This window comes from Lysobacter sp. OAE881 (assembly GCF_040546665.1).
Lineage (GTDB): Bacteria > Pseudomonadota > Gammaproteobacteria > Xanthomonadales > Xanthomonadaceae > Lysobacter_J > Lysobacter_J soli.
The window spans coordinates 113,659-1,017,356 of sequence record NZ_JBEPOG010000001.1 but is presented as its reverse complement, the minus strand read 5'-3'; the positions used below and the strand labels follow the sequence as shown (position 1 = coordinate 1,017,356).

Annotated in this window: 814 protein-coding genes, 4 tRNA genes, 1 other RNA gene, 16 pseudogenes and 1 riboswitch (2 of these 836 only partly in view); of the genes and pseudogenes, 393 read left to right on the top strand and 442 right to left on the bottom strand. The window is 67.8% G+C overall.

All coding sequences use genetic code 11. The features are described 5' to 3' along the window. From rsmH to rsmI, 4 genes are all read right to left on the bottom strand, one after another. A protein-coding gene (gene rsmH / locus ABIE51_RS04710) for a 16S rRNA (cytosine(1402)-N(4))-methyltransferase RsmH (protein ID WP_115841414.1) crosses the window boundary here: on the bottom strand, positions 1-416 show its 5' end (the start). It extends 694 nt beyond the left edge of the window; the window shows 416 of its 1,110 coding nt (coding positions 1-416); its start codon is at positions 414-416; its stop codon lies beyond the left edge, outside the window. An 11-nt stretch (positions 417-427) separates the two neighbouring features. Then, a complete protein-coding gene (gene mraZ, locus ABIE51_RS04705) occupies positions 428-874 on the bottom strand; it encodes a division/cell wall cluster transcriptional repressor MraZ (RefSeq protein WP_192632412.1) in 447 nt (148 codons plus the stop codon). A gap of 501 nt (positions 875-1,375) precedes the next feature. Beyond that, positions 1,376-1,729, bottom strand: an RNA gene (gene rnpB / locus ABIE51_RS04700) — RNase P RNA component class A. A 232-nt stretch (positions 1,730-1,961) separates the two neighbouring features. Continuing rightward, positions 1,962-2,819, bottom strand: a complete 858-nt coding sequence (rsmI, locus tag ABIE51_RS04695) for a 16S rRNA (cytidine(1402)-2'-O)-methyltransferase (protein WP_192632411.1) — start codon at positions 2,817-2,819, stop codon at positions 1,962-1,964. Between the two features lie 69 nt (positions 2,820-2,888). Between rsmI and ABIE51_RS04690 the strand changes: the two genes are divergently transcribed. The 5 genes from ABIE51_RS04690 (at position 2,889) to ABIE51_RS04670 (ending at position 7,631) form a co-directional block, all read left to right on the top strand. Continuing rightward, a complete protein-coding gene (locus ABIE51_RS04690; RefSeq protein ID WP_192632410.1) occupies positions 2,889-4,283 on the top strand; it encodes a penicillin-binding protein activator in 1,395 nt (464 codons plus the stop codon). After that, positions 4,267-4,647 (top strand): YraN family protein, encoded by a 381-nt coding sequence (locus ABIE51_RS04685; RefSeq protein WP_192632409.1) that lies wholly within the window; start codon positions 4,267-4,269, stop codon positions 4,645-4,647. The genes ABIE51_RS04690 and ABIE51_RS04685 overlap by 17 nt, the downstream gene beginning before the upstream one ends. Before the next feature lie 200 nt (positions 4,648-4,847). Then, positions 4,848-5,717 carry a DUF4349 domain-containing protein gene (locus ABIE51_RS04680; protein ID WP_192632408.1) on the top strand — a complete coding sequence of 290 codons (870 nt, stop codon included), beginning with the start codon at positions 4,848-4,850 and terminating at the stop codon, positions 5,715-5,717. A gap of 1 nt (position 5,718) precedes the next feature. Next, positions 5,719-6,252 (top strand): metal-dependent hydrolase, encoded by a 534-nt coding sequence (locus ABIE51_RS04675; protein WP_192632407.1) that lies wholly within the window; start codon positions 5,719-5,721, stop codon positions 6,250-6,252. Next, positions 6,249-7,631 (top strand): FAD-binding oxidoreductase, encoded by a 1,383-nt coding sequence (locus ABIE51_RS04670; RefSeq protein ID WP_192632406.1) that lies wholly within the window; start codon positions 6,249-6,251, stop codon positions 7,629-7,631. Before ABIE51_RS04675 ends, ABIE51_RS04670 begins: the two co-directional genes overlap by 4 nt. A 12-nt stretch (positions 7,632-7,643) precedes the next feature. Here ABIE51_RS04670 and ABIE51_RS04665 read toward each other — a convergent pair whose 3' ends face one another. The 10 genes from ABIE51_RS04665 to glyA all read right to left on the bottom strand — a co-directional run bounded on the left by ABIE51_RS04665 (position 7,644) and on the right by glyA (position 15,921). Further along, the gene (locus ABIE51_RS04665; RefSeq protein ID WP_115841406.1) at positions 7,644-7,829 is read right to left on the bottom strand and encodes a hypothetical protein; all 186 of its coding nucleotides are present in this window, start codon (positions 7,827-7,829) and stop codon (positions 7,644-7,646) included. A 74-nt stretch (positions 7,830-7,903) separates the two neighbouring features. Continuing rightward, positions 7,904-8,872, bottom strand: coding sequence for a thiamine-phosphate kinase (gene thiL, locus ABIE51_RS04660; RefSeq protein WP_192632405.1), 969 nt, complete (start codon positions 8,870-8,872; stop codon positions 7,904-7,906). 70 nt (positions 8,873-8,942) lie between these two features. Further along, a complete protein-coding gene (gene nusB / locus ABIE51_RS04655; RefSeq protein WP_115841404.1) occupies positions 8,943-9,404 on the bottom strand; it encodes a transcription antitermination factor NusB in 462 nt (153 codons plus the stop codon). Then, positions 9,401-9,868, bottom strand: coding sequence for a 6,7-dimethyl-8-ribityllumazine synthase (gene ribH, locus ABIE51_RS04650; RefSeq protein ID WP_115841403.1), 468 nt, complete (start codon positions 9,866-9,868; stop codon positions 9,401-9,403). The genes nusB and ribH overlap by 4 nt, the downstream gene beginning before the upstream one ends. Before the next feature lie 85 nt (positions 9,869-9,953). Then, positions 9,954-11,066: a 3,4-dihydroxy-2-butanone-4-phosphate synthase gene (ribB, locus tag ABIE51_RS04645; RefSeq protein WP_157029393.1), complete on the bottom strand. Its 1,113-nt coding sequence runs from the start codon at positions 11,064-11,066 to the stop codon at positions 9,954-9,956. Between the two features lie 4 nt (positions 11,067-11,070). Beyond that, positions 11,071-11,673, bottom strand: a complete 603-nt coding sequence (locus ABIE51_RS04640) for a riboflavin synthase (protein WP_192632404.1) — start codon at positions 11,671-11,673, stop codon at positions 11,071-11,073. A 178-nt stretch (positions 11,674-11,851) separates the two neighbouring features. Next, a riboswitch (FMN riboswitch) is annotated at positions 11,852-12,063 on the bottom strand. Between the two features lie 94 nt (positions 12,064-12,157). After that, positions 12,158-12,913, bottom strand: coding sequence for a class I SAM-dependent methyltransferase (locus tag ABIE51_RS04635; protein WP_192632403.1), 756 nt, complete (start codon positions 12,911-12,913; stop codon positions 12,158-12,160). Positions 12,914-12,935: 22 nt separating this feature from the next. Beyond that, positions 12,936-14,030: a bifunctional diaminohydroxyphosphoribosylaminopyrimidine deaminase/5-amino-6-(5-phosphoribosylamino)uracil reductase RibD gene (ribD, locus tag ABIE51_RS04630; RefSeq protein WP_192632402.1), complete on the bottom strand. Its 1,095-nt coding sequence runs from the start codon at positions 14,028-14,030 to the stop codon at positions 12,936-12,938. Beyond that, complete coding sequence (gene nrdR / locus ABIE51_RS04625; RefSeq protein WP_115841398.1) at positions 14,030-14,551, bottom strand: transcriptional regulator NrdR; 522 nt, start codon at positions 14,549-14,551, stop codon at positions 14,030-14,032. The genes ribD and nrdR overlap by 1 nt, the downstream gene beginning before the upstream one ends. A 101-nt stretch (positions 14,552-14,652) precedes the next feature. Then, positions 14,653-15,921, bottom strand: coding sequence for a serine hydroxymethyltransferase (glyA, locus tag ABIE51_RS04620; protein WP_192632401.1), 1,269 nt, complete (start codon positions 15,919-15,921; stop codon positions 14,653-14,655). 168 nt (positions 15,922-16,089) lie between these two features. Here glyA and lpxO point away from each other — a divergent pair, with 168 nt between their 5' ends. From lpxO to pyrF, 3 genes are all read left to right on the top strand, one after another. Then, on the top strand, positions 16,090-16,995 hold the full coding sequence (lpxO, locus tag ABIE51_RS04615; protein WP_354503538.1) for a lipid A hydroxylase LpxO: 906 nt from the start codon (positions 16,090-16,092) through the stop codon (positions 16,993-16,995). A gap of 235 nt (positions 16,996-17,230) precedes the next feature. Continuing rightward, a complete protein-coding gene (ettA, locus tag ABIE51_RS04610) occupies positions 17,231-18,892 on the top strand; it encodes an energy-dependent translational throttle protein EttA (RefSeq protein ID WP_115841395.1) in 1,662 nt (553 codons plus the stop codon). Positions 18,893-19,042: 150 nt separating this feature from the next. Continuing rightward, positions 19,043-19,858 (top strand): orotidine-5'-phosphate decarboxylase, encoded by an 816-nt coding sequence (pyrF, locus tag ABIE51_RS04605; protein ID WP_192632399.1) that lies wholly within the window; start codon positions 19,043-19,045, stop codon positions 19,856-19,858. Positions 19,859-20,164: 306 nt separating this feature from the next. Here pyrF and ABIE51_RS04600 read toward each other — a convergent pair whose 3' ends face one another. Both ABIE51_RS04600 and ABIE51_RS04595 read right to left on the bottom strand, forming a co-directional pair. Then, on the bottom strand, positions 20,165-21,610 hold the full coding sequence (locus ABIE51_RS04600; RefSeq protein ID WP_192632398.1) for a DUF1501 domain-containing protein: 1,446 nt from the start codon (positions 21,608-21,610) through the stop codon (positions 20,165-20,167). A 9-nt stretch (positions 21,611-21,619) separates the two neighbouring features. Beyond that, entirely contained in the window at positions 21,620-23,356 is a 1,737-nt protein-coding gene (locus ABIE51_RS04595) for a DUF1800 domain-containing protein (protein ID WP_192632397.1), read from the bottom strand. A 300-nt stretch (positions 23,357-23,656) separates the two neighbouring features. On the opposite strand from ABIE51_RS04595, the gene ABIE51_RS04590 reads away from it, so the two are divergent. Then, positions 23,657-25,000 carry an NCS2 family permease gene (locus ABIE51_RS04590; RefSeq protein WP_192632396.1) on the top strand — a complete coding sequence of 448 codons (1,344 nt, stop codon included), beginning with the start codon at positions 23,657-23,659 and terminating at the stop codon, positions 24,998-25,000. Positions 25,001-25,003: 3 nt separating this feature from the next. Here the strand turns inward: ABIE51_RS04590 and ABIE51_RS04585 are convergent, their stop codons facing one another. The 14 genes and pseudogenes from ABIE51_RS04585 to gspE all read right to left on the bottom strand — a co-directional run bounded on the left by ABIE51_RS04585 (position 25,004) and on the right by gspE (position 38,459). Continuing rightward, on the bottom strand, positions 25,004-25,867 hold the full coding sequence (locus ABIE51_RS04585) for a glycosyltransferase family 2 protein (RefSeq protein ID WP_253338136.1): 864 nt from the start codon (positions 25,865-25,867) through the stop codon (positions 25,004-25,006). Then, on the bottom strand, positions 25,854-26,711 hold the full coding sequence (locus ABIE51_RS04580) for a glycosyltransferase (RefSeq protein WP_253336557.1): 858 nt from the start codon (positions 26,709-26,711) through the stop codon (positions 25,854-25,856). Before ABIE51_RS04580 ends, ABIE51_RS04585 begins: the two co-directional genes overlap by 14 nt. Next, positions 26,708-28,934 (bottom strand): annotated as a pseudogene (gene gspD / locus ABIE51_RS04575) (type II secretion system secretin GspD). Before gspD ends, ABIE51_RS04580 begins: the two are co-directional and overlap by 4 nt. 23 nt (positions 28,935-28,957) lie before the next feature. Then, positions 28,958-29,800: a type II secretion system protein, XpsN-like gene (locus ABIE51_RS04570; protein WP_192632395.1), complete on the bottom strand. Its 843-nt coding sequence runs from the start codon at positions 29,798-29,800 to the stop codon at positions 28,958-28,960. Further along, positions 29,787-30,461: a type II secretion system protein GspM gene (gspM, locus tag ABIE51_RS04565; RefSeq protein WP_192632394.1), complete on the bottom strand. Its 675-nt coding sequence runs from the start codon at positions 30,459-30,461 to the stop codon at positions 29,787-29,789. Before gspM ends, ABIE51_RS04570 begins: the two co-directional genes overlap by 14 nt. Continuing rightward, entirely contained in the window at positions 30,451-31,674 is a 1,224-nt protein-coding gene (locus ABIE51_RS04560) for a PilN domain-containing protein (RefSeq protein ID WP_192632393.1), read from the bottom strand. The genes gspM and ABIE51_RS04560 overlap by 11 nt, the downstream gene beginning before the upstream one ends. Further along, complete coding sequence (locus ABIE51_RS04555) at positions 31,671-32,570, bottom strand: type II secretion system minor pseudopilin (protein WP_192632392.1); 900 nt, start codon at positions 32,568-32,570, stop codon at positions 31,671-31,673. Before ABIE51_RS04555 ends, ABIE51_RS04560 begins: the two co-directional genes overlap by 4 nt. Next, positions 32,567-33,238: a prepilin-type N-terminal cleavage/methylation domain-containing protein gene (locus ABIE51_RS04550; RefSeq protein WP_157029379.1), complete on the bottom strand. Its 672-nt coding sequence runs from the start codon at positions 33,236-33,238 to the stop codon at positions 32,567-32,569. The genes ABIE51_RS04555 and ABIE51_RS04550 overlap by 4 nt, the downstream gene beginning before the upstream one ends. After that, positions 33,235-33,753: a type II secretion system protein XpsI gene (xpsI, locus tag ABIE51_RS04545; protein WP_192632391.1), complete on the bottom strand. Its 519-nt coding sequence runs from the start codon at positions 33,751-33,753 to the stop codon at positions 33,235-33,237. Before xpsI ends, ABIE51_RS04550 begins: the two co-directional genes overlap by 4 nt. Beyond that, on the bottom strand, positions 33,750-34,244 hold the full coding sequence (gene xpsH / locus ABIE51_RS04540) for a type II secretion system protein XpsH (RefSeq protein WP_502913253.1): 495 nt from the start codon (positions 34,242-34,244) through the stop codon (positions 33,750-33,752). The genes xpsI and xpsH overlap by 4 nt, the downstream gene beginning before the upstream one ends. Next, a complete protein-coding gene (gene gspG / locus ABIE51_RS04535) occupies positions 34,222-34,656 on the bottom strand; it encodes a type II secretion system major pseudopilin GspG (RefSeq protein WP_115841382.1) in 435 nt (144 codons plus the stop codon). Before gspG ends, xpsH begins: the two co-directional genes overlap by 23 nt. A 368-nt stretch (positions 34,657-35,024) precedes the next feature. Then, positions 35,025-36,242 carry a type II secretion system protein XpsF gene (gene xpsF / locus ABIE51_RS04530; RefSeq protein WP_115841381.1) on the bottom strand — a complete coding sequence of 406 codons (1,218 nt, stop codon included), beginning with the start codon at positions 36,240-36,242 and terminating at the stop codon, positions 35,025-35,027. Positions 36,243-36,326: 84 nt separating this feature from the next. Further along, the gene (locus ABIE51_RS04525) at positions 36,327-36,692 is read right to left on the bottom strand and encodes a GIY-YIG nuclease family protein (RefSeq protein WP_343226635.1); all 366 of its coding nucleotides are present in this window, start codon (positions 36,690-36,692) and stop codon (positions 36,327-36,329) included. Positions 36,693-36,746: 54 nt separating this feature from the next. Further along, positions 36,747-38,459 (bottom strand): type II secretion system ATPase GspE, encoded by a 1,713-nt coding sequence (gspE, locus tag ABIE51_RS04520; protein WP_192632390.1) that lies wholly within the window; start codon positions 38,457-38,459, stop codon positions 36,747-36,749. Between the two features lie 161 nt (positions 38,460-38,620). On the opposite strand from gspE, the gene ABIE51_RS04515 reads away from it, so the two are divergent. Continuing rightward, on the top strand, positions 38,621-39,154 hold the full coding sequence (locus ABIE51_RS04515; protein WP_192632389.1) for a tetratricopeptide repeat protein: 534 nt from the start codon (positions 38,621-38,623) through the stop codon (positions 39,152-39,154). Positions 39,155-39,222: 68 nt separating this feature from the next. Here ABIE51_RS04515 and ABIE51_RS19330 read toward each other — a convergent pair. The 5 genes and pseudogenes from ABIE51_RS19330 to xerD all read right to left on the bottom strand — a co-directional run. Next, positions 39,223-39,903, bottom strand: a pseudogene (locus ABIE51_RS19330) (YadA family autotransporter adhesin); the annotation flags it as partial. A 21-nt stretch (positions 39,904-39,924) separates the two neighbouring features. Next, positions 39,925-41,442, bottom strand: a pseudogene (locus tag ABIE51_RS04510) (hypothetical protein); the annotation flags it as partial. A 160-nt stretch (positions 41,443-41,602) separates the two neighbouring features. Beyond that, positions 41,603-45,526: a phosphoribosylformylglycinamidine synthase gene (gene purL / locus ABIE51_RS04505; RefSeq protein WP_192632387.1), complete on the bottom strand. Its 3,924-nt coding sequence runs from the start codon at positions 45,524-45,526 to the stop codon at positions 41,603-41,605. Between the two features lie 137 nt (positions 45,527-45,663). Then, complete coding sequence (locus ABIE51_RS04500) at positions 45,664-46,518, bottom strand: DsbC family protein (protein ID WP_192632386.1); 855 nt, start codon at positions 46,516-46,518, stop codon at positions 45,664-45,666. 622 nt (positions 46,519-47,140) lie between these two features. Then, a complete protein-coding gene (gene xerD / locus ABIE51_RS04495; RefSeq protein ID WP_192632385.1) occupies positions 47,141-48,094 on the bottom strand; it encodes a site-specific tyrosine recombinase XerD in 954 nt (317 codons plus the stop codon). Positions 48,095-48,123: 29 nt separating this feature from the next. Here xerD and ABIE51_RS04490 point away from each other — a divergent pair, with 29 nt between their 5' ends. After that, entirely contained in the window at positions 48,124-48,591 is a 468-nt protein-coding gene (locus tag ABIE51_RS04490; protein WP_157029369.1) for an RDD family protein, read from the top strand. A gap of 195 nt (positions 48,592-48,786) precedes the next feature. Here the strand turns inward: ABIE51_RS04490 and lptG are convergent, their stop codons facing one another. Both lptG and lptF read right to left on the bottom strand, forming a co-directional pair. Then, positions 48,787-49,953, bottom strand: a complete 1,167-nt coding sequence (gene lptG / locus ABIE51_RS04485; protein WP_502913252.1) for an LPS export ABC transporter permease LptG — start codon at positions 49,951-49,953, stop codon at positions 48,787-48,789. After that, the gene (lptF, locus tag ABIE51_RS04480; RefSeq protein ID WP_192632383.1) at positions 49,884-50,987 is read right to left on the bottom strand and encodes an LPS export ABC transporter permease LptF; all 1,104 of its coding nucleotides are present in this window, start codon (positions 50,985-50,987) and stop codon (positions 49,884-49,886) included. The genes lptG and lptF overlap by 70 nt, the downstream gene beginning before the upstream one ends. 339 nt (positions 50,988-51,326) lie before the next feature. On the opposite strand from lptF, the gene ABIE51_RS04475 reads away from it, so the two are divergent. The 3 genes from ABIE51_RS04475 (at position 51,327) to ABIE51_RS04465 (ending at position 56,134) form a co-directional block, all read left to right on the top strand. Next, positions 51,327-52,802 (top strand): leucyl aminopeptidase, encoded by a 1,476-nt coding sequence (locus ABIE51_RS04475; RefSeq protein ID WP_192632382.1) that lies wholly within the window; start codon positions 51,327-51,329, stop codon positions 52,800-52,802. 4 nt (positions 52,803-52,806) lie between these two features. After that, on the top strand, positions 52,807-53,229 hold the full coding sequence (locus tag ABIE51_RS04470) for a DNA polymerase III subunit chi (RefSeq protein WP_192632381.1): 423 nt from the start codon (positions 52,807-52,809) through the stop codon (positions 53,227-53,229). A gap of 121 nt (positions 53,230-53,350) precedes the next feature. Then, positions 53,351-56,134 carry a valine--tRNA ligase gene (locus ABIE51_RS04465; RefSeq protein ID WP_192632380.1) on the top strand — a complete coding sequence of 928 codons (2,784 nt, stop codon included), beginning with the start codon at positions 53,351-53,353 and terminating at the stop codon, positions 56,132-56,134. Between the two features lie 45 nt (positions 56,135-56,179). On the opposite strand, the gene ABIE51_RS04460 is transcribed toward ABIE51_RS04465, so the two are convergent. The 4 genes from ABIE51_RS04460 to pssA are packed head-to-tail and all read right to left on the bottom strand — an operon-like array spanning position 56,180 to position 58,349. Then, positions 56,180-56,647: a hypothetical protein gene (locus ABIE51_RS04460; protein ID WP_192632379.1), complete on the bottom strand. Its 468-nt coding sequence runs from the start codon at positions 56,645-56,647 to the stop codon at positions 56,180-56,182. A gap of 42 nt (positions 56,648-56,689) precedes the next feature. Then, positions 56,690-57,184: a ribosomal protein S18-alanine N-acetyltransferase gene (gene rimI / locus ABIE51_RS04455; protein WP_115841366.1), complete on the bottom strand. Its 495-nt coding sequence runs from the start codon at positions 57,182-57,184 to the stop codon at positions 56,690-56,692. Further along, positions 57,181-57,576: an alanine acetyltransferase gene (locus tag ABIE51_RS04450; protein ID WP_192632378.1), complete on the bottom strand. Its 396-nt coding sequence runs from the start codon at positions 57,574-57,576 to the stop codon at positions 57,181-57,183. The genes rimI and ABIE51_RS04450 overlap by 4 nt, the downstream gene beginning before the upstream one ends. After that, positions 57,573-58,349 (bottom strand): CDP-diacylglycerol--serine O-phosphatidyltransferase, encoded by a 777-nt coding sequence (gene pssA / locus ABIE51_RS04445; protein ID WP_192632605.1) that lies wholly within the window; start codon positions 58,347-58,349, stop codon positions 57,573-57,575. The genes ABIE51_RS04450 and pssA overlap by 4 nt, the downstream gene beginning before the upstream one ends. A gap of 224 nt (positions 58,350-58,573) precedes the next feature. Between pssA and ABIE51_RS04440 the strand changes: the two genes are divergently transcribed. From ABIE51_RS04440 to ABIE51_RS04430, 3 genes and pseudogenes are all read left to right on the top strand, one after another. Next, the gene (locus ABIE51_RS04440) at positions 58,574-58,987 is read left to right on the top strand and encodes a DUF4124 domain-containing protein (RefSeq protein WP_192632377.1); all 414 of its coding nucleotides are present in this window, start codon (positions 58,574-58,576) and stop codon (positions 58,985-58,987) included. A gap of 142 nt (positions 58,988-59,129) precedes the next feature. After that, complete coding sequence (locus ABIE51_RS04435; RefSeq protein WP_192632376.1) at positions 59,130-60,842, top strand: proline--tRNA ligase; 1,713 nt, start codon at positions 59,130-59,132, stop codon at positions 60,840-60,842. Positions 60,843-61,021: 179 nt separating this feature from the next. Next, positions 61,022-61,384, top strand: a pseudogene (locus ABIE51_RS04430) (H-NS histone family protein); the annotation flags it as partial. Positions 61,385-61,619: 235 nt separating this feature from the next. Here ABIE51_RS04430 and ABIE51_RS04425 read toward each other — a convergent pair. After that, on the bottom strand, positions 61,620-62,870 hold the full coding sequence (locus ABIE51_RS04425; RefSeq protein WP_115841360.1) for a threonine/serine exporter family protein: 1,251 nt from the start codon (positions 62,868-62,870) through the stop codon (positions 61,620-61,622). Between the two features lie 140 nt (positions 62,871-63,010). On the opposite strand from ABIE51_RS04425, the gene ABIE51_RS04420 reads away from it, so the two are divergent. The 4 genes from ABIE51_RS04420 to ABIE51_RS04405 are packed head-to-tail and all read left to right on the top strand — an operon-like array spanning position 63,011 to position 66,630. Further along, positions 63,011-64,129, top strand: coding sequence for an ABC transporter permease (locus tag ABIE51_RS04420; protein ID WP_115841359.1), 1,119 nt, complete (start codon positions 63,011-63,013; stop codon positions 64,127-64,129). 26 nt (positions 64,130-64,155) lie between these two features. Next, on the top strand, positions 64,156-65,007 hold the full coding sequence (locus ABIE51_RS04415) for an ABC transporter ATP-binding protein (RefSeq protein ID WP_192632604.1): 852 nt from the start codon (positions 64,156-64,158) through the stop codon (positions 65,005-65,007). A 4-nt stretch (positions 65,008-65,011) separates the two neighbouring features. After that, a complete protein-coding gene (locus ABIE51_RS04410) occupies positions 65,012-65,953 on the top strand; it encodes an MlaD family protein (protein WP_115841358.1) in 942 nt (313 codons plus the stop codon). 14 nt (positions 65,954-65,967) lie between these two features. Next, positions 65,968-66,630 carry an ABC-type transport auxiliary lipoprotein family protein gene (locus ABIE51_RS04405; RefSeq protein ID WP_192632603.1) on the top strand — a complete coding sequence of 221 codons (663 nt, stop codon included), beginning with the start codon at positions 65,968-65,970 and terminating at the stop codon, positions 66,628-66,630. Positions 66,631-66,645: 15 nt separating this feature from the next. Here the strand turns inward: ABIE51_RS04405 and ABIE51_RS04400 are convergent, their stop codons facing one another. Then, positions 66,646-67,242 carry an alpha-ketoglutarate-dependent dioxygenase AlkB family protein gene (locus ABIE51_RS04400; protein WP_192632602.1) on the bottom strand — a complete coding sequence of 199 codons (597 nt, stop codon included), beginning with the start codon at positions 67,240-67,242 and terminating at the stop codon, positions 66,646-66,648. A 144-nt stretch (positions 67,243-67,386) separates the two neighbouring features. Between ABIE51_RS04400 and ABIE51_RS04395 the strand changes: the two genes are divergently transcribed. Both ABIE51_RS04395 and ABIE51_RS04390 read left to right on the top strand, forming a co-directional pair. Next, the gene (locus tag ABIE51_RS04395) at positions 67,387-69,009 is read left to right on the top strand and encodes an electron transfer flavoprotein-ubiquinone oxidoreductase (RefSeq protein ID WP_192632374.1); all 1,623 of its coding nucleotides are present in this window, start codon (positions 67,387-67,389) and stop codon (positions 69,007-69,009) included. Positions 69,010-69,016: 7 nt separating this feature from the next. Further along, positions 69,017-71,098: a glycoside hydrolase family 99-like domain-containing protein gene (locus tag ABIE51_RS04390; protein ID WP_192632373.1), complete on the top strand. Its 2,082-nt coding sequence runs from the start codon at positions 69,017-69,019 to the stop codon at positions 71,096-71,098. Between the two features lie 11 nt (positions 71,099-71,109). Here ABIE51_RS04390 and ABIE51_RS04385 read toward each other — a convergent pair whose 3' ends face one another. Further along, positions 71,110-71,745 carry a CoA transferase subunit B gene (locus ABIE51_RS04385; protein ID WP_192632372.1) on the bottom strand — a complete coding sequence of 212 codons (636 nt, stop codon included), beginning with the start codon at positions 71,743-71,745 and terminating at the stop codon, positions 71,110-71,112. Between the two features lie 26 nt (positions 71,746-71,771). Continuing rightward, on the bottom strand, positions 71,772-72,488 hold the full coding sequence (locus tag ABIE51_RS04380; protein WP_192632371.1) for a CoA transferase subunit A: 717 nt from the start codon (positions 72,486-72,488) through the stop codon (positions 71,772-71,774). Positions 72,489-72,644: 156 nt separating this feature from the next. Between ABIE51_RS04380 and dcsG the strand changes: the two genes are divergently transcribed. Beyond that, positions 72,645-73,559: a D-cycloserine synthetase gene (gene dcsG, locus ABIE51_RS04375; RefSeq protein WP_192632370.1), complete on the top strand. Its 915-nt coding sequence runs from the start codon at positions 72,645-72,647 to the stop codon at positions 73,557-73,559. 58 nt (positions 73,560-73,617) lie between these two features. On the opposite strand, the gene ABIE51_RS04370 is transcribed toward dcsG, so the two are convergent. Then, a complete protein-coding gene (locus tag ABIE51_RS04370) occupies positions 73,618-75,030 on the bottom strand; it encodes a mannose-1-phosphate guanylyltransferase/mannose-6-phosphate isomerase (RefSeq protein WP_192632369.1) in 1,413 nt (470 codons plus the stop codon). 227 nt (positions 75,031-75,257) lie between these two features. Between ABIE51_RS04370 and ABIE51_RS04365 the strand changes: the two genes are divergently transcribed. The 4 genes from ABIE51_RS04365 (at position 75,258) to ABIE51_RS04350 (ending at position 78,691) form a co-directional block, all read left to right on the top strand. After that, positions 75,258-76,004, top strand: a complete 747-nt coding sequence (locus tag ABIE51_RS04365; RefSeq protein WP_157029351.1) for an electron transfer flavoprotein subunit beta/FixA family protein — start codon at positions 75,258-75,260, stop codon at positions 76,002-76,004. Beyond that, the gene (locus ABIE51_RS04360; RefSeq protein WP_192632368.1) at positions 76,004-76,942 is read left to right on the top strand and encodes an electron transfer flavoprotein subunit alpha/FixB family protein; all 939 of its coding nucleotides are present in this window, start codon (positions 76,004-76,006) and stop codon (positions 76,940-76,942) included. The genes ABIE51_RS04365 and ABIE51_RS04360 overlap by 1 nt, the downstream gene beginning before the upstream one ends. A gap of 104 nt (positions 76,943-77,046) precedes the next feature. Further along, a complete protein-coding gene (locus ABIE51_RS04355) occupies positions 77,047-77,733 on the top strand; it encodes an NAD-dependent epimerase/dehydratase family protein (protein ID WP_192632367.1) in 687 nt (228 codons plus the stop codon). Further along, positions 77,717-78,691 (top strand): glycosyltransferase family 2 protein, encoded by a 975-nt coding sequence (locus tag ABIE51_RS04350; RefSeq protein WP_192632366.1) that lies wholly within the window; start codon positions 77,717-77,719, stop codon positions 78,689-78,691. Before ABIE51_RS04355 ends, ABIE51_RS04350 begins: the two co-directional genes overlap by 17 nt. A 19-nt stretch (positions 78,692-78,710) precedes the next feature. On the opposite strand, the gene ABIE51_RS04345 is transcribed toward ABIE51_RS04350, so the two are convergent. From ABIE51_RS04345 to galE, 12 genes are all read right to left on the bottom strand, one after another. Then, positions 78,711-79,577: a glycosyltransferase family 2 protein gene (locus tag ABIE51_RS04345; protein ID WP_192632365.1), complete on the bottom strand. Its 867-nt coding sequence runs from the start codon at positions 79,575-79,577 to the stop codon at positions 78,711-78,713. Continuing rightward, entirely contained in the window at positions 79,574-80,020 is a 447-nt protein-coding gene (locus ABIE51_RS04340; RefSeq protein ID WP_192632364.1) for a GtrA family protein, read from the bottom strand. The genes ABIE51_RS04345 and ABIE51_RS04340 overlap by 4 nt, the downstream gene beginning before the upstream one ends. A 35-nt stretch (positions 80,021-80,055) precedes the next feature. Next, the gene (locus tag ABIE51_RS04335) at positions 80,056-81,825 is read right to left on the bottom strand and encodes a hypothetical protein (RefSeq protein WP_192632363.1); all 1,770 of its coding nucleotides are present in this window, start codon (positions 81,823-81,825) and stop codon (positions 80,056-80,058) included. 247 nt (positions 81,826-82,072) lie between these two features. After that, positions 82,073-82,957: a methyltransferase domain-containing protein gene (locus ABIE51_RS04330; RefSeq protein WP_192632362.1), complete on the bottom strand. Its 885-nt coding sequence runs from the start codon at positions 82,955-82,957 to the stop codon at positions 82,073-82,075. A gap of 16 nt (positions 82,958-82,973) precedes the next feature. After that, positions 82,974-83,582: a D-glycero-alpha-D-manno-heptose-1,7-bisphosphate 7-phosphatase gene (locus ABIE51_RS04325; RefSeq protein ID WP_192632361.1), complete on the bottom strand. Its 609-nt coding sequence runs from the start codon at positions 83,580-83,582 to the stop codon at positions 82,974-82,976. Continuing rightward, entirely contained in the window at positions 83,573-84,271 is a 699-nt protein-coding gene (locus ABIE51_RS04320) for a sugar phosphate nucleotidyltransferase (RefSeq protein WP_192632360.1), read from the bottom strand. The genes ABIE51_RS04325 and ABIE51_RS04320 overlap by 10 nt, the downstream gene beginning before the upstream one ends. Then, positions 84,268-85,872: an SIS domain-containing protein gene (locus ABIE51_RS04315; protein WP_354503519.1), complete on the bottom strand. Its 1,605-nt coding sequence runs from the start codon at positions 85,870-85,872 to the stop codon at positions 84,268-84,270. Before ABIE51_RS04315 ends, ABIE51_RS04320 begins: the two co-directional genes overlap by 4 nt. Beyond that, on the bottom strand, positions 85,869-90,002 hold the full coding sequence (locus ABIE51_RS04310; RefSeq protein WP_192632357.1) for a glycosyltransferase: 4,134 nt from the start codon (positions 90,000-90,002) through the stop codon (positions 85,869-85,871). Before ABIE51_RS04310 ends, ABIE51_RS04315 begins: the two co-directional genes overlap by 4 nt. Beyond that, complete coding sequence (locus ABIE51_RS04305) at positions 89,999-91,363, bottom strand: ABC transporter ATP-binding protein (protein ID WP_192632356.1); 1,365 nt, start codon at positions 91,361-91,363, stop codon at positions 89,999-90,001. Before ABIE51_RS04305 ends, ABIE51_RS04310 begins: the two co-directional genes overlap by 4 nt. Beyond that, complete coding sequence (locus ABIE51_RS04300; protein WP_192632355.1) at positions 91,353-92,195, bottom strand: ABC transporter permease; 843 nt, start codon at positions 92,193-92,195, stop codon at positions 91,353-91,355. Before ABIE51_RS04300 ends, ABIE51_RS04305 begins: the two co-directional genes overlap by 11 nt. Beyond that, complete coding sequence (locus ABIE51_RS04295; RefSeq protein WP_192632354.1) at positions 92,192-93,370, bottom strand: cystathionine gamma-synthase; 1,179 nt, start codon at positions 93,368-93,370, stop codon at positions 92,192-92,194. The genes ABIE51_RS04300 and ABIE51_RS04295 overlap by 4 nt, the downstream gene beginning before the upstream one ends. Positions 93,371-93,559: 189 nt before the next feature. Then, the gene (gene galE, locus ABIE51_RS04290) at positions 93,560-94,621 is read right to left on the bottom strand and encodes a UDP-glucose 4-epimerase GalE (protein ID WP_502913250.1); all 1,062 of its coding nucleotides are present in this window, start codon (positions 94,619-94,621) and stop codon (positions 93,560-93,562) included. Positions 94,622-94,721: 100 nt separating this feature from the next. Between galE and ABIE51_RS04285 the strand changes: the two genes are divergently transcribed. After that, on the top strand, positions 94,722-95,720 hold the full coding sequence (locus ABIE51_RS04285; protein ID WP_354503516.1) for a hypothetical protein: 999 nt from the start codon (positions 94,722-94,724) through the stop codon (positions 95,718-95,720). On the opposite strand, the gene ABIE51_RS04280 is transcribed toward ABIE51_RS04285, so the two are convergent. From ABIE51_RS04280 to ABIE51_RS04260, 5 genes are all read right to left on the bottom strand, one after another. Continuing rightward, positions 95,721-96,665, bottom strand: coding sequence for a 2OG-Fe(II) oxygenase family protein (locus ABIE51_RS04280; RefSeq protein ID WP_192632351.1), 945 nt, complete (start codon positions 96,663-96,665; stop codon positions 95,721-95,723). Next, positions 96,665-98,041 carry a pyridoxal-phosphate dependent enzyme gene (locus tag ABIE51_RS04275; protein WP_115841331.1) on the bottom strand — a complete coding sequence of 459 codons (1,377 nt, stop codon included), beginning with the start codon at positions 98,039-98,041 and terminating at the stop codon, positions 96,665-96,667. Before ABIE51_RS04275 ends, ABIE51_RS04280 begins: the two co-directional genes overlap by 1 nt. Positions 98,042-98,273: 232 nt before the next feature. Then, complete coding sequence (locus ABIE51_RS04270; protein ID WP_115841330.1) at positions 98,274-98,492, bottom strand: HP1242/YdcH family protein; 219 nt, start codon at positions 98,490-98,492, stop codon at positions 98,274-98,276. A 389-nt stretch (positions 98,493-98,881) separates the two neighbouring features. Continuing rightward, a complete protein-coding gene (locus tag ABIE51_RS04265) occupies positions 98,882-99,766 on the bottom strand; it encodes an OmpA family protein (protein WP_192632350.1) in 885 nt (294 codons plus the stop codon). Continuing rightward, positions 99,763-100,140, bottom strand: coding sequence for a DUF4398 domain-containing protein (locus ABIE51_RS04260; protein WP_115841328.1), 378 nt, complete (start codon positions 100,138-100,140; stop codon positions 99,763-99,765). The genes ABIE51_RS04265 and ABIE51_RS04260 overlap by 4 nt, the downstream gene beginning before the upstream one ends. Before the next feature lie 109 nt (positions 100,141-100,249). Between ABIE51_RS04260 and ABIE51_RS04255 the strand changes: the two genes are divergently transcribed. Beyond that, entirely contained in the window at positions 100,250-101,362 is a 1,113-nt protein-coding gene (locus tag ABIE51_RS04255) for a PilT/PilU family type 4a pilus ATPase (protein ID WP_115841327.1), read from the top strand. Between the two features lie 164 nt (positions 101,363-101,526). Here ABIE51_RS04255 and maiA read toward each other — a convergent pair whose 3' ends face one another. The 5 genes from maiA to rplM form a co-directional block, all read right to left on the bottom strand. Further along, a complete protein-coding gene (gene maiA, locus ABIE51_RS04250) occupies positions 101,527-102,192 on the bottom strand; it encodes a maleylacetoacetate isomerase (RefSeq protein ID WP_115841326.1) in 666 nt (221 codons plus the stop codon). 63 nt (positions 102,193-102,255) lie between these two features. Beyond that, complete coding sequence (locus ABIE51_RS04245; protein WP_192632349.1) at positions 102,256-103,245, bottom strand: fumarylacetoacetate hydrolase family protein; 990 nt, start codon at positions 103,243-103,245, stop codon at positions 102,256-102,258. A gap of 213 nt (positions 103,246-103,458) precedes the next feature. Next, a tRNA-Gln gene (locus ABIE51_RS04240) sits at positions 103,459-103,533 on the bottom strand. Positions 103,534-103,560: 27 nt separating this feature from the next. Further along, on the bottom strand, positions 103,561-103,953 hold the full coding sequence (gene rpsI / locus ABIE51_RS04235) for a 30S ribosomal protein S9 (protein ID WP_115841324.1): 393 nt from the start codon (positions 103,951-103,953) through the stop codon (positions 103,561-103,563). Between the two features lie 26 nt (positions 103,954-103,979). Beyond that, positions 103,980-104,408: a 50S ribosomal protein L13 gene (gene rplM, locus ABIE51_RS04230; RefSeq protein ID WP_115841323.1), complete on the bottom strand. Its 429-nt coding sequence runs from the start codon at positions 104,406-104,408 to the stop codon at positions 103,980-103,982. Between the two features lie 227 nt (positions 104,409-104,635). Here rplM and ABIE51_RS04225 point away from each other — a divergent pair, with 227 nt between their 5' ends. Together ABIE51_RS04225 and coq7 are read left to right on the top strand one after the other, a co-directional pair. Continuing rightward, positions 104,636-105,829 carry a (Fe-S)-binding protein gene (locus tag ABIE51_RS04225; protein WP_192632348.1) on the top strand — a complete coding sequence of 398 codons (1,194 nt, stop codon included), beginning with the start codon at positions 104,636-104,638 and terminating at the stop codon, positions 105,827-105,829. A gap of 9 nt (positions 105,830-105,838) precedes the next feature. After that, positions 105,839-106,483, top strand: coding sequence for a 2-polyprenyl-3-methyl-6-methoxy-1,4-benzoquinone monooxygenase (gene coq7 / locus ABIE51_RS04220; protein ID WP_192632347.1), 645 nt, complete (start codon positions 105,839-105,841; stop codon positions 106,481-106,483). 80 nt (positions 106,484-106,563) lie between these two features. Here coq7 and speD read toward each other — a convergent pair whose 3' ends face one another. Beyond that, positions 106,564-107,358: an adenosylmethionine decarboxylase gene (gene speD, locus ABIE51_RS04215; RefSeq protein ID WP_115841320.1), complete on the bottom strand. Its 795-nt coding sequence runs from the start codon at positions 107,356-107,358 to the stop codon at positions 106,564-106,566. A 272-nt stretch (positions 107,359-107,630) separates the two neighbouring features. Here speD and crp point away from each other — a divergent pair, with 272 nt between their 5' ends. Genes crp through ABIE51_RS04200 form a run of 3 tightly spaced genes read left to right on the top strand, consistent with a single transcriptional unit; the run spans position 107,631 to position 109,161 of the window. After that, complete coding sequence (crp, locus tag ABIE51_RS04210) at positions 107,631-108,287, top strand: cAMP-activated global transcriptional regulator CRP (protein WP_232338648.1); 657 nt, start codon at positions 107,631-107,633, stop codon at positions 108,285-108,287. A gap of 33 nt (positions 108,288-108,320) precedes the next feature. Next, positions 108,321-108,755, top strand: a complete 435-nt coding sequence (locus tag ABIE51_RS04205; RefSeq protein WP_269750039.1) for a GNAT family N-acetyltransferase — start codon at positions 108,321-108,323, stop codon at positions 108,753-108,755. A 34-nt stretch (positions 108,756-108,789) separates the two neighbouring features. After that, on the top strand, positions 108,790-109,161 hold the full coding sequence (locus tag ABIE51_RS04200; protein ID WP_192632346.1) for a TFIIB-type zinc ribbon-containing protein: 372 nt from the start codon (positions 108,790-108,792) through the stop codon (positions 109,159-109,161). Between the two features lie 12 nt (positions 109,162-109,173). Here the strand turns inward: ABIE51_RS04200 and ABIE51_RS04195 are convergent, their stop codons facing one another. The 14 genes from ABIE51_RS04195 to ABIE51_RS04130 form a co-directional block, all read right to left on the bottom strand. After that, positions 109,174-109,962, bottom strand: coding sequence for a haloacid dehalogenase-like hydrolase (locus tag ABIE51_RS04195; RefSeq protein WP_192632345.1), 789 nt, complete (start codon positions 109,960-109,962; stop codon positions 109,174-109,176). Beyond that, positions 109,959-110,750, bottom strand: coding sequence for an indole-3-glycerol phosphate synthase TrpC (gene trpC, locus ABIE51_RS04190; RefSeq protein ID WP_115841316.1), 792 nt, complete (start codon positions 110,748-110,750; stop codon positions 109,959-109,961). Before trpC ends, ABIE51_RS04195 begins: the two co-directional genes overlap by 4 nt. After that, positions 110,747-111,103, bottom strand: coding sequence for an antibiotic biosynthesis monooxygenase family protein (locus ABIE51_RS04185; protein ID WP_192632344.1), 357 nt, complete (start codon positions 111,101-111,103; stop codon positions 110,747-110,749). Before ABIE51_RS04185 ends, trpC begins: the two co-directional genes overlap by 4 nt. Beyond that, positions 111,103-112,149, bottom strand: a complete 1,047-nt coding sequence (gene trpD / locus ABIE51_RS04180; protein ID WP_192632343.1) for an anthranilate phosphoribosyltransferase — start codon at positions 112,147-112,149, stop codon at positions 111,103-111,105. Before trpD ends, ABIE51_RS04185 begins: the two co-directional genes overlap by 1 nt. 121 nt (positions 112,150-112,270) lie before the next feature. Further along, complete coding sequence (locus tag ABIE51_RS04175; protein WP_192632342.1) at positions 112,271-112,861, bottom strand: anthranilate synthase component II; 591 nt, start codon at positions 112,859-112,861, stop codon at positions 112,271-112,273. 244 nt (positions 112,862-113,105) lie between these two features. Then, a complete protein-coding gene (locus tag ABIE51_RS04170) occupies positions 113,106-114,506 on the bottom strand; it encodes a sensor histidine kinase (RefSeq protein WP_192632341.1) in 1,401 nt (466 codons plus the stop codon). Then, positions 114,503-115,180, bottom strand: a complete 678-nt coding sequence (locus ABIE51_RS04165; RefSeq protein ID WP_192632340.1) for a winged helix-turn-helix domain-containing protein — start codon at positions 115,178-115,180, stop codon at positions 114,503-114,505. Before ABIE51_RS04165 ends, ABIE51_RS04170 begins: the two co-directional genes overlap by 4 nt. Before the next feature lie 90 nt (positions 115,181-115,270). Next, positions 115,271-115,465: a hypothetical protein gene (locus ABIE51_RS04160; RefSeq protein WP_192632339.1), complete on the bottom strand. Its 195-nt coding sequence runs from the start codon at positions 115,463-115,465 to the stop codon at positions 115,271-115,273. Between the two features lie 279 nt (positions 115,466-115,744). Further along, on the bottom strand, positions 115,745-116,446 hold the full coding sequence (locus tag ABIE51_RS04155) for a hypothetical protein (protein ID WP_192632338.1): 702 nt from the start codon (positions 116,444-116,446) through the stop codon (positions 115,745-115,747). A gap of 179 nt (positions 116,447-116,625) precedes the next feature. Beyond that, entirely contained in the window at positions 116,626-118,113 is a 1,488-nt protein-coding gene (gene trpE, locus ABIE51_RS04150) for an anthranilate synthase component I (protein WP_157029319.1), read from the bottom strand. A 148-nt stretch (positions 118,114-118,261) separates the two neighbouring features. Then, a complete protein-coding gene (yegS, locus tag ABIE51_RS04145) occupies positions 118,262-119,209 on the bottom strand; it encodes a lipid kinase YegS (protein WP_192632337.1) in 948 nt (315 codons plus the stop codon). Between the two features lie 242 nt (positions 119,210-119,451). Further along, a complete protein-coding gene (gene rraA, locus ABIE51_RS04140; RefSeq protein WP_192632336.1) occupies positions 119,452-119,925 on the bottom strand; it encodes a ribonuclease E activity regulator RraA in 474 nt (157 codons plus the stop codon). Further along, complete coding sequence (gene rpe / locus ABIE51_RS04135; RefSeq protein WP_192632335.1) at positions 119,922-120,596, bottom strand: ribulose-phosphate 3-epimerase; 675 nt, start codon at positions 120,594-120,596, stop codon at positions 119,922-119,924. The genes rraA and rpe overlap by 4 nt, the downstream gene beginning before the upstream one ends. A gap of 29 nt (positions 120,597-120,625) precedes the next feature. Beyond that, positions 120,626-120,961, bottom strand: a complete 336-nt coding sequence (locus ABIE51_RS04130; protein ID WP_157029315.1) for a J domain-containing protein — start codon at positions 120,959-120,961, stop codon at positions 120,626-120,628. Between the two features lie 159 nt (positions 120,962-121,120). Between ABIE51_RS04130 and ABIE51_RS04125 the strand changes: the two genes are divergently transcribed. Further along, the gene (locus ABIE51_RS04125; RefSeq protein WP_115841303.1) at positions 121,121-122,041 is read left to right on the top strand and encodes a phosphoribosylaminoimidazolesuccinocarboxamide synthase; all 921 of its coding nucleotides are present in this window, start codon (positions 121,121-121,123) and stop codon (positions 122,039-122,041) included. 104 nt (positions 122,042-122,145) lie between these two features. Next, on the top strand, positions 122,146-122,652 hold the full coding sequence (locus ABIE51_RS04120) for an Mpo1 family 2-hydroxy fatty acid dioxygenase (RefSeq protein WP_115841302.1): 507 nt from the start codon (positions 122,146-122,148) through the stop codon (positions 122,650-122,652). Between the two features lie 18 nt (positions 122,653-122,670). On the opposite strand, the gene ABIE51_RS04115 is transcribed toward ABIE51_RS04120, so the two are convergent. After that, positions 122,671-123,438, bottom strand: coding sequence for an oxygen-binding di-iron domain-containing protein (locus ABIE51_RS04115; protein ID WP_115841301.1), 768 nt, complete (start codon positions 123,436-123,438; stop codon positions 122,671-122,673). Positions 123,439-123,612: 174 nt separating this feature from the next. Here ABIE51_RS04115 and ABIE51_RS04110 point away from each other — a divergent pair, with 174 nt between their 5' ends. Then, entirely contained in the window at positions 123,613-124,500 is an 888-nt protein-coding gene (locus ABIE51_RS04110; protein WP_192632334.1) for a DMT family transporter, read from the top strand. A 1-nt stretch (position 124,501) separates the two neighbouring features. On the opposite strand, the gene ABIE51_RS04105 is transcribed toward ABIE51_RS04110, so the two are convergent. The 7 genes from ABIE51_RS04105 to hppD all read right to left on the bottom strand — a co-directional run bounded on the left by ABIE51_RS04105 (position 124,502) and on the right by hppD (position 131,326). Then, entirely contained in the window at positions 124,502-124,789 is a 288-nt protein-coding gene (locus ABIE51_RS04105) for a Rossmann-fold NAD(P)-binding domain-containing protein (protein ID WP_354503502.1), read from the bottom strand. A gap of 593 nt (positions 124,790-125,382) precedes the next feature. Then, positions 125,383-126,603 carry a Na+/H+ antiporter NhaA gene (nhaA, locus tag ABIE51_RS04100; RefSeq protein WP_192632332.1) on the bottom strand — a complete coding sequence of 407 codons (1,221 nt, stop codon included), beginning with the start codon at positions 126,601-126,603 and terminating at the stop codon, positions 125,383-125,385. A gap of 73 nt (positions 126,604-126,676) precedes the next feature. Further along, on the bottom strand, positions 126,677-127,630 hold the full coding sequence (locus ABIE51_RS04095; protein WP_115841297.1) for a sodium:calcium antiporter: 954 nt from the start codon (positions 127,628-127,630) through the stop codon (positions 126,677-126,679). 72 nt (positions 127,631-127,702) lie between these two features. Further along, positions 127,703-128,338: a hypothetical protein gene (locus ABIE51_RS04090; RefSeq protein ID WP_192632331.1), complete on the bottom strand. Its 636-nt coding sequence runs from the start codon at positions 128,336-128,338 to the stop codon at positions 127,703-127,705. An 82-nt stretch (positions 128,339-128,420) separates the two neighbouring features. Continuing rightward, a complete protein-coding gene (gene hmgA, locus ABIE51_RS04085; protein WP_192632330.1) occupies positions 128,421-129,728 on the bottom strand; it encodes a homogentisate 1,2-dioxygenase in 1,308 nt (435 codons plus the stop codon). Next, positions 129,725-130,138 (bottom strand): endonuclease domain-containing protein, encoded by a 414-nt coding sequence (locus tag ABIE51_RS04080; RefSeq protein WP_192632329.1) that lies wholly within the window; start codon positions 130,136-130,138, stop codon positions 129,725-129,727. Before ABIE51_RS04080 ends, hmgA begins: the two co-directional genes overlap by 4 nt. A gap of 117 nt (positions 130,139-130,255) precedes the next feature. After that, positions 130,256-131,326 carry a 4-hydroxyphenylpyruvate dioxygenase gene (gene hppD / locus ABIE51_RS04075; protein WP_115841494.1) on the bottom strand — a complete coding sequence of 357 codons (1,071 nt, stop codon included), beginning with the start codon at positions 131,324-131,326 and terminating at the stop codon, positions 130,256-130,258. 133 nt (positions 131,327-131,459) lie between these two features. Between hppD and ABIE51_RS04070 the strand changes: the two genes are divergently transcribed. Further along, positions 131,460-131,978, top strand: a complete 519-nt coding sequence (locus ABIE51_RS04070; RefSeq protein ID WP_115841294.1) for a MarR family winged helix-turn-helix transcriptional regulator — start codon at positions 131,460-131,462, stop codon at positions 131,976-131,978. Between the two features lie 179 nt (positions 131,979-132,157). On the opposite strand, the gene ABIE51_RS04065 is transcribed toward ABIE51_RS04070, so the two are convergent. From ABIE51_RS04065 to ABIE51_RS04055, 3 genes are all read right to left on the bottom strand, one after another. Beyond that, positions 132,158-133,666 (bottom strand): peptide MFS transporter, encoded by a 1,509-nt coding sequence (locus ABIE51_RS04065; RefSeq protein ID WP_157029303.1) that lies wholly within the window; start codon positions 133,664-133,666, stop codon positions 132,158-132,160. Positions 133,667-133,822: 156 nt separating this feature from the next. Then, positions 133,823-134,251, bottom strand: coding sequence for an NUDIX hydrolase (locus ABIE51_RS04060; protein ID WP_192632328.1), 429 nt, complete (start codon positions 134,249-134,251; stop codon positions 133,823-133,825). Between the two features lie 6 nt (positions 134,252-134,257). Next, entirely contained in the window at positions 134,258-135,142 is an 885-nt protein-coding gene (locus ABIE51_RS04055) for a tryptophan 2,3-dioxygenase (RefSeq protein ID WP_192632327.1), read from the bottom strand. Between the two features lie 210 nt (positions 135,143-135,352). On the opposite strand from ABIE51_RS04055, the gene ABIE51_RS04050 reads away from it, so the two are divergent. From ABIE51_RS04050 to ABIE51_RS04025, 6 genes are all read left to right on the top strand, one after another. Beyond that, the gene (locus tag ABIE51_RS04050) at positions 135,353-138,610 is read left to right on the top strand and encodes a lamin tail domain-containing protein (protein WP_192632326.1); all 3,258 of its coding nucleotides are present in this window, start codon (positions 135,353-135,355) and stop codon (positions 138,608-138,610) included. A 341-nt stretch (positions 138,611-138,951) separates the two neighbouring features. Further along, the gene (gene pdhA, locus ABIE51_RS04045; RefSeq protein ID WP_192632325.1) at positions 138,952-140,022 is read left to right on the top strand and encodes a pyruvate dehydrogenase (acetyl-transferring) E1 component subunit alpha; all 1,071 of its coding nucleotides are present in this window, start codon (positions 138,952-138,954) and stop codon (positions 140,020-140,022) included. Next, complete coding sequence (locus ABIE51_RS04040) at positions 140,022-141,053, top strand: alpha-ketoacid dehydrogenase subunit beta (RefSeq protein ID WP_115841288.1); 1,032 nt, start codon at positions 140,022-140,024, stop codon at positions 141,051-141,053. The genes pdhA and ABIE51_RS04040 overlap by 1 nt, the downstream gene beginning before the upstream one ends. Positions 141,054-141,056: 3 nt before the next feature. Further along, positions 141,057-141,419 (top strand): SH3 domain-containing protein, encoded by a 363-nt coding sequence (locus ABIE51_RS04035; RefSeq protein WP_192632324.1) that lies wholly within the window; start codon positions 141,057-141,059, stop codon positions 141,417-141,419. A gap of 95 nt (positions 141,420-141,514) precedes the next feature. Continuing rightward, complete coding sequence (locus ABIE51_RS04030) at positions 141,515-142,936, top strand: dihydrolipoamide acetyltransferase family protein (RefSeq protein ID WP_192632323.1); 1,422 nt, start codon at positions 141,515-141,517, stop codon at positions 142,934-142,936. 130 nt (positions 142,937-143,066) lie between these two features. Then, positions 143,067-143,453, top strand: a complete 387-nt coding sequence (locus tag ABIE51_RS04025; protein ID WP_157029297.1) for a VOC family protein — start codon at positions 143,067-143,069, stop codon at positions 143,451-143,453. Between the two features lie 111 nt (positions 143,454-143,564). Here the strand turns inward: ABIE51_RS04025 and ABIE51_RS04020 are convergent, their stop codons facing one another. The 13 genes and pseudogenes from ABIE51_RS04020 to birA all read right to left on the bottom strand — a co-directional run bounded on the left by ABIE51_RS04020 (position 143,565) and on the right by birA (position 152,524). Further along, the gene (locus tag ABIE51_RS04020; RefSeq protein ID WP_157029296.1) at positions 143,565-144,668 is read right to left on the bottom strand and encodes a GGDEF domain-containing protein; all 1,104 of its coding nucleotides are present in this window, start codon (positions 144,666-144,668) and stop codon (positions 143,565-143,567) included. A gap of 92 nt (positions 144,669-144,760) precedes the next feature. Next, positions 144,761-145,739 (bottom strand): annotated as a pseudogene (locus ABIE51_RS04015) (MBL fold metallo-hydrolase). A 91-nt stretch (positions 145,740-145,830) separates the two neighbouring features. Further along, on the bottom strand, positions 145,831-146,142 hold the full coding sequence (locus tag ABIE51_RS04010) for a hypothetical protein (RefSeq protein ID WP_192632321.1): 312 nt from the start codon (positions 146,140-146,142) through the stop codon (positions 145,831-145,833). Continuing rightward, a complete protein-coding gene (locus ABIE51_RS04005) occupies positions 146,139-147,455 on the bottom strand; it encodes a tryptophan--tRNA ligase (protein WP_192632320.1) in 1,317 nt (438 codons plus the stop codon). The genes ABIE51_RS04010 and ABIE51_RS04005 overlap by 4 nt, the downstream gene beginning before the upstream one ends. 224 nt (positions 147,456-147,679) lie before the next feature. Then, positions 147,680-147,880 (bottom strand): CsbD family protein, encoded by a 201-nt coding sequence (locus ABIE51_RS04000; RefSeq protein WP_115841280.1) that lies wholly within the window; start codon positions 147,878-147,880, stop codon positions 147,680-147,682. Between the two features lie 209 nt (positions 147,881-148,089). Beyond that, the gene (locus ABIE51_RS03995; protein WP_157029293.1) at positions 148,090-148,242 is read right to left on the bottom strand and encodes an entericidin A/B family lipoprotein; all 153 of its coding nucleotides are present in this window, start codon (positions 148,240-148,242) and stop codon (positions 148,090-148,092) included. Positions 148,243-148,433: 191 nt separating this feature from the next. Continuing rightward, the gene (locus ABIE51_RS03990) at positions 148,434-148,565 is read right to left on the bottom strand and encodes an entericidin A/B family lipoprotein (protein WP_115841278.1); all 132 of its coding nucleotides are present in this window, start codon (positions 148,563-148,565) and stop codon (positions 148,434-148,436) included. Positions 148,566-148,748: 183 nt separating this feature from the next. Beyond that, a complete protein-coding gene (locus ABIE51_RS03985; RefSeq protein ID WP_115841277.1) occupies positions 148,749-148,883 on the bottom strand; it encodes an entericidin A/B family lipoprotein in 135 nt (44 codons plus the stop codon). A 103-nt stretch (positions 148,884-148,986) separates the two neighbouring features. Then, positions 148,987-149,911, bottom strand: a pseudogene (gene rocF / locus ABIE51_RS03980) (arginase). Between the two features lie 17 nt (positions 149,912-149,928). Further along, positions 149,929-150,004 (bottom strand) — tRNA-Thr (locus ABIE51_RS03975). Positions 150,005-150,053: 49 nt separating this feature from the next. Continuing rightward, positions 150,054-150,788 carry an SPOR domain-containing protein gene (locus ABIE51_RS03970; RefSeq protein WP_192632319.1) on the bottom strand — a complete coding sequence of 245 codons (735 nt, stop codon included), beginning with the start codon at positions 150,786-150,788 and terminating at the stop codon, positions 150,054-150,056. A 9-nt stretch (positions 150,789-150,797) separates the two neighbouring features. Then, the gene (locus ABIE51_RS03965) at positions 150,798-151,538 is read right to left on the bottom strand and encodes a type III pantothenate kinase (protein WP_192632318.1); all 741 of its coding nucleotides are present in this window, start codon (positions 151,536-151,538) and stop codon (positions 150,798-150,800) included. Next, on the bottom strand, positions 151,535-152,524 hold the full coding sequence (birA, locus tag ABIE51_RS03960; RefSeq protein ID WP_192632317.1) for a bifunctional biotin--[acetyl-CoA-carboxylase] ligase/biotin operon repressor BirA: 990 nt from the start codon (positions 152,522-152,524) through the stop codon (positions 151,535-151,537). The genes ABIE51_RS03965 and birA overlap by 4 nt, the downstream gene beginning before the upstream one ends. Positions 152,525-152,938: 414 nt before the next feature. On the opposite strand from birA, the gene ABIE51_RS03955 reads away from it, so the two are divergent. Next, complete coding sequence (locus ABIE51_RS03955) at positions 152,939-153,205, top strand: hypothetical protein (protein WP_157029288.1); 267 nt, start codon at positions 152,939-152,941, stop codon at positions 153,203-153,205. A gap of 21 nt (positions 153,206-153,226) precedes the next feature. After that, a complete protein-coding gene (locus ABIE51_RS03950; RefSeq protein ID WP_502913249.1) occupies positions 153,227-153,976 on the top strand; it encodes a M90 family metallopeptidase in 750 nt (249 codons plus the stop codon). Positions 153,977-153,988: 12 nt separating this feature from the next. On the opposite strand, the gene ABIE51_RS03945 is transcribed toward ABIE51_RS03950, so the two are convergent. From ABIE51_RS03945 to ABIE51_RS03890, 12 genes are all read right to left on the bottom strand, one after another. Beyond that, positions 153,989-155,410 (bottom strand): ATP-binding protein, encoded by a 1,422-nt coding sequence (locus tag ABIE51_RS03945; protein WP_115841271.1) that lies wholly within the window; start codon positions 155,408-155,410, stop codon positions 153,989-153,991. Positions 155,411-155,530: 120 nt separating this feature from the next. Beyond that, positions 155,531-156,214, bottom strand: coding sequence for a response regulator transcription factor (locus ABIE51_RS03940; RefSeq protein WP_115841270.1), 684 nt, complete (start codon positions 156,212-156,214; stop codon positions 155,531-155,533). 64 nt (positions 156,215-156,278) lie between these two features. Beyond that, the gene (locus tag ABIE51_RS03935) at positions 156,279-156,623 is read right to left on the bottom strand and encodes a hypothetical protein (RefSeq protein ID WP_325050558.1); all 345 of its coding nucleotides are present in this window, start codon (positions 156,621-156,623) and stop codon (positions 156,279-156,281) included. A 145-nt stretch (positions 156,624-156,768) separates the two neighbouring features. Next, positions 156,769-157,680, bottom strand: a complete 912-nt coding sequence (locus ABIE51_RS03930) for an arginine deiminase-related protein (RefSeq protein ID WP_192632316.1) — start codon at positions 157,678-157,680, stop codon at positions 156,769-156,771. Further along, positions 157,677-158,687: a tRNA dihydrouridine(20/20a) synthase DusA gene (gene dusA, locus ABIE51_RS03925; RefSeq protein ID WP_192632315.1), complete on the bottom strand. Its 1,011-nt coding sequence runs from the start codon at positions 158,685-158,687 to the stop codon at positions 157,677-157,679. Before dusA ends, ABIE51_RS03930 begins: the two co-directional genes overlap by 4 nt. Positions 158,688-158,725: 38 nt before the next feature. Next, the gene (locus ABIE51_RS03920; protein ID WP_192632314.1) at positions 158,726-159,211 is read right to left on the bottom strand and encodes a GNAT family N-acetyltransferase; all 486 of its coding nucleotides are present in this window, start codon (positions 159,209-159,211) and stop codon (positions 158,726-158,728) included. Positions 159,212-159,290: 79 nt separating this feature from the next. Further along, on the bottom strand, positions 159,291-160,007 hold the full coding sequence (locus ABIE51_RS03915) for a hypothetical protein (protein WP_192632313.1): 717 nt from the start codon (positions 160,005-160,007) through the stop codon (positions 159,291-159,293). Positions 160,008-160,072: 65 nt separating this feature from the next. Beyond that, entirely contained in the window at positions 160,073-160,573 is a 501-nt protein-coding gene (locus ABIE51_RS03910) for a hypothetical protein (protein WP_115841265.1), read from the bottom strand. A 123-nt stretch (positions 160,574-160,696) separates the two neighbouring features. After that, the gene (locus ABIE51_RS03905; protein WP_192632312.1) at positions 160,697-161,416 is read right to left on the bottom strand and encodes an HAD family hydrolase; all 720 of its coding nucleotides are present in this window, start codon (positions 161,414-161,416) and stop codon (positions 160,697-160,699) included. Positions 161,417-161,573: 157 nt separating this feature from the next. Further along, complete coding sequence (locus ABIE51_RS03900) at positions 161,574-161,948, bottom strand: EF-hand domain-containing protein (RefSeq protein WP_192632311.1); 375 nt, start codon at positions 161,946-161,948, stop codon at positions 161,574-161,576. A 301-nt stretch (positions 161,949-162,249) separates the two neighbouring features. Then, the gene (locus tag ABIE51_RS03895; RefSeq protein ID WP_192632600.1) at positions 162,250-162,438 is read right to left on the bottom strand and encodes a CPXCG motif-containing cysteine-rich protein; all 189 of its coding nucleotides are present in this window, start codon (positions 162,436-162,438) and stop codon (positions 162,250-162,252) included. Positions 162,439-162,440: 2 nt separating this feature from the next. Further along, on the bottom strand, positions 162,441-162,959 hold the full coding sequence (locus ABIE51_RS03890) for a hypothetical protein (RefSeq protein WP_192632310.1): 519 nt from the start codon (positions 162,957-162,959) through the stop codon (positions 162,441-162,443). Between the two features lie 141 nt (positions 162,960-163,100). Between ABIE51_RS03890 and ABIE51_RS03885 the strand changes: the two genes are divergently transcribed. Then, on the top strand, positions 163,101-163,598 hold the full coding sequence (locus ABIE51_RS03885; RefSeq protein ID WP_115841491.1) for a hypothetical protein: 498 nt from the start codon (positions 163,101-163,103) through the stop codon (positions 163,596-163,598). A 3-nt stretch (positions 163,599-163,601) separates the two neighbouring features. Here ABIE51_RS03885 and ABIE51_RS03880 read toward each other — a convergent pair whose 3' ends face one another. Continuing rightward, positions 163,602-164,393 (bottom strand): lytic transglycosylase domain-containing protein, encoded by a 792-nt coding sequence (locus tag ABIE51_RS03880; protein WP_192632309.1) that lies wholly within the window; start codon positions 164,391-164,393, stop codon positions 163,602-163,604. 153 nt (positions 164,394-164,546) lie between these two features. Between ABIE51_RS03880 and hemN the strand changes: the two genes are divergently transcribed. Beyond that, a complete protein-coding gene (gene hemN, locus ABIE51_RS03875) occupies positions 164,547-165,941 on the top strand; it encodes an oxygen-independent coproporphyrinogen III oxidase (protein ID WP_192632308.1) in 1,395 nt (464 codons plus the stop codon). Positions 165,942-166,024: 83 nt separating this feature from the next. Here the strand turns inward: hemN and ABIE51_RS03870 are convergent, their stop codons facing one another. Next, the gene (locus ABIE51_RS03870) at positions 166,025-167,428 is read right to left on the bottom strand and encodes an aminotransferase-like domain-containing protein (protein ID WP_192632307.1); all 1,404 of its coding nucleotides are present in this window, start codon (positions 167,426-167,428) and stop codon (positions 166,025-166,027) included. Positions 167,429-167,539: 111 nt separating this feature from the next. Here ABIE51_RS03870 and ABIE51_RS03865 point away from each other — a divergent pair, with 111 nt between their 5' ends. The 12 genes from ABIE51_RS03865 (at position 167,540) to ABIE51_RS03810 (ending at position 177,140) form a co-directional block, all read left to right on the top strand. Continuing rightward, entirely contained in the window at positions 167,540-167,878 is a 339-nt protein-coding gene (locus ABIE51_RS03865; protein WP_192632306.1) for a hypothetical protein, read from the top strand. A 2-nt stretch (positions 167,879-167,880) separates the two neighbouring features. Next, complete coding sequence (locus tag ABIE51_RS03860; protein ID WP_192632305.1) at positions 167,881-168,087, top strand: twin transmembrane helix small protein; 207 nt, start codon at positions 167,881-167,883, stop codon at positions 168,085-168,087. A 175-nt stretch (positions 168,088-168,262) separates the two neighbouring features. After that, positions 168,263-169,714: a cytochrome-c oxidase, cbb3-type subunit I gene (gene ccoN, locus ABIE51_RS03855; RefSeq protein ID WP_192632304.1), complete on the top strand. Its 1,452-nt coding sequence runs from the start codon at positions 168,263-168,265 to the stop codon at positions 169,712-169,714. A gap of 10 nt (positions 169,715-169,724) precedes the next feature. Continuing rightward, a complete protein-coding gene (ccoO, locus tag ABIE51_RS03850) occupies positions 169,725-170,339 on the top strand; it encodes a cytochrome-c oxidase, cbb3-type subunit II (RefSeq protein WP_192632303.1) in 615 nt (204 codons plus the stop codon). 2 nt (positions 170,340-170,341) lie between these two features. Next, a complete protein-coding gene (locus tag ABIE51_RS03845; protein ID WP_115841254.1) occupies positions 170,342-170,482 on the top strand; it encodes a cbb3-type cytochrome oxidase subunit 3 in 141 nt (46 codons plus the stop codon). Continuing rightward, a complete protein-coding gene (ccoP, locus tag ABIE51_RS03840) occupies positions 170,479-171,411 on the top strand; it encodes a cytochrome-c oxidase, cbb3-type subunit III (protein WP_157029268.1) in 933 nt (310 codons plus the stop codon). The genes ABIE51_RS03845 and ccoP overlap by 4 nt, the downstream gene beginning before the upstream one ends. 23 nt (positions 171,412-171,434) lie before the next feature. Then, complete coding sequence (locus ABIE51_RS03835; protein WP_157029267.1) at positions 171,435-171,728, top strand: hypothetical protein; 294 nt, start codon at positions 171,435-171,437, stop codon at positions 171,726-171,728. Between the two features lie 11 nt (positions 171,729-171,739). Continuing rightward, positions 171,740-173,293 (top strand): 4Fe-4S dicluster domain-containing protein, encoded by a 1,554-nt coding sequence (locus ABIE51_RS03830; RefSeq protein WP_192632302.1) that lies wholly within the window; start codon positions 171,740-171,742, stop codon positions 173,291-173,293. Beyond that, positions 173,293-173,802, top strand: a complete 510-nt coding sequence (locus tag ABIE51_RS03825) for a FixH family protein (RefSeq protein ID WP_192632301.1) — start codon at positions 173,293-173,295, stop codon at positions 173,800-173,802. Before ABIE51_RS03830 ends, ABIE51_RS03825 begins: the two co-directional genes overlap by 1 nt. Positions 173,803-173,804: 2 nt before the next feature. Continuing rightward, on the top strand, positions 173,805-176,210 hold the full coding sequence (locus ABIE51_RS03820) for a heavy metal translocating P-type ATPase (protein WP_192632300.1): 2,406 nt from the start codon (positions 173,805-173,807) through the stop codon (positions 176,208-176,210). After that, the gene (ccoS, locus tag ABIE51_RS03815) at positions 176,207-176,407 is read left to right on the top strand and encodes a cbb3-type cytochrome oxidase assembly protein CcoS (RefSeq protein WP_192632299.1); all 201 of its coding nucleotides are present in this window, start codon (positions 176,207-176,209) and stop codon (positions 176,405-176,407) included. The genes ABIE51_RS03820 and ccoS overlap by 4 nt, the downstream gene beginning before the upstream one ends. Continuing rightward, positions 176,397-177,140, top strand: coding sequence for a sulfite exporter TauE/SafE family protein (locus ABIE51_RS03810; protein ID WP_192632298.1), 744 nt, complete (start codon positions 176,397-176,399; stop codon positions 177,138-177,140). The genes ccoS and ABIE51_RS03810 overlap by 11 nt, the downstream gene beginning before the upstream one ends. Positions 177,141-177,149: 9 nt before the next feature. Here ABIE51_RS03810 and fnr read toward each other — a convergent pair whose 3' ends face one another. Beyond that, a complete protein-coding gene (gene fnr / locus ABIE51_RS03805; protein ID WP_192632297.1) occupies positions 177,150-177,914 on the bottom strand; it encodes a fumarate/nitrate reduction transcriptional regulator Fnr in 765 nt (254 codons plus the stop codon). Positions 177,915-178,229: 315 nt separating this feature from the next. Then, complete coding sequence (locus tag ABIE51_RS03800; protein ID WP_192632296.1) at positions 178,230-178,505, bottom strand: hypothetical protein; 276 nt, start codon at positions 178,503-178,505, stop codon at positions 178,230-178,232. Between the two features lie 335 nt (positions 178,506-178,840). Here ABIE51_RS03800 and ABIE51_RS03795 point away from each other — a divergent pair, with 335 nt between their 5' ends. Both ABIE51_RS03795 and ABIE51_RS03790 read left to right on the top strand, forming a co-directional pair. Further along, entirely contained in the window at positions 178,841-179,374 is a 534-nt protein-coding gene (locus tag ABIE51_RS03795) for an outer membrane beta-barrel protein (protein ID WP_181902701.1), read from the top strand. A 140-nt stretch (positions 179,375-179,514) separates the two neighbouring features. Then, a complete protein-coding gene (locus ABIE51_RS03790; RefSeq protein ID WP_192632295.1) occupies positions 179,515-180,810 on the top strand; it encodes an APC family permease in 1,296 nt (431 codons plus the stop codon). A 13-nt stretch (positions 180,811-180,823) separates the two neighbouring features. Here the strand turns inward: ABIE51_RS03790 and ABIE51_RS03785 are convergent, their stop codons facing one another. The 9 genes from ABIE51_RS03785 to ABIE51_RS03745 all read right to left on the bottom strand — a co-directional run bounded on the left by ABIE51_RS03785 (position 180,824) and on the right by ABIE51_RS03745 (position 187,655). Continuing rightward, on the bottom strand, positions 180,824-181,651 hold the full coding sequence (locus ABIE51_RS03785; protein ID WP_192632294.1) for an N-acetylmuramoyl-L-alanine amidase: 828 nt from the start codon (positions 181,649-181,651) through the stop codon (positions 180,824-180,826). 20 nt (positions 181,652-181,671) lie between these two features. Beyond that, positions 181,672-182,577, bottom strand: coding sequence for a phosphogluconate dehydrogenase (NAD(+)-dependent, decarboxylating) (gene gnd, locus ABIE51_RS03780; RefSeq protein ID WP_192632293.1), 906 nt, complete (start codon positions 182,575-182,577; stop codon positions 181,672-181,674). Between the two features lie 124 nt (positions 182,578-182,701). Further along, a complete protein-coding gene (locus ABIE51_RS03775) occupies positions 182,702-183,115 on the bottom strand; it encodes a hypothetical protein (protein ID WP_192632292.1) in 414 nt (137 codons plus the stop codon). A 76-nt stretch (positions 183,116-183,191) separates the two neighbouring features. After that, a complete protein-coding gene (locus tag ABIE51_RS03770) occupies positions 183,192-183,608 on the bottom strand; it encodes a hypothetical protein (protein ID WP_192632291.1) in 417 nt (138 codons plus the stop codon). A gap of 81 nt (positions 183,609-183,689) precedes the next feature. Further along, the gene (locus ABIE51_RS03765; RefSeq protein ID WP_157029254.1) at positions 183,690-184,241 is read right to left on the bottom strand and encodes a lipocalin family protein; all 552 of its coding nucleotides are present in this window, start codon (positions 184,239-184,241) and stop codon (positions 183,690-183,692) included. Positions 184,242-184,331: 90 nt separating this feature from the next. Then, entirely contained in the window at positions 184,332-184,547 is a 216-nt protein-coding gene (locus tag ABIE51_RS03760) for a hypothetical protein (protein ID WP_115841238.1), read from the bottom strand. 136 nt (positions 184,548-184,683) lie between these two features. Continuing rightward, positions 184,684-186,273, bottom strand: a complete 1,590-nt coding sequence (locus ABIE51_RS03755; protein WP_192632290.1) for an ATP-dependent DNA ligase — start codon at positions 186,271-186,273, stop codon at positions 184,684-184,686. Continuing rightward, positions 186,270-187,268, bottom strand: a complete 999-nt coding sequence (locus tag ABIE51_RS03750) for a ligase-associated DNA damage response exonuclease (RefSeq protein ID WP_192632289.1) — start codon at positions 187,266-187,268, stop codon at positions 186,270-186,272. Before ABIE51_RS03750 ends, ABIE51_RS03755 begins: the two co-directional genes overlap by 4 nt. 6 nt (positions 187,269-187,274) lie before the next feature. Beyond that, positions 187,275-187,655 (bottom strand): VOC family protein, encoded by a 381-nt coding sequence (locus tag ABIE51_RS03745; RefSeq protein WP_192632288.1) that lies wholly within the window; start codon positions 187,653-187,655, stop codon positions 187,275-187,277. 163 nt (positions 187,656-187,818) lie between these two features. On the opposite strand from ABIE51_RS03745, the gene ABIE51_RS03740 reads away from it, so the two are divergent. Next, entirely contained in the window at positions 187,819-188,589 is a 771-nt protein-coding gene (locus ABIE51_RS03740) for a response regulator transcription factor (protein WP_192632287.1), read from the top strand. A gap of 412 nt (positions 188,590-189,001) precedes the next feature. On the opposite strand, the gene ABIE51_RS03735 is transcribed toward ABIE51_RS03740, so the two are convergent. The 8 genes from ABIE51_RS03735 to ABIE51_RS03700 all read right to left on the bottom strand — a co-directional run bounded on the left by ABIE51_RS03735 (position 189,002) and on the right by ABIE51_RS03700 (position 198,118). Next, entirely contained in the window at positions 189,002-189,211 is a 210-nt protein-coding gene (locus ABIE51_RS03735; RefSeq protein WP_115841233.1) for a dodecin, read from the bottom strand. A 127-nt stretch (positions 189,212-189,338) separates the two neighbouring features. Next, positions 189,339-189,827 carry a hypothetical protein gene (locus ABIE51_RS03730; RefSeq protein WP_192632286.1) on the bottom strand — a complete coding sequence of 163 codons (489 nt, stop codon included), beginning with the start codon at positions 189,825-189,827 and terminating at the stop codon, positions 189,339-189,341. 72 nt (positions 189,828-189,899) lie between these two features. Beyond that, positions 189,900-190,877, bottom strand: a complete 978-nt coding sequence (gene motB, locus ABIE51_RS03725) for a flagellar motor protein MotB (RefSeq protein ID WP_192632285.1) — start codon at positions 190,875-190,877, stop codon at positions 189,900-189,902. A gap of 1 nt (position 190,878) precedes the next feature. Beyond that, the gene (motA, locus tag ABIE51_RS03720; RefSeq protein ID WP_192632284.1) at positions 190,879-191,733 is read right to left on the bottom strand and encodes a flagellar motor stator protein MotA; all 855 of its coding nucleotides are present in this window, start codon (positions 191,731-191,733) and stop codon (positions 190,879-190,881) included. 113 nt (positions 191,734-191,846) lie between these two features. Next, on the bottom strand, positions 191,847-192,659 hold the full coding sequence (locus tag ABIE51_RS03715; RefSeq protein ID WP_192632283.1) for an aldose epimerase family protein: 813 nt from the start codon (positions 192,657-192,659) through the stop codon (positions 191,847-191,849). Then, positions 192,649-193,665 carry a glycoside hydrolase family 43 protein gene (locus ABIE51_RS03710; RefSeq protein WP_192632282.1) on the bottom strand — a complete coding sequence of 339 codons (1,017 nt, stop codon included), beginning with the start codon at positions 193,663-193,665 and terminating at the stop codon, positions 192,649-192,651. The genes ABIE51_RS03715 and ABIE51_RS03710 overlap by 11 nt, the downstream gene beginning before the upstream one ends. Before the next feature lie 14 nt (positions 193,666-193,679). Then, entirely contained in the window at positions 193,680-195,161 is a 1,482-nt protein-coding gene (locus tag ABIE51_RS03705) for an MFS transporter (protein WP_192632281.1), read from the bottom strand. 119 nt (positions 195,162-195,280) lie between these two features. Continuing rightward, a complete protein-coding gene (locus tag ABIE51_RS03700) occupies positions 195,281-198,118 on the bottom strand; it encodes a TonB-dependent receptor (protein WP_192632599.1) in 2,838 nt (945 codons plus the stop codon). A gap of 447 nt (positions 198,119-198,565) precedes the next feature. On the opposite strand from ABIE51_RS03700, the gene ABIE51_RS03695 reads away from it, so the two are divergent. The 7 genes from ABIE51_RS03695 to ABIE51_RS03665 all read left to right on the top strand — a co-directional run bounded on the left by ABIE51_RS03695 (position 198,566) and on the right by ABIE51_RS03665 (position 210,269). Then, positions 198,566-199,867, top strand: a complete 1,302-nt coding sequence (locus tag ABIE51_RS03695; RefSeq protein WP_192632280.1) for an MFS transporter — start codon at positions 198,566-198,568, stop codon at positions 199,865-199,867. Between the two features lie 31 nt (positions 199,868-199,898). Next, positions 199,899-200,903: an endo-1,4-beta-xylanase gene (locus ABIE51_RS03690; protein WP_192632279.1), complete on the top strand. Its 1,005-nt coding sequence runs from the start codon at positions 199,899-199,901 to the stop codon at positions 200,901-200,903. Further along, positions 200,900-203,761 (top strand): glycosyl hydrolase 115 family protein, encoded by a 2,862-nt coding sequence (locus ABIE51_RS03685; RefSeq protein WP_192632278.1) that lies wholly within the window; start codon positions 200,900-200,902, stop codon positions 203,759-203,761. The genes ABIE51_RS03690 and ABIE51_RS03685 overlap by 4 nt, the downstream gene beginning before the upstream one ends. A gap of 110 nt (positions 203,762-203,871) precedes the next feature. Beyond that, positions 203,872-205,287, top strand: a complete 1,416-nt coding sequence (uxaC, locus tag ABIE51_RS03680) for a glucuronate isomerase (protein WP_502913248.1) — start codon at positions 203,872-203,874, stop codon at positions 205,285-205,287. Continuing rightward, entirely contained in the window at positions 205,284-208,034 is a 2,751-nt protein-coding gene (gene galB, locus ABIE51_RS03675; RefSeq protein WP_502913247.1) for a beta-galactosidase GalB, read from the top strand. Before uxaC ends, galB begins: the two co-directional genes overlap by 4 nt. Before the next feature lie 65 nt (positions 208,035-208,099). Then, positions 208,100-209,206 (top strand): endo-1,4-beta-xylanase, encoded by a 1,107-nt coding sequence (locus ABIE51_RS03670; RefSeq protein ID WP_354504793.1) that lies wholly within the window; start codon positions 208,100-208,102, stop codon positions 209,204-209,206. Positions 209,207-209,225: 19 nt separating this feature from the next. Continuing rightward, complete coding sequence (locus tag ABIE51_RS03665; protein WP_192632276.1) at positions 209,226-210,269, top strand: SMP-30/gluconolactonase/LRE family protein; 1,044 nt, start codon at positions 209,226-209,228, stop codon at positions 210,267-210,269. A 111-nt stretch (positions 210,270-210,380) separates the two neighbouring features. Here the strand turns inward: ABIE51_RS03665 and ABIE51_RS03660 are convergent, their stop codons facing one another. From ABIE51_RS03660 to ABIE51_RS03635, 6 genes and pseudogenes are all read right to left on the bottom strand, one after another. Beyond that, positions 210,381-211,847 (bottom strand): mannitol dehydrogenase family protein, encoded by a 1,467-nt coding sequence (locus ABIE51_RS03660; protein WP_192632275.1) that lies wholly within the window; start codon positions 211,845-211,847, stop codon positions 210,381-210,383. A 282-nt stretch (positions 211,848-212,129) separates the two neighbouring features. After that, a pseudogene (locus ABIE51_RS03655) lies at positions 212,130-214,899 on the bottom strand (glycoside hydrolase family 3 C-terminal domain-containing protein). Positions 214,900-214,920: 21 nt separating this feature from the next. Further along, complete coding sequence (locus ABIE51_RS03650) at positions 214,921-216,570, bottom strand: glycoside hydrolase family 43 protein (RefSeq protein WP_192632596.1); 1,650 nt, start codon at positions 216,568-216,570, stop codon at positions 214,921-214,923. A 166-nt stretch (positions 216,571-216,736) separates the two neighbouring features. Continuing rightward, the gene (gene manD / locus ABIE51_RS03645) at positions 216,737-217,990 is read right to left on the bottom strand and encodes a D-mannonate dehydratase ManD (protein ID WP_157029235.1); all 1,254 of its coding nucleotides are present in this window, start codon (positions 217,988-217,990) and stop codon (positions 216,737-216,739) included. After that, positions 217,987-219,990 carry a sialate O-acetylesterase gene (locus tag ABIE51_RS03640; RefSeq protein WP_192632273.1) on the bottom strand — a complete coding sequence of 668 codons (2,004 nt, stop codon included), beginning with the start codon at positions 219,988-219,990 and terminating at the stop codon, positions 217,987-217,989. The genes manD and ABIE51_RS03640 overlap by 4 nt, the downstream gene beginning before the upstream one ends. Before the next feature lie 3 nt (positions 219,991-219,993). Beyond that, positions 219,994-222,216: an alpha-glucuronidase family glycosyl hydrolase gene (locus ABIE51_RS03635; RefSeq protein WP_192632595.1), complete on the bottom strand. Its 2,223-nt coding sequence runs from the start codon at positions 222,214-222,216 to the stop codon at positions 219,994-219,996. An 89-nt stretch (positions 222,217-222,305) separates the two neighbouring features. On the opposite strand from ABIE51_RS03635, the gene ABIE51_RS03630 reads away from it, so the two are divergent. Further along, positions 222,306-223,382, top strand: coding sequence for a LacI family DNA-binding transcriptional regulator (locus tag ABIE51_RS03630; RefSeq protein ID WP_233433470.1), 1,077 nt, complete (start codon positions 222,306-222,308; stop codon positions 223,380-223,382). Positions 223,383-223,457: 75 nt separating this feature from the next. On the opposite strand, the gene ABIE51_RS03625 is transcribed toward ABIE51_RS03630, so the two are convergent. Then, positions 223,458-224,888: a sugar porter family MFS transporter gene (locus tag ABIE51_RS03625; protein ID WP_115841215.1), complete on the bottom strand. Its 1,431-nt coding sequence runs from the start codon at positions 224,886-224,888 to the stop codon at positions 223,458-223,460. On the opposite strand from ABIE51_RS03625, the gene ABIE51_RS03620 reads away from it, so the two are divergent. Next, positions 224,806-225,096: a hypothetical protein gene (locus tag ABIE51_RS03620; RefSeq protein WP_192632625.1), complete on the top strand. Its 291-nt coding sequence runs from the start codon at positions 224,806-224,808 to the stop codon at positions 225,094-225,096. The two genes, ABIE51_RS03625 and ABIE51_RS03620, sit on opposite strands and share 83 nt — an antisense overlap. A 53-nt stretch (positions 225,097-225,149) precedes the next feature. Here ABIE51_RS03620 and xylA read toward each other — a convergent pair whose 3' ends face one another. From xylA to ABIE51_RS03600, 4 genes are all read right to left on the bottom strand, one after another. After that, positions 225,150-226,481, bottom strand: coding sequence for a xylose isomerase (gene xylA / locus ABIE51_RS03615; protein WP_192632272.1), 1,332 nt, complete (start codon positions 226,479-226,481; stop codon positions 225,150-225,152). 48 nt (positions 226,482-226,529) lie between these two features. Then, complete coding sequence (xylB, locus tag ABIE51_RS03610) at positions 226,530-228,053, bottom strand: xylulokinase (RefSeq protein ID WP_192632271.1); 1,524 nt, start codon at positions 228,051-228,053, stop codon at positions 226,530-226,532. Between the two features lie 307 nt (positions 228,054-228,360). Beyond that, positions 228,361-228,531 (bottom strand): hypothetical protein, encoded by a 171-nt coding sequence (locus tag ABIE51_RS03605; protein WP_192632270.1) that lies wholly within the window; start codon positions 228,529-228,531, stop codon positions 228,361-228,363. A gap of 30 nt (positions 228,532-228,561) precedes the next feature. Beyond that, entirely contained in the window at positions 228,562-229,410 is an 849-nt protein-coding gene (locus tag ABIE51_RS03600; RefSeq protein ID WP_354503470.1) for a peptidoglycan DD-metalloendopeptidase family protein, read from the bottom strand. Between the two features lie 227 nt (positions 229,411-229,637). On the opposite strand from ABIE51_RS03600, the gene ABIE51_RS03595 reads away from it, so the two are divergent. After that, complete coding sequence (locus tag ABIE51_RS03595; RefSeq protein WP_192632268.1) at positions 229,638-230,156, top strand: cupin domain-containing protein; 519 nt, start codon at positions 229,638-229,640, stop codon at positions 230,154-230,156. A 3-nt stretch (positions 230,157-230,159) separates the two neighbouring features. Here ABIE51_RS03595 and ABIE51_RS03590 read toward each other — a convergent pair whose 3' ends face one another. Beyond that, on the bottom strand, positions 230,160-230,492 hold the full coding sequence (locus tag ABIE51_RS03590; protein WP_115841210.1) for a hypothetical protein: 333 nt from the start codon (positions 230,490-230,492) through the stop codon (positions 230,160-230,162). A gap of 172 nt (positions 230,493-230,664) precedes the next feature. Between ABIE51_RS03590 and ABIE51_RS03585 the strand changes: the two genes are divergently transcribed. Beyond that, the gene (locus ABIE51_RS03585) at positions 230,665-230,943 is read left to right on the top strand and encodes a hypothetical protein (RefSeq protein WP_115841209.1); all 279 of its coding nucleotides are present in this window, start codon (positions 230,665-230,667) and stop codon (positions 230,941-230,943) included. Between the two features lie 12 nt (positions 230,944-230,955). On the opposite strand, the gene ABIE51_RS03580 is transcribed toward ABIE51_RS03585, so the two are convergent. The 3 genes from ABIE51_RS03580 to ABIE51_RS03570 all read right to left on the bottom strand — a co-directional run bounded on the left by ABIE51_RS03580 (position 230,956) and on the right by ABIE51_RS03570 (position 232,618). After that, positions 230,956-231,294 (bottom strand): YnfA family protein, encoded by a 339-nt coding sequence (locus ABIE51_RS03580; RefSeq protein ID WP_192632267.1) that lies wholly within the window; start codon positions 231,292-231,294, stop codon positions 230,956-230,958. After that, complete coding sequence (locus ABIE51_RS03575) at positions 231,291-231,701, bottom strand: hypothetical protein (RefSeq protein ID WP_192632266.1); 411 nt, start codon at positions 231,699-231,701, stop codon at positions 231,291-231,293. Before ABIE51_RS03575 ends, ABIE51_RS03580 begins: the two co-directional genes overlap by 4 nt. 71 nt (positions 231,702-231,772) lie before the next feature. Further along, positions 231,773-232,618, bottom strand: coding sequence for a LysR family transcriptional regulator (locus ABIE51_RS03570; RefSeq protein ID WP_192632265.1), 846 nt, complete (start codon positions 232,616-232,618; stop codon positions 231,773-231,775). A 104-nt stretch (positions 232,619-232,722) separates the two neighbouring features. Between ABIE51_RS03570 and ABIE51_RS03565 the strand changes: the two genes are divergently transcribed. Continuing rightward, the gene (locus ABIE51_RS03565; protein ID WP_192632264.1) at positions 232,723-233,217 is read left to right on the top strand and encodes a lipocalin-like domain-containing protein; all 495 of its coding nucleotides are present in this window, start codon (positions 232,723-232,725) and stop codon (positions 233,215-233,217) included. 33 nt (positions 233,218-233,250) lie between these two features. Here the strand turns inward: ABIE51_RS03565 and ABIE51_RS03560 are convergent, their stop codons facing one another. The 6 genes from ABIE51_RS03560 to ABIE51_RS03535 form a co-directional block, all read right to left on the bottom strand. Next, the gene (locus ABIE51_RS03560; protein WP_192632263.1) at positions 233,251-233,532 is read right to left on the bottom strand and encodes a hypothetical protein; all 282 of its coding nucleotides are present in this window, start codon (positions 233,530-233,532) and stop codon (positions 233,251-233,253) included. A gap of 49 nt (positions 233,533-233,581) precedes the next feature. Beyond that, positions 233,582-234,835, bottom strand: coding sequence for a M24 family metallopeptidase (locus ABIE51_RS03555; RefSeq protein WP_192632262.1), 1,254 nt, complete (start codon positions 234,833-234,835; stop codon positions 233,582-233,584). Positions 234,836-234,946: 111 nt separating this feature from the next. After that, the gene (locus ABIE51_RS03550; RefSeq protein WP_354503465.1) at positions 234,947-235,417 is read right to left on the bottom strand and encodes an HIT family protein; all 471 of its coding nucleotides are present in this window, start codon (positions 235,415-235,417) and stop codon (positions 234,947-234,949) included. 131 nt (positions 235,418-235,548) lie between these two features. Then, the gene (locus ABIE51_RS03545) at positions 235,549-235,995 is read right to left on the bottom strand and encodes a hypothetical protein (protein ID WP_192632260.1); all 447 of its coding nucleotides are present in this window, start codon (positions 235,993-235,995) and stop codon (positions 235,549-235,551) included. 81 nt (positions 235,996-236,076) lie between these two features. Next, positions 236,077-236,376 carry a hypothetical protein gene (locus ABIE51_RS03540; RefSeq protein ID WP_192632259.1) on the bottom strand — a complete coding sequence of 100 codons (300 nt, stop codon included), beginning with the start codon at positions 236,374-236,376 and terminating at the stop codon, positions 236,077-236,079. A 128-nt stretch (positions 236,377-236,504) separates the two neighbouring features. Further along, positions 236,505-236,774, bottom strand: coding sequence for an XAC0095 family protein (locus ABIE51_RS03535; protein ID WP_192632258.1), 270 nt, complete (start codon positions 236,772-236,774; stop codon positions 236,505-236,507). A 487-nt stretch (positions 236,775-237,261) separates the two neighbouring features. Between ABIE51_RS03535 and ABIE51_RS03530 the strand changes: the two genes are divergently transcribed. Together ABIE51_RS03530 and ABIE51_RS03525 are read left to right on the top strand one after the other, a co-directional pair. Beyond that, positions 237,262-237,609: a PAAR domain-containing protein gene (locus ABIE51_RS03530; protein WP_192632257.1), complete on the top strand. Its 348-nt coding sequence runs from the start codon at positions 237,262-237,264 to the stop codon at positions 237,607-237,609. Next, positions 237,609-238,829 carry a PAAR domain-containing protein gene (locus ABIE51_RS03525; RefSeq protein ID WP_354504789.1) on the top strand — a complete coding sequence of 407 codons (1,221 nt, stop codon included), beginning with the start codon at positions 237,609-237,611 and terminating at the stop codon, positions 238,827-238,829. The genes ABIE51_RS03530 and ABIE51_RS03525 overlap by 1 nt, the downstream gene beginning before the upstream one ends. Before the next feature lie 1,639 nt (positions 238,830-240,468). Here ABIE51_RS03525 and ABIE51_RS03520 read toward each other — a convergent pair. The 7 genes from ABIE51_RS03520 to ABIE51_RS03490 form a co-directional block, all read right to left on the bottom strand. Continuing rightward, positions 240,469-241,065 carry a pPIWI-associating nuclease domain-containing protein gene (locus ABIE51_RS03520; protein ID WP_192632255.1) on the bottom strand — a complete coding sequence of 199 codons (597 nt, stop codon included), beginning with the start codon at positions 241,063-241,065 and terminating at the stop codon, positions 240,469-240,471. 201 nt (positions 241,066-241,266) lie between these two features. Then, complete coding sequence (locus tag ABIE51_RS03515; protein WP_192632254.1) at positions 241,267-241,770, bottom strand: hypothetical protein; 504 nt, start codon at positions 241,768-241,770, stop codon at positions 241,267-241,269. A gap of 222 nt (positions 241,771-241,992) precedes the next feature. Further along, the gene (locus tag ABIE51_RS03510) at positions 241,993-242,451 is read right to left on the bottom strand and encodes an SMI1/KNR4 family protein (protein ID WP_192632253.1); all 459 of its coding nucleotides are present in this window, start codon (positions 242,449-242,451) and stop codon (positions 241,993-241,995) included. Positions 242,452-242,547: 96 nt separating this feature from the next. Beyond that, entirely contained in the window at positions 242,548-243,069 is a 522-nt protein-coding gene (locus ABIE51_RS03505; RefSeq protein WP_192632252.1) for a hypothetical protein, read from the bottom strand. Between the two features lie 163 nt (positions 243,070-243,232). Next, on the bottom strand, positions 243,233-244,147 hold the full coding sequence (locus tag ABIE51_RS03500) for a hypothetical protein (RefSeq protein ID WP_192632251.1): 915 nt from the start codon (positions 244,145-244,147) through the stop codon (positions 243,233-243,235). 200 nt (positions 244,148-244,347) lie between these two features. Next, positions 244,348-244,842 carry a hypothetical protein gene (locus tag ABIE51_RS03495; RefSeq protein ID WP_192632250.1) on the bottom strand — a complete coding sequence of 165 codons (495 nt, stop codon included), beginning with the start codon at positions 244,840-244,842 and terminating at the stop codon, positions 244,348-244,350. A 687-nt stretch (positions 244,843-245,529) separates the two neighbouring features. Further along, positions 245,530-246,261 carry a hypothetical protein gene (locus tag ABIE51_RS03490; RefSeq protein WP_157030214.1) on the bottom strand — a complete coding sequence of 244 codons (732 nt, stop codon included), beginning with the start codon at positions 246,259-246,261 and terminating at the stop codon, positions 245,530-245,532. A 176-nt stretch (positions 246,262-246,437) separates the two neighbouring features. Here ABIE51_RS03490 and ABIE51_RS03485 point away from each other — a divergent pair, with 176 nt between their 5' ends. Continuing rightward, on the top strand, positions 246,438-247,046 hold the full coding sequence (locus ABIE51_RS03485; protein WP_354503457.1) for a tyrosine-type recombinase/integrase: 609 nt from the start codon (positions 246,438-246,440) through the stop codon (positions 247,044-247,046). A gap of 516 nt (positions 247,047-247,562) precedes the next feature. Further along, a complete protein-coding gene (locus tag ABIE51_RS03480; protein WP_192632248.1) occupies positions 247,563-247,826 on the top strand; it encodes a hypothetical protein in 264 nt (87 codons plus the stop codon). 439 nt (positions 247,827-248,265) lie between these two features. On the opposite strand, the gene ABIE51_RS03475 is transcribed toward ABIE51_RS03480, so the two are convergent. Both ABIE51_RS03475 and ABIE51_RS03470 read right to left on the bottom strand, forming a co-directional pair. Continuing rightward, positions 248,266-248,658, bottom strand: a complete 393-nt coding sequence (locus ABIE51_RS03475; protein ID WP_192632247.1) for a hypothetical protein — start codon at positions 248,656-248,658, stop codon at positions 248,266-248,268. A 25-nt stretch (positions 248,659-248,683) separates the two neighbouring features. Further along, positions 248,684-249,376, bottom strand: coding sequence for an SOUL family heme-binding protein (locus ABIE51_RS03470; protein WP_192632246.1), 693 nt, complete (start codon positions 249,374-249,376; stop codon positions 248,684-248,686). A gap of 956 nt (positions 249,377-250,332) precedes the next feature. On the opposite strand from ABIE51_RS03470, the gene ABIE51_RS03465 reads away from it, so the two are divergent. Then, on the top strand, positions 250,333-250,776 hold the full coding sequence (locus ABIE51_RS03465) for a fasciclin domain-containing protein (RefSeq protein ID WP_157029282.1): 444 nt from the start codon (positions 250,333-250,335) through the stop codon (positions 250,774-250,776). A 242-nt stretch (positions 250,777-251,018) separates the two neighbouring features. Here the strand turns inward: ABIE51_RS03465 and ABIE51_RS03460 are convergent, their stop codons facing one another. Then, positions 251,019-251,363 (bottom strand): response regulator, encoded by a 345-nt coding sequence (locus ABIE51_RS03460; protein ID WP_192632245.1) that lies wholly within the window; start codon positions 251,361-251,363, stop codon positions 251,019-251,021. Positions 251,364-251,997: 634 nt separating this feature from the next. Here ABIE51_RS03460 and ABIE51_RS03455 point away from each other — a divergent pair. Then, positions 251,998-252,213, top strand: coding sequence for a hypothetical protein (locus tag ABIE51_RS03455; RefSeq protein ID WP_192632244.1), 216 nt, complete (start codon positions 251,998-252,000; stop codon positions 252,211-252,213). Further along, complete coding sequence (locus tag ABIE51_RS03450; RefSeq protein ID WP_354503453.1) at positions 252,180-252,947, top strand: response regulator transcription factor; 768 nt, start codon at positions 252,180-252,182, stop codon at positions 252,945-252,947. The genes ABIE51_RS03455 and ABIE51_RS03450 overlap by 34 nt, the downstream gene beginning before the upstream one ends. A gap of 960 nt (positions 252,948-253,907) precedes the next feature. Here the strand turns inward: ABIE51_RS03450 and ABIE51_RS03445 are convergent. From ABIE51_RS03445 to ABIE51_RS03405, 8 genes are all read right to left on the bottom strand, one after another. Continuing rightward, the gene (locus ABIE51_RS03445) at positions 253,908-254,207 is read right to left on the bottom strand and encodes a hypothetical protein (protein WP_192632242.1); all 300 of its coding nucleotides are present in this window, start codon (positions 254,205-254,207) and stop codon (positions 253,908-253,910) included. A gap of 891 nt (positions 254,208-255,098) precedes the next feature. Continuing rightward, positions 255,099-255,818, bottom strand: coding sequence for an SDR family oxidoreductase (locus ABIE51_RS03440; protein ID WP_192632241.1), 720 nt, complete (start codon positions 255,816-255,818; stop codon positions 255,099-255,101). Between the two features lie 36 nt (positions 255,819-255,854). Beyond that, positions 255,855-256,499: an HD domain-containing protein gene (locus ABIE51_RS03435; RefSeq protein ID WP_192632240.1), complete on the bottom strand. Its 645-nt coding sequence runs from the start codon at positions 256,497-256,499 to the stop codon at positions 255,855-255,857. Positions 256,500-256,509: 10 nt separating this feature from the next. Continuing rightward, positions 256,510-256,971, bottom strand: a complete 462-nt coding sequence (locus ABIE51_RS03430; RefSeq protein WP_192632239.1) for a carboxymuconolactone decarboxylase family protein — start codon at positions 256,969-256,971, stop codon at positions 256,510-256,512. An 11-nt stretch (positions 256,972-256,982) separates the two neighbouring features. Then, positions 256,983-257,390 (bottom strand): cupin domain-containing protein, encoded by a 408-nt coding sequence (locus ABIE51_RS03425; RefSeq protein ID WP_192632238.1) that lies wholly within the window; start codon positions 257,388-257,390, stop codon positions 256,983-256,985. 77 nt (positions 257,391-257,467) lie between these two features. Next, the gene (gene pdxR / locus ABIE51_RS03420; RefSeq protein ID WP_192632237.1) at positions 257,468-258,901 is read right to left on the bottom strand and encodes a MocR-like pyridoxine biosynthesis transcription factor PdxR; all 1,434 of its coding nucleotides are present in this window, start codon (positions 258,899-258,901) and stop codon (positions 257,468-257,470) included. A gap of 956 nt (positions 258,902-259,857) precedes the next feature. Beyond that, positions 259,858-262,587, bottom strand: a complete 2,730-nt coding sequence (locus tag ABIE51_RS03410; protein WP_192632236.1) for a PAS domain-containing protein — start codon at positions 262,585-262,587, stop codon at positions 259,858-259,860. A gap of 947 nt (positions 262,588-263,534) precedes the next feature. Then, entirely contained in the window at positions 263,535-264,452 is a 918-nt protein-coding gene (locus ABIE51_RS03405) for an SDR family NAD(P)-dependent oxidoreductase (RefSeq protein WP_192632235.1), read from the bottom strand. Positions 264,453-264,709: 257 nt separating this feature from the next. Between ABIE51_RS03405 and ABIE51_RS03400 the strand changes: the two genes are divergently transcribed. Beyond that, entirely contained in the window at positions 264,710-265,144 is a 435-nt protein-coding gene (locus tag ABIE51_RS03400) for a DsrE family protein (protein ID WP_277801485.1), read from the top strand. A 95-nt stretch (positions 265,145-265,239) separates the two neighbouring features. On the opposite strand, the gene ABIE51_RS03395 is transcribed toward ABIE51_RS03400, so the two are convergent. From ABIE51_RS03395 to ABIE51_RS03380, 4 genes are all read right to left on the bottom strand, one after another. Next, complete coding sequence (locus ABIE51_RS03395) at positions 265,240-266,244, bottom strand: zinc-dependent alcohol dehydrogenase family protein (RefSeq protein ID WP_192632233.1); 1,005 nt, start codon at positions 266,242-266,244, stop codon at positions 265,240-265,242. A 79-nt stretch (positions 266,245-266,323) separates the two neighbouring features. Beyond that, positions 266,324-267,319, bottom strand: a complete 996-nt coding sequence (locus ABIE51_RS03390) for a quinone oxidoreductase family protein (protein ID WP_192632232.1) — start codon at positions 267,317-267,319, stop codon at positions 266,324-266,326. Positions 267,320-267,356: 37 nt separating this feature from the next. Further along, a complete protein-coding gene (locus ABIE51_RS03385; protein ID WP_192632231.1) occupies positions 267,357-268,448 on the bottom strand; it encodes a Gfo/Idh/MocA family protein in 1,092 nt (363 codons plus the stop codon). Next, a complete protein-coding gene (locus ABIE51_RS03380; RefSeq protein ID WP_192632230.1) occupies positions 268,445-268,897 on the bottom strand; it encodes a nuclear transport factor 2 family protein in 453 nt (150 codons plus the stop codon). Before ABIE51_RS03380 ends, ABIE51_RS03385 begins: the two co-directional genes overlap by 4 nt. A 38-nt stretch (positions 268,898-268,935) precedes the next feature. Here ABIE51_RS03380 and ABIE51_RS03375 point away from each other — a divergent pair, with 38 nt between their 5' ends. Then, positions 268,936-269,916 (top strand): AraC family transcriptional regulator, encoded by a 981-nt coding sequence (locus ABIE51_RS03375; protein WP_277801487.1) that lies wholly within the window; start codon positions 268,936-268,938, stop codon positions 269,914-269,916. Between the two features lie 74 nt (positions 269,917-269,990). Here ABIE51_RS03375 and tehA read toward each other — a convergent pair whose 3' ends face one another. After that, complete coding sequence (gene tehA / locus ABIE51_RS03370; RefSeq protein ID WP_192632229.1) at positions 269,991-270,974, bottom strand: dicarboxylate transporter/tellurite-resistance protein TehA; 984 nt, start codon at positions 270,972-270,974, stop codon at positions 269,991-269,993. Positions 270,975-271,235: 261 nt separating this feature from the next. On the opposite strand from tehA, the gene ABIE51_RS03365 reads away from it, so the two are divergent. From ABIE51_RS03365 to ABIE51_RS03340, 6 genes are all read left to right on the top strand, one after another. Next, the gene (locus ABIE51_RS03365; RefSeq protein WP_192632228.1) at positions 271,236-271,541 is read left to right on the top strand and encodes a tautomerase family protein; all 306 of its coding nucleotides are present in this window, start codon (positions 271,236-271,238) and stop codon (positions 271,539-271,541) included. A 297-nt stretch (positions 271,542-271,838) separates the two neighbouring features. Further along, positions 271,839-272,840 (top strand): alpha/beta fold hydrolase, encoded by a 1,002-nt coding sequence (locus tag ABIE51_RS03360; RefSeq protein ID WP_425603127.1) that lies wholly within the window; start codon positions 271,839-271,841, stop codon positions 272,838-272,840. Between the two features lie 17 nt (positions 272,841-272,857). Continuing rightward, positions 272,858-273,811 carry an MBL fold metallo-hydrolase gene (locus ABIE51_RS03355; protein WP_192632226.1) on the top strand — a complete coding sequence of 318 codons (954 nt, stop codon included), beginning with the start codon at positions 272,858-272,860 and terminating at the stop codon, positions 273,809-273,811. Between the two features lie 111 nt (positions 273,812-273,922). After that, complete coding sequence (locus ABIE51_RS03350) at positions 273,923-274,801, top strand: patatin-like phospholipase family protein (protein WP_192632225.1); 879 nt, start codon at positions 273,923-273,925, stop codon at positions 274,799-274,801. A 188-nt stretch (positions 274,802-274,989) separates the two neighbouring features. Further along, positions 274,990-275,880: a helix-turn-helix domain-containing protein gene (locus ABIE51_RS03345; protein ID WP_192632224.1), complete on the top strand. Its 891-nt coding sequence runs from the start codon at positions 274,990-274,992 to the stop codon at positions 275,878-275,880. 93 nt (positions 275,881-275,973) lie between these two features. Beyond that, on the top strand, positions 275,974-276,858 hold the full coding sequence (locus ABIE51_RS03340; protein WP_192632223.1) for an AraC family transcriptional regulator: 885 nt from the start codon (positions 275,974-275,976) through the stop codon (positions 276,856-276,858). Between the two features lie 109 nt (positions 276,859-276,967). Here the strand turns inward: ABIE51_RS03340 and ABIE51_RS03335 are convergent, their stop codons facing one another. The 6 genes from ABIE51_RS03335 to ABIE51_RS03310 all read right to left on the bottom strand — a co-directional run bounded on the left by ABIE51_RS03335 (position 276,968) and on the right by ABIE51_RS03310 (position 283,906). Continuing rightward, the gene (locus ABIE51_RS03335; protein WP_192632222.1) at positions 276,968-277,204 is read right to left on the bottom strand and encodes a hypothetical protein; all 237 of its coding nucleotides are present in this window, start codon (positions 277,202-277,204) and stop codon (positions 276,968-276,970) included. A 108-nt stretch (positions 277,205-277,312) separates the two neighbouring features. Continuing rightward, positions 277,313-278,056 (bottom strand): antitoxin Xre/MbcA/ParS toxin-binding domain-containing protein, encoded by a 744-nt coding sequence (locus tag ABIE51_RS03330; protein ID WP_354503439.1) that lies wholly within the window; start codon positions 278,054-278,056, stop codon positions 277,313-277,315. Positions 278,057-278,143: 87 nt separating this feature from the next. Beyond that, positions 278,144-280,141 carry a TniQ family protein gene (locus ABIE51_RS03325; RefSeq protein WP_192632221.1) on the bottom strand — a complete coding sequence of 666 codons (1,998 nt, stop codon included), beginning with the start codon at positions 280,139-280,141 and terminating at the stop codon, positions 278,144-278,146. Beyond that, positions 280,141-281,331, bottom strand: coding sequence for a TniB family NTP-binding protein (locus ABIE51_RS03320; protein ID WP_192632220.1), 1,191 nt, complete (start codon positions 281,329-281,331; stop codon positions 280,141-280,143). Before ABIE51_RS03320 ends, ABIE51_RS03325 begins: the two co-directional genes overlap by 1 nt. Beyond that, positions 281,328-283,301, bottom strand: coding sequence for a TnsB C-terminal domain-containing protein (locus tag ABIE51_RS03315; protein ID WP_192632219.1), 1,974 nt, complete (start codon positions 283,299-283,301; stop codon positions 281,328-281,330). The genes ABIE51_RS03320 and ABIE51_RS03315 overlap by 4 nt, the downstream gene beginning before the upstream one ends. Further along, entirely contained in the window at positions 283,277-283,906 is a 630-nt protein-coding gene (locus tag ABIE51_RS03310) for a hypothetical protein (RefSeq protein ID WP_192632218.1), read from the bottom strand. Before ABIE51_RS03310 ends, ABIE51_RS03315 begins: the two co-directional genes overlap by 25 nt. 394 nt (positions 283,907-284,300) lie before the next feature. Between ABIE51_RS03310 and ABIE51_RS03305 the strand changes: the two genes are divergently transcribed. Continuing rightward, complete coding sequence (locus tag ABIE51_RS03305) at positions 284,301-285,578, top strand: hypothetical protein (RefSeq protein WP_192632217.1); 1,278 nt, start codon at positions 284,301-284,303, stop codon at positions 285,576-285,578. A gap of 299 nt (positions 285,579-285,877) precedes the next feature. Here the strand turns inward: ABIE51_RS03305 and ABIE51_RS03300 are convergent, their stop codons facing one another. The 7 genes from ABIE51_RS03300 to ABIE51_RS03270 all read right to left on the bottom strand — a co-directional run bounded on the left by ABIE51_RS03300 (position 285,878) and on the right by ABIE51_RS03270 (position 293,297). Beyond that, positions 285,878-286,411, bottom strand: coding sequence for a hypothetical protein (locus ABIE51_RS03300; protein ID WP_192632216.1), 534 nt, complete (start codon positions 286,409-286,411; stop codon positions 285,878-285,880). A 107-nt stretch (positions 286,412-286,518) separates the two neighbouring features. Continuing rightward, positions 286,519-287,097, bottom strand: a complete 579-nt coding sequence (locus ABIE51_RS03295) for a hypothetical protein (protein WP_192632215.1) — start codon at positions 287,095-287,097, stop codon at positions 286,519-286,521. A 319-nt stretch (positions 287,098-287,416) separates the two neighbouring features. Continuing rightward, the gene (locus ABIE51_RS03290) at positions 287,417-288,247 is read right to left on the bottom strand and encodes a DUF3037 domain-containing protein (RefSeq protein WP_192632214.1); all 831 of its coding nucleotides are present in this window, start codon (positions 288,245-288,247) and stop codon (positions 287,417-287,419) included. Then, on the bottom strand, positions 288,244-289,014 hold the full coding sequence (locus tag ABIE51_RS03285) for a hypothetical protein (RefSeq protein ID WP_192632213.1): 771 nt from the start codon (positions 289,012-289,014) through the stop codon (positions 288,244-288,246). The genes ABIE51_RS03290 and ABIE51_RS03285 overlap by 4 nt, the downstream gene beginning before the upstream one ends. Positions 289,015-289,418: 404 nt before the next feature. Next, the gene (locus ABIE51_RS03280) at positions 289,419-290,210 is read right to left on the bottom strand and encodes a TSCPD domain-containing protein (RefSeq protein ID WP_192632592.1); all 792 of its coding nucleotides are present in this window, start codon (positions 290,208-290,210) and stop codon (positions 289,419-289,421) included. Between the two features lie 94 nt (positions 290,211-290,304). After that, entirely contained in the window at positions 290,305-290,916 is a 612-nt protein-coding gene (locus tag ABIE51_RS03275) for a hypothetical protein (RefSeq protein WP_192632212.1), read from the bottom strand. Positions 290,917-291,143: 227 nt separating this feature from the next. Next, positions 291,144-293,297, bottom strand: coding sequence for an adenosylcobalamin-dependent ribonucleoside-diphosphate reductase (locus ABIE51_RS03270; RefSeq protein WP_157029155.1), 2,154 nt, complete (start codon positions 293,295-293,297; stop codon positions 291,144-291,146). Between the two features lie 591 nt (positions 293,298-293,888). Here ABIE51_RS03270 and ABIE51_RS03265 point away from each other — a divergent pair. From ABIE51_RS03265 to ABIE51_RS03215, 11 genes are all read left to right on the top strand, one after another. Continuing rightward, entirely contained in the window at positions 293,889-295,322 is a 1,434-nt protein-coding gene (locus ABIE51_RS03265; RefSeq protein ID WP_192632211.1) for a trypsin-like peptidase domain-containing protein, read from the top strand. A 193-nt stretch (positions 295,323-295,515) separates the two neighbouring features. Next, positions 295,516-295,854, top strand: a complete 339-nt coding sequence (locus tag ABIE51_RS03260; RefSeq protein ID WP_115841483.1) for a hypothetical protein — start codon at positions 295,516-295,518, stop codon at positions 295,852-295,854. Positions 295,855-295,866: 12 nt separating this feature from the next. Next, positions 295,867-296,412, top strand: coding sequence for a phage holin family protein (locus ABIE51_RS03255; protein WP_386839672.1), 546 nt, complete (start codon positions 295,867-295,869; stop codon positions 296,410-296,412). Positions 296,413-296,416: 4 nt separating this feature from the next. After that, positions 296,417-296,911, top strand: a complete 495-nt coding sequence (locus ABIE51_RS03250; protein WP_192632210.1) for a hypothetical protein — start codon at positions 296,417-296,419, stop codon at positions 296,909-296,911. Then, entirely contained in the window at positions 296,908-298,041 is a 1,134-nt protein-coding gene (locus ABIE51_RS03245) for an AI-2E family transporter (protein ID WP_192632209.1), read from the top strand. The genes ABIE51_RS03250 and ABIE51_RS03245 overlap by 4 nt, the downstream gene beginning before the upstream one ends. Before the next feature lie 228 nt (positions 298,042-298,269). Continuing rightward, entirely contained in the window at positions 298,270-298,986 is a 717-nt protein-coding gene (locus ABIE51_RS03240) for an HAD family hydrolase (protein WP_192632208.1), read from the top strand. Next, positions 298,983-300,362 carry a leucyl aminopeptidase family protein gene (locus ABIE51_RS03235; protein WP_192632207.1) on the top strand — a complete coding sequence of 460 codons (1,380 nt, stop codon included), beginning with the start codon at positions 298,983-298,985 and terminating at the stop codon, positions 300,360-300,362. The genes ABIE51_RS03240 and ABIE51_RS03235 overlap by 4 nt, the downstream gene beginning before the upstream one ends. Positions 300,363-301,159: 797 nt before the next feature. Further along, on the top strand, positions 301,160-302,413 hold the full coding sequence (locus ABIE51_RS03230) for an efflux RND transporter periplasmic adaptor subunit (protein ID WP_192632206.1): 1,254 nt from the start codon (positions 301,160-301,162) through the stop codon (positions 302,411-302,413). 61 nt (positions 302,414-302,474) lie between these two features. Next, a complete protein-coding gene (locus ABIE51_RS03225; protein ID WP_115841187.1) occupies positions 302,475-303,170 on the top strand; it encodes an ABC transporter ATP-binding protein in 696 nt (231 codons plus the stop codon). Positions 303,171-303,322: 152 nt separating this feature from the next. Continuing rightward, complete coding sequence (locus tag ABIE51_RS03220; RefSeq protein WP_115841186.1) at positions 303,323-304,480, top strand: ABC transporter permease; 1,158 nt, start codon at positions 303,323-303,325, stop codon at positions 304,478-304,480. Positions 304,481-304,493: 13 nt separating this feature from the next. Then, positions 304,494-305,825, top strand: a complete 1,332-nt coding sequence (locus tag ABIE51_RS03215; protein WP_157029143.1) for an ABC transporter permease — start codon at positions 304,494-304,496, stop codon at positions 305,823-305,825. Between the two features lie 224 nt (positions 305,826-306,049). Here ABIE51_RS03215 and ABIE51_RS03210 read toward each other — a convergent pair whose 3' ends face one another. From ABIE51_RS03210 to yedA, 3 genes are read right to left on the bottom strand one after another with little or no spacing between them, the layout of a single operon-like run. Further along, positions 306,050-306,559 carry a DinB family protein gene (locus ABIE51_RS03210; RefSeq protein ID WP_192632205.1) on the bottom strand — a complete coding sequence of 170 codons (510 nt, stop codon included), beginning with the start codon at positions 306,557-306,559 and terminating at the stop codon, positions 306,050-306,052. 10 nt (positions 306,560-306,569) lie between these two features. After that, on the bottom strand, positions 306,570-307,481 hold the full coding sequence (gene rarD, locus ABIE51_RS03205) for an EamA family transporter RarD (protein ID WP_192632204.1): 912 nt from the start codon (positions 307,479-307,481) through the stop codon (positions 306,570-306,572). Beyond that, positions 307,478-308,428, bottom strand: coding sequence for a drug/metabolite exporter YedA (yedA, locus tag ABIE51_RS03200; protein WP_192632203.1), 951 nt, complete (start codon positions 308,426-308,428; stop codon positions 307,478-307,480). Before yedA ends, rarD begins: the two co-directional genes overlap by 4 nt. Before the next feature lie 249 nt (positions 308,429-308,677). Here yedA and ABIE51_RS03195 point away from each other — a divergent pair, with 249 nt between their 5' ends. Further along, positions 308,678-309,172 carry an Lrp/AsnC family transcriptional regulator gene (locus ABIE51_RS03195; RefSeq protein ID WP_192632202.1) on the top strand — a complete coding sequence of 165 codons (495 nt, stop codon included), beginning with the start codon at positions 308,678-308,680 and terminating at the stop codon, positions 309,170-309,172. Between the two features lie 61 nt (positions 309,173-309,233). Here the strand turns inward: ABIE51_RS03195 and ABIE51_RS03190 are convergent, their stop codons facing one another. The 13 genes from ABIE51_RS03190 to ABIE51_RS03130 all read right to left on the bottom strand — a co-directional run bounded on the left by ABIE51_RS03190 (position 309,234) and on the right by ABIE51_RS03130 (position 324,615). Further along, entirely contained in the window at positions 309,234-310,064 is an 831-nt protein-coding gene (locus ABIE51_RS03190; protein WP_115841180.1) for a methylated-DNA--[protein]-cysteine S-methyltransferase, read from the bottom strand. Positions 310,065-310,147: 83 nt separating this feature from the next. Then, entirely contained in the window at positions 310,148-312,409 is a 2,262-nt protein-coding gene (locus tag ABIE51_RS03185; protein ID WP_115841179.1) for a carboxy terminal-processing peptidase, read from the bottom strand. A gap of 263 nt (positions 312,410-312,672) precedes the next feature. Further along, positions 312,673-313,686, bottom strand: coding sequence for a lipoyl synthase (gene lipA / locus ABIE51_RS03180; RefSeq protein WP_157029136.1), 1,014 nt, complete (start codon positions 313,684-313,686; stop codon positions 312,673-312,675). Between the two features lie 56 nt (positions 313,687-313,742). Further along, complete coding sequence (lipB, locus tag ABIE51_RS03175; protein WP_115841177.1) at positions 313,743-314,432, bottom strand: lipoyl(octanoyl) transferase LipB; 690 nt, start codon at positions 314,430-314,432, stop codon at positions 313,743-313,745. Beyond that, the gene (locus tag ABIE51_RS03170; RefSeq protein WP_115841176.1) at positions 314,420-314,698 is read right to left on the bottom strand and encodes a DUF493 family protein; all 279 of its coding nucleotides are present in this window, start codon (positions 314,696-314,698) and stop codon (positions 314,420-314,422) included. The genes lipB and ABIE51_RS03170 overlap by 13 nt, the downstream gene beginning before the upstream one ends. 106 nt (positions 314,699-314,804) lie before the next feature. Next, entirely contained in the window at positions 314,805-316,019 is a 1,215-nt protein-coding gene (locus tag ABIE51_RS03165) for a D-alanyl-D-alanine carboxypeptidase family protein (RefSeq protein WP_157029132.1), read from the bottom strand. Positions 316,020-316,077: 58 nt separating this feature from the next. Beyond that, the gene (locus ABIE51_RS03160) at positions 316,078-317,274 is read right to left on the bottom strand and encodes a septal ring lytic transglycosylase RlpA family protein (RefSeq protein ID WP_192632201.1); all 1,197 of its coding nucleotides are present in this window, start codon (positions 317,272-317,274) and stop codon (positions 316,078-316,080) included. After that, positions 317,271-318,440: a lytic murein transglycosylase B gene (mltB, locus tag ABIE51_RS03155; protein ID WP_192632200.1), complete on the bottom strand. Its 1,170-nt coding sequence runs from the start codon at positions 318,438-318,440 to the stop codon at positions 317,271-317,273. The genes ABIE51_RS03160 and mltB overlap by 4 nt, the downstream gene beginning before the upstream one ends. Positions 318,441-318,589: 149 nt before the next feature. After that, positions 318,590-319,702, bottom strand: a complete 1,113-nt coding sequence (gene rodA / locus ABIE51_RS03150) for a rod shape-determining protein RodA (protein ID WP_115841172.1) — start codon at positions 319,700-319,702, stop codon at positions 318,590-318,592. Next, entirely contained in the window at positions 319,699-321,756 is a 2,058-nt protein-coding gene (gene mrdA / locus ABIE51_RS03145) for a penicillin-binding protein 2 (RefSeq protein ID WP_192632199.1), read from the bottom strand. Before mrdA ends, rodA begins: the two co-directional genes overlap by 4 nt. 1 nt (position 321,757) lies before the next feature. After that, positions 321,758-322,243, bottom strand: a complete 486-nt coding sequence (gene mreD, locus ABIE51_RS03140; RefSeq protein WP_192632198.1) for a rod shape-determining protein MreD — start codon at positions 322,241-322,243, stop codon at positions 321,758-321,760. Next, positions 322,240-323,421, bottom strand: a complete 1,182-nt coding sequence (gene mreC / locus ABIE51_RS03135; RefSeq protein WP_192632197.1) for a rod shape-determining protein MreC — start codon at positions 323,419-323,421, stop codon at positions 322,240-322,242. Before mreC ends, mreD begins: the two co-directional genes overlap by 4 nt. A gap of 147 nt (positions 323,422-323,568) precedes the next feature. Then, on the bottom strand, positions 323,569-324,615 hold the full coding sequence (locus ABIE51_RS03130) for a rod shape-determining protein (RefSeq protein ID WP_115841168.1): 1,047 nt from the start codon (positions 324,613-324,615) through the stop codon (positions 323,569-323,571). A 299-nt stretch (positions 324,616-324,914) separates the two neighbouring features. Between ABIE51_RS03130 and ABIE51_RS03125 the strand changes: the two genes are divergently transcribed. Continuing rightward, positions 324,915-325,847 (top strand): carbohydrate kinase family protein, encoded by a 933-nt coding sequence (locus tag ABIE51_RS03125; protein ID WP_115841167.1) that lies wholly within the window; start codon positions 324,915-324,917, stop codon positions 325,845-325,847. An 89-nt stretch (positions 325,848-325,936) separates the two neighbouring features. Here ABIE51_RS03125 and ABIE51_RS03120 read toward each other — a convergent pair whose 3' ends face one another. The 4 genes from ABIE51_RS03120 to ABIE51_RS03105 all read right to left on the bottom strand — a co-directional run bounded on the left by ABIE51_RS03120 (position 325,937) and on the right by ABIE51_RS03105 (position 330,582). Next, on the bottom strand, positions 325,937-326,404 hold the full coding sequence (locus ABIE51_RS03120) for an aminoacyl-tRNA deacylase (protein WP_192632196.1): 468 nt from the start codon (positions 326,402-326,404) through the stop codon (positions 325,937-325,939). A 366-nt stretch (positions 326,405-326,770) separates the two neighbouring features. Then, complete coding sequence (locus ABIE51_RS03115; protein WP_354503418.1) at positions 326,771-327,526, bottom strand: hypothetical protein; 756 nt, start codon at positions 327,524-327,526, stop codon at positions 326,771-326,773. Positions 327,527-327,537: 11 nt separating this feature from the next. Continuing rightward, entirely contained in the window at positions 327,538-328,509 is a 972-nt protein-coding gene (locus ABIE51_RS03110) for an alpha/beta fold hydrolase (protein ID WP_354503415.1), read from the bottom strand. A 132-nt stretch (positions 328,510-328,641) separates the two neighbouring features. Then, on the bottom strand, positions 328,642-330,582 hold the full coding sequence (locus ABIE51_RS03105) for a M1 family metallopeptidase (protein WP_192632194.1): 1,941 nt from the start codon (positions 330,580-330,582) through the stop codon (positions 328,642-328,644). A gap of 130 nt (positions 330,583-330,712) precedes the next feature. Here ABIE51_RS03105 and treA point away from each other — a divergent pair, with 130 nt between their 5' ends. Next, the gene (treA, locus tag ABIE51_RS03100) at positions 330,713-332,326 is read left to right on the top strand and encodes an alpha,alpha-trehalase TreA (protein ID WP_502913323.1); all 1,614 of its coding nucleotides are present in this window, start codon (positions 330,713-330,715) and stop codon (positions 332,324-332,326) included. Positions 332,327-332,361: 35 nt separating this feature from the next. Here treA and ubiE read toward each other — a convergent pair whose 3' ends face one another. Further along, a complete protein-coding gene (gene ubiE, locus ABIE51_RS03095; protein ID WP_192632192.1) occupies positions 332,362-333,135 on the bottom strand; it encodes a bifunctional demethylmenaquinone methyltransferase/2-methoxy-6-polyprenyl-1,4-benzoquinol methylase UbiE in 774 nt (257 codons plus the stop codon). Between the two features lie 96 nt (positions 333,136-333,231). Here ubiE and ABIE51_RS03090 point away from each other — a divergent pair, with 96 nt between their 5' ends. From ABIE51_RS03090 to ABIE51_RS03050, 9 genes are all read left to right on the top strand, one after another. After that, positions 333,232-334,890, top strand: coding sequence for an MFS transporter (locus ABIE51_RS03090; RefSeq protein ID WP_192632191.1), 1,659 nt, complete (start codon positions 333,232-333,234; stop codon positions 334,888-334,890). Continuing rightward, positions 334,887-335,993, top strand: a complete 1,107-nt coding sequence (locus ABIE51_RS03085; protein ID WP_192632190.1) for an HlyD family secretion protein — start codon at positions 334,887-334,889, stop codon at positions 335,991-335,993. Before ABIE51_RS03090 ends, ABIE51_RS03085 begins: the two co-directional genes overlap by 4 nt. Then, positions 335,980-336,498, top strand: a complete 519-nt coding sequence (locus tag ABIE51_RS03080; RefSeq protein WP_502913244.1) for a GNAT family N-acetyltransferase — start codon at positions 335,980-335,982, stop codon at positions 336,496-336,498. The genes ABIE51_RS03085 and ABIE51_RS03080 overlap by 14 nt, the downstream gene beginning before the upstream one ends. After that, the gene (locus ABIE51_RS03075) at positions 336,495-336,950 is read left to right on the top strand and encodes a nucleoside deaminase (RefSeq protein ID WP_115841160.1); all 456 of its coding nucleotides are present in this window, start codon (positions 336,495-336,497) and stop codon (positions 336,948-336,950) included. The genes ABIE51_RS03080 and ABIE51_RS03075 overlap by 4 nt, the downstream gene beginning before the upstream one ends. Positions 336,951-337,101: 151 nt before the next feature. Continuing rightward, positions 337,102-337,503: an NAD(+)--rifampin ADP-ribosyltransferase gene (gene arr, locus ABIE51_RS03070; protein WP_354503408.1), complete on the top strand. Its 402-nt coding sequence runs from the start codon at positions 337,102-337,104 to the stop codon at positions 337,501-337,503. Between the two features lie 25 nt (positions 337,504-337,528). Further along, a complete protein-coding gene (locus ABIE51_RS03065; protein ID WP_192632187.1) occupies positions 337,529-338,257 on the top strand; it encodes a GNAT family N-acetyltransferase in 729 nt (242 codons plus the stop codon). Positions 338,258-338,391: 134 nt separating this feature from the next. Further along, entirely contained in the window at positions 338,392-339,099 is a 708-nt protein-coding gene (locus tag ABIE51_RS03060) for a helix-turn-helix domain-containing protein (protein ID WP_192632186.1), read from the top strand. A gap of 41 nt (positions 339,100-339,140) precedes the next feature. Further along, entirely contained in the window at positions 339,141-340,211 is a 1,071-nt protein-coding gene (locus ABIE51_RS03055; protein WP_192632185.1) for a hypothetical protein, read from the top strand. A 45-nt stretch (positions 340,212-340,256) separates the two neighbouring features. Further along, complete coding sequence (locus ABIE51_RS03050) at positions 340,257-340,703, top strand: OsmC family protein (RefSeq protein ID WP_157029103.1); 447 nt, start codon at positions 340,257-340,259, stop codon at positions 340,701-340,703. Positions 340,704-340,839: 136 nt separating this feature from the next. On the opposite strand, the gene hslU is transcribed toward ABIE51_RS03050, so the two are convergent. From hslU to ABIE51_RS02995, 11 genes are all read right to left on the bottom strand, one after another. Beyond that, the gene (hslU, locus tag ABIE51_RS03045; protein WP_269750038.1) at positions 340,840-342,228 is read right to left on the bottom strand and encodes an ATP-dependent protease ATPase subunit HslU; all 1,389 of its coding nucleotides are present in this window, start codon (positions 342,226-342,228) and stop codon (positions 340,840-340,842) included. Between the two features lie 138 nt (positions 342,229-342,366). Then, positions 342,367-342,918: an ATP-dependent protease subunit HslV gene (gene hslV / locus ABIE51_RS03040; RefSeq protein WP_115841153.1), complete on the bottom strand. Its 552-nt coding sequence runs from the start codon at positions 342,916-342,918 to the stop codon at positions 342,367-342,369. A gap of 145 nt (positions 342,919-343,063) precedes the next feature. After that, on the bottom strand, positions 343,064-343,978 hold the full coding sequence (gene xerC, locus ABIE51_RS03035) for a tyrosine recombinase XerC (RefSeq protein WP_192632184.1): 915 nt from the start codon (positions 343,976-343,978) through the stop codon (positions 343,064-343,066). Positions 343,979-344,051: 73 nt separating this feature from the next. After that, complete coding sequence (locus tag ABIE51_RS03030; RefSeq protein ID WP_192632183.1) at positions 344,052-344,726, bottom strand: DUF484 family protein; 675 nt, start codon at positions 344,724-344,726, stop codon at positions 344,052-344,054. Continuing rightward, positions 344,719-345,564, bottom strand: a complete 846-nt coding sequence (gene dapF, locus ABIE51_RS03025) for a diaminopimelate epimerase (protein WP_192632182.1) — start codon at positions 345,562-345,564, stop codon at positions 344,719-344,721. Before dapF ends, ABIE51_RS03030 begins: the two co-directional genes overlap by 8 nt. A 12-nt stretch (positions 345,565-345,576) precedes the next feature. After that, on the bottom strand, positions 345,577-345,852 hold the full coding sequence (gene lptM / locus ABIE51_RS03020; protein WP_192632181.1) for an LPS translocon maturation chaperone LptM: 276 nt from the start codon (positions 345,850-345,852) through the stop codon (positions 345,577-345,579). 36 nt (positions 345,853-345,888) lie between these two features. Then, entirely contained in the window at positions 345,889-346,302 is a 414-nt protein-coding gene (locus ABIE51_RS03015; protein ID WP_192632180.1) for a YbaN family protein, read from the bottom strand. A gap of 112 nt (positions 346,303-346,414) precedes the next feature. Beyond that, entirely contained in the window at positions 346,415-348,553 is a 2,139-nt protein-coding gene (locus tag ABIE51_RS03010; RefSeq protein WP_354503398.1) for a S9 family peptidase, read from the bottom strand. Positions 348,554-348,629: 76 nt separating this feature from the next. Beyond that, on the bottom strand, positions 348,630-350,762 hold the full coding sequence (locus tag ABIE51_RS03005) for a prolyl oligopeptidase family serine peptidase (protein ID WP_192632179.1): 2,133 nt from the start codon (positions 350,760-350,762) through the stop codon (positions 348,630-348,632). A 103-nt stretch (positions 350,763-350,865) separates the two neighbouring features. Continuing rightward, on the bottom strand, positions 350,866-351,165 hold the full coding sequence (locus ABIE51_RS03000; protein ID WP_354503395.1) for a hypothetical protein: 300 nt from the start codon (positions 351,163-351,165) through the stop codon (positions 350,866-350,868). Between the two features lie 247 nt (positions 351,166-351,412). Beyond that, positions 351,413-352,381 (bottom strand): helix-turn-helix transcriptional regulator, encoded by a 969-nt coding sequence (locus tag ABIE51_RS02995; RefSeq protein WP_115841145.1) that lies wholly within the window; start codon positions 352,379-352,381, stop codon positions 351,413-351,415. A 263-nt stretch (positions 352,382-352,644) separates the two neighbouring features. On the opposite strand from ABIE51_RS02995, the gene ABIE51_RS02990 reads away from it, so the two are divergent. The 5 genes from ABIE51_RS02990 (at position 352,645) to ABIE51_RS02970 (ending at position 358,406) form a co-directional block, all read left to right on the top strand. Continuing rightward, positions 352,645-355,677 (top strand): molybdopterin oxidoreductase family protein, encoded by a 3,033-nt coding sequence (locus tag ABIE51_RS02990; protein ID WP_354503392.1) that lies wholly within the window; start codon positions 352,645-352,647, stop codon positions 355,675-355,677. Then, on the top strand, positions 355,674-355,886 hold the full coding sequence (locus ABIE51_RS02985; RefSeq protein ID WP_115841143.1) for a hypothetical protein: 213 nt from the start codon (positions 355,674-355,676) through the stop codon (positions 355,884-355,886). Before ABIE51_RS02990 ends, ABIE51_RS02985 begins: the two co-directional genes overlap by 4 nt. A gap of 8 nt (positions 355,887-355,894) precedes the next feature. Next, the gene (locus tag ABIE51_RS02980) at positions 355,895-356,662 is read left to right on the top strand and encodes a 4Fe-4S dicluster domain-containing protein (RefSeq protein WP_192632178.1); all 768 of its coding nucleotides are present in this window, start codon (positions 355,895-355,897) and stop codon (positions 356,660-356,662) included. Between the two features lie 10 nt (positions 356,663-356,672). After that, on the top strand, positions 356,673-357,647 hold the full coding sequence (locus tag ABIE51_RS02975) for a dimethyl sulfoxide reductase anchor subunit family protein (RefSeq protein WP_192632177.1): 975 nt from the start codon (positions 356,673-356,675) through the stop codon (positions 357,645-357,647). 105 nt (positions 357,648-357,752) lie between these two features. After that, positions 357,753-358,406 (top strand): DUF481 domain-containing protein, encoded by a 654-nt coding sequence (locus ABIE51_RS02970; protein WP_192632176.1) that lies wholly within the window; start codon positions 357,753-357,755, stop codon positions 358,404-358,406. Between the two features lie 24 nt (positions 358,407-358,430). Here ABIE51_RS02970 and ABIE51_RS02965 read toward each other — a convergent pair whose 3' ends face one another. From ABIE51_RS02965 to ABIE51_RS02945, 5 genes are all read right to left on the bottom strand, one after another. Beyond that, a complete protein-coding gene (locus ABIE51_RS02965; protein ID WP_192632175.1) occupies positions 358,431-358,799 on the bottom strand; it encodes a hypothetical protein in 369 nt (122 codons plus the stop codon). A gap of 135 nt (positions 358,800-358,934) precedes the next feature. Further along, complete coding sequence (hemC, locus tag ABIE51_RS02960; RefSeq protein ID WP_192632174.1) at positions 358,935-359,852, bottom strand: hydroxymethylbilane synthase; 918 nt, start codon at positions 359,850-359,852, stop codon at positions 358,935-358,937. 44 nt (positions 359,853-359,896) lie between these two features. Continuing rightward, complete coding sequence (locus ABIE51_RS02955) at positions 359,897-360,637, bottom strand: LytR/AlgR family response regulator transcription factor (RefSeq protein ID WP_115841478.1); 741 nt, start codon at positions 360,635-360,637, stop codon at positions 359,897-359,899. 83 nt (positions 360,638-360,720) lie between these two features. Beyond that, positions 360,721-361,428 (bottom strand): alpha/beta hydrolase, encoded by a 708-nt coding sequence (locus ABIE51_RS02950; RefSeq protein ID WP_192632173.1) that lies wholly within the window; start codon positions 361,426-361,428, stop codon positions 360,721-360,723. Between the two features lie 35 nt (positions 361,429-361,463). After that, positions 361,464-362,405 (bottom strand): energy transducer TonB, encoded by a 942-nt coding sequence (locus ABIE51_RS02945; protein ID WP_192632172.1) that lies wholly within the window; start codon positions 362,403-362,405, stop codon positions 361,464-361,466. 105 nt (positions 362,406-362,510) lie between these two features. On the opposite strand from ABIE51_RS02945, the gene ABIE51_RS02940 reads away from it, so the two are divergent. Genes ABIE51_RS02940 through ABIE51_RS02925 form a run of 4 tightly spaced genes read left to right on the top strand, consistent with a single transcriptional unit; the run spans position 362,511 to position 368,639 of the window. Next, positions 362,511-362,894: a hypothetical protein gene (locus tag ABIE51_RS02940; RefSeq protein ID WP_192632171.1), complete on the top strand. Its 384-nt coding sequence runs from the start codon at positions 362,511-362,513 to the stop codon at positions 362,892-362,894. A gap of 54 nt (positions 362,895-362,948) precedes the next feature. Then, positions 362,949-364,226, top strand: coding sequence for a TolC family protein (locus tag ABIE51_RS02935; RefSeq protein ID WP_192632170.1), 1,278 nt, complete (start codon positions 362,949-362,951; stop codon positions 364,224-364,226). Further along, positions 364,223-365,470 (top strand): efflux RND transporter periplasmic adaptor subunit, encoded by a 1,248-nt coding sequence (locus tag ABIE51_RS02930; RefSeq protein WP_192632169.1) that lies wholly within the window; start codon positions 364,223-364,225, stop codon positions 365,468-365,470. Before ABIE51_RS02935 ends, ABIE51_RS02930 begins: the two co-directional genes overlap by 4 nt. Positions 365,471-365,477: 7 nt before the next feature. Further along, a complete protein-coding gene (locus ABIE51_RS02925; RefSeq protein WP_192632587.1) occupies positions 365,478-368,639 on the top strand; it encodes an efflux RND transporter permease subunit in 3,162 nt (1,053 codons plus the stop codon). Positions 368,640-368,714: 75 nt separating this feature from the next. Here ABIE51_RS02925 and ABIE51_RS02920 read toward each other — a convergent pair whose 3' ends face one another. The 4 genes and pseudogenes from ABIE51_RS02920 to ABIE51_RS19320 all read right to left on the bottom strand — a co-directional run. Further along, positions 368,715-369,302, bottom strand: coding sequence for a hypothetical protein (locus tag ABIE51_RS02920; protein WP_115841132.1), 588 nt, complete (start codon positions 369,300-369,302; stop codon positions 368,715-368,717). Between the two features lie 10 nt (positions 369,303-369,312). Then, entirely contained in the window at positions 369,313-371,502 is a 2,190-nt protein-coding gene (locus ABIE51_RS02915) for a xanthine dehydrogenase family protein molybdopterin-binding subunit (protein WP_192632168.1), read from the bottom strand. A 212-nt stretch (positions 371,503-371,714) separates the two neighbouring features. Then, the gene (locus ABIE51_RS19325) at positions 371,715-371,834 is read right to left on the bottom strand and encodes a 2Fe-2S iron-sulfur cluster-binding protein (protein ID WP_502913322.1); all 120 of its coding nucleotides are present in this window, start codon (positions 371,832-371,834) and stop codon (positions 371,715-371,717) included. Positions 371,835-371,913: 79 nt separating this feature from the next. Continuing rightward, a pseudogene (locus ABIE51_RS19320) lies at positions 371,914-372,120 on the bottom strand ((2Fe-2S)-binding protein); the annotation flags it as partial. Positions 372,121-372,382: 262 nt separating this feature from the next. On the opposite strand from ABIE51_RS19320, the gene ABIE51_RS02905 reads away from it, so the two are divergent. Continuing rightward, entirely contained in the window at positions 372,383-373,411 is a 1,029-nt protein-coding gene (locus tag ABIE51_RS02905; protein ID WP_354503384.1) for an XdhC family protein, read from the top strand. Then, positions 373,408-374,016 (top strand): nucleotidyltransferase family protein, encoded by a 609-nt coding sequence (locus ABIE51_RS02900; protein WP_192632166.1) that lies wholly within the window; start codon positions 373,408-373,410, stop codon positions 374,014-374,016. The genes ABIE51_RS02905 and ABIE51_RS02900 overlap by 4 nt, the downstream gene beginning before the upstream one ends. Before the next feature lie 185 nt (positions 374,017-374,201). Here ABIE51_RS02900 and ABIE51_RS02895 read toward each other — a convergent pair whose 3' ends face one another. The 3 genes from ABIE51_RS02895 to ABIE51_RS02885 form a co-directional block, all read right to left on the bottom strand. Further along, on the bottom strand, positions 374,202-374,585 hold the full coding sequence (locus ABIE51_RS02895) for an HU family DNA-binding protein (protein ID WP_115841128.1): 384 nt from the start codon (positions 374,583-374,585) through the stop codon (positions 374,202-374,204). A gap of 191 nt (positions 374,586-374,776) precedes the next feature. Further along, the gene (eda, locus tag ABIE51_RS02890; RefSeq protein ID WP_192632165.1) at positions 374,777-375,412 is read right to left on the bottom strand and encodes a bifunctional 4-hydroxy-2-oxoglutarate aldolase/2-dehydro-3-deoxy-phosphogluconate aldolase; all 636 of its coding nucleotides are present in this window, start codon (positions 375,410-375,412) and stop codon (positions 374,777-374,779) included. Beyond that, positions 375,399-376,406 carry a sugar kinase gene (locus tag ABIE51_RS02885; protein WP_192632164.1) on the bottom strand — a complete coding sequence of 336 codons (1,008 nt, stop codon included), beginning with the start codon at positions 376,404-376,406 and terminating at the stop codon, positions 375,399-375,401. The genes eda (ABIE51_RS02890) and ABIE51_RS02885 overlap by 14 nt, the downstream gene beginning before the upstream one ends. A 258-nt stretch (positions 376,407-376,664) precedes the next feature. On the opposite strand from ABIE51_RS02885, the gene ABIE51_RS02880 reads away from it, so the two are divergent. The 4 genes from ABIE51_RS02880 to ABIE51_RS02865 all read left to right on the top strand — a co-directional run bounded on the left by ABIE51_RS02880 (position 376,665) and on the right by ABIE51_RS02865 (position 383,062). Continuing rightward, positions 376,665-379,508, top strand: coding sequence for a TonB-dependent receptor (locus ABIE51_RS02880; RefSeq protein WP_192632163.1), 2,844 nt, complete (start codon positions 376,665-376,667; stop codon positions 379,506-379,508). Between the two features lie 215 nt (positions 379,509-379,723). Then, entirely contained in the window at positions 379,724-381,067 is a 1,344-nt protein-coding gene (locus ABIE51_RS02875; protein WP_192632162.1) for a pectate lyase family protein, read from the top strand. Between the two features lie 98 nt (positions 381,068-381,165). Beyond that, positions 381,166-382,209, top strand: a complete 1,044-nt coding sequence (locus tag ABIE51_RS02870) for a pectinesterase family protein (RefSeq protein ID WP_192632161.1) — start codon at positions 381,166-381,168, stop codon at positions 382,207-382,209. A gap of 106 nt (positions 382,210-382,315) precedes the next feature. After that, a complete protein-coding gene (locus tag ABIE51_RS02865; protein ID WP_192632160.1) occupies positions 382,316-383,062 on the top strand; it encodes a rhamnogalacturonan acetylesterase in 747 nt (248 codons plus the stop codon). A 153-nt stretch (positions 383,063-383,215) separates the two neighbouring features. On the opposite strand, the gene ABIE51_RS02860 is transcribed toward ABIE51_RS02865, so the two are convergent. Then, entirely contained in the window at positions 383,216-384,529 is a 1,314-nt protein-coding gene (locus ABIE51_RS02860) for a pectate lyase family protein (RefSeq protein WP_354503380.1), read from the bottom strand. 168 nt (positions 384,530-384,697) lie between these two features. Between ABIE51_RS02860 and ABIE51_RS02855 the strand changes: the two genes are divergently transcribed. From ABIE51_RS02855 to ABIE51_RS02810, 10 genes are all read left to right on the top strand, one after another. Next, on the top strand, positions 384,698-385,531 hold the full coding sequence (locus ABIE51_RS02855) for a 2-keto-4-pentenoate hydratase (RefSeq protein WP_192632158.1): 834 nt from the start codon (positions 384,698-384,700) through the stop codon (positions 385,529-385,531). A gap of 17 nt (positions 385,532-385,548) precedes the next feature. Beyond that, positions 385,549-386,538, top strand: coding sequence for a TRAP transporter substrate-binding protein (locus ABIE51_RS02850; protein ID WP_192632157.1), 990 nt, complete (start codon positions 385,549-385,551; stop codon positions 386,536-386,538). Positions 386,539-386,546: 8 nt separating this feature from the next. Then, a complete protein-coding gene (locus ABIE51_RS02845; RefSeq protein ID WP_115841119.1) occupies positions 386,547-387,056 on the top strand; it encodes a TRAP transporter small permease in 510 nt (169 codons plus the stop codon). Beyond that, the gene (locus tag ABIE51_RS02840; protein WP_115841118.1) at positions 387,057-388,340 is read left to right on the top strand and encodes a TRAP transporter large permease; all 1,284 of its coding nucleotides are present in this window, start codon (positions 387,057-387,059) and stop codon (positions 388,338-388,340) included. A 79-nt stretch (positions 388,341-388,419) separates the two neighbouring features. Beyond that, the gene (locus ABIE51_RS02835) at positions 388,420-389,514 is read left to right on the top strand and encodes a LacI family DNA-binding transcriptional regulator (RefSeq protein ID WP_157029064.1); all 1,095 of its coding nucleotides are present in this window, start codon (positions 388,420-388,422) and stop codon (positions 389,512-389,514) included. Between the two features lie 265 nt (positions 389,515-389,779). Further along, positions 389,780-390,625: a 5-dehydro-4-deoxy-D-glucuronate isomerase gene (kduI, locus tag ABIE51_RS02830; protein WP_192632156.1), complete on the top strand. Its 846-nt coding sequence runs from the start codon at positions 389,780-389,782 to the stop codon at positions 390,623-390,625. A 43-nt stretch (positions 390,626-390,668) separates the two neighbouring features. Then, positions 390,669-391,424, top strand: coding sequence for a 2-dehydro-3-deoxy-D-gluconate 5-dehydrogenase KduD (gene kduD / locus ABIE51_RS02825; protein ID WP_192632155.1), 756 nt, complete (start codon positions 390,669-390,671; stop codon positions 391,422-391,424). A 260-nt stretch (positions 391,425-391,684) separates the two neighbouring features. Beyond that, complete coding sequence (locus ABIE51_RS02820) at positions 391,685-392,113, top strand: cupin domain-containing protein (protein WP_192632154.1); 429 nt, start codon at positions 391,685-391,687, stop codon at positions 392,111-392,113. A gap of 118 nt (positions 392,114-392,231) precedes the next feature. Beyond that, the gene (locus tag ABIE51_RS02815) at positions 392,232-392,414 is read left to right on the top strand and encodes a hypothetical protein (RefSeq protein ID WP_192632153.1); all 183 of its coding nucleotides are present in this window, start codon (positions 392,232-392,234) and stop codon (positions 392,412-392,414) included. A gap of 10 nt (positions 392,415-392,424) precedes the next feature. Continuing rightward, entirely contained in the window at positions 392,425-392,583 is a 159-nt protein-coding gene (locus ABIE51_RS02810) for a hypothetical protein (protein WP_157029060.1), read from the top strand. Between the two features lie 2 nt (positions 392,584-392,585). Here the strand turns inward: ABIE51_RS02810 and ABIE51_RS02805 are convergent, their stop codons facing one another. The 8 genes from ABIE51_RS02805 to ABIE51_RS02770 all read right to left on the bottom strand — a co-directional run bounded on the left by ABIE51_RS02805 (position 392,586) and on the right by ABIE51_RS02770 (position 404,576). After that, positions 392,586-394,475, bottom strand: a complete 1,890-nt coding sequence (locus ABIE51_RS02805; protein ID WP_192632152.1) for a potassium transporter Kup — start codon at positions 394,473-394,475, stop codon at positions 392,586-392,588. Positions 394,476-394,787: 312 nt separating this feature from the next. Continuing rightward, positions 394,788-397,316, bottom strand: coding sequence for a mechanosensitive ion channel family protein (locus tag ABIE51_RS02800; protein WP_192632151.1), 2,529 nt, complete (start codon positions 397,314-397,316; stop codon positions 394,788-394,790). 110 nt (positions 397,317-397,426) lie between these two features. Next, on the bottom strand, positions 397,427-399,250 hold the full coding sequence (locus tag ABIE51_RS02795; RefSeq protein WP_192632150.1) for a DUF885 domain-containing protein: 1,824 nt from the start codon (positions 399,248-399,250) through the stop codon (positions 397,427-397,429). 118 nt (positions 399,251-399,368) lie between these two features. Next, on the bottom strand, positions 399,369-401,438 hold the full coding sequence (locus tag ABIE51_RS02790) for a TonB-dependent receptor family protein (protein ID WP_192632149.1): 2,070 nt from the start codon (positions 401,436-401,438) through the stop codon (positions 399,369-399,371). A gap of 67 nt (positions 401,439-401,505) precedes the next feature. Continuing rightward, the gene (locus tag ABIE51_RS02785; protein ID WP_354503373.1) at positions 401,506-401,880 is read right to left on the bottom strand and encodes a DUF2946 family protein; all 375 of its coding nucleotides are present in this window, start codon (positions 401,878-401,880) and stop codon (positions 401,506-401,508) included. 100 nt (positions 401,881-401,980) lie between these two features. Continuing rightward, positions 401,981-403,351 (bottom strand): aspartate aminotransferase family protein, encoded by a 1,371-nt coding sequence (locus ABIE51_RS02780; RefSeq protein ID WP_192632147.1) that lies wholly within the window; start codon positions 403,349-403,351, stop codon positions 401,981-401,983. A 20-nt stretch (positions 403,352-403,371) separates the two neighbouring features. Then, complete coding sequence (locus ABIE51_RS02775) at positions 403,372-403,803, bottom strand: VOC family protein (RefSeq protein WP_253336747.1); 432 nt, start codon at positions 403,801-403,803, stop codon at positions 403,372-403,374. Then, entirely contained in the window at positions 403,800-404,576 is a 777-nt protein-coding gene (locus tag ABIE51_RS02770) for an iron-containing redox enzyme family protein (RefSeq protein WP_192632145.1), read from the bottom strand. The genes ABIE51_RS02775 and ABIE51_RS02770 overlap by 4 nt, the downstream gene beginning before the upstream one ends. 364 nt (positions 404,577-404,940) lie before the next feature. Here ABIE51_RS02770 and ABIE51_RS02765 point away from each other — a divergent pair, with 364 nt between their 5' ends. Beyond that, entirely contained in the window at positions 404,941-405,780 is an 840-nt protein-coding gene (locus ABIE51_RS02765; protein ID WP_192632144.1) for a hypothetical protein, read from the top strand. 62 nt (positions 405,781-405,842) lie between these two features. Here the strand turns inward: ABIE51_RS02765 and ABIE51_RS02760 are convergent, their stop codons facing one another. The 4 genes from ABIE51_RS02760 to ABIE51_RS02745 form a co-directional block, all read right to left on the bottom strand. Beyond that, positions 405,843-407,897, bottom strand: coding sequence for a M13 family metallopeptidase (locus ABIE51_RS02760; protein WP_192632143.1), 2,055 nt, complete (start codon positions 407,895-407,897; stop codon positions 405,843-405,845). 415 nt (positions 407,898-408,312) lie between these two features. Next, positions 408,313-409,857: a M20/M25/M40 family metallo-hydrolase gene (locus tag ABIE51_RS02755; protein WP_192632142.1), complete on the bottom strand. Its 1,545-nt coding sequence runs from the start codon at positions 409,855-409,857 to the stop codon at positions 408,313-408,315. Between the two features lie 102 nt (positions 409,858-409,959). Further along, the gene (gene msrA / locus ABIE51_RS02750; RefSeq protein WP_115841101.1) at positions 409,960-410,466 is read right to left on the bottom strand and encodes a peptide-methionine (S)-S-oxide reductase MsrA; all 507 of its coding nucleotides are present in this window, start codon (positions 410,464-410,466) and stop codon (positions 409,960-409,962) included. 100 nt (positions 410,467-410,566) lie between these two features. Beyond that, a complete protein-coding gene (locus tag ABIE51_RS02745; RefSeq protein ID WP_192632141.1) occupies positions 410,567-410,848 on the bottom strand; it encodes a hypothetical protein in 282 nt (93 codons plus the stop codon). A 230-nt stretch (positions 410,849-411,078) separates the two neighbouring features. Here ABIE51_RS02745 and ABIE51_RS02740 point away from each other — a divergent pair, with 230 nt between their 5' ends. The 3 genes from ABIE51_RS02740 (at position 411,079) to ABIE51_RS02730 (ending at position 414,853) form a co-directional block, all read left to right on the top strand. Next, on the top strand, positions 411,079-412,833 hold the full coding sequence (locus ABIE51_RS02740; protein ID WP_192632585.1) for a YbhB/YbcL family Raf kinase inhibitor-like protein: 1,755 nt from the start codon (positions 411,079-411,081) through the stop codon (positions 412,831-412,833). A gap of 52 nt (positions 412,834-412,885) precedes the next feature. Further along, the gene (locus ABIE51_RS02735) at positions 412,886-413,221 is read left to right on the top strand and encodes a gamma-glutamylcyclotransferase family protein (protein ID WP_192632140.1); all 336 of its coding nucleotides are present in this window, start codon (positions 412,886-412,888) and stop codon (positions 413,219-413,221) included. An 81-nt stretch (positions 413,222-413,302) separates the two neighbouring features. Beyond that, positions 413,303-414,853: an alpha/beta hydrolase gene (locus ABIE51_RS02730; protein ID WP_192632139.1), complete on the top strand. Its 1,551-nt coding sequence runs from the start codon at positions 413,303-413,305 to the stop codon at positions 414,851-414,853. On the opposite strand, the gene ABIE51_RS02725 is transcribed toward ABIE51_RS02730, so the two are convergent. The 8 genes from ABIE51_RS02725 to ABIE51_RS02690 all read right to left on the bottom strand — a co-directional run bounded on the left by ABIE51_RS02725 (position 414,850) and on the right by ABIE51_RS02690 (position 423,980). Next, a complete protein-coding gene (locus ABIE51_RS02725; RefSeq protein WP_192632138.1) occupies positions 414,850-415,653 on the bottom strand; it encodes an SDR family oxidoreductase in 804 nt (267 codons plus the stop codon). The genes ABIE51_RS02730 and ABIE51_RS02725 overlap by 4 nt on opposite strands. A 789-nt stretch (positions 415,654-416,442) precedes the next feature. Beyond that, entirely contained in the window at positions 416,443-416,817 is a 375-nt protein-coding gene (locus ABIE51_RS02720) for a response regulator (RefSeq protein WP_192632137.1), read from the bottom strand. Position 416,818: 1 nt separating this feature from the next. Then, positions 416,819-420,793 (bottom strand): chemotaxis protein CheB, encoded by a 3,975-nt coding sequence (locus ABIE51_RS02715; RefSeq protein WP_192632136.1) that lies wholly within the window; start codon positions 420,791-420,793, stop codon positions 416,819-416,821. 58 nt (positions 420,794-420,851) lie between these two features. Beyond that, positions 420,852-421,835, bottom strand: a complete 984-nt coding sequence (locus ABIE51_RS02710) for a chemotaxis protein CheB (RefSeq protein ID WP_192632135.1) — start codon at positions 421,833-421,835, stop codon at positions 420,852-420,854. 104 nt (positions 421,836-421,939) lie between these two features. Continuing rightward, positions 421,940-422,320, bottom strand: a complete 381-nt coding sequence (locus ABIE51_RS02705; protein WP_192632134.1) for a hypothetical protein — start codon at positions 422,318-422,320, stop codon at positions 421,940-421,942. A gap of 152 nt (positions 422,321-422,472) precedes the next feature. Further along, positions 422,473-422,700 carry a hypothetical protein gene (locus tag ABIE51_RS02700; RefSeq protein ID WP_147298552.1) on the bottom strand — a complete coding sequence of 76 codons (228 nt, stop codon included), beginning with the start codon at positions 422,698-422,700 and terminating at the stop codon, positions 422,473-422,475. A gap of 162 nt (positions 422,701-422,862) precedes the next feature. Continuing rightward, complete coding sequence (locus ABIE51_RS02695; protein WP_354503364.1) at positions 422,863-422,991, bottom strand: hypothetical protein; 129 nt, start codon at positions 422,989-422,991, stop codon at positions 422,863-422,865. Positions 422,992-423,092: 101 nt separating this feature from the next. After that, positions 423,093-423,980 carry a LytTR family DNA-binding domain-containing protein gene (locus ABIE51_RS02690; protein WP_192632133.1) on the bottom strand — a complete coding sequence of 296 codons (888 nt, stop codon included), beginning with the start codon at positions 423,978-423,980 and terminating at the stop codon, positions 423,093-423,095. A 126-nt stretch (positions 423,981-424,106) separates the two neighbouring features. Between ABIE51_RS02690 and ABIE51_RS02685 the strand changes: the two genes are divergently transcribed. Next, on the top strand, positions 424,107-425,321 hold the full coding sequence (locus ABIE51_RS02685) for an acyltransferase family protein (protein ID WP_354503361.1): 1,215 nt from the start codon (positions 424,107-424,109) through the stop codon (positions 425,319-425,321). An 11-nt stretch (positions 425,322-425,332) separates the two neighbouring features. On the opposite strand, the gene ABIE51_RS02680 is transcribed toward ABIE51_RS02685, so the two are convergent. Continuing rightward, positions 425,333-426,457, bottom strand: coding sequence for a hypothetical protein (locus ABIE51_RS02680; RefSeq protein ID WP_354503359.1), 1,125 nt, complete (start codon positions 426,455-426,457; stop codon positions 425,333-425,335). A 99-nt stretch (positions 426,458-426,556) separates the two neighbouring features. Between ABIE51_RS02680 and ABIE51_RS02675 the strand changes: the two genes are divergently transcribed. Together ABIE51_RS02675 and ABIE51_RS02670 are read left to right on the top strand one after the other, a co-directional pair. Next, positions 426,557-427,498 carry a LysR substrate-binding domain-containing protein gene (locus ABIE51_RS02675; RefSeq protein ID WP_192632131.1) on the top strand — a complete coding sequence of 314 codons (942 nt, stop codon included), beginning with the start codon at positions 426,557-426,559 and terminating at the stop codon, positions 427,496-427,498. An 84-nt stretch (positions 427,499-427,582) separates the two neighbouring features. Then, positions 427,583-428,020, top strand: coding sequence for a helix-turn-helix domain-containing protein (locus ABIE51_RS02670; RefSeq protein ID WP_192632130.1), 438 nt, complete (start codon positions 427,583-427,585; stop codon positions 428,018-428,020). A gap of 85 nt (positions 428,021-428,105) precedes the next feature. Here ABIE51_RS02670 and ABIE51_RS02665 read toward each other — a convergent pair whose 3' ends face one another. Then, positions 428,106-428,546, bottom strand: a complete 441-nt coding sequence (locus tag ABIE51_RS02665) for a HEPN domain-containing protein (RefSeq protein WP_157031243.1) — start codon at positions 428,544-428,546, stop codon at positions 428,106-428,108. A gap of 424 nt (positions 428,547-428,970) precedes the next feature. On the opposite strand from ABIE51_RS02665, the gene ABIE51_RS02660 reads away from it, so the two are divergent. Continuing rightward, entirely contained in the window at positions 428,971-431,964 is a 2,994-nt protein-coding gene (locus tag ABIE51_RS02660) for a sensor histidine kinase (RefSeq protein ID WP_192632129.1), read from the top strand. Positions 431,965-431,998: 34 nt separating this feature from the next. On the opposite strand, the gene ABIE51_RS02655 is transcribed toward ABIE51_RS02660, so the two are convergent. Further along, a complete protein-coding gene (locus ABIE51_RS02655) occupies positions 431,999-432,538 on the bottom strand; it encodes a hypothetical protein (protein ID WP_354503354.1) in 540 nt (179 codons plus the stop codon). A 195-nt stretch (positions 432,539-432,733) separates the two neighbouring features. On the opposite strand from ABIE51_RS02655, the gene ABIE51_RS02650 reads away from it, so the two are divergent. After that, positions 432,734-433,360, top strand: a complete 627-nt coding sequence (locus tag ABIE51_RS02650) for a response regulator (protein WP_115841087.1) — start codon at positions 432,734-432,736, stop codon at positions 433,358-433,360. 14 nt (positions 433,361-433,374) lie between these two features. On the opposite strand, the gene ABIE51_RS02645 is transcribed toward ABIE51_RS02650, so the two are convergent. The 3 genes from ABIE51_RS02645 to ABIE51_RS02635 all read right to left on the bottom strand — a co-directional run bounded on the left by ABIE51_RS02645 (position 433,375) and on the right by ABIE51_RS02635 (position 436,335). Next, positions 433,375-435,234, bottom strand: a complete 1,860-nt coding sequence (locus tag ABIE51_RS02645; RefSeq protein ID WP_354504780.1) for an amidohydrolase — start codon at positions 435,232-435,234, stop codon at positions 433,375-433,377. 101 nt (positions 435,235-435,335) lie between these two features. After that, complete coding sequence (locus ABIE51_RS02640; protein WP_192632128.1) at positions 435,336-435,614, bottom strand: DUF1427 family protein; 279 nt, start codon at positions 435,612-435,614, stop codon at positions 435,336-435,338. A gap of 64 nt (positions 435,615-435,678) precedes the next feature. Next, positions 435,679-436,335 carry a hydrolase gene (locus ABIE51_RS02635; RefSeq protein WP_192632127.1) on the bottom strand — a complete coding sequence of 219 codons (657 nt, stop codon included), beginning with the start codon at positions 436,333-436,335 and terminating at the stop codon, positions 435,679-435,681. A 299-nt stretch (positions 436,336-436,634) separates the two neighbouring features. On the opposite strand from ABIE51_RS02635, the gene ABIE51_RS02630 reads away from it, so the two are divergent. The 8 genes from ABIE51_RS02630 to ABIE51_RS02595 all read left to right on the top strand — a co-directional run bounded on the left by ABIE51_RS02630 (position 436,635) and on the right by ABIE51_RS02595 (position 443,572). Continuing rightward, the gene (locus ABIE51_RS02630) at positions 436,635-437,639 is read left to right on the top strand and encodes an alpha/beta fold hydrolase (protein WP_157031783.1); all 1,005 of its coding nucleotides are present in this window, start codon (positions 436,635-436,637) and stop codon (positions 437,637-437,639) included. Positions 437,640-437,691: 52 nt separating this feature from the next. Beyond that, a complete protein-coding gene (locus ABIE51_RS02625; protein ID WP_192632126.1) occupies positions 437,692-438,189 on the top strand; it encodes a hypothetical protein in 498 nt (165 codons plus the stop codon). A 46-nt stretch (positions 438,190-438,235) separates the two neighbouring features. Continuing rightward, positions 438,236-439,315, top strand: coding sequence for an SMP-30/gluconolactonase/LRE family protein (locus ABIE51_RS02620; protein ID WP_192632125.1), 1,080 nt, complete (start codon positions 438,236-438,238; stop codon positions 439,313-439,315). A gap of 35 nt (positions 439,316-439,350) precedes the next feature. Continuing rightward, positions 439,351-440,265 (top strand): alpha/beta fold hydrolase, encoded by a 915-nt coding sequence (locus tag ABIE51_RS02615; RefSeq protein ID WP_192632124.1) that lies wholly within the window; start codon positions 439,351-439,353, stop codon positions 440,263-440,265. A 294-nt stretch (positions 440,266-440,559) separates the two neighbouring features. Then, complete coding sequence (locus ABIE51_RS02610; protein WP_192632123.1) at positions 440,560-441,237, top strand: HvfX family Cu-binding RiPP maturation protein; 678 nt, start codon at positions 440,560-440,562, stop codon at positions 441,235-441,237. A gap of 85 nt (positions 441,238-441,322) precedes the next feature. Beyond that, positions 441,323-441,862 carry an HvfA family oxazolone/thioamide-modified RiPP metallophore gene (locus ABIE51_RS02605; protein ID WP_192632122.1) on the top strand — a complete coding sequence of 180 codons (540 nt, stop codon included), beginning with the start codon at positions 441,323-441,325 and terminating at the stop codon, positions 441,860-441,862. 80 nt (positions 441,863-441,942) lie between these two features. Then, entirely contained in the window at positions 441,943-442,803 is an 861-nt protein-coding gene (locus ABIE51_RS02600; RefSeq protein WP_192632121.1) for an HvfB family MNIO-type RiPP peptide maturase, read from the top strand. After that, complete coding sequence (locus ABIE51_RS02595) at positions 442,793-443,572, top strand: HvfC family RiPP maturation protein (protein ID WP_354503348.1); 780 nt, start codon at positions 442,793-442,795, stop codon at positions 443,570-443,572. The genes ABIE51_RS02600 and ABIE51_RS02595 overlap by 11 nt, the downstream gene beginning before the upstream one ends. On the opposite strand, the gene ABIE51_RS02590 is transcribed toward ABIE51_RS02595, so the two are convergent. Further along, a complete protein-coding gene (locus ABIE51_RS02590; protein WP_192632120.1) occupies positions 443,569-444,510 on the bottom strand; it encodes a GlxA family transcriptional regulator in 942 nt (313 codons plus the stop codon). The two genes, ABIE51_RS02595 and ABIE51_RS02590, sit on opposite strands and share 4 nt — an antisense overlap. 121 nt (positions 444,511-444,631) lie before the next feature. Here ABIE51_RS02590 and ABIE51_RS02585 point away from each other — a divergent pair, with 121 nt between their 5' ends. The 5 genes from ABIE51_RS02585 (at position 444,632) to ABIE51_RS02565 (ending at position 450,012) form a co-directional block, all read left to right on the top strand. Continuing rightward, a complete protein-coding gene (locus tag ABIE51_RS02585) occupies positions 444,632-445,441 on the top strand; it encodes an SDR family NAD(P)-dependent oxidoreductase (protein ID WP_192632119.1) in 810 nt (269 codons plus the stop codon). A 52-nt stretch (positions 445,442-445,493) separates the two neighbouring features. After that, positions 445,494-447,068 carry an MFS transporter gene (locus tag ABIE51_RS02580; RefSeq protein ID WP_192632118.1) on the top strand — a complete coding sequence of 525 codons (1,575 nt, stop codon included), beginning with the start codon at positions 445,494-445,496 and terminating at the stop codon, positions 447,066-447,068. Continuing rightward, positions 447,065-448,090: an HlyD family secretion protein gene (locus tag ABIE51_RS02575; RefSeq protein ID WP_192632117.1), complete on the top strand. Its 1,026-nt coding sequence runs from the start codon at positions 447,065-447,067 to the stop codon at positions 448,088-448,090. The genes ABIE51_RS02580 and ABIE51_RS02575 overlap by 4 nt, the downstream gene beginning before the upstream one ends. A gap of 233 nt (positions 448,091-448,323) precedes the next feature. Next, the gene (locus ABIE51_RS02570) at positions 448,324-448,833 is read left to right on the top strand and encodes an SRPBCC family protein (protein WP_192632116.1); all 510 of its coding nucleotides are present in this window, start codon (positions 448,324-448,326) and stop codon (positions 448,831-448,833) included. Between the two features lie 9 nt (positions 448,834-448,842). Next, a complete protein-coding gene (locus tag ABIE51_RS02565) occupies positions 448,843-450,012 on the top strand; it encodes a zinc-dependent alcohol dehydrogenase (RefSeq protein ID WP_115841076.1) in 1,170 nt (389 codons plus the stop codon). Positions 450,013-450,036: 24 nt separating this feature from the next. Here the strand turns inward: ABIE51_RS02565 and ABIE51_RS02560 are convergent, their stop codons facing one another. Further along, positions 450,037-451,584, bottom strand: a complete 1,548-nt coding sequence (locus ABIE51_RS02560) for a PAS domain-containing protein (RefSeq protein WP_192632115.1) — start codon at positions 451,582-451,584, stop codon at positions 450,037-450,039. A 331-nt stretch (positions 451,585-451,915) separates the two neighbouring features. Between ABIE51_RS02560 and ABIE51_RS02555 the strand changes: the two genes are divergently transcribed. Then, positions 451,916-452,674, top strand: coding sequence for a TspO-related membrane protein (locus tag ABIE51_RS02555; protein ID WP_192632114.1), 759 nt, complete (start codon positions 451,916-451,918; stop codon positions 452,672-452,674). Between the two features lie 17 nt (positions 452,675-452,691). Here ABIE51_RS02555 and ABIE51_RS02550 read toward each other — a convergent pair whose 3' ends face one another. Beyond that, complete coding sequence (locus ABIE51_RS02550; protein WP_192632113.1) at positions 452,692-454,275, bottom strand: sensor histidine kinase; 1,584 nt, start codon at positions 454,273-454,275, stop codon at positions 452,692-452,694. Positions 454,276-454,367: 92 nt separating this feature from the next. Here ABIE51_RS02550 and ABIE51_RS02545 point away from each other — a divergent pair, with 92 nt between their 5' ends. After that, entirely contained in the window at positions 454,368-455,021 is a 654-nt protein-coding gene (locus ABIE51_RS02545) for a response regulator (protein WP_157030136.1), read from the top strand. Here ABIE51_RS02545 and ABIE51_RS02540 read toward each other — a convergent pair. Further along, on the bottom strand, positions 455,018-455,800 hold the full coding sequence (locus ABIE51_RS02540) for a hypothetical protein (RefSeq protein WP_192632112.1): 783 nt from the start codon (positions 455,798-455,800) through the stop codon (positions 455,018-455,020). The two genes, ABIE51_RS02545 and ABIE51_RS02540, sit on opposite strands and share 4 nt — an antisense overlap. A gap of 229 nt (positions 455,801-456,029) precedes the next feature. Between ABIE51_RS02540 and ABIE51_RS02535 the strand changes: the two genes are divergently transcribed. From ABIE51_RS02535 to ABIE51_RS02495, 9 genes are all read left to right on the top strand, one after another. Beyond that, on the top strand, positions 456,030-456,980 hold the full coding sequence (locus tag ABIE51_RS02535; protein ID WP_192632111.1) for an acyl-CoA desaturase: 951 nt from the start codon (positions 456,030-456,032) through the stop codon (positions 456,978-456,980). 1 nt (position 456,981) lies between these two features. Continuing rightward, positions 456,982-458,292, top strand: a complete 1,311-nt coding sequence (locus ABIE51_RS02530; RefSeq protein WP_192632110.1) for an NAD(P)/FAD-dependent oxidoreductase — start codon at positions 456,982-456,984, stop codon at positions 458,290-458,292. Further along, on the top strand, positions 458,289-459,080 hold the full coding sequence (locus tag ABIE51_RS02525; RefSeq protein ID WP_192632109.1) for a DUF1365 domain-containing protein: 792 nt from the start codon (positions 458,289-458,291) through the stop codon (positions 459,078-459,080). The genes ABIE51_RS02530 and ABIE51_RS02525 overlap by 4 nt, the downstream gene beginning before the upstream one ends. Further along, the gene (locus ABIE51_RS02520; RefSeq protein WP_192632108.1) at positions 459,077-460,348 is read left to right on the top strand and encodes a class I SAM-dependent methyltransferase; all 1,272 of its coding nucleotides are present in this window, start codon (positions 459,077-459,079) and stop codon (positions 460,346-460,348) included. The genes ABIE51_RS02525 and ABIE51_RS02520 overlap by 4 nt, the downstream gene beginning before the upstream one ends. Further along, entirely contained in the window at positions 460,348-460,884 is a 537-nt protein-coding gene (locus tag ABIE51_RS02515) for a DUF2878 domain-containing protein (RefSeq protein ID WP_192632107.1), read from the top strand. The genes ABIE51_RS02520 and ABIE51_RS02515 overlap by 1 nt, the downstream gene beginning before the upstream one ends. After that, positions 460,881-461,660 (top strand): DUF1295 domain-containing protein, encoded by a 780-nt coding sequence (locus ABIE51_RS02510; RefSeq protein WP_192632106.1) that lies wholly within the window; start codon positions 460,881-460,883, stop codon positions 461,658-461,660. Before ABIE51_RS02515 ends, ABIE51_RS02510 begins: the two co-directional genes overlap by 4 nt. Before the next feature lie 8 nt (positions 461,661-461,668). After that, the gene (locus ABIE51_RS02505) at positions 461,669-462,727 is read left to right on the top strand and encodes an SAM-dependent methyltransferase (RefSeq protein ID WP_192632580.1); all 1,059 of its coding nucleotides are present in this window, start codon (positions 461,669-461,671) and stop codon (positions 462,725-462,727) included. Between the two features lies 1 nt (position 462,728). After that, the gene (locus ABIE51_RS02500; protein ID WP_192632105.1) at positions 462,729-463,277 is read left to right on the top strand and encodes a lipocalin family protein; all 549 of its coding nucleotides are present in this window, start codon (positions 462,729-462,731) and stop codon (positions 463,275-463,277) included. 206 nt (positions 463,278-463,483) lie between these two features. Then, a complete protein-coding gene (locus tag ABIE51_RS02495; RefSeq protein WP_192632104.1) occupies positions 463,484-464,311 on the top strand; it encodes a hypothetical protein in 828 nt (275 codons plus the stop codon). Positions 464,312-464,332: 21 nt separating this feature from the next. On the opposite strand, the gene ABIE51_RS02490 is transcribed toward ABIE51_RS02495, so the two are convergent. From ABIE51_RS02490 to ABIE51_RS02475, 4 genes are all read right to left on the bottom strand, one after another. Further along, positions 464,333-465,448: an SMP-30/gluconolactonase/LRE family protein gene (locus ABIE51_RS02490; RefSeq protein ID WP_192632103.1), complete on the bottom strand. Its 1,116-nt coding sequence runs from the start codon at positions 465,446-465,448 to the stop codon at positions 464,333-464,335. A gap of 17 nt (positions 465,449-465,465) precedes the next feature. Continuing rightward, on the bottom strand, positions 465,466-466,605 hold the full coding sequence (locus tag ABIE51_RS02485; RefSeq protein WP_192632102.1) for a glutathione-independent formaldehyde dehydrogenase: 1,140 nt from the start codon (positions 466,603-466,605) through the stop codon (positions 465,466-465,468). A gap of 379 nt (positions 466,606-466,984) precedes the next feature. Further along, positions 466,985-467,686 (bottom strand): TMEM175 family protein, encoded by a 702-nt coding sequence (locus tag ABIE51_RS02480; protein ID WP_192632101.1) that lies wholly within the window; start codon positions 467,684-467,686, stop codon positions 466,985-466,987. A gap of 28 nt (positions 467,687-467,714) precedes the next feature. Further along, positions 467,715-468,017 (bottom strand): putative quinol monooxygenase, encoded by a 303-nt coding sequence (locus ABIE51_RS02475; RefSeq protein ID WP_192632100.1) that lies wholly within the window; start codon positions 468,015-468,017, stop codon positions 467,715-467,717. Positions 468,018-468,064: 47 nt separating this feature from the next. Here ABIE51_RS02475 and ABIE51_RS02470 point away from each other — a divergent pair, with 47 nt between their 5' ends. Then, positions 468,065-469,147 carry an SEL1-like repeat protein gene (locus ABIE51_RS02470; RefSeq protein WP_192632099.1) on the top strand — a complete coding sequence of 361 codons (1,083 nt, stop codon included), beginning with the start codon at positions 468,065-468,067 and terminating at the stop codon, positions 469,145-469,147. A gap of 76 nt (positions 469,148-469,223) precedes the next feature. Here the strand turns inward: ABIE51_RS02470 and ABIE51_RS02465 are convergent, their stop codons facing one another. From ABIE51_RS02465 to ABIE51_RS02450, 4 genes are all read right to left on the bottom strand, one after another. Next, positions 469,224-469,730 (bottom strand): hypothetical protein, encoded by a 507-nt coding sequence (locus tag ABIE51_RS02465; protein ID WP_192632098.1) that lies wholly within the window; start codon positions 469,728-469,730, stop codon positions 469,224-469,226. A 126-nt stretch (positions 469,731-469,856) separates the two neighbouring features. After that, the gene (locus ABIE51_RS02460) at positions 469,857-471,407 is read right to left on the bottom strand and encodes an ATP-binding response regulator (RefSeq protein WP_192632097.1); all 1,551 of its coding nucleotides are present in this window, start codon (positions 471,405-471,407) and stop codon (positions 469,857-469,859) included. Positions 471,408-471,733: 326 nt separating this feature from the next. Beyond that, positions 471,734-472,936 (bottom strand): benzoate/H(+) symporter BenE family transporter, encoded by a 1,203-nt coding sequence (locus tag ABIE51_RS02455; protein WP_192632096.1) that lies wholly within the window; start codon positions 472,934-472,936, stop codon positions 471,734-471,736. 107 nt (positions 472,937-473,043) lie between these two features. After that, on the bottom strand, positions 473,044-473,499 hold the full coding sequence (locus tag ABIE51_RS02450; RefSeq protein WP_157030230.1) for a MarR family winged helix-turn-helix transcriptional regulator: 456 nt from the start codon (positions 473,497-473,499) through the stop codon (positions 473,044-473,046). Positions 473,500-473,649: 150 nt separating this feature from the next. On the opposite strand from ABIE51_RS02450, the gene ABIE51_RS02445 reads away from it, so the two are divergent. After that, positions 473,650-474,441 (top strand): alpha/beta fold hydrolase, encoded by a 792-nt coding sequence (locus tag ABIE51_RS02445; RefSeq protein WP_192632095.1) that lies wholly within the window; start codon positions 473,650-473,652, stop codon positions 474,439-474,441. 113 nt (positions 474,442-474,554) lie between these two features. Here ABIE51_RS02445 and ABIE51_RS02440 read toward each other — a convergent pair whose 3' ends face one another. Next, positions 474,555-475,337 carry an SDR family oxidoreductase gene (locus ABIE51_RS02440; RefSeq protein ID WP_192632094.1) on the bottom strand — a complete coding sequence of 261 codons (783 nt, stop codon included), beginning with the start codon at positions 475,335-475,337 and terminating at the stop codon, positions 474,555-474,557. Continuing rightward, positions 475,334-475,663: a nuclear transport factor 2 family protein gene (locus ABIE51_RS02435; protein ID WP_192632093.1), complete on the bottom strand. Its 330-nt coding sequence runs from the start codon at positions 475,661-475,663 to the stop codon at positions 475,334-475,336. The genes ABIE51_RS02440 and ABIE51_RS02435 overlap by 4 nt, the downstream gene beginning before the upstream one ends. A gap of 101 nt (positions 475,664-475,764) precedes the next feature. On the opposite strand from ABIE51_RS02435, the gene ABIE51_RS02430 reads away from it, so the two are divergent. After that, positions 475,765-476,676: a LysR family transcriptional regulator gene (locus ABIE51_RS02430; RefSeq protein ID WP_192632092.1), complete on the top strand. Its 912-nt coding sequence runs from the start codon at positions 475,765-475,767 to the stop codon at positions 476,674-476,676. 77 nt (positions 476,677-476,753) lie between these two features. Here ABIE51_RS02430 and ABIE51_RS02425 read toward each other — a convergent pair whose 3' ends face one another. Beyond that, on the bottom strand, positions 476,754-477,134 hold the full coding sequence (locus ABIE51_RS02425) for a VOC family protein (protein ID WP_192632091.1): 381 nt from the start codon (positions 477,132-477,134) through the stop codon (positions 476,754-476,756). A gap of 81 nt (positions 477,135-477,215) precedes the next feature. Continuing rightward, positions 477,216-477,440, bottom strand: coding sequence for a hypothetical protein (locus ABIE51_RS02420; protein WP_192632090.1), 225 nt, complete (start codon positions 477,438-477,440; stop codon positions 477,216-477,218). A 211-nt stretch (positions 477,441-477,651) separates the two neighbouring features. Here ABIE51_RS02420 and ABIE51_RS02415 point away from each other — a divergent pair, with 211 nt between their 5' ends. The 3 genes from ABIE51_RS02415 to ABIE51_RS02405 all read left to right on the top strand — a co-directional run bounded on the left by ABIE51_RS02415 (position 477,652) and on the right by ABIE51_RS02405 (position 481,698). Beyond that, positions 477,652-479,073, top strand: coding sequence for a M20/M25/M40 family metallo-hydrolase (locus tag ABIE51_RS02415; RefSeq protein WP_354503327.1), 1,422 nt, complete (start codon positions 477,652-477,654; stop codon positions 479,071-479,073). Positions 479,074-479,405: 332 nt separating this feature from the next. After that, positions 479,406-480,809: a DUF1254 domain-containing protein gene (locus tag ABIE51_RS02410; protein WP_354503324.1), complete on the top strand. Its 1,404-nt coding sequence runs from the start codon at positions 479,406-479,408 to the stop codon at positions 480,807-480,809. 142 nt (positions 480,810-480,951) lie between these two features. Beyond that, positions 480,952-481,698 (top strand): hypothetical protein, encoded by a 747-nt coding sequence (locus ABIE51_RS02405; RefSeq protein WP_192632089.1) that lies wholly within the window; start codon positions 480,952-480,954, stop codon positions 481,696-481,698. Positions 481,699-481,816: 118 nt separating this feature from the next. On the opposite strand, the gene ABIE51_RS02400 is transcribed toward ABIE51_RS02405, so the two are convergent. The 4 genes from ABIE51_RS02400 to ABIE51_RS02385 form a co-directional block, all read right to left on the bottom strand. Further along, positions 481,817-482,113 (bottom strand): hypothetical protein, encoded by a 297-nt coding sequence (locus ABIE51_RS02400; RefSeq protein ID WP_192632088.1) that lies wholly within the window; start codon positions 482,111-482,113, stop codon positions 481,817-481,819. 59 nt (positions 482,114-482,172) lie between these two features. Further along, positions 482,173-482,568, bottom strand: coding sequence for a hypothetical protein (locus tag ABIE51_RS02395; protein WP_192632087.1), 396 nt, complete (start codon positions 482,566-482,568; stop codon positions 482,173-482,175). 140 nt (positions 482,569-482,708) lie between these two features. Continuing rightward, entirely contained in the window at positions 482,709-483,344 is a 636-nt protein-coding gene (locus tag ABIE51_RS02390; protein ID WP_192632086.1) for a DUF4304 domain-containing protein, read from the bottom strand. Positions 483,345-483,487: 143 nt separating this feature from the next. Continuing rightward, the gene (locus ABIE51_RS02385; protein WP_192632085.1) at positions 483,488-484,060 is read right to left on the bottom strand and encodes a hypothetical protein; all 573 of its coding nucleotides are present in this window, start codon (positions 484,058-484,060) and stop codon (positions 483,488-483,490) included. Between the two features lie 271 nt (positions 484,061-484,331). Here ABIE51_RS02385 and ABIE51_RS02380 point away from each other — a divergent pair, with 271 nt between their 5' ends. The 5 genes from ABIE51_RS02380 (at position 484,332) to ABIE51_RS02360 (ending at position 488,111) form a co-directional block, all read left to right on the top strand. Next, positions 484,332-484,811, top strand: coding sequence for a hypothetical protein (locus ABIE51_RS02380; protein WP_192632084.1), 480 nt, complete (start codon positions 484,332-484,334; stop codon positions 484,809-484,811). 31 nt (positions 484,812-484,842) lie between these two features. Then, the gene (locus ABIE51_RS02375) at positions 484,843-485,367 is read left to right on the top strand and encodes a hypothetical protein (RefSeq protein WP_354503318.1); all 525 of its coding nucleotides are present in this window, start codon (positions 484,843-484,845) and stop codon (positions 485,365-485,367) included. Positions 485,368-485,742: 375 nt separating this feature from the next. Next, the gene (locus ABIE51_RS02370) at positions 485,743-486,096 is read left to right on the top strand and encodes a hypothetical protein (RefSeq protein ID WP_192632083.1); all 354 of its coding nucleotides are present in this window, start codon (positions 485,743-485,745) and stop codon (positions 486,094-486,096) included. Between the two features lie 237 nt (positions 486,097-486,333). Continuing rightward, the gene (locus tag ABIE51_RS02365; RefSeq protein ID WP_192632082.1) at positions 486,334-486,912 is read left to right on the top strand and encodes a hypothetical protein; all 579 of its coding nucleotides are present in this window, start codon (positions 486,334-486,336) and stop codon (positions 486,910-486,912) included. Between the two features lie 341 nt (positions 486,913-487,253). Next, positions 487,254-488,111, top strand: a complete 858-nt coding sequence (locus ABIE51_RS02360; protein ID WP_192632081.1) for a hypothetical protein — start codon at positions 487,254-487,256, stop codon at positions 488,109-488,111. A 111-nt stretch (positions 488,112-488,222) separates the two neighbouring features. Here ABIE51_RS02360 and ABIE51_RS02355 read toward each other — a convergent pair whose 3' ends face one another. The 3 genes from ABIE51_RS02355 to ABIE51_RS02345 all read right to left on the bottom strand — a co-directional run bounded on the left by ABIE51_RS02355 (position 488,223) and on the right by ABIE51_RS02345 (position 491,530). Then, positions 488,223-488,690 carry a hypothetical protein gene (locus ABIE51_RS02355; RefSeq protein ID WP_192632080.1) on the bottom strand — a complete coding sequence of 156 codons (468 nt, stop codon included), beginning with the start codon at positions 488,688-488,690 and terminating at the stop codon, positions 488,223-488,225. Positions 488,691-489,030: 340 nt separating this feature from the next. Next, positions 489,031-489,103: transfer RNA gene (locus ABIE51_RS02350), tRNA-Ile, on the bottom strand. Between the two features lie 69 nt (positions 489,104-489,172). Next, complete coding sequence (locus ABIE51_RS02345; protein ID WP_192632079.1) at positions 489,173-491,530, bottom strand: GH92 family glycosyl hydrolase; 2,358 nt, start codon at positions 491,528-491,530, stop codon at positions 489,173-489,175. 178 nt (positions 491,531-491,708) lie between these two features. Here ABIE51_RS02345 and ABIE51_RS02340 point away from each other — a divergent pair, with 178 nt between their 5' ends. The 4 genes from ABIE51_RS02340 (at position 491,709) to ABIE51_RS02325 (ending at position 496,423) form a co-directional block, all read left to right on the top strand. Continuing rightward, entirely contained in the window at positions 491,709-492,749 is a 1,041-nt protein-coding gene (locus tag ABIE51_RS02340; protein WP_192632078.1) for a LacI family DNA-binding transcriptional regulator, read from the top strand. A gap of 70 nt (positions 492,750-492,819) precedes the next feature. Continuing rightward, positions 492,820-493,815 (top strand): carbohydrate kinase family protein, encoded by a 996-nt coding sequence (locus ABIE51_RS02335; RefSeq protein WP_192632077.1) that lies wholly within the window; start codon positions 492,820-492,822, stop codon positions 493,813-493,815. Further along, positions 493,812-495,041 (top strand): AGE family epimerase/isomerase, encoded by a 1,230-nt coding sequence (locus ABIE51_RS02330; RefSeq protein WP_192632076.1) that lies wholly within the window; start codon positions 493,812-493,814, stop codon positions 495,039-495,041. The genes ABIE51_RS02335 and ABIE51_RS02330 overlap by 4 nt, the downstream gene beginning before the upstream one ends. Then, the gene (locus tag ABIE51_RS02325) at positions 495,041-496,423 is read left to right on the top strand and encodes a glycoside hydrolase family 47 protein (RefSeq protein ID WP_192632075.1); all 1,383 of its coding nucleotides are present in this window, start codon (positions 495,041-495,043) and stop codon (positions 496,421-496,423) included. Before ABIE51_RS02330 ends, ABIE51_RS02325 begins: the two co-directional genes overlap by 1 nt. Before the next feature lie 3 nt (positions 496,424-496,426). Here ABIE51_RS02325 and ABIE51_RS02320 read toward each other — a convergent pair whose 3' ends face one another. Continuing rightward, positions 496,427-496,894, bottom strand: coding sequence for a hypothetical protein (locus ABIE51_RS02320; protein ID WP_192632074.1), 468 nt, complete (start codon positions 496,892-496,894; stop codon positions 496,427-496,429). Between the two features lie 123 nt (positions 496,895-497,017). Between ABIE51_RS02320 and ABIE51_RS02315 the strand changes: the two genes are divergently transcribed. After that, positions 497,018-497,404 carry a SnoaL-like domain-containing protein gene (locus ABIE51_RS02315; protein WP_192632073.1) on the top strand — a complete coding sequence of 129 codons (387 nt, stop codon included), beginning with the start codon at positions 497,018-497,020 and terminating at the stop codon, positions 497,402-497,404. A gap of 221 nt (positions 497,405-497,625) precedes the next feature. On the opposite strand, the gene rpoD is transcribed toward ABIE51_RS02315, so the two are convergent. Continuing rightward, entirely contained in the window at positions 497,626-499,485 is a 1,860-nt protein-coding gene (gene rpoD, locus ABIE51_RS02310; protein ID WP_115842656.1) for an RNA polymerase sigma factor RpoD, read from the bottom strand. A gap of 74 nt (positions 499,486-499,559) precedes the next feature. Continuing rightward, positions 499,560-500,000: a D-aminoacyl-tRNA deacylase gene (gene dtd / locus ABIE51_RS02305; RefSeq protein ID WP_192632072.1), complete on the bottom strand. Its 441-nt coding sequence runs from the start codon at positions 499,998-500,000 to the stop codon at positions 499,560-499,562. 93 nt (positions 500,001-500,093) lie between these two features. Between dtd and ABIE51_RS02300 the strand changes: the two genes are divergently transcribed. Genes ABIE51_RS02300 through ABIE51_RS02290 form a run of 3 tightly spaced genes read left to right on the top strand, consistent with a single transcriptional unit; the run spans position 500,094 to position 503,063 of the window. Next, positions 500,094-501,026 (top strand): lauroyl acyltransferase, encoded by a 933-nt coding sequence (locus ABIE51_RS02300; protein WP_192632071.1) that lies wholly within the window; start codon positions 500,094-500,096, stop codon positions 501,024-501,026. Between the two features lie 38 nt (positions 501,027-501,064). Further along, positions 501,065-501,571 (top strand): PH domain-containing protein, encoded by a 507-nt coding sequence (locus ABIE51_RS02295; RefSeq protein ID WP_192632070.1) that lies wholly within the window; start codon positions 501,065-501,067, stop codon positions 501,569-501,571. Continuing rightward, positions 501,558-503,063, top strand: coding sequence for a PH domain-containing protein (locus ABIE51_RS02290; RefSeq protein WP_192632069.1), 1,506 nt, complete (start codon positions 501,558-501,560; stop codon positions 503,061-503,063). The genes ABIE51_RS02295 and ABIE51_RS02290 overlap by 14 nt, the downstream gene beginning before the upstream one ends. A gap of 13 nt (positions 503,064-503,076) precedes the next feature. Here the strand turns inward: ABIE51_RS02290 and ABIE51_RS02285 are convergent, their stop codons facing one another. Genes ABIE51_RS02285 through ABIE51_RS02275 form a run of 3 tightly spaced genes read right to left on the bottom strand, consistent with a single transcriptional unit; the run spans position 503,077 to position 506,225 of the window. Further along, complete coding sequence (locus ABIE51_RS02285; RefSeq protein ID WP_192632068.1) at positions 503,077-504,132, bottom strand: CDP-glycerol glycerophosphotransferase family protein; 1,056 nt, start codon at positions 504,130-504,132, stop codon at positions 503,077-503,079. Positions 504,133-504,135: 3 nt separating this feature from the next. Beyond that, positions 504,136-505,191 carry a CDP-glycerol glycerophosphotransferase family protein gene (locus ABIE51_RS02280; RefSeq protein WP_192632577.1) on the bottom strand — a complete coding sequence of 352 codons (1,056 nt, stop codon included), beginning with the start codon at positions 505,189-505,191 and terminating at the stop codon, positions 504,136-504,138. Then, positions 505,188-506,225 carry a glycosyltransferase gene (locus tag ABIE51_RS02275; protein WP_354503308.1) on the bottom strand — a complete coding sequence of 346 codons (1,038 nt, stop codon included), beginning with the start codon at positions 506,223-506,225 and terminating at the stop codon, positions 505,188-505,190. Before ABIE51_RS02275 ends, ABIE51_RS02280 begins: the two co-directional genes overlap by 4 nt. 180 nt (positions 506,226-506,405) lie before the next feature. Between ABIE51_RS02275 and ABIE51_RS02270 the strand changes: the two genes are divergently transcribed. Next, positions 506,406-507,251: a glycosyltransferase family 2 protein gene (locus ABIE51_RS02270; RefSeq protein ID WP_425494092.1), complete on the top strand. Its 846-nt coding sequence runs from the start codon at positions 506,406-506,408 to the stop codon at positions 507,249-507,251. Next, complete coding sequence (locus ABIE51_RS02265) at positions 507,248-508,111, top strand: glycosyltransferase family 2 protein (protein ID WP_192632067.1); 864 nt, start codon at positions 507,248-507,250, stop codon at positions 508,109-508,111. The genes ABIE51_RS02270 and ABIE51_RS02265 overlap by 4 nt, the downstream gene beginning before the upstream one ends. Here ABIE51_RS02265 and ABIE51_RS02260 read toward each other — a convergent pair. From ABIE51_RS02260 to def, 4 genes are all read right to left on the bottom strand, one after another. Next, complete coding sequence (locus ABIE51_RS02260; RefSeq protein ID WP_192632066.1) at positions 508,108-509,796, bottom strand: ArnT family glycosyltransferase; 1,689 nt, start codon at positions 509,794-509,796, stop codon at positions 508,108-508,110. The two genes, ABIE51_RS02265 and ABIE51_RS02260, sit on opposite strands and share 4 nt — an antisense overlap. Before the next feature lie 64 nt (positions 509,797-509,860). Continuing rightward, positions 509,861-511,180 carry a 16S rRNA (cytosine(967)-C(5))-methyltransferase RsmB gene (gene rsmB, locus ABIE51_RS02255; protein WP_354503304.1) on the bottom strand — a complete coding sequence of 440 codons (1,320 nt, stop codon included), beginning with the start codon at positions 511,178-511,180 and terminating at the stop codon, positions 509,861-509,863. A gap of 7 nt (positions 511,181-511,187) precedes the next feature. Next, positions 511,188-512,105 carry a methionyl-tRNA formyltransferase gene (gene fmt / locus ABIE51_RS02250; RefSeq protein WP_192632065.1) on the bottom strand — a complete coding sequence of 306 codons (918 nt, stop codon included), beginning with the start codon at positions 512,103-512,105 and terminating at the stop codon, positions 511,188-511,190. Positions 512,106-512,215: 110 nt separating this feature from the next. Continuing rightward, the gene (gene def, locus ABIE51_RS02245) at positions 512,216-512,731 is read right to left on the bottom strand and encodes a peptide deformylase (protein WP_192632064.1); all 516 of its coding nucleotides are present in this window, start codon (positions 512,729-512,731) and stop codon (positions 512,216-512,218) included. Positions 512,732-512,940: 209 nt separating this feature from the next. On the opposite strand from def, the gene ABIE51_RS02240 reads away from it, so the two are divergent. From ABIE51_RS02240 to ABIE51_RS02200, 9 genes are all read left to right on the top strand, one after another. After that, the gene (locus ABIE51_RS02240; RefSeq protein ID WP_192632573.1) at positions 512,941-514,089 is read left to right on the top strand and encodes a LysM peptidoglycan-binding domain-containing protein; all 1,149 of its coding nucleotides are present in this window, start codon (positions 512,941-512,943) and stop codon (positions 514,087-514,089) included. Between the two features lie 81 nt (positions 514,090-514,170). Then, on the top strand, positions 514,171-515,331 hold the full coding sequence (gene dprA, locus ABIE51_RS02235; protein WP_192632063.1) for a DNA-processing protein DprA: 1,161 nt from the start codon (positions 514,171-514,173) through the stop codon (positions 515,329-515,331). 86 nt (positions 515,332-515,417) lie between these two features. Then, a complete protein-coding gene (locus ABIE51_RS02230; RefSeq protein ID WP_157028990.1) occupies positions 515,418-515,906 on the top strand; it encodes a DUF494 family protein in 489 nt (162 codons plus the stop codon). Between the two features lie 83 nt (positions 515,907-515,989). Further along, the gene (locus ABIE51_RS02225; RefSeq protein WP_192632062.1) at positions 515,990-516,910 is read left to right on the top strand and encodes an RDD family protein; all 921 of its coding nucleotides are present in this window, start codon (positions 515,990-515,992) and stop codon (positions 516,908-516,910) included. Between the two features lie 198 nt (positions 516,911-517,108). Continuing rightward, entirely contained in the window at positions 517,109-519,607 is a 2,499-nt protein-coding gene (locus ABIE51_RS02220; protein ID WP_192632061.1) for a DNA topoisomerase I, read from the top strand. A gap of 130 nt (positions 519,608-519,737) precedes the next feature. Continuing rightward, positions 519,738-520,301 (top strand): L-threonylcarbamoyladenylate synthase type 1 TsaC, encoded by a 564-nt coding sequence (tsaC, locus tag ABIE51_RS02215; protein WP_192632060.1) that lies wholly within the window; start codon positions 519,738-519,740, stop codon positions 520,299-520,301. Between the two features lie 76 nt (positions 520,302-520,377). Continuing rightward, positions 520,378-521,118 (top strand): DUF4124 domain-containing protein, encoded by a 741-nt coding sequence (locus ABIE51_RS02210; protein WP_192632059.1) that lies wholly within the window; start codon positions 520,378-520,380, stop codon positions 521,116-521,118. Beyond that, the gene (locus ABIE51_RS02205) at positions 521,118-521,738 is read left to right on the top strand and encodes a DUF4124 domain-containing protein (protein ID WP_192632058.1); all 621 of its coding nucleotides are present in this window, start codon (positions 521,118-521,120) and stop codon (positions 521,736-521,738) included. The genes ABIE51_RS02210 and ABIE51_RS02205 overlap by 1 nt, the downstream gene beginning before the upstream one ends. 152 nt (positions 521,739-521,890) lie before the next feature. Next, a complete protein-coding gene (locus tag ABIE51_RS02200) occupies positions 521,891-523,768 on the top strand; it encodes a CocE/NonD family hydrolase (RefSeq protein ID WP_354504777.1) in 1,878 nt (625 codons plus the stop codon). On the opposite strand, the gene ABIE51_RS02195 is transcribed toward ABIE51_RS02200, so the two are convergent. Further along, positions 523,765-525,804: a protein-L-isoaspartate(D-aspartate) O-methyltransferase gene (locus tag ABIE51_RS02195; RefSeq protein ID WP_502913242.1), complete on the bottom strand. Its 2,040-nt coding sequence runs from the start codon at positions 525,802-525,804 to the stop codon at positions 523,765-523,767. The two genes, ABIE51_RS02200 and ABIE51_RS02195, sit on opposite strands and share 4 nt — an antisense overlap. A gap of 219 nt (positions 525,805-526,023) precedes the next feature. Then, entirely contained in the window at positions 526,024-526,800 is a 777-nt protein-coding gene (locus tag ABIE51_RS02185; protein ID WP_157028983.1) for an SDR family oxidoreductase, read from the bottom strand. A 94-nt stretch (positions 526,801-526,894) separates the two neighbouring features. On the opposite strand from ABIE51_RS02185, the gene ABIE51_RS02180 reads away from it, so the two are divergent. Further along, positions 526,895-527,122, top strand: coding sequence for a hypothetical protein (locus ABIE51_RS02180; protein WP_192632056.1), 228 nt, complete (start codon positions 526,895-526,897; stop codon positions 527,120-527,122). A gap of 82 nt (positions 527,123-527,204) precedes the next feature. Here the strand turns inward: ABIE51_RS02180 and sppA are convergent, their stop codons facing one another. Both sppA and ABIE51_RS02170 read right to left on the bottom strand, forming a co-directional pair. Beyond that, positions 527,205-529,088: a signal peptide peptidase SppA gene (sppA, locus tag ABIE51_RS02175; RefSeq protein WP_192632055.1), complete on the bottom strand. Its 1,884-nt coding sequence runs from the start codon at positions 529,086-529,088 to the stop codon at positions 527,205-527,207. Between the two features lie 120 nt (positions 529,089-529,208). Beyond that, positions 529,209-530,585, bottom strand: coding sequence for an MATE family efflux transporter (locus ABIE51_RS02170; RefSeq protein WP_115842681.1), 1,377 nt, complete (start codon positions 530,583-530,585; stop codon positions 529,209-529,211). Between the two features lie 136 nt (positions 530,586-530,721). Here ABIE51_RS02170 and ABIE51_RS19315 point away from each other — a divergent pair. Together ABIE51_RS19315 and ABIE51_RS02160 are read left to right on the top strand one after the other, a co-directional pair. Continuing rightward, positions 530,722-530,964, top strand: a pseudogene (locus ABIE51_RS19315) (DUF3667 domain-containing protein); the annotation flags it as partial. 448 nt (positions 530,965-531,412) lie between these two features. Then, the gene (locus ABIE51_RS02160) at positions 531,413-532,240 is read left to right on the top strand and encodes a hypothetical protein (RefSeq protein WP_354503293.1); all 828 of its coding nucleotides are present in this window, start codon (positions 531,413-531,415) and stop codon (positions 532,238-532,240) included. 112 nt (positions 532,241-532,352) lie between these two features. On the opposite strand, the gene ABIE51_RS02155 is transcribed toward ABIE51_RS02160, so the two are convergent. After that, positions 532,353-532,988 (bottom strand): DUF3106 domain-containing protein, encoded by a 636-nt coding sequence (locus tag ABIE51_RS02155; RefSeq protein ID WP_192632053.1) that lies wholly within the window; start codon positions 532,986-532,988, stop codon positions 532,353-532,355. Then, on the bottom strand, positions 532,978-533,970 hold the full coding sequence (locus ABIE51_RS02150) for a sigma-70 region 4 domain-containing protein (RefSeq protein ID WP_192632052.1): 993 nt from the start codon (positions 533,968-533,970) through the stop codon (positions 532,978-532,980). Before ABIE51_RS02150 ends, ABIE51_RS02155 begins: the two co-directional genes overlap by 11 nt. A 444-nt stretch (positions 533,971-534,414) precedes the next feature. Here ABIE51_RS02150 and ABIE51_RS02145 point away from each other — a divergent pair, with 444 nt between their 5' ends. Further along, the gene (locus ABIE51_RS02145) at positions 534,415-536,613 is read left to right on the top strand and encodes a primosomal protein N' (protein ID WP_192632051.1); all 2,199 of its coding nucleotides are present in this window, start codon (positions 534,415-534,417) and stop codon (positions 536,611-536,613) included. A 1-nt stretch (position 536,614) separates the two neighbouring features. On the opposite strand, the gene ABIE51_RS02140 is transcribed toward ABIE51_RS02145, so the two are convergent. Genes ABIE51_RS02140 through ABIE51_RS02130 form a run of 3 tightly spaced genes read right to left on the bottom strand, consistent with a single transcriptional unit; the run spans position 536,615 to position 540,696 of the window. Then, positions 536,615-539,110 (bottom strand): SAM-dependent methyltransferase, encoded by a 2,496-nt coding sequence (locus ABIE51_RS02140; protein WP_192632050.1) that lies wholly within the window; start codon positions 539,108-539,110, stop codon positions 536,615-536,617. After that, positions 539,107-539,880 (bottom strand): protein-L-isoaspartate(D-aspartate) O-methyltransferase, encoded by a 774-nt coding sequence (locus tag ABIE51_RS02135; RefSeq protein ID WP_192632049.1) that lies wholly within the window; start codon positions 539,878-539,880, stop codon positions 539,107-539,109. Before ABIE51_RS02135 ends, ABIE51_RS02140 begins: the two co-directional genes overlap by 4 nt. A gap of 48 nt (positions 539,881-539,928) precedes the next feature. Next, on the bottom strand, positions 539,929-540,696 hold the full coding sequence (locus ABIE51_RS02130) for an NYN domain-containing protein (protein ID WP_192632048.1): 768 nt from the start codon (positions 540,694-540,696) through the stop codon (positions 539,929-539,931). A gap of 168 nt (positions 540,697-540,864) precedes the next feature. Between ABIE51_RS02130 and tal the strand changes: the two genes are divergently transcribed. The 3 genes from tal (at position 540,865) to ABIE51_RS02115 (ending at position 544,529) form a co-directional block, all read left to right on the top strand. After that, on the top strand, positions 540,865-541,815 hold the full coding sequence (gene tal / locus ABIE51_RS02125; protein WP_115842687.1) for a transaldolase: 951 nt from the start codon (positions 540,865-540,867) through the stop codon (positions 541,813-541,815). 108 nt (positions 541,816-541,923) lie between these two features. Further along, entirely contained in the window at positions 541,924-543,249 is a 1,326-nt protein-coding gene (locus ABIE51_RS02120) for an MFS transporter (protein WP_354503287.1), read from the top strand. Continuing rightward, entirely contained in the window at positions 543,246-544,529 is a 1,284-nt protein-coding gene (locus ABIE51_RS02115; protein WP_192632046.1) for an NAD(P)/FAD-dependent oxidoreductase, read from the top strand. The genes ABIE51_RS02120 and ABIE51_RS02115 overlap by 4 nt, the downstream gene beginning before the upstream one ends. On the opposite strand, the gene ABIE51_RS02110 is transcribed toward ABIE51_RS02115, so the two are convergent. From ABIE51_RS02110 to rhlB, 7 genes are all read right to left on the bottom strand, one after another. Continuing rightward, a complete protein-coding gene (locus ABIE51_RS02110) occupies positions 544,513-544,977 on the bottom strand; it encodes a DUF1203 domain-containing protein (RefSeq protein ID WP_192632045.1) in 465 nt (154 codons plus the stop codon). The genes ABIE51_RS02115 and ABIE51_RS02110 overlap by 17 nt on opposite strands. A 145-nt stretch (positions 544,978-545,122) precedes the next feature. Further along, positions 545,123-545,998, bottom strand: coding sequence for an RNA polymerase sigma factor RpoH (rpoH, locus tag ABIE51_RS02105; protein ID WP_115842691.1), 876 nt, complete (start codon positions 545,996-545,998; stop codon positions 545,123-545,125). A gap of 267 nt (positions 545,999-546,265) precedes the next feature. Continuing rightward, positions 546,266-546,985, bottom strand: a complete 720-nt coding sequence (gene ung, locus ABIE51_RS02100; RefSeq protein ID WP_192632044.1) for a uracil-DNA glycosylase — start codon at positions 546,983-546,985, stop codon at positions 546,266-546,268. After that, complete coding sequence (locus ABIE51_RS02095; RefSeq protein WP_115842693.1) at positions 546,982-547,821, bottom strand: response regulator; 840 nt, start codon at positions 547,819-547,821, stop codon at positions 546,982-546,984. The genes ung and ABIE51_RS02095 overlap by 4 nt, the downstream gene beginning before the upstream one ends. Next, positions 547,818-548,771 (bottom strand): permease-like cell division protein FtsX, encoded by a 954-nt coding sequence (gene ftsX, locus ABIE51_RS02090; protein WP_232338497.1) that lies wholly within the window; start codon positions 548,769-548,771, stop codon positions 547,818-547,820. The genes ABIE51_RS02095 and ftsX overlap by 4 nt, the downstream gene beginning before the upstream one ends. Continuing rightward, entirely contained in the window at positions 548,768-549,454 is a 687-nt protein-coding gene (gene ftsE / locus ABIE51_RS02085; RefSeq protein ID WP_115842694.1) for a cell division ATP-binding protein FtsE, read from the bottom strand. The genes ftsX and ftsE overlap by 4 nt, the downstream gene beginning before the upstream one ends. Positions 549,455-549,593: 139 nt before the next feature. Further along, a complete protein-coding gene (gene rhlB / locus ABIE51_RS02080) occupies positions 549,594-551,324 on the bottom strand; it encodes an ATP-dependent RNA helicase RhlB (RefSeq protein ID WP_192632043.1) in 1,731 nt (576 codons plus the stop codon). Between the two features lie 297 nt (positions 551,325-551,621). Between rhlB and trxA the strand changes: the two genes are divergently transcribed. Both trxA and rho read left to right on the top strand, forming a co-directional pair. Beyond that, positions 551,622-551,948, top strand: coding sequence for a thioredoxin TrxA (trxA, locus tag ABIE51_RS02075; RefSeq protein WP_115842696.1), 327 nt, complete (start codon positions 551,622-551,624; stop codon positions 551,946-551,948). A gap of 303 nt (positions 551,949-552,251) precedes the next feature. After that, entirely contained in the window at positions 552,252-553,919 is a 1,668-nt protein-coding gene (rho, locus tag ABIE51_RS02070) for a transcription termination factor Rho (protein WP_192632042.1), read from the top strand. Between the two features lie 85 nt (positions 553,920-554,004). On the opposite strand, the gene ABIE51_RS02065 is transcribed toward rho, so the two are convergent. Further along, on the bottom strand, positions 554,005-554,880 hold the full coding sequence (locus ABIE51_RS02065) for an energy transducer TonB (RefSeq protein WP_192632041.1): 876 nt from the start codon (positions 554,878-554,880) through the stop codon (positions 554,005-554,007). A gap of 106 nt (positions 554,881-554,986) precedes the next feature. Between ABIE51_RS02065 and ABIE51_RS02060 the strand changes: the two genes are divergently transcribed. Then, positions 554,987-556,816, top strand: coding sequence for a monovalent cation:proton antiporter-2 (CPA2) family protein (locus ABIE51_RS02060; RefSeq protein ID WP_192632040.1), 1,830 nt, complete (start codon positions 554,987-554,989; stop codon positions 556,814-556,816). Between the two features lie 645 nt (positions 556,817-557,461). On the opposite strand, the gene ABIE51_RS02055 is transcribed toward ABIE51_RS02060, so the two are convergent. From ABIE51_RS02055 to ABIE51_RS02040, 4 genes are all read right to left on the bottom strand, one after another. Next, a complete protein-coding gene (locus tag ABIE51_RS02055; protein WP_192632571.1) occupies positions 557,462-560,749 on the bottom strand; it encodes an ankyrin repeat domain-containing protein in 3,288 nt (1,095 codons plus the stop codon). A 37-nt stretch (positions 560,750-560,786) separates the two neighbouring features. Beyond that, positions 560,787-561,056, bottom strand: coding sequence for a YcgL domain-containing protein (locus ABIE51_RS02050; protein ID WP_157028966.1), 270 nt, complete (start codon positions 561,054-561,056; stop codon positions 560,787-560,789). A 229-nt stretch (positions 561,057-561,285) separates the two neighbouring features. Then, positions 561,286-562,299 (bottom strand): cytochrome d ubiquinol oxidase subunit II, encoded by a 1,014-nt coding sequence (cydB, locus tag ABIE51_RS02045; RefSeq protein ID WP_115842703.1) that lies wholly within the window; start codon positions 562,297-562,299, stop codon positions 561,286-561,288. Further along, positions 562,299-563,702 carry a cytochrome ubiquinol oxidase subunit I gene (locus ABIE51_RS02040; RefSeq protein ID WP_115842704.1) on the bottom strand — a complete coding sequence of 468 codons (1,404 nt, stop codon included), beginning with the start codon at positions 563,700-563,702 and terminating at the stop codon, positions 562,299-562,301. Before ABIE51_RS02040 ends, cydB begins: the two co-directional genes overlap by 1 nt. A gap of 157 nt (positions 563,703-563,859) precedes the next feature. Between ABIE51_RS02040 and ABIE51_RS02035 the strand changes: the two genes are divergently transcribed. After that, the gene (locus ABIE51_RS02035; RefSeq protein ID WP_192632039.1) at positions 563,860-566,274 is read left to right on the top strand and encodes a S9 family peptidase; all 2,415 of its coding nucleotides are present in this window, start codon (positions 563,860-563,862) and stop codon (positions 566,272-566,274) included. A 191-nt stretch (positions 566,275-566,465) separates the two neighbouring features. On the opposite strand, the gene ABIE51_RS02030 is transcribed toward ABIE51_RS02035, so the two are convergent. Continuing rightward, positions 566,466-567,362: a DUF2950 domain-containing protein gene (locus ABIE51_RS02030; protein ID WP_192632038.1), complete on the bottom strand. Its 897-nt coding sequence runs from the start codon at positions 567,360-567,362 to the stop codon at positions 566,466-566,468. Positions 567,363-567,390: 28 nt separating this feature from the next. After that, positions 567,391-569,064 carry a DUF3300 domain-containing protein gene (locus ABIE51_RS02025; RefSeq protein ID WP_354503277.1) on the bottom strand — a complete coding sequence of 558 codons (1,674 nt, stop codon included), beginning with the start codon at positions 569,062-569,064 and terminating at the stop codon, positions 567,391-567,393. 123 nt (positions 569,065-569,187) lie between these two features. On the opposite strand from ABIE51_RS02025, the gene hemF reads away from it, so the two are divergent. Beyond that, positions 569,188-570,111, top strand: a complete 924-nt coding sequence (gene hemF, locus ABIE51_RS02020; protein ID WP_192632036.1) for an oxygen-dependent coproporphyrinogen oxidase — start codon at positions 569,188-569,190, stop codon at positions 570,109-570,111. A gap of 9 nt (positions 570,112-570,120) precedes the next feature. Here the strand turns inward: hemF and ABIE51_RS02015 are convergent, their stop codons facing one another. Next, positions 570,121-570,612 (bottom strand): DUF421 domain-containing protein, encoded by a 492-nt coding sequence (locus ABIE51_RS02015; protein WP_192632035.1) that lies wholly within the window; start codon positions 570,610-570,612, stop codon positions 570,121-570,123. A gap of 554 nt (positions 570,613-571,166) precedes the next feature. Continuing rightward, on the bottom strand, positions 571,167-573,941 hold the full coding sequence (polA, locus tag ABIE51_RS02010; RefSeq protein WP_192632034.1) for a DNA polymerase I: 2,775 nt from the start codon (positions 573,939-573,941) through the stop codon (positions 571,167-571,169). A 128-nt stretch (positions 573,942-574,069) separates the two neighbouring features. Between polA and ABIE51_RS02005 the strand changes: the two genes are divergently transcribed. From ABIE51_RS02005 to ABIE51_RS01990, 4 genes are all read left to right on the top strand, one after another. Next, entirely contained in the window at positions 574,070-574,363 is a 294-nt protein-coding gene (locus ABIE51_RS02005) for a DUF2782 domain-containing protein (RefSeq protein WP_354503273.1), read from the top strand. Positions 574,364-574,453: 90 nt separating this feature from the next. Further along, positions 574,454-575,200 carry a methylated-DNA--[protein]-cysteine S-methyltransferase gene (locus tag ABIE51_RS02000; protein ID WP_192632033.1) on the top strand — a complete coding sequence of 249 codons (747 nt, stop codon included), beginning with the start codon at positions 574,454-574,456 and terminating at the stop codon, positions 575,198-575,200. Then, on the top strand, positions 575,197-575,937 hold the full coding sequence (locus ABIE51_RS01995) for a 2OG-Fe(II) oxygenase (protein ID WP_192632032.1): 741 nt from the start codon (positions 575,197-575,199) through the stop codon (positions 575,935-575,937). The genes ABIE51_RS02000 and ABIE51_RS01995 overlap by 4 nt, the downstream gene beginning before the upstream one ends. Positions 575,938-576,051: 114 nt before the next feature. After that, entirely contained in the window at positions 576,052-576,294 is a 243-nt protein-coding gene (locus tag ABIE51_RS01990; RefSeq protein ID WP_115842713.1) for a hypothetical protein, read from the top strand. Positions 576,295-576,508: 214 nt separating this feature from the next. Here ABIE51_RS01990 and uvrD read toward each other — a convergent pair whose 3' ends face one another. Next, a complete protein-coding gene (gene uvrD, locus ABIE51_RS01985; RefSeq protein ID WP_115842714.1) occupies positions 576,509-578,701 on the bottom strand; it encodes a DNA helicase II in 2,193 nt (730 codons plus the stop codon). A 62-nt stretch (positions 578,702-578,763) separates the two neighbouring features. Between uvrD and ABIE51_RS01980 the strand changes: the two genes are divergently transcribed. Beyond that, on the top strand, positions 578,764-579,753 hold the full coding sequence (locus ABIE51_RS01980) for a M61 family metallopeptidase (RefSeq protein WP_192632031.1): 990 nt from the start codon (positions 578,764-578,766) through the stop codon (positions 579,751-579,753). Between the two features lie 3 nt (positions 579,754-579,756). On the opposite strand, the gene ABIE51_RS01975 is transcribed toward ABIE51_RS01980, so the two are convergent. Continuing rightward, the gene (locus ABIE51_RS01975) at positions 579,757-580,311 is read right to left on the bottom strand and encodes a TIGR00645 family protein (RefSeq protein WP_157028953.1); all 555 of its coding nucleotides are present in this window, start codon (positions 580,309-580,311) and stop codon (positions 579,757-579,759) included. Between the two features lie 171 nt (positions 580,312-580,482). Between ABIE51_RS01975 and ABIE51_RS01970 the strand changes: the two genes are divergently transcribed. From ABIE51_RS01970 to ABIE51_RS01960, 3 genes are read left to right on the top strand one after another with little or no spacing between them, the layout of a single operon-like run. Further along, entirely contained in the window at positions 580,483-581,178 is a 696-nt protein-coding gene (locus ABIE51_RS01970) for a glutathione S-transferase N-terminal domain-containing protein (protein ID WP_192632030.1), read from the top strand. Positions 581,179-581,219: 41 nt separating this feature from the next. Further along, positions 581,220-583,436 carry a S9 family peptidase gene (locus ABIE51_RS01965; protein ID WP_192632569.1) on the top strand — a complete coding sequence of 739 codons (2,217 nt, stop codon included), beginning with the start codon at positions 581,220-581,222 and terminating at the stop codon, positions 583,434-583,436. Further along, positions 583,433-584,278 (top strand): transglutaminase-like domain-containing protein, encoded by an 846-nt coding sequence (locus ABIE51_RS01960; RefSeq protein ID WP_192632029.1) that lies wholly within the window; start codon positions 583,433-583,435, stop codon positions 584,276-584,278. Before ABIE51_RS01965 ends, ABIE51_RS01960 begins: the two co-directional genes overlap by 4 nt. Before the next feature lie 3 nt (positions 584,279-584,281). On the opposite strand, the gene ABIE51_RS01955 is transcribed toward ABIE51_RS01960, so the two are convergent. Then, a complete protein-coding gene (locus tag ABIE51_RS01955; protein WP_354503266.1) occupies positions 584,282-584,689 on the bottom strand; it encodes a hypothetical protein in 408 nt (135 codons plus the stop codon). Between the two features lie 149 nt (positions 584,690-584,838). Between ABIE51_RS01955 and ABIE51_RS01950 the strand changes: the two genes are divergently transcribed. The 4 genes from ABIE51_RS01950 to ABIE51_RS01935 all read left to right on the top strand — a co-directional run bounded on the left by ABIE51_RS01950 (position 584,839) and on the right by ABIE51_RS01935 (position 589,884). Then, positions 584,839-586,662, top strand: coding sequence for a DUF885 domain-containing protein (locus ABIE51_RS01950; RefSeq protein ID WP_192632027.1), 1,824 nt, complete (start codon positions 584,839-584,841; stop codon positions 586,660-586,662). 443 nt (positions 586,663-587,105) lie between these two features. Then, positions 587,106-588,287: a beta-ketoacyl-[acyl-carrier-protein] synthase family protein gene (locus ABIE51_RS01945; RefSeq protein WP_192632568.1), complete on the top strand. Its 1,182-nt coding sequence runs from the start codon at positions 587,106-587,108 to the stop codon at positions 588,285-588,287. Continuing rightward, entirely contained in the window at positions 588,284-589,063 is a 780-nt protein-coding gene (locus tag ABIE51_RS01940) for a beta-ketoacyl synthase chain length factor (RefSeq protein ID WP_192632026.1), read from the top strand. Before ABIE51_RS01945 ends, ABIE51_RS01940 begins: the two co-directional genes overlap by 4 nt. Further along, a complete protein-coding gene (locus tag ABIE51_RS01935; protein ID WP_192632025.1) occupies positions 589,060-589,884 on the top strand; it encodes a glycosyltransferase family 2 protein in 825 nt (274 codons plus the stop codon). The genes ABIE51_RS01940 and ABIE51_RS01935 overlap by 4 nt, the downstream gene beginning before the upstream one ends. A 132-nt stretch (positions 589,885-590,016) precedes the next feature. Here ABIE51_RS01935 and ABIE51_RS01930 read toward each other — a convergent pair whose 3' ends face one another. The 9 genes from ABIE51_RS01930 to ABIE51_RS01890 all read right to left on the bottom strand — a co-directional run bounded on the left by ABIE51_RS01930 (position 590,017) and on the right by ABIE51_RS01890 (position 597,084). After that, positions 590,017-590,517: a DUF4156 domain-containing protein gene (locus ABIE51_RS01930; protein WP_115842723.1), complete on the bottom strand. Its 501-nt coding sequence runs from the start codon at positions 590,515-590,517 to the stop codon at positions 590,017-590,019. Between the two features lie 77 nt (positions 590,518-590,594). Then, positions 590,595-591,338: a 3-oxoacyl-ACP reductase FabG gene (gene fabG / locus ABIE51_RS01925; protein WP_192632024.1), complete on the bottom strand. Its 744-nt coding sequence runs from the start codon at positions 591,336-591,338 to the stop codon at positions 590,595-590,597. Next, a complete protein-coding gene (locus ABIE51_RS01920) occupies positions 591,335-591,778 on the bottom strand; it encodes a hotdog family protein (RefSeq protein ID WP_192632567.1) in 444 nt (147 codons plus the stop codon). Before ABIE51_RS01920 ends, fabG begins: the two co-directional genes overlap by 4 nt. A gap of 8 nt (positions 591,779-591,786) precedes the next feature. Then, positions 591,787-594,159, bottom strand: a complete 2,373-nt coding sequence (locus tag ABIE51_RS01915) for an MMPL family transporter (RefSeq protein ID WP_354503263.1) — start codon at positions 594,157-594,159, stop codon at positions 591,787-591,789. Further along, entirely contained in the window at positions 594,156-594,773 is a 618-nt protein-coding gene (locus ABIE51_RS01910) for a LolA-related protein (RefSeq protein WP_354503260.1), read from the bottom strand. Before ABIE51_RS01910 ends, ABIE51_RS01915 begins: the two co-directional genes overlap by 4 nt. Beyond that, positions 594,736-595,734, bottom strand: coding sequence for a lysophospholipid acyltransferase family protein (locus ABIE51_RS01905; RefSeq protein WP_192632022.1), 999 nt, complete (start codon positions 595,732-595,734; stop codon positions 594,736-594,738). The genes ABIE51_RS01910 and ABIE51_RS01905 overlap by 38 nt, the downstream gene beginning before the upstream one ends. After that, positions 595,731-596,048: an ApeI family dehydratase gene (locus ABIE51_RS01900; protein ID WP_192632021.1), complete on the bottom strand. Its 318-nt coding sequence runs from the start codon at positions 596,046-596,048 to the stop codon at positions 595,731-595,733. The genes ABIE51_RS01905 and ABIE51_RS01900 overlap by 4 nt, the downstream gene beginning before the upstream one ends. Positions 596,049-596,089: 41 nt before the next feature. Continuing rightward, the gene (locus ABIE51_RS01895; protein WP_192632020.1) at positions 596,090-596,791 is read right to left on the bottom strand and encodes a COG4648 family protein; all 702 of its coding nucleotides are present in this window, start codon (positions 596,789-596,791) and stop codon (positions 596,090-596,092) included. A 23-nt stretch (positions 596,792-596,814) separates the two neighbouring features. Continuing rightward, a complete protein-coding gene (locus ABIE51_RS01890) occupies positions 596,815-597,084 on the bottom strand; it encodes a phosphopantetheine-binding protein (RefSeq protein ID WP_115842728.1) in 270 nt (89 codons plus the stop codon). Between the two features lie 158 nt (positions 597,085-597,242). Here ABIE51_RS01890 and ABIE51_RS01885 point away from each other — a divergent pair, with 158 nt between their 5' ends. From ABIE51_RS01885 to ABIE51_RS01825, 13 genes are all read left to right on the top strand, one after another. Next, on the top strand, positions 597,243-598,694 hold the full coding sequence (locus ABIE51_RS01885) for an NAD(P)/FAD-dependent oxidoreductase (protein WP_192632019.1): 1,452 nt from the start codon (positions 597,243-597,245) through the stop codon (positions 598,692-598,694). 14 nt (positions 598,695-598,708) lie between these two features. Then, positions 598,709-599,716, top strand: a complete 1,008-nt coding sequence (locus tag ABIE51_RS01880; RefSeq protein ID WP_192632018.1) for a chorismate transformation FkbO/Hyg5 family protein — start codon at positions 598,709-598,711, stop codon at positions 599,714-599,716. 613 nt (positions 599,717-600,329) lie between these two features. Beyond that, positions 600,330-600,578, top strand: a complete 249-nt coding sequence (locus tag ABIE51_RS01875; RefSeq protein WP_115842731.1) for a hypothetical protein — start codon at positions 600,330-600,332, stop codon at positions 600,576-600,578. Positions 600,579-600,948: 370 nt separating this feature from the next. Beyond that, positions 600,949-601,281, top strand: coding sequence for a post-PEP-CTERM-1 domain-containing protein (locus ABIE51_RS01870; protein WP_157028945.1), 333 nt, complete (start codon positions 600,949-600,951; stop codon positions 601,279-601,281). Further along, entirely contained in the window at positions 601,278-602,942 is a 1,665-nt protein-coding gene (locus ABIE51_RS01865; RefSeq protein WP_192632017.1) for a PA domain-containing protein, read from the top strand. Before ABIE51_RS01870 ends, ABIE51_RS01865 begins: the two co-directional genes overlap by 4 nt. Before the next feature lie 364 nt (positions 602,943-603,306). Beyond that, on the top strand, positions 603,307-604,767 hold the full coding sequence (locus tag ABIE51_RS01860) for an OprO/OprP family phosphate-selective porin (RefSeq protein WP_192632016.1): 1,461 nt from the start codon (positions 603,307-603,309) through the stop codon (positions 604,765-604,767). Between the two features lie 27 nt (positions 604,768-604,794). Further along, positions 604,795-605,805 (top strand): sulfate ABC transporter substrate-binding protein, encoded by a 1,011-nt coding sequence (locus ABIE51_RS01855; RefSeq protein WP_192632015.1) that lies wholly within the window; start codon positions 604,795-604,797, stop codon positions 605,803-605,805. Positions 605,806-606,026: 221 nt separating this feature from the next. Next, positions 606,027-606,896: a sulfate ABC transporter permease subunit CysT gene (gene cysT / locus ABIE51_RS01850; RefSeq protein ID WP_192632014.1), complete on the top strand. Its 870-nt coding sequence runs from the start codon at positions 606,027-606,029 to the stop codon at positions 606,894-606,896. Continuing rightward, complete coding sequence (cysW, locus tag ABIE51_RS01845; RefSeq protein ID WP_192632013.1) at positions 606,889-607,746, top strand: sulfate ABC transporter permease subunit CysW; 858 nt, start codon at positions 606,889-606,891, stop codon at positions 607,744-607,746. The genes cysT and cysW overlap by 8 nt, the downstream gene beginning before the upstream one ends. Positions 607,747-607,876: 130 nt before the next feature. Next, entirely contained in the window at positions 607,877-608,926 is a 1,050-nt protein-coding gene (locus ABIE51_RS01840) for a sulfate/molybdate ABC transporter ATP-binding protein (RefSeq protein WP_192632012.1), read from the top strand. Positions 608,927-608,990: 64 nt separating this feature from the next. Continuing rightward, a complete protein-coding gene (hemB, locus tag ABIE51_RS01835) occupies positions 608,991-609,983 on the top strand; it encodes a porphobilinogen synthase (protein WP_192632011.1) in 993 nt (330 codons plus the stop codon). 2 nt (positions 609,984-609,985) lie between these two features. Continuing rightward, positions 609,986-610,441, top strand: coding sequence for a GNAT family N-acetyltransferase (locus ABIE51_RS01830; protein WP_192632010.1), 456 nt, complete (start codon positions 609,986-609,988; stop codon positions 610,439-610,441). A 39-nt stretch (positions 610,442-610,480) separates the two neighbouring features. After that, complete coding sequence (locus ABIE51_RS01825) at positions 610,481-611,233, top strand: SDR family oxidoreductase (protein ID WP_115842741.1); 753 nt, start codon at positions 610,481-610,483, stop codon at positions 611,231-611,233. Positions 611,234-611,565: 332 nt separating this feature from the next. On the opposite strand, the gene ABIE51_RS01820 is transcribed toward ABIE51_RS01825, so the two are convergent. After that, the gene (locus ABIE51_RS01820; RefSeq protein WP_192632009.1) at positions 611,566-612,495 is read right to left on the bottom strand and encodes a TolB family protein; all 930 of its coding nucleotides are present in this window, start codon (positions 612,493-612,495) and stop codon (positions 611,566-611,568) included. A gap of 80 nt (positions 612,496-612,575) precedes the next feature. Between ABIE51_RS01820 and aroE the strand changes: the two genes are divergently transcribed. Then, positions 612,576-613,418, top strand: a complete 843-nt coding sequence (gene aroE / locus ABIE51_RS01815) for a shikimate dehydrogenase (protein WP_233433583.1) — start codon at positions 612,576-612,578, stop codon at positions 613,416-613,418. A 9-nt stretch (positions 613,419-613,427) separates the two neighbouring features. Here aroE and ABIE51_RS01810 read toward each other — a convergent pair. The 9 genes and pseudogenes from ABIE51_RS01810 to ABIE51_RS01770 form a co-directional block, all read right to left on the bottom strand. Continuing rightward, positions 613,428-614,760 (bottom strand): annotated as a pseudogene (locus ABIE51_RS01810) (DUF58 domain-containing protein). Positions 614,761-614,765: 5 nt separating this feature from the next. After that, the gene (locus ABIE51_RS01805; protein ID WP_192632007.1) at positions 614,766-615,761 is read right to left on the bottom strand and encodes an AAA family ATPase; all 996 of its coding nucleotides are present in this window, start codon (positions 615,759-615,761) and stop codon (positions 614,766-614,768) included. Positions 615,762-615,785: 24 nt separating this feature from the next. Then, positions 615,786-616,922, bottom strand: a complete 1,137-nt coding sequence (locus ABIE51_RS01800; RefSeq protein ID WP_192632006.1) for a DUF4350 domain-containing protein — start codon at positions 616,920-616,922, stop codon at positions 615,786-615,788. Further along, complete coding sequence (locus ABIE51_RS01795; protein ID WP_192632005.1) at positions 616,919-618,655, bottom strand: DUF4129 domain-containing protein; 1,737 nt, start codon at positions 618,653-618,655, stop codon at positions 616,919-616,921. Before ABIE51_RS01795 ends, ABIE51_RS01800 begins: the two co-directional genes overlap by 4 nt. After that, positions 618,652-619,662 (bottom strand): stage II sporulation protein M, encoded by a 1,011-nt coding sequence (locus ABIE51_RS01790; RefSeq protein ID WP_192632004.1) that lies wholly within the window; start codon positions 619,660-619,662, stop codon positions 618,652-618,654. Before ABIE51_RS01790 ends, ABIE51_RS01795 begins: the two co-directional genes overlap by 4 nt. A gap of 3 nt (positions 619,663-619,665) precedes the next feature. Then, positions 619,666-620,346, bottom strand: coding sequence for an RDD family protein (locus tag ABIE51_RS01785; RefSeq protein ID WP_192632003.1), 681 nt, complete (start codon positions 620,344-620,346; stop codon positions 619,666-619,668). Continuing rightward, positions 620,346-620,852: an RDD family protein gene (locus ABIE51_RS01780; protein ID WP_192632002.1), complete on the bottom strand. Its 507-nt coding sequence runs from the start codon at positions 620,850-620,852 to the stop codon at positions 620,346-620,348. The genes ABIE51_RS01785 and ABIE51_RS01780 overlap by 1 nt, the downstream gene beginning before the upstream one ends. A 140-nt stretch (positions 620,853-620,992) precedes the next feature. Beyond that, the gene (locus ABIE51_RS01775) at positions 620,993-621,508 is read right to left on the bottom strand and encodes an RDD family protein (protein ID WP_192632001.1); all 516 of its coding nucleotides are present in this window, start codon (positions 621,506-621,508) and stop codon (positions 620,993-620,995) included. Between the two features lie 82 nt (positions 621,509-621,590). Continuing rightward, on the bottom strand, positions 621,591-622,130 hold the full coding sequence (locus ABIE51_RS01770) for a gamma carbonic anhydrase family protein (protein WP_192632000.1): 540 nt from the start codon (positions 622,128-622,130) through the stop codon (positions 621,591-621,593). A gap of 116 nt (positions 622,131-622,246) precedes the next feature. On the opposite strand from ABIE51_RS01770, the gene ABIE51_RS01765 reads away from it, so the two are divergent. Further along, a complete protein-coding gene (locus tag ABIE51_RS01765; protein WP_192631999.1) occupies positions 622,247-623,683 on the top strand; it encodes a coniferyl aldehyde dehydrogenase in 1,437 nt (478 codons plus the stop codon). 4 nt (positions 623,684-623,687) lie between these two features. Here ABIE51_RS01765 and ltaE read toward each other — a convergent pair whose 3' ends face one another. Next, positions 623,688-624,704, bottom strand: coding sequence for a low-specificity L-threonine aldolase (gene ltaE / locus ABIE51_RS01760; RefSeq protein ID WP_192631998.1), 1,017 nt, complete (start codon positions 624,702-624,704; stop codon positions 623,688-623,690). 117 nt (positions 624,705-624,821) lie between these two features. Between ltaE and xth the strand changes: the two genes are divergently transcribed. Continuing rightward, a complete protein-coding gene (gene xth / locus ABIE51_RS01755) occupies positions 624,822-625,589 on the top strand; it encodes an exodeoxyribonuclease III (RefSeq protein ID WP_192631997.1) in 768 nt (255 codons plus the stop codon). A gap of 213 nt (positions 625,590-625,802) precedes the next feature. On the opposite strand, the gene ABIE51_RS01750 is transcribed toward xth, so the two are convergent. Further along, a complete protein-coding gene (locus ABIE51_RS01750; protein WP_192631996.1) occupies positions 625,803-627,179 on the bottom strand; it encodes an AMP-binding protein in 1,377 nt (458 codons plus the stop codon). An 85-nt stretch (positions 627,180-627,264) separates the two neighbouring features. Here ABIE51_RS01750 and ABIE51_RS01745 point away from each other — a divergent pair, with 85 nt between their 5' ends. The 11 genes from ABIE51_RS01745 to rpmG all read left to right on the top strand — a co-directional run bounded on the left by ABIE51_RS01745 (position 627,265) and on the right by rpmG (position 635,938). Further along, positions 627,265-627,855, top strand: a complete 591-nt coding sequence (locus tag ABIE51_RS01745; protein ID WP_192631995.1) for a 4'-phosphopantetheinyl transferase family protein — start codon at positions 627,265-627,267, stop codon at positions 627,853-627,855. Between the two features lie 47 nt (positions 627,856-627,902). Further along, complete coding sequence (rsmG, locus tag ABIE51_RS01740; protein WP_192631994.1) at positions 627,903-628,562, top strand: 16S rRNA (guanine(527)-N(7))-methyltransferase RsmG; 660 nt, start codon at positions 627,903-627,905, stop codon at positions 628,560-628,562. A gap of 248 nt (positions 628,563-628,810) precedes the next feature. Further along, on the top strand, positions 628,811-629,623 hold the full coding sequence (locus ABIE51_RS01735; protein ID WP_115842758.1) for a ParA family protein: 813 nt from the start codon (positions 628,811-628,813) through the stop codon (positions 629,621-629,623). Next, entirely contained in the window at positions 629,620-630,528 is a 909-nt protein-coding gene (locus tag ABIE51_RS01730) for a ParB/RepB/Spo0J family partition protein (protein WP_115842759.1), read from the top strand. Before ABIE51_RS01735 ends, ABIE51_RS01730 begins: the two co-directional genes overlap by 4 nt. Before the next feature lie 17 nt (positions 630,529-630,545). Beyond that, on the top strand, positions 630,546-630,971 hold the full coding sequence (locus ABIE51_RS01725) for a DUF4279 domain-containing protein (RefSeq protein ID WP_192631993.1): 426 nt from the start codon (positions 630,546-630,548) through the stop codon (positions 630,969-630,971). A 24-nt stretch (positions 630,972-630,995) separates the two neighbouring features. Further along, entirely contained in the window at positions 630,996-631,979 is a 984-nt protein-coding gene (locus ABIE51_RS01720) for an NAD-dependent epimerase/dehydratase family protein (protein ID WP_192631992.1), read from the top strand. Between the two features lie 4 nt (positions 631,980-631,983). Beyond that, positions 631,984-632,724, top strand: coding sequence for a glycosyltransferase family 2 protein (locus ABIE51_RS01715; RefSeq protein ID WP_192631991.1), 741 nt, complete (start codon positions 631,984-631,986; stop codon positions 632,722-632,724). A gap of 26 nt (positions 632,725-632,750) precedes the next feature. Continuing rightward, entirely contained in the window at positions 632,751-633,077 is a 327-nt protein-coding gene (locus ABIE51_RS01710) for a lipid-A-disaccharide synthase N-terminal domain-containing protein (protein ID WP_386839253.1), read from the top strand. A gap of 360 nt (positions 633,078-633,437) precedes the next feature. Further along, positions 633,438-635,198, top strand: a complete 1,761-nt coding sequence (locus ABIE51_RS01705) for a DUF885 domain-containing protein (RefSeq protein ID WP_354504769.1) — start codon at positions 633,438-633,440, stop codon at positions 635,196-635,198. A 325-nt stretch (positions 635,199-635,523) separates the two neighbouring features. Next, entirely contained in the window at positions 635,524-635,760 is a 237-nt protein-coding gene (rpmB, locus tag ABIE51_RS01700; protein ID WP_115842765.1) for a 50S ribosomal protein L28, read from the top strand. Between the two features lie 13 nt (positions 635,761-635,773). Further along, positions 635,774-635,938, top strand: coding sequence for a 50S ribosomal protein L33 (gene rpmG / locus ABIE51_RS01695; protein WP_115842766.1), 165 nt, complete (start codon positions 635,774-635,776; stop codon positions 635,936-635,938). A 256-nt stretch (positions 635,939-636,194) separates the two neighbouring features. On the opposite strand, the gene ABIE51_RS01690 is transcribed toward rpmG, so the two are convergent. Together ABIE51_RS01690 and ABIE51_RS01685 are read right to left on the bottom strand one after the other, a co-directional pair. Continuing rightward, positions 636,195-639,092 carry a TonB-dependent receptor plug domain-containing protein gene (locus tag ABIE51_RS01690; protein ID WP_354503235.1) on the bottom strand — a complete coding sequence of 966 codons (2,898 nt, stop codon included), beginning with the start codon at positions 639,090-639,092 and terminating at the stop codon, positions 636,195-636,197. Between the two features lie 30 nt (positions 639,093-639,122). Next, positions 639,123-640,103, bottom strand: coding sequence for a helix-turn-helix transcriptional regulator (locus ABIE51_RS01685; RefSeq protein ID WP_192631989.1), 981 nt, complete (start codon positions 640,101-640,103; stop codon positions 639,123-639,125). Between the two features lie 134 nt (positions 640,104-640,237). On the opposite strand from ABIE51_RS01685, the gene cls (ABIE51_RS01680) reads away from it, so the two are divergent. Both cls (ABIE51_RS01680) and ABIE51_RS01675 read left to right on the top strand, forming a co-directional pair. Further along, positions 640,238-641,656, top strand: coding sequence for a cardiolipin synthase (gene cls / locus ABIE51_RS01680; RefSeq protein WP_192631988.1), 1,419 nt, complete (start codon positions 640,238-640,240; stop codon positions 641,654-641,656). Between the two features lie 94 nt (positions 641,657-641,750). Continuing rightward, complete coding sequence (locus tag ABIE51_RS01675; protein ID WP_192631987.1) at positions 641,751-645,221, top strand: NahK/ErcS family hybrid sensor histidine kinase/response regulator; 3,471 nt, start codon at positions 641,751-641,753, stop codon at positions 645,219-645,221. A gap of 3 nt (positions 645,222-645,224) precedes the next feature. Here the strand turns inward: ABIE51_RS01675 and ABIE51_RS01670 are convergent, their stop codons facing one another. From ABIE51_RS01670 to acs, 3 genes are all read right to left on the bottom strand, one after another. Further along, positions 645,225-646,553 (bottom strand): PQQ-dependent sugar dehydrogenase, encoded by a 1,329-nt coding sequence (locus ABIE51_RS01670; protein WP_192631986.1) that lies wholly within the window; start codon positions 646,551-646,553, stop codon positions 645,225-645,227. Positions 646,554-646,665: 112 nt separating this feature from the next. Continuing rightward, positions 646,666-647,334 carry a response regulator transcription factor gene (locus ABIE51_RS01665; protein ID WP_115842771.1) on the bottom strand — a complete coding sequence of 223 codons (669 nt, stop codon included), beginning with the start codon at positions 647,332-647,334 and terminating at the stop codon, positions 646,666-646,668. A gap of 156 nt (positions 647,335-647,490) precedes the next feature. Beyond that, positions 647,491-649,443 (bottom strand): acetate--CoA ligase, encoded by a 1,953-nt coding sequence (gene acs, locus ABIE51_RS01660; protein WP_192631985.1) that lies wholly within the window; start codon positions 649,441-649,443, stop codon positions 647,491-647,493. Positions 649,444-649,663: 220 nt separating this feature from the next. Between acs and ABIE51_RS01655 the strand changes: the two genes are divergently transcribed. Beyond that, complete coding sequence (locus ABIE51_RS01655; RefSeq protein WP_192631984.1) at positions 649,664-651,133, top strand: DcaP family trimeric outer membrane transporter; 1,470 nt, start codon at positions 649,664-649,666, stop codon at positions 651,131-651,133. 11 nt (positions 651,134-651,144) lie between these two features. Next, positions 651,145-652,809 (top strand): MFS transporter, encoded by a 1,665-nt coding sequence (locus tag ABIE51_RS01650; RefSeq protein ID WP_425482278.1) that lies wholly within the window; start codon positions 651,145-651,147, stop codon positions 652,807-652,809. Positions 652,810-653,038: 229 nt separating this feature from the next. Here the strand turns inward: ABIE51_RS01650 and ABIE51_RS01645 are convergent, their stop codons facing one another. From ABIE51_RS01645 to ABIE51_RS01625, 5 genes are all read right to left on the bottom strand, one after another. Next, complete coding sequence (locus ABIE51_RS01645) at positions 653,039-653,398, bottom strand: MmcQ/YjbR family DNA-binding protein (protein WP_192631983.1); 360 nt, start codon at positions 653,396-653,398, stop codon at positions 653,039-653,041. A gap of 113 nt (positions 653,399-653,511) precedes the next feature. Continuing rightward, on the bottom strand, positions 653,512-657,198 hold the full coding sequence (locus ABIE51_RS01640; protein ID WP_192631982.1) for an indolepyruvate ferredoxin oxidoreductase family protein: 3,687 nt from the start codon (positions 657,196-657,198) through the stop codon (positions 653,512-653,514). 207 nt (positions 657,199-657,405) lie between these two features. Then, positions 657,406-658,539 (bottom strand): N-acetylglucosamine-6-phosphate deacetylase, encoded by a 1,134-nt coding sequence (gene nagA / locus ABIE51_RS01635; protein WP_157028906.1) that lies wholly within the window; start codon positions 658,537-658,539, stop codon positions 657,406-657,408. Between the two features lie 8 nt (positions 658,540-658,547). Continuing rightward, positions 658,548-659,558 (bottom strand): SIS domain-containing protein, encoded by a 1,011-nt coding sequence (locus ABIE51_RS01630; protein ID WP_192632564.1) that lies wholly within the window; start codon positions 659,556-659,558, stop codon positions 658,548-658,550. Positions 659,559-659,607: 49 nt separating this feature from the next. After that, positions 659,608-660,351 (bottom strand): GntR family transcriptional regulator, encoded by a 744-nt coding sequence (locus ABIE51_RS01625; protein WP_115842778.1) that lies wholly within the window; start codon positions 660,349-660,351, stop codon positions 659,608-659,610. 296 nt (positions 660,352-660,647) lie between these two features. On the opposite strand from ABIE51_RS01625, the gene zwf reads away from it, so the two are divergent. The 4 genes from zwf to eda (ABIE51_RS01605) are packed head-to-tail and all read left to right on the top strand — an operon-like array spanning position 660,648 to position 665,371. After that, positions 660,648-662,117 (top strand): glucose-6-phosphate dehydrogenase, encoded by a 1,470-nt coding sequence (gene zwf / locus ABIE51_RS01620; RefSeq protein ID WP_425477945.1) that lies wholly within the window; start codon positions 660,648-660,650, stop codon positions 662,115-662,117. A gap of 4 nt (positions 662,118-662,121) precedes the next feature. Then, positions 662,122-662,871 carry a 6-phosphogluconolactonase gene (gene pgl, locus ABIE51_RS01615; RefSeq protein ID WP_115842780.1) on the top strand — a complete coding sequence of 250 codons (750 nt, stop codon included), beginning with the start codon at positions 662,122-662,124 and terminating at the stop codon, positions 662,869-662,871. An 8-nt stretch (positions 662,872-662,879) separates the two neighbouring features. After that, the gene (edd, locus tag ABIE51_RS01610) at positions 662,880-664,706 is read left to right on the top strand and encodes a phosphogluconate dehydratase (protein WP_192631981.1); all 1,827 of its coding nucleotides are present in this window, start codon (positions 662,880-662,882) and stop codon (positions 664,704-664,706) included. Positions 664,707-664,744: 38 nt separating this feature from the next. Next, entirely contained in the window at positions 664,745-665,371 is a 627-nt protein-coding gene (gene eda / locus ABIE51_RS01605; protein ID WP_115842782.1) for a bifunctional 4-hydroxy-2-oxoglutarate aldolase/2-dehydro-3-deoxy-phosphogluconate aldolase, read from the top strand. Between the two features lie 192 nt (positions 665,372-665,563). On the opposite strand, the gene ABIE51_RS01600 is transcribed toward eda (ABIE51_RS01605), so the two are convergent. The 4 genes from ABIE51_RS01600 to ABIE51_RS01585 form a co-directional block, all read right to left on the bottom strand. Continuing rightward, a complete protein-coding gene (locus ABIE51_RS01600; protein WP_115842783.1) occupies positions 665,564-665,929 on the bottom strand; it encodes a cupin domain-containing protein in 366 nt (121 codons plus the stop codon). 196 nt (positions 665,930-666,125) lie between these two features. Then, positions 666,126-667,439 carry a peptidase MATCAP family protein gene (locus tag ABIE51_RS01595; protein WP_192631980.1) on the bottom strand — a complete coding sequence of 438 codons (1,314 nt, stop codon included), beginning with the start codon at positions 667,437-667,439 and terminating at the stop codon, positions 666,126-666,128. Between the two features lie 292 nt (positions 667,440-667,731). Then, positions 667,732-668,763 (bottom strand): LacI family DNA-binding transcriptional regulator, encoded by a 1,032-nt coding sequence (locus ABIE51_RS01590; protein ID WP_115842785.1) that lies wholly within the window; start codon positions 668,761-668,763, stop codon positions 667,732-667,734. A 125-nt stretch (positions 668,764-668,888) separates the two neighbouring features. Next, positions 668,889-670,199 (bottom strand): sugar MFS transporter, encoded by a 1,311-nt coding sequence (locus ABIE51_RS01585; RefSeq protein ID WP_192631979.1) that lies wholly within the window; start codon positions 670,197-670,199, stop codon positions 668,889-668,891. 323 nt (positions 670,200-670,522) lie between these two features. Between ABIE51_RS01585 and ABIE51_RS01580 the strand changes: the two genes are divergently transcribed. From ABIE51_RS01580 to ABIE51_RS01555, 6 genes and pseudogenes are all read left to right on the top strand, one after another. Then, positions 670,523-671,581, top strand: coding sequence for a glucokinase (locus ABIE51_RS01580; protein ID WP_232338494.1), 1,059 nt, complete (start codon positions 670,523-670,525; stop codon positions 671,579-671,581). Between the two features lie 160 nt (positions 671,582-671,741). After that, positions 671,742-674,417 (top strand): TonB-dependent receptor, encoded by a 2,676-nt coding sequence (locus ABIE51_RS01575; RefSeq protein ID WP_192631978.1) that lies wholly within the window; start codon positions 671,742-671,744, stop codon positions 674,415-674,417. A gap of 105 nt (positions 674,418-674,522) precedes the next feature. Continuing rightward, positions 674,523-676,334, top strand: a pseudogene (locus ABIE51_RS19310) (beta-N-acetylhexosaminidase); the annotation flags it as partial. A gap of 764 nt (positions 676,335-677,098) precedes the next feature. Next, positions 677,099-677,728, top strand: coding sequence for a tetratricopeptide repeat protein (locus ABIE51_RS19305; protein ID WP_192631976.1), 630 nt, complete (start codon positions 677,099-677,101; stop codon positions 677,726-677,728). Between the two features lie 222 nt (positions 677,729-677,950). Beyond that, positions 677,951-679,666, top strand: a complete 1,716-nt coding sequence (ggt, locus tag ABIE51_RS01560) for a gamma-glutamyltransferase (RefSeq protein ID WP_192631975.1) — start codon at positions 677,951-677,953, stop codon at positions 679,664-679,666. A gap of 1 nt (position 679,667) precedes the next feature. Next, entirely contained in the window at positions 679,668-681,320 is a 1,653-nt protein-coding gene (locus tag ABIE51_RS01555; protein WP_192631974.1) for a tetratricopeptide repeat protein, read from the top strand. Here ABIE51_RS01555 and ABIE51_RS01550 read toward each other — a convergent pair whose 3' ends face one another. Together ABIE51_RS01550 and ABIE51_RS01545 are read right to left on the bottom strand one after the other, a co-directional pair. Continuing rightward, positions 681,321-682,460 (bottom strand): MBL fold metallo-hydrolase, encoded by a 1,140-nt coding sequence (locus ABIE51_RS01550; protein ID WP_192631973.1) that lies wholly within the window; start codon positions 682,458-682,460, stop codon positions 681,321-681,323. 85 nt (positions 682,461-682,545) lie between these two features. Then, positions 682,546-684,033: an AAA family ATPase gene (locus ABIE51_RS01545; RefSeq protein ID WP_192631972.1), complete on the bottom strand. Its 1,488-nt coding sequence runs from the start codon at positions 684,031-684,033 to the stop codon at positions 682,546-682,548. Between the two features lie 103 nt (positions 684,034-684,136). On the opposite strand from ABIE51_RS01545, the pseudogene ABIE51_RS01540 reads away from it, so the two are divergent. From ABIE51_RS01540 to ABIE51_RS01470, 14 genes and pseudogenes are all read left to right on the top strand, one after another. After that, positions 684,137-685,040: pseudogene (locus ABIE51_RS01540) on the top strand (AEC family transporter). Positions 685,041-685,270: 230 nt separating this feature from the next. Next, positions 685,271-686,194, top strand: a complete 924-nt coding sequence (locus tag ABIE51_RS01535) for a hypothetical protein (protein ID WP_192631971.1) — start codon at positions 685,271-685,273, stop codon at positions 686,192-686,194. 70 nt (positions 686,195-686,264) lie between these two features. Further along, complete coding sequence (locus tag ABIE51_RS01530; RefSeq protein WP_192631970.1) at positions 686,265-686,897, top strand: nucleotide-binding protein; 633 nt, start codon at positions 686,265-686,267, stop codon at positions 686,895-686,897. A gap of 71 nt (positions 686,898-686,968) precedes the next feature. Continuing rightward, positions 686,969-687,445 (top strand): SixA phosphatase family protein, encoded by a 477-nt coding sequence (locus tag ABIE51_RS01525; RefSeq protein WP_115842798.1) that lies wholly within the window; start codon positions 686,969-686,971, stop codon positions 687,443-687,445. Then, the gene (locus ABIE51_RS01520) at positions 687,442-688,053 is read left to right on the top strand and encodes a YceI family protein (protein WP_192631969.1); all 612 of its coding nucleotides are present in this window, start codon (positions 687,442-687,444) and stop codon (positions 688,051-688,053) included. Before ABIE51_RS01525 ends, ABIE51_RS01520 begins: the two co-directional genes overlap by 4 nt. Next, positions 688,050-690,119: a phospholipase D family protein gene (locus ABIE51_RS01515; protein ID WP_192631968.1), complete on the top strand. Its 2,070-nt coding sequence runs from the start codon at positions 688,050-688,052 to the stop codon at positions 690,117-690,119. The genes ABIE51_RS01520 and ABIE51_RS01515 overlap by 4 nt, the downstream gene beginning before the upstream one ends. Before the next feature lie 369 nt (positions 690,120-690,488). After that, the gene (locus ABIE51_RS01510; protein WP_115842800.1) at positions 690,489-690,677 is read left to right on the top strand and encodes a hypothetical protein; all 189 of its coding nucleotides are present in this window, start codon (positions 690,489-690,491) and stop codon (positions 690,675-690,677) included. Between the two features lie 49 nt (positions 690,678-690,726). Beyond that, positions 690,727-690,909 (top strand): hypothetical protein, encoded by a 183-nt coding sequence (locus tag ABIE51_RS01505; protein WP_115842801.1) that lies wholly within the window; start codon positions 690,727-690,729, stop codon positions 690,907-690,909. Positions 690,910-691,136: 227 nt separating this feature from the next. Then, complete coding sequence (locus ABIE51_RS01500; RefSeq protein WP_157028891.1) at positions 691,137-691,571, top strand: hotdog fold thioesterase; 435 nt, start codon at positions 691,137-691,139, stop codon at positions 691,569-691,571. Positions 691,572-691,698: 127 nt separating this feature from the next. Beyond that, positions 691,699-692,505 carry a lysophospholipid acyltransferase family protein gene (locus ABIE51_RS01495; RefSeq protein ID WP_115842803.1) on the top strand — a complete coding sequence of 269 codons (807 nt, stop codon included), beginning with the start codon at positions 691,699-691,701 and terminating at the stop codon, positions 692,503-692,505. Between the two features lie 67 nt (positions 692,506-692,572). Further along, entirely contained in the window at positions 692,573-693,568 is a 996-nt protein-coding gene (locus tag ABIE51_RS01490; protein WP_181902821.1) for a YheT family hydrolase, read from the top strand. Between the two features lie 142 nt (positions 693,569-693,710). Then, entirely contained in the window at positions 693,711-694,193 is a 483-nt protein-coding gene (locus ABIE51_RS01485; RefSeq protein ID WP_192631967.1) for a hypothetical protein, read from the top strand. 97 nt (positions 694,194-694,290) lie between these two features. Continuing rightward, a pseudogene (locus ABIE51_RS01480) lies at positions 694,291-696,364 on the top strand (tetratricopeptide repeat protein). Positions 696,365-696,380: 16 nt separating this feature from the next. Continuing rightward, positions 696,381-697,007, top strand: a complete 627-nt coding sequence (locus ABIE51_RS01470) for a YbhB/YbcL family Raf kinase inhibitor-like protein (protein WP_192631965.1) — start codon at positions 696,381-696,383, stop codon at positions 697,005-697,007. A gap of 63 nt (positions 697,008-697,070) precedes the next feature. On the opposite strand, the gene ABIE51_RS01465 is transcribed toward ABIE51_RS01470, so the two are convergent. Both ABIE51_RS01465 and ABIE51_RS01460 read right to left on the bottom strand, forming a co-directional pair. Then, a complete protein-coding gene (locus ABIE51_RS01465; RefSeq protein ID WP_192631964.1) occupies positions 697,071-697,898 on the bottom strand; it encodes an META domain-containing protein in 828 nt (275 codons plus the stop codon). A gap of 98 nt (positions 697,899-697,996) precedes the next feature. Next, positions 697,997-698,851, bottom strand: a complete 855-nt coding sequence (locus tag ABIE51_RS01460; RefSeq protein WP_115842808.1) for an undecaprenyl-diphosphate phosphatase — start codon at positions 698,849-698,851, stop codon at positions 697,997-697,999. A 306-nt stretch (positions 698,852-699,157) separates the two neighbouring features. Between ABIE51_RS01460 and glnA the strand changes: the two genes are divergently transcribed. The 5 genes from glnA (at position 699,158) to ABIE51_RS01435 (ending at position 704,068) form a co-directional block, all read left to right on the top strand. Further along, the gene (gene glnA / locus ABIE51_RS01455) at positions 699,158-700,567 is read left to right on the top strand and encodes a type I glutamate--ammonia ligase (protein WP_115842809.1); all 1,410 of its coding nucleotides are present in this window, start codon (positions 699,158-699,160) and stop codon (positions 700,565-700,567) included. A gap of 100 nt (positions 700,568-700,667) precedes the next feature. Next, complete coding sequence (locus ABIE51_RS01450) at positions 700,668-701,132, top strand: GNAT family N-acetyltransferase (RefSeq protein ID WP_192631963.1); 465 nt, start codon at positions 700,668-700,670, stop codon at positions 701,130-701,132. A 170-nt stretch (positions 701,133-701,302) separates the two neighbouring features. Next, positions 701,303-702,070 (top strand): TorF family putative porin, encoded by a 768-nt coding sequence (locus ABIE51_RS01445; protein ID WP_157028885.1) that lies wholly within the window; start codon positions 701,303-701,305, stop codon positions 702,068-702,070. Between the two features lie 39 nt (positions 702,071-702,109). Next, complete coding sequence (locus ABIE51_RS01440; protein WP_115842812.1) at positions 702,110-702,448, top strand: P-II family nitrogen regulator; 339 nt, start codon at positions 702,110-702,112, stop codon at positions 702,446-702,448. A 144-nt stretch (positions 702,449-702,592) separates the two neighbouring features. Then, positions 702,593-704,068 carry an ammonium transporter gene (locus ABIE51_RS01435; RefSeq protein WP_192631962.1) on the top strand — a complete coding sequence of 492 codons (1,476 nt, stop codon included), beginning with the start codon at positions 702,593-702,595 and terminating at the stop codon, positions 704,066-704,068. A gap of 83 nt (positions 704,069-704,151) precedes the next feature. Here the strand turns inward: ABIE51_RS01435 and ABIE51_RS01430 are convergent, their stop codons facing one another. Next, positions 704,152-705,534: an amino acid permease gene (locus tag ABIE51_RS01430; protein ID WP_192631961.1), complete on the bottom strand. Its 1,383-nt coding sequence runs from the start codon at positions 705,532-705,534 to the stop codon at positions 704,152-704,154. Positions 705,535-705,667: 133 nt separating this feature from the next. Between ABIE51_RS01430 and ABIE51_RS01425 the strand changes: the two genes are divergently transcribed. The 8 genes from ABIE51_RS01425 (at position 705,668) to ABIE51_RS01390 (ending at position 718,293) form a co-directional block, all read left to right on the top strand. Further along, entirely contained in the window at positions 705,668-705,907 is a 240-nt protein-coding gene (locus ABIE51_RS01425) for a hypothetical protein (RefSeq protein WP_115842815.1), read from the top strand. A gap of 248 nt (positions 705,908-706,155) precedes the next feature. Continuing rightward, entirely contained in the window at positions 706,156-707,196 is a 1,041-nt protein-coding gene (locus tag ABIE51_RS01420) for an NAD(P)H-dependent flavin oxidoreductase (RefSeq protein WP_192631960.1), read from the top strand. A gap of 119 nt (positions 707,197-707,315) precedes the next feature. Continuing rightward, complete coding sequence (locus ABIE51_RS01415; RefSeq protein WP_192631959.1) at positions 707,316-708,074, top strand: endonuclease/exonuclease/phosphatase family protein; 759 nt, start codon at positions 707,316-707,318, stop codon at positions 708,072-708,074. Continuing rightward, complete coding sequence (gene clsB / locus ABIE51_RS01410) at positions 708,071-709,288, top strand: cardiolipin synthase ClsB (RefSeq protein WP_192631958.1); 1,218 nt, start codon at positions 708,071-708,073, stop codon at positions 709,286-709,288. Before ABIE51_RS01415 ends, clsB begins: the two co-directional genes overlap by 4 nt. Further along, a complete protein-coding gene (locus ABIE51_RS01405) occupies positions 709,285-710,244 on the top strand; it encodes a lysylphosphatidylglycerol synthase transmembrane domain-containing protein (protein WP_354503194.1) in 960 nt (319 codons plus the stop codon). Before clsB ends, ABIE51_RS01405 begins: the two co-directional genes overlap by 4 nt. A 92-nt stretch (positions 710,245-710,336) precedes the next feature. After that, complete coding sequence (locus ABIE51_RS01400; protein ID WP_354503191.1) at positions 710,337-715,886, top strand: HAMP domain-containing protein; 5,550 nt, start codon at positions 710,337-710,339, stop codon at positions 715,884-715,886. Further along, positions 715,871-717,598, top strand: coding sequence for a response regulator (locus ABIE51_RS01395; protein WP_192631957.1), 1,728 nt, complete (start codon positions 715,871-715,873; stop codon positions 717,596-717,598). Before ABIE51_RS01400 ends, ABIE51_RS01395 begins: the two co-directional genes overlap by 16 nt. After that, positions 717,595-718,293: a sensor histidine kinase gene (locus tag ABIE51_RS01390; RefSeq protein WP_115844661.1), complete on the top strand. Its 699-nt coding sequence runs from the start codon at positions 717,595-717,597 to the stop codon at positions 718,291-718,293. The genes ABIE51_RS01395 and ABIE51_RS01390 overlap by 4 nt, the downstream gene beginning before the upstream one ends. A gap of 233 nt (positions 718,294-718,526) precedes the next feature. Here ABIE51_RS01390 and ABIE51_RS01385 read toward each other — a convergent pair whose 3' ends face one another. After that, positions 718,527-719,822 (bottom strand): alpha/beta hydrolase family protein, encoded by a 1,296-nt coding sequence (locus tag ABIE51_RS01385; RefSeq protein WP_354503187.1) that lies wholly within the window; start codon positions 719,820-719,822, stop codon positions 718,527-718,529. 251 nt (positions 719,823-720,073) lie between these two features. Between ABIE51_RS01385 and ABIE51_RS01380 the strand changes: the two genes are divergently transcribed. Together ABIE51_RS01380 and ABIE51_RS01375 are read left to right on the top strand one after the other, a co-directional pair. Then, a complete protein-coding gene (locus ABIE51_RS01380; RefSeq protein WP_192631955.1) occupies positions 720,074-720,391 on the top strand; it encodes a hypothetical protein in 318 nt (105 codons plus the stop codon). 394 nt (positions 720,392-720,785) lie between these two features. Beyond that, a complete protein-coding gene (locus tag ABIE51_RS01375; protein WP_192631954.1) occupies positions 720,786-721,223 on the top strand; it encodes a nuclear transport factor 2 family protein in 438 nt (145 codons plus the stop codon). An 18-nt stretch (positions 721,224-721,241) separates the two neighbouring features. On the opposite strand, the gene ABIE51_RS01370 is transcribed toward ABIE51_RS01375, so the two are convergent. After that, positions 721,242-723,422: a glycoside hydrolase family 3 N-terminal domain-containing protein gene (locus ABIE51_RS01370; protein ID WP_192631953.1), complete on the bottom strand. Its 2,181-nt coding sequence runs from the start codon at positions 723,420-723,422 to the stop codon at positions 721,242-721,244. A gap of 133 nt (positions 723,423-723,555) precedes the next feature. Here ABIE51_RS01370 and ABIE51_RS01365 point away from each other — a divergent pair, with 133 nt between their 5' ends. The 7 genes from ABIE51_RS01365 to ABIE51_RS01335 all read left to right on the top strand — a co-directional run bounded on the left by ABIE51_RS01365 (position 723,556) and on the right by ABIE51_RS01335 (position 728,764). Beyond that, positions 723,556-724,608 carry a two-component system sensor histidine kinase NtrB gene (locus ABIE51_RS01365; protein ID WP_192631952.1) on the top strand — a complete coding sequence of 351 codons (1,053 nt, stop codon included), beginning with the start codon at positions 723,556-723,558 and terminating at the stop codon, positions 724,606-724,608. After that, positions 724,608-726,041 carry a nitrogen regulation protein NR(I) gene (gene ntrC, locus ABIE51_RS01360; RefSeq protein WP_192631951.1) on the top strand — a complete coding sequence of 478 codons (1,434 nt, stop codon included), beginning with the start codon at positions 724,608-724,610 and terminating at the stop codon, positions 726,039-726,041. The genes ABIE51_RS01365 and ntrC overlap by 1 nt, the downstream gene beginning before the upstream one ends. A gap of 145 nt (positions 726,042-726,186) precedes the next feature. Then, positions 726,187-726,780, top strand: a complete 594-nt coding sequence (locus ABIE51_RS01355) for a superoxide dismutase family protein (RefSeq protein ID WP_192631950.1) — start codon at positions 726,187-726,189, stop codon at positions 726,778-726,780. A gap of 33 nt (positions 726,781-726,813) precedes the next feature. Continuing rightward, a complete protein-coding gene (locus ABIE51_RS01350; RefSeq protein WP_192631949.1) occupies positions 726,814-727,305 on the top strand; it encodes a GNAT family N-acetyltransferase in 492 nt (163 codons plus the stop codon). A 271-nt stretch (positions 727,306-727,576) separates the two neighbouring features. Next, positions 727,577-727,879 (top strand): I78 family peptidase inhibitor, encoded by a 303-nt coding sequence (locus ABIE51_RS01345; protein WP_115844727.1) that lies wholly within the window; start codon positions 727,577-727,579, stop codon positions 727,877-727,879. 22 nt (positions 727,880-727,901) lie between these two features. Beyond that, the gene (locus ABIE51_RS01340) at positions 727,902-728,330 is read left to right on the top strand and encodes a guanyl-specific ribonuclease (RefSeq protein ID WP_192631948.1); all 429 of its coding nucleotides are present in this window, start codon (positions 727,902-727,904) and stop codon (positions 728,328-728,330) included. Continuing rightward, on the top strand, positions 728,327-728,764 hold the full coding sequence (locus ABIE51_RS01335; RefSeq protein WP_192631947.1) for a barstar family protein: 438 nt from the start codon (positions 728,327-728,329) through the stop codon (positions 728,762-728,764). Before ABIE51_RS01340 ends, ABIE51_RS01335 begins: the two co-directional genes overlap by 4 nt. A gap of 21 nt (positions 728,765-728,785) precedes the next feature. Here the strand turns inward: ABIE51_RS01335 and ABIE51_RS01330 are convergent, their stop codons facing one another. Continuing rightward, complete coding sequence (locus ABIE51_RS01330; protein ID WP_115844733.1) at positions 728,786-729,019, bottom strand: metallothionein; 234 nt, start codon at positions 729,017-729,019, stop codon at positions 728,786-728,788. A gap of 362 nt (positions 729,020-729,381) precedes the next feature. After that, positions 729,382-730,650, bottom strand: coding sequence for a TCR/Tet family MFS transporter (locus tag ABIE51_RS01325; protein WP_354503178.1), 1,269 nt, complete (start codon positions 730,648-730,650; stop codon positions 729,382-729,384). Between the two features lie 652 nt (positions 730,651-731,302). On the opposite strand from ABIE51_RS01325, the pseudogene gltB (ABIE51_RS19300) reads away from it, so the two are divergent. The 3 genes and pseudogenes from gltB (ABIE51_RS19300) to ABIE51_RS01315 all read left to right on the top strand — a co-directional run. After that, positions 731,303-732,790 (top strand): annotated as a pseudogene (gltB, locus tag ABIE51_RS19300) (glutamate synthase large subunit); the annotation flags it as partial. Between the two features lie 112 nt (positions 732,791-732,902). Continuing rightward, the gene (gltB, locus tag ABIE51_RS19295) at positions 732,903-735,770 is read left to right on the top strand and encodes a glutamate synthase large subunit (protein WP_502913321.1); all 2,868 of its coding nucleotides are present in this window, start codon (positions 732,903-732,905) and stop codon (positions 735,768-735,770) included. 5 nt (positions 735,771-735,775) lie between these two features. After that, positions 735,776-737,257 (top strand): glutamate synthase small subunit GltD family protein, encoded by a 1,482-nt coding sequence (locus tag ABIE51_RS01315; RefSeq protein WP_192632561.1) that lies wholly within the window; start codon positions 735,776-735,778, stop codon positions 737,255-737,257. A 24-nt stretch (positions 737,258-737,281) separates the two neighbouring features. On the opposite strand, the gene ABIE51_RS01310 is transcribed toward ABIE51_RS01315, so the two are convergent. Continuing rightward, positions 737,282-737,491 carry a YdcH family protein gene (locus ABIE51_RS01310; RefSeq protein WP_115844739.1) on the bottom strand — a complete coding sequence of 70 codons (210 nt, stop codon included), beginning with the start codon at positions 737,489-737,491 and terminating at the stop codon, positions 737,282-737,284. 65 nt (positions 737,492-737,556) lie between these two features. Here ABIE51_RS01310 and ttcA point away from each other — a divergent pair, with 65 nt between their 5' ends. From ttcA to ABIE51_RS01295, 3 genes are all read left to right on the top strand, one after another. Further along, positions 737,557-738,456 carry a tRNA 2-thiocytidine(32) synthetase TtcA gene (ttcA, locus tag ABIE51_RS01305; RefSeq protein WP_192631944.1) on the top strand — a complete coding sequence of 300 codons (900 nt, stop codon included), beginning with the start codon at positions 737,557-737,559 and terminating at the stop codon, positions 738,454-738,456. Between the two features lie 126 nt (positions 738,457-738,582). Further along, entirely contained in the window at positions 738,583-739,488 is a 906-nt protein-coding gene (locus ABIE51_RS01300) for a recombination-associated protein RdgC (protein WP_115844743.1), read from the top strand. 109 nt (positions 739,489-739,597) lie between these two features. Continuing rightward, positions 739,598-740,401, top strand: coding sequence for a M48 family metallopeptidase (locus tag ABIE51_RS01295; RefSeq protein WP_192631943.1), 804 nt, complete (start codon positions 739,598-739,600; stop codon positions 740,399-740,401). A 7-nt stretch (positions 740,402-740,408) separates the two neighbouring features. On the opposite strand, the gene ABIE51_RS01290 is transcribed toward ABIE51_RS01295, so the two are convergent. Together ABIE51_RS01290 and hemH are read right to left on the bottom strand one after the other, a co-directional pair. After that, positions 740,409-741,281, bottom strand: coding sequence for an alpha/beta fold hydrolase (locus ABIE51_RS01290; protein ID WP_192631942.1), 873 nt, complete (start codon positions 741,279-741,281; stop codon positions 740,409-740,411). 14 nt (positions 741,282-741,295) lie between these two features. Next, the gene (hemH, locus tag ABIE51_RS01285) at positions 741,296-742,318 is read right to left on the bottom strand and encodes a ferrochelatase (protein ID WP_192631941.1); all 1,023 of its coding nucleotides are present in this window, start codon (positions 742,316-742,318) and stop codon (positions 741,296-741,298) included. Positions 742,319-742,571: 253 nt separating this feature from the next. Here hemH and ABIE51_RS01280 point away from each other — a divergent pair, with 253 nt between their 5' ends. The 5 genes from ABIE51_RS01280 to ABIE51_RS01260 all read left to right on the top strand — a co-directional run bounded on the left by ABIE51_RS01280 (position 742,572) and on the right by ABIE51_RS01260 (position 745,935). Beyond that, the gene (locus tag ABIE51_RS01280) at positions 742,572-743,489 is read left to right on the top strand and encodes a lipid-binding SYLF domain-containing protein (protein WP_192631940.1); all 918 of its coding nucleotides are present in this window, start codon (positions 742,572-742,574) and stop codon (positions 743,487-743,489) included. Positions 743,490-743,597: 108 nt separating this feature from the next. Then, positions 743,598-743,837 carry a Sec-independent protein translocase subunit TatA gene (tatA, locus tag ABIE51_RS01275; RefSeq protein ID WP_115844751.1) on the top strand — a complete coding sequence of 80 codons (240 nt, stop codon included), beginning with the start codon at positions 743,598-743,600 and terminating at the stop codon, positions 743,835-743,837. Between the two features lie 30 nt (positions 743,838-743,867). Further along, positions 743,868-744,470 (top strand): Sec-independent protein translocase protein TatB, encoded by a 603-nt coding sequence (tatB, locus tag ABIE51_RS01270; RefSeq protein WP_192631939.1) that lies wholly within the window; start codon positions 743,868-743,870, stop codon positions 744,468-744,470. After that, positions 744,467-745,261 carry a twin-arginine translocase subunit TatC gene (tatC, locus tag ABIE51_RS01265; protein ID WP_115844753.1) on the top strand — a complete coding sequence of 265 codons (795 nt, stop codon included), beginning with the start codon at positions 744,467-744,469 and terminating at the stop codon, positions 745,259-745,261. Before tatB ends, tatC begins: the two co-directional genes overlap by 4 nt. After that, positions 745,258-745,935, top strand: coding sequence for an RDD family protein (locus ABIE51_RS01260; RefSeq protein WP_192631938.1), 678 nt, complete (start codon positions 745,258-745,260; stop codon positions 745,933-745,935). Before tatC ends, ABIE51_RS01260 begins: the two co-directional genes overlap by 4 nt. A gap of 59 nt (positions 745,936-745,994) precedes the next feature. Here ABIE51_RS01260 and ABIE51_RS01255 read toward each other — a convergent pair whose 3' ends face one another. Both ABIE51_RS01255 and ABIE51_RS01250 read right to left on the bottom strand, forming a co-directional pair. Next, a complete protein-coding gene (locus tag ABIE51_RS01255) occupies positions 745,995-746,930 on the bottom strand; it encodes a hypothetical protein (RefSeq protein ID WP_192631937.1) in 936 nt (311 codons plus the stop codon). Positions 746,931-747,008: 78 nt separating this feature from the next. Continuing rightward, the gene (locus ABIE51_RS01250; protein WP_354503169.1) at positions 747,009-747,746 is read right to left on the bottom strand and encodes a glutamine amidotransferase; all 738 of its coding nucleotides are present in this window, start codon (positions 747,744-747,746) and stop codon (positions 747,009-747,011) included. A 129-nt stretch (positions 747,747-747,875) separates the two neighbouring features. On the opposite strand from ABIE51_RS01250, the gene glyQ reads away from it, so the two are divergent. From glyQ to ABIE51_RS01225, 5 genes are all read left to right on the top strand, one after another. After that, positions 747,876-748,799 (top strand): glycine--tRNA ligase subunit alpha, encoded by a 924-nt coding sequence (gene glyQ / locus ABIE51_RS01245; protein WP_192631936.1) that lies wholly within the window; start codon positions 747,876-747,878, stop codon positions 748,797-748,799. A 196-nt stretch (positions 748,800-748,995) separates the two neighbouring features. Then, complete coding sequence (gene glyS / locus ABIE51_RS01240) at positions 748,996-751,071, top strand: glycine--tRNA ligase subunit beta (RefSeq protein WP_192631935.1); 2,076 nt, start codon at positions 748,996-748,998, stop codon at positions 751,069-751,071. A 104-nt stretch (positions 751,072-751,175) separates the two neighbouring features. Further along, positions 751,176-753,059, top strand: coding sequence for an autotransporter assembly complex protein TamA (locus ABIE51_RS01235; protein WP_192631934.1), 1,884 nt, complete (start codon positions 751,176-751,178; stop codon positions 753,057-753,059). A gap of 7 nt (positions 753,060-753,066) precedes the next feature. Beyond that, positions 753,067-757,011: a translocation/assembly module TamB domain-containing protein gene (locus ABIE51_RS01230; RefSeq protein WP_192631933.1), complete on the top strand. Its 3,945-nt coding sequence runs from the start codon at positions 753,067-753,069 to the stop codon at positions 757,009-757,011. Positions 757,012-757,096: 85 nt separating this feature from the next. Then, a complete protein-coding gene (locus tag ABIE51_RS01225; RefSeq protein ID WP_192631932.1) occupies positions 757,097-757,606 on the top strand; it encodes a GNAT family N-acetyltransferase in 510 nt (169 codons plus the stop codon). A gap of 308 nt (positions 757,607-757,914) precedes the next feature. Here the strand turns inward: ABIE51_RS01225 and ABIE51_RS01220 are convergent, their stop codons facing one another. Further along, positions 757,915-758,343, bottom strand: coding sequence for a GFA family protein (locus ABIE51_RS01220; RefSeq protein ID WP_354503164.1), 429 nt, complete (start codon positions 758,341-758,343; stop codon positions 757,915-757,917). After that, entirely contained in the window at positions 758,340-759,557 is a 1,218-nt protein-coding gene (locus tag ABIE51_RS01215) for a sialidase family protein (protein WP_192631931.1), read from the bottom strand. The genes ABIE51_RS01220 and ABIE51_RS01215 overlap by 4 nt, the downstream gene beginning before the upstream one ends. A 121-nt stretch (positions 759,558-759,678) precedes the next feature. Between ABIE51_RS01215 and ABIE51_RS01210 the strand changes: the two genes are divergently transcribed. After that, complete coding sequence (locus tag ABIE51_RS01210; protein WP_192631930.1) at positions 759,679-760,032, top strand: putative signal transducing protein; 354 nt, start codon at positions 759,679-759,681, stop codon at positions 760,030-760,032. Positions 760,033-760,039: 7 nt separating this feature from the next. Here ABIE51_RS01210 and mnmG read toward each other — a convergent pair whose 3' ends face one another. Together mnmG and ABIE51_RS01200 are read right to left on the bottom strand one after the other, a co-directional pair. Then, positions 760,040-761,929 (bottom strand): tRNA uridine-5-carboxymethylaminomethyl(34) synthesis enzyme MnmG, encoded by a 1,890-nt coding sequence (gene mnmG / locus ABIE51_RS01205; protein ID WP_192631929.1) that lies wholly within the window; start codon positions 761,927-761,929, stop codon positions 760,040-760,042. Positions 761,930-762,454: 525 nt separating this feature from the next. Next, a complete protein-coding gene (locus ABIE51_RS01200; protein WP_192631928.1) occupies positions 762,455-763,051 on the bottom strand; it encodes a hypothetical protein in 597 nt (198 codons plus the stop codon). A gap of 186 nt (positions 763,052-763,237) precedes the next feature. On the opposite strand from ABIE51_RS01200, the gene ABIE51_RS01195 reads away from it, so the two are divergent. The 5 genes from ABIE51_RS01195 (at position 763,238) to ABIE51_RS01175 (ending at position 768,231) form a co-directional block, all read left to right on the top strand. Continuing rightward, on the top strand, positions 763,238-764,182 hold the full coding sequence (locus ABIE51_RS01195; RefSeq protein ID WP_354503160.1) for a DMT family transporter: 945 nt from the start codon (positions 763,238-763,240) through the stop codon (positions 764,180-764,182). A gap of 16 nt (positions 764,183-764,198) precedes the next feature. Continuing rightward, positions 764,199-765,173: a pyridoxal-phosphate dependent enzyme gene (locus tag ABIE51_RS01190; protein ID WP_192631927.1), complete on the top strand. Its 975-nt coding sequence runs from the start codon at positions 764,199-764,201 to the stop codon at positions 765,171-765,173. 187 nt (positions 765,174-765,360) lie between these two features. Next, positions 765,361-766,092, top strand: a complete 732-nt coding sequence (locus ABIE51_RS01185; RefSeq protein WP_253336951.1) for a V4R domain-containing protein — start codon at positions 765,361-765,363, stop codon at positions 766,090-766,092. A gap of 145 nt (positions 766,093-766,237) precedes the next feature. After that, positions 766,238-766,663: a ketosteroid isomerase-related protein gene (locus ABIE51_RS01180; protein WP_115843310.1), complete on the top strand. Its 426-nt coding sequence runs from the start codon at positions 766,238-766,240 to the stop codon at positions 766,661-766,663. 83 nt (positions 766,664-766,746) lie between these two features. Further along, entirely contained in the window at positions 766,747-768,231 is a 1,485-nt protein-coding gene (locus ABIE51_RS01175) for an ArnT family glycosyltransferase (RefSeq protein WP_192631925.1), read from the top strand. Between the two features lie 9 nt (positions 768,232-768,240). Here the strand turns inward: ABIE51_RS01175 and ABIE51_RS01170 are convergent, their stop codons facing one another. The 7 genes from ABIE51_RS01170 to bioB form a co-directional block, all read right to left on the bottom strand. Continuing rightward, positions 768,241-768,837 (bottom strand): hypothetical protein, encoded by a 597-nt coding sequence (locus tag ABIE51_RS01170; protein WP_192631924.1) that lies wholly within the window; start codon positions 768,835-768,837, stop codon positions 768,241-768,243. A gap of 70 nt (positions 768,838-768,907) precedes the next feature. Next, complete coding sequence (locus ABIE51_RS01165) at positions 768,908-769,900, bottom strand: multidrug resistance efflux transporter family protein (protein WP_192631923.1); 993 nt, start codon at positions 769,898-769,900, stop codon at positions 768,908-768,910. Next, positions 769,897-770,817: a malonyl-ACP O-methyltransferase BioC gene (gene bioC / locus ABIE51_RS01160; RefSeq protein ID WP_192631922.1), complete on the bottom strand. Its 921-nt coding sequence runs from the start codon at positions 770,815-770,817 to the stop codon at positions 769,897-769,899. Before bioC ends, ABIE51_RS01165 begins: the two co-directional genes overlap by 4 nt. Before the next feature lie 108 nt (positions 770,818-770,925). Beyond that, positions 770,926-771,699, bottom strand: coding sequence for a pimeloyl-ACP methyl ester esterase BioH (gene bioH, locus ABIE51_RS01155; RefSeq protein WP_192631921.1), 774 nt, complete (start codon positions 771,697-771,699; stop codon positions 770,926-770,928). Between the two features lie 61 nt (positions 771,700-771,760). Then, positions 771,761-772,165: an ACT domain-containing protein gene (locus ABIE51_RS01150; RefSeq protein ID WP_192631920.1), complete on the bottom strand. Its 405-nt coding sequence runs from the start codon at positions 772,163-772,165 to the stop codon at positions 771,761-771,763. Then, positions 772,162-773,385 (bottom strand): 8-amino-7-oxononanoate synthase, encoded by a 1,224-nt coding sequence (gene bioF / locus ABIE51_RS01145; protein WP_115843044.1) that lies wholly within the window; start codon positions 773,383-773,385, stop codon positions 772,162-772,164. Before bioF ends, ABIE51_RS01150 begins: the two co-directional genes overlap by 4 nt. A gap of 18 nt (positions 773,386-773,403) precedes the next feature. Beyond that, entirely contained in the window at positions 773,404-774,456 is a 1,053-nt protein-coding gene (gene bioB, locus ABIE51_RS01140) for a biotin synthase BioB (RefSeq protein ID WP_192631919.1), read from the bottom strand. A 49-nt stretch (positions 774,457-774,505) separates the two neighbouring features. Between bioB and ABIE51_RS01135 the strand changes: the two genes are divergently transcribed. Next, entirely contained in the window at positions 774,506-775,234 is a 729-nt protein-coding gene (locus tag ABIE51_RS01135; protein ID WP_192631918.1) for a ComF family protein, read from the top strand. 46 nt (positions 775,235-775,280) lie between these two features. Here ABIE51_RS01135 and ABIE51_RS01130 read toward each other — a convergent pair whose 3' ends face one another. Then, positions 775,281-775,781 carry a Rid family hydrolase gene (locus ABIE51_RS01130; RefSeq protein ID WP_192631917.1) on the bottom strand — a complete coding sequence of 167 codons (501 nt, stop codon included), beginning with the start codon at positions 775,779-775,781 and terminating at the stop codon, positions 775,281-775,283. Positions 775,782-776,014: 233 nt separating this feature from the next. On the opposite strand from ABIE51_RS01130, the gene ABIE51_RS01125 reads away from it, so the two are divergent. Beyond that, positions 776,015-776,566 (top strand): HdeD family acid-resistance protein, encoded by a 552-nt coding sequence (locus tag ABIE51_RS01125; protein ID WP_115843052.1) that lies wholly within the window; start codon positions 776,015-776,017, stop codon positions 776,564-776,566. A gap of 12 nt (positions 776,567-776,578) precedes the next feature. Here ABIE51_RS01125 and ubiA read toward each other — a convergent pair whose 3' ends face one another. Next, complete coding sequence (gene ubiA / locus ABIE51_RS01120) at positions 776,579-777,487, bottom strand: 4-hydroxybenzoate octaprenyltransferase (RefSeq protein WP_157028837.1); 909 nt, start codon at positions 777,485-777,487, stop codon at positions 776,579-776,581. A gap of 156 nt (positions 777,488-777,643) precedes the next feature. On the opposite strand from ubiA, the gene ABIE51_RS01115 reads away from it, so the two are divergent. The 5 genes from ABIE51_RS01115 to zapE all read left to right on the top strand — a co-directional run bounded on the left by ABIE51_RS01115 (position 777,644) and on the right by zapE (position 782,335). Continuing rightward, positions 777,644-777,720: transfer RNA gene (locus ABIE51_RS01115), tRNA-Arg, on the top strand. 301 nt (positions 777,721-778,021) lie between these two features. Next, entirely contained in the window at positions 778,022-778,537 is a 516-nt protein-coding gene (locus ABIE51_RS01110; protein ID WP_115843056.1) for a c-type cytochrome, read from the top strand. Between the two features lie 154 nt (positions 778,538-778,691). Next, entirely contained in the window at positions 778,692-780,380 is a 1,689-nt protein-coding gene (locus tag ABIE51_RS01105) for an ExeM/NucH family extracellular endonuclease (RefSeq protein ID WP_192631916.1), read from the top strand. Between the two features lie 48 nt (positions 780,381-780,428). Then, positions 780,429-781,121 (top strand): alpha/beta hydrolase, encoded by a 693-nt coding sequence (locus ABIE51_RS01100; protein WP_192631915.1) that lies wholly within the window; start codon positions 780,429-780,431, stop codon positions 781,119-781,121. After that, positions 781,118-782,335: a cell division protein ZapE gene (zapE, locus tag ABIE51_RS01095; RefSeq protein WP_192631914.1), complete on the top strand. Its 1,218-nt coding sequence runs from the start codon at positions 781,118-781,120 to the stop codon at positions 782,333-782,335. Before ABIE51_RS01100 ends, zapE begins: the two co-directional genes overlap by 4 nt. Here zapE and ABIE51_RS01090 read toward each other — a convergent pair whose 3' ends face one another. Beyond that, positions 782,336-783,682 (bottom strand): APC family permease, encoded by a 1,347-nt coding sequence (locus tag ABIE51_RS01090; RefSeq protein WP_192631913.1) that lies wholly within the window; start codon positions 783,680-783,682, stop codon positions 782,336-782,338. 424 nt (positions 783,683-784,106) lie between these two features. Here ABIE51_RS01090 and ABIE51_RS01085 point away from each other — a divergent pair, with 424 nt between their 5' ends. Beyond that, positions 784,107-784,700, top strand: a complete 594-nt coding sequence (locus ABIE51_RS01085; RefSeq protein WP_192631912.1) for an HAD family hydrolase — start codon at positions 784,107-784,109, stop codon at positions 784,698-784,700. Between the two features lie 3 nt (positions 784,701-784,703). Here the strand turns inward: ABIE51_RS01085 and ABIE51_RS01080 are convergent, their stop codons facing one another. The 8 genes from ABIE51_RS01080 to ABIE51_RS01045 all read right to left on the bottom strand — a co-directional run bounded on the left by ABIE51_RS01080 (position 784,704) and on the right by ABIE51_RS01045 (position 794,268). Continuing rightward, positions 784,704-785,327, bottom strand: a complete 624-nt coding sequence (locus ABIE51_RS01080) for a DUF938 domain-containing protein (protein WP_192631911.1) — start codon at positions 785,325-785,327, stop codon at positions 784,704-784,706. Between the two features lie 16 nt (positions 785,328-785,343). After that, complete coding sequence (gene folE, locus ABIE51_RS01075) at positions 785,344-785,934, bottom strand: GTP cyclohydrolase I FolE (RefSeq protein WP_115843071.1); 591 nt, start codon at positions 785,932-785,934, stop codon at positions 785,344-785,346. Between the two features lie 201 nt (positions 785,935-786,135). After that, complete coding sequence (locus tag ABIE51_RS01070) at positions 786,136-787,623, bottom strand: efflux transporter outer membrane subunit (protein ID WP_157028830.1); 1,488 nt, start codon at positions 787,621-787,623, stop codon at positions 786,136-786,138. Further along, the gene (locus ABIE51_RS01065) at positions 787,617-788,366 is read right to left on the bottom strand and encodes an SDR family oxidoreductase (RefSeq protein WP_115843075.1); all 750 of its coding nucleotides are present in this window, start codon (positions 788,364-788,366) and stop codon (positions 787,617-787,619) included. Before ABIE51_RS01065 ends, ABIE51_RS01070 begins: the two co-directional genes overlap by 7 nt. 88 nt (positions 788,367-788,454) lie before the next feature. Continuing rightward, positions 788,455-791,634 carry an efflux RND transporter permease subunit gene (locus tag ABIE51_RS01060; protein ID WP_115843077.1) on the bottom strand — a complete coding sequence of 1,060 codons (3,180 nt, stop codon included), beginning with the start codon at positions 791,632-791,634 and terminating at the stop codon, positions 788,455-788,457. 134 nt (positions 791,635-791,768) lie between these two features. Beyond that, positions 791,769-792,962, bottom strand: a complete 1,194-nt coding sequence (locus ABIE51_RS01055) for an efflux RND transporter periplasmic adaptor subunit (protein ID WP_115843082.1) — start codon at positions 792,960-792,962, stop codon at positions 791,769-791,771. Then, positions 792,959-793,993 (bottom strand): SDR family NAD(P)-dependent oxidoreductase, encoded by a 1,035-nt coding sequence (locus ABIE51_RS01050; RefSeq protein WP_192631910.1) that lies wholly within the window; start codon positions 793,991-793,993, stop codon positions 792,959-792,961. Before ABIE51_RS01050 ends, ABIE51_RS01055 begins: the two co-directional genes overlap by 4 nt. After that, positions 793,990-794,268: a DUF2798 domain-containing protein gene (locus tag ABIE51_RS01045; protein ID WP_192631909.1), complete on the bottom strand. Its 279-nt coding sequence runs from the start codon at positions 794,266-794,268 to the stop codon at positions 793,990-793,992. Before ABIE51_RS01045 ends, ABIE51_RS01050 begins: the two co-directional genes overlap by 4 nt. 164 nt (positions 794,269-794,432) lie before the next feature. On the opposite strand from ABIE51_RS01045, the gene ABIE51_RS01040 reads away from it, so the two are divergent. Both ABIE51_RS01040 and ABIE51_RS01035 read left to right on the top strand, forming a co-directional pair. After that, positions 794,433-795,518 (top strand): LysR family transcriptional regulator, encoded by a 1,086-nt coding sequence (locus ABIE51_RS01040; protein WP_115843086.1) that lies wholly within the window; start codon positions 794,433-794,435, stop codon positions 795,516-795,518. A gap of 199 nt (positions 795,519-795,717) precedes the next feature. Further along, entirely contained in the window at positions 795,718-796,554 is an 837-nt protein-coding gene (locus tag ABIE51_RS01035) for a phytochelatin synthase family protein (protein ID WP_354503140.1), read from the top strand. On the opposite strand, the gene recD is transcribed toward ABIE51_RS01035, so the two are convergent. Genes recD through recC form a run of 3 tightly spaced genes read right to left on the bottom strand, consistent with a single transcriptional unit; the run spans position 796,509 to position 805,245 of the window. Then, positions 796,509-798,326, bottom strand: coding sequence for an exodeoxyribonuclease V subunit alpha (recD, locus tag ABIE51_RS01030; protein ID WP_192631907.1), 1,818 nt, complete (start codon positions 798,324-798,326; stop codon positions 796,509-796,511). The two genes, ABIE51_RS01035 and recD, sit on opposite strands and share 46 nt — an antisense overlap. Beyond that, entirely contained in the window at positions 798,323-801,931 is a 3,609-nt protein-coding gene (recB, locus tag ABIE51_RS01025) for an exodeoxyribonuclease V subunit beta (protein WP_192631906.1), read from the bottom strand. Before recB ends, recD begins: the two co-directional genes overlap by 4 nt. Next, entirely contained in the window at positions 801,928-805,245 is a 3,318-nt protein-coding gene (recC, locus tag ABIE51_RS01020) for an exodeoxyribonuclease V subunit gamma (protein ID WP_192631905.1), read from the bottom strand. The genes recB and recC overlap by 4 nt, the downstream gene beginning before the upstream one ends. 234 nt (positions 805,246-805,479) lie before the next feature. Here recC and ABIE51_RS01015 point away from each other — a divergent pair, with 234 nt between their 5' ends. The 6 genes from ABIE51_RS01015 to ABIE51_RS00990 all read left to right on the top strand — a co-directional run bounded on the left by ABIE51_RS01015 (position 805,480) and on the right by ABIE51_RS00990 (position 809,840). Then, complete coding sequence (locus ABIE51_RS01015) at positions 805,480-806,268, top strand: ABC transporter ATP-binding protein (protein WP_115843094.1); 789 nt, start codon at positions 805,480-805,482, stop codon at positions 806,266-806,268. Beyond that, a complete protein-coding gene (locus ABIE51_RS01010; protein ID WP_192631904.1) occupies positions 806,268-807,017 on the top strand; it encodes an MlaE family lipid ABC transporter permease subunit in 750 nt (249 codons plus the stop codon). Before ABIE51_RS01015 ends, ABIE51_RS01010 begins: the two co-directional genes overlap by 1 nt. A 37-nt stretch (positions 807,018-807,054) precedes the next feature. After that, a complete protein-coding gene (gene mlaD / locus ABIE51_RS01005) occupies positions 807,055-807,618 on the top strand; it encodes an outer membrane lipid asymmetry maintenance protein MlaD (RefSeq protein WP_115843098.1) in 564 nt (187 codons plus the stop codon). Beyond that, complete coding sequence (locus tag ABIE51_RS01000; RefSeq protein ID WP_192631903.1) at positions 807,615-808,289, top strand: MlaC/ttg2D family ABC transporter substrate-binding protein; 675 nt, start codon at positions 807,615-807,617, stop codon at positions 808,287-808,289. Before mlaD ends, ABIE51_RS01000 begins: the two co-directional genes overlap by 4 nt. Position 808,290: 1 nt before the next feature. Continuing rightward, positions 808,291-808,566 carry an STAS domain-containing protein gene (locus ABIE51_RS00995; protein ID WP_115843100.1) on the top strand — a complete coding sequence of 92 codons (276 nt, stop codon included), beginning with the start codon at positions 808,291-808,293 and terminating at the stop codon, positions 808,564-808,566. 410 nt (positions 808,567-808,976) lie between these two features. Beyond that, positions 808,977-809,840, top strand: a complete 864-nt coding sequence (locus tag ABIE51_RS00990; RefSeq protein WP_502913237.1) for an MlaA family lipoprotein — start codon at positions 808,977-808,979, stop codon at positions 809,838-809,840. Positions 809,841-809,961: 121 nt separating this feature from the next. Here the strand turns inward: ABIE51_RS00990 and ABIE51_RS00985 are convergent, their stop codons facing one another. Then, positions 809,962-811,518: a DNA recombination protein RmuC gene (locus tag ABIE51_RS00985; RefSeq protein ID WP_192631902.1), complete on the bottom strand. Its 1,557-nt coding sequence runs from the start codon at positions 811,516-811,518 to the stop codon at positions 809,962-809,964. A gap of 152 nt (positions 811,519-811,670) precedes the next feature. Then, positions 811,671-812,840, bottom strand: a complete 1,170-nt coding sequence (locus ABIE51_RS00980; RefSeq protein ID WP_192631901.1) for a class I SAM-dependent rRNA methyltransferase — start codon at positions 812,838-812,840, stop codon at positions 811,671-811,673. Positions 812,841-812,984: 144 nt separating this feature from the next. On the opposite strand from ABIE51_RS00980, the gene ABIE51_RS00975 reads away from it, so the two are divergent. The 6 genes from ABIE51_RS00975 (at position 812,985) to ABIE51_RS00950 (ending at position 819,156) form a co-directional block, all read left to right on the top strand. Beyond that, a complete protein-coding gene (locus ABIE51_RS00975) occupies positions 812,985-813,752 on the top strand; it encodes a rhomboid family intramembrane serine protease (protein WP_192631900.1) in 768 nt (255 codons plus the stop codon). A gap of 86 nt (positions 813,753-813,838) precedes the next feature. Next, positions 813,839-815,509: a M28 family metallopeptidase gene (locus ABIE51_RS00970; protein ID WP_192631899.1), complete on the top strand. Its 1,671-nt coding sequence runs from the start codon at positions 813,839-813,841 to the stop codon at positions 815,507-815,509. After that, on the top strand, positions 815,506-816,198 hold the full coding sequence (locus ABIE51_RS00965) for an aspartate/glutamate racemase family protein (protein WP_192631898.1): 693 nt from the start codon (positions 815,506-815,508) through the stop codon (positions 816,196-816,198). The genes ABIE51_RS00970 and ABIE51_RS00965 overlap by 4 nt, the downstream gene beginning before the upstream one ends. 351 nt (positions 816,199-816,549) lie before the next feature. Continuing rightward, on the top strand, positions 816,550-817,572 hold the full coding sequence (locus ABIE51_RS00960) for a TIGR00266 family protein (RefSeq protein WP_192631897.1): 1,023 nt from the start codon (positions 816,550-816,552) through the stop codon (positions 817,570-817,572). Between the two features lie 7 nt (positions 817,573-817,579). Then, positions 817,580-817,999 (top strand): DUF3052 family protein, encoded by a 420-nt coding sequence (locus ABIE51_RS00955; protein WP_192631896.1) that lies wholly within the window; start codon positions 817,580-817,582, stop codon positions 817,997-817,999. Between the two features lie 92 nt (positions 818,000-818,091). Next, positions 818,092-819,156: a patatin-like phospholipase family protein gene (locus ABIE51_RS00950; protein WP_192631895.1), complete on the top strand. Its 1,065-nt coding sequence runs from the start codon at positions 818,092-818,094 to the stop codon at positions 819,154-819,156. Positions 819,157-819,213: 57 nt separating this feature from the next. Here the strand turns inward: ABIE51_RS00950 and ABIE51_RS00945 are convergent, their stop codons facing one another. Together ABIE51_RS00945 and ABIE51_RS00940 are read right to left on the bottom strand one after the other, a co-directional pair. Beyond that, positions 819,214-820,344, bottom strand: a complete 1,131-nt coding sequence (locus ABIE51_RS00945; RefSeq protein WP_192632557.1) for a fatty acid desaturase family protein — start codon at positions 820,342-820,344, stop codon at positions 819,214-819,216. Positions 820,345-820,360: 16 nt separating this feature from the next. Beyond that, on the bottom strand, positions 820,361-821,458 hold the full coding sequence (locus ABIE51_RS00940; RefSeq protein WP_192631894.1) for a ferredoxin reductase: 1,098 nt from the start codon (positions 821,456-821,458) through the stop codon (positions 820,361-820,363). 113 nt (positions 821,459-821,571) lie between these two features. On the opposite strand from ABIE51_RS00940, the gene fabR reads away from it, so the two are divergent. Then, the gene (gene fabR, locus ABIE51_RS00935; protein ID WP_115843321.1) at positions 821,572-822,222 is read left to right on the top strand and encodes an HTH-type transcriptional repressor FabR; all 651 of its coding nucleotides are present in this window, start codon (positions 821,572-821,574) and stop codon (positions 822,220-822,222) included. On the opposite strand, the gene ABIE51_RS00930 is transcribed toward fabR, so the two are convergent. Continuing rightward, positions 822,223-822,699: an Lrp/AsnC family transcriptional regulator gene (locus ABIE51_RS00930; protein WP_192631893.1), complete on the bottom strand. Its 477-nt coding sequence runs from the start codon at positions 822,697-822,699 to the stop codon at positions 822,223-822,225. Positions 822,700-822,820: 121 nt separating this feature from the next. Between ABIE51_RS00930 and phhA the strand changes: the two genes are divergently transcribed. Further along, a complete protein-coding gene (gene phhA, locus ABIE51_RS00925) occupies positions 822,821-823,714 on the top strand; it encodes a phenylalanine 4-monooxygenase (RefSeq protein ID WP_115843122.1) in 894 nt (297 codons plus the stop codon). Positions 823,715-823,882: 168 nt separating this feature from the next. Here phhA and ABIE51_RS00920 read toward each other — a convergent pair whose 3' ends face one another. Then, on the bottom strand, positions 823,883-825,298 hold the full coding sequence (locus ABIE51_RS00920) for an FAD/NAD(P)-binding protein (protein WP_192631892.1): 1,416 nt from the start codon (positions 825,296-825,298) through the stop codon (positions 823,883-823,885). Between the two features lie 133 nt (positions 825,299-825,431). Further along, positions 825,432-826,148, bottom strand: coding sequence for a DUF2306 domain-containing protein (locus ABIE51_RS00915; protein WP_192631891.1), 717 nt, complete (start codon positions 826,146-826,148; stop codon positions 825,432-825,434). Between the two features lie 150 nt (positions 826,149-826,298). On the opposite strand from ABIE51_RS00915, the gene ABIE51_RS00910 reads away from it, so the two are divergent. Further along, entirely contained in the window at positions 826,299-827,402 is a 1,104-nt protein-coding gene (locus ABIE51_RS00910) for a histidine kinase (RefSeq protein WP_192631890.1), read from the top strand. Next, positions 827,399-828,031 carry a response regulator transcription factor gene (locus ABIE51_RS00905; RefSeq protein ID WP_192631889.1) on the top strand — a complete coding sequence of 211 codons (633 nt, stop codon included), beginning with the start codon at positions 827,399-827,401 and terminating at the stop codon, positions 828,029-828,031. Before ABIE51_RS00910 ends, ABIE51_RS00905 begins: the two co-directional genes overlap by 4 nt. 2 nt (positions 828,032-828,033) lie before the next feature. On the opposite strand, the gene crcB is transcribed toward ABIE51_RS00905, so the two are convergent. Beyond that, positions 828,034-828,414 (bottom strand): fluoride efflux transporter CrcB, encoded by a 381-nt coding sequence (gene crcB, locus ABIE51_RS00900; RefSeq protein ID WP_157028812.1) that lies wholly within the window; start codon positions 828,412-828,414, stop codon positions 828,034-828,036. A 134-nt stretch (positions 828,415-828,548) separates the two neighbouring features. On the opposite strand from crcB, the gene scpC reads away from it, so the two are divergent. Beyond that, the gene (gene scpC, locus ABIE51_RS00895) at positions 828,549-830,060 is read left to right on the top strand and encodes a succinyl-CoA:acetate CoA-transferase ScpC (RefSeq protein ID WP_192631888.1); all 1,512 of its coding nucleotides are present in this window, start codon (positions 828,549-828,551) and stop codon (positions 830,058-830,060) included. An 85-nt stretch (positions 830,061-830,145) separates the two neighbouring features. Here scpC and ABIE51_RS00890 read toward each other — a convergent pair whose 3' ends face one another. From ABIE51_RS00890 to ABIE51_RS00875, 4 genes are all read right to left on the bottom strand, one after another. After that, positions 830,146-830,823, bottom strand: a complete 678-nt coding sequence (locus ABIE51_RS00890) for a helix-turn-helix transcriptional regulator (RefSeq protein ID WP_115843136.1) — start codon at positions 830,821-830,823, stop codon at positions 830,146-830,148. A gap of 76 nt (positions 830,824-830,899) precedes the next feature. Next, positions 830,900-832,297, bottom strand: coding sequence for an NIPSNAP family protein (locus tag ABIE51_RS00885; RefSeq protein WP_354503128.1), 1,398 nt, complete (start codon positions 832,295-832,297; stop codon positions 830,900-830,902). Between the two features lie 82 nt (positions 832,298-832,379). Continuing rightward, positions 832,380-833,750, bottom strand: a complete 1,371-nt coding sequence (locus ABIE51_RS00880; protein ID WP_192631887.1) for a sensor histidine kinase — start codon at positions 833,748-833,750, stop codon at positions 832,380-832,382. Further along, entirely contained in the window at positions 833,747-834,424 is a 678-nt protein-coding gene (locus tag ABIE51_RS00875; RefSeq protein WP_192631886.1) for a response regulator, read from the bottom strand. Before ABIE51_RS00875 ends, ABIE51_RS00880 begins: the two co-directional genes overlap by 4 nt. Before the next feature lie 150 nt (positions 834,425-834,574). Between ABIE51_RS00875 and ABIE51_RS00870 the strand changes: the two genes are divergently transcribed. The 5 genes from ABIE51_RS00870 (at position 834,575) to ABIE51_RS00850 (ending at position 839,676) form a co-directional block, all read left to right on the top strand. Continuing rightward, a complete protein-coding gene (locus ABIE51_RS00870; RefSeq protein ID WP_192631885.1) occupies positions 834,575-835,048 on the top strand; it encodes a hypothetical protein in 474 nt (157 codons plus the stop codon). Between the two features lie 38 nt (positions 835,049-835,086). Then, positions 835,087-836,154, top strand: a complete 1,068-nt coding sequence (locus tag ABIE51_RS00865; protein ID WP_502913320.1) for an MBL fold metallo-hydrolase — start codon at positions 835,087-835,089, stop codon at positions 836,152-836,154. Between the two features lie 44 nt (positions 836,155-836,198). Then, the gene (locus ABIE51_RS00860) at positions 836,199-837,239 is read left to right on the top strand and encodes a class 1 fructose-bisphosphatase (protein WP_192631883.1); all 1,041 of its coding nucleotides are present in this window, start codon (positions 836,199-836,201) and stop codon (positions 837,237-837,239) included. Between the two features lie 229 nt (positions 837,240-837,468). After that, entirely contained in the window at positions 837,469-838,878 is a 1,410-nt protein-coding gene (locus ABIE51_RS00855) for a sigma-54 dependent transcriptional regulator (RefSeq protein ID WP_198173751.1), read from the top strand. A gap of 72 nt (positions 838,879-838,950) precedes the next feature. Then, a complete protein-coding gene (locus tag ABIE51_RS00850; protein ID WP_192631882.1) occupies positions 838,951-839,676 on the top strand; it encodes a 2OG-Fe(II) oxygenase in 726 nt (241 codons plus the stop codon). A 16-nt stretch (positions 839,677-839,692) separates the two neighbouring features. Here the strand turns inward: ABIE51_RS00850 and ABIE51_RS00845 are convergent, their stop codons facing one another. Both ABIE51_RS00845 and ABIE51_RS00840 read right to left on the bottom strand, forming a co-directional pair. Then, positions 839,693-840,124, bottom strand: coding sequence for a response regulator (locus tag ABIE51_RS00845; protein ID WP_115843144.1), 432 nt, complete (start codon positions 840,122-840,124; stop codon positions 839,693-839,695). Further along, the gene (locus ABIE51_RS00840) at positions 840,124-841,260 is read right to left on the bottom strand and encodes a sensor histidine kinase (RefSeq protein ID WP_192631881.1); all 1,137 of its coding nucleotides are present in this window, start codon (positions 841,258-841,260) and stop codon (positions 840,124-840,126) included. Before ABIE51_RS00840 ends, ABIE51_RS00845 begins: the two co-directional genes overlap by 1 nt. 113 nt (positions 841,261-841,373) lie before the next feature. Here ABIE51_RS00840 and ABIE51_RS00835 point away from each other — a divergent pair, with 113 nt between their 5' ends. Then, a complete protein-coding gene (locus ABIE51_RS00835) occupies positions 841,374-843,167 on the top strand; it encodes an SLC13 family permease (protein ID WP_192631880.1) in 1,794 nt (597 codons plus the stop codon). A 15-nt stretch (positions 843,168-843,182) separates the two neighbouring features. Here the strand turns inward: ABIE51_RS00835 and ABIE51_RS00830 are convergent, their stop codons facing one another. After that, positions 843,183-844,271: a PA0069 family radical SAM protein gene (locus tag ABIE51_RS00830; RefSeq protein WP_192631879.1), complete on the bottom strand. Its 1,089-nt coding sequence runs from the start codon at positions 844,269-844,271 to the stop codon at positions 843,183-843,185. Positions 844,272-844,377: 106 nt separating this feature from the next. Between ABIE51_RS00830 and cls (ABIE51_RS00825) the strand changes: the two are divergent. From cls (ABIE51_RS00825) to ABIE51_RS00810, 4 genes and pseudogenes are all read left to right on the top strand, one after another. Beyond that, a pseudogene (gene cls / locus ABIE51_RS00825) lies at positions 844,378-845,815 on the top strand (cardiolipin synthase). Positions 845,816-845,926: 111 nt separating this feature from the next. Next, positions 845,927-846,190 (top strand): hypothetical protein, encoded by a 264-nt coding sequence (locus ABIE51_RS00820; protein WP_192631877.1) that lies wholly within the window; start codon positions 845,927-845,929, stop codon positions 846,188-846,190. Positions 846,191-846,308: 118 nt separating this feature from the next. Further along, complete coding sequence (locus ABIE51_RS00815; RefSeq protein ID WP_192631876.1) at positions 846,309-846,812, top strand: hypothetical protein; 504 nt, start codon at positions 846,309-846,311, stop codon at positions 846,810-846,812. 43 nt (positions 846,813-846,855) lie between these two features. Further along, positions 846,856-847,626 (top strand): pyridoxine 5'-phosphate synthase, encoded by a 771-nt coding sequence (locus ABIE51_RS00810; RefSeq protein WP_192631875.1) that lies wholly within the window; start codon positions 846,856-846,858, stop codon positions 847,624-847,626. A 54-nt stretch (positions 847,627-847,680) separates the two neighbouring features. On the opposite strand, the gene ABIE51_RS00805 is transcribed toward ABIE51_RS00810, so the two are convergent. The 11 genes and pseudogenes from ABIE51_RS00805 to dnaA all read right to left on the bottom strand — a co-directional run bounded on the left by ABIE51_RS00805 (position 847,681) and on the right by dnaA (position 859,615). Next, positions 847,681-848,100 carry an ExbD/TolR family protein gene (locus ABIE51_RS00805; protein ID WP_115843158.1) on the bottom strand — a complete coding sequence of 140 codons (420 nt, stop codon included), beginning with the start codon at positions 848,098-848,100 and terminating at the stop codon, positions 847,681-847,683. A 170-nt stretch (positions 848,101-848,270) separates the two neighbouring features. Then, on the bottom strand, positions 848,271-848,684 hold the full coding sequence (locus ABIE51_RS00800) for an ExbD/TolR family protein (protein ID WP_115843160.1): 414 nt from the start codon (positions 848,682-848,684) through the stop codon (positions 848,271-848,273). 15 nt (positions 848,685-848,699) lie between these two features. After that, positions 848,700-849,119: an ExbD/TolR family protein gene (locus ABIE51_RS00795; protein ID WP_115843162.1), complete on the bottom strand. Its 420-nt coding sequence runs from the start codon at positions 849,117-849,119 to the stop codon at positions 848,700-848,702. 49 nt (positions 849,120-849,168) lie between these two features. Next, the gene (locus tag ABIE51_RS00790) at positions 849,169-849,921 is read right to left on the bottom strand and encodes a MotA/TolQ/ExbB proton channel family protein (protein WP_115843164.1); all 753 of its coding nucleotides are present in this window, start codon (positions 849,919-849,921) and stop codon (positions 849,169-849,171) included. Between the two features lie 73 nt (positions 849,922-849,994). Next, a complete protein-coding gene (locus ABIE51_RS00785) occupies positions 849,995-850,669 on the bottom strand; it encodes an energy transducer TonB (protein ID WP_115843166.1) in 675 nt (224 codons plus the stop codon). A 151-nt stretch (positions 850,670-850,820) separates the two neighbouring features. After that, positions 850,821-852,035, bottom strand: coding sequence for a tetratricopeptide repeat protein (locus ABIE51_RS00780; protein ID WP_157028800.1), 1,215 nt, complete (start codon positions 852,033-852,035; stop codon positions 850,821-850,823). A 125-nt stretch (positions 852,036-852,160) separates the two neighbouring features. Further along, positions 852,161-852,967: a M48 family metallopeptidase gene (locus tag ABIE51_RS00775; protein ID WP_115843170.1), complete on the bottom strand. Its 807-nt coding sequence runs from the start codon at positions 852,965-852,967 to the stop codon at positions 852,161-852,163. Positions 852,968-853,098: 131 nt separating this feature from the next. After that, positions 853,099-855,566: pseudogene (gene gyrB / locus ABIE51_RS00770) on the bottom strand (DNA topoisomerase (ATP-hydrolyzing) subunit B). A gap of 133 nt (positions 855,567-855,699) precedes the next feature. Further along, positions 855,700-856,800: a DNA replication/repair protein RecF gene (gene recF, locus ABIE51_RS00765; protein ID WP_192631873.1), complete on the bottom strand. Its 1,101-nt coding sequence runs from the start codon at positions 856,798-856,800 to the stop codon at positions 855,700-855,702. A 79-nt stretch (positions 856,801-856,879) separates the two neighbouring features. Further along, positions 856,880-857,980 carry a DNA polymerase III subunit beta gene (gene dnaN / locus ABIE51_RS00760; protein ID WP_115843176.1) on the bottom strand — a complete coding sequence of 367 codons (1,101 nt, stop codon included), beginning with the start codon at positions 857,978-857,980 and terminating at the stop codon, positions 856,880-856,882. Positions 857,981-858,280: 300 nt separating this feature from the next. Then, a complete protein-coding gene (gene dnaA, locus ABIE51_RS00755; protein WP_192631872.1) occupies positions 858,281-859,615 on the bottom strand; it encodes a chromosomal replication initiator protein DnaA in 1,335 nt (444 codons plus the stop codon). A 425-nt stretch (positions 859,616-860,040) separates the two neighbouring features. On the opposite strand from dnaA, the gene rpmH reads away from it, so the two are divergent. The 6 genes from rpmH (at position 860,041) to ABIE51_RS00725 (ending at position 866,301) form a co-directional block, all read left to right on the top strand. Then, a complete protein-coding gene (rpmH, locus tag ABIE51_RS00750; protein ID WP_031374044.1) occupies positions 860,041-860,181 on the top strand; it encodes a 50S ribosomal protein L34 in 141 nt (46 codons plus the stop codon). Between the two features lie 58 nt (positions 860,182-860,239). Continuing rightward, positions 860,240-860,674: a ribonuclease P protein component gene (rnpA, locus tag ABIE51_RS00745; RefSeq protein ID WP_192631871.1), complete on the top strand. Its 435-nt coding sequence runs from the start codon at positions 860,240-860,242 to the stop codon at positions 860,672-860,674. A gap of 14 nt (positions 860,675-860,688) precedes the next feature. Then, positions 860,689-862,383 (top strand): membrane protein insertase YidC, encoded by a 1,695-nt coding sequence (gene yidC / locus ABIE51_RS00740; protein ID WP_192631870.1) that lies wholly within the window; start codon positions 860,689-860,691, stop codon positions 862,381-862,383. An 86-nt stretch (positions 862,384-862,469) separates the two neighbouring features. After that, on the top strand, positions 862,470-863,807 hold the full coding sequence (gene mnmE / locus ABIE51_RS00735) for a tRNA uridine-5-carboxymethylaminomethyl(34) synthesis GTPase MnmE (RefSeq protein ID WP_192631869.1): 1,338 nt from the start codon (positions 862,470-862,472) through the stop codon (positions 863,805-863,807). A gap of 78 nt (positions 863,808-863,885) precedes the next feature. After that, the gene (ubiM, locus tag ABIE51_RS00730) at positions 863,886-865,184 is read left to right on the top strand and encodes a 5-demethoxyubiquinol-8 5-hydroxylase UbiM (protein WP_354503110.1); all 1,299 of its coding nucleotides are present in this window, start codon (positions 863,886-863,888) and stop codon (positions 865,182-865,184) included. A 70-nt stretch (positions 865,185-865,254) separates the two neighbouring features. Next, entirely contained in the window at positions 865,255-866,301 is a 1,047-nt protein-coding gene (locus tag ABIE51_RS00725; RefSeq protein ID WP_192631868.1) for an energy transducer TonB, read from the top strand. 867 nt (positions 866,302-867,168) lie between these two features. On the opposite strand, the gene ABIE51_RS00720 is transcribed toward ABIE51_RS00725, so the two are convergent. The 4 genes from ABIE51_RS00720 to ABIE51_RS00705 all read right to left on the bottom strand — a co-directional run bounded on the left by ABIE51_RS00720 (position 867,169) and on the right by ABIE51_RS00705 (position 871,602). Then, positions 867,169-868,365, bottom strand: coding sequence for an ABC transporter permease (locus ABIE51_RS00720; protein WP_354503107.1), 1,197 nt, complete (start codon positions 868,363-868,365; stop codon positions 867,169-867,171). A gap of 11 nt (positions 868,366-868,376) precedes the next feature. Next, entirely contained in the window at positions 868,377-869,123 is a 747-nt protein-coding gene (locus ABIE51_RS00715) for an ABC transporter ATP-binding protein (protein ID WP_192631867.1), read from the bottom strand. A gap of 4 nt (positions 869,124-869,127) precedes the next feature. Then, on the bottom strand, positions 869,128-870,657 hold the full coding sequence (locus tag ABIE51_RS00710; protein WP_192631866.1) for an alpha/beta hydrolase: 1,530 nt from the start codon (positions 870,655-870,657) through the stop codon (positions 869,128-869,130). 153 nt (positions 870,658-870,810) lie between these two features. After that, positions 870,811-871,602 (bottom strand): ferredoxin--NADP reductase, encoded by a 792-nt coding sequence (locus tag ABIE51_RS00705; RefSeq protein WP_192631865.1) that lies wholly within the window; start codon positions 871,600-871,602, stop codon positions 870,811-870,813. A 90-nt stretch (positions 871,603-871,692) separates the two neighbouring features. Here ABIE51_RS00705 and ABIE51_RS00700 point away from each other — a divergent pair, with 90 nt between their 5' ends. Genes ABIE51_RS00700 through panE form a run of 3 tightly spaced genes read left to right on the top strand, consistent with a single transcriptional unit; the run spans position 871,693 to position 874,444 of the window. Then, positions 871,693-872,700 carry an ABC transporter ATP-binding protein gene (locus ABIE51_RS00700; protein WP_115843197.1) on the top strand — a complete coding sequence of 336 codons (1,008 nt, stop codon included), beginning with the start codon at positions 871,693-871,695 and terminating at the stop codon, positions 872,698-872,700. 26 nt (positions 872,701-872,726) lie between these two features. After that, the gene (locus ABIE51_RS00695) at positions 872,727-873,503 is read left to right on the top strand and encodes an ABC transporter permease (protein ID WP_157031810.1); all 777 of its coding nucleotides are present in this window, start codon (positions 872,727-872,729) and stop codon (positions 873,501-873,503) included. Beyond that, positions 873,503-874,444, top strand: coding sequence for a 2-dehydropantoate 2-reductase (gene panE, locus ABIE51_RS00690; RefSeq protein ID WP_192631864.1), 942 nt, complete (start codon positions 873,503-873,505; stop codon positions 874,442-874,444). Before ABIE51_RS00695 ends, panE begins: the two co-directional genes overlap by 1 nt. A 6-nt stretch (positions 874,445-874,450) precedes the next feature. On the opposite strand, the gene ABIE51_RS00685 is transcribed toward panE, so the two are convergent. Together ABIE51_RS00685 and ABIE51_RS00680 are read right to left on the bottom strand one after the other, a co-directional pair. Then, positions 874,451-874,798, bottom strand: coding sequence for a winged helix-turn-helix domain-containing protein (locus tag ABIE51_RS00685; protein ID WP_192631863.1), 348 nt, complete (start codon positions 874,796-874,798; stop codon positions 874,451-874,453). A gap of 54 nt (positions 874,799-874,852) precedes the next feature. Further along, a complete protein-coding gene (locus ABIE51_RS00680; protein WP_354503100.1) occupies positions 874,853-875,650 on the bottom strand; it encodes a TatD family hydrolase in 798 nt (265 codons plus the stop codon). 131 nt (positions 875,651-875,781) lie between these two features. On the opposite strand from ABIE51_RS00680, the gene hrpB reads away from it, so the two are divergent. From hrpB to ABIE51_RS00650, 6 genes are all read left to right on the top strand, one after another. Continuing rightward, positions 875,782-878,271, top strand: coding sequence for an ATP-dependent helicase HrpB (gene hrpB / locus ABIE51_RS00675; RefSeq protein ID WP_192631861.1), 2,490 nt, complete (start codon positions 875,782-875,784; stop codon positions 878,269-878,271). Positions 878,272-878,299: 28 nt separating this feature from the next. Beyond that, complete coding sequence (locus tag ABIE51_RS00670) at positions 878,300-879,292, top strand: hypothetical protein (protein WP_192631860.1); 993 nt, start codon at positions 878,300-878,302, stop codon at positions 879,290-879,292. A 35-nt stretch (positions 879,293-879,327) separates the two neighbouring features. Continuing rightward, the gene (locus tag ABIE51_RS00665; RefSeq protein WP_192631859.1) at positions 879,328-880,164 is read left to right on the top strand and encodes a helix-turn-helix transcriptional regulator; all 837 of its coding nucleotides are present in this window, start codon (positions 879,328-879,330) and stop codon (positions 880,162-880,164) included. 115 nt (positions 880,165-880,279) lie between these two features. After that, complete coding sequence (locus ABIE51_RS00660; protein ID WP_181902837.1) at positions 880,280-880,417, top strand: hypothetical protein; 138 nt, start codon at positions 880,280-880,282, stop codon at positions 880,415-880,417. Continuing rightward, a complete protein-coding gene (locus ABIE51_RS00655) occupies positions 880,417-881,313 on the top strand; it encodes an alpha/beta fold hydrolase (protein WP_192631858.1) in 897 nt (298 codons plus the stop codon). Before ABIE51_RS00660 ends, ABIE51_RS00655 begins: the two co-directional genes overlap by 1 nt. 34 nt (positions 881,314-881,347) lie before the next feature. Continuing rightward, positions 881,348-882,424: a saccharopine dehydrogenase family protein gene (locus tag ABIE51_RS00650; protein WP_354503093.1), complete on the top strand. Its 1,077-nt coding sequence runs from the start codon at positions 881,348-881,350 to the stop codon at positions 882,422-882,424. Between the two features lie 543 nt (positions 882,425-882,967). On the opposite strand, the gene ABIE51_RS00645 is transcribed toward ABIE51_RS00650, so the two are convergent. Beyond that, a complete protein-coding gene (locus ABIE51_RS00645) occupies positions 882,968-883,633 on the bottom strand; it encodes a Fe2+-dependent dioxygenase (protein ID WP_192631856.1) in 666 nt (221 codons plus the stop codon). 133 nt (positions 883,634-883,766) lie between these two features. Here ABIE51_RS00645 and ABIE51_RS00640 point away from each other — a divergent pair, with 133 nt between their 5' ends. Then, a complete protein-coding gene (locus ABIE51_RS00640) occupies positions 883,767-884,174 on the top strand; it encodes a hypothetical protein (RefSeq protein ID WP_192631855.1) in 408 nt (135 codons plus the stop codon). A 91-nt stretch (positions 884,175-884,265) separates the two neighbouring features. Here the strand turns inward: ABIE51_RS00640 and ABIE51_RS00635 are convergent, their stop codons facing one another. Further along, positions 884,266-885,375 carry a hybrid sensor histidine kinase/response regulator gene (locus tag ABIE51_RS00635; protein ID WP_181902838.1) on the bottom strand — a complete coding sequence of 370 codons (1,110 nt, stop codon included), beginning with the start codon at positions 885,373-885,375 and terminating at the stop codon, positions 884,266-884,268. A 232-nt stretch (positions 885,376-885,607) separates the two neighbouring features. On the opposite strand from ABIE51_RS00635, the gene ABIE51_RS00630 reads away from it, so the two are divergent. Then, positions 885,608-886,561: an aldo/keto reductase gene (locus tag ABIE51_RS00630; protein ID WP_192631854.1), complete on the top strand. Its 954-nt coding sequence runs from the start codon at positions 885,608-885,610 to the stop codon at positions 886,559-886,561. Further along, positions 886,558-887,550 (top strand): DMT family transporter, encoded by a 993-nt coding sequence (locus tag ABIE51_RS00625; RefSeq protein ID WP_192631853.1) that lies wholly within the window; start codon positions 886,558-886,560, stop codon positions 887,548-887,550. The genes ABIE51_RS00630 and ABIE51_RS00625 overlap by 4 nt, the downstream gene beginning before the upstream one ends. Here the strand turns inward: ABIE51_RS00625 and ABIE51_RS00620 are convergent. The 4 genes from ABIE51_RS00620 to ABIE51_RS00605 form a co-directional block, all read right to left on the bottom strand. Beyond that, complete coding sequence (locus ABIE51_RS00620; RefSeq protein ID WP_192631852.1) at positions 887,547-888,971, bottom strand: nicotinate phosphoribosyltransferase; 1,425 nt, start codon at positions 888,969-888,971, stop codon at positions 887,547-887,549. The genes ABIE51_RS00625 and ABIE51_RS00620 overlap by 4 nt on opposite strands. Positions 888,972-889,087: 116 nt before the next feature. Further along, entirely contained in the window at positions 889,088-889,621 is a 534-nt protein-coding gene (locus ABIE51_RS00615; RefSeq protein ID WP_192631851.1) for a pseudouridine synthase, read from the bottom strand. A gap of 80 nt (positions 889,622-889,701) precedes the next feature. Further along, positions 889,702-890,553, bottom strand: a complete 852-nt coding sequence (locus tag ABIE51_RS00610) for a class I SAM-dependent methyltransferase (protein WP_192631850.1) — start codon at positions 890,551-890,553, stop codon at positions 889,702-889,704. An 83-nt stretch (positions 890,554-890,636) separates the two neighbouring features. Further along, positions 890,637-891,611 carry a LysR substrate-binding domain-containing protein gene (locus ABIE51_RS00605; protein ID WP_192631849.1) on the bottom strand — a complete coding sequence of 325 codons (975 nt, stop codon included), beginning with the start codon at positions 891,609-891,611 and terminating at the stop codon, positions 890,637-890,639. A gap of 151 nt (positions 891,612-891,762) precedes the next feature. Here ABIE51_RS00605 and ABIE51_RS00600 point away from each other — a divergent pair, with 151 nt between their 5' ends. From ABIE51_RS00600 to ABIE51_RS00545, 12 genes are all read left to right on the top strand, one after another. Further along, positions 891,763-891,972: a hypothetical protein gene (locus ABIE51_RS00600; RefSeq protein WP_192631848.1), complete on the top strand. Its 210-nt coding sequence runs from the start codon at positions 891,763-891,765 to the stop codon at positions 891,970-891,972. Between the two features lie 255 nt (positions 891,973-892,227). After that, the gene (locus tag ABIE51_RS00595; RefSeq protein WP_192631847.1) at positions 892,228-894,372 is read left to right on the top strand and encodes a TonB-dependent siderophore receptor; all 2,145 of its coding nucleotides are present in this window, start codon (positions 892,228-892,230) and stop codon (positions 894,370-894,372) included. A gap of 9 nt (positions 894,373-894,381) precedes the next feature. After that, positions 894,382-894,669, top strand: coding sequence for a hypothetical protein (locus ABIE51_RS00590; protein WP_192631846.1), 288 nt, complete (start codon positions 894,382-894,384; stop codon positions 894,667-894,669). Continuing rightward, positions 894,669-894,932: a hypothetical protein gene (locus ABIE51_RS00585; RefSeq protein ID WP_192631845.1), complete on the top strand. Its 264-nt coding sequence runs from the start codon at positions 894,669-894,671 to the stop codon at positions 894,930-894,932. The genes ABIE51_RS00590 and ABIE51_RS00585 overlap by 1 nt, the downstream gene beginning before the upstream one ends. A gap of 7 nt (positions 894,933-894,939) precedes the next feature. After that, positions 894,940-896,547 (top strand): PepSY-associated TM helix domain-containing protein, encoded by a 1,608-nt coding sequence (locus ABIE51_RS00580; protein WP_192631844.1) that lies wholly within the window; start codon positions 894,940-894,942, stop codon positions 896,545-896,547. Positions 896,548-896,611: 64 nt separating this feature from the next. Further along, the gene (locus ABIE51_RS00575; RefSeq protein ID WP_192631843.1) at positions 896,612-897,502 is read left to right on the top strand and encodes an SGNH/GDSL hydrolase family protein; all 891 of its coding nucleotides are present in this window, start codon (positions 896,612-896,614) and stop codon (positions 897,500-897,502) included. Positions 897,503-897,525: 23 nt separating this feature from the next. Next, a complete protein-coding gene (locus ABIE51_RS00570; protein WP_192631842.1) occupies positions 897,526-898,350 on the top strand; it encodes an AraC family transcriptional regulator in 825 nt (274 codons plus the stop codon). Positions 898,351-898,574: 224 nt separating this feature from the next. Beyond that, positions 898,575-899,543, top strand: coding sequence for a DMT family transporter (locus ABIE51_RS00565; RefSeq protein WP_192631841.1), 969 nt, complete (start codon positions 898,575-898,577; stop codon positions 899,541-899,543). Positions 899,544-899,674: 131 nt separating this feature from the next. Beyond that, positions 899,675-900,712: a DUF4344 domain-containing metallopeptidase gene (locus tag ABIE51_RS00560; RefSeq protein ID WP_115843247.1), complete on the top strand. Its 1,038-nt coding sequence runs from the start codon at positions 899,675-899,677 to the stop codon at positions 900,710-900,712. Positions 900,713-900,989: 277 nt separating this feature from the next. Next, positions 900,990-902,255, top strand: a complete 1,266-nt coding sequence (locus ABIE51_RS00555) for a sensor histidine kinase (RefSeq protein ID WP_354503081.1) — start codon at positions 900,990-900,992, stop codon at positions 902,253-902,255. Next, positions 902,248-903,036 (top strand): LytR/AlgR family response regulator transcription factor, encoded by a 789-nt coding sequence (locus tag ABIE51_RS00550; protein WP_354503078.1) that lies wholly within the window; start codon positions 902,248-902,250, stop codon positions 903,034-903,036. Before ABIE51_RS00555 ends, ABIE51_RS00550 begins: the two co-directional genes overlap by 8 nt. Before the next feature lie 48 nt (positions 903,037-903,084). Continuing rightward, positions 903,085-903,459 carry a hypothetical protein gene (locus ABIE51_RS00545; RefSeq protein WP_192631840.1) on the top strand — a complete coding sequence of 125 codons (375 nt, stop codon included), beginning with the start codon at positions 903,085-903,087 and terminating at the stop codon, positions 903,457-903,459. Between the two features lie 102 nt (positions 903,460-903,561). Here ABIE51_RS00545 and ABIE51_RS00540 read toward each other — a convergent pair whose 3' ends face one another. After that, on the bottom strand, positions 903,562-903,698 hold the 3' portion of the coding sequence (locus tag ABIE51_RS00540) for an NADP-dependent isocitrate dehydrogenase (protein WP_192631839.1). The gene runs 2,089 nt beyond the window's last position; only the last 137 of its 2,226 coding nucleotides appear in the window; its start codon lies off the right edge, out of view — the gene reads right to left on this strand; its stop codon occupies positions 903,562-903,564.

Here is a 903,698-nt window from a genome sequence, read left to right as displayed (position 1 = left end):
TGCGCCGCGCTCTCGCCGCTGTCGGGGTCCATGCGCATGTCCAGCGGGCCGTCCTTGCCGAAGCTGAAACCGCGCTCGGCGACGTCCAGCTGCGGCGACGACACGCCCAGGTCGAACAGCACGCCGTCCAGGCCGGCGGCGGTTTCGTCCCAGTTCGAAAGTTCGGCGAAGCTGCCACGGAAGACCGCGACGCGGGCGTCCTGCGCGAATTCGCGCATCGCCACCGCAATCGCTTCGGGGTCCTTGTCCATGAGCAGCAGGCGGCCTCCGGGGCCGAGTCGTTCCAGCACGCCGCGCGCGTGACCACCACGCCCGAACGTGCCGTCCAGGTACGTTCCACTCCCGCGCACGTCCAGGCCGTCGAGCACCTGCGCGTACATCACGGGAAGGTGGCCGGATAGCGCGCCGCGCTCCATGCCACCCACCGTCACAGCTGAAGGTCGAGCAGCTCCTCGCTCAGATCCGCGTCAGAAATCGTCTGACGGATCTGCGCGTGGTGCGCCTGCTCGCTCCACAGTTCGAACTTGTCGCCCATGCCCAGCAGCACGGCCTTCTTCTCGATGCCCACCGCGCTGCGGTGGCTGGCCGGGATGCTGATGCGTCCGTTGCCGTCGAGCTCGACGAACGCCGCGGCGCCGACGAGCTTGAGCTGCATGCTGCGGTTGACCGCCTTGGCCTTGGGCAGCGCATTGACCTGGTCGCGCAGCCGCTCCCACGCGGCATGCGGGTAGAGGTACAGCGAGCCGGACTCGAAGGGGTTGTAGGTGATGACCAGGCGGTTATCGCACTCGCGCGCGACGGCATCGCGGTAGACGGTGGGTACCGCCAACCGGCCCTTGTCGTCGATCGTGATGGCGGTCTCGCCCTGGAACATTGCTCACCTGTTGGGGCCGCCTCTAGGCGGGCGGCTTGATCCTGGAAAACCACAAAAAACCCGGTTTTCCCTCAGATGCCCACCTTAGGCACGCCCCACAGGGTTGTCAACAAGTTTCGGGAGGCAAATTCACCTGTCCCGTCAATGACTTGCGAAGAACTTCACAGGTTTGTTCAAGACTTATCCACTACCCATTGTTTCGTCTCAAATTTTGAGACTGGACACGTATGCCGCCCACTTGCGCGACCCAAGACCGCAAAAGCGAAAGGCCGATGCTGCGCCGCAGCACCGGCCGTCCATTTGCGCCCACGATCGAGATCCGCCGATCGATGTCCCAGACCTAAGACCCCAAAGCCCCCTCGCTTCCAAAGCTGAGAAGCCAGCCCCCTTTAGTAAAGGGGGCGCGCCGGCAGGCGCCGGGATTTGGAGGCGATGCCTCGGGGCCCAAAGTTTGCCGTCGCAAACTTTGGGGTTCTTCCCAGGCCAGCCTGGGAAGAAAAGGAGCGAAGTCGGCCGATAAGCCGGGTTCTGTCGTGGACAGTCATTCCTCTAGGCGCCGCGTCACCGCGACGCTCAAGCAACCTACCCGGAGACACCGCGGGCCGCGGCATAGTCTCCCTATTTGGTTTTGCTCCCGGTGGGGTTTGCCGTGCCGGTCCGTTGCCGGACTCGCGGTGCGCTCTTACCGCACCGTTTCACCCTTACCACGCACGTCTTGCGACGCCGTTCGGCGGTCTGCTCTCTGTTGCACTTTCCGTCGGCTCTCGCCGCCCAGGCGTTACCTGGCACCGTGCCCTGTGGAGCCCGGACTTTCCTCGGCATCCTTCCGGATGACGCGACTGCCTGGCCGACTCCGCGCCGGCATTCTACTGCTTCGCAGCGAATTGCCCCCAAAGTTTTGCTGAAGCAAAACTTCGGGCCCCGGCTCACGACCTCCAATTCCCCGCGCCTGCCGGCGCGCCCCCTTTACTAAAGGGGGCTAACGCTCCGATGGCTGCACGAGGGGTCACACTCGTTTGCTGTCATTCCCGCGAAGGCGGGAATCCATGCGTCCGCCCCATCACCGTTGGGAGTACCTCTTCCCGCCTTACTCCTCCGCGCCGTACAACGCCTTCCGCGGCGCGCCGCTCAGCTCGGCGGCGAGCTTGGCCGCCTGCGAGGGCTTGAGGTATTCGGTGAGCTTGGCGTACAGGCGCTTGCCTTCGGCGACGGCGGCATCGGCGTCTTCGCCGGCACCTTCGACGATCAGGACGAACTCGCCCTTGCGCTGGTTGGCATCGGCACCGACGCGCTGGCGCAGGTCGGCCAGGGTTCCGTCGAGGACGGTTTCGAACAGCTTCGTCAGTTCGCGCGCGATGGTGCCGCGGCGTCTTTCGCCAAAGGCGGCGACGAGGTCGTCCAGCGATTCCTCGATGCGGTGCGCGGACTCGTAGAAGATCAGCGTGCGCACCTCGCCCGTCAGGCGGGAGAGCCGCTCGCGACGCGCAGACGCCTTCGCCGGCAGGAATCCTTCGAACACGAACCGGTCGCTCGGCATGCCCGCGACGCTCAACGCCGCGATCGCCGCGCAGGCGCCCGGCACGGGAGACACGCGCAATCCCGCCGCGCGCGCGGCACGAACGAGGCGGAAGCCCGGATCACTTACCAGCGGCGTGCCGGCGTCGGACACCAGCGCGAAGCTTTCTCCCGATTGCAGGCGCGCGACCAGCTGCGCCGCCTGCGCGTCCTCGTTGTGTTCGTGCAGCGCGATCAGCGGGCGCTCCAGGCCGAAGTGCGAGAGCAGCTGGCGCGTGTGACGCGTGTCTTCGGCGCAGATCGCGTCGACCGTCTTCAGCGTTTCCAGCGCGCGGGCAGAAAGATCGCCCAGGTTGCCGATGGGCGTGGCGACCACGTGAAGCGTGCCGGGAGATTTCGAGCCGCCTGTGGCGGGCTGGGACGTGTGCATCGTGCGTCTGCGGTGGGGCCGGGTAGAATCCTAACCGCGTCCCTCAGGAACGCCGCGTCGCGGCATTGCATGCAGATGATCCGAGCTTCCAACCGCTGGACGATGACGTGGATGTGTGCGGCGGCGCTGGGCGCCATGCTGCTCGGCGGTTGCGCGACCGTAGCCACGACCGGCACCACGAATTCCCAGCAGAGCCGCAATCCGACGGTCGCGCAGGCCGGCGAGCTCGCGCGCAACGGCGCCGCCCTCACCGGCGCGGCGCGCAGCGCGAACGATCGCGAGATCGAACGCCTGCTGTCCGCGCTCGACAACGCCACACTCTCGCGCGAAGCCGCGTCGCTGGCCGCGGGCGATCCGCTGTACAACCACGCCGCCCAGGCGCTGCTGCGTCGCGGCCTGCCGCTGCCGCGCGCGTTCGACCGCACCGGCTGGAACTTCGATGCGGCCGGCCGACCCGCCGCCGAGCACGATGGCTATCGCCCGCCGGTGAAGCTCGCGGTGCTGCTGCCGATGTCGGGCAACCTCGCCGTCGCCGCGGCGCCGGTGCGCGACGGTTTCCTCGCCGGCTACTACGGCGAACCGCGCCGTCGCCCCGACGTGAGCTTCTACGACACCGCCGGCACGCCGGGTGGCGCGCTCGCCGCGTACGACCGCGCCGCGCTGGAAGGCAACGATTTCGTCGTCGGCCCGCTCGGCCGCGACGAGGTCAACGCGCTGTTCGCCAAGGGCGCGCTGCAGGTGCCGGTGCTCGCGCTCAATCGCGGCGACGGCGAACCGCCGGCGGGCAATGCGAGCTTCTCGCTGTCGCCGGAAGACGAAGGCAACGCGGCCGCCGAACGCCTGCTGGCGCTGGGTGCCAAGCGCGTGCTCGTGGTGGCGGGCGTCGACGACACGCAGCAGCGCGCTGTCGCAAGCCTGCGCGAACGGCTGGTGGCACGCGGTGCGACGGTGACCGACGTCGCGGGCGAAGGCACGTCCGATTTCATTCCCTTCGCGCAGAAGGAAGGCGGCGTGGACGCCGTGTTCCTCGCGGTGAAGGGCAGCAGCGCGCGCCTGCTGATGCCGAAGCTCGCCCTCGCGGGCCTGGCCGGCAAGCCGCGCGTGGCGACCTCGCAACTGCTGTCGGGTACCGGCAAGGCGGACGAAGACCGCGTGCTCGACGGCATCGCGTTCCCGACCGAAACCTGGACCACGCGCGGCGTTCCGGGCCTGCCGCCGGCGGCGATTGCCGGTTCGCAGCTCAACAACGCCAAGGGTCCCGCCGCGCGCCTGTTCGCGTTCGGTTTCGACGCCTGGCAGATCACCGCCTACCTGCAGCGGCTTGCGACCACCGCCGACGGCCACATCGACGGCGCGACCGGCACGCTGCGCCTGGACGGCTTCGGCAACGTGCAGCGCACGCCGTCGTGGTCGACCTTCAGTTCGGGACTACCGACCGCGCTCGCGGATGCGTCCAACCGCTGATCGCCGTTCCCGCGGCGCGGCGGTCGAGGCCGCCGCGCGCGCGTACCTGAGCCGCGCCGGACTCCGCGACGTAGCGGCCAATGCGAACTACCGCTTCGGCGAACTCGACCTGGTCATGCTCGACGGCAGCTCGCTGGTGTTCGTCGAGGTGCGCTACCGGCGCGGCGCCCGCTTCGGCGGCGGCGCAGCCTCGGTCGACGTGCATAAACGCCGCAAGCTCGTGCAGGCCGCGAGCGCCTTCCTCGCGCACCACCCGAAGCACGCAAACGCCCCCTGTCGCTTCGATGTGGTCGAGGCCGACGGCGATCCGGCATCGCCGCGCCTCACCTGGGTGAGGGACGCCTTCCGCGCGGACGACGTCTAGGCCAAGATCCGCCAACCCCGCTCCGCGCGCACGCGCGTTCGTCATGAGGCGCGGCATCGGGTCGCGCAATTCCACGACGCAATCAGGGGACGATGATGCGAACGGTGATCCGTACGGCCGTACTGGCCTGCGCATGGGCGTTGGTGCTGGCGGGGTGCTCCCGCAAGGAGGAGGCGGAGGCGGCGGCGGATGCCGCAGCGATGGACGTACCGCACGCCAATCTGTCGAGGCCCGCAGCAGGCGGTGCAGCCGCACCCGCGCCGGCGAAGGCGCTCTCGCCGCCCGACATGCAGACGCAGCTGCAATCGGCTGCGAACACGCAGGACTCGCCGGGGCGTCGCTTCATCCGCGTCGGCAGCGCCTCCTTCAGCGTGCGCGATGTGTATCGCGCGGCGCTGTCGATCGAGGACCTGGCCGCGAACTACGGCGGATTCGTCGAACGCAACAACATCTGGTCCGAGACGAACGGCTCGCGCACCCATGCCAGCCGCGACGGCATGCGCGTGGAACTGTCGACGTATACCTTGCGAGGTTCGTTGATCGTGCGCGTCCCCAGCGAGCGCACGCAGGAATTCCTGCGCGCCCTCGCTGGACAGATCGAGTTCCTCGACGAACGCAAGTTCGAGGCGACCGACGCGCAGTTCGACCTGTTGCGCCAGCAACTGGCCTTCGCGCGACATCAGGACGCGCAGGCGGCGCTGGCGCAGGTCGCCAGCGCGCCGGGAAAGACCGGCGAGAAGGCCGATGCTCTCGGCGCACGCGCCGATGCGCAGGCGCAGCGCGATGAAGCGACCGTTGCCCGCGCGGAGCTTGAAGACCGGATCGCGTTCGCGCGGATCGGGCTGGCGGTGCACCAGCCGCCGCAGCTTCGTCGAACCGAGCGGCCCGATCTGGACGTCGCGATGCGCCGCGAAGGACCTGGCTTTTTCGCGCGCGTGTGGGAGGCGTTAGGCGACGGCGGACGACTAGGGCTCGATCTCATCGTCGGCATCGCCTACCTGTGGCCGTTGTGGCTGGCCGCAGCACTCGCGGTATTCGGCATCCGCGCGTGGCGCCGGCGCGGGCGCTGACGTGCCGACGATCTTCACGCATGCCGTGGTGCCGCTGGCGATGGGGATCGCGTGCGGCACGCGACGGCTGCCGCCAAGGTTGATCGCGGCGGGTATGCTCGCCGCAATGCTGCCCGATGCCGATGTCGTCGCCTTCAAGCTTGGCATCGCCTATGCGGACGACTTCGGCCATCGCGGTGCGAGCCATTCGCTGTCGTTCGCGGGCGTGGTGGCCGCGCTGGGCGCGTGGTTGCACCGGCCGCTACAGACGCGGCCCTGGATCGCCGCGTTGTGGCTGTTCGCATGCACGGCCTCGCATCCGCTGCTCGATTCGCTCACCAACGGCGGTCTCGGCGTTGCGCTGTGGTGGCCGTGGTCGGACGCGCGCGTGTTCGCGCCGTGGCAGCCCATCGCCGTGTCGCCCATCGGAAGCGGCTTCTTCAGCGCCCGCGGTGCAGCCGTGATGGCCTCGGAAGCGCGCTGGGTATGGCTGCCTTGCGCGGCGCTCGCTGGGGCGGGCCTCGCGCTGCGACGGGCGGTATCCTCGCGTCCATGACGCCGTTGCCGACCACGCTCGATTCCGAACTTCGATCCCTGCTCGGCGACGGCTGGCTCACCGACGAGAGCGAGCGCCTCACCTACGCCTTCGACAACTCGCGGCGACAGGCGCTGCCCGATGCGGTGGCGCTGCCGACCACGCGCGAGCAGGTCGTCGGTCTGGTGCGGGCCTGCCGCGCGGCGCGCGTGCCGGTGATCGCGCGCGGTCGTGGCACCAACACGACCGGCGCCGCAGTGCCCGTCGCGGGCGGTGTGGTGGTCTCGTTCGAACGCATGAACCGCATCCTCGACATCCGGCCCGGCGATCGCTGCGCGGTCGTCGAACCGGGTGTGCTCAACGGCGACCTGCAGGCCGCGTTGAAACCGCACGGCCTGTTCTGGCCACCGGATCCGACCAGCGCCGGCTACAGCAGTGTCGGGGGCAATCTCGCCTGCAACGCCGGCGGTCCGCGCGCGGTGAAGTACGGCGCCACGCGCGACAACGTGCTCGCGCTGACCGCCGTCACCGGAACGGGCGACCTCATCCATTGCGGCACCGCGACGACGAAGGGTGCGACCGGTTACGACCTGCAGCGCCTGCTCGTCGGCAGCGAGGGCACGCTGGCGCTGATCGTCGAGGCCAGCCTGCGCCTCACGCCGTCGCCACAATCGCGACGCGCACTGCGGGCGATCTATCGCGATGTGTCATCCGCCGCGCAGGCCGTCGCGCGACTCATGGCGCAGCCCGTGACGCCGTCGATGCTGGAATTCATGGATGCCGATGCGGTGCGGCTGGCGCGCGATGTCGGTGGCGCCGATCTTCCACGCGACGCAGGCGCGCTGCTGATGATCGAAGCCGATGGCGACTCGCAGACGCTGCCGCACGACATCGAGGCATTGATGCGCGCCGCCGACGGCGAGGGCCTGGTCTCGCTGGACGACGCCGCCGACGAAGCCACGCGCGAAAAGCTCTGGGCCGCGCGCAAGGCGCTTTCGCCGTCGCTGCGCACGCTCGCGCCCGGCAAGATCAACGAAGACGTCGTGGTGCCGGTCTCGCGCATTCCGCAACTCGTCGACGGCGTGCATGCGCTCTCGCGCGAATTCGACCTGCCCATCGTCTGCTTCGGCCATGCGGGCAACGGCAACCTGCATGTCAACCTGCTGTATCACCCCGACGACGACGCGCAGAGCGCACGCGCGCATGCGGCGATGGCGCGCGTGTTCGCGTTGACGCTCTCGCTGGGCGGCACGCTGTCGGGCGAGCACGGCATCGGCCTGGCCAAGCGCGAATTCATGCCGCAGGCGATCGACGCGCCGACGCTGGCGATGATGCGCGCGGTGAAGGCGGCGTTCGATCCGGACGGCATCCTCAATCCGGGCAAGCTGCTGCCCGACTGACCGCGACGCGCGTCAGAGGAACTGGTCGAGCTTGCGCATCACCAGCATCATGCCGACCACCCAGCACAGGATGACGAGCAGCACCGCGCCCCAGTTGCTGCCGGTCTTCCCGCGCCTGCGCTGCACCCAGAAACCGATGGCCAGCAGCACGGTCGGCACGATGAAGAACAGCATGCCGATCAGGAACCTCGTTTCCACGCGGGACCTCCTTGGCGAAAGGCGGGACCGGCGATGAGGCGTCCGGCGGCCGGTGGGCCGATCTTACGCCGCAGTCACGCGAAGTGCTGGTAGCCGGCGCGCCCGGGTTGCCACAGCCGCCCACGCGCGTCGAAGGCGCGCATGCCCTCGCCCGCCTCGATGCGTCCGATCCGCGTAACCGGCGTGCCGGTCCCGCGCGCGATGCGTTCAATCTCGTTGCGCTGTTCGGGCGACGCGGTGAAACACAGTTCGTAATCGTCGCCACCGGTCGCCTGCAGCGCGTGGCGATGGGCTTCGTCGAACGCGGCACGCAGCGCGTCGGACATCGGCAGCCGGTCGAGTTCGATGCGCGCGCCGACCTTGCTCGCGCGACATACGTGCGCGAGGTCGGCGAGCAGGCCGTCCGATACGTCGATGCAGGCGTTCGCGACATCCGCCAACGCGGCGCCAAGCGTCAGGCGCGGCGTCGGGCGATCCAGGCGTGAACGCAGGAAGGCATCGCGCACCGTGCGTTCGCGCCATTGCACGAGCGCACCGGCCGCATCGCCGGGCGTGCCGCTGACCCAGACGTCATCGTCGACACGTGCCGCATCGCGACGAAGCGCGCGTCCCGGCGCGACGAATCCGTGCACCGTCACGCTGATCGACAGCGGGCCGCGCGTGGTGTCGCCGCCCACCAGCGCGACGTCTTGCGCGTGGGCGAGTTCGAGGAAGCCGTCGAGGAAACCATCCACCCAGCGCGTGTCGCCATCGGGCAGCGAAAGCGACAGCGTGCACCACGCCGGGTCGGCGCCCATTGCGGCGAGGTCGGACAGGTTCACCGCGAGCGATTTCCAGCCGACGTCGGCGGCTGCGGTGTCGTCGGGGAAATGCACGCCGGCATTGAGCGTGTCCATGGCGACGACGAGTAGCTGCCCTGCCGGGACCTTCAGCAGCGCGCTGTCGTCGCCAATGCCGAGCACGACATCTTCGCGCGAATGCACGCGGCGACGGATGCGTTCGATCAGGTCGAATTCGTGGGCATCGGAATGCGGCTGTGTCACGACATGCTCCGATGCAACGCGGTGGAACGTTGCGGCCGCGATGCGTTGCCAGCGTCGCGGCCGGGCGGCGTCACCGCGGCCGCGGCGCCTTCACTTCGACCGCGCGCCAGTCGGCGGCGGCGTGGTCGAGCACGCCGTTGACGTAGGTGTGGCCGTGCTCGGCGCCGAAGCGCTTCACGCTTTCGATGGCCTCGTTGATGACCACGCGATACGGCACGTCCGGACGCATGCGCAGTTCGTACGCGGCGATGCGCAGCGCGGCGCGTTCGATGGCATCGACCTGCTCGATGTCGCGATCCAGGAACGGCTTGAGCGCGTCGTCCAACGACTCGACGTTCGCTTCGACGCCGCGCACGAGGTCTTCGAAATACTCCAGGTCCGCCTGCTCCTTGGCCTGTTCGTGCGCGAACTGCCCGATCACGTCGCGCGCGCTCGAACCGGACATCTGCCACGCATAGACGGCCTGCAGCGCGCGACGACGCGCACGCGAACGGGCAACGGGATCGATTCCATCCGGACGACGACGGTTCATGGCAGTTGCCCCAGCAGGTGACTCATTTCAAGTGCGGCCAGCGCCGCTTCCTCGCCCTTGTTGCCGTGCGTGCCGCCGGCGCGGGCCTCGGCATCCTCGTGGCGCTCCACCGCCAGCACGCCGTTGGCGACCGGCAGGCCGTAATCCAGCTGCACGCGCATCAGGCCGTCGGAACAACCGTCGGCGACCTGCTCATAATGACGCGTGTCGCCACGCACGACGCAGCCCAGCGCGACGACCGCAGCATGCTGCCCCGCCTTGGCCAGCCGCGTGGCGACGACCGGGATTTCCCACGCGCCGGGCACGCGGATGACATCGACCGCCGACTCGTCCACGCCGTTCTCGGCGAAGGTCTTGCGCGCGCCGGCGACCAGCGTATCGGTGATGCGCGGGTTCCAGCGGCTGGCGATGATCGCGAAACGCGCGCCCGGGGGGCTGCGCAGGTCGCCTTCGTAGTGGGTCATGGGGCGTTCTTCGTGAAGGGCGGGAAGTTTACCCGACCGGCCCGCCAGCCCGGGTAAGGGGGGCGGGCGCGGGCCGACGGCGGGGTCAGTGCGAGATCTCGACGTACTCGACGACCTCCAGCCCGAACCCCGCCAGGCCGATCTGCTTGCGCGGCGTGCCCAGCACGCGGAGCTTGCCGAGGCCGAGGTCGGCGAGGATCTGGCCGCCGGCGCCGTTGCGCCGCCATTCGGCGAGCGCGTGGCCGCGGCCCGCGCCGGCCTCGTCGGCATGCTGGGGGGCGCGAATACGCGCCAGCAGCGCGTCGGCGTCGGCGTGGTCGGCCAGCAGCACCAGCGCGCCGCGGCCTTCGGCGGCGATCGCCTTCAGCACGTCGCCCACCGCCGGGCCGAAGTCCGGGCGCCGCCAGTGCAATGCGTCGGCCAGCGGGTTCTGCACGTGCACGCGCACCAGCGTCGGCGTGGCGACGTCCGGCTCGCCGCGGCGCAGCGCGAAATGCAGCGCGTGGCTCAGGCGGTCGCGGTAGGTGAACAGTTCGAACGGGCCGTGCTCGGTCTCGATCTCGCGCGCATCCACGCGCTCGATGGTGTGCTCGGTCTCGAGGCGGTAGCGGATCAGCTCCTCGATCGAGCCGATCTTCAGCCCGTGCTCGGCGGCGAAGGCTTCCAGTTCCGGCCGGCGCGCCATGCTGCCGTCGGGGTTGAGGATCTCCACCAGCACGCCGGCAGGTTCAAGGCCCGCGAGCAGCGCCAGGTCGCTCGCCGCTTCGGTGTGTCCCGCGCGGTTGAGCACGCCGCCCGGCTGCGCCTGCAGCGGGAAGATGTGGCCGGGCTGCGAGAGATCGCTTGCCGACGCGTCCGGCCGCACCGCCGTGCGCACGGTATGCGCGCGATCGTAGGCGCTGATGCCCGTGGTCACGCCTTCGGCCGCTTCGATGCTGACGGTGAAGTTGGTGTGGTGCGGCGAGGTGTTGTCGCGCACCATCGGCGGCAGGCCGAGCTGGCGGCAGCGCTCGCGCGTGAGCGACAAACACACCAGGCCGCGCGCATGCGTGACCATGAAGTTGATGTCCTGCGGCCGCACGAGTTCGGCGGCCATGATCAGGTCGCCTTCGTTCTCGCGGTCTTCGTCGTCCACGATAACGACCATGCGGCCGTTGCGGATTTCCTCGAGCAGTTCGGGGATCGGGCTGAAAGGCATGGCGTTATTCCCCCGCGCGGCCGGCGAGCAGGCGCTCGACGTAGCGCGCGACCAGGTCGATTTCCAGGTTCACCGCGTCGCCCACCTGCGTGTGCGCGAAACGAGTGTGCGCGACGGTGTGCGGAATCAGCGCGACGTCGAAGCCCGCACCGTCGACTTCGTTCACCGTGAGGCTGACGCCATCGACGCAGATCGAGCCCTTCTTCGCGATGTAGCGTAGCAGCGGCGCCGGCGCGGAAAAACGCCAGCGTTGCGCGCGCGCGTCGGGTTCGATGCGCTCGACGCGGCCGAGGCCATCGACGTGCCCGCTGACCAGATGTCCGCCGAGGCGATCGGTCGGACGCATCGCGCGCTCCAGGTTCACCGCGTCGCCGACCGCAAGCGCGCCCAGCGTGGTGAGCGCGAGCGTTTCGTTGGAGGCGTCGGCGGCGAAACTGCGGGCGTCGAACTCGATCACCGTCAGGCACACGCCGTTGACGGCGATGCTCTCGCCCAGTTGCACGGCGTCGAACGGCAGCGAGCCGACGTCGACGGTGAGGCGGACGTCGCCGCCGCGGTGTTCAAGCGCGGCGAGACGGCCGACGCCTTCGATAATGCCGGTGAACATCAGCGCGCCTCCATTGAACGCACGAAGACGCGAGAGCGGAGCTGTGCCTTGTTTGAGATTCCCGCACATGGATGTGCGGGCTTTGGCAGACGGACCTGCATATGAAACGTTTCCCGTTCAAGAATGAGCGAAAAACGCCTCAAGGCATGAGGCAGGCGCACGGCGCGAGGCCGTGTGCGGCTGTCTTCTTTCATCCGGACTTTCCGGAAAGCTCGCGCTTTCCGACCGTCGGCTCCGGCATCGGACCGGATCTGCTGACCTTCGCGTCGTGGAATCCGCACGGGATCCGCAACGATGTCGAAGCGCTCGCGGGCTCGTGCGAACGGCGCCTTCGACAGCGCCACCGCACCTACCGCCGGTGGGGAATTGCACCCCGCCCTGAAGACGTTACGTGTTGTGGTTGCCGGCGAGCCGGCCAGCGGATTCTAGCATCCGGTCCCGGAAGGCCCGCCGGATGGAGTGTTCCGCCGATGACGCCGGCCCGTCAGCCCTTGCGGCGAAGGTGCAGGAACAGCGGCCAGCGGATCGTCCGCGTCTCGTCCGGATCGCCCCACGCCGCGGCCAGCGACGGGCCGTGTCGGGCGACGGGATCCTCGCCGGTGGCCGCAGTGCAGCGCGCCACGGCCGACATGCTCGACAGGTAACGCAGGAAATGCGCGAGCGACCAGTCCATCTCCAGCCACAGCGATGGCGCGGGCAGCGCCGGGAACGGCCAGTCGTAGCCGGCGTAGTGCGCGTCGATCTGTTCGCGTTCCGGCGGCCAGTACGGGTCGATGCGACTGCGGAACGCCTCGACCTCGTCGAGCATGCCTTCCGGCGCGATGAAATCCGCGTAACCCCACGCCGCCAGCACGCCGCCGGGCGCGAGCACGCGTTCGCATTCGGCGAAGAACTTCGCCCGGTCGAACCAGTGCAGCGCCTGCGCGACCGCAATCAACTCGACGCTCGCGTCCGGCAGCGCGGTGCGCTCGCCCGGCTCCACCGCGAGGCTCACCTTGTCCGTGCCCGGCTGCGCCCAGTGCTGCGCGAGCTGCTTCGCGCTCGGCTCGGTCGCGTGCACGTGCGCGAAGCGCGCGGCGAGTCCGCGCGTCGCCTGCCCGCTGCCGCAGCCGGGTTCCCACACGCGTGCGTCGCGCGGAACGACGGCGGCGATCGTGTCGAACAATTCGTCGGGATACTCCGGACGCGCTTGCGCGTACGCATCGGCGATGCCGGAGAAATGGTCCTTGAAGCCGCTCATCTGCGCCTCCGCGGTGGTCCTATCAGACTGTCGATTCGGGCCGCAGCAGCAGTCGGATGTCCTGCCCGATATAGCGCGATTCCACGATCGCCATCTTCAGCTTCTGCGTCATCGTGTCGATCGCGAGGCCGTCGAACATCGGCCGCGCGCGTTCGCCGAGCAGCACGGGCGCGACGTACAACAGCACTTCGTCGACCAGGCCCGCGCCGAGGAACGCGCCGGCCAGCGTCGCGCCGGCTTCGAGCTGGATTTCGTTGACGCCGCGCCCGGCGAGCAGCGCAAGCACCGCATGCAGGTCGAACCGGCCATCGCGCAGCGGCACGGCCGCGTGCTGCGCAAGCAGGCCGCGTGGCGGCTTCGCGTCGGGCGCGTGCAGGTACAGCGTCGGCGCGTCGCCTTCGCGCACGCGACCGCGCGCGACGGTCGCCAAGCCGGGATCGAGCACCACGCGCAGCGGCGGCACGAACGGCGTGTCGTCGCCCATGCGCACCGTGAGGGCAGGATCGTCGGCGAGTACGGTGCCTGCGCCGGTGACGATCGCGCCGCTACGCGCGCGCCAGTGCTGCACGTCCAGGCGCGAAGCCTCGCCGCTGATCCACTTCGATTCGCCATTGGCGAGCGCGCTGCGCCCATCCAGGCTGGTCGCGAGTTTGACGCGCAGCCACGGACGACCTCGCTCCACGCGCGAAAGGAATCCGCGATTGAGCGCGCGCGCCTGCGCTTCCATCAGGCCCGAGGCAACCTCGATTCCAGCGGCACGGAGCTTGTCGAAACCCGCGCCGTCAACCTGCGGAAACGGATCGCGCATCGCCGCGATCACGCGCGAAACGCCGGCGGCGATCAGCGCATCGGCGCACGGACCGGTGCGCCCGGTGTGCGCGCACGGTTCCAGCGTGACGTAGGCAGTCGCGCCTTTCGCGCGTTCGCCCGCGGCGCGCAGCGCATGCACTTCCGCGTGCGGCTCGCCGGCGCGCTCGTGCCAGCCTTCGCCGACGATTTCCTCGCCGTGCGCGATCACGCTGCCGACCATCGGATTGGGCTTGGTCGTGTACGCGCCGCGCTTGGCCAGGCGCAGCGCGCGCGCCATCATCGCGTGGTCGGTCGCCGTGAAGGCCATCAGCGCTTGCCCTTGCGCGGCGACGGCTCTGCTTCCTCGTCGAGCAGCGGCAACTGGCCTTCGGCGGAGCTGTCGCTTTCGAGGCGATCGAGTTCCTCGCGGAAATCCGCCACGTCCTGGAACGCGCGGTACACCGAGGCGAAGCGCACGTACGCGACGTGGTCGAGCTTGCGCAGCTCGGTCATGACGAAATCGCCTACGCGGCGCGACGGCAGTTCGCGTTCGGCCGTCATGCGCAGGTGATGCACGACCGCGCGAACGGACGATTCGATCTGTTCTTCGGAGACAGGGCGCTTCTGCAGCGCGCGATCGAAACTCGCGCGCAGCTTGCGCGCGTCGAACGCCTCGCGGCGGCCGTCGCTCTTGATGATCAGCGGCAGCTTGAGTTCGATGGTTTCCTGCGTCGAGAAACGCTCGCCGCAGGCTTCGCAGACGCGACGACGGCGGATCGTCGCGCCGTCGTCGGACACGCGCGAATCGATCACGCGCGTGTCGGGGTGCTGGCAGAAAGGGCAGTGCATATCAGGCCGGGATTCGTGATTCGGGATTCGTGATTCGGAAAAGCGAAAGCGCGTAACGTCGATTGCGAATCCCGAATCCCTTCATCCCGAATCCCCGCCTTTCAGCCGTACACCGGGAACTTCGCGCACTGCGCCGTCACCTTCTCGCGCACGGCGGCGATGACGTTGTCGTCCTTCGGCGCGTCGAGCACGTCGCAGATCCAGTTGGCAAGTTCGATGCAGTCGGCCTCGCCGTAACCGCGCGTGGTGACCGCCGGTGTACCGATGCGCAGGCCGGAGGTGACGAACGGCTTTTGCGGGTCGTTCGGCACCGCGTTCTTGTTGACCGTGATGTGCGCCTTGCCCAGTGCGGCTTCGGCGTCCTTGCCCGTCACGCCCTTGCCGATCATGTCGATCAGCATCAGATGGTTCTGCGTGCCGCCGGACACGATCTTGTAGCCGCGCGAGATGATCGTCTTCGCCATCGCCTGCGCGTTCTTCACGACCTGCTGCTGGTAGGCGGTGAATTCCGGCTCCAGCGCTTCCTTGAAGGCCACGGCCTTGGCGGCGATGACGTGCATCAGCGGACCGCCCTGGATGCCCGGGAAGACGATCGACTGCAGCTTCTTCTCGATTTCCTCGCCGGCGCCCTTCGCGACGATGATGCCGCCGCGCGGGCCGCGCAGCGTCTTGTGCGTGGTCGAGGTAACCACGTGCGCGTGCGGCAGCGGGTTCGGGTAGACGCCGGCGGCGACCAGGCCGGCCACGTGCGCCATGTCGACGAACAGGTACGCGCCGACCTTGTCGGCGATGGCGCGGAAGCGCGCCCAGTCGATCTGCTGCGAGTACGCCGAGAAACCGGCGACGACCATCTTCGGCTTGTGCTCCAGCGCGAGCTTCTCGACTTCGTCGTAGTCGATCAGGCCCTGGTCGTTCACGCCGTACTGGATCGCGTTGAACAGCTTGCCGCTGACGTTGACCTTGGCGCCGTGGGTCAGGTGGCCGCCGTGCGCCAGCGACATGCCCAGGATCGTGTCGCCCGGGTTCAGCAGCGCCAGGTACACGGCCTGGTTGGCCTGCGAGCCCGAATGCGGCTGGACGTTGGCGTACATATCTTCCGTGGAGCCCGCGCCGAAGAGCTGCTTCAGGCGCTCGATGGCGAGCTGCTCGGCGACGTCCACGTACTCGCAGCCGCCGTAATAGCGCTTGCCCGGATAGCCCTCGGCGTACTTGTTGGTCAGCACGCTGCCCTGGGCCTCCATCACGCGCGGCGAGGCGTAGTTCTCCGAGGCGATCAGCTCGACATGGTCCTCCTGGCGGCGCGCCTCGTTGGCGATGGCCTGGGCGAGTTCATCGTCGTAACCGGCGATGCGGGCGGAGCTGGGGAACATTCGGCAACCTCGGGCGTGGATGGGCGGGGGCCGGCGGGGGCCCGGAAAAGCGGCCTTGGCCGGGGCGAAGATGGTAGCCCAGGGCTTAAAATGCGGCCAGCGAGCACCCGGCCGGTCGGCCGTCAATGCGAGCGTTCCGCCCCCCACCCCACAGGGAAACCTCCGACCGTGAAATGGGTCTTCGTCCTGCTGTTCCTCGCCAGCGCGGTGTACGTGCACTACCGCGGCCGGGTTCGGCACCGCCTGGGCCGGCAATTGCTGGACCACTCCACCTTCATGGCCCCTATCAACGTGCTGATGTACGCGTTCTCGCGCGTGCCGACCACGCCGTTCATCGCCGATCCGGGCCGCCACTTCCCCGAGCTGGAGTCGCTCCGCCAGAACTGGCAGGCGATCCGCGCCGAGGCCCTGCGCCTGCGCGAACTGCAGCACATCAAGGCCGCCGACGGCTACACGGACGTGGGCTTCAATTCGTTCTTCCGCCGCGGCTGGAAGCGCTTCTACCTGAAGTGGTACGACGACGCGCACCCTTCGGCCGCCGAGTTGTGCCCGCAGACGACTGCACTGCTGAAGCAGATTCCGAGCGTGAAGGCGGCGATGTTCACCGAGCTGCCGCCGGGCAGCGAGCTGCGCCCGCACCGCGACCCCTACGCCGGCTCGCTGCGCCTGCACCTGGGGCTGGAAACGCCCAACGACGACGGCTGCTTCATCGAGGTCGACGGCCAGCGCTACAGCTGGCGCGACGGCGAGTGGACGATGTTCGACGAGACCTACATCCACAGCGCCCGCAACGAGACGCAGGGCAACCGGATCATCCTGTTCTGCGACGTGGAGCGCCCGCTGCACACCGCCCCGGCCCGCGCCTTCAACCGTTTCGTCGCGCGGAACCTGATCGCCGCCGGCGCCTCGCCGAACCAGGAAGGCGACAAGACCGGCGGTTTCAACCGGCTGTTCAAGTACTTCTACGCCCTGCGCCTGAAGGCCAAGGGCCTGCGCGAGCGCAACAAGTCGCTGTATTACGGGCTGAAATACGCCGCCGTGGCGCTCGCGGTGGTTTTCATCGTCTGGATCTGAGCCTTGAACCCCTCTCCCGCAAGCGGGAGAGGGGTTGGGGTGAGGGCAGGCCGCCCTGCCCTCATCCGCCCTGCCGGGCACCTTCTCCCGCGAGGCGGAGAAGGGAGCCGCCAAACTGAAGCGCACCGGCCGATCAGACTGGGAAACCCGCGCCGCGTGCGGGATAATCGCCGCTTCCATCCGCCCGACCAGGCCAACCCGGCCGGCATGGGCGCGTCCCGGTTCCGGAGAGCGCATGCAATACATCTACACCATGAACGGCGTCAGCAAGGTCGTGCCGCCGAAGCGTCAGATCATCAAGGACATCTCGCTGTCCTTCTTCCCGGGCGCGAAGATCGGCCTGCTCGGCCTCAACGGCGCCGGCAAGTCCACCGTGCTGAAGATCATGGCCGGCGTGGACACCGACTTCGTCGGCGAAGCGCGTCCGCAGCCGGGCATCAAGGTCGGCTACCTGCCGCAGGAACCGCAGCTCGATCCCGAGATGACGGTGCGCCAAGCCGTCGAGGAAGGCGTGGGCGAGGTCATCAACGCCCAGGCCGCGCTGGAAGCGGTCTACGCCGCCTACGCGGAGGAAGGCGCCGACTTCGACGCGCTCGCCAAGGAACAGGAACGCCTGGAAGCCATCCTCGCTGCCGGCGATGCGCACACGCTGGAAAACCAGCTGGAAGTCGCCGCCGACGCGCTGCGCCTGCCGCCGTGGGACGCCAAGATCGGCAACCTGTCGGGCGGCGAGAAGCGCCGCGTCGCGCTGTGCCGCCTGCTGCTGCAGAAGCCGGACATGCTGCTGCTCGACGAACCGACCAACCACCTCGACGCCGAATCGGTCGAATGGCTGGAGCAGTTCCTCGCGCGCTACACCGGCACCGTCGTGGCCGTCACGCACGATCGCTACTTCCTCGACAACGCCGCCGAGTGGATCCTCGAACTCGACCGCGGCCGCGGCATTCCGTGGAAGGGCAACTACACCGAATGGCTGGTCCAGAAGGACGAGCGCCTGAAGCAGGAAGAGAACCAGGAAAAGGCCCGCCAGAAGGCCATCCAGAAGGAACTGGAGTGGTCGCGCCAGAATGCGAAGGGCGGCCGTTCCAAGGGCAAGGCGCGCCTTGCGCGCATGGAAGAACTGCAGTCGGTCGATTACCAGCGCCGCCAGGAAACCAACGAGATCTTCATTCCGCCGGGCGAGCGCCTGGGCAACAAGGTCGTCGAGTTCAAGAACGTCAGCAAGAAGTTCGGCGATCGCCTGCTGATCGACAACCTGTCGTTCTCGGTTCCGCCGGGCGCGATCGTCGGCATCATCGGCCCCAACGGCGCCGGCAAGTCGACGCTGTTCAAGATGATCACGGGCCAGGAGAAGCCGGATTCGGGCGAGATCGACATGGGCTCGACCGTGAAGCTCGCGTACGTCGACCAGAGCCGCGATGCGCTGACCGGCAACCACAACGTGTTCCAGGAAGTCTCCGGCGGCCTGGACATCCTCAACATCAACGGCATCGAGATCCAGTCGCGCGCCTACATCGGCCGCTTCAACTTCAAGGGCCAGGACCAGCAGAAAATGGTCGGTTCGCTGTCCGGCGGTGAACGCGGCCGCCTCCACATGGCCAAGACGCTGCTGCAGGGCGGCAACGTGCTGCTGCTCGACGAACCGTCCAACGACCTGGACATCGAAACGCTGCGCGCGCTGGAAGACGCGCTGCTCGAGTTCCCGGGCAATGCGTTCGTCATCTCGCACGATCGCTGGTTCCTGGACCGCATCGCCACGCACATCCTCGCCTTCGAAGGCGACTCGCACGTGGAGTTCTTCCAGGGCAATTACCGCGAATACGAGGAAGACAAGAAGCGTCGCCTCGGCGCGGAAGGCGCCCAGCCGCACCGCCTGCGTTTCAAGGCGCTGAAGTGACGAAGCGGCGCGTCCGCGCGTAGCGCGGGCGCCTTTGGCGGTTCGTCATCCCGGCGAAAGCCGGGATCCAGTGTCGTTGCGGTTACGCGTCGGTCCTGCGGGCGCAGGATCGACGCCCGTCAACAAGATCCATCGAATGCCGAGGCCAGCATGACCTTCACGTCATCCCTGAAACAGCGCTGGAACGACGCCGACTCGCTGGTCTGCGTGGGCCTCGATCCGGAACCGGCGAAATTCCCGGCCCGGTTCGCCAACGACGCCGATGCCGTGTTCTCCTTCTGCCGCGACATCGCCGACGCGACCGCGCAATACGCCTGCGCGTTCAAGCCGCAGATCGCGCACTTCGCCGCGCTCGGCGCCGAAGACGCACTCGCGCGACTCATCGCGCACATCCACGCCACGCATCCCGGCGTGCCGGTCATCCTCGACAGCAAGCGCGGCGACATCGGCAGCACGGCGCAGCATTACGCCGCCGAGGCCTTCGATCGCTACGCCGCCGACGCGGTGACGGCCAACCCGTATCTCGGCCGCGATTCGGTGCAGCCGTTCCTCGATCGCGCCGATCGCGGCGTGGTGATCCTGTGCCGCACGTCGAATCCCGGTGCGGGCGACCTGCAGGACCTCGTCATCGACGGACGTCCGCTGTACCAGCACGTCGCGGAGAAAGTAGCGCGCGAGTGGAACACGAACGGCAACTGCTTGCTCGTGGTGGGTGCAACCTGGCCGGCGCAGCTGAAGGAAGTTCGCGCGATCGTCGGCGACGACGTGCCGTTCCTGGTGCCGGGCGTCGGCGCGCAGGGCGGCGATGTCGAAGCGGTCGTCACCAACGCGAAGAACGCCGCGGGCACGGGCCTGATGGTGAGCAGTTCGCGCGCGATCCTGTACGCGTCCAAGGGCGACGACTACGCCGAAGCCGCGGCGAATGCGGCGCGCGAGTTGCGGGATCAGATCAACCGGTTTCGTTGAGGTGGTGCGCTGCCCTGGCAGCGCACGAAGTCGTCAGTTGCCGACGCGCGTCCATCGTCATCCCGGTGAATGCCGGGACCCAGGTTGGCGACCTTCGGCCCTCGCCTCCGGCGAACAACGTTCAGCGTTGTTCCCGCGAAAGCTGGAACCCATTCTGATTTGACGATCGAGGCGGGAAGCCACAGCGCAGCGCTGTGCGGGAGCGATCGTTCACCGCTGTCGCTCCGTTACCCCTCACCCAACCCCTCTCCCGCTGGGAGAGGGGCTTGAAACGGATCCGTCGCCGCGGTCGTCGGCGACCGAGCCTCACCCCAGGAACCCGATCTTCGGATCGAAGTTCTCGATCCCCGGGAAGATCGTCCCCACCTCGCCTGCCGGCAAACCGAACCACTGCGCCAGCGTCGAGCCCATCTGGCTGACCGACATCGTCGGCACCATGCGGCCGCGACCCACGGCCTGCGCGCCGTCCAGTTCCAGGATCGGGTAACTGCCCCACACCTGCTTGCCGCGCAGCGCGCCGCCGTTGGTGGATGAGCCGCCCATCACCAGCTGCACGCCGCCCCAACCGTGGTCGGTACCGTTGCCGTTGCTGTTGAGCGTGCGCGCGAAGTCGCTCATGGTGAAGGTCACCGTGTCGTTGAGCGCGTTGATCTCCGACAACGCCGTGCGGAAGGCCGCGAGGCCTTCGGCCAGTTGCTGCAGCAGGCGGCCGTGGCCGTTGGCGGCCATCTGGTTCTGGTGCGTGTCGAAGCCGCCCAGGCTCACGAAGTAGATCTGGCGACGATGGTTGATCGCCGAGGTACGCGCGGCCTTGATCATGCGCGCGACCATGCGCAGCTGCGACGCGACGCCACTGCCGGTCGGGAACACCGTGGCGATGTCGCCGCCGTTGGCCGGATCCAGCGTGACGCGCAGCGTGTCGTTGAGGTTGATCGCGCTTTCGCCGATCACCGCGTACTGGTCCTGCAGGATCGGGTTGTGCTGGGACTCGATGATCGCGCGCAGCGACTCGTAGCGGACGCGGTCGGCGGCGCTGCCGTTGTTGCGGACACGGTTGACCGTCGTCGCGCCGCCCGAGCCCATCGCGAACGGCAGCGTCGTGCGGCCGAACTGGAACAGGTTGCTGCCGGCGATGGAGATCGACGGCGGCAGCGATTGCAGCCCGAGGTTCGACGCTTCCGCGCGATCGCCGAGCAGGCCACCCCAGCCGGTGACGCCGGCACGGTTGGTGTGCCCGCGCATCCACTGCTTCTGCTGGTCGTTGTGCGAATACAGGTACGGCGGCAACGTCTTCAAACGCTTGGTGACGTCTTCCTTCGTCAGCGGCACGGTCAGCGAACCGACGTTCGCCAGGAACGACAGTTCGCCCGCATCGAACAGCGGCTTCATCGCCGCGCACGAGGGATTCAGGCCCCAGGTCTTGCCGTTGGTGTCGGCGACCTGCACCAGCGTGTCGCGCGCGTAACCCAGGCCGAACGGGTTCGAGGTCGCTTCGAACACGCCACCACGACTGGTGAGGTACGTCGCATGCTCGGCCGAGTCATGCGGGATCAGCATGTTGAACGAATCGCTGCCGCCGAACAGGAAGATGCAAACGAGCGCCTTGTAGTCGTTGCCGGGCAGCGGCTCGGCGGCAAACGCGCGGCCGACCAGCTCCAGCTGCGGCATCAGCGCGTACGCGGCGCCGCCGGCGATCACGGCCTGCACGCGACGCAGGAACGCGCGGCGGTCTTCGCGAATGGGACGGGACATGACGGGCTCCTAGCGCTGGATCGCGAATTCGGGAGTGGCCATCGCCAGCAGCACCAGCGATTTGGCGCGATTGGCGGCGGTTTCTTTGGCGGCGCCGAGGCGGTCGAGCATCCCCACCATCGCCTGCGCGTTGGCACTGCTCAGCGCGCCGTGGAACAGCAGCAGGTTCACCTGCGCCACCATGCCGGCATGGTCGTTTCCTTCGGCCATCGTGGTGAGCTTGGTGAGGTCGAGGTACGGCGCGTTCGGCGTGGTCGTGGGCGGCGTCGCGGCGTTGTTCCACACCAGCGAATCGTGCTGGTTGAGCATGCTCAGGTACGTCGCCTCGGTGAGGATCTGGAACTCCGGCGCGAACATGCCCTGCACGCCGTCGGCCGCGGGCAGTCGGTAATCGGGTTCGAAGAAGTTGAACACCGACGGCGCGCGCTGCGAATCCTGTTGCAGCGAGTTGGCCAGGTCGCCCGCGTTCGAGAACGCGAACCGCACCTCGCCCATGGCGTTGGGCACGTACTGCGCGTTGAACGCGCGCCACAGCGTGGCGAGCTTCACCAGCGGCTCGCGCGGCTTGCCGAAGGAGCCGTTGGGCGGCGGCAGGCGCGCTTCGGTGTCGAGCAGGATCGCGCGGATCACCTGGCCGAGGTCGCCCTTGCTCGTGTCCCACACCTTGGCGACACGCTCGACGTACTGCGGCGTCGGATTGCTGGTGACGAAGCGCTGGATGAGCTGGCGGCTGATGAACGGCGCGGTGTTGCTGTGGTCTGCGAGCGCCTGCACCGTCTTGGTCATGCTCGCCGTGCAGTTGTTGCCTTCGCTGACCACGATGCCGTCGAAGATCTGCTTGGGCTGGTCGTCATGGAATGCGGGATGGCATTCCATCGGCGCGTAGCTGGTGTTGTCGCCGCGGCCGAACTGCGCATCGGTCTGGCCCGCGTAGGTCCAGCCGGTGAACACGCGCGCCATCGCGCTGACGACCTGCTCGTCGTAGGTCGGGATGGTCTGGCCGTTGGCGTCCAGCACCGGGCTGAAGTCCTTGTTGCGCTTCACCAGGCCGATGGAAAACAGCTGCATCACTTCGCGGCCGTAGTTCTCGTCGGGCGTGATGTTGCGGCGCGGATCGGCCTTGCGATTGCCGACGTGGCTGAGGAAGTACCCCATCGCCGGATGCACGGACACCTTCTCCAGCAGCGTGCGGTAGCTGCCGAACGCGCCGCGTGCGAGCGTGTCCTGGTAGTCGGCGATGCGGAACACCGTGGCGTTGCCGTCGGCAACTTCGCGGTCGGACACCACCATGATCTCGCTGAGCGCGAACGCCATGCGCATGCGCAGCTGGTCGGGTGCGTTCGCCGTCTGCCACAGCCAGTAGTTGCGGCGATTCTGCGGCGTCGGCGTGGCCACGCCGTTGGTTACCAGCTGCTGCAGATGCGGCAGGATCAGCGTCGGCGTCTGCGCGAGCTGGTCGTCGATCCAGCGCTTGTAGCCGATCTGGCGCACCCGCGCGATTTCGGTCGCGGTCGGGCCGAAGGTGGCCTGCGTCAGGAAACGGGCGGCGTCGGCGTCGGTCGCCGGGAGGTCCGGATACGGCGCCGGCGGTTCGGGCGTCGACGGCGTTCCGCCACCGCCGCCACCGCTGGCCGGCGGAACGTAGGTACCACCGCCGTCATCGCCGCCACCGCCCCCGCCGCACGCGGCGAGCGTGCACAGCGCAAGCGCGAGCATGCCGGCCCGCGCACCCTGCCTGATGTCCATTCGTTTTCCCCTGTCGGCCGCGAGCACGCGGCGAGCGGTGCGCACGGTAGCGCCCGCCGGCCCGTCACAACCGGCGCTCCGTCGCCTTTTGAAAATGCTGAACGTGACGGCGTCCGCAGGTTTTGCATCCAATGTGTGCAACGCGTGAAAACGACGGCATCGAGCGACACAAACCGGCCACCGGGCCGGTCGGAAACGTCACGCCGCGCGGGCGACCATTTCCCGATGCTTCGGGTCGTCGGCGCGGGCTACCCTCTCCGATCATCCCGCATGCCCCCGCATGCTCCCCCAGGATTCCCGATGGCCCGCCCCGCCCCCCGCGCGCTGGATTCGCTGTTCAGGCTGCGCCAGCACGGTACCGACGTGCGCACCGAACTGGTCGCCGGCCTGACCACGTTCCTTACGATGTCCTACATCGTCTTCGTCAACCCGAGCGTGCTCGGCAACACGGGCATGGACACCGGCGCGGTGTTCGTCGCCACGTGCCTGGCGGCGGCGATCGGCTCGCTCGTGATGGCCTTCGCCGCCAATTACCCGGTCGGCATGGCGCCGGGGATGGGCCTCAACGCGTTCTTCGCCTTCACGGTCGTCGGCGCGATGGGCTACACGTGGCAGCAGGCGCTCGGTGCGGTGTTCGTCTCGGGCGTGGTGTTCCTGCTGCTCAGCATCACCGGCGCGCGTGCATGGCTGATCGCCGGCATCCCTCACTCGCTGCGCAGCGCGATCACCGCCGGCATCGGCCTGTTCCTTGCGATCATCGCGCTGCAGAAATCCGAGCTGATCGTCGGCGACCCCGACACACTCGTCGCACTCGGCGATCTGCGCGAACCCGAACCGCTGCTCGCCGTCGCGGGTTTCCTGCTTATCGCCGTCCTGGAAGCATGGCGCGTGCGTGGCGCGATCCTCATCGGGATCCTCGCCGTCACCGCCACCGCGCTGGTGTTCGGACGCGTGCAGTACCATGGCATCGTCGATCTTCCGCCGAGCCTCGCGGCCACGTTCATGCAGCTGGACATCCGCGGCGCACTGGGCGGCGGCGACGGGTTCTCCATCGCCGCGATGCTCCACGTGGTGATCGTGTTCGTGCTGGTGGAAGTGTTCGATGCGACCGGCACGCTGATGGGCGTCGCGCGTCGCGCGGGCCTGCTTCCGCCCGACGACGCCTCCGCCGCGCAGCAGAAGCGCTTCGGCCGTGCGTTGTTCGCCGACAGCACGGCGATCCTCGCCGGTTCCGTGCTCGGCACCAGCAGCACGACGGCGTACATCGAAAGCGCGTCCGGCGTGCAGGCCGGCGGACGCACCGGGCTTACCGCGCTGGTCGTCGCCGCGCTGTTCCTGCTGGCGCTGCTGTTCTCGCCGCTGGCCGGCATGGTGCCGCCGTACGCGACCGCGCCCGCGCTGCTCTTCGTCGCCGGGTTGATGCTGCGCGAACTCGGCGACGTGCACTGGGATGACCTCACCGAAGCGATCCCCGCCGCGCTGTGCACGCTCGCGATGCCGTTCACCTATTCGATCGCCAATGGCCTCGCGTTCGGATTCATCGCCTACGCGGTGCTCAAGCTCTTCACCGGCCGCGCGCGCGAAGTGCACGCGGCGGTGTGGCTGGTGGCGGCGTTGTTCGTGGTGCGGTTCGCGCTGGAGTAGCGATCAGCGCGCCTTCGCCTTCAGGTAGGCGAGCGGGAACCGCAGCCAGATCGCCGCGAACACCGCCGCGCTCATGCCGGCACTGCGGCGCGGCGCCTCGAACTTGCGGTAATAGCGCCACAGGCCGCGATGCTTGTGCCATTCGACGAAGAACGGACGTGAGCGGCTCGACACGCCGCGCACGTGCAACACGCGCACGTGGTTGGCGACGGCGACGAGCGCGCCGGACTCGCGCGCGCGACGCGAAAGGTCCAGGTCTTCGGCGTGCAGGCGATAGCCTTCGTCGAAGCCGTGCAGGCGATCGAACAGCGCGCGCGGCATCAGCATCAACGCGCCCGAGACGGCTTCGACCGCTTGCAGCGCGCGCGTGTCGTCGACGGGAAGTTCGAGTTTCGGCGCGGGCGTGCCGCCGAGCGCGGCAGAGAGCATCGCGGCGAAGTCGGGATCGCGACGACGCGCCGCCCCGTCGCGCACGCCGTCGTCATCGACCAGGTCGGCACCCAGCAGCGCTTCGCCCTGCGGTGCGGCCAATGCGCGCAGGCGAGAGAGCGTGTCGTGTTCGACCATGCAGTCGGGGTTGACGAAGGCCAGCCATTGCACGCCTTCGCCCGCATCGCCCGCGCCTTGGTTGCAGGCGACGCCGAAGCCGGGGTTGTCGGGATTGGCGATGAAGCGCACGCGCGCGTCGCTGCTGGCGTGGCGCTGGACGATTTCCAGCGTGCCGTCGTCGGAGTTGTTGTCGACCACGCGGATGGCCGCCACGCCGTCGGCCGCGCGCAGGCGCGCGAGGCAATCGTCGATGGTTTCGGCGCTGCGGTAGGTCACCACCACCGCGGCGATGCCGGCGCTGGCGTCAGACGAAGAGATCACGTTGCGGTTCCGGGGGTCCGAGGTGTTCGAGCAGCGACGCCAGCTGCACGCGCGAGGCACGCAGCGGATCCTGCATCAGGTAATTGGCCAGTCGCGCGTGCCAGTCGGGCCAGCGCGCGGCGAGCGCGTCCATGTCGCCGTCGAAGGGGCCGCCTTCGCCGCGACGGGCGACGAACGCGGTATCGCACAGCGCGTTGCGCCAGCCCAGCCCGGCCAGTCGCAACGACAGGTCGATCAGCGCGGCGTACCACGATGCGTAGCTGGTCGAGTCCAGGCCGCCGGCGCGACGTCGGGCCGCGCCGCGGAGCAGCACGGCGTGGCTCACGGCGGCGGGCAGTTCCGGGTGCAGCGCGGGCATCGCCTTTGCCCCGCGCGCGATGCGTTCGAGGTCGTCGGGCACCGGATCGATCTCGCCAATGCGCGGCCACGAAGCCGCTTCGCCCGCGTTGCTCCAGGGCGTGGCGGTAGCGATCGCGCCATCGCTGGCGAGGGCCGACGACAGGCGCGACAACCACCCCGGCGCCGGCAAGGCATCGCTCGCGAGCACCGCGACATCGGCATCGCCACACGCGGCGAGCACTTCGTCCAGGTGCGCGACTTCTCCCACGCTGCGCTGGCGGCGTGTGTAGTCGGCCTTCAATGCGGTGCGCGCGATCCAGCGTTCGATGATCGCGTAGCCGCGCGGGCCCGCCTGCGCGTCGTCGGCCAGCCACACCGGCGTGCCCGGCGCGGTGGCGGCATCGAGTGCGGCCAGGCAGGCGTCGAGCGCGTCGTCGTCCGTTCCGACCGGGACGATCACGATGGGCCCGACGACCGCCGGAGCGGCGGCCGCCTTGGTCACTGTTGCTGGCCTGGCCGGCGCGGCGTCTTCTGCAGCGGTTCCATCGCGCGGAAGCGGCGGGTGTATTCGTCGGTCATGTCGCGCGCTTCCTGCGGGTTGCGCACGATGGTGGGCGTCAGCAGCACGATGACTTCATTGCGCGTCTTGCTCGAACGCTGCTGGCCGAACAGGCCGCCGATCACCGGGATGCGACTCAGGCCCGGGAAGCCGGACGCGCCGCGCTCCACGCCGTCGCTGATCAGGCCGGCGAGCATGACCGTGTCGCCGCTCTGCACGGCCGCTTCGGTCTTGAGCTTGCGCGTGTCGATGCGCACGTTGCCGTTGCGGTCGGCCGTGTCCTGCGCGCCGGGCGAGCTGACTTCCTGCACGATGTCCAGGAACACGACGCCGTCCTTTGCCACGCGCGGGCGCACTTTCAGGATCGTGCCGGTGTCCAGGTACTGCACCTGGCTGTAGGTGTTGTCGCTGCCGGTGGTCGGATTGAACGTCACCGACGAGATCGGGATCTTGCTGCCGACGTTGAGCGTCGCCTCGGCGTTGTTGCGCACGACCACCGACGGCGTCTGCAACAGTTGCAGGTCGGTGACCTGGTCCAGCGCACTGATCACCGCGGCGGCGTTGCGGCCGAGAAAGGTCCACGCCAAGCCTGCCGGGTTGCCGGTGGCCGGCTGGATGCTGCCGGCCAGCGTGCTCCACGTCGTGCGGCCGACGGCATCGGGCAGGCCGGCGTCGGTGACGGCGCGTTCGAAGTACCAGTTCACGCCGTACTTCAGGTCGCCCTTGAGCTGCACTTCGACGACCTGCGCCTCGATGTGCACCTGCATCGGCATGACGTCGAGGCGTTCGATCACGTCGCGGATCGACTTCCACGCAGACGGGCTGCTGCGCACGATGATCGAATTGGTTTCCTCCACCGCCGACACGCCGACGCGATCGCCGTTGACGTCGAGCGTGAGGCTCGCGTTGCCGCTCTGCTGCTGGCTCAGCGAGAGCGTGCCGTTGCCGCCCGTTCCGGTGCCGCTGCTGCTGCCGGTGTCGCTGCCGAGCGTCGCCGTGCTGCCGCTGGCGTCGCTGTTGTCCTTCAGTTCGACCGATTCCAGGCCCGGCATCAGCGACGGCGGACCGCCACTTTCGCCCGACTGCCCGCCCGCGGCCGGAACCGAACACGTCGGCCAGTCGGTCCGCGAGGTCCTTGGCCTTGATGTACTTCAGTTCGTACGAATACAGCTGCACGGTGCCGCCGGCGCTGTCGATGCGCTCCAGCCATTGCTGGATGTCGTCGAGGTAATTGGGCTGCGAGGTGATGACCAGCACCGCGTTCGCGCCTTCCAGCGGCATGAAGCGGAACATGCCGGCGACCGGCGACTTGCTCTGCTCGCCGAACACCTTCTCCAGGTCGGCCACGACGCGCGTCGCCTTGCCCGACTGCAGCGGGAACACGCCCACCGACATGCCCGACAACCAGTCGACGTCGAACACCTCGATCGTGCGCAGGTAGTTCTCGAGTTCGGAGCGGCTGCCACCCACGGTGATGACGTTGCGCGAGTTGTCGACGTTGACGATCGCGTTCGGGCGCGCGTACGGCTTGAGGATCTTCTCCATCTCCGTCGCGGAGACGTACTTCAGCGGCACCGTGCGCACTTCGAAGCCGCGCGCGGTGCTGGCCTCGCCGGTGCGCGCGGCGACGTTGCCCGGAAGCGCCTGGTCACCCGGGACGATGTTGTAGCGGCCGCCGCTGTAGACCAGGCGCGCGTTGTTCCAGCCCAGCACCATTTCCAGCAGGTTGAGCGCTTCGGCCGGGCTCACCGGCTTGGGCGTGGCGAGCGTCACGGTGCCCTGCACGCCCGGCGCGATCACGTAGTTCTGGCCGAGCATGTCGCCGAGGATCGCCTTCACCACCGCGTGCAGCGATTCGCCTTCGAAATTGAACGTGGCCGAGCCGGTCGTGCCGCCCAGGCCCGGGGGCGGTGCGCTCGCGGCGCTGCGGTTGATGACCTGGCCGGTGCCGCGACGGATCTGCGGACGCGCATCGCCGGCATCGGTCGACTCGGGCAAGGGTTCCTGCGTCGTTGCACCGCGCGCGCCGTCGGCAGCGCCGGGCTGCGCGGCGGTCGTGTCAGCGCGCCGGATGTTCGGCACCGGGGCGGTCGCGCACGAGGCCAGCAGGCTGGCGATGGTCGCGGTGGCGATCGCCTGTGCGGCGATGCCGGGGCGGAGCTTCATCGGACGGGAATTCATGCGGTCTCTCAAGGCGTCTGGGCCGGGGGTTGCTCGGATTGCTGCTGCCGCATCTGTGCACGACGTGCTTCGATCCGCTTGCGGATGGCTTCCATCTGCGCCTCCGGCGTCATTGGCGTGTTTTCGCTGGGCTCGGGCGCCGGCGGCGGGGCCGGCGTCTGGGTGTTGTTTGCGTTGCGGTTCGACGCGGTGCCGTTGCCCGCGGGACGCGCGTTCGCGCTGGCGTTGCCCGGACGCGCGGCGTTCGCAGCGGCTGCGTTCGCCGCGGCTGGCGGCACCGGAACGCCCACCGGCTGCTGCCGGTTCGTGCCCGGTGCCGTGGCGACCGCGGTCGGAGGCTGGCCGCCGTTTCCATCGAACACGCGCAAGGTCATTTCGCGCCGACCTTCGGGACCTTCGAAAACGGCGCTGCGCGCGTCGAGCGAGGTCAGCCGCCAGGCCGGATGCGATTCGGGCACCTCACCGAGCTTCACGCGCACCGATTCGCTGCCGTCCGCCGGTTGCAGGATCGCCATCTTGAGCGTCGGCGTGATCAGCACGCTGGTCAGCACGTAATCGAACGCGGTCTGCTGGCCCTCGCCCTCTCCTTCGCCCTGCAGGAAGAAGGGCTTGGGCAGGCGATCCTGCGAGAACAGCGGACGCTGCGCGATGGCCGCGTACTGCGACAGCGGACCGAGCCGCTGCGGCGCCGGCGGACGCGCATTCGGCAGCGGGCGAAGCAGGCCAGGGTCGGCCTCCAGCGCCTGCGCGTGGCGACCCATGCCGAACACCGCAAGCAGCCACGCAAGCACCGCCCAGCCGGCGACGGTCGCCAGCAACCAGGTGCGCGGGCCAGCGTCATCGAGGCGCACGGGACACCTCCGCGACATTCGGCGACGGACGCAGGTAGCCGTAGAGATCGAAGCTCACGTCCAGGCCGCCATCGCCGCTGGGCTGGTTCGCGCCCGGCAGGAAATAGCCGCGCGAGGACAGCAGGTTGAGATTGCCGACGAACAGCCGCGGCGAGCCGGCTTCCAGCGCGTAGAGCACGCTCATGAGTTCCGGCGTCCCGCAACGCAGGCGCACCTGCACGATGACGCGCGGATAGCGGTCGCGACGCGGTTCGCTGAGCGGAGAGCGATTACTGATCGCGCAACTGCGATTGCCGGGACTGGCTTCGGCGACGACGCGTTCCAGTCGTTGCACGAGGCCGGCCGTCGCGAGCTCCGCGCTGCTTTCGGGCAGGAATCCCGGCGAACGCGCCTGCTGCGCGCGCACCTGCGCGAGGCGCTGCTGCACCTGCGGCGCCTGCTGCAGCTGCATGCGCTGGCGAAGTTCGCGCTGTTGCAGGCTTTCGACGCGCTCGTTGGCTTCCAGCATCGGCGCGGTGAACCACGGATGCACGAGGATCAGATAACCCAGCAGCAACGCGGCCAGCAGCAGGCCGAGCGCGAGCCACTGGTCGCGACCGATGCGCGGCGTCGCCGTGGCGGCCTGCACCTGCGGACGGGCGTGCGTCGGGTCAACCGCCATCGGCGTCCTCCGGCTGCGGCTGCGAGGGCGCCGGCGCGCGCTGTGCGGCCGATGCGGGCGTGCCGAGTTCGGCCGTCAGGGTGAAGCGATCGCGCCCGCTCACCGGGTCGGGCATCAGCGCGCCGGTGAGCGACGGCGCGCGCCACAGCTTCGAACCTTGCAGGCGCTGCACCAGCGATGGGGCTTCGCGGCTGAGGCCGATCATCAGCAGGTTGTTGTCCTCGATCGCCAGCTTTTCCAAGTACGTGCTGTCGGGCAGGCGCTGGGTGAGTTCGTCGAGCACTTCCACCGTGGTCGGACGCTGCGCGCGTTCGCGGTCGAGGAAGGCCTGGCCTTCGATCAGGTCGATCAACGCCTGCCGTTCGGCGGCGGCGCTGCGCGCGGCGGTCGCCTGGCTCGCGATGCGCGCTTCCAGTTCATCGGCAGCGGCGCGGCGGTTGGCGAGCAGCTGCCACATCGTCGCGGCGACGGCGATCACCGCCACCGCGGCGAGCGCGAGGTTCCAGTAGCGGAAGGCGTCGCCATGGCGACGGCGCAGCGCCGGATCGAGCAGGTTCACGCCGAGCGGCTGGCCGTTCTCGGCGCACAGGTCGATGCCGGCGAGCGAATCGGCCATCGGGCCTAACGACGACAGCGGCGCGTCGAGGCGCTGGCGCGGCACGACGACGAGTTCGGCCTCGATCAGGCCGTCCGCATCGCGACGGCCCAGCACGCGTGCGTCGAAGGCGACGTTGTCGGCGGTAAAGGGCGTCTGCCGGTCGATCTCGAAACCGACGACGTCGCGAAGCCGGTCGCCCGCAGCGCCCGGCAGGGTCAGGGGCCGGCGAAGGCCGGCAGCGGCGGGGAGCAGGAGCCAGCGCGGCAGATCGGCCAGGCGCGGCGGAAGCAGCGTCGCCAGCGGATCGACCGGCGCGACGATGGCGTCCTCGCCCGGCAGCGCGAGCTGCGGCACGGCGCCGAGGTCGCGAAGATCGCCGCCTTGCTGCAACCGCACCTGCACCGCGTCGCCCTGTACCTGCATCAGCAGGCGGCCGCGGTCGAAACCGAGCACGCGGCGGACGCGCGCCGGCAGCCATGCCGCGAGGTTGTGCGCCCACCAATGGGCGAAGCCGCCCGCGCCGGGCGCCAGACGCGCACCCAGGCGACGCAGCCGGTCCTGCGCCCAGTCGGCGGCAGGCCGGGTTGGTGGCCGGCTTTCGCTCCTTGCGTTCATCGCGGTGATGCTCCCTCCTCCCAGCGCAACGGCACGTACGCCATGCCAGGCAAGCCCCCTCCGCCCGTGCGAACCACCGCTCGCAGCAGCGACTGTCGACCGTCGGGAAGCCGCGCGCGGCTGTCGATACTATAGGTGCCGCTGCCGGCGCCGACCATGCTTGCGCCCGGCAGGGCGCCGTCCACCGGCAGCGCGCTGGCGGGCCGGCCGCGCTGGGCGACCAGGTCGGCACCGTTCAACCCCATCGCATCGAGCAGTTCCGCCGAGGCATACGCCGGATCCGGCTGGGCGCGGCCGCTGTAGACCGTCAGGTCCGGTTCGAGCTTCGCGTACAGCGCCGGCGTCATGCCCAGCACCTGCAGCAGCTCGGCGATGCTTTCGAACTCCGCGTCCTTGGCGCCATAGGGGCGGCCGGCCGCTTCGTAGTCGCCGTCCTCGGCGCCGCCGCCGGGCTGGGTCAGCAGGTCGGCGTCGCGCCAGTCGACGATCGCCCCGGCGATGCGCCCGGCTTCCGACGGCTCCACGCCCTTGCGCTGGATCAGCGCCGCCAGCAGGGGATGCGGCGCCTGGTTGATGTCGAGCTTGCCGTTCTCGTCGACGATCTTCACCTCGACCCGCGCGTCGCCAAAGCGCCAGCGATGCGCGGTGCCGTCGGGCTTCCATTGCAGGCGTGCATCCGGCAACGAGACGCGTGTCAGCGAATACTCGAGCCCCGCGCGCGCCGCGTTCGATGCGACGAGTCCCCGAACCAGCACGCGGCCCTGCAGCGATTCCACGCGTGCCGCCAGCGCGAAGCCGCCGATCAACGCCGTCAGCAGCACGATCAGCCACAGCACCAGGATCAGTGCCGCGCCGCGCTGGGGCGATGTCGACGCGTGGCGATGCGCGCGCGTCATTGCGTCTGCACCGGCAGCGAGAAGGCGCTGAAAGCCGGCGCCAGCGGCAGCGATACCACCAGCGGCGGCCACGCGGCGCCGTCGCGATCGATCATCGTCACTTCGACCAGCAACGGCAGTTGCTCGGTCGCCTTCCATTCGTCCAGCCAGTCGCCCAGGCGGCCGTCCTCATCGAGTGCGCGATAACGGAAACGCACCTCGCGCAGCCCGTCGACCAGCATCTCCGGCGGGCGCGGATCGCGTTCCTCCACCGTCTTGCCGGCCTGCACCATGCTGAGCGCCAGCGTCACGCGCGCGCCGTCGCCGGCGTCCTCGATCCTGAAATCGTGCAGGTACGGGCCACCGCGGCCGAGGTAATCGGGAATGTCGGCGACGAAGCGCATGCGCTCGCGCTCGCCGATGAAGCGCACCGCGATCGCGCGTGTCTGGTCGATGTCGAACGCGATCGGCCGCGCGCCGGTGAGGCGCGTGCGCATGAAACCTTCGACCGCGCGCATGCGCTCGCTGCGATCGGCCATCGCTTCGCCGCGCGCGGCGGTGCGCGTGGCGGCGCCCAGCGTCGCGAACGCGAGCGCGAGACCGGCGACGAGCAGCACCATCGCGATCAGCACTTCGATCAACGTGAAGCCGCGCGAGGCACGGGAATTCGACGGACGTGCATGCGTCATGGCAGCGTGCCTCCGCTACCGGCCGCGGCGATGCGCAGCGTGCGCAGTTGCAGCCGCTGTCCGGGGCCGTCGCCCCATTGCATCGCCAGCGTGACCTCGAACAGCTCCGGCCCGCCCAGTGTCATCGGCTGGCCACTCGCGGCGACTGCTGGATCCCGCCACGGCGCCACGCGCAGGCGCCAGCGATAGCGGCCCTGTTCGAAATCGCCGTCGCGCTCGCTTGCCGCCAGGCGCTGGCCGACGCCGACCTGATCCATCACCGACTGCGCGTACAGGGCCGCGCGTCCGGCGTCGGCGGACTGGCGCACCTGCCGCGCCGAACCGGACAGGATGCCGAGCAGCAACGTCAGCGCCATCGCCAGCAACGCGAAGGCGACGATGACTTCCAGCAGCGTGTAGCCGGCTTGAAGCGAGGAGCGAGTGGAGAGGAGTGAAGAGTGAGCAGGAGCGCGACGGCGCAACGGCGCCGGGCGATCGCCCCGCTCACTCCTCACTTCGACGAACGCACTCTTCATCCCCCCACCTGCGCGCGCTTCATCTTCACCTCGCCCGTGAGCCAGGCGACGTCGATGTTCCAGGCGGCCTTGCGCGCGCCGAGCTGCACGCGGCCGCCGGTACTGGCGCCATCGGGGAAGAACATGATCGCGCCCTCGCCGCGCCTGGGCTGCACTTCGCGCGCGCCGGTGAAGGTGATGCTCAGGTTCGGCGGAATGTCGCCATTGCGACCCATCGGCGCGGTCCAGGTGCGCTTGACCGGATCGAGCGTGAAGCGCTGCGGTTGCCCCGTCGCGATGGCATGCGTGCGGGTGAAACGCAGCGCGGAGGCGACCTGCTTCGTGCTGGATCGCAGTTGCATGCCTTCGCGCCCGCCGCTCATCGCCGCCAGCGCGAGCACGCTGATGGCGGCGATCAACGCGATCACCAGCAGCATCTCCAGCAGGGAAACGCCGCGTGCGCGATGCATGTCGGCTCCGACGGGTCGCTTACTCGTACTTGATGTCGCCATCGACGCTGGTGCCGCCGGGCTTGCCGTCCTTGCCCAGGCTCACCAGATCGAACGGGCCGCCTTCGCCCGGCGCGCGGTACTCGAGCGGATGGCCCCACGGATCCTTCAGTTCCGTCGCCTTCGCGTACGGACCAAGCCAACCGTTCACGTCGCTGGGCTGGGTGACCAGCTCCTCCAGCGAGGTCGGCAGGCGGCCGGTGTCCATCTGGAAGGATTCGATCTTGCCGGCCATCGTCTGCACCTGCGCCTTGGCGATGTTGTAGTCGCCGCGATCCTTGCCGCCGAGCACGCGGCTGCCGACGAAGGCCAGCACCGCGCCGATCAGCACGATCACGATGATGATCTCGATCAGGCTCATGCCGCGCTGGCGGGCGGCCGACGGCGAACGGGTCAGTGAACGGCGGTTGCGCATGGGGGTTCCTTGGAAAGGTGCGTCAGGAAGAAGGGGATGTTTACCCGAAAATCGTTGCCAGTGGTCTGACTGCGGGGGTCGATGTTCAGTTCCTGCGACGCGGGTGTGAATTGGGGTGTTTTGGGTGCAGGCTCCGATTGCTCGACCACGGCCATCCATGGCGCTACGTTTCCGTCTTCCGATCGCCCTGCCCGGGCATCCATGCCCGGTCGTTCGGCAGGCCACGCGGCAGTGCCGCTTCGCATCGACTTCAATTCGTTCAGTGCAGCCGTCCATGGCGCCACGCCCCGTCTCCGGATCGCCCGGCCCGGCCAATCCTGGCCGGGCGTTCGCCCGCGCGCGAGCCAGTGGCTCGCAAACGCGCGGGCTCACCCAATCGCGTTGGTCAGCCCGTACAGCGGCATCAGCACCGCCAGGACGACCACGCCGACCACCGCCGCCAGGACGATCGTCACCACCGGCACCAGCGCGGCGAGCATGCGGTCCAGCGCGATGGAGGTTTCCTGCTCGAAGGTTTCGGCGGTCTTCACCAGCATGGCGTCCAGCGCGCCGGACTCCTCGCCGACCTGGATCATCTGCAGCGCCAGGCGGGGATACCGCTTGCCGCGACCCAACGCCGTGGAGAGCGCGACGCCGTTCTTCACCTCCTGCGCGGCCGCGTCGACATCCGCCGCCAGCACGCGGTTGCCGAGCACGTTGCGACCGATGCCCAGCGCGGTGATCAGCGGGACGCCGTTGCGCACCAGCGTGCCCAGCGTGCGAGCCAGACGCGCGGTCTCGGCCTTCGCGACGAGGCCGCCGACGAAACGTCGCTGCAGCAGCCACGCATCGAAGGCTTCGCGGAACACCGGGTCGCGTCGTTTGCGATCGAACCACCACAGGCCCAGTGCCGGCACCGCGAGCAGCACGATCCACCAGTCGCGCACGAACAGGCCGATGCCCAGCACGATCTTCGTGAATAACGGGAGTTCAGCGTCGAGGCTTTCGTACATCGCGCCGAATTGCGGCACGACGTAGCCGAACAGGAACAGCAGGCTGCCACCGACCATCACCAGCAGGATCGCCGGATAGATCAGCGCATTGACGACGCGGCCCTGCAGCGCGCGCGTGCGTTCCAGGTAGTCGGCCAGCCGCGCGAGGGTTTCCTGCAGGCTGCCGCCGGCCTCGCCCGCACGCACCATGTTCACGTACAGGCGCGAGAACGTACCGTGCTGGCGTTCCAGTGCCGTCGACAGCGAACTGCCGCCACGCACCGCATCGCGCACGTCGCCGATGGTGCGACGCGCGGCATCGTCTTCCGGCAGTTCGAGCAGGATGGTCAGCGCGCGATCCAGCGGCTGCCCGGCACCGAGCAGCGTCGCCAGTTGCTGCGTGAACTGCACCAGCCGCGCACCGGCGAACGGCTTTGGCTTGAACAGCCCCTTCCACACCGACGCACCCGACGCCTCGCTCGCCAGCTTCGCCTCGACCGGCAGATGGCCCTGCTCCTGCAGTCGCGCGACGACTTCCGCACTGCTGCCGGCTTCCATCTGGCCGTCGAGCAGCTCGCCGCGCGGGTTGAGGGCTTTGTAGTGGTAGAGGGGCATTCGGGATTCGGGATTCGGGATTCGGGATTCGGGATTCGGGATTCGGGATTCGGGATTCGGATTAAGCGTATTCGCCTTTGCTCGTCATTCCCGCGAAGGCGGGAATCCATGGACGTTGCTTGTCGGTTTCATACCGACGAGTTCAGGCCACAAGTCGCGCCATGAAGGATTCATCTCGTCAATCAGCCTGATCTTCCAATCACGATTCCATTTCTTGATGCGCTTCTCGCGCATGATCGCCGACTCCATCGTGTCATGAACCTCGAACCACACCAGTCGGGTAACATCGTAGCGATCACTGAATCCGTCCACGACGTGCTCGCGATGCTGCCAGATGCGCTTGATCGGATCGCTGGTCACTCCGAGGTACAAGGTTCCATTGCGATTGCTGGCCAACAGATACACGCAGGGGATTCGTTCCATTCCCTTCCCTGAAAAAGCTACGTCCATGGATTCCCGCCTTCGCGGGAATGACGAGCAAAACGCGAGGAGCCTATGCCGCCCCTACGCATCCTCCGTAACGCGCAGCACTTCCTCGATCGTCGTCTCGCCGCGCAGCGCCTTGGCGATGCCGTCCTCGTACATCGTGCGCATGCCGTGCTGCCGGGCAATCTGCTCCACTTCGCCCATGCCCGCGTGGCGCATCACCGCGCGGCGCAGTTCGTCGTTCATGACGAGGAATTCCATGATCGTCGTGCGGCCCAAGTAACCGGTCGGCGCGATCGGCGACGGCATCGGGTGGTACAGGAAGATCTCGCCTTCGGGCTGGTAGCGGCGCAGGTCGAAGCGCTCGATTTCCTCCGGCGATGCGGGATACCGGCGCGCATGCGTGATTTCCAGCCGGCGCACCAGGCGCTGCGCGAGGATGCCGTTGATCGTGGACGTGAGCAGGTAATCCTCAACACCCATGTCGAGCAGGCGCGTGATGCCGCCGGCTGCGTTGTTGGTGTGCAACGTCGACAGCACGAGGTGGCCGGTGAGCGCGGACTGGATCGCGATGCGGCACGTCTCCAGGTCGCGCATTTCGCCGATCATGATGATGTCGGGGTCCTGTCGCACGATGCTGCGCAGCGCATGGGCGAAATCCAGCCCGATCTGCGGCTTGGCCTGGATCTGGTTGATGCCTTCGATCTGGTACTCGACCGGATCCTCGACCGTGATGATCTTGACGTCCGGCGTGTTGAGCTTGCTCAGCGCCGTGTACAGCGTGGTCGTCTTGCCGGAGCCCGTGGGGCCGGTGACCAGCAGGATGCCGTGCGGCTGGTCCAGCACCTTCTGGAACTGCGGCAGGAACGCGTCGGTGAAGCCCAGCCGCTTGAAATCGAACACCACCGTTTCGCGGTCGAGCAGTCGCATCACTACGCTTTCGCCATGCGCGGTCGGCACGGTGCTCACGCGCAGGTCGAGTTCCTTGCCCTGCACGCGCAGCATGATGCGGCCGTCCTGCGGCAGCCGGCGCTCGGCGATGTTGAGCTTGGCCATGATCTTGATGCGGCTGATCACGGCGGCGGTGAGGTTGGCCGGGGGGCTTTCGCCTTCGCTCAGCACGCCGTCGATGCGATAACGCACCTTCAGGCGGTTCTCGAACGGTTCGATGTGGATGTCGGATGCGCGCAGTTCGACGGCGCGCTGGATGACGAGGTTGACCAGCCGGATGACCGGCGCTTCGGACGCGAGATCGCGAAGGTGCTCGACGTCGTCCAGATCACCGCCGGCGCCCTCGCCTTCGGCCGTCTCGACGATGGCGCCCATCGCACTGCGACCCTGGCCGTACCAGCGTTCGACGAGGTCGCCGATTTCCGATCGCAGCGCCACGGCTGGGCGGATGTCGCGGCCGGTCGCCAGCCGCAGCGCATCGAGCGTGTAGGCATCCTGCGGGTCGGCCATCAGCACGTCGACGGCGGCGTCGTTCTCCGCGACCGGGCACACCGCGAACTGCTTCATGAATCGCGTCGACAGCGACACGCCTTCGGGCGGCAGTTCGGGCGCGTCCTTGATGGCGACCAGCGGCAGGTTCAGGACTTCGGCGCAGGTCTCGGCGTGGTCGCGCTCGGACACCAGGCCCAGCCGCGCGAGGAGCGCGAGCAGGCTGCCGCCGGTTTCCTCCTGCAGACGACGCGCGCGGGCGAGGTCCGCTTCCTTGAGCCTGCCCCTGGCGAGCAGCGCATCGACGATGCGCTCTTCGTCCGTCCCGGTGCGGGTGGCGACCTGATCCATGCTTTCACCTTCGGAGCCTCCGCCGACTTTAGCAGCAGGCCCGTGCAGGTCGCGATCCGCGGGGTTCCCAATTCGGCAAAGGCGTTCGCCCCGGACCGTCACGACGTTGCCTCGCGCCCGCGGGGCTCCGTAAGCTGCCGCTTCCACAGGGGGAACCATTCATGAAGACCAGTCTTTCCGTCGCCATCGCGGCCGCGGTGTTCGTCGCGGGTGCGGGCGTCGGCTACACGGCGCAGAAGCAACAGAAAACCACGACAGCGATGTACCACGCGAAGGCCAACCCGGAGGCGGCGAAGGAACTGCTCGCGGTGGCGAAGCTCCAGGCCGGCAAGGGCAGCTGGGAGCAGATCGCGGTCGGCCGCGTGTACTACCTCGGCGGCTTCAAGGCCGAAGGGCAGAGGATCTTCGACGCCATCCTCGCCGGCAAGCACGAGGACAGCGACGTGTTCCGCATCGCGCGCGTCTACAGCGAGGCTGGCGAGTGGGACAAGGCCAGGCCGATGTTCGACCGCTACTTCAAGGGCACCGACGACGACGGCACCGGCTATGCCGAAGTCGGCGCGCTGTACCTGATGAACGGCGACCGCGCGAACGCCGAGCAGATGTTCGACCGCTCGGTGGCGATCGAGCCGGAGGACCTGTGGTCGACGCTGCACATCGCCGGCGCGTACCTCAACGTTCGCCCGCAGGAATAACGAGGCCGGAAACAACGCGGGCCCGAACGGTGCCGGGCCCGCGATTCACCACCGCATGAAGACGCGCGTTACCAGCCGAAGCCTGCGCCAAGGCCGATGGACGATTCGCCGTCGCTGAATGCACCGCCGACGGTCACGGTCGCCCGGTCGCTGATTGCCCGCTGGTAGCCGACCGACAGCGCCGACTCGCCGCCCTGGAAGCCCATGCCGACGCCGATGCGGTTGGGCGTGCGCACGCCGGCCGCGCTGACCGCCATGTTCAACATCGCCGCGCCCATTGCGCCCTGGCGGTCGATGCGGTCGTCCTGGCGGCTGAAGCGGTCGTCGATGCCGCCCTGCAGCAGGTCGATGCGATCCGACAGCGCCTGCGCGCGCGCATCGGTGTAGCTGTTGGCGGACGCGACACCTCGATCGAGCTGCCCCTTGTTCACCGCATCCGTAGCCTGCGTGCCGGCGGCGACGTTGGTCACCTGGCGCTCGTTGCCCACGCTGCCCACCGAAACCGTGTCGGCGCGGTCGGCGACCGACCCTTGGCCCAACGCCACCGAGCCGGCCGCGGACACGGAAGCGCCCTGCCCGACCGCGGTACCGCCTTCGGCGCTGACCAGCGCATGTTCGCCGAGTGCGACGGCATCTTCGACACCGGTCGCACTCGCCTCGATGCCAAGCGCCGTGCTGCCGCTGCCGCCGTCGCCGTACAGCGGCGACCCGTAGGTGCCGTGCGTGTACCCGGCGAGCGCGCTGCCGGTAGCGCCCGGTTGCAGGCCGGCAAGCTGCTGGCCGATGGCCTCGATCGCCTGGTTGGTCGCGAACAGCTGCGATCCGTTCACTGCATCCGTGCTGTCGGCGCCCAGCCGGCCGGCCGCCACGTTCGTGAGCGTGCGTTCGAAACCGGCGGCACCCACACTCACCGTGCCCAGCGGCGCCCCACCGGCGAAGGCGTAGCTGACGCCGTTGATCGTGACATCGGTCGTCGCGACAGCCGCGCTGGTTACCGCGCCGCTGCCCAGCGCGACGCTGTCGTTGACCGACGCCGATGCGTTCGCGCCAATGGCGATGGCGTTGCCCGCGGACACCGACGTCCCCGTGCCCAGCGCGATGGCGTTGTCGACCGCGTCGACCGTCGCGTCGGTGCCGATCAGCACGACATTGCGGACGCCATCGCCGATCGTGTTGCCGTAGCCAGCGGCGAAATTTCCGACGCCGTTGTTCAGCGCGTAACCGTCACCAAACAGGAAATTACGGCTGCCGCCGGTCACCGTGTTGAGATCGCCGAAGACCGTCGTGTGCGTGACGTTCGTCACCGCATTGCCGTTGCCCGCGACATTGAGCGACGACCACGCCGACGGCGACCAGACATTCGTGTTGCTGTTGTCGTACGCCGACGCGGACGCGATGGTGTTGCCGACGCCGGTGACATTCGCCGCGCCGGTATTCGACACCTTGTTCGAGAAGCCCTGCGCATTCACCCAATACGATTCGCGCACCTGGTTGAAGGTGCCCTGCACGTTCACGCTGCTGGCCGAATCGACCTTGTTCTTGTTGCCAAGCACCTGCACGGCGTCCGTCTTCGCGGTCGCGGTGATGGCGTTCTGCTGGCCGATCGCGGTGGACGACTGGCCCTCAATGCGGTTCCTGTATCCGATCGCCACGCCGTTGAAGTTTGTGACGGTGCTTTCGTTGCCGATCGCGATGCTGTTGGCGAGGTCGGCACCCGCCACGGTCGAGGTCACCTGTGCGTTGTGGCCGATCGCGACGCTGTCGACGCCCCGTGCCTTTGCCGATGCGCCCACCGCCGTCGCGCCGTTGGCCGATGCCGACGACGAGAAGCCGATCGCGGTGGCGTCGACGACTTCGACGATGTTTTCGGGCCGGCCATCGACCGCGCTCCAGGTGAAATCGCCACCCGCGAAGGCCCAGGTGCCAACCGCAGTGGTCCCGCGACCGTAGGCCAGCGCGGACCCGAAGGCCGCCGAGTAGTCGCCGCGCGCTTCCGACAGCGCGCCGACGGCGGTGCTTTCGTAGCCGTAGGCATACGCGCCGAAGCCGACGGCGGTCGTGTATCCGTTGGTCGCCTGCGCCCCGGTGCCGAACGTGGACGACCGGTCGCCGGTGGCGACGCTGTCGTTGCCGACGGCGACGCTGTTCGCATCGGCTGCGTCCGCGTTGTCGCCCAGCTCGATGATCTGCTGCGCATGCAACGGCAGGCAGGCGATGGCAGAGAGCGCGATCGCGACACCGGCGCAGAGGCGCCTGACGCCGCGGACAGGACCACTCGTGCGATACATGGGGCAGCTCCTTACGCTTGAAAAGGAGCTGAACTATGTTTCCCGACTCAGATAACTTCCCTGCGAATTTGTCGGCGCGAAGTGATCTTCGTGCGCACATAGCGGAAAAAAGAAGGCCCGCACGAAGCGGGCCTTTTTCTCATGCAGCGAGTCGGACGACTTATCCGACCCAGACCCGCGCGTTGCGGAACATGCGCATCCACGGCGAATCATCGCCCCACTCGGCCGGTGCCCAGCTCAGGTTCGCCGTGCGCAACGTGCGTTCCGGATGCGGCATCAGGATCGTCGCGCGGCCATCGCGGCTGGTGAGGCCGGTGATGCCGTCGGGCGAACCGTTCGGGTTGAGCGGATAACGCGTGGCCGTGTTGCCGTTGCCGTCGATATAACGCAGCGAGACGTGCGCGGCCGACTGGTCCAGCGAGCTTTCGAACTCGGCGCGACCTTCACCGTGCGCGACCGCCACCGGGATGCGGGACCCCGCCATGCCACGGAAGAACAGCGACGGCGACTCGACGACTTCCAGCAAACCCAGGCGCGCCTCGAACTGCTCGCTGCGGTTGCGCAGGAACGTCGGCCAGTGTTCGGCGCCAGGGATGATCGGCTTGAGCTGCGAGAGCATCTGGCAGCCGTTGCACACGCCCAGCGAGAAGCTGTCCTCGCGCGCGAAGAACGCCGCGAAGGCCTCGCGCAGCGCGCTGCGTTCCAGCACGGACGTCGCCCAGCCGCGTCCGGCACCGAGCACGTCGCCGTAGCTGAAACCACCGCACGCGGCGATGCCCTTGAACTGCGCCAGATCGACGCGCCCGGCGATGAGGTCGCTCATGTGCACGTCGACGGCCTCGAAGCCGGCGCGCGTGAAGCCCAGCGCCATTTCGATCTGGCCGTTGACGCCCTGCTCGCGCAGGACCGCGACCTTCGGGCGCACGCCGGTGTTGACGAACGGCGCGGCGACGTCGTCGGCCGGGTCGAACGTGAGCTTCGGCTTCAGGCCCGGCGCGTTGAAGTCGCGCGCGACGGTGCGTTCCTCGTCGGCGCCTTCCGGGTTGTCGCGCAGCTTCTGGATCGCGTGACTGGTGGACCACCACGCATCGAAGAGTTCGTCCCAGCGCCACTCCACCAGCGTCTTGCCGTCGTCGCGCACGCGGATCGCTGGCGCCGTGGTCGGGCGGGCGATGCGCTGGGCGCAATCGATGAGGCCGTGGCGTGCGACGAGATCGGCGAATTCCGCGCGGTCCTCGAGCGACACCTGCACGATCGCGCCCAGCTCTTCGTTGAACAGCGTGCGGAACGGATCGTCGCCCCAGCCGTCCAGCGTGATGTCCAGGCCCACGCGCGAGCAGAACGCCATTTCGCACAGCGCCGCGAACGCGCCGCCGTCGGAACGGTCGTGGTACGCGCGGACGAGGCCGGCCTCGCGTGCGTCGCGGATGAGTTCGAAGAAGTCGCGCAGGCGCTGCGGATTGTCGAGGTCCGGCACGCCGAGCGGGCCGGCGAACGCGGGCAGCGAACCCTGGCCGTCCGCGGCGTCGGGATGGCACTGCGCCAGCACCGAACCGCCAAGGCGCTGCTTGCCGGCACCCAGGCCGATCAGCCACAGCTCCGAGTCCTCGTCGCGCGCGAGCAGCGGCGTCAGCTGCGCGCGCACGTCGACGACCGGCGCGAACGCGCTCACGATCAGCGACACCGGCGAAACCGACTTGTGTGCCTGTCCATCGGCATGCCACTGCGCCTGCATCGACAGCGAGTCCTTGCCGACCGGGATGCTCAGGTCGAGCTCCGGGCACAGCTCGAGTCCGACCGCCTTCACCGCATCGAACAGTCGCGCGTCTTCGCCGTCGTGGCCGGCCGCGGCCATCCAGTTGGCGGACAGCTTGACGCGGTTGAGCGATTCCACCGGCGCGGCGCAGAGATTGGTGATCGCCTCGCCCACGGCCATGCGTGCGGCGGCGGCGGCATCGATCAGCGCCAGCGGCGTGCGCTCGCCGATCGCCATCGCCTCGCCGACGAAACCGTCGAAGCCGGAGAACGTGATCGCGCAGTCCGCCAGCGGCAGCTGCCACGGGCCGATCATCTGGTCGCGCGCGGTGAGGCCGCCGACGGTGCGGTCGCCGATGGTGACCAGGAAGTTCTTCGAGGCGACGGACGGATGCGCCATGACGCGCAGCGCGGCGTCGCGCAGTTCCAGGCCGTCCCAGCGCAGCGCGGGCCACGGCGCGGCCTGCGGACGACGCGTGTCGCGATGCATCTTCGGCGCCTTGCCGAACAGCACGTCCATCGGGATGTCGATCGGCCAGTCGCGACCGGCTTCGCGCGCGGTTTCGCGGGTGGCGCCGTAGCCGACGACCAGGCGTTCTTCCGCGGTGGCAAAACCGACGGCGGCGAACGGGCAACGCTCGCGTTCGCAGATCGCCGCGAATTCCGCCACGCGGTCGGCCGGAATGCCGAGCACGTAACGCTCCTGCGATTCGTTGCACCACAGTTGCATCGGCGAGAGCGACGGATCGTCGCTGGGTACCTTCGCCAGGTCGATGATGCCGCCCAGGCCCGAGTCGTGGAGCAGTTCGGGAATCGCGTTCGACAAACCGCCTGCACCGACGTCGTGCGCGGTCGCGATGGGGTTGTCTTCGCCGCGCGCCACGCAGCGGTCGATGACCTCCTGGCAGCGGCGTTCCATCTCGGGGTTGTCGCGCTGCACGCTGGCGAAATCGAGTTCCTCGTGGCTTTCACCCGAGGCGACCGAACTCGCGGCACCGCCGCCGAGGCCGATCAGCATGGCCGGGCCGCCAAGCACGATCACCGCGTCGCCCGGCTGCAGGCCGAGCTTCTTCACCTGCACGCGATCGATCGCGCCCAGGCCGCCGGCGAGCATGATCGGCTTGTCGTACGCACGGGCAACAGGCCCGCCAACAGACGTACCTTCGTCCAGTTCGAAGCTGCGGAAGTATCCGCTGAGGTTCGGCCGGCCGAATTCGTTGTTGAACGCGGCCGCGCCGATGGGGCCTTCGATCATGATTTCCAGCGCGGACGCCATGCGCGGGTTGAGCGCACGCTCGCGCTCCCATGGCTGCGGCAGCGTGGGGATGCGCAGGTGCGACACGCTGAAACCGCACAGGCCGGCCTTCGGACGGCCGCCGCGACCGGTCGCGCCTTCGTCGCGGATTTCGCCGCCGGCTCCGGTGGACGCACCGGGGAACGGCGCGATGGCGGTGGGATGGTTGTGCGTTTCGACCTTGATCGCGAAGGCCGAATCGACCTGCGCTTCCTCGCGGTACGCATGCGTCTGCGGGTCGGGGCGGAAGCGACGGCTCGCATAGCCTTCCACCACCGCCGCGTTGTCGCTGTACGCCGAGAGCGTGTGCCCGGGCGTGGTCGCGTGCGTGTGCTTGATCATCTTGAACAGCGACGTCGTCTGCTCGACGCCGTCGATGGTCCACGATGCATTGAAGATCTTGTGGCGGCAGTGCTCGGAATTGGCCTGCGCGAACATCATCAGCTCGACGTCCGACGGCTCGCGGCCCAGCGCGGCGTAACGCTCGCGCAGGTAGGCGATTTCGTCGTCGGCAAGCGCGAGGCCCAGGCGCGTGTTCGCCTGCTCCAGGTCCGCGAGCGGGATGCGTTCGAGGTCGCCGCGCACCGGTACGGAGAACAGCGCCACGGCGTCCTCACGGGCTTCCAGCAGCGACTGCGTCATCGGGTCGTGCAGCACCTTCGCCAGCGCGCCCTGCGTCGGGGCGTCCGACGGCCAGCCGGCCAGGTCGTATCGCGTGCCGCGCTCCACGCGCTTGACCGGCAGGGACGCGCCGTGGAGCAGTTCGGTCGCCTTGCTGGCCCAGGGCGACAGCGTGCCCAGGCGCGGCGTGACGTAGCGCGATACCGCGTCGGCAGCGCGCGGCGCGGCGTCGGGTTCGGCCTGGAGGATGCGGCGCAGCGCATCGGCATCGGGGTTTGCGCCGGCGTCCGGTTCGACCCAGTAGACGGGCCACGCGCCAAGGAGGCGGACGGACGGATGGAGGGCTTGCAGTCGGGCTTGGAGCCGTTCCAGTCGGAACGGCGACAGGGCGGAAGCGCCCTCGAGGACGATCATGTCCGGGGAACCGTGCAACGTCGGGCCCGACATTGTACCCAAGCGCTCCCCGGCCCGCCCGCCAGGACCGACCTACTCGAGGCCCCAAAATGCCGACGCCGCCCATCAGGCGGCGTCGGAGCGACGGGTCGGGCGACTCAGGTGCCCGGCTTGGCCGGTGCCGTCGAGGCGGTGCGGGCGTGTTCGGCGGCCAGCTTGTCGAGCGTCTCGCGCAGCGCGGCCGGCGGGACGTAGCCGCCGACCTGGACGCCTTCGGCCGTCACGATCATCGGCGTGCCGGTCAGGCCGACGCGCTGCCCGACGTCGTACTGCTGGTTGACGCTGGTCTTGCAGTCGGCCTTGGTCGGGCCGTGGTCGCTCTTGGCGGCGGTCAGCGCCTTGCGGCGGTCCGGCGCGCACCAGACGGCGACCATCTTGCGGTAGTCGTCGCTGCCCAGGCCCATGCGCGGGAAGGCGAGGTACTCGATGGCGATGCCTTCGCGGTTGTACTCGGCGATCTGGCTGTGGAGCTTGCGGCAGTAGCCGCATTCCACGTCGGTGAAGACGGTGACGGTGTACTTCGGCTTGGCCGGCGAGAACACGATGCGCTCGCTGGCCGGGATGGTGGCGATCAGCTGCTTGCGCAGGCCGGCCATCGCGTCTTCGCTGAGGTTCTTCTTCGCGGCCACGTCGAACAGCGCGCCGCCGGACCCGGGGAGGAACAGGTAGCGGCCGTCGTCGCTGACGTACACGACCTGGCCGGCGACGATGGCCTCGCGGAAGCCGGGCATGGCCGCCGGTGCGACGCGCTCGACCTCGACTTGGGGGTTCAGCGCGCGGACGGCTTCGATCGCGCGGGCCTCGGGCGTACCGGCGGCGGGCTTGGGGGCAGCGGCCGGCTTGGCGGCGGTGGCGGTCGTCGCCGACGGGACCGGGTCCGCGTTGCCACCTGGCGCCTGGGCACAGGCGGAAAGGCTGATGGCGCCGAGCACGGCAAGGGCGAGTCGCTTCATTCGGAATCCTGTCGGGCGGCCGGGGCCGCGAGGGGGAATGGCCGATTGTGGCACGGGGCTCCGGAGCGGCGAGTGTCGTTGGTCCCGGTGCGGGATCCGGCTGGGCGGTGCGTTCACGTCGCGGGTTTTGCTGGGATTCGGTTATTGGACGAATGCCATCCATCGCGGCCCGTAGCGGGCTTCAAGTCGCGCCCTGCCGGCCTTCGGCGGCAGGCCATCCGTGGCCCGGCGTTCGGCAGGCCACGGGGCATGCCGCGCGCATCCGATCCGGCAAGAAGAACAACGGCCTTCCATGGCGGCACGTTCCGGGCTCCGGATCGCCCTGCCCGGCCATCCATGGCCGGGCGTTCGGCAGGCCGCGCGGCAGTGCCGCGTAAGCACGGAACTCGGTGGGTCTGCGGACGCCATCCATGGCGGCACGTCGCGGGCTTCGGATCGCCCTGCCCGGCCATCCATGGCCGGGCGTTCGGCAGGCCACGCGGCAGTGCCGCGTAAGCACGGAACTCGGTGGGTCTGCGGACGCCATCCATGGCGGCACGTCGCGGGCTTCGGATCGCCCTGCCCGGCCATCCTGGCAGGGCGCTCGGCAGGCCACGCGGCAGTGCCGCGTAAGCGGCCTGCCTCACCCTCGTGGATGGTGTTTTGCGTGGAGTTGCTTCAGCTGCTCGCGCGCCACCAGCGTGTAGATCTGCGTGGTCGACAGCGAGCTGTGGCCCAGCAGCATCTGCAGGGCGCGCAGGTCGGCGCCGTGGTTGAGCAGGTGCGTCGCGAAGCTGTGGCGCAGGCCGTGCGGGCTGATCCGGTCGGGATCGATGCCGGCGACTGCGGCGTATTTCTTCACCAGTTGCCAGAACTGCTGGCGCGTCGGCGCTTCGCCATTGGCGGACAGGAACAGCGGCGCGAGCGCGCGCTTTCCGGCGAGCTGCGGGCGCGACTGCGCGAGATACCGTTCCAGCCAGTGCTGCGCTTCCTCGCCCAGCGGCACCAGGCGCTCCTTGCTGCCCTTGCCCATCACGCGCAGCGCGCCCTGTCGCAGGTTCACGGCGGTGGCAGGCAGGTTGACCAGTTCGCTCACGCGGAGGCCGGCGGCGTACATCAGTTCGAGCATCGCGCGATCGCGAAGGCCGAGCGGCGTGGCGATGTCCGGCGCGGAGAGCAATGCCTCGATCTGGCTTTCGGCGAGCGCCTTGGGCAACGAACGCGGCAGCTTCGGCGGATCGAGCAACGCGGTCGGATCGTCCGTGCGTTCGCCACGTCGCACCAGCCAGGCGTAGAACGCGCGCAATGCCGACAGCAGGCGCGCGTTGCTTCGCGGCGAATACCCCTGTTGCGAGCGCCAGGCCAGGTAATCGAACAACGCGGCGCGATCGGCATTCGCCAGGCCGGCCTTGCGATCGCTGCGATACCGCGCGAGCAGCTCGAGGTCGCGACGATAGCTGTCGAGCGTGGGTTGCGCGAGGCCGTTTTCCGCCCAGATCGCGTCGAGGAAGCGGCCGATCAGCGCGGCGTCCGCATCGGGCAGAGGCGGCAACGCCATGGCGATGGAACGGCGTTGCGCGGGCGTGGGTGCGGTCATCGCCGCAGCTTAGCGGCTATCCTGATGCGATGGCATCGACACCCGCATCGTCCCGTCCTTCCGCGCTCATCGGCTGGCGCGTGCTCGCCCTCGTCTACGACATGTGGCCGGTGATCGCGATGTGGATGGTGGCCTCGCTCGTGTTCACCGTCGGCTTCACGATGAGCGGGCACGCGAGTCGCGAGAACATCGCGCCCTTCAGCGCGTTGCAGTGGGTGCTGTGGCTGGTGTGCTGGCTGATCACAGGCGCGTATGCGCTGCTGAGCTGGCGACGCGGCGGGCAGACGCTGGGCATGCGCCCTTGGCGGTTGAAGGTCGTTGCCGACGATGGCGTTTCCGCGCCGGTGCTTCGTGCGCTGGTGATCCGGTTCGCGGTGGGCAGCGTGTCGCTATTGCTCGGCGGATTCGGATTCTGGTGGGCGTGGGTGGATCGCGAACGGCTTACGTGGCACGACCGGGCGAGTGGGACCCGGATGGTGCGGTTGGCCAGGCGGTAGGTGGTCGGCGGGGCTTGGCTACTGCAGCGTCGAAGGCAACGGCGGCAGAAGCAGAAGCAACGGCAAAAGCGCGGCTTCTATCAGGTCGCCGCTGCCATCCATGGCGTCACGCAATCGCTTCGGTTACCCCTGCCCGACCATTCCATGGCCGGGCGTTCGCGGCCGCGCGCGCCAGTGGCGCGCAAGCGCGGCCGCTCACCCACTCCTCCTCCTGAAGAGGAAGCTGGATACGCCCAGCATGATCATCGTCGGGAGCAGGTAGGCGATGCGGTAGTCGAACTTGTACACCGTCGCGAGCTTCACGAACTGCGTCTGCAACAACCAGAAGCCCAGCGCGAAGACGATGCCGATGAACAGCCGCTTGCCCATGCCGCCGCTGCGCAGCGTGCCGAAGGCGAACGGCACCGCCGCCAGGCACAGCGCGAGCACGTTGATCGGGTAGAACCAGCGGCCCCAGTAGTGCTCCTCGAATTCCGCCGCGTCCAGATCGTTGCGCTTGCGGTACTCGATCGCGCTGCGAAGATCCGCCGCGGACAGGTAGCGCGGCCGTTCGGTCCCGGACGACAGTGCGGCTGCGTCGAGCTGCGATTTCCAGCGCTCTTCGGCCACCTTCTCCTGCCGGACCGAGCGTTCCTCGAAATGGTTTCGCGTCACGTCCCGCAGCAACCAGCCGCCTGGGCGGTGCTCGGCGACGCGCGCATGCGCGAGCGATTTCAGGCGACCGTCGGGCGCGAACTCGAACAGGTTGACGCCATTGAGCTCGAGGAAGCGCTCGCCATCGCGCTCGCGCTCCTGCCCGCCGCTCGCGCTCAGGATGGTCTCGCCCTCGCGCGCCCACAGGCCGGTGTATTGCGCCACGACCGTATTGCCCGACTTGGCGCTCGACTTCAGCGCATCGGCGCGCTGTTGCGTCCACGGCGCGACGCTCTCGCCGTTGACGACCATCAACGCCGTCATCAGTGTCAGCGCGCCGGCGACCGCCAGGCCGAGGCGTCGGCGCGAAAGGCCAAGCGCGCGCAGCGCGGTCAGTTCGGACGTCGCCGCGAGCTGGCCCAGCGCCATCAGCGAACCGATCACCGCTGCATAGGGAAACAGGTAGTACAGGCGTCGCGGGATGCTGAGCGCCATGTAGACGAACGCTTCCGAGATGCCGTACTTGCCTTTGCCGATATCGCCGAATTCGCTGACCAGCCCGAGCATCACGTCCAGGCCGGCGAGCACCGCCCAGGTCAACGCCACGGTGCCGAGCACGATGCGGCCGACATAGATGTCATGGATCTTCGGGAACGGCTTCATGCGCGCGCTCCGTTGGCGGCCTTCGCCTTGCGCCTGCCGAGCCGGCCGTCGGTGAAGTACAGCCACAGCGCGATCGCCATGATCGGCACGATCAGCCACCACAGGCCGAGCCCGGTGGCGATCTTGCCGTCCTCGAGCCAGCCGCGGCCGGCGGTCATCAGGTTCTGACCGATCAGGTAGGCGAGGAAACCGACCAGGATGCGGCCGTAGCGCGCCTGTCGCGGCATGCTCCGCGCCAGCGGCACGGCCATCAGCCCGAACGCCAGCGCCAGCAGCGGCGGCGCGATGCGGTAGTGCAGTTGCGCGCGCGCCTCGCGGCTGTCGTCGCCTAGCAGCGCCAGGGTGGATTGCATTTCCGGCGCGTCGGGGTCGAAACGCTCGTCGTTCGCCGGCAACAGGATCTCGTTGCGCGCATAGCGCATGAGGCGGAAATCCTTGGCACCGTTTGTGCGGCCTTCGATCTGGAACCCCTTGTTGAGCGTGAGGTAACGATGGCCGGCTTCATCGACGGTGAGCTTGCCGTCGTTGGCCGTGACCACGTCCATCAACCCGTTGCCGTCGTCGCGATAGACGAAGATTTTTTCCAGGCCGCTGCCGTCCTTCGACATGTTCGAGACGTAGATCACCCCGGTGCTGCCCGGGATGCCGGTGAAGGAGCCCGGTTCCAATCCGGCCATGACCAGGCTGCGGTTGGCATCGTTGATCATCTGCTTGGAGACGCGGTCGGCCCACGGCCCCAGCCAGAGCGAGCAGGCGGCGACGACCGCCACCAGCGGACCCACGACCAGCAGCAGCGGCCTGAGCATCCGGCGCGGGCCGACGCCGATCGAGGCGATCACCGGCATTTCCGAGTCGCGGTACAGCCGGCCTACGGCCATCATCAGGCCCAGCATCAGCGCGAGCGGCAGGATCAGCGGAAGCCATTTCAGCAGCACCAGCCCCAACTGGGCCAGCATCAGCCCCGCCGGTACTCGGCCGCGGGCGATGTCCTGCAGGACGTCGGTGAAGGCGCCGCCGACGGTGACGATCAGCAGGACGATCAGCGTGGCGAGGATGGCCAGCGCGAATTCGCTGATGAGGTAGCGGTCCAGCTTGGGCATCGTGTCGGTGGGACCTGGGCGTTTCGGGGAAGGACGGGCCAGTGTGGACGGACCTGCGTGAAACAGCGGCGGACGCTCGTGGCGCGTGGACGTCGCGCGTGGGCCCTGGCGCCCGCCGCATCCGTCATCGCCGCTTCGACCGTCGCCACCGGCTCCCGTTCCGCGGGCCGGGTGTGGCCGGCCTGCTAGAATCGGAGGTTCGTCCGAGGGCGTGAGGCGGCAGCGCGATGCGCGGCCCGGGATCGGATCCCCCTCACCGCCCAATTGTACGGAACTGTCGTACTCCGTACGGAACTCCCGTACGAAGTTGCCTCTTCTTATCTGCCCGGAATCTGTTGGATGGCCCTCGAATTCGACCTGAACCGCGACGCGCCCGCCGCCGCCCACACCGATTGCATCGTCGTTGGCGCCTTCGCCGACAACAGCCTGACGCCCGCCGCCAAGGCCCTGGATGACGCCAGCAACGGACGCATCCGCGCGCTGCTCGAGCGCGGCGATGCCAGCGGCAAGACCGGCAAGACCGCGCTGCTGCACGACCTGCCGGGCGTGGCCGCCCCGCGCGTGCTGGTGATCGGCCTGGGCGAGGCCGGCAAGTTCGGCGTGCCGCAGTACCTCAAGGCCGTCGGCGATGCCGCCCGCACGCTGAAGAGCGGTCCGGTGTCCACGGCGCTGTTCACCCTGTCCGAACTCGACGTCGCCGGCCGCGACAAGGCCTGGAACATCCGCCAGGCGATCATCGCCGCCGACCACGCCTGCTACCGCTATACCGCCACGCTGGGCACCTCGCGCAAGAAGGACGAACCGGGCCTTCGCGCGCTGTCGGTGCTGGGCGACGACGCCGTCGCGCTGGCGCAGGGCCAGGCGATCGCCGCCGGCGTGCAGTTCTCGCGCGAGCTGGGCAACCTGCCGCCGAACATATGCAACCCGGCTTACCTCGCGCAGCAGGCGCAGGAATTCGCCGGCCGCTTCCCGACCGCCTCCTGCGAGGTGCTCGACGTCGCGCAGATGCAGGAACTGGGCATGGGGTCGCTGCTGGCCGTCGGCCGCGGCTCGGCCAACCCGCCCAAGCTCATCGTGCTCAAGTACACGGGCGCCGGCGATGCCAAGCCCTACGTGCTCGTCGGCAAGGGCATCACCTTCGATACCGGCGGCATCAACCTGAAGACGCAGGGCGGCATCGAGGAGATGAAGTACGACATGTGCGGTGGCGCCACCGTCATGGGCACCTTCGTCGCCGCGGTGGGCATGCAGCTGCCGATCAACCTCGTCGTGGTCGTGCCGGCCGTGGAAAACATGCCCGACGCCGATGCGTATCGCCCGTCCGACGTGCTCACCAGCATGTCCGGCAAGACGATCGAAGTGGGCAACACAGACGCCGAGGGCCGCCTGATCCTGTGCGACGCGCTGACCTACGCGCAGCGCTTCGAGCCGCAGGCACTGGTCGACGTGGCCACGCTGACCGGCGCCTGCATGGTCGCGCTGGGCAAGTTCGCCTCGGGCCTGATGAGCAAGCACGACGACCTGGCGAACGAACTGCTGGACGCCGGCGAGAACGTGTTCGACCGCGCATGGCGCCTGCCGCTTTGGGACGAGTACCAGACGCTGCTGGAATCGAGCTTCGCCGACGTCTACAACATCGGCGGCCGCTGGGCCGGCGCGATCACCGCCGGCTGCTTCCTGGCGCGCTTCGCCGAAGGCCAGCGCTGGGCGCACCTGGACATCGCCGGCTCGGCGTCGGACGAAGGCAAGCGCGGCATGGCGACCGGCCGCCCGGTCGGCCTGCTGAGCCAGTGGCTGCTGGACCGCGCGGCCTGACCGCGTGGCACGCGCCGATTTCTACCTGATCCAGAAGGACCGGTTCCGCGAGGAACCGCTCCTTCTGGTGTGCGAACTGGCGCGCAAGGCGTACGACGCCAATCTGTGGACCCTGGTGCTGGCGCGCGATGACGAACAGGCGCAGCGCCTGGACGAACTGCTGTGGGAGTTCGACGCCGACGCGTACATCCCGCACCAGCTCGCCGGCGACGAGGAGGACGAGCTCACGCCAGTCCTCATCGCCACGCCGGAGGCCGACACGCCGATGCGCGCGCTGGTGATCAACCTGCGCGACGAACCGGTCAACGGGACGTTCGACCGCGTACTGGAAGTGGTACCGGCCGACGACAGCGCGCGCGGCCCGCTGCGCGAGCGCTGGAAGCAGTACCAGTCGCGCGGGCTGGAACTGAAGAAGTACGACATGTGATTCCCTTCTCCCGCTTGCGGGAGAAGGTGCCCGAAGGGCGGATGAGGGCAGCCGCCGCTGCCGCCCTCACCCCGACCCTCTTCCGCAAGCGGGAGAGGGGTAACCACTCGATCAAGACGTCATGACCCACACCCTCGCCTCCTCCTACGATCCCAAGCAGTTCGAGACCCGCCTCTACCAGGAGTGGGAGTCCAGCGGCGTATTCCAGCCGCGCGGCGAAGGCGAGCCGTATTCGATCCTGCTGCCGCCGCCGAACGTCACCGGCACGCTGCACATGGGCCACGCGTTCCAGCACACGCTGATGGACGCGCTGATCCGCTACCACCGCATGCGCGGCTACGACACGCTGTGGCAGATGGGCACCGACCACGCGGGCATCGCGACGGAAATGGTGGTCTCGCGCAACCTCGCCGCCGAAGGCGCGGGCGAGACGCGCGATTCGCTAGGTCGCGACGGCTTCATCTCCAAGGTCTGGGAGTGGAAGCAGCAGTCCGGCGACACCATCGAGAAGCAGATGCGCCGCATCGGCGCGTCGGGCGACTGGTCGCGCAGCGTCTTCACCATGGATCCGATGGCTGCCAACGCGGTCATCGAAGCCTTCGTGCGCCTGTACGAGGACGGCCTGATCTATCGCGGCCAGCGCCTGGTCAACTGGGATCCGGTGCTGAAGACCGCGATCTCCGACCTCGAAGTCGTCAACGAGGAGGAAGACGGCTTCCTGTGGTCGATCAGCTATCCGCTGACCGACGGCAGCGGCGAACTCACCGTCGCCACGACGCGCCCGGAAACGATGCTCGGCGACGTCGCCGTGATGGTGCATCCGCAGGACGAGCGCTACACGCACCTCATCGGCAGGACCGTCACGCTGCCGCTCACCGGCCGCGAAATCCCGGTCATCGCCGACGATTACGTCGATCGCGAATTCGGCACCGGCGTGGTGAAGGTCACGCCCGCGCACGATTTCAACGACTACGCCGTCGGCCAGCGCCACAACCTCGAGCTGATCAACATCTTCACCCCGACCGCGGCGGTGAACGAGAACGCGCCGGAGAAGTACCGCGGCCTGGACCGCTATGAAGCGCGCAAGGTCGTGCTCGCCGACCTGGAAGCCGAAGGCCGCCTGGTCGAAACCAAACCGCACAAGCTGCAGGTGCCGCGCGGCGATCGCACCGGCCAGGTGATCGAGCCGTACCTCACCGACCAGTGGTTCGTGAAGATGGACGGGCTTGCCGCGCGCGGGCTTGAACTGGTCGAGAAGGGCGACGTGAAGTTCGTCCCGGCGAACTGGATCAACACCTACCGCCACTGGATGGAAAACATCCAGGACTGGTGCATCAGCCGCCAGCTGTGGTGGGGCCACCGCATCCCGGCCTGGTACGACGACGACGGGAAGATCTACGTCGGCCGCACCGAGGAGGAAGTGCGCGCAAAGCAGGGCCTCGGCTCGAACGTGACGCTTTCGCAGGACAGCGACGTGCTGGAGACGTGGTTCTCCTCGCAGCTGTGGCCGTTCTCGACGATGGGCTGGCCGGACGAGCAGGCCATGGCCGAGCGCGGCTTCGACCGCTACGTGCCGTCGAGCGTGCTGGTCACCGGGTTCGACATCATCTTCTTCTGGGTCGCGCGCATGATCATGGCGACCGACCAGTTCACCGGCCGCGTGCCGTTCCGCGACGTCTACGTCACCGGCCTGATCCGCGATTCGCACGGCCAGAAGATGTCCAAGTCCAAGGGCAACGTGCTCGATCCGCTGGACCTGATCGACGGCATCTCGCTGGACGACCTGGTCGCCAAGCGCACCGGCGGCCTCATGCAGCCGAAGATGGCCGAGAAGATCGAGAAGGCGACGCGCAAGGAATTCCCGGACGGCATTCCCGCCTTCGGCGCCGACGCGCTGCGCTTCACCATCGCCGCGCTGGCCACGCACGGTCGCGACATCAAGTTCGACCTCGGCCGCGCCGAGGGCTACAAGAATTTCTGCAACAAGCTGTGGAACGCCACGCGCTTCGTGCTGATGAACACCGAAGGCGCGAACTTCATCGGCGTCCCGGACCCGAAGACCGATGCCGAACGCTGGATCCTCTCGCGCCTGGCGAAGGTCGCCGCCGAGGCCGAGCAGCATTTCGCCGGCTACCGCTTCGACCTGCTGTCGCAGGCGCTGTACGAGTTCGCGTGGAACGAGTTCTGCGACTGGTTCGTCGAACTGGCCAAGCCCGCGCTGCAGGGCGAGGACGCCATCGCCGCCAACAGCACGCGCCACACGCTGCTGTTCGTGCTCGAACGCCTGCTGTCGCTGCTGCATCCGCTGATCCCGTTCGTGACCGAGGAGCTGTGGCAGCAGGTCGCGCCGAAGCTCGGCGTCGGCGAAAAGACGATCATGCTGCGCCCGTACCCGCAGGCATCGGACTTCGCCGGGCAGGACTACGCCGCGGCCGAAGGCGACGTCGAATGGCTCAAGGCGATGGTCACCTCGCTGCGCAAGATCCGCAGCGAGCTCAACGTCGCGCCGTCGAAGACCGTGCCGCTGCTCGTAGCCGATTGCAGCGCGAGCGATCGCGAACGCGTCGCGCGTTTCGACTCGCAGCTGCGCTTCCTGACGCGCCTGGACGGCATCACGGTGCTCGACGACGCGAACGCCGCACCGGCTTCGGCCACCGCGCTGGTCGGCGAGTTGAAGCTGTTCGTGCCGCTGGAAGGCCTGGTCGACCTCGGCGCCGAACGCGCGCGACTGGACAAGGAACTCAAGCGCGTCGAAGGCGAGATCGCCAAGTGCCACAACAAGCTGGCGAGCGAAACCTTCGTCGCCAACGCACCGCCGGCGGTCGTCGAGCAGGAGCGCAAGCGCCTGGCCGACTGGAACCTGCAGCGCGAGGCGCTGGCCGAACAGCGCGCCAAGCTCGCGTAAAGGTCACGAAAGGCGCCGTTACCGGCGCCTTTCGTCCTCAGGCCGTCACTTTTCGCCGTACGCCTCTCGCGAACTCACATTCTGCGGCTTGCCGTTACGCGAGAGCGCTTCCAGGTCGGCCACGTCGACCGCACGCAGCGTGCATTGCGACGCCTCGTCCGGCAGCCGGATCGCCGCGCCTCGCAGCTTCACGTACACCGGCGCACGGCTGCGCTTGCCGTTGAGGGTGAAGTACACGCCCTGGTGCTCCCGCAGCACGACCGCGTTGCCGCCCTGCGCCGCGGCGGCCTCGGCCAGGCGCCGCATCGCGCGGCCATAGTCGACGGTCGGGACCTTGTCGTCGCGCGTGATCTCGCTCGGGCGTTCGCCCAGGTCGATCTCCACCGCCGCGATGCGCTCATGCGCGCACGCCGGCGAATCCCAGATGACCGGCACCGGCAGCGCCGGCCCGGCCGCATGCAGCGGTGCCAGCGCGAACCACAATCCCCATCCCAACGCCCCGCCCTTCCCCATCGCCGCCTCCTGCAGTCCGGTGGAACGTCCGTCGAATCGCGCTCAATCTTCCGGCGGCAACAGCTCGATCGCCATGACCAGCGCATCCTCGCGACCGTCGCGCGCCGGGTAATAGCGCGGGCGCCGGCCGATCTCGTTGAAACCTTCCGAATGGTAAAGCGCGATCGCACCCGCATTGGACGGGCGCACTTCCAGGAACACGCGTTCGGCCTTGCGGCCGCGCGCGACGCGCACCAGCGCCCGCAGCAACTGCCGGCCCAGCCCCTGGCCCTGGAAGTTCGGATCGATGCAGATGTTGAGCACGTGCGCTTCGTCGGCGGCGATGCTCATCAGGAAGTAGCCGATGATGCGGCCTTCGTGCTGCATCACCCATGCCGGGTAATCGGCGCGCAGGCAGTCGCGGAAAATGCCCACCGTCCACGGGAATTCGTACGCGCGGATCTCCACCGCGTGAACGGCATCGAGATCGTCCTCCCGCATCGGGCGCAGCGCGCCGTGCAGCGGATGCTGGCCGGCGTCGAAGGCCAGCGCGTTCATCCGCGCGACGTCCGGCGCAGTGCGCGAAGACGCGGCCAAAGCGCGCGTTTTGCCGATGCGTTGCCGCGCAGCGCTGCGATGTCGCCGGCGAGCTGCATGACGCTCGCTTCGTCCGCGCCCCCCGCCGCGCGAAGCAGCGAGTGCAGGAGGCGATCGCCGTGCGGACGGGCAGGTGCCGCACGCGCCGGGCGCTCGTCGCGTGCCAGCAGCGCCGCCGCTTCGCGCATGGCGCCGCGCGGGCCGGACGACGGCGCTGCATCGTCGCGGCCGCGATCTTCGTTCGATTCTGGCTGCCGTTCGGCAGCGAGCGCCTCCGCCGGGGCGATGGACCACACCGTGTGGCCCATGGCCTGCAGCCACTCGCGCTGCTCGGCGGTCCACGGCTCGCTCATGGCGCGGCCTCGGACACCGGCGCACGACGCACACGGCGGAACGCGGCGTAGGCCGGCCCCGACAGCGCGTAGAGCGCGCCGATCGCCAGCAGCACGCGCGGCGGATCGATGGCGATGCCGACCAGCACCGCAAGCACGACGACGATGGCCAGGAACGGCACGCGATCGTGGCGCGGGCCGCCGCCCTTGAAGCTGAAATAGCGCAGTCGGCTGACCATCAGCAGGCCCGCCGTGACCGTCACGCCGAGAGCGAAATACCGCAACTGCTCGCCGGTGTAGCCAAGGTCGTGGCAGGTCCATACGAAGCTGGCGACCAGCCCCGCGGCGGCCGGGCTCGCCAGGCCGATGAACCAGCGCTTGTCGACCGTGCCCACCTGCGAGTTGAAGCGCGCCAGCCGCAGCGCGGCGCAGGCGGCGTAGACGAACGCCGCGACCCAGCCGATCTTGCCGGGGATCGGACCGTCCAGCCGCATTTCCTGCAGCGCCCAGTGGTACATCACCAGCGCCGGGGCGAGGCCGAAGCTGACCAGGTCGGCCAGCGAGTCGTACTGCACGCCGAATTCGCTCTGCGTGTTGGTCAGGCGGGCGACGCGACCGTCCAGTCCGTCCAGGATCCCCGCGACGAACACCGCGATGCAGGCGTCGTCGAAGCGGCCCTGGGTGGCGGCGATGATCGCGTAGAACCCGGCGAACAGGCCGCCGGTGGTGAACAGGTTGGGCAGCAGGTAGATCCCGCGGTTGCGTGGGCGCGGGGTCGATTGCGTTTCGTCCATGTGGGGGGCAGTCGGCATGTCGTATCGGGGAAGCGGCGGACCGCGACAGGAAAGTGTAAGTCCATCGGCCCGCCCACCGGCATTCCCGTACCGCCGGGCCTGTCGCGCCGACAACGAGACCGGCTCCACATATGTCGACGGTCCCGTCACGCGGCGCTTGCCTGCGGCCGGGCGCGGTGCTGCAATCGCGGCAATCCCCCGCCCTTCCGTGCCCGGAGCCCCGCATGTCCAAGCTCGTCCGCCTGCTGCCCGGCCTCGTCGCCGGCCTGAGCCTGCTCCTGGCCACCCCGGCCTTCGCCGCGAAGGTGTACCAGTGGAAGGACGCCAAGGGCATCACCCATTACTCCGATGCCCCGCCGCCGGACCAGAACATCAAGGGTCGCAACGTCGCCGACAAGGGCGGCACGCAGGCGCAGGCCCAGCAACCGGCGGCCAAGCCCGTCGCCAATGCCAACTGCACCAATGCGCGCAGCAACCTGTCCGTGCTCCAGGGCGCGGGCGACGTCGGGGTCGACGAGGACAAGGACGGCAAGCCCGACCGCAGCCTCAACCAGACCGAACGCGCCAACCGCACCGCACTGGCGGAAGCACAGATCAAGACCTACTGCGATGGCCCGGCGGCCGCCAGCGGAGCCTGATCGCGCGACAGCCCGCTGCCAACGCAATGCATCGAAGCCGGCCAATGGGCCGGCTTCGTCGTTTCTGGGGGCTCGCCCAGCCGGCAGCTCCGGGAACGCATGGCAGAATGGCCGCTTCCTTACGTTCGAAAGCCCCACGCCGATGCGTCTGTCGCAGTTCCACCTCCACACCAGCAAGGAAACCCCCGCCGAGGCCGAGATCGTCAGCCACAAGCTGATGCTCAAGGCCGGCATGATCCGCAAGCTCGCCGCCGGCCTGTACACCTGGTCGCCGCTGGGGCTGCGGGTGCTGCGCAAGGTCGAGCGCGCCGTGCGCGAGGAGATGAACGCCGCCGGCGCCATCGAAGTGCTGATGCCGGCCGTCCAGCCGAAGGAGCTGTGGGAGGAGACGGGCCGCTGGGAGAAGTTCGGCGGGCAGCTTCTGAAGATGAAGGACCGCAAGGACGCCTGGTACTGCTACGGCCCCACGCACGAGGAAGTCATCACCGACTTCGCGCGCAACGAGCTGTCCAGCTACAAGCAACTGCCGGTGAACTTCTACCAGATCCAGACCAAGTTCCGCGACGAGATCCGCCCGCGTTTCGGCGTGATGCGCGCGCGCGAGTTCCTGATGAAGGACAGCTACTCCTTCCACGTCAGCGACGAGGACCTGAATCGCGAATACCGCAGCATGTACGACACCTACGGCCGCATCTTCACGCGCCTTGGGCTGAAATTCCGCGCGGTGTCGGCCGACAGCGGCGCGATCGGCGGTGCGGTGTCGCACGAATTCCAGGTGCTGGCCGAGTCGGGCGAGGACGCGATCTTCTTCTCCGACGGCTCCGACTACGCCGCGAACGTCGAACTGGCCGAAGCAATCTCGCCCGGTCCGCGCGGCGCCGCGACCGAAGCGATGCGCAAGGTCGACACGCCGCACCAGAAGACCTGCGAGGACGTCGCCGCGCTGATGGGCATCACGCTCGATCGCACGGTGAAGTCGGTCGCCGTCATGGGCACCGATGCCGAAGGCAACCCGCAGTTCGTCCTCGCGCTGGTGCGCGGCGACCACGCCGTGAACGAAGTGAAGCTCGGCAAGCTCGCTGGCCTTGCGGGCTATCGCCTGGCGACGGAAGCGGAAATCGCCGGGCACCTAGGCAGCGAACCGGGCTTCCTCGGCCCGGTGAAGCCTGCGAAGGCGATCCGCATCGTCGCCGACCGCAGTGTCGCGGCCATGTCCGATTTCGTCGTCGGCGCCAACGAAAAGGGCTTCCACCTCGCCGGCGTGAACTGGGGCCGTGACGTGCCCGAGCCCGATGAAGTCGCCGATATCCGCAACGTCGTCGAAGGCGATCCTTCGCCCGACGGAAAGGGCACGCTGCAGATCGCGCGTGGCATCGAGGTCGGACACGTCTTCCAGCTGGGCGACAAGTACGCCAAGGCGCTCAAGCTCACCGTGCTCGACGCCAACGGCAAGGCCACCACGCCGGTGATGGGCTGCTACGGCATTGGCGTGTCGCGCATCGTCGCGGCGGCGATCGAGCAGAACTTCGACGAGAACGGCATCGTCTGGCCCGAGCCCATGGCGCCGTGGCAGGCCGTGGTGTGCGTGATCAATCCGAAGAACGACGCGGCCGTGGCCGAAGCGGCGCAGGCGCTGTATCGCGACCTCAACGCCGCCGGTGTCGAAGCCGCGCTCGACGATCGCGGCCTGCGTCCGGGCGCGATGTTCGCCGACATCGAGTTGATCGGCATCCCGCACCGCATCGTGGTGTCCGAACGCGGCCTGGCCGCCGGCACGTTCGAGTACCGCCATCGCCAGGCGAGCGAGTCGGAAAACCTCGATCGCACGGGCGTGTTCGCGAAATTCGGAAAGTAAGCGCGGCATACGACCACGCTGCATGGCCCTCTCCCGCCCGCGGGAGAGGGCTGAGCAGGGTGGAATCCGGGCGAAGACCTTCGCGTTTACGCCGCCGGATGCCGGCGACTATCATCGGGAGTCCGCCGCATCGACGGCCGCGATCATTCCCCCGATATCCCGCACGCTCCGGAGGTTTTATGTCGATCAATCTCGATTCCCTCTCCGCGAAGGAACTCGACGCGCTGATCAGCCAGGCGAAGAAGCGCAAGACCACGCTCAGCAAGCGCAAGCCGATCGCCGTGGTGCGCAAGAAACTCACGCAGCTGGCGAAGGCCGAGGGTTACAGCATCGGCGAACTGTTCGGCGGTGTGGCACCGGTAGCTCCGGCGCGCGCGGCGAAGGCGCCGGCACGCAAGGTATCGAAGAACGCCGGCAAGTCCGTCGCGCCGAAGTACCGTAACCCGGCCAATCCGTCCGAAACCTGGGCCGGCCGGGGCAAGCAGCCGCGCTGGCTGGCGGCGCAGACGAGTGCGGGGAAGAAGCTCGAGGATTTTCTGATCCGCTGATCCGTTCGGATCGTTCTTGTTTCGGAGCGCCGGCCTTGTGCCGGCGTTTCTGTTTCTGCGAGCGGGGCGGCCAGGATCGACATGGATTCCAGCTTTCGTTGCACGGTGGTTTGTCGGCGCGGGAGTGCCCGCGTATTACGGGCCTGGATCCCGGCTTTCGCCGGGATGACGGCTTCGGCGGACGCTAATCCCGAATCCCGAATCACGAATCCCGAACCACGACCAAGAATCAAAGATTCCGCCGCGCAGGCAGCAGCAGGTTGCCGAACAGCAGTCCCGCGATCAGCGCCAGCAGGATGTTGAGCACCGCCAGCACCGCCGTCTGGCCCGCGTCGATGTCCTGCTGCTGGATGAGCGTGAGCAGCCCGCGCAGGCTCACGCTCCCGGGCACCAGCATGATGATGCCGGGCACGCGCAGGATCGCGCCGGGGCGGTTCCACCAGCGCGCGTACGCATTGCCCGCCGCGGTGAGCACCAGCGCAGCGAGGAAGATGCCGGCCGGACTTCCGAACGCCTGCCCGCCGAAGCGCGAGATGAGATAGCCGCCGGCCGCGGCGGCCATCACCTTCGGGTAGTCGCGCCACTGCGCGCGGAACAGCACGGCGAAGGCGAATGCCGCCGCCGCCAGTGCGCCCCACTCCACCCATACCGGCTGCGGGCGCGATGCGCGGACCTGCGCGTGCAGGCCGACCACGTCGGCCAGGTACAGCGCGATGATCGTGCCGATCGCCAGCTTCAGCACCGTCGTCACCGCGCCGGCGAAACGCGCCGTGCCCGAGACCAGATGCTGGCTGGTCAGCTCGTTCACCGCGTTGGTCAGCGCCATGCCGGGCAGCAGCACGATGAGCGAGGCGATGATCACCGTGTTCTGGTTGAGCGGCGCGACATAGGTGGCCACCAGCAGCGTCACGATGGCGGCGAACATCGCCGTCACCGCTTCCAGGGCTTCCTTGAAGCGCGGATGCAGTTCCGACCACTGCACGAGCAGGCCGATCATCAGCCCGTTGACGCCCGCCACGCCGATGTCGAGCCACGGCAGGCGCAGTACGCCGCCGATGCCGATGGCAGCCAGTCCGTAGGCCAGCACCTGCATCGCGCGGGAGCGCCGCGTCGGCGGCGTGTCGAGTGCGCTCATTTGCGCGTGCGCGTCGACCAGGCCGAGCCGGCCGGCGAGTACTTCCTCGGCGATGCGGTCGGTTTCGGCCAGACGATGCAAATCGGTGTCGCCGGGCGGCAAGCGGATCACGCGCGTGGTGTCGCTTTCGCCGGGTCCGCGCTGCGGGTCGGAGAAGGTGAGGATCAACCCGGTCGGGTTCGACCAGGGCTCGCACTCCAGCCGCAGGCGATGCGCGACCGCGCTGATCGCGCCCTCCAGGCGCTGCGCCGTGGTGCCGTAGGCATGCAGGCGTTCGGCCAGCTCGATCACGAAGTCGATGCGTGCGGCGTAACTGGCGGCGCTCAGGGGGGGCGGATTCGACATGCGCGAAGCATCGCACGCGACTGCACCGGCTGGCAGCGAACGCGCGCACGGACCACGCGACTGCGGCGCCTTCGCGCCACGTTCGCGGCGGCCGCGATACGCAGGCTGCTATCCTCCGCGACATTGCCCCGGCCCACCCGATGACGGACACGACCGCGCACCCGCCGCAGATCGACGCCGACGGCTCGACCCCGTCGCGCCTGCGGCTGTCCGGTTCCTGGACGCTCGACTACGCCGGGCAGATCGGCACCGCGCTGGGCGATGCGCCCGCAGGCGTGGCGACCATCGACGCCAGCGGCGTGGAGCGCCTGGACTCGGTCGGCGTACTGCAGCTGCTGCGCTTCGCCCGCCGGAACAACCTGGACTTCGACGTCCTCACCTTCCACGAGTCGCATCAGGCGCTGGTGTCAGCGATCGAGGACGTCGCCGACGACCGTCCGCGCAAGAAGCGCGAGTACGGCGTGAGCGCCGCGCTCGAACGTCTGGGCCGCGCCGTGCACAACAACTGGCACGAGGCGTTGGCGCTGGTCGGCTTCCTCGGCGAAACACAGATCAAGTTGCTGCGGATGTTCAAGGAACCGAGCCGGTTCCGCCCGACCGCGACCGTGCACCACATGGAACAGGTCGGCCTGGACGCCGTGCCGCTGGTCGCGCTGCTGTGCTTCCTCGTCGGCGCGGTGGTGGCCTTCCTTGGCGCGAACATCCTGCGCGACTTCGGCGCGGAGATCTTCGTCGTCGAACTGGTGAACATCTCGTTCCTGCGCGAGTTCGCGGTGCTGCTCACGGCCATCGTGCTGGCCGGCCGCACGGCGAGTGCGTTCACCGCGCAGATCGGCGCGATGGTCAGCCGCGAGGAAGTCGACGCGATCCGTACCCTAGGCATGGACCCGATCGACCTGCTGGTGATCCCGCGCATGCTCGCGCTGCTGGTGATGCTGCCGATGCTCACCTTCATCGCGATGATCTTCGGCCTGCTCGGCGGCCTCACCGTCGGCGCATACAGCCTGGACATCCCGCCGCAGCAGTACCTCACGCGCATGCACGAGACGATCGAGCTGCGGCACTTCCTCGTCGGCCTCGCCAAGGCGCCGGTGTTCGCGCTGCTCATCAGCCTGATCGGCTGCCTGGAAGGCCTGCAGGTCGAAGGCACCGCGCAGTCGGTGGGCGAACGTACGACGTCCAGCGTGGTGCAGTCGATCTCGATGGTGATCATCCTCGACGCGTTCTTCGCCATCTGGTTCATGGAGATGGGCGTATGAACCGCATGTCGAAGATGACCGGGCGCATGTCGCGCAGGATTCCGGGTTCGCCGAACGCGGTGCCGGATGCGCTGCACCCGCTGTGCCCCAGGCGCGGAAGCGGCCAGCCGATCGTGCGCGTGCGTGGGCTGGTGAACCGCTTCGGCGAACAGGTCGTGCACGAGGGCCTCGACCTCGACGTCTGGCCGGGCGAGATCATCGGCATCGTCGGCGGTTCGGGTACGGGCAAGTCGGTGCTTATGCGCGCGATCCTCGGCCTGCGCGAACCGCAGGAAGGCGAGATCGAAGTGCTCGGCCTCAACGCACGGACCGACGACGCGACGCAGCGGCGCGCGATCGAGCGCAACACCGGCGTACTGTTCCAGGACGGCGCGCTGTTCTCCTCGCTCACCGTGGGCGAGAACGTGCAGGTCCCGCTGAAGGAGTACCACGGCGACCTGCCCGATTCGCTGCGCTACGAACTGGCGCTGCTGAAGGTGAAGCTCGCCGGCCTGCCGGCCGATGCGCTGAACAAGCTGCCGTCGCAGCTGTCGGGCGGCATGCGCAAGCGCGCGGGCCTGGCGCGTGCGCTGGCGCTGGATCCGCCGCTGCTGTTCCTAGACGAGCCCACCGCCGGCCTGGATCCGATCGGCGCGGCGGCGTTCGACCGCCTGATCCGCACGCTGCAGCAGGCGCTGGGGCTGACGGTGTTCCTGATCACACACGATCTCGACACGCTTTACGCTATCTGCGATCGCGTCGCCGTGCTCGCCGATCGCAAGGTCGTCGTCTGCGCGCCGATACACGAAGTGGAACGATTCGACCATCCGTGGGTGCAGGAGTACTTCCACGGACCGCGTGCGCGCGCCGCACAGAACACCCGCGAAGCGACGAGCTGAAGTCATGGAAACCCGGGCCAATTACGTCCTCATCGGCGCCTTCACCATCCTGGTGACGTTGCTGTTGCTGCTGTTCGCACTGTGGGCGGCGAAGTATTCGTCCGAGAAGGAATGGCGCACCTACGCGGTGCTGTTCACCGAGCCGGTGACGGGCCTGACCGAAGGCAGCTCGGTGCAATACAACGGCATTTCGGTTGGCACCGTGCAGAACCTGAGCCTGGCGCCGGACGACCCGCGTCGCGTGATCGCGATCCTGCGCCTGCAGGCGAACGCGCCGATCAAGACCGACACGCGCGCGAAGCTGTCGATCCAGGGCATCACCGGCAGCCCCTTCATCCAGCTCACCGGCGGCGATCCGCGCAGCCCGCTGCTGGCCGACACCGACCACCGCGAAGTGCCGGTGATCCAGACCGAGGCCTCGGCGCTGCAGAACATCGCCGATACGGCCAACCGCCTGGTCGCGCGCATGGACCAGGTGCTGAGCGACGAGAACGTCCGGCGCGTGTCGAACACGTTGTCGAACATCGAATCGATGACCGCTTCCATCGCCGACCAGCGCGAGGACTTGCGCGCGCTGATCATCAACGCGCGCAAGTCCAGCGAGCAGTTGTCGTCCACGCTCGACAACACCAACCGCGCGGTGCAGAGCGTGGATCGCGAACTGGTGGCGAAGCTGCCGGGCCTGATCGCCAAGCTCGACAGCACGCTGACGCGGCTGGACTCGGCGGCCAACAACGCCAACGGCCTGCTCACCGACAACCGCGCCGCGATCAACAGCTTCGCGAACGACGGCCTTGCGCAGCTCGGCCCGACGCTGGCCGAGTTGCGCGGGCTGGTGCGCGACCTGCGCCGCATCAGCGACCGCCTCGACGGCAACCCGACGCGCTACCTCCTCGGTCGCGACGGTCCCAAGCAGTTCGACCCCGCGGAATTCAAACCCGAATGACCACGCGCGCCGACATGACGACGATCGCTTCGACCCTCGCCCGCCACGCGCGCATCGCGCTCGCATCCGGCCTGCTGTTGGCACTGGCCGGCTGCTCGATCCTGAGCGACAAGCCCAAGGATCCCACCACGATCTTCGCGCCGGAACCCGCAGTGAAGGCGGGCGCCTCGTGGCCGAAGGTCGACTGGCAGCTGGTGATCGCCCCGCCGGCAGCGGCGCGCATCGTCGACAGCCTGCGCATCGCGGTGCGGCCGACGCCCGGCGAACTTCAGGTCTACCGCGGCGCGCAATGGGCGCGCCCGCCGTCGGACATGCTCGTCGACACGGTGCTGCGCGCACTTGAAGACTCCGGCCGCATCGGCGGCGTCGCGCGCCAAGGCACCGGCGTGGCGGGCGAATACAAGCTCTTCTTCGAAGTGCGCCGCTTCGAGTCGGACTACGCAGGCGGAGCCGTCCCGTCGGCGACGATCGAAGTCAGTGCCAAGCTGCTTCACGTGCCGCAGCAGAAGGTCGCCGCGTCGCGCGTGTTCCTGCAGGCGACGCCGGCCGCGAGCGCGGCGGTGCCCGACGTCGCGCGTGCGTTCGAGCAGTCGCTGTCGAAGATCGGTGGCGACATCGCGGGCTGGACGCTCACCAGCGGCGAGGCCTATCGCCGTACGCTGCCTGCGACGCGGTAACTGTTGCGCGCGTCGTCAACGCGACGGCGTGACGATCCGGCGGAATGTAAGGTTGATGCGCGGACCGATCGGCCGCGTCGTGCGCGGCAATGCGTGGCGATGGTGGCGCTGCGTCGCGCCGGACATCACCAGCAGGCTGCCGTGCGGAAGTTCCAGCGTGAGCTTGCGCGCAGGATCGTCGCGATGCTTCAGCGCGAAGCGGCGCGTGGCGCCCAGGCTGATGGAGGCGATGACCGGCGCCGGGCCGAGTTCGGGCTCGGCATCGCTGTGCCAGCCCATCGCGTCGGTGCCGTCGCGGTAGAGGTTCGCCAGCACGCTGTTGAACGCAACGCCGAGCGTGCGCTCCAGGCGTTCGCGCACCGGAACCAGTGCATCAGGCCAGGGATGGGGCTCGAACAGCGTGCCGGAATAGCGGTAACGCGCGTCGGGATCGCCGATCCAGCAGCTCAGCCGCGGCGAATCGACCTCGCGGCCGAAAATGCGGATGCGGTGCGTTTCCCAGGGGACATCGCGGTGTAGCCCGCCCAGCAACGCATCGGCCTCCAGCGGGCCGAGCCAGTGCGGATCGAACTGCAGCTGCGCGTCGGGCAGCGGGATCACGTCGAGGACCATACCCAACGCTAGCACGGCGTATCGCGTCCGCCGCCGGGTTTTCCCGGTGAAACTTGGCCCGACCGTGCAAACCCGCGACAATCCACCCTCTGCTGTCCCCGCAATCCGCCAGCCGCTGTACGCCAGCCCGTCTTGGAGTGCCCCATGAACCAACCCGATCCGAACGCCGTCGAACGCGACGTGATGGAGTACGACGTCGTCACCGTCGGCGCCGGTCCGGCCGGGCTGTCGTTCGCCATCCGCCTCAAGCAGCTCAACCCGGAGCTGTCGGTGTGCGTGATCGAAAAGGCTTCGACCATCGGTGCGCACATCCTGTCCGGTGCGGTGATCGAACCCGAACCGCTGGACGCCCTGCTGCCGAACTGGCGCGACAACCCGCCGCCGATCTGCGTGCCGGCCAAACACGACGAATTCTGGCTGCTGACGCACAAGGGCCACCGCCGGCTGCCGATTCCGCCCGGCATGCACAACGAAGGCAACTTCATCGTCAGCCTCGGCGCGATGTGCGCGTGGCTCGCGCCGCAGGCCGAAGCGCTGGGCGTGGAGATCTATCCCGGCTTCGCCGCGGCCGAGACGCTGCATGACGAAAGCGGTGCCGTGGTCGGCGTGCGCATCGGCGACATGGGCATCGCGAAGGATGGATCGCACAAGCCGGGCTACACGCCGGGCATCGACATCCGCGCGAAGGTCACCGTGCTCGCCGAGGGCGCGCGCGGCCATCTGACCAAGCGCTTGATCAAACAGTTCAAGCTCGATGCCGACAGCGATCCGCAGGGCTATTCGATCGGCATCAAGGAACTGTGGCAGGTGCCGGAAGACCGCGTCACGCCCGGCAAGATCGTGCACAGCTTCGGCTGGCCGGCGGACAACGAGGTCTACGGCGGCGGTTTCCTGTACCACCTGGACAAGGGCCGCATCGCGCTGGGTTACGTCAGCGGCCTGGATTACAAGGATCCGGAATACAAGCCGTGGGAAGCCTTCCAGCAATGGAAGAACCACCCACTGTTCGAGCCGCTGCTGGAAGGCGGCACCATCCTGTCGGCCGGCGCGCGCGCGATCGTCACCGGTGGTTACCAGTCGCTGCCGAAGCTGGAAATGCCGGGCGCGCTGCTGATCGGCGACACCGCCGGCCTGCTCAACGTGCCGAAGATCAAGGGCACGCACCAGGCGATCCGTTCGGGCATGCTCGCGGCCGAACATCTGGTCGCTTCGCAGCTGTCGCCGCAGGGTTTCGACGCGAGGCTGCGCGATTCCAACATCATGGCCGAGCTGAAGAAGGTGCGTAACTTCAAGCCGGGCTTCAAGCGCGGCCTGTGGTTCGGCATCCTCAATTCGGCGTGGGAAACCGTCACCGGCGGCCTCTCGCCGTGGACGCTGAAAAACAAGGCCGACTGGTGTTCGCTGGACAAGGTCGGCGAGCACGAAAGTCCGAAGCGCGACTACATCGAACGCAAGCTCGCGCCGCGCGACCGCCTGCAGGGCGTCTATTACGCCGCGACCGAACACGACGAGGACCAGCCCGTGCACCTGAAGGTGCGCGACACGTCCATCTGCGTCACGCGCTGCGCCGAGGAGTACGACAATCCGTGCACGCGCTTCTGCCCGGCGGCGGTGTACGAGATCGTGCAGGACGAGGCTGGCAAGCGCCTGCAGATCAACGCCGCCAACTGCGTGCACTGCAAGACCTGCGACATCAAGGATCCCTACGAGATCATCGACTGGGTGACGCCGGAAGGCGGCTCGGGGCCGAATTACCAGAACCTGTGACCGCCGCATGACGTCGCGCCTGAACGAGGGCCTGCGCACCTTGCTGTTCAACAGCCTGCGTGCCGCGTTCCGCATCACGCCCATGCCCGAACGCGTGCGCGACCGCCTGCGGCAGTCGTACCTGGAGCGTTTCGCGGACACGCTGCCGCAGGGCCCTCGCGGGAAGCAGGGCGACGCGACAGGCGAACGGCGCGCACGGGTGCGCGCCGATGTTCCGGCGATCGGCTGGCTGCCTCGCCGACCGGCTGCCCTGCCCTCGCCGTTGCCGGCCACGCTCGTGGCGTTCTACCTGCCGCAGTTCCACGCGATCCCCGAGAACGATGCGTGGTGGGGAGCGGGCTTCACCGAGTGGCGCAACGTGTCGCGCGCGCTTCCGCAGTTCGAAGGTCACGTGCAGCCACGACTGCCCGGCGACCTCGGCTTCTACGACCTGCGCAACCCGCAGGTGATGCGCGACCAGGCAACGCTCGCCCGCGAGTACGGCATCGGCGCGTTCTGCTTCTACTACTACTGGTTCGGCGGCAAGACCCTGCTGGAAGCGCCGCTCCAGCAGTGGCTGGGCGATGAGTCGATCGATCTTCCGTTCTGCCTGTGCTGGGCCAACGAGAACTGGTCGCGCCGCTGGGACGGCCGCGCGGACGACATCCTCGTCGGCCAGCAGCACAGCGCCGAAGACGACCTCGCGTTCATCGCGCACGTCGCACCGTACCTGCGCGATCGCCGCTACCTGCGCGTCGATGGTCGGCCGCTGCTGCTGGTGTATCGCCCAGGCCTGCTTCCCGAGCCGCGCGCCACCGCGGCGCGCTGGCGGACGTGGTGCCGCGAGAACGGCATCGGCGAGATCCACATCGCCTACACGCAGAGTTTCGATCGCGCCGATCCGGCGGACTACGGCTTCGACGCCGCCGTCGAATTCCCGCCGAACCTGGCCACGCCGACCAACGTTACTGCCGACCAGTCGCTGGTGAATCCCGGTTACCGCGGCCAGGTCCTGGACTGGCGCGAACTGGCCGACGATTACCGCCGGCGCCCGCTACCGGAATACCGTCTGTTCCCCGGCGTCAACTGCGGCTGGGACAACGAGGCGCGTCGCTCGGGTGCCGGACGCACCTACCTGCACGCCGCGCCGCGTCGATACCGCGACTGGTTGCGCGACACGATCGAGCGCCGCCTCGCGGACCGCGCGGCATCGGATCGGCTGGTGTTCGTCAACGCGTGGAACGAGTGGGCCGAAGGCGCCGTACTCGAACCCGATGCGCGCCTCGGACATGCCTGGCTGCAGGCCACGCACGATGCGTTGATGCTCTCGGCCGCGCCTGGGTCTGCCATTGTGTCCACGCGTCCCTGCCTGGTGATCCATGCCTGGTACCCGGACGTGCTGGAGGAAATCCTGGAAGTACTCGTCTCAGACGGTCATCGCTTCCGCGTCATCATCACCACGCCACCGGACAAGGTCGCGCAGATCCGCGCCATCCTGGACAAGCGAGGCATCGACGCGGAAATCGAGGCGCACGAGAACCGCGGTCGCGACATTCTGCCCTTCCTGCGTGTCGCCAACCGCCTGCTCGACGAGGGCACGGAGCTCGTGCTGAAGCTGCACACCAAGAAGTCGCCCCATCGACAGGACGGCGACGCCTGGCGAAACCAGCTGATCGGGCACCTGCTCTCACCGCCGCGCGTCGACGGAATCGTTCGCGCCTATCACGATGATCCAAGCCTTGGCGTGGTTGCGCCCGAAGGTCATGTGCAGCCTCTTGGCTATTACTGGGGCGCCAACGAAAGCAACGTGCGCTACCTGACCGCCCGCCTCGGCATCGGCGCGCCACGGGTGGAGTCGGATGACTTCGTTTCCGGAAGCATGTTCTGGGCGCGCCTGGAAGCATTGCGCCCGGTGCTCGACGCGCACCTGGACGACTGGGAGTTCGAAGCGGAGGCAGGCCAGGTGGATGGCACGTTCGCGCACGCGATCGAGCGCGTTTTCGCGCTCGCCGCGCGCGACGCGGGTTACGGCGTGCGTACCGCCGCTTCCGTCTGCGGCGAGCCTGAACCTCCGGCGTCGCAGCCGTACCCGTTCGCCAGGCGCGGCTGACGCTCCAGGTCTCAGCCAGCCCGCGAGAACGCCACGCCGGTCTTCTCGCGCAGCTCATCCTCGGTGACGTCCGGCGCGAGTTCGACCAGCTTCAGGCCGTCGGCGGCGACATCGAGCACCGCGAGGTCGGTGATGATGCGGTTCACCACGCCCACGCCCGTCAGCGGCAGCGTGCATTCGGGCAGGATCTTGTGCTCGCCGTTCTTCGCGGTGTGCTCCATCAGCACGACCACGCGCTTCACGCCGGCGACCAGGTCCATCGCGCCGCCCATGCCTTTGACCATCTTGCCGGGCACCATCCAGTTGGCCAGGTCGCCCTTCTCGGTGACCTGCATCGCACCCAGGATCGCCAGGTCGATGTGGCCGCCGCGGATCATCGCGAACGAATCATGGCTGCCGAAATAGCTGGCGCCGGGGCGTGCGGTGACGGTCTGCTTGCCGGCGTTGATGAGGTCGGCGTCGACTTCGGCCTCGGTCGGGAACGGGCCGATGCCGAGCAGGCCGTTCTCGCTCTGCAGCCACACGTCCACGCCGTCCGGAATGAAGTTGGCCACCAGCGTGGGCAAGCCGATGCCGAGGTTGACGTAGGCGCCGTCGGTGAGTTCCTGCGCGGCGCGCTGCGCCATCTGGTCGCGGGTCCAAGCCATGGTTCGATGTCCTGTATGCGTGTGGGTCAGGCGCGCACGGTGCGCTGTTCGATGCGCTTCTCGGGCGTCGCATTGACGACGATGCGGTCGACGTAGATGCCCGGAAGGTGCACGTGGTCGGGATCGATCTGGCCGATCTCGACCAGCTCCTCCACTTCGACGATGCAAACGGCACCCGCCATCGCGCACGCCGGGTTGAAGTTGCGCGCGGTCTTACGGAAGACGAGGTTGCCGGCCTTGTCGGCCTTCCACGCCTTCACGAGCGACACATTGGCCTTCAGCGCGGTTTCCATCACGTAGTGGTGGCCGTCGAACTCGCGCGTTTCCTTGCCTTCGGCCACGACCGTGCCGTAGCCGGTACGCGTGAAGAACGCCGGGATGCCCGCACCTCCCGCGCGCAGGCGCTCGGCGAGCGTGCCCTGGGGATTGAATTCGAGCTCGAGTTCGCCGGAGAGGAACTGGCGCTCGAATTCCTTGTTCTCGCCGACGTAGGACGAAATCATCTTCCGGATCTGCCGCGTTTCCAGCAGCAGGCCCAGGCCGAAGCCGTCGACGCCGGCGTTGTTGGAAATCGCCGTCAGGCCCTTCACGCCGCTGTCGCGCAGCGCGCCGATCAGCGCTTCGGGAATGCCGCACAGGCCGAAGCCGCCAACGGCGAGCGTCTGCCCATCGGCGACGATGCCGTCAAGCGCCGCCTTCGCGCTCGGGAAAACCTTGTTCTTGCCGTTCTGCGTCGCGGCCACGTCGGACTCCGTTCGGTTCTGCGCAATGCCCCGCAGTTTACCGTGGCCGCGGGCACGTCCCCCACCGTACGTTCGGACAGGTCGGAGGCGCGAAACGGCGACGTCCGTCCGGCTGGGACATCGCGGCGCCGGGGCGCCAGCGTCTAGACTCCGGCCATGACCCGGATCGCCCTCGTGACCGCTATCGCCGCCGCTGGTGTCGACGACGACCTGACGCCCCTGCTCGACGCCTGCGCACGCGCCGGAATGGCCGTGCAGGTACGTGCATGGGACGACCCGACGGTGGGCTGGAGCCGCTTCGACGCGGCGATCCTGCGTTCTCCATGGGACTACGTGCCGCGCCTGCGCGAGTTCCTGGACTGGAGCGAGCGCGTGTCGGCGCAGACGCGCCTGATCAACCCGCTACCCGTCGTGCGATGGAACACCGACAAGCACTACCTCGCCGGGCTCGCAGCGCGCGGCGTGCCGATCGTGCCGACGGCGTTCGTCGAACCCGACATGGAGCCTCTGCCGACGCTGCAGGCGTTTCTCGCCGCGCATCCGCACGCGGCGGAGTTCGTGGTGAAGCCGAGCGTGGGCGCGGGATCGAAGGACGCGCAGCGTTACGCGCGTTCACAGGAATTCGCGGCCGCCAACCACCTCGCGCGCCTGCTCGATGCCGATCGCAGTGCGATGCTCCAGCCGTATCTTTCGTCGGTGGACGAACACGGCGAAACCGCGTTGATGTTCTTCGCCGGGGAGTTCAGCCACGCGATCCGCAAGGGCCCGCTGCTGCGACCCGACGAAGGCCCGACGAACCATCTCTTCGCCGCCGAATCCATCGCGCCGCGTCTGCCGTCGCAGGACGAACTCGCGCTCGCCGATCGCGTGATGGCGGCCGCGCGCGAGGCGTTGCAGCTCGACGAGCCGCCGCTGTATGCACGCGTGGACCTCATCCGCGACGACGCTGGCGGGCCGTGCCTGCTCGAACTGGAGCTGTGCGAGCCGTCGCTGTTCTTCGCGCATGCGCCGGGCAGCGCGGACCGGTTCGCGGTATTGCTCGCGAAGACGCTCGAACGCGTACGTCTCTGACCGCTGCAAATGAAAACGCCCCCGGTGAGCGGGGGCGTTTCAATCCAGCGACTCTCGATCAGGAGCGCCCGTACACGTCCTCGAGCCGGACGATGTCGTCTTCGCCCAGATAACTGCCCGACTGCACTTCGATCAGCTCCACCGGCTCGGTGCCGCGGTTGCGCAGTCGATGCACGCTGCCCAGCGGGATGTAGGTGCTTTCGTTCTCGTGCAGGTCGAACACGCGGTCGTCGCAGGTGACCTCCGCGACGCCGGACACCACGACCCAGTGCTCGGCGCGATGCGAATGCTTCTGCAGGCTCAGGGCGGCGCCGGGCTTCACGACGATGCGCTTGACCTGGAAACGTTCGCCCACGCCGATGGAGTCGTAACTGCCCCACGGGCGGTAGACCTTGCGGTGGAACAGGTGCTCCTGCCGCCCCGCCGACTTCAGCTTGTCGACGACCGCCTTCACGTCCTGCACGCGGTCCTTGCGCGCGACCAATGTGGCGTCGGGCGTGTCGACGATGACCAGATCCTCCACGCCGATCGTCGCGATCATGCGGCGTTCCGATGCGCGCACGAGGCTGTCGCGCGTGTCGACCGCGATCACGTCGCCTTCGTAGCGATTGCCCTCGCCGTCCCGCTGCGCGACCGACCACAGCGACGACCACGAACCGATGTCGCTCCAGCCGCAACTCACCGGAACCACGGCCGCGCGGTCGGTCTTTTCCATCACGGCGTAGTCGATCGAATCGCTGGGGCTCGCGGCGAAGGCGTCGCGATCGACGCGGGTGAAATCGAGGTCGGCCTTCGCAGCCGCCATCGCCGCACGCGCGGCATCGAGGATGGCCGGCGCGTGACGCGCCAGCTCATCGAGATAACGCTGCGCGCCGAACAGGAACATGCCCGAGTTCCATGCGTAGGTGCCTTCGGCGACGTAGCGCTCGGCGGTGGCCTTGTCGGGCTTCTCGACGAAGCGCTCGACACGGAACCCGCCCTCCCCCAGCGCATCGCCGCGCAGGATGTAGCCGTAGCCGGTTTCGGCATAATCGGGCCGGATGCCGAAGGTGACCAGCCAGCCACCGTGGGCGAGCCCCGTTGCGGCCTCGACCGCGGCGCGGAAGGCGGCCTCGTCCTCGATCAGGTGGTCGGCCGGCATCACCAGCAGCGTGGCGTCGGCGTCGCGTGCGAGCGCATGCAGCGCGGCGATCGCGATGGCCGGCGCAGTGCTGCGCGCCGCCGGCTCGAGCAGGATCCCGCCGCTGGCGATGCCCACGGCCTGCAGCTGCTCGCCGACCATGAAGCGGTGGTCGTCGGCACACACGGTGATCGGCGGCTGCGCGCCGGGCAGCTTGCTCGCCCGCAGCACGGTCTCCTGGTACAGCGAGTGGTCGCCCACCAGCGCCAGGAACTGCTTGGGCTGGTTCTGCCGCGACAGGGGCCACAGGCGCGTGCCGCTGCCGCCGCTGAGAATGACCGGATGAAGCATTGGGACTCCGCCTTTGGGGGAACGAGCGCGCTGAAGGGTAACGGATCGGGGTGCCCGGCCGAACTGCCCCCTCGACCGGTATCTCCAGATGAACGAATTGCGGCCCCCGCACCGTCCGCGAGGGCCCCTGGTTCGAGACCATCCGCCTGCGTAGGGAGCGCCTCCTCGGCTAGAATCGGCGGTTCTCGGCCTGCTTCCGGCCGCGCAACCATAGGAATCCCCGCACGATGAAGATCCTCGTCGGCTACAAGCGCGTGGTGGACTACAACGTCCGCATCCAGGTCAAGCCGGACGGCTCCGGCGTGGTCACCGACGGCGTCAAGCTGTCGGCCAACCCGTTCGACGAAATCGCCCTGGAAGAGGCCCTGCGCCTGCGCGACAAGGGCATCGCGACCGAGGTCGTGGTCGCCACGATCGCCCCGGCCGACGCCCAGGCCCACCTGCGCAACGGCCTGGCCATGGGCGCCAACCGCGCGATCCACGTCGTGTCCGACCAGCCGATCCAGCCGCTGACCGCCGCCCGCACGCTGCTCAAGTTGATCGAGAAGGAGCAGCCTGACCTGGTGATCCTGGGCAAGCAGGCCATCGACGACGACGCCAATCAGACCGGCCAGATGCTCGCCACGCTGTGGGGCCGCCCGCAGGCCACGTTCGCCTCGAAGCTCGAGGTCGCCGATGGCAAGGCCACGGTGACGCGCGAAGTGGACGCCGGCCTGGAGACGCTCGAAGTCGACCTGCCGGCGGTGGTCACCACCGACCTGCGCCTGAACGAGCCGCGCTTCATCAAGCTGCCGGACATCATGAAGGCCAAGAGCAAGCCGCTGGAAACCGTGCCCTTCGCCGATCTCGGCGTCGACGCCGGCGAAGGCCTGAAGACCACGCACTACGCCGCGCCGGGCAAGCGCAGCAAGGGCGTGATGGTGAAGGACGCGGCCGAACTGGTCGCCGCACTCAAGCAGAAGGGGCTGCTGTAATGAGCAAGGTACTCATCGTCGCCGAACACCTGGACGGCAAGCTCAACGCCTCCACCGCCAAGTGCGTTTCCGCCGCGCAGGCGCTGAAGCCCGACACCATCGACATCGTCGTACTGGCTGCCGATCCGGCCACCATCGCAGCCGAGGCGGCGCAGATCGCCGGCGTCGGCAAGGTCCTGACGGTTGCCAACGACGCCAACGCAAACGCGATCGCGCAGGTGCTGGCGCCGCAGGTGGCCAAGCTCGCCGCCGGTTACAGCCACGTCTTCGGCCCGAGCACCACCTTCGGCAAGGACCTGATGCCGTGCGTCGCCGCGCTGCTGGGCGTGTCGCAGGTGTCGGACGTGATGGCGGTGGAAGGCAGCCACACCTTCAAGCGCCCGATCTACGCCGGCAACGCAATCATCACCGTTGAAGCACCGTCCGGTCAGACCGTCGTCGCCACCGTGCGCACTGCGTCGTGGGCCGAGGCCGCCAAGGGTGGCAGCGCGGCGGTCGAGTCGGTCTCCGTCGAGGCCGCCCTGCCCTCGCACACCCGCTTCGTCGGCCTTGCGGCCGGCAAGTCGGATCGCCCGGACCTGCAGAGCGCCAAGCGCGTGGTCTCCGGTGGCCGCGGCGTCGGTTCGGCGGAGAACTTCAAGGTGATCTACGCGCTGGCCGACAAGCTCGGCGCCGCAGTGGGCGCCTCGCGCGCCGCGGTCGACGCGGGTTACGTGCCCAACGAACTGCAGGTCGGCCAGACCGGCAAGATCATCGCCCCCGAGCTCTACGTCGCCGTCGGCATCTCCGGCGCGATCCAGCATCTGACCGGCATCAAGGACGCCGGCACGATCGTGGCTATCAACAAGGACGGCGACGCGCCGATCTTCGAGATCGCGGACATCGGTCTGGTGGGGGATCTGTTTACGCTGTTGCCGGAGCTGAGCGCACAGCTCTGACACCTTGTGGCGGCACGAACACCACATGCCTTCCGGATGCTGGCGGATATCGTCGTTACATCCGCTTGCCTCATCTTTTGCAGCCATCAAAGGACTGAATTTCAGTGATCATCGGATCGGGCTTGTTGGCGAGGAACTTCGCTCCGCGTTATCAAGACGACAGCCATGTCGTCATTTTTGCCTCGGGTGTATCCAACTCGCTTGAATCCCGTCCTGAGGCATTCGAGCGCGAGCGGAATCTACTCCGGGGTGCATTGGCCGACACGGATGCCAAGCTCGTCTACTTCGGAAGTTGCGCCGTCTGCAATATCGATGAGGAGCTTTCTCCGTACCTGTTGCACAAACGCGAGATGGAGAAGACGGTCTTGGAATCGGGGCACGGGCTCGTGCTGCGCCTTCCTCAGGTGGTCGGCCGAAGCGGGAATCCCAACACGCTTGGAAGCTTCATTCGCGACTGCCTGCTCACGGGCAAGCACTTCAGCATCTGGCGCAATGCCGAGCGCAATCTCATGGATGTCGAGGACATCGTTCGCATCGCGGAAGTCCTGATTGAGCGACATGAGGGGGAGTCGTTATCGATCGCTTCGCGTCACTCGATCCGTATGCCGGAGCTTGTCTCGATGTTCGAAGAGGTTCTAGGCGTAAAGGCCAATTTTTCCCTGATCGACAGGGGAACGCCCTTGGCCATCGATTCGGTGAGAGCCCTAGCGGTGGCCAATGAAATCGGTATTGATCTCGGCGCTGACTACGCGCGAAAAGTGATAAGGAAATACTATGGCCTCGCAGACTGACGCCGCCCTCGAACTATCGGTCGTAATTCCGGTATACGGCAGCGCTTCGATCATCCCAGCGTTGATCGAACAGCTAGACAGCACGCTCGACTGCCACGTCGGAGCGGGACGCTATGAAGTAGTCCTCGTGCATGACTGCGGGCCGGATAATGCATGGAGCGTGATCGAGTCGCTTTCGGCGTCGCGCCCATGGCTGCGCGGAGTCGAACTGCGCAAGAACGCGGGACAGCACAACGCAATCATGGCTGGCCTGCATGTTTCTAGGGGGAAGTTCATCGTCACGATGGATGACGATCTGCAGCATGCGCCGTCGGACGTTCCGCGTGTTCTCGGCGTCCTTAAAAACGGAACCGACCTTTGTTACGTGCAATTTGAGTCCAGGCAGCATGCGCTGTGGAAGCGCTTCGGTAGCTGGTTCAACGACTTCGTCGCCAGACGCCTGCTGCGCAAGCCCAAGGGGCTATACCTTTCCCCGTTTCGCGGAATGGTGCGGGACGTCGCTAGAGAAGCGCTCCGCTACGAGGGCCCGTTTGTTTACCTGGACGGGTTGCTCCTCCAGAGCACGAATAACATAGAAACGATCGTGGCCAAGCACCACGCGCGTAGCGACGGGCGATCTGGCTACAGCTTGCGAAAGTCGATTTCGCTGTGGCTGCAGATGGCCACCAGCTTTTCGATTGCACCGCTCCGCATGGTCTCGTTTGCCGGCGTCATCGCCTCGGCACTCGCGTTCCTGCTTGCCGGCGTCGTTCTCTACCAGAAGCTCCGTACGCCAGATATGGCGGTCGGCTGGCCCTCGCTGATCATCACCCTGCTTTTCTTCGGCGGACTCCAATTGCTTGCCCTTGGCGCCATCGGCGAGTACACCGGGCGCATCCTGCTGAACATCAATCGTCGCCCGCAGTACGTGATCGGAAAGACCGTCAACCTAGAAGAGCGCGGTTCGATAGAGCGCTAAGCGCGACCAAGCCAGTCAGTTACATGCGCCGCCGCAACCAGATGTAGGCCAGGCGGCGCAGATACGCAGTCGCGTGCGCCCTGGCGTTGCCGATCATGACATCGGTGGCGCTCAGCAAGCCGGGATTACGCGCTTGCAAGGCGCGGTGGTAGCCAGCGGCCTGGCTTGCCTGCTCCCGCACCAGGCGCACGCTCCACTGCGTCGCACTGATGCGAAAGCTCGCCAGCGTCCGGTCTAACGCGACCATGCTTCCCTGCAGCATGACCTTCGAGTAGCTCATCTGATCGATGAGGTACGGAAACTCGCTGTCCCAGCCGCCAACCTGCTCGAGGACGTCGCGCTTCATCAGCACGCACGCGGGTTCGCCGAAGATATTGGTGCCTGCCAGCACGGTGGCGCGAACGGCACGGCGCCCCGGGAGGACACCATTGATCCCCTGCAGGCCGCGCGACTCCAGAACGACTTCGCCGTTGGCATCGATCAGCCTGCGCTTGCACGCCACCAGCACGGCGTCCGGATTCGCATCGAACGCGGCGACCTGCTCGGACAGTGCGGTCGGCTCGATCAGGTCGTCGCCGCATACCAGCTTCACGAGGTCGCCTCGCGCATTCGCAGTCACACGCGTCCAGTTCGCCTTCGCGCCGCCACCGCGCGGAGTGGGTGCCAGTATCCGCAGGCGGGAGTCATGCGCAAAGCGGGCAATCACCTGTGCCGTTTCGTCGGTCGACGAATGGTCGGCCACGACGACTTCGAAGTCGTCGTAGTCCTGCGCAAGGATGGACTCGAGCGTGGCCGCGATGAACTCGGCGTTGTTGTAGGCGGGCACAACCACGGACACACGGGGTGGCTTGGCGGTCGATCCAGTGCTGGTGGTTGATGTCGTCATCTGCGGAAGGAAAAGTGCTTGTGGCCGAAGTAGTTGAAGACCACCACGACCACGGTGATGAGGATCTGGCACGGAATCGGCGGCAGATTCGCGTACTCGGTCAGCACGACCAGCGCGATCGAGTTCAGCAAGAGGGACAGGAAGTTCACCGATGCGAAGCGCGCCAGGTCGAGCAGCAGATTACCAGTCACGCGGAAAACCAATCTGCGATAGACGAAGAACACCAGCACCAGTGACACGAACCACGCGATCACCAGGCTCACCACAGCCGGCGCGCGGGGGCCCAGCAACAGCACCAGTGCGATGTAGAGCGCGGTGCTGAAGGCGGTGTTCGCGCCACCCACGAGCAGGAACAAGACCCGCTGGTCCCGGATCAGTGCCTGCAGCGGGCCGGGCGCGCGCCCGGCAAAAAGATCTTGCACGTTGCCGGGCTTGTCAGACATGAGTTACATCGCGCGTTGCAGGACGAGGCGACATCTCAGTGGCAGACATACGCTGCGCCACCCCAGAATGCAGCCAACTGCCGCATGTCGCCGCTTCCGTTCTCGCCCGGAATGGTCACGAAAGACGATCTCACGATGAAGGATCGTCGCGTGTCGCCGGACGGCAACTGGATTTCAGTCATCGCCCCCGGCGTCAGCGTGACGTCCTTGATGCGCGCGTTCGATGTCGCGTCCTGCACTGAGATCACGCGGGGCTTGAAGTCGGGCGGAAGGTAGACTTGGCTGGTCAAACTGCAGGAGCAGGCCGGCACGCTGATTCGTGCTTCGCCCGTCATCCAGACCCCACCCGGCTCCTTCTCGTACCAGCCCTTGTCGTAGCCGATCGCTTTGCTGCTGCAAGCCTCGTCCGCCACCCCGACGAAATTCGCCAGATGCTGTTCGCGTAGGACCTGCGCTCCCGCCCTTGCGTGCGCGAGAGGAGCCTGCAGAAGGTCGGCGGCTTCCTCGTCGGGAACGCCCTTGGCAATGGCCTCGTTCATCATCGGAAAGATCGCGGCGCGGTACGGCGTGATGTTCCACTCCGTGCGGTATGCGACGGCCTGACCAAGACCGAGCGCACCAACGAAGCATGCAAAAGCCGTCAGATTGATCTTCGGCGGAGTGTCTGCATTGACGATTTCCTCGCCCCAGGCCCAGAGCGTGCCGACACTGAACAGCACGATGTCCATGTAATAACGCGAAGCGATGACTCCGGCCGGGCCGTCGCTACCTCGCGCTGCTGCGACGGAGAGTGCTGTCAGCAGGCCATAGCCGATCAGATACAAGGGAAACAGGGATCCGGTCAGCAGGCCGCGGCGAAATTTGCGCCAGACGACCCACGCCGCGGCAAGCAGGCCGAGCAATCCGGCCACATATGCGGTGGACAACGGCAACTGCCGGGCATTGGTGGCTTCGACGCCGATCCACGGCGAGCCCAAGGCGTACACGGAGAGATCGAGCGTACGCGGAAGTGATCCAAGCAGGTTGGATGCTGCGCCGTCGTCCGCGGTCCTTCCGGCCGCGACGTAGATGGCCAGGGCCACGAGTAGAGCCGTCGCGGGGATGAGCTTGCCGCCCGGCAGCTTTCCGCCGCGTCGGACCGTGCTCGACACGAACAGCAGCGCGTGGACGCCGAGCACCGCGCCTACGAACGCGTACGACCATCCCATGCCGACGAGCAGGATGATGAACATGCCGAGCAGCGACAGACCTGTCGCCGCGTTCCAGCCATCCTTGCCCTGTTCCGCGAGGAACGTTGCATGCCACAGGAAATACGCGACGAAGAAGAGGTTCTTCACCCAGAGGGGAAGGCCGAGATCCAGCGTCAACAGTTCCACGCCGGCCCAGCTGAAGCAAAGTGCCGCCACGAGCACGCTGACCAAGCAGCGCACAGCGAACCTGAGCGGAGTAGTGGCCGGCTTTGACGTGGCGCTCCAGAACGCAAAGACGATGATCGAGGCGACTGCGAAGAGGGCAACGCCCGTAAGCCGATTGGCGAGCATCACGTCTAGTGAGAAGAGCTCGACGTTCAGAAACAGAAAGGTTTGGTTGATTAAGCCGCGATGCGATGACCCCTGCGACCAGAAATCGAACAGGGACATCGTCCCTTCGTGCCAATCCTTCAATTGGGCGACCAAGCGTAAGGTGTCCATGTAGACAGCATCTGGATGCGAACGCCATACGAACACCTGGTGCAGCGCCGCGAAGCACAGCAGCACCGTCAAAGGGAATGCCATGGGCAGCAGCCTTTGGGTCATGAACTTCACAAATGGAACCCTCGATTCATCCAACTGATAGCCCACGCTAAACACGAACGCGTGCCTGAGTAATGGGACGCCTCAACGCACGCTGCCGCGCCTGCTCGCGCCGGCCCTGGATCGCGTCTGACTGGTGCCGGGAACCCTGCGATTCTATCAGCCACCTGCATAGAACTCCGGCCTGGATAAACCGAGCCGTCGCATCGCTTCCAATTGTCAGACGGATCGCACGCCTGACCGAGATCGGGCGCCGGGGTCAGTAGGCGCGCGCGCTCTCCCGGCCAAGTATGTACATCACTTCGCCCATGCCCGGATCGGAAAGGAATCTACGGTTTTCGACCGGTGCACTCCATATCCGATTGCGCACATCATCTGTTGCCGAAGAGGGACCAGGGCGTTCGACAACGAAAGCCCAAGTTTTGCCGGAAATAGCATGCACGACGAACCCTTCCCTTTCGAATATCTTGCGCGCCGACGAGACCGACCAGGAAGTGATGTGTCCACGGCCGTAAGGGTCGAGATAGCCCGGGTCCTCCTTACGGACGTACTCGGTCAATCCGGTGTTGAACAGGAACAATGAGCCTGGAACAGAGGAGGCGGCTAGCGCCGAGGCCAGAGCGCCTGCCATACGTGGAGTGAGGTGCTCAATGACCTCGATGCAGACGCCACACTCGAATTGCATTCCGAGTTGCCCCAGATCTGAGCGCAGGAAGTTGGCATGCGTGGTGCAGTCGGCCTCGTTGGGAGGGAATCTCTCGACCCCATAGAAGCAATCGCGATGGGAAGGGAGATAGGCTGACAACGCATCGAGCAGGTAACCGGGCCCAGTCCCTATGTCGATGAACCGCCGCACCGGTATGCGGCAGTAGAGGACCGCTTCGGCGGCACGGGCGAGCGACGAACCATATGAGCGCTCCCGCGCTGAGGTGAGTTCATTTCGCCAGTAGTCGGCGTCATAAACCCGAAGCGATTCGCCGTCGTCAATCCTCCGTAATAGCGCGGGGTCGGCGAATATGAAGTCGCACGTCTCACAATCGAAATAGCTGACGCCCTGAACGATCACATGCTCGTCCGCGTCGTGCTCACAAAGCGGACACGCCGCTGAGTCTTGCCTCGCCACCCTTTTGCGGAACATGAACATGGTTCGGCTCCATGCGTTACTCAAAAAATCTGTGAAGGACCTGTCCCGCTTCCTGCATAGTCCGCACTACGCCGGGCTCTGCCATTGCATTCGGATCGAAGCGTAGGTTCAGCCCGACGCCCGCAGCCTGCCCCGCCTGAACGTCCCAGGGCTTGTCCCCGAGTAGTGCCGATGCTCCAAGATCGATGCGATACCGCCGCGCCGCTTCAAGGATCATCCCCGGCAGTGGCTTCCGACAACTGCACAGCCGGAGCGCAGGATCCGGCGCGTCCGGATGATGCGGACAGTAACAGGTTGCCTGAAGGACGATTTCATGTGACGCAAACTGGCCATGCACCCAACCGGTGTAGTCCAGGAACTGTTGCTCGCTGTAATAGCCCCTTGCAATACCTGCCTGATTCGTCACCACAATAATCAATGCGCCCACATCGATCGCCACGCGGCAGAGGTTGAAGACACCCGGGATCCATTCCGTGTCCTCCGGCCGGTGCACATAACCATGATCGGCGTTGATGACGCCGTCGCGATCGAGGAACAGCGCACGCCGTGGGTCATAGCCCTCGAACAGCCGGTGGGCATCTTCCGGCCTTTCGTACACGCCACAGGAAGGGAGCGTCACGGGCATGGGGTGAGGAACTGAGATGCTCGCGCGTAATCTTCAGGTATGCCGATGTCGACAAAATCACTCGTTTCGGCAAACGCGGCGACCTGACCTTCCATCGTCCAAGGGAGAAGGACGCGCTCTTCGAATGAGTACGACGACTCCGTGGGTAGCTTCGACAACCCCTCGGCCGTGATGAAGTAGCTTCCAGCGTTGATCAGGCCTTCGCCATGTCCGCCCTTTTCATAGAAGGCCCGAACACGACCGTCGTGGACCTCAACGGCCCCGTACCGCCCAACGTCGGGCACATGCGCGAGTGCTATCCCCATGCGGGCTCCACGTTCACGCACCGCCGATTCGAGACTTGCAGGCGAATAGCGGAGGAACGTGTCGCCATTGGCGAGATGGACGCCGTTGCCGGTCGCCAACCCTGCTGCCCGGCGAATCGCGCCGCCCGTCCCTAGCGGTTCGTCCTCATGCGAATAAACGACATCCATCCCGGCCCAGCGCACGCCAATGGCCGAATGGATTTGCTCGGCGCGATAACCGGTGGCCAGAATTACCCTCTGCATTCCGGCAGCGGCGAATGCGTCGAGTTGATACGCCAGGAATGGCCGCGCACCGATCGGTGCAAGCGGCTTGGGAACGTCCGCAACGACCGAACGCAAGCGCGTACCCATACCGCCTACCAGCAGTATGACTTCAGAGCTCACTTCGGGAAGACCTCGGATTCAATCAGCGCACAAAGCAAGTGCCCGATGAACTCGTGTCCCTCTTGGATACGGGGCGTCTCGGTGGAGGGTACCTGGAAGCACACGTCGCATCGGGCGGCCATGTCGCCACCGCTCTGCCCCGTGAAGCCGATGACTCGCACGCCTCGCTCTTCCGCAGCATCCAAAGCGCGCAGGATGTTTCGCGAGCGACCCGAAGTGGAAATAGCGACCAGCACGTCCCCCGAACGGCCCAGAGCCTCGACCTGACGTGCGAAAGTGTAGTCATATCCGTAATCGTTGCCGATCGCCGTCAGAATGGATGTATCAGTCGTAAGGGCAATCGCCGGCAGTCCCGGTCGGTCGTAATAGAAGCGCGAAACAAGTTCACCCGCCCAGTGCTGGGCATCGGCTGCACTCCCGCCGTTACCGGCGAACATGATCTTGCCGCCCTCTCGTAGCGCAGCGACGCAGAGCTTAACCGCATCGACGATCCGACTCCGCAGGCCTTCGTCGGCGGCCATCGCATTGAAATTCGCCAAGGCTTTGTCGTACTCAGCCTTGATGTAATTGTTCATCCGATCTTCCCACGCGCTAGCTCCTTGGTGCGTGAAGTGAGTGTCGTAAACCGTACCGCCCGCGCCAGCAAGCGCCCTGACGAGGCCTACCCGATCCGCAGGATCGCAGAGAAACATCATGAACCCCCCCCCGCCAGCACCGGAAACCTTCGTTGCCCTGGCACCGTGACCGGAAGCGAGCGATTCGATGGTATCGATCATGGGATTAGTGATACTGGACGCGCTCTGCTTTTTGGCGTGCCAGCCCGACTGCATGACCGTCGCAAGACGAAAGAAGTCGCCCCGCAGCAGCGCTTCCTTCATCTGCGTGGCTTCCTGCTTGAGCCGGTGCATTGCATCGAGCGAATCACTGCGGCCTTCTCTGATATTTCTTGACTGCTCGTCGATGATCTTGGCCGAGGCCCGTGACACGCCCGTGAAATAGAGAACTAGGCTCGACTCAAGTTCGTTCCAGATCCATTCCTTGATACGCAGCGGATTCACAATCACCCGATCGCTACCGTAGAACTCCATGAAATTGAAGCCCCCAAATGCCGCCGCGTACTGATCCTGCTTACCGCCTGAAAGGCCAAGGTCGTTGCGTTCGATGGAGTAAGCGAGATGGGCGATTTCGTACTCACCCATTGCCAACCGGAAGTACTCCGCGAATGCCGTGACAAGCGCCACCACCATCGTCGAGGACGAGCCCAGGCCGGATCCGGGCGGTGCATCGGAGTTGGCGCGCACCCGTATTGCTGGCGCCTTTCCCCCCAGATAGTCGCGCACGATGCGGCAATACACCCCCTTCATCAGCTGAAGAGGCCCCGGACCAAGATCGACCTCGTCCGGCGGCAATTGCTCGCGTGCGCTGGCGTCTTGGGCGATGAACTCGACCAGACCGCTCGTTGACGCATCAATCGTTGCGTATGCGTACTTGTCGATCGTGACATTCATGACGTAGCCGCCATGCTGGTCACAGAACGGGGAAACATCGGTCCCCCCCCCGGCCAACCCGAGCCGCAACGGCGCCCGCGCCCGAACGATCATGCTCTTTCTCCGTTTGCAAGATTCAAGGCATGAAGGAGCGCGTGTGACATCGCGGAGGGGGAAAACATGCTCGACACGAAGTTTGCTCCATCATGCGCGCGTCGAAGCCAGAGGTCGTCATCCTGAAGCAGGTCAAGCACGAAAGCAGCCAGCGCCTCCGCACTGTCAGCGACGTCGCAGACTCCCCCGATGCCTGGCAGCCCTTGCGCTCCGACGCTCGTTGTCACGAGTGGCAGGCCCTGCTGAAGCGCTTCGACCACTTTATTCTTGATGCCGGCGCCATAACGCAACGGAACGATTCCCACTCGAGCATTGGCGTACCGGCGTTCAAGCTCCGCGTCGTCCACGTACCCAGTGACCTCGACAAGATCCGACGCTAGCGCCCGCACTTCGGGCGAAGGATTCGAGCCCACCAACGCAAGAGTCATATCGGGAATGCGCGCCCATATCAGCGGCATCACCTCGGAGACCAGCCATTTCGCGGCATCGACGTTTGGCGTATGCGCAAACCCCGCGACGAATAGCAGCCCTTGGCGGCCAGACGGATGCGAAGTTCGCACGACATGGCCGAAGGCATATGGGGGTACAGCGCGCACGTCCACTTCGTGTTCCAGAGACTTCACGTCCAGGGCTTCGTCCTGTGACGGATAAAGCACCACATCCACTTCACGCCAGATTGCGCGCTCCTGCCGCTCCAGTTCTGTCGCATCGGCACTTACACCGAGAACCTTGCTCTCCAACTCTGCCCGGCGGAAGTGGAGATCGTGCCCGTAATAAACAACCCTCGCGCCGGTGAACTCGCGGATATCCTTTAGATACTTCTCCGAAACATGCGGGCGCGACAGCAGTACGGCCTGGAACTCTCTACCGTTCTGCTCAAGGTACTCCTGGAACCTGCCATCCCAACGGCTGCCGTAAATGACCTCAACGCCCATCTTCTGCAGCGCTGGGGTGTAGTTCGGATCGAAATGCAGGTTGTCCGGCCAGAACTTGACCACGCATCCAGCCTCGAGGAGGCGCTCGATGAAAGCCAGCATCGTGCGTGAGCCAGCGTCACGATCCGGCTGGGGGACGTAGTGATCAATCACCAGCACGACCGGCTTCCCAAACGCGCGATCGCGCGCGCGCATGACATGACTCCCGTTCTCATAGTGGCCCGCGAGTTCATCGCGCCAGCGGCCCCGGAGCTTCTCCTGATTTATCGTCTGGTAGGCCTTGATGCCACTTCCGGTGTCGGTGCCATGCGACACGCCTTCATGATGTACGACCTCGGAGAACGGCGTGTAGTAGACACCTCGCCCAGCGGCTCGTACTCGGAATGCGAGATCGGAGTCTTCACAGTACGCGGGCGCGAAGTAGGGATCGAAGCCACCCAGCGCACGAAACAACGGTGCGTCCACCAGGATGCTCGCACCGGAGCAGTAATCCACAGGACGGACATAGTTAAATTCTGATGCGGAAGGATCCTGAAGTCGCCCGTAATTCCATGCCGACGCATCGCGCCACACAATTCCGCCCGCTTCCTGCAGCCGGCCATCCCCATACACGAGCTTTGATCCGACCACGCCGGCGTCCGGAATCAAAGCAAAGACACTCAGCAGGGCATCCAGCCAGCCCGGGGTGACTTCGGTGTCATTGTTCAGGAAGCAGATATACCGGCCACGCGCGAGGTCGAGCGCCTGATTGCATGAAAGCAGAAATCCTAAGTTCTTCTCGTTCGAGTGGTAGCGCAGGCCTGGGACATCGGCCAGGTACTCCATGCCTGCCTCCCCGGAAGCGTCCTCCAGAATGATCACTTCATACGTGCATGCCGCGCCTGCCAGCTGAATTGAGCGAAGGCATTTGGCAGTGTATTGAAGCTGCCCATAAGTAGGCACCACAATCGACACGTCCGGGTTCATCTCGGTCGTGAAGTACAGGTCCGAGATCGAGAACGGTGATTCGACCGGTGAGATACGCCCCGGTGCTTGCGGCGGCTGCAGTTCGTGGTATTCGCGCCCCCGCAACGCCGAGACAGCCTTGCGAATACCCGCGGTCGCCCTCCACGAACTCGACTGCAGGACGCGCTCTAGCTGGTCGCGCAGTTCGGCTGCATAGACTTGTTGTGTTCGCACCTGATCACGGAGCGCGTCGTAAGTGCTCTTTTGGGCACGCGCCTGTCGGATTTCAGCCTCATGAGTCGCAAGTTTTGCCGCGAGCTCATCACGCTCAAGGCGGAGCTGGTCGTTCTTGCCCTGAAGCCTCTGGCTTTCGTCGCGCTGCTGGATCAGCTGCTGAGTCGTCGCGCCGAGTTGTTCGCTCGTGGCGCTAAGCTGGGCATCCAGCTTCAACGCCCATTGCGTGCGCTCCTCGAACTCGACGCTCAAGCGATCGTAATGTTCCTTGAGATCCATGTACTGCGGTTGCAACGACACAGCACTATCGAGCGCCGCGCCAAAAGCGCCCTCAACCTGCAAGGCGGCGTAGATTGGCAATGTCGCATGCAGGAAATCATCCATTGCCACAGTGGAGCAACGCCCCGTGGCGGCACGTTGGAAGGCCTGTTCGAGGTGGACGTACCCCGCTAGCTCCTGCGCGAAATCCGCATGGGGATCCAGACGTTCGACGACATGGCGGATCAGTTCGTGATGCGCGAGATAACGGTCGTCGTGCGGACGAGCCACACCTTGGCACCCTCCCAACGTTACAAGGAGTGCACGGAAGAGCAGGTAACCAAGGCTCAGCTCTTCGTCGGAGCTCCATTCCACATCGATGAAGCTGAAGAGGCCGTCGTGGCAGACCAGGTTTTGCGGCAGAAGGTCCAAGCCATTGCCAGGAATCCGACGCGCAGCAGCGTCGAGCCCAAGGAAGGTCCTTACTTCGCCAAGCCATGTTTTCGCCCATGCCACAACGGCATCCAGATGCCAGCCGTCGCGCAACATCATCCGGTAGAGCTCGGCATCCCATTTCCTACCCGCGAGGTAGTTCTCAGAGGCCGGCTGGCAGCTGTAGCCAAGGCCCTCGCCCCCCGAACGCCCAAGCATCCTACGCGCGACAACCGCCTTTCCGCCGACTACTTCGAATTTCGCTTCCTTGGCGAAAACGCTCCTGCGCTCGGTTGAATAGTGGAAGCCTTCCACCAAGCGGTTTTGCTCACCGAAGACATCTGTTGTCGTGCCGTTGTGCGCGATGACAACGAACGAGTTCGCCAGGTCTTTGATGAGGCCGTTCTCTGCAACAACACGCCATACCCTGTCCACAGGAAACAGGGGAGGGCGACCAAGTTGCGGATCAACCGCACCTGCGGCAAGCGCCGCCCCCTTGTCAAAGTGCGGCATCACGCCGTCCTCCTTTGCGAGGAGAACAGACGAGGGAAGTTTGTAGTCAGGGAACGGCAGGCCGAATCCGACGTCGGCGTAGCCTGCACTTCGAATCAATTGGTCGAGCTCTTCCCGTCCATACGTGCGCGGGCCATTCGCCTCGTACAGATCGGAAATGCCGAGCATCGGACGACCGAGATGGTCCTCCGGAGCCCCCGCCATGTATTTGAGGCCCAACTTGTTCTCGATCGCGACAATCAGACAGCCGCTAGGCTTCAGCAGGGACCTCGCCTTCTCAAGCCAGATGCGCGCGGCGTCAGGATGGTCCGAGAAGCGGTGGGCGTACTCAAGCACGCCGATCAATGTCACCACGTCGAAGCGCTGCTCGGTCTGGAAGCTCTCCAGGTCGTCAACGACCACGTTCACGTGAGCGAGGTCCTCGCAGCGCTTCGCTGCGACTCGGGACCTCGGGATGGATGGCTCGAGCGCCACGACCTCGCTCGACACTTCGCCGAGGTAACGAGTGATGGCGCCGCATCCGGCACCGATCTCCAGGACATTGCCACTCAGCAATCCTGCGAACGGACGGAGCAGGTTCGCACGTTGAGCGCTGAAGTAGTAGCGCGTCGGCCAGTCATCGATGGCGCGAGCCAGTTCACTGGAAAGCACACTGCGGTCGCGCACCTGACTGACAAGTTCTAGCAGGCGCGACTCGACCGCGTTGCCGTCCGAATATGCCCAGCTACGCTCTTGGCCTGGCCTGAGCCAAATGCCGGTTTCGTGGTCCCTTACGTAAAAGCCTAACGCGGGGTTGCCGGATTGCTCATTCATAGTACTTCGAGCTTCGCCTGTAGATCGGTGATCCCAAAAAAATTCCGGTCGGCGGAGACGTTGACGTGAATCGCGTCATAGCGCCGATCATGTGGAACAACATCGCCGCTCACTTCCCGGCTCGCGATGCCAATCGACAGGAAGTAATCGCCAGCTGCGCAGTTCAACCGGACTGTGAAGCATGCGATCCCTTCGCGTCCTGCCGCGCCGTCGGGCACGTTGTCGAGTTGCGGTGCAATCTCGGTATTCGTGCCATACACGGTGAGGCCTTCCTTGGTCTTGAGGGTGAAGCCAAGGATGGGCCGGACGACGTCGGCGCAGTACCGGTAGCGTACATAAAGGCTGATTTCGCCCCCGACCTCAACGGACGCCGGAAAGGACGTGGTTCCGCTGAAGATTGCAAAGTCAATGAATCGTGCACGCCCGTCGCCCCAGCGATGCTCGTAGGGGTTGTACGCAGGGCGGGCCTCAAAGAGTGATTCCTCGCGCCTAGCGAATCCCGGGTCCCACTCCATTAGGCGCTTGTCGACACGAGTGGGCGCCTCGGCGATGCCGGCAGCCTTGTTCTCGCTGTCTTTTCCCGAATGCTTCGAGCGGCCATAGAGCAGGTCGAGATACTTGTTGACGACCGGTCGAGGCGGGCCGTCGTCGAGCTTCGTGCCTCGATCCAGCAGAATTGCTCGGTCGCAGTGGGTGACGACCTGCTCCGTCGAGTGAGTGACCAGAAGGATCGAAGTCCCTTGGTCACGCAGGGCCTTGAGTCTCGCGAAACACTTGGCCTGAAACCTGGCGTCTCCCACGGCCAGAGCCTCATCCACGATAAGCACCTCGGGATCGATCTGAGCCTGGACTGCGAACGCCAAGCGCACCGCCATGCCGCTCGAGTAGGTTTTCACCGGCTGTTCGACGAACTCGCCGATATCCGCAAAGCCGAGAATGTCGTCCAGCTTGTTATCAACCTCACCCCGGCTCAGGCCAAGCAACGAAGCATTGAGATAGATGTTTTCCAAGCCCGTGAATTCGGGATTGAATCCCGAACCCAGCTCAAGGAGTGCGGCGACCCGGCCGCGCACCTGAGCATGGCCTGAGGTCGGCGCGACGGTGCCCGCAATGATCTGCAGGATGGTGGACTTGCCTGAACCATTCCGGCCGATCAATCCGACACATTCGCCTTTGCTGACGTGAAAGGAAACGTTCTGGAGAGCCCAGAACTCCTTGAAGTACTTCGCGTGATCCATCCCGACCAGCCCGCGTACGCCCGTCATCACCATCTGTTTGAGGCGATCGTGAGGCTTCGCATAAATCTCATAACGCTTGCTGACGCCCTCGACCTGGATGACGTTTTCGAACTCAGAGGACATCGGCGAATCCCTTCCGCGTCGTCTGGAATGCCAGCCATCCCAGCCACGCGACAGACAAAGAGACCGAGGCGTAACTTAGAATGGACTGCAGCGTGGGCACCTGCGCCCACAGAATCATCCCTCGCGCCGACTCCACGACGAACGTCAGTGGGTTGATGGAGAGCATCCACCGATACTGCTCCGGCAATGCTTCACGCGAGTAGAAGATCGGCGAAAGGAACACCAGCGCCATGGTCACCACGCCAACGATCTGCTGTGCGTCCCGGAAGTAAACTCCCACGGCGGACAGCAGCCATGTTATCCCGGCGACCATCGGGAGGAAAAGCAGCATCAGGAGCGGGAAACCCGCTGCGGTCCAGGCAAGGGGAGTGGACGTCAGCCACATGGCAACCAACAGCGCGATGGTTGAGATGGCCGCGTGGAATAGAGCACTGCCCACGGCCACCCAGGTCAGCGTCTCGAGCGGGAAAATGACCTTCTTGACGTAATTGGGATTCGACGTGACTAGGGTAGGCGCCCGATTCGCGCACTCCGAGAAGAAATTGCTGATGATCAGGCCGACGAACAATACGATCGTGAAGTGGGTCGCCGGCTGATCAGCGACCTGCCAACGCGAACGGAAGATATATCCGAACACGAACGAGTAGATCGCAAGCATAAGCAGTGGAATGACGAACGACCAGAAGACGCCGCCCATCGACCCCCGGTAGCGCCCGGAAATGTCACGCTTGCACAACTCGAAGATCAACCGGCTGTGCCGCGTGAGGCTCTGAAATGGGGCGACAGGATGGAGCGCAGGACGCGCATCGACGGGTCGTTCGATCGTCTTCATCGAAGGGTAGCCGCAAGCTCCTCGCGCAGGTCTTCCACATCTTCCACACCCACGCTCAACCGGACGAGGTTATCCGCGATCCCCAGCGCCGCACGACGATCGGCCGGCACGGATGCGTGCGTCATGATCGCCGGATGGTTGATCAGGCTTTCCACGCCGCCGAGCGATTCGGCAACAGCAAACAGCTCGCAACGCTCCATCATGCGGCGGGCCGCGGCTTCGCCGCCCTTGACGTAGATGCTGACCATGCCGCCGAAACCGTGCATCTGGCGCTTCGCCAGCTCGTGTTGCGGATGCGACTTCAGGCCCGGGTAGATGACCTTTTCGACCTGCGGATGGGTTTCCAGCCATTCAGCCAGTGCCTGCGCGTTATCGCAATGCGCCTTCATGCGCAGGTGCAGGGTCTTCAAGCCGCGCAGCGCCAGGAAGCTGTCGAACGGGCCTTGCACGCCGCCGATGGCGTTCTGCAAGAACGCCATGCGGTCGGCGATCTCGGCATCGTCGCCGACGACCGCCATGCCGCCGACGATGTCGGAGTGGCCGTTGAGGTACTTCGTCGCCGAATGCATGACGATGTGCGCGCCCAATTCGAGCGGGCGCTGCAGGATCGGCGAGCAGAACGTGTTGTCGACCACGACGATCAGGCCGCGCTTGCGGGCGATCTCCGCGATCTGCGCGATGTCCACCAGCTTCAGCAGCGGGTTGGTCGGGGTTTCGATCCAGACCATCTTCGTCTCGGGCCGGATCGCGGCCTCGAAGGCAGCCACGTCGCTCAGGTCGACCCAGCTGAAATCCAGGCCGGCGGAGCGGCGACGCACGCGCTCGAACAGCCGGTAGGTGCCGCCGTAGACGTCGTCCATCGCGATGACATGGCTGCCGGAGTCGAGCAGTTCCAGGATCGTCGAGGTCGCGGCCAGGCCCGAGGCGAACGCGAAGCCTCGCGTGCCGCCTTCGAGCGCGGCGACACAGCGTTCGTACGCGAAGCGGGTCGGATTGTGGCTGCGCGAATATTCGAAACCCTGGTGCACGCCCGGGCTGCTCTGGGCGTAGGTCGAGGTCGCGTAGATCGGCGTCATCACCGCGCCGGTGCTCGGGTCCGGCGCCTGCCCCGCGTGGATCGCGAGGGTACCAAGACCGGGCTTCCCGGCCCCGCCGTCGGCATGTCGTTCAGTCATTACGTCCTTCCAGTTCCGCTACATGGGCGGCCGCCGATTCTAGCATCGGCCACCGTCCGGACCGTCCTGTCCGCAGGCGCCGACGACCCACGCCAGCGGCTCGTTCCGCGCAGCTTCAGAGCCGTGCCGGAGCGGTCGCGCGGAGGCTCCCACGCAGCATCCCGGGTACCCGCAGGGGCGGGCGACCGCCTAGCCGCCGCCCTGCTCCACCTGCCAACGCCACGCGTCGGCACACATGTCGTGGAGGGAGCGCCGCGCCCGCCACCCGAGCTCCTCGAACGCCAGGGATGGGTCGGCCCAGTATTCCGCCAGATCGCCTGGCCGGCGATCGACTATCTCGTAGGGAATGGCCCGGCCGCTGGCCGCTTCGAACGCGTGGATCATTTGCAAGACAGAGGTTCCCCTCCCCGTCCCCAGGTTGAGCGTCAGGCAGCCCGGCCGCCCTTTCAGGCGCTCCATTGCCGCCAGATGCCCCTCGGCGAGATCGACCACATGGATGTAGTCCCGCACGCCGGTGCCGTCGATGGTGGGGTAATCGCCGCCGAATACCTTCAGCCGCGGCAGGCGCCCGGTCGCGACCTGCCCGATGTAGGGCATCAGGTTGTTCGGGATTCCGCGGGGATCCTCGCCAATGAGCCCGCTCGAATGCGCGCCGACCGGATTGAAATAGCGCAGCAGCGCAATGCGCCACTGCGGATCCGCCGCGCTCACGTCGCGCAGCATTTCTTCAACCATCAGCTTTGACCGGCCATACGGACTGGTGGCGGAGAGCGCGCTGTCCTCGTGCAACGGCATGATCGCGCTTGCACGGTAGACGGTGGCCGAGGAGGAGAACACCAGCGTGCGGCAGGACGATGCACGCATCGCTTGGACCAGCCTCAGCGTCCCGACAAAATTGGTGTCGTAGTACTCGACCGGCTTCTCGACCGATTCGCCCACAGCCTTGAGCCCGGCGAAGTGGATGACCGAACCGAAGCCGCCGTCTGCAAACGTCTGGTCCAGCAGCGCTCGGTCGCGAATGTCGCCGTCGATGACGGACGGGCGAAAACCGATGATCCGCTCCAGCCGGTCGATCACCCCGCGATGGGCGTTGCTGAAGTTGTCCAGGATCGCGAACGGGATGCCGGCCTCGGCCAACGCCACGCAGGTGTGCGAGCCGATGAAACCGGCGCCGCCGGTGACGAGAACCCGATCACTCATGACGTGCATGTCCGGAAGTGGAAGTGCAAGCCGGCACAGTGGCGGGCGCATCGGCGAGTGCTCCGCCATCGCGCGGTTCCGTTCTTCCCGGCATTCCCGCTAGCATGGGCGGTCGCCGATTCTAGCACCGCCCATGAACCGCCCCAGGCGTTTGCCGCCGGATTTCAGTCGCAGTGCCGCCTATCCGCTGTTCGCGTTCGACACGGCGCAGGACCGTGCCTGGGTGCTGCATTTCGACGCCGAGGATTACCGGCGCGCCAGCTTCCTCGACCAGCGCGCCCTGAACCGCCACGACGTCTCCGGCTGGGTCATCGACCGGGCCGAACTCGTCGCCGCGCTCGACCCGAGCCCGCCGCTGCGCGACGTGCACTGGCTTTTCCACATCGGGCACTGCGGTTCATCGCTGGTGAGCCGTCTGCTGGACCTGGTCCCGGGCGTACTCGGGCTGCGCGAGCCCCTGCCGCTGCTCACCCTCTCCCACGAGCGCGACAAGCCGGCGGCCGCGACGTGGGAAGCGCCAGTGCTGGCATCGCTCGCCCGCGGCTTCGCCGACAGCCGGGCCGTCATCGTCAAGCCCACGAGCGTGGTTACGACGATCGCTGACCGCCTCCTGCCCGACACCGGCCGCGGCTGCCTGCTGTGGGTGGACCTGCACACCTGGCTTGCGACGATGCTCCGCGACCCGCGCCTCATCGACGGCCCGCTTTCCACCGAACCGTTGCGGCTGGCGCGCCAGCCCGATCTTCCGTCTGCCGACACCGACGGCGCGCGCCTGGCCCGCGCCTGGCTGATCGAACAATTGCGCTGGCGCACGCTGGCGGCCGATCCGGCGCTGACCGGGCGGCTCATCGACCTCGACTTCGCGGACGTACTGCGCGACCCCGCCCCGGCCGTCGCGCGCCTCGCCATGCACTACGGCCTGCACGTGCCTGAGGACTGGGCGCAACGCATCAAGGCCTCGCAACTGCTCAGCCGCTACGCCAAGGACGGGGACGCGCATTTCGATTCGAACGCGCGGCGGCGCGAACTCAGCGCTGCCGCGGAAAAGCACGCCGACGGTATCGCCGAAGGCATGCGGTGGGCGGAGGCGACGTTGGAAGGCATCGGCGATGAGGCCTACTTCGCCCCTCGCCTGCAGCCGCGCGGCTGATCAGGCCAGGAACGTGGTCATCGCGTAACGCGTGCCGCGCTCGACCGGCCGCACTTCGTGCAGCATCGAACACGAGAACACCAACGCGGCGCCCGTTGGTGGTGAAAACAGGTGCGGCCCAAATTCGGGATACCGGAACTCGCCGCCGGTGTAATCGCCCTGGTTGAGGTTCACCGACAACGCGAAGCGACGATGCGCGACATCCGGCGTCTCGTTGTCACGATGTGCGCGGAAGTACCCCGCGTTCTCCGGATACGCGAGCAGTTTGAACGGATCGCGTCGGCGCACCTCGAAATTGAACACGCGCACGATCTCGGGGAGCGCGCGCCGCATCAGGCGCTCGTGCATGCGCGCTTCGAGCTGCGCGTCGCGCGGAATCACCTCACGACGCTGCTTGATGTCGGGATCGACCTGCAGCCGCTGTTCGCCGTCCTGCATCACCAGCACCGCGGACACGTCGCCGCCGGCGCAGTCCACTTCGAGATGGCGGATCAACGCCGCGCACAGGTCCGGCTCGAATACGTCTGGAATCTGCAGCACTGGCGCGATCGCGATCGTCTGTTCGCCGCGCAGCGCGTCCACGTCCGCGGCCACCTTTGGCGCTTCGTTGATCGGCAGCGGCTGCGACGTCTGCAATCGCAGGTTCGCATCGGCCTGCCAGAACAGGCCGATGCCGAGACCCGCGCACCAGCGCGGATCTGCGGCGGCCGATTGCCAGCCCGACGCGGCACCTTCTGGCACGGCGGGGCCGACGCAAAGCGCGATCGCGCCGTCGGGTGGACGCGGAAGTCGCGCCGCCGACGCCGCGTCGACAGGCGTCGCGATCCATAACGGCCGGCCGGCGAATTCGGCGTGCAGCGTGCGGCTGGTGCCGTCGTCCGCGCGCAGGCGGACGTCCGGCAGGCGGTCGCCCGGCAACCAGTGCGCGGACGCCGCGGCGTTCATCACTGCACGCGCCTGCGCAGGTAGTTGAGCAGGTCGATGCGCGTGATCAGGCCGATGAACTTCTCGCCGTCGACGACGATCGCGACATGGCCGCGATCGAACACCGGCAGCAGCGATTCGATCGGCGAACGCACGTCGATCTTGTCGAGCTTGCTCACCATCGCGGTCGACACCGGATCGCGGAAGCGCGACTCGTCTCCATACACGTGCAGCAGCACGTCGCTCTCGTCGACGATGCCGACGATGTTGTCGCCGTCCATCACCGGCAGCTGCGAGACGTCGTACAGCTTCATGCGCTGATAGGCGGTGACCAGCAGATCGTTCGGACCGACGACGACCGTGTCGCGTTGCGAGAACGGACGCAGGATCAGGTCGCGCAGGTCGCCCGACGACTGGCGCGCGAGGAAGCCGTTGTCCAGCATCCAGTAGTCGTTGTACATCTTCGACAGGTACTTGTTGCCGGTGTCGCAGACGAAGACCAGCACCTTCTTCGGCGTGGTCTGCTCGCGGCAGTACTTCAGCGCCGCGGCGAGCAGCGTGCCGGTCGACGAACCACCCAGAATGCCCTCTTTTTCCAGCAGTTCGCGCGCGGTGAGGAAGCTTTCCTTGTCGCTGATCGCATAGGCCTTCTTCACCCGGGTGAAGTCGGAAATCGGCGGCAGGAAATCCTCGCCGATGCCTTCGACCATCCAGCTGGCCGACTTGTCCGACAGCGTGCCGCGGTTGATGTATTCCTCGAGGATCGAGCCGACCGGATCGGCGAGGATCAGTTCGGTCCCTGGCGACTCCTTCGCGAAGCAGCGCGACAGGCCGGTCATCGTGCCGGAGCTGCCGCAGCCGAAGACGATCGCGTCGAGCCCGCCGACGTCGGCCATCTGGCGCAGGATTTCCGGGCCCGTGCCGAACTCGTGCGCGGCCGGGTTGTCGGGGTTGCCGAACTGGTTGATGAAGTAGGCGCCCGGCGTTTCGCGCGCGAGGCGCTCGGCAAGGTCCTGGTAGTAGTCGGGATGGCCCTTGGCGACATCCGAACGCGTGAGCACGACCTGCGCGCCCATCGCCTTGAGGTTGAAGATCTTCTCGCGGCTCATCTTGTCGGGCACGACGAGGATGAGTTTGTAGCCCTTCTGCTGCGCCACCAGCGCGAGGCCGATGCCGGTGTTGCCGGCGGTGCCTTCGACGAGAGTGTCCCCGGGACGGATCTTCCCGGCCTTCTCGGCCGCTTCGATCATCGACAGGCCGATGCGGTCCTTGATGGAGCCGCCCGGGTTCTGCGATTCGAGCTTGAGGTAGAGCTCGCAGACGCCGGTGTCCAGGCGCTGCGCCTTGATGATCGGCGTGTCGCCGATCAGTTCGAGTACGGATTGATGGATGCTCATGCGGGCAGTGTAAGAGCCCGGCGTGAAGCGCGGAAAGTGCGGTGCGCCTCCATTGGCCGCAGGACGACGGATCGGCGCGCACGAAGGGGCACCCGGCCATGCGGGCGCCTTCGGGGAGGGAGGATCCTTCGCACCGGGGCGGCTGCTGGGCGCAGCCGCCCCGGTTCTCAGGAGACGCGGGCGGAGAGACCGACGAGGAAGTCGCCGCCCGCGGCGAGGAAAGAGGTCGTCGTCAGTGGCGTTGCAGGTCGTACATGCGGACCAGGCGGTCCTTCGCAGCCAGTTTTTCGCGCTTCATCTGCGCCAGGGTGATGTCGTCGATCGGTAGCACGCCCAGTTCGGCGTCCATCACTCTCTTGTCGAGATCCTTGTGGCGTTGATAGAGCTGCTTGAATTCCGGGTTGGCCTTCATCAGCGCCTCGATCTCCGGCTGCGGTCGTTCTTCGAACATGTAGAGCCTCCTTCAGCGGGTAAGGAAGCCCCGGCGCATGGCCGAGGCCCGTGCGGAAGGCCCCGCAGACGAAAACGCCCCGGTCCTCGAAGGACCAGGGCGTCGTGCGGGGTCATGGAAGAGCAGGTCGGGGTCGGCGGCCTCACAAGGACCGGCCCCGTACTGACGTGGGGCTGCGGGGTCCTTCGAAAGGGGCGTTGACGTCATCGACCAGGCTCATCGCCAAGCGGAAAACAGGCCGCTTGGAGTACCGACCCTACTCTTCCCAACCGGGGTCGGCAAGGGTGTCGGGGACGGGATGTGAGCTGCGTCGTGAAGGTCGCGACGAGCGGAAGGCGGCCGGGGCCGCGCTTCCGCGGGTTTCACGCAAGTTGTTGATTCAACTTGATTTACTTGGACTGAACGACCAGCTCGGTGCGATCGGCCTTGCCTGCCTTGCCGTTCACCTGCACCTGGCCCTGCGGCCAGCCGCCGGCGACGAGTGCATCGCGGACGGCCTCAGCCCGACGCTGCGCCAGCTTGGCGTCGGCGGCGGTGACATCGACCCGCACGCCGGGCGAAGACGAGGCCTGCGCGTAGGCCGCAACCGTCTTGACCGTGGTCTGCGCACCGCTGCCAAGGGTCGCCTTACCGGAGCCGAAGCTGCCCTTGTCCAGGGCGAAGACCTCGCCGCGGCTGTCGCGTTTGGCAGTCGGCAGCTTGCCGCCGGTCACCAGTTCGGCCTCCTCGCGGGCCAGCTTGGCCTGGCGATCGCGCGCCGCGTTGAGGCGCGCCGTCTGGGCACCGGCAACGCCCTTCAGCGCGCTTTCGACGTCCTGCATCGCCACCGCGTCGGCCTCGCTCTGCTGGCGCAGGCGCTCGGCCTCCTCGGCCTGCATCTGGGCCTGCAGGCGCAGGCGTTCGTTCTCCGCACGAGCGCGGGCGGCATCGCGCTGGCTCGCTTCGACCAGCAGTTCGGCCCGCTCGCGATCGAGCTGGTCGACCTGGCGCTGCATCGCCTGGGTGCGCGCGGCCGACTCGGCGATGGCGACGCGGCGCTCGGCCACGTACAGCGCGCCGGGGCGGTCGCGTTTGGCGGCCTGATCGAGCGTGCTCACGGCCTGGCGCGCCTGGAGTCGCTCGTAGGCGGCGAAGGTGTTGAGCGTGGAATCGGCGTCGAGTGCGGTCAGGCGCTGCGACAGCCGGGCGGCGTCTGGGTTGTCGGCGGCAACGGCGGGCGCGGCGGCGAAGCACGCGGCCAGCGCGGCCGTGAGGATCATCGGACGAAGGTTCACGGCTGGGCCTCCTGGAGACGGCGGCGCAGCTCTTCGACTTCCGCGCGACGCTGGTTGAGTTCGGCCGTCGCCAGCGCCTCGCGGCTCCTGGCATAGGCAAGGTCGGCGTCGGCGGCCGCGGACAGCGAGAGGCGGCGCGCCTCGTCCTGGTCGCCACCGCTCATCGCGGCCTGGGCCTGCGACAGCTCGGTGCGGGCGGTGCCCAGCTCCTGCGGCGCGTACTGGTCGGCGTCGGCGTCCTCGGCGCGGGTCACGGCCTGCCGGGCCGAAGCCAGCTCACCGGTCGGCGGGGGCAGCGACGCGCACGAGCAGAGTGCGGAAGCGAGAACTGCAGCCAGCAGCGGAAATCGGATTTGTGCGAAGCTTGGACGCATTGGGGAGGCCGTGCCTGTGATTGGTGCCCGGCCATTGTCGTAAAGCCGCCGCCGCGCTTGCAACGGGATGGGTTCCGGGCGTGAGGGCGCAAGAATAGGGGTTGCTTGCATGGACATCGGCTATTTCCTGAAGCTGATGACGGAAAAGAATGCGTCGGACATGTTCCTGACGACCGGCGCACCGGTTTATATCAAGGTCGAAGGCAAGCTCTACCCCCTCGGCAATACCGGCCTGCCTCCGGGTATGGTCAAGAAGATCGCCTATTCGCTGATGGACGAGGGCCAGGTTCCGCTTTTCGAGCGTGACCTCGAGCTGAACATGGCGCTCGCCCTGCCCGAAGCCGGCCGCTTCCGCATCAACGTTTTCAAGCAGCGCGGCGAAGTCGGCATGGTGATCCGCGCCATCCGCAGCGTGATTCCGTCGATCGAGGAACTGCAGCTGCCGCAGGTGCTGAAGGACATCATCATGGCCCCGCGCGGCCTGGTGCTGATCGTCGGCTCCACCGGTTCGGGCAAGTCGACCACGCTCGCGTCGATGATCGACTACCGCAACAGCAACATCTCGGGCCATATCCTCACCATCGAGGATCCGATCGAGTACCTGCACAAGCACAAGAAGTCGATCGTGAACCAGCGCGAGGTCGGCCTGGATACGCACGCCTTCCACAACGCGTTGAAGAACGCGATGCGCGAGGCGCCGGACGTCATCCTCATCGGCGAAATCCTCGATGCCACGACGATGGAAGCGGCGATCGCCTTCGCCGAAACCGGCCACCTGTGCCTGGCGACGCTGCACTCCAACAACGCCGACCAGACGCTGGAACGCATCCTCAACTTCTTCCCGGAAGCCGCGCACAAGAACGTGCTGATGAACCTCGCGCTCAACCTGCGCGCGGTGGTCAGCCAGCGCCTGGTCGTCGGCACCGATGGCCGCCGCGTGCCGGCGGCGGAAGTGCTGATCAACACGCCGCACATCCGCGACCTCATGCGCCGCGGCCAGGTGCACGAGATCAAGCAGGCGATGGAGGAGTCGCTGGAGGAAGGCATGGAGTCCTTCGACCAGTGCCTGTTCCGCCTCTACAAGGAAGGCCGCATCGACATGGAAGAGGCGCTCAAGGCCGCCGACTCCCGCGAAGGCCTCTCGCTCAAGTTCCGCCTCTCGGAAGGCTCGAGCGGCGAACACGATCCGTACGCGGAAATCTACGACACGGCGACGCAGTAACGCGCCGATGTCTCGACCCCTCTCTCGCCCGGAGAGGGGTTGCGCAGCGCCGGCGATCCGCCGGTGCCTTCTTCAAAGCGTGAAAGCACATAGATTCCAGCATCGCTGGAATGATGGCGTTGCCTGTCCGGCAGCCCCGTCGAACGGAGCTGCCTCAGTCCTAACTACGCGACCGGCGCATCCGGCTGTTTCTCCGGTCGCGCCGCATCGAAGGCCGGCAGCGCCAGACACGCCTTCTCGATGCGCGTGATCGTCGGGTACTTCGACAGATCCACTGCGAAGCGTCGCGCGTTGTAGACCTGCGGAACCAGGCAACAGTCGGCGAGCGTCGGCGAATTGCCTTCGCAGAAGGTGCCGGTCGACGGATGGTCGGCGAGCATCGCTTCCAGCGCGGTGAAACCTTCCTGTACCCAATGCTGTACCCACGCGTCGCGTTCGGGCTGCGGCACGTGCCAGTTGCGGTCGAAATGCTGCAGCACCCGCAGGTTGTTGAGCGGATGGATGTCGCAGGCGATGGTCTGCGCCAGCGCGCGGACGCGCTGGCGGTCGCGCGCGGCAGCCGGAAGCAGCGGCGGCTCCGGCCAGGTTTCGTCGAGGTATTCGAGGATGGCGACCGACTGCCGCATCACGCGGTCGCCGTGCTGCAGCACGGGCACGAGTTCCTGCGGATTGACCTGCTTGAACGCGGCCGAATGCTGCTCGCCGCCGTCGCGGATCAGGTGCACCGGCACCGTTTCGTAGGGCAGCGACTTCAGGTTGAGCCCGATGCGCACGCGATACGCCGCGCTCGAACGCCAGTACGAGTACAACCGCAGATGCTCAGCCGCCATGCCGTTCCCCGCGAACACGTGGTGGATTCCGTGCACGGCGGGCGGCCGTGCACGGGTGGTGCGTCAGGCGTTGCCGCCCTTCTCGATGCGCTGCTCGATCGCGCCGAAGACGCTCTCGCCGTCACGCGACAGCATTTCGATGCGGACCGTATCGCCGAAACTCATGAACGGCGTGATCGGCTTGCCGGTTTCCAGCGTCTCGACGGTGCGCTTCTCGGCAAAACACGACGCGCCCAGCGACGTGTCCTCGTTGGCGACCGTGCCCGAGCCCACGATGGTGCCGGCCGACAGCGGGCGCGTCTTCGCTGCATGCGCGACGAGCTGCGCGAAGTCGAACTGCATGTCGACGCCCGCTTCCGGCGCGCCGAACCATTCGCCGTTGATATGCGTGGTCAGCGGCAGATGCACCTTGCTGCCCTGCCATGCGTCACCGAGTTCGTCCGGCGTGACGAACACCGGGCTCAGCGCCGAGCGCGGCTTGGACTGCAGGAAACCGAAGCCCTTGGCGAGTTCGTTCGGAATGAGGTTGCGCAGCGAGACATCGTTCACCAGGCCGACGAGCTGGATGTGCGAGGCGGCCTGTTCGGGCGTCGCGGCCATCGGCACGTCGTCGGTGACTACGACGACTTCGGCTTCCAGGTCGATGCCGTAGTCCTCGCTCGGCACGCGCACCGGATCGCGCGGACCGTAGAAGCCCGCGCTCACCGCCTGGTACATCAGCGGATCGGTGTAGAAGCTTTCCGGCACTTCGGCGCCGCGCGCGCGACGCACGCGTTCGACGTGCGGGAGATACGCGGATCCGTCGACGAATTCGTACGCACGCGGCAACGGTGCGGCGAGCGCCGCCATGTCGAGATCGAATGCACCCTCGGCGTTGCCCTCATTGAGCGCGTCGTACAGCGCGTTGAGGCGCGGCGCGATGTTCGACCAGTCTTCCAGCGCGCGCTGCAACGTGTCGGCGATGCCGCTGGCACGCACGCCGCGCGAAAGATCGCGCGAGACCACGATCAACGTGCCGTCGCGACCGCCTTCCTTCAGAGAACCAAGCTTCATCGAAACTCCCGGATTTCCAGCGCTGCCGCGCGATGGTTTCAATTGTAACGACTGCGCGCAGCGTGGCGAGACATCGAACAGAACGCAAATCGATGCCGGATTCTGACAGCACGCCTGCTGCCGCGGCGATCGACGCATGGCACACCCGATCCACGGCATGGAAAAACTGCAGGCAACAAAAAACCCGCCTTTCGGCGGGTTTCTTGTTTTGTCTGGCAGCCCCGGATGGATTCGAACCACCGAATGCCTGAGTCAGAGTCAGGTGCCTTACCGCTTGGCGACGGGGCTATGAAACAAATTGTAACCCAAAAACGATTAGCGCTTCGAGAACTGCGTAGCGCGGCGGGCCTTGTGCAGACCGACCTTCTTACGCTCGACTTCACGCGCGTCGCGGGTCATGAAGCCGGCCTTGCGCAGCTCGGTCTTCAGGGTTTCGTCGTACTCGACCAGCGCGCGGGCGATGCCCAGGCGGATCGCACCGGCCTGGCCGGTGATGCCGCCGCCAGCGACGGTGACGACGACGTCGAACTTGTCGGTCGACTGGGTGAGTTCGAGCGGCTGGCGCACGATCATGCGCGCGGTTTCGCGACCGAAGAACTCATCCAGCGGACGCTGGTTGACGGTGATGTTGCCAGCGCCCTTGCGCAGGAAAACGCGGGCGGTGGAGGACTTGCGGCGGCCGGTGCCGTAATTCTGCTGGAGTGCCATGGGATGTCTCTAGGAAAGGGTCCGGATCAGAAGTCCAGCGGCTGCGGCTGCTGGGCGGCGTGCGGGTGCTCGGAGCCCTTGTAGACCTTGAGCTTGCGGTACATGGCGCGGCCAAGCGGATTCTTCGGCAGCATGCCCTTCACGGCGATCTCGATGACGCGCTCCGGATGGCGCTCCAGCGCCTGGGCAAGCGTCTCGGTCTTGAGGTTGCCGATGTAGCCGGTGAAGCGGTGGTACTGCTTGTCCTGCAGCTTCTTGCCGGTGACGGCCACCTTCTCGGCATTGATCACGATGAGGTAGTCGCCCGTATCCACGTGCGGGGTGAACACCGGCTTGTGCTTGCCGCGCAGACGGCGGGCGAGCTCGGAAGCGAGGCGGCCGAGGGTCTTGCCTTCGGCGTCTACGACGTACCAGTCACGCTGGACGGTCTCGTTCTTGGCGGTAAAAGTCTTCATGACTGGTCTTTGATGGTGTTCCGGTCGGGCTGGTTCCGTACTCGTTTCCGGCAAGGCCGGACCGGCGGAACTTCGCCACGCGTTGTCGAGGGGGTAAAACGAAGAGGCGGAATGATAGCCGGCTGTGCCGGGCGCTGCAAGTCGCGGGGTTCAGCCCCTTCCGGGCCGTCTAGAATCGCGCCATGCCGCCCGCCGCCCCCTCGCCACGCCCGACGCACGATCCTCTGGTGGCGCTGGCCGACCGCTGCGTGCAGTGCGGATTGTGCCTGCCGGCCTGCCCGACCTACGCCGAATCCCGGCTCGAGGCCGAATCCCCCCGCGGCCGGATCGCCCTTGCCCGCGCCTGGGCGCTGGAGACCATCCCGCCTACCCCGGCGGGCGAGACACATCTGGACCAGTGCCTTGGCTGCCGCAGCTGCGAGGCCGTCTGCCCCGCCGGGGTGCAATACGGCGCCCTGCTCGTCCAGGCGAGGTCGCGCCAGCGGGAGCGCCGGTCTGCCGGCTGGCGCCAGAAATCGATCGAAGCCCTCGTCGCCCGCCCAGCGTTGCTCGGCGCCCTGCTGCATGCCTACAGGCGCGTCCACGCATGGCTGCCTGCGCAATGGCGCCTCCTGCCGCCGCCTGCCATCGCCCCGCCTGCCATCGCCCCGCCTGCCATCGCCCCGCCTGCCATCGCCCCGCCGGCCGCGACCGGATTTGCGCCAGCGGAGGAGAGCGTCGCGATGTTCGTCGGCTGCGCGGCGAGCGCCTACGAAGCCGGTCTTCGCGAGTCGATCGCGCGATGCCTTGCGATGCTTGGTGTTCGCGTCGAAACCCCGTCCGGACAGACCTGCTGCGGCAGCGTGCACGCGCACGCCGGCGACATCGAAGGCGCACAGCGCCTGGCCGCGCGGAACCGAGGCGCGTTCGAGTCGACAGGCACTGTCCTCACGTTCGCGAGCGGCTGCCATGAGGCCGTTGCGCAGGCGCTGGACGGCGGCACGACGCGAACGGTCGATGCGATCGAATTCCTTGCGCGCAGGCTGCAGACGCACGCCGAACGCTGGCAATGGCGCGCTCGCCCGGAACGCATCGCGCTGCACCTGCCCTGCACGCAACGCAACGTCGTGCGCTCGGCGGGCACGCTTCGTGCGCTGCTGTCATCGATGCCGGGTATTGAAATCGTGGAACTCGACGCCTCCGGTTGCTGCGGCGCCTCGGGCGCGCAGATGCTGGAGGATCCCGCCCGCGCCTCGACGTTCCGCGCACCGCTGCTGCGCCAGTTGCAGGAAAGTGGCGCGACGCGGCTGCTGAGCGCGAACCTCGGCTGCCGCCTGCACCTGGCCAACGGGACGTCGGTGCCGGTGCAACACCCGCTCGAATTCCTGGCCGAGTGCGTCGAGGCCGCGCCTTCACCGCAGGCCGTTTCCCCCTCCGCGTAAACTGCCGGCATGGACACGACCCGCCAGCTCACGCCCCTCGACCGTTTCCTCAACGACACCCAGCGCGCGCTCGACACCGTCTTCGGTGCGCCCGGCGCGCAACGACCGAATCCATCCCGGGACGTCGCCCAGATCGAACTGGACGACACCGAACGCCGCCACGCGAGCGGCCTGATGCGCATCAACCACGTCGGCGAGATTTGCGCGCAGGCGCTGTACTGCGGGCAGGCGGCGGTGGCGCGCGACGAGGCCACGCGTGCGCACCTGCTCGCCGCCGCGCAGGAAGAGACCGACCACCTCGCGTGGTGCGCCGACCGCCTGCGTGAACTCGACAGCCGCCCCAGCCTGCTCAACCCGGTCTGGTACGCGGGTAGCTTCGCGATCGGCGCGCTCGCCGGCCTGCGCGGCGACGGATGGAACCTCGGCTTCGTCGTGGAGACCGAGCGCCAGGTCGAAGCGCACATCGACGAACACCTGGATTCGCTGCCGCCCGCCGACGCGCGCAGCCGCGCGATCCTGCAAGTGATGAAGGCCGACGAAGCCCGCCACGCCGACCACGCCGAAGCCGCCGGAGCACGCGTGCTGCCGCAGCCAGTGCCGACGCTGATGGCCGCGGCATCGAAGGTGATGAAGGCGGTCGCGTACCGGATCTGACGCCCGACACGTAGCCGCTGTCGCAATGAAAAAGGCCCGCGAACGCGGGCCTTCTTGCATCACGGCGAAAGAACTCGGCCTCAGTCGGCCAGGTTGCGCCCGTGGTAGAGCTCTTCGATCTCGCGCTTCAGGCGCGCCTCGATCTTCATGCGCTCCTTGAACGAGAGGTTCTTGGCCTTTTCCTCGAACAGGTAGGTGTCGAGGTCGAACTCCTTCAGGTGCATCTTCGTGTGGAAGATGTTTTCCTGGTAGACGTTCACGTCGATCATCTCGTAGCGCGACTTGATGTTCTTCGCCAGGTAGTCCTGGATCGAATTGATCTTGTGGTCGATGAAGTGCTTCTTGCCCTTGATGTCGCGGGTGAAGCCGCGCACCCGGTAATCCATGATGACGATGTCGGATTCCAGGCTTTCGATCAGGTAGTTCAGCGCCTTCAGCGGCGAGATCACGCCGCAGGTCGCCACGTCGATGTCGGCGCGGAAGGTCGCGATGCCGTTGTCCGGATGCGTTTCCGGATACGTGTGCACCGTGATGTGCGACTTGTCCATGTGCGCCACGACGGCGTCGGAGATGATCTCCTTGCCGGCGTCCTTCTTGTCGATCACCGGCTCCTCGGAAATGAGGATGGTCACCGACGCGCCCTGCGGGTCGTAGTCCTGGCGGGCGATGTTGAGGATGTTGGCGCCGATGATCTCGGCGACATCCGTCAGTATTTGGGTCAAACGGTCGGCGTTGTACGCCTCGTCGATGTATTCGATGTAACGACGACGCTCGTCCTCCGACGCCGCGAAGCAGACGTCGTAAATATTGAACGAGAGGGCCTTGGTGAGGTTGTTGAAACCTTGCAACCTCAGGCGAGGCAACGGCTTGACCACGGCAGTGAGATCCCGGGAGGGCGGCGGAGGGTCGCGATTATGCGGCACAAACCGTTACGGGGGAACGCGTGGCCCCGGGAGGCGCGCCAGGGGGCCCGATTCAGCCGGCCGGCGTGAAGACGCGGCCGAATCTGCTTGCCGTCACAGGTTAGAGTCCACGGTAGTGACGTACTGGGGCGGATATTTGCCCAATGCGTTACTTCACCCTAAGCTCGACCGATCACAAGACCTTCACGACCATGTCCGCAAACCCGGCTGCAAACACACCTGCCATGCGTCGCACCAACAGCCCGCTGCTGCCGGACGGTGCAACGATCGAACGCTTCCTCGCCCACTGCCATCGCCGCCGCTACCCGTCGCGGACCGATGTGTTCCGCCCGGGCGACCCGGCGAGCACGCTTTACTACATCGTGTCCGGTTCCGTGAGCATCATCACGGAAGAGGAAGACGGCCGCGAGCTGGTCCTGGGCTACTTCGGCCCCGGCGAATTCGTCGGCGAGCTGGGCCTGTTCATCGCCAGCGACCAGCGGGAAGTGATCCTGCGCACCCGCAGCACCTGCGAGCTGGCCGAAATCGGCCACGAGCGCCTCTACGACCTGCTGCTGACCCGCCTGTCGCTCGATGCGCCGAAGCTGCTGTACGCCATCGGCGCGCAGATTTCCCGTCGTTTACTGGACACCAGCAGGAAAGCCGGCCGCCTGGCCTTCCTCGACGTGACCGACCGCATCGTCCGCGCCCTGCACGACCTGGCCAAGGAGCCGGAGGCCATGAGCCACCCGCAGGGCACCCAGATCCGCGTCTCGCGCCAGGAGCTCTCGCGTCTGGTGGGCTGCTCGCGCGAAATGGCCGGCCGCGTGCTCAAGAAGCTCCAGGCCGACGGCAAGCTGCACGCGCGCGGCAAGACGGTCGTCCTCTACGGAACGCGCTGACGCGTGGGTCGGGCCAACGCACCCGATGAAGCCGTGACGGCCCGGGTGCGCCAGGCCGAACTGGGCGACGCGAGCGACGTCGCCCGCCTGCTGGGGGAACTCGGCTATCCCTGCACCCGGGACGAAGCCGCCGAACGCATCGCCGTCGTCCGGCACGACCCGCGCCAGCACCTGCTGCTGGCCGAGATCGACGGGGACGCCAGCGGCCTGATCTCGCTCTACACGCTCTATTCGGTCGTCCACGGCTACGAGCTGGCGCGCATCACCGGCCTGGTCGTGCTGCCGGAAGAACAGGGGAAAGGCGTCGGCAAGCGCCTGCTGCGCGAAGTCGAATCGATCTGCCGCCGTTACGGCGTGCGGCGCATCGAAGTCACCAGCAATGCCAGCCGCACCGACGCGCACGCCTTCTACCGGCAATGCGGCTATCTGGACGGGTCGATGCGTTTCGTGAAGTCGCTTGGCGACTGATCAGACGGCCGACCAGACCATCAGGGGGATCCACATGCAGTGCCCGAAGTGCAATTCGCCGATGGAGCCCATCGAGCTCCTCTCCTCGCTGTCGCAGCGTTGCACGCAGTGCAAGGGCATGTGGCTGACGATGGGCGAGAACCGCCTGCTCAAGGCCGAAGCCGAACGCGTGGACATCGGCGACGCGCAGGTCGGCGAGCACTACAACCACATCGACCGCATCAAGTGCCCGGTCTGCTTCGACCGCCAGCTGGTGCGCATGGTCGATGCGCAGCAGCCGCACATCTGGTTCGAAAGCTGCAGCAACTGCTTCGGGCGCTTCTACGACGCCGGCGAGTTCCGCGACTACGCCGAGCACACGCTGCGCGATTTCTTCCTGGACCTGGACGCGCCCGAGCGCGTGTGAAGCGCGCGGCGATCAGCCCTGCACGGGGTCGCCGCCACGCTCCTTGCATCCCCAGTTGAGGATCGGCGTGCCGGGCGGCAACACGCGCCGGAACATCGCCACGCGACGGCGCTTGGGATTGACCACCACCGGCTTGCGCGCAGCCTTGAGCAGGGGCAGATCGGCGCTGCTGTCCGAGTACGCGACCGCGATCTGGTCGTAGCCGGCGTCCCAGATCATCCGCATCTTGTTCTCGTGGTGGCAGTGCTCGACGGTGATCATGCCGCCGAGGAACGGCCCGCCGATGCTGCCGATCACCGGCAGGTCCTCGTGCGCCACGAAGTCGAGGATCGCGCGCGCCAGTTCCGGCGCGGCGCCGGTGGCGATGATCACGCGATCGCCGGCATCGCGATGCTTCTGCAGCACCTTCAGCGCGATCGGCAGCAGGCGCGCGCGGATCTCCTTCGCGTGCTTGCGCACGTAGAGATCGATCAACCGGTCCATGTCGTGGCGACGGTGCGTGCCGAAGGTCGCGATCCACAGGTAGACGGAGATCGCATGTCGGCGCGTCGGCAGCCACGCGATCAGCGGCAGCAGCAGCGGCGACAGCGCGATCGCGGCGACGACGCGCGCCCAGTCGCGCTTGATCAGCCAAAGCACGAGATGGCTGCCGGAGTCGCCGTCGTACAGCGTGTGGTCGAAGTCGAACACCACCAGCGGCGCGTACGGGCGCTTGCCGGTGGCGGACTCGCCCGTCGTCGCGACGGCGGCCGCACCCGGCAGGTGGTCGACGCCTTCGGGCACCCGTCCGGTCGTGCTCATGCGGCGAACAGCCGCTGCAGCGCGGCGCCGGGTTCGGCTTCGCGCATGAAGGATTCGCCGACCAGGAAGGTCTGCACGCCGGCCGCGCGCATCTTCGCGACGTCGGCCTGCGTGGCGATGCCGCTTTCGGTCACCAGCGTGCGGTCGCGCGGGACGGCGTTCTGCAGTTCGAGCGTCGTGTCGAGCGACACCTCGAACGTGCGCAGGTTGCGGTTGTTCACGCCGATGAGCTCGCAGTCGGTCTGCAGCGCGCGCTCGAGCTCGTCGATGTCGTGCACTTCCACCAGCACGTCCATGCCGAGCTCCATGGCGAGGTTGGCCATCTCGACCATCTGGCCGTCTTCCAGCGCGGCGACGATCAGCAGGATCGCGTCGGCGCCGATCACGCGCGCTTCGTAGACCTGGTACGGATCGATGGTGAAATCCTTGCGCAGCACCGGCAGCGAGCACGCGGCGCGCGCCTCGCCCAGGTACAGGTTGCTGCCCTGGAAGAAGTCGACATCCGTCAGCACCGACAGGCACGCCGCACCGCCGGCCTCGTAGCTGCGCGCGATCTGCGCCGGATGGAAGTCCTTGCGGATCAGCCCCTTCGACGGGCTCGCCTTCTTCACTTCGGCGATCACCGCCGCCTCGCCCGCCGCGTGCTTGCGGCGGATCGCGTCGACGAAACCGCGCGTGGGCGGCTGCTGCAGCGCACGGGCCCGCATGTCTTCGAGCGGCCGCACACGGCTGCGCTGCTGGATCTCCTCGACCTTGCGGGCCAGGATCGTGTTGAGGATGTCGCTCATTCGGAAGGCTTGGAGTGCATTGCGGGCTTGCCGTAAGCGCGTTCGACCTTGGCCACGCGCAGTTCGTAGTGTTCGTACCAGTGCACGCGGCCGTGCGCGCGCGTGGCGGCGTGTTCGGCGTGCTGCCGCCACGCCGCGATGGCGGCTTCACTGTCCCAGTAGGAAACGGTAATGCCGAATCCGTCCGCGCCGCGCGTCGATTCCACGCCGAGGAATCCCGGCTGCGACGACGCCAGTTCGACCATGCGTTCGGCCGCTTCGCCGTAACCGGCGTCATCGTGCGCGTTGCGGCGCGAGGAGAAGATCACCGCGTAATACGGCGGCGCGGGCAGGCGGGCGAACGCGTCGTCCATCACGCGCCCACCGGTTCGCCGGCGAGTTCGCGCGTGGTCGCGACGAACTCCTCCAGCTTGTGCTTCGCCGCGCCGGAGGCCAGCGCCGCACGCGCGCGCTCTATGCCCTCGGCAATGCTGTCGGCGACGCCGGCGGCGTAGATCGCGGCGCCCGCATTGAGCGCGACGATTTCGCGCGGCAGGCCGGCTTCGTCGTTCAGCGCCTGCATCAGCAGGATTTTCGATTCGGCCGCGTCGTTCACGCGCAGGTTGCGGCTGGCGGCCATCGCGATGCCGAAGTCCTCCGGATGCACCTCGTACTCGCGCACCGTGCCGTCGCGCAGTTCGCCGACGAGACTGCCGGCACCGAGCGAGAGCTCGTCCATGCCGTCGCGGCCCCACACCACCAGCGCCCGTTTCGCGCCCAGTTCCTGCAGCACGCGTACCTGGATGCCGACGAGGTCGGGATGGAACACGCCCATGAGGATGCTCGGCGCGCCGGCGGGATTGGTCAGCGGGCCGAGGATGTTGAACATCGTGCGCACGCCCATTTCGCGGCGCACAGGCGCGACGACCTTCATCGCCGGATGGTGGATCGGCGCGAACATGAAGCCGATGCCGCAGCGTTCGATGCAGCGCGCGACCTGTCCGGGTTGCAGTTCGATCGATGCGCCCAGCGCTTCGAGCGCATCGGCGCTGCCGGACTTCGACGACACGCTGCGGTTGCCGTGCTTGGCGACCTTCGCGCCCGCGGCGGCGACCACGAACATGCTCGCGGTGGAGATGTTGAACGTGTTGGCGCCATCGCCGCCGGTGCCGACGATGTCGACGAGGTTCTCGCGATCGGCGACCTCCACCGGCCGCGCGAACTCGCGCAGCACCGTCGCCGCGCCGGCGATCTCGCCGACGGTTTCCTTCTTCACCCGCAGGCCAGTGAGGATCGCCGCCGTCATCGCCGGCGAGACTTCGCCGCGCATGATCATGCGCATCAGCTCGACCATCTCGTCGTGGAAGATCTCACGATGCTCGATGGTGCGTTGCAGGGCTTCTTGCGGGGTAATGGGCATGGGCGTGGCGATCGGGGCGTGGCGGGACGGAGCGGGCCTCAGGGCCGGGGAAACCGAAACGATAGCAGCTGTCGCGCCGACGCCGTGGCGTTTCGCAACGGGCGCCTGGTGCGCGTGGCGGTCATCGCTCGAGGAAATTCTTCAGCAGCGCGTGGCCGTGTTCGGTGAGGATCGACTCGGGGTGGAACTGCACGCCTTCCACCGGATGCTCGCGGTGGCGCAGGCCCATGATCTCGTCGAAGGCGGGCGCGCCGTCCTCGCCGTCGACCTCGGTCCAGGCGGTGATTTCCAGGCAATCGGGCAGCGTTTCGCGCGACACGACCAGCGAGTGGTAGCGCGTGGCCTCGTAGCCGTCGGGCAGCCCGGCGAACACGCCGCGGCCTTCGTGGCGGATGCGCGAGGTCTTGCCGTGCATGATCCGCTTGGCGCGCACGACGTCGCCGCCGTAGGCCTGCCCCAGGCTCTGGTGACCCAGGCACACGCCGAACACCGGGATGTGCGGGCCGAGCTCGCGGATCACGTCCACCGACACGCCCGCCTCGTTCGGCGTGCACGGGCCGGGCGAGACGACGATGCGCTCGGGGGACAAAGCTTCGATCTGCGCGACGGACAGCTCGTCGTTGCGGATCACCTTCACCTCGGCGCCCAGCGCCTGCAGGTACTGCACGAGGTTGTAGGTAAAGCTGTCGTAGTTGTCGATCATCAACAGCATCGGCGCGGGCTCGGCATGGGGTTGGACGCAACGCGATTATCCCGCGCGGCGGCCGGCCGGCGGGGTCGGTGCTTGGGTTCGGGGTGGGACGCGGCCGATGCGGCCGGCGTGGAGTCAGTGCGTGGGGCGGGAAACACTCGGCAGTTCCTTGGACGACAACGAGGGGCGGACGGCAGCCAACGGCCACCATCGCCAACCCAGGTCGGCTTTTCGGAACTGCGGGGAGGAACGCACGATCATGGCCCTACTCTAGCGGCTCGGCCGGCGCGATGCGACCCGGCGCGCCCGCCAAGGGCAGCGTCACCTGCACGCGCAGACCCGGCGCGCGGTCGATCAGCTCGATCCGGCCGCCGTGGCGATGCACGATCGCCCGCACCAGGCTCAGCCCCAGACCGCTTCCCGGCGTGCCGCGATGGGATTCCAGCCGCTGGAACCGGTCGAACACGCGTTCGCGGTCGGCTTCGGGAATGCCCGGGCCGCCATCGTCCACGCGCAGCACGGCGGCCTCGCCCGCATGCAGCGACAGCCCGACCTCGCTACCTTCGGGCGCGTACTTGAGCGCGTTGTCGAGCAGGTTCACCAGCATCTGGAACAACTGGTCGCGATCGCCGCGCACGAGCGCCGGCTCCAGCGACAGCACCAGGCGCACCGATCGCTCGGCGCCGATGGGCGTGTACAGCTCGGCGGCGTCGGCGGCCAGCGCCGAGAGGTCCAGCTCCGGTCCCTCGCCCGCCGGCGGCTGCGCTTCGATGCGCGCCAGCCGCAGCAGCGCGCCGAACGTGGTGAGCAGGTGGTCGGTTTCCTGCACGGCGCCGTCGAGCGCCGCGCGTTCGGCCGGCGTCGCCCCGCTGCGATGGCGCAGGTCCTCCAGGCGGTTGCGCAGCCGCGTCAGCGGCGTCCGCAGGTCGTGCGCGATGTGGTCGGTCGCGTGGCGCACGCCGCCAAGCAGTTCCTCGATGCGGTCGAGCATCGCGTTGAAGCGCCGGCCGAGACGATCGAATGCGTCGCCGCTGCCGTCCAGCGGCACGCGCAGCCCCAGTTCGCCGCCACCCACGCGCGCGGCCGTGCGATCCAGATGACCCAGCCGGTGCGACACCCAGCGCGAGGTCAGCCAGCCGGCGAGCGCGCCCAGCGTCGCCGCGACCGCCAGCGCCACCAGCGCGGTGCGCAGCATCAACGCGAGGAAGCGATCCTGCGACTGCAACCGCAGCCCGGTCAGCAAGGTTTCGCCGTTCGGCAACGGTTGCAGCTGTGCGAGCACGCGGCGCGACTGCGTGCCGTCGCCGGGCACCGCATCGCCGGCGAGCTCGAATGTCGTCCATCGCACGCCGCGACCGGCATGCAGCGCGGGAATCTCGCCCAACTCGACGCGTCCATCCGCGCCGATCAACGCGTACACCGCGTCGGGATCGTCCGGCGCGTCGAGGCGATCGCGCAGCTCCTGCACGAGCGCGGCGCGACCACCGTCGCGTTGCAGCTGCATCAGTCCCGCCGAATCGGTGCGCACCAACTCGCGCGCATCCTGCAGCAGCAAGGTGGACACCGCGACGTAGACGCCCGCGCCCAGCAGCACGAAGGCGAGCAGGAACGCGCCCATCACGGCGAGCGCCAGGCGCGTGCTGGTGGAGCGCAGCGGGCCCGTCATTCGCCCAGCCGGTAGCCGGCGCCGCGCACGGTGTGCAGCAGCGGGCGCTCGAAGCCATGGTCGATCTTCTGCCGCAACCGGCTGATGTGCACGTCGATGACGTTGGTCTGCGGATCGAAGTGGTAGTCCCACACCGCTTCGAGCAGCATCGTGCGCGTGACGACGCGCCCGGCCTGGCGCATCAGGTATTCGAGCAGGCGGAATTCGCGCGGCTGCAACTCGATGCGCTTGCCGGCACGCCGCGCATCGCGGCCGAGCAGGTCGAGTTCGAGATCGCCGACCGAAAGCCGCGTGGGCTCGCGCTGCGCCTGTTCGCGCTCGCGACGCACGATGCTGTCAAGGCGCGCGCTCAGTTCGGAATAGGCGAAAGGTTTGACGAGGTAATCGTCGGCGCCGGCGCGCAGGCCCTCGACGCGATGGTCGACCTCGCCCAGCGCGGTGAGCAGCAGCAGCGGCGTGCGGTTGCCGGCGCCGCGCAAGGTCTGCAGCAGCACGAGACCGTCGAGCGCGGGCAGCATGCGATCGAGCACGATCGCGTCGAAGCTCTCGGTCGTCGCCAGGAACAAGCCCTGCTTGCCGTCGCCGGCGTGTTCGACCGTATGCCCGTCCTCGCGCAGGCCCTTGCCGATGAAGGCCGCGGTGTGGGGATCGTCTTCGATCAGCAGGACGCGCATGAGGACTCCGGAATGCAAAAAAGGATACCCCGGCGGTGCGCACCGTCGGGGTATCCGCCCGCGTTGCACGGGCTCCGGGGACGATGGGGATCAGCCCTTCTTGGCGTCGCTCTTGGTGGCGGGAGCGGCGGCCTTCTTGCTGGCGTGCTTGTGCTTGGAGACCGTGCCCTTGGCCGGGGCGGTCGACGCGGCCGGGGCGGCCGGCGCGGTGCTCGGCGGGGCGGCCAGGGCGGAACCGGCCAGTGCGGTCAGGGCGACGGCGAACAGGGACTTGCGCAGGTTCATGGGGTGACTCCTTGGTAAGACGCGGGTGACTCGGACGAGGGATCTTCGTTCGGTCGGGAACTGTCTTCCCGACCGCAGGATCAGACTGCGCCCGCGCGGCTCACCGGAGGATTTCCGGGGGATTAACTATCGGTAATGTTTCGAGCGCCTCGGCGCGCCGATTGCGGCCCCTTCATGCGGGCGAACGCGGGGGCCCAAGCCCGACAGGTTCCGTCGAGGTGCCGGCTTCCTTCGGATGACGTGACAGCCTGGGTCCAGCTTTCGCCGGGATGACGGACTTCAAGCCACCCCGCTCCCCCGCCGCAGCGGCACCGGTGCAGTCGCGATGCGCGCCTTCAGATCCGCCATCGTCCCCGGCAGCACGACGAGGTAATTGATCAGCTGTTCGGCCAGTTCCAGCAGCAGTTCGGCGTTGGCCTTGTCGATCGTCGTCTCGTCCTCGAACTGACGCCCGAACGTGCCGCTGGGCGCGAGCAGCTGCGCGATGTCCTGCAACGGTCGCGACAGGTCCACGTCGTGCGGCAGTGCTTCGAGCTTGCGCGTCAGCGACAGCTCGGCCTTGTCGTCGGCAAGCATGCGCGCCGTCAATCCGCCGAGCAGATGTCGCACGATCAGCGAACTCGCACCCCATTCGGCGTGGTTGTACAGCTTCAACGCGGATTCGTAGCTGCGTGCGAGCGGTGCCGACATCGCATGCAGGTGTTCGACGCCCGCCATCGGCTCGCGTCCGCCGGAGCCAGGATGGCAGAACAACCCGTTCGCCTGGTTCGTGCCGTCGGCGTCGAGCAGCTGCACGAACAGCACCGTGCGCTCGCAACGCGTGCATTCCAGTTCGCTGGCCGCCAGTTGCCGGCCGTGCTCCTGCCATGGACGGGCCTCGAAGACCGATTGCTTCAGGCAGTGCGGGCAGAGTATTTCGACGGTGCGGGGGAACGTGTTCGAGAAACGCGACTGGACGAGAGCATCGTGGACGAGCTGCATGGCCGCCTCCTTCCCGCGTTGTCGATGTCGATGACACCGTGCCCGGCAGTGAAGCGCGCCGTTTGTGAAATTAACGTTGCGGACGCGGACTTCCGGCCGCGAGGTAGCACGCAGTGAACGCCGCGTGAGAACCACCGGGGTAACGCATCACGACGGACGAACGCCGCGATGCGTGCCGATCACAAACCGCGCGCGGCCTGCGCAACGGCGCGGAACAACGCGCGTCCCTTGTTCATCGTCTCCTCCCATTCCATCGCCGGATCGGAGTCATAGACGATGCCCGCGCCGGCCTGCACGTACAGGCGACCGTCCTGGATGACGGCGGTGCGGATCGCGATCGCCGTATCGGCGTCGCCGCTGCGGCCGGGCTCGCCCCAACCGAGATAACCGATGGAACCGGCGTAGACGTTGCGCTTGATCGGTTCGAGTTCGCGGATCACTTCGAGCGCACGGATCTTCGGCGCGCCGCTGACGGTGCCGGCGGGGAACGTCGCGCGCAGCACGTCGGCGTAGCTCAGGCCCGGCTTCAGCGTGCCGGTGACTTCGCTGACGATGTGCATGACATGGCTGTAGCGCTCGATCACGAACTGCTCGCCGACCTCGACCGTGCCCGCCTCCGAGACGCGGCCGACGTCGTTGCGGCCGAGGTCGATCAGCATCAGGTGCTCGGCGCGTTCCTTCGGATCGGCCAGCAGTTCGGCTTCCAGTTCCGCGTCGCGCTCGGGCGTGTCGCCACGCGGGCGCGTGCCGGCGATCGGTCGCACGGTGACCTTGCCGTCCTGTAGGCGCACGAGGATTTCCGGTGACGAACCGACGACCTGCGTGCCGCCGACATCAAGGTAGTACATGTACGGCGACGGATTGAGCGCACGCAGCGCGCGGTACACGTCCACCGGGCGCGCCTTGAACGGCACCGACAGCCGCTGGCTCAGCACGACCTGGAAGATGTCGCCGGCGCGGATGTATTCCTTCGACTTCTCCACCGCCTCGATGAAGCCTTCGCGCGTGAAGCCGGACACGAAATCGCCTTCGTCCAGCAACCGGCCTTCCAGCGTTTCCGGATACCCCGGCCCGCCCTGGCGCAGGCGATGCACGAGTTCGTCCAGCCGGCGGTTCGCGCGCGCCATCGCGCGCGGCTCGGACGGATCGGCATGCACGATCAGGTACAGCCGGCCCTTGAGGTTGTCGAACACCGCCAGCTCGTCGCTCTGCATCAGCAGGATGTCGGGCGTGCCGAGTTCGTCTTCCTTTTCGCCGCCGGCGAAGCGCGGCTCGATGTACTGGATCGACTCGAAGCCGAACCAGCCCACCAGCCCGCCGGTGAAGCCGGGGAGGTCGGGAATCGTCGGCACGCTGTGCATCGCGCGCAGGCGCTCGACTTCGGCGAACGGATCGTCCACGACGCGGCTTTCGACCAACTCGCCATCCTCGGTCACGAACAGCGTGTGCCCGGCGAACGCGTACACGCGGCGCGCGGGCAGGCCGATGATCGAATAGCGGCCGAAACGCTCGCCGCCTTCGACCGATTCGAAGAGGTAGGTGTGCGGGCCGTCGGCGAGCTTGAGGTAGACCGACAGCGGCGTGTCGAGGTCGCTCAGGACTTCGCGGACGACAGGAACGAGGGTGTGGGTATCAGCGTGTTGCGAAGACGGGGAATCGGAGGTCACGCGGCATTTCCTTTGGATTCGAAGGGAGTGGGCAGGCGACGCACGGTCGCCATCGCCCCTCCGCACCGAGGCGGAAATGCGGGGCACTCATGAACAGAGCAGTCGAAGGAAGGTGGGGCACGCGGCTCATCGCGCGTACTGTACCGGGTCAGCGCAGCGCGAGGCGAGCCGGCGCAAGGAGCGGACAGTGTTCCGGCAGGTGCATGCGCAGGCGCGCGGGCACGCAGGCGATGGCGAACCGCCGCGCCTGCACGGGTTCGCCGTCGAGGTTGAGCGCGATCTCGCCGTCCTCCGCTTCGATGGCCACCGCGCGCATGCGGGCACGTTCGCCGACGCGTTCGAGCGCGGCGCCGCGTCCTTCGCGCACCAGCGTGGCCGCGGTGGTGGCCAGTTCGCCTTCGAGTTCGGGAATCACGGTGACGTCGAGCAGGCCGTCGTCGATGCGCGCGTCCGGACACAGCAGCTGCCCGCCGCCCGCCTGCCGGCCGTTGCCGACGCCCAACGCGATCAGCGCGCCGCGCCAGTCGAGCCCCTCGCCGTGCACGTGTGCGGCGACCGGCTCGATGCGGCCCATCTTCGCGATACCCGTGACCAGATAGGCCAGACCGCCGAGCAGTTTCTTCAGGCCGTCGTCGGTTTCCACCGTGACTTCCGTGCCGAATCCGCCACTGGCCAGGTTGATGCACCAGTGCCGCACGCCGTCGGCCTCCACGCGCAGCATGTCGATGGCGTGCGCCGGCGTGTCGGCGACCAGGCGCAGGGCGTCGTGCGGATCGAGCGGGATCGTGGCGGCGGTGGCGAAATCGTTCGCCGTGCCCAGCGGCATCGCCGCAAGAGCAGGCAGCGTTGTGGCGTCCTCATGGCGTTCGGCCAGCGCCGCGGCGACTTCGCCCAGCGAACCGTCGCCGCCGCCGGCGATCACGCAATGCACGCCGTCGTCGATGGCCTCGTCGACATAGCGTGCCGCATCGCCGTGTTCCCACGTCACGCGCACGTCGAGCGTCGCGCCGCCGGCGCGCATCGCCTGGACGGCGTCGCGCACGGCGTCGTTTCCCGCGGATTTTCCGTTGAGGATCAGGCGCCAGTGCGTCGCCATGGTCGTTCTGCGTGGGGAACCCGCGTGCAGGCTAAACGGCGCGGGCGCGAGTGATCGTGAACGGGCAAAAAGCGCGTCGGCGCCAGCCGATGCGTCACACGTCCGTCATCGAACGTGCGGAGAATCAGAGTCCATTCTCAAGGACGACGGACGGAGGCTGGATTGCCTCCAGGCATTCCCGGCGGCGGGCCAGCGATGGCCTGCCGCTTTCGTTTTCGTTCGTTGGAATGCTCGTGCCTGCTTCAGCGCAGGTCGGTGTCGGCCACGACCACGCCGTCCTCGTCCGCGCACAGCCAGTCGCCGGGGCGGATGCGCACGCCGCCGAATTCCACTTCGACATCGCGCTCGCCCGCGCCGAGCTTGTCGGTCTTGCGCGGGCAGGTGCCCAGCGCCTTCACGCCCAGCGCGATGGTCGAGATCGCATCGCTGTCGCGGATCGCGCCGAACACGATCACGCCCGCCCAGCCGTTCTCCGCGGCCTTCGCCGCGAGCAGGTCGCCGAGCATGGCGCGTCGCATCGAACCGCCGCCGTCGACCACCAGCACACGGCCCTGCCCAGCTTCTTCCACCGCTTCGCGCACGCGCGAGTTGTCCTCGTCGGCGCGCACCGTGCTGACGATTCCGTTGAACGCGATGCGGCCGCCGAAGTCCTGCAACGGCAGCTCGACCACGCGCACCTGCGCGTCGTGCAGATCGCACAGGTCGCAGGTTTTCATCCGCGCACCTTCGACACGGCGTCCTTCATGCGGCCGATCACGTCCGCGTAGTCGGTGGCGTTGAAGATCGCCGAGCCGGCAACGAAGGTGTCCGCGCCGGCGGCGGCGATCTCGGCGATGTTGTCGGCCTTCACGCCGCCATCGATTTCCAGGCGGATCGGCTTGCCCGTGGCGTCGATCATCTTGCGCACGCGGCGCAGTTTCTCCAGCGCCGAGGGAATGAAGCCCTGCCCGCCGAAGCCGGGATTGACCGACATCAGCAGCACCATGTCGACCTCTTCGAGCACCCACTCCAGCGCGTCGACCGGCGTGGCGGGATTGAGCACCAGGCCCGCCTGGCAGCCGTGCGACTTGATCAGCTGGATCGTGCGGTGCACGTGCGCGCTGGCCTCGGGATGGAAGCTGATCAGCGTGGCACCGGCCTTCGCGAAGTCGGGGACGATGCGGTCCACCGGCTCGACCATCAGATGCACGTCGATCGGCGCGGTGACGCCATGCTTGCGCAGCGCCTCGCAGACCATCGGGCCGATGGTGAGGTTCGGGACGTAGTGGTTGTCCATCACGTCGAAGTGCACCCAGTCGGCGCCGGCCTTGAGCACGTTGTCGACTTCCTCGCCTAGTTTGGCGAAGTTGGCCGAGAGGATGGACGGGGCGATGACGGTGGATTGCATGGGGGGCTCGGCGGCGTTCGTGGTTGGGGTCAGCGCTTCCGACGCAACGTCTTGATGCGGTCGTAAGCCTGGTTGATCTCGCGGGCGCGGATTTCGGCCTGCTCGCGCAGCTCGGACGCGGCGCCGGCGACGCGGTCGGGGTGGTACTGGGACATCAGGCGACGGTAGGCCTGGTCGACTTCGGCATCGGTCGCGTCGGACGTCAGGCCCAGCGCGGCATACGGGTTGTCCCGGCGCAGCTTGAACCAGTCGGTGTCGAAGGCGTGGCCCACCAGCAGCCCGATCAGGGCCCCGAACAGCGGGTTGGTGCGGAACAACGCGGCCCCCGCGAAGAAGCCCAGGAGCTTGCCGTACCAGCGTTTCATCGTCCTCCCCGCGGTCCGCGGTCGCCCGTTTAGGTCCGTCGACAGTGTACCTGCACGTCGCCGCCGGCCGGCGTACACTGGCCGGCCCTGTCGCGCACGCGCGCGAGGCAAGGCGAGCGTCGGGCGGGGGCTCCATCGCACCCATCGGGGATTCCTGCGTTGTCCACGACCCTGCTCCAGTCCGACCTTCCCGGCCTCCACCTTCGCCATCGCGGCAAGGTCCGCGACGTCTTCGACCTTCCTGCCGATCGCCTGCCCGCCGGCGCCGGCGACTGTTTGCTGATGGTCGCGACCGATCGCCTTTCGGCCTTCGACGTGGTGCTGCCCGATCCGATCCCGGGCAAGGGCGAGATGCTCTGCCAGATCAGCAATTTCTGGTTCGGCAAGACCGACCACATCATCCGCAACCACCTCACCGGGATCGATGTCGCCTCGGTACTGCCCGAGGGCGTCGACGCGGCGCTGTACGGCAAGCGCGCGGTGGTGACCAAGAAGCTCAAGCCCGTGCCGGTGGAATGCATCGCCCGCGGCTACCTCATCGGCAGCGGCTGGAAGGATTACCAGCGCACCGGCCGCGTCAGCGGCATCGCCCTGCCCGACGGTCTGCGCCAGGCCGAACAGCTGGCCGAACCGATCTTCACCCCGTCGACGAAAGCCGCCGTGGGCGATCACGACGAGAACATCGACTTCGACACCGCCGTGCGCACCGTGGGCGCGGATCTGGCCGAACAGGTCCGCGACGCGACGCTGCGGCTGTACAAGTACGCCCGCGACTACGCGGCGCAGCGCGGCATCATCCTGGCCGACACGAAGTTCGAGTTCGGACTGGACGCCGACGGCCATCTGTACGTGATGGACGAGATGCTGACGCCCGATTCGTCGCGCTACTGGCCGGCGGACGAATACGAGGTCGGCACCAGCCCGCCGAGCTACGACAAGCAGTTCGTGCGCGACTACCTGGAAACGCTCGACTGGAACAAGACGGCCCCGGGCCCGAACCTGCCGGCCGAGGTCATCGAACGCACCCGCGCGAAGTACGCCGAGGCGCTGATGAAGCTGGCCGGCATCTCGGTCGACTGACCGCCGGGCGGTACCGCGGGATCGGGCGCCTGCGTCCCGATCCCGCTATCCTCCTCCCATCCGCGCGCGGGCGCGGACCGTCATGCGCCTTGGGAGGGGTCGACATGAACACCGCCGCCGAATCTTCGCAGCACGCCACGCAGCGCCCGATCGACCGCTGGTTCGCGCACTACTCCGCCGACCATCGCAACCAGACCAACCAGCGCATCCACGTGATCTGCGTGCCGGCGATCCTGTGGAGCGTCATCGCGCTGCTGTGGTGCATCCCGACGCCGGCGTCGTGGATGAACGATGGTTTCTGGGCCGGCGTGGCGATGCTCGCCACCGTCCTGTTCTACTACCGCGCCTCGCGCCTGCTCGGCCTGGGCATGCTGGCGATGTACGTGCTGATGGGCCTGCTGACCAAGTGGATCCACGACACCTACGGCACCTCGACGCTGCTGTGGCTGGCGGTCGGCGTGTTCGTCGTCGCGTGGATCGGCCAGTTCATCGGCCACAGCGCGCGTTACGAAAACAAGCGCCCGAGCTTCCTCACCGACCTGACCTACCTGCTGATCGGCCCGGCGTGGGTGCTGTCGAAGCTGTACCGGAAGATCGGCCTGCGCTACTGACGCCTCACAGCCGGCTTCTCACAGTCGGTAGTGCTCCGGCCCGATCAGGTCCACGCCGCACTCCAGCCGTTCGATCCAGTCCAGGAAGCGCTCCATCGTCTCGCCGCGCATCGGCAATCCGTGCTGCGGGACGATCATCGACGGCGCGAGCTGGCGCACCATGCGCGCCCACAATCGCGTGGCGCGGTTGGATGCCATGTAGCGTCGATGGAAGCCTTCCATGCGCGACACGTGCACGTCGAAGTCGTCGACGAACGCGTACGGCGTGCGGCTGGGCACCATCGACGCGCCGACGTCGCCGGAGAACAGGATCCGGCTGACGGGATCGTAGAAGCTGAAATTCCCCACCGAATGCATGAAATGCGCCGGCAGCGCGCGAACGGAACTGTCGCCCATCGGAATGTGGCCGCCTTCGTCTGGCAGCAGGTGGTAGCGATCGCTTCCCGCATTGCGCAGATAGCCCGGCACGACGTGCGGCACGAAGCGGCCCCACAGCTTCGAACACACCACCGTGGTGTTGGTGTACAGCAGCCACTTGTCGACCGAGCCGATGATGTCCGGATCCTGATGCGAGCACAGCAGCCAGGTCACGTCGGTCGGCGCGACGAACTCGCCGATCGCGAGGATCAGCGGGTTGTAGAGCAGCGCACCCCCCGGATCGAGCAGCGCGCTCGCGTCGCCATGCTGGATCAGGAACTGGTTCGCCTGCACGCCGTCGTCGCCGCGCACCAGGTCGCTGAAGGCGATGCAGCGATGGCCGGGCTGCTCGAACAGGATCGTCGCCATGGGTCCTCCCCCTTTGCACGAGCGGGCGACTGTAGAAAAACGGGCGGTCTGCGCGCTTGAGCCGGATCAAGCCGCGCGAAGGCCGCCGATGCGCACGACGTCTGGCCGCGCCCGCGGCGAAACGACGACAATGGCAACACCGGACGACTCCCCTCCCCGCGTCCGTGGAGTGCCATGTCCCCGCGCGATCTGATGCTGGTCCTGGTGGTCGTCGCGGCCTGGGCCGTGAACTTCCTGACGTCCGCGCTGGCGATGCGCGAAATCCCGCCGTTCCTTTTCACCGCGCTGCGCTTCGCGCTGCTCGCGCTGCCGCTGGCGTGGCTGGTGAAGCGGCCCGCGCCCGGCCAGTGGCCGCGCCTGCTCGCGGTGTGCCTGTGCATCGGCGTGCTGCATTTCGGCTTGAGCTTCACCGCGCTGAAGCTCGCCGGCGATCTGTCCTCGCCCGCCATCGTCATGCAGAGCTACGTGCCGATGACGACGCTGCTGGCGTGGTGGTGGCTCGGCGAGCGTTTCGCGTGGCGCACGGGGCTGGCGATCGGGATCAGCTTCGCCGGCGTGCTCGTGCTCGGACTCGATCCGACCGTGATGGACCACCCGATGTCCCTCGTGCTGATGCTGGTGTCGGCGGCGTTCCTCGCCATCGGCACCGTGCTGATGAAGGGCCTGCGCGGCATGGACGTCTACAGCCAGCAGGGCTGGACGGCGATCTTCGCCGTGCTGCCGCTGCTGGCGATCAGCGCCATGCTGGAGCCGGGCGCGCTCGCCACGCTGCCGCAGTGGAGCTGGGTGGCGTGGGCCGGCGCGCTGTATGCGGCGTTCGTGTCCTCGCTGCTCGGGCACGGGCTGTATTACGTGCTGGTGCAGCGGCACCCGGTCGCGCGCGTGATGCCGTGGCTGCTGCTGGTGCCCGTGCTGGCGATGGGGCTGGGCATCGCGTTCTGGGGCGACCGCCCCGGCCCGCGTTTGCTCATCGGGGGCGCGATGGTCCTGGGCGGCGTGCTGCTGATCGCGCTGCGCGCCCTGAGCCGGCAGCGTCCGGCCCCGCGCGCCGAGGAAATCTGACTCAGCCTTCGTCGCTGCTGCGCGGCTGGAACATCTGCGCACGCGGACGGAAAGTGCGCGGCGCGTAACCGAAATCGCGCTGCGCCGGACTCATGTCGAAGGTGAGGTCGCTGCGCATGCGGCGCACGGCGGCTTCGCCGAGGCCGGTCGCGCGGCCGGTAAGCTGCGCCACGAACAGCGCGGCGTTGAACATCGGCGACGGCAGTTCGACGAGCGTGGGCGGCGGATTCAACGATGCGAGTACGCGCGCGACCATGTCGCGATAGGTGAGCGTTTCGCCACCGGGCAAGGCATACGTCTGGCCCTGCGTCGCAGGCGAGTTCGCGCAGGCGAACGCCGCGGCGGCGAGGTCGTCGGGTGTGTACCGGCTGGCGCAGCCCGTTCGCGCCGCGCGGCAGCGGGAAGCGCCCCCAGCGGCTGGCGAGCTGCGCGATGCGCGTGAGCGTCGCGTCGCGTCCGGCGCCGTAGATCAACGTCGGACGCAGCAGCGTGGCGGTGGCGCCGCGTTCGCCGGCGGTCTTGAACACCCGCTCCTCGCCTTCGCGCAGGCGCCGCGCGACATCGCGTTCTTCCGCATCGGCCGAACCGCGCTTCACCTCGACGCTGGTCGAACCGAAGGCGATCACGCGCGCGGCCTGGATCTGCGAGGTCGCATACCAGTTCGCGAACCCGTCCAGCGGACCGCAACTGAAGATCGCGTCCACGCGCGCGGGCAGGCCTTGCGCGCCGGGAAGTTCGCCGCGCAGCCATTGCAGGCCAGGTTCGTCGGACTGTTCCGCACGCGACAGCGCCGTGATGCGCCAGCCGTCACTTCGCAGCAGCCCGAGAAGGGGAAAACCGATCTGTCCGGTCGCGCCGAACACCAGTGCGTGCCGCATGCCTTCAGTCCATCCTCGTCGTGCGCGGCAACGTCGCGCGCAACCACAGCCAGCCGCCCACCGCCGACAGCAGCGAGGCCATCAGTACGCCGAGCACCGCCGAGCCGTAGGCGTCGGTGTCGTGGTACGCGAGCGATGCGATGAACAGGCTCATCGTGAAGCCGATGCCGCACATCAGCCCGAGTCCGATCATCGCGCGCAGGTCCATCCCGTCGGGGAAACGCGCCCAGCCGAGCGCGCGCATCAGCACCGCGGCGCCGACGATGCCGATCGGCTTGCCGACCACCAGCCCGAGCACGACCCCCATCGGCAGCGGCGCGAGCAGATCGTCGAGCCGCATGCCGCCGAGCACGCGGCCGGCGTTGGCGAAGGCGAACACCGGCAGGATCGCGTACGCGACCCACGGATGCAGCGCGTGCTCCAGCGATTCCAGCGGCGAATGCACATGCGTGTCGGCGGGATCTTCAGTGCCACGGCCGTGCGGAATCATCAGCCCCGTCACCACGCCGGCGAGCGTCGCATGCACGCCGGACTTCAGCACGCACACCCACAGCACCACGCCCAGCAGCAGGTACGGTGCCAGGCGCATCACGCCGCGCCGGTTGAGCAGCCACATGCCGGCGACGGCGACCGCGGCCCACACCAGCGCCGTCACCGACAATCCGTGCGAATAGAAGAACGCGATGATCAGCACCGCGATGAGGTCGTCGACCACCGCGATCGTCGACAGCAGCAGCTTCATGCCCGCCGGCACGCGCGACCCCAGCAGCGCGAGCACGCCGAGCGCGAAGGCGATGTCGGTCGCCGTCGGCACCGCCCATCCGCGCATCGCCTGCGCGTCAGAGTGGTTCAGCGCGACGAACAGCAGCGCCGGCACCGCGACACCTGCGGCGGCGCACACCATCGGCAGCACGAGTTGCGCACGCGTCGCGAGCTGGCCGCTCAGCGCCTCGCGCTTGATCTCCAATGCGACCAGCAGGAAGAACACGGCCATCAGGCCGTCGTTGATCCACAGCAGCAGCGGCTTGGCGATCTCGAACGCGCCCACGCGCACCTGCACGGGCAGCGCGCGGAAGCCTTCGTAGTACGACACCAGCGGCGAGTTCGCCGCGACCATCGCAAGCACGGCGGCGGCGATCAGCACGATCCCGCCGGCGGCCTCCAGGCGGAAGAACTCGGCCAGCCCACGCAGTGCGCGCGGAGAGGGCCGGTTCGTGGCGTGCATCGGGGATTGCGTCATCCCGGAAGTATATCGGCCCCTGCGGCGCGCACCGGACGTGCGCGTCGCACGCGCGCGTTCAATGCATCGTGAGCAGTTCGAAGGCGACCCACGCGAGGAACGCGATCACCAGACCCGCGCCTTCGCCCTTGCTGATGTGCAGGTCGCCGCGCAGCATCGGATAGAGCATCAGCGCGAACACGCATGCCGCCGGCAGTTCGAACATCACGAACGATTCGGGGAACGCGACCGAGCCGCCGATCGCCGCCATGCCGCCGATCACCACCAGCACGTTGAACAGGCTGGAACCGATGACGTGACCCACAACGATGTCGCCGTGGCCCTTGCGTGCGGCGGAGATCGCCGCGGCCATTTCCGGCAGCGCCGTACCGATGGCCACCGGAATCAGGCCGGTGAGCAGCGGCGCCATGCCGATGCCTTCGCCGATGGTCGGCGCGCTGCGCACGACCATGCGCGAGCCGAAGTACAGCAGCACCGCGGCGATGCCGAAGCGGATGAGGTTGAGCCACAGGTCCGTGCTGGTGCGCGCGAACGCGGCGATCGCGTCCTGCAGTTCGGGCGCTTCGCGGCGCGTGCGGATCGCGGCGTACGTCACGACCGCGACGAACACGACCAGCAGCACGAAACCCTCCACGCGCGTCAGCGTGCCGTCGGAGCCGAGCAGCATCGTCAGCAACGTGCCGAGCAGCAGCGCCAGCAGCAGCGGCGACAGCGCGCGCCAGCGCACGGTCATTGGGGCGATCAACGCCGCCGCGCCGAGCGTCAGTCCCACGTTGGCGACATTGCTGCCGACCGCGTTGCCAAGCGCCAGCAGCGGCTGGTGGCGGGCGACTGCCTGCCAGTTGACCGCGAGTTCCGGCAGCGACGTGCCGAAGGCCACCAGCACCAGGCCGGCAACGAAGGGAGACGCGCCCAGCCGCTGCGCGAGGCCAGAAGCGCCCTTCACGATCGAATCGCCGCCCAGTGCGAGCAGCACCAGCCCCAGTACGAACCAGCCTATGGCCTCGAGCATCGTGTCCCCCTCCACGTCCTCAATCCCTGGATTCTATGCCCGAGGCGACGTGCGGCGTACACGACACGGGTCTCAGGAACAGCCTTCCACGTAATCGACCTGTGGCGGCTCGCCGATGCGCCACGCGGTCACGCGCCCATCCGCATCGGTCTCGAACAGCACCACGCCCGAACCGCCGCCGGGGTTCGGAATGCGCAGGTAATGGCCGCCTTCGACGTACTTGTGGTTCTGCATCTGCACGTGGCCCGCGTACAGGCGCTGGATGTCCTGCGTGGTCATGCCGATGCGGCCGCCGCCCGGCGCCTCGATGTCGGGCGTGTCCACGTCGATGCGCACGAAGCGCGAATCCTCGAACATGAAACCGATGCGATAGCCGACCTGCGGACGCGGCTGCGGCATGAGGTAGTAGCAACCCGCGGGCGTGTCGGGCTTCGGGCCGGTGAGATCCTTGCCCCACGCCATGCGCACCTGCTCCTCGGTGGCGCCGAACGGCGCGGGGCCGAAGCCGGCGTAACCGATCGCTCCGGGGGCGGGCATCACGCCGGCGGGTTGTGCGACAGGCGCCGACGGCGGTGTCGGCGACGCCGGGCTGTCGGGCGCGGCTTCCGTCTTTGCCGATGCTGGCGCCGATGGGGTCGGCTGCGCCGGCCCGCGTTCGCCGCAGGCCGACAATGCCAGCAGCAGCACCGTCGCCATCGCCATCCTCATCGCACCGCGCCCTCGTGAACGACTGGCGGGCAGCCTACTCCGGGGCGACGTCAACGGCGCGCAAATGCGCCGGGCGCATGCGTCAACGCCCGGCGTCGAAGTGCTTCTGCAGCCCGGCCCAGCACGCCTGGTAATCGCGCTGGCGATGCGCGGCGTCGATCGCCTGCTTCGTCGGGCGGATCACGGCGCGCGTTTCGAACATGAAGGCCATCGTGTCGCGGATGACGTCGGGCTTCGACAGATCGGCCGCGCTCGCCTTCTCGAAGGTGGCCGCATCCGGGCCGTGGCCCGTCATCGAGTTGTGCAGCGACGCGCCACCGGGCACGAAGCCCTCGGCCTTCGCGTCGTAGGCGCCGTGCACCAGACCCATGAACTCGCTGGCGATGTTGCGGTGGAACCACGGCGGACGGAACGTGTCCTGCGCGACGAGCCAGCGCGGCGGGAAGATCACGAAATCCATGTTGCTGGTGCCCGGCGTGTCGCTGGGCGAATGCAGCACCAGGAAGATCGACGGATCGGGATGGTCGAAGGAGATCGAACCGATCGTGTTGAACAGGCGCAGGTCGTACTTGTACGGCGCGTAGTTGCCGTGCCATGCGACGACGTCGATCGGCGAGTGGCCGATGTCGGCACGCCACAGGTGCCCCTGGAATTTCGCGACGAGTTCGAAGTCGCCATCGACGTCCTCGTACGCGGCGTTCGGTGCGAGGAAATCGCGCGGGTTCGCCAGGCCGTTGCTGCCGATAGGGCCGAGGTCCGGCAGCCGCAGCATCGCGCCGAAGTTCTCGCAGACATAGCCGCGCGCCTCGCCATCGGGCAGCGTCACCGCGAAGCGGATGCCGCGCGGGATCACGGCGATTTCCTGCGGCTCGACGTCGAGCACGCCGAGTTCGGTTTCGATATGAAGCCGTCCCTGCTGCGGCACAATCAGCAGCTCGCCGTCGGCGTCGTAAAACCAGCGGCCCTGCATGTCGCGATTGGCGGCGTAGACGTGGATCGCGACGCCGCTCTGCGCGGCGGGCGAGCCGTTGCCGGCCATGGTGAACAGCGCGTCGACGAAATCGACGCCGCCTTCGGGCATCGGCAACGGGCTCCAGCGCAGTTGGTCGGGCGAGATCGGCGCGTCGTCGAAGTCGTTGTGGAACGACGCCTTCGGATGTGCGTATGGCGAGAACCCGCCGTGCATCGCCGCCGGGCGGATGCGGTACAGCCAGCTGCGACGGTTCGCGTGGCGCGGCGCGGTGAACGCCGTACCGGAAATCTGTTCGGCATACAGCCCGTGCGCGACGCGCTGCGGCGAGTTGCGCCCGACCGGCAGCGCGCCGGCCACCGCCTCCGTCGCGAACTCGTTGCCGAAACCGGATTGGTAGCCGTTGCTGGTGATGGTCATGACGGGTCCGCCTTTGCTTGTAGCCCCTCTCCCTCCGGGAGAGGGGTTGGGGTGAGGGTCGGGGTGTCCAGATGGTTCCAGATCGCCTCGATCACCGCGTCCAGTTGCTGAAGAACTTCATTGCTTGCGAAGCGGAGGATCGCAATTCCGCGCGAGTGGAGGAAGGCGTCCCGCGCCGCATCCGATATGGCCGTGTGCTGCGAGCCATCCACCTCTACCGCCAGCCGCGCACGCTCGCAGTAGAAGTCCACGATGTACGGGGGCACTGGGTGTTGGCGACGAAACTTGAAGCCGCCGAGCTGGCTCGCACGCAACCGTTGCCACAGCACGCGCTCCGAGTCCGTCATGCCATCACGCAACCGCTTCGCATGCGCGTGGGTTCGTGTCGGCAATGGCGGCTTGGACGACATGGGCTTCCCTACCCTCACCCCAACCCCTCTCCCGCCGGGAGAGGGGCTTACCGCGCCGCAAATCTGGTACTCCTGCTGGGGCTCGGCAGATCGCGACGCAGACGCGCCGTCTGTCCCTTACAACACCCCGCGCCGCATCTGATCGCGCTCGATGCTTTCGAACAACGCCTGGAAGTTGCCTTCGCCGAAGCCTTCGTTGCCCTTGCGCTGGATGATCTCGAAGAAGATCGGGCCGATCGCGTTCTGCGTGAAGATCTGCAGCAGCTTGCGCTGGTGCGTCTCGCGGTCGGCGTCGATCAGGATCTTGTTCTTCCGCAGGCGCTCGACGTCCTCGTTGTGGCCCGGCACGCGCTGGTCGATCACTTCGAAATACGTGTCCGGCGTGTCGAGGAACTCCACGCCCTGCGCGCGCATCGCCTCGACGGTCTCGTAGATGTCGTCGGTGAAGCAGGCGATGTGCTGGATGCCCTCGCCCTTGTAGGCGTCGAGGTATTCGTTGATCTGCGACTTGGGATCGTTGGACTCGTTCAGCGGGATGCGCACGATGCCGTCCGGCGCGGTCATCGCCTTGGACACCAGGCCGGTCTTGGCGCCCTTGATGTCGAAGTAGCGGATCTCGCGGAAGTTGAACAGTCGCTCGTAATAGTCCGACCACTTCTGCATGTTGCCGAAGTAGAGGTTGTGCGTGAGGTGGTCGATGAAGGTCAGGCCGAAACCCTTCGGCGCGGCTTCGGCGCCCTGCACCGGCAGGTAGTCGCCGTCGTAGATCGAACCGGCGGCGCCGTAGCGGTCGACCAGGTACAGCATGCAGTCGCCGATGCCCTTCACCACCGGTGCGGCGACGGCGCGCGTCTCGGCCTTGTCGGTGATGGCCTCGCCGCCGTTGCCGACGACGGTGTCGAACACCTTCTGCGAGGTTTCCTTGAAGCGGATCGCGAAGCCGCACGCGCTCGGGCCGTGCTTGGCGGCGAAGTCGGCGGCGAAGCTGTCCGGGTCCTCGTTGACGAGGAAGTTCACGTCGCCCTGGCGATACACGGTGATCGCGCGCGTCTTGTGGCGCAGTACGGCCGTGAAGCCCAGCTTGCGGAAATAATCGTGGAGGGCCTCGCCCTGGCCGGCCGGGGCGGCGAATTCGACGAACTCGAAGCCGTCGATGCCGAGCGGGTTCTCGAACGTGGTGACCTGCATGCCGAGGTTGGGCTGCGCATTCATGGCATTGTTCTCAGATAGCGGCCCGGCTGTGGGGACGGACTTCCGGCCGGGCCATTCGGAAACGACCGTTATAGTTTCACCTGAAACCATAATCAAGGCACATCGCATCATGAATGCGCGCGACCCCGGAATTCCCAAGCTCAACCAGGGCCCGCTCGGGCCCCTGCCCGGCCACGCCCAGCTCGACCTGGAGCATTTCCTGCCGTACCGGCTCTCGGTGCTGAGCAACCGCGTGAGCGGCACGATCGCGCGCATCTACACCGAGCGATTCCAGCTCAGCATCACCGAATGGCGGGTGATGGCGGTGCTCGGGCGCTATCCGGGGCTGTCGGCCAACGAGGTCGCCCAGCGCACCGCGATGGACAAGGTCGCCGTGAGTCGCGCCGTCGCGCGCCTGCTCGATGCGGGGCGTCTGGATCGCGAGATCCACGGCGACGACCGGCGTCGTTCGGTGCTGAAACTGTCCGAGGGCGGCTACCGCATCTATGACGAAGTGGCGCCGCTGGCGTTGGCGTTCGAGCGACGCCTGCTCGACGGCATCGACGACCAGGAGCGCGCCGTGCTGTTCCGCCTGCTCGACAAGCTGGACGAGCTGGAACTGCGGGCCGAGGCGGAAGGGGTTTCGTAGGCCTTTGCTGGTGCGGCCTCTCTGCAAGCGAATGGAGAAAAGCACAACGGCGACCCGAAGGTCGCCGTTGTTCTTTTGAAGCACTGCGATTTGAAGCGCTACCGGCCTGGATCCCGGCTTTCGCCGGGATGACGCATCGGCAAAGCGGCTCGCGCGTAACGCGCGAGCCGGCCGATGCGTCACTTCACGCCATGCATCAGTCGCTGCACGAGCGGCGCGATGAGGAACAGCAGCACGCCCGGGATCACCAGCGCCCAGAAGCCGAAGGTGTAGCCCGACAGCGCCGACTGCACGTTCATGCCGGTCTCGCCCGACACGTGGCTGGCGAAGATGCCCGACAGGTTGTTGCCGATGCCGGTCGACAGGAACCAGCCGCCCATGCCGAAGCCGACCAGGCGGACCGGCGCCAGCTTGGTCACCATCGACAGGCCGATCGGCGACAGGCACAGCTCGCCGATGGACTGGATCCAGTACACCGCGAACAGCGTCCAGAACGGGATCTTCAGCGTCTGCGGATCGACCAGCGTCGACAGCGCGAACATCAGCAGCAGGAAGGCCAGGCCGTTGAAGATCAGGCCCAGGCTGAACTTGCGCGGGATCGACGGGTTGTGGCGGCCCATCTTCACCCAGATCCACGCGATGATCGGCGCCAGCGTGATGATCGCCACCGAGTTCACCGACTGGAACCAGCCCACCGGGAACGTCCAGCCGCCGAAGTCGCGGTTGACGATCTTCTCGGCGAGGAAGCTGAAGGAGCTGCCGGCCTGTTCGAAGAAGCACCAGAACAGCACGTTGAACGCGAAGATGATCAGCATCGCGATCACCATGTCGCGCTGGCGCGGGCCTTCGCGGATGCCCTCCACCAGCAGCAGGATCGCCAGCGCGACGAACATCGCCGTGAGCACCCACTGCAGCGAGTCGGCGCCCATGCTCAGCAGGAAGTAGATACCGGGGATCGCGATGATCGCGCACAGCGCGGTGATCGCCAGGCGCTTGCGGCTCTCGCTGCCGACCGGCGGCAGGCCGATGCCCTGCAGCTGGCCGCGGCCGATCCAGAACCAGACCAGGCTGATCAGCATGCCGATGCCGGAGGTGATGAACACCACCTTGTAGGCCGGCATGTCGGGCGAACCGAACACGTTCTCGGCGAACCAGCCGGTGATCAGCGGCGAGACCATCGCGCCCAGGTTGATGCCCATGTAGAACAGGGTGAAACCCGAGTCGCGGCGCTCGTCGCCGACGGCGTAGAGCTTGCCGACCATCGTGGAGATGTTCGGCTTGAACAGGCCGTTGCCGGCGATGATCGTCGCCAGGCCGAGCTTGAAGACCTCATGGTTCGGCATCGCGATCATGAACAGGCCCGCGGCCATGATCGTCGCGCCGAGCAGGATGGAGCGCTGGTAGCCGATCACGCGGTCGGCCACGTAACCGCCGAAGATCGCCGCGGCGTACACCAGTGCCAGGTAGGCGCCGTAGAGCTGGTTGGCGGGCGTCTCGCCCGTGCCGCTGCCGTCGTAGAACTGGGCGACGATGTAGAGCACCAGCGCCCAGCGGATGCCGTAGAACGCGAAGCGCTCCCAGAACTCCGTCATGAAGAGCATCCACAGCGGGCGCGGATGGCCCATGGTCTGCGGGAATGCGGGAAGAGGCGCGGCCTGGCCGGGCGTCGGTGTAGCGGTTCCGCTCATGCGGTGTCCCCCGTGGTGGATCAAGTACTGACAAAGGAAAACCCACGCCGGGCGGCACGGGACCGGGGAGGATTACCGGGCCGCGCCCCTTCCGTCAAACACACGTGAAGGCGGAAAAGCCGTGCTGCGGCGCAGCATCCGGCTGAACAGGGACGATCAGGGCCGGCCGGCGGCGGCCGCGGCTTCGACCGCCAATGCGAGCAAACGCGGGAAGTCCGGATGCGCGTCGCGCAGCTTCGCCTGCGCATCTTCCAGCGCGCACCAGCGCAGTTCGGAATGCTCGGCGAGGTTCGCCGGCTCGCCGGTCCAGTTGGCGACGCGGTACAGCCGCAGGCGCCACGGCTCGGGCGCGGCACCTTCGAGGTCGCCCAGATAGAACAAGTCGCGCGCCTCGACGACGAGCCCGAGTTCCTCCGCCAGTTCCCGCGCGATCGCCTGCTCGCCGCTCTCGCCCGCTTCGACGTGGCCGCCGAACACGTCCCACGCACCGGCGAGCCAGTCGCAATCATCGCGTCGCCGGCCGAGCAGCACGTGCCCATCGCGCACCAGCAGCGCGCCGACACAGTCGTGCACGCGGCGCGCCATCGACCCTTACTCCGCCGGTGGCGAGTGGTACGCCGGGCCGCCGCCGATCATCGTGCGCACGTCGAACAGCTCGGGGAAGAAGGTCAGGTCCAGCGCCTGCCGCAGGAAGCCGACGCCGCTCGATCCACCGGTGCCCCGCTTGAAACCGATGATGCGCATCACCGTGCGCATGTGGCGGAAGCGCCACAGCTGGAACTGGCTTTCCAGGTCGACCAGGTCCTCGCACAGGTGGTACGCGGCCCAGTGCGCGTCGACGTTCTCGTAGATGCGTTCGAACACCGGCAGCAGCGCCGGATCGGCTACGTGCGACTGCGACCAGTCGCGCTCGACGTGGCGCGCCGGAACGTCATGGCCATGGCGCGCGAGGTAACGCAGCGCCTCGTCGTAGAGGCTGGGCGACTCGAGCACTTCGCGCAGCGCGCCTTCGGCCTTCGCGTCGTGCGCGAACACCTTCAGCATCGACGCGTTCTTGTTGCCCAGCAGGAATTCGATCGTGCGGTACTGCAGCGACTGGAAGCCCGACGACGGGCCGAGGATCTCGCGGAACTTCATGTAGTCCGACGGCGTCATCGTCTCCAGCACCGACCACATCTCGGTCAGCTGGCGCAGGATGTTCTTGCAGCGCGCGAAGATCTTCTGGCATTCGCCCAGGCGATCCTCGCGCAGGTTCGCGATCGCGGCCTTCAGCTCGTGGATCATCAGCTTCATCCACAGCTCGGCGACCTGGTGCTGCACGATGAACAGCAGTTCGTCGTGCTGCGGCGGGTTGGACAGCCGCTGCTGCGCCGACAGCAGCGTGTCGAGCTGCAGGTAACCGGAATAGCTCATCCGCCCTTCGAAATCGGTGTGGATGCTCGATTCCAGTTCGCGCTCGTTCTTCTCGACCGTCATTGCAGGCTCGGGTGACGCCGGAAGGTTCCGGCCAGGGGGATGAAAAGGGTAGCGCATCGGTGCCGTTCGCCCGGACGGACGGTCACCCGCGTGAAATACCCGCGACGGACGATGCGGCAGACTCGGCCGGTCCGCGAACAGGGGCGTGGGCAAGCGAGGAACGCTCACTCGGGCGGCCCGACGGGCCCGCCCACCAACGGGGAAAGACTTATGGACAGGGTCAGGGGCCGCGTCGCGGCCGCGTTGTTCTCCTTCGCATCGCTGCTGGCGCTGGCCGGCGGCGCGCAGGCGCAGGTGGTCATCAGCCAGGTCTACGGCGGCGGCGGCGGTGGCACGGCCGTCTTCGCGAACGACTTCGTGGAGCTCTACAACCGCGGCACCACGCCGGTGTCGCTGGCCGGCATGTCGGTGCAGTACGCCAGCGCGACCGGCACCGGCAACTTCAGCGGCGTCGCCGTGTTGCCCGCCGCGACCGTGCAGCCGGGCAAGTACTTCCTGGTCGCGATGAGCGGCGGCACGGCCGGCGCGCCGCTGCCGACGCCCGACGCCACCGGCCCCGCGGCGATGGCCGCCGGCGCCGGCAAGGTCGCACTCATCCGGCAGGCCGCCGCGCTGGCCTGCAACGGCGCAAGCACGCCGTGTTCGGCCGAACAGCGCGCGCTGATCGCCGACCTCGTCGGCTATGGCAACGCCAACTTCTTCGAAGGTGCCGGCGCCGCGCCGACGCTCAGCGCCGCCACGGCCGCGCTGCGAAACAGTAACGGCGCGAGCGACACCGACAACAACAATGCCGACTTCACCGCAGGTACGCCGGCGCCGCGCAACAGCGGCTCGACGCCGACGGAGCCGGAGCCCGCGACGCCGCGCACCATCGCGCAGATCCAGGGCAGCGGGCTGCGTTCGCCGGAGGAAGGCGAGCGCGTGGTGACCGAAGGCATCGTCACCGCGCTGAAGTTCAACAACGGCTTCTTCCTGCAGGCCGCGAACGACGACGGCGATCCGTTGACGTCCGACGGCGTGTTCGTTTTTACCAGCGCAGCGCCGCCGGCCTCGGCCGCGGTGGGCAACCGTGTGCGCGTGACGGGCAAGGTCGAGGAATTCGTCCCGGCGTCCAACGTCAACCAGCTCACGATCACCGAGATCACCGGGCCGACGGTGGAACTGCTCGAGACCGGCGTCGCGCTGCCAGCACCGGTCGAACTCACCGCCGCAGAGTTGTCGCCCGCGGCCACGCCGGCCACGCTCGAACGCCTCGAAGGTATGCGCGTCAGCGTGGCGAGCGCGGTCGTGGTCGGCCCGTCGGAAGGCCGCATCGACGAGGATGACGCCACCGCCAGCAGCGACGGCGTGTTCTACGTGACGTTGCCCGACGTGCCGACGCCGTTCCGCGAACCCGGCATCGGCGTGATGGACGCCGCGCTGGCGACGCTGCCGCCGAGCAAGAACCCGCCGCTGTTCGACACCAACCCCGAGCGCCTGATGGTCCGCAGCCGCGGCCAGGTCGGCGCGTTCGCACTGTCGGCCGATGCCGGCGCGCAGGCGGCCGGGCTGCTTGGCGTGCTCGACTACTTCGGCGGAACGTGGGCACTGCTGCCCGACACGGCAACGCCGCCGACCGTCACCGCCGGCCGCCTGCCACAGGCCGTGAACGACGCACAGCGCGACGAGGTCACCGTCGGCGGCTTCAATCTGCTGCGCTTCTTCGACGAGGTGGACGACAACAACGGCGCGCCGACGATCAAGTCCGAGGCGCTCGACAAGCGCCTGACGAAGACCGCGGGCGTCATCTGCGATTACCTCAAGACGCCCGACATCCTCGGCGTGGTCGAAGTGGAGAACCTGCGCGTGCTCGGCATGCTCGCCGACCGCATCAACGCCAGCTGCGCGAGCGCGCCGCAGTACGTGCCGTACCTGTCGCAGGGCAACGACGTGGGCGGCATCAACGTCGGCTTCCTCGTGGCCACGCGCAGCGTTGGCGCAGGCGTCTCGCGCGTGGAGGTCCGTGAAGTCGTGCAGTTCGGCAAGGACGCGACGCTCGCCAATCCCGACGGCAGCACCAGCCTGCTCAACGACCGCCCGCCGCTGCTGCTGCGCGCCACCGTGCACCACGACAACGGCGCGACGTATCCGGTGACGGTCGTGGTGAACCACCTGCGTTCGCTCGGCGACATCGATTCGACCGCGCCCGGCAGCAACGGCTGGAGCACCGACGGCGCGCGCGTGCGGGCCAAGCGCGGCGCGCAGGCGGCGTACCTTGCCGGCCTGGTGCAGCAGATGCAGACCGCGAATCCGGACGAGAAGATCGTGCTGGTCGGCGACTTCAACGCGTTCGAATTCAACGACGGCTACGTCGACGTGCTCGGCGTCATCAAGGGCGCCGAAGCCGCGGAAGACCAGGTGCTCACCTACGTCGACAGCCCGGTGACGACGCCGCTGATCGACGGCTCGGAACTGATCGCCGATCCCGCCGAGCGTTACTCGTACGTCTTCGCCGGCAACGCGCAGACGCTCGACCACGTGCTGGTGAACGAAGCGGTGGTGATGGGCGCGTCGACCGTCACCGTCGAACACGCGCGCATCAACGCCGGCTTCGCGGTGGACCACTTCGGCGACACCTCGGTGCCGCTGCGCGTGTCCGACCACGATCCGGTGCGGGTGGCGATCCGCGTGCCGCAGTTCCGCAGTGCGAACCTGTCGGCCACCGCTTCGGCGTCGCCCGCGACGCTGCGCGCCGGTGAAGTGGCGACGTGGACCGCAACCGTGCACAACGCCGGCCCCGACGCCGCCGATGGCGCCGCGGTGGCGTTCGCGTTCGATGCGGACGTGACGCCGGCCATCGACGTGCCCGCCGGCTGGATGTGCGACGCGCCCGTGCATGACGCCGGCGCGACGACCGTCGCCTGCACGCTCGCCGCGCTCGCATCGCAACAGAACGCGACGTTCACGCTGCGCACGACGATGCCGGCGCTGGCGAACGGCAGCGTGGTGCGCATGGCGGTGGCCGCGCGCTCGCAGACGCGCGATCCGTCCAACGCCGACAACGACGCCGTCGCGCAGGTCACGGTGGTCACTGCCGCCGACCTGTCGGTGCGCATCGAAGGCGGCGCGCTGCCGGTGCGCAAGGGCGCGATCGCGACGTTCCTGGTGCCGGTGCGCAACGCCGGTCCGGACGCCGCGGTGCAACCGACGCTGACGATCGACGGCAACGTCGCGGTGTCGGCCGCGGCGGTGGCGGCGCCGTCCGGCTGGAGTTGCGCGCGCGTCGCGACGACCTCGGGCTTCCGCGCGCAGTGCACGCGGAACGCTTCGCTCGGCACGAACGTGCAGTGGTTCGCCTTCGCGATCGTCGTGCCGGAGCGCCCGCGCACCGGCACGCAGCTGGAGTTCAACGCCCGTGTCGAATCGGCCACGCCCGATCCTGACGCGTCCGACAACACCGACACGCTGACGGTGGCGATCCGCCGCTGATCGACGACAGGTGACCACACGGAAGGGCGCGGCGATCCCGCGCCCTTTCCGTTTCCGAACCGCGCATTCAGCTGCGTTCCATACCGCCGCGTCCGGCGCCGTCTAGCGTCTTTTCCGCAAAGTTGCATGCCGCACCGCGCAACGGGCCTTTACGCGCCCTTGGGTATCATCCCGGGCTACAGCGCGTCGCTACGGCCCGGTTTTTCCAAGGCCGCCGGCGCGCCTCGGAGCCAGGTCGGGCATGCCCCGGCCCAGCCCTCCGAACGGTCCTGCGCCGGCACTGGATCCGGGACGCGGCCGCTTCGGCTCCCTGTCACCGACACCCAGTCAGGACTCCCGCGATGACGGTCGCCGCGACCTTCGAAATCGAATATTTGCAATACCTCGGCGCCGACGGCAAGCCCGTCGCCGAGCTCCCCGCCGCGTTCCGCGATCCCAAGGCGCTGCTGCCGTTGTTCAAGCGGATGCTGTTCGTGCGCACGTTCGACGCGAAGGCCATCGCGCTGCAACGCACCGGCAAGCTCGGCACGTACGCCAGCTGCCTCGGCCACGAGGCCACGCACGTGGGCATCGGCGCGTCGATGCAGCCCGACGACGTGTTCGCCCCGAGCTATCGCGAATACGGTGCGCAGTTCATGCGCGGCGTGCTGCCGCGCGAAGTGCTGCTGTACTGGGGTGGCGACGAACGCGGCAACGACTTCTCCGGCCCGAAACAGGATTACGCCTGGTGCGTGCCGATTTCCACGCAGTGCCTGCACGCCGCCGGGGCCGCGCTGAAGTTCAAGCTGATGAAGCAGAAGCAGCTCGCCGTGGCGTGCTGCGGCGACGGCGGTTCGTCGAAGACCGACTTCTACGCCGCGCTCAATTCGGCCGGCGCGTACCAGCTGCCGCTGATCCTGTGCGTGGTGAACAACGGCTGGGCGATCTCCGTCCCGCGTTCGGCGCAGACCGGCGCGAAGACGCTCGCGCAGAAGGGCCTGGCCGGCGGCCTGCATTGCCTGCAGGTGGACGGCAACGACCTCATCGCCGTGCTCGAAGGCATGCGCCGCGCGAGCGAACGCGCGCGTAGCGGCGAGGGTGGCAGCGTGATCGAGTTCATGACCTATCGCCTGCACGACCACACCACCGCCGACGACGCACGCCGTTATCGCGACGAAAGCGAAGTGAAGGACGCCTGGACGCGCGAACCGATCGCGCGCCTGCGTGCCTACCTCACCGCGCAGGGCGTGTGGAGCGAGGACGAAGAGAAGGCCTGGGGCGAGGAATGCGGCAAGAAGGTCGACGTCGAGATCAACGCCTACCTCGAAACGCCGGTGCAGCCGGTCGAGGCGATGTTCGATTACCTCTACGCCGATCCGCCGCCGGACCTGCTGGCGCAACGCGCCTTCGCGCTCGCACAGGAGGGCCGCTGATGAACGCCGAAGACAAGAAGAAGATCGAATCGGCCAAGTCCGTCGGCGCGCCGGCGGCGATCACGCTGATCGAGGCGATTACGCAGGCGCTCGCGTATGAAATGCGCGCCGACGACAAGGTGCTCGTGCTCGGCGAGGACGTCGGCGTGAACGGTGGCGTGTTCCGCGCCACCGCCGGCCTGCAGCAGCAGTTCGGCCCGGAGCGCGTGCTCGACACGCCGCTGGACGAAACCACCATCGCCGGCCTCACCGTTGGCCTCGCGTCGCAGGGCATGAAGCCGGTCGCCGAATCGCAGTTCGACGGCTTCGTGTACCCGATGGTGGACCACATCATCTGCCACGCCGCGCGTTTCCGTTACCGCACGCGCGGTCGCCTCAGCTGCCCGATGGTGCTTCGCGTGCCGTGGGGCGGCGGCATCCGCGCACCGGAACACCACAGCGAAGCGAACGAAGCCATCTTCACCAACGTGCCGGGCCTGCGCGTGGTGATGCCGTCCTCGCCCGCGCGCGCCTACGGCCTGCTGCTCGCCGCGATCCGCGATCCGGATCCGGTGATCTTCATGGAACCCAAGCGCATCTACCGCCAGTACAAGGAAGTCGTGCCCGACGACGGCGAAGCGCTGCCTCTGGACGTGTGCTACGTGCTGCGCGACGGCACCGACGTGACGCTGGTGACGTGGGGCGCGCAGGTCAAGGAAGCGCTGGAAGCGGCCGAAAAACTCGCCGGCGAAGGCATCAGCGCCGAGGTCATCGACGTCGCCACGCTGCGTCCGCTCGACTTCGACACCATTGCCGAATCGGTCAGCCGCACCGGCCGTTGCGTGATCGTGCACGAAGCGCCGAAGACCGCCGGTTTCGGCGCGGAAATCGCCGCGCGCCTGGCCGAGGAATCGATGTTCGACCTGCTCGCACCGGTGGAACGCGTGACCGGCTACGACACGCACATCCCGCTGTTCCGCCTGGAAATGAAGTACCTGCCGAGCGTCGACCGCATCGTCGCGGCCGCCAAGCGCACGCTGGCGGCGAGCTGAGCCATGCGCCACGCACGCGTCGTCGTCTCGCACAACGCGCCGGATCGCCCGCCGATCCGGCTCGCGCGCGGCGACGCCGTGCAACTGGGCGATCGCGACACCGACTGGCCCGAGTTCGTGTGGACCACGATCGCCGAAGGCCATGCGGGCTGGGTGCCGGCGAAGCTGTTCGATCGCGAACAGGGCCCGGCCACCGCGCTCGACGATTACGACACGCGCGAGCTCGACACGCAGGCCGACGAAGTGGTGACGCTGCAGTACGAACTCGCCGGCTGGTGGTGGGCGCGCAACGCGCTCGGCCACCAGGGCTGGATCCCGGCGCGTTCGCTCGAACTGCTCGACGACAACGACGGCGAGGACGCGTGACCGCGTCGCCGTCGGTTTCCACGTTCCGGCATTGAATACCCGCCCGCCGCGCACCGCGCGAGGGCACCACCGCACTCCAACGAGACAACGACCGTATGGCCAACACGAAGAAGACCTTCCTGCTCCCCGACCTCGGCGAGGGCCTGCCCGACGCGACGATCGTCGAGTGGTACGTGAAGGAAGGCGACACGATCCGCCTCGACGACAACCTGGTGTCGATGGAAACGGCCAAGGCCGTCGTCGACGTGCCTTCGCCCGTTTCGGGCAAGGTCGTGCGGCTCGCCGGTGCGGCGGGCGACGTGATCGTCACCGGCAAGATGCTGGCCGAATTCGAGATCGATCCGTCGATGCCGCAGCGCGCCGAAGGACAGGACACCGGCCACCACCACGGCGCCGGCAGCCACGCGCCGGAAGACGGCGACAAGGTCGTCGCGTCCGACGAAGGCGGCGTGATCAGCGACGCGGGCGAGGAAGCGCCGAAAGGTGAGGCACGTGCGGATTCGGGCACGGTCGTCGGCGCGATGCAGAGCTCCGATGCGGTTCGCAGCGAACAGGCCGTCGCGGTGGGCGGCGTGAAGGCGATGCCTGCCGTGCGCGCGATGGCACGCAAGCTCGGCGTCGACATCGCACGCGTTCGCGCGTCCGGCGCCGATGGCGTGGTGACGATGGATGACGTGAAGCGCGCGGCCGCCGACGGTTCGGCATCGGGCATCGCGCCGTCCGCCCGGGTGAAAGGCACCGGCGGTGCCGAACTGCCCGCATCCCGCCCGCACCCCAGCCCTGCCCCGCAAGCGGCACCGTCGATGACGGCGCCGGCGCGCAGCACGCTGTCGCAGGGCGGCAAGCCGATGCGCACGCAGCCGCCGGGCGTAGCCGCCAGCGGCCAGCCGGAACAGCTCAAGGGCGTGCGCCGCAACATGGCACGCGTGATGGCCGACGCGCACGCGAAGGTCGTGCCGACCACGCTGTGCGACGACGCCGACCTGCACGCGTGGCTCGGCAAGCAGGACATCACCGCGCGCCTGGTGCGCGCGATCGTCGCCGCCTGCAAGACGGTGCCGGCGCTCAACGCATGGTTCGACGGCGAGACGCTGACGCGCACGCTGCATCCGCATGTCGACATCGGCATTGCCGTGGACACCGAGGACGGCCTGTTCGTGCCGGCGCTGCGCAACGCCGACATGCTCGACGGCACCGGCGTGCGCGGCGCGATCCAGCGCCTGCGCGCGCAGGTCGAGGACCGCACGATCCCCGCGACCGAACTGAGCGGCTACACGATCTCGCTGTCGAACTTCGGCATGTTCGCCGGCCGCTACGCGACGCCGGTCGTCGTGCCGCCGTGCGTGGCGATCATCGGCGCCGGTAAGCTCAGCCATGACGTGGTCGCCGTGATGGGCGGCATCGAAGTGCACCGCCGCATGCCGATCTCGCTGACCTTCGACCACCGCGCCTGCACCGGCGGCGAAGCGGCGCGCTTCCTCAAGGCGCTGCTGGACGACATGGCCCTGCCCCAGTAAACGCACCCGTAGTCCGGGCAAGGCGGAGAAGCCGCTGCGCCCGGATTCACCTCGCTGGACAAGCTGCTGACAGGAGGTTGTCAGCAGCTGCGGTACAACCTGCTCCCATCATCCGAACGGGAGTCCTGCCATGGCGCACCGCAGCCGTCTTGCCGGTTTCATCATCGACTGCAAGACCGACGACCTCGACGCCGCCGCCGATTTCTGGAGCCAGGCGCTCGGCGTGACCATCGCCGACCGCCACGCGGGCGACGACACCGCCGAATACCAGAACTTCGGCAACACGCCGGGCGATCTGTACATCGAAGTGCAGAAAGTCGACCACCCCTCGCGCGTGCACCTGGACATCGAAGCCGACGACATCGACGCCGAAGCCGAACGGCTGGAGAAGCTCGGCGCGAAGAAGGTCGCGTTCGTGAAGCGCTGGTGGGTGATGGAAGCGCCGACGGGCCAGCGCTTCTGCGTGGTGAAGATGAAGGAGCCGGAGAAGCGGTCGGTGCCGAATGAGTGGGCGTGAGCGGCGCTTGGCGATCAGCGACAAGCCGCGGCAAACGAAGCCGTCATCCCGGCGGAAGCCGCGATGACGGCAGATCGTTGAGGCACCGGCCAACGGGATACGACGCCTGCCTCACCCATGATGCAGCGGCGTATCGTCCACCACCACGCGATTGCGGCCCGTGGCCTTTGCGCGATACAGCGCCTGGTCGGCGCGGTCGAACACCTGCTCCGACCAGTCGCGCGTCGGTTCGCCTGCCGCGATTCCCATCGACACGGTGAGCGCGAACGGCAGCGGCGCCACGGCGATGCGCTGGCGGATCCGTTCGGCCACCTGCGCGGCCTGCGCGAGGTGCGTGTCGGGAAGCAGGATCAGGAACTCCTCGCCGCCGTAACGCACGGCGATGTCGCCCTCGCGGATCGACGCGTTGACCGCATCGGCGACGGCGCGCAGTGCGCGATCACCCAGCAGATGTCCGTGGCGGTCGTTGACGTCCTTGAAGTGGTCCACGTCCAGCAGCATCAGCGTGTACGGCGACTGCTGCAGCAGCCGCATCGCCTCGGCGTTGTCGCGCAGCTGCGCGAGCGCGGAACGGTTTAGCAGCCCGGTGAGCGCATCGTGCGTCGCGCGATGTTCGAGCAGGTCGTGGCGACGCTGCAGGTCGGCGCGCGCATCTTCCAGCCGTTGCGCGAAGGCCTCGCGCTCGCTGAGCAGGCGGCGCTGCTCCATGGCGTAGCGGCGAAGCTCCAGCAGGTGCTGCGTCTGTCGCGCGAGCACTTCCAGTCCCTCGCGCTGCGCATCGGTGAGCGTGCGCGGCTTGTTGTCGAGCACGCACACCACGCCGAGCGGCTGGCCGTCGGGGCTCAGCAGCGGCACGCCGGCGTAGAAGCGCAGCGGATCGCCATCCACGCGCATCGTCGGGCGCGGCAGGTCGGGATGGTCGTAGAGATCCTCGACGACGAGCGTGCGGTCGGGCTGGCGGATCGCGCGGTCGCAGATCGCCTCGCTGCGCGCGGTCTCGCGCACGTCCAGTCCGATCTGCGCCTTGAACCACTGCCGGTCGTGGTCGATCAGCGAGATCGCCGCGGCCGGCACATCGCACAGCGTGACCGCCAGCCGGACGATGTCGTCGTACGGCTGCTCCGCCACTGAACCCACGACCGCATACGCATCCAGCGCGGCCTGTCGGCGCGCCTCGTCGGACGGCGGTGGAAGAAGGGGTCGCGGAGCGGGCATGGCGCATTGCCAAAAAGGTCGCTAAGGCTACTCCCGGCCCGCCTGTGGACCCGTGATCGAGCCCACAACCTGCGCGGCTGCCGCCGCATCGTTCAGCCGCCCGCCGGACCGCTGCGAACCTGAACAGGGCGCGCCGCCGCGTTTTCCCGGGCCAGCCAGATTTCCAGCCCCTGCGCGTTGAGCCCGATGTCGATGGCCAGCAGCGCGCGGACCTCCTCCGGCGCCAGCGGCGAGCCGTGCACGCGGGCGCGCTCGATATATAGCACCGCCAGCGCCTCGACCAGCCGTTCGTGCCGGTCGGCGTGGCCGCCGGCCTCACGGGCGAGCGCGACCATGGCGTCGATCTGCGCGATGAGGTCGCTGCCCAGGCGCGCCACGTCGCCGACGCGCCCGTAGTGGGTCAGGTGCATCGCGACCGGATCGCGCGCGAGCATCGTCCGGATCGACGCCTTCAGCGGCTCGGGTTCGAACTGCACCGGCGAGGTGGTCGGAATCACGAACGGCTCGCCATGCGCGTTGTCGAACTCGCGATACGACAGGCCGAACGTATCGCCGGTGAACCAGCTGCGGCTGCGCTCGTCCCACACGCACAGGTGATGGCGCGCATGCCCGGGCGTATCGATGCACAGCAGCGGACGACCGGCCAGGTCGAGCGTCTCGCCGTCACGCACTTCGCGCACGCGCGCGGGCGTCGACAGGGGCGATTTCACCGTAGCTGCGCGCGATCTCCTCCTCGCCGTACACCGCGGTGGCGCCGGCGACGAGGCGTTCGGGATCGATCATGTGCGGCGCGCCGCGCGGATGCACGGCGAGCGTCGCGTTCGGCAGCGCGCGCATCAGCGCGCCTGCGCCGCCCGCGTGGTCCAGGTGCACGTGCGTGAGGATCAGCCAGTCGACGTCCTGCGGTTGCAGGCCCTGCCACGACAGCGCATCGAGCATCGCCGGCACCGAGTGCTGCGTGCCGCAATCGACGTACGCGCCGCGTCCGTGTTCGACGATGAGGTAGGCGGCGTCGAAATTGGGCCGCTGGAATCCGGTGTCGATGGTGACGATGCCGTGCGCGTCGTTCATGCCGTGCGGCTCCTCGTGGGCGTCCCTGCAGTCTAGGGCGCGCGACGTGACGCGACGATGCGGCTTTGGTCGGAACGCCGCGCCGGTTAGCTCAGCGCGTGCGACGCAGCCAGCGACGGCGCACGAAGAACGCCACCGTCAGCACCGCCAGGAAGACACCGTATCCGACAGCGGTCGCGAGGATCTGCTGCCACATCTTTCCGTACAGCGGATCGGCATTCGCATGCGACCAGTACAGGCTCAGCAGGAACGCGGTGAACGCCAGCAGCAGCGCGACGCCGTCGAAGAGCTTGCGATGCGCCGTCCGCGGCTGCCGCGGGAACATCCAGTATAGCGTTCCGAGGATGGCGAACCACGGGAGGAACAGGATCAGCGCGAGGTTGAGCTCGACGAACGGATTCATGCCTTCTGCGCGCTCTTTTCCTGCTCGGCCTCGACCACGGCGGCGAGCGCTTCGCGCACGTCGTCCTGTGTGACGCCGTCGGCGGATGTCGACGCTTCAAACAGCGCATCCACGCCGCTCGCACCGGACTTGAGGCCCGCAATCAGCGTGCCCGCATCGCGCGCGGAATCGAAGGCGCGGCTCTGCGCCAGCAGGCGATCGCCGTCGACGAACTTGAAGTAGAAGCGGCCGTCGGCTTCGCGGTACTGCTTGAACGCCGGCGCCGTCGCCTTCGTGATCTTTGTCTTTCCATCGACCTGCGCCTGCGAGAGGTCGCGAAGGCCGACCGCGCTGCGCAGCGTGTCCAGCGTGGGCCGCGCGTAACGTGCCCGCAGGCGCTGCGCGCCGTCGCGAAGGATGGTTTCGATATGGGCCGGCTGCGCGATCAGCGCGTCGTACTTCTCGCGCAGCGGCGAGATCTCGCGATCGATGCGCTCGAACAGCGCCTGTTTCGCCTCGCCCCACGCGATGCCGTCGGCGAACGCGCGGCGCATCGCGGCGGTTTCCTCGTTCGATGCGAACGCCTGGTACAGCTGGAAGACGTTGGAGTTGTCCGCGTCTTTCGGCTCGCCCGGCGCGCGCGAATCGGTGACGATCGAGTAGATCAGCTTCTTCAGCGTCTCGCGCGGCGCGAAGAGCGGGATCGTGTTGTCGTAGCTCTTGCTCATCTTGCGGCCGTCGAGGCCGGGCAGCGTCGCCACGTTCTCGTCGATTACCGCCTCGGGCATCACGAAGTGATCGCCGTAGAGGTGGTTGAAACGCTGTCCGAAATCGCGCGCCATCTCGATATGCTGGATCTGGTCGCGACCGACCGGCACCTGGTTGGCGTTGAACAGCAGGATGTCGGCCGCCATCAGCACCGGGTACATGAAAAGACCGGCGCTGACGCCCGCGTCGTCGTCCTCGCCCGCCTCGCGGTTCTTGTCGACCGCAGCCTTGTAGGCGTGCGCGCGATTGAGCAGGCCCTTGCCGGCGACGCAGGTCAGGAACCACGTCAGCTCCTGGACTTCCGGCACGTCGCTCTGGCGGTAGAACCACACCTTGTCCGGCTCCAGCCCGCATGCGAGCCAGGTCGCGGCGATTTCCAGCGTCGAACGCTGCACGCGCGCCGGATCCTGCACCTTGATCAGGGCGTGGTAGTCGGCGAGGAAGTAGAAGCTCTCCACGTCGGGCGCGCGGCTGGCGGCGACGGCCGGGCGGATCGCGCCGACGTAATTGCCCAGGTGCGGGGTGCCCGATGTGGTGATGCCGGTGAGGACGCGCGTGGGGCTCATGGAACGCTGACTGCGGGAAACGGCTTGACAGTGTACCTGCCCGGGCGGGCCGACCCGTGCCCCGCGCGACGCCCCCCCGGGCCGCTGTCGCGCACGGTCCGTCGCCCGGTCAGGCAAGAGAAAGGCGGCCGCTCTCGCGACCGCCTTTCCGATATCGCTCTTCGGTTGCGCGCGCCGGTGGCGTTGGTCGCCCCGGTGCCGGCGCGCGCGCCGCGTTCACTGCATCAGTTCAGCGACTTCTCGAAGTCGCGGACTTCCTGCTGGGCGCGATCGCGTTCCCAGCCATAGCGCTCCTGCAGCTTGCCGGCGAGGTATTCGGCGTTGCCTTCGGCGACGTCGAAGTCGTCGTCGGTGAGATCGCCCCAGCGCGCCTGCGCCTTGCCCTTCAGCTGGGTCCACTTGCCGGCGATGATGTCTTTGTTCATCCGTTGCATTCCTCTTGTCGTGGGAGGCGGGTGCGTCATCGCACCGCACGCACAGGATCGCAGCGAGCTCATTCGCAGGAAGTCGTCGTTGCGTTAGAGACGGTTTGATATCGGTGAACGCGCGCAAACCGCGACGTCCAAACGCCCAAAAGCAAGGGGCCGGATCGCTCCGGCCCCTCGCTCAGCACCCTCGATCGAATGCGCGCGGATCAGCACTTGCCGTCGCTGCAATCCTTCGCCTTGTCCTCGACCTTCTCGCCCGCGCTCTGGACGTCCTTGCCGGCGCCGGCGACGGTGTTGCAGGCGCTCAGGAAGCTCATCGAGAACATCGCCAGCAGCAGCAGAGCCATCAAACGCTTCATGAAAGTCTCCTCGACTCGTGAACCAGGCACGTGGTTCCGTGCGGTGAATCCATCTGACGCGCGCCACCGTGAAAGCGAAGTGGATTCTGCAGCGTGCATTCAGCGCTCGGCCAGACTGACGGCTTCGCGTTTCTCGAAAAGAAAGGCCGGGCGATGCCCGGCCTTCCATGCGTTCGGTGCGAGCGCGGCGATTACTTCGCCGCGTCTTCGACCTTCTCGCCCGCCTTCTGCACATCCTTGCCGGCGCCGGCAACGGTGTTGCACGCGGTCAGCGTGCCGACGGAGAACAGGGCGAGCAGCAAAAGGGCCATCAGACGCTTCATGGGATTCACCTCGATTCGTTGGGACTGCATGGTCACGCTTGGAGCGTGCGCGTGCATCTGACGCGAGGTGCCGTGAAAGCGGGGTGGATGCCGCCCCAACGGGCGATGACCGCCCTGAAAAACAAAGGCCGGCGGGTGCCGGCCTTGGTCGCGATCGCGATGTCGGGCGCTGCGATGCGCCGATCAGTTGCTCGCCTTCTGGTCGATCTTCTGGCCAAGCTTTTCGACATCCTTGCCCAGGCCTTCCATGGTGTTGCAGCCGTTGAGCAGGACGAGCGACAGGGCGACGAGCAACAGCGTGGCGATGGAGCGCTTCATGGTCTCTCCGGGAGACGTGATCGATTGGGGCCGAAGGATCGCATGCCCGCGCGGGCGCCGCACCTACCGGCCGGGCCCGTCCTGCGGCGGGCGTGCCGACGGTTCAGTCGCGCATCAGCGTGGACTTGCCGAACAGGCTTTCCACCAGGTCCACCGCCAGTCGCGCGGTGCGGTTGCGCTTGTCGATGATCGGGTTGAGTTCGACGATGTCCAGCGAGGCCATGCGGCCGGTGTCGGCGATCATCTCCATCACCAGCTGCGCCTCGCGGTAGTTCGGCCCGCCCGGCACCGTGGTGCCCACGCCCGGCGCGATGCTGGGGTCGAGGAAATCCACGTCGAAACTGACATGCAGGTGCGTGTTGTCGTCCACGCCTTCCAGCGCTTCCTCCATCACGCGCTTCATGCCGATCTCGTCGATGTAGCGCATGTCGTACACGTCCAGGCCGTACTCCTGCACGAGGCGCTTCTCGCCCTCCGTCGACCGAACGGATGCCGATCTGGCGGATCTCGTCCGGCCGCACCGCCGGGGCTTCGCCGCCGAGTTTGGTCAACGCATCCGGACCGAGCCCGCACAGGCAGGCCACGGGCATGCCGTGCACGTTGCCCGACGGCGTGACCTGGTGCGTGTTGAAGTCGGCATGCGCGTCCAGCCACAGCACGCGCAGCTGTTTGCCGGTCGTGCGGCAATGGCGCGCGACGGCGGTGATCGACCCCAGCCCCAGGCAGTGATCGCCGCCGAGCAGGATCGGCATGCGGCCTTCGTCGAGCTCCGCGCCGACGGCGTCCATCACCGCGCGGTTCCACGCGACCACTTCGGGCAAGTGGCGGTAGCCTTCGACGGGCTTCTGCCAGGGATTGCGCGGACCGTCGAGATTGCCGCGATCGATCACGTCCACGCCGCGCTTGATGAGCGCCTCGCCCAGGCCCGCGATGCGCAGCGCTTCGGGGCCCATGCGCGAGCCGCGGTGGCCTGCGCCAACGTCCGTCGGCGCGCCGATCAGCGAAACGGGAGGATAGGTGCGACTCATCGAACGGCGTCCTCGTCTGGTGCCGGCAGTCAGAATCGAACTGACGACCTACCGCTTACAAGGCGGTTGCTCTACCAACTGAGCTATGCCGGCGAAGAAGGGCATTCTAGCCTGCGCAGCCGCGCAGGCTGGTGTCGATGCGTCAGCGGATGCGCGCGCAGTCGAGTTCGCGGGCCGGCACCTGCACCGCGGCTTCGGCTCGCGCGGGGTCGAACTCGGGTTTGGCGACCAGGTCGAGCCACACCGTCGTCGGCCCGCCCTCGCCCAGCGGCTCGGCGCGCACGGCGAAACCGGCGGCGGTGAGGCTGTCGGCGCGGCGGCGCGCGGAATCCTCGTTGCGGTAGCGACCCAGCGCGATGGAGTTCGCCTCGGCCCCCTGGCGGACGATGAAGTAGTCGTTGAAGCCCGCGGCGGTGATGCGCTGCGCGGCGGCCTGCGCCTCGGGCAGGCTGGCCATCGGCGGCAGGTACACGCGCCAGCCGCGTGCGCTGCTGCCGCTGCGTTGCTCGCGCGGCACGACGCGGGTCGCCACGGCCATCAGCACCTCGCGCGCGTTCGAGGCGGCGGCGCTATTGGCGAAGGGACCGATGCTGTAGCAGCGCGCGTTCAATGCAGCACTGGTCGGAACCGGGCTGGCGACCGGGGTCGAAGGCGCGGCAGGCGGCGCGATCGCTGGCGCGGCCGGAGCGGTCGTGGGCGCGACGCGGGGCGCGGGTGCGCTCGTGGCCTTCTTCGTTTCGCTCACCAGTTGCAGCCGCGCGACGTCGGCGGGCGGCACGAAGTCGGGCGCGGCCGCCGGCGGCGCGCGCAGCGTCCACCACGCGGCGACACCGAGATTGAGCACCAGCAGCAGGACGACCAGGGCGCGAGCGAGCATGGGGCGATTCTAAGCGGCCGTTTCGACGCAGGCCCAGCGGGCCAGGCCTTCCAGCACCAGCGTTGCGACCTCGGTCGCGTTCGGCAGGTGTCGGGCCAGCGCCTCCGACCCACCGCCGTGCAACAGGACCGTCGGCGCGGCGCCGAGGCGGGACGTCGCGGCCGCGATGCTGTGCTCGATCAGCGCGACGCCCGCGCCTTCGCAACCGGACGCAAGCGCGTCTTCGGTATCGGACGCGAAGTCCTCGTACGCGCCGCCCACCTCCGGCAACTGCGGCGCGCGTGCATGCAGCGCTTCGCGCATCAGCGTGGGCGACGGCGCAATGCGGCCGCCGAGATGGAGCCCGTCCGCGTCGATCAGGTCGATCGTCAGCGCCGTACCGATGCCGCACACCAGCGCCGGCCCGCGGACGCGCGTGCGGGTGCCAAGCAGCGCGAGGAAGCGGTCGACGCCGAGCTTTCGCGGATCGGCATAGGCGATGTGCAGTTCGTCGAAGCGCGGCTGCGTGCGTGCAATGGAGATCCTGCCGCAACGCGACGCCAGCGCATCGAGCACCGCCACGCGCAACGTCGGTTGCGCGACGCTCGCGAGATAGGCGACGTCGATGCGCGCGGGCAGGTGCTGTGCCATCGCGGCGGCCACATCCTCTTCGCGATGCGGCAGCGCGATCGCGTCGCCGATGGAACCGTCCGCACGCAGCGGCGCGCATTTCAGGCGCGTGTTGCCGAGATCGAACAACCACGCGCTCATGCCGTCGCTCCGCTGCGGACGCTGACTTCGCCGGAATGGAAACTGCGTTCTTCGCCGTCGTCCAGACGCACGCGCAGCGCGCCATCTTCGGCAAGGCCGAGCGCGGCGCCGCGCAGTTCGCCTGTCGCGGTGTGCAAGGTGACGGGACGTTCGGCCAATGCATCGAGCGCGGCGTAGCGCTCGCGGAAGGGCGCGAGGCCGTCCGCATCGAATTCGTCCAGTGCCGGCAGCAACCCGGCGAGCACGGCGGCGGCGACCCGATTGCGATCCGGCGATGCGTCGGACAATCCCGCCAGGTCGCACCACGGCTGGTCGATGCCGGCGGCGACAGCGGCCGGCATGCGCACGTTGATGCCCATGCCGATCACCGCGCGCACGGGCCCGGCGTGTTCGCCGCCGCCCTCGACGAGGATTCCGCCCAGCTTGCGCAGCGTGCCGTCGGCGGCGGGCACGACGAGGTCGTTCGGCCACTTCAGTTGCACGGCGAATCCCTCGGAGCGCAGCGCCTCGGCCGCGGCGACGCCGGCGACCAGGCTCAGCCCGCCCAGCCTCGCGAGCCCCCCGCCGAACTGGCGCGATACCGACAGGTACAGGTGCGCGGCCAGCGGCGACGCCCACTGGCGCCCACGACGGCCGCGGCCGCCGGTCTGGCGCTCGGCCAGCAGCACCTGCGCACCACGCTCGGGCGACGGCCGGCGGAGCAGTTCCGTATTGGTCGAATCGATGGACCACGCGGCATCGAGCGACGCCAGCGATCCCTGCACCGTCGAGGGCAAGCCCGCGCGGATCCCTTCGGCGTCGAGCAGGTCCATGGGGGTCGCAAGCGCGTATCCGCGCCCCGCCCGCGCTTCGATCGGCACGCCTGCCTCGCGCAGGGCCTCGATGCGCTTCCACACGGCGGCGCGGGTCTGCCCGGCCTCGCGCGCCAAGGCGTCGCCCGACACCGGGCCGGCGATCAGTCGCTGGAGCAGGTGACGGTCGTCCATCAGCGGGCCGACCGGATCGCGGTCGGGCCGGCGCAGGAATGGGCGGCGAAGTCGGGGCGGGCGGGCATCATGGGCGGGGATTATGCGGGAGCGGGTCCCGGCCGACGAACGGCGTTCTGGCATGCCGAAGGCGGGCGGAATGCCGTTCTGGGGACACCACGGGCGGCGATTCGGCGGGACGATGGCCGGGCGCGATGAAGCGTTGCAACGCTTTGCGCCACGGGCGCATCGATAGGAGATGATGGCGTCGGAAAGGCGTCGTCCGGATCGACGACACCGCCGGCACCGGCGGCACCCGCCTGAACACGGAGAGTTGTTGCCATGCACCATCCGCCCGCCCGGCCGACGCCCTTTTTTCGCGCTATAGTCCAGCATTACCCGGGGTCTACCCCGGGTCCGTCCGAGGATTCCGCCATGCTCCGGATCTGCCTGTGCCTGCTGATCGTGGTCGCCAGCTCGACCGTGGCTGCGCGCGAGATCAAGCTCAGCTCCGCGAACAGCGGCAGCTGCCCGGAAGCGTCCTCGATCGCACGCGACAACGCACGTGCGACCCCGCGCGCGACCGCCCCCGTTCGTGACGTCAAGCCTGCCCGCCCGAGCGTCCACAGCGATGCCGCCGGCAGCGCCGGCCGCATGCAGTCGCCGCGCTGGCACAGCTTCCTGCCGGGCATGTTCCGCTGATCCGTTCGCGGGCGTCGTGATTTGCTGAGCTTCTTCCGGCGCCTGCGGCTTTCGCCCGCGCCCATTCCCGACGAGTTGTGGCACGCCGCGCACGTGCGCGTGCCGTGGCTGCGCGCGCTTGATACGTCCCGCGACGCACGCCTGCGCGAACTCTCCGTTCGCTTCCTGCACGAGAAGACGATCACGCCCATCGGCGAACTCACGCTGGACGACGAACAGCGCGTCAGCCTGGCCGCGTTGTGCTGCCTGCCGCTGCTGGAATTCGGTGCCGAAGGCCTGCGTGGCTGGTCGCAGCTGATCGTCTATCCCGACGCGTTCCGCGTGAATCGCACGCACGTCGATGCGGCCGGCGTGCTGCACGAGTGGGAAGACGAACTGATCGGCGAAGCATGGGAAACCGGGCCGATGATCCTCTCGTGGGCCGACATCGTCGCCGATTGCGAAGATCCCAATGCCGGATTCTGCGTGGCCGCGCATGAGATGGCGCACAAGATCGACGCGCTCGACGGCGCGCTCGATGGAACACCGCCCCTGCCCCGCCCGTGGCAGAAGGAATGGGCGCGCGATTTCCAGGCGGCGTACGACAAGCTGGCGAAGCAGGTGGATCGCGGCCGCGACACGGCCATCGACGGCTACGCCGCCGAAGCGCCCGAGGAATTCTTCGCCGTCGTCACCGAGTACCACTTCAGCGATCCGCAGACATTGCGCGCAGAAATGCCGCAGGTCGCGGCGCATCTGGAACGTTTCTACGGGCCGTCGCCGTTCGCGTGATCGTCGCGCCCGTCAAAGGCCCGGCGGAATCACGACTTCGAAGTGCGCACCGCCCAATTCGCTAGAACGGCTGACGTCCAGCGTGCCGCGATAGCTGCGCACCACATCCTGCACGGTCGCGAGGCCAATGCCGTGGCCCTGCACGCGCTCGTCGCCGCGCACGCCTCGCTGCAGTACGAGGTCGATCTTGTCTTCCGGCACGCCGGGGCCGTCGTCGTCGACTGCCATCAGCAGGCCGGGGCGCCGGTTCGGTGCGAGCTCGCCTTCCTTCACGGTCAGCAGCACGCGCGAGCGCGCCCACTTGAAGGCGTTCTCGATGAGGTTTCCGAGCACTTCCTGCAGGTCGCCGGGCTCGCCGTAGAAGCGCGCGCCCGCATCGATGTCGAATTCGCAGATCACGCCCTTCGACGCGTAGATCTTCTCCAGGCTGCGCACGATCTGGTCGGCGTACGGTTCGATTTCCAGCGGCGCGGCGAACAGCACGTGGCCCGACCGCGCGGCGCGTGCGAGCTGGTACGACACCAGGTCGCTCATGCGGCGCACCTGCAGATCGATTTCCTCGCGCAGCTCCTGCACGGGCACGTCTTCGCCGCTGCGCGCGCGCAGCACGGCCAGCGGCGTTTTCAGGCTGTGCGCCAGGTCGGCCAGCGTGTTGCGCTGGCGGTCGAGGTTTTCGCGCTCGCTTTCGATGAAGGCGTTGATGCTTTCGGTGAGCGGTTCGAGTTCGCGCGGATGGCGACCGCTCATGCGCGAGGCGAGGCCGCGCTGCACGCGCTTGAGTTCATCGACCACGCGCTTGAGCGGGCGCAGGCTCCAGCGAAGGATCACCGCCTGCAACAGCAGCAGGATCAACCCCGCGCCACCGAGATAACGCCACAGCGCCTGGCGGAACACACTGACCTGACGGCTCAGCGCGGTCGTGTCTTCAAGCACGTAGATCGTGTACGGGAACTCCGATCGCGCATCGTCGCTGCCGGCGCTCCAGATAAGCCCGCGGCCATACCGGTAGGCCTCGCCCGCTTCGCCGCTGATCTCGGTGATCGGCAACGCGCGCTCGAAGGTTTCCTCGTTGGGTTCGAGCATCTTGCCGGCGGGCAGGATCGGGCCCTGCGCCGACGTCGAATCCCAGTGCCCGTTCGGCAGCACGACTTCCGCGTACAGGCCGCTGCCAGGGCGTTCGAGACGCGGATCGACCGTTTCGTACGGTGGAATGAACTCGCCGTTGCGGGCGAACTCGCCGCCCGCGACGTACGCCAGCGCGAGGCTGCGCAGGCGCTGGCGCATGTTGCTTTCGGCCGTTTCCAGGAACGCGCGGTCGAGCGCGTAGCCGGCCAGCGCGAGGAATGCCACCAGCCCCAGGCTCGCGGCCAGCAGCTGGCGCGCCTGGAGCGAACGCGGCTGGCCCCAGCTCACCTGTGGCGATCGGCGTGGCATGGGGACGGGTCGAAAGGAACGGGCGACGGCATCGCCGCCAAGGGTAACCAGCGCGCCGCGCGTTGACGATGACCCGCCGACGCCCGGCGCTGCTGGAACATCGAATCCGTGCGCTGGTGCTTAGTCTCCGCTGCGCGCGATGGCGAAGCGGTAGCCGCGGCCGCGCACGGTCTCGATCGGCTTGAGCGAGCCATCCGGATCGAGCTTCTTGCGAAGACGGCCGATGAAGACTTCCAGCACATTGGAGTCGCGGTCGAAGTCCTGCTGGTAGATGTGCTCGGTGAGATCGGCCTTCGAGACCAGCTCGCCGGCGTGCATCATCAGGTACTCGAGCACCTTGTACTCGTAGCTGGTCAGGTCGACGTTGCTGCCGTTGACGCTCACCGTCTGCGCGGCGAGGTCGAGGACGACCGGGCCGCATTCCAGCGTCGGCTTGCTCCAGCCGGCGGCGCGCCGGACCAGCGCGTTGAGGCGCGCCAGCAGCTCTTCGATATGGAACGGCTTGACGAGATAGTCGTCGGCGCCCTGCTTCAGACCCTCGACCTTGTCCTGCCAGCTGGAGCGGGCGGTGAGGATCAGCACGGGGAATTTCTTGCCTTCGTCCCGCAGGGCCTTGATCAGCTCCATGCCCGACATCTTCGGCAGGCCCAGGTCGATGATGCCCAGGTCGAACGGTACTTCGCGGCCCATGTAGAGGCCTTCTTCGCCGTCCTGGGCGGCATCCACTGCGAACCCTTCCCGCTTCAGGCGGGCGGCCAGGGTTTCGCGCAGCGGAGCTTCGTCTTCGACCAGCAGAATTCGCATGTGGACTCCAATGTCTGTCGTTCTGTCTAGGCCGCTATCGGAGGGCCTCCGAGAGCGTGGCGGGTCAGTCGTCGTCGCGGCGTGTACGGTTTTCCTGCTGCTGGCGCTCTCGCACCTGCGGGTCGTCCATGTAGATGCGGACTCGGCCGCTGGAATCGACCACCTTCACGCGGTTGACGTCGCGGCCGTCGTAGGGAACACGCTCGGCGCTGAGGACCTGCCCGCCGGTGCGGCGTTCGACCCGGCGCACCGAGTCGGACAGGGCCTGCCGGTCGTTGCCTCGGCCGTGCCCCCGGTCGCCACGCTCCGGGGGACCGCCACGATCCTGCGCCCATGCACTCCCCGCCGACGCAAGCAGCGCGGCGCACAGGAGGAGCGGAATGGAGCGGAAGGAAGACGGCATCTTCATCGAGACTGGGCACGCGAACGGGGCAATATCGCACGGCCGTGCGACAGTGTGCATTCTCGAAACGAAGCGGTGAATCCGGTCTGAACTTTTCTGATTGCGGGCGGTCGGCATTCAGACCCTGGCGTCAGTCGGCTCGATTCCAGGTCTAGAAAATCTCGGCGATGCAGCACCGCAACGAGCCGCCGCCAGCCTCGATGGCGTCCAGTTCGACGGCCCGCACCTGGAAGCCCGCCGCCGCCAGCAGCTGCCGGTTGCGCGGGTCGAGCGCCGCGTCGGCCCGGGCGCTCATCCAGACGGTGTCGGTCGACAGCGCGATGGCGTTGCCGGCGAAGGCGGCGTGCTCGGCCTCCGACAGCACGATGGCGTTGGGAGCGTAGAAGTCGGCAATGGCCCGGGCCACGCCGGTGTCGGCGAAGCCGCTCGGGCTGACGATCGCCGCCCGCCCCGCCAGAACGGCGAGCACGACGTTGGCGTGGTATTCGCCGGGCGCCAGGTCGAACGTCAGCGTCGCGCGCAGACCGAACGCCTCGTGCATGAGCCGGGCGCCCTCCTCGTCGCACCGCTCAGAGAGCCCGCACAGTCCAAGGCCGCGCGCGCGGTCGATCACCAGCGAGCCGGTCAGCTCGCACGCGTGCGGCTGCGTGGAGAGGTCGATCTCGGCGTAATCCATCACGCCGCCGAGGAAGTTGCGAATGTCGGCACGTGCGGCTTCGCGCTGGCGAACCGGATGGCGCATGCGCCCGACGACGTATCGTCCCGCGGCCGTGGCGAAGACGTTGTTCGGAAACACCGCGTCTGGCGTGTCGGCATCGCCGGCGAAACACACCGTCGGCACCACCTGCGACATCGCGCGGTGCAACGTGCGGTGCTGCGACATCGCGCATTCGGCGTCGAAGCCCGACGCCTGCGCCATGTAGCGATTGTCCTGCGCCGACTGCTCCGCCAGGCAGAAGCCTTCGGGCGCGACGAGGAACGCCGCCTGCGCGGTCGCCGGGCCGAAATCGGGCCGCAGCGTGCGGGCGTGCGCGAAGAAGGCGGCGGCATCACGCGTGATCATGCGGCGTCCACGCGTTCGCCCGCGAAGGATTCGGTGATCTCGATGGCCTGTTCGACCAGCGACCAGTCCGCGCCGGGTTTGTGCGCGCCTTCGCTGAGCACCTGGCGAAACGCGCGGCCGCCGCGTTCACCGGCGAACAGCCCGAGCAGGTGGCGCGTGATGTGCTTCAGGTACACGCCGCGCGCGAGCTGATCCTCGACATAGGGACGTAGCGCACGCAGCAGCTCGCCGCGCGTGCGCAGCTCGCCGCCGAACCATGCGACGTCCAACCGGTGCAGCAGATACGGATCGTGATACGCCGCGCGACCGAGCATGGCGCCATCGGTGTGCGCCAGGTGCGAGGCCGCCTCGTCCTGCGTGGCGATGCCGCCGTTGACGACGATCTGCAGCTGCGGCCGCTCGTGCTTGAGCCGGTACGCCCAGTCGTAGCGAAGCGGCGGCACTTCGCGGTTCTCCTTCGGCGAAAGTCCCTGCAGCCATGCATTGCGCGCGTGGATCACGAACATGCCGCAGCCCGCATTGGCGACCGTATCGATAAAGGCGAGGAAGCGATCCCAGTCGTGGTCGTCATCGACACCGAGCCGACACTTCACCGTCACAGGCACGTCGCAGCTTTCGACCATCGCCGCGACGCTGTCTGCAACGAGCTGCGGCTCGCGCATCAGGCACGCGCCGAAACGCCCGGCCTGCACGCGATCGGACGGGCAACCGCAGTTGAGGTTGATCTCGTCGAAGCCATGTTCGGCGCCGATCTTCGCCGCCGCGCCCAGTAGCTCCGGCTCGCTGCCGCCCAGCTGCAACGCGACCGGATGCTCCACCGGATCCATCGCCAGCAACCGCGCGCGATCGCCATGGATCACCGCGTTGGCATGCACCATCTCCGTATACAGCCGCGCATGCGGCGCCAGCAGGCGGTGGAAGACACGACAGTGCGTGTCGGTCCAGTCCATCATCGGGGCGACGGAGAGGCGGAGGGCGTCCGGCGAAATGGCAGGCGAATGGCTCATTGGCGCGATTTTCGCCGATTTCCGCCGTCAACGCCCGGCTAGCCCTCCCGATCCGGCTCCCACACCATGTACACGTCGGCGCGCGCGTAGTGCGATCCCGGGCGCGGTGCGGGGTAATGGCGGAAGCCGACGCTTTCGTACAGCGCCAGCGCGGGGCCCAGCTTGCTGCTGGACTCCAGGAACAGTTCGCTACCTTGCAGCTCGCCGAATGCGTCGAGCGCGCCGAGCATCAGCGCGCGCCCGACACCCATTCCTCGCGCTTCGGGTGCCACCGCCATCTTGGTGAGTTCGTAGACGCCGCCGGATTCGTACTTGAGCGCGACGGTGCCGACGGCTCGGTCGTGCTCATCGATGGCGAACAGCACGCGCCCGCCGGGGGCAAGGATGTGCGTTTCCGGGTCGCCCAGCACATCGCGGTCGATGGGCTCTACCGTGAACCAGCGTTCGAGCCATTCGATATTGAGACGTGCGAAGTCCGCGCGCCAGCGCGGGGCGTAACCGACGATGCGGACGGTGTCGTTCATGCGGCCATGATAGTGGCGCGTCGTACAAACGCATGCGGCGGCCGAAGCCGCCGCAGGTCGCACCGAACGGAGTCGCGGATCAGCCCTTGCCCTTGCCCTGGCCCTTCGCGTCCTGGTTTCCCTTGCCCTGCCCCTTGGGCTGCGCGTCGCTTTTGCCGGCAGCACCCTTCGATCCTGCGTTGCCGTTCGCCTTTCCGGCATTGCCGTTCTTCGCGTTGCCGTGCGTCGCGGCCTTGCCGTTGTCCGTGTGGTGCTTGTTCGCCTGCGCCGCCTTGGCCTTGCCCGGATCGCGCGGACGCCCCGGGAAATCGCGCGCGAGATCGGCATCGATGGTGATGTCGCGGCCCCATCGGTCGTAGCTGGGGACGAAGCCCTTCTTCAGTCGATGAAACTCGGGAGAACCGGGCTTGATGCCCAGGTTCTTTGCGACCTCACCCCAACCCAGCGCATGGTCGCGCTCCCACATGTCGGCAACATAGCGACATGGGCGACCGAGCGCTGACGCGATGGAACAGGCGAAGTACACGTCGCCCGGCGCCCAGCGGCGCTCGCCGAGCAGCTCGTTGACGAGGTCGCGCGGCGCGCCGTAGTAACGCACCATCTCGTCGACGAAGGGATCGCGATAGCGCGCGCCGTAGCGGTTCACGTCGGTCAGCCACGTGTCGACCCACACGTCGCCCGAGCGGGGATTCCAGCCGAACGTGTAGTCCTGCGCAGACGCCGTTCCACCCAGGCCCAGCGTCGCCGCCGCAGCGACGAGCATCGCGCCCAGCCGTGCCTTCCAGGTCATCGCCATCGTCCAGTTCCTTTCGTCATCGAAGGAATGCCAGTCGGGCATTCGGTTGTGGTCCGCAGCCATGATCAGTCGTCGTCGCGCCAGCGGCGATCGCGGTCGTGGTCATGGCGATCGCGGCGATCATAACGGCGATCGTCATGGCGACGGTCGTAGTAGCCGTAGTTCGAATAGCCGTTGCGATAGTAGGCACGGTCGTAACGACGATCGTGGCGATGGTCGTATCGCGCATCGTAGTAGTGCGTGGTGCACTTGCCGTGCTTGTTGCAGTTGCCGCGCGGCGCGTTGTTCCAGTACCCGTAGGCGTTGCCGTACGGCGGGCCGGCGCGGTAGACGTTGCGGTAGTAGGTCGGGCGGCCGCGATAGTCGTGGACGACGACCAGGCGGTCGCGATAGCCGCGGTCGTAGCGGTAGTACGGGTTGCCCGCGTGGTAGATCACGTCGGCGACATCGACGATCACGCGGGTCAGGTCGTCGGCGCGCGCCGGTGCGGGGGCCGTCGCGGCGACTGCACCGAAACCTGCGGCCAGCACCACGGGGGCGACCCAACGGGTCAGGACGGTGGACATGTCTGCGCTCCTGGTTGCCCGCACCCTGCGAGCCTTGCGGCCAAGATGCGACTACCGCGGTGAACGCATTTTTAATCCGGCCGGGGTACTCCGGGGACGCTCAGCAGCCGTTGGGGAACGTGTTCAGGCAGCTTTCGCTGCCAGGGCACCCACGGCGTCGGGCAACTCGTGCGCGCTGGCGATGCGGCGCAGGCGTGGAGCGTCGTCGGCGACCTCGGCCTCCGTCTCGTGGCTCCAGGTCGTGTGGTACGGCACGTGGATGCCCCACCCGCCCAGTTCAAGCACCGGGGCGATGTCGGAACGCAGCGAGTTGCCGACCATGACGAAGCGCTCGGCCGGCAGCTGGAACTCTTCCAGCAATCGCGCGTACGTCGCCGTGTCCTTCTCGCTGACGATCTCGATGCGACGGAAGAGGTCGGCGAAACCGCACTGGCGCACCTTCGCTTCCTGATGGAAGAGGTCGCCCTTGGTGATGAGCACGACGTCGAAGTCGGCGGCGATCGCCTCCACCGCTTCACGCACGCCCGGGAGCAATTCCACCGGATGCCGAAGCAGCGACTTGCCGAGTTCGACGATGCGATGCACGTCGCGCGCTTCGATGCGCTGCGCGGTGATGTCCACCGCCGCCTCGATCATCGACAGCACCATGCCCTTCACGCCGTAGCCGAACAACGCGATGTTGCGTTTCTCGACCTCGTACAGGCGCTCCTGCACGCGTGCGTCGCGCAGGTCCACGTAAGTGCCGACGATGCGCTCGAACTCGAGCTGGGCGTCGTCGAAATAGTCCTGGCTGCGCCAGAGGGTGTCGTCGGCGTCGAAGCCGATCAGCTGGATGGCGGTCATGCGCGCAGTTTAAACGAGCAAGGCGCAGCGCCGAGCACTAGCATCGTCGACCTACGCTTCTACGCTTCGACGTGCCGGCAAAAGCAAGGGCGGCCGAAGCCGCCCTTGCCGGAGTCCAACAATGCGCAAGTTGGACGTGGTGCCCTGACTGCAGCGCTTACTTGCCGCCGCTGTTGCCGGCCGGGCCGCCCTGCGCCTTTGCGACGTAGGCCTTGTATTCGTCGGCGGTCAGCGCGCCGTCGGCGTCCGCATCGGCCTGGTCGAACACCTGGCCGAGTGCCGGGACGCTGGACGCCTCGGACTTGCTCAGCGAACCGTTCTTGTCGGTATCCACGTCCGACCAGCTCTTCTTGCCGGACGAGTTCGCCGAGCCCTGCGTGGCGCTGGCACCGCTCGCACCGGCCTGGTCGGCCGACGCGGCGGCCGGATCCTGCGACGACTGCGACGTGGTGCTCTGCGCGAACGCCAGCGGCGCCGACAGCATGGCGACCAGGGCGGCGGCGATCAGCGGCTTGCGGTTCTTGAGGGTCATGCGATGTCTCCTGGAATGAAGGAAGTTCTGCGCGTGCTTGCCCAAGGCGTGCCGCACGATTCGACCTTGCACGGGAGGTGATGAACGACTCCGCCTCGGCGGGAGTTAAGGGAACGTTGCCTTAACCATTCCGGCGCGCGAGGGGGCTAGGAAGCGGGTCGATCGGTGACGCGCGACGCGCGCGAATGTGACCTGCGCCGAAGTTATCGCGGTTGCGACGAGTGCGATTTCGCTGAACGCAACACAACCTTCATCGGGCACGCGGTCAACGCGGTGGCTGTTGCCGCGTTGACCGCGCCCTTCAATCGTCGTTCTCGCGGGCGACGTCGACGTCGAGCCCGCCATCCTCATCGATGCGCACGCGTACGAGCATCGGCCTGCAACACACATGGCAATCCTCGACGTACGACTGTGCGCCGGCCGAATCGTCGACGAACAACGTCAGCGGCTCGCCGCAATACGGGCACTGGACGTCGATCGCCGGCAGCATCGTCACTTCGCCTTCGGCAGCGATTCGTTCGGCGCGAGCGTCAGCACGATGTCCACCGGCGTGCCGGGATTGTGGCTGCGCAAATGCAGTTCGCTCGCATCGAGGCGAAGGATGTCGGTGGGATACGACTGGCCTTCCTCGATCATCGTCAGCTTGCCGCCCTCGAAGCGCCACTGGCCGTGCATTGGCGTGCCGTTGGGCGAATCGATGACGAGCGTGCCGTCGGCGAGGAACGCATACACCGTGTCCGCTTCCACCGCGCTGGACGACTTCACGCGCCACACCTTGTCGACGAATGCCGCCGGCGTGACTTCGGGTGCGGCAGGTGCGGTCGATTCGCCTGGCGCGGGCTGGTCGGTCGAACGCGCGGGCTGCGACCAGGTGTCGGCGGTGACTTGCGTCGTATCGGCGCCCTGCGCTTGCGCCTGCTCGGACGCGGGTGGCGCGGGCGCGCTGCACGCCGTCAACGTGCACGCGGCGATCACGCAGGCGAGCATCGAAAAACGCATGGATCCACGCATGACCAGCATCCCGTATTGGAAGGTGCGCGCACCTTAGCACCGCCCGCGCCAGCCCGCGTTCATCACGTCCCAGTAACCGCGGCGCGGCAAAGCTGCGGCCATCGACGCCGCATGCCGGCGCCACGGATGACGGAGGCAGAAATGAAGGTCCGCCATGTTTTCAGCACGCCCGACCTGGCCACCGCGCAGGCGGTGATGAACGCCGCGCGCGGCGCTGGCGTGCACGACGACGACATCCTGCTCGTCGCGCGTTCGGATATCGAACTGGACGCCATTCCCAACGAATACAAGGAAGCCGACACCGACCTCATTCCCGCCGCCATGCGCGGCGCCGGATACGGTGGCGCGGCGGGCCTGCTTGCGGGCCTGGCGGCGATCGTCATCACGCCGATCGGTCTCACGCTCGCCGGCGCAGCCGCGGCAGCGGTGGCAGGCGCACTGGTGGGCTCGTGGGCGTCGGCGCTGGTGGGCTCGTCGCTCCCCGATCCGATCCGTCGCAAGTTCGACGATGAAATCCAGGCGGGCCGGATCCTCGTCGTGCTCGACGGCGACAAGGACTTCCTAGATCGCACGGAGAACATCATCACCGGCGCGGGCGGCACGCATCTGCCGTACGAATCGAGCAAGGCGATGGCGTAAGGACTACGGCGAGGTCAGCGCCTTCGCGCGCGACTTCGCCACCGGCTTGTCGAGCGCGGCGCGATAATTGCCGTACAGCGCCTGCACCTTGGCGACATAGGCCTGCGTTTCCGCATACGGCGGAACGCCGCCGTAGCGCGTCACTGTACCGATGCCGGCGTTGTACGCGGCGGCCACCAGCGTCATGTCGTTGCGATAGCGGCGCATCAGTGCGCGCAGATGGCGCGCGCCGGCCATGATGGATTCGTCCTGCGAGAACGGATCGACGACGCCGTATTCGCGGCTCGTGTCGGGCATCAGCTGCATCACGCCCTGCGCGCCTTTCGCCGAAACCGCCATGGCGTCGTAATCGCTCTCGGCGTGCGCGATGGCGCGCAACCATGCCTCGTCGACGCCGGTCGCTTTCGACGCCGCGCGGAACTGCTTCGGATAGCGGTCCAGACGCGGCGGGCTCACGCGCCCCAAGCCTTCGTGCGCCGGCTCGCCCGGCGGCGCGGGCACGGTGAACGAAAGCACCTTCACCGAACCGGGCAGCTTGCGCGTCCCGTACACCGTCTTCCCGTCCTGCACGCGTTCGTACAGCACGCCGCTCACCGCTTCGCCGCTGCCGAAGAGGTTCGGCACGCTCGCGGCGTTGTCGTCGATCTGCCTGGCGGTGCAGCGCGAACCGGGCTCGGGCGCGGTGGACAGGCTGACCGTGCCGTCGCGCACGCAGCGGTAGACCGTGCGCGCATTCGCCACAGTGGCGAACGACAGCGCGATCAGCGCGGCGGCGACGGCGCGGGACCGGTTCATCCCGCGGATTCTAGGCACCGCGCTGGAACGCCGACGCAACGAACGGCGGCCGCTTGTCGGCCGGAAACCCGTGTCCGTGCGGTCTCCTGCGGGGCGCAGGCATGAATTGATCGAGGTCAAACCCCGGCGGATGGCGGCCGATAGGCTCCGCGCATGTCCACTGCGCCGACCTTTCCCGCGGAACTCCTGCGCCGCTACGACCGCCCGGGGCCGCGCTATACCTCCTATCCCACCGCGCCCCAGTTCAGCCCGGACTTCGACATCGCGCAGCTGCGTGACGCGGCGCAGGCCAGCAACGGCGATCCGATCCCCAGCCGCCTGTCGCTCTACGTCCACGTCCCGTTCTGCACGAACCCGTGCTTCTACTGCGGCTGCAATCGCGTCATCACGCGCGACCGCGCGCGCAGCGAGCCGTACCGCACGCGGCTCGCGCGCGAGATCGGCATGATGGCGGGGCTGTTCGATCCGGATCGCGAAGTGGTGCAGCTGCACTTCGGCGGTGGTACACCGAACTTCTTCACGCCGGCGCAGCTGCGCGCGACCGTGCAGGACCTGCGCGACCACTTCCGCTTCAGCGTCGACAGCCAACGCGACATCTCCATCGAGCTCGATCCGCGCGAACTCACGCCCGACGATATCGCCGAACTCGCCGACGTCGGTTTCAACCGCGCGAGCCTGGGTGTGCAGGATTTCGATCCGGATGTGCAGCGCGCGGTGAATCGCGAGCAGGACGTCGGCGCGACGCTGGCGATCATCGACGCGTGCCGCGCGCATGGCATGCGCTCGGTCAACGTCGACCTGATCTACGGGCTCCCCTTGCAGACGCTGGACGGCTTCTCGCGCACGCTCGACATCGTGATCGCGGCGCGCCCGCATCGGCTCGCCGTGTACAGCTACGCGCACCTGCCCGAGCTCTTCAAACCGCAGCGGCAGATACGCGCCGAAGACCTGCCGTCGAACGAACTCAAGCTCGACCTGTTGCGCCTTGCGATCGAGCGGCTGACCGCGGCGGGTTACGTCTACATCGGCATGGACCACTTCGCGCTGCCCGACGACGAGCTCGCGCTCGCGCAGGCGCGCGGTGGACTGCACCGCAACTTCATGGGTTACACGACGCACGCCGATTGCGACCTGATCGGTTTCGGCGTCAGCGCGATCAGCCGCATCGGCGACAGTTACAGCCAGAATCCGCGCGAACTTCCCGCATGGGAGGAAGCGATCGACGCGCCGCGGCTTCCTGTATGGCGCGGGCTGCGCCTGAGTCCGGACGATCAACTTCGCGCCGACGTCATCCAGCGCCTGATGTGCCAGGGCGAAGTGTCGATGGGCGCGATCGAGCGCGCGCACGGCATTGATTTCACGCACTACTTCGCCGATGCGTTGGCGCGCCTGCAGCCGCTGCAGGACGACGGGCTGGTGTGGATCGAACCGGATCGTATCGTCGCCACGCGCGAAGGGCGGTTGCTGTTGCGCGTCATCGCAATGTGCTTCGACGCGTATCTTCGGCAGCCGCATGCTACGAGCGCCAAATATTCGCGCGTCGTATAGGCGTCTGCCAGGACGACCTGGACGCGCCGCGAAAGCTGCCCTCACCCCAACCCCTCTCCCGCTTGCGGGAGAGGGGCTAAGAACTACGCCAACGCGCCCAGTGTCTTCAACCCCTGCTCCGTCCGCGCATCGAACGGGTGCCCGTAGTTGATGCGCAGGCAATTGCGGAAACTCCGGCTCGCCGAGAAGATCGGCCCGGGCGCGATGCTGATGCCCGCCTCCAGCGCGCGGCGATGCAGTGCCAGCGCATCGCGGCCTTCCGGCAGCTCGATCCAGGCAAAGTAGCCGCCGGAGGCGCGCGTGACCTTCGTGCCTTCCGGGAAGTACGTTGCGATCGCTTCGATGTACTTCGCCTGCTGCTCGGCGAGCGTCGCGCGCAAGCGACGCAGGTGCCGGTCGTATCCGCCGCCCTGCAGGTAACGGCCGATCGCGCGTTGCGCGGGCACGTTGGTGTTGAGCGTGGTGGTGAGTTTGTTCCGCGCGATGGTGTTGCGAAAGCGCCCCGCCGCCACCCATCCGATGCGGTAACCCGGCGCCAGGCACTTCGAGAACGACGAGCAGTGGACCACGCCACCGTCGCGATCGAATGCCTTCGCGGGCAACGGGCGGCGCGCGCCGTAATGCAGTTCGGCGTAGACGTCGTCCTCGATCAGCGGAATCCCATGGCGCGCGAGCAGGACGACGAGGTCGCGCTTGGCGTCGTCGGGCATCGTCGCGCCGAGGGGATTGTGGAAGGTCGGCATCAGCCAGCATGCACGCGGCGAATGGCGCGCGATGGCTTGTTCCAATGCGTCCAGATCGACGCCGTCGCGCGGATGCGTCGGGACTTCGATCGCGCGCAGGCCGTTGCGCTCCAGCGACTGCAGCACCGCGTAGAAACACGGCGATTCGACCAGCACCGCATCGCCGGGTCGCGTGACCGCGGCGATGCCGAGGTTCAGCGCTTCCAGCGCGCCGTTGGTGACGATGATTTCGTCGGCGGGTACGTCGATGCCGTCGATCAGGTAACGCAGGCCGATCTGCCGGCGCAGTTCGGCCTGTCCGGGCGTGAGGTCGTCGACGGTGCTCCAAGGGTCGAGATCCTGCGCGGCGGCGGCAATCGCGCGGCCGAGCTTCGGCAGCGGAAACAGCAGCGGGCTCGGGAACGCCGAGCCGAACGGGACGAGGTCGCGATGCATCGCCGACTGCAGGACATCGAACACCAGTTCGCTCACGTCGACCGGCCGCGAGTCGCCGTCCGGACGCGATGACGTCTCGGGTTCCGGCGGAAGTCGCGACGGTCGCGCCGCCACGTAATAACCCGAACGCGCGCGCGATTCGATCAGGCCGCGCGCTTCCAGCAGGTAGTACGCCTGGAACACGGTGGATGGGCTGATGCGCCGCGCGGTGGTGGTCTGCCGCACCGATGGCAGGCGTTCGCCCGGACGGAACGCGCCGGATTGGATGGAGCGGGCCAGATCCTCGGCCAGGGCCTCGTAGCGCTTCACCGGGCGTCCTCGGGCAACTGATACGGTTTTTCGAGCGGCTTTCTGATTCTACTGGAACTGATACGGTCGCCCTAGACTGCGCGCACCGTCCGAGCTCCCTCCGAGTGCCCGATGTCCACCGGCGTACAGCTGCATCTCGCCCTGATCCTGTTCGCGCCATGGTTCGCGGTGCTGTCGGTGCTGTTCTGGCGCTACCCGCGGCAGCCGCGAGGGCCGGCGCGGTTCGCGTTCGATTCGATCGCACTGACAACCGCCACGGCGGCGGCCTTCGCCGGCATGTACTGGGGCATGGCGCACGCCGACGCGGGCTTCGGCCCAATGTGGAAGCAGGTGTTCGCGACCTCACTGGCGTACGGGCTCTACCTGGGCGTCATGGCCGTGGCGCTGCTCGCGCGCATGCGCTGGTTCGCGCGGCTGCGTTCCCTTTCGACCACCGCAGCCCCGGGCTGACAATGAAGACCCTGCTCGTCGTCGGCTTCCTCGCGCTGATCGTCTACAACCTCGGCGCGGCGCTGTACTACATGCTCACCGACCGCGGCGAGAGCAAGCGCGCGGTCAATGCACTGACCCGCCGCATCGCCCTGTCGGTCGCGCTGATCACGCTGGTGGCCGTCGGCATTGCCACGGGTGTCATCCAGCCGCACGCCGTGGGCGCCTGACCGACACACCCCCGCTGCATGACAGGACCGCCCCGGCAGCCGCCGAACGGTCCGCCGGGCTCATCCGTTTGCGTTTGAATCGCGTAGCCGACGCTTTGATCGAAATCAAGCGCGGCGCATGAACGGGTTCCTAACATGCCGCCGACCCCGGCCCTGCCGCTCGGGAGTGTCCATCATGCATACCCAACCAGAAACCTATAACGACAAGATCGTGCGCCAGTTCACCGCGATGACGGTGGTCTGGGGCATCGTCGGCATGGCGGTCGGCGTCCTGATCGCCGCCCAGCTGTACTGGCCGGCGCTCAACTTCGACGTACCGTGGCTGAGCTACGGCCGCCTGCGGCCACTGCACACCAACGCGGTCATCTTCGCCTTCGGCGGCTGCGCGCTGTTCGCCACCAGCTACCACGTGGTGCAGCGCACCTGCCACGTGCGGCTGGCGTTCGACAAGCTGGCCGCCTTCACCTTCTGGGGCTGGCAGGCGGTCATCGTCGCCGCGGCGATCACGCTGCCGCTGGGCCTCACGCAGGGCAAGGAATACGCCGAGCTCGAATGGCCGATCGACATCCTGATCACCATCGTCTGGGTGTCGTACGCGATCGTGTTCTTCGGCACGATCGTCAAGCGGCGCGTGAAGCACATCTACGTCGCCAACTGGTTCTACGGCGCCTTCATCATCACCGTCGCGCTGCTGCACATCGTCAACAACATGGCGATGCCGGTCGGCCTGGGCAAGTCGTACTCGCTCTACACCGGCGCGGTCGATGCGATGGCGCAGTGGTGGTACGGGCACAACGCGGTCGGATTCTTCCTGACCGCCGGCTTCCTCGGGATGATGTACTACTTCGTCCCGAAGCAGGCCAGCCGGCCGGTGTATTCGTACCGGCTGTCGATCGTGCACTTCTGGGCGCTGATCGCCGTGTACATGTGGGCCGGCCCGCACCACCTGCAGTACACCGCGCTGCCGGACTGGGCGCAGTCGCTGGGCATGGTGTTCTCGCTGGTGCTGCTGGCGCCCAGCTGGGGCGGCGCGATCAACGGCATCCTCACGCTCTCCGGCGCGTGGGACAAGCTGCGCACCGATCCGATCCTGAAGTTCCTCATCGTGGCGGTGTCGTTCTACATGATCGCGACCTTCGAAGGTCCGATGATGTCGATCAAGACCGTCAACTCGCTGTCGCACTACACCGACTGGACCGTCGGCCACGTGCATGCCGGCGCGCTGGGCTGGGTCGCGATGATTTCCGTCGGCGCGGTCTACTCGATGCTGCCGCGACTGCTCGGCCAGACGCGGATGTATTCGGTGAAGGCCATCGACCTGCACTTCTGGCTGCACACGGTCGGCGTCGTGTTCTACATCGTGTCGATGTGGATCGCCGGCGTGATGCAGGGCCTGATGTGGCGCGCCACCAACCCCGACGGCACGCTCACCTACAGCTTCGTCGAGGCGCTCAACGCGACGTATCCCTATTACCTCGGCCGGTTGCTCGGCGGCCTGATCGTGTTGTCCGGCATGTTCGTGATGGCCTGGAACGTGATCCGCACCTGGCAGCAGGCGCGCGACCTCGTCCCCACGCCGGTGATGCCGCCGGATGCGGCCAGCGCACACGCCAGCACGATCTCCTGAGGCGGACGACATGAGCCATTCACACGAGAAAGTCGAAACCAACGTCGGCCTCATGGCGGTGCTGATCGCCGTGGCCGTGTCCTTCGGCGGCCTGGCGGAAATCGTCCCGCTGATGCACCAGGCCGAAGCCATCACGCCCCTGCCCGGCGTGAAGCCGTATCCCGCGCTCGAACTCGCCGGCCGCGACGTCTATGTCCGCGAGGGTTGCTACAACTGCCATTCGCAGATGGTGCGCACGCTGCGCTTCGAGACCGAGCGCTACGGTCACTACTCGCTCGCGGGCGAATCCGTGTACGACCGCCCCTTCCAGTGGGGCTCCAAGCGCACCGGGCCGGACCTGGCGCGCGTGGGCGGCCGCTATTCCGACGACTGGCATCGCGTGCACCTGCACAACCCGCGCGACGTCGTGCCCGAATCCAACATGCCCGGCTTCCCGTGGCTCGCCGAAGCGAAGGTCGACGGCGAACAGGTGCAGCAGCGCATGAAGGCGCTCAAGACCATCGGCGATCCGTACACCGTCGACGACATCGCCGGCGCGCCGGCCGCGGTGGACGGCAAGACCGAGCTCGATGCGGTCGTCGCCTACCTGCAGGGCCTGGGCCGCCACGCTCCGAGGGGAGGCTGACCATGCTGTCCGGAATCGTCACGACGATCCTGCTGGTGCTGTTCGTGGCCGGCTGGGTGTGGGCCTGGAGCCCGAAGCGCAAGAACGAATTCGACGCGGCCGCGCAGCTGCCGCTCGATGAAGACCGGGAGAAACGGCAATGACCACCGGCTGGTCGATCTATGTCATCGCGATCGTCGCGATCAACATCCTCGGTTGCGTCTGGCTGATCTGGTGGACCGGCAAGCGCCGGCCGGGCGATCCCGCCCCCACCGACACCAGCCACGTGTGGGACGGCAACCTCACCGAGTACAACAAGCCCATGCCGCGCTGGTGGGTGAACCTGTTCTACATCACGATCGTCTTCGCGATCGTGTACCTGGTCTGGTATCCGGGACTGGGCGCGTTCGCGGGCGTGGCGAAGTGGACCTCCGCACGCGAACAGGCCGCCGACAAGGCGCGCGACGATGCGAAGCTCGAACAGACCTTCGCGCCGTACGCGGGCAAGTCGATCGACGTCATCGCACGCGATCCCAAGGCCGTCGCGCTGGGCCGTTCGATCTTCAACAACACCTGCGCGACCTGCCACGGCTCCACGGCGCAGGGTGCGGTCGGATACCCGAACCTCACCGACCAGATCTGGCATTGGGGCGGCACGCCGGACGACGTGCTGCACTCGGTGCTGGAAGGCCGCGAAGGCGTGATGCCCGAATGGGGCAAGGTGCTCACCGGCATGGGCGGCGACAACGCGGTCGATTACGTGGTCGCCTACGTCCGCACGCTGTCGAACCCGGACACCATGCAGAACAACTACATGGCCGCGCAGGGCAAGGCGCTCTACAACGGCGTGTGCATCGCGTGCCACGGCGTGGACGGCAAGGGCAATACCGCGATGGGTGCGCCCGACCTCACCGACGACTACTGGCTCTACGGCAACAGCAGCGAGAGCCTGCGCCACACGATCGAGAACGGCCGCCACGGCGTGATGCCCGCATGGCGCAACACGCTCGGCGAGACGCGCTCGCGCCTGGCCGCGGCGTATGTCTGGTCGCTGTCGCATCCCACCCAATCGACGGTGACCGCGACACGTTGAACTCCTGAGGCGAGCACGCTGCCATGAGCCAGCCAGCACCGCGATTCGACCACCCGCCCCGACCGCTCTCGCAGCGGCTCGGGGCGATCCTGTGGCCCAGCTTCTTCGCCGCGTGCGTCGCGACGATGGTGTTCTTCGCGTACGTCGATCCGCTCGCGTTGCGCGACATGACCTTCCCGCACCTGCCGATGACACGCACGCTCGGGTACAGCCTGGGCTTTTTCATGTTCTGGATCGCTACCGCAGCATCCAGCGCGTTCACCTGGGTGCTGCTGCGCCCGGCCAGCCGTTTCAACGGGCCGCTGCGGCCCGAGTAGTCCTTACCGCGATGAACAAGAAGATCTCGATCGACCTCCTCGACGACGGCGGCAACGCGCTGTACGTCAGCGAGCGGAAGATCTACCCGCGCAGCGTGAGCGGCGTGTTCCAGACCTGGCGCAACGTCGCGGTCGTCGTGCTGCTGGGCATGTTCTACGTGTTCCCGTGGTTGCGCTGGGACGGCCGCCAGGCGGTGCTGTTCGACCTGCCGGCGCGCAAGTTCTACGTGTTCGGCCTGAATTTCTGGCCGCAGGATTTCTTCCTGCTCGCGGTGCTGATGATCATCGCGGGCCTGTCGCTGTTCTTCTTCACCGCCATCGCCGGGCGCCTGTGGTGCGGCTACGCCTGCCCGCAGACGGTGTGGACGGAAGTGTTCCTGTGGATGGAGCGCTGGACCGAAGGCGACCGCAACGCGCGCATGAAGCTCGACGCCGCGCCGTGGACCGCCCACAAGCTGCTGCGCAAGGGCGGAAAGCACGTGCTGTGGCTGGTATTCGCGCTGTGGACCGGCTTCACCTTCGTCGGCTTCTTCACGCCGATCACCGACCTCGCCGCACGCGCGCCGCTCTTCGGCAACGCGCCTGGCTGGGGCGGCTGGGAGACGTTCTGGGTGCTGTTCTACGCGCTGGCGACGTGGGGCAACGCGGGCTTCCTGCGCGAGCAGGTCTGCAAGTACATGTGCCCGTACGCGCGTTTCCAGAGCGCGATGTTCGACCGCAACACGCTCATCATCGCCTACGACCCGATGCGCGGCGAACCGCGCGGCCCGCGCAAGCGCGGCCTGGGCAGCGTGCTCGAACGCGCCCGCGGCCTGCTCGATCCCGCCACCGCCTACGACTACGTGTTCCGCGCGGCACGGCAAGGCAACGCGGTCACGCTCGGTGCCGCGGGCACGACCGCCGTCACCGATGTCGGCCTCGTCGCGCAGCCGCTGCCGAAGTTCGAGCCTGAACAGCTGGGCGACTGCATCGACTGCACGATCTGCGTGCAGGTCTGCCCGACCGGCATCGACATCCGCAACGGCCTGCAATACGAGTGCATCGCATGCGGCGCCTGCATCGACGCCTGCGATTCGGTGATGGACAAGATGGGCTATCCGAAGGGCCTGATCCGCTATTCCACGCAGAACGCCATCGACGGCAAGCCCACGCGCGTGGCGCGTCCGCGCGTGCTGCTCTACGGCGTTCTGCTGCTGGCGCTGTGCGTGGCCTGGGCGTGGGGCGTCGGCCATCGCAGCCCGCTGATCGCAGAAGTGCTGCGCGACCGCAATGCGCTCTATCGCGAAGCCGCCGACGATCGCATCGAGAACACCTACACGCTCAAGCTCGTCAACAAGGATGTCGCGCCGCGCACGTTCCGCATCCGGGTGCAGGCGCCGGCCGGCATCGAACTGCGCGGCGGGCCGCAGACGGTGAATGCCGACGCCGAGCAGGTGCTCAACCTTCCACTGGTGCTGTCCGCGCCCGAGGGCGTCCGCGGCAAGCAGGCGGTGACCTTCCATGTCGAACGCGTCGATGGCACCGCGAATGCCGACGTGGCCTCGACTTTCTTCGGACCGATGTGATGAGTCTGGCCGTGAAACTCCGCAATCCCGTGATGTGGCTGGTGATCGGCCTTCCGTTGCTGTCGATCGTGGCCGGCGTCGGGCTCGTCGTCGTCGCGCTGCGCAGCGGCGGCGACGATGCGGTGATCGACACTGTGCAGCGCACGGCGCAGATCCAGACGACGGAACTCGGCCCCGACGAGCGCGCACGGTCGATGACGCTGTCGGCCGTACTGCACGTGGACGCGAAAGGCGTCGATCTGCTGCCCGTCGGCGGCGGGTTCGCGAATGGCGACGTGCCGCGCGATGCGCCGCTCTCGGTCGCGCTCTCGCACCCGAGCGATGCGTCGCGCGATGTGCGTGTCGAGTTGAAGCCCAGCGAACTCGGCTGGCACGCGGATCTCGCACTCGAAACCGGCCACGACTGGCTGCTGCAACTCACGCCCGCCGACGCGCAGTGGCGCCTCCGGGGCCGCCTGGTCGCCGGTCAGGGCGCAGCGCACCTGGCGCCGGCGCTCACAGGCGAATAGCGATGGATGCGGCGCTACCCCTGCGCGACACCCGCACCGCCGACATCGGCGTCTGCCACCACTGCGGCGAGACGCTTGCGGCAGATGCCATTTGCGACGGCGACCGTGCGTTCTGCTGCAACGGTTGCGCGGCGGCGGCGACGTGGATCCGCGAGGCCGCGCTCGGCGATTACTACGCGCTGCGCACCTCGCCCGCCGGGCGCGTGCAGGTCGACGCCTCCGATTTCGGCGCGTGGGATCGCGACGTCGTGCTCGCCGAACACGCGCGCGTCGTTCCCGGCGGCCGCGAGATCACCGTGCTCACCGACGCGATGCGCTGCGCCGCCTGCGCGTGGCTGATCGATCGCGCACTGCGCCGGCATCCCGGCGTGCTCGACGCGGGCGCCAATGCGGTGACCGGCCGCGTCGTGGTCGCGTGGGATCCGCAGCGCGTCACGCTGTCGACGCTGATGCAACGCCTCGCCGCGCTGAGTTATCGCCCGTGGCTGGCGACCGGAGACGCACGCGAGCAGGCACAGCGCCGCGAACGCCGTCGCTGGCTGCTGCGACTGGGCGTAGCGGGACTCGGCGCGATCCAGGCGATGATGTTCGCCGAAGCGCTGTATCTGGACACCGCGCAGCAGATGCCGGTCGCCACGCGCGATTTCTTCCGCTGGATCACCTTCCTCGTCTCCACGCCGGTCGTGTTCTATTCGGGCTGGCCGTTCCTGGAAGGCATGTGGCGCGAATTGCGTGGCCGCCGTGTCGGCATGGACACGCTCATCGCCGGCTCGACCCTGCTGGCGTACGTCGCCAGCCTGGCGGAAACGCTGCGCGGCGGCACCCACGTCTGGTACGACGCGGCGGTGATGTTCGTGCTGCTGTTGCTGGTGGCGCGCATGTTCGAACAGCGCGCGCGCGGCATCGCCAGCGCGCAGGTCGATGCGCTCGCGCGGGCGCGTCCGGCACTCGCGCTGCGTGAACGCGAGGATGGCTCGACCGAGCAGGTTCCGCTGGGCGAGATCGCCATCGGCGACGTGCTGCGCGTGGCGGCGGGCGAAGCGGTGCCGGCCGACGGCGTGCTGCTCGATCGCGCCGCGTCCTTCGACGAAGCGCTCATCACCGGCGAATCCACACCGGTCCGCCGCGAAGCCGGCGACGCCGCGCTCGCGGGCAGCGTCTGCGGCGAGCACGCGGCGCGGCTGCGCGTCGTGCGCACCGGCGCCGACACGCGTCTTTCGCAGCTCACGCGCCTGGTCGAACAGGCGCAGTCGGCGCGGCCGCGTCTGGCGCGGGCAGCCGAACGCGTGGCAGGCGGATTCGTCGTCGCGCTACTGCTGTGCGCGGTCGCGACGCTCGCGTGGTGGCACGTGCACGAACCCGCACGCGCGCTCGAAGTCACGCTCGCGCTGCTGGTCGTGAGCTGCCCGTGCGCGCTGTCGCTTGCGATTCCCACCGCGCTGACGACCGCGCACGGCGCGCTCGCCCGCATCGGCGTGCTGGGCGTACGGGAGGATGCGCTGTCGACGCTGGCCCGCGTGGATCGCGTCGTGCTCGACAAGACCGGCACGCTCAGTAACGGGCGTCCGGAACTCGACAGCATCGCGACGTTCGTTGATCTCGACGCGCGTGATGCGCTGTCGATCGCTTCCGCGCTCGAGCGCGGCAGCGCGCATCCGCTCGCGCAGGCGTTCGCGCACACCGCGGCCGATCGCACGGCGCACGGCGTGCAGGCCGTGGCCGGTTGCGGCATCGAAGGCGATATCGAGGGCGTGCGCTGGCGCCTTGGGCGCGCGGACTTTGCCGCCCGACAGGCGGACGATGGCGCGCTGTGGCTCGGCGACGGGACGCGTGCGTTCGCGCGCATCACCGTCCGCGAAACCATGCGCGATGGCGCGCGTGAGGCCATCACTGCACTGCGCGAGGCCGGCATCGCGGTGGAACTGTGCAGCGGCGATGCCACCGAGGCGGTCGCGAGCTTCGCACGACAGGTCGGCATCGACGACGTCCTGGCGCGGCAATCGCCCGAGCAGAAACTCGCCCGCGTGCGCGAGGCGCAGTCGCGCGGCGATGTCGTCGCGATGGTTGGCGATGGGATCAACGACGCGCCTGTGCTCGCCGGCGCCGATGTTTCGCTCGCCATGGCCGAAGGCGCCGCCCTCGCGCAGCGCGCGGCGGATTTCGTCGTGACCAGCCCGTCGCTGCTGCGCGTGCCGCAGGCGATCGCGCTGGCGCGGCGCACGCAGCGCATCATCCGGCAGAACCTCGCGTGGGCGCTGGGCTACAACGTGCTGGCGATTCCGTTGGCCGCGACCGGACACGTGACGCCGTGGATCGCGGCGCTCGGCATGGCAGGCTCGTCGCTGCTGGTCACGCTTAACGCGCTGCGGCTGAGCCGCGGCCAACGCAACGGAAGGAGGGCCGCATGAACATCCTGCTGCTGCTAGTGCCGATCAGCCTGGTGCTGCTGGGCATCGCGATCGCCTCGTTCGTCTGGGCGGTGCGCCGCGGACAGTTCGACGACCTCGACACGCCGGCCATCGACATCCTTCGCGAAGACCCGCTGCCGTCGCCGATTTGCGATCCGGCGAGCGAGTCCACTGAGGTCGATCGGCATGCCGATTGACTGGCTGACGCTCGGCGCGGCATCGCTCAGCGGCTTGCTGGGCGGCGCGCACTGCGCGGCGATGTGCGGCGGCATCGCGACGGGCTTTTCGGTGAGCGCGCAGCGCGCTGGAGCCACGACGGTGCGACGCTCGATCGCGCCGGCGCTCGAAGCGAACCTCGCGCGCATCGGCGGCTATGTCATCGCCGGTGCGCTCGCCGGCGGCCTCGGCCACGGCATCGTCGGTGTCGCGCGGATGGATGGGCTGGCGACCGCGCTTCGCATGCTCGTCGGACTGGTGTTGATCGTCGTGGCACTGCGTCTGTTCGATCGACGCGGGCGTTTTTCGGCGCTCGGCGGCCCAGGTGCGCGCATGTGGGCGTGGTTGCGCCCGCTGCAGCAGCGGATGTTGCCGGCGGATTCGCGCGCCAAGCGCATCGGCTTGGCGGTGTTGTGGGGCTGGCTGCCGTGCGGATTGAGCACCACGCTGCTCGCCGCCGCGTGGCTGCAGGCGAGCGCGCTGCACGGCGCGCTGACGATGCTCGCGTTCGGCGTCGGCACATTGCCGGTGATGCTGCCGCTGACGTGGAGCGGCGCGCGCCTAGGCCGCTGGTTGCAGACGCGCTGGCGCAATGCGGGCGCGGGACTGGTGATGGTCGCCGGACTGCTGACGCTGTCGGCACCGTGGCTGATGCAGTTGCCGGAACTGCACGCGGTGCTGTCCGCGCTGGGATGCGCCACGCCGTCGGCGTGAGAGTCCGGATTACGTCGCGCTGCGCGTGCGGCGTGCGCGCGGTGTTTCCTCTTCCGCGCCGTGGGCCAGTCGCGTGAGTTCCTCCAGGTCGACGATGTCCACGCGACGCCCATGCACGTCGATCACGCCGTCTTCCTGCAACCGCGTGAAGCCGCGGCTCACCGTTTCCAGCGCAAGGCCGAGGTAACGCGCAACGTCCTCGCGGCTCATCGGCAGCCTGAACTGCGTCGCCGACTGGCCAATCTGGCGGAAACGTTCGCCCAGGCCATGCAGGAACAGCGCGATGCGTTCGTTCGCCTGGCGCCGCACGAGCATGCCCATGTGGTCGTGGTCGCGATTGAGGCTGTGGCCGATGACGCGCAGCAGCTGCTGCTGCAATCCCGGCAATTGCGCCGCGACTTCGGTGAGCTGGTCGAACGGCACTTCGCACACGTTCGCATCGCCCAGCGCCACCGCTTCGCAGCGATGCGAGCCGCCGCCCAGCGCGTCGAGTCCGATGAGTTCACCCGGGAGGTGGAATCCGAGGACCTGCTCGTCGCCGTCCTCGCTCAGCGTCACCGTCTTGAACGCGCCGTCGCGGGCGACGTAGACCGAAGCGAGCGAGTCGCCGATGCGGAACAGGCGCTCGCCGCGCGAGATGGTGCGGCGTCGACGGACGATGTCGTCGAGGCGGTCGAGTTCAGGCCCGCTGATGCCCGCCGGCAGGCAGAGCTGCTGGAGCGAGCACTGGGAACAGCTGCGGCGCAGGTGCGCAAGATCCAGGGGACTGTTCATCGTGTGCCATTGTCGCATGCGGGCCCGTACAGCCGCCGGTTGGAACTGCGGGGCGAATTGTCCATGGCAGGCCTCCAGGAAAGCGAAAGGCGGCCGAAGCCGCCTTCCGCGCCACACGCCCGAAGTACCCGGCCCTCTGCGGGGCCTCGCGACATGCCCCGCAAGACGGGACACCCGCAACGCGAATGTGCACCCGTGTCGATGAACCACGCTGTCATCGGGGGAGCGGCGTCGACATGCGCTTAACGCCATTCATTGCGGTTTCTGCTTGCGGCGGGGCCTCGCGCGACGTGCGTCACGAATCAGCGCGATATGTCACTGCGTGCGCGTGCGCATCATGCGTTCGGCCGCGTCACGGTCGGCCTGGCTCTTTTCGCTGTTCCTTTCGTCAGCGCGCTGCTTGGCGGTCTTGCACACGCGTTCGACCTTGTTGCTGCCGGTGCTGCGGATGCGTTCGCAGACGAGGCGCTCCTCCGCCGCGGGCTTGCCGGCAACGGCTTCGTCGGCCTTCGCGGGAGTGGTCGTTACGGCCTGTTCGTCAGCGAAGGCTGGTCCGGCGAACAACGCCGTCGACAGTACGAATGCGAGCATGCATGTCTTCATGATTCCCTTCCCCGTTGCGTTTGATGGTGATCCTGCCGACGGCGGCGCTTCATGCACCCGGCGCATGCGGCATCTGCACCGATCTTAGGAGCACATCGGGCGTCCAACCCCGGCCGTACACGAACCACCGGATTCGGCAAAGAAGGTGAAGACCGGGTTCCACGGGCGGGACAGTGTTTCCCCGGATCCCGCTCTTTGTTCCGCGCACGCAACGCCCATCTCCTTCCTGCAGCGATGGCCGCCCAGGCATTCCGCCAGGACCCGTCGCGATGAAGCGCCGCTCCCTCCCCCGATGCCGGCGCGCATGCAGGAGTCGATTCGCAATGAAGAAGAACAAAGTGCTCTCCACCGCCTTGGTCGCCGTCATCGCCAGCGCCGCCGCATTCGGCGCGCAGGCCGCCGACAAGGGCTTCTACGCCGGCGCGGGTGTCGGCCAGTCCTATGTGGACGAAGGCGCGTACGACGACGAGGACACCGCGTACTCGGTCTTCGGCGGCTACCAGTTCAACCGCTATTTCGGGCTTGAAGGCGGCTACGCCGACTTCGGCAAGCTCGAGCCGCGCGGCACCGGCACGCCGCTGGAAGCCAGCTCGGTCTACCTGACCGCCGTCGGCACCGTGCCGGTCACCGACCACTTCTCGATCTACGGCAAGGCCGGCGTGCAGCGCTGGGACCTGGACCGCGCGATCCCGTCCATCGTCGGCAACACGGACGACAACGGCACCGACCCGACCTACGGCGTGGGCGTGCAGTACCGCTTCACCGACAACGTCGCGCTGCGCGGCGAATACAGCCGCTTCGAGGTCGAGGACACCGACCTGGACCTGGCGCAGATCCAGCTGCGTTACGACTTCTGAGTCGAACGCGCTGACAGCACGGACCGCGAAAGGCCGCCGGTGCGAACCGGCGGCCTTTCGCGTTCGTGACGCGCTGCAGCTGGCGGTGCGCCGATGCGACGGGCACTCTGGGCGCCAGCCGACCACGGGGAAACACCGCGTTGGACAGCACGCCCACGGATCCACGCACCACGCCCGGAACGCTGCGCGCCGTGAGCCGATGGCAGATCGTCGGCCTGTCGATCAACGACGTCGTCGGCAGCGGCATCTATCTGCTGCCAGCCGCGGCCGCGGCGCTGCTCGGGCCGGCGAGCCTGTGGGCGGTGCTGCTCGCAGGACTGGCGGTGAGCCTGCTGGTGCTGTGCTACGCGCAGGCCGCGAGTTATTTCGATGCACCCGGCGGCGGTTATCTCTACGCGCGCGAAGCGTTCGGTCCCTTCATCGGCTTCGAAGTCGGCTGGATGCTGCTGCTCACGCGCGTCGCCACCGCCGCCGCGCTCGCCAACGGCCTGGCCGAAGCCGTCACGCACTTCTGGCCCGCCGCCGACGCCGGCTGGGCGCGTGTGTCGATCGTGAGCGGCTCGATCGCGTTGCTGGTGGCGATCAACGTCGTCGGCGTGCGCGCGGCCGCGAACGCGGGCGTGTTGCTCGCGATCGGAAAGCTCGTGCCGCTCGCGTTGTTCGTGGTGATCGGCGTCTTCTTCGTCGACACCTCGCTCGCCGCACCGTCCACCGCGCCGCTCACCGCGCGACCGCTGGCCGAAGCCGCGCTGTTGCTGCTGTTCGCCTACGCCGGCTTCGAGAACCTGCCCGCCGCCGCCGGCGAATATCGCAATCCGCGCCGCGACGTGCCGTTCGCGTTGCTGACGATGATCGCCACGGTGACGTTCGTGTACGTCAGCGTGCAGTGGGTCGCGCTGGGCACGCTGCCGGATCTCGCGCATTCGTCGACGCCGCTTGCGGAAGCCGCTTCGCGCTTCTCCGGCGAATGGCTCGCGCTGGTGATGACGGTCGGCGCGAGCATCTCCATCCTGGGCACCAGCAGCAACACGGTGCTGATGGCGCCGCGTTACCTGCTCGCGCTGTCACAGGATGGCTACGGGCCGCGCTGGCTCGGCGCGATCCATCCGCGCTTCCGCACGCCGGCCGTTTCGATCGTGCTGATCGGCGCGGTGTCGCTCGCGCTGGCGCTGTCGGGATCGTTCGTGCAGCTGGCGCTGTTGTCGGTGGTGTCGCGACTGTGCACCTACCTCGGCACCGCGGGATCGGTGCTCGTGCTGCGGCACAAACACGGCGATCGCGAAGGCGCACTGCGGCTGCCCGGCGGGCCGTTGATACCGGTCGCGGCGATCGTGCTCAGTCTCGCGCTGCTGGCGAGCGCGCAGGTGGCGAACCTCATCGCCGCGGCTATCGCGCTGGTGATCGGCGCGGTGGTCTATGCGTTCCGGCGGCGGTGAAGCGCCTTCCCCGTCAAGGCGACGGCGTCGTTATGGGAACGACCGCGGGCTCCGGCATGTCCATCAGCTGCTTCTGCAGATCGAACAGGATTTCCGCATCGCCCGGCAGCCACTGCGATGCCTCGTTGCCGCGATAGTGGCGATGGAACGCGCGCACCGCCGCTTCCGGATCGCGCAGGTCGTAGCCGACCAGCCGCATCGCCGCCCAGGCATCGAAGCCCGGCGGCGGCGCCAGCGGCGCGCGCGGCCACAGGCCATACCCGGCGTCGGCCAGGCGCTTCCACGGGAACAACGCGCTGGGGTCGCGCTTGCGCACCGGCGCGATGTCACCGTGGCCGATCACCAGGTGCTTCGGGATATCGAGCCGCCAGGTGATGTCGCCAAGCAACCGCAGCAGCGTGGCGATCTGCGCCTCGGTGAAGGGCTCCACGCCGTCGTTGTCGATTTCGATGCCGATGGACGCGGAATTCAGATCGCTCACGCCTCCCCAGCGCGATGCGCCCGCGTGCCAGGCGCGTTCCGTCTCGTCGACCAGCTGGTACAGCACGCCATTGTCGCCGATCAGGTAATGCGCGCTGACGCGACCACCCAGGTTCCGCGTCTGCAGCGTGAGCAGCGCCGCTTCCGCGCTTTCCATCTCCGTCTGGTGCAGCACGATCATCACCGCATTGCGTGGATCGTGGTTCGGCGAAGGTCGCCACTGGGCGAGCGGATTATGCAGCGGCCTGGGCGGCGGCAGAGGCTGCGGCGTCGGCAGCGGTTGTGGCTTCGGCGGTGGCGCCGCCGCGCATGCGGCCAATGCCAGCGCGACGAGGACAGCCGCGATGCGATGCGGTTTCATGCGCGGGAGGCCGGGCAAAGTCACTCCTTGCGGATCGCATGCCCGCCGAACTGCGCGCGCATCGCGGCGAGCAGCTTGTCGGCGAAGGAATCGTCCTCACGCGAACGCAGGCGTTCGAGCAGCGACAGCGTGATCACCGGCGCCGACACATCCAGCTCGATCGCCTCGGCCACCGTCCAGCGACCTTCGCCCGAATCGGATACATACGGCGCGATGCCGGCCATCGTCGGGTTCTCTTCCAGCGCGTTCGCGCTCAGGTCCAGCAGCCACGAACGCACGACGCTGCCGTGTCGCCATATCTGCGCGATCTGCCCGAGGTCCAGCGCGAAATCCGTGCGCTTCTGCATGATCGCGAAGCCCTCGGCGTAGGCCTGCATCATTCCGTACTCGATGCCGTTGTGGACCATCTTGGTGAAGTGGCCCGCACCCGTGGGACCCACGCGGCCCCAGCCGCGATCGGCTGCAGGCGCAAGCGCCTCGAAGATCGGACGCAGGCGATCGACGACCGCTTCATCGCCGCCGACCATCAGGCTGTAGCCCTCGCTCAACCCCCACACGCCGCCGCTGGTGCCGCTGTCGACGTAGGCGATGCCATGTTCGGCGAGCATCGTCCCGCGACGCATCGTGTCCTTGTAGAACGAATTGCCGCCGTCGATGATCGTGTCGCCACGCGCCAGCTGCGGCAGCAGGTCGGCGATGGTGCGATCCACCGGATCGCCCGCCGGCACCATCATCCACACCACGCGCGGAGCGGGCAGGCGTTCGATCATGTCGGCGAGCGATTCCACGGGCTCGATGCCGCCCTGCGCCGCGCGCTCGCGCGCCTGCGCGCCGGGATCGAAGCCGACGACTCGATGCCCGCGTTGCACGAGCCGCTGCGCCATGTTCGCGCCCATGCGGCCCAATCCGATCATGCCCAGTTCCATCCGCGACTCCGATGCGAGGCGGCCTTCGCCGCGATGGCGACAAGGATGGCGCATGCGCGCGCGCAGTTCATCCCCGGCGGGCGCTTTCGTCCGGCAATGCTAAGAACGCGTGAACGTCGCGCCGTCAGTGAGCGTCACAGCGCCCGTACCGCAGGCCCACGCCCTTCGCGCCGACGATGGGCTCGGCTGTGGGCACGTAATCGCGCAGCGGTACATGCAGCCCCTTGGCGTCCTCGAAGACGTACAGCGAGAAGTCGTCACCGAGGAACTCGACGCGGTAGCCCTCCGGCACCGGCGAGGTCGGCGCGGCGCCGAAGCTGGTGTACGAGTCCATCGTCGCGCGCGTGCGCAGCGTGCGCACACCGCTGGCGATTTCCAGCCCGTCGGCCGAGATGCGCACGCGAGGCGCCGCGGCGTTGCCGCAGTCGGGCGAGTACGTACCGCCGTAGAGTTTCAGCGACTCCGGGCGCAGGTCCTGTGCGAATACCGATAGCGCGGCGACGCACGCGAGCGCGATGGCGAGGCACGAGTGGCGCATGGCGTCGATCCTCCGGCTACGGTGACCGGACCAACGCGGCGCATGCGGGATGGCGGCCAGCCCGGCCGCCTGGGCGTCAGTGCGGCAGGGGCGGCGTGACGACAGGCGCGAGCGGCTCGCGCTCGACGCGTTCCTGCTCCAGCGCGGCCAGGTGTTCCTCCAGCGTCCGGCCGAGCGCGGCAGCTTCGCGGCCTGCGGCGTTGAGCAGCGGCGCGGAGGCCTCCAGGCGCAGCTCGCGGCCATTGCGTTCCTGCACGGCGACCACGTGGCGCAGCATGGCCAGCGCCATCGCCGCGCTGTCGCTGCGTGCGGCGACCTGGCTCCCGAGCACCAGCAGCCATTCGCCATCGCGCCAGCCCACGCCGCCGATCGCGGTGTCGTCAGAATCCAGGAGCTGCGCATGGGGCTGCAGCGCATCCCCGAGGCGGCGGATCGGCCGGCTCGGTTCCTTCTTCTTGCGCGCGTCGCGCTTGGCCTTGGAATTGCGTGACATGAGGGCTCGCGATCGCGTTCTGGCCGCGCATTCTAGGCCGATCGCGTCGCCGGCGGCGCGGCGATGCGATCGGCGGGCCGCTCAGCGCAGCGGCGCCATCACCTTCAGCTCGCGCAGGTTGTACCCCTTCATGGCGGCCGACGCCTTCAGCCGCTCGAACAGCGCGCGGTTCATCTCCGGCTGACGGGACAGGATCCACAGGTTCTCGCGCTCGGGCCCGCCGACGATGGCCCACTGGTATTCCGGATCGAGATCGACCACCCAGTAGTCGGCCCAGGTCATCGGCAGCCACGCCAGCCATTCCGGCGCGAAGCGCACTTCCAGCGCGCCCGGCTTGCCGTCGACGGGGCGGGCCACGCCCTCGGAGACGTCGGTCGTGCCGTCCTTGACGCGGCACGCGTTGCGCACCCCGACGGTGCCGTCGGGGTTGGGCGTGTAGGTCGCGGTGATGTCGCCGACGCAATCGCGCTGCCAGAACATCGGCAGGTGCGCGATCTCGTGCCATTGGCCCGCATAGCGCTGCAGGTCAAGCTGCTCCACGGGCACGTTCACCTGTTCCTGCGCACGCGCCGGCATCGCCAGCGCGACGAGAACGGCGATGGACGACACCATCAGGTGCGCGAAACGCGGCATGGCAGGCCCTCGTTGGTCGGACCTGCAGATTCGCCGTGACAACGTCGTTTTTACGTGAGCGGTGAAACGCGCCCGGCTTCGACCGCGAGCTCAACGGAACGGCGACAGCGCCGTGGTGCCGCACACCGACGAGACGGCGTGGTTGTGGAAGCTCGCGCGACGACGGCGACGCTCGAGCCTTGCATCGCGTTCACGCCTGCGCGCTTCGTCCTGCGTCGTGTCGGTTTCGACGCCGGCCAGCGACAGCGCCAGCTCGGGGTCATGGATATGGCCCTGGTTGAACAGCAAACCGGTGAAGAGGTTCATGTCGCGACTCCATGTCTTTCGGGGTGCGACCATGCTGCGCCTGCGCCTACGACTGAAAAAGCGAGCATTTCGGAACGCTTTCTTGAATGGGATTCAAGGCTCGGAAAGCGCCGGATTTCTCGATGGAAATGCGCTTTCAGCGTGCCAGCGCACGCAAGGTGTCGAGCCGGTCCGCTTCCGGCGCCGGCTTGTCGTGGCGCCAGCGCAGGATGCGCGGGAAACGCACGGCGATGCCCGATTTATGCCGCGTGCTCACGTTCACCGCTTCGAATCCGAGCTCGAACACGTGCTGCGGCGTGACCGCACGCACCGGACCGAAGCGCTCGATCGTGTTCGCGCGGATCCAGCGGTCCAGCGTGAGGATTTCCTCGTCGCTCAAGCCCGAATATGCCTTCGCCACCGGCACCAGCGCATCGCCGTCCCACAGGCCGAAGGTGTAGTCGGTGAACAACGTGCTGCGGCGCCCCGACCCCGGCTGCGCGTACAGCAGCACCGCATCGATGGTGAGCGGATCGATCTTCCACTTCCACCAGTCGCCACGCCGGCGCCCGGTGCGATACGGCGAATCCATCCGCTTGAGCATCAGCCCTTCGACGCCGCGTTCGCGCGCGCTTTCGCGAAGTATTGCGGCCTCGCTCCAGTCGCGTGCGTCCACGCGCGGCGAGGCGACGATCACGCGACTGTCGAAGCGCGACAGCAGCTCGTCGAGCAGCGCGCGCCGCTCGTGCAGCGGGCGTTCGCGCAGGTCTTCGCCGTGCAGTTCGAGCAGGTCGTAGGCGAGCACGCGCGCGGGCGTGTCGCTCAGCGTCTTCGCACCGGGCTTCCGGCGCTGGATGCGCGTCTGCAACGCGGTGAACGGCAGCGGGCGGTCGCCTTCGCGCCAGCCCAGCAGTTCGCCGTCGATCACCGCGTCGTCGGGCAGGCGCGTCGCGGCCGCTTCGATCTCGGGGAAGCGCCCGTCCAGCCGCTCCTCGCCGCGCGACCACAGCGCGATCTCGCCTTCGCGACGGATCAGCTGCAGGCGGATGCCGTCCCACTTCCACTCCAGCAACCAGTCGTCGATGGACCCGAGCGCGTCGGGTTCGACTTCCAGCGGCGAGGCGAGGAAGAACGGATACGGCTGGCGGCTGTCGCTTTCCAGCACGCCCGCCGACAGCAGGTCGCCGAGAAACTGCGGTGTCGGCGTCCACGCGCCGAGCATGCGCTGGGCGATCAACGCGATGTCGAGCCCCGACAGTTCGGCGAGCGCCTGCTGCACCAGCCGCTGCGAGACGCCCACGCGCAGCGCGCCGGTGAGCAGCTTGTTGAACAGCAGGCGCTGGTCGGTCGGCAGAGTGCGCCAGCCTTCGACGACCGCGGCGTGGCGCAACTCAGGCGCCTGGTTCGCGACCGGCAGCAGGTGCAGTTCGATCCACTGCGACAGCGTGCGCTCTGGCGCCGCTTCGTCCGGATCGTCGAGCAGCAGCGCCAGCGTTTCGGCCAGATCGCCCACGTGGCCGTGGCTTTCCTCGACCAGCCACGACGGCAGGCCGCTCTCGGCGACGATCCACTCGTGCAGCTCGCGCGTGTTGGCGATGCGCGACAGCTTGCCGCCCGATAGCAGCCACAGCGCCCATGCCGCATCGGCCGGCGGCGCGTCGCGGAAGTAGGCGATCAACGCCGCGCGCTTGTCGCTGGTCGCGGTGCTTTGATCGAGCTCGCGGTAGAGGTCGGCGAAGCGCTTCATGCGTCGTCGCCGAAGCTGGTCCGCAACGTCTTCGCATCGACGCCCTGCTCGCACAGCGTGCGCACCAGCGCGTCGGTCGTGCCGTGCGTGGCGAACACGCGACGGGCGCCGGTCTGTTCGATCGTGCGCAGCAGGTCGGGCCAGTCGGCGTGATCGGAAATCACGAAGCCGCGGTCGTAGTTGCGACGACGGCGATTGCCGCGGATGCGCATCCATCCCGATGCGAAGCCCTGCTGCGCACGACGAAACCGCCGCAGCCACGGGCTTCCCGCCGCAGACGGCGGCGCAAGCACGAGGCGCCCCGCGTGGTCGGCACGCGCTCCCTGTTCGGAGACCAGCTCCGTCGCCGCCATCGCGATGCCAGCCGCGCCGTACACCTCCACGCCCGCGGCGATCGCGCCGTGCAGCAACGGCGGCGGCTCGTCGAACGCGGCCAGTTCGGCCAGCACGCGCTGCGCCTTTCCCAGCGCGTAGCAGAACAGCACTGCCGCTTCGCCGCGCGCCTCGCAGGTGCGGCGCCATTGCACGATCTCCGCGACGACGTCGCTTGTGTCCGGCCAGCGGTAGACCGGCAGCGCGAAGGTCGCCTCGGTGATGAATGCGTCGCACGGCACGACCTCGAACGGCGCGCAGGTCGGATCGGGCTGGCGCTTGTAGTCGCCCGAGGCGACCCAGACCTCGCCATCGACCTCCACGCGCACCTGCGCCGAGCCCAGCACGTGGCCCGCCGGATGCAGCGACACGCGCGCCCCGTTCATGTCGAACGGCTCGCCGTGCGCGTGCTCGACGATCCGCTGATCGCCGAGCCGCCAGCGCAGGATCGGCGCCGTGCCCGGCGTGCAGTGGTACTCGCCCATGCCCTCGCGCGCGTGGTCGCCATGGCCGTGCGTGATCACCGCGCGCGGCACCGGCAGCCAGGGGTCGATGTGGAAATCGCCGGCGGGGCAGTACAGCCCTTCGGGTCGCAGCTGGATGAGATCGCTTGCCTGCGGCATCGCTGCTCAATGGCCCCGCAAGCCGCCACGCTCGGCAAAATCCGGCCGCTGCGGCGGCAGGACGCAGAAGCGGTGGCCGGTCGGGGCCTCCATGACCCACCAGGTGCGCACCTGCGCGATGCGACGCGCGCCGAGCGCTTCCAGGCGGCGGACTTCGGCCTCGACGTCGTCGGTTTCGATGTCCAGATGAACGCGGCTGGGATGCTCGACGCGTTGCAGCAGGATGCGCGGCTGGTCGGTTTCGACGTCGAGCTGCCGGTAATGCGCGTCCTGCGGATCCGACAGCGTCGAGGCGCGATGGCCGAGCGCCGCCGCCCAGAACGCGGCGGCGCGCTCCAGGTCGCCGTTGCAGTCGATGATGATCTGTCCCAGGCGGCTGCGATGCATGCGCGGGACTGTATCGGCGAGGCGATCAGCGAGCGGTGAACCGTGCGCGCCGTCGCGTCTGTCCGCCCGCACCGCGTCGCGATCGCGTTACCGCTCACATCAATTTCACGACCGGATTCGCAGCCTTCACGCACAGCGTTCCCACATTCCTTAAGGAGACACCATGAAGGCGGCCGGCGGACTCATCCTCATCGTCGAGGATCACATGGCGATCGCAGAGATGGTCGGTGAATTCCTCGAAGCGCGCGGCTATGAAGTCGACTTCGCGCGCGACGGCGCCGACGCACTGCGACTCACCGCGGAAAACACCTACGACGCGATCATCCTCGACCGCACGCTGCCGCGCCTGGACGGGCTGGACGTGTGCCGTCGCATCCGCGCCGAGCAGCGCCGTTCGACGCCGGTGCTGATGCTCACCGCGCGCGACACGCTCGACGACAAGGTCACCGGCCTTGAAGCCGGCGCCGACGATTACCTGACCAAACCGTTCGCGATCCAGGAACTGGAGGCGCGCATCGCCGTGCTCATCCGCCGCGGCCGCAAGGCGATGGGGGGCGGCGTCCTGCGCGTGGCCGACCTGGTGCTGGATCCGGAAGCGATGACCGTCCACCGCGACGGCATGGAACTGCACCTGTCGCCGACGGGCTTCCAGCTGCTGAGCATCCTCATGCGCGAATCGCCGCGCGTGGTGTCGCGCCAGGAAATCGAGCGCGAGATCTGGAAGGGCGAATCGCCTGATTCGGACACGCTGCGCAGCCACCTGTACAACCTGCGCAAGACGATCGACCGCCCCTTCGACAACCCGCTGCTGCACACGATGCAGACCGCCGGCTACAAGGTCGCCGACCTGTCGGGTTCGAAGTCCGCGCGTGACAGCGCACCGGCGATGGCGGCGACGCCGCGTTATGCCGAAGCGGCGGTCAGCGCGCACTGAGTGCGTGCTTCAGCCCCTCTCCCACCGGGAGAGGGGTTGGGGGTGAGAGAAGCGGCGCCGCGGTGCCCATGCGCTGCGGGCCTGGGTCCCGGCTTTCGCCGGGATGACGGTTCAGCCCCTCTCCCTGCGGGAGAGGGGTTGGGGTGAGGGGTAACGAAGCGATACGGGCGAACGACCGGGTCCGTACAGCGCTGCGCATTGCTTCCCATCGCGACGGATCCTCGATGCTTGATCGAGAACCTCAACCCTGCTCGCGCGAATCCACATGGATTCCAGCTTTCGCTGGAATGACGGTTTAGCCCCTCTCCCACCGGGAGAGGGGTTGGGGTGAGGGTCGGTAGAGCATCAACGCTCGCACTCGCGATGCTGTTCACGAAGAGGCCTCAGAGCAACAGAAGCCCAAGCGCGCCCCTCACTCCTCCAGCGTGAACCCCACCTTGATCGTCACCTGCCAGTGGGCGACCTTTCCGTCCTCGACGTGGCCGCGGACGTCCTGCACGCAGAACCACTTGATGTTGCGCACCGTCTCCGACGCGCGCTCGATCGCGCGACGGATCGCATCGTCGGTGCTGGTCTTCGACGAGCCGGTCAGCTCGAGGTGCTTGTAGACGTGTTCGCTCATGGTCGCTCTCCGGGTGGGGGTTCGGACGGACTACGCGGATGCCTGCAGCGCGCCTGGCGCGCGCCGCCCGATCATAGTCCCTGCCCGCCCCCGCGCCCGTGATGCGCGCCGGTCGCCGACGAACGCGCTAGAGGCAATCCGCGCCGCCTTTCAGGCAGGCGGCATTGCGATCGCCCAGCGCCTTGGCGTCGGCTTCGCGACGCGCGCGGCGTTCGGCGGCGGTCATGCAGACAGTCTCCGTTCGGTTGCTGCCGACCTTCCGCGTGCGCTCGCACACCAGCTTCTCTTCCGGCGCGCGGTTGACGATGGCGGAGATGGATTCGAGCGAGTTGAACACGAGGATGCGATCGGCCTCGGGCAGCTCCGTGATCGCGCTGCGGTCGCGCAGCAAGGTGAAGACCTTGTCCTGCTCGCGCAGCAGCGTGGCGCGCTCGGTGGCGGGCATGTCCTTGTACCGGCCGCTGCGCTGTTCCACCTCGACGCGGAGCTGCCGCTGCTGGTCGAGGATCGCCGTGGCATCCATGTTCGGATGGATTTCGTTGGCTGCGGCCGGCACGGCGGCGGAGATCGCCAGCGCCAGCGTGAAGACGGCCTGCCTTGCGAAGTACCTGAGCATTCCCTGTTCCCCGGTCGAAAGTCTGCCGACCGTACCGGCAAGGCGAGGCACCGTCCAGTGCAAACCGGGGCGTCAGCCGTGCCCGTGTTCCGCTTCGTCCGGCGCACCTGCGACCCGGTTGGGCCCCACTTCCGGCAGCGCGCCCGGCGCTGGTGCGCCGCTGCCGGGCAGGCTGTCGGCCGGCGTCATGACGTCGGCTTCCGGGTTCTGCACGACGATGCTGATGCGACGGTTCAACGGCGAGCGTGGATCGCGCTTGTCGAACGGCACCGACGCCGCCAGTCCGACCACGCGCGAGATGCGGTCTTCTTCCAGCCCGCCTTCGACGAGCGCGCGACGCGCGGCGTTGGCGCGTTCGGCGGACAGTTCCCAGTTCCCGTAGCCGCCCGCCGAGTGGTACGGCACCTCGTCGGTGTGGCCGCTAAGCGCGATGCGGTGGTGGGCATCGTTGAGCAGGCCGCCCATCTCGCCGAGCAGCGCGTGCGCGTAGTCCTTCAGGCGCGCACTCGCGTTGTCGAACATCGGCCGGTTCTGCTTGTCGACGATCTGGATGCGCAGGCCTTCCGGCGTGAGGTCGATCAACAGCTGGTCCTTGAACGGCGCCAATGCCTGGCTGCGTTCGACCGCCTCTTCCAGCGTCCGCTTGAGCGCGTCGAGTCGGCGCTTTTCTTCCTCGCGCGCGATGTCCCGGGCCTGCTGCGGCGAGAGCTTCATCGGCTCGCGTGCGCCGAACTCCGCGCCATGCCCGCCCGCGACGGCGACCGCGCTGGTGGTGGGGATCAGGCGGTCCGCGGCGCCGCCGGGACCGTTCGCGCCCGGCGCGGGCTTGAGCGACTTGCCGACCACGGCGCTGGGGTTCTTGAAGTATTCGGAAATCGCGGCGCGCTGCTGCTTGTCGGTGATGCCGACGATCCACATCACCAGGAAGAACGCCATCATCGCGGTCACGAAGTCCGCGTAGGCGACCTTCCACGCGCCGCCGTGATGCCCGCCGGCCACGCGCTTGATCGGCCGGAGGATGATGACCGGCCGTTCGCGATTGGCGGCCATGTCAGCGCTTGCCGCGCAGGTGCGCGTCCAGGTCGGCGAAGGCCGGGCGCATGTCGGAGAACAGCAGCTTGCGCGCGAATTCCACGGCCACGCTCGGCGCGTAACCGCGCACGCTCGACACCAACGCCATCTTGATGACCTCGAACGCCTTGGCCTCTTCCTGCGCGTGGTGGTGCATCGCCGCCGCGAGCGGGCCCACGAAGCCGTAACCCAGCAGGATGCCGAGGAAGGTGCCGACGAGCGCGGCTGCGACGTGGTGACCGATCTCGGACGCTTCGCCGCCGATGGACGCCATCGTGATCACGATGCCCAGCACCGCCGCGACGATGCCGAAGCCCGGCAGCGAGTCGGCCAGCACCTGCAGCGCGTGCGCGGGCTCGCCCGCTTCCTTCGAATGCGTTTCCAGCTCGATGTCGAGCACCTGTTCGAGCTCGTGCGCCTCGAAATTGCCGCTGACCATCAGGCGCAGGCAGTCGGTGGTGAATTCCATCAGCGGCTTGTCGGCGAGCAGCTTCGGGTACTTCTGGAACAGCTCGCTCGTCTGCGGTTCGTCCACGTCGCGCTCGATCGCCATCATGCCTTCGCGACGCGCCTTCATCAGCACGTCGTAGAGCATGGCGAGGATGTCGACGTAGTCCGACTTCTTGTAATGCGAGCCCTTGAGCAGGCGCGGAATGCCGCCCACGCACGCCTTGACGACCTTCAGCGGATTGGCGACGAGGAACGCGCCCGCCGCGGCGCCGCCGATGATGAGCAACTCATAGGGCTGCCACAACGCGCCCAGCTGGCCGTGCGACAGCACGAAACCGCCCAGCACGCTGCCGATTACGACGATGAAACCGATGATGATGAACATGAGCCGCCCCAGGACACGATTGGGTTAACGGCGCTGTCCGGGGAACATTGAGGTCCGTATCGATCGCCCTTGCGCATGCGCGAGGGCGGTCACAGTCGTTCATCGAAGCGGCGTCACCACGCCAGCCGGAACCAGCGCTCCAGCGTCTGCCCCGGCGCCAGTACGCGCGGTTCGAGGTTGAAGGCATCCGGCGGGCCGCTCTGCGGCTCCACGCACGTCGTTCGCTCGGGCATGTCGAACACGACCCAGTGCGCGCAATCGGAGGTCAGCGTGACGCGCTGTGCGCCACGATGCAGCATGACCGGCGCGTCGTTCATGAAGCAGTCGTCCCACGGGCCGGGCGGCGGCGGCGCAAGCGGACGCGTCGCCATGCCGTCGTCGTCGCGCGGATACCACGCGGTCGGGGCGAACTCGATGCGGTCGGGCTTGAGGAACCACGGATGCCAGCCCAGTTCCGCCGGCATCGCGCGTTCGCCGGCGGTGGCCGACAGGGTCATGCGCAGGCCGCGTGCTTCGAGCTCGATGCGTTGCCGTGCGATGCCGCCGAACGGCCAGCGCTCATCCGCCGGCAGCGCCAGCGACAACCCGACGTGGTGCGGCGATTGCGAATCGACCTGCCACGGCAGCGCGAAGCCGGCGCCGTGGATCGCGTGCACGCCGAGGTTCGCCGGCAACCGGTGCGACGTGCCTTCGAACGCGAATTCGCCGCGACGCACGCGCCCCGCCCACGGCACCATGGGATACGAACCCCAGCCGATCGTCGCGTCGTTGTCGTGGCTGAAACCCGCGAGTTGACCGATGCCGTCGACGCGGATCTGCGCGATGCGCCCGCCGGCCTGCGGCGCGACGTCGACCGACATCGCGCCATGCGTGAGCGTCACCAGCGGGCCCGGTTCGAGCCGCGCCGTCGCGGCGTCACGCGCCATACGGGTCGATGGTGACGATGCGGCCGTTCGCGTCGTGCTGCAGCGACGCGACCTTGATCGAACGCAGGTGCGTCACGCCGCCCGACAGGATGCTGTCGTGATAGAACAGGAACCACTGTCCATCGAACTCGACGATGGAGTGATGCGTGGTCCAGCCCACGACCGGCGTCAGGATCGGCCCCTGGTAGGTAAACGGTCCGTACGGGCTGTCGCCGACCGCATAGCACAGCAGGTGCGTGTTGCCGGTCGAATACGAGAAGTAGTACTTCCCGCCGAACCGGTGCAGCCAAGACGCCTCGAAGAAACGGCGCTCGTGGTCGCCAGCCTTCAGCGGTTCGCCGTTTTCGTCGAGGATCACGACCTCGCGCGGCGCTTCGGCGAACTCCAGCATGTCGCCGCGCAGGCGCGCGACCTTCGGGCCGAGCGCGGCCTCGTCGTCGCCCGGCTCGGCGTGCGCCTCGTCGCGCACGTTGTCGCGGTACTTCTGCAGCTGGCCGCCCCAGAGGCCGCCGAAGTACATGTAGCTTTCGCCGTCCTCGTCGGTGAACACCGCCGGATCGATCGAATAACTGCCGGCGATGGCCTCGGGCTGCGGAACGAACGGACCTTCCGGGCGATCGCCGACGGCGACGCCGATCTGGAACACGCCATCGGCGCGCTTGGCCGGGAAATACAGGTAGTACTTCCCGTCCTTCGTCGCCGCGTCCGGCGCCCACATCTGGCGCTGCGCCCACTTCACGTCGCGCACGTGCAGCGCGACGCCGCAGTCCACGGCCTCGCCGTCGGGCGAGTCCATGCGCAGGACGTGATAGTCCTCCATGCCGAAGTGCGAGCCTTCATCGTCGAACGGAATGCCGGCGTCGATGTCGTGCGAGGGGTAGACGTACAGCTTGCCTTCGAACACGTGCGCGGACGGATCGGCGGTGTAGATGTGCGTGACCAGCGGCTGCGAGATCGCCTTGGCGGCGATGGCGCCGAGGTCCTGGTTCTGGGAGAGGTCGGACATGGGGAATCTCCGGATCAGGCCGAGGCGGTTTGCAGGCGGCGGGCGGTGAGTTCCTGTTCGATGCGCGATTCCATCGGCTTGTTGATCTCGTACAGGAACAGCAGCACCACGCACAGCAGGAACGGAATCGATGCGTACAGGCTCACCGCCAGGCGGATGCCGTCGACGGTCTGCGGCGACTGCATCGCGGCATCGGCGTTGTAACCGTAGTACGCGAGGATGCCGGCGACGGATGCGCCGCCGACGCTCAGACCGATCTTCAGCCCGCACAGCATCGCCGAGAAGATGATCGCGGTGGCGCGGCGGTGGTTCTTCCATTCGGAGTAATCCGCGACGTCGGCGATCATCGCCCACAGCAGCGGAATGGTGATGCCGTAGAAGAAGCCGTGCAGGATCTGCGCGCCGAACACCACCCACGTGGCCTGCGGCGGGAAGAGCAGGAACACCAGCATGAACAGCGTGGACACCAGCAGCGCGCCGCCGAACACGTCGCGCTTGCCCAAACGGTCGGCGAGCTTCTTCGAGAAGCCGATGCCGAGGATCATGAAGATGATGCCGCCGGCGTTGAACAGGCTCAGCGCGGACGTCGGCGCGTCCTTCGGCCACTGGAACTCCGTCAGGCCCATGCCGGTGAGCACCGAGTTGAGTCCCGCGATGAAGCCGTTGAAGCCGACTTCGTCGAGGAACCCCGCCAGGTGCGGCTCGCTCAGGTAGTACTTGAAGTAGTACACGTACATGCCGCCCTTCAGCGCGAGCGTCACGAACACCAGGATCGTGAGCATCAGCATCACCACCCACGGGCGGTTGCGCGCCAGGTCCGACAGGTCCTGCTTCACGCTCGACTTCTGCTCCGGCGCGGGGACGATGCGCTCTTTCGTCGTGAAGAAGGTGATCAGGAAGAACACCGTGCCGACGATGGCGAACAGCATCATCGTGTTGTGGAAGCCGCGCACCTTGTCGCCGTCGCCGAGGATCAGCACCAGCGGCAGCAGCAGCGCCTGGATGATGAACTGCGCGACCATCACCGCGACGAAGCGGTACGCCGACAGGCTGTTGCGCTGCGCCATCGAGCCGGTGAGCACGCCGCTCAGGGCCGAGTACGGCAGGTTGTTGGCCGCGTAGATCATCACCAGCAGCGTGTAGGTGCCCATCGCGTAGGCGACCTTCGCGCCGGGCGCGAGATCGGGCGTGCTGAAGGCCAGCAGCGAGAACACGCCGAAGGGAATCGCCGTCCACAGGATCCACGGACGGAACTTGCCCCAGCGCGTGTTGGTGCGGTCGGCGGCGATGCCCACGATCGGCGTGAACACGAACGCGCCGAGGATGCCGCCGATGAAGATGATGGTGGCCGCCGTGGCCGCCGGGATGCGGTACACGTCGGTGTAGAAGAACGCCAGGAACGTCACCAGCGTCTGGAAGATGAGGTTCGCGGCGAGGTCGCCGAGGCTGTAGCCGATCTTTTCGGTGACCGACAACGGTTCGGAAGTGCTGTTCATGATCACCTGTCGTGTGCGCTGTGCCGCCGCTTCATATACACCACGGCCCGCCCGGTGCGCTGCACTGGACGGGCCGCGTTTTCCCCTCTCCCCCGCGGGCGCGGGGGAGGTTTACCGCATCAGAACGTGCCGCGGACGCCGACCGTGTACGTGGTGCCGAAATCGTACATGTCGTTGACCGCGTTCTCGAAGGCGAAGAAGGAACGGCGCTCCTCGCCCAGGATGTTGGTCACGTTGAAGAAGATCTGCGGCTTGGACTTCACGTTGACCAGCGTGTAGCTGCTGGACAGGTCGAGCTGGCCGCGATCCTCGCCGTACAGCTGCGCGAACGGAATGCCCTGCTGGTTGGAACCGCTGGCGGCGGAGCCTTCCTGCCAGTTGTACGACAGGCGCGCCTGGGCGACGTCGTTCTCCCAGTAGATGGTCGCGTTCCACAGGCTCGGCGACAGGCCGTAGACGTTGCTCGACAGCGCGGCCGCATCCTTGCCGATGGTGGAGATATCGATCTTCGAGTAGTTGGCCATGAAGCCCAGGCCGTCGAGCACGATGCTCAGCGGCTGCACCCAGATCGCTTCCCAGCCGTTGATCTCCAGCTCGGCGTCGGCGTTGACCTGCTGCTGCACGTTGACCGTCGCCACGTTCGGGCCGCCGCGCGAGTTGATCGCCTGCTGCTGCGCATCGACCAGGCTTTCGAACGGAATGCCGAGGTCGGTGAACGGACGGGTGACCACGCCCTGGTAGGTGTAGCCCTTGATGCGCTTGTTGAACAGCGTCAGGCCGACGAAGCCTTCACCGCCGGTGTACCACTCGCCGCCGATGTCGAAGTTGGTCGAGGTGTACGGGGTCAGGTCCGGGTTGCCCTGCGTGGCGACCTGCGCGGAGATGTCGCTGAAGGTCGTCGCCGGCAGCATCGAGCTCGGGTTCGGACGCGTCATCGTGCGCGAGGCCGAGGTGCGCAGCACCACGTCTTCGGCCACGTCCCACGCCGCGCTGAACGACGGCAGCCATTCGTTGTAGTCGCTGCTCAGCGTCTGCCACTGGCGCACGCCGCCGATGGTGACCGGGCCGCTGATGTCCTGGTCGGTCATCGCGTAACGCACGCCCATGTTGAAGCGCAGGTTGCGGTGCCAGATCTCCGACTCGCCGTTGACCATGATGAAGGCCGCCGTGTTGGCTTCATCGAAACCGCCCGTCGGGGCGCTGGTGTTGGCGTTGTTCGCCTCGGCCGCCGAATCGCGGTAGAAGGCGTAGTTCGTGTCGGCCATGAAGCGGTCGAAGTCGACCGTCACGAAGCCGGCCGGGCCCGGGCTGAGGTAGTTCGGAAGCGCGGAGCTCGGAACCTGCGAGAACGCGTACGGCTGCCAGTTCGTGCCCGTGTCGCCGAAGCCGACGATGGTGCGCGAGTTCTCGTCGTAGGCGATGCCCATGGTGACGTTGTTGCGGTCGTCGCCGAACTGCAGGCTGGCGTTGAGGCCGCCGGTCTCGGTCACGCGCTTCTCGTTCTGCGCCCAGACGCGGCCGCCGGTCCAGGTCCAGCCGATGTTCGGATCGTTCAGGTCCAGGCCGCTCTGCGCGGTCGGGATATCGCCGTTGTTCGTGTACTGCACGGTGGTGACCGGCGAGTTGAACAGGATGGTCGGCGACTCGCGGTACATCCAGCTGCGGCTGACGCTGGCCTGCACGTCGAGCTTGATGTCCTCGTCGAACCAGAACGTCGCGCCCGGCGTGAACTGCCAGTACTTGACGTCTTCGACGTACGGCCGGGCTTCCAGGAAGTACTGCGCGTTCTCGAACGTGGCGCTGGTGACGACGTTGTTGGCGTCCAGCTGCATGTTCGTCGGCACCATCGCGCCGTTGCGGCCGATCAGGTTGATGTCGATGCGGTCGTTGGTGCGGTGCGCCTCGGTGTACAGCACGTCGGCGTACACCTCGAGGTTCTCGTTCGGGCGCCACTGCACCGAGCCCAGGAACGCATCGCGGTCGCGATCGCCGGACATGTGCACCGGACGGCCGAGGCGCGGGATCAGCGCTTCGCCGATCTGCTGCGTGGTCAGGCCCGGGTTGTGGTCGCGCAGCCACTGCGCGTCGATGGTCTCGCCCGGACGGCTGGCGATGCTGTCCGGAATGCGCCAGCCGTTGCCGCCGGTGACGTTGCAGGGCTGGCCCAGCGCCGGGAAGCCGCCGCCGTTCGCCGCGCCGTTGCCGCACTGCGCGTTGGTCAGGTTCGGATTGGTCCAGCCGACGGTCTCGTAGCCGTCCACGCCGATGTGGCCGCGCTGCGAGGTCACGCCCACCAGCACGCCGAAGGTCTTGTCGTCGTTGAGCCAGCTGCCGATCACGGTGCCGCGCGGGCTCGTCTTCTCGCTGACGTCGTTGTAGTCGGCCTGCAGCGAATAGGTGACCTGCGACTCCGGATTGTCGAACGGACGCACGTTGCGCATGTCGACCACGCCGGACGCGCCGCCTTCGGTGAGCGCCGCCGTCGGCGACTTGTACACCTTCAGCTGCGTGAAGAATTCGGTCGGGAACAGGTTCAGGTCGACTTCGCGGTTCGCGTTCTGCGCGTCCAGGCCGATCGACGCCGTCGCCACGGACTGGCCGTTGATGGTCGTCTTGGTGAAGCTGCTGGGCAGGCCGCGGATGGCGACGTTGAGGCCTTCGCCGTTGACGTCGCGGTTGAGCTGGATGCCCGGGATGCGCGCGAGCGACTCGGCGATGTTGACGTCCGGGAACTTGCCGATGTCCTCGGCGTAGATGGCGTCGACGAAGCCGCTGGCCTCGCGCTTGGCCATCGTCGAATACTCAAGGCTCTGGCGGAAACCGCTCGCGACGACCCGGTCGAGTTCGGTCACCTGGTCCTGCGTGGACTGCGCTTGCTCGGCCTGCGCCTGCGTGGATTGCGTGTCGGCCGCCGGCGTGGCGGCCTGCTGCTGCGCGAAAGCCGTCGAGCTGGCCATACCCAACAGCGCCAGGCCCAACGCGCGCGACAGCGTGTTTCTTGCGAACTTCTGCACCGTACTCCCCTCCCGTTTCTGGTACGCGGCGATCTCTAGGATTCGCCGCACTCGTTTTGTGTAGAAACCTGTTTGACGCAATGACCCCGGTTTCCAGTGGGTCGGACAAGTGGTCCGGATGGTAGCGCTACCATTTGTCCGGCCGCACGCTGCGGTGCGACATGGAATTCCGGGACGTGTCTACGCGGATTTGTCGCAACGCAGCATGACGTTTCGCCCTGAAAGCAGGTTGGATATGGGGGTGGCGCGTATTGCCGGGCACCGATTTCCCGCCCGGCGGTGATAGCGCTACCACTTTCCCCGTCATTCCACACCTGCCATGCGTGCAGGAGGACCTCGCGCCGATGCCCCACGTCCCTCCCCGCATGCACGCAGAACGGGCGCAATCCCATGAATGACACCGCCTCCCAAGGGGTCCCCACGCCAACCGCCAGAGTCGGCAAGTACCGCTGGCGCGTCTGCGCGATGCTGCTGGCGGCCACGACGATCAACTACGTCGACCGCCAGGTGCTCGGCGTGCTCGCGCCGTTCCTGCAGACCGAGATCGGCTGGAACGAGATCGAGTACGGCTACATCGTCACCTCGTTCCAGGCGGCGTACGCGATCGGCCTGCTGTGCACCGGCGCGATCATCGACCGCTTCGGCACGCGCATCGGTTACGCCATCGCCATCAGCGTATGGAGCCTCGCCGCGATGGCGCACTCGCTGGCCGGCAGCGTTGTCGGTTTCGCGGCCGCGCGTTTCGCGCTGGGCCTGGGCGAAGCCGGCAACTTTCCCGCGGCCATCAAGACCGTCGCCGAATGGTTCCCGCGTCGCGAACGCGCGCTCGCGGTCGGCGTGTTCAACGCGGGGTCCAACGTCGGCGCGGTGCTCGCGCCGCTGCTGGTCCCGATCATCGCCGCAACGTGGGGCTGGCAGGCGGCGTTCCTGTTCACCGGCGTGCTCAGCGCAACGTGGCTCGCCGCCTGGCTTCTCACGTATCGCACGCCCGACGACCAGCCGAAGCTGACGAAGGCCGAACTCGACTACATCCGCAGCGATCCGCCCGAACCGACGGTGAAGGTGCCGTGGCTGCAGCTGTTGCGCCACCGCCAGGCGTGGGCGTTCGTCGCGGCGAAGTTCATCACCGATCCGGTGTGGTGGCTGTTCCTGTTCTGGCTCGGCAAGTTCCTCGCGTCGGAATACAAGCTCTCGCTCAGCACGATTGGCCTGCCGATGATCGTGGTGTACCTGATGGCCGACGTGGGCAGCATCGCCGGCGGCTGGCTCGCGGGGCGCTTCATGCGCATGGGCTGGGACGTGAACCGCGCGCGCAAGGGCGCGATGCTCACCTGCGCGCTGTGCGTGGCGCCGATCGTGCTGGTCACGCAGGTGGACAACCTGTGGATCGCCGTGGCGCTGATCGGCCTCGCCATGGCCGGCCATCAGGGCTGGTCGGCGAACGTGTTCACCCTGCCCTCGGACATGTTCCCGCGCCACGCGGTCGCGTCCGTGGTGGGCATCGGCGGCTTCGCCGGCGCGGTCGGCGGCATGCTGATGTCGGTCTTCACCGGGGCGCAGCTGGAATCCACCGGCAGCTACGCGCGCATCTTCCTGATCGCCGGCTGCGCGTACCTGGTCGCGCTCGCAGTCGTGCACCTGCTCGTTCCGAAACTGCAGCCGGCCGCGTTCGAACGCGCGCCGGCCGCGTGACGCGTCGCCTCCATCTCCACAGGGGAATCGAATGAAACACCGCCACACGATCCTGTTCGCACTGCTCGCCACCGCGCTGTCGCCGGCGTTCGCGCAGCAGGCCGCGCCGACGCAGCTCGCCGCCGGCAATGCGAAGTTCCTGGGCAGCGCCTACGGCAAGCCGCAGGCGAAGGACTTCACGGTCTACTGGAACAAGGTCACGCCGGAAAACGCCGGCAAGTGGGGCGAAGTCGAGAAGCGCCGCGACCGCATGGACTGGCGCGGGCTCGACGAGGCGTACCGCGTCGCGAAGGACCACCACTTGCCCTTCCAGATGCACGTGATGGTGTGGGGCAACCAGCAGCCGGAGTGGATCGAGAAGCTCCCCGTCGCCGAACAGCGTGAGGAAATCGAGGAGTGGTTCGCCGCCGTGGCGGAGCGTTATCCCGACCTCGATTACGTCGAAGTCGTCAACGAGCCGCTCAACGATCCGCCGAACAAGGACGACAAGGGCGGCGGCAACTACATCGAAGCGCTCGGCGGCAGCGGCACGACCGGCTGGGACTGGATCGTCGAGTCCTATCGCCTCGCGCGCAAGCACTTCCCGAATGCCAAGCTGCTCATCAACGACTACAACATCACCAACAAGCCCGACGCGACGAAGCGCTATCGCGAGATCATCGACATCCTGCGTCGCGACAACCTTCTCGACGGCATCGGCGTGCAGGGTCATGCGTTCGCGACGACGCCCGACGTGCCGATGTCGGTACACAAGGCGAACCTCGACCTGCTCGCCGAAAGCGGCCTGCCGATCTACGTCACCGAACTGGACATCGACGGCCCGACCGACGAGCAGCAGCTGAAGGATTACCAGCGCATCTTCCCGGTGTTCTGGGAGCATCCGGCGGTCAAGGGCGTGACGCTGTGGGGTTTCCGCCCGGGCCTGTGGCGCCAGAAGGAAAAGGCCTACCTCGTGCGCAAGGACGGCAGCGAGCGGCCGGCGTTGCAGTGGCTGCGCGAGTACGTGCGCGGCACGGCGGCGAAGCCCGCGCAATGAGGTCGTCCGCGTCGGCCGCCATCGCGGCGCTCGTGCTGTCCTTCTCGCCCGTCGTGTCGCGCGCGGCGGACAACTGCACGCAGCCTGCCGCGATCTGCGACGACGCGGTGGCCGGCGCGTTTGCGCTGGTCGACAACGGCCGCGTCGCGCGCGTGATCGTCGACGACGCGGATTTCCCCGGCGTTCTGCGTGCGGCGCGCGACGTCGAAGGCGATCTTGCAAAAGTCGCCGGCGCACACGCGAATCCGAAAACGACGAAGACCGCGATCATCGCCGGCACGCTTGGGCGCAGCCCACGCATCGATCGCATCGTCGCGAAGCACAAGCTCGATACGCGCGGCGTCGCGAACACCTGGGAAGGCTACCTGCTGCAGGTCGTGGAGCGTCCCGAGCCCGGCATCGATCGCGCGTTGATCGTCGCCGGCGCCGACAAGCGCGGCACGATCTTCGGCCTGTACGAAGTCTCGCGCCGGCTCGGCGTGTCGCCGTGGAACTGGTGGGCCGACGTGCCGGTGCAGGCGCGCAGCACCCGCTACGTCGCACCGGGTCGCTTCGTCGATGCGCCGCAGGTGCGCTATCGCGGCATCTTCCTCAACGACGAGGATCCCGCGCTCGGCGGCTGGATGAAAGCCACCTACGGCGGGCCGAACCACCAGTTCTACGAACGCGTGTTCGAACTCGTGCTGCGCCTGAAGGGCAATTACCTGTGGCCGGCGATGTGGGGCCGCGCGTTCGCCGACGACGACCCGCGCAATCCGCAGCTCGCCGACCAATACGGCGTCGTCATCGGCACCAGCCACCACGAGCCGATGATGCGCGCGCACGTGGAGTGGAAACGCCACGGCCAGGGCGCATGGGACTACACGAAGAATGCCGACAACCTGCGCGCCTTCTGGCGCGACGGCATCGCGCGCATGGGTTCGCATGAAAGCGTGGTGACGCTCGGCATGCGCGGCGACGGCGACGAACCGATGGCGCAGGACACCGCCATCGACCTGCTGCAGACCATCGTCGCCGACCAGCGCAACATCCTGCGTGAGCTGACCGGCAAACCGCCGGAGGAAACGCCGCAGGTGTGGGCGCTCTACAAGGAAGTGCAGGACTACTTCGACGCGGGCATGAAGGTTCCGGATGACGTCACGCTGCTGTTCGCCGACGACAACTGGGGCAACCTCCGCCGCCTGCCGAAGCCCGGCGAAACGCGCGGCGGTGGCCATGGCGTGTATTACCACTTCGATTACGTCGGTGGGCCGCGCAACTACAAATGGCTCAACACGACGCAGATCGAGCGCACGTGGGAGCAGATGCACCTGGCGTACGAGTACGGCGCAAGGCAGCTGTGGATCGTCAACGTCGGCGACCTGAAGCCGATGGAGTTCCCGATCTCGTTCTTCCTCGACTACGCGTGGAAGCCGGAAGCGCTCGGAATCGACGAGCTCGCGCGCTATCCCGCGCAATGGGCGGCCGAACAGTTCGGCCCGCAGCACGCGCGCGAAATCGGCGAACTGCTCATGCGCTATACGCAGTACAACGCGCGCCGCAAGCCGGAACTGCTGTCGCCGGAGACCTTCAGCCTGGTGAACGACGCCGAGGCCGACCGCGTCAATGCGGACTGGAGCGCCCTGGTCGAACGTGCGCGCGCGATCGGGGCCGTGCTTGGCCCGCAGTATCGCGACGCGTACTACCAGCTGGTCGAATACCCGATCGCCGCCAGCGCGAACCTCACCGCGATGTACGTGGCGACCGGCCGCAACCGGCTGTATGCGAAGCAGGGGCGCGTCTCGGCGAACGCGCAGGGTGAGCTCGCGCGCTCGCTGTTCGCGCGCGATTCCGAACTCGCGCGTGTCTACGAGCACGACATCGCCGGCGGCAAGTGGGTCCACATGATGTCGCAGCCGCGCATCGGCTACACCGGCTGGCAGCAGCCCGAGCGCAACATCATGCCGACGCTGGAGACGGTGACGCCGAAGGCTGCCGCGTCGATGGGCGTCGTGATCGAAGGCGACACGGCCGCGTGGCCGGGCGCGAAATCCGCCGCCGTGCTGCCGCCTTTGGATGCCCTCGCCCACCGCTCGCGTGCGGTCACGGTATTCAACCGCGGCGCGAAGCCGTTCCGCTTCGAAGCCTCCGCCTCACAACCGTGGCTGCGCGTGTCGCCGACCGCTGGCGAAGTCGATGACGAATTCGCGCTGCGGGTCGAGGTCGACTGGGACGCCATTCCCGCGAACGCACGCACTGCACGCGTCACGCTGCGCGGCGATGAGGGCACACGCGTGTCGATTGATGTCCCGATCGAGCAACGCGCGAATGCCGGCAAGATCCGCGGCTTCGTCGAAAGCGATGGTCGAATCGCCATCGAGGCCGAACACCATGCACGCGCCGTCGCGAGCGACGGCGTGCAGTGGCGCACGATTCCGAACTTGGGCCGCACGCTGTCGGGCGTCACCTCGTTCCCCGTGACGGCACCGGCCGGCACCACCGACGAACGCGGTTCGTGGCTCGAATACCCGGTTCATCTGGCGCACGACGGCGTCATCAACGTGCGCGTGGTCATGTCGCCGACGCTGGATTTCCGGCATCGCGGCGGCCTGCGCTATGCGGTGTCCATCGACGGCGAAGCGCCGAGGATCGTCACCGTGAAGAGCGACCCGACGCCCGGCCATGCCGATTTCAGGGCGTGGGAACACGCGGTGAGCGACAGTGTGTACGTCGGCACCTCGCGCCACGATGCGAAGGCGGGCAATCGCACACTGCGCATCTGGCGCGTCGATCCGGGCGTGGTGCTGCAGCGCGTTGAGATCGCACGGGACGGAGCGCGGCAGAGCTATCTCGGCCCCGTGGAGAGCCCGAAACTTTGAAGCCAGCTTGCGCCACAACGCCGTAAACGCAGTCGACACCCATGGATTCCCGCCTGCGCGGGAACGACGACCCACGCAACGCAGCTCAGAACACAACAGACGAGCCCATCATGAGCACCGCCCTCCACCTCCACGAAGACCGCCTGTTCCCAAGCGACGCGACCACGCGCGACATCGCGCGTCGCCTGTATCGCGAAGTGGCGACGCTGCCGATCGTGAGCCCGCACGGCCACACCGATCCGTCGTGGTTCGCGACCAACGCGCCGTTCGCCAACGCGACCGAACTGCTGCTGGTGCCGGATCACTACGTCTTCCGCATGCTCTACAGCCAGGGCGTGTCGCTGGACGAACTGGGCATCCCGCGGGCGGACGGCTCGCGTGCGAACGTCGATCCACGCGCGGCGTGGCGCGTGTTCGCGCGCCACTTCCACCTGTTCCGCGGCACGCCGTCGTCGATGTGGCTGAACCACGTTTTCTGCGAGGTGTTCGGCCTGCGCCAGCGGCTCGACGAAAGCACGGCCGATACCTACTACAACCGCATCACCGACGCGCTGCAGACGCCTCAGTTCACGCCGCGCGCGTTGTTCGAGCGCTTCAACATCGAGGTCATCGCCACCACTGAATCGCCGCTGGAGTCGCTGGAGCATCACCGGGCGATCGTAGACAGCGGCTGGAAGGGCCGCGTCATCACCGCGTATCGCCCCGATCCGGTGGTCGATCCCGAGCACGAGCAGTTCCCGTCGGCGCTGCAGCGCTTCGGCGAAATCACCGGCGAGCACGTCTATACCTGGGACGGCTACCTGCGCGCGCATCGCCAGCGTCGCGAGTTCTTCAAGCGCATGGGCGCGACGTCGACCGACCACGGCCATCCATCGGCCGCGACGGCAAACCTGCCGCCAGATGAAGCACGCAAGCTGTTCGACACGGTCGTACGGGGCGGCGCGACGCCGGCGCAGGCAGAGCTGTTCCGCGCGCAGGTCCTCACGGAGATGGCGGCGATGAGCCTGGACGACGGACTGGTCATGCAGATCCACCCCGGCTGCTTCCGCAACCACAACGCCGGCCTGTTCGATCGCTACGGTCGCGACAAGGGCGCCGACATCCCGCTGCGCACCGAGTACGTGCACGCGCTGAAGCCGCTGCTGGACCGCTTCGGCAACGATCCGCGCCTGAACGTCATCCTCTTCACGCTGGACGAGAGCACGTACAGCCGCGAGCTTGCGCCGCTCGCGGGCCACTATCCGACGCTGTTCCTCGGCCCGGCGTGGTGGTTCCACGATGCGCCCGAAGGCATGTGGCGTTTCCGCGAGCAGACGCTCGCCAGCGGCGGCTTCTACAACACCATCGGCTTCAACGACGACACGCGCGCGTTCCTGTCGATTCCGGCGCGGCACGACGTGGCGCGCCGCATCGATTGCGCTTTCCTCGGCAAGCTCGTCGCGGAACATCGCATGGACGAGGACGAAGCCGTGGACGTCGCGATCGACCTCGCCTACCGGCTGCCGAAGAAGGCGTATCGGTTGTGAGGGTCGCGGGCTCGCGCGTCGTATTTGCGCTGTTCTGCCTTGGCCTCGCGCTTGCAGCACCGCTCTTCGCGAATGCGGCGTCGCCCACGTCGTCTCCCCGCCAACGCATCCTCCTCGACACCGATTGGCGCTTCCACAAAGGGGATCCCGCAGGCGCGACGGGACTGGATTACGACGTCCGCCCCGACGTCGCACAGAGCGCCGACGGAAAGGACGCCGATGCGCGCCCCGACGAAGCGGCCAAAGTCACGGCACAGGACGGCACACGCGTACTCAAGCCGTGGATCCTGCCGACCGCCAATCCGCTGACCCGCGACCCGTCGAAGCATCACGTGCGCCCGGCCGGCAATCCCGGCGGCGACCTGTCCTTCGTGCAAGCCGCTTTCGACGACAGTGGCTGGCAGCGCGTCACCTTGCCGCACGACTGGGCCATCGCCGGTCCGTTCCTCAAGGACGGGCCGTACGGCGGCATGGGCCGCCTGCAGACGTGGGGCCCCGCGTGGTATCGCCGCACGCTCGACATCGCGGCCGGTGATGCCGGCCGCTCGATCTTCCTCGACGTCGATGGCGCGATGTCGTACGCGACGGTGTGGCTCAACGGCCAGCTCGTCGGCGGGTGGCCCTATGGCTACAACGGATGGCGCGTGGATCTCACGCCCTACGTGAAGCCCGGCCGCGCGAACCAGCTCGCGATCCGCCTCGACAATCCGCCCGAATCGGCGCGCTGGTATCCCGGCGCCGGCCTGTATCGCAACGTATGGCTGGTGAAGTCCGATCCGGTGCACGTCGCGCACTGGGGCACGCGCGTGACGACGCCGCAGGTGTCGAAGGAATCGGCGACGATCGCGCTGGAGGTATCGATCGACAACGATTCCCCACAAAACTCCGACGTCACCGCAAGCACCGACATCTTCGAACTCGACGCGAACGGCGAACGCCGCGGTAGCGCGGTCGCGCGCATCGATCACGGTCGCGCGCGCATCCCGAAGACCTCCAGCGCGACGCTCGCCGCCTCCACGACACTCGCGAACCCGCGTCTGTGGGGCCCGCCGCCGACGCAGCAACCCAACCGCTATGTCGCCGTCACGACCGTGTCGCGAGGCGGCCGCGCGATCGACCGCGTCGAGACGCCGTTCGGCATCCGCACGATCCGCTTCGACGCGAACGAAGGCCTCTTCGTCAACGGCGAACGCATCGCGATCCGCGGCGTGAACAACCATCACGATCTCGGCGCGCTCGGCGCGGCATTCAACGTACGCGCGGCGCAGCGGCAGCTCGACATCCTGCGCGAGATGGGCGCCAACGCCGTGCGCATGGCGCACAACCCGCCGGCGCCCGAGCTGCTCGAACTTACCGATCGCATGGGCTTTCTCGTCGTCGACGAGGTGTTCGATTCCTGGGAACGCAAGAAGACGCCGCTCGACTTCCACCTTGTTTTCCCCAATTGGCATGAACCGGACCTGCGCGCGATGCTGCGGCGCGACCGCAATCATCCATCCGTCGTCCTGTGGGGCGTTGGCAACGAGGTCGGCGAGCAGTACACGGGCGAAGCGGGCGCCGCAATCGCGCGCAAGCTGCATGCGATCGTGCGCGAGGAGGATCCGACGCGCCCGACGATCAACGCGATGAACTGGGCCAAGCCGGACATGCCCTTGCCGCGCGAGCTCGACGTGATCGGACTGAATTACCAAGGGGAAGGGATCCGCCAGGAGCCCGAGTTCGAGGGAACCGAGCGCATCCGCACGTCGCCGCAGTACGACGCCTTCCATGCCGCGTTCCCCGACAAGGCGATCCTCAGCACCGAAACCGCATCGGCGCTCAGCAGTCGCGGCGTGTACCTCTTTCCGGTGACGGGCAAGACCAGCGCGCCAGTGCGCGATGGCAGCGGCGGCGATTCGAAAATCCGACAGGTCAGCGCGTACGAACTGCACGCGGTGGATTTCGGCTCCAGCGCCGACAAGGTGTTCGCAAGCCTGGATCGCCACCCGTTCGTCGCGGGCGAGTTCGTGTGGACCGGCTTCGATTACCTGGGCGAACCGACGCCGTACTACGACTCACGCAGTTCGTATTCGGGCATCGTCGATCTCGCCGGTTTCCCGAAGGATCGCTACTACCTGTACCAGGCGCGCTGGCGTCCCGAGCTGCCGATGGCGCACCTGCTGCCGCACTGGACGTGGCCGGGCCGCGAGGGCCAGGTCACGCCGGTGCACGTGTTCACCTCGGGCGACGAAGCGGAGCTGTTCGTCAACGGCGTGTCGCAGGGCCGCAAGAAGAAGGCGCCGTTCGAGTACCGGCTGCGCTGGGATGACGTCGTCTACCGGCCCGGCGAACTCCGCGTGCAGGCGTACAAGGACGGCAAACCGTGGGCGAGCGCATCGACGCGTACGGCCGATGCGCCGGTGCGAATCGACGCGGTGGCGGATCGTCGCGTGATCGCGAACGACGGGCGCGATCTGTCCTTCGTCACCGTGCGCGTGCTCGATCGCAACGGCGTCGCGGTGCCGAACGCGGGCAACCGCATCCGCTTCATCATCGAAGGACCCGGCGAGATCGTCGCCACCGACAACGGCGACCCGACCGACATGGAGGCGTTCGGCTCGCACGAACGTCGACTGTTCAGCGGCCTGGCGCTCGCGATCGTGCGCGCCGTGCCGGGTTCGACCGGAACCATCACCCTGCACGCCGACAGCGACGCGCTGCAGGGCACGAGCATCACCCTGGAAAGCCGCGCACCGGAGCACCCATGACCGCACGACACACCACCCTGCGCGCGCTTTTCGCCGCAACCGCGCTTGCCGCCGCTTCCCTCGCGATGGCGAAGCAGCCTGCGACCACGCTCAAGGCTGCGTACGCCGACGACTTCAAGCTTGGCGTCGCGGTGAACGACGACATCGTGTCCGGCCGGGATGCCGCCTCGCAGGCGCTGACCGTCAGGCACTTCAACGCGATCACCGCCGAGAACGTGATGAAGGCGGAAGTCGTGAATCCAAAGCCCGGCGTGTACGACTTCGCCGCGGCCGACGCGTTCGTCGACTTCGGCCGCAAGCACGGCATGTACGTGATCGGCCACACGCTGGTGTGGCACAACCAGACGCCGGACTGGTTCTTCAAGGATGCGGACGGCAAGCCGAATACGCGCGATGCGCAGATCGAGCGCATGCGCGCCTACATCGAGAAGGTGGCCGGGCGCTACAAGGGGCGCGTCGATGCGTGGGACGTCGTGAACGAAGTGATCGACGAGAACGGCGGCTATCGCGACACCACGTGGGTGCGCAGCGTCGGCGACGGCGACGACCTGGTGAAGCACGCGTTCCAGTTCGCGCATCGCTACGCGCCGGACGCGCAGCTGTACTACAACGACTTCAACACGTGGCGGCCCGAGAAGCGCGACGGCATCGTTCGCATGGTGAAAAAGCTGCAGGCCGAAGGCGTGCGCATCGACGGCATCGGCATGCAGGGTCACTGGGGCCTGAACTACCCGTCGCTGCCCGACATCGAAGCGGCGATCGACGCCTACGCCGCGCTCGGGCTGAAAGTGATGATCACCGAGCTCGACGTGGACGTGCTGCCGCTCACGCGCGAAGGCCAGGTCATCGGCACGGTGATGGCGCATCCGCAGTTCCAGCTGCCGGAGTTCAAGCGCTACCTGGATCCGTATCGCGGCGGACTTCCGCCCGACGTGCAGCAACAGCTGAGCGATCGCTACGCCGAGCTGTTCGCGCTGTTCCATCGCAAGCGCGACGTGATCGACCGCGTGAGCCTGTGGGGCGTGCACGACGGAATGTCGTGGAAGAACGACTATCCGGTGCCGGGTCGCATCAACTATCCGCTGCTGTTCGATCGCGCCCGCCAGCCCAGGCCTGCGCTGGACGCCGTCCTGCGTGTACCCTGCGGCAACGCCTGCGCGCCGGGCCGCTGAACTCCACGGGGAATCCACCATGTCGAAGGGAAGTCGTGTCGTCGCCGCAGTCCTGATGTCGGGCATGTTCCTCTCGGCCTGTGCGTCGTCGCCGCCGGACGCGAATGCGCCTGGCGGCAAATCGATCGGCCGCGTGGTCGCGTTCGATCCGGCCTTCCACGCGCTCGTGCCGAAGGACGCGCGCATCGAGAAGATCGCCGGAGGATTCGAATGGTCGGAAGGCCCGGCGTGGGTGGCCAAGGGCGGTTACCTGCTCTTCAACGACGTGCCCGGAAACACCATGCATCGCTGGTCGCCGCGCGACGGCGCCTCGGTGTTCCTCAAGCCGTCCGGCTATGCGGGAACCGATACGGCTGGCCTGCGCGAAGCCGGCGCGAATGGGTTGGAAGCCGAGCCGTCGGGCACGGTGCTGCTGGCTGATTCGGGCTCGCGGTTGATCGCGCGCTTCGATCCGCTGACGAAGCAGAAGACCACGCTCGCGGAGACGTACGAAGGCAAGCGCTTCAACAGCCCCAACGACATCGCGCGTCGCAACGACGGCGTGGTGTTCTTCACCGATCCGCCGTACGGACTGAAGGGCATCGACGAATCGCCGCTCAAGGAGCAGCCGGTGAACGGCGTCTATCGCCTCGATACCGATGGTTCGGTGCACCTCATCGACGGTGCGTTGAAGTTCCCCAACGGCGTGGCGCTCTCGCCCGACCAGCGCACCCTGTACGTCGGCAACTCTGATCGCGACCAGCCGGTGTGGATCGCCTATCGCCTCGACGAACGCGGCAACGTACTTGATCGCCGCGTGCTGGCCGACGCGATGGATCTCGCTACCAAGGCCGAAGGTGCGCCGGACGGTCTGTGCGTGTCGAGCGACGGCCATCTCTTCGCAAGCGCGCCGGGAGGCCTGCTCGTGATGGACGCGACGGGCAAGCGGCTGGGCATGATCGAAACCGGCGCACGCGTGTCGAACTGCGCGTTCGGCGAGGACGGACGCACGCTGTTCCTCACCTCGCACGCGTTCGTCGCGCGTGTGCGCGTGAATGCGACGGGGCTGGGGTTCGCGCCATAAGCGCCTGATCCGACGCCGTTGTAGCCCGGGTAAGCGCAGCGCACCCGGGGGTGTACGGCACGCTACCCCGGGTGCGCTTCGCTTACCCGGGCTACACAAGCGCTTAGCCGACTAGGCCAACGCAGCGCTCACCGCTTCGGGCGAGCCGTCGCCCAGCGCCGCATACGCGCCACGCAACGCCGTGACGAAGCGTCCGTCGCCCGCCAGCGAGCCGAACACCGCGTCGAGGGCAAGGAATGCATCGACGTCGTGCGTGGCGTCGCCCGTCGTGCGCCGGCCGATCTGCGACAGCACGTCGTTCATCGGATCCACCAGCGCGACGCCGTTGCGCGCCTGGCGGCGCACGAACTGCAGCCACCCCGCGACCGGCAGGCACAGCACGTCGATGGGACGCCCCGCCGCGAGCGCATCGCCGATCGTGCCCAGCAGCCGCACCGGGATCTTCTGCGAGCCGTCCCACGCGATCTGCGACAGCCGATGCTGGATCGCCGGATTGCGGAAACGCTCCAGGATCGCCTCGACGTAGCGCGGAGCATCGAACCCCTGCGGCGCCGCGACGTTCGGCACGATCGCCTCGCGCATCAGGCGCTCGACGAAGCACGCGAGTGCCGGCGTCGCCATTGCCTGCGCGACCGTCTCGATGTCCATCAGCGAACCCAGGTACGCCAGCGCCGAATGCGGCGCATTGAGCAGGCGCAGCTTCGCGCGGTCGTAGCCGGCGATGTCGTTGCTCATCGCGACGCCGACGCGCTCCAGCGGTGGCCGCCCATTGCAGAACGCGTCCTCGACCACCCACTGCGTGTACGCCTCGCGCTGCACCGGCCATGCATCGACGAAGCCCAGCTCACTGGCGACGCGCGCACGCAGCGCGTCGTCGGTCGCCGGCGTGATGCTGTCGACCATCGAGCGCGGAAAGGCGCCGTTCTCGGCGATCCAGCAGGCGAGGTCGTGATCGAGCCGCTGCGCGAACGCGACGACGGCACGACGCAGCTTGCCGCCGTTATCGGGCAGGTTGTCGCAGCTGAGCACGGTGAACGGCGGCAGGCGCTGTTCCTTGCGGCGGCGCAGGCCTTCGACGAGGTAACCGATCGCGCTGACCGGCGTGGTCGGGTACAGAACGTCGTGGGCGATGTCCGGATGCGCGAAGTCGAGTTCGCCCGCCGACAGGCAGTAGCCCTTCTCGGTGATCGTCAACGTGACGAGGCGAACGTCCGCGTCCGCGAGACGGTCGAGCACGCGGACACCTTCGTCGCGCGCAGCCAGCACTTCGCGAAGCGCGCCGATCACGCGCAGCCGCGGCGTCTCGCCGAGCAACGCCAGCGTGTAGAGCCCATCCTGCGGCGCCAGCGCGTCGCGCACGTCCCGGCTGTTGAGCGACACGCCGCTGATGGCCCAGCCCGGATCGAGCGCGAGCACATCGTCGATGTAGACCGCCTGATGCGCGCGGTGGAAGGCGCCGACGCCGAGGTGGACGATGCCGATGCGCGTAGCGGCGCGATCGTAGGCCGGGCGCTGGATGTTTGCGGGAAGGTGGTGCAGCGCTTCGGTGTCGAGGCGCTTGGGAGCTTGTTCGGTCATGGAGTGGCGGTTCGTTGCTTCGTGCTTGTACGTTTGCTTGTGCGTTTGCTTATGTGTCTTCTGTCGCGCTTGCTGGTGCGTTGCTGCTGTCCTGCTTTCGCCTTCGCTCCTTCAGCTGTCATCCCCGCGAAGGCGGGGATCCATCCATCCGACGCGTCACGCCTTCCGGAAAACGGAATCGTGTCGGGTCGATGGATCCCCGCCTTCGCGGGGATGACGGCAGAACAGCGGATGACCGCAAGGCATCATCCAGCTGCTCATCCGGTCAGATCATCAGGTCGTCTAGTTCGTCACGCTCAACGCCTTCCTCACCCGCACGTCCGAGCTCGACGCACCCACCTGCACTTCATACTTCCCCGGATCGACCGAGTACGCGTCGCGCGTTTCGTCCCAGGTGCGCAAGTCGTTCGCGGGCGTGATCGTGAAGCTCACCTCGCGCGATTCGCCCGGCTGCAGGTGCACGCGCTGGAAGCCGCGCAGTTCCTTCGACGCCCGCTCGCGCTTGGGATCGAGCGGATGCAGGTACAGCTGCACCACCTCGTCGCCCGCGCGCTTGCCGGTGTTCTTCACCTGGACCGTCGCCTTCACCGGCTGCGTCGAGGTCGCGCTGGCGCGATCGAGCTTGAGGCCCGAATACGCGAACGTCGTGTACGACAGTCCATGGCCGAACGGATACAGCGGCTCGCCGGTGAAGTAGCGGTACGTGCGATTGCGCATCGCGTAATCGTCGAACGGCGGCAGCTTCTCGTCGGCCTTGTAGAAGGTGACGGGCAGGCGGCCAGCGGGGTTCGCGTCGCCGAACAGCACGTCGGCGACCGCATTGCCGCCGCGCTGGCCGGGATACCACGCCATCACGATCGCCGGCAGGTTCTGCTTCGCCCAGTCCACCGCGATCGCCGAACCCGCGGTCAACACCATCACGACCGGCTTGCCCGTAGCGTGCAGCGCTTCGAGCAGCTTGCGCTGCGTCGCCGGCAACTGGATGTCGGTGCGGTCGCCGCCGGCGAAACCGCGGGTAGTTGACCGTCATTTCCTCGCCTTCCACGTCGCCGGTCAAACCGCCGACGAAGATGACGACGTCCGAATCGCGCGCGGCCTGCACCGCTTCCTCGAACGGCGGCTTCGCGCCCGGCATGCGCCACGCAAGACGCACGCCGGCGTCGCGTTCGCGCTCGTAATACTCCAGGCGAATGGCGTACGCACGCCCGGCTTCGAGCTGCACGTCGGCATGTTCGGCATGCAGGCGGTCAGTGTTCTGCCAATGGTCGATGACGAGCTTGTCGTCGATGTACAGGCGCACGCCATCGTTGCCGGCCGCTTCGAGCTGATAGGTGCCCGACACCGGCGGAAGCAGCTGGCCGCTCCAGCGGATGCTGAAATCGTCGGCCGGAACGTCCTGCCCGCCCTGCGCTTCACCGCGCGCCATCAGGTTGTCGGTCGGCGAACCGCGATCCCAGCGGAAGCCGATCTGCGGATCCACGCGCACCAGCGTCGGCTTGCCCTTCAGTTCGCGGTTGCGGAAATACTCGCCGCGCAGGCCGCGTTCGGTCGAACCGGCTTCGGGGCGCAGGTACTGCGGTTCGATCAGCGGATTGGCCGCCGGATCGTCGCGGCCTTCCACCAAGTCGACGCCGCGCGCATGCACGATCGTCGCGTTCGGCGCGGCTTCGCGGATGCCCTGCAGGATGGTCACCGGCGCCTTCGGCGTGCCGTAGTAGTTGCCGAGCAATGCCATCGTGTCGTCAGCGGTCGGGCCAACCACGGCGATGCGCTTCACCTCGCGCGACAGTGGCAGCACGCCGTCGTTCTTCAGCAGCACGATCGATTCCTGCGCGACCTTGCGCGAGAGCGCGTCGTGCTCGGGCGACTGGTTCACCGAATACGGAATGCCTGCCCAGCGCACCTGCGACGGCGGATCGAACATGCCCAGCCGCATGCGCGCGGTGTAGAGCTTCGTCAGCGCCGCATCGACCTCGGCTTCGGGAATCAGGCCCTTGCGCACCGCAACGGGCAGCGATGGCAGGTACGTGTCGCCGCAGTCGAGTTGCGTGCCGTTCTTCACGGCGAGCGCCGCGGCTTCCTCCGGCGTCGCCACGATCTTGTGGTTCTTCCAGATATCGACGATCGCCCAGCAATCGGAGACGACGTAACCCTTGAAGCCCCACTCGCCGCGCAGGATGTCCTGTAGCAGGAACTTGCTGGCGCTCGCCGATTCGCCGTATACCCGGTTGTACGCGCCCATCACGGCATCGACGTCGCCTTCCTTCACCAGCGCTTCGAACGCGGGAAGATACGTTTCGCGAAGATCGCGCTCAGTGGGTTTCGCGTCGAAGGTGTGGCGATCGGCTTCAGGGCCGCTGTGCACGGCGAAATGCTTGGCGGTGGCGTCGAGCTTGCGGTACTTCGGGTCGTCGCCCTGCAGGCCCTTCACGAACGTCACGCCCATGCGCGAGGTCAGGTACGGATCCTCGCCGTAGGTTTCCTGCCCGCGGCCCCAGCGCGGGTCGCGGAAGATGTTGATGTTGGGCGACCAGAACGTGAGGCCCTGGTAGCGCCCGCGCTGGTTCTGGCGCGCGAACTCGTGGTGCTTGGCGCGCGCTTCGTCGCTGATGGCATCGCTGATCTGCGCCATCAAGGGCACGTCGAACGTCGCCGCCATGCCGATCGCCTGCGGGAACACCGTCGCCCCGCCGGCGCGCGCGACGCCGTGCAGCGCTTCGTTCCACCAGTCGTACGCCGGCACGCCGAGGCGGTCGATCGCCGGTGCGGCGTTCTGCATCTGCGCGGCCTTCTCGTCCAGCGTCATGCGCGAGACGAGGTCGGCGGCGCGCTGTTCGAAGCTGCGGCTGGTGTCGAGCCATGGCCGGTCGGTGGTGTCGGCCTTCGCCTGCCCGGCCGCCTGCACGCAGAAAGCCTGCGCGCATGCCGAGAGCAGCAGGGCTGCTGCCAGTACACGGCGCCCGGATCGGACGCGTGGCGGAGTGGAAGTCGCTGGGTTCCCGCTTTCGCGGGGACGATGGGACCGGGTCCGCGGGTCAATCGCGACGTTCATGACGTCCATTCCGATCACCTCTCAGTGGCCTTGCGTGTCATGTGCATACGGCCCCACCGTCACTCCGATGAAGCCACCCGCGACATCGGTGCTGAGCACCGTGCCGTCCACGTCCTGCTTCAACCACTTCCAGCCCTGGCCCGCGTCGTAGCCGAACGCGTAGTCGCCGGCATCGCCCTCGATCTTCAGCTTCAGCGTCTTCGTGCCGGCCGGCAGCGTCGTGGTCGCGAGCGTCTCGGTCGCGTCCTTCTGCCGCTTGCGCAGCGTCAGCGTCACGCCGTTGCCGACGCGTTGCGCGCCAATTGAGTACCAGTAGTTCTCGTTCTGGAACGCGGCGATACCGGCTTCGGTGTTCGCATCGACCGGCACCGTCATCGCCGTGCTTGCTTCGAACGAGAGATGCTGCTGGCGTCGCGTGAGGAAGGTCGGATTGCGCAGCGTGTCGAGTCCTTCGCCCGGCGCGATCGCCAGCTTGCCCGCGTGCGATCGCAGGTCGGCCCACTGCGTCTTCGGCACGCGCGCGAACAGCCACGTCGTGTCGAGCGCCGGCTTGTCGAAGTCGTCGCGCCAGGTGAAGTTGCCGCTCAACGGCGCCTGCGTCGCGCCGCGTTGCATGAACGACGGACCCTCGGCGACCTGCGGAATGCGCTTGCCGTGGGCGAGGATCGTCGGCCAGCCGTCCTTCCATTCCACCGGCAGCAGGAACGTCTCGCGCCCGGTGTTGTAGTGCACGCGGTCGTACATCCGACTGGCTAGGAACACCGCCCACCACGTGCCGTCGGTGGCTTCCACCAGGTCGGCGTGGCCGGCATTGCCGATCGCATCGACACGGTCTTCGGGAAGGTCGCGCTGCGTCAGGATCGGATTGTGCTCGTACGGCGTGTACGGCCCCCAGATGTCGCGGCTGCGCGCGACCACCTGCGAGTGCTGCAGGCTCGTGCCGCCCTCGGCGCAGACGAGGTAGTACCAGCCGTCTCGCTTGTAGATGTGCGGGCCTTCGATCCAGATCGGCTTCTGCGACAGGTCCATGCCGCCGTTGATCAGCACCCTGCGCGGGCCGAACGGCTGCAGCGTCTTCGCATCGAGCTGCTGCATCCAGATCGCGCGATGGCCTTCGTACAGCGGCTTGCCTTCGGGCGCGTCGTTGTTGATGAGGTAGACCTTATCGCCATCGAAGAACAGCGATGGATCGATACCGTCGATGGTCTTGAGCCAGATCGGATCCGACCAGGGGCCGGCGGGATTCTTCGCCGTGGCGATGAAGTTTCCCCCTGCGTCCACCGAGGTGTTGAGCACGTAGAACGTGCCGTCGTGGTACTCGATGGTGGGCGCGAACACGCCGCGCGACATGTTGAGGCCGTCGAAGTCGAGCTGCGTCGGGCGGTCGATCACGTTGCCGACCTGCGTCCAGTGCACGAGGTCGCGGCTCTCGAACACCGGGATGCCGGGGAAGTACGTGAACGTCGAATTGACCAGGTAATAGCGGTCGTTCGCGCGCACGATGCTCGGGTCGGGATAGAAGCCGGCGAGGATCGGGTTGCGGTACTGCCCGGGCTTCAACGGCGCATCGAACGGTGCGTCGTGGCCCTTGTATTCGAACCAGTCGAAGAGGACGGGTTCGGCGGCGTGGGCGCTGCTCGCCCCGGCGAGGGCCAGCAGTAGCGCCACCATCCATGGCGTGCCGCCGCCGCGTCCCGAGCTGTCGTTCCCGCGGAGGCGGGAACCCAACTGTCCGACGCCACTCCGTCCTTCGAAGGCCGTGACGCGGGCAACGTTGGAGCCCCGCCTGCGCGGGGATGACAGCTTCTCGAGGATGCGGCGGCAGGTCTTCATGCCATCACCAATCCCACATCGCGCCATCTTCCAGCCGCGCGATCGGCAGCTGCTTGGGCGCATAGGGGAATCTGGCGGCGAGCTTTTCGTCGATGTCGACGCCGTGGCCGGGGGTGTCGCCGACGTGCAGGCGTCCGTTGCGGAAGACGTAGTCATGCGGGAAGACCTCGTTGGTTTCATCCGAATGGAACATCCACTCCTGGATCCCGAAGTTCGGCACCCACGTGTCGAAGTGCAGCGCGGCGCCCATGCACACCGGCGAAAGATCCGTCGCGCCATGGAAGCCCGTCCGCACCGCGTGCAGCGCGGCGAAGTCGGCGATGCGGCGCACGTGCGTGATGCCGCCGCCGTGCACGATGGTGGTGCGGATGTAGTCGATCAGCTGGTTCTCGATGAGGTGCTTGCAGTCCCAGATCGAGTTGAACACCTCGCCCACCGCGAGCGCGGTGACCGAATGCTTGCGGATCAGTTCGAAGCCCTTCTGGTTTTCCGCGGGCGTCGCATCTTCCAGCCAGAACAGGCGGAACGGTTCGAGGTCCCGCGCGAGTCGTGCCGCTTCTATCGGCGTCAGGCGATGGTGCACGTCGTGCAGCAGTTCCACGTCGGGGCCGTGGTCGGCGCGCAGGCGCTCGAACAGCTTCGGCACGATGTTGAGGTACTTCGGCGTGTTCCAGACGGTTTCCGCCGGCAGCTCGCTTTCGGCCGGTTCGTACGGCTTGCCGCCGACGGAAATGCCGTAGGCCTTCTTCACGCCCGGCACGCCGCATTGCGCGCGCACGGCGAGGAAGCCCTTCTCGATGTACTTGCCGACTTCGTCGGTCGCTTCCTCGATGTCGCGACCGTTCGCGTGGCCGTACACCAGCGCGCCTTCGCGCGAGCGACCGCCGAGCAGCTGGTACAGCGGCAGGCCGGCCATCTTGCCGAGGATGTCCCACAGCGCGACGTCCACCGCGGCGATGGCGGTCATCGTGACGGGGCCGCGGCGCCAGTACGCACCGCGATGCAGGAACTGCCACATGTCCTCGATGCGGCCGGCGTCGCGGCCGATGAGGTTCGGCACGACGTGGTCGGTGAGGTACGAAGCGACCGCGAGCTCGCGGCCGTTGAGCGTCGCATCGCCCAGGCCGGTAAGGCCCGAACGCGTGGTGATCTTGAGCGTGACGAAGTTGCGGCCCGGGCAGGTCACGATGACCTTCGCGTCGACGATCTCGCGATCGCGCGTGGAGCCGTGGCGGTTCTCGATAGTTGCGGTGTTCATCGTGCGTGATCGTCGGTGGAGGCGGTAGGAAGGGCGAGTTCGAAGGGACCGGCGGGCAGGTTCGCGCCGTCGAAGAGCGTGCAGGTCGGGCCGTCGGCCCAGCAGTAGCGGACGCGCGTGGCCTCGTGCGCGTTCGGCGCGCGCAAGGTGACGGTGTTGCCGGAGGCCTTCGCGTCGGCGTAGCGGCAGCTGTCCTTCTGCGCGCCGCACAGCTCGAAGCCGATGGGGCCGTTCGCGCCGATGCCGACGAGTTCGCCGGTGTTGTCGGCGAAGGTCACGACGACGCCGTCGGCAACGCGACGCGCCGAGCGCGGCACGGGGCCGGACGGAGGCAGCGTTTCGCCATACACGACGTGGCGCGCGACGCGCGCGAGGCGGCGGCCGAGTTCCTGCTTGTTCGAGGGATGGATGTCGTAGTGGTCGCCGATGTCGATGGCGACGGCGAGCCCGCTGTTTGCATCATCGTTGGCGACCTGGCGCTGCGATTCGCGCAGTTCGGCCCAGCCACTCTCGGCCGGCTGCGCCTTCGGCATGCCGTAGTTGGCCAGCTGCACGATCAGCAGCGGCGTCTTGGCGCCAAAGCGCGAACGCCAGTCCTCGCGCAGCGTGCGCAGCAGGTCGCGATAGCGCGTGCCTTCGAACGTGTTCGACTCGCCCTGGTACCAGAGCATGCCGCGCACGTTGTAGCGGCCCAGCGGCGCGATCATGCCGTTGTAGAGCGTGGAAAGCCCGGCGGCCGTCTGCCACGGTGCGCGCGGCGGCGTGTCGTTTCCGTCGACCTTGCGGTACTTCCACGGATTCGACAGCACGACGCTGGAGCCATCCTTGAAGCGCAACGCATTCGCCAACGCCGGGCCCGACAACCCGCCTTCGCGGTACGTATCGAGCACGTTGACGACGACGACGTTCTCGCCTTCCTTCAGCAGTCCGCTCGGCAGCGCGTATTCGCGACCGCTGCCGGCGCCGTAGGTGCTGCCGACGGCGACGCCGTTGACCCACGTCATGTCGACTTCATCGGCGGGGGCGAGCGCGAGCGTCGCGCCCTGCGCGGCCTGCTTGGCGGTGAGCTTCACCGTCGTGCGATACCACAGCATGCCGTCGAACGCAGCCAGTTCGGGCACGCCCCAGCGCTCCCATGCGCCGAGCTCGCGCGGTGGGGTGCGCCAGTCCTTGCCAGGCGTGAAATCGCGGCGCCACGGTTCGTCGCCGGGCTTGGCGGCGGCGCGCGCATTCCACCAGCGCGCCCACACGTCGCCCCAGCTCGCGAGCCCGCCGGCCTCGTCGTTCGCGTACTGCGCGAGCACATCGAGTTCGGCGTCGTAGAGCTTCGTCGCGCGCAACGCGTCGCCGCTGGTCCAGGCCTGGATGCGCGAACCGCCCCACGCCGCATTGACCAGCCCCATCGGCACGTCGACGGTCTTCTGCAGTTCGCGCGCGAAGTAGTAACAGGCGGCGGAGAAATCGCGGATGGTGTCGGGCGTGGTGGGCGTCCACTTCACCGGCGTGGCGAACGTCGCCTGCGGCGTGACCGCGCCGTTCTGCGGCACCGTGAGCAGGCGGATGCGGTCGTTGTTCGCGCCGGCGATCTCGGCCCGTGCATCGAGCGCACGCCACACCTGCAGCTCCATGTTCGACTGCCCGGAACACAGCCACACGTCGCCAACCATCACGTCGGCGACGTTCTGCGTCGTGCTGCCCGCTGTCGCGACTAGCGTGTAGGGGCCGCCGGCCTTCATCGCCGGCAGCGTCGTGCTCCAGCTGCCGTCGCCATCGGCACGCGCCGTGGCGCGCTTGCCGGCGAAGCTGAGCTTCACCTGCTCGCCGGCGTTCGCGCGGCCGAAGACGCGGATCGGCTGCTCGCGCTGGAGCACGGCATGGTCCTGGAACATCGTGTGCAGCAGCGTGCCGTCGGCGGCGTTCGCGATGAAGGCAGCAGACAGCGCGGCGGCGCCGAGCAGCGCGCGCGAGAGATTTCGGATGCGAGGCGTGCAGGTCAGCATGGTTCAGCCATTCCCCGGGGCGAACGGAAATTCGAGCGACTCGTAGTAGTCCAGCGGATGCGCCGGCGGCGCGTAGCCTTCGGGCAGCGGCCGCTGCGAGAACGTCTGGAAGTACGCGATGCTGGCGTCGCGCCACCACTGCGCTTCCTTCTGCTGGATCGACAGGAACGTCGCGACCTGCGCGTGGCGCTCCGGGTCGATCTTTCCCGACAGCCCGTCCCAGGTCCTGCGCATGTCCGCGACGGCATCGACGCCGCGCGAGTAATGCACGACGAGCTCATCCCACAGCGTGCGGCCCGACTTCGTCGTGTAATCCCAGGGCAGATGGTGGAACCACAGCAGGAACTCTTCCGGCGTTTTCGCCGGATCGTCGAACTGCGCGGCGACGGGCTTCGCGTATTGCGACACCGCATCGGAGCCGCGCGTCGTGCGATCGAAGCCGATGCCGTCCTTCGTCGCGCGGTGGTAATACACGCTGGTCCAGTCCGCGCGCGGGCCGCCTTCGACCCACGGACCCGGCCCGTAGTGATGGCTGCGGCCCATCAGGTGATGCAGGCCGAGCGGCGTCATGTAGTCCACGACGGCTTCGCGCGATCCCATCATCATCGCGACGATGGGCTGCACGACGTCGGCGTCGTTGGAGAAGGTCATGCGCGTCCACTCCTCGGCGATGTCGCGCGAGGACAGCTCGGGATTCCACGCAAGGCGGCCGAACACGTACCAGTTGGCCTGGTCGAAATGCGAGCCGCTCCAGTTGCGATCGCTGCCGATGTTCGCGACGCCCGCCATGCCGGTGAGGCCGCTCTTGAACAGCGTGCCGCGATGCAGTTCGCCGTCGATGACCTTCGCCACCGTCGAGCCCTTGCCGCGCGCGTAGGTGTCGGCGCGCAGGGTTTCCTCGAACATCGGGCCGAGGTACGCCAGATGCGTCGCGAAGCCGAGGTATTCCTTGGTGATCTGGAATTCCATCATCAGCGGCGTCTTCGGCATCGCGCCGAACAGCGGATGGAACGGCTCGCGCGGCTGGAAGTCGATGGCGCCGTTCTTCACCTGCACCATCACGTTGCCGCGGAACTTGCCGTCGAGCGGAACGAATTCGTTGTACGCCTGCTTGGCGCGGTCGTCGGGCGTTTCGTGCGAATACACGAACGCGCGCCAGATCACGATGCCGCCGTGCGGCTTCACCGCGTCGGCCATCATGTTCGCGCCGTCGGCGTGCGTGCGGCCGTAATCCTGCGGGCCGGGCTGGCCCTCGGAATTGGCCTTCACCAGGAAGCCGCCGAAGTCGGGAATCGCCTTGTAGATCTCGTCGGCCTTCGCCTTCCACCACGCGCGCACCTGCGGATCGAGCGGGTCGGCGGTCTTCAGGCCGCCGATTTCCACCGGTGCACTGAAGCGCGCGCTCAGGAACACGCGGATGCCGTAGGGGCGGAACACGTTCGCCAGCGCCGCGGCCTTCTCGATGTACATCGGCGTGAGCTGCTGCGCGCTCGCGTTGACGTTGTTGAGCACCGTGGCGTTGATGCCGATGGACGCGTTGGCGCGCGCGTAGTCGGTGTAGCGCGGGCTGAGGTAGTCGGGGAGCTTGTGCCAGTCCCAGATCGACTCGCCGGCGTAACCGCGTTCGACGTGGCGCGTGAGGTTGTCCCAGTGGTTGAGCATGCGCAGCTGCGTGCGCGGGGCTTCGCGGATGTCGAGCGACGCCAGCGGGTGGCGCGTCTGCAGCAGGCGCAGGAAATGGAAGGCGCCGTGCATCGCGCCGGCATCGGTGTTGGCGGCGATCACCGTCGCGTTGCGGCCGTCGATCTCGACACTGCGGATGCGATAGCCCTCGCGACCGAGGTCCTTCGTCGCCAGGCCCAGGCGTGCGATCTGCTTCGACGAGACGGGCGTGCCGACGATCAACGCGCCTTCCACGCCGGCCGCATCGGCGAGCGGCGGCGCCGTGCCGAGCAGGCCGCCCAAGCCGCGCACCAGTTCGTCACGTGTGACCTGCTGGCTGGGCGTGGTGGCCGGCGCAACCAGCTGCGCGATGCGGGCGCGGTACGGCGCGGCTTCGGATTCGGGGATTGGGCGATAGCGCAGCCACAGGTCGTAGCCGTCCTCGGCCAGCGCCGGGCGCGGGAGCAGCAAGGCTGCGAGCAGGAGCAAGGCAAGGGCGAGGAAGCCGGTTCGCTGCCGGGCGGCGGGTACGCTGTCGCCGGGCGTGCGGGATGCCCGTACCATGTGCAAAGCTCTCATGCGCAATCCTGGTTGAACGAAAGACAAGGCGTTCGCCGCACGGTGCGACCGCAGGCCGACAGAAGGAACGAACGTTGGAGAAGCCGAAGAAGTCGCTGCGACGCAAGGGCGCCGCCGTGACCATCGATGAAGTGGCGGTGCTGGCGAGCGTTTCGCCGATGACCGTCTCGCGCGTGGTCAACGGCCAGGGCAAGGTTCGCGACAGCACGCGCGAACGCGTGATGCGCGCGGTGAAGGAACTGGGCTACACGCCCAACCTCGCCGCCAGTTCGCTCGCCGCCGCGCAGCACACGCGCGTGGCGATGATCTACACCAACCCCAGCTCCGCGTACCTGCGCGAGTTGCTGGTCGGTGCGTTGCGCGGCGCGGCGCGTACCGCGGCGCAGCTGATGATCGAAAGCTGGGACACCTACAACGCCGACGCGCAGCGCGCGGCCGCGCGCGAGATGAGCAAGTCCGTCGCCGGCGTGATCCTGCCGCCGCCGCTGTGCGAATCGAAGGCGGTGGTGTCGGAGTTCCTGTCGGCCGGCGTGCCGGTGGTGGCGATCGCGTCGGGCCGCTTCAGCCAGGAAATCTCCTGCGTGCGCATCGACGACTTCCGCGCGAGCGAGGAAATCACCGCGCACCTGATCTCGCTCGGCCACACGCGCATCGGCTACATCAAGGGCCATCCGAACCAGACGGCGAGCGCGCGTCGCTACGAGGGTTTCCAGGCGGCGTTCGCGCAGGCCGGGCTCGAGATCGACAGCGCGCTCGTGCAGCAGGGTTACTTCACGTACCGCTCGGGCCTGGAAGCGGCCGAGAAACTGCTCGCCCACAAGAAGCCGCCGACGGCGATCTTCGCCAGCAACGACGACATGGCCGCGGCCGTGGTGTCGGTGGCGCATCGTCGCGGGCTCGACGTGCCGCGCGATCTGTCGGTCGTGGGTTTCGACGATACGTCCGCCGCGACGACCGTGTGGCCGGAACTCACCACGATCCACCAGCCCATCGCCTCGATGGCCGATTCGGCCATCGACATCCTGCTGCGTGGCATTCGTCGCAAGGACAAGTCCACGCGCGTGGTGGTCGACCACGTCGTCGCGCACCAGCTGTGCCGGCGCGATTCGGTGGCGCCGCCCTCGCCGGCCAGCGCCACGACGAACGCATAGCAGCGACGGAAGAAAGCGCGCCCGAACCCTCCGATTGGAGCTCCTCCGAAGGGAGCCGTCCGGGCGCGCCATCGGTCAGCCTTCCATCTGCTCCAGTTCCTTGCCCTTGGTCTCGTAGACGTACTTCAGGACAAAGAATACCGACACGATCGCCGCCACGGTGTAGATGCCGTAGGCACCGGCCAGGCCGATGCCGGCCAGCAGGATCGGGAAGGTCACGGTGATGGCGAAGTTGCTGGTCCACTGCGCGGCACCGGCAACTGCGAGACCCGAGCCGCGGATCTGGTTCGGGAACATCTCGCCGAGCATGACCCACATCACCGGGCCCCACGAGGCGTTGAAGAAGATCACGTAGACGTTCGCCGCGATCAGCGCCAGCGTGCCCATGCCGTCGGACAGCACCAGCTTGCCGGCGGCGTCGAGCGACGCAGTGGCGAAGGCGAAGGTCATCAGCGCCAGCGAGATCGCCATGCCGACCGAGCCGATCCACAGCAGCGGCTTGCGGCCGATCCTGTCGATCAGCAGCACCGTCACCAGGCATGCGCCGATGCTGAGCGCGCCGGACAGCACGTTGATCAGCAGCGCGTCGCTCTCGGAGAAACCGACCGCCTGCCACAGCACCGCGCCGTAGTAGAACACGACGTTGATGCCGACCAGCTGCTGGAAGGTCGCAAGGCCAATGCCGATCCACACGATCGGGCGGATCTTGCCGGTGGTCTTGTTGATCAGGTCCGACAGCTGCGGGCGATGGTGGTCGACCGACAGCGAGGCATCGATCTCGGCAAGCTTGGTCTGCGCTTCACCGGCGCCGTAGAGCTTGGTGAGCACGGCGAGCGCGTCGTCCTTGCGCTTCTTCACCACGAGGTAGCGCGGGCTTTCCGGAATGGTGAGCAGCAGCACCAGGAACAGCGCCGACGGGAACGCCATCATCCAGAACATCCAGCGCCACGCTTCGTGGCCGAGCCACAACGGCTGCGTGGATGCGCCGGCCGTCTTGGCCAGCAGGAAGTTGCTGAGGAACGCGCAGAACAGGCCGCCGATGATCGCGATCTGCTGCACCGTCGCCAGTCGCCCGCGATAGCGCGCCGACGCCACTTCAGCGATGTACGCCGGCGACATCACGCTGGCCGCGCCGACGGCGAATCCGCCGATCACGCGCGCGATGACGAACATCACCGAACTCGTGGCCGCGCCGGAACCCAGCGCGGAAATCAGGAACAGCACGGCCGAGATGATCAGCACCGAACGGCGTCCCCAGCGGTCGGCCAGGCGGCCGGCGAAGAAGGCGCCGATCGCGCAGCCCAGCAGCATCGAGGCGACCTCGAAGCCGAGGCCGGCCTTGGTCGACTGGAACGCCTGCTGCAGGCCGTCGACGGTGCCGTTGATCACGCCACTGTCGAAACCGAACAGGAAGCCACCGATGGTGGCCACGCAACTGACAAGAACGATGAAACGGGTGTTTTCCGCGCTTGCGGATCTGGAACCTTCGAGCGTGGCGCTGTTCATTCGCGTATCTCGTCTGAAGGAGTCGGGTTTGGGTTCGGGAAGATGGAACCGTCACGCATCGACGCTCGACCGGCACGAACGCGGGCTTCCCCTCACGCGCTGCACCTTGTCTGGAGCCGTACCACTTTTCGCACGCGTCACGCTGTCGCGCAGCGGTGATGCATCCGGCGCATGCATCCCCGCCGTGGCGGGAATGACGGCTTTGTAACGCTTACCCGGGACGAATGACAGGTCCCGGGTTCCCGAATCCGCAAATCCCCGTTAACGCAGCAGGTACTGGTTGAGCAGGTTCTCGTAGCGCTCCTGCTTGCCGCTGATCTGCCTGGGCTCGCCGTTCTTGAGGGCCAGCTCGCGCAGGTCGGCCAGGCCAAGCTTGCCGCGCTCGAAGTCCTGGCCCGCGCCTCCATCGAAGCTGGCGTAACGCTCCTTGCGCCAGGTTTCCCACGGCGAATCGTTCAGCAGCGCGTGCGCGACTTCGAGGCCGCGCGCGAACGCGTCCATGCCGCCGACGTGCGCGATGAACAGGTCTTCCATGTCGGTCGACTCGCGGCGCGCCTTGGCATCGAAGTTCAGGCCGCCCACCAGGCCGCCCTGGCGCAGCACGACCATCATCGCGCCGACGGTGTCGTACAGATCGGTCGGGAACTGGTCGGTGTCCCAGCCGTTCTGCGCGTTGCCGCGGTTCGCGTCGATGCTGCCGAGCAGGTCGTGGTCGGACGCCACCTGCAGGTCGTGCTCGAAGGTGTGGCCCGACAGCGTGGCGTGGTTGGCCTCGATGTTGAGCTTGAAGTCCTTGTGCAGGCCGTGCTCGCGCAGGAAGCCGGCGACGGTGGCGCTGTCGAAGTCGTACTGGTGCTTCATCGGCTCCATCGGCTTTGGCTCGATGAGGTAGTAGCCCTTGAAGCCGATGCTGCGGCCGTAGTCGCGCGCCATCGTCAGGAAGCGGGCGAAGTGTTCGACCTCGCGCTTCATGTTGGTGTTGACCAGGCTCGCGTAGCCTTCGCGGCCGCCCCAGAACACGTAGTGCTCGCCGCCCAGTTCGACGGTGGCGTCCAGCGCGGCCTTCACCTGCACCGCGGCGCGCGCGACGACGTTGAAGTCCGGGTTGGTCGACGCGCCGTTCATGTAGCGCGGGTGCGAGAACAGGTTCGCCGTGCCCCACAGCAGCTTCACGCCGGTGTCGTTCTGGCGCTGCTTCGCGAGCGCGACCATGTGCTTGAGGTTCTTCTCGTACTCGCCGATGTCTTCCGCATCCGGCGCCAGGTCGACGTCGTGGAAGCAGTAGTACGGCACGCCGAGCTTGGTGATGAATTCGAACGCCGCATCGACCTTGTTCTCGGCCGTCTGCATCGGCGTGGCACCTTCCCACGGGAATTTGCGCGTGCCCGGGCCGAACGGATCGTGGCCGGCGTTGGTGAAGGTGTGCCAGTAGCAGACCGCGAACTTCAGGTGCTCTTCCATGGTCTTGCCGCCGATCTTCTTCTTGGCGTCATAGACCTTGAAGGCCAGCGGGTTGTCGGAATCGCGTCCCTCGAACGGGATGCGGCCAATGCCGGGGAAATATTCCTTGGCGCCGATGAAATGGTTGCTCATGTTCGGGAGTCGCTTTGGTCGGTGGAGGGGTGCGCGGCGTGCGTGAGGTCAGCGCGCGGGGTCGGGATGCGGCGCGTACAGCTTCTGCGCCGCGTCGAGGAAGGTCAGGAAGCTCTGGTAGTGCGTGGCATACGCGGCGACGGCGTCGGGATTCGGGCGTGCCGCGGTGGAGGCGTCCACGCGCACGTGGTCGCGCGCGATGGCGGCGATCGTCGTGCCGCGGCCGTTGGCGCGCTCGAACGCCCACAGCGCCTGCAATGCGCCGCCGAACGCCGCGCCTTCGGCCTGTTCCGGCACCTGCACGGGCAGGTCGAACACGTCGGCGACCATCTGCCGCCACGTCGCGCTATGGCTGCCGCCGCCGGTGAGGCGGATCGAATCGAACGTCATGCCGGCCGCACGCAGCGCATCGAAGCCGTTGCGCAGCGCGTAGGTCGCGCCTTCCATCGCGGCGCGATAGACGTTGCCGCGCGTGAGGTTGCCCATGTCCATGCCGTGCAGGCTCGCGCGTGCATCGGGCAGGTTCGGCGTGCGCTCGCCGTTGAAGAACGGGAGCATCACCAGGCCGTCGGCGCCGGGCTTCGTGCCTTCCAGCACCGATTCGCCATCGCGGCTGGAAAAGCCGAACAGCTTCGCCACGTTCTCGGTGGCGACGGTGGTGTTCATCGTGCAGATCAGCGGCAACCAGCCGCCGGTGGACGAACAGAACGCGGCCCAGCCGGCGTCCTCGTCGACGACCGGCGTGTCCGAGCACGCGAACAGCGTGCCCGACGTGCCCAGGCTCATCGTCAGCACGCCCGGCGCGACGTTGCCGGTGCCGATGGCGGCCATCATGTTGTCGCCGCCGCCGGCCGCGACGATCACGTCGCGCGGCAGGCCGAGCTGGTCGGCGATGCCCGGGGCGATGGCGAAGCTCGCGTCGGCCTGCACCAGCGGCGGCAGGAAATCGGCCAGGTTCGTGTCGGCATCGGTGGCCGCGAGCATCTCGCGCGACCAGGTGCGCGTGCGCACGTCGAGCCAGCCCGTGCCCGAGGCATCGCCGTATTCCATCCAGCGCTGGCCGGTGAGCCAGAAGTTCACGTAGTCGTGCGGAAGCAGGATCGTCGCGAGCTTCGCGTAGACCTCGGGACGATGCTTGCGCGTCCACGGCAGCTTCGAGGCGGTGTAGCCGGCGAGGATCGGGTTGCCCGCCAGCGTCACGCAGTTCGCCTCGCCGCCGGCGGCCGACATGATCTCGTCGCACTCGCCACTGGTGCTGGTGTCGTTCCACAGCTTGGCCGGCGCGAGCACGTTGCCGTCGGCATCCAGCGGCACGAAGCCGTGCTGCTGGCCGGACACGCCGATCGCGGCGACGGCGGAGCGCTGGGCGGAATCGAGTTTGCCGAAACAGGCGGCAATGGCGTCGATCCACCACTGCGCGTGCTGCTCGCGGCTGCCGTCGTTACCGGCGATCAGCTCCAGCGGCTGGCCGTGCGTGGCGACGATGCGGCGCGTGGCGGGCTCGTAGGCGACGAGCTTGACGCTCTGCGTGCCGACGTCGAGACCGATGAACAGCGGTGTTGCTGCGCTCATGCGCGTCCGGCTCCAGAAAAGTTAGCGCTAACAATTTTGCGGCAGGAGAAAACCGCACTGGAAACGACGACCAGCTGTGGCATGGACTTGAAGCAGGGATCCCGTAGGTGGGATGCACTCTACCAGCGATGAGAAAAAAGCCTTGCTGCACTGCGGAAAGCCTTGCGCGGCAACGATTCGGGCCCGCCGCAAAGGTGTGACGGCCGCCCCGTTCAGCGACGGCTCGTCGCCTGCCCCGTCGCCGCCCTCCCCGCGGCGCTGGCAGCGCACCGGCGTGACTTGCGCCGGTAGCGCTACCAACGGCGGCTCACAAACCGCGGAAAACGCAGGCGATCCACAGCAGCACGAAAGCCACCGCCACCAGCACGAAGGCGAACGGCATCGGCAGGTCGAGGAAACCCAGGCGCGCTGCCAGTCCGGCGCCGCCGGCGAGCGTGGCGAGGAAGAACATCGGGAAACTCGGGGGCGTCAGGCCCATCGGATCGTTCCTTTCGGTTGAAGCGCCATGTCAGCGCGGGGGAAGGACGGTGCGCGGATCGACGAGCTGCCCGCCGCGCCGGAGTTCGAAATGCACCATGTCGCGGCCGGCGCCCACGTGGCCCATCTCCGCGATCTGCGCACCGGCGGCGACGCTCTGTCCTTCGCCGACCAGCCGCTTGCGGTTGTGCGCGTAGCTCGACACCCAGCCGCCGGCGTGTTCGATCACGATCAGCTGCTCGTAACCCGGCGAACCCTCGCCCGAGTACAGGACTTTCCCGGCCGCGGCCGCGCGCACGGGACTACCAGCGGCGCCGGCGATGTCGAGCGCGTACGGCGTCGCATCGCTGCGCGCGGGTGCGTTGACGACCGGGCCGCTGGCGGGCCATCGCCAGCTTGTCGCCGCCGCGCTGGTGGGTTTTGTCGTGACTGCGCTGGCCGCGGCCACTTTCGATGTCGTCGCCGTGGAAGTCGTCCCCGCCGATGTCGTCGTCTTCGCGGCGTTGGCGCTGTTCGGTGCAGTCGATTTCGAAACGGGCTTCGTCACGGGACCGGCTTCCGGCAACGGTTCCGTCCGCACCGCCTGCACGGAAGGCGCACGCACGGTCGGCGCATTCGGGTAGGTAGCCGAAGGCAGGCGCAATCGATCCCCTGGATGGATGACGAACGGCTCGGCGATGCCGTTCGCCTCCGCCAGGTCGACCACGCGCACGCCGTTGCGCGAGGCGATGCCGTACAGCGAATCGCCGGGCTGCACGACGTACGCGCCATCGTTCGACGACATCGTCGAACCCGGCGACGGCCACACCTTCACCGTCGCCGGCGTGCACGCGCAGAGGAATGCGCCCGAAGACACCACGAGGATTGCGGAACGACGCACGGCGACCTGCCCGGAGAAGCCCATCCCGGCGCGAGGCGCCCATGAGCGGGGCGGCGAGGTTATCCAGCCGTCGCGCGGCGCGGTACGCGCAATGTTCGCGTTGCGGCGACGTCGCGAATCGGCAGGGAAACCCGCGTCGTACACGCCGATACAAATCGCCGCGGGCGCCGACACAGTGCCGATACGCCACGGCGTTCGAATGGCCACACCCCAACGAGGAAGCCGCCATGAAGCCGTCCCGCCCCATCGCCGCCGCGCTGCTCGCCACGCTCGCCGCCCTGCCCGTCCTCGCGCAGGCGCAGGCGTCGGGCGTGCACCGCACCGACCTGCAACGCGAAACCCTGTCCGTTCCCGGCCGCGAAGTCGTGCAGGTGCTGGTCGCGCTCGATCCCGGCGTCGTCGCCGCCAACCATCACCATCACGGCGAGGAAATCATCTACGTGACCGAAGGCGCGCTCGAATACCGCCTGGAGGGCCGCGCGCCGGTGACGTTGAAGCAGGGCGACGTGTTGTTCATCCCGTACGGCGTGAACCACGAAGTCGTGAACGTCAGCAGCGGCCGCAGCGCGGAGCTGGCGACGTACGTCGTCGAGAAAGGCAAGCCGCTGGTAGTGCCGGCGTCGTCCCCGACGACGGCCTTCGACCCCGCCGAAGACATGCCGCGCCTGAATCTCAGGTTCGCCGACGAAACGCCGCTCAAGCCGACGCTGTTCGACTCGGCTACCGCGTGGGAAGACGAACCCTGAGCGTCATCGCACCGCAGCGGGTTGGGCGACGCCGTCGAACCACTTCGCGTACGGCGTGTTCTTCACCAGCTTGCGGTTGAGATCCGGCGCGCCATCGGTCCACCACACCGCGCCGCGCTCACCGAGCGCGACCTTCGCCGCGTCCACCTCGCCGCGCGCCCGGGCCAGGCGTTCATCGTCGCCAACGCGGCGTGCAGCGGCGACCTCGCGGCGCGCGTTCATCAGGCGCCGCGTCAGCGCATCGCGTTCGGCGGGCTCGAGCGACGGATTCGCCGCGCGCCACAGGCGACCGCGGACGACGATGTAACGCTGGTCGGGCGTAATCAGGACGGGCATGGCGCAGGCGTTCGCTATTGGCGTGCAAGCGATACCCGCACGCGCGTCATGTCGCGGTGAGCGATGAACGACGCACGCGACGACCTCTTCCACGTTTCACGAATGCATCGTTTCTCTCGCGATCCATTCACATCGAGAACGCTACGTTCGTCGCGACGACCGAGGAGACCTCGTGAAGAAACAGATCACAGCACTGGAAAGCGCCGTCGTGCTGCATTCGGCGCAGATCCTGGCGATGGAATGCCTGCTGCGCGCGATGATCGTCACGCATCCCAATCGCGCCCAGCTGAAGGATGCGTTCCAGCGCATCGCCGCCGAGCTTGAGCAGCGCCTAGCCGATGCCGGCTTCGAGAACGGCCTGCCCGTGGACAGCGCGCGCACGCTGGTCGAGCCGTTCCACTCGCGCACCGACGACTGGATCACGTGGGTGGACCTGATCGCGGCCGAATAGCGGCCGCGTGCATCACGCAACGGCGGGCGCACGCGGCGCGAACACGATGATCGCCGCGCCGATCAGGCACACGATGCTGCCGATGACGTCCCAGCGATCCGGCTTCACGCCTTCCACCTGCCACAGCCAGAGCAGCGACGCGGCGATGTAGACGCCGCCATAGGCCGCGTACGCACGGCCCGCCGCGCTGCTTTCGACCAGCGTGAGCAGCCACGCGAACGTCGCCAGCGACAGCATCGCGAGCGGCACCAGCCATGCGGTCTTCGCCAGGCGCAACCACGCCCAGAAACCGAAGCAGCCGGCGATCTCGGCGAAGGCGGCGGCGATGTAGACGGCAGTCGTGCGGATCATCGGAACCTGGACACCTGCACGATGGCCGCCAGCAGCGCGATCAGGTTGATCCCCAGTATCAGCGCGCCGATGCCCACGTCCGGATTGGACGAGCTCATGTTCCACGCGAAGACGCCTGTCAGATACACCGCGTACGCGCCATAACCGGCGAGCCACCGTCGCGCGGCGACCGGTGTGGCCCATCGCAGCACGAAGTAGCAGGCAACCGGGGCACCGAAGTACAGCGCGACGCTGGCGGTCCGGCGATCCAGCGGGATTGGACCGGTCGCGATCAGGAGGGCGGTGGCGACGATCAGGACGGCTGCGTAGACGTTGTTCACCGCGCGGTACAGCCGGCCGAGCCTGGCGGTGACGGGCGAAGGGCCATCGATCGACGCACGCGGCGGAAGGTAGGGATTGAACTCCATGTCGATCCGCCACCGGCGCTGGCTGAGGTGCCTGCGAGATTACCCGCCGACCGGCCCAGCAGGGAAGGCGCTCACTGGAACGCCAGCGTCAGCACGCGCAGCGCCTCGCGCGTGCGGCGATCACTGAGATTGGTGTAGAGCATCACGTCCTGCGCGCGGATCGACGGCAGCGACAGCACGCCGCCCACATCCACCGCCCCAGCCGGCGCCGCGCGTCGTGCCAGCAGCGCGACTGCGAGGCCTGCCACCGCCGCGGCTCCGAGGATCGCGGCGCCTTTCCCGACGAAGACTTCGCGCCATTCGATGCCGGCGCGATCGAGCGCGCGCACGGCCTGCGTGCGGACGCGGCACGATTCGCCCTGCGTCGCGAGCGGCAACGGCTGGCCGGCGCGCGGCTCCCAGCCGACCGCCGCGAACCACGCGAATGGCTCGGCGAACACCACCCTGCCCCGCTTGCCGCGATCGTCGGGGCGCAGCACGAGCACGGCGTCGAGTTCGCCCTGCGCCTGGCTGCGCATCAGCTCCTGCGTGCCGCCGATGCGCATTTCGACCTGCAGGTTCGGATCGTGATCGCGCATGCGCTTGAGGAGGGACGGAAGCTCGCTCCCGACCAGCTGCTGGTTGATGCCGATCGCCAGTCGCCGCTGTTCGGTATCGAATGCGGCGGCGGCGCGATCGTGCGAGCTCACCAGTTCGCGCGCCATGCCGAGGAACGCCACGCCCTCGGCCGACAGCCTCACGTGGCGGGGCGTGCGTTCCAGCAGGCGGCGACCGAGCTGCTCCTCCAGCTTGCGCAGCTTGAGGCTCACGGCGGATTGCGTGGTGTCCAATACGTCGGCCGCACGCGTGAAGCTCTGCAGGTCGGCCGCCAGCAGGAACGCGCGCACGGCATCCACGTCCATCGCCTTGGTGGGCATCATTCGATTCCGAAATGGCAGATATCGTTCTAGATGGATTTTTCGAATCCATCAAGCCGCCTAGGATCGTGGGCGTTCGCTCCTGACCACGAGGCCACATCGCCATGAACCTGCTCACCGGCGCACTCGTCGCCATGCTCGCGGGACTGGCTGCGCGCGATGCGCACCCGGCGCCGCTCGCCTTCCCGCTGCAAGGCACCTGGACACTGGTCGCCGCAGACAAGCTCCTTCCGGACGGCACCACCGCACGCGATTACGGCGACAAACCCAAAGGCAGGCTCATCGTCGACGCGCAGGGGCGCTATTCGCTGCAGATCTTCAAGTCCGAGCGCGCGCGCTTCGCAAGCGAGAACAAGGCCGATGGCAGCGCCGACGAGATGCGCTCGGCCGTGATGGGCAGCAGCACGCATTACGGCACTATCGCGATCGACGAAACGGCCCGCGTTCTCGTGTTCTCAATCGAAGGTTCGTCCTTCCCCAACTGGGAAGGCACGACGCAGAAACGCGAATACACGCTCGATGGCGCCGAGCTGCGCTACAAGGTGCCGCCGCGCCCGGACGGCAGCGTGCCCGTGTCGGTGTGGCGGCGTGTGCGCTAGCCAATGCAGAGAGGCTACGCGACGCGCCTCTCTTCATTCCTCGAGTTCTTGCTGCACTGCCATTGCCCTGAGCGAGCGAATGGCCATGAGGATCACGAAGCTGGCCACCGCGATCGCAAACAACCCCATTCCCAGACCCGTGAGGAAGTAGCTCGCCTGCCCCACCACATTGCCTTGTCCATCGTAGACAGGATGTGCAGCGAAGCCGTACTGCAGGTACATGTAGATCGGGAACGACAGTCCGCCGCCGACAAACATCAGCCCGATAGCCACTTGCATCCAGAGCAGCTTGCGTACGTGGCGAACGTTGCTCACTGATGTCATTCCGATCCCCTTCACGCCGCCACTAGCTCATTCGACAACATCAGATCGGATCGTCGATCGACTTCGCCAGCTGCGTGAACAGTTTCGGCCCGGATTCGGTCATGTACCAGCAGTCTTCCATGCGGATGCCGAATTCGCCGGGGATGTAGAGGCCCGGCTCGTCGGAGAAGCACATGCCCGGCGCGAGCGGCGTGGTGTCGCCGTGCACGAGGTACGGCGGCTCGTGGCCGTCCAGGCCGATGCCGTGGCCGGTGCGGTGCGACAGGCCCGGCAGGCGATAGCCCGGGCCCCAGCCTTCCTTTTCGTACATGGCGCGCACGGCGTCGTCGATGGCACCGACCGGGACGCCCGGCTTCGCGGTGGCGAGCGCGAGTTCCTGTCCGCGCTTGACGGTGTCCCAGACCTTGCGCTGCTTCGCCGTCGGCTTGCCCATCACCCACGTGCGCGAGATGTCCGACTGGTAGCCGTGCAACGTGCAGCCCACGTCCATCAGGATGACCGAGCCCTCGCGCACGGTCTGCGGCTGCTTCGAACCGTGCGGATACGCGCTGGCCTCGTTGAGCAGCACGAGCGCGAAGCCCGGCTCGCCGCCGAGCGCCGCAGTGGCGGCATCGATCATCGCGCCGAGCTCCTCGGGCCGCATGCCGATGCGCACGTTGTCGTGCACGTAGCGCAGCGCGGCAAGCGTGACGTTGTTGGCCGCCTGCATCAGCGCGAGTTCGGCCGGCGACTTGATCAGCCGCACCGCCTTCACCAGCGCGTCGCCCGACACGATGCGGTATGCGCCGGCGCTCGCCTCGCGCACGCCATCGACGATGAACAAGCGCGTGGTGGATTCGAAGGCAATCGCGCCCGATTTCACCCCGCGGTCGCGCAGTGCGCCGACGATGAGGTCGAACGGGCTTTCGTGTTCGTTCCACGGACGAACGTCGCCGCTTACGGCCAGCGTCTCGCGAATCGACGGTTCCTCGAACGCCGGTGTCACGATGATGACGTCGCCACGCGCCGGAATCACCGCGGCCGTCGTGCGTTCGGAGCGATGCCACTGCACGCCCGTGAAGTAATCCAGGCTCGAACCCGACTCCACGATCAGCGCGCCGATCTCCTGCTCGACCATCAGCCGCTGCAGCCTGGCGATGCGCGCCATGCGCTCTTCGGGCGAGATCGGCTTCGTGCCGACGGTGAGCGACGTCAGGCCGGTCACGCCCGCCGGCGCCGCCAGCGCCAGCCCGCCGGGAAGCATGAGCGCGCCCGAGGCGGCGACCGCGGCACTGAGGAAATCGCGACGACGCATGGAGCCTCCGGTGGGTGCTGGGCGATGTTCGCAAGTATGCCGCGGGTGGCGAGGCGAAGCGGTGCGGCGTTACGCAGTCCTTGCCGCGGACAGACAACGGATTCGCCGCCGTCAGCTCGGCAGGTTCGATCGGATGAGGGCCGCGGTGGCGGCAAGTTGGGCGGTCGATACCTGGACGCGTTCGCGGCGTCGCGCATCGCCGCTCGAGTCATGCGCAGTGCCTGCCTTGCGTCCGGCACCCTCGAACGTCGCCAGTTGTGGCGGACCGATCCCCCAGTCGCTGCCTTTCTGCCGCGGCACGACGTGGAAGTGGAAGTGCGGGGTTTCCTGTCCGCTGTAGACGCCGTTGTTCTGGAACGTGAGGATGCCAAGCGGACGGTAGCTCCTGACGAGTGCCTCCGCGACCCGCTTCGCCGCGCCCAGCACCGTCGCGCATTCCTCGGCCGAGAGATCCAGCAACGTCGCGACGTGCCGACGCGTGATGACGCAGCACTGCCCCACTTCGAACTGCCACGGGTTGATGACCGTCAGCGTGTGCTCGCCTTCCTCGATGATCGCCCACCGGTCCTCGCGCCCCGCCACTTCGCACAGGTCGCATGGGTCTCGTACGGGTAGCTCGATCATCGGGTGTCTCCGGTGGCGTCGAGATGGGTGGGGGTCGAGAGGTTCCGCTATCGGTCAGCAGGGGACATTAGGATCGCCTGCCATCTGCGCTATGCCAGCGTGTCCGTCAGCTTCTTTACTGGGAAGTTTCCTGTGACCAGGTACGCGAGACCCGCCATCCAAATATTGAATCTCGCGACCTCTATGAGAAGCACGATTGAAACGAAAAGATAAGCTCCGAACGCCATTCGCTGCCTGAGATTGGGAACCCACTTTTCATCCCAATACCTGACCGCTATCGCATCGGTACGACGGACGAGATACAGATTGCCGAGAACGACCAGAGCACCAAGGCCGGCCCCAGCCAACCACGGCGGCTCTGCCCTCGCGTGGAGAGCGGCGAACAGTGCGGGGAAAACCTGTACGACGACCATGAAGAGACCGTACGCACGAGGCCAGAAATTGCCCTCGCGTTTGCCAAGTGACCAGAAGTAGCAGTAGACAGCTTCGATTGCCTGGAATGGCCTCACAGACTCTCGGCGGAACGCAGGACTCATACGGAGAGTCTATCCAAGGGCAGGTCCGTCGTTGCAGGTCGGTGTCCGCTATCGGCCAGAAGCGGACGCTGCCAGCCGACTTCAGTCGTCGCGCGTATAGAAGGTATAGCCATTAGGTACTAACCCGAAGAGCCCGGAGAACAAGCCGATGGGCCACGCCTCCTCGATGGACAGCTTCGGCGGCGAACCGGCATTGTCGGCCGCATAGGGACCGCCTGGCAGCCACTCGTTCAGAACGAGCGACGTCGCGGCGGCTCGCGCTTGTCCGAGATCCGGCGCCTTCACCACGCGTGTGGTGAAGAACCCGATGACGGGATCGGAACCGCCGGCAAAGGGATACGAGATGCCCGCACCAGAGAGCCTAACTTTGAAGTACGGCATAGGTCTTCCGCAGCGATGTCCGCTCTGGGTCGAAAGCGGACGTTAGCATCCGCTGGCTCTCGTGCCGACGTGACGTCTGCGGCGAATATTGGCCGGCGCACCGTCTGCAGGTGCGCGGCATAGCCGGTTTACGTCCGCTCCGGCGGTGACTCGCCGGATGGCCAGCGAAGTTTCATGTCCCGCAGCGCGTGGTCCAGGTCGTTGCACAGGGTCTGCAGGACGTGGAAGAGCGTGGGCTGGGGCATTTCGAGTTCGGCGTCGTCGTGGCGGACGCGGGCGGCGGTGAGGCGCGCGAGCAGCGACAGCTGGTCGCGGGTGCGCGACACGATGTCGCGCGCGGGGTCGCTGATGACGTAGCAGAGGGTCCGGGACGGCGCCGGGCGGGACTTCGTTGGCATGAGTCGCTCCTTTGACTGCGGGTTCCTCTACGGCGAATGCCGTAAAGGTGTCGGGAGGTTAAGAAACCGCGCAGAGAACGGCCGGACAGGGTTTCCCTTTCGGGTGTTGTATTGCTGTCCCCTCCCGACGCAGACGACTGCATCGAGGTTGTGCCCGGTTGCCCGGGCACAAAAAACCCACCGGATTGTCGGAGGTGGGTGCCGCTCTACGAGGAGTTCTTACGCTCCGGCGGCGAGTCTCCTTTCCCCGTTCACGCAAGATCAACGCGAAGAAGTCGCACCGACTCCAAGTTGCCCGCGTGCGACCCGAGGCCTTGCCCCGGGACGCCGCAATCAGATCGCAGGACACCCACTCGACCGCTGCGCCAATTAACGCTCGTACGCGCGTCTCGCAGCCGAAAAAGTATGCATTGGCGAACGGCTTTCGGCTGTAGACGCGGCGGCATGATGGGCCCGGGAAATCCCATCAAGCACAGGAGTTTCATCAATGTCGCAACTTGCTTCGTATCCCAATCATGCCGTCGCCACGGTTGGCGCACGCACCGCGCAAGGCGGTACGGTCGTCTCGGGCGACCCTCGCGTTCTGATGGACGGTCACGCCATCGCGTGCGTCGGCGACCGCGTGACGTACCCCGATGGTCGTGACGCACGCATCCAGTCCGGCTCGCGACATGTCTTCGTGGCGGAGCGTGCCATCGCGGCGGTGGGGAGTCGCCTGGACAACGGCGATGTGATCGTCGAATCACTGCAAAGCGCCGTGGCTCTGTGCGACTCCGAAGAGTACGGCCCCGCGCTCGAGCATGATGCATCGGCCATCGCGTCGGAGGAGGCGTGATGGGGCTCGGCGGTTCGCAAGGCTGGGTTCGCCAAGGCGATCCAGTAGAGGGTGGCGGAGAGGTCACTGGCGCATCCGGTTTTCTCGTTGGCGGCAAGCCGCTGATGCGGGTGGGCGACATGGCGCGATGCGATACGCACGGCGGGTCGTTCCCCGCCGTGCAAGGCGACGACGGTTTCATCGTGGATGGCCGCCCCGTCGTACTCGACAAGCATCGGCTGGCCTGCGGCTGCCGACTTCGATCCAGTTGCAACTATCAATGGGGCCACGAGCCGTCCCCGACTTCGCGCGGTGCTGCCTACTCCGCCCCACCGCCGAGTTGGGCTGCGGCGGCCAGTCAACCGCAGTACGACGAGGCGATCCGCTTCCTCGGTCCGGCCGACAATCCGTTGGCGCACATGAGTTTCGTGCTGCACCTGGAAGACGGCCGCAGCATCGCGGGCACCACGGACGAAGCCGGCCACACGGGACGCATCGAAACCGCAACGCCGACCGAGATTGTTCGCGCCGAGTTGACGGTGTCCGCACAGGAAGAAGGCTGCTGCTCGCTCATCGGCATGCCGGCGCAGACCGTCTCGATGATGGAGCTGCGCGGCGTGGTCACCAACGGGACGAGCCTTGGGTCATCGATCAAGGATGTCCGCGTGCAGGAGGAAGACCGGGGGCTGACCGGCGGCGAGATGTCGATGCTGTTACCGCTCTTCGGTACGTCTGTGGACTACAGGAAAGTCAGGATTCACAACCACGGCTATTGGATGTTCTTTGGGTTTCAGGACAAGGACACCGCGGTGACGCCGAATGGGGAGTTGTATATGCCGGAGAAGCTGTTCCAGTTCGATTATTCCGTGGCCGACATAGATGAGCAGCGTCTATTCGTCCACGAGATGGTGCATGTCTGGCAGTACCAGTTGGGTTATGCAATCAAGCGAGTCCGGGCGCCCCAGCCCAATATGTCGTATCGCTACATGTTGAGCCAGGAAAGGCGGCTGCGCGACTACAACATGGAAGCGCAAGGCAATCTGGTTGCTGACTACTTCCTGCTGCGTTGGAGGTCGAACTCCAACAGGCTTTCCGAGCCGCTGTACGTTCGGCAGAACGTGCGTGATCTTTTGCCCTTGTACGAGAGCGTGCTCCGGGACTTCCTCATCAATCCGGGTTGGGCTTCGCATTTGCCGCGTGAGCCCTTTACTCCGGGCTATGCGCCGGGGATGCCGCTATGACACCACGGTACCTGTTATGGCTGGCGCTCCTCGCGCCATTGGCCTCCGCATGCTCTCCGCCCGGAATGTATCAGCGGGCGGTCATCCGAATCGAGACGGGACAAGCCTGCTTCTCCGTCAATGACCGGAGGGAAACGCGGCGGACGACCCCCTCGATTACCGCAGCATACGTAACGGCTCACCGAGCGGGAACCTGGCGGGATATCTGGGACTGGTACATGCCGTATCCGACCAGCATCCCGCTACGTCCCGACCAGTGCATTGCCTACGGATTCAAAGGACCGCCGGGCGTGGCGGATGTTCACGAGTCTCTGCTGCCGGGAACATCGTACTTGGTGGTGATACGGGGAGAGGTTCCCAACCCGTATCCCGGCGGCGACCCCACCATTCCACGAGAGTACCGGCAGGAGTTCTGCGTACGCGGAAACGAAATCGTACTGGTGCCAATAGTGGGTGGTAGAGCGCAATGGGACGTCTGCGATTCGCAGGACACGCCCGCTATCCCGGGCGTCCTGAGTGATCCAGCCCCGGAGTTGAAGCCATGATACGTTGGCACCTGTCATGGCTGGCGCTGTTTGTGACGCTTTCTTCCGGATGCTTTCCGTCCCACGTGTATCAGCGAGCGACGATTCAGATCGAGGACGGAGAAGCTTGTTTCACCGTGAGCGGAACACTGCACGCACAGAAGACGCCACCCGCAATCACAAGCGTCATGGTGTCGAACAAAGCTGGCGTTGACGCGTGGAGATGGGATGTACCAGCGTCGACAGCCATCACATTGGCTCCCGGTCGATGCATCCCTTACGGATACGACAAACCACCTGGCACCTTCAGCTACAACGCACCATTACAGCCAGGCAGAGCATACGTCGCGGCTATCGCTGCCTATGTTCCCAATCCCGATCCCGGCGGAGATCCAACCGTCGCGCGCCACTTCTCTCAGGAGTTCTGCGTCCGCGATGGGCCGGAAGGTCGCGAAATCGTGCTTGTTCCGCGCGGTGGCGATGGGCGTAGTCGATGGGAGGTCTGCGATACGCAGGACACACCCGCGATACCGGGCTTCCTGACTGTTCCAGTCAGCGAATCGCTGCCATCAGGCGCCGAGGTTGGAGCCCGAAACGCGCGCCTTTGAGCCCGGCCGCCGGAGCTGCGAGCGCGCAACGCCGCGGTTCGAGCTCGGCGCGCGGGAATGGGTGCCTGGTCACCGGAGCTCAGAGCGCGGGCCGCCCATCTGTAAACTCGAAAGGCGAACGCTTTCGAACGCAGGTTCGGAGCAAAAGACTCCGGACGCCGAGCGCGGAGCTCGGCACGCCGGGCTTGTTGCTCGGCCATCGGAGCTCAGGCACCCGAAACGTCGAGTTGAGTGCCCGGTGTTCGAAGCTCCCGCGGCTGAGCTTCCGAGCTTCGACACCGGAGCGCCGGGCGCCCGAGTCGGAACCCGGAGTGCCTTTTGCTCGGCTTTCAATCCTTCGAGCTCGGACCTTCGAGCGCAGACCCTCGCGCGTGGAGGGGGCGATAGCCCCGGTAAGGCCGAAAGCCTCCCCCGGGGTGCGCTTCCGGTCGAGGTTCGCATGAAGCGAACCGTCAGCCCGGGTTACGCTGGTTCACCCGCGCGCTTCGCTTCTCCGGGCTACGCTGGCTACGCGTGCAATCCGAGCAGTTCCTGCAGCACTACTTGTACCAGGGCCTTGATCCTCAGCACTTCTTCTCTGCTAGTTGCGACGTGAGTGGAGACGCTAGATCGCGTGTAGACAGACCGCACAAACTGGCCCAGAGCCTCTTCAACGGCCTGCGTTGCAGTTTCGACACTCGCCATTGCCGCTCCTTGTGCACTTCGCTGGCGAAGTATGAAGCGAACCTTCTGCTTCATTGTTGGCCCGCGCGTCTCTGGCTCCCGCTTGAACCCGTGAGCAGCTTCGACTTCAGCATCCGGCGCCAAATGGTCCAACAGCTCGCGCATGCTTTCGCGCAGGTCTGTTGCGGGGCCCCGCCACGATAGCCGCGCGGCCCCCTTCAAGTCCTCGACTGCTTGTCTGTAGGAGAGTGCTGCAGAAGGCAGTGTTTCTTGGAGCGCGGCGGAGATTTGGCCATCGATGGGGTCCATCGGGATCGGCCCAACACGCGGTATAAGCCGCTCTGCGTGGACTTGAATTAGCCCCTCACGCGCTTCATTCAGCAATGCTCTATAACGGGCAGTACGTCCCCGCTTGTGCGTCTCAACCAGCAACTGCTGCATTGCGGAATCGACTGGCAGTACTAGCGGGCTTTGCTCATCAAGCGAAGCGAGTGTTGGCCGGACCTTCTCAAAGTATTCTTCGACAAGTTTCCGCAACTCGCCCCTGCACTTTGCTGAGTTCAGTTGGGATCCAAAGTTCGCACTCGTGAGAGTCCGCCCCATCCGCTCAAGTCGCGTAACAAAGTCTGCCGCCACTATCTGCTAGTCCGCCTTTCCGGGAAGCGAATGAGCTACTAAGTTGTACCCAACGGCGTTAAGCCGATACTCGCCTCTTCCGGTCGAGTCGAAGTAACCACCCGCCTTGGCGTCAATGAGCACTTGCGCGATACGACTAGGCAACTTAAAGCCAGCCTGTTTGAAATACTTCTCCAAGTCTGCGGCATTGACTGTCGGCTTGCGCTCTGACTCGGGCGCTGATTCCTGCAGATAGTAGGCAACGAGACAAGCCATTTGTTGCACGGTCTTCGGCTGCTTCTCTGTCTTCAGCGAACGAATATCAGTAGGTGCTGCGCGCCTGACATCGTTAACCTTGCTATCCGGATCTGGGCCACTAGCCGGCACCATGGTGCCGACGGACAGGTCGGTAAGATCTAAGTGCCTACAGGCTGCAGCAAGCACAGTCTCCCTCGCGCGTTTGTCCAGCGGCTCAAGCGTCTCAATCACCAAATCCAACGCGCGACCAACTGAAACTTTCACATCTGACATCGCATGTGGGTTCCCGGAGAACGCCCTAGTGCTCCACCAAGCGAGGCAATGACTTAGCCGGTGGCGGCTCATTGCTGCGCTATCGAAGGTGCCCGAGATCGCACTAGTTCAGCGCGGTCGGGCCATAAGAAGGCGCTAGTTTCGCCGGTTTGCCAAGAATCCTTTGCGATTCATGCAGTTACGGCGCCACGTCTGCTAACGGCCAAGAGCGGACGTCGCTGTTCAAGACAAGGCAGGCTCGATCGCTGTTCGCAGCCACGAGTCGAAACTTTCAGCAACTGGGTAGAGGCCGTCCTCGCCGAGTTCATGGAACCAGAAGCAAAGCGAGGGTTCAGACCCAGACCTATAGTCGAGACAGAGAAGATCTCCGCCACCATTCTCGGCAATAGGAATGACCGCACGCGGGAGCTGATGCTCGCCCCAGCAAGCTAGCCACGACCAGACGGAACTGCTCCTCCACGGGATCAAGGACAGCCAATGGCCGATGCTGGCTTGTGCGCGGCGTCCCGTACCAGGAAGTGGGAAATCCAAATCCCCGAAAGCGCCGTCGAATGCGAGCGCGATACGCCTGTAACCCGACGGAAACTGCACACCCAGGAGCAATTCGGCCCCATTGATCACGCGGTCGTCGATTCCAGTGTCGCTCTGCTCGAAGCCGACAAGCGTCAGCGAACGTTCCATCATTTGCCGTCCTCCTGCCGTGCGACCCCAATGTCCGCTTTGGGTCGAAAGCGGACATTACCAGTCGTCGACGCGCCAGTCCTGCTCGAACGTCCGCTATCGGCCAGAAGCGGACACCGGGCCGTTGGAGGCAGACAGACGGAAATAGATCACCGGCGACAGCAGTCCGCGTTTGCATGCTGGGTGCTGGATGGTCGCCTTCGAGCGTTCGACCACGTAGAAGTTGTCCACGCTTTCCGGGATAGGTCCCAGTCTTGCCAGGGAAGGCGCGAGTACTCTCGCTGCCGGCTGCAACTTGTACGCGTCGAGGAAAGCGGTCCCTTGCCTTGAAGTATGGTTGCAACTGCTGCGCCATGCTGCCGACATGGCAGCGCGCTCGTCGTCGCCCGCCGGCGCCATCAACGAAAACCACGTCAATCCCCGTGGCAATGGGCGCGGAAGCTTGTTCTCAACGACCCGCCAGAACTCTTCGAGATCGGCTTTGCATCTTGTTCCGTCGATGCCGAGACCGGCGCCATGGGGCGCAGCGTCGACGCGCACTTCTACCAGACATCGATCAGCCGCGGCCGTCCTGCCCGGGAGTGTCAACATCAGCGCGGCGAGTAGGAGCCATCTCATGTCCAATGTCCGCTTTGGGTCGAAAGCGGACATTAGCACTGCCCAAGCAGCGTCGCCCGTCCTGACCTCCGCTGTCGGGCAGCAGCCGACGTTCGACTCACGCCTTCCAAGCATTGCTGCCAGCGGGTACGTCAGCCTTGTCGAGCCCAGTCGGTTTCCGTCCCTACCTGCCAGCAGCCGCCGTGCTTCGCTCGCATAGGCCCGTACCCGGAACCGGCTGGTACATGTCCCGTTCGTCCTGCGCCATCAGATCGAAATCGGCGGCAGGCTGTGGCATCGAGGCGCGCTGCAGGTCCTTGTATCGTTGCTCGCCTTCACGCACCTCGTCGGGCGCCATCATCAACTGCAGCCCGCGGGTTTCGGTTTGAAGCGCGAGAGCCGTCACGCGGGACGAGGTTGCCATCGGCAAGAGATCCTGTGCAAACAGATAGTAGGCAAGCGATTGCGCGGCATCGCGCTTCACTGCCTGGCGCAGCAGGGGAGTTCGATCGGGTCCCGTATGACGTGGCGCGTAGGCGCGTGCGAGTGCAATAGCGGCCTCGACACTTCCGCTTTGTGCAACGCGCTTGGTCATGTCGACGCCCTCGCGTCGGTAGACCTTCAGTTCGTCCAGCGTATCGAGCAGGCTGTCGGGCCGGAACGCCAGGCCGGTTCCGTACCGCAACATGGATGGAAGGTCGCCCTGTAACGCAGCTTGTCGCCACAGGTTGACGGTTTCCCCCGGGGTGACTGGAGGCATGCCGGTGCAGTACTCACTACGAACGCGTGCAAGGTCCGCCATTGTCTGCAGTACGTCGTTCTTGTTCAGAATCACTGCGCCCGCGGCCGCTTCCGCCTTCAACCGGTCCGCTATCGTGCCCATGCGAAGACTTGCCGCTTCGGAATCTGCGCAGAATTCCACCTCTCGGGCGAGCTGGCAGGCGGCTCGGGAATCGCCCACTTCCATCCGTTGACGAAGGGTCGCCGTTACTTCGCGCGCCGTCCTGCCCTGCGGCAGGGGCACTGCCCCTTCCATGACGCGCGCGGGTTCCGCCACCGGTAGCGCCTCGATTACGCCGATGTCCTGGTCGCCGACCACCTGAGGACTTGCCGGTGCGCGCTCACGGCTGCATCCAGCGACCTGCAGTAGCACCCCCATCGCAAGTACCGAAACTAGATGAGCGTTTCCCAATCCCTGGCCCACTGGACACCATCCTGGATGACTGGATTCGGACATTAGCACTCACGCCTTGGCAACGTCCGCTAACGGCCAGGAGCAGTCATTCACCAGCACCAGAGTTATGCAGGGCCGCGAAGCGGTCTCCGCTTGAGTGATTTGTCAGCCGCCAACTGACCGCAATAGGCGGCGACACCGTCGTGGAGCTTTGTGGCTAGTGCAACAACCTGCGAGTACGGAGGGAGAGTGCGAGTGCCATGGAATAGATACTCAAGCTCCTTAGCTGCGTAGCAATCATTCAGCGTATGCACCACGGCAAGCTCTCGGCGCGACAGCTTGACGCAGTTACCAAGCTTCCTCTTGCGGCTCTCAAGGAGTAGAGCGGATAGATCATGTCCGTACTTGCGACTCCTCAGAGTCTCGATGGGAAGGCCGCGTCCGAGAAGAAATGCCTTGAGGGAAAGTTCGATGGAATGACCGGCAAGGTAATAGGCAACCAGGGACAGCCTTTGACCGATCTCTTGAGCGACGTTTTTCGCAGGTTCTTGGGTGCTCCTGGCCGCAGCAAGGAACTGCTTGGAGAAATTGACTACTCCTAACGGCGCAGTGTTGATCATGGGGGGCTAACACCTGTTGAGCCGCGTGCTCATGCGTTACGACCTGGGCTCCAGTGACAAGGCAGTCGCGGAGTCGATTTCACGGCGCGCCTCCTCTGCCATCGTCATGAATACGTGGCCGGGTAAACGCTGTCGTTCCCCTCGGCGGCTTCGCAAAGTGAATAGCTCGTGCTGTCCACCACTCTCAGTCCGGACGATCGTCACGCCTCGCCACGCATGTGACTGCCCAAATGGATCTAGCTGCACCCTAAAGCTGGAGTTTCGATAAAGAAATTCCGTCTGGAGCTCGTCGCTCGTCCATTTCAGCGCCAGTTCTCGCGCTTGTCGCGTACGTCGCAGGGCAACGTACTCATGCCGGCCTTGGATAGTCCACCACTCATGGCCCACTCGGGATAGATTGCCGCCCATGATCCGTCCTATCTCATCGAGCCAACATTGCACCAGTGCTGCGCACGTGGGAAGGCCTTGCCGAGCTTCGGTCAGTGACACTACAAAACGCCGGTACTGCTCGCGGATACGGCTATTCGGTGCAACGTGATCATTGAAGCGATGCATACATCTCGATGATTGTAGGAGCGGAGTCTGCTTCGGGTCGAAAGCCGACATTAGCAGTCCGGCTGCCGGGCGTCGCGGTCGAACGTCCGCTATCGGCCAGAAGCGGACCTTGGGATTCCACGATGGTCGCTACTAGCCATAGGGGTGGCGTTCCAGGTAACTCTGCGCATCCGCTGAGGGATTGGAAACCAGTTCGCTTAGGCGGGAGATCGAAACGACTGGACGATCGAGGTCGTCCTTCAGAAAGAAGCTGTCCGAAGCTAGCTCCGCATGGTGGAAGTGTCCGCGCAGGTCGACCGGCCCACCACCTTTCAATACCACTTCATGCACCAGACGGCCCGCTTGGTCGGCCAATTTTGCGATCCACCGTTCGGCATATCCGGACGCCAGTTGGCGATACACGCGTACGCGGCCGCGGCGGCCTGGGAGCGAACGTGCAAGCTTGTTTCGCTCAGTTTCGAGGGTGAAGCTGTTCTGCCGCACTGCAGCGGCAGCCTCATGGATCGGTGTGGGATCTACGCCCTGCATCGACGCGATATGGAGAAGACGATCCTCGATCAGTTCAAGTATCTGCTCCTCACGCTGCCTCGGTGACATCGCGTGGTATCGCTTGAAGTCGAAGGACTCCACATAGATTTCGGTGGTGCCCAGCACTTGAAGATGTGCAGGGTCGATGTCTCGTCGCGCACCCAGGGTGATCTGCACCATCGAAGACCCATCCAGCGTGAAGTCGCGCGCAAGGAACGCCTGGAAAATATTCACTACATGATGCGTCGTATGGCGGAACGGGAATCCCGGCGCCACCATGCCGTGATTCGAAACCAATGCGCTGGCCTCGACACGGACCTCCCTCAACTTGGTCATGCATCCCGTCTCAGGAAATAGGCAGGTCTCGACATGTGTCGCCTCCATGGCAAATGAATGACCGCTTTGGGTCGAAAGCGGACATTAGCACCGGGACGACTATCTAGCGCGCCGAGGTGACTGCCGTCTGGAGTCAGGTGCATCGTCGATCTCCCGCCTGGGAGTTGGACATGGACATGAGCGACAACTTCGTCCCTTGGAACATGGGCAAGATCGTTGGCCGGAAAGCACCGCTCCGGCTCCGCGACATATGGGCCATTAGGGTGAGGCTTCAGCTCCGCGGCAGCTGCCGAGAACTAGCGCTGTTCAACCTGGCCATCGACTCGAAGCTTAGAGCCTGCGATCTGCTTTCGCTTCGAGTGCAAGACATCTGCCACGGCCAGACCATCGCGGCCCGAGCGACCGTGCTTCAGCGCAAAACCGGGCGTCCGGTCTGCTTCGAAATTGCTAGTCTGACGCGAGACGCTATCGCTGCGTGGCTAGCGGTCCAGCGGATTGGCGGCAACACCTTTCTCTTCCCGAGCCGCATTCGACAAGTGGCCCATCTGTCGACGCGCCAGTACAGCCGAATCGTCCACCGTTGGGTCTCGGAGGTCGGCCTCGACGGCAGCGCGTATGGCACCCATTCTCTACGGCGTACGAAGGCGGCACTAATCTACCGCCGGACGAAGAACCTCCGTGCAGTTCAACTGCTCTTAGGCCACACAAAGCTGGAGAGTACTGTTCGCTACCTAGGCATCGAGGTAGACGACGCCCTTGAACTGGCTGAGCAGACTGAGGCCTAGGGTCGACGCGGCCAGCGGGCCGTGATGGCCTGCTGGTCGCCATATCGCGCCGGTGATAACGTCCGCTTTCGACCAAAGCGGACATCCCGGGTTAGCTATTAGATCTCTAAGGCTTAGCGCCTGAACGAGCCTCAGTTGACCTTAGGGCCAATAGACGAGGTGATGCGAGCGGGGTATCAATGATTCCTCTGAGCAGTCGGGAAGCGTTCAATGACCCCGCTCGTACACGTCGTTGAGAGCGATAGCATCCAGTTGGAGGCGTTGAACGCCACGGTTCGTGCCGCAGGTATGCAGTCGCGGGACACGACTCTGCCCTAGACTTTCTGCGTACCTATAGCCCTGCTCGTACCGGCTGCCCATAGGGCGACGATAAGGCGGAAACTTGGATCACGGTCTGTCGCGCTCTGGGCACGTCTCGCGGCAGACGCAGGTTCCTCCGTTCTTCCGATTACCCCGCCAGCCTTTCGGGGTGGGGGCGGTGCTCGCTGGAAACGACGTTAGCCGCTTGGCGCACCTATGGACAACGAATCGATTTTTGAGCTGATGGGAAGAGTCGGTGCGTTAGAAGCCGCACTGAGCGCCATTCTCTCTTCGTCAGGCATTGACGCCGCGGTGCGCGCTGATGCTTTGGCCTCGTTGGAGAAGATGGCAGCGGTATTTGAGCTCGGACGCGAACCGGAGGCCAAGGCATTCTCCTCGGGCTGGCGCATGGCGATCCAAAGCATCTTTGCTGGTGAGGATCTGTCGCGCCGGGCGCTGGTGAAGGAACGTGACCTATGACGCAGCCACAAGACCCTCAGGTGACACGGTTCCTGTTCGAAGGGGAGATGCTGACCGCGCGCCAGGTACATCAGATGGTTCCGGCTGTCGCGCTCGGCACAGTCCGAAAGCTCTTACAGCAGGGCCACAGTGATCGCTTCCAGTTGATGGACGGCATCCCGGCTCTTAGAGCCGAGGGACGTAGGAGGCGAAATGCGAGTAGCCACCTGCATAGACCCCGGGTTTAGCCGCTGAACCGAGATGTCCGATTCTGGCCGGAAGCGGGCGCGCAGGCAGGATGGGAGCGGCTCGCAATGTCGATCGCAAAGCGGACCATATGGCAGATGATCAGGGGCTCGCGCCAAAGGTGTAATCGCAAGCCTCACTGCTTAGGCAGAAGCCCGGCTACGTCCGGACTAATGAGGCGAACGTCGAGGCCAGTTCGCAAGTAGGCCGTTGGTTATCGCAAGACATCTAAGCCGTTGTAGCGCTGGCGCCACTCGTGCAGCGGCCTGGCGCGGAGACAACTATCCAAGGAGAACTGCTTCGCATTCCGAATGTCCGATGCCAAGAGTGCAACCAGGTTTGCACACTGCTGACGTAATTGTGTGTCGCTATGCGTCACCTTGTTGACCGCGGCGAGGAGCTCTTCAAGGGTCAGCAAGTTCCCATCCGCGACTGGACTAAGCCCCTTTCGCAGCCTCATCGACACGCGGGCGAAGAGATGGCTCGCTTCGTCGCGGTGCGACAAGAAGGGCAGTCCTTCGTTCTCGGCGCGCTGTAATGCCAAATCGTCCTCAGTGACCGGGCGTAGGAAACTTCGATCTCTCTTTTCATTCGTGAAGATTTGCATTTCAGTTCTCCGGAGCGTACTGCGGTTAGGCTTGGTTTGCGGCTTCACTGTCGCTGTTGCATGCCTCGTCGACCTTGGCCGAGACGACAATCTCCGTCTTCGAGTTCGCTACACGGACATGAACTTCATTCTTCTTGAGATACGGGATGGCGAACGCCTGGTCATAACTTGCCCAATAGACCTGATCATCTGCTGCCCACCGTGACCCCGACAGTGTCTGCATTAGGTCGCGCTTAGCAGCGATGCGGCTCTCCTCCGTGTCGGCACCGCGGTATCCAAGTACGGCAACCAATGTTTCCGGCGATTCATGCACTCTTACCGACGGATCGTCCGGTAGCGGCGCCTCTCCAGCGGCCAAGTTGTTGGAGAGAAAGAATGCAACTCTCCAGCCGTGCCTCTCGCGCATGCGTAAAGCACTGGGGAACATCGTGGACTCGTCGTCGCCCTGGTACGTCGGATAGGTCATCTCCATCTTCTCTAGGGCTTCGTTGTCACCGTAGATGTAATCCTCTAGCTTCTCGCGTGCGACACGCACTGCCGCGTCATGGCTTCCGTCCGCAGAGGTATGCACAAACAAGGCTGGCGCGTAGCGCCTGATCTCGACCGGTCCCACGACATCCTCCATACGGTAGGCAGGTCTGGCGTCGAGTCGGATGCCGAAGAACCTCGGTATTGACTTGAGTACGTCTGTGAACAACGGGACAGTTGCACCGTTCATGATGAGCTCCGTCCAGCCGTCGCCGTGGCATCGTAGGAAACGACCCCCGTGACTCGCCGGCGATGAGTTGTGATGAAAATAGCCCGCAGCGCCAACGAATAGCCAACCCCGACCGACATGGGGCGCTTAGCTCAGGGAAGGTAGGAGCGGCGTGCTGTGCGGCCCGAATGGCCAGTACGACGTTGCGCCGTAGTGTCATTCGAGAGTGCGCCAACTGATGTTACTTACTCGTGACTTAGAGAAGCGGTCGCCCTTCTCTCCGGTCAGCGCAAGGCTGCCGGCGACGCGCCGTGTTACGGCGTAGGCCGATCAATATGCAGGAACCTTCGGAAGGACTTGCGACGCAATGACGAGGATCGAAGGTTTGCAGTCATTCGGCTCGAGTATGGTTGCGTGAATGCTAGCACTGGCCACCCGTCGCGCACGGGGTCTGGTAGCTGCGGTGGCCGATCCACCCTCAACGACCCAATAGCCTGCGTGACCTGTGATGCGAGCATTTCGATGAGCGTTCTCATGATTAGTGTCCTCAGCCCCGCGATTGGCTGTTCTGATTTGAGGTCACAGCCTTGGGGGCTAACACAACTGAGACGGAGCGATACATGCTCGCAACCTGCGACACTATGCGCTCATTTTGTTGCGCAAATGACGCGTCCAGGCATGACGTTCATGCTGGGTACGCCACCAGCATGCGCGGTGATCCCTTCCTTCTGCTGACTATAAGCCGCGGCGCGTGGCCAACGAGCACCGGTCCGCGATGAGGCTTAGCTCACGCCTAACTCACGCTCAATGGTGCACGATCCTTGTGCACTGCGATGCAACGTCGCAACGGCCACTCAGCCGCGCTGCAATTCCACTCCTCCTCCGCACTGAGCCTCACTCGCCCCGCTTCGAGCGGGGTCTGGCTTCGGCCGCCCTGGATTCCGCAAAACAGCGGACCATATAAGAGGCAATCCTGTATGAACACCGTAACCAACATTCCCAACGGCAAGAATCTCGTCGACACCGCCGCCGCCAATGGGTCCTTCAGGACTTTTGGTAAGGCACTTGATGCCGCGGGCATGACCGAAACGCTGCGCGGCACGGGCCCTTTCACGGTGTTCGCACCGACGGATGCGGCATTTGAAAAGCTTCCGGCTGGCAAGCTGGAAAGTCTGTTCAAGCCCGAGAACAAGGAAGAACTCGTCTCGCTGCTGAACTATCATGTTGTTAGCGGCCGCAAGACCACGGCCGACGTTGGCAAGTGGGACGCTGCCAGGACCGTCAACGGCCAGTCGGCCCCGATCATCCTGAAGGACGACCAGCTCAGCATTGATGGAGCGCTGATCACCTCGGCCGACATCGGGTCGAGCAATGGTCTGCTCCATGGGATCGATAAGGTCAACATTCCGCCTAAGCAGTAACGGTCACCGGGTGGGTGCCTAACGAGAATGGCGAGGGCGTCCCTCGCCGTTCTTCTGTGGCCTCATCCATTCACAGCGTGGCCGCCATTCGAGAGAGGCCGAGAACATCTACTCCCACTCCACCGCGGGGCGCTCCTGGACGACAGCACATTCGGGCAGGACGTTGGGCACGACGGCTGCTAATGTCCGCTCTCGACCCCCGAAGTGGAGATGCGACGGCATGCGAGAATCGTCCGACGGCTTCACTGTGGTGTTGCGGTACGCTCTATAAACAAAACCAGCTGCGCGAGAGTGAAGGGCTTGGCCAGCACCGAATAGGCGGCAAGCCGAGCGGGGATTGCACCGTCACCTGCGCCTGTGGCAAAGAAGAACGGTAGCTTTATCGCCACAAGATGATCCGCTACCTCGCAGCCACTTTGTTGTCCTAGCTCAACATCAAGGACGACGCAGTCGAAGCGATGCTCGTCTGCCAGGGCGATCGCGTGGCTGACATTATCTGTATGCCAAACGTGATAACCGCTCGCCTTTAAACCTGCCGCCATGACCTCGGCAAGAGGCAGTTCATCTTCAACAATTAGCAGTCGCACGGCTTCTCTCCCGCCTCGGATAACGACAGGCATCAGCCGTCCCTGCACGTCCAGCCTCGCAACCTATGAGTGACAAGCCCGTGACGCGCCTTCTCTGCTAAACGCCCTGCGAGCGAGCGCTCTCGGTCTCGCCCGATATGTCCTTCACAAGGATCAGATGCAAGCGGCCTCATACATAACGTGGCCTACCCCTGTTGAACTCGCCACCATGAGCACGAGGCGACTAGATCCGAAAGCTTCCGATCCACTAGTGCGCCGTTTCTACGACGCGATAGAAACCTCGAGAAGGACGCAGTTGGAGATGCGACTGGGCGTTGCGAAAGCTCGTCAGCGTCTGTCCGAGGTGAGGGCAAGAGCCGTGCACGTCAAGCAGCTAGTTTCGGACGGCGTAGACTCGACGAACCGTAGCGAATAGATCGCGCTGCCGCTTCGGCCTCCGCAGCTCGCCAGACAAGGCTGTTGAAGACTTCTACGGTCGCTCGTTCCATCGACGAGCCCTCGCCCGCGTCTATCCGGTTAGCAAGAGGCGTTCACGCCAAGCTCGCGCGCGCAGGTGTACGACTACTGATGCACCGTGGCGATCAAATCGCGCTGCTGCCTTGGGCCTCCGTGCAGCTCGCATCAGGCCCAACTCTTGAATACCCTTACGATCGCTCGTCTCATCGACGAGCCTGAGCGACATACGGTCCCCACGCGCTACGAAGCCGCGATCGACGAAAGTCGACGTCTCCGCGCGGAGCTTGCCGCAACCTTAGACGAATCCCGCCGTCTGCTCGGGCGCATCGCGCAGGGGCATGCTGAGCGCAATGCGGACGAATGGGCCCGCCTCTGGCTGATAAAAGACCGTTGACTGAGTGGGAAGCCAGCGCTACGCCAATGGGACCCGGCGGAGTCCGAAGTCGTGAGGGAGCGAGTATGTACCCAATCGTACACTTGGTTGATGACGATCCCGATGTGCTTAGAGCTCTATCACGAGCGCTCTGGGCAGATGGGTACACGGTAGTTCCGAGCTCTTCGGGGGAAGAGTTCCTTGAGGTGTATCAATCCGGTGACGCTGGTTGCGTCATCCTGGACCTAATGATGCCGGGCAGAAGCGGCATGAATGTTCAGGCTGAATTGGCTCGCCGCGGACATGTACCTCCCATCATCTACATCACCGGCATGGTCGAAATAGCATGCGCTGTGGAGATCATGAAGAGCGGAGCGGTTGACTTGCTAACCAAGCCCGTGGAACTAGATCTACTAATCGAAGCGGTGTCGCAAGGGCTCGCGAGAGATGCGCGAATGCGCAACCAGCTTTCGCGCTGCGCGGTGGCGAGAGCCCGCTTAGAGTCTCTCAGTTCGCGAGAGCGCGAAGTGCTTCAGTATGTGTCGAATGGCGACTCAAACCCCGTTGTCGCGAAGGCCCTTGGCATTACCGTGAGGACGGTGAAGGTCCACCGAGAGCATATCCGATTCAAGCTGGGGGTTCGAACTACTCCAGAGTTGATTCACCTGCTTGCGGAGGGCGGATTCTCGTCAATGCCGGCCCTGCCGCGCGATCGTCGTTGTGGCCGGACGGGAACAAGGGGAAGAAATTGGTGAGTCACAACGTTGGTCGCCTGTCTACCTCGCCGCGCTTGAGAACCTGGCGGACGCATCGCCTCCGCGTCAGCTTGCCGCAGCGCCGCGTACGTCCGATCGGAATGAGAGAGGAGCCACATGAGAACGCGCAGAGATCTACAAGGCGTGATCGAAGGGATCGATGCCGCCATGCTGTACGCCGCGAACGAGGCGTCCGACATGTCCCAGTATTGGAGTTCATGGAATCTTGCAATAACTGGCCTTCCGCTTAGCGAAGAGGTTCCAAGCGACCTCAGCTACTGGTGGCGGAACCAATTGCTGGATGCCAGCCGCCGCGCGTTCGACAGTAGCGTACTGCGACGTCGGTACCACCGGGGGGACTTCAATTCGGATGGTGTTCCTACCGGGATAGTCTGGAACAGCGCGCCATGCGTGTACCGCGACCGCGAAATCCGCGTCGAGCTTCGTAGAGAGACTTCCAGCGCGTCTTGGTGCGCGTCGGTGACGATATCTGATCTTTACGAACTGAAGATTGCTGCGCGCATCTTCTTCGCGAGACTTCCCAGCGCTGCTGGTGGAGCGATCGGGGCATACGCGTTGGTCATAGAGAGGGCGCGGCGAGAGGTTGATCGTCTTGCGGCCCTGCCATTTGGCGCCCTCTAGCCAACGACGAGGGCGTTCCGTTGGAAAGCCCAGGCCCGTTCTCCAAGACTGCCAGACTACGTAGATAGGCTAGTTCACAGAGCAGCCTGCCCTTGCTGCCAGCCAGCACGAGGTTCTCTTCGTCACTTAGTGGCAAAGTCGGCCATAGCTTAGCTAGATCCAGGACGTGCCAACGGAGCAGATCGTAGAACTCCGGTGTCTGTCCGCCTCTGGCGAAGAAGCGCAGATTCTCCAAAGCCATATGCTGGTCATAAAACATGATCATCATTGAGGCGATGATGGGAGCTGTGTCCGGGTGCGCCTCAACATGACACTTGCCTAACACTGCGCCGCATGCACGCAGAGCAGCGCAGCGCGAAGGTTTCTCTGGTCTAGCAGCCGGCGAAGGCGCGTCTCTACCTCGGCAAGCCCCTCAAGCGACTGCGTGGCATAGAGCGAGTATGTTGGCTTGTCCTGTGCTCTTGGACCCGCCACGCACCCAACGCTCACGTCGGCCCTTTGCGACGCCCGCATCCAGATCGTCTTCAGCTCCTTAGGGCCGATGCTCTGGTCGGTGCCCAACGTGAAACGAAACATCGCAATCAGCGGCTTAGAAGACTTACTGCTCTTGATCGCCATCCGAATCACCTTGCCGACCGCAGAACGCGAGAAGCACGCTCGATTTTGGGCATCGTCACCACCCGAACGATCTGGAGGCACGTCTTAATGGGGGTCGAGTTCATGACTCATCCCACCACTTCCTGGGCACGACGTTCGTGTCGCTCCCAACCTGGGTACTCGCCAAAAAGATAGTTCGCCCACGTTTCGCGAAGCTCAAGCATCCCGCTCTGCGCAACCGCGCATTCCAGCATCTGTTCGACTGGTAGAGGCAAGCGATCACCCGAGATGCTAAACACCAGTTGGGCTGGGGGCACAGTCTTGGGTGCGGACGTAAAGGCGTCTACGAGCACATAGCCCTTAGGCGCTGAGTAGACACGAATGTTCATGATGTCCTCGCGCGGGGAGGTGCACGAGGCCCTCCAAGGATAAGCCGCAACTCGCACGGCATTGTGCAAGGAACAGACTACGCCTTTGCCTGTGAAGAGGGACAACACCACGCGAAAACTCAGCATGTAGATGAGCCTCGCCATAGCAGACTCCGCTTCACCTAGTGAACAGTCGTGCTCGCTGAACCGCCTTAGGGCGAGAAACATAAGCTTCGTGTCAGTCGCGAGCCGTTGAGTGTCCGCGTTGGGTCGAAAGCGGACATTAGCATCCGATCCAGCCTCGACCTGCTCCCAGTGTCCGCTATCGGCCAGAAGCGGACACGTGCGGGAGCCTTGATAGTCTTTAACCGGTCGCCTTCAGACCTCACATTCTCAGGGCGGATGGACTGCTGCGCGCGCCCGTTCTCTCGCCTCGAGCCATCGACTTCTACCCGCAGCGCAGCGGCGGGGCTCCTCCATGCGGGGTCGTGCTGGCAGGTCGCCGTCGGCAGCCGCTCGTGCTGAGCGTCTCCAGGCGCACGCGCTATGCAATAGTGCGCCCGATCGAGCCTCCGCCGTCCACGAAGAGCGTTTGTCCCGTGATGAAGCCCGCCGCGTCGGACAAGAGGAATTCGATTGTCGCAGCTACCTCTTCGGGTCTACCGAATCGCCCCATGGGAATTATCGATAGGAACTTATCTTCGGCGTCGCTTCCCACCGGCGTATTCTGACGAAACAGTTCCGTCTCGATCGGGCCGGGCGCGACGGCATTGACAGTGATGCCTGTCGTCGCAAGCTCGAGCGCCCACGTCCTGGTGAGAGTGTTCACTGCTGCCTTTGCTGCAGCGTAACCGCTACGTAGCGCGATTCCGGTTGTGACCAGGCTGCTGACGTTCACGACTCGGCCCCAGCCCTTCTCCCTCATGCCTGGCAAGAGGGCCTGGACTGTTTGAATCGTCGAATGAACATTGACGCGGATCATGTCGTCAACGTCATTCAGATCGATCTCACCGAGGGCATGCAGCCTGATTAGACCGACGTTGTTGACAACGCCATCGAATGAATAGTGCCGCGCCAACGCTTCGAGTGCGCCTTGCGCACGCCGTGTATCGCTCAGATCGACTGACTCGAGAGTGCCGGGAAAGGTGGTATCAGCCTTTCGTGCAATGCCGACCACGTGGTGCCCCCGGGCGGCGAGCCGCTGTGATAGCGAACGCCCGATGCCCTTGGTCGCTCCGGTGATGAGGAATGTTCGTTGCGTCATGATCGTTACGTCAAATTCGGGAAGGACATTAAGAGCTCAACTCGCCCACGGCGAATTCAGGATGATCCCGCACATATCCCCTCGTCTGAAGCCGGGGTCTTTGTATGCAAGGAAGTCATCGTTGAACGTCCCGAACGTTGTTTCCGGACGGTGCTTTAGGCCTTCGTAAAAGGCATCGATGATCGCGTGCTTGAAGTTGTGAGCTCGTGGCCAAGCAGCCGTTACGGCTTCGCGCTCCTGGTCGGTGAACTCAGCGTAGGCACGGCCTGCCACATCCATGCCAGCAGCGACGTGCAGCAAAGCAGCTTCTGGATGCATGAACTGTGGTATTCCCGGGGTGGTGTGCAGCGCGATGGCTGTCCATACTTTGTCGATATCGCGTTGCTCGATGCCATGCGTGCGCAGGAACGCTGCTGCTGCGTTGGCGCCGTCCACCTCGAAGCGCAATTTGCTGTCTCGATATTCGTCTGTCAGGCCTAGGTCGTGGAACATTGCACCCACAAACAGCAGTTCGGGATCGAAGCTCAGGCCTCGCTCGCGTCCGGCAAGAGCGCCCCAGGCGTACACCCGCATGGAGTGGAGGAATAGCAGCTCACTTTCCGTGTCGCGAACCAGTTCTGTCGCTGCTCGCGCTAGAGCACTGTCGGGGACATGGACCCCCGCTATGTTGGCGATTTGCACGAGATGGCCCTCACTGCTGCGCTCGTCGCGATGCTTCGGGCAAGTTACGGAAGCTGATTGCGAGCCGGTTGTAGGTGTTCATGAGGCCGATCGCGAACGTGAGATCCACCAACTCCTTTTCCGCGAACACCAGCGTGGCTGCCTGATAGTCTGCGTCGGGCACACCGGTGTCCGCGACCCGCGTGACCGTTTCGGCCCAGCCCAATGCGGCGCGCTCACGATCAGTGAAGACCGGGCCAGCTTCGCGCCAAGCCTGGACCAGGGCGAGCTTGTCGATCGTCACGCCCTTTTTGATGAGGTCGCGCGTGTGCATATCGAGACAGTACGCGCAGCCATTGATCTGGCTTACGCGCAGGTAAACGAGGTCGACGAGAATCGGTTCGAGGCCAGAGTGGGACACGTAACCGTAAAGTTGGCCGAGCGCAGTCGCGCCTGCGGGAGATACTTTCGTGTAATCCAGTCGCTGAGACATGGCGGCACCTATTAGTCTGGGATGGTGAGGGGCTGGTCGCCGGTATCGACGACAAAGACGGCCAGCAGACGAGCTGGCTCGGTAGCACTCGCATTGCGGCTGATGCTGTGGTGGGCCCCGGGTTCCTCGAAGAAGGACTCACCCGCCGTAAAGACGCGCGAAGGTGCGTCGCCTACCTGGCTTTCGATCGCGCCGGACAGGACATAGGCGTAGATAAACGCGGAGCCGGCGTGCCGGTGCGGAGCCGACTTGCCGCCAGGCGGGTAGGCCACCTCCACCGCCACGAGTGACTTACCGGGCACATTGGGCAGGGGGTGCGTGAACTTCGGGGTGGAGGTACTTCCCGGGGGCTGGGCAGCAGCCGCGCCAGCTATGACCGCCGCTGCAAGCACTGCGATCAACCGCTTTTTAATGCTCATCGTGGACTCCAGGTCGGGGGACGCGCACAAGGTTGCGCCTCCGACGGTCCACGGAAAAGAACCAAAAACAGATATTTTCAGTGGACTATGGGCCGTTGCCCTGTCCGGTCCCGGTGCCTTCTAATCAATCGATCCAGTCGATCGCAAGCGTCCGGGATATCTTGTTCGGGCGCAGTCGCTACCCCCAGTAAAAGTCCGCGCTGACGCGCCTCCCGACCGCTGAACCAGGACGAGAGTGCTCCGGGCGCCAGACCTTGCGCGCGCGCCTCTCGAACCAGAGCCTCGTCATCGATCGAGTCGGGCAGCGGAAGAAGAACAGCCAGGCCACCGATCTGGCTTGGATACCCGCGCGACGCGAGAGCGTCCTGCAGGGCCTTTCCGCGCGCCGCGTACAGCCGCTTCATCCGCCGAAGGTGCCGCATGTAATGGCCCTCTCGAATGAATTCCGCGAGCGTTAGCTGGACGGCAGGCGCCGGTGCAGGCGCGAGGGACATCACTGTTTCATTGAACTGGTCGATGAGGCGATCGGGCGCCACGATGAATCCGAGTCGAAGCGCCGGGCTTATCGTTTTGCTGAAGGAGCCGATGTGGATCACACGGCCGTTCGTATCGAGTGAGGCTAGCGCGGGCGCGGCACGCTTCTGCAATTGGAGTTCACCAAGATAGTCATCCTCGACGATCCAGCTACCCGCCCGACGTGCCCAGTCAAGTAGCTGCATGCGGCGCTCGAGCGACAACGTCGCGCCGGTAGGCGCCTGCTGACCCGGTGTCACCAGCGCGAGCACCGCGTCAGAGGCGCGCGCAATCCCTACGTCGACATCGAGACCGTCTGCGTCTACCGGAATCGGCGCAATCTGGAACCGCGCCAGATTCAGCGCATTTCGAGTCAGGAAAAAACCCGGGTCTTCCATCCATGCCCCGGCACCTGTCGCGCGCAACATACTAAGCGTGAGTCCGAGGGCACCCGAAAATCCGGCCGTCACGAAGATGGATGCTGCGTCGCATTGGATCCCTCGCGCCACAGCAAGATGACCTGCAATGCGGCGGCGCAATTCGAGCTCCCCACGCGGGTCCGGATACACGACTGGTGCGCGGGCCTGTGTGCGTGCCGCGTGCGCGCCGATGCGTCCGAACAGGGCAGCAGGGAAGCTATCCGATGAGGGTACGCCCATCTGAAAGGTTGCCGGCCCGGACACGATCTCCTGATAGACAGCGGAAGGCGACACGTGGTCTCGTGCCACCCCAAGGGGCTTCCGGGCTGGTGACGGCGCCACGCGAGTGCCGCCGGGTCGCATTGAGACGACCCACTGTTCGTCGGAGAGTCGGTCGTAGGCGGCCCTCACGGTGCCGCGAGCAACGCCAAGCTGCGACGCAAGATCACGCCAGGAAGGGAGTCGCGTTCCGGGTGGTAGCGACCCACTCTCGATCGCCGCGATGATTCCGCGTCGAATCTGTTCCGACAGCGTGGTGGCAGCGCGCCTGTCTAACGTAAGGCGAAGAGAACCGGCCATGTCTTATGGTACCCGCTGCGGTCGGCGCAAACCGAGGGAGTCGTTTCCGATGGAGAGATCTCGGGCTGTTATGAACAAGCGGCTCCCCGGCCTACAGCGCGGTTTATCGATATTTTTCAATTCACAACCTTCGGTGGAACTCGAGGCGGGACCGACCGCTCAAGAAGCGGTTTCGCCTGGTGCATTCTAGCGTCGTGCGTCTTTCGCTCCTCGATCCGGCGGCCACGGCCATCCGTCGAGCGACGCTGCACTTCGGTGCTAGCCGAATGTCCGCTTAGGGTCGAAAGCGGACATTAGCAGCCCGGCTGCCGGGCGTCCCGGTCGAACGCCCGCTATTGGCCAGGAGCGGACGTGTCGCGCCTACAGGTACTTCGCCTTCAACCAAAGAGCGCCCTCGACAACGAAGACGATAGCCCCGAGGTACATCAGGTACCCAAGTGCTTCATGCAAAGTGATGGAGAGAACTGCGCCGAGGACGAAAAGCAATATCCCCGCCACCAGGCCCTTCTTCCTCCATGGAGACGCTGGGCTCATACGACTGGCTGCTTTGGGTCGAAAGCGGACATTAGCATCGCCGGTCTGGTGACGTTCCTGTGTCCGCTAACGGCTAGAATCGAACACCCTTTGTGGGGCCGACAACTATTCAGTTGCGCGGTTGTTACGCGCGTCCCACTACCTTGCATTAGGAAAGCCACATGCCGCAGATGCCGAGGCCGCCCCCGGAAAACCGACGTGATGCGGCTGAGAGGCTCGCACAGGCACTCGCTGAGCTCGCCGAACATCGCGATGCACTACGCGAACATCGTGACAAATCTCGCAACCTGAAGCACATATCGGAACGAGTGGTCGGCAGTAGCCAGCTGCTATGGGACGAAATCCGACGGTCCAGGTGAGTCCCGCTCGGGTGGGAAGCGGCCACTCAGCGGCATGTCCGCCCGAAGGTGATGCCCCGACTGTCAACTCACGAGCAGAGTCGCGATGCGATCGATATCGACCGGTTTGACGACGTGATGATGGAAGCCAGCTGCGCGCGATTCGGCTTCATCATGCTGCTGCCCATAGCCGGTCAGCGCGATGTAGCGCGCGGGGTGATCATCGCCCATGCGCTCGCGGATTCGCCCCACCAACTCGTGACCCGTCATATCGGGCATGCCGATGTCCAGGATGAAAACGTCCCAGCTCGGTCGCATTGCCAGCAAGCCTAGTGCCTCGTGGCCGCCCGCAGCGGTCGTGACGTCATGTCCGAGCAGACGCAGGACGGTCGCCAGCGTATCGGCGGCATCGCGGTTGTCGTCGACGAGCATCACGGTGCGCGCCTGGATGGACGCTCGCGACGTCTTGGCTTCCGTCACCGGCTCGAGGTCGACCTTGGTCCGTGGAAGCACGAGTCGGAACGTGCTTCCGCGCCCCAAGCCCCCGCTGGAAGCGACGACGCTTCCGCCATGCGCGCGCACGATGCTACGTACCAACGCAAGGCCGATGCCGAGCCCGCCCTGGGTGCGGTCCGGCGTGCGTGCGGCTTGGGTGAACAGGTCAAAGATATGCGGCAAGAGCGCGGGATCGATGCCGACGCCGTTGTCGGTCACCTCAATCGCCACTTCGCCTTCCGTCACCATCAGGGCAACTCGGATGGAACCCGCTTGTGGCGTGTACTTGGCGGCGTTGTTCAACAGATTTGTCACGACCTGCACCAAACGATGCCAGTCGCCGAGCACAAAGGCCGGCCCGCCGCTGGTCTCCACCATGAGTGTGTGCCGGCGCAACTGCACCGTCGGATCGGTCTGTTCAACCGCTGCAGCGACGACAGCACGCATGTCGACGGGCTTTCGATCGAAATCGACAAGCCCACGGGTGACCCGCGAAACATCCAACAGGTCGTCGACCAGTTCGGTCATGTGCGTAACCTGTCGGGAAATGATCTGAGCTGCCTTGCTGACGCGTGCTTCGTCGCTGGGCGCCAAGTGCAACAGCTCGGCGGCGGTGCGGATCGGCGCGAGCGGATTGCGCAACTCGTGGGAAAGCATTGCAAGGAACTCGTCCTTGCGGCGGTCTGCCTGTTCCAGTGTTTCGATTAGGCGCCGCCGCTCGGTGATGTCGACCGACGCGCCGATCAGGCCGACCACCTTGCCCTCCTCATCGAGCCACGGGGCCTTTGTCGACAGCCAGATTGCGGGCGAACCGTCGGCGAGCTGGATCTCCTCTTCGACCTGCTCGGCGACGCCGCTCTCCATGATGCGGCGGTCGTTGGTCATCACGGCCTCGGCCTGCGCCTTGTCGGCAAGCAGTTCGAGGTCGGTACGGCCGAGAAAGTGCGACTGCGGCACGCCGAGCAGATCCGCCACGCCATGGTTGCCGACCACCAGTCGGCCTTCGCGGTCCTTAGCGTACACCACGCCCGGCACGGTCTCGGTGAACGTGCGCAGCAGCTCCAGCGCGCGATCGCGTTCGGCCTCGACGCGGTGTCGCTCGTCATGACCCAGCAGGACGCCGGGAAAACGCACCGGCGTGCCGTTCTCGTCCTTTTGCACGCGTCCGTTTGCCTCCACCCAAGCCCATGTGCCGTCACGGGTGAGCACGCGGTACTGGCAACGGTACGGGCCGCCGCGCGCGAGCGCAGCTTCGACCGCGGCGCTCACGCGGTCGCGGTCGTCGGGATGGATGGCGTCGACGGCAATCGACAGCGGGATGCCATTGCGACACGCCTGTTCGTCCAGCCCGAACAGATGGGCAAATCGCTCGTCGCCGCTGATGCGATCTTCGGCGACCAGCCACACCCAAGTCGCCAGGATCGCCCCCGCGTCCAGTGCCAGTTGCACGCGCTCGGCTGCCAGAGAAGCCGCTTCCGCCTCTTCGCGGCGCTGGGTGATGTCGTGGAAGAACACCGCCAGGCCTTCCTCCACGGGAAAGGCGCGAATCTCGAACCAGCACTGGCGCCCGTTCTCGAACGTGTACTGGTACTCGATGCTCTCAGAGCGGCCGGTGGATTGCGCCCGCAGGTACATCTCGCCGAGCGGCGACTCCAGCGTGCCGGGGAACAGATCCCAGTGCAGTCTACCCAGGAGCTCTTCGCGATGGAGCCCGGTCAGTCGTTCGGCGACCGGATTGACTTCCACCACGTGGAAGTCGCAGTCGAACAACACAAACGCCTCGTCCATGTTTTCCAGCACATGGCGATGCCGCGCATCGCTCGCGGAGAGATCGCGCTCGAGCTGCATCTGGCCGGTGATGTCGCTGCAGGCGCCGAACATGCCGGCCACCGCGCCCGTCGCATCGCGGACGGGGGCGAAGAAGAACGAGAAGTAGGTTTCCTCGGGATAGCCGCTGCGCTCGAGCACCAGGCGCATGTTGGAAATGTGTACGGGATCGCCTGAGGCCGCAGAGGCAATCAGCGGTTCGAGCTCCTTGCGGATCTCGGGCCAGACCTCGTCGAGGATGTCGCGACCGAGCGCCCAAGGATGCTTGGCGCCGAGGAACGGCATGTAGTGGTCGTTGTAAAGGAAGGCCCTCGATGGCCCCCAAACGATGTACATGGGCTGGTTGGAGGCCAGCATCAACGCCACGAGCGTGCGCAAGGCCTCTGACCAGGTCTCAACGGGGCCAAGCGCCGTGCTCTGCCAGTCCATGTCGCGCAACCGCTTTCCCATCTGGCCACCGCCGACAAGGACATGGCGTTCGGTCTGGGACATAACTGCTGCTCTCGATCGGGGCCGAGGGAGATGATACGAAAGTCCCAGAGAATGCCATGCCCTTGCCGAGTAGGACGCGGTCTGGCTAAGGCATCGCCACGCAGATCAACAGGTCTAAGCGGTCCTGACGGGTGACTGCATCCAAGATCGTTAGTCGTCCAGTCTTCCTCAAAAGGCTGGCGGCGTTGTAAGAGCGGTTCGCGCTATTGAGAACGCTAGCTGAGATAAGGAGTGGTGACGAGATCTGCGCGGAGCCTGCGCCATTGCTGCAGGCAGCGCTTAACAGACGGACCTTAGGTCCGGGTATCCAGGTCACACACTAAGCGAAAGCCGGGGCCGGCCAGCCAGCCGATGTATCACCGGACTAAGCGAGTCAGCGCGAGTGTCCGCTTTGGGTCGGAAGCGGACATTAGCAGCCCCGCCGCCGGCCGTCCCGCCCCACTGTCCGCTATCGGCCAAAAGCGGACGTCAGCAGCCTACTTCATGTACCGAATGGAAATCGGCAAGCCGATCGCAAAGCCAACCCAATAGCCAACGTGCCACCCGCCTTTAACCGCGTCGGGTCCCATCAGCACCAACGACAGAAAGACTCCGCAGAAGAGCCCAATCATGCCGAATGCTCCTGCTCCAAAAAGGATTCGCAGTGGTCTGCTCTTCATCTGACTCCCATGAGCAGAATGGCGCGCTCGGACATGACCGCTTTGGGTCGAAAGCGGACATTAACACCGTCGGCGCGGTGCACCGAGCTCGAGGTTAGACAGAGGCCTCTCGCTCCTTCCTACCCCCGATAAGCAGGCCTAATCCTCAGCTCTGCTCGAATCGGCGGTTCGAACTGAGCGACCGTCGGGATCGACGCTCTGCCGTACCGTGACCGGTGGCCCGGCCGGGGCACAGATTCATGTGAATACCGGTGGCCTGCCAGCACCGACAGACACTTCGGGCGCGCGTCAGCCTCCTGCGAGCACGCGCGATCCCAGCTGCCAGAGTCTCGCAGCGCTATCGGCATTCAGTGCGTACGGAGCCACTCCGCGGAAGTCGTCGGGCCTTGCCTGGACAAGTTGAGCCTCGTTACAGTCCTCGAAGTAGCGCCCACTCGTCTCGTTGAGCAGCGGCGATCCCGCTAGAAGAGCCGTGGTAGCCGCCCCTTGCTCGACGGTCTTTCGACGGTTCTCTGGCGTCCTTAGTCCGCCCATGTGCTTCTGCAGATTGGTGGCGATCGCCCCGGGGTTCACGGCGTTGGCGGTGACCCCGTACTTTTCGCGCCACAGATGCGTGATTCCGACGGCCAGCAACGCACACGCGGTCTTTGATTGACCGTATGCCACCAACGGGTCGTAGTGGACGAAGTTGAAGTGCGGGTCGTCGAAGATCACCGGCGCCAGCAAGTGCGCGCTCGAACTGAGGCACACGACGCGCGCACCGCCTGCGTCCGCCAAGGACGCCTCCAAGCCCAGCGTTAAGGCAAAGTGGCCCAGATAGTTGGTCGCCATCTGCCCTTCCCAACCGCCGGCACCGCGCAAGAGCGTCGGTGTGGCCATGATGCCGGCGTTGTTGACCAGGATGTGCACTGGCCCCGCCCACCCCTCGGTGAACGCACGAACCGTGTTGAGATCGGATAGATCCAGCGGACGCACTTGAACCTGCGCGTTGCCAATTGCGTTGCGTATCTGGGCCGCGACGCGGTGCCCCGCCTCGACGTCGCGCACCGCGAGCGTGACCTCAGCACCAGCGACGGCGAGTGCCCGTGCCGTCTCTACTCCGATTCCGGACGAGGCGCCCGTCACAATGGCGCGCTTACCCGAAATATCTACACCGTTCAGCACCTGCGCAGCAGTGGATTGAAAGCCGAATGGGGTCGTGAACATCTTGATGACCTCTGTACGTCCAACTGATGGCTTGGGGCGCCCGACGATTTCGCCGTCAGCTCATGGTGTAGCACCAGCTCACGTCCGATTGCGCGGCATTGCGCTGTGCTTTCTTGCGATTGCTGAACCACGCATCGAAAACAAGCTGCGAGATTGACTCATTGTGACGGCTGGCGCTTCCTGCACGAACCCACTTCGTGATTCCGTCTGCGCGCGGGGCACGGTCAATGGGTTCATCCTCTCCCGGAGCATCCACCATGGCAACCAACGAACTTCGGATCGACATTCCCGTCAAGCTGGCGGCGGTAAAGAACGTTTTCAGCATCGCGTCGCTCTCCTTCGAGGGGGACCTTCCCGCGGCGCTGTTTCACCTCAAACTACTCATGGACGATGTTGACGCATGGAGCGCTACCGCTCAGGTGGTCGCCGTCTTCCACACGAACGCCGGTCACGTCACCCTGCACGATCTGTCGTACAACAGCGATCGCAACATCGATACCGGCAATCCCTATAAGGCATTGTTGGCGGGCCTGATGAATCGCGGCGTAGAGATCGAGCTGTGTGGCGCCACGGCGCAGGCACACGGCTGGACGAACGCCGACATACTGAAGGGCGTAAGAATCAATACCGACGCGATGGCGAGAACAACAGAACTCGTTCAGCAGGGCTTCGTCAAGATCTCTGAATCCTGAGGCGGGCCGTTCGTGGTGGCGACCAATTTGGTCGCCACCTTACTGATATAGATCGCAATGTGTGCGCGGACAAGGAATGAGCAAGCCTGCAATCGCTATTCGATCTCGACCACGACTTTGCCGGTCGTATCGCCAGATTCGACGTACTGGTAAGCCTCTTCGGCGGTATTCAGACTGAAGCGATTGGGGTCGACACGCGGATGCAGCTGACCGGCATCGGCCAGGCGGGATGCCTCGCGCATGATCTCGCCGTGATGCGCTCGATCGCGACCGCTCAACAATGGCATCAAGGTAAAGACGCCGGAGTACGTCGCGCCACGGAATGACAGCGGCGCGATGGAGTGCGTGCCCCACCCCAGCGCGCTGACGACGTGGCCGTGGTAGCGGCGTGCCGCCTTGAACGAGTTGTCGAGGGTCGCGCCACCCACCGTGTCGAAGATGATGTCGAAGCCTTCGCCGTCGGTGCACCGCGCAACGTATTCCTCCACCGACTCCTGTTGGTAATCGATAAACGTGGCGCCCAGGCTTTCGACATAGGGCCGCTGCGTCGCATTCGCCGTCGCAAATACAGTCGCACCGTGCGCTTTGGCGATCTGGATCGCCACGTGCCCGATGCCGCCTGCGCCGCCATGAATGAGCACGGTTTTGCCCGGGGCAACACGGGCGCGGTCGACCAGCCCTTCCCAAGCCGTGATGAACACCAAGGGAAGCGCTGCCGCCTCGCGGGCTGTGAGAAATTTGGGGCGATGCGCGAGCAAGGCTGGATCTACGACTGCGAACTGCGCGAGTGCGCCTTGCACGCCGCCCACGCCGCCGGTCATACCAAAGACCTCGTCGTCGGCCGCGAACCCCTCTACGCCGCAGCCGACGGCAACGACGACGCCTGCCATATCAATGCCCAGGATAGCCGGCAGCGGATGTTGCGCATGCGCGGCCTTGCCCGCACGGATCTTGGTGTCAAGGGGATTGAGTCCGACGGCCTGGACCCGGACCAGTACCTGTCCTGCCTCCAGGATCGGTGCAGGGACTGAGCGGACTTGCAGCGCTTCGCCTTCGACCTGCACGGATGCGAGCATGGAAGACGGAATGATGGTGTTCATGATGATCTCCTACACAGAAGGTTTGCCGTGGGCGAGCCGGGCCTTGCGGCTGGGCATTCCGAGACTCGCGTCGCTGCAATCAGGCCGTCGCGTCCGAGCGATCGGTTGCGGGCATCAAGAGCAACTTTCCGGTGGTGCGGCGACCCTCGATATCGAGGTGAGCTTGCGCTGCCGCGGCGAGCGGGTACGTGGCACCGATAGACACACGCAGCTTCCCGTCCAAGACCCAGTCGAACAGCTGCGTAGCATGTTCGCGAAGTAGCTCTGGCGTAGGCACGTGATCGAAGAAGACGGCGTAGCCGATCTTGATGCTGCGCGGCAGGCTCGTGAGGTCGAACGCCGCAGGCGCACCCAATACCGGGCCAAACCAGCAGAACGTGCCGTTGCGGCGTAACGACGCCACCGAGCCCTCGAACGTTGCTGGCCCCGAGCCGTCATAGACGACGTCGACGCCTTCGCCCTGAGTCAGCCGTAGGACCTCTTCGGCGAAATTGCCGTCAGCATCCACGATCACGTGATCGGCGCCGGCGGCTTGGGCCGTCGCCACCTTGTCCCGGTGCGATACCCTTCCGATTACGCGGCCGCCACGCAACTTGATGATCTGGGTCAACAACAGCCCCACCCCGCCGGCAGCTGCGTGTACAAGCGCAATGTCGCCGTGCTGTACCGGGTAAAACTCGGTCGCGAAATGGCTGGCGGTGATGCCCTGCATCATCAGTGAGGCGGCCGTGCGGTCATCGATGCCATCGGGAATCGGGACGACTGCACTTGCTGGAATAGCCAGGCGTTCGGCATAGCTACCGGGGGCGTATACCCACGCGACCCGCTGACCGGGCTGCAGGTCGTCGACGCCGGGTCCAATTTCCAGGATGCGGCCCGCGCCCTCGACCCCCAGGACCTTGGGGTTGGGCATCTCGGTCCAGAACTGCCCGCGTCGCACACCGGTGTCCATGAAGTTCACGCCCGAGGCCGCGACTTCCACGAGGACTTGCCCCATGTCGGCCCGCGGTTCCGCCGCGTCGATCAGGGTCAGTACTTCAATGCCGCCGGGGGATGACATCGCAATCGCTTTCATATTCAGAGCTCGATAGTGTGTCGTGCGACAACGCCGTTTAGAGGCGCTGCTGCGCACCTTCGCTGTGTTCGATCGCGGTGATCAGCCGGTGCAACTCGACAGCGTCCGCAAACGTCGGGCTTAGGCGGGTGCCCTCTCGCAGATCCGAAGCCAGCCGCGCGTAGCCAATGGCGATGCTCTGCGCCGGCATTCCCACTTCGCCGTAACGGTCGTAGTCGTCCGGGATCTCAACATCGTGCAGCGCCTCGTCGAGGCGCGCACCCATCAGGCGGGTGCCCCCGATGCCGACGTAGCCCACCGGACTGGTGATCACCAGATCGCCTTGGGTGCCGTTGATCTCGACATGGAAATTGGTTCCTCGCGAAAGGCCACCGCGGAAGTGCACCGTGACGTTCGCACCGTTGTTCAAGCGCCCCACCACCTGAATCTGATCGGCAACCGACAGTGGGCGCTCCACGCCCGTCTCGGTCAACCGGACCGTCCGGCGGGCGTTGCTGAGCAGGCCGGACACCGTCTCGAAACGTGCGTCGAGGACGTGCAGCAATCCATCGATCGAGTGGGCGAACGGGACGTTCACCATGGCTGCGCCATTCAGCGGATCAAGGGTGTACGCATACCCCTCGCTCATGGACTCGCCCCAGATGATGCCGGAGCCGATCATGGTGGCGGAGAGCACTTCGCCCACGTAGCCGGACGCGATCAAATCGCGCGCGTACGCGAACACGGGAGCGGAACGCGTCTGCAAGCCGATGGACGACGCCAGTCCTTTTGATGTCGCGACCTCGTGCAGCATTTGCGCTTCGGCCAGGTCGACGCCCAGTGGCCACTCCGAGAAGAGCGCCTTGCCAGCGTTGAGCGCTTGCATGATCAACGCGCGATGGCGCGGGACCTTGACCGAGACAACCACGAGGTCGACCTCGGGGTGCTCGACGAGGGCGCGACTCGATTCGAAGTGCAGCGGTACCGCGAACTTCTCCGCCGCGGCCTTTGCTATGGATGCGTCGTGGTGACTTACGGCTTGCACCTGATACTGAGGGAGTGCCTTCAGCGCAGGAAGGTGCGCCGTGCTTGCCCACCCCTGATCAGGGTGGACGCCGATGATGCCGACGCGGATCGGGGTGTCGTTCATGGGGACTGCTTCTGAGTAGGTTGAGGAGTGACCTCGAGAATGGTGCGTCGAAGCTCGAGGTTGGAAATTAGCCACGCCCCGTCCTTGAGGACCCAGCGCTCGTGGTAGTGGCCGTACCCATGCACGCTTATGGGGGCGTCCTTTGGCGCGAGGGGAAAGACGATGTAGTCCTCCATCGACCAAATCGCGTTGATCTCGCATTCCGAAACCAGCTCGAGTTCGTCGTTATGCACCTGGTGAATGGATCGCGCCCCTTCCAGGAACTCCCGGGCAGCGTTGACGAATGCACGTGCCGTATGGAACTCGGCGATCAGCCCGCCCTCGGGGTCGAAAACCGTGGCCTTCGCGTCCGCGACGAACAATGCGGCGAACGTCTCCCATCGCTTGGTGTCGAGGGAACGGCAGTACCTCGCCTTGCGTAGCCTTACCTGTTCTATTGCGCTATTCATGGACTCACCTTGTGAGCGTCCATGCTATGGTTGAAGGTGTGGACGATCCAGAACATTACGTCCACATCTTTTGCCTGATCGTCCAAAGGTGGCGCATGGACCCTCTGTCCGACGTAATTGCCGGAATGAACATTCGCGGGGCGCAGTTCACGCGTCTGGACGCCACGGCTCCGTGGGGTTGGGCCTCGCGGGGCGACCCGGTGGTGAAGTTCGTGCTGGTCGTGCGCGGGTCGGCCGTCCTGACCACATCGTCGCGTCCCGAGCCCATTCGGCTGTGCGGTGGCGACGTGTTCATCATGTTTGACGCCGACCCTTACCGGATGTTCGATGACGAGGCCTCGCAAACGATTGACTGCGTCGAAGTCGAAAAGCTGCGCGTAGGCAATCGGATCGAGGTGGGTGGTGGTGGCGCGCTCACGACCTTTGTCAGCGGCTTCTTTGACGTGGACACCGATGAGGTACGGCCTCTGCTGAGCGTGCTTCCCAAGCTTCTTCACTTGAAGCTCGACCAGTCGCGCAGCCTCGCGTTCCAATCCGTGCTTGAGCTGCTGGCTCTGGAGACGGAGCGCCCGGGGTTGGGCTCGGAGGCCGTGGTGAGCCGCTTGTTCGAGCTGCTGTTCGTGCACGCCCTTCGTGCGTACTCGGCGCAGTCGCACGAGATGGCGCGCGGCTGGCTCGCCGCTCTTTCCGATCGGCAACTGGCGCTCAGCCTTGAGGCGATGCACGCGAACTTTGCGGCCGACTGGACTGTCGAGAGCTTGGCGCGCACCGCCGGGATGTCCCGCTCGGCATTCGCGTCCCGCTTCAAATCGGTTGTTGGGCAGGCCCCACTTGAATACCTGACCGCCTGGCGCGTACACCGCGCAGTGCGCTTGCTGCAGCAGCGCAACGTCTCGATCGCCGAGGTGGCAGAACGCGTCGGCTACGAGTCGGTCGCCGCTTTCAGCCGCGTTTTCAAACGCGAGACGGGACTGGCGCCTGGCGCGTTCCGTCGCACGCACCATGAAGAGGTAGCCTGAGCACATGCTCAGACACAACTCCGCTCCGCGATCGGGTGATGTCGCGCCGGCGTCGGGTGCGAGGAAGTGAGAGGTCATGGCGGCGCCTCCCTCACGTCCGGCCCGGCCGTCAGTCGCGGCGGCAGCAGACGGCCCTGAAGAATCCGGGTCAAAGTGCCGACCGTCAGCACCGCGATGGCGGCATTGCTGACGACAAAGGCGACCGGTGCCAACGTGCTGATTGCCTCGCTTCCACCGCGCACGGCCATCTGCAGTGAGCCTGCCGAGATAGCGGTGACGCCAAAGCTGTATCCCCAGTAGGAAGCGGAGAATGGCTGGTCGCTGACCCAAGGCAGCAGTCGCGCGAGCATCACCAGCTGCAGCAGCCCGTAGCCCCACATGGCTTGGACGAATAGATCCACGGGACCGTCGGTGTTAACCAGGTACGCCACCGATGCGACGACCGGCGGGGCCATGTGAATGCCTAACGCGGGCCGCAATGGCAGCGGCAACGGCGCTGCGGTCCACAGCCTAAAGACGATCGCGGACTCAATAACGATCCAGCTGAAGAAGCCCATACCGAAGAACAGCAAGCCCCACGAGGTCAGGCCAAGCACGCCCGCGACGATCGAACTGATGAAATTTGCGGCCACGGACGGCAGGAAGAGGATCGGAGTCACCGCATCAATGTCGAGACCACCGCGCCAAAGGCCGCCGGCGCGGTATGCCGCAAAGCCGATCTGACAGACGGTGCCCACGATCCAGAGCACGACTGCAGTACCGCGGTGATGGGGTGCGAGCACAAGACCCATCAACGTGGTCGTGGCCGGCACCAGCGAGATATAGCAGCACTGGATCGGATGACGCAGCTCGGCGAGCGCCTCTTCGCGCTGGAGCAGCCACTTGAGCAGGTAAGCCAAGGCCAGGATCGCCCACACGATCGCGCCGGCCGCCATAAGGGATTCGCCAATGGGGCTCGGCGCATTCCACAGCGCGGAAGCTGCCCGCCAACTCGCGCCCAAGCCAACGATGCCGAGCACGGTACCGAAGAGCGACGCTGGCGGCGCTATGGCGCGCATGGTGACCTCCGTAGTACGGAGATGGGCGGCCCGCGCTAATCGGGCAGGTGCCAAGTGTCGCGCGCGGCACGGCTCATCTTTGGCTACCGAGTCTATGCGCGGCGCTGGGCGCGCATTTGCGCATGGTTGCGCTGGTCCTTTTCAAAGTTGCGGGGTTACACCGCCGGAGGCGCGAGTCGTATTGACCGCCAAAGCTGGCGCGCGTCTGCTTGCCTGGCATGGCTAGATGGCATGCAGCCCCCCACTCGCGGAGTACCGATCATGCCGTTCGTGAACATCAAACTTGTAGATGGGGTTTTCTCGCCCGAGCAGAAGCACGACATGGCCCGGCAGATCACCGACGTTATGGTGAAGTGCGAAGGCTCTGAAGCCTTTCGTGAGGTGGTGTGGGTTCTGATCGAAGAGCTCCACACCGATGGTTGGCATATTGGCGGCCGTCCATTCGAGGGTCCCCGCTCCTTGCTCGATACCTTGGGGCGCTCGAAGCAGGTGTTCGAGATGATCGACGGCCAGCCAACCACGCGGCAGGAATTCGCCGCGCTCATGCCACCGAAGACGACGGGCTGAAGGCTCCGCTCCTTTGCCCGCCGAGTTTCGCGCTGTTGCGTCGCGCTTGCCTGCTGTTGCGAACTACGTCCCTGCCGTCTCGGATTTGCATTGACTTGTTGTTCGCCGAGGCGCCCCCTTGGTGCGTCGGTCGTAAGGAAGCCACGTGCGTAGAAATGGGCATCAAGCGTCCGAAATGCTTCGTTGTCTAGCGCGAAATGCATCCCACGCGCGGCTGAGCGATCGGCGGGCTGCATCCCACCCGAGCCGTGAAGCGTGGTGTTCCCGCATCAACGTTTCCGCAGTCTGGAGTTCACCATGACCTCGTCCACCCTCCCCCCAAACGGAAAGGTCGACCAGCTGCGACGGGCACTGCTCGTCAGCAGCGGCTTGAGCGCTCTTGCGCTGCAGTTCCCGCTCGTGGGCTGCAGCCAGGAAGCGCCGACCACCCCACCCGCGCCTGTCTCCCGTACCCCTCTCCCCCGGAGCGCAACCATGGGCACCTTTACCACCAAAGACGGCACCGAGATCTACTACAAGGACTGGGGCACTGGTCCAGTCGTCACCTTTAGTCACGGTTGGCCGTTGTCATCGGACAGCTGGGAAGCCCAGATGTTCTTCATGGCTTCCAATGGCTATCGCGCGATCGCGCACGATCGTCGTGGGCACGGTCGTTCCGCGCAGCCATCGGAAGGCAACGACATGGACACCTACGCCGACGACCTCGCACAGTTGCTGGACCATCTGGACGTCAAGGACGCCACGATGATCGGCTTCTCCACCGGCGGCGGCGAAGTCGCCCGCTACATCGGTCGTCATGGCACGAAGCGACTGAAGAAGGCCGTGCTGGTTTCGGCCATTCCGCCGTTGATGCTGAAGACCGAAGGCAATCCCCTCGGGACGCCAATCGAGGTCTTCGACGGGTTGCGAAAGGCCTTCCTCGCGAACCGCTCGCAGTTCTTCATCGACATTCCGAGTGGGCCGTTCTATGGGTTCAACCGGCCTGGTGCCAAGCCAGTGCAGGGCCTGATCGACTTCTGGTGGCTGCAGGGCATGATGGGCGGCTACAAGGGCACGTACGAGTGCATCAAGGTCTTCTCTGAAACCGATCTCACGGAGGACCTGAAGAAGTTCGACATCCCGACCCTGATCGTTCACGGTGACGCCGACCAGGTCGTGCCGATCGCGGCTGCGGCTCGCCAGTCCACGAAGCTCATCAAGGACAACAAGCTGCTGGTGTACGAAGGTGCGCCACACGGGCTGACCGACACTCACCGTGACCGCCTGAACGCGGATCTCCTCGCGTTCATCCGCTCCTGACTACCAGGAGAGCAGACATGTATCGCGCACACTTCGACGACATCGCTCGTCGCGTCGGTAGAGCAATCCGCGTCGCACTGATCGCGTCGACGCTTGCCTGGCCCGCACTCGCTGCCGCTCAGGACAGCCCGGTGATCAAGATCAACGCCGAGGCGGCACGCTCGGACGTCAAGATCACCCCGCTGCGTGGCGGCGTATCCATGCTGGAAGGATCCGGTGGCAACATTGGCGTGTTGGTTGTGCCCGGCGAAAAGTTCATGGTCGATGCCGGAATCGCGATCTCCAAGGACAAGCTGGCCAAAGCGCTCGCCTCGCTCAGCGCCGACCGGGTTACGAACGTCGTTAACACGCATTGGCATTGGGACCATACGGATGGAAACGCCTGGCTGCATGACGCCGGCGCGGAGATCGTCGCTCACCCGCGCACTGCGCAGTACGTCGCCCAGGTCGAGCGTGTGGACGACTGGAGCTACACCTTCCAGCCGTTGGCGCCCTCCGGCCAGCCGCGCGTGCTGGTGAAGGATCGAAAGCAGTACGCGGTCGGTGACGAGCAGGTTGATGTCGTCGCAATTCCACCGGCGCATACCGATGGCGATCTGTACGTCTACTTCAAGAATGCCGATGTCCTCTTTGTGGGTGATACGTACTGGAATGGCATCTATCCATTCATCGACAACGAGCACGGCGGCAGCATCGACGGCATGATTCGGGCAGCGGACCTGAGTCTGAAGATGGCTGGCCCCCGCACGATCGTGATTCCCGGACATGGCCCGCCTGCAACACGCGCCGATCTGGAGGAGTATCGGACGATGCTGCAGACGATCCGGGACAACGTGGCCAAGCTGAAGAAGCAGGGCAAGGATCGCGACGCGGTGATTGCGGCCAAGCCTTCGTCGCAGTTCGATGCCAAGTGGGGCCAGTTCCTCATCGACCCGGCATTCTTCACGCGCCTGGTCTACGACGGTCTGTAAAGCACTTCACGCTGCCGCTGCGTCGCCTGGACGCGGCGGCATGCGTTGGCACGGTACGAGTGCCCTCCGAGACCTTCTTACACAACCAGCAAAGAACGCGGGGCCTGAGCCATGGATGCTCCACAGATCGCCCGGTCGTCCCCAACTGCTTTCGTGCTTGCGGGCGGGGGCAGTCTGGGCGCAGTTGAAGTGGGAATGCTCTCCGCGCTACTCGAATGGAATGAAATCCCCGCGTTCCTCGTCGGGACGTCTGCCGGGGCGATCAATGCGGCGTACTTCGCCGGTAACCCGACGTCTGGCGGAGTGCAGGAACTTCAACAACTATGGTGCTCTGTGCGCCGCAGGGAAGTCATGCCCATTCAACTGCGCAGCGTGGTGACCGGTCTGTTTGGAAGCCGGGGGTATCTGGTGGAGTCGCAAGGACTGCGTTCCCTCCTTGAAAGGCACTTGCGATATGCGCTGCTTGAAGCTGCAACCATGCCCGTCCATATCGTGGCATCGGATATAACGAGTGGCCGCGAGGTGGTCCTGTCGAACGGTTCGGTCGTCGATGCGGTCTTGGCCAGCACCGCAATCCCCGGCATCTTTCCGCCGGTCAAGATTGGTCCCTACATGCTGGTGGATGGCGGTGTCGCCAACAACGCCCCCATCTCCGTGGCAGTAGCGCTCGGTGCGAAGCGCGTGATTGTGCTGCCAACGGGATACACCTGCGCCCCGAGACAGGTACCACGGGGAGCGGTCGGCCGGGCCATGCACGCTGTAGCGAAGCTCGCGGCGGGGCAACTCACCCGGGACGCCGAACATTGGCTTGGGAGCCACATCGAACTGCGCATTGTCCCAAGCCTCTGTCCGCTGGCGACATCGCCCTACGACTACTCAGCCGCTCAAAGCCTGATCGTGCGCGCCTATGAATCCACGCGGATCTGGCTGGAGGCCGGGGGCCTTGAGGATCCCTTGATCCCGGGACAGCTCTACGATCATGCTCACTAGCGGGACGTAGCCAGGCGAGCGTAAGCAACCCAGGGAGTTGGCACATTTTTTGACGCTCCCGCGCTCGTCGAACTTTGCATCTGCGCCGTATTGACCCCCGATATGCGCCGCTCATAACGTAGGTGTGCCGGCTAAAGGATGCGCCGACCACGTAGGTTTTCGGCAGGCTCCGATCAGGGTCGCATCCTATGGCTGCGCGCGAACTTCGCGAGACGAATGAAGAAGTCACCCGGATCGCGGGAGGAGTTGGACCACCCGTTCTCGACACCGTCCTGCACGGCCGGACACGCGTCACGGGGGCATGGACGCATCGCGCGTACGAGATGGAAGTTCAGCCGATGCAGGACCACGTCATTTGCGCGGTCCATGCGGGTATGGACAACGCGATAGCCCTCTTCGATGGAAAGCGCGTCATCGCCCCCAACCGTTGCGGCGGGGTCCATATCGTCGCGCGTGGCCACAGTGGCGAGTGGACCAGTGAGAATACCGCCAACGTATCCAACGTGTTCCTAGGGCACGAGCGCCTGCAGGGGACTGCCGACCTTCTGGCGGAGGGGCGAACGTTCGAGCTGCTGGATCGGGTCAGCAGCACCGATCCCAGGCTGTACTCCATCATGAAAATCATTCGCGACGAAGTGGAGGCGCCCGGCCCACATGGAGTGATGTTTCTTGAACATGCACTTGACCTGTTGTGCATCGTGTTACTCCGTGGACATTCCACTCTCGCGTACCCCTTCGCACAACGGCACCACGGACTTGCGCCCTGGCAGGTCAAGCGCGTCACCGCCTACATGCGAGATCGCCTTGGCGCCGAGATCACGCTGCAAGAGCTCGCCAACATCGTCAACCAGAGCCGCTTCCATTTCTGCACTGCGTTTCGTACTGCCACGGGCATGGCGCCGTACGAGTATCTGACGCGTCTACGGATGCGCACCGCATGCACGCTGCTCAGATCGACACCGATATCGATTGGAGACGTTGGCCTGGCTGTTGGCTACAACTCCTTGTCCGCATTCTCGACGGCATTCCGCCGGTATGCGGGAACCTCGCCCCGGGCGTATCGAAACGCCACGCACTAGTGTCGCCCGTAGTGAGAACTCCAACGCAGCAGTTGGGAAAGCGCAGCAAACCGCTGTAGTGGCCGGGCTCAGCCTGAAGACCCGAGGTTCCCGATGGCATCAAGCAGTCTTAACAGCTCTGTGGAGGAAGTGTCGCGGATCGCGAGGGTACGACCTGCAGTTCTCGACGACGTCTTGAAAGGTGAAACCCGCGTTACCGCTCGCTGGACTCACGGGGCCTTTGAAGCGGTCGTCAAGCCCATGCAGGAACACGTCCTGTCCGCGACTTACGCAGGCAGCGGGAAGGCCGCTTCTGTGATCGATGGCCGAAGGAAGGAAGCGGAAGCTCGCGGTCACACGGTCACCTACCTGCCACGAGGTTACGAGGGCGAGTTCATTTGCACCCCTAACACAACCTCCAACATCTACTTGGGCCATCAACGCCTGGTCTACTGCGCCGACTCCTTGGCGGAGGGGCGCGCATTCGAACTTGTCGATTGCATCCACGCCCAGGATGATCCGCTCTTCATGATCATGCAGGTAATCGCCGACGAGGCGGATTCCCCCGGAACGCACTCGCGGCTCCTTCTTGAGCAGGCGATCGACCTGCTCTGCATACAACTGCTGCGCACCCATTCAACACTGGCGAAGCCGCTCGCCAGCGGACCGCGCGGGCTCGAGCCGTGGCAAGTCAAGCGAGTCGCGAACTACATGCGCGAAAATCTAGCCCAGGACATCAGCTTGCAGGAACTGGCAAACACGATCGGCATCAGCCGGTTTCATTTCTGCACCGCTTTCAAACGCTCGACCGGTGAGAGCCCGCACGCATACCTGACGCGCATGCGCATGGAAGTGGCATGCGCACTCCTCAAAAGCACCCCGCTCCTGATTGGCGACATCGCCTTGGCGGTCGGGTACAGCGCAGTCGCTTCGTTTTCGACGGCGTTTCGAAAGCAGACGGGCGTCGCTCCGAGACAGTACCGGAGCGGCTGCAATTGACGATTATCCGGGGGCGGCAGGCCAAGGCTTCTGCCTGCTCCGCATGGCGAGCATGTAGGTGGGGCACCTCCGCGCGCCGGCGGCGCATTCCGCTCGATGGCCGGAGCGCTTATGTCCGCTTCGGGTCGAAAGCGGACATTAGCAGCCCGGCTGCCGGACCGTCGCGGCCGAACGTCTGCGCAACGGACTGCTGTGCCAGCCCTTCGGCCCGGAACTGGCCGGACATGGTTTCCATGTCGCGTGGGCGCAGGCGCGCGATGCGGATCCCGACATCGCCACGGTACGCGAATGGCCGCTGGGAGAGGCGGCCTCCACGAGCGACTGAGTCCACGGCGGGCATCGACATCCTCGCTTCGGGCGAATCCGAGCGTTCTAATATGTCGGACAGTCGTGGCCCGACTCAGGTAGCCCGCCAAGTCGCCACTGGCTCCCTGGTGCTCGAACAAGCCTCTGCTCACCAGCCAAGACATGAATCGAGGTACTGGTGCACCGCCAGTAGGTCGGACGTTCGTCCGTCCAACATTTTTGACAACGCGCTGCGTCCGGAGAACTCTGCAGCCGCGTTGGGGCGCGATAGCCATGTGTCTGCCTGGGCAGGTTCGGGAAGCAGGACTTGCAGGGCCGCGTAGATCGCGAAGACATGCGAAAGGCGCTCTCGAGTGTCGTCGCCAAGGCCATTCTGCAGCTTCCCCGCCTTCCACTGACGGAGGGTAGTACGCTCCATGGCGAGCAACGTCATCTGCTGGTCCTCGGTCAACTGCCAAGCCGATGCAATACGAAAGAAGATTCTCAACCCTGCTTGTCCCGCCTCCACCGTGGTCACATCTATTCCGCGCCAGGCGTGCTCTCCACCCACTGGCGGGCGCTGGATCTGATGCCAGTACTCGAGACTCACATTTATGAGCCTGCAACCGGGTGGAACCACCGAGCCGAACCGAGCCTCAAACACATACCATGCGTCATCGTCGTAGCCAGGGCTGGAGACGAGTACATACCGCCGGCCACTGCGTGTGATTGCCGAGGCGCTGTCAGGTTCGAACGACTCAATTGGTGTGCTGCATCGCCCGTATGCGTTATTGATGTCCCAACCGGTGAGGATATCCCAAGCCATCTCGCCGATCGCCAGTCTCGATACCTGCCAGCGATCCAGGTGAATCACTGGGTCATGTTCAACGTCAGGAACGTTCCACAGGGACACGTCGATTTCCTCTGCTGACGCCTATCCGAGATCCGGTCGAATCCGGCGTGTTGGCCATACAAGACTGCACTCTTCGCTTCGCAGCCCCTACTTCGTTGCGGCCACCCTTCCGCGCACGCACCTGACAGTGAAGCCGAACTTCAGAACTGCCATCTGGACGATCGGCACGTCACGTCTATCTACAAACACCGAAGTCACCTGACTGCCTCTCACTCGCAAGTGACGAATCTCACGCAGAGGCAAGCGGTGGTACGCCCGTCTCACGCATCCACCCAAGCGCCGCATAAGAAGCGGCAGAGCTTCGTACCTTTCCTCGAACCTGAGCAACGACATTCGGTTGATGCCGATTCGCCCACCCTGCCGTAGCGTCTTAAGGTGACCCGCTCGCTTGAGGGCAGTAATGACGTCGGCGCTACAATGCAGACGCTTTGCCGCAGCCTGCGCGAGAACAATTGGAACGTTCCGACGCACCCGCCGCATAATCTCGTTCGCGTCGCTCATCCTGATCTGGATGTGCCCCGCATTGAACTTTCGCCCCTTATGGCCGACGACCACCTGCGGGGAATCCAACAATACGCTGAAGAACTCAGCTCGCTCACTGGCGCTGGCAAGGTAAGAGGTGAGTACCGTACCGATCGTTGGTATTCCGCGCCTTTCAATGTACGGCTCCGGGACAATCGCGCTGAGCTTCGAGACGAGTGTACTCACGTCCTCTTGCGCCCATTCGCTGTTGTTTGCTCCGCGGTGCTTCGCCTCATAAAGGCCGTTCGCCTTCATGCATTTCAGTGTCGCCACTGAGACACCTACCGCCCGCGCCGCATCACGCGCCATGACGGGCGGGAACCGGGTGAAGCGCTGTTTCCGTGCCCATTCCAGATCGATGATCCGACTTCGCGGCGTTCCCGTACTACCAACGAGTCGGACCGGCACGGTCCCGTTCCCAATCAAGCGCCTGAGCGTCACTGGGTGAACGCCGAGGATCGTCAGGGCGTCAGCTGCTGTGCCCCAACGCGGCAGAACACCTTCAGGCAGCTGCGCGTTCTCACCTCGCAACATGGCCCCGCGGGTCCAATGATTCGCGCCATAACGGTACGCCTGCTCCTCAAGAAACGCGTAAGGCGCTCCGGTGCCTTTGTCGTTCTTGGCGAGACGGACGAACAGCCATGAGAAGCATGATCCGAAGTGTTCCTGCTTCCCTTCTCTTTCCGCCCCGTCGTCGTACAGGTCGTGAAGGAACGACTGGAATCCCCGCGGCCAATCGGCGAACGCGTGCCCGATCCGCTTCAATTGAGGCAAGTAGTGCTTCCTCGCCTTGGGAAGGGATGAATTACCCTCCCTCTGGTAGATCGCTCCCGACATGACCCAAAGTAGCTTGCAGAAGCGCCTCAGACCCAGATGCTTGACGTGTTGCATGCCAGGAGGCAACTCGGCGATGGACTCATCGGTGTAGACGAAGTACCTCAGTGCGGACATGAGGTCGCACAAATCAGAATCCACAACGGTCACAGTACAGCGACGAAGATCGGCACCGCATCCACACTCACATACCTTGGATCGCGTCCACGTCAGCGGGCGGCCGCACTTTTCGCAACGATCGATCAGCATGACGCCGTGGACCGGGCAGGCGACTGCTTGCGCCAGGTCCCAGAACGCCTCGCACCGCCCCGCATCAAGGCAGCGCGGGCAGATCTTAGGCTGAGTCAACGTGACCTCGTAGCTGGGTATGTCGTTTCCATAAACGCGAATGTAGGCACGCGGCTCGCTGAGCGGACGCATCGTCATCCGAGTCATGTCTGCCTCTGACAGACCCACCAACTGATGAAGAGAGGTGGCATCGAGGCGCCCGTAGGTGCTTCGATACCAGTGGCCGTGCATCGAGGAGAGAATGTAGGACGTCGTCGGATAGCCGTTTGCCTCGGTCAGCCGAAGCACGTAGCCCATCAGCGATTCGCAGGGCCCCGGTTTCGGCGCCGCGACGAGTCGGTGGTTTCGTTCCTCGTCCGTTGCTGCCGCGTGACGGGACACCCGCATGCGTGGAATGCTGAGGGGCGCCCCGCCTCGCGCGATGGAGAGCGGGATTCGCATCAGAGCACTCCCGCGAGCTTGCGCGCTGCGCTACCACGTGAGCGAGCCCGCGGCTTCTTACGGGGGGGCTTGGGCGCGCGCGCAGGGCGCGCTTTATTCGTGGGGCCAGGCTTGCAACTGGGCTGCACGTTGGAGTCCCCATAGACCTTGACGGCCCCGCTCACATCCGCGCAGGGCTCCTTGCTAGCGTCGGCAAGCACCTGCTCCTGGACACCGCGCAGTTGCAGTGCGGAGAAATCCGCGCCGAAAGGCCCTCCCTTTACGGGAAAGAGGGGCGCCGACCAGATCGAGGCACGATATGCCTCGGCGAGATCTTCAAGACGAATCTGGACCGTCTTGGCGCGGATCGCGTTCCTAACGGCCCGATCGAGGAACTTCGCCAACAGACCAATGCGCCCCGCACTGGCCAGATACATTCGCAGCCCCATTGCGTCGCTATCGAACGGAGGGAACTGGAAGGGCTCCAAGCCCTTCTGGAATTGTTGCAATATCCCAAGGAACTGTGCCCGGGAAGCGTCTTCGCACCAATCGAAGACTGGAAGGCGCAAGGGCGGATCAAACCTTCCGCTCAGCTGGCGATTCGATTGGATGACCGACGCTGCGTGCGGAAGACCGACGGCCACAAATCCAATGCCGGTGGTCTCCAGCAGCACCTTGAGCCAGTCTGCGGTTGCCTTCTGCCGTTGCACAGCGCCCGAAGAGCGATGGGGCCGCCGAGCTCCTGCTGCCCCTGTGGCGCTCTCGGAATCTGACCCGTCAACTGCACACAAGTGCTGGAACTCGTCCAGAATGATCATGCGGCACTTTGCGGCTTTCAGCAGCGTGTAAAGTCTCTGCGTCATGCTCGACACGGTGCCTCTGTTCCAATGAGGGTCGCCCAGCCCATACAGAAGACACTCCAGCAGCGACTTAACTGTCGCGGGACTTGGAGCCACCGCGTAGACAACGTTTCGAGTCAGGCTGTCAGCGCTTTGCTTTGCGACCCGTTCATCCAACATATCGGTCGCCACGCTCGACTTTCCAGTCCTGGGTTCGCCGAGCACGATCAGGCATACGTCTACCGCTGACAGGCCTATGTCGTCGTATGCCGCTTTCAGCTCTTCCATGAGCTCCGTGTAAGCGGCATGCTCCACGCGAAGGGTCTGGACGACGTCGCGATACTTGCGCAGGTCCTCCTTCTTGGCACTCACAGCCGCCTCCTCCGCAACGCCCTGCGTGCAGTCAAAGAGGGCACACGAACGTCGCCCACGCGCGCCGTCGCCCCCATCACAGTCGAAGTAGGTGTCGCCTCGTTGATCGTGGGCCCAATCTGCTTGCGCTCGACGAAGCGCTGCTGCCGATTGCGCGTGCGCCGAGACTTGCGCCCCATGTCCTGTTCAATCAGGGCCGCAATCCGGTTGCGCGCGTCGAGCAGACTGATCTCACGCGCCTCGTCATCCAGGATCCGGCGCTTGAAGCGCTTGCATACACGGTGCTGCCACCGGGTCAGTCCGACCGCGTACTCCGGATCGAGCGCAGGCACCTTAATAAGAGTGACACCGTCGGGGGCGACCACGACGATCCATCCAAGGTCCTCGTCGTTGGTCCTGATCTCCACGTCGATCTCAGAGCCATAGAGAACGCGGAGTGCTCCTAGTTCGGCGGAGTTGTAAAAGAGGAGGTCGTGTTCGATGCCCTTGTGGGTCAGACGCCGGATGGTCGAGGTACTAAAGGCGGCCTCGGCAGCAATAGATGAAGGAGGCAAGTAACGATCGATGCGCCCGATCGCCTCCTTCCAGGCTTCAGCAGGCGACATACCGAGCGTAGAGTGCACTTCCTGGTGGTACACATCTACGATCCAGATATGCACAATGCGACGGAGCGTCTGCAGAGTGACCACCGCATGCTTTGCAGGATCGTAGTCTCCTTTCAGGGCGAAGCTAGAGAAGGTTTTTCCCCTTAGATCGCCGAGCAGTCCCGTCGTCAGCGTGCCCAGAAACCGCTCGACCTTTCCCTTGTACCAAGGCTTCCTGCGTGGGCAGAACTGAATAATGATGCCGAAACGGCCGGCGGCGAGCTCAAGGCTGGCGGAGTGAAACTCCAGCCCGTTGTCGACGACCAGCAGCTCCATCAAGCCCCACGCATCCCACTCACACTTCACATCCGCGTTCTTGTGCTTGATACCGATGGCATGCCAGAGGGCGCGCGACATGCTGACGTTGCTGGGCCCCTCAAAGCTGATATGGAAACCCAGCACGTAACGAGTGCACTCGTCGATCACAATCGTCAGCCACGGCCGGCCGAGAGGCAACATGGTCTTCTCGTCAATGACGAAGAGGTCCAGTCGCGTGTGATCCATCGAAGCCCGTGACAGCGCATGAGTAGCAAGCGCGTTCCTTCCAGCCACTCGGAACTTGATGTCCGCTGCGCGCTTGCCATATCTCGCCCGATATACATCGTAAGGCGCGAGCTCCCCGATTTTCCGCTTGAGGTAGCTGTACGACGGCACCTTGAGCTGCTCGGTCGCCAGATGGCAAGCATTCCGGGTCGATACGAGCCCTTTAAGGTCCTTGTGGATCGACTTGATGGTCGGCCGCTCGGTGGTGAGGTAGCGAGTGGAGACGAGATCGTCGACGGTCGTCTGGATCCAAGGATGCAACTTACCCTCACGGCTGCCTTTGAACTCGGTGCGGTCGACAAGCGAGCGGATATCCCTTCCAGCGGCCTCATACCGACGCATCCATCCCGCGACCGTTACCCAATGAGGCATTCTCTTGAGGATGTGACCCTTCGCCCACGTTTTAGCCTCTAGCCAAAGCTCCTTGATTGCGGGGATCATCACGGCCGCAGTCTTGGGCAGGTGCGAGAGCCGCTCGACGAATGTAAGTCTGGCCTGGGCCTGCTGCTGCTCCTCTTCGGTGTAGCTTTGGCGGAAGGCGTCGACGTGCGCGAGAGCGATGGCCTCTTCGATCTGCGAGTCGCGGCGCGCTCCCGCAGTTTCCCCGAGGACGAGGGCGCCCTTTTGCCATGCGTCTACCAATTCTGGAACACGAGCGTTCTGGAAGGCCCCGCTCCCTAGATCCTCAACTACTACGTTGCCATCACCGAAGACCCGAAAAACGCGGCAAGGCCTTTCGTTCAGCACGAAGCGCTGCCCTACACTGAATGATCCGGCTGCCATGGCAGTTTCTCCTCATGAATGGACTTAACGACAAACCAGACTCGCGATTCGTCCGTGAGCGGTCCGGCGGACCAGTCAACGTTCGCCTTTCCTTGAACGATGAGCCGAGCGAGGCACGCCGCTTCTGAGCTACCGGCGCTTCTCCAGCCAAACGCTCCCAAGGTGGTCGAGCAGCTCTTGCGAACTTGTTCCAGGACGCTAAGCGACAACACAGGGCAGCTGGCATGCCGCGCTCGCCGCAGGACAGAGAACGCATTGCCAACCTCCACGCTTCCGATCTGCCTTTCCGTCATCGTCTGGTAGCTTGCGCCGAAACCGGCGAGGACCGGCTTGAGCTGACGTTCGCGCTCGATCGCCTCTTCATCCACCTTGGCGTCGTACTTGACCTCACACAACGCGAGTTTTCCGCCACAAAGCACTGCAAAGTCCGGAATGTGCGTGAGCCAATCGCCATCAGCGAGGTAGTTGATGCGCAACGCTTGCTCCGCAAACTGATCGACGTTCGAACTAACATCCAGAACTAGCGCAAGGTCCACTTCCAGCAACGATTCGCATTGAATTACTCGCTCCATTTTCATGGACGTGACTTTGTAGACCGGGCGCATGGCGCCTCGACTGACAAGGTTCCGCATACGCACTTCCGGCGGCGACGGCAGTTCGACTCGAAGATCGGGAGTCGCTGAAGCTGAGGTGCTCAGCCGGCACAACGCAGCGTTGAGTGCCCCAGCTGCTTCTTTGCGCTCAATCTTCACAGCAAAGCCCTCCCGCAGCGCCCGTATGGCGCCAGTTAGCGTCGGATTGATATGTGCCTAAGGAATCCGAAGCGGATTCTCGACACTACTTGCACGCGGAATTAAACGCCTCGTTCTATGGCCATCACGCGACTGCCAGTGATTGCCAGGAATCGCTCCATGTTTCGTGCATCACGATTGCACCCCCGATGCCTGGGGAGTACAACCCCCCTACAAATGGCGTATTTCGCCTACCAGAAAGTGCTTTATGCGCTCTCTCGATGACATCGCGGTTCGTACCAAGAACGGCTTCTGGTACTACCAAGTCCGTCAGATCGAGCATCTCTCAGACGCTGCGCTAGACCGAAAGGTGTTTGGCAAAGACTGCGGGCGGCGAAGGTACTTCGAAGGAATACGCAGGTCATGGTCGTCTCCCAAGGCGCGCTCGGTAGTTGGGGGCATGACAGTGCTGAAAGTCGTGGACGGCTGGGACAGGGGCAACAATGGGTCGGGTCCTTACGCCGAAGCGACGAAGAACTTCAAGTCCACGTTCTGGAAGTTCGTCAGCGATCCGACAGTTCCGCTTGACGAGTACATCGAACACGTAGAGAAGTACGTGCGAAGTAACGATCTCGTTCGACTTAGGCGTCAGGATCTTCGTCTATACGAGTCATTCTTGAGCGCATACGAACCTGCCCTTCAGTGCGGCGACACGCCAGCTTATCGGGCAATGCTTCACAACTTGGCAATGATCGGCACACTGGACGCGCTGTCCGTCTTGATTGCCATTTTTCGTGAAGCGATGGCTAGGGGATCGCTGGACCAAGCGATCGCAATCAGGGAGGCGATACGCCTTGGCATGTTCGAGATGCTCGTGACGGGTCGCATGCCTCCTGAAGTCGCGACTTGCGTAATGGCACTCGTCGAGTCCCGCGTGCTTGCCAATCACTGGGTTTCCGTAGATGAGTGGAAGTCGAGCGATCAGAAGGCCATCAAGAATCGATCATCTGCCGAGCGCAAGCGCGCATTCGACAGGTATCGTCTTTGGTTCATTGCTCATGCGACAACCCGCAACGGTTATGGCGACACCCCGTTCGTCATTCGCACTGACGGCATCCTCTGGCTCGAGCGGAATCGCGACGCGCTTGTCGCTGCGCGCAAGTTTATGGATATGGCCATCGCAGATCAGATCCACGACAACATCTATGGTACTGGTGGAGAGCAAGTCTCGAAGCACTTAGCTGAAGCAGCTCGCATCCTCCAAGAGCTTTCTCCCCGACCTACCGACCTTCAGGCTTGTTACTACGATCCTCCCCCCCCACTGTCGGCGGAGCTAGATCAAGAACATGACCCCCGCGATACTCGAGAAGGGCGGCTCGCCGCATTGCTAGCATTCTCGCGGCCTCATTTTCTCCGGGATCTGCAGAGTTCGGAGTATGCTGACATGCTTGATCGTATTCTCAACGCTGCGCCCCCCCCCGCGAACCCTCCGGGCCAGTCGGGTGAGATGGGTTCACTCACTGCAAGGGCCGGGGTCACACCATGACCCGACGGAGCCCCAGTGAATTCGAAGCCAACATGGCGTAGCGCACCTTACACCTCCGACGATGGAACGCTCTCAGTAGGGCGCGAGAACGCCCTGTCGGCACAGTCAAACGCGACACACGTCTGCGTCAGCCGACTCCCGAGTTCGTGTGCAGCGCCGAAATGGCGACGTTCTAGCTTTCGACTCGATCTGCTCGTCGCGGGGCTCGCACTAGCGGGCCCCGCGTTGCATGCACATGGACCGATGGCGCCGCAGGTAACCTCAAAAAAGGCACTTGCCGACTGATCGGATGCCGCGCCTCAAGCGTAGGCCAAAGGCCACGGCGGATAAGCGCGGTCCACCGCGCGTTCAAGCTCAGCGATACGCCCCAAAAAATGCGCCAGATGCCGCCTCATTGATTCATACAGGGCAGCGGCCTGCTCAGGGTCGTCGGACTGGAGCATTGCATCTTCGCTATCGACCGGGTGATCCGACAGACGGTTCAAGTCGGCCTTTAGGCCATCTGCATTCGCAACGACGTCGGCAGCGAGCTGCAGCACCGTCGAGTCGACGCCTCCAGGATTGGACAGAAGAAGTCGAGTCGTGGGGACGGGGTCGTATCGAAGGTGCATCGAGAGGCGGAGTACCTTCCCATCGCGGGCAGCATTCCGGCAATCCACTAGTCCCTGCTTGAGCTGTCGAAATTCGATGAGGCGGGCTAGAGCCGAAAGTTCTGCGCGAGCGGCCAGCGCCCTTCGGCGCCCCTCCCTATGCTCCCGAAACAGCTCTACACCGAACGCGCCCCCCAGCGCCGCGCTTGCGCCAATCAATGCGCCCAGTAGTGCGTTGTCCATGCCTTTCCCCAGACCGTAAACATGCCATCAGCAGCAGCCACTCGCTCCGCGAGCGGTGCCCTTTTCAGGACGAGCACGATTGCCTCCTCGAGTCCAACCTGCTGCATCTAAGGATCGACGCGGATCTTGTGAGTCCATTGGCGCTTATGGGAGTCCCCCTCGTAGGCCGTGAGAGAAAAATCTCCGTGCCACTGGAATCGAAAGGACAGGTCTGCCGGCCCTTCATGCGCATCGACGGGCTGACGCCACCCGCCCTCGACCGCTTCGAACTTTCCGACCTTCCAGTTCTGCGCGTTCATTACGGAAAAACCCCAGCCCGGATTCTGAAACATCGAGGGCTGTGTCGGATGCGGCGGCCCCTCAATCACGATCCGAACCGTATCGCCCCCTGGGACGCGTGCCGCGAACGAGAGTTCTTCGCCGACGCGGACATGCGTCGTGCGATTGGACAAAGCGTTTGGGCCGTGACGGCCGCGCTCGGGATACTGAAACTCTTCAGATCCCTGAGCCTGCGCTGGGAGAGCCCCAGGGGCTGCCACGCTCGTCAGCGGGCTTCCAGCCCGGCCGGCCTTCCAACCAATCAGCGCACCGACGACCACCCAGAACGCGGCCCATTTGATGAAAAGCCACGGATGTTCCGCCATCAAGGGCCAGTTTTTCTCGACGAGATCCCACATGTCCGGCATGCCCTTTCCCCTCGGATATTGACCGGGGAAGAATACCCGAGCAGCTGTCCCGCGCGTTCGCTGATGCTCGGGACGAGGCGGGAATCGCCGGCGACAACCCGCCGACCTTCCACGAGATCCGCAGCCTGGGCGGCGCGCTGTTGCAGGAATCAGGGTGGACGCTGCAGTAGGTGCAGGCGCTGACGGGTCACAGTAGCGAGACGATGACCAAGGTTTACCTGGAAGGCCACGATGTTCCGTGGCAAACCGTGTCGACCGGAACTCAGCTGCACCTATATAGCTCAGGCGTCCTTGTACTGGCACCAGGCGGCGGGCCGCACTACGCTGACATGTCCTCGAGAATATCCTCTGCAACCAAGTTTGGCTTGGTGTAGCTCTTCATCTGAACATTGAGTTGGCTCAGTCGCCACCTAAACCCATCAAGGAATTCATCCACCTTTTCCGGGTTGGCCTCGCGCTCCGACCGCACAACGTACATATACATTTTGTCGCTGTGAAACACGCTTCTTGCGATGTGTAGGTCGGCATCAGCCCGCAGCAACTGAAGCTCATCAGTCGGGCGCGCAGCGCCTGCCGACACGATCGTGCCGAGGGCTTGGCTTGTCTGCAGCGGAATGTCTAAGAAGTGCGTGCGCCCTTCACTCGGAACTGCAAGTGCGCCCTCCGATGAGATGATCAAGTTTGCTCGAAGCCCTCCGATCTCGCGAAGGTGATCCAGAACAACCTTTCGAACACTCGCGGTATCGGCAAGCACGTTGGCGCCTACTTCCTTCTTACCGCCTTTTGGGGCACCGAGTGGGACAGTCGCCTCGAAGAGCGCGTTCACCACCTCATCTGGGGACTGGCCGCTTGCAAATTTCTTCTCGCTGAAGAACGCGTTAGGGCTCGGGATCTCAACTTTTGCGGCAACGGCCTCTTTGATCACCTGCATCAAAAAGCGCGCCTGAGATGAGATCCCAGATCCGTACATGCACTTCAAGCGCTCGAAGGATTCCAGCACCCTAACGTGCACGCGGCCTGTCTCTTCGTGGAACACCACGCCGACGTTGAGCACTTCCCCGGTTGAGGGGTGCGGGCGCCACCGCACGTTCTGCCAAGTGCCTCGAGATTGCGGCCTCAATGTATCGGGCATATGGATGCGCAAGCTCATGGGAGGAGAACTCCGTAAGAAGCCTTGAAGTATGCCTTCACGGTACTTGTGCGTTCAGAGAGGAACACGTCGACATCGTCACGCTCAGAGCTCGTAAGCAGTTGTGGAAGCCAATAGTCGAGGTCCGGTTCCGAATGCGACAAGGTGCCGTGGTGCTGCGCCATTCGCTCAACGATGGGCACGTGATAATTCTTCGGCGCGTTCTCCAGGGCGATGTCGTCCCACGCAATGAGAGCAAGCTTGTTCTTGTGCGGCATTTTCGCGCGCTCCAAGGGAACACTCCAACCGTTGCCTGTGCAGACTCGACCGTGATCGATCAACGCGTAGTTGCCCGTACCGAGGCGCACCAGATTCTGAAGATTACGGTCCTCGTTGAGGAGCCATGCGTCGAGCGACGCGGCCGCCGGAAGGTCCTTCCACTTCTGGAAATCCTTCCGCACAGCAGCAAGAGCCGCACAACTGCCCCTGGAGTAGTTGTAGACCTGATAAGGCGACTTCCCACCTAGCGACTGCACTGCCCACGCGACGATGTGACTATCCATTGTTCGCAAGGGATTGAGTCCCGCGGGCATAGCCGACAGCTGGTGATCTTCCAGCAAGAGAACGGCGGCCCGATAAGGAACGCTTAGTCCGTCGTGCTTCGCGAGCACATACCCAATCAACTCATTGACCAGACCTCGCGGGGCCTGATCGACGCAATACATCAACCGCCTTCGGCGCGTCATGAAACCTGACGAGCGCCTTATGGGTGTATGCATCGATGCCATCGCCTACGGACTCCATGAATCCGCAATACGAACTCGGTCCCAATGTCTGGACCACGGTCATCCCTGTCCCCTTTCATAGCACCGGCCCATCGCAACCACTGCGACGGTCTGACGGCATAGGGTGATATTAGGGTGACTTTAGGGTGACGCGCCAACCCAGCGTCACCTAAGTCCTTGAAAAGATGGTCGGGACGGCCGGATTCGAACCGACGACCCGCTGCCCCCCAGGCAGATGCGGTTCCGGCGGCATCGTTCGCAATCCTGCATAACCAGCCGGGCCCCTAAGGGCCCGGCTACTACTACTAGCGCCTTCTAGGCTCCCAACTAGCGCCTTCTGGGTCCCCAACTAGCGCCTTCTGGGTTACCCCACATCGCAAGCTCCTTTGCAGATCAGGTTTTCTAGGTCACCCGCACTTGCTGTAACCACAGTTCAGGCAAGTAGCACACCCATCCATTATGACGACCGCCTTCGTCGAGCACTTGTGGCACATCGTCGCCGACGGCGGGAAGGCAGCGCCTTCGCCGGTGACTTCCACGTCTTCGACGCGCGGCTCGTCGGAGACGCGCGGGTCGGGGAACAGGTCGCCGGCGGAGCTTCCGCTTACTTCACTGTTTTTTTTTGAGAGCTGCGCGTAGGCGGCGCGCTTCTCGGCGATCAGCGCGCGCTGGGCGTCGCTCATTTCCGGATCAACGATCAGGCCGATCGACTTGAGGTGGTCCTCGACGATCGCGCCGAGTTCGGCCACCAGCGAGGGCATGTAGACGCCGCCCGGCTTCCAGTAGCCGCCGCGCGGGTCGAACACGGCCTTCATTTCGTCCACCAGGAAGGTGACGTCGCCGCCCTTGCGGAACACGGCCGACATGATGCGGGTGAGCGCGACGATCCACTGGAAGTGGTCCATGTTCTTCGAGTTGATGAAGATCTCGAAGGGACGGCGCAGCTCGTGTTCGGTACCGGCGTTGAGCACGATGTCGTTGATGGTCACGTACAGCGCGTGCTCGAACAGCGGCGATTTGATCTTGTAGGTGGAGCCCACCAGGATTTCCGGGCGCTCGATGCGCTCGTGCATCTGGATGACATCGGCCGTGGGCAGCTCGGCGACCGGCGCGGCGGCAGGCTTGTTAGCCGCGGCTGCCTTGTCTTCCGGGGTGACGACGCTGTAGCCCTTGATTTTCTTGTCGATCTTGACGGCCATGTGACCCGCTCCTGGTGCGGTGTTGCTGATCTGGTTTTCGGTGTTAATGCGGTGGCCGCGCCGCGCGGGCGCGGCCACCAATCGGGGCTTGCTGTTACCTGGCAGCTTTCTTCGCAACCTTCTTGGCGGGTCGCTTGACTGCCTTCTTCGCGCTGGCCTTGCGGGCCGGCGCCTTCTTCGCCGTCGATGCGGCGGATTTCGTCACGGCCTTGCGGGTCGCGGCGCCACGCGTGGTGGTGCGCCTGGTCGCGGCCTTCTTCGTTGCGGCCTTCTTCGTGGCCTTCTTCGCGGCGGTCTTGCCACGCGTGGCGGCCAACGCCTTCTTCGCCTTCGCCGTCTTCTTGGCGACCTTGCGCTTGGCGGCGGCGACATCGCGCTTGGCGGTGCCCTTGGCCTTGGCGACGTCGGTCTTGCCCGCCTTGCGTGCGGCCTTGACCTTCTTGGCGGCCTTCTTGCGCGCGGCGGTCGCTTCGCGGCGCAGGTTGGCGGCTTCCTTCTTCGCGTCGGCGGAGGCCTTCTCGAGCTTCTTCTTCGCGCTGCCGACGGCCTTCTTCGCCGCCTTGGTCGCCTTGCGCACGTTCTTGCGCGCGGCTTCCACGGCTTCATCGGCGCGCTGCATGACGGCGCTGCTGAAGGTGGTCACGGTCTCTTTCACGTTGTCGGCGGCCTGCGACAGGGTCGCCGTCACTCCGTTGCCATTGCTCATGTAATGCCCTCCTGACGGGCGTCTCATTCGTAAGGCGTTGCGGTAACCGGGGCCTTGCAAAAAACTGCTGGAAACGCGGTGTTGCGAAGCGACTCTAACGCGATGGCGGGCCGGAGGATGAATGCGGTTCCGGGTTTGCCCGCTTGCCGGTGAAGCGCCAACGTCCATGGATTCCCGCCTTCGCGGGAATGACGAGCGTCATTCCCGCTTGCGCTGGTTCCGATGGATTAGAACTTGCCGTAATAGCCTTCCTTGAGCGCGTCGAACAGGTTGGCGGCGGTGTGCATTTCGCCGTCGTATTCGATCTGCTCGTTGCCCTTCACTTCCAGCACGCTGCCGTCTTCCAGTTCGAAGCGGTAGGTGGTGTTCTCGAGGTCGGCTTCCTTCACCAGCACGCCCTGGAAGGCGGCCGGATTGAAGCGGAAGGTGGTGCAGCCCTTGAGGCCCTGCTGGTGCGCGTAGCGGTAGATGTCCTTGAACTGCTCGTACGGGTAGTCCGTGGGCACGTTCGCGGTCTTGGAGATCGAGCTGTCCACCCACTTCTGCGCGGCGGCCTGTACGTCGACGTGTTCCTTCGGCGTGATGTCGTCGGCGGCGATGAAGTAGTCGGGCAGCTGCGCTTCGGGCTCTTCGGAGAACGGCATCGCCTTCGCGTTCACCAGCTCGCGGTAGGCGAGCAGTTCGTACGAATAGACGTCGACCTTTTCCTTCGACTTCTTGCCTTCGCGGATCACGTTGCGGCTGTAGTGGTGCGCGAACGACGGCTCGATGCCGTTGGACGCGTTGTTGGCCAGCGACAGCGAGATCGTGCCGGTCGGCGCGATGGAACTGTGGTGCGTGAAGCGCGCGCCGGTCTCGGCCAGTTCGTCGACCAGTTCCGGCGCGACGGTGGCGATGCGCTGCATGTAGCGGCTGTACTTGGCGTGCAGGACGCGGCCCGGGATTTCCTGGCCGACCTTCCAGCCGTCCTTCTTCATCTCCGGACGCTTGCGCAGCATCTCGGCGGTGACTTCGAAGCGCTCTTCCATGATCGGCGCGGCGCCCTTTTCCTTCGCCAGCGCCAGGCCCATCTCCCAGCCGGCGACGGCCATTTCCTGGGCGATGCGCTCGGTGAACTCGCACGATTCCTTCGAGCCGTACTTCATGCGCAGCATGGTCACCGTGCTGCCAAGGCCCAGGAAGCCCATGCCGTGGCGGCGCTTGCGCATGATCTCGTCGCGCTGCTGCGGCAACGGCAGGCCGTTCACTTCGACGACGTTGTCGAGCATGCGGGTGAACACGCGCACGACTTCCTTGTATTCCTCCCAGTCGAAGGAGGCCTTGTCGGTGAACGGGTCGCGCACGAACTTGGTCAGGTTGACCGAGCCCAGCAGGCACGCGCCGTACGCCGGCAGCGGCTGCTCGCCGCACGGGTTGGTGGCGCGGATGTTCTCGCACCACCAGTTGTTGTTCATTTCATTGACGCGATCGATGAGGATGAAACCCGGCTCGGCGTAGTCGTACGTCGAGACCATGATCATGTCCCACAGGTGGCGCGCACGGATGTGGCCGTAGATCTTGCAGGCCACCAGGCCGTCGTCGCGCACGATGTAGTTGCGGTGCGTCGGCCATTCGCGCCAGACGACCTGGTTGGCGTCGTTGACGTCGAGGTCGCCCTTTTCCTTGATGTTCACCGGGAACACCAGCGGCCAGTCGGCGTCGTTCTCCACCGCCTGCATGAAGCCGTCGGTGATCAGCAGCGACAGGTTGAACTGGCGGAGGCGACCGTCCTCGCGCTTGGCGCGGATGAAGTCCTTCACGTCCGGATGCGACACGTCGAACGTGCCCATCTGCGCGCCGCGGCGGCCGCCGGCGGAGGACACGGTGAAGCACATCTTGTCGTAGATATCCATGAAGGACATCGGACCCGACGTGTATGCGCCGGCGCCGGCGACGAACGCGCCGCGCGGACGCAGCGTCGAGAACTCGTAGCCGATGCCGCAGCCTGCCTTCAGCGTGAGGCCGGCTTCATGCACCTTCTCCAGGATGCCGTCCATCGAATCCTCGATGGTGCCGGACACGGTGCAGTTGATGGTCGAGGTGGCGGGCTTGTGCTCGAGCGCGCCGGCGTTGGACGTGATGCGGCCAGCGGGAATGGCCCCGCGGCGCAGCGCCCAGACGAAACGCTCGTTCCAGTACTGCTGCTTCTCGGCGGACGGCTCGGCTTCGGCCAGCGCCTTGGCGACGCGCTGGTAGGTGGCGTCGATGTCGGCGTCCACCGCGGTGCCGTTCTTGGTCTTCAGCCGGTACTTCTTGTCCCAGATGTCCTGGGAGGCGGGCTGCATCGGGATTTCCCGCTCGGCCGCGGCTGTCTTGACCGCCTCGAGGCGCACTGTGCTCATGCCTGTCCTATCTCCTTTCAATGGCGGTTCGGGCCCTGAAACCTTGCCGCCGTGGATTCTTATGTTGGCTGCCGCACCATCGGCGTCGTGTACGACGTCCGCCGACGGCTATGCCCACGACCGCGTTTTCAGCGGTCGCGACGGCATGGGTTTTTCTGGATTCCTTCGCTCATCCTGCTCCGCCACGGACCCTCCCCCGAAGGTGCCGGTAGTCAGCAAAACCAAGCCGAAAACCCCAAGTTTGGGTTTCCGTCGACATCGTGACCACTAGATGTAGTGGGCGAAGGCGAGGACTCAAGCTACCCCCGCCCCCGGGATGTGTCAACGGTTTTTTGATGGCAGTCACACAGCTGTGATGGCGGTCAAACGCCGTCATCGACGCGCTTGCCGAAGCCGGCGGGAACGTGCACGAGGAGGCAACGCAACGCCCTGCCGACGGGCCGCGCGGGCGAAAAACTTCATCGCGTATTTAATGCGGTTCAGTGAAACTGAACGCCTCCGCGGCGGGGCCTGGCGCGCACGGCGAAGCGAGATCGCCGCACCGCATCGGCCCCGCGCACACCCCATTCACCCTTGCCTGCGACCGACGCGATGCGCCCGCTGCCGACCCTGTTGACCCTGTCCCTCGCCGCCGCCTTCGGCGGCTTCGCCGCCACCGCCATCCGCGACGGCCTCGAAGCGCCGGCGCAGGCGGCGCCCGCGTCCGCCGTCGCCGCGACGCCGACCGTCGCCACCCTGCCGGCCGTGGTCGGCGGGCAGCCGCTGCCTTCGCTCGCGCCGATGCTGGCGAAGGTGACGCCGGCCGTGGTCAGCGTGCACACCAAGCAGCGGGTGAACGTGAGCCCGTTCGGTAGCGACCCGATGTTCCGCCGGATGTTCCCGGAGCTCACCCAGGAGCGCATCAACGAGTCGCTCGGCTCGGGCGTCATCGTCGATGCGAAGCAGGGCTTCGTGCTGACCAACCACCACGTGATCGAAGGCGCCGACGAGGTGTCGGTGACGCTCGCCGACGGCCGCACCCTGAAGGCCGATTTCGTCGGCTCCGACCCCGACACCGACGTGGCGCTGATGCGCATTCCCGCGCAGGGCCTGACGGCGCTGCCGCTGGCCGATTCCAGCGCGCTGCGCGTGGGCGATTTCGTGGTGGCGGTGGGCAATCCGTTCGGCATTGGCCAGACGGTGACCTCCGGCATCGTGTCCGCGGTGGGCCGCAGCGGCCTGCGCGGACTAGGCTTCCAGAACTTCATCCAGACCGACGCGTCGATCAATCCCGGCAATTCCGGCGGCGCGCTGGTGAACCTCAACGGCGAGCTGGTCGGCATCAACACCGCCAGCTTCAACCCGCGCGGCTCGATGGCCGGCAACATCGGCCTGGGCTTCGCGATCCCCACCAGCCTGGCGCGCAACATCATGGGCCAGCTGATCGCCAACAACGGCGTGGTGATCCGCGGCACGATGGGGCTGGAATCGCAGGACGTCGATGCGCGCCTCGCGCAGGCGCTGGGGCTGCCCGAAGCGCGCGGCGCGGTGGTGACGCAGGTGTTCTCCGGCGGCGCCGCGGCGGCGGCGGGCGTCAAGGTCGGCGACGTGATCCTCGCCGCGAACGGCGAGCGCATCGACGATCGCGACGCGCTGCGCAACTTCGAGGGCCTGCAGTCGGTGGGAAGCCGCATCGCGCTGGACGTGCGTCGCGATGGCAAACCGTTGACGCTGACGACAACGCTGCGTGAGCAGCCGCGTTCGTACGTGGGAACCGAGCTGGACCCGCGTCTCACCGGAGCGAGTTTCGCCGACCTGCCCGAGCGCCTGCGGCAGGCCGGTCTGTCGGGCGTGATGGTCGAATCGGTGGCGCGCGGCAGCCGCGCCGAAGCCAACGGGCTTCGCAAGGACGACGTGGTGATCGCGTCCAACGCAGGCAACTTCGAGGATCTGCCGGGCTTCCGCGCGAGCTTCACGCAGCGTCCTGCACAGTTGGTCCTGCGCATTCTCCGCGGCAACCGCCGGGCCGACCTGCTGATGCAGTGACGCCCCGCACCGCGCAGTGCCTTCGAACCACGTCTTTCAGCAGAACGCCCTTCCGACATACAGGAGCCGCTCGATGAATACCCCCACCGATCCGACCAATCCCGGCGGCAGCGCCATCAACACGGGCACGGGCACTGGCTCCGGCCTCGGCACGAACGCCGGCAGCGGCACGGCGGCGAACTACACCGACGGCGTGCGCAGCAACCTGTCGCAGGCCGGCGGCCACGTGAAGCAGGCCGCCAGCGACGCCGGCTCCGCGCTGCGCGGTGCGGCGAGCGCCGCGGGCGAGGAACTGCGCGTGGGCAAGGCGAACGTCAAGGCGGACCTCGCCGATGGCGCGCTCGCCGGCCTCGCGGCAGCGGAGAACGCCGGTGGTGCCGCGCGCGAGCAGATGGACGCGCTGATGGACAAGGGCCGCGACCTGGTCGACAGCGCCGCCGAGCTCATCCGCGAGCGTCCGCTGGCTTCGTTCGGCGTCGCCTTCGCTGCGGGATGGATCCTCGCGAAGCTCGGCCGCAGCGGCGACAAGTAAGCGCGCGCTGACGTGAGCGAAGGGGACGAGCGCCACGACCACGACCCGGCGGACCAGCCACCGCCGGACCTCGCCGAGTCGCTGCGCGACATCGGCAACACCGCGAAAGCCAGCCTGGGCGCGGCCGCCGATTCGGCGCGCGCCCTGCGCTCGCTGCTCGCGGCCGATCTGTCGCTGGCGCGCAGCGCGATGGGACGCGCGCTGGCGTTCGCCGGCGTCGCCGTCGTCTTCGGCGCATCGGCGTGGCTGTTCCTCATGGCCACGCTGGTCACGCTGCTTCGCAACTTCGGTCTGTCGTGGCTGATGTCGATGCTGATCGCCGCCGGCCTCAGCCTCGTCGTCACCGCCTACGCCGGCCTGCGCGCGATGCATTACTTCGACCACACGCGCATGCAGGCCACGCGCCGGCAGCTGGCGCGGCTGGGCATCGGCGAACTGGCCGACCTGATGCCCACCGCCGATTCGCCCGAATCCGCGCGCACCGTCGCGCAGGAACTGCGCGAAAACGGCGACGCGGCGAAGAAGCAGAACAACGGCATCGACATCACTCCGCCCTGACGCCATGGCCCTCAAGCAGAAAAAGCCGACGTTCAAGCAGCTCATCGCCAAGGTCCACCAGTGCGAGGACGTGGTGGAGGCGCGCGAGCGCGAAGCCATCGCCGACGTTCGCCACCTCAAGGCCTCGTGGGTGGCGGCGTGGACGCCGTGGCGGATCGTGGTCGCGGGGCTCGCCGCAGGCTTCATCGTCGGCCGAGCCGAGCCGATGCGCGCGGTCGCCAAGAGCGGCGGGCTGATGCAGATCATCTCGATGGCGGCCAGCCTGTTCGCCGGCAGCAGCGCGAAGGTCGCCGCGGACGAGGCGACCGAAGCGAAGGAACAGGTCGCCGAAGAGGCCGCAACGCCGGACGTGGTGGTGCAGCCCGTGGCGACGCCCGTCGCAAGCGTGCATCCCGATGCGGTCGCCGACGACCTGGACGACGAGGCGTACGCCCTCGCGCAGGCCGAAGCCCGCGCGCGTGCCGCACGCACCGCGACCGTCGACCAGGTGACGCGATGAGCGCGCTGCCGCCGGTTCCGGCCGCGGCCGACAACGTCGAATCGCTCGACGAGGACGGCGAACTTCCTCCCAGTCCCCCGCCTGCACCGCGACCGCGCTCGTCCAGCGCGGCGCTGGTGCTGGCGACGCTCGCGGTGGGCTTCACCCTGTGGGCGGCGCAGGAGCTGGTGCTCCCGATCCTGCTGGCGATGTTCTTCGCGCTGATCGGCAACCCGATCATCCGCGGCCTCCAGCGTGTGTACGTGCCCCGTTTCATCGGCGCACTGATCGTGCTGCTGGGCGGGCTGTTCGCGGCCGGCGCGCTGGGCAACCAGCTGATCGAACCGGCCGGCGAATGGGTGCGGCAGGTGCCGCGCGAGATGAAGCAGGTCGCGCCGAAGCTGCGCGATCTCTACAAGCCGATGCTCGACGCGAACAAGGCCGCGCAGAACATCGCGCGCGCGGCCGGTGGCGAAAGCACGAGCCGGCCGGTGCAGGTGATCCGCACCGAGGCCAACGAGCCGTACAAGGTCCTCACCGCGACGCCGCGCCGCATCGCGTCGGTGCTCGCGGTCGTGCTGCTGACGTTCTTCTTCATGGTGTATGGCGAGCAGCTGCAGCGGAATGCGCTCGCGCTGTTGCCCACGCGCCAGCAGAAGAAGCTGACGGTGGAGATCCTCACGTCGATCGAGCGCGCCATCTCGCGCTACGTGCTGACCATCACCGTCATCAACACCTGCCTGGGCCTGGCGCTGTCGGGCGCGCTGTACTGGCTGGGCGTGCCGATGCAGGAGGCGCTGCTGTGGGGCACGATGGCGGCGATCCTCAATTTCGCGCCGTACGTGGGCCCGCTGATCGGCATCATCATCATGCTGCTGATGGGCTTCGTCGCCTTCGACGACCTGTGGCCGTCGCTGCTGCCGGCCGGCATCTACCTGGCGCTGCACACGCTGGAAGGCCAGATCATCACGCCGATCATCCTGGGCCACAGCATGCGGCTGTCGCCGCTGGTGCTGATCCTGGCGCTGATGGTGTTCGGTTGGCTGTGGGGCATCATCGGCCTGCTGCTCGCGGTGCCGCTGCTGGTGTGCGTGAAGCTGGTGCTGGCGCGCGTGGAAGGGCTGACGGGGTGGGCGCGGTTGCTGGAGTGACCTGCTCTTGAGCCCCTCTCCCTCCGGGAGAGGGGTTGGGGTGAGGGTCGGCGCGTGCAATGCGGTGATACGCCGATGCCGAACCGCACGTCACGAGTCGCCACTTCACCCCTCCCCAACCCTCCCTGCAGTCGCAGGGGAGGGCGTAACGGCAGCCAGCAATCCCCGCCTCGCGGCCTCCCCGAGGCCGTACCCAGCCCCGCCGCCGGCTGGGGCTAAAATCGCCGGATGGCTTTCCCCGTCCGCGCGATCACCCTCGACCTCGACGACACGCTGTGGCCCTTCGCACCGATCGGTGCGCGGGTCGAACGCGTGCTGCACGACTGGCTGACGCAGCACTGCCCGCTTACCGCGCAGCGCTTCCCGATCGAGGCGATGCGCGAACTGCGCGAGCGCATGTACGTCGAGCGCCCCGACCTGGCCCACGACTTCAGCCAGCTGCGCAAGCTGAGCCTGGTGCGGGCGATGGAACTGGCCGGCGACGACCCGCTGCACGCCGAGGCCGCGTTCGAGGCGTTCTACGACGAGCGCAACCGCGTGGACTTCTACGAGGACACGCTGGACGCACTCGCGCGCCTGGCCGCGCGCGTGCCGCTGGCGGCGATCAGCAACGGCAACGCGGACCTGGCCCGCGTCGGCATCGGCGCGCATTTCGCCTTCCAGCTCGGCGCGCGCGAACACGGCATGCCCAAGCCGCACGCCGGCATCTTCCACGCCGCCTGCGCGCGCTTCCCGTTCGCGCCGCATGAGGTGCTGCACGTGGGCGACGACATCGAGATGGACGTCATCGGCGCGCATCGCGCGGGCCTGCGCAGCTGCTGGATCAACCGCATCGGCGCGCAGTGGCCGCACGAGGACGTGCGCCCCGATCTTCAATTCACCACCCTCGCCGAACTCGCCGACTGGCTGGATTCGACGCACACGATGGAAACCGTTGCCGCATGAGCCTGCCGTCCGGATTTGCCGACACCACCACCGCCGACGCGCTGCCGCTGCACGTCGTCACGCGCGACAGCCTCGTCGCCTGGCGCGGCGCGCAGCCGGCCAACGTCGGCGCATGGCTCGATGCGCAGGGCTTCGACGGCTCGCCGTTCTCCGCGATCACGCTGCCGGGCGGCGATGGCGGCATCGCGGGCGCGGTGATCGGCGTGGGCGACATGCTCGACCCGTTTGCCTACGGCCACGCGCCGTACGCGTTGCCGGCGCGCGCGTTCGCGCTGGCGGGCGAGCTGCCGGCCGACGCCCGCAACGCCCTGCAGCTGGGCTGGGGCCTGGGCGCATACCGCTTCACCCGATACCGCCAGCCGCTGCGTGCGCCTGCGCAGCTGGCCATCGCGCAGGCCGATGCCGACGCCTTCGCGCAGCTGGCCGCCTGCGTGCGCGTGCGCGACCTGGTCAACACGCCGACCGAGCACATGGGTCCGGACCAGCTGGAGCAGGTGGCCTGCGAGATCGCCGAACGCTTCGGCGCGCGCATCGAAGTGGTGAGCGGCGACGACCTGATCACGCAGAACTTCCCCGCGATCCACGCCGTCGGCCGTGCAAGCCATCGCGCGCCGCGGCTCATCACGCTGCGCTGGGGCGATGAATCGCACCCGCACGTGGTCATCGTCGGCAAGGGCGTGTGCTTCGACACCGGCGGCCTGGACCTCAAGCCCGCCGACGGCATGCGCAACATGAAGAAGGACATGGGCGGCGCGGCGCACGCGATCGCGCTGGCCGAACTGGTGATGGCGCGCAAGCTGCCGCTGCGCATCACGCTGCTGGTGCCGGCGGTCGAGAACGCGATCGGGCCGAACGCGTTCCGGCCGGGCGAAGTCGTCGACACGCGCAAGGGCGTCACGGTCGAGATCGACAACACCGACGCCGAAGGCCGCGTGATCCTCTGCGACGCGCTGACCTACGCCGCCGAAATGCAGCCGCAACTGCTGCTGGATTTCGCCACGCTCACCGGCGCGGCGCGCATCGCGCTCGGCCCGGACCTGCCGGCGCTGTACAGCAACGACGACGGCGTGGCGCAGCAGTGGTTCGACGCCGGCATGCAGTTGCGCGATCCGCTGTGGCGCATGCCGCTGTGGCGCCCGTACGTGCGTTACCTGGTGAGCAATGTGGCCGACATCGCCAACGGTGGCCCGTCGAAGATGGCCGGCTCGATCACTGCCGCGGTGTACCTCGACCGCTTCGTCCCGCCGGCGCAGAAGTGGGCGCACCTGGACGTGTACAGCTGGAACGACAACGACCGCCCCGGCCGCCCGGCCGGCGGTGAAGCGCAGGGCTTGCGCGCTGCGTACGCGCTGTTGAAGCAGCACGCGGGCGTTTGACGGAGTTCCCAAGCTCCGGGTCGCCGGCGTTAGCCTCTCCCACCGGGAGAGGGGTTGGGGTGAGGGGCAACGGAGCTGTGGCGGTGAACTGTCGCTGCCGCACAGCTCTGCGCTGTTGCTTCAGCACCGCACGCATAGAGCCAAATGGATTCCAGCTTTCGCTGGAATGACGACCGAGGTGCGGAAGCGCTGCCAGCCTGGGTCCCGGCGTTCGCCGGGATGACGGCGCTTCATGGATGACGGCGCTTCATGGATGACGGCGCCTCATGGCTGACGGCGCCTCATGGCTGACGGCGCCTCATGGCTGACGGCGCCTCATGGCTGACGGCGCCTCATGGCTGACGGCGCTTCATGGGTGACGGCGCTTCATGGGTGACCTCGCTCTATGGAGTGACGGTGCTTCGAGCCCCTCTCCCACCGGGAGAGGGGTTGGGGTGAGGGGCAACGGAGCGGTTTCGGTGAACTGACGGCGCCGAACAGCGCTGCGATGTTGTTTCCAGCATCGAACGCCAAGTCCGGATGGATTCCAGCTTTCGCTGGGATGACGACCGAAGTGCGGAAGCGCTGCCAGCCTGGGTCCCGGTGTGCGCCGGGATGACGGTGCAATGCGCTTGATAGCGCTATCGACCACCGAATGGCGCTCCGGGCACATGCGTACGCCGGCCGCCGAGGTGACCCCGCGCCCCCGCATCGCATACGCTTGGCGGCGTTGCGGCCGTAGAAAGTTACTTCCGGCCCCTTGGCGCGGCGCGGGACGCTGCCCACACTGCCCCCCTTCCCCATCGTCCGGATCGTCGATGAACAACTCTGCCGACCTGCTCAAGGAACTGCGCATAGACCGCTCGGCACCGCCGCCGCCCACCTCGCGTCGCGGACTGTGGATCGCGTTGGCCGCCGTCGCGGGCCTGCTCGTGATCGCGCTCGTCGCGTGGGCCGCGTTCGGCCGCGCGCGCGGCGTGGAAGTGCGCACCGCCACGGTGACGGCGATCGGCAACGGCGGCGCGAGCGGTTCGGTGCTGGATGCCACCGGCTACATCGTCGCGCGCCGCATGGCGACCGTGTCGGCGAAGATCACCGGCAAGGTGCGCGAGGTCTTCATCGAGGAAGGCATGAAGGTCGACGAAGGCCAGGTCATGGCCACGCTCGATCCGCTCGACGCCGATGCCGAACGCACGCTCGCCAGCGCGCAGCACAGTGCCGCGCGCAGCCAGGTCGAGAGCGTGCGCGCGCAGCTGTCGGAAGCCGAAGCCAACGCGCGCCGCCTGTCGACGCTGGTGAACCAGCAGCTCGTGTCGAAGGCGCAGTACGACGAAGCCGTCGCCGCGCGCGATTCGCTGCGTGCCGAGTTGACCACCGCCGAGCGCAACGCCAAGGTGGCCGGCGATCGCCTGCGCATCGCCGACATCGGCGTCGACAACACCATCGTGCGCGCGCCGTTCGCCGGCGTCGTCACCGCCAAGGCCGCGCAGCCGGGCGAGATCGTCTCGCCGCTCGCCACCGGCGGCTTCACGCGCACCGGCATCGGCACCATCGTCGACATGGATTCGCTGGAAGTCGAAGTCGAAGTCGGCGAGGCCTTCATCGGCCGCGTGCAGCCGAAGATGCCGGTGGAAGCCACGCTCAACGCGTACCAGGACTGGAAGATCCCCGGCGAGGTCATCGCGATCATTCCCGCCGCCGACCGCGGCAAGGCCACGGTGAAGGTGCGCGTCGCGCTCAAGCAGAAGGGTCCGCGCATCGTGCCCGACATGGGCGTGCGCGTGAGCTTCCTGGAGCCGAAGAAGGATGAAGCGCCCGCGCAGAAGCCCGGCGCACTCGCGCCGGCGGCGGCGATCGTCGCGCGCGAGGGCAAGCAGGTCGCGTTCGTCGTGACCGGGGACAAGGCCTCGCAGCGCGAGGTCACCGTGGGCCGCAGCCTGGGCGAGGATCGCGAGATCACGCAGGGTCTCTCAGGCGGTGAGACGGTCGTGCTGGATCCTCCGGCCTCGCTGTCCGACGGCGACCGCGTGCGCGTCGCGCAAGGCGGCGACGCGGAGCCCGCAAGCGAATAAGCAGCAAGCAAGCCTTACGAGCAGGAAGCAGTCCCCCTTTCATCGTTTCGAGGACGTCGCAATGGCCACGCTGGTTTCGATCCGCAACCTGAGAAAGACCTATCAACGCGGTCCGGAGAAGGTCGAGGTGCTGCACGGCATCGACCTGGACATTCCCAAGGGCGATTTCGTCGCGCTGATGGGTCCGTCGGGTTCCGGCAAGACCACGCTGCTCAACCTCATCGGTGGACTGGATTCGCCCACCGGTGGCGAGATCACCGTCGACGGCCAGCGCATCGACGCGATGACCGCCGGGCAGCTGTCGCACTGGCGCAGCCAGAACGTCGGCTTCGTCTTCCAGTTCTACAACCTGATGCCGACGCTCAACGCGCAGAAGAACGTCGAGTTGCCGCTGCTGCTGACCAAGCTGTCGGCGGCGCAGCGCAAGCGCAACGCGGAGATCGCGCTGCAGCTGGTGGGGCTGGCCGAACGCGGCAAGCATCGTCCGAACGAACTGTCCGGCGGCCAGCAGCAGCGCGTGGCGATCGCACGCGCGATCGTCTCCGATCCGACGCTGCTGATCTGCGACGAACCGACGGGCGACCTGGATCGTCAATCGGCCGAGGAGATCCTTGCGCTGCTGCAGTCGCTCAATCGCGACCACGGCAAGACCATCATCATGGTCACGCACGATCCCAAGGCCGCCGACCACGCCCAGCGCACGATCCACCTCGACAAGGGAACGCTGGTCGAGCGCGAGCTGGCGCTGGAGCACTGACGCTCACTCCCACCTTCCCGTAGCCCCTCTCCCGCCTGCCGGAGAGGGGTTGGGGTGAGGGCGATCCGGCGTTGCCGCCGAGCCGCCCTCATCCGCCCTTCGGGCACCTTCTCCCGCGCGCGGGAGAAGGGAACATTCTTGAGGACGCAGAGATGAAATACCTGCACCTGATCTGGGCCGCGCTGTTCCGAAGCAAGACGCGCACCTTCCTGACGCTGCTGTCGGTCGTCACGGCGTTTTTGCTGTTCGGCATGCTCGACTCGGTCCGCGTGGCGTTCAGCTCCAGCGCGAACGTCGCCGGCACCAACCGCCTCATCACCACCTCGAAGCTGTCGATCACCTCGTCGCTGCCGTACCGGCTGCAGTCGCAGATCGAAAGCGTGCCGGGGGTGAAGAAGGCCTCGTACGCCACCTGGTTCGGCGGCATCTACCAGGATCCGAAGAACTTCTTCCCGAACTTCGCGGTCGGCCCGGGTTACATGGAGCTGTATCCGGAGTACGTCGTGCCCGCCGACCAGCTCAAGGCGTTCTACGCCACGCAGGACGGCGCCATCGTCGGCGAGGCGCTGGCGACCAAGCACGGCTGGAAGATCGGCGACACGATCCCGCTGCAGGCGACGATCTTCCCGACCAAGGGCAGCAACAACTGGAACTTCAAGCTCGTCGCCATCTACCGCGTGAACGACAACAAGCGCAAGGGCGAAGAGAACACGCTGATGTTCAACTGGAAGTACTTCGACGAGGCCAACGACTACATCAAGGGCCAGGTGCACTGGTACGTGATCGACGTGGCCAACGCCGATCAGTCCAATGCCGTCGCGCAGGCGATCGACAAGCTGTCGGACAACTCCGACCACGAGACCAAGACGCAGACCGAAGCGGCCTTCAACCAGGCCTTCTTCAAGCAGATCGGCGACATCGGCATGATCGTGACATCGATCATGGGCGCGGTGTTCTTCACCCTGCTGCTGCTCACCGGCAACACGATGGCGCAGGCGGTGCGCGAACGCATCCCCGAACTGGCGGTGCTCAAGACCATCGGGTTCTCCAACCGCAGCGTGCTGTGGCTGGTGCTGGCCGAGGCGACGCTGCTGGTGGTGCTGGGCGGGTTGATCGGCCTGGGACTGGCGGCGCTGATCATGCCGGGCGTGAGTTCGGCCAGCCGCGGCCTGATCCAGCTGCCGAGCGTGCCGGGCGCGACCTGGGGCCTGGGCCTGGCGCTGATGCTGATCATCGGCGTGGTCGTCGGCCTGCTGCCGGCGCTGCGCGCGATGCGCCTGAACATCGTCGATGCCCTCGCGGGCCGCTGACAGGAGACACGACATGAGCCGTGCAAGGAAGTGGTTGGGCAATGCGGGCGTCGTGCTGGCGCTGGTCGTGGGACTGGCCGCCTGGATCATGCTGCCGTGGTACGCCGTGCTGGCGCTGGTGGTCGCGATGGTGCTGTGGCTGCTGCTCACGCGCAGCGGCCGCCTCGCGCTGGAAGCCACGCGCATCGGCATCGCGAGCCTGCCGCAGCGATGGGGCGCCTCGAGCGTCATCGTGGTCGGCATCGCCGGCGTGGTCGGCGTGCTGGTGGCGATGCTGGCGATGGGCGCGGGCTTCGAGGCGACGCTGAAGCAGACCGGCAACGACAGCACCGCGATCATCTTGCGCGGCGGTTCGCAGGCGGAGACCAATTCGGTCATCACCCGCGACCAGGTGCCGCTGGTGAGTGCGCTGGCGGGCGTCGCGCGCGGTGCGGACGGGCGCCCGGCGATTTCGCCGGAGCTGTCGCAGGTGGTGAACATGGTCACGCGCGCCGACCATACCGACGCCAACGCGCAGCTGCGCGGCGTCGGCGAGGCGGCGTGGGCGCTGCGGCCGCAGGTGAAGATCGTCGAAGGCCGGAAGTTCGAGCCGGGCAAGCGCGAGCTGATCATCGGCCAGGGCGCGCGCAAGCAGTACGTCGACCAGCAGTTCAACGACCTCAAGCCCGGCACGCAGATCGAGTTGGCGAACCAGGTGTGGACGGTGGTGGGCTTCTTCGCGTCGGGCGATTCGCACGACTCGGAGCTGTGGGCCGACGCCGAAACGCTAGCTTCGACGTATCGCCGCAGCGCGTACCAGTCGATCACGGTGAAGCTCGACGGCAAGGACGGCTTCAACAAGCTCAAGGCCGCGATGGCCGCCGACCCGCGCCTGAAGCTCGACGTCGACACCACGCGCCACTACTACGCCAAGCAGTCCGAACAGCTCAGCGGCTTCCTGCGGGTGCTGGGCATCGTGATCGGCTCGATCATGGCGGTGGGCGCGGTGTTCGGCGCGCTCAACACCATGTACGCCGCCGTGGCCGGGCGTTCGCGCGAGATCGCGACGATGCGCGCGATCGGCTTCCGCGGCCTGCCGGTGGTGGTGGCGGTGATGCTGGAAACGATGCTGCTGGCGCTGATCGGCGGCCTGCTCGGCGGGCTGATCGCGTGGCTGGTGTTCAACGGCTACAGCGTGTCGACGCTGGGCAACAACTTCAGCCAGGTGATGTTCCAGTTCAAGGTCTCGCCGGAGCTGCTGTGGAACGGCATCAAGTGGGCGCTTGGCATCGGCCTGGTCGGCGGCCTGTTCCCGGCGCTGCGCGCGGCGCGGTTGCCGGTGACGGAGGCGTTGCGGGCGGCGTGATATTCGCCTTGCGTTGAAAGCAGAAAGGCCGCGAGCGATCGCGGCCTTTTTGTTTGCTGCTGTCATTCCCGCAAGGCGGGCGGGAATCCATGGGGCTTGGCCTTTTGCTGTCATTCCCGCGAAGGCGGGAATCCATGGGGCAGACGCATCAAGCTACGGACGAGCTGCCACGGCTGACGGCTGGATTCCCGCCTTCGCGGGAATGACAGCAAATGGCAAACGCGTTACGCGCGAAGCTGCGATACCCGCTCCGCTTCGATTTTCCCCAGCAACCACTGCAATCCCGCCAGGTGCTGCTGGTCGTGACTGCAGAGGTAATGCACCAGGCTGCGCAGCGTGAGCGGGCCGTAGCCTTCGAACTCCGCCGTGCGCGCGAGCTGTGCGTCGTCCAGGCGCGCGATCGTCTCGACCGTGCGGGCGCGTGCGTCGCGGAACGCCTGCAACACGGCGTCGGCATCGGCGTCGCCGTAGCGGCGTTCGATCGCCAGCGGCTCGCTGTCGATCGACGGCAGCAGCGGATGCGCTTCGTCCAGCGTGCGGCGGATGCGCTCCTGGTAGCCCTCGACCTCGATGTCGCGCACGTGGCACAACTGCTCGATCGCGGTGAAGTGCTCGCTCGGAATGCCGTCCCAACTCGCGGGCGTCCAGTGCCGATGGGACACGGGAATCGCCTTGTAGTGAGCTTCCAGTTGCAACGGGAACAGCGCCAGTGCGTTCAACGTGGTCTTGTCCATCGCGATGTCCTCACGCCGTGGCGGGGACCGCCGGCTGACGCCGCGCCCGCCACAATCCTTCGCCGGCGAAGATCGCCAGCGCGATCCAGATGAAGACGAAGCCGGTCGCGCGATCGCGATCGAAGGCTTCGTTGAAGAACAGCACGCCGAGCAGGAACTGGATCGTCGGCGCGATGTACTGCATCAGCCCGACCACCGACAGCGGCGCGCGTCGTACCGCATAGGCGAAGCCGATCAGCGGCAGCGCGGTCAGCACGCCGGCGAAGATCAGCAGTACGTCGGCGACGAGTCCGTAGCCGCCGCCGAATCCACCACCGCCGTGCGTCTCGCTCCACAGCAGCAGCGCGAGGGCCGGCAGGAAAAGGTAGACGCCCTCGACTGCAAGGCCGCTCACCGCATCCACCGCGACCAGCTTGCGGATCAGGCCGTACAGACCGAACGACAGCGCCAGGCCGAGTGCGATCCACGGCGGCTGCCCGTACTGCCACGTGAGCCACGCCACGCCGGTGGCGGCGATGGCGACCGACAGCCACTGCACGCGGTTGAGCCGCTCGTGCAGGAACACCACGCCGAGCACGACACTGATCAGCGGATTGATGAAGTAGCCGAGGCTGCTTTCGACCACGTGCCCGGCGTTCACCGCCCAGATGTACAGGCCCCAGTTGAAGGCGATCAGCACGCCGCTCAGCGCCAGCATCCCCGCGGCGCGCGGCCGCGCGAGCGTCGCCTTCAGCCAGCCGCGGCCCTGCTTCCAGCCGAGCCAGCCGGCGACGAGCAGCGCGCTCCAGACGATCCGGTGCAGCACGATCTGCAGCGACGGGACGTTCTTGAGCAGGTGCCAGTACAGCGGCATCAGGCCCCACAGGACGAAGGACGCCGCCGCGATCCAGAGCCCGTTACGGGTGTCGTGACCGGTGTTCATGCCGCGGGCTCCGACGACGAGGCGGCCGACGGCGCAGCCGCTACCGGCTTCGCAGCGCGCGCCTTCGCCAGCGTGATGATCACCACGCCAACCAGGATCACCGCCATCGCACCGAGGTCATGCGCGGTGAAGTGCTCGCCGCCGATCAGCGCGCCGAACAGCACCGCGATCGGCGGGTTGACGTAGGCGTAGCTGGTCGCGAGCGCCGGCCGCACGTGGTGCAGCAGCCAGATGTAGGCGGTAAAGCCGAAGATGGAACCGGCGACGACGAGGTACAGCATCGCGCCGGTCGCCGACAGCGTCGGCATCTGCGTGATGCGCTCGCCGTGGATCACCGCGGCGACGAGCATCCAGATGCTGCCGGTGAGCATCTGCCCGGCGGCGGACATGAAGGGCTGCGGCAGGTCCTGGTCGCGGCTCCAGATCGAACCCCACGCCCAGGCGATCGGCGCGATCACCAGGCAGATGAGCCCAAGCGTGGAGGACGACAGTTCGCCGCCCGCGTTGAGCCAGAGTACGCCGAGGAAACCGATGATCAGGCCGACCCATTCGATCTTCGACGGATGGCGGCCGCGCAGCATCGCGAAGACGCCTGCGAACAGCGGCATCGATGCGACGGCGATCGCGGCGAGGCCCGAGCCGACTTCAGTCTCGGCCAGATTCACCAGCCCGTTGGACAACAGCACCATCCAGATCGAGAGGATCCACAACGTGCGCCATTGCTTGCCGGTCGGCGACGCGACGCCACGCGCGCGCAGCACGACGTACATGATGAGGCCGGCGAGGAACATGCGGCCGGCGCCGAGCAGGAACGGCGGATAGCTTTCCAGCGCGAAACGGATGGCCAGGTACGTCGAGCCCCAGAGGATGTAGACCGAAGCCAGGGCGAAGGCGACGGCCAGCGCGCCGGGCGCGGCCCGGTCGGCGTGAGGTGCAGCGGTGCTCATGCGGATTCCATGCGTGGGGTGGAGGTGCGGCACTGCTCTACTTCGATGAACGCGGCAATCGGCAACACAGCGTTGCGGCGACCGCGAGCGCCGGACGACATCGAGGCACCGTGCGGTCGGAGCGTTCTGCCCTGTTCGGGCGGGACGCCACGCACGCGCGGTGCCGGGAGTCGTTCGGATGGGTGAAGCGTAACGCGCACCGGCCGCGACATGCTTGATAAATCGTGCGCCCTGACGCAAAAATTTTGCATGGCCAAAACACCCGTCGTACTGGACGAGTTCGACCACCGCCTGCTGGAGCTGCTGCAGCGCGACTCGGCCTCGACGCTGACCGCGCTCGGCGAAGCCGTGGGGCTATCGGCGAGCGCCGTGCAGCGGCGCATCACGCGCTATCGCAAGCACGGACTCATGCGCGAGGTCGCCGTTCTGGACTCCACCCTGCTCGGCACCACCACGCTGGCGACGGTGCTGGTTGCGATGGAGCGCGAATCAGCCAAGCTCCACGCCGCCTTCCATGCCCGCATGCGCGCCGCGCCGGAAGTGCAGCAGTGCTACTCGCTGGCCGGCGAGTGGGACTACCTGGTGATCCTCTGCACCACCGGCGTCGCGCATTGCCGCGAAGTCGCCGACCGGTTGTTCATGGACGAAGGCAACATCAAGCGCTACGAGACGCGGATGGTGTTCGACGTGGTGAAGTCGGGACTGCAGGTGCCCACTCGCGTGCCGGTTCGGCGTCGGAAGTGACGGATTGCGCCGCTGGAGCCGACGACACGCGCGCCAGCTACGACACGCCCGTCGCGCCCGCTCACGCCACGCGCTCGCGCTCCAGCACGCGCTGCTTCATCGGCAGCCCCCAGCGATAGCCGCCCAGTGAGCCATCGCCGCGCACCACGCGGTGGCACGGCACGACGATGGCGACATGGTTGTTCGCGCATGCATTGGCCACGGCGCGCATGGAACGCGGATGGCCAATCTCCTCCGCGATCTGCGTGTAGCTGCGCGTCTGTCCGTGCGGGATCTTCATCAGCGCATCCCACACCTTCTTCTGGAACGCCGTGCCGATGAGATCCACCGGAACCTGCGCCTGTCGTCCGGCGAGTGCCTCGGCGACCGCACGCAGGCGCGGTGCGAGGAATTCGTCGCGCCCGGCATCGACACGTTCCAGCTGCGCCTTGGGGAATTCCGCGTGCAACTTCGCTTCGAGCGCCGCGGCATCCTCACCCAGCTCGATCATGCAGATGCCGCGCTCGGTCGTTGCGACCAGCGCCTGTCCGAGCGCGGTGTCGGCGATGCTCCAGCGGATCTGCTCGCCCGCGCCACCAGCGCGATAGCGCGCCGGTGTCATGCCGAGTTTCGCCGCGCCGCCTTCGTAAACGCGCGACGGCGAACCGTAGCCCGCGTCGTACAGCGCCGCGCTGACGTCGCTGCCTTCGCGCAGGGCGCCCTTCAGCGTGCCGAGCTTGCGCTGCGAGAGGTACTCGGCCGGGCTCAGGCCGAAGCGCTCGGCGAAGCGGCGCTGCAGATGCGAGGCGCTCAGTCCGACGCTTGCCGCGAGGTCGGCGAGTGTGGGCTCGCCCTCGTCCATCAGGCGGCGGGCATGTTCGAGCTTGTCGCGAAGTTGGCGGGCAGTGTTCATGGCCCAAACAGTAACGGGCGCCCGAGGGCGCCCGCTATCCGATCCTTGTTGTGCCTGGCGTGGGGATTTCCCCCGACGTCGTGTCAGTCGGCCCAGTGGCCCGCCGTCGTCGCGGTCGGTAGCACCTGCGCCGACAGCTGGCGATCGTTGTTCAGCAGGCGCACCGCATCGGCGAGGATGGCGGCCGATTCGCGCAGCAGCGGGTCCGGGCGCTTGTCGGCGAGCTTCTCGCGTTCGGCGTCCTTGGCGATGTCGCGCTCGTTGGCGGCCAGGCCGTCGTCGTTGTAGTCATCGGCCAGCGGGTCGAGGTCCAGGCCCAGCGCCTTGCGCTGTTCCTGGCGCGACTTGCGCTTGGCTTCCTCGCCATCGCGCTCGGCGCGGCGCTCGGCCTCGTTGAGGCTCACCCACTTCTTGGCCCGCTCATCGCGGAACTGCGCGACGTCCTCGCTCCACCACTGGAATTCCTTGTCGTTCGCGATGCGCGTGGTGTGCAGCGCCTCGAGCTTCGGAAGCAGCGGCGAGAAGTTGCCGTAGGTGGTGTGCGGCACGGCCGAGATGCGCGTCCACGGCAGCGCGTTGTCGTACGTGCTTTCGCCGTACTCGCTCGCGTCGACCGAGACCGGGAAGGCCACGTCCGGCACCACGCCCTTGTTCTGCGTCGAACCGCCGCTCACGCGGAAGAACTGCGCGATGGTCAGCTTCACCTGACCGAAGCGCGCTTCTTCATTCGCCGGCCAGCGGTCGAGGTCGACCAGGTTCTGCACCGTGCCCTTGCCGAAGCTCGTTTCGCCGATGACCAGACCGCGACCGTAATCCTGGATCGCGCCGGCGAAGATCTCCGACGCCGAAGCCGATCCGCGGTTGATCAACACCGCGAGCGGGCCTTCCCACGCGATGCCGGTGTCGCTGTCGCCTTCCACGCTCACGCGGCCGCCGGACTCGCGCACCTGCACGACCGGACCGCGGTCGATGAACAGGCCGGTGAGTTCGATGGCTTCGTTGAGCGAGCCGCCGCCGTTGTTGCGCAGGTCGAGCACGACGCCGTCGACGTTCTTGCCGCGCAGCTCTTCCAGCAGCTTGGCGACGTCGCGCGTGGCCGAAGCGTAGTCGTTGCTGTTCTTCCGGCGACCTTCGAAGTCCTGGTAGAAGCCGGGCAGTTCGATCACGCCGATGCGCTGCTCCGGCGCGCCGTTCGCGGCCGGGATGGTGATGACCTTCGACTTGGCGGCCTGGTCTTCCAGGCGCACCTTGTCGCGCACCAGCACCAGGCGCTGCGGCTGGCTGTCCAGGCCCGCTTCGGCCGGGATCACGTCCAGGCGCACCTTCGTGCCCTTGTTGCCGCGGATCTTGGCGACGACGTCGTCGATGCGCCAGCCGATCACGTCTTCCATCGCGCCGCTTTCGCCCTGGCCCACGCCGACCACGCGGTCGCCGGGCTTGAGCTTGCCGGACTTGCCGGCTGGACCGCCGGGCACGATCTCGCGGATCGCGACCACGTCGTCCTGCTTCTGCAACACGGCGCCGATGCCTTCCAGCGAGAGCGACATCGACACGTTGAAGTTGTCGGCCGTCTTCGGCGTGAAGTAGTCGGTGTGCGGATCGACCGAGTTGGCGTAGCTGTTGAGGAAGGTCTGGAACACGTCCTCGCCCTTCAGCTCGGCGATGGACTTGCCCATGTTCGCGTAACGCTTGTCGAGCGTCTTGCGGATGTCGTCGGGCTTCTTGCCGGCGAGCTTCAGGCGCAGCCAGTCGTTGCGTACCGAGGCCTTCCACAGCGTGTCGAGCGCCGCATCGTCGGTCGCCCACGGCGCCTTCTCGCGGTCGTACTCGTAACGGTCGTTGCCGGTGAAATCGAACATGTCCTGCTTGAGCAGGCCGCGCGCGTAGCCCACGCGCTGGTCCACGCGCTGCTTGTACGTCGCGAAGATCGCGTACGCCGGCGCGAGGTCGCCGCTCTTGATCGCGTCGTCGAACTTCAGCTTGTAGGCATCGAACTTGGCGATGTCCTGCGCGGTGAAGAACTGCTTGCCGCCGTCGAGCGATTCGAGATAGCGCTTGTAGATGTCGGCCGAGAGCGTGTCGTCCAGCGCGACCGGGCGGTACGCGTAGCGGCTGTCGGACAGCAGGCCGTAGACGAGTTTCGCCGCCGTGGTCTGGTCGGCGGTGGCCGCGCGCGGAAGCTGCGAGACCTCCATCGACTTGATCAGGTTCGGCTTCTCGTGCGTCGGAACTTCAACCTGCGAAGTCTTCTTGTCGGCCGCGCTGTCGGACTGCGCGAGCAGTGCCAGGGGCGAGGCCAGCGCGAGGGCGACGAGGACGGAGGCGGGAGTGGTCTTGGCTTTCATCGAGGAGGCTTCGCGACCGCATGCGGCCGAATGGGGGTCCTGAGGAGACGAACGCAGAATGGAGTGCGGTTCGACAACCCCACAGTGCCGAAAGTTGCGGGACGTGTCACCCACCGGGGGTGGGAATTAGCGTGCCGGTCGCCGCACTTCGCCCGTTCACCCGGGCGCGTTCAGCTGGGCGACGGGCTGCGGTCAGGCACGACTCAGCCTCGGCCTTTGCCGATCAACACGATGTGAGCGCAATGCGACGGTTGGCGCGGCGGTCACCCGGCCGCGACGACCCCGGCTTCGATCGCCGATCGGTCGGCGTGATACGACGAGCGGACCAGCGGACCGGAGGCGACGTGGGTGAAGCCCAGCGCGTAGCCGTACTCCTCCAGCGCCTTGAACTCCTCCGGCGTCCAGTAACGCAGCACCGGATGGTGGTGCGCGCTGGGCTGGAGGTACTGGCCGATGGTGATCATGTCCACGTCGTGGTCGCGCAGGTCGCGCAGCGTGCCCTGCACCTGCTCCATCGTCTCGCCCAGGCCGAGCATGATGCCGCTCTTGGTGGCGACCTCCGGATGCTGCGCCTTGAACTTCTTCAGCAGCGTCAGCGACCACTGGTAGTCGGCGCCGGGACGCACGTTGCGATACAGGTCCGGCACGGTCTCGACGTTGTGGTTGAACACGTCCGGCGGGCTGGCGGCCATGATCTCCAGCGCGCGCTCCATGCGCCCCTTGCCGCGGAAGTCGGGCGTGAGGATCTCGATGCGCGTGCGCGGGCTGTGCTCGCGGATCGCGGCGATGCAGTCGACGAAATGCTGGGCGCCGCCGTCGCGCAGGTCGTCGCGATCGACGCTGGTGACGACCACGTACTTCAGGCCCATGTCGGCGACGGTGGTCGCAAGGCTCAAGGGCTCGGACGGATCCGGCGGCTTCGGGCGGCCGTGGGCGACGTCGCAGAAGCTGCAGCGGCGGGTGCACACCTCGCCCAGGATCATGAAGGTCGCCGTGCCGTGGCTGAAGCACTCGTGGATGTTCGGGCAGCTGGCTTCCTCGCACACCGTGACCAGACGGTTCTCGCGCAGCTTCGACTTGAGCTGCTGCACCGAGTTGCCCGACGGAATGCGCACGCGGATCCACGACGGCTTGCGCAGCACCGGGGCGTCGGCGAACTGCACCGGCGAGCGGGCGATCTTGTCGCCGGCGATCTGCTTCACGCCCGGCTGCAACGACGACGCGGCGTCGCCGCTCACGACCGAAAGCGGGATGGTCTTGGAGGCGGTCTCGGACATGGCGTGGGGGAATCTCTGGATCGGCAACGCGCCGGAAAAAGACGGCGCCGGGAAGGTCAGAACGTCGGCGGCGGGGCCGTTTCGACGGTCAGTCCGAACTGGCGGGCGACGTGCCCGATCAGCACCGGCTTGACCGGCTCCAGCCCGGAAGGGCCGCCCAAGTCTAGCATCGAGGTCACCTGCAGCCCCTGGTAGCCGCAGGGGTTGATGCGCCGGAACGGCTCCAGGTCCATCGCGATGTTGAAGGCGAGGCCGTGGAAGGTGCAGCCGCGGCGCACGCGGATGCCGAGCGCGCCGATCTTCGCCCCGTTCACGTAGACGCCGGGGGCGCCGTCGCGTCGCTCGGCGTGGATGTTCCAGTCGCCGAGCGTGTCGATCATCGCCTGCTCGATGCGGTGCACGTATTCCTTGACGCCGACCTTCAGGCGCTTCAGGTCCAGCAGCGGATACAGCACGATCTGGCCCGGGCCGTGATAGGTCACCTGGCCGCCGCGATCGACGTGGATCACCGGGATGTCGCCGGGGAACAGCACGTGCTCGTCCTTGCCGGCCTGGCCGAGGGTGAACACCGGATCGTGCTCGACCAGCCACAGCTCGTCGGGCGTGTCGGCGGTGCGCGCGTCGGTGAAGGCCTGCATGGCGTGCCAGACCGGTTCGTAGGCACGGCGACCGAGGTCGCGCAGCTGCGTCGGCGGCAGCGTCCGAAGCGGTTCCGGCGCGACGACGGGCTCGCTCAGAGCGTCCACTTCACTTCCGGATGCTCGCGCAGCACCTGGTGCGCCAGGTCGTACTGCTCGCGATCCCGCGCGCGGAAGGTGATGCGCACGGAGACGTAGCGGCCGTTGCTGGACAGCTTCCAGTTGACGGTTTCCTGCACCACTTCGATGCCCGCATCGAGCAGCAGCGTCGGCAGCACCGTTTCCAGGTCCTTCTCGGCGGCGCCCATGGCGCTCAGCTCGAACGTGCCCGGGAACTGGAACCCGTGCTCGGGGTTGTCGGATTTGATTTCCATGGCCGGATTATGGGTCCGGGGCCCGGCAAACCCAAGGCGCCGTAACGCGAAAGGCCGGCTTGCGCCGGCCTTCTTCACATCGCGGGATGCTGCGTTGCGCGGAGGGTTACTCCGACTCCCACCACATCCAGAACTCGTCCCACAGGCGCTTGAAGAAGCCGCCCTGCTCGACCGCGTTGAGCGCGACCAGCGGGCGCTCGGCCACGACCTTGCCGTCGAGCGTGACCTTCACAGAGCCGATCTTCTGGCCTTTCGCGATCGGCGCGACGAGCTGCTTGGGCACGTCCATCGTCGGCTTCAGCTGGTCGTACTTGCCGCGCTGCACCGTCACCAGCAGCGGTTCGGCGACGCCGAGCTGCACTTCGTCGGACGCACCCTTCCACACCTTCTGCTTCGCGATCGCCTTGCCGGCGTCGTAGAGGTTGTGCGTCTCGAAGAAACGGAAGCCCCAGTTCAGCAGCGCCTGCGAATCCACGGCGCGCTGGTTCTCGCTGCTGGACCCCATGACGACGGAGATCAGGCGCTGGTCGCCGCGCTTGGCCGAGGCCATCAGGCAGTAGCCGGCGCCGGAATGGTGGCCGGTCTTGATGCCGTCGACCGACGGGTCGCGCCACAGCAGCAGGTTGCGGTTCGGCTGGGTGATCGGGCCGACCGTGAATTCCTTGATCTTGTTGTACGAGTACGCGACCGGGTAGTCGTGCACCAGCGCGCGGCCGAGCAGCGCGAGGTCGTGCGCGGTCGAGTAATGCTCCGGCGCGGACAGGCCGGTCGGGTTCACCCAATGCGTGTTCTTCAGGCCGATGCGCTGCGCATACTGGTTCATCAGCGCGGCGAAGGCGTCGGTGCTGCCGGCGACGTGCTCGGCCAGCGCGATGGCGGCGTCGTTGCCCGACTGCACGACCATGCCCTTTTCCATCTCGAGCAACGGCGCGGTCTTGTTGACCTCGAAGCCGGAGTAGCTGCCATCGGTGCCGGCGCCGCCGACGCGCCAGGCGTTCTCGGTCATCATCACCTGGTCGTCGGGCTTGACCTTGCCGGCCGCCATTTCGGCGGCGATGACGTAGCTGGTCATCACCTTGGTGATGCTCGCCGGTTCCAGGCGCTGGTCGTAGTTCTCCCCGGCCAGGACGTTGCCGCTGGCGGCGTCCATCAGCACCCAGGCGCTGGCGGTGATCTGCGGCGGCGGCGGGACCGGCAGCGACTGGCTCGCGGGCGGCAGCTGCGTGCGCGGCGTCGGGGTGGTCTGGGCGATGGCGAGGCCGGCCACGAGGGTCGTGGTGGCCGCGAGGACGGCGGCTCTGGCGAGAGCGGGGACTTTCATTTTCTACGAAGCTCCGGGCACCGGCAGGGACCGGCGATTGGCAAGGATGGGACGAATTCTAGTCGCGGACGCGCTGCGGCTGGCCGAAACCCAGACCCGCGATGCGCTGTGCAAGTTCCGTGGCCTGCGTGGCCTGCAGCGGCCCGACGCGCAGCCGCCACACGGTCTGGCCGTTGGCGCTGGCGTCGCTGATCTGGGCGCCGTCGATGCCGGCCGCGCGCAGGCGCGTCAGGGCCCGGTCGGCGTTGTCGCGGGCGGAAAAACTGGCGACCTGGAAGACGACGTCGTCGCCGGCGACCTGGGCCGGTGCTGGCGTCGGAACCGGCGCCGGGACGATGGCGGGCTTTGCCGTGGTGGCGACCGCGACCGCCACGTCGAACTTGCCGGTCTGGCTGGCCATCGGCGTCGGCTTGCCCGTGGCGATGCGCACGCCGGGCGGAAGTACGGCGGCATTCGCCGAGCCGACCGGGATTGCCGCGACCAGGCGGTCCATCGCGCTCGGCGGCTTGGCCGGCGCGGGTGCAGGCGCCGGAGCCGGCGGCGCCGCGGCGTAGACCGGCGCATCGTCGTCCGGCGTCAGCGCGCGCACTTCGACGTTGCCGGTGCCACGCGCGGTGATGCCGAGCTTCACGGCTGCGGCGTAGGAGAGGTCGATCACGCGGCCGTCGTGGAACGGGCCGCGATCGTTGACGCGCACCACCACCGACCTGCCGTTGTCCAGGTTGGTCACGCGCGCGAAGCTCGGCAGCGGCAGCGTCTTGTGCGCGGCGGTGAAGGCGTACATGTCGTACACCTCCAGGTTGGACGTGCGCCGGCCGTGGAACTTCTGGCCGTAGTACGACGCGGTGCCGCGCTCGACGTAGCCCTTCGGGTTAGCGAGCACCTTGTAGGTCTTGCCGAGCACGACGTAGCTCGGGCGATTGCCGATGGCCGACCGCGGCTCGTTGGTGACCTCGGGCTCGGGAATGGCGTCGACGTCGGGGACGTAGTCCGGCGTGCTGTCCTTCACGCCCGGCTTGTACAGGCCGCCGGCGGTGTAATGGCCGCGCGTGTTCGGATCTTCCTGCGCCGGCGCGTACGGCGATTTCTTCTTTCCACCGGGCAGCGGCGCGTGGTGCACGCCACCGCGATCGGGCGCGGCGACCGGCTGCGAACCCGATTTCTTCGGCGAACTCGCGCACGCCGCGAGGGTAAGCACCGCGGCCGCCAGGAGGGCCCGGGCAGCCACGGCGCCAAGGGCAGGCAGGCGCGTCATGCGGACGGCTGTCCGTCGGATGCGGTCGCGACGTCCGCATCGCCTCGCCCGGCGATGGCCTGGCTCAGCTGGTACACCGCCATCGCGTAATGCTTGGAGATGTTGTAGCGGGTAATCGCGTAGAAGTTGCGGAAACCGAACCAGTATTCCGGACCGCTGGTGCCGTCGAGCATCACCACCGTGGCGTGTTCGCCCGCGGGCGAGACCGGCGTGAGCGGGCGGAAGCCGCGCGTGGCCAGGTCATCCATCGTGTAGAGCGGATCCAGGCTTTCCGGCTCGATCGGCTTCGCGTTCGCGGCCGCGTTGGCGCGTACCGTCACCGGGCCGCCGCGTTCCCAGCCGCCCTTCTTCACAAAGTAGTTGGCGATGGAGGCGAAGACGTCGTCGAGGTTGTTGAACAGGTCGCGCTTGCCGTCGCCGTTGCCGTCCACCGCGAACTCGCGGTAGCTCGACGGCATGAACTGGCCCCAGCCCATCGCACCGGCATAGCTGCCCTTGAGCGTGGTGATGTCCAGTCCCGTTTCCTTGCCCAGCGCGAACAGCTGCGCGAGTTCGCCACGGAAGAACGCCTCGCGGCGGTTCTCGCGATCGAGCTTGGCCGGGTCGCCGCTGCGCGGATACGCGAAGGCGAGCGTGTACAGCGCATCGAGCACCGGGTACGAGCCGGTGTTGCGTCCGTAGTTGGTTTCCACGCCGATGATCGAGACGATCACTTCGGCCGGCACGCCGTAGGTCGCTTCGGCACGTGCGAGTTCGTCGCGGTGTTCGGCGAGGAACGCGCGACCGCCGTCGATGCGCGACTGCGTGATGAAGATCGGGCGGTAGTCGCGCCACGGCTTGGCTTCGGCGGGCTTCGACATCGCGGCGATGATGCTGTCGCGGATTTCGGCGCGGGCGAGCACCGACTCGATGTACGCCGGATCGATGCCGTACTGCGCGGCGGTCTCGCGCACGAACGCGGCACGCGCGACCTCCAGCGGCTGCTGCACGACCGGCGCCGGCAACGCAGGCGTACCCGGCACGTGCCGTGGCTTGGCGGCTGCGGGAGCGGGAGCGGTGGCGGTCGGGGTCTGCGGCGCGGGCGCCTGGGTCTGGGTGGCGCAACCGGCCAACGCGGCAAGAATCGCGCTGATCGCGGCGCTACGAGTGAGGTGGCGTCGGGTCATCGCCGCGAGGGTAGCACGCACTTGCGAGGCCAAAAACCGCGTGTTCAGCCTCACCGCGGGCAACAGTCAGGTTCGCCTGCGCCCATTCGACGCATGCGGTGCGGATCGGTCTCATCCGCGGCGCACGCAGCTTGGTCGTCGACGTTTTCTCAGCGCGCGTAGACCGGGCGATGGGCCCGAACCGCCATCACCACGCCCAGGCCGGCCAGCAGCGAGACCGCGGACGTGCCGCCGTAGCTCAACAGCGGCATCGGTACGCCGACCACGGGCAACAGGCCGGAGATCATGCCGCCGTTGACGATCACGTACACGCAGAACGCCAGGCCCAGCGCGCCGGCGATCAGGCGCGAGTAGCCGTCGCGCGCTTCGGAGGCGATCCACAGGCAGCGGCCGATCACGAACAGGTACAGCGCCAGCACCGTCGCCACGCCCATCCAGCCGAATTCCTCGCTGAGCACGGCGAAGATGAAGTCGGTCGTGTGTTCGGGCAGGTAGTTCAGGTGCGACTGCGAGCCCTGCCCCCAACCCTTGCCGGTGAGGCCGCCGGCGCCGATGGCGATCTTCGACTGGATGATGTTCCAGCCGGTGCCGAGCGGGTCGGATTCGGGGTTGAGGAAGGTCAGGATGCGGTCCTTCTGGTACGGCCTGAGCAGCCAGAACCACGCGACGGGCGCGACTGCGGCCACCGCGCCGAAGGCCATGCCGAACCACCACCACGGCAAGCCGGCCAGGTACAGCGCGAACGCGCCGCTGGTGGCGACCAGCATCGCGGTGCCGAAGTCCGGCTGCAGCAGGATCAGCCCGGTCGGTGCGGCGATCAGCAATCCGGCGAGCAGCACGGTGCGGAAGCGCGGCGGAAGCGCCTGGCGATCCAGATACCACGCCACCATCATCGGCAGGCTCAGCTTGAGCAGTTCCGCCGGCTGCACGTAGACGACGCCGAGGTTGATCCAGTGCCGGCCGTGCTTGCCGGTGCCGATCAGCAGCACCAGCAGCAGCGGCACGAGCGAGGCCGCGAACACGAACGGCGTCCAGTTGCGCAGCTGGTTCGGCGGCACGCGCGAAAGCGCCCACATCACGCCGAGCCCCGCGACGAAGAACGCGCCCTGACGCACGACCAGACCCATGGCGTGGTCGGCGGCGCTGTACAGCACGGCCAGCCCGATCACCATCAGCGCGAGCAACGCGCCCAGCAGCGGCAGGTCGAGCGTGCGCGCGAAGCGAACCAGCAGGTCGAACAGCCAGCGCAGGATCTGCCTCATCGGGTGGGCTCCAGGGGCGGTGTCTGCGTCTGCGGCTGCGACGGTTGCGGCTGCGCTTGTGTTGTCCCGCCCGCGGCAGGCGGAGTTGCGACGACGGCGCGCGGCGTCGGCAGGATCGGCACCACCGGCGCGCCCTGGGTCGCCGCGGCCGCCACGACCGGCGCCGCATGCGGCTGCGCCGGACGCGTGTACTTCGGATCGGTCGGCACCGGTTCGGGCATCTTGCCCAGCAGCCATGCGTCGAAGATCTTGCGCGCGATCGGCGCCGCCGTGCTGCCGCCGAAGCCGCCGTGTTCGACCGAGATGGCGACCACGATCGTCGGGTTGTCCGCCGGCGCATAGCCGACGAACAGCGCCTGGTGACGCAGGTGGTACGGCAGCGAGTGCGGATCGAAACTCTGGCTGCCCTTGCGGCTGATCTTCTGCGCCGTGCCGGTCTTGCCCGCCATCAGATACGGCGCGCCTGCGGCCATCGCGCGCCCGGTGCCGCCCGGGCCCATCGTCGCCATCATGCCTTCCTGCACGGCGCGCAGGTTGTTCGCGTTGTCGGTGATGCGCGGCGCCTCGGGCTGCTTGAGCGGCACCCACGGCGTGTCGTAACCGTCGCGCCGTTCGGCGACCAGGTGCGGACGCACGAGGTGGCCGCCGTTGGCGATCGCTGCCGTGCCGCGCACGAGCTGCAGCGTCGTGGCGATCCAGTAGCCTTGGCCGATGCCCGCGTTCACCGTCTCGCCGGCGTACCACGGCTCCTTGCTGCGCGTGCGCTTCCACTGCGGCGACGGCACCACGCCCTTGTTCTCGCCGGCCAGGTCGATGCCGGTCTTGTCGCCGAATCCATACTTGCGCATGTACTCGTCGAAGCGCTCGATGCCCATGTCGTAGGCGAGCTTGTAGTAATAGAAGTTCACCGACGCGGCGATCGACTTGCGCAGGTCCGTCCAGCCCGCGCCGCCGTGGGCGTCGCGCCAGCCGCGCTTCTGGCCGGGGATGTAGAACGTGCCGGTCGAAAACACCTTCGACTCGGGCGTGCGCAGGCCGCTGTCGAGGCCGGCCAGTCCGATCAGCGGCTTCACCGTCGAGCCCGGCGGGCCGCCGCCGAGCACGTTGCGGTTGAACAGCGGGCGCGACGGGTTGTCCATCAGCGCGCGGTAATCGACGTTGGAGATGCCGTTGACGAACAGGTTCGTGTCGTAGCCCGGCAGGCTGACCATGGCGAGGATCTCGCCGGTGCGCGGGTCCATCGCGATGGCCGAGCCGTCCATGTCGCCGAATGCCGTCACCATCGCCTGCTGCAGGTCCAGGTCGATGCTCAGCCGAAGGTCCGCGCCGGGCGTGGCCGGCACGTGGCCGACCTGGCGCATCGGGCGGCCGTCGACGTTGGTTTCGATCTGCTCGTAGCCGACCTTGCCGCGCAGCGCTTCCTCGTAATAGCGCTCCAGCCCTGTCTTGCCGATGTGCGTGAGCGCCGCGCCGCCTTCGCCCAGCTCCTTCAGGTCGTCCGCGTCGATGCGGCCGACGTAGCCGATCACGTGCGACAACAGCTCGCCATACGGATAACGGCGATTGAGGTACGGCACCAGGTCCACGCCGGGATAGCGCCAGCGATCGACCGCGAAGCGCGCGGCCTCTTCCTCGGTGACGCGCAGCTTCAGCGTGATCGGCTTGTAGCCGCGGGTGGCGCGGCGTTCGTCCTCGAAGCGCGCGATGTCCTCCGGCGTGAGGGCGATGATCTGTCCCAGCGCCGGCAGCCACGTTTCGCTTTTGCCGGCTTCGAACGGCGTCACTTCGATGCGGTAGGCCGGCACGTTGTCGGCCAGCACGCGCCCCTTGCGATCCAGGATCAGCCCGCGCCCCGGCACCACCGGCCGCAGCTTGATGCGGTTGGCTTCCGAACGCGTGGCGTAGTCGTCGTGCTGCCAGACCTGCAGGCGGAAGTACCAGAAGCCCAGTCCCGCCAATGCCAGCATCACGCAGGCGAAGGCGATGGCGGAGCGCAATCGGAACTGGTTGGCTTCGGCTGCGCTGTTCTTCAGGACGCGACGACGCGGGCCCATCTCAGCGCGCCCTCCATCGACCGTGGCGGAGCGAGTCCAGCGCGACGTAGGCCAGCGGCCACAACACCATGCCGGTGACCGGCGAGGCCCAGCGCAGCGGATGGAGCGGCGCGACGCCGACGGCGATGTGGATCGCCGCGGTGACGATGCAGTCGTTCAGCAGCAGGCCACCAATCGCCAGCGCCTGCTGCGACACCGGGAAGAACCGCAGCCGCGCGCGGAAGCGCTGCAGGATGTAGGCCATCACCACCAGCCGCAGCGCCTGTTCGCCGAACAGGCTACCGGTGACCAGGTCGCCCAGCAGGCCGATGACGAAGGCCAGGCCGAGCCCGACGTGATCGGGGTCTTCGATCACCCAGTACGCCAGCACCAGCGCCAGCCAGTACGGACGCAGCGGCTGCACCGAGACGGGCAGCGGCAACAGCATCAGCATCAGGGCCACGACGATGCTGACCGGCAGTACCCATTGCGGACGGGCGCGGGTCATCGGCGAGTCTCCGACGGCGTCGGCTGGGTGGGCGGCTGGGTGGACGGCGGATTTGCCGCGGGCGTGCGTGCGGCAGGCGTGGTCGGTTGCTGCCCGGGTGGGGTGCTGGCGGGACGCGTGTTCGTGCCGCTGCTCCCCGGAGCGGCGCGGGTCGCGGGCGTGCTGCCTGGCGTACCTGTGGCCGGCGGATTCGCTGCGCCGTTCGCGGCGGGGTTGCCCGGCTGCGTCGATGCAGCGCCTTGGACTGCTGCGGGCGCTGCGCCCGGCGCGGTGGCCGAGACGGTCCCTGCGGCGGCCGCATCTGACGGCGTGAAGGCCGTCGCGCCCGGCAGCGGATTGGGCATCGAAAGCAGCACCAGCACTTCGCGGCCGCGGTCGAGCTGCGCCGCCGGCGTGACTTCGCCAATGAGGAAAGCGCGGCTGTCGTCGGGCTTGAGCGAGGCGATCTTGCCCACCGGGAAGCCCGGTGCGAAGCGGCCGCCCAGGCCGGACGTGACCAGCACGTCGCCGACCTTCACGTCGCTGGAGAGCGGCACGCTGGTCAGGCGCAGCTTGTCGCTGCGGCCTTCGCCGTAGACCACCAGCCGCACGCCGTTGCGCGCCACCGCCACCGGCACCGCGTGCGAGGGATCGGTCAGCAGCAGCACGTTGGCGTACATCGGCGTGACCGCAATGACCTGCCCCAGCAGGCCGTTGGCGTCGATCACGTTCTGCCCGACCTGCACGCGCTCGCGCGAGCCGGCATTAAGGACGAGCCGCTGCCGGGCGGGATCGAGGTCGATATCGAGCACCGGCGCGAGGACCACGTCGAGGTTGCCGGACTGCGACGCCTCGAGCAGCCCGCGCAGACGCGCGTTGTCGGCGGCGAGCGTCGCCAGCCGCGCCATGCGCGCCTGGTTGAGCATGAGGTCGTTGCGCAGGCGACGGTTTTCGGCGGTGAGCTGGGCCAGCGTGCCGGCGTCCTCGCGGACGCGATCGACGACCTGCCCCGGCCAGCCGGCCACCATCCACAGCGGCTGCACGAGCAGCGTCACCTGGCGGCGCGCCTGCGCGAGCCAGCCACCGCGGTGGTCGAGCACGATCAGCACCACCGCCAGCGCCAGATAGGCGAGCAGCTTGAGCGTGCCGGCCACGTCACCGGGGCGTGCGGAAGCGGGAGGGCCGGCGTAGGTGGGCATCGGGGCCGGAAGAGGCGGATCAGGTGTGGGACTTCGACGTTCGCGGCCGGGCGGGAATCCCCTTCGGCCGGCCGCGATGCGCGTTCATTCGGGGAAAGGACGGCCCGGGGCGTCGAAACGCGATGCCCGAGCCGGTCCCCGGTTCGATCATTCCGGCGCGAAGAACTCGTTGCCGTGCATGTCGACCAGCTCCAGCGCGCGGCCGCCGCCGCGGGCGACGCAGGTCAGCGGGTCGTCGGCGACCTGCACGTGCAGGCCGGTTTCCTCGCTGATCAGGCGATCCAGGTCGCGCAGCAGCGCGCCGCCGCCGGTCAGGACGATGCCGCGCTCGGCGACGTCGGCGCACAGTTCCGGCGGAGTCTGCTCCAGCGCCAGCTTGATCGCCGAGACGATGCCGGCCAGCGGCTCGCGCAGGGCTTCCAGCACTTCGTTGGAGTTGATGGTGATCATCTTCGGCACGCCCTCGGCGAGGTTGCGGCCGGAGACTTCCACCGTCGCCGCCTTCTGCTGCGGGTAGGCGCAACCGATCTCGAGCTTGATGCGCTCGGCCGTGGCTTCGCCGATCAGCGTGCCGTAGGTGCGGCGGACGTAGCTGATGATCGACTCGTCGAAGCGGTCGCCGCCGATGCGGACCGACGCGGAGTAGACGATGCCGTTGAGCGCGATGACCGCCACTTCAGTGGTGCCGCCGCCGATGTCCACCACCATCGAGCCGCGGGCCTCGGTCACCGGCATGCCGGCGCCGATGGCGGCCGCCATGGGTTCCTCGATCAGGTAGACCTCGCGCGCACCGGCCTCTTCGGCCGATTCCTTGATCGCGCGGCGCTCCACCTGGGTCGATCCGCACGGCACGCAGACCAGCACGCGCGGGCTCGGGCGCAGGAAACGGCTCTTGTGCACCTTGCGGATGAAGTGCTTGAGCATTTCCTCGGTGTAGGTGAAGTCGGCGATGACGCCGTCCTTCATCGGCCGGATGGTCGTGATGTGGCCCGGGGTGCGCCCGAGCATCATCTTGGCCTCGCTGCCCACCGCCGCCACGGTGCGGTTGCCGCCGATCAGGCGGTCCTGGCGGACGGCCACGACGGACGGCTCGTTCAGGACGATTCCCTGCCCGCGGACGTAGATGAGGGTGTTCGCCGTGCCCAGGTCGATGGACAGGTCGTTGGAAAACATGCCGCGAAACTTCTTGAACATCGAGGATCGGCCGTCGAAAGGTGGGGGCGTGAGAGGCGCGTGAGGGGTTCGCTAGCCTAGCAACCACCCCCTTGCGGCACAAGGAAAATACCTGCAATTACGGGCACTTCGTGCCCTCTCCCGTCACGTTTCGGAAGCGTCCTATGCCGGGGCGGGCGAACGGTTCAGCTGGCCGGTCGCTGGCCGCGGGCGCCCCCAGCGGCTACCCTAGCGCCCGCGCGGCGCTGGGCCGCTGCTCCGTGACCTCACGCACCACGCCGGAACCGCGCCGCGGACGGCCCTGAACCCTGGGAATTTCGATGTCTGCACTGATCTGCGGCTCGCTGGCCTACGACACCATCATGGTGTTCCCCGACCAGTTCAAGAACCACATCCTGCCCGACAAGGTGCACATCCTGAATGTGTCCTTCCTCGTTCCGCGGATGCGCCGCGAGTTCGGCGGCTGCGCCGGCAACATCGCCTACAACCTCAAGCTGCTCGGCGGCGATCCGATCCCGATGGCCACCGTCGGCCAGGACTTCGCGCCCTATCGCGAGCACTTCCAGCAGCAGGGCATCAACCTGTCGCAGGTGAAGGAGATCGAAGAGCTCTTCACGCCGCAGGCCTTCATCACCACCGACCACGACAACAACCAGATCACCGCGTTCCATCCGGGCGCGATGATGCGTTCGTACGAGAACCACGTACGCGACGTCCCGGGCGTGACGTTCGGCATCGTCAGCCCCGACGGCCGCGAAGGCATGCTGCAGAACGCGCAGGAATTCGCCGAGCTGGGCATTCCCTTCATCTTCGATCCGGGCCAGGCCATGCCGCTGTTCAACGGCGAGGAGCTGCGCAACTTCATCGAGCTGGCCGACTACGTCACCGTCAACGACTACGAGTCCAACCTGCTGCAGGAACGCACCGGCTGGAGCGAGAACGACATCGTCAAGCGCGTGAAGGCCTACATCACCACGCGCGGTCCGCACGGCTCGCAGATCCACACGCCCGAGAAGACCATCGACGTCCCGCCGGCGCACGAGCGCCGCGTGACCGATCCGACCGGTTGCGGCGACGCGTTCCGCGCCGGCCTGATCTACGGCATCGAGAAGGGCTACGACTGGCTCACCATCGGCCGCATGGGCAACCTGATGGGCGCGCTGAAGGTCGAACATCCGGGCACGCAGAACCAGCGCTTCGATTTCGACGAGTTCAACGAACAGTTCAAGCAGCAGTTCGGTTACGCGCTGTGAAGCCGTGATTCGTGAATGGTGATTCGTGATTCGGAGAGAGCCGTGTTTTCGCTCTTCGAATCACGAATCCCGAATCACCAATCACGGCTCTACATCATGTGCGCCAGCCAGAGCATCTCCGGCGCGGCGAGGCGCTCGAACTCGCGGTACGGCATGCGCACCACTTCGGTGTGGTTGCCGGCGTTGAATGCGATCTCTTCCTGGTGCGCCAGTCGGGAATCGATGTAGACCGGCATGCCGTAGAGATGGCCGAACGGCGGCATCGCGCCCGGCTCGCAGTCGGGGAACGCATCGCGAAATTCCGACTCTTCCGCCAGTTCCACCGGCACGCCGCCCAGCGCGAGCGACAGGCGGTAAAGATCCGCGCGATACGCCGCCGGCATCACGACCATGGCGAGTCGGCCGTCGGCCTTGAGCATCACCGTCTTGGCGAAGTGGTTGGGCTCCACGCGCACCGCCGATGCGGTCTCGTGCGCGGTCACCGTACGCGGATGCGTGAGCGTCGTGTAGGGCGCCTGGCCCTGGTCGAGCAGGTTGTGCAGACGTGGGGAGAGCATGGCGTCCTCCACCCGATGGGCCATGCCGCCTGCGTTCCGATCGCGACCGCGTGGCTTGCTGACCGGCCCGCGCCATCCGTGTGCGTGCCGCCTGATGCGCGACGACGTGGCCGGCATCGGGATCGAGCTTACGGATCTTCGTGTAAGGCGATGTGCAGGACGGCAGCCTCGCTTTAGCCCCTCTCCCGACGGGAGAGGGGTTGGGGTGAGGGGCAACGAAGCGGCAGCCTCAAACGTGCGGTGCAGTGAAGCACGGCGCGTTCCAGCCTTGTCTCTTCCTTGCCCTCATCCGCCCCGGATCAGGTGCATGGGCACCTTCTCAGCTCTGCACTCTCTTCGGTCGCCGCAGGGAGAGCAGCAGGCAGCTCAATTCCACTTCGGCATCTTCGAAGCATCCAGCCCGCCCACCTCGAATACCGCGGTGCGCGTGCCGCCGGCCTTCACCGGAAACTCGATGGCGATGACCTTCGCGGCCTTCACCGTCTTCCACAGCATCTTCTCGTCCTCGATGAACATCGCGATGGCCTCGTCGGTTTTGGGCCGGCTCGCGTCCACCGGCTTCGGCGCGGCGTCGTCGATCTTCAGCTTCACCTTGCAGCCGCCGTAGCAGTCGAAATCGCCCTTCTCCAGCACGAGGTAGCTGCTGCGGCCCCAGTCGGGACGATCGCGGAAGATCAGTTGCACCGGACGCGGACCGCTGCCGTCGGTGTCGACGGGATCCTTCGCGTAGATCGACGCCGACACCTGCTCGCCCTTCTCGACCGGCTGCGTCTGGTACGTCCACAACGCGGCGGTGCGGCGCTGCTCGCGCGCCTGCGCGGCCTTTTCCCGCACTTCGTTGTAGCGCGTCTCGATGCGACCGAACGCCGCACTGTTCGGATACTTGGCCGCGAGCACGTCGCCGTGCGCACGTGCGAGCTCCCAGTTCTGCTTGCCGTATTCGGCCTCGAATGCCGTGGCCATTTCGTCGGCGGCCTGCTCCTGCGCGGCCGCCTGCGCGGCGGCTTCGGCCTTCGGATCGCTCGCCGGCTGGCACGCGGCGAGCGCGCCTGCGAGCACGACGGTGGAGCATCTGATTGCGGCGCGCTTGATTGCAGCGTGCTTGATTGCAGCGCGTTTCATTGCGGCATGTTTCATCGTTGCTTTCCTCGTTCGATCAGTTCGACCACGGCGTTGGCGACCGCGTCGGGCTTTTCCAGTATCGACATGTGGCCGCAGCCTTCCAGCATGACGTGCCGCGCCTGCGGGATGCGCTGCGCGTACAGCGCGAGCGCGCTCGCGTCGATCACCGCGTCCTGGCGGCACCATAGCAGCAGCGCCGGCTGCCGGATGCGCACGGCGTCATCGCCCGGCAGGAAGCGCTCGTCGCTGCGGCCGATACGATCGAGCACGGCCTGTTCGAATGCGGCGTCCTGCGTTCGGCGCGTGATGTAGACGCGGTCGGCGGGCCAGGGGATCGTCGGCTTCGCGGCATCATCGAAGAACACCGTGTCGAGATAACGTTGCAGCGATGCTTCATCGTACACGGCGAACGGATTGTTCCCGGCGAGCACGTCGATGCCGAAGCGGTTGTCGCGGAAACGCACGCCGGCCGCATCGATCAACGCCACGCGCGCGACGCGTTCCGGATGCCGCGCCGCGGTGAGCGCGGCGATGCCGCCGCCCATCGAATGACCGAGCAGTACGACCGGCTCGTCCGGCGATACGGGCTGGAGGAAGCGCGCGACGCGCTCGCTCTGCGCGAGGAAGCCGTAGTCGGCGTTGTCGATGCGATTTGATTCGCCCCAGCCGGGCAGGTCGGGCACGACGACGCGGTAACGCTCACGCAAACGGCGCGCGACCGGAAACCAGTTTTCCTTGCTGCCTGTGAACCCGTGCAGCATCACGATCGTGGGCGCGTTGCGCGGCGCGTCGTCGTTGTAGGCGTAGACCCAGCGGTCGTCGCCGATCTGCACGCTGGCCTTCGACAGGCCCGCGGCGATGCGCTGACGCGTGAAGTCGCCGCTGATGAGGGCGTAAGGGTTGTGCCAGACCAGCGCCGCTGCGAGGAGCAGCAGCGCGAGCAGTGCGATGGAAATGACGCGGAGGCGGCGATGGCGCGGCACGGTCACCTCGTATCCCATGAAAGTGCGGGGTCGGCAGGCGCATCACCGCCTCGCATGTCCCGACCCTCACCCCAACCCCTCTCCCGGTGGGAGAGGGGCTTACGGCGCCCCGCTGCGGGGACGCCGTTGTTCTTACGACTTCGCCGGCTGCTTCGCCTTCGCGATCGTCTCTTCCACCGACTGCGTGGTGATCGGGTGGTAACCCGCGCGCGCCTTGGCGAAGGTGTCTTCGGCGAGCTTCAGGCCTTCCGGCGTTTTCACCAGTTCGGCGTAGGTCGGCATGATCAGCTTGCGACGGCCCACGCGCGCGATGAACTCCGCCGCGGCCGGGTTCGCCTGCGTGTAGCCGCTGCGCACCGCCAGCGGATACCAGCGCTGCGCGATCTCGCCGTTCGGCGTGCCGGTGAAGTGGAACGCGGCGTCGAGCGCAGCCAGCTGCTCCGGCTTCAGCGTTTCCGGCATGCCGTCGATGAAGTGCACCCACTCCTGCGTGCTCCACTTCGACGTCGCGTCTTTCGCCGGCAGGGTGCCGCTGTCGAGCCACGCCTTGCGTGCGGCGTCCACCGCGTCGAAACGCGGCGACACGGTCTTGGGCGCCGTATCCGGCACGCCCGGCTCGTAGATCCACTGGTCGAGCTCGGCTTCGGTCACCTTGCCCGGGTACTTCTCGAGCAGGTTCTTCTTCGCGTACTCGACGAAGGTCGTCGTCGGGATCGACTGGAACGCGAAGTGGTTGAAGTATTCCTTCAGGAACGGATCGAACGCGTCGCGGCCGTAACGCTCCTCCAGGAACTGCAGGAACCACGCGCCCTTGGTGTAGACGGTCGAACTGCTCTGGCCATCCGGATCGGCCAGCGTGCCCGGACGCAGCGCCAGCACCTGCAGCTTGGGATCCAGGTCCTTGTACTCGGCGGCCAGCTCGTTGCGCGAGATGACCTTCTCCATGTCGGCCGCTTCCTTGCCGTACAGGTCCTCGACGATGCGGTTCTCGACGTAGCTGGTGAAGCCTTCGTTGAGCCAGCTGTCCTTCGGCGTGGAGAACGTCACCAGGTTGCCCGACCAGCTGTGCGCCAGTTCATGCGCGACCAGCGACACCAGCGACTTGTCGCCCACGATCACCGTCGGCGTGGCGAAGGTCAGGCGCGGGTTTTCCATGCCGCCGTACGGGAACGACGGCGGCAGCACGAGGATGTCGTAACGCTCCCAGCGGTACGGGCCGTACAGGCGTTCGGCCGTCTGCATCATCTTGTCGGTGTCGGCGAACTCGTCGGCTGCCTTCTTCACCATGCCCGGCTCGGCCCACACGCCGGCGCGTCCGCTGATCGGCTGGAAGACCAGGTCGCCCGCGGCGATCGCCAGCAGGTACGACGGGATCTTCTGCGGCATCTTGAACGTGTAGTCGCCGTCGCGCGCGGCCTTGGGATCGTTGTCGGCGCTCATCAGCACCATGGCGTCCTGCGGCGCGGTCACGTGCGCGGTGTAGGTGAAGCGCACCTGCGGCGTGTCCTGCAGCGGCACCCACGAACGCGCGTGGATCTGCTGCGACTGGCTGAACATGAAGGGCGTCTTCTTGCCCTGCGTCATTTCCGGCGTGAGCCACTGCAGGCCCGAGGCATCGGGCGAGGTGTGGTAGGTCACGCGGATGCGCGGATTGCGCTGCGGCGCCTCGATGGTGAGCTTGCTGCCGAGCACCTTGTCCTTGTCGGCGAGCGCGAACTTCAGGTCTTCCCACTTGCCGTCGCTGCGTTCGCCGACGACTTTCTCGATGGTCAGGTCGCGCGTATCCAGCACCAGCTGCGTGGCGTTCTTGTCGAGCCACTCCAGCGTGTAGGTCGCGCTGCCGCCGAGCTGCTTGTTGTCGAAATCGACCTTCAGCTCCAGCGCGAGGTCGTCGATGCGGACCTTGTCGGGCTGTGCGAAGGAGTATTCGTCAACGATGGCGGTCGTCTTCTGGTCGGCGGTGGTCACGGCGGCGGTGTCCTTCGCGGCGGTGCCGGCGGGCGGCGCGGCGTCGCGCGAACAACCGGCGGCGAGGGCGGCGGCGAGGCACAGGGTCAGCATCGAATAACGCATGGGAGAACCGGTTCTGGCGGGTGAGCGGGCGAGTGTAGCGCGGCCCGCCGGCCCACCTCACGCCGCGCCGATGCACGGACGCCTACCCTGCCCGGAGCCTCGCCCGGAGCCCGTATTGAACCGCTGCGCCCTGCAAACTGCCTTCCGAGCTGCCCTTGCCGCCCTGCTCGTCGGCGGCCTCGCTGCCTGCAACGCGTTCGCACCGCAGCGCACGGACGCGCCTGCGACCGCGCGTGTCGAAACGCCTGTCGAAACGCCCGATCTCGCAATGCCGGCGCTGTTCGCCGCGGTGCAACAGATGCCTGTGTTCGACGACCAGAAGACCTTCGCCGACGCCCGGCCGCTGCGCGATCCTGCGGACATCGAGGCCGACTACCTCGCGCAGCGCGACGCGCCGGACTTCCAACTGGCGACATTCGTGAAGGGGAATTTCGACGTACCCACGCAAGTCGCGACCTCGCAGGTGAAGGTCGGGCGCACGCTCGAAGCGCACATCGACGGCCTGTGGCCGCAACTCACGCGCATCGATCCGGCGCCGCTGCCGTACGACAGCCGCCTGACGTTGCCGCACGCGTATGTCGTGCCTGGCGGGCGATTCCGCGAGATGTACTACTGGGATTCGTACTTCACGATGCTCGGCCTGGTCGAGAGCGGACAGCGGGATCGCGCGCGCGACATGGTCGCCAACTTCGCCGCGCTGATCGACGCCTACGGCCACATTCCGAACGGCGCGAGAAGCTATTACCTCAGCCGCTCGCAGCCGCCGTACTTCTCGCACATGGTCGAGCTGGAAGCGCGCATCGAGGGCGACACGGTGTATCGCCGTTACCTGCCGCAGCTGCGTCGCGAACATGCGTTCTGGATGCAGGGCGCGTCGTCGCTCGCGCCCGGACAGGCATCGCGTCGCGTCGTGCGTCTGGTCGACGGCAGCGTGCTGAATCGCTACTGGGACGACCGCGACACGCCGCGTCCGGAAGCGTGGCTCCACGATGTGCGCACCGCCGCGAGCGTGCCGCAGCGCCCGCCGACGGAAGTGTTCCGCGAACTGCGCGCCGGCGCGGAAAGCGGCTGGGATTATTCGAGCCGCTGGCTGGCCGACGGAAGCACGCTTGGCACGATTCGCACCACCGCATTCGTACCGGTCGATCTCAACAGCCTCATGCATCACCTGGAAGCGACCATCGCCCTCGCCTGTCGCAAGGCGGCGCAGCCGGACTGCGTGCACGAGTTCGACGCGCGCGCATCTCAACGCGCTGCGGCGATCGAGAAGCATCTCTGGAACGCCGACGGCTTTTACGCCGATTACGACTGGCAGCGTCGCCAGATAAGCACGAAGGTGACGGCAGCGTCGCTGTATCCGCTGTTCGTGGGCATCGCCTCACCACACCGCGCGAAGCTCACCGCGGTGACGGTGCGCACGCAGTTGTTGCAGCCCGGCGGCCTGTTGACCACGACACTGCGCACCGGCCAGCAATGGGATGCGCCGAACGCGTGGGCGCCATTGCAGTGGGTCGCGGTCGAAGGATTGCATCGCTACGGTGAAGACGCGCTGGCGAAGAACATCGCGACGAATTTCCTCGGCGAGGTGCAGCGCGTGTTCGACGACCAGCACAAGCTCGTCGAGAAGTACGACGCGACCGGAGAGGCGCACGGCGGCGGCGGCGAGTATCCGCTGCAGGACGGATTCGGCTGGACCAACGGCGTGGTACGGGCGTTGCTGGTGCGGTATCCGCAATCGCCGTGATCATGGTCCCGGCTTCGCCGGGACGGCGTCAGACGTCAGACCTTGTAACCGGTGTGGATCGCCACGATGCCGGCCGACAGGTTGCGGTAATCGCAGCGCGCGAAGCCAGCCGACTGCATCATCGCCTTCAGTTCGTCCTGCGGCGGATGCTTGCGGATGCTCTCGGCCAGGTACTGGTAGCTGTCGGCGTCGTTGGCGAACAGCTTGCCCAGGCGCGGCAGCACCTTGAACGAATGGAAGTCGTAGATCGGCTTGAACCATTCGGCCTTCACTTCCGAGAACTCCAGCACGCGCGCCTGCCCGCCGACCTTGAGCACGCGATGCATCTCGCGCAGCGCGGCGTCCTTGTCGGTCACGTTGCGCAGGCCAAAGGCAATCGTCACCAGGTCGAAACTCCCATCCGGGAACGGCAGCTTCTCGGCGTTCATCTGCACGTATTCGAAGCCGGCGACCTTGCCCATGTCGGTCATGCGGTCGCGGCCGGTGCGCAGCATCGCGCCGTTGATGTCGCCCAGCACGATGCTGCCGGCCTCGCCCACGCGGTCGCGCAGCAGCAGCGCGATGTCGCCCGTACCGCCGGCGAGGTCCAGCACGCGGTCGCCGCGCTTGACCTGGCTAGTGCCGACGAAATAGCGCTTCCACACGCGGTGGATGCCCATCGACATCAGGTCGTTCATCAGGTCGTAGTTGCTCGCGACGGACGAAAAGACCTGGCCGACGAGCTTCTGCTTCTCGCCGGTGGGGACGTCGCGGAAACCGAAGTGGGTCGTGCCGGAGTTGGCGTCTGGCTTCTGGCGGGGATCGTTCATGCGGCGATTATCGCACCTCGTGCGAGAATTCACCGCCGCCGGCCGGGCCTTACGCCCTCTTCACGCCCATGCCGCGCCAGGAGGACGACCGCGCCGATGAGCCGTTACGCGCCGCGCGAATGGGCCGAGCACGAACGCCCGAAGCTCCCGGGCTCGCCCTCCACCCCGCTGCACACGCCGCGCCGCCGGGTGGCCTTCGCGGTGGTGGGGTTCATCGTGGCGATCACCGGCGGCCTCGGGAACGCGCTGGTGACGGCCAACCTGCTCAACCTGCAGGGCGCGCTGGGCGCGACATCGGCCGAGGTGCAATGGCTGCCTGCGGCCTACGTGATGACCAACGTCTCGGTGAACCTGATCCTGGTGAAGTTCCGCCAGCAGTTCGGGCTGCGCGCCTTCACCGAGGTTTTCCTCGGGCTCTACGCGCTGGTCGCGTTCGCGCACCTGTTCGTGCACGGGCTCGAATCGGCCATCGCGGTGCGCGCGGCGCACGGCATCGCCGGCGCGGCGCTGAGCACGCTGGGCCTGTACTACATGATGCAGGCCTTCAGCGCCGAGCACCGCCTGCGGGGGCTCGTGGTCGGCATCGGCGTGGCGCAGCTTGCGACGCCGCTGGCGCGCATCTTCTCGGCCGAGCTGCTGGAGTTCGGCGAATGGCGCGGGCTGTACCTGTTCGAGCTGGGCCTGGCGCTGATCGCGCTGGCCGGCGTGCTGATGCTGCGGCTGCCGCCGAGCGATCGCATGAAGGTGTTCGAGAAGACCGACTTCCTCACCTTCGCGCTGTTCGCGCCGGGCATGGCGCTGCTGTGCGCGGTGCTGTCGCTGGGCCGCATCGACTGGTGGTTCGACGCCGAATGGATCGGCTGGGCGCTCGCCGGCGCCATCGTGCTGCTCACCAGCGCGATCGCGGTGGAGCATTTCCGCGCGAATCCGCTCATCAACACGCGCTGGCTCGCCAGCGGCACGATGGTGCGGCTGGGCGTGTCGGTGCTGCTGATCCGCTTCGCGTTGTCGGAACAGAGCACCGGCGCGGTGGGCTTCATGCAGGCGCTGGGGCTGACCAACGACCAGATGCACGGAATGTTCGCGATGGTCGCGCTCGGCTGCGCGCTGGGCATCGTTGCGAGCGCGCTGACGCTGGTGCCCGGCCGCATGATCGTGCCGTCGTCGATCGCGCTGGCGTGCATCGCCATCGGTGCACTGCTCGACGCGCACTCGACCAACCAGACGCGCCCGCAGGACATGATGCTGAGCCAGTTCCTGATCGGCTTCGGCAGCACGTATTTCCTCGGCCCGGCGATGATCCTCGGCATGGGCCAGGTGATCGCGCAGCCGCGCAACCTCATCACCTTCGTGGTGCTGTTCGGCATGGCGCAGAACCTCGGCGGCCTGGTCGGCACCGCCGCGCTGGGCACCTTTCAGACCGCGCGCGAGAAGTACCACTCCAGCCAGCTCGTTGAACACCTGACGATGCAGGATCCGCTCGTCGCCGCGCGCGTGCAGGCCGGCGCCGCGGCCTACGCGCCCGTCGTCGCCGACCCCGCCACGCGCAACGCGCTGGGCATGCGGGCGCTGGGCACCGCGGCTTCACGCGAGGCGAACGTGCTGGCCTACAACGATGTGTTCATGCTGATCGCCGCCATCGCGCTGCTGACCATGGTGTGGATGCTGATCCATCGCCTGCGCCTGCTGAAGCGCGACCGCGCGCTCGCACGCGCCGCCTCTTCCCCCGCTCCGCTGCCGACGCCCGCTCCATGAATTCCCCCGCTCCGATCGACCCCACCGCCTCCGCGCAGACCGCCGCACGCAAGCGACGGCGTCGCTGGCAGATGGCCGCCTTCGCCGGCGTCGCGCTGACCGGCGTGCTGATCGTGCTCTACGCCTGGCGCCTGCCGCCGTTCCGCAGTGCGATCCAGACCACCGAGAACGCGGCGGTGCATGGGCAGGTGACCATCATCGCGCCGCAGTTGGCCGGCTACGTCACAAAGGTGGCGGTGCAGGATTTCGAGCACGTGAAGCAGGGCCAGCTGCTGGTGCAGATTGACGACCGCATCTACCGGCAGCGGCTCGAACAGGCGCAGGCGAAACTGCAGAGCGAACAGGCCGCGCTGGCCAACGCCACGCAGCAGCAGGCCAGTGCCGCAGCCGGCATCGCGCAGGGCGAAGCGGCCGTGCGCAACGCGCAGGCGCTGCAGAAGAAGGCGCAGGCCGACCTCGCGCGCATCGAGCCGCTCGCGCGCCAGCGCCTGCTTTCGCAGGCCGATCGCGACCAGGCGCAGGCGGCGAGCACGCAGGCGCTGGCGGGTGTGTCGGAAGCGCAGGCGGCGCTGGAGATTGCACGCCAGAACGCGCGCAGCGTGACGGTCAACACCGGCGTGCTCGAAGCCGCCGTCGCGAGCGCGCAGGCGGCGATCCGGCTGGCGGAGATCGATCTGGAAAACACGCGCATCCTCGCGCCGCGCGACGGGCAGCTCGGTCAGGTCGGGGTGCGCGTGGGCGCTTACGTCAACGTCGGCACGCAGCTGATGGGCCTGGTGCCCGAGCGCATGTGGGTGGTGGCGAACATGAAGGAGACGCAGATGGAGTTCGTGCGCATCGGCCAACCGGCGACGTTCACCGTCGATGCGCTCGGCGGCGCGCGCCTGCACGGGCGCGTGGAGGAGATCTCCCCCGCGACCGGCTCAGAATTCGCCGTGCTGCCGGCCGACAACGCGACCGGCAATTTCGTGAAGATCGCCCAGCGCATCCCGGTGAAGATCGCCATCGACGCCGACCAGCCGCTCAAGGCGCGGCTGCATCCGGGCATGTCGGTCGAAGTGCGCATCGACACGTCGGATGCGCGACGGGATGCCCGACGCTGATCCGCGCTGGCATCATGCGCGCATGACCGACGCTCCGAACCTTCGCTGGGACGTACGCACCTTCGCGCAACTCGATGCCGCGACGCTTTACACGCTGCTGAAGCTGCGTTCGGAGGTGTTCGTCGTCGAACAGCAGTGCGTCTACCTCGATCCCGATGGCAAGGACGCGCATCCGGACGTCGTGCACGTCATCGGTCGCGCCGACGACGGCAGCATCGCCGCGTACCTGCGCATCCTGCCGGCCGGCCTGAGCTATCCACAGGTCAGCTTCGGCCGCGTGCTCACCGCGCCGGCCTGGCGAGGGCGAGGCCTGGGCGATCCGCTGGTGCGCATCGCGCTGGACGAAATCGAACGCCGCTGGCCCGGCAGCGACGTGCAGATCGGCGCGCAGGCGCATCTTGAGCACTACTACGCACGGCATGGATTCGTGCGTAATTCCGATAACTATCTCGACGACGGCATCCCGCACATCGACATGTTGCGCGCCGCTGGAGCCACCCGATGATCGACACCCCCGACTACCGCGCCCTGCTCGCCACCGCCGTGGAAGAAGCCCGCAAGGGCCTCGCCGAAGGCGGCATTCCGATCGGCGCGGCGCTGTATCACGACGACGGACGCCTGCTCGGCTGCGGCCACAACCGCCGCATCCAGGAGAACGACCCGTCCGTGCACGGCGAAACCGACGCCTTCCGCAAGGCCGGTCGCCAGCGCCGTTACCGCGACACGATCATGGTCACCACGCTCGCGCCGTGCTGGTACTGCAGCGGGCTGGTGCGGCAGTTCAACATCGGCACGGTGGTGGTGGGCGAATCGGTGAACTTCCGCGGCGGCATCGACTGGCTGCGCGAGAACGGCGTCAAGGTCATCGACCTGGAAGACGCCGAATGCATCGGCATGCTGCGCGACTACATCGCCGCCAATCCGGCCGTGTGGAACGAGGACATCGGCGAGGATTGATCGCGACTCACCCCGCGCCGGAAACGAAAAAGGGAGGCGCCCGGCGCCTCCCACATCCAATTTATATAACGCCCGGGGGCTTGCGGCAAGCCGAGGCGCGTGGTGCAGCATCGCCGGCCTGTCGAATGGGCAGACAAGCGGAGCGATGCACATGGGCGATAGCACGACCTACTACCACGGCACCAAGGCCGACCTCGCCATCGGCGCGCTGATCGAGCCCGGGCGCGCGTCCAACTACGGAAAGCGCGCGCCGGCGAAGTTCGTCTACCTCAGCGCGACGCTCGATGCGGCCATCTGGGGCGCGGAACTGGCCGTCGGCGAAGGCCGGGGCCACGTCTACATCGTCGAGCCGACCGGCCCGATCGAAGACGACCCGAACCTCACCGACAAACGCTTCCCCGGCAATCCCACGAAGTCGTACCGCTCGGCGCACCCGTTCCGCGTGGTCGGCGAGATCATCGGCTGGGAAGGCCACCCGTCCGAGCGCCTGGCGGAAATGCGTGCGCATCTGGAGACGCTCAGGCTCGCGGGTGTGGAAGCGATCGAGGAGTGATGCGGGCGAGTAGGCCGCGCCTCCCGTGCGCCGCCGGCCGCATCGTCTCGTCGCGGGAGACTGCGTCGTGATCAAGTGTGGTGCGCAGCGTCCCGAACCGAGTTCAGGCACCTCCATGACTTCATTGCACGACAGCCCGCTCGTCTTCGCCTGGCAGGCCGCGCACTCCATCGCGCGTGGCTCGCCGGCGCCGGTGCACGATCGCGGCGGCATTCGTGTCGATACGCAATCGGAGACGGAAACCACGCGCTGGGTGTTCCCGCGGATGTGCGATGGCCTGCGCGAGATCGCGCAGACCATCACGGCGCCGCGGCACGTGCTGAAGCTGTGCGGCACCGACGATGCGCTGCGAAGCGCGCTGCCCGATCGCTGGGAGATCCAGCCGACGAACCATTTCATGATCGCGACGGCGGCGCCCCTGGACTCGAGGCCGTTGGCGGACGGCTATGGGCTTGAACTTCATCGCGCCGGGCCCGTCAGCCGGGCCAGCGTTCTCGCGCCCGATGGCGGCATCGCCGCTCACGGCACCGCGGCGCAGACGGGCGATGCCTTCATCTACGACCGCATCGAGACCTCGCCGGACCATCGCCGCAGAGGTCTGGGCATGGCCGTGATGGCCGCGCTCGCTTCGACGAAGGAATCGGCGACCACCCCGCAATTGCTGGTCGCCACGGCAGACGGGCGCGCTCTTTACGAGACGCTGGGCTGGACCGTGCTGACCCCCATCGCCGCTGCGGTCATTCCGGAACGCTGAGGGTCGGCAGCACGCTGCCCTGCCTTGGAGGCCCGGCCGCCGCGGCCTTCAACCCCTCGCCCGCGCGCGGCATCACAAGCAGGGCCCAACCTCTGCCACTGGCCTGCGGCCGCGGCCTTCGTCAGGATCCACGCATGCACGCCCACACCGGCTTCGAGACCCGCCATGACGCCTGCGACGTGCTGCGAACGCACCGGCACGACGGCGCGTACGCGGCGCTGGTGATCGACGGCAACCATGTCGAGGCGAGCGCCGACGGCCCGGTCGACTGCGTGCCCGGCACGCTGGTGCTGCATCCGCGCTGGCACGCGCACGGCAACCGCTTCGGTCGGCTCGGCGCGAAGGTGGTGAACCTCGATCTGGACGACGATGCCGTCGGCGACACGTTGCGCGTGCTGCGTGTGCACGATGCGAAGGACGCGCTCGCGGTGTTCACGCGTGCGCCGCACCGGCTGCCGGAGCTGATCGCCGCGTGCGGTGCGGCGCCTACGCCCACGCTGCAACCGTGGCAGCGCACGTTCCTGCACGAGCTCGAACACGGCGAGCAGGACATCGCCTCGCTCGCGCAAGCGGCCGGCGTGTCGCTCGCGCATGCCTCGCGCACCTTCGTGAAATCGCACGGCATGGCGCCGCAACTGCTGCGTCGCGAACTGCGCTGCCGTCGCGCGTTGCGCCTGCTGGTCGAAGGATGGCCGCTGGTCGAGATCGCCACGATGAGCGGTTTCGCCGACCAGGCGCACCTCACGCGAACCCTGCGCGCGGCCACGGGCGCCTCGCCCTCGCGGCTGCGCCGGAAGATCAAATCCGTTCAAGACGCCGCCCTGGCGACCGCGCTGCAATGAGCGCGAAGGCGGCCGCCGGCCGTCGCACGAACGGATTCCCCATGTCCCGCACGACGTTCCGCATCGCCCCGCTGGTGTTCGCGCTCACCGCCTCGGTGTCGGCCGCACACGCCGCCCCGCCCGCGTCCACGCCGGCGGCCACCGCCGCGATCGCCGAATCGACCAACGCCATCCTGCAGGGCGACAGCCAGCGCGCGGTGACGGCGCTGCGCGCATCGCCGGCCGCCGGCTTCGTCGACAAGGACGCGGTGTATCGCGCCTGCATGCTCGCGCGCCACGGCGACGCGCCGGTGTTCGCCACCGACGCCATCGCCAACGACTTCGCCCGCCAGGTGCTGCACGACTACCAGGACTACTGGTGGCACGCGATGAAGGCACCGCAGCAGCGCGCGCAGCTGGAAGCGAAATTGCTCGCGACGCTGCGCAAGCGCATCGGTCCCGATGCGAACGATGCGAAGGACATGGACGCACTAGAGCCGATCCTGCAGGGGCAGCTGCTGGCGCACGGCTATCGCGCGCAGCTGGGCCGCACGCTGCCGCTGCGCGAGCTGATGATGTGGCGCAAGCAGGAAACGCGGCCGTGGAAGGTCGAGCTGCCCGAAGGCCCGTACACGGTGAAGGTCGAACTGCTCGACGACTGGGTCAGCCGCGGCTGGACCTCGTACGGCCGCTGCGAACGCGGCTCCGCCGGCGGCTGGGCGACGGCCGAAGCGTTGTACGCCGTCGTGCCCAGCTACACCGAGGGACTCGACAGCGAAGCGTTCCGGGTGGTGTTCCTCGGCCACGAAACGCAGCACTTCGCCGACCAGAACGCATTCCCGGGCATGGCGTCGTGGGAGCTGGAATACCGCGCCAAGCTGGTCGAACTGGCGCAGGCGCGCGAAGTCAGCGCCAAGCGACTGGGCTCGTTCATCACCGCGCAGGGCGATGACCCCGATTCGCCGCACACCTACGCGAACAAGCGCGTGGTCGCGGACCTCACCGCGCGGCTGGGCGCGGCGCCGGACAAGGTGAGCATCGAGCGGCTGCAGCAGGCCGCGCGCGACCAGCTCGCGGAGGACACCGCACGTCGCAAGGCGGCGGCGCCGGGCGCGGAGGCTGTCGCGCGCTGAAGCCCCTGTGGCATGGTGGCGGCCCGCCCCACGGAAGCCGCCACCATGTCCGAACACCTCGCCTCGATCCGCTGGACCCGCAACGGCCAGCCGTTCGACTACGAACACTACCCGCGCGACCACGACGTGCGTTTCGAACGCGGGCAGCGCATCACCGGCTCGGCCGCGCCGGCGTACTTCGGCAGCGCGGATGGCGTGGATCCGGAAGAGATGCTGGTGGCCGCGCTGTCGTCGTGCCACATGCTGACGCTGCTGGCGATCGCGGCGAAGAAGGGCTTCACCATCGACGCCTACGAGGACGACGCCGTCGGCACGCTCGGCAAGAACGCGGAGGGTCGCGCGGCGGTCACGCACGTGACGTTGCGTCCGAAGATCACGTTCGCGGGCGATGCGCCCGATGCGGCGGCGCTGGAGAAGCTGCACGAGTCGGCGCACCGCAACTGCTTCATCGCCAGTTCGGTGAAGACGGAAGTGGTGGTGGAGCCGCGCTGAGGGGTCTGCGTTCCCTTCTCCCGTTCACGGGAGAAGGTGCCCGGAGGGCGGATGAGGGCGCTGTTCCTGCTTCTGCAATTGCCTGCCCTCACCCCAACCCCTCTCCCGCAAACGGGAGAGGGGCTTCAGAGAGCAGTTACAGGATGTACCGGCTCAGATCCGGATCCTGCACCAGCTCGCCCAGGTGCGAATCGACGTAGGCGCGATCGATCTTCACCGACTGCCCGTCGCGATCCGGCGCCTCGTAGCTCAACACGTCGAGCAGTCGCTCCAGCACGGTGTGCAGGCGACGCGCGCCGATGTTTTCCTGCCGCTCGTTCACCTGCGCGGCGATTTCCGCCAGCCGGTCCACCGCATCAGCCGTGAACTCCAGCCCCACGCCTTCGGTGCGCAGCAGTTCGACGTACTGCGTCGTCAGCGCGGCCTTGGGCTCGGTGAGGATGCGCACGAAATCGTCCTTGCTCAGCGCGGAAAGCTCCACGCGGATCGGGAAGCGACCCTGCAGTTCGGGAATCAGGTCGCTCGGCTTGGCCAGGTGGAACGCGCCGGACGCGATGAAGAGGATATGGTCGGTCTTCACCGGGCCGTACTTCGTGCTCACGGTCGAGCCTTCCACCAGCGGCAGCAGGTCGCGCTGCACGCCTTCGCGGCTGACGTCGCCGCCGGTCACGCCGGCCTCGGAGCGCTTGGCGACCTTGTCGATCTCGTCGATGAAGACGATGCCGTGCTGCTCGCAGGCCTCGATCGCCGCCTCGCGCACTTCGTCCTCGTTGACGAGCTTGCCGGCTTCCTCTTCGGTCAGCTGCGTGCGCGCGGTGCGGATCGGCAGCGTCTTCTTGTGCGTCTTCGCGCCGGCCACCTGCGAGAACATCTGCCGCAGCTGCTGGCCCATCTCTTCCATGCCGGGCGGCGCCATGATGTCGACGCCGACGTTCACCGCCGTTTCGATTTCGATCTCGCGATCGTCCAGCGCACCGGTGCGCAGCTGCTTGCGAAGCTTCGCGCGCGTCTCGTTTTCCTGGGACGACGGCTCGTCCTTCGCTTCTTCGGTGGCGTTGAAGCCGAACACGGTCGGCGCGCCCTGGCGGCGCGGCAGCAGCGCGTCGAGGATGCGTTCTTCCGCACGCTCTTCGGCCTGCGTGCGCACGCGCTGCTTGGCCTGTTCGCGATACAGCTTGACCGCGGTGTCGGCGAGGTCGCGCACGATCTGCTCGACATCCTTGCCGACGTAGCCGACCTCGGTGAAGCGCGTGGCTTCCACCTTCACGAACGGCGCGTTGGCCAGCGTCGCCAGGCGGCGCGCGATCTCGGTCTTGCCCACGCCGGTGGGGCCGATCATCAGGATGTTCTTGGGCATCACCTCGTTGCGCAGCTCGGCCGGCAGCTGCATGCGACGCCAGCGATTGCGCAGGGCGATGGCGACGGCGCGCTTGGCCGAATGCTGGCCGACGATGTGTCGGTCCAGCTCCTGCACGATCTCGCGCGGCGTCATGGTGGCGTTGGAAGTGTCGGGCTTGATGGGCATGTCGTTGTCGTCGTATCGGGGTCGTCCCTTCTCCCGCTTGCGGGAGAAGGTGCCCGGAGGGCGGATGAGGGCGTTAGGGCGTGAGGTACTTCTGCCCTCACCCCATCCCTCCCCCGCGAGCGGGAGAGGGGGCTGCTTTCAGAGCTCTTCCACCACCACGTTGCGGTTGGTGTAGATGCACACGTCGCCGGCGATGCCGATGGCCTCGGTGGCGATGGTGCGTGCGTCCAGCTGCGTGTGCGCGATCAGCGCGCGCGCCGCCGAGAGCGCGTACATGCCGCCGGAACCGATGGCGATGATGCCGTCTTCCGGTTCGATGACGTCGCCGGTGCCGCTGATGATCAGCGAGGTTTCCTTGTCGGCGACGGCGAGCAGCGCCTCGAGCTTGCCCAGGCGGCGTTCGGTGCGCCAATCCTTGGCGAGCTCGACCGCGGCGCGCGTGAGCTGGCCATGCTTCTCGAGCTTGGCTTCGAACAGTTCGAAGAGGGTGAAGGCATCGGCGGCGGCGCCGGCGAAGCCGGCCAGCACCTGGCCATCGCGGCCGAGGCGGCGCACCTTGCGTGCGTTGCCCTTCATCACGGTGTGGCCAAGGGTGACCTGTCCGTCGCCGGCAACGGCGACGTGTCCGTCGCGGCGAACCGAGACGATGGTCGTGGCGTGGAAAACGTTGGGGTTCTGACTCGGGTCCATGCGACCTCCGGGGGATTTCCCATCGGTGGGGGCACGGACGGGCCGGTTCAAGCCGGCGGGCGGCGATGCGGCGGCTCGATCGCGGGCCGGGGCGCTCTCCGGAACGGAATCCTTACGGGCCGGGTCCGCCGGCAGCGGCTCAGGTTCAGCCCTGGCCGCCCTTCCGGCGCGCGCGCGGATGCGCGTCGTCGTACACCTTCGCCAGGTGCTGGTAGTCCAGGTGCGTGTAGATCTGGGTGGTCGCGATGTCGGCGTGGCCGAGCAGTTCCTGTACGCCACGCAGGTCGCCGGACGATTCCAGGATGTGGCTGGCGAAGGAATGCCGCAGCAGGTGCGGATGCACGCGCTTGAACAACCCCTGCTGCTGCGCGAGATGGCGCATGCGCAGCTGCACGGCGCGCGGCGTGATCGCGCCACCATTGCGGCCCGGGAACACGTGCGCATCGTTCGCCGCGCCGGTGGACGCACGCCACTCCGACAGCGCCGCGCGCGCGTGCGAACCCAGCGGCACGCTGCGCTGCTTGTTGCCCTTTCCGAGCACGTTCACCAGCGCATCGGAAAGATCCAGATCGCGCCAGCGCAGCGAGCACAGCTCCGACAGTCGCAGGCCCGAGGAGTAGAACAGTTCCAGCAGTGCGCGATCGCGTAGTCCCAGCGGCGCATCGGTCGGCACTTCGACCAGCGCCTTGGCTTCGTCGGGATCGAGCACCTGCGGCAACTTGCGTGGCGCTTTGGGCGAACGGATCGACGCGGCGGGGCTGGCCGCGATGCGACCTTGCTTCACCAGCCACGCATAGAAGCTGCGGCATGCCGACAGCCGGCGTTGCAGGCTTTTCGGCGACAGGCCGCGACGGTGTTCGGCGGCGACGAAGCCGCGCAATTGTTCGTTGTGCAGCGATGCGACGTCGCCGCGTTCGTGCCGCGCCCACTGCGCGAGCGCCATCAGGTCGCGGCGGTACGCATCGAGCGTGTGCGCCGACATGCGGCGTTCGACCTGCAGATGCGCGAGGTAGTCCTCGATGTCGGCGACGCGTGGCTCGTGGTCTTGCTGGGCGTTCATCGCGGTTCGCCCCCGCCCCGATCCGCTCCCGATTGCGGGAGCGTGTGAATTGCAGCGCGCAGCACGCGGTGCATCAGCCCTCGAAACGCTTCAGCGCCGTGGCGAGCGATTCACCCATCATGCGCAGGAACAGCGTGCCCATGCCGGGGAAGAAACGGTTGGCATCGCGGCTGCCCACGGCGATCAGGCCCACGCCCGGCAGCGGCAGCAGCGCGGTGGACTGGACTTCCTCGGCGCGCACGCCGTACAGCAGCGCGTGCTTTTCCGGCTGCAGTCGGCCGCACAGCGGTTCGCCATCGGCCAGGCAATCGCGGAACGGCTGCAGGCGCGCGTCGTCCTGCGCGATGACCTGCAACCACTCGGTGTCGTCCAGTCCGTCGACCGGCTTGAACACGACCAGGCGCACCAGGTCGCCGTTGAAATCCTCGGCGAGCGTCGCGGCCATCGCGCGCAGCGTGTCGGCGGCGGTGTCCTGCCGCATCAGCGCGAGCGTGAGCTGGTGCGTGCGCACCGACAGGCGCTCGTTCTCCTGCGCATTACCGAACAGTTCCTGCAGGCGGCGCGAGAGTTCGCGGTTCTTGTCGCGCAGCACTTCCAGCTGGTAGCTCGCGAGCGATGCCGCCGAGCCTTCCTCGCGCGGCACGACCAGCGTCACTGCGAGATCGGGAAACTGCTGCAGGAAGCGCGGATGCCGGCGCAGGAACGCCGCGACTTCGTGCGCCCCGAGCTTTTCCTGGGTTTCATTCATGGTTCCACTCCCCTTCGAACACGAATGCGGTCGGCCCGGACATCGTCAGCGGCGCGTCGTCGGCCGGCCACGCGATGCGCAGCTCGCCGCCGGGCAGCGCGACGGTCACGTCGCGGTTCACGCGTCCGCGGCGCATCAACACCGCCGCCGCCGCGCATGCGCCGCTGCCGCACGCCAGCGTTTCGCCGACGCCGCGCTCGTACACGCGCAGGCGGATGCGGTCGCGCGATTGCACCTGCGCGAAACCAACGTTGACCGACTCCGGAAACGCCGGATGCGCCTGCAGCATCGGTCCGACGGTTTCGACCGGCGCATGGTCGATGTCGTCCACTTCGATCACCGCGTGCGGGTTGCCCATCGACACCGCGCCGAAGGTGAACACGGCATCGTTGTGGTACAGCACGTATTCGTCCTGCGCGCCTTCGAAACCGTGCAGCGGGATGCTGTTGGGCGCGAAACGCGGCAGGCCCATTTCGATGCGGTAACGCCCACCCTCCAGGCGCGTGACCGCGTGCGCGCCGACCGGGCTGTCGAGCACGAACTCGTCGCCGAGCGCCTCGCCGCGCGCCTGCGCATCTCGCACGATCCAGGCGGCGATGCAGCGCGCACCGTTGCCGCACTGCTGCGACGACGAGCCGTCGGCGTTCCAGATGCGGTAACGCGCGGCGGCGCCGTCGGCGGCGCGCTCGACGGTGAGGATCTGGTCGCAGCCCACGCCGGTGTGGCGATCGGCCATCGCGCGGCACAGCGCGGCGCCGGGCTCGGCGGTGTCGGCGCGCAGATCGAGCACGACGAAGTCGTTGCCCGCGCCATGCATCTTGGTGAAACGCAGCGTCATCGTCGCAGTCCGTTACGGGATGTCGGTGTTTTCCGGGGGATCGCTGTCGCCCTCGTCGTTCAGGTCCGTCTCGGCGTTGCTGTCGCCGGCCTTGGGCGCCTGGTCGAGCGAATCGCTGGGATCGCCGATCTGCTGCGCGTCCTGCGCCGGCGGCGCGTCGGACGGCATGACGACCTGCGGCACGGTCTTCGGCGGCAGGATCAACGGGCCCTTGTTGCCGCAAGCCGACAGGAGCAGCGGCAGGGCAAGAAAGGAAACGGCAGCGGCGGAAAGTCGGACGGGATTCATGCCCGAAGTGTAGCCCGCGTGGCCCGGGATGGGACGTCAGGCGCCCGGCGGCGACGGCGGTTCCGGGCGGCGCCATAGCCAGATCGCGACGAGGGTCATGATCGCGGTGCCGGTCGCGGCCATCCACCAGCGCGGCGCGGTGAGGAACATGATCGCCGCGCAGGCGGCCATCATCGTTACCGCAAGGCGCTTGGCGCGGCGCGAGACCGCACCGTGCGCCTGCCAGTCGCGGATCATCGGGCCGAATCGAGGGTCCGCCAGCAGGCGGTCGTGCAGCTTCTGCGAGCCGCGCGCGGCCGCGAACGCCGACAGCAGCACGAAGGGAACGGTGGGAAGCCCCGGCACCACGATCCCGATGATGCCGAGCGCGAGACTGGCGTACGCGAGCAGCCACCAGGCCCAGCGGAAGCGGACCTTGCGGGGTGGCGGGGAGTCGGAGGATGTGGTCACGGGTGAATCATAGGAAGTCGGGCATCGCGAGTGCCGTCGCCATCGTGCTCCGACCCTCACCCCAACCCCTCTCCCGGAGGGAGAGGGGCTCAAGCGCTCGGCGCCTTGGAACCTACTTCGACGCCGTCGCCGCCGGCGTGGCGGGCACGCCGAGCTGGTCGAGCATGAAGGCGTACATCTCCGACAGCTCGCGGTAGCGGCGGAAGCGGCCCGACTTGCCGCCGTGGCCGGCGTCCATGTTCGTGCGGAACACGACCGGCGCCTTGCCCTGGTCCAGGTCGCGCAGGCGCGCGACGTACTTGGCCGGTTCCCAGTACTGCACTTGCGAGTCCCACAGGCCGGTGCCGACGAACATCGCCGGATACGCCTGCTTGCTCAGGTTGTCGTACGGCGAGTACGACAGCATGTAGTCGTAGTACTCCTTCTTTTCCGGGTTGCCCCACTCGTCGTATTCGTTGGTCGTAAGCGGGATGGTCGGATCGAGCATTGTCGTGACCACGTCCACGAACGGCACCTGCGACAGGATCACGCGGTACCGGTCGGGCGCCATGTTGGAGATCGCGCCCATCAGCAGGCCGCCGGCGCTGCCGCCGTACGCGGCGACGCGATCCTTCGCAGCAAAGCCCTGCTTCACCAGGTCGTCGGTGACGTCGATGAAATCAGTGAAGGTGTTCTTCTTGTGGAAGAGCTTGCCGTCGTCGTACCACTTGCGGCCCATCTCCTGGCCGCCGCGGATGTGCGCGATCGCGTAAACCATGCCGCGATCGAGCAGGCTCACCACCGGGCCGTTGAAGCGCGGATCGGTCGAGCTGCCGTAGCTGCCGTAGGCGTACTGCAGCATCGCGGCCTTGCCGTCCTTCTGGAAGCCCTTTTTGTAGACCAGCGAGACCGGCACTTTCACGCCGTCTCGCGCGGTCGCCCACACGCGCTCGGTGACGTATTTCTCCGGGTCGTAGCCGATGACCGGTTCGCGCTTGAGCAACTTGCGCTCGCCGGTGAGCACGTTGACCCCATACGTCGTGCCCGGCGTGGTCAACGAGGTGTAGCTGTAGCGCAGCCACGGCGTATCGTGCTCGGAGTTGACCGACAGTCCCATCGAATACGCCGGCTCGTCGGCCTTCACGTACTCCTCGGTGCCGTCGTTCTTGAGCACGCGCAGGCGCTCCAGCGCGTCGGAGCGCTCGGCGATCGTGGTGAACCCGTCGAACAGCTCGAAGCCTTCGATGAACACGTCGTCGCGGTGCGGCACCCACTCCTTCCACTGCTTGCGCGAGGTCGCGTCCGACGGCGCGGTCATCAGCTTGAAGTTCGCCGCGCCGCCTTCGTTGGTGCGGATCACCCAGCGATCGCCGAGGTGGTCGGCCTGGTATTCGACGTCGCGTTCGCGCGGCGCGAGCACGGTGAACTTCTCCGGATTGGCCGCCGGCGCGCAGCGCATCTCGCTCGACACCGTGCTTTCCACGCCGATGCAGATGAACTTGTCGTCGCGCGAGCGATCGATGCCCATGTAGAAGCTGTCGTCCTTCTCCTCGTACACCAGCACGTCCTTCGACGCGGGCGTGCCGAGCACGTGTTTCTTCACGCGCACGGTGAGCAGGGTTTCCGGATCGTTCTCGACGTAGAACAGGGTTTTGTTGTCGTCGGCCCAGACGAGGTTCGGCGAGACGCCGGTGATCTGGTCGGGGTAGACCTCGCCGGTTTCCAGGTTCTTGAAGCGGATGACGTACTGGCGACGGCCGACCGCGTCCTCGGCCCAGGCGAGGATCTTGTTGTCCTGGCTCACTTCCCAGTCGCCGACGCTGAAGTAGTCCTTGCCGGCGGCCATCTTGTTGACGTCGAGCAGCACCTGCTCGGCGGCGTCCATGGAACCGGCGCGGCGAGCGTAGATGGGGTAGTCCTGCCCGGTCTCGAAGCGGCTGTAGTACCAGTGGCCGCGCTCGCGGTACGGCACGGAGCTGTCGTCCTGCTTGATGCGGCCGACGATCTCCTCGTACAGCTTGTTTTCCAGCGGCTTCAGCGGCGCCATCACCGCGTCGGCGTAGGCGTTCTCGGCGTTGAGGTACGCCAGCATGTCGGCGTTCTTGCGCTTGTCGTCGCGCAGCCAGTAATACTCGTCGTTGCGTTGCGCGCCATGCGGCGCCTTCACGACGTGCGGCTTCTTCGCCGCGTCGGGCGGCGTGGCGGTGGCGGCGAGGGTCGGGGCGGTCGTGCTCATCAGGAGGGCCGAAAGCAGGAGGTGGGTCGGATTCATGGATGGGGTCCGGTTGTGCGTTGGACAACGGCTCGATTTCCAGCCCCTCCCCTGCTCGCAGGGGAGGGAGAAAGCGTTACTTGCCGCCTAGTTCATTCCACAGGAACGTGAAGGCGAGCGCGCTCATGTGCGCGGCCTGCGCGTTGTTGGCCGAACCGCCGTGGCCGCCCTCGATGTTCTCGTAGTAGCGCACGTCCTTGCCGGCGTCGAGCATCTTCGCCGCCATCTTGCGGGCGTGGCCGGGGTGCACGCGGTCGTCGCGCGTGGAGGTCATGAACAGCGTCGGCGGATAGGTCTTCTTCGCATCGAACAGGTGGTACGGCGAAAAGGTGCGGATGAAATCCCAGTCGGCCGTGTCCGGATCGCCGTACTCGGCCATCCACGACGCACCGGCCAGCAGATGGCTGTAGCGCTTCATGTCCAGCAGCGGCACCTGCACGACCACCGCGCCGAACAGCTCCGGATACTGCGTAAGCATGTTGCCGGTGAGCAGGCCGCCGTTGCTGCCGCCCTGGATGCCCAGGTGCTTCGTCGAGGTCACCTTGCGCGCGATGAGGTCCTGCGCGACCGCGGCGAAGTCCTCGTAGGCCTTGTGGCGATTGGCCTTCAGCGCGGCCTGGTGCCAGCGGGGGCCGTACTCGCCGCCGCCGCGGATGTTGGCGACCGCGTACACGCCGCCCTTCTCGAGCCAGCCCTTGCCGACGCTGCCCGAATACGCCGGCGTCAGCGAGATCTCGAAACCGCCGTAGCCGTACAGCAGCGTCGGCGCGGTGCCGTCGAGCTTCAGATCCTTCGGGCGCACGAGGAAATACGGCACGCGCGTGCCGTCCTTCGACGTCGCGAAGTGCTGCTCGATCACGTCCTTCGACGCATCGAAGAACACCGGCATCGTCTTGAGCACTTCGGGCTTGCTGCCGATCTGCGCCAGCGCCAGCGTCGTCGGGGTCAGGTAATCGGTGGCGGTGAGCCAGACGGCATCGCTTTCGTCGGCATCGACCGCCGACACGCCGAGCGTGCCGAACGTCGGCGCGCCGGTGAAGTCGGTGCGCGTCCACTCGCCCGCCGCCGGCGTGAGCACGCCCAGGCGGTTCTTCACGTCGTCCAGCACGTTGAGCACCAGGTGCGACTTCGTCCAGGTGTAGCCCGCCAGCGACGTGCGCTCGGTCGGCGTGAACAGCGCGGTGAACTCGCGCTTGCCGGCCATGAAGGCGTCGAAGTTCGTGGCGATCAGGCTGCCGGCCGGCCACGTCTTGCCGCCGGCCTCGTACGGTTCGCGAAGTTCGAGCAGCAGCCACTCGCGGTGCACGGACTTGCTGGCGGAGTTGGGGGCGTCGATCTTCTTCAGGGCACCCGACCCATCGCGCAGGTACAGCTCGTCGTTGTAGAACGCGAGCGTGCGGCTGACGAAATCGCGCTCGAAGCCCGGCGTGTGGTCGCGCAGCGCCGCGATGTACATGTCGTTCGGCTTGCCCTCGTACACCACGCGGGCCTGCCCGATCGGCGTGCCGCGCTTCCATTCCTTGACGATGCGCGGGTAGCCGGAGCTGGTCATCGACGACGCGCCATTCGGAGCGGGACCGAAATCCGTGTAGACATACACCGTGTCGCGATCGATCCAGCCGAGCGCGCCCTTGGCCTCGTCGCGGAAGAAGCCGTCCTTCACCCAAGTCTTCGTCGACAGGTCGAATTCGCGCGTGACGTCGGCGTCGGCACCGCCGCGCGACAGCGCGATCAGGCAGCGCGAATAATCCGGACGCAGGCAATCCACCCCATGCCACACCCAGTTCTCGCCTTCGGCCTTGTTCAGCGCGTCGAGGTCGATGACGGTTTCCCACTTCGGCGACGCCTTGCGGTACTCCTCCAGCGTCGTCCGGCGCCACAGGCCGCGCTCGTGCTGCTTGTCCTTCCAGAAGTTGTAGTAGTAGTCGCCGATCTTCTCGACGCCGGGAATCTTGGCGTCGGAATCGAGGATGGCGCGGATGTCGGACTCCAGCTGCTTGAACTGCGGCGAGGTGGCCAGTTCGGATTCGGCCTGCGCGTTGTGCGCCCGGACCCAGTCGAGGGAACGCTCGGCGGTGACGTCTTCGAGCCAGGCGTAGGGATCGGCGGACACGGCGGGGGACTCCTTGGGTGCGGCGCCGGCCAGGGTCGCGGCCGCCAGGCCCGTGGACAACATCAGGGTCTGGCAGGCGATCGACAGCTTCGACATCGGCGCTCCGGGTGCATGGAATGGACCCGGAACGCTAGCACAGCGCGCGAAGGCCGCCGCCGTCGCCGGACGTCGCGCGGCTGTGCCGGAGCAGGCGTCCCGCTCAGGCGGCCTGCGAGTGGCGGCTGCGCGGCATCGACACGCGACGGCGACGCGCCTGCGCCCCGGCGCGGCGGCGCATGCGGACAGGCGCGGCGGTTTCGGCCTCGCGTGCCGGCATGCGGAAGCGGTGCAGCGCCCACCACGCGCACAGCGGCATCGCGACCAGCCACAGCGGCATCCAGCCGAAGGTCGGGCTGAAACCGCGCGCGGCCGGCAGCAGCGCGACGATCGCGACTCCTATCGCGACGGCATGGCGCATCAGGACGTCGAGGCCGGAATGGATGTCGGGACGGGTCTGCATGGCTCGGTCTCCGTTGGAATGGAGCCAGCCTGCGGGCGGGGCATCTCAGGGGCTGCGACGGCGTTCCAGCCCCTCTCCCCACGGGAGAGGGGTTGGGGTGAGGGGCAACGGAGTGGCAACGCCGATACCCCGTTGCTTCGCTGCACACGGTCTTGAATACGAACTGCGGAAATCCACGCAAGTACGAGCGCGGTCGCCCGCCCCGACCCGCACCCCAACCCTTATCACGGCGGGAGAGCGGCCTGGCTCACCTTTCGTAATTGCTGAGCGCCAGCTGCAGCAAGGCGCGCGCCTGCTCGCGCAGCACCGGCGGCTCGACGATTTCCGCGTCGCTGCCGTAATGCATGACGTCCATCAGCAGTTCGCGGCCGGCGCTGTAGGGAACCTTCAACTCGTAACGGCCATCGGGCAGGAAGCGCCCCTGCTGCTGCGAATGCCAGTGCTCGTCGGCCACCCAGCGCGCGGCCTTGGGCGTGAAGAGGATGGTCGCCCAACCCTTGGGCGTGCCGGAAAAAATGCCGTAGCTCGAGGCCAGGTGCTTGTCGAGTTCCTCGTCGGGCACGTCGCGCGCGGCCGTCTCCGACAGCTTCGCCGCGCTGATGCGGTCCACCGCGAAGCTGCGCAGCGCCTCGCGGTTGTGGTCCCAGGCGTCGAGGTACCAGTTCTCGCGGTAATGCGTCAGACGTTGCGGCGATACCGTTCGGCGCGTCTGCTCGTCGGTGGAGCGCGCGCGGTATTCGAAACTGAGCTGCTTGCGATCGAGCACCGCGGTGGCGACGGTCCGGAACGCGGTCTCGTCGAGACGGCGCGTGCGGTGCGGGATCACGCGCACGCGCTCGACCGGCACGCGACGCCCGCCGGCGTGTTCGTCCAGCAGCTTCTCGATGCGGTGCTGCAACGGCGCCAGCGCATTGGACAGCACGCCACCACCGCTGCGGACCAGCAGCTGTTGCGCGGCGAGCAGCGAATGCAGTTCCTCGGAACTGAGCCACAGGCCGGGCAGTTCGAAGCGCTCGCCTTCGCTGTGGTCGTAGCGGAATCCCGCCTCGCCGTTGCCCACCACCGGCGCCATCAGGTAATCGCGCAGGTACGCCAGGTCGCGGTAGACCGTGGCCCGCGAGCATTCCAGGTCCTCCTGGAGCCGCTGCACCGTGACCGGATAGCGCGCGGCGCTGAGGATGCGGTGGAGGGCGTGGATGCGTTCGATGCGTTCCATGGGTCGCGGTCGAGGAAGCGGAGGGAAAGGATCGCACCGCGCCATGGCGGCCGCCAGCGGCAAGGGTGCGTCGGGCCCGCTGAACCGGGCGACTACGATACTGCGGTCACGTTTGCACGCCGCGTGAGGGACGCGCCGCGCGGCATCGCAGGCGGGAACATCGGCGAACGCACGCGCAAAACACCGCCACGCCGTGCAATACCTGCAGCGCAGTGGGAACACGGGCTGTGTCGTCCCGTGCCGCGCGCAGGCACAATGACCGGATGCGCCAGCCCGAGCCCGCCATCGACACCTCGCCCAGCATCGGCGACGAGGTGAAGACCACCACCTGCTACATGTGCGCGTGCCGTTGCGGCATCAAGGTGTGGCTCAAGGACGGGCAGATCCGCTACATCCAGGGCAATCCGGACCACCCGGTGAACCAGGGCGTGCTGTGCGCCAAGGGTTCGGCCGGGATCATGCAGCACTACTCGCCGGCGCGGCTGGACAAGCCGTTGCTGCGCGTGGGCGAGCGCGGTTCGGGCGAATTCCGCGAGATCGAATGGGATGAGGCGTTGGACATTGCCGCGTCCTGGCTGAAGCCGATCCGCGAACGCAATCCCGACAAACTGGCCTTCTTCACCGGTCGCGACCAGTCGCAGGCGCTCACCGGCTGGTGGGCGCAGCAGTTCGGCACGGTGAACTACGCCGCGCACGGCGGTTTCTGCTCGGTGAACATGGCCGCCGCGGGGCTCTATACCGTCGGCGGCAGCTTCTGGGAGTTCGGCGAACCAGACTGGGACCACACGCAGTACCTGATGCTGTGGGGCGTGGCCGAAGACCACGACTCCAATCCGATCAAGCTCGGGCTGGGCAAGCTCAAGGCGCGCGGCGCGAAGATCGTCGCGGTCAACCCGGTGCGCTCCGGTTATGGCGCGATCGCGGACGAATGGATCGGCATCCGCCCCGGCACCGACGGCCTGTTCGCCTTCGCGCTGATCCACGAGCTGCTCAACGCCGATCGCATCGACCTGGATTACCTGGTGCGCTACACCAACGCGCACTGGCTGGTCGTCGACGATCCGGGCGGCGCGGAAGACGGCCTGTTCGCACGCGACCTGGAAGGGCATCCGCTGTGCGCGATCGACTCGCATCGCTTTGCGCGCGCCAACGATACCGGCATCGCGCCGCGCGTGGTCGGCGAATACACGCTGCGTGACGGTCGTCGCGCGGTGCCGGCGTTCCATCTGGTCGCGCAGCGTTACCTCGATCCGCAGTACTCGCCCGATGCGGTGAGCGAGCGTTGCGGCATTCCGGCCGACACGATCCGCCGCATCGCGCGCGAACTGGCCGAAGCCGCGTTCGATCGCGCGTTCAAGTTGCCCATCGCGTGGACCGATGCGTGGGGTCGCGAACACGATTCGATGCAGGGTCGCCCGGTGTCGATGCATGCGATGCGCGGCATCAGCGCGCACAGCAACGGCTTCCACACGTGCCGCGCGTTGCATGTGCTGCAGATGCTGCTCGGCGCGGTGGATGCGCCGGGTTCGTTCCGCTACCAGCCGCCGTTCCCCAAGCCGCTGCCGCCGCCCAATCGCCCCGGCAAGGCGCGCCAGGCCAACGGCGTGCTCGACGCCGCCCCGCTTGGATTCGTGCACGGGCCCGAAGACCTCGTCGTCGACGAGGCTGGCGCGCCACGCCGCATCGACCACGCGTTCTCGTGGGCGTATCCGCTGTCGGCGCACGGGATGATGCACACCGTCATCCGCAACGCGTGGGCGGGCGATCCCTACCCCATCGACACGCTCATGATGTTCATGGCGAACATGAGCTGGAATTCGTCGATGAACACCGCGCAGACCATCGCGTGGCTCACCGACAAACGCGACGATGGCGAGTACCGCATTCCGCGCATCATCTATGCCGATGCGTACGCCTCCGAAATGGTCGCCTACGCCGACCTCGTCCTGCCCGATACGACGTACCTGGAACGCTTCGACGCGATCAGCCTGCTCGACCGGCCGATTTCGGACGCCGACGGCGCGGCGGACGCCATTCGCCATCCGGTGCTCGACTCGGCGAAACAGCGCGAAGGCCGTGACGTTCGCGGCTTCCAGTCGGTGCTGATCGACCTGGGCGCGCGCATCGGCCTGCCCGGCCTCACGAACGAGGACGGCTCGCCGAAGTACCGCGACTACGCCGATTACATCGTCCGCCATGAACGCGCGCCGGGCGTCGGCCTGCTCGCCGGCTGGCGCGGTGCGCATGGGGAAGTCGAGGCGAAGGGGCAGCCCAATCCGCAGCAGCTGCAGCGCTACATCGACAACGGCGGCTTCTGGCGAAGCGAAGTTCCCGAGGACGCGCGCTATTTCAAGATGGCCAACCGCGGCTATCTCGACTGGGCGCAGAAGATGGGCTTCCTGGGCCACGCCGACCCGATCGTGCTGCAGCTCTACTCGGAAACGATCCAGAAATTCCGCCTCGCCGCGCAGGGCCACGGCGCGGTACAGCCGCCGGACGAACACCGCGAGCGCGTGGCGACGTACTTCGATCCAATTCCGCTCTGGTATGAGCCCCTGGAAGGGGCTCAGGTCGAACGCGCTGCCCGCGCCGCCCGGCACGAGGAATCCGAAAGCCGAACCCGCACGGCCATCACTCCCCCTCTCCCGTCCGCGGGAGAGGGATGGGGTGAGGGCGACTCCGGCGGGGAGCTTGCCGGTGGGACTTCACCCCTCCCCAACCCTCCCCTGCGCGCAGGGGAGGGAGACCATCCCTTCCCCCTCAGCGCCGTCACGCAGCGTCCGATGTTCATGTACCACGCGTGGGGTTCGCAGAATGCGTGGCTGCGGCAGATCGCGACGCGCAACTGGCTGTACCTGCATCCGGACACCGCGGCACGTCACGGCATTCGCGATGAAGACTGGATCGAGGTCACCTCGCACCACGGCACGATCACGGTGCAGGCGAAATTCGCCGCGAACGTACAGCCGGACACCGTGTGGACGTGGAACGCCATCGGCAAGCGCCGCGGCGCGTGGAAGCTCGGCAAGGACGCGCCGGAAGGGCGCCAAGGTTTCCTGCTCAACCACCTGATTTCCGATATCACGCCGCGCGGCGATTACGCCAATGCCGACCCCGTCACCGGGCAGGCGGCGTGGTTTGACCTGCGCGTGCGCATCACGCGCTCTGCGCCGAAGGACGGCGCGGTGAGGGAAAGCTCGCCGCAGTTCGCGCCGCTGGCGATGGGCGAAGCGGACGACGCGCCGCTGCGTTACGGCGCGCAATTCCGTGCGAAGCGCGAAGGAACCTCGTCATGAAATCCATCCGACTCCTCGCCGGCTGGCTGTGCATCGTGCTCGGCTTCGCGGTGATGATCCTCATCAGCTTCGGCGTGTTCGATCCGATCGCGCCGGCTGAAACGGGCACGTCGATCGTGCCGGTGCTGATCGGCATGCTGCCGAGCGTGACCTTCGGCATCGCCCTGTTCGCGATCGGCGTCTGGCTGATCAGTTCCCGCAAACGCTGAAGATTCCGATGACCGACCTGCCGCCGCCGTCGACGAAGAAACTCGGGCTCGTCATCGACCTGGACACCTGCGTGGGCTGCCATGCCTGCGCGGTGAGCTGCAAGGAATGGAACGCCGGCGGTTTCGCCGCGCCGCTCACCGACGAGAAACCGTACGGCAAGGATCCGTCGGGCGTGTGGTTCAACCGCGTGCACAGCTACGAGGTCGCGGCTACGCAGGGTTGCGCATCGAGCCCCACACCACAGCCCGCGCAGACGCTGCATTTCCCGCGTTCGTGCCTGCATTGCGAAACGCCCGCGTGCGTGACCGTGTGCCCGACCGGCGCCAGCTACAAGCGCGCTGAAGACGGCATCGTGCTGGTCGACGAGGACAAGTGCATCGGCTGCAAGCTGTGCTCGTGGGCCTGCCCGTACGGCGCGCGCGAGTACAGCGAAGTCGAAGGCGTGATGAAGAAATGCACGCTGTGCGTCGACCGCATCTACAACGAGAACCTCGCCGAGTCCGAACGCCAGCCGGCCTGCGTGCAGGCCTGCCCGACACGCGCGCGGCACTTCGGCGACCTCGGCGATCCGGAATCGAAGGTGTCGAAACTCGTGGCCGAACGCGGCGGCGTCGACCTGCTGCCGCAGCTGGGCTACCAGCCCGTAAACAAATACCTGCCGCCGCGTCCGCGCCGCACGGGCGAGCCGACCACCGCCGCGCCGCAGGACGAAACCCTCGACACCGCCGCGCTGCCGCCGATGCTGCGCTGGCTCGACCGCGTACTCAGCCGCTGAGTCTTCTCGCATGCATCCTGCGTTTTCCGTCATCGCCTTCACCACGCTCTCCGGCGCGGGCTACGGCCTGTTGCTGTGGGCCGGTGGCCTGATCCTGCTGCCGGCGTTGCAGGGCCGCGCGCCCGCCAACGGCACGACCATCCTGCTGTGGGGCGTGCTGCTCGTGCTCGGCCTCGTGCTCACCACCGCCGGCCTGCTCAGTTCGATGCTGCACCTGGGCAAGCCCGGCCGCGCGTGGCGCGCCTTCTCGCAGTGGCGTACGTCGTGGCTCTCGCGCGAAGGCGTGTTCGCCGTGGCGACGGCGCTGGTCGTGGTCGCGATGCTGGCCGTGCTCGGGCTCGGCATCGCCGGGGCATTGCCGCAATCGCTGTGGATCGCGATGCCGTTGCTGGCCGCGATCATGGTGCTGCTGTCGCTGTGCACGATCGCCAGCACCGCGATGATCTACGCCTCGTTGAAGCCCATTCCCGCCTGGCGTCATCCGCTGGTGCTGCCGGCGTACTTCGTCTTCGCGGTGCTCACCGGCTGGCTGGTGCTGATGGCGCTGGTGAACTGGGCCGCATTGTCGGACGAAGCGCTCGGCGTGATCCTGCTGGTGACCTTCGCGCTGGCGATCGTCGCCGGCGTGCTCAAGCTCGTGTACTGGCATCGCATCGACCGCCAGCCGCTCGGCGCCACGCGTGGCGAAGCCCTCGGCCTGCCCGGACGCGATGTCGACGTGTTCGAACGCCCGAACACGCAGGCCAACTACATCAACAAGGAAATGGGCTACGTGCTCGCGCGCAAGCATGCGCGACCGTTGCGCTTCATCGCGCTGGTGCTGTTCGCGGTGGTACCGATGGTGGCGTCGTGGTTCGCGTGGGCGAATCCCGCGCTGGCCGGCCCCGTGTTCACCCTCGGGGCCCTTCTGGCGCTGGCCGGAACGCTGGTCGAACGCTGGCTGTTTTTCGCCCAGGCCCGGCACCTGGTCACGCTTTACTACTGAAGTCCCTGAACGGAAACGGATTTTCGGACGCGTCCGATTTGCCTGTAACCGTTTCCATGGGCAACATGGGCACTTCCCCGTTCCCCATTCACGACGATGCTCGGTGTGCTCGGGCTCGCCCTGCTCGGCGGCCCCTTCGTGACATTGCCGATGCCGGTCACCCCCGGCGACCCGACGCTGATGGCCATCGCGAGCGATCCGGCGCAGATGCGGCTGTACTGCTTTTCCACGCGCTGCGGCGATGAGGAGTGGCAGGTCGCGATGGCGGCACCCATGCCGGTGGAGTCCAACGGCGACGCGCGGCACCGCACGCTGCGCCTGCCTGGCAGCCAGAGCTACACGTCGCTCAGCGCGCCAGCCACGCCGCGCGATAGCAAGGCGTCGTACTCCAACGACTTCCGCATCGGCGCGCGCTACGGCATGCAGGTGATGCGCGACGGCCCGACGCAGGTCGGCCTGACGCTCGGCGCCGGCTACCGCCTCGCCCCGCTGTACGACGACGGCATCAACCAGGCAGGCCCGGTGCTTCGCGGCGAACTCAACCTGGGCCAGAAGGTCGGCGAGCGCGCTACCTGGACGCAGCGGGTGCAGTTCGAAAGCGGGCGCGGCGAGGCATTCGTGAAGCAGTCGATGAGCTTCGACGTGAACCTTGCGCCGAACTGGACGCTGGAAAGCGACTTCGCGATCCGCCACGACACGCAGAGCGGCGGCGGCAAGGAAACGGCCGAAAGCAGCATTGAGCTGCGTCGGCGCTTCTAGCAGCGGCAGTTCTAACAGGAGCGGTCAGCCCACCTGGTCGGGACTGCCTCCAAAGACCGCAAGCAGCAGCAACACCAGCGCGATCGCGGCGATCAGCGCGTGCGCGATCACCAGCCACGCCGGCAGCAGTCGCTGCCGCCATTTGTACGCCAGGCTCATGATGGCCCCGCCGCCCGCGGCCAGCAGGAAGAGCACGAGCGCGAACAACACCGTCGGGGCCACCGCCTGCGTGCACAGCGCGTAGATCACCAGTGTGAGGCCGGAGGCGGCCAACAGGCCGTGTCCCATCGCGAGCCATGCGGGCGGATTGTGTTTGGTCGCGAACCGGATCGCCGCCATGAGCAGGCCGCCGAGCGCGGTTATCGCGAAGAGGATCGATGCGGTCTGGAGCATTTCCGACTCCCGATCAGGGCCGCGCACAGGCTAGGTCGCGCCCGGTGAGGCGGCCGTGTCGGCGATGTCGAGGCGTCGTCACGACGGGAGCCCGCGGCCGCCGTGCGGGGTCGCTTGCCGGGCCGGCGGGCCGCCTCAGTGCGAAGCGGCGATGAGGTCGCCCGCGCCCTGTGCGAGCAGTTGTGCGGCGACGTCCTTTCCGAGCGCCTCGGGCGCATCGCCCTGGCCTTCGCCTTCGGCGCGGACGATTGCACCATCGCTCGCCGAACCCACCAGGCCCGACAGGTGCAGTCGCCCGTTCTCCAATTGCGCGAACGCGGCCACCGGCACGTGGCAGCTGCCGTGCAGCGTGCGGTTCATCGCGCGCTCGGCTTCCGCGCAGGTGCGCGCGGCGGCATCGTCGAGGCGCGCGCACAGCTCGCGCGTGGCGAAGTCGTCGTCGCGGCATTCGATGGCCACCGCGCCCTGCGCCGGCGCGGGCAGCCACTGCGGCGCCTGCAGGCGGTCGCGGATGCGGTCGTCGAAACCCAGTCGCTGCAATCCCGCGCAGGCCAGGACGATCGCGTCGTATTCGCCCGCATCGAGCTTCGCCAACCGCGTGTTGACGTTGCCGCGCAGATCGGCGAGTTGCAGGTCCGGACGCAGCGCGCGCAACTGGGCCTGGCGTCGCAGCGACGACGTGCCGACGCGCGCACCTTGCGGAAGTCCGGCGATGTTGGCGTAGCGGTTGCTGACGAAGGCGTCGGCGTAGTCGGCGCGCGCGAGGATCGCCGGGAGCGTGAAGCCCGGCTCCAGCTCCATCGGCACGTCCTTGAGCGAATGCACGGCGCAGTCGGCGTCGCCGCGGAGCATCGCCAGTTCCAGTTCCTTCAGGAACAACCCCTTGCCGCCGATCGCCGCGAGCGAGCGGTCGAGCACCTCGTCGCCGCGCGTGCTCATCGGCACCAGTTCCACCGTCAGGCCGGGATGCGTCGCGCGAAGGCGGTCGGCGACGTGCTCGCTCTGCCAGAGGGCGAGCGGGCTCTTTCGGGTGGCGATGCGCAGCGTCTTCATCGCGACATTATCGCGGAAAGGCGCCGCGGCCGTTTTGCCATGGATCAGAGGTGCTTGAGCGTTTCCTTCAACCCCGCCACGCAGCGCCGGCTGACTTCCAGCGGCGCCTTGCCATGGCGGAGCACGGCCTGCACGTGGCCATCGGGTGCGCGGCGCAGCTCGACGATCTCATGCCGCGCGACCAGGCAGTTGCGGTGGATGCGCACGAAACGCTCGCCGAATTCGTCTTCCAGCGACTTCAGCGATTCCTCGATCAGGTCCTCGCCGCGCGCGTGGTGCACGACGACGTACTTCTCCTCGGCGTGCAGGTAGTGCACGTCCTCGATCGGGATCAGCCGCAGGCTGCCGCGCAGGCGCGCGCACAGGTGGCTGCGCCGCTGTCCGACGGGGCCGGCGCCATTGCCGTCGCCGTTCTTCTCGCGGCCGGCGGCGAAGGTGCGCACGCGCTCCAGCGCGGCGGCCAGGCGTTCGGCGCGCACGGGCTTGACGAGGTAATCGATGGCCTCCGCCTCGAAGGCCGACAGCGCGTGCGCGTCGTACGCGGTGCAGAACACCACGGCCGGCCGTGGGTCGAATGCGGCGAGGTGGCGCGCGGCTTCCAGCCCGTCGATGCCCGGCATCGCGATGTCCAGCAGCACCAGGTCGGGACGGTGTTCGGCGCAGGCGTGCAGCGCGTTCTGGCCGTCGGCCGCCTCGGCGACGACCTCCACGCCACGCTGTTCGGCGAGCAGCCCACGCAGGCGCTCGCGCGCCAGCGGTTCGTCATCGGCGATCACTACCCTCATCGGCGCGTCCATCCCCAGGCCGGCAGAGCCGTTCAGGGGGAGGATAGCCCCGGGCGGGGCCGGCTTACCAATCGTCGGGACGCTCAACCCGCAAAACGGCGCGACAGCCAGTCGCCCAGGTCGCGGATCTCCTCCGCGCAGACCTGGTGGGCCATCGGGTAGTCGTGCCATTCCAGGTCGAAGCCCATGGCCTTCATGGCTTGAGAACTGCGCAAGCCGATCGCCGCCGGCACCACGGGGTCGAACTGCCCGTGCGCCATGAACAGCGGCTGCGAGGTCGCCGCCGCCTGCAGCGCCGCGGCCGCCTGCGCGGGCGACTCCGGCAGGTAGGTCGACAATCCGGCCAGGCCGGCGAGCGGCACGCGACGGCGCAGCCCCGCCGACAGCGTGATCGCCCCGCCCTGCGAGAAGCCGACCAGCACGATGCGTTCGGCCGGAACGCCGCGTTCGTTCTCGCGCGCGATCAGCGCTTCGACCTGCGCCACCGATTCGGCGACGCCGGCCTCGTCGGCGCGATTGCGGGCGGCGTCGGTGTGCAGCGCGTCGAAATCGAAATGCACGATGTCGTACCACGCGCGCATGCGCATGCCGTTGTTGATCGTCACCGGGCGCACCGGCGCGTGCGGGAAGACGAAACGCAGCGCCGGCCAGTCGCGCCGCACCAGTTCGGGCACGATCGGCGCGAAGTCGTGGCCGTCGGCGCCCAGGCCGTGCAGCCAGAGCACGGTCCACGTCGGCGACGGGCCGGTTTCGAATTCGACGGTTTCCAGCAGCGGGGCGGTGGTGTTCATGCCCGCATTGTCGCCGCTGCGCCGTGGCGCGCCAATCAGGTGTTCGGATCCGGCGGCAGGCGGAAGGTGACGGTGCGCGTGGTGGTCACGCGGCGCGAAGTCGCTTCGAACTGCCAGCGCGCGGCGGCGGCGAGCGCGGCCTGCTCGAACAGGCCTTCCGGCTGCGCCGACACGGCGCGCGCGTCGGTGACGCGGCCGTCGGGCTGGATGGTGAAGGCGATCTGCACGCTGCCTTCGATGCGGCGATTGCGCGCGGCCAGCGGATAGCGCGGCGCGGCGTCCTGGAGCAGGCGCGGCAAGGCAGTCGGCGCCGGCTCGGTGCGCGCGACGGGTGCGGTCGGCGCGGCTTCCTTCGGCGTCACGGGCTCGGGCGGTGCGGGCGGCGGCGTCGCGATCGTCGCCACCGGCGCGGGCGTGGGCGTGACGGACGCACCCGGCGCGCTCATCCGGGCAAGCGGCGGCGCGGTCGGCGTCGCCTGCACCGGTCTCGCCAGCGCAGGCTTCGCGGCATCGGCGATGCGCGCGCCTTCCTCGCGATCGGCGCGTTCCTGCGCCACGCGCAGCGATTCGCGGAGACGCGGCAACGCCGGCGCGTGCGTGTCCATGCGCGCGAGCAGGCCGACCAGGCGGCGCGCTTCGTCCAGCTGCTGCTGCGCGAGCGCCTGCTCCGTGGCGATCAGCACGTACGGCTGCAATTCGCCCAGCGCGGCGGCGACACCCGGCTCGGGTTCGCGTTCGCGCAGGGCGAGGTAGTACTCGACGGCGTTGTCGCCGGCCGGCGTGTGCAGGCGCTGGTCGCGAAGCGCGGCTTCGGCACGCGCGCGCAGCGGCTGCGTTTCCATCTGTTCGAGCACGGGCGCGGGCAGCGCTTCGGTTACCGCTGCCGACGCCTCCTGCGCCGCGGGCGCCCGCGCGCCCTCGCATCCGGCCAGCGCCAGCATCAGCAAACCCGCACCCGCCAGACCCGCGAACCGCATTGCACGTTCCCCTGCGAAAAACCGGCACAGGCTAGGCAGCGCATGTGACGGCTTCGCGGCAATGCGCAATTGTGTTTCGCGGCGCCCGCCGCGTACCCTGCGCCGATGCTTCGCGTTTCCGCCCTCGCCCACGCTTTCCGGCTGATGCTGCTCGGCCTGCTGCTGTGCGGCGTCGTGCTGAAGCCGTCGATGGCGATCGCGGAAGAAATGCACGAGCTCCTGGCACACGCCGCCGTAGCGGGCGACGGCCACACGCACGCCGAGGGCCATGCGGCTGCATCGATCCCGCCTGCGACCGGCGACGACCCGAAGCCGCACGACGACAGCCATCTCCACCTGACCCATTGCTGCGGCCAGCAGGCCGCCGTCCTGCCGCGGCTGGACCTCGCGCTGCCGTGGATCCACCTGGATTCGCCGCTGCCCGCGCAGATCGTCGTCTTCGCGCCCACGCCGCATCCGGCGCCGTTCCGTCCTCCGATCGCCGTCTGACCGTCCTGCCGGCCTCCCGCCGGCGTTCCGTCATTCCCACATCGGAGCGTTCCCATGTTTTCGCGACTCGCGGCCTCCGCCGCGCTTGTCGTCGTGCTCGTTGCGGCGTTGCCCGCGCGGGCCGGCGACCGATTGACCCTGGACGACGCGTTCGCGCGCGTCGCCGCTTCACATCCCGACCTTCGTCTGCCCGCGCTGCGCGGCGAGATCCTCGCCGCCGAGCTCGACGAAGCCCTGCAACGCCCCGCCCTTCGCGCGGGCGTCGAGCTCGAGAACGCGCCCGGCACCGGCGATTACAGCGGCGTCGACGGCGCCGAGCTGACCCTGAGCCTGGCGTCGGTGCTCGAACGCGGCGGCAAGCGCGACGCACGCCGTGCGCTCGCGCAGGGCCGCATCGACGCACTCGCGCCCGAGCGCGAAGCCGCGCGCCTCGACCTTCTGGCCGAAACAGCCCGCCGTTACCTCGACGTCGTCGGCGCGAAGCATCGACGCGACCTCGCCGACGCCGACATCGCCCAGCGCACGCGCACCGTCGCCGCTGCGCGCCATCGCTTCCAGGCCGGTGCGTCGCCGGAATCGGTGCTGCTCACCGCGCAGGCCGCGCTGGCGCGCGCGCAGCTCGAACAGCGCCGTGCCGCCCAGACGATGGACGCCGCGCGGCAGCACCTCGCCGCGTTGTGGGGCGAACGCGAGCCGCGCTTCGAGACGACCGATATCGACCCGCTTGCGCTTCCCGCCATCGCCGACTTCGACGCGCTCGCCGCGACGCTGGAACGCACGCCGGAACTCGCGCGCTTCGCCAATGAGCGCCGCATCGGCGAAGCGCGCCTGCAGCTGGCCCGCTCGCAGGCGAAGGCCGACATCGACTGGCAGCTGGGCGTGCGCGCGTTCAACGACACCGATGACGCCGCGCTCGTGGCCAGTGCATCGATGCCGCTGGGCGGTACGCGTCGCGCGCAGCCGCAGATCCGCGCCGCGGAAGCCGGACTGGCGATGCTCGAAGTCGAACGGGAATCGCGCGGCATCTCGCTCTACTCGACGCTCGTGGACGCGCACGGCCGCTATCGCGTCGCGCAGCTGGAAGTGCTGCGCCTTCGTGACGACGTGCTGCCCACGCTCGTGCGCGCTGAAGCCGCCGCCGAACGCGCCTACCGCGCCGGCGCGATCAGCTACCTCGAATGGGCGCAGCTGCAATCCGAACGCACCGCCCTCGCGCGTCAGCAGCTCGATACCGCACTCGACGCCCACCGCGCCCTCATCGAAATCCAGCGCCTGACCGGGGACGCCCTCGTGCAGCCCACCGCGCGCACGGAACAGGAACCCACGCCATGAAACTCCGACTGACGATCGCACTCCTCGCGCTGGCGCTGGCCGGATGCGGCAATTCCGGCACGACCGACGCCGGCCACGATCACGCCGCAGAAGGCGCCCACGCCGACGCCGATGCGCGCGGCCGGCACGGCGGTCGCCTGCTGCGGCAGGACGACGTCACCGTCGAACTCGCCATCGCCGAAGACGGCACGCCGCCGAAGTACGAAGCCTGGCTCTACCGCGACGACGAGCCGCTGCCTGCGACGGCGGGCGAAGTGGATGTCGCCCTCACACGATTGGGCAACGTGCGCGAAACGCACGCACTGCGCGCCCGAAAGGATGGCCGGCTGATGGCCGAGAGCGTCGTTGGCGAGCCGCATTCGTTCGACGTCGTCGTCACCGCGCGCATCGACGGCCGCACCTTGCGCTGGAATTTCCCGAGCCATGAGGGCCGCACCGTCATCGCCGCCGACGTCGCACGGCAGTCGGGCATCCGCGTCGCGAAGGCCCGGGCGGGCGTGATTGCCGACGAACACGAGGTGCAGGGTCTGTTGACGCCCGTCGAAGGCCGAGTCGCCAGCGCGATGGCGCGCTTTCCAGGTCCGATCCGCGCCCTGCGCGCCAACGTCGGCGACGCCGTGCGCGCCGGGCAGCCGCTCGCGAGCATCGAAAGCAACCTGAGCCTGTCGCAATACACCGTCGCCGCGCCGATTTCCGGCGTCGTGCTGTCGCGCAACGCCGCGGTCGGCGCGGTCGCGGGCGAAGGCGCGCCGCTGTTCGAGATCGCCGACCTGTCGACGTTGTGGGTCGACCTGCACGTGTTCGGCGCCGACGCCACGCACCTGCGCGCAGGCGTGCCGGTCACGGTCACGCGCATGAGCGACGGCGTGCAGGCGCAGACGACGCTGGAGCGCGTCCTGCCCAGAACGGCGACCGCCAGCCAGAGCACGGTCGCGCGCGCGACGCTCGAAAACGCCGATGGGCTGTGGCGCCCGGGCTCGGCGGTGAGCGCGAAGGTCACCGTCGCGCGGCAGCCGGTCGCGATGGCGGTGCCGCTGTCGGCGTTGCAGCGCTTCCGCGACTGGGATGTCGTGTTCGTGCGCGTCGGCGACACCTACGAGGTGCGGCCGCTCGAACTAGGGCGCCGCGACGCGTCGCAGGTCGAAGTGCTGTCGGGCCTGCGCGCAGGCGACGACGTCGTCGTCGAACAGAGCTATCTGGTAAAGGCGGACATCGAGAAGTCGGGGGCGTCCCATGACCACTGACGCCGGCGTGCTCGAAAGACTCATCCGCTTCGCCATCCGCCATCGCTGGCTGATGATGGCGCTGACCGCGGCGTTGATCGCGCTGGGCGTGTGGAGTTTCCAGCGCCTGCCCATCGACGCGACACCCGACATCACCAACGTGCAGGTGCAGATCAACACGCAGGCGCCGGGCTATTCGCCGCTGGAAGCCGAACAGCGCGTCACTTTCCCCATCGAGACCGCGCTGGCCGGGCTGCCGAAACTCGACTACACGCGCTCGTTGTCGCGCTACGGGCTGTCGCAGGTCACCGTCGTGTTCAAGGACGGCACCGACCTGTTCTTCGCGCGGCAACAGGTGGCCGAGCGGCTGCAGCAGGTGAAATCGCAGCTGCCCGAAGGCCTGGAGCCGGAACTGGGGCCGATCTCGACCGGGCTGGGCGAGATCTTCATGTACACGGTCGAAGCCGATCCCGCCGCGCGCAAACCCGACGGCACGCCGTGGAATTCCACCGACCTGCGCACGCTGCAGGACTGGGTCGTGCGCCCCCAGTTGCGCAACACGCCGGGCGTGACCGAGGTGAACACCATCGGCGGCTACGCGCGGCAGATCCACATCACGCCCGATCCCGCGCGCCTGGTCGCGCTGGGCTTCGGCCTGCGCGACGTCGTGACCGCGGTGGCGGCGAACAACCGCAACGTCGGCGCCGGCTACATCGAACGCAACGGCCAACAGTTCCTCGTGCGCGTGCCGGGCCAGGTCGCCGACCTCGACGCGATCCGCGACATCGTGCTCGACCGGCGAGACGGCGTGCCGATCCGCGTGCGCGACGTCGCGCAGGTCGACGAAGGCCCGGAACTCCGCAACGGCGCCGCGATGCAGGACGGCCGCGAAGTCGTGCTCGGCACCGTCTTCATGCTGGTGGGCGCGAACAGCCGCGATGTCGCGCAGGCCGCAGCGGCCAAAGTGCAGGCGGCGAACGCGAGCCTGCCCGCGGGCGTCAAGGCGCACGCCGTCTACGACCGCACCGCACTCGTGGACCGCACCATCGCCACGGTGACGAAGAACCTCGTCGAAGGCGCGCTGCTGGTCGTGGTCGTACTGTTCCTGCTGCTGGGCAACCTGCGCGCGGCGTTGATCACCGCGGCGGTGATCCCGCTGTCGATGCTGTTCACGACGACCGGGATGGTGCGCGGCGGCGTCTCGGGCAACCTGATGAGCCTGGGCGCGCTCGACTTCGGCCTGATCGTCGACGGCGCGGTGATCATCGTGGAGAACTGCCTGCGCCGCTTCGGCGAAGCGCAGCACGCGTTGGCGCGCGAGCTCACCGACGAGGAACGCCACGACCTCACCGCATCGGCGACGGCCGAAGTGATCCGTCCGAGCCTGTTTGGCCTGGGCATCATCACCGCGGTGTATTTGCCGATCTTCGCCCTCACCGGCATCGAGGGAAAGATGTTCCACCCGATGGCGATCACCGTCGTGCTGGCGCTGACCGGCGCGATGCTGCTGTCGCTTACCTTCGTGCCGGCGGCGATCGCGCTGTGCCTGCGTGGCCGCGTCGCGGAGAAGGAAAGCCGCGTCATCGCATGGGCGCAGCGTGCGTATCGGCCCGCGCTGGCATGGTCGTTGTCGCATCGCGCGGTGATGATCGCCTCGGCAGGCGTGCTGGTCGCCGGTTGCGCGCTGCTCGCAACGCGGCTGGGCACCGAGTTCATTCCTGGCCTCGACGAAGGCGACGTCACCGTGCACGCGCTGCGCATTCCAGGCACCAGCCTCAGCCAGGCGGTGACGATGCAGGCGCGGCTTGAGCGCAGTTTCCGCGCGATGCCGGAAGTCGAGCGCGTCTTCAGCAAGATCGGCACGGCGGAAATCGCCAACGATCCGATGCCGCCTTCGGTCACCGACACCTACGTGATGCTGAAGCCGCGCGATGAGTGGCCCGACCCGCGCAAGCCGAAGGCGCGCCTGCTGGCGGAAATGGAAGCCGTCGCGCAACGCCTGCCCGGCAACAACTACGAGTTCACCCAGCCTATCCAGATGCGCATGAACGAGCTGATTTCCGGCGTGCGCGCGGACGTCGCGGTGAAGGTGTACGGCGACGACCTCGACACGCTGGTGCGTGTCGCGCGCGAGGTCGAAACCGTGATCGCCACGGTGCCGGGCGCGGCCGACGTGAAGAGCGAACAGGCCACCGGACTGCCGCTGCTGTCGATCGCGCCCGACCGCCGCGCGCTCGCCGGCTACGGGCTCAACCCGGGCGATGTGCAGGACACCGTTGCGACGGCGATCGGCGGCGAAGTGGCCGGGCAACTGTTCGAAGGCGACCGCCGTTTCGACATCGTCGTGCGCCTGCCCGAAGCGCTGCGTTCCGATCCTGCGCGACTGGCCGACCTGCCGATCCCGCTGCGCGACAGCGGCAACGCCGACGAATCCAGCCGCGATGCGACCTGGGCCGCCGGCGCGCCGCGCACCGTGCCCCTGCGCGAAGTGGCGAGGATCGAGACCGTGCTCGGCCCGAACCAGATCAACCGGGAGGACGGAAAGCGCCGCGTCGTCGTCACCGCGAACGTGCGCGAACGCGACCTCGGCGGCTTCGTCGCCGAACTCCAGCAGCGCGTGCAACGCGACGTGACGCTGCCGCCGGGTTACTGGATCGGTTACGGCGGCACGTTCGAGCAGCTGATTTCGGCGAGCCAGCGACTGGCCGTGGTGGTGCCGGTGACGCTGGTGGTGATCCTGGCGCTGCTGTTCTGGGCGTTCGGTTCGGCGAAGGATGCCGCGCTGGTGTTCAGCGGCGTGCCGCTCGCGCTGACCGGCGGCGTGATCGCGCTCGCGCTGCGCGGCATTCCGCTGTCGATTTCCGCCGGCGTGGGCTTCATCGCGCTCTCGGGCGTGGCGGTGCTCAACGGGCTGGTGCTGGTGAGCTTCATCCGTCGCCTGCGCGAATCCGGGATGCCGTTGCACGACGCCATCGTCGACGGTGCGCTCGGCCGCCTGCGCCCGGTGCTGATGACCGCGCTCGTGGCGTCGCTGGGCTTCGTGCCGATGGCGCTGAACGTCGGCGCAGGCTCGGAAGTGCAGCGTCCGCTGGCGACGGTGGTGATCGGCGGCATCGTGTCGTCGACCCTGCTCACGCTGCTGGTGCTACCGGCGCTGTACGCGTGGGCGCATCGGCGCGGCACCGCCTGACTGCCCTTTGCTGCCGTCATCCCCGCGAAGGCGCGGATGACGGCAACGCCGCCGCATCCTGATGCGAAGGACGGATCAACCGCGCGCCGGTGCCTCCGGGCACGGCGCGCCGGCGTCCATCCACGTGCGGAACGCGCGCACGAATTCATCGTGCGGCACCGGCACCGGCACGCGATTTCCACCCGGCGCCCAGCCCCACAGGACCAGCTTGTCTTCGGCGACGTGCTTGAACATCGCCTCCATGTCGCGATCGCCGTTGCGCTTGCGATCCTGGATCATCGAACACAGCTCGTGCGACGAAACGCCGATCCACGCCATCTTCTGGTCCGGCGGCGGAAGCGCCCAGTGCGGCGCACCCGGCGGGGCGTTCGGGCCGTAGCTTTCCGGCAGGTTCGCTTCGCCGTGGCACGACGCGCATGGCAAACCCGGCGCGCCTTCGCCCTTGGGCCCGCGCACCACGTTCATCATGTGCGGCGTCTGCGTGTCGAACTGCAGCGGCGCATCGCCGGGAATGTGGCAGTTGCTGCAGCGCGGATGCTGGAACACCTTCTCCACCGTCGAGAAGGCGGCCAGCGCCTGGGCCTGCTGTTCGGGATCGACCTTCGGCGCGCATGCGGCCAGCAGCGCCAGGACGATGAGCGGAAGTGAGCGGAAAGCCCGCATGGCGTTCTCCTCAGGCGACCGTGTCGGGCAGGCGCAGCGGCAGTTCGCGCAACCGCTGTCCGGTGAGGGCGAAGATCGCGTTGGCTACCGCCGGCGCGATCGGCGGCGTGCCGGGTTCGCCGGCGCCGCCCATCTTTTCGGTGCTCGGGACGATGTGCACCTCGATCTGCGGCATCTCGTCCATGCGCAACACGCGGTAATCGTGGAAGTTGGATTCTTGCACGCGACCGTCCTTGAACGTCACCGCGCTGTGCAGCGCGGCGCCGAGGCCGAAGGCGATGCCCGACTCCATCTGCGCGCGGACGCCCTCGGGGTTGACCGCGACGCCGCAATCGATCGCGCACACCACCCGATGCACGCGCACGCGGTGGCGCGGGCCGGGATTGGGATCGATCGATACTTCCGCCACCTGCGCGATGAAGCTGCCGAAGGATTCGTGCACCGCGACGCCGCGCGCGCGGCCCTGTGCCAGCGGCGAGCCCCAGCCGGATTTTTCCGCCGCCAGGTTCAGCGCCGCCAGGTGGCGCGGGTGCCGGGCCAGCAGCGCGCGGCGGTATTCCACCGGATCCTGCTTCGCGGCGTGCGCCAGCTCATCGACCAGGCTTTCCATGATGAAGCCGTTGTAGCTGTGGCCGACCGAGCGCCACCACAGCACGGGAATGCCCGTGCGCGGCGAATGCAGGTCGATGCGATGGTCGGCAAGATCGACGATGTAGGGCGAATCGACCACGCCCTCCACCGACGTCCCGTCGATGCCGCCCTTCACCATCATCGCCTCGAACGGCGAGCCGATCAGGATCGACTGCCCCACCAGCACGTGGTGCCACGCGACGGGCTTGCCCGCGTCGTCGAGCGCGATGCGCGCCTGCTGCACGTACATCGGCCGGTAGTAGCCGCCGCGGATGTCGTCCTCGCGCGTCCAGACGGTTTTCACCGGCTTTCCCGCGGCCTTGGCGACTTCGACCGCTTCGCTGACGAAGTCCGACGTCGGCGTCGCGCGCCGGCCGAAGGCACCGCCGAGGAAGGTCGTGTGGATGTTCACCTTGTCGGGCGTGATGCCGAGGATCTTCGCGGCGACCTGCTGGTCCAGCGTCTGGAACTGCGTGCCCGTCCAGATGTCGCAAACGCCGTTCTCGAACTTCACCGTGGCGTTGAGCGGTTCCATCGGCGCATGCGCCAGGTACGGCACGTGGTACTGCGCCTCCAGCGTGCGCGTGGCGCGGGTGAGCGCGCCCTTCGCGTCGCCAGCCTGTTTCGCGAGCAGGCCATCGGTGAGCGCGAGCGTGCGGAACTGCTCGTGCAGTGATGTGGTATCGAGCGCGGCGTTGGGGCCGGCATCCCACTCGACCTTCAGCGCGTCGCGGCCCAGCTTCGCCGCCCAGTAATGATCGGCCACCACCGCCACGCCGCTGGGCACCTGCACCACGTCGCGCACGCCCGGCACGGCCTTCGCGGCGGTCGCGTCGAAGGATTTCACCGTTCCGCCGAACACCGGCGCGCGTGCGACCACCGCGGTGAGCAACCCCTCGAACTGCACGTCCATGCCGAACTGCGCGCGACCGGTGATCTTCTCCGGCGTATCCAGGCGTTTGGTGGGATGGCCGATCAGCTTCCAGGCCTTCGGATCCTTCAGCGCGACCTTGGCCGGCGCCTGGAGCGTGGCGGCCTGCACGGCGAGTTCGCCGTAACGGGCGCGTTGATCGCCCGCGATGGCCGTGCCGTTCTCGGTGCGCACCTGCGCGGCCGGTACGTTGAACTTCTGTGCGGCGGCCGCGACCAGCAGCGCGCGCGCGGTTGCGCCCGCCTGGCGGTAGCGATCGAATTCGGACCAGGTCGTCGTCGAGCCGCCGGTCATCTGCATGCCGAAGGCCGTGTGCGCGAAAGGCGGCGCGGCGGGCGCATGTTCGACGCGGATGCGCGTCCAGTCGGCGTCGAGTTCCTCCGCGACCAGCATCGCGAGCGTCGTCCAGATGCCCTGCCCCATCTCCGAATGCGCCAGCAGCACCGTGACGCTGTCGTCGGGCGCGATGCGCAGGTAGGCATTCGGTTCAAGGCCGGTGGATGCGGCGGCGGCCGCCTCGGGCGCGGCCTGCGCGAAGCGGCGCGCGCCGGGCACGACGAAGGCCACGACCAGGCCCGCGCCGATCGTCGCGGTGGATTTGAGGAAAGTGCGACGGGAGGAGTTCAGCCGTGCATTCATGTCGCGTCTCCGCGTTCTGTTTCCCTTCTCCCTGCGGGAGAAGGTGCCCGAAGGGCGGATGAGGGGGAACGGGGCTGCAAGGCATCGAACTCAGCGCCTCACTGCACTGGCGGTTCGACCTCGACACTCCGTTGCCCCTCACCCCAACCCCTCTCCCGGTGGGAGAGCGGCTCTGACCCCAGGGATGGATGAGGGAAGGTCCTGTTGAAACTTCAAGCCTTTCCAAACTCCGCTGCCCGGTGCACCGCCGCACGGATGCGCTGGTACGTTCCGCAGCGGCAGATGTTCCCGGACAGCGCCTGGTCGATGTCGGCGTCGCTCGGCGCCGGCATCTTCGCCAGGAGCGCGGCGGCGGGACATGATCTGGCCGGACTGGCAGTAGCCGCACTGCACGACGTCCAGCTCCGTCCAGGCGCGCTGCACGGGGTGCATGCCGTCCTTCGACAGGCCTTCGATCGTCGTGACGACCTTTCCTTCCACCGTGGACACCGGCGTGACGCAGGCGCGGCGCGGGGCGCCGTCGACGTGCACGGTGCAGGCGCCGCATTGCGCGATGCCGCAACCGAACTTCGTGCCGGTGAGGTGGAGCACGTCGCGCAGCACCCACAGCAGGGGCATGTCGGGCGGCGCGTCGACATCGTGTTCGATGCCGTTGACTTGCAGCTTCATGGAATCCCTCGCGGCGGCTGGGGGCGGCCGGGTCTTACCGTCGCCTCGCGCGGCGGACCGGGCCGCTACAGTAGACCTCCGGCATGGTCGGGGCCGCTAGCCCGTTCGTCGCCGATCCTTGCCCGATCCTCCGGCATCGCGCGTTGTGCCGCGTTGCTCCCGTACCCTGCCGATCACGTTGCCGCGTCGGCGCGCCGCAGATCCTTCGCCAATGGACCTCTCGCGAATCCCCGACAACACGTTCGCCTCCACATCGACATCCGCCGGTGCGATGCCCGTCGGCGGCGCGCGCGCCGTGCTGGAGGCGTCCGTCGCCGCATTGCAGCGCGGCACCGCCGCCACGCTCGCCGTCGTGCTGGAAACCAGCGGCTCGACCTACGTGCGCGCCGGTGCGCTCGCGTTGTTCGATGGCGAAGGCACGCAGGTCGGCTGGCTGAGCGGCGGCTGCCTGGAGCCGGAAATCGCCCAGCGCGCCGATGACGCATCGCACGCGGGCCAGGTCGATTTCATGGAGATCGACACGCGCTTCGACGAAGACCTGCTGTCGGGATCGGCCGTCGGTTGCCGCGGGCGGCTGCGCATCGCGCTGCTGCCGCTTGCGCTGCTTGGCGACTGGATCACGCACGTCGAGGCGTGGCGCGAAGGCGAACCGCTGCGGCTGGGCGTCCATGACGATGGCACGGTCGAACTTGCGTGCGCTGCGAACGAAAGCACGCATCGGCTGCCGGCCGCTGCGCCTTCCTGGCCCGACGCGCAATCGCGCTGGTCGATCGCCGTGCCGGCGGCACCCTCGATAATTGTGTTCGGCGCCGGGCCGGAAACGCCCTTCCTGCTGCCGATGCTGCGCGCCTTCGGCGCGACGACCACGCTCGTCGAACGCCGCCCGCGCTGGAGCGGTGCCGGCGCGCTCGCCGACCACGCGCCGGCACTCACGCCGACGCAGGCGCTCGTCGCGCCGAGGCGACGTTTCGACGTCGCGCTGGTGATGCACCACAACTTCGAACTCGATCGCGAGGCGCTGCACGCGCTGGCGACGGCGCCGATCGGCTTCATCGGCCTGCTGGGGCCGGTGCGTCGTCGCGACGACCTGTTCCGCGTGCTGCCCGGCGACGTGCGCGAGGCGTTGCTGCCGCGCCTGCATTCGCCGGTCGGGCTGCACCTGGGCGGCAGCGGGCCGGAGGCGATCGCGCTGAGCATCGCCGCGCAGCTGCAGCGTCACCTGCACGGCACGCCCGCGTGAAGCACACGGCGATCGTCCTGGCCGCCGGCGGCAGCACGCGACTGGGCCGACCGAAACAACTGCTGACGCGCGACGGCGAGGCGCTGGTGCATCGCGCGGTGCGGCTCGCGGCGGCGACGCATCCGGCGCGGCTGCTCGTCGTCACCGGCGCGCACGCGCACGGCGTGGCGGCGGCGCTGCAGGTGATCGCGGTGGATCATCGCTTGGAGCTGATCGCCAATTCCGACTGGGCGCAGGGCCTGTCGACGAGCCTTGCCGTTGCCGCAAACGCACTGCACGGCGTCGGTGCGCCGGCGCTGATCCTGGTCTGCGACCAGCCCGCGATGGACGAACACCACCTGCGCGCGCTCCTCGACGGTGCCGCGCACGCACCGGCCGGTTGCGCGGCGACCCGCCATGGCGAACGCCTCGGCGTGCCGGCGGTGGTCAGTGCGCGATTGCTCGACGAAGCGCGCACGCTGCGTGGCGATGCGGGCCTGGGCGCGCGACTGAGCGCGCTGGATGGCGCCTGGACGCTGGATGCGCCAGAACTGGCGCTGGATCTGGATACGCCCGCCGATGTCGCCGAAGCGGTGGCGCGGGGCTGGCTGGACGCGGCGGATTGACCGATCGCCGCTGGCGACGACACGCAATCGCGTTCCTTCGTCGCTTCTACAAATACAAAAACGGATAAGGGCAGGAACCAGGCGCGAGATGCGGCGTAAACCGCCGACTCGTCCCTCGTTCCTGCCCTTACCCGGAATGCGTCAACAGGATGCGGCCGCGTGCGCGCGCCGCATCCAGGCGGTCATCAGGCCGCGGCGTCCTTCAGCTTCTTCAGCGGACGGACCTTGACCTTCACCGTGGCCGGCTTGGCAGCGAACCACTGCTCTTCCTTGGTGAACGGGTTGATGCCCTTGCGCTTCGGCTTGGCCGCAACGCTGACGGCGGTGATCTTCAGCAGGCCCGGCAGGGTGAACGCACCCGCGCCCTTCTTGCTGACCGAAGCGTGCACGGCACCTTCCAGCGCGGCCAGCACGTTGCGGACGTCCTTGGCGACCACGCCCGTCGTTTCCGACAGGTGCGCGACCAGGCCCGACTTGGACAGCACTTCCTTGATCGGCTTCGGAGCGGCCGGCTTGGCAGCGGCCTTCTTCGGGGCGGCCTTCTTTGCCACTTTCTTCGTCTTCGCCATATGTGTCTCGTGATACTCGATGGTTGATGGATGCCCGTAAACCGCAGCTAGGCAAGCGGAATGTAGGGCAACACCAACGCGCCGCCAAGTGGTTTTGCACGAAAAAGTGCGGGAATTAGGCAGGTTTGGCGATCCCGACCGGTTCCGGGTGCCGGCACGGTGCTTGGATGCGCGGTTTTCGACGCGCTGCGTCACTCCGCCGCGAGCGCCACCGCCTCGCGCGCGAGGGCTTCCACGCGCGCCCAATCGCCCTCGCGCAACGCATCGGCCGGCGTCAGCCACGAGCCGCCAAGGCAGGCGACGTTGGATCGGCGCAGGTACTCGCGGGCACGCGCGGCGTCGATGCCGCCGGTCGGACAGAAGCGCGCCTGCGCGAACGGACCGCGCCAGGCGTCGATCAGTTCGAGCGCATTGATCGGTTCGGCCGGAAACACCTTGAGCAGTCGATGGCCCGCGGCGAGTGCGGCCATCACTTCGCTGCCCGTCGCCACGCCGGGCAGGTACGCGATGTCCAGTTCGACCGCGGCGGCCAGCAGTTCGGGCGTGCTGCCGGGCGACACGGCGAATACCGCGCCGACGTCCTTCAGCCGGCGCAGTTGTTCGACTTCCAGCACGGTGCCCGCGCCAATGCGCATGTCGGGCATTTCGCGCACGAGCGCGGCGACCGCGCCCATCGCCGCCGGCGTGCGCAGCGTCACCTCGATCGCGCCGATGCCGCCGGCCTGCAGCGCGCGCGCCACGGCCCGCGCTTCGTCCACGCTGGCGGGCGTGTACACGGGCATGACGCGATGCCCGTGCAGCAATGCCTGTGCGTCAACGGCGGACATGGAAGCCCGCCTGCGACGTCACGTCGTGGATTTCCTGCGCGCTGGCCAGGCAGAAATCGCCCGGGATCGAATGCTTGAGCACGGCGGCGCCGAGGCCGAAATGCAGCACTTCCGGCGGCGCCATGCCCTGGATCAGGCCGTGCAGCACGCCGCCGGCGAACGCATCGCCGGTGCCGATGCGATCGACGATGCCGTCCAGTTCGTAATCCGGCGCGCGACGACGCGTACCGTCGCGTTCGACCATGACCGCCGACAGCGTGTGCCGATCGACGCTGTGCTGCGTGCGCAGCGTGCAGGTGAGCCATCGCAGGTTCGGCAGCGCGGCGAACGCGCGCGTGGCGGCTTCGGCCACTGCACGCTCGCCTTCGGACGGCACGCGTTCGCCGAGCACGATGGCGATGTCGCGATGGTCGGCGAAGACGATGTCGGCTTCCTCGAAGATCTGCCGCAGCAGGCCGGCGGCGTCGCCGTCCCACGCCTGCCAGAGCTTGCCGCGGAAGTTGCCGTCGAAGGACACCTTGACGCCGAGGCGTCGCGCCGCGCGCGCGGCGTCGATGGTCGCCTGCGCCGTCGCCAGGCCGAGCGCGGGGCTCACGCCGGACAGGTGCAGCCACTGCGCGCCGTCGAGCAGCGCGTCCCAGTCGTAGTCGGCATGGCGCACGAAAGCCGAGTCGGCGCGGTCGTACAGCACTTCGCTCGGACGCTGCATCGCGCCGTGCGACAGGAAGTACAGGCCCATGCGCCCATCGGCCGCGCGCACCGCACGCGTGTCGACGCCGTGGCGGCGCAGTTCGCCGACTGCGGCGGCGCCGAGCGCGTTGTCGGCGACGGTCGATACCATCGCCGCGTCATGGCCCAGCTGCGCGAGCAGCACCGCGACGTTGGCCTCGGCACCGCCGATGTGCACGTCCAGTGCGGGCGACTGCAGCACGCGCTCGCGGCCGGGCGCGGACAGGCGCAGCAGCAGCTCACCGAAACAGACGATGCGGCTCACGCCGGGTTCCTCATTGCGCTCATTCCTGCTCCCATCGATTCGAAAACCGCGACGATTCTGCCTGCTTCCCGGGCCGCCCCGCCTTGCCGCGACCGGGCTCCGGCGAGCCCATGGCGCACCGCAGCATGCGATCCGTCAACTCAGGTGCTAGGGTTTTGACCATCGGTGTCATTCCACCGTACGGAACACCTTAGCAAGCGTCCTGAGCCAGTCAACAAGCGCCTTTGAGCTGTAGTGCCATATGGGAGGGGAGAACCTATGCAATTTCAGCGTGCACCAAAAAAGACACCGGTTACCTTGCTTGCCGCCTCGATCGGCCTTGCGCTGCAGCTGAGCGCCGCGAGCGCCCTCGCGCAGGACGCCGCAGCGGCCTCGTCCACCGCACCGACCACGACGACCGCTGCCGCGCCCGCCGCGGACGCGCCGCCGACCGAACTCGACACGGTCACCGTCACCGGCTTCCGCGGCGCGCTGGAAAAGGCGCTGGACAAGAAGCGCAGCGAGATCGGCGTGGTCGATGCGATCGTCGCCGAGGACATCGCCGACTTCCCGGACCTCAACCTGGCCGAATCGCTGCAGCGCATCCCGGGCGTGTCGATTTCGCGCGACGCCGGCGAAGGCCGCAACATTTCCGTGCGCGGGCTGGACAGCCAGTTCACGCGCGTGCGCATCAACGGCATGGAAGCGCTGACCACCACCGGCGGCACCGACAGCTCCGGCGGCGCGAACCGCGGTCGCGGCTTCGACTTCAACGTCTTCGCCTCCGAGCTGTTCAACAGCATCACGGTGCGCAAGACCTCCTCGGCCGACATCGAGGAAGGCGCGCTCGGCGCAACCGTCGACCTGCAGACCGCGCGTCCGTTCGACTACGACGGCTTCACCTTCGTCACCGGTGCGCAGCTGGGCTACAACGACCTGGCGTCGGACCTCGACCCTCGCGCGACGATGCTGGTCAGCAACACCTGGGCCGACAACAAGTTCGGCGCGCTGCTGTCGGTGGCCTACACCAAGCGCCGCCTGCTGGAAGAAGGCCACAGCACGGTGCGCTGGGACAACGGCACCAGCAGCGGCGGTTTCGCCGGCACGCCGGCGGCCGAGTCGGCCAGCGTCTTCCATCCGCGCATCCCGCGCTACGGCGTGATGGAGCACGAGCAGGAGCGCCTGGGCGTCACCGCGTCGCTGCAGTTCGATCCGACCGACAAGACCTCGCTCGGCCTCGACCTCATGTACGCCGACCTCGACGCCACGCGCACCGAGAACTTCCTCAACGGCCTGTCCTTCAGCCGTGGCGCGTGCGCCGCGGGCACCGCGGGTGCGGCCTGCCGCGCGGCCGGCGCCAGCGGCAAGCCGGAAACGGTGGTGCTGGAAAGCGTGGTCGACGAGCGTGGCAACCTGGTCTACGGCCGCTTCAACAACGTCGACGTGCGCTCGGAAGCGCGCTACGACGAGCTGGAAACCAAGTTCACCCAGTTCAACTTCTACGCCGACCACGAACTGACCGACGACTTCAAACTGCATTTCGAAGGCGGCCGCGCGAAGTCCGAGTTCGAGAACCCGATCCAGACGACCATCACGCTGGATCGCACCAACGCGCAGAACTACACCTGGGATTACCGCAACAACGACCGCCTGCCCGTCATCACCAACGGCTTCGACGTGAACGATCCGGCGCAGTGGCGGTTCATCAACGGCGTGTCGGAAATCCGCCTGCGCCCGCAGTACGCCGACAACACCATCGACAACGTGTCGCTGGGCATGTCGTGGGCGCTGACCGACAGCTTCGCGCTGAAGGGTGGCGGCCAGTTCAAGGAATACACCTTCGAATCGCGCGAGGAACGCCGCGCGTCCGAGCTCGTCGTGCCCGCGCTGCCCGCCGGCACGACGCTGGCCGACTTCACGCGCACGATCCAGCTGGAAGACATCCGCAACGTCGGCGACGGCCGCTGGCTGATTCCCGACATCGACGCGTTCAACCGCGCGTTCGACCTCTACAGCGACGAAGGCATCTTCGCCGTCAGCGACACCGTGTCGTCGGTGCTCGGCAACAACCGCACGGTGACCGAGCGCGACCAGGGCTTCTGGCTGCAGGGCGACTTCAATACGCAGATCGGCTCGCTGCCGCTCAGCGGCAACATCGGCCTGCGCCAGGTGACCACGCGCCAGAGCTCCACCGGCTGGTCCACGGTCGGTGGGCAGCCCGTGCTGACGACGGTCGAGCGCAGCTACGAGGACACGCTGCCGTCGATGAACCTGGTCGCCGACGTGACGCCGGACTTCCTGATCCGCTTCGCCGCGGCGAAGGTGATGGCGCGTCCGGGCCTGGGCAACCTCACGCCAGGCGTGACGGTGAACGTGTCCGGCGGCAATCGCGTGGTGAACGGCGGCAACCCGCTGCTCGATCCGTTCCGCGCGAAGACGGCCGACCTGTCGTTCGAGTGGTATTTCGCCGAGGAATCGCTGCTGGCGCTGGGCCTGTTCTACAAGGACATCGACAGCTTCGTGCAGACCTCGCGCGAGACGCGCCCGTACTACACGTCGGGCCTTCCGGAGAGCCTGCTCGCCGGCACCGGCGCGACGGTGAACGACGACTTCCAGTTCAACATCCCGCTGAACACGCCAGGCGGTCCGCTCAAGGGCCTGGAGTTCACCTACCAGCAGCCGTTCGTGTTCCTGCCCGGCTTCTGGAGCGATTTCGGCGTGCAGCTGAACTACACCTACGTCGATTCGAAGATCCAGTACATGACCGCGGCCGGCGCGACCTCGCTGCGCACCGACCTCACCGGCCTGTCGAAGAACGCGTACAACGCCACGCTCTACTACGAAGGCGACAAGTTCAGCGCGCGCGTGTCGGCGGCGTATCGCGACGACTACCTGACCACGGTGCCGGGCCGCAACAACAACGACGTGGAAGGCACGGCCGAAACGCTGACCATCGACATGTCGGCCTCGTACAAGATCAACGAGCACTTCGAACTGACGCTGGAAGGCCTGAACCTCACCGACGAGTTCCAGGACCAGTGGGTCGATTCGATCGGCGATCGCGCCTCGGTCTACCACCACACCGGGCGCCAGTACTTCCTGGGTGCGCGTTACAAGTTCTGATCGTGATGGCAAGGCCCTTCTCCCGCTCGCGGGAGAAGGTGCCCGAAGGGCGGATGAGGGCGATCTTGCGCGACCGCTTCGCCTGCCCTCACCCCAACCCCTCTCCCGCGCGCGGGAGAGGGGCTTTGTTGTTGATCGTTTGCGTAGTCATCCTGCGGGCGTCGCACGCCTGACCGCCGACGTCCGCCTCTTCCTGACTAGAAGGAGCGGCACCGATGCGCAATCGCACGAAGATCGTCCTGACCACGCTCGCACTGGCCTTGATGCCATGCGCTCACGCCGGTCACGGCCTTGAACGCCAGACCATCGCACCGAACGATGGCTGGGCCTCACAGCCCACCGCCGCATTGCCGTACGGGACGACCGGGGGTTCCGCCGCGGACGAGGCGCACGTGTTCACCGTGTCCGACCGCAACGCGCTGGTGGCCGCACTGAACTTCCCCGACGCCACGCCGAAGATCATCCGCATCGAAGGCATGATCGACGCGAACGTCGATGCGAACGGCCAACCACTCACGTGCACGGATTACGCGCGCCCCGACCCGCAGACGGGCGAGTTGTATTCGCTGGACGCCTTCCTCGCTGCGTACGATCCCGCGACATGGGGACGCGTTAACCCCAGCGGCCCGCAGGAACGCGCACGTGCCGCATCTGCCGCCGCGCAGCAGGCGCGCGTGCGTATCCGCGTGCCCGCAAACACCACGATCATCGGCGCGAACCACGGCGACGGCCTGCGCGGCGCGTGGCTCGACATCCGTCCGAGTTCCACCAGCGGCAACCAGCCGATGAACGTCATCGTGCGCAACCTGCTGCTGGTCGATAGCGCCGACTGCTTCCCCCAGTGGTCCCCGACCGATGGCGCCGAAGGCAACTGGAACGCGCTGTACGACGCGATTTCGGTCCGCAACGCGACGCATGTGTGGATCGACCACAACGCGATGCTCGACGTCGCCACGCGCGACGAGGATGCGCCGACGTATTTCGGTCGGCTTTACCAGCGCCACGACGGACTGGTGGACGTCACCAACGAGTCCGACTTCGTCACGGTGTCGTGGAATCTGATGGCCAACCACGACAAGGCGATGCTGATCGGCTCGTCCGACAGTGCCGTCGCCGACCGCGACAAGCTGCGCGTGACGCTGCATCACAACCTGTTCCACGATCTCGGCCAGCGCGTGCCGCGCGTGCGCTACGGCCAGGTGCACGTGTTCAACAACCAGTACTCGCTCACCGACGAAGGCGCGCAGACCTACGCGTACAGCTGGGGCGTGGGCATCGAGTCCAAGATCTTCGCGCAGAACAACCATTTCCTCGTGCCGCCGGCGGTGACGCCTGACCTGTTCGCCGAGCGTTTCAACGGCACGGCGCTGTTCGAGGAGGGCACGTTGCGCAATGGCGTGTCGCGGCACGCACGCGTGGACGTGGTCGATGCGTACAACGCGGTGAACACCGTTCCGCTGTCGCGCGATGTCGGCTGGACGCCGACGCTGTATCGCCGCATCGATCCAACGGCAGTCGTGCCGATCGCGGTGATCCTCGGGGCTGGGCCGTTCAAGTGACACCGGGTTCGACCTTCGCGCTGCGTCGCCGTCTTCTGCGTGCATCGATTGCCTCACCCGCTTTGCTGCTGGCCCCTCCCCTGCTTGCAGGGGAGGGTTTGGAAGGGGCGAAGTCCCCCGCGGGAACCTTCGACGCCGTAGTCGGGCGAACGCCTTTCGACGGCATCCCGATCTTCGCCAGCGTCGGAGCCGCCATCGCCGCCGCGCCCATCACGGGCGGCAAACCTTTCCGCATCCTCGTCACCCGCGGTCGCTGGCACGAGAAGCTGGTGGTCGACAAACCCGAGATTCATCTCGTCGGCGAAGACCGCACGGCCAGCGTTCTGACGTTCGACGCCGCCGCCGGCATGCCGCGGCCCGACGACGAGCCGTGGGGCACGTGGGGCTGCGCGAGCGTCACCATCCGTGCACCCGGCTTCCGCGCCACGAACCTCACCATCGAGAACGCCTTCGACTACGTCGGCAATCTTGCGGCGCCGAAGTTCGAGCCCATCGGCCCGAACGGCGCGCAGGCGGTCGCGCTGATGCTGGACGCGGGTTCCGATCGCGCGATGTTCGAGCGGGTGGACGTCATCGGCCACCAGGACACGCTGTTCGTCGATGCAGGCCGGAGCTTCTTCCGCGATTGCCGCATCAGCGGCAGCGTCGATTTCATCTTCGGCGGCGGCAATGCGCTGTTCGAACAGTGCGAACTGCACTCGTGCTTCCGTCCCGGCAAGGAACGGCAGGGTTACGTCGCCGTGCCGTGCACGCCGTCGGCGCAGGCGTATGGACTCACGTTCGTGCGATGTCGGCTGACGCGCGATGCCGCCATCGCCGACGGCAGCGTCGCGCTGGGCCGCGCGTGGCGACCGGGACGCACGTTTCCCGACGGCAAGTACGGCGATCCCGACGCCGTCGGTGCCGCGGTGTACCTCGACTGCTGGATGGATGCGCACATCGACCCCCGCGGCTGGGACGAGATGGGCTACACCGCCCGCGACGGCAAGCGCGTGATGCTGCAGCCCGGCGACGCGCGGCTGTTCGAGCACGCAAGTTCGGGGCCGGGCGCACATCGTTCTGCTTCACGGCGAGCATTGCCGCGCGACCGAATCGCTGCGTATGCGCGCGAGCGCGTGCTCGACGGCTGGGTGCCGATCTGATCGACGCCGCGCGTTGGCGCGTCACCTTCGATCCCGCTGTCATCCCCCGTTTCCCCGTCATCCCGGCGAAAGCCGGGACCCAGGCCCGCACCGTCGAACGAATCCCATGCCAAAAGTCGTCCACGCACTCGTACTGCTGCTCGCCCTCGCCGCCTCCGCACGCGCAGCGGAACCGCCCACGATCCACCTCGCCGGCGACTCCACCATGGCGATCAAACGCGCCGAGAAGCGGCCTGAAACCGGATGGGGCGAGTTCCTCGCGGAGCAGTTCGCACCCGGCGCGATCGCCGTCGACAATCGCGCGATGAACGGCCGCAGCACGCGCACGTTCATCGCCGAAGATCGTTGGAGCGCGCTGCTGGAAGCGACGAAACCGGGCGACATCGTGCTGATCCAGTTCGGCCACAACGATCAGTCGATCGAGAAGCCCGACCGCTACACGCCGCCCGCGGACTATGCGCGGAATCTTGAACGTTTCGTCGCCGACGTTCGCGCGCGGAACGCCACGCCCGTGCTGCTCACGCCGGTCGCACGACGCCGGTTCGACGAGGACGGACGCGTCGTGGCCAGCCACGGCGAGTATCCCGACCTCGTGCGTGCACTCTCCGCGCGTGAGCATGTCGCGCTGATCGACATGGAGCGCCGCAGTTCCGCCGTGCTCCAGGAGGCTGGCGTGGAGGGCTCGAAGGCGCTGTTCCTCTGGCTCGCGCCCGGCGAGCACGCGAACTACCCGCAGGGCGTGCAGGACAACACGCATTTCTCGCCGAAAGGTGCGGCGCGGATGGCGCGGGAGTTTGCGGCAGCGTTGCGGGAGTCGGGGGTGGAGGTGCCGAAGCTCGACCGCTTGCCGTAGCGAGGCCCCTCTCCCGCCTGCGGGAGAGGGGTGGGGATGAGGGCCGAGCCGGCGCGTAGGCCTGGATCCCGGCTTTCGCCGGGATGACGGCTCTCCCTTGGGTCGGGGACAACACAGACAACATCGACGCTGCGATGCTGCTCCCGCGAACGCCTACTTCAACGGCTCCCGCCGCGGCAGCGGCTTCAGCGGTTCCATCGTGCCCAGGTCCCAGTCCGCCGGCACGAATGCCTGCCGGGTTTCCTTCTGCACCGGATAACCGCCTACCTGCTCCTGGCTGTCGATGATGCGGCCGCGGCCTTCGATGGTGTCGGCGAGGATGCGGCGATCCACGTCATCGCGATCCCACGGCCGTGCGCCCGCATTCGCGATCACCGCGTCCTGCACCTGCGACGACGGCAACAGCGTCACGCCGAACGGCAATGCCGGCGCGCGCTTCATTGCATCCACGCGGATCGGCGTGGTGGTGTAGCGGCCCTGCTGCGGCAGGGGGTTGCCGATGCGGTCGACGGCGAGGTTGTCCTCGAAGAACACGTCGACGTCGCCCGAACCGCCGACTTCGAAGAACGCGACGTCCTCCGTCGAAATGCCCGCGCGCATCACGTTGCCGCGCGCGATGACCTGCCCGCGCGAGTACGGATGGCCCAGCCATTCCTCGGCGATGAGGTTGTAGTGCACGGCGCGCTGGCCCGGGTCGTAGATCAGGTTGTTGATGACCTGCCCGCGCGCGCCGCCCTTGAACAGCGGGTTGCGCTCGTAGTTGTGCGCGTAGAGGTTGCCGACGATCAGCACGTCGTTGACGTGGTCGTGGATCAGCGAACCCTTGGAATGCTCGCCCTTCTTGTGCGTCGCGTTAGACAGTCCCTCGGCGACGATGTTGTTGCTGTAGGTGATGCGGCGCGACGCCGCGTCCATCCACGCCTTCTCGTCCTCGCCGAAAAAGCGCGTGCTGGAGGCCGAGAGGTTCTCGTCCGTCGCCCACGTCAGCGAGCAGTGATCGACGATCACGTCCTTCGCGCCGCGCACGGTGGTGATCGCGTCGATGTCGCCGGAGAACTTCGGCATGCCGCCATCGCCCGGGCGCATGCGGATGTGGCGCACGACCACGTCATGCGTCGCGATGGTCAGCCCGCCCTTGATGAAGGTGATGCCCGGTTGCGGCGCGGTCTGCCCGGCGATGGTGAGGAAGGGCTCGGTGATGCGCAGCTCCTTCATGCCCAGGTCGATCACGCCTCCGACCTCGAACACGACGATGCGCGGCCCCTTCGTTGCGAGCGCTTCGGCGAACGATCCCGGCCCGTCGGCCGCGAGCGTGGTGACGCGCAGGATCTTGCCGCCGCGGCCGCCCGGCGTATGCGCCGCCCAGCCCTGGGCGCCGGGGAATGCGAGTGCGGGTGTCCCGGTGGACAAGGAATCGGGCCCGGCGGGCGCCGCCCAGACGCCTCCGGCCGTGGTGGAAGCCAGCAACGCGCCGATCGTCAGCGCGCGCGCAAACCCGTGAATCCTGCCCTTCCGGCGTTGCATCCCCATCCGTCCCCTCCCCGAGCCGTGTTCCGAGTGTAGACCCCGATTGTCAATGACACCGGTTTCCTATACAACATCCCGAACAGCCGAATCTCAGGGGATCGCCGTCGCATGGACAAACACGCGCCCGACGCGGGCAGTGACAGCGCAACGATCGCCCGGCGACTGGTGGATGCCCGGCGGAAAGCGCAGGCGCTTCCGGAATATCCCGGCGCGCTGCCCGCCAGCCTCGACGAGGGCTATGCGTGCCAGGACGCGGCGATCGCGCTGTGGGACCGCCCGGTCGTGGGCTGGAAGGTCGGCAAGATCCCGGCCGACTGGGAAGCGACGCTGGGTGAGGAACGCCTGGTCGGGCCGATCTTCGAAGGTGCGATCCAGTCGCCCTCGCCGCGCGACGCGGCGACGTTCCCGGTGATTCCCGGCGGCTTCGCCGCGGTGGAGGCCGAGTTCGTGTTCCGCATCGCGCGCGACAGCGATCCCGGCAAGTTCGATTACTCCGCCGACGAAGCAGCCGACCTGGTCGATGCGCTGCACGTGGGCATCGAGCTGGCCGGCAGTCCGCTGCCGCTGATCAACGTGCTCGGCCCGCCGGTGGTGGTGTCGGATTTCGGCAACAACACCGGGCTGGTGCTCGGCAACGAAATCACCGGCTGGCAGCGCCGCAGCGCGGACGACCTCACCTGCGAGACCTTCATCGACGGCCACCTGGTCGGCGAAGGCGGCGCGGCCTCCATCGCCGGCGGCCTGCTCGCGGCGCTGGCATTCGCGCTGTCGCGTTGCGCACGTCGCGGACATCCGCTCAAGCGCGGCATGCTGGTGACGACGGGCGCGGCGACCGGCATCCACGACATCGTGGCCGGACAGCGCGCGCGCGTCAGTTTCGGCGAATGGGGCGAGATCCACTGCAACGCCATCGCCGCACAACCGCACGGGGAGCGCGCGTGACCGAAGCCGAACACGGAATGCACCGCCGCCGTTTCCTCGCCGGACTCACCGGCGCCTGCGCCGCGGGCGCGTTGCCGCAGGCGCTGCGCGCGGCCGAGCCGGCGCGCGTGCTCACCGCCACCGACGTGCACGTGAAGGATTACCCGACCGTGCAGGCGGTGCAGTGGATCGGCGAGCAGCTCGAGCGCGAAACCAGCGGACGCGTACGCATCCGGATGTACCACGCGGGCCAGCTCGGCCGCGAATCGGAAGCCATCGACATGGCGCGTTTCGGCGCCATCGCCATCACGCGCGTCTACACCGGTGCGCTGAACAACGCCTTCCCGCTGACGCAGGCGTTGTGCCTGCCGTATGTCTTCGATTCCACCGAGCACCTGCGCCGCGCGATCGACGGCAACGTCGGCGCGCAGGTGTTGCGCGGCTTCGAATCGCGCGGGCTCGTCGGCCTTGCGATCTACGACAGTGGTCCGCGCTGCTTCTACAACATCAAGCATCCCATCGTGGTGCCCGGCGACCTGCACGGGTTGAAGATCCGCGTGCCCATGTCGGACATCTTCATCCGGATGCTGCGTCTGTTCGGCGCCAACCCGACGCCCTTGCCGCTGGGCGAGGTGTTCTCCGGCATGGAGACGCACATGATCGACGGCGCGGAGAACAACATCCGCAGCTTCCAGTCGAGCCGCCATTTCGAGGCCGCACGCTACTGGTCGCACAGCGATCATTCGTGGGCGCCGGACGTGCTGCTGATGTCGCGCAAGATCTTCGATTCCCTGGAAGCGCGCGATCGCGAGACGCTGCTGCGCCTCGCGCGCGAATCGGTGGGCGTGATGCGCACGCTGTGGGCGCAGCAGGAAGACGACGCGCGCCGCATCGTGGAGGACGCCGGCGTCGCGTTCAACGAATGCGACATCCCGTCGTTCCGCGCCGCCGCGCAGCCGTTGCTGGCGCATTACCGCACGGACCCGGCCATCGACGCGCTGTACCGGCAGATCCGCGATCTCGCCTGAGGATTCCCATGGACGCCACCGTGACTCCGGTTCCGACTTCGATCCTGCAACGCACCTGCGAACGGCTGGCCGGCTGGACGATCGCGACGGCGGCGTTCGCGCTGCTGATGCTCGTGCTCGTGCAGGGCTGGCAGGTGATCGCGCGCTACGTGCTCAACGATTCGCCCAGCTGGACCGAGCCGGTCACGCTGCTGATGCTCAGCACCGCGATGAGCATGGGCGCTGCCGCGGGCGTGCACACGCGCCGGCACTTCGCGTTCTCGCTGCTCGCCGAAGCACTCGGGCCGCGCGGCAGGCACGCGGCGCACCTGCTGCAGTCGGCGGTGGTGGTGGTCATCGGGCTGATGCTCGCCTACTGGGGCGGCGTGCTGTTCGTCGATGGCGTGCACATCCCGACCGCGGGCGCACCGCTGCCGGAAAGCATCGACTACCTGCCGCTCGCCGTCGGCGGCGCGCTGATGGCGCTGTTCGCGATATCGCAGATGTTCCATGACACCCCGTCGGCGGAGGTCCACTGAATGGCGATCGCCCTGCTCTTCGTCGTCTTCGGCGTGATGCTCGTGCTGGGCGTGCCGGTGGCGTACGCGCTGGCCGCCGCCTCGCTGGCGACGCTGCTCTACCTGGACGTGCCCTCGATCGTGATGGTGCAGCAGGTGTCCGCAGGCTCGGGATCGGCGAGCCTCATCGCCATTCCGCTCTTCATCTTCGCCGGCGAGATCATGATGCGAGGCGGCATTTCCGAGCGCCTGATCAGCCTCGCCTCGTCGCTGGTCGGCCGCATGCGCGGCGGCCTCGGGCAGGTCAGCATCCTCTCCTCGCTGTTCTTCGGCGGCGTGTCGGGCTCGGCGCTCGCCGACGTGTCGGCCGTCGGCGGCACGATGATCCCGCAGATGGTGCAGCGCGGTTACGACCGCGACTTCGCCGTGAACGTATGCATCACCGCTGCACTGGTCGCGCTGCTCGTGCCGCCTTCGCACAATCTGATCCTGTATTCGGCCGCGGCCGGCGGCGGTCTGTCGATCGCCGACCTGTTCGCCGCCGGCATCGTGCCCGCGCTGCTGATGACGCTCGTGCTGATGGTCACCTGTTACGCGGTGGCGCGGCATCGCGGCTACGGCGTGGAGATCTTCCCCGGTTGGCGCGCCGTCGCGCTGCGCCTGGTGTCGGCACTGCCCGGCCTGGGGCTGGTCGCGCTGATCTTCGTCGGCATCCGCGCGGGCATCTTCACCGCCGTGGAGAGCGCGGCGATCGCGGTCGTCTACGCGCTGCTGGTCACCAGCGTGCTGTATCGGCAGATGCCGTGGCGCGAGTTCCTCGGCACCGTCGTGCACGCGGCACGCAGTGCGGGCGCGATCCTGTTCGTGATCGCCACCGCAGCGGTTTTCGGCTGGCTGCTGGCCTACCTGCAGGTGCCGTCGGCTTCGGTGGATTTCCTCACCGGCCTGACGCAGGACCGCAACCTGATGTTGCTGCTGATGATCCTGGTGCTGCTGGTGCTGGGCACGTTCCTCGACCTCGCACCGATGATCCTGATCTGTACGCCGATCTTCCTGCCGGTGGCCCGGGCCATCGGCATCGACCCCGTGCATTTCGGCGTGATCCTGGTGCTGAAGGGCGGCCTGAGCCTCATCAGCCCGCCGCTGGGATCGGTGCTGTTCGTCGGCACGTCGATCGGCAAGATCAGCATCGGCCAGAGCATGCGCACGATCTGGCCGTTCTGGCTGGCGGGGCTGGCGGTGCTGCTGGTGGTGGCCTTCGTGCCGGCACTGTCGCTGTGGTTGCCGGCAGTGCTCAAGGCCTGACGCGCCCGTTTCATACGTGTATCGACGTCGGATCATGCCGGGCGCGCGCACCCCGCTCGCGCCCCGCTAGAATCCGCCCATGACCGAACCCGCGCCGCGCACCCGCCGATCCCGCACCGCCTCGCCGCTGCCGGCGCCGGAGGACACCGGGCTGACCGGCAAGGCGACGATCAACGACATCGCGCGGCTTACCGGCGTATCGAAGAAGACGGTCTCGCGGGTCATCAACAACTCGCCGCTGGTGCATCCGGAAACGCGCGAGAAAGTGCTCGCGCTGATGAAGCAGCTGGGCTACACGCCCGACCCGCAGGCGCGTGGCCTCGCGTTCCGGCGTTCGTTCCTGATCGGGCTGGTGTACGACAACCCGACCGCGCAGTACATCGTGAACATGCAGTACGGCGCGCTGGATGCGCTGCGCGATTCGGGATACGAGCTGGTGGTGCACCCCTGCGATTCCTCGAAGGAGGACTACATCGAGGGCGTGCGCCGATTCGTGCAGCAGCAGAAGCTGCATGGCGTGATCCTGATTCCGCGCGTGTCCGAAGACGAGCAGCTCGCGACGGCGTTGCGCGAGACCGGCGTGCGCTACGTGCGCATCGCCTCGGTGCCGATGGACGCGGCGACGCACATGCTGGTCACGCAGGACCGCCAGGCCAGCATGGAAGCGGCCAACTACGTCGAATCGCTGGGACATCGCACCATCGGGCTGATCACCGGCCCGCGCCGTTATCGCTCGACGATCGAACGCGGCGGCGGTTTCCTCGCCGGCCTCGACGCGCGCGGCATCGAGCTGTCGCCGGACTACATCTTCGAAGGCGGCTACACGTTCGATTCGGGCGTTGCGGGCGCGGAATACCTGCTCGCCAAATCGCCGCGCCCGACGGCGATCTTCGCCTGCAACGACGAAATGGCCGCCGGCGTCTACAAGGCGGCGATGCGTCGCGGCCTGTCGATTCCCGGCGATCTGTCGGTCGTGGGCTTCGACGACAGCCCCCTCGCCGCGCAGCTGTGGCCGGCGCTGACCACCATCCATTCGCCCACGCGCGACGTCGGCCGCCAGGCGGCGCAGATGCTGCTCGGCGAGGAGCCGTCCGGCCCGCACGCGGTGAAGGAACCGCGCACCGTGAGCCCGCAGCTGGTCGTGCGGGATTCGACGCAGCGGCCGAAGGTCTAAGACGCCGCGCCCGGTTTCCATAAGCCCCTCTCCCGCCTGCGCGAGAGGGGTTGGGGTGAGGGCGATCGTCCGCTGTTCGGGGTTCGCCCTCATCCGCCCTTCGGGCACCTTCTCCCGCACGCGGGAGAAGGGATTCCAGCCACTTCGCGCACCCTAGGCACTCGACGCGGCTGACCTTTGACACCGGTTACCAAAACCCCGCTATCATCCCCTCACCCGCCTGCCGCGCGACGTCCGCGACGGCCCGAACCACCGGAGAGGCCCGATGTTCCGCAAGACCTACCACGCCACCCACCCGGACATGATGGCCGGCGCCAGCAACGACCAGCTGCGCGAGCGCTACCTCATCGACGGTCTCTTCGTTCCGGGCCAGGTCGTCCTGAACTACTCGCACAACGAGCGCTTCGTCATCGGCGGCGCAGCCCCGACGACGGCGCCGGTATCGCTCCCGGCGCAGACCGAACCGGCCTCCGCCGCGGGCAAGCCGTTCCTCGAACGCCGCGAGCTCGGCATCGTGAATGTCGGCTCCGGCACGGGCACGGTCACGGTCGACGGCACCGCGCACACGCTCGAACCCAAGGACGGCCTGTACGTGCCGATGGGCAGCGCGGACGTGACCTTCGCCTCGAACGACGCCGCCAATCCCGCGAAGTTCTACCTCGCATCCACGCCCGCGCACGCGCGTTTCGAGACGAAGCACATCTCCATCGCGCAGGCCGTTCCGCTGGAGCGCGGCGCGCTGGAAACTTCGAACGAACGCACGATCTACCAGTACATCGTCCCGGCGACGGTGAAGTCGTGCCAGCTGCTGCTCGGCCTGACGATCCTCAAGCCCGGCAGCGTGTGGAACACCATGCCGCCGCACCTGCACGACCGTCGCTCGGAGGTCTATTTCTACTTCGACCTCGCCGACCAGCGCGTCATGCATTTCATGGGAGATCCGGCGGACATGCGCCACCTGGTCATCGCGAACGACGAAGCCGTCGTGTCGCCGCCGTGGTCGATCCACATGGGCTCGGGCACGAAGAACTACTGCTTCATCTGGGCGATGGGCGGCGAGAACCTCGACTACACCGACATGAACCAGCTGGACATCTGCCAGCTCAAGTAAGCGCGCGGGCGCATCCGCACACGAAACCAAGGGGAAAGGCTCCATGTCCAATCCGTTCAGTCTCGAAGGCAAGGTCGCGCTGGTCACCGGCGCCAACACGGGCCTCGGCCAGGGCATCGCGGTGGCGCTCGCCGAAGCGGGCGCCGACATCGCCGCCGCCGGCATCCAGGCGCCGCTCAAGACCGAGGAGAAAGTGCGCGCGCTCGGCCGCCGCTTCGTGTCGATCGAAGCGAACCTGTCGAGCGTGGAGCCGATCGAGCGCGTCGTGCGCGAGACGCTCGACGGTCTCGGCGGGCTGCACGTCCTGGTCAACAACGCCGGTCTGATCCGCCGTGCCGATGCGGTGGATTTCACCGAGAAGGACTGGGACGACGTGATGAACGTGAACATCAAGGGCGCGTTCTTCATGGCGCAGGCGGCCGGCCGGCACATGATCGCGAACGGCGGCGGCAAGATCGTCAACATCGCCTCGATGCTGTCGTTCCAGGGCGGCATCCGCGTGCCGTCGTACACCGCGAGCAAGAGCGGCATCGCCGGCATCACGCGCCTGCTCGCCAACGAATGGGCGAACAAGGGCATCAACGTCAACGCGATCGCGCCCGGCTACATGGCGACCGACAACACCGCACAGCTGCGCGCGGACGAAGCGCGAAGCGCCGCGATCCTGGACCGCATCCCCGCGGGTCGCTGGGGCGATCCTTCCGACCTCGGCGGCGCGGCCGTGTTCCTCGCATCGCGTGCGTCGGATTACGTGAATGGCGCGATCCTGCCAGTGGATGGTGGTTGGCTCGCGCGGTGATGGCGCTCGCGATGGTGCAGGCGCGCTGTTGAGCCCCTCTCCCACCGGGAGAGGGGTTGGGGTGAGGGGTAACGAAGCGATAGCGGTGAACTTGGATTCCCGCGCCGCGCTGCAGTGTTGCTTGAGGAAGCAGGCGCAAGATCGCGATGGATTCCAGCTTTCGCTGGAATGACGAGCAGACGATGGTCCGATTAGGAGTGCCCATCCGCTCCGGGCCTGGATCCCGGCCTTCGCCGGGATGACGACAGAGGGAGGATGCCGTGAGCCCATTCCGCTTCATCGTTTTCACGCTGATCAGCGCAGCACTCTCCACGGCCCACGCCGCCGAGCCCCGCCGCGACTCGTATGTCGAGAACGCGCGCGACATCGCCGTCCCACAGCCCGGTCCGCACGAAGGCAAGGGCACGACCACGGCCTATCCCTTCTTCGAGCAGGCCGAAGGTTTCGACATCGTCTTCCGTCAGCGCGCACTCCATCCCGGCGCGACCATCGGGGAGCATCGCAACGACAAGGACGAGATCTACTACGTGCTGTCCGGTCGCGGCGAGCTGATGCTCGACGGAACGCGCCGCGACGTCGGCCCCGGAGACGCGATCCTCACGCGCGATGGCAGCACGCATGCGCTTGCGCAGCGCGGCGAGGAGGACCTCGTCATCATCGTCGTCTATCGCAAGCGCGCACAGCGCTGACGCGGTGAAGGATCCGTGACGCGCGGCGCGCGTGCATGAATGAAGGCCGCCTTCATTCGCCCCGTCTTAACCGCACGCATCCGAGCATGGGCCATCGTCCAGTGAAGGGAGCACGCCGATGGCAGACAGCAAGCGCGAACTCATCGCCCCCAACGGCGACAAGCGTTACGTGCGTCGCGACGAGAAGGGCCGCTTCAAGGAGTCCGACGACGTCGGCCGTTCGCTGTCGCAGGACCAGAAGCGCCAATCGCAGCACGATTCGAAGCCGGGCCAGGGCGATCGCGGCGATCGCAAGCACTGAGGACGGCGCGATGAACTCACGCCAGATCTTCATTGCGATGGCGATCATCCTCGCCGTCGCGATCATCGGTTACATGTACCTGCACAGTCGCGAAGCGGCGCCGCTGCAGGATCCATCGCCGGACGCGACCAGTGCGCTCTACCTCCACGACGTAGCCGGTCGCGCCTGACGCTAGATCGCGACACGCCGGCCGATCTCGATCAGCCGGTTGTCGGGTATCTGGAAGAACGACGTGGCGGGCAGCGCGTTCCGCGTGAGCAAAGCGAACAGGTGGTCGCGCCACAGCGCCATGCCGGTGCGGTCGCCCGCGATGACGTCCTCGCGACTGGTGAAGAACGTCGTCTCCATCAGATCGAAGTCGAGTCCCTGCTCGCCGCACGCTTCCAATGCGGCGGGCACGTCCGGTGTTTCCGCGAAGCCAAAGCGTGCGCAGATGCGGTGGAAGTCCGCATCGTGCGCGTCGATGCGCACGCGCTCGCGTGCATAGGGTTCGTCCAGGATTTCCACCGTCAGCAACGCATTGCGCTCGTGCAGCACGCGGTTGTGCTTGAGATTGTGCAGCAGCGCCTGCGGTGCGTACTCGGGATCGTTCGTCAGGAACAGCGCCGTGCCTGCCACGCGCGTCGGCGGGTGATCGCGCAAGGAAACCAGGCAAGGACCCAGCGGCAGGCTGTCGCGCCGGTTGCGCTGCGTGAGGAGTTCGCGCCCGCGGCGCCAGGTCGTCATCACTATCAGCGCAAGCGCCCCCAGCAGCAGCGGGAACCAGCCGCCGCTGCGCAGCTTCATCAGGTTCGCGCCGAAGAACGCCAGGTCGACCGCCAGCATCGCCAGGCCCAGCGGCACGACGACCGGCCATCCCCATCCCCACACGCGTCGCATCACCACGACGATCAGGATGGTCGTCGTCAGCATCGTGCCGCTCACCGCGATGCCGAACGCCGCGGCCAGCGCGCCGGACGAGCGGAATCCCAGCATCGCGGCGAGCACCAGCAACAGCAGCAGCCCGGATACCAGTGGCAGGTAGATCTGCCCGCGCACGCGCGAGGACGTATGCAACACGCGCATGCGCGGCAGGTAGCCGAGCTGGATGCACGCGCGAACCATCGAGTACGCGCCGGCGATGACGGCCTGCGATGCGATCACCGTCGCCGCGGTGGCGAGCCCGATCATCGGGAACAGCGCCCATTGCGGCACCGTCCGATAGAACGGACGCGTGGCCGCAGTGGGATCGACCAGCAGCACCGCGCCCTGGCCGAAGTAGCTCAGCAGCAGGCACGGCAGCGCGATCGCCGTCCAGGCCAGGCGGATCGGCCGCGCACCGAAATGCCCCAGGTCCGCGTACAGCGCTTCGGCGCCCGTCAGCACCAGCACGGTCGCGCCCAGCGTCGTGAACCCGGCGAAGCCGTTGCGCGCGAAGAACGACCACGCATGCAGCGGGTTCATTGCCGACAGGATCTGCGGCTGCCGCAGCATCGCAAAGAAGCCGAGCACACCGGCGGCAAGCAGCCACGACAGCATCACCGGACCGAACCATCCGCCGACGCGCGCACTGCCGAACCGTTGCAGCGCGAACAGGCCGACGACGATCGCGATGCTCAGCGGCAACACCCACGGCGCCAGCGCCGGCGCCGCGATCTCCAACCCTTCCACCGCCGACAGCACCGATACCGCCGGCGTGATCACGCTGTCGCCGAAGAACATCGCGGCGCCGGTAAGGCCGGCGAGTACGACCCAATGCCGCCGTCGCGGCCGCTCCATCAGCGACGAACGCGCCAGCGCCAGCAACGCCATGATCCCGCCCTCGCCCTTGTTGTCCGCGCGCATGATCAGCAGCACGTACTTGAGCGACACCACGCCCACGAGCGCCCAGAACGCAAGCGACACGACGCCGAGCACGTTGGCCGGCGTCGGCCGCACGCCATGCGAACCGAAGGCCTCCTGCAGCGAGTACAGCGGACTGGTCGCGAGATCGCCGAACACCACGCCCAGCGCGGCGAGCATGAGCCCGGACAGTGCGGGCGACGCCTTGCTGTCGGCGCTGATGTGTTCGTTGTTCCGCATCGATCCGCACGCGACGGGCCCGATGCCAGTACAACGAAACCGGGGTGACGGGAGGGCGTGCGGACTGAACGGTGTGGGTGGGTGTGGATGACGCCGCTTCGGGGCGCGCTGGTCCTAGTGGCCTCGCCGCCGCCCCCCTGTTGCCCGTCATTCCCGCGAATGCGGGAATCCAGCGACTTCTCTTACAACCGAACGCGTCCGGCTGAAGGCGCTGGATCCCCGCGTTCGCGGGGATGACGACGAGGGGTCGCGATGCACTCCTCACTTCCCGCGTTTCGAATCAACGAATGACGCGCCCAGACCCAGGCGCGCTCAGCCGCCCGCCTCTTCGCCCTTGTCCTTGGCACCACCACCGGCATTACGCGCCTCGCTGCGCCGACGCAGCACCTCGCCCGCTTCCTCCGACACCGAACGCAGATGGATGTCCTGCTGCGGGAACGGCATTTCGATGCCCGCCTCGTTCAACGCCGCGTAGATGCGCGTGACCAGGTCGCTTCGGATCGACGCGGAGTTGTCGTAGTCGTACGTCCACGCGCGCAGGCCGAAGTTCAGCGCACTCGCGCCGAAGCCCAGGAACAGCACCGCCGGCTCGGGGTTCGACACGATGCCCGTCGTCTGCAGCGCCGTCTTCTGCAACAGCGCGGTCAGTTGCGCGGGATCGGAGCCGTAGGCCACGCCGATGTCGATGTCGAGCCGGCGGTTGCGGTCCAGCAGCGTCCAGTTGGTCAGCTTCTCCGACAGCAGCGTGCCATTGGGCACCACGACGTCGGCGCCGTCGAAGGTCTTGATGGTCGTGGCGCGCATGCCGATCTCGCGCACGCGGCCGGACGTGCCGGTGATTTCGACCACGTCGCCCGGCTGGATCGGCCGCTCGAACATCAGGATCAGGCCCGAGACGAAGTTGTTCACCACGTTCTGCAGGCCGAAACCGATGCCCACGCCGAGCGCGCCGAAGATGAACGCCAGTTGGGTCATCTTGAAGCCCGCCGCCGTCAGCGCGACCAGCGCGCCGATCAGTAGCACCGCGTAGTAGGTGAGCGACGCGACCGAGTTGCCCACGCCGCGCGGCAGGGACATGCGCGTGAGCACTTCCTCCTGCAGCAGGTAGCGCGTCGCCTTCGCCGCCCAGAACGCGACGTAGATCGACACGAAGAACACCAGCACGTGGCCCAGGCTGATGGCGATCTCGCCGATCTGCAGCGTGTGCGTGAGGATCGTCTCGAAGAACGCGTACACCGGCCGGAACACGCGGAAGCGGTTCATCGTGAACACGACCCAGCCGATCACCGCGGCCAGGGTCAGCAGGCGCACGATGAGCGTCAGCAACGGCGTGGCGTGTTCGCGCACCACGCGCAGGCGCGCGTCGCCACCGCGTGCGAACAGCAGATGCAGCAGCGCGACCGCGACCGTCATGCCCGCGAAAAGCACCAGGCCGAAGTAGCCGCTGTCGATGACGGCGCTGTTGAGCATCTCCGCCAGCGACACGTTGCCGACCACGTTGGAGACGATCGACACCAGCAACACCGCCACGCTCACCCATGCGGCGATGTGCACGGCGCGCCCGTAGCGGCCTTCCAGCCCCGAATGCTGCTGCCGGCGCGCGCGCCACAGCAGGCCCAGCGTGAGCAGCAGCGCCAGCGTCGCCAGCACCAGGTGGTACCAGCGGTACACCAGCGCGTTGGCGAGGAAGAAGAAGGCGATGCGTTCGAGCAGGTACAGCGCCGTGGCGACGTAAGGCCAGTGGCCGAGCAGCCGCTCGCTCTGCGGCGGCAGCAGGCGCAGCACGGGCACGAGCGCGACCAGCATCGCGAACTGGTGCGCCAGCAGCGGCGCATCGGGCTCGAAGGCCAGCACGCCCATCATCGACAGCAGCAGCCACGACGAGATCGGCCGCTGCAGCACGCGCGTGGTCGCATCGATCGGCTCAGGTTCGGCACCCGCCTTCATCGCCTCGCGACGCGCACGCCGTGCGCGCCACGACAGCAGCAACAGCACCGGCAGGAGCAGGACCTGCAGCACGTGCAGCGCCCGCTGGTTGCCGAAATCGGAGGCCGTATATTCGGTGAGGAAGCGCGCCTCGATGCCGATGCCGTTCTTGATCGACGTCATCGCATCGCTCGGATCGCTGTCGGCCTGCTGTGCGCGCCATAGCGGCGGCGAGTCGAGGCGGATGAGGCGGCTGTCGATGAACTCGATCGCCTCCGACACCGAGCGAAGGCCGACCTGGATGCGTGCATCCACCAGGTTCGCGCGGCGGCCGAGCGCGATCTGCCGCGCGAGCGGCTTCGACAGCGCCTGTTCGGCTTCCTTCATCTGCGCGACCAGCGCATCCACGCGACTGGACAGCGCCGCCGGCATGTTGCCGCCACGCGCGACGACCTGTGTCGCTTCCCAGTCGGCGCGACGTTGCGATAGCTGGGACGCACTCTGCGCGTACGGCGCCATCGCCGTGCGCATGTTTTCCTGCCAGCGCGCGAAACGACGAGCGTCGAACTTCCAGTGCCGCTCGAAACTCTCCAGCCGCATCACCGGCAGCTCGCGCAGCTCGGCGGCGCGGAACATCTTCGCCTTCTCGTCGACGGACTTCGCGATGGCATCGAGTTCCGGCGCGAGATGCTCGGTCGGATCCTCCTCGCTCGCGCGCAGGATGATCGCCTCGGCGAAGCGCTCGTCCGAATCGGCGCGCAGCGGGATGTCGGCGACCGGGATCGCCACCGGCGCCTTCGGCGCATCGGGCGTCGCCGTGGGCGCCTCGATGACCGTTTTGGTCTGCGCGAAGGCCGGCGCGGCCGCGATCGACAGCCACAGCAACGCACACAGCCAGCCCGTGAATCGACGCATCGCACGCACTCCGGTGTTCCAGGCGGGAGTCTAGGGGAATTCGACGCATCGCGCGCCGAGGCGCGGCCATGTGTCGAGGCCGCGCTTGTTCACGCTTTCGGGGCGGTGCGTTACCTGCGCTGCGTCGCGATCCAGTCGTCCACCGACGCTTCCAGCACCGCCAGCGGCACCGCGCCGTTGCCGAGCACGAGGTCGTGGAAGGCGCGGATGTCGAAGCGGTCGCCCAGCGCGGTGCGCGCGCGTTCGCGCAGCTCGACGAACTTCAGGTGGCCGATCTTGTACGAGCACGCCTGCCCCGGCTGCACGAGGTAGCGGAAGACTTCCGAGCGCACTTCCGATTCCGGCATGCCGGTGTGCGCGCGCATGTAATCGATCGCCTGCTGCGGCGTCCAGCGCTTGCGGTGCAGGCCGGTGTCGACGACCAGCCGCACGGAGCGGAACAGTTCCGCGCGCAGGCGGCCGAGGTCGCCCCACGGATCGTCCTTGTAGAGGCCCATCTCGGAGGCGAGCTGCTCGGCGTACAGCGCCCAGCCTTCGGTGAAGGCGCTCGGGTTGAGGCTGCGACGCAGCATCGGCAGGTCGGTCAGCGTCTGCGCGATGGAGATCTGGAAATGATGGCCCGGCGAGCCCTCGTGGTAGGTCAGCGTCGGCAGGCTCCAGCGCGTGTTCGCCTTCAGGTTGCCGAAGTTGACGAAGAAGATGCCCGGCCGCGAGCCGTCCATCGCCGGCTGGATGTAGTACGCGCCCGGCGCGTTCGCCTCGGCTTCCATCGGCACCGCACGAACGTCGAGCGGCTGCGGCGGCTTGCGACCGAAGTACTCGGGCACATGCGGATCGAGCTTCGCGAGGTTGCGGCGGATGTCGGCGATCAGTTCCGCGTGTCCCGCCTCGGTGTCGTCGTACTGGAAGGCAGGGTCGGTCACCAGCGCGGACATGCGCTCGCCGACGCTGCCTTCGCTGCGGCCCTGTGCGCGAAGCCGCGCGTCCATCTCGCGTTCGATGCGCGCCACTTCGTCCACGCCAATCTGGTGGATGCGATCGGCGTCGAGGTTGGTGCTGGTGTTCCAGCGCAGCGAGGCGTCGTAGAAGGCCTTGCCGTCCGGCAACGCCCACACGCCGTGGTCGCCCGGCTTCTTCGCGATTTCCTCGTCGAGCCGCGCAAGCAGGCGCGCATAGGCGGGATTCGCGTCGACGCGCACGGCTTCGACGGCCTGCGCGAGGAGTTCATCGCGACGCTTCGCCGGAAGCGCCTTCACCGCGGCGAGCTTGCGTTCGAACGAGGTCACCAGCGGGCTCTGCGCCGGATCGCGCGAGACCAGCATGCGGATCTGCGACGCCGCGCCTTCCATCGCCGTCTGCGGCGGCAGCACGCCCTGCTCCGCCTGCAGGTCGAAGTTTGCGCGCACCTGGTCGATCTTCGTCGCCACCGCATGCAGGCGCGACACGTACGACACGGCGCCCGCCTCATCGCGCACCGCGTGCTGGTTCTCGAGGAACCCGGGCAGCGAAACCGGAATGCTGAAGAGCTGGTCCACCGCGTAGGTCGACGCGCCTGCGGGCATCCACGCCGGCGCCCAGTCGGGCTTCAGCAGGTCGATCTGCGTGCGGTAGAACCACACGACCAGGCCGTAGTTCCAGCGATCCTGCCCGGTGAGCCTGGCGGGATCGACGCGCATCACCTCATCGAGGTTGCGCTGCATGCGCGCACGAAGCTCGGCCCGGCGCGGGAGGCCCACGTCGGTCAGCTGGCCCGACAGGTCGATACCGTCGCCGGACATGCCAAGCAGCGTGCGGAGCTCCGGGTTCCGGCGGACTTCCTCCATCGTCTGCCGGTCGATCATGGCGCGGAGGCCATCGGGCCATTCGGCGGCGACGGCGGGTGCCGCGATGCCGAGGACGGCGGCGAGCACGAGCGTGAGGACACTGCGGGGCATGCGGACTCCTGTTTCGCAAAGGCAACCCGAAGCGGCCGCTTCGGCGAGGGCGACATCGTGGGTGCGATTCGCCCTGCCGTCGAGTGCCGCGGTCACGAACCGACGCGATCGGCAACGATCACTGCATCGCCCACTCCAGTCCGACGTACACCGAGCGTCCGTCGCCCGGCATGAAGTTCGCCTGATCCTGGCCGCGCGCGTCGGCGACGACGTTCGTGCTTGATATCCAGCGGCGGTCGGCGAGGTTGCGCGCATCGACGAACCACGACAAGTTCGACGCGACGCGCCCGCCCATGCGCAGGCCGACCAGCGTGTAGCCCGGCGCGCGGAACGTGTTGGCGTGGTCGACGTAATAGTCCTGCGGCACCCATTCCACGTTGGGCGCGACGTAGAAGCCCTCGCCCGGCGACCACCGCAGCGATGCGCGCAGCTGCTGCGGCGGGATGCCGGCGAGTTCGTTGTCGCCGTACACCGCATCGTGCTGGAAGCGGAAGTCGTTCCACAGGTACTTCGCCGAGAACAGCCACTGCGGCGCCATGCGCCAGCCGAGGCCGAGTTCCAGCCCCTGGTGCAGCGTGCGATCGGCGTTGATCGTGCCCAGCGGATTGCCGTTGCCGTCGGTCAGCGCGAGCAATTCGCCATCGACACGCGCACGGTACAGCGCGGCATCGAGCGACAGCGCTTCGCGCTGCACTCGCACGCCGATTTCCGCCGTCGTCGCCTTCTGCTCGTCCACCTGCGTGACGCCAGGACCGCCGGTGAGTTCGCCGAAGCTCGGCGGTTCCAGGCTGCGGCTGACGTTCGCGAACAGTTGCGCGGTGTCGTCGAGGACATACCGCACGCCGAGCTTCGGACTCACGCCGGAATAGTGGACGTCGAAGCTCTCGTCGCGCCCGCCCGTGATGTAGCCGTCGCGCGAGCGCCGCGTCGAATGCAGTCCCTGCGCACCCAGCGACACCACCCAGCGCGCATCGAGCCACGTCTGGTTCTCGACATAGGCCTTCGCGTTGGTGGCGCGCTGATCGAAGCGGTTGGTGCGGTCGCCTGCGTGCCCTGCAACGTTGACGAAGCGGTCGTCGTCGATGTCGCCGCGCATGTATGCCACGCCGGCGATGAGCACGTTGCGATGCCCGGCAAGTTCGCCTTCGTCACGCCAGCGCGCGTCGATGCCCACGTCGCGGCTGTTCTGGTCGAGCACCTGGTAGATCGGATGGTGCAGCGACTTGTCCGACAGCCACGCCGAGACGACGAGCGTGCGGCCTTCGGACGGCGTCCAGCCCAATCGTCCGGCGATGCGGTCGAGCGTGTAATCGCGGCGCTGGTCGAGCGCGATGTTGCCCGCGTTGGCGGCGCGCGGGTCGGCCTTCGACTGCGCGAGCGTGAGGTTGCCCGGCAGTTCCGAACGCGTATCGACGTGCGTGAGGTACACGCGTCCGTCGAGCGTGTCGCTGAAGCGATAGCCCGCGTTGCCGAACAGGCGGTAGTTCTCCTGCCGCGAATGCGCGCGATAGCCGTCCTGCTGCAGGCCAGTGAGGCTGACGTACCCGTCGGCTCGATCGGATGCGCCCGCCACGGCGACCTGCTCGCGCGTGTAGCCGAAGCTGCCGGCCTCCACGCGTGCATCGATCATCGACGCATCGAAACCGGTTGGCGAAACGAAATCGATCGCCCCGCCCAACGTGGCCGCGCCGTATTCGAGTGCGTTCGCGCCACGCCAGACTTCGATGTAGCGCGCGGCGAGCGGTTCGATCGCCTGCATGTCGAAGGCGCCGTCGGCGAGGTTCAACGGCACGCCGTCCTGCAGGACTTCGATGCCGCGGCCGTGGAAGGTGCGCTGCACGCCGGAGCCGCGGATCGACAGGCGCGCCTCCTCCGCGCCGAAGCGCGATTGCACGAACACGCCCGGCGCGTAACCGAGCGCATCGGTGAGCGTGCTGACGCGGCCATCGCGATACGCATCGGCATCGACGAGCGCGGCACCGCCGGCGCGTTCGTCCAGCCGCGCGCGCGCCTGTTGCAGCGAAGGCGCGCTGACGAGTTCGGGCCGGACGCCGTGCACTTCGATGGCATCGAGCGTGGTCGAAGGAAGCGCCGGATCGGCGAAGACTGGAAGAGCGGGAACGAACGCCGCGCACACGGCAACGGCCAGCCGCGATGCGCGCGGCATCGCGAACGAAAGGATCGACATCGGGAAAACTCCGGAAAGCACGAACGCGCGCGCGAAGTGCACGCGCGGCAGGAAGGTGTCGTGGTTTCTAGAGGGCGATCGGCGGGCCGCGTGAGCCCAGGCCACTGGGATGCGTGAACGCGCGCAGCGGCGCCTGTCGCCACGGCGGCAACGCGCGGCGCATTGCGGGCGGCGCTGCGAACAGCGTCCACACCAGCAGCATCGCCAGGCCGGCGAGCACCGGGCAGTAGGCGCAATCCTCGCCGGGCAGAGCGTGTTTCGGCGCGGGCGTCTCAAGCGAACCGGCGTCACCGGCCGGGGCGAGCTTCACGAGCTTCAGCCCCGCCATGGTGCACATCTGCGCCCATGCGCCCTGCGAATCGGCCGACGACGCCGACAGCACGCGCCCAACCGTCGGCAACGACAGGAGCAGCAGCATGGCGCCGAGCGCCAGCAGGGTCATCCGTCGATGGAGGGCGGGGTTGCGCATCGCGGCGCATTGTACGGGCGCACGGGGCTCGCCGGGCTGACGTCGATCAAGCCCGGCCGGATCGGCAAGGCCGTCAGTTCGCGGTGAAGCGGTCCGCCACCGCGAGCGCTTCGTCGACGATGGCGAGCCCTTCGCGCAGCGTGCCTTCCTCGATGTTGAGCGGGGGCACGACGTGCAGGCGATTGCCCATCACCAGCGGCCACGCGCCCAGGCGCTTGCACTCGGCGGCGAACTGCATCATCGGCGCATTGGCATCGCCACTTGCGTTGAACGGCACCAGCGCCTCGCGCGTATCGCGATCGCGCACGAGTTCGATCGCCCAGAACGCGCCGAGCCCGCGCACATCGCCGATGGACGGATGCCGCGCCTGCATCGCGCGCAGTTCGGGGCCGATGATCGTGTCGCCGAGCGCACGCGCGCGTTCGATCAGGCTTTCCTCGCGATAGATGCCGATGCACGCCACGGCCGCCGCGCACGCCAGCGGATGGCCCGCGTAGGTAAGGCCGCCCGGATACGCGCGCTTGGCGAAACTCGCGGCGATGGCGTCGGAGATGATCACGCCGCCCAGCGGCACGTAGCCGCAGTTCACGCCCTTGGCGAAGGTGATCAGGTCGGGCACGACGTTCCACCGGTCGATCGCGAACCACTCTCCGCAGCGGCCGAAACCGGCCATCACCTCGTCGGCGATCATCACGATGCCGTGCGCGTCGCACAGCGCGCGCACGCCCTGCAGGTAGCCGTCCGGCGGCACGAGGATGCCGTTACCGCCGACAACGCTTTCCATCAGGATCGCGGCGATGGTGTGCGGCCCTTCCACCGCGATCGTGTCGGCCAGGTGCGCGAGCGCGCGCTCGCATTCCTCGCGTTCGTCGCGCGCATGGAACGCGGAGCGGTACGGATACGGTCCCCAGAAGCGCGCGATGCCCGGCATGCCCGGCTCGGCTGGCCAGCGCCGCGGATCGCCCGAGGCCGTGATCGCGCCGGCCGTGGCGCCGTGGTAGCTGCGGTACATCGTCAGCACCTTGTGGCGCCCGGTGTGCAGGCGCGCCATGCGCATCGCGTTCTCGATGGCCTCGGCGCCACCATTGGTGAAGAACACGCGGTTGAGATCGCCCGGCGCCACTTCGGCGATCAGCCGCGCCGCTTCGCTTGTCGCCGCGTTCGCGTGGTACGGCGCGATGGTGCACAGCGTCGCGGCCTGCGCCTGGATCGCGGCGACCAGCCGGGGATGCTGGTGGCCGACGTTGACGTTGACGAGCTGGCTGGACAGGTCGATGTAGCGCCAGCCTTCCTCGTCCCAGAAATGCGAACCCGACGCGCCGGTGACGACGGTGGGGTTCAACGTGTCGATGGGCGACCACGAATGCAGCACGTGCGCGCGGTCGTCGCGACGCGCGGTCGAGGGCGCGGCTTCGCCGGCGCCTTGCAGGGAAGCCTCACGCATGGCGATCGCCTTCAGTGGACTCAGGGAATGAAGGTCTGCTCCGGATCGTCGAACGACTTGAATTCCAGCGCATTGCCCGACGGATCGAAGAAGAACATCGTCACATGCTGGCCGGGCTTGCCCTTCAGGCGCAAGTGCGGCTCCTCGGCGAACTGCACACCGGCGGTCTTCACGCGCTGGGCGAGCGTCTCCCACGACTGGCGGTCGAGGTTCATGCCGAAATGCGGCACCGGCACCGCTTCGCCGTCGAAACGGCCGGTCTGCAGCGGCGCGCCATCGGGCGCGATGTGCGCCACCAGGTGGTGGCCGAAGAAATCGAAATCCTGGTACGACACGTCGGTGCGGCCCTGCGGGCAACCGATGACCTCGCCGTAGAAGTGGCGCGCCTCATCGAGGTCGCGCACGGGGAACGCGAGGTGGAACTGCGTGATCTTGCGCGGCGCCTCGCTCACGAAACGGCACTCCGCTGCGGCGCGCACGCGTCGAAGATGTTCTGCCAGAAGCGGTTCCATGCCGTGATGCTGCGCTCGTAACCTTGTGCGAGATCCGGCAGTGCGCCCGGTTCGTCCTGGATATAGCGGTCGATCGCCGCACGCGTGAGTTCGCCGTGGACGATGTCTTCCTCGCCGGTGTGGATCGTCCAGAACTCCCAGTCGATGCGGTCGGCGTTCTCCTGCATGTACGGATGCACGCGCAGGTGGTCGAACATCACCGACAGGTAGGTCTGGCACAGGCACTCGCCGCCCATGCCGCGCAGGCCGACGCCGAAGGCCGGATCGCGCTGCGCCATTTCCTGCGTGAGCGCGCCGAGGATGCGGCGGTTTTCCGGCAAGCCGCGATCCAGCCGGTCGCGTGGCACGCCGATGCTGACGAGGAAGCGATCGTAGATCTCCGGATGCGCGCGCGAGGCGTCGCCTTCACCGAGTTCTTCGGAGAGGATCTGGCTCAACAGGCTGCGCAGGCCGCCGAACGGGAGCTTGGCGAGCAGCAGCGCGAGATCGCTGATGTATTCGATGGTGAAGAAGCGGTACTGCGTGCAGAACTCGCGCAGCGCCTCGACCGGCATGTTCTCCAGCGCCTTCATCTTCTGCGCCGCAAGCGCTTCGGTAGCTTCCTTGGCAGCGTCCGCGAACGTCCAGAAACTGTCCCTGTCCCATTCGCCGCGATGCATCGCGACAGGAAAGGAGGGCGTGGTCAGCGGGCTCAGACTGTTTTCCAGGGACATGCATCCGGTCCGGTAGAGGCGCGTTGCACGCATTGCATGCGCTGCGCGTGGAGGGAAGCGAACTCGTCGATGACGAACATCGAGTGCGGCTGGAGCATACCCCGCAGGAATCATGGCAAGGTTCACTCCCTTTTGACCACGACCTCTCGTTTTCACTGGAATTGCGGGGAATTTCGCGATTGCGCTCACGTTTGCGAAGACGCGCTTCACGCGATCGCGCATTCATGTTGTTCTTCGAACAGCCAGTATTCATCTACCTTTACGAAGCGCATGCGAGCCTGCCGACGACAGCGATGCATCCTTCATGCACGACTGCTACAACGCTTGTCCTGTCTCCCTGCATCGCGAAGAGGAACCGCGCCGCATGCGCAGCACGCGCGTCAACGATGACCTGCACGAGGACGCGCGAAGCGTGAAGCTGCTCTGGACCGGCGGCTGGGATTCCACGTTCCGCCTGTTGCAGCTGCTGTTGCGCGATCACGCGCGCGTGATTCCCTATTACCTGGAAGATCGCACGCGTCCATCGACCGATACCGAGATCGACACGATGGCGCGTATCGCGCAGCGCCTGAACGAGGAGTTCCCGCATACGCGCGAACTGCTGCAGCCGCTACGGCGCGCCGCCGTCGCGGACATCGTGGTGGACGACGATATCGCCACCGCGCTGTCGAAGATCCGCCGTCGTTCGTTCATCGGAAGCCAATATGCGTGGCTGCCGGCGTTCTGCCGCGGCCACACGCTCGACGGCATGGAACTGGGCGTGCACGTGGACGACAAGGTGCAGGCGCTGCTCCGCGGTTTCGTCGTCGAAGTCGACCACCCGGCAGGCTTCCGTAGCGTGCGCGTGGATCCGGCGCGCATCGGAACACCGGAGCACACGTTGTTCGGCGCGTTCGGCTTTCCGTTGTTCCGCGTCGACAAGCGCGGGATCGAACGCGAATCGCGCGCGGCCGGCTGGGACGGCATCATGGAGATGACGTGGTTCTGCCATCGTCCGGTGCGTGGCAAGCCGTGCGGCCTGTGCGCACCGTGCGTCTACACGATCGAGGAAGGCCTCGCGCGACGTGTGCCGTGGCCGCGCCGCGTGCTGTCGTTCTTCTATCGGCGATTCGTGCTGCCGTGGAAGGGGCCGCTGCGGCAGTTGCGCCTGGTGACGCGCGGCACTCGCGAGCGTCCTCCGCCGGAACCGGACCTCGGCGCCTGAAACGCAGAACGGCGCGGCGGAATCGCTCCGCCGCGCCGTTCCGCATCAACGGGTGTCGATGATTACCAGATACGCACGCGCTTCTCCGGCGGCAGGTACAGCGCGTCGCCCGGCTTCACGTCGAAGGCCTGGTACCACGGATCGAAGTTGCGCACCGGACCGTTCGCGCGGTACATGCCCGGCGAATGCGGGTTGGTCTTGATCAGGTTGAGCAGCGATTCGTCGCGGTACTTGCCCTTCCAGATCTGGCCGAACGCGAGGAAGAAGCGCTGGTCGCCGGTCAGGCCGTCGATCTTCGGCGCGGGCTTGCCGTCCAGGCTCAGCTTGTAGGCGGTGTAGGCCATCGAGATGCCGCCGAGGTCGCCGATGTTCTCGCCCATCGTCAGCGCGCCGTTCACGCACTGGCCTTCCAGCGGGCAGTAGCTGTCGTACTGCGCGCCGAGTGCCTTGGTGCGTTCGTCGAAGCGCGCGCGGTCGGCGTCGGTCCACCAGTTGCGCTGCACGCCGTCGGCATCGGACTTGCTGCCCTGGTCGTCGAAGCCGTGGCCCATCTCGTGGCCGATCACCGCACCGATGCCGCCGTAGTTCACCGCTGCGTCGGCATGCACGTCGAAGAACGGCGGCTGCAGGATGGCGGCGGGGAACACGATCTCGTTGAACGTCGAGTTGTAGTAGGCGTTGACGGTCTGCGGCGTCATGCGCCATTCGTCGCGATCGGTCTTCTGGCCGACGCGGCGGTTTTCGTCGTTGCGTTCGAAGCGGCGCATCTGGATCGCGTTGGCGACCAGGTCATCCGGCACGATGGTGACGCTGGAATAGTCGGTCCACTTTTCCGGATAGCCGATCTTCGGGCGGAACGTGGACAGCTTGCGGTACGCCTCGGCCTTGGTCGACTCGCCCATCCAGTCCAGCTGCTGGATGTTCTGGCGCAGTGCGGCGCGCAGGTTTTCCACCAGCTTGTCCATCGCGACCTTGGACTCGGGCTTGAAGTACTTCGCGACATACAGCTCGCCGACGGCATCGCCGAGGCCGCCGTCCTTCGCGCCGACGATCGCCACCGCGCGCTTCCAGTCGTCCTTCTGCGCCTTCTGGCCGGCGAGCACCTTGCCGTTGAATTCGAAGGAGGCGTTGTCGATCTCGCGGCTCAGCAGTTCGGCGTTGCCGTCGACGGCGTGGAAGGCGAGGTAATCGCGCCATACCGGAAGCGGCGTGGCGGCGATCACGTCGAGCACGGGCTGCACGGCATCGGGCGTGACGACGTTGACGCGGTCGGGCTGCGGCATCTGCTGCGCCTTGAGGTGCGCGGCGAAGTTGTACGACGGGAACTGCTTCTGCAGATCGGCGAAGGTGGAGACGTTGTAGGTCTTGTCGCGATCGCGGCGCTTGGCGCGCTCCCACTGCGGCTTGGCGAGCGCGGTTTCGAGCTCAAGCACCTTCTGCGCTCGCGTCTGCGCATCCTTCGCGCCGGCGAAGGTGAGCATGCGCGCGATGTGCGCGACGTAGGCCTCGCGGATCTTGACGAAGCGCGCGTCGGGATTGGTGTAGTAGTCCTTGTCGGGCAGGCCGAGGCCGCCGACGTTGAGGCTCACCAGGTACGCATCGGGATTCTTGCGGTCCAGGTCGACGCCCAGGCGCACCGGCGAGGCGCTGGCGTCGAGGTCGGCATTGGCGAAGGCGTTGATCAGATCGCCCTTCGACTTGATCGCACCAATGCGCCCCAGCACCGGCTGCAGCGGCTTGATGCCCTTGGCGTCGCGAGCGTCGCGATCCATGTAGCTGGCGTAGAAGTCGCGCACCTTCTGGTCGTTGCTGCCCGGCGCGATGCCGCCCTTCGCGTGCAGCTCTTCGATCAGCCCGTGCACCTGCTCCTCGGAGCGGTCGCGCAGCGCGTTGAACGAACCGAAGGAGGTCTCGTAATCCTTGAGCTGGTAGCTCTTCAACCACGTGCCGCTGACGTAGCGGTTGAAGTCGTCGCCGGGCTTGACCGACAGGTCGCGGGCGCTGAGGTCGACGCCGAAATCGCCGAGCTCGGGCTTGCCGGCCGGATTGCCGGCGGCGAAGGAGGCGGTGGATGCCAGGCCGAGCGCGAGGGCGAGGCTCAGGGACGAGAACTTCATGGGTGGTTCCGACGGGAATGGAACGCCCGAGGCTAACGGCGCGCGACGGGGCTGTCGCGTGACTTTGGTGGGGTTTGCGGGGGCTGGCGGGGTGCGGCGTGCGGGGCGCCAGTTGAGGCAAAGCGGGCTCACGCCGCGCCTTCCCCGAGTCGTCATCCCGGCGAATGCCGGGACCCAGGCTGGCAGTCAATCCGAACGCGGACGTGACGCAAGAACCAGCGTGATCGGCCTGGATCCCGGCTTTCGCCGGGATGACGGCCTGAAGGTTTGAGCATCAGGAAGGCATCGCACGTCCCGCCCCTCCCCAGCCGGAACGCGCGGCGTTCGGGCGTTCGAAGGCGCGCGAACCAGTGGTTCGCAAGCAGCACCTTCTCACCCCCAACCCCTCTCCCGGCGGGAGAGGGGCTGAAGGACCTCACTTCGCCGCAGCCGAACTCCCGCCCGAGGCGCCCAGCTCGTACAGGTAATCCACGTACGACATCACCGCGCCGTCGAAGCCCTGCACCTTCGGGTTGGTGGACTGGATGAGGTAGAACTCGTCCGGCGCGTGCGCGCCGCCGCCGTGGCCGAGGCCGAAGTGGCCCGACGGCAGCGACAGCGGTGGCTGGGTGAACACGAAGCCCGGGTACGAGCCGGCCAGGCGGGGCCACAGCAGCGGCTCGATGTTGTTACGACGCAGCACGTTGATCTGCGCCTGGATCAGCTTCGAATCCGCATCGGTCGTGGTCGGGTCGTAGCCGCCGCTCACGTTCACGGCGATGTCGCCGTAACCGCGCTTCTTCAAGTGCGCCTTGAGCGCTTCGACCGCGCCGTCGCGCGTCATCGGCGGGACCAGGCGCATGTCGATCTTCGCGACCGCGCGGTACGGCAGGATCGTCTTGCCGCCGGGGCCGGTGTAGCCGCCGACGAGGCCTTCGATGTTGATCGTCGGCTGCGAGACCAGGCGCTCGTTCGCCTTTTCCCACGACAGGTCGTCGATCCAGTGCGGTACGCCAAGCGCTTTGCGCGCAGTGGCTTCGTCGCGCGCGGCGACGGACTTGGCGATCTGCGCGCGTTCGGTCGCGGTGAGCGGCGTCGGCTTCGGGAAGCCGTCGACGGTGATGGTGTTGCCGTCTTCCGACACCAGCGTGTCCAGCGCCTTCACCAGCCGCCATGCGGGGCTGTCGACCATCGCCTTGAGCGAGGAATGCACGTCCTTCGACGGACCGCGTCCCCATGCGTTGCCGTCGGCCACCAGTTCCAGCTCGACCACGCCCTTCGCGCCGAGGTTCACCGTCACCGCGCCATCGGGATCCTGCAGGCCCATCGGCATGAACACGCCGATGCTCTTCTTCAGCGCGGCCTGCACGTCGGGGCGCAGCACCAGCTTGGCGATGTTGGGCGAACCGATTTCCTCCTCGCCCTCGGCGACGAGCACGAGGTTCACCGGCATCTTCTGCTTCGCGTCGCGGATGGCGTGCAGCGCGGTGAGGAAGGCCATTTCCGGGCCCTTCTGGTTGGCCGCGCCGCGGCCGACGATCGCCTTGCCGAGCCCCGGCTTGTCGACGATGCGCGCTTCCAGCGGCGGCGACGACCATTCGGCCGGATCGAACTGCTTCACGTCGTACATGTAGTACACGCCGACGGTGGTCGGCGCGCCGGCGTCGAGCGTGGCGAACACGCCCGGCTTGCCGCCGGTGTCGACGATCTCGACCTTCTGGAAACCGGCCTCGCGCGCGAGTTTCGCCATGTATTCGGCGCCCTGCTTCGCGTTGCGATCCTCCGCGGCGATGGACGGCAAGGCGATCCAGTCCCGCAACGCCTTCACCGCCGTGTCGTGCCGCTTGGTCACCTGCGCCTGGATCGCGGCGCGATCAGGCGCCTGCGCGAATGCCATCCCCGATGCCATCGCCGTCAGCGCGAAGGCGGTCAAACCGATCGCGCCCAGTTGCGCGCGACGCCCGAAAACCGATGCAGCCATACACCGTTCTCCCCAGCCGTGGTCGTGCGGCGAGTCTAGCCGGGGATCGGTGGCCGCGCGCGAACGGGGCCGCGCTTCACGCGCCCTGCATCGACGCGCCGGTCAGGCCCGGCGCGGCAGCTTCCAGTCGGGCCGCACGAAGTGGCAGGTGTAGCCGGTGGGGTAATGCTGCAGGTAGTCCTGGTGTTCGGGTTCGGCCTGCCAGAACGGGCCGGCCGGCGACACTTCGGTCACCACCTTGCCCGGCCACAAACCCGACGCATCGACGTCGGCGATGGTGTCCTCGGCCACGCGCTTCTGCTCGTCGTTCGTATAGAAGATCGCCGAGCGGTAGCTGGTGCCGATGTCGTTGCCCTGGCGGTTCTTCGTGCTGGGATCGTGGATCTGGAAGAAGAACTCCAGGATCTCGCGATAACTCAGCTTGTCCGGATCGAACACGATCTCGATCGCCTCGGCGTGCGTGCCGTGGTTGCGATACGTGGCGTTGGGCACGTCGCCGCCGCTGTAGCCCACGCGCGTGGACACCACGCCGGGCATCGCGCGGATCAGCTCCTGCATGCCCCAGAAGCAGCCACCGGCCAGCAGTGCGGTTTCGGTACGGGCGCTCATGTCGGTCCTCTGCCTCGTCGATGGGGACGGTCTCGTCCGGTCCCTCCACGATGGGGGCGTGAAGACGCCCCCGCAAGCGCGCCGTGGCGGCGTCGACGGCCTAGCGGCGGGATGGATCGTCCTGCTGCGGCGATTGGGGCGAAGTGTCCGACGGCGTGGTTTCCGGCGGCGGATTCGCCGCGCCCGGCGCCGTGGAATCGTTGCTCGCCGCTACCGGCGCCGGCGCGGCGGGCTGCTCGGACTGCACCGGTTCGGACGCATCGCCCGCCGCTGGCGGCGTCGTGGAATTGCCATCGCTTTCGCGGCGATCGCAACCCGGCATCGCCATCGCGATGCCCAGCAGGAACAGCACTACGTGGATGCGGCTCATCGTGCGCTTCATGAGGTGTCACTCCGTGTGCGAGGCGGCGTCGTGTTCGATGGAAACGCACTCGCATGCACGGATTCGTGAAACGTGCATCGCGCGATGACGACGACGTGATCATCGCGTTGCGTGGACGGTTTGCCCACGCGCCCGCTTTTACCTTCGTGCGTCGAGATGGCCATTCCATGAGCACAACGATGAACGGAACACGATCGACGCGAGCGACATCGCTGGCCTGCCTTGCACTGATGAGCACGCTTGCCACTCCCGCCTTCGCCCAGGACGAGAAGACGGAAACGCGCCGCAACGAAGCCAACATCCTGCGACCGGCGAAGGTCGACGCGACGCCCGACCGCATCGCCAGCCTGAAGGCCGCCGACGGACTGGAAGTGAAACCCTTCGCGAGCGGCCTGAAAAACGCGCGCATCCTCGTCGTCGCGCCCGACGGCACCGTGTACGTGAGCCGTCGCGAACAGGGAGATGTGCTGATGCTGCGCGACGCCAACGGCGACGGCGCCGCCGATGGCGAACCGACCATCGTCGCCACGCGCCCCAGCGTGCACGGCCTGGCGATCCACGACGGCAAGCTGTACATGGCGACGGTGAAGGAGATCTTCGTCGCGCCGATCAACCCCGATGGCACGCTCGGCGAGGAAACGCTGCTCGTGGGCGACCTGCCCGACGGCGGCCAGCATCCCAATCGCACCCTCGCCTTCGGCCCGGACGGCATGCTGTACGTCAGCGTCGGTTCGACCTGCAATGCATGCAACGAGACCAATCCCGAACACGCGACGCTGCTGCGCATGTCGCCCGACGGCAAGTCGCGCACGATCTTCGCCAGTGGTTTGCGCAACACCATTGGTTTCGGCTGGCATCCGCAGACGGGCGAGCTGTGGGGCGCCGACCACGGCATCGACCTGCTCGGCGACGAGCAGCAGCCGGAGGAATTCAACCGGATCGAACTCGGCAAGCAGTACGGCTGGCCTCACGTGTACGGCAAGGGCGAGCTCAATCCGCAAAGCGCGCCGCCGCCGGGCGGGATCACGCGCGAGCAGTGGGCGGCGATCAGCGTGCCGATGAGCCTGGGCTACACCGCGCACGCGGCGCCGATGCAGATGGCGTTCCATCCCGGTGGCGGTGCGGTGCCGGCCGACTACGCGAACGATGCCTTCATCGCCATGCGCGGTTCGTGGAATCGCGCAAAGCCGTCGGGCTACGAGGTGGTGCGCGTGCATTTCGCCAACGGCAAGCCGCAGTCGATGGAGCCGATCCTCTCAGGCTTCCTCGTCGGTGATGGCCAGCAGCACTTCGGTCGGCCGGTCGGCGTCGCGGTGGCGAAAGACGGCGCGCTGCTCGTCGGCGACGACGTCAACGGCGTGATCTATCGCCTCGCCAGTCGTGACGGCAACGGCGCGGTGAAGCCGCTGTCGCCGCCGGCCGGCCCGATGAAGACGCAGGCGGCCAAGGGCGTCGGCGTGCCGATCGCGATGCAGCGCAAGGAAACGGCCGCGAAGGGTGCGCTCACCGTCGAATCGCCAACGATTCCGGCGAACGGTCCGATTCCGCCCAAGCACAGCGAATACAAGGACGGTGTGTCGCCGGCGCTGTCGTGGACCGCGGTGCCGGGCGCGAAGTCGTACGCGATCATCATGGAAGACCCCGACGCGAAGCCGATCACGCCGTTCGTGCACTGGGTCGCCTGGAACATCCCGGGCGACGTGACGTCGCTGCCAGAAGGCCTGCAGGAGCAGATGCGCCTCACCAAGCCGGACGGAATGATGCAGGGCCGGACCAGCCGCGGCTCAGTCGGCTACTACGGCCCGCGCCCGCCGGTGGGCGATCCGCCGCATCACTACCACTTCCAGATCCTTGCACTGGACACGGTGCTCGACCTGCCCCCGGGCGCGGATCGCGACCAGGTGCTGTCGGCCGCGAAGGGCCATGTGATCGCGAAGGGCGAACGCGTCGGCACGTACCAGCAGACGGTTCCTCCGCTGAAGTGATTGGCGCGGCGGCGTGAAGCGTGGCGCGCGCACGACGCGCTACGCTTCGCGCATGACCACGCACCTCTTCGTCTACGGCAGCCTCGCTCCCGGCCGCGCCAACGCGCACGTACTCGCCGACATCCCAGGGCAATGGCGCCCGGCCACCGTGCGCGGAACGCTGCACGCCGAAGGCTGGGGCGCGGCGATGGGCTTTCCCGGGCTCGTGCTCGACTTGGAGGGCGATGACGTCGCCGGCCTGGTATTCACTTCCGCGGAACTGCCGGCGCACTGGGAACGGCTGGACGATTTCGAAGGCGAGGGTTACATCCGCGTGATCACGACCGCGCGACTGGACGACGGATCGCAGGTACGCGCGCACGTCTACAGCCTCGCGCCCGCGCCTTGAAGCCCACGATCTGATCGATCGACTTGATCGGAGCGGCTCGCCGCCGCACCATGCGGCGCATCCGCGACGCGGGAGCCCGCCATGGCCTTGCCCGAAGACGAGAACCGCGAGCATCCCGGCGTCGAGGACAACGACGACGATCCCGCGCATGCGCAGGGCCTGACGCATCTGATCCGCCGTTCGCTCAGCGGCCTGGGCACGTTCGCGCGCCGGCTGCTGCTGGGCATCGTGCTGCTGGTCGTCGCGCTCATCGCCATCCGCGCGTACCTGTCGACGCAGGGTCCACCGCTGCGCCCGTGGCAGACCATCGTGCCCGAGGAGCCCGACGCCGCCGCCATCGCGAAGATGGACTGGCGCGCCTGGGTTCAGTCCGAAACGGCGATGTTCGACCAGGTGCATCGCAAGCTGCGCGCGCAGCTCGACCCGTCCGACCACACGCCGCTCAACCGCTATTACGACGAGAGCATCACCTCGCCGTTGCGGTTCGATCGCGACTGGAACCGCTCGTTCGTGTTCGAACCCGAACGCAAGCCGCGCGGCGTCGCGGTGATGCTGCACGGTTTGACGGATTCGCCGTACAGCATGCGCAGCCTCGCGGCGCTGTATCGCGAGCACGGTTTCGTGGTGCTCGTGCCGCGCATGCCGGGCCACGGCACCGTGCCCGCCGGACTCACGCGCGAAGGCCGCGCGGAATGGAACGCCGTCACCGACATGGCGATGCGCGAGGCGCAGCGTCGCGCGGGCGATGCACTGCCGATCCACCTCGTGGGCTATTCGAACGGCGCCGCGCTCGCGCTGCTGCACGAGATGCGCTGGATCGAACGCGGCCAGCGCAGCGACGTCGATCGCATCGTGCTGCTCTCGCCGATGATCGAGGTCAACCGCTTCGCGCGATACGCGGGCCTGGCGGGCGTGCCGGCGTTCTTCAGCCGTTACGCGAAATCCGCGTGGCTGGACCTGATGCCCGAGTACAACCCGTTCAAGTACAACTCCTTCCCCGTGCGCGCCGCGCGCGAGTCGTACCTGGTGACAGCTGACCTGCAACGCTCGCTGGACACCGTCACGCGGCAGAACCGCATCGCGCAGCTGCCGCCGATCCTCGCGTTCCAGTCGGTCGTCGACGACACCGTCTCCGCGCGCGCCGTGATGACGCGCCTGTTCGACGTGCTGCCCGACAACGGCAGCGAGCTGGTGCTGTTCGACGTGAACCGCAGCCGCGTGATGGCGCCGATGCTGCGCCCCGCCGCGACGAACTGGACGCGCGACGCGCTGCAGCGCCCGCGCGACTACACGCTGACCGTGCTCGGCGTGACCTCGCAGGACGACGCGGCCGTGCTCGCGCGATCACGGCCGGCGCGCGCCGGCGCCATCACCGCGCAGCCCATCGGCATGGCGTACCCGGCCGAGGTGTATTCGCTGTCGCACGTCGCACTGCCCTTCGCCGACGACGATCCGCTGTACGGCATGCACCCGCAGGGACAGGGCGGACTCCGACTCGGTGCCGTGGCGGTGCGCGGCGAACGCAATGCGCTGGTGGTGTCGCAGGACGTGCTCAGTCGCCTGGGCAGCAATCCTTTCCACGGCTGGATGCTCGCGCGGATCGCGGCGACGGTCGACGCGAAGGATCGCTAGCGCCGGCGCGCGATGGGATCGGGATGATGCACGTGCGGAATGTCGATCTTCGATGCCTGCAGTTCGCTCAGCCAGTCGCGGAAATGCGTCGGCGCGATGCGCGCACCCGGCCCGGGCGTCAGCGTACGGTCGTCCAGCAGGCCGCCGTAGTACGACGCGGTGGGATCGGCGATGACGGGCCGGTCGTCCTGGTAGCTGTACATCACCCATTGCACCAGTTCGTTCAGACGATACGTATCGGGCCCGGCGATCTCGATCGTCGCCGCTGACGGCGGCGAAACCGCGATATCCACCAGCTGCGCGGCGACGTCGTCGGCCGCGACGGGTTCGACGAGGCCGTTGGACAGATGCACCGGATCGCGGTCGTCCTCGCGCGGAATGATGCTGGCCATGAACTCGAAGAACTGCGTCGCCTGCACGAGCGTGTGCGGCACGCGCGTCGCGCGCACGAGGTCTTCCTGCACCTGCTTCGCGCGGAAGTACGCACTGGTCTGCAGCCTTGAGGTTCCGACGACCGACAGCGCGACATGGTGCGCGATGCCGGCGCGTTCGCCCGCGTCGAGCAGGTTGCGCGTGGCGGCGCGGAAGAACTCCGTGACGTCGGGTTCGTCGAACGATGGCGCGTTGGTGACGTCGATGACGATGCTGGCGCCCTTGAGCGCGGCGTCGAGTCCTTCGCCCGTGACGACGTTGACACCTGTGCGTCGAGAGGCCGACACGACGTCGTGCCCGCGCTCGCGCAGCCGCGTGACCAGCCGCGTCCCGACCAGCCCGGTTCCGCCTGCGACGACGATCTTCATTGCGGAGTCCTCCGGCGCGCGCTTCGGCTGCCATCCGGCTGCGATGGTGCGGCCGTTGGCAGATGGCCGGTAGGTTCGGGTGCGGACATCGGGTGTTGCTTGTGGGGCAACAATGGCAGGCAGCCACCCCCTCCCCAAAACAGCCTCCCCGAAGCCGTCATCCCGGCGAAGGCCGGGATCCAGGCCCACCGCGCATGGGCACTGCCGGCGAACGGGCACTCCTCCCCCGGCGAACAGAAGCATCGTCATTCCAGCAAAAGCTGGAATCCAGTTTTTGCTGTTGCTCTTGAAAGGCAATCAAGCATCGCAAGTGCCAGCACATCGCACGCCCCGACCCTCACCCCAACCCCTCTCCCGGTGGGAGAGGGGCTGCACCAGCGCTTCTCCCGTTGGAGATGGGCTATACCAACGCCTCTCCCGTGAAAGAGAGGCTAACCAACGCTCTCCCGCTAGGAGATGGGTAAAGGCGTCATCCCGCCGATGGCCGACAGCCTCCCCGGAGCCGTCATCCCGGCGAAGGCCGGGACCCAGGCCCACCGCGCATGGGCACTCCATTGCCGGCGAACAGGCACTCCACCAGCGTCGAACAAAAGCATCGTCATTCCAGCGAAAGCTGGAATCCATTTGCTGTCGTTCTTGAAAGGCAATCGATGAGCGCGTCGCAAGTGCGAGCACATCGCACGCCCCGACCCTCACCCCAACCCCTCTCCCGGTGGGAGAGGGGCTAGACCAGAGCTCTTCCCGGTGGGAAAGGGGCCACGCCAACACTTCTTCAGGTGGAAGAAGGGCTCAACGCCCTTGGGTCTCGCCGGCAGCGCCATCCATCTGCCGCACGATCGCCTCCACCACCTCGTCGCAGGTGTAGGGCTTGGGCACCATCGGGACGTCGCGGTAATCCTCGGCCAGGCCCTCGGCGCCGTAGGCGGAGGTGAAGAAGAACGGCACGCCGCTTTCGCGCAGGCGGTCGCACAGCGGATAGACCTGCTCGCCGTGCAGGTTGATGTCGAGGATCGCGCAATCGATGCGCTCTCGTTCGGCGACACCGATCGCATCGCCGAGCCGCGCGGCGGTGAGGACCCGGTAACCGGCTTCGGTGAGCAGGTCGCTCAACGTCATCGCGACGTACATCTCGTCCTCGGCCAGCAACAGGGTCTTGCCGCCCATCTCAGCTTCCTGCGTCCTTCAGCGGCACCGTCATCGTGCACACCACGCCGCTCTCGGGGAATTCCAGCGACACGTCGCCGCCGAGTTCGTAGCCCACGCCTTCGGTGATCAGGCGCGAACCGAAACCGCGCGATGCCGGCGCCTTCACCGGCGGGCCGCCGGATTCGGTCCAGACCATGCGCAGCCAGCGCTGGCTGTCGCGTTCGAACGTGGCCCATTCCAGCCGAACCTGCCCGCCTTCGCGCGTGAACGCGCCGTACTTGCCGGCGTTGGTCGCCAACTCGTGCAGCGCGAGACTCAGCGCGAGCCCGGTCTTCGCGTCCAGGTGCAGGTCGTCGCCGACGACCTGCACGTGCGCGCTGTCGTTGTCGCCCGCGTGGTACGGCGCCAGTTCGGCGCGCGCCAGGTCTGCAAGACTGACGCCGCGCCAGCCTTCCTTCGCCAGCAGGTCGTGCGCGGTCGACAGCGAACGAAGGCGCGAGACGAACGCGTCGCGGAACTTGCCCATGTCCGGCGTGTGGCGCAGCGTCTGCAGCGCGATCGAATGCACCGTCGCCAGCGTGTTCTTTACGCGATGGTTGAGCTCGCTCACCAGCAGCTCGCGCTGCTGCGCGGCGAGGCGGCGCTGCGTCACGTCCAGCGCGAACGCCACCGCGTGCGAGGGCTGCCCGCCTTCGTCGTGGATCAGCGTGACGTGGTGGTTGATCCACGCCAGTTTCGCGTCGGGGCGCACGTAGCGCTGTTCGATCTGGAAGGGCTTGCCCTCGGTGACCAGGTCGTGGAACTGCGCCTCGAATTCCGCCGCATCGGCCGGATGGATGTACTCGTGCAGGCGATGGCCGATGAGTTCGTCGGCGCTGCGGCCGAGGATCTCGCCGTAACGCGGATTGACCATTTCCAGCTTGCCGTCCAGGTCCGTCTGCGCAACGCCGACGGTGGTCTGTTCGATGATCGCCGCGAGGCGGCGCTCGGTTTCGTCGAGCATCCACGCGGCGCGCTTTCGATCGGTGATGTCGCGCGCGATGGTCGAACCGCCGACGACCGCGCCGGCCGGATCCAGCACCGGCGAGCAGCGCAGCGACAGCGGCACCGGCGTGCCGTCCTCGCGTATCCACGTCATCAGCAGCTCTTCGGCCTTGATCTGGCGCGAGGAGGCTTCCAGCAAGGTGTCGAGGTCTTTCTTCGAGTCGGGCGGCAGCAGCACCGATAACGACTTGCCGATCGCGCGCGCCGGCGGATAGCCGAACATGCTTTCGGCGCCGGCGTTCCAGCTGGTGATGATGCCTTCCAGGCTGTGGCCGATGATCGCGTCCTGCGAGGATTCGACGATGGCCGCCAGTCGCGCGCGTTCGTACTCGTGCTGCTGGCGTTCGGTGATGTCGATGAAGGTGAGCACCACGCCGTCGATGACGTTGTCGGTGGTGCGGTACGGGCGCATGCGCAACAGGTAGACCGCATCGTCGACGCCGCCGTGCAGTACGCGCTCGACCATCGCCAGCGTGCGCAGCACCTGCTTCACGTCCTGCTTGAGCTGCGGGTACGGGATGCGCGCGGTGATCTCGGTGATCGGCCGGCCGTGGTCGCCTTCGCGCAGGTGGAACAGGTCGCTGATGGCCGGCGTGAAGCCGCTCACGTGCAGCGCCGAATCGAGGAACAGCGTGGCGATCTGCGTGCTTTCCAGCAGGTTCTGCAGGTCGCTGTTGAGTCGCGCGAGCGCCTCGTTCTTGCTGTTGAGCTCGACGTTGACCGTCTGCAGCTCCTCGTTGATCGACTGCATCTCTTCCTTCGAGGTTTCCAGTTCCTCGTTGGACGACTGCAGTTCCTCATTGACCGACTGGTATTCCTCGTTGGCCGACTTCATCTCCTCGTTGGCCGTTTCCAGCTCGTCGATCGCCGTGTGCAGCTGCTCGCGCGTGGTGGCCAGTTCAAGGTCGAGTTCGCGGATGCGCGCCGATTCGCCGCGCGCGCGACGGCCGTTGGGCGTGGTCGATTCGGCGACGGCTGCGACGGGCGTCAGTTCCTTGAACACCAGGATGCACAGCGACGACGGCGCGCGGCGTTCGGCGTTGCCATCGTCCTGTTCGTGGATCGGCTCGGCGATCAGGCGCACCGGGATGCGCTCGCCGTGAGGGCCGGTGAGCTGCCCTTCCTGCACGACGGTGTTGTGGCGGACCAGCGCCTGCTGCACCGCGGTGCGCGCCGGGCCGCGCAGGCCCTTGTTGAGCAGCGCGAACAGGTTGAGGCTCGCCGCACCCGACGACGGGCCGAGGTAGCGCCCGGTATCGCCGGAGAAACGCAGCACGTCGTGGTTGGCGTCGATGACGACGTACGCCGGCGAGTGCTTGTCGAGCACGCGCCGCGCGTTGCGGTCGATCGCATCCTCGATGCCGCCGCCGCGCACCACCGGCACCCGCGCGACCGCTTCCATCCCGGCCAGGCGCTTGGGCGTGGTCATCGGCAGGCTCGCGCGACCGTCAGCGCGACGCGAGTAGAGCCGATGCTTCTTGTCGAGCACCGAGAACAGCGCGGTGTTGCGGCCCAGGCTTTCCGACGGCCCAAGCATCAGCACGCCGCCGGGACGCAGCGCGTAATGGAACGTGCGGATCAGGTGTTCCTGCAGCTCCGAGTTCATGTAGATCAGCAGGTTCCGGCACGAGATCAGGTCGAGCCGCGAGAACGGCGGATCCTTGATGGCGCTGTGCGGCGAGAACACGACCATCTCGCGGATCGGCTTGACCACGACGTAGTGCTCGCCGTCCTGGATGAACCAGCGCTCCAGCCGCTCGGCCGAGACACCCGGCAGCGGCGCGCGGAAGCGGCCCGCACGCGCGGCGTTGATCGCGCGGTCGTCGATGTCGGTGGCGAAGATCTGCACCTTCGGGCCGCCGCGTCGCGCCGCGATGGCTTCGGCCAGCGAGATCGCGATGGAATACGCCTCCTCGCCCGTCGCGCATGCGGGAGTCCACACGCGCAATGTGTCGGCGGCGCTCCTGCCTTCCAGCAGCGAGGGAATGGCGAGCGTCTGCAACGCTTCGAACGCTTCGGGATCGCGGAAGAACTCGGTGACGCCGATCAGCAGCTCGCGGAACAGGTTGTCGAGCTCGCGCGGCGTCTGCTTGAGGTAGTCGATGTAGCCGGCGACGCCGTCGATCTGCACCACCTGCATGCGTCGCTGGATGCGACGGATCAGCGTCTTTTCCTTGTACTGGCTGAAGTCGTGGCCGACTTCGGCGCGCAGCAATGTGCAGATCGTCTGCAGGTGGTGGCTCAGGTCCTGGCGCATGCCGTCCGGACCCTTCTGCGTGCGCGCCGTGGACAGGTGCGCTCGGTACGCCTTGAGCCGCGCCGGCATCTGTTCGACCGGGACGATGTTGTCGACCAGGCCCGTCGCCGCGGCGCTGGCCGGCATGCCGGCGATGGCGATGTGGTCGATCGCCGCCTGCGCGAGCGTGAGGCCGCCGCGTTCCTTGATCGCACCGAGTCCACGCGCACCGTCGCTGCCGGCACCGGACAGGATGATGCACACCGCGTTGTCGCCCTGGTCTTCGGCGAGCGAGGCGAAGAACGTGTCGATCGGAAAACGGTACTGCCGCGGCGGCGCCGGCTTGCTCAGCTGCAGCACGCCGCCGCTGATGGTGAGCGTCGCGTCCGGCGGGATGATGTAGACGTGGCCGGCTTCGACGTCCATGCCGTCGGCCGCTTCCATCACCAACAGCGAGGTGTATCGCGCCACCAGCTCCGGCAGCATGCTCGCGTGGTCGGGCGAGAGGTGCGAGACGAGCACGAAGGCCATGCCGTCCGCGCTTTCGAGGTTCTCGAAGAACGCCTTGTACGCCTCCAGGCCGCCCGCGGAGGCGCCGATGCCGACGATCAGCGGCACGTTCGCGGACGCTGCGGTATCGCTGGCGCGCACCTGCCCCGGCTGCTCGTCTGCCGCGCCTTTCGGCTTTGCGTCGCGATGGGGCGGCTTGGTCATGGGTTCGGCGGGTTTCGAAGAAGGCGTTCAGTATCCGGCACGGCTTTTGGCGCGGCAATCAGTCCGCCACCAGTCGCTGCAGTTGCGCGGCGTGCACAGCGATGTGGTCGGCTTCGGCGTCGGCGCGATCGGCGTCGTTGCGCGCCTGCCGGCTGCGATGTGCCGCAGCGACATTGCGCAGCAGGCGTTCGCGCTCCTGCAGCGCGCGCAACGCGACCCACAGCGCCTGGTCGGTGCGTGCGTTCTGCGCCGCGTCGAGCGCGCCGATGGTGTACGCATGCCCGGTGTGGCAGCGATACCGTGGCGGCTGCGCGCCCTTGATTTCCCACAGCACGCCGCTGCATTCGGGACAGGTGATGCGCGAAGGCGTGCCGATGTCGTCGAGCGTGGCCATGGGATCGTCTGCCTCCCCGATGCTGAGACGGTGTTCCTCGATCAACGCGGCTGGGACCGAAGGCTGCACATCAACGCGTTGCGCCGCCATCACGATGAGGGCCTGCGCGATGTCGGCCGCCGCCAGCAGCGCGTCGAAGGCGACGTAATCGCGCGCGTTCTGCGGCATCTCCGGCGATTCGGCGTCGGCCGGATCCTGCACGATCGCCAGCCCGCCGCAGGCCTTGATCGCCTGCAATCCGGCGACGCCGTCGTCGAGCAGGCCGCTCAGGAGCACGCCGATCACGTGCGGGCCCTTGGCGATCGCCGCCGAGCGGAACAGCGGATCGATCGCGGGCCGGGTGAAGTTCTCCTTCGCGTCCCTGCTCAGCCGCACCGCGCCGTCGCTGACCAGCAGGTGGTGGTCCGGCGGCGCGACGTAGATGACGCCGGGTTCGAGCAACCGGCCGGACGTCGGGAACATCGCCGGCAACGCGCCGCGCCGGTTCAGCAGTTCCGGTAGCACGCTGATGTGCGCGCCGATGTGCTGCACGACGAGGATCGTCGCCGGGAACTCGCGCGGCAGCCCCGCGACCACCTCCAGCAACGGCTTTACGGCGCCGGACGATCCCCCGATGACGATGACATTGCGTTGCGCCCAGGCCGGCATTCGCGGACGTCCGTTCCCGTGGAACCCGCAGCGTCGTTCACCGCGCGTGAGCCAGCGGTGGCGATGGAGTGACGATGGCGTTGGCGCGCGACGATTCGCGCGGCTCAGGCGTCGGCGTGGGTCCAGCCCGATCGCGCGAGCTCGCGCACGCGGCTCCATGACGTCGTGCCGCCCCAGGCGCTTGCGTGCCAGGCATCGACCAGCGACGGTTCGAGTTCGTCCCAGCTGAGCGTGGGGTGGTAGTTGCGCGCGACGCGACCCAGCGATTGCGCGAACACGCGCGTCGGCGTGGACACGCGCCAACTGCGGATGGCGATGCCGCGCGCCTGGGGCCATTCGCAATCGCCGGCCAGGCCGCTGCCGTACCAGCACGCGGAGAGTCGCGATTCGACTTCGCGCAGTCGCGCCGTCGGAAACGCACGCCGGGCGTTGCGTCCCAACGCTTCAAGGAAGTAGCGCTGCATCGGCGTGATCGCGGCGGGCATGCAGCGATCGTAGACCGATCCGTCGGATGTGACGGACCTTCCATCGGCCAATCGTTTTGTCGAACGCGATAGGCGGCGCGTCATGCAACCGACATATCGCGCGCCGATGCGGGCATGCGATCTGACACGACGGCACGCGATATGACGCGACGCTACGGTTGCGCGTCGTCCGCCGCCGCGCGCCATGCCTCGCGCACGCGTTCGGCCACTTGCGGCCATTCCAGCCCGGTGGTCACCGCGTACAGGTGCCACAGGCTTTCGGCGCGCGCCTGCACCGCTTCCCACGTCGTGTTGCCGTGCACTTCGCGAATGCCCTGGCCCACCGACCGGATCAATATCTCGTAGGAAGCCAATGCGGCTTCCGGATCATCTCTGCTCATTGCAACCAACATCCATGCGCGAGACACCGCAACGCGGCTTCGCGAAAAAAGGAACTGCACATGCGCCAGACCGGCGCGTGCATCGCATCGGATGTGAGCTCATCCCCGATCCCACTGCGATGCAATAAACCACAGCAAGCTGAACGATGCAAACGCGAAAGGTCACGCGCGCTCGAAATCACGGCCGTTTTCACGTGTTTTCGTGCGATGCGAGTCGGCGTTCCAATACCGCAGCGCGTCGTGCGCGAACTTGCCGATCGTGTCGGCAACGCAGCCGCCCGTCGGCTGCAAGCCCTTTTTTCACGTCAGTTGCTGCATCCATCGACTCGATTGCGATGCTGACGATCGATCGATGCGCGCACTGCACGAAGTGCAACACGCGCGTCGCAACATCACGCGAAACCCGCGCGTTCGCGCAATGCGTCGCGATGACGGCGGCTGCATGGCAGCACCGTACCGTCGGACAGATGCACGCGTGCATCGCCCGTGTCGAGCGGCTCGATCGAGGCCACCTGCCCGAGGTTCACCATGTAGCTGCGATGGATCCGTGCGAAGCGCGAAGGATCCAGCCGTTCCTCGATCGTCGCCATCGTGCAGCGCAGCGGATAGTCGTGTCCGCGCACGCGCAGGTTCACGTAGTTGCCCGCGGCCTGCAGCCATTCGATGTCGTTGGCGGCGACGAGGAACTCGCGACCGAGCTTTCGGATCAGGAACCGCTCGGGACGTTCGACCGGCTCGACCGGCGGGCCTTCGTCGGGTTCGCCGAGCAGGCTCGCCTCGCCCTGCAGGCGTCGGCGGATGAAACGATAGCCTTCGACCAGCACGACCATGCTCGCGAAGCTGCGCACGTCCTTGAGGTATTCGTAGCCCAGCTGCTCCAGCCAGGGTCCGAAGTCGTACTCCGCGCCGTGCGCCGCATAGACGACCTCGCGGATCGCGACCATGCCGAGCACGTGGGCCAGGCTGAACACGAGGCTGGCCAGCACGTACAGCGGCAGCGTCCGGCGCCATGTGTCCCAGTGAAGCGGCACGCGGCGGGTGAACCAGACCACGGCCGGCGCCAGCGCCAGCATGAGCACGGCGCTCGACCACTCCCAGGTCACCGGCTCCCAGGCGCCGAAGTCCAGCCGGGTGCGGCGGATGTCCATCAGCACCGTCACGCTGTTGGCGATGGCATTGATGAGCGTGGTGACGACCCAGAAGCCGATTTCGAACGCGCGGCGCCGCGCATGCGACCGGAACGGGACGGGCGACGGCGTCGGAGCGGAGGGCGCATTCATCGAGCGGGATTGTAGGGGCACGGTGCCGCGACCCCGTCCCGGCTCGTCCCTGCGGGCCCGCGATTCGTCCCAAAGCCCCGCCGGATGGTCACTTCACGGTGGAATCGCGCGTTCGGCGGCCCGAGGGTGGCCGCATCTTCCACGCTGGAGCATGCCGCCGTGAGCCGCCGCTATTTCCTCGATTGGGTCCGGATCGGCGCCTTCGCGCTGCTGGTGCTCTACCACGTCGGCATGTACTACGTGACCTGGGACTGGCACGTCAAAAGCCCGTTCGCGAGCCCTGCGCTCGAACCGTTCATGCTGATGACCTCGCCGTGGCGACTGTCGCTGCTGTTCTTCATCTCCGGCGTGGCGACCGCCTTCCTGCTCGGCAAGACGCCGCAGGGCTTCCTGCGCAAGCGCTCGTGGCGGCTGCTGGTGCCGCTGATCTTCGGCATGCTCGTCATCGTCCCGCCGCAGTCCTATTACGAAGTGGTCGAGCGGCTGCCCGGCGGGTACCACGACGGCTACCTCGCCTTCTGGGCCCGCTACCTGCAGAACGACCCGAACTTCTGCCGCGACGGCGACTGCCTCGACGTGCCGACCTGGAACCACCTGTGGTTCGTCGCCTACCTGTGGGTCTATACGGTGGTGCTGTGCCTGCTGAAGTGGATCGCGCCGGATGGGCTCGCGCGCCTGTGCGACCGCATCGCCGGCGTGTTCGGCCGCGGCGTCGGCCTGCTGCTGTGGCCGGCGCTGTTCCTGATCGTCGCGCGCCTGACGCTCATCGACCGCTTCGAATCGACGCACGCGCTGGTGGACGACTGGTACAACCACGCGCAGTACCTGCCGCAGTTCCTGCTGGGTTTCGCGGTGGCGAAGTCGCAGCCGGTGTGGGACCGCTTCGCCGCGTTGCGCTGGCAGGCCGCCGTGCTTGCGATGCTGGGCTACGTGGCGATCGTCGTGTACTTCAGCGCCTACAGCGGCGACGTCACGCCGCCGGACGCACTGCGCACCACGATGCGCGCTGTGTGGGGCACGTTCCAGTGGACGGCGATCGTGGCGATCATCGGCTTCGCGGCGCACTGGTCGCCGGGCGACAGCCGCGCGCGCCGCTACCTGACCGAAGCGGTCTTTCCGGTCTACATCCTCCACCAGACAATCATCGTCGTCCTTGCGCACAACCTGCAGCCGCTGGCGCTGCGTCCGGCGGTCGAAGGTCCGCTGCTGGTGGTGGCGACGTTCGCGCTGGCGTTCGCGGGATTCGAGGTCGTACGCCGCATCGGATGGATGCGCCCGCTGCTCGGACTGGGCCCGCGCGAGCCTCGACGCGAGGCGAATGCAGTGGCGGAAACGGCGTAGCTGCCGCTTCCTCACCCGGCGCGCATGAAATCGCTCACCCAGTTGCTCTCCCAGGTCTTGCCGCCGTCGGCGGAGCTGGATTGCTCCCAGCGTGCGGACGTGGGCGTGATGCGCGACCACGTCACGCGCGTCTTCACCGGGCGACCCGCGACGGTGTCGTCGCCGATGAACGTACCGACGTCGCCTTCGAAGCCGCCCCGCACGGGCGCGGCGATGTCGGTCGGCGTGCGGCCGTCGAGCCACCAGCTCGACCATTGCCGGCTGGCTTCGTCGAACGAGCGCAAGCCGACGCCGCGCACCGTGCCGCCGGGAAATTCCATGACGTTGTCGCCGACGTTGCCCTTGCCGCCGAGCACCGGCCAGTTGATTAGCGTGCCGCCGAATTCATCCCACTGTTCGCTGCCGACCAGGCGTTCGCGCAGGCGGCGGTGGCTGACCTTCCAGCGTCCGACGAGGAAGTCGAAATCCTTCGGCGCATCGGCGAGTTTCGGCAGCGCGTGCGGCTGCGGCGAGGTGCGCGTGAAGTAGTTGCGCCAGTTGACCTCCCAGCTTTTGCCATCGTCGGGCGAGAACGCCTGCTCCCACCACGGCCGCGCACCGTGCACGTCGTGCCAGCGGAAGCGCATGACGATGGGGCGATCCTTGAAGGTGTCGCGGCCGACGAACTCGGCATGTTCGCCCTTGAAGGCGCCGCGCACGGGCGGATCGATATGCGTGGGATTGCGGCCGTCGAGCCACCAGATGGCCCACGTGCCGGCGGCCGGATCGAAGGCGCGGACGCTCAGTCCGCGATACGTGCCCGATGGAATGTCGACGATGTTGTCGTCCACGTTGCCGAGCCCGCCCATCGTCTGCCAGAAGGTGCTCTTGCCGGGGAACTCCTCCCATTCGTCGCTGCCGGCGAGGCGCTCCTTCAGGCGCCGATGCCACACGTCCCAGCTGCCGACGAGCCATTGCCAGTCCTGCGCATGGGCCGAGGCCTGCGCGATGGGCGGAGCGAACGCAAACGCGGGCGATACGAGCGAGCACGTCGCCGCGCCTGCGACCGCGGCGAGGAACCGGCGGCGCGAGTCGAAGCGGGCGCCGGGCCCGAAACCTGCGTCCTGAAGATCGCGCATGAGGGATGGTCCTGGCATGGGTGGCGCTCCTGTCCGGCGGGGAACCGTGCGCCGATCATGGGGACGGCGGGCTTGCGTTGACCACCCGAAATGCGGCCCGCACACTCAGCCAGACTTATGGTCAGCGACCGCCGATTCCCTTCGCTCGCCGCGATCCGGGCCTTCGAGGCCGCCGCCCGGCTGGGCAGCTTTTCCCGGGCGGCGCAGGAGCTGGACACCACGGCCGCATCGGTGAGCTACCACGTGCGTCGCCTGGAACAGCAGATCGGCGTCGCGCTGTTCGTGCGCCATGCCAACCACGTGATGCTGACGCGTGGCGGCGAGATCGTCGCGCGCGAAGCCATCGACGCCTTCGCCGCGTTGCGCGCGAGTTTCGTGCAGGCGGCCGAAGTCGACGACACCCACCTGTCGCTCACGACGTTGCCTTCGCTGGGCACGAGCTGGCTGACGCCGAAGCTCGGCCGGTTCCGCGTGCGCCATCCGGACATCGCGCTGGAACTGGATCTGTCGGCCGTTGCCGAAGACCTCACCGGCGGCCGCTACGACGCAGCGATCCGCAACGGCCATGGCCACTGGCCCGGCCTGCGCGCGGCCGAACTGTTGCCCAGCCTCTTCATGCCGCTGTGTGCGCCGTCGCTGCGCGCGGCGGTGGCGGAGCTGGGCCGCGACCCGCGCACGCCGTTGCCGGTGCCGCTGCTGGGCCGTCCCGACTGGTGGTCGCGCTGGTACCGCGCGCTCGGTTTCGATGCGGAGATTCCGCCCGGCCGCTTCGGCACGCAGCTGTCGGCGGAATACCTGGACATCGCCGCGGCGATTGCCGGACAGGGTGTCGCGATCGGCTCGCCCATCCTGTTCCGCAACGAAATCGACGCCGGCCGCCTGGTGCCCGCGCACGAGCTGGTGGTCAGCGACGGCCGCGCGTTCTGGTTCACCTACCCGGCGGCGCGGCAAGACAGCCGCAAGATCGCGCGCTTTCGCGAATGGCTGGAAAGCGAGGCCGCGCGCGACCGCGATGCGGCCCGCGCCTTCATCCGGCGGAGCGTGGTCGTGGAGGCCTGACGACGCGGGCAGCCCTCTTCCACGTGCCCGATTCGAGCGGAGTGTTAGCTTATTGGGCTTCTCCCAATGGTTGATGAGCTGCGCATGCCGAATCTCGGAACGGTGCTGAAGGCTGAAATTTCCCGACTCGCACGCAAGGAAGTTCGTGCGGAAGTTGAAACGCTACGGAAAGCCAGCGGCACGTATCGCCGGGAAATCGCCGAATTGAAGCGCCAGGTGGCGCAGCTGGAGCGCCGGCTGAAGCAGGCGTCTAAGGCGCGCCCGCCGGCGGCGGCGACGGCGGCTGACAGCGAGGAAACCTCCACGCGCATGCGCTTCAGCGCCAAGGGCCTGCAGTCGCTGCGCGCGAAGCTGGGCCTGTCGGCCGCGGATTTCGGCGCGTTGGCCGGCGTGAGCGGCCAGTCGATCTATCACTGGGAACAGGGCAAGTCCGTACCGCGCAAGTCGCAGCTGCCGAAGCTGGCGAGCCTGCGCGGACTGGGCAAGAAGGAAGCACGGGCGCGACTGGAGTCGCTTTCCTGATCCAGCCCGATGGCATTCCCGCGAAAGCGGGGGTGCCATCGTTTCGCAGCGGCATCGTAGAAGTCGGACCGCAGGACCTGCGCGCTCAGGCGGGCTCCTGGTCCCATGTCCTGCTGGCTTCCTGAGTGATCTCGCGCAGGCGCTGGACCAGGCGGTCGGCCACGTCGTTGACGGTCTTCCACTCGGGAATCGGCACGGTGTTCGGCTCGTAGTAGCGGAATCCGTGCGTGGAATAGACGTCGTTCAGCACGCCGATCGCCGTGCGATGGTCCGCGGCGAACTCGACATAGCTGTTGAGGTCCAGCGCATCGGCCGCGTCGAGCATGTAGCCGAGGTCGTGCCCATACGGCTTGAATTTCAGCTGTTCCATGGGAATTCCCTTCGCCAGCAGGAACGCCTTCAGGCCCAGCTCGATGGAATGCCCGATCAGCGTGTGGCTCGCCATCACGCTCTCGTCGGCGACCACGTTCGCCGCATCCATGAACTCTTTCGCGTAGTGCAGCAGACCTTCCGGACTCGTGCCCATGTGATGTTTTTCCTCGCGGCAGGGTTCGAACGCTAACAGAGAAGCGTGTCCACCGCGGGATTCATTGCAGCGGCTGGCAGCTGGACGTCGGCATCGGCCTGCCGTCGACGTGCCGCTGGCCGATTCGACGCCGATCCCGAACGCGCCTGACCGCTACGCGCGCCTTTCAACGTTGACTATCCCGGGTGCTGTCGGTCAGAGGAAGAAGCGGGCGAAGTACCGATGTCATCCGCAAACGTTCGCATCATCGTGCGGGCTTGCCTTACGCTGCCACTGCACGAAGAAGTGCCGACTACCGGACGGTAGTCATACGTCGAAAGGATGAGCCGGCCCTGGCTGGAGAACGGTTAGGATGGGCTCCTGCGCGAGGGGACTCCGCGCACGCGATCAACCCCACACGATCAGACAGCCTACGGGGGCTGTGGTGCGCCATCTCCTGGCAGTCCTTTCCGGTCTTGCGATGCTGCTGTGCACGGCGGCCGTGCATGCACTGGATCCCGACGTCGGGATAAACCAGTTCCGGCACACACGATGGACCGCCGAGGACGGCGTGCCGCTGGGCATCTATGCCCTCGCGCAGACGCCGGATGGTTTCCTCTGGACTGGCAGCGACAGCGGACTGCATCGCTTCGACGGCGTGCGCTTCGAGGTCGTCCCCGCCCGCGCCAACGGCGCGCGCGTGGGCGAGCCGGTGTCGGCGTTGTTGACGGCGCGCAACGGCGACCTCTGGATCGGCTACCAGTCCGGCCGCATCGCACTGCTGCGCGACGGAACGCTGATCGACCGCTCGCCGGCGGCCAGCGATCGATGGGTGTACCGCTTCCTGGAGGACCGCTCGGGCGCGGTCTGGACCATCACCGGCAATTCGAACCACCCGTTCATGCGTTATGCGGCGGGCCGCTGGGAAAGCATCGGCGCGCAGTGGGGCATCACCGCGCCCTCCGCATGGGGCATCGCCGAGAGCCGGGATGGACGCCTCTGGGTTTCGGATGGCGCCAGGACGCTGGTGCTGGCCCCCGGTGAACGGCGCTTCCGCAACGTGGGCATCGCGGGCACCCGCGGCGATGGCTACAACGAAGGGCTCGCAACCGACCGCTCCGGACGCGTGTGGCAGTCGAGCGGCGTCGAAGGCACGCGCCGGTTGCCGTCGGTCCCGCTCGCACGACCGGACGTGCCGCCCTTCGCCACGGTGCCGGCTGCATCGGCGACGCATTCGTACCGGACGTTCCTGTTCGATCGCGACGGTTCGATCTGGGGTGTCACGTATTCGGCGGGCATGTTCCGGATCGCGATGCCCGACGCCCTGTACCGCGGCGGCCGTCCCGTCGAGGAAACCTTCACCGCGAACGACGGCCTGTCTTCCGATCGCGCGCTCTCGATCCTGGAAGATCGCGAGGGCAATCTCTGGGTCGGGACGAGCGCGGGGCTGGATCGCTTCACGCCCGCCAACGTGCGCCCGGCGACCGGCATCCCCGCGTATTCGCGATTCGGCTACATCGTGATGGGCGCGCGCGACGGAACCGTCTACGCCGCCGATTCCGACAGCCTGTACGGGATTTCGCCGAAGGGCATCACGACGCGGCTGCTCGATGGCCTCAACAACCCGCAGGCTCTGTGCGAGGACGCGATGGGCGTGGTCTGGTTCGCGACCAGCGATGCCTTCTTCCGCGGCGTCGGGCAGCGTTTCGAGCGCATCCCCACCGACAAGCGCCGCAATGTGCTGGACTGCGTGGCGACGCCGGACGGGCGCCTGTGGTTCAGTCGCACGCGCGGCGGCATCACGCGCTATGAGGACGGGACCTGGACCGACAGCCTGCCCGACGGACCGGACGGGCCGCTCAAGGTCACCACGCTGATCGCCTACCGCAACGGGCTGCTCGCCCACGTGCGCTCGCGCGGACTGGTCTACATGGAACTTCCCGACACCCGCGTGGTGTGGAAGAAGGACGACATTCCCGGCGGCGAGATCACCGCGTTGCAGCCGATGGGCAACGATGTCCTGCTCGCCAGCGTGGGCGGCATGGCGCGGCTGCGCAACGGAAAGATCACGCCGCTCGGGCGCGATGCTCCCTGGCTGCAGGGCGTCGTCGGGATCGCCGACGACCGGCTCGGCTACACCTGGATGCTCTCGCGTGCCGGCATCGCGAGGGTGTCGCGCGACGCCCTCGCCCGCGCCTTCGACGACCCGGATGCGCCGCTGCACGCGCAGCTGTTCGACTTCGACGATGGCCTGAAGGCGCCCGCCGTGACGGGCTATTCGAGGAACAGCGCCGTCCTCGGGGGCGACGGCGTGCTGCGCTTCCTGACGACGGACGCGATCGTGCAGGTGCAGCCCGCGCGGCTCGCACGCAACCGCATGCCGCCGCCGGTGAGCATCACCGGACTCGCGTTCGGGTCGCAGCGGTTGCGCGATCCCGCGTCGGCGACGCTGCCCGCGGGTGCGTCGCGGATCGAGATCGACTACACCGCGCTGAGCCTGACGGTGCCCAGGCGCGTGAGGTTCCGCTATCAGCTGCTCGGCGTGGACGACGACTGGGTCGAGGCCGGCAACCGCCGCCAGGCGTTCTACACCAACCTCGCGCCGGGCGATTACCGGTTCCGCGTCGTCGCGGCGAACAACGACGGCGTGTGGAACCCGCAAGGCGCGTCGCTCGATTTCACGGTGCCGCCAACGTTCATCCAGTCGATGTGGTTCAAGGCGCTCGTCGTCGCCGCGCTCGCGCTCGTCCTGTGGATGCTCTACGCGCTACGGCTGCGCTACGCGACGGCGCGCCTTCGCGATCGTTTCGATGCGCAGATGGCGGAACGCAACCGCATCGCGCGCGACCTGCACGACACCCTCCTGCAAGGCATGCAGGGCATGCTGCTGAGCTTCCAGGCGCTCGCCTCGAAGCTGCCGCAGGACGCGGCGCTCCGCCAGCAGATGGAGCGCGTGCTCGATCGCACGCAGGACACCATCCGCGAAGGGCGCGACCGCATCCACCAGCTGCGCGATCCCGAGGCAAGCACGATGGACCTGGCCGAGTCGCTGGGGCGGCACGCGCAGGAACTCGCGGCCGAGCACCAGCTCGTGTGCGACATCACCGTGCCGTTGCCGCCGCGACCGCTGCAGCCCATCGTCTACGAGGAGCTGCGCCAGATCGCGCGCGAGGCGATCAGCAACGCCTGCGTGCACTCCAACGGCACGCGCGTGGACATCCGCCTGACCTACGGCGATGCCGGTGTCGTCCTGACGGTGCAGGACGACGGCGTCGGCATCGCCGAGGACCGGATGGGCGTGGAGCGCCACTGGGGCCTGAAGGGCATGCGCGAACGCGCACTTCTGATCGGCGCGACGTTGTCGATCACCGGCAGGCCGGGCGGCGGTACGGAGGTCAAGGTCGGCATCGACGCGGACGCGGCGTACCCGAGGCATTGAACGAAGCGGCCGAGTGGCGCCGTCATCCACGCTGCTACCAGCGCAGCATCGGAAGTGGACTGAACGGATGGGTGAGCATCCGCTTCAGCGACAGCTTCAGCAGCAGGCGATGGAAGCCGAAGCCCGGGAACATGTCCATGACGGACGCGACGACGCGGCGCTTCAGGCCGAACCGCAGATGGCCGCGGGATACATCCACCCAGTCGGCGCGGCGGAAGGTCTCCACGCTGGCGCGCTCGCGCGGATCGCACGGCGTCATCTTGTGGTGGTGGTCGATCATCGCCGCGATCTCGCCGGCCCACTCCGTGCGCCCGATTTCCTCGAGGTACGCGTTCGCCATCGCGATCGACGGCGCCAGGTAATCGAACGTGCCCGCCGACCAGATGCCGAGGTCGTGGTACGCCGCGGCGATGGACAGCTTCTCCAGGTCGATGTCCTCGCCGCCGAGCAGGCAATGGAAGTTGACCACCCGGTACGCGTGGTTGCGGTACGCGTTGAACGCTGCGCCCAGCGGGTCGGCGTGCCGGTCGAGCAATGCATCCAGGCAGGGAATATTGACGAGCATCGTGGCCACTCCCGGTCCTTGCCCGCGAGAGGTCAATGTAGAAGCCGGCCGACGCCCTGCAATCCACCATCCTTGCCCTGGCGACCTCCCCCATCCGGGTGAATGACGGACGCGATCCGCTGTCGCGCCGGCCGTCATCGCGGAGGTACTCTTTCTCCCACGAGCGGGCTCGACCGTTCGACCACGTCCCCCAGCGTGAGCGCCATGCCGATACGCGTGCTGACCATCGACGACCATCCCGTGCTGCGCGAAGGCATCGCGGCGATGCTGTCGAACGAATCCGACATCGAAGTGGTGGGCGGCGAATCGAACGCCGAGGCCGGGCTGGACGCGTTCCGCCGACTGCTGCCCGACATCACGCTGATGGACCTGCAGATGCCCGGCATGGGCGGGCTGGAAGGCGTGCGCACCCTGCGCGGCGAGTACACGGCAGCGCGCGTGGTCATCCTGACGACCTTCCGCGGCGATGCGAACGCGCGCGATTCGATGGCGGCCGGCGCAGCCGGCTACCTGCTCAAGAGCGCGCTACGCGACGAGCTGCTCGACTGCATCCGCAAGGTGCATGCGGGCGGACGGTACGTCTCGGCGGAAGTGTGCGCGGACGTCGCGACGCACCTGGGCAACGAACTGCTGACGCCGCGCGAACTGCGCATCCTCCAGCTCCTGTCGGAGGGCAAGGAGAACAAGCGCGTCGCCAGCGATCTGGGCATCTCCATCGAAACGGTCAAGTCGCACGTGTCGCGGATCTTCGAGAAGCTCGGATGCCACAACCGCACCGAGGCCATCCGCATCGGCATCCGGCGCGGCATCCTGCGCCAGATGACGCAGTAACGCCGCACTCGCGCTCACACGGCCCAGCACGCGCAGCCGAGCGCACCCCAGAAGCCCTTGAGGTCGCCGGTGGGCGCGTTCGCGGCCCACGCCTTCGCGTGTGCGTGTCCATGCACGTTGCAGGCGTGGGCGCATCCGCAGCCGGCGGTCTGCACGAGCGCATCGCGCGCAGGGACGTCGGCCGATCGGGCGTGGCCGCCTTGCGTGCGCACCGGCGACCAGTCCGGCATCGCGGGCGGAATCGGGGGATCGTGCGACGCGAAGTCGCCGGCGGCGTACACGATGCGACCGCCGACCACCGTCATCAGCGACGCGATGTGCGCGATCTCGTCATCCGCGCAGCCGAAGTAGTCGCGCGATGGCACCACCAGGTCGGCGAGCTGGCCTTCGCTGATCGTTCCCTTTTTCCCTTCCTCGTTGGAGAACCACGCGACGCGCTCGGTCCACATGCGCAGGGCCGACTCGCGATCCAGCCTGTTTTCCGGCGGATACAGCGACATGCCGCCGACCGTGCGCCCCGTGACGAGCCATGACAGCGACACCCACGGGTTGTAAGACGCGACGCGCGTGGCGTCCGTGCCCGCCGAGACGCGTGCCCCAGACGCCAGCATCTTCGCCACCGGCGGCGTCGCCGCGGCGGCCGCCTTGCCGTAACGCTCGACGAAATGCTCGCCCTGGTAGGCCATGCGGTGCTGCACGGCGATGCCGCCGCCGAGCGCCGCGACGCGATCGATCGAGCGATCCGAAATGGTTTCGGCGTGGTCGAAAAACCAGTGCAGTCCGTCGAACGGGATCTCCCGGTTCACCTTCTCGAACACGTCCAGCGCGCGGCCGATCGTCTCGTCGTACGTGGCATGCATGCGCCACGGCCAGCGGTTCTGCGCGAGGATGCGCACGACCGCTTCCAGGTCGCCTTCCATGTTCGGCGGCATGTCCGGACGCGGCTCGCGGAAATCCTCGAAGTCGGCCGCGGAGAACACGAGCATCTCGCCCGCGCCGTTGTGGCGGAAGTAGTCGTTGCCCTGGCGGTACTTCGACGTGCGCGTCCAGTTGAGGAAGTCCTCCTTTTCCTCTTTCGGCTTCTGCGTGAAGAGGTTGTACGCCAGCCGCACCGTGAGCTGGTCTTCGTCGGCCAGGCGCCGGATCACTTCGTAGTCTTCCGGGTACTTCTGGAAGCCGCCGCCGGCATCGATGACGCTGGTGACGCCGAGGCGGTTGAGCTCGCGCATGAAGTGGCGCGTGGAGTTGAGCTGGTGGTCGAACGGCAGCTTCGGCCCTTTCGCCAGCGTCGCGTACAGGATGCTGGCGTTGGGCCGCGCGAGCAGCAGGCCGGTCGGATTGCCGCTGGCGTCGCGCGCGATCTCGCCGCCGGGCGGATCGGGCGTGTCGCGGCCGTAGCCCACCGCACGCAGCGCCGCGGCGTTGAGCAGCGCGCGGTCGTACAGATGCAGGATGAACACCGGCGTGTCGGGCGCGACGGCGTTGAGTTCATCCAGCGTCGGCAACCGCTTCTCCGCGAACTGGTGGTCGCTGAAGCCGCCCACCACGCGCACCCATTGCGGCGGCGGCGTGACCGACACCTGGCGTTTGAGCATCGCCATCGCATCGGCCAGGCTGCGCACGCCATCCCAGCGCAGCTCCATGTTGTAGTTCAGGCCGCCGCGGATCACGTGCGTGTGGTTGTCGCACAGGCCCGGAAGCAGGCTGCGGCCTTGCAGGTCGATGACCTTCGTCGCCGGTCCGGCGAGCGCCAGCACTTCGCGATCGTCGCCGACGCGCAGGAAGCGGCCGTCGCGGATCGCCACCGCCGAAGCGCGGGGGCGCGTGCGGTCGAGCGTGGTCATGCGTGCGCCGTGCAGGATCAGGTCTGGCATCGTCGAAGTGCCCATCGCGGGAAGGACCGCCACCGACGTGGCGCCGACGGCCGCGCCGAGGAAGGCGCGCCGCCCCGCGTCCACGCCGGTGCGGTCGGAGGTCATGAGCGCGCGTCCGGATCGTCCGGCGCGGCGGGTGTGCGGCGGCACTGCGGCAAGTCGCCGAACACGTGCGGCCTGACCTGCTCGTCCATCCACGCGGTCGCCCGCGCGTCCTTGTGCAGGTAGTGCTTGAGTAGCGGCGGGATCTGCTCGCCCAGCAGGATGCCGAGCAGCCCGACCAGCGCGATCACCGGCGGCGCGGGCGAGCGGACGTTGAGCAGCGCGTACACGATGCCGACGAGCAGGCCGGCAGCGAGCGACAACACATACGGTTTCATCGTGCTTCTCCCGATGGAAGCGCGGCGGTGCGACCCGGGGGAGGTGGTGGCCGCACCGCCGCGCTCAGTGCCCGCCTTCCTGCGCGCCGAACATGGCCTTCGCGTACTGGATGCCGATGCCGTAGCCACCGGCGAGTTCGCGCGCGATGCCGGTCGTCAGCCCGTACGTCTCGCCGCGCGCCCAGTCGCGCTGCAGTTCGAGCATGTACTGCAGGCTCGTCATCGGCACCGCGCCGGCCTGCACCATGCGGGTGACGGCGCGCTCGTGCGCTTCGTCGGACACGTCGCCGCAGGCATCGGTGACCACGTACGTCTGGAAGCCCTGTTCGATCGCCGACAGCACCGGCCCGACGATGCACACGCTGGTCCACAGCCCGGCGAACACCAGCCGGTCCTTGCCGATTTCGTTGATGCGCTGGACGACGGGAACGTCTTCCCACGCGTTCATCGTGGTGCGGTCGTACACGGCGCCCTGCGCGAAGGTGTCGCCGATCTCCGGGAACAGCGGGCCTGAAAAACTCTTTTCGGCGACGGTGGTGACGATGGTCGACACGCCGAAACCGACGGCCGCGCGCGACAGCAGGGCGGCATTGGTGCGCAGCGATCCGACATCGATCGAACGCACCGCGAAGGCCATCTGCGACTGGTGGTCGATCAGCACCAGCGTGTGATCCGTTGGGGTCAGCAACGTCGAACTCGGACCGGGGGAAGCCTTGGGCATGGGAGCGCTCCGACGGGGATGGCACGCGGACTCGCGTGCTGCGTCCAGACTGGCTTCGCGCGCACGCCGCGCAAACCGCCAGCGGTAGGAATCGCGACTCCCCAGAACGGGGGATGCCGTGGCGATCACGCCATTGCGCGATGCGCACTCCCCCGAACAGGGGGTACGGCCTCACCCCTCATGCGGGTACGCCGCCGGGCGATCGGCTTCCTATCGTGGACATGCCGGGCGCGCGCCACACCGCCGCGCCGGCCTTCCCCCGTGGCACCCAGGTGCCGACCACAGATCCGGCGAAGACCATGCCAAACGACGATCGCGCCACCCCCATCGACGAAGGCCGCCGCACGGTGCTGATCGGCGGCACCGCCCTGGCCGCCGCCTCGCTGCTTCCCCTCGTCGGCTGCTCGTCCTCCGAACCGCCGCCGGCGACGCAGGCCGCCGCCACCCCCACTCCCCCTGACGCAGGAATCGCAAAGACCATGAGCACCATCACCACCAAAGACGGCGTCGAGATCTACTACAAGGACTGGGGTACCGGCCCGGCGGTCGTCTTCAGCCACGGCTGGCCGCTCAACGCCGACAGCTGGGAATCGCAGATGTTCCATCTCGCCTCCAACGGCTTCCGCTGCATCGCGCACGATCGCCGCGGGCACGGACGTTCGAGCCAACCGTGGGACGGCAACGACATGGACCACTACGCCGACGACCTGGCGCAGCTGCTCGACAAGCTCGACGTGAAGGACGCGATGCTGGTCGGCTTCTCCACCGGCGGTGGCGAGGTCGCGCGCTACGTCGGTCGCCATGGCACCAAGCGGGTGAAGAAGGTCGCACTCGTGTCGGCCGTGCCGCCGATCATGGTGAAGACGGACAGCAATCCCGGCGGGCTTCCGCTCTCGGTGTTCGACGGCATCCGCCAGGGCCTTGTCGCCAACCGCGCGCAGCTGTTCCTCGACATCCCGTCCGGCCCGTTCTTCGGCTACAACCGCCCGGGTGCGAAGCCCTCGCCGGGCGTCATCAACGCATGGTGGATGCAGGGCATGCTCGGCGGCCACAAGAACACCTACGACAGCATCAAGGCGTTCTCCGAGACGGACTTCACCGAAGACCTCAAGCGCTTCGACGTGCCCACGCTGATCATCCACGGCGACGACGACCAGATCGTGCCGATCGATGCCGCCGGCCGCGCGTCGGCAAAGCTGGTCAAGGACAGCAAGCTGATCGTCTACGAAGGCGCGCCGCACGGCATCACCGACACGCACAAGGACCGCCTCAACGCGGACCTGCTGGCCTTCGCCAAGTCCTGACGCCGCACCGCCGCCGCGAACGTCCACCGGCGCGATCGCTGGAGTGCATGCCATGCTCAACATCTCGCCGTTCGGAATGTTCCACACCGCCATCGCACTGGTGGCGGTGTTCTTCGGGGTCCGGTCGCTCGTGCGCTACGGCGAGATCGGGACGCGCACGCGTTCGGGCGCGCTGTATGTGTGGCTGACGGCAGCCACCGCGTTCACCGGGCTTTTCATCTTCCGCCATGGCGGATTCGGCGCGCCGCACATGCTCGCGATCGCGACGCTGGTGGTGCTCGCGGCCGCGGCCATGGCGGAGCGCGCCGGCGGATCGGGCCTCGCGCGATACGTCACGGTGCTGGGCAACTCGCTGACGCTGTTCTTCCATCTGATTCCGGGACTGACCGAGACGGGCACGCGCATTCCGCTCGGCGATCCGGCCTTCACGGGTCCGGAAGATCCTGTGCTGAAGGCGATCGTCGGCGCCGGTTTCCTCGTCTATCTCGCCGGCGCCGCGGTGCAGGCGATGCGCATACGGCGTGGGCTTCGGACGGCCGCGGCGACGTGATGCATCGCGAAACACCAGACTCGACTTCGGGCGGAGGTGCGTGGAGATGAAGACGACGCTTTGCGTGATCGCGTTGACGCTGGTGTGCCCACTTGCGGCAGCGCAATCGGCGGGTGCGCCGATGCGTCTCGAAACGCGCCCGTTCGCGACGTTGCCGGACGACTTCCGCCATCCGGAAAGCCTCGCGACCCATCCCGCCACCGGCGAGATATACGTCGGTTCCTTCGACAGCCGCGAACCCGCGACGGCGCGCCGGAACCAGGTCGTTCGCCTGTCGCCGACGGGAAAGCTGCTCGCCCGCGTGGACCTCGGGCCGACGCCGATCACCGGCCTCGCGTATGCCGACGGCGCGCTCTACTTCCTCAACTTCGGCGCATCGAAACTGCAGCGCCTGCCCGCGAAGTTCGCGACGGGCCAAACCCCCGAGGACATCGCGAGCTTCGCGGCGCTGACGCCGCCCGCGCCTGGCGATCGCCTCATCGCCAACCCCGATGGCAGCCAGGACCGGATCGTCTTCGGTTCGGCGGGCTTCCCCGCGATCAACGGACTGGCGTTCAACGCAGCAGGCGATGCATACGTCTCCGATTCGTTCCAGGGCGCGATCTACCGCATCCAGGACGCAACCACCTGCCGGCCGTGCAAGGTCGACGAGCTGGTCCGCGATCCGCTGCTCGCCACGACAGGCGCCCTGCCGTTCGGCGCGAACGGCATCGCGATCGACGAAGCCGCCGGCCTGCTCTACGTCAACAACGCCGGCGACGGTCGCGTGCTGCGCATGCCGCTGGCCGGCGGCAAGCTCGATGTGCTCGCCGACGGCGTCTACGGCGCCGACGGGCTGCTGCTGCACGACGGGCTGCTCTGGGTCGCCTCGAACCAGATCGACGCGGTGGTCGCGCTGGATGCCAACGGGCTCGTTCGGGCCCGCGCGGGCCACTTCGACGGCATCGGCAACGATGGCGCGCCGCTGGGCCTGCTATTCCCCGCTGCCACCGCGGTGCAGGGCAAGCGGATGCTCGTGGCGAACCTCGCGCTTCCGCTCACGCCGCGCGAGGGCGACGAGTGGGAGGAGAAGGTCACGCGCTGGAACCTGGTGCAGTTCGATATCCCGGAAGTCGATCCACGTTGAGCCAACGCGCGCGAGCGCATCCACGAGGGGATTCCATGCGCAGGCTGCCGTTGCTGCTTCTCCTGATCGCCGGCGCGTTCTTCCCGGCGTACGCGATCGCTGCCGATGGCGCAGTCGCGGCCGAAACGCGCACGGTGCAGGTCGGCTCCGATCGCATCGCGTACCGCAAGCTCGGAAGCGGATCCCCGCTCGTGCTGGTGAACCGCTTCCGCGGCACGCTGGATACCTGGGATCCCGCGTTCGTCGATGCGCTTGCGCGACAACACACGGTGATCCTGTTCGAACTGCCCGGCATCGGGTACTCGCAGGGCACGCAGCCGCAGACGATGGAACAGGCGGTGGCCTCGCTGGACGGCTTCGCCGATGCGCTGGGTTTGCAGAAGTTCGACCTGCTCGGATGGTCGTGGGGCGGATTGCTGGCGCAGGCGCACCTGATCGACAAACCGGGTCGCGTCGACCACGCGGTGCTGCTGGCGACGAATCCACCGGGGAAGAACGAGATTCCGTTGCAGCCGGCATTCCTGGAACGCGCACTGAAGCCAGTCAACGACCTGGCCGATGAAGAAGTCCTGTTCTTCGAGCCGGCCTCCGCGCTGAGCCGCGACCGCGCCCGCGCATCGCACGAACGCATCCGCGCGCGGCCCGACATCGATGCGCACATCCCGTCGCAGCAGGCGCAGTTCGAACGCTACTTCAAGGTCGCCGGCGAGTTCCACGAAGACGCGGCCGGGCGCAGGCAGAAGCTCGCGCAGCTCGACCTGCCGATCCTCGTCGTCGCCGGCGACCACGACACCAGCACCGCCGGCCAGAACTGGTTCCCGCTGATCGGCAAGATGCAGGATGCCCGGTTCGCCTTCTACTCGCGCACCGGCCACGCGCCGCACCATCAGTATCCCGACGAAGTGGCCGGGCTGGTGCTCGATTTCCTCGCGCGCACCAGGGATCGCTGAAGGCTTCGCGTCGCGATCTCCCGATGTGCGCGCAAGCGCGCACATGCAGCGCCTGACCATGCGCCCTGGCTGACAGGGCCGACTCGCGCGATCAGCGCCCGGCACGCATCCGCACTCCGAGACATCCGCCATCGGCGGATCGCAGGCCCGTGCCTGACGGGTTTGTATCGAAACGTATCCGCCCTGCCCGACGACACGTTTTGCGTCGAGGCGTCGGCGTGCGCGACACAAGCCCGATACCGGGCGTGGCTGAAATGCGCACCAACGCCGATGGCCTCCCTTGCAGGAACGACGATGTCCACCTCCCTCTCCCGCCGTGCCGCCCCGCCCTTCTTCTCCCGCGTGGATGGCGTCGGGCAATGGCTTTCTCCGCTGGGCCTGCGCGTGCTGCTGGCCTGGGAGTTCTTCGAAGCCGGCCTGGAAAAGCTGCACGGCGCCAACTGGTTCGCCGACCTCGGGGACAAGTTTCCGCTCCCGTTTTCGCTGTTCAGCGCGAACGTCAACTGGACCGCCGCCATGTGGCTGGAACTGGCCGGCGGCGTCGCGCTGCTGCTCGGACTGGGCACGCGTTACGTCGCCGCTGCGCTGTTCGTGCTGACCGTCGTGGCGACCTACGCCGTGCACTGGCCGTCCGACTGGTCGAGCGTCGGCGAACTGCTGCAGGGCTACGCGATCACCAACGACGGCTTCGGCAACTACAAGCTGCCGCTGATCTACCTGGTGATGCTCGTTCCGCTGATGCTCAACGGCGGTGGCCGCCTGAGTGTGGACCGGCTGATCGCCTGGTGGAGCTCGCCGGCCTCGCCGACGAACGCCGACGCCACCGCCTGGGGCGCCGTCCTGCTCGGCATCGGCGCAGCGGTGTCGCTCCTGTTGCCTGTCGCCGGTGGCGCGCTCGCCCTCGTCGGCGCGGCGCTGCTGGCCTGGAACCGCGCTCGCGGCGACTCCGGACGCGAACTCGTCAACGCCTGATCCGCATCCCTCCATTTCCTCGCGCCGCCTATGCGGCGCTCCATCCCTCACGGCACACGCCGTGTATCTCCACGGAGTATTCGCAATGTCCACCTCCAACACCCGCAACACCGTCGGCCTGCTCGGCCTCGCCCTCGCCGGCCTGTCCCTCAGCACGTCCGCGTTCGCCATCGAACCGCTCAGCCAGGGCTACATGCTCGCCGCCAGCAAGGCCGCGGGCGAAGGCAAGTGCGGTGAAGGCAAGTGCGGCGCCAATGGTGCCAAGCCGGCCAAGGCCGCCACCGCGTCGAAGGCCGCCGAGGGCAAGTGCGGTGAAGGCAAGTGCGGCGCTGACGGCGCCAAGCCGGCCAAGGCCACCACCGCATCGAAGACCGCCGAAGGCAAGTGCGGTGAAGGCAAGTGCGGCGACGCCTCGTTCGCCAGGACCGACAGCGACGACGACGGCTTCGTGTCGAAGGCCGAGTTCGTCGCGGTGGCGCCGACGCGCGCCGCGGACTTCGCGAAGCTCGACGTGTCCGGCGACGGCAAGGTCTCGGAGAAGGAAGCCTACGACTTCCTCAAGGCCACCTACGAGGCCAACGGCAAGCCGATGCCGGCCGGCCTGTTCTCGCACTTCGGCAAGTGATCGCACGACACGTCGTGTGACGCCCGGCGCTCCCTCGCCCCTCCCCGCGAGGGAGCGCCTTCTACGTTCGGAAAACGACCATGCGCACCCTCGAATCGCAAACCTCCGCCGGCCTCGGGCTGCGTCGCGGCCTCATGCCGGAACTGCTGGCGATGGACGACGGCGCCGTGGATTTCCTCGAACTCGCACCGGACAACTGGATCGGCGTCGGCGGCAGGTTCGGCGAACAGCTGACCCAGATCGCGATGCGATTCCCGATCAGCGCGCACGGTCTGTCGTTGTCGCTCGGCGGCGTCGCGCCGCTGGACATGGAGCTGCTGCGTCGCACGCGCGAGCTCAACCAGCGCCTGGGCGTCATGATGTACAGCGAGCACCTGAGCTACACCACCGACGACGGCCAGCTGTACGACCTCATGCCGATTCCGTTCACCGACGAAGCCGTCGCGCACGTCGCGGCGCGCATTCGACAGGTGCAGGACGTGCTGGAGCGACGCATCGCGGTCGAGAACGTCAGCTATTACGCCGCGCCCTACCAGGCGCTGGCGGAGATCGATTTCATCAACGCCGTGCTGGCCGAGGCCGATTGCGACCTGCTGCTCGACGTCAACAACCTGTACGTCAACGCGATCAACCATGGCTACGACGCGGCGGATTTCCTCGCGCGACTGCCGGCAGAACGCGTCGCGCAGTACCACATCGCCGGCCATTACGACGAAGACATCGACCTGAAGGTCGACACGCACGGCGCACCGGTCAAGGACGACGTGTGGACCTTGCTCGACGCCGCGTATCGCCGCTTCGGCGTGCGGCCGACGCTGCTGGAACGCGACTTCAACTTCCCGCCGCTGCCCGAGCTGTTGCTCGAAACCAACCGCATCCGGACGATGCAGCTGGCGCATCTCGACCGCCAGCGTCTGCTGGAGCAAACCCGTGTTGCCTGAGACCACGCTACGCGAGCAGCAATTCGTGCTGGCGCGCCATATCCGCGATCCCGAAGGCAACCGGCCGCCGCCGGGCGTGCAGGATCGTCGCCTGAAGGTGTATCGCGAGCTCTTCTTCCACTCGATCGAAGGCCTGCTGGCGGGCGGCTTCCCGGTCATCCGGCAAACGCTGGGGACGACCACCTGGCTGGAACTGGTGCGTGCCTTCTACGCGGGCCATCGCAGCCGCACGCCGTTGTTCACGCAGATCGCCGGCGAGTTCGTCGCGTATCTCGAAGGCCGCGCGGACGATGCCGCGATCCCGCCGTGGCTGCCGGAATTGGCGCACTACGAATGGGTGGAACAGGCGTTGTTCGTCAGCGATGCGCCGCTGCCCGTGCACGATCCGGACGGCGATCTGCTCAATGGCGTGCCCGTGTTGTCGCCGCTCGCGGTGCCGCTGATCTATCGCTGGCCGGTCGCCGACATCGGTCCGCATCATCGTCCCGACGCCGCGCCCGATACGCCGACGACATTGCTAGTCCATCGCGATGCGGAGCACCAGGTGCAGTTCACGCGCATCTCGCCGCTCGTGTACAGCCTCCTGGAGTCGCTGGCGAAACACGCATGGACCGGGCGCGCGCACTTGGCCGCGCTGGCCGCGCGTGTCGGCGTCGAGCCGGCCGCGCTGGAGGCGGATGGCGTGCGGATGTTGCGCGACCTTCGCGAGCGCGGCGTCGTGCTTGGAACCCGTATCGACCGGACGAACGGCAGCGGCAACGCGCCCTAGGCCGCTGCCCGCCGCGCATTGCGGCGAAGCACCTGCGGCGGTTGGCCGAACGCACGCAGGAAGGCGCGCCGCATGCGTTCGATGTCGGCGAAACCCGTTTCCACCGCGACCTCGCCCATCGAATGCCGGCCCTGCTCGATCATCACGCGCGCCGCTTCGACGCGCAGGTGTTCGACGGCCTTGGCCGGCGACTGGCCGGTCTCCGCACGGAAGGCGCGGCTGAACTGCCGCGGGCTCAGGTGCGCGGCGTCGGCGAGTTCCTCCACCGACAGCGCCGACTTCAGATGGCTGCGTGCGTAGTCCAGCGCGCTCTGCACGCGGTCGCTCTTCGCGTCCAGTTCGAGCAGCGCCGAATGCTGCGACTGCCCGCCACCGCGCCGGTGATAGACGACCAGCTTCTGCGCCACCGCGCGCGCGAGTTCCACGCCGAAGTCCTTCTCGATCATGCCCAGCGCCAGGTCGATGCCGGCGCTCATGCCGGCCGACGTCCACAGCGCGCCATCGATGATGAAGATGCGATCGTCCTCGACGACCGCGTCGGGGAATCGCGCCCGCAGGTCGCGCGCATGGAACCAGTGCGTGGTGACGCGCCTGCCGTCGAGCAGCCCCGCTTCGCCCAGGATGAACGCACCCGTGCAGACCGACGCGATGCGGCGCACGGACTTGCCGGCCTTCCGGACCTGCCGGATGAGGTCGGGACTGGACGCGACCGGATGCAGCAGGCCCGTCACGATCAACGTGTCGACCTTCGCGCGCGCGAGCACGCGCGTTTCCAGCGGTATCCCGAGCGAATTGACGACCGGCCCGCCCTTCTCCGAGAGGATGCGGATGTCGTACAGCGCCTCGCCCGCCGTCGTGTTGGCGAGTTCGAATGCCGATGCCGCCGCCAGCCCCATGATCTGGAAACCCGGCGGCGCGACGAATCCTATGGTGAGCATGACGGCCTCCAGCGCCCCGAGGGGGCATGGCAGGAAACGAGGTATATACGACATTTGAGCCACGGGCAAGGCGGCTTACATTTCCATTCGCCCGGCAGCCGCCGGTCCAACGGAAACCGCCATGAACACCCCCATTCACCAAGGCACCGCCCTCATCACCGGCGCGTCGTCCGGCATTGGCGCGATCTATGCCGACCGCCTCGCGCGCGCCGGCTACGACCTGATCCTCGTCGCGCGCCGCGGCGACGCGCTGCGCTCGCTCGCGCAGGACCTGACCACGCGCACCGGTCGCTCGATCGAAACACTCGTCGCCGACCTCACCCGTCCCGACGACCTCGCGCGCGTCGAATCCGTGCTGCGAACCGACGCCAGCATCACCCTGCTCGTCAACAATGCGGGCGTGGGCGCCACCGCCCCGCTGCTACAGTCCGATGTCGCCGACATGGACCGCATGATCTCGCTCAACGTGAGCGTCCCGATGCGCCTGGCCTACGCCGCCGCCCCTGCATTCGTCGCACGCGGCGCGGGCACGATCGTCAACATCGCGTCCATCGTCGCGCTGCAGCCGGAACTGCTCAACGGCGTGTACGGCGGAAGCAAGGCGTTCGTGCTCGCGTTGTCGCAGTCGCTGCATCACGAACTGGCCGACAAGGGCGTGCGCGTGCAGGCCGTGCTGCCGGGCGCGACCGCGACCGGATTCTGGGCCGCTGCGGGAACGCCGATCGAACACCTGCCGCAGGAGATCGTCATGTCCGCCGACGACATGGTCGACGCCGCACTGGCCGGCCTGGCGATGGGCGAGCTGGTGACGATCCCGGCGCTGCCGGACATCGCGCAGTGGAACGCGTTCGAGAGCGCGCGCACCGCACTGCGCCCCGGCCTGTCGCGCACTTCGCCTGCGTCGCGTTACAGGACGGCGCAGGCCGCCTGACCGATGGCGGAAGCCGACGCCCGAGCGCGTCGGCTTCCGCGGAAGCACCGCCATGAACGCCTCCGTCGCTGCCACCTCGCCTTCGCACCCGATGCCGACGATCGGCCGCGCGGTACCGACGGCGCTGGCCGGCGCGTTCTTCGTCAACCTCGCGAACCAGTTCACGGCCACGAACCTCGCCGACATCCAGGGCAGCCTCGGCGCGTCGGCCGACGAGGCCTCGTGGATCGCGACGATCTACACGATGACGAGCTTCGTCGGCATCGTGCTTTCGCCGATCCTGGTGCGTACCTTCGGGCTGCGCCGCTATTTCGCCAGCGCCGCGGCGGTATTTTCGGCAACCGCGTGGATGGCGTTCGCAGCGACGTCGTTGCCGATGATGATCGTCGCGCGCGCATTGCAGGGCGTTGCGGGCGGCTCGTTCGGTCCGATCGCGTTCGTCGCGGTGTTCGCGTTGTGGAAAGGTCCGCGTGCGACGGGCGGTCTCGCATTGCTCGCCGCCGCGCTGCTGGTGCCGGCCAACGCCGGCCCGATCGTGTCGGCGTTCGTCGAAGCGTCGTTCGGCTGGCGTGCACTGTTCCTGCTGCAGGCCGTGCTCGCGGCTGCGTTGCTGTGCACGGGGCTCGCGTGGATGCCGGTCGCGCCGGTGAACCGCGACGCACTGAAGACGCACTGGCCGGCCGTCACATTGCTCGCGATCGCGTTGGCCTCGCTGGTGCTCGTACTGAGCCAGGGCACGCGCCGCTTCTGGCTGGAGGACGACGTCATCGCCATCGCGACGAGCGTGAGCATCGGCGCCTGGCTTGGATTCGCCGTGCTCAACCGCTACGCCACGCCGCGCATCCTGGACACGAAGCTGCTGGCCGGACGCGACTTCGGGCTGCCGATCCTGCTCAACCTCGTCTTCCGCGCGAGCTTCGCGGTCACCGTGTACCTGATCCCGCTCCTGCTTGCGGTGACGCAGGGCTATCGGCCCGAGCAAACGGCGCAGGCGCTGTGGTGGTGCGTGCTGCCGCAGCTCGCCGTGTTTCCGCTGGTGTGGCAGTTGCTCGCGCGCATGGACGGCAGGCGCGTGGCGCTCGGCGGACTGCTGCTGTGCGCCATCGGCACGCTGCTCGCCGCGTTCTCGACCCACCTTGCCGCGGGCGAACAGCTGCGCGCGATCCTGATGCTGGTGGGCGTCGGGCAGATGATGTTCCTCATCCCCACGCTGCTATCCGGCGCGAGCACGCTCGGGCCCGCCGACGGCCCGACCGCCACCGTCGCGTTCAACGCGACCACGCTGGGCGGCACGACGCTCGGCACGGGGTTGATGTCGCACTTCGTCACCGAGCGCGAGAAGTTCCATTCCAGCGTACTGGTCGAACAGGTGAGCTGGCTCGGCTCCGCGTCGTCCGATCGCCTTTCCTCGCTCTCCGGTGCGCTCGACGCACGATGGGGCGAACAGGACGCCAACGTCGCCCGCGCGATCGCGCAGGTCGCGTCCGTCGTGCGCCGCGAAGCCTGGTTGCTGTCCATCGACGACGCCTTCCTCGTGATCGGCGCCGTGCTGCTGGTGTCCCTGTGCCTGGTCGCCTTCATGCGGCCGGCCGTCATCCGTCCCTCGCTTGTGGGAGAAACCCCATGAAATCCCGAACCGCCACCGTCATCGGCCTGCTCGTGGCCGTCGCCGCCACCGCCACCGCGACCGCCGTGATGCGGCCCGGCAGCGTCGTGCAGTCGTGGGATCGCCATTACACCGATAACGCCTTCGTGCGCGGCGACATCACGCAGATCAGTCCCAAGGTGTCCGGCCACGTCGCACGCGTGCTCGTGAAGGACAACCAGTCGGTGAAGGCCGGCGACCTGTTGTTCCAGATCGACGATCGCGACTACCGGGCGCGTGCGACGCAGGCGCGTGCCGTGCTGTCCGCGCGGCAGGCAGCGATCGGAAACCTCGACGCGCAGCTTCGTCTCCAGCACGCCGCCATCGAACAGGCGCAGGCATCGGTGATCGAAGCGTCCGCCGAGGCGGCACGCAGCGATCGCGATTCCAGTCGTGGCCGCGCACTGGCGAAGGACCAGCTGATCGCCGTCTCGCAGCTGGACGAGCTCGTGTCCGGCGCGCAGGTGGCCGCCACGCGCGTGGCGGAAATGCGCGCCGCCCTCGGCGCCGCACGCGAACGCATCGGCGTGCTCGAAAGCCAGCGCCCGCAGCTGCAGGCCGACATCCGCGCGGCCGAAGCGGCGGTGATGCTCGCCGACCTCGACGTCGAGAGCACGTCGGTTCGCGCGCCGGTCGACGGTCGCGTGAGCGAGCGCATCGCGCGCGTCGGCCAGTACGTGCGTTCGGGCACGCCGCTGATCGCGCTCGTCGCGTCCGACGTGTGGGTCGTCGCGAACTTCAAGGAAACGCAGCTCGATGGCATGCAGCCGGGCGAGGACGTCGATGTCGTCGTCGATGCGATACCGGGCGAGACCTTCCACGGCCGCATCGACAGCCTGTCGCCCGCCAGTGGTGCGCAGTTCGCGTTGTTGCCGCCCGACAACGCGACCGGCAACTTCACCCGCATCGCGCAGCGCGTGCCCGTGCGTGTGGCACTCGTCGATGATGGCGCGGATGTCGACCGCCTGCGTCCCGGCATGTCTGCAACGGTGCGCGTGCGCTGACGACACGCCGCGACTGCGCCATGCATTCGTGCTGCAAGCGCCTCCACAAAAGTGGCTTCACGTACGTCCTTTTCGTGCACGTTTATGACGACGCGAATGCAAGCGAACGCAGCTTGTAAGTGCGCGCAAGCGACGGCAACCGTTGTTCACGCGACAGACTTCTCCTTCACTCCTGGCTACCTAGCATCCGCTCGAACCGCACGAAAGTTCGCGTTTGCAGCAAGGAGCAGTCAGTGGAGACATCTTCGACGGCGGACTCATGGGTGCAGCGTTCGCTCACCATCCGCGCAACACCCGAACAGTTGCTGGAGCGCTGGAGCGATCCGGAAGTCCAGCGAGCCGTACTGCATGATCGCGCCACGCTCGTGTCGGGCGACCGTCAACAGATGGTCTGGTCGGTACGCACGCACGGCGATCGGCATGTCGACGTCCGATCGCGACAGGTCGAGTGGAACGAAGGCCGCAGCGTGCGCTATCTGAGCGAAGGCGACCGCGACCTGCGCGTGGAGAGCGAACTCACCGTGACGCCCGGACCCACGGATTGGGGCACGCAGGCGAGCCTTCGCGTCGGCTATTCGCTACCCGGCGGCGTGGTCGCCGAAACGCTGGCGAAATGGCTGGGCTCGGCGCCCGAGCTGCTCGTGAGCACGGTGCTGCATCGCTTCAAGGCACTGCTCGAAACCGGTGAATTCCCGACGCTGGAGCGCAACCCTTCGGCCCGCGACAACGACGACAACCCCTGAGGCAACGCCATGCGCGCACTGTGCTGGAACGGAGTCAACGACCTGCGGGTGGAAACCGTGCCGGATCCGGTGCTGGTGAATCCGCGCGACGCGATCCTCAAGGTGAGGCTCACCACGACCTGCGGCTCGGACCTGCATTTCATCGACGGCTACCTGCCGACGATGCGGGAAGGCGACATCATCGGCCACGAGTTCATGGGCGAAGTGGTCGAGGTCGGTCCCGAGGTGCGACGCGTGAAGCGCGGCCAGCGCGTGGTCGTGCCCTCCTTCATTTCCTGCGGCAGTTGCTGGTTCTGCGACCGCAAGGAGTTTTCGCTCTGCGACAACACCAATCCGCACTGGGCCATGCAGGAACCGCTGCTCGGTCATGCGACCGCCGGCATCTACGGCTACACGCACGCCTTCGGCGGTTATGCGGGTTCGCACGCGACGTTCATCCGAGTGCCGCACGCGGACATCGGCTGTTTCGAGGTGCCCGAACAGGTGAGCGACGACGACGCGCTGTTCCTGTCCGACGCGGGTCCGACCGGCTTCATGGGCGCGGACTTCTGCGACATCTCGCCGGGCGACACGGTGGCGGTCTGGGGTTGCGGCGGCGTGGGCCTGATGGCGCAGCAGAGCGCGCGCGTCCTCGGCGCGGGGCGCGTGATCGGCATCGATCGCCTGCCCGAACGCCTGGCGATGGCGCGCGACATCGTGGGTTCGGAAATCATCGATTACAGCGCGGTGGACAGTGTTCCCGATACGCTGCGCGAAATGACCGGCGGTCGCGGCCCGGATGCGTGCATCGACGCGGTCGGGATGGAAGCGCATGGCGAGGGCCTGCTGCATGCGATGGATCGCGCGAAGCAGGCGCTGCATCTGGCCAGCGATCGCGGCCAGGCGCTGCGCGAGGCGATCCACGCCTGCCGCAAGGGCGGCGTGCTGTCGATCCTCGGCGTGTACGGCTTGATGGACAAGTTCCCGGTCGGCGTGATCATGAACAAGGGACTCACCGTGCGCACGGCGCAGCAGCACGGCCAGCGCTACGTGCCGCGCCTGCTCGAACTCGCGGCCAATGGGGAGCTGTCCACGCGCTTCCTGATGACGCACCGCATGCCGCTGGAGGAATCCGTGCGCGGCTACGAGATGTTCAAGAAGAAGGAAGACGGCTGCGTGCGCGCGGCGTTCGTCCCGTGATGGGCGGAAAGCTTTGGAGCGCGCTCAGGCGGGGGACAGTCGCGTACGCGAGTCCTCCGCAAGCGCCTTGCGGATGCGTGAAATCAGGTCCGGGAAGCGGAAGGGTTTGGCGATCAGGTCGAACTCGGCGGCTTCCGGCGCCAGTTCGCGGCCGGTGAAACCGCTCATCAGCAGGATGCGCATGTCGGGGTAATGCTCGCGCGCGTGTCGCGCGAGCGCGATGCCGTCCATTTCGCCGGGCATGACGACGTCGCTCAGCATGACGTCGAATGGACCCGCGTCCTCCAGTCTCGCCAGCGCCTGCCTGGCGTCGCTGGCGGTGGTCACGTCGAGGCCCTCGTTGCGCAGCATGTCGCGCACGATGAAGACGAGGTCCTCGCGATCGTCCACCATCAGCAGACGCAACGGACGGCGCACATCCTCCACCGCGCCGGCGTCGCGTGCGCTGCCGTTTTCGGCATGCACGGCGGGAAGCAGCAGCGTCACGCGCGTTCCCTTGTCCGGTTCGCTTTCGATCGTCAGCGTTCCGCCGGACTGGCGGGCGAATCCATACGCGGTGGAAAGGCCCAGCCCGACGCCGCGCGACCCCTTCGTGCTGAAGAACGGATCGAGTGCGCGCTCCAGCGTGGCGGCGTCCATCCCGCGCCCGGTATCGGCCAGCTCGATCGAGAAGTACGCGCCCGGCTCGATCCGGTACACCTGCGCCTGATTCGTCCCCACGTCGCGGCGGCCCGTCCGGATCAGCAGCCTGCGATCGGCGCGCCCTTGCATCGCTTCCTTGGCATTGATCGCGATGTTGACCAGGCAGGTTTCGGCGAGCACGCGATCGATGCAGCAGCTGCCTACCGTCGCCGACAGGTCGAACTCGACCTGGACCTCCTCGCCCAGCGCATTGGTCAGGATTTCCCGCAGCGATTCGACGACCTCGTTCACCTGCGCGGTGGCCGTGGCGCCCGGCTTGCCTTTCGCGAACGTCTGCAACTGGCGGGTGAGCGCTTCGACGCGGGCGATCGCGGCGCGCCCGTTGTCGATGGGCGTCGCCATGCGACCGGCAAGACCGGCGTCGTGGTACTCGATCATGTCCAGCGTCGTGGTCATGACCTGAAGCATGTTGTTGAACTCGTGCGCGATGCCGCCGGTGAGCACGCCGAGCGCCTCCAGCCGCCTCACCTGTTGCAGGCCCTGTTCGAGGGTGCGGCGCTGCGTCACGTCGCGCTGGTAGCCCAGCAGGTACTGCGGTTGCCCGTCCGCGCCGCTGATCGGATGGACGTGCAGCAGGTTCCAGAACTCGGAGCCGTCCTTGCGGTAATTGACCAGCTCGATGACCGCCGTCCTGCCTTCGCGGATCGCCTCGCGCAGTTCGGCGATCGCGTCGGGCGCCGTGTTGGCGCCCTGCAGGAAGCGGCAGTTCCGGCCGACGACTTCGTCGAGCGCATAGCCGGTGAGGTCCAGGAACGCCTGGTTCGCGTACAGGATCCGCTGGTCGTCGTCCACGGAGGAAACGATGATGCCGATGCGGCTTTGCTCGACGATCTGGGTGAGCAATCCCCGATCCGAAGTGACGGATTCCATCATGACTCGTGCGTGTGGAGCGGCTGCCTCCCTGAGCGGCGCAGTGTCGGGACGGCAGGTGAAGGCCGCGCGATGATGCGTCGGAGGGAATGCCGCCACGCCGGGTCGAGGAAGAGCGCCCGGCGCGGCAGCCGGCCCGCGCAGGGATGGGGCCGGACACCACGGTCGTGAGTGGTGCCGTCTGCAGGGTCGGCGCTGCCGAAGCCCGGCGCCAGCGAAGGTACGGCAGGTGCGCCTGCGTAGTTCTACTGGCGTCCGCCCAGTGCTGCGACGCAGGCGCGCGAGCTCGCCGATGCGTTTCCATCGTCGCGTTCCCGATCGGAGCACGGAGATGCGATACCTCGCCCTGTTGGCTGCGTTGTCGATGCCGGTCGTCGCGTTCCTCACGATGCGCGGTGCGTTCGGGCCCGATACGGGTACCGTGTCGGAGCGTTACCCCACCCTCCTGGCCGCGGCCGGCTATGCGTTCGCGATCTGGGGCCTGATCTTCCTGCTCGACATCGCCTACGGCGGCTGGCAATTGACCCGCGACCGACGCCCGCGGCGCGAACGCATCGCGCCTGTCGCGACGGCCGGATTCGTGCTGACGGCCGCGTGGATGCCGGTGTTCTCGATGGGCTGGTTCGTGGCGGCATGGGCCATCATCGTCGCCGCGCTCGCGTGCCTGCTGTACTGCGCGATCGCGCTCTCGCAGGTGCGCCGCGCGTGGCCGGGCCAGGCGGTGTTCGCATGGTTGCCGTTGTCGCTCCACGCGGGCTGGCTTTCGCTTGCGGCGTTCCTCAACACCGCGCAGCTGATCGTCGCGCATGGCTGGCTTTCCACGGCCGTGCAGTTGCCGTGGAGCCTGGCGCTATTGGGCGGCGCCGCGGCGCTGCTGTTGCTGGCCAACCTGGCGATGCGCGGCAACATCCCGTACGTGGCGGCGGCGGTGTGGGGGCTGGTCGCGCTGTACGTGGAGCAGTCCGCCAGTCCGCTGGACGGCGCGCGCATCACGGCGATCGCGGCCCTCCTGCTCGCCCTGGTCCTGCTCGTCCAATGCACGTGGCTCCGGTGGACGCGCGACGTGCCGCCGCTGGGCGTGAAGGCGTGACGATGCAGCGTGGGCCGCTAGCGCCAGGCGTCGTCGCGCTGGTTCGCCTGCGAAGCGATGCCGGCGACGCGGGCGATGACGCGCGTTCCACCGTGCAGGTCGCTGACCAGGCGCAACTCGCCGCCGATCTCGCGTGCCCGCTCGCGCATGCTGAGCAGGCCCAGTCCGCGCGGGGCGTCGTGCGTTTGATCGTCCAGACCGATGCCGTCGTCGCCGATTTCCAGCTGGACGTCGGCGCCCACGCGCTGCAGGCGCACGGTGACCTCACTGGCGCGCGCGTGCTTCTCGACATTCCGCAGCGATTCCTGCGCGATGCGGTACAGCGCGGTGGAGACATCGAGCGGAAGCTCGGGCAGCTCGTCGAGTTCCGCATGCACGCGCAGTGCGGCCGGCTGCGCTTCGCAGAGCGAACGCAGCGCCATCGTCAGGCCGGTGTAGCGCAGCAGGCTGGGGTGCAGCTCGTGCGAGAGGCGGCGCACGTCTTCGGACACGTCGGTCACCGCGGCCTGCAGTTCCCCGAGCAGCTCGCGTTCGGCCCCCTGCGCGTGCTGGCGGGCGATGCTCAGCCGGATCGCGATGGACGCGATGGACTGGTTGATGCCGTCGTGCAGGTCGCGCGCGATGCGGCTGCGTTCGTCCTCCTGGGCGCGCATCAGCTGCACGGTCATCGACTGCAGGCGCTGGTGCGCGTGCTGCAGCGCCTGCGTGCGCGTGGCGCGCTGCTCGACGACCACGGTCATGTACAGCAGCGCGACGGTCAGCGACACGGTCCACAGTTGCACGGCGATGGTGGTGGTGGCCAGGTCGTCGCGAATGAAGGGCCCCACGCCGGCGACGCTGAAATGCATCGCGAGCAGGCCGACGGCCAGCATCGCCAGCGAGGCGCCGACCGCGCGGAAGCTCACCATCGCCCAGATCAGGAACGGCACCGGCGCGACCACCAGCGCCGGCTGCAGTCGCTGCATCGGAAGGTGCCACGTCCACAGCACGCACAGGATCACCAGCAGTCCCGCGCCGACGGCGATGCTGGTGCCGCTGGTGTCCAGCGGTACCGCGTTGCGCCGGCGCATCGCCGTCCACACGACGGCCGGCACGAGCATCAGGTTGCCCAGGCTCTGCGCGAGCGTGACGTTGGGCCAGTCGGACAGGTACGGCTCCAGCACGGTGCCGCGGATGGAGAAGGCGATCCACGCGGCGCTGAGCATCGGCAGCGCGAGCCCGCCCAGCACGACGAAGGCGGTGAGCAGGCGGAAGTCCTCCAGCGGCGATTGCAGCCGGCTGCGCAGCGATTCCAGTGCGATGGCCGCTGCCGGCGTGAGCACGAGCGATCCGAGCATCGCGATCGTGACCGCGAGCGGCGGAACGCCGAGCACGCCGAACGCCGCCGCCTCGCCGACGGCCGTACCGAGCAGGCACGCCCACCAGTGCCGGCGTGGCTGCAACAGCAGCGCGCCGAGCAGGACCGCGCCCGGGAACCACACCATGTGGCTGCGCGGGTTCGGCATCCAGAGCAGCATCGACGCCCACTGCGAGCACGCCACCGACACCGTCACGATGCCGGCGACGGCGAGCGGATGGCCGGTCGCGCGTCGCGTGTTCATGACCATCTCCTGCAGCTGCCTTGTCCGTCGGTGGAGTACCCTCGCCACGGAACCCTCCTCCGCCCGATGCCACTTCCACGATGATGCCCGAGATGCCCGCCGATCGACCACGCGTCGTGCTCGCCGACGACCACCGCCTGGTGGCCGAAGGCCTCCAGCGCCTGCTGGAAGACGAATGCGAACTGGTGGCGTGCGTGTCCAGCGGCACCGCGCTGCTCGATGCCGTGCACCAGTACGCGCCCGACCTCGTCGTCACCGACCTGAGCATGCCCGACCGCAACGGCCTGAGCGTCATGCGCGAACTGCGCGCGGCCGGCGTGCAGGTGCCGTTCGTGTTCCTCACGATGCACGCCGAACCCACGCTCGCCGAACAGGCGCTGCGTGCCGGCGCCTCGGCTTACGTGCTCAAGAGCTCCGCCGGCGAGGAACTGCTCCGCGCGATCCACGTGGTGCGCAGCGGCCGCACCTACATCACCCCGACGCTGGGCGCGCGCGTGATCGCCGCGCCCGGTCGCGGCCAGAAGCAGGAGCTCACCGACAAGCAGATGCAGGTGCTGCAACTGGTGTCGGCGGGCCTGCGTTCGAAGCAGATCGCCGCCGAACTGGGCGTGTCCGTGCGCACGGTGGAATCGCACAAGTACGCGATCATGCAGGCGCTGGACGTGCACAGCACGCTGGAGCTGGTGCGCAAGGCCGATGAATACGGCCTCACGCCCGGGCTCCGCACGACGCCCCCGGTTCCCTAGAAATCCCACCGCAACGCCAGCGTCACCGGCACGGATACCCGCCGGCCCGTGTCGTTGATGCGGGACAGGCCGAGCGGCCCGATCGCGCTGTCGTCGCCTTCCAGGTCGTCGACGTAACGCACGCCGGTTTCGGCGATGAAGCTCGCACGCTCGGACAGCGGGATGTTCACGCCCACGTCGAAGCCGGCGCTGAGCGCCCACTTCTTCTCGTAGAACGGCGCGTTGGGGATGAGGATGTCGGCGTCGGGGATTTGGAAGGTCGCGTCGATGTCGTCCGTCTCCGTGCCGCCAAGGCGCGCAGCCACGTAGGGACGGGCGAAGCCGGGATCCATGAAGTACCAGCGCACGCCGACTTCGGCGCTCCACGCCTGGTAGGACGAGAACCGTCCGTACACCGGCAGCGCGACGTCGAGCGCGGGCACGTAGGCCTCGCCGACCTGCACGCTACCCGCCGACGCGTGGGTCTCGCGCAGTTCGCCGAAGAGTTCCATGCGATCGCTCATGCCCCATGTCATGCCCAGGCCGTAGGTGCTGGCGACGTCGTAGACACGTTCGTGCGTGCGCGAACCGATGCGCAACTGCGCGTCGACGCCGGCCAGTGCCGGGTTGAGCGGCCCGAGATCGGGCACGTCGACGGTCGCACCGTCGTGCACGTCGCCGCTGATGGGGATATCGCCGCCACCGAGCAGGGTCAACGAGAAGCGGCCGGGTTCGGGGCCGGCGGCCTGCGCCGAGCCGCAGGCCAGGCACGCGCTCGCCAGTATCGTCATCGCTTTCATGAGCATCTCCATCCAGGGAATGGTCGTGGGCACGATGCGGCCGCATGGAGGCGCAGCCGCGTCACTTCGACGTTAGCGCCGCCGCCGACGCATGCCTTCGGTACAACTACGCAACTTCGCGCGGTCGGCACCGGTACTTCCCGAAAGTCCACGGCCCTACGCAAATCTACGGATGTGGCCGCCGGAGGCCGCATGCCATAAAGCGTCCCGGATCCTTCGTTGCGACCCAATGCCCGCTCCCGCTTCCCAGAACCCGCGCGTCCACGCGCTCGCCTCGGTCCGCCGATGGTTCGACGCCGGTGCCACCCACACGCCCGACGCCATCGACGAGGGCGACAGGCTCGACCTCGTGCGCGTGGTGCCCTTCGTCGCGATGCACCTGGCGTGCCTCGCCGTGTTCTGGGTCGGCGTGTCCGCCACGGCGGTCGCGGTCGCGGCGGTGCTGTACGCGGTGCGGATGTTCGCGATCACCGCGTTCTACCATCGCTATTTCTCGCATCGCACGTTCCGCGCCTCGCGCCCCGTGCAGTTCGCCTTCGCGCTGATCGGCGCCTCCTGCGTGCAGCGCGGGCCGCTGTGGTGGGCGGCGCACCATCGCCACCACCACGCGAATGCCGATTCGCCCGAAGACCTCCATTCGCCCGGCGTGCACGGGTTCTGGCGCAGCCACGTCGGCTGGTTCCTCACGCGTCGCGCGTTCGCCACCGACCTGTCGCGCGTGCCGGACCTCGCGCGTTACCCGGAACTGCGCTGGCTCGACCGGTACGACATCGCCGTTCCCGTCGCGCTCGCCGTGGCGCTGTACGGGCTGGGCACTTTGTTGCGGCACGTGGCGCCGTCGCTGGGCACCAGCGGCATGCAGCTGGTCGTGTGGGGCTTCTTCGTGTCCACCATCGTGCTGTTCCACGTGACGGTCACGATCAATTCGCTGGCGCACCGCTTCGGCAGCCGGCGTTTCGACACGCGCGACGACAGCCGCAACAACGCCCTGCTCGCGCTGCTCACCTTCGGCGAGGGCTGGCACAACAACCATCACTTCTTTCCGGGAACGGCGCGCCAGGGTTTTCGCTGGTGGGAGATCGACCTGACCTGGTACGGGCTGAAGCTGCTGTCGTCCGTCGGATTGGTGCGCGATCTGAAGCCCGTGCCGGCGTGGGTCTGGGCGAGGGCGAGGCACTGACATGCGCATCGCGATCATCGGCTCGGGCATTTCCGGACTCGGCGCGGCGTGGCTGCTGTCGCGCGAACACGAGGTCGTGCTGTTCGAGGCGAACGATTACCTCGGCGGCCACACCCACACGCACCGGGTGGACGTGGACGGCGTCGCGCTCGACGTCGACACCGGCTTCATCGTGCACAACCCCCACCACTACCCGCTGCTCACGCGGCTGTTCCGCGAACTCGGCGTGCCCACGCAGGACACGACGATGAGCTTCTCGGTGCACAACGAACGCACCGGGCTGGAGTACAACGCGACCTCGCTCGACGGCCTGTTCTGCCAGCGTCGCAACCTGCTGTCGCCGCGCTTCCTGCGCATGCTGGCCGACCTGGTGCGCTTCTACCGCATCGCGCCGCGGTTGCTCGCAGGCGACGAGCCCGGCCCGACGCTGGGCGATTACCTGCACGCGCAGGGCTTCGGCGAGGCATTCCGCGACGATCACCTCGTCCCCATGGCGTCCGCGCTGTGGTCCGCGCCTGCGGGGCAGATCCTGCAATTTCCCGCGCGGCACCTGGTGCAGTTCATGGCGAACCACCAGATGCTGCAGCTCGCGGGGCGGTCGGAGTGGAAGGTCGTGCGCGGCGGTTCGTGGCGCTACGTGGAGGCGCTTCGGCAACGATGGTCGGCATCCGTTCGACTCGCCACGCCGGTGCAGGCCGTGCGACGGCTGGAGAACGGCGTGGTACTGACCACCGCCGAGGGAGAGGAAACCTTCGACCAGGTCGTGCTCGCCTGCCACAGCGACCAGGCGCTTTCGCTGCTGTCGGATGCGGACGATCGCGAACGCGACGTGCTCGGGGCGATCGCCTACCAGCCCAACGACGTCGTCCTCCACACCCACCCTCGCCTGCTGCCGCGCAACCGCAAGGCGTGGGCGGCCTGGAACGCGCACATCGGCGCCGACGACGCTCAGGCGTGCACCGTCAGCTATTGCATGAACCTGCTGCAGGGGTTGCCGGTCTCGACGCCCGTGGTGGTGACGCTCAATCGCGGCGATGCGATCGACCCGCGCCACATCCTCAAGCGCGTGCGCTATCACCATCCGGTGTTCACGCGCGAAGCCGTCGCTGCGCAGGCGCGCCGGCATGAAATACAGGGGCGCCGCGGCACCTGGTTCGCAGGCGCGTACTGGGGCTGGGGCTTCCACGAGGACGGACTGCGCAGCGCCGTCGAGGTCGCCCGATCGCTTGGCGTCGCATGGCCGGACGTCGCACCGGAACCGCGCGCAATCGATGACGCGGCGCCCGGAAACCTCGCGTGGGGCCGCGCATGAGCGACGGCGGCGAACGCACGCGACCGCGCTGCAGCGCACTGTACGAAGGCACGGTGCGGCACCGCCGCTTCGCGCCGCGCCGGCATGCGTTCGATTACCGCATGGCGCAGCTGTTCCTCGACCTGGATGAGGTGGAGACGGTCCTCGACGCGCACCCGCTCTGGTCCACGCAGGGCCGAAATCTCGGCGAGTTCCGCCGCAGCGACTACCTGGGGCCGACGGACGTCTCCCTCGCGCAGGCCGTGCGACAGCGCATCACGGCGGCCACTGGCGCACGACCCATCGGACCGATCCGCCTGCTCACGCACGCGCGCTACTTCGGGTACGTGTTCAACCCGGTGAGCTTCTACTACTGCTACGGGCCCGACCACCGCACGCTGGAACACGTGGTGGCCGAGATCACCAACACGCCATGGGGCGAACGCCACGCCTACGTGTTGCCGGTCGCGGACGCCGAACCACGCGGACGCGCACTGCACTGGCAGTTCGACAAGACCTTCCACGTCTCGCCGTTCATGGCGATGCAGCGCCGCTACGCGTGGTCCTTCACGCCGCCCGGCGACACGCTGCACGTGCACATGAACGTCTGCGAGGGCGACACGCGCGAGTTCGACGCCACGCTGTCGCTCGAACGCCACCCGCTCGATGCGGCTGCGCTGTCGCGCGTGCTGTGGCGATATCCCGCGATGACCCTGCAGGTCATCGGCGCCATCCACTGGCAGGCGCTGAAGCTCTGGCTCAAGCGCACGCCGGTCCACCCCCCTCCCGCCAAGGGCACGGCACCATGAGCGACACCGCGCGGCAAACCCTTTCCCTGCCCGACGCCGGCGTCGTCGACCGGCTCCTGCGCGATCGCGTGGTCTCGCAGCTGCGCGCGTTGCGCTCCGGCGCCGTCACGCTGCGTGATCCGTGGGGATCGGCCGCGCTCGGCGAACACGCCGGTCGTGCGCCGTCGCCGACGTTGCGCGTGAACGACGCGCGCTTCTATCGCGCGGTCGCGCTCGGCGGCAGCGTTGGCGCCGCCGAGGCCTACATGGACGGTGCCTGGGCGTGCGACGACCTGGTCGGCCTGGTGCGACTGCTCGTACGCAATCGCGACCTGCTGGACGACGTGGAACGTGGTCCCGCGCGCGTGGCGGGCTGGGCGCTGCGTGCAGCCCACGCGCTGCGCAGGAACACCGCTTCGGGCGCGCGCCGCAACATCGCGGCACATTACGACCTCGGCAACACGTTCTTCCGCCTGTTCCTGTCCGACGACCTGATGTATTCGTCGGCGTTGTTCGAACGCGAGGACGACACGCTGGAAGACGCATCCACGCGAAAGCTCCAGGCGATCTGCCGCAAGCTCGACCTGCGCGAAGGCGAACGCGTGCTCGAGATCGGCACCGGCTGGGGCGGCTTCGCGTTGCACGCCGCGCGAGAACACGGATGCCACGTCACGACGACGACGCTCTCGCGCGAGCAGTACGAACTCGCGTGCCAGCGCGTCGCCGAAGCCGGACTGCAGGATCGCGTCACCGTGCTGATGCGCGATTTCCGCGAGCTCGACGGCACGTACGACAAGCTCGCCTCCATCGAAATGGTGGAGGCGATCGGACCGGAGAACCTGCGGCGCTACTTCGCGTGCATCGGCGAGCGGCTTGCCGACCACGGCCTCGCGCTCGTCCAGGCCATCACCATCGAGGACCACCGCTACGAGCAGGCGGTGCGCTCGGTGGATTTCATCAAGCGCCACGTGTTCCCGGGCTCGTTCATTCCGTCCATCGCGGCGATGATGTCGGCGAAGACCGCGGCCAGCGATCTTGCGCTGCTGCACCTGGAAGACATGGGCCTGTCGTATGCGCGGACGTTGCAGACGTGGCGCGAACGCTTCCTGGACCGCCTGCCGGAGGTGCGGGCGCTCGGGTTCGATGAACGCTTCATCCGCATGTGGGAGTTCTACCTCGCCTATTGCGAAGGCGGCTTTCGCGAGCGTTCGATCGGTGTCGCGCAGATGCTCTTCGCGCGCCCCGGGTTTCGTCCGCGCGCGCAGGCGGCTGTGGTTTCGGAGACGTGATGCACGCGTTCGCGAACTTCGTCGGCTTCCAGATCGCGTGGTGGGCCTGCGTGCTCGGCGCGGCCCACGGCGCGCGGTGGCTCGGCGTCGTGGCGTGCGTGGCATTCGTCGGGCTGCAGTGGCTCGCATCGGCGCGACGCCGCGCGGACGCATGGCTGGTCGGCTGCGCCGTTCTGATGGGCCTCGTACTCGACGGGCTGCTCGCGCAACTGGGCTGGATCGACTATCGCGGCAGTATCGCCGCGCTTCCCGCGCCGGCGTGGATCCTCGCGCTCTGGGCCGCGTTCGCGATGACGATCAACCATTCGCTCGCGTGGCTGCGTCCGGCCATGGCGATCGTGCTCGGTGCCGTGGGCGGACCGCTGGCCTATGTCGGTGCGCAGCGGCTGGGCGCCATCGAGCTGGTCGCCTCCGTGCAGGCGACGATCGCGCTGGCAATCGGCTGGGCGATCGCGACCTGCGCGCTCACGCTCGTCGCGCGACATGCGCGTGGCGGCGCCGTGTCCCGACCACTCGCGATGGGTGGCTCGCGATGAGCACGGGCGCTTCGCTGCTGCTGGTGTGGGCGCTTGCCGCGCTGGCGCAGACGCTGGCGTGGTGGTGGCAGCAAAGGCATCGCAACGCGGGCCTCGTCGACGTCGTGTGGGCGGGTGGCGTCGCAGGCGCGGCGGTGCTGCTCGCGGCGCTGGGAGACGGCGCGACGATGCCGCGCCTGCTGCTCGCGTTGCTCGGTGGACTCTGGGGACTTCGTCTCTCGTGGCACCTCTGGCGACGCGTGCGCGGCGAGCATGAGGATGGCCGCTACGCCGCCTTGCGCGAAAGCTGGGGCGATGCGCCGTTGCGATGGTTCGCGCTGTTCCAGGCACAGGCGCTGCTGGTGGTGCTGTTCGCGCTGCCCTTCGCGGCGGTGGCAAGCAATCGGGTGGAATCCCCCGGGCTGCTGTGGGCGGCCGTGGCGGTGTGGATCGTGTCCGTCGTCGGCGAGACGATCGCTGACGCGCAGCTCGCCCGGTTCCGCTCGCAGCCCGAAAACCGCGGGCGAACGATGCGCGCCGGCCTGTGGCGCTACAGCCGGCATCCCAACTACTTCTTCGAATGGCTGCACTGGTTCGCCTACGTGCTGCTCGCCGTGGGATCGCCGATCGCGTGGCTGGCCTGGTCCGGCCCGCTGACGATGTACGTGTTCCTGCGCTGGCTCAGCGGTGTTCCGCATACCGAACGCCAGGCGCTGCGCACGCGCGGCGACGATTACCGCCGTTACCAGCGCTCCACCCCGATGCTGTTCCCCTGGTTCCCGAAGGAAGACCGATGAGCACCGTGATGCATGCGATCCCCGATCTGCCCGCGCCCGGCCTGCTGGGCATGGCCGAGCGCGGTCTCCTGCCCGATGCCGTGGTCCGCCTGGGCATCCGCCGTTTGTGCGCGCAGCGCCTGTCCGACGAGCGCATCGGCGGCATCCAGATGCAGTCGCAACGCATGACGCAGCGGCTGTCGGATCTGCGCCACAGCCCGCTCGCACTGCACACCGACGCGGCCAACCGCCAGCATTACGAACTGCCGGCCGCGTTCTTCAAGGACTGCCTGGGTGCGCGGCTGAAGTACTCGTGCTGCTACTACCCCAGCGGCCGCGAAACGCTCGATGAAGCCGAAGAGGCCATGCTCGAACTCTATGCCGAGCGCGCGCGACTGGCCGACGGCCTGGACATCCTGGAACTCGGCTGCGGCTGGGGCTCGCTCACGCTGTGGATGGCGCAGCGCTACCGGCATTCGCGCATCACCGCCGTGTCGAATTCGCACGGGCAGCGCGAGCACATCCTCGCCCGGTGCCGCGAGCTGGGCCTGAACAACGTCCGCGTCATCACCTGCGACGTCAACCGGCTCGAACTCGACCACACCGCGTTCGATCGCTGCGTCTCGGTGGAGATGTTCGAGCACATGCGCAATTACGACGTGCTGATGCGGCGCATCGCGCGGTGGCTGCGCCCCGGCGGCAGCCTGTTCGTGCACATCTTCTGCCACCGTACCCTGCTCTATCCGTTCGAGGTCGACGGCGAGGACGACTGGATGGGCCGCCACTTCTTCACCGGCGGCCTCATGCCTGCCGCCGACACGCTGCTGCATTTCCAGCAGGCATTGCGGCTGGACGAACGCTGGATGATGGGCGGCGAACATTACCAACGCACCGCCAACCACTGGCTCGCCAACCACGATGCACGACGCGACGCGGTGATGGGCCATCTGCGCCAGGCGTACGGCGATGCCGCGGCCCTCTGGAACCAGCGCTGGCGCATGTTCTGGATGGCGTGCGCGGAGCTGTTCGGGTATCGCGGTGGCGAGGAATGGCAGGTGGCCCACTACCGTTTCGTGCGGGAGGACTGACATGAAGCTTCCAGCCGCGCTCATCGCCGGCGTGCTCGCACTGTGCGGATGCGCGCACACCGCGCCGACCGTGCCCAAGGTCGCGGAGGTCGACATCCCGCGCTTCATGGGCGACTGGTACGTCATCGCCCACATCCCTTCGTTCCCCGAGCGCGAGGCCTACAACGCCATCGAGTCGTACTCGTTGCGCGAGGACGGCCGCATACAGACGCATTTCCGCTACCGGCGCGGAAGGTTCGACGCGCCGGTGCGCACGATGGAACCGGTCGGCACCGTGCGTGCGGGCACGGGCAATGCGGTGTGGGGGATGCAGTTCGTCTGGCCGATCCAGGCCGAGTACGTGATCTCGTATCTCGATCCCGACTACACGCTCACCATCGTCGCCCGCAGCAAGCGCGATTACGCCTGGATCATGGCGCGCACGCCGACGATTTCCGACGCAGCGTACGCCGATGCCGTGCAGCGCCTGCGCGACATGGGTTACCGCATCGACGAGCTGCGCAAGGTGCCGCAACGCTGGCCCGAGACCGCCAGCGGCAACGCACCCTGATCCTGCGTACAACTACCGAGCCCGGTTGCGTGCTTGTCCGCTGGAGGCGCGATGCACGCGGGACGAAGCTGGGATCACCGCGCGCACCGCGCGCGGTTCCCCTACGGACGAGGAAGATTCCATGCGCGCTCCAGCTCTCATCGGCGGGGTATTGGCCTTCACCGCCGGCACTCCCATCGGCACGGCGCACGTGAAGACCTGGTTCCATGAGCCGGACCGGTAAAGCTGGCGGGCCGTCCCCCGGCGGGCACACGCGGCCGTTCGCGATGGCGGGCGGTACGTGCGTGCTCGCCTTCCTGCTGTTCGCCAGCAGCCACGCCGAAGGAAACACGCTCGAACGGACGACAGGACGCGCCACGGATCTACGCACCGGGCGCCTGCTGTACGAGGAGCAGCACTGGATCCGCACCGTCGGGAAGGAACGCAGTCGGCTGGTCGTGTACCGCTGTCCCGACGGACGCGCGTTCGCGCGCAAGCGCGTGATCGATACGGCGCTGCCGGGCGCACCGGATTTCGAGTTCGACGATGCCCGCGACGGCTATCGCGAAGGCGTGCAAGGCGGATCGGGCGCGCGTCGTGCGTACTGGCGCGAATCCGCGTCCGCACCCGTGCGCGAGCGGACGGTCGCCGTCGACGCCAACACGGTGATCGATGCCGGTTTCGACGCGTGGGTCCGTGCGCGCTGGAACTTGCTCGCAAGCGGCTCGACTGCGCGGGTGCAGTTCGTCGTGCCCAGCCGCGATGCGCGGATACCCATCCGCGTGCAGCGCGTCGATGCGCCATCGGCCGATCTCGTGCGGTTCCGGCTGAGCCTCGACAGCTGGCTGGACTTCGTCGCGTCGAGCATGCAGGTCACTTACGACGCGAGCACGCGTCGCCTTCGCACCTTCGAGGGCCTCGGCACGATACGCGGATCGAACGGTTCACCGATGAAGGTGCGCATCGACTTTCCGCCGGCCCCGCAACGCGTGGATTCGTCCACCAGCGCCTACGAGCAGGCCCTGCAGGTGCCGTTGACGAATCGATGCGGGTGATGGCGAGTCATCCGCGCGGCCTCAGTGCCGCCGCGCGTCCTTCGGATTCTCCAGCGTGAACCGGAACAGCGTCGTCGACAGCCGCGCCGGCGCTTCGGGATCGTGCCAGGCGTTGTCCATGATGCGCGACGCGGTGACGTACATCGTGCCGTCCGGCCCCTGCGAGAAGGTATCGGGCCATCGCAGTCGGGAATCCTGCAGCAGCACCTCGACGTGGTCGCCCTCGCGGACCTTGATCGCGTCTTCCTCCAGCGCCGAGATGTACATGCGTCCCTGTGGATCGATCCACAGGCCATCCGAGACACCGTTCTCGCCGACCATCTCCACCGCGTCGGCCACCTCATGCTCCGACAGCGACACGTCGTGCAGCACGCGCGTGGGGATGCGATACAGCGTGCGGCCGGTGACGGCCTGCCAGTAAAGCGTTTCGCCGTCGGGCGAAAGCGCGATGCCATCGGAGCTGAACTCCACGCCGCGGCCGTCCGGTCGGCGGATTTCCTGTCCGTGGTGCGTGACCACCACGTCCTTCTCCAGCTGCGTGCTGGGATGGCCGTCGAGCACGCGCCGCGCACGGCCCGTTTCGAGGTCGACGATCACCAGCGCGCCCCGCGTACCCGAATCGGTGAGGTAGGCGTGGCGACCATCCGGGCTGAAGCGCACGTCGTTGAGGTACGAACCCTCGCGGGCGACCTGCTCGTCGAATGCGATGGTCTGCACGACCGAGTCGCTCGCAAGATCGATGCGCACCAGCTTCGGTCCACCCTGCACGAGGAACGCCGTCGCCGGTGCGGCGGGATCGATCACCCAGAGCGAGCCTCGGCCGTCCGCCACCACGCTCTGCACGCAGACCCAGCGGTCGCCGGGCGACAACGCATTCTTCTTCGCGTTGCGCCATTCGTTCCAGCGCGCGTCCGGGTACGGACGCAGGCTGCCGTCCGGCAGCAACTCGGCGACGGATACTTCGATGTCTTCGGTCCAGCGCGGGAAGTTGACGAAGATGCGGCCGTCCTCGCTCACGCTGACGCCCGTGACCTCGTGGTCGAAACGCGCGACTTCCACCAGGCGCGGGTCGGAAATGGCCGAAAGCGCGCGGCCTCGCGCGGTCGCTTCAGCACGCTCTGATCGGGTCGTCGCCATGTCGGTATGCACTCCACTCAGCGGCCGGGCTTGAGCACGACCTTCGTCCAGCCATCGTTGCGCGCGTCGAAGTTCTCGTAGCCTTCGGGCGCGTCCTGCAGGGGCAGCTCGTGCGAGATCACGAACGACGGCGTCGCCTTCTCGGCATGGATGAGGTTCATCAGGTAGCGGTTGTAGCGTTTGACGTGGCACTGGCCGATGGCCATCTGCTGGCCCTTGTAGAAGAACATGCCGATGTCGAACGGGATCTTGCCCTCCTTCGCGAGATCGGTCGCGCCGCCCGGGTCCTGCGGGACGAACACGCCGACCACGCCGATGCCACCGGTCCCCTTCACCGCCTTCACCAGGTTGTTCATCGTCAGGCCGGGTGTTTCGCGTTGGGCACAGTTGAAGCACTGGTAGCCGACGCATTCGCAGCCGCGGTCCGCGCCCAGGCCATTGGTGAGTTCGAGCACCTGTTCCACGCCGTCCTGCTCGGTGTCATCGATCGGTATCGCGCCGATCTGCTCGGCCAGCGCGAGTCGATCCTTGTTCGTGTCGACGACCATCACCTGGTAGGCGCCGCGGATCGTGGCCGAGTACGCCGCCATCAGGCCGACGGGGCCGGCGCCATAGATGACCACGCTCTCGCCCGGCCGCACGCCGGCGAGTTCGGTCGCGTGATAGCCGGTCGGGAAGATGTCCGCGAGCATCACGTAGTCGTTTTCCTTCTCCTCCGCGTCCTCGGGCAGGACCAGGCAGTTGAAGTCTGCGTACGGCACGCGCAGGTATTCGGCCTGGCCACCGGCGTACGGACCCATGTCGGCGAAACCGTACGCGGCGCCCACGCCACCGGGATTCGCGCGGATGCACGCACCGGTGAAACCGCGCTCGCAGTTCTCGCAGCAACCGCAGGACACATTGAACGGCAGGCAGACGCGATCGCCCTTCTTGACGCGTTCGACCGCCTTTCCGACTTCGATTACTTCACCCAGGTTCTCGTGCCCGAGGATGCGGCCGCTCTCCATGGAGGTGCGGCCTTCGTACATGTGCAGGTCGGAGCCGCAGATGTTCGTGGTGGTGATGCGAACGAGCGCATCGGTGGGCTTTTCGATGGTGGGATCCGGCCGCTCGACGACGCTGACGTCGCGCGGTCCGTTATAGACGAGTGCGCGCATGGGACCTCCAGGAATGGGCTACGCAGATACGTGCCAGCAGTGGAGTGGGTCTTGTGCTGGAGCAATGGATCCTACGCTCCGGAAAGTTCGCGTCGTGCATAAGCGGCCGCGAGTGGAACGCACACGAACGCGCGCAGATGCTTGAGTCCGTTTCATCGCATGTGGCTTCAGATGGTCACCTTGCGCGCGGCGGTTTTCGTTGCGCGATGTGCAGCAGCAACGCGCGCAGCGGTTGCGGGATCGTTCGGAACGACACCACGAGCAACGAGTCGCGGCAGCATGTCGCTGCGATGCCTGCGCATTGCAGCGGAGCCGGCGGGCGACTACTCGCCGGCAGCGCAAACCGCCGGCGCTGGCGCGCGTGGACTCGCGCGCGCAGCTACTCCTTCAACTTCTCGTCCTCGTCCGGCTCCTCGCCGGGCACGTAGCGCGGCTTCGGCTGCGGCAGCAGGAAGAAGGCGATGCACAGCACCGCGACGGCCACGCCGACGCGCGGCGCCACGATCGCGATGGGAACCGCGACGATCTGGACCAGCGTCGCGATGCCGTAACGGCGCGTCATCTGCCGGAGGAAATCGGGCGCAAGGCGCTGGTCCATCACGCGGCGACCGGGCATGCCGTAGAACCACTTTGCCATCCAGGTGCAGGCGGTCACGGCGAGGCCGGCGACCAGGATCACCGACGCGACCGGCTCGAAGTCGGTGCCGTAATGGAAGCACCAGACGCGGACCGGATACGGGATGACGACGATGGCCAGCAGGAACAGCAGGTTGATCACGCTGAACCAGTGATCGCTCTTCGCGTAGATCCGCCCCGAATAGTGGTGCTGGATCCAGTAGGCGCCGATCACGAGGTAACACAGCCCGAGCGCGAGGAATTCGCGCCACTGTTCGGCGATCGCACTGACAAGGTCGCTATAGCCCTGCGGCCCCTCGGGCGATCCGGGGACCTTGATCTCGACGATCAGAAGCGTCAGCGCGATGGCGAACACCGCATCGCTGAATCCCTCGAAGCGACTGAGCCCGCGCTCGGCACCGTGGGTGTGCGAGCCGTGCTGGTTGCCTTCCTTGCGAATCATCATCTGGAAGCCGACTGGTTGTTGACCGTCATCAACCGGGCAACTTGGCCGCAAGCACGTCGACCTTCTCGATCGATGGCGGCGAGGAAAACAGTTCGCCGGCCTTCGCCATGAGGGCAGCGGCCACCTCGCCGCCCAGATGCGCCTGGCGACCCGGCTCATCGGGAAACGCATCGAAGATGCCGAACGTCGAGGGCCCCAGGCGAATGCCGAACCATGCCGTCGTGGCGGGCTCGGCCTCGACCAGCGGAAGGCCGCTCAGCAGGAACTGCTCCACGTCGTTCTCTTTTCCCGGCTTGGCTTCCAGGCGGACGAGCAGCGCTACTTTGACCATGGCACGTCTCCTCTGGTCGGGAGCCGCCCAACCTACGCCCCTCGTCCGTGAAGTCCGGCGCGGATCCGTTCACTTCGCTGACGGCGGATGGCTTCGGCTCGCACGGCCATGCATCGGCGACGTCGCCGCGTCGCGCCGACCATGCCGTCGACGGTTCGGCCGCGATAACGGGCTCTGCCTTGTTCGAAAGCGGACGCGGGCATCTTCCGCGCGCGTGCGCTGTGGCGGGAGGGAGAGCGCACGTTTGCGGTGCGCCCGGGGAGCCGGTAGGGTTCTGGCGGGACCTGCCGCGTTCGCGCGCTTGCGCTTCGTTGCGCACGTCCCGGGGACGAACGACACCACTCATCGTGCACAGGGAGATGGCAGTGATGATCCATGGAAACGTGTTGGTTCTGGCGATGTTGCTCGCGGTAGGTACGGCAGGTGCGCACAGCGGCCCAGGACAGGACCTGCGGCTCAGCGAAAAGAATTTCATGGAGCTCGACGCCGTCGTCATGGCGTCCAAGGACAAGCCGAACGAACTGCAGCGCGTGTTCGGCCTGAAGTCCTACCTGAGGGGAGACGGCGAGGACGCCATCGGTCATTTCATGACGGCCGCCCGGTATGCGGACAAGTATTCGCAGCACTACCTGAGCCTGATGTACTGGCACGGAGCCGGCGTGGCGGAGGATCGCGCGCAGGCGTACGTCTGGGCCGACCTGGCGGCCGAACGGGGCAGTCGGACGCTGCTCCTGATCCGCGAGAAGATGTGGTCGCTGATGACCCCCGCCGAGCAGGCACGCGCACTCGCGCTTGGAAGCGACTTCTACGCCCGTTATGGCGACGAGGTTGCAAAGCCGCGTGCCGAAGACCTGATGCGCGCGTTCGCCCGCGACATGACCGGCAGCCGCCTCGGGTATCGCGGCCAACCGTTAAACATCGTTTCGCAACCGGTCAATGGCGTCTTCGCAACGAAGGTCGGGGCCAATGCCGCCGCGTACCACGTGGCCGGTGTGGTCACGCCCGAACAGCTCTACGGGCGTACCGGCGGCGTCAACTTCGACGTTTACTGGAAGGAGCAGGATGCGCTGCTCGACGGTATCGGCTCGACCGCCGTCGGACCGGTTTCGCCGATGAAGAAGTCGAAGTAGCCGCTATTGATTGCATCCGGAGCCGAGGCTCCGGATGCTGCGCGCGGCTGGAGCGTGCGTTTGGCCTTGCAGCCGATCAGTAACCATCTGCCTTGAGGCGCAATGTCATGCCACCTGGCTCTTTGCCGGGGCTCAGCTCTATGTCAACCAGCGCACCGCGACCAGGCGAGCCATAGTCGGTCGAGAAGGAACCGCTGTTGATCGTGAGATCGCCTGGAAGTCCCGGTGGGGCCAGACAGGCGAGAACCCGCTGCGTGTTGTAACCCGGGAACTCGGTTGAGCTGTTTTCCATCAGATAGGCGCACAGCTTCTTCCCCGGTTCGTAGTCGTCGTGTTCGCAACTTCTGGAGGCGATGACAATCCTGTCGCCCTCCTCCTTGGCGCCCCAATAGGTGTGAAGCGTGATGGCGCGCTGCTCATCTGGAAGGATAGATGCCAGGAACTCCTCTAGTTCTCCGCAAAGCGCGTCATCGCGTCCCGAGGTAGCGGCAAGGACGTCAGCCGAAATGGTCACAAGCAAGAGAGCCACGAGGGCGGTCGCGCACTTCATCGGCTTTTGATATCCGCGGTCGGTAGCGGACATTAGCATCGCGGCTACCGCCCCGCAGGGCGTCCGCTTCATGGCGGTAGCTCGACGCCCCGCTCGGCCCGTTCACGTTGCGTCGCCAGCACGCCAGCAAGTTCCCGTGACCAACCGTGCAACGCGCGGTCAATTCGCCGCAGAACGGTCCTCGCCGCGCAGCGCCCGCATGATCGTGTCCGAATCGACGGGCTTCACCAGATGCGCATCGAACCCTGCACGCCGCGTACGCTCGAAATCCGACGCCTGTCCCCATCCGGTGAGCGCGATCAGTCGCGTGCGGCGCGACCAGGGTCGGCCGCGAATCCAGCCGCACACCTGCAGGCCATCGCGGCGCGGCATACCGAGGTCGATGAACGCCGCGGCCGGACGCACCGCCTCGGCGAGCTGGCACGCTTCTTCACCGTCGCTGGCCACATGCACCGTGTGGCCTTCGAGCTCGAGCATGAGCCGCAGCGTGGTGGCGGCATCGGCGTTGTCGTCGGCAACGAGGACGCTGATCGCTTCGGTGCTTCGCGCAGGGAGCACCGGATCGACGGCAGGCGCCACGTCGCTCGCACGCGGCAGGCGGAGTGTCGCGCGGGTGCCGGTGCCATCGGGCCCGCGTTCCAGCACGAGCGAACCGCCGTGCAACTGCGCGATCTGGCGCGAAAGCGCCAGCCCGATGCCCAGTCCCGACGGTGCCATGTGCGGCGGCGGGACGCCCTGCTCGAACGGCTGCATCAGGCGTTCGATGTCGTTCGCGTCGATCCCCACGCCGTTGTCCGTCACGGTGAACGACAGCGTCGCATCGTCCGCGGTCACCTCCACGCGGATGGTGCCGCCCGGCGGCGTGAACTTCGCCGCGTTGTTGAGCAGGTTGGTGATGGCCTGCGCGACTCGCACGAGATCGCCTTCGAGCGCCCATCTCCGATCGGGCTCGACGATGTCCAGCCGATGCCGGGCGCCTTCGATGACCGGGCGCGCGGTTTCGAGCGAGACCGCGAGCACGTCCTCCGCACGCACGATGCCGGTACGCAGTTCCAGGCGATCGCGCGCGATGCGGCTGACGTCCATGAGGTCTTCGACGAGCCGGCTCAGGTGGTCGACCTGGCGGTCGATCGTCGCAAGCGCATCGGACGCGTAGGCGGGATTGCGCCGCGCGATCTCCACCGCGTATCGCACCGGCGCGAGCGGGTTGCGCAGCTCGTGCGCGAGCGTTGCGAGAAAACGATCCTTGCGTTGCGCCTCCGCCGCGAGCTGCGCGGTCTCGGCCACCGTCATCGCCTCACGCAATTTGACCTCGTGCAGCGCGGCCTGAACCACGCGCTGGCGTCGTCGCGACGCATGCAGCGAGTGGCAGGCAAGGCAGATACCCGTACCGAACGCGAGGTACAAGGCCATTCCCAGCTGGCTTCGCGGATCGGAGACGGCGAAGTTCTCCAGCGGCGGGAAGATGGTCCACGCCATGAAAGCCGCACCGAGCGCCACGGCCAACAGCCCGGGCCCGAGGCCGCCGTACCACGCGGACAGCAGGACGGCGCCGAACAGCGGCATGAACGTCGCTTCGCGGAAAAGGTCCGGCCATAGCACCGCGCGCGCGAGGCAGGCGATGAGGACCGCACCCACGGCCACGGCCCATCGCCGCCAGCCGTGTCCGTTCGAGTTGTCCATGGTGGCGGTGGCGTTAGCGTCGGGCATGCCGGCGCCCTGTATCTCATGAATCGGCCTTACTCATGCACCGCGCCGGGTCATGGCGGCGTGAGGGCGCGTGCCGGAAGCTGCGGGCAGTGCGGTGAAGTCGGGGCGACCTCGTCTGCCGTTCGGCTGATCTTTCATTTTTGTGAGCGGATGGTGCCCGGCCACCTCCGCTGCGCTGCTGCGTGTTGGATCAAATGCAAAGGCGAAATGGATTCCAGCTTTCCCTGGAATGACGATGGATGGTTCACCGCTTCCTGCGTGACCGCACGTCGCAGGCCTGGGTCCCGGCTTTCGCCGGGATGACGGTGTTTCCTGCTTCGTTGAACTCAGGGCCGCGTGGGCTTGGGCCGCATCAACGCCACCATCGTGATGACACCCGCCACGATGCCCCAGAACGCCGAGCCGATGCCCCACAGCGACAGGCCGGATGCCGTGACGAGGAAGGTCACGAGCGCGGCCTCGCGTTCGGATTCTTCGCGCAACGCAGCGGCAAGACTGCTGCCGAGCGTGCCGAGCAGCGCGATGCCGGCGATCGCCACGATCAGCTCCTTCGGAAACGCCGCGAAGAGCGCCACCACCGTGGCGCCCGACAAGCCCACCACGATGTAGAACACGCCGGCCGCGACGGATGCCACGTAGCGACGCGCAGGATCCTCGTGCGCCTCGCGACCCATGCAGATCGCGGCGGTTATCGCGGCCAGGTTGAGCGCGAACGCACCGAACGGCGCCAGCAGCACGTTCGCCACGCCGGTCCAGCCGATGACAGGCGAGATCGGAATCGGGTAGCCCGCCGCGCGGATCGCGGCAACGCCGGGAACGTTCTGCGATGCCATCGTCACGATGAAGAGCGGCAGCGCGATTCCCACGATGGCGCCGATCGACCACGTGGGCGCGACGAACACCGGGCGCGCGAGTTCGAGCGAGAGTCCGTCCATCCGCAGCAGGCCTGCGGCGGCGGCGTACGCGATGCCGGCGAGCAACGTCGCGATGACCGCATAGCGCGGCGCGAGCCGGCGCATCAGCAGGTACGCCACCAGCATCGCCAGCACCAGCCCCGCCTGCGAACGCAACGCCGCGAACGTCTCGAGGCCGAACCGCAGCAGCACGCCGGCGAGCATGCCGGACGCCAGCGATACCGGGATGCGGCTGATCATCCGTTCGAAGAATCCCGAAAAGCCCGCGACGGCGATCATCACCGCGCACAGCACGAACGCGCCGATCGCGTCGGACAGCGGCAGCCCCGCCACACTGCCGATCAGCATCGCGGCGCCGGGCGTCGACCACGCGGTCACCACCGGCATGCGGTATCGCAGCGACAGGGCGATGCACGTCAGGCCCATGCCCAGGCCCAGCGCCCAGATCCACGAGCCGATCTGCGCCGGCGTCGCGCCCAGCGACTGCGCTGCCTGGAACACGATCGCGGCGGAGCTGGCGAAGCCCACCAGCACCGTGACGAAGCCCGCGGCGATCGCGGAGGCAGAGAGATCGCGCAGCAGATGTCGCGACGTGGTATCGGTCGTGGCGTTCATGCGTGCCCCCGGACGTCCATGCGAACCGGCCTCGTGCAGGTCGAAGTGCCTGACGCTACAGCACGCGCGGCGCGGCGTCGCGCGCCCTCACATGACGGGCTGCGAGTTCAGTCCTGCTGCGCGGAACCCGACATGGCGTCGCGCAGCCGCTGGACCTGCCGGTTGAGTTCGACCAGTTCGCCGGGCGCCATGCCCGAACGGTCCGCCAGCAACTCCGCCAGGCATCGCGTACGCGAGCGGAGGTCGCGGCCGGCCTTCGTCAGTTGCACGTGGACCTGTCGCTCGTCGCGTGCGCTGCGCTGGCGTTCAACCAGCCCGGCCTGCTCCAGCCGTTTCACCAGCGGCGTGATCGTGCTGGCCTCCAGCGCGAGCCGCGCGCCGATGCCGCTTACGGTCAGGCCATCGTCTTCCCACAGCGAACTGAGGACGAGGTACTGCGGATACGTCAGGCCGAGTTCGTCCAGCAGCGGCTTGTAGGCGCGATTGATCGCGATGCTGGCCCCGTAGAGGGAAAAGCACAGCTGTTCATCCAGCGGGAAAGGCGCTTTCGCTTTGGCGGCCATCGGGTGCTCCTGGCCCGGGGCGATCCGGGCAGCATGGCCAAAGGTTACCACGATAAAGAATATCTTGACATCCAAATTTCGCCGGTCTAGCCTGTTGCTTATCGCGATAACAATTACCGCGATTTACACCCCGCCCCCGGAGATGACGCCATGAACACGCTCGCCCGCTCGCTGTCCGCCGTGCTGCTCGCCCTTGCCCTGCCCGCCGCCGCCCATGCCTCCGAACCGAAGGACGCCGGCACCGCGCCCATCCGGAACGTCGTCCTCGTGCACGGCGCCTTCGCCGATGGTTCGGGATGGCGCGGCGTCTACGACGACCTGACCAGGCGCGGCTATCGCGTGTCGATCGTGCAGAACCCGCTTACCTCGCTGGCCGACGACGTCGCCGCCACGCGCCGCGTTCTTGATCGTCAGGACGGGCCCGCGATCCTCGTCGGTCATTCGTGGGGCGGTACGGTCATCACCGAGGCCGGCGTGCATCCCAATGCGGCGGGCCTGGTCTACGTCTCGGCACTGGCGCCCGATGCCGGGGAAACGACCGCGCAGCAGTACAAGGGCTTTGCCCCGACGCCCGAGTTCGTCATCGACACGGGCAAGGACGGTTTCGGCTTCATCGAACTCGCGAAGTTCAAGGCCGGCTTCGCCCACGACGCCAGCGATGCGGACGCCGCCTTCATGCGCGATTCGCAGGTGCCCATCGCCATGTCGGTCTTCCAGACGCCGCTCACGCAGGCGGCATGGCGCACGCGCCCGAGCTGGGCGGTGATCGCGACCGAAGACAAGGCGTTCGACCAGGCGATGCTCGTGCACATGGCCAAGCGCATCGGCGCGACGATCACCTACACGCCGGCCAGCCACGCGGTCTTCATGACGAAGCCGAAGGTGGTCGCCGACGTCATCGATACCGCGGCGAAGCAGGCGCGCCCGATCGGCAACGACTGAACGCGTCGCGCTTCATGTTGCAGGAAGTTCGCGCAACGGAAGCCTGACGGCTGTCAGGCTTCCGTTCGCCTCCTCGATGATTCCGGCTGCTCGCTACGGGCGGTCAGATGTTGTTACGCAGTCGGCACGGTGCCGCCATCGATGGTGTATTCCGCGCCCGAGATGGACTCGGCCCGCGGAGAGACCAGGAACGCGATCAGATCGGCCACTTCGCTGGGCTTGGCCGGGCGCCCCAACGGAATCCCGCCCAGTGCCTGCATGACCATCTGTCTCGCACCTTCATAGTCGGTGCCCGCGTTGGCCGCGATGCCTCCGAGGAAATCAACCGAAGCTTCCGTCTCCACCCAGCCCGGCGAGACGCGAACCACGCGCACGCCCTTGGGCGTCACTTCCTTCGACAACGCCTTGCTGTAGGTCGACAACGCCGCCTTGGCGGCCGCATAGGCGATGGTGGCATCGTGCAGCGGCAGCACGCGTTGGATCGACGTCACATGCAGGATCACGCCCGATCCCTGCGCGATCATCGCCGGCAGCACCGCGCGATCCATCCGCACGGCCGACATGAGGTTCAAGTCGAGCGCCTTGGCCCACTCGTCGTCGTCCAGCCTGGCGAAACCGCCAGCCGGCGCAGACGATCCGCCCGCCACGTTGGTCAGGATGTCGATGCCGCCGAGATGGCGCGCGGCCGCGTTCACCGCCGCGCGCACGCCGTCGGGCGTCGCAAGATCGGCGGCTACGTAGTGCACATTCTCAATGGGCTGCTTCGGTTGGGACCGCGCGGTCGCCACGACGCGTGCATCGAGCCGGGACAGCAGTTCGACCACGGCCGCGCCGATACCCCGCGTGCCGCCGGTGACGACGACGCGCTTTCCCGCCAGTTGAAGATCGAAGTTCATGGCGAGATCTCCAGCGACGCGATCCTGCCGCGCTCGAGGATGAAGGCGTAACGCAGGTCTACCGGGCTGCCCGGAAAGTTGCCCGATACCCGGCTGGTGACGAGGTAACGGTTTCCTTGCGTCTGCAGCGTGTGGGGCTGCGCGGTGTAGGTGTACCTGGCGGTCGCCTCGTTCTTCCAGGCCTCGATTTCGGCAGCGCCCGAATGGGTCTTGCCTTCGTCCAGCACGACGCCTTCTTTGGTGAAGCAGCGAGCGACGGCCTGGCCGTCGTGGCGGTCAGCGTCGAAGTAGGCCGCGATCGGCTCGGGCAGGTCCAGGTCTTTCATTGCAGTGCTCCGTGGGTGGGGTACGGAGCCAGATTGATGCGTCGTGCCCAGGTTAGAGAATCACCTATGATCCGATCAGGCCATGTAGCGAACGGTGCACAATGCGCGGCTCTGACTTCGCGGAACTCAAGGCCTTCGTGGCCGTCGTCGAACGGGCCAGCTTCGCCCGGGCCGCCGATCACCTGGGACTGTCGCGATCCGCGCTCAGCCAGACCATTCGCCAGCTCGAATCCAGGCTGGGTGTGCGTCTGTTGAATCGCACGACGCGCAGCGTGTCGCCGACCGAGCCCGGACGCCGCCTGCACGAGCGGATGGCGCCGCTCCTGCGCGACATGGACGACGCAGTCGCACAGGCCGTGGCCGCGAACGCGCGCGCCGCCGGAACGTTGCGGATCAACACACTGAGCATGGCGGCGAAGAAGGTGATCGCGCCGCGGCTGGGGCGTTTCGTGCACGCGCATCCGGACGTCGTTCTCGACATCGTGATCGAAGACGGCCTCAGCGATATCGCGGGCGAAGGATTCGATGCGGGCATCCGCGTGGGCGCGCGGTTGCAGAAGGACATGGTGGCGGTGCGGCTCACACCGGACTTCGAACTGCTCGCGGTGGCGTCGCCGGACTACCTCGCGAAACACGGTGAGCCGAAGACGCCCGATGACCTGCATCGCCACGCCTGCATCAACTGGCGCTTCCCCGGCAGCGGGAAGATCGCGGGCTGGGAGTTCAAGAAGAAAGGCAAGACGGTCGAGTTCTTCGGCGAGGGCATGGTGATCGCGAATCACCAGGACATCGTCGTGCCCGCCGCGCTGCAGGGATTGGGCGTGCTCTACGCCTACAACGATGACGAGATCGCCGAGGCATTGCGCGATGGCCGCCTCAAGCGCGTGCTCGCCGACTGGTCGCCGACCGTGCCCGGACTGTATCTCTACTACTCAAGCCGTCGGCACATGTTGCCCGCGTTGCGCGCGTTCATCGACTGCCTGCTTGATCGCGATATCGGGCAGGAGAGCTGACGCCTTCGTCCGAAAACTGCCTTGTAGCCCGGCTAAGCGAAGCGCACCCGGATGCGATTCGAATACGACCGATGTGCTCAGGGTTCAGGCGCGTTGATCGTCGCCTCGATGCGATGGCCGTCCGGATCGATGAGGAAAGCGGCGTAGTAGTGCTGGCCGTAGTCGGGCCGCAGGCCCGGTGCACCGTTGTCGCGGCCACCCACCTTCAGCGCGTCGCAATGGAACGACCGGACCGCCGTTCTTGACGGCGCCGCGAACGCCAGATGAAACCCGTCGCCGGGCGGTTGCGCATTCTTCCGCAACTTCAAACAGAGCAGGTCCTCACCATCGACGAGGCCGTAACCGATAGCGGTTTCGTCCTCGAACACGCGCCTGAATCCAAGCGCGCCCAAGGCCGCGTCGTAGAACCTTCCAGCCACGTCTAGATCCCGGACGCCGATGGAGATGTGATGCAGCATGTTCGAAGGACCCTGAATTGAAGGCGCCAATCTCGGAACGCCCGGATGTTGGCTCGGCCGGAAGCGGATGTCTGTACCCGGTCAGGCGCGCGCGATGAGCACGAACTCTTCAGCGGTATCGACGGTGTAATGCACGAGACCGCCGAAGTCGGTATCGACCATGATGCCTTCGCCAAGATACGCCCAGCCTTCCTGCCCGGGGAGATACCTCCCCGTGTCCATCGAAGCGATGACCTTTCCGCGATATTTCGTGGCGATCCGGATGATGTTGCCTGGCTCGATATCGACGCCATCCATGTACTTCATGCCCTGTCTCCGCGATGTCAGCCAATGTACGGTGCGGGTCGAAACCGGACATTACCAGCGGCCACCTCTCCTTAGTGCCGTGGGGCCCGGCAACCCCAAAGCCGGACATCGGTCGCCGGTTGCTGTAGAAGGCGGATCAGGGCCCTTCGACACGAGGGGGCGATTGCGCAGGCTCGCGCCACCATTCGCGGGCACAACCAAGGGGTGAGGCATGAGAAGGATGTGGATGGCGTTGGCGGTCGGCGCGTTGATCGCGGGTCCCGTGGCGGCACAGGTGCCGACCGGCAAGATGGGTCCGCTGCGTCCTGACCAGCAACGCTTCTTCGAGCTCTACAAGGAACTGGTGGAGACCGACACCTCGGTGACCACCGGCAGTTGCACGCAGGCCGCCGGGCAGATCGCCGCGCGCCTGAAGGCAGCAGGCCTTGCCGACGACCAGATCACGCTGTTCTCGGTGCCCGAACACCCGAAGGAAGGCGGACTGGTCGCCGTCTATCCCGGCACGTCCAGCACGCTCAAGCCGATCCTGCTGCTGGCGCACATCGACGTGGTGGCGGCCAAGCGGGCCGACTGGGTGCGCGACCCGTACACGCTGGTCGAGGAGAACGGCTACTACTACGCGCGCGGCATCGCCGACGACAAGATGATGGCCGCGACCTGGGCCGACACGCTGATCCGCTTCAAGCAGGCCGGCTACAAGCCGGCGCGCACGGTCAAGATCGCGCTGACGTGCGGCGAGGAAACCGACACCGCGTTCAACGGCGCGCAGTACCTGGCCAACCACAAACGCGACCTGATCGACGCGGCCTTCGCCCTCAACGAAGGCGGCGGTGGCGATACCGATGGCAAGGGGCACCTGGTCGCGCAATCGATCCAGGTGGGCGAAAAGGCCTATCAGGACTACAAGCTGGTCGCGACCAATCCCGGCGGACACAGCTCGCAACCCGTGCGCGACAACGCGATCTACGCGATGTCCGAGGCCTTGCTGAAGGTCGGCGGGCACGAGTTCCCGACCGAGTTCAACGACACGACCCGCGCCTTCTTCGCGCGCGCCGGTGCGGCGCGCAAGGATGAGTTGGGTGCCGCGATGGCGGCGTTGGCGAAGGATCCGGGTGACGCAAGGGCGGAGGCGATCGTCAACACCGACAAGGGCTTCCACTCGATGCTGCGCACGACGTGCGTGGCGACGATGATCAACGGCGGGCACGCGGTCAATGCACTTCCGCAGCGGGTCGAAGCCAACGTCAATTGCCGCATCTTCCCCGGCCATACGCCGGCGGAAATCAAGCACGCGCTGGTGGGGGTCATCGGCAATCCCGCCATCTCGATCGACCTCGCACGCAAGGACAAGCCCCTGGCCAAATCGCCCGCGCTCGATCCGGCGATCATCGGTCCGATGGAAAAGCTGAGCGCGAAGTACTTCCCGGGCGTTCCGGTGATCCCGTCGATGTCGACCGGCGCGACCGATGGACTCTACATGTCGGCCGTGGGCATCCCGACCTACGGCGTGCCCGGCATGTGGGGCGATCCGGATGGCAACGGCGCGCATGGGCTCAACGAACGCCTGGAAGTGCGCTCGGTGTATGTCGGGCGCGATTACCTGTTCGACCTGGTCAAGGCGTTGGCGCAGTAACGAAATAGCCGGTCCCCGACGCGCAAGAACGGAGATAGAGGCCCGCCAATGGCGGGCCTTCTCTATTGCGAAGACGGAAGCAATGCTCGGCGCTGTCGAAGATCCAGCGCGAGGCCAACGACATCACCTTCCGCTAACACTTGCGGGAGCCTCCTATGCCGACCGCCGCCCGGGCGGTCCCTGTGTATTCCCCCGGTTTCCTCTGCTGAAGGAGAAGGTCCGTGAATACGAGACTGGCCAGGCTGGCCGCAATGTCGCTGTGCATGTCGCTGACGTTCTTGACGCTTTCATGCTCCCGCGACGGTGGGCGGCAAACCGAACAAACCGAAACGGTGCAGAAGCAGGACGCGCCCGTCCAGGGTCCGGGAGGGCTGAGCGACAAGGAAGTGGTCGATATCGCAACGGACGCGTACATCTACGGCTATTCGTTGATCACCACCGAAGTCACACGGGTGCAGATGTCGAATGTCGCCGAGGCCGACGCCCTGCACGCGCCACCGAACCAGTTTGCGAATGTTCCGCGTTATCCGCCCGGCGACTATCGAGGCGTATCGGCACCGAACGCGGACACGCTTTACTCGGTCGCGTGGGTCGACCTGCGCAAGGAGCCGATGGTCTTCAGTCATCCCGACATGGGCAAACGCTTCTTCCTGTTTCCGCACTACAGCCTGTGGATGCCCGTCGTCGCGTCGCCAGGCAGCCGCACGATGGGTGGCAAGGCCGCCGACATCCTGATCAGCGGGCCCGGCTGGAGCGGACAGGTTCCTGCCGGCATGGAACACGTGAAGTCGCCCACGCAACATCTGGTCATCCTTGGGCGAACCTATGCCGATGGCACCGAGGCGGACTACAAGGCCGTCAACGCGCTACAGGCGCAATACAAGCTCGTGCCGCTATCGGCATTCGGCAAGCCGTACACCTACACCGCACCGCCGGTTGATCCGAACCCCGGCTTTTCGATGACGGACAAGCCGCAGAAGATCATCGACGAGATGGACCTGTCCGCGTACTTCGGGATGATGGCGCGCCTGATGGGCACTACCGCACCGCCGGCGCCGGAGGACGAGGCGATCGTTGCCCGCATGGCCAAGATCGGCCTGGAGCCCGGCAAGCCGTTCGACATCGGCAAACTGTCGCCCTCTGCGCAGGCTGCGCTGAAGGACGTCACCAGGACGGCGCAGCAGAAGATCTTTGCACGGCGGGAGACGTCGGGAACCAAGCAGAACGGGTGGTTCATTCCAGCAGCGGCCGGGACGTACGGAACCGATTATCTCCAGCGTGCACTGATTGCCGCGTTTGGCTGGCCTGCCAATCTCCCGGAGGACGCGATCTATCCCTACGCGTTGACCGACGGCAATGGCGAAACGCTCAACGGCGCGAATTCCTACACGCTGACGTTCCCGAAAGACCAGACACCTCCGGTCAACGGCTTCTGGTCGATCACGATGTACATCGACGATGGAGGCTGGTGGTTCAATCCGAACCCGCTGGACCGGTTCACCATCAGCATGCGCAACAAGCCGAAGTTCAACGACGACGGCTCGTTGACCTTGTACTTCCAGAACAAGTCGCCGGGCAAGGACAAGGAAAACAACTGGCTGCCGGCGCCCCAGGGCAAGTTCATCCTGATGATGCGCACGTACTGGCCGAAGGACACGCCGCCGTCGATCCTGCCGCCGGGCAAGGGCACATGGCAGCCACCGCCGGTGGTCAAGGCGGCGAATCCGACGTCGTAGGTTTTACTGCGTCGGCGTGAAGAACAATCGGACGGCCCGAGGCATGGGCCGTCCTGTACCACGCGAAATCGGAGCGGCGGATTGCTCCCACGTCCGTGATCGACAACGTCGGACCATCGGTCCGCGAATGGGAAGCCCGACGATGAGCAACGATTTCCGATCGTTCGCGACTGCTGTCATGGCCCTGTGCATGGCGGGTGCGCCGCTCGCGTCCCACGCGGAGGAAGGCGGAGCGTGGGAGTGGACGATCGCGCCCTACCTCTGGGCGCCGAGCATCGCAACAGACCTGCGCACCGGTCAGCCACCAGCAGAAACCGATTCGGCATTCTCCGACATCATCGACAAGATCGATGGCGCGTTCCTGATGCATGCCGAGGGACGGGGCGATCACTTCGGTGCGTTCGCCGATTACATCTTTCTTGGCCTGGCGGACGACAGGCAGTTTCCGCGCATCGCGACCCGGTCCGATCTCGATTCGCAGCTGTTCGAGCTGGCCGCCTTCTGGAGTCCGGGCGAAGAGCGCTCCCATGGGCTGGATGTGTTCGGCGGCCTGCGTTACGTCGACGTGGACCTCAAGGTCAGGTTCGACCCCGTCAATCCGTTCTTCTCCCCGTCGGAGCGCAGCATCGACAAGTCCTACAGCGACTTCATGCTCGGCGCACGATACACGTGGGCCTTGTCCGATCGCTGGCAGCTCACGTTACGCGGCGACGGCTCGTTCGGAGAAACCGAAGGGACGCACAGCGCCAGCGCCGTGGTCCGCTACCACGTGAAGCATGGCGCGTGGATCCTCGGCTACCGATACCTGGCGATAGAAGTTGAAGCCGGCAGCAACAATACCGATATCACGTTGAGCGGCCCGCTCGCCGGGTTTGAGTTCGCCTTCTGAAGGACGTGGCGCCAAGGCATCAGTTCGCACAACGGTTGATCCAGGCGCAACGTTGTATCGCTGAACGCGATCCATCAACAAAATGCCGCCGAGCCCGCTTCGATGGCCCGGCTGCCCGCTATCGGCCAGGAGCGGAAGCCTGCCGCGCGAGTGCAAGTCCTAGCTTCGCGGCTACGCTCTCAACGACCGCCTCGACGGTCGTGAGCACCAGTCGTTGGTTGTCACCGTCGCTTTCCAAGACAAACGGGCAGTTTCCCGTGGTTGCTTCCAGCTGCACCTCCGAGCGGGAGGCCGGATGCGTAAAAAACCACACACCATCGTCATCGGCGCCGGGATGAACCACCCTCAGCTGGGAGACCTTGAGCGCCGGATACAACTCGACGAGCCTGCTTTCGATCTGATCGATGTCGCGCATCAGCGTTCTCCACTCGGTGGACCAATGTCCGCTATCGGCCACCAACCGACTCTCGGGACTTAACTGCTTTCGTCCAAGTCCGCCTCGGGCCGATGCCCGCGCGTCCGGAAGACGTCGAGTGCAGCAGACGCGGCGCCGCGTAGCTCTACCCACTTGGTCGATTCGAGCAAGACGCCTAGAGGCGGTAACGGATCCTTGGTGGCAGCCATAGCAGCCGCGAAAGACGCGTTGAAACTCCCGATCGCCTCGAGTTCCTCGTACGAGAACACCGGAGGCTTTAGGTACTGCCGCCAGTCGGGCCGGACCCAGTCCTCCCATTGGTTAGCTAGTTCGCTCGGGACATCGACATGCGGAGCCGCCGCCTGGTAAGCAAGCTGGTGCCCTTCCGACGCGGCCAAGTCGAGATACTCAATGATCCGATTGCGGATTCGCCACAGGACGATTTCAGAGGTCATTGGCATCGTTGGGGCGGAAGTGGAATGTCCGCTTCGGGTCGAAAGCGGACATTAGCAGCCCGGCTGCCGGCCGTCCCGCCGAACGTCTGCTATCGGCCAGGAGCGGACAGTCAGCTGTGTTGACACAGGCGTACCAGCCCTCACGCCGTCTGGGCGTTCAGTCTTGCAGCGATTACGGAAACGGTCTCTGCAAAAGGTGTTCCGTTCGATGCCACCATGGCAGCGGCGAGCCCCCTCTCCGCTGCGAGCAAGTCGCCTGAGTGGTGTTTGATGATCGCTCGGATCAAAGGCACCTGGGCTTCGGTCACGCCGGGAACGTCACCATACTTTCGGAAGTTCGAAAGCCCCGCATCGAGCGCAGCCAACGATGGGTATGTTTCGAACCATGTGAGGATGTCCTTGCGGAACGAATCGACGATGAACTCTGCCAGCGTATAAGCATTGGTAGACTCTTCGACGTCCCACCATAGGTCGGTTCCGCTGGTCAACGCACCTATACGGATGTGCACTGGCCAGATCGCGGCTGCTGGATTCGCCGGAAACTTCCGGCCCGTCCACGTCGAATATAGGTGGCGATTTGTCGAAGCAAGATTGATCGTGAACCTTCCAGCCTTGGCAGAACCCCACTGACTCGCCTGGAAGTTGATGACATTGATGACGTCGCCCCGCTCTCGCCATAGATGCGGAGCCTGCCGCCGGAAACCATCGGGCTTGAACGCCTCTGCGACGTAGGTCGATACCTGACGAATACAATCTTGTGTAATCGAGCTCGCCACCGGAACGTCCGCTTAGGGTCGGAAGCGGACATTAGCAGTCCTGCCGCCGAACGTCCTGACCGAACGTCCGCTATCGGCCAGGAGCGGACATTGCCACCTTGACCATGTGACTGGCAATTCCAGCCCCCTTGAACGCACCCTATCTAGTCCGGCGGGCTAGCGCCGCCGCTGCTGCTGCCGTCGTCCAGACGGACTACAAAATCGACCCACTTGGACAAGGCTGCGTCCCAGCCCTTGCCTGCCAGAGCTCCGTCTTTTATCCCGACATCAACCAGCCCGTCCCAAGACAGTGAACGCGTCTTCCAAGTGGCTCCATTGCGGTTGACACCGATCGCTCGCGTGTAATCGAACAGCACGAGCGTGTTCGATGAGTCATCAAAGCAATGTCCAAGGATTGGCCGGATCGGCACCTCCTCCCAACGGCTCGGGTTCTCCGGCGCAACAACGTACCCTGACCCTCTAGCCACGACGACAAGTCGTTGGCCGTCGGGGTGAATGCAGCAGAGGTCTACACCATTAGGCGATTCCTCACCCTGCATGAAACGCCCTAGCCACTCCGCACCTGATGCGGAGGTCACTCGTACCGCGATTCCTGGAACCCATGCGTTCGTCTCCGCGCCTGGATAGCAATAGCTCGGGACGTTGTAGTCGTCGTCATTGCTAACCACTTCAGCGAGAAATGACGTAGTTCTGCCGTGGCTCACTAACTCGGTCATGGCATTCGCCTGGTGATGGAGGAACGACTTGCGCGGGGAATGAATGTCCGCTTTGGGTCGAAAGCGGACATTAGCATCGCCGGAGCAGGGGAAAGCGGCGATCGTCCCGGCCGGGGCACCTCGCCCGCTTCCGCGCAATGCGAAATCGTCGCCGCCTCGCAGGAAAATCCTGACGCGTGTTTCCTCGGTTTACCGACAGACCATCACGCCTGCGTCTCCAAAGCTGGGGTGGTCCGCCACGGTGGCGGGCATCCCCCGAACTGGAGATTCCATGCAGAACCTGATTTCGATGACCCTCTCGCCGAGCGAACTGCAAGAGGTCGACGCCGCCCTGGAAACGCTGCGACGCGTGTTCGCGCCGATGATTTCGCTGGAAACGCAGCAGCGGCGAGAGCTGACGAAGATGGGCGGCAAGTCCGAAGCCTTCTGCCGGCAGACGCTGACGGTGCTGGCGGCCAATCCGCAGATCGTGCCGCCCAACCTCGGCCTGGCCGAAGCGCAGGCGGACCTGGCCGCACTGGACGCGCTGCGTCCGCGCCTGCTCCTGCTGCAACAGCTGACCGAACGCGCCGAGGACTCGGTGCTGGCGCTGGGCAGCGACCTGATGCAGGTCGCGCTGGAGGGTTACAGCCTGCTCAAGGTGTCCGGCCGCAGCGAATCGCTGAAGGGCGCGCGGCAGGCGCTGTCGGCACGTTTCGCCCGTGGCGGGCGCGAGGCGGCACCGGCGGCGGAAGCGACGGACCGCACCTGACCCTCGCGGCCTTCGCGGCCGCAAGATCGCCTTGAAACGTGGCGCGTCGGGCTTGCTGCCCGGCGCGCCTTTTCTTTTGGCCGATGTGTGGGTGCGCTGTCCGGCGTTTCTGGGCTTCACGCTCGGCGTACGGGGAGTTGGGCTCGACGTGTGGAGCTATTTGCTCCACGGCCCGAGTTCGGAGCTCGGCGTGCGGAGCTATGTGCTCGGCGTTCGGAGTTCGGAGCTCGGCGTGTGGAGTTATTTGCTCGGCGTTCCGAGCTCGGAGCTCGGCGTGTCGAGCTATTTGCTCGGCGTTCCGAGTTCGGAGCTCGGCGCCTGGAGCTATTTGCTCGACATTCCGAGCTCGGAGCTCGGCGTGCGGAGCTGTTTGCTCGGCGTTCCGAGTTCGGAGCTCGGCGTGTGGAGCTGTTTGCTCGGCGTTCCGAGTTCGGAGCTCGGCGTGTGGAGCTGTTTGCTCGGCGTTCCGAGCTCGGAGCTCGACAAGGTCATGCTCGGCCTTGCCGCTCTTGTAGCCCGGGTAAGCGAAGCGCGCCCGGGGCGGCGGTGCGCGTGACCGCCCACGACGCGTCATCGAAGCGATGCGGCACGACTACGAGAAAGGCTCACACCGAAGTTTGAACTGGCGCACATGCGTCGTTGAATCGCGCGTCATGCGTCGGCAGGCTAAGCGGGCACCGGCACATTCCGGTGCCGGGCTTGGCGGCCCGCATATAGGCGCGCAGGGCGCCCATCATCCGACACGGCGCTTTTGTTTTTTCCGCCGCGTCGCGATGATGGGTCTTGCGTCAGCGCACTCGCTACGGCGGGCGGCGCGGGGGAGCCGTAAGGCTCGCCGGTTCCCTATTCCGGTCCGCCAACCTCGCGTCGTCCGTCACCCTGTTTGGCGGCAGGGGCCGACGGAATTCCCAACTGAATAGGAATTCCATGCATGAAGAAGACCAAGCGCACGCGCAGCGAGCGTACCGAAGCACGTTCCCCCGTCAGCCTCTCCATCACCGCCCTGCCTTTCGTCGCCGAACGCGAGCAGGGCCGCCCGAACTACTGGGCCGTCGAACCGGTCGACGAAACCCCGCGCAAACAAATCGAAGCCCAACGCGTCGGCGCCAAGTACGCCGCCCAGTGCGCCCAGTGGTTGAAAGCCAACCCCGACCTGGTCGGCATGGGCACCCTGGGCTGGATCGCCGCCGACATCGACTTCGAAGACCCCGACCGCACGGGCTACTGGATCGGCTTCTTTTCGTGCGTCGAACAATTCCTCTTCGATACGGCTACCGGAACATAGAGTCGTCAATCATACGAGTTGATCGCCCGGGTCAAGTACGCACTAGAGCTGGGCGAATCAGCGACGGCGGTGAATACTTCTGTGGCCCGCCATGAACTATCCATGGGCAGGCCAGCTAGGCGCCCAATCGATATGAAACTGGGCAGGAGGCAAGCCCGCGCCGACGGTGCTAGTGTCCGGTTTCTACCCTAACCGGACGTTCCGAAGGGTGGCTCGTACGACTCAAGGGAGCGATGCATGCCGATGCTGCCGCATGAGCTGGAAGAGACTGTCGCGCAAGCGAACGAAGCGCTCGGACTCATCCAGACGAACTACGGACGTGAGAATGCGCCAGAAGCCAAGATCCGGTTTCCAAGAGGCTTTATCAGAACCGCGGCGGCAGTCCGGCGAGATCTGCCAAACATAGGGTCGGAGGTGCAGCGCCGAAATGCGTGCTACGCCTCCATGACTCTCGACGTGCTGCGTTGGCTCGTTGTGCGTACCGACCTATCTGGCGCCGCCCTCAGCATGGTTGCCAAGGAGGGAATGTGCATCATCGGTGCGCTGTGCGAATGGATGACAAAGGAGGCAACGCGAGGCAACGGATCGAGGCGCTCTTACACCGTTAGGACTGAACGATTGGTCGAATGCGGGACCATCACGGACGAGCTCAAGATAGAGCTCGATTGGGTATGGGAGATTCGCTGCAACGAACACCTACACGAAGTCACTTCGCTGGAGCATGCGATGTACACCCGTACCGATTACAACCGTGCACTGGAGGCCTATCGCCAGCTGCGTCACGCGTTGATTGCGGAGCACGGAGCTGCGCCCTAGCACCTAGGCTTCCCCTCTCCTTCGAGGGTGAGTGAGTCGAGCGGCCCACGCCATCTCTTATGCAATCCGCGGCGCCGCGTCGTTCTGGACGAGCGAATCGGAACATTCTAGGGCAGGTGATCTCCGCGCCCACCGGATGCCAACGACTGGTCCCGGCCGATCGCGAGCGTTGGGTTCCGGCATCATCTCGAGGGCGATGCTAATGTCGGCCTTCGGCCGAAGTCGGCGGATATTGGGAGGGCATCGAACCTGATGCCCAAGCTGTACACAGCGTCAGCGGACCACCAACAGCCGCTTTTGCACGGCAGCAGTTTTTTGCGCTAGGTCTTGGAGAGAGGATCATGGCAGAAAGCCAACTACCAGACGATCGCGTGATCGTTGAGCGTCTGAAGAAGGAACTCGCCAAATCCGAGCCGTCCCGTCGTCGGCGAATCGTTGAGAAATTCGTTCTAGCGGCTCTGGGCAGCATTCCGTGGATTGGCGGGTTCCTTAGCGCAGCCTATGAGTACAAAGCTGAAGAGGGAACGCTTCAACAGGACTCTCTCCAGACCCAATGGCTTGAGGAACATCAAGAGAAGATCTCCGCTCTGAGGGTTACCCTCGCCGAGATTCAATCCCGCTTTCAGTCACTCGGACCGGAGATCGAGGATCGAATTCAAAGCCAGGAGTATCTGAATTTGGTTCGCAAGGCGTTCCGCACATGGGACGAAGCAGACACTGAAGAGAAGCGACGATACGTAGCCAACTTAGTAACAAATGCGGCCGGAACCCGCGTCTGTTCTGATGACGTTGTGCGGCTCTTCATTGACTGGATCGACCTCTATCATGAGGCTCATTTCGCCGTCATTCGCGAGATCTACCAGTATCCCGGATCCACAAAATTCGACATTTGGTCAGCAGTCTACGGAGATACACCACGCGAGGATTCCGCAGAAGCTGACCTTTACCGACTTCTGATCCGTGACTTGAGCACTGGTGGTGTAATCAGGCAAGAGCGGGACACAAATGCGCTTGGGCAGTTCCTGCGCAGAAGGCCTCAAAAGACAGGCGTTCGCCGTCAAGCTCCATCCACGACTGAGTCAGCCTTTGAAAACACAAAACCCCATGTACTCACAGAGTTAGGAAAACAGTTCGTTCATTACACAATGAATGAAGTGGTCACTCGACTCAGAGAGGATGCCGAACGTTCTGGAGGTTGAGCATTTCGCTCGAACCGATCCACTCCGAGGTCGGCGAACTCGCGCGTTGGATCAGTATCCCACTTGGGACATCTCGCAATTTTCTCCTGCGTGCGGTACGCCTGAGGCTCTTCACACCCAGCCGAGAAACTTCGCGATTCCTGCCGCCATTACGGCGCTCGCTAGGCCGCTGACCCAGCCAAGCCAGCCGCCGGGTAAAGGCCACGCTCGATGCCCCGGCTGCCCGGCGATGAATTCTTTGGTCACGTCGTCGCCGCCCATGGCGATGTCTTCCGGCTCATGACCGGCGCCTGCCGTGACGAAGAACACGCCATGGCTCTCTCGGTTCCAAGCATCAATCCGCTGGTTGTCGATTCGGTTGATCTCTTTACGCACGATCTCATTAGGGTCGGTTGTACGGATGATCTGCACGTGACAGATCTTGTTCGAGTCGATGAGCTCATTTCCGACGAAGAATGATTTGCCGCGGTCGTACGGCGAAATGAAGCGCCGCTTTAGATTCCATACGTTGAGATCGACGAAGAGCACGCGAAACCGCTGTTCGCCTTCGAGTTTGGCGATGACGTGGTAGTACTCCATCGGCTCCACTCATTAGCAACCTGCCCACCACCTTAATACAGCCGGCGGTCCCGCCGTTAAAACGCAGCCACGGCATGGCTCACAATCTTGACTAGGCCGGCCGACCATTGCCGCGGTACGGCACACCGTATCTAGTACGCCGCCAGAGCATTACGGAAAAGATGGGTTACAGCACTCCTACGCGCCCGGGACCGTGCCACCCTCCCCGCCGGTGCCATGGCACTAGGCGACCGCGTAGGACCGTAAGGCGGCAAACTAACGCCTCACCGAGATCATAAGTTTGCCAAAAACGGCAGGCTTATGGCCTCAAGAACATTAGCGGTCACGCATCCATCAAAAATGGGCCCACCAGGATTCGAACCTGGAACCAAGGGATTATGAGTCCCCTGCTCTAACCGTTGAGCTATAGGCCCGTGGGCTGCGGAGTTTAGCAGCCGACGGGGCTGGGCCGGCGCGCGAGGGGTTCGCGCGCCGGCGGGATTTCAGCGGCTGGACATCGAGTACGGGCGCTGCGACGGGTCGGTCGCCCAGGTCTTGTTCGGCTGCGCCTGCATGGTGAAGCGCAGTTCGCCGCCCGCCATGATCTCGTCGTGGCGAACGAACGCGCGCTCCAGCGGCTTGCCGTTGAGCGTGGCGGTGCCGATGTAGAGATGCGCGTCGTCCAGGCCGTCGGCGATGACGGTGAAGCGCTTTCCGTTCGGCAGGTTCAGCGTGACGCGCGGCATGAACGGACGGCCGATGACGTACTCGTTGCTGCCCGGCGCGACGGGATAGAAACCCAGCGCGGTGAACACGTACCACGCCGACATCTGGCCGAGGTCGTCGTTGCCGGCGAGGCCATCGGGGCGCGGCGCGTACTGCGTCTTCATGATGTTGCCCAGGCGCGCCTGCGTGCGCCACGGCTGGCCGGCGTACGCGTAGAGGTACGCGACGTGATGGCTCGGCTCGTTGCCGTGCGCGTACCAGCCGATCAGGCCGGTGATGTCTTCCATGTGTTCGAAGATCTTCGGATCGACCTTCGCGTCGAACACGGCGTCCAGGCGCGCGAGCAGCTTGTCTTCCCCACCGTGCGCGGCCGCGAGGCCGGCGACGTCCTGCGGCACGTACCACGAGTACTGCCACGCGTTGCCTTCGGTGTAGTCGGTGCCGTAGCCGCTGGCGCTGGGGTCGAACGGTTCGCGGAAGCTGCCATCGCGCTTGCGTGCGCGCATGAAACCCGTGGACTCATCGAACGCGTGCTGCCAGTTGGTGGCGCGCTTGCCGAACTGTTTCGCGACATCATCGCGGCCCATTTCGCCGGCCATGCGCGAGATGGTCCAGTCGTCGAACGCGTATTCCAGCGTCTTCGATGCGGCTTCGCCTTCCTCGTCGATCGGCACATAGCCCAGCTGCATGTATTGCGCGATGCCGTCGTACGGGCCGTAACTGGCGCTGGCGACCATCGCGTCGAGCGCCTCAGCGGCGTCATAGCCGCGAATGCCCTTCATGTACGCATCGGCGATCACCGGCACCGCGTGGTAGCCGATCATGCACCACGTCTCCAGGCCGTGGAACGCCCACACCGGCAGCACGCCGTATGCGCTGGCGCGGCGCGAGGCGAGCAGCGAATTGACGAAGTCGTTGGTGCGCTGCTCGGGCTGCACGATGGTGAGCAGCGGATGCAACGCGCGGTACGTGTCCCACAGCGAGAACGTGGAGTAGTTCGTGAAGCCCTTCGCCTGGTGCACGGCGTTGTCGGGGCCGCGATAGCGACCGTCGACGTCCATGAACAGCGACGGCCCCATCAGCGTGTGGTACAGCGCGGTGTAGACGCTGCGGCGCATCGGTTCGGGGGCATCGATGTCGAGCGCGGACAGCGCCTGCGTCCACTGCGCCTTCGCATCGGCACGCACGGCGTCGAAGTCGAAGCCGGGCACTTCGGCGTCGAGGTTGGCGATGGCGCCTTCCTCGCTCACCGGCGATATCGCGACCTTCACGATCATCGATTCGCCCTGCGCCGCGGCGAAATCCAGCGCACCGACAAGCTGGCGTCCTTCGATCTGCGCACGCTGGCGCGGGTCCTTTTCGCCCGGCGGCGGGAAGCCCTTGTAGACGACGTTCTCTTCGGTGTCGTGGAATTGATGGCCGCTCACCGGCTTGGAGAACCGCATCGCGAAGTACAGCTGGCGACCTGGTGCCCAGCCGCGCGTTTCGCGGAAGCCCGTCAGCGTGCCGTCGGGACGCAGGCGCAGTCGCGACCACTGCACCTTGCCGGGGTAGTCGTACATGCTCGTGCGCAGGTCGACGAGCACGTGCGCGGGCTTGCCCTTCGGGAACGTGTAGCGATGCACGCCGACGCGCGGGCTCGCGGTGAGTTCGGCGCGGATGCCGTAGTCCTGCAGCGTCACGGCGTAATAGCCGGGTTCGGCGCGTTCGTCCTTGTGGTCGAAGCGCGAGGTGTAGCCGCTGCCGGGCTTGTCGACGTCGCCGCGTTCGAGCTTCACCTCGCCCGCGATCGGCATCACCAGCACGTCGCCGAGATCCGAATGCCCGGTGCCGGAGAAGTGCGTGTGCGAGAAGCCGACGATGGTGTGGTCGTCGTAGCGATAGCCCGCCGCCCAGCCGTAGCCTTCCTTGCGCGACTTGATCTGCGTGTCGGGGCTCAGCTGCACCATGCCGAAGGGGACCGTCGCGCCCGGGAAGGTGTGGCCCTCGCCGCCCGTGCCGATGAAGGGATCGACCGAGGCATAGGCCTTCGCGCCCGCGCCGCCCGTGGGCGTGGCGGCGGCCGCAAGCCCGCTGGCGAGCGCCAGCGCGGCGCCGGCCAGGCGCAGGGAATGGGAACGGGCACGACGGGACATGGGCGCTCCTGGAGTCGGAATCGGACGCGGACGGGCCGCGAATTTGGATCGGTCTAAACGCCGGACCGTACCACGGCTGTGCGTCCGGCCTCATGCTGCAGCGCAGGATTGCACCGGGCGGCTGCCTTCCGCAGGATGCCCGATTTAGACCGATCCAAATCCCGGAGCCCGCCCGTCCATGCCCCTCCCCGCCGCGCGCGGCCGCGTCACGCTGACCAACATCGCCGACGCCTGCGACCTGTCGCGCGCGACGGTGTCGCTGGTGCTGCGCGGGAGCCCGCTGGTGAACGCGCAGACGCGGGCGCGGGTGGAGGCCGAGCTCAAGCGGCAGGGTTACGTCTATCACCGCGGCGCGGCGAACCTTCGGCGCAAGGCGTCGAACACCGTCGCGCTGGTGATCAACGACCTGTCGAACCCGTTCTTCGCCGAGTTCGCCGCGGGCGTGGACGAAGCGCTGGGCGCCGCCGGTTACGTCACGCTGTTGGGCAGCACGGGCGAGTCGAGCGAGCGCCAGCAGGCGGTGCTCACCTCGCTGCTCGAACACGACCCGGCCGGCATCATCCTCTCGCCCGCCGAAGGCAGCGATGCGGCGCGGCTGCGTCCGCTGCTCGCGTCGCGCACACCGATGCTGGTGTTCAACCGCACGCTTGGCGACGAATGGGATTACCTCGCGCTCGACAACGCACGCGGCGCGCGCCTGGCGACGGAACACCTGCTCGCGCAGGGCCATCGCCGCATCGCGTTCTTCGGTGGACATGGCGAGTCGAGTTCGTGCTCGGAACGGCGAAAGGGATGGCATGCCGCGCTGACGGACGCGGGCATCGCGCCGGAGCCGCAGTGGATCGTCGAATGCGCGCCGACGCGACTGGAAGCCGCGCGGCAGACCGGCGCGCTGTTCGTGCGCGATCCCGCACCGACGGCGGCGGTCTGCTACAACGACGCCGTCGCGCTGGGCTTGATCGCAGGCCTTTCCACGCGCGGGCGACGTGCCGGGCATGACTTCGCGGTCACCGGCTTCGACGACATTCCCGAAGCCTCCGTGAGCGCGCCACCGCTGACGACCGTCGCGGTCGATCCGCGCGCGCGCGGCCGCCAGGCGGCGGAGTTGATCCTGCAGCGTCTGCAGAATCCGTCCACGCCCGCCATCACCACCATCGCGCCCGTGCAGTTGCATGTGCGCGCGAGCAGCCAGTCCACCTTGTCCGGAGATGCCGCATGAGCGGTCGCCCCCTGCCCCATCGCGCTGCCACAGCGGCGTTCATCCCGACGATCGCGGCGGCGACGCGCGCATGATCGCAGCCGTGCAACGCAAGGCGATCGTATGTTTCGGCGAGGCGCTGATCGACTTCCTCGCGCTGCCCGCGCTGCCGGGCAACCCGCGCCATTTCGTCGAGTACGCCGGCGGCGCGCCGGCTAACGTCAGCGCCGCGGTCGCGCGCATGGGCGGCAACGCGCGCTTCGTCGGCATGCTCGGCGTGGACATGTTCGGCGAGTTCCTCATGTCGCAGCTGCGCGCCTTCGGCGTGGACACGCGCTTCACCGCACACACCAGCGCGGCGCGCACCGCGCTGGCGTTCGTGTCGCTGGACGAGGAAGGCGAGCGCAGCTTCAGCTTCTATCGACCGCCCGCGGCGGACCTCCTGTTCCGCGTCGAACATTTCCGCACCGAATGTTTTCTCGATGCGGCCGTGCTGCACGTGTGCTCCAACAGCCTGACCGAAGCCGACATCGCGCAGACCACCGTCGCCGGCATGCAGCTGGCGCGCGAACACGGCGCGCTGGTGAGCATGGACCTCAACCTGCGGCCCTCGTTGTGGCCGGAAGGTGTGGATCCGGCGCCGCGTTTGTGGGAAGCGCTCGCCGAAGCCGATGTCGTCAAGCTGTGCCGCAGCGAAGCGGATTTCCTGATCCGTCGCGCGGGGCATCACGACGCGATGCTGCAGCGCCTCTGGCAGGGGCACGCGCGACTGGTGCTGATCACCGACGGCGGGAAGCCGGTGCGCTGGTACACGCGCGCCGCGCAGGGCGAGGCGCCCACGTTCCGCGTTTCCGCCGTCGATACCACCGCCGCCGGCGATGCGTTCGTTGCCGGCCTGCTGCTGCGACTGGTGGACTTGGGCGTGGACGCGGGCAACTTCGACGACGCGATCGCGGACGAGGCGACGATCCTCGACGCATTGCGCCACGGCGCCGCCGCAGGCGCGCTGACGGCGACGAAGCACGGCGCCTTCGCCGCGATGCCGACGCGCGAGGACATCGAAACCCTTTTCCGGAACGACGCATGACGACCCTGCACACGACGGAACCCGACTTCCGCAGCGACGCCTTCCTGCGCGCGCACATCGCCGACACGATGGCGTTCTACCATCCGCGCGCCATCGATCCGAACGGCGGCTTCTTCCATTACTTCCGCGACGACGGCAGCGTGTACGACGCCTCGCATCGCCACTTGGTGAGCAGCACGCGCTTCGTCTTCAACTACGCGATGGCGGCGCGCGAGTTCGGCAACGCGGAATACCTCGACGCCGCGCGCCACGGCCTGCGCTACCTGCGCGACGTGCATCGCGATGCCTCCACGGGCGGCTACGCGTGGACGATCCGCGACGGCGTTGCCGAAGACCGCACGAACCACTGTTACGGCGTCGCGTTCGTGCTGCTGGCGTATTCGACGGCATTGAAGGCCGGCATCGACGAGGTGGTGCCGTGGATCGACGAAACCTGGCAGCTGCTGGAGTCGCGCTTCTTCGATGCGGACGCAGGCCTGTATCGCGATGAAGCCGACGCGGAGTGGAATTTCTCCGACTACCGCGGGCAAAACGCGAACATGCACATGTGCGAGGCGATGCTCGCCGCGTACGAGGCGACGAAGCAAACGCGTTTCCTCGACCGCGCATTGCTGCTCGCGGACGGCATGACGCGACGCCAGGCCGCGAAGGCCGGCGGGCTGGTCTGGGAACACTACGATCGCGACTGGAACGTCGACTGGGATTACCACCGCGACGATCCGAAGCACCTGTTCCGTCCGTGGGGCTATCAGCCCGGCCATCAGACCGAATGGGCGAAGCTGCTGGTCATCCTGGACGGCCATCTGCGTGAGCGCGGCACGCCGGCCGACGGTCTGATCGAAACTGCACGCCATCTCTTCGACACGGCCGTGCAGCGCGCGTGGGACGCGGAATTCGGCGGGCTCGCGTACGGCTTCGGGCTCGCACCGGAGTTCGCGGTGTGCGACGACGACAAGTATTTCTGGGTGCAGGCCGAGTCGCTGGCCGCGGCCGCGCGACTTGCCGACGCGGCGGGCGACGTCGCCTATTGGGACTGGTACGACCGGCTGTGGGCGTACTCGTGGCGACATTTCGTCGATCACGAGCATGGCGCGTGGTATCGCATCCTCGATCGCCGGAACCGCAAGTACAGCGACGAGAAGAGTCCCGCCGGCAAGACCGATTACCACACCATGGGCGCGTGCTATGACGTCCTGGCCGTCCTTCGTCATCGCGGAGAGAACTGATGCGTCTGCACGCTGCGTTGCTGTCCCTGCTGCTGGTTCCCACGCTCGCCATCGCCGCCGAACCCGCGACGAAAGGCGCGGAGTCGTCCGCGTCGTTCAGCGACAAGCGCGCCGCACGCAGCGCGGAGGAAGTGAAGGCGCAGTTCCTGCACGCGTGGCGCGGCTATCGCGAGTACGCGTGGGGTCACGACGGCCTCAAGCCGCTCAGCAACATGCCGCACGACTGGTACGGCGAGTCGCTGCTGATGACGCCGGTCGATGCGCTCGACACGATGATCCTGATGGGCCTGGACCGGGAGGCGGCAGAGGCGCGCGAACTGATCGCGACGAAGCTGTCGTTCGATCGCGACCTGGACGTAAAGCATTTCGAAGTGGTGATCAGGCTGCTCGGCGGCCTGCTGTCGAGCTACCAGCTGACCGGCGACCAGCGCCTGCTCGCGCTGGCGAACGACCTCGGCACGCGTTTGCTGCCGGCGTTCGATTCGCCCACGGGCCTGCCATACGTCTACGTCAACCTGCGCACCGGCAAGGCGCACGGCAACGAAAGCAATCCCGCCGAGGCCGGCACGCTGCTGCTGGAATACGGCACGCTCAGCAAGCTCACCGGCAATCCGGTGTTCTATGAGAAGGCCAAGCGCGCGCTCGTGGAAACCTACAAGCGTCGTTCGAAGACCGGCCTGGTCGGCGAGCGTTTCGACGTCACCACGGGCGAGTGGACGAACAAGCGCAGCCACGTCGGTGCGCGCATCGACTCGTACTACGAGTACCTGTGGAAGTGCTGGACGCTGTTCGGCGACGAGGACTGCCATGCGATGTGGAAGGAGAGCATCGCCGCGGCCAACCGCTATTACCCGGAAGAAGTCGACGGCGCGCTGTGGGTGGGCCACGTCGACATGGACAGCGGCGACCGCGTCGCCAGCCGCTACGGCGCGCTCGACGCGTTCTGGCCGGGACTGCTGGCGTTGTCGGGCGATGTCGCGCAGGCGCGCCGTTTGCAGGATTCGTCGTTCAAGATGTGGCGCAAGTGGGGCATCGAGCCGGAGGCGTACGACTATCGCAAGGGTGAAGTGACGTCGGCGGGGTATCCGCTGCGTCCGGAGATCATCGAATCGGCGTGGTACCTGCACCGCCTCACCGGCGATGCGAAGTACCGCGCGATGGGCCGCGAGATGTTCGACGACTTCGTCCGCTACACGCGCACCGATTCGGGCTTCGCGGCGCTCGACAGCGTGATCACGAAGGACAAGGACGACGACATGGAAAGCTTCGTGCTCGCCGAGACCTTCAAGTATTTCTACCTGCTGTTCGCGCCGCCCGAAACGCTGGATCCGTCGAAGGTCGTGCTGACCACCGAAGCGCATCCGCTGCGGCGGACGTGGTGAGGATCACTCGATCACGCCGGCCAGGGCGAGCGCGATGACGAGCGGCACCAGCACCACCAGCACGGCGAGGCAGCACAGCAGCCCGACGCCGACGGCGCGCCAGTTCGAGTAGGTGCGATCGCTCGCCTCGTACTCCGCGATGCGATCTCCCTGGAAGCGCTTCGCGATATGCGAGGCGGCGAACAGCTGCGGGATCGTGAAGACCATCGCCGGCACGTTTTCGGGCAGGACGTACACGAGTGCGAGCACGAGTGCGCACGCAATGGCGCCGTAGGTCAGTGCCTGGCGCGCACGCGCGTGATCGCCCAGCGCGCGGTAGTTGCGCGACATCAGCCAGCCGGTCGCCAGTGGCGTGCCCATGAACGTGCCCAGCACGATGCCCGAGACCCGGTACAACCGGCCCCCTGCGTCGGGCACTGCGACTGCCACCGACGCCGTGGCCGGGCTGCGGTACGGATTCGTGTCTTCCATTGGATTCCCCATGCATGGCCGCCCCCGCGGCCGGATCCGAGCTTACCGCCAGCGCCACGCTGCTGACAGCACGCTGTCAGTCTGTCCCGCCCATGCTGGGCGTCCCAACCGAAGGACCCTCGCATGGACACGAAGACCCACGACATCGCCGCAGTGGCCAACCGCCTCGTCGAACTCTGCCGCACCGGCCAGTACGACCAGGCGCAGCAGGAGCTTTACGCCGAGGATGCCGTGAGCATCGAAGGCACCGGGCAGGACGCGGACTCGATCACGCGTGGCATGGCGGCGATCCGCGAGAAGGGCAAACAGTGGGCCGACAACCTCGTCGAGGTGCACGGCGGCAGCGTGAGCGATCCCGTCATCGCCGATGGCTGGTTCAGCGTCGCGATGGGACTGGACGCGACCTACAAGGACATGGGCCGCGTGGCGATGAAGGAAATCGCGGTGTACCAGGTGCGCGACGGCAAGATCACGCACGAACAGTTCTTCTACAACACCGACAAGTCGTAACGCAGCGGCCGGGCCGATCGCGCCGCGGAGGTCGCCATGAACGCGAAGTCGTCCACGCCTTCCACGAACAACGGCTGGAAGACCTGCAGCCGCGGTCACAAGTACCGCGGCGCCGGGCCCTGCCCGATCTGCTGGCCTGGCGGCGCGAAAAGGCATGCATCGAAAACGACGAAGCCCCGCTGAGCGGGGCTTCGTGGCGACACATCGGCGGTGTTGCCGCGTCAGTCGATGTCGAGGAACGAACGCAGCTGTTCCGAACGGCTCGGGTGACGCAGCTTGCGCAGCGCCTTGGCTTCGATCTGGCGGATGCGCTCGCGCGTGACGTCGAACTGCTTGCCGACTTCTTCCAGCGTGTGGTCGGTGTTCATGTCGATGCCGAAGCGCATGCGCAGCACCTTGGCTTCGCGCGGCGTGAGGCCGGCGAGGACATCGCGCACGGTCTCGGTCAGGTTGATGTTGGTGGTCGCCTCGACCGGGGACTCGATGTTCGTGTCCTCGATGAAATCGCCCAGATGGGAATCCTCGTCGTCGCCGATCGGGGTTTCCATCGAGATCGGTTCCTTGGCGATCTTCATGACCTTCCGGATCTTGTCCTCCGGCATGTCCATTTCCTTCGCCAGCTCTTCCGGAGTCGCTTCGCGGCCGTACTGCTGCAGCATCTGGCGGCTGATGCGGTTGAGCTTGTTGATCGTCTCGATCATGTGCACCGGGATACGGATGGTGCGCGCCTGGTCGGCGATCGAACGGGTGATGGCCTGGCGGATCCACCACGTCGCGTAGGTCGAGAACTTGAAGCCGCGACGGAACTCGAACTTGTCCACGGCCTTCATCAGGCCGATGTTGCCTTCCTGGATCAGGTCGAGGAACTGCAGGCCGCGGTTGGTGTATTTCTTGGCGATGGAGATCACCAGGCGCAGGTTCGCCTCGACCATCTCCTTCTTCGCCTTGCGCGCCTTCGCCTCGCCGTAGGCCATCTGGCGGGAGATGTCCTTGATGTCGGCCAGCGTCAGGTAGGAGGACTTCTCGATCTCCATCGTCGCCTGCTGCTCGGCGATGATCTGGTCCTTCACCTCGCGCAGGCCCGACGACCACTTCTGCTTGCGCTTGAGCAGCTCGTCCACCCATTCCAGGTTGGTCTGGTTGCCTTCCCAGGCGCGGATGAAGTCCTTGCGCGGCATCTTCGCCACGCGCGTGGACAGGTCGAGGATGCGGCGCTCGTGGTCCTTGATGCCGTTGACGACTTCGCGCAGGCCACGGACCAGCACGTCGGTCAGCGGCAGCGGCAGTTTGAAGGTCACGAAGATGGCGGCCATGTCCTCGCGCAGCTTCAGCACCGACTTGTGCGCGGCGCCGTGCTTGGCGTAGGCCTTGAGGAACTTCTGGTAGTTGTCGGCCAGCGCTTCCATGCGTGCGGCGACTTCGACCGGGTCCGGGCCGCTGACCACTTCCTCGGTTTCGCCTTCCGCGACCTCTTCTTCGTCCTCGTCGGACTCGGCGTCGCTGTCGGCAGCTTCGACCACCACCGGCGCCGGCGGCTCCGGCACTTCGTCCAGATGGTCGTTGAAGCCGACGATGATCTCGGCCAGGCGCTTCTTGCCGGCCTTGTGCTGTTCGTAGTCGTCCAGGATCGAGGCGATCGTCGCCGGGAACACGCCCAGCGAGGCCTGCACCTGGCCCAGGCCTTCCTCGATGCGCTTGGCGATGGCGATTTCGCCTTCGCGGGTGAGCAGCTCGACCGTGCCCATCTCGCGCATGTACATGCGCACCGGGTCGGTCGTGCGGCCACCTTCGCCGTCCAGCGCGGTCAGCGCGGCGGCGGCTTCTTCGGCGGCGGTGTCGTCGACTTCACGGTTGCCCGTGCCGCCGTCGGCGAGCAGCAGCGTTTCGGCATCGGGGGCCACTTCGTGGACCTCGATACCCATGCCGTTGATCATGCCGATGATGTCTTCGATCTGCTCGGCGTCGACAAGGTCGTCGGGCAGGTGGTCGTTGACCTCGGCATAGGTCAGGTAGCCCTGCTCCAGGCCCTTGCTGATCAACTGCTTGATATCGGAGGAGGGGGGCTGACGTTCGTTGGCCATGTGCTGCGCCACCGCGCTAATGGGAAGGGATGGGAACGTTCCAGTATATCAGGCCGGACCGGTCGGGTTGGCCATCAGGACCGCAGGAGGAAGGTGACCGGGCCGTCGTTGACCAGGCTGATCACCATATGGGCACCGAACCGCCCCGTTTCCACCCCCCCGGAATGTTTTTGCCTGCAGATGCCGACCAATCGGCTGAACAACGGTTCAGCCACCTCCGGCGCCGCGGCCGTGCTGAAGCCCGGACGCATGCCGCTGCGGGTGTCCGCGGCCAGGGTGAACTGGCTCACCAGCAGCAGGCCGCCGCCGGTGTCGGCCAGGCCCAGGTTCATTCGGCCACCCTCGTCGGCGAATACACGGTATCCGAGCAGGCGGTCGGCCATCCGCGCGATCTGGGCGTCGCCGTCGCCGGGCTCGACGCCCACCAGCGCGAGCAGGCCGGGACCGATCGCCCCCACGACTTCGTCGTCCACCCGGACGCTCGCTTCGGTCACGCGCTGGATCAGGGCGAGCATGGGGTTCCGTGGCGGTGGATGGAGCGCCGATGCTGTGGGCCGTGGCACTGCGGGGTCAACCGGCGCCGACGATGCCGCCGTTAGACTGAATGGATGAACCGCTTCGCCGCACGCCTGCTGTACTTCGTCGCCGCCCTGATCGGCCGCCTGCCCTGGCCGGTGCTGCTCCGCCTGGGCGATGCGCTGGCGGCGTGGTGGCGCTGGCGCGACGTGCGCGAAAGTCGCGTCGCGCGGATCAACCTCGAACTCGCCTACCCCGACCTGCTCCCCGCCGAGCGCGAAACGCTGCACGCGGCGATCCTGCGCACGACCGCGCGACAGGTGCTGGAAACCATCCGCCTGTGGACCCGCCCGCACGCCGAGAACCTGCGACTGCTGCGCGAACAACACGGCACGGCGCTGATGGACGAGGCCATCGCCTCCGGCCGGGGCGTCATCATCGCCGCGCCCCACCACGGCAACTGGGAACTGCTGAACCAGTGGCTGGCGTGGCGCACGCCGCTGGCGATCCTCTACCGCCCGCCGGAGTCGGAAGTCGTCGAACACTTCCTCAACCTCGTGCGTGCCGACCATGAGCAGTCGGACGCAGGGGAACGCGTCACGCAGGTCCGCGCCGAAGGCCCGGCGATCCGGCAGCTGTTCAAGCGCCTCAACGATGGCGGCGTCGTCGGCATCCTGCCCGACCAGCAGCCCAAGGCAGGCGACGGCGAGTTCGCGCCGTTCTTCGGCGTGCAGGCGCTGACGATGACGCTGCTGGGGCGGCTCGCCTCGCGCACGGGCGCTACCGTGCTATTTGCCTGGTGCGAGCGCGTGGACACGCATGCAGGCCATCCGGGCTTCGCGCTGCATATCCAGCGCGCGCCGGCAGAAGTCTCGGATCCGGATCCGAAGATCGCAGTGGCGGCGCTCAACGCCGCGGTCGAGGCGATCGCCCGTCGCGATCCCGCGCAATACCAGTGGACCTACAAACGCTATACGCTCAGGCCGCCGGGTTCGGGGGAAGAGAACCCGTACTGGAACCGCTGACGGCACGCGCCGTCGCGAACGCGCAACGGAGCGACACGATGGCCGACCACGACGAAGCCGCCGCGGCGGCCACACCGCCCGCCGACTGGCATCCCCTGCCCGACCGCGCGCGGCTGCCGAGCATGCTCACGCCGATGCTGCCCTTCGCCATCCCCGGGCTGGTGGCGGGCTTCGTGCTGGCGGGCGTCTTCGACCTGTGGCTCGCGCCGCCCGTGCTGGCGCTGGTCGGACTGGCCATCGGCGCGTGGATTGGCCTGAAGCACTATCGAAGCACCTTCTGGCGGCTGGACGCGGACGGACTGGCCGTGCGCCGCGGCCGGATGTGGCAGCGCGAAACCCGCGTGCCGGCCACGCGCGTGCAGCACCTCGACATCAAGCGCGGCCCGCTCCAGCGCCAGCGCAACCTCGCGACCCTGATCGTGCACACCGCCGGCACGCGCCACAGCGCGGTGACCGTGCCGCACCTGGATGCCGCCGACGCCGAGCGCCTGCGCGACCTGCTCGCGCGTCCCATCGAAGCGAACGATGCCGATGACGACGCCTGACGGGCCGTCGCCCGACGCCGCCCCGGACGCGACGGTCGCGGCCGAGCGTCGCCTGCACCCGATGTCGTGGCTGTTCGTGCTGGTGCAGCAGCTGAAGCAGTTCGTGCTGCCGCTGGTGGCGCTGCTTGTGTTCGGGCGCGGCGACCGCAACGAGCTGTGGCCGCTGATCGGCGTCGCGGTGCTGGTCGTGCTGTCGCTGTGGCAGTACTTCACCTATCGCTATGGCGTGGCCGGCGACCGGCTGGTGGTCCGCAGCGGCCTGTTCGAACGCAGCCTGCGCGTGATTCCGTTCGCGCGCATCCACAACGTCGCGCTGCAGCAATCGGCGTTGCACCGCGTGTTCGGCGTGGCCGAAGTGCGCCTGGAATCGGCCGGCGGCAGCAAGCCCGAAGCGCAGATGCGCGTGCTCAAGCTCGAAGACGCGCTCGCGCTGGAAGCGCTGGTGCGGCACCGCGGCGCGACGGCCGCGACGAGCGCGAACGAACCCGAATCGACCACGCTGCTCGCGCTTCCCTTCGGCGAGATCGTGCGCCTCGGGCTGGTGTCCAACCGCGGCCTGGTCGTCGTCGCGGCGGCATTCGCGGCCATCGTGCAGATCAGCCAGCGCGCGGTGATGGATACGTTCCGCTCGGTCGGCAAGTGGCTGTTCGGCTTCGCCGGCGAGCATCACTTCGGGCTGGGGCAGTACGTCGTGTCCGCGCTGGCGCTGGTGCTGTTCGCCATCCTCGTACTGCGCGGGTTCTCGATCCTGTTCGCGTTGCTGCAGTACCACGGGTTCCGCCTGAGCGAGATCGGCCGCCGGCTGACCGTTGAACGCGGCCTGCTCGCACGCTGGCGCACGAGCGCGTCACGTCGGCGCATCCAGGCATGGACGCTGACTGAGGGCACGCTGCATCGGCTGCTGAAGCGTCGCAGCCTGGACGTCGACACCGCCGTCGCCGAGGAACACCAGCAGCAACGTGCGTTGCGCGAACTGGCACCCATCGCGACGCCGGCCGCCTGCGATGCGCTGATCGCACACCTGCTACCGCGCGCGGGCTGGACGCAGCTGGACTGGCGCGCGTTGCCCACGTCGAACTGGTGGCGACTGGTGTTGCCGACGATTCCGGTCGTCATCGCGATCACCATCGCCGCGAGCTGGCGCTTCGGCACGTGGGGCCTGCTGGCGCTGGCGTGGCTGCCGTGGGCGGCGTTCGCCGCGCATCGTCGCGCGCGACGCATGGCGTACGCGGCCAATGCGGAGATCATCGCCGTGCGCGAAGGCTGGTGGACGCGCCACTGGCGTTTCGCCGAACTGGACAAGCTGCAGGCGCTGCAGCTCACGCGTTCGCCGCTGGATCGCCGCTGCGGCACCGCGACGCTGCATCTGGACACCTCGGGCGCAGGCGCGCTGTCGCCACCGCTGCGCGTGCGCTTCCTGCCGCACGAGGACGCGCTGGCGCTCTACGCGTCGCTGTCGCGGATGCTCGCGCGGCGGCCTCTGCGTTGGTGATCCGGCGCGCGGATCAGCCCGGCAACAGTTCGCGCATCGCCTTCCAGGATCGCCAGAAGCGGCGCCACGGGCGCGCTTTGCGGCGGCGTTGCGGGCGTAGCGATCCGTCGATCAGCGATTCCACGGCGTCGAGCACGCGATTGGACGCGCGCCCATCGCGCGCGGGATGGAGCGTGTCCGCGTAGGCGTTCGCCTCATCCCGACGGGCAGCCGGCGACGACAGCGCGGCGTGCAATGCCGCGTCGATGTCGCCGGCACTCGCGACGTCATGCATGAAAGGCTGTGGCTTGCGATGACGCACGGTCACAACGGGCTTGCCGAGCAGCGCCATTTCCTCCGCGACGGACGTCGTGTCGCACACCAGCGCATCGGCGGCGTGGAGCATGTCGATCAGGTGTTCGGAATCGAGGTACATCGCGTTCGGCCCGGCCAACCGGCGGTAACGTTCGATGCGCTCCGGCGGCGACATGGGGTGCAGCGTGAGCAGCCAGTAACGATCGCCGCGCGCAACGAGGCGCTCCATGTGTTCGAAGCACTCGCCGGAGCAACTGAGCGGATCGTTGAAGGTGGACGCGAACATCGCGACCGGCCGCCCACCCGCGGTTTCGCGCAATCCACGCGCATTCGCCGAGACGCCGCCGAACAGCGGGTCCAGTTTCGGCCAGCCCGTCTCCACAACCACGAAATCGCGGCGCTCGACGGCCTGCGCCTGCATCGGGCCGGTCGTTGCCGGACCGTGGGTGCAGTACAGGTCGAACAGGCCCAGCACGCGATGCTGGCCCTGCGCGGGATCGCGCTTGTGCAGGTTCAGGCCGTGGAACAGCTGTACCTGCCACCCCGGGAAGAACGGCGGAATACGGTTGACGGTCGAAAACACCGCCTGCGGCGCGAACGCCTTCAGCGCGCGGCGGCTGGTCAGGCGTGGTTCGTCCGGCGCCAGGCGCGCGGCCATCGCGTCGCTGGCGACCCACGCCACGTCATGTCCACGCGCAAGCGCCTCCCGCGCGAGCGGGCGCAGGATCGGCAGCGAGTACGGCTCGGACGCCAGCAACACCAGGCGATGCGGCATCGTTCAGCCCAGGCCCCAGTAGCCCATGCGCTGGCGGATCTGCAATGCGCGAAAGCGCGCCGCGAGGGGCTTGGCCTTGAGGCGACCCAGCTCGCCGCCGAGCAGCGCGTCGGTCGCGGCTATCACCCGTTCGGACGACCGCCCGTCGCGATACGGATGGATCGCATCGGCATAGTCCGCCAGTGCAGCCTTGAGCGCATCGTCCGGCGCGAAGGCGCGCGCGAGCATGTCCGGCAGCCGCGCGGCGGCGTCGAAATCGAGCATGTGCGGTTTCGGCGCGCGATTGCGGAACGTCACCACGGGCTTGCGCTGCACCACGAACTCCGACACGACCGACGTCGTGTCCGCGACGAGTACGTCCGCGGCGCGCTGGGCGGTGACGAGCTGTTCGGTTTCGAAGAACGTCGCGTTGGGACCGGCCAGCGCGCGGTAGCGTTCGAACAGCTCCGGCGCGCATTTCGGATGCAGCGTGAGCAGCCAGTAGCGGTCGCCGCGCGCGACTTCCGCCGCGATGCCGTCGAACAGGTGCGGCGCCGCGCTCAGGCGCTCGGTGAAAGTGGAAGCGAACATCACCACCGGCCGGCTGCCGGCGGGGGCGCGCATCGCGGCGGCGGCCCCCGCGTCGTCGCGGAACAGCGGGTCCAGTTTCGGCCAGCCGGTTTCGACCACGGCGAAGTGGCCGGCCTGCGCGGCCAGTTCCCGGAACGGCGCGGTCGTCGCCGGCCCCTGCGTGCAGTACAGGTCGAACAGGCCGCGCACGCGGAAGTGGCCGCGTTCGTCGGAGCGCTTTTCGACGTTGAAGCCGTGGAACAACTGGACCTTCGCGCCGGAAACGAACGTCGGCACCCAGTTGGCCGCGCTGAACACCGCACGCGGTTTCAGCGCGACGGCTTCGCGCAACCCCACCGTACGCACCGGCGCCGGCAACCGCGCACCACTCGCGCCATCGACGAACCACGCGTGCACGGCATGCCCCGCGGCGTCCAGCGCCTGCGCCAGCGGTTGCAGGATCGGCAGGGCGTAGCGTTCGGTGGCGAACAGCAGGTAATCGGCCATCAGCGGTCCGGTGGTGGAAGCGAAGGCGACGCCGGGCGTCGCCACGCGATTATCGCGTCGGCCAGGCCCGGCCGGCCACCGTGACGCACGCGCGGCTGCGCGGCGAATACCGCCTGCAGGCGCGTGCGGAAGGCGCGATCGTTCTCGAGGAAGCTCGCACGCGCCGCTTCGCCGAGGCGCGCGCACGCCGCCTCGTCCATCGCCAGCACCTGCATCACGGCCGCTTCCACGGCCTCGACGTCGACGTGGTGGCGGACATCCAGGCCCAGGCGCTCGCCGGGCCTGCAGGGCAACAACAGCCCGCACGCCGGCCCGACCAGCTCGTTCATCGGCGCCGCGTCGGTGGTGATCACCACCGCTTCCACGCTCATGGCCTCGGCGATGTAGTGGCCGTACCCCTCCGCTTCCGAAGGACACAGGTGGAACCGGTGCGCGTTCTGCAACCGGCGCAGCTCGTCGTCGTCGAGGTGGCCGACGCGGTGGTCGACATTCTCGGCCGACAAGCGCAGGCGCGCCTTGCGCGCGCACTGGACGACGGTCAGGCGCGGCCATTCCGGGTGGCGGCGCCACGCTTCCAGCACGACCTGCGTGCCCTTGGCCGAACTGCGACCGGCCAGGTGGAAGAACGCCCGCTCGCGCGGCACGGCGCGATCGAGGCGATCGGCGCTGGTGAAGCCGGTATACGTCGTGGCGCAGCCCAGGCGCTGGAAGATCTCGACTGCGTGGCGGGACTTGCACAGCACCCGGTCGAAGCGCGGCAACAGCGCGGTCCACGAAGGCCGGAACCATTCGGGATTGGGCATCAGCAGGTTGCTGCGCGCCGTCGCGAGGACAGGTTCGTAGATCCGCTCGACCGACAGCTGCGCATCCACCGGCCCCGCCAGGCGCGTGGCCAGGCAGAGGCGCCACTGCGCCAGGCGGTTTCGCAGGCGGCTGTTGCCGAGCCCCACCGTCGCGACCTCGTGGCCGTGGCGCAGGACATCGCCGATCAGACGCAGGTCGCGACTCAGGCCGGCGCCGTTGTCGCGGGTGATCACGCGCAGCTTCCCCAAGCTCGCCCCCCGGCTTCATCCCCGGGTCCATTCATCGGCAGCCCGGGGTTCCATCCCCGGCCCCATTCTGCGTGGAACGCGCGGCCTTGCAAGCGACCTGCGACCGTCGCGAATCGGGACCGTGAAGGCGCTCACGACTTGTGGCGAGGGGTTGCCGGCTGCACGATGACGCCCACTGGAACCCGGACCGCCGCCATCAACGCTTCGCCCGCCCCCGCAGACGCACGCCACGACGCACCGGCGCTGTCGGCCTGCATCATCGCGTTCAACGAAGCCGACCGCATCGCCGACTGCATCGCCTCGCTCGCCTTCTGCGACGAGATCGTCGTGGTCGACTCGCATTCGACCGACGCGACGGCGCGGATCGCCGCCGACCTGGGTGCGCGCGTGATCCAGCGACCGTTCGACGGCTTCCGCAGCCAGAAGCAGTTCGCCATCGAACAGGCCGCGCACGACTGGGTGCTGTGCCTGGATGCGGACGAACGCGTCGGCGATGCGCTGCGGACGTCGATCGAGGCCGAACGTGCACGCGGTTTCGAAGGCGCCGCCGGTTACCGCTTCGCGCGCCTGAGCGAGTATTTCGGCAAGTTCCTGCGTCATGGCAACGCGTATCCGGATCGCGTGCTGCGCCTGTTCGACCGCCGCCGCGGCGGCTGGCGCGGAAAGCGGGAGGTGCACGAGGCGGCGAGCGTCGACGGCGCCGTGCGCACGTTGACGGGCGACCTCATCCATTACCCGTACCGCTCGCTGCAGGCGCAGCTGCAGAAAACGCAACGCTACGCGCGCATGATGGCCGAGCACGACTTCGCGCGCGGCAAGCGAGCGACGCTGGGCAAGCTGGTGCTGTCGCCGGCTTGGCGGTTCTGGCGCGGTTACCTGTTCCGCGGCGGCTTCCTCGACGGCTGGCACGGCCTGGTCTACGCCTACGTCCGCGCGAACTACGTGCGGCAGAAAACCATCATGTTGTGGCTGTTGCAGAACGGCCGCCCGATCACCGATCCAAGCCCATGAACACTTCACAGACTCCACGCGTCAGCGTCGTCATCTCCACCTACAACTGGCCGCAGGCACTGGAACTCGCGCTGGAAGCGCTGTCGCGCCAGACGATGCTGCCGCACGAGGTGATCGTCGCCGACGACGGTTCGCGCGACGACACGCGCCAGATGCTCGAACGCCTCGCGCGCGACTACCCCGTGCCGCTGCGCCACAGCTGGATCGAGGACAAGGGCTTCCGCCTCGCGTTGGCGCGCAACCGTGCGATTGCCGCGACGACGGGCGATTACGTGCTGATCCTGGACGGCGACATGCTGCCGCATCCGAAGTGCGTCGAGGACCAGGTGCGCGCCGCGGAGCGCGGCAGCTTCGTGCAGGGCATGCGCGTGCTCACCGACGAAACCGGGCGCGACCGGTTGCTCTCGCGCGAGGTGCGCCAGCTGGGTTTCTTTGACCGCGGACTGACGCGACGTCGCCACACGCTGCGCATTCCCGCGCTGGCGGCGCTGTCGCTGCGCGTGACGCGCAACCAGAAGACCAGTTCGATCAAGGGCTGCAGCCAGGCGTGGTGGCGCGACGACCTGATCGCGCTGAACGGCTTCGACGAGCGCTACGAAGGCTGGGGCCGCGAGGACAAGGACCTGGCCGTGCGGGCGTTCCACCATGGATTGATGCGGCGGATGCTCCGCTTCGGCGGGCTGGCGACGCACCTGTACCACCGCGAGCGTCATGAGGACGGCGCGAGCCCCAACGATCCGCTGCTCGCCGATACCAAGGCGACCAGGCGCGTGCGCAGCCCGCTGGGGCTGGACCGGCACCTGGAGGAGTTCGCGAACCAGCCGTTGCCCGACCTGCGCGAACAGGTGCGCGCCGGCTAACGGCAGCCCGTCGCGGCATCACCCGGCACGAGCGTCCAGCCGCGCCGGTTCGCATTGCCCAGGTGCTGCGTGCGCGACGCGTCGATGCACGGCGCGAGCGCGACGTCCTGCACCAGCAGCCAGCGCCTCGTGGGCGCTTCGCGCTGCCAGCGCAGGCCGCGCTGCATCTGTTCGTCGAAATCGACCTTGAAGCCGAATTCGGCGACGCGGCGATCGGCCATCAGCAGGTTCTGCTCGCGCCATGCGACCAGGCCGAGTTCGGCGTCCGGACCGATGCGCCTCCCGACGTCGGTCATCAGGCCACGCGCGGACGATGAATCGTTGAGCAGCGGCGCGAGCATCAGGCCGAACGCCACCCACACGCCCGACAGCATCGCGACCGTCGCCGCGAACGGTCGGCGGCGGCCAGCGAACAGCAGGCACAGCACGCCCCACACGCCCACCGCGGTGATGCACATCGCCAGCGCGGTCGATTCGGCCTCCAGGCCACGCTCCTCGACGAAGCGGCGTTCGAAGCCCGGATCGCCGAACCACATGGCAAGCCCGCCCAGCAGCATCGCGATCGAGAACACCGCCGTGAAGCCGAACGCGGCGCGACGCACACCCACCTTGCGCATCAATCCCGGCAGCAGCGGACCAAGCGCCAGCGCCATCATCGGCAGCGCCGGCAGGATGTACATGTCGCGTTTGCCGGACGGGATGCTGAAGAACACGATCACCAGCGCCCACCACGCCAGCGGCAGCAGGTAGCGCGGATCGCGACGGCGCAGGCGGCGACGCCACGCGGGAATCGCCCACGGCAACGCGAGCGCCGTCGGCAGCCACATCGTCGCCATCACTTCAAGGAAGTACCACAGCGGCTGGCCGTGATCCCATGAGGCGCCGTAACGCTTGGCGGTCTGGCGAAGGAGGATGTCGTCGACGTACGCGCGATATTCCGGGCCGGCGTGGCCGATCGCGGCGATCAGCATCGGCACCAGCCACACGCACGCGGCGAGCACGAATGCGAGCGGGCCGAGCCAGAAGCGCGCATCGCGCACGTGGACCTTCACGTTCCAGCCGCGCAATGACGCGAAACCCGCCGGCACGAGCATCAGCAGCGCGAGGATGCCCACGCCCTTGCTGATGACGCCCAGCGCCGCGGCGGCCCAGCCGAGCATCCACATCGGCCAGTTCGGCCCTTGATTGCGCGCGGTCTGCAGGACGTGCCGCAGCAGGCCGTAGTTGCCCAGCGTGATCCAGAACACCACGAGCGGATCGATCTGCGCCTTCTTCGCCTGCCAGGTGAACTGCAGCGCCAACAGCAGCGCGTAGCCGGCATAGAGGCCGACGCGGCGCGTCCACAGCCGCTTGCCCAGGTCGACCACGCACCACAGCGTGCCCAGCGCGGCGAGCAGCGACGGCAGCAGGAAGGCAACGCGCCAGTTGCCGAAGATCGTGTAGGCGATCGCCTGCAGCCACATGAAGACCGGCGGCTTGTCCGAATACAACTCGTGGCCGCGATGCGGGAACAGCCAGTCGCCGCTTTCGACCATCTGCTTCGCCACGAGCGTGAAGCGCGGTTCGTCAGCCGGCCAAGGATCGCGCAGTCCCAGTCCGGCGCCGAGCACGAGCAGGGCGATGATCCAGAACAGCCAGGTGTCGCGGGAGCGGGGGTCGGTCAGCGGGCGCGGGGTCGGCAGCATCCGCGGATGATATCCGCCGGATGTTGTCGGAACGTCGGAATGCCTCGCCCGCCGGCCCGCCCGATTACGCTGCCTGCTTGCGCAGCCGCGCGTAATAGAAGCCGTCGTAGCCGAGCTCGCCCGGCAGCCGCTGGCGGCCCACGCCGGCCACACGGCCGAAACGTTCGTCGAGCGGTTCGGCGACCGCGTTCGGCGTGCGCGAGAGGAACGCTTCGACCTGCGCTTCGTTCTCGGCCTTGAGGATCGAGCACGTCGCGTAGAGCAGCACGCCGCCCGGTGCGACGGTCGTCCAGAGCGCATCGAGCAGGCGCGCCTGCGTCGCGGTGAGCGCGTCGAGATCGGACGCGCGGCGATGCTGGAGCACGTCCGGCTGGCGACGCACGATGCCGGTCGCCGAACACGGCGCATCGAGCAGCACCGCATCGAACGGCACGCCGTCCCACCATGCGGCGGTTTCGGCCGCATCGACCGCGGCAAGCTGGATGCTTCCGCCGAGCTTCAACCGCGTCAGGTTTTCCTGCACGCGGACGAGCCGCTGAGCGTCGATGTCGATGGCCGACAGGCGCAACGTCGCTTCGCGTTCGAGCAGGTGCGCGGCCTTGCCACCGGGCGCGACACAGGCGTCGAGCACGCGCGCGCCGGCGACGGGCGACAGCGCCTCGACGACCAGCTGCGCGGAGGCATCCTGCACAGACACTTCGCCGTCGCTGAAGCCCGGCAACGCGGCGACTGCAACGGGCGAATCCAGACGCAAAGCGTCGGGCGCGTTGTCGTCGGGCTGCGCGGGAATGCCGGCGTCCTGCAGGCGCTGCATGTATTCCGCAGGCGTGCCGCGGCGGCGGTTCACGCGCAGCCACATCGGCGGCTCGGACACGCTCGCGTCGAGGATCGCGGCTTCATCCTCCGGCCAGTCGGCGGCGATGCGTTCGCGGAGCCACGCCGGCCAGTGCGCGTGCGCGTCGCCGGCCGGAATGCCTTCGCGTTGCGCGCGTCGAAGCAGCGCGTTGACCAGTCCGGCCTGGTGCGTGCGTCCGATCGCACGCGCGGCATCCACCGTGGACGCGAGCGCCGCATGCGCCGGCAGTTTCAGTGGATCGAGCTGCGCGAAGCCGGCGAACAGCAGCGCCTTGAGTTCGCCATCGCGATAGCCCAGCGGCTTGCTCATCCACGCCGACAGCGCCGATTCGAAACGCGCCGGCTGGCGCAGCACGGCGAAGCAGATCGCTTCCACCAGCGCGCGATCGCGCGGGTCGGGCAGTGACGGCAGCGCCTGGGCGAGTTCGGCCTTGAGCGAGCGTCCGTGATGGAGCACCGCATCGAGCACGCGCGTGGCGATCACGCGGGGCTGCACGCCGGGCGACTGCATGCGGTGGGGATGCTTCATCGGAACCTCAGCGAACCAGGTCGCGGCGACCGTTCAGGTAATCGGCGGCGGTGATCGCCTTGCCGCCGTCGCGCTGCAGCACGCGGATGCGCAGCACGCCGACGCCGCACGCGATATCGAGGCCTTCGCGCGATGCGCGCAGCAACGTGCCCGGCGCCGCGTCGTGCGTTTCGTCGAGCGCGATGGCGCCGTGCAGGCGCAGGCGTTCGCCGGCGACACTGGCTTCGGCCATCGGCCACGGATTGAACGCGCGCACCTTGTTCGCCAGCGCGCGCGCCGGCTGCGACCAGTCCAGGCGCGCGTCGTTCTTGTCGAGCTTGTGCGCGTAGGTGACGCCTTCCTCCGGCTGCGGCTGCGGCACCGGATGGATGTCCGCCCGCAGCAGTCCGAGGCCGTCGGCCAGCACCTGCGCGCCGAGTGCCGAAAGGCGGTCGTGCAGCTGTCCGCCGGTTTCGTGCTCGCCGATGTCGATGGCCTGCGAGAGCAGCACCGGCCCGGTATCCAGGCCCTTCTCCATCTGCATCAGGCAGACGCCGGTGCGCGTGTCGCCGGCCTCGATGGCGCGCTGGATCGGCGCCGCGCCGCGCCAGCGCGGCAGCAGCGAGGCGTGCACGTTCCAGCAGCCGTAAGTCGGGATGTCGAGCACCGACTGCGGCAGGATCAGGCCGTAGGCGACGACGATCATCAGGTCCGGCTGCAGCGCGCGCAGCGCCTCCTTCGACGCGGCGGACTTGAAGTTCTCCGGCTGCATCACCGGGATGCCGCGCAACAACGCCTCGCGCTTGACCGGCGACGGCGTGAGTTCGCGTCCGCGCCCGGCCGGGCGGTCGGGCTGCGTGTAGACGGCGACCACCTCGCCCTTCTGTGCGGCGGCGCGCAGGCAGGGAACGGCGAAGTCGGGGGTTCCGGCGAAGACGAGTCTCATGGGCGCGGTGCGGTGTTCCGGGAGTTATGCGAACGCTGGAAACGAAGAACGCGGGTCGCCCCGCGTTCGTGTCGTGCATGGCGCCGGCATGCCGCCGGCGCATGGCTCCGTCAGGCGGCGGCCTGACGGCGCTGCTTGGCGAGCTTCTTGCGGACCATCTCGCGCTTGAGCGGCGAGAGGTAATCGACGAAGAGCTTTCCGGCCAGGTGATCCATCTCGTGCTGGATGCACACGGCCAGCAGGCCGTCGACGTCCAGCTCGCACTCCTTGGCGGTGCGGTCGAGGTACTTCACGGTGATGCGGTCGGCGCGGGTGACGTCGGCGAAGATGCCGGGCACCGACAGGCAGCCTTCCTGGTACACCTGCTCGCCATCGCGCGTGACGATCTCCGGATTGATGAAGACCATCGGCTGGTTCTTCTCCTCGCTCACGTCGATGACCATGAAACGCTGGTGCACGTCGACCTGGCTGGCGGCCAGCCCGATGCCGGGCGCTTCGTACATCGTCTCGAACATGTCGTCGATCAGCGACTGGAACTGCGCATCGGCGATGCGCGCGGGATCGACCGGCGTCGCAACGGTACGCAGGCGCGGATCGGGGAATTCGAGGATGGGAAGCAGGGCCATGGCGTCGAAATGGGGGCGTGTGTCACAACCGCAAGAAGTACCGTGATTGTAACCCCGTTACGGGCCTCCAATGCTTGCAACCCTGCGGTTCTTCTGGGCTATAGTGCCGCGGTGCCCCGCCTTCAGGTGTGGTTTTGGGGACGCTGCCGGGGGCAGCGGGGCCGCACAGTATGTTCAGGGGCGGTAAGGGGAATTGCCAGATGGCCTTGATGCTTAAACCGTTGCGCACGGTGATGACCGCTGCGCTGCTCACGATCGCCACCTACGGCGTCGCCGCGGAACTCGCTGGCGGCCATCCGGACACCTACGTGGTGAAGAAGGGCGACACCCTCTGGGACATCGCCGGACGCTTCCTGAAGAAGCCGTGGCTGTGGCCCGAAATCTGGCAGGCGAACCCGCAGGTCAAGAACCCGCACCTCATCTTCCCGGGCGATGTCCTGTCGCTGGCGTACCTGGACCGCGTCGCGGTGCAGGAAGGCCCGCGCCAGGAAGCGCCGATCAACGCCATCCCGCTGTCCGAGGTCGAATCCTTCCTCAAGGACCTGCGCGTGGTCGACGAATTCGAGAGCCTGCCCTACGTGGTCGGCCTGGAAGGCGACCGCCTGCGCAGCGCCGGCAACCAGCTGGTGTATGCGAAGGGCCTCGACGCCGCGCAACCGGGCCAGCGTTACATGGTCGTCCGCCCGAGCCAGCGCTTCCAGACGATGGATCCGGACCGCTGCTGCGAGCCGTCGGGCCGCCGCGCCCAGACGCTGGACTTCCGCGGCCAGCGCAACTGGGGCACCGAAAGCCTGTGGGCGTACCAGCTCCCGCCGGGCGGCGGCGAGTTCCTCGGTTACGAACTGGCCAAGGTCAGCACCGCAACCGTCACCCGCGGCATCGTCGGCGACGCCGAGGCCGCCACCCTGCTGGTCGACGACAACGGTCGCGAAGTGCGCGCCGGCGATCGCCTGATCCCGGTGGAAGCCCAGTCCTACGACTTGCAGTTCTTCCCGCACGCCCCGGCGCAGGAGCCGGCCGTCGAGAAGGCCCGCGTCATCGCGGTGACCGACATGGTCAGCAGCGGCGGCACGCGTGACGTGGTCGCCCTCTCGGTCGGCGCCGCGGACGGAGTGGACAACGGCACCGTGTTCTCGGTGTGGCGCCAGGGCAGCATCGAAGTCGACCGCGTGCGCGCAGGCATCGACCGCAGCCCCGACGCGCATACCCGCGGCGAGAAGGTGAAGATGCCCGACGAGTTCGCCAGCCACGTCATGGTCTTCCGCACCTTCGACAAGGTCAGCTACGGTCTGGTGATGGACGGCGTCGCGCCGACGCGCCTGGGCTATCGCCTGAAGCATCCGGACGCGACGAACTGACGCCACGTCGGGAAGTTTCCTGATCGAAGCACGCGACGGCGCCCTAGGGCGCCGTCGTCGTTTGCGGGCGATGCTGGCGCGATGACCGCCCGATCCGAAGACGCCTCCGACGATATCGAAACCCTCGCGCTGCTGAGGCTGATCACCGCCGGCGGCAGCAGCGCGGCGCGATGTTCGCTGATCGAACGCTTTGGTGGCGCGGCGCAGGCGATCACCGCGGGGCCCGCCGGGTGGCGCGAAGCCGGATGGTCGGACGAACAGGTCGCCGCGCTGTCGTCGGCCGTCGCGCCGCCGGAGGCGATCGCCTGGCTACGCGGCCCGTCGCATCACCTCATCGGCTGGCATCAGGAGGACTATCCGCCGCCACTGCGCAAGTCGCCCAACCCGCCTATCGCGCTGTTCGTCGCGGGCGACCCCTCGCTGCTCTGGCAGCCGTCCGTCGCGGTCGTCGGCAGTCGGGGGCCCACGCCCGGCGGTCGCGACAACGCGCGCGACTTCGCCCGCGCATTCGCCGCGTCGGGTCTGGTCGTGGCAAGCGGAATGGCCGCGGGGATCGACACGGCCGCACACCTGGCGACGCTCGACGCGGGCGGCCGCACCTTCGCGGTGCTGGGGACCGGCCCCGACGTGCCCTACCCGCGCGCCAACACGGACCTCCACGCGCGCATGGTGGACCCGGCCGCGGGTGCGATCGTCAGTGAATACCTGCCCGGTACCGGGCCGGTCGCGTTCCACTTCCCCAGCCGTAACCGGATCCTCGCCGGGCTCTCCGTCGCGACGGTGGTGATCGAGGCCGCCGAGCGCTCGGGCGCCCTGATCACCGCCCGCCTCGCCTCCGAGGCCGGGCGGGAGGTGTTCGCGGTGCCGGGCTCGATCCACAACCCGCTGGCACGCGGTTGCCACCGCCTCATCCGGGACGGCGCCGGACTGGTCACCTGCGCGCAGGACGTCATCGACGCGCTCTCGCCGCAGATCGCGGTCCTCGCGCAGGACTTGCGACGACAGCTCGGCGCCCCCATCCACCCCGCTCAGGTGGTCGAGCCGGACGCCCGGGGCGGTTCAGGGGTCCACGACCCCGACTACCACACCTTGTGGAATGCCCTGGGCCATGACCCAACCGCTATGGATCAACTGGTGCAGCGGACCGGATTGACGGCCGCGGCAGTGTCCTCCATGCTGCTGCTCATGGAGCTTGATGGCCGGGTTTTTTCGCAGCACGGCCGGTATTTCCGCAGTCGTTGAAGGCTCCCGTTCAGGGACTCCACGCGGCCCCGCGGGCCTTCCGCAAGTTCTGCCCACCGCGCCGCGTGCGGCGCAGGCCGAGGGAAATGAAAGAGAGCATCCTGGACGTCCTGCTTTACCTGTTCGAGCACTACTTCACCGACGACGCGGATCTCGTCCGCGACCGCGATTCACTCCGTAGCGGCCCCCTCTTCGACGAACTCGGCAAAGCCGGCTTCAGCCCGGCCGAGATCAACAAGGCCTTCGAATGGCTCGACGCGCTGGCCCAGCAACGGCCCAGTGCTAGCGCCCCGCGCGCGAACGGTCCGGTCCGCGTGTTCTTCGGCCCGGAACTCGACAAGCTCGACGTCGAATGCCGCGGGTTCCTCCTCTTCCTGGAGCAGCACGGCGTGCTCGATGCCGGCCAGCGCGAGCTGGTGCTCGACCGCGCGATGGCGCTGGACCAGGACGAGATCGACCTGGACGACCTCAAGTGGGTCGTGCTGATGGTGCTGTTCAACCAGCCGGGGTCCGAAGCGGCCTACGCCTGGATGGAAACGCAGATGTTCGAGGACGAGCCGGAGCCGGTGCACTGAGCATCGCCGGACGTCCGTAGCGCGCCTGGGGAGGCGCAGCCGGTCGGGCCACCATGGCCCGCCGAAACAATCAGGGGATTCGCATGACGGACTGGTACTACCACCTGCCGGGTCAGGGCCGCGTGGGCCCCCTGGGGGCCGACGACGTACGCGAGGCCTACCGCGAAGGCCGCGTACAGCGCGACACGCTGGCCTGGCACGTCGGCGCGCGCGACTGGCTGCCGCTGGACCGGTTCTCCGATTCCCTGAGCCTCGATGACATCGCCACGCCTTCGCCTGCCTACGCGGCGCCCGCGGCCGTGGCGGGCGACGCCCTTGATCGCACCTCGCCCTATGCGCCGCCACGCGCGGAACTGAGCGAAGCCGGCGATTACCACGCCGCCGCCGGCGAGGTCGTCTACGCCGGCTTCTGGAAGCGCGTGGCAGCGCTGATGATCGACTCGCTCGTCGTCACCGTCGCGTACTACGTGCTGCTGATCGTGGCCCTGATCGCCTTCAGCGTCGGCCTGTCGGATGCCCTGAGTGGCACCCCCGGCTCGTCCGGCGCGGCCCAGCTGATTGGCGTGGTGGCGGTGTTCGCCTACCCGATCGTCAGCGCGCTTTATTACGTGAGCCTGGAGTCGTCCGCGACGCAGGCCACGCTGGGAAAGATGGCCGTCGGCATCAAGGTCACCGACGACGTCGGGCGCCGCATGAGCCGCGGCCGCGCGCTCGGCCGCTGGGCCTCGCACCTGCTGTGCTACCTCACGATCTACATCGGCTACTTCATGGCCGGGTTCACCGACCGCAAGCGCGGCCTGCACGACATGGTGGCCGGCACGCTGGTGGTCGACCGCTGGGCCTACACGGCGCATCCGGACCGCCAGCGCCGCGGGCTCGGAACCGTGGCGCTGGTCCTGCTGATCCTGGGCGGCCTCGCGGTCGTGGCGTACGCCGGGATCCTGCTCGCCGTCGCGATCCCGGCCTACCAGGAGTACGTCCGCCGGGCCGTCGGCGGAGGCTGACCCGCACGCTGAACAGGCAGGCCGCAGCGCGGCGCCCATCCCGGCTTCACGCCGCCGCGCTTGACAGCGCCCGGCGGCGCGTGGCCTCAATAGAAAAAGAGAAGCCCCCGCACGCCCGCGCCGGATGCCGCGGGCGTAGTCTTCTCCCGCCCCCATCCGCCCCCATCGCAGCACCGGGACAGGTCCTGCGGAGCCCCCATGGCCAAGAATCTCCTCATCGTCGAGTCGCCCGCCAAGGCCAAGACGATCAACAAATACCTCGGCAAGGACTTCACCGTCCTGGCCTCCTACGGCCACGTCCGCGACCTGGTGCCCAAGGAAGGCGCCGTCGATCCGGAGCGCGGCTTCGCCATGCGCTACGACCTGATCGACAAGAACGAGAAGCACGTGGACGCCATCGCCAAGGCCGCCAAGGGCGCCGACGCCCTCTATCTGGCGACCGACCCGGACCGCGAAGGCGAGGCCATCAGCTGGCACATCGCGGAGATCCTGAAGGAACGCGGCCTGCTCGAGGGCAAGACCCTGCAGCGCGTCGTGTTCACCGAGATCACACCGCGCGCGATCAAGGAAGCGATGACGCAACCGCGCGCGATCGCCTCCGACCTCGTCGATGCCCAACAGGCGCGCCGCGCGCTGGACTACCTGGTCGGCTTCAACCTGAGCCCGGTGCTGTGGCGCAAGGTGCAGCGCGGGCTGTCGGCCGGCCGCGTGCAGTCGCCGGCGCTGCGCATGATCGTCGAGCGCGAGGAAGAGATCGAAGCCTTCGTCGCGCGCGAGTACTGGACCATCGAGGCCGAGTGCGCGCATCCGACGCAGGCCTTCACCGCCAAGCTGATCAAGCTGGACGGCAAGAAGTTCGAGCAGTTCACCGTCACCGACGGCGACACGGCCGAGGACGCCCGCAAGCGCATCACGGCCGCCGCCAACGGGGCGCTGCACGTCACCGACGTCGCATCGAAGGAGCGCAAGCGCCGCCCGGCCGCGCCGTTCACCACTTCCACGCTGCAGCAGGAAGCCTCGCGCAAGCTCGGCTTCACCACGCGCAAGACGATGCAGGTCGCGCAGAAGCTGTACGAAGGCGTGGCGATCGGCGAGGAAGGCACGGTCGGCCTGATCACCTACATGCGTACCGACTCGGTCACGCTGTCGCAGGACGCCATCGGCGAGATCCGCGACGTGATCGCGCGCGATTACGGCACGCGCGCGCTGCCCGACAAGCCCAACACGTACCAGAACAAGTCGAAGAACGCGCAGGAAGCGCACGAAGCCGTGCGCCCGACCTCCGCGCTGCGCACGCCGTCGTCGGTCGCGCGTTACCTCAGCGACGACGAGCGCAAGCTCTACGAACTGGTGTGGAAGCGCGCCGTCGCCTCGCAGATGGTGCCGGCCACGCTCAACACCGTCTCGGTCGACCTGGCCGCCGGCAGCGAGCACGCGTTCCGCGCCTCGGGTACGACGGTCGTCGATCCGGGCTTCCTCGCCGCGTACGAGGAAGGCAAGGACACCAGGACCGCGGACGACGAAGACGAAGGCCGCAAGCTGCCGGCGATGAAGACCGGCGACCGCGTGCCGCTGGATCGCATCCACGCCGACCAGCACTTCACCCAGCCGCCGCCGCGCTACACCGAAGCGGCGCTGGTGAAGGCGCTGGAGGAATACGGCATCGGTCGTCCGTCCACCTACGCCTCGATCATCCAGACGCTGCTGTTCCGCAAGTACGTCGAGATGGAAGGCCGCAGCTTCCGTCCGTCCGACGTGGGCCGCGCGGTGTCGAAGTTCCTGTCCTCGCACTTCACGCGCTACGTCGATTACGACTTCACGGCCAAGCTCGAGGACGAACTCGATGCGGTGTCGCGCGGCGAGGAGGAATGGGTCCCGCTGATGGAGAAGTTCTGGGGCCCGTTCAAGGAACTGGTCGAGGACAAGACCGAATCGGTCGACCGTTCCGAGGCCACCGGCGCGCGCGAACTGGGCACCGATCCCAAGAGCGGCAAGCCGGTGAGCGTCCGCCTGGGCCGCTTCGGGCCCTACGCGCAGATCGGCGACAAGGACACCGACGAGAAGCTCGAATTCGCGTCGCTGCGTCCGGGCCAGTCGATGCACACCATCACGCTGGAAGACGCGCTGGAGCTGTTCAAGCTGCCGCGCAAGCTCGGCGAGAACGCAGGCCACGAAGTCAGCGTCGGTATCGGCCGCTTCGGTCCGTTCGCCAAGCGCGGCACGACGTACGCGTCGCTGACCAAGGAAGACGATCCGTACACGATCGACCTGGCGCGTGCGGTGTTCCTGATCGAACAGAAGGAAGAGATCGCGCGCAACCGCATCATCCGCCAGTGGGACGATAGCGACGTGCAGGTGCTCAACGGCCGCTTCGGGCCGTACATCAGCGACGGCAAGCTCAACGGCAAGATTCCGAAGGATCGCGAGCCGGCCTCGCTCTCGCTGGAAGAAGCCACGCAGTTCCTCGCCGACACCGGCAAGCCGGTTCGTCGCGGCTTCGGCAAGAAGGCCGCGAAGAAGGAACCGGCGGTGAAGGTGAAGAAGGAAGCCGCCGCGAAGAAGGCGCCTGCCGCCAAGAAGGCGCCGGCGAAGAAGGCTGCAGCCAAGAAGACCGCCAAGAAGGCTGCGAAGAAGACGGCGGCCAAGGCACCGGCGAAAACGGCCGCCAAGAAGGTCGTGAAGAAGGCGAAGGCGTAAACGCCTTCGTCTTCTCTCCAACCTCATCCCTTCTGATGTCATCCCGGCGAAAGCCGGGATCCAGGCTGGCAGCGTCGGTGCGGCCGAGGCTGTCCCTGGCACGCCTCGACGCACGCGTTATCCTCGCGCCATGTCCACGCCGCTGACCTTCAAGCAGGCCGCCGCCGCGCTACGCCGGGGCGGCGTCGTCGCGTATCCCACCGAAGCCGTCTGGGGGCTGGGCTGCGACCCGTTCGACGAAGCGGCGGTGACGCGGCTGCTCGCCATCAAGCAGCGGCCGGTCGACAAGGGCGTCATCCTCATCGCCAGCGCGCGTTCGCAGTTCGACGGGCTGCTCGACTGGGACGCCCTCACCGCGCCGCAGCGCGAAACGGTGCTCGCCAGCTGGCCGGGCCCGAACACCTGGATCGTCCCCACCCTGCCGCGCGTGCCGCGCTGGATCACCGGCTCGCACGACGGCGTCGCCGTGCGCGTGAGCGCGCATCCGGACGTGATCGCGCTCTGCAAAGCGTTCGGCGGGCCGCTGGTGTCGACCAGCGCGAACCTGGCCGGCGAGCCGCCGGCGTTCACGCGTGAGGCGCTGGATCCGCGCGTGCTCGCGCTGCTGGACGGTGTCACGACCGGCGAAACAGGCGGCCTCGCCTCGCCGACCGCCATCCGCGACGCCCGCACCGGCGCCCAGATCCGCGCCTGAACACAGGGCAGCGCTGGAGCCGCCGCGGCCGCGCATCGCGCTTCCTTCGTCACCCCGGCCGACGCAAGATGCGCCCATGCGCCCGGCTCTCCGCATCGTGACCCTGTCCTTCCCGCTGCTGCTCGCGACGGCAGCTGCGTCGGCGGCGGAGATCACGATCTACCGCTGCACCGATGCGAACGGCCAGCTCGCCTTGCGCGACACGCCCTGCAAAAAGGGCGAGACGCAGCAGACGAAGGAAATGCAGCGCCCGAAGGACGCGCCGCCCGCCGTGCGCCGCGCCGCTTCCGCACCGAAGGCGACGCCGGCCGCGGCGGAACCCGCGACACGCTATCTCGTCAGCGCGCCCGCGCGGCCGATGTACGAATGCGTCACGCCCGACGGCAACCGCTATCTGAGCGACACCAGCGCCGGCAATCCGCGCTGGGTGCCGCTGTGGACGCTGGGCTATCCCGGCTACGCGGGCCTGCTGCCGCCGCGCCGCGAGTTCTATCCCGGCAGCGTGCAGGCCAACGTGCAGGGCCAGTTCAACGGTGGCGATGGCCGCTATTCGGTGAGCATCGGTGACCGCCCGCCGCCGCGTCCGCCGCACGACGTGCCGCCGCCGGGGTACGCGGTGGATTCCTACGGCGCCGGCACGTGGGTGTACGACGAATGCCACGCGCTGCCGCAGGAAGAAGTCTGCGCGCGTCTTCGCGACGAACGCTGGGAACTCGGCCGTCGCTACAACAGCGCGCTGCAGGGCGAACGCGGCGACATCGATCGCCGGCAGCGCGGCATCGACGCGCGTCTGGCCAGCGATTGCGGGGGCGGTTGATGCGGCGACTGCACATCGGCGCGCTCGCGTTGTCGTTGGTCCTGGCGATGCCCGCCGCGCACGCGCAGCTCGTCATCTATCGCTGCACGGATGCGTCCGGCGCGGTCACGCTGCAGAACGGCACGCCCTGCCCCAAGGGCAGCAAGCAGCAGAAGAAGGTGATGGAGACGCCGGCGCCCACCCTCGCGCCTCCATCGATCGCGCCACCTGCGGTGCCGCCACCCCCGCCACCGCAACCCGCGCCCGTCGTCGCGCCCGCGCCTGCACCCACGCCACCGCCGCAAGCCGTCGCCACGCCGAAGCAACCGCCGCCGGCGCTGTTCGAATGCCGCACCTGGGACAACACGCGTTACTTCGGCGAGGACCCGCAACCGCCGCCGCGCTGCGCGCCGATGCAGGTGACCGGGCTCGACGGTTCCAACGCGATGGCCGGCGGCGCCGCGTGCCAGATGATGGACGACCAGTGCCAGCCCGTCGCCGAGGCCGCGCTGTGCGACGCGTGGAGGCAGCGCGTGCGCGAGCTCGATGCGCGCGCGACGTTCGGCGGCGGCGACGCCGTCCCCCCGGAAGAAGCCGAACGCATCCGGCGCGTCCTTGCCGACAGCACCTGCACGCCCTGACGACGTCGTGACGCCGCGGCGCTGGCCGCCGGCGCGCCCCGCACGCGTTTGAACTCAGGGCGAAGCGGCGGCGGCCCCGCCGCACGACCGGACGGCCGTCCCGAGGCCGCCACGAGCGCAAGGGAAGACTCTTGGAGATGGACTTGTCCGCAGTGCGCCCCGCGCTCGGCTGGTGGACGGTGTCGGCCCTGATCGTGGCCGCGCTGCTGCTTGCCGCGGCCGCACTGTTCGTCCTGCGAGAACGCATCCCCGCGCACTGGCAGCAGCCGGTGCGCGCGCTCGTCTTCGGCGTGAAGATCGACGACGACGTCCGCATCGCGATGCCCGATGGCACGCATCTGGCCGGCACGCTGTATCGCCCGCGCAACGTGGACGGCCCGCTGCCCACGGTCTACGTCCGCCTCCCCTACGACCGCCGCCGTTACGGCGAGGCCATCGGCGAGGGCCTGTTCTTCGCGCGCAACGGGTACGCCGTGTTGTTGCAGGACGTACGCGGCAAGTTCGAATCCGAAGGCGACGACTTCCTGCCATGGCGGCACGCCACCGCCGACGGCGTCGCCACGCTCGACTGGATCGTCCGCCAGCCCTGGTCGAACGGGAAGGTCGGCACGATCGGCTGCTCGGCGCTGGGCGAACTGCAATACGCGCTCGCGCGGGCGAACCATCCCGCGCATGCGGCGATGATCCCGATTGCCGCCGGCGGCGCGGCCGGCGACGTGGACGGTCAGGCGGGCTACTTCGGTGCGTTCGAAGGCGGCGTCTTCCAGCTGGCGGGTGCGGCGGGCTGGTTCGCCAAGCACGGGATGAAGGCCGACCACCGCCCGTGGCCGAACGACCTCGACATGGCATCGGCGCTGCCGACACTGCCGGCGATCGACGTCGTCAAGCGCGTGCGGCCCGGGGCGAACGGCTTCCAGGACTTCCTCCAGACGCCACTCGGCGACGCACGCTGGCGCGCGCTGGACTACGTGTTCTCCGACGACCGCCCGACCACGCCGGCATTGGTGGTCGACACCTGGGGCGATCCCAGCCTGGCCGGCACGCTCGCGCTGACCGAATCGGTGCGCCGGCATTCGCCCGACGCGGCGCGCGCGCAGCACGTGCTGATCGCGCCGGGAAACCATTGCGAACAGGAACTCGTCGTCGGCATGGGAAAGTTCGGCGAACTGCCGGTGCGCAACGCGGCGCAGCCGTATCGCGACTACTACCTCGCATGGTTCGACCACTGGCTGCGCGGGCGCGGCGACGGCCTCAAGGCGCTGCCGCCGTATCGATATTTCGTGCTCAACGAACAGCGCTGGCTGGACGCGACGCAATGGCCGCCGGCCGAAGCACGGCCGCAGTCGTGGTACCTGTCGAGCAATGGCCACGCCAACAGCCGCGACGGCGACGGCGTGCTCGCGCTGGAAGCCGCGCGCGAGATCCGCTCCGACGACTTCATCCACGATCCGACGGATCCGGTTCCCTCGCGCGGCGGCCCGCTGTGCTGCACGGGCGATCCGAACCAGCGCTCCGGCCCGGTCGACCAGCGCGACGTCGAGACGCGCAAGGACGTGCTCGTCTACACCTCCGCCCCGCTGCAGCAGCCGCTGCGCATCGTCGGGAAACTCAGCGCGCAGCTGGTCGTGTCGTCGACCGCGCCCGATACCGACTTCGTCGCGCGCCTGGTGCACGTGTGGCCCGATGGCCGCGCTACGAACATCCAGGAAGGCGCGTTGCGCGCACGCTACCGCGACGGCGTCGAACGGCCGAGCCTGATGACGCCCGGCCAGCGTTACGTACTGGACGTGCCGATGCGGTCGATCGCCTACCTGGTCCCGCGCGGCCATCGCATCCGGCTGGACATCAGCAGCTCCAGCTTCCCGCGACTGGAGCGCAATCTCGGCACGGGCGGTCGCAACTACGACGAGAGCGTTCCGTCCAAGGCGCTGAACCGCGTATTCCACGGCGGCGACGCGGTGAGCTTCGTCGAGATTCCCGTGCTCGATCTGCCGGTGCCGGACGAAAGGACGTTCCCGGGCCCGCGCTAGACGCCGAACGGATACGTCTCCGGCACCTGCGTGTCGTCGCGTTCCGGTGCGGCGATCGCGTGCACCGCCTGCGTCTTGTCGAACCAGACGTAACCGTCGTACTGCCGCGCGAGCGATGCGCGTGCGTAATGGCTCTGCAGCTCCGTGTCGGGGCGGTAGATCACGCCGATGAAGCGCTGCAGGCGCGGTTCGGACAACGCGTGTCGCAGCGCCTCGCCATGGCCTTCGCGCAGGTCGAGGAGGAAGCGTTCGATGCCGCTGTCGTGGCACAGCCGCTCCACGCTGTCGGCGCGCGACGGACGTACGTCCATCACTTCCATCTCGTCGCCCCAGTCGTGCGCGGCGGCGACCGTGCCGGCGTGCGTGCCGAAGCCGATCAGCGCCGCTTCGCCGGAATGTCGCTGGCGAACGAGCTGGCCGATGTTGTGCTCGCCGCGCGACTGGCCCATGTCGGTGTGGCGCGCGTCACCGATGTGAGAGTTGTGCGCCCACACCACCGCGCGCGAACGTGGACCGTGCGCGCGCAGCAGCAGGTCGAGCGTGTCGGCCATGTGCTCGTCGCGCAGGTTCCAGCTCTCCGCGCCGCCGTAGTACATCACGCGGTAATAGCGTTCGGCCGAGGCGACCAGGCGCGCGTTCTGCGCGGCGTCGAGGTGGTCCGGCTCCAGTTCGTCGATATCGCCCAGCCGCTCGTCGAGCAGGTCGCGACACTGCCGCACCACCGCTTCCTCGCACATCGCGTGCCCGGCGCGCAGCGCGGCGCGACCGTAGACCTCGGGCGAACTCTGCCAGGGCGTGAGGCAACCGTAACGTTCGCGCGCGACGGCGGCTGCGTCCGGATCGGTGCGATCGAGGTAGTCGAGCACCGCCTCGATCGATGCGTCGAGGCTGTAGATGTCGAGGCCGTAGAAGCCGACCTGCTCGGTGTATTCGCGTCCCTGGTTGTAGCGGCGCATCCAGCCGGCGAGCGCGGCGACTTCGCGATTGCGCCACATCCACGTCGGAAAGCGCGCGAACACCGCGCCGTGCGGCCGCGGCGGCAGATGCCGTACGTGGCGGTTGACGACCGACGCGTCGGGCCAGTCGGCTTCCACCGCGACCAGCGTGAAGCCATGCCGCTCGACCAGCCGCTGCGTGATCGCCGCCCGCGCGGCGTAGAACTCCGATGTGCCGTGACTGCATTCGCCCAGCAGCACGATGCGCGCGTCGGCGAACCGTTCGAACGCGTCGGCGAAGGCTTCCTCGTCGATACCAGGCAGCGGGATAGCGTGTTCGGCCACGAGCGATGCGGCATCGTCCGCGCGCGCTGGGGTTGCGCGACGGCTCGCCGCGCGGCGGCCGTCCTCGGCCCAGCCCTGCTCGCCCACGAGCGGCACGAACATCACCGCGCCGAGGTCTTCGCGTTCGAACATGTCCTCGCCGGTGCGTACGATCTTCGTCAGTTCCTGCACGTCGCCATCGTCGCCGACGGGAATGACGAGCCGCCCGCCGATGGCGAGCTGCGCCTGCAACGCCTGCGGCGGCGAGGGCGCGCCCGCGGCGACGACGATGGCGTCGAATGGTGCGGCGTCGGGCCAGCCGCGACTGCCGTCGCCGGTGTGGACCTCGATGTTGTCGTAGCCCAGCTGCGCGAATCGCGCACGGGCTTCGTCGGCGAGCGAGGCATGGCGTTCGACGGTGTGCACTTCGCGCGCGAGGCGCGACATCACGGCCGCGGCATACCCCGATCCGGTGCCGACTTCGAGCACGCGATCGCCGGGTTCGATGTGCGCGGCTTCCAGCATCAACGCGACGATGTACGGCTGCGAGATCGTCTGGCCCTCGCCGATGGGCAGCGGGCTGTCCTCGTAGGCGAACTCCTCCATGCCGGCCTCGACGAAGCGTTCGCGCGGCACCTCCGCCATCGCGGCGAGCACGCGAGCATCGCGCAATCCACGCGCTGCCAGGTGGCTGCGCACCATGCGCATGCGCGCGGCATCGAATGCGGCCATCTCGTCCTGTCGCGTGTGGGCTGGCCCATTGATGCCCACGCGCATGTTATGCGCCGGTCACGCGCGCGGCGCGAACCCTTCACCTGTTCGTTCCGTCGCGCGCGGTAGGCTACACGTGCCTGGAAAGGAGGTCCCACGAACGAAAGTTCATGATCCTCGACAGGCAACCGACAAGCGTTCCGCTTGTCACGACCGCCAGGCGATTCAGCACCGCCTGGCGGTTTTTTATGCGTGTGTTTTCCGCAGGCGCGATGTCGCGCGCATTCAGAAGCCGTAGCGCAGGAAACCGCCGTCCACCGCGATGCATTCGCCGGTGATGTAGCCCGCAGCCGGCAGGCACAGGAACGCGATCGCCGCGGCGACTTCTTCCGGTTCCCCGATGCGCCCGAGCGGCGTGCGCAGCAGGACCTCGTCCAGGTAATCCGGATCGGCAAGCTTGTCCGACGTGCGTCGCGTGCGGATGTACCACGGCGCCACGGCGTTCACGCGCACGCCGTCTTCGGCCCATTCGACGGCGAGGTTGCGCGTCATCTGGTGCATCGCCGCCTTGCTCATGCCGTACGGCGCGCCGGTGCGCACGTGCGTGGTGCCCGACACGCTGCCGACGTTCACGATGCTCGACGACGCATGCTTCGTCAGCAGCGGATGCGCGTAACGCGACAGTTCGAACGCGGAGAACACGTTCACTTCGAACACCTGCCGCCATTCGTCCTCGGTGTAGTCGGTGGCGGCCTTGGTGAGGTTGCCGCCGGCGTTGTTCACCAGGATGTGCAGGCCTTCACCGAAATCCTCGACCCAGTCGAGCAGTTCGCGGCGCTGCTCATCGTCGGCGACGTCGGCTACGAAGGCCTGTACGTCGCGTTCGGGGAAATCTTCCATGAGCTCGGCGCGCACCGCGTCGAGCCCGGCGACATCGCGCGCGGCGAGCAGGACGTCGGCGCCAAAACCCAGCAGCTCGCGTGCGACCGCGCGGCCGATGCCGGCGCTGCCGCCGGTGACCAGGGCCAGCTGGCCGTCGAGGCGCCAACGCTTGGGATCCATCGCCGTCTCCGTGATTGGGGGCACATGCCGGTCGCTTGCCGCGCGCGGCGGCCGGCGTAGCATAGCCCGCAGACCCGGCCACGAGGATGCGCGGATGTTGCGGAAGCTGCTGTTGGCAATGACGGTGATGGCGTTGTTCGCGGGTTGCTCCAAACCGCAGCCGCCGGAGAAGGAGCGGCCCGTGGAACCGCAGGCGACGCAATTGCGCGATGCAATCAAGGCGCCGATCGACAAGGCCAAGGACGTCGAGAAGCAGGTGCAGGACGCCGCCGACGCGCAACGCGCTGCGATCGATGCGCAGGAGCAGGCCGCGGGCGGTTGATCGTCAACTACCACGTGGAAACGAAAAGGCCCGCCATTGGCGGGCCTTTTCGTTCACTGCGTCTCTGCGCGAGGTTCGCGGATCAGAACCCGCAGAAGCAGTACGCCAGCGCCTTCACCGGCACGCCGCGCGTGGGCGCGATCGAGCTTTCCAGGAAGCGCAGGTCCTTCGCCGTCTGCGGCGAGGCCTTGGCGATCAGGCTGCGCGCCAGATCCGAATCGCGCATCAGCGCACCGCCGGCGCGGCTGGCGATGAAGCCGGTGAAGAAACGCTCGAACGGCGTCGCCGCCTTCTCGATGTAACGCACCTGGTAGTCGCCCTGCTGGCCGAGCTCGGCGCGCTTGGCCGCGAACTCGATCGCCTGGTGCAGGCCGCCGAGTTCGTCGACGAGGCCGCGCTCCTTCGCCTGCGCGCCGGTCCACACGCGGCCGCGTGCGATGGCGTCGACCTGCTCGACCGGCTTCTTGCGCGCCGTGGCGACGCGACCGGTGAAATCGCGGTAGCCCTTCTCGATCACCGACTGGATCACCTGCCCGACTTCCGGCTGCAGCGGCCGCGTGATGTCGAACGCGCCGGCGAAACGCGTCGTGCCCACGCCGTCGCTGCGCACGCCGATCTTCTCCAGCGCGCGCGGGATCGTCGGGATCAACCCGAAGATGCCGATGGAACCGGTGATCGTCGAGGCATCTGCGTAGATGCGATCGGCGTCCATCGAGATCCAGTAACCGCCCGATGCGGCAAGATCGCCCATCGACACCGCGACCGGCTTGCCGGCCTTCTTCAGGCCGACGATCTCGCGGCGGATCTGCTCGGAGGCGAACACTTCGCCGCCCGGCGAATCCACGCGCAGCACGACCGCCTTCACGTTGTCGTCGTCGCGCGCTTCGCGCAACAGCTCGGCGGTGGACACGCCGCCGACGGTGCCCGGCGGCTGCTCGCCGCCGCGGATCTCGCCTTCGGCTACGACCACGGCGACCTGCGGGCGCGGATCGACCGCGCTGAGACCGCTGTCGATCTGCGTCAGGTATTCGTCGAACGACGCCTGGCGATAGCCGCCCGGCGCGTCGTCGTCGGCGACGCCGCGCTGCCGGAGCAGGTCGTCGACTTCCTCGTGCGTCTTCAGCCCATCGACCAGCTTCGTTGCGACGGCGAACTTCGCCAGGTCGCCGTTGGCGGCCTCGATGCCTTCGGGCATCTGGTCGATCTGCTGCGACAGCTTCGCCGCGTCGAGCTTGCGCGCCTTCGCCACGTCGGCGAGGTAGCGCTGCCACACGTCGTTCATCCAGTACAGGTCGGCTTCCTTCGCCTCGGGCGAAGCCGCATCGAGCACGTACGGTTCGGCGGCCGACTTGTACTCGCCGACCTTGAACAGGTGCACGTCGACGCCGAGCTTGTCCTGCAGGCCTTCGCGGTAATACGTGCGATAGCGGCCGAGGCCTTCCAGCAGCATCCCGCCCATCGGATCGAGATAGACCTCGCTCGCCTGCGAGGCGAGCAGGTACTGCTTCTGGTCCATCATTTCGGAGAACGCGACGACCTGCTTGCCGCTGGCTTTCACGCGCGCGATCGCGCCGGCGGTCTCGCGCAGCGACGCCATGCCGGCGGCCTGCAGCTTGTCGAGGTTGAGCACCACGCGTTCGACGCGCTTGTCCTTGGCGGCGGCATCCAGCGCGCGCACCAGGTCGCGCAGCTGCACTTCGCCGCCCTTCTCGCCCAGGGCGCGTTCCAGCGCGCGGGTCAGCGGATCGCTGCTGAACTGCTCGACCAGGTTGCCTTCGGGCGCGATCACCAGCGTCGTGCGATCCAGCAGCGGCTTGTTGCGGGGGCCGGCCATGAGGATGGCGAGGAACACGAACAGCAGCAGCAGGAACAGCAGGTTGAGGATCAGACGGCGGGTGAAGTTCATCGCATCCCACACGCCCACGAAGAAGCGGGCGATGGGGCCGCGACGCGGCATGTCGTTCATACGTTCTCCTGGATCACGCGGCCAGCCTAAACGCGGGCGGGCGTGGAATCACCCGCCATTCGTAACACGGACCGTATGGCGGGTTCGTGATCCGCGGGGCCGGAAAGGGCGGCTCGCGACCTACGGTCCCCGCATCATCAGGCGGTCCGGATGGCTCGACCGGACGAACCGCACGCACAGCAGCACCGAGGCGAAGGTCAGGCCGGCGATCAGGCCGATCCACATCCCGCGCGGGCCCCAGCCCAGGCCCAGTCCGAGCCCGGCGCCCAGCGGCATGCCGATGCCCCAGTAGGCGACGGCCGCCAGCAGCATCGGCACGCGCGTGTCCTTCAGCCCGCGCAGCGCGCCGGCGGAGAGCACCTGCACGCCGTCGGGGAACTGGAACGCCGCGGCGTACAGCAGCAGCGAGGCGGCCAGCGTCGCGACCGCCGCGTCGCGCGTGTAGAAGCCGACCAGCAGGTCGTTGCAGGTCAGCAGCACGATGCCGGAGAACAGCTGCGTACCGATCACGATCGCGTAGCCGGCCTTTGCGGCGCGACGCACCCCGTGGAAGTCCGCGCGACCCAGCGCATGCCCGACGCGCACGGTCGTCGCCTCGGCCAGGCCCATCGGCACCATGAAGCACAGCGCCGAGAGGTTGATGGCGATCTGGTGCGCCGCCGCCGGCACCTGGCCCAGGCGACCCATCAGCAGCGCGGTGGCGATGAACAGCCCGCCTTCCATCAGCACCGTCACGCCGATGGGCAGGCCGGTGGCGAGCAGCCCGCGGATCGTCGGCCAGTGCGGCGCGTCGAAGCGCTCGAACAGCTTCAGGTCGGCAAAGCGACGCGACCGCTTGAGCACGATGAAGAAGCCGATCGCCTGCGCCCACAGCATGATCGCCGACGCGATACCGAGCCCGCCGGCGCCCATTTCCGGGAAGCCGAACTTTCCGAACGTCAGCGTGTAACCGATGGGCAGCAGGATCAGCAGCCCGCCCGCGCTCAGCACCAGCGTCGGCAAGGTCCAGTGCAGTCCCTCGCTGAGGTAGCGCATGCAGAAGAACAGCGTCAGCGCGATCACGCCCCAGCGGATGCCGTGCAGGAAGTCGGTCGCGCCCGGGATGATTTCCGGCGCGATGCCCATCGGCCCGAGCGCGTGCGGGATCAGCGTGAGGAACGCGAACAGCACCAGCCCCAGGCCCAGCGCGAGCCACAGCGCCTGCCGGAACAGGCCGCCGATGTCCTCACGGCGACCGGCACCATCCAGCTGCGACACCGACGGCGGCACCGACAGCAGCGTGCCGATCGGCACCATCATCGGCAGCCACCACAGCGCGGTGCCGATGGTGACCGACGCGAGCGTGGTCGTGCCGTGGTGCCCGGCGAGCACGTTGTCGACGAAACCGATCAGGCCCGTGGACACATGCCCGCCCACCAGCGGCGCGGCGAGGATGGCGGTGGTGCGGATTTCGCCGGACAGGCCGTTGCGGCCGGGCGAGACGGAGGAAAGGGACATCGTGGAAACCAGACGTACGACTGCGGCCGCGCGACCGCATCCAATGTCGGGCGCTGGCGCCGGGTCGCGGCGGCCCGTTATCTTAACCCCTTGAAATGAACCGACTGTCGTCGTGCGCCGGGGAGAGCGTTGACACATGAGTTCCAGCACCGGCCACGCGTCGCACGACGTCCATCCGACCCATTGCGAGAACTGCGGCGCCGCGCTGCAGGGGCACTACTGCCACGATTGCGGCCAGTCGGTGGTGAACCCGATCCGCCACGCCGCGCACGCGATGGAGGAAGTGTTCGAGGCGTTCTGGCACCTGGACGGACGCATCTTCCGCACGCTGCGCGACCTCGTCTCGCCAGGCCGCGTCGCCATCAACTACCTGTCCGGCCAGCGCGCGAAGTACGTCGCGCCGCTGCGCCTGTTCGTGGTGCTGAGCGTGCTGACCTTCTTCGTCGCGCAGCTGGTGATCCACGTCGAATCGCAGGACACGACGGTCGAACTGCTTGACGAGGGCGTGGGCAATCCCGGCCGCACGCAGAACGTCAATCGCGAGAACAAGCGCTTCGCAACGGCAACGACGATCGAACAGGTCGAACGCATTCGCGCCACGCAATTGGCCGAACTCGCCGAAGGTCGCGATGCGGTGTCCACGATGCTGCCGCACGTGCGCAAGCCGTTCGAGGTCGCGATGGTCGACGTCAACACGGCCGCCGACAAGCGCATCCAGCAACTGGTGAAGACGCAGGACCTCACCGCGAACGAGGTCGAGAAGGAAAAGGGCCGCGGCGCGGAAGGAAATCGAGGCCGAGCGCAGCGAGACGAAGTCGACGCCCGAGATGGACAAGGCGAAGACGCTTGCGGACGTCGAAACGCTGCGCGACGAGCAGGTGCGCAAGCAGCAGGCGGAACTCGCCGCGCTCAAGCCGACGCAGACGGCCGAGCGCCGGCGGCTGCAGGCCGAGATCCGCGAGACGAACGAAGCGGCCGGCTGCCGCGCCGCGCAGCTGCAGATCGCCGCCGCGCGCGGCAGCGAAGGCATGCGCACGCGAAAGGCCGCCGCCGACGCGCGCATCTACGGCGAGACCAATTGCGATGGCCGCCTGACGCTGTTCGGCAGCGACGAACCGTGGGACGAGGAACTCAACCCGCTGGTGGTCTCGTGGGTGCCGGACTTCGTCAACAAGTGGATCAACCGGCAGATCGCGCACGGCAAGGACAACGTGGCGCGGCTGCAGCACGATCCCGGCCTGTTCGTGAAGGCGATGCTCGGCGCGGTGCCGTCGGCGCTGTTCCTGCTGGTGCCGGTGTTCGCGCTGCTGCTCAAGCTGGCGTACGTCGGATCGAAGCGGCTGTACCTGGAACACCTGGTCGTCGCGCTCTACAGCCACGCCTACCTGTGCCTGGCGATCCTGACGTTCTTCCTGCTGATGGCGCTGGACAATGCGATCACGCCGAAGTGGGCGGGTTTTGGCTGGATCACCGGCACGCTGGAATTCCTGATCTGGATGTGGATGCCGATCTACCTGTGGATCATGCAGAAGCGCGTGTACGGCAACGGCTGGCTGCTGACGTCGCTGCGCTATTTCGTGATCGGCAATCTCTACTTCGTGCTGCTCGGCTTCGCGGTGGTGTTCATCACGATCGCGAGCATCGTGCGGATGTGACGCAGTCAGCCCCTCTCACACCAGGAGAGGGGTTGGGGTGAGGGGTAACGAAGGGAAGGCGACGAACGGCCCTGGCCGTGATGGACAGGCGTCGACTCTGCCCTTTAACGGCTTAGTGCTGCAGCCGCCGCCACAACCAATCGCCGCGCTCCTGCGCGCTGACCGACACCAGTTCGCGGCGCAGCGCCGCACGCGCATCCGGCGGCGTGCGCTGCGCGAGCACGCCCAGGTCGCGCCGCTGCTGCGGCGTCATCGAACGCAGCGTGCGCAGCATCGCGGCGTGTTCGGCTTCGGGGACCTGCGCCAGCAATGGATGGAGGACCGCGTAATCCGCGCCGAGCGACGGGCCGAGCAGCCACCCGCGACGCTCGCTGCGATCCATCGCGTCGAACTGCGCGCGCCATGCGCCTTGCAGGTCCGGTGGCATCGACGCGTACTGCACGGCGGCCGACTGCGCCTGCGCGCGTTCGCCCGGCGACAGCGCCTGCCAGGCGAGCCAGCGCTCGCGGCGCTCGTCGCGTTCGGCGCGCGGCAGGGCATCCCACTGCGCGGCGCGCTCGCGGAACAGCTTCTGCTCCGCGGGCGACCACGCGTCCCAGCGCTGCGCGTTGGCGCGCAACGTTGCCTTCGTGGCGGGCGGCAGGCGTTCGAGCAGGTCCGCCAGTTCCGGCGGCGTCGAGCCCGCGACGGCGGCGATCATCGCCAGCGACACGAGCATCCAGCGCGAGCGGCTCGCGTTACGGCGCATCTTCGGTCTCCGCCTGCGTTTCGGCTGCGATGCCGTGCGCCACCGGCGACGGCGCGACGTCCTCCTGCACCGGGATATCCGGCGGCGGAGTCGGCGCGGTCACGCCGGCGGCCTGCTGCGCGGCCAGCCAGCTGTTGAATTCCATGTCCTGCGCCGCGGCCTCGCCATGCGGGTCGGCCAGCAGCGCGAAGTCGCGGTGCGTGACCATCGCGGCCTCGTCGCCGTAGGTCGAGGCGGGCGAATCGGCCTCGGGCAGCGGTTCGACGTCCACCCGGCGGTTGCTTCCAACGCCATCGACGTTCCCGCGCCCGAACGGGAAGAAGGTCGCGGCCATCGCGAGCACGCACAGCGCGAGCAGGCCCCACAGCAACGGCATCAGCCAGCGCGGGCGCGCCGTCGTGGCTCCGTCGGCTTCGGCGGAGACCGCGGCCCCGTCGCCGCGCAGTACGGCCTCGCGGGCGGAGCTCAGGCGGACGAGGCGGTCGGGCGGCAGGGTCTTGATGCGGCGGTGGATCTGCTCGCGCAGCTGCTGCCAGGCGAGCGGGTCAGCGCGACCGTCGGCGTGGTGCGGCAGTGCCCGCTGCAGGGCGAGCCGGTAACCGGCCAGGCTCACGCCGAGCACGCCGGCTGCCTCCTCCTCGGACAGGCCGGCGGCGACCCGCAGCAGCAGCGCGGCGCGAGGCCCACTGCCGAGCTCGCCAAGGCGATCGGTGGCCTCGATGGGAACCGCCACCGCGGTGCGCTGCCCGAGGCGCGGCTGCGCGAGCAGGAGCGCCCAGAAGCGCCTCGGCCAGTCGGCCATCGGCAGGCTCCCGGCCTCGGGACGGAACTGGCGCATCGCCTCGGTCAGGGCGGCGTCGCCGGCGGCGGCATCACCCGCCTGGAGTTCGGCCAGGACCGCCCCGCGACGTTCGACACCGCGCAGGAAGGCGGACAGCGCGGGGGGCCCGGAAGGGCGTGAAGAAGCGGTCGGAACGCTCATCGGAACTGCATCACCATGCGCCGCATGATAGCGAGGCAGATCCGTGAAAAAGCCCTTGACAACGCTGAGTCACGTGCTCCGCCAAGCGGGACGCGGCCTGCACTGGAAAACCGGTTGTGCACAGCAGTAACGCCGCCGTCATTCAGGGCTTCCTGAACGCGCCCTTCAGCCGGGTGACAACTGTGTTTCACGCACAAGTGCATGATCTTAAAGGGAATATAGGCTTTGGCACTTTTTTCACCAACCTAGCTGGGAGGCCTTATTTCCTGCGATGGGACCCTGCTCGCAACACGCCATGCACAGATTTATCCACAGCTCGTGTGGATAAGGACGTTTTCCCAATGCGGCCGGGCACTTGCGTGATTTTTGTCACAGATGGGGCAGCAATGCGCGGCAAGCTCATCGGCCGCTTTCGTGCCACCGGACGCCCGGTAGACTTCGCCGATGCCCGACGCCCCTCCGACCCCGCCCGCCGTCTGGCGGGTGGCCCTCCCCGTGCCGCTGCCGCGCCTGTTCGACTACCGGCCGCCGGTCGGCGAGGCGGTCGAGACGGGCGACGTTGGCCTACGGGTACGGGTGCCGTTCGGCAGCCGTGAACTCATCGGGATCGTCGTCGAAACCGGGCCCGCCGACCCCGACGCGCCCGAAGCGAAACCCGCCCTCGCCCGCCTCGACCCGGAGCCGGTCCTGGAGGGCGAGCTGCTCGAATCCCTCCACTGGCTCGCCCGCTACACCCACGCGCCGCTCGGCGAGGTGCTGGCGACGGCACTGCCGGCCTCGCTGCGCCGTGGCGAGCCGCTGCCGGATACCCACGCCTGGGCCTGGCGGCTGACCGAAGCCGGGCAGACCGGTCGCGAACGCCTGCGCGCCGGCAAACCGCGCCGGCTGGCGGACCTGCTCCACGCGGGGCCACTGGACGAAGACCGCCTGGACCTTGAGCTCGACGACTGGCGCGCCGCCGCCCGGGCGCTCGCCAGGCGCGAGCTGGCCGAACGCATCGCCATCCCGGCCGTCGCCCACGCCATCGACCCGCGCCTCGGGCCGGCGCTCCACGCCGAACAGCAGGCCGCTGTCGACGCGATCCTCGCCGCCCGTGACGGCTTCGCCGCGCTGCTGCTCGACGGCGTCACCGGCAGCGGCAAGACCGAGGTCTACCTGCACGCCATCGCCGACTGCCTGGCGCGCGGCAGGCAGGCGCTGGTGCTCGTGCCGGAGATCGGCCTGACGCCGCAGACGCTGGCGCGCTTCCGCGCGCGGCTGGGCGTGCCGGTGCATGCGCTGCATTCGGGATTGAGCGACAACGAACGCGCCCGGACCTGGACGGCCTTCGCGCGCGGCGAGGCGCGGGTCGTCGTCGGCACGCGCTCGGCGGTGTTCCTGCCGCTGCCCGAAGCCGGGCTCATCGTCATCGACGAGGAACACGACGGCAGCTTCAAGCAGTTGGATGGCATCCGCTATCACGCGCGCGATTTCGCGCTGGTGCGCGGCAAGGCGCTCGGCGTGCCGGTGCTGCTGGGCAGCGCGACGCCATCGCTCGAGTCGCTGCGCAACGCGCAGGCAGGACGCTACGAACACCTGCGCCTGCAGCAGCGCGCGGGCAATGCGCAGCCGCCGTCGGTGCGCGTGTGCGACGTGCGCAAGCGGCCGCTCGAGGCCGGGTTGTCGCCGGAGATGCTCGACACCATCGGCCACGCGCTCGACGCGGACGGCCAGGTGCTGGTCTTCAAGAATCGGCGTGGCTACGCGCCGGTGCTGCTGTGCCACGACTGCGGCTGGAGCGCGCAATGCCAGCGCTGCGACGCCCCGATGACCGTGCATGCCGGCGGCCGTCGCCTGCAATGCCATCACTGCGGCGCGAGACGCCCCGCGCCGAATGCCTGCCCCGACTGCGGCGGCCTTGCGCTGCAACCGCAGGGCGCCGGCACCGAGCGCATCGAGGAAGTGCTCGCCGCGCGGTTTCCCGACGTGCCGGTGATGCGGATCGACCGCGGCACGACGCAGCGGCGCGATGCGCTGGAGCACGCGCTGGCGAAGTTCGGCACGCAGCGCGGCATCCTCGTCGGCACGCAGATGCTGGCGAAGGGGCACGATCTTCCCAACCTGACGCTGGTGGCCGTGGTTGGCGTCGACGAAGGCCTGTTTTCGGCCGATTTCCGCGCGCCGGAGAAGCTCGCGCAGTTGCTGATCCAGGTCGCCGGCCGCGCCGGACGCGCGCAGCGCAAGGGCGAAGTGCTGCTGCAGACGCATCATCCGGGCCATCCGCTGCTGGCGACGCTGCTTGCCGGCGGCTACCACGCCTTCGCCGAAGCGGAACTCGAACAGCGCGAGATCGCGGGATTCCCGCCGTTCGCGCACATGGCGATGTTCCGCGCCGAAGCGCAGCACGTAGATGCCTGCGACGCCTTCCTGCGCATGGCACGCGAAGCGCTGCGGGACGTGCACGCGCCGCTCGACCTGCACGGCCCGCTGCCGGCACCGATGCCGCGTCGCGCCGGCTACCAGCGCATGCAGCTGCTGCTGTCCGCCGCCGATCGCCGAAGCCTGCACGCGGCGCTCGACGCCGCGCTGCCGGCCATCCATGCGTCCACCGAAGCGCGCAAGGTGCGCTGGTCGCTGGACGTGGATCCGGTGGATCTCTACTGATTCAACGCGCCGACGGCGACCGCCACACCCACGCCGCGAACACGTACAACGCCAGCGCGATCACCAGCGTCGCGCGCAGGCCGACCTCGATCGCCAGCAGCAGCGCGAGGATCGCCGCCACCACCGACGCGCAACCGTTGAGTCCCCACGCCCACGGCACGAATGCCGGCGCGCTGCGTGACAGGCGCGCAAGGCCGAGCGGAAACGGCATGCCCATCGCGAACGCCAGCGGCGCGATGCCGATGAATCCGACAAACGCGCGCCACGCCAGCGGCCAGGACGACGTCATCGCATGCGCTGCCACCAGCACGACGAACTGCCACGCGAGGCCGAGCACGATCGCGCGGACGGCCCACGCCATGCGACTGGCGAGCGCGGCGTCGTCCACCCCCGATGCCGACACCCACCGCTGGGCGTGCAGGCTGCCCAGCCCTGCGCACAGCAGCATCGCCGCAAGCCCCACGTTCGCCGCGATCCATGGATGCCCCAGCAGCAGCGTCAGGCGCGACAGCATCGCGATCTCGATCAGCAGGAACGCCAGTCCGAGCGAGACGAAGTACGCGCCGATGCGCAGCCTGGAGTGCGATGAACCGCGATCTCCGCTCCCCAGCGCGCGCAACGGCAGCAGCACGAGCACAAGCGCGAGGACGACGGCCTGCACCAGCGTGGCCACGAGCACGAGATAACCCGAATCCAGCAGCACGGCACCGCCCTGCGCGCGCAGCCGCCACAGTTCGGGCAGGCTGCGCCAGCGGAAGAAGTGCCCGAAGTACGGGCGGTCGTCGCTCACCGGCTCGATGTCGAACTGGTAAGCCCGAACGTACTCCCGCGACTGCGGCGAGAGCAGCGCCTGCACGCCGTCGTACAGCGTCGGCGGATCGAGTTGATGGAAGCGTTCCTGCGCGTCGGCACGTGCACCGGGCGCATGCACGACATCGAAGCCGCGGCGCTCGGCGAAGCGCGTCAACGCGGCCACGGCGTGCGCATCGAACGCGTGACGCGCGAACAGCCAGGTGCTCGCGTCCCAGTTGCGGATCGCCGCGACGTTGCGCGTCGGATCGCGCACGCCTCCGGCGCGCAACGCCTCCACCGCCGTCGCGAAGAGTTTCAGTTCATCGCGCGGCGGCTGCTTGCTCCACTGCGTCACCACGAGCATGCCGCGCGGCGAGAGCGTGCGCAGGTAGTCGCGCAAGGCTTCCACCGTTAGCGCGTACTGCTCGCTCGCCGACTGCACGTCCGCGCCGCCACTGGCGAAGGACTCTCCGCCGGCGAGCACGATCAGGTCGTACCGGTCGGCCGTCGCGCGTACGAATGCGCGGGGATCGGCGATGAAACTGTTCACGCGTCGATCGTCGAGCAGGCGACCCGAGTACGCGCCGAAATCGTCTCGCGCCCATCGCGCGCGCAGCGCGGACTGCTCGACCGCATCGACACGTCGTGCGCCCAGCGTGAGCGCCTGCAGTACGTCCAGTCCGCCGCCCGTGCCGAGCACCAGCACGCGATCGGGCAGTCGCAGGCGATATGGAAGCGCCGAGGTCATGTCGTCGAGCCATTGCCAGTTCGCGTGGCCGTCTTCGCGCACGATGGGCGACATCGCGTCGCCGTCGGTGTAGATGGCCAGCTGCTGCGGCAGCTCGTCCGTGTGCGACAGGCTCAAGCCCGGTGCGAATCGCAGCGGAACTCGCGTGCTTTCGACCAGCGTGAAACTTCCGTACGGATCAGCACCATGCGCGATCACGCGCGCGCCCGGCAGCAGCAGCGTCTTGCTCAAGCCCTTGAACTCGTTTGGACGCGGCGCGAAGGCCTGGGTCGGCCAGAGCATCGCCAGTGCGATGGCGACGATGATGCACGCGACGCGGAATGTCGCGCGTCGCGTCACCAGCCAAGCGGCGATCGGCCCGCATATCGCTGCAAGCAGCAGTCCGCGCTGCACGGGCAACGCACTTGCAGCCAACGCGGCGAGCGCGCCCACCGCGGCGCCGATCAGGTCCGCGCCGTACAACGCGGGAATGCGCGTGCCGTGCCGCGCGAACGCCAGGCCGAAGCAGGCCGCCGCGAAGAAGAACGGGATCGACAACGTGAGATACAGCAACGCGAGCCACAACACCTGGCGCGGATTCCACACCAGCTCCAGCCCGTTGAACGGAATGTCGCGCGCGATCAGGAGCGTCGCGGCCGCACTGATCGCGAACAGCAGCGCGCACGTCGCGAAGGCAGCGTCGAAATCGCGTGCGAGGCGCGCTTGCCGTTCGCCGCGCAGCCATAGGCTGAGCCATGTGCCACTCGCGCCGTGGCCCAGCAACGCGAGGCTGATGATCATCACCGCGAAGGGATGCCAGTGCGCGATGGCCAGCCACCGCATGAGCAACAACTGCCATGCCAGCGCGGCGGCGGAGACGAGCGCGATCGCGACCGGCAGCGCGGCAGCGTGCGTCGCGCTCGATGTTTCGCGCGCCGATGACGCGTGTTCGACCGCGTCCGGGTCGGCCACGCTCACGGCCCACCCGTCAGCGGCACGAACCGGACCGGCAACACCTGGCGCGTACGCACGCGGCCGTCGGCGTCCTTCTCCACCAGCAGCAGCGTCTGCGTGAAGAAGCTGCTGCCGACGGGGATCACCATGCGCCCGCCCGGCTTCAGCTGCGCCACCAGCGGCGGCGGGATCGACGATGCCGCCGCGGTGACGACGATCGCATCGAACGGCGCGTGCTCCTTCCAGCCGTAGTAACCGTCGCCAATCCGCGCCTGCACGTTGGAATAGCGACGAAGGCGCAGCGCCGCCTGTTTCGCGAGCGGTTCGACGATCTCGATCGTGTAGACCTTCGCCTGCGCTTCGGCGAGCACCGCGGCCTGGTAGCCCGAGCCGGTGCCGATTTCCAGGATCTTCTGCCCCGCACGCGGCGCCGCCAGCGTCGTCATCAGCGCGACGATGTACGGCTGCGAGATCGTCTGGCCATGGCCGATGCCGAGCGGCCGGTTCTCGTAGGCGTTGCCGCGCTCGGAGGCGGGCACGTACTCGTGGCGCGGCACGCGCGCGAGGATCGACAACACGGCGGGGGCGAGTTGCCTCGCGGTTCCGGCGTCGTCGCGCGACTGCGCGCGCAACTCGGCGATCAGCGCGGCGCGCGGTGTCGCGTAAACATCGCCGCGTGGCTGCGTCTGTCGCGCAGCGGCCCCGAGCGGCAGGGTGAGGCCGGGCGACAGCACGATCGCCTCCACGATCGCGCGACGATGCAGGAAGCCTGCACGGGCGTCGGCGCCGGACATGCCGGCGAGTTTAGGCCCGCCGGCGTTATGGTCCGGGCAACGGAACGGCTAGCCGGCGGTCTTCTTCGTCGCCTTCTTTGCCGCTTTCTTCGTACCGCCCCTGGGCGGGTTGCGGACCCAGATGTTCAGGTTCTCGCGGCGGCTCTCGAACAGGCCGATGGCCTCGACCAGGTCGCTGAGTTTCCCGTAGCCGTAGTTGCGCGGATCAAACGAGGCCTGGTTGCCGATCTGGCTGCCCACCGTGCTCAGGCGCGCCCAGCCGTCCTCGTCGCTGGCCGCTTCCACCGCGCTGCGCAGCATCTGCAGCAGGCGTGTGTCGTTGCGGAGCTCCTGCGAGGTCTTCGGCCGGGTCGCCGCGGCGCTGTCGGGCAGCGCCTCGCCGCCGAGCGCTTCCAGGTAGGTGAACTTCGAGCACGCATTGCGGAAGGCCTCCGGCGTTTTCTTCTCGCCGAAGCCGTAGACCTTCATGCCGTCGGTCAGCAGGCGCATCACCAGCGGCGTGAAGTCGGCATCGCTGGAGACGATGGCGAAGCCGTCCAGGTTGCGCGCATACAGCAGGTCCATCGCGTCGATGACCATCGCCATGTCGGAGGCGTTCTTGCCGGTGCTGTAGGCGAACTGCTGCATGGGCCGGATCGCGTACTCGTGCAGCGTCGCTTCCCAGCCTTTCAGGTGCGGGCTCTTCCAGTTGCCGTAGGCGCGCCGGACGTTGGCGATGCCGTGGCGGGCGACCTCGGCCAGGATGACGTCGATCTTCGCGGCGGGCGCGTTGTCGGCGTCGATGAGCAGGGCGATGCGGCGCTCGGGTTCGGACATGGCGGCTCCGGAAGCGGCTCTCGGCAGGTTTGCCGAGCCTAGCGCAGGCGACCCGCGCGGGGATGACGACCGCTGGGCGCCGACGTGCGAGCCCCGGTTAGCGCTACCCCGTACACGCCCAATCCCCCACAATGGGGCGGCATTCACGACGAAACCGACGAACCCCACATGACCAGCCAGCTCGAACAACTCCGCGCCTATTCGGCGGTCGTCGCCGACACGGGCGACATCGACGCCATCGCACGTTTCCACCCGCTCGACGCCACGACCAACCCGTCGCTGCTGCTCAAGGCCGCCTCGCTGCCGCGCTACGCGCCGCTGATCGATTCGGCGATCTCGCAGGCCCGCGGTACCGACCTCACCGCGCGCGTGGCCGACGCCGCCGACCTGCTCGCCGTCACGGTGGGCGTGGAAATCCTCAAGCTCATCCCGGGCCGCGTCTCCACCGAAGTGGACGCGCGCCACAGCTTCGACACGCAGGCCACGCTCGCGCAGGCGCGCAAGCTGGTCGCGCTGTACGAACAGGTCGGCATCGGTCGCGAGCGGCTGCTGATCAAGATCGCCTCGACGTGGGAAGGCATCCGCGCCGCCGAGCAGCTCGAGCGCGAAGGCGTCAACTGCAACCTCACCCTGCTGTTCTCCTTCGCCCAGGCCGTGGCGTGTGCGGAAGCGGGCGTGTTCCTGATCTCGCCGTTCGTGGGCCGCATTCTCGACTGGCACCTGGCCAACGGCGCCGAGAAGCCGGCGACGCCGCAGGACGACCCGGGCGTGCAGTCGGTCACGCGCATCTGGCACCACTACAAGCGCCACGGCTTCAATACCGTCGTGATGGGCGCGAGCTTCCGCAACACCGGGCAGGTGCTGGCGCTGGCCGGTTGCGATCGCCTGACGATCTCGCCGGACCTGCTGCAGGCGCTGGCCGAAGGCACCGGCGACGTGCCGCGTGCGCTGGTCGACACCGGCGAACGCGCGCCGGCTCCCGCCCGCATGGACGAGCCCGTCTTCCGCTGGGAGCACAACGAGGACGCGATGGCGACCGACAAGCTCGCCGACGGCATCCGCAAGTTCGCCGCCGACCAGCGCAAGCTGGAGGCGATGCTGGCGGCGCGACTGGGGTAAGCAGGTCCGCCTGCAGCCTGCGTTGCAACGAAGCCCGGCATTGGCCGGGCTTCTTGTTTTTGCGGACGCGTCAACGCGCGATTCCACCGCTTGGGGCAGACTATGCGCATGGATGCCACCGCCCCGATGACACCCACCCAGCGCCTGCGCAGCATCTTCAGCGGCTCGGTCGGCAACCTGGTCGAGTGGTACGACTGGTACGCCTACTCCGCCTTCGCGATCTATTTCGCGCCGCACTTCTTCCCCAAGGGCGACACCACGGCGCAGCTGCTCGACACCGCGGCGGTGTTCGCAGTCGGCTTCCTGATGCGTCCCGTCGGCGGCTGGCTAATGGGTCTCTATGCCGATCGCCATGGCCGCAAAGCCGCATTGATGCTGTCCGTGCTGCTGATGTGCGCCGGGTCGCTGCTGATCGCGGTGGCGCCCGGCTACGAGCGCATCGGCATCGCGGCGCCCGCGCTGCTGGTGTTCGCGCGATTGCTGCAAGGCCTGAGCGTCGGCGGGGAATACGGCACATCGGCGACGTATCTGAGTGAGATGGCCCAGTCGAAACATCGCGGCTTCTGGTCGAGCTTCCAGTACGTGACGCTCGTGATGGGCCAGCTGCTCGCGCTTGCGCTTCTGGTCCTGTTGCAGCGCGCGTTGCTCACCGAAGAACAACTGCACGACTGGGGCTGGCGCATTCCGTTCGTGGTCGGCGCGCTGTGCGCGGTGACGGCGCTGTGGCTGCGGCGCGGCATGCAGGAAACCGAATCCTTCGCCGCCGCCCGCACGCGCGACACGAAACAGCGCGGGAGCCTGCGCGTGCTGATGCAGCATCCGCGCGAAGTGCTCACGGTGATCGGCCTGACCATGGGCGGCACGCTGTCGTTCTACACGTTCACGACGTATCCGCAGAAATTCCTGGTGAACACCGGCGGTTTCAGCAAGGCTGACGCGACGCTGATTTCCGCAGTGTCGCTGTTCGTGTTCATGCTGCTGCAGCCGATCGTGGGCGCGCTGTCCGACCGCACCGGACGCCGGCCCATCCTGATCGCCTTCGGCGTCCTCGGCACGCTGTTCACCTACACCATCCTGAGCGGCATCGCCGCGTCGCGCACGGTGATGGATGCGTTCGTGTGGGTGATGTCGGGCCTGCTGATCGTCAGCGGTTACACCTCGATCAACGCGGTGGTGAAGGCCGAACTCTTCCCCGCGCACATCCGCGCGCTCGGCGTCGGGCTGCCGTACGCGCTGACCGTATCGGTGTTCGGCGGCACGGCCGAGTACATCGCGCTGTGGTTCAAGCAGATCGGCCACGAATCGTGGTTCTACGTCTACGTGACCGCGTGCGTCGCAGTCTCGCTGGGCGTGTATGCGCTGATGCGCGACACGAAGCTGCATTCGCGCATCGATCGCGACCACGACATTCCTAACGCCGGAGAACACGCATGACCTCGCCCGATCCGCGCCCGCACGTGATCATCGTCGGCGGCGGATTCGGTGGCCTGTGGGCGACGCGCGCGCTCGCCGGCAGCGACGTGCGCATCACACTCATCGATCGCCGCAACCACCACCTCTTCCAGCCGTTGCTGTACCAGGTCGCGACCGCGGGCTTGTCGTCGCCGGACATCGCCGCGCCGCTGCGCCACATCCTGCGCAACCAGCGCAATGTCGAAGTGCGGCTGGGCGAAGTGGTCGGCATCGACACGCATGCGCGCACAGTGTCGCTGGCCGATGGCGACGCGATGTCGTACGACTATCTGTTGCTCGCGAGCGGCGCCACGCACGCGTACTTCGGGCACGACGAATGGAGCGCCGACGCACCCGGGCTCAAGACGCTGGACGATGCGCTGGCGATCCGTCGCCGCCTGTTGCTCGCGTTCGAACGCGCTGAAGCCTGCGACGATCCCGCCGAACGCGATGCATGGCTGAACTTCGCCGTTGTCGGCGGCGGTCCGACGGGCGTGGAACTTGCCGGAACGCTCGCCGAGATCGCGCGCCACACGCTCACGCGCGAATTCCGCAACATCGATCCGTCGCACGCACGCGTGCGCTTGATCGAGGCCGGGCCGCGCGTGCTGGCGTCGTTCCCCGAATCGCTGTCGGAGAAGGCGCGCCGGCAGTTGCAGAAACTCGGCGTCGAGGTCGTCACCGGCACGCCGGTCAACGCCATCGACGCGAACGGTTACACGCTTGGCGACACCTTCGTGCCGTCGCGCACGGTGCTGTGGGCAGCGGGTGTCGCCGCGTCGCCGCTGGGCGCGCTGCTGGGCGTTCCGCGCGATCGGGCGGGCCGCGTGCCGGTCGAAGCCGACCTGAGCGTGCCCGGGCACCCGGAAATATTCGTCGCCGGCGACCTCGCCAGCGTGCAGCAGGACGGCAAGCCCGTGCCCGGCGTCGCGCCGGCGGCGAAGCAGATGGGCGCGCACGTGGCGGCGGCGATCAAGGCGCGGCTTGCCGGCAAGCCGACGCCCGCGTTCCGCTATCGCGACTTCGGCAACCTCGCGACGATCGGCCGCATGGCGGCCGTCGTCGACCTGCATGGCTTCAAGATCTCGGGCCTGCTCGCGTGGTGGTTCTGGCTCGCCGCGCACGTGTTCTTCCTGATCGGCTTCCGCAACCGCCTGATCGTGCTGCTCAACTGGGCATGGTCATACTGGAGCTACCAGCGGCACGCGCGGATCATCCTGGGTCGCGATCCACCGCGCGGAGCGGTCAGTCCGCGCGAGTGACGCGGCACGCGTAGCAGCCGTAGCGCGCGAAGTGCACGTGCAGTGTGTCGACGTCTGCTCGGGCGAGGAACTTCGCGACGAGCGTTTCGATCTCCTTGCCTTCGACCACGTCGGCGATGCGCATCAGGCCGTCGCCGTACGCACGGACCGACAGCAGGCGGCGGCGCAGCTGGTCCGGCACTTCGCCGGCGTCGAAGGCCGCGTCAGTGGCGGCTTCGCGAACGAAGATCGGACCCGATGCGCGATACGGTGTCGCCACGGCGTGGTGTTCGTACGGCAGCAGGAGCAGGCGCTCGCCGGGCTCGGCATCGCGCAGGCTCACGCGACACGGGAACGAATGCGCTTCGTCGGCGACGACGGAACGGATGTCGCGCGTTGCGAGCGCGTCGTCGGACAACGCGAACAAGGGCTGGAACTGCGCGGCTGGCAGCGCGTGGATGCGGAACATGGCAGGGCTCCCGGTGGATGCGGCCATGTTCGGCGCATCGCGCGGGGCTCGATATCCGATCCTTGTGGCGAGCAACGCTTGCCAGCGCGGAAAAGAAAACGGCCCGGTTTCCCGGGCCGTTTCGATGCATCGAATCGCTGGAGGCTTACGCCGCGAACAGCGCGCGCATCTTCTTCAGCGCGTTGGCTTCGATCTGGCGGATGCGCTCGGCGCTGACGCCGTATTCGTCGGCCAGTTCCTGCAGCGTGATCTTGCTTTCCGAATCCAGCCAGCGGCGCTTGACGATGTCGCGCGAGCGCTGGTCCAGACCCGACAGGCCTTCGCGCAGCAGGGCGAGGTGGTTGTCTTCCTCGTCCTCACGCTCGTAGGTCTGCGACGGATCCTCGGCATCGGTACGCAGGTACGCGACCGGCGACGGCGGAGCGTTGTCGTCGTCATCGTCCGGCGCATCGAAGCCGATGTCGCGGCCCGACAGGCGCGATTCCATCTCCAGCACTTCGCGCTCGGACACGTTGAGGTCCTGGGCGACGGCGCGGACTTCCTCTGCGTTCATCCAGCCCAGGCGGGTCTTGGACTTGCGCAGGTTGAAGAACAGCTTGCGCTGCGCCTTGGTCGTGGCGACCTTCACGATGCGCCAGTTCTTCAGGATGAACTCGTGCATCTCGGCACGGATCCAGTGCACGGCGAAGGACACCAGGCGCACGCCCTGGTCGGGGTCGAAGCGCTTGACCGCCTTCATCAGGCCGATGTTGCCTTCCTGGATAAGGTCGCCCAGCTGCAGGCCGTAGCCGTTGTAGCCACGCGCGACGTGCACCACGAAGCGCAGGTGCGAATGCACCAGCTCGCGGGCGGCATCGAGGTCCTCGCCGTCGCGGAATCGACGCGCCAGCGCCTGCTCGTCTTCCGCGGTGAGCACCGGGATGCGGTGCACGGCGTTGACGTAGGCGTCCAGCGAACCGAGCGCACTCGGCACCGGAAGGTTGTTGGAGACCAGCGGGAGGGTGAGCGTGTTCTGGGTCATGGGGGTCATCTTAGCAGTCGAAATAGGGCTCTGCTAAAGGTCGAAAGGGCCTCAGTGTTTCATGGGTGGGACAAACCCCGGACGGGCTCAATCGTCGAGCGCGCGCCATGCAAGGCTTGCAAATCAATCACTTGGTGCGTGAGCGGAGTGTCTGGATTGCATGACCGGAACGTTCCCGCGCACCGGTTCATAGACCCGAACAAGCCTCGGAAGTTCATTGGGCCGAAATCGTTTTCCGCAAGACCGATGAGGCCGCCCAGCCGGCGTTCAGGGGGTCAGGGCAGCGCGCCCGGGCAAGGACCAGTCGATGGGCGTCTTGCCGTGGCGGACGAGGTACTCGTTGGCGGCCGAGAAATGGCCGGAGCCGATGAAGCCCCGGTAGGCCGACAGGGGCGAGGGGTGCGGCGCCTTCAGCACCCTGTGCCGGCGCGGGTCGATGACCTTGCCCTTGGCCTGCGCGTAGCTGCCCCAGAGCATGAAGACCAGGCTTTCGCGCTCGCGGTTGAGCACGTCGACGACGTGGTCGGTAAAGCCTTCCCAGCCCTTGCCCTGATGCGCCCCGGCGCGCCCTTCCTCGACGGTCAACACGGCGTTGAGCATCAGCACGCCCTGCCGCGCCCACGGCAACAGACAGCCGTGGTCCGGGCGGGCGACGCCGAGGTCGCGCTCGATTTCCTTGAAGATGTTGTCCAGCGACGGCGGTACGGGCACGCCCGGCTGCACGGAGAAGCACAGCCCGTGGGCCTGCCCGGCCCCGTGGTACGGGTCCTGCCCGAGGATCACGACCTTCACCTGGTCGAACGGCGTGGCGTCGAAGGCGGCGAAGATGTTCGGCCCCGGCGGGAAGATCCGCGCGCCGGCGGCCTTGCGGTCGCGCAGGAAGCCCGACAGCTGCTGCATGTCGGGACGTTGCAGGTAGTCGCCGACTTTCGCCTTCCATGACGGGTCCAGCCGGATGCGATCGCCGCTGTCCGCCGCGTCGTTCATGCGTCCAGCGTCGTCGGCTCGGGCAGCCGCGCCAGCCGCAGCTGGAACAGCGTCTTGGTGACCAGCAGGCGCTCCTCGATCGGCTTGAGCACCAGGTCGTTGGCGCCCGCACGGATCAGCGCGCTCTGGTTGTCGGCATTGCCGTCGCCGGTCATCACCAGCACCGGCAGCCGGCGCTTGCCGTAGCCGAAGTCCTCGCGCAGCCGGGCGAGCAGGTCATTGCCGCTCAGTGCGCCCTTCAGGTAGACGTCGGTCAGCACGAGGTCGCAGCCGACGTCGTCCTGCCCACGGCGCGCTTCAAGGAATTCCAGCGCCTCTTCCACGCCGACGAAGTGCAGCACCGTCAGGCCATGGCGTTCGAGCATGCGCTTGGTCGCCAGCGCGACGACCTTGCTGTCTTCGACGTAGAGGACGCGCGCACCCGGAATGGGTTGGGGCTGCACGTAGCCACGGATGAACGCGGCCAGCGCGGTGTGGCCCAGCGCCTTGTCGAAGTAGTCGGTGACGTCTTCGGTGAAACGGCGCGATTCCAGGTGCGACTGCGCATCGCCGGAGACGACGATGATCGGCACGTACGCCTGCCCCGCCGATTCGCGAACGGCGCGCGCCAGCGCGATGCCGTCGCCGTCGGGCAGCACGAGCGACGTGGTGACCAGGTCGACCGCGCCACTGGCGAGCGCGGCACGCGCTTCGGCGATACCGGCGCAGGGCACGACGACGGCGTCGCTCAGCTCGCGCGTCAGCACGTCGCCGATGAGCTTGCGCACCAGCTTGGAGCCGTCGACCACCATGATCCGGGGCGCGGCGTTGGCGAGATGGCGAAGGTCCTGGCTCATGTCGTCGGGCGCGTCTGGCGCAGGTAGTGGCCGGCGACAAGGCCGGCGCCGATCCAGCCGAGCACGCCCGAGCCGATCACGATGGCGACGGCGTCGAGCAGGTCGAAGCCGTGCAGCGCGAACTGGCTTCCGTAACTCTGCGCGAGCGCGGCGAGCGGTTCGCGCAGCGCGCGGTCGGCGGCGGTCAGCAGGCCGAGCGCGATCAGGCCTGCGGCCAGTCCATAGCTCAAGCCCAGGTACAGGAACGGGCGGCGGATGAAGCCGTCGGTGGCGCCGAGCTGCTGCAGCACCGCGATTTCATCGCGACGCGACTGGATGTCGAGCCGGACGGTATTGCCGACCACGAGCAGCGCGCCCACGCCGAGCAGCGCCGCCAGCACCCATGCCAGCCGCACGCCGAAGCGCAGCCACTGGTCCAGGCGCTGGCGCCATGCGGCGTCGTGCTGTACGACGTCGACATCCGGCAACGTGCGCAGCGATTCGGCGAGCGTCGTCTCGTCGCCCTTCGGCGTCACGACCAGCACGCTCGGCAGGGGATTGCCGTCCACCGCGCTGATCGCCTCGCCCAGGCCGCTGCTGCGGCGCAGTTCTTCCATGCCCTGCTCGGGCGTGCGCAGGTCGAGCGTGGCGATGTCGCCGCGACCGCGGAGCTGCTCGGCCAGCGCGCGGGCGCGATCGACCGTCACCTGCGGCTTCAGGAACAGGCTGATCTGCCGCGACTGTTCCACCGTTCCGGTGAAGCGTTCGACGTTGCCGAGCGCGGCCCACAGCCCGAGCGGCAGCGTGATCGCGACCGCCATCACGCCGATGGTCAGCGCGGTCGCCCACGGCTTGCGCAGCATGCGGCCGACGCTGGCGACGAGGCTGTAGACGTGATGGTCGAACCACGTGCCAAGACGCGAGTTCGGACGCGCCGGGCGGGTCGAGGCATTGGCGGTCGGCGCGCTCACTGGGCGAGGTCCTGTGGCGAGATGTCGTCGACCAGGCGACCCTGATTGAGCACAAGCACGCGCTTCTTCATGCGCTTGACCAGCGCGAGGTCGTGGCTGGCGACGAGCACGCTGGTGCCGAGTTCCGGCAGCGATTCGAACAGCGCCATGATCTCGGCCGACAGCGTGGGATCGAGGTTGCCGGTAGGTTCGTCGGCGACCAGCAGGCGCGGTTCGCCGACGATCGCACGGGCGATGCCGACGCGCTGCTGTTCACCGGCCGACAGCTGCGACGGCAGTGCGTTGGCGCGGGCGCCGAGCGAGACCTTGTCGAGCACCGCGCGCACGCGCTTGCCGATGTCGGCGCGACGCATGCCGCGCAGGATCAGCGGCAACGCGACGTTGTCGGCGACGCTGCGGTCGCCGAGCAGGCGATGGTCCTGGAACACCACGCCGACCTCACGCCGATGCAGCGCGATGCGGCGGCCACGTACCTTCAGCAGGTTGCGGTCGCCGAAGACGACGGCGCCGCGGCTGGGGCGTTCGGAAAGATGGATCAGCTTGAGCAGCGTGCTCTTGCCCGCGCCCGAATGACCGGTGACGAACAGCATTTCGCCCTGCGCGACGTCGAAGCTCACTTCGCTCAACGCGTCGTGGCCGCCGTCGTACCGCTTGCTGACGTTGTCGAAGCGCAGGACGCTCATCGCTCACCGTGTACCCACTCGTGCCGCCCAGTATCGGCGGCACGGGCGGCGCTGGCTAGGGCGAAATCCGCGGCAGGCGCGCAAACCGCGACGCGGTTCGCGAGGCTGGCGCCGGATGCGTGCGGCGCCAGCGTGGAACTCAATGCTGGCTGCGCGGCGAACGCGAGATCAGCGACTTCAGGCCGCGGCCGATGCGATGGAGCAGGCCGAGCTTGTCGCCGTCCTTCGCCGCGGCCTTGGCGGCCTTCTGCGCGTGGACCTGGGTCGGCGACTTCGGTGCGGCCTGTGCGGGCGCGGCGGCCTGCGTGGCGGCTTCGGCACCCTCGATGCGGCGACCGCCACGACGGCGACGGCGCTTGCGCGGCGCGCGTTCGGCATCGCCGGTCGGCGGCGTCGCGGCCTCTACGGCCTGGTGCGCCTGCGCGGCGGCATCGACCACCGGCTGCGGACGCGGCTTGCGCTCGCCACGCGGCGCGCCTTCGCGGCCTTCCGCACGACCACCTTCACGACGACCGCCTTCACGACGGCCCTCGCTGCGACCGCCGCCCGGCTTGCCGCCACGGCTGCGGCCACCGCCACGGCGCTCCTCATCGGCCGCGCGCTGCTCGCGCGCTTCCTTGAAGATCGAACCGATGCTTTCGTTCTCGCCCTCGCCTTCGGCGCCTTCCGGCACTTCGCGCGGCGGGCGCGGGATGGCGACCAGCATGTCGGCCTCGACCGCCGCCACCGGCAGCTTCTGTTCGATGTAGGCCTCGATGTCCGGCAGCGACATCGCATAGCGCTCGCAGGCGAAGCTGATCGCGTCGCCTTCCGCGCCCAGGCGCGCCGTGCGGCCGATGCGGTGGACGTAGTCTTCCGCGTCGAACGGCAGGTCGTAGTTGTAGACGTGCGAGACGCCGTCGATGTGCAGGCCGCGCGCGGCCACGTCGGTGGCGACGAGGATTTCCAGCTGGCCCTTCTGGAAGCGGTTGAGCAGCGTCTCGCGCTTCTTCTGCGGCACGTCGCCGGACAGCACGCCGACGCGGTAACCGCCCTTTTCCAGCGCACGCGCGACGCGTTCGACGAACGCCTTGGTGTTGACGAACACCATCGTCCGCGCGCCTTCGCTGCGCGAGAGCAGGCCGAGCAGCAGCGGGATCTTCTCGTCGTCGGCCGGGAAGAACACCTTCTGGCGCACGCGCGCCGCGGTGACGGTCTCGGCCTCGACGACGAGCTTCTCCGGCTCGTTCATGTGCTCGTACGCGAGCTCCAGCACGCGATGGCTGAGCGTTGCGCTGAACAGCAGCGTCTGGCGTTCGGTGCGGATCGGCATGCGGCGCAGCAGGAAGCGGATGTCCTTGATGAAGCCCAGGTCGAACATGCGGTCGGCTTCGTCGAGCACGCAGATCTCGCAGGCGTGCAGCGACACGACCTTGTGCTGCTTGACGTAGTCGATCAGGCGGCCGGGCGTGGCGATGATGATGTCGGCGCCCTTCTGCAGCAGCTCGCGCTGCTTGTCGTAATCGACTCCGCCGTAGACCAGGGCGAACTTCAGGCCGAGGTCGGAGCCGAACTTCACCGCGTCCTTGTGGATCTGGATGGCGAGTTCGCGCGTCGGCGCGAGGATCAGCGCACGCGGGTCTTCGGGCTTGCGCTCGGCCAGCGCCGGACGCGTCAGCAGGCGGTTCATCACCGCGACCAGGAAGGCCAGCGTCTTGCCCGTGCCGGTCTGCGCCTGGCCGGCGACATCGCGGCCCTGCAGCGCGATGGGAAGCGTCAGCGCCTGGATCGGCGTGCAGCGGGTGAAGCCGGCGGCTTCGAGCCCGGCCAGCAGGCTCGGATGCAGGTCGAAAGAAGAAAAGGAAACGTCGGTTAGAGGCTTGTCGCTCATCAGATTCGAAGTCCGCGCGCGCCGTGCAGTTGCAGCATGCAATGTTGCGTTGGCGCGCTTGCGTGGGTGGCGTCCGCATCGCAGACTGCCGGGGCCGGGCCCGCTCGGGCGCCGGCTCGGAAAGGGGTCGGAAACCGGCCGATCGGACCGCTGGTCCGGGCTTGAAGTCCCCGCGAAACGCCCCAGTTTACCGTAACGACCGATCCGGCACGCCCGTGGGCCCCGCCGGGTCGTTCACCCGTCCGTGGGACGGCCCTCCGGGGGTCGTCCGCCATGCCCCATCCGCAGGAGAGTCCCGTGAGCGAGAAAATTTTGCACGTTGGCGATGCCGACTTCGACGCCGCCGTGCTGCAGTCGTCCGAACCGGTGCTGGTCGATTTCTGGGCCGAATGGTGCGGTCCCTGCAAGATGATCGCCCCCGCTCTGGACGAACTGGCCGCCGCGTACGACGGCAAGGTCAAGATCGCCAAGGTCAACGTGGACCACAACCGCGCCACGGCGATGAAGTACCACGTGCGCTCGATCCCGATGCTGCTGCTGTTCAAGAACGGGCAGGTCCAGGCGACCCAGATCGGCGCCGTCGGCAAGGCCCAGCTGAGCCAGATGATCGACAAGGCGATCTGACGCCTGTCGCACCGCCCTCTCCCGCCCGGGAGAGGGTTTGCGGGACGCTTCCATTCCCGCCCGTCCTGCCCCAAAGGCCTGTCGCCGCACGGTTTCCCGCCGGCCCCGGCCATCTGAACCAGCCCTGTCCCGGCGCTTGCCGCGGCGCGATGGCAGTGCTAGTTTCATTCCACCCGGCGTTGCTGACCTTCCGCGACCTCACCATCCGGACCCGTCTGCCGCCGCACCCCACTTTCGAAACCATCGTCCCTGACGTTCCGCTCGCCCTCTGCGAGCGCTCGCCGCTTAGCGAGGATTCCCTGCTTGTCCGATAACACCCCTGACGCCGGCGAAGTCGCCGAGAAGCGCGTGCGCAAGGCACGCGTGAGCAAGGCCGCCGACAACGCGCCGGCCGCCGACTCCGCACCGGCTCCCACCCAGGCACCCGCGCCGCGCGCCGAAGCGCCGGCCCCGGCCGCCGAAGCGCCTGCCTCCTCCTCTTCCGAACCGCGCGCCGAAGGCGCCTCTGCCCAGGGCGGCGAAGGCGGCCAGCACCGCGAGGGCCGCGACGACAACCGCGGGGGCAATAACCGTCGCGACCGTTTCCGCAACCGCCGCGAACGCCAGCGCGAGCGCTACCGCGACCAGAACGGCGGCATGCAGGACGACGGCGGCAATGGCGAGAACTTCGTTCCCCGCCCGCACCCGCAGGTCCCGGAAGGCTTCCCGCAGTACTCGCTGGGCGACCTCAAGCGCATGCCCACGCCGAAGCTGCTGGACGTGGCCGACCAGCTGCAGATCCAGGAAGGCGTCGCCCGCGCCCGCAAGCAGGACGTCATCTTCGCCGTCCTGAAGGTGCTGACCCGCCATGGCGAAGGCGTCGCTGCCGACGGCGTGCTGGAAATCCTGCCCGACGGCTTCGGCTTCCTGCGCGCGGCCGAGGCCAGCTACCTGGCCGGCCCGGACGACGTGTACATATCGCCCAGCCAGATCCGCCGCTTCAACCTGCGCACCGGCGACCACCTGTCCGGCCGCATCCGCTGGCCGAAGGATGGCGAACGCTACTTCGCGCTGGCCGTGGTCGACACGATCAACGGCGAGCCGCTGGAAGCGTCGAAGAACAAGGTCCTGTTCGAGAACCTCACCCCGCTGTTCCCGCGCAAGCGCTTCCGCCTGGAACGCGGCGACGGTTCGACCGAGGACATCACCGGCCGCATCCTCGACCTGATGGCGCCGCAGGGCAAAGGCCAGCGCGCGCTGATCGTTTCGCCGCCCAAGGCGGGCAAGACGATGATGATGCAGCAGGTGGCCACGGCCATCACCAGCAATCATCCGGACGTCCACCTGATCGTGCTGCTCGTCGACGAGCGCCCGGAAGAAGTGACCGAAATGCAGCGCACCGTGCGCGGCGAAGTGGTCTCCTCCACCTTCGACGAACCCGCCGGCCGCCACGTGCAGGTCGCCGAAATGGTGATCGAGCGCGCCAAGCGCCTGGTCGAGCACAAGAAGGACGTCGTGATCCTGCTCGACTCCATCACCCGACTGGCGCGCGCATACAACAACGTCGTGCCGTCCTCGGGCAAGGTGCTCACCGGCGGTGTCGACGCGAACGCGCTGCATCGTCCGAAGCGTTTCTTCGGCGCCGCGCGTAACGTGGAGGAAGGCGGTTCGCTGACCATCATCGCCACCGCGCTGATCGACACCGGCAGCAAGATGGACGAGGTGATCTACGAAGAGTTCAAGGGCACCGGCAACTCCGAAGTGCACCTCGACCGCCGCATCGCCGAGAAGCGCGTCTATCCGGCCATCAACATCAACCGCTCCGGCACGCGTCGCGAAGACCTGCTGATCGAGCCGGAACTGCTGCAGAAGATCTGGATCCTGCGCAAGCTGCTGCACGGCATGGACGAGATCGGTGCGATGGAGTTCCTGCTGGACAAGATGAAGACGACCAAGTCGAACGACGAGTTCTTCAGCTCGATGAAGCGCTGATCGCACTCGCAGGTCGCATCAACGAAACGCCCCGCATTGCGGGGCGTTTTGTTTGTCACACCGGACTCGCAACGCGGCGCGTGCCTCAGCTTCCGTTGAGCGGCGTCAGCAAACGCGGACCGCCCTTGAGCGGAAAGATGCCGTCGCCAGCCACCGCGTCGGCGCCAAGGGAGGTGTCAATGCCGCCGAGCCAGGGCGCGCTCTGGCGCGGACCGGGGATGTAGGTTTCCCATTTGCCTGGGACCGGCACCTTGTCGCCCGGGAGCAGGTACGAGACGGGAACGCGCGCCAGCCAGAACGGCGCATCGGCTTCTTCGCCTCGCGTCGGCGGCACGAACGTCCAGCGGCGTGCCGCCTGCAGGGATGCATCGGCCAGCGTGTCCCGCCAGCGCTGCATCGCGGCTTCGGTACGGTCGACGGCGCCCAGGTTGACCTGCTCGGCCATCGCGTCCTCCACCTTTCCATCGCGTCCGATGCGTACCACGACGTAGACCGTGCCGCGCACGCCGCCAGCAGCCGCCTGCGGCGGATACTTCGGCCGCAGGAGCCGGCCCTTGCTAGTCACCCATTCGCCTTCGCCCGGCTCGCCGAAGTTAGCGGCCGAGATGCGTACGTCGAAGCCTTCGGAGTTCTCGCGCGGCTTGGCCGCCAGGCGAACGCTCATCGCGGTACGTGCGCGAACCGGCTTGCCGTCGATGATCACGGGATCGAAGCGCCACGTCGCGCTCGCCCGGTCCATGATCCGTGCCGCGACCGGTGGCAGGTCGCCTGCATTATCGAGCTCGTATTTCGCGACGCTGCCATCGCGGTCAATCTCGATGCTTCCGGTGAGCAGCATGCTCATTTCGGCCTGCTTGCGGATCTCGTCGCGCCCCCCGGCGACCGCACTGCCGTGCAGCACGCAAGCCACCAATACGAAGGCCAGTCCGGCCGCCCTGTACATCCGTTCCAATTTCCCCATGGCACCCCTCCCTAGTGGACGCCATCAAATCGCGTTTCACTGTTGTCCGCAAGGAAACGCCGCAGCCACGTATCGGTGGGCATAATCCGGGAAACGGAGGCGTTTCATGCACGGCGGCGGTCTCGAACTCGCATTGGTCTTCCTGCTGGCCGCGGTGATCGCGGTGCCGGTGTTCCGTCGTTTCGGCCTGGGCGCCGTGCTGGGCTATCTCGCCGCGGGCGTGACACTCGGGCCGTACGGCCTTCGTTTCGTCGCCAATGCCGAGCCGGTGCTGACCGCGGCGGAAATCGGCGTGGTGATGCTGCTGTTCGTGATCGGGCTGGAATTGTCGCCGGCGCGCCTGCGCGTCATGCGCAAGCCGATCTTCGGCGCGGGCGGCGCACAGGTCGCATTGAGCGCGCTCGCCATCGGCGCCGCAGCGATGATCGCGGGCACGTCGTGGCAGGCGGCGCTGGTGATCGGCATGGGCCTGGCGTTCTCGTCCACGGCCATCGGCCTGCAGCTGCTGTCCGAACGCAAGGCGATGACGACCGACCACGGTCGGCTGGGCTTCGCGATCCTGCTGTTCCAGGATCTCGCGGCGATCCCGCTGCTGGCGGCGATTCCGCTGCTCGGCCGCGCCGGCGCCGCGGACAACCTCGGCTGGGACGAGGTCGCCAAGGCGCTCGGCGCGATCGCCGTGGTGGTGATCGGCGGCCGCTTCGCGCTGCGTCAGGTGTTCCGCATCATCGCGCGCGTGCAGATGCCGGAAGTCTTCACCGGCGCGGCGCTGCTGGTGGTGCTCGGCACCGCGTGGATCATGCAGGGCGCCGGGCTGTCGGCGGGCCTGGGCGCGTTCCTCGCGGGCGTGCTGCTGGCCGATTCGGAATTCCGCCACGAGCTTGAAGCGCAGATCGATCCGTTCAAGGGACTGCTGCTCGGCCTGTTCTTCATGGCCGTGGGCATGAGCATCGACCTGGACCGCGTGCTGTCCGAACCGGTGCTCATCACCGGGCTCGCCATCGCGCTGCTGATGGTGAAGTTCTCGATCCTGTACTTCGTCGGCCGCATACCCGGCGGGCTGGACACGCGCGAGTCGCTGCGGCTGGGCGCGGTGCTCGCGCTCGGCGGCGAGTTCGCGTTCGTGATCTTCAACGAAGCGGTGAAATCCGGCCTGATCGACGATCCCACGCGCGACCGGCTCGTCGCCGCGGTCGGCATCTCGATGGCGCTCACGCCGTTGCTGGTGATCGCCATCGCGCGCCTGCTGTCGGCGACGCCGCGGAAACAGGAACGCGCGTTCGACACGATTCCCAACGACCAGCCGGAGGTGCTGATCGCCGGCTTCGGCCGCTTCGGCCAGATCGTCGCGCGACTGCTGCTGGCGCAGCACACGCGCTTCATCGCGATCGAGCACAGCGCCGACCAGGTCGATTTCGTGCGCCGCTTCGGCAACCCGGTGTACTACGGCGATCCGGCGAAGCCCGAGCTTCTGCGCTCCTGCGGCGCGGACCAGGTGAAGGTGTTCGTCGTCGCCATCGATGGCGTGGAGGAAAGCCTGCGCACGGTGGAAACGATGCGGCGGATGTACCCCGATGCGACGATCTTCGCCCGCGCACGCGACCGTCGCCACGCGTGGGAGCTGATGGACCTGGGCGCGCGCGCGATCCGCGAGACGTTCTACAGCAGCCTGAAGATGGGCGAGAAGGTGCTGGTGGAACTGGGCATCGCCGAGGACGTCGCGCGCAGCCATGCCGAGCAGTTCCGCGACCACGACCTGCGTTTGCTGCATGCGCAGTCGCTGATCCGAGACGACGAGGACGCGCTGCTGCAATCCACGCAGGATGCGCGCCGCGAGCTGGAAGAACTGTTCAACGCCGACAGCGGCACCGGCGTGCTCAACGAGATTGCCGACGCCACGCGCAAGGACATGGCGTCGGTGGATGAGGAGGAGTGAGGGGGTAAGCCTCGCGTCGGTAAGCCTCGCGCGTCACGTCGCGGGCATTGGCCGCATCGTCGGTCGCCTTGAGCTCCCGTCATCCCGGCGAAAGCCGGGACCCAGGCTGTCACGCGATCCACAGTGACTCGTCATTCCAGCGAAAGCTGGAATCGATTTCGATTTGGGGCTCGGAAACGCAGGTATCGCGCGCGCCAGCGCGATCGCATGCCCGCCCCTCACCCCAACCCCTCTCCCGTGGGGAGAGGGGCTCAAACACTCGTCATTCCAGCGAAAGCTGGAATCCATTTCGATTTGGGGCTCGGAAAGGCAGGTATCGCGCGCGCCAGCGCGATCGCATGCCCCGACCCTCACCCCAACCCTTCTCCCGGAGGGAGAGGGGCTCAAACACTCGTCATTCCGGCGAAAGCTGGAATCCGGTTTGATTTCGGACTCAGGAACGCAGGCATCGCGCGCGCCAGAGCGATCGCACGCCCCGACCCTCACCCCAACCCCTCTCCCGTGGGGAGAGGGGCTCAACACTCGTCATTCCGGCGAAAGCTGGAATCCATTTTGGATTCGGGCTCTGAAACGCAGGCATCGCGCGCGCCAGCGCAATCGCATGCATCGCCCCAACCCCACTCCCGTCGGGAGAGGGGCTAAACGCTAGCGCGGCTCGCGCAGGAACCTCGCCATCGACAGGTTCTGCCCCGGCGTTGCCGGTGCGAATTCCGCCGCGATGTCGATGAAGCCGCGCATCACCGCGATCTCGCGCGGCGTGCGGTTGAGGGCGTCACGCAGGTCCGGATCCGCGCCAGCGCGCAGCAGGAACTGCACCACGCGCGGCAGGCCATGCAGCGCCGCCAGATGCAGCGGGCCGAAGCCGCGCGGGTCCTTGGCGTCGAGCGACGCGTCGTGATCGATCAGCAATTGCAGCCCGGCGACCAGCACGTCCTCGTCGGCGTCGCTGCCGGGCTCGGCGCGCGCGCCCAGCAACAGCAGCAGCGGCGTGGCGCCGGCCGCCGGCTGGTCGGCATCGACGCCGGCCAGCAGCAGCGTGTCGAACAACGCGACCAGGCGCGAACGCTCCCGCGCGTTGAAGCCGTACATCGCCGCGCAATGCAGCGCCTGGCGACCCTGCGCGTCGCAGGCCTGCACGTCGGCGCCCGCGGCGAGCAGGCGCGCGGCCAGATCGGTCAGGCCCAGCGCGCAGGCGACCATCAGCACGGTGAGATCGCCCGGCAGTCGCTGCTCCAGCGGCGCGCCTGCGGCGAGCAGGCGGTCGACGATGTCGGCGTGGCGCATGCTCACCGCCGCCGACAGCGGCGTCGCGCCCGAGTTGGCGGTGCGCTCTGGATCCGCGCCGCGTGCGAGCAGCAGGTCGACGACGGCGCGATGGCCACCGCCGGCCGCACGCAGCAGCGCGGTGCAGCCCTGCGCGTCGGTGGCATCCACGGGCAGGCCGAGGTCGAGCAGGCGACGCACCGCGTCCGCATCGCCGACGATCGCCGCCGCGGGAATGTCCTGTGCCTGCAGCGGACGACGCGGCAGCGGCCAGCCGCGCCAGTCGAGCCAGTCGGCGAGGTCGCGACGTCCCGACGACAACGCGACGCCGAGCGGCGTCTGGCCGTCGGCGGCGAGCAGGTCCGGCGCCGCGCCGTGCGCGACCAGCCGCTTCAGCATGCCGTCGCGTCCGAGCGCGGCGGCGAGGTGCAGCGCGCTCATGCCATGGCTGTCGCGGGCGTTGAGGTCGACGCCGATCGCGAGCAGGCGATCGAGCAGGCGCGCCCAGCCGAGGCGGACGGCGAGTGCGAGCGGCGGATCGCCCGCGGGCGAACGCGCGAACGGATCGGCGCCGCGTTCCAGCAGATCGAGCGCGAGGGCTTCCAGCGATGCGGAATCGCCCGCACTGCCCTGCGCCGAGGCGAGGAAACGCGCCAGCCCGCCGGCACCGGCCGGGGACACCGCGCGTTCCAGCAGTGCGCGCAACGACGTTTCCGCTTCCGGCATGCGCGCGAGCATCGCGTGCACCGGCGTGTCGCCCTGCTGCGGATCGCGCACTTCCGGATCCGCGCCCTGCGCGAGCAGCCAGCGCACGCGCTCGGCCGAGCCGATGGCATCTTCATCGTGCAGCAGCGCGCCGCGTTCCTTCGCGCTGAGCAGTTGCGCGAGACCGCCGAGTTCGTCCGCACGACCATCGCGAAGGCCATCGCGCAGCAGCACGGTCGGCGCGCGATCGGGCAGCGGCGCGTCGTCGTCGGCGTCCTCGCTGAGCGCGGCCGGCAGCGGGTACGCGCGATCGAGCGCGGCGACCAGCGACCAGCGCCCGGCTTCGGCGGCGCGGTCGATCGCGCGCTTGCCGTCGGCGTCGCGGTGTTCGGCATCGCTGCCCAGGTCGAGGAGCTTCTGCACCAGCGTCGGCGACGGCGAATCGGCCATGCACGCCAGGATCAGCGCGGTGCGGCCCCGCGCGTCGGCGCTGGTGGCGGCATCGGCGCCGCCCCGCGGCAGGTGCTGCAGCAGCTTGTCGAGCAGCGATTCGCGCGAGGCGCGCGCGGCTTCGAGGAACGGCGTGCGGCCGTCGTGGTCGCGGATGGACGGATCGGCGTGCGCGGCGAGCAGCGTCGCGGCGATGTCCACGTGTCCGGCGAACGCGGCCTCATGCAGCGCGGTGCGGCCGCGGCGATCGCGCGCGTCCACCTTCGCCTTGTGCTTGAGCAGCAGCGCGACGCCGGCCGCGTCGTCCTCTTCGCCACCGGCGGCGGCGAGCAGCGCCGGCTGGCCGTCGACAGGCTCCGGACGCGCGCCGCGTTCCAGCAGGAATTTCGCCAGGCGCCAGTTGCCGACCGCGCAGGCCATGCCGAGCGGGGAGACGCCGTCGCGGTTGAGCGGATCCAGTTCGGCGGCCGCATCGCGCAGCAGCGCGGCGACGCCCGGATCGGAACTGCGCGCGGCGTGATGCAGCGGCGTGTTGCCTTCGTTGTCGGTCAGGCGCGGGTCGGCGCCGTTGGCCAGCAGCGTCATCACCGCGTCGGGGCGCCCGTGCCAGCTGTCGCGCGTTGCGGCCAGCAGCGGCGTCATGCCGGCGTGGCTCGCGTTGAGGTCGGCGCCGTTGGCGATCAGCGCGCGAAGCAGGCGCAGGTCAGGCAACACCGCGGCGAGCACGGCGAGGCTGCGCTGGTCGCGATCGTCGGCCGGCGGCGGCGCGGTGACGTCGGCGCCCAGTTCGATCAGCTCCAGCGCGCGCTCCACGCGGCCGGCGCGCGCGGCGGCGTACAGCAGCGGCGCGAGCGGTTCGCCTTCGGTCAGCGCGACCGGCTCGTCGAGTTCGACCTCGTCCTCATCGGCCTCGAAGGCGAAGCCCGGCAGCGGGTCGGCCGGCTCGATCTGCTGGAGCAGCGCGTGCAGCGCGGGCGCGCCGAGCGCCAGCAGCGCCGCAAGCGTCCAGCGGACGCCGCCGCCGAGCAGCGACGGCCAGGCCAGCGCCACCACGATCACCGCCATCGCCAGCACGATCGCCGCGACGCCGAGGCCGCGCCAGGCGCCCAGTTCGAGTTCGCCCAGCGCGTGCCAGTGTTCGCGAACCGGACCGCCGTCGCGTTCCAGGCCGAGCCACAGCGGCCACACGCGCCACAGGCCGAGCAGCGCGAGGCCCACGACGGCGCTCACGCCGAGCGCGGCGCCCAGCGAGCCGCTGGAAAGCAGCGAGGACAGCGGCCAGGCGAGCAGCGCGGCGAGCACGGCGACGGTACCGCCCCAGACCAGCGCGAGCGCGATGCCGTCGCGGATGGCCTCACGGCGCCCGGGCAGGCCGCCATCGCGCCAGGCGCGTACGGCGAGTGCGTTCAAAGGCTGCGCGAGAACGCCCGCGATCGCGGCGACGAGGCCGCCGACGCCCGCGATCAGGCCCAGCAGGACGCCGCCGGCCAGCACGCCGCCGATGCGCAGCGGCATCGACGCGGTGCGGACGGCGCGGACGGGAGGCGTGGACTCAGGCATCGGTGCCCCAGTCCTCCAGCATCGGGTCTTCGACCTTCGGCGGGAATTGCAGGTGGAAACCGCGCAGCGCGAGGTTCTCGCGCACGACGGCGGCGTCCTCGCGGGCCAGCTTGCGTTCGGGGGTCAGTGCGACTTCCAGCACGAAATGCAGCGTGCCCAGCTGCGTGCGCAGCGGTTCGGGCAGGCGCGCGAAGTCGTCGCGCTGCGCGAGGTAAACGTAGGTGTCGGCCTTGCGGAGGCTCTTGTAGACGTAGGCTTGCATCGGTTCCGGCGGCAGGCGCGCGCGGGGGACGGCGCGGCGAGATTTTCGCCACAGCATAACGTTGCAAAGCGTGGATTCGGGATTCCGGGTTCCGGTTTCGTAAAGCGCGCGTGTGAAGGCGTGCCCGGGGGCCATTTCCAGATTTGGAGGTCGAGGTTTCGGTCAGCGTCCTTCGCCGGGCTAGGGGCAAGCCTTCCGAATCCCGAGTCCCGAATCTCCGAGCCCGCGTTCAGTGATACCCCGCGTCCGCCGCGACCTTCCCCTTGAACACGCTGTAGGACCAGTACGTGTAGCCCAGGATCGCCGGCAGCAGCACGATCAGGCCCACCAGCACGAAGCCCTGCGACGACGGCGGCGAGGCGGCGTCCCAGATCGTCAGGCCGGGCGGCACGATGTTCGGCCAGATGCCGAGCACCAGCCCGGCGAAGCCCAGCGCGAAGAAGCACAGCGTCAGCACGAACGGCTTCGCATCGCGCCCGCGACGCATCGCCGCGCGCCACAGCGCGAAGGCGTTGGCAAGCGCCAGCAGCGGCACCGGCGCCAGCCACCAGAAATTCCCGTCCTCGAACCAGCGCGCCATCACCCGCGAGTCCAGGAACGGCAGCCACGCGCTCACCAACCCCATGAACGCGACGACGACCAGCACCAGCGGTCGCGTCAGGCCGCGCGCGATGTCCTGCATGCGGCCTTCGGTTTTCAGGATCAGCCACGTGGACCCCAACAGCGCGTAGCCGAACAGCACCGCGATGCCGGTCAGCATCGAGAACGGGCTGAACCAGCCAAACGCGCCGGCCATGTACTTGCCGTCCTGCAGCGGCATGCCTTCCACCAGCGCGCCGAGAATCACGCCCTGTGCGAACGCGCACACCATCGAACCCAGCGAAAACGCGAGTCCCCACGCGAACTTCGCGCGATTGGCCTTGAAGCGGAATTCGAACGCGACGCCACGGAACACCAGCGCGATGAGCATGAGCAGCACCGGCAGGTAAAGCGCCGACAGCACCACCGCGTACGCCTTCGGAAACGCCGCGAGCAGGCCCGCGCCGCCGAGCACCAGCCAGGTTTCGTTGCCGTCCCAGATGGGCGCGGCGGTGTTCATCATGTGATCGAGCTGCGCTTCGGTTTCCGCGAACGGCGCGAGGATGCCGAGCCCGAGCACGAAACCGTCGAGCACGACGTACATCAGCACGCCGAAGCCGATCACGCCGAACCAGATCACGGGCAGCACGGTGGCCATGTCCATCACACGCCCTCCTCGAGATCCTCGCCTGCGGCGGACAGCGGACGCGCCGGCGTCTTGTCGCCGCCGCGCGTGTGCTGCGGCGGTTCGTGCGGCAGCGGCCCCTTCTTCACCAGGCGCGTGAGGTACCACATGCCCGAGCCGAACACGATCGAGTACACGACCATGTAGACGATCAGCGACGTCAGCACGGCCGCCGCCGCGAGCGTCGGGCTCACCGCGTCCGCCGTGCGCAGCAGGCCGTAGATCACGTACGGCTGGCGGCCGATCTCGGTGACGTACCAGCCGGCGAGCATGCAGACGAAGCCAGCGAGCGTCAGCAGGCGCCAGCCACGCAGCGCCAGGCGCGATTCGTACAGGCGTCCGCGCCAGAACTGGTAGAGCGAATACAGCGTGAGGATCAGCATCAGCGTGCCGAGCCCGACCATGACGCGGAACGCATAGAACACCGGTTTCACCGGCGGACGCTCGCTGGCCGGCACGGATTTCAGCGGCGGGATCTCGCCGTTCCACGAATGCGTGAGGATGATGCTGCCCGCGCGCGGAATGGCGAATTCGAAATCGTTGCGTTCGGCGCGTTCGTTCGGCACCGCGAACACCACGAACGGCATCCCTTCGCCCTCGGGCTCGCTTTCCCAGTGGCCTTCGAGCGCGGCGACTTTCGTCGGCTGGTGTTCGAGCGCGTTCAGTCCGTGCAGGTCGCCGACGATGACCTGCGCCGGCACCGTGATCGCCGCGAACAACACGGCGGCCTTGAGCATCCGCTTGCCTGCATCGACATGCACGCCGCGCAGCAGGTACGACGCACCGACGCCGCCGATCACGAAGCACGTCGTGATGAACGCGGCGAGCACCATGTGCGCCAGCCGCACCGGGAACGACGGATTGAAGATGATCGCGAACCAGTCGTCCGGGTGGAACACGCCGTCGACGATGCTGTAGCCCTGCGGCGTCTGCATCCAGCTGTTGGCCGAGATGATCCAGAACGTGGAAATCAGCGTGCCCAGCGCGACCATCGAGGTGCTGAGGAAGTGCAGCTTCTCGCTCACGCGTCCCCAGCCGAACAGCATCACGCCGAGGAATGTCGCTTCCAGGAAGAACGCGGTGAGCACTTCGTAGCTCAGCAGCGGCCCGAGGATGTTGCCGGCCTGTTCGCTCAGCGTCGCCCAGTTCGTGCCGAACTGGAAACTCATCACGATGCCCGACACCACGCCCATGCCGAAGGACACGGCGAAGATCTTGATCCAGAAGAAATACAGATCGCGCCAGAGCGTGTCGCGCGTGCGCAGCCAGCGCCATTCGACGAAGGCCAGCCAGCTCGCGAGGCCAATGGTGAAGGCCGGGAACAGGATGTGGAACGAAATGACGAATCCGAACTGGATGCGCGACAGCAGCAGCGGGTCCACGGCTCAGCTCCTCGGGTGGGGCCGGGCACGAAGTGTGTGCCGCCTCGCGCAGGCTGTCGTCGGCCAAATCGTCCCACCCATGACGCATGACCCGATCCGGCAAAGCGGCGGGCTGCTAGGCTGCGGGGGTTTTGTCCAACCGTGCCGGTACGACCTCATGCCATCGCGTCCCATCCGCCTTACTTCCCTTGCGCGCCTGACTTCCCTTGCCGCCGTCCTTTCGACCGGCGCCTTCCTGGCGAGCGCGGCCTGCGCGCAGACGCCGGTCACCTTGACCGAGGCCATGGCCGATCCCGACTGGATCGGTCCGCCGGTCGAACAGGTCTGGTGGGCCTGGGACGGCCAACGTGTTCAGTACCAACTCAAGCGTGAAGGGGCTGCGATCCGCGACACGTACCAGCAACCCGTTGCGGGCGGCAACGGCGCCGTGCTCGACGGTGCCGCGCGCGCCGACCTCGACGCGCCGCGCGCCGTGTACGACGCATCGCGCCAGCGCATGGCGTTCGTCCGCAACGGCGATGTCTTCGTGCGCGACCTGCGCACCGGCGCGCTGACGCAGGTCACGCGCACCAATGCCGATGAAGCCACGCCGCAGTGGAGCAGCGACGGCAACCTCGTCTTCCGCCAGGCCAACGACTGGTACCAGTGGCGCGCCGGTCGCGGCGTGAGCCAGGCCGCGGTGGTGAAGGCCGAAAAGGATCCCGCCGCGCCGCCGAAGGCCGACGATCTCCGCGAACGCCAGCTGGCGATGATCGCCACGCTGAAGAAGGACAAGGAACTGCGCGACGGCGCGCGCGACCAGAACGAAGCCTGGCGTCGCGCCGATCCCACGCGCGCACCCGCGCCGACGTACCTGGGCACCGACGTCGTCGTCGCCGACAGCGCGCTGTCGCCGGACGGCCGCTGGCTGCTCGTCGTCACCACGGCCAAGGGCGCCGACGAAGGCCAGGCCGGCAAGATGCCCAAGTACGTGACCGAATCGGGTTACGAGGAATTCGAGGACGCACGCACGCGCGTGGGCCGCAACGATCCGCTGCCGCATCGCCTGTGGCTGGTGGACGTCAATGCATCGAAGGCGACCGAACTGAAGTTCGATTCGCTGCCGGGCATCAAGGACGATCCGCTCGCCGCGATGCGCAAGGCCGCCAAGCAGGATCCGCTGAAGGGCGATCGTCCGGTCCGCATCGAGAGCGACGGCGACGGTTCGGGCCCGGCCATCCACTGGAGCGACGACTCGCGCAATGTCGCGATGCTCGTGCGCGCGGTCGACAACAAGGATCGCTGGATCGTTTCGCTCTCGCCGGCGAGCGGCGACGCGGCGAGCACGAAGCTGGTCACGCGCGACCGCCTCACCGACAAGGCGTGGATCAACTGGGGCTTCAACGATTTCGGCTGGACCCGCGACGGCGCGCTGTGGTTCCTGTCCGAACGCAGCGGCTATTCGCACCTGTACGTGAACGACGGCGGCAAATCGCGGCAGCTCACCAGCGGCAAGTGGGAAGTCTCGGCGCCGACGCTTTCGGCCGATGGCGCATCGTTCTTCTTCACCTGCAACCGCAAGTGGCCGGGCGATTACGAAGTCTGCGCCGTGCCGGTCGCCGGCGGCGACGTGCGCGAAGTGACCTCGCTCGACGGCGTGGAAGACTTCACACTTTCGCCGGACGGCAGCAAGGTGCTCGTGCGCCATTCGTCCAGCTACATGCCGCCGCAGCTGTCCGTGGTGAATGCCGCCGGCGGCAACGCCACGCAGCTGACCGACACGCGCAAGCCTGAATTCAAGGGCCGCCAGTGGATCCAGCCCGAGTACGTGCAGGTGCCGAGCAAGCATGGCGCGGGCGTGGTGTGGGGCAAGTTCTACGGCCCGAAGAACTACGAGCCGGGCCGCAAGTATCCGGTCGTGATGTTCGTGCACGGCGCCGGTTACCTGCAGAACGTGTCGGAGCGGTATCCGAACTACTTCCGCGAGCAAATGTTCCACAACCTGCTCGTGCAGCAGGGTTACGTGGTGCTCGACCTGGATTACCGCGCGTCCGAAGGCTACGGCCGCGACTGGCGCACGGCGATCTATCGCCAGATGGGCCATCCGGAACTGGAGGATTACCTGGACGGCCTGGACTGGCTGGTCGCCAACAAGCAGGGCGACAAGGACCACGCCGGCATCTACGGCGGTTCGTACGGCGGCTTCATGACGTTCATGGCGCTGTTCCGCTCGCCGGGCACGTTCAAGGCCGGCGCCGCGCTGCGTCCGGTCGCCGACTGGTCGCAGTACAACCACGAGTACACCAGCAACATCCTCAACACGCCGGAACTCGATCCGGAGGCCTACCAGGTCTCCTCGCCGATCAACTTCGCCGACAAGCTGCAGGACAACCTGCTGATCGCGCACGGCATGATCGACGACAACGTGTTCTTCAAGGATTCGGTGATGCTGAGCCAGCGCCTGATCGAACTGCGCAAGGACAAGTGGGAAATCGCGCCGTACCCGCTGGAACGGCACAGCTTCACGCGTTCGGACAGCTGGTACGACGAGTACCGCCGCATCTACGAGCTGTTCGAGCGGACGTTGAAGTAAGCGGCAGGGATGTCTCTAGCCCCTCTCCCGCCTGCGGGAGAGGGGTTGGGGTGAGGGCAGGCGAAGCGACAACACCGCCCTGCCCTCATCCGCCCTCCGGGCACCTTCTCCCGCAAGCGGGAGAAGGGATGGCCGGCATGGAAGGATGGATTCCCGCCTTCGCGGGAATGACAGCTGAAAAGGCGCGGCGATTACCGCGTCGCCGCAGCCTCCACCGCCGGCATCTTCGCCTCGCTCCAGCTCGAATCCGGATCGAAGCCCTTCATTCCTTTCGCGACCGCTTCGCCGCCCGGACCGAGATCCTTCTCGAACACCTGCCCGTCCGGGCCGATCATGAAGCTCATCACGCCGGTGTCGCCGTATTTCGCCGGCCACGCGACGAGCGCGAAGCCGCGCGTCATGCGTCCGTCGACGAGGTAGTTGCGCGCGCCGCCCGGCGCCGAGTCGCCCTGCGAGGTCAGGATTCGATAGCGGTAGCCGAGGTAATCGCCCTTCGGCAGGTCGTCGCCGAAGAGCGGGCCGAGCGGGCTGACGTCCGCGCTGCCGTCTTCGGGCCAGTAGAGCCCGTCGTGCTTTCCGTCGCTGCTGAGGATGTGCTGCGCGTACTCCAGCACGCCGTCGCCATCGTGGTCGTTCTCGGCGTAATCCAGCTGCGCGTCGCGGTAGGCCTGCACCGCCTGCAGCACGGCAAGCTCATTGCGACCGATGCGTCGCACGCGCATCTCCTCGCCGCCGGCCTTCGGATCGAAGCGCCAGCCGCTCTTGTCCTGCTTCAGCGGAATGGGCAGCGTCCAGCCGCCGTCGCCTACGGCCAGCTTTGCCGTCGCGCCGTCAGCGAGGACGCGATGCGACTGCTTCCACATCGCGAGGAACGCGTCGACGTCCTCGCGATCGATGCCTTCCATCGGAATGTAGTCGCGCCACTGCGCGCCGAGCACCTTCTGCAACGCGGCCTGGTCGTGTTTCTCGACCGCTGCGACGAATGCGTCGGCCGCGGCGTCGGCCGTGGGATAGGCGCTCTGCGCGAAGGCCGGCGAAACGCACAGCGCGACCAGCAAGGTCAGCAGCAAGGGGTTTGCAAGTTTCATCGAAGAACTCCTCCTCGAACCTGCGCGATCAACCGCGGCGACGTGCGCCACCGCCGCCGTGCGACGGGCGCGACTGCCGCTGTACCTGATGCCCGCCCGAGCGCTGCGATTGCGGCCGCTGCTGCATCTGCCGGCTCTGCTGCCCGCGTTCGAGCTGCTGGCGTGACTGCTGCGGATGCCGCGCGCCCTCGAAGGCGTTGTTGCGCGAGACCTCGTGCGTCTGCCGCTGCTGCGCGTGATCCTGCAGGCGCGGCTGGTTCGCCTGCGAGCGCTGCATGTGCTGCGCCTGCGCACCGCGCGCCTCGTTGCGGGCATGGTCGCGCTGCTGGGCATTGGCGTGCGTGGTGCGCGGGCCGGCATCGCGATGCGTGCCTGCCTGAGCGCGATCGCCGCGCTGCTGCGCGACCTCGCGCGCGTGGTCGCGTGACGCGTCGCGTTGCGAAACATCCCGCGTGCGTGCCTGCGCGGTCTCGCGGGCGCGTTCGCGCGACGGATCGCGCTGCACGCCGGCGCCGCCTTGTCCGGGACGCGAATCGAGCCCGCCGGGTCGATTCTGGATGTCGCGTCCCGCTTCGCGCGCGCGCTCCTGGGCCTGTCGATTGCTCGCCGCGGGTGCTTCGAAGCCGCGGCGTTCCATCTCCTGCCGCGCGCGATCGCGATTGGCCTGATGCGCCGCATCGTTCCCGCGAAACTGCTGGCGCTGGTCGGCGCCGGGCAGTCGCTGCTGGCCGAACTGCTCGCGGCTGCGCGCATCGCGGTACGGCACGTCGCCGCGGAAATTCGCGTCGTGCCGCCACGTACTGCGGCTCGCGTCGATCTGCCGGTTGACGTTGATGTTGTTGTAGCGGTTCACGTCGATGTCTACGTCGCCGCCATGCCAGTCCCAGTCGCCCCACAGCGCATCGGCGACCGCGACGCCCGTGCCGAACGCGAGGCCGGCCGCGAGCACGCTGCCCGGATACCACGCCGGCGCCGGCGGGTAGTACGCGGGCGGATACGACGGATACGGCCACGACCCGTACACGGTGGTCGGGTTGTAGCTGGGCACGTAGACGACTTCGGGATTGGCCGGCTCGATCTGGATGATCTGCGTCGGCGGCGGCGGAGGTGGCGCCTGGCCTTCGACCACGACCGGCGCCGGTGCGGGCGGTGCCGCCACGACCGTCACCTTCTGCTGTTCCGAACTCTGCAGGTTGCCGGCGGCCTGCGCGGCGCGACGCAGCCGCTGCACGGCGTCCATCATGTCGCCCGGCTGCGCGAGGAACGCATCGCCCAGGCGCTGCACCCAGCCAGGATCCTGCGAAAGCGTCGACATCACCTGCGGGAAGGCGACCAGCGACTGCACGCTCGGATCCCACGGCTGGTCCGCGACCAGCTTCACCGCGGCGTCGCCCTTCGCGTCGGGATGCGCCTTCGACCACGCGACGGCGTCGGCGACGTTGCCCGGATACGTCGCCGCCATCAGCACCTGGGTCAGCAGCGAATCGGGATACAGCGCGATCGGCGCGACCATCTGGTCGAGCTCTTCCTGCGCGAAAACACGCTGCGCCGGCACTGCGGTCGTCGCGGCCGGTGTCGTGACGGCGGGCGCGGGTGCGGCAGGCGCTGGCGTAGTGGATGCCGCGGGCGCGGCCTCGCGCTTGCACGCGGTTGCCGACAGCGCGGCGATGAGAACGGCGGACAGCACACACGGGCGGAGCATGCGCATCACACACCTCCCACACCTGAAGAGCGTCGACGGCCCCGGCGCAACGCCGGTCCTTCGACGGCCCCCTGAACGGGCGGCGGCTATCATGCGCGCCTGCCCCGCTATGTCCCTGTGAACATGAGCTCGCCTGCCCCGGCCTTCGACGACGTCCGCGCCTACCTCACCGACCTGCAGGACCGCATTTGCGCGGCGATCGAGCACGCCGACGGCGGTGCGCGCTTCCGCGAGGACGTGTGGCAGCGGCCCGAAGGCGGCGGCGGGCGCACGCGCATCCTTCGCGAGGGCTCAGTGTTCGAACAGGCGGGGATCGGATTTTCCGACGTCTCCGGCGCGAAGCTGCCGCCGTCGGCCACCGCCGCGCGGCCGGAACTCGCGGGCGCGTCGTGGCGCGCGGTCGGTGTCTCGCTGGTGTTCCATCCGCGCAATCCGCACCTGCCGACCACGCACGCGAACGTGCGCCATTTCCGCGCCGTGCGCGATGGTGAAACGGTGGCGTGGTGGTTCGGCGGCGGCTTCGACCTCACGCCGTTCTATCCGGTGGACGAGGACGTGCTGCACTGGCACCGCACTGCGCGCGAGCAGTGCGAACCCTTCGGCGGCCAGGCGCGCTACGAGAAGCACAAGCACTGGTGCGACGAGTATTTCTTCCTGAAGCACCGTAACGAAACGCGCGGCGTCGGCGGCCTGTTCTTCGACGACCTGCATGAGGATGCCGATGCCGACTTCGCCTACCTGCGCGCCGTGGGCGACGGTTTCCTCGATGCGTACCTTCCCATCGTCGAACGTCGCAAGGACACGCCGCACGGCGAACGCGAGCGGCAGTTCCAGCTGTACCGCCGCGGCCGCTACGTCGAGTTCAACCTGGTCTTCGATCGCGGCACGCTGTTCGGCCTGCAGTCGGGCGGACGCACCGAATCGATCCTCATGAGCCTGCCGCCGCTGGTGCGATGGGAATACGGTTTCGAGCCCGAAGACGGCAGCCCCGAGGCGCGGCTGGCCGACTACCTGCGCCCGCGCGACTGGCTCGCCGAGCTGGGCTGATCGCGCGAGTCAGACGTCCTCGTCGCCATCGCCCGGGGGCTCGCGCAACAGGATGGTGATGCGGCCGTCGGTTTCCAGCAGCGCGAGGTGGATGCGGTCCACGTCGTTGCAGCCGGCCTCGCGCATGGCCTTGGAGAAGTCGTAGCGGCTGACCAGTTCGCGGCGCAACACGTCGCGATAGACGTTCCCGTTGTGCGCGAGCACGACCGGCACCCCTTCGAGCAGGCGCTCCATCTTGCGGCTGCGCGAAGTGAGCAGGCCCACCGACCAGTTCAGCACGATGAGCGTGGCCGCGAGCAGCAGCCCGCCCGTCATCGACGTGTCCTTGCCCAGCAGCGCGTTCTGCACCGCATTGCCGAGCAGCACGATCAGCAGCATGTCGAATGCGGTGAACTGCCCCATCGTCCGCTTGCCCGAGATCCGGATCATCCCCAGCAGCACGACGTACACCACCACCGCGCGCAGGACGAACTCCCACCACGGCATCGACATCTCGAACATGGCCGCCTCCGCTTCCGCGATGCGGGAACGCTAGCGGCAAAGCGTCCGGAGGAGAACTCACGGCAAGCGGATGGCGTGACGGCCTGGGTCCCGGCGTTCGCCGGCATGACGGGGAATGGACTGAAGTCGCTGAGTGGCAGTCGGAGAATCCAGCCCCCTTGGTAAGGGGGCGCGGCGGCAGCCGCGGGGATCGGAAGTATCGGCGCGGGGGCCCAAAGTTTTGCGACGCGAAACTTTGGGTTTATTTCTGGCGACGCCAGAAATAAAAAGCCCCGCAGGCAGGGGGGGCCGGCGGGGCTGGGGAGCGGGACCTGGGGAGGGGCCTTCGCTCCGGGATCACTCCAGGGGAGGGAGAGATCGGCGACAGGCGTTGCACCTGTCGCGACCTATATGACCATTCCGTACATGGATGGTTCGTGAAGATCCGGGTTAACAATTCGTTGGATTCAGGAGGCATTCACCGAATTGGAAACGTTTTTCTCCGCGTTCCGCGCGAAATCCGCCTCCCGGCGGCCGTGGCACGAAAACTGCCAGATGCGGCTTCCGACGAACGGTCAGTGGGCCTCGTCCCAGTTCGCGCCGATACCGCTGTCGACCAGCAGCGGAACCCGCAATCCGGCCACCCGGGACATGCGGTCGCGCGCCTCGTTCACCAGGGTGTCGACGAAACCGGTCTCGACCTCGAACACCAGTTCGTCGTGCACCTGCAGCACCATCAGCGCGCGGTCGCGGTGATCGGCCAGCCAGCCGTCGATGGAGATCATCGCCAGCTTGATGATATCCGCCGCGGTGCCCTGCATCGGCGCATTGATCGCCGCGCGCTCGGCGCCCGCGCGCAGGCCCTGGTTCCGCGCGTGGATGTTGTCCAGGTACAGGCGGCGGCCGAACACGGTTTCCACGTACCCCTGCTCGCGCGCCTGCTGGCGCGTGCGCTCCATGAAGTCGCGCACGCCCGGGTATCGGCTGAAGTACAGCGCGATGTAATCCTGCGCCTCGCCGCGCGAGATGTTCAGCTGCCGCGCCAGGCCAAACGCGCCCATGCCGTACATCAGGCCGAAGTTGATGGCCTTCGCGGCGCGGCGCTCGTTGTTGCTGACCTCGTCGAACGGTTTGCCGAAGACTTCGGCCGCCGTCGCGCGATGGATGTCGGCGCCGGATTCGAACGCACGCAGCAGGCTCGGATCCTCCGACAGGTGCGCCATGATCCGCAGCTCAATCTGCGAGTAATCGCACGCGACGATGCAACGCCCTTCCGGCGCGACGAACGCCTGCCGGATGCGGCGGCCGTCGTCTGTGCGGATCGGGATGTTCTGCAGGTTCGGATCGCTAGACGCGAGCCGTCCCGTCGCCGCGCCGGCCTGGTGATAGCTGGTATGCACGCGGCCGGTGTCGCGGTTCACCATCTCCGGCAACTTGTCGGTGTACGTGCTGCGCAGCTTCGACAACCCGCGGTATTCCAGAATCACCCGCGGCAGCTCGTGCTGGTCGGCGATCGCTTCCAGCGCTTCCTCATTGGTCGACGGCGCACCCGACGGCGTCTTCACCAGCGCCGGCAGTTTCAGTTCGTCGAACAGCAATTGCCCGAGCTGCTTGGGCGAATCCAGGTTGAAGGTGCGACCAGCCAGCTCCGTCGCCTTCTGCTGCGCGGCGAGCATGCGCTTGCCGAGGTCGGCCGATTGCCGGCGCAGTTCGTCGGCGTCGACCATCACGCCGTTGGCTTCGACGCGTTCGAGCACCTGCACCAGCGGCATTTCGATCTCGTGGTACACGTGCGCCAGGCCCGGCACCGCTTCGACCTTCGGCGAAAGCACGCGATGCAGGCGCAGCGTGACGTCGGCGTCCTCGGCGGCGTAACGCATCGCGTCCTCGATGGACACCTGCGAGAACGGAATCGACTTCGCGCCCTTTCCGGCGACGTCCTCGTAGCGGACCGTGTCGTAGCCGAGATAGCGTTTGGCCAGCGAATCCATGTCGTGACGCGTCGCCGTCGCGTTGTAGACGAAGCTCTGCAGCATCGTGTCGTCGGCGTAATTGCGTACTTCGATGCCGTTTCGACGCAGCACGTGCAGGTCGTACTTGCCGTGCTGGCCCATCTTCTTGCGCGTGGGATCCTCGAACAGCGTGCGCAACGCGGCCAGCGCCTCGGTGCGGTCGAGCTGCTTCGGCGCGCCCGGATAATCGTGGCCAAGCGGCAGGTACGCGCCGCGACCCGGTTCCGCCGCAAGACTCAGGCCGATGAGGTTGGCCTGCATCGGATCGAGCGAGTCGGTTTCGGTGTCGAACGCAAACTCCTCCGAATCGCGCAACCGCGCAAGCAGGTCGTCGAACTGCTCCGGCGTCAGGATCGCCTCGTAATCGCCCTTCGCCGACAGCGACGGATCGACCGCTTCCGCCGGCGCGCCAGAACGCGCGTGGCCGGCGGCCGTGTTGCGAAGGCCCGTCGGGCTGTTCGCGTGATCCTCGACCACCGCGCCGGGGCCTTCGAGCTCGCGCAGCGCCTGCTTGAAGCCGTAGCGCGCGTACAGCTCGCGCAACTCATCGACATGGCGATCACGGAGGGCGAGATCGGTCGGGCCGCGATCGAGATCGACGTCGGTGCGGATCGTCGTCAGCGTGCGGTTGAGCGGCAGGCGCGGCAGAGCGGCGCGGAGGTTCTCGCCGATCTTGCCCTTGATCGACTCCGCATGCGCGATGACGTTGTCGAGCGTGCCGTATTCGCCGAGCCATTTCGCCGCGGTCTTCGGACCGCACTTCTCGACGCCGGGGATGTTGTCGACGCTGTCGCCCATGAGCGCGAGCAGGTCGATGATCTGGTCCGGCCGCACGCCGAACTTGTCGATCACGCCGGCTTCCGAATCGAGCCGGCTGCCGCTCATCGTGTTCACCAGCGCGATGCCGGGACGCACGAGTTGCGCGAAGTCCTTGTCGCTGGTGGAAATGGTGACGTCGATGCCCTGGTCGGCCGCGCGCACGGCGAGCGTGCCGATGACGTCGTCGGCTTCGACGCCTTCGATGCGCAGGATCGTCATGCCCAGCGCGTTGACGATGTCGCACATCGGCTGCACCTGCGCGCGCAGTTCGTCGGGCATCGCGGCGCGGTTGGCCTTGTACTCGGGGTACAGGTCGTCGCGGAAGGTCTTGCCCGGCGCGTCGACGACGAAGGCCACGTACGCGGGTTGCTCCTTCAGCGTCGCGCGCAGCATGTTGACCACGCCGAACAGGGCGCCGGTGGGTTCGCCGGCGTCGTTGGTGAGCGGCGGGAGCGCGTGGAAGGCGCGATAGAGATAGCTGGAGCCGTCGATGAGGACGAGGCGGGGCGTGTCGGTCATGACCGGAATTCTACGCTGCACGGCTTTGGCGACCGTGCACGGCCGGGCCGTCACCCCTCGCAGCGGCCCCGGCGCGTATCCTTGCGGGCATCGCCATCCGCATCCCGCCGACCGGCAAGGAGTCCGCCATGCGCCACGCTCTGCTCGCCCTGCTGCTCCCGTTGACCCTGATCGGTTGCGCGACGATGGGCAGCGACGATCCGACGGCCGGGCTCCAGGATCCCGAAGTGCGCTCGCGCACCGTCAGCGGCGGCGACACCATCGACGAGTACTACGTCGCCGGCCAGCTGCGCGTGGTGCGCATCACGCCTGCACGCGGCCCGGTGTACTACCTCGTCGACAACAACGCCGACGGCATCCTCGACAGCAGCAAGGGCGAAGGTCCGATCTCGCCGGTGCAGTACAAGCTGCTGAGCTGGTAATCCGCGTCGCAAAGCCGCCGCACGATCCGGATATCGGGCGTGCGGCGCGCCATACAGACTCCATCGCGTGACGTCCCACGGGAGAACGCGATGACGCTCCAGACACTTTCCTTCGACATCGAACGCGACCCGCGCTGGCTCGCGCTGTGCGCACGCGAACGCGCCGCCGACGGGCGCTTCGTCTATTCGGTGAGGACCACCGGCGTGTACTGCCGACCCTCGTGCGCCGCGCGCCAGCCGCTGCCGCGGAACGTGGACTTCCACGCAACGCCGGACGACGCCGAACGCGCCGGTTTCCGCGCCTGCCGGCGTTGCCATCCGCGCCGCGATAACGTGCGCCAGACCATCCGCTTCGCCATCGGTGACACCTCGCTGGGGTGCGTGCTGGTCGCCCAAGGTGAGGCGGGACTGCGGGCGGTGCTGTTCGGCGAGGACGCCGACGGACTTGTGCGCGATCTGCAATCGCGCCTTCCCGGCGCCGCGCTCGCGGTGGACGCCGGCGGCGTGCAGGCGGTGCTGGAAGCGGTCGTCGACTGCATCGAGGCGCCATACCTCGGGTTCGGCGTACCCGTCGATCTGCAGGGCACGCCGTTCCAGGTGAAGGTCTGGCAGGCACTCCGCCGCATTCCGGCGGGCTCGACCGTGAGCTACGGCGCACTGGCGCGGCTTCTCGGCGTGCCGGATTCGGAGCGGGCCATCGCGGCCGCATGCGCGGCAAACCCGCTGGCCGTGGTCGTGCCGTGCCATCGCGTGGTGGCAGCCGACGGCGGCCTCTCCGGCTACCGCTGGGGCGTCGCACGCAAGCGGGCGCTGCTGCAGCGCGAGGCGCACGCATGAGCGCCGCCGTCGCGCTGCGCCGCGACGCGAAGGCGCTCGCCCAGCGCATCGCGTGGCAGGACTGGGATCGCGTCGCCGCGTCGCTCGACGCCTGCGGCCACGCGGTCCTGCCGGGCCTGCTCGACGAAACCGAATGCCGCGCGATCGCTGCGCTGTACGACCGGCCGGACGGATTCCGCAGCCGTGTCGTGATGGCGCGCCACGGATTCGGCAGCGGCGAGTACCGCTACTTCGCGTACCCGCTGCCGGACACGGTCGCGATGCTGCGCGCGGCGGTGTATCCGCACCTATCGCCCGTGGCGAACCGGTGGAACGCGGCGATGGGGATCGACGTGCGCTATCCCGAGGCCCACGCCGATTTCCTGCAACGCTGCCATGACGCCGGACAGGTGCGGCCGACGCCGCTGCTGTTGCGCTACGACGCCGGCGACTACAACTGCCTGCATCAGGATCTCTACGGCGAACACGTCTTCCCGCTGCAGATGGCGGTGCTGTTGTCGGAGCCGGATGTCGACTTCGAGGGCGGCGAGTTCGTGCTCACCGAGCAGCGACCGCGCATGCAGTCGCGCGCCGATGTGGTGCCGCTGCGACGTGGCGATGCGGTCGTGTTCGCCGTGCATCACCGGCCCGTGAAGGGAACGCGCGGGACGTACCGCGTGAACCTGCGGCACGGCGTCAGCCGCGTGCGTTCAGGTCGACGTCACACTTTGGGCATCGTGTTTCACGACGCGCTGTAAGCCTCCGCCATAGTCTTCGCGTCGATCGATGTCCGCGGGCTCAAGTTTCCTCGCGCGACGCCGTTAACGGGTCGCCGCACCGTCTTCATGCGGCGCAACGGAGGAAACACCGGAGTGTCCGGGAAAGAACGACGCACGCCCAAGCCGACGCCCGACGCCGCCGCGCTGCGCGCCGGCCTCACGCCCGAGCAGACGCGCACGCTGGAACAGCTGGAGCATTTCCAGTGGACGCTGGAGTTCGTCCGCCGACCGCTGTTCCAGGACCCGATGCCGGTGCTCTTCGACCGCGACCGCAAGCGCTGCGTGGCGCTTCTGCCCGATGGCTCGCTCGACGAGACGGTGAAGTTGAGGAAGTGAGGCGGGCGTACGAGCCCGTTTCCACCTCGAGCCGAACGGGTCGAACCACTTGCCGGCCTTCTTTCCGCGGTCATCCCGGCGAAAGCCGAGACCTAGGCTGGAAGCTCATCCGCAGTCCCCGCATCGCAATCTGACGCGCGATCAGCCTGGGTCCCGGCGTTCGCCGGGATGACGTTCCCACAGACTCAAGCGTTGCCATCTAGCGGCTGCTGCCTCACGCCGGCTGCAGATTCGCATACGCCAGCACCAGCCACTTGCTGCCGGCATCGTCGAAGTTCACCTGCACGCGGGCGTGCGCGCCGCTGCCTTCGTAATCGGTCACGGTTCCCATGCCGAACGACGGATGCTTCACCTGCGAGCCCAACCGCACCGCCGGCTGCTCCAGCGGCGCGTGGCCGCGACTGGCGCCCAGCACGCCGCGTTGCACGCCGCCGCTGTACGGACGCGAGACCTGCACCTTCGGACGCACTTCGTTGAGCAGCGGCGCCGGGATCTCGCGCAGGAAGCGCGACGGCACGCCGTACATGTCGGCGCCGTGGATGCGGCGCGACTCGGCATAGCTCAGCACGAGCTTCTGCCGCGCGCGCGTGATGCCGACGTACGCGAGGCGGCGCTCCTCTTCGAGGCGACCGGACTCTTCCGTTGAGCGGCCGCTCGGGAACACGCCCTCTTCCATGCCGGCCAGGAACACCAGCGGGAATTCCAGCCCTTTCGCGCTGTGCAGCGTCATCAGCTGCACGCCTTCCTCGCCGGCCTGGGCCTGGCCTTCGCCGGCTTCCAGCGCGGCGTAGCTGAGGAAGGCGACCAGTTCCGGCATCGCCGCCGCGTCCTCGTCGTCGGTGCGCGTGAAGCGCGAGGCGACCGACACGAGTTCGTCGAGGTTGTCCACGCGCGAATCCAGCTGGCCGCGCGACTCGTTGAAGTAATGCTCGCGAAGCCCGGAGCGGATCAACACATGGTCGATCTTCTCCGGCAGCGTCATCGACGCCAGTTCGTTGTCGAGGTCGTCGATCATCGCGAGGAAGCCCGCGACCGCATTGCGCGCACGAGCCGCCAGGCCGTTCTCGCCGACGATCCGACGCGATGCCTCCCACAGCGACACGCCATCGGCACGCGCTCGACGTCGCACTTCGTCGAGCGTGCGCTCGCCGATGCCGCGCGTCGGCGTGTTCACCGCGCGCTCGAACGCCGCGTCGTCCAGGCGCGAGGCGATCAGGCGCAGGTACGCCAGCGTGTCCTTGATTTCGGCACGCTCGAAGAAGCGCAGGCCTCCGTACACTCGGTACGGAACCTGTTCTGAAAGCAGCGATTCTTCGAACGCGCGCGACTGCGCGTTGCTGCGGTAGAGGATGGCGACTTCGCCGTAGCTGCCGCCGTCTCGCACCCACTGGCGCAAGCGTTCGACGACGAAGCGCGCCTCGTCCATCTCGTTGTACGCGGCGTACAGGTCGATCGGTTCGCCCGTGCCGCTGTCGGTCCACAGGTTCTTGCCCAGGCGGTCGGGGTTGTGCGCGATGACCGCGTTCGCGGCTTCGAGGATGTTCGCGCTGGAGCGGTAGTTCTGCTCCAGCCGGATCGTGTGCGTGCCGGAGAAATCCTTCAGGAAGCGCTGCATGTTCTCGACCTTCGCGCCGCGCCAGCCGTAGATCGACTGGTCGTCGTCGCCGACGACGAACACGTGCCCGGTGTCGCCCGCGAGCACGCGCACGAAGGCGTACTGGATCGCGTTGGTGTCCTGGAACTCGTCGACGAGGATCTCGCGGAAGCGATGCCGGTAATGCGCCAGCAGCGCCGGGTTGTCGCGCAGCAGTTCGTGCGCGCGCAGCAGCAGTTCGGCGAAATCGACCAGGCCCGCGCGTTCGCAGCGCTCCTGGTACGCCTCATAGCATTTGTGCATGACGTCGGCCCACGGATCGCCGGACGTCGGTTGCAGGTTGTGGGGGCGGCGGCCTTCGTCCTTCTGCGCGTTGATCCACCACACGATCTGCCGCGGTGGGAAGCGCGTTTCGTCGAATTCCAGCGCCTGCACGACACGCTTGACCAGGCGTAGCTGGTCGTCCGAATCGAGCACCTGGAAGCCTTCGGGCAATTTCGCTTCCTGCCAGTGCAGGCGCAGCAGGCGATGCGCGAGGCCGTGGAAGGTGCCGATCCACATGCCGCGCGCGCCGTGGCGCAGCTGGCCGTCGACGCGGTGGCGCATCTCGCCGGCGGCCTTGTTGGTGAAGGTCACGGCGAGGATGCCGTGGGTCGGCACGCCGTGGACTTCGTTCATCCAGGCGATGCGGTGCGTGAGCACGCGGGTCTTGCCGGAACCGGCGCCGGCGAGGACGAGGTAATGACCGGGCGGGGCGCTGACGGCCTCGCGCTGCGCTGGATTCAGCGCGTCGAGCAGGTGGGAGACATCCATGCGGGTATTGTAGCGGCGGCGGTCTCATCGCCCGCGTCGCGGGCCATCGCGGAGGGAGCTGAATGCGTCCGACGTCGAAAACGCTGCGGATCGCGGCCGGGCTGATCTTTGCGACCGCGTCGGCCGGTAGCGCCGCGCAGGCGGCTTCCGATGCCGCCCCCGACACCGAACGCACCCTGCGTGCCAGCGACAGCGCGCTGCAGGTCAGCGTCATCGGCGTGGACGACGCGCGCCGCCGCGGGCAGTTGCAGGACTGGCTGGCCGAAGTCGCGCAGGCGCAGCTGACCGCGTTCGGGCGCTATCCGCTGCACAGCGCGCGCGTGCGCATCGAGCAGGTCGCGCGCGAAGCCGCCCGCGACGACGAAAGCCCGGTGCCGTGGGGCCAGACGCTGCGGCGCGGCGATACGGCGGTGCTGCTGTTCGTGCGCGACGACGCGACGCCGGCGGAACTTCGCGCCGACTGGACGGCGATCCACGAGCTCTCGCACCTGTTCCACCCGTACATGGGGCGCGACGGCCGCTGGCTGTCGGAAGGCCTCGCGAGCTACTACCAGAACGTGCTGCGCGCCCGCGCCGGGCTGCTCACGCCGGAGCGCGCGTGGGAGCTGCTCGACGCCGGCTTCGGTCGTGGCCGCCGCGAAACCAGCGGCATGCCGCTGGTCGAACTCAGCCGCACGCACGAAGGCACGATGCGCGTGTACTGGGCCGGCGCGGCGTTCTGGCTGCAGGCCGACGTCGCGCTGCGACGCGACCACGCAACGAGCCTGGACGCCGTGCTCGCGAAGTATTCGGACTGCTGCCTCAGCGGCACCGGCGAGACGGCGCCGACGCAGTTCGTCGCTGAACTCGACCGGCTCTCGGGCACGAAGGTGTTCTCGTCGAACTACGCGCGGCTGGTCCAGTCGCGCGTCTTTCCCTCGCTGGATGCGGTGTATCGCGACCTGGGCATCGCTCGGCGCGGGGACGCGCTGGCATTCGATGACGATGCACCCGGCGCCGCGGTGCGTCGTTCGATCACGGCCAATGGCGCCGCGCGACCGGCTGCGCCGTAGCGGTCAATGCGCCTTGTGCTTCACGACGGCCTGCGCCATCAGCTTGTCGGTGTAGGCGATGCCGATGGCGGACAGGATGAAGACGCAGTGGATGATCGTCTGCCACATCACGCCTTCGGCGGTGTAGGTGCTGTTGGCCGAACCGAGGCTGCCGATCGCGATGAAGGTCTTCAGCAGGTGGATCGAGGAGATGCCGATGATCGCCATCGCCAGCTTCACCTTCAGCACGCTGGCGTTGACGTGGCTCAGCCATTCGGGCTGGTCGGGATGGCCTTCCAGGCGCAGGCGCGAGACGAAGGTCTCGTAACCGCCGACGATCACCATCACGAGCAGGTTGGAAATCATCACCACGTCGATGAGGCCGAGCACCATCAGCATGATCTGCTGCTCGGTCCACTCCGTGGCGTGGAGCATCAGGTGCCACAGTTCCTTCAGGAACAGCACCACGTACACGCCCTGCGCGACGATCAGTCCCAGGTACAGCGGCAGCTGCAACCAACGCGAGGAGAAGATCAGGGCGGGAAGCGGGTTCATCGGGGCGGGACGCGGATCGGACATGCGGCGGCGCTCGGTTCGGGATCGGGGGGCCGGCTAGGGTACCGGCCGGCCATGACAGCCGCCAATGCGCGCCTGAAGGACGTTGGAATTCAGCATTGCGTCCGGCCGGACCGGGCACACCGCCCCTGCCCTTACACTGGACGGCCCCCAGCCCGCCGGAGTTCCTCCCCCATGATCGACCTGCATTACTGGCCCACCCCCAACGGCCACAAGATCACGATCTTCCTCGAGGAAGCCGGGCTGGACTACACGATCCACCCGGTCGACATCGGCGCCGGCGACCAGTTCAAGGCGGAGTTCCTGAAGATCTCCCCGAACAACAAGATGCCGGCCATCGTCGATCGCGACCCCGGCGACGAGGGCATGCACATCAGCGTGTTCGAGTCCGGCGCGATCCTCGCCTACCTGGCCAACAAGACCGGCCGTTTCGTACCGCAGGACCTGCGCGGGCGCACGCTGGTGAGCCAGTGGCTGCACTGGCAGATCGGCGGCCTGGGCCCGATGACCGGCCAGTACGGCCACTTCCACGTCTACGCGCCGGAAGACATCGCCTACGCGAAGGACCGCTACAAGCGCGAAGTGCTGCGCCTGCTGGGCGTGCTCGACCGCCAGCTGGAAGGCCGCGACTTCATCGCCGGCGACTACTCCATCGCCGACATGGCCGCGCACCCGTGGATCAATCCCTACACGAAGGCGCCGCTGGACCTGACCGAATTCGCCAACGTCCGCCGATGGCACGAAGCCGTCGCCGGGCGCCCCGCCGTGCAGCGCGCCTACGCGCTGGCCGAGCGCTACGGCGCCAAGCGCGAGATGACGCCGGAAATGCACAAGATCCTCTTCGGAACGCCCGCCAACTCCAACGCATGAAGAACCTCAACGTCCGCGGCCTTGCCGCCTGCCTGCTCGCCATGACCGTCGCCCTTCCCACCCTCGCCGCTCCCGCCCAGACCGCGTCCGCGCCGATCAAGCTCACGCTCGAAGCGCTGGCCGGCGACGCGCCGCTGTCGGGCCCCAGCCTGATGAAGGCGAAGGTCTCGCCGGACGGCAAGCGCGTGACGTTCCTGCGCGGCAAGGACAGCAACAAGAACCGGCTGGACCTGTGGGCGTACGACATCGCCAGCGGCCAGACGGCGAAGCTGGTGGACGCCGACGACATCCTGCCGGGCGACGAAGTGCTCAGTGACGAGGAGAAGGCGCGCCGCGAGCGCCAGCGCATCGCCGCGCTCAGCGGCATCGTCGATTACCAGTGGGCGCCGGACGGCCGTTCGTTGCTGTTCCCGCTCGGCGGCGAGCTGTACCTCTACGACCTGGCGAAGACCGGCAAGTCCGCCGTGCGCAAGCTCACCAATGGCGAAGGTTTCGCCACCGATCCGAAGCTGTCGCCGCGCGGCGGCTTCGTCAGCTTCGTGCGCAACCGCAACCTGTGGGTCATCGACCTTGCGAGCGGCAAGTCGATCCAGCTCACGCGCGATGGCAGCGACGTCATTGGCAACGGCGTGGCGGAATTCGTCGCCGACGAGGAAATGAACCGCCACACCGGCTACTGGTGGGCGCCGGACGATTCGGCCATCGCCTTCGCGCGCATCGACGAAACGCCGGTGCCGGTGCAGAAGCGCTACGAGGTGTATCCGGATCGCACCGAAGTCGTCGAACAGCGCTATCCCGCCGCCGGCGATCGCAACGTGCTGGTGAAGCTGGGCGTGATCGCGCCGAAAGCCGGTGCCGCGCCGAAGTGGGTGGACCTTGGCAAGGAACAGGACATCTACCTAGCGCGCGTCGACTGGCGCGATCCGCAGCGCCTGACGTTCCAGCGCCAGTCGCGCGACCAGCATCGGCTGGAACTCATCGAGGCCGATCTCGCCGGCGGCGGCCAGCGCGTGCTGCAGACCGAGACGAGCAAGACCTGGGTTCCGCTGCACGACGACCTGCGCTTCCTAAGAGACGGCCGCATCCTCTGGAACAGCGAGCGCAGCGGGTTCGAACATCTGTACGTATTGAGCGAAGACGGTTCGAAGGCGACCGCGCTGACCTCCGGCGACTGGCCGGTGGATGGCGTACTCGCGGTCGATGAAGCCGCCGGCTTCGTCTACTTCGCCGCCGGCAAGGATTCGCCGATGGACGCACAGGTGTACCGCGTGCCGCTCGCGGGCGGCGCGATCGAGCGCCTGTCCAGGACCGACGGCACGCATGCGGCGAGCTTCGCCGCCAATGCGAGCGTGTACGTCGACAACTGGTCGAACCCGACCACGCCGCCGCAGCTGGAGCTGTTCCGCAACGACGGTACGCGCATCGCCGCGCTGCTGAAGAACGACCTCGCCGATCCGCAACATCCGTACGCGAAGTACGCCGGCGCGCATCGCCCGATCGAGTTCGGCACGCTCAAGGCCGCCGATGGCGCGACGCCGCTGCAGTACAGCCTCATCAAGCCCGCCGGTTTCGACGCGAACAAGCGCTATCCCGTCGTGGTGATGGTGTACGGCGGACCGGCGTCGCAGACGGTCAAGCGCGCGTGGGCGCCCGACTTCAACCAGTACCTCGCGCAGCACGGCTATGTGGTGTTCTCGCTCGACAACCGCGGCACCCCGCGTCGCGGCGCGGCCTTCGGCGGCGCGCTGTACGGGAAGCAGGGCACGGTGGAAGTGGCCGACCAGCTGAAGGGCGTGGAGTGGCTGAAGTCGCAGCCGTGGATCGACGGCTCGCGCATCGGCGTGTACGGCTGGTCGAACGGCGGCTACATGACGCTGATGCTGCTGGCGAAGGCGTCGAACCAGTACGCCTGCGGCGCGGCGGGCGCGCCGGTCACCGACTGGGCGCTGTACGACACGCACTACACCGAGCGCTACATGGGCCTGCCGAAGGCCAACGTCGCCGGCTACCAGGAAGCGCGAGTGCTGGAGCACATCGACGGCCTGAAGTCGAAGCTGCTGCTGATCCACGGCATGGCCGACGACAACGTGCTGTTCACCAACTCCACCGCGCTGATGAGCGCGTTGCAGAAGCGCGGCCAGCCGTTCGAGCTGATGACCTACCCCGGCGCGAAGCACGGCCTGAAGGGCGCGGACAACCTGCACCGGCTGAAGCTGACGGAAGATTTCTTCGACCGGTGTCTCAAGCCGTCGCCATGATGTCGAAATGGCGCGCGCGGGTCTTGTCGGCGTGCATCGCCAGCCTGCTCGCGCTCGCCGCTTTCACTGCTGGAGCACGTGAACCGGACGAGGCTCAGGCCCGGGCGTTCGTGCAGTCGTTGCTGGTCGCCTCGCCATACCGCATCGGCGCGGCTGCGCGCGACGGGGAAATCCTCTACCGCCTTCGCTTCGCGGACGGCATTGCGCGCCAGTTCCCGTCCACGGCCGAACAGGCTGTCCGCATCGACGGGGATGCACTAGACGTGTCGGTGTGTCGCGATTGCCGATACGAGGAGCGCGATGCAGCCAGCGATCTGACGCGCTACCTGACGCCGAATGCCTGGGTCGACAGCGACCAGCGCAGTATCCTGGCCTTCGCTCGCCTGCATGCGCGCGGCGGCAGCGTGGACGCGCGGATGACGCGCCTGGTGGGTGCGATCCGCATGCGCATGGACGGTCCGGTCGACTTTCGCAGCTACTTGCCCGCGTCGGCCGCACTGCGCGATCGAGGGGGCGACTGCACCGAGTTCGCGCTGCTGCTCGCCGCGACCGGACGCGCCGTCGGGATTCCCACGCGTGTCGTGCACGGGCTGGCCTACTCCAGCCGGTTCGTCGGCCAGCCGCACGTATTCGGCCCCCACAGCTGGGTGCAAGCGTGGGACGGCGGGCATTGGCGGAGTTACGACGCCGGACTGGAACGCTTCGATGCGGGGCACATCGCACTGCGCATCGGCGACGGCACGCCGGCGGAACTCGCGGGCCTGGCCGACGTTCTGCGCCAGGTGCGTATCGTCGAGGCAGTCGGTGTGAGGGGGAACGCGGCGTCAGCGCGGACGCGATGAGCGTCAGCGGGCGGTGTCATCCGCTTCACTCGCGCGCTCGATCATCGGCAGTTCCGGCAGGCTGCTGTCGTCGACCCATTGCGCCGAACGCGGCTCACTGACGCCACCGACCCAGACGATGGTCGTCAGCGGTTCCACCAAGGGCCCGGCCTCCACCGGCGTGGAGGGTGTAGCCGGATCGGCGACCAGCGGCGAGGGCGACTCCGCCAGTGCGGATCCGGCGACCAGCGTCAACGCGATCGCCGCCAGGCTCGCGGCTCGCGCGGGCGTGCGATAAGACACACAGATCGGGCCGGAAGAGGCGGCCAGCAGTGCCATGCGCTGGGCATCGTCGAGGCCGTCCAGGTCGTGCACGGGATGACCGCATCGGGCGCAGTCGCCGGTGATGGTGCGTTGCGCTTGGGCGCTCAACGGACAACGCCGGTCGATGCGGGGTACTCGGGCCATCCTTGCCTCCACTCGGCGGAATGGCGCCTTTCTAGCACGCAGTGACCTTCGGCGCATGGTGTCCCGCCAGCCCAGCCGCCATGCTCGCCGTCGGACCCATTCCCGCCGATGCCATGACCAAGCCGCTGACCCTCGCGATTGCCCTGTCCCTCACCCTCGCCACCGGCGCGCCGATGCTCGCGCAGGCCGCGCAGCCTGCCGCGAAGTCGACGGCCGCCAAGCCCGCCGCGAAGCCCGCGCCGGCATGGGTCGCTACCAGCAACCAATACGCGAACATCCTGCTCAAGGCGCAGGCCGAGTTCGCGCCGGAGGGCATGTCGTTCTTCGGCGTGCCGGGTTACGACGATCGCGTCGCCGACCTCAAGCCGCAGAATCCCGAGCGCTTCCGTGCCGCGACTGCCAAGGCGCGCGACGAACTGAAAGCCAAGCTCGCCGTCGAACGCGATCCGAACGTGCGCCAGGATCTGGAAATCATGATCCGCGCGGCCGACGAGAACATCGCGACCAGCGAACTCACCCAGCGCCTGACGCTGCCGTGGAGCGACGTGCCGCAGACGGTGTTCAGCGGCCTGCAGGGCCTGCTGTCCGACCAGACGCCGCCCGAGCGCCGCGCCAAGGCGCTCGACCGCCTGAAGAACTACGTCGGCATGGGCACCGAGAAGACGCCGATCACCGAACTGGCGAAAGCGCGTTACACCGAAGCCGCGGCGAATGCGCAGCTCGTGCATCCGACGAAGCTCGAGGTCGAGCAGGCGCTGGGCAACGTAGACACCTACGTCGACGGCATCCGCAAGCTGTTCGCCAAGTACAAGATCGAAGGCGCCGAGCCCGCGCTCGCCGCGATGGAGACGCAGCTGAAGGACTACGGCACGTGGGCACGCGCCAACGTGCTGCCGACTGCACGCACCGACACGAAGCTGCCGCCGGAGCTGTACGCCAACAGCCTCAAGCAGTACGGCATCGACATCGACCCGCAGTTGCTGATTCGCCGTGCGCAGGTGGAGTTCATGGAAACGCGCGCGGCGATGCAGCAGCTCGCGCCGCTGGTGGCGAAGGCGAACAACCTCACCGTCGCCGATCCGCACGATTACGTCGCCGTCATCAATGCGCTGAAGAAGCGCAACATGCCCAACGACCAGCTCGAGGCGCGCTATCGCACGGTGATCGACCAGATCGATCCGATCATCCGCTCCGAGCGCATCGTCGACGTGCCGAACCGTCCGATGGTGATGCGCCTGGGCAGCGAAGCCGAATCGGCCGCACAGCCCGCGCCGCATTTCCTGCCGGCGCCGCTGATCGGCAACACCGGGCAGCAGGGCCAGTTCGTGCTGCCGGTGTCGGTGCCGACCGCCGAGGGCAAGGCGCTGGAATACGACGACTTCAACTTCGATGCGGTGCGCTGGACGCTGTCGGCGCATGAAGGCCGCCCGGGCCACGAGCTGCAGTTCACCGCGATGGTCGAGCGCGGCATCTCGCTGGCGCGCACCATGTTCGCGTTCAATTCGGTCAACGTGGAAGGCTGGGCGCTGTACGCCGAAGCCGAAATGGTGCCGTACGAGCCGCTGGACGGTCAGCTGATCGCGCTGCAGTTCCGCCTGATGCGCGCCGCGCGCGCGATGCTCGACCCGATGCTGAACCTGGGGCTGATCGACCGCGAGGCGGCCGGCCGCATCCTGCGCGAGAAGGTCGGGCTGTCGGAGGCGATGACGAAGCAGGAGCTGGACCGTTACACCTTCAACGCACCGGGCCAGGCGGGCAGCTACTTCTACGGTTACACCCGCATCCTCGAACTGCGCATGGAGACGGAGATTGCGCTGGGCGACAAGTTCGACCGCCTCGCGTTCAACAACTTCCTCCTCGACCAGGGCCTGCTCCCGCCGGACCTGCTGGCCAAGGCCGTGCGCGAGCAGTTCATTCCGGCGCAGTTGAAGAAGTAAGCCGGATTGCCGTCCGTTCTCCGAACGACGGCGCCCCTAAGCCCCTCTCCCACCGGGAGAGGGGTTGGGGTGAGGGTCGGGCGTGCGATGCAGTCATGCTCTCTCACCCTCAGTCGCTCGCACTGACCGCACGTCGAAATGGATTCCAGTTTCGCTGGCGTGACGGGGTCTGGTGAAGTTCCCCGACAGTGCCCGAGCTACGGGCCTGGGTCCCGGCTTTCGCCGGGATGACGGTGCAAGGTGGGCCTGAGGCGTCAGGCGGCGCAGCGCTGCTATCGGCAGGCCCGCTTCACCCAATTCCGACACCCCCTCCACACCCCGTGAATTCCCGCGGCGTCAGCGGCCCGTGCAGGAGGCACCGACACCGCGCTCGCTATACTTCCGCGAACGTTGTCCGGGAATGTTTCGTGCCGTCCACGCTTCCGCCGTCCACTGCCCGCCGCATGGCGCCCCTTGCGATCCGCGCCTGCACCGCCACCAGTGCCGTCGGCCGCGGACGGGATGCGTTGGCGAAGGCGTTGGCCGAAGGCCGCACCGGCCTGCGCCGGAACGATTTCGGCGACGACGCACGCCTGGACTGCTGGATCGGCCGCGTCGACGGGCTCGAAACCGTCGAGCTTCCCGAATCGCTCCAGCCTTGGGATTCGCGCAACAACCGCCTGGCCTGGCTGGCGCTGGCGCAGGACGGCCTGCGCGCGGCGATCCACGACGCCGTCGCGCGCCATGGCGCCGAGCGCGTCGCGGTGATCGTCGGCACCTCGACCTCCAGCATCGGCAGCACCGAGGCGGCCTATACCGCGCTGGAAGACGGCGAGTTCGCCGAACGGTTCGCCCGCCCGCACGTGCACACGCCGCATTCGCTCGGCGAGTTCGTGCAGCAGGCGACCGGCCTTCGCGGCCCGTGCATCACGGTTGCGACCGCGTGTTCGTCGAGCGCGAAGGTGTTCGCGCAGGCCGCGCGCCTGATCGACGCCGGCCTCGTCGACGCCGCGCTCGTCGGCGGCGTGGATACGCTCTGCGGCAGCGTGCTGTTCGGTTTCAACTCGCTGCAGCTGGTATCGAGCGAACCCTGTCGTCCGTTCGATGCGACGCGCAATGGTCTGTCGCTCGGCGAAGCCGGCGGTTTCGCGCTGCTCGAACGCGCCAACGACGGCGACACCGGCCTGCAGCTGCGCGGCTACGGCGAATCCAGCGACGCGCACCACATGTCCTCGCCGCATCCGGAAGGCCTCGGCGCGCGGCTGGCGATGCGCGATGCGCTCGCACGCGCCGGCATCGATGCCGACGAGGTCGGTTACCTCAACCTGCACGGCACGGCCACGCCGGCCAACGATTCGATCGAAGCCGCGGCCGTGGCCTCGCTTTTTCCCGACGCGCTGCATGCCAGTTCGACCAAGGGCTGGACCGGCCACACGCTCGGCGCGGCGGGCATCGTCGAATCGACGATCGCCTTGATCGCGCTGGAACGCGGCGAACTGCCGGGCACGCTGAACAGCGACGCGCCCGATCCCGCCTGCGGCCCGCAGATCCGCTTTGCGCCGCAGCGCGCCGCCATCCGTTACTCGATGAACAACTCCTTCGGGTTCGGCGGCAACAACTGCTCGCTGGTGTTCGGCTGCGCATGAGCCGCCTGGAAGCGAAGGTCGAAGGCATCGGTTTCTGGACGCGGGGCTTGCCCTCGTGGCCGGCGGCGCGCGAGTTCGCATCCAGCGGCGCGCAACCCGCCGATGCGCCGGCCCGACCGTCGCCGCAGTTGCTGCCGGCGAACGAGCGCCGCCGCGCGCCGGAGACCGTCGCCATCGCGCTGGAAGTCGCGATGGCCGCATGCGAAGCCGCGTCGCGCGATCCCGCGTCGCTGCCGTCGGTGTTCGCGTCGACGCATGGCGAGCTGGCGATCACCGATTACATGTGCACGACGCTCGCGGCCGATCCGCGCGCGTTGTCGCCCACGCGTTTCCATAATTCCGTGCATAACGCCGCCGCCGGCTACTGGACCATCGGCACCGGCGCGATGCAGCCGGCCAACGCGATCAGCGCGTACACGGCGAGCTTCGCGCAAGGTCTGATCGAGGCGCTGACGCAGCTGCACGACGACGCCGACGCGGTGCTGCTGGTCGCCTACGACGGCCAGTCCGCCGGCCCTCTGGCAAAGATGGCGCCGAGCGAAGGCCTGCTCGGCGGTGCGCTGGTGCTGTCGCGCGACGGCGCCGGGCCGCGCCTTTCGGCACGCCTGGTGCCGGTTTCGACCCGCGAGCCGGCCTCCGGCCCGCTCTCGCGCTTCGCGTCGGCCAATGCGATGGCGCCGATGCTCCCGTTGTTCGACGTGCTCGCGCATGGCGCCGGCACGGCGGTGCTGCCCGCCAGCGCCGCGCACGACCTGTTGGTGGAGGTGAACCCATGATCCATCCGTACCTGAGCCGCGACGACGTCATCGTCGTGATCCCCGCCCTGAACGAAGCGCTGCGCATCCGCGACGTCGTCGAGGGCGCGCTGGCCGAATGCCCGCGCGTGCTGGTGATCGACGACGGGTCCGACGACGGCACCGCCGATCGCATCGCCGACCTGCCGGTCACCGTGATCCGGCACGCGCAGCGCATGGGCAAGGGCGCGAGCCTGCGCGATGGTTTCGCGCACGCGCTGCGCATGGGCGCGCGCGCCATCGTCAGCATGGACGGCGACGGACAGCATCTTCCCAGCGACATCCCGCGCCTGCTCGCGGCGGCGAACCGCCATCCGGGCCACATCGTGATCGGCGCGCGCCTGCGTCGCCGCTCGCAGCAACCGGTCTATCGACGCCTCGCCAATGAGTTCGCCGACTGGGGCATCGCGTGGGGCACGGGCTACCAGATCGCCGACACGCAGAGCGGGCAGCGCCTGTATCCGGCCGCGGTCGCCGCGCTGACCGACGTGCCTGGCGAGGATTTCGTGTTCGAGGCACAGATCCTGATTTCCGCCGCGCAGCAGCTGGGCACGCGCTGCGTCTCGGTGCCGATCGAATCGCGCTACAAGTGCGTGCACAGCGACGAGCAGTTCCGCCCGAGCCATTTCAAGCCGCTGCGCGATTTCTCGCGCATCACCTCGCACGTGGTGCTGGGTGTGCTGCGGAAGGGTGGCATTCCCGAGATGTACCGCCGGATCCAAGGGAATCCGGCGTTGATCGACGATCCGTCGGGCGAGTTCGCGCCGCCGCCGATGGGCGTGGTGCAGACGCGGTCGTCGTAGGAGTCGTCGTTACTGCTTTTGTGCCGTCATTCCCGCGAAGGCGGGAATCCATCGATCCGGCGCGTCAATCTGCGGACGACGTGTTGGCTCGGACGGATGGATCCCCGCCTTCGCGGGGATGACACCAATAGATCACTTCACCGGCTGCGCCGGCGGCACCGTGGCAGGCGTCTGCGGGGCGGTTGCCGGCGGCGGATTGGCGACGTAGATCGCCACGGCCTGCGCGAATTTCTTCGTCGGCGAGATGTTCACGCCGATGCCGCCGCCGCTGAAACTGCCGCCGTGGTAGCCGCTGGAGCTGCCGCCGCCCACGCCGAGGCCGACGCTGCTGCCGCCGCCGGTGTCCTGCGTGCCCATGAACAGCACGCCATTGGCGCCGAGTTTCGCGGCCTCGGTGCGCAGCTTGGCGATCACGTCGTTCAGCTTGTTCTGCTCGCCGTAGGTGAAGCTGCCGCTGGCCGTCTCCAGGCGGGCGATTTCCTCGAATCCGCCCGGCGGCGGCGTGTAGTAGACGCGGACCTGCGCCGGATCGATAGGTGTGCGCGGCGTGCCGGTCACCAGTTGCGAGGTGGACGAACAACCGGCCAGCGCGGCCAGTGCGAGTGCTGCGAGCGTCGTGGCGATGCGGCGCATGGCGGCGCCTCCGTGTTGGGTTGCGGCGATCCTACGACAGTGGCGGTCGCGCCGAAGCGAACAAAGTCGCCGTCCGTTCAGGTCATCCCGCCGTCGACGCCGATGACCTGCCCGTTGATGTAGCCGGCGGCGTCCGAGCACAGGAATCCGATCAGCGCCGCGACCTCGTCGGGCCGACCGGCCCGGCCAGCGGGGACCAGCTGCTTGATGGCCTCGGCTGGGAACGCGGCGTCGGCCATGCGGCCTTCGACCACGCCCGGCGCCACCACGTTGCAGGTGATGCCGCGGCTGCCCATCTCGCGCGCGAGCGACTTGGTCGCGCCGTGCAGCGCCGCCTTGGCCGCGGCGTAGTTCGCCTGCCCACGATTGCCCAGCACCGCCGCCACCGACGACACGCTGACCACGCGGCCCCAGCGCGTCCGCGCCATCGGCAGCAGCAGCGGCTGCGTGACGTGGAAGAAACCGTGAAGGGAAACGTCGATGACGCGCTTCCACTTCGCCTCGCTCATGCCCGCCATCGGGCCGTCGTCGTGCACGCCGGCGTTGTTGACGACGACCTGGATCGGGCCGGCTTCGAGCAAGGTCGCGATCGCCGCCTGCGTGGCCTCGGCGTCGGCCACGTCGAACGCGACCGCCTGCGCCGATCCGCCAGCCGCCCGGATCGCGTCGACTACGGCCTGCGCGCGCTCGACATTGCGGTTGGCGTGCACGATCACTTCGCAGCCGTCGGCCGCCAGGCGTTGGCAGATCGCGCCGCCGATGTCGCCGCTGCCGCCGGTGACGAGGGCGCGACGCGGACCGGTGTGCTTGCGTGCGCTCATGCGGCGTCTCCCGGAAGCGAATGCAGGACGGCGGCGCGCCCGCTCGCGAGCGTCGCGCCGTCGTGCGTGATGACGAAACGGTACTGGCTGCCGGACGCGTCGGCCATCAGGCATTGCGCGTGCACGTCCAGCGCGCCGGGCAGGTCGTCGATGCGCGCGACATGCAGCGTGACATCGCGCAGCGCGACCAGCATGCCGGGCCTGACACCCTCGCCTGCCGCGCGCGCCAGCAACCCGCCGTGGACGGCCATCGCCTGCGCGCCGTATTCGCCCAGGTGTACGGCGTGGAGCCGGTCGCGATGACGCAGCGGATGCGCGGCATCGCGATGGTTGAACGCGCGCAGGCGGATCGACTGCGCGTCGAACTCGACGACTTCGTCCCACAGGCACATCGCGCCGCCGTGCGGCACGAGCGTGAGGATCTCGTCGCGCGCGATCATGCCGACGCTCATGCGATCTCCTTCACCGGCTCGCGCACGATCAGCAGCGCCAGCACGAAGTTGAACGCGACGCCGAGCGCGACCGTACCGCCAATCGCGCGCAGCACCGGAATGCTCGACGTCGCCAGCAGCGCGAACACCAGCAGCGTCGTGAGGCTGCACACGATCACCGCATGCAACGTCCGCAGCTGTTCGGCGCGATCGTCGCCGGCGTGGTCGAAGAACAGTGCGTAATCGAGTCCGAGCCCCGCGGCGAGGATCAGCGACACCAGGTGGAACAGGTTCAGTTCGACGCCGAAACCACGCAGCACCGCGAGGATCAGCAGCGTCGTCAGCGCCATCGGCGCGAGCACCCGCAGCACGCGGCGCGGCGAGCGCAGCGCGAACCACACCGCCGCGGCGAGCAGCACGGCGGCGAGCGCGAGCGCCCACAGCACGCGTTCGCGGTACTGCGCGACCAGCGACTCAGACGCCTGCTTCAGGTCGAGCAGCTGTGCGCCGTGCGCCTGCGCGACGCGCGCCACCGCGGCGGGATCGCGCAGGTTCGACAGCGCGACGAGGGCGGTCGCGTGGCCTTCGCGCTGCAGCAGCAGGCCTTCGGTGCTGGCGGCGAGCGGCGTTCCGGCGAGGTCGGCCGTCGTCAGCGGGCTCGCTTCGCGCGCCACGGCGACATCGCGCACGAAGTCGTCGAAGGCGTCGTCGTTGAACGCGCCGCCGCTCATCGCATCGCGCAATGCCGCGCGAAGTTCGTCGTCGCCCGGCAGCTTCGACTGGCGCGCGCGCTGCGTCGCCGCGCTCGGCAGATAGCGCGCGGCGAGGTCGAAACCGCCGACGACGCCCTGCGCGCGCAGGCCTTCCAGTGCGGCGATCATGCGTTCGGAAGACTGCAACGCATGCTCGGCATCGCGCGCTTCCAGCGCGATCACGTAGCGCACGTCGGGCGCGCCCAGTTCGCCACGCAGCCGTGCATCCTGCGCGAGCGCTGCCGGCGGCACGGGCGTCAGGCGCGCAAGGTCGTTCTGCCAGAACGTGCCGGGCGCGAAGGCGACGACGGCGGCGGCGATGGCGGCGACGATGCATGCAGCCGTCGCGTTCATGCGCGGCCAGCGCGCCAGCGCGTTCCAGCACCGCGCCAGCCAGCGCGAATCGGCGGCATCGCGCGGCGAGGGATCGATCAGCGCCGGCAGCAGGAAGCGCGTCGCCAGCGCCGCGGTAGCGAGACCGACGACGGTGAACACCGCGAGCTGTTGCAGGCCATCGACGCCCGAGACAAGGAACGTCGCGTACGCGATGCACGTCGAGGCGACGCCCGTGCCCAGCGTCGGCCACAGCGCGCGCGCACTCGCCCACGGCGACACGCCGGCACGCTGGTGGCTGAAAAGATGGATCGGATAGTCCTGCACCACGCCGATCAGCGTGAAGCCGAACGCGACCGTGATGCCATGCACGCCGTCGAACGCGAGCGCCACCGCGCCAAGGCCGGCGAGGCCCGCGCTCGCCAGCGGCAGGCCGCCGAGCAGCGGCGCCTTCCAGCTGCGGTAGGCGACCCACAGCAGCAGCACGAACACGAGCGAATCGATGGTGCCGATCAGGCCCGCTTCGCGCGCCGTGCGGCCGCCGATCTCGACCGAGAACGCACCCGGGCCGGTCAGCGTGAGCTTCGTCTTCGTGTTCGCGCTGACGGCATCGAACGCGGCGTGGATCGCATCGACAGCGGCCTGCTGGCCTTCGGGATCGAAACCTGCCGCGTGCGTTTCGATCGCGAGCAGCGCTTCGCGACCGGCGCGATCGAACCACACGCCATGCAGGCGCTGCGGCGCGTTCGCCGGCTGCCAGGCCTGCGCGAGCTTGAGCGTTTCCAGCGTCGGGTCGGACGGCAACAGAGGTTCGATCATCGCCGCGGCCGGCGAGCCCAGGTCCTGCACGCGTGCGTCGAGTTCGCGGCGCAGGAAGTCGGCATCGAAACGCTGCGTGTCGAGCGTCGGCGACAGCAGATAGCGATACGGGCGCAGGCGCGGCGGAATCGCGTCCAGGCCCAGGTCGGCACCGTTGGCGACGAGCTTGAACGGCACGTCCACGCCGACGCGGGCGGCGAGCAGCCGCTCGCGCAGTGCCTGCGACTGCGTCGCGAGCGTCTCCGGCGCTTCGCCCCACAACGAAAGCAGCAGCAGCCGCGAGCCCGGGCCTTCGCCGAGTTCGTCGATCAGCAGCTTCTGCGCCGGCGTCTGCGGCGCCGGCATGAACTTGCGCAGGTCGCCGCTGAGCTGCAGGCGCGGCGCGACGAACAGCGCCAGCAACGCGAGCAGCGCCAGCCACAGCAGCGCGAGCGCGAGCCGCCGCGTGGCGCTCATCGGGCGTTCGCCCGCCGCGTCGTGGCTCATCGCGCGGGCGCGCCTTCGCACAGCGCGACCAGCGCCGCGGCATCGGTGGCCTTCGCGGCCTCCTGTGCAGCACCGGCGAGCAGCGTGCGCTGCGTGTCGCCGTTGCCGGCCGCGCGTGTCTGGATGCAGCGCAGCTCCGAGCCGCGACCGTTCAGCACGACGGCCTGTACTTTCGACGCGAGCGCCGCGTCCTTCGGCGTCATCGTCAGCGTCCAGCGCTGGCGCGTGCCGTCGGCCTGCAGGCGATAGTGGGCCTCGATGGCGGCGTGATCGCCGCCCAGCAGCGCGCCGAAGCTGTTCTGCAGGCCGGCGAGTTCGGGCACGCGCGACAGCGAGAATCTGCGCGGCGACTGGCCGACGCGCTCGATCGTGGCTTCACCGGCGCGCAGCGTCGTGGTCTCGGCGTAGGGCGAACGCACTTCGCGCACGAGCGTGTCCGCGTCGGGGCGACGGTATTCGCCGGTGAGACGTAGCGGCGCCTTGAGCAGCTTCGAGCCGCGCACTTCGACGAAGGGCGTTCGCGCCGGCGCGGGCCGCGCGATCTTCGCGAGGATCCAGTCCGCCTCGACCGACGACTCAGCCGGCGCGGCGAAGGTCGCCGTGCTGGCGAGCATCAGCATCAGCGCCGGCGCCAGTCGCCTCGCCCAGGTGCGTGAGAGAGGTGTCGTCCGCTGCATCGTCGCCCTGCCAGAAATCGTAGAAGTTGAACCAGTTGTAGGGGGCGCGGCGCACGTGGTGCTGCAGCCGCGCGGAATAGTCGCGAACCAGCGCGGCGATGCGTTCGCTGCGCTGGCGACGCGGGATGTCCAGGCCGTCGCTGAATTCCTCGAACACCAGCTCGTAACGGTTGCCGCCGCGATACAGGCCGAAGGCCAGCATCACCGGCACCTTCAGCGTCGCCGCGAGCGACCACGGGCCAGAGGGCAATGCCGCATCGCGCCCGAGGAACGGCACGCGCACGGCGGCATCGCCGGCCTCGGCGCGATCGACCAGCAGCGCGACCAGCTCACCGCGCGCGAGCGCTTCCTGGATCGCGAGCACGATCGACACGCCGTCCTGCCCCGCGTCGATGACGTCGCGCGCGAGCTGCGGATTGAGGGCGTCGAGCAAACGCGTGATCGCCTGGTTGTGCGCGATGTCGAGCACGATGCGCACGCGCAGCGCCGGACGCGTGAGCGACAGCACGCGCAGCGCGTCGAAACTGCCGTGGTGCGAGCCGAAGATCAGCACGCCTTCGCCGCGATCCACGCGCGCGGCCAGCGCGGGCAGCCCGACGGTGGCGATGTCGAACCGCGACAGCTGACCGCTGAGCAGGAAAACGCGGTCGAGGATGGTCGCGGCGAACGTGTGGATATGGCGCGCGACGTCCCACGGCCTGGGCGAGCGATCGAGCACGCGCGACAGGTACGCACGCGAGGCGCGACGCTCCGGGCCGCGCACGATCAGGAAGTACAGCGTGATCGGATACAGGCACGCGCGACCCACGGCGCGCCCGCCGTAACGCGCGATGCTGCGGATGATCCACAGCGCGACATAGCCGCCGCCTTCGGGGCGCTGCTTCCAGTGCGCGTTCATGGCGTGGCCTGCGCGTGGTTCGCGCCGCTGTGAATCTCGCCGCTGGCGATCAGCGTCGCCTCGCGCAGCACGCGGAAGCGCCAGCGCGGCGCTGCGCCGTCCAGTTCAATCCGCGCCAGCTCGATGCACGCGCGTTCGCCGGGGAGCAGCGGCTGCAGGAACTTCACCTGCGGCAGGCGCAACGCGGGCAGCGGCCCGTGCGCGGCCTCGATCGCCTCCACCACGCGCTCCAGCACGACCACGCCGGGCACCAGCGGCCGGCCGGGGAAGTGCCCGGGCAGGCTCGGATGGTCGGTGCGGATCGTGAAGTCCATGCGTGGCGGCGGCTGCGCGAAGGTGCGCTCAGGATACCGGGCTAGTCGAACAGGCCGCGCCAGAACCGCGGGCCCAGCGCCGCCATCTGCCGCAGGAAATCGAAGAAATGCCGGTACGGGCGGTGCGGGAACAGCCAGCGCCGCAGCATGTATTCGCCCACGAAGAAGCCGCCGACGATGCCGTAATTGAGCAAATTGGCGAACAGCGACCACGCCTCCTGCCCGATCGTCACCGGCGCGGCGACGCCCAGCCGCGCCAGCACGCCGTCGGGCACGGCAATCAGCGCCAGCACGCCGTTGGCGACCGCCAGCGCGGCCATCACGTAGGCCCAGGCGGCGGTCAGGTTTCGCGAATAGCGGTACAGCGGCGCCGGCAGCGTGGCCGGCTCGCAGCCTTCCATCGCGGCCACGATGCGGGTGATCAGCGGCTCGCGTGGCGGCCGCAGGCTGCGCCAGAACATCCACGCGACGAAGCCGACGAACAGCATCGGCGGCGCCAGCAGCAGCATCTGCGCGTACGGGGTCTGCGCCAGCCAGGCCAGCGCGGCGCCGGACACGGCCAGCACGCCCCACGCCCAGCCCTGCCCCTGCATCAGCGGCGCGATGAGGCACAGCGCGACCAGGTCGGCCATCGCGATCGCCGCCGGCACGCCGCCGCCGTCGTGCGTGGCCCAGTGCGCCAGCAGCGGGTAGGCGACGGCCAGTGCGATGGCGGGAATCGCGCGAACGACGGCCGTTGCCATGCCCGTGCGCGCCCAGGCGGCGCTCACGCCGCGCGGCGCTGTTCGATGTGCGCGGCGAGCGCGCGCAGCGAGGCGAAGATGCGGCGGTTCTCGTCGCTGTCAGAACGCAGCTGGAAGCCGTACTTGCCGGAAATCGCCAGCGCCAGTTCCAGCGCGTCGATCGAATCCAGCCCCAGGCCTTCGCCGAACAGCGGGCTTTCCGGGTCGATGTCGCCCGGGGCGACGTCCTCGAGGTTCAGGCTTTCGACCAGCAGCTCCGCCAGTTCGCGTTCGACGGGACTTTGTTCAGACATCGGGATTTCCAGCACAAGGCGTATCGAGGGACGCCACGATCCGGCATCGGCGCGCCCGGTGCAACCGTCGGCCCGGCGCCGGGGCGGTCGGGCGGCGCCGGCCCCGGAACGCCGCCTCGCGCACCGGGCGCACGCGGGCCTTCCCTTATGATGGGCGCATGACCGACACCGTCGCCGAATCCGGCCGGGCGAGCGCCTCGCCGGCCGAGCTGAACACGCTTGCTGACCACCCTGCAGTCCTCCAGCCCGACGTGCTGGTGATCGGCGGCGGCCCCGCCGGCACCACCGCCGCCACGATGCTGGCCCGCAAGGGCTGGAAGGTCCTGCTGCTGGAAAAGGACGCGCACCCGCGCTTCCACATCGGCGAATCGCTGCTGCCGATGAACCTGCCGATCCTCGAACGCCTCGGCGTCCTGGACCAGGTAAAGGCCATCGGCACCTTCAAGCCAGGCGCGGAGTTCCCGATCGTCAACGACGACGGCACGCCGATGGCGCCGGACAACGAAGGCGCCGACCAGTACAACACCTTCCGCTTCGAGCGCGCGCTCAATCCCGCCTTCGGCTACGCCTACCAGGTCAAGCGCGAGGAGTTCGACCAGCTGCTGTTCCGCAACGCGCAGGCGAACGGCGTGGACGCGCGCGAACGCCACAAGGTCGAACGCGTGGAGTTCGGCAGCGACGGCCGGCCGTCGGTCGCCCACGCGCGCGACGCGCAGGGCAATGCGTTTACGGTGCAGGCGCGCTACATCGTCGACGCGAGCGGTCGCGACACGGTGTTCGGCAACCAGCTCAAGCTGAAGAAGAAGAACCCGCTGCACCAGTCGGCGGCGATCTTCAGCCATTTCACGGGCGTCGAACGCCGCGCCGGCGAGGACGCCGGCAACATCACCGTGCAGCGGTTCGCGCACGGCTGGATGTGGCTGATCCCGCTGCGCAATGGCGTGATGAGCGTGGGCGCGGTGTGTTTTCCCGAATACCTCAAGCAGCGCCGCGGCGAAAACGAAGCGTTCCTGATGAAAACGCTGGAGTCCGAGCCGCAAGTGAAAAAGCGCATGGCCAATGCGCAGCGCGTCGCGCCGGTCCACGTCACCGGCAACTACTCCTACACCTGCGAGCGCATGCACGGGCCGGGCTGGGTGATGGTCGGCGACGCGTACGCGTTCGTCGATCCGGTGTTCTCCTCGGGCGTCTACCTGGGCATGAACAGCGCCGAGCAGGCCGCGCAGGTCGTCGACGGCACGCTGCGCGACCCGTCGCGCGAAGCCGCGCTGCAACGCGAGATGGACACGCGCCTCAAGCGCGGCCTGAAGCATTTCCAGTGGTTCATCTACCGCTTCACCACGCCGGTGATGCGCCACCTGTTCAACCATCCGCGCAACGTGTGGCAGGTGGAGCAGGCGGTGATCTCGATGCTCGCCGGCGACGTGTTCGACAACCCGGAAGTGCTCAAGCGCCTGCGCCTGTTCCGTTTCATCTACAACGTGACGGCGATCCGCATGGCCCCGCTCGCGCTGCGCGGCTGGCTGAAGCGGCGTCGGCAGGTCGGCGTCGACGTCGGCCTGCAGGGCGCGGCCGACACGCTGCAGCCAGGTCCGGAGCGCGCGCAGTGAGCGCGGTGCATCCGATGCCTTTCCACGAGCCGCGATGGTCGGTGGAATACGTGCACGACACGCCGGAGTCCGTGCTCACGCAGCCGGACGTGCTCGCCGTCATCGCCTTCGGTGCGAACGCGCCGCACGTTGACGACCCGCGTTACCTGCGCGTGGCGCTGGAACCGCACGGCGATGCGCCGCTGGAAGTCTGGCGCGCCGGCGGCGCCGTGCAGTGCGGGCGCGATGGCGACGTGGCCTGGGCCGACGATGGCGCGCTGCTGTTCGGCGCGATCGAACTGGACGAAGGCGAGGCGGATCCGACCGGCCGCATCAGCGACATCGAGGCCACGGCCGATCGCCTGTACCGCCGCCTGATGGAATTCGTGCAGCAGCGCGGCACGCCACACCTGCTGCGCGTGTGGAATTACCTGGACGGCATCACCGTCGGCGAAGGCGACATGGAGCGCTACCGGCAGTTCTGCGTCGGCCGCGCGCGCGGGCTCGGCGAAGTCGATCCGAACACGCTGCCGGCAGCCACCGCGATCGGCCAGGTGAATCCTGATGGCGCACCGCGCCGCTTGCAGGTGTACTGGCTCGCCTCGCGCGTGCCGGGCACGCCGCTGGAGAATCCGCGCCAGATCAGCGCCTATCGCTACCCGCGCCAGTACGGCCCGCAGCCGCCGAGCTTCGCGCGCGCGATGCTGCCGCCAGCCGGCAGCGCGATGCCGCTGATGCTGTCGGGCACGGCGGCCATCGTCGGCCACGAATCGCAACACGCCGATTCGGTCGCGACGCAGCTGGACGAAACGCTCGCGAATTTCGACAGCCTCATCGCCGCCGCGCGCGCGCAGTGGCCGTCGCTGCCGACACGCTTCGGCGCGCACTCACCGTTGAAGGTGTACGTGCGCGATCGCGACGAACTCGACGTGGTGGCGCGCGCGCTCGAAACGCGCCTGCCGCCGGAGGTGCCGCGCGTGGTACTGCACGCGGCGGTGTGCCGTCGCGAGTTGCGTGTGGAGATCGATGGGGTGCATGGGTAGTCGAATCGCGGTTGTGATTTGTAGTTCGTAGTTCGTAGTTCGTAGTTCGTGATTCGTGATTCGTGATTCGTGACAGCTTCGCCGAAGCCGTCATCCCGGCGAAGGCCGGGATCCAGGCCCGTAACGTTCGGGCACTCCCACCATGGCGAACCACCTCATCGTCATTCCAGCGAACGCTGGAATCCATTTTGATTTTCGAAGCCTGCGTTCGCGCTGGTTCGAAGCAACTGCGCAGCGCTGTAACGCAACCGTCGGTCATCGCATCCGCTCCGTTGCCCCTCACCCCAACCCCTCTCCCGCAGGGAGAGGGGCTGAAAGCCGTCACTCCAGCGAAAGCTGGAATCCATTTGATTTTCGAAACCTGCGTTGCGCGGGATCGAAGCAACAGCGCAGCGCTGTAACGCAACGATCGGTCACCGCTCCCGCTCCGTTGCCCCTCACCCCAACCCCTCTCCCGCCGGGAGAGGGGCTCAAGCAGGCTTCCGCTCCACGCGCCCGGCATTTCACGAGCGAAAAGAGCCGCTTCGTCGGATGACGCTGTTCCCGGGCCGCCGCACACCCTAAGCTCCACCTCGCTCGCGCCAGATGCGCGCCGTCAACCGAAGGAGTCGCAATGGGTCTGATCAGCCTGCTCTGGGGCATCGTCGCCATGGTCTGGATGGTCATCGCGCTGATTCCACTGCTGGGATGGGGCAACTGGCTGCTCATCCCGTTCGCCGCGGTGGGCGCGATCATCGCCGCCATCGGCATCGCCTTCACCAGTCCGGGCAATCGCGGTCGCGCGAAGACGGGACTGGTGCTCAACGGCATCGTGATCGTCGTCGGCATCGTCCGCCTGGGCATCGGCGGCGGCATCATCTGAAGCCGTGCGCGCGCGTCGCAACGATGCGCGCGTGACGATCTTCTTCACATGCGCGATCCGTACGCGCACGCATGCATGGCCGCATTTTCCCGCTGAATACGTAGGCCGCGCGATGTTGCGGCGCAAGCTTGTCGCGTGCGTGGAAGCAGGCGCATAGTCGGCCTGGGCTGAAGGGGGAAGCCCACACCCAATCCCCACTGTCGATTCTTCGCGATGGCCATCGCGAGGGCGGAATCGACCGGGGGCATATCACCTTCAGATCGGGACGTGACCCATGAAAAGGATCGGATCCGCGCTTTGGTTGTCAGGTGTAGCGCTTGGACTGTGCTTCAGTGTCCAGGCCGCTGAATCCCAGTCCACGCAACATGTAATGGTCGCCGGCGTGAAGGTCGGCATCGACGCGGAAACCGGGCGTCTGCGTCCGCTCACCGCCGGCGAAAGCGCGCAGCTCGACCAGGCGCTCACGCAAGGCCAGCAGGCGAAGGTCGCTCCGGCGATGGCGAAGACGTTCGCCGCTCCGCGCGATGCCGCCGCCGCGCGCGCCACCGCGCGCAAGTCCGCCCACGGCGGCGTGTCGGTGAAGGTGCCCGAATCGATGATGAGTTCCGTCGTCGCGCATCGCGATGCATCCGGCCAGCTCGTCGTCGAACACACCGATCCGTCCGAGTCGACCGAAGCCCACAACGAGGAGCTGCTGAAATGAGAAAGCACCTTCTCGCCTGCGCGCTCGCCCTCGGCAGCGCATTCGCCTTCAACGCGTCCGCCGCGCAACTCGTGCTGCTCAACGGCGACGCCGGCACCGGCCTCGGACTGGACGATCCCACCGCCGCCACGCCCGTCGGCCTCAATCCTGGCACGACCGTCGGCCAGCAGCGCCAGATCGTCTACCGCTTCGCGATGGACCTGTGGGGCGCGGTGCTCAAGAGCGACGTGCCGATCAAGGTCGGCGCCTCGTTCCAGCGACTGAACTGCACCGCCACCGGCGCGACGCTCGGCTCGGCCGGCGCGAACTGGATCGATCGCGATTTCCCGAACGCGCCGCGTCCGGGCATCTGGTACCACTCCGCGCTCGCCGATTCGCTCGCCGGCGTCGACCTGGATCCGATTCCCGAAGACCCGGCCGACATCGTGTCGCGCTTCAATGGCGATCTCGGCAAGCCCGACTGCCTCGCCGGCACGACGTGGTACTACGGCCTGGACGGCAAGACGCCCGCCGGCTCGATCAACTTCCTCAACGTGGTGATGCACGAGATCGGCCACGGCCTGGGCTTCCAGGGTTTCCTGGACAAGTTCACCGGCCAGTTCGGCGATTTCGACGGCACCGGTCCGCGTTCGGATGCATACACGCAGAACGCGTACGACAACGTGCTGAACATCGGCTTCAACGATCCGGCCAGCACGGCGGCGCAGCGCGCCGAAGTGATGAAGACCTCCGGTCGCCTGGTGTGGTCCGGCCAGCGCGTGAAGAACGAAGCGGCGCTGGTGCTCGACAACCGCCAGTACTTCACCGTGACGGCGCCGGCGGGCATCGCCGGGCGTTACCTGTACGGCACGGCGAGCTTCGGCCCGGTCGCGTCGCCGGCGAACTTCACCGGGCAGGTCGTGCTCGGCGTGGATGAAGCCAACGCCGCGGGCCCGACCACGGGCGATGCGTGCACTCCGCTCACCAACGCCGCGGCGGTGGCCGGAAAGATCGCGCTGGTCGATCGCGGCACCTGCGGTTTCGTGGTGAAGGCCGCGAACGTGCAGGCCGCCGGCGGCATCGGCATGGTCGTGGCCGACAACGTCGCGGGCAGCCCGCCGCCGGATCTGGGCGGTTCGGATCCGAACATCACGATTCCGGCGATCCGCATCACGCTGGCCGATGGCAACACGTTCAAGGCGAACCTGCCGGTGAACGTGACCTTCCAGGTCGATCCGGTGCTGCTGCAGGGCGCCGACGACACCGGCCGCGTGAGGCTGTACGCACCGTCGGTCGTCGCGGCCGGTTCGACGTTCTCGCACTACGACACCGCGCTGTCGCCGAACGCGCTGATGGAGCCGTTCGACACGCCGACGGTGCAGGCGCAGTACAACGTCGACCTCTCGCCGGCGCTGTATCGCGACATGGGCTGGAAGGTAAACACGGGCGATGCGCGCATCGGCAAGTGCAACACCACCGTCGACGTCCTCGAGCCGGGTGGTTTCATCGTCGGCGCGAACGTGCAGGCCTGGAACAACCTGTGCAAGACGTCCGCGAAGAACCCGGGCAAGTACGTGCAGTGCATGGTCGATCTGCAGCAGCGCCTGCGCAACGCGCACCTGATCCATCCGCTGCAGGGTGCGGCGATCCTGGTGTGCACGGCGACGAACCTGCGTCCGTAACGGTCGCGTCCGCTGTGTGGTTCGAAACCGGCGCCTTCGGGCGCCGGTTTTTTTGCATTGGCCCCTCCGGTCGGTAGAAGCAACAGACCCGCACGCACGGCCATCCATGGCGAGCCGCTGTCGGCTACGGACGGCCTGCCCGACCATCCCTGGTCGGGCGTCCGGCGGAGCCACGCGGCAGTGACGCGTAAGCGGCCCGCCTCACCCTGCTTCACGCGCCTTTAGCGCCTGCTCCCCGCTCATACCGCTTCGGCATGACCGCATGACGCACCCGCCTTTGTGCGGCGCGGGATGGCCGGCGACAGTCGCGCCGTGTCGCCGGATAACCTTCGGAGGCCCACCTTCCCCTTCACGGAAACCCGCCATGCCCAGCTATCGAACGCGAAGATCGTCCGTCCCCGCGCTTGCCGGCAGCGCGCTGGCGTGTGCCCTGCTCGCATCGCCCGTCCACGCGCAGTCCAAGGCGCCGCTCACCGTCGAGGAACTCGCGCGCCGCCTGCAGGCGATCGAGCAGCGCCTGGGCACCGCGCCCGCGGCGGGCGAAACCGTCGACGCCAACGGCCTGGCCGATCTCGACCAGCGCCTGCGCGTGATCGAACGCAAGCTCGACCTACAGGCCGAGGAAGCCGAAGCCCGCGTAGCGAGCACGCCGGTCGTGAGCCTGAGCGCGAACAAGGGCCTGTCGATCAAGTCGCCGCCGCCGGGCGACGTCGAACTCAAGTTCCGCGGCCTCGCGCAGGCCGACGGTCGCTTCTACATCGACGACGACGCCATCCCGCAGAACGACACCTTCCTGTGGCGCCGCGCGCAGCTCACGCTGGAAGGCAGCTGGCGGCCGCTGCTGGCGTTCCGCATCACGCCGGAACTGGCCGGCGACAGCGTCACGCTGCTCGATGCATGGGCCGACCTGCGCTTCAGTCCCGCCGCGACGCTGCGCATCGGCAAGACAAAGGCACCCGTCGGGCTCGAACGCCTGCAGGCCAGCAACGCGACCGAAGCGATCGAACTCGGTTTCCCGAGCGAACTCGCGCCCGGCCGCGACATCGGCGTGCAGCTGCAGGGCGAAGTCGCGAAGAGCACCGTCAACTACGTCGTGGGCGTGTACAACGGCACGGTCGATGGCCGCGATGCGACTACGACCAACCCCGACAACAATTTCGAAGTCGCCGCGCGCGTGTTCGTCGAACCGTGGAAGAACGATGCCAGCGCGCTGTCGGGCCTGGGCTTCGGCATCGCCGGCAGCCAGGGCGACAAGGAAGGCACCGGCAACAATTTCCTGCCGCGCTATCGCACGCCCGGACAGGTGCAGTTCTTCAACTATCGCACCGCGGTGATCGCCGACGGCGAACAGACGCGCTGGTCGCCGCAGGCGTACTACTACCGCAACGCGTTCGGCCTGCTCGGCGAATACATCAGTTCCGAACAGGAAGTGCGACTGCCCACCACGGGCGCGAACGCGAAGATCGAGAACACCGCGTGGCAGCTGCTCGCCGGCTACGTGCTCACCGGCGAGGACGCGGGATATCGCGGCGTCGCGCGGCCTAACCATCCCTTTACGGTCGGCGGTGCAGGCTGGGGCGCATGGGAACTGGTGGCGAGGTATGGTGAGCTGGAGATCGACGAGGACGCCTTCCCCGTGTTCGCCGATCCCAATGCCGTGGCACAGCGCGCGAAGAGCTGGGCGCTGGGCGTGAACTGGTATCTCACCGGCAACTTCAAGCTCGTCGCCAACTACACGCAGACCGATTTCGACGGCGGTGCCGCCGCTGGCGCCGATCGCGAGGACGAGAAAGCGTTCTTCACCCGCGCGCAGTTCTCGTTCTGACCCTACCGCCCTTCAGGAACCCCACTCATGAAAACCCTGATCCGCAATGCGGCGCTCGGTCTGGCCATGGTGCTCGCCACGGGCCTGGCGCACGCGAAGGACGTGCAGCTGCTCAACGTGTCGTACGACCCGACGCGCGAGTTCTACGCCGAGGTCAACCAGAAATTCGCCGCGCAATGGAAGCAGCAGACCGGCGAGGCGCTCAACATCCGTGCCTCGCATGGCGGCTCCGGCAAGCAGGCGCGCGCGGTGATCGACGGCCTGGAAGCCGACGTGGTGACCCTCGCACTCGCCGCCGACATTGACGCCATCGCCACCAACGGCAAGCTGCTGCCGGCGAACTGGCAGACGCGCCTGCCGCACAACAGCGCGCCGTACACCTCGACGATCGTGTTCCTCGTTCGCAAGGGAAATCCCAAGCAGATCCGCGACTGGGCCGACCTGGTGAAGCCGGGCGTCGGCGTGATCACGCCGAACCCGAAGACCTCCGGCGGTGCGCGCTGGAACTATCTGGCCGCGTGGGCGTGGGCGTCGCAGGAATACCGCGACGGCGACAAGGTCGTCGATTACCTCACGCGCCTGTTCAAGAACGTGCCCGTGCTCGACACCGGCGCGCGCGGCGCGACGACGACATTCGTCGAGCGCGGCATCGGCGACGTGCTGCTCGCGTGGGAGAACGAGGCGCTGCTGACGCTCGGCGATGCCGACACGCGCGACAAGTTCGAGATCGTCGTGCCGAGCCTGAGCATCAAGGCCGAGCCGCCGGTGGCGTGGGTCGACAAGAACGTCGACCGCCATGGCACGCGCAAGGTCGCCGAGGCATACCTGCGCTACCTCTACACGCCCGAAGGCCAGCGCCTGGCGGCGAAGCACGGCTATCGCCCGGCCGAGCCCGACAAGGTGCCGGCGGCGGAACTGTCGCGCTTCCCGAACGTGAAGCAGGTGACGATCGACAGCGCGTTCGGCGGCTGGAAGAAGGCGCAGGCGGAGCATTTCGCCGACGGCGGGTTCTTCGACAAGATCTATCGGCCGCGGTGATGCGAACGCGCGCGGGCCGGCATGGGCCGCCCGCGCGCCTTACGTTCCCGCGTTCCCGCCGTCATCCGCGCTTTCCCGCCGTCATCCCCGCGCAGGCGGGGATCCATCTGTCCGACCTGGCACGTCATTCGGGAGTGGTGATGCATCGGACGCATGGATCCCGCCTTCGCGGGAATGACGGCATAAAGCACCGCAAAGCAGGCAATACCTCCTAAACGACCATGTCCACCCTCGCCCTTCCCGCCCTGATTACCCGCCGCGGCCGACGACCGCTGCCGGGCTTCGGCCTGAGCCTTGGTCTCGGCCTGGCGTGGCTGAGCGTGGTGGTGCTGCTGCCGCTCGCGGCGCTCGCGCTCCGCGCGGCGGGACTGGGCGCTGAAGGCTGGCTGCGCGCGATCCAGGATCCGCGCGTGCAGGCGTCGCTGAAGCTGAGTTTCACCGCATCGTTCGTCGCGGCGTTGATCGCCTCCGTCGCCGGCGCGCTGGTCGCGTGGGTCGTCGTGCGCTACCGCTTTCCGGGCCGGCGCCTGCTCGATGCGCTGGTCGACCTGCCGTTCGCGTTGCCCACCGCCGTCGCCGGCATCGCGCTCACGGCGATCTACTCGGCCAATGGCTGGGTCGGCCGCTACACCGAGCCGCTCGGCATCAAGATCGCTTACACGCCCATCGGCATCACCATCGCACTGATCTTCATCGGCCTGCCCTTTGCCGTGCGCACGGTGCAGCCGGTGCTGGAAGCGCTGGGCCGCGAGCAGGAGGAAGCCGCCGCTTCGCTGGGCGCGTCGCGCCTGACCACCTTGCGCCGCGTCGTGTTGCCGGAACTGTTGCCCGCGCTGCTGACGGGTTTCTCGCTCGCGTTCGCGCGTGCGCTGGGCGAGTACGGCTCGGTGATCTTCATCGCCGGCAACCTGCCGTACAAGACCGAGATCGCACCGCTGCTCATCACGATCCGCCTGGAGGAATACGACTACGGCGGCGCCGTCGCGATCGCCGCGTTGCTGCTGGCAGCTTCCTTCGTGTGCCTGCTGGCGATCAACGCGATCCCGCTGCTGTTCGCGCACGAGCGCAAGGGAGCCAGGCGCGATGTCTGACGTCCGTCACCGCGACGACCTGCAGGAACCGGCGTGGCTGCGCGTTGCGCTGATCGCGCTCGCGGTGCTGGTCATGCTGTCGCTGGTCGTACTGCCGCTGCTGATGGTGCTCGGCGCGGCGTTCGCGAAGGGATTCGGCACCTGGCTGGAGTCGCTCACGCAACCCGACGCCGTATCCGCGTTGAAGCTCACGTTGTTCACGGTGGCGATCGTGCTGCCGGTCAACGCGATCTTCGGCACGTTCATGGCCTGGGCGGTGACGCGCTTCGAGTTCCGCGGCAAGCAGCTGCTGCTGTCGCTGATCGACCTTCCCTTCGCCGTCTCGCCCGTCGTCGCCGGCCTGTGCCTGGTGCTGCTGTTCGGCTCGCACGGCTGGTTCGCGGAATTGCTGCGCGAGCACGACATCAAGATCCTCTTCGCGCGGCCGGGCATCGTGCTGGCGACGTTGTTCATCACCTTCCCGTTCGTCGTGCGCGAACTGATTCCGCTGATGCAGCAGCAGGGCGCCGACGAGGAACTCGCCGCGCGTTCGCTCGGCGCCAGCGGCTGGACGATGTTCCGTCGCGTGACGCTGCCCAACATCAAATGGGGCCTGCTGTACGGCGTGCTGTTGTGCTCAGCGCGGGCGATGGGCGAGTTCGGCGCGGTGTCGGTGGTGTCCGGCCACATCCGCGGGCTCACCAACACGCTGCCGCTGCACATCGAAATCCTCTACAACGAGTTCGACAGCACCGGCGCCTTCGCGGCCGCCTCGCTACTGGCCGGCCTCGCCCTGATAACCCTGATCCTGAAGTTCTGGCTGGAGTCCCGCCATGGCGACGCCCTTGCGAAATCCCATCGTCGACACTGAGCCGTCCGAGTTCTTCGGCACGCCGAACGCGGCGTCCGCCCGGCCCGTGACGGCCGCGCATTCGACCGCGCCGGCCGGACCTGTCACGCTCGGCGCCGGCACTCCCGCACCTCGGCCATCCCGGAGCGGCATGGACCTGCACCTGCGCCAGCTCAGCAAGCGCTACACCGGCGTAGCCGCGCTTGACGGCGTGGACCTGCACGTCGAAGCGGGCGAACTGGTGGCGCTGCTCGGGCCATCGGGCTCGGGCAAGACCACGCTGCTGCGCGTGATCGCCGGCCTGCTGCATCCCGATGCCGGCCAGGTGCTGTTCGGACGCGACGACGCCACGCGCCTGAGCCTGCGCGAACGCAACGTGGGTTTCGTCTTCCAGCACTACGCGTTGTTCAAGCACATGACCGTGGCCGAGAACATCGCCTTCGGGCTGCGCAGCCGTCCGCGCAGCCGGCGCCCGGACAAGGCGACGATCAAGCGCCGCGTCGAGGAACTGCTTGGCCTGATCCAGCTGCCGGGCTTCGGCGATCGTTATCCCGAACAGCTTTCCGGCGGACAGAAGCAGCGCGTCGCGCTCGCACGTGCGCTGGCGATCGATCCGACGGTGCTGCTGCTCGACGAGCCGTTCGGCGCGCTCGACGCGAAGGTGCGCGTCGAGCTGCGCCGCTGGTTGCGGCAGCTGCACGAACGCACGGGCCAGACGACGCTGTTCGTCACGCACGATCAGGAAGAGGCGCTGGAACTGGCCGATCGCATCGTCGTGCTGCGCGAAGGCCGCATCGAGCAGGTCGGCACGCCGGACGAGATCTACAGCGATCCGGCATCGGCCTACGTGTTCGATTTCATCGGTCGCGCGAACGTGCTGGAAGGCGAAGTGCGCGGCGGCCGTTTCCATCTGCCCGGCCACGCGCGGACCTTCAGCGCCGACGGCGTGCCCGAAGGCGCGGCGCGGCTGTACGCGCGTGCGCACGATGTCGCGCCCGGCGAGGGCGACGACGGCATCGCCGCGCGCGTGGTCGCCGCGCACCGGCTCGCCGACCGCATCACGCTGGAACTGCACGTCGAAGGCCAGGCGCGTCCGGTCGAACTGGATTTCGCCGCGACGCCGGGCCTCACCACGCCCGCACCGGGCAGCGAGCTCAGGCTGGTGCCTTTGCGGTATCGGGTGTACTCGAGCGCGGGCTGACGCTCCCCGGACACATCGTCCCAGGCGGAAAGGCAAGCCCTGCCGCGGCGTACAATGTCGCGCCATGAGCACCTATCCCCATGCACGTCCGCGGCGGATGCGCCGCGATGAGTTCTCGCGCCGCCTGATGCGCGAGTCGGTCCTCACCACCAACGACCTCATCTACCCGGTCTTCGTGCACGAGCGCGACGGCCGCGATCCGGTCGCCTCGATGCCCGGCGTCGAGCGCCTGTCGATCGACGAACTGCTGCGCGTCGCGGACACCTGCAGCGAGCTGCGCATTCCGGCGATCACGCTGTTCGGCGTGCCGGACATCGAACGCAAGACGCACGACGGCGCGATCGCGTGGTCCGAGGACGGCATCGTGCAGCGCGCGGTGCGCGCGTTGAAGGAGCGGTTCCCGCAACTGGGCGTGATCACCGACGTCGCGCTCGATCCGTACACCACGCACGGGCAGGACGGGCTGATCGACGAGAGCGGCTACATCCTCAACGACGTCACGGTGGAGGCGCTGGTGCGCCAGTCCATCTCGCACGCGCAGGCCGGCGCCGACGTCGTCGCCCCCAGCGACATGATGGACGGCCGCATCGCCGCGATCCGCGGCGCGCTCGAAGATGCCGGACTGGTCAACACGCGCATCCTCGCCTACAGCGCGAAGTACGCCAGCGCCTTCTACGGCCCGTTCCGCGCGGCGGTGGGTTCGGCCGCGGCGCTGGGCAAGGGCAACAAGTACACCTACCAGATGGACCCGGCCAATTCGGACGAAGCGCTGCACGAAGTGGCGCTTGACCTGGAAGAAGGCGCCGACATGGTGATGGTGAAGCCGGGCATGCCGTACCTGGACATCGTGCGCCGCGTGAAGGACGAGTTCCGCGTGCCGACGTACGTGTACCAGGTGAGCGGCGAGTACGCGATGCTGAAGGCCGCCGCGCAGAACGGCTGGCTCGACGAGCGCGCCACCGCGATGGAAGCGTTGCTCGCGTTCAAGCGCGCCGGCGCCGACGGCGTGCTGACGTACTACGCGCTCGATGCGGCGCGCTGGCTGCGCGAAGGCTGAGCATGGGCGACGCCCCGACGACTGCGACGCTGCGCCGCGCCCGCATCGGCGATGCCGCCGAGCTCGCGCGCCTGTCGGCGCAACTGGGCTATCCGCAGGCGACCGATGCATTCGAACGCCGCCTGCGTCGGCTGCTGATTTCGGCCGATCATCCCGTGCTCGTCGCGACGGACGACGACGCAACGTTGCTCGGCTTCATCGCGATCGAACACCGGCTGATGCTGGAAGCGGGCGATCGCGTCGAGATCGTCGGCCTCGTCGTCGACGATGCGGCCCGGCGTCGCGGGATCGGCCGGCAGCTGGTGGATGCCGCGCTCGACTGGGCGCGCGACATCGGCGTCGCCGAGGTGATCGTGCGTTCGAACATCGCGCGCGACGAGTCGCATCCGTTCTACGAAGGCGCGGGATTCGAGCGCATCAAGACGCAGCACGTGTATCGCAGGCGCGTGGACCGCTGAGAAACGCAACGCACTTCCTTCCACCCAGACGGGAGACGCATGGAACGCAACCGGATCGCCATCGTCACCGGCGGCAGCCGCGGCATCGGCGCGGCGACGGCGAAACTCGCCGCGCAGGCGGGCTATCGCGTGTGCATCGCGTATCGCCATCGCCAGAAGGAGGCCGATGATGTCGTGTCCGCCATCGAACGCGACGGCGGCGAGGCGATGGCGGTCGGCGCCGATGTCGGGCGCGAGGCCGACGTGATGCGGTTGTTCGACGCGGTGGATCGCCGCTTCGGCGAAGTCACCGCGCTGGTGAACAACGCGGGCATCCTCGAACGCCAGATGCGCGTGGAAGAGATGGACGCCGAGCGTCTCACGCGCGTGTTCAACGCGAACGTGGTCGGCAGCTTCCTCTGCGCGCGCGAAGCCGTGCGTCGCATGTCCACGCGGCATGGCGGCCACGGCGGCGCGATCGTCAACGTCTCCTCGGTCGCCGCGCGGCTGGGTTCGCCGAACGAGTACATCGACTACGCGGCGTCTAAGGCGGCCATCGACACGCTCACCGTCGGCCTGGCAAAGGAAGTCGCCGCTGAGGGCATCCGCGTGAACTGCGTGCGCCCGGGCTCGATCTACACCGAGATCCACGCCAGCGGCGGCGAACCGGGCCGCGTGGATCGCGTGAAGTCCCGCATCCCGATGCAGCGCGGCGGCGAAGCCGACGAGATCGCGCGCGCGATCGTGTGGCTGCTATCGGACGAAGCGTCGTACATGACGGGCAGCCTGGTGGATGTGGCGGGCGGGTTGTAGCTCTGCGTTGCCCTCACCCCAACCCCTCTCCCGCAGGCGGGAGAGGGGCCAAATCCAGCGGCTTTACTTCGAAGTACGGTCATCCCGGCGAAGTGCCGTCATCCCGGCGAAAGCCGGGACCCAGGCTGACAGCGCCCGGGCACGCCGTGACTGGTGAACAGCCTCATCGTCATTCCAGCGAAAGCTGGAATCCATTTTGGTCTTCGGGATCTCGCCTCCGAGCAACATCGCAGCGCTGTCCGGTTGCTGCAGTTCGACGCTGTCCCTTCGTTGCCCCTCACCCCAACCCCTCTCCCGATGGGAGAGGGGCTAGAACCACCGCCGGAGCGGCGTCACAACACGCACCCGTCCTTTCCCGCTACCGCCGGCGCCTTCATCCGGTAGAGATCCAGCTTCCCCGCGCGCGGCGACTTCGCCGCGCCGCTGACGAGCAGTTCGCCCGGCTTGTTCCAGTCGATCGTCGGGCCAAGCGTGGTCGCATCGTCCGTGTTGAAGGACAGCATCAGCGGCCCCGCGTCGTCGTAGCGCGCGCCATCGCAGTGCGCGACGAACAATCGCACCGGCTTGCTCGCCGGATCCTGCGAACGCGCGTACACCAGCGTGCGGCCGTCGCCGAGCCACGCGGCGTCGAATTCGTCCGCCTTCGTGTTGATGCCCGGCACGGGCTTGGGCTCGACGAACGCCGTGCCATCCCAGCGCGCGACGAACAGGTCGTGCCGACCGGCGCCGCCATGACCGTCGCTGGCGAACAGCAGGTGCCTGCCGTCGCGGCTGGGCGTGGGCGCCCATTCGTCGCCGCGCGTGTTGACGCCGCGGCCCAGGTTATCGGCCTTGCCGATGCTGCCGTCGGGCTTCACCGCGGCGCGGTACAGGTCGTCGCCGCCGATGCCACCGGGCCGGTTGGAGAAGAAGTACAACCAGCGACCGTCGGCGCTGAACAGCGGATCGAAATCGTTGGCGGGCGAATTGACGTCGAGCGGGCGCGCGTCCTGCCAGCGGCCGTCCTTCAGGCGCGCCTGCCACAGGTCCCAGCCGCCGGCGCCGCCTTCACGATCGGTGCTGCCCCAGACGATATGCTGGCCATCCGGGCTGACGCTGCCGCGGATTTCGCTGGCTTTGGTCGACACCACGCCCATGCCTTCGATTCCGAATTCGGAAAGGAACGCCGACGCCGGGCCGGACAACGCAACGCCGCCCACGATGAGCGCCGCCACTACACTGCCCACGCGGTACCTGCTGAACGAGGCCGGGCTGCGTCGCATCGTGCGTCTCCTTGGTGTGTGAACTCCAGTCTATGCGAGGGTCCCCCGTGTCCGACTTCGCCTCCGTCGCAAATCCCGCCCTGGTCAAGCGTTTCGCGGTGATCGGCCATCCGGTCGCGCACTCGCTGTCGCCGCGCATCCACGCCGCGTTCGGCCGCCAGCTCGGGATCGCGCTGGACTACGCCGCGATGGACGCGCCGCCGGAGCTGTTCGACGCGATCGTCGCGGAGTTCGCGGCCGAAGGCGGCCTCGGCGCGAACGTCACGCTGCCGCACAAGAACCGCGCGGTCAGCGTGTGCACCACGCTGAGCGAGCGAGCGCGCCGCGCCGGCGCGGTGAACACGCTGGTGCGCACCGCCACCGGCTGGGAAGGCGACAACACCGACGGTGTCGGCCTGGTGCGCGACCTCACCGAACGCCAGGGCCTGGACCTGCGCTCGCGCCGCACGCTGCTGATCGGCGCCGGCGGTGCCGCGCGCGGCGTCGCCCCGGCGCTGCTGGACGCGGGCATCGGCGATCTCTACATCGTCAACCGCACCCCCGAGCGCGCCGACGCACTGGCCGACGCGCTGGCGATGCCCGGCCGCGTGCATCCGCGCTACCTGCGCGACATCGACACGCTGGGCACGTTCGACCTGATCGTGAACGCCACCTCCGCCGCGCGCGCCGACGGCCTGCCGTCGCTTCCGATGGCGCTGGCGAATCCGCGCACCGCCGCAGTGGACCTGAGCTACGGCGAAGTGGCGATCCCGTTCCTCGCCTGGGCGCGTGCCGCTGGCGTGCACGACGGCATCGACGGACTGGGCATGCTGGTGGAACAGGCGGCGGAAAGCTTCCTGCGCTGGCACGGCGTGCGCCCGGAAACCGACGAGGTGTACGAAACGCTGCGCGAGCATCGCGCGGAGCTGGTGACCGCGGACTGAGTTCAGCGGTTACAGCAACCCGTCCCGCTTCACCGCCAGATACCGCTCCACCAGCGACGCCGCTAGCTGGTCGCACGCCACGTCGAGCACCATCACCCCATGATTCCGCAGCGCTTCGTGCGCGGCGTTGCGCTGGTCCAGGTACTGCGCCGTCGCGCCCGCGCGGATCGCGCCGGGCAGGTCGTTCACCGGTTCGGAGAGTGCGGCGTCGAGCGACCCTTCGCGCAGGCTCGCCACGCAGACGAGGTGGCGTTTGCGCAGCATCGTGATCGCGGCGAGCAGGTCGTCCATGTCCTCGTCGCGAAGATTCGTCACCAGCATCACCAGCGAACGCCGGCGCTGGCGCACCGACAGGTCCGTCGCCGCGGCGAGGAAATCCGTCGCCACCGGCTGCGGCTGCAGGGCATAGGTCGCGCGCAGCAGTTCGTCGATCGCGCCGACGCCGCGTCGCGGCGGTACCCACGCGTTCGCGCCGCCGCTGGCGAGCAGGCCGACCGCATCGCCCTGCCGCAGCGCGAGGTATGCCACCACCAGCGCCGCATCGAGCACGTGGTCGAAATGCGCCAGTTCGCCGTCGCGCGCGAGCAGGCGGCGACCGGTGTCGAGCAGCAGCACCAGCTGCTGGTTCTTCTCGTCCTGGTATTCGCGCGAGATCAGGCGACGCGCGCGCGCGGTGGCCTTCCAGTCGATCTGGCGCAGGCTGTCGCCAATGCGGTACTCGCGCATCTGGTGGAAGTCGGTGCCTTCGCCGCGACGACGACGCAGGTGCGCGCCAACAAGGCGCGAGGCCTGGTCCGCGCTGAACATCGCGAACTTCGCCAGCGGCGCGAAGTTCGGGAACACGCGCACGTCCTGCACCTCGCCCGCCACGCGCGACTGCCACCACAGGCGCAGCGGCGAATGCAGGCGCAGCTGCACGCCGTCGAAGCGGAAAATCGCCGCGTGCCTTCGCGCGCAGCTGGTAGTCGACCGACGCGGTCTCGCCGCGCTTCAGGCGCAGGCGACGCGGCAGGCCCTGCATCGACCAGCCACCCGGATGCAGGTCGAACACGTCAAGCGTCTGCGCGCGTTGAGGCGTTTCCAGCGACAGCGTCACCGGCCGCTCGATGCCGATCGGCCAGGTGTCGGCGAGACGGCGTTCGACCTGTGGCGTCGGCGCGCGCCACAGCAGCGCGAAGTCGAGCAGCAGCAGCGCCGCGAACGCGAGGCCCGCGACCTGCCACTGCGTGGTGGTGGCAAACCCGAACGCCACCGCGATGCCCAGCGCCGACCACAGCACCAGCAACGCCAGCACGAAGGGCGCAGGTCGCGGGAAGGCGCGCGGGGTGGCGACGGCGTTCATCGGGATTACTTCCGCGGCGCCTCGACCTTGGCGAGCAGCGCGTGCAGCACGTCGTCCGGCGACTGGCCTTCGATCTGCAGCTCCGGCGCCAGCGCGATGCGGTGGCGCAGCGCGGGCTTGGCGATCTCGCGGACGTCGTCGGGCGTGACGAAATCCCGGCCCGACAGCACTGCCTGCGCGCGCGCCGCACGCACCAGCGCGAGGCTCCCGCGCGGGCCGGCACCGAGCGAGATCCCGGCCCAGTCGCGCGTCGCGGCGACGATACGCACCGCGTAGTCGATCACCGCGTCGTCCACGGCGACGAGCGCAGTGCCGGCCTGCATCGCGACGATCTCCTGCGGGCCGAGCACGCGCGCGACCTGCGACAGGTCGAAGTCCGACGCCGCGCGGCCCTGGCTCACCGCGGCGACCATGCGCTTCTCGTCGGCACGCGTGGGATAGCCGATCAGCACCTTCAGCAGGAAGCGGTCCAGCTGCGCTTCGGGCAGCGGGTACGTGCCTTCCTGCTCGACCGGGTTCTGCGTGGCGAGCGTGAGGAACGGCGGCGTCAGCTGGAAGCTGTGGCCTTCGATGGTGACCTGCAGCTCCTGCATCGCTTCCAGCAGCGCCGACTGCGTCTTCGCCGGTGCGCGGTTGATTTCGTCGGCCAGCAGCAGGTTGGTGAACACCGGGCCGCGACGGATGTTGAACGTCTCGGTCTTCGGGTTCCACACGGCGTGGCCGCTGATGTCGCTGGGCATCAGGTCCGGCGTGAACTGCACGCGCGCGAAGCTGCAATCGATTGCCCGCGACAGCGCGCGCACCAGCAGCGTCTTGCCCAGGCCCGGCACGCCTTCGATCAGCACATGGCCCCCGGCAAGCAGCGCGATCAGGATCTGGTCGAGCACCGCCTCCTGCCCGATGAAGGCCTTGCCGACTTCCCCGCGCACCGCGGCGGCGCGTGCGGCCAGGGCTTCGCCGCTGATCGGAACGAGGGGGGCGGGAGCGGCGTCGGCGTTCATGGCGTGGTCTCTGTTTCGAGTCGGTCAAAGGGAATTGCGCATGCGCATGAGCAGCGCGATGCGGCTGCGGAACGCGGCGTGGTCGCGCGCGATCGGCGTGGACAAAGCATCGCGGACGTCGTTCTGCGACAGGCCGAAACGCTCGGCGAGCATCGAGGCCTGCGCATCGCCGTCGAGCGCGGCGGCCTGCGGATCGCGACGACGCAGCCGCGCGAGGAAGGCCTTGCGCGCGGCCTCGTGCAGCAGGTGCGCGTAGCCGTAGCGGTAGACGTGTTCGCCGCTCGCGGTAACGTGCTCCAGCAGCGAGCGCCGCTCCACCGCCGGCGAGGCCAGCAGCGGCCCGAAGCGCTGCGAGCGCCGCCACAGCCACGCCATCAGCGCCAGCAGCAGCGGCAGCCACACGCGCCAGTGTTCGCGCACCAGCGTCATCCAGAACGACGGCATCTGCGCCTCGTAGATGAGGTGCACGGTGCCGGCGCGGTAGTTCGGATCGAGCAGCTGCCGCGTCAGCGCGATATGCGGCCCGTCCTTCAGCGAATCGTTGTCGAGGAAGTCGAAGTCCGACAGCACGTCGACGTGCCCGCGCCCGTGCGGAATGCGCGCGAAGACGTAGCCGATCTCCGGCTCGCCCCAGTGCAGCGACGCGGTGGATTCGAGGTTGTCCACGTCCAGGCGCCGGCCGCGGCAGAACTCGACGTGCGGGTCCTCGCCGGCGACGTCGAGCCCGGCGCAGAGCCGGTCAGAACGCGGATGCACGCCGAACGCGCTCATCACCGGCAGCGGCAGTTCCACGTCCAGCGGCCCCGGCGGCGGCGTGCGCAGCAGCAGGTGGCCGCCGCGTTCGACCCAGTCCAGCAGCGCGGCTTCTTCCTTGTCAGAGATCGTGCGCGGGTCGTTGTAGAGCAGCACCGTGTCGCGCGGGCCGAGCGCGATGCTGTCCAGTTGCAGTCGTGGACGCGCCTGCGCCTTCACGCCATCGCCGATCAGCGCGAGCTTGAGCACGTACAGCGGATTGCGACGCGCCTCGCCGGTGCGCGGCAGGTCGACCCACTCCTCGGCGCGCACGAAGTTGTGCTGCCACCACGCATAGCCGCCGGCCAGCGCACCGGCGAGGGCGAGCACGAGCAGCGCGATGAGGCCATGCCGGCGCGTGAACGTCATGCGGGCACGCTCGATTCATTACGCGTCGACGGCGACCAGCCGAAGCGCGACGCCAGATCGACCAGCAGCGATTCGAAATCGTCGCCAGCCGGGAAGCTGTGCGCGTACGCCGCGTACTGCCACGTGCGCACGGCGCGCGCGAAGGCGTCGCGATCCTCGCCGCGCGGCAGCTTGCGCGAGGCACGCAACACTTCGGCCTCCGTCGCGCCCGGCACGAGCACCGCCTGCGTGCGCGCGACCATCGTCTCGACGCTGGCGCGATAGAGCATCGCGAGCGCCTCGCGCTCCCGGCCTTCGCGCCAGAGGCGGCGAATGGCGCTGGGAATGTCTTCCGGCAACGGCGGCGGCGGTTCGTCGGCGCGGTCGCGGCGGATTTCGTCCTCCTCGCGACCGGCGCGCGCAAGCCCGCCGCGGAACCAGGCCAGCCACTTCGGTGCGGTGATGGCGAGCACCACCAGCAGCGCGGCGAACACGATCCACAGGCCGAACTCGCCGACCGTCGCGATCGTTTCGCCGAGCCAGCCCAGCGGCGGCGGATCGACCTTCTTCGGCTCGGGCTTCTTCGCGTCGCGCTTCTTCCAGGTGACGACCTTGCGCTTGGGCGAGACGGCCGGATCCTCGTAGGCCTTGCCCACCGCGCGACGCAGGCCGCCGTCGCCCGCGAGCGGACGACCGGCACCCGAGCCGCCCGCTGCGGCGCCGGCGCCTTCGCCACCGGGCGTCACCACCGTCGGCGGCGGCGCGGGCTGCGGCGTCATCTGCGCGTTCACGCCGTCGCGCAGGCCGCTTTCGTCGGCCACGCGACCGAACACCTGTTCCAGCGTGACGCGCGGAGCTTCGTCTTCGTCCTGCTCCGCGTCGTCCGTTTGATCGGCGACGCTTTCGGTGTCCTGGGAGTCGTCGGCGTCCTGCGCACGCACCAAGCCCGGCGCGAACGCCATGCCCAGCGCGCACAGGAGCAGCAGCGGCGTCGCGCCGCGCAGCAGGCGATCGCGCAGGCGGCGGAACGCGAGTTCGATGTCCCACGCCTCCACTTCGGTACGGCGGTTGAGGTACAGGCCGAAGCCCGCGCCGACGTAGAACGGTTCGATCAGGCCCGAGGCGATCCACGCGAGGGCATTCGACAACAGGCTGAGCCAGGCCGGCGCTTCCTTCAGCGTCGCCCACGCGCGTTCGAACACTTCGCGCAGGTATTCGTCCGGCACGAACACGATCGCCATCGACGCCAGACCCAGGTACACGGCCAGTTCGAAATGCAGGCACACCGTGGTGACCAGCGCGCCGACGCCGTGCACCGGCGCGCCGAGCGCGCGGCGACGCTCGCGCGCATCGCTGCCGCGCGCGCCTTCGAGGAAGTCGACGGGAAGATTCAAAGAACGCAACGGGCTCAACCGGCGCCAGAGCAGATAGCCCGGCAGCCACGACAGCCCCCAGTTCCGCTGCGCCGCGATCGTCTGCCGCGTCGTCGGCACGTCGCCGAAGACCGCGCGCGAGAGCACGAACAGCGGGATGCGGTCGAACACCGGCTTGAGCCACCACATCAGCAGCCCCGCGAGCCACAGCGCGTCGATCGTCCACGCCAGCGCATTGAACAGCACGAACACGGGCAACGTGAGCAGCAGCCACGGTTTCCAGATCGCACCCGCATGGCGACGCACGAGCGCGGTGCCGAGCTCGACCGCTTCCCACGCCGTGCGCGGACGCAACGCGACGGTGAGCGATTCGATCCTCATGGCGCCGCGTCCTCCGGCGGCAGGTTGCGTCCGCCGAGCAGCAGCCACGCCGCCGTCAGCGTCCACAGCACGCCGCCGACGGTGTACTTGATCCACGCCGGCATCCACGCGATCGACGACCAGAACGCCTCGACGAACGCGGCGAAAACCAGCATCGCCAGCACGCCCACGCACAGCAGCGCGCCGCGACGACCGCCTTCGACCAGGGCATCGGCGCGACGCCGCTGGCCCGGCGCGATCAACGACAGGCCCAGACGCAGGCCGGCGCCGCCGGCAATCACTATCGCCGTCAGTTCAGGCGCCGAATGCGCGGCCACGAAGCGCCAGAACGGATCGCCATGCCCCACCGCCTGCAGGTGGCCGGCGACGCCGCCGATCATCACGCCGTTGACGATCAGCACGACGATCGAACCGATGCCGGCGATCAGTCCGCTGGCGAAGGTGCGAAAGCCGATGCTGACGTTGTTCCACACGTAGTGGCCGAACATCGCGACGTCGGTGCCGCTGTCGCGGCCGAGTTTTCGCGCGGGATCGGCGGGGTCGTACATGCGTTCGAACTGCATCAGCTGCGCGGGATCGAACAACGACGACGACAGTTCCGGCTGCCACTGGATCGCGGCGAAGATCACCACCAGCGGGATCCAGAACAGCGCGAAGGACGCGAGCATGCAGCCGCGCTCGGCGCGCACCAGGCGCGGGAAGCCGGCGATCAGGAACTGCGCCGCGCGTCGCCAGTGCGGCACGGGCGTGCGGTACAGCAGGCCGTGGCCGCGATGCATCAGCGCCTGCAGGCGATCGGTCACCACCGGGCTGTAGCCGCGGCGGCGCGCCAGCGCGAGCTGCTGGCACAGCCGGCGATAGCGCGAGGGCATGTCGGCGTCGGAGAGTCCGTGCCAGTTGCGACGTTCCGCGCGGGCCTTGCGCGCGCTTTCGCCACGCGCGTCGAGCCAGTGCTCGAACGCGATCCATTCGGGCTGATGGCGCTGGACGAAGTGTTCCTGCTTCATGCGTCAGCGCCGCCCCAGCAGCCAGTTCGCCATGCGGTACAGGCGCGTCACCGCGGCCGTGCCGCGCGCGCCGGTCAGCGGTTCGGCGAGGTCGGCGAGTTCGGCCTGGCGCGCTTCGCTCAGGCGCGGGGCGCGTTCGGCGAAGGCGACCAGCGCGACCTGTTCGTACGGACGCAATGCGATCGACGGCGCCAGCGCGGTGTCGACGGCAGCCGGTTGCGGATCGCGCGGGCGGGCGTCGTGCACGACCAGCGTGCCGGCGACCATGTCGCCCAGTCGCCGGCCCCAGGGATCGACCAGGCTCGACACCAGGCCGGCCGCGTAGGCCAGCGGCAGCATGTCGACCACGCGCAACAGGTTGCGGGTGAACGCCGCGAGCCAGCCGACCGGCGCGCCGTTGGCGGCGATCACGCGCAGGCCCATCGAGCGCTTGCCCGGCGTGCGCCCGTTCCACATCGCCTCGAAGACGATCGGGTAGAACCAGTACACCAGGAACATCGCCACGGCATAGAAGCCCGCGCCACCGCGGCCGAAGGCGCCGAGGAACATCCCCATCGCCATCATCACGCCGGCGCGCACCAGGAAGTCGATCAGCCATGCCAGCGCGCGCGGCACGGGGCCGGCGGCGGGCAGGTGGAGGGCCACGCCCTCCGGCGTCACGACTTCCCGGTACGTGTCGAGCATCAGGCGTTCACGACGATCGTGTCGGCGAAGTAGTCGTGCAGGCAGCGGCGCTCCTCGCCGAAGATCCACAGGATGTTGGCGAGCGAGAACACCGCGCCGAGGAAGGGAATCGCGCTCACCACGCCCGGCGCGATCATGCGCAGGCCGAGGATGCGGCCGAAGCCGATGCGCTCGCCGTTGCTGCGCACGATGCGGATGCCCTGCCAGCGCTTGCCGATGGTCTGGCCGTGGCGGGCCAGCATCACCAGCTGAACCACGACCAGCGCGATCAGGCCGATGACGCCGATGGCGATCAGCACGATGCCGGCCATGCGGTTGCCGTCCGGCGCGGACGCCATCGCGGCGCCGAAGGCGAGCGGAAGCCACAGCGGGACGCCGATGAAGCCGTCGGCCAATGCCGCGAGCAGGCGCGTGGTGCGTTCGGCCTTGCGGGCGGGGTTGTCGACGGTGGTCTCGACGAGGGTTGCGCTCGGTGCGGCGTACGGATTGTTGCTGACTTCGCTCACGTTCGGCTCCATTACCTTCGGTTGCGGCACGCCCGGGATCCGGGCGCGCCAGAGGCGTGCTTCAACGGGATGCTGCTTCGGATGATCCGCATTCGGCCGGCGCGTCCGGAAGACGCTCCGCGCGCCGGCGCACGCCGCGGTCAGGCGTTGACGACCATCGTGTCGCAGAACAGGTCGTGCAGGCAGCGGCGTTCCTCGCCGAAGATCCACAGCGGATTGGCGAGCGAGAACGCCCACCCCACGTACGGGATCGCGCCGACCAGCCCGGGCACGAAGTAGCGCAGCACGAGCATGCGGCGCAGGCTCGCGCGGCTGCCGTCGGTGCGCACGATGCGCATGCCCATCACGCGCTTGCCGATGCTCTGGCCGTCGCGGTGCATCAGCACGCACCAGTAGACGAACAGCGCGATGATGCACACCAGCGAGAACAGGATCAGCGAACCGCCGAGCGCGCCGATGCCGCGTTCGGGCTTGAATCGCAGCGCGCCGATCACCGCCGGCAACATCGCGGCGAAGTAGATGCCGCAGTCGATCAGATAGGCCAGCAGGCGGCGGCCACGATCGGCCGGCTCCAGGCCGTCGTCATGATCCACGGGCGCGGAGACGACCTGCGCGGCGGGCGCCGCGTAGGGATTGCGATACTCGAAACCTTCCATGTGGTCCCCATTGCGTTCGCGACGCCATCCCGGGCGTCGGTGGATGCGGTGGCCGCGGCCCCCTGCCGCGTCCTGCCGCCTGCTACCCGGTCGTGCCGAGGTAGCGGTCCTTCAATCGTACATAGTGCGCGGCGCTGTAGTGCAACTGTTCGATCTCGCGGTCGTCGAGCCGGCGGACCAGCCGCGCCGGATTGCCCAGCCACAGCTCGCCCTCGCCCACCTGCTTGCCCGGCGCGACCACCGCCCCGGCGCCGACGAAGCCGTGCCGGTGCACGCGCGCGCCGTCCAGGATGCGCGCGCCCATGCCGATCAGGCAGAAATCGTCGAGCGTGCAGGCATGCAGGATCACGCCGTGGCCGATGGTGACGTCGTTGCCGACGATCGTCGGAACGCCGCCCGGACGCGTGTACGGCCCCTCGTGCGTGACGTGGACGATGGTCCCGTCCTGCACGTTCGTGCGCGCGCCGATATGGATCGAATTGACGTCGCCGCGGATCACGCAGCCCGGCCAGACCGACACGTCGTCGCCCAGCGTGACATCGCCGATGATCGTGGCGGCCGGATCGACGTAGACGCGTTCGCCGAGGGCGGGAAAGGTGTCGAGGTAAGGACGCAGGCTCATCCGCCGAGTCTAGCGCGCGTGGCGCCCGGCGCCCCATTCAGTCGGCCGCGTCGCCCCCCGGCGCGCGCCGCTTTCGCCCCTCCGGACCGCCACGGACGCGGACTACACTCGACCGCATGGACATCACCGCCGACACGCCGCTGAACGAACTGGCCGCCACCCGCGATCGCCTTCGCGCCGCGTGGCAGGCGCGCAAGCCCGATTACACGCAGCGGCGCGCCGACCTGGTGCGGCTGCGCGACGTCTTCCGTTCGCGCATCGATTCGATGGACGCGGCGATCCGCGCCGACTTCGGCCATCGCAGCCAGCACGAGAACCTGCTGTCGGAAGCGATGATCGTGCTGGCCGAACTCGACCACGCGCTCAGGCACCTGCGCCGCTGGATGAAGCCGCGCCGCGCGGCGGTGGGCTGGCGCTTCTGGCCGGCGAGCGCGCGCATCGTGCCCGAACCGGTCGGCGTGGTCGGCATCCTGTCGCCGTGGAATTACCCGGTGAACCTCGCGCTGGTGCCGCTGGTGTCGGCGATCGCCGCCGGGAACCACGTCTACCTCAAGCCGTCCGAACACACGCCGCGCACGAGCCAGTGGCTGCGCGAACTGCTGTCGGAGGTCTTCCCCGCCGATCGCGCCGCCGTCGCGCTGGGCGGGCCGGAACTGGGTGCCGCGTTCGCCGCGCTGCCGTTCGAACACCTGCTGTTCACCGGTTCGACCGCCGTCGGCCGCAAGGTGATGGCCGCGGCCGCGCCCAACCTCACGCCGGTCACGCTGGAACTGGGCGGCAAGGCGCCGGCCGTCGTGTGCGCGGATTTCGACCTGCGCAAGGCCGCCGCGCGCATCGCCACCGGCAAATGGTTCAACGCGGGGCAGACCTGCATCGGCGTGGATTACGTGCTGGTCGACGAAGCCCGCGGCGGCGCGTTCGTCGAGGCGATCCGCGACGAACTGCTCGCGCGTTATCCCGGCTTCGATACCACCACCGACTACACCCGCATCATCAACGACGCGCAGTACGCGCGCCTTCGCGGTTATGTCGACGATGCGCGCGCACGCGGAACGGTCGTCGTCGAACCATTGACCGACACACTCGATGCGGCGGCGCGCGAGCGCCTGCAACGCGAACGCCTCTTTCCGCCGACGCTGCTGGCCGAACCGCCGCTCGACAGCGAGGTGATGCGCAACGAGATCTTCGGGCCGATTCTTCCGGTCCTGACGTATCGCACGCTCGATGATGCGATCGAACGCATCCGCTCGATGGATCGCCCGCTCGCGCTGTATCCCTTCAGCAACGATGCGCGCAGCATCGACAGGATCGTGTCGGGCACGCTGGCCGGCGGCGTCACGGTGAACGACACGCTGCTGCATTTCGGCGCGCACGACCTGCCGTTCGGCGGCATCGGCCCCAGCGGCATCGGCGCGATCCACGGCCGCACCGGCTTCGACACCTTCAGCAAGCTGCTGCCGGTGTTCCGCCAGCGCAGCTTCGCCGGCAGCGACCTGCTCAAGCCGCCCTATCGCGGCTTCGTCGATCGCATGGTGCGCATGCTGTCGAAGTGACGCGTCAGGACGAAGCGAAGGCGCGCAGCACCTGCACGGTGCGCGCGACGGCTTCGTCGTCGACATCCAGGTGCGTGACCATGCGGATCGACGGCGTATAGCCGATCGACATGCGGATGCGCGCGTCGTCGAGCGTGCGGCGCAGCGCGTCCAGGCGCTCCACCGGCACGTCGATGAACACCATGTTGGTGTGCTGCGCGACGACCCTCACGTCGTCCAGTCCCTGCAATCCGTCGGCCAGACGCGCGGCGCGCGCGTGGTCGTCGGCGAGCCTCGCGACGTGATGGTCCAGCGCGAACGACGCCGCGGCCGCGAGCATGCCGGCCTGTCGCATGCCGCCGCCGACGACCTTGCGCCAGCGCTTCGCGGTTTCGATGAGTTCGCGCGTGCCGAGCAGCACCGAGCCGACCGGCGCGCCAAGTCCCTTCGACAGGCACACCGACACGCTGTCGAAATGCTTCGTCACCTCTCGCGGGGCAACGCCCAGGGCGACGATCGCGTTGAACATGCGCGCGCCGTCCAGGTGCAGCGCCAGGCCGCGGCGGTCGCACAGCGCGCGCGCATCGGCGAGGTACTGCAGCGGCAGGACGCGGCCGTGCCAGGTGTTTTCCAGGCACAGCAGGCGCGTGCGCGCGAAGTGCGGATCGACCGGCTTGATCGCGCGTTCCACCGCATCCAGCGGCAGCGTGCCGTCGGGCGCATGCACGATCGGCTGCGGCTGGATCGAGCCGAGCACCGCCGCGCCGCCGCCTTCGTACTTGTAGGTGTGCGCGTCCATGCCGACGATGTATTCGTCGCCGCGCGCGCAATGCGCCATCAGGCCGATCAGGTTCGACTGCGTGCCGCTGGGCACGAACAGGCCCGCCTCGAAGCCCAGCTCATCGGCCAGCCGCGCCTGCAGCGCGTTGACGGAGGGATCCTCGCCATAGACGTCGTCGCCGACGGGCGCGCGCATCATCGCCTCGCGCATGGCATCGGTGGGCTGGGTGACGGTGTCGCTGCGAAGATCGATCCACTGCATGGCGGCGGCTTGCTGGGAATGAACGCCGAGTATGCCGCGCGGCGGGTCCGCCCGGCATTGCGCAAGCGGTGCGGTCGTGGCCTGCGAAGGGCGCATCGGCTCGCTACACTGCGCCCCATGAAAATCGCCAGCTGGAACGTCAACTCGCTCAACGTGCGCCTGCCGCACCTGGAACAGTGGCTCGCCACGTCCTCGCCGGACATCGTCGCGCTGCAGGAAACCAAGCTGGAGGACGAGAAGTTCCCCGACGATCCGCTGATCGCGATGGGCTATCGCAGCGTGTTCGCCGGGCAGAAGACATACAACGGCGTGGCCGTGCTCTCGCGCGAGCGTGCCACCGACGTGCAGATCGGCGTGCCCGGTTTCGAGGACGAACAGAAGCGCGTGCTCGCCGCGAGCGTCGGCGACCTGCGCATCGTCAACCTGTACGTGGTGAACGGGCAGTCGGTCGGCAGCGACAAGTACGCCTACAAACTGCGCTGGCTGGAAGCCGTGCACGACTGGCTCGCGCAGGAGCTGGTGACGCATCCGCGCATGATCGTGCTGGGCGACTTCAACATCGCGCCGGACGACCGCGACGTGCACGATCCGGTCGTGTGGAACGACGGGCACATCCTCACTTCGCGCGCCGAACGCGATGCGCTGCAGCGGCTGTACTCGCTGGGCCTGCACGATGCGTATCGCGCGCTCAATCCCGAGGAGGCGCAGTTCAGCTGGTGGGATTACCGCCAGGGCGGCTTCCGCCGGAACCTCGGCCTGCGCATCGACCTCACGCTGGTGTCCGAAGCCCTGCGCCCGCACACGGCGGCGTCGGGCATCGATCGCGAACCGCGCACGTGGGATCGACCGAGCGACCATGCGCCGGCGTGGGTGGAGTTGAAGTAGGGTCTATCCGTTGCGAGGCCTCGCCGTCGCCGTCATCCCGGCGAAGGCCGGGATCCAGGCCTTCACGGACGATCGAAGCGATGCCTTTGCGTTCGGCGAGTCCCAGGACGCCACGAGCTTGGGCCAACTCCGGCTACGGATGACGTGACAGCCTGGGTCCCGGCTTTCGCCGGGATGACGTTGGCCTGGTGCTGCGGCGTACTGCCGGGTGCATCAACCCGCCGCCACACCCTCATGCCCATGCAGCAGCGCCTCCAGCGCATGCCGCGGCAGCTTGCCCGTCTCGTTGCGCGGCAGCGTGTCGACGCGGCGCAGCGGACGCGGAAGGAAGACCGGGTCGAGCTGCTGGCGCAACGCATGCAGGATGTCGTGCTCGTCCACCGTCGGCGCGACCACCAGCGCGGCGATGCGGCGCACGCCGATGGCGTCTTCGGCATCGAGCTGGAACATCACGCCGTCCTCGACGCCCGGCACCGCGAGCAGCTTGCGCGTGAGATCGCCCAGCGAGGCACGCTTGCCGGCGATGTCGAGCAAATCAGCGTTGCGGCCGCGCAGCTCGAAGCGGCCGTCGGCATGCACTTCCATCAGGTCCGCCAGCACGATGGGTTCTGCCAGGTGCGGCGCGTGCACGGCGGTGCCGTCGGGCTGGGGCGCCAGGCGAACGCCGGGCAGCGGCGTCCAGGCGTCGTCGCGCGCGGTGCGGCGGCGAGCGAAGACGCAGGTTTCGGTCGAACCGAACACCTCGCGCACTTCGCAACCGAAGCGCGCTTCGGCCTGCGTGGCGAGCTCCGGCGGCATCGGCGCGGTCGCCGAGACGATGCCCGCCAGCGGCGGCAGCGAAAGCCCGGACGCCACCAGCGCACGCAGGTGCACCGGCGTGGTGACCAGCAGCGGCGGCGTGGGCGAATCGTGCAGCGCACGCGCGACGTCGGCCGGGAACAGCGGCCGCGCCGCGTGCACCGCCACCGGCCCGAGCAGCGGCATCAGCACCGACATCTCCATGCCGTACATGTGCTGCGGCGGCACGGTGGCGATGACGTGCGTCAGGTCGTCGCGAAGCAGGCCGTCGAGCGCGGCGAGGTTCTGCGCGGTGCTCGTGCGGAAGCTGGTCCACGTCTTGCCGTAGGCGCGCGGCTGGCCGGTGCTGCCGGAGGTGAAGCCGATGGCGACGCGCGCGTTCGCATCGACGATGAGTTCATCGCCTTCAAGTTCGTCCAGGCGATCCGGGATGCGCATGCAATGCGGCGGCGCCGGGGCGAGGTCGATGTCGGTCAGGCAGTAGCCGTCCGGATGCTGCGCGAGCACCTGCTCGACCACGCCGGGCGCGCGCGAGGGCGGCATCAGCGTGGTCTGCCCCCGCACCGCGGCGGCGCAGAAGGCGACGAGGTAGCGGTAGCGGTCCTCGCACAGGTTCAGAGCGAAGCGTGCGGCCGGCAGCGTGGCCGCCAGCGCGCGCACGTGGCGGGCGAAGGTCGCACGGTCGATCGCATGCCCGCCTTCGTCGAAGGCGATGGCGAGCGCGCCGGTGCCATGGATGAGCGGCACGGGCGAGGTCGGAACGGGACTGGGTACTTCGACGACCGCGGACATGGATGGCACGTGATTCCTGCGGCGAACGCCGCTTCCCCTGCCCGTACTTTACGCTGGCGGCCGTCGTCGATCCCAATCGTGGTTCATGTCCCTGTCCGCTCCCCCAACCGCCGAGCCGGTCCCGCGCTGGAGCTGGCAGCCGCATGCGCCCCGGCAGCCCGCCGAGCCGCTGGCGCGCCGGTGGCTGGCCGCGGAGCTGGGAACCGGGGTCGACGCCCTGCCGCTCTCCCGCGATCCGCGCGGCCGACCCCGCCTGGAAGGCGCCTTCGCCGACTGGGACTGCAACTGGAGCCATAGCGGCGACGGCTTGCTGGTCGCACTGGGCCGCGACGTGCGCATCGGCATCGACCTGGAGCGCGTGCGCCCGCGCGGCCGGGCCCTCGACCTCGCCCGACGCTTCTTCACCGCGCCGGAGCTGGCGTGGCTGCACGCCGCCCCGTCGGCGGCGGTGCGCGACCATGGTTTCCTGCGCCTTTGGTGCGCGAAGGAAGCCGTGCTGAAGGCCCACGGCCATGGCATTTCGTTCGGCCTGCACCGGCTGCGATTCGCCGACAGCCCGGACGGCCTGCGCCTGGTCGAATGCGACGCGGAACTCGGCCACGCCGGCGACTGGTCGCTGATCGAGCTGCGGCCCGCACCGGAGTATCTGGGCGCGCTCGCGTGGCGTTCGACCTGACCGCGCCTCCGGAATCGGGCACCCACATCGGCGATACTGCGCGCCGCATGAACACCCCCGCCCCCTTCGACGCCGCGCTTCGCCGCACGCTGGACGACGGCCTGCTTGCGCTCGGCCTGGACCCGGCCGCCGTCTCCGCGCCGCTGCTGGACTACCTCGCCCTGCTGGTGCGGTGGAACAAGACCTACAACCTCACCGCCGTGCGCGATCCGCACGAGATGGTGGTCAAGCACCTGCTCGATTCGCTTGCGATGCACCCGTACGTGGACGATCTCGCCGCGCGCGGGGGTTCGCTCGCCGACCTCGGCACGGGCCCGGGGCTGCCGGGCATTCCGCTGTCGATCGTGAAGCCGGGCCTGAAGGTCACGCTGGTGGAAAGCAACGGCAAGAAGGCGCGCTTCATGCGCGAGGCGATCCGCCAGCTGGGCCTCAGGGACGCCCGCGTCGCCGAATCGCGCATCGAGGCGGTCGACGAGCCGGGCGCGTACGACGCCATCACCGCGCGCGCGCTCGCGACGCTGCCGCTGATCCTCGAACTGGGCGGACACCTGCTCAAGCCCGACGGGCGCCTGCTGGCGATGAAAGGCGTGCACCCGGCCGACGAGATCGCCGCGCTGCCGGCCGGCTGGACGGTCGAGGCGTCGCATCCGATGCGCGTTCCCGGCCTGGACGCCGAGCGCCACATGGTGGTGATCGCCCGCCGGTGAGGCGGTGTCGTTCGCCCAAGCCGTGACGCCGCGCGCAACTGCGTAAACGGGGCAAGCCGCCCGTCCGCGCAAAACCGGCGCAAGTGCTTGATCCGGCGCAGCCCCCGCCGGACGGTCCATGCCGATGGCCCATACAGCTATCGGCGACGGGGCACGCGTCTTCCCATCCGGGCATAATCCCCGGTCCGGCCCCACGCCGGCCCTACTTCCGCGCTTCCATCACTAAACCCTAGACCAGGACGAGCCGCATGGCCCGCATCATCGCCGTCGCCAACCAGAAAGGCGGAGTCGGCAAGACCACCACCGCCGTCAACCTGGCCGCCGCGCTCGCGCGGACGCCCAAGCGCGTGCTGCTGGTCGACCTGGACCCGCAGGGCAACGCGACGATGGGCAGCGGCCTGGACAAGCGCGAGATCGACACCACGATCTGCGACGTCCTGCTGGGCGAGGCCGACGTCGCCTCGATCGTCAAGCGCACCGCCGAAGACTTCGACCTGCTGCCGGCGAACATCGAGCTGACCGCCGCCGAGATCACCCTGATGGGCGAATCCGACCGCGAGCAGCGCCTGAAGCGCGCGCTGGCGCCGCTGCGCGAGAACTACGACTTCATCCTGATCGACTGCCCGCCGGCGCTGTCGCTGCTCACGCTCAACGCGCTGACGGCGGCCGACTCCATCGTCGTGCCGATGCAGTGCGAGTACTACGCGCTGGAAGGCATCAGCGCGCTGATCGACACCATCGAGGCGCTCAAGGCCAACCTCAATCCGAAGCTGGAAGTCGAGGGCGTGCTGCGCACCATGTTCGACGTGCGCAACAACCTCGCCAACGCGGTGTCGGCCGAACTGATCAACCATTTCGGCGACCGCGTGTTCCGCACGATCGTGCCGCGCAACGTGCGCCTGGCCGAGGCGCCCAGCCATGGCCAGAGCATCGTCGGCTACGACCGCGCCAGCCGCGGCGGCATCGCCTACATGGGGCTGGCGGGCGAAGTACTGCGCCGCCAGCGCGAGCGCGACCAGGCCCGTGCCCGTGCTCCGCAACCGAAGGAGACCACGGCATGACAGTAGCCAAGAAGCGCGGCCTGGGCCGCGGACTCGAAGCCCTGCTGGGACCCAAGGCGGCCGCCGAGGCGCCGGTCCTGGAAGCCGTCGAAGGCGACGTGCTGCGCCATCTGCCGGTCGACGCGCTGACGCCCGGCAAGTACCAGCCGCGCAAGCACTGGGACCAGGAAAAGCTCGAGGAACTGGCCGAGTCGATCAAGGCGCAGGGCGTGATCCAGCCCATCGTCGTGCGCGACCTGGGCGGCAAGCGCTACGAGATCATCGCCGGCGAACGCCGCTGGCGCGCCTCGCAGCTGGCGGGGCTGGACCAGATCCCGGTCGTCATCCGCGAAGTCGACGACCGAACGGTCGTGGCGATGGCGCTGATCGAGAACATCCAGCGCGAAGACCTCAATCCGCTGGAAGAAGCCAACGCGCTGCAGCGGCTGATCGACGAATTCGACCTGACCCACGCGCAGGCCGCCGAGGCCGTCGGCCGTTCGCGCGCCGCCGTGTCGAACCTGCTGCGCCTGCTGGAACTGCCGCCGGAAATCCGCGTGCTGCTGGAAACACACGCGCTGGAAATGGGCCACGCCCGCGCACTGCTCGCACTGACGCCACAGGCGGCGATCGCGCTGGCGCGCCAGGCCGCCGAACACGGCTGGTCGGTGCGCGAGGTCGAACACCGCGTGCAGCAGCTCGCCGCCGGGCAGATCCCGACCAGCGGCAGCGCGAAGCCGAAGGCCGCCAAGGCCAAGCCGCAGGCCGACATCGTGGCGCTGGAGCGCGAGCTGTCCGAGTCGCTCAACACCAAGGTCAACGTGCTGCATGGCCGCGGCGGCAAGGGTCGCCTGGTGATCCACTACACCGACCTCGATTCGCTCGACGGCGTGCTGGAAAAGCTGCGCGGTTCCGTCACCGAGTAACCACCGGAGCGGCCGGCATGAACCCGTACCGCTACCGCGTCGCCCTTCGCGCGATCCATCCGCGCGACGACCTGCGGCCGCTGTTCGACCAGCTCGGCCTGTCGCCGGAACGCACGTGGCGCGCCGGCGAGCGGCGGACCTCGCCGGCGGGCATCCCGCTGGACGGCGTGTATCGCGAAAGCTACGCCTACACGAATCTGACACATGGATCGCGAAACTGGTCGGATGAGGATCTGCAGGACTACCTCCGCGGCATCCAGCAGAGACTGGCGATGCATCGCGACACGCTGCAGACGTTCTACATCCGTGGCGGACGCTGCGGCCTGTCGATCGGCCTGAGCGGCGAGAGCGGGTTCGGGTTCGAACTGGATCCCTCGCTCGGCGCCGGACTGGCGGACCTCAAACTGACACTGGGCTTCGACTTCCACGCCGAACCCGACTGATCTCCCACTGCAACGCGAGTTCCGATGGCTGACACCTCCCCCGGCACCATCCTCGTCACTGGCGCAGCCGGCTTCATCGGCGCCTACACCTGCCGCGCGCTCAAGGCCCGCGGCGCCCGCGTCGTCGGGCTGGACAACTTCAACGACTACTACGATCCGCAGCTCAAGCGCGACCGCGTCGCCGCGCTGTGCCCGGACACGGACATCCGCGCGCTCGACCTGACCGACCGCGATGGCCTCGCCGCGTTGTTCGACGAGGTCGCACCGACGCACGTGATCCATCTCGCTGCGCAGGCCGGCGTGCGCTATTCCCTGACCAACCCTCACGCGTACGTCGACAGCAACCTCGTGGGCTTCGTGAACATCCTCGAGCTGTGCCGCCATCGCGGCGTGCAGCACCTGGCGTACGCGAGTTCGTCGTCGGTGTACGGCGATTCGGCGACGCCGCCGTTCTCCGAAGACCAGCGCATCGACCAGCCGCGCTCGCTCTACGCGGCGACCAAGGCCGCCAACGAGCTGATGGCGCACACCTACGCGCACCTCTACGGCCTGCGTTCGACGGGCCTGCGCTTCTTCACCGTGTACGGCCCGTGGGGCCGACCGGACATGGCACCACTGCTGTTCTCGCGCGCGGTGCTCGCCGGCCGGCCGATCGACGTGTTCAACCACGGGAAGATGCGCCGCGACTTCACCTTCGTCGACGACATCGTCGCCGGCGTGCTCGGTGCACTGGAAAACCCGCCGGAAGGCGAAGTGCCGCACCGCGTCTTCAACCTCGGCAATCACACGCCGGTGGAACTCGAGCGCTTCATCGCGGTCATCGAACAGGCCGCCGGACAGCCGGCCCAGAAGGTCTACAAGCCGATGCAACCCGGCGACATGATCGAAACCATGGCCGACACGCAGCGCGCGCGCGATGCGTTCGGCTTCGAGCCGGCGACGTCGATCGAGGCCGGCCTGCCCCAGGTCGTGGCGTGGTGCCGCGACTACTTCGGCGAGAACGCCTGACGCCATGAGCACGTCCCCGCACCTTTCGGTCGTCGTACCGGTGTTCAACGAGCGCGACAACGTCGCGCCGCTGGTGCACGAGATCACCGCGGCACTGCGCGGCCGCGAACCGCGCGACGGCGGCGATTTCGAGATCGTCTATGTCGACGACAACTCGCGCGACGACACGCTGGCGGTACTGCAGGCGCTGAAGGCCGAGGTGCCGGAACTGCGCGTGGTGCATCACGTCACGCAGAGCGGCCAGAGCACGGCGATCCGCAACGGCGTGAAGGCCGCGCGCGGCGAGTGGATCGCCACGCTCGACGGCGACGGCCAGAACGATCCGGCCGACATCCCGAAGCTGATCGCCATGCGCGGCAGCTCGCCCGCCGACGTGAAGATGTTCGCCGGCTGGCGCGTGAACCGGCAGGACAGCGGTTCCAAGCGCTGGGCGTCGAAATGGGCCAACGCGATCCGCGCGCGCATGCTGCGCGACGACACGCCCGATACCGGTTGCGGCATCAAGCTGTTCGAACGCGCGGCGTTCCTCGAACTGCCGCACTTCAACCACATGCATCGTTACCTGCCCGCGCTGATGCAGCGCGCGGGCTACCGCACGGTGAGCGTGCCGGTGAACCACCGCGCGCGTTCGACTGGTGTGTCCAAGTACAACAACCTCGACCGCGCACTGGTGGGCATCGCCGACCTGCGCGGCGTCGCGTGGCTGATCCGCCGCGGCAAGGTCACGCGCACCGAAGAACTCTGAGCGGGGTTTCCATGGAATACGACTTCATGAACGCCCCCATCGCGTGGCTCGAATGGACCGGGCTGCACATGTCGCCGTGGAAGATCATCGGCCTGACCGGCGCGCTGATGTTCGGCGGCCGCTGGCTGGTGCAGTTCGTCGCCTCGCGCAAGCACGGAAAGCCCGTGATCCCGCGGTTGTTCTGGTACATGAGCCTGGTCGGCAGCGCGATGACGCTGGCGTACTTCGTGTTCTCGCAGAAGCAGGACTCCGTCGGCGTGATCCAGAACCTGTTCCCCGCCTTCACCGCCGCATACAGCCTGTACCTGGACATCAAGCACCGCGGCTGGAAACGGGACCGGGCGACGCACTGATTCGGGATTCGGGATTCGGGATTCGGGATTCGGGATTCGGGATTCGGGATTCGGGATTCGGGATTCGGGATTCGGAAAAGCAGCACACGACTCGTCTTGAATCCGTCATCCCGGCGAAGGCCGGGATCCAGGCCCGTAGCGCACGGCACTCCCCGGCGCCAAGCCATCTCACCGTCCGACCGTTGACGCTCAACCCAACCCCTCTACCGGCGGGAGAGGGGCCAAAGCACCGCGACCCACGTCACGCCCCGCCCCCCAAGCCGCCAGAATCCATGCCCTTGGGCCCACGCGCGAGGCCTCGCCGGGATGCGATGATCGGCCGGTTTTGATCGCACCGGGGATCCCGTGAAACGACTGCTCCTGACCGCCGCGCTGTCGGCCCATCTCGCCCTCGTCTCGTCCGCCGCTTTCGCCGGCCCGGTCGACGACCGCTTCCAGGCCATCTACGCGAAGGAATGGCAGTGGCGGCAGGCGGAAACCGGAAGCGCCGACGAGGACAACGACGGCTCCAGCGACCGCCACACCCTGCCCTCCGTCGACGCCGCCAGCCAGAAGGCGCGGCTGAAGGTGTGGGACGACGTACTGAAGCAGCTCGGCGCGATCGACGTCGCCCAGCTCGACACGCAGAACCAGGTGAACTACGCCGTCTACCGCGCGCAGGTGGAGAACCTCGCCGCCGAGGTGCGCCTGCGTTCGTACGAGATGCCGTTCAACTCCGACTCCTCGTTCTGGTCGAACCTCGGCTTCATGACGCGTCGTCCGATGCGCACCGTCGCCGATTACGAGGCCTACATCGGTCGCCTGCGCGACGTGCCGCGCTACTTCGACCAGAACATCGTCAACATGCGGGCCGGCCTTGCGCGCGGCTTCAGCGTGCCGCGCGCCGTGCTCGATGGCCGCGACGTCTCCATCGCCTCCGTCGCCGAGGTGAAGGATCCGACGCAGTCGAATTTCTACGAGCCCTTCAAGAAGATGCCGGCGGGCATTTCCCCGGCTGAGCAGGCACGCCTGCGCGACGCGGGTGCGGCCGCCATCCGCGAGCAGGTCGTTCCTGCCTACGCGAAGCTGCTCACGTTCTTCCGCAACGACTACGTGCCGCACGCGCGCAAGACGCTGGGCGCCGAGCAGATGCCGGACGGCAAGGCGTTCTATCGCCAGCAGATCCGCGAATACACCACGCTGGACCTGGGCCCGGAGGAGATCCACCAGATCGGCCTGAAGGAAGTCACGCGCATCCAGGCGGAGATGGACGCGATCATCCGGCAGGTCGGCTTCAAGGGCAGCTTCGCCGACTTCCTGAAGTTCCTTCGCACCGACAAGCAGTTCTACGCGAACACACCGCAGGAGCTGCTCGATCGCGCCGCGTGGATCTCCAAGCGCGTGGACGGCGAGATCGGCAAGTTCATCGGCACGCTGCCGCGCGGGCGCTTCACCATCGTGCCGGTGCCGCCGGACATCGCGCCGTTCTGGACCAGCGGTCGCGGCGGCGCGGGCACGTACTGGGTCAACACCTACGACCTGCCCTCGCGCCCGCTCTACAACCTGCCCGCGCTGACGCTGCACGAGTCCGCTCCGGGCCATGCATTGCAGGGTTCGCTCGCGAAGGAACAGGGCGAGCTGCCGGCGTTCCGTCGCGAGACCTACATCTCGGCCTATGGCGAAGGCTGGGGGCTGTACAGCGAGAAGCTCGGCGTCGAGATGGGCATCTACCAGACGCCGTACGAGGATTTCGGCCGGCTGACCTACGAGATGTGGCGCGCCTGCCGCCTGGTCATCGACACCGGCGTGCACCACAAGGGCTGGACCCGCGACCAGGCCATCGCCTACCTGCGCGACCGCACCGCACTGAGCGAGCATGAAGTGACGACCGAAGTCGACCGCTACATCTCCTGGCCGGCGCAGGCGCTGAGCTACAAGCTGGGCGAGATCACCATCGTCCGCCTGCGCGAGGAGGCCGAAAAGGCGCTGGGTCCGAAGTTCGACGTGAAGGCCTTCCACGACGCGCTGCTGAGCGAAGGCTCGGTGCCGCTGCCGGTGCTGGAGCAGCAGGTGCGGGCGTTCATTGCGAAGTCGGCGGCTCCAGCCGGGACGACTCCGGCACGGGCGGCAGCCAATCCCTGACGCCTGCCGACGGGGTGCAAGAGGTGGCGGGACTTTCCGCCGCCTTCCTGCCGGGACGAAGCCGAGGCAGGCCTGAGGCTGGCCCGCCTCGCAGCTGTGGATAAGTGCTTGCCCGGGACGCCGATCCCCGGCATAATGCGCGGCTCGCTGCGTCCGGTCTGTCCATCAGGACTCGACCGGGCGGGGTCCGGAAGCACGATTCCGTCCCGCCGCCGGCAGCCAGGATTTCACTACCCGTATCGTGCGCCGCCTCCGGATGTCCGGGCGCGGAGGGGCCGCCGCCGCCCTGGCCAAGGGCGACACCCCAATACCTTTCGAGGTGCGTATGGCCCGTATCTGCCAAGTAACCGGCAAGCGAACGACGACCGGCAACAACGTCTCGCATGCAATGAACAAGACCCGTCGCCGCTTCCTTCCCAACCTTCACGAGCGCCGCTTCTGGGTGGCTTCGGAGAACCGTTGGATCAAGCTGCGTGTTTCCAGTGCCGCCCTGCGCACCATCGACAAGAACGGCATCGATGCCGTCCTCGCCGACCTGCGCGCCCGCGGCGAGAAGATCTGAGGAGAACTGACCCATGGCTTCCAAGCGCGACAAGATCCGCCTGATCTCCTCGGCCGGCACCGGCCACTTCTACACCACCGACAAGAACAAGAAGAACACGCCGAACAAGATGGAGGTCAAGAAGTACGACCCCGTCGTTCGCAAGCACGTGATCTACAAGGAAGGCAAGATCAAGTGACGTGACGGCCCGATCGCGCTGCGCGCGATCGGCTTTGCCGGAACGTCATCCCCGCGAAAGCGGGGATCCAGCGCCTTCCGCTTGTTCGAAGCAGGCAAACAAAAACCCCGCCGAAAGGCGGGGTTTTTGTTTGCCTGCTTCTATACCAGGCGAGTGGCAAGCGCTGCGGTCGCTTGCGCGCGGCTCGGCAACCCTCGGAACAGCATCAAAAAACTACGGCCCCTTTCGGGGCCGTAGTTGCAACGCGCAATCGGACTCAGAAACTCTGCTGGTACTTCAGGTACCAGAAGCGCCCGATGTCGAAACCGCCGTTGTACACGAAGCTGCTGTCCGGCTTGCTGTACATGATCGGGCCTTCATGGTCGAACACGTTGTTCGCGCCGACGGCCACCGTGGCATTCCACGGCGTGCGATAGGCCACCTGCATGTCGTGGAAGGTGTTCGATCCGACGTTGCGCACTTCCAGCGCGCGCGTGTACGGCGAAACGAAATCCGGCTCGTCGCAGGACTCGTCATAGGCGCAGGCCTCCTTCACGCCGGAGTAGTAGCGCATGTTCCAGTTCGCGCTCCAATCGCCATACGTCCATGCCAGGCCGAGATTCGAACGCAGACGGAAGTTCGCACCGCCATCGTCGGCCCAGCCATTGAGCTGTTCGACCGGCGTCACCGCCTCGTTGTCTCGCTTGTACTCGAGGTAGTCGACGTACGTCGACTTCCAGTCGATCTTGAACTGACCGATCGAAGTTTCCGGCAGACGGTAGCTGACGGCGAAGTCGTAACCCGCCGTTTCCTGATAACCACCGTTGATCAGCGTGCGCGTCGCATCGATGACCTGGTAGCGCTTCAGGACGTTCTTGCTCGTGCCGCCCGCGCGTTCGAATCGATCACAGGATGCGTCGATACCCAGCACGTAGCACTGGTTGAGGATCGAGGTGACGGTTTCCGCAGCGATGACATCGTCGATGCGGATCTTCCACCAGTCTAGGCTCATGTTCAGCCCTTCGACGAAGCTGGGGCTCCACACCACGCCGAACGTGTAGCTCTGGGACGTTTCAGGCATGAGGTTCGGATTGGAGCCGGACAGATACGTGTAGTTCGTCTGGGTACCCGGGCCCGTCGCCGGAACGCCGCCGGATGCCTCCTGGCGGAACGTCGACGGAATGCCATCGGCGGCACAGCGCGCAGCCACGTCCGCGTTCGACTTCGCCGAGCCGAAGCTGCTATCGCACGGATCGGTCAGGTTGTCGAACGTGTCGGACGTGCCGCCGTACAGATCCGACACGGTCGGTGCGCGGAAGCCGGTCGCGTAGGTGCCACGGACCAGCAGGTCGTCGGTGGGCTTCCACTTCAGGCCGAACTTGCCGTTCACCGTGTCGCCGAAGGTGCTGTAGTCCGAATACCGACCCGCGACGTCCAACGTCAGCTCCTTCGCACCCGGAAGATCGGACAGCACCGGCACCAGGAGCTCGAGATAGACCTCATCCAGCGAGTACGAGCCGCTCGTGGACGCGCCGGCCAGATCGGTCGTCAGGCCCGACTGATCCATCGCATCCGGTGAGTAGAGTGCGCGTTCGCGACGATGCTCGAAGCCGGTCGCCAGGCTCAGGTCGCCGGCCGGCAGCGTCGCAAGCACGCCCGACAGGTTCGCCGAATACACCGTGGTGTCCGTGTCCGACGTGCCATGGCTGGTCGGGAACAGGTAGTCGCGCAACGCGGCGTCCGAGCTGAGCGAACCGGGCGCGCTCATGCCGTAGGCGGCGAGCGGATTCCACGGGATGCAGCCATCGATCACCGCCCCGGGCGCGCCGCAATGGACCACCCCATCGGAACCGAGGAACGACGGGCCCACGGCATCGGCGACGCGAGGAAGGAACAGGTTGCCCGTGCCCGTCTTCACGCCCTTGTTCTGGTTGTAGAGATAGCTGACGTCCCAGTCCCACGGCTTGTCCGCGATATCGAAGGAGCCTTCGAATCCGCCCGTGAACCGGAAGGTAGTGAGCTCCGAAAGCGTCTGACGCGGCACCTCCCACGTGCGACGCAGGAAATCGGCTTCCTCGCCGATCGGGTTGAAGTAGCTGTCCGCCGCGAGGGGCGTGCCGTACGCCGCGGACTGGAACGGGTAGCCTGCGATCTGTTGCAGCGTCTCCCGGTGCGTATAGAGCGCATCGGCCTTGAAGTGCACGGAGTCGGTCAGGTCGAAGCGGCCGTTCGCGAACAGCGACGTGCGCTCCAGGCCCGTCTGGACGAACATCTGCTGGTTCGTGTTGGCGTAGTCGTTGAGCGGATCGGTGACGTGGAAGTCCGCGAAGTTCCTCGGATCGCCATCCGGGTTCACCGTCCAGCTGACGGCATCGCCGTCGATCAGCCGCCCCTTCTGCGTCGTCGCGCTCCAGCCATTGGCGCGGTATCGCCCTTGGTAGACGTCCGGCACCGGATGGCTCGGGCCCATCCCGGATGCACTGAACGCCCGGTCCTTGGCCAGCACCGGCTCTTCCTTGCTGTACTCGACGCCCAGCGCCACCGCGCTGCGATCGCCTGCACTGCCGAGCAGGAAGTTGTAGACCTGCCTGGTGCCATCGCCCTGGCCATACTGGCCCAGGTACGCGCTCGCCTCCGCGCCCTCGAAGTTCTTGCGGGTGATGATGTTGATCACGCCCGCGATCGCATCGGAACCGTAGATGGCCGATGCGCCGTCGGTCAGCACTTCGACGCGCTCGACGATCGAGGTCGGGATCGAGGCCAGGTCGGAGTAGCCGCCCGACGTGATGCCCATGCGCTTGCCGTCGATGAGCACCAGCGTGCGCTCCGGCCCAAGGTTGCGCAGATCCACGTACTGGCCGCCGGTTTCCTCACCCGACGACAGCGCGTCGGCGCGGCTGATCGCGGGAGAGCCGGCAGCGCTGATGTTCTGGACGATATCGGCGACGCTCGTGAAACCCTGGCGCTGGATATCCGCGCGGGACAGGCTGATCACAGGCTGCTGCGTTTCGATGTCGGAACTGCGGATACGCGAGCCCGTCACCTCGATCTTGTCCAGCGTGGTCGCGTCCTTGCCGGAATCCTGCGCGAAGGCGAATGCCGGCGCGAGCGCAACGGCGATGCCCGCCGGCAGCACGCCGACGCGCACGGCCGTGCGCATGTTGCGATGCTTCATTTCTCTCTCCAGATATCTGTTATGAGCGCGTTAAGAGCGCTGCAAAACCTTATGGCCCGGGTGCGCCGAGCCTGTTTCCCGGTCGATGCGGAGAGATTCGCGGCCTGCGGCAATGTGGTTTGCGCGAGTGGGAGCGCACATTTGCGCGCTTTGTCCTTCATCGCGCGGCGCACCGCTTCGGTAGTCGGACGCGGTCATGCCGAAATGCGCGCGGAAGCTGCGCGCGAAGCTGCAGTTGTTGTCGAAACCGCTGGCGATGGCGACCTCACCGATGGTCATCGGCGTGGTCGAGAGCAGGTTCGCGGCGTGTTTCAACCGGAGGTTCGCACACGCGGCCTGCGGGCTTTCGCCATAGAGGCGGTGGAACACCTTCGAGAAGTACCACATCGAGAACTGCGTGCGATCGGCGAGTTCGGCGATACGGATGATCCGATCGCAATTGCCCTCCATGAACAGCCGCGCGCGCTGCATGCGTTCGAACACCTGCCGCTTGCGCGCGAGCGATGCCCCGGGGCACAGCGGGATGCGGCTGCGATCGTCGGCCTGCACGTCTTCCAGCTTCAGCAGCAGCGAACGGACGCGCGCCTGGTGCCCCGTCCCGATCGCACCCTCATGCTGGGAGGCGATGCGATACCACTGCCGTGCGATGTCGCGCGCCTTGTCCGGTGCGATCCGGCCCAGGCCGACGTGCAGGTCGAAGGTGCCGAAGCGCGTCATCGCCTTCAGCGCTTCGTCGGAAATCCCCATGCCGATGCAGAGGCCCTGCGCATCGGCCTGCACCAGCGGCGCGGAATCGCGGGCGAAGGCGATCCAGTCGCCCGCGCGGAGGTAGAACCGCCCCTCCTTGGCCTCGATCCATGCGCCACCGCGCATCTGGATCCAGATGGAAAGCTCCTGCCCGTGGAATTCCACGCTGCCCAGCCGGGAAGCACCGATGCAACGTGCCCACTGTCCTTGCGCCGACCCGATGCGCAATAGTTGTCCCCGGTCGGCCCACTTTGCCTTATCCATGATTGTTCATTCCAATGTCTGGTGAAGGCAGGCTATGAGGACGGTCGCGTGCGCCTCTATAGGATTGATTCGCCGTTGACTGTTCGTGCCGGAGGTTGCTCCGGCACGTGTCGGGATCCGCAAGGAGCGTTTCGATGAATGCCGAAACCCAACTTGGCTACCTGCTGTTCCTGTTCGACTGGCTGATACGCCTAGCGGCGCTGGCGTGGATCCCGGTGCGTTGTCCCCCTGCGGCCGCGCGCAGCTGGTTGCTGCTGGTCGGGTTCGTCCCCTTGTTCGGCTTGCCGCTGTATCTGCTGCTCGGGCACCCGTGGCTCGCGAAGCAGCGCCGGCAGCGGCAGGCACTGGCGTCGCAGCTCATTCGCGATCGCCAGGCGAACCTCGCGATGCTGCGCTGGACGCCGACCGCGCACGGCATGTCCGCCGACATCACGCGGCTGGCCGAGCGGCTGGGCGATTTCATGCCGGTGCACGGCAACGCAGTCGAACTGCTGGACGATTACGACCGCTCCATCGCCGCGCTTGTTTCGGACATCGACAACGCGCGTGAGGAAGTGCACCTGCTGTATTACCTGATGTTCGACGACGCGGTCGGTCGCACCATCTTCGATGCGCTGCAACGTGCGAGCGCGCGTGGCGTGCGATGCCGGCTCCTGCTCGACGCCGTCGGCGCGAAGCCCGGATTGCGTGCATTCGCCAAACCACTCCGTGACGCCGGCGTGGAAGTGCACGCGATGCTCGCCGGCGGTTTGAAGTGGCGCAGCCTCTCGCGCATGGACCTTCGCAACCACCGCAAGCTCGCGCTGATCGACCGGCGCATCGGCTACGTCGGTTCGCAGAATCTCGCCGATGCCGCGTTCGTTCCGGGCTATCCCAATCGCGAGCTCGTCGCGCGCGTGCGCGGCCCGGTGGTGAGGCAGATCGCCGCGCTGTTCGCCAGCGACTGGCTCATCGAGACGGGCGAGCGACTGGTCATCGGCGAGTTCCCGACGAACGCCGAAGGCAGCACACCTGCGCAGATGCTGCCAAGCGGCCCGGCGTACCCGTTCGAGAACGCGCGCAATCTCGTCGTCGCGCTGGTGCAACGGGCGCGGCGGCGCGTGGTGCTGGTCACGCCGTACTTCGTGCCGGACGACATGACGCTTGGCGCGCTGCGAGTGGCCGCGCTGTCGGGCGTCGACGTGCAGCTCGTGCTGTCGATGAGCAACAACCAGCGACTCACGCGCTGGGCGCAGCGGTCCTATTACGACGAGCTGCTGAAGGCCGGCGTTCGCATCGCGCTGTATCGGCCGCACTTCCTGCACGCCAAGCACCTGAGCGTGGACGACGAGGTCGCGCTGATCGGCTCGATCAATCTCGACATCCGCTCCTTCGCGCTCAACGCCGAAGCCGGACTGGTGTGTTTCGATCCGGCCGTGGTAGCGCGGCTGCACGAGGTCGAGTCCGATTACCTTCGCGATTCGCAGCAGCTCGAACTGCACGAATGGCGCCGCCGGCCGCGCTGGCACCGGAGCGTGGAGGGCATGGCGCGGCTGGCCGATTCGCTGATGTAGCCCTGCCCGTTCAGCCGGTCGCACCGGGGTCCGGCCGAGCCGCGCGGCCGGTCGCGATTTACACTCGACCCATGTTCCAAGGGCGAGGCGTCACGTGATCCCAGGCTGGATCCTGCTGCTGGTGTCGGCGGCCTACGTCGGCGTGCTGTTCGCGGTGGCCTATTTCGGCGACCAGCGCGAGACCACGCCCCGCGCGCGCTGGCTGCGGCCGGCGGTGTACTCGCTGGCGCTGGCGGTGTACTGCTCGTCGTGGACGTTCTACGGCGCGGTCGGCACGGCGGCACGGACGGGACTGGGGTTCCTGCCGATCTACCTCGGCCCGTTGCTGATGCTCGTCTTCGGCTGGCGCATCCTCGAACGCCTGGTGCTGATTTCCGGCGAGCACCGCATCGTCTCCATCGCCGACTTCCTCTCCTCGCGCTACGGCCGCGCGCCGGGCCTGGCGGCGCTGGTGGCGGCGGTCGCGCTGACCGCCGCCGTGCCGTACGTCGCACTGCAGTTCAAGGCGGTGGCGATGAGCGTGGAGGTGCTGGCCGACGTGCGCGGCGATGCCGGGATGCTGTCGGACCCGGCGTTCTACGTGGCGATGATGCTGGCCGCGTTCGCGATCCTGTTCGGCACGCGCCAGATCGACGCCACCGAACACCATCGCGGCATGGTACTCGCCATTGCGCTGGAATCTCTGGTGAAGCTGCTTGCCTTCGTCGCGATCGGCCTGTTTGCGCTCGCGCACCTGCCCGGCACCGGCAACCTGGTCGAACGCATGGTGCAGGCGGCGCCGGTGGTCACCGCGCAGGGGGTGCCGACGGGCTTCGTCGCGCAGACGCTGCTGGCGTTCACGGCGATCGTCTGCCTCCCGCGCCAGTTCCACGTCGCCGTCGTCGAATGCCAGGACCCGGCCGACCTGCGATCGGCGCGCTGGTTCTTCGGCGGGTATCTCGTGCTGATTTCGCTGCTCGTGGTGCCGATCACGCTCGCGGGGCAGTCGTTGCTCGCCGGCACCGGCGCGTCGCCGGACACCTACGTGCTCGCGTTGCCGCTCGCGTTGCAGCACGAAACGCTCGCGCTGATCGTGTACATCGGCGGCTTCTCCGCGGCGACGGGCATGGTGATCGTCGCCAGCGTCGCGCTGTCGACCATGGTCAGCAACGACCTGATCATGCCGCTGCTGCTGCGCAGTGGCGCGCTGCACGAAAGCCAGGGCATCGACAAGCAGGTGCTGTGGGTGCGCCGCATCACCATCTTCGTGCTGGCGATGATGGCCTACGGCTACCACCGCGGCTCGGCGTACTACGGCGCCGGCGAGGACACGCTCGCGCAGCACGGCCTGCTCGCGTTCGCGGCGGTCGCGCAGTTCGCGCCGGCCCTGATCGGGGGCCTGTACTGGCGTGGCGCGAGCCGCGCCGGCGCCTTCGCGGGGCTGTTCGCCGGCACGGTGCTGTGGCTCTACACCTTGCTGCTGCCGGCGCTCGCGCGCGGCGGCTGGCTTGCGACCGGGTGGATCGAGCGCGGGCCGCTCGGCGTGGACTGGTTGCGACCGGAACAGCTGTTCGGCCTGCACGGCTGGGACCCGCTCACGCACGGCACCTTCTGGGCGCTGCTGTTCAACGTCGGCGTGTTCCTGTTCGTCTCGGTGCGGCAGCGGCCGCGTTTGCAGGAACAACTGCTCGCCGCGCCGTTCCTCGATCCCTACGTGCAGCGTCCGGCGCTCGGTCCCGGCGGCTGGGCCGGCAGCGTGCGCGGCGGCGAACTGCTGGCGCTGGCCGAACGCATCGTCGGCGAACGCCATGCCCGTCGCGCCTTCGAGGAATACGCGCACCAGCAGGGCCGTACGTGGCAGCCAGAGCAGCCTGCCGACCGCGCACTCGCGCAGTTCACCGAACGCCTGCTCGCCTCGGCGATCGGCGCCGCGTCGGCGCGCCTCACGCTCACCACCGCGCTGCGCGGCTCGGGCATGGAACTGGGCGAAGTGGTGGCGCTGCTCGACGAGGCGAACCAGGAGCTGCGCTTCAACCGCCAGATCCTCTCCACCACGCTGGAGAACATCAGCCAGGGCGTCAGCGTCGTCGATGCGGAGATGCGCCTGGTCGCGTGGAATCGCCGTTACCAGGAGCTGTTCGAGTACCCCGACGGCATGCTCTACGTCGGCCGCCCCGTAAGCGACCTGATCCGCTGGAACGCCGAGCGCGGTGAGATGGGTTCCGGCCCGCTGAGCGAAGCGGAGGTCGAGGAGCAGGTGAGCCGCCGACTCGCGCACCTTCGCGCCGGCGCGCCGCACGTGTTCGAACGCGTGCGCGCGAACGGACAGGTGATCGAAATGCGCGGCCGCCCGCTGCCGGGCGGCTACGTCACCACGTACTCCGACGTGACCGATTACAAGCGCGCCGAACAGGGCCTGCGCGAAGTGAACGAAACGCTGGAGCAGCGTGTCGAACTGCGCACGCGTGAAGCCGAGGCCGCGCAGCAGTCGAAGACGCGCTTCCTCGCGGCGATCAGCCACGACGTGCTGCAACCGCTCAACGCCGCGCGCCTGTTCGCGAGCGCGTTGCGCGAGACCAGCGACACGACCGAGCAGGCGCGCCTGGCCGAACGCGTTGACGCCTCGCTTCGCGCCGCCGAAGACCTGCTCGACGGACTGCTCGACATCTCGCGCCTCGACGCCGGCGCGCTGCGCATCGCGATCACCGACTTCGACGTCAACGAACTGCTGCGTGAGCTCGTCGCGCAGTACGCGCCGGTCGCCGCCGCGCGCGGATTGCAGCTGCGCGTGCGCGCGCCCGACACGCCGCGCCCCGTGCGCAGCGACCGCCGCCTGCTGCGTCGCGCATTGCAGAACTTCCTCGCGAACGCGCTTCGCTACACGCGCGAAGGCGGCGTGCTGATCGCGGCGCGCGTGCGTGACGGCGCCGTCGAACTGCAGGTGTGGGACACCGGGCCCGGCATCTCGAAACACCACCTGGAGCAGATCTTCGACGAGTTCCGCCGCTTCGATACGTCCGCGAGCGCGGGCGAACGCGGCCTTGGCCTCGGCCTGTCGATCTGCCAGCGCATCGCGCGCACGCTGGAACATCCGCTACGCGTGCGTTCGCGAGTGAACGTCGGCAGCGTGTTCTCGATCACCGTGCCCTTCGGACGCGCGATGTACGCCGCACCGTTGCCGGCGCCGCACCTGATGATGGGTGGCGATTCGCTCGCCGGCCTGCGCGTGCTGTGCGTGGACAACGATCGCGAGATCCTGGACGGCATGCGCAGCCTGCTGCAGCGCTGGGGCGTGGTGCCGCTCACCGCGGCCAATGCCGATGAAGCGCTCGCCCTGCTGGATGAGATGCCTGACGTCGCGCTGGTCGATTACCACCTGCATGATCGACTCGACGGCCTCGGCGTGATCGACGAGTTGCGTGCGCACTACGCGCGCCCATTGCCGGCCGCCCTGTTGACCGGCGACGGCAGCGACGCGCTGAAGCTGGCTGCGCGCGAACATGATTGCCGCGTGCTCACCAAGCCGGTGAAGCCGGCGTCGCTGCGCGCGTTCCTCGCGGCGCAGCGGCAGGCCGCGCACGCGTGAACGTCAGGGCGCGGGCGCTGCGGCGCTGACGCGCCACACGGTGTTGCCGACGTCGTCGGCGACCAGCAGCGCGCCATCGCGCGCGATGGTGACGCCGACAGGTCGGCCGCGGGCATTGCGGTCGGCGTCGAGGAAGCCGCCGAGCACGTCGACCATCGAACCCGTCGGACGCCCGCCGCGAAACGGCACGAACACGACCTTGTAACCCGACAGCGGCTCGCGGTTCCACGAACCGTGCAGCCCGACGAACGCGCCGTCGGCGTAACCGTCGCCGAGCTCCTGCCCGGTCGCGAACGTCAGCCCGAGCGGCGCGACGTGCGATCCCAGCGCGAAATCCGGCACGCGCGTGGTGGCGACGAGCTCGGGCTTCTGCGGCTTCACGCGCGTGTCGACGTGCTGGCCCCAGTAGCTGTACGGCCAGCCGTAGAACGCACCGGCATCCACGCGCGTGAGGTAATCAGGCACCAGGTCGTTGCCGAGTTCGTCGCGCTCGTTGACCACCGCCCACAGCGAACCGCTACCCGGTTCCCACGCGATGCCGACGGGGTTGCGCAATCCGCTCGCGAACACGCGTTGCGCGCCGGTCGCCGGATCGATCTCGAGGATGTTGGCGCGATTGACCTCGGCCTCCATGCCGTTGTCGGCAATGTTGCTGTTGGAGCCCACGCCGACGAACAGACGCTTTCCATCCGGCGATGCGACGAGGCTCTTCGTCCAGTGATGGTTGAGCTGGTCACCCGCGCCGGGCAGATCGACGACCTTCTGCGGTGCCGCGCCCGCCTTCAGCTCGCCCGCGACGTAGGGAAATTTCACGATCGAATCGGCGTTCGCGACGAACAGCGTGTCGCCAACCAACGCCATGCCGAAGGGCGAGGTGAGGTTCTGCGCAAATACGCTGCGCACCTCGGCGACGCCATCGCCGTCGGCATCGCGCAGCAGCGTGATGCGGTTGGCGCTGGGCACGCCGGAGCCGGCCTTCTTCATCACCGCGCCCATGATCTTGCCCTTGATGCCCTTGATGCCGCGCTTGCCCGGCGGTGCGTTGCTCTCGGCGACGAGCACGTCGCCGTTGGGCAGCACGTACAACCAGCGCGGATGATCCAGGCCGTTGGCGAAGGCCTTCACGGCGAGCCCTGCGGCCGGCGTGGGCGTATCGACGCCGTTCCAGCCGACGGCAGGTGCGATCTTCAGGACAGGTATGGCAGACGTCTCGGGCGGCACGATCTCGGGCTTCGCGCCGGTGTCCTGTCCTTCGCGCAGTTTCGCCTGGCCGCCGCAGGCGCACAGCGCGACGGCGACTGCGATGACGATCGATCTGGACGCGACATTCACAAGGCCGGCTCCGCTGCGGAATGCACGCAGCAGTACGCCGGGCGGCGTGGAACAGGCGTGATCGGTGAACCCACCGTTCAGTCCGGTGCGTTCGGCGGTCCGTCTGCAGCCGTCAGTCGGCCTCTTCGGGCGGCGGCACGATCGCGCCGGGATCCAGCGCGAGGCGGCCGGCGATGAGCACCGCCTGCGTGCGGTTGCTCGCGCCGAGCTTGCGGAGGATTGCCGTGACGTGCGCCTTCACCGTCGCTTCCGACACGCCGAGCTCGTAGCCGATCTGCTTGTTGAGCAGTCCGGCGCCGAGCATCTGCAACACGCGGAACTGCTGCGGCGTGAGATCGCGCAGGCGCTGCGCGGCATCGTGCTCGTCGGCGTGCGCAGCCGGTGCGGACAACGCGCTCGAAGGCGCCCAGCGATCACCGTCGAGCACGCGCGTGATCGCCTCGCCCAGCGTCGCGGCATCGGCGGATTTGGGAATGAAGCCGACCGCGCCGTGATCGAGCGCGCGCCGCATCACCGTGGGTTCCTCGCGCGCGGAGACGACGACGATGGGCAGCTGCGGATGCAGCGCGCGCAGGTGCACCAGCGCGCTGAAGCCTTGTGCGCCCGGCATGTTGAGGTCGAGCAGCAGCAGGTCGGCGTCCGGCTCGGCTTCCACGAGCGTGTACAGCGCCTCGACGCTGTCGGCCTCGCGCAGCTGCGCGTCCGGCAGCACGCGCGCGACCGCGCCGCGCAGGGCTTCGCGGAAGAGCGGGTGGTCGTCGGCGATGAGGAGCGTGGGCATGGGACTGGGGGCTCGTCATTCCCGCGCGGGCGGGAATCCAAGTGTCAGATGCGATTCCGCCCTTCGACGGGAGTGACCGCGGGTTGAGCTGGATCCCCGCCTTCGCGGGGATGACGCATGGTGCAGTGGAGCAGGTGAAGGTTCGCGGATCGCCTTCTACGGCACGCGCCGCTCGCGCACGAGCGACTCGACCACCGCCGGATCGGCAAGCGTGCTCGTGTCGCCGAGCTGGTCCGGCGCGTTCTCGGCGATCTTGCGCAGGATGCGGCGCATGATCTTGCCCGAACGCGTCTTCGGCAGGCCCGGCGCCCACTGCAGGTGGTCGGGCGTGGCGATCGGCCCGATCTCCTTGCGCACGTGCGCGACGAGTTCCTTGTGCAGCTCGTCGGTCGGCGCCTCGCCGGCGATCAGCGTCACGTAGGCGTAGATGCCCTGCCCCTTGATGTCGTGCGGGAAGCCGACGACCGCGGCTTCGGCCACCTTGGGATGCGACACCAGCGCGCTTTCGACTTCCGCCGTGCCGATGCGATGGCCCGAGACGTTGATGACGTCGTCCACGCGGCCGGTGATCCAGTAATAGCCGTCGGCGTCGCGACGGCAACCGTCGCCGGTGAAGTAGGTGCCCGGGTACGTGCGGAAGTACGTGTCGATGAAACGCGCGTGGTCGCCGTACACGGTGCGCATCTGGCCCGGCCAGGAATCGAGCAGCACCAGGTTGCCTTCGGCCTCGCCTTCGAGCCGGCCGCCGTTCGCATCGACCAGCGCCGGCTGGATGCCGAAGAAGGGCTTGGTCGCCGACCCGGGCTTGAGGTCGATCGCACCCGCGAGCGGCGTGATGAGGATGCCGCCGGTTTCGGTCTGCCACCACGTGTCGACGATGGGCGAACGCGAATCGCCGACGACCTCGTAGTACCAGCGCCACGCCTCGGGATTGATCGGTTCGCCGACGGTGCCGAGCAGTCGAAGCGACGCGCGCGAAGTCTTCTTCACCGGCTCGTCGCCATCGCGCATCAGCGCGCGGATCGCGGTCGGTGCGGTGTAGAACAGCGTGACCTGGTGCTTGTCGATCACTTCCCAGAAGCGCGACACGGTCGGGTAGTTCGGCACGCCTTCGAACACCAGCGCGGTCGCGCCGTTGGCGAGCGGGCCGTAGACGATGTAGCTGTGCCCGGTGACCCAGCCGACGTCGGCGGTGCACCAATAGACGTCGTCCTCGCGCAGGTCGAAGACGACTTCATGCGTGTAGCTCGCATAGACGAGGTAGCCGCCGGTCGTGTGCAGCACGCCCTTCGGCTTGCCGGTCGAACCGGAGGTGTAGAGGATGAAGAGCGGATCTTCCGCGTTCATGCGCTCGGGCGCGCATTGCGTCGGTTGCTCGTCGATGACAGCGTCGTACCAGCGGTCGCGCGGCATCTGCATGTCAACCGCCGAACCGGTGTGGCGCACGACGAGTACGGTCTCCACGGTGTTGGTGCCGCCCAGCTTCAGCGCGGCATCGACGTTCGCCTTCAGCGGCACCTTCTTGCCGCCGCGCAGGCCTTCATCAGCGGTGATGATGAGCTTGCTCTGGCAGTCGGCGACGCGATCGGCGATGGACTGCGGCGCGAAGCCGCCGAAGACCACCGAATGGATCGCGCCGACACGCGCACAGGCAAGCATCGCGACGACCGCTTCCGGGATCATCGGCAGGTAGATCGTGACGCGATCGCCCTTGCGCACGCCGAGCGAACGCAGCGCGTTGGCGAGCTTGCACACGCGCGCATGCAGTTCGCGATAGGTGATGCGTTCGGCCGGCTGCGAGGGATCGTCGTGCTCGAAGATCAGCGCGGTCTTGTCGCCGCGCTTGTCCAGGTGGCGGTCGAGGCAGTTCACGCTCGCGTTGAGCTCGCCGTCCTCGTACCAGCGGATGCGGAAATCGGCGAGGTCGTAGCTGACGTCCTTGATCTTCGTCGGCTTGGTGAACCAGTCGAGCCGGTCGGCGACCTTGCCCCAGAAGCCCGCCGGATCGTTCACCGATTCGGCGTACTGGCGCTCGTAGTCCTCGCGCGTCACGCGCGCGTTCGCGGCGAAGTCCGGATCGATCGGATAGACGGCGGCGGGGTGGTTCATGGCGGGCTCCGGAACGGCTTGGCGGAAGGCATTCGGCCGTCGAGGACGGTCGGAACGTCCAGTGTGCCGCATTAGCTGTCGGGCCTCATCCGAGCCGGTTTAGACGATGGTCGTAGTCGCGTCCGCTTACGACCAATGGGGAATGGTTGTGCAGCGCGATGGCGCCGCAGGCTCGGGAAATGTCGGGCATCCGGTCCGGCGTTTTCCGTGGGAGGGAATCATGTCCGCAAGCATTGCCTCGACGTCGAAGGCCGCGACCGTGCGTCGCCGCCCGCTCGCCGCCGCATTGCTCATCGCGCTCGCGCTGCCGGGGGTAGCCTTCGCGCAGACCGCGAAGGAGAAGGAGCTGGAAGCGCGCGTCGCCCAGCTCGAAGCGATGGTCCAGCAATTGGTGGCTCAACAGCAGCAGCAACAGACCCAGATCAGCGAAGTGAAGACGGCCCAGGCCACCGCGCCTGCCGCACCCGCTGCGGCCGCGGCGCCCGCCACGGCCACTGCCGGCGCGCCGAAGGTCTCGCCGATCCAGGGCACGACGATCACGCCGACCGCCAATCCGAACTCGAAGTTCTACTACGGCGGCTTCATCAAGCTCGATGCGTCGGTCACTTCGACCAACGACGGCGACATTCCCGACGGCACCGTCGGCCGCCTGTTCTACGTGCCCAAGGCGATCCCGGTCGGCCAGGGCCATCTTCGCGAAGGCGGCACCGACACCGACATGGGCGCCAACTTCTCGCGCTTCTGGTTCGGCGTGGACAGCGATACCGACAACGGCGACAAGCTGAAGGCCTACCTGGAGTTCGACCTGTTCGGCGGCGGCAGCACGGCCTTCACCGGCAACGAGATCGCCACCAACACCTACGCGCTGACGCTGCGACAGGCGTACGTGCAGTGGAACAACTGGCTGGCCGGCCAGGCGTGGACGAACTTCCAGGACACCGCGGCGCTGCCGGACACGGTCGACTTCCTCGGCCCGACCGAAGGCACGGTATTCGTGCGCCAGGCGCAGTTGCGTTACACCAACGGCCCGTGGTCGTTCTCGATGGAGAACCCGGAAACGGTCTACACGCCGTTCAACGGCAACATGGCGCAGATCGCCGGCGACGACGGCCCGATGCCCGACCTCACCGCGCGCTACACGATGAAGGGCGACTGGGGCCACTTCGGCGTCGCCGGCCTGGTGCGCCAGCTGAAGTACCAGACCGCGGGCGTCGCGGCGACGCCGACCGCGCCGGCGCGTCCGGCGGTGGAAGACGACACCACCGGTTACGGCATCAGCGTGTCGGGCAAGTTCAACCTCGGCAAGAACGACGACATCCGCTACATGGTCACCGGCGGCAGCGGCATCGGCCGCTACATCGGCCTGGCGTTGAACAACGACGCCGTGCTCGATTCGACGGGCGATCTGGACAACATCGACGTCATCGCCGGCTTCGTCGGCTGGCGCCACGTGTTCAGTCCGAAGCTGCGCACGAACCTGTTCTACTCGCGCGCCGATTACGACCAGAACACGGACTTCACCGGCCTTGGCATCACCAAGGGCGCGCAGTCGGCGCACTTGAACCTGATCTACACGCCGCTTCCGAAGCTCGACCTCGGCGCGGAACTGATCTGGGGCCAGCGTGAACTCGAAAACGGCGACCGCGGCGAGCTCAACCGCCTGCAGACGCATGTGAAGTACAACTTCTAAGGGGCCAGATCGTGTCCACCATCACCGCAAATACGAAAGAGGGCACCCTCAGCCAGGGGCACAAGAAGGTCATCTTCGCCTCCAGCCTGGGCACCGTGTTCGAGTGGTACGACTTCTATCTGTACGGATCGCTCGCGGCGATCATCGCCAAGCAGTTCTTCAGCGGATTGAACGAAACCAGCGCCTTCATCTTCGCGCTGCTCGCCTTCGCCGCCGGCTTCGCGGTGCGTCCGTTCGGCGCGATCGTGTTCGGTCGCCTCGGCGACATGATCGGTCGCAAGTACACGTTCCTGGTCACCATCGTGATCATGGGCCTGTCGACGTTCCTGGTCGGCATCCTGCCCAACTACGCGTCGATCGGTTTCGCCGCACCGGCGATCCTGATCATCCTGCGATTGCTGCAGGGCCTGGCGCTGGGTGGTGAGTACGGCGGCGCGGCGACCTACGTGGCCGAACACGCACCGCACGGCAAGCGCGGCCTGTACACGAGCTTCATCCAGACCACCGCGACGATCGGCCTGTTCCTGTCGCTGCTGGTGATCCTGGGCGTGCGCACGTACCTGGGCACCGAAGCGTTCGAGGCGTGGGGCTGGCGCATTCCGTTCCTGCTGTCGATCGTGCTGCTCGGCGTGTCGGTGTGGATCCGCATGCAGCTCAACGAGTCGCCGCTGTTCCAGCAGATGAAGGCCGAAGGCAAGCAGTCCAAGGCGCCGATCACCGAAAGCTTCTTCACGAAGAACGGCAAGATCGTGCTGCTCGCGCTGCTGGGCGCCACCGCCGGCCAGGCCGTCGTCTGGTACGCGGGCCAGTTCTATGCGATGTACTTCCTGACGCAGTCGTTGAAGGTCGATGCGACGACGACATGGCTGCTCATCGCCGCGGCACTGGCGATCGGCACGCCGTTCTTCATCGTGTTCGGCTGGCTCAGCGACAGGATCGGCCGCAAGAAGATCATCATGGCCGGCTGCCTCATCGCGGCGCTCACCTACTTCCCGCTGTTCAAGGCGCTCACGCACTACGCCAACCCGGCCATCGCCGAGGCCAGCGCCAACGCGCCGGCCGTGGTGCACGCCGATCCGCGCACGTGCTCGTTCCAGTTCGACCCGGTGGGCAAGAAGGTCTTCACCAACTCGTGCGACATCGCCACTGCGGCGCTGGCGAAGGCGGGCATTCCGTACACGATCCAGGCGGCGCCCGCGGGCAGCCTCGCGCGCGTGACGGTGGGCGACGTCGAAGTGCAGAGCTTCGAAGGCGCGGGACTGTCGAAGGACGACAGCAAGGCCAAGGGCGAGGCATTCACGGGTGAGCTGAAGAAGGCGCTGACGGCTGGCGGTTATCCCGAGAAGGCTGATCCGGAGCGCATCAACAAGCCGATGGTGCTGTTGATCCTGGTGATCCTGGTGCTCTACGTGACGATGGTCTACGGCCCGATCGCTGCATGGCTGGTCGAGCTGTTCCCCACGCGCATCCGCTACACCTCGATGTCGCTGCCGTACCACATCGGCAACGGCTGGTTCGGCGGCTTCCTGCCGACGATCGCCTTCGCGCTGGTCGCGGCCACGGGCAACATGTACTACGGCCTGTGGTATCCGATCATCATCGCGCTGATGACCTTCGTGATCGGCTCGCTGTTCCTGCGCGAGACGAAGGACGTGGACATCACGCAGTACGACTGATCGATGCTTGATGGTGTGATGCGACAACGCCGGCCTTGCGCCGGCGTTGTCGTTTTTGGTGATTGCAGCTTGATTGCGCTTCGCTTGTTGCTGTCATTCCCGCGAAGGCGGGAATCCATCTCGCAGAAGCATCATTTTCGGGACGGCGTGATACATCGGACAGTTGGATTCCCGCCTTCGCGGGAATGACGGCAGGAAAAGCGCGCTGCACTCGTGAGCGCCGCAAGCGTCACTCGCCAACCAGCTCCCGCCTCCGCTTCCCGCTCAACAAACCCAGCGCGCGCCCGTACGACCACGTCACCAGTTCGCGCAGGTAATCCTCCGGCATGCGGCGCACGTCGACGACCGTCACCCAGTACCAGCGACCCATCCAGCGCGCCGGCTTGATGCCGGGCTGGTCGGTGAGTTCGACGAAGCGTTCGGGCGTGACGCGGATGCTGAAACGCCAGCGCTCCGGCTCGCTCGTCTTGAAGTACGCGAAGGTCTTTCCGCCGACCGAATAGACGAGGATGTTCGACGGTTCGCCATGCAGCACGTCCTTCGCCGCGGGGAAGGAAGCGCAGTAGCGTTTGAGGCGCGCGGTATCCATCCGCGCATTGTCGCGCGTGCTGCTGACAGCGCGTTGTCAGCAGAGGACGCACTCACGAAAAACCCCGCCGGAGCGGGGTTCGTCGATTCACGCTTGCACGTTAGCGCAGCCCATCAAGCCACCTTCACGATCCGCAGCGGGTTGCTCCATTCCTTCAGCAGCTCCGCCTCGCGCTCCTTGGCCTTGTGCAGGTGCGCTTCCTTGACGTGGCCGTAGCCGCGGATGTGTTCCGGGATGCTCGCGATTTCCGCCGCGAGGTCCACGTTCGAACGATCCAGCTTGCCGAGCAGGCCTTCCACCGTGCGGAAGTAGTCCTCGATCAGCTGGCGCTCCATCCTGCGCTCCTCGGTCTTGCCGAAGATGTCGAACGTGCCGCCGCGCAGGAAGCGCAGCTTCGCGAGCCACTTGAACGCGGTGAACACCCACGGGCCGAATTCCTGCTTGATCAGGCGGCCCTGCGCGTCCTTCTTCGCCAGCAGCGGCGGGGCAAGATGGAACTTCAGCTTGTAGTCGCCATCGAACTGCTGCTCCAGGCGGCGCTGGAATTCGCCGCTAGTGTACAGGCGCGCGACTTCGTACTCGTCCTTGTAGGCCATCAGCTTGAACGCATAACGCGCGACGGCCTCGGTCAGGTCGGTCGTGCCGGCGACGTTGCGCTCGGCGGCGTGCACTCGCGCGACGAGGTCGTTGTAGCGCTTGGCATAGGCCGCGTCCTGGTAGTCGGTGAGGAACTTGACGCGACGCTCGACGATTTCGTCCAGCGAACGCGACAGGCGCTCGTCGTCCAGCGGCATGAAGGCCACGTTGTCGCCGCCATGGGCCGGCACGTGGCGCAGTTCGTCCTCGCGACGCGTCGTGCGTGGTGCGGAGGTGGCGCCCCACTCGTTGCCTTCCCACGCGCCCGGCGACAGCATCGGCAGCGCGCCCGGCGTCGCTTCGGCGAGCGTCGGCGCGTTGCGGATCAGGCCCGCCGCTTCCATCACGGCGTTGGGATCGATCACCGCCAGGCGGCCCCACGCGAACGCGGTCTTGTTCATTTCGATGGCCGCGCCATTGAGCTCGATGGCGCGCATCAGCGACTCCATCGAGAGCGGCACCAGGCCGTGCTGCCACGCGTAGCCGAGGATGAACAGGTTCGTCGCGATCGCGTCGCCCATCAGCGCGGTGGCCAGCTGCGTCGCATCGACGACATGCGGATCATGGCCGCCGAGCGCGACCTTCACCGCCGAGATGATGTCGGCCGCGGGGAACTGCATGTCCGGACGCGTGGTGAACGTGCCGGGCATCGCTTCATAACTGTTGAGCACGACGTTCGAACGGCCCGCGCGCACCTTCGACAGCGCCCAGTAATCGTTGACGACCACCATGTCGCAGCCGAGCACGAGGTCGGCTTCGCCCGCGGCGATGCGGACGGCGTGGATGTCGTCCGGCGTGCGCGCGATGCGGATGTGCGTGGTCACCGCGCCGCCCTTCTGCGCCAGGCCGGTCTGGTCGAGCACCGTCGCACCCTTGCCTTCCAGGTGGCCGGCCATGCCGAGCAGCGCACCGATCGTCACCACGCCCGTGCCGCCGACGCCGGTGATGAGGATGTTCCAGGGCTGCGAGAGGTCGCTGGCGATCTTCGGCATCGGAAGATCGGCAAGACGATCCTTCGCGGAAGAACCCTTCTTCTTGCGCAGGCCGCCGCCTTCCACCGTCACGAAGCTCGGGCAGAAGCCGTTGACGCAGCTGTAGTCCTTGTTGCAGTTGCTCTGGTCGATCTCGCGCTTGCGGCCGAACTCGGTTTCCTTCGGCAGCACCGAGACGCAAAACGACTTCTTGCCGCAATCGCCGCAGCCTTCGCACACGAGCGAATTGACCATCACGCGCTTCTGCGGATCGACCATCTTGCCGCGCTTGCGGCGACGACGCTTCTCGGTCGCGCAGGTCTGGTCGTAGATGAGGACCGACGTGCCCTTGGTCTCGCGCAGGCGCTTCTGGATGGCATCGAGTTCCTTGCGGTCATGGAATTCCATGTCGCCGGGGAAGATCTCGCGCTTGCTCCACTTCGCGATGTCGTCGGACACCAGGATGATCGTCTGCACGCCTTCGCTGCGCACCTGGTGCGCGATCTGCGGCACCGACAGCGTGCCGTCGACGGGCTGGCCGCCGGTCATCGCGACCGCGTCGTTGTAGAGGATCTTGTAGGTGATGTTCACGCCGGTGGCGACCGACTGGCGGATCGCCAGCGAGCCGGAGTGGAAGTACGTGCCATCGCCGAGGTTCTGGAACACGTGCGGCGTATCGGTGAACGGCGCCTGCCCCGACCACGTCACGCCTTCGCCGCCCATGTGCGTGAAGGTGTCGGTGCTGCGGTCCATCCACGTGACCATGTAGTGGCAGCCGATGCCGCCCAGCGCGCGCGAACCTTCCGGCACGACGGTCGAGGTGTTGTGCGGACAGCCCGAGCAGTAGTGCGGCACGCGCGGGAACACGGCGCGCGGCAGGGCGAGTTCGGATTCCTTCTCGGCCATCCACGCCATGACGTTGCGGATGTGCTCGGAATCGTGGAAGCGCTGGATACGGCGGCCGATGACGCCGGCGATGGTGGCCGGCGTGAGTTCGCCGGTCGAGGGCAGGATCCATTCGCCGTTCTCGTCGTACTTGCCGACGATGGAGGGGCGCTGGCCGCTCCAGTTGTACATGTACTCCTTCATCTGGCGCTCGATGAAGGCGCGCTTTTCCTCGACGACGACGATGTCCTCCAGGCCCTGCGCGAAACGCGTGATGCCCACCGGCTCCAGCGGCCAGGTCATGCCGACCTTGTAGACACGGATGCCGAGGTCGGCGCAGGCCTGCTCGTCCAGGCCGAGGTATTCCAGCGCCTGCAGCACGTCGAGGTACGACTTGCCGGTGGTCACGATGCCCAGTCGCGCACGCGGCGAGTCGATCACGACGCGATCGATGCCGTTGGCGCGCGCGAACGCCTGCGCGGCCTTCACCGCGTACTTGTGCAGGCGCATTTCCTGGTTCATCGGCGGGTCGGGCCAGCGGATGTTGAGCCCGCCTTCCGGCATCTCGAAGTCTTCCGGCAGCACGATGCGCGTGGCCATCGGATCGACGTCGACGGAGGCCGACGATTCCACCGTTTCGGCGATCGTCTTGAAGCCCACCCAGCGGCCGGTGTAACGCGACATCGCCCAGCCGACCAGGCCCATGTCGAGGATGTCCTGCACGCCGGCCGGGTTGAGGATCGGCATCATCGCGCTGACGAATTCGTCTTCCGAACCGTGCGGCAGCGTCGAGGAACGGCAGGCATGGTCGTCGGCCGCGAGCGCGAGCACGCCGCCGTACTGCGAGGTGCCGGCGGCGTTGGCGTGCTTGAACACGTCGCCGGTGCGGTCCACGCCCGGGCCCTTGCCGTACCACATGCCGTACACGCCCTGCACTTTCGCGCCGGGGAACAGGTTGGTCTGCTGCGTGCCCCAGACCATCGTCGCGCCGAGGTCCTCGTTGAGGCCCGGAGTGAACTTCACGCCGGCGTTCTCGAGGAACTTGCGCGCGCGCCACAGCTCCAGGTCGAAACCGCCCAGCGGCGAGCCGCGATAGCCGGAAATGAAACCGCCGGTGTTCAGGCCCGCGGCTTCGTCGCGCAGGCGCTGCATCAGCGGCAGGCGCACCAGCGCCTGCACGCCGGACAGGTAGATGCGTCCCTTCTCGCGGCTGTACTTGTGCTCCAGCGAGTAGTCGGTGTCGAGCACCGAGTTGGTGAGCGCGGTGTTCGCCGAGGACGGCGAGCTGAGTTCGGCGGTGCTGGTCATGCGTGGCTCCGGCGCGATGGGGGTCGCGGGGGTGGCTGCGGACGCCCGGCATCACGCCTCACGGCACGTGGCCGCGAGGTCGGAATCCCGAGCAAAGACTCGGAATTGTAGCAGTTGGGCACGCTTCGACCGCCCGGCGGGTGCCGGGAAGGGTCCGGAGGTGACGCGGGGCGCCCTGTTCAGGCTTAACGCCGCTCCGGCTTTCGCCTATTCGCCGGCGATCCAGGTGCCTTGCACGTCCAGGGCGTCGTCCAGCACCACGAGGTCGGCGCGATAACCCGGGGCGATGCGCCCGAGCTCGCCGCCCAGGCCGATGAACTGCGCCGGGTACTGCGAGGCCATGCGGCAGGCTTCGTCGAGCGGCAGGCCCAGGCGCTGCACGGTGTTGCGCACGGCCGAGGCCATGTCGAGCGCCGACCCGGCGAGCGTGCCGTCAGCGGTCGTGCACTGGCCGTCGCGGCAGATCATCTCCACGCCATAGAGCGAGAACGCCTCGCGCTCGCCGCCGACGGGCGGCATGGCGTCGGTGACCAGCATCATCTTCCCGCGCGGGCGTGCGTTGATGGCAACGCGCAGCGACGCATCGTGCACGTGGTAGCCGTCGACGATGAGGCCGCACCACGCGTCGGGGTTTTCCAGCGCCGCACCGACCGCGCCGGGCTCGCGCGAATTCATCGGCGTCATCGCGTTGAACAGGTGCGTGATGCCGGTGATGCCGTTGGCGAAACCGTCGCGCAGCTGCTCGTATGTGGCCGCGGTATGACCGGCGGCGATGATGACGCCGCGTTCGGCCAGCGCGCGCAGCGTGGCCGCTTCGAAACGCTCCGGCGCGAGCGTCACGAGCGTCACGCCGTCCTTGCCCAGCGAGGCGACGAGGTCAAGCTCGGCCGCGTCGGGCGTGTGGAACTTCGACGGATCGTGCACGCCCTTGCGCGCGGCGTTGAGGTACGGCCCTTCCAGGTGCACGCCGAGCACGCCCGGCACGCGTTGCGCGATCGCCTCGCGCGTGGCGTCGATCGCCCGACGCATCACGTCGACGTCGTCGCTGATCAGCGTCGGCAGCATGCCGGTCGTGCCGTACTTGCGGTGCGCGCTGGCGATGCGGCGCAGGCCGTCGGCGGTGGGCTCGTCGTTGAACAGCACGTCGCCGCCACCGTTCACCTGCGTGTCGATGAAGCCGGGCACGAGATAACGGCCGGCGAGGTCGACCACCTGCGCGCCCTTCGGCGGCTCGCCCGGCACGACGGCGACGATGTGGCCGTCCTCGACAAGCACGCTGACGTTCGTCTCGAAGCCGTTGTCGGTGAGGATGCGGCCGTTGGTGAAGGCGATGGTGGTCATGGTGATCGTCAAACCGTCTCGGTGACCTTGTTCAGATGCGGCGGCACGTCCGGGTTGTGGCCGCGCGCGACGGCCAGCGCGTTCACCGCCTTGTAGAAACACTGCACGGTGAGGAGCGGCGTGCACGCCGGATGCGGCGAGGCTGGCATCGGCAGCACGTCCGGTCCCTGCGCGCCGGGCAGCGCGATCCAGACCGGCGCGCCGCGCTGGTGGAATTCCTCGGCGACCGACATCGTGCTGCTGCACGTGTCGTCGTCCTGCGCGAAGGCGAGCACCGGGAAGCCCGGCCCCACGATCGCCATCGGTCCGTGCTTCACCTCGGCCGAGGAGAACGCCTCGGCGTGCAGGCCGCAGGTTTCCTTGAACTTCAACGCGGCTTCCTGCGCCGCGCCGAGGCCGAGGCCGCGGCCGACGACGAAGAGATTCCGCGCGTCCTTCAAACCATCGACGAGCGGCGACCAGTCCATCTTCCACGCCTCGCGCAGCGCGGCGGGCAGCGCGTCGACGGCGGCGAGCAGCTTCGCGTCGCCGCTCCAGCGCGCGGCCAGCTGCAGCAGCGCGGCCAGCGAGCACAGGTAGCTCTTCGTCGCCGCGACGCTCTTTTCCGGGCCGGCGCGCAGCGGGATCACGGTGTCGGCGATCTGCGCCAGCGGCGAATCCTCGACATTCACCAGCGCGACGACCAGCGCACCGGCGGCGCGCGCGATTTCCGCGTTGCGCACCAGGTCCGGGCTCTTGCCCGACTGCGAGATCGCGACGAACAGTGCACCCTTCAGGTGCGGACGCACCGCGTACACCGAGCCGACCGATGGCGACGCGGACGCGGTCACCAGGCCGAGCGTGGTTTCGAACAGGTACTTGCCGTAGGTCGCGGCGTGATCGGAACTGCCGCGCGCGCAGGTGACGATGAACGCCGGCGGCTGCGCCTTCAGGCGCTGCACCAGCGCGTCGATGATCGGCGCATTGGCTTCGAACTGTCGCGCGACGGCGTCGGCGGTTTCGGCCGCTTCGGCGTGCATCCGCGTGTCGGTGGCGACGAGTGCGCTCTGGTTCGGATCGCTCAAGGGATTACTCGCTCTGGAGTTCGGCGACGAAGTCGTACGCATCGCCGCGGTAGAAGGATCGGGTGTATTCGACGACGCGACCGTCGTCGAGGAAGGTGCGGCGTTCGATGAACAGGCCGGGGCTGCCTTCGGGCAGGTTCATCAGCCGTGCCTGTTCGGCGTCGAATGCGATCGCGCGCAATCGCTGCAGCGCGCGGGTCGGGCGCAGGCCCATTTTCTGGAAGGTTTCGTACAGCGAATTCTCGACCAGTGAAGGATCGGCCAGCACGGTCTGCGGCACCACGGTGCGCTCCAGCGCGAGCGCCATGTCGTCGGCGATGCGCAGGCGGTAATAGCGCACGACCTGCGCGCCGGGCGACAGGTTCAGCGCCATCGCCTCGTCCGGCGTGACCTCGCCGACGCCGCGTTCGATGAAGCGCGATTTGGGATCCAGCCCGCGCGCGCGCAGGTCGTCGGTGAAGCTGGTCAGCTTGGAGAACGACTTGACGATGCGCTCGGAAACGAACGTGCCCGAGCCCTGGCGCTGCATCAGCAGGCCGTCGGCGACGAGGCCGGAAATGGCCTTGCGGACCGTCACGCGGGACAGGTCGAGCAGCTTGGTCAGCTCGCGCTCGCTGGGCAGCGCCTGGCCCGGCGTGAGTTCGCCGTTCTCGATGGCGTGCTGGAGCGTCCGGCGCAGGTGCTGATAGGCCGGGGCGCGTCGCGCGTCAGCCTGGCGGCGGAACTCGTTGACCAGATAGTCCTGCATCGGGGGAGAATACCAGTCAGATACCAGTTCGGGCAAACCGGGCCAGGTGGCGATGGGCCGGCATGGCCGCCCCGTCTACGACGAAAGTCGCATCACCCGTCCGAATCCGGGGTCAAGCGCCCGATTTCGCGCGCACGTAACCCCAAGTCGCTGAAATTGTTGGACAGGAGCGGGAAAACGGCGCCCGCCCGGGCCTGCGTCCGGCCTTGTCCGGCGGGTTTGCACCAGTGGTATCTGACTGGTATCTTCACTGGTATGCCTGTGGTCTTCAAAACCTCATTCCGCTGGAGCGCTCCGTGACCGCCCCCATCGCGCCGATGGCGCCTTTCGACCTGATCATCTTCGGCGGCACGGGCGACCTGGCCCTGCGCAAACTGCTGCCGGCCCTGTTCCATCGCTACGTCGACGGCCAGATCGTCGCGGGCACGCGCATCTTCGGCCTGGCGCGCGACAGCCAGACCGACGAGGCCTATCGCGAGCGCGTCCGCGAGGCGCTGCAGAAGCACCTCGCCTTCGACATGCGTGCGCCGTCGATGCTGGAGCCTTTCCTCCAGTTGCTGTCGTACCGCCGCATCGACCTGCAGGCGGAAGACGGCTGGGGCGAACTCGCCGCCGAGCTGGCTGACGAATCGCGCGTCCGCGTGTTCTACCTCGCCGTCGGCCCCGACCTGTTCGGCAGCGTCGGCGCGAAGCTGCAGGCGCACGGACTGACCGGCGCCAACACGCGCGTCGTCGTCGAAAAGCCCATCGGCCACGATCGCGCCAGCGCCGCGGCGATCAACGATGCGCTCGGCCAGGTGTTCGCCGAATCGCAGATCTATCGAATCGACCATTACCTGGGCAAGGAAACCGTCCAGAACCTCACGGCGCTGCGCTTCGGCAACGCGCTGTTCGAGCCGCTGTGGCGCGCCGAGCACATCGACCACGTGCAGATCACCGTGGCCGAGACCGTCGGCCTGGAACGCCGCGCGAGCTACTACGACAAGTCGGGCGCGCTGCGCGACATGGTGCAGAACCACATGTTGCAGCTGCTGTGCCTGGTCGCGATGGAACCGCCGTCCTCGCTCGCCGCCGACGCGATCCGCGACGAGAAGCTCAAGGTGCTGCATTCGCTCAAGCCCATCGCCGACGGCGCGACCTCGCACCTCACCGTGCGCGGCCAGTACCGCGCCGGTGCGGTCGAAGGCCGCCCGGTGCCGGGTTATCTCGAAGAGCTCGGCACCAACACCTCGCGCACCGAAACCTTCGTCGCGCTGAAGGCCGAAGTCAGCAACTGGCGCTGGGCCGGCGTGCCGTTCTACCTGCGCACGGGCAAGCGGCTGGCCGATCGCATGTCGGAAATCGTGCTGACGTTCCGCAAGGTGCCGCATTCGATCTTCGGCGACGAACCGGTCGCGCAGAACCAGCTGGTGATCCGCCTGCAGCCCGACGAAGGCGTGAAGCTGTGGATCGTCAACAAGATCCCTGGCCCCGGTGGGCTGCGCCTGCGCCGCGTGCCGATGGACCTGAGCTTCGCCGAGACCTTCGGCGGGCGTCAGCCCGAAGCGTACGAGCGCCTGCTGATGGACGTCGTGCGCGGCAATCCGATGCTGTTCATGCGTCGCGACGAAGTGGAAGCGGCGTGGTCGTGGATCGATCCGATCCTCGCCGCGTGGCAGTCGAGCAACGAATCACCCAAGGCATACACCGCGGGCAGCTGGGGTCCCAGCGCGGCCGTGGCCCTGATCGAACGCGACGGAAGGACGTGGCATGAGGATGCGGTCTAACACCATGCCCTTCAAATCCGCACTGACGGAGCGATTGACCGTGCTGACACCCGATCCGTTGCCCGTGCGCGAGCATCTGTTCGACGACAAGGCGCAGCTCGCCACCGCGCTCGCGAAAGCCGTCGCCGCCGATCTGCGCGGCGCGATCGCGCGCCGTGGCGCGGCGCGACTGGCCGTATCCGGCGGCACCACGCCGCGCGCGTTCCTGACCGAACTGTCGAAGCAGACGCTCGACTGGGCGCACGTGACGGTGGTGCCGGTGGACGATCGCTGGGTCGCGCCGGACCATCCGCGCTCGAACGAGCGGCTGCTGCGCGAAACGCTCTTCCAGGGCGCTGCGGCGCAGGCAACGCTGCTGCCGCTGCGTCGTCCCACGGCGACGCCGGAAGCCGCGCTGCTGCCGGTGCTGACGCAGGTGGCGAACGAAGCGCTGCCGCTGGACGTCGTCGTGCTCGGCATGGGCGACGACGGCCACGTCGCGTCGCTATTCCCCGACCTGGTGCGTCGCGACATCGGCCTGCAACCGCGCGGTCGCGCGCCGGTGCTCGCCATCCGCACGGCATCGCAGCCCGAGCCGCGCATGACGCTCACGCTCAGCGCGATCTTCACCGCGCCGTCGCTGTACCTGCATATCGAAGGCGCGAAGAAGCGCGAAGTCCTCGACAACGCCGCGCGCGATCCGCGTTCGACGTTGCCGATCCGTTCGGTGCTGTCCGGCGCGCCGGCCGCACCGATGCTGTACTGGAGTCCGTAGACACGATCATGTCGAACCTGCATCCCGTCCTCGCCGAGGTCACGCAGCGCATCCGCACGCGCAGCGCCGACCGACGCGCCGCGTACCTGGCGCGCATCGACGCCGCCTGCGGTCGCGGCCCGCACCGCGCGACGCTGTCGTGCGGCAACCTCGCCCACGGTTTCGCCGCGTGCGGCACCGACAAGGCCGCGCTGCGCGGCGGCGTGTCGCCGAACATCGCGATCGTCAACGCGTACAACGACATGCTGTCCGCGCACCAGCCGCTGGAGCGCTTTCCGTTCCTGATCAAGAACGCCGCGCGCAACGTCGGCGCGACCGCGCAGGTTGCAGGCGGCGTGCCGGCGATGTGCGACGGCGTGACGCAGGGCCGCGCGGGCATGGAGCTGTCGCTGTTCTCGCGCGAGGTGATCGCGCTGTCCACCGCCGTTTCGCTGTCGCACGACATGTTCGACGCCGCGCTCTACCTGGGCGTGTGCGACAAGATCGTGCCTGGCCTGCTGATCGGCGCACTGAGCTTCGGCCATCTGCCGGCGATCTTCGTGCCCGCCGGGCCGATGACGTCGGGCCTGCCGAACGACGAGAAATCCCGCGTCCGCCAGCGTTATGCCGTCGGCGAAGCCACGCGCGAGGAACTGCTGGAAGCCGAGGCGCAGAGCTACCACGGCCCGGGCACGTGCACGTTCTACGGCACGGCCAATTCCAACCAGATGCTGATGGAGCTGATGGGCCTGCACCTGCCGGGTTCGAGCTTCGTCAATCCCGACAACCCGCTGCGCGATGCGCTCACCGCCGAGGCCGCGCGACGCGCCGCGGAGATCACCGCACTCGGTGACGATTACCGTCCCGTCGGCCGCATCATCGACGAGCGCGCGATCGTCAACGGCGTCGTCGGGCTGCATGCGACCGGCGGTTCGACGAACCACCTGCTGCATCTCATCGCGATCGCCGCGGCCGCGGGCATCGAACTGCGCCTTGAGGACTTCGACGCGCTGTCGTCGATCGTCCCGCTGCTGGCGCGCGTGTATCCGAACGGCAGCGCCGACGTGAACCATTTCCACGCGGCCGGCGGCCTGGGTTTCATGATCGGCGAACTGCTCGACGCGGGCCTGCTGCATGGCGACGTCGAAACCATCGCCGGCCCGGGCCTTGCGCGTTATCGCGTCGAAGCGCGCCTCGCGCCGGAACAGCGCATCGAATACGTGCCGGCCACCGGACGCAGTGGCGATCCCACGGTCCTGCGTCCGGTGGCCGAGCCGTTCCGTCCCGACGGCGGCCTGCGCGTGCTGCACGGCCCGCTCGGCACGGCGGCAATCAAGGTCTCCGCGGTGCCGGAGGATCGCTGGGTCATCGAAGCGCCGGCGCGCGTGTTCTCCGACCAGACGCAGGTGAAAGGCGCGTTCGATCGCGGCGAACTCGATCGCGATGTCGTCGTGGTGGTGCGATTCCAGGGCCCGCACGCGAACGGCATGCCGGAACTGCACCAGCTCACGCCGACGCTCACCGTGCTGCAGAAGCGCGGCCATCGCGTCGCGCTGGTGACCGACGGCCGCATGTCCGGCGCGTCGGGCCAGGTGCCGGCGGCGATCCACGTCAGCCCCGAAGCGGCGGTGGGCGGCCCGCTGGCGAAGGTGCGCGATGGCGACATCGTGCGCGTGGATGCCGTGGCGGGAACGCTGCAGGTGCACGTGCCTGCAGAGGAATGGGATACGCGCGAGAACGCGACGACGGACCTCACGCCCAGCCACTTCGGCATGGGACGCGAGCTGTTCGCGGTGTTCCGCAACGCGGCGGCGCCGGCGCACATGGGCGGCGGGATCTTCAACCCGGTCGCCTGACGCCCTGGCTACAGAAACAGTTTCATTCGGAGAACAAGATGGGCCTGCTCGAATCCGTACTGCACGTTGCGCCGGTGATGCCGGTTGTGGTGATCGAAGATGCCAAGCACGCGGTGTCGCTTGCGCGCGCGCTCGTGGCCGGCGGCATTCCCGCCATCGAGATCACGCTGCGCACCCGCGCCGCACTCGACGCGGTGCGCGCTATCGCCAATGAAGTCGACGGCGCGATCGTCGGCGTCGGCACCGTGCGCAAGCCGCAGGATCTGAAGGACGCCGAGGCGGCCGGCGCACGCTTCGCGGTCTCGCCCGGTTCGACGCCGGACCTGATCGCCGCCGCGAAGGATTCCGCGCTGCCGTGGCTGCCGGGTGCCGGCACGGCGAGCGAGGCGATGACGCTGTCCGAGCACGGTTTCATCTTCCAGAAATTCTTCCCGGCCGAAGCCGCAGGCGGCGCGCCTGCTCTGCGCTCGCTGCACGGCCCGCTGCCGGAGATCCGCTTCTGCGCGACCGGCGGCATCGGCGCGCACAACGCGCGCGATTACCTGGCCACCCCTAACGTCGCCTGCGTCGGCGGCTCGTGGCTGACGCCGTCGCGCCTGGTCGCGGCGGGCGAATGGGGCGCGATCGAAGCGCTCGCGCGCGCGGCGACGCTGCTTCGGGCGTAAGTGCTCTGCTGCGCTTCCTTCTCCCTTCGGGAGAAGGTGCCCGAAGGGCGGATGAGGGGCAACGGAGCGGCAAGGCAGAACCGTAGTGCGGTACGGCACTGCGGGTTTTCCACTATCGCTCCGTTACCCCTCACCCCAACCCCTCTCCCGGAGGGAGAGGGGCTTTCCGGCTTCGCGCGGACAACATCGTCCCTACTTCTTCTTCAACTCGATCACGAGCGTCCGCACCGGCGTCTTGCTCTCGTTCGTCGTGTCGTGTTTCACCGGCGCGCTCCAGGCGACGTCGCCCGCCTTGCGCGTGAGCTCCTTCGTCGCGCCGTCGGCACCGACCTGCTTGGCGGTACCGCCAGTGAGGAACACGACCAGCTGATCGGTGGTGTGCTCATGCATGCCGGTGCTCGCACCCGGCGGCATGTTCAACTCGATGACGCGGACGTCGGCGTTGTCCAGCACGACCTTGGCGTGCTTGCCGGCGGACTGCACCAGGTCCTGCGCGGGGGCGAAGGCCGGCAACAGCAGCGCGCACAGCGCGATGCACGGCGGGGTAAGGCGTTTCATGTTGGAACCTCCCTGCTCATGGCGAGCGGGGGCGTCCGGCTTCAGGGCATGTCGCGGGGCATGTCGGGGAGCATGGGTCGCAAGCTCGGCCGTCGGGCGCTCGCCAGAAGGCCCGACGAAAGGATCCCCGCGCGGGTCGGGTGGCCGCACGGGCCTCGATGCAAACGCGCGTGGCCTGGGCAACCGGCCACGTCGATCACTCGATTCCGGATTCCTCGATCAGCTCGTCCTCGAACGCCACGAACCGCTGCAGGTCCAGCCGGTCCAGGCGCAGGCGCTGCGTCGCGGTGGAGAACGCCATCGTCGCCAGCACGCGCTGCGGGTCGCGCGCCCAGGCCGGCACGTACAGCGGTGGCGCGATCAGGCCGTTTTCACGATACGGCGCCAGTTCGATCACGTCCGCCGTCGTGAGCCGGCCCGCGAACAGCATCGGCAGCAGCTCGCCGCGGCCTTCCTGCAACGCCTTGCGCACGAACACGTGCACCAGCATCACGCCTTCCAGGTACGCGCCGTCCTTGGTGAAGGCCACGCGCCCGCGCACGTCGCCGCCGCGGAACACGCGCGCGGCGCTGCAGAAGCTCTCCTTCTCGCTCTGCCCGGCGTCGAGGAACCCCTTGAACACCTCGATGAAATCCGCGCCATCCAGCGCCTGCTTCACCATCACCACGCGCAGCGCGATGCGACGCAGCCGCGCGATGTCGAGCGCGCCGGTGATGATCTCGGAGAACGTCGCCAGGCCTTCCTGCACGCGCGTGGTGCGCGGCGCGCCGATGCCCAGCGAATGCACGTACGGCTGGTGGATGCCGTTGAGCAGCGTCGCGGTATGGATGAAGGCTTCGTGCTCGACGAGCTGGTGCAGGTCGCGTTCGGAGAACATCGCGCTGGAACGCAGCTTGATGCGGCGGCTGCCGGCGGTCGCCTTCGACGGCAGTTCCGGATCGAGCACCACCTCGACCTTGTCGTGGTGGAAGAACGGATCGATGTGCCCGCGCAGCAGGCGCGCGAAGTCCTCGGCCGGGATGTCGGCCGGCACGTCGGGCAGCAGGCGGTCGGCGATGAGTTCGTCGGTGATCGCCAGTACCTCGCGTGCGCTGTCGACGTTGGTGATGTCCTGGCTGCGATAGCGGAAATCCGGCCGCCCGTAGAGCAGCGCCGAGCAGCGCGTGAATTCCGGCGAGCCGATCGCGCCGAGCATCTGCGCGGCGACGTTGTAGCTCCACGCGGTCTTGTAGAGCCAGCGGCCGACGGGATGGCGGCGGTCGATCTCGCGCATCAGCGCGCGCAGGCCCTCGATCGTGGCGGACAGGTCGACGGGCACCGTCGGCGGCTGCGGCAGTTCGGGCTGGCCGCGGCGCCATTGTTCGAGGAACTTCGTCTCCAGCGAGGCCGGCCAGCCGATCGCCTTGAGCACACAGACCTGGCGCCCCAGCGCGACCAGCGCACGGTCCTGTTCCAGCAACCGGGCGATCCCCGGCTCGTCCAGCACGGAAGGCTTCAGACTCGCATTCATGGTCGACCCCGATCGATGCGCCCAGCTGTAGCAGAGCACCGGGATCGTTTCGCGGCCGTGAGATTCGGGCGGGTTCGATCTAGGGCTTTGGGGAAGGTGGATGCGACATGACGTGGGATGTTCCTTCTCCCTTCGGGAGAAGGTGCCCGCAGGGCGGATGAGGGGGAACGGAGCGTCAGACGTCCCAACCCGCAGTGCCTCACCGCACCGGCCGGTCAACGTACCCGCTCCGTTACCCCTCACCCCAACCCCTCTCCCGATGGGAGAGGGGCTCAAGCATCGCAGGGACCTTTTACGCCTTCGGCCGCGGCGGCGCCGTCGAACCGCGCACGACCAGCTCCGGGCTGAAGCCTTCGTTCGGCGACGCCTTGGGCGCGTGTTCGCGGATTTCCTGCAGCAGCCGGTGCGCGGCGTGCCGCGCGATGTCCTGCGTCGCCTGCTTCGCCGTCGTCAGGGCCGGCCAGCTCTGCTTGGAGAACGGGCTGTCCTCGAAGCCGGCGATGGACAGGTCGTAGGGCACGTTCATGCCGCTGGACTTGGCGGCTGCCAGCACGCCGGCGGCGATCTCGTCGTTGCTGCCGAAGATCGCGGTCGGGCGGTCGGGCAGCGCGAGCAGGCGGCGCGCGCCGCGGAAGCCGTCATCGAAGGAGTAGTCGCCTTCGACCACCAGCTCCGCATCGAGCGGGATGCCGTACTCGCGCAGCGCGTCCTCGTAGCCCTTGTAGCGCTCCCACGACGAACCGTGCGACTTGCCGCCCCACAGGAAGCCGATGCGGCTGTGGCCGAGCTGGATCAGGTGCTCGGTGATGTCGTACGCCGCGTCGCGGTCGTCGACGTAGACGCAGGCGCTGCCGTCCTGCGGGTCGGCAGCGGCCGAGACGATGCGCACCAGGTTCACGCCGTGCGCGATGAGTTCTGTCACCAGCTCGTTGCGTTCGGACATCGGCGGCGCGAGCACCAGCCCGGCCAGGCGCGAATGCTGCACCAGTTCGATGAGCTCGTTCGCCAGGTTCGGCGACGACGAGTCGCAGGGATGGATCTGCAATCCGTAGCCGGTTTCGCGGCACACTGACAGCACGCCGTTCTGCACGGCGATGACGTAATAGGGATTGGGGTTGTCGTACACCAGCCCCAGCGCGTACGGCTGCGCGCTGCGCAGGCTGCGCGCCGACGGATCGGGCTGGTAGCCGAGTTCGGCGATGGCCTGCCGCACGCGTTCGCGCGTGCGCGCCTGCACGCTGGGTTCGTCGTTGATGACGCGAGAGACCGTCTTGAGCGACACCTCGGCGCGCTCTGCAACGTCTTTGATCGTGGGTCTGCGCACCGTAGCCTCGCGTGGTCCCGTCTTCATGGCGGTCCAATGAGAACGACTAGCCTAACCAGCGCCACCGGTGATGTGAATCACGTGCGGTGGCGTCTGGTACGCGGCGTCGTTCGTTGATCGAACGATCAGCCGTGCTGCGAGGCCGTCGCGCCGTTCACCACGTCGTGCCGCTGCCCGGCTTTGTGGCCGCGCAGTGCGAAGTACAGGATGTACAGGTAGCACGGCACCATCAGCACGACGAACACCAGTTGGAAGTCGTAGGCCTGCTTGAGGTGCACGAACAGCTGCGGGATCACCGCGCCGCCGGCGATGCCCATGATCAGCAGCGCCGAACCGTATTCGGTGAAGCGGCCCAGGCCCTGGATCGCCAGCGGGAAGATCGCCGGCCACATCATCGCGTGCGCGAAACCGAGCGCGGCGACGAAGCCGACCGACACGTAACCCTTCGTCAGGAACGCGCCGATCGCCAGCAGCGCGCCGAGCACCGCCGAGAGGGTGAGATACCGTTCCTGCGAGACGAAGCGCGGGATCGCGATCAAGCCCACCACGTAGCCCAGCAACATGCCGAACAGGGTGAACGAGGTGAAGAACTTGGTCGCGTCCACCGGCAGGCCGAAGCCCTGTCCGTAGGTGCCGATGGCGTCGCCCGCCATCACTTCCACGCCCACGTACACGAAGATGCACAACGCGCCCAGCCACACGTGCGGGAACTGGAACAGGCTCGTCTTGCGCGTGGCGCCGGTGTCGCCGTCGGCGTTGACGTCTTCGGCCTTGATCTCCGGCAGCGGCGAAAACACGATGCCCACCGCCAGCAGCGCGAGCAGGCCCGCCATCACCATGTACGGATCGTGGATGCGCGCGGCGAACTCGTTGAGCAGCTGCTCCTTCGTCGCGGCATCGGCGTTGGCCACCTGCGCGGACAGGTCGCCCATGCCGTGCATCACCAGCGTGCCGATCACCAGCGGCGCGAGGATGCCGGCCACCTTGTTGCAGATGCCCATCACCGCGATGCGCTGCGCCGCGCCTTCGATCGGCCCGAGGATGCTGATGTACGGGTTCGACGCCGTCTGCAGGATCGCCAGGCCGGCGCCGATCACGAAGATGCCGGTGATCGCGCCGCCGTAGACGCGCGCCGTCGTGTACTGGCCGAACACCGCCGCGCCGATCGCCATCAGGAACAGGCCGAGCGCCATGCCCTTCTTCATGCCGGTGAATTTCAGGATCACCGACGAGGGCAACGCGAGCACGAAGTACGAGATGTAGAACGCGAACGGAATCAGGAACGCCGCCGACTCGCTCACGTTGAAGGCGAGCTTGGCGAAGGTGATCAGCGGGCCGTTGAGCCAGGTGACGAAGCCGAAGATGAAGAACAGCGCGCCGATGATCGCGATGGACCCGTAGTGGCTGCGCGACGCGGTGGGCGTGGACGTGGACATGCGGATTCCCCTCCCAAGGAATGCGTTCGAGGATGGCGCCGGTTGACCTGGACGACATCCGGTGGCGCAACGTTGTCACAAGTTCTGTCCGCAAGCCAGAGAACCCCTACAAAGTCCTGCTGGTGCGGTGCGCAAGGCGTTTGGACCTGCTGCGGCGCAGCAAAAATGGCCGTTCGTCGGATCTGACACCGGTGTTTCTGACAATTTCGTAACTTCCGGTTGACAACGTTGTCAGGGCCGCGCCAATCTCGGCCGCGCCGGCTGGGAGCCGGTGCGAGCGGAGGAACCATGCGGTGGGATACGAAGGAAGCACGAGCCCGGTCATGCCACGCGAACGCGCAGCGCCTGCGCGTCGTTCGCGGATGAGCGCCGTGCCGCCGCTGACGCAGGTCGAACCCCGCTTCCTCGCCGCCGATGTCGGCGGCACGCACACCCGCGTCGGCCTGGTCCGTCCGGGCGGAGCGGACGAGTCCGACGTCGTCGTCCTGGCACACCACAAGTACGTGTGCGCCGATTACCCGAGCCTGGGCGCGATCCTCGCCGAGTTCATTTCCAGCCACAGCGCGTGTGCGGGCATCGACCGCGTCACGATCGCTTCCGCCGGCGTCGTGCTGGACGACGTGGTCATCAACGCCAACCTGCCCTGGCGCATCTCGCTGTCGGAGCTGCGCAGCCAGCTGCGTCTGAGCGAGCTGCACTACATCAACGATTTCCAGGCCGCCGCGCATGCCGCGCAGTGCATGGACCCGGCCGATTCGCTGCTGCTCACGCCCGGCGTGAGCGCCGCGGCGACCGGTCCCGTGCTGGTCGTCGGCCCCGGCACCGGCCTGGGCGCGGCGGTGCGCATCCCGCATCGCGGCGGCACCGTCGTGCTGCCGACCGAAGCCGGCCACATCGCGTTCGCGCCGGGCAACGCGCGCGAGACGGCGATCCTCGAATGGACGCGCCAGCGCGGTTTCTCGCACGTGCCGACCGAGCGCTTCGTCTCGGGCCCCGGCCTTGTGAACCTGTACGAGGCGATCTGCGCGATCGACGGCATCGAGCCGGAGCTGCGCGCGCCCGCCGCCATCACCGAAGCCGCCCGCCGCCTTGACGCGCCCGCGCGCGAAGCCGTGCTGACCTTCTGCGCACTGCTGGGCAGCACGATCGGCGACCTCATCACCGTCAGCAGCGCCAAGTCGGTGTTCATCGCCGGCGGCATCCTGCCGCAGCTGAAGGATTTCCTGCCGCACAGCCAGTTCCATGCGCGATTGCTGGACAAGGGCGTGATGCACGCCGCGCTGGAACGCGTGCCGGTGCGATTGATCGAAAACGACCGGCTGGGCGTCATCGGCGCCGCCAGCTGGTACCTGGAACATCTGTCTCAAAGCAGCCAGTCGTAACGCGATTCGTCCATGTGCGGCGGCGCGCGAGCGCCACCGCGAAGCACGCAGGAATACGGCCACGCGTCCGTGCGCGTCGGTCAGGAAACGGGCTCCGCAGACGTCGGCAAGCAAGAACCGGCACTGCGGGGTCGTACATCAACCCGTGGGAGGGAGAGCAATGAAGCTTCGCAAAACAGCACTATCGGCCAGCATCGTCTTCGCGCTGAGCATCGGCGGCAACGTGGCCGCGCAGACCGCGCCGGCTTCCAGCCAGGAAGCGACCGACCTGGACACGGTGGTCGTCACCGGCATCCGCGGCGCGCAGGAAAAGTCGCTGGACACCAAGCGCGACGCGCAGTCGCATATCGAAGTGGTCACGGCCGAGGACGTCGGCAAGCTGCCGGCGCATAACGTCGCCGACACCCTTCAGCGCCTGCCGGGCGTGAGCATCAGCTCCTCCAGCGCGAACGAAGGCGGCTTCGACGAGAACGACCGCGTCAGCCTGCGCGGCACCAGCCCCAGCCTGACCCAGACGCTGGTCAACGGTCACACCATCGGCAGCGCCGACTGGTTCATCCTCAGCCAGACCGAAACCGTGGGCCGCAGCGTCAGCTATTCGCTGCTGCCGTCGGAAATCGTCAGCCAGGCGGTGGTGAACAAGACCTCGCAGGCCAAGTTCGTCGAAGGCGGCGCCGCCGGCTCGGTGAACGTGATCACCCGCAAGCCGCTGGACTTCGCGAACCAAATCTCGGCCGAAGGCTCGATCGGCGCCGTCTACTCCGACCTGCCGGGCAGCACCAAGCCGCAGGTCAGCGGCCTGTTCAACTACAAGAACGACGCCAACACCTTCGGCTTCATGGCCCAGGCGTTCTACCAGGAACGCGAGCTGCGTCGCGACGGCCAGGAAATCGTCGGCGGCTTCTCGACGATCGCGCCGGACGCGCCGGTCGTGGCGACCAACCCTGACCTTGCCGGCGTGATGTACCCGAACCTTCCGGGTTCGGCCTACTTCACCCAGACGCGCGAGCGCATGGGTGGCCTGATCGAACTGCAGGCCAAGCCGAGCGACGATCTGACGCTGGGCCTGAGCGCGTTCTACTCCGACATGGACGCGAAGAACTACAACCGCAACTACATGCTGTGGACCGGCAACTTCGTGCCGAACCAGGCACCGCTGCCGGGTTATGTCATCGAGAACGGCACGCTGGTGAAGGCCGATTACGCCGCCGATCCGTCGGCGCCGGGCTACGGCATCTACGACATGATCTCGCGTCCCGAATCGGCCGCTAAGACCGGCTACACCACCTTCGACGCGGCGTGGGACATCAACGAGTCCTTCTCGCTCAAGACGCAGATCGGCTACACGAAGGGCCAGGGCGAGACGCCGACGCAGAACATCGCCGAGGTCGTCACCGGCCGCAGCGGCGGCGGCTGGCAGGTTCGCGGCACCGACAACACCGTCAACTGGTACCTCAACAATCCGTCCGGCCCGACCACCGACGGCTTCGGCACGTGGGGCATCCAGTACTACGACGTGATCGACAAGGAAACCTGGATCACGTCCGACGCGACCTGGTTCAGCAACAACGGCGTGCTGTCGTCCGTGGACTTCGGCGTGCGCTACGCCGACCACACCCGCGAAGTGAACAGCCCGTACGGCTCCGACCCGGGCGACATCGCCGGCGCGCTGGAGGGCACCTCGCCGGGCTTCTATCCGGGCGACTTCGGCAGCGGCCTCGGCGGCTCGTTCCCGGGCCCCGGCGTGTGGTACTTCACGCAGAGCGCGCTCGAGCAGGCGGTCAAGAACAACTCCACCGTCCGCAAGGACGGCGCCCGCCACAACTACGGCAGCGAGTTCAACATCAACGAGGAGAACACCGCGCTCTACGTGCAGGCGAACTTCTCGGGCGACAAGTGGAGCGGCAACGCCGGCCTGCGTTACGTCGACATCCAGCAGGACATCCAGTTCTGGCGCGGACTGGGTAGCGACGCGACGATCACGCCGGACGTGTCGAGCCTGTTCGGCAACTTCGTCAACGTGCGCCAGGACAACAAGCACGACCGCGTCCTGCCGAGCGTCAACTTCCGCTACAACTTCGCCGACGACCTGATCCTGCGCCTGGCCGCGTCGCAGACGATGACGCTGCCGGATTACTCGGCGCTGGCCGGCGCCGTGTCGCTGTCGAACCTGACGCACACGGGTACGGCGGGCAACCCGGACCTCGAGCCGATCATCTCGACCAACTTCGACGCATCGCTGGAGTGGTACTTCACCGAACGTGGCCTGCTGGCCGCGAGCCTGTTCTCGATGGACCTGGACAACTACGTCCGCTACGCCACCGAGACCCGCAACTACGTGAACGACCAGAACGGCCAGGTCGAACCGTATGAGGTCACGCTGCCGATCAACAGCGACGGCAAGGTGCGCGGCATCGAGCTGACGTACGAGCAGCCGATCGGCGACTACTTCGGCATCTCGGCCAACTACACCTACGCCGATGGCGAGGCCGACGTCCCGGCGGGCGACGATGCCACCGACGCACTGGTGGGCACGTCGAAGGACACCTGGAACCTGTCGGCGTTCTTCGAGAACGACCGCTTCAACGCGCGCGTGGCCTACACGTACCGCTCCTCGTTCTACCACGGCATGCTGCGTGCGAACGAGTACTTCCAGGACGACTTCGGCACGCTGTCGGCGTCGTTCGGCTGGAAGGCGACGGACTGGATGTCGATCACGCTCGACGCGCTCAACCTCAACGACCCGACGCTCAGCTACTACGTGGCCGACGGCCACCCGCAGGCGTTCTACAACAACGGTCGCCAGTACTATCTGAACTTCCGCTTCAAGTACTGATACGCCGCTGTTCGAGGGTGTAAGCAAGACAGCGGGCCCGGTCATGCCGGGCCCGCTTGTTTCCGGCGCCCGGGTGGCGCACGCGACAGGAGAGTGAGGGAAACGATGAGACGACATTTCGTAACGAGCATCGCCGCCGTGGCGCTGGCGATGGGACTGTCGGCCTGCCAGCGCGAGGATGCGCCGAAGGCGGACGCAGCAGGCAACGCCGCCGCAAAGCCGGCAGAACAGACGACCGCGACCACGCTTATTTCTGCCAGCGCTGCTGCGACGCCGGTGATTCCGCGCCCGGCGAAGGTGGAGTTGCGCGATGGCCGCTTCGCGTTCGGCCCGCAGTCGCGCGTCGCCGTGATCGGCAACGACGCCGAAGCCACGCGCATCGCGCAGGATTTCGCCTCGCGCGTGCAGAAGGCGCGCGGTTTCGCGCCGCAGGTCGGTGGCGCTGCCGACGGTGCGGCGGTCGTGTTCGCGATCGACGCGAACATCGCGCCCGCTGGCGACGAGGCCTACGTCGTCGACATCACGCCGCAGGGCGCGAGGATCAGCGCGCGCAAGCCGGCCGGTCTGTTCTACGGCGCGGTGACGCTGTGGCAATTGCTGGCCGACGGCGCGCAGGGTGAGGCGTCGGTCGCGACGCAGCGCATCGAGGACGCGCCGCGTTTCGGCTGGCGCGGGCTGATGCTCGACGTCGCACGCCATTTCCGCACGCCCGACGAAGTGAAGGCGCTGCTCGACCAGATGGCGCTGCACAAGCTCAACACCTTCCACTGGCATCTCACCGACGACCAGGGTTGGCGCGTGGAGATCAAGCGGTATCCGAAGCTGACCGAGGTCGGCGGCTGCCGCATTCCCGCCGGCGCGGCCGGTCGCGATGCGAAGGGCAAGCCGAAGCCGTATTGCGGCTTCTACACGCAGGACGAAATCCGCGACATCGTGAAGTACGCCGCCGAGCGCTACATCACCGTCGTTCCCGAGTTCGATCTGCCCGGCCATGCGCAGGCGGCGATCGCCTCCTATCCCGAATTCGGCGTGCCCGGCACCAAGCCGCCCGTGTCGCCCGACTGGGGCGTCAACACGTGGCTGTTCAACGTGGACGACAAGACGTTCACGTTCCTGGAAAACGTGCTCGACGAAATGATGCCGCTCTTCCCCGGACAGTACTTCCACCTGGGCGGCGACGAGGCCGCGAAGGACCAGTGGGAGCAGTCGGCGGCGGTGCAGGCGAAGAAGAAGGAACTCGGCCTCAAGGACGAGATGCAGCTGCAGAGCTGGTTCATGGGCCGGCTGGGCAAGTACATCGAGGCGCACGGCAAGCGGCTGATCGGCTGGGACGAGATCCTCGAAGGCGGCCCGCCGGCCGACGCGACGGTGATGTCGTGGCGCGGTACGGACGGCGCGATCGAGGCCGCGCGTGCCGGACACGACGTCGTGATGGCGCCCTCGCCCGACCTGTACCTCGACCACGTGCAGAGCGACGGCCCGGATGAAACGCCGGGGCGGTTGAAGGTGATCTCGCTGAAGGACGTGTACGACTTCAAGGCCGTGCCGGTGCAGTTGAATGCGGATCAGGCCAGGCACGTGCTCGGCGTGCAGGCCAACCTGTGGACCGAACACCAGCGCACCTTCGAGCGCATGCAGCGTTCGCTGTTCCCGCGCGGCGCGGCGCTGGCCGAAGTCACGTGGTCGCCGGAATCGCGCCTGGACTGGAACGACTTCCTGCAGCGCATGGCGTTCCAGATGGAACGCTACCGTCTGACCGGCTTCGACGCCGCCGACAGCGCGTTTGCCGTGCGCTTCACGCCGCAGGCGCTGGAAGACGGCAAGACGTCTCTGGCGCTGAACAACCAGAGCGGCTTCGGCACGATCCGCTACACGCTCGACGGCACCGAGCCGACGGCAACATCGCAGGCGTACGTGCATCCGCTCGAACTGCCGCTGCCCACGACGGTGAAGGCCAACGCGTTCGCCGACGATCGCGCTCTTGCCGCGACGCGTGCGTTCGAACTGGACCTGCACAGCCTGCGTGCGCGCAGTAGCAACGCGCTGCGTTCCTGCAAGACCGACCTGATGCTGCGCATGGAGGACGACGCACCGTCCGACGGCAAGGACGGCGATCGCCGGCTGCTGCTCGCCGACGTCTTCGATCCGTGCTGGATCTACGACGCCGCGCAGCTGGACGGTATCGCCACGGTGGAAGTCCGCGTGGGCCAGCTGCCGCACAACTATGCCCTGTGGAAGGACGCCAGCAAGGTCGTGACGCGCCCGGCGAAGATTCCCGGCGGCGCGCTCGAAGTCCGGCTGGGCAGCTGCGAAGGCGAGCCCATCGCCGTGCTGCCGCTGGCCCCGGCGCGCAAGTCCGACGGCCTGACCACGTTGTCGACGCCGCTGCCGACGCAGGCCGGTCGTCACGACCTCTGCTTCACCTTCGCCTCGGGGCGAGTACAACCCGATGTGGGTCGTGGACGAGGTCGCGCTGCTGCCCGCGGCGCGCTGAGCGAGGCCATGAAGCCCCTCTCCCGCCCACGGGAGAGGGGTGGACCAGGGCGACGGCCGTCCCATCTTGCCGAAATGGCGCTCCGGCTTGCCCTCGCCCTGCCGATAACCCGGTCTGGGACGCCAGAACGCCGCGATCCCGGCCCAGTACGGGTTAGGATTGCTGCGTTGCACAGGGGGATTCACACATGCTTGGTCGCACTCTTTTCGCGACGGCCCTTCTGGCCGTCTCCAGCGCCGTGTCGGCGCAAAACCTGCCGCGTCCGGCGGAGTTCTACTTCGACGCCGACGCCAACACCGTCCGACCGGTCGTCGCCGTGCGCGAAACCGGCGACGCCGCCACCGAGAAACTGGTCAAGGCCATCGAGCGCAATCCGCGCGCGAAGGGCGAAGTCGCCCAGCTCGCGCACCTGGCGATGGCCGCCGGCCGCACGGACCTCGGCAAGCAGCTCTATACGCGCGCGCTCGGTGCGATCGATCGCAGCGACGCGCTGTGGCGCTCGGTCGTGTGGAATTACGGCTGGGACCTGTATCGCACCGGCGATTTCGACGGCGCATTCGCGCAGTGGCGCTCGCTGGTCGAAGCGCGTGCGGTGACCGCCTCGTGGATGCCGCCGACCTTGGCGCTGTCGCTGTGGTCGCTTGGCCGCAAGGAAGAGGCGGTGCAGTGGTACGCCGCGGCGGTGCGCACCGAGCCGCAGCAGTGGAACACGGCGGCCAAGCTCGCCAGCCTGCTGCCCAACTGGACCGATGCCGAGCGCTCGGCGCTGGCCGAAGTGCAGGCCGCCTGGGCGGCGAATCCGCCGACCTGGCCGTAAACGTCCCGGCCCCTCCCGGGCAGGAGGGGTGACACGCCGCACGACCACGCATCCGCGCGTATGCGCGCGGATGCCGTAACGATCCGGATCCCGGCCTCCAGCGACACTGGGGGCGAACAGGCACGAGCGCATCGGTCACCGATACCCGCAGGCTCCAACCGGCAAATCCCGTACGGGCGGTCGCGATAGGATGCGGCTTCGTCCCGGGGATGTCCGTACCTCATGCGCCTGCTGTTCGCCTCCGTCCTGCTGAGCCTGCCTTTCACCGCCATGTGCGCCGACCGCATCACCGGCCTGCCCTTCGCCACCCGCAGCGAGGTCTACGCCCCGCACGCGATCGCCGCTACCTCGCATCCGCTGACCACGCAGATCGCGCTGGACGTGATGAAACAGGGCGGCAGCGCGGTGGACGCGGCCATCGCCGCCAACGCGGCGCTGGGCTTGATGGAGCCGACGGGCAACGGCATCGGCGGCGACCTGTTCGCCATCGTCTGGGATCCGAAGACGAAGAAGCTCTACGGCTACAACGGCTCGGGCCGTTCGCCGAAGTCGCTGACGCTGGCCGAATTCCAGCGCCGCGGCCTGAAGGACGTTCCCTCGCACGGTCCGCTGCCGGTAACGGTGCCGGGCACGGTCGACGCGTGGTTCGCGCTGCACGAGCGCTTCGGCCGCAAGCCGATGAAGGACGACCTGGCGCCGGCCATCCGCTACGCGCGCGAAGGCCATCCGGTGCACGAGGTGATCGCGTACTACTGGGGCCGCAGCGTGCCGACGCTGTCGAAGTGGCCGGGCTTCGCCGAGCAGTTCACCGTCGCCGGCGACGTGCCTGGTCAAAGACGCGGCCCGCGCACCGGCGAGATGTGGAAGAACCCCAACCTCGCCAACACGCTTTCGATGATCGCCAACGGTGGCCGCGACGCGTTCTACAAGGGCGACATCGCACGCACGATCGACGCGTACTTCAAGGCGAACGGCGGCTTCCTGAGCTATGAGGACCTCGCCTCGCACCACGGCGACTGGGTCGAGCCGGTCAGCACCAATTACCGCGGCGTCGACGTATGGGAACTGCCGCCCAACGGCCAGGGCATCGCCGCGCTGCAGATCCTCAACCTGCTCGAACCCTACGACCTGAAGTCCTACGGTTTCGGCAGCCCCGAACACGTGCACCTGTTCACCGAGGCCAAGAAGCTCGCCTTCGCCGACCGCGCCGCGTCGTACGCCGATCCGGACTTCTACAGGACGCCGACGGCCAAACTCATCTCCAAACCGTACGCGCGCGAGCGCGGCAAGCTGATCTCGATGGACAAGGCCGCCAAGGCCGTCGAGCCGGGCGTGATCCCGCAGCTCAACGAAGGGGACACGATCTACATGACCGTCGCCGACGCGGACGGGATGATGGTCTCGCTGATCCAGTCGAACTACCGCGGCATGGGCAGCGGCATGGCGCCTCCCGGCCTGGGCTTCATCTTCCAGGACCGCGGCGAGCAGTTTGTGCTGAAGGAAGGCCACCCGAACTCGTTCGCGCCGGGCAAGCGTCCGTTCCACACCATCATTCCGGCCTTCGCGACGAAGGACGGCAAGCCGTGGCTGAGCTTCGGCGTGATGGGCGGCGCGATGCAGCCGCAGGGCCACGCGCAGATCATCATGAACCTGGTCGATTTCGGCATGAACCTGCAGGAAGCCGGCGACGCGCCGCGCATCCAGCACGACGGCAGCACCGAGCCGACCGGTCAGGTCACCGCCATGAACGACGGCGGCGAGCTCGACCTGGAATCGGGCTTCCCGTACGAAACCGTCCGTGCACTGATGCGCAAGGGCCACAGCGTGCGTTTCGCCGACGGCCCCTACGGCGGCTACCAGGCGATCATGGTCAATCCGAACGGCGGCTACGTCGGCGCCAGCGAGTCGCGCAAGGACGGCCAGGCCGCAGGTTACTGAGATGAGCGGCGCCGACGTCGTCCCCTTGCTGCGCCGCGCATGGGCGGCGTTGCAGCAGGGACAACCGGCGCCCGCGAAGGCTGATTGCGAAGCCGCGCTGCGACAGGCGCCGCAGTCGTTCGACGCGTGGCGCCTGTACGCGATGACGCTGCAGGCGCTGGGTGATCCGACGACGTCGCGCCACGCCTTGCAGCGAGCGCTGGCGCTGCGTCCGGACGACGGGGCGACCGCGCTGGACCTCGGCACCTTGCAGTTGAACGCGGGCGAATTCGGCGCCGCGCTCGCGTCGCTGGCGCTGGCGATGCAGCGCCTGCCGCAGGAGCCCCGCGCCGCGTTTCGTTACGGCACCGCTGCCTTCAACGCAGGCGACTACGCGCAGGCAGCGTCGGGTTTCGAAACCGCCGCGCGCCTGAAACCGGACTGGGCGGAGGCCTGGAACAACCTCGCCGCCGCGCACGGCAAGCGGCAGGACTACGTCGCCGCGATCTCGGCCGCACGCAACGCGTTGCAGCTCAATCCCGATGCGGGCGCGCACCAGGCGTTGGCAGCCTTGCTGTCGAACCTGTTCGATCGCGCCTCGCTGCAGGAAGGCCTGCAGCACGCGGTGCGCGCGCTGCAGCTGGATCCGTCGCTCGCACAGGCGCATCGCGATGCGGCGATCCTGTCGCGCAAGCTCGACGACCACGCCGGCGCCGAAGCTCATGCGCGGCGTGCACTGGAACTCGCGCCGCGAGATATCGGCATCATCGATACGCTCGGCGAGCAATTGCAGCTCAATCGAAAGCCACACGAAGCGGTCGACGTGTACGCGCGAGCGCTAGCCGCTGGCGTGGAATCGCCGACGCTGCATCGCCAGCACGGCATCGCGCTGCTGCACGACGGCCGGCTCGACGCCGCACGCGACGAGCTGCGTGATGCATTGCGACGCGCGCCGGGCGACCAGCGGACCATCGCGCACCTCGGCGTCGCGTTCGCGCAACATGATGCCGACCGTGCGACGCAATGGCTCGGCCTGCATCGGCATGTGCATGCAATCGAACTGCCGACGCCGGACGGCTTCGCCGATGCGCATGCGTTCAATGCCGCACTCGCCGACGACATCCGTCGCCACAGCCAGCAACGCTGGGAACCGGCCGGGCTGGCGGCGCGCAACGCGTACCTCAGCGGCGACCTGCTGATGGATCGCACGCCGGCCATCGTCGGCTTCGAGCAGCGTCTGCGCGAGGCGGTCGACGCCTTCATCGCACAGGCGCGCGATGCGCATGTTGCCGAAGCGTCGCTCGACGACGACGCGCTGTCTGGCGATGTCTTCCTCCGCAACGTGCCCGAGCGCTATCGCGTGCACGTGTGGGCAACGCAGGCCGCCGAGCGCGGTTTCATCGACACGCACATCCACGAGGATTCGTGGTTGTCCGGCGCGTATTACGTCGAACTTCCACCGGCGATCCGCGACGACGACGACACGCATGCCGGCTGGATCGAATTCGGACGGCCCTTCGCGAGCCTGCCGCAGCCACCCGACGCCGCATTGCGTCGCGTGTGCCCGAAGGTCGGCACGCTGTTGCTGTTCCCGTCGTACCTGTTCCATCGCACGCTGCCATACGCGGGTGCGGGCGAGCGTATCAGCATTTCCTTCGACCTCGCGGCTATCTGATCAACCCTCGCCCTGTTCGATCGGCTCGCCCTTCGCTTCGCGCCAGGCGGCGTCGGTGAAAGGCTGCGTCCAGTAGCGATCGAACCAGCGTACCAGCCACGGATCGTCGCCGACGAAGCGCGCGCGATCGGCGGACAGGTCGACGCGTTTCTTCGCTTCGTCCAGCGTGACGCCCTGCTTCACCAGCGGCGCGACCGCCTCGCGCGTGTGGCCGATGAGGTCGATCACGCACGACACGTAGGCGTCGCCCCGCATCGCCGCGCCGTGACCGGGAAGCCACACGGCCGGATGCATCGCCTGCATCTCGCGCAACGTGCGTTGCCAGTCCGCCGGATACGCATTGAAGCCGAACGGGATCGGCGCGACGAGCAGGTCGCCCGTCGCCATCACGCGCTGGCGCGGCAGCCACGCGACGAGGTCGCCATCGGTGTTGCCGCGACCGAAGTGGCGAAGTTCGACCGGACGCGTCGCATCGTCGAGCTTCAACGTATCGACGAACGTGCGCGTGGGCAGCGCGAGCACGACGTCGCGCGTGTCTTTGCGGTACTGCGCGAACAGCCGCTGCGCCGCCTCGAAGCCTTCGCGTTCGCGCGCGGAGAGATCGCTCTTCGCGAGCGAATCGCGCACGAATCCATCCGCACCATCGAGGCGCTGGTCGAATGCGGCCTGCAGCGTCGCGTCCGGCGCGCCTTTCGGATACGCCTTCATCGAACGCCCGCGCAGGTGCGCGTCGGTGATGTCGGTCGCGATGATCTCCGCCGCCGGCCACGCCTGCACGATCGTCGACAGACCGAGCACGTGGTCGCCGTGCCAGTGCGTGATCGCGACGGCCTTCACCGGCTTGCCGCTGACCGAACGCACGAGTTCGACGATGCGACGTCCCGCGCCGGGCGAACCGCCGCCGTCTATGAGGACGAGGCCGTCGGACTGCTCGATCACGACCACGTTGCCGATGGGTTGCACCTGGAACGGCTGCGACTGCGCGATCAGCCATACGCCGTCGACGACGCGCGTGATGGCCTGGAAATAGCCGTCCTGCGGTGTCGGCAGCGGCGCGGGTTCGCTGCCTCGCGCGACAGCAAACAAGCCGATGCAGACCGCCAGTACGGCAACGAGGACACGATGGACGGCGCGCACCATGGCGAAGCTCCGCGGGAGTTCGCCGCATGTTCCTGCCAGTGCGCGCCGCGCGCGTGGCCCGGAGGTCACGCTTGCGGCGATCGCGTCAGTCCGCCGGGACCGTGCGCCCCTGCGCCCATTCGCGCAGGCCCTGCACGCGTTCGCCCATCAGTACCGAGAGCGGGCGCGTCTGCTTCAGCTCGGCGCGCAGCATGAAATCGTTGAGCGGCGCCTTCGCTGCATGCGCGGCGTACAGCGCGGCTACGATGGCCTGCTCGATTTCGGCGCCGGAGAAGCCGTCGCTCGCGGACGAAAGACCGGCGAGGTCGAACGTCGCCGGATCGAGCTGGCGACGACGCAGGTGCAAGGCGAACAGCGCCTCGCGCGTGGCAGCACCGGGCAGGTCGACGAAGAAGATCTCGTCGAACCGGCCTTTGCGCAGCAGCTCCGGCGGCAGCGCTTCGATCTGGTTCGCGGTGGCGACCAGGAACACGCGCGACTTGCGTTCGGCCATCCACGTGAGCAGGTAGCCGAGCACGCGACGCGACACGCCGCCATCGCTGTCGCCCCCATCGCTCGCCAGGCCCTTCTCGATCTCGTCGATCCACAGCACGCACGGCTCGAGCTGTTCTGCCGACGACAGCGCGTCGCGCAGGTTCTTCTCGGTCTCGCCATGGAACTTGTCGTACAGCGTGCCGAAATCCAATCGCACCAGCGGCACGCCGAAGCCCGCCGCGACCGCCTTGGCGAGCATGGACTTGCCGCAACCCTGCACGCCCAGCAACAACACGCCCTTCGGTGGGTCGAGGCCCACCGGCGCCTCGCCACTGACGAACACGTCGCGCCGCTGCTGCACCCAGCGTTTGAAGCGCGACGCGCCGGCGACGTCGTCCATGCGCGCGGTGTCGTACTCGTAATGAAGATGCCCACTGCGGTTGAGCAGTTCGAACTTGAGCTTTGCCAGCTCCGGCAGGTCGCCCGGGCCGAGCGCGCCGTCGTTGAAGATCAGCTGGCGGGCGATGCGGCGCGCGTCGATCGGATCGAGCCCGCGCAGGTTGCGCACGATCTGCTGCACCGCCTCGCCGTCGGCTTCGACGCGACGACCGCCGTGCTCCTTCGCGTAGTTCTCCGCTTCCTCGCGCACCAGCTTGAGCAGCGCATTCGCATCGGGCAGGCGCGGCGTGTAACGCACGGCGAGCGATTCGAGTTCGGCTGGCAATTCGACCTTGTGACCGACCAGCACCAGCACGTGCGGCTCGCAGTCGCGGCGCTGCAGGATGTCGCGCAGCTGCCGCTGCGTGCCGGCGTAGCCGAGGTACGGATGGAAATCGAGCAGCAGGTAGATGCCGCGCTGTTCGGCGTTGCGGATCGCCTGCAGCGTGTTGGACGCATCGGGCGCGATTTCGGCCGGATCCTCGCGGTCCAGGTCGATGCGGCGCAGGCCTTCGGTGATCGACCACCGATGCAGCGCGCGCCACACGTGCATCAGTGCCTGGCGGAAGAGTTCGACAACGCGGCCTTCGTCGCGCGTTTCGATGACGATGAGCGGGGTGTTGGCGCGGATGAGCGCGGTGAGGTCCTGCAGGTCGGTCATCGTGCTCGCGGCGTCCGTGTCGGAGCAGCGATCATACCCAATGGTCGAGCTTGAGCCGGCGCCGTGCAGTGGCCACCATGGCGGTTCGAACACGGGATCACGCATGGCCTTCGACGCCTTCGCCCTCGTGCTGGCGATGCTGGCGCTGGGCTATCTCTTCCAGCGGCTGCGCGTGCTGCCCGGCGACGCGGCGCGCACGCTCAACCTGATCGTGCTGTACGTCTGCCTGCCGGCGGCGGTGCTGCGTTACGTGCCGCGACTGCATCTGGAGGCGGCGCTGCTGGGCGTGATCGCCGTTCCGTGGCTGCTGCTCGGCGCGACGGTCGTGCTGGTCGGCGCGCTGTCGCGCTGGCTGAAGTTCCGGCGCGACGAGACCGCCGTGCTGCTGCTCACCGTCGCGCTCGGCAACACCAGCTTCCTTGGTTATCCGTTGACGCGCGCGCTTGTCGGCGATGACGCGCTGCCGTACGCGGTGGTCTACGACCAGTTCGGCACGTTCCTGATCCTGTCGACGTTCGGCCTGTGGGCGCTGGCGCGCTACGGTGGCGAACACACGCCGTCCGCGCGCGAGATGGCGCTGCGCGTGGCGAAGTTCCCGCCGCTGTGGGCGCTGCTGGCCGGTTTCACGGTGATGCCGGCCGATCCGCCGGCGTGGATCGACGGCGGACTGCAGCGACTGTCCGACGCCCTGCTGCCGCTGGCGATGCTGACCATCGGCCTGTCGGTACGTTTCGCCCTGCCGCGCGACGAACTCAAGCCGCTGGCCGCCGCTGGTGCTGAAGCTCGCGGTGATGCCAGCGCTCGCGTTGCTGCTGGTGCCCGTGCTGAACCTGCACGGATCGATGGCCCGCGTCACCGTGCTCGAAGCCGCGATGCCCTCGATGGTCACGGCCGGCGCGCTCGCCATCGCCCACGGGCTGGCGCCGCGGCTGGCGGCGGCGATGGTGGGGTACGGCTTGCTTCTTTCGTTGCTGACCTTGCCACTGTGGGCGAACGGGGGGTTCTGATGCGTGCCGGCTTCCTTTGGGTCCTGATCGTTTGTGCGACGACGGCTTGCGACCACCCGGGCGCCTCGCCTGCCTCTGCCGGCGCGCCCATGCGGGAAACCGCTGCGCCTGTGTCCACCGTCGCAGCGGTCTCTGGACGATCGCGACCTTCCAACCCGGGAGGCGCATCGGACGCGCCCCTGGTTTCTTCCACGGAAGGACAACGCTGGGAGGCCGCACTTCGCGCCGCGATGGCGGAATGGCTCGCTTCGCCTTCGATGCAGTCAACGGCCCGCGGCGTGCTGACCACGGCCCTGTTCGCCCCGGCGCTGGGCAACGGGAACACCGACGCCGTGCAGCGGCAGGTCGACGCGGCACTCGCGCTGGCCGCGGAGATGGCACCGGACGACGTCGAGATCGCATGGCTGGAGGCCACGCGATGCCCGGCCGAGGCGACCGCCTGCGACGCAGGTGGCGCGATCGAAAGGTTGCAGCGGCTGGAACCGGACAATGCCGCCGTCTGGCTGCTCGCGGGCGACCGGACCGGGCGTGGCGACGAAGCGGCGTTCGACAGATACCTGCGTCGCGCCGCGCAGGCCTCCACTTATGACACGCACTTCGGTGTAGCCGAACGCATGCTCGAGGCGCAGATGGCGACGTTGCCGCTTCCGGCCCGATCCCGTGAAGTGGACGCGTACCTTCGCGCCCGCGCCGGATTCGGACCGGGCCCGCGCCTGGACGACCGCGAAGTGCGCCTGATGCTGGCCGCCGGGCAATCGTGGATCGACATGCCGCCTTTTGCCCGGCTGCACGATGCCTGCCGGATGCCGCAGCCGCCCGGGCGCATTGCCACCTGCCGCAGCGTCCTCACGCGCATGGCCGACGGCAACAGCGCATTCCCGCGAATGATCGCGACGGGGTTGATGACTGAACTTGCCGACGGTACGGCGCGGCCGGCATGGGCAGAGCGGTACCGCGTCACGCTGTGGACGGTGATGGGGTCGCCGCCGACGCCGGGACCAGAACTCCAGCGCGCCCTGTTCGAACGCGGGGATTACCTCGCGGTGGAGGAATGGTTGCGGGCGAATGGCCGACGGATGCCGCCGGACTGGTTGCCCAAGGATCCGCAGCAACGTGACCGCATTCTCGGACAGCCGGTCAGGCCACCCGGCTGATCGCCGTCCGGCGCATGGTTCCGTCGCCCGGCCCCGTGTACGCTGCGGCTTCCATCCAGAGGGAGTCCGCATGAAGACCGTGCTGGTGGCCAGTTCCAAGGGCGGCGTGGGCAAGACCACGATCGCCACGCACCTCGCCGCACAGTCGGCGCTCGACGGCCTGCGCACCGCGCTGGTCGATGCCGATCCGCAGGAATCCTCCACCCGCTGGGCGCAGCGCCGGGCCGGGCTGGACAGCGCCGTGCTCCCGCTCGACGGCACCCGCCGCAAGGCTTGGCGCAAGCAGTTGCCCGACGACACGCAGCGGCTGGTGATCGACGCCGCCGCCGGCGCGATGGCCGACGACCTCGACGCCTTCCTCGAGGAAGCTGACGCCGTCGTCGTGCCCGTCCAGCCTTCGGCGCTGGACATCGAGGCGACGGTGCCGTTCCTCGATTCGCTCGCCAGGCACCCGCGCGTGCGCAAGGGCCAGCTTCGCGTCGGGCTGGTCGGCAACAAGCTCAAGCCGTGGACGAACGCGTCCCAGCAGGCGCTGGAGCTGCTCGCCGCCTGGCCGTATCCGGTGGTGGCGCAACTGCGCGACAGCCAGGCCTACGTGGTGCTGACCGGGCTGGGGAAGAGCCTGTTCGACTACCACTCCGCCCAGGTACGCGACCACCAGGACGATTGGCAGCCTTTGCTCAAATGGCTGAGGAAAGCCTGAGCCATCACGTCGTTACGTGATAATGGCGCCCATGATCCTGCCCGCCCTCGCCAAACCGGAGTCGCCCGCGCATGCGTGAACTGATCCTGCTACGCCACGCCCACGCGGAGCCCGCCGCCACCGGACAGGCCGACCTGGACCGCCCGCTCTCGGCCGAAGGCCTCGCCGAGGCCGAAGCCGCCGGTCGCTGGCTGGCAGAAAACAAGCTGGTCCCCGACTGCATCCTCTGCTCGCCCTCGCGCCGCACGCGCGAGACGCTGGAAGCGGTGCTCGCCGCCATCGGCTACGTCGACCAGCGCATCGAGCCGTCGATCTACGAAGCCACGCCCGGCACGCTGATCTCGCTGGCCGACACCCACCGCGAAGCCGAACGGCTGATGCTGGTCGGCCACAACCCGGGGCTGGAACGGCTGGCGGCGCTGCTGCACAGCGGGCAGTCGGGCGATTACCGCGGGATGCCGCCGGGCGGCATCGCGGTGCTGTCGGTGCCCGCCGACGCCGGGCTGGAGCCCGGCGTGGCGCAGCTCAGCGCCTTCTGGTGGCCGTGAGGGAACGCCGACCGCGCCTCGCCCGCTTCCTGCTGCCGTGCCTGCTGGCCATCTGGCCGGCATGGGCGCAGGAAACGGTCGCGCTTCCCGAGCCCATCCCCACCGCGTCTTCCCGCACCTTCGATCCGCACCACACCCGCTTCGGCTTCGAGCTGCGCACGCGCTGGGGCCAGCGCGTGTCGGGGCAGTTCCCGCAGTACGAAGGTGAAGTCTCCACCCTGGCCGACGGCCGCCATCGCGTGCGCATCGTGTTGCGCACCGGCGGCGTGGTCGTCTCCGGCTCCGATCGCTACACCGCGCTCGCGCGCGGGCCGAATTTCTTCGATGCACAGCACTATCCCTACATCGAGTTCGTTTCCGAACCGCATCCGGACACGCTCGTCCGCACCGGCGGGCGCATGCGCGGCCGCTTGTCGATGCACGGCGTGACGCGCATGGAAACCTTCATGCTTGCCAAGGCCGAGTGCGAACGCCCCGGCCGCGATTGCGACGTGCTCGCCACCGGCAGCATCAGCCGCGAGGACTACGGCCTGGACGGCTGGCAGTTCGCGCTGGCCGATCGCGTGCGCTTCATGCTCCGCGTCCGCCTGGTCGAGACCGCACAGTGAAGCCGGTCGTACGACTCTGCGTGGCCGTGCTGTCGCTCGCGCTCGGCGCGTGCGCATCGCTGTCCAACGCCCAACGCGACGCGGCCACCGAACGCGTGGTGCAGGCACGTTCGACGCAGGTCGACTGCACGCAGCCGGACGCCTGTGCCCAGCGGTCGCCACTGCGTGCGCTCGCCGGACGCGCGTTCGCGCAGTCCACGCCCGACGCGCCGGCACACTACGCGCTGATCCTCGACCGCGGCCCCGACGCATTGCTCGCGCGCGTGAACCTGATCCGCAGCGCAACCACCGCCATCGACCTGCAGACCTACATCTTCGACGAGGACGACGCCGGCCGGCTGGTGCTCGACGAACTGCTCGCCGCCGCGCGTCGCGGCGTGCGCGTGCGCGTGCTGATCGACCAGCTGTCCGCGCTCAAGCATGTGGACACGCTCGCCGCGCTGGCCGGCGCGCACGTCAATTTCGAGCTGAAGCTGTACAGCCCCGTGCTCGGTCGCGCGCAGATCACTTATCCGCAGTACGCGCTCGCCGCCGCGTGCTGCTGGCGCACGCTCAACCAGCGCATGCACACCAAGCTGCTGCTGGTGGATGGCGCGGTCGGCATCACCGGCGGGCGCAATTACCAGGACGACTATTACGACTGGGACGACGAGTACAACTTCCGCGACCGCGACCTGCTCGTCGCCGGCCCGGTCGCGCACGTCATGCGCGATGACTTCGCGCTGTTCTGGAACGATCGCCGCAGCGTGCCGGTGGAACGGCTGAACGACGTCGGCGGCCGCCTGCTCGCCGATGGCGTGCCCGCGCTGCCGCCGTCGCATTTCGAGCGCCCGGAGCGTGCGGAGGTCATGCGACGCGACGCCGCCGACAGTGCGCTGATCGAAGAACGCCTCGTCTCGCGCGCGATGCGCGTGGGCGAGGTGCGCTACATCTCCGACACGCCGGAAAAGCACCGCGCCATCAACGCCGAACAACAGGCCGTGGCGTCCGGTTCGCTGCGCGGGCTGATCGAATCGGCGCAGCAGGAAGTGGTGCTGCAGACGCCGTACCTCGTGCTGTCCGACGCCGCGCAGGACATGTTCCGCCAGCTGCACGCGCGTCCGTACGACGAGCGCCCGAAGATCATCATCTCCACCAACAGCCTGGCCGCGACCGACGCGTTCATCGCCTACGCGCTCTCGTACAAGTACAAGCGCCGCTACCTGCGCGAGCTGGGCTTCAACATCTTCGAGTACAAGCCCTTCCCGCTGGACGCACCGATCGACATCGCCACGACCGGCGCGACGCTGCCCGATCTGCTGCCGGACGAGGCCAACACCGATGCCGATGCCGACGCCGACGCAGGCACGGGCTCGATCTCGCCCAGCCGCGCGCTCACCGGCGAGAGCGGCGGCAATGCGGCATCCACGGAGCGCGACGATGCGCAGGCCGCGCCGGTCGATCTGGGCCAGGCGCACCGCGAACTGCGCGATCGCTACGACCGCCGCAGCACCGTCGAGCGTGCGCAGTACCAGCGCGCGCTGTCGCGCGAATACAGCGCACTGCGCTACAGCACCCGCCGCGCCAACCAGCCCGTGCCGCTCAAGCGCGCCGGCGTTCGCATCGGGTTGCATGCGAAGTCGATGGTGATCGACGGGCGCATCGGCGTCGTCGGCACGCACAACTTCGATCCGCGCGGCGATCACTACAACACCGAAAGCGCGGTGGTGATCGAGGATCGCGAGTTCGCCCAGGCGCTGCGCGCCAGCATCTGGCGCGACATCGCGCCGGCCAACTCGTGGGTGATCGCGCGACGCGACAAGCCGCCGGTGTTTTCGGGACTCAACTACTCCATCGGCAAGATGTTCGAGGCGATGCCGATCCTCGACCTATGGCCGATGCGCTACGCGACCAGCTACGAGTTCGTCGCCAGCGAGCAATGCCCGCAGCCGCTGCTGCCGAGCGATCCGGATTTCCGCGCCTGCTACCAGCCGGTGGGTGATTTCCCGGAAGTGGCGGCGGGCATGAAGTCGATCACGACGCGGATCTTCACCGCATTCGGGGCGGGGCTCGCGCCGATTCTCTGAGGCGGTCTGGCCGCCTCACCCTCGCAAGAGCGCGTGACCGCCCGGATCAGGTCGGTTTTCGCGCAGTGGCCGCGTTGACCCCCATCTGGCCCGCTCCAGACAGCTTCCTGAATGTGACGGTCTTCACCCTCCCTCTCGTCCCGGTCCGAGAGCCGGAGGCGCATTCGCGCGTGCCGCCATGCCACCCCTGCCATCAGTCATGGCAACGGAAGCGCCGAAATGTCCATCTATATCAGCGAGTTCCCGCTACGGCGGTGCCCCAGCCAGGTAGGTCTTCGGTGGGGTGACTTCTGGCCCATGGCGGAATGGATATGGTGTTGTACTTTACCAACACACCGACGCACTAACCCACCCCACGAAGGACCCGCCATGAACGCCCTCAATACTTTCGCCCCGTCCGCCAAGTCCGCCCCGGTTTCCCCGCTGGCCCTGATGAACGCCCCGTCGCGCAACCACCGCGAACGCGATTTCGGCGTCGGCTACGGCTCCAGCAGTGGCTACGCCAGCAACCGCCGCTACACGACCGAGTGGGCGCCGCCGCGCTTCCGCTTTGCCTGATCCCAGGCACCCCGCAGCACCACGCAGTACCGAACGCCAGGACACCGCCATGAACGCCTTCTTTGCCATCCCGACCCGCCCCAACGCCCCGAGCGCGAATGTCGTCCCGCTGCCGGTGCGCCACATCCATCGCGAACGCGACTTCGGTGTGGGCTACGGCAACAGCAGCGGCTACGCCACCACCCGCCGCTACGCCCAGGACTGGATGCAGCCGCGCTTCCGCTGCGCATGAGCGATCGCGGTGTCCCAAAGCTCCACCCCTGAGCCGCCCCGCTCTCCCCCGTGACCGTACCCATGCAGGACCCGCCCAGCGCGCAGACCAGACCTACATCCTCGTTCCCCCTGGCCCGCAGCCGGTGCGTCGGACTCTCTCCGTGACGACGCACTGACTCCGGGCCCCTTTTTTGTCTGGACTTCCCCGGCAAGCCGTTTTGCCCGCCGCTCGGCTAAGGTGTCGCGATGGACACGCAACGCTCCCCCTTCCGCACCCCGCCCGACCTGGGCACCCTCAACGCGCTCTCGCGCAACACCGCGATGGAGCCGCTGGGCATCGTGTTCACCGAGGTCGGACACGATTTCATCCGCGCCACCATGCCCGTCGACGAACGCACCCGGCAGCCGTACGGCCTGCTGCACGGCGGTGCGTCGGTGCTGCTGGCCGAAACGCTCGGCAGCAGCGCCGGCATGCTCTGCGTCGGCGAGGACGAAGCCTGCGTCGGCATCGAGATCAACGCCAACCACCTGCGCGGCGTGCGCGAGGGCACCGTCACCGGCACCGCGCGCCCGCTGCACGTGGGTGGCCGCACGCAGGTGTGGGAGATCCGCATCGAGGACGAACGCCATCGCCTGGTGTGCGTCTCACGCATCACGCTCGCGGTGATCGCGCGCCCCTGATTCCGCGCGCGCAGTCGCGTGTGCCGGCGGGCCCGGCGCCCGCGCATTGCGGAACCTGTCTGGAACCAACGCCGCATCCCGCCCATGACGCTGGTGGCGACACCGCGGCTTCGGTATCGTGCGTTCAATGAATGCGCCGTCCCCCCACGCCGGCGCGACGGCGCCGACCACGGCGCCCGCCGCGCGCGCGCTCCGTTATCTCGTCCGCGTGCCGCTGCTGCTGTGGCACGTGTTCGTCGACCTGCCGCTGACGCTGCTCACCGCCGTGCCGTTCCTGGAGAACGTGCGCATCGGCGACGAGTCGCTGGAACACCGCGCCATCCGCGCGTGGTCCGCCGGGCTGATGTGGATCTTCGGTTTCCGCCTGCGCCGCATCGGCCAGCCGCTGCCGGGCGCGGCGATGTTCGTCGCCAACCATGTGAGCTGGATCGACATCGAGACGCTGCACAGCCAGCGCATGATGGGCTTCGTCGCCAAGCGCGAGATCGCCAGCTGGCCGGTCGTCGGCTGGCTCGCCTCGCGCGGCGAAACCATCTTCCACGCCCGCGGCAGCACCGAATCGCTCGGCGGCGTGCTGCACGAGATGCTCGGTCGCCTGCGCGAGGGCCGCTCGATCGGCGTGTTCCCCGAAGGCGGCACGCGCGGCGGCCGCGAGATCGGCCCGTTCCACGCCCGCATCTTCCTGGCCGCGGTGGAAGCCGGCGTGCCGGTGCAGCCGGTCGCGCTGCGCTACGGCGAACACGGCGACGCGCAGCACGTGGTGGCGTTCCAGCCCGGCGAGAGTTTCCTGGCGAATTTCCTGCGCCTGCTGGGCGAGCCGCCGCGACTGGCGGAAGTGCATTTCCTCGAACCGATCCTGCCGGCGCAGACCGAAGGTCGTCGCCGCATCGCCGAAACCGCGCGCACGCGGATCATCGAGGCCATGAAGAGCTGAACTTCACGTTTGCAGGAGTAAGGCTTCCGTGCGAGCAACCGAAAACCGCGCCATGGTCCCCGGCATGCTGAATGCGTCCGACTACCGCCCGCCTCGCTGGCTGCGCAATGCGCACGTGCAATCGGTGCTCGGCTCCAGTCCGCTGCGTCGCCGCCATGGCGAACGCAGCCTCGCGCAGCTGAATGCGGTCAGCACGGTCCACACCATCGAGGCAGGCGAGGACGCGCGCCTGCAAGGCGTCCACACCGCGCTGCCCGGCACGCCCTCGCGCGGGCTGGTGATGCTGCTGCACGGCTGGGAAGGCAGCGTCGATTCCAGCTACATGCGCCTGACCGCGGCCGAACTGCTGCGCGAAGGCTTCGAGGTGTTCCGCCTCAACTTCCGCGACCACGGCAACACGCACCACCTCAACGAAGGCCTGTTCCACTCCAACCGCATCGACGAGGTCGTGCGCGCGGCGGCGGAAGTCGCGCGGCTGTATCCCGACCGCCCGCTCGCGGTTGCCGGTTATTCGCTCGGCGGCAACTTCGCGCTGCGCCTGGCGTTGCGCGCGCCCACCGCGGGCGTGCCGCTGGTGCACGTCGCGGCGGTGTGCCCGGTGCTCGATCCCGCGCGCACGATGGATTCGATGGAACAGGGCCTGCCGGTGTACCTGTGGTATTTCGAGCGCAAGTGGCGCGGCTCGCTCGCGCGCAAGCGCGCGCTGTTCCCGCAGACGCACGCGTTCGACGACCAGGTGCTGGGCCTTCGCATGCGCCCGCTCACGCAGTGGATGGTCGAACGCCACACCGAATTCGGCACGCTCGAGCGCTATTTCGACGGGTACTCCATTGCCGGCGATCGCCTCGCCGGGCTGCAGGTGCCTGCGAGCATCCTGATGGCGGCGGACGACCCGGTCATTCCCGTCGACGGCTTCCACAAGCTGCAGCTGCCGCCCGACACGGAGCTGGAAATCTCGCCGTGGGGCGGCCATTGCGGCTTCCTGCAGAGCGCGAAGCTCGACGGCTTCGCCGAGCGCTGGATCGCCGGGCGCATCAGCGAACGGCTGCCACGCCCGCAGTGAGCGGCGCGGTTTGTCGCATGCGTCACTGCGTGTCGTTCGTGACAAGAAAATGCCCGGTCGCCGACAGCCCGCGTTCAAGCCGGCGTTGCTAGCGTCGCGCTGTCGGCCGACGATCGTCTGCCGCTTCCACAGGGGTTGTGACATGAAACGCGATGCCTTCCGCGCCGCCGTCGTCCTCTTCGCGATATTCGCCAGCGCCGCCGCGATGGCGCAGGACGAAGCCGAGTCGCCCGCGCTCGACCTGAGCGTGCCGGCCGAACGCATCCATTTCGCCAGCACCGATCCCGACGTGAACTACGGCAACGATCCGCCGGGGGCGTGGCGGCCGATCACGCCGGCCGAGGCGGAAGCGTCCACGAAGAACGACTGGCAGGTGCATGGCGCCGTCGAAGCGGGGATCGGTTATTCGAAGAACACCGGCACCAGCAACTGGCAGGCGGTGAACCTCAACCTGGACAAGACCTACACCACCGACGACGGCGACACGAACCACGTCAACATCGACATCAACGTCGGCCGCAGCGATGGTCCGGTGTTCGGTCCCGGCGCCGTCTATGGCCCCGGTTACTACGGTCCGTCGCCGATGCCGGCGCCGATGCGCGCACGGGGTCCATTCGTCCGCTGACGCGGCAGTCCGGCGGGTTTGCCGGAAATCCCGAGCGCCCGGAAGGGCCGGGGCATGCGGCTACAATCGACGCTTTCGCCCGAGCGTCCGAGTAGTCATGTACGAACCCATCATCGATGCCCTGCGCCGCGGCGCCGCCCCCGAAGCGCTGGCCGCCGCGCGCGAGGTCGTCGCCGCGCAGCCGCAGGACGCCACCTCGCACCGGCTGCTCGCCGCCGCGCTGCGCCTGGGCGGCGACCGCGAGGCCGCCCTCTCCGCGATCGACCAGGCCATCGCGCTGGCGCCGGAAGATTCCGATCTGCACCTCGAGCGCGCTGGCCTGCTGCTCCACGAGCGCCAGCTGGACGAGGCCCAGGCCGCGCTGGCGCGGGCTACGGGACTGGATCCGAACCAGTTTCCCGCCTACATCATCCAGGGCCACCTCGCCCTGTCTCGTGGCGACCTGGACGAAGCCGAGCGTCTGTCGCGCACCGCATCGCGCATCGCACCCGACCACCCGCACGTGGCCGCGCTGGAAGGCGGCGTCGCCATGCGCCGCGGCGACGTCGACCGCGCCCTGTCGCTGATCAGCGCCGCCGCCGAACGCGCTCCGAACGATCCGCAGCTGCGCCACGCGCTGGGCTTCGCCTACCTCGCCAAGGGCCATTTCGCCTTCGCCGAACAGGCCTTCCGCACCCAGCTGGAACAGGATCCGTCCTCGCGTCCGCTGCGCCTGCTGGTCGCCGACCTGCTGCGCCGCCAGGGCCGTCCGGGCGAGGCGGCCGACGAACTGGCGCCGCTGCTGGACGGCGAAAACGCGACGGCGCCGATGCATCGCCTCGTCGGCGAGCTGGAACTGGAAGCCGGCCGCAACGAGCGTGCCCTGCCGCGACTGCGGCAGGCCTTCGCCGCGCAGCCGCTGGATCGCCGCAACCTGTTGCCGCTGCTGGAAGCCTGGCGTCGCCAGGGCCTGCTCGACGAAGCCCGCACGACGCTCGACGCCGCGCTGGAAGACCACGTCGAGAACGCGGACCTCTGGCGCGCACGCCTGCTGTTCGAGGAATTCGCCAGTGACGGCGCGCGCGGCGTGATCGAACGCTGGCGCACGGCGATGCCGGATTTCGTTCCCGCACTGGAAGCGCAGGGCACGCTGCACGACCAGGCCGGCGAGTCGGACGCGGCCATGGACATCGCCCGTCGCATCACCGAACTGCAGCCGGGCCACTCGCAGGCCGAACTTCGCCTGATCGACGGCCTGCTCAAGCGCGACCCCGACGCCGCCGTCGATCGCGTGGCGAACCTCATCGCGCAGGCGCCGGATCCGAACGTGAAGCGCACGCTGCGCCAGTTGCTCGGCCGCTGCCTCGACGTCGCGGGCCAGCCGGATGCGGCCGCTGCGACCTGGGCCGAGCTGCACGCCGAAGTCGTCGACCAGCGCCTGCCGCTGCCCGAGATCAGCAAGGCCACGCCGCGCCTGCCCGAACTGGCACCGTTGCCCGATCCGGCGGCTGCGGTTCTGTTGCTGTGGGGCGCGCCGGGTTCGCTCGTGGAGCGGCTTGCGATCACCCTGGACGAGGCCGGCGCGCCGCTGCGCCCCGACCGCTTCGGCGCGCAGCCGCCGAACGATCCGATGCAGCGCTACACGACCGTGCCGGGCCTGCTCGACGGCTCGCTCGACACCGGCTTACATGGTCGAACTGTGGCGCGCCGCGCTCCCTTCGCGCGGCATCCCCGACGGCAATGTCTTCGACTGGCTGCTGTGGTGGGACAACGCGCTGCTGCTCGGCCTGCGCCCGCACCTGCCGGAGGCGATCGTGATGATCGCCGTGCGCGATCCGCGCGACATGCTGCTGGATTGGCTTGCCTTCGGATCGCCGGTGCCGTATGCCCTGACCTCGCCCGAAGCCGGCGCGCGCTGGCTTGCGCAGACGCTGTCGCAGGTGGCCGATCTGCATGAGCAGGACCTGTTCCCGCATCGCCTGCTCAAGCTCGACGACATCGCCGACGACGTCACCGGCCTGGCGCAGGCGATCGCCGACGCGCTGCAGATCCGCGTGGCGGTAGCGCCGCCGGAATCGCTGGGACCGGCGCGCTTCAAGTCCGGGCACTGGCGCCATTTCCGCGAAGCCCTGGGCGATGAATTCGACCTGCTCACGCCGATCGCGCAGCGCCTGGGTTATCCGGCCGAGTAACGCAGAGGAACGCCCCATGCAGATCCGCAGCAACAGCTTCCAGCATCGCGAACGCCTCCCGGCCGAGTTCGCCGCCGGGCAGGCCACCGCCGACGGCTTCGGCTTCGCGCCGAACCGCAATCCGCACCTGGCGTGGGACGACGTGCCCGCCGGCACGAAGTCGTTCGCACTGCTGTGCATCGATCCGGACGTACCGACGGTCGCCGAGATGGTCGGCAAGGAAGGCGTGCAGATTCCCGCCGACCAGCCGCGCGCCGACTTCACGCACTGGGTCCTGGTCGACATTCCCGCCGACGTTCGCGAGATCGCGGCCGGCAGCTGCAGCGATGGTGTCGTCGCCCACGGCAAGCAGGAGCCGGCCGGTCCGACCGGCTCGCGCCAGGGACTGAACGACTACACCGGGTGGTTCGCGGGCGATGCGTCGATGTCCGGCGACTGGCACGGCTACGACGGCCCGTTCCCGCCGCCGAACGACCTGCGCCTGCACCGTTATTTCTTCCGCCTGTACGCGCTCGACGTCGAACGCCTGCAACTGTCCGAGCGCTTCACCGCGAAGGACGTCCTGCGCGCGATGCACGGGCACGTGCTCGATGAGGTCGCGATCTACGGAACGTATTCGCTCAACCCGTCGGTCAAGGGCTGAACGCCGGAGACGATGCTGTTGCAGCCCGGGTGAGCGCAGCGCACCCGGGCTGAGCGCCCAGCCTCAGGGCCTCGTGTCGCTCTCGACCACCATGTCCAGCACGTACGCCGTCGATGGCGCATCGGCCGGCGGATTCTGGATCGCGTAGCGCTTCACGCGCACGACGTTGCGCGTGCCGGCGACATGCTCGAAACCTTCGATGTCCTGGTACAGCGGCTGCCACTCGCCCGGGGTGCCGGTGCGCAGGCCCTTTTCGTCGAAGTGCACTTCGCGCACCTGCAGGCACTGCTTGTCGGGAATGAGCGGGTGGTTGCACGGCTTCGGCTGCGCCGCGACTTCGAGGAACACCGTCTCCCCCGGCCCGCCGAAGCGCGTCTGTGCCGTCGGTTCGCCGCGGAAGGTGAGCACCTCGCCGCCTGCGCCGGTGAGCGACAGCATCGGCGTCGCGCCGCGCTGGATCGACGCCGTCTGCGCGCCGCGCAGGCGCTCGCCGACCGCGCGGTCCAGCGCCATCAGCTTGTCGTCGACGCAGGCCATCATCGTGGAGGCCATGTCGCCGATGGTGAGCTTCGCGCCATCGAGCGTGTAGCTGCCCATCATGCGGTTGCAGGTGTTCGATACGGCGATGCGGCCGTCGGCGAAATCCACCGTCACCGGTTTGTCGGCGCGCACGAAGAGCGCATCGATGCGCTTGCCTTTCGCATCGGCCGCGTTGTCGAGCCGCCAGTGATGGCCGCCGAGGACGGCTGTGTCGATCGCCGCTGCCGGTGCCGCAGGCGCGGCGGGCGTGGACGCCGTGGGCGTGGCGGCGGGCGACGCCGACGGTTCCTGCGGCGCGCGCGCGCAGGCCGCCAGCGCGACGGTCAGGGTCAACAAAGTGAGTCGTTTCATGGGGCCGCTCCTGAAAAGGCGACCCATGGAAACGGACCGGCGCTTACAACGGGGTGAAATCGTCTCGCGACGAAAACATGCCCCGTTCAGGGAATCCGTCAGCTACCCGTCGGCACGAGGAACAGCAGCGCCGCGCCGAGGATGAAGCGATAGATCGCGAACGCGGTGAAACGATGGCTCTGGATGTAGCGCAGCAGCCACTTGACCGAGATGAAGGCGGTGATCGCCGACGCGACGAACGCCACGGCCAGCGCCGCCCAGTCCTCGTTCGCCGCCTCGCCGCTGTGGATCACGTCGATCAGTTCGTAGCCGGTGGCGGCGAACATCGTCGGGATGCCGACCAGGAACGCGAATTCCGTCGCCGCCGCACGCGAGGTGGTGCCGGCCAGCAGCGCCACGAAGATCGTCGCGCCCGAACGCGACGTGCCCGGGAACACGCCCGCCACCACCTGCGCGATGCCGACCAGGATCGCCACCGTCCAGGTGATCTTCGCGCGCTCGCCGAGGACCGCCGCACGCTTGGCCGCGAAATGCTCCGCCGCGATCATCCACACGCCGCCGATGACCAGCGCCCACGCGATCGGCGTGACTTCGTCCGGCAGTTCGAAGCCAAGCTTCTTCACGATCACGCCCAGCACCGCCGTGATGCCGAAGGCCGCTGCCAGCTTGAAGGCGTAATCGCGCGCTTCGGCCGCATCCATCGGCATGCCGGCCGGGCTGTGCTCGGCCATCGCGCGCTTGCCGAGGAAGCCCATCGCCAGGTCCCACAGGCGCTGGCGGTAGATCAGCACCACCGCGAGGATCGCGCCGGCCTGGATGGAGATGTTGAACAGATCGCTGCGGTGGCCGAGCCAGCGCTCGGCGATGAGCAGGTGGCCGGTGCTGGAGATCGGGAGGAACTCGGTGATGCCTTCGATGATGCCGAGGAGCAGGGCGGCGAGCAGTTCGGTCATGTCTTGGAAAGCCGGATTCGTGGGTCGGGAGTCGTGATGCGCAACCGCCACGGGCGTCATGGCATGTCGGCTCGAAGCGGGGCAGCATACCGGACGGGGGTGGACGCACCACGTTGACGCAATCGTCACGCGGACCGCACCGTTCTGGTGCAATTCACGAGCTGCCCTGCCGCCAGATTCAATCCAATCAAAGCGTTACGCGTGTGAAAAAGTTGGCACGGCCTGTGCTTTGAGTATCCCGTCACCGCCCTGCGGCCGGCTTTTTCCAATCCCGAATCCTGAATCACGAATCCCGGAGCACCACCCATGTCGATCGACCACATCGAAAAGCTCATCAAGGACCACAAGGTCGAGTTCATCGACCTGCGCTTCGTCGACATGCGCGGCGTGCAGCACCACGTGACCTTCCCCAAGTCGATCATCGAACCGAGCCTGTTCGAGGACGGCAAGATGTTCGACGGTTCGTCGATCTCCGGCTGGAAGGGCATCAACGAGTCCGACATGGTGCTGCTGCCCGACGCGAGCACCGCGTTCCTGGACCCGTTCACCGCCGACCCGACGCTGGTGCTGACCTGCGACATCCTCGACCCGGCGACCATGCAGGCCTACACGCGCGACCCGCGCGGCGTGGCCAAGCGCGCCGAAGCCTTCCTCAAGGCCAGCGGCATCGCCGACCAGGCCTTCTTCGGTCCGGAGCCGGAGTTCTTCATCTTCGACTCGGTCCGCTTCGCCAACGACATGGGCCACACGTTCTTCCACGTGGACTCGGAAGAAGCCCACTGGAACTCCGGCCGTGAATACGACGGCGGCAACACCGGCTACCGTCCGATGGTGAAGGGCGGCTACTTCCCCGTCGCGCCGCTGGATTCGCTGCACGACCTGCGCGCCGAGATGTGCAAGACGCTGGAACTGGTCGGCCAGGAAGTGGAAGTGCACCACCACGAAGTCGCCAACGCCGGCCAGTGCGAGATCGGCACCAAGTTCAACTCGCTGGTGAAGAAGGCCGACGAACTGATGACGATGAAGTACGTCATCAAGAACGTCGCGCACCGCAACGGCAAGACCGTCACCTTCATGCCCAAGCCGATCGTCGGCGACAACGGCAGCGGCATGCACGTGCACCAGTCGCTGGCCAAGGGCGGCGTGAACCTGTTCTCCGGCGACGGCTACGGCGGCCTGTCGCAGACCGCGCTGTGGTACATCGGCGGCATCTTCAAGCACGCCCGTGCGATCAACGCGTTCGCCAACTCGACCACCAACAGCTACAAGCGCCTGGTGCCGGGCTTTGAAGCCCCGGTGATGCTCGCCTACTCGGCGCGCAACCGTTCGGCCTCGTGCCGCATTCCGTACGTCGCCAACCCGAAGGCACGCCGCATCGAGATCCGCTTCCCGGATCCGATGAACTCCGGCTACCTGACCTTCGCCGCGCTGATGATGGCCGGCCTCGACGGCATCAAGAACCAGATCGATCCGGGCGCGCCGTCTGATAAGGACCTGTACGACCTGCCGCCGGAAGAAGAGAAGAACATCCCGACCGTCTGCCACAGCCTGGACCAGGCGCTGGAAGCGCTCGACAAGGATCGCGACTTCCTCAAGGCCGGCGGCGTGTTCACCGACGACTTCATCGACAGCTACATCGCGCTGAAGATGCAGGAAGTCACGCGCTTCCGCGCGGCGACGCATCCGCTCGAATACCAGATGTACTACACGATCTGACGTAGCAAACGGCCCGGGGCGAACGCTCCGGGCCGTGTTCGGTCCGCAGTACGCAATTCGCAGCACGCAGTTCGAAGTCCCTCTCCCACGGAGGTTCGCGATGGAGATCCGCACCGGCGGTCTTGACCATCCCGCTGTCGCCTCGCTGCTGCAGGAACACCTGCAGTCGATGGCGCAGCTGTCTCCGCCGGAAAGCATCCACGCGCTCGACCTCGATGCGCTGCGCACGCCGCAGATCACGTTCTGGTCGGCGTGGCAGGACGATGAACTGATGGGCTGCGGCGCGCTGAAACAGCTCGATGCCGCGCATGGCGAGATCAAGTCGATGCGCACCGCATCGCGGCACCGCCGCAAGGGGGTCGCGGCCGCGATGCTGGAGCACATCCTCGACGAAGCGCAGCGTCGCGCGTACACGCAGCTGAGCCTGGAAACAGGCTCGATGCAGGGCTTCGAGCCGGCGCGCGCGCTGTATGCGCGCTACGGATTCGAATCCTGCGGTCCGTTCGCGGACTACGTGAGTGATCCGAACAGCGTCTTCATGACGCGGGCCGTTCAACGGCCGTAACTCCGCTCCACCACGCACGACAACCGACGAGGTGAACAAACGACGGGCACGTGCCCGCCGCAAGGCGAGTGCGTTCCAACGACAACCCGGGCACCGACGAATCGCCCGACGTTGAAGAGCACGAATCGCAATGACCGGGGAGGGGCCACCGCTTATGAGGAGCCTGCGTCATGTCGTCTCGCATCCATGCAAGCAAGAACGCTTCAACGTTCGCCACCGTCGTGCTGGCCGGCGCGCTTACGCTCGCCCTGCCCGCTGACGCGATCGCCGGCGTGTCCGGTTCGGTCGCGCTGACCAGCGACTACATCTTCCGCGGCATTTCGCAGAACAACCAGGAACCCGCATTGCAGGCGGGCGTCGAATACGCCGACGACAGCGGCTTCTATGTCGGCAGCTGGGGCAGCAACGTCAGCTGGCTGTCGGACACGCCCGTGCCCGACAACGACATCTCCAACAGCGTCGAACTCGACTTCTACGGCGGTTATCGCGGCAAGTTCAACGACACCGTCGGCTTCGACGTCGGCGCGCTGTACTACTGGTATCCCGGCGACTATCCCTCCGGCTTCAACAGCCCGGACACGGCCGAACTCTATTTCGGCATCAGCGCCGGCGTGTTCGCGGCCAAGTACTCCTATGCCCTCACCGACCTGTTCGGCTACGCCGATTCGGATGGTTCCGGCTATCTCGATGCCGCGGTGAACTGGGAATTCGTGCCGACGTGGACGCTCAACGCGCACGCCGGCAAGCAGTGGATCGAGAACAACGAGGACTTCGAGTACGTCGACTGGAAGCTCGGCGTCACCAAGTCCTTCGATGGCGGCTTCGCCATCGCGCTCGCCTACACCGACACCGACGCGGAAGAAGCGCTCTACACCAACGTCCACGGCAACTTCCTGGGCGAGGACACGGTGGTGCTCACGCTGACTAAGACGTTCTGATTCGACGCAACTGAAGCCTATCCACCACGGAGCTGCGAGATGAAACTGATCACCGCGATCATCCGGCCGTTCAAGCTCGACGAGGTGCGCGAAGCGCTCACCGAAGTCGGCGTGTCCGGCATCACCGTCACCGAAGTCAAAGGCTTTGGGCGGCAGAAGGGCCACACCGAGCTGTACCGCGGCGCCGAATACGTCGTCGATTTCCTGCCCAAGCTCAAGGTGGAATGCGCCGTCGCGGAAAGCTCGCTGGAGGCGGCACTCGAAGCGCTCGCCAACGCCGCGCGCACCGGCAAGGTCGGCGACGGAAAGATCTTCGTGCAATCGCTCGAGCGCACGGTGCGCATCCGCACCGGCGAGCTCGACGACGATGCGTTGTGAGGTGACGCCATGACGACCGTCCTCGATCCCGCCACGCGAACCGCGTCCGCTTCGCAGCCATCGTTCCCGCGAAGGCGGGACTCCATCGACCCGATTGCCGCAACCTCGACGAAAGAAGGAAACCCGACCGTGATGCATTCACAGATGGATCTCCGCCTTCGCGGGGACGACGGCATGGGCGCATTCGGCGATGCCGAACGCGAACGCGCTGTCACGATGTTCCGCAAGCCCTCACTCGCAATCACCGCACTGCTCGCACTCGCCACGCCCGCCCTCGCCCTCGCACAGGACGCCGCCGCAGCCGCGCCCGTCGCTAACAAGGGCGACGTCGCGTGGCTGCTGGTCTGCGCCGCGCTCGTGATCTTCATGACGCTGCCCGGCCTCGCGCTGTTCTACGGCGGCCTGGTGCGAAGCAAGAACGTGCTGTCGGTGCTGATCCAGACGCTGATCGTGTTCTCGCTCGTCGCGATCCTGTGGGCGCTGTACGGCTATTCGCTCGCGTTCACGCCGGGCAACGCGTTCATCGGCGGCTTCGATCGCGTGTTCGCGAAAGGACTCGACGCCACTGCGATGGGCGCGACGTTCACCAAGGGCGTCTACATTCCCGAACTGGTGTTCTTCGTGTTCCAGGGCGCGTTCGCATGCATCACCTGCGCGCTGATCATCGGTGCGTTCGCCGAACGCGTGAAGTTCGCCGGCGTGCTGGTGTTCACGGTGCTGTGGTTCACCTTCGCCTACACGCCGATGGCGCACATGGTGTGGTTCTTCCCCGGCCCCGATGCGTTCACCAGCAACGATGCGGTGCCGGGCGTGCTCGCGCAGTCGGGCTTTCTGTTCGCACGCGGCGCGCTGGACTTCGCCGGCGGCACGGTGGTGCATATCAACGCCGCGGTCGCCGGCCTGGTCGGCTCGTACGTGATCGGCAAGCGCGTGGGCTACGGTCGCGAAGCGATCAAGCCGCACAACCTGACGCAGACGATGGTCGGCGCGTCGATCCTGTGGGTCGGCTGGTTCGGCTTCAACGCCGGCTCCGCGCTGGAAGCCAATGCCGTGGCCGCGCAGGCCTTCGTCAACACCTTCCTCGCCACGGCGGCGGCGGTGCTGGGATGGACGGCGGTGGAATGGCTCAGCAAGGGCAAGCCGTCGATGCTCGGTGCGGCGTCGGGCGCGGTCGCCGGACTGGTGGCGATCACGCCGGCGGCCGGCTTCGTCGGCCTGTGCGGCGCGATCATCATCGGCGCGCTCGCCGGCGCGGTCTGCCTGTGGGGCGTCAACGGCCTCAAGCGCCTGCTCGGCGCGGACGACGCGCTCGACGTGTTCGGCGTGCACGGCGTCGGCGGCATCCTCGGCGCGCTGCTCACCGGCGTGTTCGCCTCGCCGTCGCTCGGCGGCGCGGGCATCTGGGATTACGTCACCGAGACCGCGCTACCGGAATACAGCATCGCCTCGCAGGTGTGGATCCAGCTGCAGGGCGTGCTGGTGACGGTGGTGGTATCGGGCGTGGTCGCGCTGATCTCCTTCCTCATCGTGAAGTACACGGTGGGCCTGCGCGTGAGCGAGGAGTCCGAACGCGAGGGCCTGGACATCACCTCGCACGGCGAATCGGCGTACGAGAACTGACGGAGTAGTCGGGCAAAGGCGTGTACAACCCCTCCCGTGCACGCCGCGGCAGCGCGCGACGGTTCACCCCGTCGCGCGCTTTTTTATTGCGCGCGCTTGCTGTTGCGATAGCGGCGCGCCAGTTCGCTCGCCAGCGCAATGCCGGCGGTGAGCGCGGCCATCGACAGGAACTGGCCGCGCGTTTCGGCTGACGACACCAGCAGCGCGAAGATCAACGCGAGGATCGCCAGCGCGGACACCGTAAGCCACGGGAAGCCGCGCATGCGGAACGGCAGCGGCGACCCCGCGCGATCGGCGCGCCGGCGCAGGATCAGCTGCGACACCAGCGAGATCGTCCACACCAGCAGGCAGGTCGAGCCGACGATGTTGAGCAGCACCGGCAGCACGCGGTTCGGGTACCACAGCTCGAACACCGTCGCGACGAAACCGAACACGACGCACGACAGCACCGCGATCACCGGCACCTGTCGGCGGTTGACCCGCGCGAGCCAGCGCGGCGCCTCCTCGCGCTGCGCGAGCGAGAAGATCATGCGCGAGGCGCCGTAGAGATTGGCGTTGAGCGCCGAGAGCAGCGCGATCACGGCGATGAGCGTGATCGTCGTGGATGCGTACGGAATACGCGCAACCTCCAGCACTGCCGCGAACGGCGAGCGCAGCGATTCGCTGGTCCACGGCACGACGGCGATGATCACGCTGATCGAACCGATGTAGAACACGAGGATGCGCCAGGCGACGGTGCGGATCGCACGCGCGAGGCTGCGCGACGGGTCGGAGGTTTCCGCCGCCGCAACGGCGACGATCTCCGTGCCGCCGAACGCGAACACCACCACCAGCAACGCCGCGCCGATGCCCGCCCAGCCCTTCGGCGCGAAGCCGCCGTGGCCGGTGACGTTCGACAAGCCCGGCGAGGCCACGCCCGGCAGCAGGCCGAGCAGCAACGCCGCGCCGATGACGATGAAGAGCAGGATCGCGACGACCTTCAGGATGGCGAACCAGAACTCGAACTCGCCGAAGTTGCGCACGCCCATCAGGTTGATGGCGGTGAACACGAGCATGAAGGTCAGCGAGGACAGCGGCACCGGGATCTGCGGCCAGACCGTCGCGAGCAGCCCGGCGGCGCCGACGGACTCGGCGGCGATGACGATCACCAGCTGCGCCCACCACAGCCAGCCGACGGTAGCGCCGGCGGTCGCGCCCATCGCGTCGGCGGCGTACACCGAGAACGCGCCGCTCGCGGGTTTCGCGGCGGCCATTTCGCCGAGCGCGTTCATCACGATGATCACCAGCGCGCCGGCGACCAGGTACGAGATCAGCACCGCCGGTCCCGCCGCCTGCACGCCGACACCCGAACCGAGGAACAGGCCGGCGCCGATCGCGCTGCCCAGGCCCATCATGATCAGCTGGCGCGGCTTGAGGGCATGGCCCAGTTGCGGCGCGGCGGCCGGGGAAACGTCGGTGGTGGACATCGGGGCGTGGGCAGCTTCGAGGGCCGCCACCATACCGCGTCGCGTCGCCGCCTCCCCGTGCCGGAGCGGTCCTGTCGTGTCGCGCCGGCCCGCCTCACGCGCGCCTATCGTCCGGAGCGGTAGCGTCCGCTGCATGGATACCCGAACCCAGACCCTGCCGCCGGGCTGGCGGATCGAGGCCACCGGTCCATTCCCCGGAAGCCGCGCCTGCGTGCTGCGCCTGACCCACGTCGATGGACTAGAAGCGCTCTGGCAGGTCGAAGACGGCGCGGCGCAGTGCGAGGCGGTGAAACAGCTGGCCGCGGCGATGGCGCTGACCGGAGAGAGCTATCGCGAACAGGACGAAGACCCGCCCCCGCTGCTGTCGACATGACCGCCGTGGAGCGGTTTGACCCCGGCGCCGGTTTGGGCAGCCGACCGAAAAGTTCGGAGGGGAAGATCCGAGGGGAAGAGGATCGGCCTCGGCGCCGGGGCCTGTTCAGTTTGCCGCGACCCGCCCTGAGCCGCAGTCAGGGAAACCGGAAGCGCAAGTCGGAGGAAACCCGACACGGGCGGCGGGCGGCGCCCGCTCGTCGCCAGCGACCAATATCGCCAGCCACGGCTCCCTTCTAGAGTGATGCCATGACATCGATCACCGACCTGTTCGGCCTTTCCCTCCCCGTCGTGCAGGCGCCGATGGCCGGCGTGCAGGGCGCATCGCTCGCGCTGGCGGTGTCGCAGGCCGGCGGGCTCGGCTCGCTGCCGGCCGCCACGCTGACGCCCGAAGCGTTACGGCGCGACCTCGCGGCGATCCGCGAACGCAGCGCCGGCCCGATCAACGTCAACTTCTTCTGCCACGCGCCGCGCGAACCCGACACCGAACGCGAAGCCGCATGGCGCGCGTTGCTCGCGCCGTACTACGCGGAGTTCGGCCTCGATCCGGCCGCGGTGGTCGCCGGCCCGGCGCGGACGCCGTTCAACCACGAGCTCGCGGACGTGCTCGCCGAATTGCCGCCGGCGATCGTCAGCTTCCACTTCGGCCTGCCGGCACCGGACCTGCTCGAACGCGTGCGCGCGACCGGCGCGAAGGTGTTGTCGTCGGCGACGACGCTGGACGAAGCGCGCTGGCTCGATGCGCAGGGCGTGGACGCGATCATCGCGCAGGGACTCGAGGCCGGCGGGCATCGCGGGCATTTCCTGTCCGACGACCTCGACGCGCAGGCGGGCACGTTCGCGTTGCTGCCGCAGATCGTGCGCGCGGTGCGTGTGCCGGTCATCGCGGCGGGCGGCATCGCGGACGCGGCCGGCGTCGCGGCGGCACGCGCGCTCGGCGCGGCGGGCGTGCAGGTCGGCACGGCGTACCTGCTGTGCCCGGAGGCGACCACCAGCGCGGTGCATCGCCAGGCACTCACCGCCGACGCCGGCGGCGACACGGCACTGACCAACCTCTTCACCGGTCGCCCCGCGCGCGGCATACGCAACCGGTTGATGCGCGAGCTGGGCGACATGCGCGGCGACGTCCCGGCCTTCCCGCTTGCGGCCGGCGCGCTGGCTCCGTTGCGCGGCAAGGCCGAGGCGATGGGACGCGGCGACTTCTCGCCTTTATGGGCCGGACAGAACACCACCGGCTGCCGTGCGGCGCCGGCGGCGGAGATCACGCGCGATCTCGCACGCGGCTGGTGATGCGCGATGTTCGCGACGGTGCGCGCACACATTCCGTCCACACCCGCCACGCGCCACCCTCACGCCCCATCGCACGAGCCGTCGGCAGAATGCAGGCCACTCCGACGACACGTCGCTGCATGACCTCGATCAACGTCCTGACCGTCAACATGCACATGGGCTTCAGCCTGCTCAATCGCAGGTTCGTGCTGCCCGAATTGCGCGAAGCGATCCGCGGCGTGTCGGCCGACATGGTGTTCCTGCAGGAAGTGCTCGGCGAGCACGCGCACCACGCGCGGCGCCACGCGGACTGGCCGGCCGGTCCGCAGTACGAGTTCCTCGCCGATTCGCTCTGGACCCAGTTCGCCTACGGCCGCAACGCCGTGTATCCGCATGGCCATCACGGCAATGCCCTGCTGTCGAAGTTTCCGATCGCCTCGCACGAAAACCGCGATGTGTCGGTGCGCGGCCACGAGCAGCGCGGCCTGCTGCACGCCATCGTGCGCGTGCCGGACACGCGCGGCGACGGACACGAGGTCGACGTGCACACGATCTGCGTGCACCTGGGCCTGCGCGAATCGCACCGCCAGAAACAGATCGGACTGCTGTGCGACGTGATTTCCACGCAGATACCGCACGAGGCGCCGCTCATCGTCGCCGGCGATTTCAACGACTGGCGCGCGCGCGGCCATCGCCTGCTGCGCCGCTGCGGGCTGGTCGAAGCCTTCGAGCACGCGCACGGCCGCGTGGCGCGCACGTTCCCGTCGCGCTGTCCGACGCTGCCGGTGGACCGCATCTACCTGCGACATGCACGCGTGACCGAAGCACGCGTGCTGTCCTCGCGGCCGTGGTCGCACCTGTCCGACCACGTGCCGCTGCTGGCGAGGATCGCGCTGTGAGGCTCACGCGCGCCATCGACACCTGCTGGCGGCACGGCCATCGCGTGCGGCTGCTGGAGAACGGCGAGGACTACTTCGCGCGCGTGTTCGAGGCCATCGACGCCGCGCAGCGCGAGGTGCTGCTGGAAACCTTCATCTGGTTCGAGGACAAGGTCGGCCTCGCGCTGAAGGAGCGCCTCGTCGCGGCCGCGCAGCGCGGCGTGCGCGTGCATTTCCTCGTGGACGCCTTCGGATCGCCCGACCTGTCCGATGACTTCCTCCAGGAACTGACCACCGCCGGCGTGCAGCTGCGCATGTACGACCGCCAGCCGACGCTGATGGGCATCCGCCTGAATGTATTCCGTCGCATGCACCGCAAGCTGGTGGCGATCGACGAGACGCTCGCCTTCGTCGGCGGCATCAACTATTCGGCCGATCATCTCGCCGACTTCGGCCCGACCGCCAAGCAGGACTACGCGGTGGAAGTGCAGGGGCCGGTGGTGGCCGACATCGTGTCGTTCCTGCGACGGGCGATGGTGACGCGCGGCACCGGCGAGCGGTGGGAGCCGGGCAACGAAGCGGCCTCGCGCAAGTCCGAAGGACCGGCCGACGTGTGCTTCCTGCCGCGCGACAACGGCCGGCGTTCGCGCGCCATCGAGCATGCGTACCGGCAGGCGTTCCGCGACGCGAAGCGCGAGATCGTGATCGCCAACGCGTACTTCTTCCCCGGCTACGGTTTCCTGCGCGACCTGCGTGCGGCGGCGCGGCGCGGGGTGAAGGTGCAGCTGATCTTCCAGGGCGAACCGGACACGCCGATGGCGCTCATCGCCGCCCGCTGGCTGTACCGGTACCTGGTCGATGCCGGCGTGCACATCTTCGAGTACTGCGAGCGCCCCTTCCACGGCAAGGTCGCAGTGATCGACGGGGAATGGAGCACCGTGGGTTCGAGCAACCTCGACCCGCTGAGCCTGTCGCTGAACCTCGAAGCCAATGTCTTCATCCGCGACACGGAATTCGCGCGCGACCTGCGCGGACGGCTGGGCAAGCTCATCGACGACCACTGCAAGGCGATCGAACCCGACAGCGTGCCGCGCGGGCGCTTCTGGCAACCGCTGACGCGGCCGGTGCTGTTCCACGTGCTGCGCAACTTCCCGCAGTGGGCCGGCTGGCTGCCCGCGCACAAGCCGGCCACCACGCTGGTACGTCCGCCGGACGACGCGGACGCCCCGTCGTGACCGTTTCGCGCCAGCGCTGGCGGAAGATCCGGCGCGTCGCCTTCTACGTCTTCCTCGCGCTGGTTGCGGTGCTGCTGGTGCGGTACGCGCGATCGGTCGACTGGGCGCAGGTGGGAGCGACGCTCGCCGGCTACGGGCCGGGCACGCTGGCGATCGCGATCGGCCTGACCGTCGCCAGCTACCTGCTCTATTCGGCGTACGACCTCGCCGGGCGCCGCTACGCGCGGCACGATCTGCCGACGCCGAAGGTGATGGGCATCGCGATGCTCGCGTACGCGTTCAGCCTGAACGTCGGCGCGCTGTTCGGCGGCGCGGGCTTCCGCTACCGCATCTATTCGCAGGCCGGACTGGGCCTCGGGACGATCAGCCGCATTGTCGCCTTCGCCATCGGCACGAACTGGATGGGCTACCTGCTGCTGGCCGGCGCGCTGTTCGCCTCCGGCCGCGTGCGCCCGCCGCCGAACTGGCCGGTCACCGGCGAGCGCCTGCCGTGGCTGGGCGCGGCGATGCTCGCCGCGGTGGCCGTGTACCTGGTGGCCTCGCACGTCACGCATGGGCGCGTCTATCACGTGCGAGGCCACCACTTCCGCCTGCCGTCCCTGCCGCTGGCGCTGCTGCAGCTCGCGCTGGCCGCGACCAACTGGGCGCTGATGGCCGCGCTGGTGTTCGTGCTGATGCCAGACGGCGTCGCGTATGCCGATGTGCTCGGGGCGCTGCTCGTGGCGGCGGTCGCGTCGGCCATCGCGCACATCCCGGCCGGCATCGGCGTCCAGGAAGCCGTGTTCATCGCGCTGCTCGGCCATCAGGTTCCGCAACCGCAGATGCTCGCCGCGCTGCTGGCGCATCGCGCCTGCTATTACCTGGGACCGCTGATAGTCGCCGTCGCCGGCTACGCGCTGTTCGAAACCCGGCGCCGCAAACGCCCGCACCCCACGGTCGAGTCCGGTTCGCCCTGACTGAACGCGCCAAGCGGCGTGAACATTCCGTCATCGCCGCTGGGATAAGCTCGCCTGATTTTCCGTAAGCCGCAGTGCATGGGGGATGTAGGGTGACCACGGAAACCAAGACGCGCCGGTCGAACGCGGCGCGCAAGGCGACGCCATCGCCAGCGAAAGCCGTCGCGACGGCGCCGAAGAAACGCGCGCAGGCCGAGCCGGTGCGCCAGGCGCCGCGCGACCCGATGGAAGTGATCATCGAAGCGATGGACGCCGTTCGCGGCGGCGATTTCTCCGTGCGCCTGCCGCTGAACTGGCACGGCCAGGAAGGCCAGCTCGCGCAGATCCTCAACGAGATCGTCAGCCATAACCGCCGCCTCGCCGCCGAACTGTCGCGCGTGGGCGAAGCCGTCGGCCGCGAAGGCCAGACGCGCCAGCGCGTCGTGCCCGCCAACCGCGAAGGCCAGTGGCTGGGCATGGAGGATTCGGTCAACGCACTGATCGACGACCTCGTGCGTCCCGTCGAGGCGATGAGCGAGGCGATGGCCGGCGTGGCGAAGGGCGACCTGACCCGCACGGTGCCGCTGGAAGCCGATGGCCGCCCGCTCAAGGGCGAGTTCCTGCGTTCGGCGAACATCGTCAACCGCATGATCGAGCAGATGGGCGAGTTCAGCTCGGAAGTGACGCGCGTGGCGCTGGAGGTCGGCACCGCCGGCCGCCTGGGCGGCCAGGCGAAGGTCAAGGGCGTTTCGGGCGTGTGGAAGGACCTGACCGACTCGGTCAACCAGATGGCGTCCAACCTCACCGCGCAGGTGCGAAACATCGCCGACGTGACCATCGCCGTGGCCAACGGCGACCTGTCGCGAAAGATCACCGTGGACGTGCGCGGCGAGATCCTCCAGCTGAAGGAAGCCATCAACACGATGGTGGACCAGCTGCGCGGTTTCGCCTCGGAAGTGACGCGCGTGGCGCGCGAGGTCGGTACCGAAGGCCGTCTGGGCGGCCAGGCCGTCGTGCCCGGCGTCGCCGGCACGTGGAAGGACCTGACCGACTCGGTCAACGCGATGGCGTCGAACCTGACGTCGCAGGTGCGAAACATCGCCGAGGTGACCACGGCGGTGGCGAAGGGCGACCTCTCGCGCAAGATCACCGTGGACGTGCGCGGCGAGATCCTCGAACTGAAGAACACCATCAACACGATGGTGGACCAGCTCAACGGCTTCTCCTCCGAAGTGACGCGCGTGGCGCGCGAAGTGGGTACCGAAGGCAAGCTCGGCGGCCAGGCGCAGGTGCCCGACGTCGCCGGCACGTGGAAGGACCTCACCGACCACGTGAACTCGATGGCGTCCAACCTGACGCTGCAGGTGCGCAACATCGCCGAGGTGACCACCGCGGTGGCCAAGGGCGACCTGTCGCGCAAGATCACCGTGGACGTGCGCGGCGAAATCCTGGAGCTGAAGGACACCATCAACACGATGGTGGACCAGCTCAACGGCTTCTCGTCCGAAGTGACGCGCGTGGCGCGCGAAGTGGGTACCGAAGGGCGCCTGGGCGGCCAGGCCGTCGTGCCGGGCGTCGCCGGTACGTGGAAGGATTTGACCGACTCGGTCAACGCGATGGCGTCGAACCTGACGTCGCAGGTGCGAAACATCGCCGAGGTGACCACCGCGGTGGCGAAGGGCGACCTCTCGCGCAAGATCACCGTGGACGTGAAGGGCGAAATCCTGCAGCTGAAGGAAACCATCAACACGATGGTGGACCAGCTCAACGGCTTCGCCGCGGAAGTGACGCGCGTCGCGCGCGAAGTGGGTACCGAAGGCAAGCTCGGCGGCCAGGCGCAGGTGCCGGGCGTCGCGGGCACGTGGAAGGACCTCACCGACAACGTCAACTCGATGGCGTCCAACCTCACCGCGCAGGTGCGAAACATCGCCGAAGTCACCACCGCGGTGGCCAAGGGCGACCTTTCACGCAAGATCGCCGTGGACGTGAAGGGCGAAATCCTCCAGCTGAAGGAAACCATCAACACGATGGTGGACCAGCTCAACGGCTTCGCCGCGGAAGTGACGCGCGTGGCGCGCGAAGTGGGTACCGAAGGCAAGCTCGGCGGCCAGGCGCAGGTGCCCGGCGTGACCGGCGCCTGGAAGGACCTCACCGACAACGTCAACTCGATGGCGTCCAACCTCACCACGCAGGTGCGAAACATCGCCGAAGTGGCGACGTCGGTGGCGAAGGGTGACCTGTCGCGCAAGATCGCCGTCGGCGCGGAAGGCGAAATCCTCCAGCTGAAGGAAACCATCAACACGATGGTGGACCAGCTCAACGGCTTCGCCGCGGAAGTGACGCGCGTGGCGCGCGAAGTGGGCACCGAGGGCAAGCTCGGCGGCCAGGCGCGCGTGCCCGGCGTGGCCGGTACGTGGAAGGACCTCACCGACAACGTCAACTCGATGGCGTCCAACCTCACGACGCAGGTGCGCGGCATCGCGGCGGTGGTGACGGCGGTGGCCAACGGCGACCTGCACCGCAAGCTCACCGTGGAAGCCAAGGGCGAAGTCGCCGAGCTGGCCGACACCATCAACAACATGACCAACACGCTCGCGATCTTCGCCGACCAGGTGACGACCGTGGCGCGCGAAGTGGGCGTGGAAGGACGCCTGGGCGGCCAGGCGAAGGTGCCGGGTACGTCCGGCATCTGGAAGGACCTCACCGCCAACGTGAACCAGCTCGCGGCGAACCTGACCAACCAGGTGCGCGCGATCGCCGAGGTGGCCACCGCGGTGACGCAGGGCGACCTCACGCGTTCGATCCAGGTGGACGTGCGCGGCGAAGTGTCCGACCTGAAGGACAACATCAACGCGATGATCGCCAACCTGCGCGCGACGACCGAGTCGAACCGCGAGCAGGACTGGCTGAAGACCAACCTCGCCAAGTTCTCCTCGATGATGCAGGGCCAGCGCGACCTGCTCACGCTCGGCCAGATGCTGCTGTCGGAACTGGCGCCGCTGGTGGATGCGCAGCAGGCCGTCATGTACATCGTCGAGGAAGGCGACGACGGCGAACCGCCGCGCCTGCGCCAGCTGGCTGGCTACGCCGACAGCGCGCCCTCGGCGAGCCGCACGCTCGACTTCGGCGAAGGCCTGGTCGGCCAGTGCGCCGCCGAAGCGCGCCTGATCCTGCTGGAGAACATCGGCCGCACCGGCAAGGCCAACGCCGGCGTGCGCATCCAGTCGGGCCTGATCGAAGCCGCGCCGAGCAGCGTGATCGTGCTGCCGGTGCTGTTCGAGGACCAGGTCAAGGCGGTGATCGAACTGGCGACGCTGCACGAGTTCACGCCGTCGCAGCGCGCGTTCCTGGAACAGCTGTCGGGCAGCATCGGCATCGTGCTCAACACGATCGAAGCGACGATGCGCACCGAGCGGCTGCTGTCGCAGTCGCAGCAGCTGGCCGGCGAGTTGCAGACGCAGCAGGACGAACTGCAGCAGACCAACGAGGAAATCGCGCTGAAGGCCTCGCTGCTTGCAGCGCAGAAGGCCGAGGTGGAGCAGAAGAACCTGCAGATCGAACACGCACGACGCGCGCTCGAGGAAAAGGCGGCCGAGCTGGCGCAGACCTCGCGCTACAAGTCCGAGTTCCTCGCCAACATGTCGCACGAGCTGCGCACGCCGCTCAACAGCATCCTGATCCTCAGCCAGCAGCTGGCGGAGAATCCGGAAGACAACCTGAGCGAACGCCAGGTCGAATTCGGCCGCACGATCCACGCCGCCGGCACCGACCTGCTGCACCTGATCAGCGACATCCTGGACCTGTCGAAGATCGAGTCCGGCACGGTCACCATCGACATCGAGACGATCAGCTTCGCGCACCTGCGCGAGAACCTGGAACGCGGTTTCCGCCACGAGGCCGAACGCCGCAAGCTCGATTTCGCCGTGGATTTCTCGCGCGATCTCGGCCCGACGCTGCGCTCGGATCCCAAGCGCCTGCAGCAGATCCTCAAGAACCTGCTGTCGAACGCGTTCAAGTTCACCGACCAGGGCAGCGTGCGGCTCGCCGCGCGTCCGGCCACGCGTGGCTGGAGCGACGACCATCCGGTGCTCGCGCGTGCGCCGGTCGTGGTCGCCATCGAAGTCACCGACACCGGCATCGGCATCTCGCCCGACAAGCAGCGCATCGTGTTCGAAGCGTTCCAGCAGGCGGACGCGGGCACCTCGCGCAAGTACGGCGGCACGGGCCTGGGCCTTGCGATCAGCCGCGAAATCGCCGGCCTGCTCGGCGGCGAGCTGAAGCTGCACAGCGTGGAAGGCGAAGGCAGCACGTTCACGCTGTACCTGCCGCTGAACTACCAGGGCAGCAACCAGGACCGCAACCTGCCCGAGCCGGGCACCAGCGCGAACCGCGTGCGCGTGGAAGTGCCGATGCCCGCCGAGCACGTCAGCGGCGCCGATGCCGGCATCGCGGAGAAGATCGAGGACGACCGCCACGCGCTCGTCTCCGACGTGCCGACGCTGCTCATCGTCGAGGACGACGCGCACTACGCGTCGGTGCTGCGCGACCTCGCGCGTTCCCGTGGCTTCCAGGTGCTGCACGCCAACCGCGGCGACGAAGCGCTGCGCCTGGTGCGCGAGTACAAGCCGACGGCGATCACGCTCGACATCTTCCTGCCCGACATGCTCGGCTGGACGGTGCTCGCGCGCCTGAAGCAGGACGCCTCCACGCGCCACATCCCGGTGCAGATCGTCACCGTGGAGGAAAGCCGCCATCACAGCATCGAGCGCGGTGCCTTCTCGTACCTGGCCAAACCGTCCACGTCGGAAACGATCGGCGAGGCGCTGGAGCGCATCAAGGAATACGCAACCCCGCGCGTGAAGCGCCTGCTGGTGGTGGAAGACGACGCGAACGAGCAGATGAGCATCGTCGAACTGTTGCGCCACGACGACATCGCCATCGACACGGTCGGCTCCGGCGCCGAGGCGCTCACCGCGCTGCGCGAAGGCAAGTTCGACTGCGCCGTGCTCGACTTGCGCCTGCCGGACATGACCGGCTTCGACCTGATCGAGCGCATCCACGCCGACGAGTCGCTGAAGAACGTGCCGATCGTGGTGTTCACCGGCAAGGAACTCAGCGCCGAGGAAAGCGAACGCCTGCGTCGCGTCGCGCGCAGCGTGGTGCTCAAGGGCGTGGAATCGCCCGAGCGCCTGCTCGATGAGACCGCGCTGTTCCTGCACCGCGTCATCGGCAACCTGCCGCCGGCCAAGCAGCGCATGGTGCGCAGCCTGCACGAGTCCGACGACGGCCTGCGCGGCAAGAACGTGCTGGTCGTTGACGACGACGTGCGCAACATCTTCGCGCTGTCGAGCGTGCTCGAACGCCACGGCATGCACGTGCACACAGCCGGCAACGGGCGCGACGCCGTCACCAAGGTCAGCGAGATGCCCGAGCTCGACCTGGTGCTGATGGACATCATGATGCCCGGCATGGACGGCTACGACACGATGCGCGAGATCCGCGCACTGGGCGACCGCCGCACGCTCCCGATCGTCGCGCTCACCGCCAAGGCGATGAAGGGCGATCGCGAGAAGTGCCTGGAGGCTGGAGCCTCCGACTACCTGGCCAAGCCGGTCGTCACCGACCAGCTGCTCGGAGTCCTGCGCCAATGGCTGCAACGCTGAACGAAACCGGCGCGGTGACCACGACCGCGCCGGTCAAGATCCTGCTGGTCGACGACCAGCCCGGGCGTCTTTTGACGTATCGCACCATCCTGGAGCCGCTGGGCGAGGAACTGGTCGATGCGCGCTCGGGCATGGAAGCGCTCAAGCTGCTGATGGAGGACGAGTACGCCGTCATCCTGCTCGACGTGAACATGCCGGTGATGGACGGCTTCGAGACCGCGACGCTGATCCACCAGCATCCGCGCTTCGAGAACACGCCGATCATCTTCGTCACCGCGGTGAACCTCTCCGACCTTGACCGCCTGCGCGGCTACAAGCTCGGTGCGGTCGATTACGTGATGGTGCCGGTGATCCCGGAGATCATGCGCACCAAGGTCTCCGTGCTCGCCGAGCTGTATCGCAAGCGTCGCGAACTGCAGGTGCTCAACGAGAGCCTGGCGACGGCGCATCGCGAACTGCAGGCGGAAAAGGCGCAGGAACTCGAACGCCTCAACGCCTCGCTGCGCGCGGCGAACGCCGAACTCGAACTGCGCAACCACGAACTGCTGGCCGAGAACAAGGAGCGCACGCGCGCCGAACGTCGCCTGCGCGAAGCCGACCAGCGCAAGGACGAATTCCTCGCCACGCTCGCGCACGAGCTGCGCAACCCGCTCGCGCCGCTGCAGAACGCGCTGGCCGTGCGACGCCTGCGCGCGCCTGACGACCACGATCCGCTGCTGTCGATGATGGAGCGCCAGCTGTCGTTGCTGGTGCGCATGATCGAGGACCTGCTCGACATCGCGCGCATCACGCGCGGCAAGCTCACGCTGCGCCGCGCCTCCACGATCCTGCAGGACGTCATCGCCGCCGCCGTCGATACCGCGCGGCCGCTGATCGAGGAAGGCGGCCACACGCTGGAGCTGCAGCTGCCCGAATCGCCCGTGCCGCTGGACGCCGATCACGCCCGCCTGGCGCAGGTGTTCGCGAACCTGCTCAACAACGCGGCGAAGTATTCCGACGCGAAGGGCCGCATCGAACTGGGCGCGGCGCTGGAAGGCGAGGAAGTGCAGGTGTGGATCCGCGACTCCGGCATCGGCCTGACGGCCGAACAGATGGACACGGTGTTCGAGATGTTCCACCAGGTCGACACCACCGTGGAGCGTTCGCGCGGCGGCCTCGGCATCGGCCTGACGCTCGTGCAGCGACTCACCGAAATGCACGGCGGCCGCGTCGAGGTGCATAGCGAAGGCCCGAATCGCGGTTCGACCTTCCGCGTGCGCCTGCCGCGCTCGGCGACGACCGAAGCGTCCCCGCCGACGCCCGCGCCGGCTCGCGATTCCGCCAGCGCGCAGCGCCGCGTGCTGATCGTCGACGACAACCACGACGCAGCCGACACGCTGGCGATGATGGTGCGACTGCTCGGCCACGAGACGCGTGCCGTGTACGACCCGCAGACGGTCGAGGGCGAGGTGTCGGCGTTCGGCCCGGAAATCGTGTTCCTCGACGTCGGCATGCCCGGCCGCAGCGGCTACGACGTCGCGCGCGCCCTGCGCGACATGCACGGCAGCGCGCTGGTGATCGTCGCCGTCACCGGCTGGGGCCAGCCCGAAGACCGCCAGCGCACGCTGCAGGCGGGCTTCGACCACCACCTGGTGAAGCCGCCGGACATCCAGGCGATCACCGACATCTGCAGCAAGGGATTGCGCCCGCTCGCGGAGGGCACGCCGCAATGACCGTCGATTCCCGTTCCGGCCATCACACCGGCTCCAGCCCCGCCTGGATGAGCAAGTGGGCGCACGACCTGCGCGGCCCGCTCGCGCCGATCCAGTCGGCGCTATTCCTGCTGCGCCACAGCGGCAGCGACGCGAACGAACGCGACGAGCTGTTCGAACTCATCGAGCGCCAGATCCGCCGCCTCACCGGCATGATCGACGAGATCGGCGACTGGGTCCGCGCCGACCAGGGCCGGCTGCTCACGCGCAGCGGGCCGATCGACCTGGGGCTGATCGTCGAAGCCAGCCGCGGTCTTGGCAGCGAAGCGGTCGAGGTGCGTTACGAAGGCGACGCGGAGACCGCGTGCCTGGAAGGCGATGCATCGCGCCTGGCGAACCTGCTGTCGACCTTCTTCTGGCTGGTTTCCACGCCGCGCGACAACGGCCACGGCAACGGCGCGCGCGCGGTGGTGGACATCGCCGTGCAGGACGGCCGCGTGCGCCTCACCGGTCCGCTGAGTCCGGCGATCCGCGCAGGCAGCGACGTGGAGACCCTGTTCACCCAGCCGCAGGTCGGCGCCGCGGGCGACGGCCTGGGTTTGCGGATGCTGATCGCCAGCGCCATCGCGAAAGGCCATGGCGGCGAACTCGGCACGCGCTCCAGCGGCGATGACGCGGTCGAGGTGGTGTTGCAGTTGCCGGTCAGCGCGGGCTGATCGCGCGCGCATCGGCTTTTGTCGCCCGGGTAAGCGAAGTGCACCCGGGGGCTTCTGCGGCGACGCTGCAACCGCTGGTTTCGAGCTGTCGTCCCCGCGAAGGCGGGGACACATACATCAGATTTCTCACGTCTTGCGAAGGGCGTGACGCATCGGAACGTTGGATCCCCGCCTTCGCGGGGATGACAGCAGACTCCCAGGACCGGCCTGTATCCGCGGAGGAGCGACACGCGTTACCGCGGCGCCAACCGCTCCGAATTCCCATACGCCGTCGGCTTCAACGCGCCGTCGCGGATCCAGTCCACGAGCATCGCGTAATAGCCGTCCGCGTAGCGCAGCGCCGTGCGCTCGCCATCGGCGCCGGTCTCGAATTCGATGATGCCGTGGTCGGTGCCGGGGAACTCGACGACTTCCACGTTCGGATTCGTCTTCGCCACCGACAGCAGGCGACGACGCGTTTCCTCCGGCGGCGCTTCCTTGTCCGCGCCGGCGATGATCCACAGCAGCGGCACCTTCACTGCGCGCAGCGGCGGCATCGGGTCGTGGCGCCACGTCGTGCCTTCGTCATGGAACGGCCCGACCAGCCGCAGCATCGTCGGCGAATGCTTGACGATGTCGCCGGTGAATTCGCCCTGCATGGCGTTCCACCATGGCTCCTTGCCGTACTTCGCCTTGAGCGCTTCGAGGCGGTCGTAGCCATCCTTGAAGCCCGACGCCATTACCTCGCCCGTCGCGTCGGTCACTTCGCGCGCCTTCACCAGCGCGTCGCCCTTGAAGCCGGCGCGGACCAGGTCCAGCTGCACCTGGTCGCGATCTTCGGCGAGCGGGCTGTCGGCCAGTCCGAAACTCACCGCGACGAAATCCGGATCGCTGCGCTGCGCGGCAAGCGGTTCGATCCAGCCGGCCTGGCTGCCGCCGCTGTAACCGACGCGGCCGGCGCGCTTGCCCGCCAGGCGACGCGCTTCCTTCAGCGCGGCCGCGGCGTCGTCGGCGAGCAGGTGGAAGTCCTGGCTATAACGCCCGGTGCTGTCGCCCGTGCCGCGCTTGTCGTACACGAACACGCCGATGCCGTTGGCGGGGAAGATGCGCTGGAATGCATTGAACGTGCGCGCCGAATAGCCTTCCGAGCCGTGCACCATCACCGCGATCGGCACCGGGCCGTCGCCCGGTGGCATCACGAGGCGGCCGGCCAGCGTTTCGCCATTGCCTTCGAAGCGCGTCTCCACCGCTTCGAACTGCAGCTTCGTGCCGCGATGGCCTTCGAAGGTCATCGCCGGCTTCTCGCAGGTGCCCAGCGATACCGGCGTGGCGTCGGCGTGGTCGCTCCAGCCAACGGTGCCGCTCCACTTGCCGGCCTCGTCCTGCACGAGCTTGCCCGTGCGCCCGTCCATCGCGCGCCAGCGCAGGCCGGGTTCGGACATCGGCGCGATATCGACGAGACGACCGTCATCGAGGCGGTACAGCCCGACATGGCACGCCATGCGCGGATCGATGGGCTTGTCGCGCTCCGGCCGCGTCCACCAGAACACCGCCGCGGCTCCCACCGCGATCAGCACACAGCACCGTCACCAACACCTTGCGCATGAGCGTCCTCCTTCGGCCGGGCCGACTTTACGGCATCGGGCGATGCCACATGCCTTCGGATGCGCGTGGGGGCGTTGGGGTTTGGATGGCTCGGCTGGACGTCGCAAGAGGCCGCGAAAGCGGGGTGCTAATGTCCGCTTTCGACCCAAAGCGGACATTGCCTTCCGATACCTTCCCGCGATTGCGCAGGAGCCTTATGTCGTTCGAACAGCTGATCCAGGATCACCGGCTACTTGCTGGCGTCCTCGCGACGCTTGGAATAGTGAGCACGCTACTTGCGCATAGGGAGCTAGTTCACCTGCAATTGAAGAAGCCGGAGATTCTCAGTAGCGCCGGGATAGTCGAGATTGATTGGTGGTTCGGGTGCATCATCGGCGTGATTAGGCTCGGCTTCGGCGCGCCGAGCAGTCTCCTGTCCACGTACTCTCGATGCGTATTTCGGAGCCTCACCGTGCTCTACACCCTGTGGATGGTCCTTTTTGCCATGATGCTTCTCGGGGTTGTCACGCTATAGGTCGCGATCGATCGCTCCTGGCCGATAGCGGAAGTTCGGCCGGGACGGCGGGCAGCCGGGCTGCTAATGTCCGCTTTCGATCCAAAGCGGTCATGTCCGAGCGCGCCATTCTGCTCATTGGGGAGTCAGATGAAGAGCAGACCACTGCGAATCCTTTTTGGAGCAGGAGCATTCGGCATGATTGGGCTCTTCTGCGGAGTCTGTCTGTCGTTGGTGCTGATGGGGCCCGACGCGGTTAAAGGCGGGTGGCACGTTGGCTACTGGGTTGGCTTTGCGATCGGCTTGCCGATTTCCATTCGGTACATGAAGTAGGCCGCCGAAGTCCGCTTTTGGCCGATAGCGGACATCCACCCGACAACAATCCCGCCCCTTCTCGCAATACAGGAGCCGCGCCATGTCCATGATGGGTCTGTTGTTCATCGCCGCCTCGGCCACCAGCGCCGCGCCGCAAGCCGCCATCGATCCCGCCACGCGCGCGGCGCTCGAAGCGACCTGTTTCGATTACGTGGACGGCCAGCTCGAAGGCGATCCCGAGCGCGTCGCGCGCTCGCTGCATCCGGACCTCGCGAAGCGGCGCGTGCTCGGCGATACGCCCGACGAGCGTCTGGGCCTGCGCCGCATGAGCAAGGAAGAGCTGGTGGAACTGACGAAGCAGGGCGCGCTGAAGACGCCGAAGGATCAATGGAACCGCTCGTGCACCGTGCTCGACGTCGCCGGCAATGCCGCGGCGGTGCGTGCCGAAACGCCGTGGTTCGTCGACTTCTTCCACATGGGCAAGTTCGGCGACCGCTGGGTGATCGTCAACGCGCTCTGGTATTCGAAACCGCGGTGACGACGACGCGCGCGGGCCTTACCCGCGCGCCGGCCCGAGCTTGAACGACACCGGCTTGCCTGCCTTGCAGTTCGGCGCGATCCACACGTCGAACGTGCCGGGCTCCGCGCGGCGCACGCCGTCCGCACCGGAGAACGCCAGCGCGTCGAGATCGAGCGTGAAGCGCACGGTCGTGCGTTCGCCCGGTTCGAGCCGCACCTTCGCGAAGCCGCGCAGCTCGCGCACCGGTCGCACGCGACTGGCGACGCGATCGTGGATATACAGCTGCGCGACTTCCTCCGCCGCGCGCGTGCCGGTGTTCGTCAACGTCGCGCGCGCCTCGAGCGTGTCGCCCCATGCGAGTTCGCTCGTCGACAGTTCGACATCGCCGTATTCGAAACGGCTGTAGGTCAGGCCGTGACCGAAGGGATACAGCGGCTCGTTCGGGATCTCGCGCCAGCGCGCCTTGAATTCCGACATCTCCGGCGTTTCGGGCCGGCCGGTGCGCGTGTGGTTGTAGAAGTACGGCTGCTGGCCCGACGCGAGCGGAAAGCTCACCGGCAAACGCGCCGACGGACTGTAACGCCCGAACACCACGTCGGCGACCGCGTGTCCCGACTGTGTGCCGAGGAACCACGTGACGAGCACCGCGTCGGCGTCGCGCACCGCGCCTTCCAGCGCCAGCGCACGACCGTTGCGCAGCAGCACGACGACGGGCTTTCCGGCCGCGGCGACGGCTTCGGCCAGCGCCTGCTGCGCGGGCGGAATCGTGATCTGCACGCGCGACTGCGCTTCGCCGCTGTAGTTCTGCGGTTCGCCCAGCGCGAGCACGACGACGTCGGCGCGCGCAGCGGCTTCGACGGCCGCTTCGATGCCACCGTCGAGCGGCGCTTCCGGCGCGCAGCCGGCGACGACGTCGAGCAACGCCGCGTCATCCATCGCAGCGCGGAAGCCGTCTTCCCAACTGACGTAGCGCGACTTGTCGCCGAACAGCGTCCAGCAGCCTTCGATGTTGTCGCGATCGCTGGCGAACGGGCCGATCAGCGCGATGCGCTGGCCGGCGCTGCGCAGCGGCAGCACGTCGCCATCGTTCTTCGCCAGCACGATGGAACGGCGCGCGGCCTCGCGGGCGAGTGCGTCGTGCGCGTCGAGCCAGCTGCGATCCGCTTCACGCGCTAGGTCGAGCGAGCGATACGGATCGTCGAGCAGGCCGATGGTTTCCTTCAGCGTCAGCATGCGGCGCACCGCTTCGTCGACGCGCTCGATCGGCACTTCGCCGCTTTCGACCAGCCCGGGCAGATGATCGGCGAAGAAGCCGCTCTGCATGCTCAGGTCGAGCCCGGCGAGGATCGCGCGGCGCGTGGCGTCGCGTTCGTCCTCGGCATAGCCGTGCGCGATGAGCTCCATGTCGGAGGTGTAGTCCGACACGACGACGCCGCGGAATTTCCATTCGCCGCGCAGCAGGTCCGTCAGCAGCCACGCATTGGCCGAAGCCGGCACGCCGTTGATGTCGTTGAACGACGACATGATCGCCAGCGCGCCGGCGTCGATGGCCGCCTTGAACGGCGGCAGGTGCACGTCGCGCAGCGTCTGCGGCGAGATGTCCACCGTCGCGTATTCCATGCCCGCGGCCACCGCGCCGTACGCGGCGAAATGCTTGGGCGTGGCGAGCAGCGCGTCGGGGGAACGCAGGTCGTCGCCCTGGAAACCGCGCACGCGCGCGGCGGCGAACGCGCAGGAGAGGAAGGTGTCTTCGCCCGCGCTCTCCGCGCCGCGGCCCCAGCGCTGGTCGCGCGCGATGTCGACCGACGGCGCGTAGGTCCAGTGCACGCCGCTGGCCGTGGCTTCGATCGCGGTGGCGCGCGCGGTGCGCTGCGCGAGGTCGGGCTCGAAGCTGGCCGCTTCGCCGAGCGGAATCGGGAACACGGTCTTCATGCCGTGGATGACGTCCGCGGCGAGGATCACCGGGATGCCCAGGCGGCTTTCCTCGACAGCGACTTTCTGCAGACGTCGGCCCGCTTCCACGCCGTAACCGTTGAACAGCGAACCGACGGCGCCGGCCCGGATCTCGTCCAGCACCTGGTCGGCGTTGCGGACGTTGGTCTCCGGGTTCACGTCGGGATTGAAGGGCCGGACCATGTCGGCGAACACGCCCAGCTGGCCGGCCTTTTCCTCCAGGGTCATGGCGGCCAACAGGGCTTCGACGCGGGCAGATGACATGCAGCGGGGTCCGTGAAAACGTTTACAGGAGTCTAGGCCAGGCGGTGGCTGAAGTCATTTGTCGCAAGGCAGGACAGCCGCGGCAAGCACGGCGACGGCGACCGCGCGGCTGCCCTTGCACTAGGATGGTGCAATGCCCACCCCGCCCGACACCCTCCGCCCCGAGCTCGACACGCTGACCACGCCCGTCGCGTGGAGCGACGAGGAAGGGGCGATCGTCGGCTGCAACGCGGCGTTCTCGCGCTGGCTCGGGGTAGGCGCGCGCCGGCTGATTGGCTGGCCGCTCGCCGGGCTCGACGGCGGCGAGGGACGGCTCGCCGATGCGATGGGCCGCCTCGACGCCGCCGACGCGCCGCTGCGCGTGCGCCGCAGCCGCCTGCGCTACGCCGATGGCGAGGAATGCTTCGCCGATGTCTGGCTGAGCCGCCGCGACGACGGTGGCTGGTTGCTGGAAGCGCATCCAGTCGACGAATTCCCCGGCGACGATCCGGCGCTGCTGCTGCCGTCCGCGTTGTCGGCCTCGCTCAAGGGACTCGCGCACGAACTGCGCAATCCGCTCGCCGGCCTGAAGGGTGCCGCGCAGTTGCTGTCGCGCCGGCTCGATGCCGAGACGCAGGGCGATTCGCGCGAACTGGTGGCGATGATCGGCTCCGAGGTCGAACGCCTCACCGCGCTGGTCGATCGCCTGCTCACGCCGGCGCCACCGCGGCCGCACGCGCCGCTCAACATCCATGCCGTGCTCGAACGCGTGCTGCGCCTGGCCGAAAGCGACGCCGGCTGGGCCGTGCGGCTGGTGCGCGATTACGACCCGAGCCTGCCCGAGTTCGCGGGCGATTCCGACCGCCTGATGCAGGCGGTGTGGAACCTGGTGCGCAACGCGATCGAGGCCGGCGCGGCGAACGTCACGCTGCGCACGCGCGCCGAACACGCGGTGCGCATCGCCGATGCGGTGCATCCGATCGCGCTTCGACTGGAGATCGTCGACGACGGTCGCGGCGTGCCGGATGAACTCACCGAACGCCTGTTCCTGCCGCTCGTGTCGGGACGCGCCGAAGGCAGCGGCCTCGGGCTCGCGCTCGCGCAGCAGGTCGCGCGCGAACACCGCGGCTCGCTCGCCTACCGTTCCCGCCCGGGCCACACCGTGTTCACCCTGCTGCTGCCGATGCACGTCGAGGACGCACCCTGATGAAGCCACATGACACGAGCGATGCCCGCGTCTGGGTGGTCGACGACGACCGCAGCGTGCGGTTCGTGCTCGCCACCGCGCTGCGCGAGGCCGGCTATCGCGTCGACGGTTTCGAGAACGCGCGCGACGCGCTCGATGCGCTCGCCGAACGCGGCGCGCCCGACCTGCTGTTCACCGACGTGCGCATGCCCGGCGACGACGGCCTGGTCCTGCTCGACAAACTCAAGGCGCAGGCGCCGAAGCTGCCGGTCATCGTGATGAGCGCCTACACCGACGTCGCCAGCACCGCCGGGGCCTTCCGCGGCGGCGCGCACGAGTTCCTGTCGAAGCCGTTCGATCTGGACGAAGCCGTCGAACTGGCCGCGCGCACGCTCGCCGCGCGCGAGGCGACCGAGCCGCCGCAACGCGACACGGCTGCGACGCAGGACGACGCGCTGATCGGCGAGGCGCCGGCGATGCGCACGCTGTTCCGCGCGATCGGCCGCCTCGCGCAGGCCCCGCTGTCGGTGCTGATCACCGGCGAAACCGGAACCGGCAAGGAGCTGGTCGCGCGCGCACTGCATCGCGAATCGCCGCGCGCGCAGGCGCCGTTCGTCGCGCTCAACACCGCGGCGATTCCGGCCGAACTGCTGGAAAGCGAGCTGTTCGGCCACGAGGCCGGCGCGTTCACCGGTGCGCAGCGGCGCCACGTCGGCCGCTTCGAACAGGCGCACGGCGGCACGCTGTTCCTCGACGAGATCGGCGACATGCCGCTGCCGTTGCAGACGCGTTTGCTGCGCGTGCTGGCCGAAGGCGAATTCTTCCGCGTCGGCGGGCGCGAGCTGATCCGCGTGGACGTGCGCGTGATCGCCGCGACGCACCAGGATCTCGAAGGGCTGGTCGAGGCGGGCCGGTTTCGCGCCGACCTGCTGCACCGGCTCGATGTCGTGCGCCTGCGACTGCCCGCGCTGCGCGAACGTCGCGAGGACGTGCCGCGTCTGGCCGAACGTTTCCTGCGGGCGGCCGCGACGCGTTTTGACGCGCCGGCAAAGCGCCTGGCACCTGCCGCGATCGAACGGCTCGTCGCCTACGACTGGCCCGGCAACGTGCGTCAGCTCGAGAACCTTTGCTGGCGCCTGGCCGCGCTCGCACCGGGCGACACCATCAAGCGCGAGGACCTCGACGAAGCGCTTGCGGCCACGCCGGGCAAGGATGACGCGCAGGCCGCGGGCGATGATGACTGGGATCGCCGACTTGCCGCGTGGGCGCGGGCGCAACTCGAACTCGGCCGCGACGACATCCACGCGCAGGCGCGCGATCGGTTCGAACGTGCGTTGTTCGATGCCGCGCTGGAACACACCGGCGGGCGTCGCACCGAAGCGGCGGCGCGGCTCGGGCTCGGGCGCAACACGCTCACGCGCAAGCTCGGGCCCGGACGGCGTCGTCCGTCGTGAAGGCCGCCGCGCCGTTCACCGGCGGCCTACCGTCGCGACGGTAGCCTGCCGCACCGTCGCCCGCTTCGCCCCACCGGGGCGCTCCTTCCGCACGCGGGAGGGGCAGGAACCAGACACCGTTGTCCGTTTTCGCAAGGAGAAGCCGATGAAGACCGCCCTCACCCCCGCCCTGCTCGCCGCGTCCGTGCTCGCGCTGTCGGCCTGCAGCTCGTCCGCGCCGACGAAGTCGACGGCGCCCGCCGCGAGTGCAACGACGCCGGCCGCGCCCGCCGCGCAATCGACCGCGAAGTCCGCCACGGTGAACCTCGCTTCGGCGTCGGGCAGCCTGGTGAGCGGCAAGCTGACCGTCGTGCCGATGGGCAACGGCGTGCACCTGACGGGCGAAGTCGGCGGCCTGTCGCCGGGCAGCACGCACGCGATCCACATCCACGAGAAGGGCGACTGCAGCGCGGCCGATGCGAGCAGCGCCGGCGGCCACTTCAACCCGGCCGCGCAGCCGCACGGCAAGGTCGGCAGCGGCGCGCACCACGGCGGCGACATGGACAACCTGGTCGCCAACGCCGAGGGCGTCGCGCAGGTGAACGCCCATGCCGAAGGCGTGACGCTCGGCGGCGGCGCGGCGAACGACGTCGCCGGCAAGGCGGTGATCGTGCATGCCGCGGCCGACGACTACCGCACGCAGCCGACCGGCAATGCGGGTGGTCGCGTGGCGTGCGGCGTCATTACCGTGACGCGCTGACAGCCGTCGTTTTCTTCCCTCATCACCGACGCCATGTCCCAACTCCGCATCCGCGCCGCGCACGCCCACGACCGCGACCTGCTCGCGCAGTGGGCCGTCGCCATGGCGCAGGAAACCGAGCACAAGCAACTCGACGAGAAGACCGTGCGCGCAGGCGTCGAAGCGGGCATCGCCGACCCGGCGAAGGCGCGCTACTTCGTCGCGATGCACGAATCCGCCGTCGCCGGTCGCGAAACCATCGCTGCGCCCGCCGGCACGCTGATGCTCACGCGCGAGTGGAGCGACTGGCGCAACGGCGACTGGTGGTGGATCCAGAGCGTCTACGTGCCGCCGCAGTTCCGCCGCATGGGCGTGTTCACCGCGCTGTACCGTCACGTCGAACAACTCGCGCGCGGCACGCCCGGCGTGGTCGGCCTGCGCCTGTACGTCGAACGCGAGAACACCAACGCGCAGAAGACCTACGAAGCGCTGGGCATGCGTGACGCGGGGTATTCGATTCTCGAGGCGGAGTTCCCGCGTCAGTAAGCCCCTCTCAGTGCGTCGAGCCCCTCTCCCACCGGCGACCGAAGGGAGTGCAGAGCTGAGAGGGGTTGGGGTGAGGGTCGGGGCATGCGATGCAACGAGGCAATTGCAGATCACGAGCGCCGCACTCGTTGCGTGAGCGCCCATTTGGCACTTAACCCCTCCCCAACCCTCCCCTGCATTCGCAGGGGAGGGAGCAGAAGCGCCGCTATCCTTTACACCCTGAACACGCGTCCGGGCGCACGGTGCGCCCGACCACGACAAGGAGAATCCCATGACCCGCATCATCCTGTGCCTGACCGTCCTGGCTGCCGCATCGCTGGCCGGCTGTGCATCCACGACGCCGGTCGCCGGCGGACCGACCGCGCCGACCGGCAAGTGCAATGCCGAAGGCGCGCGCTGGGCGATCGGCTCGGCCGTCAACGACGACGTCGTCAACCGCATCCTGCAGGGCACCGGCAGCCGCGACGCGCGCGTGCTGCGTCCGGGCCAGATGGCGACGATGGATTTCCGCGAGGATCGGGTGAACGTCGACGTCAACGACCGCGGCGCGATCACCGGCATCCGCTGCGGCTGACGCGTCACTCGGCTGATCGCTCGTGCGCCGTTCGCATTCGATCTGGCTCGTCGCGCTCATCGCGCTGGTCGCCCTGTGGGCGTGGACCAGGCGTGCCGGCGACGGCGAACTGCGCACGGCTGACGCGCCGCCGGTCACCGCGCAGCGTGCGGCGCAGGTCGGCTATCCGGCGTTCCTGCCGGTGGAAGCACATGCGGTGCTCGAGCGCATTGCCAGCGGCGCGGCGCATCCGTACCGGCAGGACGGAAGCGTGTTCCAGAATCGCGAAGGCCGCCTGCCGCAGCAGCCGCGCGGTTATTACCGCGAATACACCGTGCCCACGCCCGGCGCCGATACGCGCGGCGCGCGACGGATCATCGCGGGCGGCGATCCGCCGGTCGAATACTGGTACACGGCCGATCACTACCAGAGCTTCCGCCGCTTCGAATGGCCATCGAAGGAGACGCGATGAGCGCCGTCGACCTGCGCACGATCCTCGCCGACCCCGAACACGGTGGCGCCTACTTCATCGACGACCGCGACGGCGAGGCGATGGCGCAGACGGCGGCCGGGCTCGATTTCGCGGTGATGCGCGTCGACCTGTCCGACTGCGTCGACAAGGCCGACCTGATGACGCGCCTGGCGAAGGCCGGCGGTTTTCCCGCAGGGTTCGGCGCGAACTGGGATGCGCTGTCGGACGTGCTGCGCGACATGTCGTGGCGCACCGCGCCCGGTTATGTCTGGCTGATCGAACACGCCGGTGCATGGCGCGAGACGTATCCGGAAGACTTCGACACGTTCCTGGAAATCCTCAACGAAGCCGCCTTCGAGTGGGCGCATGAGGACGTCGCGTTCTGGGCGCTGCTGCCCTTCCCCGGCGACCAGCTCACGGCACTGGAAGACTGAGCGGCGCGCCGCACGCGCGCGTCAGATGCGGTCGTCGATTCCCGTGATGCCCGAATGCTTGGCGCAACTCGCGCAGCACCAGAACTTGCCATCGTGTTCGACGCCGTGCCCGATGATGCGGCAGCCGCAGTGTTCGCACGTGGGCGCGAGCTTGTGGATCGCGCATTCGAACGAGTCGAACGTCCCGCTGCCGTGCGGCATGGTGACGGTGAACGCCTTGTCGTAGTCGTTGCCGCAGGTATCGCACTTGGGCATGGCGGGGATCCTGGTCGTCGCGTGGATCCCGAGTGTGGCGTCGCGGCGCACGCGAGGCGGTGAAGTTGGCGGCAATGGGGTGTTAAGGCGTCTCGCGTCTCGCCTCTCGACATCGGACTCGAGCCCCTCTCCCTCCGGGAGAGGGGTTGGGGTGAGGGTCGGCGGAGTGATGACGAAACAGCTTGCGCGAAGCCGCTTTAGGCACGGTGCGACTGAAGCAAACCGCAGTGCATACAGGCACCTGCTGTTCACCTGTGAGCCTTCGTTACCCCTCACCCCAACCCCTCTCCCGCGGGGAGAGGGGCTTCAAAGCTTCAAAGCTTCAAAGCTTCAAAGCTTCAAAGCTTCAAAGCTTTATCGCATCAACCCGGCTCGACCACACTCGCTGCCGGCGTCGTCGCCGGCACGCGCGCGTACCGCCACGCGATGCCCACCGCCACCGCCAGCAGGATGCCGGCGATCAGGAACGGCGCGCCCGGCAAATGCATCGGCGCGCGGTCGTCGATGAAGTAGCCGAAACTGCCGGCGAACACGACCGGGCCGATGATGCCGGCCAGGCTCACCAGGCTCATCAGCGCGCCCTGGATGCGGCCCTGCACTTCCGGTCCCACCTGTCGCGTGATCAATGCCTGCGTCGACGGCGCGGCCAGGCCCCAGATCGCCGAGATCGGCAGGCCGACGAGGAACATCCAGCCCACGTGCGCGAAGCCGTAGATGCCGAAGCCGATCGCGCCGCACGCGAGGCCGAGCATCAGCGCGCGTCGTTCGCCCAGCGCGTGCACCGCCTTGCCGACCAGTCCCGCCTGCACGATCACGTTGAGCACGCCGACGATCGCGAGCACGTAGCTCACCTCGCGCGGGCCCCACTGGTACTGGTAGTCGGCGAACAGCACGAACACGCTCGGGTACACGTAGTGCGCGAGGTTCGCGATGAACACCACTGCGGCCAATCCGAACACCTGCGGATAGCGCTTGAGCAGGCCGAGCGAGCCGATGGGATTAGCATGCGACCAGTCGAAACGCGGGCTGCGGCGCTCCGGCGGCAGCGATTCGGGCAACACGAACAGGCCGTAGCAGAAGTTGAGCAGCGCCAGTCCCGCGGCGAACCAGAACGGCAGGCGCAGATCGACTTCGCCCAGCGCACCGCCGATCAGCGGGCCGACGATGAAGCCCACGCCGAACGCAGCGCCGAGCAGACCGTAGCTTTTCGCGCGCTTGTCGGGCGGCGTGACGTCGGCGACGTAGGCGTTGGCCGTGGTGAAGCTGGCCGACGTGATGCCGGAAATGATGCGTCCGACCAGCAGCCACGTCAGCGACGGCGCCAGCGCCATGAACACGAAATCGAGCCCGAGGCCCAGGCACGAGAGCAGGATCACCGGCCTGCGGCCGAAGCGGTCCGACAGCGCGCCCTGGATCGGCGAGGTCACGAACTGGATGCCCGCGAACAGGAAGCCGAATGCCGCCACCCAGTACGCCGCGTGCGCGGTGTCGCCGCCGGCGAACTGCTCGATCAGGTGCGGCAGCACCGGGATGATCAGGCCGAACGACAGCACGTCGATCAGGATCGTGATGAAGATGAAGACGAGCGCGGCGCGGCGGCGCGCGCCCGTCGCGGGAGCGGTGTCGGTCACGGGGGCCGGGGATGGGTCGAAAGAAGCCGGAAGTTTAGCGCTTCGCTTCTTTGCGCCCCAAAAGCAGCTGTGCATTACCAGGCCGTCGAGCCCCGCTCGCCGCGGTCATTGCCGCTTTGAGGCTGTCATTCCCGCGAAGGCGGGAATCCATCCTTCCGGCACATCAAGGCCTTCGCGAGCCATGACACATCGGACAGATGGATTCCCACCTTCGCGGGAATGACAGCTTAGGCAACCCATGACGCTTCCGGATGGCATGACACATCGGACAGATGGATTCCCGCCTTCGCGGGAATGACAGCAAAGACGAGCTCGGCAGTCGCAGCAAAGCACTACCGCGCGACGCCCGCGCGCACCCGCCGCGCCAATGGTTTCAATCGTTACCAAACGCCCGCGCATGTCGCGCAGTTTCCCCCGCGCGATCAACGACTTGAAACGCCGAATGCGTCGTGCCGCGTGCGCGCCGCCGGACATTTGCCGCATCGCACAAAGTGTGATTTATTCGGTTGAACCAGGGTGGTGAGGCAGGCCGGACCGCGCGAGCGGACCGCCTTCGTCGTCGCCGCAATTCCCCGGTTTCGAGTGTGCTTTTGCCAGGTTCGTTGTCGTGTTTCGCACAGCAACCCAGCGGTGAATCCGCGATGGAGCGACGATGCAGCAGCAGTACCGCCCCGGCCCTGTCGGTCTCTACGACCCACGCGATGAGCGCGATGCGTGCGGCTTCGGCCTGATCGCGCAACTCGACGACGCGCCCAGCCGCGCCATCGTCGATCGCGCGATCGAGGCGCTGGTGCGCATGACGCATCGCGGCGGCATCGCGGCCGACGGACTCAGCGGCGACGGCTGCGGCCTGCTGATCCGCCAACCGGACGCGTTCCTTCGCGCGCTCGCGCGCGAGTCGGGCATCGCGCTCGGCGCGCATTACGCCTCGGGCCTGGTGTTCCTTCCGCACGATGAAACCGAAGCGGCGCGCGCGAAGGACGAGTTCGCCGCGCAGCTGCAGCGCGAACGCGTCGACGTCGCCGGCTGGCGCGTCGTGCCGGTCGATCTGGACGCATGCGGCGAGCTCGCCAAGCGCACGATGCCGCGCATCGAGCAGATCTTCGTCAAGCCCGCCGGCGCCTTCGATGCGGCGAGCTTCCAGCGCTCGCTGTTCCTCGCGCGCCGTCGCGCCGAACAGCGCCTGCGCGAGCTTCCCGACTTCTACGTCGTCAGCCTGTCCACGGCGAGCATCGGCTACAAGGGCATGGTGCTGCCGAACCGGCTTTCGCAGCTCTATCCGGACCTGCAACGCAGCGACCTGGCCGCCAGCGTCGTCGTGTTCCACCAGCGTTTTTCGACCAACACCACGCCGCGCTGGCCGCTCGCGCAGCCGTTCCGCCTGCTCGCGCACAACGGCGAGATCAACACCATTTCCGGCAACCGCGCGTGGGCGCAGGCGCGTGCACACGTGTGGCGCACGCCGAACCTCGAGCTGACCGAGTTCGATCCGGTCATCACGATGGACGGCTCGGATTCGCAATCGCTCGACAACATGCTCGAGCTGCTGCAGGCCGGCGGCATGGACCTGCTGAAGGCGATGCGCATCCTGATCCCGCCGGCGACGCAATCGCTGGAATACAAGGACGCCGACCTCGCCGCGTTCTACGAGTACTACGCGCTCAATACCGAACCGTGGGACGGCCCGGCCGGCATCGTCACCGTCGATGGCCGCTACGCCGCGTGCACGCTCGATCGCAACGGCCTGCGCCCGGCGCGCTGGATGCGCACGCGCGACCGCCACTTCCTCATCGCGTCCGAGGCCGGCGTGTGGGAGCGCCCGGCGGAGGAAATCGAGGCCAAGGGCAAGCTCGGGCCGGGCGAGATGATCGCGGTGGATCTTTACCTGGGCGAGGTGCTCGACAGCGAGGCGATCGACCGCATCAACCGCGCGCGCGCCCCGTACAAGCGCTGGCTCAAGCAGGGCGTGACTTACCTGCAGACCGAGCTGATCGATCCCGCGCTCGCGGCCGAACCCTTCGACAGCGAGACGCTGACGCGCTTCCAGAAGCTGTTCCAGCTCACGCGCGAGGAACGCGAGCAGGTGCTGCGTCCGCTGGCTGAAACCGAGCAGGAAGCGGTCGGCTCGATGGGCGACGACGTGCCGATGGCCGTGCTGAGCCAGCAGGTGCGTCCGCTGTACGACCAGTTCCGCCAGGGCATTCGCGCAGGTGACCAACCCCCCGATCGACCCGCTGCGCGAGGACTGCGTGATGTCGCTGGCGACGCAGCTCGGTCGCGAGGGCAACGTGTTCGTCGACGGCCCCGGCAACGTCGACCACATCCATCTCAACTCGCCCGTGCTCTCGCAGCGCAAGCTGCGGCAGATGCTGGCGATGGAGCAGTACGAGAACGCGCACGCGCTGATCCACCTGCATTACGCACCGGAGGAAGGCCTGAAGGCCGCGCTCGAACGCATCTGCGCCGAGGCCGAAACCGCAACGCGCGACGGCAAGGTGCTGCTGGTGCTGAGCGACCGCTATCCGGTCGAGGGCCGGCTCATGGCGCACGCGCTGCTCGCCACCGGCGCGGTGCACCAGCATCTGGTGCGCGCGGGGCTTCGTTGCGAATCCAACCTCATCGTCGAGACCGGCACCGCGCGCGATCCGCATCACTTCGCCTGCCTGATCGGCGTCGGCGCCACGGCGGTGTATCCGTACCTCGCGTACCAGACGCTGCACGACCTCGGCGTGCGCGGCATCCTCAAGACCAAGCACGGGCAGGTCGCGGAAATCGGCCGCAGTTACCGGCGCGGCATCAAGAAGGGCCTGCTGAAGATCATCTCGAAGATGGGCATCAGCACCATCGGCAGCTATCGCGGCGCGCGGCTGTTCGAGATCGTCGGCCTGGATCGCGAAGTGGTCGACCTGTGCTTCGCCGGCACGCCCTCGCGCATCGGCGGCGCGGGTTTCGCCGAACTGCACGAGGACGCGGCCACGCTCGCCGAACACGCATGGAACGCGAACGCCCTGCCGAACATCGGCGGCCTGCTGAAGTACACGCCGGGCGGCGAATACCACCTGTTCAATCCCGACGTGGTGATGAACCTGCAGCGCGCCGTATCCACCGGCGACTGGAGCGACTGGCAGCGTTACGCCGCCGCGGTGAACGAACGCCCCACGGCCGCGCTGCGCGACCTGCTCGACGTCGATACGTCTGACGCTATAGGCATACGGCTGGAAGACGTCGAACCCGTTTCGGCCATCGTGCGCCGCTTCGATTCGGCCGCGATGAGCCTCGGCGCGCTGTCGCCCGAAGCGCACGAGGCCCTGGCGATCGCGATGAACCGCCTGGGCGGGCGCAGCAATTCCGGCGAAGGCGGCGAGGATCCGGCGCGTTACGGCACCGACAAGGTGTCGAAGATCAAGCAGATCGCGTCGGGGCGTTTTGGCGTGACGCCGGAATACCTTGTCAACGCCGAAGTGCTGCAGATCAAGGTCGCGCAGGGCGCCAAGCCCGGCGAAGGCGGCCAGCTTCCGGGCCACAAGGTCAACGAACTGATCGCGCGCCTGCGTTACGCGATGCCGGGCATCGGCCTGATCTCGCCGCCGCCGCATCACGACATCTATTCCATCGAGGATCTCGCGCAGCTGATCTTCGACCTCAAGCAGGTCAATCCGCAGGCGCTGGTGTCGGTGAAGCTGGTCTCGCACGCGGGCGTGGGCACGATCGCCACCGGCGTCGCGAAGGCCGGCGCGGACCTGATCACCATCTCCGGCCACGACGGCGGCACCGGCGCGAGTCCGATCTCGTCGATCCGCTACGCCGGCACGCCGTGGGAACTCGGCTTGTCCGAAGCACGCCAGGCGCTGGTGTCGAACGACCTGCGCGATCGCGTGATCCTGCAGACCGACGGCGGCCTGAAGAGCGGCTTGGACGTGGTGAAGGCCGCGCTGCTGGGCGCGGAAAGTTTCGGCTTCGGCACCGCGCCGATGATCGCGCTGGGCTGCAAGTACCTGCGCATCTGCCATCTCAACAACTGCGCGACGGGCGTGGCGACGCAGGACGACGCGCTGCGTCGCGAGCATTTCACCGGCCTGCCCGACCGCGTGGAGAACTTCTTCCGCCTGCTCGCCGAGGAAGTGCGCTTCTGGCTCGCGCAGCTGGGTGTGCGCACGCTAGGCGAACTGGTCGGTCGCACGGATCTTCTGAAGCAGCTCGAAGGCGACGGCGAGCGGCAGCACAAGCTCGACCTCGCGCCGCTGCTCGCCGGCAGCGGCCTCGCGCACGGCGGCCATTGCGGCGTGCCGCAGCCGTCGGCCGATGCGACGGGCCTGGCGGCGCAGCTCGATGTCGACCTGGCCGAGCCCATCGCGAGCAAGCGCGGCGGCGCGTACGCGTACACGATCCGCAACACCGATCGCAGCATCGGCGCCCGCCTGTCGGGCCGCATCGCGCGGCTGCATGGCGATCGCGGCATGGTCGATGCGCCGATTTCGCTTCGCTTCGATGGCACCGCCGGCCAGAGCTTCGGCGCGTTCAACGCCGGTGGCCTGCAGTTCGAACTGCACGGCGAAGCGAACGATTACGTTGGCAAGGGCATGGCGGGCGGGCGCATCGTGATCCGTCCGCCGATGGGCGCGCGCTACACCGCACACGAGACGCCGATCATCGGCAACACCTGCCTGTACGGCGCCACGGGCGGCGAACTCTACGCGGCCGGTCGCGCGGGCGAGCGCTTCGGCGTGCGCAATTCCGGCGCGACGGCGGTGGTGGAAGGCGCGGGCGATCACTGCTGCGAATACATGACCGGCGGCGTGGTCGCGGTGCTCGGCCGCACGGGCCTGAACTTCGGCGCGGGCTTCACCGGCGGCATGGCGTACGTGCTCGATACCGAGCGCGATTTCGTCGATCGCTACAACCACGAACTCATCGACATCCTGCGCATCGCGTCCGACGGTTTCGAGAACCACCGCTCGCACCTGCGCGAACTGCTGGAGGCGCACGTGCAGCTCACCGGCAGCGTGTGGGCGCGGAAGATCCTCGACGAGATGCGCGATTTCCTGGGCAAGTTCTGGCTGGTCAAGCCTAAGGCGGCGAGCCTGGAATCGCTGGCCGAAAACCTGCGGAGAGCGGCGTGAGCAAGATGGACACCAAGAAGCCCGTGTTCGCCTTCCGCGAGACGCCCCGGCAGATGCCGTCGCGCATCCCGCTGGAGCTGCGCCGCAGTGGCGACTGGGGCGAACTGTACGGCCGTTTCGGCGAAGCCGAGGCCAAGCACCAGGCCAGCCGCTGCCTGGACTGCGGCAACCCGTACTGCAGCTGGAAATGCCCGCTGCACAACTACATTCCGAACTGGCTGGAACTCGCGCGCGAAGGCCGCATCTTCGAAGCCGCCGCGCTCGCGCACGAAACCAATCCGCTGCCGGAAATCTGCGGCCGCGTATGCCCGCAGGATCGCCTGTGCGAAGGCAGCTGCACGCTCAACGACGGCTTCGGCGCGGTCACCATCGGCGCGGTCGAGAAATACATCAGCGATCGCGCGCTGGCCGACGGCTGGCGACCGGACCTGTCGAAGGTCGCCGCAACCGGCAAGCGCGTGGCGGTGATCGGCGCCGGTCCCGCCGGCCTGTCGTGCGCGGATCGCCTCGCGCGTGCGGGCATTGAAGCGGTCGTGTTCGATCGCTATGAACAGATCGGCGGCCTGCTCCACTTCGGCATTCCCAGCTTCAAGCTGGAGAAGTCGGTGCTGCAGACGCGGCGCGACGTGCTCGAAGGCATGGGCGTGCAGTTCCGCCTCGGCGTGGAGATCGGCCGCGACGCGGGGCTCGACGACCTGCTCGCGGAGTTCGATGCCGTTTTCCTCGGGCTGGGCAGCTATCGCTACACCGACGGCGGCCTGCCGGGACAGGACCTGAAGGGCGTGCTGCCGGCGCTGCCGTTCCTGGTGCACAACGGACGCCTGGTGCATGGCGACGACGAAGCGCAGGGCAAGCCGATCGCCGGCTGGGAAGATCGCGTCGCCCTGCCCAACCTTCACGGCAAGCGCGTGGTGGTGCTCGGCGGCGGCGACACCGGCATGGACTGCGTGCGCAGCGCGGTGCGACTGGGCGCGGCGCGCGTGACCTGCGCGTACCGTCGCGACGAGGCGAACATGCCCGGCTCGGCGCGCGAAGTCGCCAACGCGCGCGAGGAAGGCGTGCAGTTCCTCTTCAACCGCCAGCCGCTCGCGCTGCTGGGCGACGACGGCGAGGTCACCGGCGTGCGCGTGGCCGAAACGCGCTTGGGCGAACCCGACGCGCTGGGCCGACGCAACGCGGAACTCGTGCCGGGAAGCGAATCGGTGCTCGCGGCCGACGTGGTGATCATCGCGTTCGGCTTCCAGCCCGATCCGCCGGAATGGCTGTCGGCACACGGCATCGAACTCGAAAACAACGGCCGCATCCGCGTGACGCAGCCGCCGTCGGGTTGCGGTTCGCGTCGGGCGACGGCGGCGCTGCCGTTCCAGACGACGAACACGCGCGTTTTCGCCGGCGGCGACGGCGTGCGCGGCGCGGACCTGGTGGTGACGGCGGCGTACGAAGGCCGCGAGGCGGCAGCGGGGATCGTGCGGATGCTGCTCGGATAGACCGGCGTGGGCGACGAGCCGCGCTCAGGCCGGCTCGTCGGGGATCAGCGCGCTTTCCAGCCGCGCGATGCAGTCCTTCAGCCACAGCTTGCGCTTCTTCAGGCGCTTGACCGTCAGCTCGTCCGCGTCGGGCAGCCGAGAAAGGCGTTCGATCGCCGCGTCGAGGTCGCGGTGTTCGAGCCGGAGTTCGGCCAGCTGGTGCGCGAGCACGGCGGGATCGTCGCTTTCGGTCATGCCGGAAGCTTAACGCGCCCTCGCGGCCAGCGTCACCGCGGCCGCGCCGGTAGAATGGACGGTCCATGAGTACCGTCCTGCCCTTGCTGGAACCCCAGCCACTCGCCCACCGCGCGCAACGTCGCGCGCACGAGAACAACAAGCTCGCCAAGCGCCTGCGCCACCAGGTGGGCCGCGCGATCGCCGACTTCGGCATGATCGAGGACGGCGACAAGGTGATGGTGTGCCTGTCCGGCGGCAAGGACAGCTACACGATGCTCGACATCCTCCTGCAGCTGCAGCAGAAGGCGCCGGTGAAGTTCGAGCTGGTGGCGGTGAACCTCGACCAGAAGCAGCCGGACTTCCCCGAGCACGTGCTCCCGGAATACCTCAAGTCGATCGGCGTGCCGTACCACATCATCGAGCAGGACACCTATTCGGTCGTCACGCGCGTGGTGCCGGAAGGCAAGACGATGTGTTCGCTGTGTTCGCGATTGCGCCGCGGTGCGCTGTACACCTACGCCGAAGAGAACGGCTTCACGAAGATCGCGCTCGGCCACCATCGCGATGATCTGGTCGCAACGTTCTTCCTGAACCTGTTCTTCCACGCCAAGCTTGCCGGCATGCCGCCCAAGCTCCTCAGCGACGACGGCAAGCACGTGGTGATCCGCCCGCTCGCCTACGTGCGCGAGGACGACATCGCCGCCTATGCCGATGCGAAGGGTTTTCCCATCATCCCGTGCAACCTGTGCGGCTCGCAGGAAAACCTGCAGCGCAAGCAGGTCAAGAAGATGATGGACGCATGGGAGCGCGACACGCCCGGCCGCATCGAGACCATCGCGCGCGCGCTCGGCGACATCCGTCCATCGCAGCTCGGCGATCCGAAGCTGTTCGATTTCCTCGCGCTCGGTCGCAATGGCGATGCGCCGATGCCGGACGCACATGCGTGGCTGGCGGGCGAGCCGCACGCGCAGGACGCTCCATAACCCATCCGATTGATGTCGTCATCCCCGCGAAAGCGGGGATCCAGCGACTTCACGCCGTACGCGATCAAGGCACTGGATTCCCGCTTATCGCGGGAATGACGGAGCTGAAACTTCACGGGACCCTAAATGTTCTTCCGCAACCTGACGCTGTTCCGCTTCCCCACCACCACCAAGTTCGACGACCTCGACAGCGGCCTGACCGAATGCCAGCTTCGCGCGGTCGGCCCGCTGGAACTGTCCAGCCGCGGCTTCATCTCGCCGTTCGGGCGCGACTCCGACGAGATGTCGCACAAGCGCAGCGACGCGACGTGGCTCGCCGTCGGCGGCGAGGACAAGATCCTGCCAGGCTCGGTCGTCAACGACATGCTCAACAAGAAGCTGTCGGAGATCGAGGCGAAGGAAGGCCGCAAGCCCGGCGGCAAGACGCGCAAGCGCATCAAGGACGAGCTCATCACCGACCTGCTGCCGCGCGCGTTCGTGAAGCCCAGCCGCACCGACGCCCTCATCGACACCGGCCTGGGCGTGGTCGCCGTGGACACCTCCAGCCGCAAGTCCGGCGAGAACGTCGTGAGCGAGATCCGCCGCGCGCTCGGCAGTTTCCCGGCGCTCCCGCTGAACGCCGAAGTGGCGCCGCGCTCGGTGCTGACCGGCTGGGTCGCCGGCGAGCCGCTGCCCGAAGGCCTCTCGCTGGGCGACGAGTGCGAACTGCGCGATCCCATCGACCAGGGCGCGGTGGTGAAGGTGCAGCGCATGGAGCTGCAGAGCGACGAGATCACCAAGCACCTGGAATCGGGCAAGCAGGTCACGCGCCTGGCGCTGACGCTGGACGATCACGTTTCGTTCGTCCTCGGAGAAGACCTCGTCGTGCGCAAGTTCAAGCTGCTCGACGGCGCGGTGGACGAGCTGGAATCGACCGAACGCGACGACCTCCGCGCCGAGCTCGACGCCCGCTTCGTGCTGATGGCCGGCGAGTTCCGTCGCCTGTTCACGGTGCTGGAAGGTGCGCTGAAGCTGTCGAAGGCCGAAGCCTGAATCACGCCGGGCCCTTCTCCGTGCGGTGAAGGGCTGCGGACTTCGCGCATCGCGCAATGTGTGCGCCGCTACGGCGCACATCGTCACGCAGCATCGCTAAGATGCTGGCATGCCGTCCCCGCCGCGCCCCCTCGCCCGTCTGTTCGCGCCCACGCCGCGCACGGTCGAGCGCGAAACGCTCGACATCGAACTGTCCGACGGCCGCACCGTCCCGCTGCAACGCGTGCGCGATCCGCGCGCGCGGCGGATGAAGCTGTCGGTCGACGAACGCGGCGCGCGCCTCACGATCCCGATGCGCGCGAGCCTGGCCACCGCCGATCGCTTCGTCACGCAGCATCGCGACTGGCTCGCCGCGCAGCTGGAACGCTTCGCCATCGACGGCGTACCCTCGCTCGAACCGGGCGTCGACGTGCAGCTCCCGCTGCGTGGGGCACTGCATGACGTGCGCTGGCAGGCCGGCCGTTTCACGCGGCTGGATCACGCGAACGACGGCACGGGCGACCTGGTGTTCACGCATCCCGCGCGCGCCGGCGATACGGCCGTGCGGCGCGCGGTTCGCGATTTCCTCGAAGCGCAGGGCCGTGCCGACGTCGGCCGCTGGATGCCGCGCTACCTGCCGGCGCTGCCGCGCGCGCCACGCCGGGTGACGTTCAAGATCATGTCGTCGCAGTGGGGTTCGCTCGCGCCCGACGGCTCGATGGCGCTGGACCTCTCGCTCGTGCTCGCGCGACCGGGCGCGTTCGAGTATGTGCTCGTGCACGAACTCTGCCACCTCATCCACGCCGACCATTCGCGCAGCTTCTGGCGCGAGGTGGAAGCGCGTTGCCCGCAGTGGCGCGAGGAACGCGATTACTTCCACGCCGAAGGTCGGCGCCTTAAGGCGACGCTGCGCGCCTTGTGCGGGAAGGTCTAGCGGCGCGTCATCCGCGCACGAAGAAATCGCCGATCACTTCGGCGATGCGCCCGGGCTGTTCCATGTGCAGGTGATGGCTGCCGTCGATGACGATGAGCTCGCCTGCAGGCAGCAACGCCGCGCGTTCGCGACGCAACGCGTCGGGCAGGTACGGCTGCGCGGGATCGGCGAAGATCACGCGCGTCGGGCATTCGATGCCGGCGACGAGATCGCGGATTTGCGGCTCGGTCATGCGCTGCATCGTCGGCAGCGTCAGGCGCGGATCGCTCGACCAGGTGAACCCGCCTTCCACCGGCACCACGCCACGTTCGACGAGCAACCGCGCCGCGCGTTCTTCCAGACGACTGCCGACGTTCGCGCCGGCGGCCATGCGTGCGCGGATCGCGATGGCGATGTCGGGAAACACGCGCAGCGATTTGCCGCGCAGTGCGCGATACGCGGCGATGGCTTCGCGCAGGCGCGACACGGTGCGCTCGGGCACTTCGGCGAGCGCGCCGAGCGCCTCGATCGCGACCAGGCGCTCCACGCGCTGCGGGCACGCGGCGGCGACGAGGCTGGAAATGCCCGCACCCATCGAATGACCGAGCAGCGAGAACCGCTCCCAGCCCAGCGCGTCGGCGACGTCGAGCACCGCATTCACCGCGGCGGCGAAGGAGTAATCCGCGCCCGGCGCGAGATGCGCGCTGGCGCCGTGTCCCGGCAGATCGGGCGCGACGAGTTCGATGCCGTGGAGGTGTTCGGCGAGCGGCACGAAGCTGGCGGCGTTGTCGAGCCAGCCGTGAAGCGCGATGACGCGCGCACCGCCGGGCTCGCTGCGCAGCCCGGCGATGCGGCCGGTCGGGGTGTCGAGCGTGAAGTCGTGCAGGCCGCGTGCGGGCATCGGGTGCAGGTGCCTCAGATCCAGTTGTGCAGTTCCTGGCGGGCGATGCCGGCCAGGGCGCGTGCGTGCGGAAGCGAATCGTTGAGGCACGGGATGTAGCGCAGCGTGCCGCCGTGTTCGGCGAAATCCTCGGCGAGCATCATCGCCACTTCTTCCAGCGTCTCGATGCAGTCCACCGCGAACCCCGGCGCGACCACGTCGACGTTGCGCACGCCGCGCGCGGCGAGCGCATGCAGCGTCTGCTGCGTGCTCGGCTCCAGCCATTTGTCGCGACCGAAGCGCGACTGGTAGCTCAGGCTCCACTGGTCGTCGGCGAGTTCCAGTCGTTTCGCGATGGCGCGTGCACCCGCTTCGCAATGACGCTGGTACGGATCGCCTTCGTCGATCAGCCGCTGCGGCAGGCCGTGGAAGGAGAACAGCAGGTGTTCGCCGGCGGCGTGCTGCGCGCGATGCGCGCGGATCGAATCGGCCACCGCATCGAGCCAGCCGTCGTCGAGGTGGTAGTTCTCCACCAGCCGCGTGGGCAGCGCGTGTTCGCGCGCGAGCACGTCGTCGACGGATGCGGTGGTCGTCGTCGAATACTGCGGATACAGCGGCAGCACCAGCGCGCGGCGCACGCCGGCCTCGCGCAGCTGGCGAAGGCGCGCCGCCAGCGACGGCGAGCCGTAGCGCATCGCGTCGATCACCCGCAGCTGCGGCATCTCGTTCTGCACCGCCCACGCGAGCCGGCGCGTGTACACCGCCAGCGGGGAACCGCCGTCCTCGCCGCCCATCCAGATGCTCGCGTACTTCTTCGCGACGGGCTTCGATCGGAGTGGCAGCACGATCAGGTGCAGCAGCGGCAGCCAGAACCAGCGCGGCAGGCCGACGACGCGGCGATCGCCCAGGAATTCGGCAAGGTAACGGCGCACGCCGGCGGGCGTCGGCGCGTCGGGCGTGCCGAGGTTCACCAGGACAAGGGCGGTGTCCGGCGGGGCCGAAGAAGGTGAAGTCTGGGCGCCGTCGAGCGCGGCGTCGGTGCTGGCGGAGGCGGGCATGCGCATAGGATGACAGCTGCGCCGGCCGGCGCGAATCACATCGCCGATGCGCGCCGGCGATCCGGCGGCGACACGATCCGCACGCCGGATTGCTCAGGATAGGCGAGGCCGTCGCACTTTCGGCGCTTGACGTGCGCGCCGATTCGGTAAGGATTCATTGCCGAATCACTAGCCTGAACCGACTGCCGCGCCGGCGGTCGAATGCTCGAATTTCCCCCAGCTGCGCATCGTCGAGTTTTCACTGGAGTCCGCCATGTCCCGTCTGCCGCGCCCTGCCCTGCTGCGTATCGCCGTCCTTTCCCTCGCCCTTGGCGTCGCCACCTCGGCGGTCGCCGGCCAGCAGGAGGACGATCGCGCGCGCCAGGCCGTGCGCGTGCTCACCGACATCCAGCAGATCCCCGAATCCGGCATTCCGGACAAGCTGCTCGACGAAGCGCGCGGGATCGTGGTCGTGCCCGACGCGCTCAAGGTAGGCCTGGTCGTCGGCGGCCGTCGCGGCCACGGCCTGCTGTCGGTGAAGAACCCCGACGGCACGTGGTCGAACCCCAGCTTCGTGAAGCTCACCGGCGGCAGCATCGGCTTCCAGGCCGGCGTGCAGTCGGCCGACATCGTCCTGGTGTTCCGCAGCGACCGCGGCCTGGACAACATCGTCAACGGCAAGGTCACCCTGGGCGCCGACGCCGGCGTCGCGGCGGGCCCGGTCGGCCGCAACGCGGGCACCGCCACGGACGGCCAGCTCAAGGCCGAGATCTGGTCGTGGTCGCGCGCGCGCGGCCTGTTCGCCGGGATCGCGCTCGACGGCGCGGTGCTGTCCATCGACGACGAGGCCAACGAATCGGTCTACGGCCGCGACACCACGCCGCGGATGATCTTCGAAGGCCGCGCGAACGGGCAGCCGTCGACCGCAGTGGTGGATTTCCGCGACCGCCTGGAGGAAGCCAGCAACATCGCACGCACCGCCCGTTCGAACGCGAGCGCCGATGCGAACGCCCGCGCCTCCGCGCCGCGGCCGGCGGCGAGCCCGGCGACGGTGCATTCGAGCGGCGGCGTTTCCGCCGCCCCGGCGACGGGCTCGGCCACGACCGCGCCCCTGCACGGCCCGCAGCAGGCGCAGCAGCCTTCGGCCTTCGAGACGGTGGAAAGCCCGGTTCAGGCCGAACCGCTGCCCTGACCGGCGTGCAGTCGTCACGTTCTTAACCCTCCGCACGCGCGGAGACGACAGCGGCCGTCATGGTGCTGCGGTATCCTGACCCTCCACTTTTTCCCGCGGACATTCCTCATGGGCGGTTTGAGTCTTTGGCACTGGCTGATCGTGCTGGTGATTGTGGTGCTGGTGTTCGGCACCAAGCGCCTGGGCAACGTCGGCAAGGACCTCGGCGAAGCGGTGAAGGGCTTCAAGAAGGGCATGCGCGACGGCGATGAGGATGCGGACAAGCCCTCGGCGCAGCTGCGCGACGAGCGTCGCGACGAGACCAAGTCCGGCGAAAGCACCAAGCACGACGACCGCACCCCGCGCTGACGCGGCGCGGCGTCCTGGCGGTCGGCGGCCATGTTCGACATCGGGTTCTCCGAGATCTTCGTCATCGCGATCGTGGCCCTGCTGGTGCTGGGGCCCGAGCGCCTGCCGAAGGCGGCGCGTTTCGCCGGCCTGTGGGTCCGGCGCGCACGTGCGCAGTGGCACTCGGTGAAGTCCGAGCTCGAGAACGAGCTGGCCGCCGAGGAGCTCAAGCGCAGCCTGCGCGAGACGCAGGACTCGCTCCGCGAAGCCCAGCAGGGCTTCAATGAAGGCCTCGACGAGGCGCGAAACCGCATCAAGCGCGAGCAGGAATCCCTGCAGCGTGAGCTCGACGCGCTCGACCGCGACGTGCGCGGTGCGTCGGCGCAATCCGAGGCGTTGACCGAAACTACGCCGGCCCCCGCGGGCGAACTCTCGTCTGCGGAAACGCCCGAGTCCACGGGAATCGAGGAGCGCTCGCTCGCCTCCGCGACCGATCCCGACGTGGCGCTCCGCGACGATGCCATCGAACCGGGCGTGAGCCGCGACGATGTCTACGCCCACGGCCTGCCGGTGGAAACCGATTCGGAAGCCGAACCCGTGCCGCTCGCGCGCCCCGTCCCGTCCACTTCAGATGACGGGGCGCCGCGTCGATGAGCCGCGATCACGACACCTACTCCGGTGACGAGGCCGGCGTCGATGGCGCCGAGCCGCGCCTGATCGACCACCTGATCGAGCTGCGCGCGCGCCTGCTGCGGGCGGTCGCCGGGTTGATGCTCATCTTCGTCGTGCTTTTGCCCTTCGCGGCCGACATCTACGCGATCCTCGCCCAGCCGCTGCTGAGCTCGCTGCCCGAGAGCGGCAGGCTGGTGGCGGTCGATCCGGCTGGCGGCTTCTTCGTGCCGGTGAAGCTCGCGTTCTTCGCCGCCTTGCTGGTGACGATGCCGTGGCTGCTCTACCAGGCGTGGGCCTTCGTGGCGCCGGGCCTCTACCACCGCGAAAAGCGCCTGGCGATGCCGCTGCTGGTTTCGGCGGTGGCGCTGTTCTACACCGGCTGCGCGTTCGCCTTCTTCCTGGTGCTGCCATCGGTGTTCGGCTTCCTGGCGCGGTTCACGCCGGAAGTGGTCGCGATGACGCCCGACATCGGCAAGTACCTCGACTTCGTGCTGGTGATCTTCCTCGCGTTCGGCGCGAGCTTCGAACTCCCGGTCGCGCTGGTGATCCTGGTGCTGCTGGGCTGGGTGACGCCGCAGCAGCTGAGGGAATCGCGCGGGTACGCCATCGTCGGCGTGTTCGTCGTCGCCGCGGTGATCACGCCGCCGGACGTCGTCTCGCAGCTGATGCTCGCGATCCCGATGTGCATCCTCTACGAGCTGGGCATCGTGGCATCGCGCTGGCTCAAGCCGCGCGAGGATGCCGACACCTCCGGGCAGACGCCCACCGCGTGAGTGCGCCGGCGCGCCTGTTGCCGCGCTACGCGGCGTGGTCGCTCGATGCGGCGCTGATCGCCGCATTGCTCGCGCCGTTCCTGTGGGACCGGGTGGCGCACGACCTCCACGCGCTCGAACAATCCTTCGTCGCGATGCTCGACACCTTCTACGGCGCGGTCGCGAGGCAGCTCGACGCCGGCGGCGCGCCGGACGTGTTCGCGCTGGCGTCGGATCCCTCGATTCGACCCGCCATTGCTGCGCTCGAAATGGCGTTGCTGCGCGCGATGTGCGTGCCGACGCTCGCGTTCGCGCTGGCGATGCTGGTGTGGCAGGTGGCCGGCGAGCAGTCGCGCTGGCAGGGCAGCCCGGGCAAACGGGCACTGCGGTTGCGCGTGGTGGACCGCGATGGCGCGGCGCCGGGCCTTCTCCGCTCCATCGGGCGTGAGTTCGCGGGGCTGCTGTCGTGGCTGACCCTCAACATCGGCCACGTCATGGCCGCGGTTCCGCCGACGTACCTGGCGCTGCACGACCGCGTCAGCGGCACTCGCGTGGTCCGCGAGGACGCGCCGCTTCCGGCGTGGGTGCGTGGATGGATCCTGCTGCAGGCCGGCGTCGCGGCGGCGCTGACGATCGCGATGACCGGCCGCCTGGCGTCGTTGGCGCAGGCGGCGGTGGAGCGGGCGCTGGGTTGATTCGCGGCTCGTCGCGAACCCGGGGCGTGTCGCGTCCCCGGGCTGCGGAAGCGCGTCGCTTACAGCTCGATCTGGTGATTGTTCGACGACGACGGCGGCGGCGGGCCGTTGCCCTGCGTGTCCGCCGGAGCGCAGACGTCGCGCCACAGGTAGTACATGACGCCGAACATCACCACGTACATCACCACCATCAGCGCGAGGTACAGCGGCAGGATCAGCGCCGCGCCCAACGTCGGATGGATGATCCCGCCGATAAGCCCGACGATGCCGAACACCGCCGCGAGCACCAGGCCGACGGGGATCGAGGCCAGCACGATAACGACGGCCAGCAGCAGGATCGGCAGCAGGTTCTTCGCCGTGCCGACGACGCCGTCGGCCATCGCCAGCCGCACCGGACGACGGCCGAGCGCGACCTGGCCGAAGCCGATCGCGTACACGCCGGACAGGAACAGGAACAGGATCGAACCCAGGCCGAGCAGGCGGCCGAGGCCTTCGGGTGCATCGGGCACCTGCGCCGGATCGATGCGGCCGTTGCCCGCCGCCTGCAGCGTCATCACCTTGGTCAGCCAGTCGAGCAGGCCGTCGCCGAAGACGGTGATCAGCGCGACGCCGATGATCACGTAGTACAGCGTCATTAGAAGGCCGAAACCTATCAGGCGCCCGGCATCGCCGCCGTGGCGGAACGGCTTGAAGACGTCGCTCGCCGAGGCGGGACGGGCGTGTTCGGTGTCGTCGATCAGCCGCAGGAAGCCGCCCATGAAAGGCGACAGCAGCACGATCGACAGCAGCTGCGCGCCCGCGGCGACGGCCATGGCCCCGTTCGCGTCGGGCTGCAGGACCGACAGCACGGCCAGCTGCAGGAGGCTGGGCAGCGTCGCCACCATCATCAGGATCGCCGCCGCGCCGAACACGGCGCGCGCGTTGTGGCGACCGAGGTTGATGCCGCGCTTGAGCCAGGTCAGCCCGGACAGCGGGCCGGTTGCGTGAGTCGTCATGAGGGAAGGGTTTCGATGGTGACGCGTGGGGGAATGCGCGCGATCGCGTCGCGCGCATGAAGGGTGATGCCGGAAACCTCAGTGCCCGTGCAGGCCGCGTGCGTGGCGCACGAAGCGCCGCAACACGCGCCGCGCGTGCGGCGTGGCGCTGACCGCGCGCGCCAGCGACTTCGCGCAGCGGCCTTCGCCGTGCAGCGCGTCGCGTCGCGCGTGGACGTAGCCGCGCATGTGCGTGGCGCTGAATTCGGGATGGAACTGCACGCCCCAGGCGCGTTCGCCCCAGCGGAACGCGTGGCAGTCGTCCTGGCTCGATTTCGCCAGCACCGTCGCGCCCTGCGGCGCGCGCAGCACGGTCTGCAGGTGCGTGGCCTGTGCCGCGAACTGCGCGGGCAGGCCCTTGAACAGCGGGTCTTCGTCCGCGTGCGGATGCAGCTGCAGGTCGATGGTGCCCATCTCGCGACCGGTCGGATTGACGCCGACCTCGCCGCCGAGCGCGTGCGCCAGCAGCTGGTGGCCGTAGCAGATGCCGAACAGCGGCATGCCTTCCTGCGCGGCGTCGCGCAGCCAGTGCGCGCTGCGTTCGCTCCAGTCGCGTCGCTCGGTGACCATCGCGGCGCTGCCGGTGATGATCGTGCCGGCGAAACCTTCGCGCGCGGGAAGTGCTTCTCCGGCTTCGACGTTCACCACCACCGCCTCGTCGGCGTCGAGCCCGGCGGCGACGCGGATCCAGTGCGGAAATCCGCGATGACGACGCATCGAAGCGACCGGTTGTCCGGTCTCGAGGATGAGGAAGGGCCGGGTATGTCGGGTGTTCACGGCGATACGGACACTGGCGTTTCGGAAGAGGTGCGGGCCGCGCCGCCGACCCCGCGGAAGTGCGAAAAAACCAGCGGCATCAAGGCCCGCGGCTATACTAACCCGCTTTGCGGGACCCCCACCGAGACCATGGCCGCACCTACCTTCCAGGGACCGACTTTCCAGGAACTGATCCAGCGCCTGAACGCCTACTGGGCCGACCAGGGCTGCACGCTGATCCAGCCGCTCGATCTGGAGGTCGGTGCCGGCACCTTCCATCCGGCCACGTTCCTGCGGGCGCTCGGTCCGGAGCCGTGGAATGCCGCCTACGTCCAGCCCTGCCGTCGTCCCACCGACGGCCGCTACGGCGAGAACCCCAACCGCCTGCAGCGCTACTACCAGTATCAGGTGGCGATGAAGCCCAGCCCGGACAACATCGTCGAGCTGTACTTCGATTCGCTCAAGGCGCTCGGCGTGGATCCGCTGGTGCACGACCTGCGCCTGGTGGAGGACAACTGGGAATCGCCGACGCTCGGCGCCTGGGGCCTGGGCTGGGAAGTCTGGCTCAACGGCATGGAAGTCACGCAGTTCACCTACTTCCAGCAGGCCGGCGGCCTGGAATGCCGCCCGGTGCTGGGCGAGATCACCTACGGTCTCGAGCGCCTGTGCATGTACCTGCAGAACGTCGACAACGTGTACGACCTGATCTGGACGTACGGCCCGGATGGCACGCCGGTGACCTACGGCGACGTCTACCACCAGAACGAAGTCGAACAGAGCGCGTACAACTTCGAGCACGCCGACGTCGCCGAACTCTTCCACCGTTTCGACGCGTGCGAAGCCGAAGCGCTGAAGCTGATCGAACTCGGCCTGCCGCTGCCGGCGTACGACCAGGTCTGCAAGGCCAGCCACAGCTTCAACCTGCTCGACGCGCGCCGCGCGATCAGCGTGACCGAACGCCAGCGCTACATCCTGCGCGTGCGCCGCGTCGCCCAGGGCGTCGCCGAGGCGTATTACGCGCAGCGCGAGAAGCTCGGTTTCCCGGTGTTGAAGAAGGCCGCGAAGGCGGCTTGACGTAAGCCCCTCTCCCGCCGGGAGAGGGGTTGGGGCGAGGGTCGGCGAAGTGTTGTCGGTGGTGGCGACGCTTCAATGAAACGCCGAGCGCTGTTTTGCGATCCTCTTTCCACCGCCGACACTTCGCCGACCCTCATCCGCCCTTCGGGCACCTTCTCCCGGAGGGAGAAGGGAAGAGAAAAAACAAGGCAACCGCATGAGCACCACATCCCCCCTCCTGATCGAACTCGGCACAGAAGAACTCCCCGTCAAGGCGCTGCCCGCGCTGGCGCAGGCGTTCTTCGACGGTATCCTCGATGGCCTGGCCAAGCGCGGCGTCGCCTTCGACCGCGACGGCGCCAAGCCGCTGTACACGCCGCGCCGCCTCGCCGTGCGCCTGCCGGCGGTTGCGCTGGAGCAGCCGGAGCAGAAGTCCGAAGTGCTCGGGCCGTACCTCAACATCGCGCTCGACGCCGACGGCCAGCCGACCAAGGCGCTGCAGGGTTTCGCCGCGAAGGCCGGCATCGACTGGACGACGCTGGAAAAGACCACCGACAACAAGGGCGAGCGCTTCGTGCACCGTTCGGTGAAGCCGGGCGCGAGCACCGCCGCGCTGCTGCCGGACATCCTGCGCGACGCCATCGCCGCGATGCCGATTCCCAAGCCGATGCGCTGGGGCGATCACGATTACGGCTTTGCGCGCCCGGTGCACTGGCTGGTGATGCTGCTCGGCAAGGACGTGGTGGACGCCGAACTGTTCGGTACGCGCGCCGACCGCATGAGCCGCGGCCATCGCTTCATGCACGACAAGCCGGTGTGGTTCTCCACGCCGGACGATTACGTGGAATCCCTGCGCGGGGCGAAGGTGCTGGTCGATCCGGACGAGCGCCGCGAGCGCATCGTGCTGGAAGTGACCGACACCGCACGCGCCGCCGGCGGTGTCGCGCGCATCGACGACGGCATCCTCGAAGAGGTCAACGGCCTGACCGAATGGCCGAAGGCCGTCGCGTGCAGCTTCGAGCGCGAGTTCCTCGCCGTGCCGCAGGAAGCGCTGATCGCCACGATGGAGGCGAACCAGAAGTTCTTCCCGGTGCTCGACGCCGAAGGCAAGTTGAGCGAGCACTTCATCGGCATCGCCAACATCGAATCGAAGGACGAGGCCGAGGTCCGCAAGGGCTATGAGCGCGTGATCCGCCCGCGCTTCGCCGACGCGAAGTTCTTCTTCGTCGAGGACATGAAGCAGGGACTGGCGTCGATGAACGACGGCCTCGCGACGGTGAAGTACCAGGACAAGCTCGGCTCCATCGCCGACAAGGTCGCGCGCGTGGCCGCGCTGGCCGAAGCCGTCGCCGCGCAGGTCGGCGTCGATCCGGCGACCGCGCGCCGCGCGGCGGAACTGTCGAAGGCCGACCTGCAATCTCGCCTGGTCGGCGAATTCCCGGAACTGCAGGGCATCGCCGGCCGTTATTACGCCGCGGTGGAGAACGAGCCGCTCGACATCGCGCATGCGATCGACGAGGCCTACATGCCGCGTTTCGCCGGCGACGCGATCGCGCCGTCGAAGCTCGGCCAGGTGCTCGCCATCGCCGAGCGCCTGGACACGCTCGCCGGCGGTTTCGCCGCGGGCCTGAAGCCGACCGGCAACAAGGATCCGTTCGCGCTGCGTCGCAATGCGCTGGGGCTGGCGCGCACGCTGCTGGAAGGCGGCCACGACCTGCTGCTGCACGGGCTGATCGAGCGCGCGCTCGAACTGCAGCCGGCCAGGCACGCCGAGATCGGCAGCTACGACATCACGCAGTTCGTCTACGACCGCCTGCGCGGCTACTACGCCGATCGCGGCGTGGCGTCGATGCAGTTCGATGCGGTGGAAAACGTCGCGCACGATTCGCTGCCCGACTTCGACCGCCGCCTCAACGCCATCGCCGAATTCGCCAAGCTGCCGGAAGCCGCAGCGCTGGCCGCGGCGAACAAGCGCATCCGCAACATCCTGAAGAAGGTCGAAGGCGACGTGCCGTCGAACGTCGACGCCGCACTCTTTGCCGAGAACGCCGAGCGCGAACTCGCGGAGGCGGTGGACGGCGCCATCACCGACACGGACCCGCTGCTGGAATCGCGCGATTACGTCACCGCGCTCGGCCGCCTCGCTCGCCTGCGTCCGCAGGTCGACGCGTTCTTCGACGGCGTGATGGTGAACGTGGACGACGCGGCGGTGCGCAACAACCGCCTCGCGCTGCTCAAGCGCCTGTCCGATCGCCTGGGCAGCGTCGCGGCGATCGAACACCTGTCGATCTGACGTCGCGCGCCGGGCCCGCGCGGCCCGGCATCGCGGCGCGCGTTCGTGCGCGCCTACACCGACCGTTAACCAGCCTCGCCGCACGCCCCGGTTATCCTCCCCGCATGCCGACCTTCCCCCGCGTCCTGGCCATCGCCGCGCTGCTGCTTGCCACCGCCGGCGCGGCGCATGCGGCGAAGGTGAAGGCCGTGGACATCCGCGGTCTCGACGAAACCAAGACGGCGAACGTGCGTGGCGCGCTGTCGGTGGTCGACGCGATCGGCGAGGAGCTGCCCGGCCGGCGCCTGGCGTACCTCGTGCGTGAGGCCGAGGACGAAACGCGCGAGGCGCTCGAACCGTTCGGTTTCTATTCGCCGAAGATCGAGATCACGCGCGAAGGCAACAGCGATACCGGCGTCACCGTCACCGTCAACGTGACGCTCGACGAACCCGTGCGCGTGCGTCGCGCCGACATCGCGATCATCGGCGACGGCAGTGACGATCGATACCTGTCGCAGGACCTGGCCGCGTTCCGCCCGCAGGCCGGCGACGTCTTCGACCACCAGCTGTACGAGGCGAGCAAGACGCGCATCACGCGCCGCCTTGCCGAGCGTGGTTATTTCGATGCGGATTTCAGTTCGCGCCGCGTCGAGATCACGCGCGCCGAGCGCGCCGCCGACATCGACCTGGTGTGGAGCAGCGGCGGGCGCTACGACATGGGCCCGATCGAGATCGAGCAGACGCCCAACGCGATCATCCGCGACAGCCTGCTCGACAAGCTCATCTACTGGGAACAGGGCAGCTACTACCACCAGGGCAAGCTCGACCGCTTCCGCGAATCGCTTGCGCGGCTGGACTACTTTTCCAGCATCGAGATCGAACCGCGCCCGGACGACGCCGTCGACAACCAGGTGCCGGTGACCGTCACGCTGACGCCGGCCAAGCGCACGATCTACACCGCCGGCTTGAGCTACGGCACCGACAGCGGCCCCGGCGTGCGCCTGGGCATGGAGCGCCGCTACGTCAACGATCGGGGCCACAAGGCGCTGGGCCAGATCGACTGGGCGTCCAAGCGCAAGACCGCGACCGCGCAGTACCGCATCCCGGCGTTCGCGTGGCTGGACGGCTGGTACACCTTCAGCGCGCAGTACTACGACGAACAGACCGACTACATGGATACGCGCAAGGTCGAACTCGTCGCCAGCCGCAGCGGCCAGGTCAGTCGTCGCCTGACGCTGATCGCCGCGCTGCACGCGTTGCGCGAACGCTGGGCGTATGCGGCCTTCGAAGGCGGCGCCGACGGTCCGGATCCGGGCACCGACGAAGCCAACAACGCGAACGAGGACGACGAGCTCGTCACCACCGCCTACAACTACGCGACGTTCCTGTATCCGTCACTGCGCGCTGAATACATCGACACCGACGACCGCATCTTTCCGCGCCACGGCATCGGCGTGACGCTGGAAGTGCGCGGTGGTCTGGAGAACGTCGGATCCGATGCGAACTTCGCGCAGGCCTGGGGCCAGGCGCGCTGGTACCAGGGCATCGGCGCGGGCAATCGCCTGATCCTGCGCGCCGAAGCCGGCGGCACGTTCACCAACGCGCTGGTCAACATGCCGCCGTCGCTGCGCTTCTTCGCCGGCGGCGACAACAGCATCCGCGGTTACGGCTTCCGCGAAGTCGGCCCGAACACCATCGGCATGGACGGCAAGAAGTACGCGATCGGCGGCAAGTACGTCATCACGGGTTCTGCCGAATTCGAGCACTACTTCAACGATGGCCCGTGGGGCGCGGCGGTGTTCGTCGATGCGGGCGATGCGTTCAACAAGTTCGGCGGCGAAGTGTCCGACCCGAACGATCGCGACCAGAACTTCGACCTGCACACCGGCGTCGGCATCGGTGCACGCTGGCGTTCGCCCGTGGGCCCGGTGCGCGTGGACATCGCGCGCGGCCTGAACGATCCGGACTCGGATTACGAGATCTACCTGAACATCGGTGCGACCTGGTGAGGCGCCCATGAGCCAGCCCACTCCCGTCAGCGAAACCCCGAAGGATCCGCGCGAGGCGCGCATCGCCGAACTGCGCGCGCGCCGCTTCGCGCGCATGCGCTGGCTGGCGATACGCGCGGGCATCCTGTCCGTCGCGATCGCGCTGGCCGCCGGCGTGTTCCTGTACTGGCTGCTCACCAGCATCGGCGGTCGCGACCTGCTGCTGGCGCAGATCGTCTCGCGCCTGCCGGAAAACGCGACGCTCTCCTGGCGCAGCGTCGAAGGCCCACTGTCGGGCCCGCTGACGATGAACGGCGTGCGTTTCACCTACGACCGCATGGTGTTCACCGCCGACCGCGTGCACCTGGATCCCGCGCTGCGCCCGCTGTTCCGCAAGCGGCTGCGGCTGGACGCATTGCAGATCGCGAACGCGAAGCTTGAGATCCCCAAGTCCGACGAACCGTTCGAACTGCCGCGCTGGCCCGAGGTGTTGCCGGAGATCGCGCCGCCGCTGGAACTGCAGGCCGACGACGTGCGCGTCGACGGATTCCTGCTCACGCAGGCGGGCGAGAAGCTGATCGACGTGCGCACGCTGCGCGGCGGACTGGATGCGCGCCAGGGCGAGCTGCATGTCGAGCACCTGTTCGTCGACAGCGATCGCGGCCGCTTCAACGTGCACGGCGATTACGTGCCGCGTGACGACTACCGCACCGACCTCACCGCGAGCGCCGTGCTGCCCGCCGCCGACGGCCGTACGCCGGTGCGCATCGGGCTGGTCGCGCGCGGCGATCTGTCGCGCATGAACGTCGCCGTCGCCGGGCACGTGCCGCAACCGCTGCGCGCGAGCCTGACGCTGCATGGTCGCGACGAGCCGAAGTGGCGCCTCGACGCGGATGCCGAAGGCCTCGACATCGGCCTGCTCACCGGCGCGGAAGCGAGCGAGGACGACCGTCCGCTGGTCTTCAGTTTCAGCGCTGACGGCATGGGCGGCGCGGCCGACCTGCGCGGCGAGTTCCGCCAGGGCGACCTCGTCGCCACGGTGCTGCCCTCGAAGGTGCGCCTGGAGAACCAGGTGCTCGACGTGCAGCCGCTCGCGCTGCGCATCTTCGAAGGCAACGCGACGCTGCGCGGCACGGCGGACTTCACCGACGCGGAGAACGCGAAGTTCCGTTTCGCCGCGAACGTGCGCGGCCTCACCTTCGGCGGCGAAACGACGACCACGCCGGCGCCCGCTCCCGCCGCCACGAATCCGCCCGCCAGCGTCAGCGCGCGCAAGCTGCAGAAGGTCACCGCGCCCGCGCCGGCCGCGCAGACCGAGGCGGTCGCGATCGGCGTCGATGCGGACCTCGGCTTCGCGGGCACGATGAAGGCATGGGCGGCGATCGGCAACGCGACGCTGCGCCGCGATGGCACCGAAGCGACCGTCACCTTCGACGGCCGCGGCAACGACGAGCGCATGACGCTCAAGACGCTGCAGGCGCGCATGCCCACCGGCACGCTAGACGGCCACGGCGAAGTGGCATGGGCGCCGTCGCTGGGCTGGAACATCGACGCGACGCTGGCGGGCTTCGATCCGGGTTACTTCGCGCCGGACTTCAAGGGTTCGATCAACGGCAAGCTCGTCACGCAGGGCAGCACGCGCGCCGACGGCGGGCTCGACATCAGCGCGACCGCGAGCAACCTCGGCGGGCGCCTGCGCAACCGCCCGCTCGGCGGCAACGCGAACTTCGCGATGCGCGGCGCGGGCACGGCCGGCGGCGAAACGACGTACCAGGGTGATGTGGCGCTCACGCTAGGCGGCAGTCGCATCGACGCGAAGGGCACCGTCGGCAACGCGCTCGACATCGACGCGAAGCTGACGCCGCTGGTGCTGTCGGATCTGTTGCCCGGCGGCGCGGGCACGTTGCGCGGCACCGCGCAGATTCGCGGCCCGCGCGCGGCGCCGGACATCACGGTCGACCTCACCGGCAGCGGATTGAAGTACGGCGACTATCAGGCGCAGACGCTCACCGCGAAGGGTCGCCTGCCGTGGCAGCGCGGCAGCGGCGACATTGCCGTGCGCGCGACGGGGCTCGACGTTGGTCTGCCGCTCTCGTCGGTCTCGTTGAACGCGCGCGGCGCCGTGGAAGCACTGCAGGTGCAGGGCGACGCGAAGGGCGACATCGGCGCGCTGACGCTGGCCGGCAACGTCGCCAGGCGCGGCAACGCGTGGCAGGGCGCGCTGTCGGCCTTCCAGTTCGTGCCCGTGCGCGGCGCGTCGTGGCGCCTCAACGAAGCGGCGCGTTTCAGCTGGGACGGGCGCAACGGTTCGCTGAGCAACAGCTGTTTCGTCTCCAGCGGTGGCGGCTCGTTGTGTGCGAACGCCGACTGGCCGCGCCGCGGACTTGCGGTGAAGGGCGACGGATTGCCGCTCAGCCTCGCCGTGCCGTACCTGCCCGAGCGCGAGGACGGCCGTCCGTGGCTGCTGCGCGGCGAGATCGCACTCGACGGCACGCTGCGCCCGGTCGGCAACGCGTGGAGCGGCCAGCTCAACGTGCGTTCGAGCGGCGGCGGCATGAAGAACAGCGAGCGTTCGCGTCGCGAAGTGCTCAGCTACGAGAACCTCGTGCTCAAGGCGACGTTCGATCCGCGCCGCATCAACGCCGAACTCGGCACAGCGTTCAACAGCGGCGGACGCATCGACGCGCGCATCGCGACGGGGTGGGACGACTACGCGCCGCTCTCGGGCCAGATATCGGCCAACACGTCCGAGCTCGTCTGGCTGGAGCTGTTCTCGCCCGACATCATGGATCCGAAGGGCACGCTCGATGCGCGGATCACGCTCGGCGGCACGCGCGCGCGCCCGCAGCTCGGCGGACAGGCGCGGCTGACGAAGTTCAGTACCGAAATCCCGTCATTGGCCATCGTGCTGGAAGACGGCGACGTGCGCCTGGATGCCCTGCCCGACGGCACCGCACGCATCGCCGGACAGATCCGCTCCGGCGAAGGCACCCTGCGCGTGGACGGCACGCTCAACTGGCAGAACACGAGCGCGCCGCTGCTGCTCACGGCCAGGGGCCAGAACGTGCTCGTCTCCGACACGCGCGACCTGCACGCCGTCGCGAGTCCCGACGTGCAGGTGCGATACGCCGCCGGACAGCCGATCACCGTGACCGGCACCGTCACCATCCCGTCGGCGAACATCGACCTGGAGCGCCTGGACCAGGGCGTCTCCGCCTCGCCGGACGTCGTGGTGCTCGATCCGGTGAACCCGGAAGCCAGCGCTGCCTCGCCGCTGGATCTCGACCTGACGCTGGTGCTCGGCGACGACGTGCAGCTCAACGGCTTCGGCCTGGAAGGCGGCCTCGGCGGGCGCATGCGCGTGCGCTCGCACCCGGGCCGCGAGATGACCGCCAGCGGCCAGCTGCAGGTGCGCGGCCGCTACAAGGCGTACGGGCAGAAGCTGGACATCACGCGCGGCGAGCTGTCGTGGTCGGGCGGGCCGGTGTCCGATCCGATCCTCAACGTCCGCGCCGAACGCGTGATCGGCGACATCACCGCCGGCGTCGACATCCGCGGCCGCGCGAGTGCGCCCACCGCGACGGCGTGGACCGACCCGGCGACGTCGCAGTCCGAAGCGCTGGCCTACCTGACGCTCGGCCGCCCGCTCGCCAGTGCGAGCAGCGACGAGAGCCGCCAGGTGAACGCCGCCAGCGCCGCGCTGTCGGCCGGCGGCAGCCTGATCGCCTCGCAGCTGGGCGCGAAGCTCGGCCTCGACGACGCCGGTGTCAGCGACAGTCGCACCCTGGGCGGCAGCGTGCTCGGCTTCGGCAAGCACATCTCGCCGCGTTTGTACGTCGGCTACGGCGTGTCGTTGCTCGGTACCGGCCAGGTGCTGATGCTGAAGTACCTGCTGCGCAAGGGCTTCGACGCGCAGGTGGAATCGAGCACGATCGAAAGCCGCGCCTCGCTCAACTGGCGCAAGGAAAAGTAAGCGCGGCCGCGCGCCGCGCTCTCGACTTGCGGGCGCGGATGCGGGATCGTCACCGTTCGACGAAACGTCCTGAAGGGAAACACCGATGCAGGTGCTGGAAACGCAACGCCTCGTACTGCGCGAGATCGAAGCGGCGGACGCGCCGTTCATCCTGGAACTGCACAGCGATCCGTCGTTCCTCGCCAACATCGGCGATCGCGGCGTGCACGACCTGCCGTCCGCCGTGAACTACATCGAGACCAACCCGCGTGCGAGCTACGCGCGAAACGGCTACGGCCTGTGGCTGGTGGTGTCGAAGGAAACCGGCGAGCCGCTCGGCATGGCCGGCATCGTCCGCCGCGACACGCTGCCCGACGCCGACATCGGTTACGCGTTCCTGCCGCGCCACTGGTCGAAGGGCTACGCCGTGGAAGCCTGCACCGCCGTGCGCGACCACGCGATGCGCACGCTGGCGCTGCCGCGTTTGCTGGCGATCGTCTCGCCGGGGAATGCAGCGTCGGTGAAGGTGCTTGAACGCATCGGCCTCACCTTTCGCGATACGGTCCGGATGGGTTCGCAGGATCTACAGTTGTTTGCGATGGAGGCGGGTGCGTAGGGCTGATCGGCGCGGGTTGCCGAGTGACGCGATAGCTACGCTACGGTCGCGACGACAGCAACGCCTTGAGCCCCTCTCCCGTCGGCGACCGAAGGGAGTGCAGAGCTGAGAGGGGTTGGGGTGAGGGGCAACGGAGTGGCAGCGTCGAGCGTTGATTCCGGGACAGCGCTGCGGTGTTGCTGCCACTCCTGCGAAGCTACGGAAAGCAGATGGATTCCAGCTTTCGTTCGGAATGACGAACCAGAGTTCGAAGGGTGACGGCCTGGGTCCCGGCCTTCGCCGGGATGACGACGATTGATTGTGGCTAGTCAGTCATCCGCATCAACGATCCGCACATCCGCAAACCACAGCGTCGTCCACCGCTCGCGCTTTTCGTCCGGCGCCAGCTTCTGCGGCGAGGCCGACTGCTCACCGGCGAACGACACCGCGCCATCCAGCGCGCGCACGTTCACCGCCACATGCACGCGACCTTCGTGTTCATGACGCACGAATGCAAGCACCGCGCAGTGCGCGCACGCGATGAACTCCGCCTGCGCCGAGCCCTGCCGATAGACCGTCGGCTCGCCGCGCAGTCGCACGCGCAGCGCGCCGTGTGGGTCCGACAACCACGCCGCGCCGTGCTTGCGGCAGAAACTGCAATCGCAGGCGCGCGGCGTGTGATCCGACGCCGGTTTCGACAGCGTCATGTCGAACGCGATGCGCCCGCAATGACAACCGCCGTGCAGCGGCGCGTTCACGGCGCCGCCGCGTAACGCGCGCCGTGCAGAGACGGCTTGCCATCGATGACGTCGGTCCAGACGACGAACGCCGTGCCGTCGGCCAGCGCGATCTTCGGCATGCCGGTGCCGCGGCCCTTGCCCTGCAACTTCGCGACATCGCCGCGCTGCAGTTCGCGCGACAGGTCCGGCGCGAAGCGAACGAACCGCAGCGTCTGGCCGTTCGCATCCTCGTCCATCCACAGCGCCCACGCGGCGTGTTGATCGAGCGCCGTGTCGACGCGTCCCTGCACCGCCATCCCGCGTTCGAGCACGACGGGCGCGGCGAACGACGCGCCCGCATCGACGCTGCGTGCGAGTTTCACCGTTGGCGTGTCGCCGGCCGCGGTGTACCAGGCGATGGTGGCGTTCGCGTCGTGCGTCGCGACGGCGGGACCATTGACCGGGCATGCCGGCATCGTCCAGTCGTCGGCGTGCACGCGCGCGGACGCCTGCCATTGCGTGCCATCGCTTCGCACCGCGTGGATGTCGCGCACTTCCGTCGGCGTGCGGCCGCGATACACCAGCAGTGGACCGCGCGCGGTGAGCGCGGCATCGGTCTGGCAGCAATCGCAGGTCATCGCGTCGAGTTCGCGTTCGTCGGCGCGCGCGAGCGATGCGTCGAACACCGCCGTGCGCAGCGTCATCGCGCCGGGTTCATGCTTCGCGCCGGCGGATGCATGGCCGCGGTGCGCCGAATGATCGCCGCCGCCGGTGTTGCGTCCATCCAGCCACGCCACGCCGATGCGGTTTTCGCCGACCGGCCACAGCGAGACGAAGCCGTGTTCGGTCGGCGTGCCGTCGGTGTTGACGGGCGCCGGTTTGGACCACGTCGCGCCGCCATCGCTGGAGCGCGCCAGCACGACGTCGTAGGCGTACTTCGCATTGGCCGACTTGCGCAGCCAGTGCGCCCAGAGCGCGCCGTCGCGCGTGGCCGCGATGTGCGGCGTGTCGGCCCAGTTGACGAACCAGTCGCCACCGCGCGCGATCTCGCGCGGCTCGCTCCACGCGCCGTTCGAGAACCGCGCGAACTTCAGCGTGTGTGCGACTTCGCCACGCGCCGCATCGCCGTGTTCGATCCACGACAGCAGCAGGCTGCCATCGGGTGCACGGATGAGATCGGGCTGGGCGGCGGGGGCCGCGATGGGCGGCAGCGGCCAGGCGCTGGCAGTCGCAGCCGAAGGCCGTTCGTGCACGACTGACTGTGCCGCGGGCTGTGGTGGCGCCGAGGGACTGCAGGCGGCGAGCACGCCAAGGAGCAGCCATACTGGACACGTGGTTCGGGTCATCGCTCGCTCACCAGGGAAGACACACGCAATGTACCGGACCGTCGCCGCCTATCCCGATCCGCTCCTGGCGCACATCGTACGCGGCCGGCTTGAGGCCGAAGGCATCGTCGCGTGGCTCGCCGACGAGCACAGCGTGCTGATGAACTGGGACTGGCGCCTTGCCTTGGGCGGCGTGAAGGTACGGGTCGCGACGGAACAGTTCGACGAGGCGCGCGTGCTTGTTCGCGAACTCGACCTGGGTGCCTTCGCTGTCCTGGCGGACGATCCGGACACACGACTTCCGCCTCCCTGCCGGGAAACATGGTCGAGCCGCTTGGCGTACTTCGCCCTCTTCGTCTTGTACCTGCCCGTACCGTGGTCGCGGCGATCGGCAGGACGCTGACCGTCGTCTACGCCACCCGGCTCCGGCGCGAGCGCGTGAGATGCACCAGCAGCAGCGAGATCGCCGCCGGCGTCATGCCGGGGATGCGCTGCGCCTGGCCGACGGTCTGCGGGCGGACGCGTTCGAGCTTCTGCTGCACTTCGGCCGACAACCCACGCACCGCGGCGTAATCGAAACCGTCGGGGATGGCCGTGGCCTCATGCCGCTGCTGGCGCGCGATCTCCTCGCGCTGGCGATCGAGGTAACCGGCGTACTTCACGCCGATCTCGACCTGTTCGGCGACCGCGCCATCGTCGACTGACGGGCCCAGCGACGGCACGGCCATCAGCTTGGCGTAGTCGAGCTCCGGGCGCTTGAGCAGATCGAGCGCGCTGGTTTCTCGGCTGATCTCGATGCCCAGCACGTCCATCGCCTCGCGACCGAGCGCGTTGTTCGGTGCGGTCCAGAGGGCGGAAAGGCGCGCGTTCTCGCGCGCGATCGCCTCGCGCTTGGCGTCGAAGCGCGACCAGCGCGCGTCGTCGACCAGCCCGAGTTCGCGTCCCACCGGCGTCAGGCGCAGGTCGGCGTTGTCCTCACGCAGCTGCAGGCGGTATTCGGCACGCGAGGTGAACATGCGGTACGGCTCGCTGGTTCCGTGCGTGGTCAGGTCGTCAACCAGCACGCCGAGGTAGGCCTCGTCGCGACGCGGACTCCAGCCGTCCAGCCCGCGCACGAAACGCGCCGCATTGACGCCGGCGAGCAGGCCCTGCGCGGCGGCCTCTTCGTAGCCGGTGGTGCCGTTGATCTGGCCGGCGAAGAACAGGCCACCGACGGACTTGGTCTCCAGCGTGGTCTTCAGGCCGCGCGGATCGAAGAAGTCGTATTCGATCGCGTAGCCCGGGCGCGTGATGTGCGCGTTCTCGAAACCGCGGATCGAGCGCACAAGGTCCAGCTGCACGTCGAACGGCAGCGAGGTCGAAATGCCGTTCGGGTAGATCTCGATGACCTCGAGGCCTTCGGGCTCGACGAAGATCTGGTGGCTCGCCTTTTCGGCGAAGCGCACGACCTTGTCCTCGATCGACGGGCAGTAGCGCGGGCCGATGCCCTCGATCTGCCCGGTGTACAGCGGCGAACGGTCGAGCGCGCCGCGGATGATCTCGTGCGTGCGCTCGCTGGTGTGCGTGATCCAGCACGACACCTGGCGCGGGTGGTCGGCCGTGGTGCCCATGAAGGACATCACCGGGCGCGGATCGTCGCCGGGCTGTTCCTCCATCACCGAATAGTCGAGCGTGCGGCCGTCGATACGCGGCGGCGTGCCGGTCTTGAGGCGGTCGACCACGAACGGGCCTTCGCGCAGCTTGTGCGCCAGCGCGACGGCAGGGGGATCGCCGGCGCGGCCGGCGGCGTAGGTCGTCTGGCCGACGTGCACCTTGCCGGCGAGGAACGTTCCGGCGGTGAGCACGACGGCGGGCGCGTCGAAGCGCAGGCCGGTCTGGGTGACGACGCCGGTGACCTTGCCCTGGTCGAACGCGATGTCGTCCACCGCTGCCTGGAACATCGTCAGGTTCGGCTGGGCTTCCACGGCGCGGCGGATGTAGGCGCGATACAGCGCGCGGTCGGCCTGGCAGCGCGTCGCGCGCACGGCAGGGCCCTTGCTCGCGTTAAGTCGGCGCCACTGGATGCCCGCGGCATCGGCGGCCTTCGCCATGACGCCGCCGAGGGCGTCGATTTCCTTGACCAGATGGCCCTTGCCGATGCCGCCGATGGCCGGGTTGCAGCTCATCGCGCCCACGGTTTCCACCGAATGCGTGAGCAGCAGCGTGCGTGCGCCGGCGCGGGCCGAGGCGAGCGCGGCTTCGGTGCCGGCATGGCCGCCGCCGACCACGATCACGTCGTATTGGTAGAAGTTCTGGCTCATTGGGCTTGGGTCGATCGGAGTCCGGACGGGCGCCCGGGGCGGGAATTCTAGGTCAGCCCGGCCTCGTCCGCCGTCGAGAATGAACGGCAGGTGAAACTTGGCACGGTTCCTGCGACATAGTCTCTGCACCCAGCGGGGCAGGCGCTAGGCGCCGGCCGGAATTGGAACAGGGGCTGGTCAAGCGCTCGCAGGGGAAGCACGGGGGCCGAATGTCGGGGGACGTTCGGCCCCCTTTTTATTTGCTCGCCGGGAGACCCCGGACACACAAAAGGCGCCGCGAGGGCGCCTTTTGCGTTTCTGGCGGGCCGTGACGCCCGCCGGGATGGGCGCCGACGCTCGATGGGGACGGAACAGGGGGGATCCGTGGTTCCTCATCGAGCGCCGACATGGAGCATTCGGCCTGGGGCCGACTTTCACTCATTACGTCCAAGAGTGACGTAATCGGTCAATGACCGCAGATTGCCGTCAGTCGGCCCCGAGCGCAAGCGAAAAAATGTGACTGCGCGCGAGACCTTGGCAACGCGGTCACGGCTCGTGCTGCTGGACCCCGCGGTTGGCGTTCGTGGGCCGCTGGCGAGGCGGCGGCGAGTAGCGACGCGGCTCGGCATCGGCACGGGGCTGGGTCGGACGCGGGCCGACATTGCCCGGGCGACCCGGGCGCGGACCGCTGTTTCCCGGGCCCTGGCCATCCGGCCGCGGACCGCCCACGCCCGGGCGCGGACCGTTGCCCGACCAGCCCTGGCCCGGCGGTCGATTGCCGTTCCAGTGCTGGCCCGGAGGACGGTCGTTGCCATTCCAGTGCTGGCCCGGACGGCCATTGCCGTTCCAGTGCTGCCCCGGGTGGCGGTCGTAGCGATATGGGTAGCGGTACACCGGATAGCGCGGGTACGCGTACGGATAACCGTAGTACCCGTACCGGTACGGATAGCCGTAATAGCCGTAGCCGCCGTAACCGTAGGGATAGCCGTAATAGCCGCCGTAACCGCCGTAGTAGCGGTATTCGACCGAAGGCTGGCCGTGGTAGTAGTCGCCACCCCCGGCCGCGCCGCGGTAGGTGTAGCCGGTGACGCAGCCGGCCAGCATCGTGGCGGCCAGCGCAGGCAGGATGAGTTTGCGGATCATGTTCGGAACCCCCCGGGGTGTGCCGCCAGCTTCCGGCCGGGGCTTTGAACTCGGCCTTAATTTTTCCGGCGCCGGGATGAAGGCGACGACGGCGTTCAGCGTAGTGGCGCGCGACCGCGCAAGCCGTGCATTGCCGGGCGTTTCGCGCGATGACAGCATGTCACGCCCTTCGCGACGGACGCGCCAATGAACCTGCATCGCGCCTCCGGCCAGTGGCGGCTGGGGCTGACGCTCACCCTGATCACCGCCGCATGCTGGGCCACGCTGCCGATCGCGTTGAAGCTGGTGCTGCAGGTGCTCGATCCGATCACGCTGACCTGGTTCCGCTTCCTCGTCGCGGCGCTGGTCACCGGCGCGTGGCTCGGGATGCGCGGCCGACTGGGCGGCTATCGCGCACTGCATGGCCGAGGCTGGACGATGTTGTTCGTCGCCGCGCTGATGCTGGTGGGCAACTACGTCTTCTACCTGCTGGGCGTGCAGCACACCACGCCGGCGAACGCACAGCTGCTGATCCAGCTCGCGCCGCTGCTGATGGCGCTGGGCGGTATCTGGGTGTTCGGCGAGCGGTTCCGCGCCGCGCAATGGCTGGGCCTGGCGCTGCTGGTGGCCGGCATGGCGCTGTTCTTCGCCGACCAGCTCGCCGCGAGCGCGAAGGCGCCCGGTTACGTGCTCGGGTCGGCGCTGGTGATCGTCGGCGCCATCGTGTGGGCGATCTACGCGCTGCTGCAGAAGCAGCTGCTGGTGCGGCTGGGGTCGATGCAGATCCTGTGGTTCATCTACGTCTTCGCGAGCCTCGCGCTGCTGCCGTTCGCGCATCCGGCGCAGCTGTTGCGCCTCGACGGGCTGCACTGGGCGCTGCTCGCCTACTGCGCCTTCAACACGATCGGTGCGTACGGCGCCTTCGCCGAAGCGCTCGCGCACTGGGAGGCCTCGCGCGTGTCGGCGATCCTCGCGACCACGCCGCTGCTGTGCATCGCCGCGGCGACGGCCGTGCACGCACTGTGGCCGCAGTGGCTGGCGCCCGAACGCATCACGCCGCTGGGCTGGCTCGGCGCGGGGCTGGTCGTCGCCGGCTCGGCCGCGGTGAGCCTGCTCAACGCGCGCGCGCCTTCGCCTGCGAAAACCCCTTAGGTCCTACCATCCTCCCATGAACGACATCGCCCACGTGACGCCCACCTTCGAAGGCGTCCTCGCCGCCGCCGCGCGCATCGCGCCGCACGCACACGCGACGCCCGTGCTGCGTTCGCGCACGCTCGACGCGCTGGCCGGCTGCGAACTGCACCTCAAGGCCGAACACCTCCAGCGCGCGGGCGCCTTCAAGTTCCGCGGCGCATGCAACGCGATCTGGTCGCTCGACGAGGCCACCGCCGCGCGCGGCGTGGTCACGCATTCGTCGGGCAACCACGGCGCGGCGCTGGCGCTGGCGGCACGCACGCGCGGCGTCGCCTGCCACGTCGTCGTGCCGGAAGGCGCAGTCGCGGCGAAGCTCGCCGCCATCGAGGCCTATGGCGCGACGCTGCACCGGTGCGCGCCGACCATCGCCGCCCGCGAAGCCCGCACCGCCGAGTTGCAGGCGCAGCTCGGCGCCGAACTCGTGCACCCCTACACCGATCCGCGCGTGATCGCCGGCCAGGGCACGGCCGCGCTGGAACTGCTGTGCACGCCGGAGCGCTTCGACGCGATCGTCGTGCCGGTGGGCGGCGGCGGCCTCGCCTCGGGCACCGCGCTGAGCGTCGCCGCGCGTTCGCCCGGAACCCGGCTCTACCTGGCCGAACCGGCGGGCGCCGCCGAAACCTTCGCGTCGCTGGCCAAGGGCGAGCGCGTCACCGACTTCACCCCCGACACCGTCTGCGACGGCCTGCGCGGCACGCTGGGCGAGATCAATTTCCGCATGCTCCGCGACCACGGCGCGCAGGTGCTGACGGTTGACGACGTCGACACGGTCGCGGCGATGCGCCTGTTCTGGCAGCGGACCAAGCAGATCGTCGAGCCGTCGTCGGCCGTAGCCCTGGCCGCCGCGCTGAAGCACGGCCCGCTGTTCGCCGGCCAGCGCGTCGGCGTCGTGCTGTCGGGCGGCAACGTCGATCCGGATGCCCTGCCGGCGCTGTTCGCACGCGCCTGATGCGGGCGCCGGGCGACGCTCCGGCGCCTTGCTTTTTGTGATGGATTGACCAGAATCACTTTGCCGTTTCTGGCGTAAGCCGGCGACGACCGTGTCGCCGAGCGCGGTGCCGGATGGGGATCCGGCACCCATGACCCGCGGGCGCACGAACGCAGACATCGGGCCATGGGGGTGGCGGATGGTGGACGTGGAATTCCGCGTGGTCTCCGACCGCCGGGAGGGCCTGCTGTTGACGCTCGGCCAGGCGGTGATCGCCCATGGCTTCACGCTGCTGCGCCAGCGCATGGCCGGGGGCGAGGACGGCGTCGTGCTGACGATGCTGGTGCGCGGCCCGCAGCAGAACCTCGCCACGCTCGAGGAATGCGTGGCCACGCATCCGCTGGTCACGTCCTTCGAAGCCACGCGACCCGACGCAGCTCCCGTCGAAACGCCGCCATCGATCACGCCCCACCGCTGTGCGGCGACGCCGCCCTGCGCGGCCGATTCGCGTCGCATCGAGGCGCTCGTGCCGCAGCTCACGCACGACTACCCGAACATCTTCGTCGCGCTGCTCGAACTGGAACGCGAACTTCCCGAGGCGCATCGCGAACTCGCGCTGAGCGAACTCGGCCATCGCATCGGCGCGTGGGTGCAGGCGCGCGATTTCGCGGGCGTGGAGACGACCTCCACCTGCGATGCCATCCGCCGCATCGCGTTGCCGGCGATGCGCCAGATCGTGCAGGCGCAACTGCAGGGCGAGGCGCTGCACGTGAGCGACAGCCCCTTCTGCCGGCGCGGCGAACACGGCCCGTGCTGCCATTTCCTGCGCGGCATGCTCGGCGGGTTGCTCGCCGGCAGCGCGCAGCCGATGCACGTGGTCGAGACGCGTTGCCGCAACGACGGCGCCGACATCTGCGCGTTCGCGTTCCGCACCGCGTGACACGAGAGGCCGCGTGCAGGCGGCGTGAAGACGCCGCCGCACGCGCGCTTTATGGCGGACGTCACGGTCGGGCCCGCGTGGGCGCCGGCTATCATGGCGCTCCCGCCGCGCACGCCGGCGCCTGTGGTCCCCGCAAGGACTCGCGATGAAGATCGACGGCACCCGCACCAACGACCGCGCCACGGAACTGATCCTGGCCTACTACGCCGCGTTCAATCGCGCCGACTGGGACGGCATGGTCGCGCTGCTGGGCGAAAACGTGGTGCACGATCTCAACCAGGGCCCGCGCGAAACCGGCCGCGAGGCGTTCTCGGCGTTCCTGCAGCGCATGCACCGCAGCTATCGCGAGCAGTTGCACGACATCGTGGTGATGGTCTCGCCCGATGGCGCGCGTGCCGCGGCCGAGTACATCGTGCACGGCGAATACCTCGCCGACGACAGCGGCCTGCCGCCGGCGCGCGGACAGAAGTACGTGTTGCCGGGCGGCGCGTTCTTCGAACTGCGCGACGGCCGCATCCACCGCATCAGCAATTACTACAACCTCGAAGACTGGATCGCGCAGGTGCGCTGACGCGCCGTCGGTGGCGCCGGTTTCCGACGCGCCGCCGACAAAACCGCCGCTAGCCTGAATCCGGTTTTCCTTCGGGCGGGCCCATGCACCGGATCCTGCGATCGCCTGCGCTGTGGACCGCCGCACTGGCGACGGTGCTGGCGCTGATGTTCCTGGGCTCGCGCGGCATCTGGGATCCCGACGAGGGCCGCTACACCAACGTCGCGCTCAACATGCTCGACAGCGGCGACTGGCTCAATCCGCGCCGCAACGACGAGATCGGCCACTGGACCAAGCCGCCGCTGACGTACTGGGCCATCGCGTCCAGCGTCATGGTCTTTGGCACCAACACCTGGGCGGCGCGGCTGCCGGCTGCGTTGTCGTACCTGCTGTGCACGTGGCTCGCGTGGCGCATCGCCGCGCGGCTCGCGCCGGGCTCGCAGCCGTCGGCCGCCATCGTCTACGCGACGATGCTGCTGCCGTTCGGCGCGTCGCAGATGATCACCACCGACTACCTGCTCAGCGCCTGCATCGCACTGGCGATGTGGGCGTTCGTCGAGGCACGCTTCTCGGCCACATTGCATCCGAGGCGCTGGATCGCGCTGATGTGGATCGCGCTCGCGCTGGCATTCGTGACGAAGGGGCCGGCGGGGCTGCTTCCGCTGCCGGTCGTGCTGCTGTTCGATTTCCTGATGCCCGGGCGACGCGATCATCGCGTCCTGCAATGGTCGGGGCTCGTGCTGTTCGCGGTGCTCGCGCTGCCGTGGTACGTCGCGGTGTTCCATGGCAATCCGGGGCTGTTCGAGTATTTCGTCGGCGACGAACTGGTCAACCGCGTAACGACCAACGAGTTCGGCCGCCACGGCGAGTGGTACGGCTGGATCGAGATCTACGTTCCCACGCTCATCGTCGGCACGCTGCCGTGGACACCGACGCTGTGGCGCTGGACGCGCGGACTGCCGGCGATGGTACGTCCGTGGTGGCGCGATCCGCAGCGACGCCAGCGCGACGCGCACTGGTTGCTGCTCGCGCTGTGGCTGCTGCTGCCGCTGGCGGTGTGCGTGTTCGCGCGTTCGCGCATGCCGCTGTACCTGCTGCCGCTGTTCGTGCCGATCGCAGTCATCATCGCGTTGCAACGGACAAGCGAAGGACGCGCCCTGCCCTCATGGCCGAAGCTGATCACGTGGGCCGCCGTGCTGCTGGCAGCGAAGGTCGCCGCGTCGTACTGGCCCACGCACAAGAACGCGCAGGCGTGGGCGCATGCGCTCGTCGAACGCGCGCCCGGTCCGATCCACGAGATCGTCTTCGTCGAGGACATGGCGCGTTACGGGCTGCACCTGGAACTCGGTCGCGGCACGGAGATCGAGAAGATCTCGCTCGATACGCTGCACGAACCGCGCTTCAACCCGCAGTACGACGAGCCCCTCGCCGTCGAACTGGGCGAACACGAGCACGGCGTGGTGTGGGTGACCAAGCAGAGCGACTGGCCCGTCGTGCGCGAGCGCATCGAAGGCTACGGCTATCGCGCGATCCTGCTGGGCACGCCGTTCGAGCGGCGCGTGATGTTCCGCGTCGAACCGCAGCGCTGAAACATCGCCTCAGCGCTGCGCGCCGGCGCCGAGAGACAGGTAGTCGATCCCCTGGCTCAACAGCAGCCGCATCACCGATGCGCGTTCGCCGACCGGGCGCGAGGCCATCGCATCGATCAGCAAGCCGACCGAACGACAACGCGCGTCATGGTCGCCGCCGTTGAGACCTGCAAGGAATCCGTCGTTGAGCAGCGCCGCGCGTACGCCGGCGGCCTTCAGCGCCTGCGTCGCGACATTCGCGTCGTACGGCTGGCGCGGGCTCTGCGCGGCGGTGAGGAAGAAATTCGTCGCCGCATCGGCGAAGCGTATGCGGCTCTGCTCGCTCAGCTGCGAGGCGATCTGGTTGTAACCGTCGAGACTGCGCTGCGCATCGGGATCGAACAGCGCACACAGCGTGCGCGCGTCCTGCGGCGTCTGCGCACTGGCGTGCACGGCCTGGAAGAGCCCGTCGACGCTCGAATCGGGCGCGCGCATCAGCAGTTCGCGGCTGTCGGCCATCAACGCGCCGGGATCGAAGCCCCAGCTGCTGAAGTCCTGCGCCAACGCGGGAACGGTCGCGACCGCCAGCAGCAAGCCTGCGGCAAGGGTGAGCGGGGGTCTGGCCATGTCGTCGCGATGCCGTCGGAGGATGGGCCGATCGTAGGACGTGGCGGCTGAACGACGTTGCCGTCGCGGACTATGCCCCGCGATCACCGGACGCCTCGTCCACGGCGCGCGCGTCGCCCGCGCTCGCGCGGGCGGCGACGATGCTGAACACCACGATGCCGATCACGACCAGCACCGCACCCGCCAGCGCGCGGCCCTGCGGCCAGGCCTCGCCGAGCCACAGCACGCCGATCAGCGTGGCGAACAGGATTTCCGCCGCCTGCATCGCCTCGGCGGCGGCGAGCGCGGTCGGGTTGCTGCGTACCATGCCCGTCGCCTGGAAGAACAGCACCGTCGCGATCACGCCCGCGCCGAGCGCGACGCCCGCGGCGAACGACACCTGCCCCAGCGGCGGCGGGCCGACCTGCGCCAGCGTGATCGCCGCGACCGCCCACCACATCGGCTGGCTCGCCAGCGTCATGCCGAACACGCGCTGCGTGGCGTTGAGCTCGATGCCACTGCGCTCCAGGTGCAGCAGCAGGCCGCGATTGCCGAGCGGATAGGCAAAGGCCGAGATCGCCACCAGCACCAGCGCGATCCAGCCGTCGCGATCGAGCGAACCGCCGCCGTGACCGAACTGCAGCAACAGCACGCCGGCGACGACGAGCAGCCCCGTCGCGAGTGCCGGCATCGGTACGCGCGCGCGTTCGTCGCGATAGAGGAACGGCGCGCACAGCATTCCCGCGATGACGGTGAGCTGGAACGTGCCGGCGATCAGCCACGACGGCCCGCTCGACGCGGCGTAGCTCAGGCACAGGTAGAACAGCACGAAGCCGATGCCGCTCCACAGCAGCCACGGCCCGGGATGCGCGCGGATCGCCCGCCACACCGGCGCAACACCACCCTGCCACGGCATCACCGGCAGCAGCAGCGGCAAGGTGATGAGGTAGCGCAGGCACGCCGTCCACGCCCAGTAGCCCCCCTCGGTCGCGGCGGCGCGGTTGAGCACGTAGGTGCAGGTGAAGAAGAACGCAGACGCGAGCGCGATGGCGACCGCCGCCAGCGCCGTGCTCCTCGCCTTCACGAACGCTTCCGCACCGGGATGCCGTGCGCCGGCACATGCACTTCGTCGACGCCGCCGACGCGGATCGGCGTGCCCGGCTGCGGGCCCCACGCGTGCGCGTAGATCACTTCCCACGTCGCCGGCAGCCGGCCATCGCGGCGCCACGGTTCGTAGGCCTGCGCGGCGCGCGCGAAACGCGAGCGGCCGGTGAGGCTGCGGCGACGGTCGTGCATCGCGTTCGTCGCGCCCAGCGTGCGCAGTTCGCGCATCAGACCGGTGAGATCGTCGTGGCCCAGCACGAACTCGTCGCGATCGAGCACGGGATTCTTGAAGCCGGCCGCGATCAGCGCATCGCCGAACTGGGCGATCGACGCGAACGGGCTCACGTGCGGCGCGTTGTCGGCCTGCGCGAACGCATCGCGCAGTTCGTGCAGCGTGTCCGGGCCGAAGGTCGACACCAGCAGCAGGCCGTCGGGCTTGAGCACGCGACGGAAGCCGGCGAACACCGCCGGCAGGTCTTCCACCCATTGCAGGCACAGGTTGGAGAACAGGATGTCCACGCTCGCATCGCGCAGTGGCAGCGCGCGCGCGTCGGCGCACAGCCAGTCGGGACGGCGCGCGACGCCGGGCAGGAACGATGGCAGCCAGCCGCCTGCGTGGCCGCGCGCTTCGCGCAGCATCGGCTGGGCGAGGTCGATGCCGACGACGTGCGCCTTCGGCCAGCGCTTCTGCATCGCGGCGGCCGCGTGGCCGGGCCCGCAGCCGACGTCGACGACCAGCTGCGGCGGCGCCCGGTTCAGCGCCGGATCGTCGAGGTAGTCGAGCTGTTCCATCAGGCGCGAGGCCACTTCGCGCTGCAGCGCGGACGCGTCGTCGTAGTGGTGCGCGGCGCGCGAGAAGGCGCGGCGGACCTGGCGGTGGTCGAGGGTGTCGGTCATTTTTTTGCTTCGCCCTCTGTTTCACGGGAGGGCCGGGATGGAATGGTGTTGCTTCGGACGTCTGGATGCGAGTGCGGAGGGGGAACACACCATCCGCACCGGTCGACGTCACGCCGGCGCGGTCACCGCGCGCATGAACGCGTCGATCTCGGCGGCGACCTCATCGGCGGCGCCGAGGAACGGCGCGTGTCCCGCATTTCCGATGACGACGCTGCGTGCGCCCGGGGTCATCGCCGCGGCGGCGGGCATCGCGCCGGCGGGAATCAGGCGGTCGCGGCGACCGGAAATCCACAGGCTCGGCACGCGCAGTTGCGGCAGTTCGTCGCGAAGGTCGAGGCGATCGAGCAGCACCAGGCCTTCCTGCAGCGCGCGCGGAGCCGGTTCGCCCCGCTCGAAGGCCTGCGCCTTCAGGCTGCGGAGTTCCTCCTGCGCGTAGCTCGAACCCAGCGCCTCCAGCGCGAGGAAGCCTTCCAGCGTGCCGCGGAAGTCGCGGCCCAGCGCCTCGCCGAAATCGCGGAACAGGCTCGGCTTGACGCCATGCGGCCAGCCTTCGTCGATCACGAAGCGCGGCGAGGAGGCGATCATCACCAGCCCGCGCACGTCTTCCGGGAAATCCAGCGCGGCGCGCAACGCGAACTGCCCGCCGAGCGACCAGCCGAGCCATACGGCGTCCGGCACGCGCGCGATGAGCTGCGGCGCGAGCGCTTCAGGCGACAGCGGCGTGGCGTCCTCGCGCGCGCGGCCGTGGCCGGGCAGGTCGATCAGATGGAGCGTGTAGCGGTCCTGGAGGCGTTCGACCAGCGGCGCGAACAACCCGCCGTGCATGGCCCAGCCGTGGATCAGTGCCAGCGCGGGACCCTGCCCGCGCGTTTCGATGTACATGGAGCAAGCCGTTGGGGGGATGGCCGATGGGGATGAAGAGTGGAGCGTGTTGCCTGCGGTGCTACTCGGCGCCGTCCCGGGCGAGGTCGGCCAGCACCGCCAGTGCGTCGTCGCGGCGATCGGCCGGGACCAGCAGGTGATCGTGGTGGAAGCCGGCGAGCACGTTGCAGGCGATGCCGCGCCGCGCCAGCGCCGAGGCGAAGGCGGCGGTCAATCCGACCGCGTCCAGCGCCGAATGCACGCCCAGCGTCAGCCAGGCGGCCCGGAAATCGTAAGGCAGGCCGCGCGCGTCGGCGACCTCGCACGGCAGGACGTAGGTGACGCCCTCGTCCTCGGTGACCATGGCGAGCGCGAGCGAGGCCAGCGTCGGATCGGGCGCGGGACGCGCGACGAAGGCGTACTGGCCCTCCCGCGCCGTGACATTCAGCGTGGCGAGCAGGCGCGCAAGGTCGCGCTCGCCGCTCATCGCGCCAGCACGGCCTCGCGCCGGGCGGTCTCGACCAGGCCCAGGCGGATGCGTTCGCGCGATTTCGCCATCGCTTCGACGAGGCCGTCGACATCGGCCACGCCATGCAGCGCCGAGAGCGTCACGCGCAGGCGCGCGCGACCTTCGGGCACGGTCGGCGGACGGATCGCGGCGACCCAGTAGCCGGCTTGCTCCAGCCCGGCGGCCATCGCCAGCGCCGTGTCGTCGTCGCCGCAGATCACCGGCTGGATCGCGGTCTGCGAATCCATCAGCTCCAGGCCGGCGCGCTGCGCGCGCTCGCGGAAGCGCCCGATCAGCTCGTCGAGCTTGGTGCGGCGCCAGTGTTCGGCGCGCGCCAGCTTCACCGCCGCCAGCGAGGCAGCGGCCTGCGCCGGCGGCAGCGCGGTGGTGTAGATGTAGGAACGCGCGGTTTCGGAAAGATGCTGGATGAGGTCGGCATCGCCGGCGACGACCGCGCCGTAGCCACCCAGCGCCTTGCCCAGCGTCGCCAGCTGCAGCGGCACGTCGTTCGCGCCGAGCTTGCTTGCCGCGACGCTGCCGCGCCCGTCCGGGCCGACCACGCCGATGCCGTGGGCGTCGTCGACGTACAGCAGCGCCTTCTGCACGCGCGCCACGAGCGCGAGTTCGCGCAGCGGGGCGATGTCGCCGTCCATGCTGAACACGCCGTCGGTGGCGAGCATCGCCGCACCCTCCGGCATGCTGCGCAGCTGGCGGATCGCGCCTTCGGCATCCGCGTGCGGATAGCGGCGCAGTCGGCAGCCGGCCAGGCGCGCGGCGTCGATCAGGCTGGCGTGGTTGAGGCGGTCCTGCACGCAGACGTCTTCGTCGCCGAGCAGCGCCTGCACGACGGCGAGGTTCGCCAGGTACCCGCTGCCGAACAGCAGCGCGCGCGGCGTGCCGAGCCAGTCGGCGACCTCGCGCTCCAGCGCGTCGTGAAGCTGGTGATGGCCGCAGACCAGGTGCGAGCCGACGCCGCCGGCGCCCTCGCGCGAAGCGGCGTCCTGCAGCGCACCGACCACGGCGAAATGCTGCGACAGGCCGAGGTAATCGTTGCCGCAGAAATTCAGCAGGGAGCGGCCGTCGACGAGGCAGCGCGCGCCGTCGCGCAGGGTGACGGTGCGACGCACGCGCACCCTCGAGCTCGCTTCGCGCTGCGCGCGCGCGGCCTCGATGCGGTCACGCCAGCCCGGGCGGCTCATGGCTGCACCGGCAGGCCATCACGCGGCGCAGTGGTGCGCCGCTTCGACGATGTCGGCATGGACGGTCTCCCCTTGTTCGACCACGGGCATCGGACGCAAGCCCAGTCGGTCGAACAATGCCATATCGCGCTCGGTGTCGGGATTACCGGTCGTCAGCAATTTCTCGCCGTAGAAGATGGAATTCGCGCCGGCGAGGAAGCACAGCGCCTGCAGCTCGTCGCTCATCGATTCGCGCCCGGCCGACAGGCGCACCATCGAGCGCGGCATCAGGATCCGCGCAACTGCGACGGTGCGCACAAATTCGAAGGGGTCCAGCAGCTCGGTGCCGGCCAGCGGCGTGCCTTCCACCTGCACCAGGCGGTTGATCGGCACCGAATCCGGATGCGCCGGCAGGTTCGCCAGCGTCTGCAGCAGGCCGGCGCGCTGGTCGCGGCGCTCACCCATGCCGACGATGCCGCCGCAGCAGGTCTTCATGCCGGCGTCGCGCACGTGCGAGAGCGTGTCCAGGCGGTCCTGCATCTCGCGCGTGTGGATGATGGCGTTGTAGTACTCGGGCGCGGTGTCGAGGTTGTGGTTGTAGTAGTCCAGGCCGGCGTCCTTGAGCGCACGCGCCTGGTCGGCCGAGAGCATGCCGAGCGTGGCGCAGGTCTCCAGGCCTAGCGATTTCACCTCGGAAATCATCGCGGCCACCTTCGGGATATCCCGATCCTTCGGCGAACGCCACGCCGCGCCCATGCAGAAACGGCTGGCGCCGGCGGCCTTGGCCTGGCGGGCCTTCTCCAGCACCGCCTCGGTGCTCATCAGCTTGGTCGCCTCCACGCCCGTGTGGTAGCGCGCGGCCTGCGGGCAGTAGCCGCAGTCCTCCGGGCAGCCGCCGGTCTTGATCGACAGCAGCGTGCTGACCTGCACCTCGGCCGGATCGAAGTTGGCGCGGTGCACGGACGCCGCACGGTGCAGCAGCTCCGGGAACGGCAGGTCGAACAGCGCGCGGACCTCGGCGCGGGACCAGTCGTGGCGGAGGTCGCCGGCGGGGGAGGACTCGACGAGAGGAATCTGGCTGACAGCAGGCATGGCGGAATTCCGATGTTTTCGGCGAGGCAGGCCCGGCAGTCTGGAAACCATGCCCGACCCTGTCAACCAAACTGCTGCGCACGGAGTTTACGGCTGGACATCCCGGTTGTTCGATCGTCTGCTGCCGTCGCGGTGTCTGGTCTGCAGCGAACGCGGAACGATCGGTCGCGATCTGTGCCCTACGTGCTGCGAAAGCCTGCCGTGGCTGACGACGTCCTGCGCCCGCTGCGCGCTGCCGCTCGGAATCGACGCCGAGCTCTGCGGCGACTGCCTGCGCCGGCCGCCCCCGCAAACCGCCACGCGGGCGGCCTTCGTGTATCGCACGCCGCTGGATCGCCTCCTGCCGCGCGCCAAGTTCCATGGCGACCTCGCGGGGTTGCGGCTGCTTTCGACGCTGATGGGCGACAGCCTCCGCGACGCGGAACGGCCGGAGGCGCTGGCGCCGATCCCGCTCCACCGAGACCGCCTGCGACGGCGCTGCTACGACCAGGCGCTGGAGCTGGCGCGGCCGCTCGCGCGACGGCTCGGCGTGCCGCTCCGCGACGACCTGCTTCGGCGCGTGCGGGCGACGGCAGCGCAGTCACGCCTCGCCGCGGGCGCGCGTCGTCGCAACCTGCGCGGGGCGTTCGAGGTGCGGGCGAACGCATCGCTACCGGCGCACGTCGCGTTGATCGATGACGTGATGACGACCGGCGCCACGGCGCGGTCGGCGGCGCTGGCGCTGCGCCGTGCCGGCGTGCAGCGCGTCGACGTGTGGGTGTGTGCGCGTGTGCCGTGATCGCTGCGGCTCGCGGGCTTGGGGCACCAGGATGCTGGTGCTGGCGCTACTTCGCCGCCGGCACCGGGATCGAAGCCCTTGCCTTCGCGCCGGATCCAATGATCGCCTCGGCCCGGATCTCCATCGGCGCGTCTTTCGAGAACAGCGCCGTCGTGCCCACGGCCGTCCATGCGGGGTAGTGATTTTTGAAGAACTCGCGGTGCACTTTCAGCACGGGCTCGACGCGCTTGCGGAAATCGTCGTGATCGCGCGAGACATGGAAGCTCTGCAGCTCGACGACGTCGTCCATCGTCGCGCCCGCCTTTTCCAGATGCGCCTTCAACTGCTGGAACGCCCAGCGGATCTTCGCCTCGTCGGTCTCGCCTTCCGACGCTGGAATGCCCGACACGATCACGCGATCGCCGACGCGGAGCACGGGCGTGTAGTGCAGCCCGTGGTACGAGCCCTCCCAGCCCGGCGGCGCGAAGTGCTCGCGCGTGGGCGCTGTCTGAGCAGCGGCACTGGTCGCGACAAGGCAGAGGAACAACGGCAGGCACGCACGACGCATGGCGGACTCCGGGCGGGGTGGACGCGGCGATTGCAGCACCCGGGAACTCCCGCGGGCAGTGCCGTTGGGCGGGAAGTTCGTGCGCGTCCATCGCCGACGACCCCGCTACGCCGCTCGTCGCGACACACGGCAGGGTCCATCCCGTCACCCGATCTTCACCCGGCGGCGACTCCTGCGCGGTCACGCTCCGCCGGAACCCGGACCACGGTGACCTCAGGGTCGAGGAGCGCGTCATGAACGCAGGTCTGTTGAGGATGGTGGGTCGCAGTTGGTGGGTGCTCGTGCTGTACGGCGTGATCGGCGTGCTGTTCGGCATCGCCGCGTTCCTCTGGCCGGCGAAGACGGCCGTGGCGATTGCCTGGGCCTTCGGCGTGATGGCCATCGCGGAGGGCGTGCTCAGCCTGCTCGCGCTGTTCGACCGCAACGTCTCGGTCTCGAAGGGGTGGCTGGTGCTGTATGCGCTCGCCTCGCTCGTCTTCGGCGTGCTGGCGGTGTCCAACCCCGTCGCCACCGCCGGCGTGCTGCTGCTGTTCCTCGCCGCGTGGCTCCTCGTCGCCGGCATCTACCGCATCGTGCTGGCGATCCGGATCCGCAAGGCGATCACCGGCGAATGGATGATCGCGCTCAGCGGCGTGCTCGCCATCGTGCTGGCGGTGCTGTTCGTGATGCGACCGGCCGCGGGGCTGGTGACGGTCGCGCTGTGGATCGGCGTGGCCGCGCTGTTCTACGGCGTGCTGCAGATCGTGGCCGGGCTGCGGATGCGCAAGCTCGCCGAGGCGCTCTGACGACTGGGCGACTTACGCCGCCGGCCCGCGCAAGGCGAAGTCGGCGGCGATGCCGGCGAAGATCGCCAATCCGACCCAATGGTTGTGCAGGAACGCGCGGAAGCACGCCGCGCGGTCCCGCGTCCGGGCGATGACGAATTCGTACACCACCAGTGCGGCGGCGATGGCGAGGCCGATCCAGTAGTACGCGCCCATCGACGCGCGCTGGCCGACGAAGACCAGCGCCACGAAGAACAGCGCGTACAGAACGCCCTGTGCGATCAGGTCCATCTCGCCGAACAGGATCGCCGTGGACTTGCTGCCCATGCGCAGGTCGTCCTCGCGATCGACCATCGCGTACCAAGTGTCGTACGCGGTGGACCACACGATGTTGGCCGCGTAGAGCAGCCACGCCACGGGCGGCACTTCGCCCTGCACCGCGGCGAACGCCATCGGGATGCCCCAGCCGAACGAGAGGCCGAGGTACACCTGCGGCAGGTGCGTATACCGCTTGAGGTACGGATAGCTCGCGGCAAGCGCCACGCCGACGAAGCTCATCAGCACCGTCAGCCGGTTCAACGTGAGCACGAGCCCGAACGCCACCAGCATCAGCACCGCGAACAACGCCAGCGCTTCGCGGCCGCGCACCGCGCCGGTCGCGAGCGGGCGGTTCTTCGTCCGCTCGACGTGCGGGTCGAGCCAGCGGTCGGCGTAGTCGTTGATCACGCACCCGGCCGAGCGCGTCAGCCACACGCCGGCGCTGAACACGAACAGCGTCCACAGCGGCGGCACGCCGCGCGCGGCGATCCACAGGCCCCACCACGTCGGCCACAGCAATAGCAGCCAGCCGATGGGACGGTCGCCGCGCACCAGCTGCCAGTACAGCGCCAGTCGCGTTTTCCACGGGGAATCCGCGGGGGTTTGGAAGCGTTCGTAGCTCATGACGGGGGAATTTCGCGGAATGGGGAAGCGCGTTCGGCGACGTCGCCGCGGGAGCGGGGCCTCCGCCACCGCACGCCGGCGCGCTTTGCCGCTAGAATGCCAGCCCCGCTTGCTGCGACGTGATCGCTCGATCAGGCCGTATCGCGGGACATCCAGGCGCCCGTAGCTCAGCCGGATAGAGTAGTGGCTTCCGAAGCCATTGGTCGGGGGTTCGAATCCCTCCGGGCGCGCCATCTTACGCACCGTGCCGTCGTGGCCCGGTCGCGACGCGGCAGTCGGCTTCGCGACATCCGCAGCCAGTAGCTCTCGATATAGAACGGCAGCCTCGCGGTTGCCGTTTTTGTTTTGGGCGGTCGAGCGCAGGCGGTTATGCGCGCCACACGCGGCACAGGCCGATGTGATCGCGCGCCCGGACCGCCCAAACCTGAACCTAGTGGAGCAGCCTAGCGGGCCGTATACTGGCGCGCGGCCGCTTGGGGCGGTCGATCGTCGATGGCTTCGCGTGACCCGCAAGGGCGCGCCATAGGTGGGTTTGTGCGCAATTACGACCTCGAATTCCTGAAGAAATTCTCGATGGTGATCGGCTTCCTGATGCTGGTCACGCTGGGCCTGATCGTCGCGGCCATGTTCGTGCACAGCCAGATTCCGGCGGAGATCAACCCGGACGTCGCCAAGCGCACCGAGCAGCGCATCCAGCCGGTCGGCGCGGTGTATGCCGGCAGCACGGGCGCCGCCGCGCAGCAGGCCGCCTCGGCCGCCGCCGCCGCGAAGGCCGCCTCGCAGGTCGCATACGGCGGCACCACCGACGGTTCGGTGATCTTCAACAACCTCTGCACCGGCTGCCACACCTCCGGTGCCGGCGGCGCGCCGACGCTGGACCAGGCCCACTGGGCCGCCCGCCTGCCGAAGGGCAAGGACACGCTGCACAAGCACGCCATCGAAGGCTTCACCGGCACCGCCGGCGTGATGCCGCCGAAGGGCGGCAACCCGGCCCTGACCGACGAACAGGTCATCGCCGCGGTCGACTGGATGCTGGCGAACCTGAAGTAATCGGGCCCTTCGCCGCGCCGCACGACGCCGCCTCCGGGCGGCGTTGTCGTTTCCGGGTACCGGATCCGCCATCCGCCTCGCTGCGCCAACCCGCCGACATCCGCCCGGCACGCGCGCTCGCGATAATGCGCGCCTCTTCCGCGGCGAGCGCGCCATGACCCGTTCCATCTCCCTGCTTCGACCGGCCCTGCTCCTGTCGCCCTGCCTGCTGATCGGCTGCGCGTCCGTCCCGGGCGCGGACGAGGCCACCGCCATCGGCGCGGTGCAGGGCCACGCCGAACGCAGCGCGCTCGTCGGCCAGACCGTCACCGTGCGCGGCACCGTCAGCGCGATCGCCGAAGGCGGATGGTTCCTGCAGGACGCAGGCGACGGCGACGACGCCACCTCCGACGCGATCTTCGTCCAGCAGGCCGCACCGACCGTACAACCGGGCGACGCGGTACGCGCGCGCGGCACCGTGGCCGAACTCGACGCGGGCCGCGGCACGCGCACGTCGCTGGTGGATGCGGAGGTCGAACGCACCGGCCGCGGTGACGTCGCCGCGCTGGCGCTCCCCGCTGCGCCCGCCGACTGGGAACGCCTGGAAGGCATGCGCATTCGCCTCGACGGACCGGTCTACCTCGCCGACAGCGGCGATCTGGCCAGGCACGGCCGCGTGCAGGTCAGCCTCGGCGAACGCCCGTGGCAGCCGACTGAACGCCACGTTCCCGGCAGCGATGGCTATCGCGCGGAAGTCGAAGGCAATGCGCGCCGCACGGTCTGGCTCGATACCGCGAATGCCGCATGGCCGGCCGGCCTGGCGCAGGCGCGCGCCGGCAGCCGCATCGACGGCGCGACGGGCGTGATCGACGAAACGAAAGCCGGCATCGCGCTCCATCTCGATGCCGCGCCCACGCTCGACGCAGCCCCGCGTCCGCAGGCGCCCAGCGTTCCCGGCACGCTGCGCGTAGCCGCGCTCAACCTCGAAAACCTGTTCAACGGGGACGGCCATGGCGGCGGATTCCCCACCCTGCGCGGCGCGCGCACGCCGCAGGAACTCACCGCGCAGCTCGCCAAGCACGTGGCGATCATCGAGGGCCTGAACGCCGACGTCGTCGCGCTGATGGAGCTGGAGAACGACGGCTACGGCAAGCAATCGAGCATCGCCACGCTGGTGGATGCGCTCAACGCCGACGGCAGCCGCTGGCGCTTCGTTGATGCGAAGCAGGGCCCGGGCGACAACTCGATCCGCGTCGGCCTGATCTATCGCGCCGACCGCGTGCGCACGCTCGGCGCGCCGAAGATCCTCGAAGGCGGCCCGTTCGGCGAGCACAGCCGCGTGCCGATGGCGCAGGCGTTCGCGCCGCTCAAGGGCGATGCGAACAGGCAGGCGTTCGTCGTCGTCGCGAACCATTTCAAGTCGAAGGGCTGCAAGGACGCCGAAGGCCTGGACCGCGACCAGCGCGACGGCGCCTCCTGCTACAACGCGATGCGTACCGAATCGGCGCGGCGCCTGCACGCCTGGCTCGCGACCGATCCCACCGGCCACGGCGCGCGCACGCTCATCGTCGGCGACCTCAACGCCTACGCGCAGGAAGAGCCCGTGCGCACGCTGCGCGAGGCGGGCTGGCAGGACGCCTTCGTCGTCGCGGGGAACGAGGCACCGTACAGCTACGTCTACGACGGCCAGCTCGGCCGGCTCGACCACGCGCTGCTGAGCCCGGAGTTCGCCAAGCGCCTTCGCGGCGCCGCGGAATGGCACGTCAACGCGGACGAACCCGAATCGGCCGGTTATCGCGCCGGCGGCGCGGGCCCGTGGCGCAGCTCCGATCACGACCCGCTGGTGCTGGGTTTCGATCCGTAAGCGACGCGCCGACGGAGCCTGAATACACCAGCCCGTATCATTGAACGCATGAACCCGCCTGCCTTCCCGACCGACGCCACCGCCACGCTGACGCTGCAGGGCCCGGCCGGCGCACTGGAGACGATCGTCGAGGCCGCCGAAGCGCCGGAGCGCGACGCGGTCGCCATCGTCTGCCACCCGCTGCCGACCGACGGCGGGACGATGCACAACAAGGTCGTGACGATGGCCGCGCGCGCGCTGCGCGAGTCGGGCATCGCGACGGTGCGCTTCAACTTCCGCGGCACGGGCGCGTCGGAAGGCAGTTTCGACCAGGGTCGCGGCGAAGCCGACGACCTTCGCGCCGTCGCGGCGTGGGTGCGCGGGCAGCGTCCCGGCGCGCGACTGTGGCTTGCGGGTTTCAGCTTCGGTTCGTACGTCACGCTCAAGTGCGCGAACGAACTGCATCCGGGCATGGTGATCTCGATCGCGCCACCGGCCGCGGGCCGCAACTGGGACTTCAGCACGCTCACGCCGCCGCAGTGCCCGTGGCTGGTGATCCAGGGCGAGGAAGACGAGATCGTCGATCCGCAGGCCGTATACGCGTGGATCGACAGCCTCAAGCTCGATCCGCCGCCGGAGCTGGTGAAAATGCCCGAGACCAGCCACTTCTTCCATCGACGCCTGATGGACCTGCGCGGCGCGATAAAGAACGGCATCAGGCCGCACCTTCCGCCCGAGACGGAAGGCACTACGTCCGCATGAACGCAGCGATCCCGGCCGCAGGCGCGGCGGCTTCCGTGTCTTCGCCGTCGTCGCTCTATGCGGCCGGCGTTTCGCGCGGCGACTGGAACGAGGATCCCGCGCAACGCCCCGCGCTGCGCGAACTCGACCGCATCCAAGCCGCGCTGCTGGATACGCCGAAGCGCGGCCTGTTCGGCGGGCTGTTCGGCAGGAAGGCCGAAGCACCGCTGGGCCTGTACCTGTGGGGCGGCGTCGGGCGCGGCAAGACGTTCCTGATCGACCTGTTCTACGACAGTCTCCCCTTGAGGGACGTGGCGGCCGAAGGCCGCGCCGACGCCCCTCTCCCGCAAGGCGGGAGAGGGGGGGACCGTTCGCAGGGCGAACGGTGGGGTGAGGGAGCGGGTAGCAAACGCCGCACGCACTTCCACCGTTTCATGCGCGAAGTCCATGCGCAGCTGCGCACGCACGCCGGCACGAGCGATCCGCTGGCGACGATCGCGCGCGAGTGGGGCCGCGACCTGCGCGTGCTGGTGCTCGACGAATTCTTCGTCAACGACATCGGCGATGCGATGCTGCTCGGCCGCCTGATGGAGCGGCTGTTCGCCGAAGGCGTGGCGCTGGTCACCACGTCCAACACCGAACCGAAGAACCTCTACAAGGACGGACTGCAGCGCGCGAGCTTCCTCCCGGCGATCGCGCAGATCGAGAAGCACTGCAAGGTGCTCTACCTCGACAGCGCGCAGGATTACCGCCTGCGCGCGCTGACGCGTTCACCGGTGTACCGCGCACCGCTGGACGATGCATCGGACACGTGGCTCGCCGAACGCTGGCGCGAACTCACCGCGACCTGTCCGCATGAAGCCGGACCGCTGGTGATCGAGGGCCGCGAGATTCCCGTGCGTGCACTCGCCGAAGGCCACGCGTGGTTCGACTTCGCCGCGCTATGCGAAGGCCCGCGTGCGGCGAGCGACTACATCGAGATCGCCACCGAATACCACACCGTGCTGGTCGGCGGCATTCCGCTGTTCGACGGCCGCAACGACGATCCGGCGCGCCGCTTCGTGCACCTGATCGACGAGCTGTACGACCGCCACGTCAACCTCGTATGCACCGCCGCGGCCGCGCCGCCTGCGCTGTATTCCGGGAAGAAGCTCGCGCACGCGTTCGAACGCACGACGTCGCGCCTAATCGAAATGCAGTCGGCGGAATTCCTGTCGCTGGAGCATCGCGGCTGATCACGCCGCCGAGCGTCGCCCGCTGCGCCCGCGCAACGCCGCGAGCACGGCATAGACGATCACCAGCGCCGTCAGCGACACCGCGATCGCCAGCCATTCCTGCGCGCTGAGCGTGGCGAGGATCGCGGCCATCGTCGCGATCGCGATGACCGGGATCAGCGCGCCGCCCGGCAGCATCAGCGGTTCGCCGGCGCCGCGCAGGCCGATGCGCTGCGTGCGCCACGACGCCGCGGCGACGGCGGCGAACACCAGGCAGATCGCGCCGCCGGAAATCAGCGCCATCGTTTCGAAGCTGCCGGCGACGGCCAGCACCGCGGCAAGGCCGGCATGCGCGACGAGCCCGAGCACCGGCACGCGATGGCGCGCATCGACCACGCCGAACCCGCGCGGCAGGAAGCCGTCGCGGCCCAGCGCGAACACCAGGCGCGAGGACGAGAACAGATTGCCCATCAGGAAGCCGAGCATCGACACGCAGGCCGTCGCCAGCAGCACCGTGCGCGCAGGCCGCCACAGCGTGCCGGCCGCGTCGGCGACGGGCGCCGCGCTTCCCGCCAGCGACGCACCGAGCGTCCCTTGGCATACGACCTGGATGCCGATGTAGAGCAGCACGACGACGACGATCGCACCCAGCGTCGCGCGCGGCACGTGGCGCGCCGGATCGCGCACTTCGCCCGACGGCACCAGCGCGGTTTCCATGCCCGCGTACGCGAACACCACCAGCACGAGCGACGAACCAAGCGCGCTCCACGTCGGCATCGCGCCAAGGCCGAAGCTCACCTGCGACCAGTCGACGAACGCGAGTCCGATCAACGCGAGAACGAACAGCGGCGTGAGCTTGAGCGTGGCAAGCGCGACGATCATGCGCGCGCCGAGCTTCACGCCGAACGCGTTGAGGCCGAACAGCAGCGCGTACGCGCCGACGATGAGCGTCGCGCGCGCCGCGGGTTCGGCGAACATCGGGAACGCATGCGCGACCTGTCCCGCGAGCGCGGCGGCGACGCCGGCGCTCGATGTCACGTTGCAGATCCACATCAGTGCGCCGGTGAGAAAGCCCGCGAACGGGCCGAAGCCCGCACCCACATACGTATACGGCCCGCCCGTCGCCGACGCGCGACTGCCTACCGCGGCGAAGCACAGCGCGATGGGAACGATCGCGAACGCACCGACGATGAACGCCAGCGGCGCCGCCGGTCCCATTCGCGCGAGCAGCAGCGCAGGCAGCATGAAGATGCCCGCGCCGACGATGATGTTCACGATCGACGCCCCGAGCTGGAACGGCCCCAGCGCGCGCACCAGTGCGGCATCGCCCTGCAACGGTGTCCGGGAAGGCGGGGCCGCGTCGGTCATGGGCAGTCCGGGTCGGAAGGTGGGGCGAGCGTGGCATAGCGGCAAGGCGCCGTCATCCCGCCCACGGCGTTGCACCTACCAGCACCGTCGTCCCGCCCACGGCGTCGCACTTACCAACACCGTCATCCCGGCGAAAGCCGGGACCCAGGCCGGCAACGTGTGGGCACTCCATCGATGGTTGCGGACCGCACCAGCATTACAGCGAAGGCTGGAACCCATTCGGTCTTCGCTCTTCGATAAGCGCGACCACGAGGATCAACATGGATTCCAGCTTCCGCTGGAATGACGAGATGGACCGGAACGGGTGTCGGCCTGGATCCCGGCTTTCGCCGGGATGACGGTATTGGGGTGATGAGACGACGGACCATGCCGCGCAACATGCCGGCCCTTACACTCGCCGCTCCCAACCGTTCGTATCGCAACGATGAACCTCGCCTTGTTCGACTTCGACGGCACGATCACCACGCGCGAACTGATGCCCGACTTCGTGCGCATGGCGACGACGAAGCGGCGGTTGATGGTCGGCCGCGTCGTGCTCGCGCCGATCTTCATCGGCTACAAGGCGGGTGTGGTGAGCGGCAATGCGATCCGCGACCGCATCGCCGACTTCGCCTTCCGCGGCCTGCCGCAACGCGACCTGCAAGCCGCGGGCGAGCATTTCGCGCGCGATGTCATTCCGCCGACCGTGCGTCCGGAAGCGATGGAGCGCCTGCAATGGCATCGCGATCAGGGCGACACGATCGTCGTCGTGTCCGGCTCGTTCGATCTGTACCTGTCGCACTGGTGCGCGCTGCACGGACTGGAGCTGCTGTGCTCCTCGCTGGAAGTTCGCGACGGCGTGATGACCGGGCGCTTCGAGGGCGCGCAGTGCGTGGGTGCGGAGAAGGCGCGGCGCGTGCGCGAGCACTACGACCTGTCGCGCTTTCCAGTCGTCTACGCGTACGGCGACACGCACGAAGACCGCGACCTGCTCGCGCTCGCGCATCGCCGCTGGTATCGCGGTCGCGAGGTGGAGTAAGCGTCAGGCCGAAGCCGCGCCCCGCCGCCAGACAAGGCAGCGGTTGTTCGCGGGCATCGCGACGTCTTCGATCAGCCGCAGCCCGATGCGTTGCGCCAGCGCGTCCACGGCTTCGAAATCGCGGATCGCCGACTGCGGATCGCGCGCTTTCAGCCAGCCGTCGAAATCGCGGTTGCTGTCGCTGGTGTAGTCGCCGTTGTAATTGAAGGGGCCGTAGACGACGAGCGTTGCGTCGTCGGCCAGCACGCCGTCGAGCCCGGCGAAGAACGCCTCGACCTGCGGCCAGCCCATGATGTGCAGCGTGTTCGCGCTGAAGACCGCGTCGAAGCGACCGTCGGATGCGTTCGATCGCGGCCACGGGCCGGTGGACACATCGAGTTCCACCGCCGGCGGCGTATTCGGAAGCGACGCGTGTTCGAGCCACGACGCGATGCCGGGGAGATGCTCCGCGCGATCACTGCACTGCCACCGCAGCCACGGCATCGCCGCGGCGAAATGCACCGCGTGCTGGCCGGTGCCGCTGCCGATTTCCAGCACGTCGTGCCGGTCGGCGAAATGGCGTGGCAGGACGGCGAGGATCGGCTCGCGGTTGCGTTCGCAGGACGGCGCGTTGGGAAGCGCGTTCACGAGCCGACAGCGCGGGTCAGCGTCCCGGGCCGACGTCGATGAACTGCAGGAACTCCGCACGCGTGCGCGCGTCCTCGCGGAAGCTGCCGAGCATCTTCGAGGTGATCATGCTCACGCCGCGCTTGTGCACGCCGCGCGTGGTCATGCATTCGTGCGCGCCTTCGATCACCACGCCGACGCCGCGCGGCTGCAGCACGTCCTGGATGACCTGCGCGATCTGCGCGGTCATCTTCTCCTGCACCTGCAGGCGGCGTGCATAAGCGTCGACCACGCGCGCGAGCTTGCTGATGCCCACCACCTTGCCGTCGGGCAGGTAGCCCACGTGCGCCTTGCCGATGATCGGCGCCATGTGGTGTTCGCAATGGCTTTCGAACTCGATGTCGCGCAACACGATCATCTCGTCGTAGCCCTCGACTTCCTTGAAGGTGCGCATCAGGTAGTCGGCCGGATCCTCGGCGTAACCGCTGAACCAGTCCTGGTACGCCTTGGCCACGCGCTTGGGCGTATCGAGCAGGCCTTCGCGCGCCGGATCGTCGCCGGCCCAACGCAGCAGCGTGCGCACGGCGGCCTCGGCCTGGTCGCGGGTGGGCTTGTCGTCTTGCGCCATGGCACGGACTCGGTGTGTCGGGGGACGGGAATGCTACTCCACCCGGCGCGAGCGGAGAAAAAAGGCGCCGCCGGACGGGATGAGACCCGGCGACGCGAAGGGGTAACGCCATGGATCGGAAAACCGATCGACCGACGACGCCACGTGAGGGAGGGGAGCTCGTGGCGCCGCCGGCCGTCGGCCAGGGGAGCGGTACAACAATCAGCGCGAAGCCACGTCCTCGCGCACCGGCACGCGCGTCGGCCAGCCGCCGGCGAGCGCCTTGTACAGCGCGACGGCGGAACTGGCGCTGCGCGTGCGCGCATCGGCGAAGGCTTCCTCGGCCGTCAGGCGCGTGCGTTCGGCATCGAGCACTTCGAACAGGTCGGCCGCGCCCGCGTCATACCGCACGCGTGCCAGTCGCGCCGCGGTGGCGCTGTCGGCGGCGGCCTGTTCGAGATGCTGGTCTTCCACGCGCGTGCGCGCATAGCGGACCAGCGCGTTCTCGGTGTCTTCCAGCGCGAGCAGCACCGACTGCTGGTAACGCGCGAGTTCGCCCGCCGCGTCCGCATCGGCGGCGGCGATGCGCGCACGCACGCGGCCGATGTCGAGGAACGACCAGTCGATGCCGAGGAACGCCAGCCGCGTTTCGCTGTCGCGCTCGAACAGCGAGCTGGTGTCGATGGCCTGGCTTCCGATCAGTCCGCCGAGCGTGAAGCGCGGGAACAGGTCGGCCGTCGCGACGCCAATGCGCGCCGTCGCCGCATGCAGACGGTGTTCGGCGGCGATGACGTCGGGACGATGGCGCAGCAGTTCGCCGGGCGAACCCGGATCCAGTCGCGCCGGCAGCGCCGGCAGCGGCTTGACCGGCGTGAGTTCGGCGATCAGCGCATCCGGCGTCTGGCCGGTGAGCACGGCGAGGCGATGCATCGTCACCGCGACCTGCGCTTCCAGCGCCGGCACGCGCGACAGCGTGGCTTCCAGCTGCGCACGCGCACGCGAGGTATCGAACTCGGTGCCGCGACCGGCATCGAAGCGCGCGTTCACCAGGCGCAGCGTTTCGCGCTGGTTCTCGGCGTTCTCCTGCGCGACGCGCAGGCGCTCCTGCAAGCCGCGCAGTTCGACGTAGCTGCGCGCGACCTCGCCGACGATGGCGACCTGCATCGCGTCCAGATCGGACGCCGCCGCCCACGCTTCGGCGCGCGAGGATTCCACGCCGCGACGCACGCGACCGTAGAGATCGAGTTCCCAGCTGACGTCGGCCTGCACGCTGTAGCTTTCGCCGTCGCGATCGGCACGCGACACGCCCGGCGCCTGGTCGGCGCTGGCGCGCGAATCGCTGCCGGTGGCGCTGGCGGTCACCGTCGGGAAACGGTCGAGCTTCGCATTGCGAAGCAGCGCGTTGGCGCGGTCGTAGCTGGCCAGCGCGATGCGCAGGTCGTGGTTCGCGGCGAGCGCATCCTCGACCAGCCGCGTCAGCAGCGGATCGTTGAAGCTGCGCCAGAACTCGGCATCGGCCTGCGGCGACGGTGTCGGCGCCGCGTTCTGTTCGACGCCGGTGGCGATGTCGGCCGCGCGCGCATCGCTGGCGGCTTCGTCGCGCGCGAACTTCGACGGCGTCTCGATGTTGGGTCGAACGTAATTCGGCCCGACGGCGCACGCGGCGAGCAACGCCGCCGCGACGCCGAGCGTGAGGGAACGGATCACCATGGCAGCGTTTCTCCGAGGTAGACGTAGCCGCCGGTTGGACCGTCGGCGCCGATGAGCGCCATCTGGACGCTGGTCTTCGCGCCGGTGGGCACGTCGATCTCGCCTTCGCCGGCGTTCATGTCGGTCTTCACGTAACCGGGGTGCACGGCGTTGACCTTGATCGGCGTGTCGCGCAGTTCGTACGCCAGGTGCACGGAGTACGAGTTGATGGCGCTCTTGGACGCGTTGTAGGCGGGGATCGACTTGAAGTCGTAGATCGGCGAACCCGGCTGCGTGTGCAGCGTCAGCGAACCGAGCAGGCTGGACACGTTGACGATGCGCGCGGCCGGCGCCTTGTGCAGCAGCGGCAGGAACGCCTGCGTGGTTTCCACCACGGCGAAGACGTTGGTCTCGAACGTTTCGCGCCACGCGGCCACGGACTGCTGCGAGGGCTTCGGCAGCGTCTTGTCCTCGACGATGATGCCGGCGTTGTTCACCAGGATGTCGAGTCGGCCGAACTTGCGGTCGACCTCCTGCACGGCGGCGGCGATGCTGGCGGTGTCGGTGACGTCCAGCACGATCGCCTCGACCGGCAGGCCTTCGCCCTGCAGCTTCAGCGCGGCGTCGACGGCGCGGCCGCGATCGCGCCCCGCCAGCAGCGTGTGCACGCCGGCCTGCGCGAGCTGGCGCACGGTCTCGAAACCGATGCCGCGCGTGGCGCCGGTGACGAGGGCGACCTTGGAACCGTTGGAAGAAGTGGACATGGGAACTCCTGTGGGGGTCGCGCGGGATGCGCGGAGTTTTCGGATTCGTGCGCCGGCACGGTGCGTGCCGTGCCGGCGCGGGTCTGGATCAGGCGTGCGTCTGCACCGGAGCGTGCGTGGCGACCGTCGACGTGCCGTGGCTCACCAGCGGCTTGTTCGCCAGCTTGCGCAGCGCGACGTAGAACACCGGCGTCAGGAACAGGCCGAACAGCGTCACGCCGATCATTCCGGAGAACACGGTGATGCCCGTGGCCTGGCGGACTTCGGCGCCGGCGCCGTGCGAGAGCACCAGCGGCACCGTGCCGGCGATGAACGCGATGGACGTCATCACGATCGGACGCAGACGCAGGCGGCAGGCTTCCAGCGCGGCTTCGACGATGCCTTTACCCTGCATTTCCAGCTCGCGGGCGAACTCGACGATCAGGATCGCGTTCTTGCACGCCAGGCCCATCAGCACCACCAGGCCCACCTGCACGAAGACGTTGTTGTCGCCGGTGAGGTACACGCCCAGCAGCGCCGAGAGCATGCACATCGGCACGATCAGGATCACCGCCAGCGGCAGCGTCCAGCTTTCGTACAGCGCGGCCAGCACGAGGAAGGCGAGCAGCACGGCGAGCGGGAAGACGATCAGCGCGGCCTTGCCCTGCGTCGCCTGCTGGTAGCTCAGGTCCGTCCACTCGATGTCCATGCCGTTGGGCAGCACCTTCTGCGCGAGCTCCTCCAGCTTCGCCATCGCCTGCGCGGACGAGAGCTGGTTCACGTCGGCCTCGCCGAGGATGTCCGCCGCCGGATAGCCGTTGTAGCGGATCACCGGATCGGGACCGAAGGTCTCGGTGACCTTCACCATCGAGCCGATCGGCACCATCTCGCCGCGATCGTTGCGCGTGCGCAGGTTCGCGATGTCCTCGACGCTGTCGCGGAACGGGCCGTCGGCCTGCGCCACGACCTGCCAGGTGCGGCCGAACATGTTGAAGTCGTTGACGTACGCCGAACCCAGGTAGGTCTGCAGCGTGTCGAACAGCTCCGTCAGCGGCACGCCCTGCGCCTTGGCCTTCACGCGGTCGACCTCGGCGTCGAGCTGCGGCACGTTGGCCTGGTAGCTCGAGTTCGGGAAGCCCAGACCCGGCGTCTGCGAACCGGCGCCCTGGAAGGCCTGCACCGCGCTCTGCAGCGCGCCGTAGCCCAGGTTGCCGCGGTCCTCGATGTAGAGCGAGTAACCCGAACCGTTGCCCAGGCCCTGGATCGGCGGCGGCTGCAGCGAGAAGGCGAAACCTTCCTGGATCGCGGAGATCTTCTGGCTCAGCTCGGCGTTGATCTCCTCGGCGCTGCGCGTGCGCTGGCCGAAGGGCTTGAGGTTGATGAAGGTCACGCCGTAGTTCGGCGTATTGCTGAACTGCAGCGGGTTCAGGCCCGGGAACGCGACGTCGTTCTGCACGCCGTCGATGCTCATCGCGATCTCGCCGATCTTCTTCAGCGCCGCGTCCGTGCGCTCGATCGAGGAACCTTCCGGCATCTTGATGCCGGCGATGAGGTAGCTCTTGTCCTGCACCGGCACGAAGCCGCGCGGCACCAGCTGGAACATCAGGCCCGTGGCGAGCAGCAGGCCGGCGTACACGACGAACACCGCGCCGCGACGGCCGAGCACCTTGGCCACGCCGTTCTGGTAACGCTCGGCGGCAGTGCCGAAGAAGCGGTTGAACGGGCGGAAGATCCAGCCGAAACCGCGTTCGATGCCACGGCTGAGCAGGTCCTTCGGCGCGCCGTGCGGCTTGAGCAGGCGCGCGGCCAGCGCCGGCGACAGCGTCAGCGAATTGATCGCCGAAATCACCGTCGAGATGGCGATGGTCACCGCGAACTGCTTGTAGAACTGGCCCGTCACGCCCGACAGGAACGCCATCGGCACGAACACCGCGCACAGCACCAGCGCGATCGCGATGATCGGGCCGGACACTTCGCGCATCGCCATGTGCGCCGCTTCCAGCGGCGTGTGGCCGTCCTCGATGTGGCGTTCGACGTTCTCGACCACGACGATGGCGTCGTCGACCACGATGCCGATGGCGAGCACCAGTCCGAACAATGTCAGCGTGTTGATCGAGAACCCGAGCAGGTAGAGCGCGGCGAACGTGCCCACCACCGATACCGGCACCGCGATCAGCGGGATGATCGACGCGCGCCAGGTCTGCAGGAACAGGATCACCACCAGCACCACGAGCAGCGTGGCTTCCAGCAGCGTGGTCACGACCGACTTGATCGAGTCGCGCACGAAGATCGTGGTGTCGTAGATCGACTTGTATTCCACGCCCGGCGGGAAGCGCTTGGCCGCCTCGTCCATGCGGCGGATCACTTCGTCGCGGATCTGCAGCGCGTTGGCGCCCGGCGCCTGGAAGATGCCGATCGCCGCGGCGTTCTGGCCGTCCAGGCGCGCACGCATGGTGTAGTCGCCGGCGGCGAGCTCGATGCGCGCGACGTCGGACAGGCGCACCACTTCGCCGCCGTCGCCGCCCTTGAGCACGATGTTGCCGAACTCTTCCGGCGTCTCGAGGCGACCGCGCGCGTTGATCGGCGTCAGGAACTGCGAGCCGTTGGGCATCGGTTCGGCGCCCAGCTGGCCGGCGGAGACCTGGATGTTCTGCTCGCGCACGGCGCGCAGGACGTCGCTGGCGGTCATGCCGCGCGAGGCGACCTTGTCCGGATCCAGCCACAGGCGCATCGCGTAGTCGCCGCCGCCGAACGGCTGTGCTTCGCCCACGCCGGGAATGCTCGCGAGCTGGTCCTTGATGTGCAGGCGCAGGTAGTTGCGCAGGTACAGCGTGTCGTACTTGCCGTTCGGCGACGTCAGGTGCACGACCATCAGGAAGACCGGCGACTGCTTCTGCGTGGTCACGCCCTGGCGTCGCACGTCCTCGGGCAGTCGCGCCAGCGCCTGGCTGACGCGGTTCTGCACGCGCACGGTGGCCTCGTCGGCGTTCACTTCGGGACGGAAGGTCACGGTGATCTGCAGCACGCCGTCGGAACTGGCGACCGACTTGACGTACATCAGGCCTTCGACGCCGCGGATGGATTCCTCCAGCGGCGTGGCGACGGTTTCGGCGATGACCTTCGGGTTGGCGCCCGGGTACACGGTGCGCACCACCACCGAAGGCGGCACGACCTCGGGGTATTCGCCGATCGGCAGCAGCGGGATCGAGATCAGGCCGGCGGCGAAGATCACGATCGACAGCACGGCGGCGAAGATCGGCCTGTCGATGAAGAACTTTGAAAAGTCCATGGAAAGGTTCCTTGTGCGGCATGGAGCCGCAACGGTCCTGGGCGATGCGGTTTCCGCGCATCGCCGGATTTCGATTTCTGCCTGTTGTCCGCCCTCCCCGCTCGCGGGGAGGACGATGCGATCAGGTCAATCCGTTACTTCATCGCCACCTGCGGCTGCGGCGCCGGGGCGCCCATCGCGATGACCTTCGGCTGCACCGGCATTCCGGGGAAGAACACCTTCTGCACGCCGTGCACGATCACCTTGTCCGACGGCGCCAGGCCCGAGGTCACCACGCGCAGCCCGTCGATCACCGGGCCGAGCTTCACGTCCTTGCGCGTGGCGGCGTTCTTCTCGCCCAGCACGTAGACGTACTTGCGGTCCTGGTCGGTGAGCACGGCCTTGTCGTCGATGAGCATCGCCTTGAACTGGCCGCTGCCCTGCAACTGCACGCGTGCGTACAGGCCCGGGGTGAAGATGCGGTCCGGGTTCTTCAGCACGGCGCGCGCGCGGATGGTGCCGGTGCTCGGGTCGACCTGGTTGTCGACGAAATCCACCGTGCCTTCGTGCGGGTAGCCCTGCTCGCTTGCCAGACCCACGCGCACCGGGTTCTTCGTCTCGGCGCGCTCGCCCTTGCGGGCCAGTTCCTGGTAACGCAGGAAGCTCTGCTCGTCGGATTCGAAGTACACGAACACCGGATCCTGCGAGACGACGGTGGTCAGCAGCGTGGTGTCGGCGTTGGCGAGGTTGCCCTCGGTGACCATCGCGCGACCGGCGCGGCCGTTGATCGGCGAACGCACGGACGTGAACTGCAGGTCCAGGCGGGCGTTCTCGACCGCGGCTTCGGCGGCGCGCACGGCGGCGTCGCCCTGCGTGCTGGCGGCGCGGCGCGTCTCAAATTCCTCGCGCGAGATCGCCTTGGCTTCCACCAGCGTCTGCGCGCGCTTGTCCTGCATCTGCGCGAGGCGGGCTTCGGCGCGGGCGCGTTCCAGATCGGCTTCGGCCTGCGCCAGGCGCGCCTTGTACGGGCGCGGATCGACGACGAAGAGCAGGTCGCCCTTCTTCACTTCCTGGCCTTCCTGGTAGGCGACCTGCTGCACGTAGCCGGACACGCGCGGGCGCAGTTCGACGGTTTCGATGGCGGTGACGCGGCCGGTGAATTCATCCCAGCGGCTGACGTCCTTGTTGAGCACCTGCGCGACGCTGACTTCCGGCGGCGGCGGCATGCCCGCGCCCGGTTCGGCCTGGCTGCTGCACGCCGTCGCGATCGCGGCGACGAGCAGGCTGGTGACCAGCGCGACGGTGGGTATCCCGGTTCCGGACCGGGCGAGTGCTTTGCGTGGGGTCATGGCGAGTCTTCCTGGTTGTTGTTGTTATGCGTTGCGTTGTGATTCGGGGCGATCAGGTTCCGGAGCAGCGTGCGCGCGTCCTGTAGACACCGTGATGGCAGTAGTCCGACAGCGGGCGCGTCGTGCATGGCCTGCGATTTCGCGGCGCCGCACGCGGGCGACGACGCGATCGCGTCGCCGTTTCCGGGTTCCTGTTGATTCGTCGAAGCAGGGGACGGCGAATCGACATCCGTCGTGACACCGAAGGCGTCATCGGCGGTGTCGTCGGCCGAAGACGGCCAGAAGCTCACTTTGGAATAGGGAACGACGGCTTCGGCCGGCTGCAGGCCGTCTGGCTCGATCAGCGCCAACGCACGCTGGCCGACGGACAGGGCGCTGGGCCACTGTTCGCACGCGTTCGCGCGGTTGAGCTCCGTGCACACGGGGCTGTCGATCGCGAGCAGCTGCACGCGGACGCCGATCGTGCGCGCTTCCTCGTGCAGCACGCGCGCGAGCATGCGCAGCGCCGCGGTCGCGATCGAGCGGTGGCCGTAGCCGGCCCACGGGCGATCGGCACCGGGGCCGCCGATCAGTACATACGTACCGGTACGTCCGCCCTGCGCGAGCAGCGGCAGCAAATGGCGGGCGGCGGCCAGGTGCGGGAGCAGGTCCTCGTCGAGCGTCTGGCGCAGGAACGCGGCGGGGTGATCGAGCAGGCGACCACGCGCGGCGCTGCCACAGACCGCCGCGACCACGCCGTCGATCGGCCGGCCGAGCTTGCTCAGGGTGCGTGCGAGGCGTTCGCCGTCGCCGTCATTGCTGACCGAACCGGGGACGATGGTCAGGTCGGCATCGGGGAACGAGCCGCGCAGGCACTGCAGGCCGGACTTGTCGCGGGCGACCGCGATCACCGGCCGGCCGCTGGCCAGCGCGGCCTTCACCACGCCCCGGCCGACGCCGCCGGTCGCGCCCAGCACGACGACGGCGGCGCGGGCGATGCGGCGGTTCTGGCCGGCGTTCTGGGCCGATGCCTTGGGAGCGGTGGCGTTCACCGGCGGCCCCACTGTCCCGGATTCGGGATGTTTACTCCCGCCAGCGGGATGGTCTCCGGCCGGGTGGCCGCACGCAGGACCGCACCGACCACCGGGAGGAGCAGCATCGCGCCCGGCAGGGCCAGCACGAAGGCCAGCACCCAGGCGAGCATCCAGAACTCGTCCGGACCGGCCGCCAGACCTTGCTGGAGCACGACCAGCGCAACGCCGACCAGCGCCGTCATGGCGACCAGCATCACCGGCAGGAAGGCGTAACGGGCTTGGCGGGGGGTCAACATGGCGGCGGGACCGGGGGAAGTTGCCGCAAAGGTTAGGCCGGCAATCGGCACTTGATTAGTCCGATTTGGAGGGAATAATTGTCCCGTCATCGGTCCAAATGCGGTCGGGCGCCCTGCCCGGCCTGTCCGCCCTTCCCCGCCGCGTCCAAGGAACCCCCCACATGGCCCGCGATCTCAACGACACCCTGATCTTCGTCAAGGTGGTCGAGCACGGAAGTTTCATCTCCGCCGCCCGCGCCCTGCAGCTGCCCAAGACCACGGTCAGCCGCAAGGTGCAGGAACTCGAAACCCGCCTCGGCGCGCAGCTGCTGCATCGCACGACGCGCAAGCTCGGCCTCACCGAGGCCGGCAACATCTACTTCGAACATTGCCAGCGCATCTCGCGCGAACTGGACGAAGCCGAAAGCGCCGTCGGCCAGTTGCAGGGCGGCCCGCGCGGCTGGCTGCGCTTCACCGCGCCGTACTCGGTGGGCATCACGTGGATCGCGCCGCTGCTGGGCGAGTTCCACGCGCGCCATCCCGAAGTGCGCGTGGAAATGGTGCTGACCAACGAACCGCTGGACATCATCGACCAGGAAATCGACGTCGCCCTGCGCGTGGGCAGCCTGCCCGATTCCAACCTCATCGCGCGCAAGCTCGCCACGTTCCGCACGCAGGTCTACGCGAGCCCCGGCTACATCGCGCGCCACGGCGAACCGCTGCATCCGGACGACCTGGTGCATCACCGCACCGTCGCGATGCCGAAGCATCGCCGCAACGGGCAGTACTCGTGGTCGCTCAACGACGGCACGCGCACGGTCGACTTCCGCGTCGATCCGGTGCTGGTGGCGAACGATCCGGGTCCGCTGTGCGGCGCGCTGCTGTGCGGCGAAGGGCTGATGCTCGCCGCCGACGTCACCGTGAAGGCGTACGCCGAACAGGGTTACGTGCAGCGCGTGCTCGCCGGCTGGACGGGGCTGGATTACGAGTTCAACGCGGTGTTCCCGCGTGGACGCGTGCAGTCGCCGAAGGTGCGCGCGTTCGTCGACTTCCTCGTCGAACGCCTGAACTTCGACGCCGACTACATGCAGGTGCTCTGCCCGAACGTGCGCGCGCGCTACAAGGCCGCCGAACAGGCCGCCGCCGATGCGATCAGCGCCGAGCTGGCCAAGGTCGCCAAGCAGCCGGAAGCCAAGGCCAAGCGCAAGGCAAAGGTGGAAGAACCCGTCGCAGCGGCTGCGCATGAAGGCGAGGAACCGGCGATCTGACTTCGCCTGTTTATCGGGAACGATGGGAAGGAACGAAGCGGCGAGCGCAAGAGCGCCGCTTCACTTTTTTGCGACACATCCGATGCGATCCGTTCAGTGATTTCACCGCGGTTTCATAGCCGCGGCGCTCTGCTCTACAGGCCAGGGAGTTGGCGCAATCGCATGCGGGGAACGCGTGCAAGCCAACCGACGGGTCGCCATGAATCGCATCATCGCTGCACTGGCTGCTACTGCCGCACTCGCCCTGGCGATCGGCGGTGGCGCCGCCTGGAACAAATACCTGCGCACGCCCTCGGTGGAACTCCAGCCGATGCCCGCGCACCTCATCGCGCTGGATTCGGCCGCGGGCCAGAAGCTGCTGGCCCGTGCCGAAGCGACCGCCGATTTCGATGCGCTGATGACGCACTTCGTCCCGCAGACGCGCCGCGCGTTCTGCGGCGTCGCCAGCGCGCTGACCACGCTCAACGCGGCGCGCACCACGCCGACACCGCTTGATCAGTCGCGCCTGTTCGAACACGCCGCGGTGCGCATGCATCCGCTGAAGGTGAGCGTGATCGGGATGTCGCTCGACGACTTCGCCGCCCTGCTGCGCGCACACGGCGCGCGCGTGACCGCGGTCTACGCGTCAGCCTCCAGCATCGACGAGTTCCGCGACGCCGTGCGCGCGAACCTCGCCAACGAGGGCGACTTCCTGCTGGTGAACTACCAGCGCAGCGAAGTCGGCCAGGCGCCGATGGGCCACATTTCGCCGATCGCCGCGTACGACGAGCAAAGCGACCGCGTGCTGGTGCTCGACGTCGCCGCGCACAAGTATCCGCCGACGTGGATCGATAACCGAAACCATGTGGAACGCGATGCGCGCGCCGCTCAACCCGCAGACGAAAACCACGCGCGGCTATCTGGTCATGCACGGCGACGGCGTCGGCCCCGATGCGCTGAGTGCCGGCGCGACGCTGGCCAGCGCGGATTGATCGCGCGCGCCTCTAGCCCTCAATCCCGCAAGCGACTCGCCAGCCCCGACACGCGCTGCGCATGACGCCCCAGCGCGGCATGCAGCACCGCTTCGCTCGCGCAGACGTGCAGTTCGCGACGCGCGCGCGTGACGCCCGTATAGAGCAGCTCGCGCGACAGCGTGCGGGCGTCCTGCTTCGGCAGCAGCAACCAGACGGTATCGAACTCCGAGCCCTGCGCCTTGTGCACGGTCATCGCGAACGCACCGGTATGCGCCGGCAGCGACGCCGGATGGAAGCCGCGCACGCCATCGGACCCAGCGAACCACGCGACCGGGACGCCCGCGGCATCGCGCTGCACCACGCCGATGTCGCCGTTGAACAGGCCGTGTCGATAGCTGTTCTCGGTGATCAGCAACAATCGGCCATGGAAGTACGGATCGCGCTGCACGCCGGCAAGCGCATCCTCGATGCGCTGGTTCAGCGCCGCCGCACCCTGCGCGCCCTCGCGCAGCGCGGTGAGCAGGCGCACCGTCTGCGCCTGTCGCAAGGCGTCGGCCGGATCCTGCAGCGACATCGACGCGCGCCACGACGCGAGCAGTGTTTCGCGTGATGCACCGGACAGCGGATCCGACACGTCCTCATGGAAATGCACACCCGCGAGGCCGTCGCGCAGCAGTGTCGTCGCGCGATCGGCGTCGCCCGTGCGCAGCGCATCGGCCAGCGGCGCGAGCTCCAGCGATTGCGCCTGCCGATAACCGCGCTGCAGCTGCACGCGATGGCCGGCGAGCACGCTGCCATCCTCGCGCTCGGGCAATGCGCCGAGCAGCGGCTTCAGCGCGCGCGCGAGATCGGGCGGCAAAGCATCGCCCTCGCCCGCCGCGTCGGTGATCGCGGCGAGCACGTCGCCGGCTTCCACCGACGGCAGCTGGTCGCGATCGCCGAGCAGGATCAGCCGCGCGCCATCGGGCACGGCTTCGACCAGCTTGCACATCAACGGAAGATCGACCATCGATGCTTCGTCGACCACGACCGCATCGTATGGCAGAGGATGATCGGCGTCGTGGCGGAAACGCGGGCTGTCGGGGATCGTGCCGAGCAGGCGATGCAGCGTGCTCGCCGATGACGGCAACGCGTCGCACCATACCGCGTCAATGCCCGCCACGTCGCGCAACGAGGCGATCGCCGCGCGCAGGCTTTCGGCCATGCGCTCGGCGGCGCGACCGGTCGGCGCGGCGAGCGCGATGCGCGGTGCCGGCCGGCCAACGAGCGCCGCCTGCGCGACGAGAAGCAGCAACACGCGCGTGATCGTCGTCGTTTTGCCGGTACCGGGACCGCCGGTCACCAGCAGCAACGAGCGCAGCAGTGCGAGCGCGGCGGCACGCGCCTGGCGGTCCGACGCGCCGGCATCGGGGAACAACGCGGCGAACAACGGCGCCAACGCCGACAGATCGCCAGCATCCGGCGACGTCGCCGCGATGCGTCGCAGATGCAACGCAAGGCGACGTTCGTATTCGCGATAGCGACGCAGGTACAGCAGGTCGCCTTCGAGCACCAGCGGCGCCTGCGGGCTCGCATCCTCGCGCGAAGGCGATGCGACCCAGCGCGAGGCCTCCAGCGCGTCGCGCCACTGCGCCGCGTCAGGCCATTCGACTTCCGCGTCGCAGACCAGCTGCGGTCGCGACAGATCCAGCCCCGCGTGCCCGTGTGCAATCGCCGACGACGCGAGCGCCGCAGCAACGAGCACGCGATCGTCGGCGTCGTCGACCTCGCGGCCAAGACGTCGCAGGCTCTGCGCCAGCGCGTGATCGACCGGTCGCAGCGCGCCCTGGCGCAGCAGTGCATCGAGGAGGCTCATGCCATCGCCTCCTCGCGGTGCGTCGCGTGCCGGAACAACGCGTCGAGCCCGTCGATCAGTGCACGTGAAGGCCGCCATGCATGCACGCCCGGCGAATCCTCGCGCGCCGCGTCGAGGCCGCGGCAGAACAGATAGCGGATGCCGCCGAAGTGCGCGTCGTAGTCGTACGCCTCGCCGAGGCGGAAACGCAGCCAGCGGTGCAGCGCCAGCGAGTACAGCAGCGCCTGCAGCGTGTACTCGCTGTCGTCCATCGCCGCCGACAACGACGCGCGGTCGTACGCCGGCAGCCGATTCGATTTGTAGTCGAGCACGAAGTAGCGATCGCCGTGCGTGTACACGAGGTCGATCTTGCCGGTCATCAGGCCTTCCAGCCGCTGGCGGTTGCCGAACGCGTGGCGTTCGCGCAGCACGTCGTGTTCATGCAGCAAAGCGAGCAGGCGTGCGACCGGCGTGGATTCGAGCGCGAAATGGAATTCCATTTCCGACAACCGCGCGTCGGGCGGCACATCGCACAGGCGCGTGCCTTCGGGCAACGGCACCGTCAACGTGTGGCCCACGAGCGGCGCGAGCACGCCGACACCATCGTCGATGTCTTCATCCGCATAGCCTTCGCCGTGCAACGCATCGACCAGATGGCGGCGTTCGGCGCCCGGCATTCCGTCGTCGAGCCAGTGCGCCCACGCGCCGAAATCGACGCGTTCCAGCACCGAATGCAGCACGTTGCCGAACCGGCTGCCGCCGAAGCGCGGATCGCCGTCGAAGACGACGATGGCCGGCTCGTCCTGCGCGCCACCCTCCTCCGCCACCGCGCGTGGTGCGGCCTCGATCGTGCCCGGCGACTCGTTCGCCAGCTGCGTGAAGCTGTACACCCACCAGTCACGCGATACGGTGCGGCGCGCCTCGCGCGCGGCCGGCACAGGATCGCGGCGTTCGGGCGAAAGCGCATCGGGCAGGCGCAACGGCAGCGTCGGGCGATACACGGCGACGGCACCGCCGAGCGTCCCGGCGAGCGCGTCGACGTCGCGCAGCATCGGCTCCAGCGGGCTCAGTTCGGCATTCGCGGACGGGCCCGTCGCCAGCCACAACGCGTGCTTCGCGCGGGTGAGGCCGACGTACAGCAAGCGCGCGTCCTCGCCGCGCTCCTCGCTTTCCTGCCGCGTGCGGGCATCGTTCCATGCGGACGCGTCCTCCGGCGTCGCGTCGCTGCGCAGTTGCAGCACGCGACCGCTGCCGTCGTGGAATTCGCACAGGTTGCCGTTGCGCGCATCACGGCCGATCGCGGCAAACGGCAGGAACACAAAGGGATATTCCAGGCCCTTGCTCTTGTGCAGCGTGAGGATCTGCACGCAGCGCGCGTCGGACTCCAGGCGCAGCTGCTGCGTTTCGTCGCTGTCGTCGGCCTCGGCGATGCGCGTGCGCAGCCAGTCGACGAGGCCGTGTTCGCCGATCGCCTGGATATCGGCTTCCTGCAGCACTTCGGCCAGTTGAAGCGTGTTCGTAAGGCGGCGCTCGCCATCGGATTGCGCGAGCAGACGCGGCGCGTGTTCGGCAGCGACGTCGCCGAGCATCGCGAGCGGCCCGTGGCGTTGCCAGCGATCGCGCCATGCCAGCGCGCGCAGCTGCCAATGGCGGTGCAGCTGCGCGTCGTCGTCGAAGCGCGCGAGCGTGTCGGCATCGAGGCCCACCAGCATCGTCGCGAGCGCGCCACGCAGGCGCGCGTCGTCGTCGGGACGCAACAGCGCCTCCAGCAGCGCGAGGACGTCGCGCGCTTCTTCGGTCGAAAACAGGCTGCGGCGCCCGGCCGCCACGGCGGCGATGCCGGCGCGCGATAGCGCCTCGCGCATCAACGTCGCCTCGAAGTGGTTGCGCACGAGCACCGCGATGTCGCTCGACTGCGGGGCGCGTTCTGTGCCACGCTCGCGCAGCACGGCGCGACCCTCGCGCGCATCCGAGAGCAGCGCGTGGATCGCGGTCACGCACGCCAGCGCGCAGACCTGCCGCGCTTCGCCGACGTACCACTTCGGCGTGCGACGGCCGTCGTCGGGCGGCGGCAGGATGCAGATGTCGAGGGCGGGCGCCGCTACGCCATCGCGGCGGAAGTCGTCGTCGGCCACGGCGCCACCGGGCTCCACATTACGGAAACGGATGCGTTCGTCCACGAACGCGCCCTCGCCCGCGCGTTCGTAGAGCGCCGCGATGGCGTGCAGCACCGACGGGCGCGAGCGGAAGTTCCGGTCGAGCGCGGGCGCGCGTTGCGCGCACTCGGCCGCGGCCAGGTAGGTGTGCACGTCGCCGCCTCGGAAGCGGTAGATCGCCTGCTTCGGATCGCCGATGAGGAACAGCGCCGGCGCGTCGCCGCTGCCGAAGATGCGCTCGAAGATCGCCCACTGGCGCGGGTCGGTGTCCTGGAATTCGTCCACCAGCGCGAAGGCGTACTGCGCACGCAGGCGTTCGACGAGGCGCTCGCCGTGCGGGCCATCGAGCGCATCGGCAAGATTGGCGATCAGGTCGTCGAACGTCTGCTCGCGACGCAGGCGCTTGATCGCCGCAAGCCGCTGCGCCGCCGCTTCGCGCACGCGATGCACCAGCGCGATGCGGCGCGATGCGAGCCAGCGCTCGCGCGAACTCGCCGCATCGATGTAATGCGCGACCGCGCCGAACAGCGGCGACGATGGCGCCTGCAGCGGCGCGCCCTTCTTCGGCTTGTTGGTCTTGTCGGCGAGCATGCGTGGCGTGAGCCGATCCAGCTTCTCGTGCACCGGCGCGGACGCGTCGCCATGCCCGCACCATTGCGAGAGCGCGTTGCGCAACTCGACGATCAGCGCCGGCTTGTAGCTGGTGCCGTTGAGCACCTTGTTCTCGATGGCCGCGTGCAGCGACGCGCAGGCTTCGTCGCCGTGGGCCGCGAACGCTTCACGGAGTTCATCGGCGGCAGCGACCAACTGCGGCAACGGATCCGGCGATGAAGGTGACGGCGCAGGCTGCAGGCGCGGCACGTACAGCAGCTTGTAGAGATCGCCGGCGAGGCCTTCCGGCGTGCGCCATTGCTGCTGCAGCAGTTCGGCGTCGGTCGCGTCGCTGCCGAGCGCACGCCACAGGTCGGTGGCGACGGCATCGATCAGCTCGCGCTCGCTGCCGGTGAGTTCCGGCGCGAGCAGCGGCTGGCCCGCTTCCACGGCGTGCTCGGCAAGCGCGCGCGCGCAGAAGCCGTGGATGGTGAAGACCGCCGCGAGGTCCATTTCGCGCGCCGCCTGGCGCAGTCGTCGCGCGAGCGCGAGCGGATCCTCGCGACGCGCCTGGCGTTCGATCAGCGCTCGCGTGACCGCCGCTTCGCTGTCGTCGTCGAGCGTGGTCGGCATCAGCGCGACTTCGTTAGCGAGACGCGCGGCGAGTTCCAGACGCAGACGGAGGCGTTCGCGCAGTTCCTGCGTCGCCGCTTCGGTGTAGGTGACGGCGAGAATCTGGCCGACGCGCAGGCCGCGTTCGATCACCAGTCGCGTGACCAGCGTCGCCAGCGTGAACGTCTTGCCAGTGCCGGCGCTCGCTTCGATCAGGCGCACGCCGTCGAGCGGCAGGTCGAGGAAGGCGTCGTGCACGGCGCTCATGCGGCCGCTCCGGTGCGTGCATCGACGTCGCGACCGTGGACCAGCGCGTCGAACAAGCGCGTCGCAAGTTCGCGGAAGCGCACGCCATCGGGGTCGTCGAACTCGCCCGCGAACGGATCGCGACCACGCAGCGCGAGCTGCACGGCGGCGTTGTTCGCATCGCCCCAGGTGCGTTCGCTGCCGGCCCATTGCTCGCGCGCGAGTTTCCATGCGGCCAGTTCGGCAACGTCGTCCGCGCGCGGCGCCGCGTACCAGCGCCACGCCGAACGCGCCTGGATCGGCAGCGGTTCGCGCAGGCCTTCGCGATACAGCGCAAGCAGTTCGCGCAACGCGGCGCGCGCCTGCACGACGGAGAGCGCCGGACGTTCGCGCACCCCCGGGCCGTCGTCGAACTGCGCCAGCTGCGCCAGCGGACGCGTATCGCCGAGCGCCGACAGCACGAGCCAGTCGAGTCCATGCGCGATCTGCGCCGGTCCGTGCAACGCGTCCAGGCGCGAGCGCAGTGCGCCGTGCGGGTACAGGCGATCGAGATGGCCGTAGAGGCGCGTGCCGTCGATCTCGAGTTCGAACGCACGCGTTTCCGGCTCGCCTTCGCGCCATTCGCGCAGCGCGGTGGCGAACGGCTGCACTTGGGCCTTCAGCGCGCCGAGCTGCCGTTCGCCGAGCGGCCCGGACGGTAGCAGCGCCCGTGCGCGCAGTCGCGCGGCTAGGTCCTCCGTGTCGCCCGCGACGCAGGCGTCGAACACGACGTTCTGCAGCTTCCAGCGATCGAGCCCACGCGCGGGCGCGGTCAGTGGGTCGAGATCGTCGAACGCATCGATTTCATCGGGCAGTCGCAGGCCCATGCGCTGGCGCAGGAACTGCCCCGCGGGATCGGCGAGGAAGCGCCGCAGCGCGGTGAGCGGCAGTTCCGCCGGCGCGTCGATGGCAGGCAGCGCGTCGACGAACCACGGCGCCGCTTCGACACGCGGGCCGCGCACGGCATCGGCGGCCGGATGCCACGGTGCGAGGTAGCTGTAGTGGCGCGGCTCGTCGCGTTCGCCGAATGCGCGCGGCGAGAACGGCTGCAGCGGATGGTGCAGCACGAGCGCATCGCGCGCGTGTTCGTCGACGTGGTAGTGCGCGGCGGCGTCGAGCAGCTCGGATACCAGCACCGAGGGTTCGCGCGCGCTGCCGTCGCGCGGGTCGGCACCGAGCCAGCTGACGTAGAAGACCTCGCCGGCCGACGCGAACAGCTGCAGGAAGAGGAAACGGTCGTCCTCGCGCAGCGAACGGTCGCCGAAGCGACGCGCGGGCGTGGTCAGTTCCTGCGCCATCTTGTTGAGGCCGCCGGCAGGATCGCGGCGCGGGTAATCGCCGTCGTTCATGCCGAGCAGGCAGATCGCGCGGAACGGGATCAGGCGCATCGGCACCATGCGCGCGAAGCTGACGCCGCCGGTGAGCAGCGGCGCGCGCGTATCCGATTCCGACAATGCGGTGCGGAAGTACGCGCGGGCGACGTCGGGCGGCACGGCCTCGTCGAAGCCGGCATCGCGCGCGCTGCCCGCGAACGCGTCGACGTGGCGGCGCAGGCGTTCGATCGCGCGCTGGTCGGCGACCGCGCGCGGTTGTTCGGGCAGCAACGCGTCGAGCAGCGCGAACAGCGCGTCGCGCCACTGCGACGGCGTCATCGCCCGGCCGAGCACGCGCTCGTTGCGCGCGAGGACCCGCAGCACGCGGATAAGCGCATCGAGCGCGTCGAGCGCGCTGCCTTCCAGTTCGGTCCACGGCGCGACGCCTGCGAGGTCCGCGTCGTCGTCCGTCGCGTGTCCGAGCAGCAGGCGGTCGAGCGCGAATCGCCACGTGTACGCATCGTCGGCGGGCGCGTCGTGGCGCGCGCGATGGTCGGGGTCCAGTCCCCAGCGCGCGCCGGCTTCATGCAGCCAGCGGCGCAGGCGTTCGAGCCCGGGCGCGTCCAGGTGCGCCGCTTCCATCAGCGCCGGCGTGGCAATGAGGTCCAGCACTTCGCTCACGCCGAAGCGCGCATCCGGCAACGCGAGCAGGCGCAGGAAGACGTCGGCCAGCGGCTCGCCGGCGAGCGGGCTCAGGTCGGCCAGCGCGTAGGGAATGTAGTCGCGCGTGCCGGCCAGGCCGCCGAAGACGGCTTCGATGTGCGGCCGGTAGGGATCGATGTCCGGCGCGAGCACGGCTATCTCGCGTGCCTGCAGCGGCGGATCAAAGCGTGGGTCATCGAGCAGCGCGCGCAGGCGGTCGTGCAGCACCTGCACTTCGCGCAGGCGCGTGTGGCAGGCGTGGACCTGCAGGCTCGGATCATCGCGATCGACCTGCTTGCGCCATGGCCGTGGCGCCCGCCGATGCAGCAGGTCGCGCTGGAGCCGTCCCAGCAACGTGTCGCGATCGGGCGCGTCGTCCGGCAGCGATTCGGGATCGGCGTACCGCTCCTCCTCCACCGACGGGTGCACGACCTCGTAGCCGCCCAGCACCGCCATGAAATCGCGGCCGGCGGCGCCCCAGTTCGACAGCAGCGGATTTTCGTCCTCGTGCTCGGCGCGGTCGCGTTGCAGGCGCTCGGCGTAGGTCGGCAGGTCGCCCCAGTAGCGGCGCGACGGCGTGGGTACGTGGAAATGCAGCGTCCCCACCCTCGCCTGCGTGGCGATCACGCGCAGCACGTCGGGCGAGATGTTGAGCGTGGCGAAGGCGAACAGCCGCGCGGGCATGCCGGCGGGCAGCGGGCCGTCGGGCGTGGCGAAACGCGAGAGGTAATCGTCGATGCGGCGCGCGCGATGGCGGCGGCCGCCGGCGACGCGGCGCCACAGTTCGGCTTGCGCATCGTTCGGATCGCTGCCGGCTTCCCACGCGAGCAGCCAGTCGCGGCGCCACGCCTGGTATTTCTCGAAGATCGACGCGAGTTCGCCGGCCAGCGCCCACGGCTTGAGCGCGTCGTCGCCGGACAGATAGGCGCGCAACGGCGCGAAGGCGCGTCCGGCGAGCGCGGCCGGGTCCACGAGCTGTGCGTAGATCCGCCACTGCAGCGCGGCGGCGTCGAGGTCCTCGCTGGCGCCGGGCACGTTGGCGTCGAGCGTCTCGCGGACGAACTCGCCGGGCGTGAGGAAGCGCAGGTTCGCGGCGATGCCGTGGCGCTGCGCAAGCGTGGACTGCAGCCAGCGGCGCATCGCGACCTGCGGGATCAGCAGTACGTCCGGCGTCAGCAGCGGCCGGCCCGGCACGGGTTCGCGCAGCTGCGTGGCGAGCAGTTCGCCCAGCACGTCCAGCGCGTTGGAATGGTAGAGGCGGAAGTCGGAGCGGCCGGGCATCGCCGGTATCTTGCCGGAGCGGCGTCGCGTGCGACGAGACGCGCGCGCTCGCGCTCATTAAGGCCGCCCCAAAAACGCGTGGCGATCATCGCCCCGCCGTGCGAACGCACCGTGCCGGATGGCACGGCGGGCAAAGCGCGGCGAACCTGCGACAATGCCGGCTTCCCGGTTCCGTTCAGCCCCCACCGGCCATCCTGCCCGCTTTCACCGGCAGCCGGCCGAACACGCACGCGCATGACGAACGAAACGCCCATCGTCCGTTTGAACCACCTCCGCCTCGATCGCGGCGGCCGCGCCGTGCTGCGCGACATCCACCTGGATGTGCCGCGCGGCAGCATCGTCGCGGTGCTCGGTCCGTCGGGCAGCGGCAAGTCGACGCTGCTGGCCGCGCTCACCGGCGAACTGGCCCCGGCCGCCGGTTCGGTGGAGGTCTTCGGCCAGGCCGTGCCGCAGGGTCGTCGCGCGCTGCTCGAATTGCGCAAGGGCATCGGCGTGCTGCTGCAGGGCAACGGCCTGCTGACCGACCTCACCGCGGCTGAGAACGTCGCCCTGCCCCTTCGCGCGCACACCAACCTGCCCGACGCCGTAATCCGCCAGCTGGTGCTGATGAAGCTGCACGCGGTGGGCCTGCGCGCAGTGGCCGATTCCTATCCGCGCGAGCTGTCGGGCGGCATGGCGCGACGCGTCGCGCTGGCCCGCGCACTGGCGCTGGATCCGCCGCTGATGATCTACGACGAGCCGCTGACCGGCCTGGACCCGATCGCCTCGGGCGTGGTGATGGAGCTGGTCAAGCGCCTCAACGACACGCTCGGGCTGACGAGCATCGTCGTGACGCACCACGTGCACGAAACCCTGCCCGTCGCCGACCACGCCATCGTCATCGCGAACGGCGGGATCGTCTTCTCCGGTACGCCGGCCCAGCTGGAAGCCAGCGAGGATCCGTTCGTGCGCCAGTTCCTCAACGGCGAACCCGACGGTCCGATCGCGTTCGACGCCGCGCCGCGCAATTCGGAGGCCGCCTGATGCCGTTCGTTGCCGCCACCCGCTCGCTCGGTCGGGCCGGGTTGTTCTCGCTGTCCGTCCTGCGAGCGTCCAGGCCGACCGCCGACTTCTGGCGCGAGCTGGTTCGTGAGATCTACAAGATCGGTGCACGTTCGCTGCCGATCATCGCTGTTGGCGGCGCGTTCGTCGGCCTTTCGGTGACGTTGCTGGGCTATCGGGCGCTCGAAACCTACGGCGCCACGGCGCAGGTCAGCGCGATGCTCGGCCTCGGCTTGTATCGCGAACTGGGCCCGGTGCTGACTGCCCTGCTCTTCATCGGCCGCGCCGGCAGCTCGATCGCCGCCGAACTCGGCCTGATGCGCGCGACCGACCAGATCACCGCGCTCGGCCTGATGGCCATCGACCCGGTCGGCAAGGCCGTCGCGCCGCGCTTCTGGGCGGCGGTGCTGTGCGTGCCGCTGCTGACGGGCTTCTTCTGCAGCCTGGCGATCAGCGCGAGCTACTTCGAGTCGGTGCACGTGATCGGCCTGGACGCGGGCACCTTCTGGCAGGTGCTGAAGGACAGCGTCGATTTCGTCGACGACTTCCTGATGGCCTTCGTGAAGTCGGCGGTGTTCGGCGGTACGGCGGCGCTGGTGGCGGCCTACGTGGGCTTCCACGCCGACCCGACCATCGAGGGCACCTCGGTCGCCACCACCCGCGCGGTCGTGAACGCCTCGCTGCTGGTGCTGATGTTCAACTTCGTGATGTCGGCCTTTCTGTTCCGCTGAGGAACGGCAGGCCACCCGCACTCCCCTCCTACCGGTCCTGCCTATGCGTGCCCCCCGAATCGAATTCGCCGTCGGCGCCTTCCTCCTGCTGGCCCTCGCCTCGCTGCTGGTCCTGGCGCTTGCCTCGACCAACGGTCGGTGGGGGCTGGGTGGCGACACCTATGACCTCACCGCCCGCTTCTCGACCATAGGCGCCCTGCGGCCCAATGCGCCGATCAAGATTGGCGGGGTGTCGATTGGACATGTCGACAAGATCGACGTCGATCCCGTCAAGTTCGATACCGTTGTCACCCTCGCGATCGACAAGCGCTACGACAAGCTGCCGGCCGATACCGCCGCGAGCATCCTCACCAGCGGCCTGCTCGGCGAGAGCTACGTGAACCTCGCGCCGGGCGGCGACCCGGAAAACCTCAAGCCGGGGGATGAGATCTACCTGACCCAGTCGGCGGTCGATCTGATCCAGCTGGTGGGCAAGTACATGTTCAGCGGCGGTGGCGCAAAGCCCGCCGACAATGCCGGACAACCCAGCGGCCAAGACGCCGCACTTCCCGATTACCTGCAAGGCGAATCCGCCCCCACGGACGAGACCCAGAAGCCATGACGCGCATCTCCCACCGATCGCTTTCCCTGTTCATCGCCGCCGCCCTGGCCGTGGCCGCCCCGGGCGTCGTGCTGGCGCAGGCCGCGCCGGCGCCGGCCGCCGCGACCGCCGACGCCGCGGGCACGCCCAGCCAGCTGGTGCTGACCAACTCCACCCGCATCCTCGCCACGCTCGAATCGCGTCGCGCCGAGTTCCAGAAGAACCGCGGCGCGCTGCGCGACTTCATCGGCAGCGAGTTCAACAACATGTTCGACCGCGACTACTCCGCCCGCCTAGTGCTGGGCGTGCATGGTCGCGGCGCTTCCGACGCGGACGTGAAGGTCTTCGCCGACGCGCTGGCCGACAGCCTGATGCAGCGCTACGGCTCGTCGCTGCTGGACCTCAACACCAAGCTGAAGGTCCGCGTGAAGTCCGAAACGCCGCTGCGCGGCGGCGCCATCGTCAAGGTGTCGAGCGAGTACCTGCGCCAGGGCAACGAGCCGGTGCCGGTCGACTACCTGATGCGCAAGGTCGGTACGCAGTGGAAGGTGTTCGACGTGATGGTGGAAGGCGTCAGCTTCGTGCAGACCTTCCGCAACCAGTTCGACGCGCCGCTGAAGCAGAAGTCGATCCCGCAGGTCGCCGCCGACATCAAGGCCGGCAAGCTGCAGGCGCAGGCCGCCACGAACTGACATGGCCGCCGCGACGGTCCGCCAGGACGGTGACACCCTCGCCTTCGGCGGCGTGCTCGAGCGCGCCGCCGTCGCCTCGTTGTGGTCGCAGCTGCGCGCGGCGAAGGCGCGCAGGCTGGACCTGAGCGCCGTGGAATCGGTCGACAGCGCGGGCCTCGCGCTGCTGGCCGAGCTCAGCGCGCGCCTTGGGATCACCGAAGTGGTCGGTTCACCGCCCGGTCTGGCCGACCTGCGCCGGGCGTACCGCCTCGACGCGGCGCTGGCTTTCGCCGGCTGAGCCGCGACACAGAGTTCCGGCCGTGCCTGCGGGCAGGGCCGGCCGTGCATTCCCGAGCCCTTACACTGCGACCATGCGCCCCCACGCACCCCTTATCGCACTCGTCCTTGCCGCCGCGCCGCTGATCGGCCAGGCGCAGATCCTCACGCGTCCGCTTTCCGGTGCACAGGCGGCCGAATTCGACCGCTGCATGAAGGCCGCCGGCGACGACAAGGCCGCCGCACGCAAGTGCGTGCAAGCCACCATCGACGGCCAGACCGGTCGCCCGCCGGAGGAAACGCAGCGCGCCGACCACCCCGACCACCCAGCCGCCGACCGAGACGCAGCCCACGCCAGCGACACCGCCGACCGAGCCTGTCCCGCCGCCGCTGCCGCCGAACGAGCCGGCCACCACGCCGCCCACGGAGCCGGTGACGCCGGACGTCCCGCCGACGACGGAGATCCCGCCGACGCCGAACGAACCGGCGACCGAGCCGCACGGCGAACCGACGCAGGCCGAGCGCGACTTCGAAGCCATCTACGGCCAGGAATACGCCGACCCGACGCTGCCCGCACCGGCGGCGACGCCCGCCGTCTACGATCCGTGGGAGCGCTACAACCGCGGCATGCACCGCTTCAACAACGCGGTCGACCGCGGCGTCGCGCGGCCACTCGCGCGTGGGTACGTGAAGGTCGTGCCGCGCCCGTTCCGCCTGGGCGTGAGCAACTTCTTCAACAACCTCGGCCAGCCGGTGTCGGCCATCAACGCGCTGCTGCAGGGCAAGCCGAAGCAGGCCGGGCAGTCGCTGGGCCGCTTCCTGCTCAACTCGACGCTCGGCATCGGCGGCATCTTCGATCCGGCGTCCGACGCCAAGCTGCCGAACAAGAGCGAGGACTTCGGCCAGACGCTCGGCGTATGGGGGTGGAAGCGTTCGCGCTTCGTCGAGCTCCCGCTGTTCGGCCCGCGCACGCTGCGCGACAGCTTCGGCATGGTCGGCGATGCGCCGCTGAGCCCGCTGCGCCAAGTCGAAGCCGATCGCGTGCGTATTCCGCTGCAGGGCCTGCAGCTGGTGGACGTGCGTGCGCAGTTGCTGGCGACCGACAGCTTCCGCGAAGGCGCCGAGGACGACTACGCCCTGGTGCGTGACGCCTGGATGCAGCGCCGCGATTACCAGATCTTCGGCGACCGCATGAACTCCGACGACGCCGACAGCCTGCCGGACTATCTGCAGGACGACACCAACCCGCAGGTGCCGGTGGATGCGATGCCGGTGATGCCGACCGATGGCGGTTGATCACCGCGTCGTTCATGGGCCGCAGTAACGAAAAACCCCGATGGCGACATCGGGGTTTTTCTTTGTCCGCAGAGCAGGGCGGGGCATCGGTTCGTGCCCCGCATCGCGCGGGCCGCGGCCTTCAGTCGTCCGAGCCGGAGCGCTCCAGTACCAGCGGCAGCATCGGCTCGTCCGGTTCGAGCTCCGCCGCCAGCGCCTTCTTTCCCTTCACGCCCAGCTCCACCAGGCGCTTGGCGCGTGGAATGACGGCGTGTCGCGACTCGGACAGCTTGCTGCGCGCATCGGTGAAGGCGGTATGCGCGTCGGTCAGCTTGCGGCCGACCAGATCGAACTCGGCGAGGAAGTTCTGCAGCGCATCGAGCAGCAGGCCGCCGGTCTTGCTGATCTCGATGGCCTCGCGCTGCACCTTGTCGCGCGTCCACAGCCGCTCGATGACACGCAGCACGGCCATCAGCGTATTGGGCGAGGCGAACACGATGCCGCGCGCGAACGCGTCGGTCTGCAGCGATGCATCGGTGCCCAGTGCGGCCGACAGCGCGCCTTCGATCGGCACGAACGCGACGGTCACCTCCAGCGCGGAATCGCCGACGGCCTTCGGATAGTTCTTCTCCGCCAGGTCCTTCATGTGCTGGCGCAGCGCGACCGAATGGCGACGCAGTGCGTCCTCGTGCGCTTCCGGCGTCTCGGCGTTCATCGCCTGCTGCCAGTCGATCAGGTTGACCTTGCTGTCGACGACGATGCGACGGTCGCCCGGCAGGCGCACGACCACGTCCGGACGCAGGCGGCGACCTTCCTCGTCCTCGCTGGAGGTCTGGCGGTCGTAATGCGTGCCTTCTTCCAGGCCGGAGCCACGCAGCACGCTTTCCAGCATCAGCTCGCCCCAGTCGCCGCGCACCTTCGCGCTGCCCTTCAGCGCGCGCGTCAGTGCCGACGCCTGCTCGGCCATGTCCTGGTTGAGCGTCTTGAGCTCGTTGACGGCGCCGGCCAGCGCGGCGCGTTCCTTCGCCTCTTCGCCGTAGACCGTGTCCACGCGATGGCGGAAGACGTTGAGCTGCTCGGCGAACGGCTTGAGCAGCGTCTCGATGTCCGACTTCGACTGCTGCGTCGCGTTGCGCACGTTGTTCTCGAACTGCGCCCCGCGCTCTTCGAACGTCTTGCCGGCCAGTTCGGCGAAGGTGGCCGAGAGCTTCGACTGCGCGGTTTCGAGGAAACCCTTGATCTCGGCCTTCGCCTGCTCGGCGTGGGCGAGGTTCGCGTCGAGCTGCGCGCTGCGCTCGCGCAGCTGCACGAGTTCTGCGCGAAGGCGCGTGAGTTCGTCACGCTCGGCCTCGAGCCGCTGGCGCACATCGCCGAGTTCGGTTTCGCGGGCGCGAAGGCTGGCGGCGAGTTCCAGTGCCGAGGTGCCCATGCGTTCGGCACGTTCCTGCGCTTCGTCGCGCTCCTGCGCGAGTCGCGCGATCGTTTCCGCGCCGGCGGCGAGGTCGGCATCGCGCTCGGACAACCGCACGTGCAAGGCAGACAACTCGATGGCCTTGGCGCGTTCGGCCTCGCGAAGCGTGGCCAGTTCGCCGACGCCGGCGCCTTCACCCTGTCCACGCGCCAGCCGTGTGAGCAGCCAAGCCACGTAGACCAGCATGAGCACGATGGCGACGCCTGCCGCGATGATCAGCGTGTCCATGATGTGCGCCTCTTGCGGGTTGGTACGACTTGCAGTGTATCGGCCGCGGTCTCATGCCGTGAGACGCGAGGCGGCCGTCGACGTTCGGAACTGCGCGCGACGTGGGGTGGGGAAATCCCGGCGCGCCACGTCGGCATGCGAGGGGAGGGCGCTCAGTCCACCACGCGGCAGAACACCGCCTTGAGGTAGCGCGATTCCTGCACCTGCGCGAGCCACGGATGATCCGCGCCGGCGCCGGCCACCTTGAGCACCTGCACGGTGCGGCCGGAGTAGTACGCGGCACGACGCAGCATGTCGAGGAACTGGTCCTCGCTGACCAGACCGGTGCACGAGAACGTCGCGAACAGGCCGCCGGGCTTCACCACGCCGAGGGCGAGCTTGTTCATGTCCAGGTACTTCTTGAGCGCCGGGATCACCTGCTCGCGATCGCGCGTCATCTTGGCCGGATCGAGGATCACCACGTCGTACTGGTCGCCGCGGATGCCGGCGTCGCGCAGCCACGGGAAGATGTCGGCCTGCACGAAGCGCGGGCGCACGTTGTTGAGCTTCGCGTTGCCCTTGGCGATCTCGATCACGTCGGCGTCGATGTCCACGCCCAGCACTTCGGTGGCGCCGCGCACGGCCGAATACACGGCGAAACCGCCGGTGTTGCAGCACAGGTCGAGCACGGTCTTACCGGTGACCTGCTGCGACAGCCACTGGCGGTTCTCGCGCTGGTCGGCGAAGAAGCCGGTCTTGTGCGCGCCGGCCGGGTCGGCGCGGAACTTGATGCCGTATTCGGTGATGACGGCCGGCGGCACGGGCTCGGTGCCGCGGAAATCGAAGGATTCCTGCTTCTGCACGTGTTCGTCGGCGAAGCTGTAGAAGCGGCAGCCGGGGAACTGCGCCTTCAACGCGTCGTAGATCCATTCGCGATGGCGGAACATGCCGGCGCTGAAGAACTCCACCACCAGAAGGTCGCCGTAGCGGTCCACGACCAGGCCGGACAGGCCATCGCCTTCGCTGTGCACCACGCGCCAGGCGTCGCTGACTTCATCGAGCTTGAGCACGTCTCGACGCAGCGAGACGGCGGCGGCGATCTTGCGCGCGAACCAGCCGGCGTCGACGTCGATGTCGGGGTTCGTTTCGAGGATGCGCACGGCGATGCGCGAGTGGCCGTTGTAGAAGCCGCGGCCGATCCAGTCGCCCTCGACGCCCAGCACGTCGACGATGGCGCCGGGCTTGGGCCGCTGGGCGGGCTTGTCGACGAGGCGCTGGAAGATCCAGGGATGGGTGGATTTCCAGGCGTTCTTGAGGCGTACGGAGGGCAGGGGAGCGTTCATCGCGGCATTTTTTACGGGGTCGGGGCAGGGCGGCCGCGTTTTTTCGAGGACCGCGGCGGCAAGGCCCTGCAGGAGCGATCGCGGGATTCACCGGCCCGCCGCGCCGGCCTTGTAATCGCGAGCTGACGCTTCAATGTCGTTCGCATGCACCTGCCCACGCCCGAAGCGGTCCCCGACACCCCCGAGCAGCGCCGCGCCGACAAGCGCCGCTGGCTGCGGGCGTTCAACACCAGCCTGGCCTTCGTGCTGGTGCTGCTTGCGGCCTTCAGCGCGCAGGGGCATTTCGATGTCGCCGCCTGGACGGTGCAGCCGTGGTCGATCGAGGGCCTGCGCGGCATCCTCGCCGCGCCGCTACTGCACGGTTCGTTCGAACACGTCGCCGCCAATGCCATCGCGCTGCTGATGCTCGGCACGCTCGCCGGCGGGCTGTATCCGAAGGCGACGATCCGCGCGCTGCCGCTGCTGTGGATCGGCTCCGGGCTGGGCGCGTGGCTGCTGGGCGATCCCGGCACGCGGCACCTGGGCGCGAGCGGCATCACGCATGGGCTGATGTTCCTGGTGTTCGTGCTCGGCCTGCTCCGTCGCGATCGCGCGTCCATCGCTGCGGCGATGCTCGCCTTCATGTTCTACGGCGGCATGTTGCTCACGATCCTGCCGCGCGAGCCGGGCGTGTCCTGGCAGGCGCACCTGGGCGGCGCGATCGCCGGCGTCCTCGCCGCGTACCTGCTGCGCGGCACCGATCCGCTGCCGCCGCGCAAGCGCTACAGCTGGGAAGACGAGGAAGAAGCGACCATCGCGCCGCTGTCGGACGAACTCGAACCGCCGCCGCCGCGCGAAGTGCCGGTGCTGTGGAACCGGCCGGAACGCGACAACGGCGTCGTACTGCGATTCCCGCCCCGGCGCGAGCCGTAACCCCGTTCGATCCTCACGCCGAACGGCATTTGGCCGCGTTCGGCGCGGGTGCTAGGTTCCGGGACTCCTGATTTCCGGAACCGCCCATGCGCCGCATCGCGCTGCTCAGTCTTGCCCTGGCCCTCGCGGCCTGCCAGAAGGCGCCTGCGCCGACCGCACCGGCGTCCACGCCGGTGAAGGAAACCTACGACGCCAGCGCCGGCAGCGACGCACGACGCATCGAGGCCGACGTGCGCTTCCTCGCCGACGACCTGCTCGAAGGCCGCGAGGCCGGCACGCGCGGATACGACCTCGCCTCGCTCTACGTCGCGCAGCGCTTCCGTGCGATCGGCCTGGCGCCGGCGGGCGACGACGGCCGCTATTTCCAGACCGTGCCGATGCTGCGTGGCGTGCGCCAGCCCGAGGGCAACGCGCTGGTGGTCGTGCGCGACGGACAGGAACGCGCGCTGCGCTTCCGCGACGACTTCCTGCCCGGCATCAACTTCAACGAAGCCCAGGCCAGCGTTGAGGCGCCGGCGGTGTTCGTGGGGCAGGGCGTCTACGCGCCGGAGCTGCAGCACGACGACTTCGCCGGGGTCGACGTGAAGGGGAAGATCGCGGTGCTGTTCAATGGCGCGCCGGCGAAGTTCGACAACGACCGCCGTGCGTTCCATTCCTCGCGCGCGACCAAGGCCGAGGAACTCGTCCGCCGCGGCGCGGTGGGCATGATCGAAGTGCAGAGCGACGACGAACAGGCGCGTTCGCCGTGGCAGCGTCGGGCCGACAACTGGCAGACGCCGGGCATGCGCCTGCGCGGCACGGACGGCAAGGGCATCGACACGTGGCCGCAGTTGCGCGTGTACGCGATGGCGAGCTCGGCCAGCGCCGACGCGCTGCTGTCCGCCGGCGGACGCACCGCCGGTCAGCTGTTCCAGGAATTGCGCGATGGGAAGCTGCGCGCGTTCGACCTGCCGGGCACGATTCGCCTGGCCGCGCATACCGCGATCGCGCCGGTGGAATCGCGCAACGTCGTCGCGCGCCTGGAAGGCAGCGATGCGGCGCTGAAGAACGAGCACGTCGTCTTCAGCGCGCACCTGGACCACGTCGGCATCGGCGCGCCGGTGAAGGGCGATGCGATCTACAACGGCGCGCTCGACAACGCGCTGGGCATCGGCGTGATGCTGGAGGCCGCGAACCGGCTCGCGCACGATGGCGCGGCGCCCAAGCGCTCGGTGCTGTTCGTCGCGGTGACGGCGGAGGAGAAGGGCCTGCTCGGCGCGGAGTGGTTCGCGCGGCATCCGAGCGTCGATGGCACGCTGGTCGCCAACGTCAACATGGACATGCCGATGCTGCTGTCGCCGACCAAGGACGTCGTGCCCATCGGCGTGGAGCATTCGACGCTGCATCCGCTGGTGCAGCAGGCGGCGAGGGAGATCGGCGTGTCGCTGTCGCCCGATCCATCGCCGGAGGAGGTGGTGTTCGTGCGCAGCGACCAGTACGCGTTCATCCGCGCCGGCGTGCCCGCGGTGTACCTGGACGGCGGCTACAGCGGCGTGGACGGCGATGCGAAGTCGGTGCAGGACGCGTTCCTCAAGGAGCGCTATCACCAGCCCGGCGACGACCTGTCGCAGCCGATCCAGTGGGCCGACGCGGCGCGGCTGGCGAAACTCAACGCGCGCATCGGCCGGCTGATTGCCGACTCGCCGCAGCGTCCGCAATGGAACGCGGGCGATTTCTTCGGCGAGAAGTTCGGCAAGCCCGCGAAGGCGGCGCGATGAAAACGCTGGGCCTGATCGGCGGCATGAGCTGGGAATCGACCGTCCCCTACTACCGCACGATCAACCAGACGGTGAAGGAGCAGCTCGGCGGCCTGCATTCGGCGCGCCTGCTGCTGTACAGCGTCGAGTTCGCTGAAATCGAGAAGCTCCAGCATGCGGGCGACTGGGACGCGGCCGGTGCGGTGCTGGCCGACGCGGCACGCTCGCTGAAGGCCGGCGGCGCGCAGCTGCTGGTCATCTGCACGAACACGATGCACAAGGTTGCTGATGCGGTGGAAGCGGCGAGCGGGTTGCCGTTGTTGCACATCGCCGACGCGACGGGCGATGCGATCCGCGCACGCGGCATTACGCGCATCGGGCTGCTCGGGACGCGTTTCACGATGGAGCAGGATTTCTATCGCCGGCGGTTGATCGAAAGGCACGGGCTGGACGTGCTGGTACCGGAACCGGACGAACGCGACCTCGTGCATCGCGTCATCTACGACGAGCTGTGCCAGGGCGTGATCCGCGACGAATCGCGCGCGCAATACGGACGCGTGATGGATGGGCTCGTCGCGCGCGGCGCCCAGGGGATCATCCTGGGCTGCACCGAGATCGGACTGCTGGTCGGCGAGGACGATGCGAGCGTGCCGCTGTTCGATACGACGGCGCTTCATGCGCGTGCGGCGGCGCTGGCCGCGTTGGGGTAGTTGCATCGAGCCTTGGCTCTGAGCCCCTCTCCCTCCGGGAGAGGGGTTGGGGTGAGGGGCGGGACGTGCGAGTACTTCCGCGCTCGTGATGCCTGCTTCCCCCTCCCATTGAAAGGGAAAGCCAAAACTCAGCGCTGTGAAGCATCGGAAGTTGGATGTGATGGCTTCGTTGCCCCTCACCCCAACCCCTCTCCCGATGGGAGAGGGGCTCGAAACAGCGTGGGTTCGGTAAGGGACTAGCCGCCGCATGAACGCCGCTTCGCACGCAGGCGCCCGCAGTGACCTCCCGCCCATGCACCGCGATACCCCGCCGCTACACTCGCGGCTTTCCGACGCGACGACAGGATTCCCATGACGCAGTGGTATTTCGTTTCCGCCGGCAGCTCGCAGCGCGTCGGTCCGCTCGATCCCGCTTCCGCACGCGCCCACGCACGCCAGCATCCGGACGACCTGTGCTGGCGCGAAGGCCTGTCGGGCTGGCAGGCCGTGCGCTCGGTGCCGGAATTCGCCGAAGCCACCGGTGTGCAGCCGGCGCACCTGCCGCCGCCGACGCCGTCGGTCGCTTCGCGCGCCAGCGACGACATCGATTTTCGCATCGTCGGCAACGACATGCAGTTCGTCGAGGTCGAGCTCGATCCGGGCGAATGCGCGATCGCCGAGGCCGGCGCGATGATGTACAAGGACGCCGCCGTGCAGATGGACACCGTCTTCGGCGACGGCCGCCACACGGGGCAGGGCGGCGGCGTGATGGACAAGCTGTTCTCGGCCGGCAAGCGCGTGCTCAGCGGCGAAAGCCTGTTCACCACGATGTTCACGCACACCGGCAGCGGCAAGGCGCGCGTCGCGTTCGCCGCGCCCTATCCGGGCACGGTGCTCGCGATGAAGCTCGACGAGCACGGCGGCCGGCTGATTTGCCAGAAGGACAGCTTCCTGGCCGGCGCGCGCGGCGTGTCGGTTGGCGTCGCGTTCCAGAAGCGCATCCTCACCGGCCTGTTCGGCGGCGAGGGTTTCATCATGCAGAAGCTGGAAGGCGACGGCTGGGTGTTCGTGCACGCCGGCGGCACGGTGGTCGAGCGCGAACTGCGCGCCGGCGAGCGCCTGGACGTCGACACCGGCTGCGTGATGGCCTACCACCACACCGTGCAGATGGACGTGCGCGCCGTCGGCGGCATCAAGAGCATGATGTTCGGCGGCGAAGGCGTGTTCCTCGCTACGCTGACCGGCCCGGGCAAGGTGTGGCTGCAGTCGCTGCCGTTCTCGCGGATGGCCGGCCGCATGCTGGCCGCGGCGCCGCAGGGCGGCGGGCAAGCGCGCGGCGAAGGCTCGGTGCTCGGCGGACTCGGCCGCATCCTCGACGGCGACAACGCGTTCTGATTGCGCGATGACCACGTCGTCCGGCAGCGGCTATTCGGGCACGCCCCTGGCGAAGAAGCTGGGCGTGCGCGAGGGCTCCAGCATATGGACGCTGGCCGCGCCGGAGGACTACCGCGCGTTGCTCGAACCGCCGCCGCCGGGCGTCCGGTTCGTGGCGAAGCTGTCGAAGGGCGTCGACATCGCGCACGTGTTCTGTACGCAGCGCGCGGTGCTGGCCGACGTGCTCGGCACGTGCCGTCGCACGCTCGCGACAGACGCGGCGGTGTGGGTCTCGTGGCCGAAGAAGGCCGCGAAGGTGCCGACCGACATCACCGAGGACACGATCCGTGACGTCGCGCTGCCGCTCGGCTTCGTCGACGTGAAGGTCTGCGCGGTGGATGCAGTGTGGTCGGGGCTGAAGCTCGTCGTGCGCAAGGAATTGCGCTGACCGATGAATCCGCCGCGGTGCGCACGCTGTCGCGCCGCCCGCCCGCTGTATCCTCCGCCGCTGATCGCCTCCAATCCTTCTTTCCCGTGTCCATGACCCCGCTCCGTTCGCTGCGCCCCCTCCTGCTCGCTTCCCTCGCCGTCCTGCTCGGCGCCTGCGGCGGCGAGGCCGTGAAGCCGACTCCGCCGCCGGCCGTCGTCGCGCCTGCCGCACCGGCGCCGAAGGTCCGCATCGGCCTCGCGCTGGGTGGCGGCGCGGCGAAGGGCTTCGCGCACATCGGCGTGATCAAGATGCTCGAAGCCAACGGCTTCCAGCCGGTGGTCGTCGCCGGCACCAGCGCGGGCAGCGTCGTCGGTGCGCTCTACGCCAGCGGCATGGATGCGTTCGCGATGCAGAAAACGGCGTTCTCGCTGGATGAGGCGCAGATCCGCGACGTCAGCCTGTTCTCCGGCGGCGTGGTCAAAGGCCAGAAACTGCAGGACTACGTGAACCAGCTGGTCGGCGGAAAGAGCATCGAGCGCATGCGCATGCCGTTCGCGGCGGTGGCGACGAATCTGGAAACCGGCGACCGCACCGTGTTCGTGCGCGGCAACACCGGCCAGGCGGTGCGCGCGTCGAGCAGCATTCCGGGCGTGTTCGAGCCGGTGGCGATCGGCAAGTTCCACTACGTCGACGGCGGCGTCGTGAGCCCCGTGCCGGTGGATGCGGCGCGCCAGCTCGGCGCAGACCTCGTCATCGCGGTCGACATCTCCAGCAAGGCCAGCGGCAAGAACCCGGGCAGCATGCTGGGCAACGTCAACCAGTCGATCACGATCATGGGCCAGAAGCTCGGCGCGCAGGAACTGGCGCGCGCCGACGTCGTGATCCGCCCGAGCGTCAACGAAATCGGCCCGGCGGATTTCGAGCAGCGCAACAACGCGATCATGGAAGGCGAACGCGCCGCGCTCGCGGCGATGCCGCAGATCCGCGCAAAGGTCGCGCAATGGCAGAAGGCGCGCCAGGACGAGGCGATCGCGGCACGCCGGCAGGCCGACGCGAAGGCCGAGCAGGCGAAGCTGCGCGCGTTCTGCGAGGAAGAAGACCGCAAGTGGATGTCGAAGCTGCGCCGCGACCCGCAGTGCAAGGCGCTCGCGGAGCAGGGTGTGCTGTCGCGGTGAGCTGCCCCGCGCTTCGCTTTTTGAGCCCCTCTCCCGCGCGGAGAGGGGCTTAAGACATCAAGCCGCGTCGCTAGCCGCCACCAGCGGCGCAACACGCCGCGGGCGGCTCGGGAACGCGTGCCGCACGATGCGCCAGACCACCTGGCCGAACTGCTTCGGCAGCGAGCCGGTGTTGTAGTGCTGGCCGTAGCGCTTGCAGATCTCGCGCACTTCCACCGCCATCGCCGCATAACGGTTGGCCGGCACGTCCGGGTAGAAATGGTGCTCGATCTGGTGGCTCAGGTTGCCCGAGAGCACGTCGATCAGCCAGCCGCCGCTGATGTTCGACGAACCGCGCAGCTGGCGCAGGTACCAGTGGCCGCGCGATTCGTTGCGCACGCAATCCTTCGGGAACGTCTCCGCTTCGGCGGTGAAATGCCCGCAGAAGATGATCGTGTAGGTCCACAGGTTGCGGATGATGTTCGCCACGACGTTGCCCAGCAGCACCGGCAGGAAGAACGGGCCGGCCAGCGCGGGGAACACGACGTAGTCCTTCACGATCTGCCGCGCCATCTTGCGGCCCACCGGCTTGAACATGCGCCACATCTGGCGGTGCGAGACCTTGCCGTGGATCCAGCGGCCGAGCTTGAGGTTCTGGATCGCCACGCCCCACTCGAACAGCAGCGCGAACACCACCGCGATCACCGGCTGCATCAGGTAATACGCGCGCCAGCGCTGTTCCGGGAAGATGCGCAGCAGCCCGTAGCCGATGTCGTCGTCCAGCCCGCGCACGTTGGTGTAGGTGTGGTGGCGGAAGTTGTGCGTGTGGCGCCAGTTGTCGGCGGTGCCGACGATGTCCCACTCGTACGTCTTGCCGTCCAGGTGCGGGTCGCGCATCCAGTCGTACTGGCCGTGGATGACGTTGTGGCCCAGCTCCATGTTCTCCAGGATCTTCGACAGGCCCAGGATCAGCGCGCCGAGCACGCACGCCGGCCACAGCAGCGCCGGCGCGAACAGCAGCGAGAACGCGCCCAGGTACAGCAGGCCGCGACCGGCGACTTCGGTCCAGCGGACCCACGCGACGATCGAGCGGATGTAATTGGCGTCGCGCTGGCCGAGCGTGGCCACGGTGCGCTTGCGCAGGTCGTCGAGCTCCGCGCCGAAGCGGTCGAGTTCTGCCGGGGAAAGTGCGCGATTGCGGAACGTCATGTCGGTGCGGCTCAACTTACAGGTCCAGTTCGATGTCGCCCGCGGCGGCGCTGATGCACAGGCGCAGCGCGGACGCGGGTTCGGTGCGGATCTCGCCGGTGGCGAGGTCGCGCGTGGCGCCGGCGGACTTGCCGCAGGCGCAGGTGTTGCAGATGCCCATGCGGCAGCCGGACGCCGGCTTGATGCCCTGCGCTTCCAGCGCCGTGAGCAGCGACTGCCCGCGCGGCACGGTCAGCGTGCGGCCGCTGCGTTGCAGGGTGACGACGGCTTCGCCGCTGTCCTCGAAAGAGCGCGCCGGCGGCGTGAAGGCTTCGGCGTGGAAACTGCGGGCGCTGCCTTCCAGCAGCGCGCGCGCCGTGTCGACGAAACCCGACGGACCGCAGGCGTAGACGCGGCGCTGCGCGGCGTCCGGCACGAGCGCGGACAGCTGCGCGGCGTCGAGGCGACCGGCCGGTTCGGCGCCGGCCTCCCCTTCGCGCGTGAGCAGGCAGTGCACCGCGAATTCCGGATGCGCGTCGGCCAGCGCAAGCAGTTCGTCGGCGAAGCACAGTTCCTCGCGGGTGCGCGCCCAGTACAGCAGCGTCACCGGCGCGGGCATGCCGCGCGTCGCGTGTTCGCGCACCAGCGCCATCAGCGGCGTGATGCCGCTGCCGGCGGCCAGCAGCAGCCAACCGGCGTCGTGGGCGTCCGGCCAGGCCATCTCGCCGAAGGCCGGACCGATATGGAGGACGTCGCCCACGCACGCGTTGTCGAACAGGTGCGTGCTGAGCTTGCCGCCTTCCACGCGCTTGACGGTGATCGCCAGCAGGCCGTCGGCGCGAGGCGCGGCGCTCAGGCTGTAGCTGCGCGTGACCGAAGTGCCGTCGATCTCCGCGCTGACGTTGACGTGCTGGCCGGCGCGGAAGCCGCGCCAGTGGCGGTTCGGGCGCAGCACCAGCGTCACGGCGTCGCGCGATTCGGCGCGGCGCTCGACGATGCGGGCCAGCGGGCGGTCCCACGTCCAGGTGCGGTCCAGGCGCTGGGCCCAGAAGTCGAAGACGCTCGGGGCGACGCAGGCGTGGATCAGCCGGCGCAGACCGCGCGGGCGCTTGGAGGAACGGAGAACGGCACTCATGGGTTGAACTATACAGACACGCGCACAGATGTGTATACGACTGTATATTAAATCCCCGATATGATGCCGGACCGATCGCCGCCGTGCCCGCCGCCTTGAGCCCAACCACCCACATTCCCGCCGATTCCGAGCACATCGCGGGTCGAAAGTCGGCGATCTCGCGCGAAGACCTGCTCGCGGCGGCGCTCAAGCTGATCGGACCGCATCGGAGCGTCTCGACGCTCAGCCTGCGTGAAGTCGCCCGCGAGGCCGGCATCGCGCCGAACAGCTTCTATCGCCAGTTCCGCGACATGGACGAACTGGCCGTCGCGCTGATCGATCTTGCCGGCGTTTCGTTGCAGAAGATCATCGAGGCCGCCCGGGTGCGCGCCGCGATCGACCGCAGCGCCGTGCGCGGCGCGGTCGAGGCGTTCATGGAACAGCTCCGCGCCGACGACCAGCTGCTGCATGTGCTGCTGCGCGAAGGCACCGCGGGCTCGGATGCCTTCAAGCATGCGGTCGACCGCCAGCTGAGCTTCTTCGAGGAAGAGCTGCGCATCAGCCTGATCCAGATCAATGCCGCCCAGGGCGTGACCCTGCGCGAGCCGGCGCTGGTCGCCAAGGCCATCACTCGCCTGGTTTTTGCGATGGGCGCCACGGCGGTCGACCTCCCGCGAGAGAAGGATCCGGAACTGGTCCGCCAGCTCACGCTGATGGTGCGCATGATCATCGCCGGTTCGCGGACGTTGGCCGAAGAAGCCCGTAGCTTGCGCGGGCAGGGCTGATCAACGCGCCGGCAGCGGCAATCCGCCGGACGCCTTCACCGTCCGCAGGACGAAGCTCGAGTTCACGTCCGCGACGCCCGCCTGGGTGAGCAGCCGATCGAGCAGGAACCGCGAGAAGTGCTCCAGATCCTGCACGACGATCTGCAGCAGGTAGTCCATGTCACCGGTCAGCGCGTGACAGGCGACGACCTCGTCCCACTGGTTCACGAAGGTCGCAAAAGCGGTGATCGCGTCGGCATCGTGCCGTGAAAGCTGCACGCGGACAAAGGCCTGAAGCCCGAGGCCCAATCGTTCGGGATCTACCTCAGCCCGGTAGCCCGCGATCACGCCTTCCCGTTCCAGCCGCTGCACGCGGCGAAGGCAGGCCGAAGCCGAGAGGTGGACGCGTTCGGCCAGCTCGGCATTGGTCAGGCGGCCTTCCCGCTGGAGTTCGGCCAGGATGAGCAGATCGGTGCGGTCGAGTTCCACGGTAGCCATGGATTGCGCTCATCTCTTGTCTGACGCAAGGATCTTGCGCCTAGGCCGAGCCGATGCGCAACAACGCAAGCCCATTGCGCCATCCGGTCGCTACAGTCGAAGTTCGACTCAGGAGCACGGCATGAACCTCGGCACCCCGAACCGCGTGGAACACCAGATGACCGACAAGGGCTACGTGCCGGTCTACACGACGGCGGTCGTCGAGCAACCCTGGGCCAATTACACCGCCACCGACCACGAGGTCTGGAGCACGCTGTTCAAGCGCCAGCGCGAAATCCTGGTCGGCCGTGCGAGCGACGAATTCCTGCGCACGCAGGAAGCGATGGGGATGACGCCCGATCGCATCCCGAAGTACGACGATCTCAACCGGATGCTGCGCAAGGCGACCGGCTGGGAGCTGGTCGGCGTCGAGGGCCTGCTGCCGGAACTGACCTTCTTCGACCACCTCGCGAACCGCCGTTTCCCGGTGACGTGGTGGATCCGCAAGCCCGAGCAGCTCGATTACCTCGCCGAGCCGGATCTGTTCCACGACCTCTTCGGCCACGTTCCGCTGCTGATGAACCCCGTTTTCGCCGACTACATGCAGGCCTACGGCCGCGGCGGGGTGAAAGCGCACGGCATCGGCCCCGACGCGCTGGTGAACCTGACGCGCCTGTACTGGTACACGGTGGAATTCGGCCTGATCAAACAGGACGACGGCCTGCGCATCTACGGCAGCGGCATCGTGTCGTCGAAGGGCGAGTCGATCCACTGCCTCGACAGCGCCGCGCCGAACCGCATCGGCTTCGACCTGGAACGCATCATGCGCACGCAGTACCGCATCGATACTTTCCAGAAGACCTACTTCGTCATCGACAGCTACGAGCAGTTGATGGAAGCCACGCGTCCCGACTTCACGCCGATCTATGCGTCGCTCGCGAAGCAGGACTCGATTCCCGCCGGCAACGTGCTGGACACCGATACCGTGTTCAACCGCGGCACGGGCGAGGGTTGGGCGACGGGCGGGGACGTCTGACGTCCGAACTACAGGGATGTGCGAGCGATAGGTCCGTCATCCCCGCGAAAGCGGGGACCCAGCGACGTTCACGCTCTCCCGATTACAACCGGGCATCGGTGAACGCACGCTGCGAGCCTGGGTCCCGGCGTCCGCCGGGATGACGTTCGTTGGTGGTGACAACGAACGTCACGGCCGCGCCAGCGCCTCCATCCCGCGCCGGATCCCGACGCTTGCCTGCCGTTCCTGCGAGCTGAGCAACTGCTTCGCCAGCGCCCGCGCGGCGACACGCAGTTCCGGCACCGCGGTGATTTCCCACAATTGCGCGCGCAGCAGCGGGCCCAGCGCATAGAGCCCGCGCACCGGCGCGCCGCTGCCGTCGAGCGCTTCGTATTTCGTCGATGCCTCGATGCCGAGCCCCAGCGGATCGGCGGTGATGAGGCCCGAATCGCGCAGCTGTGCAATCAACGGATGGCTCGTGCGATCGACGTCCGTATCGAAGCCGGTCGCGCGCACGACGACATCGAACTCCTCGCGACTCGCATGCGAGAAGCCGCGCTCGCGGATGAGCACTTCCACCGCCTCGCCCGTTCGCCGCGCGCGCAGCAGCCGGCCGGCGCGAATGCGAAGGCGACCGCGCACGCGCAGCTCCTCGATCTCGCGCGAGAGCGTCGGCGCGAGCCGATGACGCAGCACTTCCCAATGCGAGCGCAGGTGACGCAGGAACTGCGCGCGCTGTTGCGACGGTAGCCCGCGCCAGAAACCCTGCAGGTACGGACGCAGCGCATCGATCAGGCTGCGCCAGTCCGGCACGATCGGCGTCAGCGCGCGCAGCGCACGCACCAGTTCGCGAAGATCGTGCGTGTTGATTGCGTGCAGCACCGTGGGCGGGAGCGCGATCGGCGCCGCCGGTTCGTCGGTATGCGATTGCGGCAGCAGCCCGTGGCGCGACAGCGCGGTGATCGGGCCGCGATGCCCGCGACGATGCAGCGTCGCGACAACATCCGCCATCGTCAGCCCCGTGCCGATGATCAGCACGCGCTGGTTCGGCGCGATATGGTCGATGGCGCCGATGCCGTCCAGCCCGTTCTGCCACGGCCACGCGATGTAGCTTGGATGCACCGCCAGGCGCGGCCCGATGCCCGCCAGCGGCTGCGGCGGCAGCGCGCCGACGGTGAGCACCACGCGGTCGCTGACGAAATCGGATCCGTCGGCCAGATGCACGCGGAACGCCGGGCCTTCACGGTCGATCGCGATGGCTTCCTGCGCGATGCGGTTGAAGCCGCCCAGCGACAACTGCGAGGCCGCGTTCAAGCGCGAATGCAGGTATTCGCCGTACACCAGGCGCGGCAGGAACGTCGTGCGCGCGCGCTCGGTGAGGTTGAGCCAGTCGGCGAATTCGCCCGGATGGTCGGCGGTCGCACCGAGGTCGCGTGCGCGCACGTTGAGCAGGTGCTCGGGTCGCGCTTCGCCATAGGCCACGCCGCGCCCGAAGCTTTCGGGCACGCCGACCAGCTGGATGTCCACGTCCGACGACGCCGCGCGTGCCAGTTCGGTGGCCAGTGCGCAGCCGCTGAAGCCGGCGCCGATGATGCTGATCCGCATGTCGCTTCCCTCCGGGTCGTCGTGCGCCTATTGGTAGGCGATCGCGGGACGGCGGAAGTAAACGGTGGGTTACGCGCGGTGCGATTTCACGCAACGGTTCGTCAGCCCGACATAACCGAACGGAATCTGGCCTTCACGCGTTCTGCGTGCGCGGCGGGGTCGCTACTGCTTTCGACGCCGGGCGCGGCTTCCAGCGGCGGTCCAGGATCACCTTGGCGACGATCGCCACCGCCAGCGGACCGAACCACGACAGGTAATGCAGCGCCGTACCGTTCACCGACGGCAGCAGGCGCGGCAGCCCGATGCCGAGGAAGGCGATGTGCGTGGCGATGCCGTTGCCGATCATCGCGGTGTAGTGCTGCGTCATCCACCAGCGCGGCGTCTTCGCGAACGTGTCGCGACGAACGCGGCGGCGCAGCATGTCGAATCCGGTGAACAGCCCGACGGCGGAGAATCCCATCAGCAACGGCGCGCCGGCCTGGATTCCCAGCGCGAGCACGCCCGCACCCGATAGCAACGACAACGCGCCGAACGCAACGTACACCGGGCCGACGAAGCGCTGCGGCGCCGCCTTGTCGCGGATCGCGCGCCATGACACCCACACGCCGGTGCTCGTGATCACCACCAGGTACGCGAGGAACGCCGCCGTGACGACATGGCCGTCGATCCAGCGCGTGATCGCCATCGGCGCGCCGGTGATGACGATGCCGACCATCGCCAGCAGGTACACGCGGCCGGTGTTGCGATGGGCCGGCGTGCCCTTGCGCAGCAGGCCGGCGGTCCAGAAGGTCACGAGGGCGACGGCGCCCACGAGGACGTGCACGGCGACGAGCATCTGGTAGGCGGTCATGGCGGCGTTGATCGGGAGAGGGTGTGGACACACGATGCGCGCCGGCACGCGCCGGCCGCAGTGCCCGCGGTCATCGCCTCGACCTGCCGGAAGTCACTTTCGTCGCCCGATCCATTGCGCGCGCCGCCGGGCCGGTCGCAGCATGTGGCCATGAACGAACGCGTGCGCTCGCTGCTTCAGCCCCTGAACCTCGCCGGCCTCTTCACGCTGGTCGCCGTCGGCATGGCGTTCCGCTGGATGCCCGGACACCTGTTGCCATGGGCCATCGCGCTGCTCGCGACGTACGCCTTCCTCCTGCTTTCGTGCGAGATCTGGCCCCGCCACGCATGGCTTCGCCCGGTGCAGCTGACGCTGATGCCGATCATCGCGCTGACGCTGGTGTGGCTGGATCCGCGCCCGTCGGTCGCGCCGGTGCTGCTGGTCGTATGGACGGCGGTGATGGCCACCGCCACGCCGCTGCGCATCACCGCGCTGGCGGTCGTGGTCGCCGACACGGGCTTCTGGCTCGTGCTGCGCGACGACGGCCACCGCGCGCCGCTGACGGTCGTGATGATCCACATCGGCTTCCAGCTCTTCGCCGCGCTGTGCGCGTGGTACGCGGTGAGCGCCGAGCGCGCCCGCGACCGGCTCGCGCTCGTCAACGCCGACCTGCTCGCCACGCGCGCGCTGCTCGCCGACAGCGCGCGCGACAACGAGCGGCTTCGCGTCGCGCGCGAACTGCACGATGTCGCCGGCCACAAGCTCACGGCGATGACGCTCAACCTGCGCGCGCTCGCAGCCGATCCGGCCTTCGCCGGCCGGCCGGAAATCGCCATCGCACAGCAGCTGTCGACCGAACTGCTCAGCGACATCCGCGGCATCGTGCAGGCGATGCGCGACGACCGCGGCCTCGACCTGAGCACCGCGTTGCGCGCGCTCGCGGCGCCGATGCCGCGGCCCTCGCTGCGGCTGCACGTCGCGCAGTCGGTGCATGTCACCGATCCGGCCACCGCCGAAGCCGTGCTGCGACTGGTGCAGGAAGCGCTGACCAACAGCGCGCGCCATGCCGATGCCGACATCGTGCAAGTGTCGTTGGACTGCGAAGGCGACCGCCTGCGCATCCGCGTGGAGGACGACGGCCAGCTGCGCGGCGCGATCCGCGAAGGCAATGGCCTGTCGGGCATGCGCGAACGCGTGGTCGCCGCAGGTGGACAACTCGCGTTCGGACGCTCCGAACGCGGCTCGCTGCGCATCGACGCGAGCCTGCCCGCATGACGTCGCTGCGCATCGCCTTGGCCGACGACCAGGCCATCGTCCGCGCGGGACTGCGCGCGTTGCTCGAACGACATGGCATCGCGATCGCCTTCGAGGCGAACGACGGCACCGAGCTGCTCGAACGCCTCGCCGAATCGCCCGTGGACGTCGTGCTCAGCGACATCCGCATGGCGGGCATGGACGGCATCGAAGCGCTGCGCCGCCTGCGCGAACGCGGCGACACGACCCCGGTGCTGCTGCTCACCACGTTCGACGAGAGCGAACTGCTGTTGCAGGCCACCGAAGCCGGCGCGCAGGGATTCCTGCTGAAAGACGCCGCGCCGGAAGACCTGCGCGAGGCGATCGCGCGCGTCGCGGCCGGCGAAACGCTGCTGCAGCCGGTCAGTACCGATCCGGTGCGCGCGCGTTACCAGTACCACCAGCAGGAAGCGCCGCGCGAGCACTTCACCGAGCGCGAGGTCGCCATCCTGCGGTTGCTCGCCGGCGGGTATTCGAACAAGGAAATCGCCCGCGCGATGTTCCTCGCCGAAGGCACGGTGAAGAACTACGTCTCGGTGATCCTGGAGAAGCTCGGCACGCGCGACCGAACGCGCGCGGTGCTGAAGGCGATCACGCTGCGGGTGATCTGACGTCAGCGCGTCAGCATCCTTACGGTCCAAAGCCCGAGGCCCGTCATCGCCAGCGACCCGAGCAGGTGCATCGCGATGGTTCCGAACGCCCAGCCGTAGGCCTGCTTCTGCAGCAGGTCGACGGTCTCGGCGGAGAAGGTCGAGAACGTCGTCAGTCCGCCGAGGAAGCCGGTGATGACGAACAGCCGCCATTCGGGCGACAGCTGCGGCATCTGCGCGAAACCCGCCACGGCCAGCCCGATGAGGTACCCGCCGACCAGGTTCGACGCGAGCGTGCCCAAAGGCACCGCGTGGTGCGCCGGATTCAGCCACAGGCTCAGGCCCCAGCGTGCCCACGCGCCGAGTGCGGCGCCGGCGGCGATGGCGATCAGGGCAAGCGGCATGCGGCGTCTCCGGCGGGGTTTCGCCGTGCAGGGTAAGCGCTCGGCCAGCCCGGGCAAACAAGCCGCTACATCGCGGAAAGCCGGACTGGACAGGCAGGTCTAGACTTCGGATTCCCCCGACCCGCACTGCCTCCATGAACGACCGCATCCGCCACGCCGGCCTGCGCGACAAGCGCATGTCCGCCGAGAACGCCGCCGCCCTCATCCAGCCCGGCATGACCGTCGCGATGAGCGGCTTCACCGGCGCCGGCTACCCGAAGTCGGTGCCTCAGGCGCTGGCGACGCGGATCGAACAGGCACACGCGCGCGGCGAGGACTTCCGCGTGAAGGTGATGACCGGCGCGTCCACCGCGCCCGAACTCGACGGCGTGCTCGCCCGCGCGCAGGGCATCGAGTTGCGCCTTCCGTACCAGTCCGACCCGCACCTGCGCGAGCGCATCAACGCCGGTGACCTGCACTACATCGACATGCACCTGAGCCACGTCGCGCAGCACACGTGGTTCGGCTTCTTCGGCGCGGTGGACGTGGCGGTGATCGAGGTGACCGCGATCACCGAGGACGGCCACCTGGTGCCGTCCTCGTCCGTGGGCAACAACAAGACGTGGCTGGAGCAGGCCGACCGCGTGATCCTCGAAGTGAACCGCTGGCAGCCGGCGGCGCTGGAAGGCATGCACGATGTCTACTACGGAACCGCGCTGCCGCCGAACCGCAAGCCCATCCGGCTGCTGCATCCGGACGACCGCATCGGCGAGCCGTGGCTGCGCTGCGATCCGTCGAAGGTCATCGCGGTGGTCGAAACCGATGCGCCGGACCGCAATTCGCCCTTCACGCCACCGGATGCGACCTCGCGCGAGATCGCCGCGCACCTGCTCGACTTCCTCACCCACGAAGTCCGCCGCGGACGCCTGCAACCGCAGCTGCTGCCGTTGCAGTCGGGCGTGGGCAACATCACGAACGCCGTGCTCATGGGCCTGGGCGAAGCCGGCTATCGCGACCTCACCGCCTTCACCGAGGTGATCCAGGACGGCATGCTCGACCTGCTCAAGCGCGGCGTCGTGCGCGTGGCGTCGGCGACGTCGTTCTCGCTGAGCCCGGCGGCGATCGACGAGTTCCTCGACCGCGTCGACTATTACCGCGAGCGCATCGTGCTGCGCACGCAGGAGATCTCCAACCATCCCGAACTCGTGCGCCGCCTGGGCTGCATCGCGATGAACGGCATGATCGAGGTCGACCTGTACGGCAACGTCAACTCCACGCACGTCGCCGGCACGAAGATCATGAACGGCATCGGCGGCAGCGGGGACTTCGCGCGCAATGCGTACCTGTCGGTCTTCATGTCGCCGAGCACGGCGAAGAACGGCGCGATCTCGTCGATCGTCCCGATGGCCAGCCATGTCGACCACACCGAGCACGACGTGATGGTGATCGTCACCGAGCGCGGCATCGCCGACCTGCGCGGCCTGTCGCCGAAGCAGCGCGCGCAGCGGATGATCGACGGCTGCGCGCATCCGGATTACCAGCCGATGCTGCAGGATTACTTCGACCGCGCCTGCCGCGGAAGCTTCGGCAAGCACACGCCGCACCTGCTGGGCGAGGCGCTGTCGTGGCACCAGCGCTTCGTGGAGACCGGGTCGATGCGGAAGTAGGGCTGCGTGGTGCGCACCGCCGTCATCCCGGCGGAAGCCGGGATCCAGGCCCGAAGCGCCGGAAGTCCGGCTCCCGGATGACGCCTCACCCCTGCACCGCTTTCATGTACGCCGCCAGCCCGCGCTCGCGCGTTTCCACGAACGTTTCGCCCGTCGGCGCGTAATCGACGATGCGGTCGGGGCGGAAGTTGCGGAAGTCGCCGCGCAGGCGGCACCACGCGCCCAGCGTCCAGCTGCCGCCCCAGAACGCCAGGCACAGCGGTTCGATTTCCCGCGCCGTCGTTCGCGAATCGTTGTCGCGATAGTTCATGCGCAGCACCAGCGCGCTGGTCACCGCCGCGTGCAGGTCGTCGATGAGGCCGCTGTTTTCCAGCCGGTCGACTTCCGGCGCGAAGATGCGCGTGCGATCGCTGCGTTCGCGCAATTCCGGCGGCAGCACCGCTTCGATCTTCAGCAGCGCCGCTGCGGCCTCGCGTCCGAGCCGATTGCCGCCGAAGGCACGCACGAACCGCGTGCCGACGACCAGTGCTTCGAGCTCGTCGGGCGTGAACATCAGCGGCGGGATGTCCGATCCCTTGCGCAGCAGGTAACCGACGCCCGCTTCGCCTTCGATCGGAACGCCGGAGCGCTGCAGGTCGGCGACGTCGCGATACACCGTTCGCAACGAGACGCCGAGCTCCTGCGCCAGTCGTTGCGCGGTGATGGCAGAGCGGCGTCCACGCAGGGCATGGATCAGCAGGAAGAGGCGGTCGGCGCGGCGCATGCGCCATGATCGCGCGCCGCCCTGCCGCACTCAATGTGCCGTGCGACCTGGACGCCGGCGTATGGCGCGACCGCGATCACGCACGCAGCTCCGAACGCGCCGTCGGCGACAGGCGCATGCGTTGCGGCGGCTGTTTCAGGCCATGCAGCAACGATTGCGCGACGGCCTCGCGCCACGCGGTGTCGGCCAGCAGGGCCGCTTCATAGCGATGGTGCGCATCGACATCGTCGAAGCGCGCGAACCACACCAGCACGTGTTCGCCTTCGCGCACGGGCAATCGCGGATAGCTGTTAGCGCTCGCTTCGGTGACGTACACGCCGATGAGCTCCGCACCGGCGGACGTGAGCCGCGGCATGAGGTCGCGCTCGAAACGCTCAAGGAAACCCTCGTCCGCCGCTGCATCCAGCGAACAGATACCCGCTTCGAGCAGGCCTTGCGCCTTCGTTGGAGCGTTCAACGAGGGACGCGTCGCTGATGGCGTGGCGAAGCCGGATCCCGCGCGCGCAGGACGCAACAACAGCACGTCGTCGCTGTCGACGATGGTGGCGTTTGCCGCCTCGCGATGACGCTTCCACGTAGGGCCGCCATAAAACCCGTCGAGCGCTTCGGCGCGTACCGGCATGCTCGGGAAACCGCGCATCCAGACGAACCGGTCGGGCGCATCGAGGTCGCGGAACTGCCCGATCACGTGCATGCCCACCGCCTCCTGCGGCTCGATGAACTCGCGTTCGAACAGTTCGATGAGTTCGTCGCGGCGCGCGGGCTGCATCGCGTACTGGCGCAGTTCGATCACGCGGTCTTCGTGCGGCATGCGGCCCGCATCGTCCGTGCGACGGAACCACATGTGCCAGTTGGTTTCCCAGCTCGCGCCATCGTCGACGGAGAACGCCTGCTGCCAGTGCGCGGTGTTCGCGCTGATCTGGCTCCAGCGGAAACGCACGCGCACCGGCTGGCCTTCGTGTTCGTCCGTGCCGAAGAAGGTGCCCACGCGACCGTTATCTGGTTCGTCGGCGAAGGCGCCGAACACCGGCGGATCGAGCACGCCGTCGTGGTTGCCGGCCCAGTAGATCGACCACTGTTTCGACTCGGTGCCGAACAGGCGCAGCGTCATGCCGATGAAGCGCTCGCTCGTGCCGGGGCGCGTCCAGTCGCTGACGAAATCATCGACGTTGCCCACGCCGCCGAGCATGGGCTGGCATCGCTGCGACGCCTGGAAGATCTCCCAGTCGGTCGATCCGGCCAGGCGCTGCGTCAGGCGTTCGTTGCGGATGCTCCACTGCCCGTGGAGGAAGTCGAAATCGTGTCGGCCGTCGTGGCCGGTCGTGGGGTCCATCGTGGGCGCCTTCGTTCGTGAAAGTGCGCGCGCACCGGCGCGCATCGGCGCAAGCCACGCGGTCTGTGCGATCGCGGCCAGTTGCAGGAACAGGCGACGCTGCCGGTGCCATGCCGGCTGCAGGGCGGTGTCCAGGTCCATCGCGGTGATCCAGTCCGGCGTGCGGATCGCACGATGGCAGGATCGTCCGGCGCTGCTGACAGGGTCCTGTCAGCAGCCGTGCTCAGGCGGCCGGGAAGAACACCGTGATGGCCAGCCCGCGACCGTCGAGCCCGTCCTCGACGTGGATCCGCGCGTGATGCGTGCGTGCGATGCGCGCGACCAGCGACAGGCCGATGCCGCTGCCGCTGTTGCGCGAGCCGTTGCTACCGTTGCCCGCACCGTTGGCACGATAGAAGCGGTGGAAGATGCGTTCGCGTTCTTCCGGCGCGACGCCCGGCCCGTCGTCGGCCACGCACAGCGCGATGCCGCCGACGCCATCGCGCACGTCGCGACGGCAGACCACTTCGATGCGTCCGCCTTCGCCGGCGTAGCGCACCGCGTTGTCGACGAGGTTGCGGATGAGGATGCCGAGCAGGTCGACGTCGCCGAGGATGCGGCCGTCCTCGGTGCGCAGCGCGATGCGCTGCCGGCGTTCGCGCGCGAGCGTTTCGAAGTCGCGCACGACCAGCACCAGCAGTGGCGCGATGTCGAGCGGCACCAGCGTCGGCGAGACCGTCTGCGCGTCCAGGCGCGCGAGGTCCAGCAGCTGTTCCGACAACCGCGCCGCACGCGCGACGCCCGCACTGAGGCGGCGCAGCGCGGTATCGCGTTCGTCTTCCGTCGCGGCGCGGCGCGCGAGGTCGGCGTGCGCGCTGAGCACCGCGAGCGGCGTGCGCAGTTCGTGCGCGGCGTCGGCGATGAAGCGGCGTTCGTTCTGCACCGCCTGGTCCACGCGCGTGAGCTGGTCGTTGAATGCATCGACCAATGGGCTGAATTCGGTGGGAAGGCCCGGCGCCTGCAGCGGCGTGAGGTCCAGCGGCGGGCGCGTGCGCAAGCTGTCGCGCAGCGCGGCGACCGGCCGCAGCGATCGACCGATCACCGTCCACACCGTCAGCACGAACAACACGAAGATCAGCCCGGCGGCGAGCAGGCTCAGGCCGACCCAACGCGCGATCTCGTTGGCGATCATTTCCTTCGAACGCCCGACCTGCACGATCAGGCCGCGTCGCGGATCGGACAGGCTGTAGACGTGCCAGACCTGGCCGGCGATGGTGCGTCGCGCGAAGCCATCGCGGAAATCGGGCTTGAGCGGCTCGTCCGGCGCAGCCACCGAATACACGACGTTGCGGCCGCTCGCCCACACCTGCCAGCTCATCTTGTGGTCGCGATGGCCGGCCTTCACCGCGGGACGTTCGCGCGGCGGAAGGCTCTGCAGGCCGTCGGGCATGGACTCGAGGATCTGCGCGGCGACTTCGCGCTGCGACTCGTCCCAGAAGCCGTAGTGCGCGCGCGACAGCTGCCACGCCTGGCATCCGAGCCACACCAGCCACGCGACCAGCACGCACTTCACCGACACCCACGTCAGGCGCCATCGCAGCGAGCGCGTCTTCATGCCGACGCTCCGGCTGCGCCGTTGTTGATGCGGTATCCCTGCCCGTGCACGGTGACGATCAGCTGCTCGCCGAGTTTGCGTCGCAACTGGTGCACGTACACGGCGATGGTGTTGCTCTCGATCGTGCCGGAGCTGCCGTAGACCGCTTCCTCCAGCTGCTCGCGCGTGACCACGCGCCCCTGGCGTTCCATCAACAGCAGCAGCGTGCGGAATTCGTGCGCGCTCAGCGACACCGCGGCGCCGTCACGCGTGACCTCGCGACGTGCCGGATCGAGCACGACTCCGTTAAAGCTCAGCACCGGCGACACGCGCCCCTGCGTGCGCCGCATGACCGCGCGAAGCCGCGCGAACAGTTCGTCGGGCTGGAACGGTTTGACGATGTAGTCGTCGGCGCCGGCATCGAGGCCTGCGATGCGATCGCTGAGCTTGTCGCGCGCGGTGAGGATGATGACCGGCGTGGCGTCGTAGCGCCCGCGCAGGTACGACAGCACGCTCAGGCCGGAGCTGCCGGGAAGGCCGAGGTCGAGCAGCACCGCGTCGAAATCGTGTTCGACCAGTGCGGTGCGCGCGAGCGCGGCATCGCCGACGGTGTCGACGCGGAAGCCGTTCGCGCGCAACGCGGCGCACAGCGCCTCGGCGAGCATCGTGTCGTCTTCCACCAGCAGCAGGTTCATTCCGGGATCCGTGTTTCGCAGCGCGTTGCCGGCGGGCAGTGTCGCGGCGGGGGTTTAAAAACTTCTTAAAGGCGCGCGCGCAGCCTGTACCTCCCATGCGCCGTGCCCGGCATCGTAGCGCGGCGCGGTCGGCCCTCCCCCGGTGATCCCATGACAGCGACGTCCCTGCTTTTCCGCGTGCCCGCGCCCACCGTATCCCCCGTGACGGTGCGCCCGGTCCGTCCGGAAGACGCGTCCACGCTGCTGCGCCTGTCGCGCGAACGCGATGTGCGCGGTGGCGCGTGGACCGATCTGCTCGAGTTCCACGAAGCGCTGTTCGAGGCGCCCGTGCGTGCGTGGGCGTGGCTCGCGTGCGTCGGTGACGAGCCGGTCGGGCACGCGCTGGCGACCGTGGGTTTTTCGTTACGCGCACGCGGCTATTGCCTGCAGCTGGACACGCTGCACGCGCGCGACGAGTGGGCCGCAGCGGCCGAAGCGGCGCTGTTCGACGAAGTCCGCGCGATGGCCCGACGCCTGGGCTGCGTGCAGCTGCACTGGCATGACGCCTGCGAAGAAGCATCCGCTCGGCTGAACGCTCCGGACGCAGCGCGCGACGGCGTACGCCATGTCGTGCCGCTGGCGTGAACTCCCCTCGTCCCCTCGGGTCTGAACCCGTCCGCGCCCTGCCGCGCCCCCTGCTGCTGAGCCTGCTGCTGATGACCACCGGATCGCTTGCCGCCTGTTCCACCACCGCCTCGCCTTACGCAAACTCGCCGCAGTTCCGCGACGGCGGCTTCCGCAATCCCGTCGTGCCGAAGCAGGCGGGCTTCGCGCAGATGCCGCGCATGCTGTGGCGGTTCCTGTTCGACAAGCCCGACGACACGCGACCCGACGTGGCGGTGCCCGTCACGCCGCTCACCCGCGCGCAGCTGCTCGCCGCAAAGGACGGCTCGCTGTTCCGGCTGGGGCATTCGACGATGCTGCTCAAGTTCGACGGCGGCTTCTGGCTGACCGATCCGGTGTTCTCCGAGCGCGCCTCGCCTGTGCAATGGGCCGGGCCGAAGCGCTTCCACGCGCCGCCGATCCCGATGGACCAGTTGCCGCCGATCGAAGGCGTGATCCTCTCGCACGACCACTACGACCATCTCGACCGCGCCGCGGTGCTCGCGCTGGCCGCGAAGACCAGGCACTTCGTCGCGCCGCTGGGCGTGGGCGACCTGCTGGTCGAGTGGGGCGTCGATGCGTCCAAGGTGCGGCAGCTGGACTGGTGGGAGGAAGCGCACATCGGCGGCGTGCGCCTGGTCGCGACGCCCGCGCAGCATTTCTCCGGCCGCGGGATGTTCTCGAAGAACCCGACGCTGTGGGCGTCGTGGGTGATCGAGGCCGATGGCCTGCGCGTGTTCTTCAGCGGCGACAGCGGCTATTTCGACGGCTTCAAGGCCATCGGCGAGCGCCTGGGTCCGTTCGACGTGACGATGGTCGAATGCGGCGCCTACGACGCGATGTGGAGCGGCGTGCACATGCAGCCCGAGCAGACCGTGCAGGCGCACCTGGACCTGCGCGGCCGCTGGCTCATGCCGGTGCACAACGGCACGTTCGACCTCGCGCTGCACGGCTGGCAGGAACCGTTTACACGCGTGTCGCGCATCGCGCGTGAGCGTGGTGTAGCGCTAACAACGCCGGGCTTCGGCGAAGCGCTGGATCTGCGCGAACCCTCGCCGGAACGCGCGTGGTGGCTGCCCTCGCCGTAGTCATCGGCGACAATGGCGGCCCGTTTTCGAACACGGCGCCGCCCATGACGAACCACTCGCAGTCGATTTCCCTCACCCGCTACCTCATCGAGGAACAGCGCGCCGGCCGCATCAACGCCGACCTGCGCCTGCTGATCGAAGTGGTGGCGCGCGCATGCAAGACGATCTCCATCGCCGTGGGCAAGGGCGCGCTCGGCGGCGTGCTGGGCGATGCGGGCACGGCCGGCGAGGCATCGATCAACGTGCAGGGCGAGGCGCAGAAGAAGCTCGACGTGCTCTCCAACGAGATCCTGCTGGAAGCCAACGCATGGGGCGGCCATCTCGCCGGTCTCGCATCGGAGGAGATGGACACCTCGCAGCCGATCCCCGACGTCTACCCGCGCGGCAACTACCTGCTGCTGTTCGATCCCCTCGACGGCAGTTCGAACATCGACGTGAACATCTCCGTCGGCACGATCTTCTCGGTGCTGCGCGCGCCGGACGGCGTCACGCACGCGAAGGACGAGGACTTCCTGCAGCCCGGCACCGCGCAGGTCGCCGCCGGTTATTGCACGTACGGGCCGAGCACGATGCTGGTGCTGACCGTCGGCAACGGCACGCATTCGTTCACGCTCGATCGCGAGATCGGCAGCTTCGTGATGACCACGCGCGGCATGCGCATTCCGGAGGAAACGAAGGAATTCGCGGTGAACATGAGCAACCAGCGCTTCTGGGAAGCGCCGATGCAGCGCTACGTGGGCGACCTGCTCGCCGGCAAGGAAGGCCCGCGCGGCAAGGACTTCAACATGCGCTGGGTGGCGTCGATGGTCGCCGACGTGCATCGCATCCTCACGCGCGGCGGCATCTTCAGCTATCCGCTGGACAGCAAGTGCGCGGCGAAGGGCGGCAAGCTGCGCCTGATGTACGAAGCCAATCCGATGGCGCTGCTGGTCGAACAGGCCGGCGGCGCGGCGAGCACCGGCCGCCAGCGCATGCTCGAAGTGCAGCCCAACGGCCTGCACCAGCGCGTGCCGGTGTTCCTCGGTTCGAAGCTCGAAGTGGAAGCTGCCGTGCGTTACCACGCCGAACACGATCGGGCCGCGTAAGCGCGCCCGATACGTTGGATGGAGATACAGGAGTGGCGCACGCGAAGGCGGCGCCACTCACGAAGGTGAACTGAGTTGGCCCGTTTCATGTCGTGTGCCGATTGACGCATTCAGCACCGGAACGCGTCGTTTCTGACCGCTCATCGTCGAACGGCCCGTTGAATACACTGCGTAACTTCCCGCAGTGGCAGCATCGACTGCCTCGGACTAGGTCAGGAATGCCAAGCCGATGGACGGAATGCAGGACTCCGAAGCGGCACAGACCGGTGGCCGCGAACTGATCTACGTGACACGTGGCGGCGCCGGTCGCGTGCTCGCGCTGGGTGGCCTTCAGCAACTGGGCTGGAACCTGCGCCGCGCGCCCGATGCGCGCAGCGTTCTGCGCATCCTCAACGGCGATTCGCGCAAACCGCACGCGGCGCTGCTCGACCTGCGCGAAGGCTTCACGCAGCAGGACCTGGCCGAGTTCGGTACCGCGCTGTCGGCCGGCAACGTCGGCTGGGTCGCCGGCGTGGATGCGCGGCAACTCGACGAGCCACCGGTACGCGACCTCATCCGCGATTACTGCTACGACTACCTGACGCTGCCGTGCCCGGAATCGGTGCTCAACACGGTGATCGGCCACGCACACGGCATGGCGAGCCTCGCCTGCGAGCGCGGCGATGCGACGAGCGAATCGGGCTTCGACGGGATGATCGGCGACAGCCCGGCGATGCGCACGTTGTGCCGCACGCTGCGCAAGGCCGCGCTGACCGAAGCGCCGGTGTTCATCGCCGGCGAAACCGGCACGGGCAAGGAACTCGCCGCGATGGCGGTGCATCGGCATTCGCGTCGGCATGCGCATCCGTTCGTGGCGATCAACTGCGGTGCGATCCCGCACAGCCTGATCCAGTCGGAATTGTTCGGTTACGAGCGCGGCGCATTCACCGGCGCGCAGCAGCGCAAGCTGGGCCGCATCGAGATGGCCAACAGCGGCACGCTGTTCCTGGATGAGATCGGCGATCTCCCTCTGGAAAGCCAGGCCTCGCTGCTGAGGTTCCTGCAGCAGGGCAGCATCGAACGACTCGGCGGCCACGAGCAGATCCCGGTGGACGTGCGCATCATCTCGGCGACGCACCACGACCTCGACCGCGCCGTCGCCGAAGGGCGCTTCCGCGCCGACCTCTACCACCGCCTGTGCGTGCTGCGCCTGCAGCAGCCGCCGTTGCGCGAACGCGGCAGCGATATCGACAAGCTCGCGGAGTACTCGCTGCAACGCTATTCGCAGGAAGGCCATCGCACGCTCAAGGGCTTTTCGCCCTGCGCGCGACAGGCGCTGCACACGCACTCGTGGCCCGGCAACGTGCGCGAGCTCATCAATCGCGTCCGGCAGGCCGTGGTGATGGCCGAAGGCCGGCTGATCACCGCCGCCGACCTGCACATCGAGAGCTCGCTGACCACTCCGCCGCCGACGCTGGACGAAGTGCGCGATGCGGCGACGCGTGCGGCGATCGAGCGTTCGCTGCACCGCAATCGCGGGCGCCTGGTCGATGTCGCCCGCGAACTGGGCGTCTCGCGCGTGACGCTCTATCGCCTGATGCAGCGCCACGGACTGCGCGCGCACGAACCCGAAGCGCCGAACACGATCCACATCGCATAAGCGACAGCGCGCGTTTGCATCGCCCGCGCGCCGTGCGAGGATGCGGCATCCGGGCTTCTTTCCTCGCGCGACATGCACAACCAGGCAGGTGGCGGTTCCGACTTCGCCGACTTCATCGAGGTGTTCGACGACGCGCTCGATCGCGAACAATGCGCGCGACTGGTCGAACGTTTTTCCGCCAGCGGCGACAGCGTGCCCGGCCGCGTCGGAGGCGGCGTGCTGCCGGAACTGAAGGACAGCCGCGACCTCACCATCACCGGCCGCGACTTGTGGCGCGATGCGGAGCAGATGCTCAACGCCGCCGTCTTCAAGGGGCTGATCGCGTACCTGCGCCGCTATCCGTACACGCTGATCGCGCCGCTGATGCTGGAAGTGCCGGGCGAGAACGGCGCTCGCCACCGGCTCACCGCCGAGCGGCTGGCCGCGATGGACGACGCCTCGCTGACTCCGGTGGTGCAGGCGGTGCTGCGGCCTGGGGCAATCAACCTGCAGCGCTATACGGCCGATCGCGGCGGTTATCCCTACTGGCATTGCGAGCTGTATCCGCGCGATGCGCACGGCGAGACGCTGCACCGCCACCTGCTGTGGACGATCTACCTCAACGACGGCTTCGAGGCCGGCGAGACGGAATTCCTTTACCAGCGCCGCAGGATCGCGCCGCGCGCCGGCAGCCTGCTGATCGCGCCGGCGGCGTTCACGCATACGCACCGCGGCAACCGGCCGCTGGGCGGCGACAAGTTCATCGCGACCAGCTGGATCCTGTTCCAGCGCGCGGAGCGGCTGTTCGGGGCGTCGTAGCGCCGTTGTTGCGGCATCACGTGCGCGGGTGGTTCAGCACCAGCCAGTACAGGCCGACCTGCTTGACCGCCCACACGAACTGCTCGAAATCCACCGGCTTCTGGATGTAGCTGTTGACGCCCAGCGCGTAGCTGGCTTCCACATCGAACGGCTCGGCGCTGGTGGTCAGCACGACCACGGGCAGCGTACGCGTGGCTTCGTTCGCGCGGACGGCCTGCAGCACCTCGCGCCCGTCGACCTTGGGCAGGTTGAGGTCCAGCAGCATGATCGAAGGCAGGTCGGCCGGATCGCGATCGGCGTACTGGCCGCGCGCGAAGAGATAGTCGAGCGCCTCGGCGCCGTCGTTCACCACCACCAGGCGGTTGGCGACCTTCGCCTCGTCGAAGGCGATGCGCGTGAGCTCGACGTCGTCGGGGTTGTCCTCGACCAGCAGGATTTCCTTGTGCATCAGGCGTTCTCCTCCGCCAGCGCTTGCGCCGGCAATTCGAGGGTGAACGTGGCGCCGGATTCGGGTGTCGAATCGGCGCGGACGCTGCCGTGGTGCCGTTCGGCGATGCGCCGGACGATGGCAAGGCCCAGACCGTGACCACCCCCCTGGTCCGGTCCGTGCAGCCGCTGGAATGGCTCGAACAGCTTGTGCGCATAGCGCATGTCGAATCCGATGCCCTCGTCACGGATCACGACCTGGAGGTTGCGGCCTTCACGCCGGCCGCTGACCTGGATGCGGATCGGCTCGCGCCCGCGCGAGAACTTCCACGCATTGCCCATCAACTGGCTCAGCATCAGCTTGAGCAGGCGCTCGTCGCCCCACGCGTGCAGGCTGGGCTGCACGCGGATGTCGGCACGCCGCTGCGGCTCGGCGTCCTGCAGCTCGGCGCCGACCCAGTCGGCGAGCAGGCTCAGGTCCACGTCCACCGGCTTGAGTTCGGTACGCGTGACGTAGGCCAGGTCGTTCAGCGCGCTGAGCAGCCCGCTCATGCGCGACGCCGCGGCGCGGATGCGGCCGAGGTAGTCGCGATCGGTGTCATCCAGACGCTCCGATGCGCGATCGGCCAGCAACGCCGAGAAGCTTTCGATCGAACGCAGCGGCGCGCGCAGGTCGTGCGCGACCGCGTCGGCGAACAACTGCAGCTGGTGGTTGGCGGCGAAGCGCGCGGCGTGTTCGGCTTCGGCGCGCGCCTTGAGCGCGAGTTCGGCCGCGTGCTGCGCGCTGATGTCGCGCACCTGCACCAGCAGGTAGGACGGGTGACCTTCGCCGTCGCGCACCACCGACACGTTGACGTGCGCCCAGATCGTGTCGCCGTTGCGATGCACGTAGCGCTTCTGTGCGTCGAGCGCGGGGATGTTGCCGTCGACGAGGCCGCGCAGGAACGACTGGCTCATCGCCACGTCGTCCGGATGCGTGAGCGAGGCGGCCGATGTGCCGATGATGTCGCGTGCGTCGTAGCCGAAGATGCGCTCGAAGGCGGGGTTCACTTCAAGCCAGCGGCCGTGCAGGTCGACCACCGCCATGCCGACGCCGGAAGCGTCCATCGCGAGACGGAAACGGTCGATACCCGCGTCCTGACCAGGGATTTCGCTCATCGATGGCGTGGCTCAAGCTTGTCCTGTCGCGGCGCTAGTGTAGCGGGGCCGATCGTGACGGTGTGGTGCAGGCTGCCTGCACGGCGTTCGCGCCACCTCGCGCACAATGGGTCATGGAGATGCAGCAGGTCCTGTTCCTCGTCATCCTCGCCGGTTCGCTTTACCTCTTCATAAGCGAACGCCTGCGCGTCGACGTGACGGCGATGCTCACGTTGCTGGCGATGGTGCTGGCAGGTGTGCTCGATGCGCGCGAGGCGTTGTCGGGCTTCGCGAGCGAGCCGGCGATCATCGTGGCGGCAGTGTTCATCATCTCCGGCGGACTGGCCGCGACGGGCATCACCGAACGCATCGGCCAAGCCGTGGAACGTGCGGCCGGTCGCACCGAAAGCCGGGCGATCGCGGTGGTGATGCTGGCGGTGGCGGCGCTGTCGTCGTTCACGCATCACGTGATGGTCACCGCGATGATGCTGCCGATCGTGACGCGGTTCGCACGTGCGCGCGGGATGTCCGCGTCGCGATTGCTGATGCCGATGTCGTTCGCCGCCTCGCTCGGCACGACGCTGACGCTGGTGAGCGCGCCCGCGTTCCTGCTCGCCGACAACCTCATCGAACGCACCGGCAGCGAAGGCCTGGGGATCTTCTCGATCACGCCGATCGGCCTGACGCTGGTGGGATTGGGCGTGATGTACATGCTGATCGCGCGTTGGCTGCTGCCCAAGCGCTTCGGCGCGCTGGGGGACGCGGGTTATTTTCGGCTGGATCGTTACCGCACCGAGCTCGTCGTCGGCGAAGGCCCGCGCTGGAACACGCGGCCGCTGTCGGACCTGCAGAAGGCGCTGGGCGACCGCTTCCGCCTGCTGAGCTGGACGCGCGACGGCCGCGTACGCGACGACCTGACGCCGGCCAGTCCGCTCATCAACGGCGACATCCTGCGCGTGGAGGCCTCGGCCGACGCGCTGGCCTCGCTCCATGCGGACACGGGGCTCAGCCTGCAGGCGATACGCCGCTATGGCGAACTCGCCACCGGCGAGGGCGACGCGCAGTTGGTGCAGGCGGTGATCGCGCCGGGCTCGGAATTCATCGGGCGCACGTTGCGCGAGCTGGATTTCGCGCGGCGCTTCCACACCGTCATCGTCGGCCTGTGGCGCCGCGGCGAGGATGAATCGCCGCGCCTAGCAGAAACCCGCTTGCGTGAGGGCGACCTGCTGGTGCTGTGGGGCCGGCCGTCGCGCTTCGCCGAACTCGCCACGCACCACGGTTTCCTCATGCTGGTGCCGTTCGCGGGCGAGGCGCGCCGTCGCGTTCGCGCGCCCGTGGCGCTGGCGATCCTGGCGGCCACCGTGCTGGCCGCCGCGACCGAATGGCTGCCGGCACCGCTCGCGTTCCTGCTCGGTGCAGTGGCGATGGTCGCCTCGCGCTGCGTGGAGGTCGACCAGGCGTATCGGGAAGTCGACGTGCGCATCTTCGTGATGATCGCCGGCGTGATCCCGCTCGGCATCGCGATGGAGCAGACCGGCACGGCGCAGTGGCTCGCCTCGGGGCTGCTGCACGTGGTGTCGGGCTGGCCGCCGCTGGGCGTGCTGCTGGTGATGTTCGGCGTGGCGGCGTTGCTGACGCAGATCCTGTCGGACGCGGCGACGACGGTGCTGCTCGGGCCCATCGCGGTGGAGCTGGCGCAGTCGCTCGGCCTTCCGCCGACGCCGTTCGTGGTGTGCACGGCGTTGGGCGCGGTGGCGTCGTTCCTCACGCCGATCGGGCACCACGGCAACCTGCTGATCCTCGGCCCGGGGCAGTACCGGTTCAACGATTTCCTGCGCATCGGCCTGCCGCTGACGGCGATGATCGCCTTCGTCAGCGCATGGATGGCGCGCTGGCTGTGGCTCGGCGGGCCGCTGTTGCCGGGCTGATCGCAGCCGGTTCGATCAGAACAGCTCGCCTTGCGGGGACGGTTTGCGCGGCGGTACGAACTGGCTGGTGTCGAGGGCCGGCATCGAACCGAAGCCCAGCCGCGCGTGCGCCTTGCGGAAGCGTTGCGCGATCAGCTGCGCGAACGGCCCTTCGCCCCGCATGCGCGTACCGAAGGCGCTGTCGTAATCCTTCCCGCCGCGCATCTGCTGGATGAGGCTCATCACGTGCTCGGCGCGGTCGGGATAGTGCAGCTGCAGCCACTCGCGCCACACCTGCTTGAGTTCGTGCGGCAGGCGGAGCAGCACGTAGCCGGCCGACGTCGCGCCGTGATCGCGGCAGGCTTGGAGGATGTGCTCGATCTCGCGGTCGTTGATCATCGGAATGACCGGCGCGACCATCACGCCCACGGGAATGCCGGCATCGACGAGCGTGCGGATCGCCTTCAGCCGCGCATGCGGCGCCGACGCGCGGGGTTCCATGCGCGCGGACAAGCGGTTGTCGAGCGAAGTCACCGAGTACGCGACGCTCGCCAGGCCGCGTTTCGCGAGCGGCGCGATGAGGTCGATGTCGCGCACGACGCCGGCGTTCTTGGTGATGATGCTGAACGGATGCGAGCACGCGCCGAGCACTTCGATCACCGAACGCGTGACGCGGTAGCGGCGTTCGATCGGCTGGTAGGAGTCGGTGTTGATGCCCAGCGCGAGCGGTACGCACTGGTAGGACGGGCGCGCGAGTTCGTTCTGCAGCAGTTCGGCCGCGTTGGTCTTGGCGAACAGGCGCGTTTCGAAATCCAGCCCCGGCGAGAGATCGAGGTAGGCGTGCGACGGCCGGGCGAAGCAGTAGACGCAGCCGTGTTCGCAACCGCGATACGGATTGACCGACGCGCTGTGGCCGACGTCCGGCGAGTCGTTGCGGCTGACGATGCTGCGGGCGCGCTCCTCGGTGACGCGGGTCTGCGGGCCGGGTGCGTCGGCGAGGTCTTCGTAGACCGATCCCCAGCCGTCGTCCTCGCCCTGCGCGACCGTCACCGCATAGCGGCCGTCGACGTACGAGGCCGCACCTCGACCCTTGATCGGTGCCTGGGCTTTGCGGGCGTCATCCATCGGCCTTAGCCTACGCGCGGCCCGTCGCAGCCCGTGAGACGGACGGCCGCGACGCGGCAACGACGCGACGCACGGCAGGCTGAATACCGGAGGAGACCCGCCCTGCATGCTCGACATCCTGCGTAGCGCCTGGAGCGCGTTCGCCTCGATCCCGAACCTGGGGCTGTACCTCGTCCTCGGCTGGCTGACCTACGTGGTCTGGCTCGGGCTGTGGATCGTGCTCCAGAAGCGCGAGCCGGTGGCGACGCTGAGCTGGCTGATCAGCCTGGCGGCACTGCCGTACATCGGCTTCCTCATCTACTTCTTCTTCGGCCCGCAGCGGATCCGCCGCCAGCGCCTGCGCCGCGTGCGCGCCCGCGCGACCTTGCCGCCGCCGCCCGAAGGCCTGGTGCCCACGCCGGACGCGATCGAACTGGCGCGGCTGGCGCAGTCCACGACCGGCCTGCCGCCGATCACCGCCACGCGCGTGGATCTGCTGATCGACGGCTCGGCCAAGTACGTCGCGTTGCTGGAGGCGATCGCGAACGCGCGCGACCACATCCACCTGGAGTACTACATCTACCTGCCCGATCGCACCGGCACCGCGCTGCGCGATGCGCTGGTCGAGCGTGCCCGCGCCGGCGTGCAGGTGCGGTTGCTGCTCGACGCGGTGGGATCGGGACGCACCAAGCGCAAGTTCCTCCAGCCGCTGGTGGAGGCCGGCGCGGAAGTCGCGTGGTTCCATCCGATGAAGCTGCAGTGGTTCTGGAAGCGGCCGTGGTTGAACCTGCGCACGCACCGGAAGATCGTCGTGATCGATGGCGAGATCGGCTTCACCGGCGGCATCAACATCACCGATGAGGAAGACGATCGCCTGCGCGAGGACGCGTACCGCGACCTGCACCTGCGACTGGAAGGCGACATCGTCCGCGAGCTGCAGCTGGTCTTCATCGAGGACTGGGCGTACGCAACGGGCGAGCCGCCGCTGCGCGTGCATCATCCGGCGCCGCGTCGGGGGACGATTTCGGCGCAGGTGCTGGTGTCGGGGCCGGACTCCTCGTGGGAGGCGATCCACCGCGTGCACGTGGCGGCGATCCACTCCCGCGCAGCGTCGCGTGTGGCTGGTGACGCCGTATTTCGTGCCGGGCGAGGCGGCGCGCATGGCGCTGACCTCGGCGGCGCTGGGCGGGCTCGACGTGCGACTGCTGGTGCCGAAGGTCTGCGACAGCCGACTGGTGACGCTCGCCGCGCGGTCGTACTTCGACGAGCTGCTCGAAGCCGGCGTCAAGGTGCACGAGTACGGCCCGCGCATGCTGCACAGCAAGGCGCTGCTCTGCGACGACGACCTGGCGATCGTCGGCAGTGCGAATTTCGACCACCGCAGCTTCCGGCTCAACTTCGAGGTCTCGGTGTTGTTCCGCGACAAGGCGCTGGCTGCCGAGCTGGAGTCGCTCATCCAGGGCGAGTGCAATCTCGCGCCACGTGTCCGGGAGGATCGAGCGCAGCCGCTGTGGAGCACACGCCTGCCGGAAGGGCTCGCGCGGCTGGTCTCGCCGTTGCTGTGACGGCCGCCGCGCTTCGCTGACGGGCGGTCACGCGAGCCCGGCGATCGGGCGATTCCCGCGGAAATCGCGCGCTACACTGCCGGCGCGTCGCACCCTATCACGGAGCTTCCCATGCACTGGCTGTACCTCCTGCTCGCACTGGTGACCTTGGCGGTCGCGTTCAAGACGACGTCGGTGGCGGTCCTGATGGTGTGCCTGCTTGCGGCGCTCGGTTTCGGGCTGGCATGGGTGCTCAAGCTGCTGGCCGCGCGAGTCGACAGCCAGACGCGTGATTCCACGCTGATCCTGGACCCGGCCGAGTTGCGCCGTCTGCGCGAGCAGGCCGAAGCGCGCCGTGCCGCCGCGGGCAATCCGCCGGCGCCGCCGGCCGCCTGAGCGGCAACCCCCGCAAGCCGCTGGCTCACGCCCGCTGCGCTAGTATCGGCGCGCCGGGCCGCGGGCTCGACCCGCCGGTCTGGCCGGATGCGGTGGGCGCTGCCGTCCCATCGCCAACATGCGCCGGCTCGCGCCGTCGATCGCCATCGTGGAGATCGCCATGAAAGCTTTCGGCCTTCCGCTCCTGTCCCTCTGCCTCCTCGCCGGTACCTGCGTTGCCGGCCAGGATTCGCCCGGACCCACGCCCGTTTCGAATGCCACCGGCTGCGGCCGCATCAGCATCTTCGACGTCGCGCCGCGTAGCCAAGACCTGTATCGCGCGCGGCTGATGAACCTCGACGGCCAGCTTCCCGGCCCCGCAGGTGCGAAGAGCTTTCGCGTAACGCCCGGCCGGCATGTCTTGCAGGTCGCCGAACTGATCGATCCGGAACAGTTCAACGATGTGCAGCGGCGCCAGCGCGACATGCGCGCCAATCCGTACAAGGATCTGGTGGTCGACGTGCAGCCGAACACGACCTATCTTCTCGGCGCGCGGCTCGTCGAGGCGCGTCGCAACTACATCGCCGACGGCTCCTACTGGGAGCCGGTCATCTATCAGCAGAACTCCGAGAAGTGCCAGTGATCCAAGCGTGGAGCTTCGCGACGTCGACGCAGGACGTCGCGCGATGACCGTACTGAGCGTCAACGTCAACAAGATCGCCGTGTTGCGCAATTCGCGCGGCGGCTCCGAGCCCGATGTGGTGCGCGCCGCGCGCGCGTGCCTGGATGCCGGTGCCCAAGGCATCACCGTGCATCCGCGTCCGGATGCGCGGCACATCCGTGCCGACGACGTGTATGCGCTGGCCGAACTCACGCGCGAACGCGGCGTGGAGTTCAACCTCGAAGGCAATCCGTTCGCACCGCCGCGCGCCGGCTATCCCGGGTTCTTCGCGCTCTGCGACGCGGTGCGTCCGGCCCAGGCGACGCTGGTGCCCGACAGCGACGCGCAGCTCACGTCCGATCACGGTTTTGATTTCGTGCGCGATGCCGATTCGCTGCGTCCGCACGTCGATGCGCTGAAAGGCATCGGCTGCCGAGTCAGCCTGTTCGCCGATGCGCACACGCAGGGCGCGCGCGCGGGCATCGCGCATGCCGCGCACGTCGGGGCCGATCGCGTCGAGCTTTACACCGGGCCGTGGGCGGAGGCGTTCGCGAGCGGGGCGGGCAAAGCGATGGCGGCGCAGTTCGCCGAAGCCGCCAGGCGCGCGCAGGACGCCGGCCTCGGCGTCAACGCGGGACACGATCTGAGTCAGGAAAACCTCGGCGCCTTCCTGCGCGCCGTGCCAGGCGTACTTGAGGTGTCGATCGGCCATGCGCTCATCGGTGAGGCGCTGTACGACGGCCTGGATGCGACCGTGCGCGGGTATCTCACCCTGCTGGGTGAGGAGCGGGGCTGAGGCACTGTTCCAGGAGTGGGCGCCCGCCGTGCGGGCGGGCGCCGGTTCGACGCTTTATTCCCAAGCGATATCGCGGACGCCGTTGCGCTGGGCCTCGGCCAGCGTCCACGCGAAGTCCTGATAGTCCGCATCCGCGTTCGCGGTGATCTGGACGACGGTACGGGGATCGGCCTGCATCAGATCGCGCAGCGCCTGCGGCAGGGCCGCGCGGTCGAGTGCGACGCCATCGAGCTGGAAGTGCCCGTTCGCATCGACTTTCAACGCCACGCGTCGCGGCGGTTCTTTCCGCTGTGTGGTCTCGATGTTCTGCGGCAATCGCAGGTCGATCTTGCTGGCCACCATCGGCGTGGCGACCATGAAGATCACGAGCAGCACCAGCATGACGTCGACCAGCGGCGTGATGTTCATCTGCGCGACCTCGGTGTGGCCGCTGCGGGACGACGAAGGGGAATCGCGGAAAACGGAAGCAGCCATCGCGCAACCTCCATGGGCCCCATGCCCGGTTCCACGCTAAACCCGGCGGGGCGGCGGCTGCAAGTCGCACGAAGGTTGTAGGGAGGGGCAGGGCGACGCGCCCAGGCCTTTCGAACGCACAAAAGAAAACGCCGCCCGGAGGCGGCGTTTTCCCGACAGGTAAGCGTCAATCAGTTCTGGACGAAGCCAATCTTTTCCATATTGGCGTTCTTCGCGTGCGCCAGCACCTTCGCCAGGATCCCGTAATCGGCGTCCGGGCTGGTATCGATCTCGAGCATGGGCTGATTGCTCGGGTCGCGCTGGACCTCCGCCTTCATCATGTCCTGGATCGCGGTGATGGGCTGCGGAGCGTCGTTCCAGAACACCTGACCGGACGCGTCGATACGCAGCCTGATCGGCGGCGGCGGTTCGCGCGTTTGCGGCGGCGGGTTCAGCGACTTCTGCGGCAGGTTAACGTCGATCGGATACGTCAGCGGAGGCGCCGTCACCATGAAGATGATCAGCAACACCAACATCACGTCCACGAGGGGCGTGACGTTCATGTCCGACATCGGACCGCCACCGGATTTCGATGCAAATGCCATTACTGGATCTCCGGATCAGCGAGGTTCTTTGAGCGCCATGAAGCCGACCTTGCGCATGCCCTGGGCCTGCGCAATCTGCACCACTTCGGACACGATGCGGTACTTGGTCGTCTTGTCGCCGCGGACGTTGATTTCCGGCTGCGGCGTCTTCTGAGCTTCGATCGACAGACGGCTCTCGAGCAGGTCCTTGGTCACCGGCTCGTCGTTCCAGTAAAGGTTGCCGTTGTCTTCCACCGTGATGCTGATCGGCGGAACCGGCGGAGCCTCACTGTCACGCTTGTCCAGATTCGCTTCCGGAAGATCGACCTGGACCTTATGCGACATCAGGGGCGCGGTGATCATGAAGATGATGAGCAGAACCAGCATCACGTCCACGAGGGGCGTGACGTTGATCTCGGCCATCGGGCCGCCGCTATCGCCAGTACTGAAGGCCATTACGAAACTCCAACCTGCTGCAAGAGGGTGTCGTTGTTACAACGCGTTCTTAGCGCTTCGCGCCCACTTCGCCGACGCGCGAGCCGGTGGCGAAGAAGTCGTGCAGATCGTGCGCGAACGTATCGAACTTGTTGTTGGTGACGCGGTTGAGGCGGGTGAAGAAGTTGTACGCCAGCACCGCCGGGATCGCGACGAACAGACCGATGGCGGTCATGATCAGCGCTTCGCCCACCGGACCTGCGACGGCGTCGATCGACGCCTGGCCGGTCGCGCTGATGCGGATCAGGGCGTGGTAGATGCCCCACACGGTACCGAGCAGACCGACGAACGGAGCGGTCGAACCGACGGTGGCGAGCACGGTCAGGCCGGCTTCCAGCTTCGACGACTCGCGGGTCACGCCCTGGCGCAGCGCACGGTCAACGAACTCCGAGCGGTTCAGGGACTCGACCAGGCGCGAACCTTCGTGGCGCTGGTGGTGGGCAGCCGCCTGGGCGGCGTCGAGGGCGATCTTCGAGAACGGCTCGAAACGGCCCTGCTCTTCCATGAAACGGATGGCGTCCTGCGCGTTCGGGGTTTCCCAGAACGTGGAGACGACGCGATCCGAACTGGCGCGCAGGCGCAGGTTCTTCACGAAGTTCACGACGATCCAGTAGATCGACAGGATCGACATGATCGCCAGAGTGATGAAGACGACCCAGCCGACGAAGTCGAAGTTCTGCAACAGATGCGCGAAGCTCATCTGCTGAAGTGCCTGGGCGTTGGAGCCTCCAGCAGTCGCAGCGGTGGTGGTTTCCTGCAGCATGACGCTTACCTTTGAAATGTCGTGGAAAAGGAGTGTGTTGCGGGTTTGGTGCTAACGAATCCCGTGACCCCGATCAGGTCGGCGGGACGAAATCGACCGGGACGCGGACGCGGCTCTGGACACCGACGCCGTTCTGCATTTCCGGGTTGAACTTCCACTTCCGGGCAGCATCCATTGCAGCGCGGTCGAGGTTGCGGTTGCGGCTCGACTTCTCGACAGCGACGTCAAGCACGTTGCCCTGGCCGTCGATGGTGATGACCAGCACGACCGTGCCACCAACACCCTGACGGGCTTCCGTCGGCGGGTACTTGGGCGGGTTGAGCCGCTTCGAGGACGGATCGACGCTCGAACCGATCGTCGTGGCCGGGGCGGGCGGCGACGGCGGGCTCGGCGGCGGCGCCTGCACGTCCACCGGGCTCGGGTCGTCGACCACGATCGGCGGCTCTTCCGGCGGCGGCGGCAACGGCGTCGGCTGCGGCGGAGTGAGCTTCGGCGGCGGCTTCAGCTCCTTCGGCGGTTCCGGCGGCGGCGGCGGCGGCGGCGGGGGCGGCGGCGGCGGCTTGATGAGGTTGACGAACGTGACCTCCTCTTCCTTCTGCTGCTGGGCCGGAGGGGCCATCGGAGCAAGCAGGAGGAGCAGGGCCGCGACGTGGAAGGCGATCGCGATGGTGATACCGGCAATACGTGCCCAGTTCAAACCTTCGCGGTCGTCGTCGGTTCTAGCGTGAATTTCTAGGTCTTGCGTCATGCGCCGTAGCTCGGGAGGTAATTCCGGACGCCAGGGCGCCTCGGGCCGTCAGATACGATTCCCGCGGCCCATGTCGAGTCGCGGGAACCTCCTAGCATATACCAATTCGCGTCCGTGTAATCACACAAATCGGTAGATTCGCTTTGCCGAATTACTTCCCCGGCAGGGCGAGAATCTTCTTGGCGTCGTCGGGCTTTTTCACGCCCTTGGCGACGGCCTGCTTGGCGGCTTCCTTGGCCTCGGGGATGCGGTCTTCCTGCCACAGGACACGGGCGAGGTTCAGGTAAGCCTCGCCATCGGGCGCCAGCGGAGCGGCCTTCTTGTAGGCGTCGATCGCCGGGCCGGCCTGGTCGGAGAAATAGTACGCCTGCGCCTGTGCGAGGTACGTCTGGTAGTCCGGCTTGAGGACGCCCTTCTGGATGCCGTCGTTGATGACCGCGATGGCTTCCTTCTCCTTGCCGTCCATGTTCAGGTACGTGGCGTAGAGCTGGCGGTATTCCTTGTCTTCGGTCAGCTGGCCGGAAGCGCGCAGCTTCTCGAGCACGGCGGCCGACTTGTCGTACATCTCGCCCTGCTGGTACACGGCGGCCAGGTTGAGCTGGGCGCGCTTGTCGTTCGGGTTCTTGGCGGCGACGGCCTCGGCCATCTTGGCCGCTTCACCGGCGTTTCCCGACTCGGCGTAGGTCGCCATCAGCAGCTGCTGCCATTCCGGCTTCGGAGTCGGGCTGGAATCGATGGCCTGCTTGAGGACCGTCGCGGCTTCCGGGTAGCGCTCCAGGCGGTACAGGGCGTTGCCCTTGACCACCAGCTGCTCCGGCTTGGTGCTCTTGGTTTCGTTGAAGAAGGTGTCGAGCGTCTTCAGCGATTCGGCGTACTGCTCATCCTGCAGCTGCAGCTGGGCGAGCATGTACATCGCGCCGTAGTGGCCGTTGTTGTCCAGGCCATTGAGTTCGATCGCCTTGCGCAGGTAGTTCTTGGCGGCGGCCGTATCGTCTGCGTCGTAGGCGATCTGCGCGGCCATCTGCGCGGCGAACGCGCGGTCGTAGGCGTTGAAGGTCTCCGTCGCGATGATTTCGTCGGCGGCGGCGCGAGCCTCGGTGCCCTTGTCGTCGTCGTACAGGCCCATCATCTTCTGCAGCTTCTGGCCGCCCTTCGACGAGGCCTTGGCCTCGACCTGGCGGGTCGCCTGCGGGTATTCCTCAGCCGGCTTGGCAGCCTTCTGCTTGCCTTCGGCCTGGCGTGCACGACGCTCCTCGGCGCGATCCTGCGCGGACTGGGCATTCACCTGGCTGACCGCACCGAACACCAGCACCGCGCCAATGGCCGCGGCCAGGATGCTGCGGTTACGGAGGGAAAACTTGTTCATCGAACACCTCAGATCTGCTGCCGCACGCGGGCGCGCGCGGGACGATGGCACCGGGGCCAGGGGGGCGTCACGCTAACAGAAACGCACGACGCTGCGATACGGGGTTGTGTGCCGGATTTGCAGTCTTACGAACCGCACTTCGGCGTATGGCCGGACGCGCGCGCCTGCTCGAAAGTGGGCATGAGGCTGCCCGCGCGCGCGCCGAGTTCGTTGATGCGCGACTGCGGATCCGGGTGGGTCGAGAGCCACTGCGGAGGACGGCTGCCGCCGGCGGCAATCATGTTCTGCCAGAGATTCACGGCCTGGCGAGGATCGAAGCCCGCCTTGGCGGCCAGCTGCTGGCCGACGACGTCCGCCTCGGTTTCCTGCGTTCGCGAGTTGGGAAGCAGGTAGAAGGTCTGCGCCGCGGCGCCGCCGATCTGGCCGGCTGCATTGCCGGCACCTGAACCGTAGGCACTACCGAGGATCGCACTGCCGATGCCGAGCAGGGTCGAGGTGCCCTGCTGCTTGGTGATGCGCTCGTCGTGGTGGCGCGAGACGACGTGGCCGATCTCGTGCGCGATGACCGCCGCGAGCTGGTCCTGGTTCTTGGCCACGGTGAAGATGCCGGTGTTGACGCCGATCTTGCCGCCCGGAAGGGCAAAGGCGTTCGGGGAATCGTCCTGGAAGACGGCCACTTCCCACTGCGTCTGCCAGCCGGCTGGCAGCTGACGGGTGATGGCGTCGACGACGCAGCGCACGTAGGTGTTCTGGCGTGCGTCCGTGCTCAGCTTTTCCTTCGCCTTGGCCTCGGCGAAGGCCTGGGCGCCCAGCTGGTTGAGCTGTTCCTGCGAGACCGCGCCGACGTACTGCGTGCGTCCGGTCGGCGAGGTCGTGGTGGCGCAGGCGACCACGAGGGTGGCGATGGCGAGGCCGAGCAAAGCGCGTTTCATCGATTCACCCTGAAGAGGAGGCTTGAGGCTGAAGGGGGTTGTATCGCCCGCCGGATTAACACTTCGTCAATGCCTGAACACGCACGCGCGCCGCTTCCGGGGCACGAAGCCCCGGGATGGCTCGCGACGCATCACACGTCGAGGTTGGCGACCTTGAGCGCGTTGTCTTCGATGAACTCGCGGCGCGGTTCGACGACGTCGCCCATCAGCGTGCTGAAGATCTGGTCGGCGGCAACCGCGTCCTCGATCCGCACCTGCAGCAGGCGGCGGGTCTCCGGGTTCACCGTCGTGTCCCAGAGCTGCTCCGGGTTCATTTCGCCAAGGCCCTTGAAGCGCTGGATCTGACGGCCCTTCTTGGCCTCTTCCAGCAACCAGGTCTGCGCCTGCGCGAAGCTGTCGATGGACTGCGCGCGATTGCCGCGCACGATCTGCGCGCCTTCGCGGATCAGGCCATGCAGCTGCGCGGCGGCTTCACGCACGGTGCGCAGTTCGCCGGCTTCGAAGATCGACAGCGGCAGCACCTGGGTGAGTTCCTCGCCCATGTGCAGGCGCTTGACCAGCAGCGCGGGCTGGCCGGCACCTTCGTGCAGTTCCAGCGTGTAGCGCGGCTTGCCGAGACCGCCACGGTTGAGGCGCGCCTCAAGCGCATCGAACTCGCGACGCAGCGCGGCGTGATCGGCCAGCGCGGCGGCATCGAGCGGGATCGAATCGATCAGCGCTTCGATGACGCTCGGGTCGTAGCGATGCGCGTTGCGGCCGATGGCCTCGCGTGCGCTCGCGTAGGCGAGCAGCAGCTTCTCCAGCGCGGCGCCTTCGATCGCCGGCTCGCCCGTGGCCGGCACGAGCGAGGCGCCTTCCACGGCGTTGTTCGCAAGGTACGCGTCGAGCGCCGCGTCGTCCTTGAGGTACAGCTCGTTCTTGCCCTGCTTGATCTTGTACAGCGGCGGCAGTCCGATGTAGACGTGGCCGCGCTCGATCAGTTCCGGCATCTGCCTGTAGAAGAAGGTCAGCAGCAGCGTGCGGATGTGGCTTCCGTCGACGTCCGCGTCGGTCATCAGGATGATGCGGTGGTAGCGCAGCTTGTCCGGGTTGTACTCGTCCTTGCCGATGCCGGTGCCCAGCGCGGTGATGAGCGTGCCGACCTCGGCGCTGCCGAGCATGCGATCGAAACGCGCGCGCTCGACGTTGAGGATCTTGCCCTTGAGCGGAAGGATCGCCTGCGTCTTGCGGTTGCGGCCCTGCTTGGCCGAACCACCTGCGGAGTCACCCTCGACGATGAACAGTTCGGAGAGCGCCGGATCCTTTTCCTGGCAGTCGGCGAGCTTGCCCGGCAGGCCCGCGATGTCGAGCGCGCCCTTGCGGCGCGTGAGATCGCGCGCCTTGCGGGCGGCTTCGCGCGCACGCGCGGCATCGACGACCTTCTCGCAGATCGCGCGGGCTTCCTGCGGGTGTTCCTGCAGGAACTCTTCCAGGCGCGCACCGAAGGTCGCTTCGACCACCGGCTTCACGTCGGAGCTGACCAGCTTTTCCTTGGTCTGCGAAGAGAAGCTGGGGTCGGGCACCTTCACCGACAGAACGGCGATCATGCCTTCGCGCATGTCGTCGCCGGACAGGCTGATCTTGGCCTGCTTGGCGATGCCGTTCTGCTCGATGTAGTTCGACATCGTGCGCGTCAGGGCAGCGCGGAAGCCGGCCAGGTGCGTACCGCCGTCCTTCTGCGGGATGTTGTTGGTGAAGCAGAACATCGTTTCCTGGTAGGCGTCGGTCCACTGCAGGGCGACGTCTACCGTGATGCCGTTCTGTTCGCCGGACACCGAAATTACGTTCGGGTGCAGCGGGTTCTTCAGCTGCGCCAGGTGCTCGACGAACGAGCGGATGCCGCCGGCCGTACTGGAAGACGTCGCGCTTGCCTTCGCCGCGCTCGTCGACCAGCGTGATCTTCACGCCCGAATTGAGGAACGACAGCTCGCGCAGGCGGCGCGCCAGGATGTCGTAGTGGAACTCGATGTCGGTGAAGATCGACGCGGACGGCTTGAAGCGCAGGCGCGTGCCGCGCTTGTCGGAAGCTTCCAGCTGCTTGAGCGGAGCCACGGGCTCGCCCAGCGCGTATTCCTGATGGTGGTGGAAGCCGTCGCGCCACACGTCGAGCCACAGGTGCTCCGACAGCGCGTTGACCACCGAGACGCCGACGCCATGCAGGCCGCCGGAAACCTTGTAGCTGTTGTCGTCGAACTTGCCGCCGGCGTGCAGCACGGTGAGGATCACCTCGGCCGCGGAGACGCCTTCTTCCTTGTGGATGTCCACCGGCATGCCGCGGCCGTTATCCAGCACGGAGACCGAGCCATCCACATGGATCGTCACCACGATGTCGTCGGCGTGGCCCGCCCAAGGCTTCGTCGACCGAGTTGTCGACGACCTCGAACACCATGTGGTGCAGGCCGGTGCCGTCGTGCACGTCGCCGATGTACATGCCCGGACGCTTGCGCACGGCTTCCAGACCACGCAGCACGGTGATCTTGCTGGAGTCGTAGGTCTGGGGAACAGCGGGGGTCGAAGCGGCGGACGGATCTTGCGAGGGATCGTGCTCGATGTGGGTCATGCGGCGACAGGCTCCGTCGACGCGGTCCGCGGCGGGGCCGGGCGCGTCAAGACACATTAGCTATACAAACCGGGAGTATAACAGCCGGCGTTCGGGCGCTGGACAACCCACCGTCGGAGGGCAGGAAGCGGGCTCAGCAGGTGGTGGTGATGGCGCCGTGTTCCACGTGGAACCGATGCACCGGAAAGTCGGTGGGGACGCCAGGTGGGGCCTCTGTGCCGGTGATGAACACCTGCGCACCACTGGACTGGAGACGCGCCAGCACCCTTCCTTGATGGTGGCGATCGAGTTCGGATGCAAGGTCGTCGAGCGCCACCACGGGCCATTCGCCGTGCGTCTCGTCGTGGTGTTCAGCCTGAGCGAGCAGGGCCGCCAGCGCGGTGAGCTTGGATTGGCCGCGGGAGAGCGCCTCGCGGCCGGGCAGGTTTGCGAACACCACCCGCCAGTCCGCCCGATGCGGCCCCACCCCGGTGTAGCCGGCGACGAGGTCGCGCTCGCGGGACAGCAGGAACGCGTCGGCGAGCGACATCTCGTCGCGGCGCCAGCCGGGGGCGTATTCGAGGCGACTCAGGCCCAGCGCCGGGGCGAGGTCCGACAACAACGGCTCGAAGCGCACCTGGAGGAGATCGAGGTATCGCTCGCGAAACCGGCTGAGCGGTTCTCCGGCCTCGGCGAGTTCGTGATCCCACGCATCGAGCTGGGCGTCCCGGGCCCGGACTTTGAGCAGGGCGTTCCGCTGCTTGAGGGCACGGCTATATCGGCGCCACACCGGAAGGAAGTCCGGTTCCACGTGGAACAACCCCCAATCCAAGTAGCGCCGACGGGACTCGCCGCCGCCGGTGATCAGCGCGTGGCTACCGGGCTCGAACGTGACCACGGCCAGCGCCGCGCAGAGGTCGCCGAGCTGGGCGACGTTGGCGCCGTCCAGGCGACCGGTCCAGTCCTGGCCGGTGTGACGGAGCCCGGCTTTCCGGAGGCGTTCGTCATCTCCCGAACGGCCCGCCCTTTCCTGCCACTCAACGAAGACCTCCAAGCCAGCGTCACCCGCCCGGATCAGCCCGTCGCGTACGCGCCCGCGAAAGCTGCGGCCGTAAGCCATCAAATGCAGGGCTTCGAGCACGGTCGTCTTGCCCGCGCCATTGTCGCCGGTGATGAGGTTCAGGCCGGGGGCAGGGTCGAGACGGAGATCCTGGAAGCGGCGCAGATGGCGCAGCTCAAGTCGGGTGACGTGCATCGGGACAAGTTTAGCGGAGGGCGAAAACAAAACGCCCGGCACGAGGCCGGGCGTCGATGTTTCACGTGGAACGCGTGGATCAGAGGCGCAGCGGCATCACGACGTGGCGGCAACGGTCGTTCGCCGCCTCGCGCACCAGCGCCGAAGAGTTCGCGTCGCGCAGCATGATGACCACGTGCTCGTCCTTCAGCGACGTCAGAGCATCCAGCAGGTAGTTCACGTTGAACCCCACCGCCAGGTCGTCGACGCGCGTATCGGCCTCGACCTCTTCCTGCGCTTCTTCCTGCTCCGGATTGTGCGCACTGATCTTCAGCTGGCCCGGCGAGACTTCCAGGCGAACGCCGCGGTACTTCTCGTTCGACAGGATCGCGGCGCGCTGAAGCGAGGCACGCAGGACCTCGCGATCGATCCGCACCTCACGATCAGCCCCGATCGGGATGACCGCCTCATAGTCCGGAAAGCGCCCATCGATCAGCTTGCTGGTGAAGGTGACATCGTCGCGCTTCACGCGAAGGTGGCCACGGCCCATTTCCAGCTCGAGCTCGCGCTCGCCGCCTTCCAGCAGGCGCTGCAGTTCCTGCACGCCCTTGCGTGGCACGATCAGCTGGCGCTTGGTCAACGCGCCGTTGTCGAGCGGCGATTCGCACAGCGCTAGGCGATGGCCGTCGGTAGCTACGCAGCGCAGGCTGGCTTCGCGCAAGTCGAACAGCAGGCCGTTGAGGTAGTAACGGACGTCCTGCTGGGCCATCGCGAACGCCGTGCGCTCGATCAGTTCCTTCAGCGCCGCCTCGGGCACGCGGACGCGCTCGTTGGCTTCGACCTCGTCGATCGACGGGAAGTCGTTCGCCGGCAGGCTCGACAGGGTGAAGCGGGAACGCCCGGCCTGCACCGTGATCTTTTCGGCCGACTGCGAGACGGTGACCTTGCTGCCGTCGGGCAGGGCGCGAACGATCTCGAACAGCTTGCGCGCGGGGATCGTCGTTTCGCCGTCCTGTGCGTCATCGACCAGAACGCGCGAGACCATCTCCACTTCCAGGTCAGTACCGGTCAGCGAGAGCTGTCCGTCCTTCACCTGTACCAGCAGGTTGGCCAGCACCGGCAGGGTCTGGCGGCGCTCGACGACGTTGACGACCTGAGCGAGCGGCTTGAGAAAGACTTCGCGTTGAAGGGAAAAACGCATGCGGACCCCGTCCCCGTGCCATTACTAAGTATGTGGAATAAATCAAAAGCATGGTGGTGATGGTGTCACCGGAAATCCGGGAAAACCATCTCAAGCTCTTGATAACCATGGTTTTTCTTGCTTGTGAAACTTCGGTAGAACTGGCCGGGCAACCGGCGGACAAACTGTGGACAACTCTAGCGCACGGCGCGAGGGCCGAAACTGTCCACAACTTGTGCCCGCACCATACACGGCTTGCCCCGTGCGGACGGGGATAAGTATGTATCGGCGACCGTCGCTTTGCTGCGGGCCGCCGATGCATCACTCGCTGAGCTTGCGGATCAGCTTGTCCCAGTCTTCGCGCAGCTTGCCGTCGGTCTCCATCAGCGTGCGGATCTGGCGGCACGCGTGCAGCACCGTGGTGTGGTCGCGGCCGGCAAACGCGTCGCCGATCTCCGGCAGGCTGTGCTCGGTCAGCTCCTTGGCCAACGCCATCGCCATCTGCCGCGGACGCGCCAGCGAGCGCGTGCGGCGCTTGGACAACAGGTCCTTCATCTGCAGGCCGTAGTAGTCGGCCACGGTCTTCTGGATGTTCGGAATGCCGATCGCCTGCTGCTGCGCGCGCAGCAGGTCGCGCAGGGTTTCCTGCGCGAACTCGACCGTGATCGCACGGCCGGTGAAGTTGGCGCGCGCGGCGAGCGTGTTGAGCGCGCCTTCCAGGTCGCGCACGTTGCTGCGCATCTTCTTGGCGAGCAGGAACGCGACTTCCTCGGGAATGTGCGCGCCGCGCTCGCGCGCCTTGCTCAGCACGATTTGGGCGCGCGTCTCGAAGTCCGGTGGCTCGATCGCCACGCTCAAGCCCCAGGCCAGGCGCGACTTCAGGCGCGGCTCCAGGCCTTCGACCTCGCGCGGATAGCGGTCGCAGGTCAGGATGATCTGCTGCTTGCCATCGAACAGCGCGTTGAAGGTGTGGAAGAACTCCTCCTGCGTGCGGTCCTTGCCGGCGAAGAACTGGATGTCGTCGATCAGCAGCGCGTCGACCTGCTGGAACTGGCGCTTGAACGCGTCCATGGTCTTGTCCTGCAGCGACTTCATCATCGCGCTGAAGAACTGCTCGCTGCGCAGGTAGAGCACGCGCATGTTCGGATTCGCCGCGCGCATCGCGTTGCCGGCGGCGAACATCAGGTGCGTCTTGCCCAGGCCCGTGCCGCCGTACAGCAGCAGCGGGTTGTGCGCGCGATCGCCGGGCTTGAGCGAGGCCTGCCACGCGGCGGCGCGACCGAGCTGGTTGCTGCGGCCTTCGACGAAGTTCTCGAAGGTGTAGTGGTTATCCAGGTGGCCGTTGAACGGCTCGCTCGGCACGGCGCGCACCGGCGCGACCAGCGTGGCGGCGACCGCTTCCGGGACCGGCGCGGCGGCGCGCGGCAGCGAGCCGATCTCCAGGCTCACCTCGTCGCTGCCGGCGAAATGCGCCAGCAGCTCGCGGATCCGTGGCAGGTAGCGCTCGCGCACGTGTTCGACCACGAAGGCGTTGGGCGCATAGAGCACCGTAGTGTCGTCTCGCCGCGTCGCCTGCAGGGGCTTGAGCCAGGTGTGGATATCCTCGGCCGGAAGTTCGGCTTCGAGGCGTTCGAGGCAGCGGGGCCAGGCATCCATCGGTTCGGGAATCTTCGTCTCTTGTGCGTCCGGCGCCGAAGCACCGGAAAACCGCGGCGAAAAGCATCCCGCCGCGCGATGCACGGATCGCGGCGAACGGGTCTGGGGGTAGGGGCAGACTATCACCGCGACCGGGCGCGGAACAGGACTTGTCCACAGGTGGATTAACAGGTAGTCCACAGGCGTTCGCCGGCGCAGCCGGCTTCGCCTCCCAAAGTTTGCGGTGCAAACTTCGGGCCCCGTGGCGTGCGTTCCATACCCCGCTTCGCTGCGCGAAGTGCCCCCTAACTTAGGGGGCTGGCTTTGCTTCGTTTCCCGGTGGGTCGCTGCGTCGGAAGCGAGCCGGGTCAAGCACGGTTGACCTGGCACTCCCCGGGCCGCTAGAATCCGCGGTCCATTTTGCCGTTTACGCATCGAGCCGAACCATGGCCACCAAGCGCACCTACCAGCCCAGCAACCTCAAGCGCAAGCGCGACCACGGTTTCCGTGCCCGCATGGCGACCGCCGATGGCCGCAAGATCCTGGCCCGTCGTCGCGCCAAGGGCCGCAAGCGTCTTTGCGCCTAAGCGTCGCCGCTGCCGCTCCGCGCGGCAGTCGCACACCGGCCCTCGCCGGTAGCAGCAGATGACATCGGCCCGCTTCCCGCGCAGCGCGCGGGTTCGCGCGAAGTCCGATTTCGACCGCATATTCCAGCACGGACGGCGCACGGCGCTGCCCGTGCTGGCTTTGCATTGGCTTCCCAGTGACGTGCCTGCACGCATGGGCCTGGCCGTGTCCCGCAAGGTCGATCCGAACGCCGTCGGTCGCAATCGCATCAAGCGCGTTCTTCGCGATACCTTCCGTCGCCTGCGCGGGCAACTCGCCGCGGGCGACTACGTCGTGGTCGCGCGTCCGGCCGCACGGCAGGCCAGCGGCCCGGAACTCGTCGCGGCCTTCCAGGGTCTGCTCCACCGCAGCGGGGCCCTCGCGCCCGACGCCGCGTTGCCCCTGTCACCGGCGCCCGGCACAATGCCGGCCGCTTCCCCTTCCGCCCCAGCGCCGCACGTCGATCGCGGCTGAGCAGCCTGTCGCCCATGAACCAGACCCGCGTTTTCCTGATCTTCGCCTGGCTGATGGTGGCGACCCTGCTGTGGATGGAATGGGGCAAGGAGAAGGCCGCGCCTGCCGCTCCCGCGCAGACCACAACCACCGCGACCGCGACGGACGCCAGCATCCCGACCACCGCCAGCGCGCCGGGCGCCGTCCCGGCCGCGCCGAGCGTCGCCGGCACCACGCCGACGGCTGCCGCCACGCCGGCCGCCGCAGCGAGCGTCACCGTCACCACCGACGTCCTGAAGCTCGTGCTCGACGGCGGCGAGATGCGCCAGGCCGACCTGTTGCGCTATCCCAGCACCGCCGACGACAGCAGCGCACCGGTGCGCCTGTTCGCCACCGATCCGGCCAACTACTTCGTCGCGCAGAGCGGCTGGGTGAGCCAGGGCGGCCAGGCGCCGACGCACCAGGCCGGCTTCGTGCCCGAAGGCGGCAAGACCGATTTCACGCTCGCCGATGGCGCCAACTCGCTCGAGGTCCCGTTCGTCTGGACCGGCAGCGACGGCGTGACCATCCGCCGCACCTACACCTTCACGCGCAGCAACTACGTCGTGCAGGTGCGCGATGAAGTCATCAACGCCGGCGCCAAGCCGTGGCAGGGCTTCGTCTACCGCCAGCTGAGCCGCGTGCCGCGGGCGCTGGTGAAGAAGGGCCCGATGAGCGCCGAGCAGTACAGCTTCCAGGGCGCCGCGTGGTACTCCAGCGCCGACAAGTACGAGAAGCGCAAGTACGACAACTTCGTCGAGGATGGCCCGCTCAACAAGCAGGTCACCGGCGGCTGGATCGGCATGCTCCAGCACCACTTCTTCGCCGCCTGGATCCCGGGCTCGAACGACACCACGACCTTCTCGCTCGCCACGCCCAGCGGCACCGGCGGCACGCAGTACCTGATCCGCGAAGTCGGCCCGGGCGTCACCGTCGCGCCGGGCGCGAAGGCCGAAACCACCGCGCGCCTGTGGGTCGGACCGAAGCTGGTCAAGGCGATCGAAGCCCAGAACGTGCCGGGCCTGGACCGCGCGGTGGACTTCAGCAGCTACAGCATCATGGCGACCATCGCCGGCTGGCTGTTCTGGGTGCTGGAGAAGATCTACGGCCTGGTCGGCAACTGGGGCTGGTCGATCGTCGGCCTGGTGTTCCTGATCAAGCTCGCGATGTACCCGCTGTCGGCCGCGCAGTACAAGTCGATGGCGAAGATGCGCAAGTTCCAGCCGCGCATCGCGCAGCTCAAGGAGCGCTACGGGGACGACAAGCAGAAGTTCCAGATGGCGATGATGGAGCTGTACAAGAAGGAGAAGATCAACCCCGTCGGCGGCTGCCTGCCGATCCTGCTGCAGATGCCGGTGTTCCTGGCTCTGTACTGGATGCTCTCGGAGTCGGTCGAACTGCGCCACGCGCCGTGGATCGGCTGGATCACCGACCTGACTTCGCGCGATCCGTTCTTCGTGCTGCCGATCATCAACGTCGCGATCATGTGGTTCACGCAGAAGTTGAACCCGACCACCGGCATGGATCCCATGCAGGCCAAGATGATGCAGTTCATGCCGCTGGTGTTCGGCGTGATGTTCGCCTTCTTCCCGGCCGGCCTGGTGCTGTACTGGGTCACCAACGGCGCGCTGGGCCTGCTGCAGCAGTGGTGGATGGTGAAGAAGTACAGCGAGCAGCCGGCGAAGGCGTAACCCGCCGCGCCCGTTCGCACGAAGCCCGCCGGAAGGCGGGCTTCGCATTTGTGCCGCCGGTACCCCCGTTCTGCGACCATGACGCCATGACCGATCGCGACACCATCGCTGCCATTGCCACCGCGCCCGGTGCGGGCGGCGTCGGCATCGTGCGGCTGTCCGGGCCGAAATCGCGTGCGATCGCGCAATCGCTCGCCGCGCACGAACTCGTACCGCGAACGGCGCACTACGTGCGTTTTCGCGACGAGCACTACGAGACCATCGACGACGGCATCGCGCTCTATTTCGCCGCGCCCGCCAGCTATACCGGCGAGGACGTGGTGGAACTGCAGGCGCACGGCAGTCCCGCCGTCCTGCACGAACTGGTCGCGCGCTGCGTCGCGCTCGGTGCGCGCCGTGCGCGGCCGGGCGAGTTCAGCGAACGTGCGTTCCTCGAAGGCCGGCTCGACCTCGCACAGGCCGAAGCCGTCGCCGACCTCATCGCCGCGGCCGACGTGCGTGCCGCACGCGCCGCACGCCGTGCGCTCGACGGCGAATTCTCGCGTCGCGTCGATGCCATCGCCGACGAACTGCTCGCGATCCGCGTGCACGTCGAAGCCGCGATCGACTTCGCCGACGAGCCGATCGACACGCTCGGCGGCGAACAGCTCCGCGTCCGCCTTCGCGACAACGCGCTCGCCCTCGACGACCTGCTGAAGGCCGCCGAACGCGGGCGTCGCCTGCGCGACGGCCTGCATGCGGTGATCGTCGGGCCGCCGAATGCCGGCAAGAGCTCGCTGCTCAACGTGCTGGCCGGCAGCGAGCGCGCCATCGTCACCGATATCGCCGGCACCACGCGCGACCTGCTGCACGAGACCATCCGCATCGACGGCGTCGAGCTCACGCTCGTCGACACCGCCGGCCTGCGCGAAGGCGGCGATGTGATCGAGCGCGAAGGCATGCGCCGCGCGCGCGGCGAGCTGCAACGTGCGGACCTCGCGCTGGTGGTACTCGATGCGCGCGATCCGGAAGGCGGGCGCGCAGCGGTGATCGACGCCATCGCCGAGGTCCCGCTGCGCGTGTGGGTCCACAACAAGGCCGACCTGCTAGACGCCGACACGCCGCAACCGCACGACGCCCTGAACGTCTCCGCACGTACCGGCACCGGGCTGGAGTCGCTGCATGCCCGCCTGCGCGAACTCGCGCAGGGCAACGCCGATGCGGCCGGCGAGGGCGCCTTCACCGCACGCGCGCGGCACGTCGATGCGCTGGCGATCGCGCGCGAACACCTTGCGCAGGCACGCATCGAGCTCGATCGCGAATCGCTCGACCTCGCCGCCGAATCGCTGCGGCTCGCCCACGATGCGCTCGGCGAGATCACCGGCCGCGTGCACGCCGACGACCTGCTCGGCCACATCTTCTCGAGCTTCTGCATCGGCAAGTAGCGCAGCGCCCTTGACCGGAATCAAGGCGCTGGTGCGGAGCGCGCGTAACAGTGCGCGACACCCGAACGCGAGCGCTTCATGCAGACCATCAACACCGATGTCATCGTCATTGGCGCGGGACCCGCCGGGCTATGTCTGGCGCGGGCGCTCGACGGAAGCGGCCTTCGGGTCGCGATGCTCGAACGCGAAACAGAGGCATCCTTGCACGCCCCGAAATTCGACGGGCGCGAGATCGCGCTCACGCAGCGCTCCGCCCGGCTGCTGCGCGAGCTTGGCGTGTGGAGTCGGCTGCCGCCGGACGAATGCCATCCGCTCTGCGAAGCGCACGTGTTCGACGCCGGCGCGCGCGAGCCGCTGAAGGTCGGCGGCGGCGACGAACCGCTCGGCTGGCTGGTGCCGAACCACGCGATTCGGGCGGCGGCGTTCGACGCAGTGTCCGGGTCGCAGGATGTCGAATTCCATGCAGGCGTGCGCATCGCTGCGGTCGAAGCCGACACGACCGACGCGCGTGTTCGACTGGAAGACGGCCGAAGTTTCGCAGCGCGCCTGATCGTCGCCACCGACGGCCGCTTTTCCGAAACCCGGCGCCACGTGGGCATCCCCGCGCGGATGCACGATTTCGGTCGCGGCATGCTCGTGTGCCGCGTGACGCACGAGCGCCCGCACGACGACACCGCCTGGGAGTGGTTCGATCATGGCCAGACGCTGGCGCGTCTGCCGCTGGGTCGCGCCACGCCGTCCGGGCACCGGTCCTCCGTGGTGCTGACGCTGCCCGGCGCGCAGATGCGAGACCTGCAGGCGATGGACGACGCGGCATTCGCAGGGGAAATCGCCCGACGCTTCCACGGACGCCTCGGTGCCGTGTCCGATCCCGGGGAGCGCCACGTGTACCCGCTGGTCGGTGCGTGGGCGACGCGGTTCGCCGGCACGCGCGTGGCGCTGCTGGGCGATGCGGCGGTCGGCATGCATCCGGTGACGGCGCACGGCTTCAACCTCGGGTTGCTTGGCGTCGAGCGCATGGCCGCGGAACTGCGCGACGCGGCGGCCACGCGCGCGGACCCGGGCGATCCGGTGCGACTCGCCCGCTACGAACGCGGCCACCGGTTCGCGACCGCGCCGCTTCACCTCGCCACGCGCGGGATCGTTGCGTTGTTCACCGACGACCGCACGCCGATTCGCGCACTTCGCGCGGGCGTGCTTCGCGCGAGCGCGGGGTTCCCGCCGTTCCGCCAGCTGCTGGCCGCCTTCCTGTCCGACCGGCCGCGCGCGGGTCTACCCGGAAATCACCGCATTACGGCCCTGCGCGCCCATCTGAACAGGGCGATGGGCGGCCCGGTCGCGCCGACCGATGGTAGGCTCCGATGGCCGTTCGCTTGACAAACAGGGGCCGCTCACGCGATCTAGTGCCTGTGTGCTCGTGACGGCGCACTTCAGGGGAGCTTTGCCAATGACGTTCGTTAATCCACAAGACCGGCGTTCGCGCCGACTGTCTGTCGTATCGCAGCTGTCTGTCGCGCTCGCCCTGTGCTGCGCGCTGGCGGCCTGTAACAAGGAAGAACCCGCCCAGCCCACCGCCGCCGCGCCGGCCGCCACCCAGTCCGCGCCTGCGGTCACGGCGGAAACCGCGGTGTCGGCCAAGGTCTCGGCGCTGACCGCCGACCAGCTGCGCGAAGCGGCCCGCAAGGCGTATGCGGAAAACCGCCTGTACGCACCGGCCGAAGACAACGCGGTGGAGTACTACCTCGCGCTGCGCGACAAGGCGCCGGGGGACGCCGCGGTGTCCAGCGCGCTGACCGACCTGCTGCCGATGACGGTCATCGCTACCGAGCAGAGCGTCAATCGCGAGGACTTCGTCGAAGCCCAGCGCCTGGCCGCCCTGCTCGAAAAGGCCGATGCCCAGCATCCCGCGCTCGCGCGCCTGAAGGCCAGCATCGCCGCCCAGCAGGATGCGTCGACCAAGCGCGCCGCGCAGCAGCAGCTGACCGCCGAGGAAGAGGCCAAGAAGAAGGTCGAACTCGAGAAGAAGCGCGTCGAGGACCAGAAGAAGCAGCAGGAAGACGCCGCCCGCCAGCTCGCCGCCCAGCAGGCTGCGACCAAGCAGGCCGACGACAAGGCAGCGGCGGACAAGGCCGCAGCCGACAAGGCCGCAGCCGACCAGCGTGCGGCCGACGCCCGCGCCGCCGAACAGCGTGCCGCCGCGGCCCGCCAGGCCGCCGCCGCACCGGCGTCGGCCGATGCGAGCGACCTGCGTCCGCTGTCGATGCCGCCGCCGCGCTACCCGCCGGAAGCCCTGCGCGCAGGGACGTCGGGCGAAGTGCAGGTCGAGTTCACCGTCGGCACCGACGGCTCGGTCACGGCTGCACGCGTGGTGCGTTCCAACCCTGCGCGCATCTTCGACCGCGAAGCGGTCAACGCCGTGCGCAAGTGGCGCTTCCAGCCGATCGACTCGCCGGTGACGACGCGCCGTACCATCGGCTTCAACCCGCAGAGCTGATCGCGACGCGGCGGCGAAGGTTGGGGGACTGACGCCACCGCACGCGCTTCGCAAAGCAACGCTGTAAAACGAAAGGCCCGGCGCAAGCCGGGCCTTTCTCTTTTTTTCCGTTGGGCACTTTCCGGACGCTGGCCTACCTCAACGTCATCCCATCGAAAACCGAGTCCCGAACCGTCATCCCGGCGGAGGCCGGGACCCAGGCCCGTGGCTTTCGGGCACTCCCCAAGTGGTGAACCACGTCACCGTCATTCCAGCGAAAGCTGGAATCCATCTTGCTTCAGTGTCCCACCGCAAAGCAGCAGCGCAGCGCTGTAAGGCACAGGTTCGTTCACCGATGCGACTCCGTTGGCCCTCACCCCAACCCCTCACCGGGTGGGAGAGGGGCCAAAAGCCGTCATCCGTCTGCTGTTGCTGTCGAACAGCCTATCCGTTTCTAGCCCCGAAGGGCGCCGCACAGGATGTGCGGCGGTGAGCGCTGAGCCATGGATGGCGAATCGCGAACGCGCCTACTCGCTTTCCGGTCGTGGGATTGATTTGGGCAAATGGAAGGCCCTTTCTTTTGGTTACTTTTCTTTGGGCAAGCAAAGAAAAGTGACCCGAGCGCCGCAGGCGATCGGAAGCTTGGCGGGTGATTCTTCCTTGCTCTTCGGCGCTGCGGGTAAAGCGTGGAAAGTCCATGGATGGCGCCGCCATTCGGCGGCCCAGAGGCGGCCAGCCTTCGCGGGAATGACGAGCAACTTCAACAGCAACGCAACACACCAGCAACAGCAAGAACAACGCCATGAGGCAACGACTACAGGAAGCAGTAAAGCGCCCGGTAGAACAAACAACGCCGCAGGCGCGCACCCGCACGCTGCGGCCAAACCACTAACCCGAAATCGCCAACCGCTCCTGGTGGTAACGCCGCACCGCGACGAACCACAGCAACGCCGCCACGGCAAAGCCGGTGCCCAGGTAGATCCCCCAGGTCTGCATGTCGATGCCCTCGCCACGGATCACCTTCAGCAGCATCTGGTTCTGTGCGAGGAACGGCACCATGAACTGCCACGCCTGCGTCTTCACCGGATTCACGATCAGCGCGATCGTCGGGATCATGGGCAGCAGCATCAGCCACGTCATGTGGCTCTGCGCTTCCTTCAGGCTCTTCGATGCCGCCGCCAGGCACGTGAGCAGCGTCGTGCCGATGAACACCATCGGCAGCAGGATCAGCAGCATGCGGCCGATCGACGCGAAGCTCACGTCGAGCATGCGCCCCACGCCCGTGCTCATCTGCGCGCTGAGCTTGAACGCCACCAGCGTCAGCAGCAGCGACAGCAACCCCATCGCGCAGGCGGCGGCGATCTTGCCGCTGACGATCGCGCCGCGCGACGCCGGCGTGGCGAGCAGCGGTTCCAGCGACTGGCGTTCGCGTTCGCCTGCGGTGGCGTCCATGATCAGGTACGCGCCGCCGATGAAGGACATCAGGATCAGCAGGTACGGCATGATCGCGGCGAGCATCAGCCCGCGCTTGGCCTCCTCCGTCGCAAGGTCGCGACTGCCGACACTCACCGCGCGCACGACGGACGGATCGATGCCGCGCGCAAGCAGGCGCAGCGCGCCGACCTGACCGCCGTAACCTTCCAGCGCCGCACGCACGCGCGCACTCGGGATCTCGCTGTCGCGACGCGTCGTATCGGCGACGATCTCCACCAGCGCCGGCTTGCCGTTGCGCCAGTCGTTCGCGTAACCGGGCGAGATGCGCAGCGCGACGTCGAACTCCTGCCGCACGATCGCCGCGTCGATGTCGTCCGGCGCCTTCACCGCGCGGATGCCCTGCGTGGCGAGGAACGCGACGAGATTCGGCGCGCGCTCCATGCCGACGGTGGGCACTTCGAGCGTGCGATCCAGCTGCGTGCGCGCGCGCGATTCGGCCAGCGAACCCATGCCGATCATCAGCACCGGATACAGCAGCGGGCCGAGCAGCAGCGCGAGCGCGAGCGTGCGACGGTCGCGCGAGATGTCGAGCAGCTCCTTGCGCATCACCGACCACATCGTCGCGAACATGCCGGGACGGGATTGCTTCATCGAACCGGCGCTCATGCGTGCAGCCCCTCTTCCGAACCGATGGCCTTCACGAAGGCATCTTCGAGGTTCGCCTCGCCCGTCTGTTCGCGCAGCTCATCCGCCGTGCCAGCCGCGACGACGTGGCCCTTGGCGATGATGACGATGCGATCGCACAGCGCGGCGACCTCCTGCATGATGTGGCTGGAGAAGATCACGCAGCGCCCTTCCGCACGCAGCTGCTGCAGGAAGCCGCGCATCGCACGCGTGGTCATCACGTCCAGGCCGTTGGTGGGCTCGTCGAGGATCACGTTGCGCGGATCGTGCACGAGCGCGCGTGCGATCGCGGTCTTGGTGCGCTGTCCCTGCGAAAAACCTTCGGTGCGCCGATCGAGGATGTCGTGCATCTGCAACGCATCGGCGAGCACCTGCGTACGCGCCTCGATGGCCTGCTTCGACATGCCGTGCAGTTCGCCGAAGTACGCGATGTTCTCGCGCGCGGTCAGGCGCTTGTACACGCCGCGCGCGTCCGGCAGCACGCCGAGCGCGCCGCGCACCGATGCCGGATCGCGTGTCGCATCGACGCCGTCGACCAGCACCTGTCCGGCGTCGGGTTTCATCAACGTGTAGAGCATGCGCAGCGTGGTCGTCTTGCCGGCGCCGTTGGGCCCGAGCAGGCCGGTGATCTCGCCATCGCGCGCGGCGAAGCGCACGCCTTCCACGGCGCGCACCGTGCCGGTCGGCGTCTTGAAACTCTTGTGCAGGTCCTGGGCGACGATCATCGCGTCACGGCTCCCATCCGTTGTATCCGGTGAACGGCGGCACGTAGCCGATCGTGTCGAGGCACTTTCCGTCCAGCGCCTTCGCGTCGAGCGATTCGACGAACTGCCCGACGAGCTTGGGCAGGCAGCCGGTCGCGCCCACGTTGTGGCCCTGCCCGCGCAGTACGAAGTGGCGTCCGTTAGGCAAGCCTTTCAGCACGCGCTCGCCGTAGGCCGGCGGCGTCACCGGATCGATCTCGCCCGACAGCAGCAGCGCGGGCACGTTGGAGTGCAGCGGTTTGTCGAAGCCCGCCGGACGCGTGCCATGCGGCCACGCCTTGCAGGCGGCGAAGAACGCGGGTCCGGTTTCCGCGCCGAGCACGGTGTCGGCATCGGCGGGATCGGGCGTGTAGCGGTCCGCATCCTCCGCACAGATCACCGACCACTGCATCCCGCGCGACATGCGGTCGTCCATGTTGCGCGTGGCCAGCTGTGCCAGCGCCATCAGCGGCGCGTATTCGCCGCGATCGGCTTCGTCGATGACGACCGGCATCAGCGACATCATCTGCGGCATGTACGAGAACATGTGCGTGAGACCGACGACGGCGTCGGCGGTGAGCGTGTCGCGACGACGCTGCGCGGTGGCCGGATCGCGGAAATCCACCTGCACCGGCGCTGCTTGCAGACGTTCCTTCAGGCCGCGCAGCTGCGTGCGCAGATCACGCGGATAGCGTTCGCGACAGCCCGGCAGCGACTGGCAATGCGCCGACTGCAGTTCGAGCGCGCGCTCGAACGTGCGCGCGAACTCGCTACCGACGACCAGCTCATTCGGCAAGACGCCGTCGAGGACGATCGAACGCGTGTGCGTCGGAAACCGCGCCGCATATTGCTGCGCCACGCGCGTTCCGTACGACACGCCGACGAGATTGATCTGTTGCACGCCCAGCGCGGCGCGCACCGCATCGAGATCGCCGATGGCCTGCGTGGTCGTGTAGAAGCGCGGGTCGGCTTTACTTTCAAGCGCCTTCGCGCAACGCGCGGCGTAGTCGGCGACTGCGGCGGCATCGACTTCCTCGTCCGCCGGCAGCGCGAGTTCCGCGCCGTTCGCATCGCGGCACGCGAGCGGGCTCAGCTTGCCGGTGCCGCGCTGGTCGATCAGCACGATGTCGCGATGCTTGCGCACGTCGCGCAATGCGGCATCGACGTCGACCGCGTACTCGGTGGCCGCCTGGCCCGGGCCGCCGGCGAGAAAGAAGACCGGGTCCGGCGCCTTCGAGCCCTTGTCGCCGGCCGGAAGCCACGCGATGTTCAGCGGGATGCGGCGGCCGTCCGGCTTTGCCGGATCTTCGGGAACGTCCAGGCGCGCGCATTGCGCATCGATGCTGGAGGAGGCGAGTGCGCCGGACAGCGTGCAGGGCTCGAAGGCGATCGAGCCGTACATGCGTTTTCCGGCGTCGGCGTCCTTGCGCGACGCGCTGGCGTCATCGCGAGGCGTGCAGGCGGTGAGGCAGCAGATCGTCGCCAGTGCGGCGATCCATGCAGGAGACGTGCGCATCGGTTCCCTCTTCCGACGTGGAAGCCCCCAGCATGCCAGAGCCGGCGGGGAGTTTGATTGCACGTCGTATGGCGGAAGGACGGCACCGCGGCCTTCCATTGTCGTCCCGGGGAAACGACCGTAACGGGCCGGCGGGGCTCCAGGCGATTCGGGTTACTTGCTGCTGACGTACTTCTCGCGCCGCACCTGCGGCACCGGCAGCCCGTGGCCCTTCAGCGCTTCGAAACACGCATCGACCATGTTCGGGTTGCCGCACAGGTACGCGATGTCGCCGGTCGCATCCGGCGCGAACTCATCGAGGAACTGCTGCACATAGCCGTGGCGTACGTCGGCGTGTGCATGCGGCGAATCAGGCGCCGGCAGCTCGCGCGAGAAGCACGGGACGAAGCGGAAGTGGTCCGGGTACTTGTTGGCGAAGGCGCGGAACTCGTCGCCATAGAGCAGCTCGTCGGTGTTGCGCGCGCCGAACAGCAGCACCACGCGAACGCCGCGTTCGCGGATCTGCGCTTCCAGTTGCGGCAGCATCGCGCGATAGGGCGTGACGCCGGTGCCGGTGGCGATGAGCAGGTACCGCGCGTTCGCGTCGGTCGGCATCAGGCAGAAGCGGCCGAACGGACCGCTCGCATCCACGTGCCCACCGGTCTCCAACCCCTCGAACAGCGCCGTGGCAGCGCCGCCGGGTACGTAGCTCACGGCGATTTCCACCGCTTCGCCCGGGCCCAGCGCGTGGTCGTGGATCGTCGCCAGCGAATAGCTGCGCTTGGTGGCGGTGCCATCGGCGTACTGGAAATGCACCTGGATGAACTGGCCGGGGATGAAATCCAGCGGCTGCCCGTCATCGCGCACGAACGTGTAATGACCCACGCTCGGGGCCAGCATGCGGCGGGAAACGAGCTTGAGCGGGAAATGCTGGATGGCCACGGCAGGTCCAGTGTGAAACGACATCGTGATGCAACAGTGTGTGGCCGGAGCGCCCACACGGGGGCGCCTATACTACCGTCTATCGCCGCGACGCCGCGGCGCAGGCCTTCACCGATGACCCCGGCAACCGCATCACCGACCGCTTCCCCGAACGCGGCGCACGCCGCTCCCGCCCTGTCCGTGCGCGAGCTGCGCAAGACCTACGACAACAAGGTGCAGGCGCTCAAGGGCGTCTCGCTCGACGTCGCGCCCGGCGACTTCTTTGCCCTGCTCGGCCCGAATGGCGCCGGCAAGAGCACGCTGATCGGCATCGTCAGTTCGCTGGTGAACCTGAGCGAAGGCTCCGTGTCGATCTTCGGCGTCGACCTGCAGCGCCACCGCGATGCCGCGATGCGGCTGATCGGCCTGGTGCCGCAGGAACTGAACTTCAACATGTTCGAGAAGCCTGTCGACATCCTCGTCAACTACGCCGGCTTCTACGGCGTGCCGCGCGAGGAAGCGTTGAAGCGTGCCGAGGTCGAACTCAAGCGCGCGCACCTGTGGGAGAAGGCGACGGTGATGAGCCGCACGCTCTCCGGCGGCATGAAGCGCCGGTTGATGATCGCCCGCGCGATGATGACGCAGCCCAGGCTGTTGATCCTCGACGAACCCACCGCCGGCGTGGACATCGAGATCCGTCGCGGCATGTGGAAGACGCTGAAGGAGATCAATGCCGCCGGCACGACGATCATCCTCACCACGCATTACCTGGAGGAAGCGGAAAGCCTGTGCCGCAACCTCGCGATCATCGACCGCGGCCGCATCGTCGAGCAGGGCCCGATGAAGGCGCTGCTGGCCAAGCTCGACGTGGAAGGCTTCCTGCTCGACATCGACGGCACGTTGCCCGCGCAGCTGCCGCTGATCGAAGGCACCACGCTCACCGCGACCGACGACCACACGCTCGACATCGAGATGCCGCGCGCGATGGACCTCAACCGCGTGTTCGCCGCGCTGGGCGATGCGGGTATCCGCGTGCGCTCCATGCGTACCAAATCGAACCGACTCGAAGAACTCTTCGTCCGCCTGACGGGCGAGAACGCACAGGACGGCACCGCGCAGACGCCGCCGGAGCAGGTGGCATGAACGACATGACGCAGACCCATCACGAGATGTCCGCAACGCAGCGCAACCTCGTCGCGCTCGGCACCATCGTGCGCCGCGAAGTGAACCGCATCCTGCGCATCTGGGGCCAGACGCTGGTACCGCCTGCGATCACGATGACGCTGTACTTCCTGATCTTCGGCGGCCTCATCGGCTCGCGCGTGGGCACGATGGACGGCATCCGGTACATGGACTTCATCGTGCCGGGCCTGGTGATGATGAGCGTCATCCAGAACAGCTACGGCAACATCTCGTCCTCGTTCTTCGGCGCGAAATTCGGCCGCCACGTGGAAGAACTGCTGGTCAGCCCGATGCCGAGCTGGGTGATCCTCACCGGCTACGTTGCCGGCGCCGTGCTGCGCGGCCTGATGGTGGGCGCCATCGTGCTGGTCATCGCGATGTTCTTCACCAAGGTGCGCCTGCCGCATCCGTTCATCACGCTGACCACGGTGATCCTCGGTGCGACGATCTTCTCGCTCGCCGGCTTCGTCAACGCGGTGTACGCGAAGAAGTTCGACGACATCGCGATCGTGCCGACCTTCATCCTCACGCCGCTGACCTACCTGGGCGGCGTGTTCTATTCGGTGAAGCTGCTGCCGCCGTGGGCCGAGGCGATGACGCACGCGAACCCGATCTTCTACATGGTCAACGCGTTCCGCTACGGCCTGCTCGGCGTGTCCGACGTGCCGGTGTGGGTCGCGTACGGGCTGATGTTCGCGTTCGTGATCGCGCTGGCGAGCCTGGGCCTGTGGCTGCTCAAGCGCGGCGTGGGCCTGCGCAGCTGATGCGCATCCTCGTGCTCGGCGCCGGCGGCACCGGCGGTTATTTCGGCGGACGTCTCGCGCAATCCGGTGCGGACGTGACCTTCCTGGTGCGGCCCACCCGCGCGGCGCAGCTGGATGCGAACGGGCTGCAGATCCGCAGTCCGCTGGGCGACGCGGATTTCCCGGTGGCGCACGTCATGGCCGATGCGCTGCCGGCGCTCGCGCAGGCACGACCGTTCGACATGGTGTTGCTCAGCTGCAAGGCCTACGACCTGGACAGCTCGATGGACGCCATCGCGCCCGCGGTCGGCGGCGACACGTGGGTGCTGCCGATCCTCAACGGACTGCGTCATTACGCGCCACTGGACGAACGCTTCGGTGCGCGCAACGTGGTCGGCGGGCTGTGCTTCATCAGCGCGATGAAGGGCGCCGACGGCGAAGTGCGCCATCTCGGCCAGCCCGCATCGATCACCTTCGGCGAGCGCTCCGAACCGGCCGACAGCGAGCGCACGGCCGCATTCGCCACGCTGTGTTCGGCGGCGAACATCGATCACGTCCGTTCGATGCGCATCGCGCGCGAGCAATGGACGAAGTTCACCTTCCTCGCGACGCTCGCCGCCGCGACGTGCACGATGCGCGCGCCGATCGGTCACATCGTCGCCGCGCAGGGCGGCGATGCCTTCATGCGCCGGCTGTACGCCGAATGCCTTGCCGTCGCGCAGGCCGAAGGCGAGGCGATCGATGCGAAGGCGCAGGAGACCGCGCTCGCCACGCTCACTGCGCCTGGATCCCCGCTGAAAGCGTCGATGCTGCGCGACCTGGAAGCCGGGCAGCCGGTGGAGGCGATGCAGATCGTCGGCGACATGGTGCTGCGCGCTCGCGCGGCCGGCATGGAAGCCCCGCTGCTGTCGGCCGCGTGGGTGCACCTGCAGGCGTACGAGGCGGGCCGGATCGCAGGCTGAAGGCGTCTAGCCGTCCGGCCGGTCGAACCGGTACCCGTAACCCCGCACCGCGTGCAGATACCGCGGCTGGTGCACGTCATCGCCCAGCGCCGCCCGCAGTACGCCGACGATCTGCCCCACCGCGCCGGGCGGCACGCGGCGATGGCCCCAGACCTCGTCGAGGATTTCCTCCGGCGAGAACACCTGCCCCGGCGAACGCGCCAGCAGGCACAGCACCGCGAATGCCCGCGGATCCAGCGGCTGCTCCTCGCCGGCCCGGAGCAGGCGCCGCCCGTTCAGGTCGATGGTGATGTCGTCGAAGGCGAGCAGGGGCGGGTCGGGGCAGGTCATCGTGCGAAGGGTCAGGTCACCCATACCGATACGGGACGTGATGCCGGACGCGGCCCCCTACCGCGCCCGACCGACGTTTCAGCGCTCCGGCAGGCGGAAGAACGCCCGGGCCGTGGCGGTGGTCAGCGCCGCGGCCGTCGCCACGTCCTCGCCGCGATCGCGCGCCAGCTCCTCGACGATGTGCGCCAGGAACATCGGCTCGTTGCGTCGGTGCGACGGCGCCGGCTTGATCGTGCGCGGCAGCAGGTACGGCGCGTCGGTCTCGATCATCAGCCGGTTGGCCGGAATGTGCCGCACCAGCTCGCGCAGGTGCTGGCCGCGCCGCTCGTCGCACAGCCAGCCGGTGATGCCGATGTGCCAGTCGCGATCGAGGTAATCGAACATCTCCTCGCGCGTTCCGGTGAAGCAGTGCACCACGGCCGGGCCAAGGCGGCCGTCGAAGTTGCGCATCATCGACATGAAATCCGCATGCGCGTCGCGCTGGTGCAGGAACAGCGGCTTGTGCGTCTCGGCGGCGATCTGGAGCTGCATCTCGAACGCACGCCGCTGCGCCGGGCGCGGCGAGAAATCGCGGAAATAGTCGAGCCCGCACTCGCCGACAGCGACCACTTCGGCATGCGTGTGCAGCTCGCGCATCTCGGCGTCGCACTCGGCCGTGTATTCGCGGGCGTGATGCGGATGTACGCCCGCGGTCGCGAACAGTTCGCCCGGATGCTGCTTCGCCAGTTTCAGCGCGAGCGGCGAATGCTCGCGGCTGGCGCCGGTGATGACCATCTGCACCACGCCGGCCTCGCGCGCGCGGGCGAGCACGGCGTCGCGGTCGTGGTCGAAGGAGTCGTGGGTGAGGTTGGCGCCGATGTCGATGAGCGGTTGCACGTGATTGGTGATTCGTGATTCGTGATTCGATGGCGCCCCGCGTTCTGCTGGCGGCCGGACAGCAGGCATCGTAACCGCTGCGGCGGCTATGCTTTGTCCAATCACGAATCACCCATCACGAATCACGGCTTGTGACCTTCCCCATCGACCCCCTGCTGCCGCAGATCCGCGCCAGCCTGGCCGACCATCCCCGCCTCGTGCTCGAAGCGCCGCCCGGCGCCGGCAAGACCACGCAGGTGCCGCCGGCGCTGCTGGACGCGCCGTGGCTCGCGGGCCGCAAGATCGTGATGCTCGAGCCGCGTCGCGTGGCTGCGCGCGCGGCGGCGCACTTCATGGCGCGCCAGCGCGGGGAGGACGTCGGCGGCACGGTGGGTTATCGCATCCGTTTCGAGAACCGCGTGTCCGCGCAGACGCGCATCGAGGTCGTCACCGAAGGCATCCTCACGCGCATGCTGCAGGACGACCCGATGCTCGAAAGCGTCGGCGCCCTGCTGTTCGACGAATTCCACGAGCGCCATCTGTCGGCCGACCTCGGCTTGGCGCTCGCGCTCGACGTGCAGGCCGGCCTGCGCGAGGACCTGCGCATCGTCGTCATGTCGGCGACGCTGGATGGCGAACGGCTGGCGGCGTTCCTCGACGCGCCGCGGCTGAGCAGCGCCGGCCGCAGTTATCCGGTTTCGATTGCCCACTTCGCCGCGCGTCGCGACGAAGCGCCCGAGCACCAGACGCGTCGCGCCGTCGAACACGCCTTGGCGCAGCATCCCGGCGACGTGCTCGTGTTCCTGCCGGGGCAGCGCGAAATCGCGCGTGTCGACTCGCTGCTCGCCTCGATGGCCGACGCCGACGTGCTCACGTTGCACGGCGAGCTTCCCGTCGAGGCGCAGACGCGCGTGCTGCAGCCCGATCCCGAGGGCCGGCGTCGCGTGGTGCTCGCCACCAACGTCGCCGAATCCAGCGTGACGCTGCCCGGCGTGCGCGTGGTGGTCGACTCGGGGCTCGCGCGCGAACCGCGCTACGACCCCAACAGCGGCTTCGCGCGGCTGGATGTGGTGAACATCGCGCAGGCGTCCGCCGACCAGCGCGCCGGCCGCGCGGGGCGCGTGGCCGAGGGCTGGGCGTACCGGCTGTGGCCCGAATCGCAGCGACTCGAACCGCAGCGTCGCCCCGAACTGGCGCAGGTGGAACTGGCCGGCCTCGCGCTCGAACTCGCCGCGTGGGGCGACGCCGACCTGCGTTTCGTCGATGCACCGCCGCCCGGCGCGCTCGCGGCGGCGCGCGAACTGCTGCACCGGCTCGGGGCGCTCGACGGCGGTTCGATCACGCCGCTGGGCCGGCGCATGCTCGCGCTGGGAACGCACCCGCGACTGGCGGCGATGCTGCTCGCGCCGAAGGATGCGCGCGAACAGGCGCTCGCCTGCGATCTCGCCGCGCTGATCGAAGCGCGCGATCCGCTGCGCTCGCGCAGCGATTCGGTCGCCGAACGCTGGCAGGCGCTCGCGGCTTTCCGCGCGGGCCGCGTCGCGCCCGATGCATCGCGTTCCTCGCTCGCCGCGCTCGACCAGGCGGCGAAGCAATGGCGCCGTCGCCTGCGCCTCGACGCCGCGCCGCCGCCGGATGCGCCATCGCATCAGCTTGGCGACGTGCTGCTGCACGCCTTCCCTGACCGCATCGCGCGCCAGCATCCCTCCGATCCGTATCGCTACCAGCTCGCCAACGGGCGCAGCGTGAAGCTGTTCGATGACTCCACGCTCTACGGCGAGCGCTGGATCGTGGTGAGCGAACTGCGGGACGAGGCCCGGGATGCGCGCGTGCTGCGCGCCGCGCCGCTCGACGAGGCGCGCCTGCGCGAGGACTTCCCGCAACGCTTCGTCACCGAGGACCGCGTGGTGTGGGACGCGAACACGCGCGGCATCGCGGCCGTGCGCGAAACGCGCTTCGACCGCATCGTCATCGAAAGCAAACCGCTCGCGAAACCCGATCCCGCCCGCTATGCCGACGCGCTCGTCGATGCCGTGCGCCAGCTCGGCCTGCGCGCGCTGCCGTGGACGCCGTCGCAGCGCCAGTGGCGAGATCGCGTGCGCTGCCTGCGCGCATGGATGCCGGAGCTGGACGGACTGCCCGATCTCTCCGACGCCGCACTGCTGGACTCGCTGGACGAGTGGCTCAAACCCGCGCTCACGGGCAAGACGCGGCTGGACGCGCTCGACGAGCAGGCCTTCGGCGACGCGCTCAAGTCCACCACCCCGTGGGCGCTGCGGCAGAAGATCGATGCGCTGGCGCCGACGCGGATCGTCGTGCCCTCCGGCATGGAGCGCGGAATCGAATACGCGTACGACGACGAGGCCGATGCGCCGATCGCCCCTATATTGGCGGTGAAGTTGCAGGAACTGTTCGGCCTGGCCGATACACCGCGCATCGCCGACGGCCGCGTGCCGCTCACGCTGCATCTGCTGTCGCCCGGCGGGAAGCCGCTGCAGATCACGCAGGACCTGAAGGGCTTCTGGGATCGCACGTATCCAGAAGTGAAGAAGGAAATGAAGGGCCGCTACCCCAAGCATCCGTGGCCGGACGATCCGTGGAGCGCGACGGCGACGCACCGGGCGAAGCCGCGCGTCAGGTGAGCGGCCAAAGCCCCGCTAAACTCGCCCCATGACCACCGCCGCGATCGACAGCCCCGACTTCCTGCCCTTCAAGCTCGACCTCGTCGGTCGTCGCGTGCTGTGGTTGCGACTGGATGAGGCGCAGCGGCGCGAGGCGGCGTTCCTCGACGACCGCGCGGTGCCGTCGAATGCCGAAGGCGGCTGGGCACCGCTCGAATCGCTGCTGTCGCGCGTTTCCGACGAGGCAGCAGCGGCGCACGCGATCTTCCACATCGGCCACTGCGGCTCGACGCTGCTCAGCCGGTTGATCGACACCTGGCCCGAGGTGCAGGGCCTGCGCGAGCCGCTGCCGCTGCGCACGCTCGCCGATGCGTGGCCGATGCTCGACGAGGCGATTTCCCGCCTTTCACCGGACGAAGCGGAAGACACGCTGCGCGCGCTGTGGGCGCGCTGGTCGCTCGCGCTGCCGCCGCATTCGCGCAGCGTGGTGAAGGCGACCAGCAGCTGCAACGGCCTGATCGCGCCGTTGGTGGCGCAACAGCCGCGCATGCGTGCGGTGCTGATCGACATGCCGCTGCGGCCGTACCTCGCCACGCTGCTGAAATCGCCCAACTCCGTCTTCGATGCCGCGAGCGCCGCCGGCGAACGCCTGCGTTACCTGCACCAGCACGGCGTCGCGACGCATCTGTCGCTGCACCAGATTCCGCTGCATCGCCAATGTGCGCTCGGATGGCTCGCCGAGCAGATGCGCTTCGACGCGCTCGACAAGGGACGCCACGGCGAGCGCGTGATTCGCGTCGATTTCGAATCGCTGCTCGACGAACCCGCGCGCGAGCTGCATCGCGTTGCCACGCACTTCGAGCTGGATCCCGCGCGCCTGGATGAAGCGGTCGCCTCGCCCGCATGGGGCCGCTATTCGAAGGCGCAATCGCACGGCTACGGACGCGACGACCGCGCGCACGACCTCGCGCTGTCGATGCAGAGCTTCGGCGCGGACATCGCCGATGCCGAAGCCTGGGTCGCCTCGATCGCCGCCACCTGACGGCTCCAAGACGCGCTTCGCGCTAAGCTCCGCCCATGTCGGAGTTCTCCGTCCATACGCTGCTCGATACCGGCACCGTCAAGGTGCGCGACGTGTTCTGCGCCGGCACGTGCAGGCATCGCAGCGCGGAGGAATGCGCGGCCAACACGCACCTGGTGTTCCCGTATCGCGGGCTGTACGCGCGCCACGTCGGCCAGGACCAGTCCGTCGCCGACGCCAACCACGTGCTGTTCTTCAACGCGGGGCAGGGCTACCAGGTGAGCCATCCGGTCGACGGCGGCGATGCGAGCCTCGTGCTCGCCGTATCGCCGGGCCTGCTGCGCGAGCTCTCGCCGCGCGAGCTGCTCGAGCGTAGCGATGACCTCACGTACCGCCTGCAATCGCTGCGCATCGATCCGCGCGCGCAGGCGCTGGTCGCGATGCTGCGCCACAGCCTGCGTCACGGCGGCATCGAGCTGCTGGAAGCCGAAGTGCTCGCCGTAACATTGATCTCCCGCAGCCTCGGGCCGCGCACCACGCATGAAACCACGGCGACGCAAGGCCGGAGGCGACTGGTCGATCGGGTGAAGGTGCTGCTCGCGAGCGATCTCGGCCGTCAGTGGAAACTCGCCGAGATCGCCGAGCACATCGGCGGTTCGCCGGTGTACCTGACGCAGGCCTTTGCGCAGGTCGAAGGCATTCCGCTGCATCGCTACCACCTGCGGCTGCGCCTGGCGCGCGCGCTCGACCGGCTGGGGCAGGCCGAGGACATGTCGGCGCTGGCGCAGGATCTGGGGTTTTCCAGCCACAGCCATTTCAGCGCTGCGTTCAAGCAGGCCTACGGCCGCACGCCGACGGCGTTCCGCGCCGCGGCGCAGGTCAAGAGCGCCTGACACGTCGGTCCCGCGTCGCTCGACGCGCGATCGCTAAAGATTCCGACAGCGCCGCTTTCGCCCGGATCTTCCAATGGCCCTGCCCGGAATCGCCGGGCTCCCAATGGAGCGTGTCATGAGCGAGAACACCTGTGCCGTCTGCGATTACCCGCTGGACGAAAACCGCGTCGAGGTGACCATCGGCGGGCGGACCGTCGAGGCCTGCTGCGAGGAATGCGCGCAGAAGCTCCGCGAAGCCGAGCGGAGCGCGTGATGGACGCCGCCACCTTCTTCGCCGCGCGCCGGACGGTGCGCACGTCGTCCGGCACGATCGGCTATGTCGAGCGCGGCACCGGGCCGGTTGCCCTGTTCGTGCATGGCGTGCTGCTCAACGGCTACCTGTGGCGGCATCAGCTGGAGGCGCTGTCCGATGTGCGCCGCTGCATCGCGGTGGACCTGCTCGCGCACGGCCACACCGATGCCGCCGACGGACAGGACGTGTCGGTCACGGCCAACGCGCACATGCTGGCGCAGTTCCTCGACGCGCTGGGCATCGATCGCGTCGACCTGGTCGGCAACGACAGCGGTGGCGGCATCTGCCAGATCTTCGCCGCGCTCTATCCGCAGCGGCTGCGCAGTCTCACCCTGACCAATTGCGACGCACACGACAACTGGCCGCCAGAGGCGTTCGCACCGTTCGTGGCGATGGTGGCCGACGGCGGACTGCCCGGCACGATCCAGGCGATGGCCGGCGACAAGTCGGTGTACCGCGCAGCGCTCGCACCGGCGTACGAACGTCCGCAGGCCGTGTCCGACGCGACCATCGATTCGTACCTGCAACCCTTCGCCCGCGACACGCGACGGCTGAAGCAGCTGGAAGCCTTCGTCAACGCGTTCGACTGCCGTCACACGCTGGCGATCGAGGACGGCCTGCGCACGTTGCAGGTGCCGACGCTGATCGCGTGGGGGACGGACGACATCTACTTCCCGGTGGAGTGGTCGCACTGGTTGCAGAAGGCGATCCCGGGCACGACGCGGCGCGTGGAGTTCGAGGGCGCTCGCATCTTCTTTCCGGAAGAACGGCCGGATGACTTCAACCACGAACTGCGCGCGCATCTCGAGGCAACGCTCGCGTCGGTGACACGCACGCGCGACAACGCAACGGCATAGGACGTCACGATGGAACTTCGCAACTCCGGTACGAGTGCGCCCCGTCGTCGTGTACGGCGCCACGGGTCTCACCGGCCGCTTCATCGTGGCCGAACTGCTGCGTCGCGGCCGCACGCCGGTGCTGTGCGGCCGCGACGTGGTGAAGCTGGCGGAGATGGCCCGCCAGCACGCGGGTCTGCTGTGCCACGTCGCCGCCATCGACGATGCCGCCGCGCTGGACACGGCGTTGCGCGGCGCCTGCGCGGTGATCAACGCGGCCGGGCCGTTCCTCGATACCGCCGGCCCGCTGCTCGACGCCGCGATTCGCAACGGTGTGCATTACCTCGACACCAGCGCCGAGCAGGGCGCCGCCGTGCACGTGTTCGAACAGGACGCGCGGGCGAAGGCGGCCGGGATCATTGCGATGCCGTCGATCGCGTTCTACGGCGCGTTCGCGGATCTGCTCGCCACCGCGGCGATGGACGACTGGCACGACGCGGAAGCAATCGATATCGCCGTTGGCCTGGACGGCTGGCATCCCACGCGCGGCACGCGCATCACCGGCGAGCGCAACCGAGCCGTGCGCTGGATCGTGGAGGGCGGCGAACTTCATTCGCTGCCCGACCCCGCGCCGACGCGCGACTGGGACTTTCCTGCACCGTTCGGCACGCAGGAAGCGGTGATGCTGACCTTGTCGGAGATCGTCGCCATCGCGCGCCACCTGCACAGCGAACGCGTGCGTTCGTACATGAACCTGGCGCCGTTGCGCGACCTGCGCGACCCCGCCACGCCGCCGCCCGTTGCGGCGGACGAACGTGGGCGGTCGTCGCAGCGGTTCGTCCTCGATGTCCGTGTCGAGCGCGGCGATCGCGTGCGTCGTGCGACGACGCAGGGTGTCGACATCTACGCGGTAACGGCGCCGCTGATCGTCGAAGCGCTGGAGCGCGTGCTGTCGGGCGAAGTGACGAAGGCGGGCGCGTGGGCCGCGGGTGAGGCGTTCGATGCCGTTGGCTTCCTGCGTGCGCTGGCGCCGGAGCATTTCGTTCTGACGCTGGCCGAGGAAACCGACGCGAGTGAGCTCGCGACGTCTCGCGTGCCTGTGGCCGATGGGTTCCAGCTTTCGCTGGAATGACGGTTGAAGTGGTTAGCGGTGCAGAGAGTCCCGGACGTTGAGGGCCTGGATCCCGGCCTTCGCCGGGATGACGGGTTTAGCCCCTCTCCCATCGGGAGAGGGGTTGGGGTGAGGGGCAACGAAGGGGAAGCGGTGACCGACGATTGCCTGACAGCGCTGCGCTGTTGCTTCGCTTGGGCTTAAACGTCGCTTCGAAAATCGAAATGGATTCCAGCTTTCGCTGGAATGACGACGACGTGGTTCGCCGTGCAGGGAGTGCCCGGAGGTTGTGGGCCTGGGTCCCGCCCTTCGCCGGGATGACGGGTTTAGCCCCTCTCCCTTCGGGAGAGGGGCTGGGGTGAGGGGCAACGGAGCGGAAGCGATGACCCACGAATGCCAGACAGCGCTGCGCTGTTGCTTCGCTCGGGCTTAAACGTCGCTTCGAAAATCAAAATGGATTCCAGCTTTCGCTGGAATGACGACGACGTGGTTCGCCGTGCAGAGAGTGCCCGGACGCTATGGGCTTGGGTCGCGGCTTTCGCCGGGATGACGGCAGAGCCGCCTTTACGTATCCGCCCACATCCGGAACAGATTCGTCCGCAGCGACTCCAGCAGCACCTGCAGGCGCTGCCGATCGCCCCCGGTGGCGGCCAGGCCGCGGGCTTCCTCCAGCTGCACCAGCAGTTCGCGCTGGTTGCTGTCCGCGACCCAGCTCTGCAGCCAGGTGATCGCGGCGATGCGCACGCCGCGCGTCACCGGCGTGACGCGGTGGATCGTCGTGGACGGATACAGGATCGCGCTGCCGGGCTCGAGCTTGTACGCCAGCTCCTGCGCGCCGAGCTGGATGGTCAGCTCGCCGCCGTCGTATTCGGACGGATCGTTGAGGAACACCGTGCACGACAGGTCGCTGCGGATCGGCGGCGTCGACGGGAACAGCGCCTCGTCCACGTGCCAGCCGTAGTTCATCCCGGGCTCGTAGCGGACCACGGTGGTGCGCGCCATCGTGCGCGGCTGCGCGAACACGCGCAGCTCGCCGAACCGCATCAGCGCGTCGCGCGCGATCAGCGCGATGCGCTGGTTCGCCGGGTCTTCCTGCGGCGCCTGCAGGTTCTGCTTGATGGTCGAGTCGGGGTTGGTGATCCGGCCGTCGGCGAAGCGCACCTGCGGCAGCAGCTCGCGTACCGCCTGCAATTCGGCCGCGGAGAGCACGTTGGGCAGGATGCGGATCATGGCGATGCGTGCTCGGCGGTGGTGGCGGCCATCATCGGCATTCAGCCGGGGGCGGGCAACTTCCACGCCCGATCACGCTGTTTCAACGATGGCTTGCCGACACTGGACCCCGTTCCGAAACGGGCTGTACATCATGACGAAGCTGACTTCGATCCCCGAACGCGCGCTCGACCTGGCCTCGCTGGTCGGCGACAACCTCCGCAGCGCCGGCGAAAGCCTGCGCCACTCGGTTCCCGCGATGACGCACAGCGCCGGCCAGTGGCTCGATGCCGGCGCGAAGTTAGGCGCCCTGAAGGGCGGCGCGCGCGTGGCGGGCGGCTTCGTGCGCCGCAACCCGGTGCTCATCGCCGCCGCCGTCGCGGGCGCCGGCCTGCTCTGGTACGCGGCCAAGCGTCGTGCCCGCCGGGTCGAGGAAGAACAGGACGAGCACGCGATCGAAGGCAGCTCGCGCCGCGTTGAAGCCCGTCGCGGCTCCGGCCGTCGCGCGCCGACGCCGCGCCGCAATGCGTCCTCGCGCCAGCAGTCGCGCGTCGAGCACTGAACCGTTAGACGACCCGACCCTCCCCGATCCGGGGAGGGTTTGACGTTGGGCAGACGTCATCCCCGCGAACGCGGGAATGCCGGGCACGAAATCACGCCATCACGGGTGTCGGCGCTTCCGGCAATTCGATGATGAAGCGCGCACCGCCGTTGCGGCGTGCTTCGTACCAGAGCTGACCGCCGGCGCGCGCGACGATGCGTTTGGCCAGCGACAGGCCCAGTCCGCTCGACAGGCCGTCGTAACGCGGATCGTCGTGCAGGCGCACGAACGGCTTGAACAGCTCCTTCTCGCGATCCGGCGGAATGCCCGGGCCGCGATCGGCCACGACCAGCTGCCAGTAGCCCGGCGCACCTGCGCGCGCGGTGAGCAGAAGTTCGGAATCTGGCGCGTACTTCATCGCGTTGGTGACGAGGTTTTCCGCCACCTGACGCAGCACGCGCGGGTGGATGCTCACCTGCGCGGCCGTTTCCGGCAGGCGCAGCTCGGCGCGGATGCCGCGAGCTTCCAGCTGCATTTCGTAGCGCTTGTGCAGCCAGCCGAGGATTTCGGCCAGGTCCGCGCGACCGCCGCCGGTGTCTTCGTCGGCGAGCTTGTCGGACTGGCTTTCCAGGTAATGGTGGATGTAGCCGAGCGCGTCGTCGGCGCTCTCGTGGATCATCTCGAGGTAGCGCGGAATGCGCTCGGCCTTGCACAGGCCGCTGCGCAGCAGTTCGGCGGCGAAGACCACGCTGCTCAGCGGGTTCTTCAGGTCGTGCGCGACCAGGTTGACCAGTTCCTCGCGCTCGCGCGCGACGCGTTCGAGGCGGTCGCGCGTGAGCTTCAGGCCGACGTGCGCGTTGACGCGCGCCAGCAGTTCCTCGGGCAGGAAGGGCTTGGTGACGTAATCGACCACGCCGGCGTCGAAGGCGCGCAGCAGCAGGTCGCGATCGTGCGCGGCGGTGACGAAGACCACCGGCACCTGCAGCGGACCGAGCTCATGCAGGGCGGCGATGACGTCGAAGCCGTCCATGCCGGGCATCATCATGTCGAGCAGGATCAGGTCCGGCGGGCTTTCGAGATAGCGCTGGAGCGCTTCCTCGCCGGAACTGGCGGACACGACTTCGTAGCCCTGGCGGGCCAGCAGGGTGCCGACCACGCGCAGGTTCACGTTCTGGTCGTCGACGACCAGGATTCGGCCCGAATTGCCAGCGGCTACGACCATGCTGCGTCCCTGTCCCCGGGGCAGCGTCGACCCCCTTCGCGCCGCGGTTTCATTGGGACAAACGGTATCAGAAAGGCGGGCGATTGCCGACATCATGTCCCCCGGAAGGCGGTTGGGCGCCGAGCCGATCCGGCAAAGAGGCAGGATCCGCAACGTCGCGCTACAGGTCGATTGCCCCTGCGGCCTAGAACGCATCGCATCATGTGACCCCCTACTCGGCCGAGTCTCCCCCATGACGCCGTCCCTTCGACCCCTCGGCCGATCCGGCCTGCGTGTCGCCCCGTTCGCACTGGGCGGCAACGTCTTCGGCTGGAGCGCCGACGAGACCGCGACCTTCGCCCTGCTCGACGCCTTCGTCGACGCCGGCTTCGACCTGGTCGATACCGCCGATTCGTACTCGTACTGGGTGCCGGGCAACGCGGGCGGCGAGTCCGAAACGCTGCTGGGCCGGTGGTTCCAGCGCAGCGGCAAGCGCGCGCGCGTGACCCTGGCGACCAAGGTCGGGAAGTGGGAACGCCACCGCGGACTCGCGCCGGCGACGATCCAGGCCGCCGTGGAAGGCTCGCTGCGGCGCCTGCAGACCGACGTCATCGACCTCTACCAGGCGCACGAAGACGACCCGGCGACGCCGCTGGCCGACACGCTGGGCGCGTTCGCCCGGCTGATCGAGCAGGGCAAGGTGCGCGCGATCGGCGCCTCGAACTACTCCGCCGCGCGCCTGCGCGAGGCGCTGGACGTTGGCGAACGCGACCGCCTGCCGCGTTTCGAGACGCTCCAGCCCGAGTACAACCTCTACGCCCGCGCCGGCTTCGAGGCCGAACTCCAGCCGCTGGCGCGCGAGCGCGAGGTCGCGGTGATCCCGTACTACGCGCTCGCCAGTGGTTTCCTCACCGGCAAGTACCGCAGCGAGGCCGACGTCGGCAAAAGCGCCGCGCGCGCCGGCGCCATCGGCAAGTACCTCAATCCGCGCGGGCTGCGCATCGTGCAGGCGCTGGACGATGTCGCCGCCGACCTGTGCGCCACACCTGCGCAGGTCGCGCTCGCCTGGCTGATGGCGCAGCCGACGATCGCCGCCCCGATCGCCAGCGCGACGTCCGTCGAACAGCTCCACGAACTGCTCGCCGCGGCGCGCCTGTCGCTGGGCGCGGCGCAGCTGAAGCAGCTCGACGACGCGAGCGCGGAATGAGCGCGACCACTGCAACCGCGCACCCGCGGGCCGCGCGCCGCGTCGGCCTGGCGATGGCCGCCACCGGCGCGATCCTGTTCTCGGCGAAGGCGATCCTGGCGAAATTCCAGTACCGCTACGGCGTGGATTCGCTCGACGTGCTCGCGCTGCGGATGCTGCTGTCGCTGCCGCTGTTCGTCGCGCTGGGCATCCGCGAGTCGCGCCGTCCCGAACGCGCGCCGATGACGCGGCGCGACTTCGGCCTGATCGTCATCCTCGGCGTGCTCGGCTATTACCTGTCGAGCCTGCTGGACTTCTGGGGCCTGGAGTACGTGCCGGTCTCGCTGGAACGGCTGATCCTGTTCCTCAACCCGACCTTCGTGCTGCTGATCGGCGTGTTCGCGTTCAAGCGCCGCGTCGCGCGTCGCGAATGGGTCGCGCTGGCGGTGAGCTATGCCGGCGTGTCGCTGGTGTTCGTCGAGAACCTGCGCGTGCAGGGCGAGCACATCCTGCTCGGCAGCGCGCTGGTGCTGGGCGCGGCGCTGAGCTACGCGCTGTACCTGTCGATGTCGGGCCAGCTCATAAAGCGCATCGGCTCGCTGCGGCTGGTGGCGTATGCGATGACGATCTCGACCGCGGCGACGCTCACGCATTACCTGATCGCGCGCGATCCCTCGCATCTGCTCGAACTGCCGATGCCGGTCTACGGGCTGGCGGCGATCAACGCGTTCTTCTGCACCTTCCTGCCGGTGACCTTCACGATGGGCGCCGTCGCGCGGCTGGGCGCCGGCACGGCGGCGCAGATGTCGGTGCTGGGGCCGGTGTCGCTCGTGTTCCTCGGCGCGTGGCTGCTGGGCGAGCCGATCACCGCCGTGCAACTGGTCGGCACGGCGGTCGTCCTCGGCGGCGTGCTGCTGCTCACGCGGCCGGGCGCGAACTCGGTACCGGTGGCGGAAACGGCGCACAACGCGCCGGATGAAGACGAGCCCGGAAAAACCGCCGCGCGCTAGAGCCGCGCGGCGTTGGCGCGCTCGCGCACCTGCGCGAGCGTCCAGTCCTGCAGCAGCTCGCCGTCCTCCCACACGGTGACGAGCGCGTCCTCGAAGCCGGCCGGTGCGCTCGCCGCATCCAGCGACACCGCGCCGTCGGGCAACGCCACCGTGCGGTATTCGCCCGATTCGACATGCCGCGCCAGCGTCATGCGACCGCGCTTGCTGGTCTTGCCGGGATCGGTGAACGGTTCCTTGTAGACGTCGATCCAGCGACCGTCCACGCGCGCGGCGGAGCACTTCAGCGCGAACTTCTGCGTATCGCGATCCACGCGCTGCAAGAGCGCGCCGCCCATGCCGAAGGTGAGGTTGTCGGCGGAATAACTGGCGCCGGTGGCGCGTTCGAGGATCGCACGGATGCTGTCGGGGTTGATGCCGTCGCCCTGGATCACGCGCACGTGGTTGAGCACGCGGAATCCCTTGCCGTTGACGACGTGGCCGAATGCCTCGTCGAGCCGGCGCAGGCATTCGTGGACGACCTCGACCGGATCGCCCGAATCGGGCCGGATCACCACCGTCGCGCCGGAGGCGATCACCTCCTCGCGCAGCGTGCGACCCCAGTGCTCGGACACGGCGCGGAAGATGTCGTAGCTGTCGGAGACCACCGCGACGATCGCGCCGGGTCTGGCGAACTGCCGCAGCATGTTGCGATAGGCGTCGACTTCGCGTTCGCGACCCCACGCGGTGATCGTGCTGTGCTCGGCCGCGGGAATGGAGAACGCCGCCATCGGCTCGTGGTACCACGCGCGCGCCGCGAGCAGGCCGGCGACGGTGTCGGTGCCCATGAAGTTCACCAGGTGCGACAGCCCGCCGATCGCCGCCGACGCCGCACTCGACACGCCGCGCGCGCCGAAGTCGTGCAGCTTGAACGGCAACTGGCCTTCCGGATCGTCACTGGTGCGTTCCAGGAAGCCGCGGATCGTCTGCTTCGCATGCCAGCTCACCGTGGCGACGGTCACCGGATACCACAGCCGCAGCAGCAGCGTTTCGATGTACGACGGCACCCAGAACGCGCGCGGGTCGGTCGATTCGATCGTCACCAGCGCCTGCTGCGTCGGCACGACCGTGCCTTCGGGCACGGCGCGGATGCGCAGCGGCAGGCGACCGCCGTGGCGCTCGACGATGTCGCGCCAGCCGGCTTCGTTGAACGGCTCGCCGTGCGCGGCGAACAGCTCGCGCGCCTGGTCGATGTCGTCGTGCGTGACGCGACGCGCAAGCGTCTGCTTGAGGATCGACTGCAGCCCGAAGAACACCGTGCGGTCGTACAGCCCGCCGCGCGACTCGACGTAGAAGAACGTCGCGTCCGTGCCCGGCGGGTACTGCAGCCAGTGGCTGGCCTTGTAGCTGTCGGTGTTCAGCAGGAGGTTGTCGAGGAAGTCCATGGTGGGTCCGTCTTGACGGTTCGGCGATGCTGTCGCGTGTGGGCGCGCGCTGTCTGATCGCGCTCAAGCCGGCCGGCGCATCCTGCACCCGGCGCCGTCACGGCGGCGCATCGCGGTTACAGCTGGCGCCATTGCCCCGGCGCCAAGTCGTCGAGCCGATGCGATCCGATCGCCACGCGCACCAGCCGCAGCGTCGGCAGCCCGACCGCGGCGGTCATGCGGCGAACCTGGCGGTTGCGACCTTCGCTGATGGTGATTTCGAGCCACGCATCGGGCACGGTCTTGCGGAACCGCACCGGCGGATCGCGCGGCCACAGCGCCGGCGCGTCGAGGCGTTGCACCTTCGCCGGACGCGTCGGGCCGTCGTTGAGCAGGACGCCGCGTTGCAAGGCTTCGATCTGCGCATCCGACGGTTCGCCTTCGACCTGCACCCAGTACGTCTTGGGCTCCTTGTGGCGCGGATCGGTCAGCCGGTGCGCAAGCGCACCGTCGTCGGTGAGCAGCAGCAGGCCTTCGCTGTCGTGGTCGAGCCGGCCCGCCGCGTACACGTCCGGCGGCAGCCCGAACTCTGCGAGCGTGCGCCGCGGCGGCGTGCTGCGGTCGGTGAACTGGCACAGCACGCCGTAGGGTTTGTTGAGGGCGATGAGCATGGTGGAGCAGGAGCGAGCGTGGAGAAGCGAGGAGTGAGCACGCTTGCCTCACTTCTCACTCTCCGACCCCACCCTTCACATCAGGGCTTCACGAACCGCAGCGTCATCCGGTCGCTCTCGCCGATCGCCTTGTACTTGGCGTCGTCCTTCGCGTCGTGCTGGTTGGTCGGCGGCAGCGTCCACACGCCGTTGGGATGATCGGCGGTGTCCTTCGGATTGGCGTTGATCTCGCTCTTTTCCTGCAGCTTGAAGCCGGCCTTCTGCGCCAGTTCGATCACCAGCGCCTCGGTGAGGTAGCCGGAGGTCTTCATCTTTTCCAGGTCGGTGCCGGGCTTGGCGCGATGGTCGACCACGCCGAGCGTGCCGCCCGGCTTGAGCACGTCGAAGAACGCCTTGAAGTAGGCGTCGGCCGTGCCGTCGTCGACCCAGTTGTGCGCGTTGCGGAAGGTCAGCACGACATCGGCCGAGCCGGCGGCGCCGAAGTTCGGCGCCTTCGGATCGAAGTTCTGGACCTTCGCGTTGCCGTACACGGCGGTGTCCGCCAGGCGCTTGGTCATCGCCTCGCTCTGGCGGTAGCGGTACTGCGGCTGGCCGGCGATCGCGGGGTCGTACATCGCCGCGACGTACTGCCCACCGTTCTTGAGGTACGGCGCGAGGATCTCGGTGTACCAGCCGCCGCCGGGGGTGATCTCGACGACGGTCTGCGTGGGCTTCACGCCGAAGAACGCGAGCGTCTGCGCCGGGTGGCGGTACGAATCGCGCAGGCGATTCTTCGCGTCGCGCGTCGGCGCGTCGACCGCGGCCTGCAGCGACGACTCGACTGCGACCGACGACGTCGCCTTCGGTGTGGGCTTGGTCTTGGACTGCGCGAGGATGGGGCCTTGCGCGACGAGCAGGGCGGGAACCAGGGCGGCAAGCAGAAGGCGTTTCATGCAGGTCTCCATGACGGTGCCGGCTCCAGACGGGGGCCGGTGAACGGGCGGCCAGACTACCCCCAACCCCGTGGCGGCCACCATCAACGGACGGCACGGGTCCTTTTGGCGGGCGCCGGCTTGCGCGCCTTGGCGGGGGCCTTCTTCGGAGCCCCGCCGCGTCGCGGCGTCATCGCATCGCTGGCCGCGTACGTCGCCGCTTCCTCCAGCAGCCAGTCGCGGAAACGCGCCAGCCCGCGGTGGTCGCGCGAGCGCGAGGGGTAGACGAGGTAGTGCGCGAATTCGGTCTTCAGGCGTTCGTCGAACAATTCGACCAGGTGCCCGGCTTCGACCAGCGGCCGCGCGAGCGTCACGCGTCCCAGCACGATGCCCATGCCTTCGGCCGCGGCGCGATGCAGGTTTTCCGAATCGTCGAAGATCGCCACGAACCGTTCCGGCGGCTTCCCGCCGAACTTCGCGAACCATTCGCTCCAGCGCCCGCCCGGCGCGCCCAGCAACGGGAACTGGCTGAGCGTGGCCAGCGTCGGCCGGCCGAGGCGCTCGATCAGCGCCGGGCTCGCCGTAGGGGTCATCCAGTCGTCGAACAGGTGCACCGCTTCCACGCCCGGCCACTTGCCCGGGCCGAAGCGGATGCCGGCGTCGATGGCGGTTTCGCGCGAGAAGTCGATGGGATCGATGTTGGACTGGAGGCTGATTTCCAGCTGCGGATGCGCGGAGAGGAAGCGCGGCAGGCGCGGCACCAGCCAGCTCGACGCGAAGGAGGGCATCAGCGTCACGGCAAGCGCGTCGTCGCGACGCACGCGGCGCGGCGCCAGCGCCAGTTCGATCGCTTCCAGGTGCGGCGCGATGCGGTCGTACAGCGCCTGCCCGTGTTCGGTGAGCTTCACGCCCCGCGCGCCACGCACGAACAGGCGGCGATCGAGGCGTTCCTCGATGGTGCGTATCTGGTGGCTCAGCGCGCTGACGGTGAGGTGCATCGACTCGGCCGCGCGGGTGAGATTCCCGGCGCGCGCGGCGGCGATGAAACCCAGCAGGGCCTGCAACGGCGGACGGCTCATTCGACCTCCTCGTGCCCCGGCGACTCTTGAACCGGATTCAAGACTGGCTTGCAGAACCGTCGCTTTTTCGGGCTCCGGCGCGGGCGTATCTTGCAACGCACTCAAGGAAGTTGTCCACGCCACGCAGGCCGCCGCACACCGGGAGCACGCCATGAACGTCTTCACCAATCTCTTCATTCCGCAGGCCGACCAGGCCGAACCGCACCCGTTCGACGACCTCGACGAGCGCTTCGCCGGCTACGGCAACCGCATCGCGTCCGCGCGCTTCTTCGCACCGCTGGGCCACGCCCGCGTGAAGCGCGAGCAGGCGCCGTCCGAATCGTCGTTCGACGACGAACTCGCGATCTGCGGCTGCGGCTGACCTCCGCGCGCGCGTTGTCCGAAGGCGACCGCCCGCGCGCACCACATCGCCAGGTTTTCCCCCGAGCGCCGCGCCCCCACCGCGGCGCTTTTCCTTGTGCGGCCATAACGTGCCGCCGGCGCACGCGAAGAGTTCGGCTCAATTGTTCGGCCCGGTCGCAGGCCCTACAATCGCGAACGATTCTTATTTGCCGGCCACCGGGCGACACGCATGGCGCGCTCCCGGCCAGGGCCAGCCTCCACTTCAAGGTTCCCGATGCGCTCCCACCGTTCCGCCGTCCGGCCGTTGCCGGTCTCGATCCGCCACGCGCTCGCCGTCGCGATGCTCGCCGGCGCCGCCATGCCCGCGTTCGCCCAGCAGGGCGCCAGCGCCACGGACCTGGATTCGGTCGAAGTGCGCGCGCCGATCGCCCGCACCGCCGGCACCGCGACCAAGACGGACACGCCGATCCGCGAGATCCCGCAGTCGATTTCGGTCGTCACCGACCAGCAGATGAAGGACCGCGCGATCCACGGGATCGAGGAGGCGATCTGGTTCACCGCCGGCGCGCAGGGCGGCGGCTACGGCGGCGATCCGCGTTCGGACTGGCTGCTCCTGCGCGGCTTCACGCCGGCGCGCTACCTCGATGGCCTCGCGCTCGCCGAAGGCAGCGGTACGTCGATCACGCGCATCGAGCCCTACGGCCTGGAGCGCGTGGAAGTGCTCAAGGGCCCGGCGTCGGTCGCCTACGGCGCGATGCCGCCCGGCGGCATGGTCAATTACGTGAGCAAGCGTCCGACCGACGCGACGCTGCGCGAGGTCGAAGTGCAGGTTGGCACGTACGACCTGTTCCAGCTCGCCGGCGACTTCGGCGGCAAGCTCACCGACGATGGCGTGTGGACGTACCGCCTCACCGCGCTGGCGCGCCAGAGCGACGACGAAATCGACTTCGTCCACGACGACCGCTATTTCATCGCGCCGGCGCTGACGTGGAAGCCGGACGAAGCGAACTCGCTGACGCTGCTCGCGCGCTGGCAGAAGAACGACACCGTCGCCGGCGCCGGCTTCCTGCCGGCCGAAGGCACGCTGCTGCCGAACCCGAACGGCCGCATCGCGCGCAACCGCTTTACCGGCGAGCCGGGCTTCAACAATTACGACAAGACGATGACGTCGCTGGGGTGGGAGTACTTCCATGACTTCGGCGGCGGCGCGACGTTCCGCCAGAACCTGCGCTACGGCGTGACGAAGATCGATCCGAGCACGTCGGTCGGTGCGTTCGGCTGGCTTACCGATCCGGTGACGTTCCAGCCGGTCGACTACCGCACGCTCGTGCGCTACCTCTGGAATACGGAGGAAGAGAGCAAGACCTTCGGCGTCGACAACCAGCTGCAGTTCGACTTCAGCATCGGCGCGGTCGAGCACACGCTGCTCACCGGCCTGGACTTCCGTCGCGCGCGCAACGATTACGCGTCGGCATTCGTGTTCGGCGCACCGACGCTGGACCTCTTCGCGCCGGTGTACGGCTCGCCAATCGTCGAGCCGGACTTCTCCTCGCGCACGCGCCAGACGCAGTCGCAGTTCGGCCTGTACGCGCAGGACCAGATGAAGGTCGATCGCTGGGTGGTCACGCTCGGCGCGCGCCAGGACTGGGTCGGCACCGACACGCACGAAGTCATCGGCGGCGCGCAGTCGCACCAGAGCGACGACAAGTTCTCCGGGCGCGTCGGCGTGAACTACCTGTTCGACAACGGCTTCGCGCCGTACATCGGCTGGTCGCAGTCGTTCCAGCCCACCGTCGGCACCGACTTCTTCGGCACGGCGTTCGTGCCGACCACCGGCGAGCAGACGGAGATCGGCCTGAAATACCAGCCGGCGAGCAATCGCGTGCTCGCAACCATCGCCGCCTACGAGCTGGTGCAGGAGAACACGCTTGTCGTGGATCCGAACCACACGCTGTACTCGATCCAGCAGGGCGAGACGAAGGTGCGCGGCGTCGAGCTGGAAGGCCGCTGGAACATCGGCAACGGCCTGAGCGTGTACGGCGCGTACACCTACACCGATTCGGAAGTGACCAAATCGACCGACCCGCTGTCGCTGGGCAAGGAAATCCCGCTGCAGCCGGAGAATGTCGCCTCGCTCGGCGCCGATTACACGATCATCGGTGGCCCGCTGTCGGGCCTGGGCTTCGGTGCCGGCGTGCGTTACACCGGCGAGCATTACGGCGATGCGTACAACGCATGGCAGACGCCGTCGTACACGCTGTTCGATGCCTCGGTGCATTACGAAATCGGCGCGTGGCGCCTGCAGCTCAATGCGCAGAACGTCGGCGACAAGGATTACATCGCGACCTGCAACAGCGGCACGTGGTGCTACTACGGTTATCCGCGCACGGTCACCGCGACCGCGCGCTACCAGTGGTGACCTGAGGCGATGAATCCGCTCGCCGCCACGATCACGGCCATCGCGATGTCGCTGGTGTCGGCGGCGTCGCTGTATGCCGCGTCTCCGCATTGCCGCTGGCCGTCGTGGCGTCGCCATGCCGCGCGCGGAAAGCTCGTCGGCGGCCTGCTGGCCGTGGCGTCACTGTGGGTATTCATCGCGCAGCTCGGCGTCGGCGCCGGGCTGTGCGCGATGCTGGGCACGTGGATGCTCGCGCTGATGGCGCTTCCATATCTGGCGTGGCGCACGGCGCCGGCCGGAAACGGAGAGGCGCGCTGATGTGGGCGCGTGCGTTCGCCGGGATCGTGCCGGGTTTCCTGCTGTCGGCGGGGCTGGTCGGCCTGCTCACGTGGGCGTTGCCGGGCCCGTGGCAGGGCACCATCGTCGCCGGGATCATCGCGTTCTTCGTCGTCTGGATCGCGGTGATGGGCGCGAGCTTCCAGTTCGCCAGCGGCAAGCGCGCGTGGGCGTGGCTGAGTGCTTTGGCCATGGTTTCGTTGGGCGCGCTGTGGTTGTTGCAGTGGCTGCGCTGGGTCGAATGAGGACGCGATGAAGATCTCCTCCAACACGTTGCGCACGTTCACCACGCTGCACACCTGGGTAGGCCTCGTCGCCGGCTTCGCGCTGTTCGTGGCGTTCTATGCGGGCGCGATCACCATCTTCCACCACGACCTGCAGGCATGGCAGTCGCCGCACGGCGTACACGCCACGTCGCAGACATTGGCCGAAGCTCAGCAGCTGCTCGATGAAACGCTCGCGCGCCATCCCGAGTCGCGCAAGCACGTCGGCATGGTGTTTCCCGGCGATGAGTATCCGATCACCGCCACGTACTGGCAGGACGCGTCGGGCGCGTGGCGCTACGCGACCACCGAACATCCCGAAGGCCTCGACGAGATGCCGGGCGGCGCACTGTCGGAACTGGTCAACGCGCTGCACTACTCGCTCGGCATTCCCGTCGCCGGCACCTACCTGATGGGCATCGTCAGCCTGCTGTACGGGCTGGCGCTGATTTCCGGTGTCGTGATCCACCTCCCGAAGCTGGTCGACGACCTGTTCGCGCTGCGTCCGGGCCGAAACCTCAAGCGCATGTGGCAGGACGCACACAACGTCATCGGCGTTCTGAGTTTGCCGATGCACATCATGTTCGCCGTCACCGGCGCGATGTTGTGCCTGGTGATGATCGCGATGCTGGCGCTCAATCCGCTGATCTATCGCAACCAGCTGATGACGGCGCTCGGCCCGGCGATGGACACCGCGCCGGTCGTCGCGCCCGCGGGTCATGAGCAGAAGATCGGCTCGCTCGCGATGTGGCACGAGCGCAGCGTCGCCATCGCGCGCCAGCAGGGCATCGAAGAGTTCGAGCCCGCCTACCTCAAGCTCGCCAACGCCGGCGATGCGAACGCGACGGTGGAAGTCACCGGCGAATCGTCGGGCACGCTTGGTCCGCTGGGTTCGGTCGCCATGAACGCGAACACCGGCGCGACGCTCGCCACGCAGCTGCCCGGCCAGCGCGACGCGAACCACGCCACGCTGTCGTCCGCGTACGCGCTGCATTTCGGCGAGTACGGCAACGCGTGGGTGCAGTGGCTGTACTTCCTGCTCGGCCTCGGCGGCGCGTTCCTGTTCTACTCGGGCAACCTGTTGTGGATCGAGGCACGCCGCAAGCGTCGACAGGCCGAACAGGGCCGCGCGCAGCTGTGGATGGCGCGTGCGACGGTGGGCGTATGCATCGGCGTGTGCGTGGCGATCTCGGTCGCGTTCATCGCAACGCAATTGCTGCAGCTGCCGGCGCTGTCGGGCATCGGGCTTGCATCCGGCGTGAATGCCGCGTGCTTCGCGACGTGGGTACTGTGCGCGCTGTGGGCCGCACTGCGGCCGCCGATCCGCGCCGCGTACGAACTGCTGTGGACCGCCGCGATCGCGACTGCGCTGATTCCGTTCGCGCACGGCATCGTCACCGGCGCATGGTGGTGGACGAGTGCGGCGGCCGGGCATTGGGCGCTCTTTGCGATCGATGCCGGCGCGATTGCGATGGCCGTCGGCTTCGCGTGGCTCGCCCGCGTCACCGCGCGCCGCATGCGCGAGGGCGAGGCGAACAGCGTGTGGGCGATCGCGCCCGCGCCGGTCGCCGCGCGCGTGGAAGCGCCGCAACCGTAGGCGCGGCCGTCACGGACCGTTCGCGGCGTTCTGCCATAAGGACGTCGCGAACAGGAAAGCCCGGATGCCTTCCACCATCACCACCCAGCGCGGCGAGTTCCGCCGCATCTACCGCGCGCTGCGGCGCAAGCCCGACCTGGCCGCGCGCACGCCGGTGTTCTTCTGCGAGGGCGATTCGTGGTTCTCCACGCCGCTGGCGATGAACCTGCTCGACTGGCTCGTCTTCCCCACGCCCGAAGACGAGGAGCGCGGCGTTCCGCAGTTCGGCGCGGGCGGTTTGTTCTTCCGCACCGAGAAGAGCGGCGACCTCGCGACCGACATCTTCTCCGAACGCCGCATCGCCGACCTCGTCGACTGGTATGAAGGCTTTGAGTTCGACGTCGTGTTGATCAGTGCGGGCGGGAACGATTTCGTCGCCGATTTCCTCAAAGGCCTGTTCGCTGGCCAATCGCCGATGACGCCGGAGCAGGCGTTCGCGCGCGTCGAACGCTCGCGTCGTTTCGAGGAAGTGCGTGGCGCGTACCAGCGCCTCCTGCGCGCGTTCAAGCGCACGCGACCGAACACGCCGATCCTCGCGCACACCTACGATTACCCGCAGCGCATGGGCGAGCCGGCACGACTGACTGTCGCCAACCTCGGCGCGGCGGCGCTGCTGCGCGACAACATCGGGCCGTGGATCGCGCCGAATATCGCGCACGTGCTGCCGCAGGTGGCGCAGCAGAAGCGCTTCGCCGCGTTGCTGATCGACGGCTTCCACGACCACGTGCTCGCGCCGCTGGCCGCGCGCGCGGAGTTCTCCGGCCTGTTCACCTTCATCGACCTGCGCGGCACGCTGCGGCAGGCCGACGCGTGGTTCGACGAGATGCATCCGACCGGCGCCGGCTTCCACACGCTGTCGCTGAAGCTCCGCCGGGCCGCGAACGCGCTCCTGCCGCCGGCGAAACGCCGCGCATAACGCCTGCGTGGCATGATCACGGCATGCAGGGCGTGCCCGAACATTTCGATCATCCGCTGGACCGGGCGCAGTTCCGCCGCCCGGCGCATCGCGATGGCGTTGAGCTGTATCGCGCGCATATCGTGCGGCACACGTTCGAGCCGCACACGCACGAAGCCTACGGGCTCGGCGCGATCGAAAGCGGCGTGGAGCGTTTCCGCTATCGCGGCAGCGACCACCTCGCGCCGCAGGATTCGCGCGTGATGATGAATCCGGACGTGCTGCATACCGGTCGCGCCGAAACCGACGGCGGCTGGCGCTATCGCATGGCGTATATCGATGCGGAGGTCGTCGAGACGGTCACGGGGCAGCACGGCCTGTGGTTCCGCGATGCGGTCGAACACGACGCGGCGCGTGCAAAGCGCGTGACCGTGCTTCTCGATGCGCTGTGGCGCACGGACGAGCCGCTGGCGTTCGACGGCCTGCTGTTCGAGCTGCTCGATGCGTTCTCCGACCAGGCGCGCACCGCGCGTCCGCTGTCGCGCGATGCGGCGCCTCGGTTCGCGCGCGTCGTCGAGTTCCTGCGCGACAACCTCGCGCGGCGGCTCACGCTGGACGAACTCGCCGCCGTCGCCGAACTGAGCCCGTTCCATTTCCTTCGCGCGTTCCGCACGCAGTACGACGCCACGCCGCAGCAGATGTTGATGGCGCTTCGCTTGTTCGAAGCCAAGCGCCGGCTGGCCGATGGCGTCGCGCCGGCGCAGGTCGCCGCCGACGTCGGCCTGAGCGACCAGGCGCACCTGACGCGCGCCTTCGCGCAGCGCTACGGCGTGACGCCGGCGCGGTACCAGCGGCAGGTGCGCAGCTGATGCTTCCTTCTCCCCTTCGGTCCTAGCCCCTCTCCCGCCTGCGGGAGAGGGGTTGGGGTGAGGGCGGGACGGGCGATGCAGCGGTGGGCGCACCACCTTCGTTCTCGTTCCCCGCTGTGGACTTCACCCCTCCCCAACCCTCCCCTGCGGAGCAGGGGAGGGAGTCGAGATGCCGCCGCAATCTCGTTCAAGACACCGCAAGCCCAAGCGCCCACGCTTCCCCCATGCTCACCGGAACCCTCTACGCCCTCGCCGCCGGCCTGCTCTGGGGCCTCGTCTTCGTGGCGCCGCTCCTGCTGCCCGACTACCCGGCGGCGCTGCAATCGGTCGGCCGCTACCTCGCCTTCGGCCTGATCGCGCTGCCGCTGGCATGGATCGACCGCGCCAACCTGCGCCGCCTGTCGCGCGCCGACTGGAAAGAGGCGCTCAAGCTCGCGGCCATCGGCAACCTGCTCTATTACGTGTGCCTGGCCAGCGCGATCCAGCGCGCCGGGGCGCCGTTGCCGACGATGATCATCGGCACGTTGCCGGTGGTCATCGCCATCAGCGCGAACCTTCGCGACCACCGCCGCGATGGACGCCTGCCGTGGCGCAAACTCGCGCCATCGCTGCTGCTGATCGCGCTCGGCATCGCCTGCGTCAACCGGGTCGAACTGGAAGCCCTGCGCGCGCAGCCCGACGCCGACGCGTCGCGTTACCTGCAGGGCGCGCTGCTGGCGATCGTGGCGGTGGCGTGCTGGACCTGGTATCCGCTGCGCAACGCGGACTGGCTGCGCGCGCACCCGGATCGCAGCCCGCGCACGTGGGCGACCGCGCAGGGCGTGGCGACGCTGCCGCTCGCGCTGGCCGGCTACGCGCTGCTGTGGGGCGGCATGGCCGTGGCGGGAAGCGACTTCGCGATGCCGCTTGGTCCGCGCCCGTGGTTCTTCGTCGGCCTGATGGCGTGCATCGGCCTGTTCGCCTCGTGGATCGGGACGCTGTGCTGGAACGCCGCCAGCCAGCGCCTGCCGACCGCGCTGGCGGGGCAGCTGATCGTGTTCGAGACGCTCGCCGCGCTGGCTTACGCCTTCATCCTCCGCGGCCGCGCGCCCGAACCGCTGACGATGCTGGGCATCGCGCTGCTGATCGCCGGCGTCCTCTGGGCCGTGCGCATCCGGCCCGAAGCCAGCGTCGCCGAGGGCCACGCCGCCTGAAGCGCGTGTAGCGCGGCTCCACGACGTGTGAAGGCCGTGGCGGTTCCGCCGTCACGCCGCAGCGGCTAGGATTCCGCCCACGACGCACGCACGGGAGCGCGCGTCGCCTGGGTAAGCGCACGGGGACGCGCATGTCGACGAGACTCTTGATCGTATTGCTGTCGCTGGCACTGGGCGTGGTGAGCGGCGCGTTCGGCTATTCATTGATCGCCGGCAAGCGCCAGGCCGCCGCGCTCGCGGCCGCGCGCGAGGAAGGCCGCAAGGCGGCCGAGAAGGCGATGGCCGACGACATGGCCGCGCTCAAGCCGGTGAGCTTCGCCAAGACCGCCGATGCCGAGAGCAAGGCCGGTGGCGTGCAGTTCGGCTACGAATACGTGAAGCCGAAGAACGCCGAGCTGGAGCCGTACTACAAGCTCGCGCACGACACCGACATGCTGCGCCACATCCCGGAAGTGCAGGCCATCGACGGCATGCTGATGCTGCCGCGTCCGATCAACTACGTCACCGCCGAATGCGGCGAGGTCAACGCGTTCTATTCGCCCGAACGCAATGAAGTGGTGATGTGCTACGAGACGATGAAGGTGCTCGAGCAGCGCGGCCGTGAGCTCGCGGCGCACAACAAGCTCCCCGACACCTACGCGCAGCAGTACCTGGATGCGAACTTCCGCTTCATCCTGCTGCACGAAACCGGCCACGCGCTGATCACGCTGCTGGAAATCCCGATCACGGGCCGTGAGGAAGACGCCGTCGACCAGCTCGCGACCACGCTGATGCTGCGCTTCGCCGGGCTCAACGAATCCACCTCGACCGTCACCGAAAACCTGCGCATGGCGTCCAACTGGTTCCTCGCGCGCAGCACCGGCGAATACAACCTCGACGCCTACGCCGACCAGCACGCGCTGGGCGAGCAGCGCTACTTCAACCTGCAGTGCCTGCTGTACGGCAGCGACCCGGCGCGCTACCTGAGCATCGTGACCGACGGCGACCTGCCCGAATCGCGCGCGCAGGGCTGCCCGGAGGAGTCGCGCCGCATCAGCAGTTCGTGGCTGCGCCTGCTGCTGCCGTACGTGGCGCCGAAGTACGAGATGACGGAGGAGAAGGCGAACCGCCTGTTCAAGCAACGCGAGATCGAACGCGTGCGGAACACGGATTCGTCGTACATCCGCTGATCCTCCCGCGTCACCGGCTCGTTGCTGTCATTCCCGCGAAGGCGGGAATCCATCCTCCAGACGTCTCACCTTCCGGATGCCCTGATGGCCCGGACGCCTGGATTCCCGCCTTCGCGGGAATGACGGCATCAAAGCGCGCCCGCCCGACCGCAGGAGGAGGGCTTCACTCCCCCCAGCCCCCGCTTCGTCGCGCCGCACCCGCGTTCGTCGCGCGCGCCCTTCCGGCCGGCGCCGGGGTCGCTATGCTGCGCCGCATTCCATCGTGACAGGCGCTTCCGTGTTCAAGACCCTGGCCTTCGTGCTCCGCATCGGCTTCGCCTGGTTCATGGCGTTGCTGGTCGTGTCGGCCATCTGGAACCAGCTGCCGGTGCTCGGCCGGCTCGACTGGGTGCTCACGATGGCCGGCATCGCGACGATGGCGCTGGTGGTCGTGGCCGCGTCCTCGCACGTGGACCGCGTGCGCCTGATCGCCAACCGCGTCGACAAGGAAGCGCTCGACAACCGCCAGCGCCGGCAGGTGGAAGTGCCGTTCGAAGCCGGCGAGGCGTTCGATCTGGTCGACGCCGCGGTGCGCGAGCTGCCGCGCATCGGCCCGGTGGAAAGCGCGCGCGACAGCCTGCAACTGCGCGCGACGGTGGCACGTCCGCAGAACGACGGCGACCATCCGCTCGGCCAGTGGAACCCGATGCGCTGGTTCGGCGTGCCGCGCAACCGCATCCTCGTCACCGTGACGCCGGGTCGCGACGCCGCCAGCGTCACGTTGATCTGCGAACCGGAAAGCCCCGCATGGAGCGACTGGTTCCTCGTCGACGAGGGCACCAACTTCGAGAACGCCGAGGCGATCACGCGGGCGATCAGCCGCCGCGTCGCGCAGCGTCGCCGCGACGAAAAGGCCGAGACCGCGCAGACCGCGACGGAGAAGGAGCTCACGGTCGCGCGCCTGAACCTGCTGCACGCGCAGGTCGAACCGCACTTCCTCTACAACACGCTCGCCAGCGCGCAGCTGCTCACGCGCAGCGATCCGGCGCGCGCCGACGAGATGCTCGGCCACCTCATCCAGTACCTGCGCCGTTCGCTGCCGAGCACCGACAACGAGATGTCCACGCTGAGCGCGGAACTCGAACGCGCATTGGCCTATCTGGAAATCCTGAAGATCCGCATGGGCTCGCGCCTGGCCGTGCAGGTCGACGTGCCCGAATCGCTGCGCGGCACGCCGCTGCCGCCGATGGTGTTGCAGACGCTGGTGGAGAACGCGATCAAGCACGGCCTGGAGCCGCGCACCGGCGGCGGCACCGTGTGGATCCGCGCGCGCCGCGTGGACGATGTCGTCGCCGTGACCGTGGCCGACGACGGCGAAGGTTTCAACACGAAGAACAGCGGCACGGGCATCGGCCTGAAGAACGTGCGCGAACGCCTGCGCCTGCTGTACGGCGCGAGCGCGGCGCTGTCGGTCGTCGCGAATTTCCCCAGCGGCGTTGCGGCGACGATCTCCGTTCCGCCCGCCTTGCCGCCCGCGATCCCGACGGAGGGCCGCCATGTCTGATTCCACTATGTCCGAGCGTGCCTTCACCTGCGTCGTCGCCGAAGACGAATCGTTGCTGCGCGAGTCGCTGGTCAAGCAATTGCGCGAGGCCTGGCCGGAACTGCAGATCGTCGCCGAGTGCGAGGACGGCGCGAGTGCGCTGGAAGCGCTGGCCGAACACACGCCGACCGTCGCCTTCCTGGACATCCGCATGCCCGGCATCACCGGTCTCGAAGTCGCCGCGGCCGCCGCGCAGGTGTCGCCGCGCACGCAGGTGGTGTTCGTCACGGCGTACGACCAGTACGCGATCGACGCCTTCGAGCGCGGTGCGGTCGATTACCTGCTCAAGCCCATTTCGCCCGCGCGCCTTTCGACCACCGTGCAGCGATTGAAGGAGCGCACGGGCAACAACGACGCGGCGGTGCTCGCCGACCTGCTGCAACGCCTCGGTGCGCGGCCGGCCGCCGCCGCGGCGCCGCCGCTGACGTGGATCACCGCCAGCGCCGGGCGCGAGACGCGCCTGATCCTCGTCGATGAAGTCGCCTACTTCCGCGCCGACAACAAGTACACCACCGTCGTCACCGCCGAAGGCGAAGCGCTGCTGCGCACGCCGATCCGCGAACTGCTGGGCGTGCTGGATCCGTCGACGTTCCGGCAGATCCACCGCTCCACCATCGTCAACCTGAAGGCGATCGCCGGCATCGTGCGCGACGACACCGGGCGCGGCACCGTGCGCCTGAAATCGCGCCCCGAAACGCTGCCGGTCAGCGCGCCGTTCATGGCGCTGTTCCGCCACATGTAACACCGACGCTTCCGGCAACGGATCGCCAAGTCATCTGCGAGGTGCACCATGAAGTTCCAGGCATTGCTGTATTTCGTGCTGTCGCTGTTCGGCTGCGACGTGGGCAAGAGCACGTTCGTCGATCGCATCGTGCATGACGGCGCGACGTCGCTGGACAGTCGCACGGTCGTGGAGGCCGGCGTGGCGCGCTTCGAGTGCCTGAGTAGCGCGAGCGGGCAGTGCTACTACACGCTGTTCCCGCGCGATTGTTCCGCGTCGAACAAGAAGGACGCCGGATGCCTGGCGAAGCCGATCCGGCAGTTCGCCGTCGCCGATGGCGACACGCGGCAGATCGCGGGGCTGCGCGATTTCCGGTTGTGCGTGAGCGATGAGAATGGCGCGGCGGCACCGGGTTGCCCGGTGCCGGAACCGACCGCGCGCTGACCCTTGTAGCCCGGAAGCGAGCCCGGGAAGTTGTCAGGTTAGCCGGGCGTCATCGCCCCGACTTCACCCCTCCCCTGCATTCGCAGGGGAGGGAGCGGAAAATCAAAGCGCCGCGAGCGCCGCGTTGAACGTTTCGCTCGGACGCATCGCCTTGGCGAGCTTGCCCATGTCCGGGTGGTAATAGCCGCCGATGTCCACGGGCTTGCCCTGCGCGGCGATCTGCTCGTCGACGATCTTCT

Excerpts from the sequence above, each read along its gene's own strand:
- ABIE51_RS03830 (WP_192632302.1), top strand. The coding sequence starts at position 171,740 with ATGAACAAGAAGATCTCGATCGACCTCCTCGACGACGGCGGCAACGCG.
- ABIE51_RS01415 (WP_192631959.1), top strand. The coding sequence starts at position 707,316 with ATGACCTCGATCAACGTCCTGACCGTCAACATGCACATGGGCTTCAGC.
- ABIE51_RS01950 (WP_192632027.1), top strand. The coding sequence starts at position 584,839 with ATGACCAAGCCGCTGACCCTCGCGATTGCCCTGTCCCTCACCCTCGCC.
- ABIE51_RS01335 (WP_192631947.1), top strand. The coding sequence starts at position 728,327 with ATGAGCGCCGTCGACCTGCGCACGATCCTCGCCGACCCCGAACACGGT.
- ABIE51_RS01015 (WP_115843094.1), top strand. The coding sequence starts at position 805,480 with ATGACGAACGAAACGCCCATCGTCCGTTTGAACCACCTCCGCCTCGAT.
- ABIE51_RS02915 (WP_192632168.1), bottom strand. The coding sequence starts at position 371,502 with ATGAATGCACGGCTGAACTCCTCCCGTCGCACTTTCCTCAAATCCACC.
- ABIE51_RS01035 (WP_354503140.1), top strand. The coding sequence starts at position 795,718 with ATGAATCGCATCATCGCTGCACTGGCTGCTACTGCCGCACTCGCCCTG.
- ABIE51_RS04175 (WP_192632342.1), bottom strand. The coding sequence starts at position 112,861 with ATGCTGTTGATGATCGACAACTACGACAGCTTTACCTACAACCTCGTG.
- panE (WP_192631864.1), top strand. The coding sequence starts at position 873,503 with ATGCGCATCCTCGTGCTCGGCGCCGGCGGCACCGGCGGTTATTTCGGC.
- ABIE51_RS02635 (WP_192632127.1), bottom strand. The coding sequence starts at position 436,335 with ATGCCCAAGGCTTCCCCCGGTCCGAGTTCGACGTTGCTGACCCCAACG.
- ABIE51_RS02505 (WP_192632580.1), top strand. The coding sequence starts at position 461,669 with ATGCATGCGATCCCCGATCTGCCCGCGCCCGGCCTGCTGGGCATGGCC.
- recD (WP_192631907.1), bottom strand. The coding sequence starts at position 798,326 with ATGAGCCTCCTCGATGCACTGCTGCGCCAGGGCGCGCTGCGACCGGTC.
- tehA (WP_192632229.1), bottom strand. The coding sequence starts at position 270,974 with ATGCGCGCCATAGCGCCGCCAGCGTCGCTCTTCGGTACCGTGCTCGGC.
- ABIE51_RS03275 (WP_192632212.1), bottom strand. The coding sequence starts at position 290,916 with ATGAGCAATGGCAACGGAGTGACGGCGACCCTGTCGCAGGCCGCCGAC.
- ABIE51_RS00995 (WP_115843100.1), top strand. The coding sequence starts at position 808,291 with ATGGCCGCCGCGACGGTCCGCCAGGACGGTGACACCCTCGCCTTCGGC.
- trpC (WP_115841316.1), bottom strand. The coding sequence starts at position 110,750 with ATGAGCGACATCCTCAACACGATCCTGGCCCGCAAGGTCGAGGAGATC.
- ABIE51_RS03245 (WP_192632209.1), top strand. The coding sequence starts at position 296,908 with ATGAGCGCGCTGCCGCCGGTTCCGGCCGCGGCCGACAACGTCGAATCG.
- ftsE (WP_115842694.1), bottom strand. The coding sequence starts at position 549,454 with ATGAGCGTCCTGCGCTTCGACAACGTCAGCAAGCGGTACGACGGCGGC.
- ABIE51_RS04305 (WP_192632356.1), bottom strand. The coding sequence starts at position 91,363 with ATGTCCTCTGAGTTCGAAAACGTCATCCAGGTCGAGGGCGTCAGCAAG.
- crcB (WP_157028812.1), bottom strand. The coding sequence starts at position 828,414 with ATGCCGCTTGCCCTGATCGCCATCGCCGCCGGCGCCGCACTCGGCGCG.
- cls (WP_192631988.1), top strand. The coding sequence starts at position 640,238 with ATGAATGCCGAAACCCAACTTGGCTACCTGCTGTTCCTGTTCGACTGG.
- ABIE51_RS01665 (WP_115842771.1), bottom strand. The coding sequence starts at position 647,334 with ATGCCCACGCTCCTCATCGCCGACGACCACCCGCTCTTCCGCGAAGCC.
- ABIE51_RS03000 (WP_354503395.1), bottom strand. The coding sequence starts at position 351,165 with ATGCAGACCCGTCCCGACATCCATTCCGGCCTCGACGTCCTGATGCGC.
- rsmB (WP_354503304.1), bottom strand. The coding sequence starts at position 511,180 with ATGAAGCATCCCCACCGCATGCAGTCGCCCGGCGTGCAGCCCCGCGTG.
- ABIE51_RS00885 (WP_354503128.1), bottom strand. The coding sequence starts at position 832,297 with ATGGACCTGGACACCGCCCTGCAGCCGGCATGGCACCGGCAGCGTCGC.
- zapE (WP_192631914.1), top strand. The coding sequence starts at position 781,118 with ATGAACGCAGCGATCCCGGCCGCAGGCGCGGCGGCTTCCGTGTCTTCG.
- ABIE51_RS01055 (WP_115843082.1), bottom strand. The coding sequence starts at position 792,962 with ATGACCCCACGCAAAGCACTCGCCCGGTCCGGAACCGGGATACCCACC.
- folE (WP_115843071.1), bottom strand. The coding sequence starts at position 785,934 with ATGGCGCAAGACGACAAGCCCACCCGCGACCAGGCCGAGGCCGCCGTG.
- cysT (WP_192632014.1), top strand. The coding sequence starts at position 606,027 with ATGTCCACCCTCGCCCTTCCCGCCCTGATTACCCGCCGCGGCCGACGA.
- ABIE51_RS01975 (WP_157028953.1), bottom strand. The coding sequence starts at position 580,311 with ATGTCCGATCCGCGTCCCGCCCCGATGAACCCGCTTCCCGCCCTGATC.
- ABIE51_RS02050 (WP_157028966.1), bottom strand. The coding sequence starts at position 561,056 with ATGCAAGCCTACGTCTACAAGAGCCTCCGCAAGGCCGACACCTACGTT.
- ABIE51_RS03505 (WP_192632252.1), bottom strand. The coding sequence starts at position 243,069 with ATGAGATGGCTCCTACTCGCCGCGCTGATGTTGACACTCCCGGGCAGG.
- ABIE51_RS00940 (WP_192631894.1), bottom strand. The coding sequence starts at position 821,458 with ATGAGTGCCGTTCTCCGTTCCTCCAAGCGCCCGCGCGGTCTGCGCCGG.
- ABIE51_RS02545 (WP_157030136.1), top strand. The coding sequence starts at position 454,368 with ATGCCCGCCGATCGACCACGCGTCGTGCTCGCCGACGACCACCGCCTG.
- mrdA (WP_192632199.1), bottom strand. The coding sequence starts at position 321,756 with ATGGGCCCGCGTCGTCGCGTCCTGAAGAACAGCGCAGCCGAAGCCAAC.
- rpmG (WP_115842766.1), top strand. The coding sequence starts at position 635,774 with ATGGCTTCCAAGCGCGACAAGATCCGCCTGATCTCCTCGGCCGGCACC.
- ABIE51_RS01995 (WP_192632032.1), top strand. The coding sequence starts at position 575,197 with ATGAGCGCCGCCGTCGCGCTGCGCCGCGACGCGAAGGCGCTCGCCCAG.
- dnaA (WP_192631872.1), bottom strand. The coding sequence starts at position 859,615 with ATGGATGCCTGGCCCCGCTGCCTCGAACGCCTCGAAGCCGAACTTCCG.
- ABIE51_RS04245 (WP_192632349.1), bottom strand. The coding sequence starts at position 103,245 with ATGAAGCTTGGTTCTCTGAAGGAAGGCGGTCGCGACGGCACGTTGATC.
- ABIE51_RS03335 (WP_192632222.1), bottom strand. The coding sequence starts at position 277,204 with ATGTCGATGCCCGCCGTGGACTCAGTCGCTCGTGGAGGCCGCCTCTCC.
- ABIE51_RS03915 (WP_192632313.1), bottom strand. The coding sequence starts at position 160,007 with ATGGCGATGACCTGGAAGGCACGGCTGGGCGCGATGCTCGTCGCTGCG.
- ABIE51_RS03265 (WP_192632211.1), top strand. The coding sequence starts at position 293,889 with ATGCGCCCGCTGCCGACCCTGTTGACCCTGTCCCTCGCCGCCGCCTTC.
- ABIE51_RS02665 (WP_157031243.1), bottom strand. The coding sequence starts at position 428,546 with ATGGGCACGAGTCCGGAAGGTCTGCTGCACTACGCGAAAGAGTTCATG.
- ABIE51_RS01545 (WP_192631972.1), bottom strand. The coding sequence starts at position 684,033 with ATGACCGACCTGCAGGACCTCACCGCGCTCATCCGCGCCAACACCCCG.
- ABIE51_RS00920 (WP_192631892.1), bottom strand. The coding sequence starts at position 825,298 with ATGCGGATCAGCATCATCGGCGCCGGCTTCAGCGGCTGCGCACTGGCC.
- ccoS (WP_192632299.1), top strand. The coding sequence starts at position 176,207 with ATGAACATCCTGCTGCTGCTAGTGCCGATCAGCCTGGTGCTGCTGGGC.
- ABIE51_RS01345 (WP_115844727.1), top strand. The coding sequence starts at position 727,577 with ATGACCCGCATCATCCTGTGCCTGACCGTCCTGGCTGCCGCATCGCTG.
- rimI (WP_115841366.1), bottom strand. The coding sequence starts at position 57,184 with ATGAACGCGCTGGCCTTCGACGCCGGCCAGCATCCGCTGCACGGCGCG.
- ABIE51_RS02770 (WP_192632145.1), bottom strand. The coding sequence starts at position 404,576 with ATGTCCCTGGAAAACAGTCTGAGCCCGCTGACCACGCCCTCCTTTCCT.
- ABIE51_RS04590 (WP_192632396.1), top strand. The coding sequence starts at position 23,657 with ATGGCCCGCCCCGCCCCCCGCGCGCTGGATTCGCTGTTCAGGCTGCGC.
- ABIE51_RS04385 (WP_192632372.1), bottom strand. The coding sequence starts at position 71,745 with ATGGCTTGGACCCGCGACCAGATGGCGCAGCGCGCCGCGCAGGAACTC.
- ABIE51_RS04350 (WP_192632366.1), top strand. The coding sequence starts at position 77,717 with ATGGCCTCGCAGACTGACGCCGCCCTCGAACTATCGGTCGTAATTCCG.
- ABIE51_RS03905 (WP_192632312.1), bottom strand. The coding sequence starts at position 161,416 with ATGACCGCCATCCAGCTGATCGGCTTCGACGCCGACGACACCCTCTGG.
- ABIE51_RS03490 (WP_157030214.1), bottom strand. The coding sequence starts at position 246,261 with ATGACCAAGTTGAGGGAGGTCCGTGTCGAGGCCAGCGCATTGGTTTCG.
- ABIE51_RS00830 (WP_192631879.1), bottom strand. The coding sequence starts at position 844,271 with ATGGATGACGCCCGCAAAGCCCAGGCACCGATCAAGGGTCGAGGTGCG.
- ABIE51_RS02210 (WP_192632059.1), top strand. The coding sequence starts at position 520,378 with ATGCGCCCGGCTCTCCGCATCGTGACCCTGTCCTTCCCGCTGCTGCTC.
- rpmB (WP_115842765.1), top strand. The coding sequence starts at position 635,524 with ATGGCCCGTATCTGCCAAGTAACCGGCAAGCGAACGACGACCGGCAAC.
- ABIE51_RS01255 (WP_192631937.1), bottom strand. The coding sequence starts at position 746,930 with ATGACGACTCACGCAACCGGCCCGCTGTCCGGGCTGACCTGGCTCAAG.
- ABIE51_RS01745 (WP_192631995.1), top strand. The coding sequence starts at position 627,265 with ATGTCCCTGTCCGCTCCCCCAACCGCCGAGCCGGTCCCGCGCTGGAGC.
- rarD (WP_192632204.1), bottom strand. The coding sequence starts at position 307,481 with ATGAACACCGGTCACGACACCCGTAACGGGCTCTGGATCGCGGCGGCG.
- ABIE51_RS01690 (WP_354503235.1), bottom strand. The coding sequence starts at position 639,092 with ATGAAGCATCGCAACATGCGCACGGCCGTGCGCGTCGGCGTGCTGCCG.
- ABIE51_RS02005 (WP_354503273.1), top strand. The coding sequence starts at position 574,070 with ATGCGCCACGCTCTGCTCGCCCTGCTGCTCCCGTTGACCCTGATCGGT.
- ABIE51_RS00775 (WP_115843170.1), bottom strand. The coding sequence starts at position 852,967 with ATGAAACGCGCTTTGCTCGGCCTCGCCATCGCCACCCTCGTGGTCGCC.
- ABIE51_RS02170 (WP_115842681.1), bottom strand. The coding sequence starts at position 530,585 with ATGTCCCTTTCCTCCGTCTCGCCCGGCCGCAACGGCCTGTCCGGCGAA.
- hslU (WP_269750038.1), bottom strand. The coding sequence starts at position 342,228 with ATGCCCATCAAGCCCGACACTTCCAACGCCACCATGACGCCGCGCGAG.
- ABIE51_RS01715 (WP_192631991.1), top strand. The coding sequence starts at position 631,984 with ATGAGCACGTCCCCGCACCTTTCGGTCGTCGTACCGGTGTTCAACGAG.
- ABIE51_RS02895 (WP_115841128.1), bottom strand. The coding sequence starts at position 374,585 with ATGGCGAAGACGAAGAAAGTGGCAAAGAAGGCCGCCCCGAAGAAGGCC.
- ABIE51_RS04280 (WP_192632351.1), bottom strand. The coding sequence starts at position 96,665 with ATGAACGCCGCGGCGTCCGCGCACTGGTTGCCGGGCGACCGCCTGCCG.
- ABIE51_RS03005 (WP_192632179.1), bottom strand. The coding sequence starts at position 350,762 with ATGTCGAAGCTGTCGATCGCCTGCCAGACCCTGATGTTGTCCACGGGC.
- ABIE51_RS03970 (WP_192632319.1), bottom strand. The coding sequence starts at position 150,788 with ATGCTCGCTCGCGCCCTGGTCGTCCTGCTGCTGGTGCTCAATCTCGGT.
- ABIE51_RS00670 (WP_192631860.1), top strand. The coding sequence starts at position 878,300 with ATGACCACCGCCGCGATCGACAGCCCCGACTTCCTGCCCTTCAAGCTC.
- ABIE51_RS02220 (WP_192632061.1), top strand. The coding sequence starts at position 517,109 with ATGGCCAAGAATCTCCTCATCGTCGAGTCGCCCGCCAAGGCCAAGACG.
- ABIE51_RS03820 (WP_192632300.1), top strand. The coding sequence starts at position 173,805 with ATGGATGCGGCGCTACCCCTGCGCGACACCCGCACCGCCGACATCGGC.
- ABIE51_RS00975 (WP_192631900.1), top strand. The coding sequence starts at position 812,985 with ATGCACCTGCCCACGCCCGAAGCGGTCCCCGACACCCCCGAGCAGCGC.
- ABIE51_RS01435 (WP_192631962.1), top strand. The coding sequence starts at position 702,593 with ATGGATCTCCGCCTTCGCGGGGACGACGGCATGGGCGCATTCGGCGAT.
- ABIE51_RS02225 (WP_192632062.1), top strand. The coding sequence starts at position 515,990 with ATGACGGACTGGTACTACCACCTGCCGGGTCAGGGCCGCGTGGGCCCC.
- ABIE51_RS00585 (WP_192631845.1), top strand. The coding sequence starts at position 894,669 with ATGTGGGCGCGTGCGTTCGCCGGGATCGTGCCGGGTTTCCTGCTGTCG.
- cysW (WP_192632013.1), top strand. The coding sequence starts at position 606,889 with ATGTCTGACGTCCGTCACCGCGACGACCTGCAGGAACCGGCGTGGCTG.
- ABIE51_RS02295 (WP_192632070.1), top strand. The coding sequence starts at position 501,065 with ATGGCCGACCACGACGAAGCCGCCGCGGCGGCCACACCGCCCGCCGAC.
- ABIE51_RS02460 (WP_192632097.1), bottom strand. The coding sequence starts at position 471,407 with ATGCCCGACGCTAACGCCACCGCCACCATGGACAACTCGAACGGACAC.
- ABIE51_RS04255 (WP_115841327.1), top strand. The coding sequence starts at position 100,250 with ATGGACATCGGCTATTTCCTGAAGCTGATGACGGAAAAGAATGCGTCG.
- ABIE51_RS02945 (WP_192632172.1), bottom strand. The coding sequence starts at position 362,405 with ATGCGGTTCGCGGGTCTGGCGGGTGCGGGTTTGCTGATGCTGGCGCTG.
- ABIE51_RS04555 (WP_192632392.1), bottom strand. The coding sequence starts at position 32,570 with ATGACGCGCGCGCATCGCCACGCGTCGACATCGCCCCAGCGCGGCGCG.
- ABIE51_RS02465 (WP_192632098.1), bottom strand. The coding sequence starts at position 469,730 with ATGTCCGCTACCGACCGCGGATATCAAAAGCCGATGAAGTGCGCGACC.
- ABIE51_RS02095 (WP_115842693.1), bottom strand. The coding sequence starts at position 547,821 with ATGAGCCAGGACCTTCGCCATCTCGCCAACGCCGCGCCCCGGATCATG.
- ABIE51_RS03940 (WP_115841270.1), bottom strand. The coding sequence starts at position 156,214 with ATGCGAATTCTGCTGGTCGAAGACGAAGCTCCGCTGCGCGAAACCCTG.
- ABIE51_RS03495 (WP_192632250.1), bottom strand. The coding sequence starts at position 244,842 with ATGATCAACACTGCGCCGTTAGGAGTAGTCAATTTCTCCAAGCAGTTC.
- ung (WP_192632044.1), bottom strand. The coding sequence starts at position 546,985 with ATGAACGACGCGGCGGACAGCGGCGATCGCATCCGGCTGGACCCGTCA.
- ABIE51_RS01980 (WP_192632031.1), top strand. The coding sequence starts at position 578,764 with ATGCGTCCGACGTCGAAAACGCTGCGGATCGCGGCCGGGCTGATCTTT.
- ABIE51_RS03695 (WP_192632280.1), top strand. The coding sequence starts at position 198,566 with ATGAATGACACCGCCTCCCAAGGGGTCCCCACGCCAACCGCCAGAGTC.
- ABIE51_RS00870 (WP_192631885.1), top strand. The coding sequence starts at position 834,575 with ATGACAGCGACGTCCCTGCTTTTCCGCGTGCCCGCGCCCACCGTATCC.
- ABIE51_RS02370 (WP_192632083.1), top strand. The coding sequence starts at position 485,743 with ATGAAGAAGACCAAGCGCACGCGCAGCGAGCGTACCGAAGCACGTTCC.
- rpoH (WP_115842691.1), bottom strand. The coding sequence starts at position 545,998 with ATGACCCAGAACACGCTCACCCTCCCGCTGGTCTCCAACAACCTTCCG.
- ABIE51_RS01800 (WP_192632006.1), bottom strand. The coding sequence starts at position 616,922 with ATGACGTTCACGCGCCGGCATGGCCTCATCGCGCTGCTCGTGCTCGCC.
- ABIE51_RS02705 (WP_192632134.1), bottom strand. The coding sequence starts at position 422,320 with ATGCCCGCCGCGATCACGCCGATGCAGCGCTACTTCCTTGAAGCGTTG.
- ABIE51_RS04195 (WP_192632345.1), bottom strand. The coding sequence starts at position 109,962 with ATGAGCACGACCGGACGGGTGCCCGAAGGCGTCGACCACCTGCCGGGT.
- ABIE51_RS01625 (WP_115842778.1), bottom strand. The coding sequence starts at position 660,351 with ATGCAGGACTATCTGGTCAACGAGTTCCGCCGCCAGGCTGACGCGCGA.
- ABIE51_RS01585 (WP_192631979.1), bottom strand. The coding sequence starts at position 670,199 with ATGTCCACGTCCACGCCCACCGCGTCGCGCAGCCACTACGGGTCCATC.
- ABIE51_RS02810 (WP_157029060.1), top strand. The coding sequence starts at position 392,425 with ATGAACTCACGCCAGATCTTCATTGCGATGGCGATCATCCTCGCCGTC.
- tsaC (WP_192632060.1), top strand. The coding sequence starts at position 519,738 with ATGTCCACGCCGCTGACCTTCAAGCAGGCCGCCGCCGCGCTACGCCGG.
- rpe (WP_192632335.1), bottom strand. The coding sequence starts at position 120,596 with ATGCAATCCACCGTCATCGCCCCGTCCATCCTCTCGGCCAACTTCGCC.
- ABIE51_RS02110 (WP_192632045.1), bottom strand. The coding sequence starts at position 544,977 with ATGTTCCGCATCCACGCGCTGCCAGCCGCGCAGTTCCAGCCCTTGTTC.
- ABIE51_RS02650 (WP_115841087.1), top strand. The coding sequence starts at position 432,734 with ATGCCGATACGCGTGCTGACCATCGACGACCATCCCGTGCTGCGCGAA.
- ABIE51_RS02560 (WP_192632115.1), bottom strand. The coding sequence starts at position 451,584 with ATGGAATCCGTCACTTCGGATCGGGGATTGCTCACCCAGATCGTCGAG.
- rsmI (WP_192632411.1), bottom strand. The coding sequence starts at position 2,819 with ATGCACACGTCCCAGCCCGCCACAGGCGGCTCGAAATCTCCCGGCACG.
- ABIE51_RS01790 (WP_192632004.1), bottom strand. The coding sequence starts at position 619,662 with ATGAAGCAGGAACACTTCGTCCAGCGCCATCAGCCCGAATGGATCGCG.
- ABIE51_RS03890 (WP_192632310.1), bottom strand. The coding sequence starts at position 162,959 with ATGCGTGGATCCATGCGTTTTTCGATGCTCGCCTGCGTGATCGCCGCG.
- rodA (WP_115841172.1), bottom strand. The coding sequence starts at position 319,702 with ATGAGGCAGATCCTGCGCTGGCTGTTCGACCTGCTGGTTCGCTTCGCG.
- ABIE51_RS03730 (WP_192632286.1), bottom strand. The coding sequence starts at position 189,827 with ATGCTCAGGTACTTCGCAAGGCAGGCCGTCTTCACGCTGGCGCTGGCG.
- ABIE51_RS04460 (WP_192632379.1), bottom strand. The coding sequence starts at position 56,647 with ATGGGGAAGGGCGGGGCGTTGGGATGGGGATTGTGGTTCGCGCTGGCA.
- ABIE51_RS03590 (WP_115841210.1), bottom strand. The coding sequence starts at position 230,492 with ATGCCCGTCCTGATTACGCCCGACCAGCGTTACATCGTCGTCCGCGGT.
- ABIE51_RS03295 (WP_192632215.1), bottom strand. The coding sequence starts at position 287,097 with ATGCCGGACATGTGGGATCTCGTCGAGAAAAACTGGCCCTTGATGGCG.
- ABIE51_RS01105 (WP_192631916.1), top strand. The coding sequence starts at position 778,692 with ATGACCCGTTCCATCTCCCTGCTTCGACCGGCCCTGCTCCTGTCGCCC.
- ABIE51_RS04635 (WP_192632403.1), bottom strand. The coding sequence starts at position 12,913 with ATGAGCGGCTTCAAGGACCATTTCTCCGGCATCGCCGATGCGTACGCG.
- ABIE51_RS03800 (WP_192632296.1), bottom strand. The coding sequence starts at position 178,505 with ATGCTCGCATTCGTACTGTCGACGGCGTTGTTCGCCGGACCAGCCTTC.
- ABIE51_RS03745 (WP_192632288.1), bottom strand. The coding sequence starts at position 187,655 with ATGCATCGCAGCCGCCTGGGACAGATCATCATCGACTGCAACGGCGAC.
- ABIE51_RS02940 (WP_192632171.1), top strand. The coding sequence starts at position 362,511 with ATGCTTCGCGTTTCCGCCCTCGCCCACGCTTTCCGGCTGATGCTGCTC.
- ubiA (WP_157028837.1), bottom strand. The coding sequence starts at position 777,487 with ATGAGCTACGAACGCTTCCAAACCCCCGCGGATTCCCCGTGGAAAACG.
- ABIE51_RS03195 (WP_192632202.1), top strand. The coding sequence starts at position 308,678 with ATGGCCAAAACACCCGTCGTACTGGACGAGTTCGACCACCGCCTGCTG.
- ABIE51_RS00570 (WP_192631842.1), top strand. The coding sequence starts at position 897,526 with ATGCAGGGCGTGCCCGAACATTTCGATCATCCGCTGGACCGGGCGCAG.
- ABIE51_RS02195 (WP_502913242.1), bottom strand. The coding sequence starts at position 525,804 with ATGCGCGTGGGCATCAATGGGCCAGCCCACACGCGACAGGACGAGATG.
- ABIE51_RS02060 (WP_192632040.1), top strand. The coding sequence starts at position 554,987 with ATGCACGGCGGCGGTCTCGAACTCGCATTGGTCTTCCTGCTGGCCGCG.
- ABIE51_RS01390 (WP_115844661.1), top strand. The coding sequence starts at position 717,595 with ATGACCGTCGATTCCCGTTCCGGCCATCACACCGGCTCCAGCCCCGCC.
- ABIE51_RS04010 (WP_192632321.1), bottom strand. The coding sequence starts at position 146,142 with ATGAATCCGTTCGTCGAGCTCAACCTCGCGCTGATCCTGTTCCTCCCG.
- ABIE51_RS02815 (WP_192632153.1), top strand. The coding sequence starts at position 392,232 with ATGGCAGACAGCAAGCGCGAACTCATCGCCCCCAACGGCGACAAGCGT.
- ABIE51_RS04525 (WP_343226635.1), bottom strand. The coding sequence starts at position 36,692 with ATGGACGTAGCTTTTTCAGGGAAGGGAATGGAACGAATCCCCTGCGTG.
- ABIE51_RS04315 (WP_354503519.1), bottom strand. The coding sequence starts at position 85,872 with ATGATCGTTCGGGCGCGGGCGCCGTTGCGGCTCGGGTTGGCCGGGGGG.
- ABIE51_RS01600 (WP_115842783.1), bottom strand. The coding sequence starts at position 665,929 with ATGAAACGCCTTACCCCGCCGTGCATCGCGCTGTGCGCGCTGCTGTTG.
- ABIE51_RS03050 (WP_157029103.1), top strand. The coding sequence starts at position 340,257 with ATGTCCGAACACCTCGCCTCGATCCGCTGGACCCGCAACGGCCAGCCG.
- pdhA (WP_192632325.1), top strand. The coding sequence starts at position 138,952 with ATGACGGTCGCCGCGACCTTCGAAATCGAATATTTGCAATACCTCGGC.
- ABIE51_RS01730 (WP_115842759.1), top strand. The coding sequence starts at position 629,620 with ATGACAGTAGCCAAGAAGCGCGGCCTGGGCCGCGGACTCGAAGCCCTG.
- ABIE51_RS01875 (WP_115842731.1), top strand. The coding sequence starts at position 600,330 with ATGGGTCTGATCAGCCTGCTCTGGGGCATCGTCGCCATGGTCTGGATG.
- tatB (WP_192631939.1), top strand. The coding sequence starts at position 743,868 with ATGTTCGACATCGGGTTCTCCGAGATCTTCGTCATCGCGATCGTGGCC.
- ABIE51_RS02440 (WP_192632094.1), bottom strand. The coding sequence starts at position 475,337 with ATGAACTTCGATCTTCAACTGGCGGGAAAGCGCGTCGTCGTCACCGGC.
- lptM (WP_192632181.1), bottom strand. The coding sequence starts at position 345,852 with ATGAATCCCGTCCGACTTTCCGCCGCTGCCGTTTCCTTTCTTGCCCTG.
- ABIE51_RS03545 (WP_192632260.1), bottom strand. The coding sequence starts at position 235,995 with ATGAGTCCTGCGTTCCGCCGAGAGTCTGTGAGGCCATTCCAGGCAATC.
- ABIE51_RS03410 (WP_192632236.1), bottom strand. The coding sequence starts at position 262,587 with ATGTCCCAGACCGAACGCCATGTCCTTGTCGGCGGTGGCCAGATGGGA.
- ABIE51_RS04120 (WP_115841302.1), top strand. The coding sequence starts at position 122,146 with ATGAACACCGCCGCCGAATCTTCGCAGCACGCCACGCAGCGCCCGATC.
- xerC (WP_192632184.1), bottom strand. The coding sequence starts at position 343,978 with ATGAACGCCCAGCAAGACCACGAGCCACGCGTCGCCGACATCGAGGAC.
- ABIE51_RS02795 (WP_192632150.1), bottom strand. The coding sequence starts at position 399,250 with ATGCCCCGCAGTGTCCTCACGCTCGTGCTCGCCGCCGTCCTCGGCATC.
- ABIE51_RS01630 (WP_192632564.1), bottom strand. The coding sequence starts at position 659,558 with ATGCACGCCGAAGCGGCCGAAACCGCCGACGCCGTCGCGCGACAGTTC.
- ABIE51_RS03510 (WP_192632253.1), bottom strand. The coding sequence starts at position 242,451 with ATGGAACGTTCGCTGACGCTTGTCGGCTTCGAGCAGAGCGACACTGGA.
- trpD (WP_192632343.1), bottom strand. The coding sequence starts at position 112,149 with ATGCCCATTACCCCGCAAGAAGCCCTGCAACGCACCATCGAGCATCGT.
- ABIE51_RS01685 (WP_192631989.1), bottom strand. The coding sequence starts at position 640,103 with ATGGATAAGGCAAAGTGGGCCGACCGGGGACAACTATTGCGCATCGGG.
- ABIE51_RS02345 (WP_192632079.1), bottom strand. The coding sequence starts at position 491,530 with ATGTCCCGTCGTGCCCGTTCCCATTCCCTGCGCCTGGCCGGCGCCGCG.
- ABIE51_RS02315 (WP_192632073.1), top strand. The coding sequence starts at position 497,018 with ATGGACACGAAGACCCACGACATCGCCGCAGTGGCCAACCGCCTCGTC.
- ABIE51_RS01580 (WP_232338494.1), top strand. The coding sequence starts at position 670,523 with ATGCCACGCGAACGCGCAGCGCCTGCGCGTCGTTCGCGGATGAGCGCC.
- ABIE51_RS03965 (WP_192632318.1), bottom strand. The coding sequence starts at position 151,538 with ATGAGCGCGTGGTTGTTCGATCTCGGCAACACGCGCCTGAAATGCGCG.
- ABIE51_RS00860 (WP_192631883.1), top strand. The coding sequence starts at position 836,199 with ATGACGAACCACTCGCAGTCGATTTCCCTCACCCGCTACCTCATCGAG.
- ABIE51_RS02920 (WP_115841132.1), bottom strand. The coding sequence starts at position 369,302 with ATGCGGGCTTTCCGCTCACTTCCGCTCATCGTCCTGGCGCTGCTGGCC.
- ABIE51_RS03930 (WP_192632316.1), bottom strand. The coding sequence starts at position 157,680 with ATGATCACGCGTGATGCCGCCGCCTTCTTCGCGCACGCCCGCACGCTG.
- ABIE51_RS00725 (WP_192631868.1), top strand. The coding sequence starts at position 865,255 with ATGACGTTCGTTAATCCACAAGACCGGCGTTCGCGCCGACTGTCTGTC.
- ABIE51_RS03290 (WP_192632214.1), bottom strand. The coding sequence starts at position 288,247 with ATGAGCTTGCGCATCCATATGCCCGATACATTGAGGCCGCAATCTCGA.
- ubiM (WP_354503110.1), top strand. The coding sequence starts at position 863,886 with ATGCAGACCATCAACACCGATGTCATCGTCATTGGCGCGGGACCCGCC.
- ABIE51_RS01370 (WP_192631953.1), bottom strand. The coding sequence starts at position 723,422 with ATGTCATCTGCCCGCGTCGAAGCCCTGTTGGCCGCCATGACCCTGGAG.
- ABIE51_RS00575 (WP_192631843.1), top strand. The coding sequence starts at position 896,612 with ATGCCTTCCACCATCACCACCCAGCGCGGCGAGTTCCGCCGCATCTAC.
- ABIE51_RS01655 (WP_192631984.1), top strand. The coding sequence starts at position 649,664 with ATGTCCGCAAGCATTGCCTCGACGTCGAAGGCCGCGACCGTGCGTCGC.
- ABIE51_RS02845 (WP_115841119.1), top strand. The coding sequence starts at position 386,547 with ATGGACGCCACCGTGACTCCGGTTCCGACTTCGATCCTGCAACGCACC.
- bioB (WP_192631919.1), bottom strand. The coding sequence starts at position 774,456 with ATGCCTGCTGTCAGCCAGATTCCTCTCGTCGAGTCCTCCCCCGCCGGC.
- ABIE51_RS02740 (WP_192632585.1), top strand. The coding sequence starts at position 411,079 with ATGAGCACGCTTGCCACTCCCGCCTTCGCCCAGGACGAGAAGACGGAA.
- ABIE51_RS03190 (WP_115841180.1), bottom strand. The coding sequence starts at position 310,064 with ATGAACACTGCCCGCCAACTTCGCGACAAGCTCGAACATGCCCGCCGC.
- ABIE51_RS03385 (WP_192632231.1), bottom strand. The coding sequence starts at position 268,448 with ATGAACGACACCCCGATCCGCGTCGGCATCATCGGCGTCCACCCTGAT.
- ABIE51_RS01530 (WP_192631970.1), top strand. The coding sequence starts at position 686,265 with ATGAAGACCGTGCTGGTGGCCAGTTCCAAGGGCGGCGTGGGCAAGACC.
- recC (WP_192631905.1), bottom strand. The coding sequence starts at position 805,245 with ATGCCCGGCCGCTCCGACTTCCGCCTCTACCATTCCAACGCGCTGGAC.
- ABIE51_RS02975 (WP_192632177.1), top strand. The coding sequence starts at position 356,673 with ATGCATCCTGCGTTTTCCGTCATCGCCTTCACCACGCTCTCCGGCGCG.
- ABIE51_RS03390 (WP_192632232.1), bottom strand. The coding sequence starts at position 267,319 with ATGAAAGCGATTGCGATGTCATCCCCCGGCGGCATTGAAGTACTGACC.
- ABIE51_RS02355 (WP_192632080.1), bottom strand. The coding sequence starts at position 488,690 with ATGGAGTACTACCACGTCATCGCCAAACTCGAAGGCGAACAGCGGTTT.
- ABIE51_RS04070 (WP_115841294.1), top strand. The coding sequence starts at position 131,460 with ATGAATGCGCGCGACCCCGGAATTCCCAAGCTCAACCAGGGCCCGCTC.
- ABIE51_RS00810 (WP_192631875.1), top strand. The coding sequence starts at position 846,856 with ATGACCGTACTGAGCGTCAACGTCAACAAGATCGCCGTGTTGCGCAAT.
- ABIE51_RS03475 (WP_192632247.1), bottom strand. The coding sequence starts at position 248,658 with ATGCAAATCTTCACGAATGAAAAGAGAGATCGAAGTTTCCTACGCCCG.
- ABIE51_RS04475 (WP_192632382.1), top strand. The coding sequence starts at position 51,327 with ATGGCCCTCGAATTCGACCTGAACCGCGACGCGCCCGCCGCCGCCCAC.
- ABIE51_RS02615 (WP_192632124.1), top strand. The coding sequence starts at position 439,351 with ATGCGCAGGCTGCCGTTGCTGCTTCTCCTGATCGCCGGCGCGTTCTTC.
- ABIE51_RS02230 (WP_157028990.1), top strand. The coding sequence starts at position 515,418 with ATGAAAGAGAGCATCCTGGACGTCCTGCTTTACCTGTTCGAGCACTAC.
- ABIE51_RS02985 (WP_115841143.1), top strand. The coding sequence starts at position 355,674 with ATGAAATCCATCCGACTCCTCGCCGGCTGGCTGTGCATCGTGCTCGGC.
- ABIE51_RS03315 (WP_192632219.1), bottom strand. The coding sequence starts at position 283,301 with ATGGCAGCCGGATCATTCAGTGTAGGGCAGCGCTTCGTGCTGAACGAA.
- ABIE51_RS01450 (WP_192631963.1), top strand. The coding sequence starts at position 700,668 with ATGGAGATCCGCACCGGCGGTCTTGACCATCCCGCTGTCGCCTCGCTG.
- ABIE51_RS00815 (WP_192631876.1), top strand. The coding sequence starts at position 846,309 with ATGCGCCGGCTCGCGCCGTCGATCGCCATCGTGGAGATCGCCATGAAA.
- dtd (WP_192632072.1), bottom strand. The coding sequence starts at position 500,000 with ATGCTCGCCCTGATCCAGCGCGTGACCGAAGCGAGCGTCCGGGTGGAC.
- ABIE51_RS02670 (WP_192632130.1), top strand. The coding sequence starts at position 427,583 with ATGCCGAATCTCGGAACGGTGCTGAAGGCTGAAATTTCCCGACTCGCA.
- ABIE51_RS03285 (WP_192632213.1), bottom strand. The coding sequence starts at position 289,014 with ATGGCATCGATGCATACACCCATAAGGCGCTCGTCAGGTTTCATGACG.
- ABIE51_RS00905 (WP_192631889.1), top strand. The coding sequence starts at position 827,399 with ATGACGTCGCTGCGCATCGCCTTGGCCGACGACCAGGCCATCGTCCGC.
- ABIE51_RS02995 (WP_115841145.1), bottom strand. The coding sequence starts at position 352,381 with ATGGAACGCATCGAACGCATCCACGCCCTCCACCGCATCCTCAGCGCC.
- ABIE51_RS01090 (WP_192631913.1), bottom strand. The coding sequence starts at position 783,682 with ATGACCGACGCGGCCCCGCCTTCCCGGACACCGTTGCAGGGCGATGCC.
- hemN (WP_192632308.1), top strand. The coding sequence starts at position 164,547 with ATGTCCACTGCGCCGACCTTTCCCGCGGAACTCCTGCGCCGCTACGAC.
- tal (WP_115842687.1), top strand. The coding sequence starts at position 540,865 with ATGACCAGCCAGCTCGAACAACTCCGCGCCTATTCGGCGGTCGTCGCC.
- ABIE51_RS02180 (WP_192632056.1), top strand. The coding sequence starts at position 526,895 with ATGTTGCGGAAGCTGCTGTTGGCAATGACGGTGATGGCGTTGTTCGCG.
- ABIE51_RS04030 (WP_192632323.1), top strand. The coding sequence starts at position 141,515 with ATGGCCAACACGAAGAAGACCTTCCTGCTCCCCGACCTCGGCGAGGGC.
- ABIE51_RS00625 (WP_192631853.1), top strand. The coding sequence starts at position 886,558 with ATGAGCGCGACCACTGCAACCGCGCACCCGCGGGCCGCGCGCCGCGTC.
- ABIE51_RS04080 (WP_192632329.1), bottom strand. The coding sequence starts at position 130,138 with ATGTCGTCCAAGCCGCCATTGCCGACACGAACCCACGCGCATGCGAAG.
- ABIE51_RS01200 (WP_192631928.1), bottom strand. The coding sequence starts at position 763,051 with ATGATCCGCAAACTCATCCTGCCTGCGCTGGCCGCCACGATGCTGGCC.
- mnmE (WP_192631869.1), top strand. The coding sequence starts at position 862,470 with ATGACCGATCGCGACACCATCGCTGCCATTGCCACCGCGCCCGGTGCG.
- motB (WP_192632285.1), bottom strand. The coding sequence starts at position 190,877 with ATGGCCGCCAATCGCGAACGGCCGGTCATCATCCTCCGGCCGATCAAG.
- ABIE51_RS02855 (WP_192632158.1), top strand. The coding sequence starts at position 384,698 with ATGGACAAACACGCGCCCGACGCGGGCAGTGACAGCGCAACGATCGCC.
- motA (WP_192632284.1), bottom strand. The coding sequence starts at position 191,733 with ATGTTCATCATCATCGGTTTCATCGTCGTAATCGGCAGCGTGCTGGGC.
- ABIE51_RS00785 (WP_115843166.1), bottom strand. The coding sequence starts at position 850,669 with ATGACGCAAGACCTAGAAATTCACGCTAGAACCGACGACGACCGCGAA.
- ABIE51_RS02875 (WP_192632162.1), top strand. The coding sequence starts at position 379,724 with ATGCGCAATCGCACGAAGATCGTCCTGACCACGCTCGCACTGGCCTTG.
- ABIE51_RS01510 (WP_115842800.1), top strand. The coding sequence starts at position 690,489 with ATGAACGCCCTCAATACTTTCGCCCCGTCCGCCAAGTCCGCCCCGGTT.
- ABIE51_RS01485 (WP_192631967.1), top strand. The coding sequence starts at position 693,711 with ATGAAACGCGATGCCTTCCGCGCCGCCGTCGTCCTCTTCGCGATATTC.
- ABIE51_RS02475 (WP_192632100.1), bottom strand. The coding sequence starts at position 468,017 with ATGGTCAAAGTAGCGCTGCTCGTCCGCCTGGAAGCCAAGCCGGGAAAA.
- hemC (WP_192632174.1), bottom strand. The coding sequence starts at position 359,852 with ATGAAGACGCTGCGCATCGCCACCCGAAAGAGCCCGCTCGCCCTCTGG.
- ABIE51_RS02150 (WP_192632052.1), bottom strand. The coding sequence starts at position 533,970 with ATGAGCGTTCCGACCGCTTCTTCACGCCCTTCCGGGCCCCCCGCGCTG.
- ABIE51_RS01555 (WP_192631974.1), top strand. The coding sequence starts at position 679,668 with ATGAGCGGCGCCGACGTCGTCCCCTTGCTGCGCCGCGCATGGGCGGCG.
- dusA (WP_192632315.1), bottom strand. The coding sequence starts at position 158,687 with ATGAGCCATTCGCCTGCCATTTCGCCGGACGCCCTCCGCCTCTCCGTC.
- ABIE51_RS04200 (WP_192632346.1), top strand. The coding sequence starts at position 108,790 with ATGCAGTGCCCGAAGTGCAATTCGCCGATGGAGCCCATCGAGCTCCTC.
- ABIE51_RS01865 (WP_192632017.1), top strand. The coding sequence starts at position 601,278 with ATGAGAAAGCACCTTCTCGCCTGCGCGCTCGCCCTCGGCAGCGCATTC.
- ABIE51_RS00720 (WP_354503107.1), bottom strand. The coding sequence starts at position 868,365 with ATGAAGCAATCCCGTCCCGGCATGTTCGCGACGATGTGGTCGGTGATG.
- mltB (WP_192632200.1), bottom strand. The coding sequence starts at position 318,440 with ATGACCCGACGCCACCTCACTCGTAGCGCCGCGATCAGCGCGATTCTT.
- ABIE51_RS00960 (WP_192631897.1), top strand. The coding sequence starts at position 816,550 with ATGACGCAGTGGTATTTCGTTTCCGCCGGCAGCTCGCAGCGCGTCGGT.
- uxaC (WP_502913248.1), top strand. The coding sequence starts at position 203,872 with ATGAGCACCGCCCTCCACCTCCACGAAGACCGCCTGTTCCCAAGCGAC.
- ABIE51_RS04360 (WP_192632368.1), top strand. The coding sequence starts at position 76,004 with ATGAGCAAGGTACTCATCGTCGCCGAACACCTGGACGGCAAGCTCAAC.
- ABIE51_RS04130 (WP_157029315.1), bottom strand. The coding sequence starts at position 120,961 with ATGAAACGCTGGTACGGCAAGCTCCTGGGCTTCTTCGCGGGGGCCGCG.
- ABIE51_RS04040 (WP_115841288.1), top strand. The coding sequence starts at position 140,022 with ATGAACGCCGAAGACAAGAAGAAGATCGAATCGGCCAAGTCCGTCGGC.
- ABIE51_RS03395 (WP_192632233.1), bottom strand. The coding sequence starts at position 266,244 with ATGAACACCATCATTCCGTCTTCCATGCTCGCATCCGTGCAGGTCGAA.
- ABIE51_RS01040 (WP_115843086.1), top strand. The coding sequence starts at position 794,433 with ATGGCCCGCGATCTCAACGACACCCTGATCTTCGTCAAGGTGGTCGAG.
- nusB (WP_115841404.1), bottom strand. The coding sequence starts at position 9,404 with ATGAACCGTCGTCGTCCGGATGGAATCGATCCCGTTGCCCGTTCGCGT.
- ABIE51_RS04395 (WP_192632374.1), top strand. The coding sequence starts at position 67,387 with ATGAACCAACCCGATCCGAACGCCGTCGAACGCGACGTGATGGAGTAC.
- pdxR (WP_192632237.1), bottom strand. The coding sequence starts at position 258,901 with ATGGCCGGTTCTCTTCGCCTTACGTTAGACAGGCGCGCTGCCACCACG.
- ABIE51_RS02525 (WP_192632109.1), top strand. The coding sequence starts at position 458,289 with ATGAGCGACGGCGGCGAACGCACGCGACCGCGCTGCAGCGCACTGTAC.
- ABIE51_RS01820 (WP_192632009.1), bottom strand. The coding sequence starts at position 612,495 with ATGCGACGCAGCCCGGCCTCGTTCAGCAGGTACCGCGTGGGCAGTGTA.
- fabG (WP_192632024.1), bottom strand. The coding sequence starts at position 591,338 with ATGAGCGCACGCAAGCACACCGGTCCGCGTCGCGCCCTCGTCACCGGC.
- ABIE51_RS03425 (WP_192632238.1), bottom strand. The coding sequence starts at position 257,390 with ATGAGCATTAAAAAGCGGTTGATCGCAGTGCTTGCAGCGGCGGTCATA.
- ABIE51_RS04465 (WP_192632380.1), top strand. The coding sequence starts at position 53,351 with ATGACCCACACCCTCGCCTCCTCCTACGATCCCAAGCAGTTCGAGACC.
- ABIE51_RS03215 (WP_157029143.1), top strand. The coding sequence starts at position 304,494 with ATGAGCCGTGCAAGGAAGTGGTTGGGCAATGCGGGCGTCGTGCTGGCG.
- ABIE51_RS00945 (WP_192632557.1), bottom strand. The coding sequence starts at position 820,344 with ATGACGTTCCGCAATCGCGCACTTTCCCCGGCAGAACTCGACCGCTTC.
- dprA (WP_192632063.1), top strand. The coding sequence starts at position 514,171 with ATGACCGCCCGATCCGAAGACGCCTCCGACGATATCGAAACCCTCGCG.
- ABIE51_RS03485 (WP_354503457.1), top strand. The coding sequence starts at position 246,438 with ATGAGCGACAACTTCGTCCCTTGGAACATGGGCAAGATCGTTGGCCGG.
- ABIE51_RS02520 (WP_192632108.1), top strand. The coding sequence starts at position 459,077 with ATGAGCGACACCGCGCGGCAAACCCTTTCCCTGCCCGACGCCGGCGTC.
- ABIE51_RS03515 (WP_192632254.1), bottom strand. The coding sequence starts at position 241,770 with ATGTCAGATGTGAAAGTTTCAGTTGGTCGCGCGTTGGATTTGGTGATT.
- ABIE51_RS01895 (WP_192632020.1), bottom strand. The coding sequence starts at position 596,791 with ATGGCAACGGCCGTCGTTCGCGCGATTCCCGCCATCGCACTGGCCGTC.
- ABIE51_RS03825 (WP_192632301.1), top strand. The coding sequence starts at position 173,293 with ATGAGTCTGGCCGTGAAACTCCGCAATCCCGTGATGTGGCTGGTGATC.
- ABIE51_RS02065 (WP_192632041.1), bottom strand. The coding sequence starts at position 554,880 with ATGGGGAAATTGGAACGGATGTACAGGGCGGCCGGACTGGCCTTCGTA.
- ABIE51_RS03775 (WP_192632292.1), bottom strand. The coding sequence starts at position 183,115 with ATGCGCCACTCGTGCCTCGCCATCGCGCTCGCGTGCGTCGCCGCGCTA.
- glnA (WP_115842809.1), top strand. The coding sequence starts at position 699,158 with ATGTCGATCGACCACATCGAAAAGCTCATCAAGGACCACAAGGTCGAG.
- ABIE51_RS00795 (WP_115843162.1), bottom strand. The coding sequence starts at position 849,119 with ATGGCCTTCAGTACTGGCGATAGCGGCGGCCCGATGGCCGAGATCAAC.
- ABIE51_RS03525 (WP_354504789.1), top strand. The coding sequence starts at position 237,609 with ATGGGGCTCGGCGGTTCGCAAGGCTGGGTTCGCCAAGGCGATCCAGTA.
- ABIE51_RS00985 (WP_192631902.1), bottom strand. The coding sequence starts at position 811,518 with ATGGACACGCTGATCATCGCGGCAGGCGTCGCCATCGTGCTCATGCTG.
- hemH (WP_192631941.1), bottom strand. The coding sequence starts at position 742,318 with ATGCCCGCCTCCGCCAGCACCGACGCCGCGCTCGACGGCGCCCAGACT.
- phhA (WP_115843122.1), top strand. The coding sequence starts at position 822,821 with ATGAACCTCGGCACCCCGAACCGCGTGGAACACCAGATGACCGACAAG.
- ABIE51_RS03160 (WP_192632201.1), bottom strand. The coding sequence starts at position 317,274 with ATGACGCGCCTGCCTGCCCTTGGCGCCGTGGCTGCCCGGGCCCTCCTG.
- ABIE51_RS01225 (WP_192631932.1), top strand. The coding sequence starts at position 757,097 with ATGCAGGTGCTGGAAACGCAACGCCTCGTACTGCGCGAGATCGAAGCG.
- ABIE51_RS02510 (WP_192632106.1), top strand. The coding sequence starts at position 460,881 with ATGAGCACGGGCGCTTCGCTGCTGCTGGTGTGGGCGCTTGCCGCGCTG.
- ABIE51_RS00715 (WP_192631867.1), bottom strand. The coding sequence starts at position 869,123 with ATGATCGTCGCCCAGGACCTGCACAAGAGTTTCAAGACGCCGACCGGC.
- ABIE51_RS03580 (WP_192632267.1), bottom strand. The coding sequence starts at position 231,294 with ATGATCCGCACGACTGCCGTCTACATCGCCGCCGCCTTCGCCGAGATC.
- ABIE51_RS04275 (WP_115841331.1), bottom strand. The coding sequence starts at position 98,041 with ATGAGCATCCATCAATCCGTACTCGAACTGATCGGCGACACGCCGATC.
- ABIE51_RS01375 (WP_192631954.1), top strand. The coding sequence starts at position 720,786 with ATGTCCATGATGGGTCTGTTGTTCATCGCCGCCTCGGCCACCAGCGCC.
- ABIE51_RS01750 (WP_192631996.1), bottom strand. The coding sequence starts at position 627,179 with ATGTCCGCGGTCGTCGAAGTACCCAGTCCCGTTCCGACCTCGCCCGTG.
- ABIE51_RS02035 (WP_192632039.1), top strand. The coding sequence starts at position 563,860 with ATGCCATCGCGTCCCATCCGCCTTACTTCCCTTGCGCGCCTGACTTCC.
- ABIE51_RS03480 (WP_192632248.1), top strand. The coding sequence starts at position 247,563 with ATGGACAACGAATCGATTTTTGAGCTGATGGGAAGAGTCGGTGCGTTA.
- ABIE51_RS00800 (WP_115843160.1), bottom strand. The coding sequence starts at position 848,684 with ATGGCATTTGCATCGAAATCCGGTGGCGGTCCGATGTCGGACATGAAC.
- ABIE51_RS02950 (WP_192632173.1), bottom strand. The coding sequence starts at position 361,428 with ATGAACACCACCGCCCCGCTGCTGGAAACCGTCGAATTCGAAACCGGC.
- ABIE51_RS04515 (WP_192632389.1), top strand. The coding sequence starts at position 38,621 with ATGAAGACCAGTCTTTCCGTCGCCATCGCGGCCGCGGTGTTCGTCGCG.
- ABIE51_RS03230 (WP_192632206.1), top strand. The coding sequence starts at position 301,160 with ATGAACAACTCTGCCGACCTGCTCAAGGAACTGCGCATAGACCGCTCG.
- ABIE51_RS03795 (WP_181902701.1), top strand. The coding sequence starts at position 178,841 with ATGAAGAAGAACAAAGTGCTCTCCACCGCCTTGGTCGCCGTCATCGCC.
- ABIE51_RS02755 (WP_192632142.1), bottom strand. The coding sequence starts at position 409,857 with ATGGCTGCATCGGTTTTCGGGCGTCGCGCGCAACTGGGCGCGATCGGT.
- ABIE51_RS02630 (WP_157031783.1), top strand. The coding sequence starts at position 436,635 with ATGCCAAACGACGATCGCGCCACCCCCATCGACGAAGGCCGCCGCACG.
- ABIE51_RS01230 (WP_192631933.1), top strand. The coding sequence starts at position 753,067 with ATGAGCCAGCCCACTCCCGTCAGCGAAACCCCGAAGGATCCGCGCGAG.
- ABIE51_RS02500 (WP_192632105.1), top strand. The coding sequence starts at position 462,729 with ATGAAGCTTCCAGCCGCGCTCATCGCCGGCGTGCTCGCACTGTGCGGA.
- ABIE51_RS03700 (WP_192632599.1), bottom strand. The coding sequence starts at position 198,118 with ATGGCCAGCTCGACGGCTTTCGCGCAGCAGCAGGCCGCCACGCCGGCG.
- gspE (WP_192632390.1), bottom strand. The coding sequence starts at position 38,459 with ATGGATCAGGTCGCCACCCGCACCGGGACGGACGAAGAGCGCATCGTC.
- ABIE51_RS02780 (WP_192632147.1), bottom strand. The coding sequence starts at position 403,351 with ATGCGTGAGGCTTCCCTGCAAGGCGCCGGCGAAGCCGCGCCCTCGACC.
- ABIE51_RS02130 (WP_192632048.1), bottom strand. The coding sequence starts at position 540,696 with ATGTCCGAACCCGAGCGCCGCATCGCCCTGCTCATCGACGCCGACAAC.
- yidC (WP_192631870.1), top strand. The coding sequence starts at position 860,689 with ATGAACCAGACCCGCGTTTTCCTGATCTTCGCCTGGCTGATGGTGGCG.
- ABIE51_RS03170 (WP_115841176.1), bottom strand. The coding sequence starts at position 314,698 with ATGGAAATCAAATCCGACAACCCCGAGCACGGGTTCCAGTTCCCGGGC.
- ABIE51_RS02745 (WP_192632141.1), bottom strand. The coding sequence starts at position 410,848 with ATGAAGCGCACGATGAGCCGCATCCACGTAGTGCTGTTCCTGCTGGGC.
- polA (WP_192632034.1), bottom strand. The coding sequence starts at position 573,941 with ATGACCGACACGCCCCGCCTCGTCCTCATCGACGGCTCCAGCTATCTC.
- ABIE51_RS02400 (WP_192632088.1), bottom strand. The coding sequence starts at position 482,113 with ATGCGCGACATCGATCAGATCGAAAGCAGGCTCGTCGAGTTGTATCCG.
- ABIE51_RS01840 (WP_192632012.1), top strand. The coding sequence starts at position 607,877 with ATGGACCTGCACCTGCGCCAGCTCAGCAAGCGCTACACCGGCGTAGCC.
- ABIE51_RS03880 (WP_192632309.1), bottom strand. The coding sequence starts at position 164,393 with ATGAACCGGTCCCGCGCCGTCGCCGCCGCGCTGATCGCGCTGTCGTTC.
- rpsI (WP_115841324.1), bottom strand. The coding sequence starts at position 103,953 with ATGGCACTCCAGCAGAATTACGGCACCGGCCGCCGCAAGTCCTCCACC.
- ABIE51_RS03635 (WP_192632595.1), bottom strand. The coding sequence starts at position 222,216 with ATGGTACGGGCATCCCGCACGCCCGGCGACAGCGTACCCGCCGCCCGG.
- ABIE51_RS02415 (WP_354503327.1), top strand. The coding sequence starts at position 477,652 with ATGAGAAGGATGTGGATGGCGTTGGCGGTCGGCGCGTTGATCGCGGGT.
- ABIE51_RS03910 (WP_115841265.1), bottom strand. The coding sequence starts at position 160,573 with ATGTCCACCGTCCTGACCCGTTGGGTCGCCCCCGTGGTGCTGGCCGCA.
- ABIE51_RS02425 (WP_192632091.1), bottom strand. The coding sequence starts at position 477,134 with ATGCTGCATCACATCTCCATCGGCGTCCGGGATCTAGACGTGGCTGGA.
- ABIE51_RS02550 (WP_192632113.1), bottom strand. The coding sequence starts at position 454,275 with ATGAACACGCGACGCGCGACCGGCCATCCGCTCGCCGTCGCCGGCATC.
- ABIE51_RS03990 (WP_115841278.1), bottom strand. The coding sequence starts at position 148,565 with ATGAAGCGTCTGATGGCCCTTTTGCTGCTCGCCCTGTTCTCCGTCGGC.
- ABIE51_RS00970 (WP_192631899.1), top strand. The coding sequence starts at position 813,839 with ATGCGCCGCATCGCGCTGCTCAGTCTTGCCCTGGCCCTCGCGGCCTGC.
- ABIE51_RS02290 (WP_192632069.1), top strand. The coding sequence starts at position 501,558 with ATGACGACGCCTGACGGGCCGTCGCCCGACGCCGCCCCGGACGCGACG.
- ABIE51_RS01310 (WP_115844739.1), bottom strand. The coding sequence starts at position 737,491 with ATGACCGAAAGCGACGATCCCGCCGTGCTCGCGCACCAGCTGGCCGAA.
- ABIE51_RS02640 (WP_192632128.1), bottom strand. The coding sequence starts at position 435,614 with ATGAAACCGTATGTGTTGTCGCTCGCTGCCGGCCTGCTCGTCGGCATC.
- ltaE (WP_192631998.1), bottom strand. The coding sequence starts at position 624,704 with ATGCAGTGGATCGATCTTCGCAGCGACACCGTCACCCAGCCCACCGAT.
- mreD (WP_192632198.1), bottom strand. The coding sequence starts at position 322,243 with ATGACCCGCGCCCGTCCGCAATGGGTACTGCCGGTCAGCATCGTCGTG.
- ABIE51_RS03185 (WP_115841179.1), bottom strand. The coding sequence starts at position 312,409 with ATGAAAGCCAAGACCACTCCCGCCTCCGTCCTCGTCGCCCTCGCGCTG.
- ABIE51_RS01395 (WP_192631957.1), top strand. The coding sequence starts at position 715,871 with ATGGCTGCAACGCTGAACGAAACCGGCGCGGTGACCACGACCGCGCCG.
- ABIE51_RS01380 (WP_192631955.1), top strand. The coding sequence starts at position 720,074 with ATGTCGTTCGAACAGCTGATCCAGGATCACCGGCTACTTGCTGGCGTC.
- ABIE51_RS01170 (WP_192631924.1), bottom strand. The coding sequence starts at position 768,837 with ATGGCCAGACCCCCGCTCACCCTTGCCGCAGGCTTGCTGCTGGCGGTC.
- ABIE51_RS02730 (WP_192632139.1), top strand. The coding sequence starts at position 413,303 with ATGGCCTTGCCCGAAGACGAGAACCGCGAGCATCCCGGCGTCGAGGAC.
- nhaA (WP_192632332.1), bottom strand. The coding sequence starts at position 126,603 with ATGCACGCCACGAACCGGCCCTCTCCGCGCGCACTGCGTGGGCTGGCC.
- ABIE51_RS01770 (WP_192632000.1), bottom strand. The coding sequence starts at position 622,130 with ATGAGCCTGCGTCCTTACCTCGACACCTTTCCCGCCCTCGGCGAACGC.
- ABIE51_RS01070 (WP_157028830.1), bottom strand. The coding sequence starts at position 787,623 with ATGGTGATCCGTTCCCTCACGCTCGGCGTCGCGGCGGCGTTGCTCGCC.
- ABIE51_RS01195 (WP_354503160.1), top strand. The coding sequence starts at position 763,238 with ATGAACCTGCATCGCGCCTCCGGCCAGTGGCGGCTGGGGCTGACGCTC.
- ABIE51_RS03785 (WP_192632294.1), bottom strand. The coding sequence starts at position 181,651 with ATGAAACCGCATCGCATCGCGGCTGTCCTCGTCGCGCTGGCATTGGCC.
- ABIE51_RS01150 (WP_192631920.1), bottom strand. The coding sequence starts at position 772,165 with ATGAGCGGCGAGCGCGACCTTGCGCGCCTGCTCGCCACGCTGAATGTC.
- ABIE51_RS03105 (WP_192632194.1), bottom strand. The coding sequence starts at position 330,582 with ATGCGTTATTCGATGCTGACCCTGTGCCTCGCCGCCGCCCTCGCCGCC.
- ABIE51_RS04685 (WP_192632409.1), top strand. The coding sequence starts at position 4,267 with ATGCGTCCAACCGCTGATCGCCGTTCCCGCGGCGCGGCGGTCGAGGCC.
- ABIE51_RS03465 (WP_157029282.1), top strand. The coding sequence starts at position 250,333 with ATGAACACCGTAACCAACATTCCCAACGGCAAGAATCTCGTCGACACC.
- hemF (WP_192632036.1), top strand. The coding sequence starts at position 569,188 with ATGAGCTCGCCTGCCCCGGCCTTCGACGACGTCCGCGCCTACCTCACC.
- ABIE51_RS04090 (WP_192632331.1), bottom strand. The coding sequence starts at position 128,338 with ATGAGGATGGCGATGGCGACGGTGCTGCTGCTGGCATTGTCGGCCTGC.
- ABIE51_RS02360 (WP_192632081.1), top strand. The coding sequence starts at position 487,254 with ATGGCAGAAAGCCAACTACCAGACGATCGCGTGATCGTTGAGCGTCTG.
- ABIE51_RS02325 (WP_192632075.1), top strand. The coding sequence starts at position 495,041 with ATGCGTCTGCACGCTGCGTTGCTGTCCCTGCTGCTGGTTCCCACGCTC.
- ABIE51_RS04500 (WP_192632386.1), bottom strand. The coding sequence starts at position 46,518 with ATGAAGCGACTCGCCCTTGCCGTGCTCGGCGCCATCAGCCTTTCCGCC.
- ribH (WP_115841403.1), bottom strand. The coding sequence starts at position 9,868 with ATGACCCACTACGAAGGCGACCTGCGCAGCCCCCCGGGCGCGCGTTTC.
- ABIE51_RS01710 (WP_386839253.1), top strand. The coding sequence starts at position 632,751 with ATGAACGCCCCCATCGCGTGGCTCGAATGGACCGGGCTGCACATGTCG.
- ABIE51_RS04005 (WP_192632320.1), bottom strand. The coding sequence starts at position 147,455 with ATGAGCCCCACGCGCGTCCTCACCGGCATCACCACATCGGGCACCCCG.
- ABIE51_RS03810 (WP_192632298.1), top strand. The coding sequence starts at position 176,397 with ATGCCGATTGACTGGCTGACGCTCGGCGCGGCATCGCTCAGCGGCTTG.
- ABIE51_RS04060 (WP_192632328.1), bottom strand. The coding sequence starts at position 134,251 with ATGGCGCGCCGCGTGCACGACTGTGTCGGCGCGCTGCTGGTGCGCGAT.
- ABIE51_RS02320 (WP_192632074.1), bottom strand. The coding sequence starts at position 496,894 with ATGGAAGACACGAATCCGTACCGCAGCCCGGCCACGGCGTCGGTGGCA.
- ABIE51_RS00640 (WP_192631855.1), top strand. The coding sequence starts at position 883,767 with ATGACGAAGCTGACTTCGATCCCCGAACGCGCGCTCGACCTGGCCTCG.
- ABIE51_RS01915 (WP_354503263.1), bottom strand. The coding sequence starts at position 594,159 with ATGAGCCACGACGCGGCGGGCGAACGCCCGATGAGCGCCACGCGGCGG.
- ABIE51_RS04425 (WP_115841360.1), bottom strand. The coding sequence starts at position 62,870 with ATGTCGAATCCGCCCCCCCTGAGCGCCGCCAGTTACGCCGCACGCATC.
- edd (WP_192631981.1), top strand. The coding sequence starts at position 662,880 with ATGTCGAACCTGCATCCCGTCCTCGCCGAGGTCACGCAGCGCATCCGC.
- ntrC (WP_192631951.1), top strand. The coding sequence starts at position 724,608 with ATGAAGCCACATGACACGAGCGATGCCCGCGTCTGGGTGGTCGACGAC.
- ABIE51_RS01855 (WP_192632015.1), top strand. The coding sequence starts at position 604,795 with ATGAAAACCCTGATCCGCAATGCGGCGCTCGGTCTGGCCATGGTGCTC.
- ABIE51_RS02430 (WP_192632092.1), top strand. The coding sequence starts at position 475,765 with ATGCGCGGCTCTGACTTCGCGGAACTCAAGGCCTTCGTGGCCGTCGTC.
- ABIE51_RS04420 (WP_115841359.1), top strand. The coding sequence starts at position 63,011 with ATGACGGACACGACCGCGCACCCGCCGCAGATCGACGCCGACGGCTCG.
- ABIE51_RS03735 (WP_115841233.1), bottom strand. The coding sequence starts at position 189,211 with ATGAGCGAACACGTCTACAAGCACCTCGAGCTGACCGGCTCGTCGAAG.
- ABIE51_RS00590 (WP_192631846.1), top strand. The coding sequence starts at position 894,382 with ATGAATCCGCTCGCCGCCACGATCACGGCCATCGCGATGTCGCTGGTG.
- ABIE51_RS02725 (WP_192632138.1), bottom strand. The coding sequence starts at position 415,653 with ATGAAGATCGTCGTCGCAGGCGGAACCGGGCTGGTCGGGACGCGGCTG.
- ABIE51_RS02240 (WP_192632573.1), top strand. The coding sequence starts at position 512,941 with ATGCTTAAACCGTTGCGCACGGTGATGACCGCTGCGCTGCTCACGATC.
- ABIE51_RS19325 (WP_502913322.1), bottom strand. The coding sequence starts at position 371,834 with ATGCCGGCGCCGAGCGACGCCGACATCGACCAGGCGCTGTCCGGGAAC.
- ABIE51_RS04680 (WP_192632408.1), top strand. The coding sequence starts at position 4,848 with ATGGACGTACCGCACGCCAATCTGTCGAGGCCCGCAGCAGGCGGTGCA.
- ABIE51_RS01640 (WP_192631982.1), bottom strand. The coding sequence starts at position 657,198 with ATGACCAGCACCGCCGAACTCAGCTCGCCGTCCTCGGCGAACACCGCG.
- ABIE51_RS02395 (WP_192632087.1), bottom strand. The coding sequence starts at position 482,568 with ATGACCTCTGAAATCGTCCTGTGGCGAATCCGCAATCGGATCATTGAG.
- mnmG (WP_192631929.1), bottom strand. The coding sequence starts at position 761,929 with ATGAGCCAGAACTTCTACCAATACGACGTGATCGTGGTCGGCGGCGGC.
- xpsI (WP_192632391.1), bottom strand. The coding sequence starts at position 33,753 with ATGAAGAGTGCGTTCGTCGAAGTGAGGAGTGAGCGGGGCGATCGCCCG.
- ABIE51_RS03530 (WP_192632257.1), top strand. The coding sequence starts at position 237,262 with ATGTCGCAACTTGCTTCGTATCCCAATCATGCCGTCGCCACGGTTGGC.
- ABIE51_RS03660 (WP_192632275.1), bottom strand. The coding sequence starts at position 211,847 with ATGACCGAACAAGCTCCCAAGCGCCTCGACACCGAAGCGCTGCACCAC.
- ABIE51_RS01445 (WP_157028885.1), top strand. The coding sequence starts at position 701,303 with ATGTCGTCTCGCATCCATGCAAGCAAGAACGCTTCAACGTTCGCCACC.
- bioH (WP_192631921.1), bottom strand. The coding sequence starts at position 771,699 with ATGTACATCGAAACGCGCGGGCAGGGTCCCGCGCTGGCACTGATCCAC.
- rpoD (WP_115842656.1), bottom strand. The coding sequence starts at position 499,485 with ATGGCCAACGAACGTCAGCCCCCCTCCTCCGATATCAAGCAGTTGATC.
- ABIE51_RS03405 (WP_192632235.1), bottom strand. The coding sequence starts at position 264,452 with ATGTTCACGACCCCATTCGGCTTTCAATCCACTGCTGCGCAGGTGCTG.
- ABIE51_RS01135 (WP_192631918.1), top strand. The coding sequence starts at position 774,506 with ATGCCCGACCCTGTCAACCAAACTGCTGCGCACGGAGTTTACGGCTGG.
- ABIE51_RS02540 (WP_192632112.1), bottom strand. The coding sequence starts at position 455,800 with ATGAAAGCGATGACGATACTGGCGAGCGCGTGCCTGGCCTGCGGCTCG.
- ABIE51_RS03650 (WP_192632596.1), bottom strand. The coding sequence starts at position 216,570 with ATGGTGGCGCTACTGCTGGCCCTCGCCGGGGCGAGCAGCGCCCACGCC.
- ABIE51_RS19305 (WP_192631976.1), top strand. The coding sequence starts at position 677,099 with ATGCTTGGTCGCACTCTTTTCGCGACGGCCCTTCTGGCCGTCTCCAGC.
- acs (WP_192631985.1), bottom strand. The coding sequence starts at position 649,443 with ATGAACCACCCCGCCGCCGTCTATCCGATCGATCCGGACTTCGCCGCG.
- ABIE51_RS03770 (WP_192632291.1), bottom strand. The coding sequence starts at position 183,608 with ATGTCACGCAATTCCAAGGCCAAGCGCGACGCGCGCAAGAAGAAGGAA.
- ABIE51_RS01900 (WP_192632021.1), bottom strand. The coding sequence starts at position 596,048 with ATGGACTTCACGATCCGCACCGACCATCCGAGCCTGCCCGGGCACTTC.
- ABIE51_RS00605 (WP_192631849.1), bottom strand. The coding sequence starts at position 891,611 with ATGAGCCGTCCGCCGTTGCAGGCCCTGCTGGGTTTCATCGCCGCCGCG.
- ABIE51_RS04050 (WP_192632326.1), top strand. The coding sequence starts at position 135,353 with ATGGACAGGGTCAGGGGCCGCGTCGCGGCCGCGTTGTTCTCCTTCGCA.
- glyQ (WP_192631936.1), top strand. The coding sequence starts at position 747,876 with ATGGCCGCACCTACCTTCCAGGGACCGACTTTCCAGGAACTGATCCAG.
- ABIE51_RS04055 (WP_192632327.1), bottom strand. The coding sequence starts at position 135,142 with ATGACGGTCGAGAAGAACGAGCGCGAACTGGAATCGAGCATCCACACC.
- ABIE51_RS01235 (WP_192631934.1), top strand. The coding sequence starts at position 751,176 with ATGCCGACCTTCCCCCGCGTCCTGGCCATCGCCGCGCTGCTGCTTGCC.
- ABIE51_RS03450 (WP_354503453.1), top strand. The coding sequence starts at position 252,180 with ATGGGCCCGCCTCTGGCTGATAAAAGACCGTTGACTGAGTGGGAAGCC.
- ABIE51_RS03280 (WP_192632592.1), bottom strand. The coding sequence starts at position 290,210 with ATGGCCGTCAAGATCGACAAGAAAATCAAGGGCTACAGCGTCGTCACC.
- ABIE51_RS02480 (WP_192632101.1), bottom strand. The coding sequence starts at position 467,686 with ATGATGATTCGCAAGGAAGGCAACCAGCACGGCTCGCACACCCACGGT.
- ABIE51_RS02700 (WP_147298552.1), bottom strand. The coding sequence starts at position 422,700 with ATGAGCAGAGATGATCCGGAAGCCGCATTGGCTTCCTACGAGATATTG.
- ABIE51_RS01420 (WP_192631960.1), top strand. The coding sequence starts at position 706,156 with ATGACATCGATCACCGACCTGTTCGGCCTTTCCCTCCCCGTCGTGCAG.
- ABIE51_RS04450 (WP_192632378.1), bottom strand. The coding sequence starts at position 57,576 with ATGAGCGAGCCGTGGACCGCCGAGCAGCGCGAGTGGCTGCAGGCCATG.
- cydB (WP_115842703.1), bottom strand. The coding sequence starts at position 562,299 with ATGGACATGGCCACCGTGCTGCCCGTGATCTGGTTCGGCGTGATCGGC.
- ABIE51_RS00835 (WP_192631880.1), top strand. The coding sequence starts at position 841,374 with ATGGAGATGCAGCAGGTCCTGTTCCTCGTCATCCTCGCCGGTTCGCTT.
- ABIE51_RS04560 (WP_192632393.1), bottom strand. The coding sequence starts at position 31,674 with ATGAACGCAAGGAGCGAAAGCCGGCCACCAACCCGGCCTGCCGCCGAC.
- ABIE51_RS02300 (WP_192632071.1), top strand. The coding sequence starts at position 500,094 with ATGAACCGCTTCGCCGCACGCCTGCTGTACTTCGTCGCCGCCCTGATC.
- dcsG (WP_192632370.1), top strand. The coding sequence starts at position 72,645 with ATGACCCGGATCGCCCTCGTGACCGCTATCGCCGCCGCTGGTGTCGAC.
- ABIE51_RS01430 (WP_192631961.1), bottom strand. The coding sequence starts at position 705,534 with ATGTCCACCACCGACGTTTCCCCGGCCGCCGCGCCGCAACTGGGCCAT.
- ABIE51_RS00550 (WP_354503078.1), top strand. The coding sequence starts at position 902,248 with ATGTCTGATTCCACTATGTCCGAGCGTGCCTTCACCTGCGTCGTCGCC.
- ABIE51_RS00595 (WP_192631847.1), top strand. The coding sequence starts at position 892,228 with ATGCGCTCCCACCGTTCCGCCGTCCGGCCGTTGCCGGTCTCGATCCGC.
- ABIE51_RS02955 (WP_115841478.1), bottom strand. The coding sequence starts at position 360,637 with ATGAGGGTAGTGATCGCCGATGACGAACCGCTGGCGCGCGAGCGCCTG.
- ABIE51_RS02905 (WP_354503384.1), top strand. The coding sequence starts at position 372,383 with ATGGACCTCTCGCGAATCCCCGACAACACGTTCGCCTCCACATCGACA.
- gspG (WP_115841382.1), bottom strand. The coding sequence starts at position 34,656 with ATGCGCAACCGCCGTTCACTGACCCGTTCGCCGTCGGCCGCCCGCCAG.
- ABIE51_RS02625 (WP_192632126.1), top strand. The coding sequence starts at position 437,692 with ATGCTCAACATCTCGCCGTTCGGAATGTTCCACACCGCCATCGCACTG.
- eda (WP_115842782.1), top strand. The coding sequence starts at position 664,745 with ATGGGCCTGCTCGAATCCGTACTGCACGTTGCGCCGGTGATGCCGGTT.
- ABIE51_RS02270 (WP_425494092.1), top strand. The coding sequence starts at position 506,406 with ATGACGCCCACTGGAACCCGGACCGCCGCCATCAACGCTTCGCCCGCC.
- ABIE51_RS02185 (WP_157028983.1), bottom strand. The coding sequence starts at position 526,800 with ATGGATCCCAAGCGTTGGCGCCTCGACGGCCAGCTGGCCCTGGTCACC.
- yegS (WP_192632337.1), bottom strand. The coding sequence starts at position 119,209 with ATGGCGACGCACTGGCGCCTGATCCTCAACGGAAAATCCGCGGGAAAC.
- ABIE51_RS02000 (WP_192632033.1), top strand. The coding sequence starts at position 574,454 with ATGACGCTCCAGACACTTTCCTTCGACATCGAACGCGACCCGCGCTGG.
- ABIE51_RS03115 (WP_354503418.1), bottom strand. The coding sequence starts at position 327,526 with ATGAAACGCGCTGCAATCAAGCACGCTGCAATCAAGCGCGCCGCAATC.
- ABIE51_RS00615 (WP_192631851.1), bottom strand. The coding sequence starts at position 889,621 with ATGCTCATCGCCCTCAACAAACCCTACGGCGTGCTGTGCCAGTTCACC.
- ABIE51_RS03250 (WP_192632210.1), top strand. The coding sequence starts at position 296,417 with ATGGCCCTCAAGCAGAAAAAGCCGACGTTCAAGCAGCTCATCGCCAAG.
- bioF (WP_115843044.1), bottom strand. The coding sequence starts at position 773,385 with ATGAGCCGCCCGGGCTGGCGTGACCGCATCGAGGCCGCGCGCGCGCAG.
- ABIE51_RS03210 (WP_192632205.1), bottom strand. The coding sequence starts at position 306,559 with ATGGACAAGACCACGTTGAACGCACTGGCGCTGTTCCCGTTGCAACTG.
- ccoO (WP_192632303.1), top strand. The coding sequence starts at position 169,725 with ATGAGCCATTCACACGAGAAAGTCGAAACCAACGTCGGCCTCATGGCG.
- ABIE51_RS04115 (WP_115841301.1), bottom strand. The coding sequence starts at position 123,438 with ATGGCGACGATCCTGTTCGAGCAGCCCGGCCATCGCTGCATCGCCTTC.
- ABIE51_RS01525 (WP_115842798.1), top strand. The coding sequence starts at position 686,969 with ATGCGTGAACTGATCCTGCTACGCCACGCCCACGCGGAGCCCGCCGCC.
- ABIE51_RS03885 (WP_115841491.1), top strand. The coding sequence starts at position 163,101 with ATGAAGGTCCGCCATGTTTTCAGCACGCCCGACCTGGCCACCGCGCAG.
- lptF (WP_192632383.1), bottom strand. The coding sequence starts at position 50,987 with ATGCCCAAGCTGGACCGCTACCTCATCAGCGAATTCGCGCTGGCCATC.
- ABIE51_RS02555 (WP_192632114.1), top strand. The coding sequence starts at position 451,916 with ATGCGATACCTCGCCCTGTTGGCTGCGTTGTCGATGCCGGTCGTCGCG.
- ABIE51_RS03125 (WP_115841167.1), top strand. The coding sequence starts at position 324,915 with ATGTCTGCACTGATCTGCGGCTCGCTGGCCTACGACACCATCATGGTG.
- ABIE51_RS03605 (WP_192632270.1), bottom strand. The coding sequence starts at position 228,531 with ATGGGCCTGACGCCCCCGAGTTTCCCGATGTTCTTCCTCGCCACGCTC.
- ABIE51_RS01505 (WP_115842801.1), top strand. The coding sequence starts at position 690,727 with ATGAACGCCTTCTTTGCCATCCCGACCCGCCCCAACGCCCCGAGCGCG.
- ABIE51_RS02405 (WP_192632089.1), top strand. The coding sequence starts at position 480,952 with ATGAGCAACGATTTCCGATCGTTCGCGACTGCTGTCATGGCCCTGTGC.
- ABIE51_RS04185 (WP_192632344.1), bottom strand. The coding sequence starts at position 111,103 with ATGGACGACGCGTTCGCCCGCCTGCCCGCGCCGCCGTATTACGCGGTG.
- ABIE51_RS01060 (WP_115843077.1), bottom strand. The coding sequence starts at position 791,634 with ATGGACTTTTCAAAGTTCTTCATCGACAGGCCGATCTTCGCCGCCGTG.
- ABIE51_RS01365 (WP_192631952.1), top strand. The coding sequence starts at position 723,556 with ATGCCCACCCCGCCCGACACCCTCCGCCCCGAGCTCGACACGCTGACC.
- ABIE51_RS00880 (WP_192631887.1), bottom strand. The coding sequence starts at position 833,750 with ATGAAGACGCGCTCGCTGCGATGGCGCCTGACGTGGGTGTCGGTGAAG.
- ABIE51_RS02490 (WP_192632103.1), bottom strand. The coding sequence starts at position 465,448 with ATGGCGACGACCCGATCAGAGCGTGCTGAAGCGACCGCGCGAGGCCGC.
- ABIE51_RS03995 (WP_157029293.1), bottom strand. The coding sequence starts at position 148,242 with ATGAAGCGTTTGATGGCTCTGCTGCTGCTGGCGATGTTCTCGATGAGC.
- ABIE51_RS02680 (WP_354503359.1), bottom strand. The coding sequence starts at position 426,457 with ATGCCAGGACCATCCCTCATGCGCGATCTTCAGGACGCAGGTTTCGGG.
- ABIE51_RS01280 (WP_192631940.1), top strand. The coding sequence starts at position 742,572 with ATGTCCCGTCTGCCGCGCCCTGCCCTGCTGCGTATCGCCGTCCTTTCC.
- ABIE51_RS04370 (WP_192632369.1), bottom strand. The coding sequence starts at position 75,030 with ATGCTTCATCCGGTCATTCTCAGCGGCGGCAGCGGCACGCGCCTGTGG.
- ABIE51_RS00695 (WP_157031810.1), top strand. The coding sequence starts at position 872,727 with ATGTCCGCAACGCAGCGCAACCTCGTCGCGCTCGGCACCATCGTGCGC.
- rpmH (WP_031374044.1), top strand. The coding sequence starts at position 860,041 with ATGGCCACCAAGCGCACCTACCAGCCCAGCAACCTCAAGCGCAAGCGC.
- ABIE51_RS04270 (WP_115841330.1), bottom strand. The coding sequence starts at position 98,492 with ATGTTCGAAGAACGACCGCAGCCGGAGATCGAGGCGCTGATGAAGGCC.
- ABIE51_RS02565 (WP_115841076.1), top strand. The coding sequence starts at position 448,843 with ATGCGCGCACTGTGCTGGAACGGAGTCAACGACCTGCGGGTGGAAACC.
- ABIE51_RS03120 (WP_192632196.1), bottom strand. The coding sequence starts at position 326,404 with ATGCTCTCCCCACGTCTGCACAACCTGCTCGACCAGGGCCAGGCGCCC.
- ABIE51_RS01935 (WP_192632025.1), top strand. The coding sequence starts at position 589,060 with ATGATCCATCCGTACCTGAGCCGCGACGACGTCATCGTCGTGATCCCC.
- ABIE51_RS01765 (WP_192631999.1), top strand. The coding sequence starts at position 622,247 with ATGGACATCACCGCCGACACGCCGCTGAACGAACTGGCCGCCACCCGC.
- ABIE51_RS01210 (WP_192631930.1), top strand. The coding sequence starts at position 759,679 with ATGTACCGGACCGTCGCCGCCTATCCCGATCCGCTCCTGGCGCACATC.
- ABIE51_RS02015 (WP_192632035.1), bottom strand. The coding sequence starts at position 570,612 with ATGTTCGAGATGTCGATGCCGTGGTGGGAGTTCGTCCTGCGCGCGGTG.
- hemB (WP_192632011.1), top strand. The coding sequence starts at position 608,991 with ATGAGCACCTATCCCCATGCACGTCCGCGGCGGATGCGCCGCGATGAG.
- ABIE51_RS03165 (WP_157029132.1), bottom strand. The coding sequence starts at position 316,019 with ATGAAAGTCCCCGCTCTCGCCAGAGCCGCCGTCCTCGCGGCCACCACG.
- ABIE51_RS00545 (WP_192631840.1), top strand. The coding sequence starts at position 903,085 with ATGAAGTTCCAGGCATTGCTGTATTTCGTGCTGTCGCTGTTCGGCTGC.
- ABIE51_RS00855 (WP_198173751.1), top strand. The coding sequence starts at position 837,469 with ATGGACGGAATGCAGGACTCCGAAGCGGCACAGACCGGTGGCCGCGAA.
- fmt (WP_192632065.1), bottom strand. The coding sequence starts at position 512,105 with ATGAGACTCGTCTTCGCCGGAACCCCCGACTTCGCCGTTCCCTGCCTG.
- ABIE51_RS03010 (WP_354503398.1), bottom strand. The coding sequence starts at position 348,553 with ATGAATCCGACCCACCTCCTGCTTTCGGCCCTCCTGATGAGCACGACC.
- ABIE51_RS00635 (WP_181902838.1), bottom strand. The coding sequence starts at position 885,375 with ATGGTCGTAGCCGCTGGCAATTCGGGCCGAATCCTGGTCGTCGACGAC.
- ABIE51_RS03535 (WP_192632258.1), bottom strand. The coding sequence starts at position 236,774 with ATGCCAACGAAGTCCCGCCCGGCGCCGTCCCGGACCCTCTGCTACGTC.
- ABIE51_RS00780 (WP_157028800.1), bottom strand. The coding sequence starts at position 852,035 with ATGAACAAGTTTTCCCTCCGTAACCGCAGCATCCTGGCCGCGGCCATT.
- ABIE51_RS01885 (WP_192632019.1), top strand. The coding sequence starts at position 597,243 with ATGACCGACACCGTCGCCGAATCCGGCCGGGCGAGCGCCTCGCCGGCC.
- glyS (WP_192631935.1), top strand. The coding sequence starts at position 748,996 with ATGAGCACCACATCCCCCCTCCTGATCGAACTCGGCACAGAAGAACTC.
- ABIE51_RS03235 (WP_192632207.1), top strand. The coding sequence starts at position 298,983 with ATGAGCCTGCCGTCCGGATTTGCCGACACCACCACCGCCGACGCGCTG.
- ABIE51_RS04160 (WP_192632339.1), bottom strand. The coding sequence starts at position 115,465 with ATGAACCTGCGCAAGTCCCTGTTCGCCGTCGCCCTGACCGCACTGGCC.
- eda (WP_192632165.1), bottom strand. The coding sequence starts at position 375,412 with ATGTCCGCCGTTGACGCACAGGCATTGCTGCACGGGCATCGCGTCATG.
- ABIE51_RS01550 (WP_192631973.1), bottom strand. The coding sequence starts at position 682,460 with ATGGTGCGCGCCGTCCATCGTGTCCTCGTTGCCGTACTGGCGGTCTGC.
- ABIE51_RS02880 (WP_192632163.1), top strand. The coding sequence starts at position 376,665 with ATGCAATTTCAGCGTGCACCAAAAAAGACACCGGTTACCTTGCTTGCC.
- ABIE51_RS01910 (WP_354503260.1), bottom strand. The coding sequence starts at position 594,773 with ATGCTCGCCAGCACGGCGACCTTCGCCGCGCCGGCTGAGTCGTCGGTC.
- ABIE51_RS01830 (WP_192632010.1), top strand. The coding sequence starts at position 609,986 with ATGGGCGACGCCCCGACGACTGCGACGCTGCGCCGCGCCCGCATCGGC.
- ABIE51_RS02865 (WP_192632160.1), top strand. The coding sequence starts at position 382,316 with ATGCCAAAAGTCGTCCACGCACTCGTACTGCTGCTCGCCCTCGCCGCC.
- ABIE51_RS04155 (WP_192632338.1), bottom strand. The coding sequence starts at position 116,446 with ATGCAGCTCGTCCACGATGCTCTCGTCCAGTCGCGTTTCTCGAACACG.
- ABIE51_RS04345 (WP_192632365.1), bottom strand. The coding sequence starts at position 79,577 with ATGACGACATCAACCACCAGCACTGGATCGACCGCCAAGCCACCCCGT.
- ABIE51_RS02600 (WP_192632121.1), top strand. The coding sequence starts at position 441,943 with ATGCGCACCCTCGAATCGCAAACCTCCGCCGGCCTCGGGCTGCGTCGC.
- ABIE51_RS03765 (WP_157029254.1), bottom strand. The coding sequence starts at position 184,241 with ATGCCGCGTTTCGCGCACCTGATGGTGTCGTCCATCGCCGTTCTCGTC.
- ABIE51_RS01645 (WP_192631983.1), bottom strand. The coding sequence starts at position 653,398 with ATGGATACCGCGCGCCTCAAACGCTACTGCGCTTCCTTCCCCGCGGCG.
- yedA (WP_192632203.1), bottom strand. The coding sequence starts at position 308,428 with ATGAGCACCGCTGCACCTCACGCCGACCGGGCCGCGCCCGGCGCGCTG.
- ABIE51_RS02835 (WP_157029064.1), top strand. The coding sequence starts at position 388,420 with ATGACCGAACCCGCGCCGCGCACCCGCCGATCCCGCACCGCCTCGCCG.
- ABIE51_RS02605 (WP_192632122.1), top strand. The coding sequence starts at position 441,323 with ATGTCCACCTCCAACACCCGCAACACCGTCGGCCTGCTCGGCCTCGCC.
- ABIE51_RS03380 (WP_192632230.1), bottom strand. The coding sequence starts at position 268,897 with ATGAATAGCGCAATAGAACAGGTAAGGCTACGCAAGGCGAGGTACTGC.
- ABIE51_RS03400 (WP_277801485.1), top strand. The coding sequence starts at position 264,710 with ATGGCAACCAACGAACTTCGGATCGACATTCCCGTCAAGCTGGCGGCG.
- ABIE51_RS02785 (WP_354503373.1), bottom strand. The coding sequence starts at position 401,880 with ATGACCCTGCTGGCGCTCGGCGCCATGCTGCTGCTCCTGTCGTTGCCG.
- ABIE51_RS02720 (WP_192632137.1), bottom strand. The coding sequence starts at position 416,817 with ATGGGCGGCAAGACCCTGTTGCTGGCCGAGGACGAGATGTACGTCGCG.
- ABIE51_RS03670 (WP_354504793.1), top strand. The coding sequence starts at position 208,100 with ATGGCGAAGCAGCCTGCGACCACGCTCAAGGCTGCGTACGCCGACGAC.
- ABIE51_RS02030 (WP_192632038.1), bottom strand. The coding sequence starts at position 567,362 with ATGAAACTTGCAAACCCCTTGCTGCTGACCTTGCTGGTCGCGCTGTGC.
- ABIE51_RS00980 (WP_192631901.1), bottom strand. The coding sequence starts at position 812,840 with ATGAACGCTCCCCTGCCCTCCGTACGCCTCAAGAACGCCTGGAAATCC.
- pssA (WP_192632605.1), bottom strand. The coding sequence starts at position 58,349 with ATGGACGAAACGCAATCGACCCCGCGCCCACGCAACCGCGGGATCTAC.
- ttcA (WP_192631944.1), top strand. The coding sequence starts at position 737,557 with ATGAGTACCGTCCTGCCCTTGCTGGAACCCCAGCCACTCGCCCACCGC.
- ABIE51_RS00560 (WP_115843247.1), top strand. The coding sequence starts at position 899,675 with ATGTCGACGAGACTCTTGATCGTATTGCTGTCGCTGGCACTGGGCGTG.
- manD (WP_157029235.1), bottom strand. The coding sequence starts at position 217,990 with ATGAACACCGCAACTATCGAGAACCGCCACGGCTCCACGCGCGATCGC.
- ABIE51_RS03920 (WP_192632314.1), bottom strand. The coding sequence starts at position 159,211 with ATGAACGACACCGTCCGCATCGTCGGTTACGCCCCGCGCTGGCGCGCG.
- ABIE51_RS04000 (WP_115841280.1), bottom strand. The coding sequence starts at position 147,880 with ATGAACAAAGACATCATCGCCGGCAAGTGGACCCAGCTGAAGGGCAAG.
- ABIE51_RS02495 (WP_192632104.1), top strand. The coding sequence starts at position 463,484 with ATGAGCCGGACCGGTAAAGCTGGCGGGCCGTCCCCCGGCGGGCACACG.
- ABIE51_RS00600 (WP_192631848.1), top strand. The coding sequence starts at position 891,763 with ATGAACGTCTTCACCAATCTCTTCATTCCGCAGGCCGACCAGGCCGAA.
- ABIE51_RS03570 (WP_192632265.1), bottom strand. The coding sequence starts at position 232,618 with ATGCCCACCAAGGCGATGGACGTGGATGCCGTGCGCGCGTTCCTGCTG.
- ABIE51_RS02365 (WP_192632082.1), top strand. The coding sequence starts at position 486,334 with ATGCCGATGCTGCCGCATGAGCTGGAAGAGACTGTCGCGCAAGCGAAC.
- ABIE51_RS01500 (WP_157028891.1), top strand. The coding sequence starts at position 691,137 with ATGGACACGCAACGCTCCCCCTTCCGCACCCCGCCCGACCTGGGCACC.
- ABIE51_RS00565 (WP_192631841.1), top strand. The coding sequence starts at position 898,575 with ATGCTCACCGGAACCCTCTACGCCCTCGCCGCCGGCCTGCTCTGGGGC.
- ABIE51_RS02735 (WP_192632140.1), top strand. The coding sequence starts at position 412,886 with ATGACCACGCACCTCTTCGTCTACGGCAGCCTCGCTCCCGGCCGCGCC.
- ABIE51_RS03430 (WP_192632239.1), bottom strand. The coding sequence starts at position 256,971 with ATGTCTCAGCGACTGGATTACACGAAAGTATCTCCCGCAGGCGCGACT.
- ABIE51_RS03705 (WP_192632281.1), bottom strand. The coding sequence starts at position 195,161 with ATGAACAGCACTTCCGAACCGTTGTCGGTCACCGAAAAGATCGGCTAC.
- ABIE51_RS02935 (WP_192632170.1), top strand. The coding sequence starts at position 362,949 with ATGTTTTCGCGACTCGCGGCCTCCGCCGCGCTTGTCGTCGTGCTCGTT.
- xth (WP_192631997.1), top strand. The coding sequence starts at position 624,822 with ATGAAAATCGCCAGCTGGAACGTCAACTCGCTCAACGTGCGCCTGCCG.
- ABIE51_RS04595 (WP_192632397.1), bottom strand. The coding sequence starts at position 23,356 with ATGGACATCAGGCAGGGTGCGCGGGCCGGCATGCTCGCGCTTGCGCTG.
- ABIE51_RS02710 (WP_192632135.1), bottom strand. The coding sequence starts at position 421,835 with ATGCCGGCCTGGGCGCAACGCAATGTCATCGTCATCGGGGGATCGTCC.
- ABIE51_RS03985 (WP_115841277.1), bottom strand. The coding sequence starts at position 148,883 with ATGAAGCGCTCCATCGCCACGCTGTTGCTCGTCGCCCTGTCGCTCGTC.
- ABIE51_RS01065 (WP_115843075.1), bottom strand. The coding sequence starts at position 788,366 with ATGTCCACTTCTTCCAACGGTTCCAAGGTCGCCCTCGTCACCGGCGCC.
- ABIE51_RS00910 (WP_192631890.1), top strand. The coding sequence starts at position 826,299 with ATGAACGAACGCGTGCGCTCGCTGCTTCAGCCCCTGAACCTCGCCGGC.
- ggt (WP_192631975.1), top strand. The coding sequence starts at position 677,951 with ATGCGCCTGCTGTTCGCCTCCGTCCTGCTGAGCCTGCCTTTCACCGCC.
- uvrD (WP_115842714.1), bottom strand. The coding sequence starts at position 578,701 with ATGGATGTCTCCCACCTGCTCGACGCGCTGAATCCAGCGCAGCGCGAG.
- ABIE51_RS02805 (WP_192632152.1), bottom strand. The coding sequence starts at position 394,475 with ATGCGGAACAACGAACACATCAGCGCCGACAGCAAGGCGTCGCCCGCA.
- ABIE51_RS03835 (WP_157029267.1), top strand. The coding sequence starts at position 171,435 with ATGAGCCAGCCAGCACCGCGATTCGACCACCCGCCCCGACCGCTCTCG.
- ABIE51_RS04400 (WP_192632602.1), bottom strand. The coding sequence starts at position 67,242 with ATGGTCCTCGACGTGATCCCGCTGCCCGACGCGCAGCTGCAGTTCGAT.
- ABIE51_RS03055 (WP_192632185.1), top strand. The coding sequence starts at position 339,141 with ATGTCCCGCACGACGTTCCGCATCGCCCCGCTGGTGTTCGCGCTCACC.
- ABIE51_RS02160 (WP_354503293.1), top strand. The coding sequence starts at position 531,413 with ATGGACAAGGCGAAGACGCTTGCGGACGTCGAAACGCTGCGCGACGAG.
- ABIE51_RS03080 (WP_502913244.1), top strand. The coding sequence starts at position 335,980 with ATGCCCGACGCTGATCCGCGCTGGCATCATGCGCGCATGACCGACGCT.
- ABIE51_RS02535 (WP_192632111.1), top strand. The coding sequence starts at position 456,030 with ATGCCCGCTCCCGCTTCCCAGAACCCGCGCGTCCACGCGCTCGCCTCG.
- ABIE51_RS04410 (WP_115841358.1), top strand. The coding sequence starts at position 65,012 with ATGGAAACCCGGGCCAATTACGTCCTCATCGGCGCCTTCACCATCCTG.
- ABIE51_RS01930 (WP_115842723.1), bottom strand. The coding sequence starts at position 590,517 with ATGCGCCGCATCGCCACGACGCTCGCAGCACTCGCACTGGCCGCGCTG.
- ABIE51_RS04025 (WP_157029297.1), top strand. The coding sequence starts at position 143,067 with ATGGCGCACCGCAGCCGTCTTGCCGGTTTCATCATCGACTGCAAGACC.
- ABIE51_RS03325 (WP_192632221.1), bottom strand. The coding sequence starts at position 280,141 with ATGCGAATCCCGCTCTCCATCGCGCGAGGCGGGGCGCCCCTCAGCATT.
- ccoN (WP_192632304.1), top strand. The coding sequence starts at position 168,263 with ATGCATACCCAACCAGAAACCTATAACGACAAGATCGTGCGCCAGTTC.
- ABIE51_RS02115 (WP_192632046.1), top strand. The coding sequence starts at position 543,246 with ATGACCTCGCCCGATCCGCGCCCGCACGTGATCATCGTCGGCGGCGGA.
- rsmG (WP_192631994.1), top strand. The coding sequence starts at position 627,903 with ATGAACACCCCCGCCCCCTTCGACGCCGCGCTTCGCCGCACGCTGGAC.
- ribD (WP_192632402.1), bottom strand. The coding sequence starts at position 14,030 with ATGGCCTTCACGGCGACCGACCACGCGATGATGGCGCGCGCGCTGCGC.
- birA (WP_192632317.1), bottom strand. The coding sequence starts at position 152,524 with ATGGACGACCGTCACCTGCTCCAGCGACTGATCGCCGGCCCGGTGTCG.
- ABIE51_RS02135 (WP_192632049.1), bottom strand. The coding sequence starts at position 539,880 with ATGTCCGGCGCCGACGCCCGTGCAGGCTTCCTGCATCGTCGCGCGATC.
- gnd (WP_192632293.1), bottom strand. The coding sequence starts at position 182,577 with ATGGAACTGGGCATGATCGGATTGGGCCGCATGGGCGCGAACATGGCG.
- ABIE51_RS00655 (WP_192631858.1), top strand. The coding sequence starts at position 880,417 with ATGGACGCCGCCACCTTCTTCGCCGCGCGCCGGACGGTGCGCACGTCG.
- ABIE51_RS02515 (WP_192632107.1), top strand. The coding sequence starts at position 460,348 with ATGCACGCGTTCGCGAACTTCGTCGGCTTCCAGATCGCGTGGTGGGCC.
- nagA (WP_157028906.1), bottom strand. The coding sequence starts at position 658,539 with ATGACCACCATCGCCTTCACCAACGGCCGCATCCTCACCGACAACGGC.
- ABIE51_RS01315 (WP_192632561.1), top strand. The coding sequence starts at position 735,776 with ATGGACACCAAGAAGCCCGTGTTCGCCTTCCGCGAGACGCCCCGGCAG.
- ABIE51_RS01465 (WP_192631964.1), bottom strand. The coding sequence starts at position 697,898 with ATGAAACGACTCACTTTGTTGACCCTGACCGTCGCGCTGGCGGCCTGC.
- ABIE51_RS04325 (WP_192632361.1), bottom strand. The coding sequence starts at position 83,582 with ATGCCCGTGACGCTCCCTTCCTGTGGCGTGTACGAAAGGCCGGAAGAT.
- ABIE51_RS02850 (WP_192632157.1), top strand. The coding sequence starts at position 385,549 with ATGCACCGCCGCCGTTTCCTCGCCGGACTCACCGGCGCCTGCGCCGCG.
- ABIE51_RS00630 (WP_192631854.1), top strand. The coding sequence starts at position 885,608 with ATGACGCCGTCCCTTCGACCCCTCGGCCGATCCGGCCTGCGTGTCGCC.
- ABIE51_RS03360 (WP_425603127.1), top strand. The coding sequence starts at position 271,839 with ATGACCTCGTCCACCCTCCCCCCAAACGGAAAGGTCGACCAGCTGCGA.
- ABIE51_RS03350 (WP_192632225.1), top strand. The coding sequence starts at position 273,923 with ATGGATGCTCCACAGATCGCCCGGTCGTCCCCAACTGCTTTCGTGCTT.
- ABIE51_RS01440 (WP_115842812.1), top strand. The coding sequence starts at position 702,110 with ATGAAACTGATCACCGCGATCATCCGGCCGTTCAAGCTCGACGAGGTG.
- ABIE51_RS03075 (WP_115841160.1), top strand. The coding sequence starts at position 336,495 with ATGATCGACACCCCCGACTACCGCGCCCTGCTCGCCACCGCCGTGGAA.
- ABIE51_RS03575 (WP_192632266.1), bottom strand. The coding sequence starts at position 231,701 with ATGGAGTTCAATCCCTACCTTCCGCCGCGTGCGTCGATCGATGGCCCT.
- ABIE51_RS01805 (WP_192632007.1), bottom strand. The coding sequence starts at position 615,761 with ATGAACGCCGACGCCGCTCCCGCCCCCCTCGTTCCGATCAGCGGCGAA.
- ABIE51_RS03595 (WP_192632268.1), top strand. The coding sequence starts at position 229,638 with ATGAAGCCGTCCCGCCCCATCGCCGCCGCGCTGCTCGCCACGCTCGCC.
- ABIE51_RS01330 (WP_115844733.1), bottom strand. The coding sequence starts at position 729,019 with ATGCCCAAGTGCGATACCTGCGGCAACGACTACGACAAGGCGTTCACC.
- ABIE51_RS03945 (WP_115841271.1), bottom strand. The coding sequence starts at position 155,410 with ATGCCACGCCGATCGCCACAGGTGAGCTGGGGCCAGCCGCGTTCGCTC.
- ABIE51_RS00805 (WP_115843158.1), bottom strand. The coding sequence starts at position 848,100 with ATGGCTGCTTCCGTTTTCCGCGATTCCCCTTCGTCGTCCCGCAGCGGC.
- ABIE51_RS02455 (WP_192632096.1), bottom strand. The coding sequence starts at position 472,936 with ATGAACGCCACGACCGATACCACGTCGCGACATCTGCTGCGCGATCTC.
- ABIE51_RS01000 (WP_192631903.1), top strand. The coding sequence starts at position 807,615 with ATGACGCGCATCTCCCACCGATCGCTTTCCCTGTTCATCGCCGCCGCC.
- ABIE51_RS02620 (WP_192632125.1), top strand. The coding sequence starts at position 438,236 with ATGAAGACGACGCTTTGCGTGATCGCGTTGACGCTGGTGTGCCCACTT.
- ABIE51_RS01290 (WP_192631942.1), bottom strand. The coding sequence starts at position 741,281 with ATGCCCGCACGCGGCCTGCACGACTTCACGCTCGACACCCCGACCGGC.
- ABIE51_RS03710 (WP_192632282.1), bottom strand. The coding sequence starts at position 193,665 with ATGTCCGACCTCTCCCAGAACCAGGACCTCGGCGCCATCGCCGCCAAG.
- xerD (WP_192632385.1), bottom strand. The coding sequence starts at position 48,094 with ATGACCGCACCCACGCCCGCGCAACGCCGTTCCATCGCCATGGCGTTG.
- ABIE51_RS01425 (WP_115842815.1), top strand. The coding sequence starts at position 705,668 with ATGGATACCCGAACCCAGACCCTGCCGCCGGGCTGGCGGATCGAGGCC.
- ABIE51_RS01085 (WP_192631912.1), top strand. The coding sequence starts at position 784,107 with ATGAACCTCGCCTTGTTCGACTTCGACGGCACGATCACCACGCGCGAA.
- ABIE51_RS03445 (WP_192632242.1), bottom strand. The coding sequence starts at position 254,207 with ATGGCGATCAAGAGCAGTAAGTCTTCTAAGCCGCTGATTGCGATGTTT.
- nrdR (WP_115841398.1), bottom strand. The coding sequence starts at position 14,551 with ATGCACTGCCCTTTCTGCCAGCACCCCGACACGCGCGTGATCGATTCG.
- ABIE51_RS00915 (WP_192631891.1), bottom strand. The coding sequence starts at position 826,148 with ATGACCGCCTACCAGATGCTCGTCGCCGTGCACGTCCTCGTGGGCGCC.
- ABIE51_RS03865 (WP_192632306.1), top strand. The coding sequence starts at position 167,540 with ATGTCCACCGGCGTACAGCTGCATCTCGCCCTGATCCTGTTCGCGCCA.
- ABIE51_RS02575 (WP_192632117.1), top strand. The coding sequence starts at position 447,065 with ATGAAATCCCGAACCGCCACCGTCATCGGCCTGCTCGTGGCCGTCGCC.
- ABIE51_RS02585 (WP_192632119.1), top strand. The coding sequence starts at position 444,632 with ATGAACACCCCCATTCACCAAGGCACCGCCCTCATCACCGGCGCGTCG.
- maiA (WP_115841326.1), bottom strand. The coding sequence starts at position 102,192 with ATGGCGGCTGAGCATCTGCGGTTGTACTCGTACTGGCGTTCGAGCGCG.
- ABIE51_RS03060 (WP_192632186.1), top strand. The coding sequence starts at position 338,392 with ATGCACGCCCACACCGGCTTCGAGACCCGCCATGACGCCTGCGACGTG.
- ubiE (WP_192632192.1), bottom strand. The coding sequence starts at position 333,135 with ATGAACGATCCCCGCCAGAAGCCAGACGCCAACTCCGGCACGACCCAC.
- ABIE51_RS04330 (WP_192632362.1), bottom strand. The coding sequence starts at position 82,957 with ATGTTCATGTTCCGCAAAAGGGTGGCGAGGCAAGACTCAGCGGCGTGT.
- ABIE51_RS01965 (WP_192632569.1), top strand. The coding sequence starts at position 581,220 with ATGACCGTCGCCCTTCCCACCCTCGCCGCTCCCGCCCAGACCGCGTCC.
- ABIE51_RS00645 (WP_192631856.1), bottom strand. The coding sequence starts at position 883,633 with ATGATCCGCATCCTGCCCAACGTGCTCTCCGCGGCCGAATTGCAGGCG.
- ABIE51_RS03355 (WP_192632226.1), top strand. The coding sequence starts at position 272,858 with ATGTATCGCGCACACTTCGACGACATCGCTCGTCGCGTCGGTAGAGCA.
- ABIE51_RS02260 (WP_192632066.1), bottom strand. The coding sequence starts at position 509,796 with ATGCTGCCGACCCCGCGCCCGCTGACCGACCCCCGCTCCCGCGACACC.
- ABIE51_RS00705 (WP_192631865.1), bottom strand. The coding sequence starts at position 871,602 with ATGTCGTTTCACACTGGACCTGCCGTGGCCATCCAGCATTTCCCGCTC.
- ABIE51_RS02645 (WP_354504780.1), bottom strand. The coding sequence starts at position 435,234 with ATGCCAGACCTGATCCTGCACGGCGCACGCATGACCACGCTCGACCGC.
- scpC (WP_192631888.1), top strand. The coding sequence starts at position 828,549 with ATGAACGACCGCATCCGCCACGCCGGCCTGCGCGACAAGCGCATGTCC.
- ABIE51_RS00890 (WP_115843136.1), bottom strand. The coding sequence starts at position 830,823 with ATGCGCCGCGCCGACCGCCTCTTCCTGCTGATCCATGCCCTGCGTGGA.
- ABIE51_RS00955 (WP_192631896.1), top strand. The coding sequence starts at position 817,580 with ATGACCACGTCGTCCGGCAGCGGCTATTCGGGCACGCCCCTGGCGAAG.
- xpsF (WP_115841381.1), bottom strand. The coding sequence starts at position 36,242 with ATGCCCCTCTACCACTACAAAGCCCTCAACCCGCGCGGCGAGCTGCTC.
- ABIE51_RS00710 (WP_192631866.1), bottom strand. The coding sequence starts at position 870,657 with ATGCGCACGTCTCCTGCATGGATCGCCGCACTGGCGACGATCTGCTGC.
- ABIE51_RS02450 (WP_157030230.1), bottom strand. The coding sequence starts at position 473,499 with ATGGCCGCCAAAGCGAAAGCGCCTTTCCCGCTGGATGAACAGCTGTGC.
- ABIE51_RS00660 (WP_181902837.1), top strand. The coding sequence starts at position 880,280 with ATGAGCGAGAACACCTGTGCCGTCTGCGATTACCCGCTGGACGAAAAC.
- ABIE51_RS03740 (WP_192632287.1), top strand. The coding sequence starts at position 187,819 with ATGAAGGCGGCCGGCGGACTCATCCTCATCGTCGAGGATCACATGGCG.
- hmgA (WP_192632330.1), bottom strand. The coding sequence starts at position 129,728 with ATGACCATCACCAGCAACGGCTACCAATCCGGTTTCGGCAACGAGTTC.
- ABIE51_RS02990 (WP_354503392.1), top strand. The coding sequence starts at position 352,645 with ATGCGCCAGCCCGAGCCCGCCATCGACACCTCGCCCAGCATCGGCGAC.
- ABIE51_RS02610 (WP_192632123.1), top strand. The coding sequence starts at position 440,560 with ATGTCCACCTCCCTCTCCCGCCGTGCCGCCCCGCCCTTCTTCTCCCGC.
- ABIE51_RS02330 (WP_192632076.1), top strand. The coding sequence starts at position 493,812 with ATGACGACCCTGCACACGACGGAACCCGACTTCCGCAGCGACGCCTTC.
- ABIE51_RS04390 (WP_192632373.1), top strand. The coding sequence starts at position 69,017 with ATGACGTCGCGCCTGAACGAGGGCCTGCGCACCTTGCTGTTCAACAGC.
- ABIE51_RS00580 (WP_192631844.1), top strand. The coding sequence starts at position 894,940 with ATGAAGATCTCCTCCAACACGTTGCGCACGTTCACCACGCTGCACACC.
- ABIE51_RS03225 (WP_115841187.1), top strand. The coding sequence starts at position 302,475 with ATGGCCACGCTGGTTTCGATCCGCAACCTGAGAAAGACCTATCAACGC.
- ABIE51_RS03220 (WP_115841186.1), top strand. The coding sequence starts at position 303,323 with ATGAAATACCTGCACCTGATCTGGGCCGCGCTGTTCCGAAGCAAGACG.
- ABIE51_RS01130 (WP_192631917.1), bottom strand. The coding sequence starts at position 775,781 with ATGCGTCGTGCGTGCCTGCCGTTGTTCCTCTGCCTTGTCGCGACCAGT.
- ABIE51_RS04020 (WP_157029296.1), bottom strand. The coding sequence starts at position 144,668 with ATGCCCGCTCCGCGACCCCTTCTTCCACCGCCGTCCGACGAGGCGCGC.
- ABIE51_RS03750 (WP_192632289.1), bottom strand. The coding sequence starts at position 187,268 with ATGCCGCAGGCAAGCGATCTCATCCAGCTGCGACCCGAAGGGCTGTAC.
- gltB (WP_502913321.1), top strand. The coding sequence starts at position 732,903 with ATGTCGCTGGCGACGCAGCTCGGTCGCGAGGGCAACGTGTTCGTCGAC.
- ABIE51_RS03345 (WP_192632224.1), top strand. The coding sequence starts at position 274,990 with ATGGCTGCGCGCGAACTTCGCGAGACGAATGAAGAAGTCACCCGGATC.
- ABIE51_RS00850 (WP_192631882.1), top strand. The coding sequence starts at position 838,951 with ATGCACAACCAGGCAGGTGGCGGTTCCGACTTCGCCGACTTCATCGAG.
- ABIE51_RS02435 (WP_192632093.1), bottom strand. The coding sequence starts at position 475,663 with ATGAAAGACCTGGACCTGCCCGAGCCGATCGCGGCCTACTTCGACGCT.
- ABIE51_RS01300 (WP_115844743.1), top strand. The coding sequence starts at position 738,583 with ATGTTCTTCCGCAACCTGACGCTGTTCCGCTTCCCCACCACCACCAAG.
- ABIE51_RS01720 (WP_192631992.1), top strand. The coding sequence starts at position 630,996 with ATGGCTGACACCTCCCCCGGCACCATCCTCGTCACTGGCGCAGCCGGC.
- ABIE51_RS02335 (WP_192632077.1), top strand. The coding sequence starts at position 492,820 with ATGATCGCAGCCGTGCAACGCAAGGCGATCGTATGTTTCGGCGAGGCG.
- rhlB (WP_192632043.1), bottom strand. The coding sequence starts at position 551,324 with ATGAGCGACAAGCCTCTAACCGACGTTTCCTTTTCTTCTTTCGACCTG.
- mreC (WP_192632197.1), bottom strand. The coding sequence starts at position 323,421 with ATGCCCACCTACGCCGGCCCTCCCGCTTCCGCACGCCCCGGTGACGTG.
- ABIE51_RS02285 (WP_192632068.1), bottom strand. The coding sequence starts at position 504,132 with ATGCCGCATCGCCTGGTGTTGCTGGCGTCCGAGCCGTACTCGCTGCCG.
- ABIE51_RS04300 (WP_192632355.1), bottom strand. The coding sequence starts at position 92,195 with ATGAAGACGATCGAACGACCCGTCGATGCGCGTCCTGCGCTCCATCCT.
- ABIE51_RS03685 (WP_192632278.1), top strand. The coding sequence starts at position 200,900 with ATGAGGTCGTCCGCGTCGGCCGCCATCGCGGCGCTCGTGCTGTCCTTC.
- fnr (WP_192632297.1), bottom strand. The coding sequence starts at position 177,914 with ATGAACAGTCCCCTGGATCTTGCGCACCTGCGCCGCAGCTGTTCCCAG.
- ABIE51_RS04035 (WP_192632324.1), top strand. The coding sequence starts at position 141,057 with ATGCGCCACGCACGCGTCGTCGTCTCGCACAACGCGCCGGATCGCCCG.
- dnaN (WP_115843176.1), bottom strand. The coding sequence starts at position 857,980 with ATGCGTTTTTCCCTTCAACGCGAAGTCTTTCTCAAGCCGCTCGCTCAG.
- ABIE51_RS01355 (WP_192631950.1), top strand. The coding sequence starts at position 726,187 with ATGAAGACCGCCCTCACCCCCGCCCTGCTCGCCGCGTCCGTGCTCGCG.
- ABIE51_RS01960 (WP_192632029.1), top strand. The coding sequence starts at position 583,433 with ATGATGTCGAAATGGCGCGCGCGGGTCTTGTCGGCGTGCATCGCCAGC.
- ABIE51_RS03935 (WP_325050558.1), bottom strand. The coding sequence starts at position 156,623 with ATGAAGATGCCGTCTTCCTTCCGCTCCATTCCGCTCCTCCTGTGCGCC.
- ABIE51_RS03565 (WP_192632264.1), top strand. The coding sequence starts at position 232,723 with ATGAACCTGCTCACCGGCGCACTCGTCGCCATGCTCGCGGGACTGGCT.
- ABIE51_RS00930 (WP_192631893.1), bottom strand. The coding sequence starts at position 822,699 with ATGGCTACCGTGGAACTCGACCGCACCGATCTGCTCATCCTGGCCGAA.
- xylB (WP_192632271.1), bottom strand. The coding sequence starts at position 228,053 with ATGAGCGCAGCAACACCGCTGTTCATCGGTCTCGACGTCGGCACGCAG.
- ABIE51_RS01535 (WP_192631971.1), top strand. The coding sequence starts at position 685,271 with ATGGCGGAATGGCTCGCTTCGCCTTCGATGCAGTCAACGGCCCGCGGC.
- ABIE51_RS03240 (WP_192632208.1), top strand. The coding sequence starts at position 298,270 with ATGGCTTTCCCCGTCCGCGCGATCACCCTCGACCTCGACGACACGCTG.
- ABIE51_RS04415 (WP_192632604.1), top strand. The coding sequence starts at position 64,156 with ATGTCGCGCAGGATTCCGGGTTCGCCGAACGCGGTGCCGGATGCGCTG.
- ABIE51_RS01460 (WP_115842808.1), bottom strand. The coding sequence starts at position 698,851 with ATGACCGAACTGCTCGCCGCCCTGCTCCTCGGCATCATCGAAGGCATC.
- ABIE51_RS01785 (WP_192632003.1), bottom strand. The coding sequence starts at position 620,346 with ATGCTCGACACGTACCGGGAAGTCGTGACGCCGGAGGGCGTGGCCCTC.
- arr (WP_354503408.1), top strand. The coding sequence starts at position 337,102 with ATGGGCGATAGCACGACCTACTACCACGGCACCAAGGCCGACCTCGCC.
- ABIE51_RS03755 (WP_192632290.1), bottom strand. The coding sequence starts at position 186,273 with ATGAAGCGCTTCGCCGACCTCTACCGCGAGCTCGATCAAAGCACCGCG.
- ABIE51_RS04310 (WP_192632357.1), bottom strand. The coding sequence starts at position 90,002 with ATGAATGAGCAATCCGGCAACCCCGCGTTAGGCTTTTACGTAAGGGAC.
- sppA (WP_192632055.1), bottom strand. The coding sequence starts at position 529,088 with ATGAACGACATGCCGCGTCGCGGCCCCATCGCCCGCTTCTTCGTGGGC.
- def (WP_192632064.1), bottom strand. The coding sequence starts at position 512,731 with ATGGCCCTGCTTCCCATCCTCGAATTCCCCGATCCGCGCCTGCGTACC.
- ABIE51_RS03845 (WP_115841254.1), top strand. The coding sequence starts at position 170,342 with ATGCTGTCCGGAATCGTCACGACGATCCTGCTGGTGCTGTTCGTGGCC.
- coq7 (WP_192632347.1), top strand. The coding sequence starts at position 105,839 with ATGGACACGACCCGCCAGCTCACGCCCCTCGACCGTTTCCTCAACGAC.
- ccoP (WP_157029268.1), top strand. The coding sequence starts at position 170,479 with ATGACCACCGGCTGGTCGATCTATGTCATCGCGATCGTCGCGATCAAC.
- ABIE51_RS01825 (WP_115842741.1), top strand. The coding sequence starts at position 610,481 with ATGGAACGCAACCGGATCGCCATCGTCACCGGCGGCAGCCGCGGCATC.
- rnpA (WP_192631871.1), top strand. The coding sequence starts at position 860,240 with ATGACATCGGCCCGCTTCCCGCGCAGCGCGCGGGTTCGCGCGAAGTCC.
- kduD (WP_192632155.1), top strand. The coding sequence starts at position 390,669 with ATGTCCAATCCGTTCAGTCTCGAAGGCAAGGTCGCGCTGGTCACCGGC.
- ABIE51_RS02340 (WP_192632078.1), top strand. The coding sequence starts at position 491,709 with ATGCCCCTCCCCGCCGCGCGCGGCCGCGTCACGCTGACCAACATCGCC.
- ABIE51_RS04490 (WP_157029369.1), top strand. The coding sequence starts at position 48,124 with ATGGCATCGACACCCGCATCGTCCCGTCCTTCCGCGCTCATCGGCTGG.
- xylA (WP_192632272.1), bottom strand. The coding sequence starts at position 226,481 with ATGAGCAACCATTTCATCGGCGCCAAGGAATATTTCCCCGGCATTGGC.
- ABIE51_RS04435 (WP_192632376.1), top strand. The coding sequence starts at position 59,130 with ATGCGTCTGTCGCAGTTCCACCTCCACACCAGCAAGGAAACCCCCGCC.
- rplM (WP_115841323.1), bottom strand. The coding sequence starts at position 104,408 with ATGAAGACTTTTACCGCCAAGAACGAGACCGTCCAGCGTGACTGGTAC.
- glyA (WP_192632401.1), bottom strand. The coding sequence starts at position 15,921 with ATGTTCCCCAGCTCCGCCCGCATCGCCGGTTACGACGATGAACTCGCC.
- ABIE51_RS01920 (WP_192632567.1), bottom strand. The coding sequence starts at position 591,778 with ATGATCGCGCGCGACGAGATCCTCACGCTCGTGCCGCACGGCGGCGCG.
- kduI (WP_192632156.1), top strand. The coding sequence starts at position 389,780 with ATGTTCCGCAAGACCTACCACGCCACCCACCCGGACATGATGGCCGGC.
- ABIE51_RS02930 (WP_192632169.1), top strand. The coding sequence starts at position 364,223 with ATGAAACTCCGACTGACGATCGCACTCCTCGCGCTGGCGCTGGCCGGA.
- ABIE51_RS01905 (WP_192632022.1), bottom strand. The coding sequence starts at position 595,734 with ATGAACGCGCACTGGAAGCAGCGCCCCGAAGGCGGCGGCTATGTCGCG.
- ABIE51_RS03625 (WP_115841215.1), bottom strand. The coding sequence starts at position 224,888 with ATGAACAGCGCCACGCTCGAAGGTTCCAGATCCGCAAGCGCGGAAAAC.
- ABIE51_RS00790 (WP_115843164.1), bottom strand. The coding sequence starts at position 849,921 with ATGCTGCAGGAAACCACCACCGCTGCGACTGCTGGAGGCTCCAACGCC.
- recB (WP_192631906.1), bottom strand. The coding sequence starts at position 801,931 with ATGAGCGCCGTGCACGACGCCTTCCTCGACCTGCCGCTCGACGGCGTG.
- ABIE51_RS02155 (WP_192632053.1), bottom strand. The coding sequence starts at position 532,988 with ATGCGCCGTAACGCGAGCCGCTCGCGCTGGATGCTCGTGTCGCTGGCG.
- ABIE51_RS01100 (WP_192631915.1), top strand. The coding sequence starts at position 780,429 with ATGAACCCGCCTGCCTTCCCGACCGACGCCACCGCCACGCTGACGCTG.
- ABIE51_RS03310 (WP_192632218.1), bottom strand. The coding sequence starts at position 283,906 with ATGCGCCCGGTCTACAAAGTCACGTCCATGAAAATGGAGCGAGTAATT.
- ABIE51_RS04550 (WP_157029379.1), bottom strand. The coding sequence starts at position 33,238 with ATGACGCATGCACGTCCGTCGAATTCCCGTGCCTCGCGCGGCTTCACG.
- ABIE51_RS01970 (WP_192632030.1), top strand. The coding sequence starts at position 580,483 with ATGATCGACCTGCATTACTGGCCCACCCCCAACGGCCACAAGATCACG.
- ABIE51_RS02120 (WP_354503287.1), top strand. The coding sequence starts at position 541,924 with ATGGATGCCACCGCCCCGATGACACCCACCCAGCGCCTGCGCAGCATC.
- hppD (WP_115841494.1), bottom strand. The coding sequence starts at position 131,326 with ATGCAGGTCACCACGTTCGAGAACCCGCTCGGCATCGACGGCTTCGAG.
- ABIE51_RS00685 (WP_192631863.1), bottom strand. The coding sequence starts at position 874,798 with ATGGGTGACCTGACCCTTCGCACGATGACCTGCCCCGACCCGCCCCTG.
- ABIE51_RS01180 (WP_115843310.1), top strand. The coding sequence starts at position 766,238 with ATGAAGATCGACGGCACCCGCACCAACGACCGCGCCACGGAACTGATC.
- ABIE51_RS03085 (WP_192632190.1), top strand. The coding sequence starts at position 334,887 with ATGAATTCCCCCGCTCCGATCGACCCCACCGCCTCCGCGCAGACCGCC.
- ABIE51_RS02055 (WP_192632571.1), bottom strand. The coding sequence starts at position 560,749 with ATGCCGCTGCGCATCGGCGGCGTGCTGGCCGGCGGCGTCCTGCTGGGC.
- ABIE51_RS02765 (WP_192632144.1), top strand. The coding sequence starts at position 404,941 with ATGCGCAGCACGCGCGTCAACGATGACCTGCACGAGGACGCGCGAAGC.
- ABIE51_RS03540 (WP_192632259.1), bottom strand. The coding sequence starts at position 236,376 with ATGCCGTACTTCAAAGTTAGGCTCTCTGGTGCGGGCATCTCGTATCCC.
- ABIE51_RS02485 (WP_192632102.1), bottom strand. The coding sequence starts at position 466,605 with ATGCGCGCACTCGTCTATAACGGACCGCGCGACGTCAGCGTCGTCGAG.
- ABIE51_RS03690 (WP_192632279.1), top strand. The coding sequence starts at position 199,899 with ATGAAACACCGCCACACGATCCTGTTCGCACTGCTCGCCACCGCGCTG.
- ABIE51_RS02385 (WP_192632085.1), bottom strand. The coding sequence starts at position 484,060 with ATGACCGAGTTAGTGAGCCACGGCAGAACTACGTCATTTCTCGCTGAA.
- ABIE51_RS04365 (WP_157029351.1), top strand. The coding sequence starts at position 75,258 with ATGAAGATCCTCGTCGGCTACAAGCGCGTGGTGGACTACAACGTCCGC.
- ABIE51_RS01870 (WP_157028945.1), top strand. The coding sequence starts at position 600,949 with ATGGTCGCCGGCGTGAAGGTCGGCATCGACGCGGAAACCGGGCGTCTG.
- ABIE51_RS03895 (WP_192632600.1), bottom strand. The coding sequence starts at position 162,438 with ATGCTGCCGGCGATCGACGTCCAGTGCCCGTATTGCGGCGAGCCGCTG.
- ABIE51_RS01725 (WP_192631993.1), top strand. The coding sequence starts at position 630,546 with ATGAACCCGTACCGCTACCGCGTCGCCCTTCGCGCGATCCATCCGCGC.
- ABIE51_RS02530 (WP_192632110.1), top strand. The coding sequence starts at position 456,982 with ATGCGCATCGCGATCATCGGCTCGGGCATTTCCGGACTCGGCGCGGCG.
- tatC (WP_115844753.1), top strand. The coding sequence starts at position 744,467 with ATGAGCCGCGATCACGACACCTACTCCGGTGACGAGGCCGGCGTCGAT.
- ABIE51_RS03860 (WP_192632305.1), top strand. The coding sequence starts at position 167,881 with ATGAAGACCCTGCTCGTCGTCGGCTTCCTCGCGCTGATCGTCTACAAC.
- ABIE51_RS03300 (WP_192632216.1), bottom strand. The coding sequence starts at position 286,411 with ATGGACAACGCACTACTGGGCGCATTGATTGGCGCAAGCGCGGCGCTG.
- ABIE51_RS04065 (WP_157029303.1), bottom strand. The coding sequence starts at position 133,666 with ATGAGCGGAACCGCTACACCGACGCCCGGCCAGGCCGCGCCTCTTCCC.
- ABIE51_RS01495 (WP_115842803.1), top strand. The coding sequence starts at position 691,699 with ATGAATGCGCCGTCCCCCCACGCCGGCGCGACGGCGCCGACCACGGCG.
- ABIE51_RS03640 (WP_192632273.1), bottom strand. The coding sequence starts at position 219,990 with ATGCTGACCTGCACGCCTCGCATCCGAAATCTCTCGCGCGCGCTGCTC.
- dapF (WP_192632182.1), bottom strand. The coding sequence starts at position 345,564 with ATGACGCTGCGTTTCACCAAGATGCATGGCGCGGGCAACGACTTCGTC.
- ABIE51_RS00875 (WP_192631886.1), bottom strand. The coding sequence starts at position 834,424 with ATGAACCTGCTGCTGGTGGAAGACGACACGATGCTCGCCGAGGCGCTG.
- ABIE51_RS00845 (WP_115843144.1), bottom strand. The coding sequence starts at position 840,124 with ATGCACAAGGAAATCCTGCTGGTCGAGGACAACCCCGACGACGTCGAG.
- ABIE51_RS03030 (WP_192632183.1), bottom strand. The coding sequence starts at position 344,726 with ATGAATGAAACCCAGGAAAAGCTCGGGGCGCACGAAGTCGCGGCGTTC.
- ABIE51_RS02675 (WP_192632131.1), top strand. The coding sequence starts at position 426,557 with ATGGTCAGCGACCGCCGATTCCCTTCGCTCGCCGCGATCCGGGCCTTC.
- ABIE51_RS02965 (WP_192632175.1), bottom strand. The coding sequence starts at position 358,799 with ATGCTCCAGACCGCATCGATCCTCTTCGCGATAACCGCGCTCGGCGGC.
- ABIE51_RS04295 (WP_192632354.1), bottom strand. The coding sequence starts at position 93,370 with ATGACTGAACGACATGCCGACGGCGGGGCCGGGAAGCCCGGTCTTGGT.
- ABIE51_RS01595 (WP_192631980.1), bottom strand. The coding sequence starts at position 667,439 with ATGAATGCGAGTCTGAAGCCTTCCGTGCTGGACGAGCCGGGGATCGCC.
- ABIE51_RS04405 (WP_192632603.1), top strand. The coding sequence starts at position 65,968 with ATGACGACGATCGCTTCGACCCTCGCCCGCCACGCGCGCATCGCGCTC.
- bioC (WP_192631922.1), bottom strand. The coding sequence starts at position 770,817 with ATGACCGACACCCTCGACCACCGCCAGGTCCGCCGCGCCTTCTCGCGC.
- lipA (WP_157029136.1), bottom strand. The coding sequence starts at position 313,686 with ATGTCCGAGACCGCCTCCAAGACCATCCCGCTTTCGGTCGTGAGCGGC.
- ABIE51_RS03760 (WP_115841238.1), bottom strand. The coding sequence starts at position 184,547 with ATGAACCTCTTCACCGGTTTGCTGTTCAACCAGGGCCATATCCATGAC.
- ABIE51_RS03900 (WP_192632311.1), bottom strand. The coding sequence starts at position 161,948 with ATGACCCTCAAGAACCGCAAGCCGCTGATCGCCGCCGCCCTGGTCGCC.
- ABIE51_RS02420 (WP_192632090.1), bottom strand. The coding sequence starts at position 477,440 with ATGAAGTACATGGATGGCGTCGATATCGAGCCAGGCAACATCATCCGG.
- gspM (WP_192632394.1), bottom strand. The coding sequence starts at position 30,461 with ATGGCGGTTGACCCGACGCACGCCCGTCCGCAGGTGCAGGCCGCCACG.
- ABIE51_RS03305 (WP_192632217.1), top strand. The coding sequence starts at position 284,301 with ATGCGCTCTCTCGATGACATCGCGGTTCGTACCAAGAACGGCTTCTGG.
- msrA (WP_115841101.1), bottom strand. The coding sequence starts at position 410,466 with ATGAGCGCCCGTACCGAAACCGCACTGCTGGCCGGTGGCTGCTTCTGG.
- ABIE51_RS01945 (WP_192632568.1), top strand. The coding sequence starts at position 587,106 with ATGGCGCCCCTTGCGATCCGCGCCTGCACCGCCACCAGTGCCGTCGGC.
- purL (WP_192632387.1), bottom strand. The coding sequence starts at position 45,526 with ATGATCGTCCTCGAGGGCGCTTCCGCCCTGTCGCCGTTCCGACTGGAA.
- ribB (WP_157029393.1), bottom strand. The coding sequence starts at position 11,066 with ATGCCTTTCAGCCCGATCCCCGAACTGCTCGAGGAAATCCGCAACGGC.
- ettA (WP_115841395.1), top strand. The coding sequence starts at position 17,231 with ATGCAATACATCTACACCATGAACGGCGTCAGCAAGGTCGTGCCGCCG.
- ABIE51_RS04170 (WP_192632341.1), bottom strand. The coding sequence starts at position 114,506 with ATGACGGGCCCGCTGCGCTCCACCAGCACGCGCCTGGCGCTCGCCGTG.
- hslV (WP_115841153.1), bottom strand. The coding sequence starts at position 342,918 with ATGGACCCGAGTCAGAACCCCAACGTTTTCCACGCCACGACCATCGTC.
- ABIE51_RS04440 (WP_192632377.1), top strand. The coding sequence starts at position 58,574 with ATGTCCAAGCTCGTCCGCCTGCTGCCCGGCCTCGTCGCCGGCCTGAGC.
- tatA (WP_115844751.1), top strand. The coding sequence starts at position 743,598 with ATGGGCGGTTTGAGTCTTTGGCACTGGCTGATCGTGCTGGTGATTGTG.
- ABIE51_RS00665 (WP_192631859.1), top strand. The coding sequence starts at position 879,328 with ATGTCGGAGTTCTCCGTCCATACGCTGCTCGATACCGGCACCGTCAAG.
- ABIE51_RS00610 (WP_192631850.1), bottom strand. The coding sequence starts at position 890,553 with ATGAAACGCCTTCTGCTTGCCGCCCTGGTTCCCGCCCTGCTCGTCGCG.
- ABIE51_RS02265 (WP_192632067.1), top strand. The coding sequence starts at position 507,248 with ATGAACACTTCACAGACTCCACGCGTCAGCGTCGTCATCTCCACCTAC.
- ABIE51_RS02145 (WP_192632051.1), top strand. The coding sequence starts at position 534,415 with ATGCCCGACGCCCCTCCGACCCCGCCCGCCGTCTGGCGGGTGGCCCTC.
- crp (WP_232338648.1), top strand. The coding sequence starts at position 107,631 with ATGCGTCGCACCAACAGCCCGCTGCTGCCGGACGGTGCAACGATCGAA.
- ABIE51_RS00965 (WP_192631898.1), top strand. The coding sequence starts at position 815,506 with ATGAAAACGCTGGGCCTGATCGGCGGCATGAGCTGGGAATCGACCGTC.
- recF (WP_192631873.1), bottom strand. The coding sequence starts at position 856,800 with ATGCACGTCACCCGACTTGAGCTGCGCCATCTGCGCCGCTTCCAGGAT.
- mraZ (WP_192632412.1), bottom strand. The coding sequence starts at position 874 with ATGTTCCAGGGCGAGACCGCCATCACGATCGACGACAAGGGCCGGTTG.
- ABIE51_RS02840 (WP_115841118.1), top strand. The coding sequence starts at position 387,057 with ATGGCGATCGCCCTGCTCTTCGTCGTCTTCGGCGTGATGCTCGTGCTG.
- ABIE51_RS02580 (WP_192632118.1), top strand. The coding sequence starts at position 445,494 with ATGAACGCCTCCGTCGCTGCCACCTCGCCTTCGCACCCGATGCCGACG.
- ABIE51_RS01775 (WP_192632001.1), bottom strand. The coding sequence starts at position 621,508 with ATGGAAGGTTTCGAGTATCGCAATCCCTACGCGGCGCCCGCCGCGCAG.
- ABIE51_RS02205 (WP_192632058.1), top strand. The coding sequence starts at position 521,118 with ATGCGGCGACTGCACATCGGCGCGCTCGCGTTGTCGTTGGTCCTGGCG.
- ABIE51_RS01470 (WP_192631965.1), top strand. The coding sequence starts at position 696,381 with ATGCAGATCCGCAGCAACAGCTTCCAGCATCGCGAACGCCTCCCGGCC.
- ABIE51_RS03665 (WP_192632276.1), top strand. The coding sequence starts at position 209,226 with ATGTCGAAGGGAAGTCGTGTCGTCGCCGCAGTCCTGATGTCGGGCATG.
- ABIE51_RS02025 (WP_354503277.1), bottom strand. The coding sequence starts at position 569,064 with ATGCTCCGCCCGTGTGTGCTGTCCGCCGTTCTCATCGCCGCGCTGTCG.
- ABIE51_RS02690 (WP_192632133.1), bottom strand. The coding sequence starts at position 423,980 with ATGAATGCGCCCTCCGCTCCGACGCCGTCGCCCGTCCCGTTCCGGTCG.
- ABIE51_RS01575 (WP_192631978.1), top strand. The coding sequence starts at position 671,742 with ATGAAGCTTCGCAAAACAGCACTATCGGCCAGCATCGTCTTCGCGCTG.
- xpsH (WP_502913253.1), bottom strand. The coding sequence starts at position 34,244 with ATGGCGACATCAAGTACGAGTAAGCGACCCGTCGGAGCCGACATGCAT.
- ABIE51_RS01295 (WP_192631943.1), top strand. The coding sequence starts at position 739,598 with ATGCCGTCCCCGCCGCGCCCCCTCGCCCGTCTGTTCGCGCCCACGCCG.
- ABIE51_RS02800 (WP_192632151.1), bottom strand. The coding sequence starts at position 397,316 with ATGCGTCGATTCACGGGCTGGCTGTGTGCGTTGCTGTGGCTGTCGATC.
- ABIE51_RS04260 (WP_115841328.1), bottom strand. The coding sequence starts at position 100,140 with ATGCGTCCAAGCTTCGCACAAATCCGATTTCCGCTGCTGGCTGCAGTT.
- ABIE51_RS03955 (WP_157029288.1), top strand. The coding sequence starts at position 152,939 with ATGCTCCGGATCTGCCTGTGCCTGCTGATCGTGGTCGCCAGCTCGACC.
- ABIE51_RS04095 (WP_115841297.1), bottom strand. The coding sequence starts at position 127,630 with ATGCTCGAGGCCATAGGCTGGTTCGTACTGGGGCTGGTGCTGCTCGCA.
- ABIE51_RS02760 (WP_192632143.1), bottom strand. The coding sequence starts at position 407,897 with ATGAAGTTCTCGTCCCTGAGCCTCGCCCTCGCGCTCGGCCTGGCATCC.
- ABIE51_RS03090 (WP_192632191.1), top strand. The coding sequence starts at position 333,232 with ATGAGCCGTTACGCGCCGCGCGAATGGGCCGAGCACGAACGCCCGAAG.
- ABIE51_RS03520 (WP_192632255.1), bottom strand. The coding sequence starts at position 241,065 with ATGCAGCAGTTGCTGGTTGAGACGCACAAGCGGGGACGTACTGCCCGT.
- ABIE51_RS01880 (WP_192632018.1), top strand. The coding sequence starts at position 598,709 with ATGCCTTTCCACGAGCCGCGATGGTCGGTGGAATACGTGCACGACACG.
- ABIE51_RS03340 (WP_192632223.1), top strand. The coding sequence starts at position 275,974 with ATGGCATCAAGCAGTCTTAACAGCTCTGTGGAGGAAGTGTCGCGGATC.
- ABIE51_RS03130 (WP_115841168.1), bottom strand. The coding sequence starts at position 324,615 with ATGTTCAAGAAGTTTCGCGGCATGTTTTCCAACGACCTGTCCATCGAC.
- ABIE51_RS02715 (WP_192632136.1), bottom strand. The coding sequence starts at position 420,793 with ATGACCAAGCCGCCCCATCGCGACGCAAAGCCGAAAGGCGCGGCAGAC.
- ABIE51_RS03555 (WP_192632262.1), bottom strand. The coding sequence starts at position 234,835 with ATGCGTCGTCGCGATTTCCTCAGTGCCGCGGTCGCCGCCTCGGGCGCG.
- ABIE51_RS02445 (WP_192632095.1), top strand. The coding sequence starts at position 473,650 with ATGAACACGCTCGCCCGCTCGCTGTCCGCCGTGCTGCTCGCCCTTGCC.
- ABIE51_RS01890 (WP_115842728.1), bottom strand. The coding sequence starts at position 597,084 with ATGTCTGAACAAAGTCCCGTCGAACGCGAACTGGCGGAGCTGCTGGTC.
- ABIE51_RS02380 (WP_192632084.1), top strand. The coding sequence starts at position 484,332 with ATGCAGAACCTGATTTCGATGACCCTCTCGCCGAGCGAACTGCAAGAG.
- ABIE51_RS04165 (WP_192632340.1), bottom strand. The coding sequence starts at position 115,180 with ATGCGCGTCCTGCTGATCGAAGACGATCCCCACACCGCGGCCTTCATC.
- ABIE51_RS03440 (WP_192632241.1), bottom strand. The coding sequence starts at position 255,818 with ATGACGCAACGAACATTCCTCATCACCGGAGCGACCAAGGGCATCGGG.
- ABIE51_RS04670 (WP_192632406.1), top strand. The coding sequence starts at position 6,249 with ATGACGCCGTTGCCGACCACGCTCGATTCCGAACTTCGATCCCTGCTC.
- ABIE51_RS03365 (WP_192632228.1), top strand. The coding sequence starts at position 271,236 with ATGCCGTTCGTGAACATCAAACTTGTAGATGGGGTTTTCTCGCCCGAG.
- ABIE51_RS02980 (WP_192632178.1), top strand. The coding sequence starts at position 355,895 with ATGACCGACCTGCCGCCGCCGTCGACGAAGAAACTCGGGCTCGTCATC.
- ABIE51_RS01175 (WP_192631925.1), top strand. The coding sequence starts at position 766,747 with ATGCACCGGATCCTGCGATCGCCTGCGCTGTGGACCGCCGCACTGGCG.
- ABIE51_RS00700 (WP_115843197.1), top strand. The coding sequence starts at position 871,693 with ATGACCCCGGCAACCGCATCACCGACCGCTTCCCCGAACGCGGCGCAC.
- ABIE51_RS04110 (WP_192632334.1), top strand. The coding sequence starts at position 123,613 with ATGTCCCCGCGCGATCTGATGCTGGTCCTGGTGGTCGTCGCGGCCTGG.
- ABIE51_RS01010 (WP_192631904.1), top strand. The coding sequence starts at position 806,268 with ATGCCGTTCGTTGCCGCCACCCGCTCGCTCGGTCGGGCCGGGTTGTTC.
- ABIE51_RS00620 (WP_192631852.1), bottom strand. The coding sequence starts at position 888,971 with ATGGACTTCCTCGACAACCTCCTGCTGAACACCGACAGCTACAAGGCC.
- ABIE51_RS01940 (WP_192632026.1), top strand. The coding sequence starts at position 588,284 with ATGAGCCGCCTGGAAGCGAAGGTCGAAGGCATCGGTTTCTGGACGCGG.
- ABIE51_RS02790 (WP_192632149.1), bottom strand. The coding sequence starts at position 401,438 with ATGTCGATCCTTTCGTTCGCGATGCCGCGCGCATCGCGGCTGGCCGTT.
- ABIE51_RS03470 (WP_192632246.1), bottom strand. The coding sequence starts at position 249,376 with ATGAACGGTGCAACTGTCCCGTTGTTCACAGACGTACTCAAGTCAATA.
- ABIE51_RS01735 (WP_115842758.1), top strand. The coding sequence starts at position 628,811 with ATGGCCCGCATCATCGCCGTCGCCAACCAGAAAGGCGGAGTCGGCAAG.
- rraA (WP_192632336.1), bottom strand. The coding sequence starts at position 119,925 with ATGAAAACCTGCGACCTGTGCGATCTGCACGACGCGCAGGTGCGCGTG.
- ABIE51_RS01125 (WP_115843052.1), top strand. The coding sequence starts at position 776,015 with ATGAACGCAGGTCTGTTGAGGATGGTGGGTCGCAGTTGGTGGGTGCTC.
- ABIE51_RS00950 (WP_192631895.1), top strand. The coding sequence starts at position 818,092 with ATGACCCCGCTCCGTTCGCTGCGCCCCCTCCTGCTCGCTTCCCTCGCC.
- ABIE51_RS04640 (WP_192632404.1), bottom strand. The coding sequence starts at position 11,673 with ATGTTCACCGGCATTATCGAAGGCGTCGGCCGTCTCGCCGCGCTTGAA.
- ABIE51_RS01860 (WP_192632016.1), top strand. The coding sequence starts at position 603,307 with ATGCCCAGCTATCGAACGCGAAGATCGTCCGTCCCCGCGCTTGCCGGC.
- ABIE51_RS01350 (WP_192631949.1), top strand. The coding sequence starts at position 726,814 with ATGTCCCAACTCCGCATCCGCGCCGCGCACGCCCACGACCGCGACCTG.
- ABIE51_RS00820 (WP_192631877.1), top strand. The coding sequence starts at position 845,927 with ATGCACTGGCTGTACCTCCTGCTCGCACTGGTGACCTTGGCGGTCGCG.
- ABIE51_RS03270 (WP_157029155.1), bottom strand. The coding sequence starts at position 293,297 with ATGAGCACAGTGCGCCTCGAGGCGGTCAAGACAGCCGCGGCCGAGCGG.
- ABIE51_RS04600 (WP_192632398.1), bottom strand. The coding sequence starts at position 21,610 with ATGTCCCGTCCCATTCGCGAAGACCGCCGCGCGTTCCTGCGTCGCGTG.
- ABIE51_RS00840 (WP_192631881.1), bottom strand. The coding sequence starts at position 841,260 with ATGAGCGAAATCCCTGGTCAGGACGCGGGTATCGACCGTTTCCGTCTC.
- ABIE51_RS01190 (WP_192631927.1), top strand. The coding sequence starts at position 764,199 with ATGAACGACATCGCCCACGTGACGCCCACCTTCGAAGGCGTCCTCGCC.
- pyrF (WP_192632399.1), top strand. The coding sequence starts at position 19,043 with ATGACCTTCACGTCATCCCTGAAACAGCGCTGGAACGACGCCGACTCG.
- ABIE51_RS03715 (WP_192632283.1), bottom strand. The coding sequence starts at position 192,659 with ATGGCGCGTGACGCCGCGACGGCGCGGCTCGAACCGGGCCCGCTGGTG.
- galE (WP_502913250.1), bottom strand. The coding sequence starts at position 94,621 with ATGCGCCCGCCACTGTGCCGGCTTGCACTTCCACTTCCGGACATGCAC.
- ABIE51_RS02590 (WP_192632120.1), bottom strand. The coding sequence starts at position 444,510 with ATGCTCACCATAGGATTCGTCGCGCCGCCGGGTTTCCAGATCATGGGG.
- pgl (WP_115842780.1), top strand. The coding sequence starts at position 662,122 with ATGCCCTTCAAATCCGCACTGACGGAGCGATTGACCGTGCTGACACCC.
- ABIE51_RS04340 (WP_192632364.1), bottom strand. The coding sequence starts at position 80,020 with ATGTCTGACAAGCCCGGCAACGTGCAAGATCTTTTTGCCGGGCGCGCG.
- ABIE51_RS01795 (WP_192632005.1), bottom strand. The coding sequence starts at position 618,655 with ATGAGGATCGAATCGCTCACCGTCGCGTTGCGTCCGCGCACGGCGTGG.
- ABIE51_RS04690 (WP_192632410.1), top strand. The coding sequence starts at position 2,889 with ATGCAGATGATCCGAGCTTCCAACCGCTGGACGATGACGTGGATGTGT.